Genomic DNA, 922,746 nt, shown 5'->3' with positions numbered 1-922,746 from the left:
CGACTGGGCGATCCACGCCAGCAGCGGCAGGCAGACAAAGCCAATCGCCAGCGACCCCGCCACAAAGCGGACATTCTTCAGCACCAGCTTATAGTCGCGCCCCAGCTCTTTGAGTGAGAGCTTCTCACCGATGCGGGTGGCGGTTTCGGGCATCGCGCGGTACAGACCGTAAAACGAGATCGCTGCCAGCGCCGCAAACAGCACGAACATCCCCTCCCAGGGCGCGACGTGGACCCAGGCGGCCCCCACCAGCGGGCCAAGCAGCGGCGCAATCAGCGCCACGTTAGCCATCAGGGCGGTGATTTTAATGCACACCGCCTCCTCAAAGGACTCCTGGATGGCGGCGTAACCCACCGCGCCGATAAAGCACAGACTGACCCCCTGTAAAAAACGCAGCACCATAAACTGCTCGATGGTTTGCGCCAGCAGGGTCGCCAGGCAGGTGACGATAAACCACACCACGCCGGTCAGCATCACCGGACGACGGCCAATACGATCCGACAGCGGCCCGAGCAGCCACTGTAAAAACATCCCCCCCGCCAGGTAGGCGGTCATGGAGGTGGGAACCCACTCGATCCCGGCGTTGTACTGTTCCACCACCGCCAGCATGCCGGGCTGGATCATATCGTTTCCGATATAGGTGGAGAATTCGTACAGCACCAGACACAGCGGGAACAGCAGCGCCTGACGCCCCAGGCGCGTGCGGGAAGAAGAACGGTTTAGCATGGAGTCTCAGTATCCGATAAAAAATCGCGCAGAGTGTAATGAAATGGCCGCACCAGAGATAGCAGATTCACGCCGCCTCACAGAAATAAGGCACAAATCGCTGTCGTTTAAGGTTTCCTTAAGTTGCCATCCGTATGCTTGGGCTTTTCCAGTCATTGACCTTAATTATGACACAAATCGTCTCCGCTTCAGAATTGTCTAAGTTAAAGACTTCTAAGACAAAAGCCCTTTACCGCTTACCGGTTCGTTTTTATGGTTACCAGCTGCTAGCGCTGCTGGTTCTGGCCGGGCTTTTGACCTGGCTGGCGCGGGATGAAACGCTCGACAGGCTGCTGACGGGTTACTGGTATGACGCGGCAGGTCAGCACTTTCCGCTGCAGCACAATGCGCTGCTGGATCTGCTCAACCATCGGCTGGCGAAATACCTGACCATTGCCGTGGCGGCGGTCACCCTCCTTTACGGCGCGTTCAGCCGCAACCCGCGATTAGTGACGGCGGCGCTGCTGATGGGGCTGGGCACGGCGGTGGTGGGCATCCTGAAGGCTATCAGCCATCACAGCTGTCCCTGGGATCTGGTGGAGTATGGCGGCAAAGCGCTGGCGTATCCCCTGTTTGACTCAGCTCCTCCCGGCAGTGGCCCTGGCCGCTGTTTCCCGGGGGGCCACTCCTCGAGCGGCTTTATGGTGACGGGGCTGTTCTTCGCCTTCTGGCGCGAGCGCCCACGCCTGGCCTGGGGAATGGTCATAGCCGGTGCCGTACTCGGGTTAGTGATGGGCTATGGCCAGGTGATGCGCGGGGCACATTTCTTCTCTCACAACCTGTGGGCAGGTTGGTGGGTGTGGTTTTCACAGGTGGTGGCCTGGGGCCTGATTTCCACCTGGTTTGCAAAAGAGTAACGAGGATATGTTAGAAAATCTGAACTACGGACTGTTTGAACTGATTAATGCCACACCTGCTTCACCGGAGTGGAGCATCAAACTGGCCATCTTTGTGGCGAAAGACCTGATCAGCATTGTACCGGCGCTGATTGCGATCCTCTGGCTGTGGGGGCCGCGCAAGCAGGTGGGCGCCCAGCGTCAGCTGGTGATTAAAATCGCCATGGCGCTGGTGATAAGCCTGGCGGCGTCGTGGCTGCTGGGTCATCTGTTCCCCCACGACCGCCCGTTTGTCGACCGTGTCGGCTATAACTTCCTGCACCACGCCGCGGATGACTCCTTCCCGAGCGATCACGGCACCGCTATTTTCACCTTTGCGCTGGCGTTCCTGCTCTGGCACCGGATCTGGTCAGGCATAGTGTTGATGATGGTGGCCTGCGCCATTGCCTGGTCCCGCGTCTATCTTGGCGTGCACTGGCCGATGGATATGCTGGGCGGGCTGATGGTCGGACTGCTGGGTTGTCTGAGCGCGCAGATCCTGTGGAATCTGTTCGGGCACGCCCTCTATCAACGCCTCTCGCAGCTTTACCGCTTCTGCTTTGCCCTGCCTATTCGCAAAGGCTGGATACGTGACTAATTTGGGTTTCACGAGGTAAACTTGAGCCCCCGGCGTAACGGGGGTTCATTTATCGCTCTGAGGACCTATGGAAACACGACGTGACGAACGGCTGGCTCAACTGATCAATGCGCTTAAGCGCAGCGATAAACTGCATCTGAAAGAGGCCGCGGCACTGCTGGGCGTCTCAGAGATGACCATTCGTCGCGACCTGAACAGTGAAAGCGGGCCCGTGGTGCTGCTCGGCGGCTACATTGTCCTTGAACCCCGCAGCGCCAGCCACTATCTGCTGAGTGACCAAAAAACTCGCCTGGTGGAAGAGAAGCGCAAAGCGGCGCGTCTGGCCGCCTCGCTGGTGCAACCCCATCAGACGCTGTTTTTTGACTGTGGCACCACCACGCCGTGGATCATCGAAGCCATCGATAACGACCTGCCGTTTACCGGGGTCTGTTACTCCCTGAATACCTTTCTCGCCCTGCAGGAAAAACCCGCGTGCCGGGTGATCCTCTGCGGCGGCGAGTTTCACGCCAGCAATGCCATCTTTAAGCCGCTCAATCTGCAGGATACCCTCAGCAATCTGTGCCCGGACATCGCCTTTTACTCCGCGGCGGGCGTGCATGTTCGCCAGGGGGCGACCTGCTTTAATCTGGATGAGCTGCCGGTAAAACAGTGGGCAATGAATATGGCGCAGTATCATGTGCTGGTGGTGGATCACAGCAAGATGGGTAAAGTACGCCCTGCGCGGATGGGGGAGCTGACGTGCTTCGACGCAATCGTCAGCGACTGCCGCCCGGATGAGGAACTGGTGACTTATGCTAAGGCGCAGCAGATCAAGCTGATGTACTGAGTGCGGTTTATTGCCCGGCGGCGCTACGCTGGCACGGGCCTGGGAAACCCCGTAGGCCGGGTAAGGCGAAGCCGCCACCCGGCGATGCACGGAAGCTTTACTTAAACCAGCCGCCAAACCAGTCGTGGAATTTCATCAGCACATAATCCCACATCCGACCGAAGAACCCGCCCTCTTCCACCGCTTCCATCACGATCAATGGACGCTGCTCGATGGATTTGCCGTTCAGCTGGAAGTCGATGGTGCCGACCACCTGGCCTTTTTTCAACGGTGCGGTGAGCTGCTTGTCGGTCAGGGTATAGCTGGCCTTCAGGTTTTTCAGCTGGCCGCGCGGAATGGTGACCGAGCCGCTTTCACCGGCGCCAAGATTGACCTCGCTCTTATCGCCAAACCAGACGCGCTGGCTGACAAAGGTGGCATCCGGCTTGATTGGGGTGACGGTTTCGAAGAAGCGGAAGCCCCAGGTGAGCAGTTTCTCTGACTCATTAAAGCGGATGCGGTCGGTTTTGGTGCCCAGCACCACCGAGATCAGACGCATATCGCCCTGGGTTGCCGAGGCCACCAGGTTGTAGCCGGCGCCGGCGGTGGTGCCGGTCTTCATCCCGTCCACGTTGACGTTGCTGCTCCACAGCAGACGGTTGCGGTTCGGCTGGCGGATCTTGTTGAAGGTAAACTCTTTCTCTTTATGGATCGCGTACTCTTCCGGCACATCATGAATCAGGGCTCTACCCAGCAGCGCCATATCGCGGGCGGTACTGAACTGGCCCGGCGCATCCAGGCCGTGAACGGTTTTAAAGGTGGTGTTGGTGAGGCCTAATTTCTGCGCATAACCATTCATCAAGCCAATGAAAGAGTCCTGACTACCCGCCACGTAATCGGCCAGCGCGATGCAGGCATCATTGCCCGACTGAATGATTACCCCTTTATTCAGATCGGAAACCGCCACCTGATCGCCCGGCTTGAGGAACATCACCGAGGAGCCGCGCAGCGCCGGGTTGCCGGTCGCCCAGGCGTCTTTGCCGATGGTGACCATGTCGTTGAGCTTGATCTTACCCGCTTTCAGCGCCTGCCCTACCACGTAGCTGGTCATGATTTTGGTCAGGCTGGCAGGGTCGAGTTTTTCATCTGCATTGCCTTCTGCCAGCACTTTGCCGCTGGCATAGTCCATCAATATCCAGGCACGGGCATCAACAGGCGGAGCCTCTGGCGCCGCCTGTTCCGCTGCGTACAGCGAAGGTGCAAAAAGGACCAGCAGCGCAGAACCTGCCACCAGACCGCGTAAAGAAAAAGTGTTTCGCATCATAATGCCACCCGAGTTTCCATTCCAAAAATCACGTCACATCGCCGTGCCGCAAGAAGCGATGAGTAATAACGTACTAAAGCCTTAAAAAAAACCAAAAGCTGGTAAAGTTTTTAAAGTTTATGCAATAACAACCCGATACGCTTTGACCACATCGATTTTTTTCGCATCTGTTGCGTATTGGTTAGGTTTATCTCACCATGTGAAGCCATCAACAGGGATCTCATCCAGATATCGGCTTTAATTATAAGGGGTTATTATGATTACTTTGTGGGGCAGGAACAATTCGACCAACGTGAAAAAGGTAATCTGGACGCTGGAAGAGCTGGATTTACCCTTTAAGCAGATCATGGCGGGACTGGAACACGGGGTAAATAAAGAGGCCGAGTATCTGGCGATGAACCCCAACGGTCTGGTGCCGCTGCTGCGCGATGATGAAACCGACCTCACGCTGTGGGAATCGAACGCCATTGTGCGCTATCTCGCGGCGCAGTACGGCCAGAACCGTCTGTGGATCGATGAGCCTGCGAAGCGTGCCGTCGGCGAAAAGTGGATGGACTGGGCCAATCAGACCCTCTCCCCTGCCCATCGGGTGATTTTGATGGGGCTGGTGAGAACGCCGGAAGCCGAGCGTAACTATGCGGCCATTGACGCCGCCAAAGCCACCTGCGAGTCGCTGTTTGTCATGATGGATGAGGCCCTGGCGACACAGCCGTGGTTCTCGGGCAACGACTTTGGCGTGGGTGATATCGCCGTCGCGCCTTTTGTCTGGAACCTGACCAACGTTGGCCTGGCGTGGGCGCCCCGTCCGCATCTGGAGCGCTGGCTGGCGAACCTGACCGAGCGCCCTGCCTACTGCAACGTGGTGATGATCCCGGTCACCTGATCTACTCTTTGGACGGGCTGACTTTTAACAGCTGCCCGTCTGTTTCATCGGTCAGCACGTATAAATAGCCATCCGGCCCGACCCGCACGTCGCGAACCCGCTGGTTACGGTCGCCGAGGATCCTTCCCTCCTCGGTGACGCTATTGCCGCTGACGTTGAGCACTATCACATCCTTGTCCTTCAGCGCGCCAATAAACAGCTTGTTCTTCCACTGGGGGAAAACGTCGCTGTTATAGAAAGCCATCCCGCTTAACGCCGGGGACTGTTTCCAGACGAACAGCGGCGGCTCGGTTCCCGCGGCGGTTTCCCCTTTTGCTTCGGGGATCGGCAATCCGCTGTAGTTGATGCCGTGGGTTGCCAGCGGCCAGCCGTAGTTTTTGCCTCTTTCCGGAATGTTGATTTCGTCCCCACCGCGCGGCCCGTGCTCATTGAGCCACAGGGTGTTGCTCCACGGGTTCATCGCCATTCCCTGCGGATTACGGATACCGTAAGACCAGATTTCCGGGCGCGCCTGTTTATTGTTCACAAAGGGGTTATCGTCCGGCACCGCGCCCTGATCGGTCAGGCGCACCACTTTGCCCTGTAACTTATCCAGATCCTGGGCGGTCGGGCGCTGGTTATTCTCACCTAACCCGATAAACAGATAGCCTTTGCCGTCGAACACCAGCCTGCCGCCAAAGTGATTGCCGGTTGAGAGTTTAGGCTGCTGGCGGAAGACCACCTTAAAGGCCTCCAGCCGGGTATTGTCGTCGCTCAGGCGGCCATACCCCACCGCCGTGCCCGCTTTCCCGTCGTCGCCCGCTTCGGCATAGCTCAGCCAGACCCGGCGGGAAGTCGCAAAGTCGGGTGCCAGCGCCACGTCGAGCAATCCACCCTGTCCGCTGTCCCAGACCTTCGGCACGCCAACAATGGGATCCGAGAGCCCTTTGCCCGCCTGCCAGCGCTTAAGCTGCCCGCCTTTCAGGGTGATCAGCATGCCCTGATCCTGCGGCAGAAACGCCAGGGCCCAGGGGTGATCGAGTTTATTTTGCAGCACTGCAACCTTCACTTCAGTGGGTGCAGCACAGAGTGAGGCGGAGATGAGTAACAATGGCAGGGAAATAAGCGAGGATCGACGCATTACGCACTCCTTTTCGACGTATGCCTTAAAGGTAGTCACTCAGCGCAGGGGCGTTGATACTTTTACAAAAGCTTAATCAGATGGGGGAGTTGCCTCCCCCGGGATCAGCTCTGAATCAGCGGTGCATGCGATTTCAGATACTGGATGCAGAGAGTGAGATCGTTCAGACAGTTTTCCAGCTTCTCTGCGTTGACGGCGATGAACGTCGGGCAATCGTGGTTGCCGGTCATCATACAGACGCCTGCGGTGGTGAGCGATCCGGCGGCGCGATAGAGCATTGCCTGCTCCTCGGCATTGCAATGCGCTCGCAGTTCCGGCGCTTTTTCACGCATGTAAGTACAAAGTTCAAAGAAGTTGTCACGCAGATGGTCGCTTTCGCTGACTGACATATACCCCTTCGCTTTCCTTAACTGCAGATAGGCCGCGAGATCAATTCGGACATTAATCATCTTGTTAAGAAGATCGCGTTTCAGTCTGTCAACGGACATGCTTTTTCCCCCCTTGTCAGCTTAATCACACCTTCAGATTATGTCTATTTTTTGTGCAATTTAATGCGTCAGGTCAATAATTAGCGACGCATTAACAAAATTTACAATGTTAAAACAGCGCCCGAAAAGCACAGCGAGAAGGCAGGCGTTCAGGCTGGGCATAAAATCATGCTTCTCCCTCACCGCGCGGATTGCGAAGCCTGCTATTTTTGAGAGGGTTAGGGCGTGGAGACAGAGGGCGTATGCCAGCGATGCCGGTGTCAGAAAAGATTATCTCGTTAAACCGGATCGACCTGAATCTGCTGACCATTTTTTGCCTGATTTACAGCGTCGGCAGTATCTCGAAAGTGGCCGATATGCTGGATATTTCCGCCTCAGCCGTCAGCCAGTCGCTGCGCAAACTGCGGGAACAGATGGGGGATAACCTGTTTGTCCGCAGCGGCAACACGCTGTTACCCACCGTGTATGCGGATGAACTGTACGACAACATCCTGCCGATCATCGATAAGCTCGCCACTCTGCTCCCCCTCTCTTCCCGCATCAAAAAGCGAAGACTCACCCTCTACACCGAGTCCTTTGTCTCGCCGTTAGTGGTGCCGGAACTGACGCAGAAGATTGTCGGGATGAACGCGGATGTCAGCCTGCTGCACCGCACCGCCGAGCTTAACGAAGCGAAGATTACCGAGCTGCTGAACATGCGCCAGGCGGATGTGGTGTTCTCCACCTTTTCTGTTGAGAGCAGTAATATTTCTTGCCAGAAGATGAGTGATATGACGCTGGTGTTGATTGCTGCAAAAGATAATCCTCTTTATGAGAATACGGTAACGGAGGAGATGTTCAGGGATGCCAATCTGGTGGGTTACAACACCAAAAACGAGAAGATTATTTATCATCGCAGCATCGTGGATAAAAAATTCCGCTCCAGCGAGCGCTGTCTGCTGACCACCTCTTTCGCCTCCATTTTACTGATTGTGTCTACCACCGACTGCCTGGGCATTATCCCGGAAAAAGTCTTTGCGACCTATTCCGGGATGTATCAGCTGAAAAAACTGGATACGCCATTTACGTTGCCACAATTCAGTATCTATTCGTCCTGCCGGAAAGAGACCAATAAAATGCTCTTTTCTCTGTTGGCCGATTTTTACGCCAGTAAACCGGCATGACGTCCGGGACGATCAGTATTTTTTCGCTTTGTGCTTACCGAACTCAACGTCATCGGCAATTTTCAGGTCAGTGACTAATCTGGACTGTGAAAGCCCGGTGGCAACAGATATGTGCGCCAGCTCGACGCCATAGATGTGAAGGGTTTTGGCCATTTCTAATTTGGATTGCAGATAGATATCTCTCATTACGTACCTCACTTTAGTTATCGACGAGGTGAAAGATAGGTTATCTGTTTAGCGTATCCAATAAGGGGCCCTTAAAGCCGGGATAAGTAATTCTAAATAGTGTAGATCCAGGCATCTTTTTTGGCTAACTCGCTAATTTTATTTGCTTTTAAAATCTTATCTGCCAGTGAATCACGTTAAACAAATCCTTGCCGAGCGTGTTGGCTGCTTGTTAAACGTGCTGGCCCTACCTTTACTCTTTGTATCGTGGATTTGATCCCCAACAATCAGAAGGAAGCGAAATCAGCCGAATACTGATCGATATAAATGAAATTTTATTCATTTTGACTAATAAAGGTGAAATATAGAGGCCAGGGATTATTGATAAAATCTAACGGTTGTTGAAAAGTTCGTTAAATATGGAAAATTAAATGAGGAAATATTTTATATCACCTGATTTTTAATGAGTTAATCATTGAAGTCTGATGTGCCGACCTTATCAAATAAAGTATGCTCAGTAGTATCCTGATACGCGGTAGCTACTGCCGCGCCAGCACCTGTCGTATAAAATTTCCCATTAGTTGCGTGTGCCGTCATTACATCGGATTGCTCTTTCATCACTTGATCCATCGTATCGTCGGTGTATGAATCGTTAGTCGAACTGTCATCCGCCTGGTGTTGTTTTGATACGACAGATTCAGCTGGTTCCGGAGAGTGTGACATATCCTCTGTAAACATGGGCCAAAAATACAAAACGGTCTTGTAAAGGACTGCTCCAGCCACGACGAACAAAACGACGAGTTCCATGTATTGCTCCACTTGGTGTGTTGATATAATTAATAATACACCATGAAAAAACGATGTTAAGGGGTAAAAGCATACCGATTTTTGCTGAGCCAGTATGCCAACTGCATCCCCATCTTTAAAACTCCCCTTCAGGTCTATTTTTACGTCAACGTCAGCGCGAAACTTTACGAATACGCAGACATCCGCCCCATTCCATGCCCTCAGAAAAAAGCCAGAAGAATTACGGTTCAGTACTTGATGAACATCACAATTACGCCTAAAAACTGGCATCCTTTAAAGCCAAAACCCTCCCATTTTTAGGAGGTTAGTAATGGCTGCACTGTGCAGTACTATTTATCTCCCATTTTGCCGTACAAATGGTTCTTTTCATTTAGTTGTCCATGCATACATATAAAGATCTCTAATGATTTTGCACCTCTAAAAATGATGGAATAGAAATGAATCGGTTAAGATTAACTCTTTTGTTATCTGCCTTTGCATCATCCGTTGCCTATGCGGAATGCTCAGGTGATTACTGGCACAGCACATGCAAATACGATAACGGCAACATAATAACTATTTCGAGAAACGGAGATATAACAGAACTCACAGGGCATAACATAAAAAGTGGGGCTCGATGGGAAGAACGTACAAGAATATGGGGAGACGATATCATTAGAAAAGGTACTGCTGCAAATGGTGCCCGGTGGCGTGAAACAAAACATAGTAAAGGTAATGGTCAGTATCAAGTTTCCGGTGTAGACGCGAGCGGCAACTCTTATAAGTACGATTGTACTGAAGCGGATTGCATTAACAGTTATTAATACTTAGTTCCCTAACAGTACTGAATACTAATCAACAAACCCCAAACGGTTCAGTACTGGTAGAGATGTTCGATTTGATTTCGTTTCTGATTCTTCTGTCCAACGGATAAACATCAGGATAGATAGCATCCGATCGGTAGGGTTGCTTTTAATGGACTGCTTATTATAAATCTTCTTATCCATCCCTGTGATAATTGTTAAATCTAACCCAATGATTGCAACAAATAGTTAAGCGCCTCATCCACGTAATCACGTGACAGGCGATCCAGGTTCCGGCAGTATAGGTTTGAGTCTGAAGAAATAGCCCCCGCTTTTAACAGCGTCGATAAAATCACCTACTTTACCCTTTCGGTTTTTTCCACGAAAAGCACTCAATCCTGGCTCAATGACTTCAACCACTTCCAGTTTATGTTCAGCAGCATATGCCCGTGCAGCCGCTACCAGCCTGGTTCGCGTCCTTCCCTTTTCCTGAAGGCCTGATGACCACCTGATATAGCTGTAGAGTTGAGGCATGATGTATACTCCGCGTTTTCCTGAGCAATGTATTGTATAAAATTATGGCAAAGATTGGATTTATATCATTGGGTTGTCCAAAAAACCTGGTGGATTCCGAACGCATCCTGACTGAACTTCGCACCGAAGGCTATGACGTCGTACCCAGCTACGACAATGCCGACATGGTGATCGTTAACACCTGCGGCTTTATCGATAGCGCCGTGCAGGAGTCTCTGGAAGCCATCGGTGAAGCACTCACTGAAAACGGCAAGGTGATTGTCACCGGTTGTCTGGGCGCCAAAGTCGATCAAATCCGCGAAGTTCACCCTAAGGTGCTGGAAATCACCGGTCCACACAGCTATGAGCAGGTGCTGGAACATGTGCATCACTATGTGCCAAAACCAAAGCATAATCCGTTCCTGAGCCTGGTGCCGGAACAGGGCGTGAAGCTGACTCCGCGTCACTATGCGTACTTAAAAATTTCCGAAGGCTGCAACCATCGCTGCACCTTCTGCATTATCCCGTCCATGCGTGGCGATCTGGTGAGTCGTCCGATTGGCGAAGTGCTCGCCGAAGCCAAACGTCTAGCCGATGCGGGCGTGAAAGAGCTGCTGGTGATCTCCCAGGACACCTCCGCTTACGGCGTGGACGTGAAACACCGCTCCGGCTTCCACAACGGCGAGCCGGTGAAAACCAGCATGGTTGGCCTGTGCGAACAGCTCGCTAAGCTGGGCATCTGGACGCGTCTGCATTACGTTTACCCGTACCCGCACGTGGACGACGTGATCCCGCTGATGGCGGAAGGCAAAATCCTGCCGTACCTGGACATCCCGCTGCAGCACGCCAGCCCGCGTATTCTGAAGCTGATGAAGCGTCCTGGCTCCGTTGACCGCCAGCTGGCGCGCATCAAGCAATGGCGTGAAATCTGCCCGGATCTGACCCTGCGTTCCACCTTTATCGTTGGCTTCCCGGGTGAAACCGAAGAAGACTTCCAGATGCTGCTCGACTTCCTGGTTGAAGCGCGTCTGGACCGTGTGGGCTGCTTCAAGTACAGCCCGGTTGAAGGCGCGACCGCCAACGAACTGGCGGATCAGGTGCCGGAAGAGGTGAAAGAGGAACGCTGGAACCGCTTTATGCAGCTGCAACAGCGGATCTCTGCTGAACGTCTGCAGGAGAAAGTGGGCCGCGAAATTCTGGTGATCGTTGACGAAGTGGACGAAGAAGGCGCGATTGGCCGCAGCATGGCCGATGCCCCGGAAATCGACGGCGCGGTCTACCTGAATGGCGAAACCAAGGTGAAACCGGGTGATATCGTGCGCGTGAAGGTTGAAAACGCCGACGAGTATGACCTGTGGGGTAGCCGGGTTTAATCGACTCTGTGCATAATGCCTGATGGCGCTGCGCTTATCAGGCCTGCGGAAATGGGGACTTTACGTCCCCTTTTTATTTCATTAGTACTCGAACTGCCGGTAATAACGGCGAATATCCAGACTGTGGCCGGTGTAGTGCTCGAAATGGGCAGCCAGACGGTCCACCAGCAAGGTTGAGATAACGCACGGCGCCAGCAGCCAGCGGAACTTATCATCAATCCCCACCAGCGCGTATTCACGCGGATCAAACACCACCAGGTTATCGGTAATTTTGGCCGCAAAACGCTCCACGCGATCGTCCAGCGCCCGGCATTTGCCCTCACCTTTCACCAGGAACAGCGGGACATCTTTCTCCAGCAGCTCCAGCGTGCCGTGGAAAAACTCCGCAGACGAGACCGACTTAGTGCGCTTCCACTGCATCTCCTCCAGAATACACATCGAGAAGAGATAGACTTCGCCCCACATCTCCGCGCCGCCAATCCACATCATATAGTCGGCATTATGATATTTTTTTGCGATCGCGTCGGCCTGCGGATCAAATTTTTTTTTGGCGTTCAGGAGATTCTCAGGTAACAGCTCCAGCTGGCTGGCAAAGCGATCATAGTTTTCAAATTCCCCGTTACCCTGTACCAGGCGGAAGAATACCCAGTACAGCAGCATGTACTCATATTCCACGCCGTTTTTGTGCCGCATCGGAATATGCCAGGTGGCGGCATTTGCCAGCGGGGAATCGCTGTTTTTGGTGATCGCCACCACGCGGATCCCTTGGGCCTTGCACCATTCGGCAATCGCCACCGACTCTTTGGTATCACCCGATTTCGAGAGGGTAATCACTACGGAATCTTTATTTAAGCGTTTATGTCCGGCATGAATTAATTCCGCCGCCTGCTCAAGGTAAACCGGCATTTCGGTTATTTCCCGGGCGAAGGCGTTCATCGCCATCATCGGCGCTAACGAGCCTCCTACCGAGGCGAAAAATAACGTGCTGAAGCCCTGCTGAATAATCTCGTCAGCCACCTGTTCCGCCTGTTTGCGCGCAGCAACAATCTCACGAGCACTGGTCAGGTACTCGTCATGATTAAAACCTAACATAGCCATTCTCCTTTAGATTTTACTTTTTAAAACCCGATCGAAGTCGTCGAAAATACGCACCGAGAGATCGATGCCTTTGGCGCAGGCGGTTCGCCAGGCCAGAATCTGGAAGGGGACAATCAGCAGTAGCGGCGAGAGCAGATGCGGCAGGCGGCAGTTCAGCGCCAGGGTATCCGGCCCCTCCTCGCCCGTCAGGGTGACCAGAAACGCCCGCTTTACCGCCGGGGCCATATAGTCCCGAAGCGCCCGCAGGCGCGGGTTTGGCGCGTCCTCAATAAAGAACATCACATGCTCAGCGTTGGCTTCCAGATAAGGGCCATGCATGTAGGCCTCCAGCTCAAAGCCGCCGGACGGCACCCGCACCGTTTCGGTAAACTTGGTCTCAAACTCTTTCGCCACCCCGGTCAGGGCCCCTTCACCGATGGCGATAAAGCGCGTCCCGGCCTGCAGTTCCTGAACGTGCCGCTCGAAAAAGGCCTCGGTGCGGGCGATAGTGTCGGGGATCGCTCCCGCCAGCTGGTGCAGTGCCGCCAGATAGTCGTCCGTTTCCCGCTCATCGATCTGCTGCTGCGCCCGGGCGATAGTCAGCGCGACCAGCAGCAGATTCAGTACCGTGGCGCTAAAGCCGCGGGTCACGAAGCCCACCTTCTCAATCCCGGTATGGATATCCAGCACATGGTCGCAGCGGCGGCCTATCGGGCTGTCCGGATCCGAGGTCAGGGCAAACACCGGCAGCCCGGCGGCCTGCACCTTCTCCATCGCCGCCAGCGTCGAGGCGCTTTTCCCGCTCTGGGAAACCACCAGCACCATGTCGGTGTGCGGGTCGATGGCTTCATAGTGGACAAAGTTGTACGGCTCTTTGATCTCGAGAAGCTGGCCAAAACGGTGTTCAAAGAAGTAGCGCGCGCACATCGCCGCATTCAGCGATGAACCGGTCGCCAGCACCAGCAGACGGCGCACCGGATGCTGGCGGGCAAAAGCCTCCACGGACGCCAGATGCTGCGGGTATGCGTTGAGGATCTCCGCCAGCGCCGCGGGCTGTTCTTCGATATAGGTCATCATTGTTGGTTGCATCGTCTTCTCCGCTTAAAACAGGCCAATCCACGAACCCAGAATCCCCACCAGCGCCATGCCCCCGATAATGGTGAGCGGTTTAACCTTGCGCCCCAGCAGCCAGTAGACAATCCCGAAGCTGATGAGCGGCAGCAGGCAGGGCATGATGTTGTTGATGATGTCCTGAACGCCGGTTTTCGCCTCCCCCGCGCCGAAGGAGATGGGGATGGTGATGTTGATCATCGAGGCGGCCATCGCCCCCACCACCATCAGCCCGATAATCGACGCCCCGTAGGTGAGGCTCTCCATCATCCCGCTCTTCTGGACCCGATGAAGCACCCCGGTGCCGAGCACGTAGCCCCAGCGGGTAAAGAGCCAGCGCACCAGAATGTGCGGCATGTTAAACACCAGCAGGAACAGGATTGGGCCCAGGATGTTGCCCTGCAGGGCGAGGCTGGTGCCGATACCGGTGGCAATCAGGCGCAGCGTTCCCCAGAAGAAGGAGTCTCCCAGCCCGGCCAGCGGCCCCATCAGGGATGCCTTGACGTTGTCGATCGCCGTGCCGTCCATCTCCTGCTGCTGGCTGTTCTTCTCCTCCATCGCGGTGGTGATGCCGAGCAGCAGGGTGACGATATGCGGCGTGGTGTTGAAGAACACCAGGTGGCGTTTTAACGCCGCGGCCAGCTCTGCCTTTTGCGGGTAGAGCTTTTTCAGTACCGGGATCAGGGCATACACGAACGCAAGGTTCATCTGCCGCTCATAGTTCCAGGAAAATTCCATCTGGAACGACCGCCAGAACACCCGGCGTAGATCGCGTGCGTTGATGGCATTCTCATCATGCACCTGAGGCAGGGTCTCTTCAGAAATCTTCATCGTCATCGTTGACTCCTTGATCGGTCGTTGGACGAGGGGCGTTACGTGCAGTCGTGTTGACCATCACCACCGCCACAATGGCACCGAGAATGGCGATACCGGTGACGGGTATTTTCAGGTACGCCATCAGGGCAAAGCCGAGGAAGAAAAAGGGCGCCACTTTTTTGTTGATCAGCAACCGGGCGAGCATCGCGAAGCCCAGCGCCGGAATGATCCCCGTCGCCACGCTGAGTCCGTGCTTAATAAACTCCGGGATGGCATCCAGTAAGGATTTCACCGCGCTGCTGCCGACCAGGAAGGAGATGGTCACCACCGCCGCCAGCATCAGCGACAGACCAAACCCGGCGATAAGGTGCATCCGCTCAATGCCGCGGGTATCCGCCTGGTCGGCATAGCCGTCGGCCTTCTGGCTGAGCATCGGGATAAACATGCCGAGATAGACGTTCTTCAGCACCAGGGTCAGGGTGGCAATCGGCAGGCCGAGCAGTAGCGCCGTTTCCGTTCCCGCCCCGGAGGTGATGGCAAACGCCACCCCCAGCACCCCGCCGGTGACCACATCTGGCGGAATAGACGCCCCCACTGAAAACGACCCGATAAACGCCAGCTCCAGCGTCGCCCCCATAATCACGCCCGTTTGCACATCGCCTAACACCAGCCCGGTTAATAATCCGGTGACAATCGGCCGGGAGAGCAGCGAGGTGCCCAGGGCATATTCCGACTGGGCGATAAACGCCACCAGCCCGAGTAAAAGTGCCTCTACCATAGTGAGTCCTCAGGAATTACAGCGATTCCGCTAATAACTGTTTGCGATCGTTAGGCACCTGGCGTATTTCGATCTCCACGCCGTTGCCGACCAGCTGAGTGAGTTTTTCTATTTCGTCCGGCAGCAAATTGATGGCCTTTGAAATATTCCGCGCCCCCTCCTTCGCTTTAACGCCGCCGAGATTGATGCTCTTAATTCCGTCTACCGCCGAGGCTAAACGCCAGGCATCCTCCACCGACTCCACCACGATAAACAGGTTGTATTTATCGGTGACGCCGCTTTTGATGGCTTCAATCGAGTCGTTGATATTTTTAATCACCAGCTTGACCGCAGGCGGCTTGGCCAGCTTGATGGTGGTTTTTCGCAGTTCATCGTTGGGCACGCTGTCGTTGGCAATTAAGATGCAATCCGCCCCGACATATTGCGTCCAGGAAAAAGCCACCTGGCCGTGTAATAAGCGGTGGTCAACACGCAGTAACGTAATCATTATTATTCCTCCTGTTCAGAAGTCTTTGTCCGCCTGTACCGCACTGGCAATGGTGTGGTTGCAATACTGAATACTTTCCCGGCAGCTTAATAACGCGTCATGGATTAATTTTTCGGTATCCTGTTCATCCGCGGAAATAAGCAGACCGATGACCAGCGGCAAATTAAGCCCGGCGATCAGATGAAAATTCGGCTGACGCAGATAGCGGATAAATTCGTTATTGACGCTGCCGGCAAAAATATCGGTGATCGCAATCACCTCATCCTGGGCGGGTAGCCCGGCGAGCAGCTCATCCACCTGCCCGGTGACGTCCTGGTGCTCGTCGACATAGGCGCAGAGGGTATAGATGTCCTGCTGCTTGCCGAGGATCAGCTCGACCGAGTCGAGTACCCCGCGGGCTAAGGTGCCGTGACTGGCAAATATGTAATGTCGTTTCATCCTGTCCTCGAATGCTCATTCCACTTACCAGACAGAGATTGCAACCCACGTGCCAGGAAAAAGTGGCGCGTGGGCGATGAGGAGAGAGGGGGAGATTAAAACTCTTGATCTGCCTGAATAAATTCCGTTTCGAGGGTCAGAATATTGTGGATGTAACAGAGCTCGACAACCGGGATTTTGACACTATAGCTGCTCTCAATGACACTAAAGGCCTGGCGCAGTAGCGCCAGCTCGCTTTCAGGACACTGTCGCCCGGCGTAGGTGGTGGGCGAGGCATTGCGGATCAGCCGTTCAATCAGACAGCTGATGTGGACATAGAGCGCCACCTTGCGTTCGTTCTGCACCTGACAGCCCGCCAGATGCTCATAGCGGAAGACAAACTGCTCCACCTGGTTGATCACTTTGGTGGTATCGAGAATGGTCACCGACTCAATCACCCGCCGCAGGGAGAAATTCTTCAGCAGCAGATTGTTGATCTCCGCCACCTGTTCCTCCGTGGCGATATCGCCAAAGATGCGCATCAGCGGCCGCGTCCCCTCCCCGGCAATCAGTGAATCCAGCGAGATCCAGGGCACATCCGGCACCTGCGGATCGAAAGTGCCGACAATCGCCAGCATGTCGTAGCGGTTAAAGGCCACCGCCCGCTCTTGCGCGTCGCTGAGCATCTCGTAGTCGCAGGCGATAATCTCAATCCCCAACGCCTCCGGGATGCTGGCCTTCAGCAGATGGCAGAGGTTGGCCGCCGCGCCGATCCCGGTGATGCAGGTGGTGAGAATAACCCGGGGTTTACTGGCCTGCGGCCAGAAGAGCTGGTGCTCCACCGGCAAATCGCTGCCGATCTCGCTGGCAATATCCTCGATGTGATGCCCCTGCAGGATACGCTCCCCGACGTACAGCGCCATGCTGGTAGACACATTGTTCACAATCGCCACCGGGGTAGAGACGCGGCGCTGGAAGTGGCTGTGGATGGCATTCAACGAACCCATATCCACCAGGATCATCAGCCCGGACGCCAGGGCGTTGCTTTCGATGTAGTGCATCACCTGCTGGGCAATCGCCTCCGGCGTGACGTCCAGCGGCATGTCGAAGGATTCAAACACCGTCTGTTTCAGCAGGCGGTTCGCCACGTTGGCAATGCTGCTGGCGGTGGCGTAGCCGTGGGCGAGGATCACCGCCCGCGTCACCTGGGTCTGGCTCACCGCCCCGGATTTATGCAGCCACAGCACCAGCAGCAGGGCGTCGATGCGCTGGGCCTCGATATCGAGCTTTTGCGTCAGGGCGGCGATCATCGCCTGGCAAAAGCGGTACAGCAGGGGGTACTTTTGTGCCAGAAAATCATCCAGCAGCCGGACCCGCTCCTGGCTCAGGGAAGAGAGTGCGCTTTGGGCGCGATGCACCAGATAGTGGCTCAGGGCGTAGATGCCATTGCCGTTAAACTGGACGTTGAACTGCTGCTCCAGCCGGTAAAACTCCTCCCGCACCTGCTGGGTGGTGAGCTGTAAGACCGGCGAGGCGGTGGTATCCCGGTGGTGAAACACCAGCCTGTCGAACAGGGTTTCGATCTCCTCCCCCATCCGCCGGTGGACCTCCTCCCAGCCCGAGCGGCCGCTGAGCACCTCTTCGTACAGGGCCAGCACCTGACACTGGGTATCGTGGATCATCCCCTGGGTGCGATCGTGGGCGCGGAGCAGCCAAAGGAGGTTGGTCTCCGGCTCGATGGTCAGCGGCTCTTCCGCCACGGGGGCGTCGCTCATCAGCGGGATCGCGGCCAGCACCTTCTCCGGCAGATCCTGGATGGTGACGCCAATCGCCGCCTGCCCCCGCTGTCTGGCCCAGGCGGCGGCGACCGCATACCTGACCACGTTTTTCAGCTCGCCGACGTTGCCGCGATAGAGCGCGTGATGCAGCACCTGGCGCAGACGCGGGGTCAGGTTCAGGCGCGCGTTCAGCTTTTGCGCCTCCCGCCAGAAGAACTGGAGGATCAGCGCCTCTTTCTCCTGACGGGAGCGCGCCTGCAGGTCGGGCAACGTGACCAGGATTGGAATGCGGCGCAGGAAGGTGGTTAAAAAGGTGCTGTGCAGCTCCTCGGTGGTGGCGAAGACCAGCCGCGTGGTGATGCGGCGCCCCTGGGCGGTCTCCCCCACCCGGTAGATCTCCTTCCGGTCGAGCCAGGTAAAGAGTTTCTCCTGGCCCTCGGCGTTCAGGCGATGCACCTCGTCGAGAAACAGAATGCCCCCGTCGGCGGCTTCGAATGCCCCCTGCTTATCGGTCTGCGCCCCGGTAAAGGCCCCTTTCACGTAGCCGAACAGGTTAGCCGCCAGCAGCTCCGGATTGCTGGCGTATTGGGCGCAGTTAAAGCTGACAAAGGGGGCATCGTCCGCCAGCAGCCCCTGGGAGATGGCGAAGGCGTGCATCAGGTTCGCCATATAGCTTTTGCCGGTGCCGCTGTCGCCGGTGATCAGCAGCGGCAGGCCGCCATCGGGATAGAAGAGCGCGGTTTTCAGCTGGGCAATGGCCTTTTTCAGGCTGCCGTCATGACCGATGAGAAGAGAAAAGTGATCCGGCGGTTCCTGACCGCTGTCGCCGTCGTTGAGCAGCTGGGCGATGCTGTCGTATTCATTCCCGGCCAGGCCGAAAAACTGCTGGCTGAAGGCTTTTTTGTGCAGGAAGTAGACCGGGCGGGTATTGATTTTGACCAGCTCTCCCTGGGCCACCAGCTGGTTCAGATAGTGGCTGGCGGTATTGCGCTTGAGGTCGAACCGCTCTGCGAGGTAGCGGGCGGTAAAGACCTCGCTCAGGTTTTCCGGGTCGAAAAAATCGGTCTGGTTGGCGAGAAAGGTCAGGATTTCGTTGCGCATGGTGTATCCCACGTCTGGCGTATCGTGGGGATATGATGCCCGTAAACCTGCGGGCGGAGGGAGCGCGACGGCGGGGAATGTGCGCTTTTGTGGGGGAGTGCACAGAATGCCTGAGGGGGAAACAGGCTGCACCGGGGCAACATTGCCGGGTGGCGGCTGCGCCTTACCCGGCCTACGAACTGAATGGAGAAGGGCCGACCGTGCAAATGACTAAATCGTAATCCGGTAGCGAACGTAATCATCCACCACTGCCAGCTGATCATACAGCGCCCGGGCCGGATTGCCTGTCCGGGTCACCCAGTAGACCTTCGACCACGCCTTTTGCCGTGCCTCGTCAATGATGGCTTCAATTAACGCCCTGCCCGCCCCCTTGCCGCGCGCCGCTTCATCGACAAACAGATCTTCCAGATAGCACAGCGGCCGGGTCACCCAGGTGCCTTCATGCAGCACGCAGATGGCAAAGCCCACCACACCCTGCTCGGTTTCTGCCAGCCGGCAGAACAGGCCGGAATCCGGGGATAACACCCGACGCCAGGTCACCAGGGTCACCGCCTCATCGAGATCAGTACCGAAAAAATGGAGATACCCCTTCCACAATCTTAACCATGCGTCGTAATCGTCCGCCTGCGCTTCACGCACTTCTACCATCGTTGTTACTCCTTGTTCTTACTCGCGCCCTCGGGAACCAGGCTACTTTTATAACTCATAACATCACCGGAGATAACAATGAAAGTCTTAATGGTTCTCACCTCTCACAGTGACCTGGGCAATACCGGTAAGAAAACGGGCTTCTGGCTGGAAGAGTTCGCCGCCCCGTATTACATCTTCAAAGATGCGGGAGCCGAAGTGGTGCTGGCCTCACCGGCGGGCGGTCAGCCGCCGCTGGATCCCAAAAGTGATTCACCCGATTTTCAGACCGAACTGACCCAGCGCTTCAAAGCCGATCCGGCGGCTCAACATGAACTCGCCAACACCCTGAAGCTCGACAGCGTGCGTCAGGAGGATTTCGACACCGTCTTCTACCCTGGCGGCCACGGCCCGCTGTGGGATCTGGCCGAATCCCGGACCTCCATCGCCCTGATTGAAGCCTTCAACCGCGCCGGTAAACCGACGGGCTTCGTCTGCCATGCCCCGGGCGTGCTGCGCCACGTGAAGGCCGCTTCTGGCGAACCGCTGGTCAAGGGCCGTCAGGTGACCGGCTTTACCAACGGCGAAGAGGCCGACGTCGAGCTGACCGATATCGTCCCGTTCCTGGTGGAAGATGAGCTAATCGCCCTGGGGGCTCATTACCAGAAAGGCCCGAACTGGGGATCTTATATTGTCGAAGACGGCACGCTTATCACCGGGCAGAACCCGGCCAGCTCCGAAGATGTCGCCAAAGCGTTAGTAAAAGCGCTGCGCTAACCCCTCCGCCCGGCCGCTGGTCGGGCAACCCCCTCCTGTGCTTATCGCATAGAGTGTTAAATGCAAAACGTTGCCGGGCTTTTAGGCTTTTGCGATTTACACCGGAGATGCTATGAACACCATTATTGACCTGTTTAACGACCATAAAAGCGAGCGCAGCTTTACCGATCACGCCATCGATGATGCCACGCTGGAACGCATTATCAGCACCGCGTACCGTGCCCCTACCTCCGTGCATTCTCAGCAGGTGTCGGTCATCGTCACCCGCGATGCCGAAAAGCGGGCCAGGATTTCGCAGATCGCAGGCGGCCAGCCGTGGATTGCCAAAGCCCCGGTGTTTATCACCTTTGTGCTGGATATGTACAAAACCGAGGTTGGCATGAAGCTGGCGGGCAAGGAGCAGGTAGCGCATCAGAGCATTGAGAGCCTGGTGGCCGGCGCGACCGACGTGGGGATCGCCCTGGGCTCAGTGATGGCGGCGGCCCGTTCCGAAGGGTTAGGGATCGTGCCGATTGGTGGGATCCGTCTGCGTCCACAGGAGCTGATTGAGCTGCTCGACCTGCCGGAACACACCTTCCCGGTGGCGGGCGTGGTGATTGGGCACGTCGATGTGCCTTCGCATCACAAACCGCGTCTGCCGCTGGACACCTTCCGCCACGACGAAGCCTACGTCACCCACGGGCTGGAAGCGAAAATCACCCGCTACAATCAGCAGATGACCGAACACTGGCAGGCTATTGATCGTAATGACGGCGATACCTGGAGTGAAAGCGTGAGCGGGTATTACCAGCACATTTACTTCCCGGACGTGCTCCCGGCTCTGATTAAACAGGGCTTTGGCGTCGATAAGTAACGTGGAAAATGCCCGGCGGCGCTGCGCTTGCACGGGCCTACGGGTGATGTGCGAGCTGCCGGCATTGCCCTGCGGCGCTGCGCTTGCACGGGCCTACGGGTGATGTGCCCTTTGTAGGCCGGGTAAGCGCAGTGCCACCCGGCAAAATGCCTGAATCAGGTCGGCATCGAGAAGGTGGTGACCTTATTGGTCTGCGGATCGATAGAGATAATGCAGATGGCGAAGTTGCCGCCAAAACGGTCTTTACGATCGGAAATGCGCAGGTTATAGGTCTCGGAGAAAGAGGTATAGCCCGAAGAGTTGGTCTCGTTCAGCTTGAAGCCAACAATCTCTTCAAAATAGTCGCGGGATTTACCCACGCTGGTCTTGCACTGTTCATTGGTAATGGTGCCGGACTGTTTTGCCGCCGCCGCAGTTTGCGTGCCGGTAGAAGATTTCGGCGTCAGGGCCGAATTGACCGCTTTCATCCCGTCACTCATGTTTTTCTGGAAATCGGCGCAAGAGGTAGACAGTAAAACCATGCCGCATAAAAGGAGCTTTTTCATTGTAATCCTTACAATATTTAACGTTATTCAACCATTAATCATTATAATTTTTACAAATAGTTAACTCCAGCAAACCTTTTATACGGCAATTTATAACCTACTGAATATCAAAGCATTTCACATTAACTTCTACCATTATTGGTAGATTATCCCTTAATTCTCGGATCCAGCGCGTCGCGCAGCCCATCTCCTAACAGATTAAACGCCAGCACGGTGAGGAAAATTGCCATGCTCGGGAACAGCGCCACGTGCGGAGCGATCACCATATCGGCTCGCGCCTCGTTGAGCATCGCTCCCCACTCCGGCGTTGGCGGCTGAGCGCCTAACCCTAAGAACGACAGACTGGCCGCCGAGATAATCGACACCCCGATACGCATGGTGAAATAGACCACGATCGAGGAGACGGTGCCCGGCAGAATATGGTTAAAGAGGATGGTGGTGTCGCTGGCGCCAATGCTGCGCGCCGACTCGATAAAGGTCTGCTGTTTCAGCACCAGGGTATTCCCACGCACCAGGCGGGCAAAGGCCGGTATCGAGAAGATCGCCACGGCGATAATGACGTTCGCCATGCCGTTGCCCATCACCGCCACCACCGCAATCGCCAGCAGAATACCGGGGAAGGCAAACAGCACGTCGCAGATGCGCATGATGACCCGGTCCCACCAGCCCTCGTAGTAACCCGCCAGCAGGCCCAGCACCGTGCCGATGGCCGCGCCAATCAGTACTGCAAAAACGCCCGCCGCGAGGGAGATCTGCGCCCCCATCAGCACCCGGCTGAAGATATCCCGCCCGAGGGAATCCACGCCGAACCAGTGCATCATCGACGGCCCCTCGTTCAGCCGGTCGTAATCGAAGTAGTTCTCCGCATCGAAGGGGACGATCCAGGGGGCCAGCACCGCCACCAGGATCAGCAGCAGGACAAACAGCCCGGCGGTCATCGCCACCGGCTGCTTACGAAAGCGCCGCCAGAATTCATGCCACGGGGTGCGGATCTGATCCGGTTTGAGTCCCGGCATTGCCTTTAACATGGCCTGCCGGCGCCAGTTTAACAGTCGCATCTTACTTATACCTGATAGCCGGATTAATGGCGGCATAGAGCACATCCACCACTAAGTTGATAAGAATAAACTCCAGCGAAAAGAGCAGCACTTCCGCCTGGATCACCGGGTAGTCTCGCATGTCGACGGAATCGACCAGCAGGCGCCCGAGTCCCGGCCAGTTGAAGACCTTCTCCACCACGATCGAGCCGCCAAGCAGGAAGCCGAACTGCAGCCCCATCATGGTCACCACCGGGATCATCGCATTGCGCAGGCCGTGCTTGAGGATCACCCACTTCTCGCTGACCCCCTTCGCCCGGGCGGTGCGCATATAGTCCTCGTTCAGCACGTCAACGAAAGAAGCGCGGGTAAAGCGCGCCATCACCGCCGCCACCGCCGCGCCCAGCGTCAGGGAAGGCAGGATGTAGTGTCGCCAGCTGTCCGCCCCCACGGTGGGCAGCCAGCCCAGCTCCACGGAGAAGACCTGCATCAGCAGCATTCCCAGCGCAAAGGCCGGGAAGGAGATCCCGGTCACCGCCAGTGCCATCCCCAGCCGGTCCGGCCAGCGGTTACGCCAGACGGCCGCCACGATCCCCGCCCCCAGACCAAACAGCACCGCCCAGGCCATGCTGGCGAGGGTCAGCCAGAAGGTGGGCATAAAGCGGCTGGCAATTTCCTCGGAAACAGGCCGACGGGAGACCATCGAGGTACCAAAATCCCCCTGCAGGACGTTGGTGATGTAGTGCCAGAACTGCCGGTAGAGCGGCTGATCCAGCCCCAGCTGCTTACGCACCAGCTCAATGACCGTGGCATCCGCTTCCGGGCCGGCAATCAGCCGCGCCGGATCCCCGGGCAGCATATGGACGAATAAAAAGACCAGCACCGCCACAATCAGCAGCGTCGGGATCAGCCCCAGCAGGCGTTTAATCACATAATTCAGCATGCACATTCCTCTCATCCCGCAGACGCGCGCCTGCGGGAATGAGTGCTCTATTTCAGATCCGCGTCGTCAAAGCTAAAGCCGGTATCCGGCATGATGTAAAACCCGGTCAGCGCCTTGTTGTGCGCCGAGACCAGCTTCTCAACCACCAGCGGCACCCATGGCGACTCCTTCCAGATAGTGTCCTGCGCATCCTTGTACAGTTTCGCTTTCTCTTCCGGTTGGGTGGTTTTCAGGGCATCGGTCAGATCTTTATCCACCTGCGGATTGCTGTAGAACGCGGTGTTGAACAGGGTTGGCGGCTGGTTATTAGAGGCAAACAGCGGCGACAGCGCCCAGTCGGCTTCGCCGGTGGAGGCCGACCAGCCGGTGTAGAACATCCTCACTCCGCTCTCTTTCTGCCCTTTACCTTCCACTTCGGCGGCACGCTGTCCGGCATCCATCGCCGTGACCTGCACCTTAATGCCTACCTGCGCCAGCTGCTGCTGGGTGAACTGCAACACCTTCTGGGCGGTGCTGTGATTGTGTGACGACCACAGGGTCGTGCTGAAGCCGTTCGGGAAGCCCGCCTCTTTCAGCAGCGCGCGCGCCTTCGTCGGATTGTATTCCCACGGATGATACTGCTGGGAGTAAGCAATGGATGGCGGCACCACGCCCGTGGCCGGGGTCGCGTAACCGGCAAAGGCCACTTTTACCAGCGCCTCACGGTTGATGGCGTAGTTAATCGCCTCGCGCACCTTCGGGTTATCGAACGGCTTTTGCGTGACGTTCATGCTGATGTAGCGCTGCATGATCGACGGGCTGGCCACCAGCTCCAGCTTGCTGTTTTTGCCGAGCAGCGCCGCCTGCTCGTAAGGGATCGGGAAGGCAAACTGCGCTTCGCCGGTCTGCAACATCGCCGCGCGGGTGTTGTTATCCACCACCGGACGCCAGGTAATGGTGTCCAGCTTCGGCAGCCCCTGCTGCCAGTAACCGGCGAACTTCTTCACCTTCACAAAGTCGGTCTGATTCCAGGTCACCAGCTCATACGGGCCGGTACCCACCGGATGGAAGCCGATCTCTTTCCCGTACTTTTTCAGCGCCTCCGGGGAGATCATCGCCGTGGCCGGGTGGGCCAGGATGTTAATAAAGGCCGAGAACGGCTCTTTCAGGGTGATTTTTACCGTGGTGGGATCGACCGCCTCGGTGCTGGCGATATTTTTATACAGGTTATAACGCTTGAGGCTGTTTTCCGGGTTGCTGGCGCGATCGAGGTTGACCTTCACCGCTTCCGCGTTGAAGTCGGTCCCGTCCTGGAACTTAACCCCGCTGCGCAGCTTAATGGTATAGACCAGCCCGTCGTCCGAAACTTTATAGCTCTCGGCCAGCACGTTTTTCAGCTGCATCTCTTTATCGAGACCAAACAGCCCCTGATAAAACGACTTCGCCACCGCCTGCGACAGGGTGTCGTTGGCGTCATACGGATCGAGGGTGGTGAAGTTGGAGGCCACCGCCACCACCACGTCTTTTGCTGCGAAAGCCGGCGTGGCCGCCAGGGCTGCCGTTACGCTCGCGGCTAACAGCCATTTGCGAGCAACAAATTTTGTCATTGTTGTGTTCTCCGGTTGTTCTGTGCTGTTGTTCGTTATAGATGCTTAAAGGCATTATCCTGACGCGGCGGGGCGACAAAATGGCCGGGGCCTACCTCCCGCAGCACCACGCGCTCGGTGGCTTCCCCACGCTTGCGAATGTTGCCCGGCAGCTCGTCCTGAAGCAGCACCCGCCGGGCCTGACGATGAGCCGGATCGGCCACCGGCACCGCCGCCATCAGCTTGCGGGTGTAAGGGTGCTGCGGATTTTCAAACACTGCCCGGCGCGGGCCAATCTCAACGATCTGTCCGAGATACATCACCGCCACCCGGTGGCTGATGCGCTCCACCACCGCCATATCGTGCGAAATAAACAGAAATGCAATGCCCATCTCCCGCTGCAAATCGAGCAGCAGATTGATGATCTGCGCCCGGATGGAGACATCCAGCGCCGAGACCGACTCGTCGGCAATCACCACCTTCGGATTCAGCGCCAGCGCGCGGGCAATGCAGATCCGCTGCCGCTGACCGCCGGAAAATTCATGGGGATAGCGCCAGGCGTGCTCCGGCTTGAGGCCCACGCGCTCCAGCAGCCACGCCACCCGCCGCTGGGCAGCGTCGCCCTCCAGCAGGTTATGTACCCGCAGCGGCTCCATAATCGAATAGCCCACCGTCTGGCGGGGATCGAGGGAGGCATAAGGGTCCTGAAAAATAAACTGAATATCCCGCCGCAGGGGTTGCAGCTTCCCGGCCGGCAGGGTGTCGATGCGCTCACCGTTAAAGGTGATGGTGCCCTCCTGGGCCTCCACCAGCCGCAGCAGCGCCCGGCCGGTGGTCGATTTGCCGCTGCCGGACTCGCCCACCAGCGACAGCGTTTCGCCGGGCCATAAATCAAAGCTGACGCTCTCTACCGCGTGCACTTCACGCTTAACGCGGTTTAGCAGGCCGCCGCGCAGCGGAAAACGGGTTACCAGATCGCGCACTTTTAAGATGGGCTCGCCGGGCACCACGGTATCCTGCTCGGTTTCGGCCTCCTGAAAACCTGGATGAGTCAGGGAGATCAGCGGAAAACGGCGCGGCAGGTCGCGGCCGTTCATTGCCCCCAGTCGCGGCACCGCAGCCAGCAGCGCCCGGGTATAAGGGTGCTCAGGGGCATGGAAAATCTGCTCCACCGGGCCGGTTTCAACCGCCTCGCCCTGGTACATCACCAGCACCCGGTCAGCGATATCCGCCACCACGCCCATATCGTGAGTGATAAAGATCACCCCCATCTCCATCTCCTCCTGCAGCACTTTAATCAGCTGCAGGATCTGCGCCTGGATGGTGACGTCCAGCGCGGTGGTCGGTTCATCGGCAATCAGCACCGCCGGACGGCAGGAGAGCGCCATGGCGATCATCACCCGCTGGCGCATCCCGCCGGAGAGCTGATGCGGATAGCGTCCCAGAATGGCGTCCGCCTCCGGGATCCGCACCTGCTCGAGCATGCGTTTAGCTTCGGCCAGCGCCTCTTCGCCGCTCAGCCCCTGGTGCAGACGGATCGACTCGGCGATCTGCTCTCCCACCGGGAAGACCGGGTTGAGGGAGGTCATCGGCTCCTGAAAAATCATGGCAATATCGGCGCCGCGCACGCTGCGCATCTGCGACGGATTGAGCCCGGTGAGATCGCTCACCTGGCCGTTGCGACGGCGCAGCAGCAGGCTGTCGCACGCTACCTGCCCGCCGGACTGTTCAATCAGGCGCATCAGCGACAGGGCGGTAACCGATTTACCGGAACCAGATTCCCCGACGATCGCCAGCGTTTCGCCACGTTTTAGCGAAAAAGAGAGGTTTTTTACCGCCGGGATCGTCTGGCGTTCGTCGGAAAAGGCGACGTTCAGGTTATGCACCGCCAGCACCTGCTGGCTGTCGAGTTCATCGCTGTGCGGCATCCCTTTCTCCCTTATTCACGGTAAATTCCGGTGCTCGGCGTGTCGCCGGCATAGCCCCAGGCGCGGTACATGCCTTCGCTGTTAAACGGTAATGCCACGTTGCCTTCGCGATCGACGGCAATCAGCCCGCCGCTGCCTTCCAGCGCCGGGAGTTTTTCCATCACCACCCGCTCGCAGGCTTCGGCCAGGCTTAAGCCGCCGTAGTCCATCAGCGCGGCGATGTCATACGCCGCGAGCGTGCGAATAAACACCTCGCCGGTGCCGGTACAGGAGACCGCCACGCTGGCGTTATTGGCATAGCAGCCCGCGCCGGGTAAGGGGCTGTCGCCCACCCGGCCGGGCAGTTTATTAGTCATCCCGCCGGTAGAAGTCGCGGCGGCCAGGTTACCGGCCTTATCCAGCGCCACCGCGCCGACGGTACCCGTTTTCGTGGATTCATCCAGCGGTGCGGAATGGTCGAGCCGGGTTTCACCCGCATCACGCGCCGCCAGCAGCTGTTGATAGCGTTCCGGGGTGGAGAAAATATCTGGCGAAACCGCCTCCATGCCGTGCGCGAAGGCAAATTTCTCGGCCCCCTCGCCCACCAGCAATACGTGCGGGCTCTGCTCCATCACCAGACGGGCAGCCAGCACCGGGTTGCGCAGATGGCTGACCCCGGCCACGGCACCCGCTTTCAGGGTGATGCCGTCCATCACGCAGGCGTCCAGCTCATGGGTTTCGTCACGGGTAAACACCGCGCCAATCCCGGCGTTAAACAGCGGGCACTCCTCCAGCAGGCGGACCGCTTCGGTGACCACATCCAGCGCACTTTCTCCCGCCTCCAGCATCCGCTGGCCGGTTTCGACTATCGATGAAAGCGCCTCAATGTAGCGCCTCTCCTGTTCCTGACTGAGCTGCGCGCGGGTGATCGCCCCTGCGCCGCCGTGGATCGCGATGACTGCATTCCTCATTTACTTCACCTTACCGGGCATATTTGCCGCTTTTTCTATAAATATCATTATCGTTGCCGGAACTTCAGATGATTTTTGAATATAGAAAGACCCAACTGTGATGTAAAGGCTAAGCCCATGGTGTCATACAGTTAAGGGCACTTTTCTGCCATAATGGCCGCCTTCGTTATTCTCTCGCTGGAGTGACCCATGGATTTTACCGCCGGACTGATGCCGCTTGAGACGGCACTCGCGCAGATGCTCGATCGACTTTCACCCCTGTCAGACCAGGAGACGCTGCCGCTGCTGCGCTGTTTTGGCCGCGTGACCGCCGCCGACATCGTTTCGCCCCTCAACGTACCGGGTTTTGATAACTCGGCGATGGACGGCTATGCCGTACGGCTGGCGGATCTGGCGGCGGGTGCCGCGCTGCCGGTGGCGGGCAAAGCCTTTGCCGGGCAGCCCTTCCAGGGCGAATGGCCTCAAGGCAGCTGTATCCGCATTATGACCGGTGCCCCGGTGCCAACGGGCTGCGACGCCGTGGTGATGCAGGAAGAGACCGAGCAGACCGACGACGGCGTGCGCTTTATCGCCAGCGTTAAGCCGGGTCAGAACATCCGTCGCAGCGGGGAAGACATTGCCCTGGGCGCAACCGTCTTCCCGGTGGGCACCCGGCTGACCGCGGCCGAACTGCCGGTGCTGGCCTCGCTGGGTATTGCCGAAATTGCCGTGGTGCGCAAGGTGCGGGTGGCGCTGTTCTCCACCGGCGACGAGCTTCAGCTCTCGGGTCAGCCGCTGACCGAGGGGCAGATCTACGACACCAACCGTCTGGCGGTGCACCTGATGCTGGAGCAGCTGGGCTGCGAGGTGATCAACCTTGGGATTATCCCGGACGATCCGGACAAGCTGCGCGAAGCCTTTATCGAAGCGGATCGCGTGGCCGACGTGGTGCTCAGCTCCGGCGGCGTGTCGGTGGGCGAAGCGGATTACACCAAAACCATTCTTGATGAGCTGGGCGAGATCGGCTTCTGGAAGCTGGCCATCAAGCCGGGCAAACCGTTCGCTTTCGGCAAGCTGCCGAATAGCTGGTTCTGCGGCCTGCCGGGGAACCCGGTCTCTGCGGCGCTGACGTTCTATCAGCTGGTGCAGCCGCTACTGGCGAAGCTCTCCGGCAACCTGGGGCACAGCCTGCCCGCCCGCCAGCGCGTGCGCGCCGCCACCCGCCTGAAAAAATCACCGGGTCGTCTCGACTTCCAGCGCGGCATTCTGGCGCGTAACGCCGACGGCGAGCTGGAGGTGAGCACCACCGGCCACCAGGGCTCGCATATTTTTAGCTCCTTCAGCCAGGGCAACTGCTTTATCGTGCTCGAGCGCGAGCGCGGCAACGTGGAAGCGGGTGAATGGGTTGAGGTTGAGCCGTTTAACGCGCTGTTTGGGGGCTAACCATGACGGTGGAACTGAGCGACCAGGAGATGCTGCGCTACAATCGCCAGATTGTGCTGCGCGGCTTTGATTTCGACGGGCAGGAAGCGTTGAAAGCGGCGAACGTGCTGGTGGTCGGCCTCGGCGGGCTGGGCTGCGCCGCGGCCCAGTATCTGGCCGCCGCCGGCGTGGGGCGCATGACGCTGCTCGATTTCGACACCGTGTCGCTCTCCAACCTGCAACGCCAGACCCTGCACAGCGATGCGACCCTCGGCGAGCCAAAAGTGGTGTCGGCCCATGCGTCGCTGACGCGCATCAACCCCAACGTACAGTTCACCCTGCTCAATGTCCTGCTGGATGACGCCTCGCTGTCGGCCCAGATTGCCCACCACGATCTGGTCCTCGACTGCACCGACAACGTCGCCATTCGCAATCAGCTCAATGCGGGCTGTTTTGCCCATAAGACACCGCTGGTCTCCGGTGCGGCGATCCGCATGGAGGGACAGGTGAGCGTCTTTACTTACGTGGAGGGCGAGCCCTGCTACCGCTGCCTGAGCCGCCTGTTTGGCGAAAACGCCCTGACCTGTGTGGAGGCCGGCGTGATGGCCCCGCTGGTGGGGGTGATCGGTTCGATGCAGGCGATGGAGGCGATAAAAGCGCTGACCCGTTACGGCACGCCCGCGGCGGGGAAAATCGTGATGTACGACGCGATGACCTGCCAGTTCCGCGAGATGAAGCTGATGCGTAATCCGGGGTGCGAGGTGTGCGGGGAGTGAAACCGTTGCCGGGCGGCGCTGCGCTTGCCCGGCCTACAAAAGCACGAACCGTAGGCCGGGTAAGGCGAAGCCGCCACCCGGCAATACCCTTAGATCGACGTCCGTCCAAAGGCGTTCTGCCAGTCCTGCTCGAACTTCGCAATGGCTGCATCCACCGCCGGAGAGGTAATCAGCTGCTGGGCCACATCCAGCGGCAGGGTAATAGATTCACAGCCTGCCAGCAGGCAATCCAGCGCCTGACGCGGGGTTTTAAAGCTTGCCGCCAGCACCTTTGACTGCGGCACGTGCAGGGTCAGCAGCTGTTGCAGCTCGGCCACCGTCTGGATCCCGTCCCCGCCCTGCGCATCCACGCGGTTCACGTACGGCGCGACATACTCCGCGCCCGCCAGCGCCGCCATCATCCCCTGCGCCGCGCTGTAGACCGCCGTCCCCAGGGTCGGCACCCCTTGCGCTTTCAGCATCTTGATCGCCGCCAGCCCTTCCGCCGTAACCGGCACTTTAACCACCAGATCGGCGACGATACCCCGCAGCTTCAGCGCGTCTTCCACCATTCCTTCTGCGGTAGTCGCCATCACCTGAGCAAACAGACGGCCCTGACCGCCCATCGCCTCCTGCAGTTGAGGCAGTAAAACCTCGAGCGGCGTTTTGCCTGCGGCCACAATGCTTGGGTTAGTGGTTACGCCGGCCAGCGGAAATACGCGAGCCAGTTTTTTAACAGCGATAACGTCGGATGTGTCGAGATACAGTTCCATGATCGGGTCCTCAAAAATGACTATGCCGTAACCCTACACGGCAAAACCTGCGCCGGAGTTGATTTGCGTCAAGATAACTTTCATTCGAAAGTAATTTAATCTTCATACGCAACAAGAGGCAACATTATGATCTTCAACATTCAGCGTTATTCGACACACGACGGCCCCGGTATTCGTACCGTGGTCTTTATGAAAGGCTGCTCGCTGGGCTGCCGCTGGTGTCAGAACCCGGAGAGCCGCGCGCGGTCGCGGGACCTGCTGTTCGATGCCCGCCTGTGCCTGGAGGGGTGCAACCTCTGCCAGCAGGTGGCGCCCGCGGTCATCGACCGGACGCTGAATGGCCTGGTGATCCACCGCGAGAAACTCGACGATACGCATCTGGATGCCCTCACCCACTGCTGTCCGACCCAGGCCCTCACCGTCTGCGGCGAAGAGCAGCAGGTGGAGGAGATCATGACCACCGTCCTGCGCGATAAGCCTTTCTACGATCGCAGCGGCGGCGGGATCACCCTCTCCGGCGGCGAGCCCTTTATGAACCCGGACCTGGCGCGCCAGCTGTTCCAGGCCAGCCATGAGCAGGGCATTCATACCGCGGTCGAAACCTGCCTGCATGTGCCCTGGCACTATATCGAACCGTCGTTACCCTGGATCGATCTGTTTCTCGCCGACCTGAAGCACGTCGACGGCGCGGTGTTTAAGCAGTGGACCGACGGTTCCGCCAGACGGGTGCTGGATAACCTCAAGCGCCTGGCCGCGGCCGGAAAACAGCTCACCATCCGCGTGCCGCTGATCCAGGGCTTTAACGCCGATGAGGCCTCCATTACCGCCATTACCAACTTTGCCGCCGACGAACTGAACGTCCACGACATCCATTTTCTGCCGTACCACACGCTGGGCATGAACAAATACACCCTGCTCGGCCAACCCTACTCTGCCCCAGATAAACCGCTCGATAACCCTGCTTTACTGGACTTTGCCCGGCAGTATGCCGCCCGGAAAGGGTTAACCGCGACCTTACGAGGATAATGTTATGACACAGCTGAATCTTTCTACCCTGAGCGATCGCATTAAGGCGCATAAAACTGCCCTGGTCCACATTGTTAAGCCCCCGGTCTGTACCGAGCGTGCGCAGCACTACACCGAAATGTACCAGCAGCATATGGATAAGCCGATCCCGGTACGTCGCGCGCTGGCGCTGGCGCACCACCTGGCGCAGCGCACCATCTGGATCAAACATGACGAGCTGATTATCGGCAACCAGGCAAGCGAAGTCCGCGCCGCGCCGATCTTCCCGGAATACACCGTCTCGTGGATTGAGAAAGAGATCGACGATCTCGCCGACCGCCCGGGCGCGGGCTTTGCGGTAAGCGAAGAGAACAAACGCGTCCTGCACGCGCTGTGCCCGTGGTGGCGCGGCCAGACGGTGCAGGATCGCTGCTACGGCATGTTCACCGATGAGCAGAAAGGCCTGCTGGAAACCGGCATTATCAAAGCCGAAGGCAACATGACCTCCGGCGATGCACACCTGGCGGTGAACTTCCCGCTGGTGCTGGAGAAAGGGCTCGACGGGATGCGTCATAAAGTGGACGAGCGCCGCTCCCGCATCAACCTCACCTGCCTGGAAGATCTGCACGGCGACCAGTTCCTGAAAGCGATTGATATCGTGCTGGAAGCGGTGAGCCTGCATATCGAACGCTTTGCCGATCTGGCCCGTGAGATGGCCGCCAGCGAAACCCGCGAAACCCGCCGGGACGAGCTGCTGGCGATGGCGGAGAACTGCGATGTGATCGCCCACGAACCGCCGAAAACCTTCTGGCAGGCGCTGCAGCTGTGCTACTTCATCCAGCTGATCCTGCAGATTGAATCCAACGGCCACTCGGTGTCGTTTGCCCGTATGGACCAGTATCTCTACCCCTACTACCGCCGCGACGTGGAGCTGAACCAGTCTCTGGATCGTGAGCACGCCATCGAGCTGCTGCACAGCTGCTGGCTGAAGCTGCTGGAAGTGAATAAGATCCGCTCCGGCTCGCACTCCAAAGCCTCAGCCGGGAGCCCGCTGTATCAGAACGTCACCATCGGCGGCCAGAAGCTGGTCAACGATGTGGCAATGGACGCGGTTAACCCGCTCTCTTATGCGATTCTGGAATCCTGCGGCCGTCTGCGCTCCACCCAGCCGAACCTGAGCGTGCGCTACCACGCGGGCATGAGCAACGACTTCCTCGACGCCTGCGTGCAGGTGATCCGCTGCGGCTTCGGGATGCCAGCCTTTAACAACGATGAAATCGTGATCCCCGAATTCATCAAGCTCGGCATCGAAAAAGCGGATGCTTACGACTACGCCGCCATCGGCTGTATCGAGACCGCCGTCGGCGGCAAATGGGGCTACCGCTGCACCGGGATGAGCTTTATCAACTTCGCCCGCGTAATGCTGGCGGCGATGGAAGGCGGCCGCGACGCCACCAGCGGCAAAGTGTTCCTGCCGCAGGTCAAAGCGCTCTCTGAAGGTAACTTTAACAACTTCGACGAAGTGATGGCCGCCTGGGACCGCCAGATTAAGTACTACACCCGTAAATCCATCGAGATTGAGTACGTGGTGGATACCATGCTGGAAGAGAACGTGCATGACATTCTCTGCTCGGCGCTGGTAGATGACTGCATTGAGCGCGCGAAGAGCATCAAGCAGGGCGGCGCGAAGTATGACTGGGTCTCTGGCCTGCAGGTGGGGATCGCCAACCTTGGCAACAGCCTGGCGGCGGTGAAGAAGCTGGTCTTCGACCAGGGAGCCATCGGTCAGCAGCAGCTGGCGGCGGCGCTGGCGGATGACTACGAGGGGCTGACCCACGAGCAGCTGCGCCAGCGTCTGATCAACGGCGCACCGAAGTACGGCAACGACGACGATAGCGTGGATCTGCTGCTGGCTCGCGCCTATCAGACCTACATCGAAGAGCTGAAGCAGTATCACAACCCGCGCTACGGCCGCGGCCCGATTGGCGGTAACTACTACGCCGGGACCTCGTCTATCTCCGCCAACGTCCCCTTTGGTGCAGCAACCATGGCGACCCCGGATGGACGTAAAGCGCATACCCCGCTGGCGGAAGGGGCAAGCCCGGCTTCCGGCACTGACCATCTGGGGCCGACCGCGGTAATTGGTTCTGTCGGGAAGCTGCCGACCGAAGCGATTCTGGGTGGCGTGCTGCTGAACCAGAAGCTCAACCCGGCGACGCTGGATAACGACAGCGACCGCCAGAAGCTGATGGTGCTGCTGCGCACCTTCTTCGAGGTGCACAAAGGCTGGCATATCCAGTACAACATCGTCTCCCGCGAAACGCTGCTGGAAGCGAAGAAACACCCGGACCAGTATCGGGATCTGGTGGTGCGCGTGGCGGGTTACTCGGCGTTCTTCACCGCCCTGTCACCGGATGCGCAGGACGATATTATCGCCCGTACTGAGCATACGCTGTAGCCTCGGCAATGTCCGGTGGCGCTACGCTTACCGGGCCTATAAGATCGTGCGGTCTTTCTCGCCGGGTGGCGGCTGCGCCTTACCCGGCCTACGGGAGCTAAAATGTAGGCCGGGTAAGCGTCAGCGCCACCCGGATTTTTACTTTCATTCGAAATTAAATTTGTGCTCCACGTCACCTTGTTATTAGAATGTTTCATAACGCAGTGACTCAGGAGCGCAATGTATGACCGTTAAAGTTATCGTCACCGACATGGACGGAACTTTTCTTGATGACGCCAAGCAGTACGATCGTGACCGCTTTCAGGCGCAGTTCCAGCAACTTCAGGCCCGGAATATTGAGTTCGTTGTCGCCAGCGGCAACCAGTATTACCAGCTCATCTCCTTCTTCCCGGAGCTGAAATCGCAGATCTCCTTCGTGGCAGAAAACGGCGCGCTGGTGTTCGATCACGGCGAGCAGATTTTCCACGGTGAGCTGACGAAGCACGAATCGCAGATCGTCATTGGCGAGCTGCTGAAAGATAAATCCCTGAACTTCGTCGCCTGCGGTCTGGAAAGCGCGTACGTCAGCGACCAGGCGCCCGAGGCGTTCGTTGACCTGATGTCAAAACACTATCACCGCTTACAGCGCGTCAGCGACTATCGCGAGATTGACGACGTGCTGTTTAAGTTCTCGCTGAACCTGCCCGACAGCGATATTCCGAACCTGATTGATGCCCTGCACGTCTCCCTCGACGGCATCATGAAGCCGGTGACCAGCGGGTTTGGTTTTGTCGATCTGATCATCCCCGGCCTGCATAAAGCCAACGGCCTCAGCCGTCTGCTCAAGCGCTGGCATATCTCCCCGCAGGAGTGCGTGGCGATTGGCGACAGCGGTAACGACGCCGAAATGCTGAAGTTTGCCCACTACTCCTTCGCCATGGGTAACGCCGGCGAAAGCATTAAAGCCATCACCCGCTATCAGGCCGACGACAACAACCACCAGGGCGCGCTGAACGTGATTCAGGCCGTCCTCGATAACACCCCGCCTTTCAGCCACTGATCGCCCCGCCGGAGCCTTCTCCGGCGAACCCCCTTCTTTTTTCTCAGCCTGTGCACTTCATCAAGTTATTTAACTTGCTTTAACTTATTTTTAACCTAAAGTATCACTTGTAATTACTTTTACTTTCGAATGAAAGATAGCGAGGCTGTTATGACCTTAACCTTTACCAGTGAAACGTTACCTTCAGACCACAAAGCGGCGATCCGCCAGATGAAACGCGAACTGCGGGCGCAGATCGGTGACGTGCAGGCGGTGTTCAATCGCCTGAGCGATAAGATTGCCAGCCGTGTGGCAGAAATTAATGCCCTGAAGAGCAAAGGCGATCCCGTCTGGCCGGTGATCCCCTTTGCCGACGTGCAGAGCGGTAACATCAGCCCGGAACAGCGCGAGGCAGTTAAGCGTCGCGGCTGTGCGGTGATCAAAGGTCATTTCCCGCGTGAGCAGGCGCTGGCCTGGGATAACGCGATGCTCGACTATCTGGATCTCAACCGTTTTGATGAGGTCTACAAAGGCCCGGGAGATAACTTCTTCGGCAGCCTGACCGCGTCGCGCCCGGAGATCTACCCGATCTACTGGTCACACGCGCAGATGGAAGCCCGCCAGAGCGAACGGATGGCGCAGGTGCAGTCGTTCCTGAACCGTTTATGGACCTTTGAGAGCAACGGCAAACAGTGGTTCAACCCGGACGTGAGCGTGATCTACCCGGACCGCATTCGCCGCCGTCCACCGGGAACCACCTCGAAAGGCCTCGGGGCGCACACCGACTCCGGCGCGCTGGAGCGCTGGCTGCTCCCGGCCTATCAGCAGGTCTTCGCCCGGGTATTCGATGGCAATATCGATCAATACGATCCCTGGAATGCCGCGCACCGTACCGAAGTGGAAGAGTACACCGTGGATAACACCACCAAGTGCTCGGTGTTCCGCACCTTCCAGGGCTGGACCGCGCTCTCCGACATGATCCCGGATCAGGGTCTGCTGCACGTGGTGCCGATCCCGGAAGCGATGGCCTATATCCTGCTGCGTCCGCTGCTGGATGATGTGCCGGAAGATGAACTCTGCGGCGTGGCGCCGGGTCGCGTGCTGCCGATCTCCGAGAAATGGCATCCGCTGTTGATTGAAGCCCTCACCAGCATTCCCGCGCTGGAAGCGGGTGATTCCGTGTGGTGGCACTGCGATGTGATCCACTCCGTGGCCCCCGTTGAGAACCAGCAGGGCTGGGGCAACGTGATGTACATTCCGGCGGCACCGATGTGCGAGAAAAACCTCGCCTACGCGAAGAAGGTGAAAGCGGCGCTGGAAACCGGGGCCTCTCCGGGCGATTTCCCGCGCGAGGATTATGAGTCTGACTGGCAGTCACGCTTCACGACGGATGATCTGAACATCCACGGCAAGCGCGCGCTGGGCATGGCTTAAGGATATCCTGACCAACTGATGCGCCGGGTGGCGGCTTCGCCTTACCCGGCCTACAAAACCCACCCCATATCGTAGGCCGGGCAAGCGCATGCGCCGCCCGGCGTGACAGACCGCAGATTCGTAGGCCCGGTAAGCGTAGCGCCACCGGGCTTTTTTTAGTTATCGATACCTTTACTGCGCAGGTAATCTTCGTAGTTACCGCTGAAGTCCACCACGCGCTCCGGCGTAATTTCAATTACGCGGGTCGCCAGGGAGCTTACAAATTCACGGTCGTGAGAGACGAAGATCAGGGTGCCCTGATACATCTCCAGCGCCATGTTCAGCGATTCGATCGATTCCATGTCCAGGTGGTTGGTCGGTTCGTCCATCACCAGGATGTTCGGTTTCTGCATCATCAGCTTGCCGAAGAGCATACGGCCTTTCTCACCACCGGAGAGCACCTTCGCCGGCTTTTTGATGTCGTCCTGGCTGAACAGCAGACGGCCGAGGAAGCTGCGCACCACCTGCTCGTCATCGCCTTCTGATTTCCACTGGCTCATCCAGTCGAAAACGGTCAGATCGTTGTCGAAATCTTCGGCGTGATCCTGCGCGTAATAACCAATCTGCGCGTTCTCGGACCATTTTACGGTGCCGTTATCCGGGGCCAGTTCACCTACCAGGGTCTTCAGCATGGTGGATTTACCCACGCCGTTGGCACCCAGAATGGCGATCTTCTCGCCCACTTCCAGCAGCAGGTTGAAGTTCTTAAACAGCGGACCGTTATCGAAACCTTTTGACAGCTCTTCGACGGCCAGGGCGTTACGGAACAGCTTCTTGTCCTGCTCGAAGCGGATGAACGGGTTCTGACGGCTGGAGGCTTTAACTTCATCCAGCTTGATTTTGTCGATCTGACGAGCACGCGAGGTGGCCTGACGCGATTTGGAGGCGTTGGCGCTGAAGCGGCTGACGAAGGATTGCAGATCCGCAATCTGCGCCTTTTTCTTGGCGTTGTCGGCCAGCAGACGCTCACGCGCCTGGGTCGCGGCGGTCATGTACTCGTCGTAGTTGCCTGCATAGACGCGCAGCTCGCCGTAGTCCAGATCCGCCATGTGGGTGCAGACCATGTTCAGGAAGTGACGGTCGTGCGAGATGATGATCATGGTGCTGTTACGCTCGTTCAGCGTCTGCTCCAGCCAGCGAATGGTGTCGATGTCCAGGTTGTTCGTCGGTTCGTCGAGCAGCAGGATATCCGGGTTAGAGAACAGCGCCTGAGCCAGCAGAACACGCAGCTTCCAGCCTGGCGCGACTTCGCTCATCAGACCGTAGTGCTGTTCAACCGGAATGCCCACGCCCAGCAGCAGCTCACCGGCACGGGACTCGGCAGAGTAGCCGTCCATTTCGCCGTACTGCACTTCGAGGTCGGCCACTTTATAGCCGTCTTCTTCGCTCATTTCGGCAAGGGCATAGATGCGGTCGCGCTCCTGCTTCACTTCCCACAGCTCACCGTGGCCCATGATCACCGTGTCAAGAACGGTGAACGCTTCAAAGGCGAACTGATCCTGACGCAGCTTACCGATGCGTTCGTTCGGATCGAGAGAAACGTTGCCCAGCGTCGGCTCTAAATCGCCGCCGAGGATCTTCATGAAGGTGGATTTTCCGCTACCGTTGGCACCAATCAGGCCGTAACGGTTGCCGCCGCCAAATTTGACGGAAATGTTTTCGAACAGCGGCTTACTGCCAAACTGCATAGTGACGTTGCTGGTAACTAACACGGGAGATTCCTGCGAGAAGTGTGATAAACCCGGCATTATGCCACAATTCCGAAATGAGATCCCGTGTAACAACATAACGCTAAACTTTAACGAAACGGAAAAAAGTGTGATTTAGTACACATCCGAATTCCATGCGGTCAGGAATGCACATATAATGCGCTCCCTAAACCGTTCAGACTTTTAAACAACCTGCCAAGTGGCACAGATACCTCGCACACCATGAATATGAAATTAACTTCGCTTTTTGCGGCGGCGTTTGCCGTAGTAGGGTTTTGCAAGACCGCTTCTGCTGTCACCTATCCACTGCCAACCGACGGTAGCCGTCTGGTGGGTCAGAACCAGGTTGTGACCATTGAAGAAGGCAACACCCAGCCGCTGGAATATTTCGCAGCAGAATATCAGCTCGGCCTCTCCAACATGATGGAAGCCAACCCGGGTGTTGACCCTTATCTGCCGAAAGGCGGTACCGTGCTGAACATTCCTCAGCAGCTGATCCTGCCGGACACCGTGCATGAAGGCATCGTGATCAACAGTGCCGAAATGCGTCTGTACTACTACCCGAAAGGCACCAACACGGTGATCGTGCTGCCAATCGGTATCGGCCAGCTGGGCAAAGATACCCCGATGAACTGGACCACCAAGGTTGAGCGTAAGAAAGCCGGCCCAACCTGGACCCCAACCGCGAAAATGCACGCCGAGTACATTGCCGCAGGCGAGCCGCTGCCAGCCGTTGTGCCTGCCGGCCCGGATAACCCGATGGGTCTGTACGCGCTGTATATCGGTCGTCTGTATGCGATCCACGGCACCAACGCCAACTTCGGTATCGGCCTGCGCGTGAGCCACGGCTGTGTGCGTCTGCGTAACGACGACATCAAGTTCCTGTTCGAGAACGTGCCGGTTGGCACCCGCGTACAGTTCATCAACGAGCCGGTAAAAGCGACCACCGAGCCGGATGGCAGCCGTTACCTCGAAGTGCATAACCCGCTGTCCACCAGCGAAGAGCAGATCGACAATAACGTCACCGTGCCGGTCACCCTGACCAGCAACGTGCAGGCTATCACCGGCCAGCAGGACGTGGATGCGACCATCGTTGAGCAAGCGATCAACAACCGTTCCGGTATGCCGGTTCGTCTGAACTGATTGCAGAATGCGAAATAAAAAAAGCGGGCCTGATGGCCCGCTTTTTTATTGGCTGTTACTGCTGTTGCGTGCGGCAATGCCCGGCGGCGCTACGCTTGCCGGGCCTACGGGCCGTTTGTAGGCCGGGTAAGGCGCAGCCGCCACCCGGCTTCTCAGTCGCCCTGCGCCAGCTGATTACGGCGATACTCCCCCTGCCGCTCCAGCATCCAGCCAGGATATTCACGTGGCAGCGCGCTCACCGCATCCAGCTGTTTCAGCTCGTCATCGCTGAGGTGAATCGCCGTCGCGGCGATATTGTCGTCCAGCTGATCCACCCGCTTCGCCCCCACAATCACGCTGCTGACCACCGGCTGATGGAGCAGCCAGGCGAGGGCAATCTGCGCGACCGAAACCCCTTTGCTGTCGGCAATGTTGCGCATCACGTCCACGCAGTCAAATGCCCGCGCTTTATCCACCGGCGGGAAGTCAAACTCCTGGCGGCGGCCACCGCCCTGCACCTGGCCGTCGCGGCCATATTTGCCGCTCAGCAGCCCGCCAGCCAGCGGGCTCCAGACCATTAACCCCACCTTCTCACTTTGCAACATCGGCACCAGCTCGCGTTCAAGATCGCGGCCCGCGATGGTGTAGTAAGCCTGCAGGGAGGCAAAACGGGCCAGCCCCAGCCGCTCGGAGATCCCCAGCGCTTTCACAATCTGCCAGGCCGCCCAGTTGGAAACGCCGATATAACGCACGTGGCCGTGCTGGACAAGGTTATCCAGGGCATAGAGCATCTCTTCGATGGGGGTGGCCGGGTCGAAACCGTGCAGCTGATAGAGATCGATGTGATCCAGCTGCATGCGTCGCAGGCTCTCCTTCACGCTGCTGATGATGTGATAGCGGGAACTGCCGCGGGAGTTGACCCCGGCGGTACCCGTCTCACCAAAGACTTTGGTCGCCACCACCACGTTTTCGCGCGGTATCTTCAGGTTCTTCAGCGCCTGGCCGGTGATTGCTTCCGAACGCCCTTCCGAATAGACGTTGGCGGTATCGATAAAATTGATCCCCGCGTCCAGCGCGCGCCCGATCAGCTGTTCGGCCTCCTGCTGCTGGAGTTGACCGATTTTGCCCCACATGCCGCCTTCGCCGCCGAAGGTCATGGTGCCGAGGCAGAGTTCAGAAACAAACAGGCCGGTATTACCCAGTTTTTGATATCGCATTTGACGCTCCTCGTGTGTTGAGTACCCGATAGTTATACCCGGCTCACGCCGATGGCGAATGTGCGGTTCCTGCCCGTTTCTTGCCCAATCCTCTGAACTTATCCGCGCGGGGCGTCGCCAAAGACGGCGTAGTCCGGCAGTTGCACCTGCTGATACGGCTCCCAGCCCCCGCCGAGAGCTTTATAGAGCGCCACCAGATCCAGCGCGCTCTGGACCCGGGCCTGATCCCGCTGCTGCTGCGCCTGAGCCAGCTGACGCTGGGCATCCAGCACGTCGATAAAGGTGGCGATCCCCTGACGATAGCTGCTGCTCGCCAGATCGAAGGCGTTTTGCAGCGCATCGATAGTTTTGCTTAATCCCGCCTCCCGCTTCTGGTCGGTGCGGTAGCTGACCAGCGCGTTTTCCACATCGCCCAGCGCGGTGAGCACCGTCTGACGATATTCCAGCACCGCGGCGCCCTGCTGCGCGCGGGCGACCTTCACGCTGGAGACCAGCCGGCCGCCCTGGAAGATGGGGATGGAAACCTGCGGCCCGACGCTGTAGAAGTGGCTGCTCCAGTCGGTGAGCCAGCTGGCTTCGCTGTTACGCAGGCCAAACTGGCCGCTGAGCGAGACGCTGGGGAACAGCTGCGCCACCGACACGCCGATCTGCGCCGTGGCCGCATGCAGGTTTGCCTCGGCTTCACGCACGTCCGGACGTCGCCGCGCCAGGGTGGAGGGAATACCGGTGGGGACGATTTCCGGCAGCGCGGGCAGCGGTTTGCTGGCCTGTAGCTCGCCGTCCAGCGCCCCCGGCGGTTTGCCCAGCAGGATCGCCAGGCCGTTCATCGCCTGCCGCGCCTGGGCTTCATACTGCGGAAGCTGCGCCTCGAGGTTGCCGAGCTGGGCGCGGGCATTCTCCACGTCCATCTGCGGCGACAGGCCGCCGCGCTGGCGGCTGTCGGTCAGCTCCAGGGTCTGCTGCGCGCTCTCGATTTGCGTGTTAAGGGTCGCGATGCTGCTCTGGGCCCCGCGCAGCTGGAGCCAGCCGCGGGCGACTTCGGCCTCCAGCGATACCAGGGCGTCGTTACGCTGCTCGATGGCCGCCTGCTGTTGGGCATCGGCGGCTTCCACCTGACGCCGTACCTTGCCCCACAGATCCAGCTCCCACTGGGCGTCGAAGCTGCCCTGATAGAGATTAATCGGCTGGGTCAGCGGTCCCAGCGCCCCGCGCAGTTCGGGGTCCACCTCATCCAGCTGGTCGTATACGCCGTGGGATTTCAGTTCTCCCTCCAGCCCCAGCTGCTGCCGGGTGGCCTGGAGGTTACCGTTCACCGCCGGGAAGAAGGCCCCGCCCGCCTGGTTGATCTGCTCCCGCGCCCCGGCGATGCGCAGCACGGTTTGCTGTAGCGACAGGTTGCCGGCAATGGCCCGTTCAATCAGGCTATCCAGCTGCGGATCGCCGAAGGTTTTCCACCAGCGCGGGTTGATGGCGGTGGACGCGGTTTGCGATTTCACGCCGCCGTCACCCGGATCGTTCCAGTGCGTCGGGGTTTGCGGCGCGGGCTGCTGGTAGTCCGGCCCCACGGCACAGCCTGCCAGCAACAGCATTAACATCAGGGGGCTTAAACGTCTGCAAATCATCAGTGTGCTCCTGCACTCCCCTCGCTCTTAACCGGCGAGAGCAACAAACAAAACGGAATCAGTAAGAGGGCCACCACGCTCAGAAGGGTGAAGACGTCGATGTAGGCCAGGAAGCGCGACTGTTCGATCATCACCTGGTACATGCGCCCGGTAGCGATACCGGCGGGGTCGCCCACCTGGGTGGTAAAGTTCTGCACCGCCTGCGCCATCTCGCGGATGGTGTGCTGGAACGGCTCGTCGAACGCCGAGGTATGCGTGGCCAGATGGGCGCTGTGGGCCTGCGAGCGCTCGGTAATGGCCGCCGTCGAGAGCGAAATGCCGATCGACCCCGCCACGTTGCGGAACATGGTAAAGAGCGCCGCGGCGTCGGCGTTCAGCCGCCGGGGAATCGAGATAAAGGCGATGGTGGTCAGGGGCACAAACAGGAACCCCAGCCCGATTGACTGGGCGCTGCGGAACAGCACCAGGGTCTCGAAGTCGATATCCGGCGTGAGCGTCCGCGACCAGAAGAACGATACCGCCAGGCAGGTAAAGCCGAAGGCGATGATCCAGCGCGTCTGCACAATCGGCATCAGCTTCAGCACCAGCGGGATAGTGAGGACTATAAGTATTGCCCCAGGCGACAACACCAGCCCGGACCAGGTGGCGGTATAGCCCAGATCCTGCTGCGCCAGCTGCGGGATCACCACCGAGCTGCCGTACAGGATCATTGCCATCCCGGCCATCAGCAGGCTGGAGACGGCAAAGTTTTTATCCTTCATGCAGTGCAGATCCACCACCGGCTTTTTGGCATACAGCAACCAGTAGATAGCACCGATAATGCCAACCAGCGTCAGCACCGCGAAGGTGCGGGTAAAGTTCGAGTTAAACCAGTCTTCGTCCTCGCCCCGGTCGAGCATCACCTGCAGGCAGCCCAGGCCCAGCGCGATCAGGCCGATGCCCGTCCAGTCGATAGGGATCTTCTCTTTCGATTTACTCTCCCAGGGCGGATCTTCCAGCAGCTGATAGATCGCCAGCACCGTCACGATGCCCACCGGGATGTTAATAAAGAACACCCAGCGCCAGGAGTAGTTATCGGTGATCCAGCCCCCCAGCGTCGGCCCCAGCACCGGGGCGACGATAATGGCGATGGACGACAGGCCGAAAGCCTTGCCGCGATCTTCCGGCTTAAAGTAGTCGAGCAGCACCGACTGCTGGGTGGGCTGTAACCCGCCGCCGAAGAAGCCCTGCATGATGCGAAACAGGATGATCTGCCACAGCTCGGTGGCGATGCCGCACAGGAAGGAGCAGACGGTGAACATCACAATGCAGATCAGGAAGAACTGCTTGCGGCCAAAGATCCGGCTCAGAAACGCCGAGATAGGCAGCACGATGCCGTTAGCCACCAGATAGCTGGTGAGCACCCAGGTGGATTCGTCGTAGCTGGCGGAGAGCGAGCCCGCCACGTGGGGCAGCGCCACGTTCACGATAGTGGTGTCGAGGATCTCCATAAACACCGCCAGGGTGACGACAATCGCCACCGCCCACGGGTTGCTGGCGGGCCGCCAGTTTTCGTGGCTGTGCTCACTCATTCTACGGTGACCTTAGGTTCAACCGAGAGGCCGAGCGGCAGCGGCTGGTTGGGATCCAGCCCTTTGTCGATAACGATTTTTACCGGCACGCGCTGGACGATCTTCACGAAGTTGCCGGTGGCGTTCTCCGACGGGAAGGCGGCGAAGCGCGAGCCGCTCCCCTGCTGGATAGAGTCGATATGCCCTTCCAGCTCCAGATCCGGCCAGGCGTCCACGCTCAGGGTCACCTTATTGCCGGGGCGCATTCGCTCCAGCTGCGACTCTTTAAAGTTGGCGACCACCCAGATATCGGTCGAGACCAGCGAGAAGAGCGCGGTGCCCGCCTGCACCAGGGTGCCGGTCTGGACGTTGCGTTTGGTGATGTAGCCATCAAAGGGGGCGCGGACCTGGGTATAAGAGAGGTTGAGCTCGGCGGTCTCCAGCTGGGCGCGGGCCTGCTCCACCTGACGCTCCCGGGCTTCGACGTTGGTCTCCTGCTGGCGAATTTGCAGCTGCACCTGCGAGGCCACCTCAAGCTGGGCTTTGGCGCTGGCAAGCTGGGCCTGGGCGCTGCGCAGCTGGGCGTTGGCCGCGTCGATGCTCTGTTGCGTGGTGGCGCGGGGATCGACCCCGCGCTGGCGGCGATATTCCGCTTGGGCATTGGCAAGATCCGCCTGAGCTTTGATCACCTGAGCGTTGGCTTCATCACGCTGGGCAGGATACTGCACCTTCGAGAGAGCCAGCTGCGCCTGGGCCTGATGAAGCTGGGCCTCGGCCAGGCCAAGCTGGGCTTTTGCCTGGTCGCGCTGGGCGCTGGTGTCCCGGGGATCGATAGTCACCAGCAGATCGCCCTTTTTCACCCGCTGGTTATCGCGCACCCGCAGCTCGGTGACATAGCCTGCGGTTTTCGGGGCGATGGTCACGGCGTCGCCTTCGGTGAAGGCGTCGTCGGTGGTCTCCTGGTTACGGGTCATAAACCACCAGACCAGCGCCACGATGACCATCACGATCACCACAATGCCGAGAATAATCAGCGGCTTTTTGCCGGGGCGTTTACGTTCAGTCTCTTTATTATCGGTGTTTTCTGAGGGTTGATTTTCTTCCGCCATAGAACAGCATCCATCCTGTTAGTGAACGGCATCACAATTTATGCCGCCCACTAAAGTTAGGACGTTGCTATACATTTGCCAGGAAAAACTGACAAATGTGGCACTATATGAGAAGGAATAATCCGAATCCGACGAGCCCGGCCCAGACCAGCATTGGCAAAGACCAGAGGTGGAAGCGCCACCAAATGCGACGATCGTTTGCCATACGCAGGGCGATCAGGTTTGCGAGGGATCCTGGCAGCAGGCCAAAGCCCCCCACGTTCACCGCCCATGCCAGCAGCGCCGTCGGCGGCACGTAGTTAAGCAGCAGGATGGTAGACGGCACGTTGCTGATAAACTGCGACAGCCCGATGGCCGTTAGCCAGAGGCCCGGCTGCGACAGATGGGTGACGTTTTGCAGCACGCCCTGTAAAGCCGGGACCTGAATCAGCAGATGCACGTCGATAAACATCGCCATAAAGACCAGCAGCAGCGTCCAGTCGACGCTTATCAGCACCCGGCGCGCCAGCAGCAGGAATCCTCCCGCCACCAGCAGCACGCCCCACAGCTCCTGCTTGAGATCGAGGGCTACCAGAAACACCAGATAGAGCGCCAGACAGCTCCACGCCAGCCGCGGTTTCGACTGGGTCGCCGCATTGCCGCTGTGGTAGCGCAGCGGCGTTGCCGGAAAGGCGAACCAGCACAGGGCCATCAGGGTTGTCACCATTACCAGCGCCAGGGGCGCCATCTGCCAGGTGAAAGCGGCAAACGACAGCCCGGAGCGCCCCCACAGCAGGATGTTTTGCGGGTTGCCAATCGGGGTCAGCAGCGATCCGGCGTTGACCGCCAGCGCCTCAAAGATGATCAGCCGGTTGACCGGGATTTCGCACAGCTTGCGCAGCGTGAGGGTGAGCGGCACCACGATAAAAAGCGCCACATCGTTGGTAAGAAAGGTCGAGAGCAGCGCGGCAGAGAAGACCATAAACAGCGTCAGCCGTCGCTCGGTGGCGAAACGGCGCACCATCTTGCGCCCCAGTACGTCAAAAAAACCGCTCTGCTCGACCCCTTTGGTCAGCATCATCAACCCGGCGAGGGTAATGATGGTGTGCCAGTCGATGGCGTCAGGCCAGCGCTCAGGTGCGAAGGGCACCAGGAAACTGAGCCCTGCCCCAACCACCAGTAACAGATGAAAGAAACGATCGCGGGCCAGCGCCCGCAGGCCTGGCAGGGTCATTCCGCGGAAGATCCATATTTAAGGGTAAAGGCCTGGAACTGCTGCAGCGTCTCTTCGCTGACGTGATGTTCCATGCCCTCGGCGTCGCGGCGGGCGATGTCGGGACTGACGCCCAGCACCAGCAGGAAGTTTTCGACAATCTGATGGCGCTCGCGACTCGCCTGCGCCAGCTTCTCCCCTTCCGGGGTAAGAAAGACCCCGCGCCAGGGGATCATTTCGATCAGACCCACTGTTGCCAGACGCTTGAGCATTTTTGCCACCGTCGGCTGCGACACGCCAAGGCGTGCGGCCATATCCACCTGACGGGCCTCCCCCACCTCACGGATCAGATCGGAGATCAGCTCGACATAATCATCGATCAGCTCGCGACGATGCGCTTCGCGAACCTGGCGAAAGCCTTCGACATGCTCTTCGACGTTGACCAGTTGCGTCATTTTTTTTGTTGTTGGTTTACCTGCACGGCGGTTCATTGTGCTTCCTCAAGCGGGGGACACATCAAGCGTATCAATAGATAAGCGGCCATTGTAAACCATCACTCTATAAGCACAAAAAATTAACGTTATAGCCGTAGCCATATAACATAGCCTGTGCTATATCTGTATGTAATGCAGTCACCCTTCACGGATCGAAGGGATCAACCCGCAGGAGGTTACGATGAACGAATTCAAGAGGTGTATACGCGTGTTCAGCCACTCTCCCTTTAAAGTACGCTTAATGCTGCTGAATATGATTTGCGACATCATTAACGGTAAGCCACAGCAGAACAAACCTTCCCACTAGGCGGCGTCGCGGTACGCCGCTTCATTTTTGTGTCATTTATCCCCTCTAAACTGTTCGTCTCCACGCTATGCCCGGACCTTTTTTGCGGAAATGTAATCCTCTTCGCAAAACACCCCCTTTATAACTGTTGACCTTAACGGCCACTGGCTCTATCTTCTTGCAGCCCTGCACTATTTGCGGCTCGCAGATGCGGACCTCCTCTCCCCTTCTACGCATTCTCAGGCAGGTTTAGACCCTTGGCGCCAGGGTGAGCACATGGCGTTTTCACGATAGTGACCTATGAATTTAACCCTGAAAGACACGCTCATTACCCGCAGCCGGGCCTTAAGCCCGTGGACCGGATTCTACTTTTTACAGTCGCTGCTGATTAATATCGCCCTCGGCTATTCATTCAGCATCCTCTATACCGTCGCTTTCACCTGTATCCTGCATCTGCTCTGGCTGAGCGCGCCGCGCCTGCAAAAAGGGCTGCTCGGCATCTGCTCGCTGGTAGCGGCGATGTATTTCCCCTTTGGCCAGGCCTACGGCGCGCCCAACTTTAATACTCTGCTGGCGATGCACTCCACCAACATGGAGGAGTCGACGGAGATCCTCACCATCTTCCCGTGGTACAGCTACGTCGTCGGCCTGTTTATCTTTGCCCTCGGCGTAATCGCCGTGCGCCGCAAGCCGCAGCCTAAAAAGGCGTGGGGCAAAATCGACAGCCTGTGTCTGGTCTTCAGCGTGGTGGCCTTTTTCGTCGCCCCGGTGCAAAACCTGGCCTGGGGCGGCGTCTTCAAGCTGAAAGATTCCGGCTATCCGGTGTTTCGCTTTGTCAAAGATGTGGTGGTGAACAACCAGGAAGTGGTTGAAGAGCAGGCCCGGATGGCCGAGCTGTCGCAGATGAAGGACACCTGGAACGTGCTGGCGGTGAAACCTAAGTATCACATCTATATGGTGGTGATTGGTGAAAGCGCCCGCCGCGACGCGCTGGGTGCCTTCGGTGGACACTGGAATAACACCCCGTTTGCCAGCAAAGTTAACGGCACCCTGTTTACCGACTACGTTGCCGCCAGCGGTTCAACGCAGAAGTCGCTCGGGCTGACGCTCAACCGGGTGGTGGACAACAAGCCGCAGTATCAGGATAACTTTGTGACCCTCGCCAACCGCGCGGGCTTCCAGAGCTGGTGGTTCTCGAACCAGGGGCAGATTGGTGAATACGATACCGCCATCGCCAGCATTGCTAAACGGGCTGACGAAGTGCAGTTCCTGAAAAGCGGTGATTTCGAGGCAGATAAAAACACCCGGGATGAGGCGTTACTCAAGATGACCGAACAAGTCTTCAGCAGCCATCGCACCCAGCCACAGCTCATCGTTCTGCACCTGATGGGCTCCCATCCGCAGGCCTGCGACCGCACCCAGGGGAAATATGCAGAGTTCGTGCAGTCGAAAGAGACCTCGTGCTACCTCTACACCATGACCCAGACCGATGACCTGCTCAGCAAGCTCTATGCCCAGCTGCAAAATACCGGTGAGAGCTTCTCAATGGTCTATTTCTCCGATCACGGACTGGCGTTTAAAGAGCGCGGCAAAGAGGTGCAGTACCTGGCACACGACGACAGCTTCCAGCAGAACTTCCAGGTGCCGTTTATGGTGCTGTCGAGCGATGACAAAGCGCATCGTATCGTCAAGGCGCGCCGTTCCGCGAATGATTTTTTAAGCTTCTTCTCGCAGTGGACGGGGATCGGCGCGAAAGAGATCGCCAGTAAGTACCGCTTCATGTCGAACGACAAAGCGCCGCCGGTGTATGTGACCAACTTTAAGCTACAGAAAGTGGATTACAACCATCTGGGGACGGACCTGTTTGAGACGAAAAGCCGGTAACGACCGCGCAGCCTGACCCTCTTATGAGGGGAAATGACAAAAACAAAAAACCCGCCGAAGCGGGTTTTTTTACTGGCTCACCGAAGTGATTAGAAACGGTAACCTACGCCTGCGATCCAGGTGCCAACGTCAACGTTACGGATGCGGCTCTGCTCATAGGAGAAGTCCAGCGCAACGTTTTCGATTGGGTTGAACTGCATACCTGCGCCATAGGAGAAGCCATAGTCGCTGTTGGTAGCAGAGCGGTTGAAGCCCTGGTTTTCAGTCTGCTGGAATTTACCGTAGCCAACACCCACTACACCGTAGATGCTTGCCCAGTCGTTCAGACGGAAAGCCGGGCCAGCAGTGATGCCGTAGTACTGAGCTTTGTTGTAAGCGCCGTCTTCGGAACGGTCTTTCTCAGTGTAGGTGAAGGAACCGATGGCACCCAGCGGGTTGTTGTCCTGCTCGTAGCGATATTTCAGGTTGAAACCGTTGGTTTTGTTCATCACGCCCTGCATATCGCTCTGAGCGTAACCGCCAGTCACGGTAGAGGTCGCTGCGACAGCGGAACCTGCGGAAACAGCCAGAACAGCTGCCAGTGCTGAAAGACATGCAATTTTTTTCATAACCACCTCAAATGTGCTTCAAGTAAATCCGTAAGTTTTAAATATATCAAAAAAACTTGTGAAACTCTTTGTGATTCGTGATGTCTAACGCGGCTTTTCATGTAACCAAACATTTCCACCCGCAGCTATCTTGTTCAAAAAACACCGAATTTATGTTTCACAAACCTGATTTTGCGCGTCAGTCACAATACATTCATCCAGACGATTCCTAATCTGTTACAGAAATCACCCGGCGCTATGAGGCTATTTTACGGATTTGCGGCGACTTTTTTTCAACAAAGTCTCAACCGTGCGGCGTTATTTCCTTTACACTCCCCCTCTTTACTTCCTTTGACAGAAATTGACAGGAGAAAGGATGCCTGGGTTGTCTCGCAGGGCGCCAGTCTGGTTGCCCGTAATTGTCATTCTCATTGCCATGCTCTCGATTCAGAGCGGCGCCTCGCTGGCAAAATCGCTCTTCCCGATCGTGGGCGCCCCTGGCGTGACGGCGCTGCGTATTGCGCTCGGTACCCTGATCCTGGTCGTGATCTTTAAACCCTGGCGGCTGCGTTTTAAGAAAGAGCAACGCTTGCCCCTGCTGTTTTACGGGCTGTCGCTGGGGGCGATGAACTATCTCTTCTACCTGTCGATTCAGACGGTGCCGCTGGGGATCGCCGTGGCGCTGGAGTTCACCGGCCCGCTGGCGGTAGCCCTGTTCTCCTCCCGTCGTCCGGTGGACTTTGTCTGGGTGGTGCTGGCGGTGCTGGGGCTGTGGTTTCTGCTGCCGCTGGGTCAGGACGTCTCGCACGTTGACCTGACCGGCGCGGCCCTGGCGCTGGGCGCGGGGGCCTGCTGGGCGGTCTACATTCTTACCGGGCAGCGTGCCGGGGAAGAGCACGGCCCGGCCACCGTGGCGCTGGGGTCGCTGATCGCCGCCATCGTCTTTGTACCGCTGGGAATGGCGCAGGCCACCGAGTCGATCTGGCAGTGGTCGATCCTGCCGGTGGGCCTGGCGGTGGCGGTGCTCTCAACCGCACTTCCCTACTCGCTGGAGATGATTGCCCTGACGCGTCTGCCGACGCGCATCTTCGGCACCCTGATGAGCATGGAGCCCGCCCTGGCGGCCATGTCCGGGATGGTGTTCCTGGGCGAATCTCTGACCTTTACCCAGACGCTGGCGCTCTGCTCGATCATTGCCGCGTCGATGGGGTCGACGCTCACCCTGCGCCGGGAGAGTAAAGTTGAAGAGGTGGATATCCGCTAACCGATATTATTTTGCCGGGGGATCGGTTTCCCGGCGAAATATTCCCATTCGCAATAACCGTCATTATTTTGAAATATCCCCTTCGCCTCACACCCGCCCGGTGAAAATAAGATAAATTTACCCTAAAATATAAATATCTTTTTATTATCAACTATTTAACTATCACAACCCGCCCCTCTCTATTAAACCAATAGGCAGGACCCAATCGCGCCTTCTATAGCCGGTGCTATACTTGATTTCGGAAATTACTTTGGACGCCAACATCAAGAGGAAATGAGATTATGCCTACCGCTAAACTGGTAAAAACGAAAGCACCTAATCTGCTCTATACCCGTAACGATGTCTCTGACAGCGATAAGAAAGCGACGATTGAGTTGCTGAATCGCCAGGTGATCCAGTTTATTGACCTGTCGCTGATTACCAAACAGGCCCACTGGAATATGCGCGGCGCTAACTTTATTGCTGTCCACGAGATGCTGGATGGCTTCCGTACCGCACTGACTACCCATCTGGATACCATGGCGGAACGTGCCGTGCAGCTGGGCGGCGTGGCGCTGGGCACTACCCAGGTCATCAACAGCAAAACGGCGCTGAAAAGCTACCCGCTGGACATCCACAGCGTGCAGGATCACCTGAAAGAGCTGGCGGATCGTTACGCTGTCGTGGCTAACGACGTACGTAAAGCGATTGGTGAAGCTAAAGACGAAGATACCGCTGACATTCTGACCGCGGCCTCCCGCGACCTGGATCAGTTCCTGTGGTTCATCGAGTCTAACATTGAGTAATCCATAGCATTTTGCTCTTACACCCTCGCCTCCGGCGGGGGTTTTGCACTTTTATAGTGCACACATTTCACCTTCCCCGCCGCAAACGTAAAGCATTTGTAATAATCACCTCACACAATCGTTAACGAAAGATTGTTTTCTCATCAATATTTGCGCTTAATAGCATAACCGTTAGTGATGGCGTAGTGCTGCACCAAAACAGTGCTTCGTTATGGTGCAATCCGCCGACATTGCTACACTTTTTGTGCAATGAAATGCGTGCTGGCCTTTTAAAAACAACCTGTTGCAAAGTTGGCACGATTTTTTCATAGAGCCGTTCGTTCTCGCAGGGGATCGCCCCGTGGATATAAAAGGAAATGCTATGAAGTCTGTATTAAAAGTTTCACTGGCTGCACTTACCCTGGCTTTTGCGGTTTCTTCTCAGGCTGCTGATAAAAAACTGATTGTCGCCACCGACACCGCCTTCGTACCGTTTGAATTTAAGCAGGGCGATCAGTACGTTGGTTTTGACGTGGATCTGTGGGCGGCCGTCGCGAAAGAACTGAAACTGGACTACACCCTGAAGCCAATGGACTTCAGCGGCATCGTTCCGGCACTGCAAACCAAAAACGTTGACCTGGCGCTGGCCGGTATCACCATCACTGACGCACGTAAAAAAGCTATCGACTTCTCTGACGGCTACTACAAAAGCGGCCTGCTGGTCATGGTGAAAGCGGACAACAACGACGTGAAAAGCGCGAAAGATCTCGACGGCAAAGTGGTCGCGGTGAAGAGCGGCACCGGTTCTGTTGATTACGCTAAAGCCAATATCAAAACCAAAGACCTGCGCCAGTTCCCGAACATCGATAACGCGTACATGGAGCTGGGCACCAACCGTGCTGACGCCGTGCTGCACGACACGCCAAATATCCTGTACTTCATCAAAACCGCAGGCAACGGCAAGTTCAAAGCGGTAGGTGAATCTCTGGAAGCGCAGGAATACGGTATCGCCTTCCCTAAAGGCAGCGACGAGCTGCGTACCAAGGTGAACGGCGCGCTGAAAACCCTGAAAGAGAACGGCACCTACAACGAAATTTATAAAAAATGGTTCGGTACTGAACCTAAATAAAACAGCCTGTTAAACAGGAACTGTACCGCCCGGTGGCGCTTGCGCTTACCGGGCCTACAATTTTAGTCATCCCCCTGGCTAATTTTTTGTTTTCACCACGGTATACAGGAATACATCATGCAGTTTGACTGGAGCGCCATCTGGCCTGCCATTCCTCTCTTGCTTGAAGGCGCCAAAATGACCCTGTGGATTTCGGTCCTCGGTCTGGTTGGCGGGTTGATTATCGGCCTCGTTGCCGGTTTTGCCCGCACCTACGGCGGCTGGATAGCCAACCACGTAGCACTGGTTTTCATCGAAGTGATCCGCGGCACGCCGATTGTGGTGCAGGTGATGTTTATCTACTTCGCCCTACCGATGGCCTTTACCGATCTGCGCATTGACCCGTTCAGCGCGGCGGTGGTCACCATCATGATCAACTCCGGTGCCTATATCGCTGAGATCACCCGCGGTGCGGTGCTGTCGATCCACAAAGGCTTTAGCGAGGCCGGTCTGGCGCTGGGTCTTTCCCGTCGCGAAACCATCCGCCACGTGATCCTCCCCCTGGCGCTGCGTCGTATGCTGCCACCGCTGGGCAACCAGTGGATCATAAGCATTAAAGATACCTCACTGTTCATTGTTATCGGCGTCGCTGAACTGACCCGTCAGGGCCAGGAGATCATTGCCGGTAACTTCCGCGCCCTGGAGATCTGGAGCGCCGTTGCAGTGGTCTATCTCATTATTACCCTGGCACTGAGCTTCGTGCTGCGTCGTCTTGAAAGAAGGATGAAAATCCTGTGATTGAATTTAAAAACGTTTCCAAGCACTTTGGTCAGACCCAGGTGCTGCACAATATCGATCTCCAGATCCAGACCGGCGAAGTGGTGGTGATTATCGGGCCGTCCGGCTCCGGTAAATCGACCCTGCTGCGCTGCATCAACAAGCTGGAAGAGATCACCAGCGGCGATCTGATTGTCGACGGCCTGAAGGTCAACGACCCGAAGGTGGACGAGCGTCTGATCCGCCAGGAAGCCGGAATGGTGTTCCAGCAGTTCTATCTGTTCCCGCACCTGACGGCGCTGGAGAACGTGATGTTCGGCCCGCTGCGCGTGCGCGGTGCCAACAAAGCGGCCGCCGAGCAGCTTGCAAAAGAGCTGCTGGCGAAAGTCGGACTGGCGGAGCGCGGGCATCACTATCCGTCCGAGCTCTCCGGTGGTCAGCAGCAGCGCGTGGCGATTGCCCGTGCGCTGGCGGTCAAACCGAAGATGATGCTGTTCGATGAGCCGACCTCGGCCCTCGACCCGGAACTGCGCCACGAAGTACTGAAGGTTATGCAGGATCTGGCGGAAGAAGGGATGACGATGGTGATCGTGACCCACGAAATCGGCTTTGCCGAGAAAGTGGCCTCGCGCCTGATCTTCATCGACAAAGGCCGTATTGCCGAAGATGGCAATCCGCAGGCGTTGATTGAGAACCCACCGAGCCAGCGTTTGCAGGATTTCCTCCAGCACGTTTCGTAATTTAACGCCGGGCGGCGCTGACGCTTGCCCGGCCTTCGATTCCTCCGGAATCTTCCCAAAAACCCCCCGCTTCCGTTCGCCTTCTATACTTATCACTTTGCACAATATTGTCACCGGAGGACGCCGTGCCCTGGATCCTGCTGCTCCTGATAAGCCTGTTTTGCCTGCCTGCACAGGCCGTCAGCCTGCCGGGCGTTCCTGCTGCCACCCCAGCTGAAGCGACCACTCCGGCCGCCGAGCCGGACGTTGAGCAGAAGAAGGCCGCCTATTCCGCGCTGGCGGATGTTCTGGAAAATGACGCCTCGCGCCAGGAGCTGATCTCCCAGCTGCGCAGCGTGGCCGCGACGCCTCCCCAGGAGCCGGTGCCCAAAATCACCCCGCCGGAGATCGCCGAAGAGAAGACCGTGCTGGAGAACGTGACCGACATCAGCCGCCATTACGGCGATGCGCTCTCCACCCGCTTCGCCCAGCTCTACCGCAACCTGATCGGCTCCCCGCATAAGCCCTTTAACCCGCAGACTTTCGTCGTTGCCGCGCGGCAGTTTCTGCTCCTCGCCGGGTTAGTTTTTGCCTTCTACTGGCTGGTGAGGCTCTGCGCCTGGCCGCTGTACCGCAAAATGGGCAGCTGGGGACGCAGAAAGAACCGGGAGACCAGCAGCTGGGTCCACCTGCCGCTGACCATCGCCAGCGCCTTTATAATCGACCTGCTGCTGCTGGCGCTGACCCTGTTTATCGGCCAGATCCTCAGCGAATATCTCAATACCGGCAATCCCACCATCGCCTTCCAGCAGACGCTATTCCTCAACGCCTTCGCGCTGATTGAGTTCTTCAAAGCGATCCTGCGTCTGATATTCTGCCCGCGGGTGCCCGACCTGCGCCCCTTTGCCATCAGCGATCGCGCCGCCCACTACTGGTCGCTCCGGCTGAGCATCCTGAGCGGGATGATCGGCTATGGCCTGCTGGTGGCGGTGCCCATTATCTCTAACCAGGTTAACGTGCAGATCGGCGCCCTGGCCAACGTGCTGATTATGCTCTGCATCACCGTCTGGGCGCTGTACCTGATTTTTCACAACAAACGCGCCATTACCGAGGGGCTGCTGCACCTGGCCGACCGCTCCCTCGCCTTTTTCAGCCTGTTTATTCGCGCCTTCGCCCTGGTGTGGCACTGGCTGGCGAGCGCCTATTTTATCGTGCTCTGCTTCTTCTCCCTGTTCGACCCGGGAAACAGCCTCAAATTTATGATGGGAGCGACCTTCCGCAGCCTGGCGATCGTCGGCATCGCCGCCTTTGTGTCGGGGCTGCTGTCGCGCTGGCTGGCTAAAACCATCACCCTGTCGCCGCACGTGCAGCGCAGCTATCCGGAGCTGCAAAAGCGGCTGAACGGCTGGATCTCCGTGTCGCTGAAGGTGGCACGGTTCCTGACGGTTTGTGTCGCCATTATGCTGCTGCTCAGCGCCTGGGGGCTGTTCGACTTCTGGAACTGGCTGCACAACGGTGCCGGTGAAAAGACGGTGGATATTCTGATCCGCATCGCGCTGATCCTCTTCTTCTCCGCCATTGGCTGGACGATTCTGGCGAGCCTGATTGAGAACCGGCTCTCCTCGGATATTCATGGCCGGCCGCTGCCCAGCGCCCGCGCCCGCACGCTGTTGACGCTGTTCCGCAACGCGCTGGCGGTGGTGATCAGCACCATTACCATCATGATTGTGCTGTCGGAAATTGGCGTGAATATCGCCCCGCTGCTGGCCGGTGCCGGGGCGTTGGGGCTGGCGATCTCCTTTGGTTCCCAGACGCTGGTGAAAGACATCATCACCGGCATCTTTATTCAGTTTGAAAACGGGATGAACACCGGGGATCTGGTGACCATCGGGCCGCTAACCGGCACGGTAGAGCGAATGTCGATTCGTTCGGTGGGGGTGCGGCAGGATACCGGGGCGTACCACATTATTCCCTGGTCATCGATCACCACCTTCGCCAACTTTGTCCGCGGCATCGGTTCGGTGGTGGCGAATTACGATGTGGACAGACATGAAGATGCCGAGAAAGCGAAGCAGGCGCTGAAAGCGGCGGTGGATGAACTGCTGGAGAGAGAGGATATTCGCGGCCTGATTATCGGCGAGCCGTCGTTTGCCGGGATTGTCGGGCTGACCAGCACCGCCTTTACGCTGCGCGTGTCGTTCACCACCCAGCCGCTGAAGCAGTGGACGGTGCGTTTCGCCCTCGACAGCATGGTGAAAAAACATTTCGATCTGGCAGAAGTGCGGATGCCGGTGCAGATGTATCAGCTGCTGCCGTCGCCGGGCCCGGCACCCTCTTCGCCTCAGGAGCCAACGCTGTAAAAAACCCGTTAGCGCTGGCGGCGTTTGTCGTTATCCATAAAGGTCCAGGCGATAAAGCGGCTCTGCTTTTGACCCTGGGCCATCTCTTTTTTCACCACCTTCACCGCGCCGACGTCCGTCAGGGCACGGTACAGCGGCGGCAGGTTTTCGCTGCGCGAGACCAGAGTAGTAAACCACTTCACCTGACGGGCAAACTGGGCGCTCTCGGCAATCATCTTCTTGATAAAGGCCACTTCGCCCCCTTCGCACCACAGCTCCTGCTGCTGGCCGCCAAAGTTCAGCGCGGCATCGGCCGCCTGGCCGAGGTTGCGGCGCTTACGCTCGCTGCCCGCCCGGGCTGATTCCGCCGAATCGTGGAACGGCGGGTTGCACAGAGTAGCATCGTACTGTTCGTTTTTATGGATCACCCCGGCAAAAATGGCGGAAGCCTCTTTCTGGCGGCGCAGACGAATGGCGCGGGCCATACCGGGGTTGCCGTTAATGATGGCGGTGGCGTTGGCAAACGCCTGCGGGTCCACTTCGCTGCCGGTGAAGCGCCAGCCATATTCATGCACGCCAATCAGGGGGTAGATCAGGTTGGAGCCGGTCCCGATATCCAGGATCGTCGCCTGGGCAGGTACCGTGCCGTTATTGCCTTCCGCCAGCAGATCGGCGAGATGGTGAATATAGTCGGCGCGCCCCGGCACCGGCGGACAGAGGTAGCCGTCAGGAATATCCCACTGTGCCACGCCGTAGAAATGAGCAAGCAGCGCCTTGTTCAGCGTCTTCACCGCCTGGGGATCGGCAAAGTTCACCGTCGGCTCGCCCGTCGGGGTTTCGGTGATAAATTCGCGCAGTGCCGGACAGCTCTCGCATAAGGCATTCATATCGTAACGGCTGCGGTGGCGGTTGCGTGGGTGCAACCCCGGCTTCTCGGGTGTCATGGCGTTCTCCTGTAAACAGCGGCGTAAGATACCCGTTGCGGGCGCAACGGTAAATATTTCTCTGCGCCGCAGAATAAAACACCAAAAATCAGCCACCTGTATGTCGCTGATTTGTCATGAAATTGTCAAAATATGTCGTTCAAAAAATAAGCAGATCATCATCAATTTTTTGCACTAAATCACACTCTGACCCGTTCTACACTTAGTGTGCACCACCCGTTGTCAATCAGAGGAAGTGATTATGAAAAAATACCTGGTAATGCTCGCTGCCGCTTCACTGGCAGGCGCGTCGTTTGCTGCATGGTCGATTGAATCACTCAGCAGCGGCGACACCAGTCAACTGAGGCCAGCCGGAACCGTGCAGGCTTCGGGCGCAAGAGACCTCGACGACCTGCAGGACAAACTGGCTGAAAAAGCGCGTGAAAAAGGTGCTAAAGGCTATGTTGTGAACTCTGCCAGCGGCGACAACAACATGTTTGGTACTGCCACCATCTACAAATAGTTCCCCGCTCTGCACTACACACTGCATCCTCTGGGGTGCAGTTCGTTTTTTATCCAAAATCCACTTTGTGAAGTTTTTTAGCAGGTAATGTAAATTTACGTATTTCATTTTGTTGGCGAGAGTGATAAAAAGTCACGCCAAATGATAATGTTTATCACAATTATTATCATTTGTAGGTTCATTACGGTTATTCACGTGGCACAGGAAAAGGCACAGACCTGCCTGACAACGTAATGGAAACTCGATTCTAAAAATTATAAGTCGCTAAACAATATGGATAAAAATCGCAACGTTCCGAACAGCTTCAGCTCGCTGACCTTTTTTGCGGGGCTGTGTATTGGCCTTTCCCCGGTAGCGGGTGCTATCGCGGCGGAGAATAACGATAAAAAGTCTGACGACACCCTGGTGGTAGAAGCGGCGCAACCTTCGCTTTATGCGCCGCAGAAGTCTGCCGACGCGAAGTTCAGCCGCCCGGTGGCAGATACCACCCGCACTATGACCGTTATTTCCGAACAGGTGCTGAAGGATCAGGGCACCACCAACCTGACCGACGCCCTGAAAAACGTCCCGGGTGTGGGAGCTTTCTTTGCCGGTGAAAACGGTAACTCCACTACCGGCGACGCGGTGTACATGCGCGGCGTGGACACCTCGAACAGCATTTACGTTGACGGGATCCGCGACATCAGCACCACTACGCGCGATACCTTTAACACCGAACAGGTCGAAGTGATTAAAGGGCCATCCGGCAGCGATTACGGCCGTAGCGCACCCAGCGGCTCCATCAATATGATCAGCAAACAGCCGCGTCTGGACTCGGGTATTGATGCCTCCGCCAGCATTGGCAGCGCGTACATGCGTCGCGGTACCCTCGATATTAACCAGGTGATGGGTGACACCTCGGCGTTTCGTCTGAACCTGATGGGTGAAAAAACCCACGACGAAGGACGCGATAACGTTAAGAACGAACGCTACGGCGTAGCCCCTTCCCTCGCCTTTGGTCTGGGAACGGAAAATCGTCTGTATCTGAACTACCTGCACGTGACTCAGCACAACACCCCGGACGGCGGCATCCCGACCATCGGGCTGCCGGGCTACTCTGCGCCATCGGCGGGCACTGCGGCGCTGAATCACTCCGGCAAAGTGGATACCAGCAACTTCTACGGCACCGATTCCGATTACGACGACTCCACCTCCGACACCGCCACGGTGCGCTTTGAGCACGACTTCAACGACAACACCACCGTGCGGAACACCACGCGCTGGTCGCGGGTGAAGCAGGATTATCTGATGACCGCCGTGATGGGTGGGGCCACCAACATCACCCAGCCCGATCGCAACAACGTGGACACCTGGACCTGGTCGCGTAACGCCAACACCAAAGATGTCAGCAACAAGATCCTGACCAACCAGACCAACCTGACGACCAAATTCTTTACCGGCAGCGTCGGCCACGATATCAGCACCGGGGTGGAGTTCACCCGCGAAACCCAGACCAACTATGGCGTGGATGCCATCACCCCGCCGCCGGTGAATATCTATCACCCGAACAGCAACGTCAGCCTGGGCGGTCTGAACAACAGCGGTGCCAACGCCAACGGTCGGACCGATACCTTCGGGATTTACGCCTTTGATACGCTCCAGGTCACCCGTGACTTCGAGCTGAACGGCGGAATTCGTCTCGATACGTATCACACCGAATATGACAGCGCCAGTATCTGCGGCGGCACGGGTCGCGGGGCGGTTGCCTGCCCGACCGGCACGCCTAAAGGCTCGCCGGTCACTACGGTGGATACCGCCACCTCCGGTAACCTGGTCAATTGGAAAGCCGGGGCGCTCTACCATCTGACCGAGCACGGCAATATTTACGTCAATTACGCTATTTCCCAGCAGCCGCCGGGCGGCAATAACTTTGCCCTGGCCCAGGGCGGCACCGGCAGCAGCGCCAACCGCACGGACTTTAAACCGCAGAAGGCCAAGACCAGCGAGCTGGGCACCAAGTGGGAAGTGCTGGATAAACGTCTCCTGCTCACCGCGGCCGTCTTCCGCACCGACATCGAAAACGAAGTCGAGCAGAACGATGACGGCACCTATTCGCAGTACGGTAAAAAACGTATCGAAGGCTATGAGCTGTCTGCCGCGGGCAACATCACTCCGGCCTGGCAGGTCATAGGCGGTTATACTCAGCAGCGCGCCAGCGTGCGCACCGGCAGTGACGTGGCGCAGGATGGCACCTCTTCCCTGCCGTATACTCCGGAACATGCCTTCACCCTGTGGAGCCAGTACCAGGCCACGGATGCGATCTCCGTGGGTGCCGGCGCGCGCTACATCGGCAGCATGCATCGTGGCTCTGACGGCGCGGTGGGTACCCCGTCCTTCACCGAAGGCTACTGGGTGGCCGATGCCAAACTGGGCTATCGCGTCAACCGCAACCTCGATATGCAGCTCAACGTCTACAACCTGTTTGATGAAGATTATGTCGCCTCCATCAACAAGAGTGGCTACCGCTACCATCCGGGCGAGCCGCGCACCTTTATGTTAACGGCGAACATGCACTTCTGATCCCGCGTGGGGCTTCGGCCCCACCTTTCGGAGAACCTTTTATGATGTATCACATTCCGGGCGTGCTGAACGCCGATGAGGTGGCGCAGTTCCGCGCTCAGCTGGACCAGGCCCCGTGGATCGACGGCCGTGCCACCGTGGGCAACCAGGGTGCGCAGGTCAAAAATAACCAGCAGGTCGACACGCAAAGTCCGCTGTACGCCACCCTGCAGGCGGCGGTGTTGCAGGCGGTGAATCAGCACGCGCTCTTTTTTGCCGCCGCCCTGCCGCGCCAGATCTCCAGCCCGCTGTTTAACCGCTATCAGCAGCAGGAAACTTACGGCTTTCACGTCGACGGCGCCGTGCGCAGTCACCCGCAAAGCGGCTGGATGCGGACCGATCTCTCGGCCACCCTCTTTTTAAGCGAGCCCGACAGCTACGAGGGTGGCGAGCTGGTGGTTAACGACACCTACGGCCAGCACAGCGTCAAGCTCCCGGCAGGGGATCTGGTCCTCTATCCCTCCAGCAGCCTGCACTGCGTGACCCCGGTGACCGCGGGCGTGCGGGTAGCCTCCTTTATGTGGATCCAGTCGATGATCCGCGACGATAAAAAGCGCGCCATGCTGTTCGAGCTGGACCGCAACATCCAGACTCTGCGCGGCCGCCATGGCGAAAGTGACGAAGTGCTCTCCCTGCTCAACCTCTACCATAACCTGCTGCGTGAATGGTCTGAAATCTAGCCCTTCGCCTTGATTGTGCGTTTTTTAGCCCCATAGTTACTGGTACAGCGCAATATCCTGTCAGGAGGGTTTATGGCTTCCGGTTGGGCGAATGATGACGCCGTTAATGAACAGATCAACAGTACCATTGAAGATGCGGTGGCGCGGGCGCGGGGCGAGCTCCCGCAGGGTGAGAGCCTGAAAACCTGCGAAGAGTGCGGGGAGCCCATCCCCGAAGCGCGGCGTAAAGCGGTGCCCGGCGTCCGGCTGTGCATCGCCTGCCAGCAGGAGAAAGATTCACATAATGCATCGCATGCAGGATATAATCGCAGAGGTTCGAAAGACAGCCAGTTACGATGACTGGCCTGGCGGCAGCAACGCCACGCAAGCGGTTTCTTTTTTGAGCACGATTTTTTGCGGTGCGTTTCGCAAAACGTGCCCTCACCCTTCCCTCTGTAAAGCGCAACGGCAAGAAAGATAAATTCATTCACTGAATTTATTAATATTCAATAACTTATTTGTCATTCAAATTTTTCGAATGATGCCGTCAATTCTCTTCGATTTTATCTCTCGTAAAAAAGCGTGATACTTATCACATCGACGGAACAACGTCCCCTTAACAGAATAACCTGCGGGATACTAACGATGAAAACCATTAAATACGCTGTTGCCGCTGTTGCCCTGACTACCCTCTCCTTCGGTGCTTTCGCTGCGGAATCTATCAGCGCCGCTCAGGCAAACAGCATGAACAAAATCGGTGTGGTGAGTGCTGAAGGCGCGACCACGCTGGACGGTCTGGAAGCTCGCCTGGCAGCGAAAGCTGAAGCGGCTGGCGCGACCGGTTACACCATTACCTCCGCCAACACCAACAACAAACTGAGCGGTACTGCGGTTATCTACAAATAACCTGTCCCTTATCTCTGCTCTGCTCGCCAGTTCGCTGGCGAGATGCTCCAACCCTCATTGACCCTGTTGTTATTTTTTTGGCCCGTCCATCGCTGGACGGGCCTTTTTTTATTTAAAAACTCTGGTTAACCCGCGCCAGCCCGGCGTCGACCGTCTCAACCTGTCCGGTCGCCAGCAGGCAGCAGGCCATCTGTAGCTTCAGAGCGTGCGGCACCGCTTCACGCCCGGCCAGGCAACTCTCTATCCAGCGGGCGGTCGTTTCAGGATCTTTGGCCTGCGGCAGGGAGACGTCGCTGTTCTCTTCTCCGCGCTCCAGCACCACCCGGGTTCCCGCCGTCGGGTCAATCAGGGTTTGCTGCGGGCAGCGCTGCGGGTTGGCATATACTTCCCCTTCGGTGCCGTGCATCAACAGTCCCCGACCGCCAATATCGGCAAAAAAGGTCGCCACGCGGGTGACGTACTCCGGGTGCGAGACGCTGGAGAGGCGCAGGGCGGCATCTTCCGCAAAGGGCGTCGCCAGCTTGGCGAGGGTATGGGCGCTGTTACGCACCCCCATGCGCCAGCGCATCGCCAGCTGTTTTTCCAGCGGCGGACACAGGGTGCTCACCGGAATATAGACCGGATGATGCCCCTCGAGCTTCGCCTGCGCCTGGCCGCCGTGACGTGTCGGCTCGATGCCCAGCAGGGTAAAAATGGTTTCCGTCAGCACGCGGGTGGGATCTTCACTTATCCCGTGTACCACTACCGGAAACCCCAGCTTGTTCAGCAGAATAGCCAGCAGCGGGGTCAGGTTAGCCTGCTTGCGCGCGCCGTTATAGCTCGGGATCACCACCGGCATCGGCTTCGCCACCGGCGGCGTCAGGCGCAGGGTTTGCGCCTGCATCGCTTCGTAGAAACCGCGCATTTCGGCTTCGCCTTCGCCCTTAATACGCAGGGCAATCAGAATGCCGCCCATCTCCAGATCCGGTACCTCGCCGTTCAGCATCGCGGTATAGAGCGCCCGGGCGGTCTCCTGATCCAGGTCGCGGGCGTGGTTTTTCCCCCGCCCGACCTCTTTGATAATTTTGCGATAATCCACGTTCTTTCTCCTTGTGACATCTTGTTAACACTATAGCGTTGATAAGGCGCCATCGGACAGACATTTCTCTTATCGCTGCCGGGCGGCAATAACACCATCCCCTTGTAATTTCAGTAAAAATAAAAATTCAACCGTTATCGGAATCACTATTGACCCGACCAATAGTTATCCGAAATTAATTAATTACGTAAATTATCTACCCGGTAAAAAGTTGCCCCACTTTTTACCGCAGTTCATCACAACGGATGTTATTACCCCCGGAAATTATTCAGGAATTATTATGCGTAAAATTGTCTCCGGCACCTTTATTGCCACTGCATTATGTTGTTCTGTCTCTGCCTGGGCTGCAAACAGCGGCGAGGGACAGATTAATTTCACTGGCGAAATCATCGACTCCGCCTGTCAGGTGGTAAATGGCGTCAGCAGCCCGCTGGATGTTTCCCTCGGCAAAGTCTCACAAACGGCCTTTACCGGTTCAGGCTCGACCACGTCAACCACCCGTTTTGATATCCAGCTGAAAGACTGCCCGGAAACCATCACCAGCGCGGCGATCACCTTTGGTGGCTCCGCTGACGGTACCAACGCCAACGTGCTGGCGGTAACGCCAGGCACCGGTGCCGCCACCGGCGTCGGTATCCAGCTGCTGGATAAGACAGAAAATCCACTGAGCCTGTACACCGCCTCCACCAGCTATACGCTTCAGTCCGGCACCACCACCAACGATCTGGTGTTTGGCGCACGCTATATCCAGACCGGCAGCACCATCACCGCCGGCCCGGCGAATGCGGTCTCCACCTTTACCGTCATGTACAACTAATCCTGCGCTGCCTGGCCCTCTGCGGTCAGGCACCGCCTGCTTTATCAGAGTCCCGCCATGCGTAAATCTGTTTTCATCGCCGCCCTGTTATTCATTACCACCGCCGCTCACGCCGGGGTGATTATCGAAGGGACCCGTCTAATCTATCAGGGAGATAAAAATGAAGCGTCGTTAGGGCTTTCCAACCCGGATAACCTCGACTATCTGGTGCAATCCTGGGTGGAGAGCGCCGATTCTGCGCGGAATAAAGCGCCGTTTCTTATCACCCCGCCGCTGTTTCGCCTCGATGGCAAACAGGACAACATCCTGCGCGTGGTGCGCACCGGGGGCACGTTGCCGACCGATCGCGAATCGCTCTACTGGCTGAATATCAAATCCATTCCGTCCACCTCCCGGGAAGAGAGCAGTAACACCCTGCAAATCGCCATTAAAACGCGAATCAAACTGATCTACCGCCCGAGCGGGATTAACGGCAAACCGGACGAGGTGGCGGATAAACTACGCTGGCATAAGCAGGGTAATAACCTGGTGGTGACCAACCCGACGCCCTTTTACATGAACTTCCAGACCATCACCGTCGGCGGTAAAAAAGCCGACAATGTGACCTGGGTGGCCCCCGACAGCGACGCGCACTTTGCCGTGCCGGGCGGCATCACCGGGAGCACGGTTTCCTGGAAAATCATCAACGACTACGGCGCGGTAAGCCACGCCTGGTCTGCGCCTTTGCACTAAGCCCGACGCCGCCATGCCCTGGGACTACTCCACCAAAGCCCCCCGTCGCCCCGGGCGCGCCCTGCTGATTGCGCTGGGCTGCGCGGTGCTGAGCGTGGGCGTGCAGCAGGTGCTGGCGGAGGATTATTTCAACCCGGCCCTGCTGGATATCGATACCCCTGGTCAGGGCAAAACCGACCTCTCAGTGTATGAGACGGGCCCCGGCATCGCGCCGGGGAGCTATCAGGTGGATGTCTACGTCAATAACAACAAAGTAGCCAACAGAAAGATCGCCTTTGGCCTGCAACAAGCGGCCAGCGGGCCGGCCACCCTGCAACCCTGCCTCTCGGTGGAGACCCTTAAGAGCCTGGGTATCCGGAGCGATAAATTCAGCGGCACGAAGAATGACGGCTGTGTCGATCTCTCTGGGTTACCTGCCGCCAGCGCCACCTTCCGCCCCGGCCAGCAGCAGCTGCTGCTGAGTATCCCTCAGGCGGCCATCACCCCGGTTCCCCACGGTTACGTGGCGCCGGAAGAGATGGACAACGGAATCAACTCCTTCCTGCTGAACTACAGCTACTCCGCCGGGGATAGCCGCAGCCGGGGTGAAGACAGCAGCCACCAGCGCAATGACTACCTGAACCTGCGTCCGGGGCTGAACCTCGGCGCCTGGCGGCTGCGCAACTACTCGACATGGAGCCAGACCCGGGACAATCGCACCACGCAGCGCGATTTTTCCTCCGTCTACAGCTATGCCCAGCGCAATATCCTGTCGCGGGGCAGCGTCGTCACCCTCGGACAAAGCGCCACCCCCTCGGACGTGTTTGACAGCCTGTCGTTCACCGGAGCGCAGATCGCCTCGGACGACGACATGCTGCCGGACAGCCTGAAAGGCTTCGCCCCGCGCATTCGCGGCGTGGCGCACAGCAATGCCCAAGTGGTGGTGCGCCAGAACGGCTACGTGATCTATCAGAACTACGTCGCACCCGGCGCGTTCGAGATTCACGATCTCTACCCCACCGGCGGCAGCGGCGATCTGAACGTCACCGTTAAAGAGACCGACGGTAGCGAGCAGCACTTCGTGGTGCCTTACGCCTCAGTGCCGGTTTTGCAGCGTGAAGGCCGGTTCAAATACAGCCTGACCGGCGGGCGCTACCGCAGCTATGACCACAGCGTGGAGCAGACGCCATTCCTGCAGGGGACCGGGATCTACGGTCTGCCGTACGATATCACCGCCTATGGCGGCCTCCAGACCAGCCAGTATTACGATGCCCTGGCGCTCGGCACCGGGAAAAATATCGGTGACTGGGGGGCGTTTTCGGTGGATATAACCGCGGCGAAATCGCAGATGCAGGGGCAAAAAACCTCCCGCGGCCGCGCCTGGCGGGTGCGCTACAGCAAAGATTTCGTCACCACCGGCACCCACTTTACGGTGGCCGGGTATCGCTACAACAGCGCCGGATTTGCCACCCTGGCAGACGTGTTCGACTCCCACACCGCCAACGACGACTGGACGCCAGCCGACAGGCGACGCGACCGCCAGGAGGTGACCCTCGATCAGTCCCTGGGCGGCTCTCTGGGGTCGATGACGTTAAGCCTGGTGAAAGAGAACTACTGGCACAGCGACCAGGGCATGACCTCGCTGAGCATTGGCTATAACGGCAGCTGGCACGGCATCAGTTACGGTATCAACTACGGCCTGAGCAAAAATACGCAGGATGAGGACGACGATGACCAGCGGGAGAACGAGCAGACCTTCGGCTTTAACCTCTCCGTCCCGCTGGATCGCTGGCTGAGCAATACCTGGGTCAATTACACCTTCAACAACAGCAAAGATGACACCAGCCAGAGCGTCGGCCTTAACGGCACCGCGCTGGCAGACAATAATCTCAGTTGGGGGGTGCAGCAGGGCCACAGCCACGCGTCCGGCTACAGCACCAGCCTGAACAGCGATTACAAAGCCACCTACGGCGAAATGACGGCGGGCTACTCCCGGGATAACCAGCAGCGCCAGCTCAACCTCGGCGTGCAGGGCAGCATGATTGTCCACGACCACGGCGTCACCCTCGGCCAGCCGATGGGAGATACCGTGGCGCTGGTGGAGGCGCCGGGGGCCAGCGGAACCGGGATCGACAACCAGACCGGGGTCAAAACCGACTATCGCGGCTATGCCATCGTGCCTTACGTCACGCCGTACCATCACAACACCGTGGCGCTGAATACCGAAAGCCTGCCCGCCGGGGCTGACGTCGGCCAGGCGGCCAAAGTCATCACCCCTACCCGGGGGGCGATTGTACGTACTCACTTTGATACCCGCGTCGGCAGCCGGGTGCTGCTGACTCTCACCCGGGGTGACGGTCGTCCGGTGCCCTTTGGCGCCACGGCGGCGCCGGCCCATGACAGCGGCGAATTTATCGTTGGCGATGGCGGCCAGGTCTACCTGACCGGGATGCATGCCCACGGCAATATCAACGTCAGCTGGGGCAAAGGTGCAGGCGCCCACTGCTCCGCCCACTATCAACTGCCGTCCCGATCCGCTGACCCGGTGATTAGCGTCACCGCGCAGTGCACCTGACAACGTCGAGGAAAAGATGAAACCCTTCCGTTACGGCTGTGTTCTGGCCCTGTTTGCCGCCCTGTTTCTGTTTATGCCCCAGGCATTCGCGGCCTGCTCCACTGCGGATCTGCCCTGGACCGCGACACCGGGGACGCTGACGGTGCCCGCCACGCTGAGCGTCGGCAGCGCCATCCCCGGCTCCGCGCAGTCGCACAGGGTAAAAGGCCGCTGTGATGCCGTCGACAACGGTAAGCCGATCACCGCCTGCCATCTGGGCCCAGGCGAGGAGATACCGGGGATGCCGGGCGTCTGGCGCAGCGGTATCGAAGGGATAGGTATTGAACTGCTGAACAGCGCCGGACAGCCGGTACGCGGCCGCGCCGCCCACTGTGACAGCAGAAGTACGCCGTTGGGGTACGTCAGCAGTGACGGCAGCTTCAACGTGACGCTGACGATGCAGCTAATCAAAACCGCAAGTACCACCGGAGAGCAGGCCTCAACGACGGTGCATAACGGCATCTGGTCGCTGGGCATCTACCCCGATCAAAAGCTGGGTCAGCTTAACGCCGTGCGCTACGGTGGCAATCTGGCGCTGAAGGCGACCACCTGCTCGGTGGATCCGAAAAGCCTGAACGTCTCTCTGGGGAATTTTGCCGTCAGCCAGTTTACCCATGTCGGCAGCACCAGCGACTGGAGAACCTTCAATCTGACCGCAACCTGCACCGACGCGGTGACGATGACCGCCCGTATCACCAGCCCGAACGGCGCCACCTCCATTAGCGACGGAAATGATGTACTGAATATTAACGCCGGCATCGACAGTGCCAGCGGCGTCGGCGTCAAAATGATGGTCGGCGGCGTTTTACTGCGCTACGACTACCCCATCCCCTTCGGGGACCAGACGGTGCCCAACCAGCCGTTCAACCTGCCCTTCCAGGTGCAGTACTACCAGACCGCCGAGGTCGTGACCGCCGGCAGAGCCAATACCCTTGCCACCATAGACATTGAATACCAGTGAGATCCCCGATGAAATACGTTGCCCTGCTACTGCTGCTGACCAGCGCGTCTGCCCCGACCACCGACGTGATCCTCAGCATCAAAGGCAATATTTACGACACCGCCTGCGAGGTGGACAGCGCCAGCCAGAACAAGGTGGTCGATCTCGGCCAGGCCGTTGCCAGTGATTTTAAATCGGTGGGGGACACCGGGGTGTGGAAGAACTTTGATATTACCCTCTCGCATTGCCCGCAAAACTTGACCCTGGCGACGATCAACCTGGAGGGGCAGCGCGACACCCTCCACCCGTTTAAGTTTGCCAACACCGGCACGGCCAGAGGGCTGGCGCTGGAGCTGGCAGACCGCACCGACGCGATCATTCTGGCGCCGGAAGCGCGCTTCAATGCGGTGGTCGACCCGCTCACCCACACCGCCGATTTCCCGATGGCGGCACGCTATTACGCCTCGCATACCCCGGTCAGCGCGGGCGAGTTTTCAAGCGTGGTGCAGTTTACCTTCACTTACCAGTAGGACCGCGCCTCTTGGCATGGATGCTTTTTTTACGCCCGGCGGCAAGTTTAGCCGGGCGTTTTTTTACTTCGGGCACCTCGGGCTGCTCGATAGGAAACACCGGCAGGGCATTCAGCAGACGCTTGCCGTAGTTTTTGGTCAGCAGGCGTTTATCGTAGATCACCACCTCACCCCAGCAGCTGTGGCTGCGGATCAGGCGCCCGACCTGCTGGATCAGGTTGAACGACGCCGCCGGCAGGCTCTGCACCTCAAACGGGAAGCGGTTGAGGCTTTTCAGCCACTCGCCCTCGGTCAGCACTACCGGGCTGTCGATGGGCGGGAAGGCAATCTTGTGGATGTGCACCTGGGTCAGGTAATCGCCCTTCAGATCCAGCCCCTCCGCGAACGACTGGAGCCCCACCAGCACGCTGCGCTCCCCGCTGTCTATCCGTTTACGGTGGAGTTCCACCAGCCGGTAGCGGGGCTGATCCCCCTGCACCAGCAGAAGCAGGCGCAGATCGGTGACGAAGGTTAAAAAGAGATTCATCGCCCGGGCGCTGGCGAACAGCACCAGCATGCCGGGGTATTTTTTGCTTTCCAGCTGTTCGCGGAAGTAGGCCGCCATCTCGGCAAGATGCTGCTCTTCGTTGTCGATCAGCGGCTCAAACTGCATGCGCGGGATCACCAGCTTGCCCTGCTCGCAGTGGTTGAACGGCGAATCGAGGGCCACAAAACGATCGCCCGCTTTCTCCTTCAGGCCGCTCATCTCCTGCAACCGCGAGAAGCTGTTCAACGAGCGCAGCGTGGCGGAGGTGACCACCACATGCGGGACGCTGCGCCAGAGCAGTTTTTCCAGCTGATCGCTGACGCGAATGCCCGCGCAGTGGAAGAAGAGATGCACCTGCCCCTCCCTGACTTCCCGCGTCGCCCACTTGGTGACCGGCGCGCCGGAGGCCTGGGCCATCGACGCCAGCCGCCACAGCTTGCTCTGCCCTTCGAACATGCCGAGCGCGCGGTTCATCTGCAACAGTACCCGGTGCACACGCACCACGTCATGGGTGCCGGTCTTTTCACTGAGATCGTTTAAAAACAGCTCCGCCAGCCCGCGCAGTTTTTCGATAAGCTGCGCCAGCTCGCGGCAAAGGGTCATGATCTCATCCGGCAGCTCGCCCATCTCAAAGCGGTGCTCCGCCTCCTGTCCGGGCGGGAGATAGAGATTGAGGATGTTATTCAGCGAGGCGATATGGGTGTAAATGGTTTCGCAGTGCTCGCTGAGGCGCTCCGGGACCGCCAGCGGCGGGATGGTTTTCGGGCGGAACTGATCCATGCAGGTGGCAACCAGCTTGCAGAAGAGATCCAGCTGCAGGCGGAACCAGGGGGCGGTGATCTCGGCGCTCATCTCCAGCGCATCGCGGGCAACGTCCGGCAGATGATGGCCTTCATCCAGCACCAGCAGCAGATGTTTCGGGTCCGGCAGTACCGCTTCGCTCTCCATGGCCGCCATCACCAGGGCGTGGTTGGCGACCACCACTTCGGCCTCCTGAATTTCACGGCGGGCGACAAAGAACGGGCATTCGCGGTAGTAGTGGCAGTTGCGGTTCAGGCAGCTTGCTTTATCGGTGCTGAGCCTGCGCCAGAGGTCGTCGCTGATGGCCTGATCGGTGTGATCGCGCAGGCCGTCCCACTTGTAGCCGTCGAGATCGGTCTTCAGCTTTGCGCACTGCTCCTGCTCGGCCTTGTTGTTAGGGGTCAGCTCGTCATCAAGAAACGCCAGCAGATCCTGCTGGGTCGGTTCGCTGCTGGCAAGGGCGGCCAGATTGCGCGGGCAAACGTAACGCCCGCGCCCGAAGGCGGCGGTAAAGCGCAGCTCGGGGATGATCTTGCGCAGCAGGGGCAGGTCTTTACTGTAGATCTGATCCTGCAGGGCTACGTTGGCGGTGCTCACCACCAGCGTCTTTTGTTCTTCCCGGGCGATAGCGATGCCGGGGATCAGGTAGGAGAGGGTTTTACCGACCCCTGTCGGGGCTTCAATTGCCAGATGTCGCCCCTCGTCACCGGCCAGCGTTTTTGCCACATCGGCAATCATCTGCCGTTGCGGTGCGCGGGGGATAAAGTCGGGGATCTGCTGTTGCAGCGCCTTATACCAGGCGGCAATTTGCGCTTTCAGCGCGGCGGTTAAAGCCATGATGGACCTGAAATACTGTATAAACAGCCACTATTGTGGCACTTTCTTAAGCGGGCCGCAAAAGAAAAGCCCGGCTTTACGACCGGGCTTCCAGATTACTGTGCGCTGGCAGGTTTGCGCGGACGGCGTCGGCGCTGGCCTTCCCCGGCCGGTTTCGCTTCACCATCGCGACGCGGTGGCTTGCTGGCCGCTTTCGGCGCGCCGCCTTCGCTACGGCGCGGCTGCTGCTGACCACGACCGCCGCCGCCCTGCCCGCGTCCACCGCCCTGACCGCGACCGCCACCCTGGCGACCGTTCTGGATCGGCTCAGCTTTGATCGACGGATCCACGTCATAACCCGCAAGGGCGATGCGCGGGATCTCTTTCTTCAGCAGGCGTTCGATATCGCGCAGCAGTTTAATTTCATCCACACAGACCAGCGACAGCGCTTCGCCGGTGGCCGCTGCACGACCGGTACGGCCGATACGGTGGACGTAATCTTCCGGGACGTTCGGCAGCTCGTAGTTGACCACGTGCGGCAGCTCTTCGATGTCCAGACCACGGGCGGCGATGTCGGTCGCCACCAGCACGCGGATATCGCCGGATTTAAAATCTGCCAGCGCGCGGGTACGTGCGCCCTGGCTCTTGTTGCCGTGGATAGCCGCGCTGCGGATCCCGTCTTTGTTCAGCTGTTCTGCCAGATGGTTTGCGCCGTGCTTGGTGCGGGTGAAGACCAGCACCTGCTGCCAGTTGCCTTCGCCAATCATCTGCGACAGCAGCTCGCGCTTGCGCTTTTTGTCCACCATGTGCACATGCTGGGTCACCTGCTCGGAGGCGGTATTGCGGCGCGCCACTTCCACTTCCAGCGGGTTGTGCAGCAGTTTTTCCGCCAGGCCTTTGATCTCGTCAGAGAAGGTAGCGGAGAAGAGCAGGTTCTGGCGGCGGGTCGGCAGTTTTGCCAGCACGCGGCGAATATCGTGAATGAAGCCCATGTCGAGCATGCGGTCGGCTTCGTCGAGCACCAGGATTTCCACGCTGTCGAGTTTGACGGCGTTCTGGTGTTCCAGATCGAGCAGGCGGCCCGGGGTCGCTACCAGCACGTCCACGCCGCTGCGCAGTTTCATCATCTGCGGGTTAATGCTGACCCCACCGAACACCACCAGCGAGCGGATGTTGAGATAGCGGCTGTACTCACGCACGTTCTCACCCACCTGGGCGGCGAGTTCACGGGTCGGGGTCAGGATCAGGGCGCGCACCGGGCGACGGCCCTTGGCGTGCGGCTCTTTCTGAATCAGGCGTTGCAGCAGCGGCAGGGTAAAGCCGGCGGTTTTACCGGTCCCGGTCTGGGCGCTGGCCATCAGGTCGCGGCCGGCCAGCACGGCAGGAATGGCCTGCTGCTGAATAGGGGTAGGTTCGCGGTAGCCCTGCTCTTCTACAGCACGCAGGATTTCCGGGTTCAGGCCAAGGGTATCAAAAGACATAACAACTCCGAACCGCCCCGACCATTTCAGGTGTAGTTTTCAGGGAGATAATGACAAATAGAAGGACAAAAACCACGGTGTCGCGAAGCAGCGGAGTGTAGCAGCTTTTGTGACGTGGCGCATAAAATATCCCGCAAACAGATGCATCCACGCTATTACGTAGGCCGGGCAGACGCAGTGCCGCCCGGCGCAACATTGAACAAGCGGACTGGACAAGCTCAAAAAACAGTCATAATCTTAATCAATCGATTGATTAAGATTATATGCCCTATGAATCCGATCCCGACCACCACTAAAGGCGAACAGGCCAAAAGCCAGCTGATTGCCGCCGCGCTGGCGCAGTTTGGCGAATACGGGCTGCATGCCACCACCCGCGATATCGCCGCCCAAGCGGGGCAGAACATCGCCGCCATTACCTACTATTTTGGCTCGAAAGAGGATCTCTACCTCGCCTGCGCCCAGTGGATCGCCGACTTCATCGGCACTCACTTTCGCCCGCACGTGGAGACGGCCACTGCCCTGCTGGACGAGCCCGCGCCGGATCGCGCCGCCATTCGCGAACTGATTTTAACCGCCTGCAACAATATGATTCAGCTGCTGACCCATGACGATACGCTAAACCTGAGTAAGTTTATCTCACGGGAGCAGCTCTCGCCTTCCGCCGCTTACCAGCTGGTGCACGATCAGGTTATCGCCCCGATGCACACCCATCTGACCCGGCTGGTGGCTGCCTATACCGGTCGCGACGCCAGCGACACGCAGACCATCCTGCATACCCATGCCCTGCTGGGCGAAGTGCTCGCCTTTCGCCTCGGGCGGGAAACCATTTTGTTACGCACCGGCTGGACCGAATTTGATGAGGATAAAGCCCTGCAGATAAGCCAGGTCATCACCTGTCATGTCGATTTGATCCTGCAGGGGTTAACGCAAAGGAGCCTGGAGTCATGAAAAAACCGGTTGTCATTATTGTGGCAGCGATCGTGGTGCTGGCCGCCGGGATCGGCGGCTGGCTGTGGTATCAGAGTCAGCAGGATAAAACGCTGACTCTCTACGGCAACGTCGATATCCGCACCGTCAACATGAGCTTTCGCGTCGGCGGACGGCTGGCGTCATTAACCGTGGACGAAGGGGATACCATCGCCGCCGGGCAGACGCTGGGCGAGCTGGACAAGGCCCCGTACCAGAATGCCCTGATGCAGGCCCAGGCGGGCGTCTCCGTGGCTCAGGCGCAATACGATTTGATGCAGGCGGGCTACCGTGACGAAGAGGTGGCCCAGGCCGCTGCCGCCGTCAAACAGGCCCAGGCCGCCTATGACTATGCGCAGAACTTTTATAACCGTCAGCAGGGGCTGTGGAAAAGCCGCACCGTGTCGGCTAACGATCTGGAGAACGCCCGCTCCTCGCGCGACCAGGCGCTGGCAACCCTGAAATCTTCCCAGGATAAGTTGCGCCAGTACCGCTCCGGCAACCGCGAGCAGGATATCGCCCAGGCCAAAGCCAGCCTCGAACAGGCCCAGGCCCAGCTGGCGCAGGCGCAGCTGGATCTGCACGACACCACTCTGGTGGCCCCGGCTAACGGCACGCTGCTGACCCGCGCCGTCGAGCCCGGCAGCATGCTGAACGCGGGCAGCACGGTGCTGACCCTCTCCCTGACCCGCCCGGTGTGGGTGCGGGCCTACGTCAATGAAGCCAGTCTCGGGGAGGCTAAACCGGGGCGCGAAGTGCTGCTCTATACCGACGGCCGCCCCGACAAGCCTTATCACGGGAAAATCGGCTTTGTCTCCCCTACCGCCGAATTCACGCCGAAAACCGTGGAAACCCCGGACCTGCGCACCGATTTGGTCTATCGCCTGCGCATTATCGTCAACGATGCCGACGATTCCCTTCGCCAGGGGATGCCGGTAACGGTCAGCTTCGATAATGGGCAAGCCCATGAGTGACGCGGTGATCCAGCTCACCGGGCTGGTTAAACGCTTTGCCGGGATGGAGAAGCCCGCCGTCGCGCCGCTCGACTGTACGCTGCAGAAAGGCTACGTCACCGGGCTGGTCGGCCCGGACGGCGCGGGCAAAACCACCCTGATGCGAATGCTGGCCGGGCTGCTGAAGCCCGACGAAGGGACAGCCAGCGTGCTGGGGCTGGATCCCATCCAGGACGATCGCGCCCTGCATGCGATGCTGGGCTACATGCCGCAGAAATTCGGCCTGTACGAGGATCTGACGGTGATGGAGAACCTGACCCTGTACGCCGATCTGCGCAGCGTCACCGGCGAGACGCGGCAGAAGACCTTTCAGCGCCTGCTCGACTTTACCGCGCTGGGTCCCTTCACCGACCGGCTGGCGGGCAAACTTTCCGGCGGCATGAAGCAGAAGCTGGGGCTCGCCTGCACCCTGGTAGGCGAACCGAAGGTGTTGCTGCTGGACGAGCCCGGCGTTGGGGTGGATCCCATCTCCCGCCGCGAGCTGTGGCAGATGGTGCATGAGCTGGCGGGCGACGGGATGTTGATCCTCTGGAGCACCTCGTACCTCGACGAAGCAGAGCAGTGCCGGGACGTGCTGCTGATGAACGAAGGGGAGCTGCTCTATCAGGGCGATCCGACTAAGCTGACCCAAAGCATGACCGGGCGCAGCCTGTTACTGCACTCGCCCCATGAGAACAACCGCCGCCTGCTGCAGCGGGTGCTGAAGCTGCCCCAGGTGAGCGACGGGATGATTCAGGGGAAATCGGTGCGGGTGATCCTCACAAAAGAGGCCAGCGCCGACGATCTGCGCCAGAGTGCGGATCTGCCGGATCTGCACATCGAGGAGACCGCCCCACGCTTTGAAGATGCCTTTATCGATCTGCTCGGCGGGGCAGGCACCGCGGAATCCCCGCTGGGGGCCATTCTGCATACCGTGGAAGGCACGCCGGGCGAAACGGTAATTGAAGCCAAATCCCTGACCAAAAAGTTCGGTGATTTTGCCGCGACGGATGACGTGAACTTTGCCGTGAAACGCGGGGAGATCTTTGGTCTGCTGGGTCCCAACGGCGCGGGCAAATCCACCACCTTCAAAATGATGTGCGGCCTGCTGGTGCCCACCGCCGGTAAGGCGCTGGTGTTGGATATGGATTTAAAAGTCAGCTCCGGCAAGGCGCGCCAGCACCTGGGCTACATGGCGCAAAAATTCTCCCTGTACGGCAACCTGACGGTGGAGCAGAACCTGCGCTTCTTCTCCGGGGTCTACGGCCTGCGCGGACGGGTGCAGAGTGAGAAGATCGCCCGCATGAGCGAGGCTTTTGGTTTAAGCAACATCGCCAGCCACGCCACTGACGATCTGCCGCTCGGATTTAAGCAGCGGCTGGCGCTGGCCTGCTCCCTGATGCATGAGCCGGACATTCTGTTCCTCGATGAACCGACCTCCGGCGTCGACCCCCTCACCCGCCGCGAGTTCTGGCTGCATATCAACAGCATGGTGGAGAAAGGGGTTACCGTGATGGTCACCACCCACTTTATGGACGAGGCGGAGTACTGCGACCGCATCGGGCTGGTGTACCGCGGCAAGCTGATCGCCCACGGCACGCCTGACGATCTCAAAGCTCAGGTGGCGGACGAGCAACAGCCCGACCCCACCATGGAGCAGGCCTTTATTTCGCTGATTAACGACTGGGATAAGGAGCATGGCCATGTCTGATACCGCCCTCTCCTGGCGTCGGGTGCGCGCCCTGTGCATCAAAGAGACGCGGCAGATTGTGCGCGACCCGAGCAGCTGGCTGATTGCGGTGGTGATCCCCCTGCTGCTTTTGTTTATCTTTGGCTACGGCATTAACCTGGACTCCAGCAAGCTGCGGGTCGGGATCCTGCTGGAGCAGCGCAGCGAAGAGGCGCTCGACTTCACCCACGCCATGACCGGCTCGCCCTATATCGACGCCACCATCAGCGATGACCGCCAGCAGCTGATCCAGATGATGCAGGCCGGGCGCATTCGCGGGCTGATCGTCATTCCGGTGGATTTCGCGGCCCGCATGGCGCGCCCGGGCGATACCGCCCCGATCCAGGTGATCACCGACGGCAGCGAGCCGAACACCGCCAACTTTGTGCAGGGCTACAGCGAAGGGATCTGGCAGCTGTGGCAGATGCAGCGGGCGGAAGACCGCGGTGAAACGTTCGAGCCGTTGATCGACGTCCAGACCCGGTACTGGTTTAACCCGGCGGCCATCAGCCAGCACTTTATTATCCCCGGCGCGGTGACCATTATCATGACGGTTATCGGCGCGATCCTCACCTCGCTGGTGATCGCCCGCGAGTGGGAGCGCGGCACCATGGAGGCGCTGCTCTCCACCGAAGTGACGCGCACGGAACTGCTGCTGTGCAAGCTGATCCCCTACTACTTCCTCGGGATGCTGGCGATGCTGCTGTGCATGCTGGTGTCAGTGTTTATTCTCGGCGTGCCCTATCGCGGCTCGCTGCTGGTGCTGTTCCTCATCACCAGCCTGTTTTTACTCAGCACCCTGGGGATGGGGCTGTTGATCTCCACCGTCACCCGCAACCAGTTTAACGCCGCCCAGGTAGCGCTGAATGCCGCCTTCCTGCCGTCGATTATGCTGTCCGGGTTTATTTTCCAGATCGACAGTATGCCGGCGGCGATCCGTGCGGCAACCTACATTATCCCGGCGCGCTATTTCGTCAGCACCCTGCAAAGCCTGTTCCTGGCGGGCAATATTCCGGTGGTGCTGATTGTGAATCTGCTGTTTTTGATTGCGTCGGCGGTGATGTTTATCGGGCTGACGTGGATGAAAACCAAACGGCGATTAGATTAGGTTTCGCCCGGTGGCGCTGCGCTTACCGGTCCTACGGGTCTCGTTGATTTTGTAGGTCGGGTAAGCGAAAGCGCCACCCGACAAGAGGACGACACTATGCTTTACCGTTTATGGACCTTGATCCGCAAAGAGCTGCAATCTCTGCTGCGCGAGCCGCAGACCCGGGCGATTTTGATTTTGCCGGTGCTGATCCAGGTGCTGCTGTTCCCTTGGGCGGCCACCCTGGAGGTGACCAACGCCACCATCGCCGTCTATAACGAAGATAACGGCAAACATTCGGTGGAGCTGACCCAGCGCTTTGCCCGCGCCAAAGCCTTTACCCACGTGCTGATCCTCAACAGCCCGCAGGAAATACAGCCGACCATCGACACGCAAAAGGCGCTCTTGCTGGTGCGCTTCCCGGCCGATTTTTCCCGCAACCTCGACACCCTGCAAACCGCGCCCATGCAGCTGATCCTTGACGGGCGTAACTCCAACAGCGCGCAGATTGCCGCCAACTACCTGCAGCAGGTGGTGAAGGAGTATCAGCAGGAGCTGATGGAGGGCAAACCGAAGCCGAACAACAGCGAGCTGGTGGTGCGCAACTGGTACAACCCGAACCTCGACTACAAATGGTTTGTGGTGCCGTCGCTTATCGCCATGATCACCACCATCGGGGTGATGATCGTGACGTCGCTGTCGGTGGCCCGCGAGCGCGAACAGGGCACGCTGGATCAGCTGCTGGTCTCTCCGCTGGCGACCTGGCAGATCTTCGTCGGCAAAGCGGTTCCGGCGCTGATTGTGGCCACTTTCCAGGCCAGCATCGTGCTGGCCATTGGCATCTGGGCCTATCACATCCCCTTCGCCGGTTCGCTTCTGCTGTTCTACTTTACGATGGTGATTTACGGGCTGTCGCTGGTGGGCTTTGGGCTGCTGATCTCGGCGCTCTGCTCGACTCAACAACAGGCGTTTATCGGGGTGTTTGTCTTTATGATGCCGGCGATTTTGCTCTCCGGCTATGTCTCGCCGGTGGAGAATATGCCGGTCTGGCTGCAGAACTTAACCTGGGTAAACCCGATCCGCCACTTCACCGATATTACCAAGCAGATCTATCTCAAGGATGCGAGTCTGGACATTGTGTGGGGAAGTTTGTGGCCGCTACTGGTGATAGCGGCCGTGACGGGGTCAGTAGCGTACGCGATGTTTAGACGCAATATCGCGTAGCTTTTTGTCTTTGGTTAACAGTGAAACCACCGCTGGCCCGGCCAGGATCGCCAGGCCGGCAACGGCCAGTAAAAAGTTGTTTTGCAGCACGCGTGACAACAGCCACAGCACAATCACTGCCGCACCGAAATACCAGGTGGTGGTGAGCTCTTCGAGCACATCCGCCACTTCGCGCCAGCGTTCTTCATGATGACGCTGTAAAAAGAGCATCAGCAGTACGGTTACGCCGTACAGCACACATAAACCTAAGCCGACGCGCACCAGGGTGCCGCTCATCCAGGCCATCACCAGTACGGCCACCACCAATAAATGCAACATAATCTGCCAGCAACTCAGGCCGGTCGCGACGCGTATGCGTTGTTGCCACTTCATGGCACTCTCCTGAAGGATTTTACTCTGCTTGTTCAGACTATCGCACTTTACGGAAAATTCCGTAACACAGCACCTTTTTGTGACGACGACTACACTTTATTTTCATCAGGATAGTGACGCGGGAAGGAGTGTATGACCCAACAAACCCGGCATTTTTCGCTTAAAGTCTTAACGATCAACATTCATAAAGGATTCGCGGCGTTTAACCGCCGTTTCATTCTGCCCGAACTGCGCGACGCCGTACGTACCGTCAGCGCGGATATCGTCTGTCTGCAGGAAGTGATGGGGGCCCATGAAGTGCATCCGCTGCACGTAGAGAACTGGCCCGACACCAGCCACTACGAATTTCTCGCGGACACCATGTGGAGTGATTACGCCTACGGGCGCAACGCCGTCTATCCCGAAGGGCATCACGGCAATGCGATCCTCTCCCGCTATCCCATCGAACACTATGAAAACCACGATGTCTCGGTTGGCGAGAGTGAAAAACGCGGACTACTCTACTGTCGGGTTGCCGTGCCGGAGCTGGCCATGCCGCTGCATGTGGCCTCGGTGCATCTGGGCCTGCGGGAAGCCCACCGCCAGGCGCAGCTGCAGATGATGGCCGACTGGGTCAACGCCCTGCCCGAGGGCGAGCCGGTCGTGGTGGCCGGGGACTTTAACGACTGGCGTCAGCGCGCCAGCCATCCGCTGAAAGCGGAGGCCGGGCTCGAAGAGGTGTTTACCCTCGCGCACGGCAGGCCTGCCCGCACCTTCCCGGTCAGGTTCCCGCTGCTGCGTCTCGATCGTATCTATGTCAAAAATGCCCATGCCAGCAGCCCTACCGCGCTGGCACTGAGTAACTGGCGTCACCTTTCCGACCATGCGCCGTTAAGTGCGGAGATTCATCTATGAAATGTTCATGGCAAAGCGGCAACCGGATTAAGCTGCTGGAAAATGGCGATCAATATTATCCGGCGGTATTTGCCGCCATCGATAAGGCCCAGAGTCGGGTGCTGCTTGAGACCTTCATCTGGTTTGATGACAGCGTAGGCCGCAAGCTGCATGCCGTTATCCTGCGCGCAGCCCAGCGCGGCGTGCATATCGAAGTGCTGCTGGACGGCTACGGATCCCCCGATCTCGATGACGACTTCGTCGGGGAACTCACCGCGGCAGGCGTGGTGTTCCGTTACTACGATCCACGCCCTCCTCTGTTCGGCATGCGTACCAACGTGTTCCGCCGCATGCACCGTAAAATTGTGGTGGTGGATGAGCAGGTGGCCTTCGTCGGCGGGATTAACTACTCCGCTGAACATATGTCGGACTACGGTCCGGAAGCCAAACAGGATTATGCCGTCCAGGTCGAAGGCCCGGTGGTGCAGGATATTTTGCAGTTTGTCGTGGAAAACCTGCCCGGCAAAGCCGCCGTGCGTCGCTGGTGGAAGCGGCGTCATCGCGCCGAAGAGAACAGGAAACCGGGCGAGGCCCAGGCACTGTTCGTCTGGCGCGATAACGAAGAGCACCGGGACGATATTGAGCGGCACTATCTCAAGATGCTCACCAACGCCCGGCGCGAAGTGATCATCGCCAACGCCTACTTCTTCCCCGGCTATCGCCTGCTGCACGCCATGCGTAACGCGGCGCGGCGCGGCGTGCGGGTGAAGCTGATTGTGCAGGGCGAGCCGGATATGCCGATCGTCACGGTGGGCGCGCGCCTGCTGTACAACTATCTGGTGAAAGGTGGGGTCGAGATTTACGAATACCGCCGCCGTCCGCTGCACGGCAAGGTGGCGCTGATGGACGATCACTGGGTGACCGTCGGCTCCAGCAACCTCGATCCCCTCAGCCTGTCGCTGAATCTGGAGGCCAACCTGATTATTCACGATCGTGAGTTTAACCAGACCCTGCGCGACAATCTCTCCGCCATCATCGCCGAGGATTGCGTACGGGTTGATGAGACGATGGTACCGAAACGCACCTGGTGGAATTTGGGCAAAAGCGTGGTGGTGTTCCACTTCCTGCGCCATTTCCCGGCGCTGGTGGGTTGGTTGCCGGCCCATACGCCCAAGCTGGCGCAGGTGCCGCCCCCGGTACAGCCCGAAATGGAGACCCAGGATCGGGTCGAGGCAGGTAACACGGGAGTGAAACCCTGATGAGCAAAAAACATTCGCGCTGGCGTCTGGCTAAAAAGATCCTCACCTGGGTATTTTTTATTGCCGTTGCGGTGCTGCTGGTAGTTTACGCGAAAAAAGTCGACTGGACTGAAGTCTGGAAGGTTATCCGCGACTACGACCGTGTGTCGCTCCTGAGCGCGATTGCGCTGGTGGTGCTGAGCTATCTGCTGTATGGCTGTTACGACCTGCTCGGGCGGGTTTACTGCGGGCATAAGCTGGCCAAACGTCAGGTTATGCTGGTGTCGTTTATCTGCTATGCCTTTAACCTGACCCTGAGCACCTGGGTCGGGGGTATCGGGATGCGCTACCGGCTTTACTCCCGCCTCGGGCTGCCCAGCAGCACCATTACCCGCATCTTCTCCCTGAGTATCACCACCAACTGGCTGGGCTATATCCTGTTGGGCGGGGTGATCTTTACCGCCGGGGTCGTTCAACTGCCCGACCACTGGTACATAGACCAGACGACGCTGCGCATTCTCGGCGTGGTATTGCTGCTGGTGATTGCCGTTTATCTGTGGGCCTGCGCGTTTGCGAAGCGGCGCCATGTGACGATCAAAAAGCAAAAGCTGGTGCTCCCCTCCTGGCGTTTTGCAATGGCGCAGATGGGTATTTCAGCCGGTAACTGGATGGCGATGGGGGCGATTATCTGGCTGCTGATGGGCGAAGATGTGAATTACTTCTTCGTGCTGGGAGTGTTGCTGGTGAGCAGCATCGCCGGGGTGATTGTCCATATTCCGGCCGGCATCGGCGTGCTGGAGGCGGTATTTATCGCCCTGCTGGCCGGGGAGCATGTCTCTCACGGCACCATCATTGCCGCCCTGCTGGCCTACCGCATGCTCTATTACTTCCTGCCGCTGGCACTGGCGACGGTCTGTTATCTGGTGCTGGAGAGCCGGGCGAAGAAACTGCGGGCTAAAAACGAGCAGCAGATGGCGAAGTAATGATGGGAAATGCCGGGTGGCGCTGCGCTTACCCGGCCTACGGGTTTTGTAGGCCCGTGCAAGCGCAGCGCCGCCGGGCAGATTTGTAGGCCCGGCAAGCATCGCGCTGCCGGGCATCACCCTTAACGGCGGTTGCCGAAGATGCGCAGCAGCATCAGGAACAGGTTGATGAAGTCCAGATAGAGGGTCAGCGCCCCGAGAATCGAGTATTTACGCAGGTTTGAACTGTCACGCACGTCAATCTGCTCTCCGATATTTTTCAGCTTCTGCGTGTCGTAGGCCGTCAGGCCGACAAACACAATCACCCCGATATAGGTCACCGCCCACATCAGCGCTTCGCTCTTCAGCCAGAAGTTCACCAGCGAGGCCAGCACGATACCAATCAGCGCCATAAACAGCATGTTGCCAAAGCCGCTCAGGTCGCGTTTGGTGGTGTAGCCGTAGAGGCTCATCGCGCCAAACATCCCGCCCGCCACCACGAAGGTGCTGGCAATGGAGGAGTAGGTATAGACGATGAAGATGCTGGAGAGCGTCAGGCCGGTAAGCGCCGAATAGAGCATGAACAGCGTGGTCGCCATCCCGGCACTGAGCTTATGCACCAGCCCGGAGAGGACAAACACCAGCGCCAGCTGGGCGATAATCAGACCAAAGAAGGTAATTTTGCTGGAGAAAACGAACATCATTACGGCAGGCGTGTTTGCTGAAAACCAGGCGACAAACGCGGTAAGCAGCAGTCCGCAGGTCATCCAGCCATAGACCTGCGCCATATAGGTTTGCAGGCCGCTGCGGGTCTGCACGATGGAATCGGAACGGGGAAATCTGTCCATAACGCACTCCTTTTTAAGTGGACACACTGTTATAGACTAACACATCCCGCCAATCCGGCTACCAGCGGCTGGCAGCATCCTTGTCGCTGTCCCGGGACTCTACCCAGCGATCCCCTTCCGGGGTGGTTTCACGCTTCCAGAACGGGGCGCGGGTTTTCAGATAATCCATAATAAACTCGCCTGCGGCAAAGGCGCTGCCGCGATGGGCGCTGGTGACGCCCACGAAGACGATCTCTTCCCCGGGCCACATCTCGCCGATGCGGTGGATCACCGTTACCCGGCCGAGCGGCCAGCGCTCGCGCGCCTGGTCGACGATCTCCGCCAGCGCCTTTTCGGTCATGCCCGGATAGTGCTCAAGGGTCAGGGCCTTCACGCTGTCGCCCAGATTATGGTTGCGCACTTTGCCTGTGAAGGTGACCACCGCCCCGTCTTCGTCGCGCTCCGCCAGCCAGCTGTACTCCGTGCCGACGTTGAAACGCGCCTGATCGACCACGATTTTGGTGTCAGTCATCTCAACCTCCGGTCACCGGTGGAAAGAAAGCCACCTCATCGCCCGGTTTGACCGGATGAGTGAACTCCACCAGCGTCTGGTTGACTGCCGCCAGCAGTTTGCCCGCGTCCAGCGCCAGCGCCCAACGATCGCTCTGCGCCGCCAGATGCGCCCGCAGCGCCTCCACGGTATCGAACTCACTCTCCAGCGTCAGGCTGTCGGTGTTCACCAGCTCGCGCACCTGCGCAAAAAACAGCACTTTAATCATTATCTTGTACCCTGAAATCACCTGATTTACCGCCGCTTTTCGCCAGCAGGCGAACCGGGCCGATGACCATATCTTTCTGCACCGCTTTGCACATGTCGTAGATAGTCAATGCCGCCACAGAGGCAGCGGTTAAGGCTTCCATCTCCACCCCGGTTTTCCCCGTCAGGCGGCACAGTGATTCGATGCGCACCCGGTTATGCTCAGGCTCGGCCCGCAGGTTAACCTCGACCTTGCTCAGCATCAGGGGATGGCACAGCGGGATAAGATCCCAGGTGCGTTTCGCCGCCTGGATCCCGGCGATCCGCGCCGTGGCGAAGACGTCCCCTTTGTGGTGGCTGCCGTCAACGATCATTGCCAGCGTCTCGGGAAGCATGGTGACGAACGCTTCCGCGCGGGCTTCACGCACGGTCTCGGCTTTGGCGGAGACATCCACCATATGCGCTTCGCCAGCGGCGTTAATGTGGGTCAGTTGCGACATAGCTTACTTCTTTAGATGAGGATGGAAATTACACGGACGCGTACGGGCATCCAGCTGCGGAGCAATGATGTTTTCCCATGCGGTACGGCAGGCTTTAGTGGAGCCCGGCATGGCAAAAATCACCGTATTGTTGGCGATCCCGGCCACGGCGCGCGACTGCAACGTGGAGGTGCCAATCTCTTCGAACGAGAGCATGCGGAACACTTCCCCGAAGCCTTCAATCTCGCGATCGAACAGCGGCAGCAGCGCCTCCGGGGCCTGGTCGCCCGCGGTAAAACCGGTGCCGCCGGTGATCAGCACTACCTGAACGTTGTCGCTGGCGACCCAGCGCGACACTTCCGCGCGAATGGCGTAGCGGTTCTCTTTGACGATGCTCTTGTCGACGATCTGATGCCCCGCCTCATGGGCCGCATCGCGCAGCCAGTGGCCGGAGGTATCATCCTCTTCGCCGCGGCGTTCGGAAACGGTAAGGATAGCAATACGCGTCGGGATAAATTCAGCGCTTACCTGACTCATCTTCTGGTTCCTTTTGCGATTACCCGCCTATGTAGGACAGGTTCTGGGTGATCCCGGTGTTGCCCTGATGCAGAAAGTGGGTCTGTTTTTTGTGCATCAGCGCCTCAGAAATGCGCGCTTCCAGCGCCTGCTGCTGGGCGTCATCGGCCAGCAAATCGCGCAGGTCGACGCCGCCGTCGCCAAACAGGCACAGGTGCAGTTTACCCACCGACGAGACGCGCAGGCGGTTGCAGCTGGCGCAGAAGTCTTTTTCATACGGCATGATAAGACCGATCTCCCCTTCGTAGTCGGGGTGACAAAAGACCTGTGCCGGGCCGTCGCTGCGCTGGCGAAGCTGATGGATCCAGCCGCGTCTAAGCAGTTCATCGCGCAGCACCATGCCGGAGATGTGATGGCGGGAGAACAGGTCGCTGCCCTCGCCGGTTTCCATCAGCTCGATAAAGCGCAGTTGAATGCGGCGGGGCTTGATCCACGCCAGGAAGGTATCCAGCTGATGATGGTTCACATCGCGCATCAGCACGGTGTTGACCTTCACCTTGTCGAAGCCGGCCGCAAAGGCTGCATCGATGCCCTCCATCACCTGGTGGAATTTATCCTGGCCGGTGATGGCGTGAAACTGGCGGGCATCCAGACTGTCGACGCTGACGTTGATGGCCGTGAGCCCCGCATCGCGCCAGTCGGCGACATCGCGCGCCAGGCGATAACCGTTAGTGGTGACCGCAATCTGGCGGATGACGTCGTTTTCACGTACTGCGGCAATGATGTCGGTGAAGTCACGGCGCAGCGAGGGTTCGCCGCCGGTAAGACGGACCTTTTCTGTTCCCATGGCGGCAAACGCGCGCGTCACGCGGCGGACTTCGTCCACGGAGAGAAAGCCGTTATTGGTGATACCGCCGGGTTTGTAGCCGTCCGGCAGGCAGTAGGTGCAACGGAAATTGCACACATCGGTAATCGACAAACGCAGGTAAAAAAACTTACGCGCGAATGCATCGGTAAGTTGTGAAGCCATGTACACCTTTCCTGATACGGGAGGCACAGTCATTTCTTTCTGTACCCTGGTGGCGAAACCGCCACGGCCAGAGCACCATATCTGTCGACACAGGCGCAAAGGCTAGAGTGTATGTTTTCGATTAAGAAAACGTGGTTATGCCGATAGTAGCGTGTTAAAAGCAGTTTCGCTATTATCGTCTTTCGCTATATAAAGTTGTATATATCGACATGTTCGTGCCATTTCGATTCAGAATACGTCATTATAAAATTATTGCATTGATATATGTCATTTTGCCCCGGGCGGGACATCGTCATTTAGGGGTAGTTGAGTTACTGTTAAGATGTTCGTCTTACTAAGGAATTTCTATGCGCAATCGCACTTTTGCGGATCTCGACCGCGTCGTCGCTCTCGGCGGAGGCCACGGACTGGGCCGGGTGATGTCCTCCTTGTCATCGCTCGGTTCACGGCTTACCGGGATCGTTACCACCACCGATAACGGCGGCTCAACCGGACGCATTCGTCGCGCCGAAGGGGGCATCGCCTGGGGTGATATGCGCAACTGTTTAAATCAACTTATCACCGAACCCAGCGTCGCTTCCGCGATGTTTGAGTATCGTTTTGGCGGTAATGGCGAACTTTCGGGGCATAACCTCGGAAATCTGATGTTAAAGGCGCTGGATCATCTCAGCGTGCGGCCTCTGGAGGCAATCAATTTAATCCGCAACCTGCTAAAAGTGGATGCGTTTTTGATTCCGATGTCCGAACTTCCGGTGGATTTGATGGCCATCGACAGTAACGACCATGAAGTGTATGGCGAAGTGAATATCGACCAGCTGGTTCTGCCGCCGAAAGAGCTGATGCTCTACCCCACGGTTCCGGCGACCCGTGAAGCAGTTGAGGCCATTGGTGAAGCAGATTTAATTTTGATCGGCCCGGGCAGTTTTTACACCAGCCTGATGCCGCTGCTGCTGAACAACGAGCTGGCCCAGGCGCTGCGCCGGACGCCTGCCCCCGTGGTTTACATCGGCAATCTGGGTCGCGAGCTCAGTCCTGCCGCCGCCGGGCTTTCGCTGCCCGCTAAGCTGGCCCTGATGGAGCAGTATGTCGGGAAAAAGATTATCGATGCGGTGGTGGTCGGGCCTTGTACTGATGTCTCAGGCATGGAAGGCCGGGTGGTAGTGCAGGAGCCACTTGAGGCGAGCGATATTAAGTACCGCCATGACCGGCATTTACTGCGCGTGGCGCTGGAGAAGGCGGTGCAGGCGCTGGGTTAAGACTGTGCGGCCTTTATCGCCCGGTGGCGCTGCGCTTACCGGGCCTACAAGTTTAAAGCCGTTCGTAGGCCCGGTAAGCGCAGCGCCACCGGGCACAAACTACGACGCGGCGATGAATAAATCCCGCAACTGATGTAGCTGGTCGCGGATCTGCGCGGCCTCTTCGAACTCCAGATTCTGCGCGTGCTGCATCATCTGCCCTTCCAGTTCGTGAATCTTCTGCTGCAGCGCTTTCGGCGTCAGGGCAACGGTATCGGCCTCCACCGGTGAGCGCGACTTGCCGCGGCCCTTCGCTTTGGTTTTGGCGATGTTCTGGCCGAGCGCCAGGATATCCACCACCTTCTTGTTCAGACCCTGCGGCGTAATGCCGTGCTCTTCGTTATAGCGCTGCTGCTTCTCGCGGCGGCGTTCGGTTTCGCCGATGGCTTTCGCCATTGACGGGGTGATCTTGTCGCCGTAAAGAATCGCTTTGCCGTTGACGTTTCGCGCCGCACGACCAATGGTCTGGATCAGCGAGCGCTCGGAGCGCAGGAAGCCCTCTTTATCGGCATCCAGAATCGCCACCAGCGACACTTCCGGCATATCCAGCCCTTCACGCAGCAGGTTGATCCCCACCAGCACGTCGAACTCGCCAAGGCGCAGGTCGCGGATGATCTCCATACGTTCCACGGTGTCGATATCCGAGTGCAGATAGCGCACCTTCTCGCCATGCTCCTCGAGGTATTCGGTCAGATCTTCCGCCATGCGTTTGGTCAGGGTGGTGACCAGCACGCGCTCGTTGATGGCCGCCCGGGCACGGATCTCCGACAGCAGATCGTCCACCTGGGTGCCAACCGGACGCACTTCGATAATCGGATCCAGCAGACCGGTCGGACGCACCACCTGATCCACCACTTCATCGCCCGATTTCTCCAGCTCGTAGTTGCCCGGCGTCGCGGAAACGTAGATGGTTTGCGGCGCCAGCGCCTCAAACTCTTCGAACTTCATCGGGCGGTTATCCAGCGCCGACGGCAGACGGAAGCCGTACTCCACCAGGGTCTCTTTACGCGCCCGGTCACCGCGGTACATGCCGCCAATCTGCGGAATGGTCACGTGGGATTCGTCCACCACCAGCAGGCCATCCGCCGGCAGGTAGTCAAACAGGGTCGGCGGCGCCTCGCCCGGCCCGCGGCCGGAGAGATAGCGCGAGTAGTTTTCAATACCGGAGCAGTAGCCCAGCTCGTTCATCATCTCGAGATCGAACTGGGTACGCTGGCTGATGCGCTGCTCTTCCAGCAGCTTGTTGTTGTCCAGCAGGGTCTTGCGGCGATCCGCCAGCTCTACCTTGATATCTTCCATCGCCTGCACGATGCGCTCGCGCGGGGTAACGTAGTGGGTTTTAGGGTAGACGGTGAAGCGCTGAATAATCGACTCCACGTGGCCGGTCAGCGGATCAAACAGGGACAGCCGCTCCACCTCTTCATCAAACAGCTCCACGCGCAGCGCGAAGTCGTCCGACTCCGCCGGGAAGATGTCGATGACCTCGCCGCGAACGCGGAAAGTGCCGCGCTGGAATGCCTGATCGTTGCGGGTATATTGCAGCTCCGCCAGGCGCCGCAAGATGGCGCGCTGATCGATAATCATCCCCTGGGTCAGGTGCAGCATCATCTTCAGGTAGAGATCGGGGTCGCCGAGGCCGTAAATGGCTGACACCGAGGCTACCACCACCACGTCGCGGCGCTCGAGCAGGGCCTTGGTGGCGGACAGACGCATCTGCTCGATATGCTCGTTCACCGAGGCATCCTTTTCAATAAAGGTGTCGGAGCTCGGGACGTAGGCTTCCGGCTGGTAGTAGTCGTAGTAGGAGACGAAGTACTCCACCGCGTTTTCGGGGAAGAACTCTTTCATCTCGCCGTACAGCTGCGCGGCCAGGGTTTTGTTAGGTGCCAGCACCATGGTGGGCCGCTGAAGATCGGCGATCACGTTGGCGACGGTAAAGGTTTTACCCGAACCGGTCACCCCCAGCAGCGTCTGGTGTGCAAGCCCATCCTCCAGCCCCTCTTTCAGACGGCGAATCGCTTCGGGCTGATCGCCAGAAGGACGGAAAGCGGAATTCAGTTTGAACGGTTTACTCATGAACGGCGACCTGATGATGATTAATACGGCAGGTGTGTAATTTTACTCCTCATGGCTATTTTTGCCAGTAAATTATACTGGATATAAACCCAGTAGCATCTGCGTGGTTTTGTGCCAGCAGCAGCGGGAATCAAGCAAAGCTGCGCAAAATTTCGGCTGTGACGGGATAAAATTCCATCAGGGGTCGGTTATCCCCAGAATTTTTTGTTTTTTAACATTTGTCAAGGCGAACCGCCGGACTTTAGCGCATCTGATTGACAGTTTGATGACAATGATTGCTTTTATTTAACGCCTTGATCTGCAATAAAGTTTTCAAAAAGACGCGTTTCGCAGCAATTCAGGCGCAGGCCGCGTATTCTCTCGCTTACCTTGTGTTTTCTAACTCTAATGCACATGGTTATCCACAGGAATAGTGGATAACTGTCTCCAGGCCATACGGAACGTGACTCGGCCCGTTCCCGGTTTTTCTCCCCAGCGCGACGGTAAAAAATTTTTATCACCCAATTATGGCGATCTTATGACAAAAATCAGCGAACGAACTGGTGAGGCATTGCTCACATTTTAACCAAAATAGTACCTGCACCAGGTGCATAAAACGGGGCACCGACGCAGTGCAGGTTCCTGTCATCGCAGCGCGCATTTTTGAACCTAATCCGAAAAAAGAAGGTTTAAGCGCCATTTTTTGGGCTGTGGCAAGAGTCTTGCAGAGCATCAGGTGTCACCGATGCCTGAAAAGGAGCAACAACATGTTAAGCCTGCGCGCCGTAAACCAGTATTACGGGGATCGCCACACCCTGTGGAACGTTGACCTCGATCTCCCTCCCGGCCTCTGCACCGGCGTCGTCGGGCTGCCCGGAATGGGGAAAACTACCCTCGTGAGCTGTATTGCCGGGCTGCTGCCCATCGCCAGCGGCACCATGGTCTGGCATGACGCCGGGCCAGAGACCCGACCAGGAGAGGGGATCAGCTTTGTGCCACAGGACCGGCGGATCTTTTCGCAACTGACGGTAGAGGAGAATCTGCATGTCGCGCGGATGGCGAAAGGCGTCGCGGGCGGATCGGTAAGCCGCGACGTTTTTGAGTTCTTTCCGGAGCTGTACCCGCTGCGCCAGCATCGGGCCTCGGGTCTTAATGACGACCAGCAGTACCAGCTGGCACTGGCGAACGCCCTGGTCACCCGCCCTCGCCTGCTGATCCTCGACGAGCCCAGCCGCGGCACCGGCCAGCTGTTTACCCTCAAGCTGGCGCAGCTGCTGCTCAGGTTCAACCGGGAGCTGGGATTATCGGTGCTGCTGGCCGAACAGCATCTTTCCCTGATCCGTCGGGTGGCGGATCGCTTTTGCCTGCTTTACCGGGGGCGAAACGTGGCTCAGGGTCGGGTCAGCGAGCTGGATGACCCGCTGATTGCCCACTGGATGGGGCCGACGGCGTCAGCGCAGTAAGAGACAGATACTGCCCGACTGCCGAGGTGTCAGCCGTATCGCCCAGCCACGGGATCTCGCCCAGCAGCGGAGCGGGCAGCACGCGCTGGAGCGTCGCCATGTATTCGGCATGGCGCTTGCCGGGGGGCACTACCCCGTTCGCTACCCAGCCTGCAAAATGCAGTCCCGCCTGCTGAATCGCCTGCGCGGTCAGCATCGCGTGGTTGATACAGCCCAGCTTCACCCCCACCACCAGGATCACCGGCAGGCGTTCGGCCATCACCCAGTCGGCGAAGGTCTGCTCCTGCGACAGCGGCGTGAACCAGCCGCCCGCCCCTTCCACCAGCACCCAGTCGGCACAGCTCTCCAGGGTGCGTAACCCGGCGGAGAGCGTGCTGAACAGGATCGGGCGCTGCTCGTCGGCGCTGATGATGTGCGGCGACGTCGGCTCCGCGAAGGTATAAGGGTTCACCGTCGGGTAGCTCAGCGTCACGCTGCTGTTATGCTGTAACGCCAGGGCATCGCTGTTGCGCAGCCCTTGTGCGGTCATCTCACTGCCCGAGGCCACCGGTTTGTATCCGGCAGTGTTGCGGCCCAGCGCCCGCGCCGCCTGCAACAGGGCGGTGCTGGCGACGGTTTTACCGACCTCGGTGTCGGTGCCGGTGACAAAATAACGTTCAGTCACGTTCGATAATTCCATGAAAAAGTTGATAAGAGAGCGGGAATTTCCCCGCCTGCTGCGGCCAGGCCTGCGCCAGCCGCTGCAGCTGGCCGCGCGTTAAAGGCCTGTCGGCCCGCCCGGCGTGCAGATGGGTGGCGCCGATCCCCTTCAGGGACTGCATGGCGCTAAGCGCATCGTCAAACAGCAGGGTGACGGTCTGGACCGCACAGCGGTACTGCCAGTCGGACAGGGCATCGTTCACCTGCTGTCCGGTCAGAAAACGGTTGGCGTGCGGCTGGGTATCCACCGCCTGCCAGGCCTGATTCAGCTCCGGCAGCGAGCCGTTGAGCAGCGTGGTGAAGGCCACCTTCCCTCCCGGCTGCGCCACGCGATATAGCTCTGCCAGCGCCTGCGGCAGGCTGGCGCACCACTGCACCGCCAGATGGCTCCAGACCAGGCTGAACTGCCCCTCCGCCAGCGGAATGGCTTCGATATCGGCCTGCAGATAGCAGTCGGCCGCCTGGTTGCGGCGCGCTTCCTCCAGCATCGGAGCACAGAGATCCATCGCCGTCACATGACTCCCGGCCTGGCGCCAGGCCAGGCTGTTGCTCCCCGGGCCGCAGCCGGCGTCCAGCACGCTGGCAAACCTGTTCTCTGCCAGCAAAGCCCGCAGCCCGTCGGCACTTTGCCGCTGGAGACCATCGTGGCGGGAATAACTCTGCGCCGCCCGACCAAAGGCGGCGGCAATCGCCTGTTTATTCACTTGCGACATGCAGCGCCTCCAGTAACGCGGTGATATCTTCCGGCTCATGCGCCGCCGTCAGGGTCAGGCGCAGACGCGCCGTGCCCGCCTGCACGGTGGGCGGACGAATGGCGGTCACCCAGATCCCCTGCTCTCTGAGGACCTGCGCCAGATGCAGGGCGCGCGCGTTTTCGCCGACGATCAGCGGCTGTATGGCGCTCTGCGAGGCGGTGATCGCCAGCGGCAAATCGCGCACGCCCGCGCGGAACTGGTCGATCAACGCAGCCAGCCGCTGCCGACGCGCGTCGCCCTCGTCGCTGCGAATCAGGTTAAAGGCCGCCAGCAGCGCCACCGCCTGGGCAGGCGGCATGCTGGTGCTGTAGATCAGATGGCGGGCGAACTGCAGCAGGTAGTCGGCGACGGATTCGCTGCACAGCACCGCCGCCCCGCTGATCCCGACGCCTTTGCCGAAGGTCACCACCAGCAGCTCGGGTTTTACCCGCAGGCTGGCAGCGCTTCCGCGCCCCTCTGGCCCGGTGACGCCAATACCGTGGGCATCGTCCACCAGCAGCCAGCTGCCCTGACGCTGGGCCGCCGCGTGGATGTCGCCCAGCGGGGCGCTGTCGCCGTCCATACTGAAGATCCCCTCGGTCACCACCAGCTGTTGCCCGGCGCAGGGTTTATCCAGCAGCGAATCCAGCTGGGCGACATCGTTGTGGGCGAAGCGCCTGAGCTGAGCCGGGCTGTGGCTGGCGGCTTCCAGCAGCGAGGCGTGGCTTAAGCGGTCGGCCACAATGCGATCCTCTTTGCCGGTCAGGGCGGCAATCAGCGCCTGATTAGCGGCAAAGCCGGAGATAAACAGCAGCGCCCGCGGGTAGCCGAGCCACCCGGCAAGATGCTCCTCCAGCGCCTGATGCGCGTGGGTGTAGCCGCTGACGTGGCCGGAGCCGCCGCTGCCCACGCCGTACTGCTCCGCGCCCTGTTGCCAGGCGCGGATGATGTCGGGGTGCTGACTCAGGCCGAGATAGTCATTGCCTGAGAAGTTGCAGTACCGCCGCTGCTCGCGGGTGAGAAAGCGCCCGGCGCCGTTCTCCACCGGGGTGCGCACGCGCAGGGCGTCGGCCGCCCGACGAGCGTCGAGGGCGGCATCGATGCGTTGTTGCCAGGTCATACCGTCGCCGCGTTGTAGAACTGGTCGGTATCGGCATTGAAAAGCTGCTGTTCGAGCTGGTGCTGCTGCTCGTTATCGCCGGTCAGCACCGCGGTCTGCTGCGGGTTGAGCCCCAGCTTGCGGAACAGCTGCACGTCCTTGTCCTCTTCCGGGTTCGGGGTGGTAAGCAGCTTGCAGCCGTAGAAGATGGAGTTAGCCCCGGCCATAAAGCACATCGCCTGAGTCTGCTCGTTCATCTGCTCGCGACCCGCCGAGAGGCGTACGTACGAGGTCGGCATCATCACCCGCGCCACCGCAATGGTGCGGATAAAGTCAAAGGCGTCGACGTCGTCGTTGTCGGCCAGCGGGGTGCCCTTCACCTTCACCAGCATGTTGATCGGCACGCTCTCCGGCGGGGTCGGCAGGTTTGCCAGCTGCAACAGCAGCCCGGCGCGATCGGTGACCGTTTCGCCTAAGCCGACAATCCCGCCCGAGCAGACCTTGATGCCCGCATCGCGCACTTTGTCGAGGGTGTCCAGACGCTCCTGATAGGTCCGGGTGGTGATGATGTTGCCGTAGAACTCCGGGGAGGTGTCGAGGTTGTGGTTGTAGTAATCCAGCCCCGCCGAGGCCAGACGCTGGGCCTGATGGTCATCCAGCGTGCCGAGGGTCATACAGGCTTCGAGGCCCATCGCCTTCACGCCCTGCACCATCTGCTCGAGATAAGGCATATCGCGCTCGTGCGGGTTTTTCCAGGCCGCGCCCATGCAGAAGCGGGTCGAGCCGGCGTTTTTCGCCTGACGCGCCGACTCCAGCACCTGCTCCACCTCCATCAGGCGTTCGGATTCGAGGCCGGTTTTGTAACGCGCGCTTTGCGGGCAGTATTTGCAGTCTTCCGGGCAGGCCCCGGTCTTGATCGACAGCAGGGTGCTGACCTGAACCTGCTGCGGATCGAAGTGCTGACGGTGAATTTGTTGCGCTTCAAACAGCAGTTCAAGCAGGGGTTTTTCAAATAATGCAGTGACTTGCGACAATGTCCAGCGAGCCTGGTGAGCCATGGGGCGTCTCCAAAGGGGTTTAGTTCAGGATGGGTTCGGGTTATGCTTGTAAACCTAAATGTTTTCAAAATGGTTTACAAGTCGATTATGACAACGGACGATCTCGCCTTCGATCGGCAACACATCTGGCATCCCTACACCTCCATGACCCAGCCCCTGCCGGTATATCCGGTGACGGAAGCGCACGGCTGCGAGCTGACCCTGGCCAGCGGCGAACAGCTGGTGGACGGCATGTCCTCCTGGTGGGCAGCCATTCATGGCTACAATCACCCGCGGCTTAACGCAGCGATGAAAGCCCAGATTGACCGCATGTCTCACGTGATGTTCGGCGGCATCACCCATCAACCGGCGGTGGATCTCTGCCGTCGGCTGGTGGCGATGACCCCCGAAGCGCTGGAGTGCGTCTTCCTGGCCGATTCCGGCTCGGTAGCGGTGGAGGTGGCGATGAAAATGGCGCTGCAGTACTGGCACGCGAAGGGCGAAAGCCGTCAGCGGTTTATCACCTTCCGCAACGGCTATCACGGCGACACTTTCGGCGCGATGTCGGTCTGCGATCCCGACAACTCGATGCACAGTCTGTGGAAGGGCTATCTGCCGGAAAACCTGTTTGCCCCGGCGCCGCAGAGCCGTTTCGACGGCGAGTGGGATGAAATGGATATGGTCGGCTTTGCCCGCCTGATGGCCGCCCATCGTCATGAGATTGCCGCCGTGATCCTCGAGCCCATCGTGCAGGGTGCGGGTGGAATGCGCATGTACCATCCCGAGTGGCTGAAGCGCATCCGCAGGATGTGTGACCGCGAAGGCATTCTGCTGATTGCCGATGAAATTGCCACCGGCTTCGGGCGCACCGGCAAGCTGTTTGCCTGCGAGCACGCGGGCATTACGCCGGACATTCTCTGCCTCGGCAAAGCCCTGACCGGGGGCACCATGACCCTCTCAGCCACCCTCACCACTCGCCAGGTGGCGGAGACCATCAGCAACGGCGAAGCAGGCTGCTTTATGCACGGCCCGACCTTTATGGGCAACCCGCTGGCCTGCGCGGTCGCCAGCGAGAGCCTGGCCCTGCTTGAGAGCGGTGAGTGGCAGATTCAGGTGCCCGCCATCGAAGCCCAGCTGAAGAATGAACTGGCAGCGGCGCGGGATTCAGCCTTTGTCGCCGACGTGCGGGTGCTGGGGGCGATCGGCGTCGTTGAAACCACCCATCCGGTGAACATGTCGGCGCTGCAACGCTTCTTTGTGGCGCGCGGCGTCTGGGTGCGGCCGTTCGGCAAACTGATCTATCTGATGCCGCCCTATGTGATAAGCCGCGACCAGCTCAGCAAGCTGACCCGTGCGGTGGTGGATGCCGTTCAGGAGCCTGCGCACTTTACGCTTTAGTTTATGCGTTACACTTCTGGCAGGGCTTTTTACGGAGGAACTGTATGAAACTTATCAGTCAGGATCTGCGCGACGGCGATAAACTCCCGCTGCGCCACGTATTTAACGGTATGGGATATGAGGGAGATAACATCTCTCCGCATCTGGCGTGGGACGAGGTGCCGTCGGGTACCAAAAGCTTTGTCGTGACCTGTTACGACCCGGACGCCCCAACCGGCTCCGGCTGGTGGCACTGGGTTGTCGCCAATATCCCCGCCGATACCCGCGTGCTGCCGCAGGGCTCCGGCTCTTCGCTGGTGGCGCTGCCGGAGGGTGCCGTGGAGACCCGCACCGATTTTGGCAAAGCGGGATACGGCGGCGCGGCCCCGCCAAAAGGCGAAACCCATCGTTATATCTTCACGGTACATGCGCTGAATGTGGAGAGAATCGAGGTCGATGAAGAGGCCAGCGGCGCAATGGTGGGCTTTAACGTCCATTTCCACACCCTGGGCAGCGCGTCGATTACGGCGATGTACAGTTAAATAAAAAACCGGCACATAGGCCGGTTTTTTGTAGGCCCGGTAAGCGCAGCGCCACCGGGCGTTTTTTTACAAGAACGCTGGCAGCAACCCGACCAGGCTCCTTTTGTTCAGCAACGCAATCGCCGCATCAATATCCGGGGCAAAGAAGCGGTCGTCATCATAGTGCGCTACCTGCTCCCGCAGGATATGCCGCGCCTGCTCCAGCTGCGGGCTCGAGGTCAGACCGTCGCGCAGATCGCAGCCCTGACAGGCCGCTAACCACTCTACCGCCAGCACGCCGCGGGTGTTGCCCGCCATCTCCCACAAGCGGCGGCCTGCCGCCGGGGCCATCGAGACATGATCTTCCTGATTAGCTGACGTCGGCAGACTGTCCACGCTGTGCGGGTGCGACAGGGCCTTGTTCTCGCTCGCCAGCGCGGCGGCGGTCACCTGGGCAATCATAAACCCGGAGTTAACCCCGCCGTTGCGCACCAGGAACGGTGGCAGCTGGGACATGTGTTTATCCATCATCAGCGCGATACGACGCTCCGACAGCGCGCCAATTTCGGCAATCGCCAGGGCCAGATTATCCGCCGCCATCGCCACCGGTTCGGCGTGGAAGTTACCCCCGGAGACCACTTCGTTTTCCGCGGCGAACACCAGCGGGTTATCGGAAACGGCATTGGATTCCACCAGCAGTACCTCCGCCACCTGACGCATCTGGGTAAGACAGGCCCCCATTACCTGCGGCTGACAGCGCAGGGAGTACGGGTCCTGCACCTTGTCGCAGTTGTGGTGCGACTCGGCAATGGCGCTGGTGTCGGTCAGGACGTGGCGGAACAGCGCCGCGGCGTCGATCTGCCCGCGCTGACCTCGTACCTCATGAATGCGGGCGTCAAACGGACGACGGGAGCCGAGCACCGCTTCGGTAGTCAGCGCCCCACAGACCACCGCCGAGGCAAACAGATCTTCGGCTTCAAACAGGCCGCGCAGGGCAAAGGCGGTGGAGGCCTGGGTGCCGTTCAGCAGCGCCAGCCCCTCTTTCGCCGCCAGCGTCACCGGGGCCAGACCCGCTTTTTGCAGAGCCGTGGCGGCCGGTAACCATTCGCCCCGGTAGCGGGCTTTGCCCTCACCCAGCAGGGTCAGGGACATGTGCGCCAGCGGGGCCAGATCGCCGGACGCGCCGACCGAACCTTTGGCCGGGATCCAGGGGTAAACTTCGGCATTGACCATGGCAATCAGCGCCTGAATGACGCTCAGGCGGATGCCGGAGAAACCGCGCGCCAGGCTGTTGATCTTCAGCACCATCATCAGACGCACAATGTCGTCATCCAGCGGCTCGCCGACGCCCGCCGCGTGGGAGAGCACCAGCGAACGTTGCAGGTTTTCTAGATCGTGAGTGGCGATGCGCGTCTGCGCCAGCAGGCCAAAACCGGTGTTGATCCCGTAGGCGGTGCGCCCTTCGGCGACAATCGCTTCCACGCAGGCGACGCTGTCGTTGATGGCCTTGTGGGCCGCGTCGTCGAGCGTTAGGTGCAGCGGCTGTTGCCAGACCTGGCGCAGCTGGGCCAGGGTCAGGGAACCGGGAGTCAGGGTTAAAGCGTTCATCAGTGCTTTCCTTGTTGAGCGGCGATCATAGGCAGGTTCAGGCCCTGCTCTTTCGCGCAATCAATGGCAATGTCATACCCGGCATCGGCATGGCGCATCACGCCAGTCGCCGGATCGTTGTGCAGTACGCGGGCAATACGGGCCGCGGCTTCATCGGTGCCGTCGCAGACGATGACCATTCCGGCATGCTGGGAGAAGCCCATCCCGACGCCGCCGCCGTGGTGCAGCGAGACCCAGGTCGCGCCGCTGGCGGTGTTGAGCAGCGCATTCAGCAGCGGCCAGTCGGAGACCGCGTCTGAGCCGTCCTGCATCGCTTCGGTTTCACGGTTCGGGCTGGCAACCGAGCCCGAATCAAGATGGTCACGACCAATAACGATTGGCGCTGAGACTTCACCGCTGCGGACCATTTCGTTAAAGGCCAGGCCCAGCTTCTGGCGCCACTCCAGGCCTACCCAGCAGATACGCGCCGGCAGTCCCTGGAAGTTAATGCGCTCGCGGGCCATGTCCAGCCAGTGATGCAGGTGCTCATCATCGGCGACAATCTCTTTCACTTTGGCGTCGGTTTTGTAGATATCTTCCGGGTCGCCGGAGAGCGCCACCCAGCGGAACGGGCCGATCCCGCGGCAGAACAACGGACGGATATAGGCAGGGACAAAGCCCGGGAAATCAAAGGCATTGGTAACGCCCATCTCTTTCGCCATCTGGCGGATATTATTGCCGTAATCGAAGGTCGGGACGCCCTGCTGGCTGAAGGCCAGCATCGCGTTGACGTGATCGGCCATCGAACGCTTCGCCGCCAGGACGGTGCCTTCCGGATCCTGCTGCGCTTTCTGCTGATACTCTTCCCAGCTCCAGCCTTTTGGCAGGTAGCCGTGCAGCGGATCGTGGGCGCTGGTCTGGTCGGTGACCAGGTCCGGACGCACGCCGCGCGCCACCAGCTCCGGCACGATATCGGCCGCGTTACCGCACAGGGCAATCGAGACCGCCTTGCCTTGCTGGGTGTATTTGTTAATGCGCGCCAGGGCATCGTCCAGCGAATCGGCCTGCTCATCGACGTAGCGGGTACGCAGACGGAAATCGATGCGGCTCTGCTGGCACTCAATGTTCAGGGAGCAGGCTCCCGCCAGCGTCGCCGCCAGCGGCTGTGCGCCGCCCATGCCGCCCAGGCCTGCGGTCAGTACCCAACGGCCTTTCAGGGAGCCGTTATAGTGCTGACGGCCCGCCTCGACAAAGGTTTCGTAGGTGCCCTGGACGATGCCCTGGCTCCCGATGTAGATCCAGCTGCCGGCGGTCATCTGGCCATACATCGCCAGCCCTTTCGCATCCAGCTCGTTAAAGTGTTCCCAGGTGGCCCAGTGCGGGACCAGGTTGGAGTTGGCGATCAGCACGCGCGGGGCGTTTTCGTGGGTTTTGAAGACGCCGACAGGTTTGCCGGACTGCACCAACAGGGTTTCGTCGTTTTCCAGTTCGGTGAGGGATTTGACAATGGCGTCATAGCACGCCCAGTTGCGCGCCGCACGGCCAATTCCGCCATACACCACCAGCTCGTGAGGGTTTTCCGCCACGTCGGGATCGAGGTTGTTCATTAACATGCGCAGCGGGGCTTCGGTGAGCCAGCTTTTGGCGTTAAGCGTGGTGCCACGTGGGGCGCGGATCTCTTGCTGGCGATACTTACCTGACGACATTGTGTGCTCCTCATTGGGGACAGAATATACACTAAGATATACTTGTATAGACAAGTGCACACAAGGCCGATTTTAACAATTAAGATACATTTTTGTTATATTGCGTCAGCAATCACGCTTTTGGCTTATGACATGAAATGGCCCTGCAGCCGATAGCGGTTGCCCGGGAACAGCAGTCTGGCGTGGGAAACAATGTGCGAGGCTGACCAGGTACGGCGGTGGATCAGCAGGCAGGGATCGTGCTCTTTAATACGCAGCAGCTCGCACTCCTGCGGCGTGGCGCGCACCGCCTCGACGATATGCTCCCCTTCCGTCAGCGGCGCGACCAGCGACAGATAAGCATGGGGGGTGGTGGCGGTGTAGTCCTGCTGCAGGTAATCCGGCACCAGCGCGGCATTGACGCTGCGATCCTCAATCTGCACCGGGATATCGTTTTCAAAGTGCAACATCAGGGAGTGGAAGATGCGCGTTCCCTCTTTGACGTTCAACGCAGCGGCCTGCGCAGCGCTGGCCTGCGTCTCCTCAAGGAATAGCACCTCACAACGGTGCTGATGGTTGCGGGAGGCGATCTCATCGGCAATGCTGCGAATTTCAAACAGCGCGGACTGCCCTTTTGGCTCGGCCACAAAGGTGCCGACCCCCTGCAGACGCACCAGCAGCCCCTCATCGGTCAGCTCCCGCAGCGCGCGGTTGATGGTCATCCGGCTAAAGCCGAACTGGGCCACCAGCTCTGCCTCGGACGGGATGCGATCGTGAGGACGCCAGACGCCGGTGGCGATCTGATGGCTGATCGCCTGTTTTACCTTTTCATAGAAAGGGGCTGGCGTATTGGCCTGCTGCTGCGGGGCGCGAGAGAACATAGCAATTCCTTAAGCCGTTATAAAAATCCGAGTATATCCACAGATTACGCCCACCAGTGAGCAATTTGCCAGGCAAGACGCGCGGCGAGCTTCGCCCCCTGGCCGTCGCGATCGAAGCCAGGGCTGAACTCCACCAGATCCGCCGCCTGCAGTTTGCCGCTGCGACAGATCCGCGCGATGACCGGAAGCAGATCCCGGGCCGGAACCCCCAGCGCGGCGGGTGCCGACACGGCGGGCATCTCCCCGGCGGGCATCACGTCGAGGTCAATAGTGAGGTAGACCCGATCCGCATTGTTGAGGACGGTGTCCAGCACCGGCAGCGCCTGCTGCTGGAAATCGAGATCTTCCACCAGAGTGACGTTAAGACGAGCCGCTTCATCCCACAGCGCCTGCGTATTGGCCGCCCGGCTGACCCCGAGGCAGGCGTAGTGAAACTCACGCTGCTGTTCCGCGCAGTAGAGCGCCAGCTGGCGGAACGGGGTTCCGGAGGTCGCCTGACTGGCGTGACGCAGATCGAGGTGCGCATCAAGGTTGATAATCACCACCCGCTCGCCGGGAAAGGCATCCAGCACGCCGCGGCCATGGGCCCAGGCGGTTTCATGCCCGCCGCCGAACACCAGGGTGCGCATGCCGGCCTGCTGGCAGGCGGTGACCGTCTCGCTCAGCGCCTGCTGGGCGGTCTCCAGCGCCTCCCCCTCGATGCGGATGTTGCCCATATCGGTCAGCCGCTGGTGGCCCTGATGGCTGGCCATATTTCCCAGCGCGCGGCGTAACACATCCGGGGCCTGGGCCGCACCGGTCCGGCCCTGATTGCGTCTGACCCCTTCGTCGCAGGCAAAGCCGATCAGGGCGATACCGCCCCCGGAGGGCGTTGGTGTGTCGCTACGTTGCACGGTCTGGAACAGGCGCAGCGCGTTGCTGGCCTCGCGGGTGTCGTCACGCCCCTGCCAGACGTCAGGTGAAACCGGCTGCCATACGCTCATTGTACTTTTCCTCTGAATACGCGCTGATAAAGCGGGTTACGACCCGGCTCATACACCATCTCCACCGGGCTTTTGGCATCCCAGATCGCCAGATCCGCGACAAACCCGGCCTTCAGCTGGCCGTGCGTTGCCCCGCGGCCCAGCGCCTGGGCGGCATGCCGGGTCACCCCTGCCCACGCCTCTTCCGGGGTTAAACCAAACTGCACGCAGGCCATATTCATCGCCAGATGCAGGCTGGCAAAGGGGCTGGTGCCGGGGTTGTAGTCGGTCGCGACGGCCATCGGCACCCCCTGCTGACGCAGCAGGTCAACCGGCGGGCGCTGGCGCTCCTGCAAAAAGTAGAACGCGCCGGGCAGCAGTACCGCCACGGTGCCGCTCTGCGCCATCGCGCTCACTCCGGCCTCATCAAGATACTCAATGTGATCGGCAGAGAGCCCGTGGTAACGGCTCACCAGCGCAGTGCCGCCGAGGTTAGAGAGCTGCTCGACGTGGCCTTTAATCGGGATCCCCCGGGCCTGTGCCGCCTGGAACACCCGCTCGCTCTGTTCCGGGGTGAAGCCAACGTTCTCGCAGAAGACATCCACGGCTTCGAAAAGGCCTTTCTCCCACAGCTGCGGGAGCGTGTGCTGACACACGTGGGCGATGTACGCATCCGGATCCTGACGATACTCCTTCGGCACGGCATGGGCAGCCAGCAGCGTCGGGCTGATCTCAATGGGATGGGTGTGCGCCAGACGCTGGGCCACGCGCAGCATCTTCTCTTCCGCCTCGTCGTTCAGGCCGTAGCCGGATTTGATTTCGATAGTGGTAACGCCTTCACGCATCAGCCGCTGTAAACGCTGCTGCGCCAGCTGCTCAAGCTGCTCAGGGGCGCTGTCCCGGGTCGCGCTCACCGTGGCATTAATTCCGCCGCCCTGGGCGCTGATGGTCTGATAGGAGACGCCGTTCAGCCGCTGCTCCCACTCGGCGGCGCGGTCGCCGCCAAACACCAGATGGGTGTGGCAGTCAATCAGGCCCGGCGTGACCAGCCGCCCCTGTAAATCGTGGGTGTTGGGCAGATCCTGCGGCAGGTCAGATTCCGGCACGATCGCCAGGATGGTCTCTCCACGCACAATTAAGGCCCGGTTCTCCAGCAAACCATAGGCTGTGCCGTAGCCAGGATCCATAGTCGCGAGGCGCAGGTTACGCCAGATAACGTCGTCGGGATGAAGTTGCAACATCGGGCTTCCGCTTGTCATGAGTTGTATAGACATTTATTTTCATTCCCATCGCCCTGTCAATCGCCTTTACCGAAATTGTTATTTATTTGTGACAACTTTCCCGCTAAGCGCGGGAATAAAAAGTAACTTTTTGCCTTTTAATCTTCCCGTTTCGCTCAACTTAGTATAAAAAAGCAGGCTATTTCGGTTATCCCCCTATTGATATGCTTAGCAGGAGCTTTCCCTTGAACATTTCCAGGATTTCTCGTCTGGCGCTGGCCCTCGCATTTGGCGTGACGTTGTCCGCGTGCAGCTCTACTCCGCCGGATCAACTGCCTTCAGAGCAGGTCGCACCAGGCACGGCTTTCCGCCCGATCCTTTCCACTGATGAAGCGAAAAACTTCCAGCAGGCTCGCTACTTCACGGCCATGGATCCAAACGCGGCGCCGTGGAGTCCTTACGCCATTCGTCTGCCTGCGCAGCCGAACTTTGTGGTTGGCCCGGCGGGAATCCAGGGCGTTACGCATACCACCATTCAGGCGGCGGTTGATGCAGCCATTGCTAAGCACAGCAGCTCCCGTCAGTACATTGCCATTTTACCAGGCGAGTACGAAGGCACCGTGTATGTGCCTGCCGCGCCGGGTAGCGTGACCCTGTACGGTACGGGTGAAAAACCGATTGATGTGAAAATTGGTCTGGCGATCGACTCGGAGATGGATACCGCGACCTGGCGTCGTCTGGTCAATCCGGGCGGTAAATACATGCCTGGCAAACCGGCCTGGTACATGTTTGACCGTTGCCAGAGCAAGCACAGTGCCACCGTCGGCGTGATGTGTTCCGCCGTCTTCTGGTCGCAGAACACCGGCCTGCAGCTGCAGAACCTGACGATTGAAAACAATCTCGGCGACAGCGTCGATGCCGGTAATCACCAGGCGGTTGCCCTGCGCAGCGATGGCGACCAGGTGCAGATCGACAAGGTAAATATTCTGGGTCGTCAGAATACCTTCTTCGTTACCAACAGCGGCGTTGATAACACCCTGAAGAACAACCGCATCACCCGTACGCTGGTCACTAACAGCTACATTGAAGGGGATGTGGATATTGTCTCTGGTCGCGGTGCCGTGGTGTTTGATAACACCGATTTCCGGGTGATGAATACCCGTACCCAGCAGGAAGGCTATGTCTTCGCCCCGGCCACCCTGTCGAACATGTTCTACGGCTTCCTGGCAGTGAACAGCCGCTTTACCGCGATGGGTGACGGTGTGGCACAGCTGGGCCGCTCGCTGGACGTCGATTCTGCCTCCAACGGCCAGGTGGTGATCCGCGACAGCGTGATCAACGAAGGCTTTAACATGGCAAAACCGTGGGGCAACGCGGCGATCTCTCAGCGTCCGTATGCGGGTAATACCGGTGCGGTGGATGAGAAAGGCAACGTGCAGCGTAACCTCAACGACGCTAACTTCAACCGCATGTGGGAATACAACAACCGCGGCGTGGGCAGCAAAGTGGTAGCGGAACCGAAGCAGTAATCTGATTAGCAAAAAGGGGGAGTAACTCCCCCTTAATGCTGCGGCTGGGCACGTCAGGCACCGGTCTTAAGATACGCATCCAGCAGTTGCAATACTGCAACCATGAGTTGCAGGAACAGAATTACCCATCCCATACTGCTCATACGCCACTCCTTTGGTCAGGAGCACTTCCACTGACTTACCTTTCCGCTGCCTGTCACCAGTGGGCGTTGGTGTTACCGATGTGCTCCACAGTTAAGGCACTGACGGCACCACCCGCCAGCCAGGACTTAAAAGAAACCTGATTTGCGGAACTGCTCACATCGAACCAACGGCAACATTGTAATCTCTGATAACTGTATATAAAAACAGTTTCAAACAGATTAAGAATTTATTCAGATAAAGAAAAATATTATTATTTTTCAGTATGATAATTATTAACTCAGCGGCTCATCCCATTCTTTTGCCGTGGGTTAATTTTACATAGTGCCAGGCCGGGATTACTATATTGAGGTTGGTGTTTCCGATGTGCTCACCCGGCTACCACCGGGCATAAAAAAACCTCGCATGTGCGAGGTTTTTTTATTTCGTCCGCCTTAGTGCGCGTTAACTACCACCCACATTGGCCCCTGGCCGACGGCGTAACGCCCCTTCTCTTCCAGCAGCCCCTGCTCGCCCTGAATCTCATACAGCGCGATATGGTGCGATTTTTGCCCCGCTGCAATCAGGAACTTACCGCTATGATCGACGTTAAAGCCGCGCGGCTGGGTCTCGGTCGGCTGGAAGCCTTCGATGGCCAGCACGCTGCCATCTTCAGAGATGCTGAAAATGGTGATCAGGCTTGACGTACGATCGCAGGTATAGAGGTGGCGTCCATCAGGGGTGATGTGGATATCCGCCCCCCAGCGCGTATCGGTGAAGTCCGCTGGCATCATGTCCAGGGTCTGCACGCACTCGATGTTGCCGTGCGGATCGCGCAGGGCCCAGACGTCCACCGAGCAGTTCAGCTCATTTACCACATAGGCGTACTGCTGGTTCGGATGGAAGGCCATATGACGCGGGCCTGCGCCTTCAACGGTGGTCACTTCTGCTGGCGTTTGCGCGGCCAGCTTGCCGTCGTCGCCCAGGGTAAACAGGCAGATACGATCCTGTTTCAGCGCCGGTACCCACAGGGTGCGGTTATCCGGGGAGATGTTGGCCGAGTGACAACCTTCCAGCCCTTCAACCACCTCAACGGTCTCCGTTGGAATGCCATCATCCAGGCGGGTGACGCTGACGCAACCGGCGTTGTAAGAGCCGCTAAAGATAAAGCGCCCCTGCAGATCGGTTGAGATATGGGTCGGGCTCCCCGGCAGCGCAGCTTCGGCCGTAAAGGTCAGCGCGCCATCTTCAGGAGAGATACGGTACGCCAGCACACGGAACTCCGGGCGCACGCCCACATACAGGAAACGTTTATCCGGGCTGATCGCCATCGGCTGAACCTGGCCGGGAACATCGACGACCTGAACCAGGGTGAGCGTACCTTCGGGATTCAGACGCCAGACATGGATCTGCTGGCTTTCAGGACTGGCGGTATAAACGGTTTGTTTCATGAATGCTCCTTTCCTCACTGCGCGTAAAAGTAATGTACCAGGATAGTCTTTTTTAACGGTGAATGCTGAATTTTAACCAGGAATTTTGCAGCCTTAGTCACGCGGTGTACCATCTGCTCATTCTGCCATTTCAACATTAACCCGGAATATCAAATGACCTCGCGTGTGATTGCACTGGATTTAGACGGTACGCTGTTAACCCCGCAAAAAACCCTGCTCCCCTCTTCCCTCGACGCCCTGAAGCGTGCCCAGGAGGCAGGATACCAGCTCCTCATCGTGACGGGTCGTCATCATGTTGCGATTCATCCTTTTTATCAGGCGCTGGCGTTAGATACACCTGCAATTTGCTGTAACGGAACCTATTTGTATGATTATCAAGCAAAAAAGGTTCTGCAGGCCGATCCGCTGCCGGTTACCCAGGCGCTGCAACTGATTGATCTGCTCGATGAGCATGCCATTCACGGCCTGATGTATGTCGACGACGCGATGCTTTACGAACGCCCGACCGGGCATGTGATCCGCACCAGCAACTGGGCGCTGTCGCTGCCGGAAGCGCAGCGTCCGGTGTTCACCCAGGTGCCGTCGCTGGCGCAGGCGGCCCGGGACGTTAACGCTATCTGGAAATTTGCTCTGACCGATGAAGATACCAGCAAGCTGAATGCCTTCGCTAAACACGTGGAGCAGACGTTGGGCCTGGAGTGCGAATGGTCCTGGCACGATCAGGTGGATATTGCCCGCAAAGGCAACAGCAAGGGCAAGCGCCTGGCGCAGTATGTGGAATCCATCGGCGGATCAATGAAGGACGTCATTGCCTTTGGCGATAACTACAATGACATCAGCATGCTGGAAGCGGCCGGGACCGGGGTGGCAATGGGTAATGCGGACGACGCCGTCAAAGCGCGCGCCAACATCGTAATTGGCGACAACACCACCGACAGCATCGCCCAATTTATCTATACCCATCTGGTGTGATCAGGTGGTGATCGACACGCTCTTGATCTGTGCGTAGAGCCAGAGGCCAGGCTTGATCCCCAGCTCATCCCTGGCCCAGGGGCTGATACGCGCCCACAGCGTGCGGCTACCAATTTCCAGCTGCACCTCAACCTGACCGTTATCGTCGTAACACTGGGCCACTTTGGCGCGCAAAATGTTACGAATGCTGCTCTGGAGCGGCGGCTGCAGCACCAGCGAGACGTCCGACGCCTGAATGCGAATGCGCAGATTGGTTTGCAGCGGTTTATCCAGCTTGTTGACCCAGACATGCTGATCGCCAATGGCCAGCGCGGTCATCGCGTAGTGCGGATGGTGCTCCAGCACGCTCACCTTCAGAATGCTGCTCTGCTGCTCCTGAGGCAACCACGGGTGCATCACGCTGCTGCCCCACACCTCTTCCAGATTGCCGAACGCCTTCACGCTGCCGTTTTCCAGGACCAGCACCTTATCGGCCAGATGCAGGATCTCGTCCAGCGAGTGGCTGACATAGAGCATCGGAATATTGATTTCACGCGCCAGGCGCTGCAGATAGGGCAGCAGCTCACGCTTGCGGGGGATATCCAGCGAGGCCAGCGGCTCGTCCAGCAGTAGCAACTCCGGGGCGGTGAGTAGCGCCCGGCCTATCGCCACGCGCTGCTTTTCCCCACCCGAGAGCGACGAAGGTAGCCGGTCAAGCAGGTGTTCAATGCCCAGCAGAGCCACCAGCTTATCGAACTGCCCGGCCATGCTTTTCGCCATGCCATAACGCAGATTGCCCAGCACCTTGTAGTGCGGAAACAGTCGCGCATCCTGGAAGACATAGCCAATCCGGCGCTTTTCCGGTGCCAGATAAATGCGTTTTTCTACGTCGTTCAACACCCGATCGTTGAGCACGATCCGCCCTGACTGGGGCCGGGTCAGGCCGCTTATGGCGTTGATCAGCGAGGTCTTCCCCGCGCCGGAAACGCCAAAAATGGCGGTAATTCCGCTGGCAGGCAGGGTTTCGTTGAGGGTGAGGCAGTGCTCGCCCAGGGTCTGGGTGAAATTGAGTTCCAGCATGGTCAGTTCCCCATCCGTTCACGGCTCAGACGGGCCAGCCATTCCGATACCAGCAGCGACACCATCGCCAGCACAATGGAGATAATACAAAGACGCGCGGCGGCCCCTTCGCCACCGGGGGTCTGGATAAGGGTATACATCGCCGACGGGATAGTGCGCGTTTCACCCGGGATATTGGAGACAAAGGTAATGGTCGCGCCAAACTCGCCCAGCGAGCGGGCAAAGGCCAGCACGGTGCCGACAATAATGCCCGGCAGCGTCAGGGGAAGCGTGATGGTCAGAAATACGCGCCAGCGTCCGGCACCCAGCGTGCGGGCCGCCTGTTCAAGCTTCATGTCGACCCCTTCCAGCGCCAGGCGGATCGCCCGCACCATCAGCGGGAACGACATCACCGCCGCTGCCAGCACCGCACCGCGCCAGCTGAAGGCAAAGCTGAGGCCAAACCACTCATACAGCCGCTCGCCGATAAACCCGCGTCGCCCCATGGCGATGAGGAGCAGGTAACCGACCACCACCGGCGGCAGCACCAGCGGCAAATGCAAAACACTGTCAAGGAGCGCTTTGCCGGGAAATTTACAGCGAACCAGTAGCCAGGCGAAGAAGATCCCAAAGGGCAAACTAAATGCAACCGCGAGGGAAGAGACTTTCAGGCTCAGCAGCACGGCCTGCCATTCGGGATCGGTCAATATCATTCGTGAGTCGTAAATCCGTAACGTTTAAAGATTGCCGATGCCTGCGGCCCCTTCAGATAATCGTAAAAGGCGCTGACGGTAGCGTTTTTATGTCCATCGACGATGGCAACAGGATATTCCACTTTCTTATGTGAGTCTTCCGGGAAGGTCCCCACCACTTTCACCCCTTTTCCGGCGACGGCATCAGAGCCGTAGACGATGCCCAACGGCGCTTCGTTGCGCTCCACCAGCGCCAGCGCGCCACGCACGTCTTCCGCCGGGGCCAGTTTCGGGGACAGCGTCTCCCAGGCCCCCAGTTTTTGCAGCGCCTCTTTGGCATAAATGCCCGCCGGAACGTGTTCCGGATCGCCCACCGCCAGACGCCCGTCTTTCAGCAGGCTGGTCCAGCGGGTCTCTTTGTTGATGGCGATCTCGCCCTGGGCACTCTCTTTCGGTGCCACCACCACCAGGCTATTGCCCAGCAGGGTTGCGCGGCTGGCGGTATCTATCGATTTTTTCTCGACCGCGTAATCCATCCACTTCTGATCGGCAGAGATGAACAGGTCCGCAGGCGCTCCCGCTTCGATCTGGCGCGCCAGCGTGGACGAAGACGCAAAGGACGACACCACCTCGACGTTTTTCTCTTTTTTATACTCCGCAGCGATATCCTGCATCGCGTTCGTCAGGGATGCTGCCGCGAAGACGGTAATTTTGCCCTCATCCGCCAGTGCATGTCCGGTCAGGGTGAGGGTCAGCGTTGCCCCTGCGAAAAGGCGTAACCATGTACGTGCCATCTTTAACTCCTGTGAGTGTCGTTATATAAAAATAAATATAACGATAACCCTAAGGTTTTCCCAGCGTTAAATCGTACCGATTAGTGAGTAAATGAAACTGATGCCGTAAGTAATATCGGCGCGGAAGGGGGAAACTTGAGAGCAAAACGCCCGGCGGAACCGGGCGTTTTTACAGGAAATTAATGCTGTTTTTTCGGCTGTTTTCTGTGGCCGATATTGGAAAAGATGTTGAACACCTCACCCAGGCCGTAGATGGCACCGAGAATGATAGCCATCACCACTGGCACCATGATCACGGCGAATACCAGACTTTTCAGCAACTCTAACATGGCTTTCTCCAGACAATGTGAATGCCTTATTCTAACCGGAAAAGCGAGAAATACATCCCCTTTTGTGCGGTACAGTTTGCGCATAAAACGAATTAGGTCACAATAACCCTTTTGCCAGGACATTGTTATGCAGGCCGAAATTCTCCTCACCCTCCGTCTTTCGCAAAAATTGTTTGCCGATCCCCGCCGCATCGCCCTGCTCAAACAGATTGCGCAAACCGGTTCCATCAGCCAGGGAGCCAGGAACGCCGGCATTAGCTATAAAAGCGCCTGGGATGCCATCAATGAGATGAACACCCTGAGCGAACAGACTCTGGTCGAACGCGCTACCGGCGGCAAAGGCGGCGGCGGTGCGATACTGACGCGCTACGGGCAGCGGCTGATCCAGCTCTATGACCTGCTGGGGCAGATCCAACAGAAAGCCTTCGATGTCTTAAGCGACGACGACGCCCTGCCGCTGGACAGCCTGCTTGGCGCTATCTCGCGTTTCTCCTTGCAGACCAGCGCCCGCAACCAGTGGTTTGGTACGGTCACTGCCCGCGATGACGATCGCGTCCAGCAGCAGGTGGATATTTTACTCGCCGACGGCACTACCCGCCTGAAAGTGGCCATTACCGCCCAGAGCGGCGAGCGGCTGGGGCTGGATGAGGGCAAAGAGGTGCTGGTGCTGCTGAAGGCCCCCTGGGTCAGCATCACACAGGACAGGGAAACGGCGAACCAGGCGGATAATCAATTGCAGGGGATCATTAACCATATCGATCGGGGCGATGAGCAGTGTGAAGTGCTGATGACCCTGCCCGACGGCCAGACGCTTTGCGCCACCGTGCCTGTGGCCCAGAGCCAGGGCTTAGAAGAAGGTACTGAGGTAACGGCATATTTTAATGCTGACCGGGTGATTATCGCCACGTTGTGCTAAGCGCATTGACATTCGCCCCGACACTGGGTATCCCTGATGCTTATTGCTGCATAAAATGGGATAAATCATGTCATCATTGCAAATTTCGCAAGGCACGTTTCGTCTTAGCGATACCCGTACGCTCACGCTCGCGGATTTTACGCTCAATGTTGGTGAAAGCTGGGCGTTCGTTGGCAGTAACGGCAGCGGCAAGTCTGCCCTCGCCCGGGCGCTGGCCGGGGAGCTGACGCTGCTGAAGGGCGAACGCCAGAGCACCTTTACGCGTCTGACCCGTCTCTCCTTTGAACAGCTGCAAAAACTGGTTAGTGACGAGTGGCAGCGCAACAACACCGATCTGCTCAGCCCCGGCGAAGAAGATACCGGCCGCACGGCATCTGAGATTATCCAGGACGAGATCAAAGACGATGCCCGCTGCCGCCAGCTCGCGGAACAGTTCGGCATCGCTCACCTGCTGGACCGACGCTTTAAATACCTCTCCACCGGCGAAACCCGCAAAACGCTGCTGTGCCAGGCCCTGATGGCCGCACCCGAACTGCTGATCCTTGATGAGCCTTTCGACGGCCTCGATGTGAAATCCCGCGGGCAGCTGGCGGATCTGCTGGCCTCTCTTAATCAGCAGGGTTACACCCTGGTGCTGGTCCTCAACCGTTTCGACGAGATCCCCGATTTTGTGAAGAACGCCGGGGTACTGGCCGACTGTACCCTGACGGCGGTGGGGGAAAAAGCGGCCCTGCTGAACCAGGCCCTGATTGCCCAGCTGGCGCACAGTGAAAAGCTGAACGGCGTCACCCTGCCCGAACCGGATGCCCCTTCGGCGCGCCATGCCCTGCCGCAGGATCAACCGCGGATTGTGCTCAACAACGGCGTGGTGTCGTATAACGATCGCCCGATCCTTGACCATCTGAGCTGGACGGTAAATCCCGGCGAGCACTGGCAGATTGTCGGCCCCAACGGCGCCGGTAAATCGACCCTGCTGAGCCTGATTACCGGCGATCAACCCCAGGGCTACAGCAACGATCTCACCCTCTTTGGCCGCCGTCGCGGCAGCGGCGAAACCATCTGGGATATCAAAAAGCATATCGGCTATGTCAGCAGCAGCCTGCACCTCGATTACCGCGTCAGCACCACGGTGCGCAATGTCATTCTGTCGGGGTATTTCGACTCTATCGGAATTTATCAGGCGGTTTCCGACAGGCAGCACAAGCTGGCGCAGCAGTGGCTGGATATCCTCGGGATGGATAACCGGGTCGCGGATGCGCCGTTCAGCAGCCTGTCGTGGGGCCAGCAGCGGCTGGCGCTGATCGTGCGCGCGCTGGTGAAGCACCCGACCCTGCTGATCCTCGACGAGCCCTTGCAGGGGCTGGATCCGCTTAACCGCCAGCTGATCCGCCGATTTGTGGATGTGCTGATTAGCGAAGGGGAAACGCAGCTGCTGTTTGTCTCTCACCATGCGGAAGATGCTCCCGCCTGTATCACCCACCGCCTGGAATTTGTCGCTGACGGCGACAGTTACCGCTACCGGACGGGCCCGGTCTGACATCCTGACGGGGGACGCCCCCCCGTTTTTTTCAGATAACCTGCAACATCCCATCCCGGGCACTTTGATTTACAATCCTTTTTTAGCCGGAAAGCGGTTGCGCTTCATCCAGTGTAAACGATTCCACTAATTTATCCCATGTCACACTTTCCTGCTCTCTGTTATGCTAGGATTATCTCATACCCTAAGCCTAATGGAGCGAAATATGCGAGTTCTGGTAACAGGTGGTAGCGGTTACATAGGAAGTCATACCTGTGTGCAACTGCTGCAAAATGGCCACGACGTCATCATCCTTGATAACCTGTGCAACAGTAAACGCAGCGTGCTGCCGGTCATGGAACGCCTGGCCGGTAAACAGCCTGCCTTTGTCGAAGGCGATATTCGTAACGAAGCGCTGATGACCGAGATCCTCCACGATCACGCCATTGAGGCAGTGATCCACTTTGCCGGGCTGAAAGCCGTGGGCGAGTCGGTGTCAAAACCGCTGGAGTATTACGATAACAACGTCAACGGTACGCTGCGTCTGATCTCCGCCATGCGCGCCGCGGGCGTGAAAAACTTCATCTTCAGCTCCTCTGCCACCGTCTATGGCGACCAGCCGCAAATCCCTTATGCCGAAAGCTTCCCGACCGGGACGCCGCAAAGCCCGTACGGCAAAAGCAAGCTGATGGTGGAACAGATCCTGACCGACCTGCAAAAAGCCCAGCCGGACTGGAGTATCGCCCTGCTGCGCTATTTCAACCCGGTGGGCGCGCATCCGTCAGGGGATATGGGCGAAGATCCGCAGGGTATCCCCAATAACCTGATGCCGTACATTGCCCAGGTGGCAGTAGGCCGTCGTGATTCGCTGGCGGTGTTCGGCAACGACTACCCGACCCCGGACGGCACCGGCGTTCGCGACTACATTCATGTGATGGATCTCGCCGACGGTCACGTGGCGGCTATGCAGCAGCTGGCCGATAAACCGGGCGTCCATATTTACAACCTCGGCGCAGGCGTCGGCAGCAGCGTGCTGGACGTGGTGAACGCCTTCAGCGCCGCCTGCGGCAAACCGGTGAGCTATCACTTTGCCCCACGTCGCGACGGCGATCTGCCCGCCTACTGGGCGGATGCCACCAAGGCCGAGAAAGAGCTTAACTGGCGTGTTTCGCGCACGCTCGATGAAATGGCACAGGATACCTGGCGCTGGCAGTCTCGCCACCCGCAGGGCTATCCGGACTAAGGATCTGTCATGACCCAATTTAACCCCGTCGATCACCCACATCGTCGTTTCAATCCGTTAACCGGGCAGTGGATCCTGGTGTCACCGCATCGCGCCAAGCGTCCCTGGCAGGGCGCACAGGAGACGCCAGCTAAACAGACGCTGCCTCAGCACGATCCGGACTGTTTCCTCTGTCCGGGGAATACCCGCGTGACCGGGGATATTAACCCCGACTATACAGGCACCTTCGTTTTCACTAACGACTTTGCCGCCCTGATGACCGATACGCCGGATGCGCCGCAGAGTGACGATCCGCTGCTGCGCTGCGAAAGCGCACGCGGCACCAGCCGGGTGATCTGCTTCTCGCCGGATCACAGCAAAACCCTGCCGGAACTGAGCGTTGAGGCCCTGACCGAGGTCGTGAAAACCTGGCAGGAACAGACCGCCGAACTGGGGCAGCGCTATCCCTGGGTGCAGGTCTTTGAGAACAAAGGCGCAGCCATGGGCTGCTCCAACCCCCATCCGCACGGCCAGGTGTGGGCCAACAGCTTTATGCCTAACGAAGTGGAGCGGGAAGATCGCCTGCAAAAGACCTATTTCGCTGAGCAGGAATCGCCGATGCTGTTGGACTATGTCCAGCGCGAACTGGCCGACGGTAGCCGCACCGTGGTGGAGACCGAGCATTGGTTAGCCGTGGTACCGTACTGGGCGGCATGGCCGTTCGAAACCCTGCTGCTGCCGAAAGCCCACGTTCTGCGGATCACCGATTTGAGCGAAGCCCAACGCAGCGATCTGGCGCTGGCGCTGAAAAAGCTGACCAGCCGTTATGACAACCTGTTCCAGTGCTCTTTCCCGTATTCCATGGGCTGGCACGGCGCGCCCTTTAATGGCGAAGAGAATCAACACTGGCAGTTGCACGCCCACTTTTATCCGCCGCTGCTGCGCTCCGCGACCGTACGTAAATTTATGGTCGGCTACGAGATGCTGGCGGAAACCCAGCGTGATCTGACGGCGGAACAGGCCGCAGAACGCCTGCGTGCAGTGAGTGATGTCCATTTTCGCGAATCCGGAGAATAACAATGAGCCTGAAAGATAAAACCCACGCCCTGTTTGCTGAAAAATTCGGCTACCCTGCCACTCACGCGATTCAGGCCCCAGGCCGCGTTAACCTGATCGGCGAGCATACCGACTACAACGACGGTTTCGTCCTGCCCTGCGCCATTGATTACCAAACGGTAATCAGCTGCGCGAAACGCGACGACCGCAAGGTGCGCGTGCTGGCGGCCGATTACGACAACCAGATCGACGAGTTCTCGCTGGATGCGCCTATTGTTGAGCACGACAGCCAGCAGTGGTCGAACTACGTTCGCGGCGTGGTAAAACACCTGCAGAAGCGCAACAAGAACTTTGGCGGTGCGGATCTGGTGATCAGCGGCAACGTACCTCAGGGCGCGGGCTTAAGCTCATCCGCCTCGCTGGAAGTGGCGGTCGGCACCGTGTTCCAGCAGCTCTATCATCTGCCGCTGGACGGCGCGCAGATCGCCCTTAACGGCCAGGAAGCAGAGAACCAGTTCGTCGGCTGCAACTGCGGCATTATGGATCAGCTGATCTCGGCGCTGGGCAAAAAAGGCCACGCGTTACTGATCGACTGCCGCTCGCTGGGCACCAAAGCGGTCAGCCTGCCGAAAGGCGCGGCGGTTGTTATCATCAACAGTAATTTCAAACGCACCCTGGTCGGCAGCGAGTACAATACCCGCCGCGAGCAGTGTGAAACCGGGGCGCGCTTCTTCCAGCAGTCTGCGCTGCGTGACGTCTCACTCGCTGAGTTCAATAAAGTGGCCCACGAGCTGGATCCGGTAGTCGCCAAACGCGTTCGTCACGTCCTGACCGAAAATGCCCGTACCGTGGAAGCGGCGGCAGCGCTGGAGAAAGGCGATCTGCGTCGGATGGGCGAGCTGATGGCTGAGTCGCATGCCTCCATGCGCGATGATTTCGAAATCACCGTACCGCAGATCGACACTCTGGTGGAGATTGTCAAAGCGGCGATTGGCGAGCAGGGCGGCGTGCGTATGACCGGGGGCGGTTTCGGTGGCTGCATCGTGGCGCTGGTGCCGGAGGCGTTAGTCCCGGTTGTTCAGCAAGCCGTTGAGCAGCAGTATGAAGCCAAAACCGGTATCAAAGAGACCTTCTATGTTTGCAACGCCTCACAAGGAGCTGGCCAGTGCTAAACGAAACACCTGTTCTCGCCCCTGACGGCCTGCCGTACCGCCTGATCACCCTGCGCAACAGCGCGGGGATGGTGGTGACGCTGATGGACTGGGGCGCCACGTTGCTTTCCGCCCGCGTCCCGATGCGTGACGGCAGCGTGCGCGAAACCCTGCTCGGCTGTGCCTCACCTGAGCAATACGTTGAACAAACCGCGTTCCTTGGCGCTTCGGTGGGCCGTTATGCCAACCGTATCGCCAAAAGCCGCTTTGAGCTGGATGGCGTGCGCTATGCGCTGCTGCCAAGCCAGGGCGAAAACCAGCTGCACGGCGGCCCGGACGGCTTCGACAAGCGTCGCTGGCGCATTATCAAGCAGAACGATGGCGAAGCGCTGCTGACCCTCCACTCCCCGGATGGCGATCAGGGCTACCCGGGTAACTGTGAGACGAGCGTCCATTATCGCTTAACGGATGATAACCGGATCGCCATTGAATACCGCGCCACGGTGGACAAGCCCTGCCCGGTCAACCTGACCAACCACGCTTACTTCAACCTCGACGGCGACTGCAGCGACGTGCGTAACCACAGGCTGCAACTGCTGGCCCAGCGCTATCTGCCGGTCGATGAAATGGGGATCCCGCAGGAAGGGTTAAAAGCCGTGGCGGGCACCAGCTTTGATTTCCGCACCACCAAAGCTATCGCCCAGGATTTCCTGGCGGATGACCATCAGCGCAAGGTGAAAGGTTACGATCATGCGTTCTTGCTCGATGCCCAGGGTGACCTGAGCCAACCTGCGGCGCACCTGTGGTCGGCCGATGAAAAGCTGCAGATGACGGTTTATACCACCGCCCCTGCCCTGCAATTCTATTCCGGTAACTTCCTCGACGGCACGCCGGCGCGGGAAGATGGTGAATATCGTGCCTGGCAAGGCCTGGCGCTGGAGAGCGAGTTTTTACCCGACAGCCCGAACCATGCGGAATGGCCGCAGCCCGACTGCATTCTGCGTCCGGGTGAAGAGTACATCAGCGTCACGGAATATCAGTTCATTACGCAATAAAAACCGGCCCTCCTGATGGAGGGCTTTTTTTTGCCCATCTTGCTGAAAATAGCGCCACTTACGGACAAAATCACAACCCCTCATTCACAAGCATCTTACACTGCGACACTATTTTCGCTATGGTTAGGGTTAAGCGTTGCCCGCGGCTCAGCCGCAGCAATATAATGAGAATTGTTATCATTCAAATAATGCTTGTTCTGGAGGAGTAAAATATGGCTGTAACTAAGCTGGTTCTGGTACGTCACGGCGAAAGCCAGTGGAACAACGAAAACCGTTTTACCGGTTGGTATGATGTTGACCTGTCCGAGAAAGGCGTTGGCGAAGCGAAAGCAGCGGGCAAACTGCTGAAAGACGAAGGCTTCAGCTTCGATTTTGCTTATACCTCCGTGCTGAAACGTGCCATCCACACCCTGTGGAACGTGCTGGACGAACTGGATCAGGCCTGGCTGCCGGTTGAGAAATCCTGGAAACTGAACGAGCGTCACTACGGTGCGCTGCAGGGTCTGAACAAAGCAGAAACCGCAGAAAAATACGGTGACGAGCAGGTTAAACAGTGGCGTCGCGGCTTCGCGGTAACCCCACCAGAGCTGACCAAAGATGACGAGCGCTACCCGGGTCACGACCCGCGTTACGCGAAACTGACCGATGCTGAGCTGCCACAGACTGAAAGCCTGGCGCTGACTATCGATCGCGTGGTGCCTTACTGGAACGAAACCATCCTGCCACGCCTGAAAAGCGGCGAGCGCGTGATCATCGCTGCTCACGGTAACTCCCTGCGTGCGCTGGTGAAATACCTGGACAACATGGGCGAAGACGAGATCCTCGAGCTGAACATCCCAACCGGCGTACCGCTGGTGTACGAGTTCGACGAAAACTTCAAACCAATCAAGCACTACTATCTGGGTAACGCTGACGAGATCGCGGCTAAAGCTGCGGCCGTTGCGAACCAGGGTAAAGCCAAGTAATAAAAAAGCCCGGTCGCGATGACCGGGCCTTAGATGCTGAATGCCGGATACTTATCCGGCATTTTTTTTAGCCGCGACGGGCTTTCACCGCGTTTGCCAGCTGACGCAGTACCGTTTCGGTATCGTCCCAGCCGATGCAGGCATCGGTAACACTCTTACCGTAAACCAGCGGCTCGCTACCTTCCAGATTCTGATTGCCTTCCACCAGGTGGCTTTCAATCATTACTCCGATAATGGCCTTTTCACCGCCCGCAATCTGCTGGCAGACATCGGTGCCGACGTCCATCTGCTTTTTGAACTGCTTGCTGGAGTTGGCATGGCTGAAGTCGATCATCACCTGTGCAGGCAGACCCGCTTTGTCCAGGCCCGCCTTCACTTCCGCGACGTGCGCCGCGCTGTAGTTAGGCTCTTTGCCGCCGCGCAGAATAATATGGCAGTCGCCGTTGCCGCTGGTGTTCACAATCGCAGAGTGACCCCATTTGGTCACGGAGAGGAAGCAGTGCGGCGCCCCGGCGGCGTTGATCGCGTCGATCGCCACTTTAATGGTGCCGTCGGTGCCGTTTTTAAAGCCCACCGGGCAGGAGAGCCCGGACGCAAGCTCGCGATGGACCTGAGACTCGGTGGTACGCGCGCCAATGGCGCCCCAGCTCATCAGGTCTGCCAGATATTGCGGGGTGATCATATCAAGGAACTCACCCGCCGCCGGCAGCCCGCTGTCGTTGATATCCAGCAGCAGCTTGCGGGCGATGCGCAGACCGTCGTTGATCTGGAAGCTGCCATCCATATGCGGATCGTTGATCAGTCCTTTCCAGCCCACGGTGGTACGCGGTTTTTCAAAGTAGACGCGCATGACGATTTCCAGCTCATCCTTCAGCGTCTCGCGCAGCGTCAGCAGGCGTGCTGCGTACTCTTTCGCCGCCGCAGGATCGTGAATGGAGCACGGGCCGATCACCACCAGCAGACGATCGTCATTACCTTTCAGGATCTTGTGGATCGCTTTACGGGCATGAGAAACGGTGTTGGCGGCATTTTCGGTGGCAGGAAATTTCTCAAGGAGTGCTACAGGGGGTAATAACTCATTGATCTCTTTAATACGTAAATCGTCATTCTGATAATTCATGTTCTTTCCAGCGTTGCCATATTTTTATAAACGAATGCAATCCCTTCAATCTATCTTGTCAGTCAGGAAGTGTAAACTGGCTTTTACACTTCGCACAGATAAATCCTGGAATTCGCTTAAAAAACCCCACAAAGTAGCGAAAAACGAGATACACCCTAAACTTTTTAACTGTATGCACTGCATTTATTACGTTTATCGCGATTCCATACTGACCTAAGTATGGATCATGGCATCTTTAACCACTGAGCAGTATATCGATTTCGCATATGCACTGTGGAAAGAAGTTATCCAGAACATAACGACCAGAACAGGAGCAGCATGATGAAAATGACTAAACTCGCAACCCTTTTCCTGACAGCTTCGCTCACGATGGCCAGCGGTGCAGCCCTGGCGGCTGACACTGGCTCAAGCAGCAACAACGGCCAGGCAAACGCCGCTGCGGATGCCGGAGCAGTAGCGCCTGATGCGCATCAGAATATTGCTCCAAATAATACCGGTAACAGCCAGATTAATACGGGTTCAGGCACAACTGGCACAACGGGTACTGGCACTGGCGGGACAATGCTAAACCCTGATGGCACTAACTCCACCAGCGGCACTGGCACGACTAACGGTACCGGCAACAGTTCGACTACCGGTGGCACCAACTCCGTCATGGGTAATGATGACCCAAGCAAGATGGACAGTAGCGGCATGACCAAGGACGACCAGCACAAGAACTCAATGTGTAAAGATGGCAAATGTCCGGATCAGTCCGGCAAAGTCGATACTGAAAGAACTCCGCAAGAACAAAAAACTGACGGCACTACCCAGTAATTAACGGTAATGCGGTTATGATGAAGGAGAGCTACGGCTCTCCTTTGTTTTTTGTGTAAGATGCTAAAAACGCTACACTTACAATAATAATGAACCGGGACATTATTCATGGCGCACGCCCACTCTCACGCCCCTTCTTCGCAGGATGAAAATGCTAAACGCTTGATGCTGGCGTTCGGCGTAACCGCTATTTTTATGATCATCGAGGTGGTCGGCGGTCTGGTTTCTGGCTCGCTGGCGCTGCTGGCCGATGCCGGGCATATGTTGACGGACGCCGCAGCTCTGCTGTTTGCGCTGTTGGCGGTAGTGTTCGCTCGCCGCCCGCCGAGCCATGGCCGCACTTTTGGCTGGCTGCGTCTTACCACCCTTGCCGCATTCGTCAACGCCATTGCGCTGGTGTTAATCACGATTTTAATTGTCTGGGAAGCCTTCCAGCGTTTCCGGCATCCTCAGCCTGTCGCTGGCGTCACCATGATGGTGGTGGCGGTTGCCGGGCTTATCGCCAATATACTGGCGTTCTGGATTTTGCATCGCGGCAGTGAAGAGAAAAACCTCAACGTGCGGGCAGCGGCGTTGCATGTGCTGGGGGATCTGCTGGGTTCGGTAGGGGCCATCGTCGCGGCGCTGGTGATCCTCTGGACGGGCTGGACGCCGATCGATCCGATACTGTCGATTTTAGTCTCGTGCCTGGTGTTACGCAGTGCCTGGCGGTTACTGCAAGAGAGCGTAAATGAGCTGCTGGAAGGGGCCCCGGCTTCGCTGGATATTCCGGCGCTGAAGCGCAACTTAACGCGATCCATTCCCGAAGTGCGCGATGTGCATCATGTTCACGTCTGGATGGTGGGTGAAAAGCCGCTGATGACGCTGCATGTTCAGGTCATTCCTCCTCACGATCACGATGCGTTGCTGGGGCGTATCCAGCATTTTCTGGAGCACCACTACGCCATTGCGCATAGCACCATCCAGATGGAGTACACCCCCTGTAACGGACCGGACTGCCATCTCAATGAGATCCAGTCCGACCACGCCCATCATCACCACCATTAACGTGCCAGCGCGTGGGAACCCCGTTCACGCGCGCTGTTAATCCACATCCTGCTGCCGTTCAGGGCAATAAAGGTGAGGATCATATACTCCAGCGACATGGCATAGACGCCCTGCAGGGCGAAGATCACCACGCTTATCACATTGATGATCACCCACAGCAGCCAGTTTTCGACATATTTGCGGGTCATCAGGATCATAGCGGCAATCGACAGGACCATCATGCACGAATCCCAGAACGGGAAGGCATCAGGCTGCAGCTCCGGCATGGTGACGTTCAGGCCCAGGCTGCTCATCGCCGACACCGCCACGCGGGTCAGGAAGGCGAACACCGGGTCGATATAGACTGTCATCAGGCCGATAGCCACCACGCAGGCGGCCAGCCAGCCGATGGCTTTCGGCAACGGCAGCCAGCGGATCTGCAGTTCCGCCTCCTGCTGGCTGTTCTGCCGCGACCAGGCATACCAGCCATAAATATTGGCTACGAAGAAGAACAGCTGCAACAGCAGGCTGGCATACAGCTGGATCTGGAAGAAGATAATGGCGAACAGCGTGACGTTCACCAGGCCAAACGCATAATTGACGATCTTCTCCAGGCTGGCGAGCCAGATACAGAGCAGACCTGCAATCGTCCCGACAGCTTCAATCCATGACAAGTCATAGCCGCCGGTGCCAATGGGTATATGTACCAGAATGTTTTGCGTGCTAAAAAAATCCATCTTTTTCCCTCAGCGTTACGTTACGTAGCTTAAGGACGTAGTGTAGCCGCAAAATCCAGCATCCGGTTAAGCGGAATTAACGCCCCTTCCCGCAGCGCCGCATCCACATGGATCTCATGCGCCGCCCCGCCCGACTCCAGCCCGTCTGCAATCGCCTTCAGTCCGTTCATTGCCATCCACGGACAGTGCGCGCAGCTGCGGCAGGTTGCCCCCTCGCCTGCGGTCGGCGCTTCCAGCAGCTCTTTCTCCGGCACCGCCTGCTGCATTTTGTAGAAGATGCCGCGATCGGTGGCGACGATAAGCTGGCGATGCGGCAGCGTTTTCGCGGCATTGATCAGCTGGCTGGTGGAACCGACGGCATCCGCCATGTTAACGATCGCCTGGGGTGACTCCGGGTGGACCAGCACAGCGCCTTCCGGATAGAGGCCTTTCATGCGCTCCAGCGCCTGGGTTTTAAACTCGTCATGAACGATACAGGCGCCCTGCCAGCACAGAATGTCTGCCCCGGTCTGTTTCTGGACGTAGTTACCCAGATGTTTGTCCGGCGCCCAGATAATTTTCTCGCCGAGACTGTCGAGATGCTCAATCAGTTCGACGGCGATGCTGGACGTTACCACCCAGTCGGCACGCGCTTTGACCGCGGCAGAGGTGTTGGCATAAACCACCACCGTTCTGTCAGGATGGGCATCGCAAAAAGCGGTGAATTCGTCGATCGGGCAGCCTAAATCCAGCGAGCACTCTGCATTGAGGGTCGGCATCAGGATGGTTTTTTCCGGGCTGAGGATTTTTGCCGTCTCGCCCATAAAACGCACCCCGGCCACCAGCAACGTTGAAGCGGGATGTTTTGCTCCGAAGCGCGCCATCTCCAGCGAGTCCGATATGCAGCCGCCGGTCTCTTCTGCCAGCTGCTGAATTTCCGGGTCAGTGTAGTAGTGCGCCACCATCACCGCATCGCGCTCTTTGAGCAAGCGCTTAATCTTTTCGCGGTAAAACTGCTTTTCGTCCACACTCAGCGGGACCGGCTTCGGCGGGAAGGGATAGATCGCGGCTTCAGGATCAAACATCACACTCATTTTGGCTTCTCGTTTTACTGGCTTAACAAGTTTGCCGTTATTTTTTGGTGGAAACCAAAGTAATGGCAATTGTGTTTTATATACTAAACAAGATAGCGAATTTGAGAGGGAAAGTCACACCAAAAGCGTGCGGGCAGCATTTGTCGGGTGGCGCTTCGCTTACCTGACCTACGTAAACCCTGGCATTTTTGATTCTGGAATAACAGATAGCAAAAAGGCGCCTTTAGGGCGCCTTTTTACATTGGTGGGTCGTGCAGGATGACTCGGCTTCGCCTCGCCCTACGGGCCGTTGCTGACGCAACGTTATCCTTCACGTTTAACATCTGAACACGATATTAAATTGGTGGGTCGTGCAGGATTCGAACCTGCGACCAATTGATTAAAAGTCAACTGCTCTACCAACTGAGCTAACGACCCCTTGCGGGATAATTTCTTATTCTATTCAGGCTGGTGGGTCGTGCAGGATTCGAACCTGCGACCAATTGATTAAAAGTCAACTGCTCTACCAACTGAGCTAACGACCCATTCGGGTGTCGCCTGAAATTTTTACTCGGTAACCAATATAAAATTGGTGGGTCGTGCAGGATTCGAACCTGCGACCAATTGATTAAAAGTCAACTGCTCTACCAACTGAGCTAACGACCCGAGTGGTGGGTGATGACGGGCTCGAACCGCCGACCCCCTCCGTGTAAAGGAGATGCTCTACCAACTGAGCTAATCACCCACTCTGTACTACCGGAACTGCTTTAGTGGTGGGTCGTGCAGGATTCGAACCTGCGACCAATTGATTAAAAGTCAACTGCTCTACCAACTGAGCTAACGACCCACTATTTTGGCTGCTTTTGGGCTGTTTGATATCCCTTGGCAACGGCGGCATATATTACTGATTTCAGAATTCTGCGCAACTAATATTTTGATGAATATCACTTAACTGCTTAGGAAGTATGCGGCAAGACCAGAAAAAACGCGATTTCTGGTCAACCGGCAATCATCCCATCGCAGCAAGACGTTTTTGCGCTTGTTTTGCACCTTCGGTGCCCGGGAACTTAGTGACCACCTGCTGGAAGACGGCCTTCGCTTTCGCGGTGTCGCCTTTGTCCTGCATGATCACCCCGACTTTGTACATCGCGTCTGGGGCTTTTGGTGATTTCGGGTAATTTTTTACCACGGAGGCAAAATAGAACGCCGCGTCGTCTTTTTTACCCTTGTTGTAATTCAGCTGTCCCAGCCAATAGTTCGCATTGGGCTGATAGGTTGAATCAGGGTATTTCTTCACGAAGTTCTGAAACGCCGCCATAGCTTCGTCCTGGCGCGAGTTATCCTGCACCAGGGCAATCGCCGCGTTGTAGTCAGTATTCGCGTCACCGCTCTGTACAGGCGCGCCTGTGGAGGCTGATGCATCAGCCTGAGGCGTTGCCGTCGCACCAGCTGCGCCACTTTGATCGCCTGCGGCTGGTTGCGCTGCTGCGCCGCCATTATTCAGGCTATCCATCTGCAGCAGGATCTGCTTCTGACGCTCCACAACCTGATTGAGCTGATACTGGCTTTCCTGGATCTGTCCGCGCAGTGAATCAATATCGGTTTGGTTGTCAGAGAGCTGCTGCTGAAGTTGGGTTAAAAGCTGGCTGTGAGCATTAGAAATACGCTCGAGTTGGGTGACCCGGTCTTCTACCGAGCCTGAGCCGACACTACTGATTGGTGCCTGAGCAAAAGCGGCCCAGGGGGCCGCTATACCAACCAGTAACGACAGACTCAACAGATGATGTCTGAAGTTACTGCTCATGCAATTCTCTTAGTAAACCAGTACGGCACGACGGTTTTTGGAGTAAGCCGCTTCGTCGTGACCCAGTACTGCAGGTTTTTCTTTACCGTAAGAAACGATGGAGATCTGGTCAGCAGAAACGCCTTTACCCTGCAGGTACATTTTAACGGCGTTAGCACGACGCTCACCCAGGGAGATGTTGTACTCAGGAGTACCACGTTCGTCCGCGTGACCTTCTACGGTGACTTTGTAAGACGGGTTGCTACGCAGGAAGTTAGCGTGCGCATCCAGCATCGCAGCGAAGTCAGAACGGATGTCGAACTTGTCCAGATCGAAGTAAACAATGTTGTTCTGCTGCAGCTGTTGCATCTGAAGACGCGCCTGCTCTTCAGAAGACATATTGCCGTTGCCGTTTGCGTCCATACCGGTGCCGGCACCCATCATGCCTTCGCCGCTCTGGTCGTTGCTGGCGTTCTTGTTAGAAGAACACGCTGCGATTGCCATAACAGGCAGAGCGATCATCAGCCCTTTCAGCACTTTGTTCAGTTGCATTTCTATGATTCCTTTATTATTCAATTAATTATTATTACAGGTACGGCGACCAGGCAGGTGATTTTACCTGTCCATCAGTTGCCGGAATACGCGCTTTGAAACGCCCATCGGTAGAAACCAGATTCAGCACGGATCCCATCCCCTGAGAAGAGCTGTAGATAACCATAGTGCCGTTAGGTGCCAGACTTGGCGTTTCATCCAGGAAAGTTGACGACAGAACTTGTACGCCACCCCCGCCCAGATCTTGTTTGGCAATGTGCTGCTGACCACCGGCCGAGCTAACCATTACCATAAACTTACCGTCAGCGCTCACGTCTGCGTCCTGGTTCTGTGAACCTTCCCAGGTGATACGCTGCGGTGCACCGCCGTTAACATTGACTTTATACACCTGTGGACGACCCGCCTGGTCAGAGGTAAAGGCCAGGTTCTGGCTGTCCGGGAACCAGGTTGGTTCGGTGTTGTTGCTACGACCGTCGGTGACCTGACGGATCTGGCCGGAGCCAATGTCCATCACGTACAGGTTCAGGCTACCGGTTTTAGAGAGAGCAAACGCCAGTTTAGAACCGTCCGGAGAGAATGCCGGTGCCCCGTTGTGACGTGGGAAAGAGGCAACCTGACGCACCGCGCCGTTAGACAGGGTCTGGATAACCAGCGCTGAGCGACCGCTTTCGAAGGTCACGTACGCCAGCTTAGAACCGTCCGGTGACCAGGCCGGTGACATCAGCGGCTGCGGTGAACGGTGAACGGTGAACTGGTTGTAACCGTCGTAGTCAGAGACACGCAGTTCATACGGGAACTGGCCTCCGTTGGTCTGCACGACATAAGCAATACGAGTGCGGAATGCGCCTTTGATGCTGGTCAGCTTCTCAAACACTTCATCACTCGCCGTGTGGCCTGCATAACGCAGCCACTGCTTGTTCACTTTATAGGTGTTCTGTGCCAGCACGGTACCCGGCGCGCCACCGGTGTCTACCAGCTGGTAAGCAACGGTATAACCGCCGTCCGGGTTAGGGGTAACCTGACCCACGACTACCGCATCAATACCCAGCGCGGACCATGCCGCCGGCTGCAGCTCAGCAGCAGTGCCTGGCTGCTGTGGCAGACGGGAACGGTCTAACGGGTTGAATTTACCGCTGTTGCGCAGGTCAGCGGCAACAATGCCGCCCACATCTTCCGGCGCAGCGCCTGGCCCCTTCCACTGGAATGGAACCACACCAATCGGACGTGCCGAGTCCACCCCCTGGGTGATCTCGATACGCACTTCTGCGTGCAGCACCGCTGCCCACAGCACTAAGAAACTCATTGCAACACGTAATGCCTGCTTCATCATATCTCCCATATCCGAGTAACCTTACCCGCGATAATTTAGCAGAATGTTAACAAACCCAAATAAACAAAACTACCAATCTACAGCCTCAAACTTAGACTGTTTTGCCAACTTTAGCGGGAAAATCGCTACAGTTTGAAGTCCAGTTTGGCATCTTTTACTTTTTCATAAACAGCCGTGCTAGGCGGTTTAGGAATTCTAGCCGTTTTCGCCGCCGTCAGAGCTGCCTGACATAATGCAGGATCGCCGCCCTCCTCCGTGACATCCAGCAGCAGACCGTCCGGCGCCAGCTTAATATGCAGCACACAGGACTTACCGGCATACAGGTCGGCACCGTATAAACGGCTCTGAATGGCATTACGAATTTGCGAAGCATACGCACTAATATCAGCGCCTGACGCGCCACCATTAGCACCACTTGTTCCGCTATCTTTTGCCGGTTGACCGTTACCTTTGGCCCCACCCGATTTCGGCGCATTCTTACCTGAGCTCAAATCGCCGAACAGGTCGTCAACGTCCGATGCGGCTGCTTTTTCCGCAGCGGCTTTTTTCGCTGCTGCGGCTTTCGCGGCGGCAGCTTTGTCAGCAGCAGCTTTATCGGCAGCAGCTTTCTTATCTGCAGCAGCTTTTTCGGCAGCGGCTTTTTTATCGGCTGCGGCTTTTTCTGCCGCAGCGGCTTTCTTCTCAGCAGCCGCTTTTTCTGCCGCAGCAGCTTTTTCCGCAGCGGCCTTTTCAGCGGCAGCGGCTTTCTTAGCAGCTTCGGCGGCCGCTTTCTTCTCGGCTTCCTGGGCTGCTTGTTTGGCAGCTTCAGCTTCCGCTTTTTTCTGGGCCTCGGCAGCGGCTTTCTTCGCGGCTTCAGCTTCTACTTTCTTCTTCGCATCCGCAGCCGCTTTGGCTGCTTCGGCTTCGGCCTGTTTTTGCGCATCGGCAGCGGCTTTTTTCGCGGCTAATGCAGCAGCATCCGCGGCTTGTTTTGCCGCCTCAGCAGCCTGTTTCGCCTGAGCATCGGCCTGCGCTTTGGCATCCGCTGCGGCTTTGGCTGCTGCCTCTTCCGCCTGCTTCTGTTTTTCCTGCGCTTGCTTCGCTGCGGCTTCAGCCTGTTTCTGCTGCTCCGCCTGCTCTTTCGCCGCTTCCTGCGCCTGCAAACGTTCTTTCTCAAGCTGCTTCAGACGTTCCTGCTCGGCGGCCTGCTTCTCACGCAGCTCTTCCGCCTGCTGTTGCGCCTGCTTTTCGCGTTGCTCTTCAGCACGTTTTGCACTCGCCTGCTGCTGTTGCTGACGATTATAGTTCTGTACTACCGCGCCGGGATCGACCATTACGGCATCGATGGATGAACCTCCCCCACCGCCGGCAGCGGTATCGAGATGCTCATCGAACGAACTCCAGATCAGTGCTGCAAAAAGAATGACATGCAGCACCGCCGAAATAATTATCGCCCGTTTAAGCTTATCGTTTTGTTCGGTTGCCTTTGACACTATGGGTTCCCAAAAACTCTGTTGTGTACGCAGATGATCAAATAGGCTGCGTCATCAAGCCGACTGACTTAACGCCCGCGCTATGCAACAGGTTCAGCGCCTTTATTATTTCATCGTAAGGCACGTCTTTCGCACCACCGATTAAGAAGACCGTTTTCGGATTTGACTGCAGACGTCGTTGCGCTTCGGCAATGACCTGCTCCGGCGGCAGCTGATCAAGACGATCTTTTTCAACCACCACGCTGTACTGCCCCACTCCGGATACCTCAATGATGACCGGTGGATCGTCATTGGTGCTTACAGCCTGAGATTCTGTCGCATCCGGCAGATCAACCTCCACGCTCTGGGTAATGATGGGTGCTGTGGCCATAAAGATCAGCAGCAGCACCAGCAGCACGTCCAGCAGCGGTACAATGTTGATTTCGGACTTCAGTTCGCGACGACCCCGTCCACGCTGTCTGGCCATGGTTTACCCCTTGTTGCTCTCGGTGCTGGTAAACGCCTGGCGGTGCAGAATCGCGGTGAACTCTTCCATAAAGTTGTCGTAGTTCAGTTCCAGTTTATTCACGCGCTGATTCAGGCGGTTATACGCCATAACCGCAGGAATAGCGGCGAACAGACCGATAGCGGTCGCGATCAGCGCTTCTGCGATACCTGGTGCAACCATCTGCAGCGTCGCCTGTTTTACCGCGCCAAGGGCGATAAAGGCGTGCATAATCCCCCAGACCGTACCAAACAGACCGATATACGGGCTGATGGAACCGACGGTGCCAAGGAATGGGATGTGCGTTTCCAGCGTTTCCAGTTCACGGTTCATCGAGATACGCATCGCACGGGATGCCCCTTCAACGACCGCTTCCGGCGCATGGTTGTTAGCGCGGTGTAAGCGAGCGAACTCTTTGAAGCCGCTATAGAAAATTTGCTCGGAGCCGGAGAGGTTTTCACGACGCCCCTGGCTTTCCTGATACAAACGGGAAAGTTCGATACCTGACCAGAACTTATCTTCAAACGCTTCCGCTTCGCGGCCTGCTGCATTGAGGATACGGGTTCTCTGGATGATGATGGCCCAGGATGCGATTGAAAAACCAATCAAAATCAACATGATAAGTTTAACCAGAAGGCTTGCCTTCAGGAACAAATCAAGGATATTCATGTCAGTCACTGCTTAAACTCCGCGACAATAGACTTAGGAAGCGCACGAGGCTTCATGATGAGTGGATCAACACAGACAATCAGGACTTCAGCTTCGTTCAGTACCTGGTTTTCTGCATTGACGATCCGCTGCGTGAAAACCAGTGAGGTTCCGCGCATTGATGTTATTTCTGTTTGGACTTCGAGCATATCGTCGAGTCTGGCAGGCGCAAAATACTCCAGCGTCATCTTGCGTACCACGAAGGCAACTCGCTCCGCCAGCAGGACCTGCTGGCTAAAGTGATGATGGCGCAGCATCTCAGTGCGTGCTCGTTCATAAAAGGCAACGTAGCTGGCGTGGTAAACCACACCACCGGCGTCAGTGTCCTCGTAGTAGACACGAACCGGCCATCGAAACAGCGTTGTATTCACTTTACATCCCGGTAATACAAAAAGAGTTAGAGCTTTTAAACTTCGCTACTATACGCGCGGGAATGGTGGTTTGGAATGGGGGAAAGTAAACGGAGAGTAAATATTTATGGGCCAGGGTAAGCCCATAATATTAACGGATAGTTCTTATTCAGTTGAAAAAGAAAATCAGGCCGACAAGAAGGACCACATCAGCGATCAGCGGGCAGAAGATGCCCTGCCAGTGTACGGCTTTCGGCCGAAAGCCGACGCCGTGGATCACCCCGGCGCACACCGCCCACATGATGAGAAAACCGTGCCAGATTTCAAGCTCGCTGGTCTTCGCCGCAAAGCGCGACGGGTCCCAGAAGATGCAACCTGCCAGCAGCAAGGCCATCACTAAGGAAAGCGCCCGGAGCGGGCGCTTGTCCATGATCCCGTAGAGATACGCGATCATCAGTGTTTTTCTTCACCGGCTTTGGACGCTTCAACGTGCTCAAGCGCCAGGGCGGTAATCACACCAAATGCACAGGCAAGAAGCGTTCCTAAAATCCATGCGAAATACCACATATTCAGCTCCTTCCTTAATACATAGAGTGAGTATTGCTTTCGATATGTTCTTTCGTGATACGACCGTACATTTTCCAGTAACACCAGGTGGTGTAAGCCAGAATGAGCGGTACGAACACGGCAGCCACAAACGTCATCAGGTTCAGGGTCATCTGACTGGAAGTGGCATCCCACATCGTCAGGCTAGCATTCATCATGGTGCTGGATGGCATCACGAATGGGAACATCGCGATACCGGCCGTCAGAATGATGCACGCCAGCGTCAGTGAAGAGAAGACGAATGCCCATGCGCCCTTTTCCATACGGGAAGTCAGCAGGGTCAGCAGCGGCAGCACCACGCCCAGGGCCGGGATAGCCCACAGAACCGGCGTATTATTGAAGTTCACCAGCCAGGCGCCTGCCTGACGGGCGACTTCTTTGGTCAGCGGGTTAGACGGCGCGGTATGGTTAATCGCGGACGTCACCACATAACCGTCGATACCGAACATCACCCACACGCCTGCCAGCGCGAAGCCGACCAGGGTCACCAGAGCCGCAATCTGCGAGACGGCGCGGGAACGCAGGTGCAGTTCACCCACGGTACGCATCTGCAGGTAAGTTGCACCCTGGGTGAGGATCATCGCCACGCTGACCACGCCCGCCAGCAGACCGAACGGGTTCAGCAGCTGGAAGAAGTTACCGGTGTAGTACAGGCGCATGTATTCATCGAGGTGGAACGGCACGCCCTGTAGCAGGTTGCCGAACGCCACGCCGATCACCAGCGGCGGCACGAAACTACCGATGAAGATGCCCCAGTCCCACATGTTGCGCCAGCGGGTGTCTTCAATCTTCGAGCGGTAGTCAAAACCGACCGGACGGAAGAACAACGATGCCAGCACCAGGATCATCGCCACATAGAAGCCGGAGAACGCAGCCGCGTAGACCATCGGCCAGGCAGCGAACAGCGCGCCGCCTGCGGTGATCAGCCACACCTGGTTACCGTCCCAGTGCGGGGCGATGGAGTTAATCATAATTCGACGCTCGGTATCATTACGACCGAGGAAGCGGGTGAGCATACCCACCCCCATGTCGAAACCGTCAGTGACCGCAAAACCAATCAGTAAGATCCCGACCAGCAGCCACCAGATAAAACGCAATACTTCATAATCGATCATTTGACGACTCCTGTCTTACCGTGCCGGCTGAGTAGTCACGGTGGACTGCTCGTAGTGGGACTGAGAAGCAACGGTTGACTGCTCATAGTGGTAGCGACCGGTTTTCAGGCTGCTTGGGCCAAGGCGCGCAAACTTGAACATCAGGAACAGTTCAGCCACCAGGAACAGGGTATACAGACCACAAATCAGCAGCATGGAGAAAATCAGATCCCCGGCGGTCAGGGATGAGTTCGCTACCGCGGTTGGCAGCACCTCACCGATAGCCCACGGCTGACGGCCGTACTCCGCAACAAACCAGCCGGATTCGATGGCGATCCATGGCAGTGGCATGCCGTACAGCGCAGAACGCAGCAGCCATTTACGCTGACCGATACGGTTACGAATCACCGACCAGAAGGAGGCAGCAATGATCAACAGCATGATGATGCCGCAGCCCACCATGATACGGAATGCGAAGTACAGCGGCGCAACGCGTGGAATCGAGTCTTTGGTCGCCATCTGAATCTGCTCTTCCGTCGCGTCAGAGACGTTCGGGGTATAGCGTTTCAGCAGCAGGCCGTAACCGAGGTCTTTCTTCACGTTGTTGAACTGATCGCGAACGGACTGATCGGTAGAGCCGGAACGCAGCTGCTCCAGCAGGGAGTAAGCTTTCATCCCGTTACGGATACGCTCTTCATGCTGCACCAGCAGATCTTTCAGGCCGATAACCGGCGTATCCACAGAGCGGGTGGCAATGATGCCCAGCGCGTAAGGGATCTGAATAGCAAAGTGGTTTTCCTGTGCATCCTGATCGGGAATACCAAACAGGGTGAAAGCTGCCGGAGCCGGTTGGGTTTCCCACTCTGCTTCGATCGCCGCCAGTTTGGTTTTCTGCACGTCGCCCATCTCGTAACCGGATTCATCACCCAGCACGATAACGGAGAGGATAGCCGCCATACCGAAGCTCGCCGCGATGGCGAAGGAGCGCTTGGCAAAAGCGAAGTCGCGACCACGCAGCATGTAGTAGGAGCTGATGCCCAGCACGAACATCGCGCCACAGACATAGCCGGAAGCCACGGTGTGAACAAATTTCACCTGGGCAACCGGGTTCAGCACCAGCTCGGAGAAGCTGACCATCTCCATACGCATGGTTTCGAAGTTGAAATCAGATGCGATAGGGTTCTGCATCCAGCCGTTGGCTACCAGGATCCACAGCGCGGACAGGTTAGAGCCTAACGCCACCAGCCAGGTGACCGCCATATGCTGGACTTTGCCCAGACGGTCCCAACCGAAGAAGAACAGACCTACAAAGGTGGATTCGAGGAAGAAGGCCATCAGACCTTCAATGGCCAGCGGCGCACCGAAGATATCCCCGACATAGTGGGAGTAGTAAGACCAGTTTGTCCCGAACTGGAACTCCATGGTCAGACCGGTGGCCACGCCCAGCGCAAAGTTGATACCAAACAACTTGCCCCAGAACTTGGTCATATCTTTATAAATCTGTTTGCCGGAAAGGACGTAGACCGTCTCCATAATGGCCAGCAGGAACGCCATACCGAGCGTTAGTGGCACAAACAGGAAGTGGTACATCGCAGTCAAGGCAAACTGTAAGCGCGACAGTTCGACTATATCTAACATCATGACTCCTTGCTCATCGCATGAAGACTCCGGGAGTGGATCCCGTTAGAAAAGATCCACACACATGCCCCAATACAAAAAATTATCCGAATCCTTTCTTCGTTACTTAATCTTCACAGGAGGAAAAAGCCATGATGAAAGGTTACAGATACGTTAATAAAAACCCGAAATTGATCCCGCAAATATATTACGCTGCAAAACCCTTACAATAAACAGGTTTTTATTGAAAGCGCTTTACGTTTTACGACAGCGATCAATATATAGCGACTTTACCACTTTTCGACCAGATTGATCGGGAGCAATTTAACGCTTTTTGACGCCCTTTTCCAGGTATTAAATATTGATATAAATCAATATTACGCAGACGTGTTAAGGGTGTTTCCATATGGTGAATTCAGTGAGCGCAATGTTAACGATATGTTTAAAGATGCTGGTAATAGTTATCAATGAAAGGAGGAAATATAAATAAAGGTGATTTAAATTAACGCGGCTACGGGTTCAAATTTTTATTGATGTCGAACTGTTAATGTTAGTCATTTCACAGTATTTTTTTATTGCGCTTATATCCGTGGTTTTTATTACAAATATTTTACTTTTAATAATCCATAAATTAACACTGCAATGTTAACGTTTTGTGTTTACCTGCCAAAAATAAGGATCTCATGCCGCCTGTTCGTTAATCTTTCAGCCGCCCTCCCCGCTTAAACCTCTTTAGCACCAGCCCGCAGCAAAAAAAAGGCCATCTTACGATGGCCAACCATGTCGAAACGGACATTTATTATGTCAAAGCTCCCCGCACGGGGAGCAGAGAGGATTTACTTAATGATGGACTTCAGCGCTTCACCGATGTCAGCCAGGCTGCGCACGGTTTTCACGCCTGCTGCTTCCAGCGCTGCGAATTTCTCGTCCGCAGTACCTTTGCCGCCCGCGATGATGGCGCCTGCGTGGCCCATACGCTTGCCTTTAGGCGCAGTCACGCCCGCGATGTAACCTACAACCGGCTTGGTGACGTGATCTTTGATATAAGCAGCCGCTTCTTCTTCCGCGCTGCCGCCGATTTCACCGATCATGACGATCGCTTCAGTCTGCGGGTCTTCCTGGAACAGCTTCAGGATGTCGATGAAGTTAGAGCCCGGGATTGGGTCGCCGCCGATGCCCACACAGGTGGACTGGCCGAAACCATAGTCGGTGGTCTGCTTAACCGCTTCATAGGTCAGGGTACCGGAACGGGAGACGATGCCCACTTTGCCCGGCTTGTGAATGTGGCCCGGCATGATGCCGATTTTACATTCGCCTGGGGTGATCACGCCCGGGCAGTTTGGCCCGATCATGCGCACGCCAGCTTCGTCCAGCTTCACTTTCACGGTCAGCATATCCAGCGTCGGGATACCTTCGGTGATGGTGATGATCAGTTTGATGCCTGCGTCGATCGCTTCCAGAATGGAGTCTTTGCAGAACGGGGCCGGAACGTAGATCACGGTGGCGGTCGCGCCAGTCGCTTCTACTGCTTCACGTACGGTGTTGAACACCGGCAGGCCCAGGTGGGTGGTGCCGCCTTTACCTGGCGTTACGCCGCCAACCATCTGCGTACCGTAGGCAATCGCCTGCTCAGAGTGGAATGAACCCTGGCTACCGGTGAAGCCCTGGCAGATGACTTTGGTATCTTTATTAATTAAAACGGACATTATTTCCCCTCCACTGCGGCAACTACCTGCTGAGCGGCATCCGTCAGACTTTTCGCTGCAATAATATTCAGGCCGCTGTCAGCCAGTTTTTTCGCGCCGAGTTCAGCGTTGTTCCCTTCCAGACGCACAACAACCGGGACGTTCACGCCCACTTCTTCTACCGCACCGATGATACCGTCAGCGATCAGGTCGCAACGTACGATGCCGCCGAAGATGTTCACCAGAACCGCTTTCACGTTGTCGTCAGAGAGGATGATTTTGAAGGCTTCAGTCACGCGCTCTTTGGTCGCGCCGCCGCCCACGTCGAGGAAGTTTGCCGGCTCGCCGCCGTGCAGCTTAACGATGTCCATGGTGCCCATTGCCAGGCCCGCACCGTTAACCATGCAGCCGATGTTGCCATCAAGTGCCACGTAGTTCAGTTCCCACTGTGCAGCCTGCGCTTCACGTGGATCTTCCTGAGACTGGTCACGCATTTCGCGCAGATCGGCCTGGCGGAACAGCGCGTTGCCGTCAGCGCCCAGTTTGCCGTCGAGGCAGATCAGGTCGCCCTGCTTAGTGATCACCAGCGGGTTGATTTCGATCAGCGCCAGATCGCGCTCCAGGAAGATATTTGCCAGGCCCATGAAGATCTTGGTGAATTGCTGCACCAGTTTACCTTCCAGACCCAGTTTGAATGCCAGCTCGCGGCCCTGGTAAGGCATTGGGCCTGCCAGCGGATCGATGGCTACTTTGTGGATCAGGTGCGGGGTCTCTTCCGCCACTTTTTCGATTTCCACGCCGCCTTCGGTAGAGGCCATAAACACCACGCGACGGGAGCTGCGGTCTACCACGGCGCCGAGGTACAGTTCTTTTGCAATGTCGGTCGCTGCTTCAACCAGAATCTGGTTAACCGGCTGGCCGCTCGCGTCTGTCTGATAGGTCACCAGACGTTTGCCCAGCCAGTGCTCAGCAAATGCGCGGATCTCTTCTTTACTGTTAACAACTTTCACACCGCCCGCTTTGCCGCGGCCGCCAGCGTGAACCTGACATTTCACTACCCAAGGACCGGCGCCGATTTTAGATGCGGCTTCTTCTGCTTCACGAGGGGTATTGCAGGCATAACCCACCGGAGCCGGCAAGCCATACCGGGCAAACAGCTGTTTTGCCTGATATTCATGTAAGTTCATGTGTTCTATCCATCCTTCAGGGTAATCGTTAGGTCATGCTTTTGTAGGCCCGGCAGGCAAAGCGCCGCCGGGCAGTACGGCTAAAAACTAAACGTCCAGCAGCAGACGGGTTGGATCTTCCAGCAGCTCTTTAATGGCGACCAGGAAGCCCACTGACTCGCGGCCGTCGATCAGGCGGTGATCGTAGGAGAGCGCCAGGTACATCATCGGCAGGATCTGGACTTTACCGTCAACCGCCATCGGACGATCTTTGATGGCGTGCATGCCCAGGATCGCACTCTGCGGTGGGTTGATGATCGGAGTAGACATCAGCGAGCCGAAAACGCCGCCGTTGGTAATGGTGAAGTTACCGCCGGTCAGATCGTCTACGGTCAGCTTGCCGTCACGGCCTTTCACTGCCAGTTCTTTGATGTTCTTTTCGATGTCAGCCATGCCCAGGGTGTCTACATCACGCAGAACCGGGGTCACCAGGCCGCGCGGGGTAGATACCGCCATGCTGACGTCGAAGTAGTTGTGATAAACCACATCATCGCCATCGATGGACGCGTTCACTTCCGGGTAGCGTTTCAGCGCTTCAACCACCGCCTTCACGTAGAAAGACATAAAGCCCAGACGGATACCGTGACGTTTTTCAAACGCATCACCGTACTGCTTACGCAGGTCCATGATTGGCTTCATGTTCACTTCGTTGAAGGTGGTCAGCATCGCGGTGGAGTTCTTCGCCTCCAGCAGACGTTCGGCCACGCGCTTACGCAGGCGGGTCATCGGCACGCGTTTTTCACTGCGAGCGCCCAGAGCAGGCTGTGCTGCTGGTGCAGCAGCCGGTGCTTTCGCTTCCGGTGCAGCTGGCGCTTTCGCCAGGTGTTTTTCCACATCTTCGCGGGTCAGACGACCGCCCACACCGGTGCCTTTAATGGCCGCCGCGTCGAGGTTGTGTTCAGCCAGCAGGCGACGGATCGCCGGGCTGAGCGCGTCGTTGCTTTGCTCTTCCAGAGAAGCCTGCTGGCGCTGGGCCGGCGTAGAGGCCTTCTCTTCAGATTTGGCGCTGGACTCTTTGCCCGCGCTGTTGCCTTCACGCAGGCGACCCAGGATCTGGCGAGAGGTCACGGTCGTGCCTTCATCTTCCAGGACTGCATCCAGAATGCCATCCGCCGATGCCGGTACTTCCAGTACCACTTTGTCAGTTTCGATTTCTACCAGCACTTCATCGCGCTTAACGCTATCGCCCGGTTTTTTGTGCCAGGTGGCGACGGTCGCATCTGCTACAGACTCAGGCAGGTCGGGAACAAGAATATCTACGCTACTCATTATGTATCCTTTAATTAATCGACGTTCAGCGCGTCATTGACCAGATCTTGTTGCTGCTTCTGGTGAACGGACATATACCCTACCGCCGGAGAGGCGGAGGCCGGGCGACCTGCGTAACGCAGGGCAGACCCAAATGGAATGACTTCACGGAAATGATGCTGGCTGCAGTACCATGCGCCCTGGTTGAGCGGCTCTTCCTGGCACCAGACAAAATCATGTACGTGAGCATATTGTTTCAGCACTTCCTGCATCGCCTGATGCGGGAATGGATAAAGCTGTTCGATACGCACGATGGCGACATCTTTCTGGTCGTTCTTACGGCGCTGTTCCAGCAGGTCGTAATAAACCTTACCAGAACACATCACCACGCGTTTCACCGCCTGTGGATCCAGCTCGTCAATCTCGCCAATCGCCGGCAGGAAGGTGCCGTTAGCCAGCTCATCCAGCGTGGAAACCGCCAGCGGGTGACGCAGCAGCGATTTCGGTGACATGACGACCAGCGGACGACGCATCCCGCGCAGCGCCTGACGACGCAGCATGTGGTAAACCTGTGCCGGGGTAGACGGAACACAAACCTGCATGTTCTGCTCGGCGCAGAGTTGCAGATAACGCTCCAGACGCGCGGAGGAGTGCTCCGGACCCTGCCCTTCATAGCCGTGCGGCAGCAGCATCACCAGGCCACACATACGGCCCCACTTCTGCTCGCCGGAAGAGATGAACTGGTCGATAACCACCTGCGCACCGTTGGCGAAGTCACCGAATTGCGCTTCCCAGATGGTCAGGGTGCGTGGTTCTGCAGTGGCGTAACCGTATTCGAATGCCAGGACCGCTTCTTCAGACAGCACGGAGTCCCAGACCTTGAACTGGCCCTGACCGTTATGCACATGCTGCAGCGGGGTGTAAGTTGAACCGTTGGTCTGGTTATGGATCACCGCATGGCGGTGGAAGAAGGTGCCACGGCCCGCATCTTCACCGGACAGACGAACCGGAATGCCTTCGTCAACCAGGGTCGCATAGGCCAGGTTTTCTGCGCCACCCCAGTCGAACAGCTTCTCGCCTGCCGCCATTGACTGACGGTCAGAATAGATTTTCTGCACGCGGGACTGCATCTCGATCGCTTCTGGCACGGTGCTGATGCGTTTCGCCAGCTCCTGCAGACGCTTCATCTCGACCTTGTTCGGGTAGCTCTCATCCCACTCGTGGTTGAGGTACGGCGACCAGGTGAAGGAGTGCATGTTCATTGGACGCAGCTCTTTCACCACGCACTCGCCGGCATCCAGCGCATCACGGTACAGATTAACCATCTCGGTGGCATCTTCCAGCGTGACCACTTTGTCCGCTTCCAGCTTGTCAGCATAGATTTTGCGCGGAGTCGGATGCTTTTTGATTTTCTGGTACATCAGCGGCTGGGTTGCACTTGGCTCATCCGCTTCGTTGTGACCGTGACGACGGTAGCAGAACAGGTCGATCAGCACGTCACGCTTGAAGGTATTACGGAAGTCAAGCGCCAGACGGGTGACGAATGCCACGGCTTCTGGATCATCAGCGTTCACGTGGAAAATTGGCGCCTGAACCATCTTACCAATGTCGGTACAGTATGGCGTAGAACGCGCATCCAGCGGGTTAGAGGTAGTGAAGCCCACCTGGTTGTTGATCACGATGCGAACGGTACCGCCCACTTCGTAACCCCGCGCTTTGGACATGTTCAGGGTTTCCTGAACCACGCCCTGACCGGTGATCGCCGCATCGCCGTGAATGGTGATTGGCAGCACTTTGTTGCTGCTCGGCTCATCGAGACGATCCAGACGCGCACGCACGGAACCGATAACCACCGGGCTCACGATTTCGAGGTGTGACGGGTTAAACGCCAGCGCCATGTGGACCAGGCCGCCGTTGGTTTCGATATCCGATGAGAAGCCCATGTGGTACTTCACGTCACCGGTACCGAGGTGTTCTTTATGTTTGCCCGCGAATTCGTCGAACAGATCCTGCGGCTTTTTACCCAGCACGTTGATCAGTACGTTCAGACGACCACGGTGCGCCATGCCCAGTACCACTTCGCGGGTACCGCTGTTGCCCGCATGGCGGATCAGCTCTTTCAGCATTGGCACCAGCGCATCGCCGCCTTCCAGCGAGAAGCGTTTTGCCCCCGGGAATTTGGCACCGAGGTAGCGCTCCAGCCCTTCTGCTGCGGTCAGCTCGCTCAGGAAGCGTTTTTTCTCGTCAGCATTGAAGGTGGATTTACCGGCAACCGATTCGATGCGCTGCTGGATCCAGCGTTTCTCTTCAGTTGAGGTGATATGCATATATTCCGCACCGATAGAGCCGCAGTAGGTCTGCTTCAGCGCAGTCAGCAGCTCGCCCAGCTTCATCGTGTCTTTGCCGATGGCGAAAGAACCCACGTTGAAGGTTTCCTGGAAATCAGCTTCGGTCAGATCGTGATAAGCCGGGTCGAGATCCGCCACGCGCTCCTGCTGCCACAGCCCCAGCGGATCCAGATTCGCATGCTGGTGGCCACGGAAACGGTAGGCGTTGATCAGCTGCAGGACTTTAACCTGTTTCGCATTGGTGTCAGGGTCGGAGATGGCGGAAGAGTAACGTGAGGCATCCTTCGCCAGACGACGGAAATAATCACGTGTTTTGGAATGAAATTGATCCGGTTTGACTCCTGTTCCAGGTAACTGCTGGAACATCGAACGCCAGTTAGCGTCCACTGAGTCAGGGTCGGTTAAGAAGTCTTCATAGAGCTGTTCAATCCAGCTTTGGTTTGCACCAGAGAGGAATGAAGAGTCCAGCCAGGCTTTCATTGCGCCGTTCTGCATCGTGATCCCTTAAGCATTTTTATGCTTACTTTCGCCGTAGAAACTACCACGCACACCACGTGTACGTGCCGGGGTTCACCTGCGAGCTCTTTTACTTTGGCCCGCGAAGGAACCTTTAGAAACTGTCTAAATAATCATCGTCGTTCCGGCTGCGACTGCGTTACGGCTTTCACTCATCCCAGTCACATAGTTCACTATGCTCCAGGGATTCGTTCAACCGCGCCTTGTCTCGCGCTGAACGTCTCGATTATTTACTTATCTGGCAGTTTTTAAAGGTTTCTGCAATTTTCCCGGTGGCGCCACGCTGACCGGGCCTACTGTGACGTAGGCCGGATAAGCGCAGCGCCATCCGGCGTTGTTACTTACGCACTGCGCTGCAACAACATCGACTTAATGTGGCCGATAGCGCGCGTCGGGTTCAGCCCCTTAGGACATACACTGACGCAGTTCATGATGCTGTGGCAGCGGAATACGCTGAAAGCATCACTCAGCCCTTCCAGGCGGTTGTCGGTTTCGGTATCGCGGCTGTCAATCAGGAAGCGGTACGCTGCCAGCAGGCCAGCCGGGCCGATAAACTTGTCCGGGTTCCACCAGAACGACGGGCAAGAGGTCGAACAACATGCACAGAGAATACACTCATACAGGCCATCGAGTTTTTCACGCTGCTCTGGCGACTGTAAATGCTCGCGAGCGGGTGGATTTTGCCCATTATTCAACAAGTAAGGCTTAATCTTCTCATATTGTGCATAGAATTGCCCCATGTCCACCACCAAATCGCGAACGACCGGCAAACCAGGCAGAGGACGGATCACAATTTTCTGCCCCGGACGGTTGAGCGCAGAGATCGGCGTGATACAGGCCAGACCGTTTTTGCCGTTCATGTTCAGGCCGTCGGAGCCACATACCCCTTCACGGCAGGAGCGACGGAATGACAGTGTCGGATCTTTTTCTTTCAGCTGCATTAAGGCATCAAGCAGCATCATGTCCCGGCCTTCTTCCGCTTCCAGGGTGTAATCCTGCATACGCGGAGCGTCATCAACATCCGGGTTATAACGATAAACTGAGAATTCGAGTTTCATTGTCCTGTCTCCGCATTAATAAGTACGAATCTTCGGCGGGAACGCCGGACGCAGTTTCGGTTCCATATTGACGCTACGACGTGTCATGGATTCCGACTCTGGCAGATACAGGGAATGGCACAGCCAGTTTTCGTCGTCACGATCCGGGAAGTCGAAGCGGCTATGCGCGCCACGGCTTTCGGTACGGAAGTTTGCAGAGACCGCGGTTGCGTAAGCGGTTTCCATCAGGTTATCCAGCTCCAGACACTCGACGCGCTGGGTGTTGAACTCGCTGGAAGTATCGTCCAGACGGGCATTTTTCAGGCGCTCGCGGATCGCTTTCAGCTGCTCAAGCCCTTTCGCCATCGCATCGCCTTCGCGGAAGACCGAGAAGTTGTGCTGCATGCACTCCTGCAGCGCTTTACGGATTTCCACCGGATCTTCGCCGTTGCGGTTACCGTTCCAGCGGTTGAGACGTTCCAGAGAGGCGTCAATATTGGCTTCGGTCGCATCACGCAGCGGCCCCTGCTCGGCAATGGACTCCTGCAGATGCAGACCCACCGCACGACCAAACACCACCAGGTCGAGCAGGGAGTTACCGCCCAGACGGTTGGCGCCGTGTACGGATACGCAGGCAATTTCGCCTACCGCGAACAGACCCGGGATCACCACGTCTTCGCCCTGCTCGTTCACGGTCAGCGCCTGGCCGGTCACTTTGGTCGGAATACCGCCCATCATGTAGTGGCAGGTTGGGATAACCGGGATTGGCTCTTTGACTGGATCGACGTGAGCAAAGGTACGGGACAGCTCAAGGATGCCCGGCAGGCGGGATTCCAGAACGTCTTTACCCAGATGGTCAAGCTTCAGCTTCGCGTGCGGGCCCCATGGACCATCGCAGCCACGACCTTCACGGATTTCGATCATGATGGAACGCGCCACCACGTCACGACCCGCCAGGTCTTTTGCATTCGGGGCATAACGCTCCATGAAGCGTTCGCCGTGTTTGTTCAGCAGATAGCCACCTTCACCACGGCAGCCTTCTGTCACCAGCACGCCCGCACCGGCGATACCGGTTGGGTGGAACTGCCACATCTCCATATCCTGCACCGGCACGCCAGCGCGGATCGCCATACCGACGCCGTCACCGGTGTTGATATGGGCGTTAGTGGTGGACTGGTAGATACGTCCTGCGCCGCCGGTCGCCAGCACGGTCGCGCGGGCTTTGAAGTAAACCACTTCACCGGTTTCGATGCACAGGGCGGTACAACCCACCACGGCGCCATCTTCGTTTTTCACCAGATCCAGCGCATACCACTCGGAGAAGATGGTGGTTTTGTTCTTGAGGTTCTGCTGATACAGGGTATGCAGCAGGGCGTGACCGGTACGGTCGGCCGCTGCCGCGGTACGTGCCGCCTGCTCGCCGCCAAAGTCTTTCGACTGGCCGCCAAACGGACGTTGATAGATGGTGCCGTTCTCCAGGCGGGAGAATGGCAGACCCATATGGTCCAGCTCCAGAATCGCTTCCGGGCCGGTTTTACACATATATTCAATGGCGTCCTGGTCACCGATGTAGTCGGAGCCTTTCACCGTGTCGTACATATGCCATTCCCAGTTATCATCATGGGTATTACCGAGCGCAACGGTGATGCCACCCTGCGCAGATACGGTATGGGAACGGGTCGGGAAGACTTTAGAGAGCAGCGCACAGCTCTGGCCGCTCTGGGAAATTTGCAGCGCCGCGCGCATACCTGCGCCACCGGCACCAATCACTACAGCATCAAATTCTCTGACTGGCAGTTTCATTACACACCCCACACCACAACGAATCCATAAATAACGTAAACCGCAAGAGCAACTACGATAGCCAGCTGCAGAACGAGACGAATCGCCACGGGTTTAACGTAATCGGTCAGTACCTGCCACATGCCAATCCACGCGTGGATCAGGATGGAGGCCAGCGCCAGCAGGGTGAAGACTTTGGTGAACGCCGAACCGAAGAAACCGGTCCAGATTTCCCACGTCAGGTCGCCGCTGGTGGCAAAGAAACCGATCATGTAGATGATGTAGAGGGTGAGAACGATAGCGGTAGCACGGACCAGAATGAAGTCATGTACGCCGTTGCGTCCCAATGCGGAGGCGTTGCTTACCATACGAGAACTCCTGCGAGAAGTGAAAGCACGACAGTGATGACAAATGAAATGTTAGCAGTACGTTTGCCGGCTTCGAAGGTCTCTTCCAGATAGCCGAAGTCCATCAGCATATGGCGGACACCGCCAACAACGTGATAGGCCAGCGCGGTCAGGATGCCCCACATGATAAATTTCACGAAGAAACCGTTCATGATGTCGGAGGCCTGCTGGAATCCTTCCGGAGAAGAGAGGCTGGTACCCAGTAACCATAACAGGATACCCACCGCGACAAACGTGATCACACCGGATACACGATGAAGGATGGACGCTATTGCCGTTACGGGGAATCGGATCGTTTTGAGATCCAGATTGACAGGTCTTTGTTTTTTCACATTTCTTATCATGAATAACGCCCACATGCTGTTCTTATAGTTTCCTTCCTCCGGACTGCGATGCGGGTCAGACAGCGTGCCTTTTATATAACTGTGCGTCATGCAAAACATTGCTTCCAGATGCTCAAATGACACGTTACAACGCTGGTTGGCTCGGGATTGCAGGGTTTTCCGGAGACCTGGCGGCAGTATAGGCCGTTCACAAAATCATTACAATTAACCTACATACAGTTTGTCTGGTTTTATGCGGAACAGTGATCAGGGTCACGATAACAACATCTTTTTAATTTTTAATCATCTGATTTGACAAATGTTAAACATTATTGTTACAAACATCACCAGAAAAGGCATATAATGCGCAAAAGTTATGAGGTCTCTCTTTCACCTGAGAATAAGTTATGTAACAGTGTGATGGTATTGACCGAAGTTATCAGGACAGTTATTAGTGGTATACAGGTTTGAATAATTCGGACTGCACAAACACTGATTTGCTGTTATTTCTCTGATTTCTCATTTGTTTACCTGCTAGCGCCATTGCTCTGTACCCTGGTTTCTCCTCGTGAGCTGAGCGGCGAGCCAAATAACAAACTGGTAACAATGATAAATCAGCTGAATGCAAATCCGGTTATGGGCAGTCTTAAGCAATAAGGCGCTAAGGAGACCGTAAATGGCTGATACTAAGGCAAAACTCACCCTGGGTGGTGACGATGCTATTGAACTGGATGTGCTAAAAGGCACGCTCGGTCAGGATGTTATTGATATCCGTACGTTGGGTTCAAAAGGTGTATTCACCTTCGACCCTGGTTTCACCTCCACCGCATCTTGCGAGTCCAAAATCACCTACATCGACGGTGACGAAGGCATCCTGCTGCACCGCGGTTTCCCCATCGATCAATTAGCCACTGAATCCAACTATCTGGAAGTGTGCTACATCCTGCTGAACGGCGAAAAGCCGACCCAGGAACAGTACGATGAGTTCAAAACCACCGTTACCCGCCACACCATGATTCATGAGCAGATCACCCGTCTGTTCCATGCGTTCCGTCGTGATTCGCATCCGATGGCGGTAATGTGTGGGATCACCGGTGCGCTGGCCGCGTTTTACCATGACTCCCTTGACGTGAATAACCAGCGTCATCGCGATATCGCCGCATTCCGTCTGCTGTCCAAAATGCCTACCATGGCCGCGATGTGTTACAAATACTCCATCGGACAGCCGTTTGTTTATCCACGCAACGACCTCTCCTACGCCGGTAACTTCCTGCGTATGATGTTCGCCACGCCGTGTGAAGAGTACGAAGTGAACCCGGTTCTGGAACGCGCGATGGATCGTATTCTGATCCTGCACGCTGACCACGAGCAGAACGCCTCCACCTCTACCGTGCGTACCGCAGGCTCCTCCGGTGCCAACCCGTTCGCCTGTATCGCAGCAGGTATTGCCTCCCTGTGGGGGCCGGCACACGGCGGCGCGAACGAAGCCGCACTGAAGATGCTGGAAGAGATCAGCTCCGTTGAGCACATTCCTGAATTCGTACGCCGTGCGAAAGACAAGAATGACTCCTTCCGTCTGATGGGCTTCGGTCACCGTGTTTACAAAAACTACGATCCGCGCGCAACCGTTATGCGTGAAACCTGCCATGAAGTACTGAAAGAGCTGGGCACCAAAGATGACCTGCTGCAGGTGGCGATGGAGCTGGAGCACATCGCGCTGAACGACCCGTACTTCATCGAGAAGAAGCTCTACCCGAACGTCGACTTCTACTCCGGTATCATCCTGAAAGCGATGGGCATTCCGTCTTCCATGTTTACCGTAATCTTCGCGATGGCGCGTACCGTGGGCTGGATTGCACACTGGAACGAAATGCACACCGAGGGAATGAAAATTGCGCGTCCACGTCAGCTGTATACCGGCTACGAGCAGCGTAACTTCGAAAGCGACATCACCACACGCTAAAAGAAACGCCCGGCGGCGCTACGCTTGCCGGGCCTACAAAAGCGACGTAGGCCGGGTAAGCGTTAGCGCCACCCGGCTTTTTTTATGTCTGACAATGTGGGCACCAGTAAAACGGTCGGGAAGAAAGCGAGGTCTTCTCAATCACCCCACCGCACCGCTCACACTTTTTCCCGGCCCGATGAAACACCTTAAACCGGAACAACGCCCCGTGATGCTTCTTGTCATTCACCACCCCACGGGTGTTGTACGACAGACGCGGGATAGCCAGCAGCGCATGCGCCAGCGCATCAAGCTGTTCTTCGGTTAGCTGGGACGCCTTGTGCTGTGGCGCCAGCCCCACCTGCCACAGAATTTCGACCCGCAGATAGTTGCCTAAACCGGCCAGAAACGACTGGTCCAGCAGCAGCCCTGAAAACTGGCGATTGCGGAATTTTGCTGACAGTAACCGCGCTTTCACATCTTCTGCCGTCAGGCGTAAATCCAGCACATCCGGTCCCACCCGTTGCAGGAAGGGATGGGTGGTGAGCTGCTCCGCCGTCAGCATCTCAATATCCGAGGCGCTGTAGAGCAAAATGGTTTTATCTGCGGTCTGTAATTTAACGCGCAGCACCCGCGTGGTCTGCGGCTCCTGACCGGTCTCGACCACCCGCCAGACGCCGTACAGCTGGTTATGGCTGTAGAGCGTTAGCTGGTTGGAGAAGTGCGTAAGCAGCGCTTTGCCGCGCGTCTCCAGATGGGTGACCTTCTCCCCGATAAGCCGGGACTCAAAGGATTTTAACTGAGGGAAAGCAAACCACACGTCGGTGAGCGGTTTGCCTTTTATCGCCGCCTCCAGGCTATCCGCCGCGCGGCGGATCTCCGGTCCTTCTGGCATTGTGACTCCTTATTTAGTGCGTGGCACCGCCAACCACTTTGATGTCGTGCTCCTGACGCAGCGCCACCGCAATGGCAATCTCGAGCCCTTTCTTGAGGGTGTGCGTGGCCATGCTCGGCGCGCCAGGATGAGCCGCCGCCTGCTCAGGCAGGTAAGGGATATGGATAAACCCGCCTTTCACCTCCGGTCGATCGGCCAGCTTGTGCAGCACGCCATACATCACGTGGTTACAGACGAATGTGCCAGCTGTCTGCGAAACCGAAGCAGGAATACCGGCTTCGCGCAGGGCCTCGACCATCGCTTTGATCGGCAGCGTGCTGAACCAGGCCGCCGGGCCGTCCGGCACAATAGCGACGTCCACCGGCTGTTGCCCGCGGTTATCCGGGATGCGGGCGTCATCGACGTTAATCGCTACCCGCTCAACGGTCACATCCACGCGGCCTCCGGCCTGCCCTATCGCCAGCACGACGGAGGGCTGAAGCGCGTCAATGGCCGCATTCAGCACCTCTAACGACTCGCCGAACACGCAGGGCAGCTGCCGCGCCACCACGCGGCAGTTGTCAATAATCATCCCATCAAGCTGCTTCACCACTTCCCAGGACGGGTTAAGGGTTTCGCCGCCAAAGGGCTCAAATCCCGTGATTAATACGGTTTGCATCATTTCTCCTTACAGGAACATCAGGAAGTAGAGCAGGAATACGTTGGCGATCAGCAGCAGCACCCCGGTTGGCACCTGCGCTTTGATGACCGCATTTTTATCGGGGAGCTCCAGCAGCGCGGCGGGCACGATGTTGAAGTTGGCCGCCATCGGCGTCATCAGGGTACCGCAGTAGCCGGAGAACATGCCAATCGCCGCCATTACCGCCGGGTTGCCGCCGTGTTGCAGCACCAGGATCGGAATGCCGATCCCCGCGGTGACAATCGGGAAGGCGGCAAAGGCGTTGCCCATCACCATGGTCAGTAGCGCCATGCCCACAGCATAGACCACCACCGCGATAAACCGGCTGTCGACCGCCAGATACGTCTGGGTGAGGAATGAGATCCCCTCCCCGACCCCGGCGGCAGTAAACAGCAGGCCAAGGGTGGCGAGGATCTGCGGCAGAATAAAGGCCCAGCCGATGGAATCGAGCAGACGGCGCGCCTCCTGCAGGGGCTGATGCACTTTTTCATGGGTCATTTTGATCGCCATCGCCAGGCCAATCAGCGAGCCGACCGTCATCGAGAACAGCGTTACCAGCGTCGCGTGGTTGCCCGGGCCGAACAGCGTCTCCTGCAGGCCCGGAATATGGTTAAACATCAGCACGCCCACTACCGTCACCACCGGAATGGCCAGCGCCGGTAAGAACAGGCGATTGCCCAGGCGCTTCGCGCTGGTCTCGCGCTCTTCGGTCGTGCGCTGGTGATAGCTGCCCAGCCGTACGCCGCCAAAACCGGCGATCAGCGCCAGCCCGACTACCGCTAAGCCTACCGCGATATGGACGGTGCGCTTGTCACCCACCAGCTCGTAGGTCCAGTTGCCCAGCAGGAATAAAAGGCCGTAAATGCCCCAGAACAGGCCGGTAGTGATGCGCCGCGGGTTGGCTTTATCGCGAAACGACATCAGCGCCACGATCAGCAGGATCAGGCCCGCCAGCCAGTAGAGATAACTTTGCTGGAAATTCATTTCATCTCTCCCTGCATTTTGGCCAGCTCACGCTCCAGATGCTTATCCAGGCGGTACAGGCGGGCAGAATGGATCGCAAAGGCGCAGAGCGCGGTTGGGATCCCCCACAGGGCAATATGCAGCGGTTCGGTCTGGATCCCGCCGGATTCAAGCATGAAGTTATGCATAAAGATGATGGCGCCAAAGGCGACAAAGATATCTTCGCCAAAGAACAGCCCGACGTTATCGGTGGCCGCCGACATCGCCCGCAGGCGATAGCGCACCGCCCCCGGCAGTTCGCCATATTTCTTCTCTGCCGCCCCTTCTGCCATCGGTGCCAGCAGCGGGCGCACCATCTGCGGATGACCGCCGAGGCTGGTCAGCCCCATTGCTGCCGAGGCCTCGCGGACAAACAGGTAGACGATCAGCAGACGACCGGCGGTGGCGCTGTGGATCTTCGCGATCCACGCCTGGGCCCGCTCTTTCAGGCCGTGGCGCTCCAGCAGGCCGATAACCGCCAGCGGGATCAGCAGGATAAAGGGCAGGTTGCGGGTATTCAGGAACCCTTCGCCCAGTTTTTCCAGAATGGTGGCGATCGGCATATGCGCCGCAATGCCGGTGACGATCCCGGCGGCAATGACCACCAGCACCGGGTTAAAGCGTAATAGAAACCCGACCACAATCACCGCGATACCGATGAGTGGCCAGAGGGATAGCGTCTCTGCCATGTTAATGTTCCTTTGGTTGTGTTGTGTTTACGGCCGTGCGTTACGCACTGATTTTTATATTATTTGCTTCAAATTCTGTCCGCAGTCGACGGGCAAAGGCCAGCGCGTGTTCTCCGTCACCGTGGATGCACACAGTCTGTGCGTGCACGGTTGCCCATTCACCGGTAATACTCTTCACCCGTCCGTGCTGGATCATCTCCAGCGTTTGCGCCAGGGACCGCTCTTCATCGGTGATCATGGCCCCGGCCTGGGTACGCGGCACCAGGCTGCCGTCAGCCTGATATCCCCGATCGGCAAAAACCTCTTCCCGGGTAATCAGGCCATGGCGGGTCCCCGCGCGGATCAGCTCGCTCCCCGCCAGCCCCACCAGGATCAAATCCGGGTCGATAGTAAAGATTGCCCGGGCAATGGCATCGGCGAGCTCGCGATCTTTTGCCGCCTGGTTATAGAGCATGCCGTGGGGCTTCACATGGCGCAGTTGCCCCCCTTCGGCGCGGACGATCGCCGCCAGGGCACCAATCTGGTACAGCATTTGCGCGTAGACCGTCTCCGGCGGCAGTGTCATGGCCGTACGGCCAAAATTTTCCCGGTCCGGGAAGCTGGGGTGCGCCCCAATGGCGACCCCATTTTTCAACGCCTCACGCACGCAGGCCAGCATGGTCTGGGCATCTCCGGCGTGAAAACCGCAGGCGATGTTGGCTGAGGATACCAGCTGCAACAGCGCGGCATCGCTGCCGCAGCCTTCGCCTAAATCTGCATTTAAATCAACCGCGATCATGCAACCTCCACGCCAGTTGTTCGATGTATTGCTTCTGGATGCGCCGCGCGTCGAGCGCTTCTTCCAGCGTACAGGGGACAAAGTGGATCGGCTGTCCGAGGGGGGCCTGTGCCAGGTGATACATGTCGGCCTCGATGATGCAGGCGATCCGCGGATAGCCCCCGGTGGTCTGGGCATCGTTCATCAGCACGATCGGCTGTCCGTTGTGCGGCACCTGGATTACGCCCGGCAGCAGACCATGCGACAGCATTTCACGCTCGGTAGTGCGCACCAGCTTCTGCCCCTGCAGGCGATAGCCCATGCGGTTACTTTGCGGGCTGAGCTGCCACGGCAGACGCCAGAGCGCATCCTGCGAGGCCTTATCAAACTCGTGATACTCCGGCCCCGGCAAGGCGCGCACGCGGTTATCCCACAGCAGCTGCTTAACGCCCTGCGCTTCAAGGAAATCGCGCCCGCCAGGCCGAACGGCCAGTCGATCGCCATCTTTCAGCAGCCGCCCTTCGTGGCCGCCGAGTCCCACCTTCAGGTCGGTACTAAGGGAGTTCATCACCGACGGCACGTCGATGCCGCCCGCAATCGCCAGATAGCTACGCATTCCGCGCCGGGGGCGATTAAGGGTGAGCTGTTGCCCGGCCTTCACTGGCAGACGCCAGCCGGTCCAGACCGCCGCGCCGTCGAGCCGGGCGTCACAGCCCGCCCCGGTCAGGGCAAACCAGCCGTCCTGTTCAAATTCGACGGTACACTGCCCAAGAGTGATCTCCAGCGCAGCATCGTCCGGATCGTTGCCCACCAGGATATTGCCAATCTGCAGGGCCGGTTTATCCAGCGCGCCACAGTAGCTGATCCCCGACTGGCGAAAACCGATACGCCCGCCGTCCTGCACCGAGGTGTAGAGCCCTGCGCGAACTATTTTTAGCATACCCCCTCCTTCTGCGGGATAAACCGCACGGTATCGCCCGGTCGCAGCAGCACCGGCTCGTCACGATGTGGATCGAACAGCGGCAACGGGGTGTGTCCGATCAGCTGCCAGCCGCCAGGGGTGGCTATCGGGTAAATGCCGGTTTGCGCCCCGCCAATCCCCACCGAGCCCGCCGGCACCTGCAGCCGGGGTTCATCCCGGCGCGGGGTCGCCAGCTGCTCGGGCAAGCCGCCCAGATAAGGAAAGCCCGGCTGAAAACCTAAGAACCAGACCACATAATCGATGGATGAGTGAAGCTCCACGACCTGTTTCTCGGTCAGCCCGGCGTGTCGGCCCACCTCGCCAAGATCGGGGCCCGCAGCGGTGCCATACACCACCGGGATTTCGATATAGCGGGACTCAGGCTCCAGCGCCTCGCTCTCTTCCCACCAGCGCTGCAGACGCTCAATCGCATCCAGCGCCAGCGAGTGGGGATTTCGCAATACCACGGTGATGTTATTCATCCCCGGAATGGCTTCCACCACCTCGGGGATTTCACCCAGTCGCTGGGTCAGGCGCCAGATCCGCTTTTGCGTCGCCAGGGTGACCGGCGGCTCGAGCTCCAGTACGACGGCGGTTTCGCCTAACAGATAACAACGTGCTCGCTGCACTTATACACCTCTCATCAGGCTGGATTAGGGATATCCACAAAGGTGACATCCAGGTCAGTGGTTTCCGTCAGCCATTCGCTGAGGGCGCGAATGCCGCCGCGTTCCGTGGCATGGTGTCCTGCTGCATAAAAATGCAGCCCCTGCTCCCGGGCAGAGTGAATGGTCTGCTCCGACACTTCGCCGGTAATAAAGGCATCGACGCCAAAACGCGCCGCGCTGTCGATAAAGCTCTGCCCGCCCCCGGTACACCAGGCAACGCGCTGTACCTGGTCCGGCCCGGTATCGCCGCTCCACAGCGGACGACGTCCCAGACGGGCTTCAATCCACGACGCCAGCTCCAGGCCCGGTACCGGCATGGAGAGCTCGCCCCAGGGCACCAGCGGCTCGATTTCACCCATGATGTTAATGCCGAGCAGCGCCGCCAGCTGGGCGTTGTTTCCCAGCTCCGGGTGGGCGTCCAGCGGCAGATGCCAGCCGTAGAGGTTGATGTCGTTTTCCAGCAGCGTTTTCAGACGATTGCGCTTCATGCCACGGATCACCGGGGATTCGCCTTTCCAGAAATAGCCATGGTGGACAATCACCGCATCGGCTTGCTGGCGTACCGCTTCGTCGATCAGCGCCTGGCTTGCGGTGACGCCGGTGACAATCTTCTGCACCTGCTCACGCCCTTCCACCTGCAGGCCATTCGGCGCATAGTCGCTGAAGCTGCTGCTGTTCAGTTTGTCGTTAATCAGTTTTTCCAGTTCACTGTTTTTCATTATTGCTCCCTTACGCTTTACGGGCGGCTTCATACGCTGCCAGCGTGGCTATGCGTGCCTGTTTATGGTCGACAACCGGGCGCGGATAATCGAGGACGATCCCCTGCTTATCCGCCCAGGTCCAGGGGTCATGGATGGCCTTGTCCGGCACGGTGGCCAGCTCCGGCAGCCAGCGGCGGATAAACACGCCGTCGTTATCAAACTTCTGCCCCTGGGTTGTCGGGTTAAAAATACGGAAATAGGGCGCGGCATCGGTTCCGGTTGACGCCGCCCACTGCCAGCCGCCGTTATTGGCGGCCAGGTCGCCATCGATAAGCTGAGAAATAAAGTAACGTTCCCCGGCTCGCCAGTCGATAAGCAGGTCTTTCACCAGAAAGCTGGCGGTGATCATCCGCAGGCGGTTGTGCATCCAGCCGGTTTCATTCAGCTGGCGCATGGCGGCATCGACGATCGGATAGCCGGTCTGCCCATATTGCCAGGCCTCTAGCTGGGCATCTTCAGAGTGCCACTTCACGTTATCAGTCCAACGGATGAATGGCCGATATTTACATAAATCAGGGTGATACGTCATCAGATGACGATAAAACTCTCGCCAGATCAGCTCGTTTAGCCATACTGCACCCGGACCGCCCTCCAGTGCCTGAGGTTGTTCCGCCAGCAATCGGTGCAGGCACTGACGGGGGGAAAGTACCCCCAGCGCCAGGCAGGCGGAGAGACGGCTGGTGCCTTCGATGGCCGGGAAATCACGCTGCGTTTCGTACTCTCCTGCCCCCTGCTGACAGAACGTCCGCAGCCGGGCAATCGCTTCTTTCTCGCTCGCCGGGAACAGGTCAGCATCGAACGCCTGCTGCGGGTAGTCGAAATCCAGTGCTACCGGATTGACCTTCTCCCCCTCACGCACGGCAGGCGCCGCCGCACAATCGGGTAGCCCCTCTTTCAGACGCCGCAGCCAGGCGTTTTTAAACGGCGTAAACACTTTGTACATCTCGTGATTGCCGGTCATGACGCTGCCGGGAGGCAGGATGACGCTGTCATCAAAGCCCTGACAGGTCACGTCCACCAGCGCGCGCTCCAGCTGACGATCGCGCTGCTGCTCGTTCAGTTCGTACTGGTAGTTATAAAAGAGTTGGGTGACGTCATGCTCGGCGCAGAGCTGCGCCACTTTCTCAGCCTGCGCCGCAAAATCAGCGACCTGAGCATACAGCAGCGGAATGCCTTTATCGGCCAGCTGCTGCTGCAAGCCATTAAGATGGGCGTGAAGAAACGCGGCCTGGCGCGGCGCCATGGCATGCTGGTGCCACTGTTGCGGCGTAGCGATGAAAAGCGCCAGCACGCGAGCATGTTTGTTGCGGCAGGCGGCAGCAAGCGCCAGGTTGTCGTGGATGCGCAGATCGGCGCGAAACCAGACCAGATGGGTGGCCATAACACTCCAGTATTATCGTCTGTAACATCTACAAGTCACCGAGGATACTTTGCTTTAACAAGTGTAGCCATACTGGAATAAAAAAGGCCGCCCTGATGGCGGCCTTAACGCTACTTGTCCTGCGCGAGCGCGGTAAGCACAACAAGCATGGTTGGCTCGTCACTTCTCACCACGAATACGCTGGCGACAATGAACGCGATACACAGATAACGTTTCATTATGCGGTCCCTGCAAACTCACCGCTCTACCGTTCACCACCGGTGATAATCCGGCAGACACAAGTTCTGGTAGTACTTGTTTTACGGTTGTGATGACGCCTTTCCCGGGACCGGTGCCCATGTGCGAGATGGCGGAAAGGGACGACACATCATAGTCAACATCCTGTGTCATCGGCAGACCGCAACTGGCCTTTCAGAATTCATTTAGACACTGCACATTTCGCCTGAAGGACGTTCAGGCTAAGATAGCTTTCTCTGGTAGTGCTTGTTTAACACCTCCCGACGGACCGCGAATCCCGAGGGATAAAAAAACCGCCACATTGCTGTGGCGGTTTTTTTATTGCTGCAGGTGCTGTGTGTAGTCTTTCTTAAAATTTAATAAAAATCACAAGTGGCTTTTTCAGCCTGATCCATCCACACCGGTTTATCGCTGATTTTAGCCCAGACGCGATGCAGATAGCTATAAAAACGAGCGCGTTCTTTCCAGAAAAGCATCACAGGTAACGCCAGAACACCCGCTATCACAGCGAAAGTGCGGCGAATAAAAACGATATGTGCCGGATACGCTTTGTAAAATTCCATCATTTTCTCCCCTTTCTCTGGCCGGAAACCCTCTCCGGAAAGTTAAAACTGGTTATCTGAGGAAAATAGTAACGCTTTGGCTGTAATTTTACTACTCATCCGACCACTTTTTTGCCCTTCTGAAGCGAACTTTACACTTCAAGCCGTAATTAAGTTACAGAAAAGTTAAATTTTTACTAACCATTAGTTAAATTAGGGTCTTAGCCCTCTTTATGTTTTTTTTACATCTCCCTCTCTGATTTTTGCGAAATCTTTGCGACCGAAATTTTACCCTTTGCACCATTACTAACGTCACCCGGAGGTGAATTGTGAGTGCAGGTGTAATTGCCGGCATCGTGCTGGTGTTCCTGTTACTGGGGTATTTGATTTATGCCCTGTTGAACGCGGAGGCATTCTGATGGCCGCACAAGGATTTCTGCTTATCGCCAGCTTTCTGCTGGTGCTGTTGGGGCTCGCCCGACCGCTGGGGATGTGGCTGGCGCGGATGATTAACGGCCTGCCGCTGCCCGGGGTGCAATCCCTTGACGCAGGACTACTGCGAATGCTCAGGATCGGCACCGCAGAAATGGGCTGGCGTCACTACCTGGGCGCGATCCTGCTGTTGAATGGGGTGGGTCTGGTCGCGCTGTTCGCCATGCTGATGCTGCAGGGTTATCTGCCGCTCAACCCGCAGCAGCTTCCGGGCCTCTCCTGGCATCTGGCGCTGAACACCGCCGTCAGCTTCGTCAGCAATACCAACTGGCAATCCTATGCCGGGGAGACCACCCTGAGCTATTTCAGCCAGATGGCGGGCCTGACGGTACAAAACTTCCTTTCGGCGGCCAGCGGCATCGCGGTCATCTTCGCCCTCACCCGCGCCTTTGCCCGCCAGAGTGTCAATACCCTGGGCAACGCCTGGGTCGATCTGACCCGCATCACCCTGTGGGTATTGCTGCCGCTGGCGCTGGTTATCGCGTTGCTGTTTATCCAGCAGGGCGTGTTGCAAAACCTGCTGCCCTATCAGCCATTCACCTCGCTGGAGGGGGCCAGACAGCTGCTGCCGATGGGACCGGTGGCCTCCCAGGAAGCGATCAAAATGCTCGGTACCAACGGGGGCGGCTTCTTTAATGCGAACTCTGCTCATCCGTTTGAGAACCCGACCGCGCTGACGAACACCGTGCAGATGCTGGCGATCTTCCTGATCCCCGCCGCATTGTGCTTTGCCTTTGGCGAGGCGGTCAGCGATCGCCGTCAGGGGCATGCGATCCTCTGGACCATGTCCATCATCTTTGCGATCTGCGCCGCGCTGGTAATGTGGGCGGAGTGGCAGGGCAACAGCCACTTCATGCTGCTGGGGGCGGACAGCAACAGCAATATGGAGGGCAAAGAGAGCCGCTTTGGCATTCTCGCCAGCAGCCTGTACGCCGTCGTCACCACCGCCGCCTCCTGCGGGGCGGTCAACGCCATGCACGACTCCTTTACCGCGCTGGGCGGGATGATCCCGCTGTGGCTGATGCAGATTGGTGAAGTGGTGTTTGGCGGGGTCGGTTCTGGCCTGTACGGCATGCTGCTGTTTGTGCTGCTGGCGGTGTTTATCGCCGGGCTGATGATTGGCCGTACCCCGGAATATCTGGGCAAGAAAATCGACGTGCGTGAGATGAAGCTGACCGCGCTGGCGATCCTCGTCACTCCGGCGCTGGTGCTGCTCGGTACCGCGCTGGCGCTGATGACCGACGCCGGGCGCAGCGGCATCTTCAACCCCGGGATCCACGGGTTTAGCGAGGTGCTGTACGCGGTTTCCTCGGCGGCCAACAACAACGGCAGCGCCTTTGCGGGCCTGAGCGCCAACTCGCCGTTCTGGAACTGCCTGCTGGCGTTCTGCATGTTAATCGGACGCTTTGGCGTGATTGTGCCGGTCATGGCCATCGCCGGATCGCTGGTGAGCAAGACCCGCCAGCCCGCTTCTGGCGGCACGCTACCCACCCACGGCGCGCTGTTCGTCGGCCTGCTGATCGGTACCGTCCTGCTGGTGGGCGCCCTCACCTTTATCCCCGCCCTCGCCTTAGGCCCGGTCGCGGAACATCTCTCTTTACGCTGATTTGCGGAGTATTGGTCATGAGTCGTAAGCAACTGGCCCTGCTCGAACCCTCTCTGGTTCGTCAGGCGCTGATGGATGCGGTAAAAAAAATTGACCCGCGCGTGCAGTGGCGCAATCCGGTAATGTTTATCGTCTGGCTGGGCAGCCTGCTGACTACCCTGCTGGCCCTTGCCATGGCGGGCGGATGGCTGGCAGGAAGCGCCACCTTTACCGCGGCGATCGGCCTGTGGCTGTGGTTCACCGTGCTGTTTGCCAACGTCGCCGAAGCGCTGGCGGAAGGACGCAGTAAAGCGCAGGCCAACAGCCTCAAAGGGGTGCAGAAAACGGCGTTCGCCCGCAAGCTGCGCGAAGCGAAATACGGTGCCGATACCGACAGGGTACCGGCGGACACGCTGCGCAAAGGCGACATCGTAGTGGTGGAAGCCGGGGACATTATTCCCTGCGATGGAGAGGTCATTGAAGGGGGAGCCTCGGTGGATGAGAGCGCCATCACCGGCGAATCTGCGCCGGTGATCCGCGAGTCCGGCGGCGATTTTGCCTCGGTCACCGGCGGGACGCGCATTCTCTCCGACTGGCTGGTGATCCAGTGCAGCGTCAACCCTGGCGAGACCTTCCTCGACCGGATGATCGCCATGGTGGAAGGTGCCCAGCGGCGCAAAACCCCGAACGAGATCGCCCTGACCATTCTGCTGGTGGCGCTGACCATCGTCTTCCTGCTGGCAACCGCCACCCTGTGGCCCTTCTCATCGTATGGCGGCACGGCGGTGAGCGTGACCGTGCTGGTCGCTCTGCTGGTCTGCCTGATCCCAACCACCATCGGCGGCCTGCTGTCGGCCATCGGCGTGGCGGGGATGAGCCGGATGCTGGCGGCCAACGTTATCGCCACCAGCGGCCGGGCAGTAGAGGCAGCGGGCGACGTCGACGTGCTGCTGCTGGATAAAACCGGCACCATCACCCTCGGCAACCGTCAGGCCTCCGGGTTCCTGCCCGCGCCCGGCGTGGACGAAAAAACGCTGGCCGACGCGGCCCAGCTGGCCTCGCTGGCGGATGAGACCCCGGAAGGCCGCAGCATCGTGATCCTCGCCAAGCAGCGCTTTAACCTGCGCCAGCGCGACGTGCAAAGCCTGCATGCCACCTTTGTGCCCTTTACGGCGCAGACGCGGATGAGCGGGATTAACATTCAGGACCGGCTTATCCGCAAAGGTTCGGTGGATGCCATTCGCCGTCACATTACCGCCAACAACGGCCACTTCCCGCCGCAGGTTGATACCTTGGTGGAGAACGTCGCCCGTCAGGGGGCCACCCCGCTGGTGGTGGCGGAAGGCGCTACCGTGCTGGGGGTGATCGCCCTGAAGGACATCGTTAAAGGCGGCATCAAGGAGCGTTTTGCCCAGCTGCGCAAAATGGGCATCAAAACGGTGATGATCACCGGGGATAACCGCCTGACCGCCGCAGCCATTGCAGCGGAAGCCGGCGTGGATGATTTCCTCTCCGAGGCGACGCCGGAGGCCAAACTGGCGCTGATCCGCCAGTATCAGGCCGAAGGACGGCTGGTGGCGATGACCGGGGACGGCACCAACGACGCTCCGGCCCTCGCTCAGGCGGATGTGGCGGTGGCGATGAACTCCGGCACCCAGGCGGCAAAAGAGGCGGGAAACATGGTCGACCTCGACTCCAACCCGACCAAGCTGATTGAGGTGGTGCATATCGGCAAACAGATGCTGATGACCCGGGGCTCGCTTACCACCTTCAGTATCGCCAACGACGTGGCGAAATATTTTGCCATTATTCCGGCGGCGTTTGCGGCGACTTATCCGCAGCTGAACGCCCTGAACGTAATGCACCTGCACTCCCCCGCTTCGGCCATCCTCAGTGCGGTGATCTTCAACGCGCTGATCATTGTCTTTCTGATCCCGCTGGCGCTGAAAGGGGTGAGCTACAAACCGCTCACCGCCGCCGCCATGCTGCGTCGCAATCTGTGGATCTACGGTCTGGGTGGGCTGGTGGTGCCCTTTATCGGCATTAAAGCCATCGATCTGGTACTCACCCTGTTCGGGCTGGTTTAAGAGGAAAATCAAATGGCTATGTTACGTCCCGCTATACTGTTGTTTATTCTGCTGGCTCTGATGACCGGCGGCGTTTATCCGCTGGTGACTACCGCGCTGGGCCAGTGGTGGTTTGCCGACCAGGCTAACGGATCGCTTATCCACCAGCAGGGGGAGATCCGCGGTTCACGTCTTATTGGACAAGACTTTACCGCAGCAGGTTACTTTCACGGCCGTCCTTCCGCCACGGCGGAAAGCCCGTATAATCCGCTGGCGTCGGGGGGCAGCAACCTGGCGGGCAGCAATCCTGAGCTGGATAACGTTGTTCGCGCCCGCGTGGCCGCATTACGCGTCGCCAACCCGAATGCCAGCCAGGCGGTGCCGGTTGAGCTGGTGACCGCTTCGGCCAGCGGGCTGGACTACAGCCTGACGCCGCAGGCCGTCGCCTGGCAGATCCCGCGCGTGGCGCAGGCGCGTCAGCTCACGCCCGCGCAGCTTAGCCAGCTGGTGGCGGAACATACGCAAAAACCGCTGTTCAGCGCGATGGGCGGCGCGGTGGTTAACATCGTTGAATTAAATCTGGCGCTGGACGCACTAAGGAAAAACTAAATGATCGACGAGCCTCAGCGCCCGGACCCGGACAAACTGCTGGAGCAGGCTGCCGCCCCCCATCGCGGCAAACTGAAAATCTTCTTCGGCGCCTGTGCGGGGGTCGGCAAGACTTTCGCCATGCTCAGTGAAGCGCAGCGTCTGCGCGCCCAGGGGCTCGATATTCTGATCGGCGTGGCGGAGACCCACGGTCGCCAGGAGACCGCCGCCCTGCTGGCCGGCCTGGCGACCCAGCCGCCCCGGCGCATTCATCATCGCGGGCGTCTGGTGACGGAGTTCGATCTCGATGCCGCCCTCGCCCGCCGTCCGGCGCTGATCCTGATGGACGAGCTGGCGCACAGCAACGCCTCAGGCTCACGCCACCCTAAACGCTGGCAGGACGTCGAAGAGCTGCTGGAGGCGGGCATCGATGTCTTTACCACCGTTAACGTGCAGCATCTGGAAAGTCTTAACGACGTGGTCAGCGGCGTCACCGGCATTCAGGTGCGGGAGACCGTCCCGGATCCGTTCTTCGACGCGGCAGACGAAGTGGTACTGGTGGATCTGCCCCCGGACGATCTGCGCCAGCGCCTGCATGAAGGCAAGGTTTACATTGCCGGACAGGCCGAGCGGGCAATCGAACACTTCTTCCGCAAAGGCAATTTGATCGCCCTGCGTGAGCTGGCCCTGCGCCGCACCGCCGATCGGGTGGACGATCAGATGCGGGCCTGGCGCGACCGGCAGGGCGAGGAGAAGGTGTGGCATACCCGCGACGCCATCCTGCTCTGCATCGGCCACGGCAGCGGCAACGAGAAGCTGGCGCGTACCGCCGCGCGGCTGGCAGCGAAGTTCGGCAGCGTCTGGCACGCCGTTTACGTCGAGACCCCGCAGCTGCACCGTCTGCCGGAGAACCAGCGCCGCGCCATTCTCAGCGCCCTGCGTCTGGCCCAGGAGCTGGGAGCCGAAACCGCCACCCTGGCCGAACAGGCGGAAGACAAAGCCATCCTGCGCTACGCCCGGGAGCATAATCTCGGCAAGATTGTCATCGGCAGACGTTCTCATCGCCGGTGGTTCAACCGGGACACCTTTGCCGACAGGCTGGCACAGCGTGCCCCCGATCTCGATCTGTTGATCGTCGCCCTGGATGACAAGCCCACGGCTCTGCCCGCCAGGGCGCCGGATAACCGGTCGTTCAGTGACAAATGGCGGATCCAGCTGCGCGGCTGCCTGGTGGCGGTGCTGCTCTGCGCCCTGATCACCTTTATTGCCAGTCAGTGGCTACCCGATTTTGATGCCGCCAACCTGGTGATGATCTACCTGCTTGGGGTGGTGATTGTGGCGCTGTTTTATGGCCGCTGGCCTTCGGTACTGGCGACGGTAATCAACGTGGTCAGCTTCGATCTCTTTTTCATCGCCCCGCGCGGCACCCTGGCGGTATCGGACGTACAGTACGTCCTCACCTTTGCGGTGATGCTGGCGGTGGGCTTGCTGATCGGCAACCTGACGGCGGGCGTGCGCTATCAGGCGCGGATCGCCCGCTATCGTGAGCAGCGCACCCGCCATCTGTATGAGATGTCGAAGGCGCTGGCGGTGGGCCGTACGCCACAGGATATCGCGCAGACCAGCCAGCAGTTCATCCACTCCACCTTTCACGCCCGCAGCCTGATCCTCCTTCCGGATCGGGAGGGCAAGCTCCGCCCGCTGACTCCGGCTTCGGGAATGACGCCCTGGGATGAAGCTATTGCCCGCTGGAGCTTTGACAAGGGCCAGCCCGCCGGGGCAGGCACCGATACCCTGCCCGGCGTGCCCTGGCTTATTCTGCCGCTGCAGAATCAGGGGGTGGCGATTGTCGAGCCGTCCAATCTGCGTCAGCTGATGATCCCCGAGCAGCAGCGCCTGCTGGAGACCTTTACTCTGCTGGTCGCCAGCGCCCTCGAGCGACTGGCGCTGACCGCCAGCGAAGAGCAGGCACGGTTAGCCAGCGAGCGGGAGAGCATTCGTAACTCGCTGCTGGCGGCCCTCTCCCACGATCTGCGCACGCCGCTGACGGTGCTGTTCGGCCAGTCGGAGATCCTGACCCTCGACCTGGCGGCAGAGGGTTCCCGCCACGCGCCACAGGCCAGCGAGATCCGCCAGCACGTGCTGAACACCACCAGGCTGGTGAATAATCTGCTGGATATGGCGCGGATCCAGTCCGGCGGCTTTAACCTGAAAAAAGAGTGGCTGACCCTGGAAGAGGTGATCGGTAGCGCCCTGAAAACGCTGGAGCCAGGGCTTGGTGGGCGGCATATCGCGCTCGATATGTCAGATCCGCTGGCGCTGATCCACGTGGATGGCCCACTGTTCGAGCGGGTGCTGATTAACCTGCTGGAGAACGCCGGCAAATACGCGGGGAGCAGAGCGCAAATTGGTATTGACGCCAGCATCACCCCCGACCAGCTCCAGCTGGAGGTGTGGGATACCGGCCCCGGCATTCCGGCGGGGCAGGAACAGGCTATCTTTGATAAGTTCGCCCGCGGTAACAAAGAGTCTGCCATTCCCGGCGTCGGGCTGGGGCTCGCCATCTGCCAGGCGATTGTTGAGGTGCACGGTGGCACCATCACCGCCCATAACCGTCCCGACGGGGGCGCCGGTTTTTGTGTTACACTGCCGCGCGATACGCCGCCCGAACTGAATGAATTCCCAGAGGATTTGTGATTAACGTTCTGATTGTTGAAGATGAACTCGCCATCAGCCGTTTTCTGCGCGTCGCGCTGGAAGGTGAAGGCCTGCGCGTACACGATGCCGGAACGCTACAGCGGGGCCTGATTGAAGCCGCGACCCGCAAGCCGGATCTGGTGATCCTCGATTTAGGTCTTCCGGACGGCGACGGCCTCGACTTTATCCGGGAAGTGCGCCAGTGGAGCCAGATGCCTATCATTGTGCTCTCGGCGCGTCTGGAGGAGACCGACAAAATTGCCGCGCTCGATGCCGGGGCCGACGACTATCTCAGCAAGCCGTTTGGCATTGGCGAACTGCAGGCGCGTCTGCGCGTTGCCCTGCGCCGCCACGCAACAAACTCCCCTGCCGACCCGGTGTATAGCTTCTCTGACATTCGCGTCGATCTGGCCTCGCGGCGCATTCAGCGGGGTGAGACGGAAATTCACCTGACCCCTATCGAGTTCCGCCTGCTGGCGGTCCTGCTCAACAATCACGGCAAGGTGCTCACCCAGCGCCAGCTGTTAAGCCAGGTCTGGGGACCGAATGCGGTGGAGCACAGTCACTACCTGCGGATTTATATGGGACACCTGCGGCAGAAGCTCGAGGCAGATCCCGCGCGCCCGCGCCACCTGTTAACCGAAACCGGGATTGGCTATCGGTTTATGCTTTAAGCACAAAAAAGCCCGGTGGCGCTAACGCTTACCGGGCCTACGAATACAACAAAACGGCAACCAGGTTGCCTTTTTGATGATTACGCGTTTTTCAGCACTTCACTCACAATCTCCACCGCTTCTTTCTCGATCAGCTGACGGTGTTCGTCGCCGAGGAAGCTTTCACAGTAGATTTTGTACGCATCTTCGGTGCCGGATGGACGCGCTGCGAACCAGCCGTTCTCGGTCATCACCTTCAGGCCGCCAATGGACGCACCGTTACCCGGTGCTGCCGTCAGACGGGCAGTGATCGGATCGCCCGCCAGGGTGCTGGCGCTGACCATCTCTGGCGACAGCTTAGACAGCGCCGCTTTCTGGGCAGAAGTGGCAGAAGCCTGCAGACGATTGTAGCTCGGGGCCCCGAAACGGGCTGCCAGCTCGTTGTAGTGCTCCTGCGGGTTCTTACCGGTGACGGCAGTGATTTCCGCCGCCAGCAGGCACATGATGATGCCGTCTTTGTCGGTTGACCACGGCGTACCGTTGAAGCGCAGGAAGGAAGCCCCCGCGCTCTCTTCGCCGCCAAAGCCAAAGCTGCCGTCGAACAGACCGTCAACAAACCACTTGAAGCCAACAGGCACTTCCACCAGCTTGCGGCCCAGGTCGTTAACCACGCGGTCGATCATGGCGGAGGAGACCAGGGTTTTACCCACCGCAACCTCTGCGCCCCACTGTGGACGGTGCTGGAACAGATAGTTGATCGCTACCGCCAGATAGTGGTTCGGGTTCATCAGGCCCGCCGGGGTGACGATGCCGTGACGGTCGTAATCCGGGTCGTTAGCGAAGGCGAGGTCAAACTTGTCGCGCAGCGCCAGCAGGCCGGCCATCGCACACTCGGAGGAGCAGTCCATACGGATCGCGCCGTCTTTATCGAGGTGCATAAAGCGGAAGGTCTGATCGACGTGATCGTTAACGATGGTCAGATCCAGCTTGTAGTGCTCGGCAATACGTTTCCAGTATTCGATACCAGAACCGCCGAGCGGGTCAACGCCCAGCTTCAGACCGGCTTTCTGGATCGCCGCCATATCGACGATATCCGCCAGCCCTTCAACGAACGGCTGCACCAGATCCTGCTCTTTCACGTGGCCGGAGGCCATCGCCTCGTCCAGGGAAATGCGCTTCACGCCATTCAGGCCGTCGGCCAGCAGGGCGTTGGCACGATCTTCCACCACTTTGGTGACGTTGGTGTCAGCCGGGCCGCCGTTCGGTGGGTTGTATTTGATGCCGCCATCTTCCGGCGGGTTGTGGGATGGCGTGATCACAATACCATCCGCCTGCGCGCCACCTTTCTGGTTATGCACCAGAATGGCGTTAGAGACCGCAGGGGTCGGCGTATAGCCGTTGTTTTCCTGAATCACGACGTCCACGCCGTTGGCCGCCAGCACTTCCAGTACGGAAATAAAGGCAGGCTCTGACAGGGCGTGGGTATCTTTACCGACGTAGCACGGACCGGTGATGCCATTTTTGGCGCGCTCTTCCGCGATGGCCTGAGCAATGGCCAGAATATGCGGCTCGTTAAAGCTGTGGCGTACCGCACTGCCGCGGTGCCCGGATGTACCAAACTTCACTGCGTGTTCTGCGTTACCCACTTCCGGCTTCAGCACATAGTACTGCGCGGTAAGCTGGGCGACGTTAATCAAATCGCTCTGTTGTGCAGGTTGACCCGCACGATTGTGATTTGCCATTGCCTGGTCCTTCTGATGCAAGGGTTAGATAGTGCCGCAAACCTTATCAGTCAATTCCGCCGGGAACTGCATGGATTGCATGATATGTTCGATCATGCTGCGCTTGCGTCCGGTATTGGTATTGGTGATCACCCAGTACGGTGTACCAGGCAGGTGCTTGGGCTTAGTTTGATTGCCATTCTGTAACAGCGTTTGCTCATCAGCCGCGAAATAGACGCGGGTGCGACCGTGAAGTGACTCAGTCGCGTCGGCAAACGCGTTGTTATCCAGTGAATAGAGTGTAGTCAGCACCAGCATAAAGCGGTTAACTGCTTTCTTCTGCTCAGCGTATTCGTCAGAAAGCAGCAATTCGCGCATCGCACGCACTTTGTCTTTTACCGGCGACAGCGGCTTTTCCTGCGCGACAGCAGCTGGCTGGCGCGTCTCTTTGATGGCCGGAGCGGCAGACTGCGAGGCGGCGGCAATTTTCAGCATGCGCCGTAAAATGTCGGACGCGCTCTCACCAATGTGCCGCGTCTGGCTGGCGATATACTGATAAAGCTCGTCATCAACTTCGATTGTTTTCATCTTAATCCAGTGCGATATCTTATCTGAATACAAGTCGTTGGGAGTATAAGGTCAAAACCCAACAGCGGATAGCGTCAAGCCAGAATGGCGGCAAAAGTCAGATTTAACTGTTTCCTTGCAGCCGGGCGGCAGAATGGTCAACATGATACCCTAACCTGACATACGTAAAAAAAGAACTTTGCCATGAAATTGAATACCCGAGCGCAATCTGCACAATCGCCGCACAATAATTCTCCCATCGTCCTGGTGCATGGCCTGTTTGGCAGCCTGGATAACCTTGGCGTGCTGGCACGGGATCTGGTGACCGACCACGCGCTGCTGCAGGTGGATATGCGCAACCACGGTCTGTCGCCGCGCTCGCCGCAGATGACCTACGCCGATATGGCTCAGGATCTGCTGGATACGCTGGATGAACACAAGATTGAAAAGGCGATCCTGATTGGTCACTCAATGGGCGGCAAAGCGGTGATGGCGCTGACGGCAATTGCGCCAGAGCGAATTGCCGGCCTGGTAGCGATCGACGTCGCGCCTGTGGATTATGACGTCCGTCGCCACGATGAGATCTTCGCCGCCATTAACGCCGTCACGGACGCCGGCGTCAGCACTCGCCAGCAGGCCGCGGCGCTGATGCGTGAACATCTGGATGAAGAAGGCGTGGTGCAGTTCCTGCTGAAATCCTTCGTTGACGGCGAGTGGCGCTTCAACGTGCCGGTACTGTGGGATCAGTATGACCAGATCGTCGGCTGGCAGGCGGTCCCGGCGTGGCCGCACTCTACCCTGTTCATCACTGGCGGCAATTCCCCGTATGTCACCGAAGCGTACCGCGATGCGCTGCTGGCGCAATTCCCTCAGGCCAAAGCGCATGTCATTGCCGGAGCCGGACACTGGGTTCATGCTGAAAAACCTGACGCGGTGCTGCGCGCTATCCGCCGTTACCTCGCTGACATCAATAATTGATTAAAAAGAGAGCGACTGGTCGCCGGCAGGCCTCCAGTCGTTGGCGTGCCGTTTTCGGTGATGTATGATGGCGCGCTTATCGCCCGGGCATTAGCAGGGTGTCTTGTTTCCCCCGAAGTCTCAGAATCATGGCCAAAGAACACACGGACCGCACGACAATAGATCTGTTCGCGAATGAGCGTCGCCCGGGACGACCGAAAACCAATCCGCTTTCGCGTGATGAACAGCTGCGCATTAATAAGCGCAATCAGCTTAAACGCGATAAAAGTCGTGGGCTTAAACGCGTCGAGCTGAAACTGAATGCTGAAGCCGTCGATGCGCTGAATGAGCTGGCGAATGCCCGGGAGATCAGCCGCAGTGAGCTTATCGAAGAGATGCTGATTTCGCAGCTCGATAAATGGCACGGCAAAGCGTAAGTCAGAAAACTCCCCTTCTTGTTGCTTTCATGTAGCACAGAGTGCAGTCCTGCGTGATAGCAGTTTCCGCAGGCTTCTCTGTTCTGCTATGATTGCCCTTATCCGTGGCTAAATTGCGCCACCATACCATTAAGTATCAAGAGGTTATTTTACTCATGGCAATCATCGGCATTTTTTTCGGCAGCGACACGGGTAACACCGAAAATATCGCAAAAAACATTCAAAAACAGTTAGGTAAAGACGTTGCCGATGTGCATGACATTGCGAAAAGCAGCAAAGAAGATATCGAAGGTTACGATATTCTGCTGCTGGGCATCCCGACCTGGTATTACGGTGAAGCGCAGTGTGACTGGGACGACTTCTTCCCGTCTCTGGAAGAGATCGACTTCAACGGCAAGCTGGTTGCCCTGTTCGGCTGCGGCGATCAGGAAGATTACGCAGAGTACTTCTGCGACGCCCTCGGCACCATTCGCGACATCATTGAGCCACGCGGCGCGGTGATTGTTGGTCACTGGCCAACCGCCGGTTACCACTTCGAAGCTTCTAAAGGTCTGGCCGACGACAACAACTTTGTCGGTCTCGCCATCGACGAAGATCGCCAGCCAGAACTGACCGCTGAACGCGTGGACAAATGGGTTAAACAGATCCGCGAAGAGCTGCACCTCGACGCCATCCTCAACGCCTGATGATGTCGCGGCGCAACGCTAAAGTTGCGCCGCATCGATAGGTAATTCCAATCAAAATAATTGCTACAAATTTTTAACTTTCGCTGCCATACCTGTACAATGATCCAGGAGTAAACGGGGAACCTTGTAACAACTTTGTTGGCGGTACCACGTTTTTATAAGCATACTTTACTTGAGACTTGCAGTTTTCATTACGTCATGGCAGTTCTATAATGAGACGCATTATCCCAGGTGCATTTTCTGTCACTTCTTCTTTAGAAGTGAATCGTTTAGCAACAGGACAGATTCCGCATGACTGACAACAACACCGCATTAAAGAAGGCCGGACTGAAAGTCACGCTTCCACGGTTAAAAATCCTGGAAGTACTTCAGGGTCCGGATAACCATCATGTCAGTGCGGAAGACTTATACAAGCGTCTGATCGACATGGGCGAAGAAATTGGTCTGGCTACCGTTTACCGTGTACTGAACCAGTTCGACGATGCAGGCATCGTTACGCGTCATAATTTCGAAGGCGGTAAATCCGTATTTGAACTGACGCAGCAGCACCACCACGATCACCTGATTTGCCTCGACTGCGGCAAAGTGATCGAATTCAGCGATGATTCCATCGAATTACGTCAGCGCGAAATTGCCGCACGTCATGGCATTCGTCTGACCAACCACAGTCTGTACCTGTATGGCCACTGTGCCGAAGGCGACTGCCGCGAAGATGACCACGCGCACGACGCGAAGTAATCTCTGCATAGACTCTGAGCCAACCTGACGGTTGGCTTTTTTTTGCCTGCCATCCTGTAAAAAAGCCCGGTGGCGCTGCGCTTACACGGGCCTACAAGGGTGAAATTACCCGTAGGCCCGGTAAGCATAGCGCCACCGGGCATGGCAAACAGCTGATTACTTCGCGTTATTACTGCGGATTTCCTGCCAGATTTTATCGCAGTTTTTGGTCACGTCCTGATTGTTACCCGTTTTACGCGCCTGGATACAGGCCTGATAATCCGCCACCCGGACGGTTTCCTGGGCCGCAAACTGTTCGTGCGCCTTCTCCTGGCGCAGCACGTCCAGCACGCTTTGACAGGCTTCGATCTTTTCTGGCGAACCTTCAGCGGTATTGATGCACGCGCTGTAGGCCTCTTTCAGACGGGTATCTTCTTTCTGGGTCTGTGGTTGTGCGCAGGCGGCCAGTCCTGATGCCAGCACCGCGACCAGTACGATTTTTTTCAGCATAGCGGTCTCCAGTCAGGCGGGGAGCGCCCCCGCCCGGATTGTCATCAGAAGATGGTGAACGGGGCGATAACCATGAACTTCACGTCACGCTCATCCTGGAAGATGTTGCCGTAGCCGCCGCCGTAGCTTGGGATATCGGAGTGGTTGTCATACTGCGTGAAGTGCAGTTTGAACATGGTCCCTTTTGCGCGCCCATCCTGCAGGGTGTAGATCGCATCCAGGCTGTAGGCAGATTCCTTGATCTTGTTGGAGGCGATATCTTCACGCTGACCGGCGCTGTTGATTAACCAGTCTGCCGGTTTCGCATCCCAGGCGTAGACATAAGACGCGCCGACGCTCCAGCCCGCCAGGTTCAAGTTACTCAGGTCATACATGGCCCCGAAGAAGACCGCCTTTTCGCCGTTGGCGTTAAAGTCGGAGCGGTTATCCCACCATACGTCCAGACGACCGTTGGATGACGCGTAGGTTGGGGTCATACGCTGCAGGAAGTAGCCCTGCTGGCCTTCAGCCTTGACGTAAGTTCCTTCCAGACGTAAATCGACCTGACCGACCTTGTAGCCCAACGTCAGCGCCTGCAGCCAGGCCGTACCGTCGTAGATATCGTTTACGGTGCCGCTGTCGGCTTTATCACGCGTGCCGTAGAACTGATAGGTAGTGGAGAGCGGGCCGCCCACGATATCAAGCTTGTAGCTGGCTTTGGCAAAGTACTGATCGATGAAGCCTTCAGCCTGGCCAAACGCGGCTTCCAGAATCAGGTTATTTTTGAAATCGTACTTCGCGCCGAAGGAGTGGAGATAGTCGACGCGGGTTTTTCTGTCATTCTGATAGAACTTGTCCATCTCGAGGTGCCACGGCGCTTTATACTCGTTGGTCCACATGTAAGAGAAACTCAACGCACCGCTATCGCCGTAGTCAAAGTTGGCTCCGGCTTCGGCACCCTGATAGGTACCCGGCATAAAGCTCCAGTGCGGCGCTAGCAGGGTTTGACCGGTTGGCTGGAGCCAGCCACCGCGTGCCCAGGCCGGGCCGTATTTGAATTTTGCTGCCGCTTTGTACAGGCTGATCCCGCTCTTATCACCGGACCAGTCCTCTTTATAGGCTTTATTGCTGGAGGAGAAGGCAATTTCGTTCGGGTGGCCGCTGTCGCCGTTTTCCGCCATTTCGATAGCAGTGAACGCAGCCAGATCAAGACCAAACATATCGGCGGCATAGCCGGACTGGAAATCAAGGTTGGCGTTCCAGGTGGAGTGAGCCAGGTTGGTTTTATATTTGTCTGCATCGACATCTTTGCGGTCACGTTCACGCTGCCAGTAATAGACACCGCCCGTGAGGGTTGAATCATCGATGAAACCTTCGGCCTGGGCTTTCGGAGAAACCATCCAGCCTGACATTGCTGTAACACCGACGATAGCCAGCGCAAGCGCACTACGTTTGCCACTAAACGTACGCATAATTAATCCTCTTTGACGTATTAAAAGCGCCTTAAACGGCGAAAAACAAAAAAGTAAAAAGTGGAGGCAACCGGAAATACCCGCTTACATCTCCTGTCCTTAGACTATTTTTCGCGACGCGAATTATCAATGCTTTTCAGCGATCAAAAGTCAGGATTATGACAAAGCGCACATATTTGGTTGCGGTTTGTAACAAAGCCAATGGGGAAGAATATTTATTTAAAATAATATTCAGAATGAGTGATTTATTTTTAATTAATAATAATTAAACAGCGCATCTGGTATCGATGATGGTTAATTTGCGAAAGGGAAGAGAAAGCAAACCGTTTTAAGAAACATAATTAATTCGCAACGCGAAGATTTAAAGGGTTAAGGGCATAATGGTCAGGCAAAAAAAACGCCGCATACGCGGCGTTTTTAAAAGGAGAAAGAGATTACTCGCCCGCTTTCGCCCAGGTATCACGCAGACCGACGGTACGGTTAAATACCAGTTTGTCGGCAGTAGCATAGCGGCTGTCGAGGCAGAAGTAGCCTTCGCGCTCGAACTGATACGCGTGACCAGCAACGGCAGCTTTCAGGGACGGCTCGGCAAAGCCCTGCTTGATCACCAGTGAATCCTGATTAATCACTTCCAGGAAGTCCTCTGCGGCACCCGGGTTTGGCACGCTGAACAGACGATCGTACAGGCGGATTTCAACCGGCAGCGCATGTGCCGCGCTCACCCAGTGAATAACGCCCTTCACCTTGCGACCGTCGGCCGGATCCTTGCTCAGGGTCTCAGCATCGTAGGTGCAGAAGATGGTGGTGATGTTGCCTTCGGCGTCTTTCTCGACACGCTCGGCTTTGATCACGTAGGCATTACGCAGGCGCACTTCTTTGCCCATCACCAGACGTTTGTACTGCTTGTTGGCTTCTTCACGGAAGTCAGCGCGATCGATCCAGATTTCGCCGCTGAACGGCACGTCACGGCTGCCCATCTCCGGTTTGCTCGGATGATTCGGCATGGTCACCAGCTCGCTTTCGCCCTGCGGGTAGTTTTCGATAACCAGTTTCACCGGATCGATAACCGCCATGGCGCGCGGGGCATTGTCATTCAGATCTTCACGGATACAGGATTCCAGTGACGCCATCTCAATGGTGTTGTCCTGCTTGGTCACGCCAATGCGTTTGCAGAACTCACGGATGGAGGCGGCGGTATAGCCACGACGACGCAGACCGGAAATGGTCGGCATACGCGGGTCATCCCAGCCTTCAACGTGCTTGTCGGTCACCAGCAGGTTCAGCTTACGCTTGGACATCACGGTGTATTCCAGATTCAGACGAGAGAACTCGTACTGACGCGGATGCACTGGAATAGAGATGTTATCCAGCACCCAGTCATACAGGCGACGGTTATCCTGGAACTCAAGGGTACAGAGCGAGTGGGTAATGCCTTCCAGCGCATCGCTGATGCAGTGAGTGAAGTCATACATAGGGTAGATGCACCACTTGCTGCCGGTCTGGTGGTGATCGGCAAACTTAATGCGGTACAGCACCGGGTCGCGCATCACGATAAACGGCGAGGCCATATCGATTTTGGCACGCAGACAGGCTTTACCCTCTTCGAAGCCACCGGCACGCATTTTTTCAAACAGCGCCAGGTTCTCTTCTGCGCTGCGATCGCGGTACGGGCTGTTTTTACCCGGCGCGGTCAACGACCCGCGGTATTCGCGGATTTCGTCAGCGGAAAGCTCGTCAACGTAGGCCAGGCCTTTGTTGATCAGCTCAACGGCATAAGCGTACAGCTGATCAAAATAGTCAGAGGAGTAGCAGATGTCGCCAGACCAGTTGAAGCCCAACCATTGCACGTCGTTCTTAATGGACTCTACGTATTCGATATCTTCTTTCACCGGGTTGGTGTCATCGAAACGCAGGTTGCATTGACCCTGGTAGTCCTGCGCGATGCCGAAGTTCAGGCAGATCGATTTCGCATGACCAATGTGCAGGTAGCCGTTCGGCTCCGGCGGGAAACGGGTGTGAACGGTAGTGTGCTTACCGGTGGCCAGATCTTCATCAATGATCTGACGGATAAAGTTGCTCGGGCGGGCTTCAGCCTCACTCATCGTGGATTCCTCAAAGCGTAAACGACGTATAACGGCATATGATCTTATAAGCCGGGCGTAGTGACAACCTTTAGTTACGCAAAAAAAGGTCTCTGAAGAGAATAATCGGGGCGATTGCTGCAAAAAAAAGCGGCGGGGATATCCCCGCCGCTCAGGCATTAACGCTGACTCAGGAGCACTTATTTGCCTTTAATTTCATACAGTGGTGTCTGACCGGCAACAACCTGACCCTGCGCCTTGACCACCAGGCCGCTGAAGTCGTCGATATTGCTGCAGACCACCGGGCTGATCATGGAGCGGGCATTGGCGTTCAGGTAGTCGAGATCCATTTCCAGAACCGGCTGACCGGCAACCACTTCTGCCCCCTCTTCAACCAGGCGTTTGAAGCCCTGGCCACCCAGCGCAACGGTATCGATACCCATATGGACAACGATCTCCGCGCCTTTCTCTGTTTCCAGGCAGAACGCGTGGTTGGTGTTAAAGATCTTGACGATAGTACCGGCTGCCGGAGAGACCACGGTTTTATCCGTTGGTTTCACCGCTACGCCATCGCCCACTGCTTTGCTGGCAAAGGCTTCATCAGGCACCTGCTCCAGAGCAATCACTTCCCCGGTCACTGGCGAAACCAGCGCAGCGATGGTGGTGGCATTGGCAACAGCCTGTGGCTTGACCGCAGCAGGCGCAGCGGCTGGCGCAGATGTCGCTTCAGCAGCGGCAACCGGACCGGTGGTTTTCATTGCGTTGGCGATTTTCTCGGCCACAAAGCCGACGATAATCTGAACGCTGGTTTTGTTCAGGCGGATCACGCCAGACGCACCCAGGCGTTTCGCCATTGCTTCGTTAACCAGAGAAGAGTCTTTCACGTTCAGACGCAGACGGGTGATGCAGGCATCAATACCGGTCAGGTTGTCTGAACCGCCGACTGCCGCGATGTACTGACGCGCCAGGCCGGAAACGTCTTCCGTCGCGGTGCCGCTCACGTTCACGTCCTGACCATCCGCTTCGCTACCGGCGACAGCCAGCTCGCGACCCGGAGTCATCAGGTTGAATTTGGTGATGGTGAAGCGGAATACCACGTAGTAGATCACGAAGAAGGCCAGACCCTGCAGGATCAGCATGTACCAGTGAACCGCCAGTGGGTTACGGGACGACAGTACCATATCCACCAGGCCCGCACTGAAGCCAAAGCCGGCAATCCACTGCATGCTTGCGGCGATGAACACGGAGATACCGGTCAGCACGGCGTGGATGACGTACAGTACCGGGGCAACGAACATGAAGGAGAATTCCAGCGGTTCGGTGATACCGGTGAAGAAGGCCGCGAATGCGCCCGCCATCATGATACCCAGCACTTTTGCTTTGTTCTCTGGACGCGCGCAGTGGTAGATAGCCAGCGCCGCACCCGGCAGACCGAACATCATAATCGGGAAGAAGCCCGCCTGATAACGACCGGTGATACCCACAACCGCTTTACCTGCTTCGATGGACTGTGCGCCGCCGAGGAAGTTAGGGATATCGTTAATGCCCGCAACGTCAAACCAGAACACGGAGTTCAGGGCGTGGTGCAGACCGACCGGGATCAGCAGACGGTTGAAGAACGCATACACGCCCGCACCGACGGAACCCAGCTTCTGGATGTGCTCACCGAAGTTCACCAGACCGTCGAAGATCACCGGCCAGATGTACATCAGGATGAAAGCGACAACAATCATCACAAAGGAGGTCAGAATCGGCACCAGACGACGACCGCTGAAGAAGGAGAGTGCTTTTGGCAACTCAACGCTACTGAAGCGGTTGTACAGTTCAGCGGAGATGATACCCACCAGGATACCCACGAACTGGTTGCTGATCTTACCGAAGGCTGCCGGAACCTGGTCCGCAGGGATCTTCTGGATCATGGAAACCGCAGCCGGGGAGCAGAGCGTGGTCAACACAAGGAAGCCCACGAAACCGGTCAGTGCCGCAGCACCGTCTTTATCTTTGGACATACCATAAGCCACACCAATGGCAAACAGTACGGACATGTTATCGATAATGGCAGAACCGGACTTAATGAAGAACGCCGCTAACGCGTTGTCCCCACCCCAACCCACAGGGTCAATCCAGTACCCGACACCCATCAGTATTGCTGCCGCTGGCAGCGTGGCGACCGGCACCATTAAGGCGCGGCCAACCTTTTGTAAGTAACCTAAAATGCTCAATTTGTTCCCCCTATGAGACCCCGTTAACGGTGTGTTCTCAGCTGTGTTTTTATTGTGTCACTAACTTGTAAATACAGTTGATGATTCACTGGCTGACTGAGTGTGTGGAAAATTAATTCGTATCGCAAATTAAACGCGTACTTTTTGTGAGTTTTGTCACCAAATATTGTTTATCACCCTCCCCTGCACTGGCAAACTGCCAAAACTTATTTTATGATACGAAAAATCAAGACGAATTGCCCCCTCTCGGTGTGAACCAGGTTAGTCTTAATCATACCCGGACAAGCAATCCGCCATCTTTTATGAAATCTTTAGAGGTGAATAATGAGACTGATCCCCCTGGCAACTGCAGAACAAGTCGGTAAATGGGCTGCCCGCCATATTGTAAACCGTATCAATGCGTTTAAACCGACTGCCGATCGTCCTTTTGTGCTCGGCCTGCCAACCGGTGGCACACCTCTTACTGCCTATAAAGCATTGGTTGAGATGCATAAAGCGGGCCAGGTAAGTTTCGAACATGTTGTCACTTTCAACATGGATGAGTACGTTGGCCTGCCAAAAGATCATCCGGAAAGCTACCATAGCTTCATGCACCGTAATTTCTTTGATCACATTGATATTCAGCCGGGAAATATTAACCTGCTGGATGGTAATGCGCCGGATATCGATGCTGAATGCCGTCATTATGAAGAAAAAATTCGCGCTTACGGCAAAATTCACCTGTTCATGGGTGGCGTGGGCAACGACGGTCATATCGCATTTAACGAACCGGCCTCGTCTCTGGCGTCCCGTACCCGTATCAAAACCCTGACCCATGACACCCGTGTGGCAAACTCGCGTTTCTTTGATGGCGACGTGAACCAGGTGCCAAAATACGCCCTGACCGTTGGTGTGGGTACCCTGCTGGACGCGGAAGAAGTGATGATTCTGGTGCTGGGCGGCGTGAAAGCGCAGGCGCTACAGGCGGCCGTTGAAGGCAACGTCAACCACATGTGGACCATCAGCTGCCTGCAGCTGCATCCGAAAGCGGTAGTGGTGTGCGATGAGCCGTCCACGATGGAACTGAAAGTGAAGACGTTGAAATATTTCAACGAATTAGAAGCAGAAAACATTAAAGGTCTGTAATGTAACGCCGCCTCTGTTTGCAGAGGCGGGATGCTATTTTTATACCGGGGGTCGTTATGTACGCTTTAACCCACGGTCGGATTTATACCGGCCATGAAATTCTGGATGACCATGCGATTGTGATCGCAAATGGCCTGATTGAACGTGTCTGCCCGCTGGCCGAACTGCCGACGGAAATAGAACAACGCTCGCTCAATGGGGCAATCCTCTCCCCCGGTTTTATCGACGTACAGCTTAACGGCTGTGGCGGCGTGCAGTTCAATGATACAGCGGATGCCGTCACGGTTGAGACGCTGGAGATTATGCAGCGCGCCAACGAAAGATCGGGCTGCACCAGCTATCTGCCAACGCTGATCACCACCAGCGACGATCTGATGAAACAGGGCATTCGCGTGATGCGTGAATACCTGGCGAAATACCCGCACCAGGCGCTGGGCCTGCACCTTGAAGGTCCGTGGCTGAATATCGTCAAGAAAGGCACCCATAACCCGAGCTTCGTGCGTAAACCTGACGGCGAGCTGGTCGATTTCCTCTGTGCCAACGCGGATGTGATCACCAAAGTGACCCTGGCGCCAGAAATGGTCGATCCAGAGGTCATCGGCAAGCTGGCGGGCGCAGGAATTGTGGTTTCAGCCGGGCACTCCAACGCCACGCTGAAAGAGGCCAAAGTTGGCTTCCGGGCCGGTATCACCTTTGCTACCCATCTTTATAACGCCATGCCGTACATCACCGGGCGTGAGCCGGGTCTGACCGGGGCGATCTTCGATGAGCCGGACGTCTATTGCGGCATCATTGCCGACGGGTTACACGTAGATTATGCCAACGTGCGTAACGCCAAACGCCTGAAAGGCGACAAGCTGTGTCTGGTCACAGATGCCACGGCACCGGCGGGGGCAAATATTGAACAGTTCATTTTTGCTGGTAAAACAATATACTACCGGAATGGACTGTGTGTGGATGAGAACGGAACCTTAAGCGGTTCGGCCCTGACCATGATCGAAGGCGTGCGCAATCTGGTGGAACATTGCAGCATTGCTCTGGATGAAGTGTTGCGTATGGCAACCCTCTACCCGGCACGTGCGATTGGCGTGGACAAGCAGCTGGGCAGTATTGCACCTGGCATGGTGGCTAACCTCACCGCATTCACACACGATTATAAAATCATCAAGACCATCGTTAATGGTAACGAGGTCGTCACAGAGTAAGTAAACGTATGACACCTGGCGGACAAGCTCAAATTGGTAACGTTGATCTGGTAAAGCAGCTGAACAGTGCGGCGGTATATCGACTGATTGACCAGCATGGACCCATCTCGCGGATCCAGATTGCAGAACAGAGCCAGCTTGCCCCCGCCAGCGTGACGAAAATTACCCGCCAGCTCATTGAGCGCGGGTTAATTAAAGAAGTGGATCAGCAGGCCTCCACCGGGGGCCGTCGCGCGATCTCCATTGTGACCGAAACCCGCCATTTTCACGCCATCGGCGTGCGCCTTGGACGTCATGATGCCACCCTGACGCTGTACGACCTGAGCAGCAAAGCGGTTGCAGAAGAGCACTACTCCCTGCCGGAACGCACGCAAGAGACCCTTGAGCACGCCCTGCTCAACGCCATCGAGCTGTTTATCGAGTCCTGCCAACGCAAAATCCGCGAGCTGATCGCCATTTCGGTGATCCTGCCCGGGCTTGTCGACCCCGAAAGCGGCGTGATCCGCTATATGCCGCATATTCAGGTTGAAAACTGGGGGCTGATCGACGCCCTGGAAAAACGCTTCGCCGTCACCTGCTTTGTGGGCCACGATATCCGTAGCCTGGCGCTGGCGGAGCACTACTTTGGTGCGAGCCAGGATTGTGAAGACTCTATTCTGGTGCGTGTTCACCGGGGGACGGGGGCCGGGATCATCTCCAACGGGCGCATTTTTATTGGCCGTAACGGTAACGTCGGCGAGATTGGCCACATTCAGGTTGATCCGCTGGGTGAGCGCTGCCACTGCGGCAACTTTGGCTGTCTGGAAACGGTGGCTGCCAACGCCGCCATTGAGCAGCGCGTGCGTCATCTGCTGGAGCAGGGTTACCAGAGCCGCATTACGCTGGACGACTGTAAAATCAACGCTATCTGCAAGGCCGCCAACAAGGGCGACGCCCTGGCCAGCGAAGTCATCGAACAGGTCGGCCGTCACCTTGGCAAAACTATTGCCATTGCCATCAACCTGTTTAACCCGCAAAAAGTGGTGATCGCGGGCGAAATTACCGAAGCCGAAAAAGTGCTGCTGCCCGCCATTGAGGGGTGCATCAATACCCAGGCGCTGAAGGCGTTTCGCCAGAATCTGCCCGTGGTCCGCTCCGCGCTGAATGACCGTTCAGCGATCGGCGCCTTTGCGCTGGTAAAACGCGCCATGCTTAACGGTATCCTGTTGCAGCGTTTGCTGGAAAGCTGACAGCGTTTTATAGTGACGCCTTCTTTTTTTGATGTCGGGAAGTCCATGACCATTAAGAATGTTATTTGTGATATCGACGGCGTGCTGATGCACGACAACGTTGCCGTGCCGGGCGCAGCAGAATTTCTTAACCGCATCATGGAAAAAGGCATGCCGCTGGTTCTGCTCACCAACTTCCCGTCGCAGACCGGACAGGATCTGGCGAACCGCTTCGCTACTGCCGGTGTCGACGTGCCCGACAGCGTGTTTTATACCTCGGCGATGGCCACCGCAGATTTTCTGAAGCGTCAGGAAGGTAAAAAAGCCTATGTAGTGGGCGAAGGCGCGCTGATCCATGAGCTATACAAAGCAGGCTTCACCATCACCGATGTGAATCCCGATTTCGTGATCGTCGGCGAGACACGCTCCTATAACTGGGAGATGATGCATAAGGCAGCCTTCTTCGTCGCCAACGGTGCCCGATTTATCGCCACCAACCCTGATACCCACGGCCGCGGCTTCTACCCGGCCTGTGGCGCGCTCTGTGCCGGTATTGAGAAGATCTCCGGCCGTACGCCCTTTTATGTCGGTAAGCCAAGCCCGTGGATCATTCGCGCGGCGCTCAACAAAATGCAGGCCCACTCGGAAGATACGGTGATTGTAGGTGACAACCTGCGCACCGATATTCTGGCCGGCTTCCAGGCCGGGCTGGAGACCATTCTGGTGCTGTCAGGGGTATCGACCCTCGATGATATTGATTCGATGCCGTTCCGGCCGAGCTGGATTTACCCCTCGGTCGCGGAAATCGACGTTCTGTAACCTGAAACCACGTCCCCGGACGTGGTTTTTTCATTTTGACGTAGTAAAAACAGAGTCACATCTAAACAAAACCGTCATTCATTGAATAATCTTCAATAAACCAGCTCAAGTCATACGCTTTTTTCAACATTCAGCAATGACCATTGCACTTTTTCTCCTTTACCCGGCAAAACGCTTGCCGCTCCTCCCCTTTTGCGGCATTTTCATAAGCAAGCAACATCACACTGCAACAGGGTTAATGGAGAAGGTTATGTGTTCAATTTTCGGCGTACTGGATATTAAAACTGACGCAGGCGAACTGCGTAAAAAAGCACTGGAATTGTCCCGTCTGATGCGCCATCGCGGCCCGGACTGGTCCGGTGTCTACGCCAGCGATAAAGCGATTCTGGCCCATGAACGTCTGTCGATTGTCGACGTTAACGCCGGTGCCCAGCCGCTCTATAACGAGAAAAAAACCCATGCCCTGGCGGTCAACGGTGAGATCTACAACCACCAGGCGCTGCGTGCGGAGTACGGCGATCGTTATGCCTTCCAGACCGGTTCTGACTGTGAAGTGATCCTCGCCCTGTATCAGGAGAAAGGCCCGGAGTTCCTCGATGAGCTGCAGGGGATGTTCGCCTTCGCCCTGTACGACAGCGAAAAAGATGCGTATCTGATTGGCCGCGACCACATCGGGATTATCCCGCTGTATATGGGCCACGACGAATTCGGCAACTTCTATGTGGCATCAGAGATGAAAGCCCTGGTGCCGGTGTGCCGCACCATTAAAGAGTTCCCGGCAGGGAGCTTCCTGTGGAGTAAAGATGGCGAGATCCGCTCTTACTATCAACGCGACTGGTTCGATTACGATGCCGTTAAAGACAACGTTACCGACAAAGTCGAGCTGACCCAGGCGCTGGAAGAGGCGGTAAAAAGCCACCTGATGTCAGACGTGCCTTATGGCGTGCTGCTCTCCGGCGGTCTGGACTCGTCCGTGATCTCGGCGATCACCAAAAAATACGCCGCCCGCCGCGTGGAGGATCAGGAGCGCTCCGAAGCCTGGTGGCCGCAGCTGCACTCCTTCGCCGTTGGTCTGGAAGGATCTCCGGATCTGAAAGCCGCACAGGAAGTGGCTAACCATCTCGGCACCGTCCACCATGAAATTCACTTTACGGTGCAGGAAGGGCTGGATGCGATCCGTGACGTTATCTATCACATTGAAACCTATGACGTGACCACCATCCGCGCCTCCACGCCGATGTACCTGATGTCGCGTAAAATCAAAGCCATGGGTATCAAAATGGTGCTGTCCGGCGAAGGGTCTGACGAAGTGTTCGGCGGTTACCTGTACTTCCATAAAGCGCCGAACGCTAAAGAGCTGCACGAAGAGACGGTACGTAAGCTGCAGGCGCTGCACATGTTTGACTGCGCCCGCGCCAACAAAGCGATGTCTGCCTGGGGTGTGGAAGCACGCGTGCCCTTCCTGGATAAGAAATTCCTCGACGTGGCCATGCGTATCAACCCGCAGGATAAGATGTGCGGCAACGGCAAAATGGAAAAACATATCCTGCGCGAATGTTTTGAATCTTACCTGCCGGCAAGCGTGGCCTGGCGTCAGAAAGAGCAGTTCTCTGACGGCGTAGGTTACAGCTGGATCGATACCCTGAAAGAGGTGGCCGCGAAGCAGATTTCCGATCAACAACTGGAAACCGCCAGCTTCCGCTTCCCGTACAACACGCCGGGTTCAAAAGAAGCCTATCTGTACCGTGAGATCTTCGAAGAGCTGTTCCCGCTGCCAAGCGCAGCAGAGTGTGTCCCGGGCGGCCCTTCCGTCGCCTGCTCCTCTGCGAAAGCCATTGAGTGGGATGAAGCCTTCAAAACCATGAACGATCCGTCAGGCCGTGCCGTAGGCGTGCACCAGTCTGCGTATAAATAAGCAATAAAATTTGCCATGAGGCCCTTCGGGGCCTCTTTTTTTGCCTCGCGTTTTGCTGGACAAAATCGATTAATAACCAATAATTGCCGAATATTCGGCCACGCTGTTCGCAACCTAACCAAACAGTCACATTCCAGACATTTTCGATGAAAAAGGTGTTGACGCTGCAAGGGTCTATACGCATAATGCGCCCCGCAACGCCGATAAGGTAACGCGAAAAAAAGATGGCTACGTAGCTCAGTTGGTTAGAGCACATCACTCATAATGATGGGGTCACAGGTTCGAATCCCGTCGTAGCCACCATCTTTTTTGCGGGAGTGGCGAAATTGGTAGACGCACCAGATTTAGGTTCTGGCGCCGCAAGGTGTGCGAGTTCAAGTCTCGCCTCCCGCACCATTCCCATAAAAGCGTTGCACGGATGGGGTATCGCCAAGCGGTAAGGCACCGGTTTTTGATACCGGCATTCCCTGGTTCGAATCCAGGTACCCCAGCCATATTTCTTCGATTTTGCGGTTCTCCGCGGTTATTGGGGTATCGCCAAGCGGTAAGGCACCGGTTTTTGATACCGGCATTCCCTGGTTCGAATCCAGGTACCCCAGCCATCGAAGAAAGCAGTACTGGCTACGTAGCTCAGTTGGTTAGAGCACATCACTCATAATGATGGGGTCACAGGTTCGAATCCCGTCGTAGCCACCATATTAGTGATTTATCGATTCTGTCGGTAAACTAAAAAAATTGTTGGGGTATCGCCAAGCGGTAAGGCTCTGGTTTCTGATACCAGCATTCCGAGGTTCGAATCCTCGTACCCCAGCCAATTTAAAAAGTCGTTAGATGTTTATTGTTTAACGCCATTGGGGTGTCGCCAAGCGGTAAGGCACTGGTTTCTGATACCAGCATTCCGGGGTTCGAATCCCTGCACCCCAGCCACACTAAAAAAGCTCGCTTCGGCGAGCTTTTTGCTTTTCTGCGTTTCTAAAAGTCATGCCGGGTGGCGGCTTCGCCTTACCCGGCCTACAAGAGTTTTAAAGCCCTAAGGCGTATTTCAGCGCCTGACGTTTCAGTCCGCCCGCGCGCTGCGCCGCCATCAACCCCACATTACGCAGGACGCGCAGCGGTCCCAGATCGTTGCTGAACCCGGCGTAAAACAGATCCATTCCGGACTGCATAATGAAGTTGTCCGCCATCCGTCGGGTCTGATACCGCTTAAGCACCTGATGGCTGGCCCAGGCTTCGCCGTGGTTGCGGGCATTGGTGAGTACATCTATCAGCGCGTCGACGTCACGATAGCCGAGGTTAACGCCCTGCCCCGCCAGCGGATGAATGGTGTGCGCAGCATCGCCGACCAGCGCCAGCCCTTCCTGCGCGTACTGCAGGGCGTGACGACGCGTCAGCGGGAAGGCCCCCGCGGCGACGGGCGTTACCTTACCCAGCCGTGCCGGGAAATGGTGAGCAATTTCGCGCTGCAACTGTTCCATCGACAGCCCCTGTAGCTGGCGAACACGTGCAGGGGTGTCGTACCACACCAGGGAGGCCCAGCGATCGAACAGCGGTAAAAAGGCGTGCGGACCGTTCGGGGTAAAGTGCTGCCAGGTGCTGTCGCCCGGCTCGTTCTCACAGGCGACGGTAATCAGCATGCAGGATTGTTGGTATTGCCAGGCGTGAATGCCGATCCCCGCCAGCTCCCGCACCCGGGAATTCGCCCCGTCGGCGCCCACCAGCAGTTTTACCGCCAGCTGCTCACCGCTATCCAGCTCAATCAGATGTTGATCGTTGTGGCGATGCAGATGCTTCACCGACGCGGGGACGCGCAGCGTGACCCTGGGATGCGTCTCCAGCGCCTGCCAGAGCGCCTGCTGCAGAACGGTATTTTCAACCATATACCCCAGCAGGGGGAGTTTGAGCTCCGCGGCGTCAAAAACCACATGGGCATTTTCCCACTCCCAGGTCTCCAGGCGGCGATACGGGTGCGCGCGCATCGCCAGGATCGCGTCCCACACGTCCAGCCCGCGAAGCAGATCGACCGACGCGGCGCTGATAGCGGAGATGCGAACATCAGGCTGCTGAGAAGCGTCAAAGGCAGGCGGCGGCGCCTGTTCGATAACCGTTACGTCGAAACCCTGTTGCGCCAGCCCCAGCGCCAGCGCCCCGCCGACCATACCGCCGCCGACAACGGCGATCCCGGTTTGTTGGATAGTCATGGTCATTTGTCCTTATTTGAGAATCCCTTAAGTTTACCGGATTTTTTCGCCCTGAGTCCGGGAACCTTCATACTGGTCACAACCGCACCAAAGCATTACAATACGCGCCCTGCAATCCTGAGCACGAGCAAGTCGATGACAAAAAAACTCCATATAAAAACCTGGGGCTGTCAGATGAACGAGTACGATTCATCAAAGATGGCCGATCTGCTGGATGCCACCCATGGGTATCAACTCACCGACGTGGCGGAAGAGGCAGACGTGTTGCTGCTGAACACCTGCTCGATCCGTGAGAAGGCGCAGGAGAAAGTCTTTCATCAGTTAGGTCGCTGGAAGCTGATCAAACAAAAAAGACCAGACGTGATCATCGGCGTCGGCGGCTGTGTCGCCTCGCAGGAAGGCAAGCTGATCCGCCAGCGCGCCCACTACGTCGATATTATTTTTGGCCCGCAGACCCTGCACCGTCTGCCGGAGATGATCAACTCCGTGCGCGGAACCGGCCAGCGCAAAGCGATCATCGACGTCAGCTTCCCGGAAATCGAAAAATTTGACCGTCTGCCGGAACCGCGCGCCGATGGCCCAACCGCCTTCGTCTCCATTATGGAAGGCTGCAACAAATACTGTACCTACTGCGTGGTGCCTTACACCCGCGGGGAGGAAGTCAGCCGCCCTTGCGACGACATTCTTTTTGAAATTGCTCAGCTCGCGGCGCAGGGCGTACGTGAAGTGAACCTGCTCGGCCAGAACGTGAACGCCTGGCGCGGCGAGAACTACGACGGCAGCACCGGCTCCTTTGCTGAACTGCTGCGTCTGGTGGCGGCCATTGACGGCATCGACCGCATTCGCTTCACCACCAGCCACCCGATTGAATTCACCGATGACATCATTGATGTCTACCGGGATACGCCGGAGCTGGTGAGCTTCCTGCACCTGCCGATCCAGTGTGGTTCTGACCGCGTGCTGAACCTGATGGGCCGCACCCACACCGCGCTGGAATATAAGGCGATTATCCGCAAGCTGCGTGAAGCGCGCCCGGACATTCAGATCAGCTCTGACTTTATCGTCGGCTTCCCGGGTGAAACGGACGAAGATTTTGAACGCACCATGAAGGTTATTGGTGATGTGAACTTCGACGTGAGCTACAGCTTCATCTTCTCGGCCCGTCCGGGTACGCCTGCTGCCGATATGGTGGACGATGTGCCGGATGAGGTGAAAAAGCAGCGTCTATATATTCTGCAGGATCGCATCAACCAGCAGGCTAACGCCTGGAGCCGTCGGATGCTTGGCACCGTGCAGCGCGTGCTGGTGGAAGGCACTTCACGTAAGAGCATCATGCAGCTCTCTGGCCGAACGGAGAACAACCGCGTGGTGAACTTCGAAGGTACGCCGGACCTGGTGGGCAAGTTCGTTGATATTGAAATTCTTGAGGTGTTGACCAACTCCCTGCGTGGAAAACTGGTGCGCACCGAAGATGAAATGGGCCTGCGCGTCGTCGAATCTCCGGAGTCGGTGATTGCCCGTACCCGTAAAGAAAGCGATCTGGGTGTCGGCGTATATCAGCCATAATCCCTCTGGCCTGTCATTTCTGGCAGGCCTTGTTTTCCCCTCTTCTCTCCCCCATATCCTTCGCAATGCTTGCGCCTTTATTCTGTGGCGTGAATACTTTCTTAAGACAGACCCACTGCCTTATGGCATCCAGGACATTAAGAGGAACGGTTTGAATATAGATACACGTGAAATTACCCTTGAGCCAGCAGACAACGCTCGCCTGCTGAGCCTGTGCGGGCCGTTTGATGACAACATCAAACAACTGGAGCGACGTCTGGGTATCGAGATTAATCGTCGCGATAACCAGTTCAAACTCACCGGACGCGCAATTTGCGTCAATGCCGCTGCGGATATCCTCCGCAGCCTGTACGTTGATACCGCCCCGATGCGCGGTGAAATTCAGGATATTGAGCCGGAACAGATTCATCTGGCGATCAAAGAAACGCGGGTGCTGGAGCAGAGCGCGGAGAGCGTGCCGGACTTCGGCAAAGCTATCCATATCCAGACCAAGCGTGGCGTCATTAAGCCGCGCACGCCAAACCAGGCGCAGTACATCGCCAATATTCTCGATCATGACATCACCTTTGGCGTCGGCCCGGCGGGTACCGGTAAAACCTACCTTGCGGTGGCGGCCGCCGTGGATGCCCTGGAGCGCCAGGAGATCCGCCGTATTCTGCTCACCCGTCCGGCCGTTGAAGCGGGCGAGAAGCTGGGCTTCCTGCCTGGCGATCTGAGCCAGAAGGTCGATCCTTACCTGCGCCCGCTGTACGATGCGCTGTTTGAGATGCTCGGCTTCGAGAAGGTCGAAAAACTGATTGAACGTAACGTCATCGAAGTGGCTCCGCTGGCCTATATGCGCGGTCGTACCCTGAACGATGCGTTCATCATTCTGGATGAGAGCCAGAACACCACCATCGAACAGATGAAGATGTTCCTGACCCGTATTGGTTTTAACTCCAAAGCGGTGATCACCGGGGATATCACCCAGGTCGACCTGCCGCGCAGCACCAAATCAGGTCTGCGTCACGCCATTGAAGTATTGTCCGAAGTGGACGAAATCAGCTTTAACTTCTTCCACAGCGAAGACGTGGTGCGCCACCCGGTGGTTGCCCGCATCGTCACGGCATATGAAGCGTGGGAAGCAGCAGATCAAAAACGTAAAGCAGAACAGGCAGCGGAACGCAAACGCGAAGCCCAGGAGCAAGAGCAGAAATGAGTCAGGTGATCCTCGATTTACAGCTGGCCTGTGAAGATAACGCCGGCCTGCCGGAAGAGAGCCAGTTCCAGGCGTGGCTGAATGCCGTCATCCCTCAGTTTCAGGAAGAGTCAGAAGTCACGATTCGCCTGGTGGATGAAGCAGAAAGTCATGACCTGAACCTGACCTATCGTGGGAAAGATAAGCCGACCAACGTGCTCTCTTTCCCGTTTGAAGCGCCGCCGGGCATCGAACTGCCGCTGCTGGGTGATTTGATCATCTGCCGGCAGGTGGTTGAGCAGGAAGCGAAAGAGCAGCAGAAACCGCTTGAGGCCCACTGGGCGCACATGGTGGTGCACGGAAGCCTGCATCTGCTGGGCTACGATCATATTGAAGATGATGAAGCTGAAGAGATGGAGTCCCTCGAGACAGAGATAATGCTTGCTCTGGGCTATGAGGATCCGTACATTGCCGAGAAAGAGTAGTCTGTTCGGCGCTTTTACGCCGGACTGACATAATGTGCCGTCGCGTCAGACCCAGGTCCGCGACGGCAGTTTTAAATCAACATGAGAACCCTTAACAAACGCCATGAGCGACGACAATTCACACAGTAGCGACACTCCAACCAGCAAAAAGGGATTTTTCTCCCTCCTCCTGAGCCAGCTGTTCCACGGTGAACCTAAAAACCGTGACGAACTTCTGGAGCTGATCCGTGACTCCGGGCAGAACGACCTTATCGACGAAGATACGCGCGAAATGCTCGAAGGGGTAATGGACATCGCAGACCAACGCGTTCGCGATATCATGATCCCCCGCTCGCAGATGATTACCCTGAAACGTAACCAGACCCTGGAAGAGTGCCTCGACGTCATCATCGAGTCTGCCCACTCGCGTTTCCCGGTCATCAGCGAAGACAAAGATCACATCGAAGGAATTCTGATGGCCAAAGATCTGCTGCCGTTTATGCGCAGCGAGTCAGAAGCCTTCAGCATGGAAAAAGTGTTACGTCCGGCGGTGGTTGTTCCGGAAAGCAAGCGGGTAGACCGCATGCTGAAAGAGTTTCGTTCTCAACGTTACCACATGGCGATTGTTATCGATGAATTTGGCGGCGTTTCGGGCCTGGTCACCATCGAAGATATTCTTGAACTGATCGTGGGTGAAATCGAAGACGAGTATGACGAAGAAGAGGATATCGACTTCCGTCAGCTGAGCCGCCACACCTGGACCGTGCGTGCGCTGGCGCCAATCGAAGACTTCAATGACACCTTTGGCACCCACTTCAGCGATGAAGAAGTGGATACCATCGGCGGGCTGGTGATGCAGGCCTTTGGGCATCTTCCGGCACGCGGTGAAACCGTGGAAATAGACGGTTACCAGTTCAAGGTCGCGATGGCCGACAGTCGACGTATTATTCAGGTTCATGTAAGAATGCCGGACGACGCTCCGCAACCCACACTGGATGATTGATTTAAATGGCATTTGCCCCACTGCTTGAACGCCAGCGCGTACGTCTGCTGCTGGCGCTGATCCTCGGAGCCAGCGGTACGCTGGCTTTTTCCCCTTATGACTTCTGGCCTGCGGCCCTCCTCTCCCTGATGGGACTTCAGGGGCTGACCCTGAACCGACGTCCTGTACAGGCGGCGGCGATTGGCTATTTCTGGGGACTGGGCCTGTTTGGCTCCGGTATTAACTGGGTTTACGTCAGTATCGCGCAATTTGGCGGCATGCCGGGACCGGTGAATATCTTCCTCGTGGTGCTGCTGGCGGCGTACCTCTCGCTCTATACCGGTCTGTTTGCCGGTATTCTGTCGCGCCTGTGGCCGAAAACCAGCTGGCTGCGGGTGGCGATTGCCGCCCCGGTAGTCTGGCAGTGCAGCGAATTCCTGCGCGGCTGGGTGCTGACCGGCTTCCCCTGGCTGCAGTTTGGCTACAGCCAGATCGACGGGCCGCTGAAAGGGCTGGCGCCGGTAATGGGCGTCGAGGCGATCAACTTCCTGCTGATGGTGGTGAGCGGCCTGCTGGTACTAGCGCTGGTACAGCGCAACTGGCGTCCGCTGGCGGCGGCGCTGATCCTCTTTGCCCTGCCTTTCCCACTGCGTTATATCCAGTGGTTTACCCTTGAGCCGGAACGCGCCACCCAGGTGTCGATGGTGCAGGGCAATATTCCCCAGTCGCTGAAATGGGATGAAGGTCAGCTGATCAACACCCTGAAAATTTATCTGGATGCCACCCAGAAAGAGATGGGTAAATCCCAGTTGATTATCTGGCCGGAGTCGGCGATCCCGGATCTGGAGATCAACCAGCAGCGTTTTCTCGCCATGATGGACGATCTGCTGCGCGCCCGTGACACCACCCTGATCACCGGTATTGTGGATGCGCGTCTGAACAAGCAAAACCGTTACGACACCTACAACACCATCATCACGCTAGGAAAAGACAACCCGTACAGCTACGAGTCGACCAACCGCTACAACAAAAATCACCTGGTCCCCTTTGGTGAGTTTGTGCCGCTGGAGTCGATTCTGCGTCCGCTGGCGCCGTTCTTCGATTTGCCGATGTCCTCGTTTAGCCGGGGCTCCTACGTTCAGCCTCAGCTGAGCGCCCACGGCTTCCTGCTGACCGCTGCCATTTGCTACGAGATCATCCTCGGTGAACAGGTGCGGGATAATTTCCGTCCCAATACCGACTATCTCCTGACCATCTCTAACGATGCCTGGTTCGGTAAGTCGATCGGCCCGTGGCAGCACTTCCAGATGGCGCGCATGCGTTCCCTGGAGCTGGCGCGTCCGCTGCTGCGCAGTACCAACAATGGCATTACGGCGGTGATTGGCCCGCAGGGTGAAATTCAGGCCATGCTGCCGCAGTTTACCCGCGACGTGCTGACTGCGAAGGTCACGCCAACGACCGGGCTGACGCCTTACGCTCGTACCGGCAACTGGCCGCTGTGGATCCTGACCGCGCTGTTCGGCTTTGGCGCCGTGCTGATGAGCCTTCGTCAGCGTCGTAAGTAACATTTCCCCTCTGTTGCCGGGTGGCGGCTTCGCCTTACCCGGCCTACGTTTGTAGGCCCGGCAAGCAAAGCGCCGCCGGGCAATTCCCCACTCTCCCCAACTCTGGCACGCCTATTGCTTTGTTTATTCACGCAAACGCGATTTGGCTTAACGTGCAACCCGGTCGCACCAGCATTGTTCACCGGTAGCACCGAAACGGTGCAACGGCAGATTTATGCCTCTGAATGGTGCGGCGCGCTTCGCAAAAATAAACAATAACGCAGCAAAATCTTTACATTAAGCCAAACTAAATGTTAACAAACACGTATAACACTGCACTCGTATCGCGCGAGTTATAACAACATCACACCGAATATCAATGCGCACCTGACGTTGATAAAAAAGGAGTTGGATATGCAATTACGTAAACTGGCCACAGCAATGCTGGTAATGGGATTGTCCGCGGGCGTCGTGCACGCCGAAGATGCTGCCCCGGCAGCGGGCGGTACGCTGGAAAAAATCGCCAAAAACGGCGTGATTGTGGTCGGCCATCGTGAATCCTCTGTTCCGTTCTCATACTACGACAACACGCAAAAAGTCGTGGGTTACTCTCAGGCTTACTCCAACGCGATCGTTGACGCGGTGAAGAAAAAGCTTAATAAACCGGACCTGGAAGTGAAGCTGATCCCAATCACTTCACAAAACCGTATCCCGCTGCTGCAAAACGGCACCTTCGATTTTGAGTGCGGCTCCACCACCAACAACCTTGAGCGTCAGAAACAGGCGGCCTTCTCCGATACCATCTTCGTGGTCGGTACCCGTCTGCTGACCAAAAAAGGCGGCGAGATTAAAGACTTCGCAGACCTGAAAGGCAAAGCGGTAGTCGTGACCTCCGGTACCACCTCTGAAGTGCTGCTGCACAAGCTGAACGAAGAGAAGAAAATGGACATGCGCATCATCAGCGCCAAAGACCACGGCGACTCTTTCCGTACCCTGGAAAGCGGCCGCGCCGTTGCGTTTATGATGGATGATGCCCTGCTGGCCGGTGAGCGTGCGAAAGCGAAGAAACCGGACAACTGGGAAATCGTCGGCACCGCGCAATCCAAAGAAGCCTATGGCTGCATGATGCGTAAAGACGACGCGGAATTTAAGAAACTGGTCGATGACACCATCGCTCAGGTTCAGACCTCCGGCGACGCGGAAAAATGGTTCGATAAGTGGTTCAAGAACCCAATCCCACCAAAAAATCTGAACATGAACTTTGAGCTGTCTGATGACATGAAGGCTCTGTTTAAAGAACCGAATGACAAAGCACTTAACTAATTAGAACCATTAAGGGGCGGGACCTCCTGCCCTCTCGATTGTCGGGAAGCGCGGACAGACTAAACGTTGAGTGGTCGTTCCCCACTCAGCGCGAACATTAAAGCTTCTCACCAATCTTCGAGGGTAGCGCTGCTACCCTTTTTTTTCTGGAGTTTATTATGTCAATCGACTGGAACTGGGGCATTTTCCTGCAGCAAGCCCCGTTCGGCAACACCACCTATCTTGGCTGGCTGTGGAGCGGTTTTCAGGTCACTGTCGCACTGTCGATCACCGCCTGGATCATCGCCTTCCTCGTCGGCTCGCTGTTCGGTATTTTACGTACCGTGCCTAACCGTTTTCTCTCCTCGCTGGGAACCTGCTACGTCGAACTGTTCCGTAACGTTCCGTTAATCGTGCAGTTCTTTACCTGGTATCTGGTTATCCCGGAACTGCTGCCGGAAGATATTGGCATGTGGTTCAAATCTGAACTGGATCCTAACGTTCAGTTCTTTGTCTCTTCCATGCTATGCCTGGGTCTGTTCACTGCCGCCCGCGTGTGCGAGCAGGTGCGCGCCGCGATCCAGTCCCTGCCCCGCGGACAGAAAAATGCTGCCCTGGCGATGGGTCTGACCTTACCCCAGGCCTACCGCTATGTGCTGCTGCCGAATGCCTATCGCGTGATTGTGCCGCCGATGACCTCGGAGATGATGAACCTGGTGAAAAACTCGGCCATCGCCTCCACCATCGGTCTGGTTGATATGGCCGCGCAGGCGGGCAAACTGCTGGATTACTCCGCCCACGCGTGGGAATCCTTCACCGCCATTACTCTGGCCTACGTGCTGATCAATGCAGTGATTATGCTGGTCATGAACCTGGTCGAACGTAAAGTTCGCCTGCCGGGCAATCTGGGGGGCAAATAATGTACGAGTTTGACTGGAGTTCCATTGTTCCTTCCCTGCCCTACCTGATTGATGGTCTGATCATCACCCTGAAGATCACCCTGACGGCGGTCATTATCGGGATAGTCTGGGGCACCCTGCTGGCGGTGATGCGCCTGTCGAGTTTTAAGCCTGTCGCCTGGTTTGCTACTGCCTACGTCAACGTGTTTCGCTCCATCCCGCTGGTAATGGTGCTGCTGTGGTTCTACCTGATCGTACCGGGCCTGCTGCAGGATGTGCTTGGTCTGTCGCCGAAGTCCGATATCCGCCTGATCTCGGCGATGGTGGCCTTCTCGATGTTTGAGGCGGCGTACTATTCAGAGATTATCCGCGCCGGGATCCAGAGTATCTCCCGCGGGCAGTCCAGCGCTGCACTGGCGTTAGGCATGACCCACTGGCAGTCGATGAAGCTTATCATTCTGCCGCAGGCGTTCCGCGCCATGGTTCCGCTGCTGCTGACCCAGGGTATCGTGCTGTTCCAGGATACCTCTCTGGTTTATGTGTTGAGCCTGGCAGACTTCTTCCGCACCGCCTCCACCATCGGCGAGCGCGATGGGACTCAGGTTGAGATGATCCTGTTCGCAGGTGCGGTCTATTTTGCAATTAGTTTAAGCGCGTCGCTGTTGGTCAGCTGGCTGAAGAAAAGGACAGTGTAATGATTTCCCTGAAAAATGTTTCTAAATGGTATGGGCACTTTCAGGTGCTGACCGACTGCTCTACGGAAGTGAAAAAAGGTGAGGTAGTGGTAGTTTGCGGGCCGTCCGGCTCGGGAAAATCCACGCTTATCAAAACCGTGAACGGCCTCGAGCCAGTGCAGCAGGGCGAGATTATCGTCAACGGCACCAAAGTAAATGACAAGAAAACCAACCTGGCGAAGCTGCGTTCTAACGTCGGGATGGTGTTCCAGCATTTCGAACTCTTTCCGCATCTGTCGATCATTGAGAACCTGACCCTGGCGCAGGTGAAGGTCCTCAAACGCGATAAGGCGGCCGCACGCGAGAAGGGGCTGAAACTGCTGGAGCGCGTGGGCCTCTCCGCCCATGCCGATAAATTCCCGGCGCAGCTCTCCGGTGGTCAGCAGCAGCGTGTGGCGATTGCCCGTGCGCTCTGTATGGACCCGGTGGCGATGCTTTTTGATGAGCCAACCTCCGCACTTGACCCGGAGATGATCAATGAAGTGCTGGATGTTATGGTTCAACTGGCGCAGGAAGGTATGACCATGATGGTGGTCACTCACGAAATGGGCTTTGCGCGTAAAGTCGCAAACCGCGTGATCTTTATGGATGAGGGTAAAATCGTGGAGGACTCTGCAAAAGAAGAGTTCTTTAATAACCCGCAATCCGAACGCGCCAAAGACTTCCTCGCCAAAATCCTGCATTAATCTCCCCGGTGCGCAATCGCTCAGATTGCGCACCTGTTCACGTTTTACACCCCTTCTTCTCGTCGATTAGCAATGACAGCGTTAACCTTGTCACACATATGCTGTGAACGGAGAACGCTATGGCACTACCGATTATTCTTGATTGCGACCCAGGTCATGATGACGCGATCGCACTCGTCCTGGCCCTTGCCTCACCCGAACTGGAACTCAGAGCGGTAACCTCTTCTGCCGGAAACCAGACCCCGGACAAAACCCTGCGCAACGTGCTGCGGATGCTGACCCTGCTGAAACGCAGCGATATTCCGGTGGCTGGCGGGGCAATTAAGCCCCTGATGCGCGACCTGATTATTGCCGATAACGTCCACGGGGAAAGCGGCCTTGACGGCCCCGCCCTGCCCGAGCCGGGCTTTGCCCCGCTGGATTGCACTGCCGTAGAGCTGATGGCAAAAGTACTGCGCGAAAGCCCCGAAGCGGTAACGCTGGTGGCTACCGGCCCACAAACTAACGTCGCCCTGCTGCTGAATAGCCACCCGGAGCTGCATGCTAAAATCGCCCGGATTGTGATCATGGGCGGTGCCATGGGGCTGGGTAACTGGACACCCGCGGCTGAATTCAACATCTTTGTCGATCCTGAAGCGGCTGAAATCGTCTTCCAGTCCGGCATTCCGGTGGTGATGGCCGGTCTGGACGTGACCCATCGGGCGCAAATTATGGCGGAAGATATCGAGCGTTTTCGGCGGATCGGCAACCCGGTGGCGGCCACCGTCGCGGAGCTGCTTGATTTCTTTATGGAGTACCACAAAACCGAGAAGTGGGGCTTCCAGGGCGCGCCGCTGCACGATCCCTGCACCATCGCCTGGCTGCTGAAACCAGCGATCTTCACCACGGTGGATCGCTGGGTCGGCATTGAGACGCAGGGAAAATATACCCAGGGAATGACGGTGGTCGATTATTATTTCCTGACCGGCAATACGCCGAATACGACGGTCATGACGGATATCGATCGTGAAGCCTTTGTTGATTTACTGGCTGAGCGATTGAAATTTTACAGCTAGCCCCCACGCCCCTGAATGCAGGGGCGTGTTCCAACTGAAGAAAAACGCATCGGTCAAAGTCAGATATCCACGAATTGAGATACAAATTCATCTTTAAATGAGAATATGAGCCTGGCTTAAGAAACTGCTTTTCGTTAACCTTTCACCCTATCCCCCCTGGTTCTTCTCCGTCAAGTTTGCCCGGGCTATTTACTTATTCTTAAGATAGTTTTTATTGTTCAAATTAACGCTGTCGCGTTAATGTGGCGGCGCTGCATCTGTTTACATTTTGAGAAGGATATTCATATGTTCAGAAGCAGAGATGATAACCTGCCCAATGAAACAAAATGGATATTGCTTCATGTCAATCAGTAACAGCGGCTTGATTGCCGGTTGTATTATTTTTATTACGCTTTGTCATAATGCTAATGCCAGCACGGCGTATCCTGTTAGCAACCAGGCTGAACAGGATCGGGCTCGTGAAGCCTCGCTTACTCCCCAGCAACAACAATATCAGCCCTCTCAGATTAATTCCGCAGAGGAGAAAATAATTTTTCCCGAAGAGAATAACTGTAAATTCATCAACGAAATTAACGTTGAGTCAGAGAATAATGAACTGACTCAGCGGCTGCTGAAAAAAATAATCTTTCAGGCGAAATCAAAATGTCTTGGGATTGAAGGGATCCGTTTACTGGCCCGCACGATGCAAAATGAATTAATTGCCAAAGGGTATATTACCTCGCTCATTGATGTTCCCTCTCAGTCCCTGGATAATGGCATATTACGGCTGACCCTGACCTATGGAAAAATTGGTCACATCGCCTATTCCGCCGATGAACCGGTGACAAGAACCACATTGTGGAATTCGCTGCCCTTTTCCCGCGACGATATTCTGCGCCTGCCCGACCTCGAACAGGGAATGGCAAACCTGCAACGTCTCCCGGGATCCTCTGCCCATATGCAACTGGTACCCGGGCAAAACTTCAGCGAAACAGACATCCGTCTGACCCGAAAAATGGGAAAGCCCTGGCAGGTTAGCGCATGGCTGAATGATGCGGGCAGCCGGTCCAGTGGGCGTTATCTGGGCGGCGGTGCGCTCTACCTGTATGACATGGCGTCGCTCAATGACATTCTGTACGTTGCGGGCGGCGGCGACGTTGAGTTCAACCAGCACAATGAAGGTAATAAAAATAGCAGTATTTATTACTCCATCCCCTTTGGCTACTGGAATCTGAGCCTGTACGCTGCGCAGAGCGAGTATCTTCAGCAGTTTCGGGGACGGTGGTCTACAACGGATTATGAGAGTAAAAATCGCTACTACAGCGCGACCGTGACGCGCCTGCTTTCACACACCCGCACGCAGAAAACCAGCCTCGATGCGAAAATTTTCAAAAATCGTTCACGTTACTATTTTGGCGGCAGCGAACTTCGCGTTATGCGCAAGCAAAACCCGGCCTGGGATGTCACGCTTCGCCACCAGCGCTACTTTGCCAATAAAGTCGTTGAGGCCTCGGTGGGCATGCAAAACAGATTGCCCTGGCTAAGCTCCTCAGCCACTCCAGAAGAAAAAGCGGGCTTGTATGATAAGCAAGCGCGTGTGCTGCATGCCGAACTCCAGGCTTATATGAAATTTGCGGCGACGGGTGATTCATTTACCTATGCTCCACAAATCAGTGCGCAGTTCAGTCCGGACCTGTTATCTACGGATAATAAAATGAATATTGGCAACCGCTGGACCATACGTGGCTTCGATGGCGAAAGGACATTGTCCGGTAACCAGGGCTGGTACTGGCGTAACGATTTCATCTGGGATATTCCGTCGACCAGTCAACAATTTTATACCGGTCTGGACATTGGCAGGCTGACGGGAAGTGAACAATATAATCAGGGAAAAGTATTATCGGGGGCCGTTGCAGGATTGCGTGGAGAAAAGTTCTCAACGCAATATGATATTTTTATCGGTACACCAGTAATAAAACCCGATGCGTTTCATTCGCAGGCATTCAATATGGGCTTTTCATTGCAGTGGAGGTATTAACACTAATCAAATCATTCAACTTCTTTCAATACCGTTACAGATTCGTATTATTTAAAGGACTAAATTAATGTTTAAATTCAAACTTTCTTATGTTGCATTTGCAACCGCGTTAACGTCTTCATTTGTCTATGCCGATCCCACGATTTATACCCACCAGACGGGTACGCAAATTATCGATATTGAGGCGCCAAACGCTGCCGGGGTATCGCATAATATGTATCGCGAATTTAATGTTGGCAGCAAGGGGATGATACTCAACAACAATGGCAGTAATTATACCCATAATACGTTGGGCAATATCGCTAAAAATAACAACCTGACCAACGGCAGTGCGTCAGTGATCTTAAATGAAGTCATCTCCAACAAATCCAGTTCATTGCAGGGCTTTATTGAAGTCGGTGGGCAAAAAGCCGATATGGTTATCGCTAACCCAAACGGTATCACCTGCTCAGGCTGCAGCTTCATCAACACCAACAAAGCCGTTCTGACGACCGGCAAAGTGAACTTTAGCGATACCGGCGCCATCAGCAGCTATGACGTGACTGGCGGCAACATTACCATCGGTAAGGATGGAATGGACGCGGCGAATAACTATGCGGTGATTCTGGCCGATGCCATCAATATCAACGGTACCATCACTGCCGCCAACGCCATTATTGGCGGGGGTAATTTTACTTTTGACAACAGCACAGGAAAACTGACCTCTCACCAAAAATCGGCCAGCCTGAAGCACCTTCTGATGCCGGAGTACAGCATCGATATCAGCATGCTGGGTGGAGTGAAAGCAAACAGCATCACCATGATCGGCAATAATCTGGGCTTTGGCGTACGCAATAAAGGAGCGATTATCGCCAATTCTACCCTCGCGATGAGCAGCAATGGCTCCCTGATTAACGAAGGCCAAATCGTTGGCAAAGGTTTCGTGACCCAGATGGTCTCCGCTGGGGAACTGAATAATTCAGGCACCATTACCACCAAAAACATCGCCATGCTCAATACCCTGAGCAATCTTGTTAACACTGGTGAGATCAGCAACACCGGGTCAATGGCCGTTTCTGCCTCCGGTAACATGGAAAATAAAGGAACAATCCATGCAGCCCAGTCCCTGGCAGTGAACACCGGCGGCAATCTGACTACCGCTTATGGCTCCTGGTTAGGTTCGGATAATCAGGCCTCGGTCAACGTACTTGGCAACGTCGACCACGGCGGTTCTCTGCGTGCGCAAAATACGTCCGTCAGTTTCGGCGGCGACACGCTTAAAGTCACCGGCGATATTTATGGTTACACCACAGCACAAGTTCAGGCGGCGAAAAATGGCAGTCTGACGTCAGGTGAAATTACTAACGCCGGTATCATCTCTGGTAACGATATCGCACTGGCCACCAACGGCAGCCTGATTACAGACTATGGAAGCATGCTGGAAGTGGGTAAGTCCTTAACCGCTCATAGCCACTGGCTGAGCAATGGTGGCAGCATTCGTGGAAATAGTGCCGACATGAACTTCGATAACTATGTCACCACCAATACCGGTAATATCATCGGCGGAACGTTGAATATTCTGACCCAGAAAGACCTGCTCAACACCGGGCTGCTTGAATCGAAGGGCGACCTGACCATCAACACGCAAAACCAGGGCAAGATTACTAACCAGGGCACCATGAAAGCGGCCCAGACGATGACGCTGGACGCGACGCAGGTAGTAAATGGAGGTTACAAATGTGGTTTCCTCAACTTAAAAACCTGTGGAGCTGGCAGCCTGTCCGCCAATAAGTTGGTTCTGAACTCTAAGCAGAAATACGCCAACAATATGGGCGGCTCACAGGCCTTTAAAGCGACTGAAATTAATACTAAATAGCGCGCAACAGAAACCGGCACAGCGCATTCACCGTGCCGGTTCAGATAACGCTGGCGGCAGTTACGCCAGCGTTATTTCAGGGCTCAAAGGGGCGACGCTGGAACTGATCGTGCCCGCACTTCGGGCAGGCCGGCAGGACATCCGGCGTATAGATCGCCAGATGAAAATGGCAATTCTCGCAAACCAGATTACCCAGCCCAACCACTTCTCCACTGTGATACACCCCATGATGATTGAGATCCTGGAATACCTCGCGCCACTCCAGCTGCGTTTTATCGGTGATATCCGCCAGCTCCTGCCACAGACTCTCCTTAATCACCCGCATAAAGACGCTGTCGGCGACCTCATCCTGACTCTCTTCGTAGCTGCGGGCGAACTCTTCCAGATCGCGGCGCACCGCCCGGGTCACCTCTTCCACTTCAGTACGTGTTAACTCACCCGTCTGCGTCACCCTCAGGCGCGCCTGCTCGACGAGCGCATCAATATCACGCTCACCATTACGCAGACGTTCGGTTAATGTGGCGACCAGTTCACGGTAAAATTGAGCAACCTTGTTCATCATTTGCCTCCTGGGTAAGTAACTCTCTCTAATGATAGACCTTATTTGCGCCCCGCTTTGTCAGGTCATCCACACTCTGCGTAAATTCCTGCAAGGCGCTTTTGAGGTAAAGGCTGTTTTGACGCGGGCGTTTGGGCTATGCTATGCGGATCTGAATTACCACATCCATTGGCTACGTTTGTAGCTGTATTGAACACAGGACCACTGGCTGCCATGCAAGAGCAATACCGCCCGGAAGAGATAGAATCGAAAGTCCAGCAACACTGGGACGAGAAGCGCACTTTTGAAGTCACCGAAGACGAGAGCAAAGAGAAGTATTACTGCCTGTCGATGCTTCCCTATCCTTCTGGCCGACTACACATGGGCCACGTGCGTAACTACACCATCGGTGATGTGATCGCCCGCTATCAGCGCATGCTGGGTAAAAACGTCCTGCAGCCGATCGGCTGGGATGCGTTCGGCCTGCCAGCTGAAGGCGCTGCGGTAAAAAACAACACCGCACCGGCGCCATGGACCTACGACAACATCGCCTACATGAAAAACCAGCTCAAGATGCTGGGCTTTGGCTATGACTGGAGCCGCGAGCTGGCGACCTGCACCCCGGAATACTACCGCTGGGAGCAGAAGTTCTTCACCGAACTGTACAAAAAAGGGCTGGTCTACAAGAAGACCTCCGCCGTTAACTGGTGCCCGAACGATCAGACCGTTCTCGCGAACGAACAGGTTATCGACGGCTGCTGCTGGCGCTGCGACACCAAGGTTGAGCGTAAAGAGATCCCGCAGTGGTTTATCAAAATCACCGCTTACGCTGACGAACTGCTGAGCGATCTGGATAATCTGGATCACTGGCCAGATACCGTGAAAACCATGCAGCGCAACTGGATCGGCCGTTCTGAAGGGGTGGAAATCACCTTCAACGTTGAGAACTACGATCAGAAACTGACCGTTTACACCACCCGCCCGGACACCTTTATGGGTGCGACCTATCTGGCCGTGGCCGCAGGTCACCCGCTGGCGCAGAAAGCGGCAGAGAACAATCCGGAACTGGCTGCCTTCATCGACGAATGCCGCAACACCAAAGTGGCCGAAGCCGATATGGCGACCATGGAGAAGAAAGGCGTTGCTACCGGTTTCTACGCCACGCACCCGCTGACCGGCGAAGCGATCCCGGTCTGGGCAGCCAACTTCGTACTGATGGAGTACGGTACGGGCGCGGTGATGGCCGTTCCGGGTCACGATCAGCGCGACTACGAATTTGCCACCAAATACAGCCTAGCGATCAAACCGGTTATCCTCGCGGCAGACGGCTCTGAGCCGGACCTGTCCGAACAGGCGCTGACCGAAAAAGGCACCCTGTTCAACTCTGGCGAATTCAGCGGCCTGAGCTTCGAAGAGGGCTTTAACGCTATTGCTGACAAACTGGCCGCACTGGGCGTTGGCGAGCGTAAAGTTAACTACCGTCTGCGCGACTGGGGGGTTTCCCGTCAGCGTTACTGGGGCGCGCCAATCCCGATGGTCACTCTGGAAGATGGCACCGTTCTGCCAACCCCGGAAGATCAGCTTCCGGTGATCCTGCCGGAAGACGTGGTTATGGACGGCATCACCAGCCCGATCAAAGCCGATCCTGAGTGGGCGAAGACCACCGTGAACGGCATGCCTGCGCTGCGTGAAACCGACACCTTCGACACCTTTATGGAGTCCTCCTGGTACTACGCGCGCTATACCTGTCCGCAGTATCAGGAAGGCATGCTGGATTCCGATGCAGCAAACTACTGGCTGCCGGTCGACATCTACATCGGCGGGATCGAACACGCCATCATGCACCTGCTCTACTTCCGCTTCTTCCACAAGCTGATGCGCGATGCGGGCCTGGTGAACTCTGACGAGCCAGCCAAACAGCTGCTGTGTCAGGGTATGGTGCTGGCGGATGCGTTCTACTACGTGGGCGTGAACGGCGAGCGTAACTGGGTTTCTCCGGTTGATGCCATCGTTGAGCGCGACGAGAAAGGCCGTATCGTTAAGGCGAAAGATGCCGCGGGTCACGAGCTGGTGTATACCGGCATGAGCAAAATGTCGAAGTCCAAAAACAACGGCATTGACCCGCAGGTGATGGTTGAGCGTTACGGTGCCGATACCGTGCGTCTGTTCATGATGTTTGCCTCCCCGGCAGACATGACTCTCGAGTGGCAGGAGTCCGGCGTTGAAGGCGCTAACCGCTTCCTGAAGCGTGTCTGGAAGCTGGTTTATGAGCACACTTCTCAGGGCGAAGCACCGGCACTGGATACCGCAGCACTGACTGAAGATCAGCAGGCGCTGCGCCGTGATGTGCATAAAACTATTGCTAAAGTGACCGATGATATTGGTCGCCGTCAGACCTTCAATACCGCAATTGCGGCTATTATGGAATTGATGAACAAGCTGGCGAAAGCCCCGCAGGAAGGCGAGCAGGATCGTGCCTTAATGCGTGAAGCGCTGCTGGCGGTTGTCCGTATGCTGAACCCGTTCACCCCTCACGCCAGCTTTACCCTGTGGCAGGAGCTGAACGGCGAAGGCGATATCGACAATGCACCGTGGCCGGTGGCGGATGAATCCGCAATGGTGGAAAACACCACCCTGGTCGTCGTTCAGGTCAACGGCAAAGTTCGCGGTAAAATCACTGTTCCGGTTGATGCAACCGAAGAGCAGGTCCGCGAGCGTGCTGGCCAGGAACATCTGGTGGCGAAGTATCTCGATGGCGTTACCGTACGTAAAGTGATCTACGTGCCCGGTAAACTGCTGAACCTGGTCGTTGGCTAAGCGCGGGAGGAAGCGTGCGACAACTGGCAACATTACTGTTATCGCTGGCGGTGTTGGTCACCGCCGGCTGTGGCTGGCACCTGCGCAATACCACACAGGTGCCGGAACAGATGAAAACGATGATTTTCGATTCGGGCGATCCAAATGGTCCGCTGAGCCGTGCCATTCGTAACCAGCTGCGTCTTAACGGCGTTGACCTGATCGAAAAAGGAACGCTGCGCCAGGATATACCGTCATTCCGCGTATTAAGCTCGACCCTGAGCCAGGATACCGCCTCCATCTTCCAGGATGGTCGTACTGCGGAATACCAGATGGTGATGGAAGTCCACGCCGCGGTTCTGATCCCGGGTAGCGATATTTACCCTATCAGCACCAAGGTCTACCGTTCGTTCTTCGATAACCCGCAGACTGCGCTGGCGAAAGATGCTGAGCAGAGCATTATCATTAACGAAATGTATGACAAGGCAGCGGAGCAGCTGATCCGTAAGCTGCCGAGCGTCCATACCGCAGAAAAAGAGAATGACCTTAAAGCTCAGCCTGGTGCTCAGCCAACGGCATCCTCACCTCGCGTCTCCACGACGCTGGGTCAGTAATGCTCAGGTTGTACCCTGAACAACTCCGCGCGCAGCTCAATGAAGGGCTGCGCGCGGCGTATCTGCTTCTCGGAAACGATCCGTTGCTGTTGCAGGAAAGCCAGGACGCCGTACGTCAGCTTGCGGCCACCCAGGGCTTTGACGAGCACCACAGTTTCACTCTGGATAACAGCACCGACTGGCAGGAGATTTTCTCCCTCTGCCAGGCAATGAGTCTGTTTGCCGCCCGGCAAACCCTGCTTATTCAGTTACCTGAAAACGGCCCCAATGCCGCTATCAACGAACAGCTAGCCACGCTGGTGAGCCTGCTGCACGGCGATCTTCTGTTGATTGTTCGCGGCAACAAGCTGACCAAAGCCCAGGAGAATGCCGCCTGGTTTACGGCGCTGGCAAACCATTCGGTGCTGGTGACCTGTCAGACCCCGGAACAAGCGCACCTGCCCAAATGGGTCGCGGCCCGGGCTAAACAGCGCAATCTGGAGCTGGATGATGCTGCCAACCAACTGCTCTGTTACTGCTACGAAGGTAATCTGCTGGCCCTTGCCCAGGCCCTTGAGCGTCTGTCTCTGCTCTGGCCGGATGGCAAACTGACCCTGCCGCGCGTCGAGCAGGCGGTTAACGACGCGGCCCACTTCACCCCTTTCCACTGGGTCGATGCCCTACTTTCTGCGAAGAGCAAGCGCGCCCTGCATATTCTGCAACAGCTGCGTCTTGAAGGCAGTGAGCCGGTGATCCTCCTGAGAACCCTGCAGCGTGAACTGCTGCTGCTGCTAACCCTGAAACGTCAGTCAGCGCATACTCCTCTGCGTGCGCTGTTTGATAAACACCGGGTCTGGCAGAACCGTCGCGGTATGACCACCGAGGCCCTGAATCGCCTGAGTCCGGAACAGCTGCGCCAGGCCGTTCAGCTGCTGACGCGTACCGAGCTGACCCTGAAGCAGGATTACGGTCAGTCGATCTGGTCAGAGCTGGAAAGTCTTTCGCTGTTGCTGTGCCACAAGGCGCTGGCCGATATTTTTATAGAGGGGTAAAAGATGCACTCTCTACAAGCCCTGTTTGGCGGCACCTTTGACCCGATCCACTACGGGCATCTAAAACCGGTCGAGATTCTGGCGAACCAGATTGGCCTGCAATGCGTCACAATTATGCCGAACAACGTGCCGCCGCACCGCCCGCAGCCCGAGGCCAGCCCTGCACAGCGTAAAGAGATGCTGGCATTGGCGATTGCCGATAAGCCGCTGTTTCGCCTTGATGAACGCGAGCTGCGCCGGGACACCCCGTCGTATACCGCCGAAACGCTGCAGGCGTGGCGCGCCGAACAGGGGCCGGAGACCCCCCTGGCATTTATCATCGGCCAGGACTCGCTGCTTAACTTCCCGGGCTGGTATCAATATCAGACGATCCTCGATAACAGCCATCTGATCGTCTTTCGTCGCCCGGGCTATTCCCTGACGATGAAAGAGGAGCAGCATCAGCAGTGGCTGGAGCAGCACCTGACGCACCAGGTTGAGGATCTGCATAGCTTGCCGGCCGGTAAAATTTACCTGGCGGAAACGCCGTGGTTTGATATTTCGGCCACGCTGATCCGCCAGCGTCTGCAGCAGGGGCTCCCCTGCGATGAGATGTTGCCGGCTGCGGTGCTGCGTTACATTCAACAGCAAGGTCTGTATCAGAAAAGCAGCAACTGACCGGGCGGCGGGAGAAAAAGCGCGCCATTCGCGCTCTCGCCATTGACACCCCCGTCCAGGCTGATATCCTCCGCTGCCAGACTTCCCGCCAGCACTGTTTTACAAAAACTGTTTTACAAAAATGGCGATGCAATCTCCGGCATAGGGTGGGATGATACCCGCCTTCGCAGGCCCGTCCGGTGACATTTGTCCCGACACTGCGGCCAGTTCAGGTATACTGTCTGGCTACGAATTTACAGTTATTCAATCTCACTCTCCCAGGGGGAAAACTTGCAGGGTAAAGCACTCCAGGATTTTGTTATCGACAAAATTGATGACCTGAAAGGTCAGGACATCATCGCCATCGACGTTCAGGGCAAATCAAGCATCACCGATTGCATGATTATCTGCACCGGTACCTCCACTCGCCACGTTGCGTCCATCGCTGACCATGTGGTTCAGGAATCCCGCGCTGCCGGTATGCTGCCGCTGGGCGTAGAAGGCGAAGCGACCGCTGACTGGGTCGTCGTTGACCTTGGCGATGTGATTGTCCACGTCATGCAGGAAGAGAGCCGTCGCCTGTATGAGCTGGAAAAACTCTGGGGTTAATGCGTGAAGCTGCAACTGGTAGCCGTCGGCACAAAAATGCCCGACTGGGTACAAACGGGGTTTACTGAATATCTGCGTCGTTTTCCGAAAGACATGCCGTTTGAGCTGGTGGAGATCCCCGCCGGTAAACGCGGCAAAAACGCAGATATCAAACGCATTCTCGATAAAGAGGGTGAACTGATGCTGGCTGCCGCAGGCAAAAACCGCATCGTCACGCTCGATATTCCGGGCAAGCCCTGGGATACACCGCAGCTGGCGCATGAACTGGAGCGCTGGAAGCAGGACGGTCGCGACGTCAGCCTGTTAATCGGCGGTCCGGAGGGGTTATCTCCCGCCTGCAAAGCGGCAGCAGAACAGAGTTGGTCTCTCTCCGCGCTGACGCTCCCCCACCCGCTGGTTCGGGTGTTGGTTGCTGAAAGTCTCTATCGCGCGTGGAGCATCACGACTAACCATCCTTATCACCGTGAGTAATGATGACGTCCTGGATAAATTAAGCAGCGGATGAAACTACAGAATTCTTTTCGCGACTATACGGCTGAGTCCGCGCTGTTTGTGCGCCGGGCGCTCGTCGCCTTTTTGGGGATTTTGCTGCTGACTGGCGTACTGATCGCCAACCTCTATAATCTGCAGATTGTCCGTTTTACCGATTACCAGACCCGCTCCAACGAAAACCGCATCAAACTCGTCCCCATCGCCCCAAGCCGCGGCATTATCTACGATCGCAACGGTACGCCACTGGCGCTGAACCGCACGATCTATCAGATCGAAATGATGCCGGAAAAGGTCGATAACGTGCAGGATACGCTCGAAGCGCTACGCAGCGTGGTCGATCTAAATGACGACGATATTGCCACCTTCAAAAAAGAGCGCTCCCGCTCGCATCGCTTTACGTCGATCCCGGTTAAAACCAACCTCACCGAAGTACAGGTGGCCCGTTTCGCCGTAAACCAGTACCGCTTTCCCGGTGTGGAAGTCAAAGGCTACAAGCGCCGCTTCTACCCGTACGGCTCTGCCCTGACGCACGTCATCGGCTACGTCTCAAAAATCAACGATAAAGACGTCGAAAGGCTGGACAAAGACGGCAAGCTCGCCAACTACGCGGCGACGCATGATATTGGCAAGCTGGGCATTGAGCGCTATTACGAAGATATACTCCACGGTCAGACCGGGTACGAAGAGGTTGAAGTTAACAACCGCGGCCGGGTTATCCGTCAGCTGAAAGAGGTGCCGCCGCAGGCCGGGCATGACATCTATCTGACCCTGGATCTCAAACTCCAGCAGTATGTTGAAACCCTGCTGGCAGGCAGCCGTGCGGCGGTGATTGTGACCGACCCACGCACCGGCAGCATTCTGGCGCTGGTCTCCACCCCGAGCTACGACCCGAACCTGTTCGTGGATGGCATCTCCAGTAAAGATTATTCGGGCCTGCTCAACGACCCCAACACGCCGCTGATCAACCGCGCAACCCAGGGCGTCTATCCGCCGGCATCGACGGTTAAGCCTTATGTGGCAGTCTCCGCGCTGAGCGCCGGGGTGATCACCCGCAATACCGGTCTCTTCGATCCGGGCTGGTGGCAGTTGCCTGGCTCTGAAAAACGCTACCGCGACTGGAAGAAGTGGGGACACGGCCATCTGAACGTCACTAAATCGCTGGAGGAGTCGGCGGATACCTTCTTCTACCAGGTCGCCTATGACATGGGTATCGACCGTCTGTCCGAGTGGATGGGCAAATTTGGTTATGGTCACTATACCGGTATCGACCTGTCAGAAGAGCGTTCCGGCAACATGCCCACCCGCGAATGGAAGCTGAAACGCTTTAAGAAGCCCTGGTACCAGGGTGACACCATTCCGGTGGGGATCGGACAAGGCTACTGGACCGCAACGCCGATTCAGATGAGCAAAGCGCTGATGATCCTTATCAACGATGGGGTGGTAAAAGTGCCGCACCTGCTGATGAGCACCGTCGAAGACGGCAAAAAAGTGCCGTGGTCGCAGCCGCACGAGCCGCCGGTGGGCGATATCCACTCCGGTTACTGGGAAATTGCCAAAGACGGGATGTACGGCGTGGCCAACCGCGCAAACGGTACGGCGCATAAGTACTTTGCTGGCGCACCCTATAAAATTGCGGCGAAATCCGGTACCGCGCAGGTCTTTGGCCTGAAAGCGAACGAAACCTATAACGCGCATAAAATTGCTGAACGTCTGCGTGACCATAAGCTGATGATTGCGTTTGCTCCATACGATAACCCGCAGGTCGCCGTGTCGATTATTCTGGAAAACGGCGGTGCAGGCCCGGCGGTCGGTACCATCATGCGCCAGATCCTTGACCACATCATGCTGGGTGATAACAACACTGACTTGCCGAGTGAAAGCCCGGCTGCCGCCGGCGCGGAGGACCAATAATCGTGACGGATAATCCGAATAAAAAATCGCTGTGGGACAAGATCCACATCGACCCGGCCATGCTGCTAATCCTGCTGGCGCTGCTGGTCTATAGTGCCCTGGTCATCTGGAGCGCCAGCGGCCAGGATCTCGGCATGACGGAACGCAAAATCGGCCAGATCACCATGGGTCTGGTGGTGATGGTAGTGATGGCGCAGATCCCTCCACGGGTCTACGAGGGCTGGGCGCCCTATCTCTATATTTTTTGTATCATTCTGCTGGTGGCGGTGGATGCGTTTGGCGCTATCTCAAAAGGCGCGCAGCGCTGGCTGGACCTCGGTATCGTGCGTTTTCAGCCCTCAGAGATTGCGAAAATCGCTGTTCCCCTGATGGTGGCTCGCTTCATAAACCGTGACGTTTGCCCACCATCGTTGAAAAACACCGCTATCGCGCTGGTGCTGATCTTCCTGCCTACGCTGCTTGTCGCCGCGCAGCCGGATCTCGGCACCTCAATTCTGATCGCCCTCTCCGGCCTGTTTGTTCTGTTCCTCTCCGGGCTGAGCTGGCGGCTTATCGGCATTGCGGTGGTACTGGTTGCCGCCTTTATCCCGATCCTGTGGTTCTTCCTGATGCACGATTATCAGCGCCAGCGCGTGATGATGTTGCTCGATCCGGAGAGCGACCCGCTCGGAGCAGGCTATCATATTATACAGTCGAAGATTGCGATCGGCTCTGGCGGCCTGCGCGGCAAGGGCTGGCTGCACGGCACCCAGTCGCAGCTTGAGTTTCTGCCCGAACGCCACACCGACTTTATCTTCGCGGTTCTGGCGGAAGAGTTAGGGCTGGTGGGGATATTGATCCTGCTTGCGCTGTACCTGCTGTTAATCATGCGCGGATTGTGGATAGCCGCCCGGGCGCAAACCACCTTTGGCCGGGTGATGGCCGGTGGCTTGATGTTGATTTTATTCGTTTATGTTTTCGTAAATATTGGTATGGTGAGCGGTATTCTGCCGGTGGTAGGCGTACCGCTTCCGCTGGTGAGTTACGGAGGCTCGGCCCTGATCGTTCTGATGGCCGGGTTCGGGATCGTGATGTCGATCCACACACACAGAAAAATGTTGTCAAAAAGCGTATAAGGGGCACGCAATGCGTAAGCAGTGGTCTGGGATCTGCATCGCAGTGAGTTTACTGGCAGCCTGTACAAGTGACGACGGTCAGCAGCAAGCTGCCGTCGCACCGGCGCAGCCGGCAGTATGTAATGGTCCGGTGGTTGAGATCAGCGGAGCCGATCCGCGTTTTGAACCGCTGAGCGCCACCGCTAATCAGGATTACGAACGCGACGGTAAAAGCTACAAAATCGTTCAGGATCTCTCCCGATTCAGTCAGGCAGGCCTGGCGGCTATTTATGATGCCGAACCGGGAAGCAACCTGACCGCCAGCGGCGAAGCGTTCGACCCGATGCAGCTCACCGCTGCGCACCCGACTCTGCCGATCCCGAGCTACGCGCGTATCACCAACCTGGCGAATGGCCGGATGATCGTGGTGCGTATCAACGATCGTGGCCCTTACGGCAACGATCGCGCGATCTCGCTGTCGCGCGCCGCGGCCGACCGCCTGAATACCTCCAATAACACCAAAGTGCGCATCGACCCGATTATTGTTGCTCAGGACGGTTCGCTCTCGGGTCCAGGTATGGCCTGTACCACCGTGGCAAAACAGACTTACGCCCTGCCCGCGCGTCCCGATCTGAGCAGCGGTATGGGTGGTGCATCGTCCGTTTCCGAACCTGCGCCGCAGGGTGACGTGCGTCCCATCAGTAACGACACGCTGAAAAGCGAAGACAGCATGGGCGCGCCGGTCAGCAGCAGCGGCTTCCTTGGCGCACCGACCACGCTCGCCTCTGGGGTGCTGGAAGGCAGCGAACCGCCTGCACCTCAGCCGGTTGTCACTGCGCCAGTGAACCAGACGGCGCCGGTCACAGCCCCTGTTTCGGCCCCAACTCAGGCACCGGTGACGGCGCCCGTTTCTGCACCAGCCCAGGCCGGCGGCTACGTCGTGCAGGTTGGCGCGGTCAGCGATCGGGCTCGTGCCCAGCAGTATCAGCAACGCCTCGGTCAACAGTTCGGCGTGCCGGGCCGCGTTGAGCAAAATGGCGCGGTATGGCGTATTCAGCTAGGTCCGTTTGCCAGCAAATCTGAAGCAGCAGCGCTGCAGCAGCGTCTGCAGAATGAGGCGCAGTTACAGTCGTTTATCGCCGTTGCGAAATGATTAATCAGCGGTATCCGAATTGTCAGTATTTGTCATGTTGATTCACACTCTCATGCTGAAAGTCGGATGCCTGCCTGTATAGCATTTGCTATAGTAAGGCACTTTTTTTAATTCCATCACGGATGTCGTTGTTCTGACCATGAAGACCACTTTCTCCGCTCGTTTTATGCAGCGCATGGCGCTCACTACGGCGCTTTGCGCAGCCACGCTCTCCGTGGCTCACGCCGATGACCTGAATATCAAGACCATGATCCCGGGCGTTCCGCAGATCGACGCGGAATCCTACATCCTGATCGACTACAACTCCGGCAAAGTATTGGCTGAACAGAACGCTGATGCACGACGCGACCCGGCCAGCCTGACCAAAATGATGACCAGCTACGTCATCGGTCAGGCCATGAAAGCAGGTAAATTCAAAGAAACCGACCTGGTGACCATCGGTAACGATGCATGGGCTACCGGCAACCCGGTGTTTAAGGGCTCCTCGTTGATGTTCCTGAAACCAGGCATGCAGGTTCCCGTATCCCAGCTGATCCGTGGTATTAACCTGCAGTCCGGTAACGACGCCTGCGTGGCGATGGCTGATTTTGCTGCGGGCAGCCAGGATGCCTTCGTCGGCCTGATGAACAGCTACGTTTCCGCGCTGGGCCTGAAAAACAGCCACTTCCAGACCGTTCACGGCCTGGATGCTGATGGTCAGTACAGCTCTGCACGCGATATGGCCCTGATTGGCCAGGCGCTGATCCGTGACGTGCCAAACGAATACACCATCTATAAAGAGAAAGAGTTTACCTTTAACGGTATTCGTCAGACCAACCGCAACGGCCTGCTGTGGGATAACAGCCTGAACGTTGACGGCATCAAAACGGGTCACACCGATAAAGCCGGTTACAACCTGGTAGCCTCTGCCACCGAAGGTCAGATGCGTCTGATCTCAGCGGTTATGGGCGGTCGTACCTTCAAAGGGCGTGAAACCGAGAGCAAGAAGCTGCTGACCTGGGGCTTCCGCTTCTTCGAAACTGTGAACCCACTGAAAGCGGGTAAAGAGTTCGCCTCTGAGCCGGTATGGTTTGGGGATAACGATCGCGCCTCCCTGGGTGTCGATAAAGATCTCTACCTGACTATCCCACGCGGCCGCATGAAAGATCTGAAGGCCAGCTATGTGCTGAACGCCAGCGAGCTGCACGCCCCGCTGCAGAAAAACCAGGTCGTGGGCACCATCAACTTCCAGCTTGATGGCAAAACTATCGATCAGCGCCCACTGGTGGTGCTGGATGAAATCCCGGAAGGCAATTTCTTCGGCAAAATCATTGATTACATTAAATTGATGTTCCATCACTGGTTTGGTTAAGAATTGAACACTTGAAAGTGTGATTTCCGTCCCCATATACTATGTAACCTGATAACTCCCACCCAACGTGGGAGTTATTCTTTTTTTGACGTACTGCCGGAGCTCACATGAAAACCAAACTTAACGAACTGCTTGAATTCCCTACTCCTTTTACTTACAAAGTAATGGGGCAGGCGTTGCCTGAGCTGGTTGATCAGGTGGTTGAAGTGGTACAGCGCCACGCGCCAGGCGACTACTCTCCGACGGTGAAACCAAGCAGCAAAGGCAACTACCACTCCGTGTCTATCACCATCACGGCGACGCATATTGAACAAGTCGAGACGCTGTACGAAGAGCTCGGTAATATCGATATCGTACGTATGGTGCTGTAACGCCTTTCGGTTACCCGCATGGCCGGGTAACCTGTTTCCCCTCTGTGATATACTCCCCGCTACAGTTTGTCCCTTTGTTCGGAGATATCGTTTTGTATCAGGATACTATTCTCGTCCGCCAGCTTGGGCTGCAGCCCTATGAACCTGTCTCCCAGGCTATGCATGAATTCACCGACACGCGCGACGAGAACACGCTGGATGAGATCTGGCTGGTAGAACATCCCCCGGTGTTTACCCAGGGCCAGGCCGGAAAAGCAGAGCATCTGCTGATGCCTGGCGATATCCCGGTGATCCAGAGCGATCGTGGCGGGCAAATCACCTACCACGGCCCGGGCCAACAGGTGATGTATGTCCTGCTCAACCTGAAGCGCAGGAAGCTCGGCGTACGCGAGCTGGTAACGCTGCTTGAACAGACGGTAGTCAATACGCTGGCCGAATTTGATATTGATGCGCACCCGCGCGCGGATGCGCCCGGCGTCTATGTTGGCGAAATGAAAATATGCTCTCTCGGTCTGCGTATTCGCAAAGGGTGCTCTTTTCACGGTCTTGCTTTAAATATCAATATGGATCTTTCGCCTTTCCAGCGCATCAATCCTTGTGGTTATGCCGGGATGGAAATGGCGCAAATGCGTCAGTGGGTAGAGAACATTACCCCGGAAATTGCACGCCCTCATTTGGTTAATGCTTTTTTAGCCCTGCTAAACAATCCACCCCATAAATATATTCCTGCTTAATTACTGCCTCCCGTTGGCTCATTATTTGATGGGCCATTCTTATTTGAAGGCTTTTACGCTTTACATCAATGCCTGGTTTCAATATTTTCAAAAAGACCGTAACGCGCCTGCGTATAAGCATTTATCTATTGTCTGCTCCGGCATGGCCAACCGACTGGCACGGATCACGCCTGCGCAAATATTAGACAACCCAATGATTTTACTTAAAAAGATTAACCCTCGAAAGCAGTTTATCCATAACAATAAGCACATTATTTAAATTCAACTATTATTTATATTGTGAATGAAAAGGGAGGAATAGCGTGGATAATAATAATTCTTCAGAAAAGCGCTTGAGTGAACCAGGCATTGAAGCAAAACCACAAATTTTTCGGACTTTACGCAATATTGATCTCAACTTATTGACGATTTTTGAGGCGGTGTATGTTCACAAAGGGATCGTTAATGCTGCGAAAATTCTTAATCTCACTCCCTCGGCAATAAGCCAGTCCATACAAAAATTACGGACAATTTTCCCGGACCCGTTATTCATTCGCAAAGGCCAGGGCGTGACGCCAACCGCCTACGCCACGCATCTGCACGAATACATCAGCCAGGGCCTGGAGTCGATTCTCGGGGCGCTGGATTTAACCGGCAGCTACGATAAGCAGCGCACTATCACTATTGGTACCACCCCGACCGTGGGCGCGCTGGTTCTGCCGCCGATCTACCAGGCCGTAAAGACGCATGCGCCACACCTGATGCTGCGTAATATTTCGGTCAATGACGCCGAGACGCAGCTGGGTCAGTTCCAGACCGACCTGATTGTCGACAGTAACGCCCTTAATGCCCGCGCCCTGAGCCACAACGTACTCTTCGCTGACAGGCTACTGTTGATCTGCCGTAAACACCATCCAGCCCTGAGCCAGGCCGCCACGGTTGAAAATCTGCAGCACTACGAGCAAACGTTGCTGATGCTGGAAGGACAAAACCTGAATGGCCTGCGGCAACGCATTAACGATATTTTCCCGGAAAAGCAGGTCAACTTCAGCAGTTACAATCTTTTTACGATTGCCGCCCTGATCGGCAGCAGCGATCTGATTGGTATCATCCCGGAGCGCCTGTTTAACCTGGTACGCCACTGCTGGCCGCTGGAGCAGATCCCCTTCGCCCCACTCAATGCAGAATGCGTTGAAATCTCGCTGTATTACAACAAGCTGAGCCTGCGTGACCCTGTGCTGGAAAACCTGATCAACGTTATCCGCCAGGCCTTCTGAAAAGGGGTTATCCCCTGCAAAGCCGTGCTGCCCCACACAAAAGGCACTAAACAACAACTATTTTACAATTTGGCGACCGGGCAGGCTGCTTTATCGTCCGTATCAATGATATACTGCCTGTCGTTCGTTCAAAAATAGTTGATAAATACAACATTCCCTTGAATTGAAACGCTTTCCTTCGATTTTCGCAACTGGAAGACGCACGCTATGAGTAAACCCATTGTGATGGAACGTGGTGTTAAATACCGCGATGCCGATAAAATGGCCCTAATCCCGGTTAAAAACGTGGCTACGGAGCGCGAAGCGCTGTTAAGAAAACCGGCCTGGATGAAGATCAAACTTCCGGCGGACTCTTCGCGTATTCAGGGAATCAAAGCAGCGATGCGCAAAAACGGCCTTCACTCCGTTTGTGAAGAGGCCTCCTGCCCGAACCTTGCTGAATGTTTTAACCACGGCACCGCGACCTTCATGATCCTCGGCGCGATTTGTACCCGCCGCTGCCCGTTCTGTGACGTTGCCCACGGTCGTCCTGTTACCCCTGACGCTAATGAGCCACAGAAACTGGCACAGACCATTGCTGACATGGCGCTGCGCTATGTGGTTATCACCTCCGTTGACCGCGACGATCTGCGCGACGGCGGTGCACAGCACTTTGCCGACTGTATCTCTGCCATTCGGGAAAAAAGCCCGTCCATTAAAATTGAGACGCTGGTTCCTGACTTCCGTGGCCGTATGGATCGTGCGCTGGATATCCTCAACGCTACCCCGCCGGACGTGTTTAACCACAACCTGGAAAACGTGCCGCGTCTCTATCGTCAGGTTCGTCCGGGTGCCGATTACAACTGGTCGCTGAAACTGCTGGAGCGTTTTAAAGAAGCGCATCCGGAGATCCCAACCAAATCCGGTCTGATGGTCGGTCTGGGTGAAACCAACGAAGAGATCGTTGAAGTGATGCGCGACCTGCGTCGCCACGGCGTCACCATGCTGACGCTGGGCCAGTATCTGCAGCCAAGCCGCCACCACCTGCCGGTCCAGCGCTACGTGAGCCCGGAAGAGTTTGATGAAATGAAAGCCGAAGCGATGGCGATGGGCTTCACCCATGCTGCCTGCGGTCCGTTCGTTCGTTCGTCCTACCATGCCGATATGCAGGCGAAAGGCGAAGAAGTGAAGTAAACCCCGTCACAAAAGTTTACAGTTCACCCATAAAAAAACCGGCCTGAGCCGGTTTTTTTCTATCGCAAGCCATGAGGCGTGGCCGTTACTCTTTGTGCGAGAGTTTCTCAGTGGCGATATCCGCATCGGCTTTCTTCGCCGTGGCGTCATCGTCGTTCATCGCCTTCTTAAAGCCTTTGATGGCAGCACCCAGGTCTCCGCCCAGCGTACGTAATTTCTTGGTACCAAACAGCAGGACAACCAGTGCGGCTACCACCAGCAGTTTGGTAATACTAATCTCACCCATAGATACCTTCTTGACGTAAACAGGCTGCGTTTCGCGCCTAAAAAACCCGACGTTATTAACGGTCATTTGACGCCCGCACACAATAGCAATCTGTAACAAGGTGAATCAAGCGTTGTTTAAAAAACGTCATAATAATTGCGGAGGCGCGAAGCGCCGGTTGCGCAGGACCGGCAGCTGCTGACGCGCCAGGGTAACGCGTTCCCGGCTAATCTCCGCTAACAGCAGCGCCGGCCCCTCAGCTGCAGCCGCAATGGTCACGCCCAGGGGATCGATAATGCGGCTCTGACCAATATTTTTGTTACCGCACTCCCCTGCTGCCACCACATAGCAGGTGGTGTCCAGCGCCCGGGCCGCCAGCAGCGTTGCCCAGTGGTGCTCCTTGAGCGGCCCTCTGACCCACGCCGCTGGCAGGACCAACACGTCCGCCCCCGCCAGCGCCAGGTTCAACGCCATCTCCGGGAAGCGCAAATCGTAGCAGGTCATCAACCCCAGACGAATCCCGTCGATTTCGATTAGCGGCGGCACACGCGTTCCCGCATCGACCAGCCGGGATTCCCGGATACTGAACGCATCGTAAAGATGCAGCTTGGCGTACTGCTCAACTATCCTGCCGTCACGCAGAGCGACGAGGGTGTTTATCGCCCTTCCTGCGGTTGACGGGACATGCACGGTCAGCACCGTGGTCATCTGGTTCCGGGCACTCTCTGCCATCAGCATCGTTAAAAAGCCGCCGTCCAGCGGCTGGGCCGACTTCACGGACAGGTCGGGATCGTTATCATCGCGGGCCAGTAGCGCTTCAGGCAGTACCAGCAGCGAAGCCCCCTGCGCTGCTGCCTGCGCCATCAGGGACACGCAGGTTTCGGCATTTTTTTGCCAGTTTGCCGTTACTGCAAATTGTCCAACCGCAACGTGCATATTTTCCCCTTACCTCAAACGGCGTTACACTCAGAGTCCTTACACATCAGATAGCAGGTATTGTTCGTGTTTCAACTTCTTTTAGCTGTTTTTATCGGTGGGGGCACAGGAAGCGTGGCGCGCTGGCTGTTGAGCATGCGGTTTAACCCTCTGCACCAGCAGATCCCGTTCGGCACCCTTACGGCCAATCTTCTCGGCGCTTTTATCATTGGGCTGGGTCTGGCGTGGTTCAACCGAATGACCCATATCGATCCTGTCTGGAAAGTCCTTATCACCACCGGCTTTTGCGGCGGGCTGACTACCTTTTCAACGTTCTCCGCAGAGGTGGTGTTTCTGTTGCAGGATGGACGTGCGGCCTGGGCGCTCCTGAACATTGCGGTCAATCTGCTGGGTTCGCTAATGATGACCGCGCTCGCATTTTGGTTAATTTCTGCGGTGAATGCTCACTAAAAGACGCGGGCCTTAATGTTGGCTTAATTTTTCTCAGGCAACCTGTCACCACATACACTGAGGGTGACGCAATGAAAGAGAAAATAACAAATGCGGGGATGTTCGTACTGAGCGTAGCGATTCTTGCCAGCTTTTTGAGACTGTACTTGTTCAGCTGAGCCAAAACGAAAAAAACCCGCTCAGGGAGCGGGTTTTGAAATTCTTGCTGGTCTCGTCTGAATTACAGAGCGATGACGTTAGCAGCAGAAGGGCCTTTGGCACCGTTAGTGATTTCAAACTCAACGCGCTGACCTTCAGCCAGGGTTTTGAAACCATTGCTCTGGATTGCAGAGAAGTGTACGAACACGTCTTTGCTGCCATCTTCCGGAGTAATGAAACCGAATCCTTTGGATTCATTAAACCACTTAACGTTACCTTTAATCTTAGACATCAAAATTACCTTTACATGAAAATTGGACACAAATGCTGTGTCGGGTATCAGTACAACAATTGTGAGCGGTTTTGTCCAGCGCCTTTTTGAAGAAAAGTGACAAAAGTCGCGTTAATTTTTGCCCCCCAATTTTTATCCTTTACGATTCAACAAGTGGCTATTAAATCACCGCTACGTAAAGTTTTTTCAGTTAAAACTGGAAGCGCATCCAGGCGAAGTAGACGTTGCCGTTGTTATAGGTGCCCGGGATATAGGTCATCTGGAAAGTGGCCGGGCCGTACCCTACCGAGGCCAGCGGCAAGACCAGCGGAACGGGGATGTAATTCCAGTTATCGCGCGCCGTGACGGCGGCGGTAAAGCCAAGGCCCAGATGGAAATTATCATCGGCCAGCGGTCGCCAGGTTTTCTCCCAGCCGTAGCCCGCAATAGGCTCCCATTTATTGTAAGAGTCTTTAAACGCCATCGCGTAAAGGCCATGCCAGTTGCCTTTTTCATCCCAGCGTGACTGACCAAAGCCCGCGCCCCACGGCCGCTCATTGTAGCGATCGGTCTTCTCCTTGTCGTACGCGAAGCGGGCATGCCAGGTAATCGCTGGCACGTAGAGATCGTAATGTTGAGGTTCTTCCCAGGTTTCAATCATATCGTTGTGGATAGTTTTGACCCAGGCTCTGAGAGGAGGAACGTCTTTAGCCATTGCCACAGTTGAAAAAGTCAACTGAGCAAAAATAAAAGAAGAAACAAGGAAAGACTTATTAACAACTGTCACGATCTTATTACCATTTTCATATTCGCTGCGTGTTCTCGCATAGAATAGTTGAATGGGATCCAGACGGCATTGGTCATTATCTTAATTGTTTACTTAATTTAATCAGAATACTCCCAGGAAAAAGAGAGCGCCTTAAAATAGTTAAGACGCCATTTAGAAAAATTAACGTTGATGCAATAACTTATACAGCGCAGGAATAATCAACATTGATAACAGCGGCGCGCTCACCATGCCGCCTATCATCGGCGCAGCAATGCGCTGCATCACCTCTGCCCCACTGCCTCCACCCCACATCACCGGCAGCAGACCGGCCATGATGGTAGCAACGGTCATCACCTTGGGGCGCACGCGCAAAACGGCGCCTTCGTGAATGGCCTGAATTAATAATGTATTTTCCTCATCATCATCGCGCGTCCGATATTTATTTAACGCCTGATTAAGATAGAGCACCATAATAACGCCAAACTCTGCCGACACGCCTGCCAGAGCAATAAAACCGACAGCGCCTGCCACCGACAGGTTATATTCCAGAAGCCATAATAACCAGACGCCACCGATAAGAGAAAAAGGTAATGTTCCCATGATGATAAGGACATCTGAAATACGCTTAAAGGTCAGCCAGAGCAGGATAAATATAATCCCCAGGGTGACCGGCAGCACTATTTTTAGCTTCGCGGTGGCCCGCTCGAGATATTCAAACTGCCCGGACCAGGCGAGCGAGACCCCTTGCGGCAATATAACCTCCTGGTTTACCCGCTGCTGCATCTCTTCCACTGCCGATTTAAGATCGCGCCCGCGCAGATCCACGTAGATCCAGTTCGAAAGTCGGGCATTTTCACTTTTCAGCATCGGTGGCCCCTCGGTTATCAGGATCTCCGCCAGGTCGCCCAGCGCAATCTGGTTGCCGTTGGCCGTCACCACCGGCAATGCCCGCAGCTTATCGACAGAATCCCGGCTGTCGCGGGGATAGCGCAGATTGATGGGATAACGTTCACGGCCAAGGATCACCTCACCCACCTTATCGCCCCCCACCAGCGTGGCGACCATACCCTGCAATTCCTCCACCGAGACGCCATAGCGCGCTGCCTTCTGGCGATCGATACGGATATCAACGTAACGCCCGCCCGCCAGCCGCTCCGCCAGCGCCGAGGTCACGCCCGGCACCTGCTTCACCACCTGCTCAATCTGCTGCGCAACACGTTCAATATCTGCAAGATTATTGCCGTTGACCTTGATCCCTACCGGGCTTTTGATCCCGGTCGCCAGCATGTCGAGCCGGTTGCGGATCGGCGGCACCCAGACGTTGGCAATGCCCGGCAGCTGAACGGTGCGATCCAGCTCTTCAACCAGCTTCTCCGGCGTCATGCCCGGTCGCCACTGGTCGCGCGGCTTAAAGTGAATGGTCGTCTCCAGCATGGTTAGCGGTGCCGGATCGGTTGCCGTCTCCCCCCGCCCGGCCTTGCCGAATACCGTCGCCACTTCCGGCACGCTTTTAATCAGCCGGTCCGTCTGTTGCAGCAGCCGGGCCGCTTCCCGGGCCGAGATCCCCGGCAGGGTTGATGGCATATACAGCAGATCACCCTCGTTGAGCGGCGGCATAAACTCGCTGCCCAGCCGGCTCAGCGGCCAGAGCGTGACCAGCAACAGGAGCACCGCCAGCGCCAGCGCCATCTTCGGAAAGCGCAGCACCCTGTCCAGCAGCGGCTCATACAGGCGGATCAACACCCGGTTGATAGGGTTTGCTTTCTCATCCGGGATGCGCCCGCGAATGAAATACCCCATCAGCACCGGCACCAGCGTGATCCCCAGCCCCGCCGCCACCGCCATCGCCCATGTCTTGGTGAACGCCAGCGGCGCGAACAGTCGCCCTTCCTGCGCCTCCAGCGAAAAGACCGGTATAAACGACAGGGTGATGATCAGCAGACTGCAAAACAGCGCCGGGCCCACGTCGATAGCCGCGCGCTCCGTCAGCCGCCAGTATTCGGCTGAGGTCGGCTCCTGACCCGGGTTGTCGTGACGCCACTGCTCCAGCACCTTGTGCATATTCTCGATCATCACAATTGCCGCATCGACCATCGCGCCAATGGCAATGGCGATCCCTCCGAGAGACATAATGTTGGCGTTGATCCCCTGATAGTGCATCACCACGAACGCGCCCAGAATGCCCAGCGGCAGCGAGACCACTGCCACCAGCGCCGAACGGAAATGGAACAGGAACAGGGCGCAGACCAGCACCACTACCACAAACTCTTCGAGCAGCTTGTGGGTGAGCGTTTCGACGGCGTCCTCAATGAGCGTCGAGCGATCGTAAACCGGGACGATCTCCACCCCTGCGGGCAGCGTTTTTTGCAGCTCAGCCAGCTTCGCTTTGACCGCATGCAGCGTCTCCAGCGCGTTCTGGCCGTAGCGCATCACCACCACGCCACCCGCCACTTCGCCTTCGCCATTCAGCTCGGCCACACCCCGGCGGATCTCGGGGCCATAGCCGACGCTCGCCACATCCCCCAGCAGAATAGGCACTCCGTCACGGGAGGCAATCACCACGTGGCGAAAATCCTCCAGGCTTTGCAGATAGCCGGTGGTGCGCACCATGTACTCCGCCTCGCCCTTCTCAAGCAGGGCTCCCCCGCTCTCTTTGTTGGCCGCCTGCAACGCCGTGACGATTTGCGCGTGGGTGATGTTCAGGGCCCGCATTTTTTCCGGATCGGCAATCACCTGATACTGACGCACCATGCCGCCGATGCTGGCCACCTCCGACACATTCACCACGCTTTTGAGCTCAAATTTCAGGGTCCAGTCCTGAATGGCACGCAGATCGGCTAGGCTGTGTTTGCCGCTGCGGTCGATCAGGGCATATTCGTAGATCCAGCCCACCCCGGTCGCATCCGGGCCCAGGGCGACGTTCCCCCCGGCCGGCAGCTGCGACTGGACCTGGCTTAAATACTCCAGCACCCGCGATCGCGCCCAATAGAGATCGGTTCCGTCCTCAAACAGCACGTAGACATACGCATCGCCAAACATCGAGAACCCGCGCACCGTTTTCGCGCCGGGTACGGAGAGCATCGAGGTCGTCAGGGGCCAGGTCACCTGATCTTCAATCACCTGCGGCGCTTTGCCCGGGAAACTGGCGCGGACAATCACCTGCACGTCCGACAGATCCGGCAGCGCATCCAGCGGCGCCCGCTGCACCGCCCAGATCCCCCACCCCGCCATGACCAGGGCCGCGAGGATCACCAGTAGCCGGTTACGCAGAGAGGCTTTAATTACCGCCGCAATCATTGCGTCACCTCCGGCAGCACGCTGCGCAGGCTGGCTTCGGAGTCGATCAGGAACTGTCCGGAGGTGACGACCTCGTCCCCCTCCTGCACGCCGGAGCGGATTTCGGTCCACCCCTGCGCGGTCAGCCCGGTCTCCACGTTCACCGGCTGAAAATAGCCGTTGCCGCTGGCAAGCAGCAGGCGTTTACTGTTCCCGGTATCGATAACCGCCTCTTCCGGCACGGCCAGCACCGGTTCCCCCGCCGCCGACTGCGCCCGGGAGACCGTCAGGAACATACCCGGCTTCAGCTGCTGCTGCGGATTGTCCACCAGTATTCGCGCCTTCAGGGTGCGGGTGGCGATATCCATCTGCGGCAGCAGCTCGCTGACCCGCCCGTGAAAACGCATCCCGGGGAAGCTCTCAGAGGTCGCCACCATCTCGCTGCCGACGCTCAGGGCCTGCGCCTGCGACTGAGGATAATCCACCACCAGCCAGACCGGATCGAGACGCGCCATTTCGAACAACGCGGTCATTGCCGCCACCTGCACGCCTTCGCGCACGTCCAGTTTTGCCACATAGCCGGCCTGCTGCGCCCTGAGGAGCAGCGAGGTCTGCGGTTTTCCGCTGCGCTCCAGAGCGCGGATCACCTCCTCGGGCATAAACTGCAGCTTCAGGCGCTCCCGGGCGGCAGCGCTTAACGCCGCATCGCCCAGCGCGCGCACAGCCAGATACTCCTGCTGCGCCTGCGTCCACTGGGGGATCCACAGCTGCGCCAGCGCCTCACCGGCTTTTACCTGCTGGAGCGGTGCCCGGACATACAGCTTCGTCACCACGCCTGCGGCAGGAGCAGAGAGCACCGTGACGCTGCGTTCATCAGCGGCGATGGTCGCAAAGGCGGAGAAGGGTTGGGCCAGCTGACGCCGCGCTACGCGAGCGGTCTTCATGCCCAGATTTTGCTGTTGGGCGGCGCTGATCCCCACGCCTGCTGGCGCATCTTCCTCATCGGCATAGCGCGGCACGAGATCCATATCCATAAACGGCGAACGCCCCGGCTTATCAAAACGCTGGCCCGGCACCATGGGATCGTACCAGTAGAGCACCTTGCGTTCGGCAGGCGCCGACGCTACCCCGTGTGAAGCGTGACGCTGCCCGGCGAAATAGCCGCCAGCAGCCAGCAGCAATGCCAAAGGCACGGCGACCCGGAATGTGATTTTCATTGTGCCAACTCCTGGGGGATTAACCATTGGATCGCAGCCCAGGTGCGCGCCATCTCGCGCTCGGCCTGATTGGCTGCCAGTTCGCTGTCCAGCACGCTGCGGCGTGCCTCGAGCAGGGCGGGCAGCGCTGACTGACCCGAACGATATTGCGCATTCAGCACCGCCAGGCGCTGATGCTGTAACGGCAGCACCTCTTCGCGCTGGCGCTGCCACAGCGTCTGCGCGGCCTGGTACTGGGCTACCAGCGACTGTACCTGGGCGATGTGCTCACGCTTTATCAGTGTCAGTTCATCCACCGCCTGCAGGGAGCGGGAGACCTCCGCGGCGTAGTCCTTGTCCTGGCGTCGCGACTGGAACAGGGGCAGATCGACCGTGAACATCACCCCGGCCATATCGTCATAGCCTTCGGCACGATGGGCGTAGAACACCTCGACATCCACATCCGGGATCGCCGCTACCGCCGACTGCGCCGAGCGGGCTTTGGCAGTCTCAGCCTCACGCTGTGCGGCCTCCACTTCCGGGTGATGGGCGATGGCCTCTTCGAGCTGGATAACGTCGGCAGGCAGACGCTGATAGCGCGGCAGCGGCCCCTGCACGTCCTCGACCTGCTGGCCGGTGAGCTGCAGCAACCGGCTTTGCGCCAGCCGAACGTCACGTCCTGCCAGGGTGGCTTTGTCGCGCATGGCGCTGAGGGTCATGCGCAGGGCCAGCACACTGTCGGGGCTGGCGCTCCCGGCCCCGACGCTGGCCTTCTGCACGTTCAGCTGCCGCGCCGTCTCATCGACCAGCCGATCTGCCATGTTCAGCCCCTGCTGCGCCAGGGCCAGCTCCAGCCAGGCCTGGGCGGTATCCCGCTGGAGGGCGGCGCGCACCGCGTCCGCTTTCGCCAGCACGCCCCGGGCCTGAGCCTGCAGGGTTTGCGCCTTGCGCGCCCGCTTTTCATGGCTGACGTAGCTCTGCATGATACCGACCCGCTGCATGGTCATCCCTTCCCGGGTGAAGCGGCGATCGTTGCTGCCCTGCACCGGCACGTTTTCAATGCCGAACTTCAGTTTCGGATCGGGTAGCTGGGTAGCGGAATCCGCCATCGCATCCAGCGCCCGGGCCTCATTACGGCTGGCGGACAGGGCCGCAGAGTAGCGTTGGGCTTCGGCCAGGGTTTGATCGAGCGTCCAGGGTGCGGCCTGCCCGGCCGCACTGATGAGCCCGAGCATCACCCCACCGAGCCAGGTGCTCAGTGTTGCTGTTTTCATGGGATCCTCGCTTAGCGCAGCGGCGTGAGCGAGATTATCTGAAAGCCGTCACCGGCCCGCACCAGCGTAAATGTCACCGGCTCGCCCGGTTTCACGGCGCTGAGGTCAACATCGGCTGAAAAGGCAAACGGCATGGTCATCGCGGGCCACTTCAGGGCCGGGATTGCGTCATGCTGGATAAGCAACGTCTTCGCGTCGATCGCCCGGACAACGCCCTGTCCCTGCCACTGCGGGGTCACTGGGGAGGGACTCTCCGTCGCCTGAACGGAAAATGAAGAAAGGGTAATGCACGCGCCAAGCAGCGCGGAAAAGAGTAAAGCACGCATGGTAAAGCTCCTGTTAAACGTAATTGAAACTAAATCAACGAATTAACAGGTCTGTTTATTCCCGGAACCGGCAAAAACGGATCGTTGCCGGCGGCCCCACGGCGGGCGGAGTGACGACGCGGGACGACGACGCCACAGCGACGCAGTCCGGTTCATTGAGGGTCACGGTCATGGCCGCAGGCAGCGCCACCAGCTGTGAATGCCCCGTGTCTTTTTGCACCTGCTCCGGCACGCAGTGCTTATCACACAGCCCCGACGGCGCAGGCGCGGCGTGATGCTGCGGCATCGCCATCATGTCCAGATGCTGAATAGAGGCCGTCTCGCCCTGCACATTGATGGTGCAGTCGTGTGAGGCCACCGCCACCTGACTCTGGATCAACAGCCAGCCGAAAGCGAACATCAGCATCAGCAGATGTTTTTTCAGATAGCGCAGTCGAAAGATCCAGCTGGCAGGCATAACAGCGTCTTGAGGTTGTAAAAAGAGACCTGAGTATACGCAGGGATATTGCTGAGATAAAAGCCGTTTTAAATTTATTTACTTTTTGTAAGGTTATTACAGTCCTGGACCCAGGACAGGACCAACACGCCCCCATTAGCGCTACAACAGCAGCTAAATCGGCCTGGATACCTCTTTAGTAGTCGTTTTATTGATTTTGGTCAGCGAGGCCGGTCCATTATTTCGGCACATTTTGTCACCTTAATTTCATTGCTAATTTCTCCTTTCGCTCTGGGGCGTCGGGAACTGAGGGATCCATGCTAACGTTTATCGAGCTCCTGATCGGGGTGGTTGTCATTGTCGGCGTCGCGCGCTACATCATCAAAGGCTACTCCGCCACCGGCGTGCTGTTTGTCGGCGGCCTTGTCCTGCTGATCGTCAGCGCCCTGATGGGCCATAAGGTGCTGCCGTCCAGCGCCACCAGTACCGGCTACACCGCAACCGACATCGTCGAATACATCAAAATCCTGCTGATGAGCCGCGGTGGCGATCTGGGGATGATGATCATGATGCTCTGTGGGTTTGCCGCCTACATGACCCACATCGGTGCCAACGATATGGTGGTCAAGCTGGCCTCGAAGCCGCTGAGCTATATCAACTCCCCTTACCTGCTGATGATCGCCGCCTATTTCGTCGCCTGTCTGATGTCGCTGGCCGTGTCGTCAGCAACGGGCCTGGGCGTGCTGCTGATGGCGACCCTGTTCCCGGTAATGGTCAACGTGGGGATCAGCCGCGGCGCGGCGGCGGCAATCTGTGCCTCCCCGGCAGCGATTATTCTCTCCCCAACCTCCGGTGACGTGGTGCTGGCCGCCAAAGCCGCCGAGATGCCGCTGATCGACTTCGCGTTTAAAACCACCCTGCCGATCTCCATTGCCGCCATCATCGGCATGGCGATTGCGCACTTCTTCTGGCAGCGCTACCTCGATAAAAAAGAGAACATCTCTCACGAAAGACTCGACGTCAGCGAAATCACCACCACGGCTCCGTCGTTCTACGCCATCCTGCCGTTTACGCCGATCGTCGGCGTGCTGATTTTCGACGGTAAATGGGGGCCGGAGCTGCATATCATCACCATTCTGGTGATCTGCATGCTGCTGGCGGCAGTACTGGAATTTGTGCGCGGCTTCAATACCCAGAAGGTGTTTAGCGGTCTGGAAGTGGCGTATCGCGGCATGGCGGATGCCTTCGCCGGCGTGGTGATGCTGCTGGTGGCGGCCGGGGTCTTTGCCCAGGGGCTGAGCACCATCGGCTTTATCCAGAGCCTGATCTCCATCGCCACGTCGTTCGGCTCGGCGAGCATTATCCTGATGATGGTGCTGGTGGTGCTGACCATGCTGGCGGCGATGACCACCGGTTCCGGCAACGCCCCCTTCTATGCCTTCGTGGAGATGATCCCGAAACTGGCGCACTCTTCCGGGATTAACCCGGCATACCTCACCATCCCGATGCTGCAGGCCTCCAACCTGGGCCGTACTATCTCCCCGGTCTCCGGCGTGGTAGTGGCCGTCGCCGGGATGGCGAAAATCTCGCCATTCGAAGTGGTAAAACGGACCTCTGTTCCGGTCCTCGTCGGGCTGGTCATTGTGATTATCGCCACGGAAGTGCTGGTGCCAGGCACCGCCGTCGGTTAATACCCCTCACAGCATAAAGCGCCTGCGGGCGCTTTTTGTGCTTTAATCATTCCCAGCAACGCCCTGCTTCCAACCACCAGGAATTGACATGTTCAGAAAGGATTTCGTTTTCGCTATCAGCGCAACCGCTGCAGTACTGTGCGCTCTTCCGGCGCGGGCAGCCCCGCTTCAGGCGACACAATACGCGGACTTTGATCGCTACGTGCTGGCGCTCTCATGGCAGTCCGGCTTTTGCCAGAGCCTGCATGACCGCAATCGCGCCGCGCCCGACGAGTGTCGCCTGCAAAAAGAGCGTGACGATAAAACAACGATCCTCACCGTTCATGGCCTGTGGCCGGGCCTACCTAAATCTATTGCCGCACGCGGGGTCGACGATCGCCGCTGGATGCGCTATGGCTGCGCCACTCGCCCGATCCCCAATATGCCGGAGGCTAAAGCTAGCCGTAAATGTGACGCCGCCGAAACCGGATTATCGCTGACGGGGGCCGCAAAGCTGAATGAGGTAATGCCTGGCGCAGGCGGTAACTCCTGTCTGGAGCGTTACGAATATGCCAAACACGGCGTCTGCTTCGGCTTCGATCCCGATGCGTATTTCGGCACCATGGTGCGCATGAATCAGGAAGTGAAGGCCAGCCCGCTTGGGCAGTTCCTGGCGGCAAACTACGGTAAAACCGTCACCCGCAGCGCCTTCGACGCCGCGGTCGCCAGAAGCTGGGGTCCGGAGACGGTCAAAGCCGTCAAGCTTAGCTGCAGCGGCAACCCGGCCTGGCTCACCGAAGTGCAGCTCACGCTTACCGCCGCCAGCATCAACGCTCCACTGACAACCCGCTCATTTATCGCCCAACCGCACCCGGGTAACTGCGGCAAACAGTTTGTAATCGACAAGATCGGCTACTGAGAGTGTCTCAGGCTTTTCGCGCATCCGGGCGTACCAGATCAAAACGCTGATCCTCACCGATGGCGAAGTACGCCGTCGGGCCACCCGCGCGCAGTACCGGCTGCGCTTTTGCCGTCTGATAGATGCCGTCATGCAGCAGGCTTTCATCAATGTGGATCCCGACCACCTCCCCCAGCACCAGCCAGGTGTCGATATCCGCACCGTTCGCCGCCGTCAGCTGGATGCACTGCGACAGGCGGCATTCAAAGTTGACCGGGCTTTGCGCGACGCGCGGTACCTTCACCACCCGACTTTCGGCTTTGGTGAGGCCGGCACGTAAAAACTCATCTTCGCCGTGCGGCAGGCTGGCGGAGGTTTCATTCATGGCGCTGGCCAGCTCGCGGGTGGTGAGATTCCAGACAAACTCCCCGGTCTCAACAATATTGCGCACGCTGTCTTTCCAGCCGGTGCTGGCGAAGCCGATAATCGGCGGATGGTAGTTAAAGCAGTTAAAGAAGCTGTACGGCGCCAGATTCGGGCGTCCTTCGGCATCGCAGGAGGCAATCCAGCCAATCGGGCGGGGTCCAATAATAGCGTTTAACGGGTCGTGCGGCAGGCCGTGTCCCTGGGAAGGTTGATAAAAGTACATAGTGCTCTCTGGGAAATTCGGGAATAAAGACCGGCAGGCACGGATTACGCTTCGCTCATCCCCCTGCCCCAAGGGGATCAGCGTAACGCAATCCGTAGAAAAGTAAGACTGAATTTAGTGCTACAGTCTTCGTTGTTCTGCTGTTATGGGTGTGTCACGCTACATAACCTGCGCCTTAGAAGGATAATCCAAATTGGCGAAGGATCACCTTTTTTGGCTAAATTTCATACTAACGACCCAGTTGACGCTTGCGGACTACATCCACACCATGAATGTGACAAGCATCACTTCAAACCGGGGCACAGACTCAGTATTATCAGACAGAGTTAAACCCTCGCTACCGGATGGCGAGGGTTTTCTTTTGGCATCTCTTCTGCGGTTGTCGCAGCATGAACGACATGGAGTAAATAATGTCCAGACCCACAATCATCATTAACGAACTCGATGCTGAGCGTATCGACCGCCTGCTGGAGCAACCGGCTTTTGCCTCGCTGCCCGTCGCCAGCGCTTTGAACGACGAACTGGATCGCGCGCAGATGTGCGCTCCGCAGGACATGCCCGCTGACGTGGTGACCATGAACAGTCAGGTGAAGTTTCGCGATCTGGCTACCGGGGAAGTCCGCACCCGCACGCTGGTCTATCCGGCGCAGATGACCGACAGCAGCACGCAGCTGTCGGTCCTGGCCCCGGTGGGCGCAGCACTCATCGGCCTGCGTACCGGCGATACCATCCACTGGGAACTGCCAGGCGGTACCGCCACGCATCTGGAGGTGCTGGAACTTATCTGGCAGCCTGAAGCCGCGGGCGAATACCTGCGCTGATCCCATCTGAACAAGCGTTAACCCGCTTTGCCCAGAGGATGCCAGGGCATCCTCTTTCCGCCCCTCGCTATCAGATAACGCCGCCCGGCATAGGGTTGACCAGCCCGGTAACCCGCTCTTTTGCCACTTCCGCACTTTGTGCCCCGGGCACCAGAATGATCTTCCGGCAATCTTCCTGACGTTTATCAAAGATCTCGTAGCCGCGGGCCGCCTCTTCAAACGGCATATAGTGAGTGACGATCTCTTCCGGCGTGATCAGTCCCTGCTCGATAAGCGGCAACAGTTCCCCCAGCCAGGCGTGAACGTTGGTCTGCCCCATTTTAAAGGTGAGCCCTTTGTCGAAAGCGTCGCCAAACAGGAAACCGTGAATAAAGCCGGCATAGACGCCCGGCACGCTGACGATCCCCCCGCGCCGTACCGCGGCGATACACTGCCGCAGCGCTTTACCGCTGCTGCCTTCAAGTTTGAGGTTGGTCAGCACGGTTTCAGTTGTGCTCCCTTTGGCCTCAAAGCCGACCGCATCAATGACCGCATCCACCCCGCGCTGGCCCCGGGTCTGCTCGATGATTTTTTCTGCGGCATCGTCGTCGCGGTCAAAGTTAATGGGGATCGCGCCGTAGCGATCCTGAGCAAAACGCAGCCGGTAGTCGTGATGATCGACAATAAAAATCTGCTCGGCGCCGAGGTAACGCGCGCAGGCGACGGTCAGGAGCCCCACCGGCCCGGCCCCGAACACCGCGACGCTGCTGCCCTGAGTAATCTGGGCATTTTTGGCGGCCTGCCAGGCGGTGGGCAGGATGTCCGAGAGGAACAGGGCCTTATCATCCGACAGCAGCGGCGGCACCTTAAAGGGTCCGACGTTGCCTTTTGGCACGCGAACGTATTCCGCCTGGCCGCCGGGTACACCGCCATAGAGATGGCTGTAGCCGAAGAGCGCCGCCGGAGGCGGGATCTGTTTTTTGTTCAGCGCTGCGCCCTGGCCGCTGTTGCTATTTTCACAGGCGGCGTACTGCTGCATACGGCAGAAAAAGCAATCGCCGCAGGCAATGACAAAGGGGATCACCACCCGATCGCCCTTGGTGAGATTTTTCACGTCTCGCCCGGTCTCCACCACTTCACCCATAAACTCATGACCGAAGATATCGCCATGTTCTACCTTAGGTATCTTCCCGTGGTAGAGATGCAAATCAGAACCGCAGATCGCGGTGGCGGTGATGCGCAGAATAATATCGTCAGCTTGCTCAATGGCCGGATCGGGTACCGTTTCAACCTTAACGTTATGTGGTCCGTGATACGTCAATGCTTTCATTCGACCTCCGGATTCAGAGAAAAAATGCGGGTTTACCTTAAAAGGGTAGCCATCAGCGGGGATATACCGGGAAATTGCACGGCTTTGGGATTAATCCTGGCATCAAAGCGGCACGGCAAAAGGCCAACAAGCGGGGCGATATTAAAAAGTGTCAGCGAGCTATCAGAATCTGATTATATTTTGTGTTTGAATGGATTAAGCGTAAATAAACAGGGAGAAACGGTTATGTACCAGACGATTATTATGCCGGTGGATGTTTTTGAGATGGAGTTGAGCGACAAGGCGATTCGCCACGCTGAATTCCTGGCGCAGCAGGATGGCATTATTCACTTACTGCACGTTTTACCAGGCTCGTCCACTTTTGGGCTGCATCGCTTCGCCGCCGATATGCGCCGCTTCGAGGAGCATATCGAACAGGAGGCGCACACCCGCCTGAAGACGATGGTCAGCCATTTCAGCATCGACCCGTCGCGGATCAGAACCCATGTCTGCTTTGGTAATGTGCGCGACGTGGTGAACGAGGTGGCCAGCGAGCTGAAAGCCGATATCGTGGTGATCGGGTCGCGCAACCCGTCGATCTCCACACATTTGCTGGGCTCGAACGCCTCCAGTGTGGTAGGCCACGCCAATATACCGGTGCTGGTGGTAAGGTAAAAAAAAGAGGCTACCGTCAGGTAGCCTCTTTACTTTGCAGGTGTAGTCTTACGTTCTTATGCTTTGGTACGAATCAGATGATCAAAGGCGCTCAGGGAGGCCTTCGCCCCTTCGCCGGTCGCGATGATGATCTGTTTGTACGGCACGGTGGTGCAGTCGCCCGCCGCAAATACGCCCTTCACGCTGGTTTCACATTTGGCGTCGATGATGATCTCGCCCATGCGGTTGCGCTCAATCGCGCCTTCCAGCCAGGTGGTGTTGGGCAGCAGACCAATCTGCACGAAGATCCCCGCCAGCGGCACGCTGTGCACATCCCCGCTCACGCGGTCGCGGTACTCAAGACCGGTCACTTTGTTGCCGTCGCCTTTCACTTCGGTCGTCTGCGCGTTCAGAATGATGTCGACGTTTTTCAGGCTGCGTACTTTATCCTGCAGAACCTGGTCGGCCTTCATTTCTGGTGCGAACTCCAGCAGCGTCACATGCTCAACGATACCGGCCAGATCGATTGCCGCTTCGACACCGGAGTTACCCCCGCCAATTACCGCTACGCGCTTGCCTTTAAACAGCGGGCCGTCGCAGTGCGGGCAGTAGGTCACCCCTTTGGTACGATACTGATCTTCGCCCGGCACGTTCATGTTGCGCCATTTGGCACCGGTAGCAATGATGATGCTGCGTGCTTTAAGCACCGCTCCAGACGCCGTTTCAATCTGATGGAAGCCGCCTTCCTGCGCCGCAGGCACCAGTTTGCTGGCGCTCTGGCTGTCGATCACATCCACTTCATAGTCGCTGACGTGCGCTTTCAGGGCGCCAGCCAGTTTCTGACCTTCGGTTTTCGGCACGGAGATATAGTTTTCGATATCCACGGTATCCAGCACCTGGCCGCCAAAACGTTCGCCCATCAAGCCGGTACGAATGCCTTTACGGGCAGAATAGACCGCAGCCGCCGCACCCGCCGGGCCGGAGCCGACAATCAGCACATCGTAGGCGTCGCGCTTGTTCAGCTCTTCCGCAGCACGTTTTTCAGCGCCGGTATCCACTTTGGCGACGATCTCTGTCAGCGTCATACGACCCTGACCAAACTCTTTCCCGTTCACAAACACCGCCGGAACGCCCATCACGTTGCGATCGGTGATTTCGTTCTGGAACACGCCGCCGTCAATGGCGGTGTGTTTGATGCGCGGGTTCAGCACCGCCATCAGGTTCAGGGCCTGGACCACATCCGGGCAGTTGTGGCACGAGAGCGAGTAGTAAGTTTCAAATTCAAAATCACCGTCGATATCGCGGATCTGTTCAAGCAGAGCCTGCGCCTCTTTAGACGGATGACCACCGGTCCACAGCAGCGCCAGCACCAGTGAGGTGAATTCGTGTCCCAGCGGGGAACCGGCAAAGCGCGGGCCCTGAGTGGAGCCTGGGTTAGCGATCAGGAAGGACGGCTTGCGCACCGGCAGGCTGTTGTCTTCCCTAAAGGTCACTTTCGCAGACAGTTCGGCAATTTCAGCCAGCAGTTCCTTGATTTCTGCCGATTTAGCGCTGTCGTCCAGCGTGGCAATCAGCTCAACAGGTTTGGTCAGTTTCTCAAGGTAGGCCTTGAGCTGGGTTTTCATGTTGGTGTCGAGCATTATTCATCTCCTGCTTAAAAAACATCATCATGCAAGCGGCCTTATCCGGGCTGCCTGAATGCAACTTGCATCATGGTGTTGGAATGAAATGGGCGCAGATGCGCCCATTGATTGCCGGGTGGCACTTCGTTTACCCGGCCTACGGTGTTGTAGGCCCGTGCAAGCGCAGCGCCGCCGGGCATTGTGGACTTAAATTTTACCAACCAGGTCCAGAGATGGAGCCAGAGTCGCGTCGCCTTCTTTCCATTTCGCCGGGCACACTTCGCCTGGGTGAGAAGCAACATACTGTGCCGCTTTGATTTTGCGCAGCAGGTCGGATGCGTCACGGCCAATACCTTCAGCGGTAACTTCGATGGCCTGGATGATGCCCTGCGGGTCAACGATAAAGGTGCCACGGTCGGCCAGACCTTCGTCTTCACGCATGTTTTCAAAGTTACGGGTCAGGGCGCCAGTCGGGTCACCGATCATCGCGTATTTGATTTTGGCGATGGTTTCAGAGCTGCTGTGCCACGCTTTGTGGGTGAAGTGGGTGTCGGTAGAGACAGAGTAAACGTCTACGCCCAGCTTCTGCAGTTCGTCGTAGTGATCTGCAACGTCACCCAGTTCGGTCGGGCAGACGAAAGTAAAGTCAGCCGGGTAGAAGAAGAACACGCTCCAGCGGCCTTCGGTATCTTTCTCGGTGATCTCTACGAAGTCGCCGTTTTTGAACGCCTGGTTTTTGAAAGGTTTGATTTTGGTGTTAATTAAAGACATCTGTACTTCCTCCGTGTTTTCGTTGAGAGCTAAGGTAACCAACTTTGCCCGAACGGGCTAATGCGTTTGCTTTATCAAATCAATCAGCAATACCTAACAACCCGGTTGGATGCTGCAAAGTAAAAAGGCCGCCTTGACGGCGGCCCTGATACCTGAGCTACCCGAGGGTAACATCAGTGCCAGCCGAAGCTGGCGATGTGTTGCGCTCTACATTACCTTTAGCAAGGTCGTAACAGCGAAGTGGATTACACCACCCACCCACAGAAAGGGCAATTGGCTGACAGGGTAAAAATACCTATGATTGCGATAGGTTTTACCGAACCCGTTCTTTGGTATTGATTTTTTAAGGATTAATCATGTTAAGACCCGCCCTGCTCCTCGCGTTATTCCCCTTCGTCGTCCATGCCGAAGAGTTACCGGCCCCGGTAAAAGCCGTTGAAAAACAAGGTATCACCATTATCAAATCCTTTGAGGCGCCCGGCGGCATGAAGGGCTGGCTGGGCAAGTATCAGGACATGGGGGTCACCATCTACCTGACGCCGGATGGCAAACATGCCATTTCCGGGTACATGTACGATGAGCAAGGCAAAAACCTGAGCGAGCAGGTGATCCAGCAAGAGCTGTACGCGCCTGCCGGACGGGAACTCTGGCAGCGTATGGAGAAGGCCCACTGGCTGCTTGAGGGGAACAAAGACGCCCCGCAGGTGATCTATGTTTTCGCCGATCCTTACTGCCCTTACTGCCTGCAATTCTGGCAGCAGGCGCGTCCGTGGGTCGAGTCAGGCAAGGTGCAGCTACGTACGTTGCTGGTAGGGGTTATCAAGCCTGAAAGCACCGGCGCCGCAGCGGCCATTCTCGCCGCAAAGGATCCGGCGAAAAGCTGGCATGACTACGAACAATCTGGCGGAAAAATGGCGCTTAAGGTGCCGCAGAACCCGTCGCCTGCCCTTATTAAGACGTTGAAAGATAATCAGGCGATCATGGACGATCTTGGCGCAGCGGCCACCCCCGCGCTGTATTACATGAATAACCAGAATGAATTACAGCAGGTTGTCGGATTACCGGATAAAGAACAACTTAATATGATGATGGGAACGCCGTAATACCTGAACGGCGGCGGAATAGCAATAATTCCGCCCGCCTTTTTAAGGACAAAATTATTTCAATAATTGCTGGGCTTTTATTTCATTAATCTACAGCCATGATATATTAAGTTGAAATTTAAAATCAGTTAAGTTATCCGATCAAATGGATGGTGAATGGCTAACTTACTTCTATAGTTATCCTGTATGTGATAACACTATTCAGACAGCTAATCAGGACGAATCATGGCTAATCTCTACGATCTGAAAAAATTTGACCTTAATCTGCTGGTGATTTTTGAGTGCATTTATCAGCATCTCAGTATCAGCAAGGCAGCGGAGACGCTCTTTATTACCCCTTCTGCGGTAAGCCAGTCTCTGCAACGACTGCGAAATCAGCTGAACGACCCGCTGTTTATCCGCTCCGGTAAAGGCATCTCCCCGACCACGGTAGGCGTCAATTTACATAAACATCTTGAACAGAACCTGAACCAGATCGAGCAGACGATTAACATCATGCACGGCTCGGCGCTGAAGAAGAACTTTGTTATCTACTGCCCGCAGGTTCTGACGCAAAACCGGATGATCGGCTCGATGAAGCTGTTGATGCGGGAGCATAACTATGAGGTCGAATTTCATGACATGCTGCTGTCTGTCGACTCGGCAGAAGATCTGTTAGCCTACCGTAAAGCCGATCTGGTCTTCTCATTCGCTTCCGTCTCCAACCGCTCTATTGTCTGCTCCCACTTTATCCATTTACCGATGGTGATTGTGTGCCGTGAAGCTCACCCTCGCATAGGCGACGCGGCAACGCTGGAAGAGTTGAGCAATGAAAAATATACTTTATTTATGAGCGAAGAGCCGGGCGTAAAAAGCTTTCAGGCACAGGCAGAAAGCGCTTTCCCGGAGAGGAAAATTGCCTTTCGCTGCGACTCATTTTTCTCGCTCATTACAATGATCAGCTCCTCTAATTTATTGGGCTTTGTTCCTGAAGCGGTATATGAAAAGTATCGTGATGCCTTTAAGTTGAAAAAAATTGATGCTCCCGTTACGTTACCCGCCGCGGATGTCTACATGATGTATAACCGCACTGCATTAACTAGCACAGTATTTTCGAATTTCATTGAGCAAATCAGCAATGAAGATTTTCAATATGACTAAGAAAACCCGACGGAGAAATATAATTATTTTTTAATATCCCCGTCAAATAAATACGCAGACGTTATTTAATAAATCTGCGTATTAAATTATGTCGGTTTCAACATATTTCGTTATAGTTTTTTCAGCCGTTCCGCCGCCGCCAGCAGCGTGGTTTCCTGTTTGGCAAAGCAGAGTCGAATAAGCTTGTGCGGGAACGCGTCGGCACAGAATACCGATAGCGGGATGGCCGCCACCCCCACCTCTTTGGTTAACCACTGGCAAAAACTGACGTCATCGAGATCGGAAATGGCGCTGTAGTCTGCCAGCAGGAAATAGGTCCCTTCGCAGGGTAAAATCTCCAGCCGGCTGGCGCTCAGGGCCTCGATAAACAGATCCCGGCGGGCGCGATAAAAGTCAGGCAGTTCACGGTAATGTTCCGGCTGATTGCGCAGCATATCGGCAATCGCCAGCTGGGCCGGGGTATTGACCGCAAAGGTGAGGAACTGATGCACCTTGCGCAGCTCGGCGCTGATGGCCGCAGGTGCCACGCAGTAGCCCACTTTCCAGCCGGTCATGTGGAAGGTTTTCCCGAACGAGGAGACGGCAATCGCCCGCTCGCGCAGCTGCGGATGGGCCAGCACGCTGGCATGCCCCGCCTCAGCAAAGCAGATGTGCTCGTACACCTCATCGCTCAGAACATAAATCTCACGTTCGGCAATGGCCTGCCAGAGCGCGGCGAAATCTGCCTGCTGCCATACCGTCGCCGACGGGTTATGCGGGGTATTCAAAATGACCAGCCGGGTTTTCTCGCTCAGCAATGCCGCAAAGGCCTGCCAATCCGGGCGGAAATGCGGCGGCTGGAGCGCCACGCGCTTGACTACGCCACCCGACAATTCAATTGCCGGGGCATAGCTGTCGTAGCTCGGATCAAAGCAGATCACCTCATCGCCGGTCCGTACCAGGGCGGTGATCGCCGCGTACAGCGCTTCGGTCGCCCCTGCGGTCACGGTGATCTCACTGTTTGCATCCGGTTGATAGCCATACAGTTCGGCGGTTTTATCGGCAATCGCCTCGCGCAGCGGCTGGGCCCCGGTCATAGGCGCGTACTGATTAGCGCCGTTCGCCACATGGTGAGCCAGCCGCTGTTGCAGATAGTCCGGACCATCGAAATCAGGGAAACCCTGCGACAGGTTAATCGCCTTGTGCTGCTGCGCCAGGGCACTCATCTGCGTAAAGATGGTGGTGCCGAGACCTGGAAGTTTACTCTCTGGAATCAATGGTTTATTGCTCATTTCGACGGGCCTGTATGTAATACATATGTTGCTGCCACTATAACACGATGTTAGTATTTGGCAATCAAGACGCTTAGACGTCTAAACCATAATGATATTCCTGCCGAAGAGGTAAGAAGGATGACAGACAACCTGCAACTCACATCCCTGGTCGAGGCCTGTCACTGGATCGGCGCGAAGGGCTGGGCCCCCGCCACCGGCGGCAACATGTCCGTGCGTCAGGACGCCAGCTGGTGCTGGCTCAGCGAATCCGGCAAAGACAAAGGCAGCCTGACCCCCGATGACTTCCTGCAGGTTGAGATTGCCACCAACCGCGCCCCCTCCGGGCGGAAACCTTCGGCGGAAACCGGCCTGCATACCCTGGTCTATCGCCTCTTCCCGGAGGCCAACGCGGTGCTGCATGTCCACACCGTCAACGCCACGGTGCTGTCGCGACTGGTCAAAGCGCCGGAGCTACATATCAGCGGCTTTGAGATGCAGAAATCCCTCAGCGGCCAGACCAGCCATCTTGATACCGTGCCGATCGCCGTGTTCGACAACGACCAGGACATCGACGCCCTGGCCTCCCGCATTGCCCATTACGCTCAGGAACGTCCGCTTAATTATGGTTTTCTTCTGCGCGGTCATGGCTTAACCTGCTGGGGACGCGACGTGGCAGAGGCCCGGCGTCACCTTGAAGGCCTCGAATTTTTGTTCGAGTGCGAGATGCGTTTACGACAACTGGAGAGAGTATGATTCGCGCGATTGTGACGGATATTGAAGGCACCACCAGCGATATTCGTTTTGTCCACAATGTCCTGTTCCCCTACGCGCGCGAGCGGCTGGCGGCCTTTGTCACCGCCCAGCAGTATGCTGAACCGGTCAACACCATTCTGGACAATCTGCGTGAAGAGATTGCCGAGCCGCAGGCCAGCACCCGCGACCTGATCGACACCCTGTTCGCCTTTATGGACGAAGACCGCAAATCGACAGCCCTGAAAGCGCTGCAGGGGATCATCTGGCAGGATGGCTACGTCAACGGCGACTTTACCGGTCATCTCTACCCTGACGTTCTCCCTTCGCTGGAAAAATGGAAGTCGCAGGGCATTGATTTGTATGTTTATTCATCTGGGTCCGTGGCAGCGCAAAAACTGTTATTTGGCTACAGCGACGAAGGTGATATTACTCATCTGTTCAGCGGCTATTTCGATACCCACATCGGCGCCAAGCGCGATGTGCAGTCGTATCAGACTATTGCGGCACAGATTAACCTTGCGCCCTCACAGATCCTGTTCCTGTCGGATATCCATCAGGAGCTGGACGCCGCGGAACAGGCAGGTTTTCGCACCCTGCAATTGATTCGCGGCGATGACGACGGCGCCAGCCATCATCATCAGGTGCACCAGTTCGACGACATTAATCCGGAGCAGATCCCTTCATGAGCGCATTGACCATTTTTTCAGATAAAGAAGCCCGCGAGCCGCAGTGGCACAGCACCGACCCTGAGGCGATCCAGCAGCAGCTGAATGCCCGTGGCGTCCGCTTTGAACGCTGGGAAGCCGACCGCGATTTAGGCCGCGATCCGACTGCTGACGCAGTGATTAATGCCTATCAGCACGCCATCGACAGGCTGGTAGCGGAAAAGGGCTACCAGAGCTGGGACGTGATTAGCCTGCGGGCGGACAACCCGCAAAAAGAGGCCCTGCGCGCGAAGTTTCTCAATGAACATACCCACGGTGAAGATGAAGTGCGTTTCTTTGTCGAAGGTGCCGGGCTGTTCTGCCTGCACATTGAAGACCAGGTGTATCAGGTGCTGTGCGAGAAAAACGATCTGATCTCGGTGCCCGCCGGCACGCCGCACTGGTTTGATATGGGTTCCGAGCCGAACTTTACCGCCATTCGCATTTTCGATAACCCGGAAGGCTGGGTGGCGCAGTTCACGGGCGATGCGATTGCGGATGCGTATCCACGATTGCCGTAGGCACCCTGCCCTGCCCGGCGGCGCTGCGCTTGCACGGGCCGACAAACCAGGTGTTGTAGGCCGGGTAAGGCGAAGCCGCCACCCGGCATTACTCAGACCGCACCGCTGCGAAAAATCCCTTCTTCCACATCTTCCGGCAGCACCACCCCGCTATCCAGCACCCAGCCGCTAATCAGCGACGCAGGCGTGACGTCGAACGCCGGGTTATAGACCCGCGCATCAAGCGGCGCCCACTGCACCGCGCCAAAGCTCCCTGCCACGCCGGTCACTTCCCGGGCATCGCGCTGCTCAATCGGGATAGCGTCACCGTTCGGGCACGCTGGATCGAGGGTGGTTTGCGGGGCCGCCACGTAAAACGGAATACCGTGGAATTTCGCCAGCACCGCCAGGGAATAGGTGCCGATTTTGTTCGCCACATCACCGTTGGCGGCAATCCTGTCTGCCCCGACCCACACCGCGTCCACCTGGCCTTTGGCCATCAGGCTGGCGGCCATCGAATCGGTAATAAGCCTGTACGGCACGCCCAGCTCACCCAGCTCCCAGGCGGTTAATCTGCCGCCCTGCAACAGCGGACGGGTTTCATCCACCCAGACGTTGCTGACGTTGCCCTGCTGATGCGCAAGAGCAATCACTCCCAACGCGGTGCCGACACCCGCCGTCGCCAGCCCGCCGGTATTGCAGTGGGTCAGCAGGCGGCTACCTGGCTTCACCAGCTGGCTTCCCGCCTGCGCGATAGCGTCGCAGAGCCGCTTGTCTTCGTCGATCAGACGCAGCGCCTCGGCCACCAGCGCCGGGACATAATCTTCCTGCCACAGCGCCTGCTTCATACGGTCGAGATTGTTCATCAGGTTTACCGCCGTCGGGCGCGAGGCCCGCAACGTTTCCAGCGCCGCCGCCAGCCGATCCCGGCTGTGGCCGTTTTCCGCCAGCAGCGCTAACAGCAGGCTGGCAGAGAGACCAATCAGCGGCGCCCCCCGCACGCGCAGGGCGTGAATATGCCCCACCAGCGCGTCAACCGTGGACGCATCCAGCCAGCGTTTCTCCTGCGGAAGCGCCTGTTGGTCGAGAATAAATAGCTGATTTTCCGTCACCCGCAGGCTGGTCGTCTGTAATCTCTGCATGTCGTTAATTCTCTGTTGCGTTGTTGTAGCACATTGTGTCAGGATAAAATTCAGATGTATAGACGTCTAAATGTCTTTATTACCGGAACAGATGAGGAACTGGCAATGTCGCAATACCGTACCTTTACCGCTCAGGACGCCGTGGCCTACGCCCAACAGTTTGGCGGCCTCGAAAACCCATCGTCACTGGTGGAGGCGCAGGAGGTGGGCGACGGCAACCTCAATCTGGTATTCAAAATTTTCGACAGCGAAGGCGTAAGCCGCATTATCGTTAAGCAGGCCCTGCCCTACGTGCGCTGCGTGGGAGAGTCCTGGCCGCTGACGCTGGATCGCGCCCGTCTCGAAGCGCAAACCCTGGTGGAGCACTATCAGCACAGCCCGCAGCACACGGTGAAAATTCACCACTTTGACCCGGCGCTTGCGGTGATGGTGATGGAAGATCTCTCCAGCCATAAGATCTGGCGCGGCGAGCTGATCAATAACGTTTATTATCCCCAGGCGGCACGCCAGCTGGGGGAATACCTGGCCCATACCCTGTTCCACACCAGCGATTTTTACCTCCATCCGCACGCCAAAAAGGCGCAGGTAGCGCAGTTCATCAACCCGGAGATGTGCGAGATCACCGAGGATCTGTTCTTCAACGACCCTTACCAGATCCACGAGCGCAATAACTACCCGGCGGCGCTGGAAAACGATGTCGCCGCTCTGCGCAATGACGATCAGCTGAAGATTGCCGTCGCCGCCCTCAAACACCGCTTCTTCTCCCAGGCCGAAGCGCTGCTGCACGGCGACATCCACAGCGGCTCAATTTTTGTCGCCGACGGCAGCCTGAAGGCGATTGACGCGGAGTTCGGTTATTTCGGCCCGATTGGGTTTGATATCGGCACGGCGATCGGCAACCTGCTGCTTAACTTCTGCGGCCTGCCGGGCCACCTCGGCATCCGCGATGCGGCGGCCGGTCGCGAGCAGCGCCTGATCGATATCCAGCAGCTGTGGACCACCTTCGCGGAACGTTTCCAGGCCCTGGCCGCGGAAAAATCCCGCGATGCGGCGCTCGTCGTGCCGGGCTATGCCAGCGCGTTTCTGAAGAAGGTCTGGCAGGACGCGATTGGCTTCTGCGGCACCGAACTGATCCGCCGCAGCGTGGGCCTGTCGCACGTGGCGGATATCGATACCATTCGCGATGAAGAGATGCGCCACGAATGCCTGCGCCACGCCATCACTCTCGGGAAGGCGTTGATCGTCATTGCCGACCGTATCGACAGCGTGGATGAGCTGGTGGCAAGGGTGCGTCAGTACAGTTAAGTTGCGTGCGACCTGTTTGCCGGGTGGCGGCTTCGCCTTACCCGGCCTACAAAACCGGTCCCCTCACCCCAGATACTCAATCACCGACAACCCGCCGTTATAATCCGTGCTGTAAATAATCCCCTGCGCATCCACAAACACATCGCAGGACTGGATCACCTGCGGGCGATTGGGCCGGGTATCCATCATCTTCTCCGGTGCGGCGGGCACCAGCGCGGCGGTCTCTACCGGGCGATACGGGTTCGAAATGTCGTACGCGCGCACCCCCGCATTCTGATACGTGGCAAAAATCAACGTTGAGCTGACAAAGCTGCCCGGGCGGTTTTCGTGCAGGTTGTGCGGCCCGAAGTGCGCCCCTTTCGCCACGTAATCCCGCTCCAGCGGCTGTGGGAAGGTGGCAATACTCACCGGGTTCGACGGCTCGCGAATATCAAACAGCCAGATCAGCTTCTCGCCGTCCTCCTGATTGTCGAGCACCGCTTCGTCCAGCACCACCAGCAGGTCCCGGTCCGGCAGCGGCAGCGCGGTGTGGGTGCCGCCGCCAAACGGCGGGCTCCAGTTGCGGTGGGCGATCAGTTTCGGCTGGCTGCGATCCTTTACATCCAGCAGGGTCAGGCCGCCGTCGCGCCAGCTACCGTAGGCGGTATCCCCATTGATAATCGCGTGATGCAGGGCATAGCGTTTGCCCTCCGGCCACTCGGGCGTTTCTCCTGCCGCCTGGTTCATCCCCGGCAGCCACCAGCGCCCGGCGACTTCCGGCTTGCGCGGATCCGCCAGATCGATGGTCAGGAAGATGTAATCGGTAAAGCCGTCGATCAGCGCCGAGACATAGGCCCAGCGGCCGCCCACGTACCAGATGCGGTGAATGCCGATACCACTCAGCGACAGGAAGCTGATTTCCCGCGGTTTATCCGGGGTGGAGATATCAAAGACGCGCAGCCCGGCGCTCCAGCCTCTGTCCTGCACGTCGCTGACCGTCTCCCCCACCTGACGGGTGTAGTAGACCTTTTCGTCAGCAAAGCGGACATCGGCAAACAGATCCCGGGCGTTGATCACCAGCAGCAGATCGTCGTGCGCCTGCAGGTGCACGTTCCAGGTGCCCGGCGGCGCAGGCACATAGCCCGCAGCCTTCGGGTTTTTCGGATCGCGCACGTCGACGATCGAGAAACCCTGGGACACCATATGGCCGATATAGGCAAAGCCGCGATGCACCATCAGCTGCACGCCGTCCGGGCGTCCGCCCTGGTCGCTGTGACCAATTAAGCGCATATTGCGGCTGTATTCGGGGGTGGGTAGTTGAGAAGTCATATCGAGCCTTTCGCCGGGTGGCGGCTGCGCCTTACCCGGCCTACAAAACCGTAGGCCCGGTAAGCGCAGCGCCACCGGGCATTATTTTGCCTTCGCTTCTAACGTCGCGAACCACGGGGCGATAAAGTCTTCGGTCTGGCCCCAGCCCGGGATGATTTTCCCTAATGATGCCACGTTCACCGCGCCCGGCTGGGCCGACAGCAGCGCCTGCGGAATAGCGGCCGCCTTAAAGTCATAGGTTGCAGGCGTTGCTTCACCGGCAATCTTGTTGGCAATGAGACGCACGTTGGTGGCGCCAATCAGCTTCGGATCCACCGCCACGCTCACCACCCACGGGCTGCCCGCTTCACGCATCAGCTGTAGATCCTGGTTGGAGATGTCGATGCTGTAGAGTTTGATCTCGGTGCGGCCGTTCTCTTTCAACGCTTTATAGGCGCCCTGGCTGAAGGCGTCCCAGGTGCCCCAGATAGCGTCGATCTTGCCTTTCGGGTATTTCGCCAGCACCGCGCCCACTTTGTTGGCAGTATCGCCCTGCACGTCTGAGGAGACCGCGCCGATGGACTCCAGCTCCTTGATGCCCGGGTTCTGCTTCAGCAGTTCCTGGTAGGCGGTCTGACGACGCTCCATCGGCGGGAAGCCGGCGACCCACAGCTTGATGATGTTGGCCTTACCGTTGAAATCTTTCACCAGCTGGCCAAACGAGAGGTTGGTCAGGGAGGCGTCATCCTGCTGGGTCACGGTTACGCCGGGGATCTCCCCGTTCACTGCGGTATCGAACACCGCCACCTTGATTCCGGCATCGACGGCTTTTTTCACCAGCGCGGTGGAGTACGGATCGCGTCCCTGGGAGAGGATAATGCCGTCATATTTCTGGGTGATCGCCTGGTTAACGAAGTCCTGGAATTTGGCGTCGTCGCCGTTGCTTAAAAAGGTGCTGACCTTAAAGCCGAGCTTTTTGCCTTCCTGAATCGCACCGGCCACAAACTGGGTAGTGTTGTCGTCCGAGCCGAGGTTGCGGATCACCGCGATGCGGATCTGCCCGTCATGGTTGGCAATGGCCGCCGGAACCGGCGCAGGCGTCGCCGCATAGCCCGGCAGGGAACTCAGTAATCCCAGGGTCAGCAAAGAGAGTGCAACTTTTTTCATTTTTTATCCCGTCGTGTTGTTAACGTTTTTGTACGTAGGTGATGGCCAGCGCAATCGCCAGCACCAGCCCTTTTATAATGTCCATTGCGTAATAGGGCACCGAGAGCATCACCAGCCCGTTGGAGAGCACCCCAAGGATCACCGCCCCCACCAGGGTGCCCAGCGCGTTCGGTTTGCCGGAGCCGGCGAGCGAGAAGCCGATCCACGCCGCCGCCACCGCATCCATCAGATAACCGCCGCCGGCATTCACCTGCGAGGAGCCAATGCGCGAGGCCAGCAGAATGCCGCCCAGCCCCGCCAGCAGTGAGGCAATCACGTAGGCCGCCACTTTATAGCGGGTGGTGCGAATGCCGGACAGGCGCGCCGCTTCCGGGTTGCCGCCAATGGCGTACATACGGCGACCGTGGGTGGTCAGGGATAGCCCCAGCTGCGCCAGCAGCGTCACCGCCAGCATAATGATGACGATGGTCGGCACCTGCCCCAGCGCGCCAAACGCCGCCGGGATGGTCCCTTCCGCCATGTCGCCGCTCGGCAGCACCATGTTTTCGGTGATCGACCCGCCGTAGCTGTAAGTCATCGCCACGCCCTGGATCACAAACAGGCTGGCGAGGGTGGCGAGCATGTCGGGAATACGCAGGATGACGATCAGGAAGGCGTTAAACAGCCCCACCAGGGTGCAGAGCGCCAGGGTGATCAGAATGGATTCGGTGGTGCCGAAGCCGTGCCAGACAAACAGCGAGATCACCAGGGCATTTGCCAGCGACGCGGTAGAGCCGACAGAGAGGTCAAACCCGCCAATGGTCAGCGAGATGGAGACGCCGATGGCAATCACCGTCACGATGGCGATAGAGCGCAGAATGTTGATGATGTTGTTGGGATCGAGGAAGTTCTCTGACGCCACGCCAAAAATGGCCACCAGCGCGACCACCGTCAGCAACATGCCCCACTTATAAAGAAAATCGAAAATTTGCTGACGGCCAGACGCCGCCGCAGTCACTGAAAGGGCCTTGCTCACGACGCCGTTCCTCCGGTTGAATAATAAAGTAATGTCTCTTCGCGGGCGGTTGCCCCCTCGAGCTCCGCCACGATGCGCCCGTCCCACAGCACGCAGATGCGGTCGCACAGGCCCACCAGCTCGGCAAATTCCCCCGAGGCATAAATCACCCCTTTGCCTTCCCGCGCCAGGCCGTCAATCAGCTGGAACAGATCGGTTTTGGCCTTCACGTCCACCCCTTTAGTGGGCTCGTCGAAGATCAGCACCTGGGCGTTGCCGCGCAGCCATTTGCCAATCGCCACCTTCTGCTGGTTACCACCCGACAGACGGCGCAGTACCTGCCCCGGCCCCCGGGTGCGCACGCCCACCCGGGCGATCACCTCTTCAGCCCAGCGCCACGCCTGGCGATGCCCGAACAGGCTCCAGCGCGAAAAGCTGTTATCCGCTGACACCGCCAGGTTCATGCTCACCGGCTCATCGATAAAGATGCCCTCTTTGCGCCGCTCTTCCGGCACCAGCGCCAGCCCACGCAGGACCGAATCCGCCGGGTCGCGCGGTTTCCAGGGCTTTTGGTTCAGTTCGCCTTTTGCCACCTGGCTTTTACTGGCGCCAAACAGCGCCTTGCAGAGTTCGGTTTTCCCGGCTCCCGCCAGCCCGGCGATGCCCAGAATTTCGCCCTTGCGCAGGTGCAGGGAGATATCCTTCAGCAGCCCTTCGTCATGCAATCCCTCCACACGCAGCAGGGTTTCGCCGCTGTGAGGAGGACGCGCAGGGGGGTAGATATCGCTCAGCTCGTGGCCGAGCATCTTCTCGACGATCGCTTCGCCGCTGAGGTCCGCCATCGGGCCGGACTCGATCAGCTTGCCGTCGCGCAGCACCGTTAAGGTGTCGCAGATCGCCTTCAGCTCGTGGATGCGGTGGGAGATAAACACCACCCCGATCCCCTGCTGCTGCAGGCGTCGTACCACGGCAAACAGCCGCTCGCTCTCGTGGGCGTCCAGCGGCGCGGTGGGTTCATCCAGAATTAAAAACCGGCAGTGATGAGAGAGCGCCCGCGCCAGCAGGATCTGCTGCTTTTCCGCCAGGGTGCAGCTGTCGATAGCGCGCCGCACGTCGAGGGAGACGTCCAGCTGCGCCAGCGCCTGCCGGGCCTGCTCGCGCAGTTTTCCCCAGTGGAAGCGGTGCCCCGGCTGCGCCAGATGATCGAGCATGATGTTTTCCGCAATGCTCAGGCCGGGGATCAGCGCTACGTCCACCTCCTGCTGCACCAGATGGATGCCCAGCCGTTTGGCATCCACCGGCTCGCGAATAGTGACAAGCTGGTGATTGATGCTGATTTCGCCTTCATAGCGCGCGTGCGTGCCGCACAGCACCGCCATCAGGGTCGATTTACCGGCGCCGTTCGCGCCCGTGAGCGCGTGTACCGATCCGCCCGTCAGTGTGAAATCGACGCGCGACAATGCCTGAAAGCCAGAAAAAGCCAGGCTGATGCCGCGCATCTCGAGGCGACTGGTTGACATTCGCTGCGATCCCTTATCATTAATCTTTTGATTTATGGAATTTTTCACAGCCGGGACTGGCTGGCAACGAAGGAAAAAGCATAAGATAAAGCAAAATAGTATTAGCCATCTGGATGTCTAGCCATAACATCGGGTTAGCGCTTCGTAAAAAGGACACCATCATGAGCAACACCGATATCCGCGTCGTTCCCGGCCCGGCCAACTACTACTCCCACCGCGGGGCCCTTGCCCGCCTGAACGCATTTTTCACCCCGGAGCAGCTCTCCCGGGCGGTATGGATCTACGGCGAACGCGCCCTTGCCGGTGCGCGCCCGTTCCTGCCCGAAAGTTTCAATACAAAGGGAGCCAAACATCTGCTGTTTAAAGGCCACTGCAGCGAGCACGATGTGAACCAGCTCGAGCAGGATGCTGGCGATAACCGCAGCGTGGTGATTGGCGTCGGCGGCGGCGCGCTGCTGGATACCGCCAAAGCGGTGGCCCGTCGTCTGGGCCTGCCGGTGGTTGCCATTCCAACCATCGCCGCCACCTGCGCCGCCTGGACTCCGCTGTCGGTGTGGTACAACGATGCCGGGCAGGCGCTGCACTTTGAGATCTTTGACGATGCCAACTATCTGGTGCTGGTCGAGCCGGAGATCGTGCTTAACGCCCCGGCGGAGTATCTGCTGGCGGGGATCGGCGATACCCTGGCAAAATGGTATGAAGCGGTGGTGCTGGCCCCGCAGCCCGAGCAGCTACCGCTGACGGTCAGGCTCGGGATCAACGGCGCGCTGGCGATCCGTGACGTGCTGCTGGAACACAGCGAGCAGGCGCTGGCCGACCAGACGCGCCGCGAGGTCACCCGTGAATTTCATGACGTGGTGGATGCCATTATCGCCGGCGGCGGCATGGTGGGCGGGCTGGGAGAACGCTACACCCGCGTGGCGGCGGCGCATGCGGTGCATAACGGCTTAACGGTGCTGCCGCAGACCGCGCAGTTCCTCCACGGCACCAAGGTGGCCTACGGCATTCTGGTGCAGAGCGCCCTGCTCGGCCAGGACGCGGTGCTGCGCGAGCTGATCGCGGCGTACCAGCGCTTTAACCTGCCCACCACCCTGCGCGAGCTGGAGGTGGATATCCACAACCGCGACGAGCTGGACAAGGTTATTGCCCATACCCTGCGCCCGGTGGAGTCGATCCATGCCCTGCCGATCGCCCTGACGCCAGCGATCCTGCGCGCCGCGTTTGAGAAAGTGGAAAACCTCAGCCGCCCGGCGGATTGACGCCGGACACACGCCTTCTATACATAAGGATGGTTCTCATCACTCTTGAGTTGAGGTCATCATGCAGATCGATTTAACAGGTAAGAAGGCGCTGGTTACCGGTGCCAGCCGGGGTTTGGGCCGTGCCATTGCGCTGTCGCTGGCCCGGGCGGGTGCCGATGTGGTTATCACCTATGAGAAATCCGCCGATAAGGCCCAGACCGTTGCCGATGAAATTACGGCCATGGGACGCCTCAGCGAGGCGGTTCAGGCCGACAGCGCCAGCGCCGAGGCCATTCAGAATGCCGTCACCCATGCGGCGCGCACCCTGGGCGGGCTCGATATTCTGGTCAATAACGCCGGGATTGCGCGCGGCGGTGAACTGGAGTCCATGACCCTGGCGGACATTGATGCCCTGATTAACGTCAATATTCGCGGGGTGGTGATCGCTATCCAGGCCGCGCTGGTGCATATGTCCGACGGCGGACGGATCATCAACATCGGCAGCTGTCTGGCCAACCGCGTCGCCCAGCCGGGTATCGCCGTCTATTCAATGACCAAATCGGCGCTCAACTCCCTGACCCGTGGGCTGGCACGTGACCTCGGGCCGCGCGGCATCACCGTCAATCTGGTCCACCCCGGTCCCACCAATAGCGATATGAATCCGGAGGATGGCGTGCAGGCCGCATCGCAGCGTCAGCTTATTGCCACCGGGCACTACGGCCAGCCGGAAGATATCGCCGCCGCGGTCACCTTCCTTGCCAGCCCTGCAGCCAGGCAGATCTCCGGCACCGGGCTGGATGTGGACGGTGGGCTGAACGCCTGACGCCCGCTCGCAGATCTTATGTACGCCTCTGCCGCCTGGCAGAGGCGTTTTCGACCCGCCTCGACAATCCGTTTTTTGCCGCTTTTTCCGCCCCGATCCCCGTCCTACAGTACCTCATAAGTAATTCGGAATTTATCTAATAGTCTTATTATTTCCTTATATTTCGTGTGGGCGTACAGTGGAGGTACGGATGAAGATTGTGTGGTCAAGAACCGCTAAACGCGATCTGGCAAAGATAGATAAGCGCTACCAGACGCGAATTGAAGAGAAAATGGCGGCAATCAATGACAGAAATGCGCCGCGTCCTGATATTAAAAAACTCGATATGGGTGAGGATTATTATCGCTTACGGACTGGAGATTACCGGGTGATCTTCATTTTCCAGGGAGAGTCGCGGGATGTTTGCTACATCGTGGCCGTCAAGCGAAGAACGTCCACCACTTATCTGCATGAGGAGAACACTCTCTATGGCTGTACAAATGATCAATGATGACGAAGGTAAGCCGCAATATGTCGTTATTCCTTACGATGAGTACTTCCGTATGCAACTGCAACTGGCGGAATATGATGATGAAAATGAAGAAGAATGGGAGAAAATCGATAGCGAAACCGACATCTATGATCATGTTGGTTTACCCGAAGATGTCTGCCGCATTATGACTTATGAACAGGTCAGCCTGCAGGCCGCCTGGCGCATCCTGCGCGGCTTATCGCAACAGGAGGTAGCCGACAAACTTGGCATCAGCCAGTCCGCCGTGTCACAGCTGGAAGCCGTCGACTCCCGCCCGCAAAAACGCACCCGTGAAAAACTGGCGGCCATTTACGGCTGCACGCAGGAGCAGATCAGCCTGTACCTGCCGAAAGAGGGTTAACAGCACTTCGCCCCGCCTTTGGCGCCGTAGCGGGCGTCCTGGCGATCGCGGAAGAATTCTTCGTAGGTCATCGGGGTCTGGTCAGGATGGTTGACGCGCATATGCTCAACGTAGTTGTCGTAGTCCGGCACGCCGATCATCATTTTTGCCGCCTGGCCTAAGTACTTACCTGCTTTAGATAGGGTGTCGAACATATCGCTCATCTCACTGGAAATGTAGGCCGGGTAAGCGCTAGCGCCACCCGGCATTGCCTTTAATGGGCACTTTTCGCCTGGGTCACAATCTCTTCATAGTTGGCAGGCATCGGCTGATACGGCGTCTCTTTCGCCGTTGGCTTGTCCTGTTTCAGGGCGGCCAGGGCGGTCTTCAGAGAATACAGCGCCAGCACCACAACCACCACCATAAAGAAGATGGTCAACCCGGCATCGAGACGGTTGTTAAACACCAGCTGTGACAGCTGCGACTCGGTGTACTGCGCAGGGATCTTACCGCTGTCGATCATCGCCTGGAACTTGTTGGCGATAGCGAGGAAGCCCACTTTCGCATCCGGGCTGAAGGCTTTCTGCCAGCCGGCGGTCAGGGTACAAATCAGCAACCACGCCGTTGGCACCAGGGCCACCCAGGCGTAACGCTGACGTTTCATCTTGAACAGCACCACCGCGCAGAGCATCAGCGCCATACCGGCCAGCATCTGGTTAGCGATACCGAACAGCGGCCACAGGGTGTTGATGCCCCCCAGCGGATCCACCACCCCCTGATGCAGGAAGTAACCCCACGCCAGCACGCACAGCGCTGTCGCCAGCAGGTTGGCCGGCAGCGACTCGGTGCGTTTCAGCCCCGGAGAAATCACCCCCAGCAGATCCTGCAGCATAAAGCGCGCCGCACGGGTTCCCGCATCCACCGCCGTCAGGATAAACAGGGCTTCAAACAGGATCGCAAAGTGATACCAGAACGATACATCCATCAGGCCGCCCAGCGCGCCGTGCAGAATGTAGGCCATCCCCACCGCCAGGGTCGGCGCACCGCCCGCACGGGAGATAATCGACTGCTCGCCCACTTCGTTGGCGATCTGGGTCAGGGTATCCGGGGTAATGGCAAAGCCCCAGCCGCTGACGACCTGGGCCGCAGAGGCCACCACGTCTGCCGTACCGGCCGGTGCCAGCACCGCAATCGGGCTGTTCATCGCGAAGTAAACGCCGGGATCGATAATACAGGCCGAAACCAGTGCCATGATGGCAACAAAGGACTCCATCAGCATGCCGCCGTAGCCGATAAAGCAGGCCTGATTTTCATTAGCCAGCATCTTCGGCGTGGTGCCGGAGGCGATCAGGGCATGGAAGCCAGAGACCGCGCCACAGGCGATGGTGATAAACAGGAACGGGAACATGTTGCCGGACCAGACCGGACCGGTGCCGTCGATAAACTTAGTTACCGCAGGCATGGTCAGGGTCGGGCGCATAATCAGAATGCCAATCGCCAGCCCGACGATGGTGCCGATTTTCAGGAAGGTGGAGAGGTAGTCGCGCGGGGCCAGCAGCAGCCACACCGGGAGTACCGCGGCCACAAAGCCATAGCCCACCAGCATCCAGGTCAGCTGCACGCCGGTATAGTCAAAGTACGGGGCCCAGGTTGGGCTCTCGGCCACCCAGCCGCCGGAGATAATGGCGAACACCAGGAAGAACAGGCCAATCACCGACACTTCACCAATGCGGCCCGGGCGCAGGTAGCGAATGTAGATCCCCATGAAGATCGCCAGCGGAATGGTAAAGGCCACGGTGTAAGTCCCCCACGGGCTGTGGGTCAGGGCTTTCACCACAATCATCGCCAGCACCGCAAGGATAATCACCATGATCATGAAACAGGCCACCAGGGCAATTACCCCGGCGGTAGGCCCCATCTCCTCTTTCACCAGCTCGCCGAGCGAGCGCCCGTCGCGGCGGGTGGAGACGAACAGCACCATAAAGTCCTGCACTGCCCCGGCCAGCACCACCCCGGCGAGGATCCAGATCATCCCCGGGAGATAGCCCATCTGCGCGGCCAGCACTGGCCCCACCAGCGGTCCGGCTCCGGCAATCGCCGCAAAGTGGTGGCCAAACAGCACCTTTTTGTCGGTCGGGACATAGTCCAGACCATCGTTATGCCGCACCGCCGGCGTCATGCGCGTCGGGTCGACAGAAAGCACGTTGCGGGCGATAAACTTACCGTAAAAACGATAGGCAATCAGATAGATACAGACCGCTGCGACCACAATCCACAGCGCATTGATCTGTTCACCGCGGTTGAGGGCGATATAGCCCAGCGCAAAGGCGCCCACCACGGAGAGCCCTGCCCAGATGAGGTATTTCCCTGAGTTGTTCATGATATGGTTTCCATCATCGCAGAAGAGAGATGTTACATTTTGTATCTATAACACTCGCTTAAGATTTAACAACTCAACTACACGTAAAAACAGACATCCAACCAGTCATTTACATAACATTGTTAAGCCGATCACTTTCACCCGCTTTCCGTGCCTTATCCAGTTCACAATTCAGGCAATTTTTCCCGTATCTGCGTTTACAGGATGATTTACATCAGTTTTTTTATGGGTTTTATCACCAGAATAGCCTTGCAGGACACTATTTTAACAAGGAAAAGGATATGAAAAGTTTACACCCTGAGGAGTATAAGGTGGGCCCCGGCGCGTATTTCGCACTGGCGTTTGCAGCAGTATTTTTCTCCGGCCTGTTAGGCGGTAAAGAGTGGTACGGCGTGTTTGATTTCACCACGCTTAACGGCGCGTTTGGCAAGGTGGTCAGTAAAGCGAGTCTTAACGAGGGCACCTTAACCACCGCCACCAGCGCCTTTCGCGGCACCGGTGGCAGCGGCGCGATGGATGGTTTTCTGTTTGCCCTCGGGCTGATCCCGGCGGTGATGTTTGCCCTCGGCATGATCAACGTGCTGGAGCATTACGGCGCCCTGCGTGCCGCGCGCAAGCTGCTAACCCCGCTACTGCGGCCGCTGCTGGGCATCCCGGGCACCACCGGCCTGGCGCTGATCGGCAGCCTGCAAAGCACCGATGTGGGCGCGTCCCTGACCCGCAACCTCGCCGACGAGGGGCAGATCAGCGAGAACGAAAAAGATGTCTTCGCCATGTTTCAGTTCTCGGCCGGGGCGATGATCACCAACTTCTTCTCCTCCGGCGCGATCCTCTTCACCCTGGTGGCTATCGACGGCACGGCGGCAGTGCCGACCTCCATCGGAGCCTGCATCGCGGTGATGTTCATCATGAAAATTGTCGGTGCCAATATGATGCGCCTGGTTGTCAGATTCCAGAATAAAGCCCCTGTCACCGCCCCGGCAAAAGGAGAAGCCTGATGAGCGCCCCGAACGCAAATCCTGTTATTACCGACGTCTTTGTCGAAGGCGCCCGCAAGGGCTGGGGCATTGCCACCAGCAGCACCCTACCAAACGTGGTGATGGCCTTTATCATCATCAAAGCGCTGGAGATAACCGGCGCGTTAAAAGGACTGGGAATGATATTCGCCCCGCTGATGGGGCTGTTTGGCCTGCCGGGAGAAGCCGCCGCGGTGCTGATCGGCGGCTGGATGTCGATGGGCGGCGGCATTGGTGTCGCCATCGGTCTGTTTGATAAAGGCATTCTCACCGGCGAGCACCTGGCGATCCTCGCTCCGGCCATCTACCTGATGGGCTCCCAGGTGCAGTACCTCGGGCGCATCCTCGGGGTGATTGGCACCCGTGCCACCCGTATTCCGCTGATGATCGCCATCTCGGTTATCAACGCCTTCTTAGCCATGCTGCTGATGCGCATTATTCTCTGAAAAAGGATCGCTGATGAATCTTGAACACTACATTGAAGAGCTGAAAACCCTGGTCAACGTCGACTGCGGAACCAAAACCCTCAACGGCGTGGCGACGGTGGCGGGCATTATGCAGCGCCTGTGGCAGGCCGAAGGCTGGCATACTGAGCAGGTCGATTTGGGCAGGCAGGTGGGCCCCGGCGTGTTTGTCACCAACAAACCGCAGGCGGAAAAATTTGACGTGCTGCTTGTCGGCCATCTCGACACGGTGTTTGCCCCGGGCACGGTGGCATCGCGTCCGCTGAGTCAGGATGATACCCGGCTTTACGGCCCAGGCGTCTCCGACATGAAGAGCGGCCTGCTCAATATCCTGTGGGCGATGCGCGAGCTTGATGATTCCGATAAACAGCGGCTGTCGATTGCCGTAGCGATGAACCCGGACGAGGAGACCGGCTCGGTGTACTCGCACGAATGGATCGGCGAGCTGGCAAAACGGTCCCGCTGCGTGCTGGTGTGCGAAGCCGCCCGCGCCGACGGGTCGCTGGTGAAAGCGCGTAAAGGGATGGCCGGCTATCAGCTGCACTTCAGCGGCGTGGCGGCCCATGCGGGTAACGACCCGGAGAAAGGCCGTTCGGCGATCGTGGCGCTGGCCCACAGCATTCTGGCGATTAACGGGCTGACCGACCTGACGCGCGGCACCACGCTGAACGTCGGGGTGATCCAGGGCGGCAGCGCGGGAAACGTGGTGGCCGACATCGCCGACGCCGAGCTGGACGTGCGCTTCTGGGAAAACGACGAATACGACCGGGTGCATCAGGCGCTGGAGGCATTATGTGCGAAAGGTTTTCTCGACGGGGTGACCACCACTCTCACCCGCATCAACCACAAACCGGCGATGACCACCAGCGATGAGACGCGTGCGTTGATGGCACGGGTTGAGCAAGCCGGACGCGAAGAGGAGATCGCCATTACCTGGCAGGCGGTCGGCGGCGGCAGCGATGCGAACCATACCGCGGCCTTGGGTATCCCGACCCTCGACGGTTTTGGCCCGATCGGCGCCGGTTTCCACAGCCCGGCGGAGTGGCTGGATAAGGCGTCGATTGAACCGCGGATCAGGTTGTTGAAGCGGGTGGTGTCGATGTTGTAACCATTGTGCAGTTGTGCGCCCGGTGGCGGCTTCGCCTTACCGGGCCTACAAAACCCACGTTTGCGGGTGGATACCCAGTTAAAGCAAAGGGATATAATTACAACTTTTTATATTCACGGTGGCTAAGTATTTTATTTTCATCAAAGGTCAGCACCAGCGTTACGGACTCATCATAAAACACAGGAACGACCACATACAGCGCGCGTCCTTTAACCTTCGAATGATATAACCACGTATTCTGATGGTTGTAATCCTGCGGAATATCGGGTCGCCCCAACAGCAGTAACACATCCTTTTTGGTTGTTTTACCCGTCACCAGCTTTTTATCCAGGTCGCTTTCCTGGAGTTTACTGACGGTTCCCTGTTGCGTACGATCGACATTCCTTATACAACCGCTGAGCATAGCCATATAAAATAAGCCCAACAAAATAAGCCCCGGTATTTTCACACCGAGACTATTTACTTGTGTAACCTTCATATTTTTCGACCTTTTCGTCCAGGTAGATTTGGTTTTCGCTGTCATATTTTAAATGGGTCGCATACAGCACGCAGTAACCACTCTTATCCGAAACTGAAAGGCGAAACTCATAGGTTTCACCTTTTTGCGGCACAAAGGTATAGCTCACAAAGTTACAGCCATAGAGGAACCTGAACCCCACCCGGGTCGGCGTTCCGGCATACACTTTCGCGTCGTAATAGGTTTCTTTATAGCGATCCGGGTCATTGCTGGCTTTCGGGAACCCCAGATCGTGGGTAGGCCGTAACACCACGACGCTGGTAAAATCAACCGCACCATCTTTTTTGCCGTGCTGACTGATCGTAAATCCAGGCGGGTTACCGATCATGCGAACATTTGCCGTGTTTTGCTCAGAATCCGGCGGCGGCGTATAAGGTACTTTACCCCAGTAGGTGGCGCATCCTGATAATAATAATGATGCAGCGAGCGCTCCCGTAATATATCGCATTTTTTCCATTGTCAGTTCCATTATATTCATCCCGCCGGGCAGCATAACGAAAAACCGTAACAGCGACCATCCTGCCGCAATTAAAAGGGGAGTTTTAAGAAAATAGTGATGCTAATTTCGTTAAGATTAAAATAAATGACGCAGGGCGAGAATAATCTCGCCCTGATATTAGCCCAACACCATGGTACTCAACCTACAGGTACAGCAGCGCCGCCCTTGCTCGTCATACACCACAATCTCCCAGCTCTGGCTAGTGCGCCCGAGGTGCAGCGGCTGACACACCCCACGCACCCTCCCCTGCGACACCGCACGATGATGAGTGGCATTGAGCTCCGTGCCTACCACGCTCTGTCCATCACGGGTCATCAGAAAACCGGCCATTGACCCCAGCGTCTCCGCCAGCGCCGCCGACGCGCCGCCGTGCAGCAGGCCAAACGGCTGATGGGTGCGGGCATCCACCGGCATCTCGGCTTCGAGGGTGTCATCACCGATCCGGGTATAGACGATCCCCAGATGCGCCACCATCGTGTTCAGGCTGGAGTCGTTCAGCACCTCCAGGGACAAATGTCGTTTCCAGATCATTCAGGCCCCCAGCGTCGAGCCGCCGTCCACCACGATATCCTGCAAGGTGATGTGGCTGGCGTGGTCAGAAGCGAGGAACAGCACGGTGCTGGCAATCTCTTCAGGACGGGCTATTTTACCCAGCGGAATGCCGAGCTTGAACTGCTCGCCAAAGCCGCGAATACGCTGCTGCTCGGCGTCATCGCTCACCCACAGGGTGCGCTGCATATCGGTATCGGTAGAGCCCGGCGACACCAGATTACAGCGCACGCCGCTGCCCGCCAGCTCGAGGCCGACGGTCAGGGCGAGGCTTTTCAGCGCCGCTTTCGAAGCACCGTAGGCGCTCATGCCGATGCGCGGGGTGTGCGCCGCGTCGGACGCCACGGTGACAATCGCCCCGCCCTGCTGACGACGGAACTGGCCCATCGTCTGCTGGAACAGGTTGAAGGCCCCGCCCACGTTGACCGCAAAGGTCTCCTGCCAGTGGTCCAGCGAGAGCTGATCGGTCGCCCCCATCCGCAGGATCCCGGCGGCATTGACCAGCACATCAAGACGATCGATCGTCGCCAGCAGACGCCCGCAAACCTCGTTCACCTGTACCGCGTCCGCCACGTTCAGCACTTCGGTGGCAAAGGGATAGCTCGCCTGCGGGAAGGCGACGTCAAAGCCAGTCACCTTTGCGCCCGCCTCAGCAAACGCCCGCGCGGTGGCGTAACCGATGCCTTTTCCGGCCCCGGTCACCCAGACGGTTTTTCCCGTGAAATCCAGCATTATTTCACCTCGCGGGAGAGCAGCGCCCACCAGGCATCCAGGGTCGGGTTTTTCGCCAGCATCACGAAGTCGATATCGCCATGCACTTTGCGCCAGCGCGCCGCCAGGGCCATCATCCGCACTGAATCCAGACCGTAGTCGATCAGGTTTTCGTCATCCATCGGCTCGTCGGACTCGTCCAGCAGCGGCAGGATCAGCTCCCGCAGCGCCGCTTTACTGGCCGGCAGCGACGGCAGCAGTTCGTCGGTCATCACCACGCGACCGGAACGACCGGCCACATACTTGAGCGACATCAGGTGCTCATCCCGGGTGAAGTCCGCCAGCGCATCGGCGACGAAGAACGGCTGGATGTCACGCATAAAGGCGTCGGTGGCGGTAGTCATGCAGCCGATATGGGCGTACACCCCGGTGATGATCAGCTGATCGCGGCCGCTCTCTTTGAGCATCTGCTCCAGCGGCGAGCGGTGAAACGCGCTGTAGCGCCACTTCACCAGCACGGTGTCGGCGTCATCCGGGGTCAGCTCCGCGACAATGCGCTGCTGCTCCGGGGAGCGGGTCAGGCCCGGTCCCCACATATCGTTCAGCAGGGCGCGATCTTCATCGCTCTGCTCTTTCGGCTGGGCGGTGTAATAGACCGGGATCCCCTGCTGTTTGCAGTAGTCGCGCAGGCGGGCAATGTTCGCCACTACCTGGGCCATCATCGGGCAGTTATCGCCCCAAAAGTTCAGGAAGTATTCCTGCATATCGTGGATCAGCAGCGCGGCGCGCGCGGGCTCCATCGTCCAGCTGACTTTGTTGGTCGGCAGATCTGCTGCCCCTGGCAGCGCGTAACCGGTTAATTTTGGAATTGCCATCTTCTGCTCCTCAGCCCTGCGCCCGTTCGGCCAGCCACAGGCGTAATTGTTTTTTATCGACTTTGCCTACCGGCGTCAGCGGCAGTGCCTCCAGGCACTCCACGCGATCCGGCAGTTTGAATTCTGCAACCCCCTGCTCGCGCAGGAAGCGGCGCACCTCGACCGCGCGCAGGGGCTTTTTCACCACCAGATACGCACAGCTCTTCTCGCCCAGCAGGCTGTCCTCCATGCTGACCAGCGCGGCGTGGATCACCGCCTCGTGGCGCAGGAGCAGGTTTTCCACCTCTTCGGCGGCGATCTTCTCCCCGCCGCGGTTGATCTGATCTTTTTCGCGACCCTGCACGGTGATATAGCCCTGCTCGTCAATGGCGATCAGATCCCCCGAGCAGTAAAAACCGTTCGCATCAAAGGCGCTGGCGTTGTGTTCCGGGCTCTTGTAGTAGCCGCGGAAGGTGTAAGGCCCGCGGGTCATCAGACGCCCCACCTCGCCGCGCGGCAGCGGATTGCCGTGCTCATCGGCCACCCACACTTCGTCATCCGGGCACATCGGGCGGCCCTGGGTATTCATGATGCGTTCCGGGGCATCATCCAGCGCGGTGTAGTTCACCAGCCCTTCGGCCATGCCGAACACCTGCTGGAGCTGGCAGCCCATCTCCGCCGGAATACGGGCAGCCAGGGTGGCGGAGAGTCGCGCTCCGCCCACCTGCAACAGCTGCAGCGAGGCCAGCTGGGCATTACCAACCCCTTCCGCGATAGCCTGTAGCCACAGGCTGACCGCTGGCGGCACCAGCGAGGTGACGGTGATCTGATGCTGTTCGATCAGTGGGAAGCAGAGCGTGGCGCTCGGATCGTTGGCAAGCACCACGCAGCCCCCGGCCATAAAGATCCCCAGCGTGCCCGGAGAGCTCATCGCAAAGTTGTGCGCCGCCGGGAGGGCGTTCAGGTAACGGGTTTGCGCGCTAATACCGCAGATCTCGTTGCTGCGACGAATGCTGTAGTAGTAGTCGTTGTGGGTGCGCGGGATCAGCTTCGGCGTGCCGGTACTGCCGCCGGAGAGCTGGAAGAACGCCACCTCATCGGCCGGGGTCGGGCTGGCGATAAAGTTCTCCGCCGGACGGGCAATGGCCGTCTCCAGCCCTTCGCCGCGCAGCAGCACCACGCGCACGGAGCGGTGCTGCTCCACAAAGGTGTTGAGGAAGTCGTCGCCGGCAAACAGCCCGTGGGCGCGGTCGGCAATCAGCAGCGCGGGCTCAATCTGGCTGGCGTAGGCGTTCAGCTCGCTGCGCTGATGGCTGAAGAGAGCATTGACCGGAGCCACGCCCACCTGCAACAGCGCGAAGAAGGTGATATAGAACTCGGCGACGTTCCCCAGTTGCACCAGAGCGGTTTCGCCCCGCTGGATCCCCTGCGCCTGCAGCGCGGCTGCGAGGTTATTGACGTACTGCTGGAACTGGCGATACGTAATGCGGCGTTCGCCGTCGATAATCGCCAGCGCATCGCTGTCGGCGTGGCGGGTCAGAATCTCTGTCAGAGGCAGATCCTGCCAGTAACCTTTTTCACGATAGCGGCTGGCGAATTCATCGGGCCAGCGGGTAAAGGGAAGGGTCATGATTAATCCTTAATGCAAACCAAAAACGTTCAGCATGGTGGTCAGTTTGACGCCGGTTTCGCGCCACTCGGCGACCGGTGAGGAGGCAGGCACAATCCCGGCACCGGCAAACAGGCGCACGCTGTTGGCGTGAAGTCGCGCGCAGCGGATGGTCACCACCCACTCGCCGTTGCCTTCGCTGTCGCACCAGCCGACGATGCCGCCGAACAGGTCGCGGTCGAACGGCTCCAGCTCGGCAATCAGTTCTTTCGCCGCCTGGTGCGGGAAGCCGCTCAGGGCCGGGGTCGGGTGCAGCAGGCACGCCAGGGTCAGGGCGTTCTCATCTTCACGCGCTTCGCCTTCCACCGGGGTGGCGAGGTGCCACAGGGTCGGGGTGGTCACCAGCTGCGGCGAGGCAGGCATGGTCAGCTGATGGCTGCGCGGGGTCAGGACCGCCTTCATCGCCTGGGTGACCAGCTCATGTTCGTGACGATCTTTTGCCGAGGCCAGCAGCTTGTTGCCCGCCTCGCGATCGAGCATGTCGTCCGGCTGACGACGGGCGGAGCCGGCCAGCGGCAGGGAGCTGAAATGGGCCCCCTCTTTACGCAGCAGCAGCTCCGGGCTGGCGCCGAGCAGTACCCCGCCATCTTCCAGCGGGACGTGGAAGTTAAAGCTGGCCGGGTTCTGGGCAATCAGTTTTTCCAGCAGCGCACCGCTGTCGAGGTGCTCTTCGGTTGCGATATCGATCAGGCGCGACAGCACCACCTTGTTGACGCGCGGAGTGGCGGTCAGGGCGGCGGCGCGGGCCACCATCTCTTCGAAGGCTAACTGCGCCGGGATCTCGGTGCGGGATTTGACCGTCAAGGGTGCGGTCCGGGCGGCATAGCGGGCAGACTGCTGGCGCGCCGGGCGGGCAAAAGGTTGCCACGCTTGCGGAATGAACAGCGACGACGGCTGGCGGGTATCAAAAGGGATCGCCCCAACCATCACCGGGTTAGCAATCCCGGCGGCTTTGGCATCGGCAAAGGCCTGGGCCAACTGCTGCTGAAACGCGCTGGCCGGATCGTCGCCGCCGACGGCTGGAGTGGAAAAACGGGCAAAGCAGCCAGACGTGGTAAAGCTGCGATAGGGCGACATAAAGAAGAAGCTGTCTTTGTGCAGCGTGGTCGCGGTGTGCTGAACGTCCTCAGCCAGTGACGTATCCATATCATCCTCCTGAAATGATAAAAGCAGTAAGAATTATTATCATTTATATTTTCGCTCGCTAACCTAATCCCAGAGCGCGATGGTGTCAACCGCCTACAGCGCAACTTGTGCGACTATCGCTTGCATCCCTGCGGCTCATTCATGAAAATGAGAAGCATTAACTTCAACGAAAACAGGATGCCCCTTAGTGAAACTGCCCGCTGTTTGTCGTAACACCCTGCTTTTAACCGGACTTTTAATTTCAGGATTAACCTCAGCGCTTGCCGCCGACTGGCCGCGTCAGGTCACTGACAGCCACGGAACCCACACGCTGGAAAGCAAACCGACGCGGATTGTCTCCACCAGCGTGACCCTCACCGGCTCCCTGCTGGCGATTGATGCCCCGGTAATTGCCAGCGGCGCCACCACGCCGAACAACCGGGTGGCGGACGATCAGGGCTTTTTGCGCCAGTGGGGCGAGGTGGCAAAACAGCGTAAGCTGGCGCGCCTGTATATCGGTGAGCCGAGCGCCGAAGCCGTTGCCGCCCAGATGCCGGATCTGATCCTGGTCAGCGCCACTGGCGGGGATTCTGCCGTGGCGCTGTACGATCAGCTGTCGGCCATCGCCCCGACGCTGGTGATTAACTACGACGACAAAAGCTGGCAGGCGCTGCTGACCCAACTGGGCACCATTACCGGACAGGAGAAGCAGGCCGCGGCGCGGATTGCGGAATTTGATACACAGCTCACCCGGGTCAAACAGCAGCTGAAGCAGCCGCCGCAGCCGGTGAACGCCATTGTCTATACCGCCGCCGCCCACAGCGCCAACCTGTGGACCGCCGAGTCGGCGCAGGGCAAGCTGCTGCAACAGCTGGGCTTCTCTCTTGCCACTCTGCCCGCCGGGCTGAACCCGTCGCAGAGCCAGGGCAAACGCCACGACATTGTGCAGTTAGGGGGAGAAAATCTGGCGACCGGGCTGAACGGCGAAGGGCTGTTCCTGTTTGCCGGGGATCAGAAGGACGTGGATGCGATCTACGCCAACCCGCTGCTGGCCCATCTCCCGGCGGTGCAAAACAAACGCGTCTGGGCGCTGGGCACCGAGACCTTCCGCCTGGATTATTTCAGTGCGATGCGGGTGCTGGAGCGTTTAGAGGGGTTGTTTAAGTAAGGGGCGGCCTTGTGCCCGGTGGCGCTGCGCTTACCGGGCCTACGGTTCGTGCGGTTGTGGGTGTTGTAGGCCGGGTAAGGCGTAGCCGCCACCCGGCACATTCCACCGCATTAAACCGGAGCAGGCTCCTGCCGGAACCGGCGCAACTCCGCTAACCCCACCAGCAGTATTGCCCCCACCATCGCCAGCATAAACCCGCTGCTGCTGGCCGACGCCACCGGGGTCATAATCACCCCCAGCCCGCCGAGAATGGCGGCGCCAATCGCATCGCCGGTCACGTTCTGCGCCGTCCACAGGCCGTTGATGCGCCCGAGCATCGCTTCCGGGGTCTGGGTCTGGATCAGGGTGTATTGCAGCAATGAGCTGACCGCGCTCAGCCAGCCGAACAGCGCCAGGCAGATCGCGCCCAGGGCCCAGAACGGCATCAGGCTGAAGAAACCAATCGCAATAAACGAGGCCAGGGTTGCCACCAGCATAATCAGCCCCGGACGGGCGCTCTGCGCAAGGTTGCCGCTGGTGAGCGCGCCAAAAGCCGCACCCAGCGGGATCGCCGCATACAGCAGGCCAATCTGCGACACGCTCATCTGCCACTCAATCGCCAGCGCCGGATAGAGCACCCGCACCGCGCTCGCCATCGTCAGCAGGCCACCCAGCAGGGCGATGCCGCCAATCAGCGGGTTGCTGAACAGAAAGCGGATCGCCGCCATCAGGGATTTCAGCGGATGCTCACGCGGCTGCGGCGGAGGTGGCAATAAAGGCAGGCGCAGCAGGGTTAAGGTGGTGATGAAGGTACCCGCCGCCGCCAGGCCGTAGTTCCAGGCGACGTTCCCGGTGCCGAGCAGCAGGCCGCCGACCATCGGCGAGATCACCGAGCCCAGACGCACGGTGAGCATAGTGATGGCGCCTGCCTGCATCAGGTTTTCGCGCCCTACCAGCGCCGGCGTTGCCGCCAGCAGCGCCGTTACCCCGAGGGAGGCAAAAAAGCCGTCCCACAGGCCCAGGGCATAGATGGCGATTAACGACGGCTCCGGCAGCATCGCGTTCAAACATAACCCGACAAAGCCCACCCCACAGGTGCCGCGCGCCAGCAAAATCAGCTTCTTACGCTCGTAGCGATCCGCCAGCACCCCGCCGACCATCAGACCGATAAACATCGCTCCACCGGTCAGGGTGACGGAGAGCCCCACCAGCCAGCTGGAGTGGGTCATTATCTGGATTTGGACCGGTACGGCCACGCCGAGCAGGCCAAGGGATAAAATGGAGATAAAACGGGCAATAAAAACAGCACGAAACGCCGGATGGGTCTTCAGCAGGCTCAGATTGAGCAGCCAGGATTGTCGGGTCATTACAAAGCCTTAATGGTTTCTTTTGTACCAATTCCATGGCCGCACATGCTAACATAGCTAAATAAGATAGATAACGATAATTACTATCATTATCAAATCATGGACGTTGCTATGTCGTACTCCTCTTCCGCGTCACGCGCCCTTGCCGTGCCCGGTTTACTGTTACTGCTCGCGTTTGCCGTCGCCCTCAGCCTGTCGGTGGGTGCGAAACCGCTGCCGTTTTCCGTGGTGGTCGATGCCCTCACCGCCACCTGTCAAAGCGCCGACTGCACCATCGTGCGGGATGCCCGACTTCCGCGCACCCTCGCCGGACTGCTGGCCGGTGCCGCTCTCGGTCTCGCCGGCGCGCTGATGCAAACCCTGACCCGCAATCCGCTGGCCGACCCGGGCATTCTCGGGGTTAACGCCGGGGCCAGCTTCGCCATCGTGCTGGGCGCGGCGCTGTTTGGCTTCTCCTCCCCCGGCGAACAGCTGGTGATGGCGCTGTGCGGGGCCTTTTCCGCCTCGCTGCTGGTGGCCTTTACCGGCAGCCAGGGCGGGGGCCAGCTTAGCCCGGTTCGCCTGACGCTTGCGGGCGTGGCGCTGGGGGCGGTCCTGGACGGTCTCTCCAACGGCATCGCCCTGCTCAACCCCGACGTCTACGACCAGCTGCGCTTCTGGCAGGCGGGCTCGCTGGATATCCGCACCCTGCAAACGTTACAGGTGGTGAGCGTGCCGGTGCTGATCGCCGCCGCCGTAGCGCTGTTGTTAAGCCGGGCGCTCAACAGCCTGAGCCTCGGCAGCGATACCGCCACCGCCCTCGGCAGCCGTGTGGCGCGCACCCAGTTTCTCGGATTACTGACCATTACCGTCCTGTGCGGCAGCGCCACGGCGGTGGTGGGCCCCATCGCCTTTATCGGCCTGATGATGCCGCACATGGCGCGCTGGCTGGTGGGAGCCGATCACCGCTGGTCCCTGCCGGTGACGCTGCTTGCCACCCCTGCCCTGCTGCTGTTTGCCGACATTATCGGGCGTCTGCTGGTGCCCGGCGAGCTGCGGGTGTCGGTGGTGAGCGCCTTTATCGGCGCGCCGGTGCTGATTTTCCTGGTGCGCCGCAAGCGCGGAGGTGGATTGTGATGGCCCCGTCCCGTCGTTTAGTTATCAGCTGCCTGATGCTGGTGCTGGTCAGCCTCGGCGTAGCCCTGTTTAGCCTGCGCAGCGGGGCGGTGACGCTCGATTTCGCTCAGGTCTTCAATGCCCTGACCGGCAGTGCGCCGCGTAATATCACCATGGTGGTCACCGAATGGCGTTTACCGCGGGTGATGATGGCCCTGCTGGTCGGCGCGGCCCTTGGGATCAGCGGCGCGATTTTCCAGTCGCTGATGCGCAACCCCCTCGGCAGTCCGGACGTGATGGGCTTTAACACCGGGGCATGGAGCGGCGTGCTGGTAGCGATGGTGCTGTTTGGTCAGCACCTGACGGCCATTACGCTGGCGGCAATGGCGGGCGGTATTCTCACCTCGCTGATCGTCTGGGCGCTGGCCTGGCGCGACGGCATTGAAACCTTCCGCCTGATCATCATTGGCATCGGCATGCGCGCCATGCTGATGGCCTTTAACACCTGGCTGCTATTGCAGGCGTCGCTGGAGACCTCGCTCTCTGCCGGGCTGTGGTTCGCCGGGTCGCTCAACGGCCTGACGTGGGCCAAAACCCTGCCCGCCGCCCCGCTGATCCTGCTGATGTTTGTCTGCGCATTACTGCTGGTAAAACGGATGCGTCTGCTGGAGATGGGTGACGACAGCGCCTGCGCGCTGGGCGTCAGCGTCGAGCGTTCGCGTCTGATGCTGATGCTGGTGGCGGTGGTGTTAACCGCCGCGGCCACCGCCATTGCCGGGCCGATCTCCTTTATTGCGCTGGTAGCACCGCATATTGCCCGCCGTCTGAGCGGTACCGCCCGCTGGGGGTTAACCCAGTCGGCGCTGTGCGGATCGCTGTTGCTGCTGGCGGCGGATCTCTGCGCCCAGCAGCTGTTTATGCCGTATCAACTTCCGGTGGGCGTAGTGACCGTCAGTCTTGGCGGTATCTACCTTATCGTCTTGCTTGTTCAGGAGTCCCGCAAGAAATGAGTGCCAATCTGACCCGCTTGCGCGGCGAAAATCTGACCCTCGGCTACGGCAAAAAAACCGTGGCTGAAAATTTACAGGTGGCGATCCCCGACGGCCACTTCACCGCCATTATCGGCCCTAACGGCTGCGGGAAATCAACCCTGCTGCGCACCCTCAGCCGCCTGATGACGCCGCTTCATGGCAACGTTTTCCTCGATGGCGAGCAGATTCAGCGCTTTGCCAGCAAAGAGGTGGCGCGCCGGGTCGGGCTGCTGGCGCAAAACGCCACTACGCCGGGGGATATCACGGTGCAGGAGCTGGTGGCGCGCGGGCGCTATCCTCACCAGCCGCTGTTTACCCGCTGGCGTAAAGAGGATGAACTGGCGGTCACCAAAGCGATGCAGGCCACCGGTATTACCGACCTGGCGGCGCAGAGCGTGGATACCCTCTCCGGCGGACAGCGTCAGCGGGCGTGGATTGCGATGGTGCTGGCCCAGGAGACATCGATCATGCTGCTGGATGAGCCGACCACCTGGCTGGATATCAGCCATCAGATCGACCTGCTGGAGCTGCTGAGCGACCTGAACCGCACCCAGGGCTTTACCCTTGCGGCGGTGCTGCATGACCTCAATCAGGCCTGCCGCTATGCTACCCATTTGATTGCCCTGCGCGAGGGGAAGATTGTGGCCGAGGGGGCGCCGAAGGAGATTGTCACCCCGGCGTTGATCGAGCGGATCTACGGGATGCGCTGCATGATTATTGACGATCCGGTGGCGGGCACGCCGCTGGTGGTGCCTTTAGGCCGACGTTAAATGCCGGGTGGCGGCTTCGCCTTACCCGGCCTACGAAACCCATTACGGCACGGACCCCAGGCCCGGCAAGCGCAGCGCCGCCGGGCGTTTTTACTCCCCCAGAATCCTCTTCAACACCGGTCCTATCGTCTCAAACGCCTGCGGGGAGATGATGTCCACGTGGGCACAGTCCTGGTGATAGATCTCCAGCTCCCCCACCCACGGTGCCCAGGCGGCGAGCGGGTCCATGGTTCGCGTGCGTTCAGCGACAAACAGCGTCGCTTTGCCGTCGAACTTCGCGCTGTGCGCCGTGGTCAACAGACGCACCGCATCGGCATAGTTGCCCTCGATGGCGCTAAACAGCTCTCCGGAGGCCTGCCCCTGCTGGGCGGCGAGGAACGCCTGACGCTCACGCTCGATCTCCGCTAAGACCTCCGGATCGAGGCCGTTAGCCTCTTTTTCACGCCAGTTTTGCGTCTCCGGCGGCCAGGTATCCAGCAGGCCAAGGAACGCAACGGCTTCCCCTTGCGCACGCAGGCGGGCGGCGATGCCCTGCGCCAGCGTGCCGCCGAGAGAGTAGCCGAACAGGTGATAAGGCCCGTGCGGCTGCTGGGCGCGCAGCGTCGCCAGGTGCTGGTCAATCACCTCGTCCAGGGTGGCGCAGTGCTGCATCGGTCCCGGTCGCGGCGACTGGATACCGGTAATCGACCAGCGCGGATTGAGATAGCGCGCCAGGACGCTGAACTGCCAGGCAAAACCGGAGGCCGGATGGAAGCAGAACAGCGTCGGGCCGTGGCTTTCGCGCAGGGGCAAAATCGTCTCGTAGCCCAGACGTCGGGCCTGCTCGTCGCTGATCTCGGATCCCAGCAGGGCGCTCAGCTTGCCCACCGTCGAGGCCACCATCACCTGGCCGGGGGTAACCTGGCGGGCAAAGTGGCGGCTCAGGCTGGCGGCAAGGCGCATCGCCAGCAGCGAGTGGCCGCCGAGGGCGAAGAAATCCGCCTCGATGTCGTTGATCTCGCAGCCCAGCAGGGCAGAAAACGCCGCGGCAATCGCCTGTTCGGCGTCGCTTTCCGGTGCGCGGCCCCGGGTCTTCATCGTCAGCTCCGGCAGCGGCAGCGCCTTGCGATCCAGCTTGCCGTTGGCGCTGAGGGGCAGCGCGCTGAGTTGCAGTAACACCACCGGCACCATATGCGGCGGCAGCTGGGTTTTCAGGGCAGTTAAAAGCGCGTCGCGATCCAGCGGCAGGCCGGATTCCGAGACCACATAGCCCACCAGCTGACGGGCATCGCCGCCGGTATCCGCCGCCTGGTTGATGACGCAGGCGTGGGTTACCGCCTGGGCCACGTCCGGCAGGGTCAGCATGGCCCGGTCGATTTCCCCCAGCTCAATGCGCTGACCGCGAATTTTCAGCTGATCGTCGCTGCGACCCAGATACTCCACCGCGCCATTATCCAGCCAGCGGGCCACGTCTCCGGTGCGGTACATGCGCTCGCCCGGCGCGTACGGGTCGGCGATAAAGCGGCTGGCGGTCAGATCCGGGCGGCCCAGGTAGCCCTGCGCCAGCTGGATCCCGGTAAGATAAAGATCGCCCGCCACGCCGAACGGCACCGGGCGCATCATCGCATCCAGAATGCGCAGGCCGGTATTCCACACCGGGAAGCCGATCGGCACGCTGTTGCCCTCTATTGCCGCCAGTTCCGGGCCAAAGGCCGGATACCAGCTGACGTCCACTGCCGCTTCGGTCGGGCCGTAGAGGTTATGCAGCGGCGCATGGGTGAGCTGCTCCCACTCCCGGCACAGCGCGGTCGGCAGGGCTTCGCCGCTGCAGAACACCTGCTTCAGGCTGGCGCAGCAGGCGGCGTTTTCCGGAGTCAGCGAGGCGACAAAGGCCGCCAGCATCGACGGCACAAAGTGGGTGGTGGTGACGCCGTACTTCGCGAAGAAGTCCTGCATCGCCAGCGGATCGCGGTGCGCCTCCGGCTCGGCCATCACCAGCTTCGCCCCGGCGATAAACGGCCACCAGAACTCCCACACCGAGACGTCAAAGCTGCACGGCGTTTTTTGCGCCACCACGTCGGCGGCGGTGAGCGGGTAGTGGTTTTGCATCCACAGCAGGCGGTTGACGATGGCGGTCTGGCCGACCATCACCCCTTTCGGCCGTCCTGTTGAGCCGGAGGTAAAGATGATATAGGCGGTCTGTTCCGGGGCACTGAGGTTGAGCGGTGCGCTGCTCTCCGCAGGCATTAGTGTGTTGTAACTAAAAAGAGCCGGATGGTTAAAGCGCGGGCGCTGGTCGTCGGTGGTGATTAACAGCGATGGCTTCGCGTCCTCGATCATCATCTGCAGACGATCGTCAGGATATCCGGTGTCCAGCGGCAGCCACGCGGCCCCCGCTTCGACGATGGCGTGCAGGGCCAGCGTCAGGAACACCGAACGCGGTAACGCCACCGCCACGCTGTCGCCGGGCTTCACGCCCCGGGCACGCAGCTGGTTCGCCAGGGCCACCACCTGCTCGCGCATCTGGCGGTAGGTCAGTTCGTGGTGCGCATCAGCCAGCGCCGGGGCGTCCGGGGTTTTCGCCGCCTGCTCCGCCACCAGCGTGCTCAGGGTGGTGAGCGGCAGAGGAACCGCTGTCTGGTTAATCTTTTCCAGCTGCTGATATTCGGCGTCAGAAACCGTTTCGGCCTCGCCGCAGCGCAGGTCGATATTGGCGGCAAACTGCGCCAGCAACCCATGCAGGCGATCGACGTGGCGCACAAGGGTGGCCTCATCGTAACGCTGCTTGTTGGCGAGGATCTCAATGCTCAGACCGCCCTGCTCGTCCGGGAACAGCGCCATCTCAAGGTCGTTGACAGGGCCGGTGGCGAGGGTATGCGTCACCGCCTGAACGCCATCGATATCCAGCTGGTAGTCGAAGACCTTGACGTTAAACACCGGGCCAAACAGCGCCTCGTCGCTGGCGGTGCGCCCGCTGTCGCGGACGATCTGCTCGGCGTCATACCGCTGATGGCGACGCATCTTTTTCATCTGCCCGGCCAGGCGCTGGGCCAGCTCCTGCAGCGTCTCCTGAGCGTTGATGTTCACCGCCAGCGGCAGCACGTTCAGCACCGGCCCGGTAGCGGTGAGCGCCGCGGAGCCCATCCGGCGCATAAAGATAAACCCGGCGGCATAGTTCATGCGTCCGGTCAGACGGGCGAGCCAGAGGGCCACCAGCGCCAGAGCGAGGTCGGTGCGCTGGATCTGGCTGGTACTGGCGAGCTGGCTGAAGGCGTAACGATCGGCGGTAAGCTTCAGGCGCAGAATGTCGGTGGTCGCGGCGCGACCCGGCAGCGGTGCGCTGGAGAGCGATACCGGCGGCGGGAGCTGCTTACGCTGCCCGGCCCAGAAAGCACCGTCGCGGACATACGCCTCGCTGTCGCGGTAGCGCTGATACTCCTCCACCACCTCGGCAAAGGGCGTAAACGGCGACGCCGGCGTGGCGTCGCCGTTAGACCAGGCGCGATAAATGGCGGCGATCTGACGGGTAATAGCGGGGAAGCTGAAACCATCCACCACTAAATGGTGATAGCGCTGATACCAGTACCAGCGGTTGTCCGCCACCTGAATCAGCAGGTGGAAAGCCAGCGGCTGGCCGCTGTCGACGCGCAGGTTCTGGTTAAGATCGGCGTGCATCTGCGCCTGCGCCGCGGCATGCGGATCGGCGTGAGCGCGAAGGTCAATAATCTGCGGCTCCGGCAGGGTAGCACTCTCGTCCACCCACTGCCCGATCTCGCCGTTGTCCTCGGTAAACCGCGTACGCAGGGTGTCGGCCTGCATCATGCCCGCCACCACCGCTTTCGCCAGCAGCGGCGCATCAACCGGGCCGATCAGCTCGACGTAATGGGCCACGCTCCAGGCGTTGGGCAGGTCGGAAAGCTGTTCCGCCATCCAGATCCCCGGCTGGGCGGCCACGAGAGGAAGTTGTGCGCTCATGGGGTCACCTGTGCAAAATGGGCCGGGATCAGGGTTTGCCACTGGGCTGCAAGCCACTGCTGACAGGCTTCCTGCGACTGCGGCTCGCACACCACGCGCCAGCCCTCAGGCAGGGCGCACTGCTGCGGCCACAGGCTGTACTGCTGTTGGGCGTTTTGCACAATGGCGAACAGGCCCTGCGGATCGTCGAAGGGGTTACTGAATTCCATACCAGACTCCATTATTAAATAAGCGGCTGCCAGAGAGTCATCAGCCCCTGCGTCAGCCCTCCCCGCCAGCAAAGTGCATCATGTCCGCCGTCCACCGGACGCCAGTAAACCTGCTGCTGTGTGTGCTGTAGCTCGGCGTACAGCGCCTGGCACGCGCGGTAGATCAGCGGTTCGCGTCGCCCCGCCTCAAGGACAATGCGCAGTCCCTGCGCCGACAGCTGTTGGTTTTTGAGTTGTTCGATAATCACGCCGTCCTGTTTGCCACCGCGATGGGGCCACCAGAAGGATCCCGACTGGCTGAGCACGCAGGCAAAACGCCCGGGCCAGTGCAGTCCGGCATAGAGCGCCGAGAGCCCGCCAAAGCTCTGTCCGGCGACCACCGTACGATCGGCCCGGTCGCTGAACGGGGCCAGCGCCTGCACCTGCGGGAGTAATTCCTCCTGCACCGCCAGCCAGAAGTCGGGGTTGCAGGGCAGCTCGTGGCTGCGATGGGCGGTATCGATAACGTCGATCAGCACATAAACGGCGGACGGCAGCTGGCCTGCGGCGGTGAGCGCAGAAAGCGCGGGCCAGATCGGCATACTTTCGGCCCAGAACTGGCCGTCGAGCAGCACCGCCAGCGGGCGCTCGTCAGAGGTATCCTCGCCGGTGGTAAAGATCCAGACCCGGCGGGTGTTGCCGAGCCTGGCGCTCTGCCATGAAATACACTGCGGGGGCATATAAGGGGTATCGAGCCGATCCCAGCCCGGCTGAACCGGTGCCTCGGGCATCTCCAGCGCCGAGACCGGATGACCGCGCCCGCCGCGCCAGTGCTGGCGGTTTAGCGGATCGGCAATAGCGCGCGGCAACAGCTTGCGCCAGCCTTCGCGCAGGGCCATGCGGTCCGGCGGATCGGTGGCAAACACCGCCTCGCTGAAGTCGTCCTCGTGAACAGAGGGGATAAAGCAGTAGCTACCCCGCCAGTTTGGGCTGAACTCGCCCTGCCACTGCCAGACGTCGGTGCCGGCAATGCGCTCCAGCGTCTGCGGATGGGCATTGTGGTGGTGATCGGTCACGCCGGTGATATAGAGCCATACCCGCTTCAGCGGCGAAGTCTGCTCTGTTCCGCCCGGATCGCGCCACCAGAAGGTCACCCGATAGTGATCCCCTTCCCGCACCCCTTCGGGCCCCTGTTTCGACTGCCACCAGGCGTCACTTCCCGTTTCCAGCGTCGTCACCGATATAACCCCATGACCTGTTCTGTTTTTTTGATAAAAGATAAACAATATCGATAATATTATTGATAACTATTTTCATTTGCAATAGCGTATGGGCGCGCTGTGGGAAGCGCGAACATTAAATAACCATGCCATGCGCTGCGTACTGACTCAGGACTGAGGGGTTTTCGCAGACTGCGGGCGATAGCCTCCCGCCGCCTCACCCATTCGGGACGGAGCCATGAGGCATGCGGCATCGAAAAGCAGGACATACAATGAATAACAAGCTTCACTCACTGGCCTTACTGGTCAATCTGGGGATTTACGGTGTGGCGCTGCCTGCGATGGCAGCCGATACCGCGGGCAACGAAGACACCATGGTGATCACCGCCGCCGAGCAGAACCTGCAGGCACCGGGCGTATCGACCATCACCGCCGATGAAATTCGTAAAAACCCGGCGGCACGCGATGTGTCAGAGATTATCCGCACCATGCCGGGCGTCAACCTCACCGGTAACTCCACCAGCGGCCAGCGCGGCAACAACCGCCAGATTGATATCCGCGGCATGGGCCCGGAAAACACCCTGATCCTGATTGACGGTAAGCCGGTGACCAGCCGTAACTCCATCCGTCTGGGCTGGCGCGGCGAGCGTGACACCCGCGGCGATACCGGCTGGGTGCCGCCAGAGATGATCGAGCGCATCGAAGTGATCCGTGGCCCCGCCGCTGCGCGTTACGGTAACGGCGCGGCGGGCGGCGTGGTGAACATCATCACCAAAAAGGTCAGCAACGAGTGGCATGGCTCCTGGAACACCTATCTGAATGCCCCTGAGCACGATGAAGAAGGCTCCACCAAACGCACCAACTTTAGCCTCAATGGCCCGCTGGGCGGGGATTTCAGCTTCCGCCTGTACGGCAACCTGGATAAAACCCAGGCCGATGCCTGGGACATCAACCAGGGCCATCAGTCTGAACGTACCGGCGCCTATGCCGATACGCTGCCTGCCGGCCGTGAAGGGGTCGAGAATAAAGACGTCAACGGCGTGCTGCGCTGGGACTTTGCCCCGATGCAGGCCCTGCAGTTCGAAGCGGGTTACAGCCGTCAGAATAACCTCTACGCGGGCGATACCCAGAACACCAACAACGATAACAGCAGCAACGGGCTGGTGAAGAAGAACTACGGCAAAGAGACCAACCGTCTCTATCGCCAGAATTTCGCGGTCACCTGGACCGGCGGCTGGGATAACGGCATCACCACTAACAACTGGGCGCAGTACGAACACACCCGCAACTCCCGTCTGGGGGAAGGGCTGGCGGGCGGCCTGGAAGGGCTGTTTAACAGCAACAAATTTACCGACACCGACCTGTCCGACGTGATGCTGCACAGCGAAATCAACCTGCCGATCGACTTTATCGTCAATCAGAACCTGACCCTGGGTACCGAGTGGGATCAGCAGCGGATGAAGGATATGTCCTCCAATGGTCAGGCCCTGCAGGGCGGTGCTGTTCCGGGAATGAGTGACAGCCGCAGCCCGTACTCCGATGCGGAGATCTTCTCTCTGTTCGCGGAGAACAACATGGAGCTGACCGACAGCACCATGCTGACCCCGGCGCTGCGCTTCGATCATCACTCTATCGTGGGCAACAACTGGAGCCCGTCGCTGAACCTGTCGCAAGGGCTGGGGGATGATTTTACCCTGAAGATGGGGATCGCCCGGGCCTATAAAGCCCCGAGCCTGTACCAGACCAACCCGAACTACCTGCTCTACAGCAAGGGCCAGGGTTGCTACGCGAGTGCAGACGGCGTCGGCTGCTATATGCTGGGTAACGAGGATCTGAAAGCCGAAACCAGCATCAACAAAGAGATTGGCCTGGAGTGGAAACGCGACGGCTGGCTGGCGGGCGTGACCTGGTTCCGTAACGACTACCGCGACAAGATTGAAGCGGGCTATGCCCCGGTGGGTCATACCTCTTCCGGTAAGGTGCAGACCGATATCTACCAGTGGGAAAACGTGCCGAAAGCCGTAGTGGAAGGGCTGGAGGGCACCCTGAACGTGCCGGTCAGCGACACCATCAACTGGACCAACAACATTACCTACATGCTGCAAAGCAAGAACAAGGAGACCGGCGATCGTCTGTCGATCATCCCGGAGTACACGCTGAACTCAACCCTGAGCTGGCAGGTACAGCAGGATGTCTCCCTGCAGTCGACCTTCACCTGGTACGGCAAGCAGCAGCCGAAGAAGTATAACTACAAAGGTCAGCCGGTGAGCGGTTCTGAGAAGGACGAAGTCAGCCCTTACAGCATCGTCGGCCTGAGCGCGACCTGGGACGTGACCAAATACGTCAGCCTGACCGGCGGCGTGGATAACGTCTTCGATAAACGCCAGTGGCGTGCAGGTAATGCCCAGACGACCGGGAATACCACCACCGGGGCCTATATGTATGGCGCAGGGGCGTATACCTATAACGAACCGGGCCGTACCTGGTATATGAGCGTGAATACGCAGTTCTGACAACAGCAAAAAGGCAACGTGAGTTGCCTTTTTCTTTATTCTCGCACCGTGCCGCGCCCGGCGGCGCTGCGCTTGCACGGGCCTACATACTCAACTCAACGGCACCAGGAACCGTCCGGGCGCGTGTGCTACCATAAGACCCCTTTTTGCGCGGCGAGAAGCATATGCAGACTACCTACTCCACGTTTCTTCTGGCCGGGCAAACCGTTCATTGTATTACCTTCGATCCTACGACTTTTACCGATGCCGATCTCCTGTGGCTCCCGCATCATCAGCTACTGTCCGAAGCCGGGCGCAAGCGCAAAGCCGATCACCTGGCCGGGCGCATCGCCGCCTTTCATGCCCTGAAGCGGCAGGCCATCCCCGGTATCGGCAGCAGCGGCGAACCGCTGTGGCCTGCGGGCGTGAGCGGCAGCATATCCCATAGCGGTACTCAGGCGGTTGCGATATGCCAGGAAAAGGGTGTTGTTGGTATCGATTGTGAAGCCATCATCAACGAACGTGAGGCCCGTGAAATCCAGGGCGGCGTAATCGATGCCCGGGAAGCACAACTCCTGGCCGGGAGCGGCCTTCCTTTCGATCTGGCCTTCACCCTCACCTTCAGCGCCAAAGAGAGCCTGTTCAAAGCCCTGTTTCCGCAGGTGCAGGCGTGGATGGGCTTCGACAGTGCGCGCGCCACGGCATTGACGGCCAACACCCTGACCTTATCCCTCTCCCGCCCTTTTCCGCCCTTTGCACAAAATCAGGCATTTACCCTGTACTGGAGCCAGATTAATACCCAGGTCATCACCCTAATCTGCGATGCATAACGGCTCAGGATCGTGATCCTTTTCTCCTTTTAAACAAATTAGCTGCCTAAACCGTAGACAGTTTTATCAGGCAGTCTTATCGTTACATTGAATAATAAATCATTATTGAATAAATATTCAATGTGGAGAAAAAGAATGAACACGACCTTTGTAAAATCCGCTTTACTGGCCTCAATGATCGCCGCTTCCGGCTCCCTGTTTGCCGCCGATAACGGACTCATTGCGATTATTACCCCCTCACACGACAACCCGTTCTTCAAGGCTGAAGCCGACGGCGCGGCGGCGAAAGCGAAAGAGCTGGGTTACACCACCCTTGTCGCCTCGCATGACGATGACGTGAACAAACAAAACCAGCTGATTGAGACCGCTATCGCCCGTAAAGCGAAAGCGATCATTCTGGATAACGCCGGGGCAGATGCCACCGTCGGTCCGCTGGAGAAGGCCAAAGCGGCAGGCGTACCTGCTTTCCTGATCGATCGTGAAATCAACAAAACCGGCGTGGCGGTGGCGCAGATTGTCTCGAACAACTATCAGGGGGCGCAGCTGGGTGCGGAGAAATTCGCCAAGCTGCTGGACGGCAAAGGCAAATACGTTGAGCTGCTGGGCCGTCCGTCGGACACCAACGCCCACGTGCGCTCCCAGGGCTACCACGACGTGCTGGATGACTATCCGGACATGAAGATGGTGGCGCAGCAGACCGCCAACTGGAGCCAGACCGAAGCCTTCACCCGTATGGAAGCCATCCTGCAAACCAACCCGGATATCGTCGGCGTGATCTCCGGAAACGACACCATGGCGCTGGGTGCCGAAGCGGCGCTGAAGGCCGCCGGGAAAAACAACGTGATTGTGGTCGGCTTTGACGGCAGCGACTACACCCGCGACTCGATCCTGAAGAAGGGCAATATCAAAGCTACCGTTCTTCAGCCGGGCTGGGAGCAGGCGCAGATGGCCGTTGAGCAGGCGGATTACTACCTGAAAAACGGCAAAGCGCAAAAAGACGAGAAACAGCTGATGGACTGCGTGCTGATCGATGAGTCCAACGCCAGCAAGCTGAATGTGTTCAACCTCAGCAAATAAGCGGAGGCAGTATGCGGTTAAAACAATGGGGCGCCGCGCTGACAGGCGCAGCCGCCCTGTTGCTGACGGCCTGCACCGTGGTGGATCTGGATGAGAACGGCAAGCCAATCATGCCTGCCGATCCCAACGCCAAAGCGAGCTTTGACAACCAGACCCCACAGCAGATCGCGCAACAAACCTGGCAGCCGCGGATCCTCGACGCCGCCAAAAATCATGCGCTGGACGCCAGCGCCCTCTCCACCCAGCTGAAAACGCCGTCTGACAAAGCGCAGAGCGTCTTCGTGCGCCTCAGCGGCAAAGTGGAGCGTGTGGAGGCCAGCAGCGCCAACGAGCAGAAACTGGTGATGACGGTGAACGGCCAGCCGCTTCAGATCCAGACCGGGCCGGTGATGCGCGGCAACGCCATCCGCGACGCGGCCGGCTTCCGCTTCGATGAATTTACCAATCAGGTGCAGTACGCCCAGCTCTCCCGGGCGTTAAACCGCGAGGCGGTGAAACATCTGCCAAAAGTCGATGACAGCTGGAGCGGCAAAAATGCCACCGTGATGTTCGCCACCACCCTGACGGGCGGCAAAGCGAATGAAGCGGCGGCGCTGGAACTGACACAGGAGGCGCCGTGATGAGCGATAACCCGGCAGAGGACATTATCCTCAGCACCCGCGGCATCTCGATGCTGTTTCCCGGCACCGTGGCGCTGGATAAGGTCGATTACCGCGTCTGGCGCGGCAAAGTGAACGTCATTATCGGCGAGAACGGCGCCGGAAAATCGACGCTGATGAAGATCCTTGCCGGGGTGCAACAGCCCAGCCTCGGCGAGATGTGGCTCAACGGCAAGCAGGTGGCGTTCACTAACACCCGGGATGCCGCTGCCCACGGGATCGGCATGGTGCACCAGGAGCTGAACCTGTTTGAAAACCTCAACGTGGCGGAGAACGTCTTTCTCGGTCGCGAGCTGCAAAAAGGGGTGACGCCGATTAACGAGGCGGAGCAGGAGTCCCGCACCGCGGCGCTGCTGAAACGCCTCGATCAGCCCATCTCCCCGCGGGAGCTGGTGGGCAACCTGAAGGTCGGGCAGCAGCAGCTGATCGAGATAGCCAAGGCGCTGGCCGAGGATGCCGACATCCTGATCCTCGACGAGCCCACCTCGGCGCTGAGTAAAACCGAGGTGGAGATCCTGTTTAGGGTGATCCGCGAGCTGACCCGCCAGGGCGTCACCATCATCTATATCTCCCACCGGCTGGAAGAGCTGATGGCGATAGGCGATGTGATCACCATTCTGCGCGACGGCAAATTCCAGGCCGAGGCGAAGGTGCAGGATATCGACGTGCCCTGGATCGTGCGCGAAATGCTCGGCAGCGATCCGGTAAGCAACTTCCTCGAGCCGGGCCGTACCTTCGGCGCGCCGGTGCTGGAGGCGGAACACATCACTTGCGTCAATGCCGCCGGAAATACGGTGGTCAACGACGTCAGCTTCCAGGTGAACGCCGGCGAGATCGTCGGCATCTACGGCCTGATGGGTGCCGGGCGTACCGAGCTGTTCGAGTGCATGCTCGGCACCGAGCGCAACTATCTGGGCAAACTGTGGCTCGACAGCAAACCGGTGCCGCAGCGGCTTACCACCGCCGAGCGCATCCGCATGGGGATGAGCCTGGTGCCGGAAGACCGCAAACGCACCGGGATCTTCCCCGGCTCGTCGGTGGCCAGCAACCTGACCATCGCCAGCCTGTGGCGCCGTCTGCAGCGCGGTTTCACCATCGCACAGAAAGCGGAGCAGGAGGTGGTGGCCAGCACCATCGGCAATCTGTCGATCAAGGTCTCCACCCCGGAAGTCGAGATCCAGGCGCTCAGCGGCGGCAATCAGCAGAAAGTGGTGATTGGCCGCTCGCTGCTGACCAACCCGAAGGTGCTGTTCCTTGATGAGCCGACGCGCGGCATAGATGTGGGTGCCAAAGCGGACGTGTTTCGCATGATGGTGCAGCTGTCGCAGCAGGGCATCGCGGTGGTGTTCTCCACCTCGGATTTGAAAGAGATTATGGCGGTATCGGACCGCATTCTGGTGATGTCCGGCGGCAAACTGACCGCCGATATTGTTCGCGATCGGGCCGACGAATCGGCGCTGGTCACCGCAAGTGCTCAGGGGTTCTAAGATGAAAACGACACAATCTGTCGCGCTGACGCCGCAAAAAGGGGCCGCGCCTTCCCGGGAAAAATTACTTCTGCTGCTGCTGAAGATGCGCACTTTCATTGCGCTGTTTCTGATTGTCGGCTTTTTCACAATGACCGTGCCAGGCTTTCTCTCTGCCGGAAGCCTGGTGATCATGATTAAGCATATCGCCATCAACGCGTTTCTGGCGCTGGGGATCACCTTCGTGATCATCACCGCCGGGATCGACCTGTCGATTGGCGCCACGCTGGGGCTGTGCGGGATGATCGCCGGGTGGATGATCACCAAAGGGATTGTGCTGCCGATGTTCGGCATCGCTATCTTCCCGAGCGTGTGGGTGATTGTGCCCATCGTGCTGCTGATTGGCGCACTTATCGGGGCGGTTAACGGCTGGATCATCACCCGCTATAACGTCGCGCCCTTTATCTGCACCCTTGGCACCATGTACGTGCTGCGCGGGGCGGCGATGCTCACCTCCGACGGCCAGACCTTCCCGGGCCTGTCAGGCAACCCGCAGCTGGGGAATACCGGCTTCGATGAGATTGGCGCCGGCACGCTGCTCGGCATCCCGTGGGCCATCTGGATGATGATCGTCCTGGCGCTGGCGATCGCCTACATTGCCCGCCGCCTGCCGTTTGGCCGCCACGTCTACGCCATCGGCGATAACGAACGCGCGGCAGAACTCTCCGGAGTGCGGGTCAAGCAGGTGAAAGTGCTGGTCTATACCCTGTCGGGGTTCTGCGCCGCCATCGCCGGGATTGTGGTCTCCGCGCAGCTGCTGGCGAGCCACCCGGCCAACGGCACCGCGTTTGAGATGAACGCCATCGCGGCGGTGGTACTGGGCGGCACCTCGCTGGCCGGTGGCCGCGGCACCATTCTCGGCACCCTGATTGGCGCCTTCGTCATCGGCTTCCTCGCCGACGGCCTGGTGATGATGGGGGTCAGCGAGTTCTGGCAGATGGTGATCAAAGGGATCGTGATTATCGTGGCGGTGATCATCGACCAGATGCAAAACCGGATGCAACAGAAAGCGGCGGTGGTGGCGCAAAAGGCGGTGATGGAAGGAAAGTAGCGCGGTTGTGCGGTCTTTGTGCCGGGTGGCGGCTTCGCCTTACCCGGCCTACAAGGTCAACGGCAGTTTTGTAGGCCCGTGCAAGCGAAGCGCCGCCGGGCAAAACTACGCTTTCAACAAACTCCGAGCCGTCGGGTAATCGGTGATCAACACGTCGATGTACTTCCCTTCCAGTGCCCCGCGAATGGCGTTGCGCTTTTCTTCCCCACCGGCCAGGGCAATCACCTGCGGACAGGCGCGGATCTGCGCCAGCTCCATGCCGATCACCGGATCTTCTTCCGGGCTCAGCACCGGCTCGCCTTTCGCATCGTAGTAGTGCAGGCAGATGTCCCCTACCGCCCCGCGCTCGGCCAGCAGTTTGAGCATATCTTCGTTGTAGTAGTTGCCGGAGTTTTTCAGCAGCTGCGACGGCTCCAGTTCGCCGATGCCGACAATCGCCACGTCCACTTCGGCGAATTTGCCCACCACCGCCGCCACGTCCGGGCTGCTCACCAGCCGGGCGCGCTCCTCCACCGAGTGCTCAATGCTCTGGGACGGCAACAGCCCTGCCGGGCAGCCGAGGTGCGCCGCCAGCTGCTGGGTGAGGATCGTCGCCTGCACGTTGCCGTTGGGGCCGACGCCGCCCAGCAGCTGGATCACCCCGGCGGCGCGGATATTCTGCGGGTGCATCTCATCCACCATGCAGCGGATGGTGCTGCTCCAGGAGGAGATCCCGACCAGGTCTTCCGGGCGCAGGCGGGTTTCAACATAGTGCGCCGCCGCGCTGCCGATGGCGTGCTTAATCTGGGCGCTGGACGGGTTCTCCCCCACGTCCACCACGATGGCCTGGCGGATGCCATACTGCTCTTCCAGCGCCTTTTCCAGCGAGACAAAAATGTTGGTCGGTTGCACCACGGTAATTTTGACCAGCCCCTCTTTCTGGCAGCGGGTCAGCGCTCGCGAGACAAAGGACTGCGAGAGATGCAGCAGCGAGGCAATCTCGGACTGCTTTTTATTCTCGCTGTAGTAAAGTGTGGCGATCTTGACCAGCAGTCGCTGTTCATCCTGCTTCGACATAACGTTCCCCTTAATCGACTGTCGTTATTTTTATTCATCCCTGAATATTTAACAAGCAAGCACCGTCGCGATCCGCCGGGCAAATGTGATCCTTTTCTCTTTTCTTCGAAATTTGCCTGCGCAAACCGTAGACAAACCCCGCTTATGGCGCTGCACTCCCTGCTAAGGGGCCGACTGGCGGCAAAAGGCAGCAATAACAAACGTCGGGTGTTTGTCGTGATCGGGGATGGTGAACTGACCGAGGGCAGTAACTGGGAAGCCGCACTCCATGCTACTTTTTCTGCTGGTTGTAACCCACTGGGCGGCTCCAGTCATCGTCATACTTGATATTCCCTTCGATATAAAACCACTCAATTCCTGAATAGGAAATTAAGATATTCTCCATCATTCCTGGCGTGCGAGAGCCCGGGATATAAGCATGAGAAGCATTAACTGACATGATCACAATGCTGGTAAGCGTAATTCTGTAAATCTCGTATTCAATGCCAGCCTCGTTGATGTCGTAATAGTGTATTACTGCCTTTTGCAGCCGCTTACTTTGGCAGACTGCAACCGCAAAATATGGCGAGGTTTTATCAATCTCTTTGTGCAGGGTAAAAGCGTTGTGTTCGCGCGAGCCCATAAGTTTACCCGTGTTGCGGCATGTGTTCTGGTACACACCGTAACTGCTGTTCATAATTTCAATTGCACCCTCACGGTCCAGCGCCATACAACTGCCTTTGATCAGCTGTCCATTTTCATCATAGAGATACATATAAGCTGGTAATGACATCGTTATTTCCCTTATTGATTACTTGAGACGTTCCAGTCATTGTCGATAAAGAACACGTAGCGATAATTTGAACCATTCAGCGTGTACGACACGCCATAGGTATAACCCGGCCTAAGCATCAGATTTAAACAGGAGTCTGGCCAGGAGAAAGAAACGTGCTCATTAGTGGCAAATTCTTTGTATTCTCCGCCCTGCATTGAAGAAATGTTATAGCGACTCAGGACGTCGGTTTTATCCACCGAAAAGCAAACATGCCCCTTATCAACGATGATTGAGCGCCAGGGGACTGCACGATCACCTTTACCACATCCGACAAGGGTTACAGATAACAGAATCAAGGATAAGTAGCGTTTCAATGCGGGAAACTCCCAAGCACTTTCTGATATCGAGCCATAAGTTTGAGGGTAGGCTCTGACGAGTCATAGTTTTTGAGGCGATACAGGTCGTTTCGATTTCCGAATCCATAGGTTTTGAGCAACCAGTAATCACTCACGATACATGCCTGATTTTCTATGCCGTAGTCCATCAAATTTGGTTTATTGAGCTCATAGTTGTAATCAACAGCCCATGAGAATGCGCCACGCGTTCTTACCATCATCCCGCGCTGGTGTTGCCAGACATGCATCATTTCATGCAGAAATATGTGCTGACCGCCTATGCGATCATTTTTGACGTGTGGCTGTGAAAAATCAGGCTCATACACCCCTTCCTGAAAATATATTTCGCCGTTTGGCGCCATGGCGACGTTGTTCGCCTGCATATTGAAAGGAAGGTAGCTGCTGCGGTGAATCCATACTTCGTTATAACGAATACTAAAAGCGTAGAGCGTGCGGGCCAGGTTAATTTCACCAAGGGTCAATAACCGCAGACCTCCGCGATTTATTCCATTCGACATTTAATCCCTCCAATAAGAAGGATTTATCATATCAACTGCGTAAAATTGTACAATTGTTTATGTGCTCAATAAAAATAGATAATACATTGATCTCGTTTATCATATTTCACATCGTTAAGCGCTAAACATAGCACCTATCTATTTTCGTTAGCATAGCTAATATTTAAACAATTCATATTGGTATTTAAACGGCCATTAATCCGGCATGACTGAGGTCAACATATTTTATTAGTCTGCCTTCGTAACCCTTTAAAATAAAAATTACTACAATTGCCTTAGGTCTTACTAAACCATTTTCTTTATAGCCTTTTACAGCCCTTATGTAGACCGGCGACCCTGCAACGATAAATGTGTCCTTCTGATTCTTCGCCATTAGTCCCCTATCGACGAGGATCATTCTGAAACAACTGGCGTAAAAACAGTATTACGCAGCGGTATGGCGCACCGCGATTGCGTTATTCCGCTCAGCCCGCCAGGGCAATCACCTGTGGGCAGGCGCGGATTTGCGCCAGCTCCATGCCGATGACCGGGTCTTCTTCCGGGCTCAGCACCTGCTTCGACATAACGTTCCCCTTAATCGACTGTCGTTATTTTTATTCATCCCTGAATATTTAACAAGCAAGCGCCGTCGCGATCCGCCGGGCAAATGTGATCCTTTTCGCTTTTCTTCGAAATTTGCCTGCGCAAACCGTAGACAAACCCCAGAGCAGGGCATATCTTACTATCATGAATAATAAATCAGCATTGAATATATATTCAAAGCGGTCATAAATCCCTGCTCTGACAGAGAGAACAGGGAAAAAACGTACCCGGCTGGAATAATTATTCACAACAGATTATAAATTCAGGAGGTATGTTATGAATCCGTTTTCGCTCTCCGTCGCGGAGCTCGAAACCCGGGCGCGTTCGATTCGTCGCCGGATCATCGTGCTGAATGCCGAAAGCCCGGCGGGCGGCCATACCGGCGCCGATCTTTCGCAGGTCGAACTGCTGACCGCCCTCTACTTTCGCATTCTGAACTGCTCCCCGCAGCTGAAGGACAGCGATGATCGCGATATCTATATCCAGTCAAAAGGCCATGCGGTGGGCGGGTATTACTGCGTGCTGGCCGAGGCGGGTTTTATCCCTGTCGAGTGGCTCTCCACCTATCAGCATGCCGACTCTCACCTGCCGGGCCACCCGGTGAAACACAAAACCCCTGGCATTGAGCTGAATACCGGCGCGCTGGGACATGGTCTGCCGGTAGCGGTGGGGATCGCCCTGGCCGCGAAACGCAACAACAGCAAGCGTCGGGTGTTTGTGGTAACCGGCGACGGTGAACTGGCGGAAGGCAGCAACTGGGAAGCCGCGCTGGTCGCCGCTCATTATCAGCTGGATAACCTTTTTATTATCAATGACAAAAACAACCTCCAGCTGGCGGGCTCTACCAAAGAGATCCTCAACACCGATCCGCTGGATGAGAAGTGGAGAGCCTTCGGCCTGGAAGTGACCGGCTGCAACGGCAATGACATGGCGGATGTGGTCGCCACGCTGGAAGGACTGAAGCCCAACGGCAAGCCGCATGTGGTGATTGCCCATACCACCAAGGGCGCGGGAATTTCATTTATTCAGGGACGGCCTGAATGGCACCACCGCGTGCCGAAAGGGGAAGAAGTTGAACTGGCGCTGGAGGAACTGAAAGATGAGTAATAGCGAACACCTTGCCACGGTGATGGTTAATGCCTTTATTGACGCCGTCGAACGCGGCGTGGACCTGGTGCCGGTGGTGGCAGACTCCACCTCCACGGCGAAAATCGCCCCCTTTATGCAGCGTTTCCCGGGCCGGCTGGTTAACGTCGGCATCGCCGAGCAGACGCTGGTGGGCGCCGCTGCCGGTCTGGCGATTGGCGGCAAGATCGCCGTCACCTGTAACGCCGCGCCCTTTTTGATTTCACGTGCCAACGAGCAGATCAAAGTCGACGTCTGCTACAACAACACTAACGTGAAGCTGTTCGGCCTGAACGCCGGCGCCAGCTACGGCCCGCTCGCCAGTACCCACCACAGCATCGACGATATCGCCATTATGCGCGGCTTCGGCAATATCGAAATTTACGCCCCGTCGAGCCCGAACGAGTGCCGCCAGATCATCGACTACGCCCTCGACCATGTGGGCCCGGTCTATATCCGTCTCGACGGCAAAAATCTGCCGGAACTGCACGATGAAAGCTACCGTTTTGCCCCGGGCAAGATTGACGTCCTGCGCACCGGCCACGACGTGGCGCTGGTGGCGATGGGATCGACGGTGCATGAAATAGTGGAAGCCGCCGCACAACTCGCGGAAGAAGGTGTTGACGTCACTGTTATCAGCGTTCCATCTATTCGTCCCTGTGATACCCAACAGCTGCTGGCGGCAATCGCCCCCTGCAAGGCGGTGGTGAGCGTCGAGGAGCATAACGTCAACGGCGGCGTCGGCAGCCTGGTGGCGGAAGTGCTGGCCGAGGCCGGATGCGCCGTGCCGCTGAAACGTCTGGGGATCCTGGATGGACAATACGCGATTGCCGCCGACAGAGCGTCAACGCGGGCACGTCATGAGATTGATGTCGCTGGGGTGGTGAAACACGCCCGGGAAATGCTGACGCGACAGATTTGCTGAAAATAACAACATCTTACTGGAGAGAGAAGCAATGTCCCGAATTCCTCAACAACTTACGATGGGCGTGATCATCGGCAACCGTGGGTTTTTCCCGAGCTATCTGGTGGCAGAAGCATGCGAGCAGGCGATCGCCCTGTTTGGCCGCCTGGGGATCAACACCGTGATGCTCGATCCGAGCCAGACCGAACTCGGCGGCGTCGAAACCCGTCAGGATGCCAAAGTGTGCGCCGAGCTGTTTCGCGCCCATCGCGATCGCATTCATGGCGTGGTGGTGCTGCTGCCGAACTTTGGCGATGAAAAAGCGGTGGCAGAAACCCTGCGTCTTTCTGGCCTGAACGTGCCGGTGCTGGTGCAGGCCGAGGAAGATAACCTCGATAAAATGGGGCTGGCGACCCGCCGCGACAGCTTCTGCGGCAAGATCTCCCTGTGCAACAACCTGCGTCAGTACGGCATTCCCTTTACCCTCACCTCCCAGCACGTCTGCGCCCTCACCGGCGAGGTGTTTGAACAGGATCTGAAGCGCTTCGAGCAGGTGTGCCGCGTGGTGAGCAGCATGCGGGGAGTGCGCGTGGGGGCTATTGGTGCCCGTCCGGCGGGCTTTAACACCGTGCGCTACAGCGAGAAATTGCTGGAAAGACTGGGCATTGCCGTGGAAACTCTCGATCTGTCCGAAGTCTTTACCCGCATTAAAACCCTGCGCGATGACGATATCCGCGTGGATGAAAAACGCCGGATTCTGATCGACAACGCCGACGCCAGCCGCATTCCGGCCGACAAGCTGGTGACTATGGCCAAGCTGTTTGTGGTGATCAGCGAGTGGGTGGTGGCCAACGACATCGACACCACCGCCATCCAGTGCTGGACCTCCCTGCAGGAGAACCTCGGCATTAACGTCTGCTCGATCATGAGCGTGATGTCCGGCCAGCTGATGCCTAGCGCCTGCGAGGTGGACGTGATGGGGGCCCTCTCCATGTATGCCCTGGCCAGCAGCAATATGAATCCGGCCTCCATTGCCGACTGGAACAACAACTTCGGCGACGATCGCGACAAATGTGTCCTGTTCCACTGCGGTAACTTCGCCGCCTCCAGCCTCGAATCCCCGCACATGGGCACCGCCGACATCATCGGTACCACGGTCGGGAAAGAGAACACCTGCGGCGCGGTCCACGGTCGTCTGAAAAGCGGCCCGCTGACCTACTTCCGCCTGAGCACCGACGATCTGACCGGAGAAATCAAAGCCTACGTGGGCCAGGGCCAGTCGGTGGACGATCCGCTGGATACGGTGGGCTGCCGGGCGGTGATCCAGGTCCCGCATCTGGAGAACCTGCTGAACTGGATCTGCCGCAACGGTTTTGAGCATCACGTGGCGATGAACCACTCCGCCAGCGCGGAGATCCTGCATGAAGCCTTCACCCGCTACCTCGGCGTTTCAACTTATCTCCATCGTTAAGGGCAGGAGGCCGCAATGTCGGTGAGCAAGGACATTATTATTGCCCTCGACGAGGGTACCACCAACGCCAAAGCGGTGGCGCTGGACGCAAGCGGTCATGTGGTAGCGAGCTTCTCCCGGGCGCTGGCGATCCAGACCCCGCACGAAGGCTGGGTGGAGCAGTCTGCTGAACTGCTGGTCGAGGCCTCCCTCGAGGTGGTGGCCCGGGCGATTGCCACCGTTGGGGCGGAGAGAGTTGCCGCGCTGGCGATTAGCAATCAGCGTGAAACCGTCGTGGGCTGGTATCGGGCAACCGGCAAGCCCATTGCTCCGGCGCTCAGCTGGCAGTGTTCCCGCACCGCGTCCTTTTGCCATCAGCTACGGGAAAATGGCTACGGGCCGCAGATCAAGGCGGCAACGGGCCTGCCCATCGCCCCGCTGTTCTCGGCCTCTAAAATGCGCTGGCTGCTGGATAATACCCCCGACGGCGCGCAGCGCGCCGCCCGGGGGGAGATCTGCCTCGGCACCGTTGACAGCTGGCTGCTGTGGCAGTTGACCCATGGCCTGTCGTTCAGCTGCGACCACGCCAACGCCGCCCGCACCCAGCTGATGAACCTGCATACCGCCGACTGGGATCCGCAGATGCTGGCGCTGTTTGGCATCCCGCGCGCGGCGCTACCGGATATCAAGCCCTCCAGCGGACTGTTTGGTTACACTTGCGGCTGTCCGTCGATCCCTGACGGACTGCCGGTGATGGCGATGATTGGCGACTCCCACGCTGCGCTCTTTGCCCATGGTCTGGGTGCCGAAGGCTGCGTGAAGGCGACCTACGGCACCGGTTCGTCGGTGATGGCACCGGTCTCCTCCGCCCGCTGCGACGTTAGCGCGCTGGCCACCACCGTGGCGTGGCATGATGGCGACACCCTGGTCTACGGCCTTGAGGGCAATATTCCGCACACCGGCGATGCGGTGGCATGGATGGCGGACAGCACCGGCTTAAGTGAGCTGTCGCAGGCGGAGCTGGCCCATGAGCTGAACACCCTGCCCCGCTCGGTGGACTCCACCCTCGGCGTCTATTTTGTTCCAGCGCTGACCGGTCTTGGCGCCCCCTGGTGGGATGAAAACGCACGCGGCATGATCCACGGCCTGAGCCGGGGCGTGAAGCGGGCGCACCTGATCCGCGCGGCCCTGGAATCGATCGCCTATCAGATTGCCGACGTCGTTGAGGCGATGCGGGTCCATCCGGGCTTTACCCTCAACGGATTGATGGTTGACGGCGGGCCGACGAAAAACGACTGGCTGATGCAGTATCAGGCGGACCTGCTCGGCTGTCCGGTGATGCGCAGCGACGTGCCGGAGCTCTCCGCGATGGGGGCCGCCCTGCTGGCCCGTAAGGCGCTGTTTAACCTGACCACCGCGCAGCTGCGCCAGTATCTGCCGGAACATGTCACTTTTACACCCGACATGGCGCGTCACGCCCGGTTGCAGAGCCGCTGGCAAGCCTGGCAGGAGACCGTTGAACGAGTAAGAACGTAAAAATGCCCCGTCCGGCTCATCACCAGACGGGGCAAAAAAACGGGTGCCTGTACCAAACCGACAACCGGATAAGCGGGGATTGCTCCCCGCATACCGCTACTTCTTCGTTTCGTAAGCGAGAACAGCTTTCACTTCCATATCGCGCTCCTTAAAGCTCACTTCGCATAGCTGCTCGTGAACCAGAAACGTGACGCCCAGCACCGTTAAACTCAGGACCAGGATCGCCGCAAAGGCGTACTTGTTAAGCATGTCATTGCCTCCTTGCTAAGAAGAGGCTACCATCCAAATTGTCTAGGTTTGGAGTGGTAGCCCCGGTTGATGGAAACATCTCCGGGGCTTTTGCTTTCTGACTCACCACACCTGCCTGAGCTCAGAAAGCATCAGGCACCCGCCGCAATATTACTCTCGTATCGCTGAAAAAAGCGCCATTAAACTGTGTATTTAACCAGTAAAATGACGTTTTCAGAATACGTTTAGGATGCCGCTACCATAAATAAAAATGCCCCGTCCGGCTCATCACCAGACGGGGCAAAAAAACGGGTGCCCGAACCAAACCGACAACCGGATAAGCGGGGATTGCTCCCCGCGTACCGCTACTTCTTCGTTTCGTAAGCGAGAACAGCTTTCACTTCCATATCGCGCTCCTTAAAGCTCACTTCGCATAACTGCTCGTGAACCAGAAACGTGACGCCCAGCACAGTTAAACCCAGTACCAGGATCGCCGCAAAGGCGTACTTGTTAAGCATGTCATTGCCTCCTTGCTAAGAAGAGGCTACCATCCAAATTGTTTGGGTTTGGAGTGGTAGCCCCGGTTGATGGAAACATCTCCGGGGCTTTTGCTTTCTGACCCACCACACCCGCCTGAGCTCAGAAAGCATCAGGCACCCGCCGCTATATTACTCCCGTATCGTCTAAAAAATCGCCTTTTAACTGTATATTTAACCAGTAAAATAACCTTTTCGGAATACGTTCAGATTGCCGGGAAATCAGGCGGTTTCCGGGCGCACATGAAACGTCTCAAGGCGTCTGATTTGCCGTCCCTCAGCATCAAAATTGTCCGCGGCCAGCCAGCCGCGAATGGCCGCGTCCCGCTCCGGCCATTCGCTGTCAATGATGGATAACATATCGCTGTCGCGGTTGCGGCCTTTACGTACCAGTTTCTGCCGCAGCCGCCCTTCCCAGACAAAGCCCAGCCGCTCGGCGGCCCGACGCGAAGCAATGTTCATCGAATCGCACTTCCACTCCAGTCGACGGTAGCCCCGTTCAAAGCCATACTTCAGCAGCAGCCAGACGGCTTCGGTGCCGAGCGGGCTGTTTTTCATTTTCCGCGACCATGTGACATGACCAATCTCCACCGAGCCCAGCTGCTGTTCAATCGCCATATAACAGACCAGCCCAACGGCGCGCTCGCTGCGGCGATCGATCACCGCAAAAGGCACCAGTCCCACATCCTGCACCTTGACCTGCAACCAGTCGACGGTAGCTTCTACGCTGGCAGGTTGATTGCTGGCAAGCCAGGTCCAGTCGCTGTCGTCGCCCAGCGCGTACGCCTCGAACAGATCCACCGCATGCTCTACCGCATCCAGCGGTTCAAGACGGCAAAAACGCCCTTCCAGTACCCCACGCTCCAACACGCTGGCCCCCTGCCAGCCGGGAACAGGATCGTTAACGGTCTGCCCCCAGATATTGATTTCCGGCACGCTCTCCCCCTTTTGTTTGTTAATAGATTGTTATTTCACAATACAGGATTGCCTGCATAACGGTACCGCTGGCCCCGCTAATAACTATAAATAATTCATTATGCGCTACGGGAATAAGCTAAGCAGAATTAAGACTTTCCTAATTTCTGTCCGCCCCCCTAACGTAACGGTCTATAAAACAATCAAAAACAAGACGTTCAGGGATCGTTATGACCAAAAAACTACTGCCGTTACTGGTGCTGGCTGCGCTGACAGCAACCGCCCATGCCGCTACGCCACCTGATACGCTGGTTGTCGCTCAGGGTCTGGATGACATTGTGAGCCTCGATCCGGCCGAAGCCAACGAGCTCTCCAGTATCCAGACCGTGCCCAGCCTGTATCAGCGCCTGGTGCAGCCTGACCGCGATAACCCGGAAAAAATCACCCCGATCCTGGCCGAAAGCTGGGAGGCGGATGCGGCAGCAAAAACCCTGACCATCAAGCTGAAGCCGGACGCGAAATTTGCCTCCGGCAACCCGCTGCGTGCGGAAGATGTCATCTTCTCGTATACCCGCGCCATCACCCTGAACAAGTCCCCGGCCTTTATTCTTAACGTGCTGGGCTGGGAGCCGGGCAACATCGCCAGCCAGCTGAAAAAGGTGGATGATCACACGCTGCAGCTGCACTGGACGGCAGACGTGAGTCCGGCCGTTGCGCTGAATATCCTCTCCACGCCGATTGCCTCCATCGTGGATGAAAAGCTGGTCACCGCCAATGTCAAAGGCGATGACTTTGGCAACGCCTGGCTGAAGATGCACTCTGCAGGCAGCGGCGCGTATAAAATGCGCGTCTACCAGCCGCATCAGGCCATCGTGCTGGAAGCCAACGCCAGCGCGCCGGGCGGCGCACCGAAGCTGAAAAATATTATTATCAAAAACGTGCCGGATCCGGCCTCCCGTCGCCTGCTGATCGAGCAGGGTGACGCCGATGTCGCCCGCGATCTCGGTGCTGACCAGGTGGGTGCCCTCACCGGCAAACCGGGCGTCACCGTGCTGAGCATCCCCTCTGCGGAGCAGAACTACCTGGTGTTTAACGCCGGCAACAGCGCCAACCCCCTGCTGAATAACCCGGCCTTCTGGGAAGCGTCACGCTGGCTGGTGGATTATGAAGGCATCACCAAAGATCTGCTGAAAGGCCAGTACTTTGTCCACCAGAGCTTCCTGCCGGTAGGCCTGCCAGGCGCTCTGGAGAATAACCCGTTCAAATTTGATCCGGCTAAAGCGAAAGAGATTCTGGCGAAAGCGGGTATCAAAGACGCGCACTTCACCCTCGATGTGGAGAACAAACCGCCGTTTATCACTATCGCCCAGTCGATGCAGGCGAGCTTTGCCCAGGGTGGCGTGAAGATCGAGCTCCTGCCAGCGGCCGGTAGCCAGGTGTATGCCCGCGTGCGGGCCAAACAGCACCAGGCCGCTATCCGTCTGTGGATCCCGGATTACTTCGACGCCCACTCCAACGCCAGCGCCTTCGCGTGGAATGACGGCAAATCCAGCACCGTGGCCGGGCTTAACGGCTGGCAGATCCCGGAACTCAACAAAGCCACGCTGGCGGCAGTGGCCGAGCCGGATCCGGCCAAACGCCTCGACCTGTATAAGCAGATGCAGGAGCAGCTGCAGCAGACCTCGCCGTACGTGTTTGTCGATCAGGGCAAAACCCAGATTGTGGTGCGTGATAACGTGAAGGGTTATCAGCAGGGGCTCAATGCGGATATGGTCTGGTACGATAAGGTCACGAAATAGCCCAGTATGTCGGCCACGTACATGCGCTCATCGCCCGGCGGCGCTGCGCTTGCACGGGCCTACAAAACCTCTCCACGCACGATGATATTTTGTAGGCCGGGTAAGGCGAAGCCGCCACCCGGCATGAAGAGATCTCCCATGCCACATCTTTCCACCCGCGTGCTCCAGGGCCTGCTGACCCTGTTCCTCACGCTGCTCGGGCTTTTGCTCGTGACCTTTGCGCTCTCTGCGCTCTCGCCGGTTGATCGCGTTTTGCAGATCGTCGGCGATCATGCCAGCCAGTCCACCTACGATCAGGTTCGCCACCAGCTCGGGCTGGATCGGCCGCTGCCGGTGCAGTTCTGGCACTATCTGGTTAATCTGGTGCAGGGCGACCTCGGCACCGCCAGTGCCACCGGGCAGCCGGTGCTGCAGGATCTGCTGCACGCCTTCCCGGCCACCCTGGAGCTGGCCACCCTGGCGCTGATCCTGGGTTCCCTGCTGGGGGTGATGGCCGGGGTGCTGTGCGCCCGTTATGTCGGTTCGCCGCTCGACTTGGTTATCCGCACCCTCACCCTGCTCGGCAACTCGGTGCCCATTTTCTGGCTCGGGCTGCTGATGCTGGCGCTGTTCTACGCGAAGCTGCAGTGGAGCGCCGGGCCCGGCAGGCTGGATGATATCTGGCAATATACCGTTGAGCCGCGCAGCGGATTTGCGCTGATCGACACCTGGCTTTCCGGCGACATGGCGGCCTTTAAAAACGCCGTCAGCCATCTGGTTTTGCCGGTGCTGCTGCTGGCCTACTATTCGCTGGCGAGCATCACCCGCCTGACGCGCTCCGCGTGCCTGAGCGAGATGAACAAAGAGTACATCCTGCTGGCACGAGCCAAAGGGGCGGGTGAGATGACCATTCTGCTGCGCCACGTGCTGCCCAATATTCGCAGCACCCTGCTCACCGTGATTGCGCTGGCCTACACCAGCATGCTGGAGGGCGCGGTGTTAACCGAGACCGTCTTCTCGTGGCCGGGAATTGGTCGCTACCTCACCACCGCCCTGTTCGCCGGGGATACCACCGCCATCATGGGCGGAACGCTGCTGATCGGCGTCTGTTTCGTGCTGATCAATAATCTGACCGACCTGCTGGTGCGGTTCACTGACCCAAGGGTGCGCTGATGCCGTTTTATCTGTTTTTACGACGTCTGCGCCGCTCGCCGGCGGCATTCTGCGGGCTGGTCATCATTACCCTGCTGCTGCTGGTGGCGCTGTTCGCCCCGTGGCTGGCCCCGGTCGATCCGAACTGGCAGGACGCCGCTGCACGACTGCAGGCCCCCAATGCCCAGCACTGGCTCGGCACCGACAGCTACGGCCGCGACCTGCTCTCACGCTTAATTTATGGCAGCCGTCCGGCGCTGGGACTGGTGGCGCTGGTCACCGTTATCACCCTGCCCGCCGGGCTGCTGGTAGGAATTTTATCCGGCTACTACGGCGGCTGGCTGGAACGGGTGTTAATGCGCTTTACCGACGTGGTGATGTCGATGCCGCGTCTGATCCTCGCCTTTGCCTTTGTCGCCATGCTCGGTCCAGGGCTGGTCAACGGCGCGCTGGCGCTGGCGTTAACCACCTGGCCGGCCTACGCCCGGCAGGCGCGCAGCGAGATCCAGCGTCTGCGCCACAGCGACTATCTGGCGGCGGCCGAAATGATGGGCATTCGCGGTTTTCGCCTGCTGCTGGGGCATCTTCTGCCGCTGTGTCTGCCCTCGGCCATCGTGCGTCTGGCGCTCGATCTGGCCGGGATTATCCTGGCGGCGGCCGGGCTGGGCTTCCTCGGCCTCGGCGCACGTCCCCCGATGGCGGAATGGGGGGCGATGATTGCCGACGGGATGCAGGTCATTTTCGATCAGTGGTGGATTGCCGCTATTCCGGGCGGAGCGATCCTGATTGCCAGCCTGGCCTTTAACCTGCTGGGCGACGGCCTGCGCGACGTGCTGGAGCCACAACATGACTGAACCCCGCATTATTGTCGATTCCCTGACGATTGATTATCCCGCCGCGCGGGTGGTTAACAACGTCAGCTTTACCCTGGGCAATGAGCGGCTGGCGCTGGTCGGGGAATCCGGCTCGGGCAAGTCGATGACCGCCCGGGCACTGATGGGGCTGGTGCGCAAGCCAGGCCGGGTCAGCGCACAGCGGCTCAATGTGCTGGGGCACGATCTCACTACCCTGTCGCCGCGCGGCTGGCGACAACTTCGCGGTAACGAGATTGCGATGGTGCTTCAGGATCCGCGCTACGCCCTCAACCCGGTGAAAAACGTGCTGGCGCAGCTGGATGAGGCCTTAACCCTGCACCAGAAACTGTCGCGACGGGAACGGCTGGAGCGCATCCGGGAGATGATCCACGCCGTGGGTCTGACCGACGCGGTGCTCAGCCGCTATCCGGGGGAACTCTCCGGCGGCATGGGCCAGCGGGTGATGATTGCCATTGCGCTGATCAACAACCCGCGGGTGCTGATTGCCGATGAACCCACCTCCGCGCTCGACGCCCGCCTGCGTAACCAGATCCTCGCGCTGCTGGTGGAGCAGTGCGCGCAACGCCAGATGGCGATGCTGCTGATTAGCCACGATTTGCCGCTGGTGGCGGAGCATTGCGATCGCGTGCTGGTGATGTATCAGGGCGAAAAGGTGGATGAGATGGCAGCGAGCCAGCTGCCTCAGGCCACCCATCCTTATACGCAAACGCTGTGGACCTGCCGCCCTGCTGCCAACACGTTCGGGCAGATGCTGCCGACGCTCGACCGCACTCAGCCCTGGAAGGAGGTGACTCATGGCACTCGTTAACGTAGAACAGCTACAGGTGACCTTCGGGGAGAAAACGGCGGTTTCTGCCGCCAGCTTTACGATTGAGCAAGGTGAAACCTTCAGCCTGATCGGTGAATCGGGCTGCGGGAAATCGACCATTCTGCGGGTGCTGGCCGGGCTACAGCGCCAGTGGCACGGCAATATTCAGGTGCTGGGGGACAAACTCCAGCCCGGGGTACGTTTTACCGGCTCGCTGCGCCGCAACGTACAGATGGTGTTTCAGGATCCCTGGGCTTCGCTGCACCCTAATCACACCATCTCGCGCACCCTGGCGGAGCCGTTACGGATCCACGGTGAAACGCAGATTGCGGAAAAGGTGGCGGAGGCGCTGCAGCAGGTGGGGCTGGCTGCCGATGCGGGCAAGCGCTATCCCCACCAGCTCTCCGGCGGGCAGCGTCAGCGTGTGGCAATTGCCCGGGCGCTGCTGTTACGCCCGCAGCTTCTGCTGCTGGATGAGCCTACCTCGGCGCTGGATATGTCGGTGCAGGCCGAAATTCTCAACCTGCTGAATCGCCTGAAACAGCAGCACGGGATGACCTACCTGCTGGTGAGCCATGATGCGGATGTGATTGCCCATATGTCGGATCGGGCGGCGTTTATGGCGGGAGGTGTGATCCAGCGTTTCTTTGACCGTGAGGCCTTAAAAGCAGGTGAACATCGGATGAACCAGGGGTAGTGCCCGGCGGCGCTGCGCTTGCACGAGCCTACAATTTCGGCCGGGTAAGGCGTAGCCGCCCCCCGGCAGTGCAGATTACACCAGGTTCTTAAGCTGTTTTACCGTAGCATCAATGTCGATTTCATCTTCGGAGAAAATGAACGTTTTGCCCTGGAAGGTGGTGATCGCCAGTTTTTTCAACGTGCGTATCTCGCCTGTTTTCGCGGCTGATTTTGGGGCGATATTTCCCATCAGGCTCTTCACCGACAGCACCTCTTTATCCAGTTTGGTGTCGGCAGACTCTTCTTCGCTGTACACCAGGTAAGACTTGATGGAGGTGATCTTATGACGCTCGCCATCAATGAAGATGTATTTGCTTTCCGGTATCACTTTAACCGCAAACGCTGACAACCCCTTGTTGTTGGTGGTGGGTTCAAACGTCACCGCGGCATCTTTCTTAATCAGATCAGGGTTGGCGACCTTAATCACATGAAAATAGCGGTTGTCGCCGTTTTCATCTTTGATAAATCCAAAACCCTTATCTTCAAACCAGGTTGTGATTGTTCCGTTCATCGCCATCGCCGTTACCGCCCAATTAATCGTTTATCAACTCAATTTTTGCCGCGCGCAGTGTAAAGCACAACGCCTGCGCAGACTACGTCTTTCACGCAGGAACTACTCATTGCCCCACTGATTGAGGAAATTGGCAATATCATCGATACGCTGCGCGTTGATACCCGCTTCCACCGCCATCTCGGTCTGCGCCTCTTCGCTGATCTCTTCGTTATTCATCAAGCGGGTGATCAGCAGCTGGAAATAGAGCGCCAGCGGATCGCGTTCGGCTTCGCTTACCGGGGTGGCGGCTTCCGTCGTGTACTCATCCACGATGTCATAATATTTAATCGGTACGTCGTTGCTCATAAGTGTTCCTCAGGATGTCAGATGCTGCCTGATAATAGCATTCTCCCGCGTTTTTTTCTGGCATCCCTGCCGGATAACCTTAGATCCAGACATCGTTTTCAGCGGTGCGCGCTCCGCCTTCGTGTCCGGTATTCAGGACGCCGCAAGGCTCGATCATCATCATTTTCACTGTCTCTTCCGCAGAGGTTTTATGCTCAACGCCTTTGGGAACCACGTACATCTCTCCCGGATGAATGAGGATATGCCCGTCGCGAAAATCGATCCGTAAAACGCCCTCGATAACAATAAAGGCTTCATCGGTCTCCGGGTGGGCGTGCCAGATAAAATCACCGGAAATTTTGACGATTTTAAACTGGTAATCATTCATCTGAGCGATGACTTTCGGCTGCCAGTGTTCCTCGAACAGAGCAAATTTATCTTCAAGATTAACAGGGCAATACATGGTGACTCTCCATCAGGGTTAGGAAGAGTCCAGGATAGGACAGAGGCGTGGCGACCGTCATGAACGATCGTGCAACTCAGGCGCGGTCGTTTTTGATAAATTTTTGCCAGCGTCCCGGTGAAATCCCCAGAGTTTTAATAAACTGGCGCGTCATATGGCTCTGATCGGCAAATCCTGCCTCGATGGCGGCCTCTGCCAGCGGCACGCCCGCCAGCATCAGATGACGGCAGTATTCAAGACGGCGCATCGTCACATAGCGATACGGGCTGGTGCCGTAAAGTGTGCGAAAATCCCGGCTCAGGCTCCAGCGATCCTTCCCACTCACGGCGGATAGCTCATCCAGGGTAATCGGCTTAGTAAACTCTGACTGGATATATTGGCGTGCTCGTTCTGCCGAAGGATAGTCATATACGCGTCTGCGAAAACGCTGCCCTCCTACGACAGCCAGAGTCCGGGCCATCAGGCGGTATCACCCGCTGCGTACCCTCTTCTTCACGCCGCGTACGGCCCAGCCCAGCAGAGGAAGATGTTCATAAATCATCTCTCCGGCATCGTAGTAATCGCGCTGGCGAACGATCATATCGTCCTCAATTTCCACGAATGAGCACCCCGGCAAAGAGAGCGTTTCACCTCCGGCCATCCGCGGATGTGACCAGTGCATGGTCCATGTCACGACAAAACGCCGGGCGTCATACAGAGGGGGATCGAGGGTGAAGCGGCATGAGTCGACGTTAGCCAGCAGGTGCATGAAATAGCGCTGGATCGAAAACAGTCCTTTGTGCTCGCCAAAAGGATCGAAAAGTATGGCGTTAGCATCATAGAGCGCGACAAGCGCCGAGGGGGGCTGGTTATCCAGATCGGCGTAGTAATCTACAAATCTGTCGATGACGGATGGCAGTGCGCTCATAAATCCTACCCTGTATTTGAACAACATCGTGGTTGCGGCATAGTTAAAACTTACACAACCAATGTATTTTGTCCAAGTTTAGGCTTTTCTATTTTTTAATGACAGCGCTCACCCGCTGCCAATGCCTTCACCTGCCCGGAGCGAGATCCCCCCGTTGTCTATACTCAACTCATCACAGACAACGGAGTGCGCTATGCCTTTACCCGACTTTCATTCCTCTGAACCCTATACCCTGGGCATCGAACTGGAGCTGCAGGTGGTTAACCCGCCGGGCTACGATCTTAGCCAGGACTCCTCCGCCCTGATCGACGCCGTGAAAAACGACATCAAAGCCGGAGAGGTGAAGCATGACATCACCGAAAGCATGCTCGAGATCGCCACCGGGGTATGCCACAACATCGACCAGGCGGCGGCGCAGTTCTCCGCCATGCAGCAGAGCATCCTGCGCGCCGCGGCGGAGCACCATATCCGGATCTGCGGCGGCGGCACGCATCCGTTTCAGAAATGGCAGCGTCAGGAGGTGTGCGAGGACGAGCGTTATAACGCCACGCTGGAGCGCTTTGGCTATCTGATTTTGCAGGCCACGGTATTCGGCCAGCACGTCCACGTGGGGTGTCGCACCGGCGATGACGCCATTTACCTGCTGCACGGCCTGTCGCGCTTCGTGCCGCACTTTATCGCCCTGGCGGCAACCTCGCCCTACATGCAGGGCACCGACACGAAGTTTGCTTCATCGCGCCTCAATATCTTCTCGGGGTTCCCGGATAACGGCCTGATGCCGTGGGTTAACAGCTGGCAGGAGTTCGAGGGTCTGTTTCGTCGCCTGAGCCACACCAGCATGATCGACAGCATCAAAGATTTGCACTGGGACATTCGCCCCAGCCCGCATTTTGGCACCGTGGAGGTGCGGGTGATGGATACGCCGCTCACCCTCGCCCATGCCATCAATATCGCCGGGCTGATTCAGGCCACCTCGCACTGGCTGCTGACCACGCGGCCTTATAAGCATCAGGAAGCGGATTTTCTGCTGTACCGCTTTAACCGTTTTCAGGCCTGTCGCTACGGGTTAGCGGGGATCCTGACGGACGTGCATACCGGAGAGCAGAAAACCATTGCTGAGGATCTCGCCTGGCTGCTGGAGCGCGTGGCGCCGTCTGCGGAGAAGCTGGGCGCGACGAGCGCGATTCAGGAGATTGGCCTGATGCTGAAGCAGGGCAAGAGCGAGGCGCAGCGCATGCGGGACTTTATCGCAGACGGTGGCTCGCTCATCTCCTTAGTGCAAAAACATGCCGAGCTGTGGGCGACTAATCCGTAAGCCGGTGCCCCCACTCGCGCAGGCGCTGGAACAGCACAAACAGCGCCGGGATAAAGACAATCCCCACCACGGTGGCCACCAGCATGCCGCTGAACACCGTGGTGCCGATGATGCGGCGGCTCTGGGCACCGGCTCCGGTCGCCAGCATCATCGGCAGGACCCCGATAATGAACGACACGGCGGTCATCATCACTGCCCGGAAGCGGCGGGACGCCCCCTCGCGGGCAGCATCGACAATTGCCACTCCCTCCATGCGCCGCGCGCGGGCAAACTCGACGATCAGGATGGCGTTCTTGGCGGCAAGGGCGATCAGCAGCACCAGCCCAATCTGCACGTAGACGTCGTTGGCGTACCCCGCTATCCACAGCCACACCAGCGCCCCGCCGAGGGCAAACAGCACCGAGAGCATCACGCTCGCCGGCAGCGTCCAGCTTTCGTACTGGGCGACGAGGAACAGCCACGCCATGACCACCGCCGCCAGCACAATCCAGATCGCCTGGTTGCCGGTCTGCTGCTCCTGATACGACATGCCGCTCCAGGCGTAGTCGTATCCGGTGGGCAGATTCTCTGCCAGAAGCTGCCCCATCACCGCCATCGCCGAACTGCTGCTCACCCCATCCGCTGCTGAGCCGCTCACCGACACCGACGGGAACTGGTTGTACTGCTGCACAAACGGCGCACCGACGGTCGGGGTGATGGTGACGAGATTGCTCAGGCGTATCCGCTCGCCGTTATTGCTGCGCACGAACAACTCGCTGATTTGCTCCGCGCGCTCGCGCCACTGCATCTCGTTTTGCATCACCACGTGGTAGACGCGATTGTTGACGCTGAAATCCCCGGCGCGGGTGCCGCCAAAGGCGGTTTGCAGGCTGCTGAAGATGCGCGACACCGGCACGTCGAGGCGTGCAGCCCGCTCGCGGTCAACGGTTAGGGTCAACTGGGGCACGTTGCTGCTCCAGGTGGTGAACACCCGGCTCAGCTGCGGGTGCTGGTTGGCTTTCGCCAGCACCTCCCGGGTGACGCGTTCCAGCTCCGCCGGGCTCTGCCCCGCCTGGGCCTGAATGCGCAGGTCGAAGCCGGAGGCGTTGCCCAGCCCCGGCAGCGTCGGGGGCGCGAAGGTCATGATGGTCGCTTCCGGCAGGGCCAGCAATTGGCGCTGCAATGTGCCCATCACCGCATCCAGCGGTGGCCGCTCGCTCCAGTCCTTCAGCATCACGGAGATAAAGCCGCCGTTGGAGGCGCTGGTGCCGTTGAGAATGTTGAACCCGGAGACCTGAATCACGTCCTCCACCGCCGGATTTTTGGCGATCAGCGCCCGCGCCGTCGCCATCACCGCTTCGGTCCGTTCCAGCGAGGCCGACTCCGGCAGCTGGACGCTGGCGAAGAAGTAGCCCTGATCTTCCTTGGGCAGGAAGCCTTTTGGCATCGACATAAAGCTGAACGCGACGACAGCCGCCGCGCCTGCGGTCGCCAGCAGCGCCAGCCACGGGCGCAGGTTTAAAACGTTCACGATGCGGGTGTAGAAACCGCGCGTGGCGTCCAGTCCGCGGTTGAAGGTGCGATAGACTGCCGCCGGGCGCGCAGGGCGCGGGCGCAGCAGCATCGCACAGAGCGCGGGCGTCAGGGTCAGCGCCACCAGGCTTGAGAGCGTCACTGCGGTGGAGAGCGTGACCGCAAACTGGCGATACAGCTCGCCGACAATTCCCGGCAGCAGCGCTACCGGCACAAACACCGCCAGCAGCACCAGGGTGGTGGCAATCACCGGCCCGGCAATCTGCCGCAGCGCCTGGGCGGTGGCCGCCGTGCGGCTCTGCCCTTCCGCCATCAGCGTTTCGACGCTCTCCACCACCACGATGGCGTCATCCACCACCATGGTCAGGGCCAGAATAATGGCGAACAGGCTGAGGGTGTTGGCGGAATAACCCAGCGTATAGAGCACCGCAAAGGTGCCCACCAGCGACACCGGAATGGCGAGCGCGACAATCAGCGTCGCGCGCCAGCTTTGCAGGAACAGGGAAACCACCACCACCACCGCCAGCAGGGTCAGCGCCAGCGAAACGCCAATCTCCTTGATGGTGGCCGCAACAAAGGAGGTAGTGTCGAATTTCACTTCGTACGTCAGATCGTCCGGGAAGCGTGCGGACAAACGTTCCAGCTCGGCGCGCACCCCGTCAGCCACGCGCAGGGCGTTGGCGGACGGCGTGGGGTAGATGCCGAGGTAGGCGGAGTCATGCCCGTTCAGCTGTGCGCCGGAGCTGTAGCTGCGGGAGCCGAGTTCAATGGTGGCGACATCCTTCAGGCGCACCAGCTGGCCCATCTCCCCCGCGCGGATAATGATCCCGGCGAAATCTTCAGCCTGATTTAAGCGCCCCAGCCCGTTAATGGTCAGGGTCTGCTGCTGGCCGTTAAACACCGGTGGCGTGCCGACCTGGCCTGCCGCCCCCTGCACGTTCTGCTCCCGCAGCGCCTGGGCCACGTCGTCGGTGGTGACGTTCAGGGCGTTCATGCGGTCCGGACGCAGCCAGATGCGCATGCTGTAGTCCCGCGCGCCAAACATCTGCACCTGCCCAACGCCCGGCAGGCGGGACAGCGCCTCACGCAGCTGGGTGCTGGCGTAGTTGCTGACGAACAGCGGCGTGTGGGTGTTGTTCGGTGAGTAAAGGCTTACCCCCATCATCAGGTTGGTGGCGCGCTTGCGCACCTGCACGCCGTTTTGCTGCGCCTCGGCGGGAAGCTGCGCCACGGCCTGCGCGACGCGGTTTTGCACGTCGATGGCGGCTAAATCGGGGTCCGTTCCTGCGGCAAAGGTGATGTTCAGGCTGTAGCTGCCTTCGTCCGAGCTGGTGGATTCCATATAGAGCATGTGGTCCACGCCGTTCAGCTGGGTCTCCAGCGGCGTGGCGATGGCTTCCGCCACGTCAGCCGCGCTGGCACCGGGCCATGACGCTGACACATTCACGACCGGGGGCGTGATCTGCGGATACTGCTCCACCGGAATCATCCTCAGCGCAATAGCCCCCAGCAGGGTGATGACCAGCGCGATCACCATTGCGAAGCGCGGGCGTTTGATGAAAAACGTCAGCATGGTGGCTCCTTAATTGAGTATCTGCACGGCAGCGCCTGGCTGCACGCGCTGCGCGCCGTCAGTAATCGCTCGCTCACCGGACGCGATGCCGGAGGCAATCTGAAACTGCTGGCCGATCTGCCCGGCAAGGGTCAGCGGGCGTTGTTCGGCTTTGCCGTCGGCGTTAACCACCCAGGCAAAGAAGCCGTCGCCGTTTTGCTGCACCGCCGCGGCGGGCAGGGTCAGCACCGGCTGAACGCTTGCCGGGCGCAGATACAGGTTTACGTTGCCGCCGGGCAATAGCTGATGGCGCGGGTTGGCGAACTCGGCGCGCAGCATCACGCTGGCGGTGCGCGGGTCGATGCGGTTATCCACAGACGTCAGTTCCCCGCTGATGCGCTGACCGTTGCTGTCTATCAGCACCTGCCAGGCCTGCTTCATGGCGCGAATGTCCGAATGCTGCCCGGCTTTAGTGGCGAAGGCTCCCTCCTCCAGCGCAAAGGCAATGCGGATCGGGTCGAGCTGCACCACCTCCACCAGCACGCCGCTGGCCGGGTTCACGAGGCTGCCCACGTGGAAGTTGCTGTGTCCCACGCGGCCATCAATGGGCGAGGTAATGCGGGTGTACGCCAGGGTGACGTTACGGGTTTCAAGTCGGGCTTTCGCCTGCTCAAGCGCGGCGCGGGCGACGTCGCGCTGCATGCGGGCGTTATCCACGTCGTGACGACTGATGGCGTTGTTACTGCCCAGGCTCTCAAAGCGGGAGAGCTGCTGCTGCGCCTGACGCAGGGTGGCTTCTGCGCTCCTGACTTCGGCCTGCGCCAGGCGCAGGGCGGCCCGCGGCTCGGCGTCGTCCAGCTCGAACAGCACGTCGCCCTTTTTCACGTACTGCCCGTCGCGGAAGTGCACCCGGGCGATCACGCCCTCCGTGCGGGCCCGCAGTTCAACGGTGTGTATGGCTTCGACGCGGCCCGGGATCTGGCGCTCGGCGGCGTGGGCGGTCTGCTCCACGGTGGCGACGCGCACGGGGATGGTGGCGGCAAAGGCGGTTTGCAGGGCGCAGGCGAGGAGTACGCACAGGAAGGTCAGTTTCATGGGGATTATCTCTGAATATGACCCTCTCCCCTGTAGGGAGAGGGTGAGGGGTAAGGTTTTAGGTTATGCAGCCTTACGGAACCTGCGGGTCAGGCGCTTCTCGATTTCGACGATGAAGAACATCACGCTCGCCATCCCCAGGGTGACGCCCCAGTAGCGCAGCGGCAGGGCTTCGGTGCCGAACAGCATCTGCATAAACGGCAGGTAGATAATCGCCAGCTGCAGCAGAAGCAGCACGCCCGTCACCAGCCAGATCCCTTTGTTTAACAGCAGGCCGCGGTTCAGGGAGAAGCCCCCGGTGTTGCGGCAGTTAATCATGTAGACCCACTGGGCACAGACCAGCATCTGCAGCAGCACGGTACGGATAAACTCGGCGCTGTGGCCGCGCGGGGCCAGCCAGGCTTCCAGCGCAAAGGCGGCGACGGCAATCAGGGTACCGACGAAGGCCACGCGCCAGACGGCGTAGGCATCCATCACGTGCTGCCCGGTCTGACGCGGTGGACGACGCATGATGTTGCGCTCGGCGGCTTCAAAGGCCAGTCCGAAAGAGAGCGTGGCGGAGGTCGCCATGTTCATCCACAGGATCAGCACCGGCGTCAGCGGAATGATGTTCCCCGCCAGCAGGGCAATCACAATCAGCAGCCCCTGCGCGAGGTTGGTCGGCATGATGAACAGAATGGTCTTCTTCAGGTTGTCGTAGACGCGACGGCCCTCTTTTACCGCACTGGCAATGGTGGCGAAGTTGTCGTCGGTCAGCACCATGTCGGCGGCTTCTTTGGTCACTTCGGTGCCCTTGATGCCCATGGCAATGCCCACGTCCGCCTGGCGCAGGGCCGGGGCGTCGTTCACGCCGTCGCCGGTCATGCCGACGATCTCGCCCTGCTCCTGCAAGGCCTTCACCAGACGCAGCTTATGCTCCGGGCTGGTACGGGCGAAGATGTCGTACTCCCCCGCCGCTTTTGCCAGCCCGGCATCATCCATATGCTCCAGCTGATAGCCGGTTACCGCCTGGGCGCTGTTGGCGATCCCCAGCATCTGCCCGATGCTCATCGCCGTCTGCGGGTGATCCCCGGTGATCATCTTCACGCGGATCCCCGCCTGCTGGCAGGCGTGAATGGCGTCGATCGCCTCCGGGCGCGGTGGATCCATCATCCCGGCGATGCCGAGGAAGATCAGGCCGTGGCTGAGGTCGTCGTGGGTCAGCTCCTGTTCACCGTTCGCCGGTTTGAACGCCGCGGCCACCATGCGCAGCCCCTGGCGGGCATAGCGCTCCATCTCGGTTTCCCAGTACGCGCGGTTAAAGGCTTCTGCGCCGTTACGGGTCTGCTGCTCTGCGCACAGGGCGAAAATGACGTCCGGCGCGCCGGTGATCAGGATCTGCTCCTCGCTGCCAATCTGGTAGTGGGTGCTCATGTACTTGTACTGCGAGTCGAACGGGATCTTGTTGAGCAGCGTGGTCATCACCGGCATGAGGTGGGCTTTCGCTGCCAGTACCTTCAGCGCGCCTTCGGTCGGCCCACCGGTAATGCTCCACAGGCCGCGCTCGTCCTGAATCATCTGGCTGTCGTTACACAGGTCAATGGTGCGCAGATACTGTTCCAGCACGGTGCCCGGCTGGATCTGTACCGGCTCGTCGCTGCCCTCAAGGCAGATATTGCCTTCCGGGGAATAGCTGTCACCCTCGACGCGGTAGCAGCTGTCAGCGGTGATGATCGCTTTGACGGTCATCTCGTTCATGGTCAGGGTGCCGGTTTTATCCGAGCAGACCACGGTCATCGCCCCTAACGTCTCTACGGTAGGCAGCTTGCGGATGATGGCCCGCTTACGCGCCATCGCCTGCACGCCCAGCGACAGGATAATCGAGATGATGGCTGGCAGACCTTCCGGCACCGCGGCCACCGCCAGGCTGATTAACGACAGCAGCAGTTCGCCGAGCGGCATATCACGCAGCAGCAGGCTGAAGACAAAGAGCGCGGCCATCATCGCCATAATCAGGCCGAAGATGGCTTTGCCGAGCTTGTCCATCTGCACCAGCAGCGGGGTGCGGTGTTTTTCAATTCCGGCCATCATCTGGTTGATGTGGCCCAGCTCGGTCTGCTGGCCAGTGGCAATCACCACACCCAGGCCGCCGCCCGCGCTGACGGTGGTGCCGGAAAACAGCAGATTGGTGCGGTCGCCCAGGGTTAATTCCCCGGTCAGAGGCAGAATATGTTTATCGACCACCGTAGATTCGCCGGTGAGGATCGCCTCTTCCACGCGTAAATTATGCGCCTCGATCACCCGCACATCTGCCGGAATACGATCTCCGGCGCGCAGGACAATAATATCCCCGGGAACTATTTCAGTTATCGGTATTATTTCATGGCCCCCTTCGCGAATAACGCGCGCATCGCTGGCAAGCATATTTCGGATACTGCTCAGGGATTTTTCGGCGTTACTCTCCTGAATATGACCAATTAAGGCATTAATCACCGCCACACCCAGAATCACCAGAGTATCGACCCAGTGGCCCATTATTGCGGTTAACACCGCGGCGGCCAGCAGGACGTAAATTAAGACGTCGTTAAAATGGGCCAGAAAACGCAGCCACGCCGGTCTGGCTTTTTTTTCCGGCAGGGCATTGGGCCCATGCTGATCCAGGCGCGCCTGGGCTTCTGCGCGGCTCAGGCCAGCCATAGTGCTGCGCTGCGCCGCGAGGGCCTGCTCGACGGTCTGCTGATAAGCCTGCGTCGGTGCGTGGTCCGCCGTGGACGGTGGCGTGTGAGAGTGATGTACTTTGGTCATATTTCAGCTCCTTTAGTTCGCAGTGAGCAAAAGCCTGAATTCCATTTCTGCTTTTATAAATCGTCAGGCGTTAATTTAATGGGTTGTCACGGCAATTAATTTAACGCACTATTATTTCTGTCGATGGCATTAAACAGAAAACGTTTCATTTCAATGCGGTGATTTTTACAAATTATTTCTAAACCTAAACTAAACGAGGGGTCAGCATGTTTGGAATTTATCGCGGGCGTCGCCTGGCGTTATATATTATCGCAGCCATTGTTATTGCGACGTTAATTGGATATAGCACTTATACCTTTGTAAAACTATTTTCCGGCGGGTGACAATAATTTACATTAACGCAGGTTAATTGAATTAGCGGGTATCTGGCAGGGGAATATCAGCAAATTAGCGGGCGATTATTTATCGCCCGCGAACCTGATAGATGATATTGCTTTACGAAGCCCTATCCGGGAGAATGTTATTTTTAACTGACGATTAACATAATCATGAGACACCCGTTAGAAACACTGTTAACGGCAGGCGGCATCTTGCTGATGGCCTTTCTCTCCGTTCTGCTGCTGCCTGCACCTTCGCTGGGGCTGGTGGTGGCACAGAAGCTGATGAGCACCTTCCATCTGATGGATCTCAACCAGCTTTACACCATTATCTTCTGCCTGTGGTTTTTACTGCTCGGCACCGTTGAGTTCTTTGTCCTACGCTTCATCTGGCGCCGCTGGTTTTCGCAGGCCGATTAATCTCAGCGATCCGCCGTATCTCCCCTGAATGCGTCCCGTTCAGGGAGAACGTCTCATCACGGGCATAATCATTCTATCAATAAATGATTTTTTATCATTTATAATCAATGGCATATAAGAAATAATCAAAATCCGATTTCCCCCGCCTGAGCACCGCAACAAAACCCGTTAATGCTAATCTTGTCCGCCCCTTTCACCACGTAACATTGCCGTTACGTAGAGTTAATATCAGCACAAGGATGTCATGATGCGACAAAAAGGACTGTCCCTATTTTTAATGTTATCCGCTGGCCTGCCGTGGGCCGGCGCGCAAGCGTCAATCATTAACTTATCCCCGGAAAGCTTTTCCGCAGCCTTATCTATGGGCATTCTCGCTGGCGAATCACACGAGCGGGTGTATAACGCCTCTACGGGCCATCAACAGAGCGAGCTGGACTGGAAATTAAAAAATTCGCCGGTGATTAAAGGAGAGCTCTCGTGGGACATTTTCCCGCGGCTCACGCTCACTGCCCGCGGCTGGACGACCCTTGCCTCCAGCGGATCGCATATGGATGATTACGACTGGATGGATCCCAACCAGGAGAGCCCGACAGACTGGTCAACCCATCCGGCAAGCCGCCTCAATCATGCCAACGAATTTGACCTGAGTGCCAAGGGCTGGTTGCTGAAGCAGGAAAATTACCGGCTTGGCGCAATGCTTGGCTATCAAAAAACCCGCTTTAGCTGGTCATCCCATGGCGGGACCTACAGTTACGGCAACGGCGAAATGACCGGCGAGTACCCGGATAACGATCGCGGTATCTCGTACAAACAGCGTTTTGGTGTCGCCTATGCTGGCCTTGTGGGAATGTATCGCTATGAGAATATTGAGATCAATGGTCAGGTCAGATATAGCCCGTGGGTACGCGCCAGAGATAATGACGAGCATTACGATCGCCAGTTCACCTACCGCGATGAAGCCAATAATGCCGATTATTATGCCGCAATGGTGGATGTGGGCTACTACGTGACGCCGAATGCCAAAGTGTTCGCGGAATTTAGCTGGACGCGCTATGACGAGGGAAAAGGCGGTACCGAAATCAGGGATAACCTGCTCGGGGGACCTTCCTTATATGTGCATGGCGATGCGGCGGGGATCGAAAACGAAAACTATGTTTTCGTCGTCGGCCTGCAGTATCGTTTCTAAAATAGTGGCCTTAAATATCCCCTCCCGCACGGGAGGGGAATGCGCATTAGTGCGCCCGGCTGTGGTTATCCTTGCGATACGCGCCAGGCGGCTGGTTGAAGGTACGGGTGAAGACGCGGGTAAAGGTCTGCTGGGAGTCAAAGCCGTAGCGCAGACAAATGTCGTAGACCTTTTCGTCTGACTCCAGCAGATCCCGCGCCGCCAGCCGCAGCTTACGTTCACGAATATAGCGCCCAAGGCTCTCGCCTTTATACTGCATAAACAGCCGCTGTAAGTGCCACTTGGAATAGCCCGCGTGACGGGCAATATCCTCGATCCGCAACGGCTGATGAAGGTTGTCGTCGATCCACTCGACAATGGTGTCGATAACCTGAGCGGAAATAGTCATGCTGCTCTCCCCCTCTGCTCTTCGATTTAACATTATTCCCACCACGCGCGAAATTGTTGCGTGGCATCATCCACTCTGACCGGCTCACCGAGCTCCGGCGTCAGCAGGCGATACGGCTTATCCTTGCTGGCCTGCGACAGCTTGATCAGCGGGTCGTTCCAGGTGTGTTTTGCCAGCACAAAGCGCCCGGAGTGGCCCGGCACCACCGCCCTGGCATTCAGATCCGCGGCGGCCTGCGCCGTCTCATTAGGCTGCATGTGGATGTACTTCCAGTCCTGGTCGTACTGCCCGTTCTCCATGATCGCCAGATCGACACTGCCAAACTGCTCCCCGATGGCGCTAAAGTGCGGGCCGTAACCGGAATCCCCGCTGTAGAACACCTTTTGCTGCGGGGTTACAAACATAAAGCTGCCCCACAGCGTCTGGTTGCGCTTCAGTCCCCGCCCGGAGAAATGCCGCGCCGGCAGAACGTGCACGGTCAGGTCATCGCTGATGCGCACCGACCGATCCCAGTCCCGCTCCTCAATGATTGACGGATCCATACCCCAGTAACGGAGATGCGAACCTACCCCGAGCGGCGTGACCACGCGCTTCACTTTCGGCATCAGCGCCTTGATGGTGGCGTAATCGAGATGATCGTAGTGATCGTGAGAAATAATCAGCAGATCGATGTCGGGCATCTCTTCGGCATGCCAGGGGTACTCTCCGGCAAAGGCTTTGTTGAGGAAGGAAAAGGGTGCAGCGTAACTGCTGAACACCGGATCGATCAGGATACGTTTGCCTGCCAGCTGCAGATACCACGAGGAGTGGCCGAGCCAGACCATGGTGTCCTGATTCAGGGGCAACTGCGCCAGATCGGTTTTAATCAGCGGCAGCGGCTGGGCCGGACGGGCATTCTCACGCTTCGTCACCAGAAAATCCCACCACGCCGCCAGCATGTTCTTGTTGCCGGTAAACCCCGGCGTGGGCAGGGTGTTATGGAACTGACCGTCGCGATACTGCGGCGAAGCGGCAAACTCACTCAGCTGCGCGCCCTGTGGCGGCTGGCCGAATCCGGCATTCAGTACAAACGGCAAACTCGCCGCTGATGCAATAATCATCACTACCACCAGGCTAATAATAAAACGCTTTTTCATATCCCGACCCGAATTCGCGCCCCATCCGATGGCCTGCGCGGGCAAAACTTGATTATGAGTGAGTAAGCACTCATTATAGAAGTGATGCGAAAGTCGTCAAGACGTTTTAAGATCTTTGACATTCCGCGTTGCAGCCCCGCAAAGGGCATGATTCAATCGGGGTTTTTGCACATAAACTGGAGGAAATGCAGTGGCTCGTCCGAAAAGTGAAGATAAAAAACTGGCGTTGCTGGACGCGGCAACCACCGCTTTTGCCCAGTCGGGCATTGCGGCTTCTACCGCGTTAATCGCCCGCAGCGCAGGGGTGGCTGAAGGCACCCTGTTTCGCTATTTCGCCACCAAAGACGATCTGCTCAACGCCCTCTACCTGCACCTGAAACAGGATCTGTGCCAGACCATGCTGGCGAATATGGATCGTGCCCTCACCCAGCCGAAAGAGCATACCCGCAATATCTGGAACAGCTACGTTGACTGGGGGATCCGCAACCCGGTGGCCCACGGCGCAATACGCCAGCTCGGGGTGAGCGAGAAGATTAACGCCGAAACTGAACAGGCGGTACACGAGATGTTCCCGGAACTGCATGAGCTGTGCCGTCGTCATATCCGCCCGGTATTTATGTCAGAGGAATTTCGACTGTTTGGCGATGCCCTGTTCTTGTCGCTGACGGAGACGACGATGTCCTTCGCCACCCGCGAACCGGCGCGCGCCGCCGAATTTAAGGCGCTGGGTTTTGAAGCCATGTGGCGAGCGCTAGCCGAAGAGGATATTCATGGACAGTAAAACGCTCGCCGCCTGCGCAAAGCAGGTGGCGCTGGAGTTGCCCTTTACCGAGCACTGCTGGCCCTTTGGCCCGGAATACGATGTGTTTAAAGTGGGCGGCAAAATTTTTATGCTGATGGGCGTGGCGCATGGACGCCAGCACGTCAGCCTGAAGTCAGATCCGCAAAAATCGCTGCTCAACCAGCAGATCTACCGGGGGATCGAGCCCGGCTACCATCTGAATAAAAAGCACTGGATTTCGATTTATGCAGCCGAAGATATCACCCCGGCGCTGCTAGCCGATCTGATCGATGATTCGTGGCATCTGGTGGTGGATAAACTGCCGAAAAAAGAGCAAAAACGTTTACGCCCCGGCGGTTAAGCGCTCTTAATGCCCTTATCTTTGTCCCCTTCCCCTTGTACCCTTTTCCCTTTCTCGCCCCGGTGGGCGATGTTAACCCAGGAGTAGTTATGGATATCATTTCCGTTGCCTTAAAACGTCACTCCACAAAGGCGTTTGATCCGAGCAAAAAACTGACTGCCGACCAGGCGGAACAGATTAAAACCCTGCTGCAGTACAGCCCGTCCAGCACCAACTCGCAGCCGTGGCACTTTATCGTTGCCAGCACCGAGGAAGGTAAAGCGCGGGTGGCGAAGTCCGCAGCCGGCGGCTTTGTCTTTAACGAACGCAAAATGCTGGATGCCTCGCACGTGGTGGTGTTCTGCGCCAAAACCGCGATGGACGATGCGTGGCTGACGCGCGTGGTGGATCAGGAGGAGGCCGACGGCCGTTTCAACACGCCAGAAGCGAAAGCCGCCAACCACAAAGGCCGCACCTTCTTCGCCGAGCTGCACCGTGTCGATCTGAAAGATGACGACCAGTGGATGGCGAAACAGGTTTACCTGAACGTCGGCAACTTCCTGCTGGGCGTGGGCGCGATGGGCCTGGATGCAGTGCCGATTGAAGGCTTCGACGCCGCAGTCCTCGACGAAGAGTTTGGTCTGAAAGAGAAAGGCTTCACCAGCCTGGTGGTGGTGCCGGTTGGGCATCACAGCGTGGAAGATTTCAACGCCACACTGCCAAAATCTCGCCTGCCGCTGAGCACCATTGTGACTGAGTGCTGATACAAACGGGCCGCGATTTGCGGCCCGTTACTTTTTACTGATAACCAGGCTGCGATGCGGATGCACGTCGCGATCGTTACGCCAGGCGAACGCTATCCAGCGCTCTTCCAGTTCAGCGTATGAATTAACTGGCGTTAAGTGCCACTCTTCACCAACCATGCCGTCCGCCACACCGATCTGATAATTCATGGTAAAGGCCCAGTCGATCATCCGCAGCCAGAAGCGCTGTCCGTCGCCGGTTTGCTCGCTGTCTGATACCACAATGTCGTATTCGCTTAGCACCCACTGAAAGAATAATTGGGGTAATCCGCTTATCACGCGTTGATGGACGGCGCGTGGCGTACGCCAGACCATCACTTGCGTAGCGGCACCGTGGGGAAAGGTAATTTCTTTATGAAATGCCAGCTTTACGGCATACGCCGTATAAGGCTTGCCGTCGTCGGTAGTGACGAGTCGGTATTCATCGCCATAACGCGATTTCAGGAGCAGGTACCCCACAGGAAGCAAAAAACCCGGCAGGTGAAACTCCACTGTGCCCCTTGCCAGAAACGCTTCGGTATGTTCGACGTTTCGGGAGATAAGGCCGAGTTTTTGGCTGAAATCTGCGGAATCAATCATCAGTGGCGACATGGCTGGTTTCTCATCGCGTAAGTTTAGCCCACTTCACTACTCAGCTAAATGACGTAGATTCAGCAGGTTGGTTTACATTAAACCTCACCTTACACGCTTTGACAGCCTTCAACAGAAAGGGCTCCGGATCCCGGAAGCCCTCTCGCAAAAGATCTACTTCGCCCCGCTCCCCGCGTGCCAGATCCGCTCCGCATAGCGCCCTATCACCGCCAGCGACGCCGCCAGGATCAGGAAGAACAGCACCTTGTTCATCCCGTCCCAGAAATATTCGAAATAGCGGGTATAGAGGTTGATCGCCAGAAACGTCAGGCCAAATCCGCGCAGCATGCCGTCGTCGGTTTTCAGGCTGATATAAATACAAATCCCGGCCGCCACCGCGAACAGCAGCGCCCACGGCAGCAGCGCCGCCCGGGCGGTGCCGTACCCGTTATCGATATCGTAATTGCCAAAAATCGACATAATCCACAGGGCAACAAACAGATAGGTCAGCCCCATCGCTTTACTGGTGGTGTACAGATGGCGTTTACGCAGCATCCCGCGCAGCCACCAGCACAGCGCCAGCAGCGCGCCGCCGAAGAAGATAAACCTGACCGGATAGCTCATCCCCAGCCAGTAGGCGCCCCAGCCGGACATGTAGCCGGTCTCCGCGCCAAACCAGTTGCCCAGCGAGAGCAAAAAGAACAGCCACACCAGCCCCGAACGCCCGAAGAAGCCCACCAGCCCGTAAACGGCGCAGCCGAGCAGGAACAGCGGCGCGATATGGCCGCTACCGGTATCCAGCCGTTCCCCCAGCTGCCAGAGCGCGATGGCGGTGAAGAACACCCCAAGGAACAGGATCGCTTCGGTGCTGTAGTGCCACTGGGTTTCCCGCCGCTGGCGGCTGAATCCCCACAGATAAAACAGCCCTGCCATCAGCGCAGGCAGCCCGATGCGGGCGATGGAGGAGAAGGCGAAGAACTCGATGATGCGCGCCATCAGCTCGCTGTCGGCAAACAGGCTACCGATGGCGATGATGACGCAGGCGATTGCCGTCCAGAAGGCGTAGCGGCTGAGGCGCTGCCAGTCCATGGCGACGCGTTTTAAGCTGGCAGCCAGACGCTGATGCTCGTCGGCGGTTAATGCCCCCTCCTGTTGCCATTCGTTGAGGGCGCGGCGCAGGAGGCGTTCCTGTTTGCGGGTGACGTTCATTGTGCCTGCTCCGCCAGCCACGTCAGCGCGCGCTCGCCCTCGTCATCCACCGGCAGATAGACCAGCAGGCGGGAGCCGTTGCGCGGGGCGGAGTACCAGTACATCTGCTGGAGATGAAAATCGCCGAGTTCGGGATGGGTAAACAGCTTGAGCTGGTTTTCCACGCCGCGCACGTCGTTACGCTGGTGCCACAGGGCTTCAAACTCCTCGGACACCGCAAAGAAGCGCGCCAGTTTGGCTTCCCACTGCGGATCGCCGCGGTGCTCCGCCATTGCAGCGCGGAAATAGGAGACGAAAATCGGCAGCACGTCGCCGCGCTTACCGAGGCGGGCGCGCCACGCCGGGTGGGTGAGGAACAGATAAATACAGTTGCGGTCTTCCGGCGGGATGTCATTGAAATCGACGCCCATCAGGTACCCAAAGCTGTCATTCCACGCCACGATATCGAAGTTCGGTTTCTGGATGCTGGCGGGTTTCGGCATCAGGGTGTCGAGAAGACGACGGGTGCCTTCGCTGATCCCCTCGCAGCAGACCGCCTGGGGCGCTTCGCCCGGTGGCAGACCTGCCAGCAGGAAGAGGTGGCGGGCTTCGGTCGGGGTGCACTGTAGCGCCTTCGCCACCGCCGCCATCACCGTGATTGAAGGGTTGACGTCCCTGCCCTGTTCCAGCCAGGTGTACCAGGTGACGCCCACGTCCGCCAGCAGGGCCACCTCTTCCCGGCGCAGGCCCGGGGTACGGCGTCGACCGCTGCGCGGTAAACCAAGGCGCTGCGGGTCGAGACTTTCGCGTCGGGCGCGTAAAAATGCGCCGAGCTGTTTACGGGTGTCATCCTGGAGTGAGGTGACGGGTTCAGACATTAGCGCCATATTGCCCCCTGCATGGTAGTGCCAGTACCAGTATAAGCAAGAACTGGTACCCGTTTATCAGATGGTTGATGCTACGACGCTACGCTGTTTGACGCAATGGAGTCACCATGAATACGTCAGTTGTTTCACCGGGTCGTGCAGGCCTGATATTGCTGTTAACCGGCCAGATGCTGCCGCTGATTGATACCTCAATCACCAACGTGGCGCTGGACGCCATCACCCACTCGCTGCACGCCACCGCCACCGGGCTGGAGCTGATTGTCGCCCTCTACGGCGTGGCCTTTGCCGTCTGCCTGGCCCTTGGCAGCAAGCTGGGAGACAACCTCGGCCGCCGTCGTCTGTTTATGTGGGGCGTGGCGAGTTTTGGCCTGGCCTCGCTGCTGTGCGGCATGGCGGGCAATATCGAGCAGCTGCTGGCGGCGCGCATCGTTCAGGGCGCAGGGGCGGCGATGATCGTGCCGCAAATTCTTGCCACTCTGCACGTCACACTGAAAGGCCCTGCCCATGCGAAAGCCATCAGCCTGTTTGGCGGCATCGGCGGGATTGCCTTTATCGTCGGGCAGATGGGCGGCGGCTGGCTGGTGTCGGCGGATATCGCCGGGCTGGGCTGGCGCAACGCTTTCTTTATCAACGTGCCGATCTGCCTGCTGGTGCTGGCCCTGAGCCGTCGCTACGTGCCGGAAACCCGCCGCGACACGCCGTCGCGTATCGACTGGACGGGCACCGCATTACTGGCGGCGATCCTCTGCTGCCTGCTGTTCCCGATGGCGCTGGGGCCGCAGTGGCACTGGTCCTGGCCGCTGAAGGCTATGCTTCTCGCCATTATCCCGCTGGCGTATTTAATGGCGCTGAATGCGCGTAAAAAAGAGCGCGATGGGGCTCATCCGCTGATCCCGCCGCGGCTTATGCGGCTCGGCAGCATCCGCTTTGGCGTGCTGATTGCGCTGCTCTTTTTCAGCGTCTGGTCCGGGTTTATGTTCTGCATGGCGCTGGCCATGCAGACCGGTCTGGGAATGGCGCCGTGGCAGTCCGGCAACAGCTTTATTGCCCTGGGCGTGACCTATTTTGTTTCGGCGTGGTTTGCCCCGCGCCTGATTGCTCGCTACAGCACCAGCACCATTTTGCTGACCGGGCTGGCAATCCAGATTACCGGCCTGCTGGCGCTGATTGTCACCTTCCGCATCTGGGGACTGTATAACACCGCCCTGACTCTCGCCCCGGCAACCGGGCTGGTGGGCTACGGCCAGGCGCTGATTGTGAACAGCTTCTACCGTATCGGGATGCGCGACATCCAGCCTGACGATGCCGGGGCGGCCAGCGCCATCCTCAGCACCCTGCAACAGGCGGCGCTCGGCCTCGGCCCGGCGATATTCGGCGCGATTTTGCTCCACGCTCTGCACACCCATCGCGGGGATTACGCAGAGGCGATTAACGTCTTCCTGGTGGTGGAAACCGTCATGATGATCGTGCTGGCGCTGGTCACGCTGCGGCTGCGCCATCGCCTGTGCCTGCCGGTGGTGAAGACCTGTCAGGCGGTAAAATAGGCCTGGCGAATTTGCATAATAGATCCTCAGCCGCCATTATGGCGGCTGCTTTAATACAGGAGACGTTATGCAGGAGTTCATTTCCCTGGTCGAAGAGACAGGCATTGAAATTAATCACACCACCTCCCTTGTGATCATCTTTGGCATTATTTTTCTTACTGCCCTGATTATTCATTTTATTCTGCACAAAGTGGTGCTGCGGGCGTTCGAGAAACGCGCCCGGGCCAGCAGCCATTTATGGCTGCAAATCATTACCCAGAATAAATTATTTCACCGTCTGGCCTTTACCCTGCAGGGGATCATCGTCAACGTTCAGGCGGTATTGTGGCTGCAAAAAGGCAGCGACGCGGCGGAAATACTCACCACCTGCGCGAAGCTGTGGGTGATGGTTTACGCCCTGCTGGCGTTCTTCTCGCTGCTGGACGTGATTTTCAATCTGTCGCAGAAAATGGCGACCGCCTCGCAGCTGCCGCTGAAGGGGATCTTCCAGGGCATCAAGCTGGTGAGCGCCATTCTGGTGGGGATCCTGATTATCTCCCTGCTGATCGGCCAGTCCCCCGCCATTCTGATCAGCGGTCTGGGCGCGATGGCCGCGGTGCTGATGCTGGTCTTTAAAGATCCCATTCTCGGGCTGGTGGCGGGCATTCAGCTCTCCGCCAACGATATGCTCAAGCTCGGCGACTGGCTGGAGATGCCGAAATACGGCGCCAACGGTACGGTGACGGATATCGGCCTGACCACCGTCAAGGTGCGCAATTTCGATAACACCATCACCACCATTCCGACCTGGGCGCTGGTCTCAGACGCCTTTATCAACTGGAGCGGCATGTCGGCCTCCGGCGGACGGCGGATTAAGCGCAGCCTGAATATTGATACCACCAGCATCCATTTTCTCGACCAGCAGGAGCAGCAGCAGCTGATTCAGGCGAAGCTGCTAAAGCCCTATATGGCGACACGCCACGAGGAGATTACGCTGTGGAATCAGGAGAATGGCGAAGGCGAGTCGGTGCTGAACCTGCGCAGGATGACCAATATTGGCACTTTCCGCGCTTACCTGAATGAATATCTGCGCAATCACCCGCGTATTCGCCAGGATATGACCTTAATGGTGCGGCAATTAGCGCCGGACGCCAACGGGCTGCCGATTGAAATATACGCCTTTACCAACACCGTGATCTGGGCGGAATATGAGGCGATTCAGGCCGATATTTTCGATCATATTTTCGCGGTGATTGATGAATTTGGCCTGCGCATACACCAGACGCCGACCGGGAACGATATTCGCTCCCTGGCCGGCGCGCTGGAAAAATAGCTCAGGTACTGGCGCGGGAAATAAAGCGCCAGTTCATCATCACCCGCTCGGTCGCGGCGTCGGGGTTGTCGATTCTGTTCAGCAGCAGATCGACCGCCTTGCGCCCGATATCCCGCGACGGCTGTTCAATGGTGGTCAGCGAGACCATCTCCGACAGCTCCGTGCCGTCGAAGCCCACCACGGCAATATCCTGCGGCACGCGCAGCCCTGCCTTTTCGATGGCACGTAACGCGCCCGCGGCCAGGGTATCGGAGACCGCAAACACCGCGTCCGGGCGCGGTTCTGCCGCCAGCAGTTTGGTCATTGCCGCCATTCCGGCTGCGGCGCTGAGATCGCTCGCATACTCAATGGCCTGATACGACAGATCGCGCAGATGCAGCACGCTCTTGTACCCGCGCTCGCGCAGGCGGGCATATTTGTAGCTCAGGTCGTGGTTGATCAAAGCGATGCGCTGACGTCCGCCGTCGGCCAGGCGACTGACCACATGCTGGGAGGCATCGACATCGTTAATCCCGACGCAGGAGACCGCCCCCGCATCGGCGTATTCGGCGCACTGCACCCAGGGGGCATCGCCAATTAGCGCCGCCAGCTCGGTAAGGCGGGTAAAGGCGTCCATGGTGATAATGCCGTCGACCATTTTGCCGGACAGCAGGCTCAGTCCCGAGCGAGAGCGTTCAATATCGGAACCGGAGTTACAGAGCAGAATACGGTAGCCATTTTTCTCAGCCTGCGCCTCAATGCCCTTCACCACCTCGGCGCAGAACGGGTTGGCAATATTGGAGACCATCACCAGGATCATATAGCTGCGCGAGGTGCGCAGCTGACGAGCCAGAAGATTGGGCTGGTAGTTAGCCTCTTTAATCGCCTGCAAGACGCGATCGCGGTTTTTGGCTTTGACGGTATCGCTGTTATTCAGCACGCGCGATACCGTCGCCACCGAGACGCCCGCCAGTTGGGCGATTTTCTGAATTGACATAGCGACGAGTGATCCTGCAGTTAGCGTTAGCAGCAGGCTACCATAAATGGGTTGCCCGGCGCACCGGGCAAGGTATTACTGCGCGACGCTGATCCAGCGCTGCTGCTGATGGCTTTTCACTATTGCATCAATGATATACATCACGTTTGCCCCGTCATGGAAGGTGGCAAACACGGGCTTATCCGGCATCCTGCCCGCCTGCACTGCACGATAAAACTGCGCCATCATGTTCTTAAAGGCGTCCGGCCAGCCTTCGATATGGCCGCCCGGGAAGTGGGCGCTGTCGGCCACGTCGCGGTTCATCAGGCCTGGATCGTCCGTCAGCGTCTGATTGGCCCGGGCGCGATGGCCCACCCACAGCTGCTGGGGCACTTCCTGATCCCAGGCCACGGAACCCTCGCTGCCGTTGACCTCGAGGCTGAGGCGGTTTTTCCGTCCTGCGCTCACCTGCGAGACGGTAAAGCTGCCTTTGCTGCCGTCGTCGAAGCGGAACAGTACCGAGCCGAAATCTTCAGTGTTGACGGGCTTGTCTTCATACACCGCATCGCCCGCCTGGCTGAAGGTCTGGTTCCCGACCACGTTGGCCTTGCGGGTCGGCCAGACGATCGACAGGTCGGCCATCACCTCGGTGATGCGCCGTCCGGTCAGAAACTGAATGGTATCGCACCAGTGGGAACCGATGTCCGCCACCGCGCGCGATGCCCCGCCGAGCGCCGCGTCGACCCGCCAGTTATAGTCGGTTTCCAGCAGCATCCAGTCCTGCAGATAGCTGCCGTGAGCGGCAAACAGCCGCCCGAGCGAGCCCGTCCCGACCATGCTCGCCGCCTGGCGCACCATCGCAAACTGGCGATAAACAAAGCTCACGCCGTGCACCACACCCGCCTGCTCCGCCAGGGCCACCAGTTCCCGCGCCTCGTCCGGGGTCATGCACAGCGGTTTTTCGGAGAAGACATGCTTTCCGGCCCGCAGGATCTGGCGGTTGATCTCCGCATGAAGATGGTTTGGCGTGCAGTTGTGCACCACGTGCAGATCCGGGTGCGCCAGCAGTTCGTCCACGCTGCCACAGGCATGGGGAATGTTCAGCGCCCGGGCCTTCTCTTGCGCCTGTTCCAGCGAGCCGTCGCACAGGGCGACGACCTGCACGAAGCCGAGACGGCGCAGGGCTTCGATGTGCGCCGGGCCGATAAAGCCGCTGCCGATAATGCCGACGTTAATCATGAAGTTCTCCTGCGGCGAAATCGTCAAACGCCCGATCGGAAACCGGAATAATGTGGCGGGAGATAAACTCGCGCCCTTCCCGCGCCCCGGTGTCACCGTCCTTCAGGCAACACTCCCACTCCAGCACCGCCCAGCCGTCGTAGTCGTACTGGGTCAGCTTGCTGAAAATGCCCTTAAAGTCGATCTGCCCGTCGCCCGGGGAGCGGAAGCGTCCGGCGCGGTTGATCCAGCTCTGATACCCGCCATAGACGCCGCTGCGCCCGTTCGGGCGGTACTCGGCATCCTTGACGTGAAACGCCTTAATGCGGGTGTGGTAGTGGTCGATAAAGGCCAGGTAATCCATCTGCTGCAACAGCAGGTGGCTGGGATCGTAAAGGATGTTGCAGCGCGGGTGGTTGTCCAGAAGCGCCAGAAAACGCTCGAAGGTCACCCCGTCGTGCAGATCCTCCCCGGGGTGGATCTCATAGCAGAGGTTCACCCCCTGCTCGTCAAAGACATCCAGTATCGGCCGCCAACGGCGGGCCAGCTCGCTGAACGCCTCCTGGAAACGCGCCTCGTTATGCGGCGGCCAGGGGTACATAAACGGCCAGGCCAGCGAGCCCGAGAAGGTGGCGTGGGCGGTTAACCCGAGCCGGGCCGAAGCCGCTGCCGCCTTTTTGACGATATCGGTGGCCCACGCCTGGCGGGCGGCGGCATTACCGCGCACCGCCTGTGGGGCGAAGTTATCAAACGCCTCGTCGTACACCGGGTTTACGGCGATCAGCTGCCCTTCCAGATGGGTGGAGAGTTCGCTGATGACCAGCCCGTGCTGCGCCAGTTTGCCGCTTATCTCATCGCAGTAGGTCTGGCTCTCTGCCGCCAGCTCTACGTCAAAAATCGCTTTATGGTTGCAGGGAATTTGCACCGCTTTATAGCCCTTTTCCGCTGCCCAGCCTGCCAGCCCGTCGAGGGTGTTAAACGGCGGTTGCCCGCCGATAAACTGCGACAGAAAAATTCCCGGGCCTTTAATCGTCCTCATACCACCTCCAGAAATTACGCCTTGTCATCTTCATATTTGAACGAGACAAGGAAAACGAGTGCAATCACAGCAGCAGCGACTGCCGGGATCCACCAGAATGTCACCCACGCCTCAGGCACGGGTTGCCCGGCTACCAGACGGTTGTACAGCGCGCCGGAAATTTGTGAGCCCAACAGCATGCCGATACCGTAAGTGAACATCACGATCATGCTCTGCGCCTGGCCTTTTACCTTTTCGCCCGCCACGCGGTCGGTGTAGATAAAGCCCACCACGAAGAAGAAGTCATAGCAGACGCCGTGCAACAGGATGCCGAGGTACAGCAGGAAGCGCCCCTCCTCGCTCACGCCCAGGGCAAACATCGCGTAACGGACGAACCACGCCAGCATGCCGATCAGCAGCATGTACTTCACGCCCAGACGGCGGAACAGCAGCGGGATCACCAGCATAAAGAAGATTTCGGACATCTGGCCGAAGGACATGGCGGTGCTGACATCCGCGATCCCGGCATCCGCCAGATAGGAGGCGGTGTAGGCGTAGTAGGTGCCCAGCGGGACGGAGATCAGCATCGCGCACAGGCAGAAGATAAAGAAGTGACGGGTTTTCAGCAGCGCAAAGGCGTCGGCGCAGAAGAGATCGCGCATCTTCACCGGCATCCCTTTGGCCGGAGCCGGCGTGTGCGGCAGGGTCAGGCTATAGATCGCCAGCAGGACGGAGCTGGCCGCCGCCACCTGGAAGATGGTGACGCTGGAGGCCACGCCGGTGACGCCGATAAAGATCCCGGCCACAATCCAGCCGATAGTGCCGAACACGCGCACCACCGGGAAGGTTTTATCGACGTTCGCCAGGCTGTGGAAGGCGATGTTGTTGGTCAGCGCCAGGGTCGGCATGTAGCAGAGCGTATAGCCAAACAGCAGGCCAATCAGCAGCGCACCATTTTCCGCAATTAACGCGCCAGGGACGAACCAGAGGATCGCCGCCCCGGCCAGGTGCATCACCGCCATCACCTTTTGCGAGGCGAAGAAGCGGTCCACCAGCATGCCGAGAACGAACGGCGACAAAATGGAGGCAATCGGCCCGGCGGAGAAGGCATCCCCGATCAGCAATGACATGTTGTGCTGAGTCATCACCAGACCGAGAGTCACCGACCAGCTACCCCAGATAAAGAATTGCAGGAACATCATCAGCGACAGGCGCGGCACCAGCATTCGGTGCTGCCCTATCACCTTTCCACTACTTTCAGTTGTTGACACCATGATCAGCCCCACCCTTAAAAAGTAATCGATTACAAATCGTATCAAATGAAAAGTAATCGATTACAAAATAAAGATCCCGTGGATCGATTAAGAAGTGGGAGGGGGGTCACGATAAAGGTGAGGATGGGTGCGGAGAGGTGCCGGGTGGCGCTGCGCTTACCTGGCCTACGGGTTTTGTAGGCCCGTGCAAGCGAAGCGCCGCCGGGCATTGCAGTTTTCCAGGCCCGGTGGCGTTGCGCTTACCGGGCGAAAGCCGCACTACTTCTTGCGGGAGAGTTTAAACGCCGCAAACAGGAACACAACCCACACCGGGAGCAGGATGGCCGAGGTGCGCATGCCGTCCATGGTGCACATCAGCACCAGGATCATCGCCAGGAAGGCGATACAGATGTAGTTACCCGCCGGATAAAGCAGCGCCTTGAACTGCGTCTCGCGCCCCTTGCGACGCATCGCCGCGCGGAACCGCAGGTGCGCCAGGCAGATCATGATCCAGTTCAGCAGCAGGGTCGCGACCACCAGCGCCATCAGCAGGCCAAAGGCTTCGTGCGGCAGCAGGTAGTTGACCAGCACCACCAGCGAGGTGATGGCCCCGGAGAGCAGCAGCGAATTGACCGGCACGCCGCGACGGCTGACGCGGGTTAAAAACTTCGGCGCGTTACCCTGCACGGAGAGGCCAAACAGCATCCGGCTGTTGGAGTAGACGCCGCTGTTATAAACCGACAGCGAGGCCACCAGAATCACAAAGTTCAGCGCCGAAGCCACCACGTTGCTGTTCAGATCGTGGAAAATCATCACAAACGGGCTGCTGTCGGATTTCACTTCCACCCACGGATAGAGGGCCAGCAACACCACCAGCGAACCAATATAGAACAGAAGAATACGGTACACCACCTGGTTGACCGCTTTCGGAATGCTTTTATGCGGATCCTGCGCTTCGGCGGCGGTAATGCCGATCAGCTCCAGCCCGCCAAAGGAGAACATGATCACCGCCAGCGACAGCACCAGCCCTTTCCAGCCGGTGGCGAGGAAGCCGCCGTGCTGCCAGAGGTTGTCGATGGTTGCCCGCTCGCCGCCGTGTCCGGAGAACAGCAGCCACAGGCCAAAGCCGATCATGCCGATGATCGCCAGCACCTTGATTAAGGCGAACCAGAACTCGGTTTCACCGTACAGGCGCACGTTCACCAGGTTCACGGCGTTAATGATGATGAAGAACACCGCTGCCCAGATCCAGGTTGGCACGCCCGGCAGCCAGTACTGCATGTAGATGCCCGCGGCGGTCAGCTCCGCCATGCCCACCAGCACGAACATTACCCAGTAGTTCCAGCCGGAGAGGAAGCCGGCAAAGGGGCCCCAGTATTTATAGGCAAAATGCGCGAAGGAGCCTGATACCGGCTCTTCCACCACCATCTCGCCAAGCTGGCGCATGATCAGAAAAGCGATAATACCCGCGATGGCATACCCCAGCAGCACGGCGGGACCGGCCATCTGAATCGCGGGACCGATGCCGAGGAACAGCCCGGTGCCGATAGCGCCACCGAGGGCGATAAGTTGAATATGTCGGTTCTGTAAACCACGATGCAGCGTCGGTGTCTGTTCCGACGAGGCTTCAGCAAGACCCTTGCCTGAAGCGGATGACGCGTTTTTCACGTCTTACCCCTGTCTCTTTTTATGGAAGGGGCACCTTTTAACACTTCAGGCAGACGGGAGCAAGTTAAACGCCGGGCAAGGGTTGCTGCCCGGCGGGAGCCGATCACGAGCCGATAATGCCGCCGTCCGCTTTGGTGATGACCACCGTCGAGGCGCGGGGACGCCCTTGCGGATTGTTGTCCGGCCAGTTAGAAACGGCGCGCGGGTTTGCCGGGTCGGTAATGTCATCCCCGCCCTCGCCCGGATGCTGAATATTAATAAACAGCGTGCGGTTGTCGGGAGTGAACGCAATGCCGGTGATTTCGCAGCCGCGCGGGCCCGTCAGGAAACGGCGATACTCGTTGGTGCCCGGAATGGTCGCCACCATCTGGTTATTGCCCATCCCCTCATAGGCTTTCTTGTTAATGGTGCTGGAGGAGACGTCGGTCTGGATCCAGAGCACGCCCTGATGGTCAAACGACAGGCCGTCCGGGCTGCCAAATTCGGCGCCCTTCATGCTGCCCTTCGCCTTTTCATCCGTAGTGTCCGTTCGCCCGGCCAGCACCAGGATGTCCCATTTGAAGCGTAATGCTGCAGGGTCCCCGCCCTCTTCGTGCCAGTGCATAATGTGGCCGAAAGCGTTATTGGCTCGCGGGTTGGCCGCATCCACCGGCGCTTTGCCTTCTTTGCCGCGATCGCTGTTATTGGTCAGCGTGCAGTAAACGCTACCGCTGCTGTGCGGATCGACCGCAATCCACTCCGGACGATCCATCTTAGTCGCCCCCACGGCGTCGGCCGCCAGACGGGTTTTAATCAGCAGATCGCCCTGGCTTTCAAACCCTTTACTCTTATCCAGGCCGTTCTGGCCGAAGACCAGCGGCAGCCACTCACCGGAGCCGTCGTCGTTGAATCTGGCGACGTAGAGCGTGCCGGTGGTCAGCAGCTGCATACTGGCTTCGCGATCCGCCGGATTGTATTGGTTGTCGGAAACAAATTTGTAGATGTACTCAAACTTCTGGTCGTCGCCCATATACGTGACCACTCGCTTATCAGCGGCCAGGGTGACGGCGGCGCCTTCATGCTTGAAGCGCCCCAGCGCGGTGTGCTTGCGCGGCGTGGAGTTCGGGTTGTACGGGTCGATCTCGACCACCCAGCCAAAGCGATTCGGCTCGTTAGGCGTTTTATCCACGTTGAACCTGTCGTCCACCTCGCTCCAGCGATAGGACTCATCGCTGTCGCTGATGCCGTAGCGCTTCTCCAGCGCGTTACGCTCGCCTTTCTTGACGAAAATATCCGACCAGTTCTCTTCGCAGGTGAGGTAGGTTCCCCAGGGGGTATAACCGTTGGCGCAGTTTTGCATGGTGCCGAGCACCTGCTCGCCCTGAGGATCGGCGGCAGTTTTCATTAACGTCTGCTGGCGCGCCGGGCCGGTGAGCTGCATCGGGGTGTTCACCGTGATGCGGCGGGCAAAACCGGAGGGGCGCACCACTTCCCAGTCGCTGCCACTCTTTTTCACTTCGATAACCGATACGCCCATGGCGTTCTGGCCTTTCCGCGCCTTATCCAGGCTCCAGCTGGCGGTGCCGTCGGTAAAGAGCATGCCGTTATCGATATATTCGTGGTTCATCGCCAGCAGGCCATGACTGGGGTTCTCTTCCCCCTGCGGCAGGCTAAACCACGCCATGCCGTCATGGTGCATGCCCGCCTGCGCCGCCTGCTCGTCTGTCGTGTTGCTGGCGTCAAATTTGAACTCTGGCATAGCGCCCTTGATCCCGGTGGCATCGCCCCAGCGGTAGAAAGGACGCGCGATGTAGCCCTCGGGCACCCTGACCGTATCCTCGGTCGAGACCGGAATGCTGGTAAAGCCGAGCGAGACCGCTTTGCTCAGGGCTGAAGGCTGTGAAACCGCAGCCAGGGCGTTTTCAGGCTTGAGTAAAAAAGGGAAAGAGGCGGCGGCACCGGCAACGGCGCCCATCTGCAAAAAGCGGCGGCGGGAGAGGAATATCTCCGCCACGCTGGAAAATACCGGGTTAGCGCTGGGATTGCTGACATCGTCACGATGTTCTTTTTTGAATACGGACTTAAGAGGTTTACCCACGATGGCTTCCTGTCTTTAGGCTAAGAAATGACAAAGTGGGAACACTATAAGAACAATTGATTACATTTTTATAACAGTAGAAAGGTAGGGCATCCTTGCCCTGATAACGAGGGTCGAACTCAGAACTCGTAGCCGACGGAGACCTTGAAGGTGCGCGGCTCACCCTGGAACAGGTAGGTGCCACCGTCGTCCACGCTTGACCAGTAGTTCTCGTCGGTGATGTTTTCAATCCCGGCGCGAACGGTCATCTGGTTCTGGTCGTTGTTGACCGCGAAGCGGTAACGCATGCCCAGATCCAGGGTGGTGTAGCTGTCCAGCTTTTTGCTGTTGGCCAGATCCGCATACTGCGAACCGGAGTGGTTCACGCGAGCGGTGGCGGTCAGGCCGTCGATGGGCTTGATGTCATACTCTGCGCCCAGCACGCCGTAGAATGATGGAACGCCAATGGCGTCGTTGCCCTGGTTAACACCGTTGTTGGTTTTGGTCAGCTCCGCCTGTAGCCAGGTGGCGCTGGCGTTCAGGCGCAGGCCCAGCACCGGCTCGCCAAAGACGTTCAGCTCAACGCCGCGGTTACGCTGCTCGGCATCCAGACCGTAGTATTTGGTCTGGCTGTCGAGAATGGCGGACGGCATTTTGATCTCAAACAGCGCCAGCGAGCCGCCAACGCGCCCGAAATCGGCCTTCACGCCCACTTCGTTCTGCTTAGAGTGGACGATACCGGTGCTCTGGCCGTAGTTGGAGGCGGTGTTGGGCGCGGTTTTACCCGGCTGGAGCGCCTCGGTGTGGTTGGCATACAGCGAGATCTCGTTCCACGGCTTGTAGACTACGCCGTAGGTCGGCATCCAGCGGTCGCCGTCGAAGCTGTCACCCGCGTTTTCGATCCCGGTCACTTTGTTATAGCCGCGGATCACCACTTTCTGATGACGGGCACCCACAGTGAACAGCAGTTTGTCATCCAGCACGCCAAGGGTGTCGCTCAGCAGCCAGCCCTGAGTGCGGGTGCGGCCGCTGGTCAGCGGATCGCTGTAGTTCCCGCCCACCCCGTTGGAGTTGGTGCTCGGCGGCGCATCCACGCCGGTGTTGTGGTAGATATTGGTGACCGGGTTATCCTTCGCCGCCGACATCTTCCACGCAATCTTCTCGTTTTTGGTCATCGCCGAGTAGCCGACGTTGACCTTGTGGGTCACAAAGCCGGTGGCGAAGTTACCGCGGATGCCCGCCATGCCGCTCACGCTGTCGCTGATGCGGTTAGTATCCAGGCGGGACGCGGTGGCTTTGCCGCTCTTGTCCACCAGCTTCGCGCCGCTGTAGAGCCCCTCTTCATGGGCGTGCTGGGCACCCAGACCGGTATACGCGGTCCAGCTGTCGGTGATGTCGTATTCGCTGCGCCACATACCGAATTCGTTCTCGATATTGCTGTAGGCCCATTTCTGCGAGTAGTTGCGATCGTTCTTCGGTGGCTCGGGCACGAAGTTCACGCCAGCCACGTTGACCCCGGTTTCCGAGCCGTGGAAGGTTTTCTTCTGATAGCCCATGTCTACGGAGCTGCGGAACTTATCCCCCGCATAGTCCAGGCCGGTGGAGAGCAGCGTGGTGCGACGGCGGTCGTTGGCGACCGGCGCTTCGCCTTCACGGTGCACTATGTTAACCCGGGCGCCAAACTGGTCGCTGTCGCCAAAGCGACGCCCGGCATCCAGGGTGGTGCCAATTTGCGAATCTGAGGTGTAATCGACGCCCACTTTCGCCTGCGGCGTGGCCCCCGCATGTTTCGGCTCAAGGTTGATCATCCCGCCGACGCCGGAGCTGGCCGCGCCGTTCATCAGGGAGTTGGCCCCTTTGAAGATCTCAATGCGATCCACCATCTGCGCGTCCACCACCTGACGCGGCAGCACGCCGGAGAGACCGCCAAAGGTCATGTCATCCCCGTCGAACTTCAGGCCGCGGATGCGGTAGCTCTCCGCGCTGTTGCCGTAGCCCTGCACGGACTGGACACCCGCATCGTTCGCCACCACGTCGCCAATGGTCCGCGCCTGCTGATCTTCCACCAGTTTGGAAGTGTAGCTGATGATGTTAAAGGGCACGTCCATCGCATTTTGCTGACCGAGCATCCCCATGCGTCCGCCGTTCGCCACCTGCCCGTCGAGGAAGGCCGGCACCAGCTGGTCGCCGCCGGGTTTAAAGTCGCTGGCAGCAGACTGCACCACGATGGTCTCTTCTTTTTTGCTCTCCGCCGCCACGGCGGAATGGGCGATCGCGCCAATGGCGAGGGCCAGCAGCGTCTTGTTCATTCTTCTGGTGTTATTCATGATTAACCCGTTCAAAATACGCGCAAAATGGCCCGTTGCCGGGCCTTAATTGTTATGAGAAAGATTATTTCAGGGCGATACGCACAACGCTGTCCGGCCCGTTGGTGGAGTGGTCTTTGTTAAAGGCCTGCTTCACGGTGACGTACAGCGTCTGGCCGTCCGCCGACAGCAGCAGGCTGTTCGGGTTCGGCGGCAGATCCCAGCTCTGCTTCACGGCATAAGTGGTGGCATCCAGGCTCAGCAGCTTGCCGCTTTCGCGCTGGGTGATGTACAGCTCGTTGCGCACCGGGTTAAATTTCACCGCCAGCGAGTCGCCCACGTCGAGCTGCTTAATGACTTCACCGGTATGGATATCCAGCACCAGGGTGGTTTTGGCTTTCGAGTTGTCGGTGACGAACAGGCGGCCCGTCGCTTTGTCTTCCGCCAGATTAAGCAGCAGCGCCGGTTTGTCGCCGAGCGGCTTCCAGCGTTTTTCGATACGGTTGTTCTTAGGATCCAGCACCAGGATCTCACCGCCGCCGTTTGCCACGTAAATGCGCTGGGTCAGTTCAGACCACATCAGGCCGGTGACCCACTGCCCTGCGTTTTTGATGGTTTTTTTCAGCTTCAGCGTTTTTGCATCCACCACCCAGATCACCGCCGGATCGGCCACGCCGCCGATGTACAGCACGTCGTTATGCAGTAACACCTGACGCGCGCCGTACGGGTAGCCCTCTTTGTTGCGCTCGGTAAACAGCAGGCGTTTTTTCACCTTGCCGTCAGCGGTGTCGATGGCGCTGATCCCGCCGTCCAGCGAGTTCGTGGCATAGAGGGTTTTACCATCCGGGGAGATGGCCAGAGCGAAGTTTTTCAGATCGGTATGGCTGCGGCCGAGGGTTTTCAGGGTAGTGGGATCGAGCTTATACACCACTCCGCCCTGCACATCCTTAAAGCCTTCGGAGCTGGCAACGTACAGCGCATCGCCTTTCGGGTTGAGGACCATTTCGTACAGGCCGTCAGCCAGATCGCGTTTTACGACGTTGGTTTGCGCGGGGGCGGCAGGTTTCGGGGCATCAGCAGCAGGCGCGGTTGTCGCAGTGTGCTGAGTAGCGCAGCCGCTGAGTGAGACAGCCACCAGCAGCGCCAGGGCGGACAATTTTTTGGTCATCAGGAACATCCTTTACCGTGCAAATCAAATTTGAGGAGGACGTCTGCGTCGCCTGGTGTTTGCGATTAGGATTATGGTTTCAGGCCGTCAGGCCAGTGCAGCGTCCCCCGATAACACTCAGTGTTCCGTGTGATATCTGCACTCACTGTTGATGCGGGAAAGTCCCTACGCGCCCGCAAACACTAAAGAGAATGAGAACTATACTCATTATCTTTATATGATCAAGTGTAAACAGGGGCAACAAAGTAAAAAAGGAAGTCTAAACACCTCTGATGGTGCGGGGTTATCCTTTCGTACAATACATCACTGGCGAATTACTGTAGGTAAAAAAATAGCTGTCAGCATTGGCGGGAAGAATATTCAATCTGATTCCCCGCTCCCGGTGCTGAAAGAAGTCCGGGACATAGGCGAGATAGTTTAAATGTTTCTTCGGCAGGACATTGGTTTCGTTAGAGACCAGAATTACCTCCCCCTCTTCACGCCAGTAGGTGAACCCCACCTTATTACTGATTGCCACTGGCGGTTTATTCTCTTCAATATACTCCCCGGTGGCGTCGTAACTCCCGACACCGTCATTAAACGAAAAATTCATTACCATATCGATAACCGCCCGCTGTTCGACAATAGTCGCATGGGTCTCACAGCTAAAATTATTACGCTGATAATGCAAATAACCGGCAACAAGCAGCGGGGAGATAGCCGCCAGAAAAATAATACACCAGCGCAACAGCTGCTTATTCATTGTCATAGTAGGGTTGCCTGTAAAAAATAGACTCACAGCGCGCCTCGCGATTTTCCGGCGCACGGTCGCAAATAATCACCGATATTCCCAACTGCGCGCGGTTCAGCGTCATATAGGCCACCTCTCCCTTTTTACAGGTCAGCGGAAAACGCTGAGACAGCGAGGCCCACATCCTCTGGCTTTTCTCTGTCTCATTCCACGAGGAATAGGCCTCACAGCCATCAATGGTGCCTATGGGGTGATAGCCGACAAATACCGGTTCAGCGGGTTTGAGTTCCGGATACAGTACACCGCAGGAGAGTAAAAAAAGCGCGCCTGCCAGCCAGTAACCCATAGCCGGTCGCCAGAAACGGCGGGAGCGTTGCGTCACAGGGGGCAGAATGTCGGGTTTGACGACTTCGGAGGATACCTCGGCTAAATCGGGGTTAGTTATGGTTTTATTCCGTTCGATAAACTCCGCCTGGGTACCGACCCGCAGCCGAGCGACGGATTTAAACCCGGCTTTCGGAACAGTGATAATGACGTTCTCTTCCAGCCCGGCCGATTTCAGCGCTTTTCTGATTGAGGCGATGGTCTGGTAAAGGGCGTTGGTGGTCACGACGGTGCCCTGTTTCTCCCACACGGCGGCAAATAAAGAACGCTGCGTCAGCACCTGCTCATTCTGCTCGAGGAGCTGAAGCAGGCACTCACTCACCGGCCCATGCAGAATGACTGCCCGCGCCGGGTAGTCAGTAAGCGAGCACAGGCGGCGGGCTTCCGGCTCAAACAGGACGGTTTCGTTAATCAGAAAAACAGGTTTCATTTCATGACCACAGGCTCATTGGCAAAGGATGGCGTTCATCAAATTTCTGATTCAGATTTTTTAAAATATTTATCAATTACCTGGTTGTCAAAAACCCGCCGGACGGCCACGTTAAGCGAGGCGATAGCGCACTTCTGATTCAGTATAAATCATATAACTTCACTCCTCTTTTTTCGTTGTTCGCCGCATTCTGAGAACACAGAAAAACGGTATGCGGATCGCCCTTAAACTATCAGTGAAAAATGCTAACGTGATGCCTAAATACACCATTTCATCTTGATGCGTCGCCTCATTATGCAAAATCAGGATAAAAGCGTAGAGACAGAAAATCAGGCAGCGTTTAATACCGAAAATCTGGTTTACAGCAACAAAAGGACTACACCCGAGGGTTTCTCAACCGCTTTGCTGTAGCGCACCGGGGTGTGTATTGGAAAGCATTCATAGCAGCCATATAATCCCCCACATAAACGGTGTGGATTTATGTTCGGCGTGCAGGTCGGGATCGGTATTTTATTTAATTATCCAGGTATGAAATAAATGGGCTATCGACTCTATGGATTTATGATCGGTGATGAGATTCACTTCGATATTTCAAATCGCAGGCTGTATCGGCTTACCGGTAGCCACACCGATAAAAGTATAGTATTTGCATCAATTTATTTTAATGAAACTATGCTCAGGCTTTTTCTCTATCTGCTGGAGCATGGCCGGCGCACCGCGATCAGTAAAGAAGAGCTGTTCGACAAAATTTGGGAGGAGAATAACCTGTGTCCTTCCACGCAGCGACTGTGGCAAGTTCTGAACAACCTGAATAAAAAGCTGGGTCTGCTGGGACTGCCCGCAGATTTTATCCGCAACATTAAGGGGCGTGGCTACATGATTAATTATCAGGATGTGATACCGGTATATTACAGGATGAGTGAACTCCCGCCTCAGCCTGATAATAAAAGGGAGAAACCAGATAGTCTGAGTGAGTGATGTCAACCCAGGCATTCGCCCTGAGCATTAACGCGAGGGGCTTTTTTTTTTACGTTTTGATGACCAACGCCAGGGAATTCACCTCCCGTTAATGATGGCAAAAATAGCATAAAAACACTTTTTATCGGCATGCACCGATAGTGGAAGATATATGAGCATAGTTAATCGCTTTCTAAATTTAAAAGTCAGCCGAAAATTATTTTTCGGCTTTGCAGTCGTCCTGCTGGTGACGCTGGCGATCCTGTCATCGGGCTTGTTGGGGCTTAACAATATCAAGGATAAAGTGGATAAAAACGGCTTAACCACGAACCTGTTCAATGCCTTGTCTGCCGTGCGTCTGGGTCGAACCAATTTCCAGTACACGCTCGATCAAACGTATCTGGATCAGGTAAATGCCGCCACCACGCGGATGCAGGACACTATTGCCCAGCTGGAGACCTATAGCTGGTCGCCGGAAGGCAAAACGGCCCTGGACAATACTACCGCAGCCGTGAACAGCTACATCATTACCCTGGTCCCCTTTACCAAAGCCCTGTCTGAAAAGAAACAGAGTGAACAAAAGGTCTCTTCGCAGGTGCTGTGCGACAACGCCGAAATCGTGTCCAGATTGAGCCGGGAGCCGTCTATGTCGCCTGAAACTGCGCTCCTGGCCGGGCAGGTGGCCTTTGCGAAGAGCGATATCGACTCGCAGATGACGCTGTATAAACAGCACCCGACCTCAGACATGGAGAAACAGATCCAGTCCCGGCTGGAGGTCGGCAAAACCGATGTCGGCCAGCTACTTCAGTTAATGCCTGAGACTCAAAAATCGCTGTTACAGGCAAGCCTTGAGAACATTCAGAACATCGGCCCTGAGCTGGAACATTACCGAGCCGTCTGGAATGAGCAGGCTACCCTGTCCGATACCTTAACCGGCAAAGCGGAGGTCCTGACGAAGGCCATCCAGACGCTGTTTGACATACAGCAGAAAAAAGTCGCGAATACCGTCGACGGCGTTGAGTACCAGATGGCGATCGTCGCTGCGATCGGTATCGTGCTGGCCGTGCTGCTGGCAATGGCGATCACCCGCTCCATTACACGTCCCCTCAGCGAGACCCTGCGCGTGGCCGAACAGATTGCCAAAGGCGATCTCACCGCGACCCTCAGCAGCAATCGCCGCGACGAGCCGGGTATGTTGATGAACGCCGTGGCTACCATGAATGAGAACCTGAAAAACATCATTCATGACGTGCGTAACGGTGTGGATAGCGTGGCGCGATCGGCCTCCGAAATTGCCGCCGGCAATATCGATCTGTCGTCGCGTACCGAGCAGCAGTCTGCCGCGGTGGTCGAAACGGCGGCCAGTATGGAACAGCTCACCTCCACCGTGGCGCTGAACGCTGAGAATGCCAACCATGCCCGCGCCCTCGCTCAGGAAGCCTCGGTGAATGCCACCGAAGGCAGCCAGATTTCGCAGAAAGTGATCGACACCATGAAGAACGTGCGTCAAAGCTCGCACCGTATTTCGGAGATCACCACCGTTATCAACAGCATCGCCTTCCAGACCAACATTCTGGCGCTGAACGCCGCGGTGGAAGCCGCCCGAGCAGGGGACCAGGGCAAAGGCTTTGCGGTCGTCGCCGCCGAGGTACGCACCCTGGCCCAGCGCAGCGCCCAGTCAGCGAAGGAGATTGAAAACCTGATCGGGGAATCGGTGGTGTATGTCGATAACGGCTTTAACCTGGTGGAGGGGGCCGGGGAAGCGATGTCCCGCATCGAAAGCTCTGTCGCCCAGGTTCGCGACATCATGAGTGAGATCGCCGCTGCGACCGATGAGCAAAGCCGCGGCATTGCGCAAATCGCGCAGGCGATGGCCGAGATGGACACCACCACCCAGCAGAACGCCGCCCTGGTGGAAGAGTCCTCTGCCGCTGCCAGTTCGCTGGAGGATCAGGCCGTCCAGCTGGAGAAAGTAGTGGCGATATTCAAAGTGTCGCAGTCACAGAGTGGCGTCGCCGCGCGGGCCGTCACGCCAGCCTCGGGCAAAAAAGCCCCGGCGCAACCCTCGGGCGACTGGGTGCAGTTCTGACGCCAGCCAGATGATATAGCCCCTGTCAGGCCACCGGTTTTCCGGGTGCCTGACCCAGGCCGCGGTGAAACTGACCATGATTAACATTCACAAACTGCGGGCCAGCCTGAATGCCAGGTTAGCCCGCTATTTTTCGGGGCAGTTTAGCGCCTCAGCCAGCGCGCTACGCACGGCGATAGCACACCGGCAGATTGTGCCCTTTTACCAGCCCTTTATGAACGCCCGCACCGGTCAAATTGCCGGGATCGAAGTGCTGGCCCGCTGGCGCCATCCGCTGTACGGGGCTGTGGCGCCCGATGCGTTTATTCCGCTGGCGGAAAAGCACGATCTGATCGTTCCCCTGACCCACCAGCTGATGCAGCAGGTGGTTGCCGATCTGCAGGATCAGATCCACCGCTTCCCGGTCGGGACCTATATCTGTATTAACATCAGCGCGCAAAACTGTCTCGATCCTGGTTTTGAATATGATACCCGCGACATGCTGAGTAAATTCAATGCCAATCAGAGCCACGTGGTGGTGGAGATCACCGAGCGGCATCCGCTGCATTTCACGCCGCAGCTGAGTAACTGGTTTGCCGCATTGCGCCAGGCCAATATTTCGCTGGCGCTGGATGACTTTGGCACCGGCTATTCAAATCTGTCCTATATCTCAGCCCTCAATCCTGAATTTATTAAGATTGATAAGCTGTTTGTCAGCCAAATTGGTGGGAATGGCGATACGCGGCTGGTAGACAGCGTGATCGACCTGGCGAAAAACATGCGCCTGAAGATCATTGCCGAAGGGGTGGAGACCAAAGCGCAGGCCGACTATTTACGCCGAAAACAGATCGATTTTTTACAGGGATACTATTTCTTCAAGCCGCTACCGGCCAGTGAGCTTATCCATCAGATCATTGCCCGCGATCGCGTGCTCGCCAGCTGACACTTTCAATACCGGCGTTGGGCTGTCCGACAGCGCCGCCATTCCCAGCGCCGATGATATCCCGCTCGCAATCGTCTCATCGGAAAAGGGCACGTCCCCATTCTCCTGATGAATAATGGCCTTACTCAACGCGGTTAAGACCGCGGGCGAGGCCACATCAAGCCGGGTAGTCGGTGAGACGCCAAGCGCCTGGCTGACGTTCTGGATATATGCGTTGGTATTGTTATTGTCCTGCGGCGGTGCCCAGCGGGAGATAATTTTACTGATGGTATCCAGCCCGCGCCGCTGGTAGGCGAGCAGATTTACGCCCAGCGCGCGGATGCCGTGTTCCGGGGAGGCAAAGGTGGCAAAACGCCCGTCGGTGCCATTCTGCCCCTGCCAGGTAAAGGCCCAGCTGGCTTCCAGATTGCCGGGGTTGTTATTACGGATCCCACGGATGCCTCCGACCGGCGACCACGCGGGCCCGGTGCGGCTGTTCCGGTACTGAGATAAGCGTTTCATCAGCGCAAGCTGATTTTCACTCCACCCCTGCAAGCTGGCGTATTGCCCCAGCTGCTCAAACGAGGCGGGCGTGGCGGCAATCGATACCTGGCGGCGGTCGGCGGGTTGCGCTGGGCGTGTCGCAGGCTGAGCGATGATCGGCTGCGAAGAATGCGTTAACTGCGAAAAGGAGGCGGGTACGCTGGTCTGCGTCATCCCGGCAGAGGGCGACTGTGCCGATAGCGTGGCCACTTGTTGCGGGCTGCTTATCTGCTGGTGTTCATAATAATGCGCAATACCGGACATCATTCCCTCTTAATACTTACCCGACCTCAGCGCGAGGCTGAAAGCACGCGTTCGCCGGTATTATACAGATGCGGGTCAGGTTGCCAGCATAATATTGAACAGCGTCACCTGGCGGGAGGTCAGTCGCGATAAGACACGGGATTCAAATAAGATCCTGTCGATGTTTGCCGCCCTGACGACCAGATCGTCAACATGCCTAAGCAGGCTGTCCAGGGCGCGGCGCACTGCCGTTCCCGGTTGCCAGACGTGCGCTGAGTGCAAGGGCGTTATCGAACTGAAGGATAAACAAAGGGGTATTTAATTCAGCTGCATACTTTTGCATAAAGTTCATTGAAGGCTTTCACCTGAGAACGATATTCATCGACCAAAAAACCATCACCCGTCGCGTAAGCTATCGGTCGTCGTGAATACTTGAAGCCCAGAACCAAATGATATGGTTCGGCAGCAATAAAACGCGCGCCTATTTTTCGTCCCAGTTGAGTCTGACCAGAAATGATGCCGCAAACAAATGGATGCCCTTCAGAATCATGCACAAACATTTCTGTGAAAGTGACTGGCTTGGTTGTATCTAAGTCGCTATCACAGAAACCAGTCATCATTTTTCTTGTTTGCTCATCCTTTGGATTTTTTGCGAGCTGCTCCCGGAGCATATCGCAACCATCAGGATTCCCTGCCCCGTGCTTAAAGAATTCAACAACTGCAGGTTTTACATCTTCAAAATTGTAGTGTTCCTGAGCATGAGTACATTGCGCAAAAATAAAGAGCACAAACAGCAGTAATTGCTTTGTTTTCATGGATATCCTTCCCCCGCTATTTCGGGGCTTTTGTTTACCTGACCACGTCACAAACGAAATCCACGTTATCGGCGGAACAAATAAACAGCGCTATGGTATGTATTCCTGATATATGCCGATCGCCAGACCGCATGAACAAGTTAAGCGTGTATTCAAATTGACTCGATTTTCGGGATTGATGTCCCAAATATGTCCCATGAGGAAAAAGTCGAAGCGGGAGGGATTAAGTAAGCGCTTGATTTGAAATGGTACGCCCTAAAGGATTCGAACCTTTGACCTACGGCTTAGAAGGCCGTTGCTCTATCCAACTGAGCTAAGGGCGCACGGAGAAGAATGTCTTCGCAGTGGTGAAGCGCGTGGAATTATACGGTCAATGACCGTTGAGTCAATGCATTTTAGTACAATCCTCTTGTAGTTCATATCGATGGCTGGCAACAGGCCCGCTTAACAGGAAAATCCGCAAAGTGTGACTGACAGCAGCGCGCGCTTCTGACAAAATATGCTCATCCCCCCTTTCACTCCTTACAGATGGAATCTTCTCTCTGATGGCAGCAAAGATTATTGACGGTAAAACGATTGCGCAGCAGGTGCGCTCTGAGGTTGCGGAAAAAGTGGCAGCACGTCGGGCCGCAGGAAAACGCGCTCCCGGGCTGGCTGTTGTGCTTGTCGGCAGTAACCCGGCTTCACAAATTTATGTCGGCAGCAAACGCAAAGCATGCGAAGAGGTGGGCTTTCTCTCTCGCTCTTACGATCTGCCGGAAACCACCTCCGAAGCAGAGCTGCTTGAGCTGATTGATACCCTGAACGCCGATAAAGAGATTGACGGCATCCTGGTCCAGCTGCCGCTGCCTGCGGGCATCGACAACGTAAAAGTGCTGGAACGTATCGCGCCAGACAAAGACGTGGACGGTTTCCATCCGTACAACGTCGGCCGTCTGTGCCAGCGTGCGCCGCGTCTGCGTCCGTGCACGCCGCGCGGCATCGTCACGCTGCTGGAGCGTTATAACATCGACACCTACGGCCTGAACGCCGTGGTGATTGGCGCGTCCAACATCGTTGGCCGCCCGATGAGCATGGAGCTGCTGCTGGCCGGCTGCACCACCACCGTCACCCACCGCTTTACCAAAAACCTGCGCCAGCACGTCGAAAATGCCGACCTGCTGATCGTGGCCGTGGGCAAGCCGGGCTTTATTCCGGGCGAGTGGATCAAGGAAGGCGCGATTGTGGTGGACGTGGGGATCAACCGTCTGGAGAGCGGCAAAGTGGTGGGCGATGTGGTTTACGAAGATGCCGCAGCGCGCGCCTCTTACATCACCCCGGTTCCGGGCGGCGTGGGTCCTATGACCGTCGCGACCCTGATTGAAAACACCCTGCAGGCATGCGTTGAGTATCACGACGTAGAGGAAGCGTAAGATGGCGACTTTTTCATTAGGTAAACACCCGCACGTTGAGCTGTGCGATCTGCTGAAGCTGGAAGGCTGGAGCGAGAGCGGCGCCCAGGCCAAGATCGTTATTGCTGACGGTCTGGTGAAGGTCGACGGCGTGGTGGAAACCCGCAAGCGCTGCAAGATTGTCGCGGGTCAGACCGTGAGTTTTGCAGGGCAGAGCGTGACCGTGACGGCCTGAGTCGTCTGATGCCCGGCGGCGCTTCGCTTGCCGGGCCTACGTACTGGCTCCGTTTGTAGGCCGGGTAAGGCGCAGCCGCCACCCGGCAATTCCCCTCAATATCCCCCCACATCTATCACGGTTAATTATCGATCAACTTCAAATAATCACTATTTCATCTGTTGAAAGGTGAAAATTAAGTTGCGCGATTTTCAGGCTTTCCTCACGATAAGTAGAACGTTCTACTAAAACGTTCTACTCACTATAACAGCGCTCACAGAGCGCACTCGGGGGAAATCAGCATGAGTCTGATATCAGGGTTTGTTAAATCGCTGTCGAAATTATCGATGATTGGTCGCGCCTTAATGCTGCCAATCTCACTGCTTCCCGCTGCGGGCCTGCTGTTGGCCTTCGGGGATAAGTTCCACCTGCCGCTGATGATGAACGCGGGCGGCGTCATTTTTGATAACCTGCCAATGCTTTTCGCCATCGGTTCGGCCGTCGGCCTGGCATCTGAATCCGGTATCGCGGCGCTGTCGGCGGCGGTGGCGGTATTTGTCACCAACATTACCATCGGCACCGTGCTCGGCATTACGCCGGAGATGGCCTCTCAGGGCGGGAAATACGCCATGGTGGTGGGCATCCCGACGCTGCAGATGGGCGTCTTTGGCGGGCTGCTGTGCGGTATTCTCGCCGCCTGGTGTTACAACCGCTTCCATACCATGCAGCTGCCGGAATTCCTCGGCTTCTTCTCCGGGAAGCGTTTTGTCGCCATTGCAACGGCGTTCCTGTCGTTCGTGATGGGCCTGCTGCTGCCCTATATCTGGCAACATATCCAGGCCGGCATCGATGCGCTGTCAGTGGTGGTCAACGGTGATAACCAGGCGGCATCGACCTTTATCTTTGGTCTGGTGGAACGTGCGCTGATCCCGCTGGGTCTGCACCACATCTGGTATCCGTCGTTCTGGTACTCGTTCGGGGATTACACCACCCAGGCGGGCCAGGTGATCCACGGCGACCAGACCATCTGGTTCAAAATGCTGGAAGAAGGCACCAAATCCTTCAGCAGCGACACCTACCAGAACGCCGGTAAGTTCATGCAGGGCGAGTTCCCGCTGATGCTGTTCGCGCTGCCTGCGGCCTGTCTGGCGATGTACCACGAAGCCCACACCAAAAACAAAAAGATCGCTGCCGGTATCCTGTTCTCTGCGGCACTGACCTGCTTCCTGACGGGGATCACCGAGCCGGTAGAGTTCACCTTTATCTTCGTGGCGCCGATCCTTTACGTCTTTAACGCCATCATGGCAGGCCTGGCGTACATGACCATGTACCTGATGCATGCGCATATCGCCAAGTCCTTCTCGGCGGGCTTTATCGACTACCTGTCGTTCGGGATCCTGCCGTCGTTTAACGGCTACCAGACCAACTTCCTCAACGCCATTATCATCGGTATCCCGATGGCGCTGATTTACTACTTCACCTTCCGCTTCGTGATCCGTCGCTTCGACGTGAAAACGCCGGGCCGCACCGAAGTGACGGCCAATGCGGATGATAAAACCGACACCGAAATCGCTACCGAAATCATCGGCCTGCTGGGCGGCGCGCAGAACATCGACTCCGTCGGCTCCTGCATCACCCGTCTGCGTCTGGAAGTGGCGAAGAGCGAGATGGTGGATAAAGATGGTCTGAACGGCCTCGGCGCACGCGGCGTGGTCTTCGTCGGTGACTCCGGCATTCAGGTTATCTTTGGCGCCCGGGCACAGTTTATCGCCCAGACGATGTCCACGATGATCGGTAAATAATAAGCTGCCTGACCGACACGTCTCCTGTACTCTTACGGGAGACGTTGTCTTATCAGGCATTTCAGGGAGAAGATGTGAAGAAGGTCAGCATCATTGATGTCGCCAGAGAGGCAGGGGTTTCGGTCTCCACCGTCTCGCTGGTCCTGCGTCAGAAAGGAAAGATCTCCGAGGCGACGATTGAAAAAGTCCACGCCGCCATCACCGCCCTGGGCTATGTGCATAACGTGGCCGCCGCCAACCTCCGCGCCAACACCTCCAATCTGATCGGGCTGATCCTGCGGGATTTCAGCGACAGCTTTTCCATCAAGGTGATGGCGAGCATCGTCCAGGAGCTGGAGAAGCAGGGCTTTATGGTGTTTCTCGGCCAACCGCTGAACGACGGCGAACACCTGGAGCGCTGCCTGCTCTCCTTTAAGCAGCAGGGCGTCGCCGGGGTGATCTATCTGGCATCAGACACTCGCCATGCCGCCCTTCCGGCGTTGATCCGCCAGTGCCCGCTGCCGCTGGTTGCGGTGTCGCAGTCGCTGCTGGATGAGACCTGCAATCTGGTGATGCGCGATAACCGCCAGGCGGCGCATCTGGCGACCCGCTATCTGATTGAGCGCGGCCATCGCAATATCGCCTATATCGGCGGCACGGAAGGGGATCGGATCCGCGAGCAGCGCCTGCTGGGTTTTCGCAGCGCGATGACGCAAAACGGACTGGTGTTCCGCGAGGAATCCGCTCCGGCCTGCCGCGACGATACCCAGGCGGCGAGTTTCGCCACCCGTCAGCTACTGGAGAAAAACAACACCATTACCGCCCTGCTCTGCCACTCCCCGGATGCGATGCTCGGTTCCATCTCCGGCATTCATCATGTGGGCCGCACGGTGGGCAAAGATGTGTTTCTGACCCAGCAGGTGGCGCTGGTGGGGTTTGAGGATATGCTGCACGTTAATCTCACCTCCCCGTCCTTTACCTATGTCTCTTCCGCCAGTGAAGAGACGGGCCGTCAGGCGGCGGGGCTGATGATCCGCAAGCTGAAAGAGCCTGAGCTGCAAACCCAGCGCATTACCCTGTCAGGGCAGCTGATCGCCCGGGAATCGGCGTAATTCAGATTTACGCCCGGCACGGAGTTCCGCCGTGCTCTGCTATATTTCCATGATTTGCCATGGATAATCGTTATGCCAACCATCATTACCCATGCCGCTGTGCCGATTTGCCTCGGCTTAGGGCTGGGCACCCGGGTTATTCCCCCTCGCCTGCTGTTCGCCGGGGTTGTCCTCGCCATGTTGCCGGATGCCGACGTGCTGTCGTTTAAGTTCGGCGTCGCCTACGGCAATATTTTTGGTCACCGCGGCTTTACCCACTCCCTGCTGTTCGCCTTTGTGGTGCCGTTACTTTGTGTGTTGATTGGACGACGATGGTTCAGGGCCGGGCTGGTGCGCTGCTGGCTGTTTTTAACGGTGTCGCTGCTGTCGCACAGCCTGCTGGATTCGGTGACGACGGGCGGGAAAGGGGTCGGCTGGCTGTGGCCGTGGTCGGATGAACGCTTCTTTGCGCCCTGGCAGGTGATCAAGGTCGCGCCCTTTGCGCTGTCGCGCTACATGACGCCCTACGGGCATCAGGTGATTCTTTCGGAACTGCTGTGGGTATGGCTGCCGGGGATGGTGCTGATGGGATTGTTGTGGTGGAAACGGCGGTAAAAGTAAAGCCGGGTGGCGCTGCGCTTACCCGGCCTACGTTCGTGCTTTGTAGGCCCGGCAAGCATCGCGCCACCCGGCGTAACGGACTTACTTACGGCGCCAGGTGGTGCCCTGCGGACCATCTTCCAGAATGATCCCCATCTCGGTGAGACGGTTACGCGCGGCATCGGCTGCGGCCCAGTCTTTCGCCTGACGGGCTTCCAGACGGGCTTTAATCAGCGCTTCAATCTCCGCTACTTCACCGTCATCCGCCTGCGCACCGCTCTGCAGGAAGACTTCCGGCTCCTGCTCCAGCAGACCCAGCACGCCCGCCAGCTTGCGCATATGGGAGGCCAGCGCGTTAGCGGCATGCGCATCTTCACCTTTCAGGCGGTTCACTTCACGAGCCATATCAAACAGCGCCGAGTAGGCTTCAGGGGTGTTGAAGTCGTCGTTCATTGCTTCGACAAAACGGGCTTCGAACGCCTCGCCACCGGCTGCTGCGACTGAGGTGTCGGTTCCGCGCAGCGCGGTGTACAGACGCTCCAGCGCAGAACGCGCCTGCTTGAGGTTCTCTTCGCTGTAGTTCAGCTGGCTGCGATAGTGGCCGGACATCAGGAAGTAGCGGATGGTTTCAGCATCGTAGTACTTCAGCACGTCGCGCACGGTGAAGAAGTTGCCCAGCGATTTGGACATCTTCTCGCGGTCAATCATCACCATCCCGGAGTGCATCCAGTAGTTCACGTACTCGCCATCATGAGCGCAGGTTGACTGGGCAATTTCGTTTTCATGGTGTGGGAACATCAGGTCTGAACCGCCGCCGTGAATATCGAAATGGTTACCCAGCTGTTTGCAGTTCATGGCCGAACATTCGATGTGCCAGCCCGGACGGCCTGCGCCCCACGGCGATGGCCAGCTCGGCTCACCCTCTTTGGACATTTTCCACAGCACGAAGTCCATCGGGTTGCGCTTCACGTCAACCACGTCAACGCGGGCACCGGCCTGGAGCTGATCCAGATCCTGACGGGAGAGCTGACCGTAATGCGGATCGGTCGGCACGTCGAACATCACGTCACCGTTGTCCGCCACGTAGGCGTGACCTTTGGCGATCAGCTGTTCGGTGATCTCAATGATCTCCGGGATATGGTGCGTCGCGCGCGGCTCCAGATCCGGGCGCAGGATATTCAGCGCATCAAAATCCTTGTGCATTTCGGCGATCATGCGATCGACTAAGGCGACGAAGTTTTCGCCGTTCTCGTTAGCACGCTTGATAATTTTGTCGTCGATATCGGTGATATTGCGTACATACTTAAGGTTGTACCCGAGGAAACGCAAATAGCGTGACACCACGTCAAAAGCGACAAAGGTACGGCCATGGCCGATATGACAGAGATCGTAAACGGTAATACCACACACGTACATGCCGACTTCCCCGGCATGAATAGGTTTGAATTCCTCTTTTTGGCGCGTCAGTGTGTTGAAGATTTTTAACATCGAAGATTCCATGTGAGACGTGTGTGGGTGAAAACGGCGTATTCTACACGCAAAATCATTTAAATGGATGAGGCGTGTACCTGTAATTCAAACCTGAAGCAGCACACAATGCAAGGTGATCGCGCCGTGAGGTTATGCTATAACAAGCGCTTATTGTGGCCCCCCGAGGGGTCGAAGCACCACTATAACGGAACAGGATGCAAAAATGGTTACTTTCCACACTAATCATGGCGATATCGTAATCAAGACCTTTGATGACAAAGCGCCTGAAACAGTTAAAAACTTCCTGGACTACTGCCGCGAAGGTTTCTACAACAACACCATTTTCCACCGTGTAATTAACGGCTTTATGATCCAGGGCGGCGGTTTTGAACCTGGTATGAACCAGAAAGAGACCAAAGCGGCGATCAAAAACGAAGCCAACAACGGTCTGAAAAACACCCGCGGTACGCTGGCAATGGCCCGTACTCAGGCGCCACACTCCGCCACCGCGCAGTTCTTCATCAACGTGGCTGACAACGACTTCCTGAACTTCTCCGGCGAAAGCCTGCAGGGTTGGGGCTACTGCGTGTTCGCAGAAGTGGTTGAAGGCATGGACGTGGTTGAGAAGATCAAAGGCGTTTCTACCGGCCGCAGCGGTATGCACCAGGACGTTCCAAAAGAAGACGTCGTGATCACAAGCGTGACCGTCAGCGAATAATTCGTGGCGACACTCTTTATTGCAGATCTGCATCTGCAAACAGAAGAACCGGCGATCACCGCCGGTTTTCTGCGTTTTTTACAGAGTGAAGCCCGGCACGCCGATGCGCTTTACATCCTGGGGGATCTGTTCGAAGCCTGGATTGGCGACGACGACCCCAACCCGCTTCACCGCGAGATAGCAGCCGCCATCAAAACCCTGGTGGATTCCGGCGTCCCCTGCTTCTTTATTCACGGTAACCGCGACTTTCTGCTCGGCAAGCGCTACGCCCGCGATTGCGGCATGACCCTGCTGGCGGAAGAGACCGTCCTTGACCTGTATGGCCGTAAAATTCTGATCATGCATGGCGATACGCTCTGCACCGACGATACCGGTTATCTGGCATTTCGCGCCAAAGTGCACACCCCCTGGATCCAGACCCTATTTCTCGCCCTGCCGCTGTTTATCCGCAGCCGCATTGCGGCGAAGATGCGCGCCGGCAGCAAAGCTGCCAACAGCAGTAAATCCCTGACCATCATGGATGTGAATCCGCAGGCCGTCGTCAGCGTAATGGAAAAACACCAGGTACAGTGGCTCATCCACGGCCATACCCATCGCCCTGCCGTCCATCACTCAGACGTCAACGGCAAGGCCGCTTATCGCGTGGTTCTCGGCGCATGGCACAGGGAAGGTTCGATGGTGAAGGTCACGCCAGAAGACGTTGAGCTGCTTCATTTCCCCTTTTAGTCCCTCTGCAAGCACTATTCCGAAAGTACCCTTTCAGCGTCAGAAGTTCTGTCTTTCCCTTTAGCCGCCAGGTTAATTTTCAGCAAAATTAACCTCAGGGAACGAACATGCAAAAATGGGATCAGCCTCTTATCTGGGGAATGGTTATCGCGGTAATCGCCCCGATTGTGGTCAGCTTTTTCGGTGTGGCGTTTATCTCCTTCGGCTCGCCCACTGTGTTGTGGTTCGCGGTTTTATTATGGCTACTCTATTTTTATGCGATATACCTTTTGTGTACGCGGCCACATGATGACCGCTTCGTGCAAACCTATATGTTGACCATAAGTATTTTCATGCTGCCCTGGGGCCTGGTGCTCGCTTTTACCTTTTTCGCCAGCGCGACCAAAGCCCATAATCAACGTATTTCATCAGATAGCAACGAGCCAAAAGAGCGCTAACTACGCGCACGCAACCGTTTTCCTTGCCTGTATATCGTGCTATTCTTTGTCACCTCAAAAGCCGAGAATAGCGCCTCACAGGAGTTTTTAGCCGCATGTCTTCCAGCAATAATCCGGCGCGTGTCGCCATCGTGATGGGGTCCAAAAGCGACTGGGCTACCATGCAGTTCGCCGCCGAAATCTTTGACATCCTGAATGTTCCTCACCACGTTGAAGTGGTCTCCGCACACCGCACCCCCGATAAACTGTTCAGCTTCGCCGAAGGCGCGGAAGAGAACGGCTATCAGGTGATTATTGCCGGTGCCGGCGGGGCCGCGCATCTGCCCGGCATGATTGCCGCCAAAACTCTGGTGCCGGTGCTCGGCGTCCCGGTACAAAGCGCTGCCCTGAGCGGCGTCGACAGCCTCTACTCCATCGTGCAAATGCCGCGCGGCATTCCGGTGGGAACGCTGGCGATTGGGAAAGCGGGTGCCGCTAATGCCGCCCTGCTGGCCGCACAGATCCTCGCAACTCACGATAAAGCACTGCATCAGCGCCTGGTCGCGTGGCGTACCGCCCAGACCGACGAGGTGCTGGAGAACCCGGACCCGCGAGGTGCGGCATGAAGCAGGTTTGCGTCCTCGGTAACGGTCAGTTAGGCCGCATGCTGCGTCAGGCCGGTGAACCGCTCGGGATCAGCGTCTGGCCGGTCGGGCTGGATGATGAACCCGAAGCCGTGCCCTTTCAGCAGAGCGTGATCACCGCAGAGATTGAGCGCTGGCCGGAAACTGCCCTGACCCGGGAGCTGGCTCGCCACAATGCGTTTGTAAACCGCGATGTGTTCCCCATTATTGCCGACCGTTTGACGCAAAAGCAGCTGTTCGACGATCTGCACCTCGCCACCGCGCCGTGGCAGCTGCTGACGGAAAAAGGCCAGTGGCCAGGCGTATTTGCCACCCTGGGCGAGCTGGCGATCGTCAAGCGCCGCGTTGGCGGCTATGACGGACGCGGCCAGTGGCGTCTGCGCGCCGGTGAAACCGACCAGCTGCCGGACGAGTGCTACGGCGAATGCATCGTTGAGCGGGGCATTAACTTCAGCGGCGAAGTATCGCTGGTGGGTGCCCGCGCCCACGACGGCAGTACCGTCTTTTATCCCCTGACCCACAACCTGCACCAGGACGGCATTCTGCGCACCAGCGTGGTCTTCCCGCAGGCCAATGCGGCCCAGCAGGCGCAGGCCGAAAGCATGCTCTCTGCCATCATGCAGGAGCTGGGCTATGTCGGCGTGATGGCGATGGAGTGCTTTGTCACGCCGGACGGCCTGCTGATCAACGAGCTGGCACCGCGCGTGCACAACAGCGGCCACTGGACGCAGAACGGCGCCTCCATCAGCCAGTTTGAACTGCACCTGCGCGCCATTTCCGGGTTGCCGCTGCCGCAGCCGGTAGTCAACAGCCCGTCGGTGATGATCAACCTGATCGGCACCGATCTGAACTACGACTGGCTGAAACTGCCGCTGGTGCATCTGCACTGGTATGACAAAGAGGTTCGTCCGGGGCGCAAGGTCGGCCACCTGAACCTGAATGACAGCGATATCCCCCGCCTGAGCGCCACGCTCGAAGCCATTGTGCCCCTGTTACCGCCGGAGTACGCCAGCGGCATCGCCTGGGCGCAGGCAACGCTGAGTTAAGTCCTACCGCCGGGGAGTTGACCTTCCCCTTCCCCGGCGTAAAATCCTGCCCATCGCTGTTTTGAGGGATCCTTATGAACGATGGGACGGACTACCGCGCCATACTTGCTGCCGACACGCCGATAATCGACGTGCGCGCGCCCGTGGAATTTGCCCAGGGCGCTATGCCTGCGGCGATCAATCTGCCGTTAATGAACGACGACGAACGCGCCGCCGTGGGCACCTGTTATAAACGCCAGGGGCCGGAGGCCGCGCTTGCGCTCGGCCATCGACTGGTGAGCGGCGAGACGCGCGACCAGCGCCTTGAGGCCTGGCGCACCACCTGCCTTGCGCAGCCCCAGGGTTATCTCTGCTGCGCCCGGGGCGGGCAGCGCTCGCATATCGTGCAGGCATGGCTGAAAGCGGCAGGCGTTGATTATCCGCTGATCCGCAGCGGTTATAAGGCGCTGCGTCAGGCGGCGATACAGGTCACCGTTGAGCAGGTGCAAAAACCGACCGTGCTGATTGGCGGCTGTACCGGCAGCGGCAAGACCCTGCTGGTAAAGGCCCGTCCGGACGGGATCGATCTTGAAGGGCTGGCGCACCATCGCGGTTCGTCGTTTGGCCGCACGCTAGCGCCGCAGCTTTCGCAGGCCAGCTTTGAAAACTATCTCGCGGTAGAGCTGCTGAAAAAAGACGCCGCGCGCTGGGTGCTGGAAGACGAAGGCCGGATGATTGGTTCTAACCACCTGCCGGAGTGTCTGCGCGATCGCATGGTGCAGTCACCAATTGCGGTAGTCGAGGATCCCTTTGAGGTTCGCCTGGAGCGTCTGCGGGAGGAGTATTTCGAGCAGATGTGGCAGGCTTTTCGCAGCGCGCGGGGCGAAGAGGCGGGCTGGCTGGAGTACGGCGAGTACCTGCACCACGGCCTGTTTGCCATCCGCCGTCGGCTGGGGTTACAGCGTTTTGCCGAATTTACCGCCCTGCTGGATAGTGCCCTGGATGAACAACAGCGCACCGGCAGCACCGAGGCGCATTTCGCCTGGCTTGTGCCGCTTCTGAATGACTATTACGACCCGATGTATCGCTATCAGCTTGAAAAGAAAGCGGAGAAGATTGTTTATCGCGGGACGTTTGAAGACGTTGCCGGGTGGCTGAATCGCTGAAAAAAGCCGGATGCGCTAACGCTTATCCGGCCTACATGTTTGGCGCGATTTTGTAGCCCCGGTAAGCGTAGCGCCACCGGGGGAACAAAGAATTTAGAAGTCGTAGCGCAGACGCACCAGGTTCATATCGCCCAGATCGTCGGTGCTTGAAGTGAACACGTGCTCGTAGTCAACACGGAAACCGTAATCCAGCTGGAAGCTGATACCCACGCCGTTATCGATGCGCTGGTAGTTACGGCCATTCATGGTTTCAATACGGTCCCCCATGAAGTAAGGCTGGATGGATTTCACCGCATACTGACCAATCGGGAATTTATAGCCCGCGAAGTACTCAATACCCCACGCGTCGCCCGCGAAGTAGTCGTTTACCGACACTTTTTTGCTGGTCATAAAGTTCTGATACCAGCCGCCGCCTGCGGAGAAGGTCCAGTTATCCGGGGTCCAGCTCAGCGCGGTACCGAGGATGTTCTGATCCCAGGACTTGCTGTCGCCGTTATCCGGGTTACGCATGTCGGCGCGGGTGTAGTTCCAGGCTGCACCCCAGGTCAGATCGGTGGTCAGACGATAATCCAGACCCAGTGAACCGCCGCCTTTACGCTTGTAACGCAGGCCGTTGCCCGGCAGATATTCGCTATCTTCGAACAGGTAAGAGGCATAGATGTCAGCATCGCCGAGGGTTTTCTTGTACTTCAGCATCTGGCGTGAACGGTAAGAACCGTCGTAGTCGCCGTTGATGCCGTTACCCGGTGCCTGACCGATCATATCGTAGTCCCAGATATCGGTTTTCGCGCCAACCACATCGTAATAAACGCTGTTCTGCTGACCGAAGGTCAGGGTGCCCCAGGTGTCGCTCTTCAGGCCGGTGTAGAGCATACGGCGGGAGGTGTCATGCGCGCCGTCGGCATGGTGATTGTCCCAGTCGAACTGGGCCGGAATGTTAACGCCCAGCTCGTAGTAGCTGATCCAGCTGATGTCATCAAACAGGTAGTAATCTGCTGCGAAACGGAAGCGGGTGCCGCCGTCAAAGCCGTTACGCTTGTAGCTGTTCTTGCCGTCGTCACCGGTCATGTTCTGGAACTGAGGACGAATACTGCCGCCAACGGTGAAATTCAGGCGGCTCAGCGGGTCACCCACCTGCGGATCCTGCTTCAGTACGGTGATTTCAGCCTGGGATGCAAAAGATGCCAATGCCACTGCTGCGCCGATCGCTACCGCCAGCGCTTTTTTAGTTATGGTCATTATTTTTCCTTAATAGACACACTGCCATTTATTTAGCAGGTGAATATTAACCAGGATTTATCCGGCTGTGTTGTCCGGTTTTTAATGATTTGTGCCACTAAAATTCAACGAGTTATCTTTTTATGCTACTTAGGCGTCACGCACCGGTATAAAAACCGGTGCGTGACGATTATGGCGGGGAATTAGCCGGAGAACTGCCGGAACAGGGCTTTGCCTTTCAATAAACGGGCCCCCAGCCAGCCGCCGCACAGAGAGAGCATCACCGCCCCGCAGAGCGGCAGGATCGCCCACAGCCGCCAGTCCGGCTCCCACGGGAAGTCGAACACGCGGGTTTGCAGTACCGCCAGCGCGGTTTCAGCGCCAATGGCCGCCACCAGGCCTGCCACCAGCCCCAGCAGGGCAAACTCGCTCCACAGTGTGGTACGCAGCAGCTTTTTACCCGCCCCCAGGGTGCGGTAGACCACCAGCTCCTGATGGCGCTGACGCATTCCGACCTGCACCTGGGCCAGCAGCAGCAGGATGCCGCAAATCGTTACCAGCACCACCATCACCTCCAGCGCCCGGCTTACCTGCTCCAGCACCTGCCCGACCTGTCTGAGGATCGCCCCAATATCCAGCAGGCTGATGGTGGGAAACTCGCGGTTAAGCTGGGTGAGCATGCCGTTGCCGTTCTCCCAGCGGAAGCTGGTCAGCCAGCTCTGGGGCTGTCCGTCCAGCGCCCCGGAAGGGAAGATAAAGAAGAAGTTCGGCCGCAGACTCTCCCAGTCGACTTTGCGCAGGCTGGTGACTTTAGCGCTAAAGTCCTGGGTATCGCCGGTAAAGGTCACCATATCGCCCAGCCCGACGTTGAGGCGTTTTGCCAGCCCCTCCTCCATCGACACTTCCCCCGCTTTTGGCGGCCAGCTGCCGGCAACGATCGGGTTATGATCCGGGCGCTTATCCTGCCAGGTCAGGTTCAGTTCGCGGTTGAGGGATTCATCCTTATGGCCCTCGGTGGACTGGCCGTTAATCTGGGTCAGGCGCGCCCGCACGATGGGGTAGTACGACTCGGGGATAATCTGATGCTCAGCCAGGAACGCCTTCAGCGGCGTGACCTGCTCCGGGGCGATATTGATCAGGAAATAGTTCGGGCTCTCCGGCGGGAGCTGCTGTTGCCAGCGATCCAGCAGGTCGCCGCGCAGCACCAGCAGCAATGCCAGCAGCATAAACGACAGCGAAAACGCCGACAGCTGGCTGAGGGTCGACCACGGCTGGCGCAGCAGGCGATTCACCGCCAGACGCACCGGCAGCGATTTCACCGTCAGCCCGCGCAGCACGCTGAGCAGCATCCAGCCCAGCACGCCGCAGAGCAGCGCCAGCACCACCGCCCCGGCCAGGACCGCCCACAGCAGCATGCTGCCGCCCATCAGCCAGGCGAGCAGTACTACCACCACCGCCACGATAACCGGCAGGTAAAATTTCAGCGGCCAGACGCTGGCCACCACGTCCCTGCGCAGGACGCGCAGTGGCTGGGTCGCCAGCAGCAGGCGGTACGGACGCAGCCCCACCAGCAGCGAGATGACGATCATCGCGCCAATCGCCCACAGCCACGGCCAGAGACTGGCTGGCGGCAGGGCGGCAGGCAGCACCGGCTTGAGCAGCACCATCAGCACTTTTTCAAACAGCAGCCCCATCGCCCCGCCGGTCATCGCGGAGAGCGCAAGCACCATCAGCCACTGGCCGACAATCAGCTTACGCAGCTGCGCTCTGCCCGCTCCCAGGGTTTTGAGGATCGCCACCAGGTCGTAGCGGCTTCGGCAGTAGTGACCCATCGCCACCGCCACTGCCGCCACCGCCAGCAACAGCGTCAGCAGCGCCGAGAGCAGCAGGAACTGCTGGGAACGCTCCAGCGACTTGCCGAGCGCCCCGTCTTCCTGCTCCATCCCGGACCAGCGGTGCTCCGGCTTCAGCTGCGGCAGGAGCCACTTCTCATAACTCGCTAATTGTGCGGGTGTACCGCCAAACTTAATGCGCCAGGTGACGCGGCTCCCGGGCTGTACCGCCCCGGTGTTGGCCACATCCGCGGTATTCATCAGCAGACGCGGCGCCATCTGGAACGGGTTAAACCCGGAGTCGGGCTCCTGAATCACTTCCCCGGCAATTTTAAGCCGGGCATCGCCAACGTCGATGCTGTCGCCGGTTTTTAAATTCAGGAGCGCCATCAGACGCGACGCCAGCAGCACCGTGCCCGGGGCCGGTTTCAGGCCCGGCGGGTTGGTTTGCAGTTCGCCGTACATCGGATAAATATCATCGACAGCCTTTACGCTCGCCAACTGCGGCGTATCGGCGGCAAAGGTCATGGTCTGGAAGCTCAGCTGCTCGCTAACCTTCAGCCCCTCTTTTCTCGCCTCCTCAAGCCACGCCTGCGGCACCTCGCGGGAGCTGCGCAGCGTCCGGTCGCCGGCCATAAACTCACGGCTTTGCTGGCTGAGCCCCTTTTCCATCCGATCGCTGACGCTGCCAAGCGCCAGCACACAGGCCACCGCCAGGCTTAACGCCAGCCAGACGATGAGCAGCGAGGGGGAACGCCATTCGCGCCAGAACCAGCGGGCAATCATGCTTCCTCCCTCAGTTCACCGTTCACCAGACGCAGGCGGCGGTCGCAGCGGGCCGCCAGCTGTGGGTCGTGGGTGACGAGGATCAACGTGGTGCCGTGCTCGCGGTTCAGGGAAAAGAGCAGATCGGCAATTTTGTCCCCGGTCTGGCGATCGAGGTTGCCGGTAGGTTCATCGGCAAAGAGCACGTCCGGGCGCCCGTTGAAGGCGCGGGCCAGCGCCACGCGCTGCTGCTCGCCGCCGGAGAGCTGCGCCGGAAGGTGATCGAGGCGTTTGCCCAGCCCAAGCTGCTCCAGCAGGGCTTTTGCGCTCTCGCGGCTGTGGGCGGTATTCTCGCCGCGCAGCAGCCCCGGCAGCTCGACGTTCTCCAGCGCATTGAGGGTCGGTATCAACATAAACGACTGGAAAACAAAGCCAATGTGCTTCGCCCGCAGAGCGGCGCGCGCCTCTTCATCGCGGCTGTGCAGCGGTTGCCCGACCAAATGGACCTCACCGCTGCTGCCGTCATCCAGACCGGCGAGGATCGCCAGCAACGTGGATTTTCCGGAGCCCGACTCCCCAATCAGGGCGATGCTCTGCCCGCGTTTGACAATGAGTTCAACTCCGGTAAGGATGGAAAGCTCGTGCTCACCCTGACCCACGGACTTCTTAAGATGATGAACTTCAACAATGTTTTCCGCTGGCATTTGCCCTTCCTGTTTCTGATTCTGATGACATTTCGTGCCGCGGCGGCGGACACGTTATTAATTCTGGGCGATAGCCTCAGCGCGGGCTACCGGATGGCAGCCAGTGCCGCCTGGCCTGCCCTGCTGAACGATAAATGGCAGACCAAAACGTCGGTGATCAATGGCAGCATCAGCGGCGATACCTCCCAGCAGGGGCTGTCGCGCCTCCCGGCCCTGCTGAAGCAGCATCAGCCGCGCTGGGTGCTGGTGGAGCTCGGCGGCAATGACGGTCTGCGCGGTTTCCAGCCCCAGCAGACGGAGCAGACCCTGCGCAAAATTTTGCAGGATATCCGCGCGGCCAATGCGCAGCCGCTGTTGATGCAAATTCGCCTGCCCGCCAACTACGGTCGTCGGTATAATGAAGCCTTCAGCGCGATATATCCGAAGCTTGCCAAAGAGTTCGATGTTCCGCTGCTGCCCTTTTTTATGGAAGAGGTCTACCTGAAGCCGCAGTGGATGCAGGATGACGGTATTCACCCCAACCGGGACGCACAGCCGTTTATTGCCGACTGGATGGCGACCCGGCTGGCTCCTTTAGTTAAACATGACTCGTAATTCAGCGGAGATCCTGACAGGTAAAGTTATGCAAAAATCGGTCTTAATAACAGGATGTTCCAGCGGAATTGGCCTTGAAAGCGCCCTTGAACTGAAGCGCCAGGGATTCTGGGTGCTGGCCGCCTGCCGCAAACCCGAAGACGTTGAACGGATGAACGGGATGGGTTTTACCGGTGTGCAGTTGGATTTGGATTGTGCCGACAGCATTGAGCGCGCCGCCGATGAGGTGATCGCGCTTACCAATAATCGTCTGTACGGGCTGTTTAACAACGCCGGTTTCGGCGTTTATGGCCCGCTGCAGACAGTCACCCGCGAAAAGCTTGAACAGCAATTTTCCGCCAACTTTTTTGGTGTCCATCAGCTCACCATGCGCCTGCTGCCCGCCATGCTGCCGCACGGCGAAGGGCGGATTGTGATGACCTCCTCGGTGATGGGGCTGATCTCCACGCCGGGCCGTGGGGCTTATGCCGCCAGCAAATACGCGCTGGAAGCCTGGTCGGATGCGCTGCGCATGGAGTTACGCCACAGCGGGATTAAGGTGAGCCTGATTGAGCCGGGCCCCATCCGCACCCGCTTTACCGACAACGTTAACCAGACCCAGGCCGACAAGCCGGTAGAAAATCCCGGTATTGCCGCGCGTTTTACGCTGGGACCGGAGGCGGTGGTCGCCAAAGTGCGCCATGCTTTTGAGAGCAAAAACCCGAAAATGCGTTATCCGGTCACGCTGGTGACCCATGCCGTTGGCCTGCTGAAGCGCCTGCTGCCTGGCCGGATGATGGACAAAATTTTACAGGGCTGAGTTGAAGCCACGCGCCACGCCCCCATGTAAATAAAAACTCATAACAGAGAATGCCGCATGTCCGTACAGAATATTGTCAACATTACCGAAGCAAACCTGCACCAGACCCTTGAACAGTCGATGACCAAACCGGTGCTGTTCTACTTTTGGTCTGAACGGAGTCAGCACTGTCTGGAGCTGACGCCGGTGCTCGAGAAGCTTGCGGCCCAGTACAACGGTCAGTTCATTCTGGCAAAACTGGACTGCGACGCCGAGCAGATGATCGCCTCGCAGTTTGGCCTGCGCGCCATCCCAACGGTTTATCTGTTCCAGAACGGTCAGCCGGTTGATGGCTTCCAGGGGCCGCAGCCGGAAGAGGCAGTCCGCGCCCTGCTGGATAAAGTGCTGCCGCGCGAAGAAGAGCTGAAAGCGCAGCAGGCGGCAGCACTGATGGCCGAAGGCAAACATGATGAAGCCCTGCCGCTGCTGAAAGAGGCCTGGCAGCTCTCCGGTCAGAACAGCGAAATTGGCTTATTGCTAGCCGAAACGCTGATTATCTTAAAACGTTCCGAAGATGCCGAAGTGGTGCTGAAAACCATCCCTCTGCAGGATCAAGATACCCGTTATCAGGGGCTGGTGGCGCAGATTGAACTGCTGAAGCAGGCCGCGGATACTCCGGAAATTCAGCAGCTACAGCAGCACGTCGCCGCCAACCCTGCCGATGCCGCACTGGCCAGCCAGCTGGCACTGCAGCTGCATCAGGTTGGTCGTAATGAAGAGGCGCTGGAACTGCTGTTCAGCCATCTGAAAACCGATCTGGCTGCCGCTGATGGTCAGGCGCGTAAAACGTTCCAGGAAATTCTGGCCGCGCTCGGGACAGGCGACTCCCTGGCCTCGGCCTATCGCCGTAAGCTTTACGCCCTGCTGTACTGATCCCCTGCCTGTGCCCGGTAATACTTCGCTTACCGGGCCTGCTCATCTGATTTAACCTCTCCGTATCATTTCCGCCTGATAGCTGACGACTAAATATTTTCAGTCTATGGACAGATTGACTGTTTTTATTACCTTATCAGTCGACCCTCACTTTAAAACCAATAAAGACTTAAATAAGTCTATATAAAGACTACTTACACGCACGCAAGAAAATAACAACATCTTAACGAATCAATAAAAAACCCGTCTGGCAACGGCCAAAAAGCGTTACCAAACGTAAATTTGATCACAATATTCTACCAAAAAGACTAATCACACACTTTAGGTAACATTTTTCTCTAAGCGAAGCATACCCTTCTTTCGTTTGAAATTAGACTAACTGCAGACAATAAAAATTGATCGTTAATTGACTTGCCAATAACTATTTAATGGTTAGAATCCAGAAAAAATGACCATTAAAAATGGCTTTAGTTATACACAAGACAACAAAAAGACAATAAAGACATCTGCAAATACTTCAGAGCCAGAGCCCTCATACTCTCTGCCACTCTGCAATTTACATTTTGATCAAACGATTGACCTCAGGATATGTAGAGATGAAAACCACGTTGAAACTGATCGCATCGGCAGTGTCGCTGTGCGTTACTGCCCCGGCTGCGTATGCGATAAGTTCGGATCAAGCAGCAGCGAACCTGAAAGGCGCGCTGGAATTTGACCACTTTGCACAAAAAAATTACGCCGCCGCGCTCAGGGCCGAACGCGTGACCAATGTCGATATGATGAATGTGATCCATCAGTACCAGGCGGGATCGCCTGAAGCCGCAGCTGCCGCCCGGACGCATCTTGATGCTTTAAATTTAATCAGCCAACGCCGCAATGAGGTTAAATTTGCTCAGACGCAGCTGCAGGCCGCACGCAACGCATTCAAAGATGGTTCGATTGCGCCGACAGCCATTCCTGTCGCGCCAATGCCACAACCCCTCAAAGCCCCACCGCTGCCGGTGCAGGCCGTCCCACCAAAGCCAGTGATATATAACGTTCCACAGCCGATCGTTGCGCCACCGAAGCTGGCCTATAACGTGCCGGTTAAACCGCAGACGCTGACGACCAACAACACTCCGCAGCCAATTGTGGCCCCGCCGACGCCAACCTATAACGTGCCGGTTAAACCGCAGACGCTGACAACCAACAGCACTACGCAGCCGATCGTGGCCCCGCCGACGCCAACCTATAACGTGCCGGTTAAACCGCAAACTCTGGCCAACAACGCCTCGCAGCCGATCGTGGCCCCGCCGACGCCGACCTATAATGTGCCGGTTAAACCGCAGACGCTGGCCAACAACACTCCGCAGCCAATCATTGCGCCGCCGACGCCGACCTACAACGTACCGGTTAAACCGCAGACGCTGACGACCCCCAGTACTCCGCAGCCGATCGTGGCCCCGCCGACGCCAACCTATAATGTGCCACCAAAACCGCAGACGCTGTTGACAACCAACGCCTCGCAGCCAATCGTGGCCCCGCCGACGCCAACCTACAACGTGCCGCCAAAACCGCAGACGCTGACCACCAGCACCGCGCAGCCAATCGTGGCCCCGCCGACGCCAACCTATAACGTGCCGCCAAAACCGCAGACGCTGACGACAAACAACACCCAACAGCCAATTGTGGCTCCGCCGACACCAACCTATAATGTGCCGGTTAAACCGCAGACGCTGTTGACCACCAACGCCTCGCAGCCAATCGTGGCCCCGCCGACGCCAACCTATAATGTGCCGGTTAAACCGCAGACGCTGACAACCAACAGCACTACGCAGCCGATCGTGGCCCCGCCGACGCCGATCTATAACGTGCCGGTGAAACCGCAGACGCTGACGACCACCAGCACTACACAGCCAATCGTGGCCCCGCCGACGCCGACCTATAATGTGCCGGTTAAACCGCAGACGCTGGCCAACAACACTCCGCAGCCAATCATTGCGCCGCCGACGCCGACCTACAACGTACCGGTTAAACCGCAGACGCTGACGACCCCCAGTACTCCGCAGCCGATCGTGGCCCCGCCGACGCCAACCTATAATGTGCCACCAAAACCGCAGACGCTGTTGACAACCAACGCCTCGCAGCCAATCGTGGCCCCGCCGACGCCAACCTACAACGTGCCGCCAAAACCGCAGACGCTGACCACCAGCACCGCGCAGCCAATCGTGGCCCCGCCGACGCCAACCTATAACGTGCCGCCAAAACCGCAGACGCTGACCACCAGCACCGCGCAGCCAATCGTGGCCCCGCCGACGCCAACCTATAACGTGCCGCCAAAACCGCAGACGCTGACGACAAACAACACCCAACAGCCAATTGTGGCTCCGCCGACACCAACCTATAATGTGCCGGTTAAACCGCAGACGCTGTTGACCACCAACGCCTCGCAGCCAATCGTTGCGCCGCCAACGCCGACCTACAACGTGCCGGTTAAACCGCAAACGCTGGCCAACAACACTCCGCAGCCGATCGTCGCGCCGCCTACGCCAACTACGCCACTAGCCCCGGCATATGAAATCAAAACCATTCAGCCTATCCTGAGCCTGCAGCCAGCGGCTGGCGATATTCCTTCACCTCAACCGCTGCCGACCACAACGGTGCAGGTCGTTAACCAGCAAACTATGCCAACCACGCTGGTTAAGGGGATGCCGGACAATACCGTCATCAACGCGCAAAAAGCAGATACCGGAAGTGTGACCCTGGTGGATAGTCAGACAACTCCACTGACCGTGACCAGCGCAGGTGCCGATGCCCAGCCGTCAGCACCTGCAAAGAAGACCGCCAGCACCAGTCAAACTGCGGACAACAGCTACACCGTCAGGATCGTTAGCGAGGTGAACAGCTACTATGTCGATCAAACTAACCGCAGCCAGATAGAGACTAACGATCAACGCATCGCGAGCAATAGCCAGCGTATCGAGACCAACGGCCAAAATATCGACAACAACAGCCAGCGCATCTCGGGCAACAGCCTGCGTATCGATAACAACAGCCAGCGTATCTCAGGTAACAGCCAGCGTATCGACAGCAACAGTCAACGCATCTCCCGCAACAGCCAGTCGATTGAGCGTAACGCGAAAGAGATTGATGACACCCGTGAAGATCTTAAACGGGGTCTGAATAACGCCGCGGCGATGTCCAGCCTGCATTATCACTCCGATAATTCATGGGCACTGTCGACGGGTACGGCGAATGGCGATGGTGCAGCCCTGGCTGCCGGTCTGCAGAAAAGCGTGACCCCGCATGTTGCCGTCAACATGCAGGCATCCAGCTCCTTCGATAATGGCTGGATGGCCGGAGCGGGCATCTCAGGCGATTTTTAATCCCCTCGCTCCGTTCTAAAATCCACTTCTGGCCGCCGTTATGGCGGCCTTTTTCATTTCAAAAACGGCTTCACTTAAGTCTTATTAATGTTTAATTCTGGCAAACAGATAACGAGACTTATCTCTGCGCATCGCAGTCTTTAAAATGTCCTCATTTTTTTACACTACCCCCATCAGGAGTAACCTTTATCTTCCATTTGTGATCGACACAAACATCCCGCATCTGTAGCTAATGGCCTCATCCTGCAAGAGATGATAAACTTTTTCGCGTTTGAAATGGCAGGCTAATAACTATAGGAAGTATGCGGCATGACACACATCTTTTATGAGTTCACCTCCCTGAAGCCCGGCGTTCCTGATGTAGAAACATTAATGCAAGTCATCAATTCCTCGGCAATCACCAGCTTTGTTATTGGCCCTGAAGTGGTTGATTTTGTAAAAAAAGCGTTGATCGTTAATACCACTATTGTCAGCTTTAAAAACTGCAAATTTGCCTTCGATAACGGTACGCACTTCATTGAATTCGATGGGAAAGGGAAATCGAAGCGTTACGATGAGGTTCCGGAGTGGTTTGTCTCCCCTGCTGACTTTTCCCGCACCCAGTGGCTCATTAACCATAAGCTGTCGGATGTGATGGCGACGACTTTTATCGACGTGCTGATGTCTTATCCGCTGAAAGAGCGTCGTGCCCACTGCAATTTGCTGTTCGGATTAGACTTGCATAAGACAGGGGTCGTGCCGTCCAGCACGCCTGCCGCAAGCAAGATCGGCAATAAAAATGGCAAAACCACCAAACCCAAAATCATCGAGCTGGGCTCGTTCGAGCTGTTCAGCCAGTTCTTTGCGCGTCTGAAAAGCGCCGTTGCGGAGGATCGGTTCCCCACCCTGCAGGTGCTGACCGGTATCGACAATCTGGCGAAGGCACCAAACAACCTTAAGCAGGGGATCCGCACCTGGTTTAAGGCCATCACCGGCGACCTGCCGCCTAACAATAAGCGCGTCGAAGCCGGGAATGCCGGGTTGTTCTGTGCCCCGGTACGCGAGCAGCTGCAGCAGATTGAAGCTATCGGTCTGGAAAAATATTATGCCGCGCTGTCACGCGCGATCAATGAAGCCGGCGAGCAGTATATCTCCGACTTCTCCTGGACCGGGCCCGACGCCTGACCACCTGCATTCTGATGTTTTTTTGTCCCGCCCCGCTATTTTTAGCGGGGCTTTTTTATGTCTGGATCCAGCCCGCACCACTGATTCGGCGCGAATTTGCGCCTGTTTATCGGTATACTTATGGGCAACAAACGAACAGTTGTTATCGCAACATGGAATACAAAACAGGAGGTTTTATATGTTCATCGTCATCCCTATTCTGATCTTCGTCGCGCTGGTCATTGTTGCCGCCGGGGTGAAAATCGTACCGCAGGGCTATCAGTGGACGGTTGAGCGTTTTGGCCGTTATACCAACACGCTGCAGCCGGGCTTAAGCCTGGTGGTGCCGTTCATGGACCGCATTGGTCGCAAGATCAATATGATGGAGCAGGTGCTCGATATCCCCTCTCAGGAGGTCATCTCCAGGGATAACGCCAACGTCACCATCGACGCGGTATGCTTTATTCAGGTGATCGACGCGCCGAAAGCGGCCTACGAGGTGAGTAACCTTGAGCTGGCGATCATTAATCTGACGATGACCAACATCCGTACCGTTCTGGGTTCCATGGAGCTGGACGAGATGCTCTCCCAGCGCGACAGCATCAACACCCGCCTGCTGCACATCGTTGATGAAGCCACTAACCCGTGGGGCATCAAAGTCACCCGTATTGAAATTCGCGACGTGCGTCCGCCCGCAGAATTGATCACCTCCATGAACGCCCAGATGAAGGCCGAACGAACCAAGCGCGCCTACATTCTGGAGGCCGAAGGGGTACGCCAGGCCGAGATCCTGAAGGCCGAAGGGGAAAAACAGTCGCAGATCCTCAAAGCCGAGGGCGAACGCCAGTCCGCATTTTTACAGGCTGAAGCCCGGGAGCGTTCGGCGGAAGCGGAAGCCCGCGCCACCCAGATGGTCTCGGAAGCGATCGCTGCCGGAGATATCCAGGCGATTAACTATTTCGTGGCGCAGAAATACACCGAAGCGCTGCAACAGATCGGCTCGGCGGACAACAGCAAGGTGGTGATGATGCCGTTGGATGCCAGCAGCCTGATGGGCGCGATCGGCGGCATCGCGGAACTGATCAAAAACAGCGGCAACGAGCGCAAATTATGATCGAGACGATCGCGGCACATCCGCATGTCTTCTGGCTGAGCCTTGGCGGCCTGCTGCTGGCGGCCGAAATGCTCGGCGGCAACGGCTATCTGCTGTGGAGCGGCGTGGCGGCGGTTATCACCGGGCTACTGGTCTGGCTGTTGCCCTTCGACTGGGCCTGGCAGGGGGCGCTGTTTGCGGTGCTGACCCTGACGGCCGCATGGCTGTGGTGGCGCTGGCTCTCAAGGCAGGTGCGCAGGCAAAAGCCCGCCGATGCCCGGCTCAACCAGCGCGGACAGCAGCTGGTGGGGATGCAGTTTACCCTTGATACCGCCCTGCTAAACGGGCGCGGTCATATGCGCGTCGGCGACAGCTCGTGGCCGGTCATTGCCGACGACGATTTAAGCGCCGGCACCAAAGTTGAGGTGGTGGCCGTCGAAGGGATCACCCTTCGCGTCCGGGCCCTTTCCCGATAACAACAGGATGAGCATGATGGTCAGGAAGACAACGCTGGCAATCAGCGTTAGCGCACTACTGGCGAGCGCCGCACCGGCATTCGCCTCCTTTGATATGGAAGACTGCAACTGGAGCGATGAGCACTGTCTGCTGAAAGGGGACCCGGTGCTGACGCCCGGCAACGACTCCCGCGACAACCTGCTGCGTCTGCTGAGCGAAGCCAAATCCTTCGCCCTGCCGGTCCAGTCGATGCCTGCGGATATCACCCGCTCCCGCGACTTCTACTTTGCTTACCACCCGGAGTGGGACGACATGGAGACGCCGCCCACCGCAGCGGCGGATAAACCGGCTGAAGAGAGCCTGCTCAACCAGCAGCTGGCCGCGTTGCAGCTTGAGCCCGTCGAAACCCATCAGGACGGCGAGCAGGAAAACCGCTTCGTCTCGAACAGTGCCGACAGCCTCAGCCAGTTTTTTGCCGCGCTGCTGGCGGACGACTCGCTGACGGCGGAACAGCGCCATGCTCTGGGTCAGGCGCGTCTGGGGTTATACGCCGGCGCAACCGATGAGCAGATCTCGTCTTCCCTGGCGGCCCTCCCGGCGGAGTCGCCTGCCCTGCCCTATAAAACCTATCTGACGGGAGCAGCCCGTTTTTATGCCGGGGATTACGACGGCGCGGATCGGGCGTTTACCCTGCTTGTCGACAGCGATCGTCCGTGGCTGGCAGAGACCGCTAACTATATGCTGATGCGCACGGCGCTGAACAAAAGCAGCCAGAACAGCACGGGAGAATACGGCGATTTTGATATCGATCGCATCGACCGCCCGGCCGCTGAACAGGCGCAGAAAGCCGCCCTGGCCTATCTCCAGCGCTGGCCGGAGGGCCATTATGCCGATTCGGCGCGCGGCATGCTGCGTCGCATCAACTGGTATCTGCAGGCGTGGCCGCAGCTGGCGGGGCTGTACGAGCAGCGCTTCCAGCAGGCTGAGAATGCTGAGGCGCTGCGCGGGCTGGTGACAGAATACGATAATGTCTACGGCATGCAGTTCTACGGTCGCGCCGTACGGGAGGCCTTCCCCGATGCGCCGCGGGTCAGCTATATCGAACTGCTGCGCGCCCTTCGCCTGAACAGCGACGAGAAACCGATCCTGACCCAGGAGGATCTCAACGGCAGCAAACCGGCGTTTGAACAGAGCGGCAAGCTGGCGCTGTGGCGCAATTTACAGCTGAACCTGTGGCAGGCGACGGATAACCACGCCGCCATTCTTCAGGCCGTTAAACCGGCTGAGAAACTCCCGGCGCACGATATTCTCGCCTTCAGCGAGCAGGTCCTGTACGGCGACGCGCTGATGGCGCAAAAGCAGTGGCCCGCGGCACGCGATTTCTGGCTGAAGCTGCTGAAACTCAGCCAGGATCCTGAACAGCAGCAGTACGTGCAGGCTAAACTGGCGGCGACCCTGGTCTTTAGTGGCAACACAGAGGCGATTTTTGCCGCGGATAGCGCCGTTACCAACCTGCGTTTTCGCTCCCGGGTGCTGAAAGCGGTGGCTTCGCCTGAGCGGTTACGCCAGCAGGCCAGCCAGGGGCCCAACAACGAAGAGCGCACCATTGCGCTGCATACCTTGCTGGTACGCGACTTAACGGAAAACCGCTTTAGCGACTGGTTAAGCGACAGAAAACTCATCAGCGCCATTACGCCACCCGTTGTGGGCAAGGCGTTTGACGACGTGAATCTCACCGCCTTCGACTGGAACGGTGATGCCGCCGAAGCCGGTTACGTCTGCCGTAGCCTGGATGACACCGTGCAGGTGCTCAGCCAGAACGCTAAAGATGCTCATGCTCTGAACTGTCTGGGCGAGTTCTTCCGCACCTCGAATACCCATGTTGATGTCTGGAAAGACAGCGCGGGCAACGACGTGCTGGAGACGGCTATTCACCGCAAAGAACCTTATGGGCAATTCAACAGACAGGCCTACTACCAGCAGGTCATCGCGTCGCCGAAGGCAGAGCATGAAGATAAGAGCTACGCGCTCTATCGGGCCATCATGTGTTACGCCCCGTCCGGCTATAACGAATGTGGCGGAGCAGACGTGGAAAAATCCCAGCGCAAAGGCTGGTTCTCGCAGTTAAAAACGCAGTATCCGGGCAGCCCGTGGGCGCAAAAACTCAAATACTACTGGTAGCCGCGCTGCTGGCCGGACAGGCGCAGGCGGATACCGTCACCGCCCGCGAGCACCCGGCCTTCTGGCTGTGGTCGGGCGTGAAGGCCAGCGAGGCGCTGAAAGAGGCGCAAACGGTCTATCTGCATCAGGGGGAAGTGCTGGCCCGGCCGAATGAGGTGGTGTTTCAGCGCCTCGGTCTGCCGGTCAGCCGCCTGACGTTTCCCTGCCTCTGGCTGACCGTGCGCTTCACCACTCTCGACGTGCCGCCGGCCATTGTGCCGAGAATTGTCCGCCTGATGCAGCGCTGGCAGGCCGCCGGAAATCAGGTGGTGGGTTTGCAGGTCGATTTTGATGCCGCCACCCACCAGCTGGCGGACTACGCACGCTTTTTACAGCAATTGCGTCAGCAGCTGCCCCCCGAATTTTCGCTGGGGGTGACCGGGCTGCTGGACTGGGCAAAAACCGGGGATGTCGCCACGCTGAACGCGCTGGCGGTGGATGAGCTGGTGATCCAGAGCTATCAGGGTCGCCATACGGTAGACAACTATCAGGCCTATCTGCCCGCCCTTACCCGGCTGCGCATTCCGTTCAAGCTCGGGCTGGTCCAGGGCGGCAAACGGGATGTTCTGGCCGAAGCGCAGCTCCAGCGCTCCCCCTGGTATCGCGGTACGGTAGTGTTTATGCTCAACCCGGCTCGCGGCTAGACCTTCGCCTTGCGATGGCAGCAGCCGGAGAGGTTATCGATGATCGGGCACTCGGCGCTCTCATCCCCCGGGCAGCTTTCGGCCAGCGCCAGCAGCTGGTCGCGCATCGCCTGCAACTCCAGGATATGGCGTTCAATTTCGGCCACCTTCTCCAGCGTCCGGCTTTTAACATCGGCGCTGTGTCGGGCGGGATCGTTAAACAGGTTCACCAGGTCGCCGCACTCATCCAGATTGAATCCCACCTGACGCGCCTGGCGCAGCAGCGTGAGTTCATCGAGGTGCTTTTGCGTGTAGCTCCGGTAGCCGTTCTCGCTGCGCAGCGGCGGCGTCACCAGCCCCTTCTCTTCATAAAAGCGGATCGCTTTGCTGGTTAACCCGGTTTTTTTGGCAACATCACTGATATTCACGTTTCCCCCTTGACCTTCCCCTTGATGGAAGGTTTAACCTTCATAACAGTTAGATGAAAGTGTCCCTCCGGTCAATATCTGGCTGGAGATTTATAAGGAGTATTCGTATGTCTCACACCATCGATCTGACACTGGACGGCCTCTCCTGCGGCCACTGTGTCAAACGCGTTAAAGAGAGTCTGGAGCAACGCCCTGACGTTGACACCGCAGAGGTCACCATCGACCACGCCGCCGTTACCGGCAGCGCCAGCGCCGATGCCCTGATCGACACCATCAAACAGGCCGGTTACGGTGCGGCGTTAAGCCACCCAAAGGCTGATCCGCTGACAGCGTCAACAACTCCGTCGGAAGCACTGACAGCGGCCCCCTCTGAGCTTCCGGCAGCTCACGACGGTGATGACAGCCAGCAGCTGTTGATCAACGGCATGAGCTGCGCCAGCTGCGTCACCCGGGTGCAGAACGCTTTGCAGGCCGTTCCGGGTGTGGCACAGGCACGGGTCAACCTGGCGGAACGCACTGCGCTGATCATGGGCAGTGCCTCCGCCGCTGATTTAGTGCAGGCCGTTGAAAAAGCGGGCTACGGTGCAGAGGCGATTGAAGATGACCTCAAACGCCGTGAACGCCAGCAGGAAACGGCCATTGCCACCATGAAACGTTTTCGCTGGCAAGCGATTGTCGCCCTGCTGGTGGGGATCCCGGTGATGGGCTGGGGGATGCTCGGTGACAATATGATGGTCACCGACGATAACCGCACGCTGTGGCTGGCGATTGGCGTTCTCACCCTCGGGGTGATGATCTTCGCCGGTGGCCATTTTTATACCAGCGCATGGAAAAGCCTGAAAAACCGCACCGCCACCATGGACACGCTGGTGGCGCTGGGCACCGGCGCGGCATGGCTCTACTCGATGAGCGTTAACGTCTGGCCGCAGTGGTTCCCGATGGAAGCACGCCACCTCTATTACGAAGCCAGCGCGATGATTATCGGCCTGATTAACCTCGGCCATATGCTGGAGGCGCGGGCCCGTCAGCGCTCTTCGAAAGCGCTGGAAAGATTGCTCGATTTAACCCCGCCGACCGCTCGGGTAGTGACGGAAAATGGCGAACAAAACGTGCCGCTGGCGGAAGTTCAGGCGGGGATGATCCTGCGTCTGACCACCGGGGATCGCGTCCCGGTGGACGGCGAAATCACTCAGGGCGAAGCCTGGTTTGACGAAGCGATGCTGACCGGTGAGCCGGTGCCGCAGCAGAAAAGCGACGGGGAGAGCGTCCACGCCGGTACGGTGGTGCAGGACGGCAGCGTGCTGTTCCGCGCCAGCGCCGTCGGCAGCCACACTACCCTGTCGCGCATCATCCGTATGGTGCGCCAGGCCCAGAGCAGCAAGCCGGAGATCGGCAAGCTGGCGGATAAAATTTCCGCCATCTTCGTGCCGGTCGTGGTCGGGATCGCTCTGTTCAGCGCCGCCATCTGGTACTTCTTTGGTCCCGCACCGCAGATTGTCTACACCCTGGTGATCGCCACCACGGTGCTGATCATCGCCTGTCCGTGCGCCCTGGGGCTGGCGACGCCGATGTCGATTATCTCCGGGGTTGGCCGTGCCGCAGAATCCGGCGTGCTGGTGCGCGACGCCGATGCCCTGCAGCGCGCCAGCACGCTGGACACGCTGGTGTTTGATAAAACCGGGACCCTCACCGAGGGCAAGCCGCAGGTCGTTGCCGTCGGGACCACGGGCGGGATCGGTGAAGCCGAGGCCCTGCGCCTGGCCGCCGCGCTCGAACAGGGCTCCAGTCATCCGCTGGCGCGGGCGATTCTGGAGAAAGCAGATTCTGTCCTGCCTCAGGTGAATAACTTCCGCACCCTGCGCGGGCTGGGAGTCAGCGGGGAGGTCGATGGCCATACGCTGCTGTTGGGCAACCAGGCCCTGCTGGCAGAAAATGGCATTGATACCGGGGCGCTGGATGCGCAGCTGCAGGCGCATGCCGCGCAGGGTGCGACCCCGGTGTTGCTGGCGGTGGATGGCCAGGCCGTGGCGCTGCTTGCCGTTCGCGATCCGCTGCGCGCTGACAGCGTGAGCGCGCTGCAACGCCTGCACCGCGCGGGCTATCGTCTGGTGATGCTTACCGGGGATAACGCCGTCACCGCCCAGGCTATCGCCCGCGAGGCCGGTATAGATGAGGTGATCGCCGGGGTGCTGCCGGATGGCAAAGCGGACGCGATTATCAAACTGCAGGGTCAGGGTCGCCGGGTGGCGATGGTTGGCGACGGCATTAACGACGCTCCGGCGCTGGCCCAGGCGGACGTTGGGATCGCCATGGGCGGCGGCAGCGATGTCGCCATCGAAACGGCGGCCATCACCCTGATGCGCCACAGCCTGATGGGCGTGGCCGACGCGCTCGCTATCTCGAAAGCCACCCTGCGCAACATGAAGCAGAACCTGCTGGGAGCCTTTGTCTATAACGCCTTCGGTATTCCGATCGCCGCCGGGATCCTCTGGCCGCTGACCGGTACGCTGCTCAACCCGGTGGTCGCGGGTGCCGCCATGGCCCTCTCCTCGATTACCGTGGTGAGCAATGCCAACCGCCTGCTACGCTTTAAACCTAAAGAGTAACGACGTGCATAAGACAAGGACGTCTTGCACCGCCCCTCCCCACGCGCTAGCATGAATTTTTACTTCCTGGAGCGCGTATGAGTCTGTTTCAACGTATAAAAGCATCTTTTCGCGCCCTGTTCCCTCGCCGCTATCGCTGGCCCGGCCTCGATATCTCCCTGCCCGGCGGACAGCATCTGCATCTGGTTGGCAGCATCCATATGGGCACCCGGGATATGTCTCCCCTGCCCGAGGGGCTGATCGCCAGGCTGCACAGCGCCGATGCGCTGGTCGTGGAAGCAGATATCTCCGGGGATGAGTCGCCCTTCTCAGGCCTGGCGATACCGCCTCCGCTGAATGAGCGTCTTAGCGCCACACAGCTGGTCGAGCTGGAGCGGCTTGCCGACGAGCTCGGGTTATCACTCTCCATGCTTGAGAGCCAGCCGCTATGGCAGATCGCGATGGTGTTGCAGGCCACCCAGGCACAGCGTCTGGGTCTGCGGGGCGATTACGGCATCGATTACCAGCTGTTGAATGCCGCGCGCGCGCGGCAACTGCCTATTATCGAGCTGGAAGGCGCTGCCAGCCAGATTGCCCTGCTGCGCCAGATGCCGAACGACGGGCAACTGCTGCTGGAAGATACTCTGACCCACTGGCATACCAACGCCCGTTTGTTACAGACCATGGTGAGCTGGTGGCTGGATTCGCCTCCTGTCGTCGACAGGCTGGCGCTGCCGGCGACCTTCAGCGAATCGCTGTATGACGTGCTGATGCACGAGCGTAATCAGGCGTGGTGCGAGAAGCTGCACGCGCTGCCTGCGGGACGGTATGTGGTGGCGGTGGGAGCATTACATTTGTACGGCGAGGGAAATTTGCCGTCGTTGCTGAAATAAAAAAGTGGCCAATATTTCTATTGGCCCGTCAAAGAGGAATTTCATCGTTGTTATTATGCCGGAGGAGACCCCCGGTTGAGCCGATTGTCGCTCAAAGTGACCATCACTGCCAACACTATATGCGCAAGATGGTGCTATTTTTTAGCCTCTTCTGAGGCGTATGCTTAGGGCGTTTATTGTCCGGGCTAAGAAGGATTGCTATGACTCCCGCCGTTAAATTACTCGAAAAAAACAAGATTACGTTCCGGATCCATACCTACGACCACGATCCGAGTGAAACCAATTTTGGCGATGAAGTGGTGCGTAAGCTGGGGCTGAATGCCGATCAGGTTTATAAAACGTTGCTGGTCGCGGTCAACGGCGATATGAAGCATCTCGCCGTGGCGGTGACGCCGGTTGCCGGGCAGCTGGATCTCAAGAAGGTGGCGAAGGCGCTGGGCGCTAAAAAAGTGGATATGGCCGACCCGATGGTGGCGCAACGCACGACGGGGTATCTGGTGGGCGGCATCAGCCCGCTGGGGCAGAAAAAGCGCCTGCCGACGCTGATAGATGCGCCTTCTCAGGCCTTTGAAACGATCTATATTTCGGGTGGCAAGCGCGGGCTGGATATTGAGCTGGCGGCCAGCGATCTGGCAAAAATGCTGGATGCGCAGTTTGCGGATATTGCGCGCCGGGAGTAAAAAATGCCGGGTGGCGGCTACGCCTTACCCGGCACAGCATACCGCTCCTCCGTTAATGTTTACGGAAAAAGTCGTTATACAACATGTACAGATGCGCTGCGCTCCAGGAGAAGTTGGGGGCGCCTTGCTGCGCGCCGGTCAGCGGATTGTAGTTTTCCTGGATCGGGCCGTCAGAGGTTAACCCCTTTGCGTGCTTAAAGAAGTTTTCAGCCAGCGTTTGTGCCTGTTCCCGGTAGCCATAGCGTTGCATCCCTTTCAGGCCAAACCAGAACTGGTCGACCCAGACCCGGCCGCGCCAGTAGATATCCGGGCCAAATGCCGGGTTGGTAAGCGCGGCCGTCCCGAGTGGCACATAAGTATTGAATTCTTTCGGATCCAGCATCACCTTCACCACGGCATCAGCATGTTCCTGCGTTGCCGCACCGTTAAACAGCGGCGACCAGCCTTCCGGGCCTTTGCCGCGCTCGACGATCGGTTTACCCGCACAGCCATTCTGAAGCGGTTTATCCTCGATGCGAATGTCATAGTAAAAACCGCTTTTCGCGTCGAACATGCAAGTATTGATGTAGGTCGCGAGCTTATCCGCCAGCTGGCGGTAGTGGCTGGCCTCCTGCTCTTTCCCCAGCAGGCTCGCCATCTGTGCCAGATAGTGATTGTCGCTGTACATATAGCTCGCCTGGTCGACGGACTCCTGCAGCAGCGAATAGCCCAATAGCCTGCCCTCTTTGTCGCGGTTTTCGGCAAACTTCACCGTCCAGTCGCTGCGTTTGCCGCCGTTTTCGACGTATTTATCCAGCTGGGATTGATCGATAAAACCGAAGACGGCGGCGTCATCACGTCCCGATTCCCACGAGGCTGCAACCTGCGCCGGGATCTCCAGACCGTCGTAATGGCCCTTGTCGACCACACGGGCATAGTTGTTCAGACCGGAAAGCGATTCCTCTTTATCGCCTTTTTTCACCGTGAAAAGCATCTCACCGCTGGCGGTATTATGGGCTTTATCACGCGTCGCGCCGTACTCCGGCACGCCGTTGCCGTTATGGTCGCGGTTGCGTAACCACCAGTCGTGGTAGGCCACCAGTTTAGGGTACATCTCTGCCAGCCAGGCCTTGTCCTGAGTGGTGTTGTACACCTCCATCACTGACCACGCGGCAAGGCTCGGTTTGGTATTGCGCTCGTTCCAGTTGCCGCCGTCCCCGCCGCGTTCCGGGCTCAGGTTCCAGGCGATGAGATCCGGCACAAAGCCGGCATCCTGCGGGCGGACCGGATCGTCGGGTTTGATTTGCCAGGAGAATACCGCGCGAATGTTCTCTTTGGCGATCTCCGGGTTGAAATGCGACATGGCAAAGGCCTGTTTCCAGGTATCCCACGGCCAGGTCTGGTTGCCGGAGAACCAACGTCCGGTGACGGATGGCGTCACCGTGTTATAACGCACCGCGCCGCCCGGTGAGCGCCAGTTGCCGTTCAGCGTTTCGATGGCTTTCACCGCCACGCGGGTTTGCTCTGGCGTCGCGTTTGGGTTGGTTAACCCTTTCTGCAAATAGCCTTCCCAACGCTGCTGCGAGGCCGTCATATAGGCGGCCGGGCGCGCCAGAATATCGCGGATCGGCATCTGCTCCCGCTTCACCTCATCCGCGTTGAGCAGATGGGAATAGGTGGTATACAGCGTGGTGCTGCCGGTAATGTGCGCCCGGCTGGTAAAGCGATGCCCGTCGACGGTGGTGTCGACGGGGATGGATTTATGCACCTGATATTCGGAACTGCCGGAGGTCAGCAGATCCCAGGTGGAACGCACTTTGCCAAAGGTCACTTTCAGGCCGTCACGGGTGGGGACCAGCCTGCGCTGGTAATCCGGATACACGCCGTCGATAGTTTTATCCGACAGCGGTTTGCCCTCTTTCGCCTCCAGCTTTTCCAGCAATTCGCCATCCCACACCAGGTCGAGCGGTGTCTTGCTGGTGATACGGGTTTCCAGCAGCGAGGTGCGCGCGGTGGCAAAGCGCAGCGTCATCGCGATCTGGACATCTTTGGCATTTAGCGTCTGCACCAGCGCGCCGGGAATACTGTAGGCCTCAAGGGTAAAATCCACTTTTTTGCCGTTCTGATACACACTCAGGCGATCGAAATTCGTCGCCATAAAGTTGATGTACTCTTCGGTGAGCAGCGCTACGCCGGGAAATCCTCCCTGGGTCTGCGGCCCGTTCGGCAGTAAGTGCCCATGCCAGGCGCCCAAATCGAAAAAGGGATTAAAACGCTGGTGGTCGTCATAGTCGAAATCGTGCATGTACGCCGGGGCACCGGTACGGTTGATGACGTTTTTAAAATCAGCTGTGCTGGCGGCGTGAGCCGAAAAACTGAGCGCCAGCGCGCAGGCCAGTGGTGTAAGGCTGAGTTTCATGGTGGAAGATCCTTTTACCAGTAGACGTATTGCATCAGGAAGATCCGATCGCTCGGGTCGCCGGAGGCATTTTTCATATAGAAGCGGCTGTCGGCAGCGGTAGCAAAACGCCCATCGCCGTACTCGTACCAGATACCGAACTGCATAAACGAGGTCGTTTCATCGGCGGCGTGGTCCGGGCGGTGCTTTGCATAGCTGTAAGCGGTGGAGAGATAGACGCCTTTTAACGCTTCAACCATGGCGCTAACCATATACCCGGTCTCTGTGCCGGAGACGTCCTTGCCGCTGGCGCGCCCGGTGTGATGCCAGGCGCGCGCCGCCAGATTGGGCGACAGAATGCCGGTTAAAAAGAGCTGACCGGTGCCATCCGTGACTTCAAGGCCGTTCATCCAGGTGACGTCTTTGACGATGTCATACTGGATATAGCCGTTGGCCATCGCCGGATAGGTATACTTATCGTCATAGCGATCGTATTTGCCAAAGTGCAGCCAGGCTTTGCTCTCGTCATGGTGCCCCGCAGGCGTGGCGGTGACGCTATAGCGCAGGTTCCCGGAGAGGTTCTGTACTTTCAGCGCATACATAATGTCGCGAGTGTTGGGGATCACATAGCCCAGATCGGGCGTGAAATCCCCCCACCACTGCAGGTCATCGAGGGAGGAGTCCTGACGCAGGCTGAGCATGATCTCAGTGCTGTTATCGGTTTTGTAGCCGCCGTAAAAGCGGTTAAGCCCTCCTTCGAATCCGCCCCAGCTGTGGTCGGGTACCCAGGCGTTTCCCTGATGGTCAGCCTGTACGGTCCAGCCTTCGCCATAAATCAGGCCGAACCAGTGCCCGTGCTTCATTTCCAGACCGCTCTCAATATAGGTCCCGTCACTGTATTTATGTTTATCCTGACCTTCTAAATCCATATATCCGCCAACCCCCAGTTCGCCATAAAAACGGAATGACGGAGAGGTGATTTCCGGGGTTCGGGTATCATCATGTTCAGCGGGTCGGGCGTCTTCTGCGGCAAATGCAGGGCAGCAGAAAGAGAGGGCAGCCAGTGTCCCAATTGTTTTCTTTTTAATTTTCATGCACTCATCCCAATGAGAAAATATTCACATCTTCAGTGTTAATGAATATTTGAGGCAGGTGACGCTTCTATTTGTTGTTGTTCTTTTGATAATCCCCTGACGTATTTGCTGTATTTCCACCAGGCAAAGCCGAGGAATAAAACAATGCCACCGACGTTATAGAAAATAATCGTCATAATATTGGCACCGGTAGGGAAAGTTGAAGCCACAAAGCCGATGGCAAAAATCACAATCAGCATCGACACCACCACAATACCCGTGGTGCGTGAGCCCATTTTGAAATCGCGCGGAAGATGATCGAGCTTGCGGCGCAGATTCAGGTAAGCCAGCATGATGAACAGCGGCGGCAGCATTGAGGCAGCGGCGGTCATGTTGATGACGGTGTTCATCAGCTCCTGCGCGGTATTCGATCCCATGGTTGGGATAATCATTAACGGAATGACGATCAAATACTGGATCCACGCCGCCCGCGCCGGCACACCGTTCTCGTTCAGCGCCACGGTTTTTGGCCCAAAAATGCCGCTCGGGATTTCAGAGAAGAAGATTTTGACCGGGGTGGCTGTCCACATCAGCAGGGAGCCGAACATCGCGGTAAAGGAGACCAGGCCGACAAAGCGGTTCATCAGCACTTCCGGCAGGCCAAACCACACCGCCAGACCGTGGAACACCTGCACCGAGCCGCCGGTAAACTTCAGCTCCTTACTGCTGATGAAGACGTTAATCAGCACCGAGGAGATGGAGTAGAGTACGCCGATGAAAATCCCCGCCAGAATGATCACCTTAACGAAGGATTTTGAGCCGCCCTTAACGTCGTTAACGTATACCGCAACGGACTCTGCGCCCCCCGCAGCCATGAATATCCAGGTGGTAATACCGAGGAAGGCCCAGTTGAAGTCAGGGATCATCGCGTCAACGGTAATCGGGTCGGCTGGCTGTACGCCGCCCATGAGCGCGGCACCTGCCAGCAGAATATAGGAGAGGGTCAACAACAGCATGAGCGTAGAGGTCACAGACGTGATCGGCCCCAGCATCTTCGCCCCGTTGGTAGACACCCAGGTCGAGAAGGCAAACAGCACCATGCTCAGTACCGTAGTGGCAAACGGCGTAAGAATGTACTCATATCCCAAAAAGGCGTAAGAGGCGTAGGCAATGACGCGCGGTAATAACGAGGTGAAGAAGAACAGGTTCACGAACCAGTAGGTGTAGGCAGTAATAAACGCCCAGCGCCCACCCAGCGAACTTTTCACCCAGGCGTAGACGCCTGCTTCGGAGTTTTTATTCAGGGAGACAAACTCCGCGATAATTAAGCAGAAAGGAATGAAGTAGAACAAGGTGGCTAAAAAGAACATCGGCGCGGAGGCAAGTCCCAGCTCGATATTGTTATTAATCACGTTGTTAAAACTGAATACGGCGGCAAAGGTCAGCGACAGCAGGCCGAATTTGCCGATGGTATTACGCTTAGTGGTTCCAGACATAATATTTCTCCGGGTACGAGGAGGAGAGCGGTGCTTCACTGGCACCGCTGGATTATTATTTGTTATGGAAATAACCGTCTTCGACGGTCACATAGAGGACGATTTTTTTTGCCGGCGTATCACTGATAAAGCGATACGCCTCATGATTCTCACAAATCACGACATGCCCCTCGCGCACCTGTTCGGTATGACCCACACCTTTCAGGTATTCGCGGTCGGTTTCATCGCGGTAGCACTCCACAAGCTGAAGGGCTTCTTTTGCGGCATACTCAATTTTTTGCACGCCCTGCAGGTAGTAATGCACCTCGAAATAGCGGCGGTGACCGACGAACAGCGCGTCGGTGCTGGCATCACGGGTCACGCGGTAGGCCAGCGAATCGCCAATCGAGTGGGCAACACCGGGCTGGATGTGGTCGATATTGTTGATGGCCTCTACGCAGCGCTGCCATTTACGGCCCGCACGGTAAAGCTGCTGGAACTGTTCCAGGCTATCCAGAACGATCATTTTTCTGCCTCGCTGTGTGAATTCATGGAGAAGAAACCGGTGCCGAACCGATGGCGCGCCAGCGTCTGCGCGGCGGTTTGTCCGCCTTCCAGCGGGAGCAGGGTGAAACCGTAGCGGAACGGTCTGAACCAGACGCGCCAGCTGTCCAGCACTTCGCTTCCCCAGGAATTGGAGCCTAAGCCCAGGACCTGATGGTCGAGATTGAGGGTGATGTCCTCGCACCGCCGCAGTTCGTTGCAGTGCTGTGCGGCGTGAAGGTTCTCAGCCGTGTAGTGCCAGGCGCTGAAGTGAATGGGTTGCTGAGGCACCACCAGCAGGCCGCTGCCGTGGCGGTTGGCAAGCGTTGCCCAGCGCACCTGCTGGCGGTTACCGTTGTTCTGCGGGAACGGGTAGTTTTCAAACATCTCATCCACCGTGGTATGCCACAGGTCTATGGTGCTGGCCTGCTGGCTGTCCGGGTAGTTCTCTCCTGGCCCGCGTCCGTAATAGCTCACCTGGTCAAATTCGCCGTTGATGCCGAGGGTAAAGCCGATGCACGGAATAATATGCGGGTAATCGCCGTAGCGTTCACCGCTCAGCTCCACGTTGATTTGCCCGTCGGCGGCAATGCGCCAGCGATAGGTGCAGCGCATACCAAAATCAAACACCGGCGGGGCAATCAGGCTGCGGGTCGTGATGATGACCGCATCGTCCTGATGCTCAACCTCGAAACCGCGCAGATGCTCCTGCATGATCTGCAGGTGGTTGGGTTGCCACAGTCCCTCATACTCCTGCTTGTGGTTATCAATCATCGGTTTGAAAAAGTTAATCTTCGGTTCGCGGGTGATGTTTTCCTCACCGTTAACCTGCCAGGAGCAGAGTTTTCCCGTCACTTTTGAGAAACTGGCGCGGAAGTTATGCCCGGTCACGCTGCAGCTCAGGCGATCCTCTTCCAGCAACAGCGGCGTCGCGTTGGCGTTAATAAACGGCGTGGCGTGAGCCGTACGCGCGTTTAACGGGAACTGATACACCGCGATCTCGTGCCCGGCTTCGCTGTAGCGCGTGCGGCTGTTTTTGCTGATGCGCACGGTCAGGAACGTTTCGCGTTCATCGGGTTCGGGCAGGTCCAGAGGCATGCTGCGCGCACTGTTGGGTGCGAGACCAGTGATATGAAGCGGCTGGCTGTAGAGTGTTTCACCTTCCGCACGCACCTCGACGAGAAGGGTGTAATCATCCAGGCTGGTAAACCAGAGGCGGTTTTCAACGTGCAGCTCGCCCTTCTGCCAGCGTAGTTTGACCGGGGCAATCACCTGTTTGTACTCGCGCAGCCCGGGTCCCGGGGTTTGATCCGAGTAGATCAGCCCGTCGAGGCAGAAGTTATAGTTATTCGGGTAATCACCAAAGTCGCCGCCGTAGGCGTAATACGTATTGCCGCTGGCATCCGTGGTCTGAATACCGTGGTCGCACCACTCCCAGACGTAGTGACCCTGAATACAGTCGTGGCGATCGAAGACGTTCTGATACTCGGTCAGGCCGCCAGGGCCGTTGCCCATCGCATGGGCGTATTCGCAGATGATGCGTGGCTTAGCGTGGGGATACTCACCGAACAGATTCATCAGCGGCACGCGGGTGTACATGGTAGAGATGATATCCACCACCTCGGCGTCGCGATCTTCTTCGTAGTGCAGCAGGCGCGTGTCATCCAGCGCCTTTGCCGCCCGGGCCATGGCGCGGATATTACAGCCGTAGCCGGACTCGTTGCCAAGCGACCAGATGATGATTGAAGGATGGTTTTTCTGGGCGTGGATATGTCGCTCGATGCGTTCAACGTAAACGGGCTCCCATACCGGATCGTCCGTGATGCGGCTCAGATCGCCGACGTTGGCAAAGCCGTGAGATTCCACATCCGTTTCCGCCATCACGAACAGGCCGTAGAGGTCGCACAGTTCATATAAGCGCGGATCGTTGGGGTAGTGGGCGGTGCGTACCGAGTTGATGTTGTGCTGCTTCATCAGGATCAGATCGCGCTCGACGCGATCCATCCCCACAGCGCGGCCCTTCTGATGATCGTTATCGTGACGGTTTACGCCGTGCAGCTTCAGGTAGCGGTTGTTGACGTAGAACAGACCGTCGCGCACCTTGATGTCCCGGAAACCGATGCGCTGCGGGATAACTTCCAGCGTCTGCCCGTCCGCGTCTTTTAACGTCATCACCAGATGGTAGAGATAGGGCGATTCGGCAGACCACTGCTGAGGCCGTTTGACCTCAATGCTGAAGGCGGTTTCCGCGCTGCGGGTCACGGTCAGGCTGTCGGTCGTGCCCTGGAGGAGCACCGCCTCGCCATCGTACAGCGCATACTCCAGCGACACGGCTGATGCGTGCGGGGCCAGGTTTTCCAGCTCCAGCTGACAGAAGAGGGTGGCGTCCTGATACGCCTCGTCGAAGGTGGTTTTGAGGGTGAAATCGCGCACGTGAGCGGGATTTTTTCCGACCAGATAAACATCGCGGAAAATGCCGGCCGTCCACCACATGTCCTGATCTTCAATGTAGGTGGAATCCGCCCACTGCATCACCCGCACGCACAGCAGGTTTTGTCCGCTGTGCACCGCATGGCTGATATCAAACTCGGCGGTCAGCCTGCTGCCCTTGCTAAAGCCAATGTACTGACCATTCACATAAACTTCGAAATAGGTTTCGACGCCGTCAAACTTGATGAGGGTCTGCTTATTTTGCCAGGTGTCGGCCAGGATGAAGTAGCGCTGATACGCCCCGGTGGGGTTGTCCGCAGGCACCCGGGGAACATCTACCGGGAAGGGGAAGCCTTCGTCGGTGTATTGCAGCTGGCCGTGGCCTTCCATCTGCCACATGGCCGGCACGGTAATATCGTCCCAGCCGGCCATATACTCAGAAGTGAAGCTTTCCGGTACATACAGCGGATGCGTGAAGAAACGAAAATTCCACTGGCCGCTGAGTGATAAAAAGTGGCTACTGGCTTCGCGGGCAAAGGTCCGAGCCTGCGCGACGGTGTCATATGAGAAGAAATACGCACGCGGCGGGAGCCGGTTCTCATGCGTGAGTTGAATATTTTCCCAGCGATTCATGCGATCTCCCTGTAGGGGTAAACATCATTGCTGGGGATTTTAGTAAAAATTTTACTAAATAAAATCAGTAAAGATGATTTGCTTTAACTCGATCACAAATAAAAAAAATGCCGGGCATGCCCGGCAGCGTGTTGAAAGTGGTGATTAGCGGGTAGTACCGCGCAGTTTGAGCACGCTCGGCACGAAGACCTGAAGCGGCAGTGCCCGCCCATCGCGGGATTTTTCCAGCAGCAGGTTAACCCCCTGGCTGCCCATCATTTCCGAGTGGATACGCACGGTAGAGAGTGGCGGGAAGGTGAAGCGGGCGGTCGGGATATCGTTCACGCTGATGAGTGAAATATCCTCGGGGATCGACAGCCCTTTTTCATGAATAGCGCGCAATACGCCGATGGCTATCGAATCAGAGGCGACAAACAGCGCGCCGGGCCAACTTGCCTGTGTCAGCATGGTTTTTGCCAGTTCATATCCGGATGAGCTGGAAAAACCGCCGCGCCAGATATCCTGCTCTGACACTACCCCTTTCAAACGGCCATACTCCACGAAAGCGGCTTCGCGGATATCGGCTTTGCCGGGCTCATCTTCTCCGCCGATAAAACCAATGCGCTTAACATTCTGATCAATAAAGAAATCAATAATCTGCTTGCTGATGCGCGAGAGGTCAATATCGACGGAATCGTACTGGCTGCCGGGCTCGTGAAAATCGATAAAGCAGACGTTGTCCGTTAAGGCCATCGCGGTACGGCGAATCGCTGAGGAGGGCTTGCCAACAATCAGTACGCCGGTGAGTTTTTTAATCTCAGGCAGGGTGGCATTGGCGTAACAGTTGCTCAGGTCGACGCCCAGCTTTTCACACTGCGTCTCAATGCCGTGGCGGATGGCAAGGTAGTAGGGATCGTTAATCTCCAGCTCTTGCTGATAGCTATAGAGTGCCAGGATGTGTTGCTGACCCATAGTGGCAGACTGCATTTTGCGGGACGTTGTGCTCTTATATTCCAGCTTTTCAGCAATCTCCAGAATGCGGTGTTTGGTCTCTTCTTTTACGTTCAACGTTGGGTCATCGTTTAAAACCCGGGATACCGTCGCCAGCGAGACGCCAGCCTCCGTCGCGATGTCTTTGAGCGTTGCCATGTTTATCCTTATTCCCCACGTAATAACCCATTGTAAAGGATGAGTCGGGACATGCATCAGTTTTTACTAAATATACTGCCCATTGCTTCCGGCAAATACCGTGCTAGTATTTAGTAAAACTTTACCAAGGAGAGAGAATGGATACGGTAGCTTACGATGACTTTGCAAAGCTGGAGATCCGTGTGGGAACGATCGTGGACGTTAAACGCCACGCTAACGCAGACAAACTCTATATTGCGCAGATTGATGTGGGCGGCAGGACGCTGCAAACCGTCACCAGCCTGGTGCCGTATTACCGGGAAGAGGCGTTGATGGGGAAAACGGTGGTGGTGCTGTGTAATCTGGCGAAAGCGAAGATGCGCGGCGAAACCTCTGAATGCATGTTGCTCTGCGCGGAAACCGATGATGCCAGCGAAAGCGTGTTATTAACGCCGGAGCGGGCGATGGCGGCGGGCGTACGTGTTGTATAAAAAGCCGCGTAAGGCGTAGCCGCTACCCGGCATTAATGGTGGTTACTCCCAGCTCACCTCACCTTTCGGTTCATACGCGTTCACATCCAGCGGAGAGTTCTGCTGGATGTACTGCTTCAGCACCTCGGCGTCGATGAAGCCGGTATTCACGTAGCCCGGTTTATCATCGATATGCGGATAGCCATCGCCACCGGTAGCGTTAAAGCTTAACGTCGCCATCCGGTAGGTTTTAGCCGGATCGACAGGTTCACCTTTGATCTTCAGGTCGTTGAGCGCCCCACCCTTCGCCACGAAACTCACATTGGCGAACTGTGGATAGGCGCCAGAGTCAGGCTTCATCTGCGCTACCGCGGTCAGATAGTCCGTCACCTCTTTGCCGCTCATATCGACATACACCAGCACGTTGCCGAACGGCTGTACCTTCAGCACATCTTTATAGGTGATATCACCGCCTTCGATGGAGTCGCGGATCCCGCCGCCGCTCATCACCGCAAAATCGGCATTGGTACGTGCCATCTGCGCCGCCAGCACCAGATGGCCCATGTTGGTCTGCACGAAGCGCACCTTGCTGCGATCGCCTTCCAGCCTGCCGGAGAGCGTGCCGATCTTCACATCCAGCTGGGCCTTGCCTTTATTCTGGAACGGCGACAGCAGGGAGAGCATCTGCGGGTTTTCCGCAATTTCCGGCGTATAGAGAATACGCTCGCTCTGGCCGTTATCGTAGGTCACCTTCTTCTTCAGGTTGACCGGGATCAGCTGGTAATGCACCAGCTTCATCTCGCCGTTGCGGAATTCGAAATCCGCGCGGCCTACGTATTTACCCCACTCATGGGCCTGCACAATCCAGATCCCGTTCTGCTTGTCCGGTGCGCACGGCGTGCCCGGCACGTAGTCCACCTGCTTTTTATTTTCCGAGGCCATACAGACCGGATCCTGAGAGTGGCCGCCCACAATCATCGCCAGCGAGCCCGCCGGCAGACTGCGCGCCATCTCGACATCGCCCGGGGCGTTCGAGCCGTGGTCGCCATTATCGTAATGACCCATATGGGTGGTGGCGATAATCACGTCCGGCTTTTCATTCTGCTGTAATTCCTGGATCACCAGCTTCGCTTCGTCGGCCGGTTTACGGAATTCGATATCGGTAAAATATTCCGGGTTGCCAATTTTCGCCGTGTCGTCGGTGGTCAGACCCACCACGGCAATTTTAATATCCTGGCGTTTGAAAATAGCCCAGGGCTTAAATAAACGCTCCCCGGTACTTTTCTGGTAAATATTGGCGGAGAGGAACGGGAATTTGGCCCACTTCTCCTGCTGGCGTAATACTTCAATAGGATTATCAAACTCGTGGTTACCCACGGCCATCGCATCGTAGCCAATCAAATTCATGCCGCGGAAATCAGGTTCCGCATCCTGTAGATCCGATTCTGGCACGCCGGTATTAATATCGCCGCCTGAGAGCAACAGTACGCTGCCGCCCTTCGCCGCCACCTCTTTGCGGATCCCGTCCACCAGCGTCTTCTGCGCCGAGAGGCCATACTCGCCGTATTCGCTGCGCCAGAAGTGGCCATGATGATCGTTGGTATGCAGGATGGTGATGTTATAGGTTTTATCCTGTTCCCAGGCCTGGGCTGGCAGGCTTAACAGACCGCACGCCGCGATGATTGCCAGCGCGACGCCTCGCTTCATTAACTTCATTTCTTCACTCCCTGATCCATAGACAAAGGCAAAAATTACAGCGAGTAAGCAGAATAGACAACTTTGTTTTCAGAATTGCGACTTTCCTCAAATGTCGGGGAAAGGTATGTTAGTCGGATAATAATTACATCCTGCATTTCCTATAACAATCGACGTGGTATTTATGGCAATCAGTGAATCTACTCCACCGGTGTCGGCTGCTAAGGCTCGCACCTCATTTGGTATTCTCGGCGCAATCAGTCTTTCGCATCTGCTTAACGATATGATCCAGTCGCTTATTCTGGCGATCTATCCGTTATTACAGTCGGAATTCTCTCTTACCTTCGTACAGATCGGCATGATCACCCTCACCTTCCAGCTGGCCTCGTCGCTGCTGCAACCGGTAGTGGGCTACTGGACGGATAAATATCCGATGCCGTGGTCGCTGCCAATTGGCATGTGCTTTACCCTGAGCGGCCTGATCCTGCTGGCGATGGCGGGCAGTTTCGAGGGCGTATTAGTGGCGGCTGCGCTGGTGGGAACCGGCTCGTCGGTCTTCCACCCCGAATCGTCCCGCGTGGCGCGTATGGCCTCTGGTGGCCGTCACGGGCTGGCGCAGTCGCTGTTCCAGGTGGGCGGTAACTTTGGCAGCTCCCTCGGCCCACTGCTGGCGGCGGTGATTATCGCCCCGTACGGTAAAGGCAACGTGGCCTGGTTTGTGCTCGCCGCGCTGCTGGCGATTGTGGTACTGGCGCAGATCAGCCGCTGGTATGCCGCCCAGCATCAGGTCAATAAGGGTAAACCAAAAGCGCCGGTGATAAATCCCCTGCCGCGTAACAAGGTCATTCTGGCCGTCAGCATCCTGCTGATGCTGATTTTCTCAAAATATTTCTATATGGCGAGCATCAGCAGCTATTACACCTTTTATCTGATGGAAAAATTCGGATTATCGGTACAAAATGCCCAGTTCCACCTCTTCGCCTTCCTGTTTGCGGTGGCCGCAGGGACGTTTATTGGCGGGCCATTAGGCGACAAAATTGGGCGTAAATATGTGATTTGGGGCTCTATCCTCGGCGTAGCGCCTTTCACCCTTATTTTGCCCTATGCAACCCTGTGGTGGACGGGTGTTTTAACCGTGATCATTGGTTTTATCCTCGCTTCGGCGTTTTCGGCCATTCTGGTCTATGCCCAGGAGCTGCTTCCAGGGCGTATCGGCATGGTTTCCGGGCTGTTTTTTGGATTTGCCTTTGGGATGGGCGGCCTTGGCGCAGCCGTGTTAGGGCTGATTGCGGACCATACCAGCATCTTTTTGGTCTACAAAATCTGTGCTTTCCTGCCTCTTCTGGGGATGTTGACCATATTCCTGCCTGATAACCGGCATAAAGCCTGATTTATCCGCGGTCAAACTCCAGGTTTGGCCGCAACCTCCCCTACTGCCATAAGCCTTTCTTAGCACAGCCTCTTAAAAATCGTCCTGTTCTGCTTCCGTTTAACCCTTATTGCTGTTTTACTCAAATTTCAATAATTATTCATAAACATAATCATTAAATTTGTCATAAACTATTACTCGGGTTTTTGGTTTTAAACCAAAAATGGATTAACTCAGCAACGAAAGGAGACGGAATGCATCACGCCACACCGCTTATCACCACCATTGTCGGTGGACTTGTACTCGCATTTATACTCGGCATGCTTGCCAACAAACTTCGCATTTCGCCTCTGGTGGGCTATTTATTAGCTGGCGTGTTAGCCGGTCCTTTTACCCCTGGTTTTGTTGCTGATACGAAACTTGCCCCGGAGCTGGCGGAGCTTGGCGTGATCCTGCTGATGTTCGGTGTGGGTTTGCATTTCTCCCTGAAGGATCTGATGGCGGTAAAGTCGATCGCCATTCCCGGCGCGATCGCCCAGATAGCCGTGGCGACGTTGTTGGGTATGGCGCTTTCAGCGATGCTGAGCTGGCCGCTGATGACCGGCATCGTGTTTGGTCTCTGTCTCTCCACCGCCAGTACCGTGGTGCTGCTGCGCGCGCTTGAAGAGAGACAGCTGATTGACAGCCAGCGAGGGCAGATCGCCATTGGCTGGCTGATTGTTGAAGATCTGGTGATGGTGTTAACTCTGGTGCTGCTGCCTGCGGTCGCCGGAATGCTCGAAAAAGATAACGTCGGCTTTGCCACCCTGGCGCTGGATATGAGTATCACCATCGGTAAAGTTGTGGCCTTTATCGCCATCATGATGCTGGTGGGCCGCCGCCTGGTGCCGTGGATCCTCTCCCGCAGCGCCGCCACCGGCTCGCGCGAGCTGTTTACCCTTGCGGTGCTGGCCCTGGCGCTGGGTATCGCCTTTGGCGCCGTTGAGCTGTTTGATGTCTCCTTCGCCCTCGGCGCGTTCTTTGCCGGAATGGTGCTGAACGAATCGGAGCTGAGCCACCGTGCCGCGCACGATACCCTGCCCCTGCGCGATGCCTTTGCGGTGCTGTTCTTCGTCTCCGTGGGAATGCTGTTCGATCCGCTGGTGCTGATTGACCAGCCGCTGGCGGTGCTTGGCACTCTGGCGATCATCATCTTTGGTAAGTCGGTTGCCGCCTTCTTCCTGGTGCGCCTGTTCGGCCACTCGCCGCGTACCGCCCTGACCATCGCCGCCAGCCTGGCGCAGATCGGCGAGTTTGCTTTTATCCTGGCCGGGTTAGGCATGGCGCTGGATCTGCTGCCGCAGGCTGGACAAAATCTGGTGCTGGCGGGGGCAATCCTCTCAATTATGCTCAACCCGGTGCTGTTCGCACTGCTGGAAAAATACCTCGAGAAGACCGAAACCCTCGAAGAGCAGACCCTGGAAGAGGCAACGGAAGAAGAGAAGCAGATCCCGGTGGATATCTGCAACCATGCCCTGCTGGTCGGCTTTGGCCGTGTCGGCAGCCTGCTGGGTGAGAAGCTGCTGGCCCAGGGTATTCCGCTGGTGGTGATTGAGACCTCCCGTACCCGCGTGGACGAGCTGCGCGAGCGCGGGATCCGTGCGGTGCTGGGCAATGCGGCGAACGAAGAGATCATGAACCTGGCGCATCTGGACTGCGCGCGCTGGCTGCTGCTGACTATCCCGAATGGTTATGAAGCCGGTGAGATTGTGGTTTCCGCCCGCGAAAAATATCCGCACCTGGAGATTATCGCCCGGGCGCATTACGACGACGAAGTGGAATACATCATGGAGCGTGGCGCCAATCAGGTGGTGATGGGCGAGCGTGAGATTGCCAATACCATGCTGTCCCTGCTGGAGAAACCGCCGGTTGAAGTGGCGGTAACGGGGTAAAAAAAAGCCTGCTGGCGCTTCGCTTAGCAGGCCTGATTGTCGCCCCGGCAGGCGCAACGCCGCCGGGGAATTGTGCTATCGATCCCAGTAAGACTCTTCCAGGCTATCTTCCCGCTCAGGCAGGCCGCGCGTTAAGCGCGGAGAGTGCTGGTTCAGCACCTGATAACTGACGCGGTTCGCGTACTTACATACCTGGGCCAGCGACGAGTAGGTCAGCCAGGAAAACTTGTGTTTACTGGAGTTCGGCACGTTGGTGCGGTGGAAGGCGTTCGCGGTGATATCGTGCAGCAGCGCCGCCAGCGCGCCGTCGCCTGCGCCGTTGGTGTTCATGATCTTCTCCGGCCCGCCCATGTACGGGGCGATGTGGGAGAAGATGCGCAGCGGGTTGACGCAGTCTTTGTGGCGCATGGCGCGGCTGAACTCAAACTGGTTGAACTCGGCAATCGCCCCTGGCAGCAGCGGGTGCTGGGTTTTGCGCTTCGCCTCTTCTTCGGTAAAGCCGGCCATATACAAGCCGACCGGCCCGGCGGTACAAAGCACCAGATCGACCCAGTCCAGCGCCTTGTCGGACGCCAGGAGCGGATCGCTCTCCCCGGTCAGGGCTTCGGCCTCTTCTTCATTCATCGCCAGAATCGAGACATGCTCTTTCAGGAACGCCTGCCACCACTCGGGGTTATCGGCGATAACGAATTTGGTGCCGAGGGTCAGGACCACCGGCACGTTGTATTTCTTCGCATACTCCACTGCCTTCATGGTCGCTTCCGGCATCGGCTCGCCCGGCTTGCAGCGCACCAGATAGGAGGTCAGCACCAGCGCCGACGCTCCGGCAATCACCTCTTCCGGGATGCTTTCTGCCCGCAGCTTGTTCATGTGTCCCGGGCTGATGGCGAAGGTCCGCTCGCCGGATTCACCGATCAGCGTAAAGCAGCGACCAATCGCCCCGTCCACGCCCTGGAGGTAGTTCAGATCGGTACGGCTGGAGGTATTGCAGAGATAGCGGTAGGCGTAACTGCCAATTTCGATGTTGCTGCACATCACGCCCAGCAGAACGGAGCGGTCATCGGCCAGCACGGAGTAGTTGTGCATGGTGTTGCCGATGGTGCCACCGGCAAACTGATGGGTGATCAGGTTGTCCCGCACCAGCTCCTGATACAGCGCTTCCGCCACATCGTCTTCGATAACCAGCGAGTGCCCGGCGCTCAGCCCGTAACGCGCGACAAACGCATCGTCCACTTTTGCTTCGATATCCACCAGCGTCTGATCGATACCCACCACCCAGGCGGCGTTGGTCTCATTTTCCGGCTGAATTTGCTGCAACAGCGGGTCGCGGGCGTTAACGGGAAAGTAGTGTTTGGATTTGCGTTTACCGGGAAATTTCATGTTCAGGGCTACGAGTGACGGATGGGCCGGAAATGGTAGCACAAACCCGGCCCGGAGTGCGATTAGCGGCTGTTGGTCACCAGGGAGACCATCATCTCGATGTGTTCAGGATCGTCGTTCAGCGCCGGGATGTACTCGTACTTTTCCCCGCCCGCTTCGAGGAAGAACTCCCGGTTTTGCACCGCGATCTCTTCCAGCGTCTCCAGACAGTCTGCCGCAAAGCCCGGCGACATCACCTGGATATGCTTCACGCCCTTCTCGCCCAGCATTTTGAGGGTTTCATCGGTATAGGGGGTCAGCCATGGCTCGCGGCCAAAGCGCGACTGGAAGGTCATCATCACCTTCTCTGGCGGCAGGCCGAGCGCGGAAACCAGCTCACGCGTGGTATCGCGACAGCGCTGGGGATAGTCATCCCCTTCATCGGCAAATCGCTGCGGAATACCGTGATAGGAGAGCAGGAGCAGATCCGGCTCGCCGTGTTTTGCAAAGGACGCGCGCGCGCTGCTGGCAAGGGCATTGATATACATGTCGTTATCCGCGTAGTCGCGAATAAAGGTCACCGAAGGAATGCGGCGACGGGTTGCCAGAATGCGCGCCAGCTCGTCCCAGACGGCGGCTACGGTGGAGCAGGAGTATTGCGGATAGAGCGCCAGCACCACGATATGGTCCACGCCCTGCGCCAGCAGTTCCGTAACGGCGCTTTCCAGCGACGGTTTACCGTAGCTCATCCCGAGCGCGACCGGCGTATCCGGCAGGCGGGCGGCGAGGGCTTTCTCCTGACGACGGCTGTAGACCATCAGCGGCGAACCCTCTTCCATCCAGACGGACTGATAGAGTTTTGCCACACGTGGCGAACGGATCGGCAGGATCACGCCGCGCAGCAAGGGCCACCACAGCAGGCGCGGGGTATCCACAACGCGCGTATCGCTCAGAAACTGGCGCAGATAACGGCTGACCGCTGCGGGGGTTGGGGCTTCGGGGGTACCTAAATTGGCAAGCAGGATGCCGGTTTTCGCCTGACTCATTCACGCCTCATAACCTTTTAACAGGCTGATAAGTGTATCTGAAAAGTGCGTAAACGGAACCAATTGCAGTAAGAGGTAAGATGAGAATTTTTCTCACCCGGGGACCCGGGTGAGAGAGGTGCGATTAGCCGAGGATCTTTTCCAGCTCTGCACGGACTTCTGCGACAGGCTTAGTGCCGTCGACTTTGGCGTATTTAGTGTTACCCGCCTGCGCTTCTTTAGAGTAGTAGCCGATCAGCGGCGCGGTCATCTGATGGTATTCCACCAGACGCTTACGCACGGTCTCTTCCTGATCGTCTTTGCGGGTGGTCAGCTCTTCGCCGGTCACGTCGTCTTTGCCTTCAACCTTAGGCGGGTTGAATTTGATGTGGTAAACGCGGCCGGAAGCGGCGTGTACGCGACGACCGATGATACGGTCAACGATCAGCTCGTCCGGTACGTCGAACTCCAGCACGTAGTCCACGTTGATGCCCGCTTCTTTCATGGCATCAGCCTGAGGAATGGTACGCGGGAAGCCGTCCAGCAGGAAACCGTTGCGGCAATCTTCCTGAGTAATGCGTTCTTTAACCAGAGCGATCACCAGCTCATCGGTTACCAGTTTGCCGGCGTCCATAATATCTTTCGCCTGTTTGCCCAGCTCGGAGCCAGATTTAACAGCGGCACGCAGCATGTCACCGGTAGAGATTTGCGGAATACCGTATTTCTCCATGATGAACTGAGCCTGAGTTCCTTTACCCGCGCCCGGAGCGCCAAGCAGAATAATACGCATTGCGAAAATCCCCTCAAAAGTTGGTTCAATTTTTCAAAAGCGCTAAACAATACCATCAGAACGGATGTGGCTCAAGGAAGGCGGGGAGGCTGAAACGGTTAATGAGGGGAATTTATTAGAGAGTACAGACTGATGGCCTGGCCCTCTCTCACGGAGAGAGAGCCAGGGTGAAGAGAGATCAGCTCAGCAGCAACGCATTCACGCGCTTGATGAACTGGTTTGGATCTTCCAGCGTACCGCGCTCGGCCAGCAGGGATTGATCCAGCAGGAGTTCAACCCACTCGGCAAAGCGCGTCTCGTCCTGAGTCTCGGCCGCACGTTTCACCAGGGCGTGATCCGGGTTCAGTTCAAAGATGTACTTCACTTCCGGTACGCTCTGGCCCGCAGCGGCGAACAGCTTCGCCATCTGGGTGCTCATTTCGTCGGCTTCGGTAGTAACGATGGCCGGGGTATCGGTCAGACGGTGGGTGAAACGCACCTCTTTCACGCGATCGCCCAGATGGGTCTTCACGCGCTCAACAAACGGCTCCAGCGCTTTTTCCGCCTCTTTGGCGGTTTCGTCCACTTCGTCCGCCAGCTTGTCGATGGACTCATCGGCTTTGGCAACGGACTGGAACGCTTTACCGCTGAACTCGGTCAGGTAGTTCATCATCCACTCATCGATGCGATCGGAAAGCAGCAGCACTTCGATGCCTTTCTTACGCAGCAGCTCCAGGTGCGGGCTGCTCTTCGCCGCGGCATAGCTGTCGGCGGTGATGTAGTAGATCTTCTCCTGCCCTTCTTTCATACGGGAGATGTACTCTTCCAGCGACACGGTCTGCTCGGAAGAGTCGGTGTGCGTGGAGGCAAAACGCAGCAGTTTGGCAATGGCTTCAACGTTGGAAGAATCTTCCGCCGGGCCCTCTTTCAGCACCAGGCCGAACTGTTTCCAGAAGGTCTGGTATTTTTCCGCGTCGTCTTTCGCCAGCTTGTCCAGCATCTGCAGGGCGCGTTTGCTCAGCGCGGTGCGCAGGTTGCGGGTGACGGTGCTGTCCTGCAGGATCTCACGGGAGACGTTCAGCGGCAGGTCGTTGGAGTCTATCAGGCCACGCACAAAGCGCAGGTAGTTCGGCATGAACTGCTCGGCTTCGTCCATGATGAATACGCGCTGCACGTACAGCTTCAGGCCGTGCTTGTGATCGCGGTTCCACATATCCCATGGCGCCTGCGCCGGGATATAGAGCAGGCTGGTGTACTCCTGCTTCCCTTCCACGCGGTTGTGGCTCCAGGTCAGCGGATCGGTAAAGTCGTGGGCGATGTGCTTGTAGAACTCGGTGTACTCTTCGTCTTTGATCTCAGACTTGTTGCGCGTCCACAGCGCCTGCGCCTTGTTAATCTTCTCCCAGGAAATAACGGTTTCGCCGTCCTGCTCTTCCTGTTTTTCGATCTCTACCGGCAGGGCGATATGGTCAGAGTATTTGCTGATGATAGAGCGCACGCGCCAGTCGTTGAGGAAGTCGTCTTCCCCTTCGCGCAGGTGCAGGGTGATCTCGGTCCCGCGATCGGCTTTGGTGATATCCGCCACGGTGTATTCGCCTTCGCCGTGGGATTCCCAGAACACGCCGCTTTCAGCGCTTTCGCCTGCCGCACGGGTGCGCACGGTGACTTTATCCGCCACGATGAACGCCGAGTAGAAGCCGACGCCGAACTGGCCGATCAGCTGGCTGTCTTTCGCCTGATCGGAACCCATCGACTGCAGGAAGGCTTTGGTGCCGGATTTGGCGATGGTGCCGAGGTGGTCAATGGCTTCATCGCGGGTCATGCCGATGCCGTTGTCCGCGATGGTCAGGGTGCGGTTCTCTTTATCAAACGAGACGCGCACGCGCAGTTCGCCGTCACCTTCATACAGCTCTGGCTTCGACAGCGCGCGGAAACGCAGCTTGTCTGCCGCATCAGAGGCGTTAGAGATAAGCTCGCGCAGGAAGATTTCTTTATTGGAATAAAGAGAATGGATCATCAGGTGCAGAAGTTGTTTTACCTCTGACTGGAAACCGCGGGTTTCTTGTCCTTTCATACTAAGTCGACCTCAACAATGCCATTTAATGGGGTTTAAAAGCGTTGAGGGAGAGATGGGGATAAGCGAGAAGGTTTTCAAGCGGAGGCCACAGGTGCAGCCTCCGTTTGGTCAGAAAATAATCTTGTGACGTCCGGCCAGAGAGTGTGACAGCGTGGTGCCGTCCACCATCTCCAGCTCGCCGCCCACCGGAACGCCATGCGCGATACGGCTGGCGTCGACGCCGGACTCGGCGCACAGCTCGGCGATGTAGTTGGCGGTCGCCTCCCCTTCCACCGTTGGGTTGGTGGCGAGGATTACCTCAGAAATCGTTTCCGATTTCAGACGCTGTTCTAAACGGTCCAGACCGATATCATCCGGCCCGATACCGTCCAGCGGCGACAGGTGGCCCATCAGCACAAAATAGCGGCCGGAAAACTGCCCGGTCTGTTCGATGGCGTAGATGTCCGCAGGACTCTCCACCACGCAGATCTGACCGTTTTCCTGACGGCGCGGATTGGCGCAGATGTTACACACCTCCTGCTCGGTAAAGGTGCGGCAGTCCGCACAGTGACCGATTTCTGACATGGCGCGGGTCAGGGCCTGCGCCAGACGCATGCCGCCGCTGCGATCGCGCTGCAGCAGGGTAAACGCCATGCGCTGCGCTGACTTAGGGCCTACGCCCGGCAGGCAGCGTAGCGCTTCCATTAACTGCGTGAGCAGCGGACTGGTTTGCATCAGAATGGCATCTTAAAGCCCGGTGGCAGCTGCATTCCGGAGGATACAGAAGCCATTTTCTCTTTCTGGGTTTCGTCGATACGGCGCGCAGCATCGTTGAATGCAGCGGCGACCAGATCTTCCAGCATATCTTTGTCGTCTTCGAGCAGGCTTGGGTCGATCTCCACGCGACGGCAGTTATGTGCGCCGTTGATGGTCACTTTGACCAGACCTGCGCCCGATTCGCCGGTGACTTCCATCTGCGCGATCTCTTCCTGCATCTTCTGCATTTTTTCCTGCATCTGCTGGGCCTGCTTCATCAGACCACCCAGACCGCCTTTACCACCAAACATAGGCTTCTCTCTTCTTTCACGTTAAAGATAACAACCGTAAGTCAGACTCACGATCAAATGGGTCGAATACTCTCTTCATCCAGTTCTGCATCAAAGTAACGCTGCAGGGTCTGAATGTTATTATCCGCGATAATCGACTCACGCGCCTGCGCGAGTTTCTCTTCATAAATGGCCTGGCGCCACTCCAGCGGCGTTCGCACCGCCGGATTATCATCTTCAATGATGGTCAATTCAACAGGCGCGCCCTGTAATGTGGAGAGTGCCTCAGTCAGCACCTGTTGCGCGCTCGCCGAGTTCAGGTGACGCTGGCCCGGCCGCAGATGCAGGCAGACCCGGTTGCCGTCCTGTTCACGCCAGGCGTTCAGGGCAATCTGCTCCACCAGCTTGGGCAGCTTCAGCTGACTGACCTCTGCCGCCCAGGCATCACGCTCAAGGGACTCCCCGGCCAGCTTGGCAGCCAGCTCCGGCGTCTTCTCATGCTCCAGCGCCTTTTTCAGCGCCTTCGGCGTGGCGACCTCCACCTTCACTTCTTCGACGACGGTGGTGGCTTTCCAGCGATAGGCCTCTTTCTTCGCCGGAGCCTGCGGCTCAGGCGTGGCCGAAGCAGAACGCGACTGTACGCGATCCGAGACCGAGGCCAGACGTTCAAGCGCGGCGTTATTTACCGGCCGCGCTCTTGCAGGCGCTGCCGGTTCACTCTTTTTTGGTTTGGTTGCTCCCTGCGCGCGTTGCAACTGACTGCGGGCGGCGAGCACCGAACTGGTGGCATCCGACAGCGGCGCATCGTGGCGCGGCGGTGGAGGCGCACTCTGCTGCGCGGGCACCTGCGGCGGCGTGAGCACTGCCGTTGGCGCGACTGGCGCAAACGACGGCTGCTGCACCTCGGGCTCCGGCAGCGGCATGCGCGGATGGAACGCCAGCGCGCGCAACAGGGTCATTTCAACCCCCATACGTCGGTCGGGGGCAAACGGCAACTCTTTGCGGCCAATTAACAGGGTTTGATAGTAGAGCTGCACGTCCGTTGGCGGAATGGTTCGCGCCAGTTCGCGCATCCGCTGTTCAATCGCGGCCATGTCCGGACCCAGCGCCGCCGGGGAGAGCTGCACCATCGCAATGCGGTGCAGCAGGCTGAGCATCTCAACCAGCAGGGCTTCCCACTCGATGCCGCGTGACGCCGAGGCGTTAATCAGCGCCATCACCCGCTCGCCGTTGGCCTCGACCACCGCCTCAATCAGCGACAGGGCCTGATCGTCGTCCAGGGTGCCGAGCATGGTGCTGACCGCAAGCGTGGTCAGCTGTCCGTCGCCGCTGGCAATCGCCTGATCGGTGAGGCTGAGGGCATCGCGCAGGCTGCCGTCGGCGGCACGCGCCAACAGCTGCAGGGCACGCGGTTCGTGCGTCACCTGCTCTTCATTCAAAATATGTTCGAGCTGATCGCGGATCTGCCCGACGTCCAGCGCCTTCAGATGGAACTGCAGGCAGCGGGATAAGATGGTCACCGGCAGTTTTTGCGGATCGGTGGTCGCCAGCAGGAATTTGACGTGTGCAGGCGGCTCTTCCAGCGTCTTCAGCAGGGCGTTAAAGCTATGGCGCGACAGCATGTGCACTTCATCGATCAGATAGACCTTGAAGCGGCCACGCGCCGGGGCGTACTGGACGTTATCCAGCAGATCGCGGGTATCTTCGACTTTGGTGCGCGAGGCGGCATCGATCTCAATCAGATCGACAAAGCGCCCCTGCTCGATTTCACGGCAGTTATCGCACACGCCGCACGGCGTGGCGGTGATCCCGCTTTCGCAGTTGAGGCCTTTCGCCAGCAAACGGGCGATAGAGGTTTTACCGACGCCACGGGTGCCGGAAAAAAGATAGGCGTGATGGATACGTCCTAGCGATAAGCCGTTCGCCAGGGCGGTCAGCACATGTTCCTGGCCGACAACGTCAGCAAAGGTTTGGGGTCGCCATTTACGGGCTAACACCTGATAACTCATGGGCAGGCTCTGCAACGCTGGAAGGTGGATATTCAGGGGGGTAATGCTAACACAACCTCACCCGTTGGGCGAGGTTGCGGGCGGGGGATTAATGTCCCGGGAAAGGCACGAGGCTGTAGCTGGTGATGCCCTGTTTATCCAGGCGCTGTTCGCCACCCAGATCGAACAGGTTGATGATGAAGGCCGCATCGGTCACTTCGCCACCCAGACGACGGATCAGCTTCACGGTCGCCTCAATGGTGCCGCCGGTTGCCAGCAGATCGTCAACCACCAGCACTTTGTCGCCAGGCTTGATCGCATCAATGTGGATCTCAAGCTGATCGGTGCCGTACTCCAGCTCGTAGCTCTCGGCGATGGTTTCACGCGGCAGTTTGCGCGGCTTACGCACCGGCACAAAACCAACGCCCATTGCCAGCGCTACCGGAGCGCCAAACAGGAAGCCGCGGGCTTCGGTGCCGACAACTTTGGTGATCCCGGCGTTTTTATAACGCTCGACCAGCAGTTCAATGCTGAGCGCGTACGCTTTCGGGTCTTCCAGCAAGCTGGTGACATCACGGAAAAGAATGCCAGGCTTCGGATAGTCCTGGATGCTTTTGATGCTGTTTTTAAGGTATTCAAGCTGCTGCGCAGTTGCGGTCATAAATGGATGCCTGATGAAAACGGTGTTACTCACGGAGCGGATAGAGTATTGGTCAAAGTAACAATTGTTTAACCTTTGACCAGGCGTGCCCGTGCTCGAAAACGGTCGAATTTACTGGCTGCGCACAAGAATTGCAACAGCCAGTCAGCGGATTATTGCTTTTGTTGCTTTTCATCAACTACGGGGATCCGCCACATGAAAATCAGCAGGCAAGAGAGGATCGCCAGCAGCAGGATCCGCACCCACATGATTTTTACCATCCATAATGAGAAGGCGAAGGTCACAAGGATCACCGCAATAGCCCGCGGCTTGGCCCCGGGCGGCATGGCACGGTACTGTTGCCAGTGGCGCAGATAGCCGCCAAACCATGAGCGGTACAGTAGCCAGTGGTGAAAACGCGGCGAGGAGCGGGCGAAGCACCAGGCCGCCAGCAATATAAAGGGCGTGGTCGGCAGAAGGGGTAAAACGACGCCCAGCGTGCCGAGCACTACCGCAAGCCAGCCAATGATGATTAAAATAGTACGCTGCATAATGCGAATCGTTATCAAACTGAACGGCTACTGTACCACTGGAGAGCGGATTGAAAACAGCCTTGCTTTTACAGACGCTGCAAAATCAGCTGACGGCCCTGCGAACCCAGGCCGCCCCTCTGATGCAGCACGCCACCATGAAGCCGCGTTTTGACCGGCAGCTGTTCCGCACCCGCAGCACCCTCATTAAAGATTATCTGGATGAAGCCCAGCACAATCTGGATGAGTTGGGTCACGCGGTGGAGAAAGCGCAAACGGAGCAGGTCAACTGGCTGGCTACCCATCTGGCGGAACAGATCGCCGCCCTGCACCGGGAGATCGCCGCCTGGCCTTTACGGGTCTGGGACAGCCCTTCTGCGGGAGCGACAAAATGGCAGCGCAAGCGCCTGGAGCATCAGGAGTTTGAGCGGCGGCTGTGTGAGATGAAGTCTGAACGCGAGACGCGGCTGAACCAGGCCGAAACGCTGGAAGAGCAGCAGATGCTGATGCGCGAAATTACCGCGCTGGAGGGGCGGCTGGAACGCTGTCGTAAGGCACTGGATGATATTGAGCGCGTGATTGCGCGTCTGACCCGTTAACAGGAGTAGTGTGTGTCACTGGAAAACGCCCCCGATGAAATAAAGCTGGCCGTGGATCTGATCATGTTGCTGGAGAATCATGCGATCCCGGCCGAGACGGTGCTGAAGGCGCTGGAGATTGTGAAGCGGGATTTTGAGGGGAAAATCCCCTCTCCCCTGCCCTCTCCCTGAAAAGGGAGAGGGCCAGATTAAGGGGTAATGTTACGCCGGCGTCGGGTCATCACCCTTCACTTCACGTTTCACTTCCGTATGTTCGTCACCCTTCTCGTTGCGCAGATGCACTTCAAGCTGGTTGAACGCGATGTTGATGTTATTTTCCCGGCACAGACGCTCGATGGTGCGGTTCAGTTCATCAACCGTGTAGCTGCGGTCACGCAGTTCACGTACGTACAGACGCAGTTCATGATCCAGCGTGCTCGGCCCGAAGGTGGTGAAGAACACGGCTGGCTCCGGATCGTGCATCACTTTCGGGTGGTCCATCGCCGCTTTCAGCAGCACTTTTTTCACCGCATCCAGATCGGAGCCGTAGGCTACGCCCAGACGGATCACCACGCGGGTGATGGTGTCGGAGAGCGACCAGTTGATCAACCGCTCGGTCACGAAGGCTTTATTCGGGATGATCACCTCTTTGCGATCGAAGTCGGTGATGGTGGTCGCACGGATACGGATCTTGCTGACGGTTCCCGAGAAGGTGCCGATAGTCACGGTATCGCCAATACGCACCGGACGTTCGAACAGGATAATCAGACCCGAAACGAAGTTACCGAAGATCTCCTGCAAACCGAACCCGAGACCGACCGACAGGGCCGCCGCCAGCCACTGCAGTTTATCCCACGAAACCCCGAGAGAACCGAAGACGGTCATCGCCCCGGCTACCAGAATCACATAGTTGAGGATGGTGGTGATGGCGTACGAGGCCCCCTGGCGCATATTCAGGCGCGAGAGCACCAGCACTTCCAGCAGGCCAGGCAGGTTGCGGATCAAGGCCCAGGCCACCATCGACGACACCAGCGCAAACAGCAGGCTGCCCATGGTGACGTTTTTCACCACCGCCGCACCCGCTTCGGTGCCGTTGTAGTGCCACAGGGTAATGCTGTCGAGATAGGCAAAGACGGTGATTAAATCAGACCAGATGGCCCAGAACATTACGCCGAACAGGGCGATCATCACCAGCATGGTGATACGCAGCGTCTGCTGGTTCACCTGCTCCAGAGCGATGGTCGGCTCCTCCTGCGGCTCAGCGCCTTCCGCCCCCTCTTTCACCATATTCTGCCGACGCGCCAGGGCGCGGCGATAGGCGATGCGACGAGCGGCAACGCTCAGCCCGCGCAGGACGGTCTGGTACAGCAGGTTCCAGAGGATCACCAGATAGACGGTTTCAATCCAGCGACCCGACAGACGCAGAGTGGTATAGAAATAGCCGGTGGCCGTCAGCACCATCAGCGCCAGCGGGATAATGGACAGCACGGTGACCGTCGCCAGGCGGATAGCGTGCGACTCTTTATCGCGCCAGCTGTCACGGCACATCGGCCACATCAGGACGCTGATCAGCAGCAGATTCAGCAGAATGACGAACTGACCCAGCACGTCGTCCATCAGATGCAGCGGGGAGAGTTCCGCCACCACCGACCAGAAGTGCAGCGGCAACAGCGCCAGGCTAATGCGCACAATCTGGCGTCGCCAGTGGCTGGTGAGCTGGGCAGGCATATTGAAGTGGCTTACCGCCACGCCGTCTTTCTCCAGCACTTTCCAGCACAGGCCAAACACCAGCCAGAACAGCGCCAGTTTTTTACTGAAGGCCCACAGCAGATCGCTGACGTTGAGCTGCATGGTGAGCAGGATCAGCCCCGCAGCCAGAATCAACAGGCAGACCGGCAGGGCGCGGATCAGATCGATTAGAATGGCTTTCGGCGTATGAAGCTGGCTGTCATTACGCAACTGCCCCACTTCATTCGCCAGCTTCGCCTGGTACTTTTTCAGCCAGCCGAGACGCCAGCGGATTAACCCGGCAATCAGCAACAGCGGCAGGCCCGCCAGGAAGGCAAAGGCCACCGCCGGACCGGCTTTTTCCCAGTTAACGGTAATTTTCATCCCTTTAATCTGGTCTTTCAGCATGCCCGGGAAGGATTTGATCCAGTCCCAGTCCATCGGCTTGTTGCTGTTTACCCAGAAGATCTGCTGGGTGAGGATCTCCTGCAGGCTTTTGGAGACGCTCACCAGCTGCTGCTGGTTGATCTGCAGGTTAATGGCCATCATCAGCTGATTGCCCAGCTGTTTATTCAGCTGGTCGAGCAGCTCGCGGCGCATATCCACGACCTGCAGCAGCGCATCGTGAACTTCACCATTCACCTCGCTGCTGTGCCCCTCTTCCACTTTCGCAACAAAGGCATCGCTCTGGAACAGGGCGTCGCGCTGCTGGTTGACCTCAAACTGTTCCAGGCGCAGATCCGCAATGCGGTTGGTCATGTCCTCCAGCTCATCGGCGGAAGGTAAGGTCTGCTGTTGCTGATAAAGGATACGCGACAGCAGCAGGCTGCCTTTCAGGACGGCAATCTGCTCTTTGATGTTGCGTTCAGACTGCAGGGCACGATCCAGCCAGTTTTTGACTTTGATGTTCTGCTGAACCAGCGAGTTGCCGTTTTCGGTGGCGGTAATCAAACGCTGGCTGAGCTGATGGTTCATATCCAGCTCCTGCTTCACCAGCGGATTTTCCTGGATACGCGCGGTTTCGTCCGGGTTAACGGCCTCCTGCGCGGTTTTCTCCGTCAGGGTCAGTCGCTTGCTGTTGACCGCCTCCTGCAACAGCTGCAGCTGATGCTCCAGACGGTTGATGTTGGCGGTGACATAGTCGCGCTGTTTTTGCAGGGTATCCTGCAGCACGGTGTTGCCTTCCAGACTCTTACGCTGCTGTTCAATCTGCGCATTCAGCAGCTGCTGCTGCGCCAGCAGCAACGTTTGCTGCGTGGGACGTAACGCCGCCTCACCCGCGGAAGTCCCGTTCAGACGATTGCGGATCTGCTGCAGCTGCTGAGACGCGGTGTACATCGCATTCTGCACGCGCTCCGGCTGAGTTTGCAGAGATACCAGCTGGCTATTGTAGGTGGCGAGATCGCTTTGCGCAGTTTGTAAATCGTCGAGCAGTTGCGCCACGCGCAGTTCCAGCTGACGCAGGGACAGGGTCGCCAGCGTTTTGCGGGTTTCCGCATCGTTATCGACATCGCCAAGCGCGTTGAGGCTCTCGGTCGCCTTGCGCATCGTTTCCGGTGCCTGAGCCACCTTCTGGCGTAACTGCGTGGTTTCGGCTTTGACCCGCTCGAGCTTGTCGACGGTCTCCAGGGTTTCCGTCAGATCCTGCTGGACCAGCTTGTCCTGCGGAGTGAGCTCTTTCTGTTTGCTCAGGGCATCAAGCTGGCTCTGGATATCTGCCCGCGTTGGCGTGTCGTTGCTATTATCGGCACGCGCCAACGCAGCCGGTGAAGTCATCAATGCGAAAAAGAAAACCAGAATAAATGCCAGGAGAGGATGCTGTTTGCGTGTGTAGTGCAACATAGTTATGTGTAATTCGTGTGATGAATGACGAAAAAAGACCGGCGTGAAGAATATCACGGCAATCGGGTGCAAAATAGCATCAACTGTCGGCTCCTGGACAATTCCTGGGAGTCAGGCCGGGAGCGACTCTGGCTGCGCGCGCAGCGTCGGGCAGAACTGGTACATCTCCAGCAGGATGGCCACGTAATCACGGGCTTCCCGTTGCAGATCAAAAGACTGGGGGGCAAAAAGCCAGTTTTCCATAATGCCGGAAATATAGCTGCGCATCAGGATAGCGGCGCGACGGGTCAGCAAATTAGCGGGCAACATTTTAGCTTTAATACAATGCATCAGGGTCTGTTCAATACGGTCGTAACTTTCCAGACATAAACTGCGCTGTGCCTGTTGCACAACGGCCATTTCCCCGACAAACTCGCATTTGTGGAAAATGATCTCCATCATCAGGCGGCGACGCTCTTCAATAACAGTCGCCTCAAGGATATAGACCAGAATCTCTCTTAAAACTGAGAGTGGATCGTCGGGGAATTTTGCCCGATACTCAGTCTCGAGATCTCCAATACTGGATTCTGAAAGCTCCCAAATTTCACCAAATAAATCTGACTTATTTTTGAAATGCCAGTAAATCGCTCCCCGGGTTACCCCAGCCGCCTGAGCAATATGTGCCAGCGAAGTGGAAGAGACCCCCTGTTGCGAAAACAAGCGCAAAGCAACATCAAGGATGTGCTGGCGTGTCGCAAGTGCTTGTTGTTTGGTTTTTCGTGCCATACCTTGGTGAATTTACAGGAGTCAGATTTACATACATTTATGAATGTATGTACCATAGCACGACGATAATATAAACGCAGCAATGGGTTTGTGGACGCGTGATCCATTGATCAATTTGAAATCGGAAACTCGAGGTTTACATATGAACAAAAACAGAGGGTTAACGCCTCTGGCGATCGTTCTGATGCTCTCAGGCAGCTTAGCGCTTACAGGATGTGACGAAAAACAGGCTCAACAAGGGGCTCAGCAGGTGCCAGAAGTTGGCGTCGTGACGCTCAAATCCGAACCTCTCCAGATAACAACAGAATTACCCGGCCGAACCAGCGCTTACCGCATTGCTGAAGTGCGTCCACAGGTGAGTGGCATCATCCTGAAACGTAATTTTACGGAAGGTGGTGATGTTAAAGCAGGTGATTCTCTGTATCAGATTGATCCCGCTACCTATCAGGCTAATTACGAAAGTGCAAAAGGCGATCTGGCTAAAGCCCAGGCTGCGGCAAAAATTGCCCAGCTGACCGTCAGCCGTTATCAGAAACTGTTGGGTACCCAGTACATCAGCCAACAGGAATACGATAGCGCCCAGGCCGATGCTCAACAGGCTAACGCCGCCGTTACCGCTGCGAAAGCCGCGGTAGAAACTGCACGCATAAACCTGGCCTATACCAAAGTGACCTCGCCTATCAGCGGTCGCATTGGTAAATCGTCAGTGACCGAAGGTGCCCTGGTGCAGAGCGGCCAGACCAACGCGCTGGCTACCGTGCAGCAGCTTGATCCGATCTATGTCGATGTTACCCAGTCGAGCAATGATTTCCTGCGTCTGAAACAGGAGCTGGAGAACGGCACCCTGAAGCAGGAAAATGGCAAAGCGAAAGTGGAACTGGTCACCAGCGACGGTATTAAGTTCCCACAGGCCGGCAGCCTCGAGTTCTCTGACGTGACGGTCGATCAGACCACCGGTTCTATCACCCTGCGTGCCATCTTCCCGAACCCGAACCATACGCTGTTACCGGGTATGTTCGTTCGTGCAAGCCTGGAAGAAGGGACTAACCCAACCGCACTGCTGGTTCCACAGCAGGGTGTGACCCGTACGCCGCGCGGCGATGCCAGTGCAATGGTTATTGGCGCTGAAGACAAAGTCGAAGTCCGTCAGATCACCGCCACCCAGGCGATTGGTGACAAATGGCTGGTCACTGACGGTCTGAAAGATGGCGATCGCGTCATCATTACCGGTTTACAAAAAGTTCGCCCGGGCGCCCAGGTTAAAGCGCAAGAGGTCAAGTCTGACAATCAACAACAAGCCTCCGCAGGCGGCCAGTCAGAACAACCTAAGTCTTAACTTAAACAGGAGCCGTTAAGACATGCCTAATTTCTTTATCGATCGCCCCATTTTTGCGTGGGTGATCGCCATAATCATCATGCTAGCCGGGGGACTTGCGATCCTGAAGCTGCCTGTCGCGCAATATCCAACCATTGCGCCGCCAGCAATTTCAATCGCCGCAACCTACCCTGGGGCTGATGCCAAAACGGTGCAGGACACCGTAACCCAGGTTATCGAACAGAACATGAACGGTATCGATAACCTGATGTACATGTCCTCCAACAGTGACTCCACCGGTACGGTGCAGATCACGCTGACCTTTGAGTCCGGTACAGATGCGGATATCGCTCAGGTTCAGGTGCAGAACAAACTGCAGCTGGCGATGCCGTTACTGCCGCAGGAAGTTCAACAGCAGGGCGTGAGCGTGGAGAAATCCTCCAGCAGCTTCCTGATGGTTGTCGGCGTTATCAACACCAACGGCACCATGACGCAGGAGGATATTTCCGACTACGTGGGCGCCAACATGAAGGATGCCATCAGCCGTACTTCAGGCGTGGGTGACGTGCAGCTCTTCGGTTCCCAGTACGCGATGCGTATCTGGATGGATCCGAACAAACTGAACAACTTCCAGCTGACGCCGGTAGACGTGATCACCGCCATCAAAGCGCAGAACGCCCAGGTTGCAGCCGGTCAGTTAGGCGGTACGCCGCCGGTTAAAGGCCAGCAGCTTAACGCCTCGATCATCGCGCAGACCCGTCTGACCTCAGCAGATGAGTTCAGTAAAATTCTGCTGAAAGTGAATCCGGACGGTTCACAGGTGCGCCTGCGCGACGTTGCGAAGGTGGAGCTGGGCGGTGAAAACTACGACGTTATCGCCAAATTTAACGGCCAGCCGGCTTCCGGTCTGGGGATTAAACTGGCGACCGGCGCTAATGCCCTGGATACAGCAACAGCGATCCGTGCCGAACTGAAGAAAATGGAACCTTTCTTCCCGTCAGGTCTGAAAATCGTTTACCCGTATGACACCACGCCGTTCGTTAAGATCTCGATTCACGAAGTAGTGAAAACGCTGGTCGAAGCGATCATCCTGGTATTCATCGTGATGTATCTGTTCCTGCAGAACTTCCGCGCGACGCTGATCCCTACCATTGCCGTTCCGGTCGTTCTGTTGGGTACCTTTGCGATTCTGTCGATCTTTGGCTATTCGATAAACACCCTGACGATGTTCGGGATGGTGCTGGCGATAGGCTTGCTGGTGGATGACGCCATCGTAGTAGTGGAAAACGTCGAGCGTGTGATGTCCGAAGAGGGGCTGCCGCCGAAGGAAGCCACCCGTAAGTCGATGGGTCAGATCCAGGGCGCACTGGTCGGTATCGCGATGGTGCTGTCCGCCGTATTTATCCCGATGGCCTTCTTCGGTGGCTCTACCGGTGCGATTTATCGTCAGTTCTCCATCACTATCGTCTCGGCAATGGCCCTGTCGGTACTGGTTGCGTTGATCCTGACCCCGGCACTGTGCGCCACCATGCTGAAACCGGTAGCCAAAGGCGATCACGGCGAAGGCAAAAAAGGCTTCTTCGGCTGGTTTAACCGCATGTTCGATAAGAGCACACATCACTACACCGACAGCGTGGGCAATATCCTGCGCAGCACCGGTCGTTATCTGCTGCTCTATATCATCATCGTGGTAGGTATGGCGTACCTGTTTGTTCGTCTGCCAAGCTCCTTCCTGCCGGACGAAGACCAGGGCGTATTCCTGACCATGGCCCAGCTGCCAGCAGGCGCATCCCAGGAACGTACCCAGAAAGTGCTGGATGAGGTGACGGATTATTACCTCACTAAAGAGAAAGCCAACGTTGAATCGGTGTTTGCGGTTAACGGCTTTGGTTTTGCGGGTCGTGGCCAGAACACCGGTATTGCCTTCGTTTCTCTGAAAGACTGGGCTGAGCGTCCGGGCGAAGAGAACAAGGTTGAAGCCATTACTGGCCGTGCGATGGGCACCTTCTCGCAGATTAAAGATGCGATGGTCTTTGCCTTTAACCTGCCAGCGATCGTCGAGCTGGGTACGGCAACCGGCTTTGACTTCCAGCTTATCGACCAGGGCGGTCTGGGCCATGAAAAACTGACTCAGGCGCGTAACCAGCTGTTTGGTGAGGTGGCAAAACATCCTGAGCTGCTGGTGGGCGTGCGTCCTAACGGCCTGGAAGATACGCCGCAGTTTAAAGTGGATATCGATCAGGAAAAAGCACAGGCGCTGGGCGTCTCTATCAGTGACATCAATACCACGCTGGGCGCAGCCTGGGGCGGTAGCTACGTCAACGACTTCATCGACCGCGGTCGCGTGAAGAAGGTGTACGTGATGTCTGAAGCGCAATACCGTATGTTGCCGAACGATATCAATAACTGGTACGTCCGCGGCAGTAACGGGCAGATGGTGCCATTCGCCGCCTTCTCCACCTCACGCTGGGAATATGGCTCACCGCGTCTGGAACGTTACAACGGTCTGCCATCGATGGAGATCCTCGGTCAGGCGGCACCGGGCAGAAGTACCGGTGAGGCCATGAACCTGATGGAAGAGCTGGCGGGCAAACTGCCAGCAGGCATCGGCTACGACTGGACGGGGATGTCCTATCAGGAACGTCTGTCCGGCAACCAGGCCCCTGCCCTGTATGCCATCTCCCTGATCGTGGTATTCCTGTGTCTGGCAGCGCTGTATGAGAGCTGGTCTATTCCGTTCTCCGTTATGCTGGTTGTACCGCTGGGGGTCATTGGCGCCCTGTTGGCAGCCACGTTCCGTGGCCTCGGTAATGACGTTTACTTCCAGGTGGGCCTGCTGACAACCATTGGCTTGTCGGCGAAGAACGCGATATTGATCGTGGAATTCGCCAAGGATCTGATGGATAAAGAGGGCAAAGGGCTGATTGAAGCGACGCTGGAGGCGGTCCGTATGCGTCTGCGTCCGATTCTGATGACCTCCCTGGCGTTTATCCTCGGGGTTATGCCTCTGGTAATCAGTTCGGGTGCAGGCTCCGGTTCGCAGAACGCCGTAGGTACTGGCGTAATGGGCGGGATGGTTACCGCAACCGTATTGGCTATCTTCTTCGTTCCGGTATTCTTTGTGGTAGTACGTCGCCGTTTCAGCCGTAAAAACGACGATATCGAACACAAACATTCGGTGTAAGAGACCAGCATCCTGCTGTTAACAGCTAAAAAGGCCGCTAATGCGGCCTTTTTTTTGGCAATTGAAAATCATAAAATAAGCTTATTGGCGGTTTATATATTTTATGTCACCTTTAAACGACTTATCATATTTAGCCCATTCTTCTTACACAAACTCTCAAATTGTTGCGCGGCTTCTTAGTTATTAAGAGTATTCCTGGTGTTTTTTTGTATATGATCGCGCCTGGTAGCGATTATAGAAACGGTAGAAAAATGTTGCCTGCTGATAAGAGCGCTCCGCCTCGGGATAAAACAATATATAACATAGTGCTCGGGAAACCCTTTAAGATGCTGCGTAATTGTAATTTTTCGTAATAGCGCGGTGAAATCCTATTCAGAGTAGATTATAGTTAAAGGCAAGAGGCATAACAGTAGTCGTTGACGTTAAGTCAGATGTACCCTTCCCGACAACGATGTTCGGTGAGTAAAAAATCACTCAAAAAGGGGATGCGCTATGGACGAATACTCGCCCAAAAGGCAAGATATTGCACAGTTGAAATTCCTTTGTGAATCCCTGTACCATGACTGCCTTTCCAATCTCGATGAAAGCAACCATGGCTGGGTCAATGACCCTACTTCTGCCATTAATTTGCAGCTAAACGAGTTGATTGAGCATATAGCAACCTTCGCCCTTAATTATAAAATTAAGTATAACGAAGATAATAAGTTGATTGAGCAAATTGACGAATACCTGGATGACACTTTTATGTTATTCAGCAGCTACGGCATTAACGCGCAGGATTTGCAGAAATGGCGTAAATCGGGCAATCGGCTTTTTCGTTGTTTTGTCAATGCAAGCAGGGCTAACCCGTTAGCTTCTCCGGTTAAAATTATTACAAACAATTAGGTGAAATTATGTCTGATAAACCATTAACCAAGACAGATTATTTGATGCGTTTGCGACGCTGTCAGTCAATTGACACCCTTGAACGTGTGATTGAGAAAAATAAATACGAGCTTTCTGATAATGAGTTAGCGGTATTCTATTCCGCAGCGGATCATCGCCTGGCTGAACTCACGATGAATAAGCTGTACGATAAAATTCCTACCGCCGTGTGGAAATTCGTACGCTGATTGGGTGACACACTTCAGAGGACATCACACCGCATTAGACGTTTAGACGCTGTTTTAGACCACCAGCATGCAGTTCCTCACCCGGATGGGCGACCGTTTTATCGCCCAGCGGAGACGCTGCGTCATACCGAAGAGATCCACCGCATTATCTGACCCGCCCTTTCCTGGCAACTGTTATGTTTTTTCTTAGCGTAACTGTTACTTTCCACAAACATTGTGGTCACTTAAAATACACGGATCCCCCGTTTTAAGTTGATTTGAGAAAGGGCAGAAGATGACCGAGATACAACGCCTGCTTACCGAGACCATTGATGACCTCAATGTACGCGAAAAGCGTGACAACAAACCGCGCTTTAGCATCAGCTTTATTCGCAAACATCCGGGCCTCTTTGTTGCCATGTATGCCGCCTGGCTGGCAACGCTGGTGGTGATGCTGCAGTCGGACACGCTGATCGGTTCCGTCTGGCTCCTGGTGGTATTATTCGTCGTCTTTAACGCCTTCTTCTTCTTCGACGTTAATCCGCGCTACCGCTATGAAGATATTGATGTGCTCGATTTTCGCGTCTGCTACAACGGTGAGTGGTACAACACGCGCTATGTGCCCAACCAGCTGATCGACAGCATCCTGCATTCACCTCAGGTTGAATCCCAGCAAAAAGAGAAACTGCAAAAAATGATCGCCACCAAAGGCGAACTCTCTTTCTACGACGTCTTTACCCTTGCCCGCGTGGCTGCCTGAAGTCCGCTCTGACCTGCCGCCGACAGCCTCGCTGTTAGCGGCAGGCTCCCTGTTCTGGCCTACCGTTTCTTCTTACGCCCCTGCACCGCCTTGAAGCGCGGATTGGATTTGCATATCACATACAGCCGCCCCTTACGTTTGACGATCTGACAATCCGCATGACGTTGTTTTGCGCTGCGCAATGAATTAAGAACCTGCATGTTTACCCCTTACAAATATGATTTGTTATAACATAACAATTAGCATATCCGAGTGGCGGTGGAAAAACAACTCAGGGCGGATAAGCGGCACGTAAACTCATCTAAAATAGTTCTACACTTCAGCATAGCTTTCCGTTTTAATGTCATCGACTTGTGCGCCCCACGCCCGGCGTTATAAAAAGGAAACAGGAGCATGACAACCCGACACCTGGTTAGTGTGGTGACCTGCGTACTGATTATTGCAGTGCTTGTTCCTGTCTGCCTGAGCGTCTGGCTGGCGCATCGTAATGCGGAAGATAAGTTTGTTGATGACCTGAACGATTACTCTGCCCGTGTCCAGATCCGTACCGACAGAGTGATTACCCAGGCCAAATCCGCTCTGAACGAAATGCAATCCTTCAAAGGCATTCCCTGTAGTCGCGAACATGCGCTGGTAATGCGCCGCGCCTCTTTCTCCTGGCGCTATATCCAGGAAGTGATCTACGTTGACGATCTCAAGCCACGCTGTTCCTCCCTGGAACAGGAGAGCCACGCCGCCCCCTTTCCGCCAGCATTACGCATCACCCCCGACGGCTATCGGGCCTGGGTTACCTCGCACAACGATCTGAATCTTAAACGTTATATGGCCGCCATTGGTACAGGCCACTATATCGTGATGATCGACCCCGCCTCGCTGATCGACGTGATCCCCTTTGGATCCTGGCCGATCGACGTTGCGCTGGTGGGTATCCGTCGAAATATTGTTTTCGCCAGCAGTAACAGCCTGGATATGCAGGTGTTCAATGAAATGCAGCGCAATGGCAGCTCGCACTTCCAACATAACGGCGCTATGTATGATGTGCATAATGTGCCCGACCTGGGGTTTGCCATCGTGGCGTGGGCTTCCCTGAAGCCGTTAAAAGAGAGCTGGCATCACCAGCTCTATTTCTGGCTGCCTTTTGGCGTGTTGATCAGTTTGTTGACGGCATGGTTTGTCTTGCGCGTGTTACGCCGCCTGCAATCTCCCCGGCATCGCCTGCAGGATGCTATCAATGCCCGGGAATTCCAGGTCCATTTTCAGCCAATTGTCGCGCTGAACAGTGGCAGACTGACCGGAGCGGAAGCGCTCGCCCGCTGGCCACAGCAGGACGGCAGCTATCTGTCTCCCGATATTTTCGTCTCTCTGGCGGAGCAGACGGGCCTGATAAATCAGTTAACCGCCCTGATCGTTGAAAAAGTGTTTGAGGAGATGGGCGAATGGCTACGCCAGCATCCGGACCAGCATATCTCGATTAACCTTGCCCCCACGGATTTGATCTCGGGTGCAGTGCCCCCGCTATTGAGCCGTCTTCTGAATCAATGGCAGCTTCCGCCGTCGCAGATTGCGCTGGAGCTTACCGAGCGGGGTTTTGCCGACCCCACCGTCAGTGCCCCCGCCATTGCCGGGTTCCGGCGCGCAGGACACTCTATCTATATTGACGATTTCGGCACCGGCTACTCAAGTCTCAGCTACCTGCAGGATCTGGACATCGATACCCTGAAAATTGATAAATCATTCGTCGACGCGCTGGAGTATAAAAACGTGACGCCGCATATCATTGAGATGGCCCGATCGCTCAATCTGGCGATGGTGGCGGAAGGGATTGAAACCGAAGGTCAGCTGACCTGGCTGCGCCGCCACGGTGTGCAGTACGGTCAGGGTTGGTTTTACAGTAAGGCGCTGCCAAAAGAGGCATTTATTCAGTGGGCTGAACAGAATCTCGACCCGGAATCACACGAATAACGCCCGGCGGGAAGTGCCGCCGGGCACCACGCCTATTCGTCCAGCAGCGGCGAGAAGCCGCCATAAATCATCCGTTTACCGTCAAACGGCATCGATTCGCCAAATTCTTTCATTCTGGGATCGTTCATCATCTTCTGATTCGCTTCGTCGCGAACCGCTTTTGAAGGATATTCGATCCAGCTGAAGACCACTTCTTCGTTCTCTTCCGCCTTCACTGCCAGGCGAAAGTCCGTTAATTTGCCGTCGGGTACATCATCTGCCCAACACTCTACGATGCGAAGCGCGCCAAACTCCTTAAACAGCGGCGCGGCTTTCGCTGCCATCTCGCGATAAGCCTCCTTATTATTCGCAGGAACGGCAACCACAAAACCATCGACATACTTCATCAGATAAACCTCCGAAGTGAATGTGCGGCCACATGGTGTGGCCGCATCAGCGATTAAGTTTAGTTCTGTTGCCAGCTAAAGGCGTAACGCACCTTTTTCCCCTGCAGGATAAACTCCGGCGACACGCTGGGGCTCCAGGAGTCATCGCCCCCGACGCCCATATGAAACGCATCCAGGTTCAGCCAGCAGCCGGGCTCTTCCCGTAACAGATGGTGATGGGTAGTCTCGCGCAGCTGCGTCTGGCTATAGCGACTCACCCCGAAGTGGAAGTTGCCATCGAGCTGATGCTGCCCCAGCTTCAGCTGGCGGGTATCGCAGCGCAGGCCGTTTTCGGTTGGGAAAATGTAAGGAGTATGCAACGCCGCCAGCGGCAGTTCCCAGCGTCCCTGGCGGGCGGCAAGCTTGCGATCCGGGTAGTTCTCACAGGGACCGAGCCCACTCCAGTTCACCGTTTGCGGTGCCTGCGCCAGCTGACAGGTCAGCCCGATACGCGCGGGCTCCGGCATATCGCTTGCCACCTGCACCTCAACATCGCCATGCAGCACGCCATGGTTATCGATGCGCCAGCATTTTCGGCTCAGGAACAGCACCTGGTTGTCGTACTCCCAGGCATGCAGGGTGGTGATGACCACTGCCTGCTCCAGCTGCTCGCCGTCGCACTGCAGCAGGCGTGGCGACAGGCTGTACATCCCGGCCGCCTTCCAGCGTTCCACCCAGGCATTCGGATCGATACGGGTCGCTTCGCTGACGCCGATATCGTTATCCAGCGGAGCGCGGGTAAAGTTGTCGGTCAGCGGCGCGAGCAGCGTCGCCTCCCCTTCGCGCCACCACTGGGTCAGGTCGCCGCTGGCGCGGTTAAACTGCCAGCGCTGCTGCTGATGGGTGACTACCAACGCATCATCTTCACGCGTGAGCTGAGGGGTTAACCCGGCAACTTTCGGCGGAGCAATGAGTAACGGGGCGGGAAGCGACCATTGATCCCAGGCGCAGAGATGATTTTCCGCAGACCACGGCGTGGCCGCGGGCTGGAATACCTCAACGTTCAGCCACAGTTCGCCCGGGGCCGCCGCCCACTGCGGCAGCGCGATCTCCAGCCGTTGTGTACTTTGCGCCGCGATATTGAGCACCACCACATCAGAAGCCAGCACCTCGCCATCACGCATCACCGACCAACGCAGCTGCTCGTTATCGGTCTGACGGAAGAGATAGTCACTGTGCACCTCTATCACCAGCGGCGAGTGGCTGATCAGGGTAAAAGTGAAAAACTGCTGCGCGCGCTGGGCCTCATACAGGGCCGGATGCGGCGTGCGGTCGGGGAAGACCAGCCCGTTCAGACAGAACTGTCGGTCGTTAGGTTTATCGCCAAAATCGCCGCCGTAGGCCCAGAAGGGGTTGCCCTGTTCGTCATGCTTCGTCAGGGCCTGGTCCACCCAGTCCCACACAAAACCGCCCTGCAGGCGAGGATGTTTGCGGAAAGCGTCCCAGTATTTAGCGAATCCGCCAAAGCTGTTGCCCATCGCGTGGGCATATTCGCAGAGGATCAGCGGACGTGTCTCATCCGGCATACCGATCCACTTTTTAAGTGACCATTTCGGTACCGCCGGGAAGGGCTGATCCTGATCGACGCGGGCATACATCGGACAGACGATATCGGTGGCAGCCGTATTGGCCCCGCCCCCCTCATACTGTACCGGACGGGTGGGATCGGTCGCCTTCACCCAGTGGTAAAGGGCATCATGACTGGCCCCGTGACCGGACTCATTACCCAGTGACCAGATAATGATCGACGGGTGATTGCGGTCGCGCTGCACCATACGGGTGACGCGCTCGCTCATGGCAGGCAGCCAACGGGGATCGTCAGCCAGACGGCTCATCGGTACCATGCCGTGGGTTTCGATGTTGGCCTCATCCACCACGTACAGCCCGTAGCGGTCGCACAGGCGATACCAGAGAGGGTGGTTAGGGTAGTGCGAGCAGCGGACGGCATTAAAGTTGTGCTGCTTCATCAGCTCAATGTCGCGGCGCATGGTGGCTTCATCCATCACCTGCCCGCGCTCAGGGTGATGTTCGTGACGGTTCACGCCCCGGATCAGCAGCGGCTTACCGTTAAGCTTCAACAGTCCGTTGCTAATTTCGACCCGGCGGAAACCGACGTCGCAGGCTTCAACGTCCAGCACCTGGCCCTGCCCGTCGCGCAGCACAAGGGTTAAGCGGTACAGGGCGGGGATCTCCGCGCTCCACAGCGCAGGTTGATCCACCTTCAGAGAGACATTCACCCTCTCCTGCCAGTGGCCACGCTCGTCGACAATGGCCGAGCCAGGCGTGCCGGTGGTGCTGGCGATACACTCCCCTGCCCGCCAAAGATTGACGCTGACCTCGCAGTCCTTGTAGTCGGCCCCACCGAGGGTCAGCGCCAGCTGCAATTGGGCGCGGTCGTAATCGGCGTTCAGCTCGGTCACGACATGGTAATCGGCAATGTGGGTGTCAGGTTTGTGCAGCAGGGTCACATCCCGGAAGATGCCGCTCATGCGCCACATGTCCTGATCTTCAAGGTAGCTGCCGTCGCACCAGCGAAGCACCATCACCGCCAGGCGGTTGCTGCCCACGCGCAGGAACGAGGAAACGTCAAACTCCGCAGGCAGACGGCTGTCCTGGGAATAGCCCACCCACTGCCCGTTGCACCACAGGTAAAACGCGGAATTAACGCCCTCAAACACCAGGCGCGTCTGCCCACTCTCCAGCCAGCTGGCATCCATGTCGAATGTGAGCGAGTAACAACCAGTCGGGTTCTCTGCCGGTACGAACGGTGGATTGACCGCGATGGGATAGGTGACGTTGGTGTAGATCGGAGTGTCAAAGCCCTGCATCTGCCAGTTGGAGGGAACAGGCATCACGACCGCATCAGCGCAATCTTCCTGCGTCCAGCTATCGGGAACCTGTTCCGGCGCGGCAAAGAAGCTGAACTGCCAGTCGCCGTTCAGCGAGCGGATGGAGGAGGAGTCGCCCTCCTCCCGCGCAGTCTGCTCGTCGCCCCAGCCGCTGAGGGGCACGTGGGCAGGGAGTCGATTCCATTGGGTGACGCCGGGGTTTTCCCAGTCACGACGGGCAAGCAGAGTGCTGAGAATCAGCGGAGCGGGATGGGACATAATTACCTCTTTGCGAAGCGCTCACAATTTTTATTACAATGCCCTGCCTGGAGGACAGGGTAAAGCAGGAGAGCGTCATGAAGCGATGGCGATCACAAAAGCGTTAACGGCGCGCCAGCTGTTCAGCCAGCAGGGCCAGGGATTTTAGCTGCTGAGCGAGATCTTCACTCCCCTGTGGGATCCCTTCCCGGGCGGTGGAGTGTCGTTCGACCAGGGTGACAGGGAGACGGGTTTGTGCGGGCTCCTGCCCGGCGTGACCCTGCTGCCCCAGCAGCCACTCCACGCTGCGCAGCCCTGCCTCGCGAAAGGCCTGGCGAACGGTGGTCAGTGGCGGGGTGAACCACGCGCTGTCGGTGGTATCGTCAAACCCTACCACCGAGAGCTGGCCCGGCACGGTAATGCCTTTTTCGGCGCAGGCACGCATCACGCCGAGCGCCATCTGATCGTTTGCCACCAGAATCGCCTGCGGGAGTGTGGCACCGGCCAACAGCTGATGGCCTTTCTCGTAACCCGAGGCAGCGCTCCAGTCGCCCTGGGCGATGGCGCAGGGCTCTACCCCAGCCGCCTCCAGAGTGGACAGCCAGCCCGCAAGACGGGCACGCGCCGAAACGGAACTTCGTGGCCCACCGAGCAGGGCGATCCGCTGATGGCCCAGCGCCAGCAGATGATGCGCGCCGAGCGTTGCGCCCTGTTCGGCATCAAACACCAGGCTGTGCACCCGGGCGGTGGGCGAGACATCAAGAAATAACACCGGTACCGGGGCGGCCTGCGCCTGCAAACTTTCTGCCAGCTCGTCCTCCAGCGGTACGTTGACCAGCAGACCCTCCACGCGCTGCGCCAGCAGCTCCTGCACTGCCGCAAGACACTGCTGCGGATTTTCGACCATGGAGATCAGCACGCTCGCCCCGCGCTCGCCTGCGCGGGTCTTGACCGCCGAGGCAATCTGCGAGGGGGCATGCAGGGCCAGGTCGGTGGTGATCAGCCCCAGGGTGCGGGTGCGCTTTCCCGCCAGCTGCTGAGCCCCGCGGTTGGGGACATAGTGCAATTCGGCCATCGCCTGGAGCACTTTTTCCCGGGTCCGGGCGGAGACATGCGCCGCATCATTAATGACCCGCGAGACGGTTTGATAGGAAACGCCCGCCAGGCGGGCAACATCGTAAAGGGTTATGGCTTTCATGCGCGTCGCGTTGCAATGACTGATGCGCGTATTCTGTCATAACCCATCGCGTAAAGCATGTGAGCGCTTCGCAAAATCAGACAACGCGCTCAGGCTGCGGAGCTAAGAGGCGCGGCTTCCGACGAAACCACGGCAGACAAATCTGGATCAGCGGGCCGATGCTTAAGGCATACAGCACGGTTCCCACACCAAAAGTGCCTCCCAGCACCCAGCCAAACAGCAGGACTGAAACCTCAATCGCCGTGCGCACGCTGCGTACCGACCAGCCGGTACGGGCGTTGATCCCGGTCATCAGGCCGTCGCGCGGCCCGGCGCCAAACCCGGCGCCAATGTACATGCCCGTCGCCAGCGCATTGACGATTACCGCGCTCACCAGTAACAGGCTGCGCGCCACCAGTGAGTCGATAGCCGGAATAAACGTCAGTGCGATGTCGGCCGCCAGGCCAATGGCAATCACGTTACTGATGGTGCCGAGACCCGGGCGCAGTCGCAGCGGGATCCACAGCAGCAGCACCAGCACGCCGGTCAGAATGATGACGGTGCCAATATCCATGGCCAGCAGTTTTGCCACCCCGAGGTGGAAGACATTCCAGGGATCGGCCCCCAGATCCGATCGTATAAACATCGCCGTTGACAGGCCATACAGGCTTAATCCGACGTAAAGCTGAAGTAATCGACGCAACATGATCTTTCTCCGGTTAGCGGTGCTTTCATCATTACCTGAAATGGCACTATGATTAATGTCCAGTTTTGAAAAAGTGGACTGCTTATGTCATCGCGTCGATTTGGAAGCCAGTCATTAGTTCGCCTGTTGGGCCACTGGCAGCAGGAGCCCTCCCGTACCCCGCTGTGGCGTCAGCTGGCCGATGCGTTACGCCTGCTGATCCTCGACGGCAGGCTGGCGCTGGATACGCGCCTGCCGGGCGAGCGCGAGCTGGCCTTAACCCTGGAGGTGAGCCGTACCACCGTCAGCAGCGCGCTTGCGCATCTGCGCGATGAAGGCTATCTCGAAAGTCGCCATGGCAGCGGATCCCGGGTGATCCTGCCCGACAGCCGCACGCCCCCGACCCGCGCCAATGCCAGCGCGGCGCTGGATCTCTCCACCGCTGCACTGGGCGCCGGACCGGAGATCCATCAGGCCTATACCCACGCCCTGACCGCTATTACGCAGCATCTGACGCAAACCGGCTACGACCAGCTGGGTTTGCTGGCGCTGCGCGAGGCCATTGCCGCGCGCTACAGGGCACGAGGACTGCCTACCCGGGCGGAAGAGGTGATGGTAGTTAACGGCGCGGTCAGCGGGCTGGCGCTGGTGCTGCGGATGTTCACCGGACCCGGCGACAGGGTGGTGGTGGATCACCCTACCTACCCGCTGGCTATCGCCGCCATTCAGGGCGCATCCTGCCGGCCAGTTGGTGTGTCGCTGCCGCAGACCAGCTGGGATATCGACGGCTTTGCCGCCACCCTCGCCCAGACCGCGCCTCGCCTGGCGTACCTGATGCCGGACTTTCACAATCCCACCGGCCGCTGCATGGACGCGGCCAGCCGTGAGGCCATTGCCGCCATTGCTGCCCGGGCCCGCACCACGCTGGTGGTGGATGAAACCATGGCCGATCTCTGGTTCGACGCTCCCCCACCGCCGCCGCTGGCGGCCTTCTGCCCGAACGGCAATGTCATTACGCTGGGCTCAGCGGGAAAAAGTTTCTGGGGAGGCCTGCGTCTGGGCTGGATTCGCGCCCCGGCGCGCACTATCGCAACCCTGGCGCAAACCCGCGATACCCTCGATCTCGGCTCTCCGCTGCTGGAGCAGCTGGCAACCCTGTGGTTGATTGAGAACGGCGACGCATTTTTACCGGCACGGCGTCAAATGCTGCGTGAACACCGCGATCGCTGTGCGACGTTACTGAGGGAACATTTTCCCCAGTGGCGTTTCCAGATCCCGGAAGGTGGGCTCTCCTACTGGGTGGAGCTGCCGGATATGTTAGCCACCCAACTGGCTACCCGCGCCGAAGCGGCAGGTATTCATCTGGGAACCGGTACGCGCTTCGGTCTTTCCGGGGCCTTTGATCGCTATCTGCGGATGCCCTTTTCGCTGGAGCCGGCGGAGCTGGAAAGCGCGCTGGTGCGGATCAAGCCGCTGTGGCTGGCGCTGAATGAAAGCGGACAAGAGTTAAAACGCCCCCTGGTATAATCGTCTGCCTGCAAAGGAGCGACTGTAACAGCGACATTTATTACCGGGAAGAAGTGAGCGGGCGCACAAATAACGGCGTAAAAACGACGATTTAAAAATGTCTGACTGTAATAGTTACAGTCAGACATTTTCAGCAGGAAAGAAGTCAGTGCTGAGCAGGAATAGGGAAACCTTTCAGGGAAATAACAAAACTATCGCCTTCTTTCTTTATTTTTGCGCCGGTATCACACCAGTCAGACGCAATTCGAAAGAACTCATCACTGCCAACATCCCAGCCCAGGCGGACATGTTTGACATAGCCAGAGCGCAGAAGCGTGCAGGCTTCCGAGTAGCTGCTGGCGGTGGATTGCTGATATTGTTTCATTTTTTCTTCTTCAGAATTTTTCTTAATGCTTTGATTTCTTTAGGAGTAAAAGGTGCTACGTTCTCTTCTTCCGTATGTTGATTGTCGATATCCTCTTCCGTTACTCCCGCCTCGTCTGCTACAGCAAAGGCCATTTGCAGCAGTTTCTCTGTGGTAACGCTGAGATTCTCATTGTTCACTTCTGCGTAATGACGAAGCTTCTCTTTCAGCGCTTCGTCGATTTTTACATTCAGCACGGCAGTGGTCATGGTGGCTACGTCCTTGACATCAATTTGTTAAATTAATACACGAAGTTATCATTATTATCCAGATATATATTGCCTGCTTATATATCATAAAAATGTCACACTTACCCTGCACAACATTTATGACAGAATAATGACAACCACATTTCAGTATGATGACAATTAACGAAATAAACAGGTCAGTTCAGAAATATATAATGTGCTTAGGGTTGCTATGGGTAAACGAAAAGAAGTTGGGCCTGTGGCATGAAAGTGCTGAATGATGGGAGAAGACGAAAAATTTTGCGGAAGGCAGAAATGGGTGGGGGCCCTGCCAGCTACATCCCGGCACACACGTCGTCTGCCCTGGCTGCTTCCTTCCGGACCTGACCTGGTGAACAGAGTAGCGTTGCGGGAGAACCAACAGAGCCCCCATTGAGAGCGTTGTTAACCAACGCGCTGGCGCATTATCACTGTACCAGATAGCAATTGCAAGTTAACGGCGTCCGGGTGATGGTTTATTGCGCAAAGCGTTTACAGAGTGCACGCTTTCTTCCTGTCTTGCCGGGTAATCTTTATTATGCTCTCAACACAGGAGCAAAAAATGGATGAGCACGACTCTTTTCCTCAGCGGGTCTGGCAGATAGTAGCCTCAATTCCCGAAGGTAGCGTCACCACCTATGGCGAAGTAGCACGCCTGGCAGGTTCTCCACGCGCTGCACGGCAGGTGGGCGGCGTACTTAAACGGCTACCGGAAGGCAGTACCCTGCCCTGGCATCGGGTGGTGAACCGCCACGGGGCGATCTCCTTAACCGGCCCTGATTTACAGCGTCAGCGTCAGGCCTTGCTCAGCGAAGGGGTACAGGTATCAGGTAGCGGTGAGATTGATTTGCAGCAATACCGCTGGCGGTATTAAACAGCCCCTCTCAGGCGAGAGGGGCTGGCGACATTAAAGCTGGGTAGGTGCCGGGGTGGCCGTAGACGGGCTCACCTGAGTTGGCGAAGTGGAAGGTACGGTCGTGGGCGCACCGCCGCCAGGCTGTAACGGCAACTCGGTCTGCTGTACCGGCACCAGCACCAGATCGGCTTTGGTCCCGCCCTGATTAATCACCGGTTTCACGATATCGGTCACCAGTACGACCTTATCGTTAATGGTGATCGCGGCACTCAGCAGAATACGCGCGTTAGGCTGCACGTCCGCCGGGTTAAACGGCAGTTCAAACTTGAACGGAGCCTGTTTACCTTCGGTACGGGTCGCCTGCTGCGCCAGTACTTTCGACGGTGAGTCTGCCAGAGAGGCATCAGACAGGGTGACGGTTAATACCGCATCCGGCGGCAAAGCCACTTTCTGACGGATCCAGATGGTCCCGGAAACATTTGGCTGCTGAATGGTCGGTTGAGCCGCCACGGCAGCAGTGTTTGGGTTTGGCGCTGGCGTCTGGATGTCTGCACTTTTATCTGCACAGGCAGAGAGAGCAACCGCTACCGCTAAACCACTTAACGCGTGCACGAGTTTCATTGAGTTCTCCTTATCATCAATGCACCAGCGGGATCGATACCGCCAGATGAGTGGTTAATACCAGGTTAACGAGAGTAAGTGTGGCACACATCAATTATTTATGCCTGGAATCTCCCTGTTATTCAGATTATTGCACCCATCGGACCACTTCCATTTCTGCGTTATACTCTGCCTATCTTTCGCCACGGCGTTTTAATTGAGGACGACTATGAGTCAGGCACTAGGCAATCTGCTGACATTATTAAACCTGGAAAAAATTGAAGAAGGACTCTTTCGGGGACAAAGCGAAGATCTGGGCTTGCGCCAGGTATTCGGCGGTCAGGTTGTGGGGCAAGCCCTCTACGCAGCTAAAGAGACAGTACCTGCGGAACGCTTTGTGCACTCCTTTCACAGCTACTTTTTGCGCCCTGGCGACAGCCAGAAACCAATCGTTTATGACGTAGAAGTCCTGCGTGACGGCAACAGCTTCAGCGCCCGCCGCGTGGCCGCGGTGCAGAACGGTAAGCCGATCTTCTATATGACGGCGTCGTTCCAGGCACCGGAGCCGGGCTATGAGCATCAGAAAACGATGCCCCCTGCCCCGGCACCGGACGAATTAAAGTCTGAAACGGATATTGCCCGCGCGCTGGCGCATCTGCTGCCCCCGCAGGTGAAAGAGAAGTTTCTCTGCGACAAACCGCTGGAGATCCGCCCGGTTGAGTTCCATAACCCGATGAAGGGCCATACCGCCGAGCCGGCGCGTCAGGTCTGGATCCGCGCCAACGGGACGGTGCCGGAAGATTTCCGCGTCCATCAGTATCTGCTGGGTTACGCGTCCGATTTCAACTTCCTGCCGGTCGCGCTGCAACCGCACGGCGTAGGTTTCCTTGAAAAAGGGATGCAGGTTGCCACTATCGACCACTCGATGTGGTTCCACCGTCCGTTCGATATGAACGACTGGCTGCTGTACAGCGTGGAGAGCACGTCGGCGTCGAGCGCCCGTGGGTTTGTTCGCGGTGAGTTCTATACGCAGGACGGCGTGCTGGTGGCTTCTACCGTGCAGGAAGGGGTGATGCGTAATCGAGGATGATGTGAAAAAGCCGGGCGGCGGCTTCGCCTTACCCGGCCTTCAAAAGCATAATCCGTAAGCCCGGTAAGCGTAGCGCCACCGGGCAATACCTCTCATCACGCGTTATACGCATTCTCGCCGTGGCTGTTGACGTCCAGACCTTCACGCTCCTGCTCTTCCGGCACGCGCAGACCCACCGTCATGTCCGCCAGTTTGTAGCCGATAAAGGCCACTACGCCCGACCAGACCACCGTGATGGCGATACTTTCCAGCTGAACCAGAACCTGATGTCCCATGGTCACGCCTTCTGCGTAGCCGACGCCGCCCAGTGAGGTAGAGGCGAAGAAACCGGTCATGATACAGCCGATGATGCCACACACGCCGTGCACGCCAAAGACATCACAAGGATCGTCCACACGCAGCACACGTTTCAGCGCAGTGACGCCCCACAGACCGGCCAGACCCGCGACGATACCGATGATCAGCGCACCGCCGACACCGACAAAACCACAGGCCGGGGTGATGCCAACCAGACCGGCAATGGCACCGGAACAGGCACCCAGCAGGGATGGTTTACCGCGTACCGCCCACTCGCCAAAGATCCACGAGAGGATAGCGCCCGCCGTGGCCACAACGGTGTTCACGAAGGCCAGCGCCGCAATTTCGTTGGCTGCACTGGCGGAACCGGCGTTAAAGCCAAACCAGCCGAAGTAAAGGATTGCGGTGCCGGTAAAGACCATCGGCAGGTTATGCGGTTTGAAGGCCTCTTTGCCAAAACCGACGCGTTTACCGATCAGGTATGCCCCCACCAGGCCCGCCACTGCGGCGTTGATGTGAACCACGGTACCGCCCGCAAAGTCCAGCGCGCCATGTGAGCCCAGCAGACCGCCGCCCCAGACCATATGCGCCACCGGCACATAGGAGAGCGTCAGCCATACCACGACGAAGATCAGCACCGCGGAGAAGCGAATACGTTCCGCCAGCGCCCCGACAATCAGCCCGACGGTGATACAGGCGAACGAGCCCTGGAACGCCACGTGGATGTACTGATAGAAGCTGCCCATCACCGCGGTCAGCTCGATATTTTTCAGCATCGCCCAGTTGAAGCTGCCGAAGAAGGCGTTACCTTCACCGAAGGCCAGCGAGTAGCCGTAAACCACCCACAGGACGCACACCAGGGCGAAGGTCACCGTCACCTGAGTGAGCATGGAGAGGACGTTTTTGCCGCGGATCAGGCCGCCGTAAAACAGCGCAATCCCCGGAATAGTCATAAACAGCACCAGCGCGGTGCAAATCATCATAAAGGCGTTATCGGCTTTGTCTGCCACCGCTGGTGCAGCCATTGCCAGCCCCGGCAGCAGTGCCAGAGACCCCAGACCTGCTTTGAATGTTGTTGTGTTCATTTTCTCGATCCCTATCACTGTGTGCCTGATTTTTTACAGTGCCGCTTCGTCGGCTTCGCCTGTACGAATGCGAATAACGCGTTGCAGCTCAGCAACGAAAATTTTGCCGTCGCCAATTTTGCCGGTGTAGGCTGCTTTGCTAATCACGTCGATAACGTCATCCAGCTGATCGTCGGCGATCGCCACGTCAATCTTCACTTTTGGCAGGAAGTTGACGCTATACTCGGCGCCACGGTACAGCTCCGCATGACCTTTCTGTCGCCCAAAGCCTTTCACCTCGGTGACGGTCAGTCCCTGAATACCCATTGAAGAGAGTGCTTCACGCACGTCTTCGAGCTTGAATGGTTTGATGACCACGGTAACCAGCTTCATATATCTCTCCAGTCAGAATTCGGTAATGGCTCGCGAACGGATTAGGTATTGCAAGTGGTGTGCCAGAATTGAAAAGAGAGGGGGGACGAGGCGTGGCGTAGAGAAGGCGAAAAAAAACGCACCATGACAGTGCATGATGCGTTTCATTTTTGCACCAACCGATTCAGCGGCTGGCAGGTTGCTTAATTTTAGTGCATCAGGCGCTGAGCGACTCTTCGCGCGTGCTGGCGGCCAGCTCTTCACCGGCCAGTTGCAGCTGATACATCTGCCAGTAACGCCCTTTCGCCTCAAGCAGTTGCTTATGGGTACCGCGCTCAACCGCCTGGCCGCGATGAAGCACCAGAATGGTATCCGCCTCAACAATGGTCGACAGGCGGTGGGCGATCACCACCAGCGTAGTGTGTTCACGTACCGCGGTCAGCGCCTGCTGGATCGCCTGCTCGGTGCCGGAGTCAATGCTGGCCGTGGCTTCATCGAGGATCAGCACCTGCGGCGTATCAATCAGCACCCGCGCCAGGGCCAGCAGCTGTTTTTGCCCCACGGAGAGGTTATTCCCCTGCTCGCCGAGGCGGGTGTGAATGCCGTCATGCAGGCCACGCGCCAGTTCTGCCAGCTGCACTTTCTCCAGCACGTCCCAAACCTGCTCCTCGTTAAACGGCCGCCCGAGCGTGACGTTGGCGAAGAAGGTATCGGCCAGCACCACCGGATCCTGCTGCACCATCGCCACTCCTTTACGCAGCGCGGCGTGGCTCAGGGTCGAGAGCGGACGCCCGTCGAGGCGAATTTCCCCTTCGGTGAGCGGGTAGTACCCCATCAGCAGGCTGGCGAGGGTACTTTTACCGCTGCCGGTATGGCCTACCAGCGCCACAAAGCTCCGGGAGGGGACCTTCAGATCGATATCCTGCAACACCAGCCGATCGTCGCGATAGGCGAAAGAGACCTTATCAAACTCAATGGTGCCGCTTTGCAGGTCGCGATTGTCATGACCGTAGGCCTGACGCGGACGATCCATCAGCTCAAAGACGCGCTCGCCGGCAACCACCGCCTGTTGCAGCATCGACTGCTGGGTGGTCAGCTCGATCAGCGGCTCGTTAAGACGGCCCAGATAGCTGATAAAGGCATAGAGCACGCCGACCTCAATGGTGCCGCCAGCGGCAAAACCAAACTGCATCAGCAGTCCGCACAGCACCAGTGCCGAGAACAGGCTGAGCAGCGGGCGCAGGAGAAAACCATCCAGCCGCAGGGTCTGCATGCGGGCCATATAGTGGGAGCGGCTGGCCTCGCCCATCCGCTCGCCAAAGCGCTCCTGCTGGCGGAACTGCTGGATAACGCTCATGCCGTTGATAACTTCGTTGAAGCCATCGTTGATATCCGCCAGATAAGCCCGCACGCGACGGACAATCGGCGTGCTGTAGCGCTGGTAGATAATCATCACAATCATCACCGCCGGGAAGATGGCCATCGCCACCAGCGCCATGCGCCACTCGAGGCTGAACATCGCCACCAGCATGGCGCCGACAAGGGCGGCGCTGCGCAGCACCGTGGCGACCACCGTGACATAGAGATCGCGGATCACTTCCGTATCGTTGGTGACGCGGGAGATGATCTGCCCGACGGGCTGGGTATCGAATTCGCTCAGCGGCTGACGCAGGGCGGCATCCATTACGTCGGTACGCAGTTGCTGTACCACCCCAACGGCGGCCTGGTTAAACAGCAGCGACTGGGCATAGTGCAATCCGGCCGCAAGCAGTTGCAAGCCAACATAGGCCACAGCCAGCCCGGTCACCAGGCCGAGCGGGAGATAGTTCTTTGCCACCATATTGTCGATGAAATAGCTGATCAGCAGCGGGCCGGTCACTTCGGCGATCGCCGCAATCCACAGCAACACCACCGCCAGCGAGAGGGGTTTGCGCCACGGCGAGCCATACGCCAGCAGGCGTTTAAGGGTCGGCCACAGCTGGGAAAAACTACGCATCGGCGGCCTCCTCGTTTATGTCCGGCACGTCATCCAGCGCCGCTTCCAGTTGTTGATAGCGATACATATCGCGATACCATCCCGGCTGGTCCGCCAGCTGTTCATGCTGCCCGCGCTGGGCAATATGCCCGTGCTGCATCACCAGAATCTCACTCGCCTCGGTCAGCGCCGACAGACGATGGGCGCTGATAATTACCGTACGCCCTTCCCCCCACTGGCGCAGGTTATGCAGGATCTGATGTTCGGTGCGGCCGTCGACGGCGGAAAGGGCATCGTCGAGGATCAGGATCTCGGCATTGAGCAGCAGCGCGCGGGCAATGGAGATACGCTGTTTCTGCCCGCCCGAGAGCATCACGCCGCGCTCGCCCACTTCGGTTTCATAGCCCTGGGGCAGGCGCAGAATATCCTCATGCACGCTGGCGAGACGGGCGACGTGCTCGATCGCTTCCCGGGTCGCCTGCGGGCAACCCAGCGCAATATTGTTGGCGACAGTGTCGGAGAAGAGGAACGGCGTCTGGCTCACTACCGCCAGCCGGCTGCGCCAGCTATCCAGCTGCAGCTGCGGCAGCGGGATGTCGTGGAAACGGATCTCGCCCTGGTCAATATCAAAGTGGCGCTGGATCAGCGACAGGATAGTGCTTTTTCCGGCGCCCGTTGGGCCACAGATGCCCAACATCTGTCCGGGTTGCAGCCTGAAGCTGACGTTTTCGAGCGTCGCCTGCTCCGTGTGCGGGTAGCTAAAGGCGCGGATAGCAACCTTCAGCTCGCCGCGTCCCTCCGGCACACGTTCGCTGCCATCGTTGACCACTGGCGCTTCGGCAAGCATAGCGCGGATCCGGCTGTAGGCCGCGCTGCCGCGCTCGACGATATTAAACATCCAGGCCAGGGCCAGCATCGGCCAGATCATCAGCCCCAGATACATGGCAAAGCTGGTCAGCTGGCCGAGGGTCAGCGAACCGTTAATCACCATCCAGCTGCCACCGCCAATCGCCAGCAGGTTGGCGGTGCCAATGGCGATATAGATCGTCGGATCAAAGCGGGCGTCGATGCGGGCGACGCGCAGGTTTTTAGCCCCGGTATCCGCGGCATCGGCGGCAAACAGCGCCGACTGGCGATCTTCCAGGCCGAAGGCTTTGATCATCCGGATGCTGGTCAGGCTCTCCTGGGTACGGTCGTTGAGCGAGGAGAAGGCCGCCTGCGCCAGCTTGAAGCGTTCATGCAGCTGGTCGCCGTAGCGTTTGATCGCCAGCGCCATAATGGGCATTGGCAACAGGGTCAGCAGCGTCAGCTGCCAGCTGATCTGCGTGGACATCACAATCAGCACTGCGCAGCCCATCACCAGCGAGTCCACCAGGGTCAGTACGCCCTCCCCGGCGGCAAAGACCACGCGGTCCACATCGTTAGTGGCGCGGGCGATCAGGTCCCCGGTGCGGTGGCGTAGATAAAATTCCGGATGCTGGCGGCTGAGCTGGCGGTAAAAATCCTCCCGCAGTTCCACCGCCAGCTGGTAGGAGGCCCCGAACAGCAGCACGCGCCAGACATAGCGCAGCAGATAGACCACCACCGCCGTCAGCACCAGGGTGCCGATCCACATCATCACCCGTGCGGTGGTGTAATGCTGTTCCGTTACGCCATCCACGACATAGCCCACCACTTTCGGCGGGATGAGCTGCAGAACGGCAATGATAATAAGCAGGGCCACTGCACCGAGATAGCGTTGCCACTCCCGGCGGAAGTACCAGCTTAACTGAGCAAATAATCGCACGCGGTCTTTTCCTGAGGATCGTATTCCGGCAGGGCCGGGAAGTTATTCAATGGGTAAGGCGGTGGTGTATTTTATCTGTTCCATCGCAAAGCTGGAGGTGACATTCGACAGACCTGGCACGCTGTTGACCAGCCGTTTATAGAAATCATCATAGCGTTTCATATCCGCCACCTGAACGCGCATCAGGTAGTCGTATTCGCCCGCCATCCGCCAGAAGCCCAGCACTTCCGGCATCTCCGATACTACGCTGACGAATCCGCAGTACCAGTCGCTGCTGTGGTGCTGCGTTTTTATCAGAACAAACGCGGTCAGTCCAAGCCCCAGTTTTTCAGGATTGAGCAGCGCCACGCGTCCCAGCAGGATGCCTTCGTCTTCGAGTCGCTTAAGGCGTTTCCAGCAGGGCGTGGTGGTCAGATTAACGGCATCCGCCAGCGCCTGCAAAGAGAGGGTGCAGTCGCTTTGAAGTAAGGACAGCAGCTTACGGTCAATTTTATCTAGCATATCCACCCTCCAGAGAAAATTTTTCTCCTTACATTCTATTTTAAAGGCCAGATAGCAACAATTTTTTCTGTGCTTTTCGCTATGCTGGGCACAAAATGACAAACGGATTATCGAGATGAATAGCGCCTGGGTTAAAAACGCCATCAGTGAAATTAACGCCGATTATCAGCGATCGGCGGACACACACCTCATTCGCCTGACCCTGCCGGGTTTTGCCGGTATTCAGCTCTATCTGAAAGACGAAAGCACCCACCCGACCGGCAGCCTGAAGCACCGTCTGGCACGCTCGTTGTTCATTTACGGGCTATGTAATGGATGGATCAAAGAAGACTCGACAATCATCGAATCCTCTTCGGGGTCCACTGCCGTCTCGGAAGCCTGGTTTGCCCGCCTGCTCGGCCTGCCGTTTATCGCCGTTATGCCTTCCTGTACGGCAAAACGCAAAATCGAACAGATCGAATTTTACGGCGGCCGCTGCCACTTTGTTGAAAGCGCCTGCGAAATTTATGCCGCCTCAGAGATGCTGGCCCGGGAGCTGAACGGTCACTATATGGATCAGTTTACTTATGCGGAGCGGGCAACGGACTGGCGCGGCAATAACAACATTGCCGACAGTATTTTCCGCCAGATGCAAAATGAGCCTCATCCGGTGCCGGCCCATATCGTGATGAGCGCCGGGACCGGCGGCACCTCGGCCACCATTGGCCGCTATATTCGTTGCCAGGGCTACGATACCCGCCTGATGGTGGTGGATCCGCAGAACTCGGTGTTTCTCGATTACTGGCAGCAGCGCGACCCTGCCCTGCGCAGCCCGGTGGGCAGCAAAATCGAAGGGATTGGCCGCCCGCGCGTCGAGCCGTCGTTTATCCCTGACGTAGTGGACGAGATGCTCCGCGTGCCGGATGCCGCCAGCGTCGCCACCGCCCACTGGCTGGAAACGCAGCTTGGCCGGAAGGTTGGGGCCTCTACCGGGACCAATATGTGGGGCGCGTTGCAGCTGGCCGCGCGGATGCGGGAGGCAGGACAAACCGGCTCCATCGTTACGCTGTTATGCGACAGCGGCGAGCGCTATCTGGATACCTACTACAACGCAGAGTGGGTGCAGACCAACATTGGCGACGTGACGCCGTGGCTGGCGGAGATTACCCGGCTGGTAAAATAAAAAAAGCCAGACTCTCGTCTGGCTTGCTGGAAGGGTCTCACTATTCGGGGGAATAAGGAAGATCAGGTGTATCCAGCCAATGGGTTAAGAAATGGGACACGGCCTCGTTGCGGCAGTGTCCGATAACCGGTAAATGCGAGAGCTCAGCGATCAGTTGTGGCATCGCATTGCCCATAATCAGGCCGCGGCCCACGCTGCCCAGCATCTCGCGATCGTTCATCGCATCGCCAAACGCCATACACTCCTGCAACGTTAAGCCAAGATGATCGCTCAGCACCGCCAGGGCAGAACCTTTGTTGCACCCGACCGGCAGCACTTCCAGACAATCGATCGCCGAGAAGGTGAGATGCGCGCGACTCCCCAACGCCTCGTTAAGCTGGATGCGCAGGCGGCACAGATCGTCGTGATCGCCACAAAAACAGATTTTGGTCACCGCATGGGCCGGAATACGGCGCAGATCGGTCAGCTGATACTGGAAGCCGCTGTAGACGTGCGCCTCCAGCAGTGCCGGGATTTCCTTTCCGGTCAGCCAGCCGGTGTCGTTAAACACATGAATGCTGGCCTGGGTATCCCAGGTGGTGTGCAGCACCTGCTCCGCCACATCCGGGGCGAGATCCTGACGATAGAGCACCTCCCCCTCCAGAGAGTGAATGCGCGTCCCGTTGCCGGTAATCAAAAAGGCATCAAGGCAGAGCGCGCCCATCAGGTGGCGCATCTCCAGCACATGTCGGCCCGTGGCAAAAGTGAGCGTAATGTCGCGCTCGTGCAGCCGCTTAAGCACGCTCAGCGTCTTGTCGCCTAAACGGTGGTCCGGCATTAACAAGGTGCCGTCCATATCAAATGCAGCCAGCCGCGCCATGGGAACTCCGAAAAATGTGAGGGGGTTAACTTGTGCATCAGTATTGCGTGATATATACGGAAGTAATACTGAATAGATAAAAATTATTGTTCCGGGTTTCCTATGCGCCAGCTCAATCGACTTAATCAGTACCAACGGCTGTGGCAACCCTCAGCCGGTTCGCCACAGCAGGTGAGCGTGGCTGAACTGGCCAGCCGCTGTTTTTGCAGTGAACGACACGTGCGTACGCTCTTGCGTCAGGCCCAGGAGGCGGGCTGGCTAAGCTGGCAGGCCCAGTCCGGGCGCGGTAAGCGCGGCGAGCTGCGCTTTCACGTCACGCCGGAATCATTGCGCAATACGATGATGGAACAGGCGCTGAAAAACGGCCAGCAGCACAATGCCCTGGAACTGGCCCAGCTGGCACCCCAGGCGCTGCGCGCCCTGCTGCATCCTTTTCTCGGTGGGCAGTGGGAGAACAACACCCCGACGTTACGCATTCCCTATTACCGGCCACTCGATCCGCTCTATCCGGGCTTTTTACCCGGACGTGCCGAGCAGCATCTGGTCGGGCAGATCTTTTCCGGCCTGACGCGGTTCAACGACACCAGCAGCGAGCCGGGGGGCGACCTGGCACATCACTGGGAGATCGCCGCTGATGGATTACGCTGGCACTTCTACATTCGCTCCACGCTGCACTGGCATAACGGTGACAAAGTCGAGGCGGCCCAGCTACAGAGCCAGCTGGCACGACTGCTCACCCTGCCCGCGCTGCGTAAACTGTTTAACAGCGTCAAACAGATTGAGGTGACCCACCCCCAGTGCCTGACCTTCGTGTTACATCAGCCGGATCACTGGCTGGCGCATCGCCTGGCAAGCTACTGTAGCCGTCTTGCCCACCCCGAACAGCCCCTGACGGGGAGCGGGCCGTTTCGGCTGGCGATCTTCGATGCGGATCTGGTCCGGCTGGAAAGCCACGAGCAATATCATCTGGGACATCCGCTGCTGAAAGCGATTGAATACTGGATCACTCCCCAGCTTTTTGCCCAGGATTTAGGCACCAGCTGCCGTCATCCAGTGCAGATCGCCATTGGCGAGCCGGAGGAGCTTGCCAGTCTGCGGCTGGTCAGTAACAGCATCAGCCTTGGTTTTTGCTTTCTCACGCTGAAGCAGAGCGACAGATTAAGCGAGGCGCAGGCCCGCAGGCTGATCGACATCATTCATCACACCTCGCTGCTGCATACGCTGCCGCTGGACGAGAATCTCATTACCCCAACCCAGGAGTTGCTGCCGGGCTGGTCAATCCCACAGTGGCCGCAGGCGAACACCACCGCTCTGCCGACGGCGCTCACCCTGATTTACCACCTGCCGGTGGAGTTACACACCATGGCGGAGCAGCTTAAACGCTATCTGGCCCATGAAGGCTGTCAGCTGACGGTGATTTTTCATGACGCGAAAACCTGGGATGGCTGCACTGCACTGCCGGATGCCGATATCATGATGGGCGACAGGTTGATTGGCGAGGCCCCGGAATATACCCTGGAGCAGTGGTTGCGCTGCGATACTCTCTGGCCGCACCTGCTCAGCGCCCCGCAGTTTGCGCATCTGATGGCAACCCTGGATGCGGTTCAGGTTCTGCCCGACGCCGCAGCGCGCCATCTGGCGTTGAAAGAGGTGTTCTCCCAATTGATGGAGCGTGCCGTCCTGACGCCGCTCTTTAACTATCAGTATCAAATCAGCGCCCCGCCGGGGGTAAACGGCATCCGCCTGAATCCGCGCGGCTGGTTTGATTTTACCGAGGCCTGGCTACCGGCCCCGAAAACGTGAAGAAGCTGGTCGCCGCCACGGGCAGACGTTACCATAGGTTTTTAACCGTCCAAGTTGGGAAGATTTATGAAACGTGCCGTTGTCGTGTTCAGTGGAGGTCAGGACTCCACGACCTGTCTGGTTCAGGCTCTGCAGCAATATGATGAAGTCCACTGTGTGACTTTTGACTATGGTCAGCGCCATAGCGAAGAAATTGAGGTCGCGCAGAAACTGGCGGTGAAACTCGGTGCACGGGCGCATAAGGTTCTGGATGTCACCCTGCTCAACGAACTGGCGGTGAGCAGCCTCACCCGCGACAGCATTCCGGTGCCGGATTACGAACCGGATGCCGAAGGGATCCCGAATACCTTCGTGCCGGGACGTAATATTCTCTTCCTGACCCTGACTGCCATCTACGCTTACCAGGTGAAAGCCGAGGCGATCATTACCGGCGTGTGCGAAACCGACTTTTCCGGTTACCCGGACTGCCGCGACGAGTTTGTGAAAGCCCTTAACCATGCCGTGAATCTGGGGATGGCCAAAGATATCCGCTTCGAAACGCCGCTGATGTGGCTCGATAAAGCCGAGACCTGGGCGCTGGCCGATTACTGGGGCAAGCTGGAGCTGATACGTAACGAAACGCTGACCTGCTACAACGGCATTCAGGGCGATGGCTGTGGCCAGTGCGCTGCCTGTAACCTGCGTGCCAACGGTCTGAACCACTATCTGGCCGATAAAGCCGGAGTGATGGCAGCCCTGAAAAAGAAAACCGGTCTTAACTGATCCGGGCCAGTCTGCCGGGGGAAGTCTCCGCTTCACCCGGCATCAGAAGCGGCGTTATTTGATTAACAGCTCCAGCTTCTCACGTAACTCTCCTTCCAGCGGCAGCGCTTTTTGCGTTTTTAGATCAATGCAAACAAAGGTAATTAACGCATCTGCCACCACCTGCCCTTCCGGCTCGAGAGTTACTACCTGACTCAACACTCCACTTTTACCGTTCAGCTGTTGTAGCTGGCTGGTGACGGTGAGGAGATCGCTGAGGACTGCGGGACGGCGATAGTTAATGTTAATGTTCGCCACCACAAAGGCGATACGCCGCTCGGTCATCCACTGAAAGCTGTCGCTGTTTTCCAGCCCTTCCCAGCGCGCCTCTTCGAGAAACTCAAGATAACGAGCGTTATTAACGTGTTGATAAACATCAAGGTGGTAGCCGCGTACTTTGATTTGGGTCTGCATAGCGCAATAGCCTTAAGAGTTGTTATTTATAAGATTCAGAGGTCATAACTGGTATGACCTCTTTATCCTGGCAAATTTTTGCCACTGTGCAAGTGATTACAGCGTCAAATACGCAAGGTTACGCTCCACCAGCGCTCCGCCCATGCCGGGCACCTGCTTGAGATCGTCGAGGGTTTTAAACGGGCCGTATTCTTCACGGTAGCTGACGATCGCCTGGGCTTTCTTCAGCCCCACGCCGTTCATCACCCGCGCCAGCGCCTCCGCCGAGGCAGAATTGATGCTGATCCGCCCCTTCTCCGCTTCCGCCGCTTTCGACTGCTGGGGTGATGTGGCGAGGGGTGGCGCATCAGACTTGCCTTGTGCGGCCTGCGTTTTGGCGGCTGGTGTCGCCGCCAGCGCGCAGTGGCTCATTCCTGCAGACGCAAGGGCAAGCGTAATAAAAAGGGCTTTGATTCCAGGTTTCATGCTGTTTTCTCCTTGTTTGTTGACAGCCCACTCACCATAAACGGGCCGCTTTTGCGGGACAAACAGCAGATTGCAGAAATGGAAAAGGCCGCGAAAGCGGCCTTTTAGTGTTGCAGTACGTTGCTCAAATTTGCGAGCAGCAACGTAATTACTGCTGGGTGATGATATCGCCCAGCTTGATTTTGGCTTCTTTACGCAGGTTGCTCATCAGTGCTTCGAAAGCAATTTGCGCGTTGTTCTGGGTGATACCCTGAACCATTGCTTTCTTCTGCGCTTCCGGCATGGTGCCCGCTTTCACTTCGTCCAGCGCCAGAACTACTACGTTGCCCTGCATATCGTTGGCGATACCGAAGCTTGGCTTGTCTTTTGCCGGCAGGCTCAGACCGAATGCCGCCTGGCTGATCGGATCCTGACCGGTACGGCTCAGCGTTTTGGCCTCGCCAAAGCTCAGGCCAGCCGCTTTCAGCGCCTCGTCACCTTTACCGGCTTTCAGCTCAGCCAGCAGCTTCTCAGCGTCCAGCTTCGCCTGTTGCACGGCTTTGTTATGCTTAACCAGCGCTGTAATCTGATCTTTCACTTCTTCCAGCGGCTTGATCGCTTCAGGCTTGTGCTCGCTCACGCGCAGCACAAAGGCGCGGTCGCCGTCGACGGTGATGATGTCAGAGTTGCTGCCCGGGGTGCCGTTTTCGCCTACCAGACCACCATTGAAGATGGCATCCGCAACCGGTTTGAAGTTCAGCTCTTCCGGCAGGTTGTCATGACCAAACCAACCGGTAGTCACCGCTTTTGCACCCGCAGCCTGCTCAGCGCCGACCAGCGACTCGTTGTCATTGCTGGCCGCGTCGCTCACTTTCTGCTGCAACGCATAGAAACCATCCAGCGCTTTCTCCTGCTTCACTTTCGCCGCGATATCATCGCGAACGTCAGCCAGCGGTTTGGTGGTCGCAGGGGTGATGTCATCCAGACGCACCACCAGGAAACCGACAGAGGATTTAATCACACCAGAAAGTTGACCTTTCTCTTTCAGGCCGGCATTTTTCAGCTCGTCCGGTGTGGTGCCCTCTTCCAGCCAGCCCATATCACCGCCGTTTTTGGCAGAGATGATGTCGGTAGATTTCTCTTTCGCGACCGTCGCGAAGTCGGTGCCTTTGTTCAGCTCGTCCAGTGCTTCTTTGGCCTCGGCTTCAGTTTTAGTCTGAATGATGCTGAAACGGTTACGCTGTGGCTGGGTAAACTGATCCTGATGCTGATCGTAGTAGGACTGGATCTCCGTATCGGTTGCGTTTTCCTGCATCGCAGCCGCATCCAGCTTGATGTAGCTCACGCGGAACTGCTCCGGGGAGGTAAAGTTGTTTTTGTTCTGCTCGTAGTAGCTTTTCACCTCTTCGTCGCTCGCCTGCTGTTTCGCAGCAAGGGCGTTAACGTCGAAAGTGGCTTCACGCACGATGCGCTGCTGAGAAACCAGCGTCGCCAGCTCATCCGCTTCGCCTTTGAGCATGAAATCCGTACCCACCACGGCGTTGATCAGCTGCTGAGTGGTCAACTGGTTACGCAGCGCCTGAGCGTATTGATCCGGCGTCATCCCCATCTGATTCACGATCGCGTTATAGCGGGTATTATCGAATTTGCCGTCATTCTGGAAAGCCGGGGTAGAGAAAATGGCTTTCTTGACCTGATCGTCGCTGATGCTCAGACCGATTTCACGAGCGTACTGATCCAGCAGCGCTTCGTCGATAAGACGGTTAAGCGTCTGCTGACGCAGGTTTTTCATGTACCCTTCATTCGCCGCCAGCTCAGAGAACTGATCGCCCAGCTGTTGCTGCATGCGGTTACGTTCACCGGCAAATGCATTCTCAAACTGCCCACGGCTGATTTCCTGGTCGTTCACTTTTGCGGCGTAGTTTGCACTACCGCCAATCAGGTATCCGCTCACGCCGGTCAAAATGAACGACACGATAATGATACCGAAAATAATCTTGAGCACGAGACTGTTAGCAGCCGTGCGTAAGCTGTCCATCATGGTGTAACCACACTCCGCTGTAGGTGACTGGTGACCTGACGCTGGCGGAAATCCTGACCGCAGCGCGTAAAGACGTATTGTGACAAGAAACCGGGGCGATTGTCAGCCCACAACTCGCATAAACTCACATAAATCAGGCCTGGACAAACAAAAAAGGCACATCAAATGATGCGCCCTTGTACTTTTCGACTTCCCTGACGTAAGAAAGCGATCAGTTTACTGCGTCTTTCAGCGCTTTGCCGGCGCGGAAGCCCGGAACTTTAGCAGCAGCGATGGTGATCTCTTTACCGGTCTGAGGGTTGCGGCCAGTACGGGCAGCACGCTCTTTAACAGCAAAAGTACCAAAACCTACCAGCGCCACGTCGTCCCCAGCCTGCAGAGATTCGGTAACAGAAGCAATCAAAGCATCTAACGCACGTCCAGCCGCAGCTTTGGAGATATCAGCACCCGCAGCAATTTTGTCAATCAGTTGAGATTTATTCACTCTTCTCTTCCTCTCTTTATAATTTATATCGCGCCTGAATCCTTCAAAACGCGACCGCGCAGCAGTTATATCAGGCCTGCCATGACCTTACAACACCCGTTGTTGATGGCTGGCCCAATCAGCAATCTAAATTAGCTATACAAAAAAAGGCTGGCAAGCCCGAAATCGCTCACCAGCCTTGTTTTTATTGACGCTCTTTGCGCGAGGTCACTATTTTGCGGTTACAACCTGCATTCCGTAAGGCTCGTTCTGCAGTGCAAGGGTCAGAACTTCCTCAATACGTTTCACCGGATGGATATCCAGATCGGCGATAACGTTATCCGGAATCTCTTCCAGATCGCGCTTGTTTTCATACGGGATCAGGACCGTTTTAATGCCGCCGCGGTGAGCTGCCAGCAGTTTTTCTTTCAAGCCGCCAATCGGCAGAACCTGGCCACGCAGGGTGATTTCGCCGGTCATCGCCACATCAGCACGCACCGGGTTGCCGGTCAGGCAGGACACCAGGGCGCTACACATTGCGATACCCGCGCTCGGGCCATCTTTCGGCGTTGCCCCTTCCGGCACGTGAACGTGAATGTCGCGTTTTTCGTAAAAGTCCGGATTAATACCCAGTTTTTCCGCACGTGCGCGCACCACGGTCAGCGCAGCCTGAATGGACTCCTGCATCACTTCACCCAGCGAGCCGGTGTAGGTCAGCTTACCTTTACCCGGCACACAGGCGGTTTCGATGGTCAGCAGATCGCCGCCCACTTCCGTCCACGCCAGACCGGTCACCTGACCGACGCGGTTTTCGCTGTCCGCACGGCCATAGTCGTAACGCTGGACACCCAGGTATTCGTGCAGGTTGTCGCCATTAATCACAATGTGCTTCAACGTCTTGTCGAGCAGCAGCTGTTTCACCGCCTTACGACACAGCTTGGAGATTTCACGCTCCAGGCTACGCACGCCCGCTTCACGGGTGTAGTAACGAATAATGCCGATAATCGCGCTGTCATCAACGGTCAATTCGCTCTCTTTCAGGGCGTTACGTTCAATTTGCTTCGACAGCAGGTGACGGCGGGCAATGTTCAGTTTTTCGTCTTCGGTGTAGCCAGAAAGACGGATCACCTCCATACGATCCAGCAGCGGGGCCGGGATATTCATGGAGTTGGAGGTCGCCACGAACATCACATCGCTCAGATCGTAGTCCACTTCCAGGTAGTGATCGCTGAACGCCACGTTCTGCTCAGGATCCAGCACTTCCAGCAGGGCTGAAGCCGGATCGCCACGCATATCGGAGGACATTTTGTCGATCTCATCCAGCAGGAACAGCGGGTTTTTAACCCCCACTTTTGCCATTTTCTGGATCAGTTTGCCCGGCATTGAACCGATATAGGTTCGACGGTGACCGCGGATTTCCGCTTCGTCACGCACGCCGCCCAGCGCCATACGGATGTACTTACGTCCGGTCGCTTTAGCAATGGACTGGCCCAGGGAGGTTTTACCCACCCCCGGCGGCCCCACCAGGCACAGAATTGGGCCCTTGAGCTTGTTAACACGGCTCTGAACCGCGAGATACTCAAGGATACGGTCTTTGACGCGCTCCAGACCGTAGTGGTCGGTATCCAGGATCTCCTGGGCCTGACGCAGGTCTTTTTTGACCTTGCTGCGGGCGTTCCATGGAACCTGAACCATCCACTCGATATAGCCGCGTACAACCGTCGCTTCCGCTGACATCGGAGACATCATTTTCAGCTTCTGCAGTTCTGCTTCGGCCTTCTCTTTTGCCTCTTTCGGCATTTTCGCCGCGTCGATCTTACGCTTCAGCGCTTCGTTTTCGTCCGGTGCGTCATCCATCTCACCGAGCTCTTTCTGAATGGCCTTCATCTGCTCGTTCAGATAGTACTCACGCTGAGATTTCTCCATCTGCTTTTTCACGCGGTTGCGAATGCGCTTCTCAACCTGCAGCAGATCGATTTCAGACTCCATCATCGCCATCAAATATTCCAGACGCTCGTTAACGTCGGACATCTCCAGCACGGACTGTTTGTCAGCCAGCTTCAGCGGCATGTGCGCTGCGATGGTATCAGCCAGACGTGCAGGATCGTCGATGCTGTTCAGCGACGTCAGCACTTCTGGTGGGATTTTTTTGTTCAGCTTGATATAGCCTTCAAACTGACTGATTGCGGTGCGAACCAGCACCTCCTGCTCACGCTCGTCAAGCTGAGGCGAGTCCAGGTATTCGGCTTTTGCTGCGAAGTGTTCGCCATCATCAGATAGCGTGGTAATACGCGCACGCTGCAGCCCCTCGACCAGCACCTTCACGGTGCCATCAGGCAGCTTCAGCATTTGTAAAATAGAGGCCACGGTCCCGACGGTGAAAAGATCGTTTACACCCGGCTCATCCGTTGATGCTTCTTTCTGCGCAACCAGCATGATTTTTTTATCATGATCCATGGCGGCTTCAAGGCAACGGATAGATTTTTCCCGCCCTACAAATAAGGGTATGACCATGTGCGGATAAACCACCACATCGCGCAACGGCAATACGGGGATTTCAATGCGTTCAGAACGCTCAGGATTCATAGAGCTCTCTCTTAGTTTAGTGTCCGCCAGGTAATCAGGTTGCAGGACTGTGCTTCATGCAACCATTAACATGTAATCCAGTATATGGGGATGATTCCCACACATTCAACGCCATGTTTACGGAAAAATAAAAGGGGGGATTAAATCCCCCCTTTTTGATTAACTGCTTGTATGACCTGGTGAATTATTCGCCAGAGGCCTGCTGAGCTTCCGGGGTACCGTAAATCAGCAGCGGCTTGCTTTGGCCGGCAATGACGGACTCGTCGATAACCACTTTTTCGACTTCTTCCATCGAAGGAAGATCGTACATGGTATCGAGCAGGGCAGCTTCAACGATTGAACGCAGACCACGTGCACCAGTTTTACGCGCCATTGCTTTTTTAGCAATCGCGTCCAGTGCTTCGTCGCGGAACTCCAGCTCAACGCCTTCCAGATTGAACAATGCCTGGTACTGCTTAGTCAGGGCATTTTTCGGCTCTTTCAGGATCTGAATCAGCGCGTCTTCACTCAGTTCTGTCAGGGTGGCGACAACCGGCAGACGACCGATGAACTCAGGGATCAGACCAAACTTGATCAGATCTTCTGGCTCAACCTGGGTCAGCAGTTCGCCCTCTTTCGCTTTTTCAGACTTCGCCTTCACCGTCGCGCCAAAGCCAATACCCGAGCCGGTTTCAACGCGGTTAGCAATGACTTTATCCAGACCAGCAAACGCACCGCCACAGATAAACAGGATCTTGGACGTATCAACCTGCAGGAACTCCTGCTGAGGATGCTTACGACCGCCCTGCGGTGGAACAGCGGCAACCGTCCCTTCGATCAGTTTCAGCAATGCCTGCTGTACGCCTTCACCGGACACGTCACGGGTGATGGACGGGTTATCGGATTTACGTGAGATTTTGTCGATCTCATCGATATACACGATACCGCGCTGGGCTTTCTGGACGTCGTAATCGCACTTCTGCAGCAGTTTCTGGATGATGTTTTCCACATCCTCACCCACATAACCGGCTTCGGTCAGGGTGGTGGCGTCCGCCATGGTAAACGGAACATCCAGCAGACGTGCCAGTGTTTCTGCCAGCAGGGTTTTGCCGGAACCGGTTGGGCCAATCAGCAAAATATTACTTTTGCCCAGCTCAACGCCGTTGCTGTTATCCCCGTTACGCAGACGTTTGTAGTGGTTGTACACCGCCACTGCCAGCACTTTCTTCGCCTGTTCCTGACCGATGACGTAGTCATCAAGGTGATGACGGATCTCATGCGGCGTCGGTAACGCGCTGCGCTCACGGTGTGGTGCGACTTCTTTAATCTCTTCGCGGATGATGTCGTTACATAAGTCGACACATTCGTCGCAGATATACACGGATGGCCCGGCAATCAGTTTGCGCACTTCATGCTGGCTTTTGCCGCAAAAAGAGCAGTACAACAGTTTGCCCGATCCATCTTTGCGTTTATCTGTCATGAGTCAAAACCTCTTTTTAAGTTCTTTGTGCCGCACATGACGACGCAAATGCCATTCTCAGACGCAGGCTGCTCGTAAGCCAGGTGCCGCCCTACCATAGTATAGCGGCACACCCGCGCCGTGGGCATCAATTACGGTGGGTCAAAATGGAGTCGACTAAGCCGTACTCTACTGCCTCTGGTGCGGACAGGAAGCGATCGCGCTCGGTATCACGCTCGATCTGCTCTAGTGATTGACCCGTATGGTGAGCCATAAGTTCATTCATGCGCCCTTTTACCTTCAGGATTTCACGGGCATGAATTTCAATATCTGTCGCCTGGCCCTGATACCCGCCCAGCGGCTGGTGAATCATTACGCGCGAGTTTGGCAGGCAGAAACGCTTGCCTTTCGCCCCTGCGGTCAGCAGGAATGCGCCCATCGATGCCGCCTGGCCCATACAAATGGTGCTCACATCAGGCTTGATGAACTGCATGGTATCGTAAATGGACATCCCGGCAGTGATCACGCCACCTGGGGAGTTGATGTACAGGTAAATGTCTTTTTCCGGGTTTTCCGCTTCCAGAAACAGCATCTGCGCTACGATCAGGTTCGCCATGTGGTCTTCCACCTGGCCGGTCATGAAAATAACGCGTTCTTTAAGCAGACGGGAGTAGATATCAAAAGAACGTTCACCTCGAGAGGTCTGTTCAATAACCATTGGCACCAGCGCCATATGGGGTGCAAAGTTATCTCGTTCGCCACTGTATGACATTTCCGTCTCCTGGATAAAAAATGAAAATACCTGCTGTACTGATTGTAACCTTGCGGACGGATTATCAGCCAGTCTCTTTAATACTGCTTCCCCACTAATGGGGGCGGCTCAGCCCTATTTCAAGCATAACAATCTTTTGTTTTAACGCTAACACTGAAAAGGCGTTTTATCACGCTTCAAGGCCTGGAACTGTGATAAAAAAAACCCGCCGCCGGGAGGCAACGGGTTTTTTGCTCAAACTTTAAACAAAGCAGGCAAAATTAAGCCTGTTGGTTCATCAGTTCGTTGAAAGAAGTGGCTTTTTCGGACACTTTCGCTTTGGCCAGAACGGCTTCAACAGCCTGCTCTTCCAGTGCGACGTTGCGCATGTTTTCCATCAGCTCTTTGTTGCTGCCGTAGAAAGCAACCACTTCTGATGGATCTTCATAGGCAGAAGCCATCTCTTCGATCAGGCCTTTAACACGCTCTTCGTCAGCTTTCAGCTCGTGGGTACGAATCACTTCACCCAGCAGCAGACCAACAACAACGCGGCGTTTAGCCTGCTCTTCGAACAGCTCACGAGGCAGTTCCAGAGCTTGTTTCTCGTTGCCACCGAAACGCTGTGCAGCCTGGCGACGCAGAACGTCGATTTCGCTGTCGATCAGTGCAGATGGGATCTCGATTTCGTTAGCTTTAACCAGACCTTCGATCGCCTGAGACTTAACGCGGTTACGCACGGCGCCTTTCAGCTCGCGTTCCATGTTTTTACGCACTTCAGCACGCAGGCCTTCAACAGAACCATCTTCAACGCCGAAACGCTTGATAAAATCTGCAGTCAGTTCTGGCAGTTCGCGGTCTTCAACTTTCTTCAGGGTAATCGCGAATTTCGCGGCTTTACCTTTCAGGTTTTCAGCGTGGTACTCTTCCGGGAAGGTCACGTCGATAGTGAACTCTTCGCCTGCGCTGTGGCCTTTGATACCGTCTTCAAAGCCTGGGATCATACGACCCTGACCCATCGCCAGTACGAAGTCAGACGCTTTGCCGCCTTCGAACTCTTCGCCGTCTACAGAGCCGGAGAAGTCGATGGTGACACGGTCTTCTGCATCCGCAGCGCCGTCTTTGTCTTTCCAGGTCGCCTGCTGCTTACGCAGGGTGTCCAGCATGCCGTCAACGTCGGCTTCAGTCACTTCAACGATTGGTTTTTCAACTTCGATCGCGTCCAGACCTTTCAGCTCAACTTCCGGGTAAACTTCGAACTCTACCGCGTAGGTGAAGTCTTCGCCCAGTTTGTATTCACCCGGAACATAGGTCGGGGAACCGGCTGGATTGATTTTTTCTTTGATGATCGCATCAACGAAGTTGCGGCTCATCAGGTCACCCAGCACGTCCTGGCGAACAGTAGCGCCATAACGCTGAGCAACGACATTCATCGGTACTTTGCCCTTGCGGAAGCCGTCAATACGGACTTTCTTTGCTACGTTGACCAGCTCGCTTTTTACAGCGTTTTCGATGCTGTCAGCAGCGATTGTAATCGTTACACGGCGGCCAAGGCCTTGAGTGGTTTCAACTGAAACTTGCATCTTGTTACCTCAAAAAAATCACAGTGCTCGGTCAACTCTGAATTTGCCTCGCAATACCGGGATGCTCTCTTAGCAGATTCACATTCCCTGTCGCCAGAATCATCCCGAAGACATTCATATTAAGACGCGGCATTATAGCGGCATCACTTTAGTGAGTCGAGAACGGTTGGCGCATGTTGCTGCGGCTTTTTTCACAATTTCAGGCTATTTTCGGCCTTAAAATCGCGCCACCGGCTCAAAACCCGGACAAAACAAAACGGCCCGCAGGCCGTTTTGACGTAATCTTTATGCAACATACTGGAAAAGCTCCCGCTGTTGCAAACAGGATTTGTTACGCGATCGTCCCTGCCCCCCGGCAGGGTGGCGACGCGAAAATCGTATCCTGTAAGCCCTTCCACTCTTTGATCGTATAAGTATGCAACGCCAGCGCATGGACTGTGGTCGAGAGCTCTTCCGTCAGGGTTCCGTAAATCATACGGTGACGATTAAGAAAACGCTCACCAGCGAAACGATCGCTGACCAGCACCACTTTAAAGTGGCTCTCAGAGCCTGCCGGTACGTTATGACGATAACTTTCGTCGACGACTTCAAGGAACACAGGTTCAAAGGCCGCCCTTAACTTATCTTCAATCTGTTCACGTATCATCATGAAATTACTCCTCCGACAACGCTGAGATGTCACCCATCCCTTTAAATATTAGCCGCTTTTACCGCTTGCATAACAAGAAGACAACAAAAATTTAGCTTTCATCTGATTTTCTCATTCAAGCGGATGAAGTCCTATAAGGGGGGAGTCGTTTTGTCGTCCGAATAACGGAAAAGCGTTTCAGTTGGTCAGTTTTCAGACAAGGCGATGAATTTACATGCGTTGACCACTTCCCCTTGCCGTTGGCGATGTTATGATGGCGGCAATTTTTTCTATATATGCTTACGATTCGTTGAGAGCCTGAACATGTTAAAAAAACTCTTTTTCCCTTTAGTCGCCCTGTTTATGCTGGCCGGCTGTGCAACCCCACCCACCACCATTGATGTTTCTCCGAAGATCTCTCTGCCGCAGCAGGATCCAAGCCTGATGGGCGTCACCGTGAGTATCAACGGTGCAGATCAGCGTAAAGACCAGGCGCTGGCGAAAGTCACCCGTGACAACCAGCTGGTGACCCTGACGGCCTCTCGCGATCTGCGTTTCCTGCTGCAGGAAGTGCTTGAGAAGCAAATGACCGCACGCGGCTATATGGTTGGTCCAAGCGGCGCGGTTGATCTGCAGATCATCGTCAACAACCTGTACGCTGACGTCTCTCAGGGCAACGTGCGCTATAACATCGCGACCAAAGCGGATATCGCCATCATCGCCACCGCGAAGAACGGCAACAAGATGAACAAGAACTACCGTGCAAGCTACTCTGTTGAAGGCGCCTTCCAGGCCACCAACACCAATATCGCTAATGCCGTAAACAGCGTGCTGACCGACACCATCGCCGATATGGCGCAGGACACCAGCATTCACGAATTCATCAAGCAGAACGCACGTTAATTCAGCCTGCTGACCCGACTTCCGGTCGGGTCAGTTAACCTGCCCATGTCCAGTCAATACCTACGTATTTTCCAGCAACCTAAATCAGCTATCCTGCTGATCCTTGGTTTCGCCTCCGGTTTACCCCTTGCACTGACATCGGGCACGTTACAGGCGTGGATGACCGTAGAAGATATCGATCTTAAAACTATCGGCTTCTTCTCGCTGGTCGGCCAGGCCTATGTCTTCAAGTTTTTATGGTCGCCGATGATGGACCGCTACACCCCGCCTTTCCTCGGCAGGCGTCGTGGGTGGTTGCTGATGACCCAGGCGATGCTGCTGCTGGCGATTGCCGCGATGGGCTTCCTCGAACCTGCCTCGCAGCTTCGCTGGATGGCCGCGCTGGCGGTGGTGATTGCCTTCTGCTCCGCGTCGCAGGATATCGTTTTTGATGCCTGGAAAACGGATGTGCTCTCGGCCGAAGAGCGTGGGGCCGGGGCCGCCATCAGCGTGCTGGGCTACCGTCTGGGTATGCTGGTCTCCGGTGGGCTGGCGCTATGGCTGGCAGACCGCTATCTCGGCTGGCAGGGCATGTACTGGCTGATGGCCACCCTGCTGATCCCGTGCATGATCGCGACCTTCCTGGCGCCGGAACCGAGCGATGTTATTCCCGTTCCCCGCTCACTTGAGCAGGCGGTTGCCGAACCGCTGCGCGACTTCTTTGGCCGCAACAATGCCTGGATCATTCTGCTGCTGATTGTGCTGTATAAACTCGGTGATGCGTTTGCCATGAGCCTGACAACCACCTTTCTGATCCGCGGCGTGGGCTTTGCTGCCGGTGAAGTGGGTGTGGTCAACAAGACGCTGGGATTAATCGCCACTATTATCGGCGCGCTGTATGGCGGAGTCCTGATGCAGCGTTTAAGCCTGTTCCGCGCGCTGCTGATCTTCGGCATCCTGCAGGGTGTGTCGAATGCCGGTTACTGGCTGCTCTCCATCACCGATAAGCATATGCTCAGCATGGCGGCGGCGGTATTCTTTGAAAACCTGTGCGGCGGGATGGGGACGGCTGCGTTTGTCGCCCTGCTGATGACCCTGTGCAACAAATCCTTCTCCGCTACCCAGTTCGCCCTGCTCTCTGCGCTCTCAGCCGTGGGGCGGGTTTACGTCGGCCCTATCGCGGGCTGGTTTGTGGAAGCGCACGGTTGGGCTGAGTTTTATCTCTTCTCCGTCTTTGCGGCCATTCCGGGACTGCTGTTGCTACTACTATGCCGCCGCTCGCTGGAATATACCCAGCAGACGGAACACTTTATGGTCAGGACGCGTTTCCCGTCAGCCTATCGCTTCGCGTTAAGAATATTGCTGGTGGGATGTCTGACGCTCGCACTGTGGCTCATCGTAACGATCGTCAATGCCACCACCACCCTCGTACTGCCGTTTAGCCTGCTCCTGCTGGACATCGGCGCGCTGCTTGCGCTGACCGGGATCCTTACGGGAGCACTCCTTGACTATCTGGCCATGCGTGAGAGCCAGAGGGTGTAAAACCGGCGCAAAATGTTATTTTCCGTTGTAATCACCCATGTAAATTATAACGGCAAATAAATTTGGTCATGGAAAAATAATATTTGTTGTTTCGTGCCTCTTAGAATTCCGGAAATTATTGGAGCATGTGATATAGGGTATTTTTCGTTAACCGATTCAGCAAACGAAACATTAATTTTACGTTTTTTATTTGTCTCTTTATTGATGATTATTTGTTAATGAATTGTTTGTTTTCAGCAATGGTTATACCAATTGCCCTTATTACCCTACCTACAGAGTCTATTTCGTTATAACGCCCGTCTGGCGGTGCTTGCGTCTGAAAAACGGTTATAATTTGCAACATCTGTGACTTCCCTGGCAGAACCTGGTAACACGTTCCTGACACAGGTCTAATGATGTTTACAGTAATGTAACGTTCCCGTAAAATGCCCCCACACTTTAAACGCCACCAGGTCCCCGTGGAATTGAGGTCGTTAAATGACACTTAGGAAATACAATAAAAGTTTGGGATGGTTGTCGTTATTTGCAGGCACTGTATTACTCAGTGGCTGTGATTCTGCGCTGCTAGACCCCAAAGGACAGATTGGACTGGAGCAACGTTCGCTCATTCTGACGGCTTTTGGCCTGATGATGATCGTCGTGATTCCCGCCATCTTGATGGCTGTTGGTTTCGCCTGGAAGTATCGTGCGAGCAACAAAGATGCGAAGTATAGCCCTAACTGGTCACACTCCAATAAAGTGGAAGCTGTGGTCTGGACGGTGCCGATTCTGATCATCCTGTTCCTTGCCGTACTGACATGGAAAACCACTCACGCGCTTGAACCTGCAAAACCGCTGGTTCACGATGAGAAACCGATTACGATCGAAGTCGTCTCCATGGACTGGAAATGGTTCTTCATCTACCCGGAACAGGGCATTGCTACCGTAAATGAAATCGCCTTCCCGGCGAACGTCCCGGTGCAGTTCAAAGTAACGTCTAACTCCGTGATGAACTCCTTCTTTATCCCGCGTCTGGGTAGCCAGATTTACGCGATGGCCGGTATGCAGACCAACCTGCACCTGATCGCGAATGAAGCAGGCACCTATGATGGTATCTCCGCCAGCTACAGTGGCCCGGGCTTCTCTGGTATGAAGTTCAAAGCCATTGCCACGCCTGACCGTGCCGCTTTCGACCAGTGGGTTGCTAAAGCGAAACAGTCTCCGAACACCATGTCTGACATGGCTACGTTCGAAAAAGTGGCAACACCTAGCGAATACAACAAGGTGGAGTACTTCTCTAACGTGAAACCGAATTTGTTCAAAGACGTTATTGGCAAATTTATGGACCACGGCAAGAGCATGGACGTGACCCAACCTGAAGGCGAGCATAGCAAGCACGAAGGGATGGAAGGCATGGACATGAGCCACGCGGAAACCTCTCACTAAGGGGCCGAGGAAGAAAATGTTCGGAAAATTGACACTGGATGCGGTGCCGTACCATGAACCAATTATCGTGGTTACGCTTGCTGCAATTATCATTGGTGGCGCAGCCTTAATTGGCCTGATCACTTACTTCGGTAAGTGGAGCTATCTGTGGAATGAGTGGCTGACTTCGGTCGACCACAAAAAACTCGGTATCATGTACTGCATCGTCGGTATCGTCATGTTAATTCGTGGCTTTGCCGATGCAATCATGATGCGTAGCCAGCAGGCGCTTGCCTCCGCTGGCGAAGCAGGCTTCCTGCCACCGCACCACTACGATCAGATCTTTACCGCGCACGGCGTGATTATGATCTTCTTCGTGGCGATGCCGCTGGTTATCGGTCTGATGAACGTGGTTGTGCCGCTGCAAATCGGCGCGCGCGACGTTGCGTTCCCGTTCCTGAACAACCTGAGCTTCTGGTTCACGGTTGTCGGTGTGATTCTGGTTAACCTGTCACTGGGTGTGGGCGAATTTGCTCAGACCGGCTGGCTGGCTTACCCGCCGCTTTCAGGAATTGAATACAGTCCTGGTGTAGGGGTTGATTACTGGATTTGGGCGCTGCAGCTCTCCGGTGTCGGTACGACCCTGACCGGTATTAACTTCTTCGTGACTATCCTGAAGATGCGTGCCCCAGGTATGACGATGTTCAAGATGCCAGTATTTACCTGGGCATCTCTGTGCGCCAACATCCTGATTATCGCCTCCTTCCCAATCCTGACTGTTACCGTCGCGCTGCTGACCCTGGATCGCTATCTGGGTACCCATTTCTTCACCAATGATATGGGCGGCAACATGATGATGTACATCAACCTGATTTGGGCATGGGGTCACCCTGAAGTGTACATCCTGGTTCTGCCGGTCTTCGGTGTGTTCTCCGAAATCGCAGCGACCTTCTCGCGTAAGCGTCTGTTTGGTTACACCTCGCTGGTGTGGGCAACCGTGTGTATTACCGTTCTGTCGTTCATCGTTTGGCTGCACCACTTCTTCACTATGGGTGCGGGCGCGAACGTAAACGCCTTCTTCGGTATTACCACCATGATTATCGCGATCCCAACCGGGGTTAAGATCTTCAACTGGCTGTTCACCATGTACCAGGGCCGTATCCAGTTCCACTCAGCAATGCTGTGGACTATCGGCTTCATCGTGACCTTCTCCGTAGGTGGGATGACCGGCGTACTGCTGGCTGTACCGGGTGCTGACTTCGTTCTGCACAACAGCCTGTTCCTGATTGCGCACTTCCACAACGTTATCATCGGCGGCGTCGTCTTCGGCTGCTTCGCTGGCGTAACCTACTGGTGGCCAAAAGCGTTCGGCTTCACGCTGAATGAAAAATGGGGTAAACGCGCGTTCTGGTTCTGGATCATCGGCTTCTTCGTCGCATTTATGCCGCTGTACGTGCTGGGCTTCATGGGTATGACCCGTCGTCTGAGCCAGCAGATCGATCCGCAGTTCCACCCAATGCTGGTTGTTGCAGCCGTGGGTGCAGCGCTGATTGCCTGTGGTATCGCGTCTCAGCTGTATATGTTCTACGTCTCTATTCGCGACCGTGAGCAGAACCGTGACCTGACCGGTGACCCATGGGGTGGCCGTACGCTGGAGTGGGCAACCTCTTCTCCACCGCCGTTCTATAACTTTGCCGTTGTGCCGCACATTCATGAGCGTGACGCATTCTGGGAAATGAAAGAAAAAGGCGAAGCGTACAAGCAGCCAGCGCATTACGAAGAGATCCACATGCCGAAAAACAGCGCAGCGGGCATGGTTATCGCCGCCTTCGCTACGGTATTTGGTTTCGCTATGATCTGGCACATCTGGTGGCTTGCGATCGTCGGCTTCGCTGGCATCGTGATCAGCTGGATTGTGAAGAGCTTTGATGAGGACGTGGACTACTACGTACCAGTCCGTGAAGTTGAAATCCTGGAAAAACAGCATTTCGACGAGATTGCTAAAGCGGGGCTGAAAAATGGCAACTGATACTTTAACCCACGCGACTGCCCATGCGCATGAACACGGGCACCATGATACAGGGCCGATGAAAGTCTTCGGCTTCTGGATCTACCTGATGAGCGACTGCATCCTGTTCTGCTGTCTGTTCGCGACCTATGCCGTTCTGGTGAACGGCACAGCGGGCGGCCCGACCGGTAAGGACATCTTCGAGCTGCCGTTCGTTCTGGTTGAAACCGCACTGCTGCTGTTCAGCTCCATCACCTACGGCATGGCCGCAATTGCCATGTATAAGAACAACAAGAGCCAGGTCGTCTCCTGGCTGGCGTTGACCTGGCTGTTTGGTGCTGGATTTATCGGGATGGAAATCTATGAGTTCCACCACCTGATCGTGGAAGGTTTCGGTCCGGACCGCAGTGGCTTCCTGTCAGCGTTCTTCGCGCTGGTAGGTACTCACGGTCTGCACGTAACCTCCGGCCTGATCTGGATGGCGGTACTGATGTTCCAGGTATCCCGTCGCGGCCTGACCAGCACTAACCGCACCCGTATTATGTGCCTGAGCCTGTTCTGGCACTTCCTGGATGTGGTTTGGATCTGTGTGTTCTCTGTAGTGTATCTGATGGGGGCGATGTAATGAGTCATTCAAACGATCATGGCGCTTCCCATGGCAGCGTAAAAACCTACATGACAGGTTTCATCCTGTCGATCATCCTGACGCTTATCCCGTTCTGGATGGTGATGAACGGTTCTGGTTCTAAAGCGGTCATTCTGGGCACGATTCTGGTGACTGCCGTCGTTCAGATCCTCGTGCATCTGGTTTGCTTCCTGCACATGAACACTAAGTCCGATGAAGGCTGGAACATGACGGCATTCATCTTTACCGTGATTATCATCGCAATCCTGGTAGTCGGCTCCATCTGGATTATGTGGAACCTTAACTACAACATGATGGTTCACTAAGAGCGGCGAGTATGTTTAAGCAATACCTGCAAGTCACAAAACCAGGCATCATCTTTGGCAACCTGATCTCCGTGATCGGAGGGTTCCTGCTGGCCTCTAAGGGCAGCATCGATTACACCCTCTTTATTAACACGCTGATTGGGGTGTCATTGGTTGTTGCGTCCGGTTGTGTATTTAACAACTACATCGACATGGATATCGACAGGAAGATGGAAAGGACGAAAAATCGGGTGCTGGTTAAAGGCCTGATGTCCCCTGCCGTCTCGCTGGTGTACGCCACCTTGCTGGGTATTGCTGGCTTTATGCTGCTGTGGTTCGGCGCCAACCCTCTGGCCTGTTGGCTGGGGGTGATGGGTTTCGTGGTGTATGTTGGCGTCTACAGCCTGTATATGAAACGTCACTCCGTCTACGGTACGCTGATTGGTTCGCTCTCCGGCGCTGCGCCGCCGGTGATTGGCTACTGCGCGGTCACCAACGAGTTCGACAGCGGTGCGGCTATCCTGCTGGCTATCTTTAGCCTGTGGCAGATGCCGCACTCCTATGCCATTGCGATTTTCCGCTTTAAGGATTATCAGGCAGCGAACATCCCGGTTCTGCCGGTGGTGAAAGGCATTTCCGTCGCCAAGAACCATATCACGCTCTACATCATTGCTTTTGCGGTTGCTACGCTGATGCTCTCTCTGGGCGGTTACGCTGGGTACAAATATCTGGTGGTTGCTGCGGCGGTGAGCGTCTGGTGGCTCGGCATGGCACTGCGAGGCTATAAAGTGGAAGACGACAAAGTCTGGGCACGCAAACTGTTTGTGTTCTCGATTGTCGCTATCACTTCCCTCTCGGTGATGATGTCCGTCGATTTTATGGTGCCCGATTCACAAAATCTGCTGACTTACGTCTGGTAAGATTCGGATAGATAAAAAGGGTGCTTCGGCACCCTTTTTTTATTCATAAAATCCATTAATAACGTATGTAATATTTGTTAAATAACAGGTTGTTTACCCCGCCCCTTCCCCGCACTACACTAATGCCTGCTTTTGAGTTGAGGTGGTAATGAACGATTATAAAATGACGCCAGGCGAGTTACGCGCCACCTGGGGTTTAGGGACTGTTTTCTCATTGCGTATGCTCGGCATGTTTATGGTCCTGCCCGTTCTGACCACTTATGGCATGGCATTACAGGGAGCAAGCGAGGCGTTAATTGGTCTTGCCATCGGTATTTACGGTCTGGCTCAGGCGGTCTTTCAGATCCCCTTTGGTTTGCTCTCCGATCGCGTTGGTCGTAAACCGCTTATCGTTGGCGGGCTGCTGGTATTTGTGCTTGGTAGTGTGATTGCCGCCCTCTCCCACTCCATTTGGGGCATCATTCTCGGACGTGCATTACAGGGTTCCGGCGCCATCGCCGCTGCGGTCATGGCGCTGCTTTCCGATCTGACCCGCGAACAGAATCGCACCAAAGCGATGGCCTTTATTGGCGTGAGCTTCGGCGTGACCTTTGCTATCGCGATGGTTCTCGGCCCGATCATTACCCATGCGCTGGGTCTAAACGCCCTGTTCTGGATGATCGCCGTGCTGGCGACCCTCGGTATCGCCCTGACAATCTGGGTTGTACCGGACAGTAAAAATCATGTGCTCAACCGCGAATCGGGGATGGTCAAAGGCTGCTTCAGCAAAGTGCTGGCGGAACCGCGTCTGCTGAAACTCAACTTCGGCATCATGTGTCTGCATATCCTGCTGATGTCTACCTTCGTCGCCCTCCCAGGCCAGCTGGCCGCAGCCGGTTTTCCGGCGGCTGAGCACTGGAAGATCTACCTGGTCACCATGCTCATCTCTTTTGTCTCCGTGGTGCCGTTTATTATTTATGCCGAAGTGAAGCGCCGGATGAAGCGCGTCTTCCTGGCGTGCGTCGCCCTGCTGTTGATTGCCGAAATTGTGCTCTGGGGCTCAGGCCCGCACTTCTGGGAACTGGTCGCGGGTGTGCAGCTGTTCTTCCTTGCCTTCAACCTGATGGAAGCTTTGCTGCCATCGCTAATCAGTAAAGAGTCCCCGGCAGGCTATAAAGGAACGGCGATGGGGATCTACTCCACCAGCCAGTTTATCGGCGTGGCGATCGGGGGATCTCTCGGAGGCTGGGTCGATGGCATGTTTGATTCACAAACCGTATTCCTGGCGGGTGCGCTGCTGGCAACGGTCTGGCTGCTGGTCGCCAGCACCATGAAAGAGCCGCGTTATGTCAGCAGCCTGCGGGTTGAAATTCCGCATGATGTCGAGGTGAGTGAGGCATTGAAACAGCGTCTTGAAGCTAAAGAGGGTGTCAGCGAGGTATTACTGGTGCCGGAAGAGCGCAGTCTGTATGTCAAAATCGACAGTAAAGTGACAAACCGGTTTGAAGTTGAGCAGGTGCTGAAAGCCTGAAAAAAAGCCCGGCATCGCCGGGCTTTTTCTTAATCGCGGAAGTTCTTGAACTGGAATGGCTGGCCGAGATCGCCGCCACGCACCAGCGCCATCACACCCTGCAGATCGTCACGAGATTTGCCAGTAACACGAATCTCTTCGCCCTGAATTTGCGCCTGCACCTTCAGCTTGCTGTCTTTGATGAGCTTAACGATTTTCTTCTGCATCGCGCTCTCAATGCCCTGCTTCAGTTTGGCTTCAACAAACCAGGTTTTGCCGCTGTGAACGAACGTTTCCGGCACATCGAGAGAGGTCCCTTCGATGCCGCGCTTCAACAGCTTGGCGCGCAGAATGTCCAGCAGCTGGGTGACCTGAAAATCGGACTCGCTCAGGATCTTAATGGTCTTATTTGCGTCGTTCAGCTCAAAACTGGCCTCAACGCCACGAAAATCGAAACGTGATTCAACTTCACGGCTGGCGTTGTCCACGCCGTTACGTACTTCCTGGATATCAACTTCGGAAACAATATCGAAAGATGGCATCTTTTCTTCTCCCTTCACTTTTGTTGCGTTGCATAATACCCGCTACGGGGCATAACTCAACAGAAGCTTAGTTGTCGACGCTATACTACATGTTGTAACACCTGGCGCAGTTGCAGGTGAGGAGGAACGATGAAAATTACCGTGCTCGGATGCGGGGCACTGGGACAACTTTGGCTCGCCGCACTTTGCAAACAGGGACACGAAGTCCAGGGCTGGATGCGCGTGCCACAGCCCTATTGCAGTGTAAACCTGATTGAAGAAGACGGGAGTATCTTTAACGAATCTCTTATCGCTAACGATCCTGATTTCCTGGCGCAAAGCGATCTGCTGCTGGTTACCCTGAAAGCCTGGCAGGTTTCGGATGCCGTGCGGGCGTTGGCGTCCACTCTTCCGCAAACGTCGCCTGTTATGTTGCTCCACAACGGGATGGGCACCATCGAAGAGCTCAAAAGCATTCACCAGCCGCTGCTGATGGCTATTACCACCCATGCAGCCCGCCGTGATGGCAACGTAATTGTTCATGTCGCCAGCGGGATGACCCACATCGGCCCGGCCAGAGCGCAGGAGGGGGACTACAGTTATCTGGCGGATCGCTTCCAGCAGGTGCTGCCGGATGTCGCCTGGCACGATAATATCCGCCCACAGATGTGGCGCAAGCTGGCGGTTAACTGCGTAATTAATCCGCTGACCGCCCTGCTGGATTGCCCAAACGGTGAGCTTAAAAACCATCCGCAGGCCATAGCAACGCTGTGTGCAGAGGTCGCGGCCGTCGTGGAGCGCGAGGGCATCCACACCTCGGTGGACGATATTCGCTATTACGTTGAAGAGGTCATTGAGAGTACCGCCCAGAACATCTCTTCGATGCTGCAGGATATCCGCGGGCTACGCCATACCGAAATTGATTACATTACCGGTTACCTGCTAAAACGCGCCCGCGCGCACGGTATCAGCGTGCCGGAGAATGTCCGACTGTATGAACAGGTTAAACGTAAGGAGAGTGAGTATGAGCGCGTCGGCACTGGTATGCCTCGCCCCTGGTAGCGAAGAGACCGAAGCGGTCACGACTATCGATCTGCTGGTTCGCGCCGGGATCAGCGTCACGACGGCGAGCGTCGCCAGCGATGGCAATCCGATCATCACCTGCTCGCGCGGGGTAAAAATTGTGGCCGATGCCCCGCTGGTGGAGGTCGCCGACGGTGATTACGACGTCATCGTCCTGCCGGGCGGCCTGAAGGGTGCGGAGTGCTTCCGCGACAGCCCGCTGCTGGTCGAGACGGTCAGGCAGTTCCACCATTCCGGGCGCATCGTCGCTGCCATCTGCGCCGTCGCGGCCACGGTACTGGTGCCGCACAACATCTTCCCGATTGGCAATATGACCGGTTTCCCGACGCTGAAGGATAAAATCCCCGAAGAGCAGTGGGTGGATAAGCGTATGGTCTGGGATCCGCGCGTCAACCTGCTAACCAGCCAGGGCCCGGGCACGTCGATTGATTTTGCGCTGAAGATTATCGAGTTGCTGGTCGGGCGTGCAAAAGCCTATGAAGTGGCCTCATCGCTGGTGATGGCGGCGGGGATTTATAACTATTACGAAGCGTAGGTATTGCCCGGCGGCGCTACGCTTGCCGGGCCTACAGAGATCGACCAGGCCGGGTAAAACGACGTCGCCACCCGGCACAACCACTACGGGCGATACACCTTCACATTGGTAAAGCCCTGCTCGCGCAGATAGAGCGCCTGAAGACGGCTCATCACCCCGCGCTCGCACCACAGCAGATAGGTTTTGCTCTTATCCAGATCGCCAAATTTGGTGCTCAGCTTGTAGAACGGCAGCGAGGCCACTTCCACACCTTCTGGCTCAAACGGCTTCGCGTCCTGTTCATCAACAGAACGGATATCAAGCAGCACGTCGTCAGGACCGAAACCGTTAACGGTTTCGACTTCCACCACCTCCTGCTCGGTCTGCTGGGCAATCTCGCGGATATCGATGTTATTGGCTTCAGCCACCACTTTCTCAAGAATGCTGAAATCGAAATTCTCTTCTTCCGCTTCGATCTTCGCCTTCACCGCCTTCACGGTTGGGCTTTTCGAAATCACGCCGCAGTATTCCGGCATGGTGCGGGCGAAGTCTTCGGTACCGATTTCACGCGCCAGATCGATGATGTGCTCTTTATCGTGAGAGATCAGCGGACGCAGGATCAGCGTATCTGACACGTTGTCGATAAGACGCAGGTTGGTCAGGGTCTGGCTGGAGACCTGGCCCAGCGCTTCGCCGGTAACCAACGCCTGCACGCCGTAACGCTCAGCCACTTTCGAGGCTGCACGCACCATCATACGCTTCAGCACGACGCCCATCTGACCGTCGTCCACTTTCTCAAGGATCTCGCCGACCACAGGCTCAAAGTTAATCGCCACAAAACGCACGCGGTGGGAGCTGCCAAAGCGGTTCCACAGATAGTGAGCCACCTGACGCACGCCAATTTCGTGCGCCGCGCCGCCGAGGTTAAAGAAGCAGTAGTGTACGCGGCAGCCGCGACGCATCAACATATAGCTGGAAACACCAGAGTCGAAACCGCCGGAGATCAGCGACAGCACATCTTCCTGCGTCCCAATCGGGAAGCCGCCGATACCTTCATAGCGGCCTTTCACCAGCAGCAGGCGGTCGTTTTCGATTTCCAGATTAACGGTCACTTCCGGGTTGGTCAGACGCACGCGCGCAGACTCAACGTGCTGATTCAGCCCGCCGCCCACGTAGCGTTCAACTTCAATGGAGCTAAACTCATGCTTGCCGCGACGCTTGGCGCGCACGCAGAAGGTTTTGCCTTCGATCAGATCGCGATACTGCGCCAGCGCTTTTTCGAAGATGTCGTGCAGGGAAGTGAAGGGAACATCCTCCACTTCCAGAATATGATGGATACCCGGAATCCGGGTTAAGGCATCACGAATGTCCAGGCGCTTGTTTTCATCTTTAGCGCGGACTTCAACGTGATCCCAGTGACGCACGACGGCCAGCGTCTCGTCGTAGTGCTTCAGAACGTTACGAATGTTCCCGGTTAAAATTTTAATAAAGCGCAAACGCACAGATTGGCTTTTGATGGTGATTTCCGGGAACAATTTAATGATAAACTTCATGGCGGCAATGTTTCTTTGGCAAGCGATAAGGCTTGTAATGGAAAAGTACAGCAGCCCACATTTCCAGGGCTGCATCCAGGCGCGGAAGTATACCACCATCGCGTGGCTCCTGTGCACATTGCGCGTTATTTGATAATTACCCTGAGTCCGATACCATATCAGGGATATAAAAACTGAGAGTCAGACATTCACTATGCCGAAGAAAAACGATGCACCCGCCAGTTTCGAAACTGCGCTGAGTGAACTGGAGCAAATCGTTACCCGTCTGGAAAGCGGCGACCTGCCGTTAGAAGAGGCGCTTAATGAATTCGAACGCGGCGTGCAGCTGGCGCGCCAGGGTCAGGTTAAGCTGCAGCAGGCGGAACAACGCGTGCAGATCCTGCTCTCCGATAGCGAAGATGCCGCCACGACCCCCTTCACACCGGATGCCGAGTAGATGGACTTTTCGAACCAGCTTCAGGCGTGCGTAGGGCGTGCTGACGACGCATTGCGCCGTTTTATCGCTCCGCAGCCTTTTCAGAACACTCCACTGGTTGAGGCCATGCATTATGGCGCACTGTTAGGCGGCAAACGCCTGCGTCCTTTTCTGGTGTATGCCACTGGCGGGATGTTCGGGATCAGCGCCGATACGCTGGATGCACCAGCGGCTGCGGTCGAGTGTATTCACGCCTACTCGCTGATCCACGACGATCTGCCGGCGATGGACGACGACGATCTGCGTCGCGGCCAGCCGACCTGCCACATTAAGTTTGGCGAAGCGAACGCCATTCTGGCAGGCGATGCCCTGCAAACCTTGGCATTCTCGATTCTGAGCGATGCCCCGATGGTGGAAGTGGCGGATCGCGATCGTCTGGCGATGGTTTCCGAGCTGGCGATGGCCAGCGGCGTGGCGGGCATGTGCGGCGGTCAGGCGCTGGATTTAGAGGCCGAAGGTCGTCAGGTTAATCTGGAACAGCTGGAGCGTATTCATCGCCACAAGACCGGGGCATTGATTCGCGCCGCCGTTCGTCTGGGCGCGCTGAGCGCGGGTGAGCAGGGTCGCAAAGCCCTGCCGGTTCTGGATCGCTACGCAGAAAGTATCGGTTTAGCCTTCCAGGTTCAGGATGACATTCTGGATGTCGTGGGCGATACTGCAACATTGGGTAAACGTCAGGGTGCCGATCAGCAGCTTGGCAAAAGTACCTATCCCGCCCTTCTGGGCCTTGAGCAAGCCCAACAAAAAGCCCGGGACCTGATTGCGGATGCCCGCCAGTCGCTTGAGCAACTGGCCGCGCAGTCACTGGACACTTCGGCACTGGAAGCGCTAGCGGACTATATAATCCAGCGTGATAAATAACGAAAACACCACGATGAGTCTCTGATGAGTTTTGATATTGCCAAATACCCGACACTGGCGTTGGTTGACTCCACCCAGGAGTTACGTCTGTTGCCGAAAGAGAGTCTGCCGAAGCTGTGCGACGAGCTGCGTCGCTATCTGCTCGACAGCGTAAGCCGCTCCAGCGGCCATTTCGCCTCCGGGCTTGGCACGGTGGAGCTCACCGTGGCGCTGCATTATGTCTATAACACGCCGTTCGATCAGCTGATCTGGGACGTGGGCCATCAGGCTTATCCGCACAAAATTCTCACCGGCCGTCGCGATAAAATTGGCACCATTCGCCAGAAAGGCGGCCTGCATCCTTTCCCATGGCGAGGCGAAAGCGAATACGACGTGCTAAGCGTCGGCCACTCCTCCACCTCCATTTCTGCCGGGATCGGGGTAGCCGTCGCGGCGGCCAAAGAGAACAAACAGCGCCGTACCGTCTGCGTCATTGGCGATGGGGCAATCACCGCCGGGATGGCCTTCGAGGCGATGAACCACGCGGGCGATATCAAACCAGACATGCTGGTGGTGCTCAATGACAACGAGATGTCGATTTCCGAAAACGTCGGGGCGCTGAACAACCACCTGGCGAATCTGCTCTCCGGCAAACTCTACTCCAGCCTGCGCGAAGGCGGCAAAAAAGTCTTCTCCGGCGTACCGCCAATTAAAGAGCTGCTGCGTCGTACCGAAGAGCACATCAAAGGCATGGTTGTTCCCGGCACGCTGTTTGAAGAGCTGGGCTTTAACTATATCGGTCCTGTGGACGGGCACGATGTGCTGGGGCTGGTCTCGACGTTAAAAAACATGCGTGACCTGAAAGGCCCGCAGTTCCTGCACATCATGACCAAAAAAGGCCGGGGCTACGAACCGGCGGAAAAAGATCCGATCACCTTCCACGCGGTACCTAAGTTCGACCCGACCAGCGGCTGCCTACCAAAAAGCAGCGGCGGGATGCCGAGCTATTCTAAAATCTTCGGCGACTGGCTGTGCGAAACCGCGGCTAAAGACAGCAAACTGATGGCCGTGACCCCGGCGATGCGCGAAGGCTCCGGTATGGTAGAGTTTTCCCGCAAATACCCGACGCAATATTTTGATGTCGCTATTGCCGAGCAACATGCGGTGACCTTTGCCGCAGGCCTGGCGATTGGCGGTTACAAGCCGGTCGTGGCAATCTACTCCACCTTCCTGCAGCGCGCCTACGACCAGGTGATCCACGATGTCGCCATTCAGAAACTGCCGGTCCTGTTCGCCATTGACCGGGCGGGTATTGTCGGCGCCGACGGCCAGACGCACCAGGGGGCGTTCGATCTCTCCTTCCTGCGCTGTATCCCGGATATGGTGGTGATGACCCCAAGTGACGAGAACGAATGCCGTCAGATGCTGTTCACCGGCTATCACTATCAGGATGGCCCTACCGCCGTGCGTTATCCGCGCGGTAACGCCGTGGGCGTGACCCTGGAGCCGCTGGCAAAACTGCCGATTGGTAAAGGCGTTGTCAAACGTCGCGGTGAGAAGCTGGCGATCCTGAATTTCGGTACGCTGATGCCGGAAGCGGCAAAAGTGGCAGAGTCCCTTAACGCGACGCTGGTGGATATGCGCTTTGTGAAGCCGCTCGATGAGGCGCTGATTCTGGAGATGGCGTCACGGCACGAGGCGCTGATCACGCTGGAAGAGAATGCCATTATGGGTGGCGCAGGCAGCGGTGTGAATGAAGTACTGATGGCGAAGCGTAAAGCCGTGCCGGTGCTGAACCTCGGCCTGCCGGATCACTTTATCCCGCAGGGTACGCAGGACGAAGCCCGCGCCGACATCGGCCTGGATGCTGCCGGTATCGAATCCCGTATTAACGCCTGGCTGGCATAATCCCTCCCCTTTCTGCTCCTGCTATGCTTAACGGTACGTTTTAAGTAATCAGCAGGAGTGGAACCATGCAATACAATACATTAGGAAAAACGGATCTTAAGGTTTCCCGTCTTTGCCTGGGCTGCATGACCTTTGGCGAACCGGACCGGGGTAAGCACGCCTGGACGCTGCCGGAAGAGAGCAGCCGTCCGATCATCAAACACGCCCTTGAGGGCGGCATTAACTTCTTTGATACCGCCAACAGCTACTCCGACGGCAGCAGCGAAGAGATCGTTGGCCGGGCGCTACGCGAATTCGCCCGCCGCGACGAGGTGGTGGTCGCCACCAAGGTGTATCATCAGGTGGGCGATCTGGCGGAAGGCCTCTCCCGGGCGCAGATCCTGCGCTCCATTGATGACAGCCTGCGACGCCTGAACATGGATCACGTCGATCTACTGCAGATCCACCGCTGGGATTACAACACCCCAATTGAAGAGACGCTGGAAGCGCTGAACGACGTCGTCAGAGCGGGCAAAGCGCGCTATATCGGCGCCTCCTCGATGCATGCCGCCCAGTTTGCCGAAGCGCTGGCGCTGCAGGAACAGCACGGCTGGGCGCCCTTTGTCACCATGCAGGATCACTACAACCTGATCTATCGCGAAGAAGAGCGCGAGATGTTGCCCCTGTGCTATCAGTACGGCGTGGCGGTGATCCCGTGGAGTCCGCTGGCGCGCGGGCGGTTAACCCGCCCGTGGGGAGAGACCACTGCCCGCTCGGTATCGGATGAGTTTGGCAAAACGCTGTATGACGAAACCGAAGCCAATAACGCGCAGATTGCCGAGCGTTTAACCGGGATTTCAGAGGAGCTTGGGGTAACGCGCGCTCAGGTGGCGCTGGCATGGGTGCTGAGCAAGCGGGGCGTTGCTGCACCGATTATCGGTGCGTCGCGCGAAGAGCAGCTGGACGAGTTGATCAACGCCGTGGATATCACCCTGACCCCGGAACAGATAGCCGAGCTGGAGACGCCGTACAAGCAGCATCCGGTGGTGGGATTTAAGTAATAAAAAAGCCGGGTGGCGGCTTCGCCTTACCCGGCCTACGGTGCGTGCATGGTTTTTTAGGCCGGGCAAGCGCAGCGCCCCCGGCATCACGCAAAGTGGTCGTAACCCTTCCAGTCGAGCGTCACCGGCGAACCGTTCTGCACGAACTGCATCCCTTCGCTTTCCGGCATAATCTGGCCGATACAGGTAAATCCGGCCCCAAGATTGGCTAAGGCCACATCCAGCGTGCCGCGGTTCAGCTCGGGAACGGTAAAGCACAGCTCATAGTCTTCACCGCCGGAGAGCGCCCAGCGCAGCGCCTGCTCGGGCTCCACGTGCCTGCGCATCGCGTCAGAGAGCGGGAACAGATCAAGGTCAATGCGCGCGCCCACGCCGCTGGCTTTCAGGATATGGCCGAAATCGGAGATCAGGCCATCCGAGAGGTCAATAGCCGAGCTGGCGCGATCGCGCAACGCCTGGCCGTGCAGTATCCGCGGCGTCGGGCGCAAATGGCGTTGCACAAAATAAGCCGCATCCCGGTCGTTATCGACCGCCAGGCGCTTCTGCAATATAGCCAGCCCTGCCGCGCTGTCACCCGGCGTACCGGTGACGTAAATCCAGTCGCCCGGTTTCGCGCCCGAGCGTTTCAGCGCCCGCCCCACCGGCACATAGCCGTGGATCGCCAGGGTCATCGACAGCGGTCCGGCGGTGGTATCGCCACCGATCAGCTGCATATCGTAATAGTTAAGCTGTTCAAACAGCGCGTCGCTAAAGGCCTCAAGCCAGCATTCATCGACCTTCGGCAGGGTCAGCGCCAGCGTTAACCACGCCGGATCGGCCCCCATCGCCGCCAGATCGCTCACGTTCACCGCCAGCGCTTTATACGCCAGATCGGCAGGATCGATATCCGGCAGGAAATGATGCCCCGACACTAAGGTGTCAGTGCTGATCGCCAGGGTCTGTTTTTCGGGGATATTGAGAAGTGCACAGTCGTCGCCGATGCCGGTTTCCACATCGAGACGCGAGCTTCTGACTCGGTCAAAATAACGGGCAATCAGGGAAAATTCGCCACATGCCATACGTTATGCCTCAGCAAAGAAAATAAAAAAACCGGAGCCCGCACCGCCCGAAGGCGATACGAAACTCCGGCTTGCGGATCACTTTTTACGGGGACGGATCGCAGGTGCAGCTTTATCCAGCACGCCATTCACAAATTTATGGCTGTCTTCAGCACCGAAGGTTTTCGCCAGTTCGATCGCTTCGTTGATGGCCACTTTGTAAGGCACATCATCACGCTTCGACAGCTCAAACAGTGCGATACGCAGCACAGCTTTTTCAACCTGGCCCAGCTCTTCGAGCAGACGGGACAGGTACGGCTTCATCAGACCGTCGAGATACGCGCTATTAGTCGCCACTCCCGACAGCAGTTCACGGAAGTACACGACGTCAACGTCTTTGACGTCTTGTTCCGCCAGGAACTGGTATTCAACATCAGCGATGTCGTTCTGGGACAACTGCCAGGAGTAAAGTGCCTGGACGGCACATTCACGGGCGCGGCGACGAGCAGCAGGTTTCACGGAATTCCCCTTACAAAAAAATCAGGCCTTGATGGCTTTCAATACATTGATCATTTCAAGCGCGGTCAGTGCAGCTTCTGCACCTTTGTTACCGGCTTTGGTGCCAGCGCGTTCGATGGCTTGTTCAATACTTTCAGTGGTGAGTACGCCGAAAGCGACAGGAATTTCTGCATCCTGTGCCACGTGCGCCAGACCGTTGCTTGCACCACCCGCAACATATTCAAAATGCGCGGTGCCGCCACGAATCACGGTACCCAGCGCGATAACCGCATCGTATTTGCCGGTTTTCGCCAGTGCGCCCGCTGCCAGAGGCAGTTCGTAAGCACCCGGAACCCAGACAACGGTAATGTTTTCGTCTTTCACCTGGCCGATACGTTTCAGGGCGTCAATCGCGCCATCCAGCAGGCTGTCGTTGATGAAGTTGTTGAAACGCGCAATGGTGATGGCGACGTGAGCGTCCGGGGTAGCAACGGCTGCTTCAATAATGTTCATACTCTTCCTTAACGGGTTCATTTGGTGGCCCCGCAGGGGGGCGGATTTTATCATAATATTTTGCGCACTGCTTCCCTATTTAGGCAAGCCTTACGCGGTGGTCAGGTGGAGACAGAGATCCGGTCCAACCGGGCGTATCTCGCTAAAGTTAAACGCGGGCGCATCCGCCAGTTTTTCCAGCCCTGGCAACACGCACAGGCCGCGTGCGTCGCTGCCTAACAGTTTAGGCGCCAGATAGACAATCAGCTCATCCACCAGCCCGGCCTGTAATAGAGCACCAGCCAGCGTTGGGCCGGCTTCAACCCAGATGCTGTTGATCTGATGCTGTTTACCCAGCAGCATCATCAGCACTACCAGATCCAGATGCCCATTGTGCTCCGGCACCAGAATGCTGCGCACGCCTTCCGGCCAGCTGCGCGCATCTTCCCGGGTGCGGGCAAACCAGGTCTCGCCCGGCTGCTGCACAATGCGGTGCTCAGGGGTGACCCGATTCTGCCGATCAACCACAATCCGCAGCGGCTGGCGTAAATTCTCCTGCGGGTAGAGCGCCTGGGTATCAGCGTTTAGCTCATCCCAGCGCACGGTCAGCGCAGGATCGTCGGCCAGCACGGTGGCATGACTGGTGAGGATAGCATGGCTTTGCGCGCGCAGACGTTGCACATCGCGCCTTGCCTGCGGGGAGGTGATCCACTGGCTTTCGCCGCTGGCCATCGCCGTGCGGCCATCCAGGGAGGCGCCCAGCTTCAGCTGGATATAGGGAAAACCGGTCCGCATCCGCTTGAGGAAACCTTTGTTCAAACGTTCGGCTTCACTCATCATCAGGCCGTGGCTGACCTCAATGCCCGCCTGCTGCAGGCGATAAAGACCGCGACCGGCGACCTGCGGATTAGGATCCTGCATCGCCGCAACAACCCGTGCAACGCCCGCCGCAATAAGGGCATCGCAGCACGGCGGCGTGCGTCCGTGATGGCTGCAGGGTTCCAGCGTGACGTAGGCGGTTGCGCCGCGCGCCTTCTCTCCGGCCATGCGCAGGGCATGGACTTCAGCATGCGGCTCACCGGCTCGATAGTGAAAACCTTCCCCGACGATCTCGCCATCCTTAACGATAACGCAGCCGACGTTCGGATTGGGATGGGTGGTAAACCGCCCGCGTTGCGCCAGCTTCAGCGCTCGCGCCATGTAAATCTCATCCTGCATGTGCTTAGTCCTGTAGACGGGCGATCTCTTCACCGAATTCTTTGATGTCTTCAAAACTGCGGTAAACAGAGGCAAAGCGGATATAGGCAACTTTATCGAGCTTTTTAAGCTGTTCCATCACCAGGTTGCCGATCATTTTGCTCGGCACCTCACGCTCGCCGGTGGCGCGCAGCTGGGTTTTGATGTGGTTAAGCGCCATTTCGACGTCATCTGCGCTGACTGGCCGTTTTTCCAGTGCTTTTAGCATCCCGCTGCGCAGCTTTTCTTCGTTGAAGGGTTCGCGAACGTCGTTACTTTTCACAACGCGGGGCATCACCAGCTCCGCCACCTCAAAGGTGGTGAAGCGTTCGTTACACACCAGGCACTGACGACGGCGGCGTACGGATGAGCCCTCTCCCACGAGACGGGAGTCGATTACTTTGGTATCCACGGCGAGACAGAATGGGCAATGCATACGGTGTCCTGGCTATCGGGTTGACTGAATTCCATTTTACCCCGAACTGGGCTGACAACAAAGAAGGAGCGTTTTTTGAGATAAAGGATCTATACGCCAGGGAGCTTCGTTGACTACCCTTAGCAGAATCCGTTATTTCAGGGAAATAATTGCCATGACAAGACGTTACCTACATGTTCTGCTGCTGGGCAGCCTTTTCAGCCTCAGCGCCTGCGCACAGCAAAGCGAAGTGCGCCAGATGAATCAGAGCATCAGTTCACTGAACACAACCATGAACAAGCTCAACCAGGAAACCGTCAAGATTACCCAGCAGAATGCGCTGAACGCCAAATCGACCAGCGGCGTCTATCTGCTGACGGGGTCGAATACCCCAGCCCGGCTGAACAGCCAGATTGGTACGCTGAAGATGTCGCTGGTGAACGTCGTGCCAAACGCCGACGGCACCCGGGCGACACTGCGCATCCAGGGCGAATCAAACGATCCGCTGCCGGCTTTCAGCGCCACCGTTGAGTGGGGCCAGATCCAGGGCACCACCGACAGTTTCCAGGAGATGAACGTCCAGACCCAGCTGATTAATGCCCCGGCCAGCGTTCTGGCCCCCAGCGATGTCGACATCCCGCTTCAGCTAAATGGCCTGACGCCCGATCGGCTCGGTTTTATCCGCATCCACGATATTCAGCCCGTCGCGCAATAATTCCTCAGCGGAACGTCTTTCACGTTCCGCCCCCCTCTTTGGTTACAAACATTGGCAACAGAAATGTTTGCTATTACAATCCGCTCCGTTAAAAATACGCAAACGTGAACGCAATCGATTACGTATGTGAGAGAACTGTGAAACAACACATATTTTTGTGAGCAAGGATTCCTATAATAGGCTCCCAGAAATACGAAATATTTAGAAACGCAATTCGCGCCTTTTTCACTCCCGTAAGGGATTTCAAATCAGTGGCATCATTATGAAAAAAACATTACTGGCAGCCGGTGCAGCGCTGGCACTTTCTTCAACTTTCGCTGTGCAGGCAGCAGAAAACGATAAACCAGAGTACGTTTCCGACTGGTGGCACCAGAGCGTTAACGTCGTCGGCAGCTACCATACCCGTTTCGGACCGCAGATCCGCAACGATACCTACCTGGAATACGAAGCGTTCGCTAAGAAAGACTGGTTTGATTTCTATGGTTACATGGATGCGCCGGTCTTCTTCGGTGGTAACACTGATGCGAAGGGTATCTGGAACCACGGTTCCCCACTGTTCATGGAGATCGAACCGCGCTTCTCCATCGACAAGCTGACCGGCACCAGCCTGGCGTTTGGTCCGTTCAAAGAGTGGTACGTCGCAAACAACTATATCTACGACATGGGCCGCAACAAGTCCGGTCGTCAGAGCACCTGGTACATGGGTCTGGGGACTGACATCGACACCGGTCTGCCGATGAGCCTGTCCATGAACGTGTATGCCAAATACCAGTGGCAGAACTACGGTGCCGCGAACGAAAACGAGTGGGATGGCTACCGTTTCAAAGTGAAATACTTTGTGCCAATCACCCAGCTGTGGGGCGGCAACCTGAGCTACATCGGCTTCACCAACTTTGACTGGGGTTCAGACCTGGGCAACGACGACTTCCGTGACCTGAACGGTAAGAAAGCGCGTACCAACGACTCCATCGCTTCCAGCCACATCCTGGCCCTGAACTACGATCACTGGCACTACTCTGTTGTTGCACGTTACTGGCACAACGGTGGTCAGTGGAACGACGATGCCAGCCTGAACTTCGGCGACGGCGACTTCAGCGTCCGTTCTACCGGCTGGGGTGGCTATCTGGTTGTGGGTTATAACTTCTAATCAGTGCCTGTATCGCCGGGTGGCGGCTACGCCTTACCCGGCCTACAAAACCTGTTGGACCCGTAGGCCGGGTAAGCGAAGCGCCACCCGGCCTCTTATTGCTTCACCTTCCTCAAAAAATCCGCCAGCGAACGATCCGCACTTTCGCTAAAGCGTCTGTCCGTCATCGTGATATTGAGACACCTGTCGAGCCGGAAACAGCGATAGTCATCGCGCCGTTCGCACCAGGCCGCCAACAGCCAGTGCTCGCCCCAGAAGAACAAACCCAGCGGCTGTACGTTGCGGGAGGACAGCTGCCCGCTCTCATCGCGATAGTGCAGCCCCAGCACCCGCTGAGCGGAGATCGCCTGATGGATCGCATCGAAACCGCTGCGGGAGTGGGGTTGCATCGCGATATCCGGGGCATAAATCCGGGTCTGCTCGGCCTTGCGGCGGCTCTCCTCCGGCAGGATCGCCAGTACCTTTTCCTGCGCAGACTCCAGCTCACGTGACAGCGACTCCCCGCCCCATGTTTTAAGCAGGCGGATCGCCACCATCAGCGCCTCGGATTCTTTATTGGTCAGCATCAGCGGCGGCAGGTCAAAGCCCGACATCAGCCGATAGCCGCTCCCCGCCTCCCCTTCCACCGGCACGCCAGAGAGGGACAGATCCCGGATATCGCGATAAACCGTACGTTCAGAAACGCCGAGCCTGTCCGCCAGATGCGCAGCCGTGGTCAGCCGCCTGCCACGCAGGATCTGCACAATCTGAAACAAACGGTCGGCGCGTCGGGTCATATTATCTTCAGCTCTCAGGCGGGTTGATGGAGGCCGACGCGATTGCCTTCGCTGTCGGTAAACAAAGCGATAGTGCCAATGCCGCGCGGTAGCTCCAGCGGCCCAAACACGCACTCACCGCCTGCCGTAACGATACGATCGAGCGTAGCTGCCAGATTGTCAGTATGGAGATAAATAATAGCGCCTTCATGAGACGGTACAATGCCGTCAAATTTTGCCAATGCACCGCCGGTGGCCGGATCCTCATGCGGGAAAACCGCAAGCTCGGCGCAATCCATTTTCTCGCGTCTCAGCGCCACCTGCAGCACTGGCTCGTAAAATTTGATGGCACGATCCATATCCGCGACCGGAATTTCAAACCAGTTAATCACACTTTTCATACATCCTCCTGCCTGTTGTTTGGGTTCAGAAGGAGTCTACGACAGGCCTCCTGACAGCATACTGTCAGGAGTGTTTGTCAGGAGCAGGCAAAAAAAATCCCGGCCATAAGACCGGGATTTCGCTGACAAATAAATGTCGTGTTACGGCAGAATGGACGGCTGATCCGCCCCTTCTTTTTCTACTTTCTGCTGAAGCAGGTGCTCGCGCTTCATGCCCAGCTTCAACGCCAGCGCGGACGCGACGTAGATGGACGAGGCCGTACCGATGGAGACACCGATCAGCATGGTCAACGAGAAGCCTTCCAGAATCGGGCCGCCGAAGAGATACAGCATCAGGATCACCATCAGGGTAGTCCCGGAGGTGATCAAGGTACGGTGCAGCGTCTGGGTCAACGACACGTTAAAGATTTCGTACGGCGTACCGCGACGGATCTTACGGAAGTTTTCACGGATACGGTCCGATACCACGATACTGTCGTTCAGCGAGTAACCGATAACCGACATCAACGAGGCCACGATGGTCAGGTCAATCTCGATATGGAACAGCGACAGAACGCCCATGGTGATCACCACGTCGTGCGCCAGAGCGATAACCACCCCGGCTGCCAGACGCCACTCGAAGCGGAAACCGACATACGCCAGGATACAGAGCAGCGCCACCAGCAGTGCCATCGCACCGGTCTGGGCCAGATCCGCACCCACGCTCGGGCCAACGAATTCAATACGTTTTACCGTCGCATTCTGGCTGGTCGTTTCGTTAATCACGGTCACAACCTTGCTGCCCAGCTCCTGGCTGCCGTTGGCATCTTTCACCGGCGGCATGCGCACCATGATGTCGCGGCTGCTGCCGAAGTTCTGCAGCAGCGGCTCTTCAAAGCCCGCCTTCTCAAGCGACTGACGCATCTGGTCCATATCGACCGGTTTTTCCAGGGTGATCTCAATGACCGTACCACCGGTAAAATCGAGACCCCAGTTGAAGCCCTTCACGCCGATGATGGCGATGGAGAGGATCAGCAGAAAACCTGATATGCCAAAGGCCCAGTAGTCCCAGCGCATAAAGTCCCAGACTTTACGGCCGTAGTTCAATTGTTCAACAGTATATTCCTGTGCCACAACGCACTCCTCAGATAGACAGCTTTTTAACGCGCTTGCCGCCGTACAGCAGGTTCACGATGGCACGGGTGCCGACGATAGCGGTAAACATTGACGTTGCCACACCAATACCGGTGGTAATAGCAAAGCCCTTGATCGCGCCGGTACCCACTGCATACAGGATAATAACCTTAATCAGTGTTGTTACGTTCGCATCAAAGATGGAGCTGAAAGCACCACGATAACCTTCGTCAATCGCCTGTTGGACAGAGCGACCGTTGCTCAGTTCTTCTTTGATACGTTCGTTGATCAGTACGTTGGCGTCGACCGCCACCGCAAGGGTCAGAACGATACCCGCAATGCCTGGCATGGTGAGCGTCGCCCCCGGCAGCAGGGACATAATGCCCACAATCAGCACCAGGTTAGCGATCAGCGCACTGGTCGCAATCAGGCCGAACTTCTTATAGAAGAAGATCATAAAGATGATGGAGATAATCAGACCCGCCAGGCAGGCTTCCAGACCCTGGGTGATGTTCTGCATACCCAGGGTTGGACCGATAGTACGCTCTTCCACAATCTGAATCGGCGCAATCAGCGCACCGGCACGCAGCAGCAGCGAGAGCTGACGCGCTTCGTTCGGGTTGTTGATACCGGTGATACGGAAGCTGTTACCCAGGCGAGACTGGATGTTGGCGATGTTAATCACCTCTTCCTCTTTCACCAGGATGGAGCGACCGTTAGCATCTTTTTTACCGCTGTCTTTGTACTCCACGAACAGGGTCGCCATCGGCTTACCGATGTTGTCCTTGGTGAAGTTAGACATAATGTTACCACCCGCGCTATCAAGCGAGATGTTAACCTGCGGCTGGTTGTATTCGTCCTGGCTGGAGGTCGAGTCGGTGATATGGTCACCGGTCAGGATCACCCGCTTGTACATGACAACCGGCTGGCCTTCACGGGTCTGTTTCACTTCAGAATCGCCCGGAACGCGGCCAGAGGTGACGGCGGACTGATCGACGCTGGTGTTCACCAGACGGAATTCGAGGGTCGCGGTCGCGCCCAGAATTTCTTTCGCACGCGCAGTATCCTGGATACCCGGCAGCTCAACCACGATACGGTCAGCACCCTGACGCTGTACCAGTGGTTCAGCAACGCCAAGCTGGTTTACACGGTTACGCAGGATGTTGATGTTCTGCTGAACCGCGTATTCACGCGCTTCTTTCAGGCGTTCATCGGTCATCACCGCACGCAGCTGGTTGCTGCCCTGAGAAGAGAGCACCAGGTCGCGATGACGCTGGGTCAGGTAATCCATCGCCTGATCGCGGGCGTTGCTGTCGCGGAACGCGATGCTCATCCCGTAATTATCTTCCTTACGCACGGTGGTGTAAGGGATGCCTTTGTCGCGCAGATCGCTACGCAGGCTGTCGATGTTTTGTTCCTGGAGTTTGCCGAGCGCGGTTTCCATATCCACTTCCATCAGGAAGTGCACGCCGCCACGCAGGTCGAGACCGAGTTTCATCGGCTCCGCGTTGATAGCAGCTAACCAACGCGGCGTTGCAGGAGCAAGGTTCAACGCCACGACATATTTATCACCCATCACGCCCATCAGCGCTTCACGAGCGCGGAGCTGCGTGTCGGTGGAGTCGAAGCGAGCAAGAATAGCGCCCTCTTCCAGTGCCACAGACTTAGCGGTAATTTTTTCTTCTTGTAAAGTTTTCTGGACCTGGATCAGCGTTTGCTCACTGGCGGCGACGCCGCGCGCGCCAGTGATTTGAACAGCCGGATCCTCACCATACAGGTTGGGAAGCGCATACAGCAGGCCGACGACAATGACGACGACCAGCATGACGTACTTCCACAAAGGATAACGGTTTAACACGGCAGTTCCCTTTGGGAAAAGTTAATTACAGCGCTTTCATGGTGCCTTTCGGCAGAACGGCAGCGACGAAGTCACGTTTAATCACTACTTCAGTAGTATCGTTCAGCGCGATAACGATGTAGCCGTTTTCTGCTACTTTGCTTACACGACCTACCAGACCACCGTTAGTCAGCACTTCATCGCCTTTCGCGATGGAGTCCATCAGCTTTTTGTGCTCTTTGGTGCGCTTCTGCTGTGGACGCAGGATCATGAAATAGAAGATCAGACCGAACACCACCAGCATCAGAATCAGAGACATCGGGCTGCCCTGCGCCGGTGCACCTGTTGCCGCTACCGCATCAGAAATAAAAAAGCTCATTAAAATTCCCTCATTAAATAAATTAATCAACGTTCAAAGGTGGAACATCCCGACCCTGTCGTTGGTAAAAATCGGTCACGAAGCTCTCTAATTTACCCTCTTCGATAGCCTTGCGTAAACCAGCCATTAAGCGCTGGTAATAGCGAAGGTTATGAATCGTGTTGAGACGCGCGCCCAGTATTTCATTACAACGATCAAGATGATGCAAATAGGCACGAGAATAATTGCGACAGGTATAGCAATCGCACTCGGCATCAAGCGTGCTGGTATCGCTTTTATGCTTCGCATTACGGATTTTTACCACGCCGTCGGTCACGAACAGGTGACCATTACGGGCGTTGCGGGTCGGCATAACGCAGTCGAACATATCAATGCCGCGACGCACGCCTTCAACCAGATCTTCTGGTTTGCCGACGCCCATCAGGTATCGAGGCTTATCTGTTGGAATTTGCGGGCAAACATGCTCCAGAATACGGTGCATATCTTCCTTCGGCTCACCCACAGCCAGACCGCCGACAGCGTAGCCATCAAAACCTATCTCTACCAGACCTTTAACAGAGATATCGCGTAAATCTTCGTAAACGCTTCCCTGAATAATGCCGAACAGCGCATTTTTGTTACCGAGGCCATCAAAGCGGTCGCGGCTGCGCTTCGCCCAACGCAGCGACATCTCCATCGAGCGTTTAGCGTAGTCCCAGTCTGCCGGGTATGGCGTACATTCGTCGAAGATCATTACGATATCGGAACCGAGATCGTATTGAATCTCCATCGATTTTTCCGGATCGAGGAAGATCGGGTCGCCGTTGATAGGGTTTCGGAAATGGACGCCTTTTTCGGTGATCTTACGGATGTCACCGAGGCTGAAGACCTGGAATCCGCCGGAGTCGGTCAGGATTGGGCCCTTCCACTGCATAAAGTCATGCAGATCGCCGTGCAGCTTCATCACTTCCTGGCCCGGGCGCAGCCACAGGTGGAAGGTGTTGCCGAGGATAATTTGCGCGCCTGTGGCTTCAACTTCTTCCGGCGTCATCCCTTTTACGGTGCCGTAGGTACCCACAGGCATGAAAGCAGGCGTTTCTACTACGCCGCGATCGAACACCAGACGGCCACGGCGAGCGCGACCATCGGTGGTATCAAGTTCAAATTTCATTTTTTCTCCAGCGTCAGAAAAACAGTCCGGCGCGTTAGACCAGTGCCGCGGCGTTATTCCCCGACACGTTCATTCAAAGCCTGCGGATTGTACGTGATAAACATCGCGTCACCGTAGCTAAAAAACCGATATTTTTGTTCTACCGCAGCCTTGTAGGCATTCATGGTGTTTTGATAACCAGCAAAAGCCGATACCAGCATGATCAAAGTCGACTCCGGCAGGTGGAAGTTGGTCACCAGCGCATCGATTACCTGATATTGATAACCCGGGTAGATGAAGATTTGTGTGTCGCCAAAGAAGGGTTCGATCAGATCGTTTTTGGCAGCCTGGGCAGCGCTTTCCAGCGAGCGAACCGAGGTAGTACCGACGGCAATGACGCGGTTACCGCGCGCTTTCGCCGCCATCACGGCATCCACAACCTCCTGCGGCACTTCGGCGTACTCGGAGTGCATGATGTGGTCTTCAATGCTGTCCACCCGCACCGGCTGGAAGGTGCCTGCACCCACATGCAGGGTCACAAACGCCATCTCAATGCCTTTTGCACGCAGCTTTTCCAGCAAAGGTTCATCAAAGTGCAGGCCCGCCGTCGGCGCAGCTACCGCGCCAGGCTTCTGGCTGTAGACGGTCTGATACAGTTCGCGGTCAGCCTCTTCATCCGGACGCTCAATGTACGGCGGCAGCGGCATGTGGCCGATAGTGTTCAGAATATCCAGCACCGTACGCTCGTCATTAAACTCAACTTCAAAGAGCGCGTCGTGGCGCGCCACCATGGTGGCGTTGATGCTCTCGTCATCGCCCAGCAGCAGCTCCGCGCCCGGCTTTGGTGCCTTGGAGGCGCGAATATGTGCCAGAATACGTTTATCATCGAGCATTCTTTCGACCAGCACTTCTATCTTGCCGCCGCTGGCTTTGCGGCCGAACAGACGGGCCGGGATCACCCGGGTGTTGTTGAACACCAGCAGGTCGCCTGGGTTGAGCTTGTCGAGCAAATCGGTGAAAGTACCGTGCGTCAGCGCACCCGTCGGCCCATCCAGCGACAATAAGCGGCAGCTACTGCGCTCAGGCATAGGATAGTGGGCAATCAGGGACTCGGGTAAATCAAAGGAGAAATCGGCGACGCGCATGGCATATACTCGTGACTTAAAAACAGGCGGCTTAGTCTAGTGCTCACACCTCTTTGCTGCAACAACTAGCCGACCCCGGATAACGAATCGCATGAATTTTCTCGCTCACCTGCACCTCGCCCATCTCGCTGACAGCTCTCTTTCCGGCAATTTGCTGGCCGATTTTGTGCGCGGCAATCCCGCCGAGGATTACCCAGCCGATGTCGTAGAGGGCATTTTTATGCATCGCCGGATCGACGTCATGACCGACAATCTGCCCGAAGTAAAAGAAGCGAAGGAGTGGTTCCGCCCGGAGACCCGCCGTGTCGCCCCCATTACGCTGGATGTGATGTGGGATCACTTCGTCTCCCGCCACTGGGAACAGCTCTCCCCGGAGATGCCCCTGCCGGCGTTTGTACGCTATGCCCACGCCCAGGTGGCAATCATTCTCCCGGACTCTCCCCCACGCTTTGTGAATCTGAATAATTACCTGTGGTCGGAGCGCTGGCTCGAGCGCTATAGCGAGATGGGCTTCATTCAGCGGGTGCTCAACGGGATGGCCAGCCGCCGCCCGCGTCTCGACGCCCTGCGCGACTCCTGGCAGGATCTGGATGCCCACTACGACGCGCTGGAGACCCGCTTCTGGCAGTTCTATCCGCGAATGATGGAGCAGGCGAAATCTAAGCAGCTTTAATACAACCGCGATTGATAGGTAAAAGCTGGATTAACGATTGTCAGCGCCTCTTTGTCTTTAGGGCGAACACTCTCTATACTGGCCCGCGTTGCGTTCCAAATAACCTTAGTATCTACAGGAGAATCATATGGTTCTGGTAACTCGTCCGGCCCCGGATTTTACAGCTGCAGCCGTTCTGGGCAACGGTGAAATCGTTGAGAACTTCAACTTCAAACAGCACACCAACGGTAAAGCCACCGTTCTGTTCTTCTGGCCAATGGACTTCACCTTCGTTTGCCCGTCTGAACTGATCGCGTTCGACAAGCGTTACGAAGAATTCCAGAAGCGTGGCGTGGAAGTGGTTGGCGTCTCCTTCGACTCTGAGTTTGTACACAACGCATGGCGTAACACCCCTGTCGACAACGGCGGCATCGGTCCAGTGAAATACGCGATGGTTGCGGACATCAAACGTGAAATCCAGCAGGCTTACGGTATCGAGCATCCGGACGCGGGCGTTGCCCTGCGCGGCTCCTTCCTGATCGACGCTAACGGTATCGTGCGTCACCAGGTCGTGAACGATCTGCCACTGGGTCGTAACATCGACGAAATGCTGCGTATGGTTGACGCGCTGCAGTTCCACGAAGAGCACGGCGAAGTGTGCCCGGCTCAGTGGGAAAAAGGTAAAGAAGGTATGGCCGCTTCTCCAGCAGGCGTTGCTAAATACCTGACCGAGAACGTATCCAGCCTGTAATCGGCACGGTTTACGAAAAAGGCCCGCAGATGCGGGCCTTTTTTATGGAGGCGGTTTAGGCGACCCCGTCTTTGTAGGCCGGGCAAACGCAGTGCCGCCCGGCAATGCAAAGGATTAATTGCCGAACCAGACGGTGGCAGAGATCGCTGGCAGAGAGAGGACGCCCTCCTGCGCCACCCCTTTCCCCTCTTTTAGCTGCCACTGTTTGACCTTCAGCAGCGGCGAATCGTCGATCACCACCTCACAGGCATCGCCCCGATTGATGGCCACCAGCACCCGCTGCTGGTTGTAGACGCGCATAAACACCACCACGTTGTCATGGGCGTAGACCACCTGGCAACCGCCGTAGCGCAGCGCCTGGCTCTGTTTACGCAGTTTAATCAGCCGCTGATAGAGCTTAAACAGTACCGGGTCCTGCTTTTCGGTCTCCCACGGGAAGGTCTTACGGCAGAACGGATCGTTATTGCCGTCCAGCCCCACCTCGTCCCCGTAATAAATACACGGCACGCCAGGCCAGGTAAACAGCCAGGTGACCGCCAGCGGCAGGCGCGCGACATCCTTGCCGAGCAGCGACTTAAAGCGGGCAGTGTCATGGCTGTCGAGCTGGTTAAACATGCGGAGCTGCTGCTGATGCGACAGGCTGGCGCGATAGTTATCCATCCATTTCATGCAGGTTTCAGCGTCGATGTGCTGCGGATCGTAGGAGATATCGGTATTGGCGAGGAAGCCCCACAGCGGGAAGGTGAAGCCGCGGTAGTTCATCGCCGAATCTTCCGCATCGGCCTGCAGCCACTGGCGGGCGTCACCAAAATGCTCGCCAAAGACGAAGGCATCGGGTCGGGCCTGCTTCGCGGAACGGGTGATCCCGGCCACGTGCTGCAGGTTATGGCGTGCCCCGCCCCCTTCTCCCAGCATGTGCACCACATCCAGCCGCCAGCCGTCCATATTCCACGGCGCTTTCAGCCAGTGGCGGACGATACTGTCCTCGCCGCCGTAGATCTCGTTTACCAGCGTCGGGGACTGGTAATCCAGCTTAGGTAAGCTGGCATAGCCCAGCCAGTCGAGGGCGCGGCCCTCGTCGTCAAAGCTGTACCAGTCCCGCTGGGACGAGTCCGGGTTATGGCAGGCGCCGCCGGTTCCGCGGTTATGGCGGTCGAACCAGGCGTGGGAATCGCCGCTGTGGTTAAACACGCCGTCCAGGATCAGGCGCATCCCTTCCCGGTGGGTATTTTCCCGCAGGCGTAACAGGGCCTCATCGCCGCCAAACTGCTCATCCACGTGACGGTAATCTTCGGTGTCGTACTTATGCACGCTGGGAGCGACAAACACCGGGTTGAGGTACAGCGCCGTAACGCCGAGTTTTTTCAGGTAGGGCAGCTTCTCGCTGATGCCGTCCAGATCGCCGCCGTAAAAGGTTGAGCCCCCCGCCTGGGCGGTGACCGGTTCATCCCATTCATGGAAGATGGTCTCGTGGCCGGCGGCATGGTGATAGTGCGTTTTGTCCCGCTCCGGATCGCGCTGCTGGCTGCGGGCGAAGCGGTCCGGGAAGATCTGATAAAAGACCTGTTCCACCACCCACTCTGGCCCGGCATCCGGGTAGTCGACGGCGAACTGCTCCAGCCGGGCGGGTGGAAAGCGGCTGAACCCCTGCGGGGTGAACCACAGCTGGCGGTTATGCCAGAGCATTTTAAAGCTGTAGCGGTGGCGCGGCTGCCCTTTGGTTGTGTCGATGGTCGCCCGCCAGGCGGTGACGCCGGGCTGCGGCTGGCTGCGCAGCTTGTGCATCGGCAGCGAGGTCTCTTCATTATCGAATTCAGCGCGCATTGTCACCCGCTCAGGCAGGTGCTCACCCGTCAGCCACAGCGTGATGACGAGTTTATCGTTGTTTTGCTTAACAAATGGGGCAACCGGCAGGTGCCATGCATTCAACATCTCTTATCCCCTTTCCCAGAAATGAGGTCACCTTGCCACAGGGTAGTTGATGTTCACTCCTCACGAAGAGGTTTATTGGGGGAGGAGGAAGGGGGAGGAGAAAAATGCCCGGCTTTTGCCGGGCATTCTGATTACTGCACTTCCGCTAACTGGCGCTCGCGGCGGCGTTTAAATACCCAGCCCACCAGCAGCAGGGCAATCCAAGCGAAGCCGACATACAGCGAGATGCGGGTTTCCGGGTGGTAACCAATCAGGCCGATAATAAAGACCAGGAAGATCAGACCGCCAACGGTACTTGCCACGCCGCCCGGCACTTTAAACTTCAGCGCTTTTACCTCTTCAGGCGACAGACGACGACGGAAGCCAATCTGCGACATCAGGATCATGATCCACACCCAGACGGTGGCGAAGGTCGCCAGGGAGGCAATCACCAGGAAGACGTTCTCCGGCATGATGTAGTTCAGATAGACCGACAGCAGCAGCGCAACGGTCATCACCAGCACCGTCACCCACGGCGTGCCGCGGCTGGAGGTTTTGGCGAAGGCCTTCGGCGCGCTGCCCTGCTCTGCCATGCCGTGCAGCATACGCCCCACGCCAAAGACATCGGCGTTAATGGCGGAGAGCGAGGCGGTCAGCACCACAAAGTTAAGGATGCTGGCGGCAAAGGTGATCCCCAGATGCTGGAAGGTGAGCACAAATGGGCTGCCGTTAGTACCAACCTGGTTCCACGGGTAGATGGACATGATCACGAACAGCGTCCCCACGTAGAAGACCAGAATACGCATCGGCACCGAGTTGATGGCGCGCGGAATAGACTTCTCTGGATCTTTCGCTTCACCGGCGGTAATGCCGATGATTTCGATCCCGCCGTAGGCAAACATCACCATCTGCAGCGACATCACCATGCCTATCCAGCCGTTACTGAAGAAGCCGCCGTTGCTCCACAGATTATGGATCCCGGTCGGTTGTCCGCCGTTGCCAATTCCCCAGATGATGATGCCAATACCGGCAGCAATCATGATGATGATGGTGGCGACTTTAAAGAAGGAGAACCAGAACTCCAGCTCGCCAAACACCTTCACGCTCATCAGGTTGATGGCGCAGATGATCAGCACCACGCTGAGTACCCAGACCCAGTGCGGCACGGTCGGGAACCAGACGCCCATATAGATGCCAAAGGCCGTCACGTCGGCGATGGCCACAATCAGGATTTCGAAGCAGTAGGTCCAGCCGGTGATATAGCCGGCGAGCGGGCCTAAGTTTTCCTGGGCATAGCGGGAGAAGGAGCTGGCCGACGGGTTATGAACGGACATCTCCCCCAGCGCACGCATGATGATGTAGGCGGCAACACCGCCGATAAGATAAGCCAGCAGAACGCTGGGACCGGCCATTTTGATGGCATCTGCCGAGCCATAAAAAAGACCGGTGCCGATTGCAGAACCCAGCGCCATAAAGCGGATGTGGCGGGCGCTCAATCCACGCTTGAGTTTGTTAGTGCTTTCCATTTGTTGTCATGCCATTCAGACTAAAAAAAACAAAAAACCACGGGGCATTACGCCCCGTGGTTTAACATTCAGCCGTTGATTAGTGCGCGTTCGATGTAACCTGACGCCCTGCAGCACGATCCCAGATAATAGCCAGTACCAGTGCAACAACGGTAGGCATCAGCCACGCCAGACCCTGTTCAGACAGCGGCAGACGCTGTGTCCAGGCGGGCAGCATGGCGCTGATTGCCGATGCCTTAATACCGTCAAGCATACCAAAAAGCAGACTGATAAACATGGCCGGAGCGATAATTCGTGTGGAATTATTCCACCAGCCGCGGGTGAAGCTCAACACCACCAGCACGATGCACGGCGGGTAGATGGTGGTCAGCACCGGAATAGAGACCTGAATAAGATGGCTCAGCCCCAGGTTCGACACCGCCATCGAGAAGCCGCCGAGGATAAACACCAGCGTACGGTAAGAGAGCGGAACGTACTGAGCAAAGAACTCCGCACAGGCACAGGTCAGGCCAACCGCCGTCACCAGACAGGCCAGGAAGATCAGGATAGCCAGCATCATGCTGCCCGCGCCGCCAAAGGTGTGCTGAACGTAGGCATGCAGAATAGCCGCACCGTTCGCACCCTGGTCAACCAGCACGCTGCTGTCGGAACCCAGACGGAACAGCGCCAGATAGAGCAGCGCCAGCCCAGCGCCCGCCATCAGGCCAGCCCAGACGGTGTAGCGGGTCAGCAGACGCGCTTCGGTCACGCCGCGGGAACGCGCAGCGTTAACGATCACGATACCGAATGCCATTGCACCCAGCGTATCCATGGTCAGGTAACCGTTCACGAAACCGTTAGAGAAAGCGGCGTTCTGATAGGCTTCGGTGGCGGAGCTCAGCGGGCCAGCAGGCCAGACAATCGCCGCTACAGCCAGCACCAGCAGGGCCAGAATCTTCATTGGGGCCAGGAAGTTGCCCACGGTATCCAGCAGCTTGCCAGGATAGAGCGACACCAGGATCACGATGGCGAAATAGACCAGGCTGTAGATAAACAGCGGCAGCGGGCCATCGCCGGTCAGCGGGGCAATTCCCACTTCGAAGGAGACGGTCGCGGTACGCGGGGTCGCAAACAGCGGACCGATCGCCAGGTAGCAGACCACGGCCAGCATCACCCCGGCGACTTTACCAATTGGCGCGCTGAGGCTGTCGACGCCGCCGCCTACTTTCGCCAGCGCCACGACGGTCAGTACCGGCAGGCCCACAGCGGTGATCAGAAAGCCGATCGCCGCGGTCCAGACGTGTTCACCCGCCTGCAGACCCACCATTGGTGGAAAGATGATGTTGCCCGCGCCAACGAACAGCGCAAATGTCATAAAGCCCAGTGCGATGATATCGCGCGATTTCAATTGATGGGTCATAAAACCTTACTGCCTGTGGATGTGGTGTTGAAAACGTTGAATTTTTCGCTATCCCATGCGGAACAAAACAGCGGAAAAAATGTGCAATTTCAGCGGGAAATGCTCCCCTGCTGCCGTGGTCAGGAATATTTTTTCGATTTACCACGCAAATACAGTCTGTCCGACAATATCAGGAGGGCAATTTAAACGCTTATAACGTTTAAAGGCAATATGGGATCGCAAAACCAGAACAATATGCCAGGTTGAAAGTAAGACCTGAAACATTACACCAATTATCAGAAAAACCCATGGCTAATCATGCGAACAAAAAAGCATCAGGCGTATAAAATTTACCCGCGCTTCGGTTGACTGCAAAGCAAACAGGCCAGCTTACGCTGGCCTGTGGCAATATCTGATTACAGGAGGGGCGTCAGGCGCTGTTACTGGCAATCAAACGTTCCGGGATCACGAAACTGAAACGCGTACTTTTGCCCGGCGTGCTGACGATATCGAGACGGCTGTCGTGGTGATTGATGGCGTGCTTCACGATAGCCAGCCCCAGTCCGCTGCCGCCCGTCTGGCGAGAACGGGCTTTATCCACCCGATAAAAACGCTCGGTAAGACGGGGAATGTGCTCCGGACCGATACCCGGGCCATTGTCTTCCACGCTGAACTCCGCCCCCGTGGGCGCATGCTGCCAGCGCACGGTAATGTGGGTGCCCGCCGGAGTGTGATTCACCGCGTTATAAACCAGGTTGGAGATGGCGCTGCGCAGCTCATCGGTACTGCCGCGCACTTTGAGGCTGTTATCCACCTCGAAGGTGAGCTGATGTTGCTGCTGGCTCAGGGTTTGCGCCTCGCGCTCTAACATCCGCAACATCATCGGCACGTCGATGGTTTCGTTGAGCGCCAGGGTTGGCGCAGCCTCAATACGGGAGAGAGTCAGCAGCTGCTTCACCAGCCCTTCCATGCGCTGCGTCTGCTCGCGCATGGTCTGGAGCGCTTTTTCCCGCGGCGCGCCCTCCAGGGTCTGCTCCTGCATCATCTCCAGATAGCCCTGCAACACCGTCAGCGGGGTGCGTAACTCATGGCTGACGTTGGCGAAGAAGTTGCGCCGCGCCCCTTCCAGCTGGTGCATTTGCGTCACATCGCGTGCCACCATCAGCCACTGTTTGTCGCTGTAGGGCATGACGCGGATCTCCAGATGGCGACCGTTGTTCAGCACCAGATTGTGCGGGCGGGTGAAATCGCGTTTCTTCAGATACTGCGCAAACTCGGGGTAGCGCAGCAGGTTGAGGATGTTCTGTCCATTATCGTCAGGCCAGCGCAGGCCCAGCAGCTGTTGCGCCAGTCCGTTACACCAGAACATCGCTCCCTCTTCGGTGGTGAGCACCACCGCATCCGGCAGAGATTCCGCACCGCTGCGAAAGCGTTTGATCAGGCTACCCAGCTCGCGTCGGCGTTTTTTATTACGCATCTGCATCTGGTGAAGACCATACAGAAGGGGTTCCCAGCTGCCGCTGCCCGGCGGTGGGGTCATACTTCTGTCAACCCACAGCCACCATGAGAGGCGGAGCAGATTCCAGAAGTGCCAGATCAGCAATCCCGTGACTGCTATCAGCAAAAACCAGGGTAAATAACCGAAAACGGCCCCGAGGATCAGGGCCGGGATACAGCAAAGGACCAGTTCAAAACAGAGCCTTTTCCATGACAGACGTTCCAGCACGCGTCACACTCCTGTCATTGTTCAGAAACGGGTTGAGAAACGATAACCCGTGCCGCGGACGGTCTGTACCATGCGATCGTGACCGCTGGTTTCCAGGGCCTTACGCAGACGACGAATATGCACATCCACCGTCCGGTCTTCAACATACACGTTAGTGCCCCAGACATTATTGAGCAACTGCTCGCGGCTGTAGACGCGTTCCGGGTGGGTCATGAAGAAGTGCAGCAGTTTGAATTCGGTCGGTCCCATATCGAGAGGGTTTTCACCGGTCATCACGCGGTGCGAAGTAGGATCCAGGCTCAGGCCCTGCATCTCAATCACCTCTTCCACCGCCATCGGTGAAATACGGCGCATCACCGCCTTGATACGCGCCACCAGCTCTTTCGGGGAGAAAGGCTTGGTGATGTAGTCATCCGCCCCGGTCTCCAGACCGCGAACGCGATCTTCCTCTTCGCCGCGGGCCGTCAACATCATCACCGGGATATCGCGGGTTAAGGCTTCACGTTTGATATGTTTGATGAATTGCAGACCAGAGCCGCCGGGCAACATCCAGTCGAGCAGGATCAGATCGGGCCAGGGTTCGTTGAGCTGATTCACCGCGCTGTCGTAATCTTCGGCTTCCACCGGTTGAAAGCCATTTTGTTCGAGCACGAAACAGACCATTTCACGAATGGGTGCTTCATCTTCTACGACCAGAATACGTCTCGCCATACTTAGCCCTGTCTTATTTAGGTTACATGTTTGTAATACGGCGTCATTATGCGTCAGATTTATGACAGATTTATGAAAAACCTGCCCACCAATAAAGGCAAGCCGTTGTTTTCTGGCCGCCCTGATTGTAGCGGTTATCTTCCTTCCCCTGAATGTTTATAATCCCGCTTACTTTTTTTTGCCACGGATCTGTTATGCGCATACTTCACACCTCGGACTGGCATCTGGGACAGAACTTTTACAGCAAAAGCCGCGCCGCCGAACATGAAGCGTTCCTCAACTGGCTGCTTGAGATGGCACAATCTCACCAGGTCGACGCCATTCTCGTGGCCGGGGACATCTTCGACACCGGATCGCCGCCGAGCTATGCGCGAGAGCTATATAACCGTTTCGTGGTCAACCTGCAGAAGACCGGCTGCCATCTGGTGATTGTGGCCGGCAATCATGATTCCGTGGCCACGCTGAATGAATCCCGTGAGATTCTGGCGTTTCTCAACACCACCGTGGTCGCCAGCGCCGGTCACGGACCGCAAATTCTGCGCAAACGCGACGGTACCCCCGGGGCGGTGCTCTGTCCGATCCCGTTCTTACGTCCTCGCGACGTGATGAAAAGCCAGGCGGGCCTCTCGGGGATGGAGAAACAGCAGCAGCTGTTAGCCGCCATCACCCACTATTATGCCGATCAGTATACCGCCGCCTGCCAGCTTCGCGGCGACAGCGTCCTGCCGATTATCGCCACCGGGCACCTCACCACCGTCGGCGCCAGTAAAAGTGACGCAGTACGTGACATCTATATCGGGACGCTGGATGCCTTCCCCGCCCAGCATTTCCCGGCGGCGGACTATATCGCGCTGGGCCACATCCACCGCGCCCAGAAGATTGGCGGCTGCGACCACATTCGCTACTGCGGATCCCCTATCCCCCTCAGCTTTGACGAAACCAGCAAAAGCAAATGCGTGCATCTGGTGAGTTTTGACCAGGGTAAGCTCAGCGCCGTTGAATCTCTGGAGGTGCCCATCACCCAACCGCTGGCAGTGCTGAAGGGCGATCTGGCGGCCATCGCCGCCCAGCTGGAGCAGTGGCGCGGCGTGGAGCAGACGCCCCCCGTCTGGCTGGATATCGAAATTGCCACCGAGGAGTACCTGCACGACATGCAGCGTAAGATTCAGCGCCTGACGGAAGATCTGCCGGTGGAGGTGCTGCTGGTGCGGCGCAGTCGCGAGCTGCGCGAGAAGCTCCTCGCCAACAGCCTGCGTGAAACCCTCAGTGAGCTGCGCGTGGAAGAGGTGTTCGAACGCCGCCTGGCGCAGGAGACCCTCGACGACGCCCAGAGAACCCGGTTAAACGAGCTGTTCAGCCATGCGCTGCACGCCCTGGATAACGAGGAGGATAACGCATGAAAATTCTCAGCCTGCGCCTGAAAAACCTCAACTCGCTCAAGGGCGAATGGAAAATCGATTTTACCGCCGAGCCCTTTCTCAGCAACGGCCTGTTTGCCATCACCGGCCCTACCGGTGCCGGGAAAACCACCCTGCTGGATGCCATCTGCCTCGCGCTCTACCACGAGACGCCGCGCCTCAACACCGTCTCGCAATCGCAGAACGATCTGATGACCCGCGACACCGCCGAGTGTCTGGCGGAGGTGGAGTTTGAGGTGAAAGGGGTGGCCTATCGCGCCTTCTGGAGTCAGAACCGGGCGCGCAATCAGCCGGACGGTAACCTCCAGGTGCCGCGCGTGGAGCTGGCCCAGTGCGAAGACGGCAAAATCCTCGCGGATAAAGTGAAAGATAAGCTGGAGCTTGTCGCCTCGCTGACCGGGTTGGACTATGACCGCTTTACCCGCTCGATGCTGCTCTCCCAGGGGCAATTTGCCGCTTTCCTCAACGCCAGGCCGAAAGAGCGCGCCGAGCTGCTGGAGGAGCTGACCGGCACCGAAATTTACGGCCAGATTTCGGCGATGGTGTTTGAAAAACACAAAGCGGCGCGCAGCGAGCTGGAGAGGCGTGAAGCCCAGGCCGCTGGCGTGATATTACTCAGCGATGAACAACAGCAGCAGCTCCAGCAAGGTTTGCAGGTACTCACTGACGAAGAACAACAGCTGCTGGCTCAACAGGAAGCGCAGCAGAAAGATTTTCACTGGCTGACCCGCCAAGATGAGCTGTTGCGCGAGCAGCAACGTTCGATGGCCGCCCGGCAGCAGGCGCAGCAGGCCCTGGCCGACGCTACCCCAGAGCTGGAAAAGCTGCATCTGGCCCAGCCCGCCGCCCTGCTGCGCCCGCAGTGGGAGCGGCAGCAGGAGCAGAGCATCCGCCTGGCGCAAACGGAACAGCAGATGCTGGATGTGAATACTCGCTTACAGTCCAGCGAGGCGCTGCGCGCGCGGATCCGCAACGGAGCGCTGCGCGCGCAGGAACAGCTGCAGACCGAGTTCACCACCCTGACGCAGTGGCTGGCCGACCACGACCGCTTGCGCCAGTGGGGTCAGGAGATGGCAGGCTGGCGTGCACACTTTACCCAGCTGAATCGCGATAAAACGCAGCTCGCGACGCTGACCCGGCGTATTGCGGAATTACGGCAGAAGCTGGCAGGTCTGCCGGAAAACAGGCTGACGCTCACGGCGGAACAAGTAACCGCCGAAATGGCACTGCAAAACCAGGCCCGCGCGGCGCGCCAGCGTCTGACCACCCTGCATGCCCGCTATCAGCCTCTGCAAAAGCGCCTCAGCCAGAATAACGAAAGCGTGCAAAAGGCGCAGGGCGAACTGGCAAAACTCAACGAAACGCTGACGCTGCGCCGCCAGCAGTACAAAGAGAAAAACCAGCACTATCTCGATCTGAAAGTCCTGTGCGAGCAGGAAGAGAAGATCAAGAAGCTGGAGAGCTATCGGGCCGAACTGGAATCCGGGAAACCCTGCCTGCTCTGTGGCTCCACCGAACATCCGGCGATCGCGCAGTACCAGGCCTTAGCGCTCACGGAAAACCAGCGCCGCCGGGACGCGATGGAAAAAGAGGTCGCAGCCCTCAAAGAGGAAGGCCTGCTGCTGCTGGGCCAGGTGAATGCCCTCACCACCCAGCTGCAGCGGGAAACAGACGAGGCGCAGACGCTGGCCCGGGACGCGGAGGCGCTCACCGAGGAGTGGCAGCAGGTTTGCGCTTCCCTGACGGTGACGTTGAATATTCAGGATGATATCGCCCCCTGGCTGAATCAGCAGGAGCAGTACGAGCAGCAGCTTTACCAGCTTAGCCAGCGCCTGACGCTGCAAAACCAGCTGAATGAAGAAGAGGCCCAGGAAGAAGGCTATCTCCAGCAGCTGGCCGCAGCCCGCACCGCGATGGAGAAATCCCTCCAGGAATTGTCGCTGGCGATGCCTGATGAGGGTGCGGAGCCGGTCTGGCTCGCTGAACGTGAGAAAGAGGCGCAGCACTGGCAGACGCAGCAGTCCCAGCACATCGCCCTGCGGGAACGCATGGCTGCCCTGACGCCGCTGCTGGAGACCCTTCCGGCGACGGAGTCCATTGAAGCAGAAAGCGTTATTCCGGAGAACTGGCGCGAAATTCATACCGAATGCGTCTCCCTGCACAGCCAGCTTGCCACCCTGCAACAGCAGTTCAGGCTGGAAAGCGAACGCCTGCAACACGCCCAGGAACAGTTTGCCGCCGCGCTGGCCGCCAGCGTCTTCAGCGATCGCGAGGCGTTTCTCGCGGCCCTGCTGGATGATGCGACCCTTCACCGTCTCGAGCAGCTGAAACAGACCCTGGAAAATCAGATCCAGCAGGCCACGGCGCTGCTTCAGCAGGCCGGCCAGCGCCTGAACGAACATCTGGAACATCGCCCGGACAACCTGACGACAGACGTGCAGCTTTTACAGGCGCAGCTACAGCAGCTCGCGCAGAAGCTGCGTGAAAACACCACCCGCCAGGGGGAGATCCGCCAGCAGCTCAAGCAGGACAGCGATAACCGCCTGCACCAGCAGGCGCTGATGCAGGAAATTGCGGCCGCAGCCCGGCTGGCGGATGACTGGGGTTATCTCAACGCGCTGATCGGTTCTAAAGAGGGGGATCGCTTCCGTAAGTTTGCCCAGGGCTTAACCCTCGACAACCTGGTGTGGCTCGCCAACCAGCAGCTGACCCGCCTGCATGGCCGCTACCTCCTGCAACGCAAGGCCAGCGACGCGCTGGAGCTGGAAGTGGTAGATACCTGGCAGGCGGATGCCGTGCGCGATACCCGCACCCTTTCCGGCGGCGAAAGTTTCCTCGTGAGTCTGGCGCTGGCGCTGGCGCTCTCCGACCTGGTGAGCCACAAAACGCAGATTGACTCGCTGTTCCTTGATGAGGGTTTCGGCACCCTGGACAGCGAAACGCTGGATACCGCTCTGGATGCCCTGGATGCGCTGAATGCCAGCGGCAAAACCATCGGCGTCATCAGCCACGTCGAGGCGATGAAAGAGCGCATTCCGGTACAGATCAAAGTGAAGAAAATTAACGGGCTGGGGTACAGCAAACTGGATAAAGAATTTGCCGTTTCGTAGGCCGGGCAAGCGCAGCGCCGCCCGGCATTCGCACGATCAGTGTGGCCATAACCAGGCGGCGCCGCGCACGCCGCTGGAGTCGCCGTGTACCGCTTTGCGGATCGGCGTTTCGCATTCGCCGCCAAACACCCACTGCTTCACCAGCTGCGGTACGGTGGTATAGAGGCGATCCACGTTGCTCATCCCGCCGCCCAGCACGATCACGTCCGGATCGAGAATATTCACTACGTGCGCCAGCGATTTAGCCAGCCGCATTTCGTAGCGGCTGAAGGCCAGCTCCGCAACGGCGTCCTGCTCTTCCACCAGACACATGATCTCATTGCCTTTCAGCGGATGTCCGCTCAGACGACGATAATCGGTGGCGAAACCGGTGCCGGAAATAAAGGTTTCGATACAGCCCTGTTTTCCGCAGTAGCACGGCACTTCGGCGCGGTACTTCAGCTCGTCCTCATCCATCCACGGCAGCGGGTTATGTCCCCACTCGCCTGCGGTGCCGTTGCCGCCGATATGGGCCCGGCCACCAAAGGCCACGCCTGCCCCACAGCCGGTGCCGATGATTACCGCGAATACCGTCTGCGCCCCCGCTGCCGCGCCGTCGATCGCCTCCGATACTGCCAGGCAGTTGGCGTCGTTCGCCAGCCGCACTTCCCGGTTCAGGCGCTGGCTTAAATCGCGGTCGAAGGGCTGGCCGTTAAGCCAGGTGGAGTTAGCATTTTTCACCACCCCGGTATAGGGCGAAATCGAACCTGGAATGCCCATGCCCACCGTGCCCGTCTGGCCGGTGGCCTTTTCGGCCTTCTCCACCAGGCTAGCAATGGTTTCAATGGTCTGCCGGTAATCATCGCGCGGGGTCGGCAGGCGATGGCGGAACAGCTGTTCCCCCTGCTCGCCCAGGGCAATGACTTCTGTTTTGGTGCCGCCGAGATCAATACCAATTCGCACAGGACGTTCCTCATTTTTTTGATTATCAACAGAGTAGAAGCCTGCTACCCGATTAGCAATGCAAGCGATGCGACAATTCGCTATCATGCCCGCTGAATTAAACGACAAGACCGTGGAAATTATCATGCTGTGGTTCAAAAATTTGATGGTTTACCGTCTCAGCCGCGACATCGAGCTGCGCGCCGACGAGATGGAAAAACAGTTAGACCTTTACGCATTTACCCCGTGTGGCAGCCAGGACATGGCGAAAACCGGATGGGTTCCGCCTATGGGATCACAGAGCGATGCGCTGACCCACACCACCAATGGTCAAATCATTATCTGCGCGCGTAAGGAAGAGAAGATCCTGCCGACGCCAGTAGTGAAACAGGCGCTGGAAGCCAAAATTTTCAAGCTGGAAGCCGAACAGGGCCGTAAGCTGAAAAAAACGGAAAAAGATTCGCTGAAAGATGAAGTTCTGCATTCGTTGCTGCCGCGTGCCTTTAGCCGCTTCAGCCAGACAATGATGTGGATCGACACGGTTAACGGCCTGATTATGGTCGACTGCGCCAGCGCCAAAAAAGCGGAAGATACGCTGGCATTGCTGCGTAAAAGCCTCGGTTCGCTGCCGGTGGTGCCGCTGACGATGGAAAACCCGATCGAGCTGACCCTCACCGAGTGGGTGCGGGCCAACAACGTCCCTCAGGGTTTCCAGCTGCTGGACGAAGCCGAGCTGAAAGCGATCCTTGAAGACGGCGGCGTGATCCGCGCCAAGAAGCAGGAGCTGGTCAGCGACGAGATCGCGGTGCATATCGAAGCCGGCAAGCTGGTGACCAAGCTGGCACTCGACTGGCAGCAGCGTATTCAGTTCATGATGTGTGACGATGGCTCCATCAAGCGCCTGAAGTTCTCTGATGAGCTGCGCGATCAGAACGACGATATCGACCGGGACGACTATGCCCAGCGTTTTGATGCTGATTTCATTCTGATGACGGGTGAACTGGCGGCGTTGATTCAGAGCGTGGTGGAAGGGCTAGGCGGCGAAGCACAGCGTTAATGCTTCATGCCAGGCTTTATGCCAGAAACAGGAGCCGGGTTAACCCGGCTCTTTTTTTACAGATAACGACACAGATAGGACGCAGGCTCAGCCACCTGCAGATGGAATTCACTGTGGCCTGGCACGTTGAAAACATCGCCCGGGTTATAGACCTTCCACTCGGTTTCCCCCGGCAATAACACTTTCAGTGAACCGCTGACCACGGTCATCTCTTCAGGCTGCGCGGTACCGAAGGCATACTCCCCTTCCGCCATCACGCCAACACTGGCACGGCCAGTAATGCTGCTGGTAAAACCAATGGACTTCACTTTACCGGAAAAGTATTCATTACTCTGAAGCATGGACTGGTCCTTATTGTCATTGGATGTGAATCCAATATAGGGGTGACGCTCCATGCCTGTCACGCAAAATCATCAGACCAGCAATTCCGAGGCCAGCCGGGCGACCAGCACGTTTGACAGCAGCACCGGCACATCCAGGTTTTTTTGCAGTAAATCGCGGTGACGTTGATGGAAACCGAGGCAATCGAGCATCAGCACGTCCGCGCCGCGCTCCAGCAGATCGCGCCCGGCGGCGATCAGTTTTGTTTCGCTGTCCCAGAATGGATTGGCCACGGCGAGCAGTGGGGTATTCACCAGCCCACGCCACTTATGCGACTGGTTTTCCAGCAGTTCGGGGATCGGCACGATCACCCCCACCTGATGGCTGTCGACAATCGATCCCACCAGCGGCGGGATGATCCGCATCGGCTCAAGCAGGATCGCATTACGGGCAACGAGACCGGTGACAGGCGCCGTGCTCATCAACAGGATCACCTCATAGTCCCGGTTATCGAGGACTTCAATCACGCTCTGCAGGGCGCGTTCGATCTTTGGCAGCGAAACGTTGCCCAGCTCGCCGTCGCTGAGCAGGGTTGGCAGCAGCGCCTCACCCGGTTCAGGGGCGTAGTCTTCCATGACCTCTTCCCTGCTCAGCGTACCGAGCAGACTGTGGTGCGTGATCTGTTGTTCAGAGATATGCTCCGTTAAGAGCGGGAGCACTTCGCTTACCGGGACTACCCCAATGGTGAGGATCGCCAACGTCGCTTTCATCATTCTCGCCTTTCTTTACTACCACCGACCGTGACACAGAGACAGGCTCGCTTCGCTGTACAGTGCGCTGTTCAGGAAAAAGTGCTGAAAAGCGTAGCAGCAGATTAACGTACCGGAATGTAAAGATCCGCGAGCCTGACAGGATGTGTCTGTAAAACCTGTACATTACCCTCCGTTTAAGGCTATCGCTTTTTAAATAGTGTGATTAGCGTTCGGTTTTTTCCGCTTTCAGATTTTGATCAGGCCTTATCCGGGTCTTCGTAACGCACTTTGGCATCCTGCGCTTCGAGCTCCGTTTCGTGCTCGCTGATCAGCGAATCGGGTTTTGGGTGGTCAGCACGCAGCTGATACCAGGTGACAGTCTGGCCCGTCGCGCCTTTTTCAACGGCAACGATACGGGCTTCACGCGGATAGGGAGGTCTGGTTGGCATAGTTCATCCTTTTTTTAATGGCTGAACTATCAGTATAGACATCAGTTAGCTGGCGCATGCCAGATGCAGTGCGGTTACGATATTTTGTACCACCTGGGCCGGTGGCAGCGAAGCATCGACGACGTGGTGAGCGGCTTCGCGATAGAGGGCGTCGCGCTCTGCCAGCACCGCACTCACCTCTTCGCTGATGGGCTTGCCGGTCAGGGTCGGGCGCTGGCCCTCTTCCGGGAAGGCTTCAAGGCGTTCGACCAGCACCGGCACCGGCGCGCTAAGGTAAATCACAGTACCCTTTTCGCGCATAAACTGACGGTTCCATGCCGACAGAATAATGCCGCCGCCGGTAGCAATAATGCCGGAACCCGCCGTCACCGCCTCGAGGGTTGCCGTCTCGCGGGCGCGGAAACTCTCCCACCCTTCCTGCTCAACGATCTCGGCAATGCTTTGACCGGCGTGGGTCTGCAACCAGTGATCGGTGTCGACAAATTCGCTCTGGCACAGACGAGCCAGTTCCAGACCAACGGTTGTTTTTCCACAGCCGCGGGGGCCAATTAAAAAAATAGGCTGGGTCATAACCAGGAGTTCCCTTTGAGGCCGCGCACATGCGGTAGGTAAAGTCGAAAAGCGTGCAATGATACCATTAAACTAGTACATAAGTTAATCGTAAAAATATTATTACACCAGATGTGGTATTAAAATGACATTCCAGTCAACCCCGGATATACAAAGGGGGATTCTGTAAAGAAATAATGGCACTGAATGGTGCGCTCACCTTACCTGAAGCCACCCGCCGTTGACAACCCCGGAACGGGGTAATCCTGGTCAAATCATATGTCATGGTGATGATTAACCCTGGCGGCGCTTCACTTCCAGCAGCCATTTATCGAGTTCGGCCGCAAACAGCTGCCTGTCGCGCGGGGATAAACTGTCCGGCCCGCCGGTCTGCACCCCGCTGGCACGCAGGGTATCCATAAAATCGCGCATCGTCAGCTTTTCGCGAATGGTGGCCGGGGAGTAACGTTCCCCGCGCGGGTTCAGCGCCGCCGCCCCTTTCTCCAGCACTTCTGCCGCCAGCGGGATATCGGCGGTGATCACCAGGTCGTCGGCGCTGCACAGACGCACGATTTCGTTATCGGCCACGTCAAAACCGGCCGGTACCCGCAGGGTGCGAATAAAGCGGGACGGCGGTACCCGCAGGTTCTGATTCGCCACCAGCGTCATCGGCATCTGGACGCGCTCGGCGGCACGAAACAGGATCTCTTTAATGACATTCGGACACGCATCGGCATCCACCCAAATCGCCATCTTCACTCTCCGGCATATAATGCTGCGTAATAAAACCTGATAGGCTAAAGTTCCACAATCATAACAAAGTTTAAGAGGGAGACGTGATGGAGAAGAAAATCGGTTTTATCGGCTGCGGTAATATGGGCAAAGCCATTCTCGGCGGTCTGATTGCCAGCGGTCAGGTCCTGCCTGGCCAGATTTGGGTCTATACCCCCTCGCCGGACAAAGTCGCCGCCCTGCACGACCAGTACGGGATCAACGCCGCGCAAAGCGCTCAGGAAGTGGCGCAGGTAGCCGATATCGTCTTCGGGGCAGTGAAGCCGAACATGATGGTGAAAGTCCTGAGCGATATCACCTCCAGCCTGAATAAAGAGACGCTGGTGGTTTCCATCGCCGCAGGCGTCACCCTCGATCAGCTGGCGCGCGCGCTGGGCCATGACCGTAAAATCGTTCGCGCCATGCCTAACACGCCGTCGCTGGTCAATGCTGGCATGACCTCCATCACCCCTAACGCGCTGGTGACCGCCGAAGAGGTGGCCGATGTGATCAACATTTTCCGCTGTTTCGGGGAAGCCGAGGTGATTGCCGAGGCGATGATCCACCCGGTGGTCGGGGTCAGCGGATCGGCGCCCGCCTACGTATTTATGTTTATCGAAGCGATGGCCGATGCGGCCGTTCTCGGCGGGATGCCGCGCGCGCAGGCCTATAAATTTGCCGCGCAGGCGGTGATGGGCTCAGCCAAAATGGTGCTCGAAACCGGTAAACATCCGGGCGAGCTGAAAGATATGGTCTGCTCCCCGGGCGGCACCACTATTGAAGCAGTGCGGGTGCTGGAGGAGCGCGGCTTCCGTGCCGCCGTCATTGAAGCCATGAATAAGTGCATGGAAAAATCAGAGCTGCTGAGTAAGTCCTGACCGACTGCCGGACGTCAGGCCGCCACTTCGGTGCGGTTACGTCCGGCATTTTTCGCTTTGTAGAGCGCGATATCCGCCGCTTTAAGCCACTCCTGATAATGCACCATCGACGTCGTGAGCGGCGCTACGCCGACGCTGATGGATATCTTTACCTGAGGCGATCCCGGCAGATGTAAATCTGCCAGCCGTTCGTGTACCCGCGACATTGCCGCAATGGCGCTTTCCGCCTGCGTGCCGCTCATGATCACCGCAAACTCATCACCGCCAAAGCGGCCAATCATATCGCTGGCGCGTAGCGTGAGCTGTAGCTGCCGGGTGACGGCGACAATCGCCTGATCGCCAACGTCGTGGCCCCAGGTATCGTTAATGCTCTTGAAGTGATCGATATCGATCAGCAGGAGCGTGGCGCTACGGTGGTATCGGCGGCAGTTTTCATATTCCGTGCGCAGCAAAACTTCCCAGTGGCGACGATTAAACACCCCCGTCATACCATCAAGAGTACTCATCAGCTCAAGCCGGCGCTTATGTTCCACCAGACGACTCGTCGTATGGAAACTCACCCAGGCAAACAGCATCGGGTAAAAGACGATCACCGGCAGCGCGAGCCAGAGTTCCAGCGGCGTGCTGACGTAGTCCGGCGTCACGCGCGTGAGCTGCAGGGAGACCAGCGCCGCCAGTGCGGTCATCATCACCCCGGGGCCGTACAGCCGGATCCCGCCCACGCCAATAAGGTTCATGCTTATCATCATGACCAGCGCCGCGCTTGGCATGGCATTAATTCCCATCACCCCAATCCAGACCCCGGCCACAATGGCGTCGACTTTGAGGTTAAACATCTCGCCGTTATAGGGATCGGTAGAACGCGCTGCTAATTGCCAGGCCAGATGGGGCCAGACAAACGCCCAGCCAACCAGCAGCAGCCACCAGACACCGTTGACCGGCTGCGCGACCAGCACGCTGGCAATCGGTAAGAAGAGAATGCCCAGCCCCACCGCTCGCGGCCAACGCAGCCGGCGAGCCAGTCGGATACCCGCACGGTGATACTCATCCGCTGAATGCGCCTGACTCATTCCTTCCCGTGCATAGACTTTGCTGTAAAAGTTTTCATCATTCATAATTTTTGGGAACACTCAAAAGCATTTTCCCAAATTATAGAAAGGCTTACTCAAGGCTAAGTATGATATTTCGGGTGAGCCACCGGGCTCGCTCACCCGTTTGAACTAGCCGTTTTTCTTCAGACAGGCACTCATAAACTTATTTCGATCGTCGCCTTTAAGGGATTGTTGGGTCGCCTGACTGTTGCATTCGCGCATCCTTTGTTGCTGCGGCGTCAGGCTTTTTTCGCCGGGTTTAGAGGAGGCGTTTTTCAGGCAGTCGCTCATATAGGTCTTACGGGAATCGCCCTTCAGCGCCTGGGCGGTGGCCTGTTGATTGCAGGTGGTCATACGTTGCTGCTGCGGGGTTTGCTGTTTATCCTGGGCCCCCACCGGGGTAAGAGAAAACAGACCAAAGAGCAGCGTAACCAGCAGTGTGATTTTCATAGCACTTTCCTTCTGTGGATGATCACAGTAAGTCTGGTTCGTGCTGCTGAAAAAACCACCCGTTAGGTGTTTTTTCGTGCCGGGCAGTGGAGTCGGTGACGCCATCTGGCTTGCCGGATTTTTTATCAGGCACATAGTGGATATATTGCCCTGTCAGGGGCAGGCTGGGTGATATCACCCTGAGCGGTACGATTATCCAGAACCCTGGTCGATGCCACAGTTTCAGCATAAATTGTGGGGGTAAATAACAGGGACAGTAATGCAATATAAAGTGCGCTCTGTTTCACTTATTTTTTCCATGTAGAAATACATAAAAAAATAAAACAGAGCGACTATAGGCAACCGATGTGACGGTTCTATGACATGAAATTACGTCAGATGACCGTTCAGTTGCGCGGGTGCCGTAACAGCTTTTTTACGTATTGCTGCAGCATTTCCCTGTCCTGCTCAGAGACCTGTGTGTCTGGTCGGGCCTCATCCAGCGCGCCTTCCACGCTATCAATCAGCGCCTGCTGCTCACTTTGCGCCATCTGTCGTAACAGCGCGGTTACCACAATTTCTAACGCTTCGACCTGGGCCACCAGCTCTTTTGACTCTTCTTCCTTTTGTGCAAGCTTCAGCAACAACTCAGCAATGAGATTTTTCACAGCGCTATTTCCTTATGAGATTTTTTCCGACGTTATCATTATGCCTGAGGCTTGCAAAGTAGTTAAAAGTACTATTTTTAGCCGGACAACACACTCCTGATAAATTAATCTGCCGGGCAGCCGGGAAAGAGGCACTTTAAATTAAATTAAAGCGTCGAGGCAGTGCAAAATAAAAGTAGAACCGCCATTTCAAATAAAAGATAATGACAGCCCTGCTTAAATATATTATACAGCAAGGCTACAACCGCTTATTCCCCCGAATGCTGGCTTCCTGCCGGCGTCGCCGCCGCATGGCCCATGCCAGCTGGATTATATTCAATAAGACCACCACCGCGGTGGCGGCAAAAACCCAGCGGAAACCGGCCATCGCCGAGACTGCCGCCCCCATCAGCGGACCGGCGACGTTCCCCAGATACATAAATGACTGGTTATAACCGAAGATCCGCCCGGTCACCCGATCGCTGGAGTATTTAATCAGCAGCGTCTGTACGGCAGGCAGCATGGCACCATCGGCAAAGCCCAGCAGGAAGCGCAGCACCCCAAGCTGGAAGGGGGTGGTGACAAAGGACATGGCAAAAAAGAGCACCACCGCCACGATAAGCGTCGCCATCAGAATGTGACCGGTGCCGATGCGATCCCCCAGCTTGCCCAGACGCGGGGCAGACATCAGCGCGGAGATGCCCGGCACGGCGGCAATCATTCCGCTGAGGAAGGCGATATTATTGCTGTCGGGCGCCATCGACTGAATAAACAGTGCGAGGATCGGCCCCACCGAACCGTTACAGAGCTGGATCACCATAGTGGTGATAAACAGGCTGATCATCAGCCATGGGTAGGGTAGCGAGGCAAACACCGCCTTACCGCTCAGCCGCTCCGCCTTGCTCGTCGTCGGGCGAGCCCCCTCTTTAATCAGAAACAACGTCACCAGAAAGCTGATCACCAGCAGGACCGCGGTGATGAGGAACACCGCGCGCAGCCCCACGTGGTCAGCCAGAAAGCCCCCCATCAGCGGGCCGCCGATCACGCCGCTGATCTGCGCCGTCGACAGGGTACTGATGGCCCAGCCGCTGCGCTCCCGGGGCACCTGTGAGGCCACCAGCGCCATGGCATTCGGGATATAGCCGGAGGTCAGCCCCATCAGCGCACGCAGCAGGAACAGCTGCCAGACGTTAGTGGCAAAAGCCTGGAGCAGGATCGCAATCGCCATTCCCAGCGAGGCGCGCAGCAGCATCAGCTTGCGCCCTTTGCGGTCGGCCAGGCTGCCCCACATTGGCGAGACAATGGCCGAGACCAGAAACGTGACGCTGAAAGTCAGGCCCGACCACATCGACAGCGCCTCGTGGGACGAGACGCCAAGCTGGGACACGTACAGCGGCAAAAAGGGTAAAATCTGGCTGATGGCAAGGCCGGTGAAAAAACAACCGAACCAGACCGAAATGAGGTTAACTTTCCACGATTCCATAGGCGGATACTGTCTTCGTTTTGCATGAATTCGCTATCAGATTACCAACTCAGGCTGCGCCGAAAGTTATCAGAGATGCGCCTGCCGCGACTTCGGTGTTTTATCTTCCCAGTCATCATATCTGTGAAACATGTCACATATTTTTGCCTTTTGTCTGGTGATTTATACTTTGCGGGCAGTAGCCAAAACCGCGCATACCCAGATGAAAATGGTTGGCGTGGGCGGCATTGTAATCCGGGCCGAGGGCATTGCCGAAGTAGCCGCAGCTGGCCCCCAGCAGCGCCCGCAGCCATGGCTGGGTGGTGGCGTTTTGCCAGCCGCGCAGGACCGAGATCCGCTGCCCGTTCTCCAGCGTAAAGCCGCTGATATCCAGCGCCTCGGCGCTGGCATGCTCGCTGCGCCGGGCATTCGGACGATGATAGATGTTCCGACAGGCAAAGCTTCCAAGATGGTCAATGCGCGACAGGCTGCTGCCCATCATGGTTTGGGTAAGGGGCCGGGCCTGCTGGTTGACGAACAGCGCCGAGCTGAGCGCCAGCGGGCAGCTGGCGAGAAAGCTGCTGCTGAGGCTGACGCTGCCAAAGCTACGCACGCGCACCACGTCGCTCAGCGGACACTCTCCCGTGCTGTCGGCCACCGTCTGGGTGCGGATCAGCTGGCGCGCATTGGCCTGCGCCAGCAGTATTTCACAATGCTCAGGGGACAGGCGCCTGAGCTTAAACTGGGTCAGGGTCCCGGGAGGATCGTCGAGAGATAGCGGGGCAAAGGGGTTGTAATACGACGGCAGCCAGCGGTAGCTTGCGATGGCCGCAGCAATGACAGCAAGACAGATAATCAGGCTTTTCCCTTTCACTCACCCTCCTGAAACAATGTGCCAAAACATTATGGCAGAAGGCGGCGAATTCCGCCGGGCATCGTGATAGGGTAAGCGTTTTGAGTCAGAGTGGATGAGCGAAGTGATGGCGAAGTTGCGGGTAGGTATTGTCTTTGGGGGAAAATCAGCCGAGCACGAAGTGTCGCTGCAATCGGCCAAAAATATCGTTAACGCGATTGATAAGAGCCGCTTTGAGGTCGTGCTGTTAGGCATTGATAAACAGGGTCAATGGCACATTAACGACGAGCAGGGCTATCTGCTCAACGCTGACGATCCGGCGCACATCGCGCTGAACCCGTCTGAGATTAGCGTTGCCACTGTGCCAGGCGTGATGCAGGGCCAGCTGATCAATGCCAGTACCGGGCAGACACTGTCACAGATCGACGTCATTTTCCCGATTGTCCACGGCACGCTGGGCGAAGACGGCTCCCTGCAGGGGATGTTGCGGATGGCTAACCTGCCGTTCGTCGGCTCCGACGTGCTCGGTTCCGCCGCCTGCATGGATAAGGACGTCACCAAGCGCCTGCTGCGCGATGCCGGGCTGAACGTGGCCCCCTTTGTCACCCTGACCCGCGCCAACCGCGACCAGCATACCTTTGCCGATCTCCGCGCCCGCTTTGGCCTGCCGCTGTTCGTCAAACCGGCGAACCAGGGCTCCTCCGTCGGCGTCAGCAAAGTGAACAGCGAAGCGCAGTTCAGCGACGCGGTGCGTCTGGCCTTTACCTTCGATCACAAAGTGGTGGTTGAACAGGGAATCAAAGGCCGTGAGATTGAGTGCGCGGTGCTGGGGAATGATTTCCCGCAGGCCAGCACCTGTGGTGAAGTGGTGCTGAACAGCGAGTTCTACTCTTACGACACCAAATACATCGACGACCAGGGCGCGCAGGTGGTGGTGCCCGCCGCGCTGGATCCAGAGGTGAACGACGCGATCCGCGCCATTGCCATCGAGGCGTATCAGGCGCTGGGCTGTCGCGGCATGGCGCGTGTCGATGTCTTCTTAACATCGGATAATCGCGTTGTGATCAATGAAATCAACACGCTGCCAGGCTTCACCAACATCAGCATGTACCCGAAACTGTGGCAGGCCAGCGGCCTCAGCTACCCGGATCTGATTACCCGCCTGATTGAACTGGCGCTGGAGCGACATGCCGCTGACAGCGCGCTACAGATTTCCGTTAACGGTTAATCCGCGTCGTTCGCCGTCGTCTCTTCCGGGCGACGGCGAATGATAAACCCTGCCAGCCAGAAACTGATAACCCAGGTCACCAGCCCTACCGCATAGGTTTGCCAGCCCTTCGCTTCGAAGCCCAGCAGCCCCACCACCCCGTTCAGAATAAAAATCAGCCCAATAGCAAAGGCGTAGAAGTGCCAGTCACGGCGGATTTTGGCAGGCAGTTTCATGGTCGCTCCAGAAGAAAAAATCTATCCTCGCACAGTTTTGTCGTCAGGTCTGCGGCGTATGCGGAAAATCTGAAATGAGAGTGAATTTCACTTAAGTAAAAAATCTGTGATGCGCGGCAAAAATCGCACATCCAGGAGAATTCTCCAGGCCAAATTACCATCATTCCGATATTGACATCCGCCATGAGCTGTCAAACTCAGCGTGTACAACAGGCATATAGCCAGGCAGAACATTCCGGAGGTAGTTATGGCAGACTTTACTATGTCGAAGCCGATTTTCAGCACCAGACAACCTAAGACCTCCACGGCAGGAAATATCGCATACGCTCTGTTTGTGTTGTTCTGCTTCTGGGCAGGCTCACAGCTGCTGAATATCCTTGTGCATGCTCCCGGCGTGTATGAGCACCTGATGCAGGTCGAAGACTCCGGTCGCCCGCGCGTGGAGATTGGGCTGGGCGTCGGGACCGTATTCGGGCTGATCCCGTTCCTTGTGGGGCTGGTAGTGTTGGGCGCCGTTGCCCTGATCGTGCGCTGGCGCCGCTACCGCTAATTCAGCGCCATACACTTCGCCCGGCGATCGTCAACGCGCTGGGCAAACCAGGCGGTAGTCAGATTGCGGGTGATTTTCGGGCTCTCAAGCTGGATCCCCGGTAATATCGCTTTCGGGAGTTTCTTTCCGCTCTTCTGCTCCGCCAGATTGTACACCTGCTGATAGAGTTCGGTTTTCTCAAATGCCAGGCTGTCGCCTTTCGCCAGCTGCTGGCGAATCTCACTGTCGCTCATATCCAGCTTGCTTTTAAGCTTACGCACCGCCAGTTCCGTCTTCCCTGCCTCGCTGCTGCCATAGACGATCAGATCTCCGTCCAGCGCCAGCTTCACCCCGCTGGCGCGGCTGACTGCACTCTGGAATGCCGCATTGCGGCTGGCGTACCAGCCGGCGTTGAAGTCAGCAAAGCGGTAGAGCGGCACATCGTAGCTGGCGGGATAGTTCAGCAGATGGTAGGTGCCAAACCACAGGCCGCCGCGCAGGGAAAAGACCTCCTGACGCACCGTATTCTCGATTTTCCACGGATAGCCGTCGGTATGCTTTTCCGCGAAGGCGATACTGACCTGCATTGGCCCACCGGTATGCACCGGGTTCAGGGAGCCAAACAGGGTCTGCCCCATCGGCACCGTACCGATCATATCGTCGAAGATGGCGCTCAGCTGTTTCTCGGTTTTCACCGTATCCAGCCGCTCGCTGTAGCTTTTCCCGTTCGGCGAGGTGATTTTCAGCGCCGTATGGACCAGGAACGCCGGGATGTGCAGCTTTTCTGCCCGGCGATCGATCTCTTTCCAGGCGATTTTGTTCAGCCCCGGCACCGCCGGATCGGACTGATACAGCGACTCCTGCTGCGCCACCGCCAACACCGAGCAGATATTCTCCTCGGTGGGGGCAATCTTCTGGCTCTCAAAGGTTTTTGCCAGCGCCGAGGCCCACTGGTCCCGGTCTTTCACCGTGGCGGGCATTTTTTGCCGCACGACGCTGGCCACATCGACGGGCTTTTCGCCCTTTTTCAGTGGCGCAGCTTCCCTCTCAGCACACCCGGCTAACACCAGGGCGGCAAGCAGCGAAAAGGGTAATGCACGCGGTACGATAAAAGACATAACGACTCCCTGTATTAGCTCAATGTATGGGTCACTTCCTGTAGATCCTGACCATCCAGCTCACGTTCAAAACTGCGTAAACGTTTATAGATGGACATCAGCTCCACCAGCGTGGTCCATGAGCTGATCAGATACTGGAACGACCCCCGTACCTGACCAAACACATTGGTGATTTGCGTCATAAGACCCAGGGTGATAGTACCGGCCACAATCGACGGGAACAGCAGGAACAAGCCGAAAACGTTATCCACCTGCAGATAAAGGATGCGGGCGATGTTGAAGTACATGTAGTGGAAATAGAGGCGGAAATAGTTGCGACGCACCGCGCCGAACAGTTCGCGCACCGTCGGCGGCGAGGCGCGGCTGGCGTCGTCTTCGCCATAGACCAGCTCTTTACGGTAGGCCGCTTCGACGCGCTGGTTTTTAAACTCCAGCCCCGGCAGTTTGATCCCCACCGCCGCCAGCAGACCCGTCCCCATCAGCGACCAGACAATCGCGGCGATCACCAGGCCGTACGGCAGATGGCCGACAATTGGCAGTTCCGGCACGTGGGCAGACAGCGTAACCAGCACCGGCAGGAAGGCGATCAGGGTCATGATGGCGTTGATAAAGCTGACCCCCATATCTTCAAGGGTGGATGCGAAGCGCATGGTATCTTCCTGCACACGCTGGGCGGCACCTTCGATATGGCGCAGCTGCTGCCAGTGGGCCATATAGTATTCGTTCATCGCGGTGCGCCAGCGGAACACGTAGTGGCTGACAAAGAAATTATTCATCACGCCAATAACAACGGCGATCAGCGCGATCCCGAGGAACACGCCGACTTCATGATAAAACTGGTTAATAGTGACTTTGTGCGGCGCGCTGAGCGCGGTCTGGATCAGATCGTAGAACGGCGCATACCAGGCGTTGACCGCTACCCCGACCTCCACCAGAAACCAGGTGACAAAGATAATCAGCGAGGTACCGAGAATCGACCAGTACTGCCAGCGGTGCGGCGAGTAGATAAACCAGAACAGGGCAAACGCCCCGATGCAGAAGGCGTAATAAGCATAAAAGAGCAGATAGCCCGGCGACCAGAAACGCGCCGCGCTGATTGGCACATCGCCTGTGGCACCGACCAGACGCGCAAAACCGTCAGCGCCACCGGCCTGCCAGAAAATGACAGCGATCAGGGCCCAAATAAAGGCCGAAAGGAAAAAGGGCCCCGGTTTGGGGAAAAACGACTTAAACATAACGCTTCCTTCTTGTAGTTATCGCTACTGCTGTGGACGACGGATTATCAGACCTGCCGGCCTGGTTTTAGTTCGCCGTCAACCGCCACCTGCACGGAAAAGTAAATGAGCTGACAGGTATCATAAGCGCAATGTCACAAAACATGAGATCGGTAATAACGAAATTGTTTGTATTTACCCATGGTTACGTTTTTCACGCTATCGTTATGCTGTTCAGGCCTTTGCAATACGCCGTTTAGTAGTATAAATACGCATACTTTTCTCATTCACTTCATGGATGCTTTCGTTGAAACGTAGTCTGTTACTCTCCGCCGCGCTGTATGCGGCCAGCCTCACCTGCGTGCAGGCTGCCCCTGCCCAGCCGATTGCCGATCCGGCCTTCGCTTCGGATGTGGTCGATCGCTATGCGAATCTTATTTTTTACGGCAGCGGCGCAACGGGGATGGCCCTGGTGGCGATTGACGGTAACCAGCGCGTATTCCGCAGCTTTGGCGAAACACGTCCGGGTAATAATGTTCACCCGCAGCTGGATTCGGTGGTACGCATTGCCTCCCTGACCAAACTGATGACCAGTGAGATGCTGGTGAAGCTGCTCGATCAGGGCGTGGTGAAGCTAAACGATCCGTTAAGCAAATACGCCCCGCCGGGGGCCCGGGTGCCGACATATCAGGGCGCGCCCATTACGCTCGTCAACCTTGCCACCCACACCAGCGCCCTGCCGCGCGAACAGCCCGGCGGTGCCGCCCATCGTCCGGTATTTGTCTGGCCGACTCGGGATCAACGCTGGAACTGGTTATCGACGGCGACCCTGAAATCATCACCGGGTTCGCAGGCCGCCTACTCAAACCTGGCCTTTGATCTGCTGGCCGATGCGCTGGGCAACGCGGCGGGCAAACCCTACGCTCAGCTGTTCGACGAGCAAATCGCCCGTCCGCTGGGAATGAAAGACACCACCTTTACCCCCTCCCCCGATCAGTGCAAGCGCCTGATGGTGGCGGAAAAAGGGGCCAGCCCGTGTAACAACACTCTGGCGGCAGTGGGCAGCGGCGGGGTTTACTCCACCCCGGGCGACATGATGCGCTGGATGCAGCAGTTCCTCTCCTCTGATTTCTACGCGCGCAGCAATCAGGCCGACAGAATGCAGACGCTGATCTATCAGCGCAGCCAGTTAACGCGAGTGATTGGCATGGATGTGCCAGGCCGCGCGGACGCGCTGGGCCTCGGCTGGGTCTATCTGGCGCCGAAAAACGGTCGTCCGGGCATTATCCAGAAAACCGGCGGTGGCGGCGGATTCATCACCTATATGGCGATGATCCCGCAGTCTAACGTTGGGGTATTTGTGGTGGTGACGCGCTCGCCGCTTACGCGTTTCGTCAATATGAGCGACGGCGTCAACCAGCTGGTGGTGGAGCTGAGCGAGAACAAGCCGCAGGCGATCACCGCTTCCCTGGACTAATATTCAGCGGGCAAACGGTTGACGCTAACCAGTTTGCCCCGCTCCATCGTGATGTAGTTCCCCTGCCGTAACGCCGCCAGCACCTCTGCCACCACCGAACGAGAAATACGCGTGCGGCGCTGAATGTAGCTCATCACCCCCACCCGCATACGTAACGCTTCATCCCACTGGGCCATATCCAGCAGCGTGGCGCGGATCTGGCTGTACGAGTTATTGCCCACCAGCTGCTTATCGCGGATCTCCATCACCCGGTGGTGCCAGGAGAGCCAGCAGAACGCATCAGACCATAAACCGGCCTGCTGGATCAGATGGCGGGCGCTGGCGGCGGGGAGATAGAACCCGGAACAGGGCGATTGTGATATCAGCAGGTACTCTGTGCTACAGCCCATCATGCCGGCGTTAATCCCGAAGATGTAGGGCGCGGCGACAATCTCGACCAGTAAATCATCCTGCTGGCGGTGAATGCTGAGCGATCCAGACTGCAGCACCACCGCGCAGTGATTTTCTTCGTTGCGCTCGCCAAACACCGGAAGCTGGGCAGACAGTTTGAACGGCGTGCTGTGCGCAGAGAGGCACTTTTCGAGCCGGGAGAATTCAGAAAGGGGTTTTGCATACCGGTTCATGCAGGTCTCGAGTCATCCTTAACTGACGCTAAAAAGCGGGGAGGCACGCCTCCCCGCATCAGGCGTGTTACCAGGTGTATTTCACACCGAGGTTGGCGCCCCAGTTTTGATCAACATCACCACCACCGAGGTAAGTGGCATCAGTGTAAGCACTGAAGTTTTTGGTGAAGCTAAACTGCGTACCCAGTCCCACACGCACCGCGGAACCTTTCACACCGTTATCGATGTTGTCGCCGTTAACTTTGGCATCTTCACCGGCATCGTCGTAGACGTACGCCAGTTTGAAGAACGGCGTCAGCGCCTGATCGTCGCCGTAACCGAAGGTGTAACCCGCGTCGAAACCGGCTTCATAACGCATGCTGTCGTAGGACTGGCTGCCCACGCGCAGATCGTTGCTCAGACGATAATCGTCGCCAGACTGGAACAGGCCGGAGATGGCGGCATACGGGGTGAGGTAACCGGCATCGTTCGGTTTCCAGTCGTAGCCCAGCTTCAGCCCGAAGCCCCAGGCGTCGGTGGTGGTGTTGCCATCGACGTACTCGCCATTGCTCATGTTGGCAGAGAGATCGTTATTGAAGCGCGAGTAGCTCAGGGAGCTGTCGATGAAGACATCGTTAGCAAAGCGCGCGGCGGAGTACAGCATCGCGGTCTGGCTGTCCTGATCCACCTGGCCGCTGCGATCGTTCATATCGGCTTTGGCAAAGCCCGCTGCCGCACCGAAGATCCAGTCGGCGTTGTTGCCATCAATATGGGTATCGAGGCCCACCATGATGCCGCTGACGTCCTGATCGTAGTGAATAGTGCCGTTATCGCCGTCGAAATTGCCGCCGAAGACGTTCACCCATGCGCCACCCTTGTCGGCCAGGCCGTGACGGCTGTTGGTCAGACGGTTAGCCAGGGCATCCTGTTGCAGATGCCAGATGTTGGTGTTGGCAGACGGAATGCTCAGCGCCATGTTGGCATAATCGGTCAGGCGCTCCTGATGCAGCACCACGGTGTCGCCCTGCTGCTGAGCCTGGTAAGTATAAGCCCCGAGATCCGCTTTGTTGGCCGCGGTGAAGCTGGCCTGCGTATCCGCATTGTTATCGTAAATGCGGACGATCTCTTTGTTTTTGTAGTCGGCAACGGAGCCGGCACCGGTCGCGTTATCCAGACGGACTTTATAGTTACCGGACACTTCACCGTTCACCGCCAGGTGACCATCCGAGTTGAGGGCGATTGTCCCGTAATCGTACTCTGCCTGGTGGATATCGTTGGTGACGTAGCGGGCGTTGTTCAGATCGGAATTGAACACGTAGTCGCGACTGGCAACGTTCAGCACGCCGCCGTCGGTCAGCACCAGTTTATGGGTGTCGACCTGGCCCAGACCCAGCGCCAGCTCTGCACGGTTATCCACGGTGATGGTGTTGGCATACAGCTCTGCCGTCTCCTGAGTCAGGGTGGCGAGACTTGAACTGTCTAGATACAGGCTGTCGGTTGCCACTTCACCGGAATCGCCGATGTTCATAGTCGACGCGTTGGTCAGGGTGATGCTGTCAGCCAGCAGGCCGGAGCTTTCGACATTGACCTGCGAACGGTTATTAACGGTCAGGGCATCAATGTTGGATTGCTTACGGGTATCCCATTCGGAACCGTTATCCAGGGTGACGTTGAACAGACCGCTCTGATAAACCTGATTGCCCACCAGATGACCGTTGCTGTTGAAGGTCGATTCAGGCCAGATGCTGTTTGCTGCCAGGGTACGCCAGTCGACGCTGCTGTAGCCCAGACCATACATCTGAGAAGGCCCGATCGCCTCGACGCTGGAGACGGCGGCACCGACCCACTTGCTGCCGTTGGTGAGGGTCAGATCCAGCTTGTCGGTACCGTCCCAGCCGTTGGTGGTCGGGTTATAAACGCCGTCAGCAGTGGTATCGGTAGCCGGATCGCCATTCGGATAGAAGTTGTTGTCGAAGGTGCTGGTGAACAGCACATCGCCGGTCAGGGTGGAGTGATCGAAGTTTGCCGTGGTGCGCATGGCGTTATCCGCGCGGCTGGCCGACACGATCAGCGCCGCATCGTCCGACGCCGTAGCGTTATTTTCGCCGTAATCGCTTGGTTTTGCCGACTGACCATAGAAGCCGCTGGTGCCCAGATCGCTATAAGCGCCAGAGGTCACAACGGAATCTTTCACCTGGAGGGTGTTGGTGAAGACGTGGCTGTTGTCTTCAATGCCGGTGTCAGCATCATACGGTGTGTTGTCCAGCTGGTGATAGCCCTGAGTCAGGGTGATACCGGCGATGCGGGAGTTGTTCTGGATAACGATGTCAGATTCCACGTCAAGGGTAATGGCGTTGCCCAGCGCGTGAGTATCCCAGTATTGAGTGGTGGTTGTAGAGCCGTTCACCACATCGTAAGCGTAATGCTCATAGGTGTCGTTGATGGTGGTATTGTCCACCGTCAGCGCAAAACGATCGTACTGCTGATGGGTAGTGCCGTCGGCATTCAGACCGCCCGCACATTCGGTGGTCATACACTCAGAGGTGATCATCCCGTTGATAGTGCTGTCAGAGATGTTCAGTGAATTTGCACGACCGCCCACGCCATCATCCAGGTAATACGTTGAGATAACGCCGTTTACGGTGGATTTGTTGATGACAGGATAGATATCGCTGTCGTGCGTTGCGCTGGAGTCATTCCAGTCGGAATATCCATTAAACCAGGCTGACGTCGCGGTATTATCATAACCAAAGGTGTTGTAAGTGCTACCAGAAATATCTTTTGCATTGGCCTGAGAAGCGATAGCCAGCGTGCAGGCTAATGCAAGTTGAGATACAACAAGTTTCTTTTTCCATGTTTGCATTGGGTCATCCCTCCTCAGGGACGTAAGCAAGTTTGTCCGTAAATACAGTGCAAATATATTGCGAGGAGAATTATGCAGCCTTAAAACAAAATGGTTCAATGAATCCGACAATTAAGTCCGAAAACAGACAGAATAATATAAATACTTTTTAAAATATAAAAAATATTAAAAATAACCATATATTTCAATGCATTATATTTATTCGAAAGGAAATTTATAAAAGGTGAAAGATCATTGTAAGTTATAAAATAAAAGCAAATGAGACATAAAATAAATACGTAACGCTGAGAACCGTAAAAAAGAATCTGGCCTGGTTAGGATATTACCTGGGCAGGATATATTTTTTGAACCAACTTTATCCTGCATAGAGAGAGCGTAAACTTATTTCGGGCGATAAATTGAAAAAGCAGGAAATAACGGCTGGCCATCCCGCCCCACATTCTGCGGGCTAAACGACAACTTTAGTAAAACAGCCGACGGCCATTTCGGGTACACTGTCCCTCTTTGATTCACACTCGTCAGGCATATCATGAACGATTTAATTGCTCGTCCCCGTCGTCTGCGCAAATCCCCGGCTCTGCGCGCGCTTTTTGAAGAGACAACACTGACCTTAAACGATCTGGTGTTGCCGATTTTTGTTGAAGAAGAGATTGATGACTACAAAGCCATCGAGGCCATGCCGGGCGTCATGCGTATTCCGGAGAAACACCTGGCACGCGAAATTGAGCGTATCGCCAACGCTGGCATCCGGTCGATCATGACCTTCGGCATCTCCCATCATACCGACGCTACCGGCAGCGATGCCTGGAAAGAGGACGGTCTGGTGGCGCGCATGTCGCGCATCGCTAAAGAGACGGTGCCAGAGATGATCGTCATGTCCGACACCTGCTTCTGCGAATACACCTCCCACGGCCACTGCGGCGTGCTGTGCGATCATGGCGTGGATAACGACGCGACCCTGCTCAACCTGGGCAAACAGGCCGTCGTGGCCGCCGCCGCAGGCGCTGACTTTATCGCCCCGTCTGCCGCTATGGACGGCCAGGTGCAGGCTATTCGCCAGGCGCTGGACGCCGCGGGCTTCACCGATACCGCGATCATGTCCTACTCCACCAAGTTCGCCTCCTCCTTCTACGGTCCGTTCCGTGAAGCGGCAGGCACCGCGCTGAAAGGCGATCGCAAAACCTACCAGATGAACCCGCTGAACCGCCGCGAAGCGATCCGCGAATCGCTGCTCGACGAAGCCCAGGGCGCCGACTGCCTGATGGTGAAACCGGCAGGTGCCTACCTCGACATCCTGCGCGATATCCGCGAACGCACCGATCTGCCGCTGGGCGCCTATCAGGTGAGCGGTGAGTACGCGATGATCAAATTCGCCGCGCAGGCGGGGGCGATCGATGAAGAGAAAGTGATCCTCGAAAGCCTGGGGGCGATCAAACGCGCGGGCGCGGATCTGATCTTCAGCTACTTCGCGCTGGATCTGGCCGAGAAGAAAATTCTGCGTTAATCGGCAGTGCCGGGCGGCGGCTTCGCCTTACCCGGCCTGTGACAAACCTTCACCACACTGCAATACAACCGACATCTGGCGCTTCTACTGTCTGAGCAGGACAGCAGGAGGTGCCACCATGTTTAGTCTCGACAGCGTTCTCGATGACCTTTGGCCGCAGGCGAGGCCTGCACCCTGGCAAAAAAGGCTGTTAAAGAAGTTATTCCACGAAGAGGAGTTCCGGCAGTTTGCCGCCGACCACCGCCACCTGAAAGGGCTGGATATGGTGGAACAGGTTCTGGACCATCTCGATATCCTCTGTACCCTTCCGGCTCACGACCTCGAACAAATCCCCGCTCACGGCCCGCTCATTGTTATGGCTAACCACCCTACCGGTACGCTGGATGGACTGGCGCTGCTGTATGCCGTCTCCCGGGTGCGCCGCGATGTCAAAGTTGTCACCAACCGCATGCTGACGCATCTGGAGCCGCTGAGTTCGCTGTTTATTCCGGTGGACAACATGGGCGGACGGACGGCGAAATCGTCATTCACCCTGATGGAGCAGCACCTGCAAAACGCCGGGGTGCTGATCTTCTTCCCGGCGGGGGAAGTCTCCCGCCCGACGCGAACCGGGATCCGCGATAAAAAGTGGCACCCCGGCTTTATCAAGCTGGCGGGAAAATTCCGCGCGCCGCTGCTGCCGGTGAGTATCCAGGCCCGCAACAGCCTGCTGTTCTATACCAGCACCCTGCTCTCCCCGAACCTGTCGATGCTGCTGCTGATGCAGCAGATGTTTCGCCGTCGCCACAGCCGCCTGCCGGTGAAAATCGGTCAGCAGATCGGCTGGAGCCACTGGTTCAGCCCCACGCTCTCCCCGCGGGAGATGGCCGAACGGTGCCGCCAGCACGTGCTGCGTCTCGGCAAAGGGCTACCGGGGGTGTTCAAAACCGAGTCCGCCATAGCCCGTGCGGAAGACCGGGCCACCCTGAAGCGCGAGCTGGCGCAGGCGGAGTGTCTGGGCACCACCGCCGATGGCAAAACCATTTACCTGTGGCAGCGCAACGGCCAGGAAGATGTCCCGATCCTGCGTGAGCTGGGGCGGCTTCGGGAGATCGCCTTTCGCGCGGTAGGAGAAGGCAGCGGCAAGCGCCGGGACACCGACAGCTACGACGATGACTATCTGCACCTGATTTTGTGGGATAACGAGGATCTGGAGATCGTCGGCGCATACCGTTTTATCCCGACGGCGATGCGGGAGCCGGAGGCGCTCTACAGCTACAGCCTGTTCCACTACGATGACAAAATGCAGGACATCCTCGAGCATGGGATTGAACTGGGGCGCAGCTTTATTCAGCCGCGCTACTGGGGACGGCGCGGGCTGGACTACCTGTGGTCCGGGATTGGCGCTTATCTGGCGCGCTATCCGCACTACCGCTACCTGTTCGGCCCGGTGTCGATCTCCGGTGGGTTACCGCCCGCGGCGCGGGATCTGCTGGTGGCCTTCTATCGGCTGTGGTTCCCGGCTAGCCATCCGCTGGCCGCCTCGCGACGCCCTTATCCCGCCTCGCTACCCGAGGTGCTGGCGCAGTTTAGCGGCGAGGATTACGTGGAGGATCTGACCCGGCTGAAATCATTGCTCGGCAATCTGGGATGCGGCATCCCGCCGCTGTACAAGCAGTACTCCGAGCTGTGCGAGCCCGGCGGCGTGCAGTTTATCGATTTTGGCAGCGATCCGGCGTTCAACAACTGCGTGGACGGACTGGTGCTGGTGGATCTCTGTTATCTGAAAGCCAACCGCTATCAGCGTTATATCGAAGCGCATCTGTAACGCCCGGTGGCGGCTACGCCTTACCGGGCCTACGGGAGCGGGTGTTGTAGGCCGGGTAAGGCCTAGCCGCCACCCGGCAATCAGCCCGCACGGAAGAAAGGTTTATCCCCCAATATCGTTGCCCGGTGCATAATCCGTCGCTGCGGCAGGTAATCGGCATTGGCGTAATGCTGTGTCACCCGGTTATCCCAGATCGCCAGATCGTTCTCCTGCCAGCGCCAGCGCACCTGGAACTCCGGCTTCGTGATATGGGCAAACAGGAACGTGAGCAGCGCCTCGCTCTCTTTCTCGCTCAGATCCACAATCCGCGTGGTGAAGCCCTCGTTGACGAACAGCGCCTGCTTGCCGCTGACCGGATGGGTACGCACTACCGGGTGCAGCAGCGGCGGGTGTTTGGCGACCGCCTCCTGCCAGCGCTGATGCTCCTCTTCCGTTTTACGGTACTTGTACTCCTGGAAGGATTTTTTGAAATCATGCTCCGCCCGCAGGCCGCTCAGCAGCTGGCGGAACGGCGCGGATAAGGCCTCAAAGGCCGCAATCCCGCTGGCCCACAGGGTATCTCCCCCGCTCTCCGGGAGCTGTTTGGCCGCGAGGATCGCCCCGGCAGGCGGGGTCTCAATAAAGGTGACATCGGTGTGCCAGTTGTCATTGTCCGGCGGGTTATCGTTGTGGGTATCCAGGACGATGATCTCCTCCACCCCTTCCGCGTGCGGATAGACCGGGTGAATATGCAGATCGCCAAAACGGAGCGCCAGGGCGCGCTGCTGCTGCGGAGCGATCGCCTGCTCGCGCAGGAACACCACCTGATGGCGCAGCACCGCGTGATAGAGCTGCTCAAACTGGTTATCGCTTAATGGCCGGGTCACATCCAGGCCGGAAATCTGCGCGCCAATGTACGGCCCCAGCGGGGTAATGGTCAGACGTTCACTCATTGTCTCTCTCCATGCCAGGGCGTCAGGCGGCGCTGTAACGCGCGCAGCCCCAGTTCTAATCCGAAGGCGATCACGGCGATCACCGCGATCCCTGCCAGTACCACGTCCGTCGCCAGGAACTCCCCCGCCGACTGGACCATAAAGCCTAACCCGCGCGTGGCGGCGATCAGTTCTGCTGCCACCAGCGTCGACCAGCCTACCCCGAGCCCGATACGCAACCCGGTCAGGATCTCCGGCAGCGCGCCGGGTAAAATCACAAACCACAGCACCTGCGCGCGGCTGGCACCCAGCGACTGCGCGGCGCGGATCCGCACCTGCTGGGCGCTTTTGACTCCCGCCACCGCCGACATCGCCACCGGGGCGAAAATCGCCAGGTAGATCAGCAGGATCTTCGAGGTCTCGCCGATGCCAAACCAGATCACCATCAGCGGCAGATACGCCAGCGGCGGCACCGGACGATAAAGCTCAATCAGCGGATCGAGGATCCCGCGCACCGTCGGGCTTAAGCCCATCGCAATACCCACCGGGATACCGAGGATCACCGCCGCCAGCAAGGCCACCAGAATGCGTCCCAGGCTGGCCGCCAGATGCTGCCACAGGGTGGCATCCATAAATCCTTGCGGACCGGCGATAGTGAACAGTTTCACCAGCACCTGGCCCGGCGGCGGCAGGAACAGCGGGCTGACCCACTGCTGCGCCGCCACGGCCCACCACACGGCCAGCAGCACCAGCAGGGTGCTGACGCTGAGCGTCAACTGGCGGGAGAAGGGCCAGTGCAGGGTCAGGCGTTTACGCGCCGTTTTGTCATTCACCACAATGCTCATGAGAAGGCCTCCCGCTGTTCAAACACGCGGCTCAGCACGTATTCGCGCTGGGCAATAAAATCGGGGTCGGACTTGATGCTGCGCACCGGCTCGCCTGCGACAAAGCGGTGGGCAAAGTTGAGCGGCAGGCGCTCCAGCACCCGGCCCGGCCCCGGCGACAGCAGCACCAGTTCGGTAGCCATAAACACCGCTTCTTCGATGTCATGGGTGATGAGCAGTACCTGCTTGCCGGTCTCATGCCACAGACGCAGCAGCAGGGTTTGCATCTGCTCGCGGGTAAAGGCATCCAGCGCCCCGAACGGCTCATCCAGCAGCAACAGCTGTGGATTGGCCGCCAGCGCCCGGGCGATGCCGACGCGCTGACGCTGGCCGCCGGAGAGCTGCCAGATATAGCGCTTCTCCGCCCCCTCCAGCCCCACTTTTTTCAGCATCTCCCGGGCGATGGTCAGTCGTTCTTCCCGCGAGGTGCCCGCCAGCTGCAGCCCAAAAGCGACGTTCTCCTGTACGTTACGCCACGGCAGCAGCCCTTCGTTCTGGAAGACCACGCCGCGCTCGGCGCCTGGACCCTCCACCTTTTTACCTGCCAGTTGGATGGTGCCGTGCTGCCAGGGTACAAACCCGGCGATCAGATTCAGCAGCGTGGTCTTCCCGCAGCCGGACGGGCCGAGCACCACCAGCAGCTCGCCGCTATCCAGCGTCAGGTTGATATCCTCCAGCGCAGGCTTGCCAGCGTAATCTGCGTGCAGATTTGTAATATTCAGCATACGGCCCCCTTACTTCACAAAGCGGTCGGTCACGTACTGGCTGTAGTCAGCCGCCACCGCGGGTACTTTGCCCTGCTCTTTCAGGAAGCCTGCGGTATCCACAATCGCTTTATTCACCGGTCCCGCCAGCTGCTGCAACTGCTGGGCAGGCGTCAGGTAGGTATTGCCCTTCACCAGTCCCGGCACGTCGGCTTCCGGCACGCCGCTCAGGCGGGCAAGTTTCTCGAGGTTGGCTGGCTGCTTCAGCCACTCATCCGGGTTGGCAATGTAGGGCTGCTGGGCGTCGATGGCGCTTTTCGCGAAGGCTTTCACGATCTCCGGGTGCTTCTCGGCAAAGTCTTTGCGCACCACCCAGACGTCGAGGGTTGGCGAGCCCCACTGGCCCACCTGGGCGGAGTCGGTCAGCACGCTGCCGTCTTTCTCCAGTTCGTTTACCGCAGGCGACCAGACATAGGCCCCGTCAATATCGCCCCGCTGCCAGGCGGCGATAATTGCCGGGGGTTGCAGGTTGATAATTTCCACCTGCCCCGGCTTGATGTTCCAGTGTTTCAGGGCCGCGAGCAGACTGTAGTGAGTGGTAGAGATAAACGGCACCGCGATGCGTTTGCCGATCAGATCTTCGGGCTTAGTGATGTTTTTCTTCACCACCAGCGCTTCGGAATTGCCGAGCTGCGAAGCCAGCAGGAAGACTTCGATCGGCACCTGCTGACTGGCGGCTACCGCCAGCGGGCTGGAGCCGAGGTTGCCAATCTGCACGTCGCCGGAGGCCAGCGCCCGCACGATGCTGGCGCCGCTGTCGAACTTGCGCCAGTCCACTTTGGCACCGCTCGCTTTCTCGAAGGTGTTATCCGCCTGCGCCACTTTTGCCGGCTCAGCGGAAGTTTGATACGCGATGGTGACGTCCACCGCCTGCGCCTGAACGGCCCACAGCGCCAGCGCGCCAAATAAGGTAAAACGCGATGAAATTGCCATAATGTCTGCTCCCCTGGTTGTTATGGAGGCAGTATTTCCGGCGGCGGAATTTTGATAAAGGAATTAAAAAGCATCGTTAATGCCGAATCGTTTTTAGAAAAAAAGCGGCAATAGATAGTGAATTTGTTGGGGATGGGGTATGCAGGCTTCAGTGGTGGTTCCGTTCACTTTACGTTCTGCATTTCTCTGTATGCCGCGTTACCCGTGAACGTGCCAGGGTGGCTCAATCGCCGCCACCCTGGCAACCCGGGCTACCGGCAAGAAAATCGCCGCGTTGCGGTGCCCTCAGCTTATTCCCTCCGGCTGTCGGGTCGGGCACCAGCCTGCATCCATGCAGGCTATGCCCTCTCGGCGCGTCCATGCGCCTCGCCCCGGCCTGCGGTAAACGCTTCGGCGATTTTCGGCCGGACATGGCCCGCTGTGGAAATATAAATAAATGCGGCCATCTTATCGCTTTAGCTTGTTCTTGATACCGGCCTTTTAAAAATTACCGCCATGAAGAACCCGATTAAGACGCAAGTTTCACAGCGGCTCCTTGGTCCGGCTGAAAATCGCTGAGGCGTTGACTGGAGGCAGGGTCGAGGCGCATGGATGCGCCGAGAGGGGGCGACCTACAGGGATGTAGGATCGCCCCCGACCCGACAGCCGTAAGTCATTAGCCGAAGGGACCGCGAAGCGGCGATTTTCCTGGCCGGGAGCCGGGGTGGTCAGGGGGGCGGCGGCGAGCCCCCCTGACACGTTCACGTGTTCTGGTGTTACAGAGAAGCACTCATCGCAAAGTGAACGGAACACACCACAAGTTCCAGCATATTCTCCCCCTTCTCCCTTCCTCCAAACCTTTATTGCAATTTTGTTACATCCGTTACATAACCGCAGGCACGAGATTGCCAGACCCGCATTGGCAGGCATCATAGGTGGATAATTCCGCAAAGGTATCTGAGATGATCAAAGTAGTGCTGGTGGACGATCACGTGGTGGTGCGTTCCGGGTTTGCCCAGCTGTTAAATCTGGAAGACGATCTGGTGGTCGAAGGCCAGTACAGCAGCGCCGCCGAGGCCTGGCCCGCCCTCACCCGCGATGCCATCGACGTGGCGGTGCTCGACGTCGCCATGCCCGATGAAAACGGCCTGAGCCTGCTCAAACGCCTGCGCCAGCAGCGACCGGGGTTTCGCGCGATAATCCTCAGCATCTACGATACGCCTGCCTTTGTGCAGAGCGCGCTGGACGCCGGGGCCAGCGGCTATCTCACCAAACGCTGCGGCCCGGAGGAGCTGGTGCAGGCCGTGCGTTCCGTCGGGATGGGCGGCCATTATCTCTGTGCCGATGCGGTTAAAGCCCTGCGTGGCGGCGAACCGGTGTCCCAGGCGCTGGCGGTGTTAACCCCGCGCGAGAAAGAGGTCTTCGAGCTGCTGGTTCAGGGGGAAAGCGTGAAGGAGATCGCCTTCAGGCTCGAGCTTAGCCATAAAACCGTCCACGTGCATCGCGCCAACGTGCTGGGCAAACTGCAGTGCAACAGCACCATCGAACTGGTGCATTTTGCCCTCGACCACCAGCTGCTGACCGGCCACTGATGCGGCGATCCCTGCGGCACATCATCCTCTCGCTGTTTATTATGCTGGCCTGGGGCACCGGCTGGCTGATGCTGTGGACGCTCAGTTTTTACCTCACCCGCAACGGGCAGCAGGCGGCGCTGTTTTTGCCCCAGGGCGTCTATCTGGCGCTGCTGATCGTGCTCTCGCGCCGCTTCTGGCCGGCGTTGATCCTCCCCCCGCTGGCCGCCATGCTCTGGCTGCACGGCGAACAGCTTTTGACCCATTACCTGATGCTGGTCGTGCCGCTGGTGGGCACCGTCTGTACGTGGCTGGCGCAACGCTACTGGCACCGCTTTCCTCTTTACTGGCAGCGCCTGTCGCTGCTGATCGCCGCGGTGACCCTCAACGCTCTGCTTCAGACCCTGATCCTGGCGCCGTTTCTCGACAGCCCGACCACCCTGCTGGCGCTGGCCTCCTTTACCGGCGGGGTGCTGCTGACCCCGTTCGTCTATCTGGTATTTGAGTTTTTACGCCAGCAGCACCGCTATCACCTGCTGGGGCTCGATACCAGTAACCCGCCCCTGCGCACCTCGCTGATCATCTGGTGCAGCCTGTTTTTTATCATCGGCATCGGCACCCAGATGGTGCTCTCCCCGGCCCTGGAGCGGCTGCTGCTGATCGTGGTGTTCCTGCCCAACGTGGTGATGGCGTGGAAGTTCGGCTGGCAGGGCGGCGTGCTCTCCGGGCTGCTGGGCAGCATGATGATCACTATCGCCCGTCAGGTCGGGGTGGGGTTCAGCGACCTGCTGGAGCTGGAGATCTTCCTCGCCACCCAGTCGCTGCTGGGGATTGGGCTGGGGATCGCCATCAGCCGCCAGCAGCATCTGGCGATGAACCTCGATCACTACCGCCGTCGGCTGGAGGCTGAACTTCAGGCCCGCCGCGCGCTGGCGGAAAAGCTGATCCACACCGAAGAAGATACCCGCAAGCACCTGGCCCGGGAGCTGCACGATGAAATCGGGCAGAACATCACCGCCATTCAGATCCAGTCCCAGCTGGTGAAGCGGGCGGGCGATACCCCGCAGGCGTTAGAAGCCGCCGGGCAGATCAACGAGCTGGCGCGGCGCATCCATCACTCCACCCGCCAGCTGCTGCGTCAGCTGCGCCCCCCGGTGCTGGATGAACTCTCCTTAAACGAGGCCCTGCACCACCTGGTGAACGAGTTCGCCTTTGCCGAGCGCGGGATCCAGTGCCGGTTTGATTACCGGCTCACCGCCCCGCCGCAGAGTGAAACCCTGATCTTTACTCTCTATCGCCTGCTGCAGGAGCTGCTGAATAACGTCAGCAAACACGCCAATGCCAGCGAGGTCAGCGTCCTGCTCTGCGAGCACGGTAGCCAGCTGCGCCTGGAGGTGCGTGATAACGGCAGCGGCATCAGCCCGCAGCAGATCCCCGGTTTTGGTATTCAGGGGATGCGCGAGCGCGTGCATGCCCTGGGCGGAGAGTTAACCCTCGAGTCGCAGGGCGGCACGCGCGTAATTGTTAACCTGCCCACAGTTTTGCAACAAACACACCGCTAACCAGGAAAAAGTCTTAGCCACGCCAGACTTTCTCTCATCCCTTTTTCGTCGCACTTTCATACAGTCATTGCAAACGGAGAACGCTATGCCCGCACTGTCAGCTGAACAGGTTACTCAACGCTATCGCCGGCTGCGCCCGCGACTGCTGATCTGCATGGTGATTGGCTACGCCGCGTTCTACCTGACGCGCAAAAGTCTTAACTACGTCCTGCCGGCATTGCAGATGGATCTGGGGCTGAGCAAAAGCGATATCGGCCTGATCGGGTCGCTCTTTTACCTCAGCTATGGCCTGTCGAAATTTGCCGCCGGACTGTGGCACGACAGTAAGGGCCAGCGGGCGTTTATGGGCATCGGCCTGATGGCGACCGGGGTGTTGAACGTGCTGTTCGCCTTCGGGGATTCTCTGCCCATGCTGCTGTTTATCTGGACGCTGAACGGCTTCTTTCAGGGATGGGGATGGCCGCCCTGCGCCAGATTGCTTACCCACTGGTATTCGCGCAACGAGCGCGGCTTCTGGTGGGGATGCTGGAACACCTCTATCAATATCGGCGGAGCCATTATTCCGCTGATCTGTGCCTTCGCCGCCCATCGTTGGGGCTGGCAGGCAGCGATGCTGACACCGGGGATCATCAGTATCGTGCTCGGCCTGTGGCTGACCACACAACTGCGGGGCACACCGCAGGAAGAGGGTCTCCCGACGGTCGGGGAGTGGCGCAACGATCCGCTGGAGCTGCGCCAGGAACAACAGAGCCCGCCGATGGGGCTGTGGCAGATGTTACGCACCACCATGCTGCAAAACCCGATGATCTGGCTGCTCGGGGCGTCCTATGTGCTGGTCTATCTGATCCGCATCGCCCTCAACGACTGGGGCAACATCTGGCTGGCGGAGAGCCACGGGGTCAACCTGCTGAGCGCCAACGCCACGGTGATGCTGTTTGAGGTCGGCGGCCTGCTCGGGGCGCTGTTTGCCGGATGGGGGTCGGATCTTCTGTTCAGCGGCCAGCGGGCGCCGATGATTTTGCTGTTTACGCTGGGGCTGATGGTATCGGTCGCCGCCCTGTGGCTGGCCCCGGTTCACCACTACGCCCTGCTGGCAATGTGCTTTTTTACGGTGGGATTTTTTGTCTTTGGTCCGCAGATGCTCATCGGCCTTGCCGCCGTGGAGTGCGGGCACAAGCAGGCGGCGGGCTCAATTACCGGTTTTCTCGGCGTGTTTGCCTATCTGGGGGCGGCGCTGGCCGGATGGCCGCTGTCACAGGTTATTGAACGCTACGGCTGGTCGGGGATGTTCAGTTTGCTCTCGATTGCCGCGGTGCTGATGGGTTTACTCCTGATGCCCCTGCTGATGGCGGGCATCACCGCTTCTCGCAGTCACATAACGTCATAACAAGGGCTGAATAATGAAAACAACGCTTCTCTCTACCCTCATTGCTTCCGGGATCGCGCTGGCTACCTTAACCGGTGCCGCACAGGCCAAAGGCCGTCTGGTGGTCTACTGCAGCGCCACCAACGAAATGTGTGAGGCCGAAACCAAGGCGTTTGGCGATAAGTACGACGTCAAAACCTCGTTTATCCGCAACGGCTCCGGCAGCACCCTGGCGAAGGTGGATGCCGAGAAGAAAAACCCGCAGGCCGACGTCTGGTACGGCGGCACCCTGGATCCGCAGTCCCAGGCCGGTGAGATGGGGCTGCTGCAGCCGTACAAATCCGCCAACCTCGAGCAGATCATGGAGAAATTCCGCGATCCGGCGAAGGTGAAAGGCAACCTCTCCTCGGCGGTCTACGTGGGTATTCTGGGCTTTGGCGTCAACACCCAGCGCCTGAAAGAGAAGAACCTGCCGGTACCGCAGTGCTGGAAAGATCTGACCAAACCTGAATATAAAGGCGAGATCCAGATTGCCGATCCGCAAAGCTCCGGCACCGCCTACACCGCGCTGGCGACCTTCGTCCAGCTGTGGGGGGAAGATCAGGCCTTCGACTACCTGAAGCAGCTCAACGGCAACGTCTCCCAGTACACCAAATCCGGTATTGCCCCGGCGCGTAACGCCGCGCGCGGTGAAACCGCCATCGGCATCGGCTTCCTGCACGATTATTCGCTGGAAAAAGAGCAAGGCGCCCCGCTGGAGCTGATCTCTCCGTGCGAAGGCACCGGGTATGAAATCGGCGGGGTCAGCATCCTGAAGGGCGCGCGTAACGAAGAGAACGCGAAGCTGTTCGTGGACTGGGTGCTGTCGAAAGAGGCCCAGGAGCTGGCGTGGAAGCAGGGCAAGTCCTATCAGATCCTGACCAACACCACCGCAGAGACCTCCCCGAACTCGCTCAAGCTGGATGACCTGAAGCTGATCAGCTACGACATGGACAAGTACGGCTCAACGGACGTGCGCAAAGCGCTGATCAACAAGTGGGTCAGCGACGTGAAGATGGGTAAATAAGCCCACTCCTGCGAACATTTGCCGGGTGGCGGCGTAAACGCCTTACCCGGCCTACAACACCGGAATACCTATGTCACAGACACTCGCTCTTCATCCCGTGAAAAAACGGGATGCGGTCTTCCTTTGGGTTTTCGTTGGCTGGCTGGCCTTTGTCCTGCTGCCAAGCTGGAGCCTGGATTATGGCCTGCTGGAATCCACAAGCGACGAGATCCTCGATGCCTACAGCTGGTCGCACTTCAATATCAGCTGGCTGTGGTATCTGCTCCCCACGCTGCTGTTGGTACGCCCGTTTAGCGAGGCGAAGCGCGAACAGCGCAGCCGCCACTACCTCGACGCCGGCTGGGCGCTGCTGTGTATGGCGTTTATCGTCATCAGCGCCACGATTGAAGGGCGTGGTTTAGGCTACGCCACCATCGTGCTGTTTGTGGCGCTGGGGGCGATCATGACCCTGGCCCTGACCCGCCTGGAGTGGCTGGGCGGCGACCGCTTTGTGATTGGCTCGCTGATCGCCATCGTCGCGCTGATCGGCATCTTTATCGTCTGGCCGAGCATCGCCATCTTTATTCCGATGTTCACCAACGACGCGGGCAAGTTCGCCCCGCTGGCGTTTATGAACGTGCTGTCGCAGTCGCACATCATTCAGGTGATCGTTAACTCGATCCTGCTCTCCATAGCGGTAGGGATCGGCTGCACCTTCTTCGGCCTGGTGCTGGCGATCTACACCACCCGCATCGCGAAGCGCAGCGCCATCATTGGCCGCATCTTCTCGATCCTGCCGATCGTCACTCCGCCGTTCGTGGTGGGTCTGGGCGTGACGCTGATGATGGGGCGCTCCGGCTACGTTACCGAGCTGATGGTCGACTGGTTTGGCCTGACCAACACCAACTGGCTGTACGGCTTTACCGGCATCTGGCTGGCGCAGGTGCTGGCCTTCACCCCGATGGCGTTTATGATCCTCGACGGGGCGATCAAGACCATTCATCCGTCGCTGGAAGAGGCATCATACACCCTGCGCGCCAGCCGCTGGCAGACCTTTAACGGCGTCTTTGTCCCGCTGCTGAAGCCGGCGCTGGCGAACGCCTTCCTGATCGTCATCGTGCAGTCGCTGGCCGACTTCAGTAACCCGCTGGTGCTCGGCGGTAACTTCGACGTGCTGGCGACGCAGATCTACTTCTACATCACCGGCTCGCAGCTCGATTACCAGGCCGCCAGCACCCTCGGGGCGTTCCTGCTGCTGTTCTCGCTGCTGGTGTTCTGCATCCAGTACATGTGGATCGGCAAACGCTCCTACGTGACCGTCTCCGGCAAGTCCTATCGTGGTGACGTCCAGCCGCTGCCGGTGACCCTGGTGTGGGGCGTCGTCGCCCTGCTGACGGTGTGGATCGCTTTTAACGCCCTGCTCTACGGCAGCATTTTCTACGGCAGCTTTACCGTCAACTGGGGGGTGGATTACACCCTGACGCTGGATAACTTTATCAAGCTGTTCGGCCAGGGGATGAGCGACGGGGCATGGCCTTCGCTGCTGGATACCCTGCTCTACGCCGGGATCGCCGCGCCGATCACCGCCGCCTTCGGGTTGCTGATCGCCTGGATCGTGGTGCGCCAGCAGTTTAAAGGCAAAAAGACCATCGAGTTCACCACCATGCTGTGCTTCGCCGTACCGGGTACCGTGGCGGGCGTCTCCTACATCCTCGCCTTTAACAGCGCCCCGGTGTACCTCACCGGCACCGCTGCCATCGTCATTATCTCAATGGTGATGCGTAACGTGCCGGTGGGCATTCGCGCCGGGATTGCGGGCTTAGGCCAGATCGACAAGTCGCTGGATGAGGCCTCGCTGAGCCTGCGTGCCGGGTCGCTGCGCACCATTACGCACATCCTGCTGCCGCTGCTGCGCCCGGCCATTCTGTCGGCGCTGATCTACAGCTTTGTGCGGGCCATTACCACCGTCAGCGCCATTGTGTTCCTCGTCACGCCGGATACCCGCGTGGCTACGGCCTACATTCTGAACCGCGTGGAAGACGGCGAATACGGCGTGGCGATTGCCTACGGCTCGATCCTGATTGTGGTCATGCTGGCGATCATTTTCCTCTTTGACTGGCTGATCGGTGAGGCACGTATCTCCCGCTCCAAAGCCAAAAACCAGGCGTAACACTATGACTCAGAAACATTTCGTTGAACTGCGTAACGTGACCAAGCGCTTTGGCGCGAATACGGTGATTGAAAACATCAACCTGGCGATCCCGCAGGGGCAGATGGTGACCCTGCTCGGCCCGTCGGGCTGCGGTAAAACCACGGTGCTGCGTCTGGTGGCCGGGCTGGAAAAGCCCACCAGCGGGCAGATCTTTATCGACGGCGAGGACGTGACCCACAGCTCCATTCAGCAGCGTGATATCTGCATGGTATTCCAGTCCTACGCCCTCTTCCCGCACATGTCGCTTGGCGAGAACGTCGGCTACGGCCTGAAGATGCTCGGCGTATCGCGCGCCGAGATCAAAACCCGCGTGAAAGAGGCGCTGGCGATGGTGGATCTGGAGGGTTTTGACGATCGCTATGTGGATCAGATCTCCGGCGGCCAGCAGCAACGCGTGGCCCTGGCCCGGGCGCTTATCCTCAAACCGAAAGTGCTGCTGTTTGATGAGCCGCTGAGTAACCTCGACGCTAACCTGCGCCGCAGCATGCGCGACAAGATCCGCGAGCTGCAAAAGCAGTTCAACATCACCTCGCTGTACGTGACCCACGATCAGAGCGAGGCCTTTGCGGTTTCGGATACCGTGCTGGTGATGAACAAGGGCAATATCATGCAGATTGGCTCCCCACAGGATCTCTATCGCCAGCCGGCGTCGCGCTTTATGGCGAGCTTTATGGGCGATGCCAACCTGTTCCCGGCCAGCTTCAGCCACGAGTCCGTGGCGATCCACGGCTACCGCCTGCCGCGCCCGCTGCACTTTGCCGCGCAAGGTACGGGCACCGTCGGCGTGCGCCCGGAGGCGATCACCCTGAGCCAGCACGGCGAAGAGAGCCAGCGCTGCGTGATCCGCCACGTCGCCTATATGGGGCCGCAGTACGAGGTGATTGTGGAGTGGCACGGGCAGGAGATTTTGTTGCAGGTCAACGCCACACGATTGCAGCCTGACGTCGGGGAGACGTATTACCTGGAGATCCACCCGTACGGGATGTTTGTGTTAGCAGAGGTGGCCTGATAGATGCCCGGCGGCGCTGCGCTTGCACGGGCCTACAAAACCCCAAAATGTAGGCCGGGTAAGGCGCAGCCGCCACCCGGCATAACCACCCCACCTTAATTTCTTGTTTTGCGAGGCCGCTTCCGGGAATGCCCCTTGTTGCAACAGGGATATCACAGTATCGTTTTCCCACGCCTGCAAAATCAGGCGTCGGGATTGACCTCCTGGACTTCATACTGGCGACATGTGTTTAATATGTCGTGCGTACGGTTACACCTCAATGGTGGGCCGGACGGGGGCATCGTAAGATGCGCCGGTTTCCAGTATGGCCGGTAAGGCTAACTCCGTTCGGCGCCACCACCCGCGAGATTAGCCTCTCCGGTGGTGGTTCAAACGTTCCCGCAGAAAAATTCGCCCTTTACGGACGACTTGCGGCCTGTCTGTCGCTGCTGCAACCCACGCTGCTCGAGCCGGTTCCGGAGGCGTTAAAAGAAAGCCTGACGGTAGACGATTTCCCGACCCGTCTTCCTCTGTTTGAGCCCGAAGCCGATCAACTGGGGCGCTATTGCCAGGTACTGACCCAGCAGCTGATCGGTGGCTCACTCACTCCGGACGCGGAAAGAGTCATCCAGGATCTGCTGGGAGAACTGGTCAGCTTCTACGCCGATACGCTTAAGATGCCGCGCTGGATCAGAACAGATGAAGGGGTGATTGAACTGCTGGCGTAAGCAGAGGTGCGGTGATTGATGCCCAGCGGCGCTGCGCTTGCCGGGCCTACGGTTCGAGCCTTTCGTAGGCCGGGTAAGGCGCAGCCGCCACCCGGCAAAAACTCAGCGCTGTGCGTTCAGCTCTGCAATATCCTTCGGCGTCGTGCGGCAGCACCCGCCGATCAGCTTCGCGCCTGCCGCTAACCACTGCGGCAGATACCCCGCCAGCGTTTCGCAGGCTTCGCCGTGGTGATGCCAGGTTTTGCTCACCGCATCGTAATGCTCGCCCGAGTTCGGGTAGACCACCAGCGGCAGCGCGGTCAGGCTCTGCAGATGTTGCAGCGCGGCAGTGGTGTTCGCCAGCGCGATACAGTTAATGCCCAGGGCAACAATCTGTGGATAGTTCGCCAGCACCGACACCACCTCGCGCAGCGGGGTGCCGTCGCTCAGGTGCTCGCTGTCGCGCAGGGTGAACGAGAACCACGCCCGGGCGCGCGGGTATGCCGTCAGCAGCTCCGCCAGCGCCTTCATCTCAGCAAACGACGGCAGGGTTTCGCAGGCCAGCAGGTCGGCTCCGGCATCCAGCAGCGCTTCCACCCGCGGGCGGTGAAACGCCTGAAACACTTCAGCACTACGCACGTAGTCGCCGCGGTATTCCGACCCGTCGGCCAGATAAGCCCCATAAGGCCCGACCGAGCCCGCGACCAGCAGCGCGCCGGCCTGCGGATTTTCTGCCAGATACGCCTCCCGCGCCTTGCGGGCCAGCTCGACGCTTTTACCGATCAGCACCCGGGACTGCGCCTCGTCCAGCCCGCGGGCGGCAAAGCCGTCCGGGGTGGCCTGATAGCTGGCGGTGATCGCCACCTGCGCTCCGGCGCGGAAGTAGTCGAGATGCACGTCGCGGATCAGCTCCGGGTTTTCCATTAACACTTTGGCCGACCACAGGCTGTCGGCCAGGTTACAGCCGCGCGCTTCCAGTTCCGTTGCCATCGCCCCGTCCAGCACCACAAACGGCTGGGTCTCAAGGAGGGCGGTAAGCGGATTATTCTGCGACATGTTCAGGCTCCTGGGATTTCAGATTCTGAGTAAGGTAGTACGCGCCATAGCACAGCGCCACAAACGGCAGCCCACAGTAAAGGGCAATGCGCTGGCTCGGGTCAAAGGCCAGACCGACGCAGGCCACCAGGCACAGAATAAAGCCCAGCACCGGCACCAGCGGATACCAGGGGGCGCGGTAGTGCAGAGCCTCCAGCGGCTGGCCCGATTGCAGATGACGGCGGCGGAAGACAAAGTGCGAGGCGCAGATGCTGATCCACACCGCCACCACCGCAAAGCCCGAGATGGCCGACAGGGCGACAAACACCGTGTCCGGGGCCACCACGCTGGAGAAGAGCGCCAGCACGCCGCCGAGCATCGACACCGACAGCGCCGTCAGCGGCACGCCGTTTTTGTTCACCCGGGCAAAGCAGCGCGGCAGGGTTTTCTCGTTCGACAGCGACCACAGCATGCGCCCGGAAGCATACAGCCCGGAGTTGGCCGCCGAGAGGATCGCCGTCAGGATCACGAAGTTAACGATATCCGCGGAATACGGAATGCCGACCTTCTCAAACACCAGCACGAACGGACTTTTTTCCACCCCGGCCTGCTGCATCGGGATCAGCGCCGCCAGCACGAAGACGGTGCCGATAAAGAAGATGATCAGACGGGCAATGGTGGTGCGGATGGCGACAGGGATCACCTTGTGCGGATTTTCGGTTTCACCCGCCGCAATGCCGATCAGCTCGGTGCCGGAGAAGGCAAAGTTAACCGCCACCATGGTCATCAGGATCGGCAGCCCGCCGTGCGGGAACCAGCCTTCAGCGGTGATGTTGCTCAGCCCCGGCGCGGGAGAACCATCCTGCATCGGGATAAAGCCAAAGATCGCCGCCCCGCCGAGGATAATAAAGGCGATGATGGTGATGACTTTCACCAGCGAGAACCAGAACTCGCCTTCAGCAAAGAAGCGGGTCGAGATAACGTTGAGGGAGAAAATGACCGCGCAGAAGACCACACACCAGACCCAGACCGGCACCTGCGGGAACCAGTACTGCATGCAGAATCCGGCGGCGGTAAAGCTCGATCCCAGCGCCACCGTCCAGGTGAGCCAGTAGAGCCACGCCACGGTGTAGCCGGTCGCAGGGCCGAGATAGCGCGCGGCATAGACGTGAAAGGCGCCGGTCTCCGGCATCGCCACGGAGAGTTCGCCGAGGCACTGCATCACCAGCCAGACCACCAGCGCGCCAATCAGATAAGCCAGCAGCGTCCCCGCCGCCCCGGTGGTGGAAATAATGTATCCCGTATTAAAAAACAGCCCGGTGCCAATCACGCCGCCGAGGGAGAGCATGATGAGATGGCGGGTCTTCATGGTGCGCTGTAGCTGCCCGTTTTGTTGTGTTTGCATATCACCTTCTATACGTATGGACATCTAAACATCCAAAGAAGGTGTTTTTATACCGCGATTGTTAACAAATTGCTAGCCATGCACCAGACGAAGACGCGCGCGGCGGGCGCTCAGCCGGGGCCGCACCGTGTAAATCACGTAAAGATAGGGTCGCCATGCCATAGGACACCTCCTGCAAGCCGGTACTTACAGCATGCACCGCGCCGGTCATCCCGTCGGTCAGGCGAAAGTGGTATCTGTTTTTTACACGCTAAACTGGCGGGCGTTGCGGCCTGTCGCCCGGCGGCGCTGCGCTTGCGCGGGCCTACTAATCCACGTAGGCCGGGTAAGGCGCAACCGCCACCCGGCGTCATATCGCAATATGTTAAATTACGCAAAACACTCTATAGTCGTAGTGTTTCATTAATAAAGGATGAGCTAATGCGATTTAACGGACTGACCAAAGGGTTTTTCATTCTCATACTCCTGCTTGTTACCTGGGCGTTTTTTGATGTCCTGTCGCCCTACTTCTCGGCGATCCTGTGGGCCGCGATCCTGGCAGTGATTTTCTACCCGGTTAAAAACACGCTGCGTATCCGGATGGGGGATCGCAACGGGCTGGCGTCGCTGCTGAGCGTGCTGCTTATCTGCCTGATCGTCTTTATCCCGTTGATGGTGATCTTTTCCTCCTTAGCCTTTGAACTCAATATCGTTTACACGCGCCTGCAGCAGAACGACACCCAGTTTTCCGGGGTGTTTGCGAGCCTGTTCTCTCACCTGCCCGGCTGGCTGCGCGCGCTGATGATCGAGCATGACCTGGATACCGCCTCGCAGATCCAGCAGAAGCTCTCTGACGCGGCATTAAGAGGCGGGCAATACCTCGCCGGAAGTGCGTTCCTGATCGGTAAAGGCACCTTTGGCTTCGCCATCAGCTTTGGTGTGATGGTCTATCTGCTGTTTTTCCTGCTGAAAGATGGCCCCTGGCTGGTGCGCCAGATCCTCGACAGCCTGCCGCTGTCGAATTTCGCCAAGCAGCATCTGTTCGCCAAATTCGCCGGGGTCGCCAGAGCGACGGTGAAGGGCACAGCCGTGGTAGCCATTGTCCAGGGGGTACTGGGCGGGCTCGCCTTCTGGTTCGTCGGTATTAACGGCAGCATCCTGTGGGGCGCGCTGATAGCGTTCCTGTCGCTGATCCCGGCGGTCGGCTCGGCCATCGTCTGGGTACCGGCGGCCATATTCCTCTTCGCCACCCATCAGCTGTGGCAGGGCCTGTTTATCGTCGGGTTCTTTGTGCTGGTGGTGGGCCTGGTGGATAACCTCCTGCGTCCGCTGCTGGTGGGGAAAGACACCAAAATGCCCGACTACCTCATCCTCATCACCACCCTCGGTGGGATGGAGATTTACGGTATCAACGGCTTTGTGATTGGTCCGCTCATCGCCGCGCTGTTTATCGCCTGCTGGAACCTGCTCTCGGGTCGCGATCATGCCGGTAATGCCGAAGAGATTGACGACGCGATTATCGAAGAAGGGAAAAATTCCCCTGATTTATGAAAAAGGAATAAGCCGTGCGTATCGCCACCATCACTAACTGGGCATACGGCGCCACGGTCTGCCTGACCCTCGCTTCCGGGGTGGCCATGTTGATGGCCTCCAGCGCCGAAAACGTTGAGCGGCAGGCCGTTGAACAGCGCTATATATTCGATCGGCTCACCGAAGAGGTGGAGACCGACGCCTGGGCGCTCTCTGACCTGGCGCGGCTGTACGTCATCAAACAGGATCCTGCGACGGCCGACGAGTACCGCCAGAAAGCGGCATCCATGGCCGGGATTGAGCATCGTCTGCAGAAGCTGAAAGACGTGGGCGCCAGTGAGGATGAGCTGGCGCTGCTGCATGAAGGTTTGCAGGTGGCCGATGCACTGCAGGATGAGCAGCAGAGCGCTATCGCCAGCGTGGGGCGCGGGGAGCAACCCCAAGCCATCGCGCTGATGTATGGCGAGCGTTATGAGAACGAGCTGGAGCAGGTACAGAATCAGCTCGACCATTTTCGTCAGATGCTGGACAGGCGTACCGACGCGGCGATTGACGATGCCACGGTAAAATCCCGCGGGCTGCGGACGCTCTCGGAGGTGATGGTCGGCCTGACCGCGCTGATGTTTTTGTTTGTGCTCGGTTTTATCCTTAAACGCCGGGTGCTGCGCCCGGTGGTACGCCTGAGCGATGTGGTCAACCGGCTGGCGTCGCAGGATTATGCGGTGGAAGCCCCGGACTACCGCCAGATCGATGAGATTGGCGATATGGCACAGGCGATCCGTATCTTTCGCGAAAACGGCCTTGTGCGACAGCGGCTGGAACAGGAGCGAGATGCCGACTGGGCGATCCGCGAGCTGCTGGCGCGCATGACCCAGCGCCTGCAGGGCTGCGAGTCCGTCGAAGATGTCCTGAACGTGGCGCGGCTGTTTGCGCCCGGCATTGCCCCGGGCATTCCCGGACGGCTCTGGCTTCTCGAACGGGATCCGTGGCAGATGCACTGCGCCGCCGAATGGCTCGACCCGCAGGGTGAGTCCGAACCCTTCCACCCGGACCAGTGCTGGGCGGTGCGCCGCGGACAGAGCCATCCTCCGGTGACCGGCGAGCCGGATATTACCTGCTATCACCTGCCCGACGCCTGCGCCAGTCATTCACTCTGCGTACCGCTGATTGCCCAGGGCGAGACCATCGGCCTGCTCTCGTTCCAGAACGTGACCCCGGCAATGGCTCCGTCCCGCGCCTATCTGGAGCTGATGGCTGAGGCCCTCGGCCTGGCGCTGGCCAACCAGCGCCTGCGCGATGCCCTGCTGGAGAAAGCGTTATTCGATCCGCTGACCAATCTGCGTAATCGTCATCATCTGGACGATGCCCTGCGCACCCAGATGAGCCAGGCGCAACATACCGGGCAGCCGGTAAGCTGTCTGATGATCGATATCGACCACTTCAAAGCCATTAACGACAAGTTTGGTCACGATGCCGGCGATCTGGTGATTAAAAGCGTGGCGACGGTGGTGCAGCGGGCGGTGAGCAACAAGGGGATGGCGTTTCGCTATGGCGGGGAGGAGTTTCTGGTCCTGCTTCCTGGGGCGGACGAGGCGGCGGCCTTTGCCTGCGCTTCCGAAATTCATACCAACGTGCATGGCCTGGCGCTGCGCTATGAGCTGGCGGAGATTGGCACGGTGGATGTGTCGATTGGTATCGCCAGCTATCCGCAGCACGCCCAGAGCGATGCCCTGCTGCGCGCCGCCGACGTGGCGCTGTACCGGGCGAAGGAGCTGGGGCGTTCAAGGATTGTCAGCTTCGGGGGGCTGGAGGCGGGATGATCGGTATGACGCGATTCCTCTCCCCGTAGAATCGCGTATCATTGCCCTCCCTGTTTTCGCTCATGCCCTTGCTGTCCTATGAATCTTAATTACCTCTGTTACTTTCTTCTGGCCCTCGCCGCTGCGGGCAGTGCATCGCTGCCACACCCCTTGCCAATTTGGTTTGTACTTGCCAGCGTGCTGACGTTCGTTATCTATGGCGCGGATAAAATGGCGGCCCGTAAGGCCTGGCGCCGGGTGCCTGAAGCCACGTTGCTGATATTTGGCGTGGTAGGTGGCTGGCCGGGGGCGATCATCGGCCAGCAGCTGTTTCGCCATAAAACCCAGAAACAGCCGTTTAAGACCCGGTTTATGCTCAGCGTGATACTTAACGTCGCGGTGCTGCTGGCAGCGTGGCGGTTCTGGCCTTAATTGACAGCCACTTGTGAAACATGGTTGTATAGTACAACTATATTTTACAGGTTAAGGTTAATGATGGCTGAATCATCGATTGTTGAAGACATCCGTATCTCGTCGCGCCTGATGGTGCGGGAACTCGGGTTTATGAACCAGACGCTGGCGGCAACGGTCTACTCCCCTTCTGTGGTGCATACCCTGCTGGAAATAGAGAGCCGGGGCTCAATGACGGCAGCCCAGATAGTGCAGGTTCTGGGGCTTGAGAAATCCAGCGTCAGCCGGATGCTCGCCAAACTGATTAAGGCCGGCGAGCTGGAAGAAACTCCCTCCACGGAAGATGCACGGTTCAAGCAGCTGAGCCTTAGCGCACAGGGCCGGGAAACCGTGCGGAAGATTAATGCCTACGGCAATGAACGCGTCATTTCAGCCCTGCAAAAAATGGACGCCAGCCAGCAGCGCGTCGTTTCCGAGGGTCTTGGCTTCTATGCCAGCGCCCTGAAAGCCTGCCGCGATGATGCCGACCTGAACACCAGGAGCGCCATCGAGATTGTCTCTGGCTATCACCCGGGCATGATTGGCCGCATAACGGAAATGCATGGCAGCTTTTATGCTCGCGAGCACAATTTCGGCAGTTTCTTTGAGAGTAAAGTCGCCGCGGGCCTGGCGGAATTTTCAGGTCGTCTGGATAAGCCATGCAATCAAATCTGGCTGGCAATGCTCAACGGGCGCATCGTCGGATCTGTCGCTATTGATGGCGAAGATCTGGGAAACAATGAGGCGCATCTGCGCTGGTTCATCCTTGACGATGGCTGTCGCGGCGGCGGCGTGGGCCGAAAGCTGATTGCCGAAGCGATGAAATTTTGCGATGAGAGGGCGTTTTCTGCGGTGCAGCTGTGGACCTTCAATAAGCTGGCGGCGGCACGGCGCTTGTATGAGTCATTCGGCTTTGAATTAGCGAAAGAGTGGCAAGGCGATCAGTGGGGTAGCTCTATTACCGAGCAGCAGTTTACGCGCAGATGAGTGAATGACGGCGGGAGGCATCCGCCGTCAGAACAGATCAATGCATAATAGCTTTGAAACGCTGTAACCTGAGCAACGTCATCAGCGATCGCTGATGGAACGGTTTTACCCCAGAGGTATGACAGGTGAACAGATAGCTATCCAGCGCATCCCGGGCGGCGACTTTCAGTTCTTTTACATCGCTCGCCATAAAACGGGCTTCACTTTTGGTATGCAGAAAGACACCACGAAACATATCAATCACGGGATCGTAGGTCACGTGAGCTTTGTGTCCGTCGATAAAAAGAGTATTTGAACGGCTCATCCTTGAGAATCATCCTAATCAACTTAATTGTTGTGGATATTACGCCTCAGAAATCAAATTAAAAAGCTGTTTTGAAGTTAAAAAAATTTTTGAAGGTGGCCGGCTATCTTTACGCATTGTCAGCGCATATGGCCATGCAGGCCAAAGGATGGACGATTATACCTGACGCACATCCGGTGCAAGATGCTGTTTGCGATACTGTAGGGGCGTCTGCCCGATCCGCTTCTTAAAGCAGGTAATAAAATAGGTCATCTCGGTGAACCCAACCTCTTCGGCGATCGCATTGATGCTCATTGACGACATGCGAAGCAAATCACAGCTTTTTTTGATACGGCGGGTGAGTAAGTATTCGTGGATGCTGCCGCCGGTTTGCTGACGGAAGATGCGTGATGTGTAACTGCGTGACAGGCCGATGGCGCTGGCAAGGTCATCCAGAGAAAACTTCTCCTGATAATGGTTCTCCACCCATTGCATGATCTGCGCCGCCACGGTGTGCTGCTGCGGCAGTGGTGCCTGCGGCTGTTCGGGAAGAAAGGCCATTATCTGCATCACCAGAAACGCTACCTCACTGGCCTGTGACTGGCTGCTGCTGTCGCGTTCGCAAAACCGATCGAGGATACAGGCCATCATCTCTGCGCGCTCGCTGAGATCGTACGCCTGCGCGGGAACATTGCTGGCCGCCAGGGCCGTAAATTGCGCCTGATGGCGAGGAAAATCCCGCAGCGCGGCAATCACCGAAGACTGCTCTATATGCATGGTCGTGCGGTAGTAGCGATTGCTTTCGCTGGCCTCAACATGCACCTTGTGCAGCCGGAAAGGGGGAAAGATAAACAGTCGCCCGGGCCGCGCGGTGTAATGGCGATTATCGACCACCACAATGCCATATCCTTCTGACACATACAGAAATTCAACACACTGGTGCCAGTGATAATACAGAGCGCTGGAGCCGCGCGGGCGGTAGAGGGCCATGGCGTCATCATTCAGCGCGATGCGCTCCATTAATTGTTGTTCGTGCATTTTCACCCAGCGCAACAGATTTAAGTTTTTATGCCATGATTTATAAAATATTGCTGTGAACGGGATTAAATCCAACATTATTTAAATAACGGATTATTTTTGTGAGGCTGCTCACTCGGAGAAATGACGAAGATCCACCAGGATTCGCTCATCGTGTGCCTGCCACACGCAATAAAATCTGTATGAGTAATCAGGAGAAATAATGATGGCTCTGTCCTCATCCGTTCGTACCGCACAAATTAAAATGAGTGGTTTTATTTTTCTCTATTTTTTTACCTGGTCCTCCAGCTTTGGTTTATATGCCTTATGGCTGAGCCAGAAAGTGGGATTAGACAGCATAACTATAGGCAGCGTATTTGCGATTAACGGTGCCTTTGCGGTGATCCTTAAACCGGTATATGGCTACATCATGGATAAAATAGGCATGAGCAAATGGTTGCTCTATTTTGTCTGCGCCATCTCGGCCCTGATGGCACCGTTTTTTGTGACGGTTTACCAGCCTCTGCTGTTAACCCACACCACAATCGGCATCGTGGTAGGCGCTTTCTGGCTGAGCCTTGGCTGGTATGCCGGCGTCGCGGCCGCGGAATCCTATGCCGATCGCTTTAGTCGTCTGTATGGCCTGGAGTTTGGCCGGATCCGTATGTGGGGCTCGCTGGGCTGGGCGCTGGCAGCATCGGTATCCGGCGTGCTGTTTAATATCACCCCGCTGGCTAACTTTCTTGTCAGCAGCGGTACCTCGGTCCTGATGCTGCTTGTGCTCATGAGCCTTAAAATAGGCGATGAGCAGCTGCGCAATAACAACGTGATTGCCGACAACCGCATCGTGTTTACCGATGTCATTGCCCTGCTGAAAAATCAGAAGTTCTGGATGTTCAGTCTGTACGTGGCCGGCGTGGCCTGGATGATGTTTGTCGCCGAACAGCAGTTCCCGCGCTATTTCGTCTCCTTTTTCGATACCAAACAGCAAGGCAATGCCTGGTACGGCTATCTGGGCACCCTGCAGGCAGGTATCGAATTTGTCATGATGATGTTTATCCCGGCGGTGGTGAATCATTTTGGTGCTAAAAAAGGGCTGTTGCTGTGCGGTCTGGTGGTGGGGATACGCCTCGTAGCCTCCGGCCTTACCTCGGATCCCCTGATGATCTCCATTATCAAGCCGCTGTATGGCGTGGAAATCGCCCTGCTGCTGATTTCAGTTTTCAAATACATTGCCGAGCATTTCCATAAGAAAGTCAATGCCACCATGTATCTGCTTGGTTATCAGGCCATGGTCTACGTGGGCTCGGTGGTGGTAGCGCCGCCTGCGGGCTATCTGTATGAGAAAATTGGCTTCGAGCAAACTTACCTGATGATGGGCGGCTGCGCCCTGCTGTTTACCCTTATCTCCGCCTTTACCCTCTCGCCGTGCAAGTCTGCACGCGGCCTGACCGACACCTTTTCCCCTGAACTGAAACCTTCTCCGGTGGAGCCGGTAAAACACTAATCTGAGGACAAACTATGACCCGTTCTGAAGTCACTGCAAAAGTTGTGACCGAGTCACTGCGCCCAATTGAACTGCATCAGGTTGATCGCCTGCTGCTGCGCCGCAAGGTGGATGATGCGATAGCGCGCATCACGCGCAGACTGGACAAAACGATCGTGACGATGGGGGATAAATTCCCCAATGAAGCCTGTGAAGGGGGAAAATGGACCCCTTCTGCCAATACCCAATGGACCACCAGCTTCTGGACCGGCCAGCTGTGGCTGGCCTGGGAGTTGACCGGCGAGGAGAAATACCGCCAGGCGGCGGAGCGCTATTTGCCCTCCTTTGCCGAACGACTTGAGCAGCGCATTGAAACGGCAACCCACGATCTGGGGTTTCTCTATTCGCTCTCCTGTGTTAACGCCTGGCGCTTAACGGGGAATGAGACGGCCCGTCAGACTGCCCTGCTGGCAGCGGACATTCTGATGGAGCGCTATCACCCGGTGGCTAAAATCATCCAGGCATGGGGCGATCTGAACGACCCGGCACAGCAGGGGCGGATGATCATCGACTGCAATATGAACCTGCCGCTTCTGTACTGGGCCAGCGAACAGACCGGCGATGCGCGTTATGCCGAGGCCGCGGCGGCACATGCCCGGCAGGCAGCAAAATACATCGTGCGCCCGGATGCCTCCACCTTCCACACCTTCTATATGGATGTAGTAACCGGTGAACCGCGTTCTGGTGATACGCATCAGGGATACAGCGATACCTCGTGCTGGTCCCGAGGCCAGGCATGGGCCATCTATGGCTTTATGCTCAGCTACCTCTACACGGGCGATAAGCAACTGGTCCCCCTCACCCGCAGCCTGGCGCACTATTTTATCAACCGCCTGCCGGAGGATGATGTCTGCCACTGGGATCTGGCGCTGCTGGGCACCGATGCGCCACGCGACAGCTCTGCGGCGGCCATCGCCGCCTGCGGTCTGCTTGAGCTGGTTAACGTCTTACCGGTGCTGGACGAACACCGGGCTCATTATGAAGAGATGGCGCTGCGGATTATTCAGTCGCTGACGGATAACTATCTGGCTGATGAAGAGGATCCGTGCGAGGGGCTGCTTAAGCATTCGGTTTACCACATGCCGGCGGGGATCGGCGTGGATGAGTGCTGTAGCTGGGGAGATTATTACTATCTTGAGCTATTGACTCGAGTGCGACAGGTTTGGGGGAGATACTGGTAACAACGCACCAGCCATGCGCCCTATAAACAATAGTCTGGCGCATGGCATTCACGATTTAAGAATAATCCCGCCCGCATCGCCGTCTATGCTTAACGTTTAAAAAACAGACGACACAGTCGCGCCCTCTTTCTTTTTATCCCCCTTTAAATACCGGAGGCCTGGCATGAGCAACCAAGGCGAATATCCTGAAGACGGACAGAAACACGATTTCAGCCTCTCTCGACGAGATCTGATCAAAGCAAGCGCCGCTGCGGCAGCGACCGCAGCGGTGTATCCTTGTGGTGCACTGGCCGAGGGCGAGCCCGCCGTCACGCCCCCGCCGGAGATCCTGCCCCTGACGCTGCGCGTGAACGGCAAAAGTCAGCAACTTGAGGTCGATACACGCACCACCCTGCTGGATGCGCTGCGTGAAAATTTGCAGCTTACCGGCACTAAAAAGGGCTGTGACCATGGGCAGTGCGGAGCCTGTACCGTCCTGGTGGATGGCCGCCGGATTAACGCCTGCCTGACGCTGGCGATCATGCATCAGGATGCAGAGATCACCACCATCGAAGGGCTGGGCACGTCTGACAATCTGCATCCCATGCAGGCGGCATTTATCAAACATGATGGTTTCCAGTGCGGGTACTGCACATCAGGGCAGATCTGCTCTTCTGTCGCGGTACTGAAAGAGATCGAGGCGGGTATTCCCAGCCACGTCACGCTCGATCTGGTCTCCCCTCCACAAATGAATGCGGATGAAATTCGCGAACGCATGAGCGGCAACATCTGTCGCTGCGGCGCGTACGCCAACATTCTGGACGCCATCGAAGACGCCGCGGGGGAGCTCAAATCATGAAGGCCTTTACATACGAGAAGGTAAAAACCCCGGCCGAGGCTGCCGCCAGCGCCCAGGCTAAAAGCGGCGCAAAATTTATCGCCGGGGGCACCAATCTGCTCGATCTGATGAAGCTGGAGATCGAAACCCCTACCCATCTGATCGACGTGAACGGGCTCGGTCTGGACCAGATTGTTGCCACCGACGAGGGCGGTCTGCGTATTGGCGCGCTGGTGCGAAACACCGATCTGGCCGCGGATGAACGCGTGCGCCGTGACTATGCCGTCCTTTCCCGGGCGCTGCTTGCAGGGGCCTCCGGCCAGCTGCGCAACCAGGCCACCACGGCAGGTAATCTCCTGCAACGTACGCGCTGCCCCTATTTTTACGACACCAACCAGCCCTGCAACAAACGCCTTCCCGGCAGCGGCTGCGCGGCGCTTGAGGGCTTTAGCCGCCAGCACGCGGTGGTGGGCGGCAGCGAAGCCTGCATTGCCACGCATCCGGGCGACATGCCTGTCGCAATGCGCCTGCTGGATGCGGTAGTGGAAACCATTTCCGCCGACGGCAAGGCGCGCAACATCCCGCTGGCCGACTTTTATCGCGCCCCCGGGAAAACGCCCCATATTGAAACCGTTCTGACGCCGGGAGAGCTGATCACCGCCGTCACCCTGCCGCCGCCCGTAGGCGGGCAGCACATCTACCGTAAAGTCCGCGATCGCGCCTCCTACGCCTTTGCGCTGGTTTCGGTCGCGGCGATTGTCCAGCCGGACGGCAGCGGACGCGTGGCGCTGGGCGGCGTGGCCCATAAACCCTGGCGGGTCGAGCACGCCGATGCGCAGCTCCCCCAGGGGGCACAGGCCGTCTATGACGCGCTGTTTGCCGACGCTCACCCGACGACTGAAAACGCGTTCAAATTAACCCTGGCGAAGCGAACGCTTGCCTCCGTGCTGACAGAAGCGAGGGCTGTGGTATGAAATTCGATAAACCAGCAGGTGAAAACCCGATCGATCAGCTGAAGGTGGTCGGCCAGCCCCGGGATCGTATTGACGGTTCATTAAAAACCACCGGCACGGCGCACTACGCCTACGAGTGGCATGATAAGGCGCCCAACGCGGCCTATGGCTATGTCGTCGGCTCCGCGATCGCCAAAGGCGAGATAACGACTATCGAAACCCAGGCTGCGAAAAACGCGCCAGGCGTGTTAACGGTAATCACCGCCAGTAACGCGGGCGAGCTCGGTAAAGGCGAGAGAAATGCAGCCACGCTGCTGGGGGGCCCGAAGATAGAGCACTACCATCAGGCCGTGGCGCTGGTGGTGGCAGAGACCTTTGAGCAGGCCCGGGCGGCGGCGTCGCTGGTGCAGGTGAGCTACCGGCGTGAAAAGGGATCTTACTCGCTGGCGGAGGAAAAACCCGCCGTCAAACAGCCTCCCGAGGATACGCCCGATAAAAACACCGGGGATTTTGACGCCGCTTTTTCCGCCGCCGCGGTGAAGCTGGATGCCACCTACACCACCCCCGATCAGAGCCATATGGCGATGGAGCCGCACGCCTCGATGGCCGCCTGGGAGGGCGATAAGGTGACCCTCTGGACCTCCAATCAGATGGTGGCCTGGTGCCGCACCGACCTGGCGGAGACCCTGAAGATCCCGCAGGAGAATGTGCGCGTTATCTCCCCCTATATCGGCGGCGGCTTTGGCGGCAAGCTGTTCCTGCGAAGCGATGCCCTGCTGGCCGCGCTGGCTGCCCGCGCCATCAAGCGCCCGGTTAAGGTGATGCTGTCGCGACCGACGATCCCCAATAACACCACCCACCGTCCGGCCACCATTCAACATATCCGTATCGGGACTGACAGCGCCGGGAAAATTACCGCCATCGCGCACGACAGCTGGTCCGGTAATCTTCCCGGCGGCACGCCGGAGACCGCGGTTCAGCAGACCGAGCTGCTCTACGCTGGCGCGAATCGCCATACCGGCCTGCGGCTGGCAAAGCTGGATCTGCCTGAAGGCAACGCCATGCGCGCGCCCGGCGAAGCGCCGGGTATGATGGCGCTGGAGATCGCCATCGACGAAATGGCGGAAAAAGCGGGCGTCGATCCGGTTGAATTCCGCATCCTCAATGACACTCAGGTCGATCCGGCCGATCCCAGCCGGCCTTTTTCACGTCGTCAGCTTATCGAGTGCCTGCGTACCGGTGCCGAGGAGTTCGGCTGGAAACAGCGCAACGCGACGCCCGGGCAGGTTCGCGACGGGCGCTGGCTGGTGGGCATCGGCATGGCGGCCGGTTTTCGTAATAACCTGTTAGATAAATCCGCCGCCCGGGTGCATCTGGACGCCGCCGGAAACCTGACGGTAGAAACCGACATGACCGATATCGGCACCGGGAGCTATACCATCATCGCCCAGACGGCGGCGGAGATGCTGGGCGTGCCGCTGGAAAAGGTGACGGTTCACCTCGGTGATTCCAGCTTCCCGGTCTCTGCCGGTTCCGGCGGCCAGTGGGGCGCGAACACCTCCACATCGGGGGTCTACGCCGCCTGCGTCAAGCTACGCGAAGCCATTGCCACAAAGCTGGGTTTCGATCCAGACCAGGCGCAGTTCAGCGATGGCAAGATAACGAGTGATACCCGCAGCGCGGACATTGCCGAGGCCGCCGCTAACGGCACACTGACCGCCGAAGACGGTATCGAATTCGGCGATCTCGATAAGCAGTATCAGCAGTCGACCTTTGCCGGACATTTCATCGAGGTGGGCGTGGACAGCGCCACCGGAGAGGTGCGGGTGCGTCGCATGCTCGCGGTGTGCGCGGCCGGACGCATCCTTAACCCGAAAACCGCCCGCAGCCAGGTGATAGGCGCGATGACCATGGGGCTGGGCGCGGCGCTGATGGAAGAGCTGGCGGTCGATACCCGCCTGGGCTATTTCGTCAACCACGACATGGCGGGGTATGAAGTCCCGGTCCATGCCGATGTTCCCGAGCAGAAGGTGATTTTCCTGGATGACACCGACCCTGTCTCCTCCCCGATGAAGGCCAAAGGTGTGGGCGAGCTGGGCCTGTGCGGCGTGGGCGCGGCCATTGCCAATGCGGTGTATAACGCGACGGGGGTGCGAGTCCGGGACTATCCCATCACCCTGGATAAGCTGATCGCCGACCTGCCGGATGCGGTTTAAGGAGGAACGATGCCCCAACTTTTTAATCTGGCGGACGATCTGCGCCGGACGCCGGAACGGGCGTTTCTGACTGACGACAGCCGGGAGATATTGCGCTTCGCGGTAGAGTCCCTGATGTCAGGTAAAGAGGCGGCGCTGGTGATGCTAACCGAGATACGCGGCGGCGCGGCGCGATCCCTGGGGGCGCAGATGGTGGTGCGCGAGGACGGCCAGTACTGTGGCTTTGTCTCCGGGGGATGCGTCGAAGCGGCGGCGGCCTTTGAGGCGCTGGAGGTCATCGCGACAGGAGAGGATCGCGAGGTGCGTTATGGTCAGGGCTCGCCGTATTTCGATATTGTCCTCCCCTGTGGGGGTGGGATCACGCTGTCCATTCATAAGCTGCGTTCCGCGCAGCCGCTGCTGGCGGTGCTGAACTGCCTCGAGCAGCGCCAGCCCGCCGGGTTGCGCTACAGCCCGCAGACCCGGACGCTCACCTGCCTGCCCGCGCCAACCCTCACCGGCTGGCATAACCAGAATATCGAAATTGGTTTCCACCCTTGCGTGCGGGTGCTGATCCACGGTGGGTCTATCGAAGCGCAGGCAACGGCGGAACTCGCGGCGACGGCAGGGTATGACATTTGTCACTTCGACCCCTGCTCCGGGAATCATGCTTCGCACATTGATGCCGACACGGCGGTGATCCTGCTGTGGCACGATCTTCACCGGGAGTTGCCCGTCCTGCAGGCCGCCCGCGACGCTAATCCGTTTTACATCGGCGCCCTGGGCAGCCAGCGAACCCACAGTCAGCGACGGCAAAAGCTCAGCGAGCTGGGCTGGCGGGAGGAAGAAATAGATCGCATCAAGGCCCCGATCGGCATCTTCCCGAAAGCCCGGGATGCACGCACTCTCGCCCTGTCCGTTCTGGCAGACGTGGCTGCTGCGCGCCTGCGTCAGGACGAAAATTAATGTCCTCGCCGGTTGTGATAATTCTCGCCGCCGGACGCGGCGAACGCTTTCTCGCCTCGGGGGGCAAAACCCATAAGCTGGAGGCGCTGCTGGGCGGGCAAACCGTGCTGGCGCACGTGATTCAGGCGGTGGAGGCTGCGGCACTTCCGTGGCATCTCGTGAGGCCCGAGGGCGGCACGCGGGGTATGGGCGAGTCGATTTCGCTTGGGGTCCAGGCTACTTCTGAGGCGTCGGGGTGGTTGATTCTGCCTGCGGACCTGCCGCTGATTCAGCCTGCCTCTTTGCTGAGGGTTGCTGAAGGGCTTAGGGAGAAAGGGGTTGTCGTGCCTTACTATCAGCAACAGGCCGGGCACCCGGTGGGGTTTCGGCGGGAATATGGCGAGGCTTTGCTGGAGTTGGCTGGGGATGTGGGGGCAAAAGAGATTGTGAGGGGCGCGCGACGGCGGGGGGATGTGGGGGATGTCTGGCTGCCTGATATTGGAATTACGTATGATATTGATACGCTCGCAGATTTGCAGACAGCGCAGGAAATAAGATACGTAATTTCCAGTGTTCCAGACTAAGACTGTTTTAATTACCCTTATCCAGGGTAATTAAATTCAATTCTTATCCCGCTGGGTTCGTAACACATCATATGCATTGACGGCCCCTCTCTGATAAAGGTTGGCTCAAATTCAATTTCAATCTGATTTGCCTTTAATACATCAAGAAGCTGGAACAGTTCCCCCTTATTTTCGACCCGTAAAGCTAAGTGATGGAGTCCAGTATTCGTTTTACGATCGAATTTAACGGGCTCATCGGTTTGTGTTTTCCAGAGCGTTATCGTCAGCGCATTATCCCTCACGAAGATGGCGGGATAATCTTCGCGTCGTTTCACTTCTTCCCAGCCCAATATTTTAGTAAAGAATTCAGCGCTTTCTTCAAGTTTAGATACCGCTAAGCCAATATGTTGCACACCATGCGTCACTGACATTATCTTGATCTCCTGCTCTAACCGGAATGAGCGTTAATTTGACTGGCGGACATGCCGGTCGAGAAAATTAAGCACGTCAGCACCAATCTCCTTAGCATGCGTTTCAAGCGCGAAATGGCCGGTGTCATAAAAGTGTATTTCAGCTTTTGGCAAATCACGTTTCCAGGCTTCTGCTCCCGCCGCCATGAAAAACGGATCGTTTTTTCCCCATACGGCTAATAACGGGGGCTGATACTGGCGAAAATAGTGCTGGAACAGCGGGTACATTTTCACGTTAGAGGCGTAATCCAGTAACAGGTCCAGCTGTATCTCCGCATTACCCGGCCGTAATACCTGCATCCCTTCAAGCGAATAGCCATCAGGTGAAACCAGACTCCGATCGTCAACGCCTTCCAGATACTGCCATTTGATTGAAGCCGGCGTCGGAAATTCGCTCAGCGCACTTCGGTTTTCAGCAGTGGGCTCACGCCAGTATTTCTGTATCGGCGCCCAGGCCTCTCCCAGCCCCTCTTCGTAGGCATTGCCATTCTGGGAAATAATGGCTGTCACGCGCTGTGGATGGGCTAACGCCAGTCGCCATCCGACAGGTGCACCGTAGTCGTGGACCATCAGAGCATAGCTATTGAGATTGAGCGCTTCGGCAAACTGACCAATGGTCTTAGCAAGCTGGTCAAAGGTATAAGCATATTCACCTTGCGCTGGCGCCTCGGTAAAACCAAAGGCCGGCAAATCTGGTGCGATTACATGATAACGATCGGCCAGCTGGGGAATAAGGTCACGGAACATAAATGATGAGCCTGCGAAGCCGTGAAGCATCAGCAATACAGGTGATGCCGGATCGCCAGCCTCACGGTAGAAAACGTTAACATCGCCTGACTGTTTATAGCGGTAATGGATCTGCATAGCTGGCGAGGCAGATGCGTTGTCTGTAATGGAAGTGGTCATGATAAATCCTTTGTAACCGTTAAAGTGATGATTTGAAGGTTACACGCAAATTTGGTAACCTGTCAAAATGATTTTATGAGTTACAGGTAAGTATGGAAATCAAGCAACCCTCTTCTCCGCCTCTCTTCCTGGCCGATAACCTCGCACTGGATTTTATTAACAGTGAATATGGGACAGGTGAGGAGCGGCATGATTGTTTTGAAGACAATCTCAGCGTTATCGACTGGCTGGAAACGGCAGGCCTTGTGCCGAAAGGCACTGAGGCACCCGATGACTTACTGTTTGAAGCCCGTCAGCTGCGCGATGCCGCCAGAGCAGTGGTCCACGCCGCGATGAAATCCGTTGCGGCTAACCTGACGGTGATTAACAAGGTGCTGCAGGCAGGACGTCCCGAGATCGCGCTGCAATGGGATGAAAATACACAGCGATACCGTGTTGATGTTTGTTCAAATGCGCTTAGCTCCGCAGGCCTGCTCTGGCCCATTGCTGATGCACTGGTGAAACTGGTCACTGACGACAAGTTTGAATACGTGAGGCAGTGTGAAGCCCATAACTGTATTTTGCTTTTCCATGATTTGAGCAAATCGCATCGCCGCCGCTGGTGCAGTATGGCGACGTGCGGTAATCGCATGAAAGTGGCGGCATACCGAAACAGAAAGGGTTCATAGCGATTCTGGTCGCCTGGTTTGCGCTAGTTGACGCGTTCAGGCTGACCGCACCCATCTCATTAACCCATCGGGTCAAAAAGAGTGTTGACGAACCCTTGACCGAGGAGAACGATCGTTCTACCATTAACCTATGAACAAAAACACGACTGACACACGAGAAAAAATTCTCGCGACCGCTGAACAACTGATTTACCAGAACGGTATTCATGCCACCGGTATGGATCTTCTTGTAAAAACTTCAGGTGTGGCCCGCAAAAGTATTTATCGCTATTTCGCCAACAAAGACGAAGTGGCGGCAGCCGCGCTGAACGCCCGGGATGTACGCTGGATGGAGTGGTTCAGGACTGAGTGCGACAAAGCGGATACGCCGCAGGAGCGCATCCTGAATATGTTCACCGTGCTCAAAGGATGGTTTGAGTCAGAGGGCTATCGCGGGTGCGCATTTATCAATACCGCGGGGGAAGTGGGTGACAGTGCCGATCCCGTTCGCCAGATTGCCAGGCTGCATAAACAAAAAATACTGGATTACGCCCTTGAACTTACCCGCCAGCTGAATATTGATCACTCCTCATCCCTGGCCAGGCAGCTGCTGTTATTGATTGAAGGTGCTATCACCATGTCACATGTTATGGGCGATTACAGCGCCGCGGATGATGCCAAAGATATTGCTCAGCTGTTACTAAAACAGGACTCATAAAAGAGGCCTGAATTCCAGGGATGCAATACTCATTGAAATATCCGGTTATACTGGAGGCTCTGGCATATATGTAATTCATTTCATTCCCGAGTGCCCTCGGGAATAGTATCACTTCACATCGACTATTTTATTATCGTTAATCCAAACGTAACGATTCTATCGCATTTCATTTTTCCGCCACCTTATACCCCGCCACCAATTACCACTACAAGTAACTGTTATTAAACAAAAATAAATAGACTTCAATAGCGGTATTTTGTTTTTTTAATCATTTTCAAAAATACTATCTTGACGAGGTAGAACGATCGTTCTACCATCAATTCATAGACAAGACGAACCCTCTGCAAATGAATGTCAGCGCTAATGGATAATGTAGAACCATCAGGGATACCAGGGGCGTTAAATAACAGGGGAGGATTTATGTCTAAGTCCCGAAAAGCAAGTCATACCGGTCTATCCAAATTTACAGGAGTCTTTACCATGTCTGATGCACAAATCCGTCCGCCCCTTCCGCCGTTTACGCTTGAATCAGCGATTGAAAAAGTAAGGCTTGCTGAAGATGGCTGGAACAGCCGCGACGCTGAAAAGGTCTCGCTGGCATATTCCCTGGATACCAAATGGCGTAACCGCGCAGAATTTGCCAATAATCGCGAGGAAGCCAAAGGATTCCTTGAGCGCAAATGGAAAAAGGAACTTGAGTACCGTCTTATTAAAGAATTGTGGGCCTTTGGCGGCAACCGCATTGCAGTCCGTTATGCCTACGAGTGGCGCGATGATTCAGGTAACTGGTTCCGTTCTTACGGCAACGAGAACTGGGAATTCGGCGAAGATGGTCTGATGCAACGTCGTTTCGCGTGTATTAATGATATGCCTATCAAGGAAAGCGAGCGCAAATACCACTGGCCGCTGGGACGTCGTCCGGACGATCATCCAGGGTTATCTGAGCTGGGACTGTAACGCCCCGCTTTATTCCGCAAAGCCCGGCTACTGTCCTGGTCGGGCGCTTGTCGACTTCAAATAATGCCCAGGGCTTATCAGATAGTAATAAGCCCGACGGTTCGCTCATGTAAAAAGCACACAAAATATTGGCATGTATTATTAATCAGGTGACACTATGAATATCAAATCCGCGTTATTGTCTGTCGCAATGGCTGCTGTTTCAGCCAACAGCTTTGCTGATACAGCAGGCCCAGAACGTCATGTTCAACAATTCCTGAATGCGCTAAACGGAAGCGGAGGGAAGCCCATTGAGCAATTGTCTACTGAGGCAGCACGTCAGGTGCTGATCGATGCGCAAAAAGGGGTAACGCTGCCTGCGGCCGACGTCAATGAAAAAACGATTGAGGTTAATGGGCAAAAAATAACACTGAATATTGTGAAGCCTCATAACGCGACGGGAACATTGCCGGTATTTATGTTCTTCCACGGCGGCGGCTGGGTCCTGGGCGATTTCCCGACACATGAGCGTCTGGTTCGCGATCTGGTAAATGCATCCGAAGCGGCGGCCGTTTTTGTCAACTACACACCCTCCCCGGAAGCGCATTTCCCTGTTGCAATTAATCAGGCTTATGCCGCAACCCGCTGGGTAGCCGAGAACGGTAGTGAAATTGGCGTTGATGGCAAACGCCTGGCGCTGGTAGGTAACAGCGTCGGCGGTAATATGGTAGCGGCCGTAGCGCTTCAGGCCAAACAACATAAAACGCCTGCAATTCGCTATGACGTCATGCTCTGGCCTGTAACTGACGCGAATTTTAATACCGATTCTTATAATCAGTATGAAAACGGCTATTTTCTGACGCGCAACATGATGAAGTGGTTCTGGGACGCCTACACCACCAATGAGAGCGACAGAAATAACATCCTTGCCTCTCCGCTGCGAGCAACAACAGAACAGTTGCAAGGGTTGCCACCCACGCTGATTCAGACTGCTGAACTTGATGTGCTGCGCGATGAAGGTGAGGCTTTTGGTCGCAAACTTGACGCCGCGGGTGTAGACGTGACGGTTACGCGTTACAACGGGTTAATCCATGATTATGGTCTGCTGAACGCGCTGAGCGACGTTCCTGCCGTACGGACTGCTATTGGTCAGGCGGGTTATCAGCTGAAAGAACATTTGAAATAATGACAAGGCGACCAGCGGGGCTTACCGGCTGGTCATTCTCTACAGGTTTCCCCCGTCTTCCTGTGCCGGTTGCCTGATTCGCTCATTGTCCTCTGAAACTCATGTTCATCTTTGTAGGCCGAACAGCATATGCCCCCGCATCTACCCCAGATGCATGTAAATTGCGGGCATATCAGTAGACGCTGGAATACGAGTAATAGATTCAGAGTAACAGGGATTTTGGGGAGCTTGAGTGGACGTTGAGAGATGCTTGAGTGGTGCGATAATAGGAATGAAATACAATCACTCAACATAATGATTTTTAATCATTTATTTAATTTTTAATTTTTAACATACCCCCAAATGTACCCCCACATTGATTTTCGCACCTACCAATTGTCTATAATTCAACCAATACAAAAAATTCTGTTAACCAAATCTATGGGGATACATCATGAGTAGACAACTTGAACCAACATCCTTAATAGACATGCTGTACATGACCAATGATTCTGGCTTCACCTCCAGGTACTTTTACAAGCAGATAAAAAAGGGTTATCTGCCCGGCCCCATCAAATTCGGTCGTAGTTCTCGCTGGTTGTTGAGCGATTACCTTCAATGGAAGAATTCGCACTTGCGCCTATTTTGAGCCTAGGGCCTCTGCCAACTGGCGTTTTAATTCCCGCATTCTGCCGGGCAGAGCTGGTGGCCGTCATGCTCGAGCTTAGAAATGGTCAGCAACTCTATTTGGCGTGGCGTCATGGTGTGTTCCTCAGGCTGGTGGTCACCCGCTGCTGCCAGCCAGAGTAACTCTCCTGCTCGCGCAATTCTCTATATAAGCAGAAAAGTACCGTTTTTCTTGGGATAACGGGATGACTTCAAAATAAACAAATATTATCAATTGCTTATGCGGTTAAGTTTATCCCAAGGTTATCCCAGTTATCCCAAAAAAAGCCAATTTATCCCAAGCTTTTTAGAGCGCCGCTCTCTTTTTTGATTATTAATTGAGCGGCACAGTACTAATCTGATGCTGTTATGGTGCTTTAGTGGTGGTGGTCGCCATTAACATCCCTCAATCCCAGTGATGTAAATATGCGAATATCTCACATTTCTGGTTAACGGCGTCACCACTGGTAAACGGACTGCCGCCCCCACCTTTAGAGCCATGATTTGCTGTTAACCTGCCTGTTAACCTCTTTTTTGTTAACCCGCGTTCTGGTGGCAACCTGCCTGGCAACCTCACGTTTGGCAACCAGCGTTCTGCCGGAAACCAGTATGGAAACCACTCCTGTGGAAACCTGGCGCTCTGGTTACCAGAAGTGGTTACTGGTGCTGGTTATCGACGCTGGTATCCGGTCTGCCAGTGCCATTCTGGTGGATACCAGTGTGGATACCCCGTTTTTGGATACCGGAACTGACCTTTGCACTACATCAACGTTAATTGCCGTCCAGCGCAATATTTAAGGGCCATTAGAGCGATCCCCCGGGCAAAAATGTAAAGGCGAATAAAGGTAATTGGGCCGCTGGCCGGTGACGATGCGGATTAATTCATAAAGGGTAGAATCCTGCCCTTTAAAAAAGACTTTTATCCTCTTTTGGCGTCGCCCTCTGTCAGCCAATACAATTGGCATGCAAATCATACAGGCATGCTTTTCGATGCTGAACATCCGCAGGGCAAATCATCAGTCGGTGCGGCTATATTCACAGCACGGCATTGGAAAAACTAGTAGACGCACGCTAAAGCAGCGCAGTAATAGATACTTTGGAAACATCACTTTTCGGGAGTTTGTCAAAGTAAATTCTTGTCTTTTGGTAGTGAATTTCCAGCACCCGACGCGACAGGCGATGCCAGAGAGCAAATGTATTAAAGTACCAGTCTGCCGTTCTGCACACTCAAAGTAAATCTTCTAACCACTCGGCTTCCCTTGCGGTCCTGGCAACAAAAACACCAATTATTGAATGATTAGGTAAATGTAGCCTGATCGTAGTTTTCATTGCTTTGTAATGGCTTCCGGCTGTCAAAACATCATCAAAGATAACGATGTTGTTCCTTATACCGATCGCAGCTGCATGGTTGAAGATATAATTCTGTGCTATTTGTTCGGGAGTCGGTCGGTTACCAGTAGAATGTGAGGCTGGCATTGAGGCTTTTTGAGTAATTAGCTCTCTAAAATCGAAGCCTGGTCTATTTTGCTGGCAGAGCTCTAATACATTAATCAGCCTACTGTCATAAAGGGGGTCTGCAGGGCACTTTGAAGGCGGAATGGGAACAAATGTCAAAACATCTGTATTGCTGATAGTAGTTATTAACTCAGCAGTGCGCTTGATCGCTGCTACTTTGTATTGATATTCAGCTCTCCCCCGCCTTTCAACGCCCTTTTTGAAGTTATGAATTAAATCATTTGTAGCGCTGAAACCATAGCCTTGACGTGCTGTGTACTCACCAAAAAAGTAGCAGCGGTCATCATCATCTAAATGATAGTGCTGACCGCGCGTAAGCTCATCAATAATCGTCAGACGCATGAAAGGTCCAGATTTTTACGGATATCATCATAATCCCTAACCCTGATAGCTCCCTGCGCTTCATACTTGGCAGGCCAAGAGATCGATGGGTTTTGGAAGCATGATTCCAAAATGAATAGCTTTCTGCCCTGCGCTAACGCAGCTCTTGCCTGTGTCAGAGTTCCGGAAGTATCTGAAGCTTCGACTATAATTGTTGCTTTTGTTAAAGCAGACATTGTTACATTGCGTTCAGGGAAGAAAATGCGGTTACTGCGATAATCCTGATCTAAATAGCGTTGGAATGGAACCTGACTGATGAGTAAGTAGTTATCTCTTATGGTCTTTTGCAAATCCATATTCTGCTTAGGGTAGTTATGCGACAACGGAGTGCCGATGACAGCAATTGTTTTCCCACCCATCTCAAGCGCGGTCTTATGGGCGCAAGTATCAACACCCTCAGCCAAACCTGACACGATCGTGAACCCATCATTAACCAAGCATCTTACCAATTTCCGCGTTCTTCGAGCCCCCTCCTCAGATACTTTGCGAGAACCAACTACCGCAACTGAAGGAGTATTTACTAGGTCCCACCAGCCTTGATAGTAAAGCACCTCAATGGGATGTCGGGCATCACGTAACTTTTCTGGGTACTCTCCCGCTCCATGCACACGCACGCCAAAATCCTCAACGTTGTATTTGTTGAGAATGCTTTTCAACTTCGACTTGAAGGTATCGATCGTGCTATCTGAAACTAATTCAGACGGCAAAACGCTGCCGTGAGCATGACGAAACTTATCCGCAATCGTTTTGAAAGTTGCGCCTTGTTCCGTCCACAAGGCCTCGTAAGCAGCCATCTCCCGGAAAGGAGACACAGCACGCTCAAATGAGTTGTGTGATGCGAAATCAAGTAGTGACATAGTTTTACTCTAATTACCCTTTAAAATCCGTAGTTGTAGAACCCCATCAAATAATGTTGCTTGACGTCTACAACAACCTACTACTGTTAATAATTGCATATAACTATGGATAATGCGCGTTGTAAAGTGCTGAGTCTCACCCTTTCGCGATAGCCACAAAGTTGTCCTGTCAAGATGGATGCAGGCTGCAAAAAGATAATAAATATCCGCTCCCCCTCTCGGTAAACAGCATCAACCTAATGGAATCGTCACGTTTGCTACTATCTGTCTATCGTAACCATTGTCAGGTTTTGACAGGTACCCAGCATGGACGGGTTGGGATTTTTCCACCTTTATCCGCATCGTAGGACACCTGCTGGCCTACCAGGTTGCTTCTTAGTAGGCATTTCTATGTCCTTCTAAAATAGAAATTCTCTTTATCGAATCCCTTCATATCGGTTAGCTAGTTGCTCAGCATTCCATACGCCGGGCCCGTTACCACCGCGGATTAATCTAAATGCCGGGCTATCTTCCAGAGGACATTATTGTCCTTTGGCAGATCTGTCGGTTCGCACTTAGAAGATGGCAAAACCTTGCGAACCTGAGTGCGAACCACCAGCAGCGAACCACTGAGTAAATGATATTTACCCTGTTCCGGCTGGTAGCGCAGCTGCGGTATACTGGACAAATACACTCACCGCGCGAGAGTCCGTACGTTCACTGGCACCCTTTTGGGTGCTTTTTTATGCCTGCTGTTTGGGACGTGTCTCGAGGTTAAGTTTTATCAACCCTTCATGGGGTAAGGTAGATTTGCGCAGTATGAGGGGGGTCAGGCGTGGATTCAGGCCACCAGCCCTTAACTGGCTTGCATTCGTAGGTGGGATCGTCGCGTGCGCGCGTACTGGTCTCGAAAGTCCGCGCAGCGCGGCTTGAAGCGCAGTTACCGCATCGTATTGCGCCCATTCGTGACCGGCATCCGTACATTGACGCCCCTCAAAATTATTGACGGCGTATGGTGTCGTTTCTCTTACAGGGCAGTGCTGGCGCAGCTTCCAACTGAATACGTCATTTGAATCCGTCAAATACAGTCCAGGTAATTTCGCTTTATCTGCCGCATCGTCAATAGTAGCTCCGTGATACTGGCTGACAGACCGCTAATCATTAAACCGCTCCCTGTCACCCTGGCCGGATCGTGTGAGGATATCTCTTGGATGGTTATGCCACGCCGAATTCCTGTTTCACCTGCGAAGCGATTTGCGTTGGGGAGTCAAAGCAGTTCAGGCCTGAACTATAAAGGCTTTAATCACAGGTGATTATGCCGCCATTGGACACATGCATCGCTAACTTAATATAACAACCATACCAGTTTTAACATGCATGTACCGCATGACTTGACTACATCACTGCCCAGAGCAATTCAGTCACCCTTAGGGCAATCTTAGGGTTGTCCTGAAGCTTACTGGCTTGAACGTGTACTGCTTCCGGCTTCATCTTGTCAGCTGCATACGCCGTCCGATAAGCCTTAGAAGCATTACCCGTTTCGATAGCCTCCGTTCCTCGGTTTTGCATAAATTTATCTGTTTCTTTAGCTGGAAATGATAAAAGTCATGCATCTACCGCTGAACTTAACAGGCTTTATTGATGTAAGGACTGAATATGACCGAAGTGATTAAACGTTCAAGCAAGAACGCCGGGGATGCTGGAGAATATTACATTGCTTACATGCTTTCTCGTTTAGGCATAAGCGCCGCTCTCACAACAAGTGGTTCAAGCGCTGTCGATATCATAGCTACTGCCAATGGCTCGAAAAGCATTAGCATCCAGGTTAAGAGCTCGTGGGCACGTAGTCAGCCCCGACAATGGATGGTGGGTAAACATATGCCCGCAGCTTCTCCCAACTTCTTTTTTGTCTTCTGCAATATGTCAGAAGACATTGATGATAAGAAAGCGCCGGAGGTGTTCGTAGTCCCCAGTGATGTCGTATATAAAACATCCACTTGGCATCACAGCGCCCCCCTGCTCAAAATAAGTAAAGCTAATGAGGAGCTGTATTTCGATCGCTGGGATTACATAACCGAGGCGTTAGAAGCGAAGCCATTACATACTTGCGCCTGAGATACTGCAAAAGCCATCACGATGGGTTACCCATAGTGATGGCAAAAAGTGCTATTGACGATTTCGTCAATATTTTCAAACGGTTAAATGTTGTGTATTACTTCTTTGACAGCTCAATTTCGAGCCCTTAGGAGGACTTATGACACCATCAGATATTCAATTAATTTCAGCGGCGGCCGGACTAATAGGATCCGCTTTATCAGCTTTATGTACCTATGGTTATGAACCTTTCCATACTGCTGAGTTCTGCACGGGCAGTGAGGATATTAAAGTACTAAAAAGGAATAAATTGAGAAAGTCGGGCCAAGCTCTCGGGCTTGGCTTAATTAGCTTAAGTTTCCTCATCCAGATAATTTCTGTTATTTGATTTTCATTTATGGCATGGATGCCATCGTTAAGCCCATCCGTTGAAGAGCATTGGCGGCTGTAAATCGCAATTACCGTCTCGACAGCTCGCGCGCAATCGCGTCCAACATCTGCGGCTTCGCATCCTTGATGCCTTTTTGCAGAAACTCTTTCTTTGCAGTGGAACGTTTGAACGTCTGCGGGATATTCGGATCCTGGACGTAAATAGCGTAGTTGGCTGAGTAACCGATTCTGCCGGTGATGCGGCTGCCGCTGGCTACGACCTCGCGAAACTGGGAATTTATCAGTGTACTGGTGTCAATCGGAGTATAGAGAGCCGCGACTATCGAACCTTCATGTAACGCCGCATGAATGGCGCGAACTGCCCGGCGACCAGCCACATCGTTTATCATCCGGTGGATGTTGCGCCTGACCTTATTCATTCCCCTGGCTTTAATACCCATTACTCACCTCTCATGTTGGTGGGTACGCAGTGAAAAAGGAGCTGTTTTGGTGCGTACCTATCTGCGTACTGCGCAATGTATTTTTTTAGGACAGGCATAGCTGGTCATATCGCTGTAGCCCGCAGTGGGTATGGCCTTTCAGGCGATACAGCCTCTTTATCCGTCCAGAACAGTCCAGAATTTGATGCGTCTTATAGCTCGTGCAAGGTGTGCGTACTTCATTGCGTACCAGCATCACCTCTGCGTTTCTTCTCCAGCCAGCGGCGATAGCCCTCTAACTGCCTCGCCTTTCCCTCAGGTGTCTTTGCGCCGGTACTTCTTCCACCATGCAATTTGCAGCGCCCAGAGGAGTAGAGAGCCGTAATTTTGCAGAGGGTGCCTTTTCTGGTTGTCGCTCCGCATGTCAGATCCCGGCAGGCGGCCGGAAATGGTATGCGTCCGTCCATATCTTCAGCCCATTCCCGGTATAGTTTCCGCTTCTCATCTTCAGACATAAAACCGCCTCTCGATGTCAACTTTTGTCACCCCCTCATGGGGTAGGCTGGTGGCGTGACCACCAGCTGCCGGATGCTCAATAAGTCATTACCGTACGAGAACGCACCTTATCCCTGGCCTCTCGGCGTGCGTCTTGCGGTGGTATTACCGGTGATACTATCGGAGATAGGTCCGCCGTTATTCATATCAGCGATGAACGCCTCGATAGTCAGGCCATTGCCATTCTGAGTGGCCTGAGCGTCGTAAATCTTCTGCCCGGAAGATGCGTCGTTGAAGACAACGCTAATATTAAAGCTACCGCCCTGCATATCTTTGTTGCTGATCACCTTCCCGTTATCTCCGGGGATCATGTACTGCTTACCAGTGCTGGCGCGGTAAATCTCAGGCATGCCGCCCTCGCCGACCCGATACATGTTATCAGCGGTAACCGGCCCGCCGTTCTTCCTGGCACCAGCGACCGCCAGCGTCTTCGACAGCCCTACGGTTGAAGCTATCCCGGCCATGGCTGGAACAGAGTTCGCGCCGAAGGAGGCAAGACTCGCAAGAGCCGCTGCCGGTGCCCAGGCCGAAGCGAGAATGGCTGCCTGTGACGTACCTGCCGCTGTTGCCGCCGCCCCCAGAGTCTGCCCGATGATGAAATTTTTCAGTGCCTCAACGCCCACCTGGACAAGCGAGTTAACAACGCTGTTGAGCATCGTATTTCCGAGAGATCGCATGGCATCCTGTGCGGACATCGTTCCAGTGAGCAATCCTGTGATGGCGTTAGAGGCGTTCCCGGCAAAGGCATCAACAGCGCTGGTCAGCATGTCATACCCAAGCCCCTGCTGGCTGAGAAGCTCCCACTGCGCCGCTGTCATCTGCTCATTGAACTGGTTTTCCTGCGCCGTTCTCAGCGCAAGGTACTGCTCATCCGTGGCGGTCTTGGCGGCAATAAACTGGTCATGAGTAAGCGTCCCCTGCAGGTAGCTCTGTTTCAGTATTGCCTGTTCCTGCTGCTGGTACTGCTGCATAAGCGCCAGCTTTTGTGCGTTCTGGTTCGCCAGTTGCTGAACGGGATCAATTTCCGCCCGGGCCTCAGCTACAGGGTTTGCGGTGGCCTCCTGTGCCCGGATCCTCGCTAAATTGGCCTGGTGCTGCTGCTCCAGTTGCTCGGACTGCTTATTGTAGGCTTCCTGGTCAATTATCTGACCATCCAGCTGACGCCTGAGCCGCTCGCTGGCGTCCGTATAGGATTTGTTTTCCTTTCGTACCGGGTCATTGCTGATCGCGTCGTTGAAGTCTTTCTGGCGCTGCTGGGCATCAAACAACGTGCCGGCCAGCTCGCTGACCTTCGCTTTTTGCGCATCGGTAGCTTTTGCTCCCAGCGCGGCCACCGCATTGTATTGCGCTGCCTCCCGGGTGTTTTCGTTATACCGCATCGTCAGAACGGCGATCTGCCTTTGCAGTGAGTCGATGGTGTCATCACCGCGGGCAAAAGCGTTTTTAGGCGCTTTATCCTGCTTTTTGCGGGCTTCGGCGATCTGCTGATCCAGCACGGCGGTTGCGTCTGCGAACTTCTTATCGTCAAGCAGGCCCTTGGCTTTGTACTGGCTCAGTTGCTCGCGTTGCTTTATGAGCTTATCGACGAGTGTTTGCCCGGACTGAATAATCGAATTAGCGTTGTTCTCGGCGGTTTTCTTTTCGAGGTTGGTGATGTAGGTGGGTTTTGAGCCATCTGTCGAACCTGATGAAACCTTCCCCATGTCCGTGTAAAGCTGTTTTGCCTGTTCAAGAGCAGCAATCTGCCCTTTGATGGCATCTATCTGTGATTTTGTGCCAGCAGCAGTATAAATTGACGCTTTGGAGACACTGTTATATGCCGCTTCGGTTACAGCTAATTTTTTATTTAGTGATTCAAGTTGAGCGTCTATAGAAGTAACGGCATCCGTATTACCCGTCGCCAAGGATATTGATAGCGCCGTCTGATCCAGAAGCTTTGCAAGGTAACGCGAGGCACCAATGGCATTATCAATTTTCGATATCGCCACACCAAACTGCGTTATCAGGGCATTGGTTGCCTGGGTAACGGTGCGAGGCATCGTTTCAAACTGCTGGTTAACCTCAGCAGACTGTTTCTCAATGGCCGCCAGAACTTCACCAATATCCAGCTTTCCGGCCAGCATCAACTGCCGCAACTGGTCGTATGGGACACCCATACCCGCAGCAATTTGCCGGGCCAGCTCGGGCATTTGTTCCAGCACCGAGTTGAATTCTTCTGCCTGTATCCTCCCGGCAGCAACGGACTGCATAAACTGCCGGAGGGCGTTTGCCATTTCCTGGCTGGATGATCCGCCGATCGTGCCAATCTTCTGCAGGGTCAGCACAAGGCGGTTAACATCGCTGTTAGTAGCCCCTACGGTTTTTAGAGTTGCCGTGAGCTGTTGCCAGAGGTTCACTGTATCGCCGAGGCTGGCACCGGAAACGGAGGCTATATTCACCAGCTGCTGGAAGTTCTTGGCCCCCACCTCAGCGCTGGATGACAGGCGCGTGACCCGGGCTTGGAGTAACGTAAACTCTTCGGATACCTGCTGGAGCTTCATCAGCGCCTGGATGGAAATGTATCCTTTAACTGCTACGGCGAGGCGCGAAAAACCTCCCCCCAATTGATTCAGGCTGCTGTCTAATTTATTAGCCGACTTCTCCGTTTTTTTAACGGAGTTTTCAATTATCTTTAAAGCCTCATCGGCTTCGCGCGCTCCTGACAGGAGCTTTCTCACATCAGCATCAATATCAACATAGTAACCGCCAATCTGCTCGCTCATAGCCACCTCAATGAATACTTTTATTTTTTGCGGCAATCTGTTTGCGCAGGGAAATCTCGGTCATTTTTCTTATCGCGCTGGTGCCATGGTCTGTAAGTTGATATTCAGGGCCATCAAGGGAAATTAAGTCAGCCAGCAACCAGTAAGCTTTCTTCTCATCAGTGCGGCCGGTTTCTTTCTGTGAGGACAACAGAGCATTCCCGTATAAGCCTGCTGAAAGAAGGCTTACCTCAATATTTCCACTAACACCGTCAACGGAGAACGCATTGCTGCCGGTCTCTCTGATCAGGTCGCGGACGTATGTTTCAGCGATCACATCTGCCAGTCTTTGAAGTTGTTCCATCACTCACCCCGCTTAACAGAATCGAGCCCTTTGGCGACCAGCGCGCGGGCAATGGCGTTGATGGTTGGGGCCAATCCGACAGGTGAGCTTTTGCGTTGTTCTTCCTGCATCTCGCGTATTTCCTGCATTTGCTGCCTGTCTAATGCCACGGTCATCTGTTCTCTGCTCATTGTGTTACCCCTGATGTTTATACAGTCATCTTTATTGTAATTTATGCAATACAAATGACAACTGTTGCATAAAATGAAATGAATAAGCAGAAAAAAACCCTGCAATGCAGGGTCTTATTTGATGTTATTTGCAGGGGTTAATCGTGGGGGAAGTGTTACTGTCTGTGGGTGTTCCATCAATGGTCTTACCTTCCACTGTATATTCCACCCCGGTGGAGAAAATCCCTTTCGATTTCATAGTTAAAGCAATCACAAAGGGAGAAAAACCTGAGTATGCCCCAAAACTATTTTTCGAATTGACCTCGCCACAGACCAACATTACTACCGACCCATCTTCTTTCTCACCAACCTTTTTCGTTAAAACATCTCTAAATTGAGTCGATGCAGGATCTTTCATGTCATGAGATATTTCAGTTTTAGCCAAATCAACCGCTTTCTCTTGAGAAGGTTTGCATGCTGTGATTAAGAGACACGAAAAAAACAAAACAACACCTTTATTCATCGTCCTAATTCCCTCTGAGTGCTTTATCTTAAATTTCTAATGCCAAAAAGACGCATGGTATTCATCCTACCATCAACGCAATACTTAGGGATTGAGTAAATGCACGCCCTGCACATTACGTTATTTTCTCAGTAGAGACCGACATTATGTCGGCTGGTCTCCGCGTTTACCCTTTAACCGGAACGCGCTTCCGTTGAGTTGCGCCAGCCCCATTCTGGTGTGTGTGGCACCAGCCGCGCGGCGCACCTCTCCGAAGCCTTCAGCACGCGCAGGAGGCAGCCTGGCGCTGTCGATACACCTCGCCCGGCGCAGGGCCACCCATTCCCGATCTTTCTCATCAGCGCACTGCTCCAGCACGACCAGCCAGCGGGAAGCGGCCCGGCGATACAGCCCCTTGCCGTCCAGCTCCTCAGCCAGCAAATCACTTACCCGTTGAATATCAGTCATTGTCTGTACTCCCTCCCACCAGGTTAAGCAGTATGCCATCCAGCTCGTCACGGCCATCATGGCGCTCACTCTGTAGCAGCCATTTCAGCACGTCCACGGCCTCGCGCTGGTGGCGTGGCCGGATGATCGACAGCTTGCCGTCAAGCCAATCCTCACGGTCGTAGACCTCCTGCCGGTGCTCCGCGCCGTACTGCCACCCCAGCTCTTTGCTGGCAGTGTGGCGCATCTCATAGAGCCAGTTCCAGTATTCGAACTCACGCACCACGTCAGAAAGGGTATGAGGGTCTGGCAGGACGTCGCAAAAGCCGTTATGTGCTGCCTTCCGGGCACTTTCGACCTCAAGATGACGATCGATGCCATAGGTAGCGCCTTCGGCTAACTCCTCTTCTGTCATGCCGAAGTCATCACCCACCAGCAGCGCTGACTGGTCAATCAGTAGTTCGGCTGCCACTGGCTCCATCGCAGCATCATAGCTGCCGTAATGCGCCCTAACCTGGCGGGCACTGGCGATGCCTTCCTTTGCCCGGCTTATGAAGTACTGAGGGTCATCCATAAACATCGTCCCAAACGCCACGTTGAGCCCATCCACTCCATTGAGTAGCAGCCACTCGCGGTAAAGCCTCTCGGCGTCCTTCGGGTCAATTGTCAGCTTACTGAGAGCTTCCTCAGCTGCGGCCAGGTGCGCCGGTTCGTTCAGCTTAATCACCTCCAGCACCCACAGGTAAGCGTCAGTTTGCTTATGCCCGGTCACCACTTTCTGTTGCGGCAATGGCTTCACCGTCGCCAGCTCTGTGCTGTGCTGCGGCTCAGGGATGGTAAACAACGCAGCGTGGGCCGGGTTATCATCAAACAGGCCGCTACGCTTACAGACAGCGCGTACCGTGGTGGTCTTTATACCCATCTCACCAGCAATGCGGCCATATCCAAGGCCCCGACGTTTAAGGCGGATGATCTCCGCTTTTTGTTCAGGCGTCAGGCGCATGGTCACCCCCTGCCGTGATCTTGCCGTTCATGGCAGAGAGGTTTTCTCTCGCCATCTGCTGCTGCTCCGGCGTCACCTCTCCGACCGGTTCCCCCGCGAGGTTATAACGCGCACCGCCTGCGATCAGTGCTTTCAGGTAGCCAATGCGCCGGGTGTACATGGCAATAGCGGCCCGCACCTTCCCGGCACCGGTCAGGCTCCGGGCATCCATATCGGCGGCGATTTGCTTATCAATCCCCACCGCCAGCGGACGCGGCGTCGTCAGGCTGAAGACTTCCGGCCAGTGAGTCACCAGCAGTTCCAGCTTTTTGCGGTTGTGCCTGCTCTGCTTTGTGCCTCCTGCTGCGCCTGCGGCCTTCTGCGGGGCTTTCGATGTTGTATTCGCCTCTTTGCCTGCCGCTGCGTTTGCGGTTGCTGTGGGGCGTTTCAGGCGCAATACGGGGCGTTTGTTTTCATTCATCATTCGGCTTCCTCAGAATGGCACCTGATCATCATATGGCGGGGTCTGGTCGTAGTCCTCATAGCCCTGCACGGGTGGTCGCTGCTCCTGCGCGCGGCGCAGCGCGTCGGTTGCCTGCCCCTGCTGACCTTTCTTCCCTCCCGGGCGTGCCGTTCTGGCGCTGATCACACTGTCGGCGATCACCTGATACCCGGTCTGCGTGCCGCCGTCGTTACCCGTCCACTGGTTCACCTGCATATTGCCCGCCACGCTCACCATGTCGCCCTTCTGGTGCTTCGCCAGCGCCTCGGCCTGTTTGCCGAAGGCGGTGACCGCCAGCCAGAAGGTGGCCTCTCCGTTCTCTGCTTTCTGACACGGCAGCGCCACCGCCATGCGAGTAAATGCCATCGGTTTATCGTTGCTGGTGGTGCGGCTCTGCACATCTGCCACCAGCCGCCCGTAAGCTGAAATCTGTGCTGTCATGGGTGAAATCCTCACACTATAGAGAAAAACTGGCTCGTATCAGGCTGATTTGCGGGATAACCTGGGATAACTTTGGTATAAACTTAAATACATTAACTTACTGTTATATAAGCAATCACTGTCTGTTTATCCCGTTATCCCACTTATCCCAGCCATTTACGCGCGTATACGAGATTTACTGCTGGCTGGATTAGTCCTCTTCCACATCCACCAGAACCACAAACCGCTGTTGCGTGCCGTTGATGCTGATGGTGCGGCTGTCAAGCCTCCCCTTCTCCTTACGAACCAGCATTCCGGCATCCTCAAGCGCCTCACCACCCAGTTTCTTCTGGATGCCACACAGGATCTCCGTCTCGAACACTGACGGGATGATGTGGTACTCCTTGCGCCCGTCCTCCCGGCGGCCGTCAACCAGATACCCGGCAAGGTTCAGGATGCGCTGGGCGTGGGTTTCATCCATGTTGCCGTTTACCTTGCTTGTGGCATAAGGCTGGAACCGTGAAAGGCCGTAGCGCTGAATGAAGTCGCGCGCCCGGGTCACCACCTGGTGCTTTTCACGGTTGCCCAGTCCGTAATTCTCCAGCCAGTCGTTAAAGCTCAGGCGAACAGCAGTACTACACTCGCTGGCGCTCCACCCTGTCAGTGGTGCTGAAAGCGCTGCCGCCGCATCCAGCAACGCAAAGCGTGTTGCCACGCGCTTAACCTGCGGTGAGGCTCCCTCCGGCAGGCTCTCCAGCCATTCAGATTCCCGGGTATTTACCATCTGGATGGCAGCCTCTTTGTCAGCGGCCAGCAGCGCGATCCACTCACGCCCCACCGCACCGCAGTAACGTGCCGCCTCCCGTTTAATTGCCCGGGAGTGCTGGTCACCGTCATCCATGCCGTTAAATTCCACGGTATCCACGAACGGCACACTGACCAGGCGCACCAGTTGCCCGGCCTTGGGGCTGATCCCGCTTTTCAGCATGAAGGTTTCAAAATCCTCCTCGCCGGTGCTGAGTGCCGCCACCGTCCAGCGCAGTACTGCACGGTTCCCGCCTTCCCGGGCTCCCTGAACCTTGCCGACGCCGTTAAAGAGCGTGTAGGCGCTGGTGGATACCTGTTTCGCGTCCCCGCCCTGGCCGATCTCGTCAATGGGCAGGAAGCCGTCATTGCGTGAGGCTGCTTCCACCGTCATCCCGTAGGCCGTAGTGAACCAGGAGAGTTTCAGCATGTCCGGTACACCGTAGATACTGGAAGCGGCTTCCACGGTCGTGGTTTTCCCGGCAGAAGACTGCGCGAACAGGTGGATACCGAAGCAGGATCCGCCCGCCAGCGAGTTAAGCGGGGCCGCAAACGCCACCAGCGCACCCAGCATCATTGACTGATTGCCCCGCATCAGCGCTGCCACGTTGTCACGCCACTGCTTAACGTTGCCGCGCACCACGTAGCCCGCCACCGCCGAGGTGCCGCCGCAGAACGCCACTGGCATATCCGGCGTGCCGACAATCTCCCCGTCTGGCATGACGTAAGCGCCGCAATGCCAGCCGGCGGTCTGGGTGATGGTCCATTGTGTTCGCTCACCCTTTCTCTGCAGGTGATCGCCCAGAATATCGAGCAGGGATTTGCGGGTGGTGATGTTTACCCCGCGCGAGCGCAGGCGCGCCCAACCGGCAGGCTGGCCCACTTCCCGGCGCGGTACCGCCTCAAACATCACGGCGGCGCTGCCCTCCGGTTTAAGCCGGATCACCAGGTAACTTTCACGCCCGTCCTGACCAATGCCGACGGTTTCCAGCTCGTCACACAGCCAGGTTTCTTTCTCGTCAATTTCGCCGGTGTCTTTGTTGGGTTTTGGTTCCACCCAGTAAAGGCCATTGTGACGGCATGCCACCCAGGGCTTATGTGCGATCTGTTTCTGGCTGGCGCTATCTTTCACGGTCACTTCAGGTAACACAGATACTTCTTCTCCCTGTGGTTGATACAGTGATTCAATGAACGCGGCACGTGTGTCGGAAATGCCGTCGCGCTGGCGTAGATCGTCCCAGTCGGCTTTGAAATCGCCTGCAGGCAGGGCCACCCATCCGGTAACGACCCGGGCGGCTTTCTCTGCGCTGATGCGCCCGGTGTTCACCTTCAGTTTGCCCCGGTCATCCGTCTCGCCCTCTGCATGCCAGTCGTTATCTGCCGCAATGATGATCTGCGCCTCCGGGTACCGGCTGCGCATCGCCAGCGCCACCGGCTTCAGGTTTCCGGCATTAATTGCGGCCACCGCCAGCACGTCCGGGCGGAGCTGGTGGGCAGTCAGGGCCGTCGCCAGCCCCTCGGCAATAATCACCGTCTGAGGCTCCGGCAGCGGAGTCTCTTCAGGCACGTTCACGGCATGCCACGCCCCGGTAATGGCAGATCCTGAAATAAGGCGCTTGCCGCCGTCAGGCGCGATGATTTGCACGGCAGTGGTGATACCGGCGCTGCTCGCCAGAGTTAGCATCAGGGAGCCATCCGGCAGAACGGGGAAAGTAAAGCCACCCAGACCGCGCGCAGTCAGATAAACAGGCTCTCCCGGCAGCGACTGGGCGATCAGTTTGTCCAGACTGGCAGCGAACCGCGCCGCCATGTCCCGACGCTCTGTAGCCTGCTGCTGCTCACGTTCGGCCCGGCGCTGCGCCAGCTGTGATACATCCTCTCCGGTTGATTTGTGCATGGCGCGTACATCCATCCCCAGCACATCCGCCACCAGCAGCGCGGCACGGGTCGTATCGCAGTTATTGACCTTCTTCACCAGCTCCAGCCCGTCACCGGCCCCGCACACGTTACAGAAGTGCGCTCCGCGTCCGTCGTCGTCAAACCGAAAGCGGTCATTACCACCGCATGCCGGGCATGGCACCTGTGCGCGCGGCGAGGCGGGAACGTCGATAGCCAGCAGGGAAAGCACGTCAGGCCAGCGACCGGCAGCGGCATCCGCTACCTGGCGGATCATGTCGATATTACGCATTACTCCTCCCGGCAACGGTCGCGCCCATATCCGCATTCATGCTTTGCCATATCTCAATACCGGCAGGCGTTAGACCGTCAGCATTTACGCAACGGCCCAGCAGCTCAATGCCAATGCCCTCCCATTGCCCGTGCGGGTACTGCTCTTTTAGGGCCTCCAGCGCGAAGCCGTCGATTAAGTCCCGGACACCTTTAACGCCACCGGCAATCTCAACGCGGATTGGCTGGCTGCCAGCGTCAATCATGAAATGGCCGCCGCTGGTGGTGGTAATATGCTGGTACAGTGCCGCCGCGTACTGGTTTGCCAGCGCATTCAGACGGAAATTTTTGGTGATCATGTCGCCTCCCTTAGTGCGCGATCGGCGCTGCTGGCATACCTTCGGTATTCAGCATTTCAATAAACCCGTCGTGAAGCATTGCCAGTCCTTCACGCCCCATCTGCGACAGGCGCAGGGCCCCACTACATGGATCCACCTCGGTCATGCCCTGATACATCTTCACAGCCAGCGGAAGGCCCGTTTCCACGCCATACTTTTCAATTGCCAGCGCCTCGATATGGCTTGCCAGTGAGAATCGTTCCGTCGCTGGATAGACGCTCAGGCCACCCTGTTCTCCGGCATAGATAACCGCCCGATCAGTTCCGCCGTCCTCGTTAGCCACCTCCACGGTGCCGTTTGCGCGCTGCTGCTCACAGATAAACAGGCAGGACACAATCCAGCGCCAGGTAAGCGCCATTTGTTCATCGGTGGGACTGAACCATCCGCGGGTTTCACCAAGCTGGATCTCCGCCGCCAGGCGCAGGCCGTCACCCAGCGAGGTATCAAAACGTCCGGTATCAAGCTGACGGATAGCGGTGGTATAGCCCACCAGCCGGTTATCAAGCCGGATTCCGTCCGGCGTTGACTCAATGCTGGTAAAGCCGGGATTGCCTGACTTTTCAGGAAATGACAGAACGTTGCTCATGCCTTGCCCTCCCGGTGTTCTCGCATCACGTAATCAGCTAACTGCTCCTCCGCCTCATCCATTGCCTCCGGGACGCCATGCAACAGCGTGAGAACGGAACCGATGAGACGAGGCAGATCGGGATGGGAGTCTTTGGTGGTAATTTCCAGCCACATGGATAAGACGGCCTGCGCCTGCTCTACCTGACAGGTGGCATCAATCAGTTGAAGCTTGCTCATGCCTCACCCTCCGCATCAATGCGTGTTACATCAACCAGGGTCAGAACTTTATCCAGCCAGCAATAAAGCTCCTGGCCCTTTTCTTTATCGAGAGAGGGGAGAAGTTCAGTCATGATGTAAACCAGCCCGGCACGGGTACGGGTCATGCGCTCAACGGTTCGACTTGCCTGCGTGGATGTGGCGGCGTAACCATGCAAACGGCCAAGCATGGTTTCGGCCGCTAAATCTGCCGGATGGCGATAAAGGATATCGATCTTCATGCTTCACCCTCCATAATCGCCAGTTCAGCTCGCGCTTTATTGACCAGACCTGAGCAGGCATCAATGGCGTCGGAAATATCGCAGGGCTCCATGCTTTCGGTTGCATGGCTGATGGCGATCAGAACAGCGGATGCCTGTTCAATGGATTGCATGACTGTCGCAATGCGGGATTTATGTGAAGGTTTAGGCATGGGCCACCCCCTGACGGATGCGACCTGCGAAGAAACAGACGTGATCACGCACCAGAGAACGACGAGCATCACGCTCAGTCGCAGCAGCAACATGGTGAAGAACAGGTTTGATTGTCGGACAATCGCGGCGAACAGCGGCGATAATCCAGATAAATTGCGGATTTTGGGTAGGGGTAGTAGCCAACATTTGGCAGCCTCCTTTGACTGGGCATAGAACCCATCACCGGAAACGCCAATTTCACTGGTGATGGACTGAACAGGGTTGGCGTAACCGGCGTCAAAGGTAACCGGCGCTTCCGAAGAAGCCCCCATCCAGCCCACCATAATTTTGTGAGCGGCACGGATTATACCCGTATCGCTGAAAAAAGGGTGTACTGAATTAACGACACAAAAAAAGACGCTCGGCGCGTCATGTGTCGCCTTTGACAATTCCGGGACGCCAATCCCGGTACCAGATTTTGCTGGTACGCTATAACCATAAACCTGGTTGGGGACGAACGGCAAGCCCTTTTTGTACATAGGGTGCAAAACTTGATTCACGTCATTAGTCATTTGCGGTGCCCTCTACTTCCGGCAGCTGCGGCTGGTGATCGCGCCAGAGCTGATCCTCTTCCCGGTTCAGGCTCTCTTTCTCCTTACGGCACGCCTGCAGGTCGTGGCCGCGCTTGCTGGCCTTTCGGGTGTACTGCGTTTTGCGGCGGGTGAAGTCGTTCAGGAACGCGAACGGCACACCATATGAGCCGGTTTTACGGATGGATGGGATGACCTGGCGGAATACCCAGTTACTGAACCGGTGGGCGAACGTGCCCGGAGTGGTGGCCTTGCGGCTGCGGGCGATCAGTTTGTAGAAACTGGACTCTGCAACCATGTTCCAACTGCGCGCACCACCACGTTTACCAGAATGACCCTCGGTTAAAGTTAGGGTCATTACTTCATCGCTATCCAGAGCGGACACCGCTTCGGTGGTATTACTGATTTCAAGCGCCCGGCATACATCGGAAGCAACAAACCACGGCTCACCTGCTACTTTCACGATCCGCACTTTTGCGCCTTCAAACCGGATAACGGAAATGTCAGCCGGGCTGGCCTGGTAAACTGGCTTATCGCACATGGGTAACCTCCTGAACCGGGCTGCCGCTCATCAGACTGGCAAATGCCTCCATGCGCTTAGCTACCTCTCTCACCGCATCTGTCGGGGTCATGCCATTGTTAATCGCTTCCTGAAATGCGGCCTGCTCAATCTTCTGCATAACGATCAGTACGCCCAGCTGCTGCTCATCGGCGCTGCCGCGCTCACCATCAGAAAGACCGGCCACGCGGTTTTCAGCACGAGCCAGATTGATGTAATGGTGACGCTGTGCGCCCAGCGCTTTCAGCCCGTCACGGCTTTCGTGATAACCCGGCAGATATTCACGACGTACCGGCCCGGCAGCGCGGCGACGTGCAAACGCTTTGGTGACATCCAGCTTGAACTGGTTAACACGCTCAGAATCACGCCCACGGATGATGCGCAGCAGATAGTCGAGCTGCGGCTCGTTCAACAGATAGCTAATCTCCGGACGTCCACGTTTGCGTCCGGATTTTCCCGATTTCAAATCGGGTAATTCTTTCAGTGACTGACGGGGCAATGCTCCCAGCTCGCGCAATCTGTCCTGGTGCGATTTAATCGTTGCGCTCAGGCTGTCATGCTGTATTCCGGCGCGCTCAGAAATGACGCGAGAATCAATACGGGGCTCCGCTTTATGGATAATCAAAATGTCGCTCTGGCTGGATTCAGGGTGAGCGAGGCCCTGACCGGTTAAGGTCATATTATTCAGTTTCATATTTCAGGCTCCGTTAGGCGGCGGTGGTGTCCGGGAACTGGTTAATAAGATGCTGCGCTTCGACGGCAGGGATAGAGGCTGCGCCGCGTTCTGCGCGCCAGCGGTTAATCAGGGTGACAATGCGTAATGCGGCATTGCGATCCGGCAGACGATAGCGGGTGAAGTGAGCCGAATAGCCATGACGCGATTGGTAACGCTCATTCTCTCCGGCAATATCAACGCCGTGCTGGTTGCGGAACTTTGACACATCGCTGTGCAGACAGGTGGTGTAAAACTTTGCGCCGGTGCCGATCTGGTCGAAGTCGTCTACTGAGCGGGCATTGGTGTCCAGGGCATTAACGCCACGTGGCTGTTTCAGCAAAAGAGTGGCAAACGCTTCGTTTTTGCTGACTGGCTTTATCTGGATGACTGGCGTAGTATCAGGGCTGTAACGTTCCTGCACTGCCGCCTTCTCCGGGCGGTTTTTTATTTGCATCAGGCCACCTCACCACGTGATTCAGCGATACGCTGATTGATCCACTCGTCAATTTCACTTTCGATAAAAGCGATAGAGCGAGAACCAATTTTAATGGCGGCGGGGAAACGTTGCTGGCTCATCAGGCGATACAACCACGCCTTACTGTAACCAGTGCGCTTTTGTACTTCAGCGAATCGAATTAATGACTGAGACATGTTTACCTCGTAACGTCTATTGCGGTTTACGAGATAAATGATGGCATGAAAAAATCTAAAAAAATCATACCCTCAGGCATGAGGGATAATTCTTGATCAAAAACCCTAAGGCCTTAGGGTACTCGGTGGATCTATTTGTAATCGTACCCTCAGGGTAAGCCAGGTGTTGCCCTGAGGGTACGGATAAAAATTTCATTTTCACCCTGAGGGTAAGCATCATGCTGCATAATCCCTGAGGGTGTTAATTGCTTAACGTTTAATTGGGCAAGCGACCATTTCGATTGCTTTGGCTTGGACATTCGAAAAGCCCTTATCCTCCAGGTCTTTCACAATCGCTGTTTGGTTGCCTCTTGTTTGCCTATCATTCTCAGGATCGTACTTTGCCCATTCTTGGTTCCGAATTTTAATCGCAAGGTATAGAGGGTCATCTTCCCGATACCTATTAATTAAAATAGGGCGTTCATTTTCGAGCTTTCTAACCTGCTTTTTAAGCGAGTCAATTTCCATTTTCAGGATCTCAACATCAGCTTCACTAAGTGGTTTTTGCTCAACACCATTCAGTGGTGTGGGCTTAACGTCCTCAAGAGGAGTTGAAAGGTCAATTCCAAGCTTATCCGCTAACTGCTTCAGCTCGGAGCGCCTAAAGCCATATGTATCAAATGCTGGTGCTGACCAATGGTCTTGCGCCGGCTGTCCCCATCCCGCCATAACATTAATCTCCAGATCTAGAATGGAATATCATCATCGAAGTCCATAGGAGGCTGAGGTGGTGGAGTCACCTCAGGCATATGACCTTCCTCATGAATAACCTTCAGAAGAGTTTCCAATTCTGAGTCTTGGTATCCACCATCGGTCCCTTCAATCGTGCTTGCAATGCCTTTCTTCACCCACTCAGGGAGATCTCTATTACTATTTTCAATGTATAAAAAACTTGCGATATCAGACTCACTGACATGTGGTTGCTGTAGTCTGATACGAGTAATCAATTCTCTTAAACTTATAAACTCATTTTCTCGTGCTTTAAGCACTTCAGCGATGTCTAGCATAACGCCACCTCACGCCCTCTGATTTTGGCGGCTATGTCAGCCCGCAGAGGTGTACGGGTTTTCGGGGATCAGCCTAGACATAGCCTTATTCTTTATACGCTTACAGAAGTCTACTCCGGTATACAGATACTGTCTATTCGTCCAGTTATGAGACCTTACCAAACGAGCCGTGAACCACATTCCCGCCCTGCTGCAAGCTATCCATATAGTCGGCATACCACTGGAGCATTTCGCGGCGGCCGTCCAAATACTGGGCGTGGTTGTACGTGCCGCGGATAGAGTTTTTATCGACGTGTGCCAGCTGCGTTTCAATCCACGCTGTGTTGTAGCCCTGTTCGTGGAGAATTGTGCTCATGGTGTGGCGGAATCCGTGGCCTGTTACTTTCCCGGCATATCCAATCCGCTTAAACACCTGGTTAATGCTGGCCTCACTCATAGTTTTCTGTGGATCGTTACGCCCTGGGAACATAAGAGGGTATCTACCAGTGATTTCACGAATACGCGCAATGATGGATAGGGCCTGCTGGGATAAAGGAACCATGTGTGGACGGCGCATCTTCATGCGTTCAGCAGGGATTTCCCATACTGCGACCTGCTCATCGATTTCTTGCCAAGATGCCCCGCGCAATTCGCCCGTTCTGAGGCCGGTAATAATGAGCAAGCGCGCAGCCAACACCACCAGCTCACTGCCTGAGTAGCGGGATAAAGACTCAAAAAATGCGGGAAGCTCTGGCGCATTCAGAAAAGGGTAGTGGTTGGATTCATGCCCCTGCATGGCACTGGTGAGATCTGGAGCGGGGTTATATTCAGCCCTGCCAGTAACGATGGCGTAACGAAAAACCTCGCCGCAACGCTGCCGCACTTTTTTGGCTTTCTCTGTAGCCCCTCTCCCCTCCATTCGACGAAGCACATTCAGCAGTTCAAGCGGCTTAATCTCCGCAATTGGCTTTTTGCCAATGTAGGGAAACACATCTTTTTTGAATGCTTCCATAATGTCGGAGGCATACCCGGGAGACCACTTCTTTAACTTACTCGAATGCCACTCCGTAGCAATGTCCAGAAATGTGTTGTTTACCTGAGCTTCGCGACTGGCCTTTTCTTCCCGTTTTGCTTTGTTAGGATCGATACCCCCAGCGATACCCCTTTTTGCCTCGTCACGTTTAGAACGCGCATCGGCTAGGGTAACGTCTGGATACACACCTAAAGCGAGCAGTTTCTCTTTTCCGTCCACCCGATACTTGAGTCTCCAGTATTTAGCACCATTGGGATTAACAAGAAGGTAAAGCCCACCCCCGTCAGCAAGTTTATAGGGCTTATCCTTGGGCTTGGCGGTATCGACCTGGCGGGCGTTGAGCTTCATCTGGGGGTATCTCCATAAGACCGAACAGCATATACCCCCTAATATACCCCCAATCACGTGTAGATTTTGGGATATGCCAGTAGACTTCAAAATACTAAAGAGGGCTGTATTGCTAGATTATACGGGGTTTTAATAGACTTGAGTAGACGTTAGGAGACGTTTGAATGGTGCCGATAATAGGAGTCGAACCTACGACCTTCGCATTACGAATTATAAGAACTGCTTTTTAACACAGTAACTTACCGCATCATCCCTGCGCTCACACGTCCCATGATGCCAAAAGATGTGAAGACACGACAAAGCCAGAAAAGCCATGAGTGTCCCACATTTGTCTCACACCACCCTGTCGTCTTCGATCGCACTGTTGATGAAGTACGTCACCCGCCCCATCACCTCAACCTCTTCCGCTGCAGATCCCTCTATCGCTTCACCATCATCACAAATCAACGCCCTGCCCATGACCCGGGCAAACTGAGTGCGGCCGCCGGACAAAATCAGCAGGACTTGATTCTGTACCAGCCTGGTAACCGGTTCGATAACGGCAAAGCCTGCCGACGTTTCCAGTATGCGGCTGTCCATGCCTATACCGCAGATGCGCTCAGGTGTTAACCGCTGCTCTACATAGTCGCCTGCCGGTGAAGGAAATCCCATCAGAGCACCCTCCCCATGTTGCGGAGCATCCAGAGGCGATTCTCACTGTCGTCCGGCGTCTTGTCGACGAAGCACTCCTGGTATCGCTCTATCCACTCGTTGGCATCGGCCCGGCTGAAATGCCAATGGACCTTTGCAAGTTCCCGGATAAAGTCTTCAGTACGCAAGCATCGGTAGCCCTTGGGGTTTAGCTGTACTGCGGCCACAAATGCGGCGTGAATGTCGTGACGGCGGGGCATGATCTGCACTCCTTTATACTGTTTTTATATACAGTAGTTTTAAAGGAGTTGCAGATCAAGCTCCATTGCCTGTTTCAAAAGCCATTAGTTTATTCGGCATACAACCTGTGAGATGGGAGTGCCTGTGGCCGCAGTAGTTACCTCAACCCTGAACGCCACCTGTGTCGCATCGAAAGAGTTTATGTAAGCCTGTGAGAACGACCCCGGCGCAGTAAAGCCACTGTGTCGTAGTGAAGACTGTATCTCTTCCACGGTTGGGGCTCTCCACAGAGTGTGTGGAATAGCTACAGTCTTTCCGCCAGTAGATGTCAGGTCAACTGCGCCCACACCGAAGAAACTATTTGTTTTTTTCGCCCCGGAGCCATCAAAACATGATAGTTTTAGCTCAGAAAGTGAGTTTTTACTAATTCCCGGGGGGGATGCAACGCCAGACATGAGCGCGTTTCCTGATCCCACGTCACCCTGAATACGGACGAAGCAGTTAAGGTTGGCTTTCTCATTGCGCCAGATGAGACTGACATTGTTCACCAGTATTTCAGCGTCGAGCCTGTCGGCCTTTGAGGTCGTCACCAGCACCGCTGAGACATTCCCACTCGCGTCTGTCGAGCCCACACCGACAGCCTTAATGTTTACCTTGATATCTGCGGAATCTGCAACAAACAAGTTGCCGCCATTGTCGCTCGCCTGACCAGCGGTTACTTGTAACCATACGCCGCCACCTGAATCAACCACGCCATCAGAGGAGGGGAGTGCAGATCCGCGACGTATGTGAACCTTGCCAAACACCATTTTATTTGAACGGTTCAGTACGAATGGTTTTATGACTCCACCCCAGTTACGGACATTAGCCTGAGCGTAAAGTGTGTTTATCCCACCAGATACGTTTACACCAATCTCAATATTACCCCAGCCACCGGCAGAAATGAGGGTATCAATGATGCATCGGTTGTTATCAGCCACATAAAGCAACTTGCCGAACAGTGCGCCGTTCAGGTTCATGTATTTGGCGCAAATAGATGTCTGTTCCGTGACGTACACCGAGTAAACAGGCTGACCAGGGAAGTGTCGTGACGTTTGTGGCGTTGTGCCGTTATTGCTTTTGTCGCCACATTCATTGGTAACGACAGAGCCGATTGGTATGTCGGATGGACCATCATAAATCCACGCCTCTTCAAAGGTATTCATAATCTCAAGTTCATCGATACAGCCAGGAATAGATGTCTTGTCGATTGTGTAGGTACCACCCTTTTGTTCCGTGCAATACGTCCACAATCCAACACCCGCCACGTTGCCAATCACGCAACGTTTTAGCTGAATCCTGCGACCATACATTTTCACGCCATAAGTAAGGGATGCAGTACTCTGGTTGGAAATATTTCCGTCGAAGATGAAACCATCAAACCCATAATCCTGCGTAAAATCTGGATCATCTGCGATTGAATAAGCGTCATTTGCCTTAAGGGTGTCAAACTTATAACTCTCAACCATGCCTGTGTTTGAGTTATCCGCCAGTTTAATGATCACAGTTCCGGGTGGGGTTTTACAAATAACGCCGCGACGCGGGACAATCGGCCCATTAATCAAGTAAACGCCTGGAGGAAAGTTAATAACCCCACCTCCGGCATTAAAGACATCAATAATTGCATTGTTAATTCCAGCTGTGTCGTTATGAACCCCATCGCCCACTACGTTTGCGAAATCTTTAATGCTGATAGTATCGCCATTTTTGGCGGCCTGAGTTCGTGGTACAGCATTAGTAAATGGAGCCTGAACGCCAATCAACTCCGAGCCAGTTGATTTTGCTAAATCAGCACGCAGCCTGTCAGGGTCATACTTAGCGACATCTTCAAAATAGAACTGCTGAGCGTTATAAGCGTCACGCACCTCCATGCTGTAATTCTGAACGGTGACAAATTTCTTAATCTGCCCATTCAGAACCGGGAAGCCGGCTGTATTAATAATAATTGGCTGGGGAACCGGAACTAACGACCCATCTTCATTTTCGACATAGACCTGAATCTGATTCGCCGGATTGGTCGGATCCGTATCAGGCTGGCCGATATAAATTTTCCCATTGGCATTGGCTTTGAATGAACGGGCCAGCGTAAAGAGTTGTGCTGGCATTCCAATAACCAGATTCGCGGTAATATCTGACATTTGCTGTGCTCCGGGCGCAAGTTATCCCCACAGGCGAGCTGCGGTGAAGTTTGATAACGTACCTAAACGGTACTATTGTGAGTTATTCGGTCGGTTTACGATGCCAGTCCATTAACTGGCGAGGCATCAATGATGTACAGCAAGTACGATGAGGCACAGTTTCACTTGAGACTTTCAAATGAGCTTCACGCGAAAATAAAGCAGCGTGCAAAAATGAATAATCGCTCAATCAATGCTGAGATTGTGGCGACGATGGAGGAGTCACTGTCCCGGCCATCACCAGTGGCTGGTTATCGGGATGAAGCAGAACGCGAGGCAGACTTGGCTTCGAAAGAGATCCAGAAAATGGTGTTCGATAAACTTGCCGATTTTTATCGCAAGAAGTAGGCGCAGGATATAAAAAAGCCCACCGGAGTGGGCTGCAATTTATTTCTTACAGGATACGAGCAGGTTTCGAGAAATGGTGCTGCTCATAAAAGCCTGATTTGGATCAGCAACAGCAACTAGTCCTTTATCACCGGCAGAGGTCAGTAGGTCATAGCCTTTAGCTCCGCACAGGTCTCCAGCCTTCGTCAGGCATGATCCCCACGTTCCGCCTAGGCCAGAGCAGTCGATTGTGTAGGCCTCTCGACCATCCGGCCCATATGTTTTAGACGAGGTTGCGCAGCCAGAAGCAATAAGAACAAGCAGAAGAACGCCGACTTTTTTAAACATAACCTTTCCATGCGTGATGTATTTTCAGCTAATTTAACATCGACTTTGCGAAATGTAATGTGTCGCCTCGCTTAATTAGATCCATTCATACGCTTGAGGTTTGCAGCATCAGATGTAAAGTATGCAAAAACACAGGAGGCGATTATGGATCTGGTTCTTTGGCTGATTTTCATTGTGCTAGCTTATATTGCTATCGCGCTGACAAAAGCCGTCCGGGCACTAAACAGCATCAAATCCACCAACGAAATTTCCATCAAATGCCTTGATGCTCACGAGCTTCTCATTAAAAAGTCCAACGAGGAGATTGAGCAGCAAGGAACCGCCATCGAGCAGATTAAAGACATGATGCTTGAAAGGCGCTGAGCATCAGCGTGACTGTTCATCCGGCGTACTTTGCAGCCAACTCAAAAGGCCAACCTTTGCGATCGCCTGCTTTTCTGCGGTCGTTAAGGTTTTAGCCCAGCGCTGATACTGCTGGCTTTTCGTTAAAGCCTTTTCAGCCGCTCTCCGTGCCGACAGCAGCCTTTCAGTATCTGCGGACGCCATTAAACGCGCTGCATTGCGGAACTGGCTGGATGCTATCAACTGATCTGCTGCCACCGTTCGTGCCGTTTTGGTTTTCGCCATTGAAGATGCGATAACTGACATAGCCCCAACTCCCGGCATACCGATTGGAGTGCTTATGCCTTCTGCCGCCGCTGCCTTCTTCCCAATATCGTAAATCTTCGAAACCATGCCGCCTTCCTTGTCGAACTGGTCAAGAAGCGACTGAATGCGGCCGGTGGAGATCTCGCTGGTCTTCGCTGTGCGGATGCCGTTGGCGACTGTATACAGATCGCGAAGGCGTTTCGTAGCGTCAGCCGGTAGATGCTTAGTGACAGCAGAAAGCGACCCATTACGCTGTGCGCCCGAGTACCAGTCCACGAAGCCAGGGATGTTCAGTTGCTGCTCTTTCCTTGAGCCCAGCGTGAAAGCGTCATTCAGTGCTGAGGCTACAACCTCCTGCCGCATATGTGTCGGCGTAGCATCGATCAGTTGATTGAACTGCGACACGTTACCTTTCCTGAGGTTCTGCATCGCCGGAGACAGGCGCGTTGAAAGCGTACCGCTCAGATCTTTCCCGAGAGCCGTCACCATGTGGTCTTCAAGCTGCTTACGCTGCGCCACAAGGCTTTTGGCTACATTCCACTTATCACCCATGCCATTGGCCGCAGCAACCGCCGCCTGGTCATCAGTGATAGCCGAGTAAAGCCGCTTCAACTCAGAACTGGTTTGATCTTTGAATGGTCCCTCACCTCTACTGAGCGCTGCGCCGATCTGCTTCCGGGTATTATCCAGCAGTGCAAATGTTGGCGGCGTCACTGTTTTGGTGCCATCAGGATTAACAACTGTCTTCCCTTGCATGCGACTTAGGACAGTACGTTCTGCTGGGGAGAGGTTCTCCAACCCACCGAGATCTTCCGCCTTACTCTTCAGGAGGTCGAGGGTGCTGTTGGCGGCCACCTGAGTTCTGGCCGGAATAGCTTTGCTGATGTCGCTATAGATAGCATCTGATTGCGATGTAAGAGCATCGATAGCCTTTGTCGACTCAGTTTTGAACCGGTCGGAAAGAGCTACCCTGTTTTGCTGGCCGCCGGCCATTTCGATCAGGTCGTCGGCTTTCTGAGCGAGTGAAGCGATCGCGGTGTGTTCTTTAGCCGCCAACTGGCTGGCGGGTACTGATTTAAGACCCTGCTCAATTGCCCGGTACGTCGGGTTATTGGAGAAGTGAGACGGGAGTAATTCGCTTTCCATCCCCAGGCGCTTGGCTGCATCAATGACGCTCTGATTAGGTCTCACCTCTTCAGCTGCGCGGTATACCTGCGGCGTCACAGAGGCAGCTTCCGGCGTCGCAGCACCAACTTGCACATTACGCTGCAGCACAGACCTGTCAGGTGATGCGGCAATAATGCGGGCGGTGTCGTCGATATTGCTTGGCTGGGCGCCTTGCGTCATGACATTGCGGAGGTTGCCTGCGGCCTCTTCAACACCACGGTTACCAAGCGCCCGAATACCAGCACCGATCCCTTTTGCCGCCAGGTTAACTGCGCCGCCCGCGGCGACACCAGTTCCAAGCTCACCGAGGAATTTAGATGCCGACCCATCTTCACCACTGTTGGCAGCCAGAGCGCCAGTCACGTTCTCTGCGGTGAGGCGAGCGGCGGTGTTAGCCACTCGGCCCGCTAACGATGGCGCGCTTGCGGCGATGCGCTCAGCCCCTACTGGAGTTAGGTATGGCAAAGCCTCAGCAAAGATCCGGCCCTCCTCAGTGTTTGGGGTGAGAGTTCCGCGGCTTAGCCCGAAGTCCTGTTCCAGACCTTGAGTAGTCACTCGTGGCGCTGGAGTGTAGGTGCCATCACCTAAGCCGAGTTTTTGTCCGGCCCATGCCCCGGAGCTGGTAATGGCATCAGCCAACTCTGCCGGAATATTCACAATATTTACGCCAGCCTGGAGAAGACCACGGCCAGTTTCCATTACAGCTTCGCCAATTTGCTGCCCTCTGGTTTGCGGCGCACGCTCTCCCCATGCTGCACTCTGTCCGCCAGGCTGCGGCTGATCGCGCCACATTTCAGATGGTTGCTGCTCTGCGGTGGCGACTGGATATGCTGCATAGAACTGTTGCCGCGCCTGCTCAGCCTGATCGCCCGCCTGCGGTGCCACAACCTCATTGAAATACTGCTCTTGCGCTGCGGCCTTCGCATCTGGTGCCAGAGACTGATATTGCTGAGACGCAACCACGTCTTTCCATGCCTTTGCCATTAATCACCCCATAGTGAAGAGTATCCGCCTGCCGCCTGTGCCGGTGCTGCCTGTTGCGGCTGTTGCGTTTGCTGAGCTTGTTGCGATTGCTGAGGCGCGGCAGGCTCCTGGTAATCAAATTGGCGCTTGACCGTTCCAAGCTTGCTTTCCAGTTGTGTGCGGATCTTGCCAATTGACGATCTGAACGCGTCCTCGCTCATCTTTGGGCTCAGCGCCCCGACAGCATCGGATAGTTTTTTACCCTCAGCGTCAGATAGCGCCCCCATCCCTTTCAGAGAGGCCACCATTGGAAGGAAGGTCTGAGCTTTGAAGGTATCGAGTCGCGCCTCGAAGTTTGCAGCATCGGTGCCTGGGACTGTGGGGAATGCTGAGTTAAATCCGACGGCTTTTTTCAGGCCTGGACTGTGTTCAATTTCACTTAGCGAGTCCAGAGCAGTAGAGAAAGTATCAACCGCGCCCTGAGCTGCGGCCTGCCGGTCCGCGCGCGCAGCATCGGCTTTACTACGCACATCCAGTTGCTTTTGCCTGAGCTCTTCCAGCTTAATCTGGTTAGTTTCTCTGGCGATCTGGCGGTCAAGAACCTTGTCCTGCACTTCGGCGCGCTGAATTTCACGGCTTAACGCAGCATTTTGTGCGCTGATATTCTGTCCGCGAATAGTGATGTCCTGCCCGCGGGCCTGCAGCGCCTCCCCGGCCCGGTTACTGCGTGCTGTTTCTTCAAGTTTCTGCTGGTTCTGGCGCTGACCTACGATTTTGTCCTGAGCGGCAAAGTACTGCTCAGGGCCAAGCGCAGCCATGCCAAGGTGATCAGCGAACTCACCGAATCCCTGAGGATTCTGCTGGTAGGTTTGCGCTACCTCTGCCGGGTCAAGGCCTACTCTCTGCAGATCAGAGGCATTGTTTTGCAACCAGGCCCCCATTGCTTCAGGTGATGCAGCAGCTAACCGAGCGCCAGCCGCCAGATTGCCGACGGTGTTGCGCTGATCTTCATCGACGAACTTCATGCCATTTCGTACTGCTTCAATCTGGTCTGGATACTGCGCGGCCAGATTGCGCATCGCAGTGCGATCACCTGATGCATATGCGGTACCATAGGCCCGCTGGAACTCTTTCTGACGCTCAGCCTGTTGAGCCTGCTTATACACCTGCAAGTTTCCAGCCAGCCCCTGAAGGCCTTGCAAGCCAATATTGTTGCGACCTGACCATGCATCCTCATTGTTCTGGCGGATGAACGATAGCGCAGCATTGGCATCACTGGCTTGAGGTGCATTTGTGTTATTGGTGCCAATGCCAGCAAGCAGCCCGCCGCCATTGATTGACTGATTCCAGGTAGCCATCGTGACCTCTTAAAAAAGTGAACCCAGCGCGCCAATACCGGCGCCGATTGCAGTACCCCAGCCAGGCATAATAGCTGTACCCAAGGCAGCACCAGAGGCGGCCCCGCCAAGTGCGGATTGCAATCCGGAAGGACGGTTAGCATTCGCAGCTGCCGCATTAGCCTGCTGCTGATAAAGCTGGCTGGCGTTATTGGCGTAGCTCTGCCCGGCGTTAGCCTGCCCGGTAAGCGCCCCCAAGCCTATATTCGCCAAGTTCTGATAGTTGTTCATCTGGCCTGATAGCCAGTTCTGCCCAAGCTGCGGGGCGATGGCCGCAAGCTGGTTTCCAGTAGCGGTAGAGCCAAGTCCGCCAGTCGCTTCCGCAGCATTAAGAGCCTGATAACGAGCCTGATCTGCCAGACCTTTGTATTGAGCTGAATTGTAATAATCATTGAGCGCTGAATTCTGACCTTGCAGCGTAGAGAGCCCCTGCAACTGCTGGACATATTGCTTAGCCAGTGGCGTGAACGGCGCAAGGTTCTGCATATTCGTCTGCCACATCTCGCGCTGCAGGTCGATTCCCTGCTGTGTTGCCTTAGCCTGGGCTTTGGCGCCTGCATCACTGCCGCCACCACCCTTGCAATAAACAGCCCGGTTGAGGTGCTTATTGGCAATTTGATGAATTAGCATTGGTTAGCTCCTCATATTTTGAGCGTGGTAACTGATAGAGAGTGACCCCGACCGGCTTGCCATTGCTGATATAGGCGTCATCGAGGTGCCCGACACGCGTTGCACCAAGCAGGCGGATGATTGCGCGTCCGTATTTCGTCGTGTCGGGAACCATCGTGATGCTGTTCAGGAAGGGGGAGTTTTCGAGAAGCCATTTGCAGAATAAGCGGTGACCGTTCAGCGCATACTCACCACGGAATCCGGGGTCATATACGGCGTGCGCCTCCACAACGCTGTGCCAGAAGTTTCGCACTTCGTGGACGCCAGCCAGCATGAGCCCTTCATAGATGCCGAGGTATACCGCATCAGGCTTGATGAGGTATGTGTCTCCGCTGTCTACGATATTGCCTGTGTTTGCCGGGTTGTTGAGGAATTCTGCAAGCTTCACCGGGTTATCGATGAGCTTGATATGCATTAGTTGATTAGTCCGTGGGTTCTCATGACCTGCTCTAGTGCCAGAAGGCGCTTGCGCGTCGCGATAAGTTCCGTGGCGATGGCCTGCACTTCAGCCTGTGAGTATGCTGCGCCGACAGTGAATGTGAGATCGGCATTGAACGCTGCGAGGTTTGGCGAGCCAGTTCCCGGCGTCCATCCTGTTTGACGTGGGCCAAGCACCTTAACGCCGTCGATGGAAAACGATGTCGCGACGCCCAGTGATGAAGCCAGTGACTGCGCGGTGGTGACTGTCTTTGAGACGTAATCGGCCTGAATGTCTTCGATATCCGATTCAGCCTGGGTAAGGCGTAGCCCCTGAGCGGATACGTCACTTTGCAGGCTACTGACATCGGTTTGCAGATCGGCAATGTCTCCCTGCGCCGCGATAAGCTCATTGGTGAGGAAGTCGATATCGCTTTCAGCTGCGGTCACCCGCCCATCCAGCGAGACGATGGCAGCCTCTGCTGATGTCAGACGCGTACCCAGACTCTGAATCTGCGCCTCAGCATCGCCCAGGCGGATCTCATGGTCGAGCAACTGCACATCCTGCGCATCGTTCCTCACCTGCGCGTCATAGGCACCGTCTCCGGCCTCGTTGGCCTTGTTGGCTACGCTGGTGAAGTCCAGAACCTGAGACAGGATGTATTGCTCATATGCAGGGGTGGAACCGCGTGGCAGTGATGAGGCTGTCAGTCCGATTGCCCGGACGATTACCGGCGTATTGAGTGCGTTGTTTGCCATTACTCAATCCTTACCTGGCATCCAGACAGCGTCACGGGTGACTTGGTGATGACGCGGATCTTGAAGGCGATGTTTTTACGCACCCGGCCAACTCTGCGCCACAACACGCGCTTGTCGTAAACGAATGGCGCGTTCTGCTCAATCATCTGCTCTCTGCCAAAGTTGATGCCGTCGGCGGTGGCAGAAAGAAACAGGCGATCTGCGTACTGCGCAACTCCGGTCGAGGATTCCAGTTCAAGGTCGAACAGTCTGGCCCCGTCCGCCTTTATCAGAGGGGTGAAGAGGAGGTGCTCCTGCTGGGCGCCATACTGACTCGATATGTCGAACTGCAGCGCACCCTTCACCGAAGCTGACTTGTCGCCGCAGGTAATGGAATTCCCCTCATACATGAAGTCGATAGCCCGATAGACATCATCACCAAGCCCGGTTTTCAGCACAGACCACTGCGGTCCGTTCTGACTGGCTGCCGCGTCGTATACCAGCACCTGCCCAGGCAGATGGATGAGCAGCAGCTCATGACCATCAAAGCGCAGCGTCTCCATGACGGCGGTGGCTAGCTCACTCGCTGAGTAATAACGGATTATCTTCTCGATACTGGCAGTGGCGATCGGAGTCGCCCGGCCTGAGTCGATGAGATATACCGACGGCGCACCAGATGCCGGGTTGCTTATGATGGCGTAGGCATCCATGTACGGCGTTTTGCAGTGCGTCCCGGCGATACCCTTTTGCACAGCGTAGGCGGAGTTCACGACGTACAGCGCCGCGCCCTGAGTAGTCGCACCGGTCAGGGTGAAATACTCGATGGTCGTCGCACCAAAGCACACGATGAAATCGCGCCATGTACCGATACCGATAATTCCGTCAGGCTGTGACTCAGCACGATACTCAGCTGCGTAACGGTCAGGATGGGATTCATCTTCGAGGTCTGAGATAAACCACGAGTCAGAGTTATCCTTCGCCCAGGCGTAGCGGCCACGCAATCGGGTAATGTCGCGCGCAGAACCGAGTTCGTACTGCGTGAATCCGCTGGACACCGGCCAGTTAGCAACCGTCTTTGTCGTGCCGTCGTAACGATACTCGACCACCTGCCCGCCGACGCAGACAGCCTGAGACGCTCGACCATGCGCCATCGTCACCCGGGAAGAGCCAGCGACATCACCCACTACTGAATCACCTTTGTAGAGCTTTCCGCCCATAACGCGATATACGGCGTTCTGAGAGGTGTTGTACTGCGCCCCACGAGATGCACCGGCAACATCAGATCGCTTTGCTATGCCAGGGAAGGAGCGCAAATATCCGCTACTGTTGAGCACCTCTTTGGGCGTCGCCAGCATATTCACCGGGAGATAGTCGATATAGTCGGCGTTACGGTAGTCTTTACCCGTTCCCTTCATCAGAGGAAGTTGCTGGATCGGCATCTTTTTGTTCTCCCGGGAAGAAATGCCATCCATTCAGAGTGGCGAAGCTGTTACCGCTGCCGATTGGCATCCGATTTGGATAAGGTGCTCGCTTGGCACGACTCAGCGCCGTGTTTTTTACAAGCAACTCTTTGCCGTTGCGGGCGGTGGTGATGACCTTGGCGGTTGCTTCCATGCCGTAATCTGGCGCGATGCGACAGGCGAGATTGTGAATTACCGCACTGACAGCACTGGAGCGCATGCCGTGGTCATCGCCTTCGGCTGGCGGGTTATCAGGATCGGTAAACTCATAGCCGGTGATGATGCCCTTCCCGTCCTGGTACCATTCGGCCATCATCGTTTCGAGGTCATCAACGCCGTCCTGCATTGACTGCGGTTCAACGTCGGTGAGCGTGGCATCCGAAGCAACGCCGATCTTACGAAGCGCTGCGCGTACAATGTCGCCTTTAGTCGCTATCAGCATCATCTTCCGCCTTAGGCTTCGGCCCCGGCTTTTTACGTGGTTTCACTTCTGGCTCTGGCTCTGGCTCTGGCTCTGGCTCTGGCTCTGGCTCTGCAAGAGAGTTCACCAGATCATCTGGGTGCGCAAACCAGCCAGCATCGAGATATTCCTGCAAATCTTCTTCCGGGATGATCTCGAAGTCGTAGCCCACGCCCTTCCACTTGCTCGTGTCGCCCTGGCGATACACCATCTGTGTCATGTTCTGCTCCAGAATGAACAAAGGGGCCGAAGCCCCTTGAAGGTTAGTGGTTACGCCTGATCAGCCAGGCCTACGCCGATTGACTCAGGACGCGTTGCGTTGACGCCGTACCAGACCGCGATACGGCATAGGCCAGACAGGGTGTTGATGTCGCCCTGCGTCGCGAAAATGCCATTCAGTCCCACCTCAGGGATGGAGAACGACTTGGTCTTCATGCCTGCGAACAGTTCGTGGTTAGCCGGGATTGGCTGACTAACGATACGGATCGCGTCATCCGCCCAGAACACGTTGGTACGTGCAGTGGTGGTGTTGAGCACGTTTACCGCCATGCTGTTTGCCAGTGAAGTATTCACGTTGGCATAAGCACGCTGTTCTGGTGACAGAGATGTGTCATCCAGAGCGATCGGCTTAGGCGTAATCTCAACATGAGTGCCATCAACAACACGAACGACAGAGAACGTCGCATCCTGAGCCAGCAGGTTTTTAGCCATCTGGCCGAGGAACTTAACGCCGGTAAAGCTGATTTTGTCGCCGCGCTTCAGGCCAGTAGTGGAAGAGAGAACCACATTAGCCAGGCGGTTATCAACGTTACGCTTGTTGCCATCCGCATCCAGATCCCACGCCACAGGCTTGAACTTCTGTGCACCGCTGACGGTCAGGCCGGTAGCGGTTGAAGCTGGGAGCACTGGAAGCTTAGGAGAGCGCAGAACGTCATCAAAACCAGCAACCTGACGCTGAATGGTGCCGTTTTTGTAGGAATCTTCAGGGATGCGACCAAACATATCGCGGTTAATCAGATCGTGACCGGCTGCCTTGTAGTCCTTCGGGTTGAAGAAGTAAGACAGGCCGGAATCACGGTTGAGCTCACGCGAGAACATGATTTCTTCTGCATCAGCCACGAAGTCCCAGCCGGAACCTGCAGCAGTGCCGATCGGGTCATCGCTGGTTACTACCAGAGAGCCCATTTCAGCAGCCAGGTTCGCAACCTTCACTTCACAGTTGCTTGCCAACTTCTTGGCTGCAGCGTTGATGCGGCGGCGATATGCTGTTTCGTCACGCAGATCGTCAGCACGCAGTTGGAAGAAGTCGTTATCCGGCTCACCCAGGCTTACCGGAACGTTTAGCTCCAGCAGGCCAGTTGATTTACCGGTTAAGTCCCAGCCTTCCTGAGTTGGGGATTCCTGCTCTACAGGCATCCAGATCGTGTTGCTGGAGCGCTGCATATCGCCAGCAGGAGGCGTGTATTTGCCCGCCTTCTGCGCCATTGGTGTCAGGCTGGTCATGGTTTCAATGATTTCATCCACCGCCAGCGTAACGATTTGACCTTCGTTCAATGCCATTATCGAATTCCTTTAAGTTTTGTCTTTAGCTTGCGATAGGTCTCTACATCACCCTTGCTTGATGCTGCATCCATGGCTTTGCGCATAGCCTCGACGTTAGCCGCCGAGACATCGCCAGTGAGGGATTGATCTGCAGGGGGAGCGGATGAGACCTGTTGCCCGCGAGGCTTGAGAGTTAAGCGTTCTGAGAGTCGAGTGAGCTCAATCAGCGCTGACTGCCCGTCCATAGCCAGTAACTGGCGGGCCTTTTCAGGGTTGGCACCCAGGTGATACATAAGCGCGGCAGATTTCTCAGGGAAGAGGCGCATGATGTCAGTCGCTACCGGTGCCGGAACGATCTGCATAAACGCATCTTCTTTGTCCTGGTAATCAGGAATATTGAGCTTCTCCGCCGCGTCATAGTGCTTACGGGCAGCCTCGACATATTGCGTTGATTGCTGGGTGAACTCCTGAACCTTGCGACCTTGCTCTGCTACTGCATTGCTTCGGGCGTCTAAAGATTTGTTATTCCACTCATCGTTTGCCTGCTGGAATGCAGCCGCCGCCATGACGGTGTCGCCGTTGTATTTGCTATACAGGGCGTCATCACCAAAGTAGTCAGTCACATTTGGCTTAGATGGGAGATCAGGAGCTACCCGTAAGTTCTCCGGCAACTCGCCGCGTTTCACAGCTTCTGCTTGCTGCTCAAGCTCACGTTGACGCTTTCGCTCCAGTCGCTTAGCTGCGAATCGTGCGTTAGTTTCCGGGTCTTGCTTTGGTTTTACCTCATCGTCTTTCAGGACGATCTCAAAGCCTTCTTCATGCCCTGCGTTGTCGTTGGCATTATCGACAACAGAGCCATCAGCAGATGCCGCTGCTTGATTGCCGGACGTGTTTAAGCCTTCAGTTTCCTGAATATTGATGGTGTCTTGCATGATTAACTCTCTCTTATTGAGGATTCTCGGCTACGCTGCCGGAAGGTGTGTTTTGTCTCTGCGATTGCAGGATGCTGGCGAGATCCATCCGCTGTTTATGCGTCTGGTCATCACCTTTGAGAAGTAACTCAGCATTGGCGCGGGCATCGTCGCTGCGCTGTTGCTGGAAGGTTGATACGGTTTTGAGGAACTCTCTAAACTCGGATTGTTTATTGAGGTCCATGTTGTTGAAGATCTCTGCGATTTTCGCAGCGTTAAGCTGGTTCTGCGCCTCTACCTTAGCTGCGTCGATTTGCAGTGACAGCGTCTGATTCTGAGCTTTAGCCAGTTCGGCCTGACCCTGCAGAAGAACGCCCTGAGCCTGAACCATTGCCGGGTCTTGCTGGCCTTGCTTCGCCATCTGAGCCTCAGCAAGCCATTGCTGCTCTTCAGGCGTTTCAGGTTTCTTCGCGCCCATCAGGATCAGCTGCTTGTTGGCATAGTCGCGCATCATCTCGACGCCCTTACCATCCAGAAGCGTGAAGTACTGCAGCAAGAGGAGCTGATATTCCGGCGTTCCCTGCGGTGTCTTGCCGAGTAACTCGAGAATCTCAGCGCGGTTCTGCTGCTTCATCGACTGGAAGGATGGACCAACGTCGGTGTAGCACTCATAGCGCCCCCTGATGTCATTCAGGACGGTTGTTTCGCCAGTTGCGAGGTCAACCACCTGCTCCATCAGCTGCACTTCCTTCTCGCTGCCATCTTCAAGAGTGATGGTTACGGTGCGGGGAATGTCGTAGATGTCATTGACGATCGACTGGTAAATCTCCCCGTCGCGGCGCATCGCTGTCGCAAGGTTGTCCTGGAATACGAACGTCTCCAGATCCGAACGCATGTTCAGCTGATTGACTGTCTCGAAGGCAACCTGACCACCGTTCACCGCCTCGGCATCCACCCCCAGAGTCGCTACCTCTTTCACTGCCGCGGTAGCAGCCTCAAGCATGTAGGCGTTGGCCTGGGGAACTTCCGGGTTCTCCATATAGGAGATGGCACCCAGCGGCAGGTCGTTACCGTTTTCATCGGTGCGGTTCTGCAGGTAGTACGGGTAATCATCGTTGCCGTCGTACATGTGCTCGTAGCCGGCGATCTGCTCAGGGTAATACGTTGGCTTTTTGCGCGGCGTACGGGCGACGATGTCAGCATTGAACGACATAATCATGTTGCGCAGGCGCTGGCCGTCTTTGGTGCCGCGGACGATACCCTCATACACCTCTTTGCTTTCGACAAAGCCCCACTCACCGAACACCGGTACGATCGGGATATGCTCGCCAGCAATAAGCTGCTTATCCTTAAGGATTTCGGTGCAGGTGATGATGGATTTATACACCCGGCAGCGCTCTACCTTACGCTCTGCAACTTTGACCATTCCGCGATCGGCAAGGTCATCGATAACGTCCTTGATATCGCGCTTATAGTAAGCCGACGGTGCGCCGGTCACCGGGTCCTGGTAGATGTAGACGGTCTCTTTCTTCCGCTCCACCTCGTAGAATTCAGCAACGTGAATGGTGTCCTGAGTCAACCATGGGAATACCCAGTCGTTCGGACTCTGGAATGATGGGATAACATCTTCATCAAGCCCATGTTCTTCTGCGAAGTTCTTCCAGCCATCACGGCTCATCGAGTGGATCAGTGTGCAGTGCCGGGCGTCCGACTTGTCCATCTGCTTGCTGTTGCTGTCCCACACCACACTGGAACATGAGGAGTGGATCGGCTCACGCAGCACAACCTGGTTGTTACTGGTCGGGCTCTGGTCTTCGTAGCGGGTAACACGTCGCCAGTGACCTACCCCGCATTCAATCTGTTCCCGGACAGCAATATTCACCGATATCTTCGATGCGTTATTCTGCATGTCGGTGCGATACATACCCATCAGCGTGTCGGCTGCGTCAGGGCTTGCGCCGTCTTTCGGTCGGTAAATAACATCAATCGGGTTCTGGCGCATCTCTGCGACCAACTTCCGCACTACCGGGCGCACCACGTCGAACTGGCCTCGATACTGCAGTGTAGTGTACTGATTAAGCCAGTCATCCCATTGGCTGATCCGACTGAAAAACAGGTCGTTTTTCGCCTCGGTTCTGGCTTCATCTCCGGCTGTCCAGTCTGCGTCGAACTTGCACAGAATGCTCTCCAGCCTGCTTTCGTTGTCAGCCATTATCGTCCTCTGGAAACTGGTCTAATCGGTGTGGGGATCTTTTTATCTTTCGGTTTCTTAATATCGCGCATCAATTTAGCGAAGCGGCGCATCATGTAGCCGTAACGTGTTGCAGAAAGGACGTCATCATTAAGCTTGACGATCTTCCCGTTCTCGTCGCGGTGATACAAGCGGAACTCTTCGAAGAATGGCTCACAGGTATTGAACACCTTGAAGCGGCCATCAAGCATCATGTCACGCAGCTCAGTTATCCCCGGCTCAACGGCGTTTCCGCCATCAGGCCATGTCGCATGTTCTGGCAGCATCATAAATCCGGCGTCAGCGTACTGGCATTTCAGCTGTTCGCCACCGCCCTTCTCATGCTGGTTGCCATCGTGGGGCCAGGCGGTGGGTATCTTCTGCGCCCAAGGCTTCACTGCCCCCCACGCCTGAACAGCCGTGTGCTCTTTCTTCTTCCACGCTCTTGCTAGGTATATGGTGTCTGCGTCTTTATCCCACCACAGCTGAATTTGTGCCTGAGGGTGATCCCAGCCAAAGTCCATTGCGTTGATGACGTAGAAATGTTCAGGGCATTCGAACGGCTGGCATTTGATGGTTTCTTCCGGGATCTGGAAGATGCGGCCACTACCCATTGTCGGGATGCCACGGGCGCGCGCTTCACGCTCATGCTCTGGATACGATGCGACAATCTGCTCTTTCTGTTCGTCGCTATAGTGGTCAGCGTCAAAGATTGTCATGGTAACAACCTTCTGCGCCTTGCTCGGGTTCTTCAGGAACTTGGTAACGACGTCTGACATACCCATCAGCGGGGTAAACGTCAGCATTGAGAACTGGCCGTATTTGTTGGTACGGGTCAGGCCCTCACCATAAATGCTGTATGGCGGCTCTTCATCGAACCAGACGCCGTGAATTGTGTCACCCTGCCAGCGCGCACGGCCCTGTGAGTACGGCTTGAAGTAGCAGATGGATATGCCATCTTCTACTCCGTCAGCGTTGTGGTGCTTTACCAACAGGTGATCGACAAGGTTCGGGAAGAATGGAGACTTCTTCCAACTGATGATGTCCTCTTTCGGGATTGAACCGTAGCCAGGCTCATCATTCTCTTCGATACGACCGCACAGGATGCGCTGTGTCGTCTTAGTTACGGTTTCGTTGGTCTCACCACCAACCCAGAACACGACGGGCTCATAGAAGCGTTTACCGCCCCACGGCTCGCCATATGCTCCATCAGTCGGATAACCTTTCGTGCCGGGATAGCGACCGGTGAGATGGAATGCCACTTCCGCGCCGCCAGTGTAGGACTTACCCAACTGGTTACCGGCCATGAAGCAACGCTCTGGGAATTCGGAGCCAGCATCAATAAACTCGCGCTGTTTTCCGTACGGCGTGAACTCATACAGCAGGTGCGTTTCCCGGTACCGCTCCTCTTCCTCAAGAAGCTCAAGCAATTCGATCTGCTCGTCTTCTGTCAGGTCATCAAGAATCGCTTCGGCTTCCACGGTTGAGTAACTCCTGAATGCGAGAGCGGCGCTTATCGCGATCTCCCTTATCAGGTGTCACGTCTTCAACTTGCGACTGCTCTTTGAGGCCCAGGTCACGGGCGATGATGTTGGCGTTCAGCAGGTCTGCAGCTGCGCCAGAGAATTTCTGGTCGTAGATGATCTCTTCTGCACGCGTAGTGACGTCAGAAAAGCCTTCCATAGCGCGGAAGGTTCCCCACGTTTGCCGGGTGATATCAAGGAAGATGCACAGGCCAGAAATCGTCATGGCTCGCATCTTTGGCATCGTTGCGTTGATGATTTCACCCTGGTAGGAAAACACCTTCCCTTCCCATAGCGGGTTGTCATCAGCCCACTGGAAGTATTCACAGCAGGCATCCCACAGCGCCTCAGGCGATTCGAATTTAGGGTTTCGCCCATGACTGCTGCGGGCCTCCCAGAATCGGTTGCCCTTTGGTGCTGCCATATCCATTCCCTCTTCAGTTATTATCAAGCGCCCCATCAGAGACGCTTTGTAATAACTACGCCAGTTCGCCGCCTGCTTTCAGTTTCGTAATGAGGCTGTTCACTTTGGTCACGACGGTATTCACTGCCGTTTGTGCGGTGGCAATGTCAGTTACCGTCTGCGCAGGGATAGCTGCTTCTGTTGCCTGCTGCAGCACGCCGCCGCGTTCAGTGGTGGTTGGTGTTTTGTTGCCAGCCATTGCCGTGGTCGCTGTAGTGCCGATAATCGGCGCGAACGTTGACGGCTTACCTGTGACTGAGCCCCAGGCGATCGGCGTGCTGGTTGCGGTGTACTTCGCTTCGAATGCCGTTTTGCTCATGTACAGCAATTCGCCGTACTGGCTTTGGAAGATGTACCCGCCAACCACCGGTTTGAACGTGGACATGAACAGCGCGGACAGGTATTGAGACTGGTACGGGCCATCAAACGTCGCTTCTGCAGATCCATCGACTGCCTGATTGAGCTTTTCGATAGACAGCGCCAGAACGTAGATTCCGTCAGTGTCGGAGTATGCAGGCCATTGTTGGTTGATCATTGCTTACCGCCTTCTGTTTGCTTATCCCACTCATCGCGGAATTTGGTTGGGCTATCGAAGCCCTGCGAGCCCGAACAAACTTTGATGATCATTGCTTAGCTCCTTCGATTAAGTCTGCTTTGAGTAGCTCCAGCGTACCGAGCGCCTCACATAAACTGATGTCGCCATCGTATTCATGGACGACCTCTTTCAGCCGGTCGAATAGCTCCTGGGTGATGGGGGATTTCTTCTCCTTCCCCAGATCAACGACGCTTGCCATGTCACTCTCCAGTCGAGAACAGGTCTAACGCTTCCTTCGCTTCACGGATCGCCTTATCAGTACGCGATACCGGGCTTACTTCTGCGCCAGCGAGGTGATACTGGTCTTTGAACAGTTCATAGTTCAGCTGATTGCCAGCAACGAAAGAGATAGCCTTCTCAGCTGCTGCGGTGTCGTTCTGAACCATGCGGAAGATTTCGAGGTTCATCTGCTGTAAGTCGGTGAGTGCGGTGATGGTGGTCATTGGTTTCCTCGTCATTATCCGTTGCAGGGGTTATTTTTGATTTATCCGCTCAGGGGGATATCCATTAGCAAGCGCCCGGGATAGGACGCTTTGGAATGGCTTACCCGATCAGCAGATCCGGCTGAGTTACCTGCATGATGTGCTCATGCTCAACGGCCAGAACGCGCTTCTCTTTCTTCCGCTCGTTCATCAGGCGGCTGCCGATCGTACCTTTCAGCTTTGAACGAGTTTCTTTAATGGCGTAGCGGTGCTGCATTTCTTCACCCATCGCCATGCGGCGACTTAATCGCTCAGCCATCCAGTTAAAAGCGGCGATGTATTGCTCTTTAATCGCGGTTGCCGCCTTCCCGGTGAAGCCCATCACAAGCATCATCCATCCGTCTTTCGTGATGTTGTACATCAGCCGCATCTCGCCTTTTTTATCGAGGTATTCAACGGGCTCAAAATTGAGCCGGTTAAATTCAGATGTGCAATCAGTCTCTAGCCGCTTGATAGTGCGCAGAACGTTCTTATGCGCCTTCCCGAAATAGCGGGCAATCTTCACGGATGTAGTGATGACCTTCCCGTTAGATGGCATAACCATTTCGCGGAAGTCGAAGGCCGGAATAACTGACGGATTATTCATAGCGTCTTTACCTTTTAGAAAGTGAGCCTGTCTCACAGAAAAGCCGCCCGAGAGAGGTCGCCACCTATAACGGCTGTTCTCAGGCTCGCTTACTGAAAGGCTCTCGTTGTGAAGTGCGCGTGAGATGCGCGGGCATAAAAAAGCCCGACCGAAGTCAGGCTCTGTTTGTTTATTGGGGTGACGAATTACTTCAGGCACTGCGTCCGGACATATTCCTGCAGGCCGGTCAGTTGCTTTGTGACTGTGGCGATCCCGTCTCTGAGACGCCAATAATTGAGTTCAGCATCTGCTGTAAGTCGAGGGCTTGAGCCATCAACCAGGCCGGAGGCTCCGGTGGTTTCGTCTTTGGAGCAGGTGGCGGCGATTTGCAGCCGACGCTTACCAGCGACAACATCAGCACGAAGCCTGCCATTTTCAGCTTGCGCATCAGCTAACTCCTTCGTGTATTTGGCATCGAGCGCAGCGACATCACGCTGACGGGTTTGCATGTCGGTGATGGTGGCGTTTGCCAGGATAAGTTGCTCAGTGGCTTTATCGCGCTCGCCTTTGTAGGAAATAGCGCTGTCACGGTAGTGATTAACCGCCCATGCCATCGATACCAGCAAGAGGATGACGATAGCGCAGATGATTGCAGTGAATCGGCTCATTTCTGGCCCCACTCACAGACTTCACGCTCAATCTCACGCCGGGTGATCAGCCCTTTCCACTGCCTGCCGCCGGCATACGTCCATCGCTGCAGCTCTTTACAGGCGCCGGGCACATCACCGGAGTTAAGTTTCTTCAGTAGCGTGGAGCTGGCAAACGCACCCGATCCGACGTTATAGGTGAAGGAGTAGAGTGCCGCCCGGGTAGCATCCGGGATGCGTACCTTAATCAGCGGGTCGATGGTCGTCGCCACCTTTTGCAGGTCTGATTGCAGCAGAGTGTCGCATTCCCGATCGGTGTAGCGGTGGCCGCGCCGGATGTCGCTTCCGGTGTGCCCATCACATACCGTCCATACGCCGACCACATCCTGATAGGCGTAATAGCGGCGACCTTCAAGGCCATCGGCATTTCCCAGCATGACAGCGGCGATCGCAATCGCTCCGGAGCCGGCCGTAATGGCACCAATGATTTTATTCCTGAACGTCGGGTTCATGATGTTCCCTGCTGTTTCGGTTGTACTCGCGGATCTTGAAGTAGAGGTTCGTCAGGTATGTCAGCAACCCGATGATAATACCGGCCAGCACACCGATAGCGTTCCACTGCTCCGGGCTGTAGGTATTGAGTAAGCCGTTGAGTATTCCCATGGCTGAGGCTCCATAGGCCGCGCCTGTGGTTAGTTTTTCCATGCGATACATGCTCTTCACCTCGCGTCTGTTAGCGGGGCTGTGTGTAGGGTGCGCCTCACCCACTGCGGTAAAGGGTAAGTTGTTGGCTGTATGGATGGGCGCAAATAGAAAACCCGGCGGTACACCGGGAAGATGGGAGCTACATTGAGCTTTCGCTCTTATGGTCCTGGGCAGGATATTTGGGCAATAAAAAAGCCACCGGCGTTAACCAGTGGCTTTGTGGAGTGCAGGGATACCGCAACTCTTTTGCGTGAGAACTTTGCAGACCTCTCAGCCTGCGATGGTTGGAGTCCCAGACGAACCGTCGAAGTGACCAACTTGGCGGGGTCGTTGGTGGCTGCCGCCTCAGTTTAACCACCAACCTGCTCTGTTCGCTTTTGCGTCCCGAGCGTAACACAATTCAAGCATTTTCTGCGCAAACTTGCAAACTAAATCTGCTGCTATTTGTGCCAAACGCATCACACATTGGAGCGTAAAGCATCGATTCGGCCAAACTTAGCCATACGTCGATGCGGCTTTCACACGTTCTCAGACACCATTCAGGGCGTTTCTCTGCCAACTCGCGGGCCATCTCTTTCTTACTTTTCCCACGACCCAGATAGCGGCTCTGGATGGCCTCGTGCAGGCCAGGGTAATCGATCAGCACAGCGCCGACCACACGGTCTATCTTCGCCGCCTCATCATCGGTGCAGAATGCCAGGTTAGACTTCTGCTTACCCTGCAAAATCTCAGCGAGATATGCCTCAAGCTCCTGCTTTGTGCAGCCATATTTCTGGAGATGCGCCAGCGCCTCCATTACTGCAGATCGGGTGATGGCGGTGTTTGCCAGGAGCTGGTTGAACATATTCCCGGAACGCCCGTATCGCTCCAGACCAGCCCAGCGCCCCCACATGCGGAGCTTGCCCTGTATCCATACGCTTTCCAGAGTGCGCAGCCGTGCCACTTCCCCTGCCTTGCCTAACTCAATCGGGTTGATCATGCTGCTTCTCCTAATGGCTGTTTGGTTTTGGTCTGGTTCTGGCTGTGCTTTGCTACTGGCGGCTGTTTGGCGCGCATGACGCTTTCGGCCTGGTATCGGGCTATCTGGTCGCGGGTCATGCTGCCTCCTGCTGTTTCAGTTCTTTGAGCTTTGCGCGGTACTCATCGCGAATACGGATGTAGTCGTCGCGTTTCCATTTCGGTAATTCGTGCGGCCCCATCAGGGCATCAAAGCGGGTCTGCCCGATTTTGGCGATCAGCGCCGGACGATAGGCGATCAGGTTTCCTGAAAGGTGGTTATTACAGGGGGCACACTGGCGATGGCAGTTGTCCTCGTTGAAGCGCAGCTCTGGATTAGCGCCGGTCGTGCGGAAGTGTCCGGCATGATATTGGCCGTCGTGGTGGCGGCCACAACTGATGCATGGCTGATGCCGATCCCGGTACCGGATAAATTCATTGAAGGCTTGCTGCGCCTGGTCGCGGAAGTAACTTAGCGGCTTAACCTCAAGGCGTTTTTTGGCCTGCCGATCCCGGCTTTCTTTCTCAGCCTGATGCTTCTCCCTGATGTGCTTCGCCTCAGCCTTAATCTTCTCCTTAGCTCGCAGCTCCAGCGCGTAGATAGCGCCGTGAGCCGGGCAGCACCAACGGATGTTGTCGTACGCCGGGTGGAACCATTCGCTACAGACCTTGCACTTGCGGCGGGCTGGCTTACGCATGACCTCTCCTTGCTGCCAGGCGCAGCCATTTCTGATCGACGAGACGGGCGGTGTAGCCCTTGAGGGTTGGGATTTCTGATGGCTTGAGTTCCGGCTTACGCTTGCGACGCGTCCGGACCCGGTAGATTTCGTTGGTGATGATGCGAGCAAGAGGGCTAGCCACGGGCACCTCCAAAGCGGGAAGCCCATTCCATAGCCAGGCGGGATTCATCGCCCCAGCGGACGTTTCGCTCAGCGCCAAAGGCATGAATCAGTTCGATGAGGTCGCGCATCTGGCCGACGGTCATCTTGCTGGTTGACTGGCCCAGCACCACGAAGCCATCACCTGCCAGGTTCGGCACGACTTCCTGCTTAACCAGCGCGGCGGTGAAGATGTGCTTCCAGGACTCAGAGGATAGCTTGCGGCCATGCCATTCAACCTGGCTGCTGACATCGCTCAAAATTGCCCAGAGCTTTGCGTTCTGGTCGATGGAGCGGGTCATCTCCTTTATCTCGATGACGACCGGGCGCTTCTCGTCGAGCTGCAGCTGGTTGATCGCGTTAATGGCGTTAGCGCGGATATTGGTGTTACGGAGGAGGAATTGCTGTTTCATACGCCACCTCCGAGAGGTAACGCAGAATGCAGAAAATCGCCAGTGCATTTCTGCATCGGTGACAGGTGAAAATGTTCAGATTGTGGTCGCATATAACGTCCCCATTATATGCGCAGGGGTACCGCCGGGCGTTCAACTCCGGCGGCACAGATATTATGGCTTATTGATAATGCGGAATCAAATCGACTTAGGTTGCTCTTTCAGCTTCCATTTAGTCACTTTTAGCTGAGGCTCGTCCTTCGCTTCAAATCCGTCTTTGGCGTCGTTATAGCCGCATTGGCAGCAGACATAATCACCACTCCATCCTCTGCGTGTTTTCTCTTTTGAAATACCGCCAGAACCGCATTTTGGACAACGCATATTCACCTCCTGAACTCCTTGGGAGATCCCATCATAACCATGTTTATCGCCTAAGGTGCGCCAGAGATGTAAAAGTTGTGTATAGCCTTACGACTGCTGCTGCGGTGCTGCTGTTAGCGTACATTCGCACTCAACCGTGCCGAGCATTTGCGGGCAGTGATAACTGCCTCGTCCTCCACATTTTGGGCATTTGGTAGACGTTTCCTCGTTTTCCCGAAAATGTTTGGTTGACGAATTTGAGATTTCCCGAAAATCCGGCGCTGCTGCCAGCATGGCCCTGTATGTTGGGTTGATAGCATCGTGCTCGTTCATAGCGGCCCAACCTGCCTTGTTCATTTCCTCTGTCGGCTCAACCGGCACAGCCACCCACCCATCGCGCAACGTGTAAGGCTGGCTTACAGGTTCGGCACCCTGAAGCATGGCGGCTCGGCAGGCTTCGTCAATGCGGCATTGAATGCGGGATAGCAACTGGATATCACCGCCCAAAAACTCATCGCGGCGATTCACATCGCACATAACCATCTTTGCCGTATCAAGTGCGATTGTGTCGAAATGCTGAGTTATGGCCACCGCTGGCTGCGGTAACTGCGGTGCTGCGTAGAGTGGTGTCACCTCACGCAATGGGTCAGCATAAGCATTGCTACTATCGAATCGAACGTCATTTTTTGCCCCGCCTCCTGACAGCAACCACGCCACCGGCTCTTGCTCCATGCTGGCGAGAAGCTGACGAGCCATAGCTTTTGTTAACTCCGGGTCATAAATATCATCGAGGCTAATAACTCGCTCTAAGCGTTCTTTGGTGAATTTGGTCATGGGTTAGTCCTCACCCTGGTCAAAAAGAATTCGTGAATAACCGGCGTCAGTTGAAACTTCCAGCCAGCCATCACACCGCTCACCTGTTCTGAGGCTTATAACTCGCGTGTGCTGGTATTGGGAGCCGCGAATATCATCAAGATCATCCTCAGAGAAGAACATTGGTTTGCCGCAGTGAGGGCAGTAGCATCCGTAATCGCCATCGGCACGACCAATGCGTGTTACTGTCAGGATTTCATTGTTAGCCATATCCCTACTCCCCCACCCGGGTGATGATGCCAGCGGCGCGGATGCATTCTTGTAAATATGTAATGTGGTTTAGCCAGTAACCACCGGCGTCATTCCATCCATTGCAATATTGCGTTGCGCTAGCACCTGGATTGCCTGAAAAATCATATGGTAAATATTGCGGTACCGGCCTTCCCCACGCGTCCAGTGAGTTAGGGATAAAAGCGCCTGCCGATGTATCAACGTGACATGAATTCGACTTGATTTTATCCAGAAGATTTTTGCATGAGCTTAACTCCTTCTCTGCGGATTCCAGCTCATCTTCGAGCCGACACACCTCTTGAGCCAGCCGACTTGTGTTGCGCTCAGCGTTATCTTTGTAGCTGCTGAACTCTCGCTCCACTTCGAAGCGTTTATCTCTGTGGATGCTTTCCAGCGATTTAGCCTGGTGTAAATCCTCTGCCTGGCGCTCAAGCTTGAAGCGCTGAAGCTCTACCAATTCCTGCGCGGATTCCAGCGCCTTCACCAGTTCGCCCACCGTTCCTGCTGCCTGCATCGCGTAATCGGTGATAGCCAACTCTTGCTCAATCTCTGTGCCGTTTTCACTCTCTGACACAATGGCGAAATAATCAGAGTCGATTTCGTTATTCGCTAAGTGGCGGAGCGTATCGGCAACAAGTTGACCATTTTCGATTAGCAGCGCCTGTTTGTTGATGTTGCTCATTGGGCTGCCTCCTGGCGAATTTTATGAGCGTGCTTGGTCGCATAATTTGCTGCATCATAATTACCGATTTCCGCCATCACGTCCGCGAAGTCTTCCAGCGAGATAGCCCGCACTTCAGCCAGGAAGGCGTCGGTGGCCGGGGTTGGTTCTTGCGGCGACACAGCAACGCGAATGGTTTCAAGTGCCGGGTCTGTTTCCACAGTCGGCACTTTGATATAGCCAAGCTGCACCGCATTCATGATGAACATACGTCGGTCATCACTCGTCGCTTTCAGCGCCGCATTCTCAGTAGCCAGCGCCGCGCACTTGGCTTCGAGTTCGGCGACATGGCAGCGGGCATCAATATCGTTGCTCTCAGCGGATTTGAGCCTTGACTCCAGACCTTCACGACCGGCCTGCCACCAGTGCCACCACCCATTTAGCGGCTGCATTAAACTCATGCTGTCGAAATCATGGTCGTAGCGATCCCCTTTGCGGGCCTGCTCAATGATTGATACCGGAAGGCTTAGCGCCTTACCTGCTTCGTATTCGAATTCTTCTCTGATGCTCATGCTGATGCTCTCCCGCCCCTGACAGAAGCCAGGCACTGATTGAATAGGTTGTTAAGAGGGTTGGCTGTGTCACGGTTGGGCTGCTTTGGAATCCGCTTCGGCGCGACTACTGGCCGGTCTTCCGGTCTCACAACGAAGTAGCGGTAGCGCTTCTCGAAGCCCTCACGACGCAAAGTTTTAACCCTGGTCAGCTCGGTTAATGCCGAAGCTATCGCCCCTTTCTTGATGGCTGTGTCGCGACGGATATCAGACATGTAGCAGCCGGGGTGTTTGGTTACGTATTGGATGATTTCAGCGTTATGACCGTTAGCTTTCATACGTCAGCCCCTCTGTGATGGCGTCCGGTTGATGGCTTGCTGGTTGAGATGCGGCGAACTTCGTCCTGATCGCATGGCATGAAGTGACCGTTCACGAATTTCTGGTAAACGGTGCCGAGGGTGCCGAAGCGGTTTTTGGTCACGATGACCTCGGCATATGGCGCTGCCGGGGAATGCTCGTCGTACACAGCCTCGCGGTAGAGCATGATGATACTGTCGGCGTCCTGCTCAATGCTGCCGGAGTCGCGCAGGTCGGCATTGGTCGGGCGCTTATTCGGGCGCTTCTCAACGTCACGTGACAACTGGCTCAGGGAGATGACCGGGCACTTTAAATCCTTCGCCATCGCTTTCAGGCTGCCAGAGATATGGGCGATCGCCAGGTCGTTACGGTCTGCTTTCGGTTTGGATATCAGGCCGAGGTAGTCAACCAGGATAAGCGACAGTGACGGGTGCTCCTGCTTGTGCCGCTCGGCAATGCTGCGGATCTCCTCAACAGTCAGTTTCGACGCATCGACCATCCAGACATCGAGGTCTTTCAGGTGGCAGATAGCGTTGAATACCCGCGCCCAACCTTCGTCACCCATGTTTGCTGGGTTACGCAGCACACTGACGGACATGTTTTCCCGCCCGGCAATGCTGCGCTCGGCGATCTGCAGGTTGCTCATCTCCATGCTGAAAATCAGCACACCGCGCAGACTTTCGGTGCCAGGCATAGGACGACTTGCCACCCCTTCCGCAATCTTCAGCGCCAGCTCAGTCTTACCCATGCCCGGGCGAGCCGCGATAATCACCAGGTCTTCCGCGTTCATCCCGCCAGTGATGGCGTCCAGCTCGTCGATCCCGGTTTTCAGGGTGTCGGACTCATCGCCGTTTTTAAGCCGGTTCTCCAGCGTGTCGGTGTAGTCGTCCAGCACATCACCGAGCCGTACCGGGGCAACCTCAGTTTTGGGCTTCCTGATGGCGCTCAGGCGGCGCATTAGCTCGTCCATTGCCGAGGCTGCGTTATCAAGCGTTCCGTTGCTTACGTCGCCGCGCAGCTCGTCGATTGCACTCAGGAACATGCGTCGCTGATGCTGATCGCTAAGCATCCCGGCGTATCCGCGCAGGTTGGCGGCACTGGGGCATGCCCGAGCGGTTTCCATGATGTCAGCGAAGTGCGCGTCACCGCACTCTTCGGCAACCATCAGGGCGTCAATCAGTTTGCGGTTCCTGGCCTGCTTGCGGATAACCTCAAAGGCTTTTCGGTAGACCGGGATAGTGAATGCATCCGCTTCCATCCGGGCGAGAACGTCACTTGCGGACGGGGTGAGTCCGCCGAGCAGCAGCCCGCCGATCACGCTTGCTTCGATATCCTGTCTCATGCCATCCCCCTGTCAGCGAATTTTGCTTCCCGAACACCGGTCAGCGTGTCGTCCCTCAGCAGAAAATCGAAGTCTGCTGTCCAGCCAGTGTTGTTATCACCGAAGTAAAACGGCTTTGCCTGATGGACGAACGCCCGGACGTATGCCCTGAACCCTTCGACGTTTGGCGTCTTGAGCTGTGGAATGATTTTCTTCAGACGACGCTTGCGCTTCTCGTTGACCGCAACCGCGTGTGGGAGCTTTTCGCCCACCTCGGTGTTGTAGGCTGCCAGGAAGGATTCGTAGTCGATGCTGACCTTGTTTCTGGGAGAAAGCTTTTCGCTTCCATCGTCGCCCCCGTCAGGGGGTAAGGGGGTATTTGTATTTATTGTCTTTTGGTTATTGTCTTTTGTGGTTAGCAACTTCTGCTTAGGTGGCTTAGCTGAACTTGCTAATCTTTTCTTAGCAACTTCCGCTAATGTTTTGCAGAATCCGTTATTTTTGGTTTTCCACTCAGAAATGTTGGTATTCATTCCAACTTTGCGACCTTCCTGAAGAAGGACCTTCTTCCTGATGAGACTGCTTTTGGCAGAGGAGCAATGGGTGTGATGCTTGCCTATCATCGCCTCAAGCTGCTCATTGCTGATCCAGTCCATTTTCTTGCTAAACCCGTATGTCTTACGCCAGACGGCCATTACGATGCACAGCTCAGTTTCCGGGAGACCTGAGCACATGGTGGCATCAAGTAGCTCATTAGCCAGGCGCAAGAAACCATCTTCAAGCTGCGCCACTTTCTGCTCCACGACCGCCGGCGGCGATCTGTAGTCTTCTAAACGCTTAACGACGCCCATGCTTCACCCCTGACTTAGCCATTGCGATGCGGATAACCCCAATCAGGCGCTCTGCGAATGCCTGGTTCTTGGACGCTGCGACTATAAGACCGTCTGGCGAATCTGGATGGCGTCGCTCCTCTTTTTCCTGGTACTTTCTGCGCTTAACCATTAAAATGACTCCTGTTGGATGTGTTGACGTAACACAGTGTTGGGAAGGCCTTTGAAGTTACCGCTTCAAGGGCTTTCGCTTTTTCTGGGCCTCTCATACAACCCCCATCATCATCTGCACCATCTCCATCAGCGGCCCGGTTAAGCCAGGGTCAACGCGGTACATCTCCACGATCGACTCGCTTAACTCTTTCAGCTTCTGGTGACGCGGTGCGTTCATGGCTATGGCAATCTTCGCCTCGCTGGTTTCCTTCTCCAGTCGTGCCAGGCGAGCCATCAGGCTGTCTTCCGGCATCAGCTTCTCGCGATACTCCAGCGGCAGAACGGCCATGATTGCCGGTGTCAGCTGGCGTACGTTCTCGCGGTACTGCTCTGAGTCGAAGCGATTGTCGAGGAAACGGAACAGCTTCTGGCGCTGACGGCTTAAATCAGCCGGGAAGGTGATATCCACCCCGCCCTGCTCCCGGTACTCATTGACGATCAGCATCGTCACTACATCCTGACCTTGTACTGCTGCCCATGAGCGGATTGCGTTGCGGATCGCGTCGTGGTTATCTTCCTGTTTTTGCTGAGCGCGATTTATCATCACGCCCGGAGAAAATCCGATACTCTGTTGATAAGTAAGTGATTGCATGTTCAGTCTCTTTAATTGAATTAGTTAGTGCGCATCGTTGGATGCGTTAATGTTTTTGCCATCCCGAAACAGGCTGGCGAGCACATTGTTAAAGAGCGGTGGTTCTTAACTTGCCTTCAGGATTTGAGCCAGGTCCGGTCGAATCTCTGTAGCTTTTACTTTGCCGTTAGTGGCGTTAACGATTTGCATGACATAGCGCGCGTCGATGCCACCACCATGCAACCAGCGCCACACGGTTGGTTGAGCGACACCGCAGAGGTCTGCCAGCTTCTTCTGGCTACCAGCGATGTTCACCGCTCGCTGAATAACTTTGTTCATCATATCCAATTCCTTTGAGTATTGGTCGAGATTGATAATAGCAATGCGTATTGATTTTATCAATAGCGAAACGTGTTTTGACCATCAATACGCAAGCGTATAAATTAAAAATCATGAAAAACGAAACTCTTGCAGAACGCCTGAATCAGGCAATGGAACTATCGGGGATGTCTCAGGGGGCGCTTGCTAAGGCGTCTGGCGTTGCTCAGCCAACGATCTGGAGACTGACCAGTGGCAATGCGCGTGGTTCAACAAAAATTGTCGAGATCGCTAATGCGCTTGGTGTTCGCACGGAGTGGCTTTCTACTGGACTAGGCCCAATGCGAAGCGACGGTCAACAACCATTGTCTATCGCGCCTACAAGTTCTCTTCCAGGCGTTTTCCGCGTCGATGTTCTCGACATGACTGTTAGTGCGGGGCCAGGCTCTTTCATGATTTCGGAATTTGTAGAAGTTCTGCACGCTATAGAGTTCACTACTGAGCACGCGCGCTCTCTTTTTGGGAATCGCACTCAGCATGACGTGAAGGTGATGACTGTAGACGGTGACAGCATGTGCCCGACCATTCAGTCTGGTGATCGGCTCTTCTTCGACGTTTCAGTGAGAAACTTCAAGGTTGACGGTGTGTATGCTTTTGTCTTCGGGCAGCACTTCCATGTTAAGCGCCTGCAAATGCAGGGTCTGCAGCTGGCTGTACTTTCCGATAACCCGGCGTACAAAGACTGGTATGTGACAGAAGAAAATCAAGATCAGCTGTACATCATGGGCAAGGCGCTGATCCACGAATCCATTGCTTACAACAAGCTTTAACGATCGGCAGCCCGGCAAGGTGTTTTGTTCGGCGCATAGTTGGTGAGTTGAGATTGAACTGCCATAAGCACTCACATGACAATAATATTCAGGATGATATCAATCAGTGGCTAAAAAAGGTGATTTTAAGCCTACCCAGAAAGAGGTTGATCAGGCCATTTCTCGCCCCAAACAGGTAACGTTCAACGGTGTTACTTGGAATGGAAGTGAGGGCCGAACCCCGATCTGGTTCAAATTAGATCTCAAAGCTTTTGATGAAAATGGCAACCCAATAACAGGCATAAGATTTATGCTGCATTGGCGCGCACCAATCGTTGAAGGTGTTGATATTGTGAAACTTTCGTTTGTCATGTTTTTTCACGATAAGCGAATTTATGCTCTCGATCCGTACCCGGCTGACAATAAACCTCACCGCAATCGATCTATCATTAATCATCCTGACTTTGTTGAGGTTGCTCGCGGCCCGCACTATCACATGTACTTCGAAGCGGCCGGAGAGGAGATAGCACTCAGACTAGATACCGACATCAGTCCGGATGACTTTTTGGGCTACTGGAATTATTTTTGCCTGGCGCTTAATATCACTTATGAAGGCCATCCGCCTTTACCAAATCAAGATAAATCAGGTCAGCTATCATGGGAAATGTAACGTGTTCAACTGTAATATCTAAGCTCGGGTTTGAATGTCACCCTATGAGCGACACGTTGCTGCGCGTTGTTAGCCCATTTACTTACTATGACGACAGCGAACAAATCAGCGTCTTTGTTCAAGAAATGAGTGGGCAGTACAGGATCACCGACTACTGCGACACGCTGATGAACATTGAGGCTCGAGGCATCCACCTGACAAAAAAGAAAATTGACTTGATAAGGTCATCTCTTGCATCGCAGGGGATCACTTTGAATGATGCTGGCGAAATATCCGCTTGGGCTGACGAGCTTTCCGTCGGGCAAGTTACAGCTAGCGTCATAAGAGGCGGGCTTCTGGCGTCAGCTCAAACCGCTGATTGGTATGCGGAAGTTAAAGATGATAAGTTTGAAAAATGCGTCATTAGCTATCTAAAATCCGTGGGTATTGGCACAAGGTTGGCTCTTAAAGAGAAGGTGCGGGGAATTAGCGGGCATAACATTACCGTCCCATTAACCTTAAGAAATGAGTCTCCACTTGTAGCACCAAAGCGAGGGTTTACAGTCAGCTTATCCAGCAGTAAAGGCTGGAATACCGCGCACTCCACCGTGGGTAAGATAGTCGACTTGAGCCAGGCAGTCCCAGCCATAAGCAACAGATTTGTAATTGTTGATAGTGATGGGTTAACGCCGGAGTTACAGCAGTTATCGTTGCTTTTCAATGACACGGCTTTAGTGCTTCCTTTCCACAGTAGAGACACCTGGATAGAATCACTCGTCGCCTAACAACCCGGCCACAGCGCCGGGTTTTTTATTGCCCACCCATAAAGCTATCCGCCATTCTGCCGATAACTATCCAGCCTGAAGCTGATAATAATAACTATCGCAACACTACCTGCCCGCCCGTGCGGGCTTTTTTATTGCCCCTTCCTCACCAACTCCGCCGCATCCCTGTTTGCCCCTTTCCCTATCACATTGCCGGTTTCATGACGGGTACGCTCCAGCCTCTCCACCAGGTTATCCCTGCTGATCGGGGTGCCGCTAATAATCAAATCCACCACCGCCAGCCCTAAGGCGTTGAGAATCAGGCCAGCATTATCTTCGTTGATGTTCATACGGCACCTCTTCTGATCTTTTTCTCAGCATAGCATGCACATTTTACAAAAATAAATTCATTTAGTTATCATGACTTTAATATTATTTGCTATTACTTAATATCAATACGTATTGCTATTAATAATACTCATAGCTATTATAAGTCCATCGAAACGAAACATCGATGCGGCACAGGAAGTTGAGCCGCGCCGGACAGGAAGTCTGGCTGCTTATTTAAAAACATGATTCCTCCCTGTTGCGGGGAGGCCGAAGAAAGTGCTTCGGGGTGTGGCTGGATGAGCCATACGAGATGCAAGCTAAACCACCTGAGTAGCGCTGTGAGTGCGCTTAGCCAAGACGGATGCAAGCAAGACTCGCCAAGCTGCTTTGAGCGCAGAAAAGCAGTAGCCCAGCACACCCCCAAGCACTTACTGAGGACACTGATATGAACTCAAGACAGCGTTACAAGGCTAAACGCGCAGCTGAGCACCGCGAGCGTAAAGAGTATTGCCAGAAGATAGAGCGTGCATTTTCACGCTTGTCAGAGGGTTGCAGTAATCGCGTACTACGGGCCACTTCGCTCGGCAGTCTGCGCGAATCAAACACAGGCGGTGCCAGCTGCCTGCCAGAGGTTGCTCTCTATGCAGCTGGTTATCGCAATTCCAAGCAAGTCACCGCTCGCTGAGGTGGCCCATGAAGAACAGCATCAAGTGCCCGGTATGCGGTCGTGACTTCGATCCACGCACACCGGTCTGCCACATCAGCAAGTATCACCAGTCAGCGAAGAACTGCGAGCTGGAGAAGATACGCGATGCCCGGCGCAAGCATTACGCACATAACGAATCGAGCGGGTCGAGTGGCCTGCGGTGAATAAACAAAGGGGTGGGGGTATGGAATTTAAGAAAGGTGACGTTGTGACATGGAAGAGTCAGGCAGCTGGCAGCTGGAAAACCAAGACGGGAACCGTAATCAGCGTTCTCTCAGCGAAAGGGAAGCCAGATCGCTATGTGGTTGAGGTGCCGCCTCCATCTGGCTCTAAGGCAAAACCAAAGAAATACTTCCCGCGTACATCAGCGCTTAAGAAAGTTGAACAGGACGCATAACGCGGCCTTTTAGCGGGTAACTACAGAGGGTAAGGGTATGGATGAGTATTTCGTTCATGGCGCGATTGAGCGCGATGGTGAAGTTGAGCGCGTGAGTGATGAAGAAGCGAAGTTCTGGACGGTTTACAAGCACATTGGCGAGCTGAGCTATGCAGTGTTCGACTGCTGCACAAGGCCTGATGCAGAGGCGGCGTCGAACCTCCTCAACAAGTTGAAAGCAGCATCTGAATAACCCGCTCCGGCGGGTTTTTTATTACCTCATACCCCAGCAACTTCACAGAGGTTGCTCAGTTATGAGACGGCGGCCATCCACCGCCAACGGAAATAAAACGCTATATGCGCAGGGTTTTTTAACGTTCAGCGGCGCGGCTTAAGCGCGGAGATGATTATGAGCAATCCAATTACTGTAGGTTTTTCAGGGCTGACTAAGCGTATTTTTGCGGGTCGGTCAAAGCCAAGCAAATTGGCGCCCGGAGTTCGTCAGTTCACTGGCGAGAAGTTTGATGTGACTGACGAGGCGCTCTTCGCAGTGGCCCACCTTCTCGCGGTTCGAGACGATGTTCTGGTGTTTCCGGCAGCTGATGGAAAAGAGATTCACCTCCGCGCCGACATCAAAGAAAAGCGGGAGGCCTCATGACCGTCACCCACAACGGCAAGCAGTACACCGCATCGAAGTTAAACGATAACGAGTGGCGCCTGAGTTCAGTCGATAAGCCGCGTGAATCCATAACCCTGAACCGTCAGCAGATGGCTTTTGCCGGGTTGCTTGAGCAGGTGGAGAAACAATCATGACCATCAATCATTACCTGTTACAGGTGGCCCAGGGTGAGCTGGCAATAGCTCAGGTTCTTGGCGACGGGAAGCTCTGGCAGCGAGCCATGGAAAAGATGCGCGTAGCTATGGGCATACCGAGATATAAGCGTGGAGGCTGCAATGGAATGGATTAAGTGCAGTGAAAGGATGCCTGAAGTGATGGTGACAGTAATCACGTCCAACGGCTTCGATATCGGGCAGGGTTGGTGGGATGGCGATGACTGGAAATCATTCGACTGCCACGATGTCGTGCCAGGTAAGGTAACGCACTGGATGCCCCTACCACCTCCGCCAACCGAGTAACCCCCACCCCATTTCACATCTGGCAGCCAATCGGTGCCGGGTGACGCACGAACAGAATTCAGGAGTAACCCATGGCCGCATATCGCGCATACGACCACATAGAGGATCGTCGCTGGGTCGAGCAGCAGTTAACCGACGAGAAAGAGAAGTGGATCGAAGACCGGGCGCAGGAAATCATCGACATGATGCCAAAAGAGCCGTCCGGACTCTTCCACTTCTCCGTGCCGATCGACTCCAGCCCATACGAGGGACTTCGCAGCGATAAAGCTGCCGAGGCATATAACGACTTCGTTTCGGCATTGGCCTACGCCCAGGCGGAGCATGACTGGGAGCACCGCACCGGCTGCCCATTCTGACAGGAATAAAACCATGAAAGCAGGTGTTTATCGCGGCATGTCCAACGCGGACTATCATGCCGACCCAGCTATTGGCTCAACATCGGTTAAGGCAGTCAGCGACAGCCCGGCCAATCTCTATTTCAACCCATTCAAGGGCAGCAAGTCTGCCCACCTCGGCAGCGCCATTCACGCAGCCCTGCTCGAACCTGAATTGTTCAGGAAAGACTACACGCTGATGGCTCATGTGACCTCAAGGGCGTCAAAGGAATACAAGTTGGAAGCGTCATGCACTAACCCGGAATACATACTGGTTGGCAGTGAAGTTGAAACCGTAACCCGGATGCTCGAATCGTCGCGGATGAATGACGACTTTATGGACTACATGGCGTCACCAGGAGCGTCTGAGATTTCGATGTTCGCCACCTGCCAAGAAACAGGCCTTGATCTGAAATGCCGCTTTGACCGGCTGGCAGACAATGCGCCATACCCGCTGGATGTTAAGAGCTGCCGCGACGCCACTGAGCGCGGATTCAGCAACGCATTCGGCCAGTATCGCTATCACATTCAGGCGGCCTTCTATCTCTACGTTCTCAAGCTGGCGACCGGCATCGAACGCAATCAGTTTGCATTCTTCGCCATCGAGAACACTGCCCCTTATCGCAACTGCATGTACTACATCGGCGAGGAGTCGTTAGAGCTCGGTCGCCAGCAGATGTTCTCCGCGCTATGGAAAATCAAAGAATGCATGGAGGATGAAACCATTAAATACGAGGGGATCGTCCTGCCATCCAACGAAATTAACGTGCCAGCCTATCTGCTGGATGAAAAATATTCAGATGAGGTGTTTTTATGATGGATGTCTCACAAACAATAATTCCAAAGTCAGATCAGCTTAATTTTGAGGATGTTCAGTCCAGAAGCATTACGGCTGTTGTTTTGGCTGTTCGCAGAGGTAATAACGAGCAGCCGGTACATATTCATTTGGAAGGATATGACGGCAAACCGTACAAGCCATCTAAAACAATGCGCAAGATTCTGGTTGAGGGATGGGGCTGTGACGGGCATTCATGGGTTGGTCGATCCCTGACTCTTTATGGCGACCCAAGCGTTAAGTTTGGCGGCGTTGCGGTTGGCGGAATCAAGATAAAGGCAATGAGCCACATTGACGCGGCATTTTCGTTAATGCTGGCCACTGCAAAAGGTCGGCGCTCAGAGTTCCACATAGAGAAGCTGGAAGTCCAAACAAAAGCAGCATCACAACAGCCAAAAATCACCGATCCGCAGGCAATTCTAACCTGGTTCAGTGACAACGCAATCAAGGCTGACCTTGCATCGCTCGAGGCGGCTTACAGCCGGGCGAAGGCGGCATTAGCAGCGCACCCTGAGCATGAGAAAAAGCTCAACGAGGTATACGGCATCCGCAAAAAGGAGCTTGAAGGGAATGTACAAGCGTAAGGACGTATACGAGCTGCGACCTAACCAAATGAGCCACGGAAGGCCATGGGATGTATCAGACATCGCATCTGTCAGGGAAATGGCCGGCTCCATCCATTCAAAGCATATCGCCAGAAAAATCAACCGCTCATACGAGTCACTCCGCCAAATGTGCAAGCGAGAAAGCATCAGCTTGCGGCTTGTCCGTGGCGATGCATGAGCTATGAGAGCGAATTTAACCGACCGTGACCGTGACTATATCGGTCGCTTCGGTCATGTGAGGAACGACTGATGAAACAGTGGTCACGAGAAGAATTGGCGCTCCTGTGGCGCTACAACAATAACCAGGTCGCACAGATGACCGGGCGCAGCATGGAGGAGGTGGGTGATCGCCGCCTGCAGGCCAATATCGAGCGCAACGGGTGGGATAAGCATGACCCAGAGGCGGTAACTAAGTGGGAGGCGGCATGACCGATTACACCGGAAGTAATACGCCAGCAGATCAGCGTGATTTATGGCGTACGCCACCGGCATTGTTCGCCGCGCTCGATGCTGAGTTCTGCTTTCAGTTGGACGCAGCAGCAGCTCCTCACAACACGCTGTGTCGCAAGTTCATCACAGTCGAGCAGAACACGCTGGAAACGCCATGGGCCGATTACCTCACCATTCCAGGATACGCGTGGTTGAATCCACCTTATAGCGACATCACGCCATTCGTGAAGAAAGCCGCAGCGGAGAGTAAGAACCAGATCGGCACCGTCATGCTGGTTCCGGCTGATACGTCCGTCGGGTGGTTCCGTGAGGCTGTCGAGACGGCCAGCGAGGTGCGATTCATAACTGCCGGGCGGCTGGCATTCATCAACCCGGTCACAGGCAAACCGGTCAGCGGTAACAGCAAAGGCTCCATCCTGATTATTTGGCGGCCCTATCCAAGAACTCATTGTGAGTTTACGACAGTGGAGCGCGATGTGCTGATGGAGTTTGGCACCAAGTTACTGGTTAAGCGGGAGGCTGCGTGAAGATTAAAACGGAAGAACTGCGAGGCGATTTATTGGATTTGGCTGTGGCTTTAGCTGTGGGTGAAATAAGGCCGAGGATTAATCTTGGCGGTGGGTGCGTAGTCTCAAATGGACATTCGCTACACAGATTTTATCCATCATCGGAATGGCAGCATGGAGGACCGTTGATTGAAGCTCATTCGCCAGTAATCACCATTTGCCAGGCAAAGATACGTACAGAAATATCAACCTTTGAGGATGACGTATCGAAAACTGGAATAGGTTATGGCCTTACCTATCTGGAATCATTCTGCCGGGCGCTGGTATCCCTGAAGCTTGGTGACGAAGTAAATATTCCCGACGAACTAACGGCCTGACTCTCATGACAGCACAAATCACCGGGTCGCTAATGCGGCCTTTTTTATTGCTGGCGTTTGCCGTCAGCCGCATCAATGACCAGTTCCGGGAGTGACCATGAAGAAATCAATGTTAGCAATAGCGGTATCCATGCTTGCTCTGTCGGCGCCAGTTAAGCCGTGGGGGCCCGCTGAAGTATCTCCTCAATTTTTTGCCAGCAATACTCATCCGACTGGCAGCAGGAAAACTGGAGTTGCATCAGCTCGTCGGGCAGCCAAGAAACGCAGGAGAGCACGCTAATGGCAGATTTTGCAGACGACGCATCAGCCGTCGAAGAGTTGCAGCGTAATGCTGCGTTGAGCGCTCACAGGATTAACCGTGATGCGGTATCGGCAACGCACTGTGCTGAGTGCGATGAAGCGATCAGTGATGCTCGCCGGAAAGCGTATCCGGGATGCACGATGTGCGTGGAATGCCAGGGTGAGATGGAGTTACGGAATAAGCAGAGGGGGATTCAGTGAAAAAGTTAATGACCAATCGCGAGCTGGTTGACGCCGCAATAGAACTGGCTGGGGAGTTTTACGCCATGCAGGGCTATTCGCATCGCGCTGGGTTCGAGTACTGGGAATCACCTCACCCACATGAGCGGCTGTGTTTTGAAATGGCTTGCCGGGCGTTTGAGATGATTCGCGGATCCGATGTAATGGATGCCGTGGCTGACCTGGAGGATGAAGAGTGATGGATTACAGCAAGATGAGTGACTTTGAGATTAACTGCGAAGTGTCAAAATTAACGAGAGACAATGCAAATAACCCTGATTCTGGTTATTTGGTCATCAATGACTACTGCAACAACCCGGCGGACGCATGGCCGATTATTCAAAACAATGGCATTTCACTCGTCAAGTATGAGCATGGCATGTGGCTTGCGTCCTCAGATGCGTACTGGGTTGACGGTGTTGAATGGCAGATTGACGGAGAAGCACATCCACACCCACTCCGAGCCGCAATGATTACCTTCCTCAAAATGCAGGGGTCATCCAATGTTCAGGATAATCCAGCCTAATACGTGGTATGCCGATTTGTTCGGCTCTCCATGCAAAATCCTCCGCGCCACTCATGAAGTCGTCCACTACACCCGGAAGGGTCGCCGCGGCATCGCCAGCATGATGCGCTTTCAAAACGAGTTCGAACCTCTGACCAAAGCAGAGGCCGCGCTTATCGAAGAAGAAATTGAAACAGCAGAACATATCAAACGGCTGCGCGCTATGCGTGCGGCATGAGGAGATATATGAGCACTATTCAGGATATTCGTAGTCAGCTGTCAACTCTGGTTACAGAGGCGCACAAGGTAGCGTGTTCCCTCGGCATTGGTGATGAGCGAACAGAGGCATTCGAGCTGTACGAAGCTCTTCGTCGACTTCAAAGGCAGGGTTCAGCAGGTGAAATGCTGTCAGCAACAAATCCCCTGCTGGCCTCGCCGTATTACGACGAAGACTGGGATGATGATGTCGACGAAGATTGACGCAACTGATAGCCGGTTCCATCGAGTCGGCTATTGGGTGCGAATGCACTGCCACGTTATCCCCCTTTCAGCCCTCCATTGCGAGGGCTTCTTTTTTCCTGGAGAAACCTATGACGCGTGAAGAGGCTATCAACAAATTAAAGATTCTGCAGAGCTTGGGTGATAAAGAAATCGCGCATTGCAACGCAGATGATGTGATATGCGACCTGCTTAAGGCGCTGGGATATGAAGATGTCGTAAAGGAATACGATGAAATCGACAAGTGGTATGCATAGGAGGTCGCGGTGGAGTCACTCAGCTTAACACTCAATCAGGCCTGCGCATTTCTACAGATATCCAGACCGACAGCTGCGAACTGGATCCGCACCGGCAGACTGCAGGCAACCCGCAAAGACCCATCTAAACCAAAATCCCCTTACCTCACAACCCGACAGGCCTGCATTGCGGCGCTCAAGTCACCGCTGCATACTGTCCAGGTGAGCGCGGGCGATGGCATACGAGAGGAATTAATATGTCACTCTTCCGCAGAGGTGAAACCTGGTACGCCAGCTTCACATTGCCGGACGGCAAAAGATTTAAGCAGTCTCTTGGGACAAAGGACAAAAGGCAGGCCACGGAACTCCATGACAAGTTAAAGGCCGAAGCCTGGCGGGTAAGCAAGCTGGGTGAAGTGCCTGACATGACATTTGAGGATGCTTGTGTCAGGTGGCTTGAGGAGAAGGCGCACAAGAAGTCGCTGGATGATGACAAGAGCCGGATCGGATTCTGGCTCCAGCATTTCGCCGGCATGCAGCTGAAGGACATCACTGAATCGCGGATCTATGCCGCCATACAGAAGATGATCAACCGGAGGCATGAGGAAAACTGGAAACTGATGAACGCGGCGCAGACGAAGAAAGGCAAGGAAACTCCTGACTACGTTCCGCGCCCGGCATCGGTGGCGACAAAGGCCACACACCTTTCATTTATCAAGGCGCTTCTTCGGGCAGCAGAACGTGAATGGAAGATGCTGGATAAGGCGCCGATCGTCAAGGTTCCCCAGCCGAAGAATAAACGCATCCGGTGGCTGGAGCCTCACGAGGCCAAAAGGCTGATTGATGAATGCCCGGAACCGTTGAAGTCTGTTGTCGAGTTTGCGCTGGCTACAGGACTTCGTCGGTCGAACATCATCAATCTGGAGTGGCAGCAGATTGACATGCAGCGCCGGGTGGCGTGGATACACCCGGAGCAGAGCAAATCGAATCAGGCCATTGGCGTGGCACTGAATGATACTGCATGTCGCGTGCTGAAAAGACAAATAGGAAGTCACCACAAATGGGTTTTCGTATATAAGGAGAGCTGCACTAAGCCGGACGGAACGAAAGCGCCAGCCGTGAGGAAGATGCGGTATGACGCCAACACCGCCTGGCGGGCAGCATTAAAGCGAGCAGGCATTGAGGATTTCAGATTTCACGATCTGAGACACACCTGGGCAAGCTGGTTAGTTCAGGCCGGAGTCCCGATATCTGTGCTGCAGGAAATGGGCGGGTGGGAGTCTATCGAAATGGTACGCCGATATGCACACCTGGCACCAAATCACCTGACCGAACATGCCAAACAAATCGACTCGATTTTTGGCGATTGCGTCCCAAATCTGTCCCACATGGAAAGCAAGGAGGGTACGAATAACACGTAACTAATTGAATTTTCTGGTGCCGATAATAGGAGTCGAACCTACGACCTTCGCATTACGAATGCGCTGCTCTACCAACTGAGCTATATCGGCTTTCAGGAGAGAGACTACGGTGTAAAAGGGTAAGAAAAAGCGCCCACCCCGTCAACCCCTCACCTTTTAGTCGTTGTTTTTTACACCAACACGCGCAAAAACCATACATAATAAAGGGATTACACCCCGTCTTTCGCTCTTCCATAACGCATACTCGTCACATTTTGCGGCAATTTGCTCGCGCCAGTTACGCCATCTCCCCTCTTCCTTCCAGGATCGGCTATCTTCAAATTTATCTTTTTGAAATCAAGCCCCGCCAGAACAGGTCGATATTAATTAGATCGGAACACAGAAATGCCTGAGAGAGTGGGTAAATAATGCATAAATTTTTTGTCACCGATGACATATCCGGCCCGGACCTCGAGCCGAAAAGGACAGCGACCTTAATCAAACGCGCCCTTGTGCTGATGTTTTCCCTGCTGTCAGTGCTGTTTATCATCGCCATCATCGCGCTGCTGACGATCGTGCGAAACATCAATCAGGACAGCGACAAGCACAGCGCCATGCTGCTGGAAAAGGCGATCCATAACCGGGTTGATACGCTCACCACCCATATCAAAGACTACGCCTGGTGGGGCGAAGCCTACCAGCATCTTCATCCGAGGGTGGATACCGACTGGGCCTATACCCGTCAGAACATGGGGGCCACGCTGTGGCGCGATTTTGAGTATGAAGGGCTGTTCGTGCTGGACGGTAACGGGCAGACCCGTTACAGCGTGGTTGACGGCAAGCTGGTGAAAGACTCTCTGCAATCCTGGCTAGGAGACGACCCCTTACCCGAGCTGATTCAGAAAATAAACAAGCCGGACGCTATCCCACTGTCCAGTACGGTGGTAATGAGGAACGGCCATCCGGCGCTGGTGGCCGCAGCGCGCATCACAACGGGTGACGACTCAAGTATCCAGGTTGCTCCCGGCCCGGCCTCGGTGCTGGTGTTTGTTGATGTGCTGGATGACCGTAAGCTCGTCGCGCTGGGGGAAGAGTACGGCATCGCCCAGACCCGCGTGCAGCACAAGGGTGCCCCGAAGCTGGCAGGGCGACGCGGGGTGGCAACGCTTCCCATTGATGGCCAGCAAATCACTTTTGAGTGGAAAAGCGAGAACCCGGGACGGGAGCTGCTGCTCTATATCCTGCCGCTGCTGGTCCTGCTGGCGCTCTTTACCGCGATCCCCGGCCTGATGCTGGGGCGCAACGCGCTGAAAAAGGCGCGGATGTATGATGAAAACACCTACCTGCTGGCGCAGAACCGTCTTGCACTTACCGCCAGCGAACGCCGTTTTCGTGACGTCGCCGAGGCCACCACGGACTGGATCTGGGAGACCGATCCAGAGCTGCGTTTTACCTGGCTTTCCGAGCGTTTTCCCGGCATTACCGGGCACAGCATATCGGCCTGGATCGGTCGCTCGCTCAGCGATTTTATGGCCGCAGACAATCAGTCGCTGGCGGAGTGGATCACCCAGCCAGGCCAGACGGGCCATCGCCGCCTGCTGCACTGCCGCTATCTCTCCGCGATGGGCCACCAGCGCTACTGCCATATTGCGATCAAACCGGTTATCACCCCGGAGGGAATCACCGGCTACCGCGGCACCGCCACGGATGTCACCCTGGAGGTCGAAGCCCAGGCCCGCGTGGAGTATCTCTCCCGTCATGACGAACTCACCGGGCTGCCCAACCGGGTGCGGATGCGCGAGTTTCTGGAGGGCAAGCTACAGGCGCAGCCCACCCAGGCGCATCCGCTGGCGATGCTCAGCCTCGATCTCGATAAGTTTAAGCCGGTCAACGATCTGTTCGGTCACGGCGCCGGGGATACCGTGCTGCATGAGGTCTCAGCCAGGCTCCGGCACTGTATCCGCGATTACGATCTGGTGGCGCGCCAGGGCGGCGACGAGTTTATTCTGGTGATCTCCGACATTCATGACCGGCGGTACATTGATACCCTGTGCGAACGCATTATTGCCGAACTGACGCGCCCCTTCCTGATCAACGGGAATGAGATCGTGATCGGGGCCAGCATCGGGATCGCCATGGCGCCGCATGATGCCGTCGATGCGGGCGAGCTCCTGCGTTTCTCGGACATCGCGCTGTACAAAGCCAAAAGCACCGGGCGCAACAGGTGGGTGTTCTATATGCCTGAAATGGCCGAGCAGATGGTACAGCGCCGGGAGATGGAAGAGAGCCTGCGCGACGGGATCAAAAAAGAGCAGTTCCGTCTGGTCTACCAGCCGCGCTACGGGCATGACTCGTCGCGGATCATCGCCGTGGAGGCGCTCATCCGCTGGGATCACCCCGAGCTTGGCCTGATCATGCCGGATCAGTTTATTTCGCTTGCCGAAGAGACCGGGCTGATTATTCCGCTCAGCGACTGGGTGCTGAAAACCGCCTGTCGGGACGCGCAGCAGACGCTGCACGGCCTCTCTGTCTCGGTGAATATCTCTGCCGTCGAGTTCCAGTCCTGGCAGGTGGTGGACCGCATCAGGGATGCGCTGCAGGCGTCGCAGTTAGATCCGGCCCGGCTGGAGATCGAAATTACCGAAAATGCCACCCTGTGGAACCCTGAAAACAGCCTCGAAATTATGCTGGCGCTGAAGAAACTGGGCGTGAAGCTGCTGATGGACGATTTCGGCACCGGCTACTCCTCCCTGAGCTATCTGCGCAATTTCCCGTTCGATGGCATCAAGCTGGATAAATCCTTTATCGACGGCATGCCGGAAAGCGACAGCGCCAATACCATCGTCGAGAATATTATCGGCCTGGGCAAAGCGTTCTCGCTGACTATTACGGCTGAAGGGGTGGAAACCGAAGGGCAGCTGCAGAAGCTGATGATGATGAAGTGCGATGAAACCCAGGGTTATTTAATCAGCAGGCCGCTCAGCCTGGCGGCATTGCAGGAACAAATCGCCGCCCTGGACTCGGCGGCGCAGGAACGGATAGAGCAGAATTCACAAGGATAGCGCGGGCAGCAGAGGCCGCCCGCGTAGGGGATTATGCCCGAATGGTATCGTCACCAAAGCCGACCCACTTGTAGGTGGTCAGCGCTTCCAGCCCCATCGGGCCGCGCGCGTGCAGCTTCTGGGTGCTGACCGCCACTTCTGCGCCGAGGCCAAACTGGCCGCCGTCGGTGAAGCGGGTGGAGGCGTTCACATACACAGCAGACGAATCCACTTCGTTCACAAAGCGGTTGGCGTTGCTCAGGGTGCGGGTAAGGATCGCGTCCGAGTGCTGGGTACCGTGGGCGCGGATATGGGCGATGGCGTCGTCCAGATCGGCAACCACTTTCACATTCAGATCCAGCGACAGGAACTCGTCGTCGTACTGTTCAGCTTTCACTTCCTCAACCTTCGCCGGGCCGTCTTTCAGCTGAGTCAGCGCATGGGTGTCGGCGTGCAGGGTAACGCCGCTTTGTGCCATCTGCTGGCTTAAGGCAGGCAGGAAGCGGTCAGCGATAGCCTGATGCACCAGCAGCGTCTCCACCGTGTTACAGGTACTCGGGCGCTGGGTTTTGGCGTTGACGATGATCTTCAGGGCCGGTTCGATTTCGGCAGTCTCATCGACAACGATATGGCATACGCCGATGCCGCCGGTGATCACCGGGATCGTCGACTGCTCGCGGCACAGCTTGTGCAGCGCTGCCCCGCCGCGCGGGATTAGCATGTCGATGTATTTGTCCATCCGCAGCATCTCGTTAACCAGCGCACGATCCGGGCTTTCAATTGCCTGTACCGCACCGGCGGGCAGGCCGCACTCTTCCAGCGCCTGCTGGATCACTTTCACCGTGGCGGCGTTGGTGCGCCAGGTCTCTTTCCCGCCGCGCAGGATCGCGGCGTTGCCGGTTTTCAGGCACAGGGAGGCGACATCAACGGTCACGTTCGGGCGCGCTTCGTAGATCACCCCGATTACGCCAAGCGGCACGCGGCGACGCTCGATGCGCAGGCCGCTGTCCAGCAGCCCGCCGTCAATCACCTGCCCGACCGGATCGGCCAGGCTGCACACCTGACGCACGTCGTCGGCAATGCTTTTCAGGCGCGCGGGGTTTAAGGCCAGGCGATCGAGCATGGCGTCGCTCAAACCGTTGCGGCGGGCTTCCAGCAGATCCTGCTCGTTGGCGAGCAAAATCTCGTGAGACTGGGCTTCCAGATACTCTGCGATTTTTTCCAGCACGCGGTTTTTCTCGCGGCTGGAAAGGAGCGCCAGTTTGTACGAGGCGGCTTTGGCAGCGGCGCCCATTTGTTCCAGCATGTCCTGCTCCTTAACGGATGATCATATCGTCGCGATGGACAGCAACCGGGCCATACTCATAGCCGAGAATGGCATCGATCTGCTGTGAATGGTGGCCTGCAATACGGCGCAGCGCGTCGCTGTTGTAGCAGCAGACGCCGTGGGCAATGTCGCGCCCTTCCAGATTACAGATACGGATCACTTCACCACGGGAGAAGTTGCCTGTCACGTTTTTAATTCCTTTTGGAAGCAATGAGCTGCCTCGTTCCAGAATCGCGGCGGTGGCCCCCTCATCAACGGTGATCTCTCCAGCAGGCGGTGCGCCGAAAATCCAGCGTTTGCGGTTCTCCAGCGGCGTGGCTTCGGCGTGGAAACGGGTTCCAACGGAAATGCCTTCCATCACATCGCCAATTACGCCCGGACGGCTGCCGGCGGCGATGATGGTGTCGATACCCGCCCGGCACGCCACGTCGGCGGCCTGCAGTTTGGTGCCCATGCCGCCAGTGCCGAGGCCCGACACGCTGTCGCCGGCAATGGCGCGCAGCGCATCGTCGATGCCTTTCACATCGGTGATCAGCTCAGCCTGCGGGTTGGTGCGCGGGTCAGCGGTGAACAGCCCCTGTTGATCGGTAAGCAGCAGCAGCTTATCTGCGCCCGCCAGGATCGCCGCCAGCGCCGAGAGGTTATCGTTGTCACCTACTTTGATTTCTGCGGTAGCGACCGCATCGTTTTCGTTAATGACCGGCACGATGTTGTTATCCAGCAGCGCGCGCAGGGTATCGCGGGCGTTCAGGAAACGCTCGCGGTCTTCCATATCGGCACGGGTCAGCAGCATCTGCCCGACGTGTATGCCATAGATAGAGAACAGCTGTTCCCAGAGCTGAATCAGGCGGCTCTGACCCACGGCCGCCAGCAGCTGCTTGGAGGCAATAGTGGCGGGGAGTTCGGGGTAACCCAGGTGCTCACGTCCGGCGGCAATCGCCCCGGAGGTCACAATCACAATACGGTGCCCTGCGGCATGCAGCTGTGCGCACTGGCGCACCAGTTCGACAATGTGGGCGCGATTAAGGCGGCGCGATCCGCCTGTTAACACACTGGTACCGAGTTTTACCACCAGCGTCTGGCTGTCACTCATGATTCTCTGCCGTTTAACAATAAGGGAAATGATATCAATCAGACTTTTTATCAGGACTGGGGCCCGTTGCCAACCGCCTTAACACACAGGCTACGACTTTGTTGCGCGGGATCAGGAAGCGTAGCGGCAAACTTTGACACTTTTATTACTGAAATAAAAAAATACCCTTTTTTAAACTTATTCTGGAATTGTCATAAAACGTTCATTTCAGAAAGTTAAAACCCTTCCTGTTTTTTCACGGAACAAAAGCATGAGCTTACTGTTCAGCGAATATTAGCGCGTTTATAAGAAACCAGGATTGAAAATGAAAAAGAGTACTCTGGCATTAGTGGTCATGGGCGTTGTAGCAACTTCATCTGTACAGGCAGCCGAAGTATTTAATAAAAACGGCAATAAACTGGACGTGTACGGTAAAGTGAAAGCCATGCATTATCTCAGCGATGATGATGCCAAAGATGGTGACCAGACTTATGTGCGTTTCGGCTTTAAAGGCGAAACTCAAATCAATGAACAGCTGACCGGCTATGGCCGTTGGGAAGCTGAATTCTCCGGCAATAAAACCGAAAGCGACTCTTCCCAGAAAACCCGTCTGGCCTTTGCCGGTATTAAGCTGAAGGACTTCGGTTCATTCGACTACGGTCGTAACCTCGGTGCCCTGTACGACGTTGAAGCCTGGACCGACATGTTCCCGGAATTCGGCGGTGACTCTTCCGCGCAGACCGACAACTTCATGACCAAACGCGCCAGCGGCCTGGCAACCTACCGTAATACCGACTTCTTCGGCGCCATCGACGGTCTGGACCTGACCCTGCAATATCAGGGTAAAAACGAAGGACGCGAAGCGAAGAAACAGAACGGTGACGGTTTCGGTACCGCTCTGACCTATGATTTCGGTGGGAGCGATTTCGCCATCAGCGGCGCTTACACCAACTCTGACCGCACCAATGCCCAGAACCTGCTGGCACGTGGCGAAGGTGAAAAAGCTGAAGCCTGGGGCACCGGTCTGAAATATGACGCAAACAACATTTACCTGGCGACCATGTATACCGAAACGCGTAATATGACGCCAATCTCCGGTGGCTTCGCCAATAAAGCACAGAACTTCGAAGCGGTTGCACAATATCAGTTTGATTTTGGTCTGCGCCCGTCCCTGGGTTATGTCCAGTCTAAAGGCAAGGATATTGAAGGCATCGGCGATGAAGATCTGGTGAAATATATTGACGTCGGCGCGACCTACTATTTCAACAAAAATATGTCCGCGTTTGTTGATTATAAAATCAACCAGATCGATGACGACAATAAACTGGGCGTGAGCAGCGATGATATCGTTGCCCTGGGCATGACCTACCAGTTCTGATTTAGCGAAATAAAAAACCCGGCGCTGTATGGCCGGGTTTTTTTATTGTCTGTTTTCGCGTCGGACGTTAAGCAGTCAGCTTCACCGGCTCGTTGGTGAAATCATCAGCAGGCTCGAGTTTCAGATCGAACGTCGCCAGCAGCGTGCGGGCTTTCTCGTGGAATTCACGCAGGGTATGCTCCAGGCGCTGAACCACTTCAGGATCTTTAATCGCCATCGCCTGCCAGTGGCCCTCTTTATTGAACAGGCCAAACTGGTAGTTATAGGTGAAGCGTGACGCTTCGGCTTCCATTTCCATCCACCATCCCCAGAATTCGCGCTTCTCCGGCGCTGGCTTTACGTTAACGCACACGGCCAGGCAGTCGAAAAAAAAGCGATTCTCTTCGCACTGCTCTTCGCGGATGTAGGGGCCAAGAGCCATAAACTTCTTGATCATTCTACTTTTCGGATGTCCACTCGGTAACGTCATTGCGATCTCCTTTTATGAAGCCACTGTTGTACCAAACCTTAAGAAATTAGCAATCTCTTAACACAATCTCTGATGGATCCAACGCGTAATCTGCTGCAATGCCTTGTCAAAATTCTGATACACCGGGGTGAATGGCACCTCCAGCAGCTTGCCATCAACAGATGACGAGGTGATTAAGCGGGACTCCTCTTCCGGGCTGAAGGGATCGTTTTTCCAGAAGCCAGAGAGCATCGGCGTCGGACACCGACGGCCCAACAATCCTTGGGTTTTCAGCGAGTAGCGATTAAGCTCCACGCGCAGCGCCTCGTCGGACGCATCATGCATGCCCAGGCTGCTGGCCAGCACGTCGAGGTACATTTCCGGCACGCTGCCCTGGCGCGCAGGCTCGCTTAACAGCGCATGCACCACCGGCCCGAGACAGGCCACCGCTTTCAGGCGTGAAGATTCCAGATAGGCCAGACGCACGGCGACGTTAGCGCCAAAGCGGAAGCCAAACGCCGCCACCCGGGTGTGATCCACCCACGGATTCTGTTCCAGCGCTTTCAGGGCGTGCTGGTGGAGCAGGCTGGAATCCTGGGTCAGCTTCCATTTGGACGAGAAGCCAATCGACGGCATGTCGAGGGTAAGCATCGCCAGCCCTTTCGGGGCTAAGTAACGCTCATACAGGCTGTAGTAATCAGTTTGCAGCGAGTCGAGGCCGCCGCACATCATCACCGTCGGGAAGGGGCCATCGCCCGCCGGCAGATGCAGGAAGCCGGTCACCGCCGGGCCGCCGGGAACAGTAAAGGTGAGTTCGCGCATCTGGCCCGGCAGATGCTGGGCTGCTTCCTGGTAGGCACGGTTTGCCAGGGCCTGCGCCTGTTCCGCCAGTTCGTCGCCTTTCAGGTGCGGGTAAGCCGCGATGCTGTAAAGGTTACAGGCATGCAGCCAGTGTTTGCCGCTCAACAGGGGATCGTCTTCCTGGCTCGCCTTTTGCTGCCAGATCATCGCCTGTTTTGCCCATTCGTAGATCCAGTTGCCGCCGCGATAGCCCACCACAGTGTCGTACAGATCCTCGTCGGTACGTTCCGCCTGGCTCATCACGATACGCGCCTGCACGTCCAGAATTTCACGGGGATCGATGCCGCGCCAGATCCACATCAGACGGTTAACCATGCGGTACCAGTGCGGGATGTTTTTGCCATCCAGCGCCGATTGCACTGACGGTTGTACGCCACTGTTAAAGCGACGAACCAGCGTCGAAGTTTCCGGATGTTTGAATTTGGGCTTGAAGAGAATTTCGCTGAGATTCGCCTGGGACATTGCGCGCTGCCTCTTAAGATACGTCAGAGGGCATCATTGTAACGCGACAAAGGCGAAAAAATAACGCCCGGCATCACCGGGCGTTAAAAATGTATGGATTAGCGGCCTGAAATAGGTGGGACGAATACTACGCCCATATCCCATGGCTGTTCGATCCAGGTATCCTGCGGGATATCAATCACATAATCGTCAACCAGCGGCTGACCAGCCGGCTTAGCGAAGATAGTCACGAAATGCGCTTTTGGATACATTTCACGGATGGCGACTGCCGTACCGCCGGTATCAACCAGATCGTCAATCACGATGAAGCCTTCACCATCGCCTTCGGCGCGTTTCAGCACTTTCAGCTCACGCTGGTTGTCGTGGTCGTAGCTGGAGATGCACACGGTATCGACATGGCGAATACCCAGCTCACGTGCCAGCAATGCCCCCGGTACCAGGCCACCGCGGCTAACCGCGATGATGCCTTTCCACTGTTCAGATGGCATCAGGCGCGCAGCCAGTTTACGTGCATGAATCTGCAACATGTCCCAGGTGACGATGTATTTTTCGCTCATGTGAATTGTCCCAGCCTGTTTATATACGGCTTAAAAAGTGTTCGAGGGGGAAAATGGTTGCGCGAGATTATAGAGATCTGAAGCACTAAAAACCAGTGCTAAGCGGTTCCGCCCGGAGTTTTTACTTGCTTACCCCTACCAGCCGCCAGAGAAAGTGGTATTCTCAAACCCACCTCGCAAGTCTGACTTGTGGTAACTCTAAACCTGCTAACCCCGTGACCTGCAACATTGTCTGCCGGCCATCGACAAGGAGACTTACTGTGTCTGAACTGTCTCAGTTATCGCCACAACCGCTGTGGGATATTTTTGCCAAAATCTGCTCCATTCCTCACCCGTCTTATCACGAAGAACAGCTTGCCGAACACATCATGGGCTGGGCGAAGGAAAAAGGGCTGCACGCCGAGCGCGACCAGGTTGGCAACATTCTGATCCGTAAACCTGCCACCGCCGGGATGGAAAACCGTAAACCGGTTGTGCTGCAGGCGCACCTGGACATGGTTCCACAGAAGAACAACGATACCGTTCACGACTTCACCAAAGATCCGATTCAGCCGTACATCGACGGCGAGTGGATCAAAGCCCGTGGCACCACGCTGGGTGCAGATAACGGCATCGGTATGGCCTCTGCGCTGGCGGTGCTGGCAGACGATCGCGTTGAGCATGGTCCGCTGGAAGTGCTGCTGACTATGACCGAAGAAGCCGGTATGGATGGCGCCTTTGGTCTGCAACCGAACTGGCTGCAGGCGGATATCCTGATCAATACCGATTCCGAAGAGGAAGGCGAAATCTATATGGGTTGCGCGGGCGGTATCGACTTTATCTCCACGCTGCCGCTGACCCGTGAAGCGATCCCGGCAGGCTTCCAGACCTTCAAGCTGACGCTGAAAGGGCTGAAAGGCGGCCACTCCGGCGGTGACATTCATTTAGGGTTAGGCAATGCCAACAAGCTGCTGGCCCGTTTCCTCGCCGGTCACGCTGCCGAGCTGGATCTGCGTCTGGTGGATTTCAACGGCGGTACGCTGCGTAACGCGATCCCGCGTGAAGCCTTCGCTACCGTGGCCGTTGCCGCAGACAAAGCCGATGCGCTGAAAAAGCTCTCCACCGTTTACCTGGATATCCTGAAAAACGAACTGGAAGCGAAAGAGAAGAACCTGACCGTGGTGCTGGAAGCGGTTACCACTGATAAAGCTGCGCTGACTGAACAGTCCCGCGACCGCTTTGTTCAGCTGCTGAATGCGACCCCGAACGGCGTGATCCGCAACTCAGACGTAGCGAAAGGCGTGGTGGAAACCTCCCTGAACGTCGGCGTGGTGACCATGGCTGACGACAGCGCAGAGATCATCTGCCTGATCCGCTCCCTGATCGACAGCGGTAAAGATTACGTGGTGAGCATGCTGGAATCTCTGGGCACCCTGTCTGGCGCGAAGACCGTTGCCAAGGGCAGCTATCCGGGCTGGCAGCCAGATGCGAGTTCACCGGTGATGGCGCTGGTGCGTGAAACCTATCAGCGTCTGTTCAACAGCACGCCGAACATTCAGGTGATCCACGCGGGTCTGGAGTGCGGTCTGTTCAAGAAACCGTACCCGGATATGGACATGGTTTCCATCGGGCCAACCATTACCGGTCCTCACTCTCCGGATGAGCAGGTGCATATCGAAAGCGTGGGCCATTACTGGACCCTGCTGACGGAACTGCTGAAAGCGATTCCGGCGAAGTAATCAGCCATGTTGCCCGGCGGCACTGCGTTTGCCGGGCCTACGGGTTACGCGCCGGTTGTAGGCCCGGTAAGCGTAAGCGCCACCGGGCAGTAGAGTGTAGGCCCGGTAAGCGTAAGCGCCACCGGGCTTTTTTACAGCCCCAACACCAGCTGCCGCTCCAGCTGCGGATCCAGCAGCGTGACGTGTAATCCCACCAGCCGTACCCCCCGCCCTGCCCGACGCTCTTCCCAGGCTTTCTTTGCTGTCGCAATCAAATCGTCTTTGTTCAGCCGCGGCCAGACGTGCTCCTGGGTGGTTTGCTGAAAGTCGTTGAACTTGAGTTTTACCCCCTGGCGGGCAATCAGCAGATCCGGTTTGACCTTAGCCAGCCGCCGCTCCAGCTCGGGATAAAGCTGCCCGACGATAATGGCTTCGCAGTCTGCCCAGTCATGGATATCCTCCGCCAGGGTACGTTCCACTCCCACCGATTTACGCAGCCGCTCGCTGTTAACGTTGCGCTCATCAATGCCCTGACTCCGCTCCCACAACACCCGGCCAAACTTACCAAAGCGCTTTAGCAGCATCCCCAGATCGCTGTTCTGTACATCCCCGCAGGTGCGCAGCCCCATGCTCTCCAGCTTTGCCGCAGAGACTTTCCCTACGCCGGGGATCTTACCCAGCGGCAGCGTTTTGATAAATGCCGGTACCTCATCAGGGGTGATCACATACTGGCCGTTGGGCTTATTGAGATCCGAGGCGATTTTGGCGAGAAATTTCACCGGCGCGACGCCCGCCGAGGCGGTGAGCTGCAGCTCATCGAAAATCGTCTGGCGGATCTCCTGGGCCATCAGCGTGGCGGAGCCGTGGCAGTGCAGGCTGTCGGTGACGTCCAGATAGGCTTCGTCCAGCGACAGAGGCTCAATCAGGGAGGTATAGCGGGAGAAGATTTCGCGAATATGGTGGGACGCTTCTTTATAGGCCTCGAAACGTCCGGGTAATAAGGTCAGGTGCGGGCAGAGTTTTAACGCCATCGCGGTCGGCATGGCGCTGCGCACGCCAAACTTGCGTGCCGGGTAGTTCGCGGTGCTGATCACCCCGCGTTGTACACGACTGCCGCCAATGGCAATGGGGATATCCCGCAGCGCCGGGTTGTCGCGCATCTCTACCGCAGCAAAAAAACAGTCCATATCAACATGGATTATCTTGCGCATCATCGTCACCACACCTGTAATTATGCACAGTATAACAAAGTGCAAAAAATGCGTCAGCAGATTTACCGTCTCATGGCTGTCATTAAAGCGTGGTACAAGAATAAGCCGCCAAACCATCACAATCCATTGAATTAAATGATTTAAAATGGAAAATTATTGATGAAAAAGATGATTATCGCCTCACTTCTGCTGTCGTCCTCCGCATGGGCTAGCCCACAAATGATTGCTCACCGCGGAGGAACCGCCGACGCGCCGGAGAATACCCTTCCGGCCATCAAGCTGGCGCTGGAAAACCGCGCTCAGGCAATCTGGGTCACCGTGCAGCTCAGCCGTGACGGCGTTCCCGTTCTGTATCGTCCCAGCGATCTCAGCGCGTTAACCGCGGCAAAGGGAAAAATCTCTCAGTACACCTAGGCCGAACTGGCGACATTTGATGCCGGTGCAAAATGGAAAGAAAAGGTCGCCGGAACTACAATTCCGACCCTGAAAGCGGTGCTGGAACGCTGGCCTGACGTTCAGTTCTATATCGATATTAAATCCCCCGACGCCGATCCGGCTGAGATGGGCAAACAGCTGCTTGGCGTGTTGAAAGAGACCAACAGCCTGACGCGTGTTCGCGTCTATTCAACGGAGGATCGCTATCTTGATGCCCTGCCTGCAGAGGTGCCGCGCTTTGTCACCCGGAGTGAAACGCGCACCCGGCTGGCGAATATCTCCCTGAACCACGTTTGCCTGCCGCCGGCAAAGAAAATGGATGCCTGGTGGTACGGGCTGGAGCTGAATCGCAAAGTGGAAGTGGTGGAGAAATTTACGCTGGGCGAGGGCATCTCCCCGGCGACCCTGACGTGGGATAAGGAGGCGATGGACTGCTTCCGCTCCCAGGGGAATGCCCATATGATCCTGCTTGGCGTTAACTCCGCGGAGGATTACCAGAAAGCACAAGATTTGGGGGCTGACGGCGTGATGGTGGATTCACCCACCCAGGCCAGAGCGTGGATGAAGTAAAAAACAGGCCGCTGCTGCGGCCTGTTTCGTTCAGAGGATCCTGTTTTGCTGGCGCTGTGCTTCGCGTTGCATGCGCTTTTTACGCGCGTCGCACGGCTCGGGGCAGTCGCAGACCTTCTCCATCCCCAGCGAGGAGATGCCGCCGCAGCTGCCCTGAATGCTTTTGCGCTTAATCAGCCAGCCGAGCGACATGCCAAATATCACCAGCACAAAGATCGCAAAGGTCAGCACAAAGGTCACCATCATCAACCTCCAAAATCATCCAGCATGATATTCTCATCTTCCACGCCGAGATCCTGCAGCATTTTGATGACGGCGGCGTTCATCATTGGCGGCCCGCACATGTAGAACTCGCAGTCTTCCGGCGCGGCGTGGTGTTTGAGATAGTTTTCATACAGCACGTTATGGATGAACCCGGTATAGCCGGTCCAGTTGTCTTCCGGCTGCGGATCGGAGAGCGCAATGTGGAAGCTGAAGTTCGGGTTGTCCCGCGCCAGCTGTTCAAACTCCTCCTGATAGAACATCTCCCGCAGTGAACGGGCGCCGTACCAGAAGCTGATCTTGCGTTTACTACCCAGACGCTTAAGCTGATCGAAAATGTGCGAACGCATCGGCGCCATCCCGGCTCCCCCACCGATAAAGACCATTTCGGCGTCGGTCTCTTTGGCAAAGAACTCACCAAACGGACCGGAGATCGTCACCTTATCACCCGTCTTCAGCGACCAGATATACGACGACATGATCCCCGGCGGTGCATCCGGTACGCCTGGCGGCGGCGTGGCGATACGCACGTTGAGCATGATGATGCCTTTCTCGTCCGGGTAGTTGGCCATAGAGTAGGCGCGCAGCGTTGGCTCTTTGACTTCAGAGACAAAGCGGAACAGGTTGAATTTGTCCCAGTCGCCGCGGTACTCCTCCGGCACGTCAAAGTCTTTGTAGGCGACAGTGTGCTCCGGGCATTCGATCTGAATGTAGCCGCCCGCGCGGAACGGCACATCTTCGCCATCGGGAACCCGCAGCTTCAGCTCTTTAATGAAGGTGGCTTTGTTATCGTTGGAGATAACTTCGCACTGCCACTTTTTCACGCCGAAGATCTCCTCCGGCAGCTCAATCTTCATGTTCTGACGCACCGCCACCTGGCAGGCCAGACGACAACCCTCTTTCGCCTCACGCTTGCTGATGTGCGACAGTTCGGTCGGCAGGATATCGCCCCCGCCCTCTTTGACCGTGACCCGGCATTGCCCGCACGAGCCACCGCCGCCGCAGGCAGAAGAGATAAAAATGCCATTGCCCGAGAGGGTGTTCAGCAGCTTGTCACCCGCAGGGGTACGGATCTGCTTATCCGCCTCGTCGTTAATCTCAATGATCACATCGCCGGAGTTCACCAGCTTTGAGCGCGCCACCAGGATCAGCCCCGAGAGCACCAGCACAATCAGCGTGAACATCACTACGCCAAGTATAATTTCCATACATTTAGCCCTTACAGCTGCACACCGGAGAAGGACATAAAGCCCAGCGCCATCAGACCGGTGGTGATAAAGGTGATCCCTAAGCCGCGCAACCCGGCCGGCACGTTGGCATACTTCATTTTTTCGCGCAGGCCCGCCATCGTCACGATAGCCAGCATCCAGCCAATACCGGAGCCGAAGCCGTACACTACCGACTCGCTAAAGTTGTAATCACGCTGGACCATGAACGACACGCCGCCGAAGATGGCGCAGTTGACGGCGATCAGCGGCAGGAAGATGCCCAGCGCCGTGTAGAGTGACGGGAAGTATTTATCGAGGATCATCTCGAGGATCTGCACCAGCGCCGCAATCACGCCGATAAAGGTGATGAAGTTGAGGAAACTCAGATCAACGCCGTCCACCAGCGCGCCGTCGCGCAGCACCAGGTTAAAGACCAGGTTGTTGATGGGCACCGACAGCCCCAGCACCACCGTAACGGCAACGCCCAGACCGAAGGCGGTCGACACCTTTTTGGAAACCGCAAGGAAGGTGCACATGCCGAGGAAAAACGCGAGCGCCATGTTTTCGACAAACACCGCCCGCACAAACAAACTCAGGTAATGAGCCATTGTCGGTTACTCCTTTTCCTGCTGCTCGGGGCGCCAGGTTCTCACCGCCCAGATCAGCAAACCGATAATGAAGAACGCGCTGGGGGCCAGCAGGAACAGGCCGTTCGGCAGATACCAGCCGCCGTTTTGCACGGTATCGAGCACGGTGATGCCAAACAGCTTGCCGCTGCCGATAAGCTCACGCAGAAAACCGACCGTCAACAGGATCACGCCGTAGCCGAGACCGTTGCCAATACCGTCCATAAAGCTCGCCAGCGGCGGCATCTTCATGGCATAGGCTTCTGCGCGCCCCATCACGATGCAGTTGGTGATGATCAGGCCGACAAACACCGACAGCTGTTTTGAGGTTTCGTAGGCAAAGGCCCGCAGCAGCTGATCCACCACGATCACCAGCGAGGCGATGATCGCCATCTGCACGATGATACGCACGCTGTTGGGGATGTGGTGGCGGATCATCGAGATGAACATGCTGGAAAACGCCGTCACCAGGGTTACGGCCAGAGTCATCACCACGGCGGTTTCCAGCTTGGTGGTGACCGCCAGCGCCGAACAGACGCCCAGTACCTGCAGGGTAATCGGGTTATTGGCGATGAGCGGCCCGATAAGAACCCGTTTAACTTCTTTCAGTTCGCCCGCATCAGCCATTGTTCAGCTCTCCTTCACGTACCTTTTTAAGAAAGGGTCCAAAACCCAGCTCACCCATCCAGAAATCAAAGCTGTGCTGAACGCCGTTTGAGGTCAGTGTGGCCCCGGAAAGGCCATCGACGGCGTACTCGTCACCCGGACGCGCGGCTCCTTTCATCACCTTCAGCGCCGGCTGGCCGTTATCGTCCAGCACTTTTTTGCCGACAAACTGCGCCCGCCAGGCCGGATTCTCTACTTCGCCACCCAGCCCCGGGGTTTCGCCCTGGTCGTAATAGGTGATGCCTTTGACCGTGCGGCCATCGGTGTTGAGGGCGACGAAGGCATACATCATCGACCACAATCCGTTGCCGTACACCGGCAGCACCAGCTCCTGGACGCGTTGTTGCTCATCGCGCACCAGGTAGATCTCTGCCGTATTGCTGCGGCGTTTAATGCCCGCCGGATCCTGGCTGGCTTCCAGTTCGGTGCTGCGCTGCGGATCTTTCAGCGCCTGCGCCTGGTTATAGCTCGACGGATCGCTCTCCAGCAGCTCGCCGGTATTGAGATCCACCAGACGCGGCGTAATACGTTCAGCGAAGATCTGCGCCACATCATCGGCGCTCATTTCGCCCTGCATCAGCCCCGCCACCGCCAGAATGTTACGCTGCTTGTCGAGGGCGCGTTGCTCCTGCTGGCGGGACTTAAGCCCTACCGCAGAGCCCGCCACCACGATGGAGCAGACCAGACACAGCACGATGACCACCATCAGCGTCTTGCCGATGCTGTCATTATTTTTCATCTCAGCCACGCGCCTTCCTCCGTTTGATGTTGGCACGCACCACCAGGTAATCGAACAGCGGCGCAAACAGGTTGGCGAACAGGATCGCCAGCATCATCCCTTCCGGGTAGGCCGGGTTCACGACGCGGATCAGCACGCACATCACGCCGATCAGCGCCCCGTACCACCATTTGCCTTTGTCGGTAAAGGAGGCCGACACCGGGTCGGTGGCCATAAACATCATGCCGAAGGCGAAACCGCCCAGCACCAGATGCCAGTACCACGGCATGGCAAACATCGGGTTGGTCGCTGAGCCGATCAGGTTAAACAGCGTGGCGGTGAGGATCATGCCGAGCATGACGCCAGCCACGATGCGCCAGGAGGCGACGCGGCCAAACAGAATGATGGCGCCGCCAATCAGGATCATCAGCGTGGAGACTTCACCAATCGAGCCCGGAATGGTGCCGATAAAGGCATCGAACCAGCTGACCGGCTGGCCGGTGGCGTTGTTGACCAGCGCCTCTCCGCCGTGAGCGGCCCACTGCGACAGCGGCGTCGCACCAGAGAAGCCGTCCGCCGCCGTCCAGACCAGATCGCCGGAGATTTGTGCCGGGTAGGCAAAGAACAGGAACGCACGTCCGGCGAGAGCCGGATTGAGGAAGTTGCGTCCGGTGCCGCCGAAGATCTCCTTCGCCATCACCACGCCAAAGCTGATGCCCATCGCCGCCTGCCACAGCGGCAACGTTGGTGGCACAATCAGGGCGAACAGAATGGAGGTGACAAAGAAGCCTTCGTTGATCTCGTGTTTGCGGATAATCGCGAACAGTACTTCCCAGAAACCGCCGACCAGAAATACCGTCATATAGATGGGCAGGAAGTAGACCGCCCCCAGGGTCATCATGCTGATCCACCCGGCATCAGGGGTAAAGCTGACGCCCAGCATCTGCGCCACCCGGTAGTGCCAGTCGCCCGCGATAATCTGCGGTAGCTGCTGGGCATCATAAAGATGCGTCAGCGCCGGGATGGTTTGCAGACCGACGTTGTACATGCCCCAGAACATCGCCGGGAACACCGCGAACCAGACCAGGATCATCATGCGCTTGAGGTCGATGGCGTCGCGTACGTGCGCGGCCCCTTTGGTGACCTGGCCTGGCGTATAGAGGAGCGTCGCGGTCGCTTCAAACAGCGGGTAGTACTTTTCCAGCTTGCCGCCGTGGGTAAAGTGCGGCTCCAGCTTTTCAATGAGATGTTTCAGGCCCATCAGTTATCCTTCCTGCTCAATGCGGGTTAACACCTCGCGCAATACGGGTCCGTATTCATATTTACCGGGGCAAACATAGGTGCACAGCGCCAGATCTTCTTCATCCAGCTCAAGGCAGCCCAGCGCCTGAGCGCCGTCGGTATCGCCCGCCAGCAGATCGCGCAGCAGCAGGGTCGGCAGGATGTCGAGCGGCATTACGCGCTCGTAGTTGCCGATGGGCACCATCGCCCGCTCGCCGCCGTTGGTATCGGTGGAGAAGTTAAACAGCTTGTTGCGCAGGAAGTGGCCCAGCGTGGTGCGGGTGACGGAGAACTTCTCTCTGCCGGGCATTACCCAGCCGAAGAGCTCTTTCTCACGCCCCTCCTTCACTACGCTTACCTGTAAATGAAAACGTCCGAGCCAGGCCTGCGCGCCTGTGGCATGCCTGCCGCTCAGCACAGAACCCGAAATGTGACGGTTTTCGCCATCCAGGGTTTCGTCCACCAGCAGGTCATTAATGTCTGCGCCCATGCAGGTGCGCACCAGACGCGGGTTACGCATCTGCGGCCCCCCGAGGGCAATAACCCGCTCGGTGCACAGCTCGCCGGTGGTGAACAATTTGCCGATGGCGATCGCGTCCTGGTAGTTCAGATGCCAGACCTGTTTGGTCAGGCTGACGGCCTCCAGGAAATGGATGTGCGTCCCTGGCAACCCAGCCGGATGCGGCCCGGCGAAGGCATTGAACGTCACTTTCCCCTGCGGGTGCCCGCCCAGCTTGCCGCCACCCGCCTGGCAGACATGCACTTTGCCCTCCGTCAGGCGCGTGAGGATCGTCAGCCCGGCATCAAATGCCTGACGCTGCGCCAGGATAATCGGCTGCGGGTCGGCGCTGAGCGGGTTGGTGTCCATGGCGGTGACGAAAATGGCGGCCGGCACGGTATCGGGCACCGGGGTTTTGCTGAAAGGACGGGTACGCAGCGCCGTCCACAGGCCAGATTCAAGCAGTTGCGCCTGCACAGCCTGGCGGGAGAGTGTGGGCAGATCGGCGATATCGTGGCGGGCAAACTCGCGCTGCCTATCGCCTTCCAGCCGGATCACCACCGATTGCAGTACCCGACGCTCGCCGCGATGGATAGCCACGATCGTCCCGCTGGCGGGTGCGGTAAACAGAACGCCGGGATTTTTTTTATCCTCGAATAGCGCCTGGCCCTTAATGACGCTGTCGCCTTCCTGCACCAGCATGGTGGGACGCATACCGACGTAGTCGTCCCCGAGGATCGCCACATGGCGGGGTGTCGCACAGGGCGAAATCTGCTGTACGGGGATGCCGGAAATCGGCAAATCAAGTCCTTTTCTTATTCTAATCATAGTGTTAGTTGATATCCATGAATAACCGTTCCGGCCAGGGAGCCGGACGAGTCAGAAGTCGTTGCACAGGATTAAGAAAGGTGGCGAGAGCTCGCCTGCGTGACCAGCAGGATCGCGGATGATCCTGAAAAAGCGTCCTTTCTTACCCTTCGGTCATAAGACGGGCGCAGTGTACCATTTTCACCGATCGGGCGGCAGCGATAACGCAGCGGCAGGTGCTAAAATGCGACCGATTACGCAAAGTTCTCAATGCCAGCGTGGCCAATCCAGGTTATAAGGGAAAACTATTTTGTAAACCGACGTGCGGATGCTTGCGAAAAAATGCAGTGGTGCTAATGTGAGCATCCCTGGTACAGATAAATCTGATTTCGGGTCTCTTTTGCCGTCCTGGCAAGTTGGTTATGTTTTATCAAGGAACATGTAGTATGCGTAAAATCGCATTGTTCATTGCGATGCTTCTTATTCCGTGCGTTTCGTTTGCCGGGCTGCTCAGCAGCAACAGCTCCACGACGCCAGTGAGCAAAGAATATAAGCAGCAGTTGATGGGCTCTCCGGTCTATATCCAGATCTTTAAGGAAGAGCGCACGTTAGACCTGTTCGTGAAGATGGGTGAGACGTATCAGCTGCTCGACAGCTATAAAATCTGTAACTACTCCGGTGGCCTCGGTCCGAAACAGCGTCAGGGCGACTTTAAAAGCCCGGAGGGGTTCTACAGCGTTCAGCGTAGCCAGTTAAAACCGGACAGCCGCTTCTATAAAGCGATCAACATCGGCTTCCCGAATGCCTATGACCGTGCGCATGGTTATGATGGTAAGTATCTGATGATCCACGGTGCCTGTGTTTCTGTAGGCTGCTATGCCATGACCGACAGCGGCATTGACGAGATCTTCCAGTTTGTGACCGGTGCGCTGGTGTTTGGCCAGTCTGCCGTGCAGGTAAGCATCTATCCGTTCCGCATGACCGACGCCAATATGCAGCGTCACAGAACGTCCTATTATGCGGATTTCTGGAAGCAGCTGAAACCGGGTTACGACTACTTCCAGCAGACGCGTAAGCCGCCGACCGTTTCGGTGGTGGATGGACGTTACGTGGTCAGCAAGCCGCTGAGCCACGAAGTTGTCCAGCCACAGCTGGCGTCAAACTACACGCTCCCCGAGACAAAATAAGATCCACTCGCCTGGCATAATCTTTTGCCAGGTTTCGTTGCCCGTCAGCGGCTGCGTCGCAATCACAGTGACCACATCGTTCGGTGTGGTCTCTGTCTGAAAGTCAATTTCCACATCCTGATCCAGAAGCTTTGCCACGCCAAACGGTGCCCGCCGGGTGATCCAGAACAGATTGGTAGAGCAGAACGCCATCACGTAGCGCCCGTCAGACAACAGCATGTTAAACACCCCCTTCTCACGTAACTCAGACGCCAGCGAGGCAATGTATTTAAACACCGCGGTCATATTGCTGGGGGTGCGTGGGTAGCGCTCGGTCAGCTTATGCAGCAGCCAGCAGAATGCCTTTTCACTGTCGGTTTCCCCCACCGGCCGGAAGTTGCCGGTCTCCAGCGACTTATAGCCGCTCAGCTGGCCGTTATGGGCGTAAGTCCAGTTGCGTCCCCACAGCTCGCGGGTAAACGGATGGGTATTTTCCAGCGCCACTTCACCACGGTTGGCCTGGCGAATATGGGCCACTACCGAGCAGGATTTAATCGGATAATCCTGCACCAGTCTGGCAATCGGGGAGTTGTAGCTGGGTTGTGGATCCTTGAACGTGCGACAGCCTTTCCCTTCATAGAAGGTGATACCCCAGCCGTCTTTATGCGGCCCGGTTCCTCCACCGCGCTGCACCAGCCCGGTGAAACTAAAGCAGATATCGGTCGGCACATTGGCGCTCATCCCGAGCAGTTCGCACATACATCACCTCCACAACAGCGGGGGGCGTTAACCCCCCAGCGAAGTCTTATTTAACCATCTCTTTTTCGATCAGCTGGATCAGGATATGAATGACTTTGATATGAATTTCCTGAATACGGTCAGCGTAACCGAAGTGAGGCACGCGAATTTCGATATCCGCCGTACCCGCCATTTTGCCGCCGTCTTTGCCGGTCAGGGTGATCACTTTCATCCCCTTCTCACGTGCCGCTTCAATCGCTTTGATCACGTTGCCGGAGTTGCCGGAGGTGGAAATCCCCAGCAGAACATCTCCTTCACGACCCACCGCTTCGACATAGCGGGAGAAGATGTGATCGTAACCGAAGTCATTACCCACGCAGGAGATGTGGCTGACGTCAGAGATAGCGATCGCCGGATAGCCCGGACGGTTTTCACGATAACGACCGGTTAGCTCTTCGGCAAAGTGCATGGCATCACAATGTGAACCGCCATTGCCGCAGGAGAGCACTTTACCGCCCTCTTTGAAGCTGTCGGCCAGCAGGACCGCCGCGCGCTGAATAGCGTGAATATTGGCTTCATCTTTCAGAAAGTTAGCCAGCGTTTCCGCCGCTTCGTTCAGTTCGTTACGAATAAGATCCTGGTACATGAGGATAATCCTTCAGTATTGATGAAATAACAGAGCAAGTTTACCGGATAGCGGTAAAAGCGAGAAGCTAAAGCCGCATGAATCGACGGGCGTTTTGCTTTTTTGTGCCGCGTAAAACATGAACAATGTGAACCAGGTTGTAATTATTTTGTGAATGCATTGCTAAAAGAAATAACATCCACTACAACCATATCATCACAAGTGGTCAGACCTCCTACAAGACAGGGAGCATTTCTTTATGATGATTTTAAGTATTCTCTTATCCGTTGTTCTGCTCGGGGTGTTGTTCTATCACCGGGTCAGCTTACTACTGAGCAGCTTTATCTTACTGGCCTGGACCGCGGCGCTTGGCGTCACCGGCATCTGGACCACCTGGGTGCTGGTCCCGCTGGCGATTATTCTGGTGCCATTCAACGTCCGCTCCATGCGTAAATCGCTGATTTCGGCTCCGGTATTCCGTGGCTTCCGTAAGGTCATGCCACCGATGTCGCGCACCGAAAAAGAGGCGATTGATGCCGGTACCACCTGGTGGGAAGGCGACCTGTTCCAGGGCAGACCAGACTGGAAAAAGCTGCATAACTATCCGCAGCCGCGTCTCACTGCGGAAGAGCAGGCGTTTATCGATGGTCCGGTGGAAGAAGCCTGCCGGATGGCGAATGATTTCCAGATCACCCATGAGATGGCCGATCTGCCCCCTGAACTGTGGGCATTTTTAAAAGAGCACCGCTTCTTCGCGATGATCATCAAGAAAGAGTACGGCGGCCTCGAGTTCTCTGCATATGCTCAGGCTCGCGTGCTGCAAAAACTGTCCGGTGTCTCCGGGATCCTGGCGATCACCGTCGGCGTGCCTAACTCCTTAGGCCCGGGTGAACTGCTGCAACATTACGGTACTGAAGAGCAAAAAGATCACTACCTGCCGCGTCTGGCACGCGGTCTGGAAATTCCGTGCTTCGCACTGACCAGCCCGGAAGCGGGTTCTGATGCGGGCGCCATTCCGGATACCGGCGTGGTCTGCATGGGCGAGTGGCAGGGTGAGCAGGTGCTGGGCATGCGCCTGACCTGGAACAAACGCTACATTACGCTGGCGCCAATCGCTACCGTACTGGGCCTGGCCTTTAAACTCTCCGATCCGAACAAGCTGTTAGGCGGTGAAGAAGATCTGGGTATTACCTGTGCGCTGATCCCTACCTCTACCCCAGGTGTTGAAATTGGTCGTCGTCACTTCCCGCTGAACGTACCGTTCCAGAATGGCCCGACCCGCGGTCAGGATATCTTCGTGCCGATTGACTACATCATCGGCGGCCCGAAAATGGCCGGTCAGGGCTGGCGTATGCTGGTGGAATGTCTGTCGGTGGGCCGCGGCATTACCCTGCCGTCGAACTCAACCGGTGGTCTGAAATCCGTGGCGATGGGGATTGGTGCTTACGCCCATATCCGCCGTCAGTTCAAAATCTCTATCGGCAAGATGGAAGGGATTGAAGAGCCGCTGGCGCGTATCGCAGGCAACGCCTACGTGATGGATGCGGCCGCTTCCTTAATTACCTACGGCATTATGCTGGGTGAAAAACCGGCCGTGCTCTCCGCCATCGTGAAGTACCACTGTACCCACCGCGCGCAGCAGTCAATCATCGACGCGATGGATATCGCCGGCGGGAAAGGCATTATGCTCGGCGAAGGCAACTTCCTGGCGCGCGGCTATCAGGGCGCACCTATTGCCATCACCGTGGAAGGGGCCAACATTCTGACCCGCAGCATGATGATCTTCGGTCAGGGCGCGATCCGCTGTCATCCATACGTACTGGAGGAGATGGCGGCCGCGCAGAACAACGACGTGGATGCCTTCGATAAGCTGCTGTTTAAACACATCGGGCACGTCGGCAGCAACAAAGTGCGCAGCTTCTGGCTGGGCCTGACCCGCGGGCTGACCAGCGCCACGCCAACCGGCGACGCGACCCGTCGTTACTACCAGCACCTGAACCGTCTGAGTGCTAACCTTGCGCTGCTCTCCGACGTGTCAATGGCGGTGCTGGGCGGCAGCCTGAAGCGCCGGGAACGTATCTCCGCGCGTCTGGGTGATGTGCTGAGCCAGATCTTCCTCGCCTCGGCGGTACTGAAACGCTACGACGATGAAGGCCGTCATGAAGCGGATCTGCCGCTGGTGCACTGGGGCGTGCAGGATGCGCTGTATCAGGCTGAACAGGCCATCGACGATCTGCTGGTGAACTTCCCGAACCGCTTTGTCGCAGGCGCCCTGCGCGTGGTCATCTTCCCGACCGGTCGTCACTATCTGGCGCCGTCCGATAAGCTGGATCATAAAGTGGCGAAGATCCTGCAGGTACCGAGTGCAACCCGCTCCCGTATCGGTCGCGGTCAGTATCTGGCCCCAACCGAGCATAACCCGGTCGGTCTGCTGGAAGAGGCGCTGCTGGATGTAATGGCGGCCGATCCGATTCATCAGAAGATCTGCAAACAGCTGGGCAAAAACCTGCCGTTCACCCGCCTGGATGAGCTGGCGAAACAGGCCCTGGCTGGCGGTATCATCGGCAAGGATGAAGCCGCTCTGCTGATCAAAGCCGAAGAGAGCCGTCTGCGCAGTATCAACGTCGATGATTTCGACCCGGAAGAGCTGGCGACGCAGCCGGTAAAGCTGACAGAGATCGTACGTAAACCTGAAGCCGCATAATCCGTTTCAGGGCTAAACAACCCCGCCTGGTGCGGGGTTTTTTATTGCCACCCGTTTCTCTGATTGTCGTGCTACAGTGTCAAAATATGGTTCTTCGAGGAGTCTTACTGTGCCTGGTTTGAAGATTACGCTTTTGCAACAACCGCTGGTGTGGATGGATGGCCCCGCCAACCTGCGCCATTTTGATCGTCAGCTTGAGGGGATCGCCGGGCGCGATATCATTATCCTGCCGGAAATGTTTACCACCGGGTTTGCCATGGAAGCGGCAAAGCAGTCCCTGCCGCAGGAGGATGTGGTCGCCTGGATGCAGGCCAGAGCCCAGCAAACCCAGGCGTTAATCGCCGGCAGCGCCGCGCTACAGACCGAACGCGGGCCGGTTAACCGTTTTCTGCTGGTTGAGCCCGAGGGCAAGGTGCATTTCTATGATAAGCGCCACCTGTTCCGCATGGCGGATGAGCATCAGCACTATGAAGCGGGTAACGAGCGGCTGGTGTTTGAGTGGCGCGGCTGGCGCATTCTGCCGTTAGTCTGTTACGACCTGCGCTTCCCGGTGTGGTCGCGTAACCGTAACGATTATGACCTGGCGCTGTATGTCGCTAACTGGCCTGCCCCACGCTCGCTCCACTGGCAGGCGCTGCTGACGGCACGGGCGATTGAGAACCAGGCCTATGTGGCAGGCTGCAACCGGGTCGGTACCGACGGCAATGGTCATCACTATCGTGGCGACAGCCGGGTGATTAACCCGCAGGGCGAAATCATCGCTACCGCAGAACCGCACCATGCGACGCGCATTGACGCCGAGCTGTCGCTGACGGCACTGAGAGAGTATCGGGAGAAGTTTCCTGCCTGGCAGGATGCGGATCCATTTAGCATTAACTAAACATCTGCCGGGCGGCAGCAGAGCTTGCCTGCCCGGACAAATCAGCAGCGCGACAAAATGAGAAAGGCCTGAATCATTGCTGATTCAGGCCTTCTGAATAGTGGCGGAACGGACGGGACTCGAACCCGCGACCCCCTGCGTGACAGGCAGGTATTCTAACCGACTGAACTACCGCTCCGCTGTGTTCCCTTGGGAACGAGGCAGATATTACGTTTTGCCTCCGATCCCGTCAATGCTTTTTCTCTGCTTTTGAATCGTTTGCTGCAAAAACGATCCAAACGGTCATTTTACCAGCATTTCCGCCGCATTTAACCGCGCCAGAGGCAGCTCCCGCCCTTCTTCTGCACCAGATCCAGGCGCGATTCATGTGCCAGTAACTCTTCATCGCTGGCGAGAATGACGCGCAACGCGCTGGACTGACGAATAACGCGCTGGATTTCGCTCTCCCCGGACTGCTGCTGCGAATCGTTATCGGCGTTGAAGGCCAGGGCTGTCTGGCCACCCGTCATGATCAGATAGACATCGGCCAGGATCTGGGCATCGAGCAACGCCCCGTGCAGCGTTCGTTTGCTGTTATCTATTTCATAGCGCGAGCACAACGCATCGAGGCTGTTACGCTTGCCGGGGAACATCCTCCTCGCCATCGCCAGACTGTCGGTGACTTTACAGAAGGTGTCGGTTTTCGGCAGGCCGCGGTTGAGCTTGCTGAATTCATAGTCCATAAAGCCAATATCAAACGAGGCGTTATGAATGACCAGCTCGCCGCCTTTGATGTAGTCGATGAATTCATCGGCGACGTCGGCAAAGGTGGGTTTATCCAGCAAGAATTCATCTGCGATACCGTGAACGCCAAAAGCTTCCGGGTCCACCAGCCGGTCTGGCTTCAGGTAGACGTGGAAGTTATTGCCGGTAAGACGGCGGTTGATCACCTCTACCGCACCGATCTCGATGATCTTGTGCCCTTCATAGTGAGCACCGATCTGGTTCATACCCGTGGTTTCGGTATCGAGGACGATGATCCTGTCGGCGTTATGTGTGTCTGCAATACTCATTCTGAAAACCTGCTCTGTTCAACGGCGACATTGTAAACAACCTGACCAGGCGTTCAAAGGCTAATTCGCACTGACTTGATTTTGCAGTGCTGACGGCAAACATTTATGTCAGACTTACCGTTTTGATTACAGGATGTCTGCCAGGATGCGTAAACAGGTAGAGATTTACACCGACGGATCGTGCCTCGGCAACCCGGGCCCGGGGGGCTACGGTGCGATTTTGCGTTATCGCGAACATGAAAAAACCTTTAATGAAGGCTATCGCCTCACCACCAACAACCGTATGGAGTTGATGGCCGCGATTGTGGCTCTCGAGGCGCTGAAAGAGCATTGCGATATTGTGCTGAGCACCGACAGCCAGTATGTGCGTCAGGGGATCACCCAGTGGATCCATAACTGGAAAAAACGGGGCTGGAAAACAGCAGATAAAAAACCGGTGAAGAATGTCGATCTCTGGCAGCGCCTGGATGCGGCGCTCAGCCAGCACAAAATCCAGTGGGAGTGGGTGAAAGGCCACGCCGGACATCCCGAAAACGAACGTTGCGACGAGCTGGCCCGTGCTGCCGCCATGAATCCGCAGCATGAAGACGTAGGGTATAAACCAGAAGCTTGATCAGGGCTTACGGTATTGTCGCGTGGCGCCGACGGCGGCACGCAAACGCGTTTTCGCCTTGCTTTGCTTCATGGGATTGAGCGTCAGGGGGATGGTTCGCTTGCGCGCCACAATCAGCTGCATACAGCCCAGCGCCGGGAAATGGGTAGTGAGCATCTTCCCGCCCTGCCGCGTCCAGGGTAAGACCTGAAAACCGCTATGGTGCATCACCTCAAAGTTGAGCAGCGATAGCCAGTCCAGCTGGCGCATCAGGGTGAACATCCGGCTGTTGTACGGCGGGGTACGGCGCAGCACCGGCACCAGCTTGCGTAAGCCCATCAGACTCATCGGGTTAAATCCGCTGATCACCAGCCAGCCATCGTCAATCAGCACCCGGTCTGCTTCGCGCAGTAACCGGTGCGGATCGTCGCACCAGGGCAGCGCATGCGCCAGCAGGCAGGCATCGACAGATTTTTCCGCAAACGGCAGATGCAGCGGATTGGCCTTCACCTGAACCGGCTCGCCCCCCAGCGAAACGTTGACCTGATGTGAAATCGCGCAGCTTTCAGAGTTGATTTCCGCGCTCAGATTGCCAATCTTAAGCAGGTGAAAACCATACATTTTCGCAAACCAGGGCTTAAGCTGCTGCTCAAGCGCTTCGCGATAGTATTCACCCCAGGGTAATTCCGCCCAATGTGCAGGTGCTGAGACAATCTGAGGTATCCTTGCCGGTTTCATCAAAACACCCGCCACGCTATGAGAGGTAATGTATGAATCTTATCAGTATTCCTGCTTTTCAGGACAATTACATCTGGGTTTTAACCGATGATGAGGGACGTTGCATTATTGTCGATCCTGGCGAGGCAGAGCCGGTGCTGAAGGCCATTGAGCAAAACCACTGGCAACCAGAAGCGATCCTGCTGACGCATCATCACCACGACCATGTGGGCGGCGTAGCGGCAATCTGTGCAAAATTTCCGCATCTTGTGGTCTATGGCCCCGCTGAGACACAAGATAGGGGAGCGACCCGCGTAGTCGAAGATGGAGAAAAGATCCTCATTCTTGCGTCGGAGTTTTCCGTAATTGCCACACCCGGTCACACTTTAGGACATATCTCGTTCTTCAGTTTTCCTTATCTTTTCTGTGGCGATACAATGTTCTCTGGCGGCTGCGGAAGGCTGTTCGAAGGCACGCCAGCCCAGATGTACCAGTCCTTCCAGAAAATTAACGCACTTCCCGAAGATACCCTCATTTGCTGCGCGCACGAATACACTTTAGCGAATATGAAGTTTGCAATGCACGTTCTGCCAGAGGATGTGGCGATTCAGGATTATTACCGCAAAGTGAATGAGTTACGAGCAAAAAACCAAAAAACACTCCCCGGAATTCTGAAAAATGAACGTAAAATTAATTTATTTCTCAGAACAGATGATATTGATTTAACTAACAAAATTAATGAAGAAACAAATATGCAACAACCAGAAGAGTTTTTCGCATGGTTAAGGGCGAAGAAAGATAACTTCTGATAATTGCGTGTTGCCTTTTCAAATATTCGTCGTTATCATCGCTCGTCTTTTAAGCAACTATTGACACACACATGAAGGCAAAAGCGATATTACTCGCCTCTGTCCTGCTTGTGGGTTGCCAGGCGTCTCAGAACACTGGCAACGTACAACAGCACGCACAGAGCCTTTCTGCAGCTGGTCAAGGGGAAGCAGGGAAGTTTACAAGTCAATCGCGATGGGCAGACGATGGGACGTCTTTCGCACAGGATCAAGACTTGTGGGTCTCTATTGGCGACGAGCTAAAGATGGGAATTCCGGAAAACAGCCGGATTCGCGAACAGAAACAGAAGTATTTAAGCAATAAGAGCTATCTCCACGATGTAACTTTACGGGCAGAGCCGTATATGTACTGGATAGCAGGGCAAGTTAAGAAACGCAACATGCCCATGGAACTGGTACTACTACCCATAGTGGAGAGCGCTTTTGACCCACATGCAACGTCTGGCGCCAAGGCCGCAGGCCTTTGGCAGATCATACCGAGCACAGGGCGAAATTATGGTTTAAAACAGACCCGCAACTACGATGCGCGTCGTGATGTGGTCGCTTCGACGACTGCAGCACTCGACATGATGCAACGTCTGAACAAGATGTTCGACGGTGACTGGCTGCTGACTGTCGCTGCGTATAACAGCGGTGAGGGTCGTGTACTGAAGGCAATGAAAGCGAATAAAGCACGGGGTAAACCTACCGACTTTTGGTCGCTTCCACTGCCACGGGAAACCAAATTATACGTACCAAAAATGCTGGCTTTGAGTGAAATATTCAAAAACAGCCAACAGTACGGCGTGAAGCTGCCAACCTCGGACGAGAGTCGTGCCCTGGCGAGAGTGCGTATCAACAACCCTGTTGAATTGCGACAGGTTGCAGATATGGCAGGTATCTCGGTCACCAAACTGAAAGCCTTCAACGCAGGTGTGAAGGGCTCCACGCTTGGTAACAGCGGGCCGAAGTACGTTCTGGTGCCGCAGAAACACGCTGAACAGTTACGGGTATCTTTGGCAGCGGGTGAAATTGCTGCGGTTCAGTCTACGCTGATCGCGGATAATTCACCGGTTAACAGCCGTAGCTATCAGGTACGTACAGGCGATACGCTTTCAGGTATTGCATCACGTCTTGGCGTGAGCACGAAAGATCTGCAGCAGTGGAACAAGCTGCGCGGCTCTACTCTGAAAGTGGGTCAGAACCTGACGATTGGTGCGGGTAACAGCGCGCAGCGTCTCGCCAATAACAGCGATAGCATTACCTATCGCGTGCAAAAAGGCGATTCGCTCTCGAGTATTGCTAAGCGTCACGGCGTGAACATCAAAGATGTGATGCGCTGGAACAGCGATACCGACAATCTGCAGCCTGGCGATCGGATAACGTTGTTTGTGAAAAACAACGCCACCCCGGATTCCTGATTTCAGAGACCAGATGTAAAAAAGGCACCGATTCCCCCGGTGCCTTTTTTGTTTTATCCCGCCTTCCGGGCTTCAGCGAAGAGCGTATCGCTGGTGAATGAGCCCTCTTCCTGCAGCTCAAAGTAGGCTTTCACCTCCGCGGAGGCACTCTGCTGATACAGCCTGATCGCCTGGCTTAACACCTCAGGCGTGCGCATACGGGCAATCCACGAAGAGAACTCCAGCGTCAGCCTGTCAGTCTGCAACGTGCGCGTAATCAGCCCGGCTTCCGTAAACATTGATAACCACTCGCCGCTGGAATAATTGCGCACATGCGAGGTATCACGCAGGGCTTCAACCGTCTGCAACCAGATATCCCGCACCGGATGGCCCGGCGACATAATATCCATGATGATCACCAGACCGCCCGGCTTCAGCACCCGTTTAACCTCGCGCAACGCCTGGCCAACATCGTGCCAGTGATGCGCCGAGTAGCGGCTGATGACGATATCAAAGGAGCTATCAGCAAAGGGTAATGATTCGGCATAGCCCTGGCGGGTGGCGATATTCCCCAGTCCCTTCTCACTGGCTGCCGCAGAGACCACCTCCAGCATCTGGCTGGATAAGTCGTAAGCCGTCACATGCGCAACCTGCTGTGCCGCCACAAAGCTGGCATGGCCCGCCCCGCAGCCTAAATCCAGCACGTTGGCATCGGGGAAGTCGGCCAGACGTTCAGCCAGACGCTGCAGATCGCGGCCGGATGCGTGAACCGCGCTGGTGAGATAGGCCTTCGCCTGGGAGCCAAACTGTTTTTCTACGTTGTCATGATGGGACTGTGTTGTCATTTTTTGCTGTCCTTCGGTTGATGAAAAATAAAGGGCAGCACCCGCGCAGGCCTGCCCCACGGCAGACCTGACACACCTCTATCGCTCAGGCTTGCCGGGACTGAATTCGACTAGTAGCGGATTGTGATCGGAGGCACGCGTCACCAGCACTGAGGCTTCGTGCACGTTCAGACCACGATAGAAGACAAAATCGAGGGGACGGCCAAACGCCTTGCGACGCTGGTCATCGGTAAAACGAACTTCGCGCAGCGACATCTCACGCGCAAAGCGATAAAGCGCATTCATCCGCGGGCGGCTCCAGGCATTGAAATCACCTGCCATGACGACCGGACCGCTGTGATGCGCGATCTGATCGCCGATGGGCAGTAACTGTTTGCTGTAGACGTCAACGCCGAGGCTGAAATTGACCGCATGAATATTCACCACCATCAGCAGACGGGTGTCCGGCAATGGGTAGACGGTGACCAGGGCAGATTTTGCCAGGCGCAGGAGCGGTTCACGTTCGCGCAGCGGGCAGCAATAAACAGGATGCGCGGCAGAGAGTGTCATTACTCCCGACGGATGCTGAGGGAGGACAAAGGCCGGAACCTGGTCAGCCGCGAGGTAGTTAGTGGTCGCAAACCTGACCAGCTCAGGGGTGGTTTGCGCCTCCTGCAACAGCACCAGGTGGGCATCCTTACCAAAATTCTGCAGAACGGATAACCATTCGGCGCGCTGCTGTTTGAAGATATTCCACACCAGCACCCGGATTTTTTCATCACTGCTTAAAGGTGCGCCGGCGGGCAACGCCTGGCCAATGCTCGCAAACGACCCCGGAGGTAAGATCCTCTCCGCGGGTTGTCCGGCAACATAACGCATGGCATAGGTATTTTTTCGCACGATGTGAAACGACCTCTATAGACAGAACCCGTCCAGAAACAGGAGCGGGTTCTAATGTTATAGGGTTTTCAGCTCACACTTTCAACGCAATTACCGAGAAACCGCTGTTTCGTTTTGTTAGCAAGTGCTTACACCAGGCTTATCCCAGCACCACACGAGCGGGCTTATCCAGGCGACCGCTGAGGCCAATCAACAGAAATGCCGCGAGAACGATAACCGCCCCAATCCACGGTGTTTGTGCCAGACCGAAGTGCTCTACAGTCTGTCCGCCAATAATAGACCCCAGCGCGATGCCCACGTTGAAAGCAGCAATATTCAACCCAGACGCCACATCCACGGCGTTCGGGGTATACAGCTCGGCTTTCTGTACCACGTAGACCTGCAGGCCCGGAACGTTACCGAAGGCGAAGATCCCCATCACCAGTACTGTCGCCAGCGCGGCATACTGCATCGAGGCGGTGAACTGGAAGATCAGCAGCAGAACAACCAGTGCGGCAAAGATAATTTTCAGTGCCGGAACGGCGCCGTGCTTATCGGCCAGCTTGCCGCCCCAAATGTTGCCGATCGCCACCGACACGCCATAGCCCAGCAGGATCCAGCTGACCGCACTCGGTGAGAACCCGGCCAGATCCTGCATCATTGGCGCGAGGAAGGTAAAGGCGGTAAACACGCCGCCATATCCCAGCGCGGTAATGGCATAGATCATCAGCAGACGGGGGTGGGTCAGCACCTTCAACTGATCGCGCAGCGTCGCTGCCGCACGCCCAGGAATGTTCGACGGGATCAGCACCAGACTACTGATCAAGGCGATCACCCCAAGCAGAGAGACCGCGAGGAAAGTTTCACGCCAGCCAAAATGCTGACCGATAAAGGTGCCCAGCGGGACCCCGGTAACCAGCGCCACGGTTAAACCACCGAACATGATGGCAATGGCTGAGGCGGCTTTCTCTTTTGGCACCAGACTTGTCGCGATGGTCGAGCCGATAGAGAAGAAGACCCCATGGGCAAGGCCGGTCAGTAGACGGGCAATCACCAGGGTTGTGTAATCAGGCGCCTGCCAGGCAAGAATATTGCCGGCGGTGAACAGCACCATCAACGCCATCAGCAGCTGTTTACGCGGCAGGCGGCCTGTAAGGGCTGTCAGCACAGGCGCGCCGATCGCCACGCCGAGGGCATAGATAGAGACCAGCAAACCTGCAGAAGGCAGGGAGATGGTAAGTTGGTCAGCAATCGTAGGAACCAGTCCTACAATTACAAACTCGGTTGTGCCGATTGCGAAGGCACTGATCGTCAGGGCAAGTAGCGCCAGAGGCATAAAAAACTCCGTCTCATCAGGATTAAGATGACACGAAGTATGCGCCAGTGTTTAAATAACAAAAATGCTCAAAGTATCAATATAATTTTGCGGATTAAGCAACAATGAAAGCAACCTCCGAGGAACTGGCGATCTTTGTCGCCGTCGTAGAGAGCGGCAGCTTTAGCCGCGCCGCCGAACAGCTGGGTCAGGCTAATTCTGCCGTCAGCCGTTCGGTCAAAAAGCTGGAGATGAAGCTGGGCGTGAGCCTGCTGAACCGGACTACCCGGCAGCTCAGCCTGACAGAAGAAGGCGAACGCTATTTCCGCCGCGTGCAGTCTATCCTGCAGGAGATGGCGGCGGCAGAAACAGAGATTATGGAGACGCGCAGCACCCCACGCGGCCTGCTGCGCATTGACGCCGCCACGCCCGTGGTTCTGCACTTCCTGATGCCTTTAATTAAACCTTTCCGCGAACGTTATCCGGAAATGACGTTGTCTCTGGTCTCGTCAGAAACCTTTATCAATCTGATTGAGCGCAAGGTGGATGTGGCGATCCGCGCCGGGACGCTGACCGATTCCAGCCTACGGGCACGCCCGTTGTTCACCAGCTATCGTAAAATCATTGCCTCTCCGGCCTATATTGCCCGTTTCGGCAAGCCTGAGACGATTGAGGAGCTAAAGCAGCATCTGTGCCTCGGCTTTACGGAGCCGGTAACCCTTAACAACTGGCCCCTCGCCTGCCACGATGGCCAGCTTCATGAAGTGGTCAGCGGTTTATCGTCCAACAGCGGCGAGACGCTCAAGCAGTTATGCCTTGAAGGGAACGGGATTGCTTGTCTTTCGGATTATATGATTGATAAAGAGATTGCGCGGGGGGAGTTAGTCGAGCTGATGGCCGATAAACGTCTGCCGGTAGAGATGCCCTTCAGTGCGGTCTACTACAGCGACAGAGCAGTGAGCACCCGAATACGGGCATTTATCGACTTTCTGAGCGAGCATGTAAAACAGCTCCCTAAGGAGCTGTAAGAGGGTTTCGTGAGGATACAGAGGGAGGGTTAAATCAATCCCACTTCGGCGCCAGGCCTTCCGGGCTCACCAGGCGATCGTTGCAATCCAGTGCGGCGATCGCTTTTTTATCGTCCTGATCCAGCGTCAGATCCTGGGCCCGCAGGTTGCTTGCCAGATTCTCGCGTTTGGTTGAAGAAGGGATCACCGCATAACCCTCCCCCATTGCCCACGCCAGGATAACCTGCGCAGCGGTGGCATTATGTTTGGCAGCAATGCGCAGAATGGTTTCGTCTTTCAGCGCTTTACCATAAGCCAGCGTCATATAAGAGGTGATATGGATGCCGTGCTGCTGCGCCCATTCCACTACCTGACGGTTCTGCAGATAAGGAGAAAGTTCGATCTGGTTGGTCGCGATATTTTCTGCGCCCACAGCCGAAATCGCCTTTTCCATCAACGGGATAGTGAAGTTAGAAATACCAATTTCGCGCGTCAGTCCCTGGGCTTTGGCTTCCAACAATGCCTGCATAAACTCTTCAACTGACACGGCATCGTTCGGTGATGGCCAGTGGATGAGGGTCAGATCGACATAATCGGTGTGCAGTTTTTTCAGGCTCTCTTTCAGGCTTGGGAGCAACTTCTCTTTGCTGAGATTTTCAATCCAGATCTTGGTGGTGAGAAAAAGTTCGTCGCGCGGTACGCCGCTCTCTTCGATAGCCTGGCCGACCGCAGCTTCGTTATCGTAGATCTGCGCGGTATCAACCGTGCGATAGCCGAGTTCAAGAGCAGTTTTAACGGATGCGATAACAACGTCGTCTTTCAGGCGGAAAGTGCCCAGACCAAATGCAGGGATAGTCATTGAATTCCTCTTTTCTTCATCATGTTTGTTAATAAAGAGGATTATCTCTGCCGGAGATGTGTGAAAAAAGAGTGTATTAAGCAGAGGATTTTTGCGTTTAAAGCAATAATCAGGCGACAGATAAGAAAAAAGCCCTGAGCGTTAGCTCAGGGCTTTCAATAGGTGGCGGAACGGACGGGACTCGAACCCGCGACCCCCTGCGTGACAGGCAGGTATTCTAACCGACTGAACTACCGCTCCACCGAATACTTCTGTAACCACCGGTTTAATGCCCCGGTTCACTACGTGATTTGATGCCTGGCAGTTCCCTACTCTCGCATGGGGAGACCCCACACTACCATCGGCGCTACGGCGTTTCACTTCTGAGTTCGGCATGGGGTCAGGTGGGACCACCGCGCTACAGCCGCCAGGCAAATTCTGTTGTCACCCCGCCCGCAGGCGCAGTGAATAATCTGTATCAGCTGAAAATCTCTCAAATCCGCCGAAACAGCTTCGGCGTTGTAAGGTTAAGCCTCACGGTTCATTAGTATCGGTTAGCTCAACGCATCGCTGCGCTTACACACCCGACCTATCAACGTCGTCGTCTTCAACGTTCCTTCAGGACTCTCAAGGAGTCAGGGAGAACTCATCTCGGGGCAAGTTTCGTGCTTAGATGCTTTCAGCACTTATCTCTTCCGCATTTAGCTACCGGGCAGTGCCATTGGCATGACAACCCGAACACCAGTGATGCGTCCACTCCGGTCCTCTCGTACTAGGAGCAGCCCCCCTCAATTCTCCAGCGCCCACGGCAGATAGGGACCGAACTGTCTCACGACGTTCTAAACCCAGCTCGCGTACCACTTTAAACGGCGAACAGCCGTACCCTTGGGACCTACTTCAGCCCCAGGATGTGATGAGCCGACATCGAGGTGCCAAACACCGCCGTCGATATGAACTCTTGGGCGGTATCAGCCTGTTATCCCCGGAGTACCTTTTATCCGTTGAGCGATGGCCCTTCCATACAGAACCACCGGATCACTATGACCTGCTTTCGCACCTGCTCGAGCCGTCACTCTCGCAGTCAAGCTAGCTTATGCCATTGCACTAACCTCCTGATGTCCGACCAGGATTAGCTAACCTTCGTGCTCCTCCGTTACTCTTTAGGAGGAGACCGCCCCAGTCAAACTACCCACCAGACACTGTCCGCAACCCGGGTAACGGGTCTACGTTAGAACACCAGCCATTAAAGGGTGGTATTTCAAGGATGGCTCCACGCAGACTGGCGTCCACGCTTCAAAGCCTCCCACCTATCCTACACATCAAGGACCAGTGTTCAGTGTCAAGCTATAGTAAAGGTTCACGGGGTCTTTCCGTCTTGCCGCGGGTACACTGCATCTTCACAGCGATTTCAATTTCACTGAGTCTCGGGTGGAGACAGCCTGGCCATCATTACGCCATTCGTGCAGGTCGGAACTTACCCGACAAGGAATTTCGCTACCTTAGGACCGTTATAGTTACGGCCGCCGTTTACCGGGGCTTCGATCAAGAGCTTCGCGTTGCCGCTAACCCCATCAATTAACCTTCCGGCACCGGGCAGGCGTCACACCGTATACGTCCACTTTCGTGTTTGCACAGTGCTGTGTTTTTAATAAACAGTTGCAGCCAGCTGGTATCTTCGACTGATTTCAGCTCCACCCGCAGGGGCTTCACCTACACATCAGCGTGCCTTCTCCCGAAGTTACGGCACCATTTTGCCTAGTTCCTTCACCCGAGTTCTCTCAAGCGCCTTGGTATTCTCTACCTGACCACCTGTGTCGGTTTGGGGTACGATTTGATGTTACCTGATGCTTAGAGGCTTTTCCTGGAAGCAGGGCATTTGTTGCTTCAGCACCGTAGTGCCTCGTCATCACACCTCAGCGTTAACAAGGTTCCGGATTTACCTGGAACCTCCGCCTACATGCTTAAACCGGGACAACCGTCGCCCGGCCAACATAGCCTTCTCCGTCCCCCCTTCGCAGTAACACCGAGTACAGGAATATTAACCTGTTTCCCATCGACTACGCCTTTCGGCCTCGCCTTAGGGGTCGACTCACCCTGCCCCGATTAACGTTGGACAGGAACCCTTGGTCTTCCGGCGAGCGGGTTTTTCACCCGCTTTATCGTTACTTATGTCAGCATTCGCACTTCTGATACCTCCAGCATGCCTCACAGCACACCTTCAACGGCTTACAGAACGCTCCCCTACCCAACAACACATAGTGTCGCTGCCGCAGCTTCGGTGCATGGTTTAGCCCCGTTACATCTTCCGCGCAGGCCGACTCGACCAGTGAGCTATTACGCTTTCTTTAAATGATGGCTGCTTCTAAGCCAACATCCTGGCTGTCTGTGCCTTCCCACATCGTTTCCCACTTAACCATGACTTTGGGACCTTAGCTGGCGGTCTGGGTTGTTTCCCTCTTCACGACGGACGTTAGCACCCGCCGTGTGTCTCCCGTGATAACATTCTCCGGTATTCGCAGTTTGCATCGGGTTGGTAAGCCGGGATGGCCCCCTAGCCGAAACAGTGCTCTACCCCCGGAGATGAATTCACGAGGCGCTACCTAAATAGCTTTCGGGGAGAACCAGCTATCTCCCGGTTTGATTGGCCTTTCACCCCCAGCCACAGGTCATCCGCTAATTTTTCAACATTAGTCGGTTCGGTCCTCCAGTTAGTGTTACCCAACCTTCAACCTGCCCATGGCTAGATCACCGGGTTTCGGGTCTATACCCTGCAACTTAACGCCCAGTTAAGACTCGGTTTCCCTTCGGCTCCCCTATACGGTTAACCTTGCTACAGAATATAAGTCGCTGACCCATTATACAAAAGGTACGCAGTCACACCACAAGGGTGCTCCCACTGCTTGTACGTACACGGTTTCAGGTTCTTTTTCACTCCCCTCGCCGGGGTTCTTTTCGCCTTTCCCTCACGGTACTGGTTCACTATCGGTCAGTCAGGAGTATTTAGCCTTGGAGGATGGTCCCCCCATATTCAGACAGGATACCACGTGTCCCGCCCTACTCTTCGAACTCACAGTGCATGTATTTTTGTGTACGGGAGTATCACCCTGTACCCTGCGACTTTCCAGACGCTTCCACTAATACATACGCTGATTCAGGTTCTGGGCTGCTCCCCGTTCGCTCGCCGCTACTGGGGGAATCTCGGTTGATTTCTTTTCCTCAGGGTACTTAGATGTTTCAGTTCCCCTGGTTCGCTTCGTTAAGCTATGTATTCACTTAACGATAGTGTGTCGAAACACACTGGGTTTCCCCATTCGGAAATCGTCGGTTATAACGGTTCATATCACCTTACCGACGCTTATCGCAGATTAGCACGTCCTTCATCGCCTCTGACTGCCTAGGCATCCACCGTGTACGCTTGGTCGCTTAACCTCACAACCCGAAGATGTTTCTTTCGATTCATCATCGACTTGCGAAAATTTGAGAGACTCTGACACACCGCTTATCTGCTCTTATTACGGAGAACAGACAGGGCGTGTCGTTTCAATTTTCAGCTTGATCCAGATTTTTAAAGAGCAAAACTTCGCAGCGCACCTTCTCAGGTACACTCTGAAGTTTTCTTGTTGTCGCAGTAAAGGATGGTGGAGCTATGCGGGATCGAACCGCAGACCTCCTGCGTGCAAGGCAGGCGCTCTCCCAGCTGAGCTATAACCCCATCGCAAAATGCTAATCTCTGTACCGCTAATTCTTTCTGAGACAAGGCGTGGAATAACGAAGCATACTTAAGTATGTGAGTTATTCTGCAACGCAGTATCAGGAAGAATTTGGTAGGCCTGAGTGGACTTGAACCACCGACCTCACCCTTATCAGGGGTGCGCTCTAACCACCTGAGCTACAAGCCTGCAGAGATTTTTACTGCTGTTTTTTCATCAGACAATCTGTGTGAGCACTGCAAAGGCAGGTTCTTTAAGGTAAGGAGGTGATCCAACCGCAGGTTCCCCTACGGTTACCTTGTTACGACTTCACCCCAGTCATGAATCACAAAGTGGTAAGCGCCCTCCCGAAGGTTAAGCTACCTACTTCTTTTGCAACCCACTCCCATGGTGTGACGGGCGGTGTGTACAAGGCCCGGGAACGTATTCACCGTAGCATTCTGATCTACGATTACTAGCGATTCCGACTTCATGGAGTCGAGTTGCAGACTCCAATCCGGACTACGACGCACTTTATGAGGTCCGCTTGCTCTCGCGAGGTCGCTTCTCTTTGTATGCGCCATTGTAGCACGTGTGTAGCCCTACTCGTAAGGGCCATGATGACTTGACGTCATCCCCACCTTCCTCCAGTTTATCACTGGCAGTCTCCTTTGAGTTCCCGGCCTAACCGCTGGCAACAAAGGATAAGGGTTGCGCTCGTTGCGGGACTTAACCCAACATTTCACAACACGAGCTGACGACAGCCATGCAGCACCTGTCTCAGAGTTCCCGAAGGCACCAAAGCATCTCTGCTAAGTTCTCTGGATGTCAAGAGTAGGTAAGGTTCTTCGCGTTGCATCGAATTAAACCACATGCTCCACCGCTTGTGCGGGCCCCCGTCAATTCATTTGAGTTTTAACCTTGCGGCCGTACTCCCCAGGCGGTCGACTTAACGCGTTAGCTCCGGAAGCCACTCCTCAAGGGAACAACCTCCAAGTCGACATCGTTTACGGCGTGGACTACCAGGGTATCTAATCCTGTTTGCTCCCCACGCTTTCGCACCTGAGCGTCAGTCTTTGTCCAGGGGGCCGCCTTCGCCACCGGTATTCCTCCAGATCTCTACGCATTTCACCGCTACACCTGGAATTCTACCCCCCTCTACAAGACTCTAGCCTGCCAGTTTCGAATGCAGTTCCCAGGTTGAGCCCGGGGATTTCACATCCGACTTGACAGACCGCCTGCGTGCGCTTTACGCCCAGTAATTCCGATTAACGCTTGCACCCTCCGTATTACCGCGGCTGCTGGCACGGAGTTAGCCGGTGCTTCTTCTGCGAGTAACGTCAATCACTGTGGTTATTAACCACAATGCCTTCCTCCTCGCTGAAAGTACTTTACAACCCGAAGGCCTTCTTCATACACGCGGCATGGCTGCATCAGGCTTGCGCCCATTGTGCAATATTCCCCACTGCTGCCTCCCGTAGGAGTCTGGACCGTGTCTCAGTTCCAGTGTGGCTGGTCATCCTCTCAGACCAGCTAGGGATCGTCGCCTAGGTGAGCCGTTACCCCACCTACTAGCTAATCCCATCTGGGCACATCTGATGGCAAGAGGCCCGAAGGTCCCCCTCTTTGGTCTTGCGACATTATGCGGTATTAGCTACCGTTTCCAGTAGTTATCCCCCTCCATCAGGCAGTTTCCCAGACATTACTCACCCGTCCGCCGCTCGTCACCCAGGGAGCAAGCTCCCCCGTGCTACCGCTCGACTTGCATGTGTTAGGCCTGCCGCCAGCGTTCAATCTGAGCCATGATCAAACTCTTCAATTTAAGTTTGATGCTCGTGAATTAAACTTCGTAATGAATTACGTATGTTCACTCAGAGACTTGGTATTCATTTATCGTCTTGCGACGTTAAGAATCCATGTCACTTTGAGTGCCCACACAGATTGTCTGATAAATTGTTAAAGAGCAGTGCAACGCGGCTTTCGCTCACCGTTGCGAGGTGGCGTATATTACGCTTTCCCCTTTCAGAGTCAAGCGTTTATTTTCGCTTTTCTCTTCAACCGACCCGGCTGTTTGTGTGAAGTGATTCACATCCGCCGTGTCGATGGAGGCGCATTATAGGGAGTTATCTGGCAGTGACAAGCGGAAAACGACAATTTTATTTCAACCGCTCACCTTTTCGCCAGAATGCCTATTTTTGCTGCTTTTTGATGGTTTCCGGCAGCGCAGCCAGGCTATTAATCACCCAATCCGCTGCATTTTCTGCTTCTGGGGTGACGGGTTTACCGGTACGCACCAGAATTTTATGTCCCACACCTGCCGCGGCAGCTGCCTGCATATCTTCAAGTTTGTCGCCCACCATATATGAAGCGCTCATATCTATATGAAGAAACTCTTGTGCCGAGATGAACATGCCCGGATGCGGTTTACGGCAATCACAGGTCTGACGATACTCTTCTACGGTTCCCTGCGGATGGTGAGGACAATAATAGATACCATCCAGGTCAACGCCACGATCGGCCAGCGACCAGTCCATCCATTCGGTTAATGTCTCAAACTGAGCTTCGGTGAATTTACCGCGCGCGATACCTGACTGGTTAGTCACCACCACCAGCGCAAAACCCATCTCTTTTAATTCACGCATGGCTTCTATTACGCCATCAATGAATTCGAATTCGTCTATCTCATGCACGTAGCCATGATCGACATTAATCGTGCCATCACGATCGAGAAAAATTGCGGGTACTGATTTTGCCACCGGTTTGCTCCTGAAAAGGGATGTCCGGCTAGTATCTCATGAATCACCGCGCAATAAAGTGCTCATCGCGCAGAGTTGGATTGATTTAGACGTCTGGATGCCTTAACATCCGTTTTGTTGACGGTCATCGCCCGTACAAGGCAGCAGAAAATGCCACGGCTAACTTACATACGATAAAAATAATCTAATGATTAAACTTTCGAATATCACCAAAGTGTTCCAGCAAGGGAACCGTACCATTCAGGCGTTGAACAACGTTAGCCTGCATGTTCCGGCTGGACAGATTTATGGCGTCATTGGCGCCTCAGGTGCAGGTAAAAGTACGCTCATCCGTTGCGTTAACTTGCTCGAGCGTCCGACCGAAGGTCAGGTTCAGGTTGATGGTCAGGAGCTGACGACCCTTTCCGAAGCGGATTTAACCAAAGCTCGCCGTCAGATTGGCATGATCTTCCAGCACTTCAACCTGCTCTCCTCGCGCACCGTATTTGGCAACGTCGCCCTGCCGCTGGAACTGGACAATACGCCTAAAGAAGAAATCAAACGTCGCGTCACCGAGCTGCTGGATCTGGTCGGCCTGAGCGATAAGCATGATATCTACCCTGCAAACTTATCCGGCGGACAAAAACAGCGTGTCGCCATTGCGCGAGCGCTGGCCAGCAACCCAAAAGTGTTGCTCTGTGACGAAGCCACCAGCGCCCTGGATCCTGCAACCACTCGCTCGATACTGGAACTGTTAAAAGACATCAATCGTCGCCTGGGACTGACCATCCTCCTTATTACGCACGAGATGGACGTGGTTAAACGCATCTGCGATTGCGTGGCGGTGATCAGCCAGGGTGAGCTAATTGAGCAAGACACCGTCAGCGAAGTGTTCTCCCATCCGAAAACCCCTCTGGCGCAGCAGTTTATTCAGGCCACCCTGCATCTGGACATTCCGGAAGACTATCTGGCACGTTTAAAAGCTCAGCCTGAAGCCAACAGCGTTCCGATGCTGCGAATGGAGTTTACGGGCAAGTCAGTGGATGCCCCGCTGCTGTCCGAAACCGCCCGTCGTTTCAACGTCAACAACAACATTATTAGTGCGCAGATGGATTACGCAGGTGGTGTTAAGTTCGGCATCATGTTGACCGAAATGCACGGCACGCAACAGGATACCCAGGCGGCTATCGCCTGGCTGCAAGAGCATCATGTAAAAGTAGAGGTACTGGGTTATGTCTGAGCCAATGATGTGGTTGCTGGCGCGCGGCGTATGGGAAACGCTGGCGATGACTTTCGTATCCGGCTTTTTCGGTTTTGTTATTGGTCTGCCGGTAGGCGTACTGCTGTATGTCACCCGCCCGGGTCAAATTATTGAGAACGCAAAGCTGTATCGCACGCTCTCTGCGCTGGTGAACATCTTCCGTTCGATTCCCTTCATTATTCTGCTGGTGTGGATGATTCCATTCACCCGCGTTATTGTGGGAACGTCCATCGGCCTGCAGGCGGCGATTGTTCCTCTTACCGTAGGGGCAGCGCCCTTTATTGCTCGTATGGTTGAGAACGCGCTACTGGAGATCCCGTCGGGTCTGATTGAAGCCTCACGCGCCATGGGTGCGACGCCAATGCAGATCGTACGTAAGATCTTGTTGCCAGAAGCCCTTCCGGGCCTGGTCAATGCGGCAACCATCACGCTGATCACCCTGGTGGGTTACTCTGCGATGGGCGGTGCTGTCGGTGCAGGCGGTTTGGGTCAGATCGGTTATCAGTACGGCTACATTGGCTACAATGCTACCGTCATGAATACCGTGCTGGTTCTGCTGGTTGTGCTGGTTTATCTCATTCAATTCTCTGGCGATCGCATCGTCCGGGCTGTTACGCACAAATAACGTTACACAACACAAACTCGACGAGTTAAGGATAAGAACATGGCGTTTAAATTGAAGACCTTTGCTGCGGTAGGCGCGCTGATCGGCTCTCTGGCACTGGTAGGCTGCGGCCAGGATGAAAAAGATCCAAACCACATCAAAGTGGGCGTTATCGTCGGTGCGGAACAGCAGGTTGCCGAGACGGCAGCCAAAGTGGCGAAAGAGAAGTATGGCCTCGACGTCGAGCTGGTGACCTTCAACGATTACGTTCTGCCGAACGAAGCGCTGAGCAAAGGCGATATCGATGCTAACGCCTTCCAGCACAAACCGTATCTGGATCAGCAGATCAAGGATCGCGGCTACAAGCTGGTTGCGGCAGGCAATACCTTCGTATACCCAATCGCGGGCTACTCTAAAAAGATCAAATCTTTAGAAGAGCTGCAGGACGGTTCTCAGGTTGCGGTACCGAACGACCCAACGAACCTTGGCCGTTCCCTGCTGCTGTTGCAGAAAGTGGGCCTGATTAAACTGAAAGACGGTGTAGGCCTGCTGCCAACCGTTCTGGACGTTACTGAGAACCCAAAAAACCTGAAAATTGTTGAGCTGGAAGCACCGCAGCTGCCGCGTTCTCTGGATGATGCGCAGATCGCTCTGGCGGTTATCAACACCACTTACGCCAGCCAGATCAACCTGACTCCGGCCAAAGACGGTATCTTCGTTGAAGACAAAGATTCCCCGTACGTTAACCTGATCGTGACCCGCGAAGACAACAAAGACGCGGAGAACGTGAAGAAATTCGTACAGGCTTACCAGTCTGACGAAGTTTACCAGGAAGCTAACAAAGTCTTTAACGGCGGAGCAGTTAAAGGCTGGTAATCTGACCTCTGTGTAATATCATTCATGACGGGCGTAAGCCCGTCTTGTCATTTATGCAGGCAACTGATTCAATATCTGACGATTTGATTATTCATAGAGGAAATATTATGCGTGCTTTACCGATCTGTCTTTTAGCACTGATGCTGAGCGGCTGTTCTATGCTAAGCAGATCTCCTGTTGAACCTGTTAAAAGCACAGCAACCCCGCCTAAAGTGGAGCCTGAAAAGCCAAAAGCGCCACGCCCTGCGCCAGTCAAAATCTATACCAGCGCTGAAGCCTTAGTGGGTAAACCGTTCCGCGATCTGGGTGAGGTCTCCGGCGAATCTTGCCAGGCCAGCAATCAGGACTCTCCTCCGAATATCCCGACTGCGCGTAAACGCATGCAGGTGAATGCCTCTAAAATGAAAGCCAATGCGGTTCTGCTGCACAGCTGTGAAGTGACCAGCGGCACGCCAGGCTGCTACCGCCAGGCCGTCTGCGTAGGTTCTGCCCTTAACGTCTCGGCAAAATGAGTGCATTCCAGTTCGAGCAGATAGGCGTTATCCGCTCTCCTTATAAAGAGAAGTTTGCCGTACCCCGCCAGCCAGGGCTGGTAAAAAGCGGTGGCGGTGAGCTTCACTTGATCGCTCCGTTTAATCAGGCAGATGCCGTGCGCGGACTGGAAGCCTTTAGCCACCTGTGGGTACTGTTTATCTTCCATCAGACCATGGCAGGCGGCTGGCGGCCGACCGTTCGCCCGCCTCGTCTCGGCGGTAATGCAAGAATGGGGGTATTTGCCACGCGCTCTACCTTCCGCCCGAATCCTGTCGGGATGTCGCTCGTCGAGCTGAAAGGCATTCGCTGTCAGAAAGATCAGGTGATCCTCGAGCTTGGCAGTCTGGATCTGGTCGACGGCACGCCGGTGGTGGACATCAAACCCTATCTGCCCTTTGCCGAAGCGGTGCCGGATGCACGCGCCAGCTATGCCCAGCAGGCCCCTATGGCGGGTATGCCCGTTTACTTTACCGATGAGTTGGCCCTCCGGTTAGTCCAGCTGGAAAAGCGCTACCCTCGCCTGCGGGATTTTATCGTCGAGGTGCTGGCCCAGGATCCCCGTCCGGCCTACCGAAAAGAGGAAGAAGCCGGGAAAACGTATGCCGTTCTGCTGCTGGATTTTAACGTTCGCTGGCGCGTCACGGCGGCGGGCTTTGAAGTGTTTGCCCTCGAGCCGCAGTAATTTTATTCTCTTCTCTTTTGGCATCATTGCCACACTGGTAAACTAAACCACTTTTTTTGTGTCAGGCTGCCGGTCAGCCTGTTCCAATCGTCGAAATGGAACCGTAACAACATGCGTACTAGCCAATATCTGCTCTCCACCCTGAAGGAGACACCTGCCGACGCCGAAGTTATCAGCCACCAGCTGATGCTGCGCGCCGGGATGATCCGCAAGCTGGCCTCCGGGTTGTATACCTGGTTGCCGACCGGCGTGCGCGTCCTGAAAAAAGTCGAAAATATCGTGCGTGAAGAGATGAATAACGCCGGTGCTATCGAGGTGTTAATGCCGGTAGTTCAGCCCTCTGAGCTGTGGCAGGAGAGTGGACGCTGGGAGCAGTATGGTCCGGAACTGCTACGTATTGCCGATCGTGGCGATCGTCCGTTTGTTCTGGGTCCAACGCATGAAGAAGTCATTACCGATCTGATCCGTAATGAGCTGAGCTCTTACAAGCAGCTGCCGCTGAACTTCTTCCAGATCCAGACCAAGTTCCGTGACGAAGTGCGCCCACGCTTTGGCGTCATGCGTTCCCGTGAATTCCTGATGAAAGATGCTTACTCTTTCCATACTTCTCAGGAGTCTCTGCAAGAGACCTATGACAAGATGTATGAAGCGTACAGCAAAATCTTTTCCCGCATGGGGCTGGATTTCCGTGCTGTTCAGGCTGATACCGGCTCCATCGGCGGTAGCGCATCTCACGAGTTCCAGGTACTGGCGCAGAGCGGTGAAGACGATGTGATCTTCTCTGACTCCTCTGATTACGCTGCTAACATTGAGTTTGCAGAAGCCCTGGCGCCTAAAACGCCGCGTGCTGCTGCAACTGAAGAGATGAAACTGGTTGATACACCAAACGCGAAAACTATCGCCGAACTGGTTGAGCAGTTCAATCTGCCAATCGAAAAAACGGTAAAAACCCTGCTGGTAAAATCTACCGAAGGCAGCGCATACCCGCTGGTTGCCCTGCTGGTGCGTGGCGATCACGAGCTGAACGAAGTGAAAGCAGAGAAGCTGCCGCAGGTTGCAAGCCCATTAACGTTCGCAACGGAAGCAGAAATCCGTGCCGTCGTGAATGCCGGTCCGGGTTCTCTGGGCCCGGTCAATATGCCAATCCCTGTTGTTGTTGACCGCACGGTCGCAGCGATGAGCGATTTCTCTGCCGGTGCTAACGTTGACGGTAAACACTTCTTTGGCATCAACTGGGATCGCGATGTGGCGACCCCTGAAGTGGCTGACATTCGTAACGTGGTCGCAGGCGATCCGAGCCCGGACGGCAAGGGCACCCTGATGATCAAACGGGGTATCGAAGTGGGTCACATCTTCCAGCTGGGTGATAAATACTCCCGCGCAATGAATGCTGCCGTTCAGGGCGAAGATGGTCGTAACCAGGTCCTGACCATGGGCTGCTACGGTATTGGGGTCACTCGTGTGGTTGCTGCTGCTATCGAGCAAAACTACGACGAACGCGGTATTGTCTGGCCGGACAACATTGCGCCGTTCCAGGTGGCGATCCTGCCAATGAACATGCACAAATCCTACCGCGTGCAGGAGCTGGCCGAGAAACTGTACAGCGAACTGCGTGCCCAGGGTATCGAAGTGCTGATGGACGATCGTAAAGAGCGTCCGGGCGTGATGTTTGCCGATATGGAACTGATCGGTATTCCTCATACCGTGGTCATTGGCGATCGTAACCTTGATAACGACGAGATCGAGTACAAGTATCGTCGTAACGGCGAGAAGCAGATGATTAAAACCGGTGACGTGCTTGATTACCTGGTGAAAGCCATCAAGGCATAAGCCACAAAAAACCCCGCTCCGGCGGGGTTTTTTATTTCAGCTATTTGCTGTCGCAATTCTTACCGGCTTCAAACCTGGCATCCCGGTCCGGCACCAGCGTTTTGACTCTCTCGCCGCTGTCCGGATTGGCTTCCAGCGTAAAATGCCCGTCGACCGTGAGCAGTACCGGTTTGGTATCACTCCCGCGCGCCGCCGCGTAATCCCGCTCCAGTTGGGCGTTATTCGCCACGCTCACCTTTTTGCCGGTGGCACAGTCGGTGAAGATCGCTGCATCAGCCATATAGAAATACATGCCGCGCATCGCCATTGGCGTCGCCGGCAGCGCGGCGGTTACCGGCGCCAGGGTGTAATTAAACTGTGATTCTATGGGATTGCCCTGCATGTCGAGCATCTCCAGCCCTTCGCCTTTGGCACGGAAATAGCGCTTTTCGCCCGCCGTATCCGTTAGCACCAGCTTATCGGCGGTGCGAGCCCAAGTGCCGTAGCTGGCAAAGGAGGAAGGTGCCTTCGCCCCCTGGTAGTGCTGGTTCATCACCCAGGAGCCATCTTTTTCCAGAAACAGCGAGGTTTCGATACCTTCGCAATCGGCACAGGGCAAGACGCCACGCCAGCTCTGCTGCATCGGTTTTAACGCCTCTGCCTGGGTCGGTTCCAGCGCCTGCATCTCTGCGCGGTTATGGCACCCCATCAGGACGAACAGCGTGCTTGCTGCCACCACTGAAAATATCGCTGTTTTCACTCTCTATTCCTTATCGTATTCCGACTGTCGCCCGTTAATCCTGAGGGCGTCGGACTTTGCCGCGCAGCGCTTTAACGGACGATTTCTGTGATTTCGAAGCCAGCCGGCGCTCTTTCGAGGCGCGGGTCGGACGGGTGGCCCGACGGCTTTTTTGTACTACGGTTAACTCCTGGATCAGCGCCACCAGCCGGGCCAGCGCCGCCTCCCGGTTCATCTCCTGACTGCGGTACTCCTGCGCCTTGATGATAATCACCCCTTCGCTGGTGATCAGATGATGGCTGGCGGCGAGCAGGCGTTCTTTATAGTACTCTGGCAGGCTGGATGCCCGAATGTCAAAGCGCAGATGAATGGCCGTTGAGGTTTTATTCACATGCTGGCCACCCGCGCCCTGTGCGCGGATCGCGGTGATCTCAACTTCATTATCAGGAAGGGTGACAGTTCGGGACAGGACAATCATGAGCGGGACTGCCAGGCTTCAGGATGAATTTCCAGATTATTCTCAGCATCCGATAACCAGATGGCGCCATCCTGGATCGTTGCCTGCAGGATCATGGTTCGTCCGGCAAATGCGCTCAGCGCAGCAAGCTGTTCATCATTCAGGTACCAGACGGACAGGTTATTGAATTGCGAGCACTTGTTCTTATTCTGCTGCCACCAAATCTCCGCGGCACGGCTGTTATAGGTAAAGAGCGCCACCTCCGCAGACTGGGTACAGGCTTTCTTAATGCGGCGCTCATCCGGCAGGCCAAGCTCAATCCACAGATCGATGCCCAGATGATCGTTGAGCAGCCAGGCTTCCGGCTCGTCTTCCGCGCTTAATCCGCGGGTAAACTGCAGCCGTTCGTTGGCATACTTAATCCATGCCAGCAGGCGCAACATCATGCGCTCCTGCGTTTCTGATGGATGACGCGCCAGCGTCAGGGTCGCATCCAGAAACTGATTGCGGTCTAAATCCGCCACATTGACCGCAGCTTTGTAAATTGTCGCTTTAAGCGCCATGAGAGAACTCCTTTCGAATCAGGTGCGCATTGTAGCGAAATCTCCGCCAAAAGGCTGTTACAGGCTCGCGAATGTCTGCGACATCAACCTGCTGATATTGCTTAAATGAGTATGGTATAGTCACCTTGCTAAACCGGGTTTATGCTCGTAGGCTTAATTGTATCTCACAGTAAAGTCAGTGCGCTGGCAGGAGGGGATGTGAATAATTATTGTGAGTTAATTCGCAAACGGTATGCGGAAATTGCCAGCGGCGATCTGGGGTACATCCCTGATGCGTTGGGCTGTGTATTGAAAGTTCTGAATGAAATGGCGTCGGATGACACGCTTTCAGAATCGGTCAGAGAAAAAGCAGCATATGCTGCTGCGAATTTACTGGTGAGCGATTATGTCAATGAATGAAACTTATCAACCCATCAATTGCGATGACTATGACAACCTCGAACTCGCCTGCCAGCATCATCTGGTCCTGACGCTGGCGTTAAAAGATGGCGAAGTCCTGAAGGCTAAAGCGAACGATCTGGTATCCCGTAAAAACGTGGAGTACCTGGTGGTCGAGGACGGCGGCGCAACGCGTGAACTCCGTCTCGATAAAATTGCCAGCTTCAGTCATCCCGAAATCGGCACCGTCGTGGTGAGCGAGTCCTGATCCTCTGTAACGGGCAGCCCGCTGTCCGTTACGCTTTCCACTCCAGCTGTACGCCCGTCTCCGCCGCCCCTTCCCGCGTCACAAACACGCCCGCAGCCGCTACCAGCGTTTCGCCGTAGAACAGCAGCGGAGTGGCATCCCGCCGCCAGGGGGCAACATTAAGTTCCTGCCAGATTTTTTTAATCTTACGTCCACCGTTTCGCCCGACGATGTGCAGCGTTCCGCTGGCGCGGAAGCGTACCGTCACCGGCTCGCCGGGCTGCGGCAGACGTAGATTACCGCCCGCCTTAATATGCAGAACACCCAGGCCTTCCGGCAGCTGTAGGGGTTGATCCAGAGAGGGCCAGTCGAAAACTCGATCGGCCAGCGGCGCGTGGCTTTTCACCCACCACAGCTGCCCCTTAAAGCGCCTGATCTCTCCCTCCCCGGAACGCAGTTGCGGTGCCGCATCTTCCCGGGCAAGCGCCACCTCCTCCCAGAGCCGGGTGAGCATGGCCCGCGACGGCATTAAGGCCCCCTGTGTCGCCAGCCATCTTCGCAGCAGCGCCGCCCGACGTACCGCGCTCATCGCCTCCAGCGGCGCGATAGCCAATGCCCCCTCGTCGGAAACCAGGGACGACAGCTCGTCAGCCAGCAGCTCATCAAGCAGCTGCTCCTGCTCCGCGCACAGCGTGGCGCTGCGCGCGGTGGCTTGCGCAAAATGCGGCCAGCGTTGTGCCAGCAGGGGAACTACGCGCAGGCGCAAAAAGTTGCGGTCATAGCTGTCGTCCTGGTTGCTTTCATCCTCTATCCAGCGAAGACCCCAACGCTGCGCCTCGCCAAGCAGCGATTCGCGCGTCTCGCCGAGCAAGGGACGAATCTGTTCGGTATCGGCAAAACGCGCCCGCGCGGGCATGGCCGACAGCCCTGCCGGGCCGCTGCCGCGCTTAAGCGCCAGCAGAAAGGTTTCACACTGATCGTCCAGGTGTTGCGCCGTGACCAGCGCTTCACCCGGCAGAAGCGCCTCGCGAAAGGCGGTATAACGCGCTTTACGCGCCTGCGCTTCCAGCCCCAGTCCCTCATCCGCCAGCGTCACCCGCACCACGACAAGCGGGATACCCCACGCGCGACAGAGGCTTTCGCAGTGCGCGACCCAGCTGTCTGCGTGCGGACTCAGGCCATGATGAATATGGATAGCGCGCAGTCCGAGACCGGGATCCTGTTCACGCCAGCGCATCAACTGATGCAGCAAAACCGTGGAATCCAGGCCACCGCTAAATCCCACCAGCAGACGGCGGTACGGGTGGAGGGCTTGCTGAAGATCGGCTGTGGTCATCGTCGTTATTTATGCAGGAGGATGCCCGGCACGTTACCGGGCAATTCTTATGGAGGCAAGTGTTACTGCTGGTACAGTTCCAGCGGCAGGCCATCAGGATCGTTGAAGAATGTGAAGCGTTTCCCGGTGAAAGGGTCGATACGAATGGCTTCACACTTTACGTCATGCGATTCGAGGTGCTGCACGGCCTGGTCAATATCATCCACGCTAAAGGCGAGGTGGCGTAAACCGCAGGCTTCCGGTTGGGACGGACGCGCCGGCGGGAAAGGGAATGAAAACAGCTCAATGACGTACTGGCCGTTCAGTGCCAGATCTCCCTTCCAGGAGTCGCGCTCTTCGCGGTAAAACTCACTCTGCAGGGTAAATCCCAGTGTATCGCAGTAAAACGCCTTACTGATAGCGTAGTCGGTGGCAATAATTGCAATATGGTGAACCTGCTTTAAGCCCAGCATAGTCTCTCCTTTTTAATGTGCCTGAACGTTATAACCGAACCCCCGTGCCGTGCAAGGGGTCACTGCGCTTTTAAGACCCGTACCCTGTAGATGCCGTTTTCATCCCGTTTGGCACCGTGGATGTCCGTTTCGAACCCGGGATAATGACGACCAATTGAGCAGAGCATGAGCAGGAAATCGAGCACCGCCCTGCTCTTCTCGGTGATCATCTCCCCTGGCATCAGCAGCGGCACCCCCGGCGGATAAGGCAGGATCATGTTGGCCGAGATCCGCCCGACCAGATCCTCCAGATCGACGGTTTCCACCTCCCCTTTCACCTGGCGCTGCCAGGCGTGATGCGGAGTAAGCTTCATTTCTGGCAGAACGTCAAAGGCCTGCAGCATCAGACGCGGCAGATCGTGCTGGCGGATCAGCTTATGGATCCCCTGGGCCAGATCCTGGATGCGCATGTTGCGGTAAAAGTCAGGATCCTCAGCGTAGAGATCCGGCAGCATGTTTTTGACCCGCAGATTCAGATCGTAGGCGCGCTTGAACTCCATCAGGCCGCGCAGCAATCCCATCGCCCGGGTTTTGTCGATACCTATACTGAAGAGAAACAGCAGGTTATACGGCCCGGTCTTTTCGACCACTACGCCGCGCTCATCAAGGAACTTCGCCACCAGCGCCGCCGGGATCCCCTCCTCGCTCATTACCCCCTGCTCGTCCATGCCCGGTGTGAGAATGGTGACTTTGACCGGATCGAGGAACATATGATCCGCATCGGCATCGCGGAAGCCATGCCAGCTCTCTCCTGGCGCCACCGGCCAGCATTCGGCTTCGTCGATATCGTCCGGCTGCCAGATATCGAAGAACCAGCTGTCGGCTTCGTCTTTAAGGCGCTGGACCTCTTTGCGAAAATGCAGAGCACGCTCAACGGAACGGTTGATCAGACGCTTGCCGGGATTGCCGCGCAGCATCGCCGCCGCGGTTTCAATCGAGGCTACCAGCGGATAACTCGGCGAGGTGGTGGTGTGCATCATAAAGGCTTCGTTGAAGGTATCTTCGTCGTATTCGCCTTTAATGTGAATCAGCGAGGCCTGGGAGAATGCTGCCAGCATTTTGTGCGTCGACTGGGTTTCGAAGAACACTTTTCCCGGCACCCGCTCGCCGCTCATCCCGCTTTTCCCGGCATAGATCGGGTGGAAGTTGGTATAGGGCACCCACGCAGAGTCAAAATGGATCGAAGGCACATCCAGGGTCTGTTTCACCCAGTTAGTATTGTACAGCAGACCGTCGTAGGTGGAGTTGGTGATCACCGCGTGCACCGGCCAGCTTGCCCCCGGCACGGTTGCCACTTTGTTCTCAATCGCCGCGTGGGTAAATTCCCGGCGCGGGATCCCGCCCAGAATGCCCAGCGCGTTACGGGTGGGCGACAGCCAGATCGGCACCACGTCGCTCATCATCAGCAGATGCGCCAGAGATTTGTGGCAGTTACGGTCAATCAGCAGAGTACTGCCGTCCGGCGCGGCGTACATGCCGACAATCTTGTTCGAGGTCGAGGTACCGTTGGTCACCATATAGCTCTGCTCGGCGCCAAAGGTGCGGGCGATGTACTCTTCGGCTTCAAGATGCGGGCCGGTATGATCCAGCAGAGAACCCAGCTCCGTCACCGAGATCGACACATCCGCCTTCAACGTATTCCCGCCAAAGAAATCATAGAACAGACAGCCCACCGGGCTTTTCTGGTACGCCGTACCCGCCATATGGCCCGGGGTGCAGAAGGTATATTTTCCCTCTTTCACATAGGTGAAGAGCGCCCGGGTAAACGGCGGGGTAATGGTATCGAGGTACTCACCGGTATATTGCTGAATGCGGGTGGCAATATCCTCAGCCACGCCCAGCGAATACTCAAAGAACCACAACGCCATCCGCAGATCGTGGGCGCTGACGTCCATCGTAGAGTGGGTGTTGATAAAGGCGTACAGCGGCAGGTATTCATTGAGTTGATTGATATCGCTGCACAGCTCGAGGTCGTATTCGTCCCAGTCGAAGATGACGCCGCAAATGCGCGGGTTGTGTTCGATGAACTTCAGTAGATCGGCGCTGTTCTGCGGCCAGATGAGTTGAAACCCGCGCGACCTTAACGCCTGCTCCAGCTCCTTGATGGGTTCGTCTTTATAAAAGACGCCGTGCGGCCCCATAATGGCAATGATGTTCACGGTTTACCTCCTTAAAAAACATTCACTAAGCATAGTTGAGGTAAACCGCAGGCATAAAAAAAGCCGCAACGATGTGCGGCTTTTCAGAGTATGGCCTGGCTTATGCGTAACCGTAGCTCATCAGACGCTGGTAACGACGGTTAAGCAGATCTTCTTTGCTCAGCACGTCGAGATCGGCGAGATCGGCCAGCAGCTGTGCCTTCAGAGAGGCCGCCATGACTTCCGGCTTACGGTGTGCGCCCCCCAGTGGTTCCGGGATAACGGTATCGATCAGCTTCAGCTCTTTCAGGCGTGGGGCGATAATGCCCATCGCTTCTGCAGCCAGCGGCGCTTTGTCAGCGCTTTTCCACAGAATGGAGGCGCAGCCTTCCGGGGAGATAACGGAATAGGTGCTGTATTGCAGCATATTCACTTTATCGCCCACGCCAATGGCCAGCGCACCACCGGAACCACCTTCACCGATAACGGTGCAGATAACCGGCACGCTCAGGCGTGACATTTCGCGCAGGTTGCGGGCAATCGCTTCAGACTGACCGCGCTCTTCTGCACCGACGCCCGGGTAAGCACCCGGAGTGTCGATAAAGGTGATGATCGGCATGTTGAAACGCTCGGCCATCTCCATCAGACGCAGGGCTTTACGGTAACCCTCCGGCGCTGGCATCCCGAAATTGCGGCGAATTTTTTCTTTGGTTTCGCGCCCTTTCTGGTGGCCAATAATCATCACCGGACGACCGTCGAGGCGTGCGATACCGCCAACGATAGCTTTATCGTCAGCATAGGCGCGATCGCCTGCCAGTTCGTCGAATTCATCGAACGCCAGGCGGACATAATCCAGGGTGTACGGACGCTGTGGATGGCGCGCCATCTGGGCAACCTGCCATGCGCCGAGATCGGCAAAGATTTTGCGCGTCAGTTCTACGCTCTTTTCACGCAGACGATGCACTTCTTCGTCGATGTTAATATCCAGTTTTTCATCCTGACGGCCAACGGCGGTCAGAGAATCGATTTTCGCTTCCAGCTCTGCAATCGGCTGTTCGAAATCAAGGAAATTCAGACTCATAGTATTCCTGTATTAGTCAAACTCCAGTTCCACCTGCTCCGAACCAATGAGGCCACGGAGATCGTTAAGTAAACGATCGCTCGGAGAGACACGCCACGACGCACCAAAGCGCAATCGTGCACGCGCATCCGCCCTCTGATAGTAGAGATGTACTGGAATGGTCCCCGAGCGGTGGGGTTCCAGAGACTGACGGAGTCGGTTTAAAAGCTGGTCATCAATTTGCCTGTCCGTCAGCGAGATAGCAAGCCCGCGAGCATATTTTTCCCGGGCTTCGTCAATGTCCATCACTTCGCGGGCGGTCATTTTAAGCCCCCCGCTGAAGTCATCAAAGCTGACCTGTCCGCTGACGATAAGTATGCGGTCTTTTTCCAGCAACTGCTGATATTTATCCAGTGCGTCGGTGAATAACATCACCTCCAGACGCCCGGAACGGTCATCCAGCGTACAGATGCCGATACGATTGCCGCGCTTGGTGACCATAACCCTCGCGGCAATGACGAGCCCCGCAGCCGTGGTAATCTTACCACGTTCTGTCGGATGCATGTCTTTAAGCCGGTAGCCTCCGACATAGCGCTCAATTTCTTTAAGATACTGGTTAATCGGATGCCCGGTCAGGTACAGGCCCAGCGTTTCACGCTCGCCGTCCAGCACCGTCTGTTCCGGCCACGGCTGACAGCTGGCATAGGATTGTTCGATCTGCTCCGGCTCTTCTGCCAGCACGCCGAACATATCCGCCTGACCAATGGCTTCGGCTTTCGAGTGCTGATCGGCAGCCTTCAGGGCGTCGGCCAGCGAGTTCATCAGCGCGGCGCGATGCGGCCCAAGGCGGTCAAACGCCCCGGACATGATCAGCTTTTCCAGCACCCGGCGGTTAAGCTTTTTGATATCGGTACGGGCGCACAGGTCGAACAGCTCGCGGAAGTAACCGCCCTGGTTACGGGCTTCGATGATCGCTTCGATCGGGCCTTCACCCACGCCTTTAATGGCGCCAATACCGTAAACAATCTCCCCGTCATCGTTAACGTGGAAATGATACTGGCCGGAGTTGATGTCCGGCGGCAGAATTTTCAGCCCCATGCGCCAGCACTCATCCACCAGACCCACCACCTTCTCGGTGTTGTCCATATCGGCGGTCATTACCGCGGCCATAAATTCTGCCGGGTAGTGTGCTTTCAGCCACAGCGTCTGATAGGAGACCAGCGCGTAAGCAGCGGAGTGCGACTTGTTAAATCCGTATCCGGCAAATTTCTCTACCAGATCGAAGATTTTCATCGCCAGTTCGCCATCAACGCCGTTTTTCTTTGCCCCTTCTTCGAAGGTGCCGCGCTGCTTGGCCATCTCTTCCGGCTTTTTCTTACCCATCGCACGACGCAGCATGTCCGCGCCGCCGAGGGTGTAGCCGGAGAGCACCTGGGCTATCTGCATAACCTGTTCCTGATACAGGATGATGCCGTAGGTGGGCTCCAGTACCGGTTTCAGGCTTTCGTGCTGCCACTGCACATCAGGATAAGAGAGCTCTTCGCGACCGTGCTTACGGTCGATAAAGTTATCCACCATCCCCGACTGCAACGGTCCCGGACGGAACAGTGCCACCAGAGCGATCATGTCCTCGAAGCAGTCAGGCTGCAGACGTTTGATCAGATCTTTCATGCCGCGGGATTCAAGCTGGAACACCGCCGTGGTTTCCGAACGCTGCAGCATGTCGAAGCTTTTCTTGTCATCCAGCGGGATCGCGGCGATATCAATCGGCTCCAGGCCCTGTTTGGCCCGGCGCGGGTTGATCATCTTCAACGCCCAGTCGATGATGGTGAGCGTACGCAAGCCGAGGAAGTCAAACTTCACCAGGCCGGCGTATTCCACGTCGTTCTTATCGAACTGGGTAACCGGGTGCGAGCCGGTTTCGTCGCAGTACAGCGGCGCAAAATCGGTAATTTTGGTCGGGGCAATAACCACCCCACCGGCGTGCTTACCGGCGTTACGGGTGACGCCTTCCAGCTTGCGCGCCATGTCGATCAGCGCTTTGACCTCTTCGTCGGCCTCGTAGATTTCCGGCAGCTGCGGTTCTGCTTCGAAGGCTTTCGCCAGGGTCATGCCCGGATCGGGCGGCACCAGCTTCGAGATGCGGTCGACAAAACCGTACGGATGGCCCAGCACGCGACCTACGTCGCGGATAACCGCTTTTGCCGCCATCGTACCGAAGGTAATAATCTGCGATACCGCATCGCGACCGTACATGTCCGCCACGTGCTCGATAACCTGGTCGCGTTTCTCCATGCAGAAGTCGACGTCGAAGTCGGGCATTGAGACACGTTCCGGGTTAAGAAAACGTTCGAACAGCAGGTCAAATTCCAGCGGATCGAGATCGGTAATTTTCAGCGCATAGGCCACCAGCGATCCCGCACCCGAACCACGACCTGGCCCAACCGGTACCCCGTTGTCCTTCGACCACTGGATAAACTCCATGACGATCAGGAAGTAGCCGGGGAACCCCATCTGGTTAATAACCTGGAGTTCAATATCCAGACGCTCGTCATATTCCGGGCGCTTCTCGGCGCGAACGGCCGGGTCCGGGAAGAGGAATTCCAGACGCTCTTCCAGACCCTCTTTCGATTTCAGGACCAGGAAGTCTTCGGTGGTCATGTCGCCGGTCGGGAACTGCGGCAGGAAATACTCGCCCAGGCGGACGGTGACGTTGCAGCGTTTGGCAATCTCTACGCTGTTTTCCAGCGCTTCCGGAATATCGGAAAACAGCTCGCACATCTCCTCTTCGCTGCGCATATACTGCTGCGGCGAATAGTTGCGCGGGCGTTTCGGATCGTCGAGGGTAAAGCCATCGTGGATAGCGACGCGAATTTCATGGGCATCAAAATCATCGGCGTTGATAAAGCGCACGTCGTTAGACGCCACAACCGGTAGCCCGTGCTCTTCTGCAAGGGCAACTGCGGCATGCAGATAGCTCTCTTCATCAGGACGGCCGGTACGGATCAGCTCCAGATAGAAGCGGTCCGGGAAGTATTCTTTATAAAAATCGACGCACTGTTCCACCAGCGCGCCATTGCCGCGCAGCAGGCATCGGCCAACGTCGCCCATGCGCCCGCCGGAGATCAGCAGCAGCCCCTCATTCAGTTCCGCCAGCCACGCGCGATCGATCCACGGCCCCTGCGGACCGTAGCCGCGCTGATAGGCCCGGGAGATCAGCAGCGTCAGGTTCTGATAGCCGGTGTTATTCATCGCGAGAACGGTAATCTGCGTCATCTCATCGGCGAGAAGCTCGCTCTGAACGTGAAAATCGGCACCAATCACCGGCTTCATACCGGCACCGTGCGCCGTTCCGTAGAACTTCACCAGACCGCACAGGTTGGTGAAGTCGGTGATCGCCAGCGCAGGCATGCCAAGGGCGGCCGCCTTTTTTACCAGCGGCCCGGTCTTTGCCAGCCCATCAATCATGGAATAGTCGCTGTGCACCCGCAGGTGTACGAAACGTGGTTCAGCCATTTTCAGATCCCGCGTTACTTATTGGCGTCTTGATTCAGGACATCAGTCCCAGTGCGCGTTTCACCGGTCCAAAACTGCGACGGTGGTGTTCAGTTGCGCCGTGTTCAGCCAGTCTTTCCAGGTGGAAAGCGGTAGGATACCCCTTATGCTGGGCAAAGCCATACTGGGGAAAAGTGATATCGAGCGCGGCCATTTCGGCATCGCGGGTGACCTTAGCAATGATCGAGGCGGCGCTGATTTCAGCCACCCGGCTGTCGCCTTTGACGACCGCCAGTGACGGCATGGGCAGTGCCGGACAACGGTTTCCGTCGATCAGCACATACTCTGGCACTACGTTCAGCCCCGCCACCGCACGCTGCATCGCCAGCATGGTGGCATGCAGGATGTTCAGCTCGTCTATCTCATGCGGCTCCGCCCGCCCCAGACTCCAGGCCAGCGCTTTCTCTTTAATTTCATCGTACAGCGCCAGGCGGCGCTTTTCGGATAATTTCTTCGAATCATTCAGACCGATAATAGGACGAGCAGGATCGAGGATCACCGCGGCAGTGACAACGGCACCCACCAGCGGACCACGCCCCACTTCATCCACACCCGCCACCAGATGGGTATGAGGGTAAATAAATTCCATCATTGTGCTAACTCCAGCACCGCGTCAGCCGCCTGCTCATCGGCATTACAGCGGATTTGCTGATGCAGTTCCCGGAAGGTATTGTGCATTTCATGGCTGGTTTTGCCGTCGGCCAGCAGCGGTAACAGCGCAGCGGCTAGCGCCTGCGGCTGGCACTCATCCTGCAGCAGCTCTTTCACCAGCTCGCGTCGGGCGAGCAGGTTTGGCAGGGAGACGTAATCGGTTTTCACCAGTCGTTTCGCCAGCCAGAAGGTGAACGGCTTCATGCGATAGCCAACCACCATCGGGCATTTCGCCAGCATGCACTCCAGCGCGGCGGTCCCCGACGCCAGCAGCGCGGCATCGCTGGCGACCATCGCTTCACGGCCTTTACCATCTAACAGATGGACATGCAGATCCGGAGCGACCTCCGCCTTAATACGTTCGAACTGCTCCCGGCGTTTGGCGTTTACCAGCGGCACGACCACTTCGAGGTCAGGGTAGGTCTGACGCAGGATCTGCGCCGTTTTCAGAAAGTCTGCGCTGAGCATTTCCACTTCTGCACCACGGCTCCCCGGCAGCAGGGCCAGGCAGTGAACGTGGTGGGGAATGCCGAGTACGTCGCGTGCCGCATTTTTATCGGGATCCAGCGGCATGGCATCGGCCATGGTGTGGCCGATAAAGCGGCACGGCACGTTGAATTTATCGTAAAACGCTTTTTCGAAAGGCAGGAAAGCCAGAACGAGATTCGTCGATCTGCCTATTTTGAAAACACGTTTCTGTCGCCACGCCCAGACGGACGGGCTGACGTAATGGATGGTTTTAATTCCCTGCTTTTTCAGATTACCTTCGAGGGTAATGTTGAAGTCAGGCGCATCAATGCCGACGAACACATCGGGCTTCAGTTCGGTAAAACGACGCGTCAGATCGGCGCGGATGTACAGCAAACGACGCAGGCGACCCAGCACCTCAACGATGCCCATCACCGCCAGCTCTTCCATCTCATACCAGGCTTCACACCCTTCAGCCTGCATCAATGGACCGGCAACGCCGACAAAGCGCGCGTTGGGAACGCGCGCTTTGAGCGCTCGAATAAGACCTGCACCAAGAATATCGCCGGAGGTTTCTCCGGCGACAAGGGCGATCGTCAGCGGGCGACTATCAACCATTAACGAATCAGACCGCGAGTTGAGCGTGCGAAGAATTCCACGAACGCGTTCACCTCAGGATGCTGTTTCGCCAGTTCAGCGATTTCCGGCTTCGCCTCTTCCAGCGTTTTACCGTTACGGTACAGCTGTTTGTAGGCGTTACGGATAGCCATAATCGCTTCACGGCTGAAGCCGCGGCGCTTAAGGCCCTCGATGTTGACGCCAAACGGCGTCGCATGGTTACCCTGCGCAATCACATACGGCGGGACGTCCTGCGCCACGCCGGAGCAGCCGCCAACCATCACGTGCGCACCAATGATGCAGAACTGATGGACCGCGGTCATGCCGCCAATGATGGCATGATCGTCTACTGATACGTGTCCCGCCAGCGTTGCGTTGTTGGCGAGAATACAGCGATTACCGACGGTGCAGTCATGCGCGATATGCGCGTTGACCATAAACAGGTTATCGCTGCCCACCTTCGTCAATCCACCGCCCTGTACTGTGCCACGATGAATGGTGACGCTTTCGCGAATGCGGTTACGATCGCCAACTTCGACACGGGTCGGTTCACCAGCATATTTCAGATCCTGGTTCGCTTCGCCGATGGTGGCGAACTGATAGATCTCGTTGTCGCGGCCAATGGTCGTATGACCATTCACAACGACGTGAGATTTCAGTACGGTACCCTCACCAATTACGACATGGGGTCCAACAATACAAAACGGGCCGATGTGGGCGTTAGCACCGATAACGGCACCCTCTTCCACAATGGCGGTTGGATGAATAAAGGCGGTTTTATCAATCACGTATCAGGCCTCCCGGCTACGCGCACACATCATGGTAGCTTCGCAAACAACCTTGCCGTCAACCAGAGCTACGCCTTTAAAGCGAGTCAGGCCACGACGCGTTTTTTCAAAAGTCACTTCCATGATCATCTGATCACCAGGCACAACCGGGCGCTTAAAGCGCGCTTCGTCGATACCTGCGAAGTAATACAGCTCACCCGGCTCCAGTTTACCGACGCTTTTAAACGCCAGAATACCAGTCGCCTGAGCCATCGCTTCCAGGATCAATACGCCCGGGAAGATAGGCTTCCCAGGGAAGTGCCCCTGGAAGAATGGCTCGTTTACAGAAACATTTTTCACTGCGCGCAGAAAACGACCTTCTTCAAAATCCAGCACACGGTCTACCAGTAAAAACGGGTAGCGGTGCGGCAGAAGTTCTAAAATCTCTTCAATATGCAGAGTATGAGTGTCAGTAGTCAAAATACTCTTCCTGTCAAAATATCTGAATGGCAATAATAACACGGCCTGCCGGTTTATAAGAAAGCCGACAGGCCGGGAAGTGTGCGTTAAACGGGTGAACGCTTAGTCTTGTTGATCGATTTTGCGCTCAATAGCCTTGAGGCGCTTGCTCATATCATCAATATTCATCACCAGGGCTGCAGTTTTACGCCACGCCTTGTTAGGCTGCAACGGTATGCCTGAGGAGTAGACGCCCGGTTCAGTGATAGGACGCATAACCATGCCCATCCCTGTGACCGTGACTTTATCGCATATTTCCATATGCCCGTTAATGACGCTGGCGCCGCCAATCATACAGTAACGGCCAATCTTCAGGCTGCCTGCCATAATAACGCCGCCGGCAACCGCAGTATTGTCGCCAATCACAACGTTATGTGCAATCTGGCACTGGTTATCGATGATAACACCATTACCGATAATCGTGTCATCAAGCGCACCACGGTCGATGGTCGTGCATGCGCCGATTTCGACGCGATCGCCGATGATCACCCGGCCCAGCTGCGGGATCTTCACCCAGTTACCACGATCGTTGGCATAACCGAAACCATCCGCGCCAATAACGGTGCTGGACTGGATCAGGCAATGTTCACCGATTTCGATCTCATGGTAAATGGAGACGTTGGCCCACAGGCGAGAGCCTGCACCAATTTTTGTTTTTTTACCCACGAAGCAACCGGCGCCAATCACCACGTTATCGCCCAGCACGACGTCTGATTCGATAACCGCATTGGCACCAATTGATACGTTGTTACCCAGCTGCGCCGTCGGATCAATCACCGCACTGGGTGCGATGTTCTGTGCCGGCTGCGGCGTGGTATCGAGAATTTGTGCCATACGGGCATACGTCAGGTAGGGGTTCTTTACTACCAGCGCTGCACCTGCGGCAAACGGCAAATCGTCCTGCGTCAGTACGACAGCAGACGCCTGGCAAAGCGCCAGATGTTCACGGTACTTTGGGCTTACCATGAAGGTGATAGTGCCTGCTTTAGCAGACTGCATGGACGCAACAGCGGTGATGACGATATCGCCATCACCGTGTAATTCTGCATCCAACTGCTGAGCTAAATCAGCGAGTCGAATTGAAGGCATTACTTATTTAACCTGTTTCAGGACATCAGCGGTGATGTCTTTAACATCGCTGCTGTTGAATGCAACAGCGTTGCCATCAACAACCAGGTCGATATTCTGATCGGCGGCAACAGCTTTCACAGCGGACTGGATACGGGTAACCAGCTTGCCACGTTCTTCGTTAGAACGACGTTGACGATCCTGTTCAAAAGCTTGCGCTTTCTGAGAGAAAGTCTGACGCTGAGCCATTACGTCTTTTTCCAGTTTGCTACGCTCGCTCGCTTTCATGGTAGAACCATCGCGCTGCAGACGCTGCATTTTGGATTGCAGATCCTTTTCCATACCCTGCAGTTCGCTTGCACGGCCTTTGAACTCGTTTTCCAGCGTGGCAGAAACACCTGTTTTCTGCGCAACCTGCTGGAACAAGTTACCCATATTGACGATTGCAATTTTGTCTGCTGCCTGAGCAGAAGTTGCCATCGCTAAACCGAGACCTGCAGCTAATAACCACTTTTTCACAATTAACTCCTTACCATCCCATTGGTACCCGAAGGTACCGTTCTTTGCGTGGCAAGGCGATCCTGCGATCGCCAGTTGTCAGCGCTACACTGCCAACGCATTCCTTTGCAACGGACAATTACCAGGTTTTACCAATGTTAAACTGGAACTGCTCCGCTTTGTCTCCCTCGTATTTCTTAAACGGCTGGGCGTAAGAGAAGACCAACGGCCCCAGCGGTGACATCCATTGTAGTGCGAGACCCGCAGACATACGAATATTGCTCGGATCGCTGTAGTCCGGAATACCTGCTAACCTGGTCTCACTGGTATTCTGCCAGTTAGTATCCCATACGGTACCCGCATCCAGGAAGAAGGAGGTACGTACGGAATTGGCATACTTATCGCTGATAAACGGCGTAGGGGTAATAAACTCCAGGCTGGCGACACCCATAGCGTTACCGCCTACCGCATCATCAGAGCTACAGACATTTTTATTGCCCGAGCCATCAGTGGCTGGTTTGTCGCAGTTATCATCGTCATTGCCACCGTAATATGCCGCTTTCGGACCAATGTTATTGGACTGGAAGCCACGTACGGTGCTCGAGCCGCCCGCGTAGAAGTTTTCATAGAACGGCAACTCTTTGCCACCTAAGCCGTCGCCGTAACCCCAGCGCGTACGACCCAGAACCACCCATTTATGGTCTTCGTCGATCGGGAAGTAGGACGCGGTGTCGAGGGTAACTTTGTAGAACTCATTATCAGAGCCCGGGACCGTAACTTTACCGTTCAGGTTGACGCGCGAACCTTCGGTCGGGAAGAAACCACGGTCGAGGCGGTTGTACGTCCAGCCATAGTTGAAGGTAAAGTCATCTGCGGCAAACCCGTTATCATCATTCGAGGTGCTGGCAGACTGTCCGATAGAGTCCAGATAACGCCACATTGCCACCTGCGGCTGCATGTTGGACAGGTCGTTATGCACATAACCTAAGCCGGCACGCAGGGTGTTGTATTCGTTAACTGGGAAGCCGAGCGTACCATCAACGCCGTAGCTTTTGTTGGTATACGAAGACAGGTCCGCATCATCCGCTTTAAAGTCGTTATAGAAAATACGACCGCCCAGACTTACACCATCAACGGTGAAGTAAGGGTTAGTAACGGAGAGCTCAGAGTAAGTCTGGTAGTCGTTCTTGGTACCGTTGATACCCACGGAATAGCCGGTACCTAACCAGTTATCCTGCTGTACGCCCACCTGGAAGCTGACGCCACTTTCGGTACCGTAACCGACACCAAAGTTAAAGCTACCGGTATTACGCTCTTTGACCTTGTAAACGACGTCTACCTGGTCCGGTTTACCCGGCACGCGCTGAGTGTCGGTATCGACGGTTTCGAAATAGCCCAGACGGTTCAGACGCTCTTTACCCTGATCGACCAGATCGCTACCCAGCCATGCCCCTTCCATCTGGCGCATTTCACGGCGCAGAACGGCATCCTTAGAGGTGTCGTTACCTTCAAAACGGATCTTACGCACGTAGAAACGATTACCCGCATCGACGTTAACGTGGAGCTTAACGGTTTTATCCGTATCGTTGATTTCAGGCTGAGTCTGTACGCGTGGGTAAGCGTAACCATAACGGCCGAGCAGCTTTTTAATGCCGTCTTCCATTTTGGTCACTTTCGAGCCGCTGTACAGTTCACCCGGCTGCAGTTTGGTCAGGCTTTCGATCTCGGCAGAGTGTCCTGCCAGGTTACCACTCACTTCCACACCAGAAAGCTTGTACTGATCGCCTTCGGTAATGTTAACGGTGATGTAGATACCTTTCTTGTCCGGCGTCAGGCTGACCTGAGTCGAATCGATGTTAAAGCGCGCATAGCCGCGATCCAGATAGTAGCTGCGCAGGGTTTCGAGATCGCCCGCCAGTTTCTGTTTCTGGTATTTACGGTCGCCCACCACGTTCCACCACGGCACTTCGTCACGCAGCTGGAAGGTAGAGATCAGCTCATCGGTGCTGAACGCATGGTTACCAACGATGTTGATCTGCTGGATTTTCGCAGAAACACCTTCCTGGAACACCAGCTTCAGATCGACGCGGTTACGTGGCAGCGGAGTAACAACCGCTTTGACGCTCGCGCTATATTTACCGACGCTGTAGTAGAAATCTTCCAGCCCTTTCTCAATATCAGAGAGGGTGGTGCGATCCAGAGATTCGCCGACACGCACGCCAGAGGCCTCAAGGTTTTGCTTGAGCATGTCGTCTTTCACCGACTTGTTGCCGGAGAAGGTGATGCTGGCAATCGTTGGACGCTCTTTTACCTGAACCAGCAGCGTGTCACCATCGCGCAGAACGCGAACGTCCTCGAAGTTGCCGGTGGCAAACAGAGCGCGGATGGTATTACTAATGTCTTCATCATTAACCGTGTCGCCTGGGCGCACTGGCATACTGAGGAGGGCCGCACCAACGGCGACACGCTGAAGGCCTTCGAAATGAATATCTTTCACTACGAACCCGTCAGCACCGTATACGGTCGCGCTGCTAAACAGCAGCGACGCTATGAGCAACTTTTTCATCGCCATCGTTATTATGCGTTCTTCCTAACACTCTCTTACAACCGAGAGAAATCATTGAAAAGTGCAAGCCCCATTAACAGCACCAGTAAAATCGAACCAATGCGATAACTAAAGTCTTGAACTCGCTCGGATACCGGCCCGCCTTTTAGCTTCTCGATCGCTAAAAACAGCAGATGCCCCCCATCTAAAACAGGCAGTGGGAACAGGTTGATTATCCCGAGGTTCACGCTAATGAGCGCAAGAAACATGAGATAGTAAATCACCCCGAACTCTGCTGACATCCCAGCCCCCTGAGCGATCGAAATCGGCCCACTGAGGTTGTTCAGTTTTACGTCACCGGTAATCAATTTCCCCAGCATTTGCACGGTCAGCTTCATCAGTTGCCATGTTTTATCCGTGGCTTCAAGAATGGCGCTGAACGGCCCATACTGGCGTATTGTCTTGTACTCATCGGGCAGCGGGATCACTTTCGGCACCACGCCTGCAAACCCTTCCGCCTTTCCACCGCCCGGTTTGGTATCCGGGATGAGCGTTAAGGAGAGTGGGCTCCCCTGCCTTTCTATCTCCAGCGCCAGCGGCGTACCTGGATTATCACGCACCAGAGTAACAAAGGTCATCCACTGCGTTAAAGGTTGACCATCGACTTTAACGATCCTGTCGCCTGCTTGCAAACCTGCTTTACGCGCTGCGGAATCGGACTGGACTTCTGCCAGCACCGGTTCAATCTGCGCGCCGCGTGGACGAATGCCTAACGCCGCAACGGGATCTTCTTTATCTGGCTCAAAGGTCCAGTTGCGTAAATTCAGGATTTTATCCTGACGCGTACTGGAACCGAAAGGTGATACGCTGACGGTAGTTTGCTCGTCGCCAATTTTGGCAACCAGCTGTAACCGCACGGCATCCCAATCAGGGGTTTCGATGCCATCAATCGCTTTAAGTTCCATGCCCGGATTAATTTGCGCGCTTGCCGCGATGGAGTTGGGTGTAATTTCACCAACAACCGGACGAACGCCAGGGACACCGATGATAAACACCAGCCAGTAAGCAAAAATGGCGAAGATGAAGTTTGCCACCGGACCGGCAGCAATGATTGCGGCGCGCTGGCCGACGGTTTTGTTGTTGAACGCGTAGTGGCGCACTTCAGGCGCCACTGGCTCCACGCGTTCATCCAACATTTTGACGTAGCCGCCGAGTGGGATAAGGGCAATAACAAATTCTGTGCCGTGGCGATCGTTTCGGCGCCAGAGCGCCTTACCAAAGCCAATTGAAAAGCGCTCTACCCGCACGCCACAGCGCCGAGCAACCCAGAAATGGCCAAATTCATGCACCGTGATAAGTACACCCAGTGCAACAATGAATGCCGCCAGATTCCAGAGAATGCTAAGCATAAAACCTTCCGTTAAATCGTCCCAAACACCAGCAAAAACAGGCAGGCAAACACGGGAACTGCCGCCGTCAGGCTGTCTATGCGATCCAGGATACCGCCGTGCCCTGGAATAAGATTGCCACTGTCTTTGATCCCTGCTTCACGCTTAAACATACTTTCGGTCAAATCACCCAGCACGGAAGCCAGCGCTGCGATGATAGAACAGACCAATAATGTTGCCGGTGCCACCTCAAGGTTGGCCCATACGCCATAACCCCAGGAGATAATCGCTGCTGTAAACAGACCACCGATAAAACCCTGCCACGTTTTCCCCGGAGAGACCTTCGGTGCCAGTTTATGTTTGCCAAACAGTTTACCAAACATATAGGCGCCAGAGTCAGCCCCCCAGACGAGAATCATGACGTAAAGGAGCCATAACGCCCCGCTGTAAGGGTTGTCGTCGTAGTGCCAGGTACGGAGGGCAAGCATTCCCCAGAAGAAAGGAACGATGGTGAACAGCCCAAAACAGAGACGCAGTATTTTCGAATTACGCCATAGCGATGCAGAGCCGGGATAGAAGAGCACCAGCAGCAGCGCTGCCAGCCACCATCCCAGCGAAAGCCAGAGCGAACCTGCGATTATCGGCTGATGAATATTGTGATGGTACTCCGGCAGCATAAAGAGCATCAGCGCCAGCACCAGGCCGCACAGCACCGCCAGCCATACCCGCTGAGAACGCGAGGTAAAGCCGCTAAGCTGCCCCCATTCCCACGCCGCCAGCATGCAAACGACCAGTGTGACAATAGCAAATCCCACCGGAGGCAGTAAAAACAGCGCCGCGATGACAACAGGTATTAAAACAAACGCGGAAATCAGGCGATACTTCAGCAAAAGCTACCCCCATCAGGCGTTGTCGCCACCAGGCTCGGTACCACCGAAACGACGCTCTCGATTAGCAAAGGCATGCAGCGCACCTTCAAAGTCTTGTTCATCAAAATCGGGCCAAAGAACATCTGTAAAGTAAAGTTCGGCGTAGGCAATTTGCCATAGCAAAAAGTTACTGATGCGATGTTCTCCCCCTGTCCTAATTACTAAATCCACGGGTGTCAGTTCACTCATGCAGATTTGCTGACTCAGCGCCTCTTCATCAATCTGGTCCGGCTGTAATAGCCCTTCCTGAACCTGTTCAGCCAAATGCCGTACACCCTGGACAATATCCCAACGTCCACCATAATTCGCCGCGATATTGAGCGTTAAGCCGGTATTTTGCCCGGTCAGCGCTTCCGCTTTACGAATGCGTTCCTGCAGACGTGAGTTAAAACGACTGGTATCCCCGATAATACGCAGGCGAACGTTGTGGCGGTGCAGGCTTTTTACTTCGCTGTCGAGCGCCCACACGAACAATTCCATCAACGCGCTAACTTCCTGCGCAGGTCGATTCCAGTTTTCACTGCTGAAAGCATAGAGCGTTAACGCGTCAATGCCGTTATTGGCGGCAAAAGAAACGGCGCGGCGAACAGATTTCGCCCCAGCTTTATGCCCAAAGGCTCGGATCTTCCCTTGTCTTTTCGCCCAGCGGCCATTGCCATCCATGATGATTGCGACATGACGACAGCCATGTGCTGGCAAGTTTTCGCTTATTGGTTGATTCGCAGACAACATAACGCGTTTTTGGTCCCTGAAAGGATTTAACGGTACTCAGGAATACTGAAGCCTTTACGTAAAAAAGCCGTGTCATACCACGGCTTACCTGACCACATAACGTCAACTACCCGCAATCAGGTGGCGCAGACTATATCACTGAAGCCCAACGCTAACAAATAGCATGACCACCCACGGCTGGATTATCACCAGCTTGCGAGGTGCGTCACCGCTTTTTGCGCCGTGAGCCTGGCTTTCGCATCGACGGTCAGCACATCATCCACACTTTGCGGCTCGCGCAAATCCATCGCCTCAAGAACAGACAGGTTCAGCGCAGCGATATCCGTAAAGCGGATCCGCTGTTCGAGGAAGGCGGCGACAGCAATTTCATTCGCCGCATTGAGGGCGGTTGTCGCCGCTTGTCCCTGCTCGAATGCCTCCATCGCCAGCTTCAGGCACGGATAGCGCTGATAATCTGGCGCACTGAACGTCAGCGCACTTAATTTGCAGAAGTCGAGCGGCTTAACGCCGGAGACCACGCGGTTTGGCCACGCCATCGTATGGGCGATAGGCGTACGCATATCGGGTTCGCCTAATTGCGCCATCACGCTGCCATCCCGATAACGGACCATGGAGTGGATCACCGACTGCGGGTGAATTAACACTTCCATCTGCGCTGCCGAGGCGTTAAACAACCAGCGGGCTTCAATGTATTCCAGACCTTTATTCATCATGGTGGCAGAATCCACGGAGATTTTACGCCCCATCGACCAGTTCGGATGACGACATGCCTGATCCGGGGTCATTGAGACCAGATCAGACAACGGCGTATCACGGAACGGGCCACCAGACCCGGTGAGCAAAATAGAAGAGACGCCATTCTGCTCCAGATCAGCGTACCCCAGGTTTTGCTGAAACGGTTGCGGTAAACTCTGAAAAATAGCGTTATGTTCGCTATCTACCGGCAAAAGTTGCGCGCCGCGCTGCTTTACCGCCTCCATAAACAGGCGTCCACAAGTCACCAGCGACTCTTTGTTGGCCAGCAACACCGTCTTCCCGGCATCGATCGCCGCCAGCGTTGGCAGCAGTCCTGCTGCGCCCACGATTGCCGCCATCACCTGGTCTACGTCATCCAGGGCGGCCATGTCGCAGGCAGCCCGTTGACCGCTTAATACCTCGGTCCGGCTGCCGTGCTCGGCCAGCAATGCTTTTACCTGGCGAGCACTCTCCTCGTCGTCCATAACCGCATAGCGTGGCGCAAACTCGAGACACTGCTCAACCATCCGCTGAACGTTTTTCCCGGCGACAAGCGCGGTCACGGTGTAGTGTTCAGGATTGTGGCGAACGACGTCGAGCGTGCTGCAACCGATGGAGCCGGTTGAGCCGAGGAGTGTTAATTGCTTCATGAATTATCCAGAAGTAGTGAAACCAGCAAAGCAAAACGCCGCCAGCAAAGCCCATCGGGCCTTCTGTACGGCGTTTTATCAGATTACGTCAGAAATCAGAACTGCATCAGTTCCGCTTCTTTTTCTGCCAGCGCCGCATCAAGTTTCTTGATTGCCGCATCGGTCAGTTTCTGCACGTCGTCCTGAGAACGGCGATCGTCATCTTCGCTGATCTCTTTGTCTTTCAGCAGCGCTTTCACTTTATCGTTCGCGTCACGGCGAACGTTACGCACGGCAACACGGCCCTGCTCTGCTTCACCACGTACCACTTTGATCAGATCTTTACGACGCTCTTCGGTCAGCGCAGGCAGTGGAACACGGATATCCGTGCCTGCGGAGCTTGGGTTCAGACCCAGATCGGATGCCATGATGGCTTTCTCAACGGCCGGGCCCATTGAACGATCGAAGACGTTAATTTTCAGCGTACGGGTATCTTCTACCGTCACCTGCGCCAGCTGACGCAGAGGGGTTGGCGTACCGTAGTATTCCACGACGATGCCATCCAGCAGGCTTGGAGAAGCACGGCCAGTACGAATTTTGCTGATTTGGGTTTTGAACGCTTCTACGCATTTGTCCATGCGTACTTCAGCATCTTTTCTGATGTCGTTAATCACGTTACGAATCCTTGGAAACTTGTCTCAGGCAGACTATCCACCAGCACATCGCTACAGGTGTGCTAAGTATAGTCGCGTTTAATTCATGACAACGCCAAAGGCGCGTCCAGGTAAGATATCACTACAAAGTAAAGCGGAATCTTACCTGTATTTATCGTCGACGGAAATTATTCCGTGATCAAAGTGCCTTCTTTTTCACCCATGACCACGCGACGCAGCGCGCCAGGCTTGTTCATGTTGAAGACACGGATCGGCAGTTTGTGGTCGCGAGCCAGCGTGAAGGCGGCAAGATCCATCACTTTCAGCTCTTTATCCAGCACTTCGCTGTAGGTCAGCTGATCGTACATGGTGGCAGCAGGATCTTTTGCCGGATCGGCAGTAAACACGCCATCTACTTTGGTCGCTTTCAGTACCACATCGGCTTCGATCTCAATACCACGCAGGCAGGCCGCGGAATCGGTGGTAAAGAACGGGTTACCCGTACCGGCGGAGAGGATCACCACGCGGTTGTTGCGCAGCAGGCTGATGGCTTCGGCCCAGCTGTAGTTATCGCACACGCCATTCAACGGAATAGCGGACATCAGGCGTGCATTCACATAGGCACGATGCAGTGCATCACGCATAGCCAGGCCATTCATGACCGTTGCCAGCATACCCATGTGGTCGCCCACCACGCGATTCATGCCTGCTTTTGCCAGACCCGCGCCACGGAAAAGGTTACCACCGCCAATGACTACGCCAACCTGGATGCCCAGTTCAACCAGTTCTTTGATTTCCTGCGCCATGCGGTCAAGGATGCTTGCGTCAATACCGAAGCCTTCCGACCCTTGCAGCGCTTCGCCACTCAGCTTAAGCAGAATGCGTTTGTAAACGGGTTTTGCATTGGTAGCCATATTTCTTTCCTGGGACTGTCAACGATTAAGATGGGGTTAATTCTGGCGACATGATATATCGCATCTCAACACAGACACTATAGGCGTCTGGCTGATTTACACATAACGTACACAAAAAGAAGCCGCCCTCAGGCGGCTTCTTTTCGCTGATTAAGACTGCTTGGACATTGCAGCAACTTCTGCTGCGAAGTCAGTCTCAACTTTCTCGATGCCTTCGCCCACTTCGAAGCGGATGAAGCCAGTTACGTCAGCGTTGTGCTCTTTCAGCAGCTGAGCAACAGTTTTGCTTGGATCCATAACGAAAGGCTGGCCAGTCAGAGAAACTTCGCCGGTGAATTTCTTCATGCGGCCTTCAACCATTTTCTCTGCGATTTCTTTTGGCTTGCCAGACTGCATGGCGATGTCCAGCTGAACCTGGTACTCTTTTTCTACAACTTCAGCAGACACGTCTTCTGGCTTAACGAATTCTGGCTTGCTTGCAGCGATGTGCATTGCCAGCTGTTTAACCAGCTCTTCGTCAGCGCCTTTAGCCGCAACCAGAACACCGATACGCGCGCCGTGCTGGTATGAACCCAGTACTTCGCCTTCCAGGGAAGAAACGCGACGGATGTTGATGTTCTCACCGATTTTAGCAACCAGGGCAACACGCTCTTCTTCGAACTGTGCTTTCAGAACTTCAACGTCGGTGATTTTGCCAGCAACAGCTGCGTCCAGAACTTTGTTAGCAAATGCCTGGAAACCGCCATCTTTAGCAACGAAGTCAGTCTGGCAGTTAACTTCCAGAATGATGCCGTAGGTGCCGTCGATCTTAGTGATGATCACGCCGTCAGCAGCAACGTTGCCTGCTTTCTTAGCTGCTTTGATCGCACCAGATTTACGCATGTTTTCGATTGCCAGCTCGATGTCGCCGTTCGCTTCAGTCAGCGCTTTTTTGCAATCCATCATGCCTGCGCCAGTACGCTCACGCAGCTCTTTTACCAGGGATGCGGTAATTTCAGCCATTCTTAAATCCTCGGGAGATGTGAACTGCCCGGCCAGAAGCCAAACAGTATAAATTGAAAAAAGGGGCCGATAATTGGCCCCTATTCATACACGGTACTAATAAGGGGTAGAACCTTATTATTCAGCTTCTACGAAGCTTTCTTCCGCCTGAGAAGCCAGATCCTGGGAACGGCCTTCACGAACGGTAGCAGCTACAGCGCTCAGGTACAGGCTAACAGCACGGATTGCATCGTCGTTACCCGGGATAACGAAGTCAACACCGTCCGGATCGGAGTTGGTATCAACGATTGCGAATACTGGGATACCCAGGTTGTTAGCTTCTTTGATTGCGATGTGCTCGTGGTCAGCATCGATAACGAACAGCGCGTCTGGCAGGCCGCCCATATCTTTGATACCGCCCAGGCTGTTTTCCAGCTTGTCCAGCTCACGAGTGCGCATCAGCGCTTCTTTTTTGGTCAGCTTTTCGAAAGTACCGTCCTGAGACTGGGTTTCCAGATCTTTCAGGCGCTTGATAGACTGACGAACGGTTTTCCAGTTAGTCAGCATACCGCCCAGCCAGCGATGGTTCACGAAGAACTGGTCGCAGCTGTTAGCAGCTTCTTTCACAGCTTCGCTTGCAGCGCGCTTAGTACCAACGAACAGAATCTTACCTTTACGGGAAGAGATCTTGTTCAGCTCAGCCAGGGCTTCGTTGAACATTGGTACAGTTTTCTCAAGGTTGATGATGTGAACTTTGTTACGTGCGCCGAAGATGAAAGGCTTCATTTTCGGGTTCCAGTAACGGGTCTGGTGACCGAAGTGAACACCAGCCTTGAGCATGTCGCGCATGGAAACAGTTGCCATGTTTTAAAACCTCTATTTAAAAGTTGGGGTTATGCCTCCACGTATCCCATATTACCGACCCCAAAGGGCACCCCGGAATATGTGCCGATACGTGTGTGTTGTTACACAAAGTGAGATTTGTCGCTCCCGTCCATCCTGTGTATCTGAAATGGATCGGAAGTCCGGCGCGCTTTATACCACAAAATGCTACCCGAAACCAACAATTGTTGGCGGTGTGTGCGGTGAAGGAATCTCAATTTGGCAGCATGTGCGCCAGACTGATACCATTGACAACACTTAGACTAGTATTGTCGAAAAAAACGACACTGATGGACAGATTACATGGCTATCTCTATTAAGACACCTGAAGAAATTGAAAAAATGCGCGTCGTCGGTCGTCTGGCCGCTGAAGTGCTGGAAATGATCGAGCCATTCGTCAAACCGGGCGTCAGCACCGGCGAGCTGGATCGCATCTGTAATGATTACATCGTGAACGAGCAGCAGGCAATCTCCGCTTGCCTTGGCTACCACGGCTTCCCGAAGTCAGTCTGCATCTCTATTAATGAAGTGGTCTGCCACGGTATCCCGGATGACGAAAAGCTGCTGAAAGATGGCGACATCGTTAACATCGACGTCACCGTCATTAAAGACGAGTACCACGGTGACACCTCTAAGATGTTCATCGTCGGCAAACCGACCATTCTGGGCGAGCGCCTGTGTAAAGTGACCCAGGAAAGCCTCTACCTGGCACTGAAGATGGTCAAGCCAGGCATTCGCCTGCGTACCCTCGGTGCGGCTATCCAGAAATTCGTTGAAGCAGAAGGTTTCTCCGTGGTGCGCGAATACTGCGGTCACGGTATTGGCCGCGTCTTCCATGAAGAGCCACAGGTTCTGCACTATGATGCAGACGACGGCGGCGTGGTGCTGCAGGCGGGCATGACCTTCACCATCGAGCCAATGGTCAACTCGGGCGACTACCGCATCCGTACCATGAAAGATGGCTGGACGGTGAAAACCAAAGACCGGAGCTTGTCTGCCCAGTATGAGCATACTATTGTGGTGACCGACAACGGCTGCGAAATTCTGACGTTACGCAAGGATGACACTATCCCGGCGATACTCTCGCAAGACGCATGATAAGAAGCCGGCAAATGCCGGCTTTTTTAATGGCTATCGTTTTTTCTTATGGGTGGCGCGCAATGAGTAACCTTTTACCCGAACAGTATGCCAATACGGCCCTCCCCACCCTGCCTGGCCAGCCGGATAACCCCGGCGTCTGGCCGACGGCCGAGCTGACCTGCGCCGGCATCAAAGCGCATATCGATACCTTCCAGCGCTGGCTGGGTGACACCTTTGACAGTGGGATCTCCGCTGAAGCGCTTATCGAAGCGCGCACGGAATTTATCGATCAGCTCCTGCAGCGCTTATGGATTGACTACGGTTTTGGTCAGCTGGGCGATGTGGCGCTGGTCGCCGTCGGCGGCTATGGCCGCGGCGAGCTGCATCCCCTTTCAGATATCGACCTGCTGATCCTGAGCCGGAAAAAGCTGCCTGACGAACAGGCGCAGAAGATCGGCGAGCTGCTGACCCTGCTGTGGGACGTTAAGCTTGAAATCGGCCACAGCGTGCGCACCCTGGAAGAGTGTCTTCTGGAGGGGTTATCCGATCTCACCGTCGCCACCAACCTGATTGAATCGCGCCTGCTGATTGGCGACGTGGCCCTGTTCCTTGAGCTGCAAAAGCACATCTTCAGCGACGGCTTCTGGCCCTCGGAGAAGTTCTTCGCCGCCAAGGTCGATGAGCAGCAGGTGCGCCACCAGCGCTACCACGGCACCAGCTATAACCTGGAGCCGGATATCAAAAGCAGCCCCGGCGGCCTGCGCGATATCCATACCCTGCAGTGGGTGGCCCGCCGCCATTTCGGCGCCACCTCGCTGGATGAGATGGTCGGTTTTGGTTTTCTCACCGAAGCCGAACGTACCGAGCTGAATGAGTGTCTGCATCTGCTGTGGCGCATCCGTTTTGCCCTGCATCTGGAAGTGACCCGCTACGATAACCGCCTGCTGTTTGACCGTCAGTTGAGCGTCGCCCAGCGCCTGCACTACAGCGGTGAGGGCAACGAACCGGTTGAGCAGATGATGAAGGACTTCTTCCGCGTCACCCGCCGCGTGGGGGAACTGAATCAGATGCTGTTGCAGCTGTTCGACGAGGCGATCCTGGCTCTCACCGCGGATGAAAAACCGCGCCCGATAGATGATGAATTCCAGCTGCGCGGCACCTTAATCGATCTGCGCGACGAGACGCTGTTTATCCGTAAGCCGGAAGCGATCCTGCGCATGTTCTACGCCATGGTGCGTAACAGCACCATCACCGGGATCTACTCCACTACCCTGCGCCACCTGCGCCACGCCCGCCGCCACCTGACTCAGCCTCTGTGCTACATCCCGGAAGCACGGTCGCTGTTCCTGAGCATGTTGCGCCACCCTGGCGCGGTAAGCCGCGGGCTGCTGCCGATGCACCGTCACAGCGTGCTCTGGGCCTATATGCCGCAGTGGTCGCATATCGTCGGCCAGATGCAGTTTGACCTGTTCCATGCCTATACCGTTGACGAACACACCATCCGCGTAATGCTGAAGCTGGAAAGTTTCGCCCAGGAGGAGGTGCGCAGCCGTCACCCGCTCTGCGTTGAACTCTGGCCGCGCCTGACCAACCCGGAGCTGATCCTGATTGCCGCCCTGTTCCATGATATCGCCAAAGGGCGCGGCGGCGACCACTCAATCCTCGGCGCGGAAGACGTGCTGAAATTTGCCGAGCTGCATGGGCTCAATTCGCGCGAAACGCAGCTGGTGGCCTGGCTGGTTCGCCATCACCTGCTGATGTCGGTCACCGCTCAGCGGCGCGATATTCAGGATCCCGAGGTCATCAAACAGTTTGCCGAAGAGGTGCAGACCGAGAATCGCCTGCGTTTCCTGGTCTGCCTGACGGTGGCGGACATCTGCGCCACCAACGAGACGCTGTGGAACAGCTGGAAGCAGAGCCTGCTGCGCGAACTTTACTTCGCCACCGAGAAGCAGCTGCGTCGCGGCATGCAGAGCACGCCGGACATGCGCGAACGCGTGCGTCATCACCAGATGCAGGCCCTGGCGCTGTTACGGATGGAGAATATAAATGAAGAGGCGCTGCATCTGATCTGGGCGCGCTGTCGCGCCAACTATTTTGTACGCCACAGCCCGAACCAGCTGGCCTGGCACGCCCGTCATCTGTTACAGCACGATCTGACCAAACCGCTGATCCTGCTCAGCCCGCAGGCAACCCGCGGGGGAACGGAGATCTTTATCTGGAGCCCCGATCGCGCTTACCTGTTTGCCGCGGTCTGCGCCGAACTCGACAGACGTAACCTCAGCGTACACGACGCGCAAATCTTCACTACCCGCGACGGCATGGCGATGGATACCTTTATCGTGCTGGAGCCGGACGGCAGTCCGCTGTCCGCGGATCGTCACGAGCCGATTCGCTACGGGCTGGAGCAGGCGATCACCCAGCACAGCTGGCAGCCACCGCAACCGCGTCGACAGCCGGCGAAACTGCGCCACTTTACCGTCGATACCGAGGTCAATTTCCTGCCGACGCATACCGACCGGAAATCCTTCCTCGAGCTGATCGCCCTTGACCAGCCAGGGCTGCTGGCCCGGGTCGGGCAGGTGTTTGCCGATCTGGGAATTTCGCTGCATGGGGCCAGAATTACAACCATTGGCGAGCGAGTAGAAGATTTATTTATAATCGCCACAGCCGACCGTCGTGGGCTTAATAATGCCCTGCAACAGGAAGTGCAACAACGGTTGACAGCAGCCCTCAATCCAAACGATAAAGGGTGATGTTTTTTTTTACCTGGAAAGAGTTGAACTATGCAGCAGTTACAGAACGTTATTGAGTCCGCTTTTGAGCGTCGCGCCGAAATTACTCCGGCAAATGTGGATACCGTGACCCGCGAGGCGGTCAATCAGGTGATTTCTCTGCTTGATTCCGGCGCGCTGCGTGTAGCCGAAAAGATCGACGGTCAGTGGGTCACTCACCAGTGGCTGAAGAAAGCGGTACTGCTCTCTTTCCGTATTAACGATAACCAGGTTATCGACGGTGCGGAAAGCCGCTACTTCGATAAAGTCCCGATGAAATTCGCTGATTACGACGAAGCGCGTTTCCAGAAAGAAGGTTTCCGCGTGGTACCACCGGCAGCCGTTCGTCAGGGCGCATTCATCGCCCGCAACACCGTGCTGATGCCGTCCTACGTGAACATCGGCGCTTACGTTGATGAAGGCACCATGGTGGATACCTGGGCAACCGTGGGTTCCTGTGCGCAGATCGGTAAAAACGTACACCTCTCCGGCGGCGTGGGTATTGGTGGTGTTCTGGAGCCGCTGCAGGCGAACCCGACCATTATCGAAGACAACTGCTTCATCGGCGCGCGCTCCGAAGTGGTTGAAGGCGTGATCGTGGAAGAAGGCTCCGTGATCTCCATGGGCGTTTATATCGGCCAGAGCACCCGTATTTACGATCGCGAAACCGGCGAAGTGCATTACGGTCGCGTACCGGCGGGTTCCGTAGTGGTATCCGGTAACCTGCCATCAAAAGATGGCAAATACAGCCTGTACTGTGCGGTGATTGTCAAAAAAGTCGATGCAAAAACCCGCGGCAAAGTTGGCATCAACGAACTGCTGCGTACCATCGATTAATCGGGTATAACAAAAAGCGGGGGCAACCCCGCTTTTTTTATATCTCAGGGTGGCGAAAATAGATTTTTTCGTGAATTATTCATGGGTTATGTTGAGATCAAGGGTACCGCTATGTACGATAATCTGAAAAGTCTGGGCATTACTAATCCTGATGAAATTGACCGTTACAGCCTCCGTCAGGAAGCCAACAACGATATCCTGAAAATCTATTTCCACAAGGATAAGGGCGAGTTCTTCGCCAAGAGCGTGAAGTTCAAGTACCCGCGCCAGCGTAAAACTGTCGTTGCCGATGGCATCGGTCAGGGTTACAAAGAGGTGCAGGAGATCAGCCCGAATCTGCGCTATGTGATTGATGAGCTGGATCAGATTTGCCAGCGCGATCGCACTGAAGTGGATCTGAAGCGGAAGATCCTGGATGACCTGCGTCATCTGGAAAGCGTCGTTGCCCACAAGATCACGGAAATCGAAGCGGATCTTGAGAAGTTGACCCGTAACAAGTAACCCGTCGCTGTGTGCCGGGTGGCGGCTTCGCCTTACCCGGCCTACATTCGTGGTTTTGTAGGCCCGGTAAGCGCAGCGCCACCGGGCGATTCACTCACCGCTGCTCATCCAGTTGCAACGCCACATACAGCAACAGCCGGTCGTCAAAATTCCCCAGATCCAACCCCGTTAGCTCCGAAATACGGTTCAGGCGGTACTCCAGCGTATTGCGGTGAATAAAAAGTGCCTTTGACGTGGCCAGCGGCTGCACGTTATGACGGAACCACGCCTGCAGCGTACGCCGCAGCAGGCCGTTGTTATCCATCGCTTTCAGACGTACCAGCGGACGGGCCAGTTCGTTGGCCTGCCAGCCGCCGCGCAGGCTGTCCAGCAGCACCGGCAGCATCAAATCCTGATAAAAATAGCTGCGGTTTTCCGGCATACGCTGCTTGCCGACCATCATTGTGGTACGGGCCGTACGCCAGGAGCGGGCAATGCTGCCCGGGCCGGTAAAGTAGTTGCCTAATGCCACCCGGAAACGCAGTTGTCCGTTCTCTTTCATCCGCGCAATCAGCTGTTCCACGCGCCGACGGTGATCTTCCGCATCCCAGCGACCAAACTGGTTTAACGCCGGTTTGAGTACCACCATCTCGGTCAGCGAGACGATCGCCACCAGGTTATTGCGCTCCGGCGTCGCCAGCGCGTTCTGCAGCTGCTGTAGCTCAACCATCGCGCTATCGACTCCCAGCTGACCGCTGTCGACCTCAATCACCGCCACCACGCGGGGCTGGTTGAGATCGATGCCCAGCCGCTGCGCCCACTCGGTCAGCGCCGGGGTATGCTCTTCCGCCTGGATCAGGTTCATGACCAGCTCTTCACGCAGGCGGCTGTCCTGCGCCAGAAGGTGCATCAGGCGGGATTGTTCCAGCATCATTTCTGCCGTCATACAGACCAGCTCACCGTATTTGCGCAAAGACTCCGGCTCACCGGTCAGACCGATCACCCCGACAATCTCACCTTCCAGACGCAGCGGCAGGTTGATCCCCTGGCGCACGCCATGCAGATGCCGCGCCACCGCGTCATCAATATCCACCACGCGCCCCTGAGAGAGCACCAGCAGCGCACCTTCGTGCAATTCCCCAATACGCTCGCGATCGCCACTGCCGATGATCCGGCCACGTGCGTCCATCACGTTGATATTGGTGTCGATGATGCGCATTGTTCGCGCCACGATATCCTGCGCCATTTTGGTATCAAGATGCCAGCCAGCCATGTCGCCCTCCTCTGAGCAGAGCTCAAGCATAAGGAAGATTAATCAGGGCCGCATTGTGCGAATGCACAAACTGTGAAGGAGAAGTATGGACTTGTGGAAAGGTTCACAGAAAGGAATGAAAAAGCCCCTGTTTCCAGACAGAAACAGGGGCAGAACAGATTACTGCATCAGCAGATAAAGAGAGGTATCGCCACGCTGGATATTCAACGCCAGCACCGAGGGTTTGCTGTCGAGAATTTTGCGCAGTTCAGCGATGTTCTTAACCGGCTGCTGGTTGGCGCCGATAATCACATCCCCTTTCTTCAGGCCAATACGGGCAGCCGGGCTGTTGGCTTTGACGTTATCCACAGATACGCCTTTATCCTGCCCTTTATTGCTCATATCCGCACCTTCGATACCGCTGAAGATAGTGCCGGCATCCACCTGGTTCTGGCTGCTCTGCTGCAGTTCCAGCTGCACGTTCACCGGTTTACCTTCACGCAGCAGACCCAGGCTCACTTTGCTGCCCACCGGCATAGAGCCGACTTCTGCACGCAGTGCCGCGAAGCTGCTCACCGGTTTGCCGTTCAGGGTAGTGATCACGTCCCCGGCCTTGATCCCCGCTTTCGCCGCGGAGGAGTTTGGCATCACCTGGCTGACAAAGGCGCCGCGCTGGGCATCAACCTTCATCGCTTTCGCCAGCTCGGAGTTCAGCTCGGTGCCGAGAATACCCAGCTCGCCGCGTTTCACCTGGCCAAACTCGACCATCTGTGCGGTCAGGTTTTTCACCATGTTGCTTGGGATCGCAAAGCCAATCCCGATGTTGCCGCCGTCCGGGGCGAGGATCGCGGTGTTAATCCCGATCAGCTCACCGTTCAGGTTGACCAGCGCGCCACCGGAGTTACCGCGGTTTATCGCCGCATCGGTCTGGATAAAGTTTTCATAGTTTTCCGCATTCAGGCCGCTACGACCGAGGGCAGAAACGATACCGGAGGTCACCGTCTCACCCAGACCAAACGGGTTACCGATTGCCACGGTGTAATCCCCGACGCGCAGGGCATCAGAGTCGGCCAGCTTAATTGCCGTCAGGTTTTTTGGATCCTGAATCTGTATCAGCGCGATATCAGAGCGCGGATCCTTCCCGACGATTTTGGCATCAAGCTTGCGCCCGTCGCTCAGCTGAACCTTGATGCTGCTGGCATTGTCCACCACGTGGTTGTTGGTGACCACATAGCCTTTGGCCGCATCAATGATCACACCGGAACCCAGCGCCATAAACTTCTGCTGCTGACCGCCGCCGTTGCCATCACCCGCCCCGCCCTGGCAGAACGGTGAGCTCTGGAACGGGGAACCTTCCTGGCAGAACGGCGAGTTATCACCGAAGAACTGCTGGAAGTTACGCGGCATGCGCGGCGTGTTGACGGTGGTGCTGCCTTCAACGTTGATACTCACTACCGACGGCATCACTTTTTCCAGCATCGGTGCCAGGCTTGGCATCTGTTGCGCAGTGGCTGCGGAAGAGACGGTCTCTGCTGCGCTGGCAGACAGAGGGGATAACGCTAAACCTAAACTCAGAGCCAGTGCACTCATTGCTAAAGTGGTTTTTTTCATGTTTCTTAATCTCGATTTACAGGTCACGCACAATTGCTGTGTATATCAGATTCGTTTCGACGCGCTTAGTTCCGGCATTAAGTTTCTGGAAAAAGTAAAAATTTATTGGCCGTCTTTACAAAACTCCGCCTTATTCCACCGCCATCAACTTGCGGTATTCATCCCAGGCATATAAGTCTGTCATTCCGCTGATATAGTCCTGAATCAGGCGACAGCGATAATAAAACTCCAGTACCGGCCAGTCTGGCTGCTGGCGGTTAAATTTACTGACCGACTCAACATAAGCCAGCCGATGGCGCGGCGAAAGTTTGTGAAATAGCCGGGATTCAATCGGAAAACGGCGGACCCGCTCTTTTTCTACCAGTTCGCTGAACTCCTCGGCGGATAATTGCAGCAGTGGACGGTAGATCTCCAGCAGGCCGGTTATCACCCGATAGCCCTGTAATTCCAGCTGTTCGACCTCCGGATGGCTGAACACATGCCGCATGGCGACATTTTTATAGAGTTCAAGCAGTTGGCTAAAGCTGCTGTCATCTTCCAGCAGCGCATGATTAAACTCGCCGTGGTAAATTTGTTCAATGTTGTCGATAAAGCGCTCAGCCGCGTAGGGCACCAGTTTATTTAATGTATTGACGCGTAAATACATAAAGAACTGATCTTCGGTGCTACGACTGAGGGAATTGGAGCGCGATTTCTCCCAGGCATTTTCGACAACCTGTGAGAACAAGGACCCTTTCTCGTGGTTACCCCAGGCATCATAAAGATGCTGATAAAGCCCCTCGACGCTGAATATTCTTTTTTCAACCGCATCTTCCAGATCGGCCACACAATAGGAAATATCGTCTGCCGCTTCCATAATCCAGGTCAATGGAAAACGGGCATACTGCGTGAGGGAAAGTTCCTGCCGGAGCCGCTCGATATACGCCTCTTCCGAGAAATAGTAGCCCGGTTTTTTCATTAAATAATTGTGCGTCGCGGGAGGTTCACCCTGCCACCAGGCGGGACGGGTATATTTCAGGATGCACCCTACCTGCGCCCAGGTAAGATTCATGCGCATCAGGGAGTGCACCAGACGGATGCCCTGCGCATTGCCTTCAAAATGACACAGATCCTGACGCACCTTGCGCCGCAGCCCGTTCAGGGTCTCTTCGCCATCACGCAGCCGCAGAGCCTGAACCACGCAGCGATCGTCGCTCAGCGGCTGGCTGGCGGCCTCGGAGGGGAACAGGCGCTGGCGGAACCAGTCGTTGATGGCCGCTTCGCCAAAATGACCAAAGGGGGGATTGCCGATGTCGTGCATCAGGCACGCCATCTCAACGATACTTTCGAACGGCCCGGTCAGCTCATCCAGCCCGTAGGTTTCCAGCAGGCGCTGCTCCTTGAGGCGGCTTAAGATCTCTTTGGCGATATAGCGCCCAACCTGCTGCACCTCCAGCGAATGGGTCAGGCGGGTGCGCACGGCGGCGTTGCGTTCGAGGGGAAAGACCTGCGTTTTTTGCTGCAGGCGGCGGATCGCCGGCGAGTTAACGATGCGTCCGCGGTCGCTTTCGAAAATCCGCAGGATCTCATGTTCGTTCTTGTTCCCCTGCGGAGAGCGGTACCGGCGATGCCAGTTAATTTTGGTGCGAAAATCGATTGGTGCCATATGCTCCCCCGCGTGAGAATGCGTTTCCCCTAAATCGCATGATAGACTATGCATCTTAACAAGGCACATCGCGAGTAAATCTATGAAAATCGGTATTATTGGAGCAATGGAAGAAGAAGTTACGCTGCTGCGTGACAAAATTGAGAACCGCCAGACCCTCTCTCTGGGTGGTTGCGAGATTTATACCGGCACGCTGAACGGTACAGAAGTTGCTCTGCTGAAATCCGGTATCGGTAAAGTCTCCGCCGCGCTGGGCGCTACCCTTCTGCTGGAGCGCTGCAAGCCAGACGTGATCGTTAACACCGGCTCTGCGGGCGGCCTGGCGCCAACCCTGAAAGTGGGCGATATCGTGGTTTCTGACGAAGCGCGCTATCACGACGCCGATGTGACCGCCTTCGGTTACGAGTACGGCCAGCTCCCGGGCTGCCCGGCCGGTTTTAAAGCCGACGAAAAACTGGTTGCCGTTGCAGAAAGCTGCATCGCGGAACTGAACCTCAACGCCGTGCGTGGCCTGATTGTCAGCGGCGATGCCTTTATCAATGGCTCCGTGAACCTGGCGAAAATCCGTCATAACTTCCCTCAGGCGATTGCCGTTGAGATGGAAGCAACCGCCATTGCCCACGTCTGCCATAACTTCAGCGTGCCCTTCGTGGTAGTTCGCGCCATCTCCGACGTCGCGGATCAGCAGTCTCACCTGAGCTTCGACGAGTTCCTCGTGGTCGCAGCCAAACAGTCCAGCCTGATGGTTGAGACCCTGGTGCAGAAACTGGCGCGTGGCTAAGCCGCTCCTCAGGGCGCTGCTGGCGCTGTTTCTGCTGACACCGGCGTGGCTTCTGGCCGCGCCGCGTGTTATCTCCCTCTCCCCAGCCAATACCGAGCTGGCCTTTGCCGCCGGGATCACCCCCGTCGGGGTCAGCAGCTTTTCCGACTATCCCCCTGAGGCGGCAAAGATTGAGCAGGTCGCTACCTGGCAAGGCATGAATGTCGAACGTATCGTCGCCCTGAAGCCCGATCTGGTGCTGGCCTGGCGCGGCGGTAATGCAGAACGTCAGGTGAACCAGCTGGCCTCGCTGGGGATAAAAGTGCAGTGGATCGATGCCACCAGCATTGAACAGGTCGCGCAGGCCCTTCGCGATCTCGCCCCCTGGAGCCCGACGCCAGACCAGGCCCGACAGGCCGCACAGCAGATGCTCAACGATTATGCAGCCTTAAAAGCCACCTACGCCACCCTGCCGAAAAAGCGGGTATTTATCCAGTTCGGCCAACAACCTCTGTTCACGACCAGCCAGGGGTCCCTGCAACATCAGGTCATTGAGCTCTGTGGCGGGGAAAACATTTTTGCCGCCAGCCGTGTTCCCTGGCCCCAGGTGAGCCGCGAGCAGGTTCTGGCGCGCCAGCCTCAGGCGATTGTGGTAGGCGGTTCGGCGGGCGATATTCCTAAAATAGAACAGTACTGGCAAAGCCAGCTAAAAATACCCGTGATTGCGCTGAACAGCGACTGGTTTGAGCGCGCAAGCCCGCGTATTATCCTCGCCGCAAAACAACTCTGCTCTGCGCTGTCGCAGAGCCACTCATTTTCCCGAGGATGATAATGCTCGTTTATTGGCTGGATATTCTTGGCACAGCCGTTTTTGCGATCTCCGGCGTTCTGCTGGCCGGTAAATTACGCATGGATCCGTTTGGCGTGCTGGTGTTAGGGGTGGTCACCGCCGTGGGCGGAGGGACGATCCGCGATATGGCGCTCGATCATGGCCCGGTATTCTGGGTCAAAGATCCTACCGATCTGGTGGTCGCTATGGTCACCTGTATGTTAACCATTATCCTCGTCCGTCAGCCGCGTCGCCTGCCGAAATGGCTACTGCCGGTGCTGGATGCGGTTGGCCTCGCGGTGTTTGTCGGTATTGGCGTCAACAAAGCCTTTATGGCCGGCACCGGCCCGATGGTGGCGATCTGTATGGGAGTGGTCACCGGCGTGGGCGGCGGGATTATTCGCGATATTCTGGCGCGCGAAGTGCCGATGATCCTGAGAACGGAAATCTACGCCACGGCCTGCATTCTGGGTGGGATCGTTCACGCTACGGCCTGGTACACCTTTCACGTTCCGCTGGAACAGGCGGCGATGCTGGGGATGGTAGTTACTCTGGGGATCCGCCTGGCGGCAATCCGCTGGCACCTGAAGCTGCCAACCTTTGCGCTGGATGAGAATGGAAGATAGCGAACAGGCCCGGTAAGCGAAGCGCTACCGGGCATTACAGTCAAATGCTGAACGACGATCCACACCCGCAGGTGCTGGTTGCGTTCGGGTTAGTCACCACAAAGCGGGAACCTTCCAGACCTTCGGTGTAGTCCACCGCGCCGCCCACCAGATACTGCAGGCTCATCGGGTCAACGACCAGCGCGACGCCCTGCTTCTCAATGGTCATGTCGCCGTCGTTAACCTGATCGTCAAAGGTGAAACCATACTGGAAGCCGCTACAGCCGCCGCCCGTAATGTAAACACGTAATTTCAGCGCCGGGTTGTCTTCATCGGCAATCAGGTCTTTTACTTTTTTGGCTGCTGCTTCGGTAAACTGCAACGGCAGCGCTACGTCATCACTCATCTTATGCTCCCATGAATACTGCTAGTGGGTAAAAATCACCCAATTCTTGTTGTCATTATCTAATACCCTGGTAATTCATTCAAGTATTCTGCTTCGCCAGGGTACGGGCAAGAATGGTGGAGTATAGCGGTTTTCCGCCGAGAAACTGGGCTAATAGTGTGGCCCCCAGGCAGGTAATGATCATTGGCAAAATGAGCTGGTAATTGTCGGTCATCTCCAGTACCAGCACGATGCCGGTCAGCGGCGCGCGCAGCGATGCCGCCAGCAGCGCCCCCATTCCGGCGATGGCAAAGGTGCCGGCCTCAAGATGATACGCCGGGAAACCTGCGGCAGCGGCCATGCCAAAGGCCGTACCCAGCAACGTGCCTAATGCCAGCATCGGGGCAAAAATGCCGCCAGGGGCGCCGGAAGAGAAGCAGAGTACGGTGGTGATGACCCGGGAGATAAACATAAACAGCAGCAGGCCGATGCTGAAATTACCCGCCGCCGCAATGGGGATCAGGCCAAAGCCACCGCCAGCCGCGTTGGGTTCGATAAAGCCCAGCACGCCGCACACGCCCCCGAGCAGGCCGCCCACTAGCACCCATTTGGTCGTATTGCCGCCGTGGATCCGCTGGAACATATCCTGAGCACGAATAATAAGGGCATTAAACAACGGGCCTACAATGCCAAAAACCATGCCAAGGATCAGATACAGCCACAGCGTATTGACCGGCGCGTTGGTCAATTTGCCCACCTCAATGACCGCCCCTTCGCCATTGAAAAGCCGAAAGACAATGCTCGACATAATTACGCCGGTAAAGACCGCTTTAATCGAGATCAGGTTATAGCGAAACTGAGCGCGCATCTCTTCGATGATAAACAGGATCCCCGCCAGCGGGGCATTAAACGCGGCGGAAAGCCCCGCGGCGGCACCGGTTGCCAGCAACGTATGGCGTGCTTCCGCGCTGCGCATTCTGAACAGGTCGCTGACCATACGGCCAATATTACCGCCCAGCTGTACGGTCGGCCCTTCCCGCCCGAGCACCATCCCTGCGCCAAGCGTCCCCATACCGCCGATAAACTTCACGGGGAGTACGCGCCACCAGCGGACCGGACGCAGCTCTTCGAGCGCCCCTTCTATCTCAGGGATCCCCGACCCGCCCGCTTCCGGAGCGAATCTACGCACCAGAAAATAACCGACCATCGCGAACAGGGCAGATAAACCAAAGGCCAGGATCCAGACCAGCCCTTCACGATCGGCATAACCCGCAACGGTGCCAATACGCCAGTTAAGCACGCCATTGACGGCCTTTTCGAATGCGACGCCTACCAGGCCCGCCAGGGTGCCGACAACGGCTGCGCCCAGCAAAATCGCCAGCGGTGTTTTATCGCGGTTGAGCAGCCGTCGGACGCTGATACGGTATCGCGCCCGCGCAAACTGTTGTTCTTCAAATGAGGGAGAATCTGCTTTCATTGCCTGTTATCTTTCGTCATACAAATAGCCGCAGGGATTTTACCAGAGACCGCCCAGCCGTCTCCTGAAAATTGCTTAACAATTGTTAATGCATTACCAGGGTAAAAATTTCATAACCTTCAACGAATCACTTAGAATAGTGGGCTTAATCATTTTATACGAGCCAGGAACGACGCCATGAGCAAGTCTGAAAACCTCTACAGTGCAGCCCGCGAGCTTATCCCTGGCGGTGTTAACTCCCCGGTCCGTGCCTTTACCGGCGTGGGCGGTACACCGCTGTTTATCGAACGTGCCGATGGCGCCTATCTGTACGATGTGGATGGCAAAGCCTATATCGATTATGTCGGCTCATGGGGCCCGATGGTGCTGGGCCACAACCACCCGGCGATCCGCAACGCGGTGATTGAAGCGGCGCAGCGCGGGTTAAGTTTCGGTGCACCGACCGAGATGGAAGTGAAAATGGCGGCGCTGGTGACCGAGCTGGTGCCGACCATGGATATGGTCCGCATGGTGAACTCCGGTACCGAAGCGACCATGAGCGCCATCCGTCTGGCTCGCGGTTTTACCGGCCGCGACAAAATCATCAAGTTCGAAGGCTGCTACCACGGTCACGCGGACTGCCTGCTGGTGAAAGCCGGTTCCGGCGCGCTAACTCTCGGCCAGCCGAACTCCCCGGGCGTGCCGGCAGACTTCGCGAAGCACACCCTGACCTGCACCTATAACGATCTCGATTCGGTGCGTGCGGCATTTGAACAATATCCGCAGGAGATCGCCTGCATCATCGTCGAACCGGTGGCAGGCAACATGAACTGCATTCCACCGCAGCCTGGCTTCCTGCAGGGGCTGCGTGCGCTGTGCGACGAGTTCGGCGCGCTGCTGATCATCGACGAAGTGATGACCGGTTTCCGCGTTGCCCTGGCGGGTGCGCAGGCGTATTACGACGTAGTGCCGGACCTGACCTGCCTGGGCAAAATCATCGGCGGCGGTATGCCGGTAGGCGCCTTTGGCGGCCGCAGAGAGGTGATGGACGCTCTGGCGCCAACCGGTCCGGTCTATCAGGCCGGTACGCTCTCCGGTAACCCGATTGCCATGGCGGCAGGTTTCGCCTGTCTGAACGAAGTGGCGCAGCCGGGTATCCATACCACCCTCACCGAGCGCACCACGCAGCTGGCAAACGGCCTGCTGGACGCGGCTGAAGACGCAGGTATTCCGCTGGTGGTAAACCACGTTGGCGGCATGTTTGGCATCTTCTTCACCGAAGCGAAAACCGTGACCCGCTATCAGGATGTGGTGAAGTGCGACGTTGAGCGCTTCAAGCGTTTCTTCCATCTGATGCTGGAGGAAGGTGTCTATCTTGCACCGTCAGCGTTTGAGGCAGGCTTTATGTCGGTCGCGCACAGCGAAGAGGATATCAATAACACCATAGACGCGGCGCGTCGGGTGTTTGCGAAGCTCTGAGTTGTGGGTTGCCGGGTGGCGGCTTCGCCTTACCCGGCAAACAAAAATCTTCGGACCGTAGGCCGGGTAAGCGTTAGCGCCACCCGGCATTTTTTTACCGGCTCTGTTTCCGCAGCAGATAGATAAAGTACGGCGCACCGATAAAGGTGGAAAGCAGCCCCGCCGGGATCTGATACGGGAACAGCACCATCCGGCCGCACCAGTCGGCGAACACCAGCAGGATCCCCCCCGTTAGCGCCGACATCACAATGTGCGGCATCGTCCGGCGGAACCCCATCATCCGCGCGATATGCGGTGCCATCAGCCCAATAAAGCTCAGCGGACCAATCGTCAGGGTGGCGGTGGCCGTCAGCGATGCCGCCAGCAGCAGCAGGCCGATGCGCGAGGCGCTCAGCGCCATTCCCACCGAACGGGCAGTATCGCCCCCCAGCGGCAGCACCGTCAGCCAGCGACGGCACAGCGGCACCAGCGCCAGCAGGACAATCATCGCCAGCCCGGTGCTCACCACCTGTTCGGTGGTGGCGTTATAGGTTGATCCGGCAATCCAGGTCAGGATCTGCGCCATACGCGGATCGCCGCTGGCCTGCAGCATCATCAGCAGCATGGTGAAGGCGGTGCTCAGCGCCATCCCCGCCAGCAACATCCGGTGCGGCGAGAAGCCACCTCGTCCGGCGGCAATCATAATGATCAGCAGCGTGACCGCCGCACCGATACTGCCTGCGGGCATCAGCCAGCCGAAGGCATTACCCGGCACGAAAAAGAGCATCAGCACCACGCCGAACGCCGCCCCGGAGCTGATCCCCAGCACTTCCGGGCTCGCCATCGGGTTGCCGGTCAGACGCTGGATAATGCACCCGGCGACCGCCAGCATCACCCCGGCAATCAGCGCGGCGAAAATACGCGGCGCGCGCCACGGCAGCAGCTCATCAAGCATCGCCCCGCTCGCCCAGTGCCAGCCCTCTGCATCCCGGCCAAACGCCAGCGCCGCAATCACCACCAGCAGCAGTACCGCGCCGCCCGCCAGGGCAAACCACAGCACGTGGTGACGCTCCGCCTGTACCTTATCTCCGGCGTTCATCGCCGGGGCACTCATGCTGCGCAGGCGCGGCAGCAGCCACAGCAGCAGCGGCGCACCGATCAGCGCGGTCACGGAACCGGTAGAGACTTCCATCCATACGCGCGTCAGCCAAAGGATCACCTGGTCAGAGAGCCAGAGGATCAGCGCACCAATCAGCGGGGCGAGGATCAGGCGGGAGAACAAGCGCCGCGCGCCGAGCATTTTTGCCAGCAGCGGTGCGAACAGGCCGATAAACCCGATGATGCCCACCGCATTTACCAGCAGGGCACTGATGACAATCGCCAGCGTCAGCGCCGCCAGACGGGCCAGCGACAGCGCCAGGCCGAGATTGCGCGCCACGCCATCGTCAAGCCCCATCAGGGTCAGCGGGCGCAGCAGCAGCAGGGTCAGCAATACGCCGCCGAGCAGCTGCGGCCACAGGCGCTGAACGATGCTCCAGTCGGTCTGCGTCAGCGTCCCGGTGCTCCAGAGGAACATGCTCTGCAGCTGGTCGTGATGGAAAATCACTAAAAGCTGGTTAACCGCCCCGCAGTAGAGGCTGACCACCAGGCCTGCCAGAATCAGCGTGACCGGCGAGAGGCGTTTACCCCAGGCCACGCCAAAGACAATCGCCCCCACCACGCAGGCGCCCACCAGCGCGGCAAACTGCGGTGCCAGTGCCCCCGGCAGCGCCCACAGGGTGATGATGGTCATCCCCAGCTGCGCCCCGGTTGCCACCCCCAGGGTGGTCGGTTCCGCCAGCGGGTTACGCAGCACCTGCTGGAAGAGCACACCCACCAGACCCAGCCCGGCACCCACCAGCAGCGAGATCGCCAGCCGCGGCAGCAGGCTGTAGTGGAACAGCATCTGTTGAATATTGTCGATATCCGGGGCGACCAGCGCGCTGCCCCACTGGCTGCGCGGCAGCGCAATGTTCAGGTTCCACCAGGTTAAGCCCAGCGCAACGATCAGCAGCAGTGCCATTAGCAGCGCCGGGAAAAAGGCTATCCGTGACCTCATGCCTGGCCTCCCAATGCGCTATCCAGCACGCGGGCAAAGTGCATGGCCGACAGGGTCGCGCCGTAGAACCACACCGCCGGGACGCGCTTAACGCGCTGCTGGCGGACAAAGGGCATCGCCTGCCACAGCGGCGTCGCCATCAAGGCCTGCATCTCGCGCTCGTTGCCGTGATCGAAGCACAGCACGTCCACATCGCGGAACATGGCCAGACGGTCGATACCGACGGCGGTGCTGCCCCAGAAGGTCATCTCCCCTTCCCAGGCGTTTTTAATCCCATAGCGATCCAGCACTTCCTGGAACAGGCAGTTATTGCCAAACACCAGCATATGGCGGGCATCGAGCAGGGTGACCATCAGCAGCGGGCGATCGCCGCGGCCGGCAAAACGGGGTTTGTAGCTGTCAATCACGCTGTCGAAATGATCGAGATGCTCGCGGGCCGCCGCTTCCATATTCAGCAGCTGCGCCATCTCGCTTAAGGATTTACGGGCGTTGGTCAGCGGTTTTTTGCCGTCGCTAAAGGCGAACCCGCGCCCCGGCGCAATCCGCGCTAGCTTCTCTTCCGACGGACCGTACCCGGCCGACCAGACCAGATAAGAAGGTTTCATCTGGGTGAGCAGTTCGAGGTTCGGCTCGGTACGCAGGCCAATGTCGATCACCGATTCCGGCAGGCGAGGCTCGTTTACCCACAGGGTGTAGTTAGGAATGTCGGCCACGCCGTAGGGGGTAACGCCGAGCGCCAGCAGCAGCTCGACCGGCAGCCACTCGAGGGCCACAATCCGATGGGGATCGACGGCGGCATGCGCCGTGCCCATTTTCCACAGCAGCGGCGAAAGGGCCATCGCCGTCAACAGTCGACGACGGCTAATGTGTGTTAACTCAGGCATCAATAGACAAAGCTCACCGGTGCCGCTCCGGCAGGATGCGGCAGAATACCCATTGGAATTCCGTAAATATGTTCCAGCGTTTCACTGCGCATCAGCTCGGCTGGCGTGCCCTGGGCGATCATCTCGCCACCGCGCAGCGCCACCAGATAGTCGCAGTAACGCGCCGCCATGTTGATATCATGCAGCACCGCAATCACCGTGAGGCCGCGCTGCTGGCTTAAGCGATGCACCAGCGCCAGCACGTCCACCTGATGGGCAATGTCCAGCGCCGAGGTCGGCTCATCCAGCAGTAAACAACGGCTGTCCTGCGCCACCAGCATGGCGATCCACGCCCGCTGGCGCTCGCCGCCGGACAGGCTATCCACCAGACGATGAGCCAGCGGCTTTAAACCCACCAGCGCAATCGCCTCTTCCACTTTCTCGCGATCGGCTACGCCGAAGCGGCCCAATGCACCATGCCAGGGATAACGGCCAATCGCCACCAGTTCGCGGACGGTCATGCCCTCCGCCTGCGGCAGCTGCTGCGGCAGATAGGCCACCTTGCGGGCAAAGGCTTTGCTGTTCCAGCTCTCCAGCGGCTGTCCGTCGAGCAGAATATCTCCCTCGGACGGCGACTGATGGCGGCCAAGCATTTTCAGTAAGGTGGATTTGCCGGAGCCGTTATGGCCGATCAGGCCTGTCACCTGGCCTGCGGGAAAGGTCAGCGAAAGCGGATGCAGCAGCGTGCGTCCGGGAACGCGAAAGGAGACGCCATCAAGCGCAAAAGTGGTATCGGATTGCGGGTTGTTTTCCTGCATGTTAGCCAACTTAAGTAAAGAAAAGGGCACGAAAATCGTGCCCAAGTTTAAAGGTTAGAAGCGGAAGGTCGCGGTCGCAACAACCTGGCGTTCTGCACCCCAGAAGCAGCCATAGGTGTTGAAGCAGCTGGCGACGTATTCACGATCCAGCAGGTTGTTCACGTGCAGCGCCACGTTCGAGCCCGCCATACCAACACGCGCCAGATCGTAACGGACCAGCGCATCCATGACCGCATAGCTGCCCACCTTGAAGGAGTTCGCCGGATCGCCATAGCTGGAGCTGGAGAAGCGACCGCCGGTACCCAGGGTCAGGCCGGAGAGTGCGCCATCATAGAAGGTGTAATCCCCCCACAGAGAGGCCATGTGCTCAGGCACCTGCGCTGGCGTGTTGCCTTTATAGCTGGTGTCGGTGGTGTATTCCACGTCGGTATAGGTATAAGAACCGACCACGTTGACGCTGGCAGACAGGGCTGCTTTGGCTTCGATTTCCACACCACGGGCGCGGATCTCGCCGCCTTCAACCGAGAAGAACGAGCCCGCAGGATCGGCCATCAGGTTGTTGGTTTTGGTCAGCTGATACAGCGCACCGGTCAGAACGATCGGACGATCGTTCGGCACATACTTCACGCCCACTTCGTACTGCTTGCCTTTCGACGGGGCAAACGGCTTGCCTTGTGCGTCGGACTGGGAAGACGGTTCAAAGGATTCGCTGTAGCTGAGGTAAGGGGTAATGCCGTTGTCGAACAGGTAGTTAACACCGCCACGCCAGGTGAACTGATTGTCATCACGCGACGCAGTGGTACCCGCAACACGGTTAATGGAGTCCTGTTCGGCCCAGTCGTAACGGCCGCCCAGGGTGACCAGCACTTTATCCCACTGCGCCTGATCCTGAACGTAGAGGCCAGTTTGCTTCTGCTTGTTCATCACCTGATACGGTTCTAACGCCCCAGGATGCGCACCGAAATCGAAATCGGTGTATACCGGGTTGTAGAGATCCAGCGGCGGGACGGAACCGTCATAGCCAAACCAGGAGTTGATGTCATTACGCATACGCATAAAGTCAACGCCGGTCAGCAGGGTATGGTCAACCTCACCGGTAGCGAATTTGCTCTGCAGCTGGGTATCCACGGTGAAGCTCTGCAGCTTCTCATCGTCAACGACATATCTACGTGCCAGGTAGTGGCCTTTGTCCGCAGGTGACAACGCATTACACAGGGCGTTGCCGCTGTTCGCCGCATCGGAGCAGACGCCGTAACCATATACGCTGTTCTGCGAGGTTTTGTTCTCGGCAAAACGCAGGTTCTGACGCACGGTGAAGGTGTCGTTAAACTCGTGATCGAAGCTATACCCGACCATTTTCTGGTTACGGGAATAGGTATTATTTTTCACCCCTTCGTTGAAGTCGGTCGACAGACGATCGCCGTTTGGCAGCGGATCAACCGTCCCCTCTTTTGGCAGCCAGCCGTAGTAACCGGTCTCCGGTTCGTTCTGGAAATAAGAGAGGAAAGTGAAGTTCGTTTTATCAGATGGACGCCATGAGAAGGACGGCGCAATGGTATAACGCTGCTCTTCCGCACGCTCCTGCTGGGCGTTGTTGGAACGCGCCAGGCCCGTCAGGCGATAAGAGTAGACGCCGTCATCATCCAGCGCATCGCTGAAGTCAAACCCGGTCTGGAACAGGCTGTCCGTTCCGACCTTGAACTGGATCTCTTTCAGCGGTTCTGTCAGCGGGCGTTTGCTGACCATGTTCAGCAGGCCACCCGGGCTGCTTTTTCCGTACAGAACGGAGATCGGCCCGCGCATCACTTCCGCGCGCTCGATCATATAAGGATCAATTACCGCGTCGTTATAGAAGTTGCCCTGCATCTTCATGCCGTCGAGGTAGTTGTTCTGGCTTTGGCCATCGGCAGCAAAACCACGAATAATCAGGTAGTCATAGGTGTTAGACGCACCGCGGGTACCCACTGCCACCCCTGGCGTGTAGCTCAGTGCTTCTTTGACCGAGCGTGGCTGGTGCAGCGCCATCTCTTCCGCGGTTACCACGGAAATCGACTGCGGTACCTTCTCAATGGAGGTATCGGTCTTGGTCCCGGTGGCGGACTGGCGTGCCGCGATAGTCGCTGCAGGACCCCAGGCGCTCTCCTGCGGAGCAGGCGCTGCGGTTACGGTGATGGTTTCTTCTTTTTTAGGGGTGTCAGCAGCCTGGGCATAAGCAGACATGCCGCTAACCGCTGTGGCTACAACGACCGCGATTTTACGCAGCGAAGATTGCATTGGCTGAGCAGTTTTTGAAAGCGCCATTGGTATGTCTCTTTGAAAGAGTGAATGATAACGTAAACGAGAATTATTATTATGACCGCAGCATATTATGCGAAACGCAGACGGCATAGCAAGTGATATGCGGCCCTACAGGAATTGAGGGTATAAGAATTAAACAACGGAAAATGCAGGGTTAATAAACGGAGGTTTTACTGTTGGAGGGATGTTTAATTGAGGTGAAAATCCCCCCTCCCGCAGGAGAGGGGATTTTGCTTAGTTACCGCCGAACATATCCTTGATCCAGCCCGCGACGCCGTCACTGTCCTTCTTCTCATTCTGCTGCTGCGGCTGTTGCTGCTGTTGCTGTTGCTGCGGCTGCTGCTGAGGAGAAGACTGCTCAAACGGGTTACCCGTCGGCTGCGGCGCTGGCGCCTGGCACAGGGAGTCCGGGTTGGTGGTCCAGACCGGAACGCTACGCATCCCGCCGCCACACACGAAGGTACCCGACTCATCCACGCCCATATCCACGATATCTTCCGGTGGCGTCAGGGTTAACGGAACCGGCGACTGGTTCGCCAGATAGCGCTGGTAAATCGACATCGCCCCGCTGGCGCCGTACAGTTTCGTTGGCTGGTTGTTGTCGCGGCCTACCCAGGTGATCACCACTTCACGTCCGTCGATGCCTGCAAACCAGGTATCGACGTTGTTGTTGGTGGTCCCGGTTTTACCCGCCAGATGCAGCCCCGGATACTTCGCGCCAAGCTGACGACCGGTTCCGCGCTGCACCACCTGCTGCATGGTCCACAGCGTCATGTAAGCTGCCTGCGCCGGAACGGCACGCTCCGCCTGCGGGAAGCTCTGGTACAGCGGGGTGCCATCTTCGGCAATCACCGAACGCAGCGCAGAGAGCGGCGCACGGTTACCGCCGCTGGCGATGGTCTGGAACGCCTGCGCCACTTCAATTGGCGTCAGGTTCAGGGCACCTAACAGCATGGCCGGCACCGGATGCAGCTGATCTTTCGGCACGCCCAGCTTCAGCCAGGTATCGGTGACCGCCGGCAGACCCAGCGCCATCCCGAGGTTGACCGTTGGCACGTTCATGGAACGCGTCAGGGCGTCCACCAGCATCACCTGGCCGCTGTACTGTTTGTCGTCGTTCTGCGGCGACCACACCTGGCCATTCGGCTGGCGCAGGGCAATCGGGGCATCGGCGATCCAGGTGTTCAGTCGATACTGGTTCGGCTGGCTCAGGGCGGTGAGATAGGTCGCCGGTTTTGCCAGAGAACCGATCGAACGGCGTGCCTGCATGGCGCGGTTATAGCCCGCAAACTGCGGCTCTGCCCCGCCGACCATCGCCCGTACTTCGCCGGTGGTACGATCGACCACCACCATCGCAGTTTCCAGATCGCTCAGCTTACGCTGCTTTTTCAGGGCCGGAATGCCTTCCACCGCCGCTTTCTCTGCGGCGTCCTGCGCCACGGAGTCAAAGGTGGTGAAGATCTTCACGCCAGAGAGATCTTTAACCTTGTCGCCCAGTTTGGTCTGCAACTCCTGACGCACCATCTGCATAAAGGCAGGCTGCGGGGAGATCACGCCGCCGCGCGGCTGCACGCCTAACGGACGCGCGCTGAGCATGTCGTACAGCTCCTGGTCGATCACCTGCTGCTGTTGCAGCAGACGCAGCACCAGATTACGACGCTCCAGGGCCAGTTTCGGGTTACGCCACGGGTTGTAGATCGACGCCCCTTTCACCATGCCCACCAGCAGCGCCTGCTGGTCGAGACTCAGCTCTTCCACCGGACGGCCAAAGTAGTAGAGACTCGCCAGCGGGAAGCCGCGGATTTCATTGTCGCCGCTCTGCCCGAGGTAGACCTCGTTCATATACAGCTCAAGAATGCGATCTTTGCTGTAGCGGGCGTCCATCAATACCGCCATGTACGCTTCGTTGGCCTTACGCCAGTAAGAGCGTTCGCTGGAGAGGAACAGGTTCTTCACCAGCTGCTGGGTCAGGGTACTTGCCCCCTGCACCGTCCGTCCGGCGGTCAGGTTCGCCAGCACCGCACGACCGATGGAGTACAGGCTGACGCCATCATGCTCGTAGAAGTGACGGTCTTCGGTCGCCAGCAGGGTATCCACCAGCAGATCCGGGAAGCCGTTACGCGCCACAAACAGACGCTGCTCGCCGTTTGGCGAGGAGAGCATGGTGATCAGGCGCGGATCGAGACGGAAGAAACCGAACTGGCGGTTGTTATCCATGTTCTCGATGGTGTCGATATGATCGCCGTCGAAGGTCAGACGCGCGCGCACCTGCCCCTCTTTGCTGTCCGGGAAGTCAAACGGACGGCGGATCATCTCGATGCTTTTCGCCTGCACCGTAAACTCGCCGGGACGCGTCATCTTCGTCACCTGGCGGTACTGGGTGGCCTCCAGCAGTTTGACCATCTCGTTCTTGCTGATGGTCATTTCCGGCTCGAGGTTGACCATCCGGCCATACACTGCCGCAGGCAGCTGCCAGACTTTTCCGTCGATACGGCTACGGATCTTCTGATCCAGATAGACGCCGTAGATCGCCAGTAAAACGACGAAAACAATAAACAGCTTCAGCAGCAGCCAGAACCAGCCGCGCTTGCCACGAGGTTTACCTTTTTTGCCTTTTCCTTTACGTGGCACGGACGCTTCATCCTCATACTCATTATCAACGTCGTCATACTCCTCATCTCTGAGGCGACGACGGCCTGCCTTTTCTTTCGCCGGACGTGTAGGCTTTCCTTTACGTCCAATTGGCTCGCGGTCATTCCCCGCCATGCTCTCTCTCCGCAACTATCAGGCGCAAGGGCCCGATTCTCAGTTCTTCCCCCTGATGGAGGAAGAAGAAATCTCTCAAAGTTACCCTCTCAGCGAGGGCTTTTGCCGGGTGGCGCTGCGCTTACCCGACCTACAACGGCTACGAATACTTCTTCGTGCGCCGGGTTGGCGCGGTATTCGCCGGATCGTCCGGCCAGACATGTTTGGGATAGCGCCCCTTCATCTCTTTCTGCACCTCGCGGTAGCTTCCGGCCCAGAAGGCACCCAGATCGCGGGTGATCTGCAGCGGACGCTGGGCCGGCGACAGCAGCTCCAGCACCAGCGGCACGCGGCCCTGGGCAATGGCAGGCGTGGTCGCCTCGCCAAACATCTCCTGCATCCGCACCGCCAGCGCCGGAGGATTATCCTCATGATAACGAATGGCTATCCGGCTGCCGGTGGGCACAGTGTAATGCCCCGGGAGCTCGGTATCCAGACGTTGGCGTAACGACCAGTCGGTTAAGTTCTGTAACGCCGCCTTAACATCCAGCGCCTTCAACGCGCGCAGGGAGTGTACGCCACTCATTTGCGGCAGTAACCAGTTTTCCAGATTTGCCAGCAGCGACGCTTCATCCACCGCCGGCCAGTCAAATTCCGGCAGCCATTGTGCTGCGCAGTGCAGGCGGATCCGGTACTGCTCCGCCTCAGGCGTCCAGTTCAGCACGCTGAGCCCTTTATCGCGAATGCCGTTGAGCATCGCCTGGTGCAACTCCTCTTCCGAGGGTTTCGCCAGCGGTTTGACGTTCACCGTCAGGCGACCAATCTGTGCCCGGCGAAAGGCCTTCAGCGTGCCCTGAGCATCATCCCATTCGACGGTGTCAGATTGTTCCACCAGGCCTGGGGCGGCGGCGATCAGGGCATCAATGTCCACGGCTAAGCCCAACAAAATGCGGGCATCCGGGGACTGGCTGCCCTGCAACAGCAGCGGCGCAATCAACCACTGGTGGCGGGTCATGGCATCGTCGCTCTGCAGCATCGCCCCCATACCGTTCGCCAGCTGATAGCGCCCGTCAAGCCCGCGGCGGCGGGCAATCCGATCGGGAAACGCCTTTGCCAGCAGCGCGGGTACGCGGTCGCTGTCCGGGGCTCCACCCCGGCTGTTGAGCCGCGAACTTAACTGTCGGGCGCGCTGTTGCCACTCCGGCTGATTGCGGGAGAAGGCCTGGGCCAGATCGCAGCTGCCGCCTCGCGGGGGCTGTTCAAGGATAGCCGCCAGTTTTGCCGCCGTCGCAATTTCGTCTTCGCCCATGGCGCTGGCCAGCATCGCCGCCAGCCGCGGATCGTTGCCGAGCTTCGCCATCTTCTGACCAAAGGCGGTGAGTTGTTCCCCCGCCAGCGCCCCAAGCTGAGTTAACAGACGGCGGGCCGCAGCAAGGTTAGTCGCAGGCGGCAGATCCAGCCAGTTCAGCTGGGCGGGATCCCGGCAGCCCCACTGCAGTAGCTCCATCAGCAGGCCGCTGAGATCGCTTTGCAAAATTTCCGGCGTGCCCTGCGCCGCCGCGCGCTCGGCCTGCTCAAAGGGCGTCAGGTGCAGGCAGATACCTGGCTCCAGACGGCCGGCTCGTCCGGCCCGCTGGGTCATCGAGGCCTGGCTGACCCGCTGGGTGAGCAGGCGGGTCAGGCCGGTGCGCGGATCGAAATTCGCCACCCGCTCCTGGGCCGAATCCACCACCAGCCGGATGCCTTCGATGGTCAGGCTGGTTTCGGCGATGTTGGTCGCCAGCACCACTTTGCGCTTCCCTGCCGGGGCGGGCAGGATCGCCTTACGCTGCTCGGTCAGCGACAGCGCGCCATACAATGGGCAGAGCACCACGTCGTCGGCCACGCGACGGGCCAGCTGCTCCTGCACGCGCTGGATCTCGATCACCCCCGGCAAAAACAGCAGCAGCGAGCCGGACTCCTGGCGTAGCAGTTCGGCGGTAGCGACCGCCACCGCTTCGTCGAAACGCTGCTGGGTGGAGAGCGACTGATAGCGCCGCTCAACCGGAAAGGTGCGACCCTCAGAGACGATCGCAGGGGCCTCCGGCAGCAGACGCTGGAGCCGGTCATTATCCAGGGTCGCGGACATGATCAGCAGCCTGAGATCCTCGCGCAGCCCCTGCTGGACATCCAGCAGCAGCGCCAGAGCCAGATCCGCCTGCAGGCTGCGCTCGTGAAACTCATCGAGGATCACCAGCCCCACGCCGGTCAGCTCGGGATCCTGCTGCAGCATCCGGGTGAGGATCCCCTCGGTGACCACCTCCAGTCGGGTATTCGCTCCCACGCAGGTTTCGGCGCGCATCCGGTAGCCGACCGTTTCTCCCGGCTTTTCCCCCAGCAGGTCCGCCAGCCGCTGCGCCACGTTGCGGGCAGCGATCCGCCGCGGTTCGAGCAGAATAATTTTGCCGTTAATCCCTCCCTGCGCCAGGATCTGCAGCGGTAGCCACGTCGATTTCCCGGCACCGGTAGGCGCAGTAAGCAGAACCTGGGGGGCGTGTTGTAACGCGAGGAGAAGTTCAGGAAGGACAGCGGCGACCGGCAACAGGGACACGAAAGGCTCCAGAGGGTTAACTTTAGACGGCGTACATTGTAGCATCGCCACAATTCATTACCGAGTACCCCGTATGTCTGAGTCGAAAAGGCTGTTTTTTGCCATTGAAATGCCTGCCCCGATCCAGCGCCAGATCGTGCGCTGGCGCGCCGACCATTTTGCCCCGGAAGCGGGCCGCCCGGTGGCCGGGGCCAACCTGCACCTGACGCTGGCGTTTTTAGGCGATGTCAGCGATGAGAAACGTCAGGCGCTGGCGGCGATGGCCGGACGCATCCGCCAGCCGGGGTTTACCCTGACGCTGGACGATGCCGGACAGTGGCTGCGCTCGCGGGTCGTCTGGCTCGGCACCCGCCAGCCGCCCCGGGGATTATTGCAGCTGGCTAACATGCTGCGGGCCCAGGCGGCGCGTAGCGGCTGTTACCAGAGCCCACAGCCGTTTCATCCGCATATCACCCTGCTGCGCGATGCCAGCCACGCGGTGGCCATTCCGCCGCCGGGTTTTCAGTGGGCGTTTCCGGTGAATGAATTTGTGCTTTACGAGAGCCGTTTTGCCGGCGGGCGCACGCGCTATACGCCGCTCCAGCGCTGGCGGCTTACCGAATAACAAGGAATCTGTATGCAGTTTATCCCTGCCCTGCAACCCGCCACGCTCGTGCAACGCTACAAGCGTTTTCTGGCCGACGTGGTAACGCCGGAGGGCGTTGCCCTGACCCTGCACTGCCCGAATACCGGGGCGATGACCGGCTGCGCCACGCCCGGCGATACGGTGTGGTACTCCACCTCCGAAAATACCAAACGTAAATACCCCTATACCTGGGAAATAACCCAGACTGCCGACGGAGAATATATTTGCGTTAATACGCTGCGGGCAAACCAGTTGGTCAAAGAGGCGATTAGTCTGGATTTAATTCCAGAACTGCGCGGCTACAACGCCTTAAAAAGTGAAGTGAAATATGGTGCGGAAAACAGCAGAATCGACTTTATGTTGCAGGCAGAGGATCGACCCGAGTGCTATATTGAAGTGAAATCAGTGACGTTAGCTGACAGGGATTACGGCTACTTTCCGGATGCGGTCACGCTGCGAGGGCAGAAGCATCTTCGGGAGTTGATAAGTGTGGCGGCGGCAGGCAAGCGCGCCGTGCTGTTATTTGCGGTATTGCACAGCGCAATTGGACGATTTTCACCCGCCCGCCATATTGACCCTAAGTACGCGCAACTGTTGAATGAGGCACAAAAGCAGGGGGTGGAGGTTTTGGCTTATAAAGCGGAACTTTCTGCCGATAATATGACTCTGAGATCCGCTCTTCCCGTCACGTTATAAAAGGGGTTGAGTGTTGTTTATTAAGTGTTCTGGTCGTGTGCGCAAATACGCTTTTCCTCACAGGCTTGTCAAGTGTTACGTTTAGATAATTGCCATACGGAAAAGCATCTGCTATTTATAGCGGCCTGATTTTTCCCCCAACACGGGGATCGATAGTGCGTGTTAAGGAGAAGCAACATGCAAGAAGGGCAAAACCGTAAAACATCGTCCCTGAGTATTCTCGCCATCGCTGGGGTGGAGCCGTATCAAGAGAAGCCGGGCGAAGAGTATATGAACGAAGCCCAGCTGTCGCACTTCAAGCGAATTCTTGAAGCATGGCGTAATCAACTCAGGGATGAAGTCGATCGCACCGTTACTCATATGCAGGACGAAGCTGCTAACTTCCCGGATCCGGTAGACCGTGCCGCCCAGGAAGAAGAGTTCAGCCTTGAACTGCGTAACCGTGACCGCGAACGCAAACTGATTAAGAAGATTGAGAAGACGCTGAAAAAAGTCGAAGACGAAGATTTCGGCTTCTGCGAATCCTGCGGTGTCGAAATCGGTATTCGTCGTCTGGAAGCCCGTCCAACAGCCGACCTGTGCATCGACTGCAAAACGCTGGCAGAAATCCGCGAAAAACAGATGGCCGGTTAATCCCGGTTCTGTCTTAACGCTATCACAGGCGGGAGTCTTCTCCCGCCTGATTACTTTCTGCGCTGTGTAATTATGCCTGTTGACTACATTGGGCGCTTCGCGCCATCCCCCTCTGGCGAACTGCATTTTGGCTCGCTCATTGCCGCCCTTGGCAGCTATCTGCAAGCCCGTGCCCGTCAGGGTATCTGGCGCGTGCGTATCGAAGATATTGACCCCCCGCGTGAAGTTCCCGGTGCAGCAGCGACCATTCTGCGTCAGCTGGAACATTACGGCCTGCACTGGGACGGCGAGGTGCTGTGGCAGTCCCAACGTCACGATGCCTATCGCGAACGTCTGGCCTGGCTCCACGCCCAGGGACTCTCTTACTACTGCACCTGCACCCGTGCGCGCATTCAGAGCGTCGGCGGGGTTTATGACGGCCATTGCCGCACGCTGCATCACGGCCCGGAAAACGCTGCGGTACGCGTGGTGCAACAGCATCCGGTCACCCGGTTTACCGATCGGTTGCAAGGCGAACTCCATGCCGATCCACGGCTGGCGGACGAGGATTTTATTATCCATCGCCGGGACGGGCTGTTTGCTTACAATCTGGCGGTCGTGGTGGACGATCATTTCCAGGGGGTAAACGAAATTGTCCGCGGGGCCGATCTGATCGAACCTACCGTGCGGCAGATTTCGCTCTACCAGCTGTTTGGCTGGCCGGTACCGGACTATATCCATTTGCCGCTGGTGGTGAATGAAAAAGGGATGAAACTCTCGAAACAGAATCATGCCCCGGCATTACCGACAGGCGATCCTCGCCCTGTTCTTATCAATGCTTTACAATTTCTAAACCAGGATGTAACACATGAGTGGCAGGATCTGCGAACCGAAGAATTACTGGAAAAAGCGGTGGCCCAGTGGTCGCTAAACCGCGTGCCGAAAATCCAGCATTCTCAAATGCGTCTCGCTGAGCTATGATTAGCCGCTATTTTTTGTCCTGAATTCTGAAACACACACTACCGAGGTGTATTATTTTTACCCGAGTCGCTAATTTTTGCCGTAAGGTGCTGAGCCGCGATGAGAGCATGGCGGATGACGTCATTGTTCAAAATACGATGTCGGTTATTCCGCGCGAGCAGCATGCTATTTCCCGCAAAGATATCAGTGAAAATGCCCTGAAGGTCCTTTATCGCCTGAATAAAGCCGGCTATGAGGCGTATCTCGTTGGTGGCGGGGTGCGTGACTTACTGTTGGGCAAAAAGCCAAAAGATTTTGACGTGACCACCAGCGCCACGCCTGAGCAGGTGCGTAAATTATTCCGCAACTGCCGCCTGGTCGGTCGTCGCTTCCGTCTCGCCCATGTCATGTTTGGGCCTGAGATCATCGAAGTGGCAACCTTCCGTGGTCATCACGAAGGCACGCCATCAGACCGTACGACCTCTCAACAGGGTCAGAACGGCATGCTGCTGCGTGACAACATCTTTGGCTCTATCGAAGAAGATGCCCAACGTCGCGATTTCACCATTAACAGCCTCTATTACAGCGTGGCTGACTTTACCGTCCGCGATTTCGTGGGTGGGGTACCGGACCTTAAAGCCGGTGTGATCCGCCTGATCGGCAACCCGGAAACGCGCTACCGTGAAGATCCGGTGCGTATGCTGCGCGCCGTGCGCTTTGCCGCCAAGCTGGATATGCAGATCAGTCCCGAGACCGCCGAGCCGATCCCGCGCCTGGCGACGCTGATCAACGATGTGCCGCCGGCGCGTCTGTTTGAAGAGGCGCTGAAGCTGCTGCAGGCCGGCCACGGTTTTGCTACCTATCAGCTGCTGCGTGAATACAGCCTGTTCCAGCCCCTGTTCCCGACCATCACGCGTAACTTCACCGAAAAAGGTGACAGCGCGATGGAACGCATCATCGATCAGGTGCTGAAGAATACCGATAACCGCATTCAGAACGATATGCGCGTTAACCCGGCGTTCCTGTTTGCCGCGATGTTCTGGTATCCGCTGCTGGAAACGGCGCAGAAGATTGCCCAGGAAAGCGGCCTTGCCTATTACGATGCCTTCGCCTTAGCCGCCAATGACGTGCTGGATGAAGCCTGCCGCTCGCTGGCGATCCCGAAACGCATTACCACGCTGGTGCGTGATATCTGGCAGCTTCAGCTGCGGATGTCCCGTCGTCAGGGTAAACGCGCCTGGAAGTTAATGGAGCATCCAAAATTCCGCGCGGCTTACGATCTGATGGCCCTGCGTGCCGAAGCGGAAAACAACCGCGAGCTGCAGCTTCTGGTGCAGTGGTGGGGTGAGTTCCAGGTTTCTGCACCGCCGGCGCAGAAAGACATGCTGGGCGATCTGGACGAAGAGCCGGCACCGCGTCGTCGTCACCGTCGTCCACGCAAGCGCGCCCCGCGTCGCGAAGGCGCGGCATGACGCTGGCGTATATCGCCATCGGCAGCAACCTGGCTTCTCCGCTGGAGCAGGTCAATGCTGCCGTCCAGGCGCTGGGCGACATCCCGCAGGCCCGCGTTGTCGCCCTCTCCTCGTTTTACCGCACGCCTCCGCTGGGCCCCCAGGATCAACCCGACTACCTGAATGCTGCTATCGCGCTCGACACGGCGCTCAACGCCGAGGCGCTGCTGGACAACACTCAGCGCATCGAGTTGCAGCAGGGTCGCGTGCGCAAAGAAGAGCGCTGGGGACCGCGCACCCTCGACCTGGACATCATGCTGTTTGGTGATGCGGTGATTAACACCGAGCGCCTGACGGTGCCGCATTACGACATGAAGCGCCGCGGCTTTATGCTCTGGCCGCTGTTCGAAATTGCCCCTGACCTGATCTTCCCCGATGGCAAAAGCCTGAGCGCCCTGCTGGCGCAGCTTAACGCCGAAAAACCTGCCCGCTGGTAACAGCAAAATTTTATTGATTAACCACAAAATATTTGTGGTTAATCGGTTGCCTAAAATCATTGTTCCCTCGAATGTTACTGTTAGAATGCGCAAAGATTCGCTTTGGGCTATCAGGAAACAGTATGAAACCAACCACCATCGCCACCTTGCAGAAATGCAAACAGGACAAGCAGCGCTTCGCCACTATTACGGCCTATGACTACAGCTTCGCCAAACTCTTTGCCGAAGAGGGTATTAACGTCATGCTGGTGGGCGACTCGTTAGGGATGACGGTCCAGGGACATGACTCCACTCTGCCGGTGACGGTAGAGGATATTGCTTACCACACCCGGGCGGTGCGGCGCGGCGCGCCTGCCTGCCTGCTGCTCGCCGATCTGCCGTTTATGGCTTACGCCACGCCGGAACAGGCGTTTGAGAATGCCGCCACGGTGATGCGGGCCGGGGCCAACATGGTCAAAGTGGAAGGCGGCGCCTGGCTGGTCGACACCGTACGCATGCTCACCGAGCGCGCGGTGCCGGTCTGCGGTCATCTGGGGTTAACCCCGCAGTCGGTCAATATCTTTGGCGGCTATAAGGTGCAGGGGCGCGGTGACGCCGCCCAGACGCTATTTGATGATGCGCGGGCTTTAGAAGCCGCGGGCGCGCAGCTGCTGGTGCTGGAGTGTGTGCCTGTCGCGCTGGCGAAACGTATCACCGAGGCCCTCTCCATTCCGGTGATCGGCATTGGGGCCGGTAACGTCACCGACGGCCAGATCCTGGTGATGCACGATGCGTTTGGGATCACCGGTGGGCATATCCCGAAATTTGCGAAGAATTTCCTTAGCGACGCAGGCGACATGCGCGGCGCGGTCAGGCAGTATATTGCCGACGTTGAATCGGGTGTTTACCCGGGTGAAGAACACAGTTTCCAGTAAGGAGTCTTGTTGTGCTAATCATTGAAACCCTGCCGCTGCTGCGCCAGCACATCCGCCGCTTGCGCCAGGAAGGTAAACGTATCGCGCTGGTGCCCACCATGGGCAACCTGCATGATGGCCATATGAAGCTGGTGGACGAAGCCAAAGCCCGCGCCGATGTGGTGGTGGTGAGTATTTTCGTTAACCCGATGCAGTTCGACCGTGCTGACGACCTGGCGCGCTACCCGCGTACGCTGCAGGAAGACTGCGAGAAGCTGAAAAAGCACCAGGTCGATTTCGTCTTCTCCCCTGCCCCGAATGATGTCTATCCGAAAGGCACGGAAGAGACGACCTTTGTCGACGTGCCGGGCATCTCCACCATGCTGGAAGGGGCCAGCCGTCCGGGTCATTTCCGCGGCGTCTCCACCATCGTCAGCAAGCTGTTTAACCTGGTGCAGCCGGATATCGCCTGCTTCGGTGAGAAAGACTTCCAGCAGCTGGCGCTGATCCGCAAAATGGTGGCCGACATGGGCTACGACATCGATATCGTTGGCGTGCCGATCGTGCGGGCCAAAGACGGCCTGGCGCTGAGCTCGCGCAACGGCTACCTCACCGCCGACCAGCGTAAAATCGCCCCGGGTCTGTATAAGGTGATGAGCACCATGGCGACCCAGCTGAAAAACAAAGAACTGAGCAGCGAAGAGATCGTGGCCCTGGCGGAACAGGCGTTGAACGATAAGGGATTGCGTGCTGACGATGTGCAGATCCGCGATGCCGACACCCTGCTGGCGCTCTCCGCTGACAGCAAGCGGGCAGTGATTCTGGTCGCCGCATGGCTCGGTCAGGCGCGACTTATCGATAACACAGTAGTTGAACTGGCTCAGTAAGTACTGAGCATATCCATGCTAACGGATTAGTTTTCTTCAGCCCCTTCTTCGGGAGGGTATACGACAAAGAGTTAAGGTAACGTCATGATTCGCAAAATGCTGCAAGGTAAGCTTCACCGTGTGAAGGTCACGCAGGCCGATCTGCATTATGAAGGCTCCTGCGCGATCGATCAGGATTTTCTCGACGCAGCGGGTATTCTGGAAAACGAAGCCATTGATATCTGGAACGTGAGTAACGGCAATCGTTTCTCAACCTATGCTATCGCGGCTGAACGCGGTTCTAAAATTATCTCCGTCAACGGTGCGGCAGCGCACTGTGCCAACGTGGGTGATATCGTCATCATCGCCAGCTTTGTCATGATGTCCGATGAAGAAGCGCGCCGCTGGCAGCCTAAAGTCGCCTACTTTGAAGGTGACAACGACATGAAACGTACCGCGAAGGCGATTCCGGTTCAGGTCGCCTGATGCTAACGCCCGGAATTGCCTGAACATCAGGCAATTCCACTTTTTTTCCCTCTTTTTTTACTCGCGTTATTCCTCTTTTCTCCCTCGCGGCTGCCTTACTATTTTCCCCATTCACACACCTCTCTTAATGCAATGCCGTTGATTACCGCCGGGAGCCCTCATGCCACTGTTTATTTCCCCGTTCAGCAAAAGCGTATGCGCCCTGACGTTAGCTATCGCCGCCTGCACCTCCTGGCAGGCCAGCGCGGATATTGTGATTTCCGGCACCCGGATTATTTACCCGCAGGCGGCGAAAGACGTCACCGTCAATCTGCAAAACCGGGGCGATAAGCCGCTGCTGGTGCAGTCCTGGCTTGATGATGGCCGCGATACGGTCGATCCCCAGCAAATTAAGTTGCCGTTTATTATTACCCCACCGGTCAGTCGCGTGGATCCACAGCAGGGGCAGGCCATCCGCATTACCTGGCTCGGCCAGACCATGCCAAAAGACCGGGAATCCCTGCTGTGGTTTAACGTTCTCGAAGTCCCGCCGAAAGCGAAAAATGACGGCGATCGGAGCCGCTTACAGCTGGCCTTCCGCACGCGCATCAAGCTCTTCTTCCGCCCCGACGGGCTGGCGGGCTCCCCTGCTGACGCCCTCAAGCAGCTGAGCTGGCAGATGAAGCGCGAAGCGAAGGGCTCGTATCTGGTCGCCAGCAATAACACGCCGTGGAATATCTCGCTGGCCAGCGCCAGCTTCGCCGCAGCAGGCAAAAACCTGGCGGTGGAGAGCCACTCCATCAAACCCTTCTCCCGCGAAGAGATGAAGATCGGCGGCGCGACGACGGCCACTTCCGGCACGGTGAAATGGGTGGCGATTAATGATTTCGGCGGCACGGAAGAACATCAGTCAGCCGTGAATTAATTCCTGCTTATCCGCACCTCAGGATACGGACATCCTTGATATGAACAGGCGTTTCTCCTTTATCTGCTTATCGATTTGTGCGGCGATCTCCGTCAGCGCGCAGGCCCGGGATGATGTCGAATTTAACGAGCAGTTTCTGTTTAATACCGGCAGCAAAATCGACGTAAGCCGCTATTCCCGGGGCAACCCGGTGATGCCCGGAGAGTATCGCACCGCAATCCGCGTCAACGGCGTGGCGAAAATGACCACCGCCGTGGTGTTTAACGATAACGGCACCCCGCAGGCCAGCCCCTGCCTGACCTTGCCGCTGCTGAAACAGCTGGATCTACAGACCGCGCAGCTGACAGACGATGGCAGGTGTGTGGATATGGCGAAAGCGTATCCCGGCTCCTCGGTGGCGTTCGATACGGCGACCCAGTCCCTTGATCTTACGATTGCGCAGGTCGACCTGGTCAGGCGCCCGCCGGGCTACGTTGACGCTTCGCGCTGGGATGCAGGTATTCCCGTCGGCCTGCTGGCATACGATCTCAACGCCTGGCACAGCCAGAATCCACAGTCAACGCAGGATACGGCCTACGCGGGGCTCCGCTACGGCTTTAACCTCGGCGCATGGCGGTTCCGTTCCCGCGGCAATGCCAACTGGGACAGGGAAACCGGCTCGCGCTATGCCCAGCAGGATATCTACCTGCAGCGGGATATCATCCCCCTGAAAGCCCAGATGCTGGTGGGGGACTCCTACACCCGGGGCGATGCTTTTGATTCCGTCTCCCTGCGAGGGGTGCGTCTCTACAACGATGACCGGATGCTGCCCAACGGCTTATCCAGCTATGCCCCGACGATCCGCGGCGTAGCCAACAGCAACGCCAAAGTCACGGTAACGCAAAGCGGGAATACCATCTACCAGACCACGGTACCGCCCGGTGCCTTCGAGATTAACGATCTCAACACCACCGGGTACGGTAACGATCTGAACGTCACCATCACCGAGGCGGACGGCAGCCAGCACGCCTTTTCGGTGCCCTATTCGTCGGTGGCGCAGATGTTGCGCCCGGGATTTGCCCGCTGGGATACCGGCGCAGGGCAGTTGAAAGACGATACCCTGCATGACAAGCCGCAGCTGGCCTATGGCGATATCTATTACGGGCTCAACAATACTTTCACCGATTACACCGGGGCGCAGTATCTGGATGTAGGCTTTTATGCCCTCCTCGCCGGGCTGGCAATGAATACCCGCATGGGGGCGTATGCTCTGGATATCACCCGGTCCCGGGCGCAGATCGCTGACCTGCCCGCCATGGAGGGGGAACGGTATCGTCTGTCGTATAACAAAACGGTAAGTGAAACCCAGACCTCCCTTAACCTCTCCGCCAGCCGGTATGCCAGTGAAAAATATCTGAGCCTGTACGATGCCGCCGAACTGCATGAACGAATGACCTATCGGGACGAGCGCGAAGACATCCACGCCCTGCAACGCATGAAGAACCAGCTCCAGGTCAACATTAACCAACCCCTGAAAACCCGGACCACCGATCTCGGTTCGCTGTACGTCAACGGCAGCTGGCAAAGCTACTGGAACGCCAGCGGCACGACCTCCAGCTATTCGATGGGCTACAGCAATACGTTTCGCTACGGCAGTTACACCGTTTCGCTGCAGCGCACCTATGACGACACCGGCAGGCAGGACGACAGCCTCTACCTGAGCGTCAGCCTGCCGTTTGATTCGCTGCCGGGTAGTCATCATCGCCCGGGGGGCTTTTCCAGCCTGAATATCGGGATGAATTCCGACTTCAAAGGCAGCAATGGTCTCAATATGACCGCCAACGGCAGCTCTGCTGACAACCGTCTGAGCTATAGCGTCACCACCACTGCTAACCAGAGCCCGGACAGCAACCTGAGCCAGATCAGTACCTACGGCAGCTACAACAGCGCCTGGGGCCCGCTTGGCATCTCCGCATCAACCAGCAGCGATCGCAGCCAGCAGTACTCCGCCACCTACAGCGGCGGCATGCTGCTCCACGCCGGGGGCCTGACCTTAACGCCGGGCAGCCCGGGAGAGGCCGACGCGCTGGCGCTGGTGAAAGCCAGTGGCGCGACGGGCGCGAGGTTGACCAACGGCAACGCTGAGATTGGAACGTCTGGCTATGCCGTGCTGCCGTATCTCTCGGCGTACAAAGAGAACCGCATCACTCTCGACACCAGCACGCTGACGGCTGACGTTGAAGTGAAAAACAACAGCACGGTGGCAATTCCGCGCAGCGGCGCCGTCGTGATGGTTGATTTTGCCACCAATCAGGGACGTTCGGCGGTGCTGGAGTTACAGCGTGATGACCAGGGGTTTATTCCCCTCGGGGCTGAGGTTTTTAATCAAAAAGGAGAAGAAATTGGCACAGTCGGACAGGCTGGCCAGGCCTATGTCAGAGGTATCGAAAAGAGTGGAACGCTGCGCGTGGTATGGGGCGCAGGCAAAGAAAGCACCTGTACCGTGCGTTATCGAATGGATTCTGGCGCTCAGAAGGTGGGACTGACCACGATTTTGAACAACCAGATATGTCACCTATAGATGGAACAAACATCATGACTATCTTTTTAAACAAACTCCCCCGGCAGGCGATGTGCTCTGCCGCCCTGCTCCTTATCTGCAGCAGCTACGCTCAGGCGGCGGATAACCTGGATGTCACTTTTAGCGCGAATATTCGCGAAACCACCTGCGATATCAAAATTGATGGCGGTACCGGAGATGGCACCAGCAATACCATCACGCTGGGTACCGACGGCAAAGCCCGGGTCGACGATATTGCCAACGGGGCGGTGAAATTTCCCTTCAGGCTGGTGATCACAGAATGCCCGTCCAGCCTGACCGCGCTGAAAACCGTGGTCAGCGGCACGGCGTCGGATGTCAAAACCGCGCTGGCCAACAGCGTTACGGTGCCTGAAGGCGGAGCGGGTAACGTTGCTCTCGCCATTTCCCGCGCCGACGCCCCTGAAGCGCCGTTTGAAATTAACGCTACCGATGACAGTAAACGCCTGGTCTGGACAAGCAGTGAAATCAACAGCAAGGAAGTTGACCTGCTGGCTACACTGATCGAAACCAAAACTGACGGCGCCATGACCGGACAGTTCTCGACGCTGGCGACCTTTAATTTTACCTATGAATAACCCTGCAGAGTAAGGAAACAAGGATGAAACACAACACTGCAATTCTCGCGTTGGCCCTCGCTGGTGGGTTATTTTCCGCGTTTTCCAACGCGGCCATCACCGGCACCAGCTCGCTGAGCGCCACCTTTGTCTCCACCGTTGTACCGGGAACCTGTACGGCAAACGTGACGGATGCCGCAGGTGCAGAGGCAACGGAGATTAAATTTAACGACGTATTTAAATCCGATCTGATTAACAAGAGCCGTACTGAAGCCTTCAACGTCGTTCTGAGCGAGTGTTCGGGAGTGCGTACCGCGCAGGTCACGGCGATGGCAGGTGCTGGCGGCGACTGCTCGACCTCCACCAGCGATAACTTTGGCGCAACCCATGCCACGGCATTTGAGCTCTGGAAGGGCGACGTGGATAACGGCATCCGTCTGAGCTGTAAAACCCGACAGTTACAAAAGGTGGTGATTGCCGACGGCGGCGCCAGTCTGGCGATGAACGCCCGTATCGTGATTGCCGATGACAAAACCATCGACGATGTGACGCCCGGCGATGCCTCATCGCTGATCACCTTCCTGGTGGAATACCAGTAAATTTATGCGCAGGGCAAATCTGCCCTGCGCCCTGCCGTAATAAAAAGAGAGATCGGTGTGAGAGCCTTGCTTATTTTACTCGCCGGGTTGTTCGTCCTGCTGTTGACCCGTCCGGCGCTGGCTGACATGAGTTGCTACATCAATGAAGACGCGGCGGGGGCTTACGCAGTGGGCAACTCACCGCTTATGGTGCTGGAGCCGGGCAGAGTCACTACACCAACCCGCCTGAACGCCACCTACACCTTTGTTATCCCTTTCAGGGGGGGTAATCCGCTGGGGTGTAAAACGCTTGAGCCCTGGGACAACGCGGTGCATTTCATTACCGACGCCGGCGCCAGCCTGGACACCCGCTACACCACGCCTGAAGGCTATGCCCTGATCAAGACGACCATTCCGGGGATCGATTTTACCCTTGAGCTGACCTGCTATACCGCCGACGGCTGTGGCAACAGCGGCGATCATCCCGACCTGTCGCTGTTTCTGAAAGGCGGCAACGGTTCGGAAGATGTTTTCCCCTCCATCAGCAGCGGGTACCCGTGGGAAAGCGCCGATGCCCAGTGGCGGCTGAAGATGACGATGTGGGTAACGCCTGATTTCCGGCCGCAAAAGGGCGTACCGAACGGATTTTCCCTGAACGGCACGCTGGCACGTTTTCAGATTGGGGGAACCACCCAGCCGGTCATCACCTTTGTGGCCTCATCCAGCACCCTGAATTTCACCGTTCCTGCCAGTAGTTGTGCATTAGGCGTGGCGCAGGGCAGCAACGTCAGCGATAACAACGTGGCACTCGGGGACTATTTTTTAAGCGACGTGAAGCAGGAGATGACGCGAGAAATCCCGTTCTCACTGACGCTCGAGAACTGCTATACCGCGAAGCTGTCGGTGAAGATGACTACCGCGTATCTCTCTGCCGACAATGAACTGCTGGGAAAAAGCAGCGGCAGCGCCAGCGGGATGGGGGTAAAGGTGACCAATACCGATAAAAACCTCAGCATGATGCCGGACGGTTCAAACAGCGCTGTCTACGATCGCAGCAATGACTGGTCAGCCCAGGAGAACCTCAACTTTTCGGCGCAGCTGAAAAAGGATGGTCAGACGCTCAAAGCGGGCGACTTTAACGCCGCCGCCACCTTTACACTCGATTATGAGTAGCCCTAACCCCGCGGCTGGTTGCTGATCAGCCGCGACATCCTCTCCAGCGAATCGGTGCGCAGGATATAGAGACGTTTTAACAGAAACGGATTATCCCCCGGCTTTACTTTGCCCTGCACCGTGGTCACTGCCAGGTGAAAACCGGCGTCGTTGGCCGCTTTTACTGCGATGTCGTTATAGCCGCCGAACGGATAAGAGAGATACAACACGTGCGGATTAAACTGCGCCAGCGCCCGGCGGGAGTGTTTAAAATCCATCAACACGTTGTGGTAGCTGCGGCTCAGCAGGATTGGATGGCGGTTGTTATCCACCCGATGCAGAAAATGGGTGTGCGACTGCACGTCAAAGACATCCTGGATCTCACGCAGCTCGGAAATGCTCATAAACTGCAGCGTCTTCGGATCCCATTTCAGCGGGTGGGCTTTGATCCGCGAGGAGATAATGAACGCCGTAGCGTGAAAACCGTACTGCTTCAGGATCGGCCAGGCGTAGCGGCTGACCGACTTCAGGCCGTCGTCAAAGGTGATGACCACCGCGCGCGCCGGCAGATTCATCTTGTTGCGTACATAGCCTTCCAGCTGGTACATCGTCAGCGTGGTATAACCCTGATCGCGTAGCCAGGCCATCTGGTTATTGAAGGCGCGCACGCTGGTGGTGGTGGAGGTATGGCGATAGCGGGTGTTCTCTTCGTCGCGCAGGATATGGTGATAGGTCAGCACCGGCAGGCCATTATCCTCCTGCGCGTCCAGGCTACTGACCCAGGCCAGGCGGTTGGCGATGCGGATCTGGTACCAGGTCTGATTAAGTCGATCCTTTAGCTTGCTGAGGATCGGGTAGCGCAGATTGTCTGTCAGGGTGCCGAACGGGGCGCTGCCGGCATTGGGGGCATTGTAGACCGGCGTATCCTTCCAGGTGATCAGGTTCTGGTTGCTGAGCGGCTTGTTCAGATCGCCGAGGCTGTCCTCCACGCGCTGCTTTCCCTGCACCTCGCCCAGATGCTCTTTGTCGATAAAGCCGGTGCCAAAGCCAAAGCGAAACTCATAGTAATCCGCCGCGGTGGGCACCACTGCAATAATCTGCCCGGCGCGCACGTTGCCGACGGTCACGACTTTGTTACCCATCTGCGCCCAGATGGCGGCATCTTCGGTGGTTTGCATATAGCGAGGCGGGAGCCCTTGCTGGCTGAGCAGACTGGCAGACACGCCGCCGGAGACCAGCAGCAGAAGCAGGAAAAAAATACGCGAGAGCATAGGGATTTATTCAGTACGAAAAACGGACGCCATTGTAACAAAAGCGCCAGCAATACCAATGCTTAATATTTCTCCGGGCTATGGAGCAGGACAAAGGGCGGGTTTTTCTGCTGCTGATGCCACAGGCTGCTGACCTGCGGCGCGCCACGGGCAACGATGGTGTCGCGAAAGCCGATGCTGTCGGTCATCTCCCGCAGAGGATACATCATCTCCAGCAATGGATAGCTGATGCCGGAGATCACCTCGCAGTTGTCGTGCTTGTGGCTAAGCAGTGCCGCCGCACGATAGGGCGCCGCGCTGGAGATGTCGGTCAGAAAGATTACCCCGTCTCCGCTGTCGACATGATGCTGGGCATCGCACAGCATGCGGCTGAGCATATTGACGCTTAATCCGCGCCAGAAATTAACCACCTGGCACTGCACCAGCGGCCCAAACCGGACGGCGAGCTTCTCCGCCATCTCCTGCGCATGTTCATCATGGCACGTGATCACCCAACCCAGCATCGTCACCTCTCCTCAGAAAGGGGTAGTCTAGCGGGGATAGGGGAATGAGGGGGTGATGGTGGTCAATAAACCGGCCCGGCAGCAGGACGCCGCCGGGCCTGAGGATCAGCTGCGCAGTCCGCGTCCGCGCTGGATGAGGTTCCAGCACAGCAGGTAGAAGGCAACGATGAAGATCACCAGCACGCCGACGGTGGTTGCCAGCGGCACGTCGGAAATGCCGAGGAAGCCAAAGCGGAAGCCGCTGATCATATAGACGATCGGGTTCAGGTGTGACAGCCCCTGCCAGAACGGCGGCAGCAGCGTCAGGGAGTAGAACACCCCGCCGAGGTAGGTCAGCGGCGTCAGAACGAAGGTCGGGATCAGGCTGATATCGTCAAAGGTTTTGGCGAATACCGCATTCAGCAGACCGGCCAGCGAGAACAGGACCGCCGTCAGCAGCAGCGTCAGGCCGACAAACAGCCAGGAGTGCACCTGGAACGGCACAAAGAACAGAGAAATGGCCGTTACCAGCACGCCGACGCACAGGCCGCGCGCCACGCCACCGCCGACGTAGCCGGCAATGATAACGTGGGTGGGCACCGGGGCCACCAGCAGCTCTTCAATGTTGCGCTGGAACTTGGCGCTGAAGAACGACGACGCCACGTTGGCATAGGCGTTGGTGATCACCGCCATCATAATCAGGCCAGGCACGATAAACTGCATATAGGTGAAGCCGTGCATCTCACCGATCCGCGAGCCAATCAGGTTGCCGAAGATAATAAAGTAGAGGGTCATGGTGATCACCGGCGGCACCAGGGTCTGGATCCAGATGCGCATGAAGCGGTTGATCTCTTTGGCCCAGATACTTTTCAGCGCCACCCAGTAAAGCTGCATCATGCGCGATCTCCTTGTTTCTCATGGACCAGGGAGACGAACAGCTCTTCCAGTCGGTTTGCTTTATTACGCATACTTAATACCTGAATCCCCTGCTGGCTCAGCTGGCTGAAGACGCTGTTGATCCCCTGCTCGCGCAGGACTTCCACTTCCAGCGTTGAGGTATCCACCAGACGGTACTGATAACCTTCCAGCTTCGGCAGCGCGCTTTTCGCCGCCAGATCGAGGATGAAGGTTTCGGATTTCAGCTTGGAGAGCAGGCTCTTCATCGAAGTGTTCTCCACCAGCTCGCCGTGCTGAATGATACCGATATTACGGCACAGCATCTCCGCCTCTTCCAGATAGTGAGTGGTCAGGATAATGGTGGTGCCTTTGTCGTTTAAATCCTTCAAAAAGCCCCACATCGAGCGGCGAAGTTCGATATCCACCCCGGCGGTCGGTTCATCCAGAATCAGCAGTTTTGGCTCGTGCATTAACGCCCGGGCAATCATCAGGCGACGCTTCATACCGCCTGACAACATCCGCGCACGTTCGTTGCGTTTTTCCCACAGATCGAGCTGCTTAAGATATTTTTCGCTGCGCTCAACCGCCTCTTTACGCTCCACGCCGTAGTAGCCCGCCTGGTTGACCACAATCTGCTGCACGGTCTCAAACGGGTTGAAGTTAAACTCCTGCGGCACCAGCCCCAGCTGGCGTTTGGCGTTCACCACGTCCTTTTCCAGGTCGTAGCCGAAGACTTTTACATGGCCGGAGGATTTATTCACCAGCGAGCTGATAATCCCGATGGTGGTGGACTTACCTGCCCCGTTGGGCCCCAGAAGCGCATAAAAATCACCGGCTTCGACTTTAAGATCTATGCCGCGCAGTGCCTGGACACCACCCGGATAGGTTTTTTTAAGCTGCTCGAGCTCCAGTGCAATGGTCATGAAATAGAGTTACCTATAGTGCTGACACGCGAAGTGTTGTTTTAAAAAAAATCGAGTTGCCCTATATTAGCGCAACGCATTAACCCGGTTACAGGCCGTTTATCTCCATGAATGACATAGATACACTCATCAGCAATAACGCACTATGGTCAAAGATGCTGCTGGAGGAAGATTCCGGATTTTTTGAGAAACTGTCTCAGGCGCAGAAACCACGCTTTCTCTGGATTGGATGCTCCGACAGCCGCGTTCCCGCTGAACGTCTGACTGGCCTCGAACCGGGCGAACTCTTTGTTCACCGTAACGTCGCGAACCTGGTGATCCACACCGACCTGAACTGCCTGTCCGTAGTGCAGTATGCGGTCGACGTGCTGGAAGTCGAACACATCATTATTTGCGGTCACTACGGCTGCGGCGGCGTTCAGGCGGCGGTCGAGAACACGGAACTGGGTCTGATCGACAACTGGCTGCTGCACATTCGTGATATCTGGTTCAAACATAGCTCACTGCTGGGGCAAATGCCGCAGGAGCGTCGCCTGGATACCCTCTGTGAACTGAACGTGATGGAGCAGGTGTACAACCTCGGTCACTCCACCATTATGCAGTCGGCCTGGAAACGCGGACAGAAAGTGACGATCCACGGCTGGGCGTATGGCATTCACGACGGCCTGCTGCGCGATCTGGAAGTGACCGCCACCAACCGGGAAACCCTGGAGCAGCGCTACCGTCGGGGCGTCTCAAACCTGACCCAGAAGCACGAAAATCACAAATAAGCCTGTAAAAAAGCCGGGTGGCGGCGTCGCCTTACCCGGCCTACAAAAGTGCGGTCCATAGGCCCGGTAAGCGTAGCGCCACCGGGCAATACCCACCTTACTTTACTCGTCCAGCAGCACCACTTTGCCGACATACGGCAGATGACGATAGCGCTGAGCATAGTCAATGCCGTAGCCCACCACGAATTCGTCCGGAATTGAGAAACCGACATACTCCACGGGAACCTGAACTTCACGGCGGGTCGGTTTGTCCAGCAGGGTACAGATCGCCAGCGATTTTGGTCCACGCAGGCTGAGAATTTCGCGCACCTTCGACAGGGTGTTACCGGAGTCGATGATGTCTTCAACAATCAGAACATCTTTGCCGCGAATGTCTTCATCCAGGTCTTTGAGAATTTTCACATCACGAGTGGTCGACATACCGCTGCCATAACTGGAGGCGGTCATAAAATCGACTTCATGGGAGACCTGCACTTCGCGGCAGAGATCGGCCATAAACATGAAGGAACCGCGTAACAGACCCACCAGCACCATCTCGCTGCCGCTGTCTTTATAGTGTTCGGTGATCTGACGACCGAGTTCGGCGATACGCGCTTTGATCTCCGCTTCCGGGATCATCACTTCAACAGTATGTTTCATTTTACTAACCGTATGTTTTTATAACGAATTTCTCAATGCCGATGGCTTCACGTCCGGCATCGCTACATAAGCCCTGAAGTATACCAGCAAATAGATCCTCCTGGCGCATCTGTTCATAAAAGCCAGATTTGTGATTCCGATCACACTTGTTAAGTCCTATACTTAATTGCTATCAAAAAATTAACAAACTTAAAGAGTACTTTTTATGGCGGAAACAAAAGTTCAACATTCACGGTTACTCGTGAAGCTAACAGCGCTGTTCGCAGCCCTGTGCGGGCTCTACCTGTTAATAGGTGGAGTCTGGCTGGTAGCCATTGGTGGTTCCTGGTACTACCCCATTGCTGGCGTAGTCATGTTAGGTGTCGCCCTGATGTTATGGCGCAGTAAACAATCAGCACTGTGGCTTTATGCCGCCTTACTGCTTGCCACGATGATCTGGGGCGTCTGGGAGGTCGGCTTTGACTTCTGGGCTCTGACCCCGCGCAGCGATATCCTGGTCTTCTTCGGTATCTGGCTGATCCTGCCCTTCGTCTGGCGTCGCCTGTTCGTACGCTCCGGCGGTGCCGTTACCGCGCTGGTCGTGGCGCTGCTGATCAGCGGCGGGATCCTGACCTGGGCTGGATTTAACGATCCGCAGGAGGTGAAAGGCACGCTGAATGCCGACGCCACCCCTGCCGCACCGATTTCCGAAGTGGCAGATGCCGACTGGCCTGCCTATGGTCGTAATCAGGAAGGCCAACGCTACTCCCCGCTGAAGCAGATCAATGCCGATAACGTGCATAAGCTGAAAGAGGCCTGGGTATTCCGTACCGGCGACCTGAAGCAACCCAACGATCCGGGCGAACTGACCAACGAAGTGACGCCGATTAAAGTGGGCAATATGCTTTACCTCTGTACCGCTCACCAGCGTCTGTTCGCGCTGGATGCCGCCACCGGTAAAGAGAAGTGGCACTTCGATCCGCAGCTGAAGACCAATAACTCGTTCCAGCACGTGACCTGCCGTGGTGTCTCTTACCACGAAGCACGCGCTGATAACGCCAGTCCGGAAGTGATCGCCGACTGTCCGCGCCGCATTATGCTGCCGGTCAACGACGGTCGTCTGTTTGCCATTAACGCCGAAACCGGCAAGCTGTGCGAAACCTTTGCCAACAAAGGCGTGCTGAATCTGCAGACCAACATGCCGGATCAGACTCCGGGTCTGTATGAGCCAACCTCGCCGCCAATCATCACTGACAGAACCATCGTGATTGCCGGTTCGGTAACGGATAACTTCTCCGTGCGCGAAACCTCCGGCGTTATCCGCGGTTTTGACGTCAACACCGGTAAACTGCTGTGGGCCTTTGATCCGGGTGCGAAAGATCCAAACGCCATCCCGTCGGATGAACACACCTTTACCTTCAACTCGCCGAACTCCTGGGCACCAGCGGCCTATGACGCGAAGCTGGACCTGGTCTACCTGCCGATGGGCGTGACCACACCGGATATCTGGGGTGGTAACCGTACGCCGGAACAGGAACGTTATGCCAGCTCTGTCCTGGCGCTGAACGCAACCACCGGTAAACTGGCGTGGAGCTATCAGACCGTTCATCACGATCTGTGGGATATGGATATGCCGTCCCAGCCGACGCTGGCGGACATCAACGTTAACGGCCAGACCGTACCGGTGATCTACGCCCCGGCGAAAACCGGCAATATCTTCGTGCTGGATCGTCGTAACGGCCAATTGGTCGTGCCGGCGCCGGAAAAACCGGTTCCGCAGGGCGCAGCGAAAGGCGACTACGTTACCAAAACCCAGCCGTTCTCGGATCTGAGCTTCCGTCCGAAGAAAGACCTCAGTGGGGCAGACATGTGGGGCGCCACGATGTTTGACCAGCTGGTGTGTCGCGTGATGTTCCACCAGATGCGCTATGAAGGCATCTTCACACCACCGTCCGAGCAGGGCACGCTGGTCTTCCCGGGTAACCTGGGGATGTTCGAATGGGGCGGTATCTCCGTGGATCCGAACCGTCAGGTGGCGATTGCCAACCCGATGGCGCTGCCGTTTGTCTCGAAGCTGATCCCACGCGGTCCGGGCAACCCAATGGAGCAGCCGAAAGACGCGCAGGGTACCGGTACCGAATCCGGTATTCAGCCGCAGTACGGCGTGCCGTACGGCGTGACGCTGAACCCGTTCCTCTCTCCGTTTGGCCTGCCGTGTAAACAGCCTGCCTGGGGTTATATCTCCGCGCTGGATCTGAAAACCAATCAGGTCGTATGGAAAAAACGTATTGGTACGCCACAGGACAGCATGCCGTTCCCGATGCCGATCCCGGTGCCGTTCAATATGGGTATGCCAATGCTGGGTGGCCCAATCTCCACCGCCGGTAACGTGCTGTTTATTGGTGCAACTGCCGATAACTACCTGCGCGCGTACAACATGAGCAACGGTGAGAAACTGTGGCAGGGTCGCCTGCCAGCCGGTGGACAAGCCACGCCAATGACCTATGAGGCCAATGGTAAGCAGTTTGTGGTGATCTCCGCAGGTGGTCACGGTTCATTTGGGACGAAGATGGGCGACTATATTGTTGCCTACGCGTTGCCTGACGAGAAGTAAAAGCAAAACGGCAACGAAAGTTGCCGTTTTTAGAACTGTAGGCCGGGTAAGGCGTAGCCGCCACCCGGCTTTTTTACACCGTAAATCCGAGCATCATCCCCGTATCTTCATGCTCTAACAGATGGCAGTGCGCCATATAGGCATACTCTTTCGGCGCGTCATGATCGAACTTCACTAATACCTCGCTCACCCCGCCCTCAACGCGCACCGTATCCTTCCAGCCCGCGCGATGCATCGCAGGCGCTTTACCGTTTTCCGTCAGGATGCGGAACTGGGTGCCGTGAATATGGAACGGATGCAGCATCATGTCCCCTTCCCCGGAGATCGTCCAACGCTCATACCGCCCTTTCGCGGCCGCGAACTGCGGCGTGTGCATATCGAAGGCTTTGCCGTTAATTCGGTTGCCGTTACGGAAGTCGAACCCATGCATGCTGTGATCCATCCCGCCCATGTTGCCATGATCCATCTGGCCGTGATCCATCCCCGCCATGGCCTGATGGCCGTACTTCTTCATTAAGGCCTGCATGCCCATCATGTCGAGCATCGGATCCATCGACAGCTGCAGTTTTCGCTCAGTCAGCCCCTCCAGCGACGGCAGAGCCGGCATGCTGGTCAACGTATCCGGCAACTCGCCGGAAGCCGTCACCAGCAGCGGCTGAATGCGCAGCACCGGCTGCGGCTTATCGAACGGCGCCACCGCCATTCCCATCTGGCTGACCGGCAGGGTCATCAGGTCAAACGCCTTACCGTCGCTGATATCCACCAGCACCTCAAAACGCTCGCCCATCAGCATCGGCAGCTCGGTCACTTTCACCGGCTCAGCCAGTAGCCCTCCGTCGCTGGCGACTACGTACAGCGGGCGTTTATCGCTGGCGGCAAAGTTAAGCGAGCGCGCATTACAGCCGTTGAGCAGGCGCAGGCGTAGCCAGCCTTTCGGGGCATTGTGCTGCGGGTAGATCGCGCCGTTGGTCAGCAGCGTATCGCCAAACCAGCCCACCGCGGCGCTCATCACATCCAGCTGATAGTCAATCTGCCCGTCAGCGGCAAACTTTTTGTCCTGGACGATCACCGGCACATCGTCGATGCCCCACTGCTTTGGCAGGCGCAGCAGGCGGCTTTCGTCATCCTCAATCAGCACCAGCCCGGCGAGCCCCATCGCCACCTGATGCCCGGTTTTTCCGTGCTGATGAGGATGGAACCAGCAGGTCGCCGCCCGCTGCTCCGGGGTAAAGGTCACCGTTCTCTGGCCGCCGGGTTTGATGATGCCGTGCGGGCCCCCGTCCACCTCGCCCGGCACTTCCAGACCATGCCAGTGGACGGTGGTCTCTTCATTAAGGGTGTTGTGAATATTAACGGTTAACGCTTTTCCCTTGCGTAGCTGAATGGCCGGGCCCAGCAGATTGCCGTTGTAGCCCCAGGTGGTGGCGTTGTGCGGTCCGAAGGTCGTTTTGCCCGCCTGCACCACCAGCTTCACCTGATTACGCGCATCGGGGGTGAGTAAATTGGGGATTGGCAGAACGGGATGCTCAGCGGCAAAAGCAGCTCGGCTCCACAGCGGTAACGCACTGGCGACACCCAGTGCGGCAGAATATTTTAAAAAATCACGGCGTTGCATGTTCATCTCCTTATTCGCAGCAGGCGATGCCATGAGCATAAACCCTCCCCTTGCCGGAAGGTCAAGAAAAGCGGAAATAATAAAGATCGTCGCACCGGCGGGAAGTGTGCTAACGTTGAATTTCCGTGACGTATTGGTAGAAGCAATGAAGACGTTTTTCCGAACAATCCTGTTCAGCACCCTGATGATAAGTTGCGCAAACAGCTATGCGCTGAGTGAAAATGAAGCCGAAGACATGGCGGATTTAACGGCGGTGTTTGTATTTCTGAAAAACGACTGTGGCTACCAGAATTTACCTAACGGTCAGATTCGTCGCGCGCTGGTCTTCTTTGCTCAGCAGAACCAGTGGGATCTGAGCAACTACGACAGTTTCGATATGAAAACCCTCGGTGAAGACAGCTACCGCGATCTCAGCGGCATCGGCATTCCCACGGCAAAAAAATGTAAAGCCCTGGCTCGCGACTCGCTGAGCCTGCTCGCCTACGTTAAGTAACTCCCCTCCCGATGCCCTTTTGCTGAATTGATGACCGTGCAACCACGGTCATTGTTAGCTATGATGTTTCGCCCGTTTTAACCGGGTGTTAACAAAGGAGGTATCATCCCATGGCCGAAAAGACATTGTGGCACGAAACGCTGCATGACCAGTTTGGACAGTACTTTGCCATTGATAACGTGCTCTATCATGAGAAAACCGATCATCAGGATCTGATCATTTTCGTAAACGCGGCCTTTGGCCGGGTGATGGCGCTCGATGGTGTGGTGCAAACCACCGAGCGTGATGAATTCATTTATCACGAGATGATGACCCATGTACCATTGCTGGCCCACGGCAATGCGAAACATGTGCTGATCATCGGCGGCGGCGACGGCGCTATGCTGCGTGAAGTGTCCCGCCACAAAACGATTGAAAGCATCACCATGGTAGAGATCGACGCCGGGGTGGTCTCCTTCTGCCGCCAGTATCTGCCCAATCACAATGCCGGAAGCTACGACGATCCGCGCTTCCAGTTGGTGATCGACGACGGCGTTAATTTTGTTAACCAGACGACGCAGACCTTCGATGTGATCATCTCCGACTGCACCGATCCGATTGGGCCGGGCGAGAGCCTGTTTACCTCTGCGTTCTATGAGAGCTGCAAACGCTGCCTGAACCCCGGCGGCGTCTTTGTCGCCCAGAACGGCGTCTGCTTCCTGCAGCAGGATGAGGCCCTCGACAGCCACCGTAAGCTGAGCCATTACTTTACCGACGTGAGCTTCTATCAGGCGGCGATCCCGACCTACTACGGCGGCGTGATGACCTTTGCCTGGGCGACGGATAATGAAGCCCTGCGTCATCTCTCTACCGGCATTATTCAGGCGCGCTTCCAGCACGCCAATCTGACCTGCCGTTATTACAACCCGGCCGTCCATACCGCAGCCTTTGCTTTGCCGCAATATTTGCAAGACGCTCTGAGGGGGTGAATGAATTGAAAAAGCTGAAACTGCATGGCTTTAACAACCTGACCAAAAGCCTGAGTTTTTGTATTTACGATATCTGCTATGTGAAAACGGCGGAAGAGCGCGATGGTTATATCGCCTATATCGATGAACTCTATAACGCCAACCGACTGACCGAGATCCTGTCAGAAACCTGCTCTATTATCGGCGCCAATATCCTGAACATCGCCCGTCAGGATTATGAGCCCCAGGGTGCCAGCGTCACTATTCTGGTCAGCGAAGAGCCGGTTGACCCCACGCTTATCGATAACACCGAGCACCCTGGCCCACTGCCGGAAGCGGTGGTGGCCCATCTCGATAAGAGCCATATCTGCGTGCACACTTACCCGGAGAGTCACCCGGAAGGTGGGCTATGTACTTTCCGTGCCGATATTGAAGTGTCGACCTGCGGTGTGATTTCGCCCCTCAACGCGCTGAATTACTTAATTCATCAACTTGAGTCCGACATCGTAACCATTGATTACCGCGTGCGCGGCTTTACCCGTGATATCAACGGCATGAAGCACTTTATCGATCATGAAATTAACTCGATTCAGAACTTCATGTCTGAGGATATGAAATCGCTGTATGACATGGTGGATGTGAACGTCTATCAGGAAAATATCTTCCATACCAAAATGCTGCTGAAGGAGTTCGACCTTAAGCACTATATGTTCCACACAAAGCCGGAAGATTTAAGCGAAGACGAGCGCAAGGTCATTACCGACCTGCTGTGGAAAGAGATGCGCGAAATTTACTACGGCCGCAACATTACGACCGTATAAGATGCGTCCGGAGCAGGGAGGCTCCGGATATTACTTCTGTTTCATGAAATCGCGGTAGGCCGCCACCACCTGAAGAAAGTCCTCCACGCCGCACAGCGACAGGCTCTCTTCATCGTAGTAGTTCATCCCCTCTTCCATCTCGTCACCGGAAAACTCCAGCTGGTTGGCGCGCACCATCACCTCTTCGCCATCCATCCACAGCGTGTATTCATGCCCGGTGCGTTGCCAGGATCGTTCACTGCCTTTAATCGCGCGCGCAGCCTGTTCCACTTCATCGAGCAGGCTCAGGTTCTCTTTCACTTCCTCATTGAACCAGTGACCGACCACCTCGTGGCCCATCGACATACGCACTTTCACCACCCCGGTGATATCACGCAGAAATTCGTAATCCATAGTATTTTCCTCTGCAAAGCCCTTGAAGTAATTATCGCAGCACAGGGGAAGAAAAAAAGCGGAACGCGTGGAAGGAATGAAAATAAAAAACCCACCGCGGTTGCGATGGGTCTTGTAGGCCCGGTAAGCGTAGCGCCACCGGGCATTCAGACGGGTGCGGTGATTATACTGCTGTCTGGAAGATCACCCCGTCAGCCTTCTCGGTGTATTGAGAGAGCTGATCGAAGTTCAGATAGCGATAGGTATCTACCGCAGTCTTATCAACCTGCGCCACAAAGGTCTGGTACTCTTCCGGCGTTGGCAGCTTGCCAATCAGCGCCGCAACTGCCGCCAGCTCCGCAGAGGCCAGGTAGACGTTTGCACCGGTACCTAAACGGTTCGGGAAGTTACGGGTTGAGGTGGAAACCACAGTCGCACCGTCAGCCACGCGCGCCTGGTTGCCCATACACAGGGAACAGCCAGGGATTTCGATACGCGCCCCGCTCTTACCGAACACGCTGTAGTAGCCCTCTTCGGTCAGCTGCGCCGCGTCCATACGGGTTGGCGGTGCCACCCACAGACGGGTCGGCAGCTGGCCTTTGTGGGTATCCAGCAGTTTACCGGCAGCACGGAAGTGACCGATGTTGGTCATACAGGAACCGATGAACACTTCGTCGATCTTGTCGCCCTGGACGTCAGAGAGCAGACGCGCGTCGTCTGGATCGTTCGGTGCACACAGGATTGGCTCTTTGATGTCGGCCAGATCGATGTCGATAACCGCCGCGTATTCTGCGTCAGCATCGGCTTCCAGCAGCTGTGGATCCGCCAGCCATTTTTCCATGCCCTGAATACGACGCTCCAGGGTACGACGGTCGCCGTAGCCTTCAGCGATCATCCACTTCAGCAGCACGATGTTGGAGGTCAGGTACTCTTCGATTGGCGCCTGGTTCAGCTTGATGGTACAGCCCGCAGCGGAACGCTCAGCGGAGGCATCGGTCAGCTCGAACGCCTGCTCAACTTTGAGATCCGGCAGACCTTCGATCTCGAGGATGCGGCCAGAGAAGATGTTTTTCTTACCTTTCTTCTCAACGGTCAGCAGGCCCTGTTTGATGGCGTACAGCGGGATCGCATGGACCAGGTCACGCAGGGTGATGCCCGGCTGCATTTTACCTTTGAAACGCACCAGAACGGATTCCGGCATGTCCAGCGGCATCACGCCGGTTGCAGCGGCAAAGGCCACCAGACCAGAGCCCGCCGGGAAGGAGATCCCAATCGGGAAACGGGTGTGGGAGTCACCACCGGTACCGACGGTATCCGGCAGCAGCATGCGGTTCAGCCAGGAGTGGATCACGCCGTCGCCCGGACGCAGAGAGACACCGCCGCGGTTCATAATGAAGTCCGGCAGCGTGTGGTGCGTGGTAACGTCAACCGGCTTCGGATAGGCCGCGGTGTGGCAGAAGGACTGCATCACCAGGTCAGAGGAGAAGCCCAGGCACGCCAGGTCTTTCAGTTCGTCACGGGTCATTGGACCGGTGGTGTCCTGAGAGCCCACGGAGGTCATCTTCGGCTCGCAGTAAGCACCCGGACGGATACCGGCTACGCCGCATGCGCGACCCACCATTTTTTGCGCCAGAGAGTAACCACGGTTGCTTTCCGCAACGTCTTTCGCCTGACGGAATACGTCGCTGTGCGGCAGACCCAGCGCTTCACGCGCCTTGGTGGTCAGGCCGCGACCGATGATCAGCGGGATACGGCCACCGGCACGCACTTCGTCGATCAGCACGTCGGTTTTCAGCTCAAAGCTTGCCAGCAGTTCGTTAGTTTCGTGGTTGCGCACTTCGCCTTTGAACGGGTACACGTCAATCACGTCGCCCATGTTCAGGTTATTCACGTCAACTTCGATTGGCAGTGCGCCAGCATCTTCCATGGTGTTGAAGAAGATAGGGGCAATTTTGCCGCCGAGGCACAGACCGCCGCCGCGCTTGTTCGGCACGTGAGGGATGTCATCGCCCATAAACCACAGCACGGAGTTGGTCGCGGATTTACGGGAAGAACCGGTACCGACGACGTCACCGACGTAGGCCAGCGGGAAACCTTTCTGCTGCAGCGCTTCGATCTGCTTGATCGGGCCTACGGCACCCGGCTGATCCGGCTCAATGCCTTCACGGGCGTTTTTCAGCATCGCCAGGGCGTGCAGTGGGATATCCGGGCGTGACCAGGCATCCGGCGCCGGAGAGAGGTCATCGGTGTTGGTTTCGCCGGTCACCTTGAAGACGGTGACGGTCATTTTTTCCGCCAGCGCAGGGCGGCTCAGGAACCATTCAGCGTCAGCCCAGGACTGCATGACCTGCTTCGCGTAGGTATTGCCCGCTTTCGCTTTCTCTTCGACGTCATAGAAGTTATCGAACATCAGCAGCGTATGGGACAGGGCTTTGGCGGCAATCGGCGCCAGCGTATCGCTGTCCAGCGCATCAATCAGCGGATGAATGTTATAACCACCCTGCATGGTGCCGAGCAGTTCAATCGCTTTTTCAGGGGTAACCAGTGGGGAGGTTGCGTCGCCTTTGGCAATCGCAGCAAGGAAACCGGCTTTGACGTAGGCGGCTTCATCGACGCCTGGCGGTACACGGTTGATCAACAGATCTAACAGGAATTCTTCTTCGCCTTGTGGCGGATTCTTCAGCAGCTCGACGAGCCCAGCCATCTGGGTAGCATCTAAGGGTTTCGGTACAATCCCCTCGGCGGCACGTTCTGCTACGTGCTTACGGTATTCTTCTAGCACGACGGTTCTCCTCGCTCTCATTGTCATATGCGGCCGGCGTTCTCTTCACGCTCCTGTGAGACAGCAGTTTGTAGGGTAAATGCCCGATACCGCGTCGGGCAGCATAGCAGGATTTTCACACAGTGTTAATCCGTTTACAAAAAAGCAACATTAAATTGTTTGCTGAATCGTTAAGCATGGTATAGCGGCGTGGCGGGAAGAATTTTCTCCGCAAAAAAGCAGCTTGCGAGTGTATTTTGAAACCCCAACGGATTCTGCGTCATCGGATATAATCTGTGTAATAAATGCTCACACTCTTTTCCCGTCCATGCGGAACGGTTCCCAGTTTAAGTCAAAAAAGTAATACCCGGGTGCCTATACTCGCGGCAACGTAACCGCCTCACGGCCTCGCTCTCGTCGGAGTCTTATTATGAAGTTGCCCCTTAAGCCACATCTGCTTGCTCTCCTGTGTAGCGCCGGGCTGTTAGCCGCCTCAGGCGTCGTCTACGTTAATAGCCGCGCACCGGATACCCTCACTCAGCCACCGCCACCCGTACAGCCCGCTCCGACAGCGCAAACCGCCCCGGCGGCTGTACCTCAGGTGCCGGTGGCCTACACCGCAGCGCAAATCGATCAGTGGGTTGCCCCGGTTGCCCTCTACCCGGACGCGCTGCTGTCGCAAGTGTTGATGGCCGCCACCTATCCGGCGAACGTGATCCAGGCGGCCCAGTGGTCGCGGGATAATCCCCGCATGCAGGGGGATGCGGCGGTGCAGGCCGTCGCGGGGCAGCCCTGGGATCCGAGCGTGAAATCGCTGGTCGCCTTCCCGCAGCTGATGTCGCTGATGGGGGAAAATCCGCCCTGGGTGCAGAATCTCGGCGACGCGTTTCTCGCCCAGCCGAAGGATGTGATGGACTCCGTTCAGCGCTTACGCCTGCTGGCGCAGCAGACCGGCGCGCTGCAGTCCACACCGCAGCAGACGGTGACGACGGTGGCGAAAACCGAACCACCAAAAGCCTCTGCTTCGACCTCAACCTCAACGTCGACATCATCCCCTGCCCCGACGGTCATCAAGATTGAATCCGCCGATCCGCAGGTAGTGTACGTCCCGACCTACAACCCCAGCACGGTTTACGGCACCTGGCCGAACACCAGCTACCCACCGGTCTATCTACCGCCGCCTCCGGGGGAGCAGTTCACCGACAGCCTGGTCAAAGGGCTGGGCTTCAGCCTCGGGGTCGCCACGACCTACGCCATCTTCAGCAATATCGACTGGGATGACGATGATGACTGGGATCACGACCATCATGGGGGCGATCACCACGGTGGCTATTCGCGTAATGGCGATAACAACATCAACATCAACGTGGATAACTTCAATAAAATCAGTGGCGAGCGACTGGATGCCAACCGCGGCTGGCAGCACAACCCGGCCTATCGCGGCGGCGTGCCCTACGCCACCAGCCAGCTGAATAACCGCTATCCGCAGAACAACACCGCCGTGCGCCGGACCGCCAATACCAGCGTCAGGGCCACAACGCCGCAAAGTACGGTTAATCGCGACGCCCAGCGCCAGGCGGCAATGACCCAGATGGAGCGTTTAACGGGCAAAAATCTGTCCCAGACGGCGCGTCCGGCCACCCGTGACGGGCAGCGTCAGGCGGCAAACCAGCAGCTGAATCAAATCTCCCGGCGCGATAACTACCGGGGATACGACAGCGATCGCCCGCATACCGCAAAACGGGAAAGCAATACCCAGCGTACGGCGGCACGTCAGGAGACCGCCCGCAAGACGCAGCCGCAACAGCGTAGCGAGCAGACACGGCAGCGGGCAACGCAGACGCACCAGCGGGCCAACGCCCTCAGCGGCAACGACAGCCGCTCGGCCAACTGGCAGGCGCAGCAGCAGCGTGGGATACAGAGCCGTCAGCAGTCGGCCCGCAATCTGGAACAGCGCAGCGGCGGCAGAGCCCAGATGTCTGAACGCCGGGGCGGCGGTGAACACCGTGAATTACGTCATCGTTAAGGGAGACGACAATGAAAAGTAAATTACTTAGCGCAATGATGCTGTTCATGGTATCAACCGGCGTCTTTGCCCAACAGCATTTCAGCACACCCGAACAGGCAACCGATGCGCTGGCGAAGGCGATTAACGAGCAGAACGACAAAGAGCTCGGCAACCTGCTCGGCGAGGACTGGCGCACCTTTTTACCGTCCGATGGCGTTGACCCGGAAGCGGTGGATCGCTTTAAGCGCGACTGGCAGGTGAACCATCACACGGTGATCGACGGCGACATGGCCTGGCTCACCGTGGGCGAGTACCACTGGCAGCTGCCAATCCCGGTGGTGAAACGCGCCGAGGGCTGGCAGTTCGATATGCAGGAAGCCAAAGAGGAGATCCTCAACCGCGAAGTGGGCCGCAACGAGCTGGCCGCCATCGAGGCGCTGCACGCTTACGTGGATGCGCAGGAGAGCTATTACGCCCTCACCACCCAGTATGCGCAGAAAATTGTCAGCAGCGAGGGTAAAAAAGACGGGCTCTACTGGCCGGTGAAACCCGGTGAAACGCCCAGCCCGCTCGGCCCGGCTTTCAGCCCGAAAGAGCCGGGTCAGGGGTATCACGGTTACCATTTCCGCATCCTGCCAGACAGCAAATCAGGCTTTGCGATGATCGCCTGGCCGGTGAGCTACGGCGAGACCGGAGTGATGAGCTTTATGATTAACGGCGACGATCGGGTGTGGCAGGCCAATCTCGGCGAGAAGTCAGCGGAGGAAGCGAAAGCGATGCCGACCTTTAACCCGGGCGATGGCTCGCAACTGGTGGCGCAGTAGGTTTTGCAGGATAAAAAAAAGCGGCTCGGGAGCCGCTTTTTTCATGCCGGAAGAAAATTACTTCTTCTTCGCTTTCGCGTTTGGCAGGTCGGTGATGCTGCCTTCGAACACTTCTGCCGCCAGGCCAACAGACTCGTGCAGAGTCGGGTGAGCGTGGATGGTCAGCGCGATGTCTTCAGCGTCACAGCCCATTTCGATCGCCAGACCGATCTCACCCAGCAGCTCGCCGCCGTTGGTGCCGACAATCGCACCACCGATCACACGGTGAGTCTCTTTGTCGAAGATCAGTTTGGTCATACCGTCTGCGCAGTCGGAAGCGATAGCACGGCCAGAAGCAGCCCACGGGAAGGTGGCGGTTTCGTAGCTGATGCCTTTCTCTTTCGCTTCTTTCTCGGTCAGACCCACCCAGGCAACTTCTGGCTCGGTGTAAGCGATAGATGGGATCACTTTCGGATCGAAGTAGTGCTTCATGCCGGCAATAACTTCTGCGGCAACGTGGCCTTCGTGAACACCTTTGTGCGCCAGCATTGGCTGACCGACGATATCGCCGATAGCAAAGATGTGCGGCACGTTGGTGCGCAGCTGCTTGTCAACGCGGATGAAGCCACGGTCGTCAACTTCCACGCCCGCTGCGCCTGCTTCCAGGTTTTTACCGTTCGGCACACGGCCGATAGCCACCAGCACGGCGTCGTAACGCTGTGGCTCGGATGGAGCTTTTTTGCCTTCCATGGAAACGTAAATACCGTCTTCTTTCGCTTCAACGGCAGTCACTTTGGTTTCCAGCATCAGGTTGAACTTCTTGCTGATGCGTTTGGTGAAGACTTTAACGATGTCTTTGTCAGCAGCCGGGATAACCTGGTCAAACATTTCAACCACGTCAATCTGTGAACCCAACGCATGGTATACGGTGCCCATTTCCAGACCGATGATACCGCCACCCATAACCAGCAGGCGTTCAGGAACGGTTTTCAGCTCCAGCGCATCGGTGGAGTCCCACACGCGTGGATCTTCATGTGGAATGAATGGCAGTTCGATCGGACGGGAGCCCGCCGCGATGATCGCGTTGTCGAAGTTGATCACGGTTTTGCCGTTTTCGCCTTCCACTTCCAGGGTGTTTGCCCCGGTAAATTTACCCAGACCGTTTACCACTTTCACTTTACGGCCTTTGGCCATACCGGCCAGACCGCCGGTCAGCTGAGTGATAACTTTCTCTTTCCAGGTACGAATCTTGTCGATATCGGTTTTCGGCTCGCCGAAGACGATACCGTGTTCAGCCAGCGCTTTGGCTTCTTCGATAACTTTGGCTACGTGCAGCAGCGCTTTAGAAGGGATACAGCCGACGTTCAGACAAACACCACCGAGGGTGTTGTAACGTTCTACGATGACGGTTTCCAGACCTAAATCCGCGGCACGGAATGCTGCGGAATAACCTGCCGGGCCTGCCCCAAGTACTACGACCTGAGTTTTGATTTCTGTGCTCATCATGACCTCTTAATTTATACCCGTCGTCCACCGGGTCGTTCTATCCGCTCGCATTTTACAAAATTGTTAACAATTTTGAAACAACAAACGGCTCACGAATTTTTGCTTTCGCCAATAAACTCACGAACTGCATGAGATTACCAGAAAAAAGCCGGCCGTCAGGCCGGCTCTTCGATTACATCACCAGGCGGCGAATGTCGCTCAGGGTGTTGTTGATGATGGTAATGAAGCGCGCACCATCAGCACCGTCGATCACGCGGTGGTCGAAGGAGAGAGAAATCGGCATCATCAGACGCGGCATAAACTCTTTACCATTCCACACCGGCTCCATCGCAGACTTGGAGACACCGAGGATCGCCACTTCCGGCGCGTTCACGATCGGCGCGAAGTGGGTGGTGCCCAGGCCGCCGATGCTGGAGATAGTGAAGCAGCCGCCCTGCATTTCGCCGGCAGTCAGCTTACCATCACGCGCTTTCTTGGAGATCACGGTCAGTTCACGGGACAGCTCAGTGATGCTCTTCTTATTCACGTCTTTGAAGACCGGAACAACCAGACCATTTGGCGTATCAACCGCAACACCGATGTTGATGTATTTCTTCAGCGTCAGCTTCTGGCCGTCTTCGGACAGGGAGCTGTTGAAGCGTGGCATCTGCTCAAGCGCCGCAGCAACAGCTTTCATGATGAAGACCACTGGGGTGAATTTCACGTCCAGTTTACGCTTCTCAGCTTCGGCGTTCTGCTGTTTACGGAACGCTTCCAGATCGGTGATATCAGTTTTATCGAAGTGAGTAACATGCGGGATCATCACCCAGTTACGGCTCAGGTTCGCACCAGAGATCTTCTGGATACGGCCCAGTTCCACTTCTTCGATTTCGCCGAACTTGCTGAAGTCCACTTTCGGCCATGGCAGCATGCCCGGGATACCGCCACCGGTGGCTGCAGCAGGTGCAGCTTCGGCGCGTTTCACCGCGTCTTTCACGTAAGCCTGAACGTCTTCGCGCAGGATACGGCCTTTACGGCCGGTGCCTTTCACTTTCGCCAGGTTTACACCAAATTCGCGCGCCAGGCGACGAATCAGCGGGGTGGCGTGAACGTAAGCGTCGTTTTCAGCGAACTCAGATTTGCCTTCCGCTTTCGCAGCTGGTGCCGCAGGTTTAGCAGCCTGAGCCGGTGCAGCAGCAGGTGCCGGAGCGGCAGCGGCAGCCGGAGCCGCAGCAGGCGCAGCGCCTTCCACTTCGAAGACCATAATCAGGGAGCCGGTAGACACTTTGTCGCCGGTGCTGATTTTGATCTCTTTAACGGTACCCGCGAACGGCGCAGGCACTTCCATAGAAGCTTTGTCGCCTTCAACGGTGATCAGTGACTGTTCAGCAGCAACTTTGTCGCCCACTTTCACCATCACTTCGGTCACTTCAACTTCGTCACCGCCGATGTCCGGTACGTTAACGTCTTTCGCACCGCCAGCCGCAGCTGGAGCAGCAGCCGGTGCCGGAGCAGCAGCCTGAGCCGGGGCAGCAGCAGGCGCTGCGCCTGCCACTTCGAAGACCATGATCAGGGAGCCGGTAGACACTTTGTCGCCGGTGTTGATCTTGATCTCTTTAACGGTACCCGCGAACGGCGCCGGGACTTCCATAGAGGCTTTGTCGCCTTCTACGGTGATCAGAGACTGCTCGGCCGCAACGGTATCGCCTACTTTCACCAGGATCTCAGTGACTTCAACTTCGTCACCGCCGATGTCAGGCACGTTGACTTCTTTCGCGCTCGCGGCAGCTGCTGGAGCAGCGGCGGCCGGAGCGGCTTCTTTCTTCTCTTCCTGCGCAGGTGCAGCTGCTGCTGCACCGTCGGCGGAATCGAAAATCATGATCAGTTTGCCAGTCTCGGTTTTATCGCCAACAGATACTTTGATCTCTTTAACGATGCCAGCCTGTGGAGACGGGACTTCCATAGAGGCTTTGTCGCCTTCTACGGTGATCAGCGACTGTTCAGCTTCAACTTTGTCGCCTACTTTGACCAGGATCTCGGTGATTTCAACTTCATCAGCCCCGATGTCCGGTACATTGATTTCGATAGCCATTATTCTTTTACCTCTTACGCCAGACGCGGGTTAACTTTTTCTGCATCGATGTTGAATTTGGTAATTGCATCCGCAACCACTTTCTTATCGATTTCGCCACGTTTAGCCAGTTCGCCCAGTGCTGCTACAACCACGTAAGAAGCATCAACTTCGAAGTGGTGACGCAGGTTTTCGCGGCTGTCTGAACGACCGAAGCCGTCAGTACCCAGAACGCGATAGTCATCAGCTGGTACGTAAGTACGAACCTGCTCAGCGAACAGTTTCATATAGTCAGTAGAAGCCACCGCTGGCGCGTCGTTCATCACCTGAGCGATGTACGGAACGCGTGGGGTTTCCATTGGGTGCAGCATGTTCCAGCGCTCACAATCCTGGCCATCACGTGCCAGTTCGGTGAAGGAGGTTACGCTGTAAACGTCAGAACCTACGCCGTAGTCGTTCGCCAGGATCTGTGCTGCTTCACGGACGTGACGCAGGATAGAGCCGGAGCCCAGCAGCTGAACTTTACCTTTGCTACCTGCAACGGTTTCGAGTTTGTAGATACCTTTACGGATACCTTCCTCGGCACCTGCTGGCATGGCCGGCATGTGGTAGTTTTCGTTCAGGGTGGTGATGTAGTAGTAAATGTTCTCTTGCGCTTCACCGTACATACGGGTCAGACCGTCATGCATGATGACTGCCACTTCGTACGCGTACGACGGGTCGTAAGAGATACAGTTAGGGATAGTCAGAGACTGAATGTGGCTGTGACCATCTTCGTGCTGCAGACCTTCACCGTTCAGGGTCGTACGACCGGAAGTACCACCCACCAGGAAGCCGCGAGCCTGTTGGTCGCCAGCCTGCCAGCACAGGTCACCGATACGCTGGAAACCGAACATGGAGTAGTAGATGTAGAACGGGATCATCGGCAGGTTGTTAGTGCTGTAAGAGGTCGCAGCAGCCAGCCAGGATGCGCCTGCACCCAGCTCGTTGATACCTTCCTGCAGGATCTGACCTTTCTCGTCTTCTTTGTAGTATGCAACCTGCTCGCGGTCCTGCGGGGTGTACTGCTGACCGTTCGGGCTGTAGATACCGATCTGACGGAACAGACCTTCCATACCGAAGGTACGCGCTTCGTCAGCAATGATTGGAACCAGACGATCTTTGATCGACTTGTTCTTCAGCATCACGTTCAGGGCACGAACGAAGGCGATAGTGGTGGAGATCTCTTTGTTCTGCTCTTCCAGCAGCTGAGAGAAGTCTTCCAGCGCTGGCAGTTCCAGTTTCTCAGTGAAGTTCACCTGACGGGACGGCAGGTAGCCGTTCAGTTTCTGACGCTGAGCGTGCAGATAGGTGTGCTCTTCAGAACCTTCAGGGAAGGTGATGTAAGAGAGGTTTTCAACCTGCTCGTCGGTTACTGGAACGTTGAAACGGTCGCGGATATAACGCACGCCGTCCATGTTCATTTTCTTAACCTGGTGCGCGATGTTTTTACCTTCGGCAGTGTCACCCATGCCATAACCTTTAACGGTATGAGCCAGGATTACAGTTGCTTTGCCTTTGGTTTCCTGCGCTTTTTTCAGTGCAGCGTAGACTTTCTTCGGATCGTGACCACCACGGTTCAGGGCCCAGATCTGATCGTCAGTCCAGTCTGCAACCAGCGCTGCGGTCTCAGGGTATTTACCGAAGAAGTGCTCACGTACGTAGGCACCGTCTTTGGATTTGAAGGTCTGGTAGTCGCCGTCAACGGTTTCCTGCATCAGCTGAAGCAGCTTACCGCTGGTGTCTTTACGCAGCAGCTCATCCCAACGACCGCCCCACATGACTTTAATCACGTTCCAGCCAGCACCTGCGAAGATGCCTTCCAGTTCGTTGATGATCTTGCCGTTACCGGTTACCGGACCATCCAGACGCTGCAGGTTACAGTTGATGATGAAGCACAGGTTGTCCAGCTTCTCACGGGTCGCGATGGTGATCGCACCTTTAGATTCTGGCTCATCCATTTCGCCGTCGCCCAGGAAGGCGTAAACGGTCTGCTGAGAGGTGTCTTTCAGACCACGGTGTTCCAGATATTTCAGGAATTTAGCCTGGTAGATCGCACCGATTGGACCCAGACCCATGGATACGGTCGGGAACTGCCAGAATTCTGGCATCAGTTTCGGGTGCGGATAAGAAGACAGGCCTTTACCGTGAACTTCCTGACGGAAGTTGTTCATCTGCTCTTCAGTCAGACGACCTTCCAGGAACGCACGTGCGTAGACGCCCGGAGAGATGTGGCCCTGGAAGTACACCAGGTCGCCGCCGTCTTTCTCGGTGCGCGCGCGGAAGAAGTGGTTGAAGCACACTTCATAAACGGTTGCAGAAGACTGGAAGGAAGCCATGTGGCCGCCCAGCTCCAGATCTTTTTTGGACGCGCGCAGAACGGTCATGATGGCGTTCCAGCGAATTGCAGAACGGATGCGGCGTTCCAGATCCAGATTGCCCGGGTATTCCGGTTCGTCTTCGACGGCAATCGTGTTTACGTAGTTATTAGCCCCTGCACCTGCAGCTACTTTCACGCCACCTTTGCGGGCTTCAGAAAGCATCTGTTCAATCAGATACTGAGCGCGCTCAACACCTTCTTCACGGATGACCGATTCGATCGCCTGTTGCCAGTCGCGAGTTTCGATCGGATCCACGTCATTTTGGAGACGTTCTGACATGGGGGTATTCCTTATCTATCTAATACGTTGATTTGTCTGGAACCTGTCCCATTGTATTCTTGGGCAAGAACACAATAAGACAGGTTCTGCGTTTAGTTGCCGCGCTCTAAAAAACTGGCGCTTAATCCTTTCGTTGCTGTATGCGGCGCAGTGAACGTTCTCTACGACTCTGTTCACGGCTGCGGTCCAGCAAGATTTCCTCAATGAAAGCCAGGTGACGGTGCGACGCTTCACGCGCCTGCTCCGGCTCCCCGGCCATTATCGCCTCGAATACACGAGTGCGATGGTTGCTGACCAGCGGGAGCATCTCCCGACGGGCATACAACAATTCAAAATTCTGACGAACATTCTGGGCAAGCATTGGCTCCATGCAGCGTAGCAGATGGAGGAGCACCACGTTGTGGGCTGCTTCAGTGACGGCAATTTGATACTGGACGACGGCGTCGGACTCGGCGTCGAGATCGCCGGACTGTTGGGCCCGTTCAATGGCCTGATGGAGTTCGCGAATGCGTTCACGATCTTCATCATTGCTGCGCAGCGCCGCGTAGTAAGCCGCGATGCCTTCCAGCGCGTGACGGGTCTCAAGCAGATCGAACTGGGATTCTGGGTGGTCGGAGAGCAGCTCCACTAACGGGTCGCTGAAACTCTGCCACAGGCTGTTTTGCACAAAGGTTCCGCCACCCTGGCGACGAAGCAGTAAGCCCTTGGCTTCGAGACGTTGGATCGCCTCACGCAGCGAGGGACGGGAAACGTCGAACTGTTTAGCCAGTTCGCGTTCAGGTGGCAGTTTTTCACCGGGGCGCAGGGTCCCCTCAAGGATCAAAAACTCCAGCTGCTGCTCAATCACATCGGATAATTTTGGTTGGCGAATTTTGCTGTAGGCCATATTCCCTGTCTTACGCCTTTTTGCCCGGAGTCAATTGGTCTTACCAATTTCATATTCGTATCGCTAAAGTAACAAAGTATTCACCTTCTGTCCATATTGGTTTTGACCGAAATCAGTAAACCCTGCTTATTTTAACAACCTTACAGAAATAACGTTTCAAAAATGTAACTCTGCACAAATGAATTGATTACTCCCAAAGAGGCAGTTTTAACTTTATCGAAACGGGGAAAAGTGCGATCTGAACCGATTTAGCGGAGCAAAAAGTGAAAAACTGCCCACTTATGGAGCATTTTTATTCTATAGGTTGATAAAGGGACTTAAACGGGACGATTTACAAATGCTTTCTTTTTATTCGAACTCGCTTTCTCCTCGCATAAAGCAGGTGCATTCGCCGTCGCTTAACACTATTCTTCCGAATACGGAAGACACATCCGGTTTTTTCAGCCAATTGAACCGTAAACTAATAAATACATGAAATGGAATTTCATAATTACACACGCCAGAGCGTGAACATAACAACCACACACGAGGTTTCATAATGGATGGTCAACAGCACGGCGATCAGCTGAAGCGCGGCCTTAAAAACCGCCATATTCAGCTTATTGCTCTCGGTGGCGCTATCGGTACCGGCCTGTTCCTGGGCAGCGCATCGGTTATTCAGTCTGCCGGTCCGGGAATTATTCTGGGTTACGCCATTGCCGGTTTTATCGCCTTTCTTATTATGCGTCAGCTGGGTGAAATGGTGGTCGAAGAGCCGGTAGCCGGTTCCTTCAGCCATTTTGCCTATAAATACTGGGGCAGCTTTGCCGGATTCGCGTCCGGCTGGAACTACTGGGTGCTGTATGTTCTGGTGGCGATGGCGGAACTGACCGCGGTCGGTAAATACGTCCAGTTCTGGTGGCCTGAGATCCCGACCTGGGTCTCCGCGGCGGTCTTCTTCGTGGTGATCAACGCCATTAACCTCACCAACGTGAAAGTGTTCGGTGAGATGGAGTTCTGGTTCGCCATTATTAAAGTTATCGCGGTTGTGGCGATGATCCTGTTTGGCGGCTGGCTGCTGTTCAGCGGCAACGGCGGTCCGCAGGCCAGCGTGAGCAACCTCTGGGATCAGGGCGGCTTCCTGCCGCACGGTATGACCGGTCTGGTCATGATGATGGCGATCATTATGTTCTCATTCGGTGGTCTGGAGCTGGTGGGTATCACCGCCGCTGAAGCAGACAACCCGGAGCAGAGCATCCCGAAAGCGACCAACCAAGTGATCTACCGTATCCTGATCTTCTATGTGGGCTCGCTGGCCGTGCTGCTTTCCCTGCTGCCGTGGACCCGCGTCACCGCTGACACCAGCCCGTTTGTCCTGATCTTCCACGAGCTGGGCGACACCTTCGTGGCTAACGCCCTGAACGTAGTGGTACTGACCGCGGCGCTGTCGGTCTATAACAGCTGCGTTTACTGCAACAGCCGTATGCTGTTCGGCCTGGCCCAGCAGGGCAACGCCCCGAAAGCGCTGCTCAATGTCGATAAGCGTGGCGTGCCGGTTAACACCATTATCGTGTCGGCGGTTGTGACAGCGCTGTGCGTGCTGATCAACTACCTGGCACCGGAATCGGCCTTCGGCCTGCTGATGGCGCTGGTGGTTTCCGCCCTGGTAATCAACTGGGCGATGATTAGCCTGGCACACATGAAATTCCGTCGTGCGAAGCAGCAGCAGGGCGTGAAAACGCGCTTCCCTGCCCTGCTCTACCCGCTGGGTAACTGGGTCTGTCTGCTCTTCATGGCGGCGGTGCTGATTATCATGCTGATGACCCCGGGCATGGCGATTTCGGTCTACCTGATCCCGGTCTGGATTATCATCCTCGGCGTCGGCTATATGTTTAAAGAGAAAAATGCCAAAGCCGTAAAAGCGCATTAATGTTCTACCCCTCTGCGTCCCGCCGGACGCAGAGGGTTGTTACCTTCCTCACACTTTCCCGTCTACAGCCATTTTATCCATATCACCGACGTTATACTGCAACGCATATTTTGCTTTGGCAGCGAATAATTCTCTCCATACCGTAACTCGGAGAATCGTCGATGGATAACAATAAACTGTCAGTAAAAGAAAAGATCGGCTATGGAATGGGGGATGCCGGATGCAATATCATCTTTGGCGCCATCATGTTGTTTGTGAACTATTTTTATACGGATATTTTCGGCCTGGCCCCGGCGCTGGTGGGCGTGCTGCTGCTCTCCGTACGCGTCATCGATGCCGTTACCGACCCGATTATGGGCGCCATTGCCGATCGTACCCGCAGTAAGTATGGGCGTTTTCGTCCATGGCTTTTATGGATCGCCTTCCCCTACGCGCTGTTCAGCATCCTGATGTTTACCACCCCGGACTGGACCTACAACAGCAAAGTTATCTATGCCTTTGTTACCTACTTCCTGCTCTCTCTGACCTATACGGCCATCAATATTCCTTACTGCTCGCTGGGCGGCGTGATCACCAACGATCCGAAAGAGCGCGTGGCCTGTCAGTCCTACCGCTTCGTGATGGTCGGTATCGCCACGCTGCTGCTGTCGCTGACGCTGCTGCCGATGGCCGACTGGTTCGGCGGCGAGGACAAAGCTAAAGGCTACCAGATGGCGATGACCGTGCTGGCGCTGATTGGCACCTGCATGTTCCTGTTCAGCTTTTCTACCGTGCGCGAGCGCGTGCGTCCGGCGGTGCAAACCAATGACGAACTGAAAAACGATCTGAAAGACGTGTGGAAGAACGACCAGTGGGTCCGCATTCTGCTGCTGACCCTGTGCAACGTCTGCCCGGGCTTTATCCGCATGGCGGCAACCATGTATTACGTCACCTGGGTCATGGGCCAGAGCACCCACTTCGCTACCCTGTTTATCAGCCTGGGCGTGGTGGGCATGATGCTCGGCAGCGTGCTGGCAAAAGTGCTGACCGACCGCTGGTGTAAGCTGAAGGTCTTCTTCTGGACCAACATCGCCCTGGCGATTTTCTCCTGCGCCTTCTACTTCTTCGACCCGCAAGCCACCGTGACCATTGTGGTGCTCTACTTCCTGCTGAACATCCTGCACCAGATCCCGTCTCCGCTGCACTGGTCGCTGATGGCCGACGTGGATGACTACGGCGAATGGAAAACCGGTAAACGCATCACCGGGATCAGCTTCTCCGGCAACATCTTCTTCCTCAAGCTGGGGCTGGCGATTGCCGGGGCGATGGTGGGCTTCCTGCTCTCCTGGTACGGTTACGACGCGGGTGCAAAAGCGCAAAGCGCGGACGCCATCAACGGCATCGTGCTGCTCTTTACCGTGATTCCTGGCGTCGGGTACCTCATTACCGCGGGCGTGGTTCGTCTGCTGAAGGTCGATCGCGAAACCATGAAGCAGATTCAGGAAGACCTGGAAAAACGCCGGAACAACTATCGCGAGCTGAACGATTTTCAGGAACTCAAAGCCGCTGAGACTAAATAAGGAAAGCCGAATGCAAACCTGGCCAAACCCGTTTATTGAACAACGTGCTGACCCGTACATTCTTCATCATGAAGGGCAATACTACTTTATTGCCTCGGTGCCGGAATACGACCGGCTGGCGATCCGTCGCGCCAACACGCTGGAAGGGTTACGCAGCGCCGATGAAGTGGTGGTCTGGCGCAAGCCGGCCACCGGCCCAATGAGTCAGCTGATCTGGGCCCCGGAACTGCACAGCATTGACGGCAAGTGGTACATCTATTTTGCCGCGACGCACACCCAGGCACTGGATAAGCTCGGGATGTTCCAGCACCGGATGTTCGCCCTGGAGTGTAGCGACAGCGACCCGCTCACCGGCACCTGGGTCGAGAAAGGGCAGATCGAAACCCCGTTCGATACCTTTGCGCTGGATGCGACCACCTTTGTTCATCAGGGGAAACGCTGGTACCTCTGGGCGCAAAAAGCCCCGGATATCACCGGTAACTCGAACCTGTACCTGTGCGAAATGGAGAATCCCTGGACGCTAAAAGGCAAGCCGGTAATGCTCAGTAAACCGGAGTATGACTGGGAGTGCCGTGGGTTTTGGGTCAACGAAGGCCCGGCGGTGCTGTTCCACGGCGAGCGGTTGTTTATCAGCTACTCCGCCAGCGCCACGGATGAAAACTACTGCATGGGGCTGCTGTGGATCGACCTCAATGCCGACCCGCAGAACCCGGAGAACTGGCATAAATCGCCGCAGCCGGTGTTCACCACCAGCTACGAAAATCGCCAGTACGGCCCGGGGCACAACAGCTTTACCCAAACACCGGACGGCGAAGACGTGCTGATTTACCATGCACGTAATTACACCGAAATCGAGGGCGACCCGCTCTACGATCCGAACCGCCACACCCGCCTGAAACTGATTCGCTGGAATGAAAACGGGATGCCTGAATTTGGCATTCCGTCAGCGGATACAGTGTAAGACCTGCGGCACGCTGGTTTAGATCAGCGTGCCGTAAATCGTCAGCAGCGCCACAATCACCACCACCACAAAAGAGGTTTTCTTGGCCATTGAAACGGCTGCTTTCGGCGTTTCGATCTTATCGGTATGCGGCTCACGCGCCAGGGAGAACTGCGCCAGACGCGTTAACACCAGATACTGCGAGGTATGGCGATCCCCCAGCGAGGCGAACCATGCCGGCAGGGCTTTCTCGCCATGTCCAATCAGGGCATAAACCACCCCGAACAGCCGCACCGGCAGCCAGTCCAGCACGTGCAGAATGGCGTCGATGCCGGACTGCAACCGCTCGTGCGGGGTCAGGTAGCGCGCCAGCCAGCTCTGCCAGGCGCGTAAAAACGCATAGCCCATCAGCAGAACCGGGCCCCACGCGCCGCCCACCACAAACCAGAACAGCGGTGCCAGATAGAAGCGGAAGTTAATCCACAGCAACGCGTTCTGCAGTTCGCGTAAAAATTCGCGTTCGTTGCACTCCGGCGGAACGCCGTGGATCAGGGTCAGCTCGCTGGCCATCGCCCCACGGGCATGGGCATCATTGTTAGTTGCTGCCTTCAGGTAGGCATGGTAGTGCAGACGCACCTTGCCGGCGCCAATGCAGAGGACGCCGAGCAGGATCCACACCACCAGCAGCGGCACATTAAAGAACAGGCCATACAGCGAACGCAGCAGCAGGAACACGACAAGCATCACCCCCGCCGTCATCAGCAGGGTGCGGATCATGGAAAAATGGCGGATGCGACGAAACAGCACTTCCATCCGGTGATCCAGATGCCAGTGCTCGCCCAGCTTGAACAAACGCTCAGCAATCATCACCAGCAGCATGGTAAATAACGTCATGTCATCTCCTTATCTGACAGGGCGGTAAGCAGTGTGTTGAATCTTTGCCAGTCAAATGCCGGGCCAGGATCGGTCTTGCGCTGCGGCGCAATATCGCTGTGCCCGGTCACGTTGTGGGCGATACCCGGGTAGAGGCTAATGAGGGTGCGCGTTACCGCGGCCAGCTGCTGATACTGCGCATCGGTGTAAGGCAGCGTATCCGTTCCTTCCAGCTCGATGCCGATAGAGAAGTCATTGCAGCGTTCACGCCCCTGATATTGGGACACGCCTGCATGCCAGGCTCGTTTATCGAAGGGAACATACTGGACGATTTCACCGTCACGGCGAATCAGACAATGGGCAGAAACGCGCAGGTGGGCGATCTCCGCAAAAAAGGGGTGAGCATCGGGATCGATTGTCCCGGTGAATAGCGCGTCAATCCACGGGCCGCCAAACTCGCCAGGCGGCAGGCTGATGTTATGCACCACCAGCAGCGACGGGATCTCATCCTCCGGACGGCAATCGTGGTGTGGCGAAGGAACACGCCGTGCATCTGCCAGCCAGCCATGTTCTGAGTGCATGCAGGATCTCCTTATATATGGTGCTGATTCCCGGTTCAGAGTAGCATGTTTCAATCTTATGATTCGTTACCAATTTGGAGTTTTAACATGCCGCCTCGCCGCTACAACCCCGACCACAGACGTAACGTACTGCTGGAACGTATTAATCTCGATATTCCGGTAAGCGTCGCCAATGCGCTGCGCGAAGATCTGGGTGGAGACGTTAATGCTGACAACGACATTACCGCCCAACTGCTGGCGGAAGATGCCCGTTCCCATGCGGTCGTGATCACCCGTGAGGACGGTGTTTTCTGTGGTAAACGTTGGGTGGAGGAAGTCTTTATTCAGTTGGCCGGTGACGGTGTGAAGGTGACGTGGCATGTCGAGGATGGCGACAGCATCAACGCTAATCAGCCGCTGTTTGAGCTTGAGGGCTCATCACGCGTCCTGCTGACCGGTGAACGCACCGCGCTGAACTTTGTTCAGACGCTCTCCGGCGTCGCCAGCGAAGCACGCCGCTATGTCGACCTGCTGGAAGGGACAAATACCCAGCTGCTGGATACGCGTAAAACGCTGCCGGGCCTGCGTACCGCCCTGAAATATGCCGTGCTGTGCGGCGGCGGTGCCAACCATCGTCTGGGGTTGTCCGATGCGTTTCTGATCAAAGAGAACCACATTATTGCCTCTGGCTCCGTACGCCAGGCCGTGGAAAAAGCCTTCTGGCTGCACCCGGATGTGCCGGTTGAAGTGGAAGTGGAGAACCTGCAGGAGCTGGACGATGCGCTGAAAGCCGGTGCCGACATCATCATGCTGGATAACTTCAAAACCGAAGAGATGCGTGAAGCGGTGAAACGCACCAACGGCCAGGCCCGTCTGGAGGTTTCCGGTAACGTGACGCACGAAACCTTACGCGAGTTTGCCGAAACCGGCGTCGATTTCATCTCCGTTGGCGCCCTGACCAAACACATTCGCGCCCTCGATCTGTCGATGCGCTTTCGCTAAGTGACAGAAAGCCTGGTCTGCACAGGCCGGGCAAGCCCGATTTACGACCCGCCCCGCAAACCTGCTGCATTGTTCTGTAACGCGCGCACATCCCGCTGAATCACGCTTCACGAATCAATTTTTACCCCTCGCCCCCGGTCTGACCCGCTGCCACAGTAGCCTGCGTCAACATAAGGAGCGACCCATGGAAAGACAAAAAGGATTTACCCTCATCGAATTAATGGTAGTTATCGGCATCGTGGCTATCCTCAGCGCGATTGGCATTCCGGCTTACCAGAACTACCTGAGAAAAGCTGCCCTCACCGATATGCTGCAAACCTTTATGCCCTACCGTACCGCAGTCGAACTCTGCGCCCTCGATCATGGCGGGACAGAGAGCTGCGATGCTGGCGTCAACGGTATTCCCTCCCCGGCGACCAGCCGCTATGTCTCCGGGATGAGCATCGCCAAAGGCGTCGTCACTCTGACCGGACAGGAGAGTCTCAACGGTCTCGATGTAGTGATGACCCCGCAGTGGGATAACGGCAACGGCATTACCGGCTGGAAACGTCTCTGCACCGTGGGCGAGGACAGCGCGCTGAAGCAGGCCTGCGAAGAGGTGTTCCGCTTTACGGCCGAACAGGAGAGCGAGCAATGAATGCCGATCGCTTAACGGCCCTCTGTCGGCGCCACAACGCCCTGCTGCTGACCTGCGCCCCGGACCGGATCAATATTGCAGTGGTCGACAACCCACCGCCCGAACTGCTGGAAGCGTTACGTTTCGCGACGCAGAAAAGAATCGATATCGAATGCTGGACCGCCGAGCGCATGGAAAAGCACCAGCAAACCAGCCAGGAGACGCATCTGCCCGTGGTCGCCACCTCGACGCGTTCCGCCATCGAAACACTCAACCACACCCTGACCCAGGCGCTGAGCCAGCGGGCGTCGGATATTCACATTGAGCCCGCCGAAGAGAGCTGGCAGATCCGGTTACGCATTGACGGCGTACTCTACCCGCAGCAACCGCTCCCGGCCGAACTGGGCACAACGCTTATCGCCAGGCTGAAAGTGCTGGGCAACCTGGATATCGCAGAGCGTCGCTTACCTCAGGACGGGCAATTCACGGTCGAGCTTTCGGGCTCCCCGGTCTCGTTTCGTATTGCCACGCTCCCGTGTCGCAGCGGCGAAAAGATCGTGCTGCGGCTTCTGCAACAGGAGCAACAGGCGCTACGGCTTGAGCAACTGGGGATGAGTGAAACCCAACAGCGGCTATTCGCCAGCGCGCTGCAAAAATCCCAGGGGCTGATCCTGGTGACCGGCCCCACCGGCAGCGGCAAAACCGTCACCCTCTACAGCGCATTGCAGTCCCGGAACACACCTAAGGTGAACATCTGCAGCGTTGAAGACCCGGTCGAAATTCCGCTGGACGGGCTGAATCAAACGCCCATCAATCCCCGGGCAGGGTTAACCTTCCAGAGCGTGCTGCGGGCGTTTTTGCGCCAGGATCCTGACATCATTATGGTGGGTGAAATACGCGATGGCGAAACGGCGGAGATCGCCATCAACGCCGCGCAGACAGGCCATCTGGTATTGTCAACGCTGCATACTAACTCCACCGCGGAGACGCTGGTGCGCCTGCAACAGATGGGCGTGGCGCGCTGGATGATCTCCTCGGCGCTGTCAATGGTGATCGCCCAGCGGCTGGTGCGCCGACTGTGCCCACACTGTCGTACAGAGATGCACCGGGATACACCATTACCCCAGGCGCTATGGCCTCGCCCTTTGCCGCACTGGCAGCCGGTGGGCTGCGACCGCTGCTATCACGGCTTTTATGGCCGGGTAGCAATCTTCGAGGTAATGGTGATCACTCGTGAACTGCGTACTGCCATCGCCAACGGAGCACCGGTCGAAGAGATCGAAAAGCTGGCCAGGCAGGCGGGCATGGTCACGCTGTTTGAGCATGGCTGTATGGCGGTAGAGCAAGGCCACACCACGCTCGGGGAACTGGTGCAGATGCTGGGCGAATCGGATGGCAGGTAATCAACTCTGGCGCTGGCGGGCACTCAGCCAGCAGGGGGAGCAACAGACAGGCGCGCTCTGGGCCCCCGACAAACAAACGGCGTGGAGCGTCCTGTTGGGTCGGGATCTTTTTCCTCTTGAGCTCAAACGAAGCCTGCAGCAAGCGCGCTGGCAGGCGCAACATCGCTACGAGGCGATCCACCAGCTGGCGACGTTGCTGCAGGCGGGCTTAACGCTCTCGGCAGGTCTGACGCTTCTGGCGCAGCAGCATCCTGCCCGACAGTGGCAGGCGCTGCTGCAAAGCGTAGCTGACGATCTTAGCGCCGGGTGCGCCTTTTCTGACGCCCTGAGAAAATGGCCGCATGTCTTCCCTCCCCTCTATATTTCGATGATGAAAACCGGAGAGCTGACCGGCAAGCTCGTTGAGTGTTGTCGTCAGCTGGCGCAACAGCAAAAAACGCAGCAACAGCTCAGCGCGAAGGTCAAAAAGGCGCTGCGCTATCCGCTGATTATTCTTGCCCTGGCCGTCGCCGTGGTGCTGGCGATGGTGACTATGGTGCTGCCGGAATTTGCCGCGATCTACAAAACCTTTAATACGCCCTTACCTGTTCTGACCCGGGCCGTGATGGCGCTGGCAACCACGCTTCAGGAGTGGGGGGCGGGGCTGATGCTAAGTCTGCTGACGGCGGCATCTGGACTGGTATTTGTTCGCCGTAACCGCCGATGGCAGCGCCTCATACAGCGTCTGCTGCTGAGCAGTCCGGTGATTGGCCCGCTGGTCCGTGGGCAAAAGCTCAGCCAGATTTTTACCGTTCTGTCACTCACACAGCAGGCAGGCATCACCTTTCTACAGGGGCTGGAAAGTACGGAGGAGACCCTAACGTGCCCCTTCTGGCAGGAGAAACTACAGACGATACGCCATCGCGTTATGCAGGGTGCGCCCATCTGGTCAGCCCTGAATGAAGCCGAGATATTTACACCGCTCTGTATTCAGCTCGTGCGTACCGGCGAATCGTCAGGGGCGCTGGATACTATGCTGAGTAATCTGGCACAGCATCATAATGAACAGACTTTTCAGCAGGCCGACAATCTGGCCTCGCTGCTGGAACCGCTGCTGTTAATTGTGACGGGGTTAATTATCGGCACGCTGGTGGTCGCGATGTACCTGCCGATCTTTCATCTGGGGGATGCGATGAGTGCGGGATAACGCTGGCGCGAAACGCGCCAGCGAGAGAGCATTACAGGCTGTTGAAAATGCGGTTTTCTTGTTCCTGTACGCGGATAAAGGTAGTGCGCTTGGTCAGCTCTTTCAGACGGGATGCGCCCACATAGGTGCATGCAGAGCGCAGGCCACCGAGAATGTCACGCGCGGTATTCTCAACCGGGCCGCGCAGTGGCAGCTTGACGGTTTTACCTTCTGCCGCACGATACTGAGCAACACCGCCTACGTGACGGTTCATCGCCGATTCAGAGCTCATGCCGTAGAAGAGCATGAATTTTTCACCGTTTTCATCAACAACGGTACCGCCGCTCTCTTCGTGACCCGCCAGCATCCCGCCAAGCATCACGAAGTCTGCGCCGCCACCGAAGGCTTTCGCCACGTCACCCGGCATGGTGCAACCGCCGTCGCTGATGATCTGGCCGCCCAGGCCATGGGCTGCATCAGCACACTCGATCACCGCAGAAAGCTGCGGATAGCCAACACCGGTTTTCACGCGGGTGGTGCAGACAGAACCCGGGCCGATACCCACTTTAACGATATCTGCCCCGGACAGGATCAGCTCTTCACACATTTCACCGGTAACCACGTTACCCGCAATAATGGTTTTGGTCGGCCAGGCCTGACGCGCTTTGCTGACGAACTGCACGAAATGCTCAGAGTAACCATTCGCGACATCAATGCAGATGAAGTTCAGGTTCGGGTTAGCGACCAGGATCTGTTTCGTTTTTTCGAAATCGGCGTCTGAGGTGCCGGTGGAAACCATCACGTGCTTGAGAATGGTTTCAGATACGGAGCCTGCAAACGCATTCCACTCTTCAACGCTGTAGTGCTTGTGCACGGCAGTCAGAATATCGAAGGAGGCCAGTGCTTTTGCCATCGCAAAAGTCCCAACCGTATCCATATTGGCGGCGATAACAGGTACGCCAGACCAGGTCTGACCGGAATGCTTAAAGGTGAATTCACGTTCAAGTTCAACGTCGGAGCGACTTTTCAGAGTAGAACGTTTAGGGCGGATAAGAACGTCTTTGAAACCTAACTTCAGATCTTCTTCGATACGCATTTGCGGATTCCTGGGGTACTGGGGTAAATGTCGAAAAACGAAACACACAACTCCAGTGACGCTATCATACGCACTAATACCTGTTGCGCAAGACTGCGAAAATCACTTTTTTTACGCTACAATCCTATAAATTTACCTGGTAAAAAGTCCGTAAGCAGCGCTTAACCTTTGCTGCCAAAAGATTAAATCTTAAGCAATTGATATCAATAATGAATATTTCCCAGGATTTTAATTAATGGGGTACATCGTTGCGTTAACAGGGGGTATTGGCAGTGGCAAGAGCACTGTGGCCGACGCCTTCTCTCGTCTGGGTGTCACGATTATTGATGCCGACATCATTGCTCGCCAGGTGGTAGAGCCCGGTACACCGGCATTATGTGCTATCGCAGAACATTTCGGCCACGACACCATCGCGCCTGACGGTACCCTTAACCGTCGGATGCTGCGCGAACGCATTTTCTCGCATCCTGAAGAAAAAGCCTGGCTTAACGCCCTCCTCCATCCGCTGATACAGCAGGAGACACAGAGGCAGATCTCTCAGGCAACCTCACCTTATGTTCTCTGGGTTGTACCGCTTCTGGTGGAAAACAAGCTCCATGAGAAAGCTGACCGGGTACTGGTGGTGGATGTCTCTCCGGCAACCCAAATTCAGCGCACCATCGCCCGCGATAACGTCGCGCGCGAACATGCCGAACAAATTCTTGCCGCGCAGGCCACGCGTGAAGCGCGCCTTGCCGTCGCGGATGATGTTATTGATAATAACGGCGCACCGGATGCCATTGCCTCCGATGTTGCTCGCCTGCATCAGCACTACCTGGCGCAGGCTGTTTTACAGGAAAAAGCATAATGCACACCCACGTTCTTTTTGAGCATCCGCTCAATGAAAAAATGCGTACCTGGCTGCGCATCGAGTTTTTAATCCAGCAGCTTTCAGGCCTCCTTCCGGTACACGACCACACCACGGCGCTGCATTTTTTCCGTAACGTAAGCGACCTGCTGGATGTGCTAGAGCGCGGCGAAGTCCGCACTGAATTACTGAAAGAGCTGGAGCGTCAACAGCGTAAATTGCAGGCCTGGGCCGAAGTCCCCGGTGTGGATAACAGCCGCATCGACAGCCTGCGCCAGCAGCTGAAACACCACAGCACGGTGTTGATGGCTGCGCCGCGTATCGGCCAGTTTCTGCGTGAAGATCGTCTGGTGGCGCTGGTTCGTCAGCGCCTGAGCATTCCTGGCGGCTGCTGCAGTTTCGATTTACCGACCTTACATATCTGGCTGCATATGCCGCAGGAGCAGCGTGATGTCCAGGTACAAAGCTGGCTCGGCAGCCTTGAGCCGCTGACGCAGGCGTTGTCGCTGATCCTTGATTTGATTCGCAACTCCGCACCGTTCCGCAAGCAAACCAGCCTGAACGGTTTTTATCAGGATAACGGCGAGGATGCAGACCTGCTGCGCCTGCAGCTGACCCTTGCCGATCAGCTTTATCCGCAAATTTCAGGTCACAAGAGCCGCTTTGCGATTCGTTTCATGCCGCTCGACAGTGAACATGGTCTGGTGCCGGAACGTCTCGACTTTGAGCTGGCGTGTTGTTAAGGAGTCATGATGTCTGATGTTACCACCGTGAACTGTCCCACCTGTGGGAAGCCCGTTATCTGGGGCGAGCAGAGTCCTTTCCGTCCTTTTTGCTGCAAACGTTGCCAGCTGATCGATCTCGGTGAATGGGCTGCGGAAGAGAAACGCATTCCGAGCGAAGGCGGTCTCTCTGACAGCGATGACTGGAGCGAAAGCCAGCAGTAACAATAACAGCCTGCTGGCGTTTCGCCGGGCAGGCTTACAGGTTGCCCACTAACCGGGCAATAACAGGCGCATTTGCCGGCGGGAACTTGTCGGCATCCTCTGCGCTCAGTGCAACCCAGTTTCCAGGCTGCCCCTCTTTACCCCACGGCTCGCCTTCCCAGCTTTCCACCAGCCAGAACCATAGCGTGATATGCCGATCGGGGAATGCATATTCCAGTTTATCGAACAGGGTCGCTCCCAGCGGGGTGATCCCCACCTCTTCCTGAAGTTCGCGGATCAGCGCCTGTTCCGGCGTTTCGCCAGACTCGATCTTTCCGCCAGGAAACTCCCACTTATTCGCCATGTGCGCATCGGCTGCACGTTGGGTAATAAAGATGTGGTTATCGGAATTGCGAATGATCCCGACAGCGATTTGCAGTGTTTTCATTGTCTTGATTCCATAAAAAAGGCGCAGATATCTGCGCCTTTTCAGTTGGTTTAATGCTTAGCTCAGACGGCCATGGCACTGTTTGTATTTTTTACCGGAACCACATGGGCACGGATCGTTACGACCAACCTTACGCTCACCGGCCTGTGCGGCGATCGCGGCCGCAGCGGCTTCTTCATCGTCCTGATGGCTAAGCTGCTGCATCTGGGCCAGACGTTCAGCCTCTTCGCGGCGCTGCTGTTCCATCTCTTCAACTTCTTCCGGCATACGCACCTGCACCTTGCTCAGGGTGCTGATCACTTCATATTTCAGCGATTCAAGCATTGAGGCAAACATGGCGAAGGATTCGCGCTTGTACTCCTGCTTCGGATCTTTTTGCGCATAGCCGCGCAGATGGATCCCCTGGCGCAGATAGTCCATCGCCGCCAGGTGCTCTTTCCACAGGGAGTCCAGCGTTTGCAGCATCACGCCTTTCTCGAAGTGACGCATCATCTCAGCGCCGACCACTTCTTCTTTACGCTGATAAACCTCAATGGCGGTCGCAAAAATACGCTCGCGAAGGGTCTCTTCATGCAGCTCCGGCTCTTTATCCAGCCACTCCTGGATAGGCAGATCCAGGTCAAAGTCGTTCTTCAGACGCGCCTGCAGGCCTTCGATATCCCACATTTCTTCCAGAGATTGCGGAGGAATGTGGCCATCGAGAGTCGCCTTAAAGACGTCTTCGCGGATGCTGTTGATGGTTTCGCTCACATCGCTTACATCCAGCAGTTCGTTACGCTGGGTGTAGATAGCGCGACGCTGATCGTTGGCCACGTCATCGTACTCAAGCAGCTGCTTACGAATATCGAAGTTACGGCTTTCCACCTTACGCTGGGCGTTAGCGATGGCTTTGGTCACCCATGGGTGCTCAATCGCTTCGCCCGGTTTCATGCCCAGTTTACGCATCATGCCTGACACACGGTCAGAGGCGAAAATACGCATCAGCGCATCTTCCATCGACAGGTAGAAGCGAGATGAACCGGCATCACCCTGACGACCCGCACGACCACGCAGCTGGTTGTCGATACGGCGGGACTCATGACGTTCAGTACCGATGATGTGCAGACCGCCCGCGGCCAGGACGGCATCGTGGCGAACCTGCCAGTCGGCTTTGATCTGTGCGATCTGTTCCGGGGTTGGGTCTTCCAGCGCGGCCACTTCTGCCTGCCAGCTACCGCCCAGCATAATATCGGTACCACGACCCGCCATGTTGGTGGCGATGGTCACGGCTGACGGGTAACCCGCCTGAGCAACGATATCCGCCTCTTTGGCGTGGAACTTGGCGTTCAGAACGTTGTGTTTGATACCGGCTTTGGTCAGCTCTTCGGACACCACTTCGGATTTTTCGATGGAGATAGTACCCACCAGAACTGGCTGGCCCGCGGCGGTACGATCGCGAATATCTTCGATGATGGCCTGAATTTTCTCCGCTTCGGTCATGTAGACCAGGTCCGGCATATCCTTACGAATCATCGGACGGTTGGTTGGAACCACTACGGTATCCAGCTTGTAGATAGAGCTGAATTCAAAGGCTTCAGTATCCGCCGTACCGGTCATCCCCGCCAGCTTCTCGTACAGACGGAAGTAGTTCTGGAAGGTAATGGAGGCCAGAGTCTGGTTCTCGTTCTGGATATCGACGTTCTCTTTGGCTTCAACCGCCTGATGCAGACCATCGGACCAGCGGCGACCCTGCATGGTACGGCCGGTGTGTTCGTCGACGATAATGACTTCGCCATCTTTGACGATGTAGTCCACGTCGCGGGTGAAGAGCACGTGTGCGCGCAGCGCTGCGGTCACGTGGTGCATCAGCATGATATTGCTCGGAGAGTAGAGCGACTCACCCTCTTCCATAATACCCTGGGCAACCAGCAGCTCTTCGATCTGAACCAGACCACGCTCGGTCAGGTTCACCTGACGGGCTTTCTCGTCCACGGAGAAGTGGCCTTCACCCTGGAAGGTGTCAGAGTCTTCTTTCTCCTGACGGATCAGGTGTGGAATGATTTTGTCGACTTTGCGATACATCTCGGAGCTGTCTTCAGCCGGGCCGGAGATGATCAGCGGGGTACGCGCTTCATCGATCAGAATGGAGTCAACCTCATCCACCAGCGCATAGTGCAGTTTACGCTGGACGCGCTCTTCCGGGCTGAATGCCATGTTATCGCGCAGGTAGTCAAAACCGTATTCGTTGTTAGTGCCATAAGTGATATCCGCGCCGTAGGCTTCGCGTTTCGCCGGAGCCGGCAGGCCTGACATGTTGATCCCGACGCTCATGCCGAGGAATTCGAACAGCGGGCGGTTGTTTTCGGCGTCACGCTGCGCCAGATAGTCGTTGACGGTCACGACGTGTACGCCTTTGCCGGACAGGGCGTTCAGGTAAGCCGGCAGGGTCGCGGTCAGGGTTTTACCTTCACCTGTACGCATCTCGGCGATGCAGCGGTCGTTCAGGACCATACCGCCCAGCAGCTGCACGTCGAAGTGACGCATGCCGAACACGCGCTTACTCGCTTCACGAACGACGGCAAAGGCTTCAGGGATCAGGCTTTCAACGGTTTCGCCTTTTTCGAGGCGGGCACGGAATTCGGCGGTTTTGCCTTTCAGCTCGTCATCAGAGAGCTTTTCCATCGCCGGCTCAAGGCCATTGATGACGCTGACAGCTTTGCGCATACGGCGCAGGGTACGATCGTTACGACTACCGAAAACTTTAGTTAGTAATTTGATTAACATAATAAATTCTCAAACGCCCCATCATGGGCAGTTAAATTAAGGTATTGAAAAGCGTTAATTTAGCTGAGGCGTTGAGGTCCGGCGCGGATGCCTTGTACCTGGCTAATCCAGGCCGACACGGAGAAAACGGATTGAGGATAGAATGAGGTAAGAGCAACCTGGCGAACAATGACCGGCGGCTCGCTCTGCTGGGTAAGCAGTGTATTGAGCGTATCCAGCAGCGCCAGATGGTGCGCCTGAACCGGCAGGGATTCTTCAACGGCAGGCAACGCCTGCGGCGCCATGGCGAAAGAGAGATGGCGAATAACGGTGCGGATAGCGTGCTGATGCCAGTAATCCACCGTGAAATTGGGTCGGCGGTTCGCTTCCAGCAGGGCGAGATTAGTGAAATTAACCCGCGTGGTCAGATCTTGTCGGGTGGTGGTGGTCTTCGCAGGATTCGCAGCTTCGGCGTTATTACAGAGCGCGGGCAGGCCAAGACTCGCCGCGACCATCCCCAGAAGGAGATGCGGCCAGAAGTAACGTCTGCCAAATTGTCGCCAGCGCGTCAGAATTCCGCTCAATTGCCCCACCACAAGTATGCAAGCCTTCTGGCTTACCCTAAGATTTTTTATTTTTCGCGCCCAGATATTACCACTAAAGCTACTTCACAGCAGCAGTAATGAGCCTCGGAGAAGGTTAAAAATGGTGATGAAATCAGCAAACGCGCCATTGACCAGGGCAATTCGGGAAGGATAAAAACAAAAACGACTGGTCTTGCTGGCCGGAGAGAGTGCCAGGTCAACCAGTCGAATTTAGATAACGGGATCTACCGTTACGCCAGAACCGTGCTCGGTGCTTTGAACGCCAGTGGCAGTTCAGCTTCGTCTTCGAAGGTCACATATTCCCAGGCTTCCTGTTTTGCCAGAACAGCCTGCAACAGTTTGTTGTTCAGAGCGTGACCGGATTTATACGCGGTAAACGCACCAATAATATTGTGACCACACATGAACAGGTCCCCAATCGCATCCAGCATTTTGTGACGAACGAATTCATCTTCAAAACGCAGGCCGTCTTCGTTCAGTACGCGATAATCGTCAACAACGATGGCACAATCGAAGCTGCCGCCCAGGCACAGGCCGCGGGACTGCAGATATTCGATATCACGCATGAAACCAAAAGTACGTGCACGACTGATCTGACGCATAAACGCATCAGCAGAGAAGTTCATCGCATAGCGCTGGGTGCTGGAATCAATCGCCGGATGGTTGAAGTCGATGGTGAAATCCAACGAAAAACCATTAAACGGCTTGAATTCAGCCCATTTGTCGCCATCCTGGACACGAACGGTCTCTTTGATACGCACAAATTTCTTCGCACTGTTCAGTTCTTCAATGCCGGCATCCAGCAACAGATAAACGAACGGTGCAGCGCTGCCATCCATAATCGGGATTTCTGGCGCATCGACTTCAACAACGATGTTGTCGATACCCAGACCCGCCAGGGCGGCATTCAGGTGCTCTACGGTAGAGATCCGCACGTCATGCTCGTTCACCAGGCAAGTACAGAGCATAGTATCACGCACAGATTTGGCATCAGCCGGGAAATCTACCGGTGGATTCAAGTCGGTGCGACGATAGATGACCCCGGTATTGGCCGGCGCAGGGCGCAACGTCAGTGTGACTTTCTTGCCGGTATGCAAACCGACACCTGTCGCCTGAACGATACGTTTTAATGTCCTTTGTTTGATCATCGTATAATCTCGCCAAGTTACTTATCCAACCGAGAGTGTATATCACTATCGGGCGGCCAGTTTAGCACAAAGAGCGTAAATTCCCTAATTCCAGCTAATTCTTAATCAGCTTGCTTACGCAGGAACGCAGGGATATCCAGATAATCCGGCTCTTTCTGGGTCTGTGTTGTGTTGTCATTAACCACTTTCGCGGCCGGTTTCTGCTCTTGCGTCAACGGTGCCATACCGTGCGGCTGGTAGCGATCCATCACCGGCTGCTGAGCAGGTTTGTTGGTCACCAGGGTGATCTCAGGACGTTTGTCCATGCCGATACCTGTAGCAACAACGGTTACGCGCAGTTCATCGTTCATTTCCGGATCAAGGGACGTACCGATTACCACGGTGGCATTGTCGGATGCGAACGCACGGATAGTGTTACCCACGGTTTCGAACTCATCCAGACGCAGGTCGAAGCCGGCGGTAATGTTGACCAGCACGCCGCGCGCGCCAGACAGATCGATATCTTCCAGCAGCGGAGAAGAGATCGCCATTTCAGCGGCTTCTTCTGCACGATCTTCACCTTTCGCTACGCCGGAGCCCATCATCGCGTAGCCCATTTCGGACATCACGGTGCGCACGTCAGCAAAGTCGACGTTCATCAGACCCGGACGGGTAATCAGCTCTGCGATACCCTGCACTGCGCCTTTCAGCACATCGTTTGCGGCGCCAAAAGCGTCCAGCAGAGAGATGCCACGGCCCAGCACTTTCAGCAGCTTGTCGTTCGGGATAGTGATCAGCGAGTCCACGTGTTTAGAGAGCTCGGTGATACCCTGCTCGGCAAACGCCATACGCTTTTTGCCTTCAAAGTTGAAAGGCTTAGTCACGACGGCAACCGTCAGGATACCTAAATCTTTAGCGACTTCAGCAACCACTGGCGCAGCACCGGTTCCGGTACCACCGCCCATGCCTGCGGCGATAAACACCATGTCTGCACCATCAAGCGCAGCACGCAGTGCTTCACGATCTTCTTCTGCAGCATTACGGCCGACTTCCGGGTTTGCCCCAGCGCCCAGCCCTTTGGTGATGCCGCCACCGATTTGGATCGTCTGGCCAACCGCCGTCTTACGCAGTGCCTGCGCATCGGTGTTCACCGCGAAGAACTCTACACCTTCGATGCGCTCGCGCACCATGTGCTCTACAGCATTACCGCCGCCGCCACCGACGCCGATGACTTTAATCACCGCGTCGTTGGTCAGTTCCATAGGTTCAAACATAGTTTCTCTCCGTTTTGTGCCTGTCGCCCGAAACCGTTAATTCTCGCCGGTCTCTTACTAAAATTAAAATTCTTTTCGCAGCCAGGTATTGATTCGCTTGAACCACGAACCTACCGACGCGCGTTTTTCTACTTCTGCTTCGCCACTGAGATGCGTTTCTTTCCCGTAATGAAGCAAGCCCACTGCCGTTGAGTAATACGGCTCCTGAGCATAATCCGTCAGACCGGTGATGTTCAGCGGTGCACCGATGCGCACCTGCGTATGGAACACGCGCTGAGCACAGGCCGCAAGACCTTCAATTTGCGCCGCGCCGCCGGTTAATACAATCCCCGCCGCAAGATGGTGTTTGACACCCTGCTGGCGAAGCTGTTCCTGTAACTGCAAAATCTCTTCGTTGACCAGGTTGAGCAGCTCGGTATAACGCGGCTCAATAACCTCAGCTAACGTCTGGCGCTGCAGGCTGCGCGGTGGACGTCCACCGACGCTTGGCACTTCAACGCTCTCATCTTTGCCCACAATGGAGCCCAGTGCACAACCGTGGCGCACTTTAATTGCCTCTGCATCGCTGGGAGGCGTGCCGAAGGCGTAGGCGATATCGCTGGTCACCACGTTCCCCGCATAAGGGATAACTTTGGTGTGGCGCAGCGCACCGCCGGTATAGACGGCCATGTCCATGGTACCACCACCGATATCCACCACACAGACGCCCAGTTCACGTTCGTCTTCGGTCAGCACAGAATAACTTGCCGCCAGACCGGCGAAAATCAGTTGGTCAACTTTAAGACCACAACGTTCCACAGCTTTGACAATGTTCTTCGCCATATCGTTGTGACATGTGATCAAGTGCACTTTTGCCTGCATACGTACGCCGGAAAGTCCTACCGGGTTTTTGATCCCTTCCTGGTAGTCGATCGCATACTCCTGCGGAATCACATGCAGTACACGATGCTCATCGCGAACGCGTACAGACTTCGCAGTATGCACGACGTTTTCGACGTCTTCCTGCGAGACTTCTTCTTCTGAGATCGGCACCATGCCAATCTCGTTCTGGCAGCTGATATGCTTGCCAGAGAGCGCCAGATACACGGAGGAAATCTGGCAATCTGCCATCAATTCGGCCTGATCGATGGCGCGCTGAACGCATTTCACCACCGATTCGAGGTCATTTACCCCACCTTTATCCATACCACGAGACGGGCAGCTGCCCACACCAATGATATTGACCATACCGTCGGGCAGAACTTCCCCTACTAAAGCGGCAACCTTCGCAGTGCCAATCTCCAGTCCTACAACCAGTTTTCTGTCCGTCGCCTTGATCATTGTTATTCTGCCTGTACCTGAGCCTGATTCTGTTGCTGATTAGGTTCCTCAACCGGCGCCGGGCTCCACCCGACCGATGCGCCTGAGTCATAGCGCAAATCAACGTAGCTAATCCTTTTGCCTTCAGCCTGCGCCTGTTGCTGCAGAACGGGATAAAGTTCTACAAAACGGGCCAGACGCTTCATCGTGTCACCCCGGCCAAGATTCAGCTTAATGTCGTTCGTCAGCGTCAACTGCCAGGAACGACGCGCCGTCATCGCGGCTTGTTTCAGGGTAAAACGATCTTTAGCCAGCACCTGCCCCATGTTACGGAAGCCTTCCAGCACTTCGTTTTCGCTGCCTTCCGGACCATACAACATGGGTAAATTTTGCTTGCTGACACGATCGGCCGGGACGCTGAAAGAAATACCATCTACGTCAACCATATGCTGATCATTCCAACGCGCAATGGGTACATATTCAACCAGATGAATCTTCAATTCATCCGGCCACTGCTTTCTGACGCTCGCCTGTTTAATCCATGGCAAACGCTCAATCTGGCTCTGGATAATATTCACATCCTGCGTCATGAAGGTGCCGGGCGAGCCTAATGCCAGAATCGACTGCCGGATATCATCATTACGCGTGTAGTGACGGTCACCCGTTACCACCAGTTTCGACAGAGGCAGACGTTGTGCATCTTCCATCCAGCCGAGCACCATCCAGCCGCTGACAAACACCGTACACAGCACGGCAAGCAGGAAGGTAATCCCTGCAAGACGCGTTCCATTACTCCGCCGTGAAGAGGAATACTCTTCTTCTTCGTCACGGTTTCGCGTGTTCAGCGCAGCCTGAGACATATCAGCCCGCCTGGTCCAGAATGCGAACCACTAACTGCGAGAAGCTCATCCCTGCCTGGCGCGCTGCCATCGGCACCAGGCTATGACTGGTCATACCCGGTGATGTATTGGCTTCCAGCAGATAAAACTGTCCATCGCTATCCTGCATCACGTCGATTCTTCCCCAGCCACGGCAGCCAAGTACTTGCCAGGCTTTAAGCACCAGAGCGTTTAAAATGGCCTCACGCTCCGCTTCCAGACCACTTGGGCAGAAATATTGCGTCTCATCAGAGAGATACTTCGCCTCATAATCATAGAAGGTTCCGGCTGGTTGGATACGAATTGACGGTAAAATTTCTTCACCAAGCATCGCAACGGTAAATTCCGGTCCGCTTAGCCATTTTTCAATCAGAACTTCTTCATCATGTTGAAATGCCAGCGCTAATGCAGATGATATATCGCCTGCTTCGTCAACTTTAGACATTCCTACGCTTGAGCCTTCGCGGCTCGGCTTAACGATTACCGGTAATCCCAGCGCAGCGATACGATCCGCGACGCTGGCGTCGAGACCCTGCTCAAATTCACAACGGGTCAGTGCCACCCACGGCGCAACCGGTAAACCAGCCCCTTGCCACAGCAGTTTGCTGCGCAGCTTATCCATGGAGATGGCCGAAGCCATTACGCCACTGCCGGTATAAGGCAGGCCGATGATGTCCAGCAAGCCCTGCAGCGTACCGTCTTCACCACCGCGACCGTGCAGCGCGATAAAGACTTTAGCAAAACCCATCTCTTTCAGGCGCGTCACGTCAGTCTCTTTCGGATCGACCTGGTGCGCATTAACGCCGCCTTCGCGAAGCCCTGCCAGTACCGCAGCACCGGAATTCAGAGAAACTTCGCGCTCAGCAGAGGTACCGCCAGACAGGACCGCAATCTTATCAGCCATGACGCTCTTCCTCCGAAATTTGCGGCGTAAGTTTGATTTCAGCCAGCGTACGGGCGATCTTGCCGATATTTCCGGCACCCTGCACCAGAATCAAATCATTGCCGGTCAACATCGGAGCAAGCATCGCTGCCGCCTGGGCATGATCGGAGACCAGAATCGGGTCGATCTTGCCGCGACCACGAATGGTGCGACACAAAGAACGACTGTCTGCCCCCGGAATCGCCGCTTCACCCGCCGAGTAAACATCCAACATCAGCAGGGCATCAACCTGTGACAGCACGTTAGCGAAATCGTCGTACAGGTCACGCGTACGGGTATAACGGTGTGGCTGGAACAGCATAACCAGATTTTTATCCGGCCAGCCCGCGCGCGCCGCTTTGATCGTTGCATCCACTTCGGTCGGGTGATGACCGTAGTCATCAACCAGCATCGCGGTCCCGCTTTTCCCGTTAACGTTTTCCAGCGGGAACTCGCCAAGAAAATCGAAACGACGACCGGTTCCCTGGAAGCTTTCCAGCGCCCGCAGAATGGCCTCGTCTTCAATACCCTCTTCTGTTGCTACCGCAACGGCGGCCGCGGCGTTCAGGGCGTTGTGACGGCCTGGCGCATTAAGCGTCACCTGCAGCAGCTCTTTGTCCTGACGCGCCAGGGTGAAATGCCCCTGCGCACCGATCTGTTTGTAATTTTCCACACGGACGTCGGCATCTTCGCTGAAACCGTAGGTGGTGATCTGACGACCGACACGCGGCAGCAGCTCGCGGATCACCGCATCGTCAACACACATCACCGCCCGTCCATAAAACGGCAGATTGTGGAGAAAGTTTATAAATGTTTGCTTTAAATTTTCGAAGTCGCCCTGGTAGGTATCCATATGGTCGGCTTCGATGTTGGTAACAATCGCCACCATCGGTTGCAGATGCAGGAAGGACGCGTCACTTTCATCTGCTTCGGCAATCAGATAACGGCTGTTGCCGAGGCGCGCGTGCACCCCTGCGGCTTTCACCAGGCCGCCGTTAACGAAGGTCGGATCGAGGCCCGCTTCGGCATAAATGCTGGAGACCATCGCCGTGGTGGTGGTTTTACCGTGAGTCCCGGCAATGGCGATGCCGTGACGAAAACGCATCAGCTCGGCCAGCATCTCCGCGCGGCGGATCACCGGGATACGCGCTTCGTGTGCGGCAACGATTTCCGGGTTGTCGGCAGAGATGGCGCTGGAGACCACGACCACGCTGGCATCAAGGACGTTTTCCGGGCGATGGTTAAAATAGATGGTCGCGCCAAGCGACGCCAACTGTTGCGTAACAGGGTTCGGCGCCAGATCGGAACCGCTGATCTGGTAGCCTTCATTCGCCAGCACTTCGGCAATACCGCCCATACCGGCGCCGCCGATGCCAACAAAGTGAATGTGCCGGACGCGACGCATCTCGGGCACGATTGAACGCAGTTTCGCCAGTTGTTGTGTATTCATTCTCTAAACGCCATCGACTACTTCAAAAAATTCGTGCAGCGCAACACGCGCTGCGAGGGTTAAACCTGGGCTGCCAGGCTCACTTCTTTCGCCACCCGTTCCGTTGCATCCGGGATCGCTGCGGCACGTGCGTGCTGCGCCATCTCCAGTAATGTCTCCCGGTTCCAGCCCGCCAGGGTGGTGGCGACCGCGTCTGCGGTAAACTGCGGCTGTTCAAAAATTTTCGCGGCGCCGGCTTTCTCAAGCGGTAACGCATTCCAGTACTGCTGACGATCTTTGTGCTGGAACGGCACAAACAGCGCCGGTAAGCCTGCGGCGGCAATTTCGCTCACCGTCAGCGCGCCGGAGCGGCAGACCACGACATCGGCCCAGGCATACGCCGCCGCCATGTCGTCGATAAATTCAGTGACTTTATGCTGCGGCTGGCCCGCGTCGGCATACGCCTGCTCCACCGTCTGCTGACCGCCCTTCCCGCTTTGATGCCAGATGGTCACCGCGTCGCCGAGCTTCGCCGCCACCTGCGGCAGCGTCTGGTTCAGAATGCGTGCCCCCTGAGAGCCACCCACTACCAGCACGCGCACCGGGCCTTCGCGCCCGATAAGGCGCTCCTGCGGCAACGGCAGCGCCAGCACATCTACACGCACCGGGTTACCCACCACATCTGCCTTCGGAAACGCGCCAGGGAAGGCCTGCATCACTTTACTGGCGATGCGGGAGAGCCACTTGTTGGTCAGACCCGCAATGCCGTTCTGCTCGTGCAGCACAACCGGGATACCCAGCGACCACGCCGCCAGCCCGCCAGGACCAGAGACATACCCCCCCATCCCCAGCACCACGTCCGGCTTAAAGCGCTTCATGATCGCCCGCGCCTGACGCCAAGCGTTAAAAATACGCACCGGCGCCAGCAGCAGGGCTTTAACACCCTTGCCGCGCAGGCCGGAGATATGGATAAAGTCGATCTCAATCCCGTGCTTCGGCACCAGATCGGCCTCCATGCGGTCTGCGGTTCCCAGCCAGCGTACCTGCCAGCCCTGATCCATTAAATGGTGCGCAACCGCCAGTCCCGGGAACACATGTCCACCGGTACCGCCCGCCATCACCATTAACCGCTTCGGTTGATTCATCGTGAACCTCGTGTAAACGCCTGGGCATTTTCCAGACGCGTTTCATAATCTATGCGCAGCAAGAACATAATGGCGGTCGACATGATCAGCAGACTCGAACCACCGTAACTGATTAACGGCAACGTCAGACCTTTGGTTGGCAGCATACCAGCTGCGGCACCGACGTTGACTAAAGCCTGAAAACTGAACCAGATACCGATTGAACAGGCTAAAAAACCCGAGAACCGGTGGTCGATAACCAGTGCTTTCCGGCCGATCGACATCGCACGGAAAGCGACGAAGAATACCATTAAAAGTGCCAATACCACACCGATATAACCCAGTTCTTCCCCGATGATGGAGAAGATGAAGTCGGTGTGCGCCTCGGGTAAATACTCCAGTTTTTGCACTGAGTTTCCCAGGCCCTGACCCCACACTTCACCGCGGCCAAATGCCATCAGTGACTGGGTCAGCTGATAGCCGCTGCCGAAGGGATCTTCCCAAGGGTTCCAGAAAGAGGTTACACGGCGGATACGGTACGGCTCGGCAAGGATCAGCAGCACCACTGCTGAAATCCCCATCCCGATGATGGCGATGAACTGCCAGAGTTTCGCCCCCGCCAGGAACAGCATCGCAAGGGTGGTGACGAACAGCACCACCACGGTACCGAGGTCAGGCTGGGCCAGCAGCAGAACCGCCAGCACCAGGATTACGCCCATCGGTTTTAAGAAGCCGCGCAGGTTGTTACGGACTTCATCCACCTTACGCACCAGATAGTTGGCGAGATAGCAGAACAGCGACAGCTTGGTGAATTCTGCAGGCTGAATACGCAGCGGACCAAAGGCAATCCAGCGCGATGCCCCGTTCACCGAGCTCCCGACCACCAGTACAATCAGCAGCATAGCGATCGAGGCGATCAGCATGGCGGTACTGTGCCGCTGCCAAAAGGCCATCGGCAGACGTAGCGTTACCATCGCCAGACAGAACGCCAGAATGATGTACAGCCCGTCACGCTTGGCAAACAGGAAGGGATCGTTAGCCAGACGCTGTCCGACAGGCATCGAGGCCGAGGTGACCATAATAAAGCCAATCGCCGCCAGCCCCAGCGTGAGCCAGAGCAGCATGCGGTCGTACATCACCAGGCTATCGGAATCTTTGTCCCGGGAGCCCATGACCCAGCCTTTTAACGCCGACGAGATCCACACCAGGATGCCAAATCCTGGCAGGCGCGGCATTCTCAGGCGAGGGAGAGAGAAGCGCATCAGCCTAACTCCTTCGCCAGGCGGGTGAAGAGATCGCCACGCTGCTCGAAATTCTTGAACTGATCGAGGCTGGCACAGGCCGGAGAAAGCAGCACCATGTCACCGGGCTTCACGCGCGGAGCAATCAGCCGCATCGCCTGCTCCATGGTGTCGGTTTGCTCAGCGATCTCCGGACGCAGCGCCGCCAGTTCGGCACCATCTCTGCCAAAGCAGTAAAGATGCACGTTATCACCGCTGAGATACTGTTTCAGCGAAGAGAAATCGGCAGATTTGCCGTCGCCGCCCAGCAGCAGATGCAGGGTACCGTCAACGTGCAGGCCATTCAGCGCCGCTTCGGTACTGCCGACGTTGGTGGCTTTTGAATCATTGATCCACCGTACGCCGTTATGCTCCAGCGCCAGCTGGAAACGATGCGCCAGGCCGCTGAAGGTGGTCAGGGCTTTCAGGCTGGTGGCTCGCGGCAGACCGGCGGCATCCGCCAGCGCCAGTGCGGCAAGCGCATTGGTGTAGTTATGCTGACCCGTCAGATGCATCTCTTTTACGTTCAGCACCTTCTCACCCTTCGCCCGCAGCCAGGTTTCGCCCTGCTGACGGTTCAGGTGATAGTCGCCCATGTTGATGCCAAAGCTCACGCAGCGCTCGTCCGCCCCGCGTACCGGCATGGTCAGCGCATCATCGGCATTCACCACGCAGACGCGGGCATTTTCATAGATACGCAGCTTGGCGGCACGGTACTGCTGCAGACCAAACGGATAGCGATCCATATGATCTTCGGTGACGTTGAGGATGGTTGCCGCCACCGCCTGCAGGCTTGAGGTGGTTTCCAGCTGAAAGCTGGAGAGCTCAAGGATATACAGCTCGCGGGCCGCATCGAGCAGCATCAATGCCGGCAGACCGATATTACCGCCTACGCCTGCATTAACCCCTGCCGCTTTCGCCATTTCACCGACCAGGCTGGTGACGGTACTTTTCCCGTTGGAACCAGTAATAGCAACGATCGGCGCCTGAGCCTCACGGCAGAACAGTTCGATATCGCCGACAATCTCGACGCCCGCGTCCGCCGCGGCGCTCAATGCCGGGTGGGCCAGGGCGATGCCAGGGCTGGCGACAATCAGATCGGCGGTATTGAGCCACTCTTCATTCAGACCACCAAGGTGGCGTTCGACCTGCTCCGGCAGTTTATCCAGACCAGGCGGAGAGACACGCGTATCCATCACCCGAGGCGTAACGCCCCGCGCGAGGAAAAAGTCCACGCAGGAGAGGCCGGTTAAGCCTAACCCGATGATAACGACTTTTTTACCCTGGTAATCTGCCATGATTAACGTACCTTCAGCGTTGCCAGGCCAATCAGCACCAGCATCAGCGAAATAATCCAGAAGCGCACGATAACGCGCGGTTCCGGCCAGCCTTTCAGTTCATAGTGGTGATGGATTGGCGCCATCCGGAAGATGCGCTGTCCGCGCAGCTTGAAGGAGCCTACCTGCAGGATCACCGACAGGGTTTCAACCACAAATACACCGCCCATGATCACCAGCAGGAACTCCTGACGCAGCAATACGGCAATAATGCCCAGCGCGCCGCCCAGTGCCAGTGAACCGACGTCGCCCATAAAGACCTGCGCCGGGTAAGTGTTAAACCACAGGAAGCCTAAGCCCGCGCCGACAATCGCCGTACAGACGATCACCAGCTCACCGGCGTGACGCAGGTACGGGATGTGCAGGTAGCTGGCGAAGTTCATGTTACCGGTCGCCCATGCCACCAGCGCAAAGCCGCCGGCAACAAAGACGGTTGGCATAATGGCCAGGCCGTCCAGGCCGTCGGTCAGATTCACCGCATTGCCGGTCCCGACAATCACGAAATAGGCCAGCAGGATGTAGAAGATGCCCAGTTGCGGCATCACATCTTTAAAGAACGGCACTACCAGCTCGGTCGCCGGGGTGTCTTTACCCACCAGATAGAGCGCAAACGCGACGCCCAGCGCAATCACCGACATCCAGAAATACTTCCAGCGGGCGATGAGCCCTTTAGTGTCTTTACGCACCACTTTGCGGTAGTCATCGACAAAACCGATGATGCCATAGCCCACCAGCACAACCAGTACGCACCAGACATACGGGTTTGACGGGTAAGCCCACAGCAGCACCGACACCACAATCGCGGTGAGGATCATAATGCCGCCCATGGTTGGCGTGCCGCGCTTACTGAAGTGTGATTCCGGACCGTCGTTACGCACAACCTGGCCGAAAGAGAGTTTTTGCAGACGGGCAATCATGCGCGGGCCCATCCACAAGGAGATGAACAACGCAGTCAGCAGGCTGACGATGGCGCGAAACGTCAAATAGGAAAAGACGTTAAAGCCGGAATAATATTTGACCAAATGCTCGGCCAGCCAAACTAACATGTCCCATTCTCCTGTAAAGCGTGCACAACCTCTTCCATGGCGGCACTGCGTGAACCTTTCACTAAAACTGTCACAATTTGTTGTTCTTCAACCAGGGCCTTAAGGCGGGCGATCAACGCCGCTTTATCGGCAAAATGCTCACCGACGCCGCTGGCCTGGCTGATATTTTTACTGAGATGACCGACGCTTAACACGCGATCGATACCGGAGGCTTTCGCCGCTTCACCCACCTGGAGATGACAGGCTTCGCTCTCATCGCCCAGTTCGGCCATATCGCCCACCACCATCACGCGATAACCCGGCATCTCTGACAGCACCTGTACCGCAGCGGTCATGGAGCCGACGTTAGCGTTATAGGAGTCATCCAACAGCAGTTTGTTTTCCGCCAGCGGGATCGGGAACAGGCGTCCGGGAACAGCCTTCAGGTTTGCCAGCCCGGTTTTGATCGCCGACAGTGGTGCGCCAACGGCCATCGCCAGCGCGGTGGCGGCCAGGGCATTGGCAATATTGTGACGACCCGGCAGCGGCAGCAGTACATCCACATCACCCGTTGGGGTCTGCAGCGTAAATTCGGTGCCGTGGGAGGTCACATGAACGTTGGTGGCGGTAAAGTCGCTATTGGCAGCATTTGGTGAGAAGCGCCAGGTTTTGCGATCCCCGATGACGCTTTTCCAGTTCAGCCAGTCGTTGTTGTCGGCATTCATGATAGCGATGCCGTTGACCGGCAGGCCGGTGTAGATCTCGCCCTTCGCTTTCGCCACACCTTCCAGCGAGCCAAAACCTTCGAGATGCGCCGCGGCAAGGTTATTCACCAGCGCCGCTTCCGGCTGCGTCAGGCTCACGGTCCAGGCGATTTCGCCCTGGTGATTAGCACCCAGTTCGATCACCGCATATTCATGCTCGCGATTCAGACGCAGGAGCGTCATCGGCACGCCGATATCGTTATTCAGATTGCCTGCGGTATAAAGCGTGTTGCCACATTGGCTGAGGATCGCAGCGGTCATCTCCTTAACGGAGGTTTTACCGGACGAGCCGGTCAGCGCCACAATGCGCGCCGGAACCTGCTGGCGAACCCATGCTGCCAGCTCACCAAAGGCCAGGCGGGTATCTTTTACCACCGCCTGCGGCAGGTCGATATCCAGTTTACGGCTCACCAGCAGCGCACCCGCGCCTGCTGCTTTCGCCTGCCCGGCAAAGTCGTGCGCATCGAAACGCTCACCCTTCAGCGCCACAAACAGGCAGCCGGGGGTGATTTTACGCGTGTCGGTGGTGACCGCATCGAAGGTCAGCTCGCCGCTGACGTCAGCGCCCAGGATAGTGGCCAGCTGGCTTAGCGTTACGCTAATCATGCCACCACTCCCAGCAGACGCGCCGCGGTCACACGGTCGGAGTAGTCCAGACGGTTGGTGCCGACGATCTGATAATCTTCATGGCCTTTACCGGCCAGCAGCACCACGTCGTTCTCACCGGCCTGCATAATGGCGTTGGTCACCGCTTCGGCGCGCCCCTCCACAACGCGGGCACGCCCGGCATCGAGCATCCCGGCCAGAATGTCGTTGATAATGGCGCGCGGCTCTTCGGTACGCGGGTTGTCATCTGTTACCACGGCGATATCGGCGAACTGCTCGGCAATGGCACCCATCAGCGGGCGTTTGCCTTTGTCGCGATCGCCGCCACAGCCAAAGACACACCACAGCTTACCGGCGCAGTGCAGGCGAGCCGCTTCCAGCGCTTTCTCCAGCGCATCCGGCGTGTGGGCGTAATCCACCACCACGGTAGGTTTGCCTGGGGCGGTGAACACTTCCATCCGTCCGCAAACCGGTTGCAGACGCGCGGAGGTGCTGAGCAGATCCGCCAGTGGATAACCCAGCGCCAGCAAGGTGGCGAGAGCCAGCAGCAGGTTGCTGACGTTGAACGCCCCCATCAGACGGCTTTCGATTTCGCCCTCACCCCAGCTCGATGCAAAACGGATAGTCGCACCGCTGTCGTGATAGATAACCTCGGTGGCTTTCAACCAGCGGCCGTGGCAGTTCGGATTGATATGGTCGGCCATGGAGACCGCTACGGCATCCGGCAGCTTAGCCAGCCAACGGCGGCCTACTTCGTCATCGGCATTAATGATCGCCTGACCGAAGTGGTGCGTGGCATACAGCTGCCATTTCGCCGCTTCGTAGTTGTCCATGTCGCCATGGTAGTCGAGATGGTCCCGGCTCAGGTTAGTGAACACGGAGGCGGCAAATTTCAGCGCCGCGACACGGTGCTGGACCAGCCCGTGAGAAGAGACTTCCATTGCCGCGAAGGTTGCGCCCTGCCCGGCCAGACCGGCCAGTACATGCTGCACGTCGACGGCGGAGCCGGTAGTGTTTTCCGTTGGGTTCACTTTGCCCAGCAGGCCGTTACCCACGGTGCCCATTACCGCGCTGGTTTCACCCAGCAGCTGCGCCCACTGCGCCATCAGCTGCGTGGTGGTGGTTTTACCGTTGGTGCCGGTTACGCCAACCAGGCGCAACTGGTCTGAAGGTTCGTTATAAAAACGCCCCGCCAGCGCGGAGAGACGTTCGGTTAACTGGCTGAGATAGATGACCGGCACGCCGTGCATTTCACGGATTTCACCATCCGCGGCTTCATCTTTTGCCTCAGCAATAATGGCAGCTACACCTTGCGCTATCGCCTGCGGGATATACCGACGCCCGTCCGCCTGATGACCTACTACTGCCACAAAAAGATCGCCCGAGGCAGCCACACGGCTGTCGAGTACCATCTCTCGCAGTACTCGCGCAGGTAAACCCGATACCCACGGAGCAAGAAGGTCGCGCAAATTACGATCTGCCACCTGTTCCCTCGCCTTGATTAATTACAAATTCACTTTTCTCGCCCGTTGTCAGCGCATCCGGCTCGATGTTCATGGTGCGCAATACGCCGCCCATGATGGCACCGAAGACCGGCGCGGAAACGGCGCCACCGTAGTATTTACCCGCCTGTGGATCGTTGATAACTACCACCAGCGCAAAACGCGGATTGCTCGCAGGCGCCACGCCTGCGGTGTAAGCAATGTATTTATTGATGTAGCGGCCATCTGGCCCGACTTTTTTCGCGGTACCGGTTTTAATCGCGATGCGATAGCCTTTGATCGCCGCCTTCACGCCGCCGCCGCCGGGCAGGGCCACGCTTTCCATCATGTGCACGACGGTGCGGACGATCGATTCCGGGAAGATACGCTCACCGGGCACCGGCGGATCGACTTTGGTGATCGACAGCGGGCGATAGACGCCATAGCTGCCAATCGTTGCATAGACACGCGCTAACTGTAACGGCGTTACCATTAGCCCGTAGCCGAAAGAGAAGGTGGCCCTCTCTATGTCAGACCACCGTTGTTTTTGAGGATATAAGCCACTGCGTTCTCCGACCAACCCCAAATTGGTCGCCTTTCCGAGTCCAAAACGTGAGTAAGTTTCTACCAACGCTGAGGACGGCATCGCTAACGCCAGCTTAGAAACGCCGACGTTACTCGACTTCTGTAGAACCCCGGTGAGGGTCAATTCGCTGTAACGCGCCACGTCTTTGATTTCGTGACCGTTGATTCGGTAAGGCACCGTGTTGAGCACGGTATTTTCATTGACGATGCCGCGCTGCAGGGCTGTCATCACCACCATCGGTTTAACCGTTGATCCCGGCTCGAAGACGTCGGTGATCGACCGGTTACGCATAGCGTCTTTGGCCGTTCCGGCAAAGTTATTCGGGTTATACGAAGGACTGCTGGCCATCGCCAGCACTTCACCGGTGCTGACGTCCACCAGTACCGCGCTGCCCGATTCCGCCTTGTTAAAGGCCACGGCGTTGTTCAGCTCACGATAGACCAGCGCCTGTAGACGCTCGTCAATGCTCAGCGCCAGGTTATGCGCCGCCTGGCTGTCGGTTGAAGAGATATCTTCAATGACGCGGCCATAACGGTCTTTACGCACCACACGCTCGCCCGGCTGGCCGGTCAGCCATTTATCGAAGCTCTTCTCAACGCCTTCAATGCCCTGGCTATCGACGTTGGTAAAGCCGATAAGGTGCGCGGTCACTTCCCCGGACGGGTAGTAGCGACGCGACTCTTCGCGCAGATGAATGCCGGGCAGCTTCAGCTTTTTGATGTAGTCGGCCATGTCAGGGTTAACCTGACGCGCCAGATAGATAAAGCGCCCTTTCGGGTTGGCATTGACGCGGGCTGCAAGCTGATCGAGAGGCATTTTCAGCGCGTCAGAGAGGGCTTTCCAGCGGTTGTCGAGGGAGATCCCGCCAGCGTCATGCAGCTCTTTAGGATCCGCCCAGATCGCTTTCACCGGCACGCTGACCGCCAGTGGGCGACCGGAACGGTCGGTGATCAGCCCACGCGAGGTCGAGACCTCCTGCACGCGCAGGGAACGCATGTCGCCCTGACGCACCAGCATATCGGGGGCAATGATTTGCAGCCACGCCACACGTCCCAGCAGGAAACCCAGCGCCAGTAAAATACAGCCGCAAAGCAACGCAAAACGCCAGCTGATAAAGCTGGCCTGTTCTTCCTGACGTTTTGGTTTTAGCGCCTTCGCCGCCGATTTCATGCGTCGCGTTTTCCCTTATTTTTGTACTACGATATTTTCCTGAGAAGGATCAACATGCTGCATCTGCAGCTTTTCCGTTGCGATCCGTTCAACCCGGCTATGATCGCCGAGCGCATTTTCTTCGAGGATCAAATTTCGCCACTCGATATCCAGCGCATCACGCTCCAGCACCAGCTGTTCGCGCTGCGCCGTTAACAAACGGGTATGGTGCGCGGTGGTCACAACGGTGACCGCCGACACGATAATGCAAATGAAGAGGCACAGTGGCAGCTTGCCGAAACGCAGCAGGTCGTCCCAGATGACGCCCGGCAAAGCATGACGCTCGGTGCTGCCTAACGTCTCTTTCACCTTGCTGAGGGTGTCTGCCACTCTGCCGATCATGCACTGGTCCTTTCTGCGATGCGCAGCACTGAACTACGGGCGCGCGGGTTCTCTTCCACTTCCGCTTCGCCCGGCATTAACTTACCTAAGGCGCGCAGCTGACGGCCGCCCAGTTTTTTGAGCTGTTCTTCCGTCATCGGTAGCCCCGCTGGCACCTGCGGACCGCGGCTTTGCTCGCGCATAAAGCGCTTCACAATGCGGTCTTCCAGCGAGTGGAAGCTGATCACCGACAAACGGCCACCCGGGGCCAACACGCCAAGCGAGCTTTTCAGCGCCTGCTCGATCTCGTCGAGCTCGCTGTTCACCCAGATACGAATTGCCTGGAAGGTGCGGGTCGCCGGGTGTTTGTACTTGTCCTTCACCGGCGTTGCCGCGGCGATCACTTCCGCCAGCTCTTTGGTGCGGGTCATGGGTTCGATGCGGTTACGCTCAACGATGGCGCGGGCAATACGTTTGCCAAAGCGCTCTTCTCCGAAGGTTTTGATTACCCAAGCGATATCCGCTTCTTCTGCCGTTTGCAGCCACTCGGCGGCGGACTGGCCGCGCGTCGGATCCATACGCATATCCAGCGGGCCATCGCGCATAAAGGAGAAGCCGCGTTCAGCATCGTCAAGCTGCGGTGAGGAGACGCCAAGATCGAGGAGGATCCCGTCAATCTTACCGGTTAAATCGCGCTCGCTGACGTATTCAGCCAGCGCGGAGAAAGGTCCATGTACGATGGAAAAGCGTGAGTCATCGATGGTTTTCGCCACGGCGATAGCCTGCGGATCGCGATCGATTGCCAGCAAACGGCCGTCCGCGCCCAGTTGGGAGAGGATCAAACGTGAGTGGCCACCCCGGCCAAAAGTGCCATCAATATAGATGCCATCAGGACGAATATTCAGGCCGTTGACGGCCTCATCCAGTAGCACCGTCGTATGTTTATAATTTTCCATCATATTTATAGAGACAAATCCTGCAATCGTTCCGACAATGTTGCGGAATCGGACTGCTCAGCGTCGATATCTTCCTTGACCCGTTGATACCAGGCCGTTTCATCCCACAGTTCAAACTTATTGAACTGTCCGACCAGCATCACTTCTTTTGTCAGACCGGCATGCTGCCGCAGCACGGGCGCAATCAATAAACGCCCCGCGCTGTCCATCTGACATTCACTGGCATGTCCCAATAACAGCCGCTGCACGCGGCGTTCCTGCGGGTTCATGCTCGACAGTCGAGACAGCTTTTGCTCAATGATTTCCCATTCAGGCAAGGGGTAAAGCAACAGGCAGGCGTGGTTGATGTCAATGGTGCAGACCATTTGACCAGAAGCGCTCTCGTTCAGCTGGTCGCGATATCGGGTTGGTACCGACAAACGCCCTTTGCTGTCGAGATTGACTAACGTCGCTCCACGGAACATGCCAGTCTCACCCCTCCTCACCACTTTAACCCACAAATTCCCACTTAAGGGAGTTTACGGAGCGATGGAAAAGCTTGTCAAGCCAGGACTTCCGCGACATCTGTCTAAATGTCACTGATTTACGAATGGAAGTTAACCCGACTATTAACTGCACAACTGGCGCGGCAAAATTAACGTGATGAATATTTGTGAGAAAAAACGCGAATATGCATACCCGTCTTAAAAACCACTCATATCATCGCAGGGAAATATAAAGTGTCAGTTTGCGACGCGGGCGGCATTTTAAGCCATATTGCGGGGGGATAACAGCGCCAGATTCACTGCGGGCGCGAACCCGCTGGCGGGCAGGGGTATGCTGACAAATCCTGAAGGAAAAATGGCTGATAATTCAGCACTGGCGATCGGTTATGTAACAAAATAATACAATTCCCTGCACTTATGATAATAAAATAAACATGAAACGAAGTTTTAAACAGTAAAGGGAATTAAAAAGCGTAGCAGGCAAAGATTTTAAAGGAATTATCTTAAAAAGACTGTGGGAATTAATACGTTGATTGCGGATAAAAAATTCAGGGCAGCTTCCGCTGCCCTGATGTCATTACGCGCGGCTTAAGATTCCGCGACGATAAAGATTACGACGGATGCGCGTGAGCCCCGGTTTCGGCTTACGCGGCTCATCGAGGCTCGCCAGCACAATTTCCAGCACCCGCTCGGCCACGTCGCGATGACGCTGCGCAACGGCCAGCACCGGGCACTGCAGGAAATCGAGCAGCTCATGATCGCCAAAAGTGGCAATCGCCAGATCGGACGGCAGCTTGCCTTCACGACGCAGCGTCACGTCCATGACCCCCTGCAACAGCGCAAACGAGGTGGTGAACAGGGCCTGCGGCATCGGATGCGTCTCCAGCCACTTTTCGAACAGTTGGGCCGAGGCTTCACGCTCATAGCTGTTGGCATAGAGGTAGTCGACTTCACGAGGATCGTCTTTCCAGGCAGTGCGGAACCCCTGCTCGCGCAGGAAACTCACGGAGAGTTCAGGCAGTGCCCCCAGGTAAAGGACGTTTTCTGCCGGGAATGTGCGCAGCTCTGCCGCCAGCATTTCAGCATCGTCCTGATCCGCACCCACCACGCTGGTGAAATGCTCTCGGTCTAACGCACGGTCGAGGGCGACAATCGGAAACGCATCATTGGCCCAACGCTGATAGAAAGGATGCTCAGGGGGTAACGAGGTAGAAACGATAATGGCATCAACCTGGCGTTGCAGCAGATGCTCAATGCAGCGCATCTCATTATCGGGCTGGTCTTCCGAACAGGCGATCAGCAGTTGATAGCCGCGCTGACGAGCCTGGCGCTCCAGGTAGTTTGCGATCCGGGTGTAGCTGGTGTTTTCCAGATCCGGGATCACCAGACCGATCGAACGGGTGCGCCCGGCACGTAAACCGGCCGCGACGGCGTTCGGATGGTAGTTATGTTCTCGAACCACTGCCATGACTTTCTCAACGGTTTTATCGCTGACACGATACTGCTTCGCTTTACCGTTAATCACATAGCTTGCCGTCGTTCGCGACACACCGGCTAGCCTGGCGATTTCATCCAGTTTCACAATTGCCCCTTAAAAAAAGAAAAGAGTCCATGACCTCGTCAGGGTTATGGCTAAATCTTGTAACATCTAAGCGCAGAATAGCCTGTCCGGCAACCGCTTTTGTCGGTACAGCGACATCGGCGCACAAAAAAAAGCCCGGTCATTCATACCGGGCAAGCTAGAGGCGAACCTTTTATGCTTAACGCATCACTTTGTCACCGCGGGAAAGTCCCACGACGCCTGAACGCGCCACTTCAACAATTTTGGCGACATCCCGCACCGAGGCGAGGAAGGCGTCCAGTTTATCACTGGTGCCGGCCAGCTGAACGGTATAGATAGAGGGAGTGACGTCAATGATCTGCCCGCGGAAAATGTCCGCATTGCGTTTCACCTCTTCCCGCCCGTAACCGGTGGCCTGAATTTTTACCAGCATGATCTCACGTTCAACGTAAGCCCCCTGCCCCAGCTCGCTGACGCGTAACACATCAACCAGTTTGTGCAGTTGCTTTTCGATCTGCTCCAGCACCTTTGCATCCCCAACCGTCTGGATGGTCATGCGGGAGAGTGTGGGATCGTCCGTCGGGGCGACCGTCAGGCTTTCGATGTTATAGCCACGCTGTGCGAAGAGCCCAATTACGCGCGACAGCGCGCCGGACTCGTTTTCCAGTAATACAGATAATATCCGGCGCATATCAGGTTCTCTCCGTTTTGCTTAACCACATTTCATCCATACCGCCGCCGCGAATATGCATCGGATAGACATGCTCGGTGCCATCAACCACGACATCGACAAACACCAGGCGGTTATTGTTGACGTGCTCAAGGGCTTCGCTGAGCTTCGCTTCCAGCTGTGCCGGATCGCTGATGCGCATGCCAATATGTCCGTAGGCTTCGGCCAGACGGACAAAATCAGGCAGTGACTTCATATACGATTGTGAATGGCGGCCGGAATAGATCATGTCCTGCCACTGCTTCACCATGCCCAGATAACCGTTATTCAGGTTGAGCACCAGCACCGGCAGGTCGTACTGCAGTGCGGTGGAGAGTTCCTGAATGTTCATCTGAATACTGCCATCGCCGGTCACGCAGACCACCGTTTCATTCGGTAACGCCAGCTTCACGCCAAGCGCGGCTGGCAGGCCAAAGCCCATGGTGCCGAGACCGCCGGAGTTGATCCAACGGCGTGGCTTATCAAACGGGTAGTAAAGGGCAGCAAACATCTGGTGCTGACCCACATCCGAGGTCACGTACGCCTCGCCTTTTGTCAGTCGCCAGATGGTTTCAATTACCGCCTGTGGCTTGATGCTCTCGCTTTGGGTGTCATATTTCAGACACTGACGCGCGCGCCACTGCTCAATCTGCAGCCACCAGTCGCGGATCTCATCGAGCGGCTGAACATTGCTCTCCAGCGCCAGTAGCTCCAGCATCTGTTCCAGGACCTGACGCGCGTCGCCAACAATAGGCACATCTGCCGGGACGGTTTTGGAAATCGAGGTCGGATCGATGTCAATGTGCAGCACCGTGGCATCAGGACAATACTTCGCCAGGTTGTTGGTTGTGCGATCGTCAAAGCGCACCCCTACGGCAAAAATGACGTCGGAATTGTGCATCGTCATATTGGCTTCGTAGGTGCCGTGCATGCCGAGCATGCCGAGCGCCTGACGGTGGGTGGCCGGAAAAGCCCCTAAGCCCATTAATGAAGAGGCCACCGGCAGATTCAGTTTTTCGATAAGCGCGCGCAGCTGCGTTTCACACTTCGCGTTCACCGCTCCGCCGCCGACATACACCACCGGTTTTTTAGCGGCGATCAGGGTTTGCAACGCGCGTTTGATCTGGCCCTTATGCCCCTGAGTGGTGGGGTTGTAAGAGCGCATGCTGACCGACTCCGGCCAGACGTAAGGCAGTTTGTTCGCCGGATTGAGAATATCTTTAGGCAGGTCAACCACCACCGGACCCGGACGCCCGCTCGCGGCCAGCCAGAAGGCTTTCTTCAATACGCCGGGGATATCCTCTGTCTGTTTGACCAGAAAACTGTGTTTCACCACCGGACGGGAGATGCCGACCATATCGCACTCCTGAAAGGCATCGTAGCCAATCAGCGACGTCGCCACCTGACCGGAAAGCACCACCATCGGAATGGAGTCCATGTACGCAGTGGCGATACCCGTAATGGCGTTGGTCGCGCCTGGGCCGGATGTCACCAGCACCACGCCCACCTCCCCTGTCGCGCGCGCCAGTCCGTCGGCCATATGTACGGCAGCTTGCTCATGACGCACCAGAACGTGATCGATACCGCCAACGGTATGTAGCGCATCGTAAATATCGAGGACCGCGCCCCCGGGGTAACCGAACACTTGCTTCACGCCCTGATCGATTAACGATCGGACGACCATTTCGGCGCCAGATAACATCTCCATGATTAGCCTCCAGGCTTATCGTTTCAGACGGACAGGAGAAATATGCACTGAGCCGTCTTTTTTGTCAGGGTCACCCCTGGCGTTTTTTTATTGTGCAGAGTGACAGTTACCATAACCGCTCGCCGGAAGGCAGGCAATTAGCAAACCTGCGCGGGCACATAAACGCGAAAGAAGAATTATGAGGTATTAATATTTGTTATGGATAAATCAACTACGATAACGAAGAGCCGTGAGCATTCATCATTTAAAAAGGGAAAGGTGCAGTAATTCATGCAATTTTACGGCCCGGAAGCGGCAGTGAAAAAAAACATCAACAGAATAAAATTTCAGTAATAAAAAGAAAGTCAGGATAAATAACAACAACCGTGCGATTTATCCTGAGGTTGATTAGCGGCGGCAGACACTCACCAGCAGCTCTTCCATCCACTGATGGCCTTTATCGCGCCCGGCAGCTTCGTGCCAGGAGAGATAGCACGTACGCGAGTTAAGATTCAAAGGTAACGGTAATATCCGTAGATTCAGCGGCTCGGAAAATTCTTCCACCAGCCAGCGCGGCGCGATAGCAACCAGCTGCGTTTGCGAAACGATATTTAATACGCTGACCATTGCCATCCCCTGATACGCTACGCAGGCCTGTTTATCCGGAGTGTCGTACCACGGTTGGCTAAAGGAAGCGTAGCGATCGAGGGCGACAACGGCATGCTGTTCGCGATAAATATCGCTCTCCAGCAGTGTGCCATGCAGGCGTGGGTGTGTTTTGCTGGTTACCAGCACCATTTCATCTTTGAATAACGGCACGCAGGAAAATTCCGGCCGGCGGAACTCTTCATAGCCAATGACAAACTCGGTTTCCTGATAACGCAGCTGATGTTCCGTATTCTGGTTAAGTGAAGACTTAAACACCAGGTGTATATTAGGTGCGACCTGTTCAACCTTATTATAAATAAGCGAGGTCAGGTAATTATCGAGAGGGCTGCAAACGCACAAATGGAAAATACGCTCGCTGCTGGAGGAATCAAACCCTGACCCCGGCAGTTCATTCTGCACGAGCTGCAAGGCCTGACGCACCGATGCAAACAGCTGAAATGCACGCGCCGTAGGCTGGATCCCGCGGCCATAGCGCACAAACAATTCATCGTTAAACATTACCTTGAGCCTGGCAACGGCATTACTGACGGCGGGCTGTGACATCCCCAGCGACTGGGCGGCGCGCGTGATATTTTGCTCCTGCATCACCGCATCAAATACCGTTAACAGATTCAGATCCACCGTACGGAGCTGTGGTTTTGCCCCATCGAATGCTGCCGGTTTTTCAATTTTTTCTTCAGACATATCCTGCTCCACTGTCACGCTAAACTCCCTTTACTCGTCAGCAACAATCATTTTTAAAAATATGATTTATCACGCATATAAAACAAGAAAAAGAGAAATGTTACAAATTAGGAATATATAAATACCCGTCAGCCGTGACAGGGGTACGGAATAAAATATAAAAACATGTTCAGATAAGGAAAAAGCATATCCACAAGCTAATAATTCGAATGAAACCATAAATCACACAAATAAACAACATGGTGTTTAGTTAAGGCTTATTTAAGTTTTAATGAAATATTAATAGCAACTTAATTTAAAACTTTAACACTTTATTATCACTAACATTACCTTCGCATACTTTATGCGCTTAGCATCAGGCTAAGATAATGAAAGTTAACGCATTCAAAAGGCCGCTCTATTGTTTCTAAAGTTTGAACAATTGCAATCAAGTATATTCAAATAATTCTGTCGATGTATTCAGCATCATCCTACAGACGAACAAAATTGTCAGAAAGGGAAAAACCAGCACAATAAGCTAATTTCGTGAATGGCGGTCGGAAGGGCAAATGACGGTTTTCACCTCACAGGGGTTGACATCAAACCCTGTATCCAGTACCACTAAAAGCATATCTTATTTATCTGGGGCATGATTCATGATTCGCAGCATTCGTTTCACCGGTCTACTACTACTAAACGCATCCACTGTGCGCGGTAGACTGGCGGGCGAAATTCAGCATTGAATCGTTCTCTGGTTAAGACAAAAAACCCGCGCCACTGCGCGGGTTTTTTTATGCTCGTAGCAAGGCGCCCAAATTCAGACAAGGACCTAACCCATGAGCCAGCAAGTCATTATTTTCGATACGACCTTACGTGATGGTGAACAGGCATTACAGGCAAGCCTGAGCGTGAAAGAGAAATTGCAGATTGCTCTGGCCCTTGAACGTATGGGCGTAGACGTAATGGAGGTAGGCTTCCCGGTCTCTTCTCCGGGTGATTTTGAATCCGTTCAGACCATTGCCCGTACCATCAAAAACAGCCGTGTATGCGCTCTGGCGCGCTGCGTCGAGAAAGACATTGATGTGGCGGCTGAGTCGCTGAAAGTGGCTGAAGCCTTCCGCATTCATACCTTTATTGCTACCTCGCCAATGCATATCGCCACCAAGCTGCGCAGTACGCTGGATGAGGTGATTGAGCGCTCCATCTATATGGTGAAACGCGCCCGTAACTATACCGACGACGTTGAGTTCTCCTGTGAAGACGCAGGCCGTACGCCGATTGAAGATTTGGCCCGCGTGGTTGAAGCGGCCATCCGTGCCGGCGCCACCACCATCAATATTCCTGACACCGTCGGCTACACCATGCCGTTCGAGTTCTCCAATATCATTTCCGGGCTGTATGAGCGCGTGCCGAACATTGATAAAGCGATTATCTCCGTTCACACCCATGACGATTTAGGCCTGGCGGTCGGTAACGCCATCGCGGCCGTCCATGCCGGCGCGCGTCAGGTTGAAGGCGCCATGAACGGTATCGGTGAGCGCGCAGGCAACTGTTCGCTGGAAGAAGTGATTATGGCGATCAAGGTACGCAAAGACATCATGAACGTGCAGACCCGCATTAATCACCACGAAATCTGGCGCACCAGCCAGACCGTCAGCCAGATCTGCAACATGCCGGTTCCTGCGAACAAAGCCATTGTCGGCACCGGCGCCTTCGCCCACTCCTCCGGTATCCACCAGGACGGCGTGCTGAAGAACCGCGAAAACTACGAGATCATGACCCCGGAATCCATCGGTCTGAACCAGGTGCAGTTGAACCTGACCTCCCGCTCTGGCCGTGCCGCGGTAAAACACCGCATGGAAGAGATGGGTTATAAAGAGACCGACTACAACATGGATCACCTCTACGACGCCTTCCTGAAGCTGGCCGATAAGAAAGGTCAGGTCTTCGATTACGATCTGGAAGCGCTGGCGTTTATCAACAAGCAGCAGGAAGAGCCAGAGCATTTCCGTCTGGACTACTTCAGCGTGCAGTCAGGTTCAAGCGATATCGCCACCGCCTCCGTCAAGCTGGCCTGTGGCGACGAGATCAAAGCCGAAGCCGCCAACGGCAACGGTCCGGTCGATGCTATCTACCAGGCGATTAACCGCGTTACCGAGTACGACGTTGAACTGGTGAAGTATGACCTGACGGCTAAGGGCCAGGGCAAAAACGCGCTGGGCCAGGTCGATATCGTGGTCAATTATAACGGCCGACGCTTCCACGGCGTGGGCCTGGCGACCGATATCGTCGAGTCCTCCGCCAAAGCGATGGTTCACGTGCTGAACAATATCTGGCGCGCCGCGGAAGTGGAAAAAGAGTTGCAACGCAAAGCTCAGAATAAAGAGAACAATAAGGAAACCGTGTAATGTCGAAGAATTACCATATTGCTGTGTTACCGGGCGACGGAATTGGCCCCGAAGTTATGGCACAGGCGCTGAAGGTTCTGGAAGCTATCCGCACCCGTTTTGCGATGAAGATTACCACCAGCCACTACGATGTTGGCGGTATCGCAATTGATAATCACGGCACGCCGTTGCCGCAGGCGACCGTGACCGGCTGTGAGAATGCCGACGCGGTGCTGTTTGGCTCCGTGGGTGGCCCGAAATGGGAACACCTGCCGCCGGCCGAACAGCCAGAGCGCGGCGCGCTGCTGCCGTTACGTAAACATTTCAAACTGTTCAGTAACCTGCGTCCGGCGAAGCTGTACCAGGGACTGGAAGAGTTCTGTCCGCTGCGCGCCGACATCGCGGCGAACGGTTTCGACATTCTGTGTGTCCGCGAGCTGACTGGCGGCATCTACTTTGGTCAGCCGAAAGGCCGCGAAGGCAGTGGTCAGCACGAAAAAGCCTTTGATACCGAGGTCTATCACCGTTTTGAGATCGAACGAATCGCCCGTATCGCGTTCGAATCTGCCCGCAAGCGCGGCCATAAAGTGACCTCGATCGATAAAGCGAACGTGCTGCAATCCTCGATCCTGTGGCGTGAAATCGCCAACGAAATCGCCCGGGAATACCCGGACGTGCAGCTGTCGCATATGTATATCGACAATGCCACCATGCAGCTGATTAAAGATCCGTCCCAGTTCGACGTGCTGCTGTGCTCCAACCTGTTCGGTGACATTCTCTCTGACGAGTGCGCGATGATCACCGGCTCGATGGGGATGTTGCCATCCGCCAGCCTGAATGAAGAAGGGTTTGGCCTGTACGAACCGGCAGGCGGTTCAGCACCGGATATCGCGGGCAAGAACATTGCTAACCCGATTGCGCAGATCCTGTCCCTCGCGCTGTTGCTGCGCTACAGCCTGGATGCCAACGACGCGGCGACGGCGATTGAAAACGCCATTAACCGTGCGCTGGAAGAAGGCATTCGCACCGGTGATTTGGCCCGTGGCGCTGCTGCTGTTACTACCGATGAAATGGGTGACATCATCGCCCGCTATGTTGCTGAAGGGGTGTAATCATGGCGAAGACGTTGTACGAAAAGTTGTTTGATGCGCACGTAGTCTTCGAAGCGCCAAACGAAACCCCACTGCTCTATATTGACCGTCATCTGGTGCACGAAGTGACCTCACCGCAGGCGTTTGACGGCCTGCGCGCGCACCATCGCCCGGTGCGTCAGCCAGGCAAAACCTTTGCGACGATGGACCATAACGTCTCGACGCAGACCAAAGACATCAACGCCTCCGGTGAGATGGCGCGCATTCAGATGCAGGAGCTGATTAAGAACTGCAACGAGTTTGGCGTTGAACTGTACGATCTGAACCACCCGTATCAGGGCATTGTCCACGTGATGGGCCCAGAACAGGGCATCACCCTGCCGGGGATGACCATCGTCTGCGGTGACTCCCACACCGCTACCCACGGTGCCTTTGGTGCACTGGCGTTCGGGATCGGCACCTCAGAAGTAGAACACGTGCTGGCGACGCAGACCCTGAAGCAGGGCCGCGCGAAGACCATGAAAATTGAAGTTACTGGCCAGGCCGCACCGGGCATCACCGCCAAAGACATCGTGCTGGCGATCATCGGTAAAACCGGCAGCGCCGGCGGCACCGGCCATGTGGTGGAGTTCTGCGGCAGCGCGATCCAGGCCCTGAGCATGGAAGGTCGTATGACCCTCTGCAACATGGCCATTGAGATGGGCGCAAAAGCCGGTCTGGTTGCCCCGGACGAGATCACCTTCGCGTATGTGAAGGATCGTCTGCATGCCCCCAAAGGCCAGCACTACGACGATGCGGTCGCTTACTGGAAAACCCTGAAAACGGACGAAGGCGCGCAGTTTGACACCGTGGTGACCCTGCAGGCCGAAGCCATCGCGCCGCAGGTGACCTGGGGGACTAACCCGGGCCAGGTGATCTCCGTTAACGACAGCATTCCTGACCCGGCCTCGTTCGCCGATCCGGTTGAGCGCGCCAGCGCAGAGAAAGCGCTGGCCTATATGGGCCTGAAACCGGGCGTGTCTTTGACCGACGTGGCGATTGATAAAGTGTTTATCGGCTCCTGCACCAACTCGCGTATCGAAGATTTGCGCGCGGCGGCAGAAGTGGCGAAAGGCCGTAAAGTGGCCCCGGGCGTGCAGGCGCTGGTGGTGCCAGGTTCCGGCCCGGTAAAAGCGCAGGCGGAGGCCGAAGGCCTGGATAAAATTTTCATTGAAGCGGGCTTTGAATGGCGTCTGCCAGGCTGCTCCATGTGTCTGGCCATGAATAACGATCGCCTGAATCCGGGCGAGCGTTGCGCCTCTACCAGCAACCGTAACTTTGAAGGTCGTCAGGGGCGCGGCGGGCGCACACACCTGGTCAGCCCGGCGATGGCCGCGGCAGCCGCAGTGACCGGCCATTTCGCCGATATTCGCAGCCTGAAATAAGGAGACCATCATGGCAGAGAAATTTACCCAACATACTGGCCTGGTGGTCCCTCTGGACGCGGCCAACGTCGATACCGACGCTATTATTCCGAAGCAGTTTTTACAGAAGGTCACCCGCACCGGTTTTGGCGCCCACTTGTTTAACGACTGGCGTTTTCTGGATGACAAAGGCGAAGTGCCGAATCCGGAGTTCGTGCTGAACTTCCCGGAATTCAAAGGTGCGTCGATCCTGCTGGCGCGGGAAAATTTCGGCTGCGGCTCATCCCGCGAGCATGCGCCCTGGGCCCTGACCGACTACGGTTTCAAAGTGGTGATTGCGCCGAGCTTTGCCGATATCTTCTATGGCAACAGTTTCAACAACCAGCTGCTGCCGGTGACCTTAAGCGATGAGCAGGTCGACGAGCTGTTTGCGCTGGTACAGAGCAACCCAGGGATTCGCTTTGTGGTGGATCTGGAAGCGCAGGAAGTGAAAGCCGGGGATAAAACCTATGGCTTTAACATCGATGCGTTCCGTCGCCACTGCATGATCAACGGTCTGGACAGCATCGGGCTGACGCTGCAGCACGAAGATGCCATTGCGGCCTACGAGAACAAGCAGCCGGCCTTTATGAGTTAAATTAATGGCCCGCGATGCGGGCCATTAAAAAGGTGCCTGAGCCAACCAACCACTCTGGAAAGGCGGGGAAACATCTCCCCGCCCTCGCCTTAACGTTTCACTTCGCAAGCTAACACTGCCGCCAGCTCTGTATGGTCCTGTCTGAATCGCAGCTCACACAGCGAGTCGCGAACCATCTAGGTGAAGATCAATAACGTCATACAGATCATCAACAAACCTAACAGCAGAGTACGTTTTGGCATTCCAGCCTCCTTATTGCTTTCCAGCGATGAAGAGGCTACCCTCATAGGGTCAAGTATGTTTGTTTGGGTAGCCTCACATCAATGTTAAGTTGAGTGGGGCTTTCTTCTGTCTACCCTTCCAGCAATGCTTCAGGCAAACAGCCTCAAGCACCCGCGTGAACTCTATGCGTTATCCGTCCTGCTGTCAGAATGGGCTCTCAATTCGTGAAGCCGCCTTCCAGAATTTCACTCTCTTTTACCCGCCAGGTCAGCACCAGCGCCACCAGCGAAATGGCCGCAATTACCCAGTAAACCACGTAATGACCATAGCTTTGCGCCACCGCGCCCTGAATAATCCCCGCCAGGATCACCCCGGTTGAAATGCTGTTGGTAAATAGGGTAGTGGCCGAACCTGCCCGCCCCGGCATCAGATCCTGGAACCAGAGCATGCCAATCCCGGCAACAATGCCGATAAAGACCGCGTTAAACAGCTGCAGGGCAAGTAACGCTTCGCGGCTGTGAAAGAGGATCAGCCCCAGATAAAACAGCACGCCCGCCGCCACCGCAATCACCATCATCCGCCGTTTACCGACGTGTTTGACGTAATAACCGGCGAGGATCATCGCCGGGATTTCCAGCCCAGCGGCGGTGCCCATTAAGATCCCGGCCAGCTTGTCCGGCAGGCCCAGATCGCTGCTGATCCACAGCGGCATATCGATGATGTACATGGTGTTGCAGGTCCACATCAGAGTGGAGGCGATAAACAGCCTGCGGACGTTCTTGTTCTTCCAGCCGCTGACCTGGGTCACCGGTATCGCACCTGCAGAGTCCACCCGGGAAACGGAGGGCAGCGCGAAGGCGATCAGCCCCAGGCTAATGGCAAAAATGGCCGCCGCAATGGAGAACATGGCGGTAAAGCCATAGTTGAGCGCCAGCATAAAGGCCAGCGGCGGGCCGATAACCCACGCCAGCGACAGCTGGGCACGCATCACCGAGCTGAACATCACGACTTCCCGCGCCGAGCTGTCGGCGTATTCCCGCGCGAGGGCAAACAGCTGCGGCATGGCGGTATTGGCAAGCGCTGCCAGCAGCACGCCGCAGGTGAGCAAGGTCAGATAGTGACGGTTAAAGGCAAACAGCAGCGCGTTGCCGATCGCCATCGCGCAGCAAAAGAGGATCAGCTTGCGGCGGTCGCCCTGGCTGTCCGATCGCTTCGCCAGCCACAGGCTGACCAGGATCCCGGCGACAGCATTGACGGTATAAAAAATCCCCACCCAGAAGGGTTGGGCCCCCACCTCACGGCTCAGGAACAGACTCAGGGTCGGGGCCTGCAGCGCACCGGCGACGCCCATCATAAAAGCCACCATTAAAAAGGCGGCATACACACCGTTGAGACGGCGTCCCATCGTCATTAACCAGAGCATTACCTGTTCCCTTTAGCGCAAGTGAAAACGAAAAAAGCCAGCAGATAATACCTGCTGGCGTGGTGATTCGCACCAATACTCAGTCACACATGATCGAAGCAATTCAGCGTTCCGAGGTCGACGTTGTCACCTCCCACTGCATCAGATCTTCCAGTATTTTCAGCCGCTGCTCTGCGCACCGGCGGGCCAGCCAGGACACTCCCTTTGTCGCTGAGAAGTACTGTTGGTAAAACTGATTTGTGGTAGACCTCTTCATATTCACCTCCTCGCTTCATCGAAGTGAATTATTGGCTTAATATAGGGATTAATAAATTGCTGATTTTTTGTCAGGAGTTCCCCTTTTATGCCCTCTGGTCGTCTGCAACAACAATTCATCCGCCTGTGGCAGTGCTGTGACGGCCAGACCCGGGACACCACGCTCAGCGAACTGGCCGAGCTGCTCAGCTGTTCGCGCCGCCATATGCGTACCTTGCTTAACACTATGCAGCAGCAGGGCTGGCTGAGCTGGGAAGCCGAAGCCGGCCGCGGCAAGCGTTCCCGCCTCACCTTTCTTTATACCGGTCTGGCGCTACAGCAGCAGCGGGCGGAAGATCTGCTTGAACAGGATCGCATCGAACAGCTGGTGCAGCTGGTGGGTGACAAGGCCGCGGTGCGCCAGATGCTGGTCTCCCACCTGGGCCGCAGCTTCCGCCAGGGCAGGCATATCCTGCGGGTGCTCTATTATCGTCCGATGAAAAACCTGTTGCCGGGCAGCGCATTACGGCGCTCCGAAACCCACATGGCACGGCAGATTTTTAGCGGACTGACGCGCATAAATGAGGAAAACGGGGAACTGGAAGCCGACATTGCCCACCACTGGCAGCAACTTTCCCCGTTGCACTGGCGTTTTTTCCTGCGGCCCGGCATCCACTTCCACCACGGACGCGAGCTGGAGATGGCCGACGTCATCGCCTCGCTGCAGCGCGCCCGCGAGCTGCCCCTCTATTCACATATCACCCGGATCCAGTCGCCCACCGCCTGGACCCTGGATATTCAGCTTTCGCAGCCCGACCGCTGGCTGCCGTGGCTGCTGGGATATGTCCCCTCGATGATCCTGCCGCGCGAATGGGAAACGATGAATAACTTTGCCAGCCTGCCGGTGGGCACAGGGCCTTACGCCGTCTCGCGCAACAACAATAACCAGCTCAAGATCCGCGCCTTCGATGACTACTTTGGCTACCGGGCGCTGATTGATGAGGTGAACGTCTGGGTCCTGCCGGATATCAACGAAGAGCTTAGCGTCGGCCTGACGCTGGAAGGGCCCACCGAGGGGGAAAAGGCGGTGGAGAGCCGGCTAGAAGAGGGCTGTTACTATCTGCTGTTCGACGCCCGCTCCCACCGCGGGGCTAGCGCCGAGGTGCGTCAGTGGGTAAGCCGGATCCTCTCTCCGGCGAACCTGATCTATCAGGCAGAGGAGGTCTATCAGTCCTACTGGTTCCCGGCGTATGGCCTGCTGCCGCGCTGGCACCACGCCCGCCCGGGACGCGGCGATAAACCGGCCGGACTGGAGAGCCTAACCCTGACCTTCTACCGCGAGCATATCGAACACCGGGTGATCGCCCGAATGATGAGCGAACTGCTGGCCGCCGAGCAGGTGACGCTCAACATTCGGGAGGTCAGCTACGAAGAGTGGTATCGTGGTGAGACGGTGAGCGACATCTGGCTCAACAGCGTCAATTTCACCCTGCCCCTCGACTTCTCGCTGTTTTCACATCTGTATGAAGTCCCGCTCCTGCAGCACTGCATTGGGCGCGACTGGCAGCAGGATGCCGCTGAGTGGCGTGCGGGCGAGATGAACCTTGCTGTCTGGTGCCAGCAGCTGTTGTCCCAGCAGGCGATTGTCCCGCTGATCCACCACTGGCTGATGATCCAGGGGCAGCGCAGCATGCGTGGTTTGCGCATGAACACCCTCGGCTGGTTTGACTTTAAATCCGCGTGGTTTGCGCCGCCGGAACCATAATACTTTCGTAATATTCACCAAATCATTACAATACCGCCGTTCTCAACGGGGTGCTGCGCGCAAGCGTGTGCTGAGAAAATACCCGTCGAACCTGATCCGGATAACGCCGGCGAAGGGATTTGAGGCTGTCGCTCAAAATCCTTTGCCACTCTCAAATACAGAGGTGCAAAGTGTTCAAAACTGTTCTTCCCCTGCTGGCGCTGATGGCGCTGCCTGCCGTTGCCAGCCCTGTCCTGACGGTCTACACCTATGACTCTTTCGCCGCCGACTGGGGCCCTGGCCCGGCGGTCAAAAAAGCCTTTGAAGCCGACTGTAACTGCGAGCTGAAATTCGTGGCGCTGGAGGATGGTGTCTCGCTGCTCAATCGCCTGCGTATGGAAGGTAAGAACAGCAAAGCCGACGTGGTGCTGGGTCTGGATAACAACCTGCTGGAAGCGGCAACGCAAACCGGGCTGTTCGCTAAAAGCGGCGTGGCGACCGATGCGGTTAATGTCCCTGGCGGCTGGAAGAATGACACCTTTGTGCCGTTCGATTACGGCTACTTCGCCTTCGTGTATGACAAAAACAAGCTGAAAAACCCGCCGAAGAGCCTGAAAGAGCTGGTTGAGAGCGATCAAAAGTGGCGCGTGATCTACGAAGATCCGCGCACCAGCACCCCGGGGCTGGGTCTGCTGCTGTGGATGCAAAAAGTGTACGGGGATAAAACCCCGGAAGCCTGGCAGAAGCTGGCCGCCAAAACCGTCACCGTCACCAAAGGCTGGAGCGAGGCTTACGGCCTGTTCCTGAAAGGGGAAAGCGACCTGGTGCTGAGCTACACCACCTCTCCGGCGTATCACATTATTTCGGAGAAAAAAGAGAACTACGCCGCGGCTGATTTTGCCGAAGGCCACTACCTGGAGGTCGAAGTCGCCGCCCGGACCTATGCCAGCAAACAGCCGGAACTGGCGGAGAAGTTCCTGAAATTTATGGTCTCGCCGTCGTTCCAGAATACGATCCCCACCGGCAACTGGATGTACCCGGTCACGAACGTGGCTTTACCGGCCGGTTTCGACGCTCTGGTGAAACCGCAAACCGCACTGGAATACTCCCCGCAGGAAGTAGCCGGGAAACGTGCCGCCTGGGTCAGTGAATGGCAACGCGCCGTCAGCCGCTGATCGCCGGCTGGTTACTCCCGGGGCTGATCGCCGCCATCTTAATGGTGGCCGTCGCCCTGGGGGCATTTCTGGCGCTGTGGTTTAACGCGCCAGCCACCGACGTTACGGCGTTGCTGCACGACAGCTATCTGTGGCACGTCATCCGCTTCTCGTTCTGGCAGGCGTTTCTTTCCGCCCTGCTCTCCGTCGTGCCCGCCATATTTCTTGCCCGCGCCCTCTACCGGCGTCGTTTCCCCGGACGGCAGGCGCTGCTGCGCCTGTGCGCCATGACCCTGATCCTGCCGGTGCTGGTGGCGATATTTGGCATCCTCAGCGTCTACGGACGTCAGGGCTGGCTTGCCGCGATCTGCCAGGCCCTCGGGCTGGAGTGGACCTTCTCGCCTTATGGCCTGCAGGGCATCCTGCTGGCGCACGTCTTTTTCAACATGCCGATGGCGACGCGGCTGCTGCTGCAGGCGCTGGAGAACATCCCCGGCGAGCAGCGCCAGCTTGCCGCCCAGCTCGGGATGCGCGGCTGGTCCTTTTTCCGCTTCGTTGAGTGGCCATGGCTGCGCCGCCAAATTCCGCCCGTCGCCGCGCTGATCTTTATCCTCTGCTTTGCCAGCTTCGCCACCGTGCTCTCGCTGGGCGGCGGGCCACAGGCCACCACCATTGAGCTCGCCATCTATCAGGCCCTGAGCTACGACTACGATCCGGGTCGCGCGGCGCTGCTGGCGATGGTGCAGATGTTCTGCTGCCTGGGGCTGGTGATGCTCAGCCAGCGGCTGGGTAAAGCCATCCCCGTGGGCAGCAGCCAGCTTGCCGGCTGGCGCGATCCGCTGGACAGCCTGCGCAGCCGCCTGACCGATGGCCTGCTCATCACCCTCGCCCTGCTGCTGTTGCTCCCGCCGCTGCTGGCGGTGGTGGTGGATGGCCTGAACCTTAACCTGCTGTCGGTGCTGCAACAGCCGGTGCTGTGGCAGGCGCTCGGCACCTCGCTACGCATTGCGCTGGGGGCGGGGCTTCTCTGCGTGCTGCTGACCATGATGCTGCTGTGGACCAGCCGCGAGCTGTATGCCCGGCAGGCAATGGTGGCCGGGCAGGCGCTGGATCTGAGCGGAATGTTGATCCTGGCGATGCCCGGCATCGTACTGGCGAGCGGGTTTTTCCTGCTGTTCAACAGCACTATCGGCCTGCCCGAGTCGGCCGATGGCATCGTCATCTTCACCAACGCCCTGATGGCTATTCCGTATGCGCTGAAAGTGCTGGAAAATCCGATGCGCGACCTCAGCGCCCGCTACACCCTGCTCTGCGATTCGCTTGGGATGCACGGCTGGCAACGGCTGAAGGTGGTGGAACTCCGCGCCCTGAAACGCCCCCTGGCGCAGGCGCTGGCCTTTGCCTGCGTGCTGTCGATCGGTGATTTCGGGGTGGTGGCGCTGTTTGGCAATGATGATTTCCGCACCCTGCCGTTCTGGTTGTATCAGCAGATTGGCTCGTATCGCAGCCAGGATGGCGCCGTTACGGCGCTGCTGCTGTTGCTGCTGTGCTTTGCGTTATTTACCGTTATCGAAAAAATCCCGGGGCGTGATGCTAACTCTCACTGATGTAACCTGGCTTTATCAGCACCTGCCGATGCGCTTCACGTTGTCCGTGCGCCAGGGCGAACTGATCGCCGTGCTCGGCCCCAGCGGCGCGGGGAAAAGTACGCTTCTCAATCTGGTAGCCGGTTTTCTGCAACCGGCTAACGGCCGCATCACCATTGAGGGCCAGGACCACACCCACACGCCGCCTGCCGCGCGCCCGGTGTCGATGCTGTTTCAGGAAAACAATCTCTTTACTCACCTGAGCGTGCGCCAGAATATCGGTCTCGGTATGCATCCGGGCCTCAGGCTGAACGCCGGGCAACAGCAGAAGCTGGGTGATATCGCAGCGCAAATGGGGATTGGCGATCTGCTGGACCGGCTGCCGGGCGAGCTCTCGGGCGGTCAGCGTCAGCGCGTCGCCCTCGCCCGCTGTCTGGTACGCGAGCAGCCGATCCTGCTGCTGGATGAGCCCTTTTCAGCGCTCGACCCGGCGTTACGTCAGGAGATGCTGCTACTGGTCAAAGAGGTGTGTGAACGCCAGAACCTGACGATGCTGATGGTGTCCCACAGCGTGGAAGATGCGGTTAAAATTGCCCCTCGATCGGTGGTGATTGCCGATGGCCGTATCGCCTGGGACGGCGATACGGAACAGCTGGTGAGCGGCAAGGCCAGCGCGTCGCGCCTGCTGGGGATCCACTGACAGCGGTCAGCGGCTGACGACCTTCAATAAGATCTCGCCGTAGACCGGCATCAGCGGGTGGCGGATCAGCGTCACCAGCGCCACCACAGCGATACCCAGGGTGACGGGTGCCAGCCAGAACAGGCGCCCGCGCGGCAGGTAATTGCTCAGACGATCCGCAGAGGCTTTTTTGCTGCGCCACAGCCGCCAGCAGAGCCATGCCGCCAGCCATAGCAGCAGCGCGGTCGCCAGCAGCAGCCACTTAAAGCCGCCGCTCTGAACCCCGGCAGGAATATCAATGGCCGCCCCGGCCAGAATGCCCGGCAGGAAGTAGATCGGCGGCCAGACCAGGCAGCCCAGCAGGTTCGGCACGATGAACTTGGTCACCGGCAGATCCAGCATCCCCGCCACCATCGGCACCAGCGGACGCGTCGGACCAACAAAGCGGCCTACCAGAATGGTAAACATGCTGTGCTGGTGCAGGGCATGCTCGGTTTTATCGAGCAGGGCTTTGTTCTTCTTCATGAACGACCAGCGGTGAAGCGGCTTTTTAAAGCGCCAGCCCAGCCAGAATGAGATCCAGTCCCCCAGCAGACACCCGACGATCCCCGCCAGCCACGCCTGCCAGAAGTTAACCTCGCCGCTGCCGATCAGGGCGCCGAGCCCGCTCATCATCACCGTGCCGGGTAAAATCAGTCCGACCAGCGCCAGGGATTCAAGAAAGGCCACTAACGCCACAGCGACAAGCGAGTAAGTAACGGACTGGGTAATGAAATGTTCCAGCAATGCCTGCATAACAGTTCCGGTCAGGTGACGAAGCAGGGATTCTGCGAAGAGAGGCCTGCTGCGTCAAGACAACAATTGTCTGAATAGTTTACCGGGTGTGAACGGCATTCAGCGAATATGTTTAGTTTTATTTACCTTCTATTCACAACCGGCGCGAAATTCGCTCGGGCTGGCGCCTGTGCATTTTTTGAAGACCCGGGAAAAATAGAGCTGATCCTCAAAGCCGACGTTGCGCCCGACGGTAGCAATAGGCATCCGGGTAGTACTGAGCAGCAGCTTGGCCTGACTGATGCGCTGATCCTCGCGCCAGCTCAGCACGCTTACCCCCAGCTGCTGGCGGAACAGGTGCGACAGACGCGACGGCGACAGGCAGACGTGCTGGGCAACGCTGGCAATATCAAACTGGCTGTCCGCCAGATGATCGCTGATGTACTGGCAGGCTTCGCGCACCCGGTGATCCAGCGGCGGGTTCAGGGATTCGTTGATCGCCTCCATCCGGCGCAGCAGGAGCTGCTCCAGCAGGTTGATTGCCAGCAGCTCGGCATAGCGCCCCCCGGCCTGCCCGGCCTCGATGATCTGGGCGAAGAGTTCACGAAACTGCGGCTGATGGACCTCATCCGGACGATAAAAGCCGGTATGGGCAAACATCGACGGCCAGGCCAGCCACTCGTGCCAGTAGGCACGGGGACGGAAGTAGACCCACTGGTGATACCACTCCCGGGCATCGGGATGGCGGCCATAGTGGTGAATTTCGCCCGGCGGAAAGAGCAGGATATCTCCCGGACGGCAGACGAAGGTCCGATCGCCATTCTTGATCACCCCCTCCCCGCGCACGGTCAGGTTGAGGATATAGCCCTTCATCCCCAGCGGTCGGTCAACGTAAAAGTCGAGATAGCCTTCGGCCTCAATGGGCGTCAGCCCCGCCACCAGATGCGCGTTAAATGAGTAGCCCGGCAGCAGGGGATCACTTTGCGTTTCAGCCATATTGTCTTTACTCCTGACGGTCCTGAAGGAAACCATTTGTCCATATCAACAAAAGCGGCATAAAAAGGGGCCAGCGAAAGAGCGAAAAGGTATCAGCCCGCTTTTAGGTCCGCCATCTAAACGCTTCCGTTGCGATTTAACCGTAACATCGAGCGGGTCGGCAGTAACAAAAGTGTCTATAACCACGGCAGAAATGTCCACATAGATTATTTGCACGGCGTCACACTTTCCCATGTCACAGCAAAATCATCCATAAGATTAGCGGATCCTGCCTGACGATTTTTCCCCTCACTCTCTAATGTTCATTCATATCTGTTTTTTGATGGAGCAACACCATGGCAATTGCGATTGGCCTCGATTTTGGCAGTGACTCAGTACGCGCCCTGGCAGTGGAGTGCACAACGGGTCAGGAGATAGCAACCAGCGTTGAGTGGTACCCGCGCTGGCAGGAGGGGCGCTTCTGCGATGCGCCGAACAATCAGTTCCGCCATCATCCTCGCGACTACATTGAGTCGATGGAAGCGGCGATCAAAACCGTGCTGGCTGAATTAAGCGAAGCGCAACGCAGCCAGATCGTCGGCATTGGCGTGGACAGTACCGGCTCCACCCCGGCCCCGATTGACGCCGACGGCCACGTGCTGGCGCTGCGCCCGGAGTTTGCCGATAACCCGAACGCCATGTTCGTGCTGTGGAAAGACCATACCGCGGTGGAAGAAGCCGAGGCCATCACCCGTTTGTGCCATCAGCCTGGCAAAAGCGACTACTCCCGCTACATCGGCGGCATTTACTCCAGCGAATGGTTCTGGGCGAAGATCCTGCACGTGACCCGCGAGGATCGGCGCGTTGCCGAGGCGGCGGTGTCATGGATTGAGCTGTGCGACTGGGTTCCGGCCCTGCTCTCCGGCACCACCCGCCCTCAGGATATCCGTCGCGGCCGCTGCAGCGCCGGGCACAAATCCCTCTGGCATGAAAGCTGGGGTGGCCTGCCGCCTGCCGCCTTCTTTGACGAACTCGACCCAATCATCAACCAGAACCTCAACTACCCGCTGTTTACCGACACCTGGACTGCCGATATCCCGGTGGGCACCCTGTGCGCCGAGTGGGCGGAACGCCTTGGCCTGCCGCAGCACGTCGCCATCTCCGGCGGCGCATTTGACTGCCATATGGGCGCGGTCGGTGCCGGTGCCCAGCCGAATACGCTGGTGAAAGTGATCGGCACCTCCACCTGCGACATTCTGACGGCGGATAAAGCCAGCGTCGGCGACCGCGCCGTGAAAGGCATCTGCGGCCAGGTGGACGGCAGCGTGGTGCCGGACTTTATCGGCCTCGAAGCGGGGCAGTCCGCCTTCGGGGATATCTACGCCTGGTTTGGCCGGGTGCTGGGCTGGCCGCTGGATCAGCTGGCGGTCGCACATCCGGAACTGAAAACCCAGATCGACGCCAGCAAGAAGCAGCTCCTGCCGCAGTTGACCGAGGCGTGGGCCAAAAATCCGTCCCTCGACCATCTCCCGGTGGTGCTCGACTGGTTTAACGGCCGCCGCACGCCGAATGCTAACCAGCGTCTTAAAGGGGTCATAACCGATCTGAATCTCGCCACTGACGCCCCGGCGCTGTTCGGCGGGCTGGTGGCCGCCACCGCCTTTGGCGCACGCGCCATTATGGAGTGCTTCACCGAGCAGGGGATCGCCGTTAATGAGGTGATGGCCCTGGGCGGTATCGCCCGTAAAAACCCGGTGATCATGCAGGCCTGCTGCGACGTGCTGAATCGGCCGCTGCAGATTGTCGCCTCCGATCAGTGCTGCGCCCTGGGCGCGGCGATCTTCGCCGCGGTCGCTGCGGGGGTACATGCCGATATCCCGACGGCGCAGCAGCATATGGCGAGCCAGGTGGAAAGCACCCTGCAGCCGCGCCCACAGCAGGCACAACGATTTGAACAGCTTTATCAGCGCTACCAGCAGTGGGCGAAGAGCGCTGAGCAGCACTATCTCCCTGTCGCCGCCCCGGTTAAGAGCATCCCGGAATCTACGGCAACCCTGACACATTAAGGACACGATAATGACGATTTTTAATAATTATGAAGTGTGGTTTGTGATTGGTAGTCAGCATCTTTACGGGCCGGAAGCCCTGCGCCAGGTGACTCAGCACGCAGAACATGTGGTCAACGCTCTGAATGCGGAAGCAAAACTGCCGTGCAAACTGGTATTGAAGCCGCTGGGCACCTCGCCGGACGAAATTACCCATATCTGCCGCGATGCCAACTATGACGACAAATGCGCCGGGCTGGTGGTGTGGCTGCACACCTTCTCCCCGGCCAAGATGTGGATCAACGGCCTCGCGATCCTCAACAAACCGCTGCTGCAGTTCCATACCCAGTTCAACGCGGCCCTGCCGTGGGACAGCATCGACATGGACTTTATGAACCTGAACCAGACCGCGCACGGCGGCCGCGAGTTCGGCTTCATCGGCGCGCGTATGCGCCAGCAGCACGCGGTGGTGACCGGCCACTGGCAGGATAAACAGGCCCACCAGCGTATTGGCTCGTGGATGCGCCAGGCGGTATCGAAGCAGGATACCCGTCAGCTGAAAGTGGTGCGCTTCGGCGACAACATGCGTGAAGTGGCGGTGACTGACGGCGACAAAGTGGCCGCGCAGATCAAATTTGGTTTCTCCGTCAATACCTGGGCGGTGGGCGACCTGGTGCAGGTCGTCAATGAGGTCAGCGACGGTGACGTCGGCGCGCTGGTCGATGAGTACGAAAGCAGCTACCGCCTGACCGCCGCGGCGCAAATCAACGGCGACAAACGCCAGAACGTGCTCGATGCGGCCCGTATTGAGCTGGGTATGAAGCGCTTCCTGGAACAGGGCGGCTTCCATGCCTTTACCACCACCTTTGAAGATCTTCACGGCCTCAAGCAGCTGCCGGGCCTGGCGGTACAACGTCTGATGCAGCAGGGCTACGGCTTTGCCGGCGAAGGCGACTGGAAAACTGCCGCTCTGCTACGCATCATGAAAGTGATGTCGACCGGTCTGCAGGGCGGCACCTCCTTTATGGAGGACTACACCTACCACTTCGAGAACGGCAACGATCTGGTGCTGGGCTCGCACATGCTGGAAGTCTGTCCGTCGATCGCAGTGGATGAAAAACCGATCCTTGACGTTCAGCACCTCGGCATCGGCGGCAAAGCCGATCCGGCGCGTCTGATCTTCAACACCCGCACCGGCCCGGCCATCAACGCCAGCCTAATCGATCTGGGGGATCGTTTCCGTCTGCTGGTTAACTGCGTTGACGCCGTGGAAACGCCACACTCGCTGCCAAAACTGCCGGTGGCTAACGCCCTGTGGAAAGCCCAGCCGGATCTGGCGACCGCGTCCGAAGCCTGGATCGTGGCGGGCGGTGCCCACCATACCGTCTTCAGCCATGCGCTGGATCTCAAAGACATGCGTCAGTTCGCGGAGCTGCACGACATCGAGCTGACCGTGATTGATAACGACACCCGTATGCCGGCGTTCAAAGACGCCCTGCGCTGGAACGAAGTCTATTACGGTTCAAAACGTTAACAGGGGAACCTTTGGCCTGCCGCAGGGCAGGCCTTTTTTCCTGGAGGATACATGCTGGAAGATCTTAAACGTCAGGTACTCGAAGCTAACCTGGCCCTGCCGGAACATAATCTCGTCACCCTGACCTGGGGCAACGTCAGCGCGGTCGACCGCGAAGCTGGCGTATTCGTCATTAAACCGTCCGGCGTCGACTACCGGGTGATGACCGCCGACGATATGGTAGTGGTCAGCATCGCCACCGGCGAAGTGGTGGAAGGAACGAAAAAGCCCTCCTCCGATACGCCGACCCACCGTCTGCTGTATCAGGCTTTCCCGTCGATTGGCGGCATCGTCCACACTCACTCCCGCCACGCGACCATCTGGGCGCAGGCCGGACAGCCAATCCCGGCGACCGGCACCACTCACGCTGACTATTTCTATGGCACCATCCCCTGCACCCGCAAGATGACCGATGCCGAGATCAACGGTGAGTACGAGTGGGAAACCGGTAACGTCATCGTCGAAACCTTTGAGAAACAGGGGATCGACGCGGCGCAGATGCCAGGGGTACTGGTTCACTCCCACGGCCCGTTCGCGTGGGGCAAAAACGCTGAAGATGCGGTACATAACGCCATTGTGCTGGAAGAGGTGGCCTATATGGGCATCTTCTGCCGCCAGCTGGCGCCACAGCTGCCGGATATGCAGCAGACCCTGCTGGACAAACATTATCTGCGCAAGCATGGTGCGAAGGCGTATTACGGGCAGTAAAAGCCGCCCGGTGGCCAGATAAGCGCAGCGCCATTCGGCAAAAGCACACTGTATAAAACCCCAGCAAAACACCCACAACCAGGCTATACTCACGCCTGGTTTTGTTTTATGAGACAACAGCGTGGCGCAGGCGCAAGAAGGCTTTTTACTGACCCGACACTGGCGGGATACCCCCCAGGGCACCGAAGTGGAGTTCTGGCTGGCGACCGACAAGGGCCCGCTGTACATCACCCTGCCGCCGCAGGAATCCGTGGCCTTTATTCCTGAGCCTGACGTCGAAAAAACCAAACAGCTTCTGCGCGGTGAGAACGGCTGGCGGCTGGCCCCCCTTGAACTGAAAGATTTCCAGCGTCGCCCGGTCTACGGCCTCTACTGCCGCGCCCATCGCCAGCTGATGCGCTATGAAAAACTGCTGCGCGAGGCGGGCGTGACGCTGTACGAAGCCGACGTTCGCCCTCCGGAACGCTTTCTGATGGAGCGCTTTATCACCGCCCCGGTCTGGGTGGACGGGACGCCCCGGGGCGATCGGCTGATCAATGCCCGCCTCAAACCCAACCCACACTATCGCCCGCCGCTGAAATGGGCGTCGGTGGATATTGAAACTACCCGCCACGGCGAGCTGTACTGCATCGGGATTGAAGGCTGCGGCCAGCGGGTGGTCTACATGCTCGGCCCGGCCAACGGCGATGCTTCCGGCCTCGATTTTGAGCTTATCTACGTGAACAACCGTCCGCAGCTGCTCGAGAAACTGAACGCCTGGTTTGCCCGGCACGACCCGGACGTCATTATCGGCTGGAACGTGGTGCAGTTCGACCTGCGGGTGCTGCAAAAGCACGCCGAACGCTACCGCATTCCGCTGTTGCTCGGGCGCGGTAACAGCGAGCTGGAGTGGCGCGAGCACGGTTTTAAAAACGGCGTCTTCTTTGCCCAGGCGAACGGGCGCCTGATTATCGACGGCATCGAAGCGTTAAAATCGGCCTTCTGGAGTTTTTCATCGTTTTCGCTGGAATCGGTGTCGCAGGAGTTGCTCGGTGAAGGCAAGTCCATCGACAACCCCTGGGACAGGATGGACGAAATTGACCGCCGGTTCGCCGAAGATAAACCGGCCCTGGCCACCTATAACCTGAAAGATTGCGAGCTGGTGACGCGCATTTTTCATAAAACCGACATCATGCCGTTCCTGCTGGAGCGCGCCACGGTTAACGGCCTCGCAGCCGACCGGCACGGCGGTTCCGTAGCGGCCTTCAGTCATCTCTATTTTCCGCGTATGCATCGGGCGGGCTATGTGGCCCCGAATCTCGGTGACGTGCCGCCCCGGGCCAGCCCCGGCGGCTATGTGATGGACTCCCGGCCCGGCCTGTACGACTCGGTACTGGTGCTGGATTATAAAAGCCTCTATCCGTCGATCATCCGCACCTTCCTTATCGATCCGGTCGGGCTGGTGGAAGGCCTGGCCCAGCCGGATGAACAGCACAGCACCGAAGGCTTCCTCGGGGCGCGTTTCTCACGGGAAAAACACTGCCTGCCGGAGATTGTCAGCCAGATCTGGCACGGGCGCGAAGACGCCAAACGTCACGGCAACAAACCTCTCTCTCAGGCACTGAAAATTATCATGAACGCCTTCTACGGCGTGCTCGGCACCAGCGCCTGCCGTTTCTTCGACCCGCGTCTGGCCTCGTCAATTACCATGCGGGGCCACGAAATCATGCGCCAGACCAAAGTGCTGATCGAATCTCAGGGCTATGACGTGATTTATGGCGATACTGACTCGACCTTCGTCTGGCTTAAGGGCGCCCGTAGCGAAGCGGAAGCGGCCGCTATCGGCCAGACACTGGTGACATACGTTAACGACTGGTGGCAGGCCCATCTGCAGCAGGCTGGCTTAACCAGCGCCCTGGAGCTGGAGTATGAGAACCACTTCTGCCGCTTCTTAATGCCCACTATCCGCGGCACCGACCAGGGCAGCAAAAAGCGCTACGCCGGGCTTATCCAGGAGGGGGACAAACAGCGGATGGTATTTAAAGGGCTGGAGACCGTGCGCACCGACTGGACCCCGCTGGCGCAGCACTTCCAGCAGGCGCTGTATCTGAAAATCTTCCGCCGCGAGCCCTATCAGGAGTTTGTGCGAGAGACCATTGCCAGCCTGATGGCGGGTGAACTGGATGACCAGCTGGTCTACCGCAAACGCCTGCGCCGCCCGCTGGCGGAGTATCAGCGCAACGTGCCGCCGCACGTTCGCGCCGCCCGGCTTGCCGATGAGGAGAACGTCCGTCTCGGGCGGGCACCGCAGTATCAGAATCGTGGCACCATCAGGTACGTCTGGACCACCAGCGGCCCGGAGCCGGTGGATTATCAGCGCTCTCCTCTTGACTATGAACACTACCTCAGCCGCCAGCTACAGCCCGTCGCGGACGGAATATTGCCCTTTATGGACGACGACTTTGCTACACTGATGACAGGTCAGTTGGGGCTATTTTGACAGGTGACGAAATCGCTGCCATCCAGTACCATAGCGCCCTTTCCATTCCCGGACCCATTATTCGATTACCGTCATTTCTGATCGGTGGTTGAACTATTGCCTGCAATTAAAGATTAGAGCCGAACAAATATGCCTTTTACACTTGGTCAACGCTGGATCAGCGACACAGAAAGCGAACTTGGATTAGGAACGGTAGTGGCGCTGGATGCGCGTATGGTCACTCTCCTCTTCCCCGCCACCGGTGAAAACCGTCTGTATGCTCGCAATGATTCCCCTGTTACCCGCGTGATGTTTAACCCGGGCGACACCGTTACCAGCCATGAAGGCTGGCAGCTGAAGATTGAAGACGTAAAAGAAGAGAATGGACTGCTCGCCTATATCGGTACTCGCCTCGATACCGATGAGACCGGTGTGATGCTGCGCGAAGTGCTGCTCGACAGCAAACTGGTGTTCAGTAAGCCGCAGGATCGCCTGTTCGCCGGTCAGATTGATCGTATGGATCGCTTCTCGCTGCGCTACCGCGCCCGTAAGTTCCAGAGCGAACAGTACCGCATGCCGTGGAGCGGCCTGCGCGGTCAGCGTACCAGCCTGATCCCCCACCAGTTAAATATTGCCCATGATGTTGGTCGCCGCCATGCGCCGCGTGTCCTGCTGGCCGATGAGGTCGGTTTAGGTAAAACCATCGAAGCAGGGATGATTTTGCATCAGCAACTGCTCTCCGGCGCGGCCGAGCGCGTGCTGATCGTGGTGCCGGAAACCCTGCAACACCAGTGGCTGGTGGAGATACTGCGTCGCTTCAACCTGCGCTTCTCCCTCTTTGACGATGAACGCTACGCCGAAGCCCAGCATGACGCCGATAACCCGTTTGAAACCGAACAGCTGGTGATTTGCTCCCTGGACTTTGTCCGCCGCAGCAAGCAGCGTCTCGAGCACCTGTGTGATGCCGAATGGGACATCATGGTGGTCGATGAAGCGCATCACCTGGTGTGGAGCCTCGATGCGCCAAGCCGTGAGTATATGGCGATTGAACAACTGGCCGAGCGCGTGCCGGGCGTGTTGCTGCTGACCGCAACGCCGGAACAGCTGGGTCTGGAGAGCCACTTTGCGCGTCTGCGCCTGCTGGATCCAAACCGCTTCCACGACTTTGAGCTGTTTGTCGAAGAGCAGAAAAATTACCGCCCGGTCGCGGATGCCGTAGCCCTGCTGCTGGCGGGCAAACATCTCTCCAATGAGGAGCTCAATACCCTGAGCGATCTGATTGGCGAACAGGATATCGAGCCGTTGCTGCAGGCCGCTAATAGCGATCGTGAAGGTGCCGATGCCGCGCGTCAGGAGCTGGTTTCCATGCTCATGGACCGCCACGGTACCAGTCGCGTCCTGTTCCGTAACACCCGTAACGGGGTGAAAGGCTTCCCGAAACGTGAACTGCACACTATCCGTCTGCCGCTGCCGACCCAATACCAGACCGCCATTAAGGTCTCCGGCATCATGGGTGCGCGTAAAACGGCGGAAGAACGTGCCCGGGATATGCTCTACCCGGAACAAATTTACCAGGAGTTTGAAGGCGACAGCGGCACCTGGTGGAACTTCGACCCGCGCGTTGAGTGGCTGATGGGCTACCTGACGGCCAACCGCTCGCAAAAGGTGCTGGTGATCTGCGCCAAAGCGACCACCGCCCTGCAGCTCGAACAGGTTCTGCGCGAGCGTGAAGGCATCCGCGCGGCGGTGTTCCACGAAGGCATGTCGATTATCGAACGCGACCGCGCGGCGGCGTGGTTCTCAGAAGAGGACAGCGGCGCACAGGTACTGCTGTGTTCCGAAATCGGCTCCGAAGGGCGTAACTTCCAGTTCGCCAGCCGTCTGGTGATGTTCGATCTGCCCTTCAACCCGGATCTGCTTGAGCAGCGTATCGGCCGTCTGGATCGTATTGGCCAGGCGTACGACATTCAGATCCACGTTCCGTATCTGGAAAAAACCGCCCAGTCCGTGCTGGTGCGCTGGTTCCATGAAGGGCTGGATGCGTTTGAACATACCTGCCCGACCGGTCGTACCATTTACGACAACGTACATAGCGAGCTGACAGGCTACCTGGCGACGCCGGAAAACACCGATGGCTTCGATGATTTGATCAAAACCTGTCGCGAACAGCACGAAGCGCTGAAAGCGCAGCTGGAGCAGGGCCGTGACCGTCTGCTGGAGATCCACTCCAACGGCGGCGAAAAGGCCCAGGCGCTGGCAGAGAGCATCGAAGAGCAGGATGACGATACCAGCCTGATCAGCTTCGCCATGAACCTGTTTGATATCGTCGGTATCAACCAGGACGATCGCGGCGAAAACATGATTGTGCTGACGCCGTCCGATCATATGCTGGTCCCGGACTTCCCGGGCCTGCCGGAAGATGGCTGCACCATCACCTTTGAGCGTGATGTGGCGCTGTCCCGTGAAGACGCGCAGTTCATCACCTGGGAGCACCCGCTGATCCGCAATGGTCTGGATCTAATCCTCTCCGGCGATACCGGCAGCAGCACCATTTCGCTGCTGAAGAACAAGGCGCTGCCGGTGGGTACACTGCTGCTGGAGCTCATCTACGTGGTTGAAGCCCAGGCACCGAAACAGCTGCAACTTAGCCGTTTCCTGCCTGCCACGCCGGTGCGTCTGCTGCTGGATAAAAACGGCACCAACCTGGCGGCGCAGGTGGAGTTTGAGAGCTTTAACCGTCAGCTGAGTGCGGTGAACCGCCACACCGGCAGCAAGCTGGTGAACGCGGTGCAGCAGGACGTGTATACCATTCTGCAGCAGGGTGAACCTCAAATTGAGAAAGCGGCGCGCGCACTGATTGACGCGGCGCGCAGCGAAGCGGATGAAAAACTGTCGGCAGAGCTGTCGCGTCTGGAAGCCCTGCGCGCGGTGAACCCGAACATTCGTGACGATGAACTGGCGGCGATTGAGAGCAATCGTCAGCAGGTGCTCGAAAGCCTGAATCAGGCGGGATGGCGTCTGGATGCGCTGCGTCTCATCGTCGTGACGCATCAGTAAGCGGAGCGCAACATGTTGATGGAACCCTACAATCCGCCGCAGGATCCGTGGCTGGTCATTCTATATCAGGATGAACATATCATGGTGGTCAACAAGCCGAGCGGCTTGTTGTCCGTGCCGGGCAGGCTGGATGAGCACAAAGACAGCGTGATGACGCGCGTTCAGCGCGATCATCCGCAGGCGGAGTCGGTTCATCGTCTGGACATGGCGACCAGCGGTGTGATTGTGGTCGCGCTGACCAAGGCGGCAGAGCGTGAACTGAAGCGTCAGTTTCGTGAGCGCGAGCCGAAAAAGCAGTACCTTGCGCGCGTCTGGGGACATCCACAACCGGCGGAAGGGCTGGTTGACCTGCCGCTGATCTGCGACTGGCCGAATCGCCCGATGCAGAAGGTCTGCTACGAGACCGGCAAAGCGGCGCAAACCGAGTATGAAGTGCTGGAATACGCGGCGGATAACAGCGCCCGCGTGCTGTTAAAACCGATTACCGGCCGCTCGCATCAGCTGCGTGTGCATATGCTGGCGTTGGGTCACCCGATTCTGGGTGACCGCTTTTACGCCACGCCAGAAGCCCGGGCCATGGCGCCGCGTCTGCAGCTGCATGCGGAGATGTTGACCATCACCCATCCGGAATATGGCACGCCGATGACCTTTAAGGCCCCGGCGGACTTTTGACCTGTTGCCCGGCGGCGCTTCGCTTGCCGGGCAATCCTCTTACTTGAAGCCCTTCTGCTCTTTAATGAGCTCGTAAGCTTTTTGAATTTCCTGCGCTTTTTGCTTCGCCATCTCCATCATCTCCGGTGGTAACCCTTTTGCCACCAGCTTATCCGGATGATGTTCGCTCATCAGTTTGCGATAGGCGCGCTTAATGGTCGTCGGCTCATCGGTCGGCTTCACGCCCAGCACGTTACAGGCATCTTCCAGGGTAGGGCCACGCTGCGCCTGCTGCCAGCCGCCACCGCCCGCCTGCTGTTGCTGATAGCCGTCGCCAAACTGCGCGCCGCCCTGCATCATGCGCAGAAACTGATCGAACTGGGTGCGGGAAATCCCCAGCTCTTCGGCAATCACGTACAGCACCGCACGCTCGTTCGGGTGGAGCGATCCATCGGCAAACGCCGCCTGAATCTGAATCTCCAGAAACATCCGAATTAAGTCGAATCGCCCGAAGCAGATGCTGCGGAACTGGCGCATTTTTTCGCGCAGAGGATAGTTATCCGCCTTGCCGATGCGAAATGCGTGTTGCGCCGCCGCACGGGAGTCGCCGTGCAGGTTCATACGATCCATAAACAGGCTGGCGATATGGATGTCGGCCTCGGTCACCCGCCCTTTCGATTTGGTCAGATGGCCCATCACCTCAAAGGTCGTGGCAAAAAAAAGTGCCTGACGTTCACGCTGGTTGGCAAACCAGGCCATCTTGCGACTTCGAGCTTTATCAAACATATGGCCGATAATCAGCCCCAGAACGATACCCCAGAAGCCCGCGCCCATCAGTAAAGCGAACGCCACGCCGATAATTTTTCCCCAATACTGCATATACTCCCCAAATGGTGATGTATTTGATCCCGCGAACGCCATCATTCCGGTGGCCTGGCCACGGTCAATTGAAGGACATCGCCTATAATTTGCATTATCATACTCGTCATTCAATAACGAGCCTATCACCACGGCTTGTTTACGGGCAGGATTAACGCTGGCACTGTGATGATGAGTAAGATAGTCTCTGACCGTTTGCCAGCGATAAGCCACTGATGACGGAACAATAAATAAAACGTATGAAAAAACGTATCCCCACCCTCCTGGCCACGATGATAGCTACTGCCCTGTACAGCCAACAGGGTATGGCAGCCGATCTCGCCTCGCAATGTCTGCTGGGTGTTCCCAGCTACGATCGCCCGCTGGTTCAGGGTGATACGAACACGCTACCGGTCACCATCACTGCTGACAATGCGAAAGGGAATTATCCTGACGACGCCGTATTTTCCGGCAATGTGGATATTAACCAGGGCAACAGCCGTTTGCTGGCTGATGAAGTGCAGTTGCACCAGAAACAGCCAGAAGGCGCGGCAGAACCGGTACGAACAGTGGATGCACTGGGTAATGTGCACTATGACGATAATCAGGTCATCCTGAAAGGTCCGAAAGCCTGGTCGAACCTGAACACTAAAGATACCAACGTCTGGGAAGGTGATTACCAGATGGTGGGCCGTCAGGGGCGCGGTAAAGCCGACCTGATGAAACAGCGCGGTGAAAACCGTTATACCATTCTGGAGAACGGGACTTTTACCTCCTGTCTGCCGGGATCTGATACCTGGAGCGTGGTCGGCAGCGAAGTGATCCACGACCGCGAAGAGCAGGTTGCGGAGATCTGGAACGCCCGCTTTAAGCTCGGCCCGGTGCCGGTCTTCTATAGCCCGTATTTGCAACTGCCCGTCGGTGATAAACGTCGTTCGGGCTTCCTGATCCCGAACGCTCAGTACAGTACCTCCAACTATTTCGAATTCTACCTGCCGTATTACTGGAACATCGCGCCCAATATGGACGCCACGATTACGCCGCACTATATCCATAAGCGCGGCAATATCATGTGGGAAAACGAGTTCCGTTATTTGACGCAAGCGGGCTCAGGCCTGATGGAGCTGGACTATCTGCCATCGGACAAAGTCTATGAAGACGAGCATCCCACCGAGGGCGATCGCCACCGCTGGTTGTACTACTGGCAACATGGCGGGGTGATGGATCAGGTCTGGCGTTTTAACGTTAACTACACCAAAGTCAGCGATCCGAACTATTTCAACGACTTCACGTCGAAATACGGCTCCAGCACCGACGGATACGCCACGCAGATCTTCAGCGCAGGCTATGCCGTGAAAAACTTTGACGCCACGGTGTCCACCCGCCAGTTCCAGGTCTTCAGCAGCCAGAACGCCAGCACCTATGGCGCGGAACCGCAGCTGGACGTCAACTGGTACCAGAATGATGTCGGTCCGTTTGATACCCGCGTTTACGGCCAGGCCGTGCATTTCGTGAATACCAACTCCGATATGCCTGAAGCTACCCGTATCCACCTTGAGCCGACGATCAACCTGCCGGTGTCGAACGACTGGGCCAGCCTGGATACTGAAGTCAAGCTGATGGCGACCCACTATCAGCAGGACAATCTGGAAACGTACAACACCAATAACGGCACCCATCTGGAAGAGTCCGTTAACCGTACGCTGCCGCAGTTTAAAATGGACGGCAAGCTGGTCTTAGAGCGCGACATGAACTGGAGTGAGGGTTACACCCAGACGCTGGAGCCGCGCGCGCAGTACCTGTATGTGCCGTATCGCGATCAGAGTAAAATCAATAACTACGACTCTTCACTGCTGCAATCAGATTACAGCGGTCTGTTCCGCGACCGTACCTATGGCGGCCTGGACCGTATTGCCTCGGCCAACCAGGTCACGACCGGCGTCACAACCCGCGTTTATGATGATGCTTCCGTTGAACGTTTTAATGCTTCTGTGGGTCAAATCTACTACTTCACAGAATCGCGTACTGGCGATGACAACATCAACTGGGAGAAAAGCAACAAAACGGGGTCCCTGGTCTGGGCTGGCGACACCTACTGGCGCATGACCGATCGCTGGGGTCTGCGTGGCGGTGTGCAGTACGATACGCGTCTGGATAACATTGCCACCAGCAGTGCCACCATTGAGTATCGCCGTGATGAAGACCGGCTGGTGCAGCTGAGTTACCGTTACGCCAGCCCGGAGTATATCCAGGCGACACTGCCTAACTTTGCTACGTCCGAACAGACCAAAGAGGGTATTTCGCAGGTGGGCGGTACAGCAAGCTGGCCGATCGCCGATCGCTGGTCGCTCGTCGGGGCGTACTACTTTGATACCAATCAGAGTAAGGCGGCCGATCAGATGCTGGGTCTGCAATACAGCTCCTGCTGTTACGCGATCCGTGTCGGTTACGAGCGCAAGCTGAATGGCTGGGATCCTGACAAAGGTCAGAGTGAATACGATAACGTCATCGGCTTTAACATCGAATTGCGTGGTCTGAGTTCCAACTACGGTCTGGGTACGCAGCAGATGCTGCGCTCACCGATTCTGCCGTACCGTAGTTCCTTGTGATGTAATTGATTTACAACGTAATCCGCATTGCGGTTAATTGATATGGAAAAAGTATGAAGAACTGGAAAACGCTGCTGCTCGGTATCGCTATGGTTGCGAATACCAGTTTCGCGGCCCCACAGGTTGTCGACAAAGTCGCTGCCGTTGTGAACAACGGTGTGGTACTTGAGAGCGACGTTGATGGTTTAATGCAGTCTGTGAAGCTCAACGCGGGTCAGGCAGGTCAGCAACTTCCGGATGATTCCACCCTGCGTCATCAGATCCTTGAACGTCTGATCATGGATCAGATCGTTCTGCAGATGGGTCAGAAGATGGGTGTGAAGATCTCTGATGAGCAGCTCGATCAGGCTATCGCTAACATTGCGAAGCAAAACAACATGTCAGCTGACCAGATGCGCAGCCGTCTGGCCTACGATGGCATCAGCTATTCGACCTACCGTAATCAGATCCGTAAAGAGATGCTGATTTCAGAAGTGCGTAACAACGAAGTGCGTCGTCGCGTAACTATCCTGCCACAGGAAGTGGACTCGCTGGCAAAACAGGTAGGCAATCAGAATGATGCCAGCACTGAACTGAACCTGAGCCACATCCTGATCCCACTTTCAGAAAACCCATCATCTGACCAGGTGGCTGAGGCGGAAAGCCAGGCGCGTTCTATCGTCGATCAGGCGCGTAACGGCGGCGATTTCGGTAAACTGGCTATTACCTATTCGGCTGACCAGCAGGCGCTGAAAGGTGGTCAGATGGGCTGGGGTCGTATTCAGGAGCTGCCTTCTATCTTCGCCCAGGCGCTGAGCACCGCGAAGAAAGGCGATATTGTGGGTCCAATCCGTTCCGGCGTTGGCTTCCATATTCTGAAAGTGAACGATCTGCGCGGCCAGAGCCAGAGCATTTCCGTCACCGAAGTGCATGCTCGCCATATTCTGCTGAAACCTTCCCCTCTGATGAATGACGATCAGGCGCGGGCGAAACTGCAGCAGATTGCCGCCGATATCCGCAGCGGTAAAACCTCCTTCGCCAACGCCGCGAAAGAGTTCTCTCAGGATCCTGGTTCAGCGAATCAGGGCGGCGATCTGGGCTGGGCGGCAGCGGATATTTACGATCCGGCCTTCCGCGATGCGCTGATGAAGATGAACAAAGGTCAGCTGAGCGAACCGGTTCACTCTACCTTCGGCTGGCACCTGATTGAGCTGCTGGACACCCGTAACGTAGATAAAACCGATGCGGCACAGAAAGACCGCGCATACCGCATGCTGTTCAACCGTAAGTTCTCGGAAGAAGCGGCAACCTGGATGCAGGAACAACGCGCCAGCGCTTACGTCAAAGTTCTGAGCAACTAATGAAACAACATCGTGTTGTCATCACTCCCGGCGAACCTGCCGGGATTGGTCCCGATCTGGTCGTCCAGCTTGCCCAGCGCAGCTGGCCTGTCGAGCTGGTGATCTGCGCCGACGCCAGCGTGCTTGAAGCGCGGGCGAAGCTGCTCAACCTGCCGCTCACGCTGCTGCCCTATCAGGCAGAAAATGCTCCCCTTCCCCAGCAAGCGGGCACCCTGACGCTGATGCCTGTTCCACTGCGCACGCCCGTCGTCCCCGGTCAACTGAGTACCGAAAATGGCCATTATGTAGTGGAAACCCTGGCGCGCGCCTGTGATGGCTGCCTGAGCGGAGAATTTGCAGCACTGATCACCGGGCCGGTGCATAAAGGGGCGATCAACGATGCCGGCGTGGCCTTTACCGGCCATACCGAGTTTTTTGAAGAGCGTTCCCACAGCGAAAAAGTAGTAATGATGCTGGCAACCGAGGAGCTGCGCGTTGCGCTGGCTACCACCCATCTGCCGATCAAAGCGGTTTCCGAGGCCATTACGCCGGATCTGCTGCGCGATGTGATTGCCATCCTGCACCATGACTTACGCACTAAATTCGGTATTGCCGATCCGCACGTGCTGGTGTGTGGCCTGAATCCGCACGCGGGCGAAGGCGGCCACATGGGAACGGAAGAGATCGACACCATCATTCCGGTGCTGGATGAGATGCGGGCCCAGGGGATGAATCTCAGCGGGCCGCTGCCTGCGGATACTCTCTTTCAACCAAAATATCTCGATCATGCAGATGCCGTGCTGGCGATGTACCACGATCAGGGCCTTCCCGTGCTAAAATACCAGGGATTTGGCCGCGGCGTGAACATCACCCTCGGTTTACCCTTTATTCGCACTTCTGTTGACCATGGTACTGCGCTTGATTTAGCGGGCCAGGGGAAAGCAGATGTCGGCAGTTTTATTACGGCGCTTAATCTCGCCATCAAAATGATTGTTAATACTCAATGAATACTCGCGTCCACCAGGGCCATTTAGCCCGTAAACGTTTCGGGCAAAACTTCCTCAACGATCAGTTCGTGATCGAAAGTATTGTTTCGGCTATCAATCCACAAAAAGGCCAGGCGATGGTTGAGATCGGGCCGGGTCTTGCCGCCCTGACCGAGCCGGTTGGCGAGCGTCTGGATGAACTGACCGTCATCGAACTGGACCGCGATCTGGCGGCACGTCTCCAGACGCATCCGTTCCTCGGGCCGAAACTGACGATTTATCAGCAGGATGCCATGACCATGAACTTCGGTGAACTTTCCGAGAAGCTTGGTCAACCGCTGCGCGTGTTCGGCAACCTGCCGTACAACATCTCCACCCCGCTGATGTTCCATCTGTTTAGCTATACTGATGCCATTGCTGACATGCACTTCATGTTGCAAAAAGAGGTCGTCAACCGACTGGTTGCAGGGCCAAACAGTAAAGCGTATGGTCGTTTAAGCGTGATGGCGCAATACTTCTGCAACGTGATCCCGGTTCTCGAAGTGCCGCCATCAGCCTTCACGCCGCCGCCAAAAGTGGATTCTGCGGTTGTACGTCTTGTGCCTCACAAAACGAAGCCGTACCCGGTTAAAGAACTGCGCGTGCTGAGCCGTATTACTACAGAAGCCTTTAACCAGCGCCGTAAAACGATTCGTAACAGCCTTGGCAACCTGTTTACTGTTGAAGTGTTAGCTCAGTTGGGTATCGACCCGGCAATGCGTGCGGAGAACATCTCGGTAGAACAGTACTGCAAGCTGGCTAATTACATCAGTGAAAATGCGCCGCCGAAGGAGAGCTAAGCCATGATTGATTCGCCCCGCGTATGTGTTCATGTACAAAGCATCTATATTGAGTCCCAGTCCACCCCGGATGAAGAGCGCTTTGTCTTTGCTTACACTGTAACCATTCGCAACCTGGGGCGGATGCCTGTGCAGCTCCTCGGGCGCTACTGGCTTATCACCAACGGCAACGGTCGTGAAATTGAAGTGCAGGGCGAAGGTGTAGTCGGTGAACAGCCGCACATTGATCCCGGCGAAGAGTATCAGTACACCAGCGGCGCGGTGATCGAAACGCCGCTGGGTACCATGCAGGGCCATTATGAAATGGTCGATGCCGACGGCAATGCATTCCGCATTGCCATTCCTGTTTTCCGTCTGGCTGTTCCAACACTCATTCACTAAACATGTCTACATATCTCATTGGCGATGTTCATGGTTGCTACGATGAACTGATCGCGTTGTTAAAGCAGGTGGATTTTACCCCGGGTACGGACACGCTGTGGCTTACCGGCGATCTCGTTGCGCGTGGCCCTGGCTCGCTGGAAGTGCTGCGTTATGTGAAGTCGCTGGGTGACAGCGTGCGGCTCGTCCTTGGCAATCACGATCTGCATCTGCTGGCGGTCTACGCCGGGATCAGCCGTAATAAACCGAAAGACAGGATCACCCCGCTGCTGGATGCGCCTGACGCCGATGAGCTCATTAACTGGTTGCGTCGCCAGCCGTTGCTGCAGGTCGATGAAGAGAAACAGCTGGTGATGGCGCATGCGGGGATTACGCCGCAGTGGGATCTGCAAACGGCAAAAGAGTGCGCACGTGACGTCGAAGCTGTACTCTCCAGCGACTCTTATCCCTTCTTCCTTGATGCTATGTATGGCGACATGCCCAACAACTGGAGCACGGAACTCAGCGGTGTGGCGCGCCTGCGTTTTATCTCCAACGCCTTCACCCGTATGCGCTATTGCTTCCCGAACGGTCAACTGGACATGTACTGCAAGGATGTGCCGGAAAACGCGCCGACCCCGCTTAAACCCTGGTTTGCGATCCCCGGACCGGTGACGGATCATTACAGCGTGATCTTTGGTCACTGGGCATCGCTGGAGGGCAAAGGCACGCCTGAGGGCATCTACGGCCTGGATACCGGCTGCTGTTGGGGTGGAGAACTTACCTGTCTGCGCTGGGAAGATAAAGCGTACTTTGTTCAGCCGTCGAACCGGCATCAGGATTTAGGCGAGAATGAAGCGGTAGCGTCGTAGAAGAGAGCTGCACCTCTCCCGTCGGGAAAGGTGCAGAAAACATTAGCGGCGTTCAAGGATCTCAAAGCAGTAGCTATGCGAATTTTGCGCATCCGCATCGTGGAATTCACTGAATACGGATTCCCACTCGTCAGGATCGTAGTCAGGGAAATGCGTATCACCTTCCACTTCAGCATCAATGTGTGTCAGATATAATTTCTGCGCTTTCGGCAGGAATTGCTCGTACACACGGCCTCCACCAATCACCATTATCTCTTCGGCATCGCCGCAGGCAGCAATGGCTTCGTCAATGGATTTTACCCACTCAACACGCTCATCCGTGCCGGGCTGGCTGCTTATTACGATGTTTTTACGGCCCGGCAATGGACGCCCGATTGACTCCCAGGTCAGGCGACCCATTACTACCGGCTTGTTCAACGTTGTACGTTTAAACCACGCGAGATCGGCAGGCAGATTCCACGGCATGGCGTTTTCCATACCAATCACGCGATCTACCGCAAGCGCCGCAATCAGACTGATCATTGATTATTTCCCGGATGCAAAAAATTGCCGCCACTATACGGAAAGCTTAATCTTTCGTCGACTGGCGGCAGAGTAAAGAACAGGAAATTTTTTATATTTGCTGGCAACCCCTCTTCACGCCAGCGGTTTACTCTCCGGCTCGTCTCCCGGATCGCCGGTATGCTTACCCTCTTCCGTTCCCTGCCAGCCGTGACGCTGGGTCAGCGAGAGATGATTACGATCTTCATTGATGATGTCCATCAGCATGGCGCTGGTGCGTTTAACCACCGCCGCGCGTGACGTGGCATCGTTCTCCGCCATTTCAGCCATCTCCTCGAGCATCTCAATATTAAAACGTCGGAACAGGTCTGCCCGCTCCCGGGCCTCATACGCCCCGAGTCCAAGGCTCTCAAGCGCCAGCCGGCCGGATTTCAGCGCCCCTTCAAAGGTTTCACGCTCTGGTGCATCGACACCTGTCTGACGCAGTTTGATGTAATGGTCGATATCGCGCGCGCGGGAGATGATTTTCAGATGCGGGAAATGGGTCTTCGCCAGTTCAACCAGCTGCAGGCTATTCTTCGGATCGTCTATCGCGTTGATCAACACTTCGGCCTTCTGCGCCCCGGCGGACTCCAGTAAATCCACGCGCGTGGCATCGCCGTAAAAGACCTTCATGTCAAACTTACGCAAGGTTTCAATATGGTCGGGATCGTGATCGAGGATGACCATCTTCACGCCACTGGAGAGCAACAAACGGCCAGTAATCTGACCGAAGCGACCAAACCCGGCAATGATCACCCGCGGCTGTTCTTCGTCTATTTCATCCGCCTCGCGCTCTTGTCCGCTGTCGGCCGCTTCCAGGCGGGTCAACACCACCAGCAGCAGCGGCGTCACCGCCATTGAGAGCGCTACCGCCAGCGTCAGCGCCTTAGCCCACTCCGGATCGAGCACGTTCGCCATGCTGGCCGCGCCAAACACCACAAACGCAAACTCACTCCCCTGCCCCAGCAGCACCGCAAACCAGCGGCGCTGTTTCCCGGGCACCTTCAGCGGACGGGCCACCAGCCAGAGCATCACCATCTTAATCACCAGGAAGCCCACCAGCAGAATGGCGATGCGCAGCGGATGGGTTACTAAGGTCCCGAAATCTACGGACATGCCGACGCCGATGAAAAACAGCCCCAGCAGTAGACCTTTGAAAGGCTCGATATCGCTTTCCAGCGCGTGGCGGTATTCCGAACTCGCCAGCAGGACGCCAGCCAGAAACGCGCCCATCGCCATGGAGAGCCCCGCCTCTTCCAGCATCAGGCCAAAGCCGAAGACCAGGAACAAGGCCACGGCGCTGAACACTTCCCGCAGGCCGGAACGGGCGACAAAGCGCAGCAGCGGTCGGCTAACGTATCGGCCAAGCAGGACCACCAGGGTCAGCGCCCCGGCGACCTTTAATGCCGAAAGCGCAAAGGCGCCGAGGGTGGTGGAGGCCCCGGACACGGCCAGCAGCGGGATCATCGCCACCAACGGAATGGCCGCGATATCCTGGAACAGCAGCACCGAAAAGGCGCTGCGTCCCATCTGGGAAATCGTCAGGTTACGCTCGTTCATGGCCTGCATAGCGATAGCCGTGGAGGAGAGAGCCAGGGTCATGCCGATCAGCTCCGCCACCTTCCAGTCCATGCCCAGCAGGATGCAAAATCCGCCCAGCAGCAGTCCACAGGCCAGCATCTGTAGTGCCCCGCCACCAAATACCGATGCGCGTAGCTTCCACAGACGACGCGGATCCAGCTCGAGGCCAATGACAAACAGCATCAGCACCACACCGATTTCGGCAAAGTGCAGGATCGACTCGGCGTCGGTAACCAGTCGGAATCCCCACGGTCCAATGACGCATCCGGCGATCAGATACCCCAGCACCGAACCCAGGCCGAGGCGAACCGCAACCGGTACAATCAGCGCCGCGGCGCCTAAATAGATCAGCGCCTGAATCAACGTATGGCTATCCATGGTGCGCCTCCTGCCAGTCGAGTAAACGTTGTTTATAGTGCCGGGCCTGTGCCTGCAGCGTTTCGTCGTCACAGACAAAAGTGCAATGCATGGCAAACGGCGGGAGCCAGTTCAGACCGCAATACAGAGCGGTCGCCTGCAGCGGTTGCGCCAGGACGTCAAAACCGGGGAAGGAGCCGATATCAAAATGGCTTTCGCCGCCACCGGTGGTCACGGCCCACAGCAGGCTTTTCCCTCTGAGGGCCTTGCCGTTATGGCCGTATGCCCAGCCGTGAGAGAACACTTTATCGATCCACAGCTTGAGTAGCGGCGGTGTGCTGTACCACTGCATCGGATGCTGCCAGACGATTAAATCGGCTCTGGCGATCGCCTCCTGTTCGGCAGCGATATCGATATTGAAATCGGGATAGAGCTGATAGAGAGAGCGGATCTCTACGCCCTCAAGCGTCCTTACCTGATCGAGCATTCGCTTATTCGCATGGGAGTGATGCGGATAGGGGTGGGCGTAAATAATAAGTATCATGATTAACCTGATTGCACTGCTTTCTTGTTGTGTCAGTCAGTGTAGACAGGAAAGCGAGGCGTTTGAAGGGCTCTGTGCCGGTGTTGGCGTTAACCGCAACGATTGGTAAATGCTTTTGCGGCAAAATATATTGTATTCACTAAATTCATAACAAGAAAATATGATTTTTAAAAACCAAATCAATCAATCGATAAAATACAAAAAACATCATGCTTAAACTGAATAAAACTTAAAATTTAAAATTAATCGACTCGTGAAAAAACATAAGAATCAAAATCTTAAACCTAATAGAATAAATATAATCTTAAAAGCCGGTCATTTACAAAAAATTACCCCCTCACTAAAATGCACATCCTTAAATCACAAAACGGATGTGAAAATGAAAAACAAAACGCCGCAATTAAACAGAACGACAAAATCACTCAAAGCGATTTTCCCAGCTTTGTCAGCGTTAATGGTATTTAACCCATTAATGGTATCTGCAGAAACAGCAATCATTGGTTCGACAGACAAAGTACTGAATTTCGAAGCAGATGATAAGTATATAATCATTGAAGGCGTAACTATTTCTCCTACCACTACAGGTCCCTCTGTCAATGTCTTTGGCGACGAAGTTGTCAGTATCGAAAACAGCGGGCAGATTACTGGCGAGGGCGATGGAATGTTTATCCAAACGGGTGGACAAAGAGTTACGCTCAATAACAATCAAGATGCGCTGATAAAATCCACCGCTGGCAATGGGATTGACATCGATAAAATGGGTGGGCAAATAAGCAACGCTGGCACAATTAGTGGTGCAGAAACTGGCATTAAGATTGGCAAAGATTCAGGAAGTATCACCTTTGAGAATACGAAAACAGGGATGATAGAAGGTAAAACGGCATTCTCAGCCGATAATACTGTCTTACTCGTTAATGATGGTCATATGACTGGCAGCGCCGATCATGGTGTCAAGCTCAGTAATATAGGCAACAGTAACATTGAGAATAGCGGAACAATCGAAGGGGTTAAAAATGGCCTCATCGTGTCCGATAATCACAGCATTCAGTTTATTAACTCTGGTCTGATAAAGGGTTCAGAAAGTGCAATCACCTTTGAAAGCAACCAGACCAACACGTTGACACTGAAAACCGGGTCAGTACTTGATGGCGATGTTATCTCAACCAATTCCAAAACAAACACTTTGACTTTAAGCGGTCAGGGTTCGGAAGACAGCAACTTCCGCGGTCTGAATGACGGTGACGGTTTCGCTTCGCTAACGATGAACGGTAAAGACTGGGCCCTGACCGGTAATGTCGATGTGATTGGCTCGGGCGATTCCATCAAGGTCAACAAGGGCAAACTGACTTTCGCTGGCGACGTAAAAAATGGCGCGGGAAATACGCTGGTTGCCAACAACACTACGCTGCAACTGGGCGACGGCGTTAATACTGGCTCTCTGACCGGTACCGTCACCAATAACGGCACTTTCATCTTTAACCAGGGGTCCGATTCCACCTTCACTTCGGACATGACCGGCAGCGGCAGCGTAGAAAAAGTGGATGCCAACCTGTTAACCCTGACAGGCAACAACAGCTACACCGGCAACACACTTCTGCGTAGCGGGACAACCCTGGTAGCCGAAGGCGCAACTCTGGGTGGCGATGGCAACACGGCTACCATCACCGTGCAGGATGGTGCAACCTTCGCCAGCGCAGGTACTGTAAACAACAACGTTGATATCCTCAGCGGCGGCGTGCTGGCGTCATGGAATGCCGTGCAGGGGAACAGCGCTTCCAGCTCTTCTACCCTCAACACTATTAACGGCAACGTCACCAACAGCGGCACGCTGCAGATCGCCGGGCTGAACGACAGCGTGGGCAATAGGTTTACCATCAACGGTGACTACACCGGCGTAAGCGGTAGCCTGATCGCCATGAACAGCGTGCTGGGCGATGACAACTCTGCTACCGACCATCTGACCATCACCGGCAACAGCGCGGGTGAATCTGGTATTCGCATCTCCAATATCGGCGGAGCGGGCGCGCAGACCGTCAACGGGATGCAGGTGGTGAGCGTAGGCGGTAACTCCGATGCCGCGTTTTCTCTCTCCAGACCGGTCGTGGTCGGCGCATGGGAATATAGCCTGAACCAGCACGCTGATGGCAACTGGTACCTGGAATCTTTAGATACTACGCCTGCGCCTACACCGGATCCAACGCCGGATCCAACACCAGACCCAACACCGGATCCAACGCCAGGCCCAACACCAGCTCCAACGCCTTCACCGGCACCGGCCAACCTCGCACCTGAAGTGGGCGCCTATTTAGGAAACTACCTCGCCGCCCAGGACATGTTCCTGCATAAACGCGACGATCGCGATCAGCTGACGCTGCGCAATGATGAGGATCTCAACACCTGGATGTACGTCAAAGGCCGCTATCATGAAAATGACGTGGCGGGTGGCAAAGTTAACTATGACACGACTCAGTACGTGATGCAGGTCGGCAGTGATTTCATCAGCAAGAAGATGGATACAGGGGTTCTGCATAGCGGGATGATGTTCGGTGCCGGCCAGGCTAAAACCGATTCCACCGCGCGCCATAACTCGCGCAGTGCACAAGGCAAAGTCGACGGTGTCAATGTCGGCTTTTATGCTACCTGGCAGGAAGATCAGCAGCTGCGTAAAGGCAGCTACATCGATAGCTGGGCCTCTTTCGGCTGGTATCACAACAAGCTGAGAAGCGATGGTCGCAGCAACGAGTCTTATAACAGCCACGGCTTTGCTGCCTCGCTGGAAGCGGGTCACGCCTGGATTGTTGACTCAGAGAGCGAAAGAACCTGGAAAATCGAACCGCAGATTCAGGCTGTCTATAGCTATCTTGATCAGGAAAATCACACGGACGCTGACGGGGTGCGTATTTCCACCCTCGATAATGACAGCATTCTGGGACGTGTGGGTGTAAAAACCAGCCACTTCAACCAGAAAGATGTGCAGGCGTGGCAGCCTTACGTGGCAGTTAACTGGCTGAAAGGTGCCGGGCAGAACGATATCGCCTTCAACGGCGAAGCGTTCAGCAACGATACCCCGGACGATCGCGGTCAGCTGGAGCTGGGCGTTACCGGCAAGCTGAACGAGACCACGCTGATCTCGTTGCGTGCCAGCGGCGAATGGGGCGAAAACAGCTATGACGCCTACGGCGGCCATATCCTGCTCAACCATCGTTGGTAATTGCTTTACTACGACAGGAAGTGCAGTGGCGCAGGCCACTGCACTTTTTTATCAGTTATCCAGCTCACCCATAGATTTAACCTGATCGCGGTTAATCTGCTCGGTTTGCCCGGTTTCCGCATTCTCATATGAGACCAGGCCGGTGTCATCATCTACCTGCGGCTTACCATCGGTGATAATGGTTTTACCGTCGGTAGTTTTCACCGCCTGATTAGATGAACACCCTGCCACGGTAAATAAAGTTGCAGCCGCAAAGACAGAAGCCATCAGTAGTTTGTTTTGCATCGTATTCTCCCTGTTGGTCGTCATTTTTATCATCAGGCTAAACTGTAGTGGAATACGCCATACTCAGGGATAAATGCAGAACACTCTTAAGGTTAGCTTTTCTGCGGGAAGCCATCTTTATAGATCACCGTCTGCACGACTTTGCCGCTCGCGTCATAGGTTTTTGCCTCGCCGTTCGCCACACTCTGTTTGAACGTAATGGTCGAGCGCAGCTTCCCTTCCTGGGTATAGCCCTGTGACAGCCCTTCCGCCTGACAGTTAACCAGCGGCGTATGACTTCTGAGAACGCCGTTCGGGTAATAGACGTCGATATAGTCGTTAAAGCAACGGTTCTTAACGACGGTCTCAAACTTCTTATTACCATTGTCATACTTCTCGACCAGCTTGCCCTCAGGCACGGTATCAGCCACCTTCACCACCGGCGTGGCTAACTTTTTCTGCGGCTCCAGATCGTCCTTTAAGCCTTTTGCATAGTCGGGGGTCATCCCCATTCCATCTATGGTGTTGGTCACCGACGAGGCAAAATCGGCGCAGCCGGCAAGCAGCACGACCAGAGGTATCAACGTAAGGGCCTGTTTCACAGTGAACTCCTTTTTTCAGGTTCACCGTAAAGTGCGATGTATGCGGCAGCAGCACAACCGCCAAAATTGGTCGGAAAGGGATAAAAAAACCCGCCGTAGCGGGTTTTAAGAATAATCTGAAGCGATTACTTCGCGATCTGCGCGTGCATCTCCTGCACCGAAATCACCTTCTCGGTGGCATCCGCGTTCAGCGCCATGGCTGTCGCGAAACCGCCGTTCAGGGTGGTGTCGTAGTGCACTTTATACTGCAGCGCGCTGCGGCGAATCAGCTTGGAATCTTCAATCGCCTGACGCCCTTCGGTGGTGTTGATGATGTAGGTGTATTCGCCATTCTTGATACGGTCCTGAATGTGCGGACGACCTTCATGCACCTTATTCACCAGACGCGGGTTGATACCGGCTTCACCCAGTACAATCGCAGTACCGTGGGTCGCATCCAGCTCAAAGCCCTGCTTCAGCAATTTCGCTGCCAGGTCCACTACGCGCTCTTTATCCCCTTCACGCACGGACAGCAGCGCACGACCCTGCTTTTTCATGGTGGAGTTACTGCCCAGCTGCGCTTTAGCGAACGCTTCTGCGAAGGTGCGGCCAACGCCCATCACTTCACCGGTAGAGCGCATTTCTGGCCCTAACAGCGGGTCAACGCCCGGGAATTTGTTGAACGGCAGTACCACCTCTTTCACCGAGTAGTACGGTGGGATGATCTCTTTGGTCACGCCCTGCTGAGCCAGGGTCTGACCCGCCATCACGCGCGCCGCCACTTTCGCCAGCGGAACACCGGTGGCTTTGGAGACGAACGGTACGGTACGCGCCGCACGCGGGTTGACTTCAATCAGGTACACTTCGTTGTCTTTCACCGCAAACTGCACGTTCATCAGACCGCGCACCTGCAACTCGAAGGCCAGTTTCTGTACCTGGTCGCGCATCACGTCCTGAATTTCTTTGCTCAGCGTATAGGCTGGCAGTGAACAGGCGGAGTCACCGGAGTGTACGCCTGCCTGCTCAATGTGCTCCATGATGCCGCCAATCAGCACCATTTCGCCGTCGCAGATGGCATCGACGTCCACTTCCACCGCATCATCCAGGAAGCGGTCCAGCAGCACTGGCGCATCGTTAGAGACGCTGACCGCAGTCTGGAAGTAACGGCGCAGGTCAGCCTCGTCGTAGACGATTTCCATCGCCCGGCCGCCCAGCACGTAGGATGGGCGCACTACCAGCGGGTAGGTGATCTCTTTTGCCTTCTCAACCGCCTGCTCAATTGCAGTCACGGTGGCGTTGGCTGGCTGTTTCAGCTTCAGACGGTCAACGGCATGCTGGAAACGCTCGCGGTCTTCAGCGCGGTCAATCGCATCCGGGCTGGTGCCGATTACCGGTACGCCTGCCGCTTCCAGGGCTCGCGCCAGCTTCAGCGGGGTCTGGCCGCCGTACTGCACGATAACGCCTTTTGGCTTCTCGATACGTACGATTTCCAGCACGTCTTCCAGGGTAACCGGCTCGAAGTAGAGGCGGTCGGAAGTGTCGTAGTCAGTAGACACAGTTTCCGGGTTACAGTTGACCATGATGGTCTCGTAACCGTCTTCGCGCAGCGCCAGCGAGGCGTGTACGCAGCAGTAGTCGAACTCAATGCCCTGGCCGATACGGTTTGGTCCGCCGCCCAGCACCATGATTTTGTCACGGTCAACGGACGGGTTCGCTTCGCACTCATCTTCATAAGTGGAGTACATGTACGCGGTGTCGGTGGCAAACTCTGCCGCACAGGTGTCCACGCGCTTGTAGACCGGGTGCAGGTTGTACTGGTCGCGCAGCTTACGGATTTCCGCTTCGCGCACGCCCGCCAGTTTTGCCAGACGCGCATCGGCAAAGCCTTTACGCTTAAGCATGCGCAGGAAGTCAGCGTCGAGGCCGTTGATACCCAGCTCCGCAACTTTCTCTTCCAGACGCACCAGCTCTTCAATCTGCACCAGGAACCAGCGGTCGATATTGGTCAGGTTGAATACACCATCGACGGAGAGACCGGCACGGAAGGCGTCGGCGATGTACCAGATACGCTCGGCACCGGCGTCTTTCAGCTCGCGACGGATTTTGGTCAGCGCTTCCGGATCGTCCAGACTCACTTTCGGGTCGAAACCAGTGGCGCCTACTTCCAGGCCACGCAGGGCTTTCTGCAGGGATTCCTGCTGGGTGCGGCCAATCGCCATCACTTCACCGACGGACTTCATCTGGGTGGTCAGACGGTCGTTCGCACCGGCAAATTTCTCGAAGTTGAAGCGAGGAATTTTGGTCACAACGTAGTCGATAGACGGCTCGAACGAGGCCGGCGTGCGGCCACCGGTGATGTCGTTCATCAGCTCGTCGAGGGTGTAACCCACTGCCAGTTTCGCCGCCACTTTAGCAATCGGGAAGCCGGTCGCTTTCGATGCCAGGGCGGAGGAGCGGGATACGCGCGGGTTCATCTCAATAACAATCAGACGACCGTTCTTCGGGTTAACCGAGAACTGGACGTTAGAGCCACCGGTTTCGACGCCAATCTCACGCAGCACCGCCATCGAGGCGTTACGCATGATTTGGTATTCTTTGTCGGTCAACGTCTGGGCTGGTGCCACGGTGATGGAGTCACCGGTGTGGATGCCCATGGCGTCGAAGTTTTCGATGGAGCAGACGATGATGCAGTTGTCGTTTTTATCACGCACCACTTCCATCTCGTACTCTTTCCAGCCGATCAGCGACTCATCAATCAGCAGCTCTTTGGTTGGGGAGAGGTCCAGACCGCGTTCGCAGATCTCTTCAAACTCTTCGCGGTTATAGGCGATACCGCCGCCGGTGCCGCCCATGGTGAAGGACGGACGGATGATGCACGGATAACCCACGTCAGCGGCAACCGCCAGCGCTTCTTCCATGTTATGGGCGATACCGGAGCGCGCGGTGTCGAGGCCGATTTTCTTCATCGCCACGTCGAAGCGACGGCGGTCTTCCGCTTTATCAATCGCGTCGGCGGTCGCGCCAATCATGGTCACGCCGAACTCGGCCAGCACGCCCTGACGCTCCAGCTCCAGCGCGCAGTTCAGCGCCGTCTGGCCGCCCATGGTCGGCAGTACCGCATCAGGACGCTCTTTTTCGATGATCTTACGTACCACTTCCCAGTTAATCGGCTCGATGTAGGTCGCATCGGCCATTTCCGGGTCGGTCATGATGGTTGCCGGGTTGGAGTTCACCAGGATAACGCGGTAACCCTCTTCGCGCAGGGCTTTACACGCCTGAGCGCCGGAGTAGTCGAACTCACAGGCCTGGCCGATAACAATCGGGCCAGCGCCAAGGATCAGGATGCTTTTTATGTCTGTACGTTTTGGCATGGTCTTCTCGGCTCCTGATTATTTAGCGGTCTTACGGTATTGCTCAATGAGTTCGATGAAGTGATCGAACAGCGGCGCGGCATCGTGCGGACCTGGGCTGGCTTCCGGGTGTCCCTGGAAACTGAACGCCGGTTTGTCGGTACGATGAATCCCCTGCAGGGTGCCGTCGAACAGCGACTTGTGCGTTACGCGCAGTGTTGCCGGCATGGAGGCTTCATCCACCGCAAAGCCGTGGTTCTGCGCGGTAATCATCACGGTGTTGTTATCAATATCTTTCACCGGGTGGTTACCACCGTGGTGACCGAACTTCATCTTCACGGTTTTGGCACCGCTCGCCAGCGCCAGCAGCTGATGGCCGAGGCAGATCCCGAAGACCGGAATATCGGTTTCAAGGAAGGTCTCAATCGCGTCGATTGCGTAGTCGCACGGTGCCGGGTCACCCGGGCCGTTGGAGAGGAAGATCCCGTCCGGGTTCATCTTCAGCACGTCGTCTGCCGGGGTTTTCGCCGGCACAACAGTCAGACGGCAGCCACGGTCCACCAGCATGCGCAGGATATTGCGCTTGGCACCGTAGTCATACGCCACCACGTGGAACGGCAGCTCGTCTTCTTTTTTCGCTTCCGGCAGCTCACCTGCCAGCGTCCAGCTACCCTGAGTCCAGCTGTAGGCCTCAGCGGTGGTCACTTCTTTCGCCAGATCCATGCCGTTCAGCCCCGGGAAGGCTTTGGCTTTTTCCTGCGCCAGAGCCGCGTCCAGGTTGTCGCCAGCGATGATGCAGCCGTTCTGGGCACCTTTTTCTCGCAGCAGACGCGTCAACTTACGGGTATCGATATCGGCAATTGCCACGATGTTATGGCGTTTCAGGTAGGAAGAGAGGTCTTCGGTATTGCGATAGTTGCTGGCAATCAGCGGCAGGTCGCGAATAATCAGACCTTGTGCATGTACCTGGGAGGACTCTTCATCAGCGGCGTTAGTGCCGACATTACCGATATGGGGATAAGTTAGAGTGACGATTTGGCGGGAATAGGAAGGATCAGTGAGGATTTCTTGATAACCGGTCATTGAAGTATTGAAAACGACTTCCCCAACCGCCGAACCTGTTGCCCCAATGGCCCGACCGATAAACTGGGTTCCGTCTTCCAGAACCAATAGCGCTGACTTAATCAAAACACCCTCCAGAGAATATTCACTCACTTTATTTGCATATTAATTCATAACCGTAGTACGAAGCAATGCAAATCTGCTGCCAGTGGATTTTCGGCAAACGGCGGCATTCTGGAGATTTGGCGGGGGAAAGTCAACTTAAAAAGTGGGTTTTGTTTGTCGTTTTTGCGGCACTGATGAGCATGAAGGTTGTTAACGGGCAAAAAGATCAACTAAATCACTTAAGAAAACGCTTGCGAGACAGGTTTAGTATAAAGAATTCATCCACAGCCTCAAAAAGTGGACCATTTGGTCAAAATTCACAATATCGAAACAAAAATAATTGAGATAAACCTGATTTATGACCCGCTACCATTAAAAAAAGAACGAAAAAGATAAAATTGAAGGGCAATAAAATATTGCCCTCTGCAATCAACTGTTTATGACTGCAATAACCACATCACGAAGGGTAATCATGATTATAAATTGTTAAGATTGAGCACATCTCGCATGTCAAAAAGACCATCTTTTTTGCCTTTCAACCAAATTGCAGAACGAACCGCCCCATTTGCAAAAGTCATACGGCTGGACGCTTTATGGGTGATTTCAACCCGCTCGCCGATATCGGCAAACATCGCGGTATGTTCGCCCACAATGTCACCCGCACGAACGGTAGCAAACCCAATAGTGCCTGGGACACGTTCTCCCGTATGACCTTCCCGGGTGTAGACTGCACACTCTTTCAAATCCTTATCCATCGCCTGAGCAATCGCCTCGCCCATGGCCAGCGCGGTGCCAGAAGGAGCATCGACTTTATAACGGTGATGCGCCTCAATGATTTCGATATCGGTGTAATCCCCCATCACCTTCGCCGCTTTCTCAAGCAGTTTGAGCATGACGTTCACGCCCACGCTGAAGTTCGCTGCAAAGACGATAGCAATCTCGTTGGCGGCATCCTGAATAGCCTGCTTGCCAGCATCATCGAAACCGGTGGTGCCAATAACCATTCCTTTGCCATGCTGACGGCAAAACGCCAGGTGAGTCAGCGTACCTTCAGGACGGGTGAAGTCGATGAAGACATCGAAGTCGTCTTTAACCGCCTCAAGGCTGCTTTGTACGGTGACGCCTGACTTACCTGCCCCCGCCAGTTCCCCGGCATCGGCACCCAGCAGCGATGAGCCTTCACGCTCCAGAGCCGCGCCAAGCGTGACGCCATCCATCTGCAATGTCGCCTGAATTAACTGACGGCCCATACGGCCACCCGCGCCAGCAATGGCGACGCGGACCTGTGCATCATGCATAGTTATTCTCTTACGTTAAAATGATGTAAACCGTTTTCAGATTAACCAGCCTCTGTCGATGCCGCTATCCGAAAACGCCAATAATTAGAATTTAATGATAAACAGCGGGAAGTATCAGTAAAAGACATGATTTCGCCGTACAAAGCGGCAAATAAAAAGCCAGCAACGGATGTGCTGGCTTGATTTGGTGGGTTATTCCACTTCCCGGGCGTCGATACGCAACTCTTTCGGCACTTCGAAGACGATATTCTCTTCACGGCCTGCCAGAGGAATAGCTTCCCCGCCGCCCAGCTCCTGCAAACGTGCAATGACGTTCTGTACCAGAATATCCGGAGCGGAGGCACCGGCTGTCACGCCGACGCACTGGGCCTCTTTCACCCAAGCTTCCTGAATATCGGTAGCATCGTCAATCAGGAACGCCGCTTTCCCCATCCGCTGCGCCAGTTCGGCCAGACGGTTGGAGTTCGAGGAGTTTTTCGAGCCGACGACCAGCACCACATCCGCCTGTTCCGCCAGGGCGCGTACGGCTTCCTGACGGTTAGTGGTGGCGTAGCAGATATCGTCTTTGCGCGGGCCGACAATTTTCGGGAAGCGCTTACGCAGCGCATCAATAACGTCAGAGGTGTCATCCACCGAGAGCGTGGTCTGGGTCATAAACGACAGCTTCGCTTCGTTTTTGACGTTCAGCGTCAGCACATCGTCCGGAGACTCCACCAGGTACATTCCCCCTTGCGGGTTGCTGTACTGGCCCATGGTGCCTTCCACTTCCGGGTGACCGGCATGACCAATCAGGATCGACTCTTCGCCGCGACGGCTTGCACGAGCGACTTCCATATGCACTTTGGTGACCAGCGGACAGGTGGCGTCAAAGACGGTCAGATCGCGATTTTTCGCTTCGTTACGCACCGCCTGGGAGACGCCATGTGCGGAGAAGATCAGGATCGCGCCATCCGGCACTTCGTCGATCTGCTCAATAAAGATCGCCCCGCGGGTACGCAGGCTATCCACCACGTAGCGGTTATGCACTACTTCGTGACGGACATAAATCGGCGCGCCATAAAGCTCCAGCGCGTTTTCAACAATGCTGATAGCGCGGTCTACTCCGGCACAGAAACCGCGCGGGTTAGCCAACAGGATCTGCATTCACATCCTCCAGTACCGGGTCAATTTCCAGCACTTCAACATCAAAATGGACGGTACGCCCGGCGAGCGGGTGGTTAAAATCGACGGTAATGGAATCGCCGTTGATTTCACGGATCACGCCAGGCATTTCGCTGCCATCCATAGCGGTAAAGAGCATAATCGCCCCGATTTCCGGTTCGCCCGCATCCATAAATTCACGACGCGAGAAGTACTGGATCAGGTCCGGGCTCGGTACGCCAAACGCGGCATCCGGCTCCAGAGAGAAGGTTTTCTTCTCCCCCTCTTTCAGTCCCAGCAGCTGTTGCTCGAGACCTTCAGACAGAGAGGTGTCGCCAAGACGGAACAGCGCCGGTTTGCCGTTATTGCGGGTGGACTCCGCAGTGGAGCCATCATCAAGTTTCAGCGTGAAATGAACCAGCATCGCGCTGTTGCTCTGTACGGATTTAGACATGCAAATTGCTCGCTTGTTTTGGGTCACCTGTTGCCCGGTGGCGCTGCGCTTACCGGGCCTACGGGAGGCCACAAATTCTGTAGGCCGGGTAAGCTCAGCGCCACCCGGCATTTACAATTACGCCTGCTCTTTCGCTGCGGGTTTTGGCAGGAAGCCTTCCAGCACAATCAGCGCCGCACCGATACAAATCGCCGTATCGGCAAGGTTGAAGGTGGCGAAGTGCCAGTTGCCGACATAGAAGTCGATCATATCGACCACAAAGCCGTGCCACAGACGGTCGAACAGGTTGCCCAGCGCGCCGCCAATGATCAGCGCGTAGGCGATGTTATTCAGCTTTTGCGTGGCTTTACCGCGGTACATCAGCACTGCCAGCACCACGCAGATACCAAGCGCGATACCCGCGAAGAACCAGCGCTGCCAGCCGCCGCTGTCAGCCAGGAAGCTAAACGCCGCGCCATAGTTGCGCGCATAGTGCAGATTAAGCGATGGGAACAGCGGAACCGTATCCCCCAGAGCAAAGTTCTGGAGGATCAGGTACTTGCTGCCCAGATCGATAATCAGCACGACCACTACCAGCCACAGCCAGCGCAGCCCTGTTGAAGAGAGTGATTTACTCATCAGGCAAACTTACGTTTTTCGCCATCACCGGCGACGTTGCTGACACAGCGTCCGCAGATCTCTGCGTGTTCCGCCACCTTGCCGACATCGGTAGTGTAATGCCAGCAGCGCGGGCATTTCTCACCATCGGCTTTCACCAGCGCCACTTTCAGCCCTTTGAGCAGTTCGCTCTGCTGGGCATCCGCGCTCGCGTCGGCATAATCCGCAACATTCGCCCCGGAGGTCAACAGGACAAATCGCAATTCATCGCCCAGTGCCGTCAGCTTCGCCGCCAGCTCAGGTTCAGCGTACAGGGTCACTGACGCTTCCAGAGAGCCGCCCACTTTCTTGTCGGCACGCGCCTGTTCGATCACCTTATTCACTTCGCCGCGCACTTTCAGCAGCTCGTCCCAGAAGCTGTCGTTCATGGCTTCGGTCTCTGCCAGGCCAAACAGCCCCTGGTACCACTCGCCGGTGAAGACATACTTCTCACGATCGCCAGGCAGGTAGCCCCAGATCTCATCCGCAGTGAAGGACATGATCGGCGCCATCCAGCGCACCAGCGCTTCCGCGATATGGAACAGTGCGGTCTGGCAGCTGCGACGCGCCACGCTGTCCGCTTTGGCGGTGTACTGACGGTCTTTGATGATGTCGAGGTAGAACGAGCCCATCTCGATGGAGCAGAAACGCATCAGGCGCTGCACCACTTCGTGGAAGTCGTAAGACTCATAGGCCTTCAGGATATCTTCCTGCGCCGCTTGTGCGCAGCCTACCGCCCAGCGATCCAGCACCACCATCTCTTCCGGTTTCACCATGTCTTTCGCCGGATCGAACCCGTTCAGGTTCGCCAGCAGGAAGCGCGCGGTGTTACGGATACGACGATAGCTGTCGGCAGCACGTTTCAGGATCTCGTCAGACACCGCCATTTCGCCGGTGTAATCGGTGGATGCCACCCACAGACGCAGAATGTCTGCGCCCAGTTTGTTCATCACATCCTGCGGAGAAACGGTGTTACCGATAGATTTGGACATCTTACGGCCCTGACCATCCACGGTGAAACCGTGAGTCAGTACCTGGCGGTAAGGTGCCTTGCCCTTCATGGCGGTGGAGATCATCAGGGATGACATGAACCAGCCGCGGTGTTGGTCAGAACCTTCCAGATACATGTCGGCGGCGTGGCCGGCAAACTCCGGACGCACGTCAACTACGGAGGCGTGGGTAGAGCCGGAGTCGAACCAGACGTCCAGGGTATCCGGCACTTTCTCGTAGTTGTCCGCGTCAGCGCTCAGGATGTCGCGGGAGTCGAGATCCCACCACGCCTGAATGCCGTCAACTTCGACGCGTTTCGCTACTTCTTCCATCAGTTCCAGCGTGTTCGGGTGCAGCTCCTGGGTCTCTTTATGCACGAACAGAGACATCGGCACGCCCCAGGTACGCTGACGGGAGATACACCAGTCAGGACGGTTGGCAACCATAGATTCGATACGCGCCTGGCCCCAGTCCGGGATCCACTGCACGCCTTTGATCTCAGAAAGCGACTGCGCGCGCAGGCCTTTCTGATCCATGCTGACAAACCACTGCGGGGTCGCACGGAAGATGATCGGTGACTTGTGACGCCAGCAGCACGGATAGCTGTGCTGCATTTTTTCAACGTGCAGCAGCGAGCCGTTGTCGCGCAGCATGTTGACGATGATGTCGTTGGCTTTAAAGACGTTGATGCCGTCCAGGGTCGGATACGTGCCTGGCAGGTAAGCGCCGTCCGGGCCAACCGGGTTAGCGATCTCCAGACCGTATTTCAGGCTGATATTGTAGTCGTCCGGGCCGTGGCCACCGGCGGTATGTACCGCACCGGTACCCGCTTCCAGGGTGACGTGATCGCCGAGAATTGCTGGCACATCGAAATCGAGGAACGGATGCTTAAAGCGCAAATGCTCCAGCTCGGCACCTTTAACGGTACCCAGAATGCTGTATTCGGTGATGTTCGCGCGTTTCAGCACGCTCTCAACCAGGTCTTTGGCCAGGATCAGCGCGCGGCCTTCAACCTGTACCAGCGCATAGTCGAACTCAGCAGAGAGGGAGATCGCGCGGTTAGCAGGCAGGGTCCACGGGGTGGTGGTCCAGATCACCAGCGAGATTGGGCCTTCTACGCCCGGCAGGCCAAATTTGCCCTGCAGCGCTTCCTGATCGACGCCTTCAAAGGCCACGTCGATGGACGGGGAGGTTTTGTCGTAATACTCGACTTCCGCCTCAGCCAGCGCAGAGCGGCAGTCCACGCACCAGTGCACCGGCTTGGCGCCTTTGTGCAGGTGGCCGTTGCCGATGATTTTGCCCAACGCACGGATGATATTGGCTTCGGTTTTGAAGTCCATGGTCAGGTAGGGGTGAGACCAGTCGCCCAGCACGCCAAGACGGATAAAGTCTTCACGCTGACCATCAACCTGGGTCGCGGCGTATTCGCGGCATTTCGCACGGAATTCAGCGGCGGTGAACTTCTCGCCCGGCTTACCGAACTCTTGCTCCACTTTCAGCTCGATCGGCAGACCGTGGCAGTCCCAGCCTGGAACGTAAGGCGAGTCAAAGCCCGTGAGGCCTTTGGACTTCACGATAATGTCTTTCAGAATCTTGTTTACAGAGTGACCAATATGAATGCTGCCATTCGCATAAGGAGGGCCATCATGCAGAATGAAGGTTTTTTTCCCTTTTTTGGCTGCACGGATGATGCCGTACAGGTCATCATCGGTCCAACGCGCCAGCATTCCCGGTTCACGCTTGGCGAGGTCGCCGCGCATCGGGAACCCTGTTTCCGGCAAATTCAGGGTTGATTTATAGTCACTCATCAGATTCTCGGTTCCGTATTTATATCTCAGGCATTAAGCCGGGTTTGATAGCCCAAAAATTTCGCGGGCTGTTAACTCATCTCTCGCGATTTGCGCTTTCAGCTCATCAAGCGAGGCGAATCGCTGCTCATTGCGTATTTTTTTACGCAGGATTACATCTATATGGCGACCGTAAAGGTCCATTACAACGTCCAGCAAATGCACTTCGAGCTGCTGGCGTACGCCAGCCACTGTTGGACGGGTACCAATATTGGCCACGCCGGGCAGAGGCTTATCGCCCAGCCCCGCCACTTCTACCGCAAAGACCCCTTTTACCGGGGAAACCTGACGGCGCAGCGGTAAGTTCGCCGTAGGGAAACCAATGGTGCGGCCCAGTTCATCGCCATGCACGACGCGCCCGGAAATTGAGAACGGGCGTCCGAGCAGCGTTGCGGCGGCATCCAGGTCGTCTTCCGCCAGCGCCTGGCGTACTGCCGTGCTGCTGATGCGTACGCCGCCTTCGCAAAAGGTCTGGGTGCTGGTGACGTCAAAGCCATACTCCAGGCCAGCCTTCTGTAATAGCAAGAAATCCCCCTGACGACCAGCGCCAAAGCGGAAATCATCTCCCACCGCCAGAAAGCGCACGCCGAGGCGATCGACCAACAGGTCGCTGACAAAATTTTGTGCCGTCAGCGCGGCGAAGCGCCGATCAAAACGCACGCACAGGACATAGTCCACGCCGCACTGCGCCAGGTAACGCAACTTTTCACGCAGGCGGGTCAAGCGCGCAGGCGCCTTCTCGCTGGCAAAAAGCTCCAGCGGCTGCGGCTCAAAAATCATGACTACTACCGGCAGACCTCGTGCCCGCCCCTCTTCACGTAACCCCTGCAACAGCACCTGATGTCCACGATGCACGCCGTCGAAATTACCAATAGTCAGCACACACCCATGCGGGGCCTGACTGAGATTATGTATGCCGCGTATCAGCTTCATGACTGGCTCAAAACAGTGAAAATCGCCAAAGTATACCTTGTACAGCGGTTAAGGTTAACCGGCGATTGTTCACGCAAAACAGAAAGCCGTAATGATTTCATCAGGGTTGCCTTTCATAGCGAAAAAATCTGTCCGCAGATGACGATTTTTATGTCGAAAAGCTGTATTCAGGAGAGACAAGCTGGTAGAATCCTGCGCCATCACTACGTAACGTAGCGTCGCTCATTAACGGCGCTTATTTGCACAAATCCATTGACAAAAGAAGGCAGAGAGGGCATATTCCTCGGCCTTTGAATTGTCCACATAGATCATATTTGGGAGTTGGACTTGGCTAATATCAAATCAGCTAAGAAACGTGCCGTTCAGTCTGAAAAGGCTCGTAAGCACAACGCAAGCCGTCGCTCTATGATGCGTACTTTCATCAAGAAAGTATACGCAGCAATCGAAGCTGGCGACAAAGCTGCAGCGCAGAACGCATTTAACGAAATGCAACCAATCGTGGATCGTCAGGCTGCTAAAGGTCTGATCCACAAAAACAAAGCAGCGCGTCATAAAGCAAACCTGACCGCGCAGATCAGCAAACTGGCTTAATCGCCACTTGTTGTTGCTTGTTTAAAGAACCCGCTTAACGCGGGTTTTTTTATGCCTTCAGATTGCCGGAGGCGTAAACAGCGCCGAGTAGTCACGGTTACAGATACGCTGCACCGCCGGATGCTGAATCATCCTTTCGGCAAATATCGCGTGATACTCCTCCATCACGTTATCCACCCTGCCAATCTCCGTAATCCTGATGTCCGAATAGAGATCCTGCGCGTAAAGCGTCGGGGCAACGAAGATCGCGTTATGCGCTTCGCCAAAGGCTTTCATCAGCGCGGCATCATCAAACTCCCCCAGAATTTCCACTTTCAGCCCCTGCGAGTTAAACCAGTTCAGCAGCTTGCGTCCGAGCATGGAGCGTCTGCCTGGCACCAGCAGTCGGCGCTCCTCCAGGCAGGCCGGGAAAGGTTTTTCCGGCGGCGGGTTAATACACCAGAAGCTGACGCCACACTCGCCGATTTTCACCGAGAACAGTCCTTCCTGCTGGGTGGAGTCGATCGGGCAGTCGGAGATAATCATGTCCAGCTTGTGCTGACTCAGCTGCTCCAGCAGCATCTCGTGGGTGGATTCAAAACAGCGCAGGTGGATCTGTTCATCCTCAACCACCGCCGCATCCAGCACGCCGCTGACCAGCCGTTTTGACAGCGCATCCGCGACACCGACGTCAAAGAGCAGGTTCGACTCTTTGCGATAGTTGACGATATCGAGCATCTCCTGGCTCAGGGTGAACATTTTGTCGGCGTAGCGAAACACCAGCTCGCCAAGTTCGCTGGGTTCGATCCCCCTCCCCTTGCGCTTGAATAACTTCCCCTGCAGACGCTCTTCCAGGGCTTTGATCTGCCCGGTAATCGTCTGCGGCGTCAGGTAGAGCGCCTCTGCAGCGCCGACAACCGAGCCCTCTTTATAGACATGCCAGAAGTAGTACAGATGGTTGTAGTTAAGATGAGACATACGATCCTCGCTCCCTGATAGTGTTAATGGGAGGGCGGCCTGTCCCTCCCAAAGTCCCGTTACGCCGGATGCACCTGCCCCGACAATTTCATTTTCAGTAAGGCATAGCCAATAAACGCCGCCAGCAGCGACCCGACCAGGATACCCAGTTTAGCCCAGACGATAAGCTCCGGGGCATGCGGGCCAAACGCCAGCGTCGAGATAAAGATCGACATCGTAAAGCCAATCCCGCAGAGCACGCCAACGGCCATGATCTGCCGCCAGGTAGTGCCATGTGGCAACGAGGCCAGCTTCAGTTTCAGCGCCAGCCAGCAGAAGAGGCTGATGCCCAGCGGCTTGCCGATAAACAGGCCGGCAATGATCCCCAACGGTAACATTGAGGTCAGCCCACCGAAGGTCACCCCTTCAAGGGAGACGCCCGCGTTAGCAAAGGCAAACAGCGGCAGGATCATAAAGGCCACCCACGGATGCAGGACATGCTCTAACTGCTTCGCCGGAGATTTGCCTCCCTGCGCCTTCAGCGGCACGAAGAAGCCAATAATCACTCCCGCCAGGGTGGCATGTACGCCCGATTTCAGCACTGCCGTCCACAGAACCACTCCCACCAGCACATAGATGCCAATCCTACGGACATTGAAGATATTTAGCAGCGCCAGCGCCGCAATGGCCGCCGCCGCAACGCCCAGCGACAACACCGACAGCTCGCTGGTGTAGAACAGGGCAATAATGATAATCGCGCCCAGGTCATCGATGATCGCCAGCGCCATCAGGAAGATTTTAAGCGCCATCGGCACGCGGTTGCCCAACAGGGCCAGAACGCCCAGCGCAAAGGCAATGTCCGTCGCGGCCGGGATCGCCCAGCCGTGGCGGGCAACCGGATCCTGATAGTTAAAGGCCAGGTAGATCAGCGCCGGTACGACCATCCCGCCGATAGCGGCAATCACCGGAAACGCAGCGCGCTGGCGGCTGGCCAGAGAGCCCTGTACCAGCTCACGCTTGACCTCCAGGCCTACCAGCAGGAAAAAGACCGCCATCAGCGCATCGTTGATCCACAGCAGCATGTTCTTGTTAATTTCCAGCACGCCGACGCGAAGTTCAACGGGAGTTTCCAGAAAAGCGTGATACAGGTCGCGGGTAGCGCCCAGGTTAGCCAGCAGCATTGCCAGCGCAGCGGCCAGAATAAGAATGATGCCACCGGAGGCCTCATTCTGGAAAAAACGGTGCAGAAGTTTCACTATTACTCTCTCTCTTTACGACAATCCCTCGATAAAACCATCATACTCGCGGCAATTAATCGGTAAAAGCAGGTTAATATTGAGTATGCACTCAGTTTTTTCGAGCTATCTTTTCAACCATAAAAAAGCCCGGAATCGCTTCCGGGCTTTGAGAATAACGTCAGCTCACCGATTAGCGAGTCAAATCGTCAAAGAATTTTTTCACGCCATCAAAGAAGCTTTTGGAGCGCGGGCTGTTGTTCTCACCCGTTGGGCCGCCGAAGCTCTCCTGCAACTCTCGCAACAGCTGCTTCTGTTTTTCATTCAGGCCAACCGGGGTTTCAACTACCACACGACACAGCAGGTCGCCCTGCGCGCCGCCACGCACCGATTTAACGCCTTTACCGCGCATGCGGAACAGCTTGCCGGTCTGGGTTTCCCCAGGCACTTTCAGGTTTACGCGACCGTCAAGGGTTGGCACTTCGATTTCACCGCCCATCGCCGCCATCGCAAAGTTGATCGGCACTTCGCAGTACAGGTTGTTGCCTTCACGTTCGAAAATCGCGTGCTGCTTCACCTGCACCTGAACGTACAGATCGCCTGCCGGTGCGCCATGTTCACCCGCTTCGCCTTCGCCAGACAGACGAATACGATCGCCAGTATCCACCCCTGCCGGAATTTTAACGGACAGGGTTTTCGTCTTCTCAACACGACCATGACCGTGGCACTTGTTGCACGGATCCTTGATCAGCGTACCGCGACCCTGACAGTGCGGACAGCTCTGCTGCACCGCAAAGAAGCCCTGACGCATCTGCACCTGGCCGGAACCGTGACAGGTAGGACAGGTCTGCGGCTTGGTACCCACTTTCGCGCCGCTGCCGTGGCAAATGTCGCACTCTTCGAGGGTTGGAATGCGGATCTCTTTCGTTACGCCGCGTACGGCCTCTTCCAGCGACAGCTCCATGTTGTAGCGCAGGTCTGCGCCACGGGCCGCACGCTGACGACCGCGGCCGCCGCCGAAGATGTCGCCAAAGACGTCACCAAAGATATCGCTGAAATCTGCGCCGCCGCCGCCAAATCCGCCGCCGCCGCCCATGCCGCCCTGTTCAAACGCAGCGTGGCCGTACTGATCGTAGGCCGCACGTTTCTGGGCATCGGTCAGGATTTCGTAGGCTTCTTTGATCTCTTTAAACTTGGCTTCGGCCTCTTTGTCACCCTGGTTGCGGTCCGGGTGAAATTTCATGGCCAGGCGCTTATACGCCTTTTTGATTTCACGCTCTTCCGCTGTTTTGGAAACGCCTAAAATCTCGTAATAGTCTTGCTTAGCCATCTTGTTTTATCTGCCCCTAACATGCGTGCACGGGCGGAGAGGAAACCTCTTCGCCCGTGCCAGTGTATTACCCGTTCAAAGGGCGATTATTTTTTGTCTTTCACTTCTTCAAACTCTGCGTCGACAACATCGTCATCTTTCGCGTTGTTTGCAGAAGCGTCAGCACCCGCGCCAGCCTGCTGCTGTGCGTGTTGCTGCTGCGCGATCTCCATCAGCTTCTCGGAAACCTGAGCCAGCGCCTGCATTTTCGCTTCGATATCGGCTTTGTCTTCGCCTTTCAGAGACGCTTCCAGCGCGCTCAGTGCAGACTCGATAGCGGTTTTGTCGTCAGCTGGCAGTTTGTCGCCGGCTTCTTCAACCTGCTTACGAGTGCTGTGCAGCAGATGGTCACCCTGGTTACGGGTCTGAACCAGCTCTTCGAACTTACGGTCAGACTCGGCGTTAGCTTCCGCTTCGCGAACCATTTTCTGGATCTCTTCTTCGTTCAGACCGGAAGAGGCCTTGATGGTGATCTTCTGCTCTTTACCGCTGTTTTTGTCCTTCGCGGAAACGTGCAGGATACCGTCAGCATCGATGTCGAAGGTGACTTCGATCTGTGGCATACCGCGCGGTGCCGGGCTGATACCATCGAGGTTAAACTGACCCAGATCTTTGTTATCTGCGGCACGTTTACGCTCACCCTGCAGCACATGGATGGTTACCGCAGACTGGTTGTCTTCAGCGGTAGAGAACACCTGGCTGTGCTTGGTAGGGATGGTGGTGTTTTTGGCGATCAGCGCCGTCATCACACCGCCCATGGTTTCGATACCCAGAGACAGCGGGGTAACGTCCAGCAGCAGTACGTCTTTAACTTCACCGGTCAGCACGCCACCCTGAACGGCAGCACCGATAGCAACGGCTTCGTCCGGGTTAACGTCTTTACGCGGCTCTTTACCAAAGAATTCAGCCACTTTCTTCTGAACCATTGGCATACGGGTTTGACCACCCACCAGGATAACGTCCTGGATTTCGGAGACGGACAGACCCGCATCCTGCAGAGCAACTTTCAGCGGCTCGATGGAACGGTTAACCAGGTCTTCAACCAGGCTTTCCAGTTTCGCGCGAGTCACTTTGATGTTCATGTGTTTTGGACCGGTGGCATCTGCAGTGATATACGGCAGGTTCACGTCGGTCTGCTGCGCAGAAGAGAGCTCGATCTTCGCTTTTTCTGCGGCTTCTTTCAGGCGCTGCATTGCCAGCGGGTCGTTACGCAGGTCAATGCCCTGATCTTTCTTAAATTCATCAACGAGGTAGTTGATCATACGGCTGTCAAAGTCTTCACCACCCAGGTGGGTATCACCGTTGGTCGCCAGAACTTCGAAGGTTTTTTCGCCGTCAACTTCATCGATTTCGATAATAGAGATATCGAAAGTACCGCCACCGAGGTCGTATACCGCGATAGTACGGTTGCCGACTTCTTTATCCAGACCGTAGGCCAGCGCCGCTGCGGTTGGTTCGTTGATGATACGTTTGACTTCCAGACCCGCGATACGGCCCGCGTCTTTGGTTGCCTGACGCTGAGCATCGTTGAAGTATGCAGGAACGGTGATAACCGCTTCAGTTACCGCTTCACCCAGGTAATCTTCAGCCGTTTTCTTCATTTTCTTCAGCACTTCAGCAGAGATCTGCGGCGGTGCCATTTTCTGACCTTTAACGTCAATCCATGCGTCGCCGTTCTCGGCGCCGATGATTTTGTACGGCATGATGGCTTCATCACGCTGCACTTCTTCGTCCTGGAAGCGACGGCCAATCAGGCGTTTGATCGCAAACAGGGTGTTTTGCGGGTTTGTCACTGCCTGACGTTTAGCCGGCTGACCAACCAGAGTTTCACCATCCTGGGTATAAGCAATGATAGAAGGCGTGGTGCGATCGCCCTCGGCGTTCTCCAGCACACGTGCAGTAGTGCCATCCATAATCGCTACACAAGAGTTGGTAGTACCCAGGTCGATACCAATAATTTTACCCATCTAAACGTCTCCACTAAAAATTCAGTCAACATGTGGTTGTGTACCTGTAATAAGGGCAGAAGGTGCTTTTTCAACTGCCCAGATTTGAATTTTTTCAGGTCCACACACTGCGGTTGACTACAAGATGGGGTCGCAACGGCATGCATCAAGGGGGAAGGATAAAAAAATTTTTAATTTCACCCTGATTAGATCATAGACGGCGTTGATGGCGCCCATTATGATGCCGCGCCCCGCCAGGGAGAATTGGCGTGGGATTCACTATTTCACCATATTAATGATGATTTTTTTGAGGACTTATGGGCAACACTAAGTTGGCTAATCCGGCTCCGCTGGGCCTGATGGGTTTCGGCATGACCACCATTCTGCTGAACCTGCACAATATCGGGATGTTCCCGATGGATGGCATTATCCTGGCGATGGGCATTTTTTACGGCGGTATCGCACAGATCTTCGCGGGCCTGCTGGAATATAAGAAAGGCAATACCTTCGGTTTAACCGCATTCACCTCTTACGGCTCTTTCTGGCTGACCCTGGTCGCCATTCTGCTGATGCCGAAAATGGGTCTGACCGAAGCGGCGAACCCACAGTTCCTGGGCGTCTATCTGGGCCTGTGGGGCGTGTTCACGCTGTTCATGTTCTTCGGCACCCTGGTAGGTAACCGTGCGCTGCAGTTCGTGTTCCTGAGCCTGACCGTGCTGTTCGCCCTGCTGTGTGTGGGCCACCTGGTGGATAACGGCGAAGCCATTATTCACGTGGCGGGCTGGATTGGCCTGGTCTGCGGCGCCAGCGCCATCTATCTGGCGATGGGTGAAGTACTGAACGAGCAGTTCGGTCGCACCATTCTGCCGATTGGTGAAAAACACTGATCCCCCTTCGTGCCCGCCCTGCGGGCACGACATCGCCCCCCTGTGAATGCCCCTTCGCGTTTAAACCCGGTCAATTTTCAGCCACAACAGAAACGATGATTAAACGGGATGGCAATAATCACCTTATTCAATTGATAAGCATTATCATTGCGATTAGTGTGACCCGGCACATCCCGGATAATGGATATCAGGCAGTACCCGACATGGAACGCAAGGGGATGAAACGATTCTGTTGTGTTGCATAAGGTTAACTGATGAATTCCAGCCTTGCCGCCAGCGATCACACTGGCGAATCCATTATTGCGTCACATTACCGTAAGGTTCTCATCCGGCGCTTTGCCCTGGCAGGGGTGCTGTTCTTCTTTATTATTTGCTCCCTGATCCTCGATTTCACGCTTGGTCCGTCAGGCATCTCCGTTTCCACTCTCTGGCATACCTTAATCAACGCCGCCGCGGCCGACGCCGGGACGCGGGTGATCGTCTGGGAGCTACGGCTGCCGTTCGCCCTGATGGCCGTCGCCGTCGGCATGGCGCTGGGGCTGGCCGGGGCCGAGATGCAGACCATCCTCAATAACCCGCTCGCCAGCCCGTTTACGCTTGGTGTCTCCTCTGCCGCCTCTTTTGGTGCCGCTCTGGCGATTGTGCTCGGTTTAGGCATTCCCGGCATTGCCGATAAGTGGTTCATTCCGGCGAATGCCTTTGTCTTCGCTCTGCTGGCCTGCTTTATTCTGGATGGCATCAGCCGCTGGACCCGCGTGGCGACCTCCGGCGTGGTGCTGTTTGGTATCGCCCTGGTCTTTACCTTTAACGCACTGATTTCCATCCTGCAGTTCGTTGCCAGCGAAGATACCCTGCAGGGGCTGGTCTTCTGGACGATGGGCAGCCTGGCGAGAGCCTCATGGGATAAGCTGGCGATCCTGGCCGTGGCGCTGCTGATTATCGTGCCGCTGTCGCTGAAGAACGCCTGGAAATTGACGGCGTTACGTCTGGGTGAAGATCGTGCCGTCAGCTTTGGTATCAACGTGAAAAAGCTACGCCTGTCGACGCTGTTACGCATCAGTATTATCTCGGCCCTGACGGTCGCCTTTGTCGGCCCGGTCGGCTTTATCGGCCTGGTGGCACCGCATATCGCCCGCATGATGTTTGGCGAGGATCACCGGTTTTATCTGCCCGGCAGCATGCTGATTGGCGCGCTGGTGCTCTCCCTGGCCTCGGTATTTTCCAAGAACATCGTTCCCGGCGTCATTATTCCCGTGGGTATCGTCACCTCGCTGGTGGGCGTGCCGTTCTTCCTCAGCATTATTATCCGTAACAGGGGGAACGTATGACCGAGGGCCTGCGCGTCCGCGATCTGCACACCGGCTATCGCAAGAAAAAGATCATCAGTGGGCTGAACACCCCATTGCTCCCTCGCGGGCAGATCACCGCCCTGCTGGGTCCGAACGGCTCGGGGAAATCCACCCTGCTGCGCGCTCTGGCTGACCTGAACCCCGCCCAGGGAGCGTTACAGCTCAACGGCGAAGATCTGATGACCTTGCCCGCGGCAAAACGCGCGCAGAAGGTAGTTTATCTGCCGCAATCATTGCCGCAGGGGGTACATCTGCATGCCCTGGAGTCGGTCATCGTCGCCCGCCGGGCCAGCGGCAGCCCTTCTGGTCGCAATGTCGAACAGGAAGCGTATTCCATTCTGGAAAAACTGGGCGTCGCCCATCTGGCGATGAGCTTTCTCGACCAACTCTCCGGCGGACAAAAACAGCTGATTGGCCTTGCCCAGTCCCTCATCCGCGAGCCGGATCTGCTGCTGCTGGATGAGCCCTTAAGCGCGCTCGACCTCAACTACCAGTTCCATGTGATGGATATCGTCGCCCGCGAAACGCGGCTGCGCAATATCGTCACCGTCGTGGTGATCCACGACATCAACATTGCCCTGCGCCATGCGAATTTTGCCCTGATGCTGAAAGGCGGCGAGCTGATTGCCAGCGGCCTGCCGGGTGAGGTTGTCACCCCCGCCAATCTGGCGACGGTATACGGCGTGGATGGCCGGGTTGAATACTGTTCCCGTGGGCTGCCGCATGTGGTGGTCGACGGGTTAACGCCATAAGAAGAAGACGGGGAAAACATGACGCTGAAAAAACTCATTGCCGCCGCAGGCGGCCTGGCACTGTTACTTTCACCTTTACTCGCCCAGGCACAGAGCTGGCCGGTGACGGTGAAGGATCTGGATAACCGCACGGTCACTGTTGAACACAAGCCGCAGCGCATCATTCTACAGGACGGACGCGACATCTTCGCTCTGGCCCTGCTGGAGCGTGATAACCCCTTCTCCAGAGTAGTAGCGTGGAACAACCTGCCGAAGAAGCAGGACACCGAAACCTGGAACGTCCTGAAGCGCAAATGGCCGGAAGCGGAGACGATCCTCGACATGAAGTTTTCCGACCAGGGAAATGTCGATCTCGAAACGGTAATCTCTCGCCAGCCCGATCTGATGATTGCCCAGCTTCGCGCTAAGCCGTCGCTGGTGCAGACCGGCGTGCTGGCACAGCTCGAGGCCCTGCATATTCCGGTGGTGTTTGTGGATTATGAACTGCACCCGGTAGAGAACACTCTGCCGAGTATTGCCCTGCTGGGTAAGGTGATGGGCCAAACCGACCGTGCGCAGGCCTATATCGATTTCTATCAGCAGCGTCTGGATAGGATCCACCAGCGTCTGGCAACGGCCAGCAAAAAACCGCTGGTCTTTATCGAGCCGATTGCCGGTGTGGGCGGGCTGGATAACGGCTGCTGCTTCACCCACGCGCGTAACGGCTGGGGCGGGCTGGTCGAAGCCGCAGGCGGGACCAACATCGGTTCGCAGCTGCTGCCGGGGGCAACCGGGAATATCGCGGTGGAAAAGATTATCTCCCTCAACCCGGATTACTACCTGATGACCGGCTCAAAACGTCCGGGCAAAGGCACGGCGATCATCCCGTTTGGCTATAACGTCCCTGCAAATGATGTCAGCGCAGCCTTTACTGCCCTGCTGACGCGTCAGGGCGTCGCCAGTATTCCGGCCGTCGCGCAAGGCCACACCGGGGCGCTCTATCACCACTTCTACAACAACCCGTACAACATCGTCGCCATCGAGACGCTGAGCAAAATCTTCTACCCGACGCTGTTTAAGGATGTGGATCCGCTGGCGGACTACCACGCCATTATCAAAAACTTTACCCACATTCCGGATGACAATATCGTCCTGAGCTTTACCCCGTCGCACTAACAAAAAGGCCGGGCACATTGCCCGGCCTTGTCTTTATCCGGCGAGGACCGGCGCTTCTACGGGTTTCTGGCGCAGCCAGATGCCTAACGCCAGCCCCATCAGCGAGAGCGCCAGCACGTACCAGGCGGGCGCCATAGGCGAGACGCCCATCAGCAGGGTAACCGCAATCGGCGTCAGCCCGCCGAAGATGGCGTAGGAGACGTTATACGAGAAGGAGATCCCGGTGAAGCGCACTTCCGGCGGGAAGGCGCGGACCATCACGTACGGCACGGCCCCCACCACGCCGACGCACAGCCCGACCATGCCGTACAGCAGGAACAGCTGCTCAGGATGGCTGCCCGCCAGGTGATAAAATGCCCAGCTCGCCCCGGCAAGAAGCAGGCTGCCGATGATAAAGGTCAGGCTGGAACCGATACGATCCACCGCCAGCCCGGCAATCAGGCAGCCGAAGCACAGCATAATGGTCGCGATGCTGTTGGCCTGCAGCGTTACCGCCGGGGCAAAGCCGTACTGTTTTTGCAGCCAGACCGGCGACATCAAAATCACCACCACGATGCCCGCCGACAGCAGCCAGGTGAGCAGCATCGACACCACCACCGCTTTTCTGTGCCTTACCACCACCGCTTTGACCGGCAGCTCCTGCGCCAGCGCCTTGCGCTGCTGCATTTCAAGGAAGACCGGCGTCTCCTGCAGCCAGCGGCGCAGATACATCGCCACCAGACCAAAGGCACCGCCCAGCAGGAATGGAATACGCCAGCCCCAGTCGTGCACCGCCTGTTGGGTCATGCTGGTGTTCACTAATGTCGCCACAACCGAGCCCAGCAGAATACCGACCGTCAGCCCTGCGGTCAGCGTGCCACAGGCAATGCCGATCCGCCGGGCCGGAACATGTTCCGCCACAAAGACCCAGGCGCCAGGTACTTCCCCGCCAATCGCCGCCCCCTGCAGGATCCGCATCAGCAGCAGCAATACCGGGGCAATAATTCCCATCGATGCATAGGTCGGCAGCAGGCCGATAGCCAGGGTCGGGACAGCCATCAGCAGGATGCTGAGGGTGAACATCTTTTTGCGTCCCACCAGATCGCCGAAGTGGGCCATCACGATGCCACCCAACGGGCGCGCCAGATACCCGGCGGCAAAAATGCCAAAGGTCTGTACCTGACGCAGCCATTCGGGAATATCTGCCGGGAAGAACAGCGCCCCGACGACAGCCGCGAAAAAGACGAAGATGATGAAGTCATAAAACTCCAGCGCGCCGCCGAGTGCGGCCAGCGTGAGAGTCTTATAATCCTGACGATTGAGAGGCCGGTTGTAATGTGACATAGCGAACCATTATGGGCTGAATTGTTGAGTTATATTTACAGCTATCGTAAAGAAAAAATTACTATACCGTAAATCAATTAGCCCGCTACTGCCGTTACAGCTTATGTCACATTATTGTTAATTTCAGGAGATTGTTTCACGTCTCGCGCTTTTCGGGCGAAAAGCTGCTACCACCTGCGGATCGGTTTCGACGTAAGGCCCCTCAAGAAGCTGTACACAATAAGGTACACTGGCGAAGATACCTGCGACCACCACCTTACCGTCGGCCTCTTTCACCCCTTCCAGCGTCTCTTTAATCGACTTTGGCTGGCCCGGTAAATTGAGGATCAGCGCCTGCTTGCGGATCACCCCCACCTGACGGGAGAGGATCGCCGTCGGCACAAAGTGCAGGCTGATCTGGCGCATCTGTTCGCCAAAGCCCGGCATTTCACGATCGGCGATGGCGAGAGTCGCATCCGGCGTCACGTCGCGACGTGCCGGACCGGTACCGCCGGTAGTCAGCACCAGGTGGCAGCTCATTTCATCAACCAGTTCACACAAGGTTTGCTCGATGATCGCCTGTTCATCGGGGATCAGGCGGGTTTGCACTTCAAAAGGGGTGGTCAGGGCAGAAGCCAGCCAGGCTTCCAGCGCGGGGATGCCTTTATCTTCATAGACACCGCTGGAGGCGCGATCTGAGACGGAAACTAAGCCAATGCGTAAGGTATTCATATCCATTCCATTCAAACAATACAGATTGAGGGAATGATACACGCAGCAGGAGGATTCAGACAGGGAACAAGAGAAGTAGCGTGACCGGAGGCCCGGTCACGCGGGAATGATTACAGCAGTTCGCCGATCATTTTTTCCAGTTTTTCCTGGTCGATAGCAAACTTACGGATACCGTCCGCCAGTTTGTCTACCGCCATTGGATCCTGGTTGTGCTGCCACAGGAATTCGGATTCAGTGATGCGCTCAGGACGGGCTTTCACTTCGCCGCTGAAGCTCAGCTTACGCTCGATCGCGCCTTCGCTTTCTGCCAGCTCTTTCAGCAGCGCAGGTGCGATGGTCAGGCGGTCACAGCCAGCCAGCTCCAGGATTTCGCCCACGTTACGGAAGCTTGCGCCCATCACCACGGTTTCATAGCCGTGCTGTTTGTAGTACTCGTAAATCTCGGTAACGGAAACCACGCCCGGATCTTCAGACGCCGCGTACTCTTTCTTGTCGGTATTGGATTTGTACCAGTCCAGAATACGGCCAACGAATGGAGAGATCAGGAACACGCCCGCTTCTGCACAGGCACGCGCCTGAGCGAAGGAGAACAGCAGGGTCAGGTTACAGTTGATGCCCTCTTTTTCCAGCTGTTCTGCAGCGCGGATGCCCTGCCAGGTGGAAGCCAGTTTGATCAGGATACGGTCGTTGCTGATGCCAGCATCGTTGTACAGCTTGATCAGGCGTTTGGCTTTGGCGATGGACGCTTCGGTGTCGTAGGACAGACGCGCATCCACTTCAGTCGAGATACGGCCCGGAACCAGCTTCAGAATTTCCAGACCAATGTTAACGGCCAGTTTGTCGGTAGCATCCACTACCTGCTGTGCACGATCGCTGCTCTGGCTTTTCGCCCAGGCAACGGCGTCGTCGATCAGTTTGCGGTATTCAGGGATCTGTGCAGCGTTAAGGATCAGAGAAGGGTTCGTTGTGGCATCCTGCGGCTGGTACAACTTCATTGCCGCGATATCTCCGGTGTCAGCGACAACAGTCGTGAACTGACGAAGGGAGGTTAATTTATCCGTCATGATAGTGTTTCTCTTTAACTTGCCCTGGATAATTCGCGTTACCAGCAGGATGCCAGAAACGGAAAAATGACAGGTTTACTTGTTAGGGGGATGTAACCGGTCTGCCCTGATGATAACACGACGGAAGGTCAGCGCAACCGCAGACAATGCGCTGAAGGATCCTGTGATAAACTTGGCAAAATTCCGCACTGCTAATTACCTGTTTACTCACTCATTAGTAGCGATTACCTATGCACTTTGGCATCAACAAGAGGGACGTTAATGCCTGATTATCTGTCGTTTATTAATGAAATCCTGTGGGGTTCGGTGATGATTTACCTGCTGTTTGCGGCAGGTATCTGGTTCACTTTTCGCTGCGGTTTTATTCAGTTTCGCTCTATTCCCCAGCTGCGCAATAATCTGAAAAACAGCCTGAGCCCCCAGCCGGGAGGTTTAACCTCGTTCCAGGCGCTCTGTACCAGCCTGGCGGCCCGGGTCGGCAGCGGTAACCTGGCCGGGGTCGCGCTGGCGATCTCGGCGGGCGGACCGGGGGCCATCTTCTGGATGTGGATGACCGCCATCATCGGCATGGCCACCTCCTTTGCCGAGTGTTCGCTGGCCCAGCTGTATAAGGAAGCGGATAAACAGGGGCAGTTTCGCGGCGGCCCGGCCTGGTATATGGCCCGCGGCCTCGGTATGCGCTGGATGGGCGTGCTGTTTTCTCTCTTTTTACTCGTCGCCTACGGTCTGATCTTTAATACCGTTCAGGCCCACTCCGTTGCCCACGCCCTGCGTTTCGCCTTCAACTGTCCGGAATTTATCACCGGCGGCGTGATGGCGCTGTTCACGCTGGTGGTGATCCTCACCGGCATCAAAGGCGTTGCCCGGCTGATGCAGTGGATGGCGCCGGTGATGGCGCTGCTGTGGGTGATCGCCAGCATGGTGGTCTGTGCCTGGCATGCCGACCAGCTACCGGCGGTCTTTACCCTGATCGTAAAAAGCGCCTTTGGCTGGCGTGAAGCCGCCGCAGGTGCGCTGGGCTATACCTTGAGCCAGGCCCTGACGGCCGGTTTTCAGCGCGGAATGTTTTCCAACGAAGCGGGCATGGGGTCAACCCCGAATGCCGCTGCTGCCGCAGCCTCCTGGCCCCCTCACCCGGCCTCCCAGGGGATCGTGCAGATGATTGGCGTCTTCGTTGATACCATCATCATCTGTACCGCCAGCGCGATGATCGTGCTGCTGGCAGGCCCGGTGGATCTCCCGGCCAATACCGCAGGCGTGCAGCTGATTCAACAGGCGCTGGTCAATCTCACCGGAAGCTGGGGTGCCGACTTCGTGGCCTTTATCATCCTTTTGTTCGCTTTCAGCTCCATCGTGGTGAACTACATCTATGCCGAAAACAACCTGATCTTTTTGCATCCCGATGCCCGGAAATCCCGCTGGCTGTTACGGGGTGGCGTAGTGCTGATGGTGCTGCTCGGCTCCTTGTTAAGCCTGCCAGTGGTCTGGCAGCTGGCGGATATCATTATGGCGCTGATGGCAATCACTAACCTGACGGCGATCCTGCTGCTCTCCCCGGTCATTACGCTGATTGCCCGGGATTACCTGCGCCAGCGGAAGCTGGGGGTCCAGCCTGTTTTTGATGTCTCGCGTTATCCCGAGATCGCTTCGCAACTGGCCCCTGGCGCCTGGGATGATTTGCCGCGTCAATAACAGCCATCGATCAATCGAGGCGGTTTTTTTGTTAAAATCGCACCAAATCTCCTGCAAGGACTGGATATGCTGATTCTGATTTCACCTGCTAAAACGCTCGACTACCAGAGCCCACTCGCCACCGAGCGTTATACCCAGCCTGAACTGCTGGATCACTCGCAACAGCTGATCCGCGAGGCGCGCAAGCTTTCAGCGCCGCAAATTGCAACCCTGATGAGCATCAGCGACAAGCTGGCGGATCTTAATGCCACCCGCTTCCACGACTGGCAGCCGGATTTCACGCCTTCGAACGCACGCCAGGCGATTCTGGCCTTCAAAGGCGACGTCTATACCGGCCTGCAGGCGGAAACCTTCAGCGAGGCTGACTTTGATTTTGCCCAACAGCATTTACGCATGCTCTCCGGCCTGTACGGTGTGCTGCGTCCGCTGGATTTGATGCAACCCTACCGTCTGGAGATGGGGATCCGTCTGGAGAACGCGAAAGGCAAAGATCTCTATCACTTCTGGGGCGAGACCATCACCGACAAGCTGAACGATGCATTGCAGGCGCAGGGCGACAATGTCCTGATCAACCTGGCGTCGGATGAGTACTACAAATCGGTGAAACCGAAAAAGCTGAACGCGGAGATCGTTAAGCCGGTGTTCCTCGATGAGAAGAACGGCAAGTTCAAAGTGATCAGCTTCTACGCCAAAAAAGCGCGCGGACTGATGAGCCGTTACATCATTGAAAATCGTCTGACGCAGCCAGAGCAGCTGAAGGCATTTAACAGCGAAGGCTATTTCTTTGACGAGGAAGCGTCAGGGAAAGGTGAGCTGGTGTTTAAGCGCCACGAGCAGTAATGCAAAACCCCGCCGGTTGGCGGGGTGAGTTTAATGATGTTTCCGGTCCGGCCCGGGACGATGGTCATCATGACGATCGTGATGGCGATTATCATGATGCTCGCCATGCGGACGCCAGCGGTTGTCGCGCCACTCGTAGTGAGACTTCCACCAGTCATTGTCACGCCAGCGGCCGCCATCCCAGTGATGGCCACGATTATCCCGATCGCCAATCTGCAGTTTAACCGCCGGTACCAGGGTGATCTCAGCGGCCTGAACCGCCATCGGAGCCACCAGCATCAGCGAAAGTGCGATAAGTGCAGGTTTCAGTTTAGACATAGGTTACTCCTTATTATTCTTGCCCGATGTGGGCCGATGTAAGGAGATTACGTGAGGGGCGGGGAGGATGTTATTCTCTGCAATCCTATTCTGTAAGTCACCGCATTTATTGGGAATTTCTGCTTTTTCCCTGCTAGTTTTCTCCTTAATTTCTCCATAAAAAAGCCGGGTGGCGATGGCGCGCACCCGGGCTGGATTTTTGCCGGGCGGCGGCTTCGCCTTACCCGACCTACAAATGCTTTGCGTAAGCCCGGTAAGCGTAGCGCCACCGGGCAAACAGGCTTACCCGCGGGTCATCATCAACTGACGCAGCGCGGCGAAATCGGCCGGCAGGTTGTGCGACAGCAGCGGCAGATCGGCACGCTCGGCCAGCTCTTTGGGCAGCGGCAGCGACTCACCGAGGATCTCGTCCACGCTCTCCTTAAACTTCGCCGGATGGGCGGTGCCGAGGAACAGGCCGTACTCGCCCGGGTTCAGCTGATCGCGCAGAGCGCGATACGCCACCGCCGCGTGCGGCTCGGAGGTGTAGCCCACCTGCTTCAGCTCACGCATGGTCTCTCTGGTGGTGTCGTCCGTTACCGCAGCATAGCCCAGCTCATTGAGACGCCAGATTTTACGGCGGAACAGCTCTTCCACGCGCGGCCAGTTGTTAGGCTGTGACACATCCATCGCATTGGACAGGGTGGCCTGCGTAGTGTTTGGCGTCCACTTGCCCTCTTTCAGGAAACGCGGCACCGTGTCATTGGCATTGGTGGCAGCGATAAAGCGTTTCACCGGCAGGCCCAGTGACTTCGCCAGCAGGCCGGCAGTCAGGTCGCCAAAGTTGCCGCTCGGCACCGAGATCACCAGCTGGTTACGTGCTTCCTGCGGCAGCTGGGCTACCGCTTCGAAGTAGTAGCAAATCTGCGCCAGCAGGCGGCTGATGTTGATGGAGTTGGCGGAGTTAAGACCCAGCGCCACCTTCAGCTCTTCGTCGTCGAAGGCCTGCTTAACCAGCGCCTGGCAGGCATCGAAGTCCCCGTCGATGGCGACGGTTTCAATGTTGCCGCCGAGGGTACAGAACAGTTTTTCCTGCAGCGGGCTGATTTTTCCCTGCGGATAGAGGATCACCACGCGCACGTTTTTCAGGCCGTAGAAGGCATGCGCAACTGCCGCACCGGTATCGCCGGAGGTCGCGGTCAGAATGGTAACCGGCTTATCGCCGCTGATATGGGTCAGCATCTGCGCCATAAAGCGCCCGCCAAAATCTTTAAACGCCAGCGTCGGGCCGTGGAACAGCTCCAGACAGCCGACGTCCGGCTCAACCTGGCTTACCGGTGCCGGGAAAGCAAAGGCCGCGCGGACGCGCTCCTCCAGCAGCTCCTGCGGGATTTCGTCCCCGATAAACGCGGAGAGAATTTTGGTGCTGCGGGTAACGAAATCCTGTTTCAGCATCTCGTCGATTTCGGTCAGACCAAACTCCGGCAGGTCGTGCGGGAAGAACAGTCCCTGGTTTTTGCCCAGACCTTGTGTGACGGCCTGTGCAAAGCTCACCTGCTCGTTATGATCTTTAAGATTGTAGAGTTTCATTGTTTATCCCAGTACTCGTGCGCCGGCCGTATCCAGACGGCAAATATGAACAAAGCCTTCCTGATTTTGCAGGTAATTTTTCCCCAGCCACTCCGCGACCCGCTGCGCCGTATCCGGTTTGTCGCACAGGGCAAACAGGGTCGGACCGGAACCGGAAATACCGCAGGCCAGGGCGCCGATATCCAGCGCCGCGCTACGCGCTTCGTTGAAGCCAGGCAGCAGTTTGGTGCGGTATGGCTCGGCAATAACATCTTTCATCAGTTTTGCCGCCAGTAGCGGCTGACGGGTATAGCAGGCATGAATAAAGCCAGCCAGATGACGACCGTGCGCAATACAGTCCTGACGGCGGTACTGCGCTGGCAGTATGGCGCGCGCTTCGGCGGTCGACACTTTAATGCCCGGGTAGGCAAGCACCCACAGCCACTCGTCAAAGCCTGGCACCTGTTGGCTGATGATGCCGTTCTCTTCGATCATCAGCTGCATGCCGCCCAGGAAACAGGGGGCGACGTTATCGTAATGAATGCTGCCGGAGATGCGCCCTTCCAGCTCGCCCATCAGGGCCAGCAGGCGGGTGTTATTCAGCGGCTTGCCGCAGTGCTCGTTCATCGCCACCAGCGCGGCCACCACCGAACAGGCACTCGAGCCCAGCCCGGAGCCAATCGGCATGCTTTTTTCCAGGGTCATGGCAACCGGCACGTTTTTACCGATCTCCTGACAAAAACGCTCCCAGCACTGATAAACGATATTCTCACGCGGATCGGACGGCAGCTTGCTGGCGAAACGCCCGACGTTGCTCAGACTGAAACTGTCTGCGGCCTCAACCGTGACAGTATCCCCCAGCGATGAACCATCCACCGGCGTCACCGCCGCGCCCAGCACATCAAACCCGACGCTCATATTGGCGCTGGAAGCCGGGGCATAAACTTTAACCATGTTAAACTCCTAACTTCCATGACAGGGTACGCAGCAGATCGGCAAACACGCCCGCCGCCGTCACATCGTTCCCTGCGCCATAGCCGCGAAGGACCAACGGCAGTGGCTGATAATAGTGGCTGTAAAACGCGAGGGCGTTTTCGCCATTTTTCACTTTGAACAGCGGATCGTTACCGTCTACCGCCGCCATCTTCACCCGACAGACGCCGTCTTCTTCGATGTTGCCAACATAGCGCAATACCTTCCCTTCATCACGGGCTTTTGCAACGCGGGCTGCGAAGGCGTCATCCAGCTGCGGCAGATTCGCCATAAAGGTCGCCACATCGCCGGAGTCGTCAAAGCTTTCTGGCAGAACCGGCTCGATCACGATATCCGACAGCTCCAGCTCACGTCCCGTTTCACGGGCGAGGATCAGCAGCTTACGCGCCACGTCGGTCCCGGAGAGGTCGTCACGCGGATCCGGCTCGGTGTAACCCAGCTCGCGCGCCACTTTGGTCGCTTCTGACAGGCTCATCCCTTCGTCCAGCTTGCCGAAGATAAAGGAGAGCGAGCCCGACAGGATGCCGGAAAAACGCTGCAGTTCATCACCGGCATTGAGCAGGTTTTGCAGGTTTTCGATAACCGGCAGCCCCGCGCCGACGTTGGTGTCATAGAGGAACTTACGGCGGGATCTCGCCGCCGCGTGACGCATCTGATGGTAGTAATCCATCGACGAGGTGTTGGCCTTTTTGTTCGGCGTGACCACATGGAAGCCTTCACGCAGGAAGTCGGCGTACTGATCGGCCACCGCCTGGTGCGAGGTACAGTCGACAATCACCGGGTTCAGCAGATGATACTCTTTCACCAGACGGATCAGGCGGCCCAGATTGAACGGCTCTTTCGCCTCCGCCAGCTCTGCCTGCCAGTTCTCGAGGTTCAGTCCGTGAACGTTGGTCAGCAGGGCTTTGGAGTTTGCAATGCCGCAGACGCGCAGATCGATATGCTTTTTCTTGAGCCACTCTTGCTGACGCTTGAGCTGCTCCAGTAACGCGCCGCCCACGCCACCGACGCCAATCAGGAACACTTCAATGACCTGATCGGTGTTGAACAGCATCTGATGAGTGACGCGTACGCCGGTGGTAGCATCGTCGTTATTCACCACCACGGAGATGGAGCGCTCTGAGGAGCCCTGGGCAATGCCGACAATATTAATGTTCGCCCGCGCTAGCGCCGCAAAGAATTTCGCCGAGATGCCGCGCAGAGTGCGCATGCCATCACCCACCACAGAGATGATCGCCAGATGCTCCTGGATGGCAATGGGCTCCAGCAACTCTTCTTTCAGCTCGAGGTAGAATTCCTCCTCCAGCGCCCGACGGGCACGCAGGCAGTCCACCTGCGGGACGCAGAAGCTGATGCTGTATTCGGAAGAAGACTGGGTGATCAGCACTACCGAGATGCCGTTGCGCGACATGGCGGCAAAGACGCGTGCCGCCATCCCCACCATACCTTTCATACCCGGCCCGGAGACGTTGAACATCGCCATGTTGTTGAGGTTGGAGATGCCTTTAACCGGCAGGCCGTCCTCGTCATTACTGGCACCAATCAGCGTGCCTGGCGCCTGCGGATTACCGGTGTTTTTTATCAGGCATGGGATCTGGAACTGGGCGATAGGGGCAATGGTGCGAGGATGAAGAACTTTGGCGCCGAAGTAGGAGAGCTCCATCGCCTCCTGATAAGACATCGACTTCAGCAGACGGGCATCCGGCACCTGGCGCGGGTCGCAGGTATACACGCCGTCGACGTCGGTCCAGATCTCGCAACAGTCGGCACGCAGACAGGCGGCCAACACGGCCGCAGAGTAGTCGGAGCCGTTACGGCCCAGCACCACCAGCTCCCCTTTTTCATTCCCGGCGGTGAAGCCCGCCATCAGGATCATATGGTCAGCAGGAATTTTGCCTGCCGCAATGCGACGGGTAGATTCGGCAATATCTACGGCGGATTCGAGGTAATGGCCAACAGCGAGCAGTTTTTCAACCGGATCGATCACCGTGACGTTATGGCCACGTGCTTCCAGCAGACCCGCCATGATGGCGATAGAGAGTTTTTCACCGCGGCAGATCAGCGCCGCGTTAATGCTGTCCGGGCACTGCCCCAACAGGCTGATACCATGCAGAACGTGTTTAATCTGGGCAAACTCTTGCTCAACAAAAGCTTTCAGCTGGGCATGCGGAAAGCCAGGTTGGGCATCCGCCAGGCCCTGCAGCAGGTTAGCAAAGATCTGCTCTGCGTCGCTGATGTTCACCAGTGCATCCTGACCCCCAATGGTCTTTTCAATCATCGCCACCAGGTGGTTGGTAATTTTAGCCGGGGCAGAGAGTACCGTCGCCACCTGCCCCTGCCTGGCATTGCTCTCCAGGATGTCGGCAACACGCAGAAATCGTTCTGCATTTGCCACTGATGTACCGCCGAACTTCAACACTCGCATGGTTGTTACCTCGTGATCTTTAGCCGAAAAAAAAGCCCGCACTGTTCAGGTGCGGGCTTTTTTCTTTCTTTCCTGTACGCGTCAGCCCGCACCGTTACCTGTGGTAATGATGATGGTTGTGGTAATGGTGGTGATGCTGATGCGTTTCATGGATGTTGTGTACTCTGTATTATTATCTGTCTGTGCTGTCTACCTCTATTGGTTAAAGCATACGTGCCGCTAAGTCAACGAATTTCTGATTTAAGCGCCTTTCCCGACCCTGTCACGTCTCGCTGTCTGAGATTTTATTTCTGCCCGGATCGGGCCGTATGCAACCCATAGTCTGGAATATTTAACCATAACTAAAAGATATGACGGACTTTTACTCTGCCAGCTTTTTTTCGATATCGTGCAGCAATCGGTGCAACATTGCCGTGTCTCGCTGAGCTAACAGGCCCAGCCGCTGCTGTAGCCACTCCACCATTTTTTGATCGTCAGCGACGTTCAGCGATGTCAGCAGACGATCGGTGCGCGCACGTAAAGCGGCAAGCTGGTTTTCATCTACGTCGGCCACCGGGGCAACCGGCATTTGCATCAGAGAGGCTAATTGATAGCAATACACCATCACCGCCTGACCTAAATTCAACGACGGGTAATCCGCCACCATCGGCACGCCGGTCAATACATCTGCCAGGGCGAGCTCGTCATTGGTCAGGCCGGAATCTTCGCGCCCGAAAACCAGCGCCATCTTCGGCATCCACTGGCTTTTCTCTGCCATCAGCGGCACCAGTTCAGCCGGCGTAGCATAGTAATGAAACTTCGAACGGCCGCGGGCAGTGGTGGCAACCGTAAAAGAAATGTCGTGCAGCGCGTCTGCGAGCGTTTCATAAGTCGTTAAATTATCGAGAATATCTCCCGAGCCGTGCGCAACACGCCGCGCCGCCGGATCGTTCTGGGCGTCACTGGCAACGATACGTAGATCGGTAAACCCCATGGTCTTCATGGCGCGCGCTGCGGCACCAATGTTTTCTGCTCTTGCGGGGGATACCAGTACGATTGACAAATGCATTTATGCTCTCTTTTTAAGCAGTTAGCCGACAAAAATGTGATGGACATCATCATATTACGCGGCACGAATTTACAAAATTGCAACACAAATCACCGAAATAGCGTTTCACTACAAATTAAAATTACTAAACTATTTCATCAGTGAACCTTACGCGATAATGTTACAGAATAGCACTTATCCTTATGTTTAATAATGATAATGCTTTCTTTTAGCGGGTGTTGACATTGGATTCGCCTTGTTTATTAATTAATGAACGCAACTGGTTGGTTTATTGAAAAAATGTGACAAAGGCTAGCAATCCGCTACGATGATTTCATCAAACTGTTAACGTGCTACAATTGAATTTGATATATGTCAACGAAGCGTAGTTTTATTGGGTGTCCGGTGCCTCTTAACCTGTTATGTTGCTGTTAAAATGGTTAGGATGACAGCCGTTTTTGACACTGTCGGGTCCAGAGGGAAAGTACCCACGACCAAGCTAATGATGTTGTTGACGTTGATGGAAAGTGCATCAAGAACGCAATTACGTACTTTAGTCACGTTACGCCGGTCATGTTAATTTGTGGCATGTATCAGGCAGGTCAGGGACTTTTGTACTTCCTGTTTCGATTTAGTTGGCAATTTAGGTAGCAAACATGCAGACCCCGCACATTCTTATCGTTGAAGACGAGTTGGTAACACGCAACACGTTAAAGAGCATTTTCGAAGCAGAAGGCTACGATGTCTTTGAAGCGACCGATGGCGCAGAGATGCATCAGATCCTTTCTGAAAATGATATCAACCTGGTCATCATGGACATTAACCTGCCGGGTAAAAACGGCCTTCTGCTGGCGCGCGAGCTGCGCGAGCAGGCGAACGTTGCGTTAATGTTCCTGACCGGCCGCGACAATGAAGTTGATAAAATTCTTGGCCTGGAAATCGGTGCGGATGACTATATCACCAAACCTTTTAACCCTCGCGAGTTAACCATTCGTGCACGCAATCTGCTGTCCCGCACCATGAACCTGGGCACGGTCAGCGAAGAGCGTCGTAGCGTAGACAGCTACAAATTCAACGGCTGGGAACTTGATATTAATAGCCGTTCGCTGGTGAGCCCTCAGGGCGACCAGTACAAACTGCCGCGCAGCGAATTCCGCGCCATGCTGCACTTCTGCGAAAATCCGGGCAAGATCCAGTCCCGTGCAGAACTGCTGAAAAAAATGACCGGCCGTGAGCTGAAGCCGCACGACCGCACCGTTGACGTTACCATCCGCCGTATTCGTAAACACTTCGAATCCACGCCGGATACCCCAGAAATCATCGCCACCATCCACGGTGAAGGCTATCGTTTCTGCGGCGACCTGCAGGAGTAATCCCGCAGATCGGCCATAAAAAAACGGCGCTTTCGCGCCGTTTTTTTATTTCCATAACCGCATCGCATCCTTATCCGGTTCGGCTGGTGGCTCCGGGCGCTTCGGCTGGGAAAGCGAGTACCAGTCAAAGTGACGGGTGAGATACATCACTGCGAACAACGCCAGTGCCAGAACGGCAGAACCCAGCAGCAGTGCGCTGTCTTCCGAACGCAGCAGGAACCACATCACCACGTCCAGCCCCAGCAGCGCCACCACAAACATGCTGCTGCGTCTCCAGCTTTTCAGCACCGCCTGCAGATAAACGCCGTTCATCACCGCTCCCACCAGGCTGGCAATAATCCAGGCGGGTGTAAAACCAACATGCTCTGACAGCGCCAGCAGCACCAGATAGAACAGCACCAGCGACAGACCGACCAGCAGATACTGCATCGGATGCAGGCGCAGCCCGGTTAAGGTTTCAAAGACAAAGAAAGCCATAAAGGTCAGGGCAATCAGCAGAATGGCGTACTTAATCGCGCGGTCCGTGAGCTGATACTGATCCGCGGGGGTGGCGACCGTCACGCTAAAGGCCGGGATAGTCTGCCATTCGGGCGTCTCCCTGTCGTTGAACCAGCCCGCCAGGTTGTTGGCAAACCAGCTGCTTTTCCAGTTCGCCAGGAAGCCCGAGTCGCTAATCTGGTGCTTAACCGGCAGGTAGTCACCCATAAAACCCGGATGCGGCCAGTTGCTGGTCAGGGTCAGTTCGCTGTTGCGCCCCACCGGAACCACTGCGAAACTGCCGGTGCCCGCCAGATTCAACGACATCTCCAGGGTGAAGGTTTTAAGCGCCAGCGCGTTGTCGGTCAGGGGCATATGGATGCCGGATAACGCCCCGTGCACACCTGAGCCGGGCTCAATGCTTAAGGTCTCACCGTTGATTTTTGACGCGCTCACCGCGCCAATTCCGCGCGCATCACCGACGCCAACCACGATAAAAGGCTGCCCCAGGGTCATGGTTTCACCCTTCAGCTGCGCCAGTTTATCGGTATTAAACTGGGCTTTGATCCTGAGATCGGTGTTCCAGATTTGCCCGTCATAGATGCCGATATTGCGCGTCTCAACGTGCTGATTACCTTCGACTAACAGCGACTCCGGCAGGATGAAGTGCATATAGCTTTTCTTATACTCAACTTTTTTCTCGTCCTCCAGCTTGTAGTAAATCTCCGTCACCGGAATGGCGATCAGCGGGCCAACCAGCTGCTGTGGGCCACTGGTGCTTTGACGCAGCGTGTTTTCGACCGCGTTGCGGTAGCTCTCGCGCTCCGAAATCAGATTACCCACCATAAACAGCGGGACGAGTAACAGCAGAATGCACCCCAACAGGGTGCTGACTTTCCAGAACAGGGGGGATTTCATAGTGGCTCTCCTTTGTGATGAAGAGAGCCTAACTGCGCTATGTGGGGCCAGTTTGAAGTTATGTGAAGGGACGGTGAAGTGTCAGCGTGGCCGTCACGCCGCCTTCGGGCCGGTTTTGCAAATCGATGCTGCCCTGATGCAGACGCGCTACCTCCTGCACAAAGGCCAGCCCGAGCCCGCTGCTTTTCAGCCCGTTCGAGCGCGGGAGCGAGTAGAAGCGTTCAAAAATCCGCGCCAGGGCGTAATCCGGGATCCCACCGCCGCTGTCGGTTACGGTGATGTTCACCTGTCTGTGGGCTTCCGTGGCCGCAAGCTGGATTGCTCCACCCGGCGGGGTGAAATCGATGGCGTTATCCAGCAAATTGCCCAGCGCCTGCTCAAGCAGCTCGGGATCGCCCGCCACGCGGCACGAAGTGCCCTGAAATGTCAGGGTGATGTTTTTCGCTGCCAGCGTTGCCGCGCGCGCATCGGCAAGCCGCGTAAAGAGTACATCAACGCTGACGCTCACCGGGACAATCTCTATCCGATTCTCAAGACGAGCCTGGGCGAGGAGCTTTTCCACCAGCGACTGCATGCGCGCATTTTGCACCAGGATATTGTCGATAAACCGCGCGGCCACCTGAGGCGGCGGCTGTTCGGCCAGAATTTCCGCCGCGCCGCGAATTGCGGCCAGCGGACTTTTCAGCTCGTGGGTAAGCGCATGAACATAGTGTTCAATGTAATTCTTCCCCTCTAGGCGAATACGCATATTCTCCAGCGCCTGTGCCAGCTTGCGGAGTTCGCTGCTGCCCGGATCGGGCAACGGCAGCGGGGTATCGCTGGTGACCGAGTCGGCATAGCGCGACAGGGTGTGAATCGAGCGGTTGATCCACCAGGCCACGGCCAGGCCAATCAGCAACGCAATGCCCAGCAGCGCCCCGCCGGCCCAGAGGATCCGCCGCTCGCTGCGCTTGATGACCGGCGCCATTGCGCTATTGGGCTTTCCGACCGACAGCACGCCGATGATCCTGCCCCGATCGACCACCGGCGCGGCAACGTACATCACCGTACTCTCGGGATCGTCCGGGTTGCCCGGGGTGCTGCGGGCGCCATATTCACCACGCAGGGTCAGCCAGACGTCGTTCCAGCGCGAGTAATCCTTCCCCACCGCAAGGCCAGCGGAATCAAACACCACCCGGCCCTGGGCATCGGTCATGTAGACATGATACTCGTTGCGCACTTTGTGAATGCCGCCGATGTTGGCGCGAAAGGGTCGCTGATGGAGCTGCGAAAAGGCCTGCGCCAGCCTGCCCTGCTGCGCATCACCCGAAAGCAGATCCTCCCGTCCGACTTCGGCCAGCAGCGTGGCGGTGTCGATCAGCGTCCCTTCCGTTGCCCTGCGCACGCCGGGCTTCACCTCCTGGACAAAGATCGACAGCACAAACCACGCGGCAATGGCCACAATCAGGAAGTACCCCAGCAACAGCCGCATGCCGATGCGCATTAATATAATCCCAGGCTGTAGCCCATGCCGCGGTGGGTGCTGATGGGAGAAAGCCGATCGTTCACCGCCCGCAGCTTGGCACGCAGGGTTTTAATATGGGTGTCGACGGTGCGATCGAAGCTGTCGCCCTCCTCCCCCCAGACTCTATCCATCAGCTGCTGCCGGGAATAGACGCGGCCTGGCGCATGCAGCAGCGTTTTGAGCAGCAGGAATTCGTAGCGCGTCAGCGGCAACGGCTCTCCGCACCAGCTGATGCGGGCGGCGGGCTCGTTCAGCTCAAACTGGCCGATACGGACGATCTCAGACGGCGCAGCGGATTTTTGCATCCGCCGTAAAATCGTTCGCACCCGGGCGCACACTTCCCGGGGCGAGAAGGGCTTGGCGACATAATCATCAGCCCCGATCTCCAGCCCGAGCAGCTTGTCCACCTCATCGCTGCGGGCCGTCAGGAACAGCACCGGCAGCGCGGGATGCTGCGCCAGCAGCTGGCGGCACAGCTCAAAGCCGCTGATGTCCGGCAGGCCGACATCAAGAATGGCGAGCGCCGGGATCTGCCGGCGCGCCTCCTCCAGCACGGGCAGGCCGCGTTCGAAGGCCTTCACTGCAAAGCCCTCCTGCTGAAGCATGTAGATCAGCGTTTCAGCGATACTGATTTCGTCTTCAACCAGCCAGACCACGGGTTGCTGCATGGGGTATTCCTGACTTAATGCCACGGCATAATCGGCACCGCGCTCAGCGCATTTTTTGGCGATCCCTCCACGACCTTATCCGAGTAGGCGAGATAGGCCAGCGCGTTACGCTTCGCATCATAGAAACGTACGACCTGCAGTTTTTTGAACACCAGTGAGGTGCGTTTCTGGAATACGACTTCGCCCTGCGACTTGCCGTTTTTGATCTTATCGCTCAGCTCAACCGGCCCCACCTGCTGACAGGAGATCGCCGCATCGGAAGTGTCTTCCGCCAGCCCCAGTCCGCCTTTGATACCGCCGGTTTTCGCCCGGCTGATATAGCAGGTCACGTTTTTCACATCGGGATCGTCAAAGGCTTCAACGACAATTTTATGGTCGGGCCCGAAAACCTTAAATACGGTATCAACGGAACCAATTTCTTCTGCCTGCGCGGCATGACCGGTTAATAACAGCAGCGTGGTGAGGATCAATGTCTTGTATTTCATATTGTTACCATATTTAAAAATTGCATTGAGTCATTATTCAACAATCATATGAAAAAAAGCAGCAAGATCACAGGATTAGAATATATCCTTCCGGAATTGAGGGCGAAACGCATTTAAGCGCAAAAAAAACACTGAATGCTAAAACATCAAAAAATGCTATTATCCGCTAACCTGTTAGCAGGGTATCTGCTGTATTAAGGATGAGGATAGTATATGGATCAGGCTGGAATTATTCGCGATCTTCTTACCTGGCTGGAAGGCCATCTGGACCAGCCTTTGTCACTCGATAATGTGGCGGCAAAAGCGGGATATTCTAAGTGGCATTTACAAAGAATGTTCAAGGATGTCACCGGTCACGCTATCGGCGCCTATATTCGCGCGCGTCGTCTTTCCAAATCCGCCGTGGCGCTTCGCCTGACTGCGCGTCCTATTCTGGACATCGCCTTACAGTATCGCTTTGATTCGCAGCAGACCTTTACCCGCGCGTTCAAAAAACAGTTCTCGTTGACCCCTGCGCTCTATCGCCGCTCGCCGGACTGGAGCTCGTTCGGTATGCGTCCGCCGCTGCGTCTGGGCGAGTTCGAAATGCCGAAGCACGAAATGGTCACCCTGCCGGAAACTCACCTGGTCGGCACGACCCAAAGTTACTCCTGCTCGCTGGAGCAGATCTCCGAATTTCGTCATCAGATGCGTGTCCAGTTCTGGCGTGATTTCCTCAGCCACGCCCCGGCCATTCCGCCATTGCTCTATGGCCTGAACGAGACGCGTCCAAGCCTTGAAAAAGATGACGAGCAGGAGGTCTTCTACACCACGGCGTTAACGCCTGAGATGGCCAACGGCTATATTCAGGGCTCGAAACCGGTGGTACTGGAAGGGGGTGAATACGTGATGTTCACCTATGAAGGGCTGGGAACCGGCGTGCAGGACTTTATCATGACGGTCTACGGTACCTGCATGCCGATGCTGAACCTGAATCGCAGAAAAGGTCAGGATATTGAGCGTTACTATCCGTCAACGGATGTTAAGCCGGATGAACGCCCAATCGATTTGCGCTGCGAATATCTGATCCCCGTTCGCCGTTAACGCTGCAGCTCATCTAACGCAGGGGCATCGAGATGCGAGATATCCCCTGCCATCTCTACAATCCAGCCTGACGCCAGCCATGGACTCTGCTGATAGTCGATGCGGGAAAGCGAGCAGTTACGCAGACGCAGGCGGCGCTCAGCCCATGCTGGCAGCCCGAGGATCGTACTGACCAGGCAACCTAACGCCATACCGTGACTGACCAGCAGCGGTCGACTGCCCTCGGGCAGCTCCAGACAGGCCGCCAGCGCCGCGTGCATACGCTCGCTCAGCTCCAGCATCGATTCACCTTCCGGTATGCGACCCTCTTCAGTGCCGTTAACCAGCGTGCGACGCCATGCCTCTTCCTCTTCGGTCAGGGTATCGATAAGGCGCTGTTCCAGGACCCCCATATCCAGCTCGCGCAGGCGAGCATCCACAGTGACATCGCAGCCGCAGGCCTGCGCGATAATCTCTGCTGTGCGTCGCGTACGACCTAAATCGCTGGCGATGATATGGGTGATGCCCAGTGTTCTGGCGCGTTCGCCAACCTGACGGGCCTGTTCCTCGCCCTTGGCAGTAAGTGGACTGTCTGACTGGCCTTGAATACGTCGCTCGGCGTTCCACTGCGTTTCACCGTGGCGAACAAGGTATACCTGTAACATGCTTTTTTTCCGTTATACTGCGATGATATTTTTAGAGTTAGGCTTAATTATGCACCAGGTTGTCTCTGCTACCACTAATCCTGCCAAAATTCAGGCAATTCTAAGGGCATTTGACGAGATCTTCGGCGAAGGTTCCTGCCATATTGCGTCCGTCAGCGTCGAGAGCGGCGTCCCGGAACAGCCATTCGGCAGCGAAGAAACACGCGCTGGCGCACGAAACCGCGTGGCGAATGCCAGAGCCGCCTGTCCCGAAGCGGACTTTTGGGTGGCGATTGAAGCGGGCATTGACGAAGGCGCAACCTTTAGCTGGGTGGTGATCGAGAGCCGGGATCGGCGCGGTGAAGCGCGCTCGGCCACTCTGCCGCTACCAGAGATCATTCTGGATAAAGTGCGCGAAGGTGAAGCGCTCGGCCCGGTGATGTCGCAGTACACGGGCATCGATGAGATTGGCCGTAAAGAGGGGGCGATTGGGGTCTTTACCGCCGGGGTGCTGACGCGCTCAAGCGTTTACCACCAGGCGGTGATTCTGGCGTTGAGCCCGTTTCATAATGCGATTTACCGTTAATTGCCGCAGCATTGCCGGATGGCGGCTTCGCCTTATCCGGCCTACGGTTTGCCCTCAAGCAATACCTGTTCGAGCCAGTGGCGCAGCTCAACCGGCGCCGATTTCAGGCTGTTCGATCCGCGTGTGATGGTTGCGATCCCTGCTCCCAGCTCGCTTTTCAGCTCACGCTGGCTCATCTCGCCGCGCAGCAACTCCTCGATGATCCGCACCCGCGTGCCCAGCGCCTCGCGCTCGTCGGGGGTGAGCATCAGCTGCAACAGCGGCAGATGCAGATCCTGTTCATAAGACTGGCGAAGCAGCTCCACAAAACGAAGCCACTCCTGATGACGTTGCTCGGCCATAGCCGATGAATAAGGGGAATGCTGGGTCATGTTATGCCGCCTGTTGTACTCTTAAACGAGTACAAGCATAACATAACCCACACCGATCAGTAACGTCGCTGCCACTCACTGTCGCTCATCAGGGCATCTTTCTGTCCCATGAAGTAGCGATAGTAAGCATCATACGCCAGCACGTTCTTCACATAGCCGCGGGTTTCCGAGAACGGAATGCTCTCGACAAAGGCCACCGCGTCGATGCGTCCGGCGCTGTTGCCAAGCCAGGTGCGCACCCGCCCCGGGCCAGCGTTATAAGCTGCTGACGCGAAGATGCGGTTATCACCGAACTGGTTGTAGACGCTCTGCAGATAGGTAGTGCCAATGTTGATGTTGGTCTCGGGATCCAGCAGCTGCGACGGACTGCTGTAGCCCGGCAGATTAAACTTCTTCACCGTATGGGCGGCGGTGGCAGGCATCACCTGCATCAGACCGCTGGCCCCCACCGGCGAGCGCACTTTCGGGTTCCAGGCGCTCTCCTGGCGGGCGATCGCCATCGCATAGCTCTGCGGAATGTCTTTCCCGCTGGTGTAACGATCGAAGAGATCTTTATAGGCCAGAGGGAAACGCTCTTCGAGATGATCCCACAGCTTGCCGGCGATCGTCGCCTGCACGCTCAGATCCCACCAGCGGTTATCGAAGGCATAGCGCGCCAGCTGGGCTTTCTCCTGTACGGTGCGGCTGGTAACCAGATTGGCCCATTCACTGCGGGCGGTGTTATCCAGATTCCAGTACATCAGCTCGCGCACCCGCGCCATTTCCGGCCCATTTACCAGCGCCGCGTTGACGCCGGCCGGCGCTTTATCAATCCTGAGGCTGTACTCTTCGCCAAGGCGCTGAGCCGCCGCCATCGGATAGAAACCACGCTGCTGCATCAGAGCATGCAGAATCGATTTCGCCTCGTCGTCGCGCCCCCGCTCCAGCAGGAGATCGGCCTGCCAGTAGCGCCATTCATCTTTCTCTTTAGCTTCCATTGGCAGACGCGCCAGCCAGGTGTTCAGGCCGCGGCGATCGCCGTTGCCCAGCGCCATACGCACCCGTCGCTCCACCAGCGAGGTGGACTGCGACCGCATAATCGCATCGTCGCGCCAGCGGGCCTGTTCATCAGTGACATCGCTGCCCATCAGTCGCCACGCCACGATATCGCGCAGCTCCTGGGTCTGATCTTCATTCAGCTGCTGGGCCTGGGCCAGGGTCGGGATCATCAGCCGGGCATTTTCCACGTCGTCCCGCGCCACGCTGGTAAAGGCCACCGCCGCCATCTGACGGGTAAAATCGGTAGCCCCGGTGTTGCGGGCAAAATCCATCACCGTCTTCGGATCGTTAGCCAGCTGGATTAAGGCGCTGGAAATAGTCTGATACTCCGGCGGCATCTGCCCGGCGAGGGTGGTCACCAGGCGGGTGTTGCCCGCTTTCATCGCCAGGCGGATCCGCTCGAGATACGCCAGCGGATCCTGTTTGCCGGACGCGCGCCAGGCGCCGAACAGCGAGTCACAGGCGTTGGGCTGGCTTTTCCCGGTCAGCCACAGCTCTTTGGCGCCGTTCCAGGCCTCTTCCTGCTGACCCGTCACCCACTTCGCATAGTAGTAGTTACACTGCGCTTCGGTGGTGCCCGGCTTCTCCGGGCTAAAGGCCAGCAGGCCACGCCAGTCTTCACGACGCGCCAGCTCGTTCACAAATCGCGACTGTAAGGTGCGGGCGGGCGGCAACGTCGGGTTGGCCTGAATAAAGTTTTTGACGGTGATCGTCGGCTGGTTCATCAGATCGTCGGTCAGCTGACGGTATTCCAGATACGGATACAGCGGATAGTCTTTCAACGTCGGCATCAGGGCCTGCACCGTCTCCATCTGTCGCTGATCCCACGCCTGTTTGATCTGTGCATAGCGGTTACGTTGTTCATCCAGTGAATCGGCTCGCGCCGCGCTGCTGATGGTCAGCACGCAGACGCTGGCAGCAAGCACTCGCCAGGCCACCTGTTTGGCTTTTACCACACGCTCGTCCTCTGTTAATCGTCATTAAATGCAGCATCGTGCCGCGCAAAAGCGTAATTAACTTATGCTAACCAGGCATCCTCTAATGCGCCACGTCATGGACACATTTTTACCTTTCTTGCGCGCTTTAACACTCCCGGCGTCGATGGCTGGGATTAGGCAGGGAAAAAGGCTACACTTCGCCACTATTCTCATCACGATAAAAGAGGCGAAGTCCAACGTGGCTCAATTCGTTTATACCATGCATCGTGTCGGCAAAGTGGTACCGCCGAAACGTCATATTCTCAAAAATATCTCGCTGAGCTTCTTCCCGGGCGCAAAAATCGGTGTTCTGGGTCTCAACGGTGCCGGTAAGTCCACCTTGCTGCGCATCATGGCGGGCATCGATACAGACATCGAAGGTGAAGCCCGTCCACAGCCAGGCCTCAAAATCGGTTACCTGCCGCAGGAACCGAAGCTGAATCCTGAGCACACCGTTCGCGAGTCCGTTGAAGAAGCCGTTGCCGAAGTGGTTAACGCGCTGAAAGGACTGGATGAAGTGTACGCGAAGTACGCCGAGCCGGATGCCGACTTCGATAAGCTCGCGGCCCAGCAGGGTAAATTTGAAGAGATCATCCAGGCACATGACGGCCACAACCTGAACGTGCAGCTGGAGCGCGCGGCCGATGCCCTGCGTCTGCCAGACTGGGATGCCAAAATTGAAAAACTGTCCGGTGGTGAACGCCGCCGCGTCGCGCTGTGCCGTCTGCTGCTGGAAAAGCCAGACATGCTGCTGCTCGACGAACCGACGAACCACCTGGATGCGGAATCCGTCGCCTGGCTGGAGCGCTTCCTGCACGACTTCGAAGGGACCGTTGTGGCGATCACCCACGACCGTTACTTCCTCGATAACGTCGCGGGCTGGATCCTGGAGCTGGACCGCGGAGAAGGTATTCCGTGGGAAGGTAACTACTCCTCCTGGCTGGAGCAGAAAGATCAGCGTCTGGCGCAGGAAGCTTCTCAGGAAGCGGCGCGTCGCAAGTCGATTGAGAAAGAGCTGGAGTGGGTTCGTCAGGGCGCGAAAGGCCGTCAGTCTAAGGGCAAGGCCCGTCTGGCACGCTTTGAAGAGCTGAACAACGCCGAATACCAGAAACGTAACGAAACCAACGAACTGTTCATTCCACCTGGAGCCCGTCTGGGTGACAAAGTGGTTGAAGTCAGCAACCTGCGTAAATCCTACGGCGATCGCGTGCTGATCGACGACCTGAGCTTCTCGGTACCGAAAGGCGCAATCGTGGGCATCATTGGCCCGAACGGCGCGGGTAAATCCACGCTGTTCCGCATGATGTCCGGTCAGGAAGCGCCTGACAGCGGCACCATCACTCTGGGTGAAACCGTGAAGCTGGCCTCCGTTGACCAGTTCCGTGACGCAATGGACAACAGCAAAACCGTATGGGAAGAAGTCTCCGGCGGGCAGGATATCATGCGTATCGGCAACACCGAGATGCCAAGCCGTGCCTACGTGGGCCGCTTCAACTTCAAAGGCGTTGATCAGGGTAAACGCGTGGGCGAGCTGTCCGGCGGTGAGCGTGGTCGTCTGCACCTGGCTAAGCTGCTGCAGGTTGGCGGTAACGTCCTGCTGCTCGATGAACCGACCAACGACCTGGACATCGAAACCCTGCGCGCGCTGGAAAACGCCATGCTGGAGTTCCCGGGCTGCGCGATGGTTATCTCGCACGACCGTTGGTTCCTCGACCGTATTGCGACCCACATTCTGGATTATCAGGATGAAGGTAAAGTGGAGTTCTTCGAAGGTAACTTCACCGAATACGAAGAGTACAAGAAACGCACTCTGGGCGCCGACGCGCTGGAGCCGAAGCGTATCAAGTACAAGCGTATCTCGAAATAAAAGCACTGATTGCCGGGTGGCAGCTTCGCCTTACCCGGCCTGGGAAACCGTAGGCCCGGCAAGCATAGCGCCGCCGGGCAATTAGCGGCAGAAGCGTTACCCCTTCTCCCCCATCATCTCTTTCACCAGCTCCACGCAGCGCAGGAAGCGGGCGTCATAATCTGCCTCTTCCACATGCACAAAGTCTATATTGTTCGCTTCCAGCATCTCCACCAGCATGGTCTGGAACTCTTTCCTGTCCACCGAGCTGCCCAGGCTGCGCATCCCATCTGCCACCCACGGCGTGTTGTTCTCCAGCAGGATCACCAGATCAAAGCGGTACTCGTCGATCAGCGCCTGCACAAAGGGGTGCTCGCGCCCTTCGTATTTTTTACAGAACGCCTGGGTAGTGACGAAGTCGGTATCGACAAACGCCACTTTATTGGCGTATTTCACCGCAAAATCAATGTACTGGGCGTGTCCGAGCGCAATTTTGTCGTAGTCGGAATACTGCAACGCCATCTCATCACCGCCGAGGTGCGAGAAGACATAGTCCCGGCCATACTCCCAGGCGCTGGTGGTGTTGAAGATGTTGGCCAGCTTGTTGACCAGCGTCGATTTGCCGCTGGACTCTCCGCCGAGGATCGCCACGGTACGCACGAAGAACGGCTTCACCTCTGTCGGGATATACTCCCAGTAGCGGAACGGGTTCTCTCGGATCTGTGCCCCGCTGATGTTCATAAAGGTGCGTTTAGGATCGATCAGCACCGTTTCTGTGCCCAGGTGCTGGGGATACTGCGAGGCATCAGACTCTTCAGAAGTGTAGATCCAGTTAGGCTGGATCCCTTTCTCTTCCATGAACGCTTTTATGCCGTTGCTCCACACGTCCCAGCCGTGGGGATAGGGTTCCATCCCCTCTTCGTTAAAAGCATGAATGCGGATGTTCTTCTGGTACTTAAAGGTCTGTAGCAGCCAGCGCAGGCGGTCAGAAACGGTAGGCTGCTGGGACATGGCGCTGGCTTCGAACAGCTCGCGGTCGCGCTTGTCATCGTAGCCCATGATGATATGCAGTTCGTCCACCTGGCTACAGGCGCGCTGGATCAGATAGACATGGCCGGTATGCAGCGGATAAAACTTGCCGAACACCACGCCGATGTTCTTCTGCATCCGCGGGAATTCGAGCCCCAGAAAGCGATGCAGCGCTTCCAGCTTCTGCGCGCTGGGGCTTTTGATTTTGGCATTCAGCAGCTGGCTTAAATAGCCCTTGGTCATACCGCTGGCTTCCGCCACCTGCTGCAAGGTGCAGCCCTTCTGGCGGATCGCGGTCTTGATATAGTCAAATGACGACATAAATTACGGTGCCTCCTGCAACAACGAATACGTAATTATAAGTCGTCAAAGACACTTAGCGCATCAGAGAGTTTTTTAACGGGGAAAACCGTCATCCCTTCCGGCAGCTTTTTCGGCACGTTAGCGGCGGGCACAATCGCCCGACGGAAGCCGTGTTTTGCCGCCTCGGAGATACGCTCCTGGCCGCTCGGCACCGGACGGATCTCCCCGGCCAGCCCGACTTCGCCAAAGACCACCAGATCCTGTGGTAACGGACGGTCGCGCAGGCTGGAGACCATCGCCAGCAGCAGCGCCAGGTCGGCACTGGTTTCAGTGACTTTTACCCCACCGACCACGTTCACAAACACGTCCTGATCCGCCATCTGCAGGCCGCCGTGGCGGTGCAGCACCGCCAGCAAAATCGCCAGACGGTTTTGTTCCAGGCCCACCGCCACGCGACGCGGGTTACCCATCATCGAATGATCGACCAGCGCCTGGATCTCCACCAGCAGCGGGCGCGTCCCTTCCCAGACCACCATCACCGAGCTGCCGGAGGTGACTTCATCGCCGCGGCTCAGGAAGATGGCCGACGGGTTGCTGACTTCACGCAGCCCCTGCTCGGTCATGGCAAACACGCCCAGCTCATTCACCGCGCCGAAGCGGTTTTTATGGCTGCGCAGGGTACGGAAACGGGTGTCGGCGTCGCCATCCAGCATCACGGAGCAGTCGATACAGTGCTCGAGCACTTTTGGACCGGCCAGGGCGCCATCTTTGGTGACGTGACCGACCATGATGATCGCCACCCCGCGGGTTTTGGCGAAGCGCGTCAGGTAGGCCGCGGTCTCACGCACCTGGGCGACGCTGCCCGGCGAGGACTGCACGTCGGCCATGTGCATCACCTGGATGGAGTCGATCACCATCAGCTTCGGCTGCTCTTCTTCGGCAATCATGCAGATCTGCTCGATGCTGGTTTCGGAGAGCATATTCAGGTCCTGGGTCGGCAGCGCCAGGCGGTGCGCGCGCATCGCCACCTGCTGCAGCGACTCTTCCCCGGTAACGTACAGGGTCTTCATCTGCGACGCGAGCTTGCACAGGGTTTGCAGCAGCAGGGTGGATTTCCCGGCCCCCGGACTGCCGCCAATCAGAATGGCGCTCCCCGGTACCACGCCGCCGCCCAGCACCCGGTCGAACTCCTTAAACCCGGTGGAGAAGCGCGGCAGGGCTTCAAGGCTGATATCGGAGAGCTTCTGCACTTTCGATACGCCCGCGTTGCCCGCATAACCGCTCAGACGCTCGTTACGGGCAACGGTGGGTGAAGCGGCAACTCCGCGCACTTCGGTGATGGTGTTCCAAGCATGACAGGCGCTGCACTGCCCCTGCCAGCGCGGATAATCCGCACCACATTCATTACAGACAAATGCGCGTTTTGGAGCTTTCGCCACGTTTTACCTCTTTATTTCTGATTCACGCTGCCGGAGAGAATGCAGAACACCCCCATCAGGTCAGCATGACGGATAATGACTTCCGTCTTTTCATTCACGGTCGGTTTGGCATGGTAAGCAATGCCAAGCCCGGCCACTTTGATCATCGGCAGATCGTTCGCGCCGTCGCCAATCGCCACGGTCTGGGCAACCGGGATATCATATTTTTCCGCCAGACGCGTCAGGGTGCTGGCCTTGAACTGAGCATCGACAATCTGGCCGATCACGTTCCCGGTCAGCTTCCCGTCCCTGATCTCCAGTTCGTTGGCGACCACGGCATCCAGACGCAGCTTGTCGCGCAGATACTCGGCAAAGAAGGTAAACCCGCCGGAGGCGATGGCCACTTTCCAGCCCAGGGTTTCCAGCTTCAGCACCAGCTGCACCAGACCGGGCATCAGGGGCAGCTTTTCGCGCACCTGCATAAGAATATTGGCGTCGGCATCTTTCAGAGTTGCGACGCGCTGTTTCAGGCTGGCGGTGAAGTCCAGCTCGCCGCGCATGGCGCGCTCGGTCACTTCGGCCACCATCTCGCCGGTACCGGCCAGTTTGGCGATCTCGTCGATGCACTCGATCTGAATGGCGGTGGAGTCCATGTCCATCACCAGCAGTCCCGGCGTTTTCAGATGCGGGATTTTACCGAGCGGGGCGACGTCCAGCCCGGCATCGTGCGCCAGACGGGTGGCGCGCTGGGTCAGGGAACCGGCCAGACGAATGACCTGATAATCTTCCACGCACCAGGCGGCGACGATCACCATCGCTGCCCCCAGCTTGCTCTGATACTGGGTTAACTGCTGTTTATCCAGGCCGCGTCCATACAGCAGCCAGCCGCTACGGCCCGCATGGTAATCCAGTGGCATTACCTCATCACCACTTAATGAGAGCGGCAATCCTGGCCATAAAGAGACATCGTTGGGCAGGTCGCACCAGGTAATGTTTGGCATTAAAGCTCCTGTAAAATCGTTCGCGCCGGGAATCATCCAGGGGGGGAAAATAACGCATGAGGCTACCTTGTAACCATCACTTCTGGCAACATTAACCCCGAAAATTTTCAGCAGGTGGAATATGGCTCGTGCAAAACTGAAATTCCGGCTTCATCGTGCCGTGATTGTCCTCTCCTGTCTGGCCCTGTTAGTGGCGCTGATGCAGGGCGCATCCTGGTTCAGCCAGAATCACCAACGCCAGCGTAACCCGCAGCTTGAAGAGCTGGCGCATACCCTGGCGCGCCAGGTGTCGCTCAACATCGCCCCGTTGATGCGTACCGAAACGCCGGATGAAAAGCGCATTGCGCAGGTGCTGCGGTTGCTGACCGACGAGAGCCGCATTCTCGATGCCAGCGTCTATGACAATGAAGGCGAGCTGATCGCCCGGGCAGGCGAGCATGTCGAGGTTCGCGACAGGCTGGCGCTGGACGGTAAAAAAGCCGGCGGCTACTTTAATCAGCAGCTGGTGGAGCCGATTCAGGGCAAAAACGGCCCGCTCGGCTACCTGCGTCTGACCCTCGACACCCATACCCTGGCCACCGAGGCAAAACAGGTGGATAACACCACCAACATCCTGCGCCTGATGCTGCTGCTGTCGCTGGCGATTGGCGTGGTGCTGACCCGCACGCTATTGCAGGGCAAACGCACCCGCTGGCAGCAGTCGCCGTTCCTGCTTACCGCCAGCAAGTCGGTGCCCGAAGAGGAAGAGAGCGACAAGAAGGAATAGTGTTAAAGTAGCCAGACGAATCAGAAAAGGAACTTTGCCATGACGACGTTACGCCTGCTTATCTCTGACTCTTACGATCCCTGGTTTAACCTTGCGGTGGAAGAGTGCATCTTTCGCCAGATGCCCGCCACGCAGCGGGTGCTGTTCCTGTGGCGCAACGCCGATACGGTGGTCATTGGCCGGGCGCAAAACCCGTGGAAAGAGTGCAACACGCGACGCATGGAAGAGGACAACGTGCGCCTGGCGCGTCGCAGCAGCGGCGGCGGCGCGGTGTTCCACGACCTCGGCAATACCTGCTTTACCTTTATGGCGGGGAAGCCGGAGTACGACAAAACCATCTCCACCAACATCGTGCTTAGCGCACTACAGGCGCTGGGGGCGACGGCGGAAGCGTCCGGGCGCAATGACCTGGTGGTGAAAACCCCAGAAGGTGACCGGAAGGTCTCCGGATCGGCCTATCGCGAAACCATGGACCGCGGTTTCCACCACGGCACCCTGCTGCTGAATGCCGATCTCAGCCGCCTGGCAAACTACCTCAATCCCGACCAGAAAAAGCTGCAGGCCAAAGGTATCACTTCCGTGCGCGGCCGGGTGGCGAATCTGGTGGATCTGCTGCCGGGCGTGACTCACGACCAGATCTGCGACGCGATCCGCGAGGCATTTTTCGCCCACTATGGCGAACGCGTGGAAGCGGAAGTGATCTCCCCGGACAAGACGCCGGATCTGCCAAACTTCGCTGAGACCTTTGCCCGCCAGAGCAGCTGGGAGTGGAACTTCGGCCAGGCCCCTGCCTTCTCGCACCTGCTGGATGAGCGTTTCACCTGGGGCGGCGTGGAGCTGCACTTCGACGTCGAGAAGGGTCACATCACCCGCACGCAGGTGTTTACCGACAGCCTGAACCCGGCCCCGTTAGAAGCCCTTGCGGCCCGTCTGCAGGGCTGTTTGTACCGGGCGGATATGCTGCAGCAGGCGTGCGATGCGTTGATCGGCGATTTCCCGGAGCAGGAGATGGAGTTGCGGGAGCTGTCGGCCTGGATTGCGCGGGCGGTGCGGTAATAAAAAAGCCCGCTGACGCGGGCCTGTAAACCGTAGGCCGGGTAAGGCGAAGCCGCCACCCGGCACAACAGCTCTTACTCTTTATCGCCCAGCAGAACGGATTCCAGCGCGATTTTGATCATGTCGTTGAAGGTGGTCTGACGCTCAGCGGCAGTGGTCTGCTCGTGAGTACGGATATGGTCAGACACGGTGCAGATGGTCAGGGCTTTCGCACCGAACTCAGCCGCCACACCGTAGATGCCTGCCGCTTCCATTTCCACGCCCAGGATGCCGTATTTCTCCATCACGTCGAACATCTCGCCGCCGTCCGGCGCGTAGAACAGGTCCGCAGAGAAGATGTTACCCACGCGTGCTTCAACGCCCAGCGCTTTGGCAGCGTCAACCGCGTCACGCACCATGCCGAAGTCTGCAATCGCCGCGAAGTCATGATCTTTGAAACGCATGCGGTTAACTTTGGAATCGGTGCAGGCACCCATGCCGATAACGATGTCACGCAGCTTAACGTCCATACGCACGGCGCCACAGGAGCCCACGCGGATGATTTTCTTCACGCCGAAATCGGTGATCAGCTCTTTGGTGTAGATGGAGCAGGATGGGATACCCATACCGTGGCCCATTACGGAGATTTTGCGGCCTTTGTAAGTCCCGGTGAAGCCCAGCATGCCGCGCACGTTGTTCACTTCACGCACGTCTTCGAGGAAGGTTTCTGCAATGTGCTTCGCGCGCAGCGGGTCGCCAGGCATCAATACGACGTCAGCGAAATCACCCATCTCTGCATTAATGTGAGGAGTTGCCATCTTCAGTTCCTTTTAATTTGAATTTTTTTGCCCGGTGGCGCTTCGCTTACCGGGCCTACGGTTTTGTAGGCCGGGTAAGGCGCAGCCGCCACCCGGCAATGACATCAGAACATGGCCTTGCCATATTCCATGTCGGACGTACCAAAGTATTTCGCGATGGTCTGGCCGATGTCCGCGAAGGTTTCACGGTGGCCCAGCGAGCCTGGTTTCACTTTCGGACCGTACACCAGCACCGGAATGTGCTCACGGGTGTGGTCGGTACCGGTCCAGGTCGGATCGCAGCCGTGGTCCGCGGTCAGGATCAGAATGTCATCTTCCCCTACCAGCTCCATCAGCTCCGGCAGACGGCGGTCGAACAGCTCCAGACCCGCAGCATAGCCTGCAACGTCGCGACGGTGGCCCCAGGAGGAGTCGAAGTCCACGAAGTTGGTGAAGACGATAGTCTTGTCGCCCGCTTCCTTCATCTCTTTCACGGTAGCGTCGAACAGCGCGTCCAGACCGGTGGCTTTCACTTTTTTGGTGATACCGCAGTTGGCGTAGATATCCGCGATTTTACCCACGGAAACCACCTGACCCTCTTTCTCATCAACCAGTTTCTGCAGCACGGTCGGTGCGGGTGGCTCAACGGCCAGGTCGTGACGGTTGCCGGTACGCTGGAAGTTACCCGCTTTGTCGCCCACAAACGGACGCGCGATGACGCGACCAATGTTGTAGCCGCCTTCGGTCAGCTCTTCACGGGCGATTTCGCACAGCTCGTACAGGCGATCCAGGCCAAAGGTCTCTTCGTGACAGGCAATCTGGAATACCGAGTCCGCCGAGGTGTAGAAGATCGGTTTGCCGGTCTTCATGTGCTCTTCGCCGAGCTGATCCAGGATCACGGTACCGGAAGAGTGGCAGTTGCCGAGGTAGCCTGGCAGGTTGCCACGCTCAACCAGCTTATCCAGCAGCTCCTGCGGGAAGCTGTTTTCGTGGTCAGAGAAATAGCCCCAGTCGAACAGAACCGGTACACCGGCGATTTCCCAGTGCCCTGACGGGGTGTCTTTCCCGGAAGAGAGCTCGTGCGCCCAGGCGTATGCGCCCACCACTTCCGCGTTGCCATCCATACCCGCGGCAACCTTGCCGGTGGAGCCTTCGTGGGCTTTCACCAGGCCCAGACGGGTCAGGTTTGGCAGGTTCAGCGGGCCCTGACGGCCGTTGTTCGCTTCGCCTTTTGCACAGGCTTCTGCGATGTGACCCATGGTGTCTGCACCCGTGTCACCAAAGCGATCTGCGTCTTCTGTAGCGCCGATGCCGAATGAGTCCAGCACCATAATAAATGCACGTTTCATATGTTCTCCGTACTCAGTGCTTCATAAAAAAGCGATCAGATCAGTATACCGCTATTCGGTAATGCGACGATAGACGGTCGGTGTGCTTTCTGGCGCTTTATCTGCCAGGGTGATGGCCGCTTTCACGGCTTTCGCCGCATCCTGCCAGCTGTTTTCATCTTTCGCGTGGATCACCGCCAGCGGACGTTGACCGTCAACGCTGTCGCCCAGACGGGCCATCTCGGTGAAGCCAACGCTGTAATCAATGGTGTCGGAGGCCTGACGACGACCGCCGCCCATCGAAACGACCGCCATACCCAGCGCGCGGGTGTCCATCGCCGAGACAAAGCCTTCGGTGTCCGCGTACACCGCTTTGCTGAGCATCGCGGTCGGCAGGTATTTGGCGTAGTTTTCCACGAAGTTGGTTGGGCCTTTCTGCGCGGCGACCATCCGGCCAAAGATATCGGCCGCTTTGCCGTTATCCAGCACCGCCTGCAGTTTGGCGCGGGCTTCGGCGTCATCTTTCGCCAGGTTGCCTGAGATCAGCATCTCGACGCACAGCGCCATGGTCACGTCGAACAGACGCGGGTTACGGTATTCGCCGGTCAGGAACTGCACCGCTTCGCGCACTTCGACGGCGTTACCGGCGCTGGAGGCCAGAACCTGGTTCATGTCGGTGAGCAGCGCGGTGGTGCGCACGCCTGCACCGTTGGAGACGCCAACGATCGCTTCGGCCAGTGCGGCAGAGAGTTCATAGGTCGGCATAAAGGCGCCGCTGCCCACTTTCACGTCCATTACCAGCGCATCAAGCCCTTCAGCCAGCTTCTTAGCGAGGATAGAGGCGGTGATCAGCGGGATGGAGTCGACGGTCGCGGTAATGTCACGCGTGGCGTAAAAACGCTTATCCGCCGGGGCGAGGGAGCTGGTCTGGCCGATAATTGCCACACCAACGTCCTTAATAATTTCGCGGAAGCGATTGTCATCCGTGAAGATATCGAAGCCCGGAATGGCTTCCAGTTTGTCGAGCGTGCCGCCGGTATGGCCAAGGCCGCGCCCGGAGATCATCGGAATATAGCCGCCGCAGGCAGCGACCATTGGCCCCAGCATCAGCGAGGTGACATCCCCCACGCCGCCGGTGGAGTGTTTATCCACGATTGGGCCATTGAGGTTAAGGCTCTTCCAGTCCAGAACGGTTCCTGAATCCCGCATCGCCATGGTCAGCGACACGCGCTCCGGCATCGCCATATCGTGGAAGAAGATGGTCATCGCCAGGGCCGCAATCTGCCCTTCAGAGATGGTATTGTCGCGAATGCCGTTGATAAAGAAACGGATCTCTTCGTCGCTTAAAGCATGACCATCACGTTTTTTACGAATAATTTCTTGTGCGAGAAACACGGTAACCTCCCGAAAGTAGGCCGGGTGGGCGTCGCGCCACCCGGCAATTCAAATCTTAGTAGCTGCTTGCGCTCTTACCGTCGCCGTGACCCAGCGCTTTCAGCAGGCTGGCCAGCAGGCTGGAGGCACCAAAGCGGTAGTGACGGGAGTCAGCCCAGTCGGCACCGAACAGCTCGTCGGCAATCGCCAGGAACTGCTGCGCATCTTCAGCGGTACGCACGCCGCCCGCCGGTTTGAAACCTACGGTTTTTTCCACGCCCATATCGCGGATCACTTCCATCATGATGCGTGCGCTTTCCGGGGTGGCGTTGACCGGCACTTTACCGGTAGAGGTTTTGATAAAATCAGCACCCGCTTTGATGGAGATTTCAGACGCTTTACGAATCAGCGCTTCTTCTTTCAGCTCGCCGGTTTCGATGATCACTTTCAGCAGCACGTTTGCCGCAGCGCAAGCCTCTTTACAGGCTTTCACCAGATCGAAGCCTACCTGCTCGTTACCCGCGATCAGCGCGCGGTACGGGAAGACCACGTCCACTTCGTCAGCACCGTAAGCGATAGCGGCGCGGGTCTCTGCCAGCGCGATCTCGATATCGTCGTTACCGTGCGGGAAGTTGGTGACGGTCGCGATGCGCACGTCCGGCGTCCCCTGCTCTTTCAGGGTTTTACGCGCGATCGGAATGAAGCGCGGATAGATACAGACAGCGGCGGTGTTACCCACTGCGGTTTTCGCCTGATGACACAGGGCGATCACTTTCTCGTTGGTGTCGTCGTCATTCAGGGTGGTCAGATCCATCAGTTTCAGGGCGCGCAGGCTGCTTGCGGTTAAATCGGTCATAACATTCTCCCGGCGTATAGCCGTAAAATTTTACCTTGCGGGTCTGTGAGTATTCTAACATCCACCCGCATTCTCACTTCGACATTCATCACAGTTAATGAAATATGCGTACAAATTTGCATAACCATAATGAGATCAACTTCAAATAATTTCGCTACAACTGCTGATTAAAGCGTCAGGTACACGCGCAGGATCAAAGGCGGCCGACGGGACTCTTTCTACAATCCTTCCCCATCACTGCAGAAGAATAAGGAAGCGACCATGTCCCCATCCAGCACCGATGCCCTGCAACAACGTTGCCAGAAAATTGTGACAAGCCCGGTGTTAAGCCCCGAACAAAAACGCCACTTTCTGGCGCTTGAGGCGGAAAACAACCTGCCTTATCCGACGCTTCCCCCTGAAGCGCGTCAGGCGCTGGAGGCGGGATTTATCTGCGATATGTTTGAGGGCCACGCGCCGTACAAGCCGCGCTATGTGTTACCCGACTATGCGCTGTTCCTGAAACAGGGCTCGGAGTGGCTGGAGCTGGAAGGGGCGCAGGATCTGGACGATGCCCTGTCGCTATTAACCATCCTCTACCACCATGTTCCGTCCGTGACCGGCATGCCGGTATTCCTCGGCCATCTCGATTCGCTGTTGCAGCCGTATGTTAGAATTCTAACACAAGAAGAAATCGATATTCGAATAAAACGTTTCTGGCGCTATCTCGACCGCACCTTGCCGGATGCCTTCGTGCATGCCAATATTGGCCCGACCGACGGCCCGGTGACGCGCGCCATTTTGCGCGCCGATGCAGAGCTTAAGCAGGTTTCCCCCAATCTGACCTTTATTTATGACCCGGCGATCACCCCGGACGATCTGCTGCTGGAGGTAGCCAGCAACATCTGCGAATGCAGCAAGCCCCATATCGCCAACGGGCCGATAAATGATAAAATTTTCACAAAAAATGGCTTTGGCGTGGTCAGCTGTTACAACGCCCTGCCGCGGGCGGGCGGAGGCAGCACTCTGGTGCGCCTCAACCTGAAAGCCATTGCCGAACAGAGCGATGCCCTGGAGGATTTCTTCACCCGCACGCTACCGCACTACTGCCAGCAGCAGATCGCCATCATCGATGCCCGCTGTGACGTCCTGTACCAACAATCCGGCTTCTTTGAGAATAGCTTCCTGGTTAAGGAAGGGTTGATCGATCCCGACCGTTTCGTGCCGATGTTTGGCATGTATGGCCTGGCCGAGGCGGTGAACGTGCTGTGCGAAAAAGCCGGGATGAAGGGGCGCTACGGCAAGGACGACCGGGCCAACGCGCTGGGGTACCGCATCAGCGAGCAGCTGGCGGCCTTTGTGGAAAATACCCCGGTAAGACATGGCTGGAAGCAGCGCGCCCTGCTGCATGCCCAGTCGGGGATCAGCTCTGACGTCGGCACCACGCCGGGGGCGCGCCTACCCTATGGCGAGGAGCCCGACCCCATCAGCCATCTGCTGGCGGTGGCGCCGCACCACAGGCACTATCACGCCGGGATCAGCGACATCCTGACCCTGGACGAAACCATCAAGCGCAATCCGCAGGCGGTGGTGGAGCTCTGCCTGGGCGCCTTCCGCGCCGGGATGCGCGAGTTCAGCGCCAATATCTCGGGTAACGATCTGGTGCGCGTCACTGGCTATATGGTGCGTCTCTCCGATCTGGAGAAATACCGCGCCGAAGGTTCACGCACCAACACCACCTGGCTGGGTGAAGAGGCCGCCCGCAACACCCGTATCCTGGAGCGCCAGCCGCGCGTGATAAACTATGAACAACAGATGCGCTTTAGTCAGTAAGGTTATCCCGTTCTCCTGCGTCGACGGGCCCGGCAGTCGCCTGGCCCTGTTTCTGCAGGGCTGTAACCTGCGCTGCAAAACCTGCCACAATCCGTGGACGATAGGACGATGCAACGACTGCGCCGCCTGCGTACCGCACTGCCCGCATGACGCACTGAACATTCAGGCCGGTCGGGTCTGGTGGGATGATGCGCATTGCCAGCAGTGCGACACCTGCCTGCAGATGTGCCCGCAGCAGGCGACGCCCATGGCGCTGCGTTTAAGCGTGGAGGAGGTGATGGAGCAGGTCCGCAAGGTGTCGCCCTTTATCTCCGGCATCACCGTCAGCGGCGGGGAAGCCACCACCCAGCTGCCGTTTCTGGTGGCGCTGTTTACTGCCCTGAAAGCCGATCCGCAGCTACAGCATTTGTCCTGTCTGGTAGACAGCAACGGCCTGTTAAGCGAAACCGGCTGGCAAAAACTGCTCCCGGTATTTGACGGGGCGATGCTGGATCTCAAGGCCTGGGACAATGAACATCACCGCTATCTGACCGGGCGCGACAACACCGTCATCAAGCACAGCATCCGCTGGCTGGCCGCCCACAACCGGCTTAGCGAGCTGCGTCTACTGGCGATCCCGGAGAACAGCGATTATCTGACGCACCGCCGGGAACTGGTCGCTTTTATCCGCCGGTTAGGGGACGTGCCCGTCCGGATCAACGCCTTTCATGCGCACGGCGTCTATGGCGAAGCCCGGCACTGGCGGAGCGCCACGGCAGAGGATGTCGAACCGCTGGCCGGGGTGCTGGAGCGGGAGCGGATCAGGGTGATCCGCCCGGCGCTCTACTTATAACGGCAGATCGAACAGCGTGCGGGTGTTGTTCAACAACGCCTCCGCGATCTCATCCGCGGGCTCGTCACGCAGTTCGCACAAGGTGGCAAACACCCGCGCCGCCTGCTCAGGGCGGTTAGGCTGGCCCTGAAAACCGTTGAGGGGCATGTCGGGGGCATCCGTTTCAAGCAGCAGGGCGGAAAGCGGTAATTGCGCCATCACATCCCGGGTTTTACTGGCCCGGGGATAGGTGATGGTGCCGCCAACGCCAATTTTATACCCCATCTCCACGAAGCGCTGCGCCTGCTGCAGGCTGCCGGCAAAGCCGTGTACCACCCCGGTGCGCGGCAGATCCTGGCGCTTAAGGTGCATCGCCAGTTTGTCATGGGTGCGTCGGGAATGGAGGATCACCGGCAGATCGTAGCGTTTCGCCAGCTTCAGCTGCGCGTCGAGGATCGCCTCCTGACGTTCGAAGTGGGGATCCTCCCGATAAAGATCGAGGCCGATCTCCCCCACCGCCACCAGCCTCTCCGGTCGCGCCGCCAGTATCGCTTCCAGCTGGTCAAGATGCTCGTCGCGATGAGATTCGATCACAATCGGATGCAGGCCCAGCGCCATATAGAGCGCAGGAAAGCGCGCACCGAGACGCAGAACGCGATCGATGCTCGCCACATCAATGGCCGGCACCACAATCGCCGTTATCCCCGCGTCGGCGGCACGCTGAATGCTGGCGGGTTCATCGTCGGTAAAAGGAGGAAAATCAAAGTGGCAATGGGTATCGATAAAGCGGTAAGTCACGCCAGATCCTCGTTATCAAACAGGGTGTCATTGGCCTCAGGCGCAATCACCAGCGGCGTAGTGACCACGTCGTTGGCCACGCTCGCCGGGGGAACCACCACCGGGGCGGGAGTGATGAGCTGCTGATGGCGGCGCAGCGGCGGGCGTTCGGCCAGCAGCTTGCCCACCGTGGCCAGGAAATAGCGCCCGCACAGGCGCCCGGTTTTGTAGTCGTCCCGCAGGGCGGGTATGCGGCTGCCCAGCGCCATGCTGTTGAGCGGGCGCGGGGGATAAATTTCAAAGATCCTGAGCTTGCCCGGCGGCTTCTCTATAAAGCGCTGGATAGTGTGGTAGCTGGCCTCATGGTGTGCAACCAGGTTCAGCATCGGTTGCAGGCTGCTGTCGCCCAGCCAGCGCTCCATCCGCTTAAACCACTGCGGCGTATAGTACATTTGGGATGGCACGGTGCGGATCACCACGATGGTCTGGGCCCCGCGTCGGGCCGCCTCCTGCACCGGGATCGCGTCGCTCACCCCGCCGTCCAGATAGGCGATGCCGTCCAGCGCCGCGCCGGTGCGGTAGAAACCGGGGATGGCGCTGGAGGCGCGAAGGATGTCCAGCCAGTTCTCTTTTTGTGGGGAGAAATAGCTGGCCGAATAATCGTCGCCGCGACAGGCGCACATCCAGAGAGCTTTTCCGGTATCGAACAGGCGCGAGGCGGTGTCCATCGCCAGCGGCATTTGACTGGCGGTAGCATCCAGCAGCCAGTCGAGATCGATAAGATTCCCGCCGCGCACAAAGCGCAGCGGATCGAAGAAATCGCGGGAAGTGGTGTAGCGCATGATCACTTTGCGGGCGTAACCCGGCTGATTGCAGACGTAGGCCGAGAGATTCTGCGCCCCGGCGGAGGTGCCGAAATAGAGGTCGAATGGATTAAACTGCGCGCGCATAAATTCGTCCAGCACGCCAGCCGTGAAGATCCCTCGCTGTCCGCCGCCCTCACACACCAGGGCAATCTGGCCTGGTCGAAAAGGTTTAAGCGCCAGCGGCGCAATGTTGCCGAGCGTTACCGGAATTCGCTGCCCCACCTCTGCTTTCCTGTTTTTTTATTTGTTCTGTCCCTACACAGTAGCGTACACCCGGTGTTTTACTCAAATCGGATGCGGGCAAACGTCAGCCATAAAAAAAGGCTCATGCTGTGCATGAGCCTTTTTCGTCAACGTACCCATAACCTGAGCTATGGACGACGGCGTCCGGTGAACAGGCTAACCAGGAACAGGATAATACCGACGACGAAGACAATTTTCGCCGCGCCCGCCGCTGTACCTGCCAGACCACCAAAACCCAGAGCGGCGGCAATTAACGCGATAACCAGAAAAATAATGCCCCAACGAAACATAAGACTCTCCTTAACCATAGTTAATGTCGACCGCATGGTGAGCGCTCAGGTTGCTCACGGCGATATCTAAGGTGTAATTCTTATCTCGCCTTCTGGCCTCAGCCAGAAGGACGATTGTCGTGTTTTATTTAACTTTCAGATCGTTTTTAACGCTTTTCACGCCATCAATGGCTTTTGCGATGCTCTCGGCACGGTCACTTTGTGCCTTGGAATCCACCGTACCGCTCAGCTGAACCACACCGTCGGTGGTTTCAACCTTCACTTTACGTGATGGCACGATGTCATCAGCTAACAGTTTAGCTTTGATTTCGCTGGTGGTTGCAGTATCGCCGGCATAGCCTTTGGCGGACTGCTCTTTGCCGTCACGCACGTGCAGTTTGTCGCTGACGGAGGTCACACCCTCTACCTTTTTCGCCACGGCAACGGCTTTTTCAGCCTGCGCCTGGCTTTCGACAAAGCCACTCAGCGTGACCACGTTTTTCTCGGTTTCTACGGAAATATCGGTGCTCTTGATATCATCAGCGTCTACCAGTGCAGCTTTTACTTTTGCTGTGATAGAGCTGTCGTCCATGAAGTTACCGACTTTATTCATAGAGTTATCGATTTTTTCCCCTGCGGTGTTCGCTGCGGATTGCGCTTTATCCGTGGTCGTGGTTTCCGCCATTGCAGAACCGCATACCAGAGCGCTACCCATCATCACCGCCAGCAGAGTTTTCGAAATCGTCAGTTTTTTAGTATTCATCGATGTATTCCTGTGGTTTGCTCCGAATTCGAGCGTCAAACATCACGTGTAAGTAGTCTTTCATACTACCAATCAACACTCGGGCGAGATGAGAACCTTATCAACACGCATTGAGTGGAGCTTTCATCTGCGCCCGGTGTTAAACACTGAGTTAAATATAGATCACTCTCGGCGCGCTGCTTTCAGAATTGGCTAAAAAATGACCAACAAGTAACAAAAGATGATGAATTAAGAACATTCCGCAAGGGATTAAAAAGGCAGGGATTTAAGCAGAGCACGGCGGCTGCCGTGCTCTGAGAAGGGATTAGTGCTCGCGGGTTTTACGGAACTGAACGTCCGGGTAACGATCGTGTGCCAGGTTCAGGTTAACCATGGTTGGGGCGATATAGGTGAGGTTATCACCGCCATCCAGCGCCAGCTGGATCTCGTTCTTGCGCTTAAATTCTTCGAATTTCTTCACGTCAGAACACTCAACCCAGCGCGCCGTCGCCACGTTGACCGATTCGTAAATCGCTTCAACGTTGTATTCGCTCTTAAGGCGGGCTACGACCACGTCGAACTGCAGCACCCCAACGGCGCCGACAATCAGATCGTTATTGGAAATTGGACGGAACACCTGCACCGCACCCTCTTCCGACAGCTGAACCAGCCCTTTCAGCAGCTGTTTCTGCTTCAGCGGATCCCGCAGACGGATACGACGGAACAGTTCCGGCGCGAAGTTCGGAATACCGGTGAACTTCATCATCTCGCCCTGGGTGAAGGTGTCACCAATCTGGATGGTACCGTGGTTATGCAGACCAATGATGTCGCCCGGGTACGCCTCTTCTACGTGAGAACGGTCGCCGGCCATAAAGGTCAGCGCATCGGAGATCACCACGTCTTTACCGGTACGCACCTGGCGCAGCTTCATGCCCTTTTCGTACTTACCGGACACCACGCGCATAAAGGCCACGCGGTCACGGTGTTTCGGGTCCATGTTGGCCTGGATCTTAAACACGAAGCCGGTGAACTTCTCTTCGCTGGCGACCACTTCACGGGTGTCGGTGTTACGCGGCATCGGCTGCGGCGCCCACTCCACCAGACCGTCCAGCATATGGTCGACGCCGAAGTTACCCAGCGCGGTACCGAAGAAGACCGGGGTGATTTCACCCGCGAGGAACAGATCCTGGTCAAACTCGTGAGATGCGCCTTTTACCAGCTCCAGCTCGTCACGCAGCTGCTCTGCCAGCTCATCGCCGACCGCCGCGTTCAGCTCCGGGTTATCCAGCCCTTTAACGACGCGTACTTCCTGGATGGTGTGACCTTTACCGGTCTGATACAGGTAGGTTTCGTCTTTATAGAGGTGGTAGACGCCTTTAAACAGCTTGCCGCAGCCGATTGGCCAGGTGATCGGGGCACAGGCGATCTTCAGCTCGCGCTCCACTTCGTCCATCACCTCCATCGGATCGCGGATGTCGCGGTCGAGTTTGTTCATAAAGGTGAGGATCGGCGTATCGCGCAGACGGGTCACTTCCATCAGCTTGCGGGTACGATCTTCAACGCCTTTTGCGGCATCGATAACCATCAGACAGCAGTCCACCGCCGTCAGGGTACGGTAGGTATCTTCGGAGAAGTCTTCGTGCCCCGGGGTATCGAGCAGGTTCACCAGGCAGTCGTGATACGGGAACTGCATCACGGAGGTGGTGATCGAGATACCACGCTGCTTTTCCATCTCCATCCAGTCAGATTTTGCATGCTGGCTGGAGCCACGGCCTTTTACCGTACCGGCGGTCTGGATCGCCTGTCCGAACAGCAGCACCTTTTCGGTGATGGTGGTTTTACCGGCATCCGGGTGAGAGATAATGGCAAAAGTACGGCGCTTCGCCACCTCTTGCAGATAAGGAGACAACGTCATAATAGAATCTTCTATAAAAAGCGCGGCAGCAGGCCACGCATCATGAATACGAAAATGCGGCTATTTTACCCATCAATGGGGGGCAGGCAATCAATGTTTACACAGGAGTTGCTCCAGTTCGCTCAGGGAGGCCACGGTCCAGGTCGGTTTGATTCCCTCCGGCAGGGGGCGGTTGTGCGCATTCAGCCAGCAGGTAGACAGCCCGGCATTCATCCCGCCAAGGATATCGGACTCTGCCGTATCGCCCACCATCAGGACTTTTGATCGGTCAGGATTGCCCGCCTGGGCCAGCGCATAATCAAAGATTTTCGCTGCCGGTTTGGCCACGCCAACCTGTTCGGAGATCACTAATAAATCAAAATAGTCACGAAAACCGGTGCGTTCCAGGCGGATCTGCTGCAGCGCGGTAAAGCCGTTGGTGATGATCCCGAGCTTCGCCTTTCCTTTAAGGGAGGCAAGCAGCGACGCGGCGCCAGGCAGCGGGGCGCAGATTTCTGCCATCGCGTTAAGGAAGGCATGGTTCAAATCGCCAGGCGGAACGTTCAGGCGCTCGGACCAGCCCTGAAAACGTTGATGCTGTAGCTGTAACGCGGTGATCGCCCCGTTCTGGTAATCCACCCACAGCGGTTTGTTCACCATCTGGTAATCCTGGAAATCTTCAGCGGTAAAGGTCACGCTGTAGTCGAGAAACATCCGCTGTAAGCCGCCAAACGCATCGAAGGTAAACAGCGTTTCGTCAGCATCAAAGAAAATCCAGTCCCAGTTCATCGTTACAACCTTTTCAGTTATCCAAGCGGCAGAGCCATGATGATGGCGTCTTCACGTCCTTCTGCGGTGGGGTAATAGTTACGGCGGATCGTCGCCTCATTGAAGCCCAGGCTTTCATAGAGTGCGATGGCGGCGGCGTTCGAGGCCCGTACTTCCAGCCACAGCGTGAAAACGTCTCGTGCTTCCAGCTCGCGAATTAAATGTTCCAGCAGCTCTCTGCCCAGCCCACGGCGCTGAAAGGCAGGATCCACGGCGATGTTAAACAGCGTCGCCTCATCCAGAACGACCTGCGTAATGGCGAAAGCCGCCAGGGTATTATCGACATCCAGCCGATAGTTGAGGTAGCGCTCGCCCTGGTTGCTGGCAAACGTTTTTTCACTCCACGGAAAGGCGTGGGCGCGTTTTTCGATGTCAAAAGCCTGCGCTAAATCAGTCGTCGTGAGGGAAGAAATTGTGTTCATGTTCGCAGATTTGTTGCCACAGCGCGCGACGTGCCGCCGGGTTAGCGTTAAGTTCGTCCAGTACCGGGGTGGCCAGGTTGCCGCCCTCCAGCGTTATCTCTTCCATCACGCCCAGCTGCCAGCTGTTACAGCGCCCTTCGGGCGGCAGCATGGCTACGCGCTCGGGCGTCAGCTGCAGCACCTGATCGGCACTCAGCTTAAGTGCGCGCAGCACGTCGGCAATCAGCGGCTCGCTCAGCGCGGGCAGGCTCTGCGCCACCATCACCAGACGAACGTGCGCCGGAAGCGAGATGGCGATTTCGCCCTGCAAGGCCGCCGGGCGGCGCAACGCCCACTGGGTGATGCCCAGTTGCTGTAATTGCCTGTCTCGTCGGGATGCCATTGCGAAAACTCCTGTCTGTCAGGCGCGCAAATATAGCAAATGTGTCGAATCTGCGCCATCTACCTACTATAATCCCCGCCTGAGTTTATTGAGGAACAATTCATGTCTGCATTTACCCCGGCAAGTGAAGTCTTGCTGCGTCACAGTGATGATTTCGAACAAAGCCGTATTCTGTTTGCCGGAGATATGCAGGATGACCTGCCTGCCCGTTTCGAGTGCGCCGAAAGCCGCGCGCACACCCAGCAGTATCACCACTGGCAGGTGCTGAGCCGCCAGATGGGCGAGCGCGTCCGTTATAGCCTGGTAGCGGAACAGAGCGACGTGGCGGACTGCGATACGCTGATCTACTACTGGCCGAAGAACAAGCCTGAAGCCCAGTTCCAGCTGATGAACCTGCTCTCCCTGCTGCCGGTGGGCTGCGACATCTTCGTAATCGGTGAAAACCGCAGCGGCGTGCGCAGCGCCGAGCAGATGCTGGCGGAGTACGCCACGCTGAACAAAGTCGACAGCGCCCGTCGCTGTGGCCTGTACCATGGCCGGCTGGACAAAAAACCGACCTTCGACGCGGAAAAATACTGGGGCGAGTACCAGCTGGATGGCCTGACCATCAAAACGCTGCCGGGCGTCTTCAGCCGTGACGGTCTGGACGTCGGCAGCCAGCTGCTGCTTTCCACCTTCACGCCGCATACCAAAGGTAAAGTGCTGGATGTCGGCTGTGGCGCGGGCGTGCTCTCGGCCGTACTCGCCAGCCACTCACCGAAAGTGCGTTTAACCCTCACCGATGTCGGCGCGTCCGCCATTGAAGCCAGCCGCGCGACGCTTGCCGCAAACGGCATTGAAGGCGAAGTATTTGCCTCCAACGTGCTCTCCGACGTGACCGGCCGTTTCGATATGATCATCTCCAACCCGCCGTTCCATGACGGGATGGAAACCAGCCTCGAAGCGGCACAAACGCTGATCCGCACCGCAGTGCGCCATCTGAACAGCGGCGGCGAGCTGCGTATCGTGGCGAACGCCTTCCTGCCGTATCCGAAAGTGCTGGATGAAGTCTTCGGCTTCCACGAAGTGCTGGCCCAGACCGGCCGCTTTAAGATCTACCGCGCGATCATGACCCGTCAGGCGAAGAAATAACGTCTCCCTCCGGCCTGATCTGCCCGATCAGGCCATTTTTGCAACAAAAAAAACATCCAGCACAATTATCAGTTGACGAACAGCTGAAAACATCTAGAATGCGCCTCCGTGGTTGCGATACTTTTTTGTATCGTTGGTATGCGAAGGTGGCGGAATTGGTAGACGCGCTAGCTTCAGGTGTTAGTGTCCTTTGGATGTGGGGGTTCGAGTCCCCCCCCTCGCACCAACAACCATGATTGATATTGCTCGCACTGGGCGAAGGTGGCGGAATTGGTAGACGCGCTAGCTTCAGGTGTTAGTGTCCTTAGGATGTGGGGGTTCGAGTCCCCCCCCTCGCACCAACGAGGCGATATCAACAAAATAAGATGACTGTGCGAAGGTGGCGGAATTGGTAGACGCGCTAGCTTCAGGTGTTAGTGTCCTTAGGATGTGGGGGTTCGAGTCCCCCCCCTCGCACCAATTATCTTATCTCTCCTGACGTTCTCTCTTGTTATCCCTTCAGTTCAGATTCATCGCCAGAACCCACATTCCCGCAATAAGCGCTACACATGATGGCAGCAGCACAAAGTGCCGCAGTTGTTTATGCCAGATCATGGCGGATGACATCAGCAATCCCGACACGATAATCAGTTTCCAGACCGCCAGCGACAGATCGGTAAAGGCCAGCCCGGCAATCATCGCCCCCGGCAGTATCACTCCCCATCCACTCCCTAACGCTCTGCTCAACATGATCCATCTCTCACTTCGATAATGATAACCAATATCATATGATATAATTTCTCATTTGTCAGTGCGGGACGTAATTGTGTAAAAAATCTTGCGCACGGTTTTATCTATAGTTAGGATTGGCAATCATTATCATTTAGATTTTTATCCAGCCCAATTATGGCCATACGCTCTGCACACGTCATTGAGAATGTTATCTGGCAAACCCGCCTTCCGACCGGGCCTTCAGGGCTTGCGGATGCGGTGCGTGACGCCATTGCCGAGACGCGTGCGCATATGCTGGATGTCATCAAGCTGGATGAGCCCCCTCCGCATCACGCCCTGACGCTGGCGCAGTGGCAACGCCCTGCTGAACTGCAGTCGTTGCTGGCGACTTACTCCGATCATATCTACCGCAATCAACCGACGCTGGCGCGCGAGAATAAGCCGCTGCTGTCGCTGTGGGCGCAATGGTATATCGGGCTGATGGTGCCGCCGATGATGCTGGCCCTGCTTACCCAGGATGTGGCGCTGGATCTCTCCCCTGAACATTTCCACGTTGAGTTTCACGAAACCGGGCGCGCCGCCTGCTTCTGGATCGACGTCCAGGAAGACAGCCACACAACCTCGCTTTCTGCGCAGCAAAGAATAGAAGTGCTGATTACCCGGGCACTGATCCCGGTGGTTGAGGCGCTGGAAGAGACGGGTGAGATCAACGGCAAACTTATCTGGAGCAATACCGGGTATTTAATTCACTGGTATCTGAACGAAATGAAAACCCTGCTGGGTGATGAGAAGGTCGACGCGCTGCGCCAGGCCATTTTCTTCGCTCGTCAGCTGTCGGATGGACGTGATAACCCGCTTTACCGCACTGTGGTTCCGCGCGACGGGCTGCTGGTGCGCCGCACATGCTGTCAGCGCTATCGCCTGCCGGATGTTCAGCAATGCGGCGACTGCACGCTTAAATAGTTCCGTGCGGGCTTGAGGGCACACACTAAAACGGCAACCTGGGTTGCCGTTTCGCTTTTATTACGCCACCTGCTGACTTTCCTCTTCGGCACGCTGGGCCTCTTCAGCCTCCTGCGCCAGCAGCTGCTTCTCGTACACTTTAAAGAACGGGTAGTAGATGATGGCGGAGACCAGGGCTAACAGTACCACCAGTACCGCCGCGCGGAAATCCCAGCCCAACGCCCATGCCGCACCCACCGGTGCAGGCGCCGTCCACGGCACCACGGAGATCACGCGGCCAATCAGATCCAGCTTCATCGCGGCCCACGCCAGCACCGCATTCACCATCGGAGCCAGCAGGAACGGAATGAAGAACACCGGATTCATCACGATCGGCGTACCAAAAATCACCGGCTCGTTAATGTTGAAAATACTCGGCACCACGCTCAGACGGCCAATCGAACGCAGGTGCGCCGAGCGGCTGCGCAGGTAGCAGAACACCAGCCCCATTGTTGCTCCGGAGCCGCCAATCACAATGAAGAAGGTCCAGAACGCCTCCATAAAGATGTGCGGCAGCGGCGCGCTCTGCGCCAGCGCGGTCTGGTTCATCCCGAGGTTAGTCAGCCAGAACATCTGCAGCATCCCGGAGACAATCGCCGCCCCGTGAATGCCTGCAAACCACAGCAGATGACCAATCAGCACCGCCAGCAGGATCGCCGGCAGGGAGTCCGCTGCGGAGACCAGCGGCTTAAAGATGGCCATAATCGCCTGCGGGATCAGCATGCCAAACTCAGACTGGATAAAGAGGCTTAGCGGATAAAGGGTTAACACCACTACCAGCACCGGAATCAGCAGATCGAAGGAGTTTTTGATCATCGGCGGCACCTGATCGGGCAGGCGGATACCGATATTGTGCGCCTTCAGAAAACGCATCATCTCCACACAGTAGATCGCCACCAGAATGGCGGTGAAGATCCCCGTCCCACCGAGGCTGTCTACCGGCAATGCACCTTTGGTTTTTGGCGCAGCAATCAGCAGGAAGGCCATCAGCGACAGCATGGCGCACATGAAGGGATCGAGCTGGTGCGACTTAACGTAGTGTTTGCCGAGGTTGTAGGCGATAGCAGCACATATATAGAGTGACATCACCCCCATCGTCATATCGAAGGGGGTCAGGATCTGGCCTTCAAACTGTTTCGCCATATCCAGCCAGGCGCGGGCAAAGCCCCAGGTGGTGTCCGGTGAAAATGGCGGGTAGGCAAAAACTAATAAGAACGAGCCGACGATCATAAACGGCATGGCGGAGATAAAACCGTCGCGGATCGCCATCACGTGACGCTGGGAAGAGATGCGTCCGGCAATGGGGCTGACATAGTTTTCAACAAAGCGGAATATCAGGTTAAACGCAGCATGGTTGGCAGACATAACGGCTCTCCTGTCAGACGATCGTTTCGGGCGCGATTACGCCGCACGGTGTTCCATATACCACTTTCACCACCTTGCTGGTTCGTATACCAGCGGTACTGCTCAAACGGATAGGTTTCATAATCGACTCTTATTATTGGATACAGGGGAAATGACGTAATCAGTATTAATCTCTGCTTCACGGTCTGCAACCGGTTACTGTAACCGGTTTCCGTGAATGTGAAGAGGATCCAGAAATCGCTGATGTTGGAGTTTTGTTACTTAGGGAATATTTACAGAGCATAATTTCTTATGACAGATTACGCAGAGTATTTTTCTGGAGGAAACAATGAGTTTGCAGTCTGTGCGCCAGTTTTTTGCTGACCATGCCCCTGACGTTGAAGTCATCGAGCTGGGTCAAAGTACCGCTACCGTTGCGCTGGCTGCCGAGGCGCATAATGTCGCGCCGGGTCAGATAGCGAAAACGCTGTCGCTGAAAATTAAAGATGAGGTGATTCTGGTTGTTGCCAAAGGTGACGCGCGCCTGGATAACAAAAAGCTGAAGCAGACGTTTGGGGCGAAAGCCCGCATGCTGAGCAGCGATGAAGTGGTGACGATTACCGGACATCCCGTTGGCGGCGTATGCCCTTTCGGGCTGGAAAATCCGCTGGCGATCTACTGCGATGTTTCGCTCAGGGAGTATGCCGAAGTCCTGCCCGCCGCAGGTGCCATTCACAGCGCGGTGCGCATCTCCCCACAGAGAATGGCCGAGCTCACTAAAGCAACCTGGGTGGACGTCTGTCAGTAAAATCCGAGCCAGATCCAGGTCTGGCGCGGGCGGGAGATCCTGGATCAGGACTGAAGTGCAGAGAGGAAGCGTGGTGTCCGGTGATCCGGTACCGGGAAATGCGTCAGAATATCGGCCGCATCCAGTAACCCCACGTCGGAGTGCACGCCAAGTTTCATCATGGCATTAAATTTATGCGCACGAATAGTTTTGATGTTGCGTTCCAGTCGGGTGGCAATTTCCTGGATGGAAAAGCCACACGACATAAATTGCAAAATGGCGCGTTCGGTCGGGCTTAATAACCGTCCGCGATGAATGTTCCAGTGATTGCTTATGCTGTCATTCACCCGTCGGGTCTCATTCAACAATTTACCCAGCTGCTCCTGTAGAGCGGCCAGCGGATCGGATTTGAGAACGATTCCGTGCAGACGTGAAGGGGAAAGCTGATTCATCAGGCTCGCTTCTCGCGCGTCTGAGGCCAGTACAATTCGCTGAATCATACCGTGGGTGGCAGCCACTTCCTTGAGACACACCAGACAGTTGCGCCGCTCTTCTCGCTCATCAGAGAGTGAATAAATCAGCGATGAATACGGGACAAAATTAAGTGTGGACTGAAAACTGGCGATGTTACTAAACAGATGTATTTCGTAGCCATTAAGTGATGGGTTGGCAAAAAGATGCTTCAACCCCATAGCACTCATCATGCACTTTTCGACGATAGCGATATGTCTTTTTGTAGCGCTCTTTTCCATTCGTCTTGCTCTCCATAGGCTGAGAATAAACTCAGCTCTTTCATTCCCTTGGTGCTATTAATCCACGCATACATTTCGGCATTACTGGTTAAGGAGAGTCGTCTCATCGCGCTATTTTTTTGCGCACTCACTGTTTTATTACTTTTTTTCAGTAATGCAGCGATCTGATTAATCCCCCATCCTTTGCCAAGCAGGCGCAGTACTTTTCGTTCCGAAAAGGTCAACATGACATCATCCTGATTGTCATTAAACTCTTCCGGCTCGGGTTTTAATAATGTCTGGCTAATACGCTCCGCGTGCTCGCTCCCGGATCGAATGGCTTTCACTAAACTTTCAATGGGCTCTATATCGGAAAGTAAGGAACTTTCCGGGCGCATTAAGAGTTCGACGGCGAGGGGATAAATGGCGCGCGGAACCAGATAAATCCAGTGAATATCCCGATACTGGTTCTGTAATGTGTAATATTGATCGCAGTGGCTACGCGGATTACGCTGGTCGCCTGAGATATCCACGATGACCACGATGGCGCGGCGTAACTGAAGAAGCGTCAGCTCTTCCTGAGACCGGCAAAATGCGCGCTCATAATCCGGAAAATAGCGTGACATAATGCTGCCGAGACCGGTTTGCATTATGGGTGATTTACTGATTATTATTAGGCTCTTACAACTTATTGACGGCATTTTCGCTCCGAATCCATTCATACGGCCATTCCACGTCATTCATCCAATTGAAATACCTGTTTGTTTAACAGGGCGACGTAAAAATGTAATGTTTTCCTTTTTCATTAACTGAGCGAAATGAGAGTGCGATAAGAACCAGCATCACAAATTTATACACCGCCAAAAACGGCATTAATATTGCAAAATTAGCATTAAATGTTAACCCCTACCCCGTGATATTTTCAAAAACAGCAAATTAGATATTCTAAATATAAAATAAATAAATATATTAATATAAAAAGCATAGAGATTAATAATTATTGAGGCTGTTTTTCACTAATACAGCGAGCACGAATCTGCTTAAACCTTGATCTGACCCAGAGCAAGCGACACCGGGTTGTGTGCTAAAAGTAGACATCAGGATCATCCAATCGTCACTCTCTCCTCAGGGCAACAGATGCAGGCAGATCAATCATCACAACGCGCCGCCACGCGACTGTGTATTCAGTGCGGCCTTTTTTTATTGCAGCACGGCGCAGAAAGCGCCCTGGTCGAGGAGCTCTCCACCCGTCTGGGGCTGGCGCTGGGCATGGACAGCGTGGAGAGTTCAATCTCATCCAATGCCATCGTGCTGACCACCATTAAAGCGGGCCAGTGTCTGACCTCAACGCGCAAAAACCACGATCGCGGGATCAACATGCACGTGGTGACCGAAGTGCAGCACATCGTCATTATGGCGGAACATAAGCTGCTGGATGCGCAGGGGATCGAAAAACGCTTCAGCCAAATCAAGCCGCTACGCTATCCGCGCTGGCTGGTCGTGCTGATGGTCGGTCTCTCCTGCGCCTGCTTCTGCAAACTCAATAATGGCGGCTGGGACGGCGCCTTTATTACCTTTATCGCCAGCTTCCTCGCCATGTATGTACGCCAGCTACTGACGCACCGGCATTTGCACCCGCAAATTAATTTCTGCATTACCGCCTTTGTCGCGACAACGGTTTCCGGTTTGTTGCTGCGGATACCCGCCTTCACCAGCACGCCGACCATCGCCATGGCCGCCAGCGTGCTGCTGCTGGTGCCGGGATTTCCGCTGATTAATGCCGTGGCCGATATGTTTAAAGGGCACATCAATACTGGCCTGGCGCGCTGGGCGATTGCCAGTTTACTGACGCTCGCCACCTGTATCGGGGTGGTGATGGCCATGACCTTATGGGGGCTCCGCGGATGGGCGTGATCGATTTTCTGTGGGCGCTGGCCCAGGACATGATGCTGTCGGCCATCCCGGCAGTGGGGTTTGCCATGGTGTTTAACGTCCCCCGCCGCGCGCTGCCGTGGTGTGCACTGTTGGGGGCGATAGGGCATGGCTCGCGCATGGCGATGATGACCGCCGGGCTGAATATCGAATGGTCGACCTTTATGGCCTCAATGCTGGTCGGCAGCATCGGGATCCAGTGGTCGCGCTGGTATCTGGCCCACCCCAAGGTCTTTACCGTCGCCGCGGTCATTCCGATGTTTCCGGGCATTTCGGCCTATACCGCGATGATTTCGGCGGTAAAAATCAGCCATTTTGGCTACAGCGAAGCGCAGATGATCATGCTGTTAACCAACTTCCTGAAAGCCTCGTCGATTGTCGGCGCGCTCTCCATCGGGCTGTCGATCCCCGGGCTCTGGCTCTACCGCAAGCGCCCCCGGGTCTGAGAGTTGTGTTATCCCGCTGGCATGGCGATAATCCTCTGTCCTCATGTGGCTAAGTAAGGAACGGATGTGTCTACCCCTGACAGCGAACACGCAGAAAACAGCGACGGATCCCGCCTGAAAGATAAAATTTTTCTCAGCGCCCTCTCGCTGTTTGCCGAGTACGGACTGAACGGCGCGCGCATGGAGCAGATTGCCGAGAAGGCAGGCACCACCAAACGCATGGTGGTGTATCACTTTAAAACCAAAGAAAACCTCTATTTGCTGGTGCTGGAGTATGTTTACACCCAGATCCGCGCCAGTGAAAAGCAGCTCAGTCTGGATGCGCTGCCGCCGGTTGAAGCCCTGGTACATCTGGTCGAAACCACCTTTGATTATCATGCTGACCACCCGGACTACATCCGTATTATCTGCATGGAGAACATGCAGCGCGGGCGGTTTATGCAGCAGTCGGCGCTACTGCGCCAGGTGAATCGCAGCGCGCTGGATCTGCTGGAAACGATCCTTGAGCGTGGCAAAGCGAAGCAGCTGTTTAACCAGACGGTGAACGCCCGCGATTTGCACCGCCTGATCAGCAGCTTCAGCTTTCACTATGTGGCCAACAGCTACACCTTCACCCTGCTGTTTGAGGACGGGGCCGATGAGCTGGCCCAGCGTCAGCACTACCGAAAGATGGCGGTTCAGGTTGCCTTGCGTTATACCTGTCCATAGCTTGCACACAACCCTGAAATAAGGAACCTGCCATGTCTTTAGATAAAGTTGTCTATACCGCCAAAGCCAAAGCCACCGGGGGCCGTGATGGCCGCGCGACATCGTCCGATGGCGTTCTGGATGTCAAACTGGGTGTCCCCAAAGAGATGGGCGGCGCGGGCGGTGAAGTGACCAACCCGGAACAGCTCTTTGCCGCAGGCTATTCAGCCTGTTTCCTCGGCGCGATGAAATTTGTGGCTAACCGCGACAAAATCACCCTGCCGCAGGATGCCTTTATCGAAGGGGAGGTGGGGATCGGTCCGCTGCCAACCGGGTTTGGTATTGAAGCGAAACTGAATATCCACCTGCCGGGGATGGACGCCGCCGAGGCGAAAAAGCTGGTCGATGCGGCGCATATTGTCTGCCCGTACTCCAACGCCACCCGCAACAATATTGATGTGACGCTGAACATTATCTCCTGATTTTTCAGGGGGGCAGAGAGCGGGTGTCAGACCCCTGCCTGCCCCCTCCTCTCTGTGCTACCATAAGCCCATATCACGTCCGCAGTAATCCAGTAGAGAAGTATTATGTCCTCCAGAATCCTGACCACCAGCGTCACTGGCATTGATGCCTTTATGCACGATCCCCGCGGCGTGCTGGCCAATGCTGAAGGCGGTACTGTCGCCGTTTTTGCCGATAACACACCGGCTTTTTATGCGATCACGCCCCAGCGTCTGGCCCAGCTGCTGGAGCTGGAAGCGCGCCTGTCGCGCCCGACCAGCGATGTCACTCTGGATACGCAATTCTTCGACGAACCCACCAGCGCGCCGGTTGCGGTGCCGATGGGCAAATTCGCCATGTATAACGGCTGGCAGCCCGACCCCGATTTTCAACGCCAGGCGGCGCTGTGGGGCATTGCCCTCACCCAGCCTGTTGCCCCGGAAGAGCTGGCCGCCTTCACCGCTTACTGGCAGGCGGAAGGGAAGGTCTTCCATCATATCCAGTGGCAGCAAAAGCTTGCGCGTAGCGTGCAGATCAACCGGGCCAGTAGCGGCGGGCCACAAAAACGCGATATTAACGCCATTTCCGAACCGGATAATCAGATCCCACCGGGATTCAGAGGGTGATATGAAAAACGTCGGTGATTTAATGAAACGGCTGCAAAAAATGATGCCAGCCAATATCAAACCCACTTTTACGACGGGCGAAGAGTTACTGGCTTGGCAAAAGGAGCAGGGAAAACTACGTTCTGAAGCGTTGACCCGTGAAAACCGCGCCATGAAAATGCAGCGCACCTTTAACCGATCCGGCATCCGTCCCCTGCATCAGAACTGCTCGTTTGATAACTACAGGGTTGAGAACGAAGGGCAAATGACAGCCCTGCAGAAAGCCCGCCAGTATGTGGAGGCATTTGACGAAAGCATCGCCAGTTTCATCTTCTCAGGCAAACCTGGAACTGGTAAAAACCATCTTGCCGCCGCCATCTGCAACGAGCTGCTGCTGCGTGGTAAATCGGTACTTATCATTACCGTGGCGGATATTATGTCCGCCATGAAAGATACTTTCGCCAACCGTGACACCAGCGAAGAACAGCTGCTTAACGATCTGAGTAACGTTGACCTGTTGGTCATTGATGAAATTGGTGTCCAGACGGAATCGCGCTACGAGAAGGTGATTATTAACCAGATCGTCGATCGTCGCTCCTCCTCCAAACGCCCGACCGGCATGCTGACTAACCATAAAATGGACGAGATGACCCGTCTCCTGGGCGAACGCGTCATGGATCGAATGCGTCTCGGCAACAGCTTATGGGTAAACTTTAACTGGGAAAGCTACCGCGACCGCGTTACCGGTAAAGAGTATTAGGATATTTTCCCGGGAAGTCGGGTGCCGCGGGGGTTTATACTGCCAGCCATTCCGCCCCGGCGGGCCATCGACAGAGTAGCCTTTATGAAAACACATTTTCTTCTCAGCGCAGCCTTAAGCGCCCTGCTGGTCACCGGCGCGGCACAGGCGGCCTCCTCCTGGCAGGATACGCTCAACAGCGCCGCCAGCCAGCTTAGCGCGGGCAACAACAGCACCAGTACCACCACATCCCAGAACGGCGGCCTCTCCCTCTCCTCGCTGACCGGACTGCTCAACAGCGGCACCGAGTCGCTCAGCGCCAGCAACATGAATAACGCGGCCGGGATCCTTGAATACTGCGCCAAAGAGAAGCTGGCCTCGATGACCGATGCCACCAATATTAAAAATCAGGTATTAGGGAAACTGGGGCTGGAAACCCCGCAAGAGCAGCAGCAGGACACCAACTATCTGGAAGGGATCCAGGGTCTGCTGAATGCGAATAACGGCGAGCAGCTTAATCTGGAAACCATCGGCAACACGCCGCTGGCGAAAAAGGTCAAAGCCCAGGCCTGTGATTTTGTCCTGAAACAGGGACTCAGCTTTATCTCCTGATCCCCCTGCGCCGCGACGAGAGTCGCGGCCTTTATACCTTCTGCATAAAGCGACGCCCGTCAAACATTGCGTTTTCTAAACCAAATCCTAACAACAGCACAATTCCGTGACACTACAATTGCAGCTAAATGGCATCGCCATTACATTGTATAACCCAAAAATTATACAGTTAGTCCGCTAACCAGCGACTGCCCTTATTGAGGATAAGTTGTTGTCAGAGTTTATTTCTGTTGCCCTGTTTATCGCCTCGGTGGTGATTTATTCCCGCAAGGCGGGCCGTAATACCTGGTGGTTTGCCGTCACCCTTCTGGTGCTGGGGCTTTTTGTCGTTTTAAACATTACTCTCTACGCCAGCGACTATTTTACCGGGGATGGTATTAACGATGCCGTCCTCTATACCCTGACCAACAGTCTGACCGGCGCTGGGGTTAGTAAGTACATACTTCCGGGTGTTGGCGTGGTGGTTGCGCTGGTGGGCGTGTTTGCCCTGCTGGGCTGGATCCTGCGCCGCCGCCGTCATCATCCGCATCACCTCGGCTACAGCCTGCTGGCGCTGGTGCTGGCGCTCGCCTCGGTGGATGCCAGCCCGGCGTTCCATCAGATCACCGAGCTGGTGAAATCGCAGTCGCGCGACGGCGATCCCGACTTTGCGGCGTATTACAAAGAGCCGGGCAAAACGATCCCCAACCCGAAACTCAACCTCGTCTATATCTATGGCGAAAGTCTTGAGCGCACCTATTTCGATAATAATGCCTTCCCGGACCTCGCCCCGGAACTGGGTGCCATTAAGAACGAAGGGATCGATTTCAGCCACACCGCACAGCTACCGGGCACCGATTACACCATCGCCGGGATGGTCGCGTCTCAGTGCGGCATCCCGCTGTTCGCGCCCTTTGAAGGCAACGCCTCGGCCTCGGTCTCCAGCTTCTTCCCGAAGAATATCTGCCTTGGCGATATCCTGAAAAATTCCGGATACGAGAACTATTTCATGCAGGGTGCCAACCTGCGCTTCGCCGGGAAAGACGTCTTCCTGCAGTCCCACGGCTTTGACCACCTGTACGGCGCAGAGGAGTTAAAAACCACCGTCGCGGACCCGGCATACCGCAACGACTGGGGCTTCTACGACGACACGGTGCTGGATGAAACCTGGAAAAAATTCGAGGAGCTGTCGCAGTCCGGCAAACGCTTCTCGCTGTTTGCCCTGACGGTAGATACCCACCACCCGGATGGCTTTATCTCCCGCACCTGCCAGCGCAAGAGCTACGCGATTGACGGTAAACCGAATCAGTCGTTCAGCGCGGTGGGCTGTAGCCAGGAGCATATCGCGGCGCTGATCGAAAAAATCAAAGCCTCGCCGTACTTTAAAAATACGGTCATTGTGGTCTCTTCCGATCATCTGGCGATGAAGAACACCGCCTGGGATGCGCTCAACAAGCAGGATCGCAGCAACCTGTTCTTTATCCTGCGTGGCGACAAACCTCAGCAGGAGGTCATGGCCGTTAAGCGCAACACTATGGATAACGGCGCAACGGTGCTGGATATTCTCGGCGGGGATAACTTTATCGGCCTCGGCCGCAGCAGCCTCTCCGGGCAGTCGCTGTCAGAGGTATTCCTCAACATGAAGGACAAAATGCTGGCGTGGAAACCGGACGTTATCCGCCTGTGGAATTTCCCGAGAGAGCTGAAAGATTTCACCATCGACAGTCAGAAAAGCATGATGGCGTTCTCAGGGAGCCACTTCCGTCTGCCGCTGTTGCTGCGCGTCTCCGATAAGCGCGTTGAACCGCTGCCGGAAAGCGAATACTCCGCCCCGCTGCGCTATCAGCTGGCCGACTTCGCCCCGCGGGATAACTTCGTCTGGGTCGATCGCTGCTACAAGATGGGTCAACTGTGGTCGCCGCCGCTGGCACTCTCCACCGACTGGTGTGTTTCTCAGGGCCAGCTGGGTGGCGAGCAAACCGTGCAGCGTGTCGATAAAGCGCATTGGAAGGGCAAAACGGCCTTTAAAGATACCGTCATCAATACTGACCGGTATCAGCATAACGTTGATACGCTGAGAGTGTCCGATAACGATATTCGCTACAAAGCTGATAGCTTCATCTTTAACGTCGCCGGTGCGCCGGAAGAGGTGAAGCAGTTCAGCGGCATTTCCCGCCCGGAATCCTGGGGACGCTGGTCTAACGCCCAGCTGGGGAATGAGGTGAAAATCGAATACAACCAGCCGCTGCCGACGAAATTCGACCTGGTGATCACCGCCAAAGCCTGGGGGCCAAACGCCAATAAACCTATTCCGGTGCGGATAGGCGATAAAGAGCAAACCCTGACCCTCGGTAATGACGTCACCACTACCACGCTGCATTTCGACAACCCGTCGCGCAGCAATACGCTGGTGATTGTGCCTCCGGCACCGGAGTCCACCAACGAGGGAAATATCCTGGGTCACTCTCCGCGCCAGCTGGGGATCGGCATGGTGGAGATCAAAGTGGTGAACGCCGAAGGGTAACGAGCATTGCCCGGCGGCGCTGCGCTTGCGCGGGCCTACGGTCTTGTAGGCCGGGTAAGGCGAAGCCGCCACCCGGCAACTAAACGCGCCCTGCCTGAACAGGGCGCTTTTTTACATCAGAAGGTTTCCCAGTTATCACCGCTGTCGGAAACGGCCGCTTTACGCGTCGTTAACGGCGTTGCGACGGTTTTTACCGCCGCGTGCGCGCGGGCTTTCTGCTGCTCCTGCTGAATACGGAACACCGCGACCGCCTGAGTCAGGCGGCTCGCCTGCTCTTCCAGTGCCGCCGCCGCTGCCGCAGATTCCTGCACCAGCGAGGCGTTCTGCTGCGTCACACGATCCATCTCGGCGACCGCCAGACCCACCTGGTCGATACCGCGGCTCTGCTCGTCAGAAGCAGAGGCGATTTCGCCCATGATGTCGGTCACGCGGGTCACCGCGCTGACGATCTCGCCCATGGTTTCACCGGCGCTCTCAACCAGGGTAGAACCCAGCTCAACGCGACCCACGGAGTCTTCAATCAGACTCTTGATCTCGCGGGCTGCCTGGGCGCTGCGCTGCGCCAGGTTACGCACTTCACCGGCCACCACCGCAAAACCACGACCCTGCTCACCGGCACGCGCCGCTTCAACCGCAGCGTTCAGCGCCAGGATGTTGGTCTGGAAAGCAATACCGTCGATCACGCTGATGATGTCGGCAATCTTCTGCGAACTGCCGGCGATGTCACGCATGGTCTGCACCACGTTATCCACCACTTTACCGCCTTTCTGCGCGGTTTCGGACGCGCTCAGCGCCAGATGGCTTGCCTGACGGGCGTTCTCGGCGTTCTGCTTCACGGTAGCGGTCAGCTCTTCCATGCTGGCAGCGGTCTCTTCCAGGGAAGCGGCCTGCTGCTCAGTACGGGAGGAGAGATCGTTGTTGCCCATGGAGATTTCGCTCGCACCGCTGTAAATGGCATTGGCGCCATTACGCACGTCGCCCACGGTACGCATCAGTTCAGCCTGCATATGACGCAGCGTATCGGCCAGCTGCCCCATCTCGTTAGAGCCTTCCACCTCGATGCGCTTCACCAGGTCGCCGCTGGCGATATGGCGAATGCTGTCGGTCAGGCGGTTCAGCGGCACGATCAGGGCGTGACGGATGCCACCCCAGACGGCAACGATCACCACCAGCACCAGGATCAGCACGCTGAGCAGGATCCAGATGGCCTGGCTGTAGGAGCTGTTGCTGTCATCGACGGCAGTCTGGTACAGATGGTCGTTCTGCTGCAGATAGTTAACGTACTGCTTCTCAAAACCGTCCTGGTAGCTCTGGGTCGGCTGATCGAAGAACTCGTTAATCTTGCCTGCGCCCAGGAGCTGGATCAGCTCGGCCAGCGCACCGTGATAGATGTCGTAGTTACGTTTGATTTCCAGCGCGGCGCCTTCGCTCTGACGCGGGTCACGCGGCAGGGCTTCGTATTCCGCCCAGCTTTTTTCCGCCTGCTTCAGGGAAGCAGAAGCAATCTGCATCAGATCGTTTACGGTCGCACCGCTACCGATGTTGTTCTGATCCATCATGTAGCGGATACCCGCGCGGTTCAGGGTGTTACGGGTTTGCAGCAACGCGACCCAGCTGCTGTTAAGCGTGGATTGTTGCTGACGAATGGTTTGCAGGACGGTGAAGTTTTCTTTGTCATGCTTTAAGGCATTAAAGAAAAGACCACCGGATGTGAGTTGTAAAAGGCCAAAAATAACCAAAACCAGCAATAAGCTGGTAACAATCTTGATACGATTTAACATGATTTCTCATTCCACCAGACAGGTACAGAATTTTCGGCCTGGGAAGCGAAAACTTTACGGAAATCGTGCTGATGAGTGAACGGCCCTACTCATCTTCCTGTCTGGCATTATGCCGATCGCCCAGTGCAATAAACTCCCGCAGCAGCGCGGTCAGCTGTTGCATCTTCTCTGGCGAATATTGCGCCTCGAGTTGCCGGTAAACCTCTTCCACCTGCGCCTGCGCGGTTTCATACAGCTTCTGCCCGGTCTGCGTCAGGGAGACGTACAGCTTGCGCTGGTCGTTGAGCGGCTTTAAGCGCAGCACCAGCCCGTCGCGCTCCATGCGCGTGAGGATGCCGGTCAGGCTCGGACGCAGAATGCAGGTGCGAAAAGCCAGATCGTGAAAATCCATCGACGGGTGTTCCGCCAGCACGCGTACGATCCGCCACTGCTGCTCCGTCAGGTTGTGCTGCTTGATAATCGGGCGAAAAAAGGTCATCGCGGTTTCCCGCGCCTGGAGTAGTGCGATAGTTAACGAATCGTGCATGGCGCTCCCACCTCAACATCATTAATAACGAAACAATCAATACCTCACGCGGCTTTCCGGCACCCGCGGCGCGGACGAAAAGTCTAACAGATATCACATAAAAATATTATTCCACTGATTTATAACAGAAAATTAAAACACATGTAAATTTATTGTTATTGATATCACAAATTATTTACTTCTGTTTGCCAAATGCACAGCAAGGGGCTAAAACCTAATCATTAACATATTAATGAACTCAAAACCCGCTAACCGGGCCAGAGGAGAAAGGAATGAAAGGTACTGTTTTCGCGGTGGCACTCAATCACCGCAGCCAGCTCGACGCCTGGCGCGACGCATTTAACCAGCCCCCTTACAACACGCCGCCGAAAACCGCCGTCTGGTTTATCAAACCGCGCAATACCCTGATCCGCTCCGGCGATGCCATCCCGCATCCCGAAGGCGAACAGGTGCTGAGCGGCGCGACGGTGGCGCTGATTGTCGGCAAGACCGCGAGCAAAATCAGCCCGGAAGAGGCCGCCGACTACATTGCGGGGTACGCGCTGGCGAACGAGGTAAGCCTGCCGGAGGAGAGCTTCTACCGCCCGGCGATCAAAGCCAAATGCCGGGACGGGTTCTGCCCCGTGGGTGAAAGCGCGTCGATTAATAACGTCGATAACCTGACGCTCGTCACCGAGATCAACGGCCGGGAAGTGGATCGCTGGAGCACTGCCGATCTGCAGCGCAACGCCGCCACCCTGTTGAGCGAGCTGAGCGCCTTCGCCACCCTCAATCCGGGCGACGCCATTCTGCTGGGCACCCCGCAGTCCCGCGTGGCCCTGCACCCGGGCGACCGCGTGCGCGTGCTGGCTGAAGGGCTGCCGACGCTGGAAAACAGCGTGGTCAACGCCCGCGAGCTGGCAAAAGAACGCACCTTCGCCTGGCCGCTCTCCACCAGCGGCACGCTGTTTGCCCTGGGGCTGAACTACGCCGATCACGCCAGCGAGCTGGACTTTAAACCGCCCACCGAGCCGCTGGTATTTATCAAAGCGCCGAACACCTTTAACGAGCACAACCAGACTTCCGTGCGCCCGGACAACGTCGAGTACATGCACTATGAAGCCGAGCTGGTGGTGGTGATCGGCAAAACCGCGCGTAACGTCACCGAAGCCGACGCCATGGAGTACGTGGCGGGGTACACGGTCTGCAACGACTACGCGATCCGCGATTACCTGGAAAACTACTACCGTCCGAACCTGCGGGTGAAAAGCCGCGACGGCCTGACGCCCATCGGCCCGCAGATCGTCGATAAATCGGCGATTGCCGATCCGCACAACCTTACCCTGCGCACCTGGATCAACGGCGAGCTGCGCCAGCAGGGCAGCACCGCCGATCTGATCTTCAGCATCCCGTTCCTGATCGCGTATTTGAGTGAGTTTATGACCCTGCAGCCGGGCGACATGATCGCTACCGGCACGCCAAAAGGGCTGGCCGACGTGCGCCCGGGCGATGAAGTGGTAGTGGAAGTGGAAGGCGTTGGCCGTCTGGTCAACCGGATTGTCAGCGAGGAGGCAAAGTAATGAAAAAGATAAACCACTGGATCAACGGCAAAAACGTGGCGGGTAGCGAGACTTTCCACACCACCAACCCGGCTACCGGCGAGGTGCTGGCAGAGGTGGCTTCGGGGGGTGAAGCCGAGATTAACCAGGCGGTAGAGGCGGCGAAAGCGGCGTTCCCGAAGTGGGCCAACCTGCCGATGAAGGAGCGCGCGCGCCTGATGCGCCGTCTGGGCGACCTGATCGACCAGAACGTGCCCGAGATCGCCGCCATGGAAACCGCCGACACCGGCCTGCCGATCCACCAGACCAAAAACGTGCTCATTCCGCGCGCCTCGCACAACTTCGAGTTCTTCGCCGAGGTGTGCCAGCAGATGAACGGCAAAACCTACCCGGTCGACGACAAGATGCTCAACTACACCCTGGTGCAGCCGGTGGGCGTCTGCGCGCTGGTGTCGCCGTGGAACGTGCCGTTTATGACCGCCACCTGGAAGGTCGCGCCCTGCCTGGCACTCGGAAACACCGCGGTGCTGAAGATGTCTGAACTCTCTCCGCTGACCGCCGACCGTCTGGGCGAGCTGGCGCTGGAGGCGGGCATTCCGGCGGGCGTGCTCAACGTGGTGCAGGGCTACGGTGCGACGGCAGGCGACGCGCTGGTGCGCCATCACGACGTGCGCGCCGTCTCCTTCACCGGCGGCACCGCCACCGGGCGCAACATCATGAAAAATGCCGGGCTGAAGAAATACTCCATGGAGCTGGGCGGCAAATCCCCGGTGCTGATTTTTGAAGATGCCGACATCGAGCGCGCGCTGGACGCCGCCCTGTTCACCATCTTCTCGATCAATGGCGAACGCTGCACCGCCGGCTCGCGCATTTTCATCCAGCAGAGCATCTACCCGGAATTCGTCAAACGCTTTGCCGAGCGCGCCAACCGCCTGCGCGTAGGCGACCCGACCGATCCGAACACCCAGATTGGCGCACTCATTAGCCAGCAGCACTGGGAGAAGGTCTCCGGCTACATCCGCCTCGGCATTGAAGAGGGTGCCACCCTGCTGGCGGGCGGCCCGGACAAACCGGCGGATCTGCCTGCGCACCTGAAGGGCGGCAACTTCCTGCGTCCGACCGTGCTGGCGGATGTCGACAACCGCATGCGCGTGGCCCAGGAGGAGATCTTCGGCCCGGTGGCCTGCCTGCTGCCATTTAAAGATGAAGCCGAAGGGCTGCGGCTGGCGAACGACGTGGAGTACGGCCTGGCCTCATACATATGGACCCAGGACGTCAGCAAGGTGCTGCGCCTGGCCCGCAACATCGAAGCGGGCATGGTGTTTGTGAACACCCAGAACGTGCGCGATCTGCGCCAGCCGTTTGGCGGCGTGAAGGCCTCCGGCACCGGACGTGAAGGCGGGGAATACAGCTTTGAGGTGTTCGCGGAGATGAAAAACGTCTGTATCTCCATGGGCGATCATCCGATCCCAAAATGGGGGGTATGAGATGGGCAAGTTAGCGTTGGCCGCAAAAATTACTCACGTGCCGTCGATGTATCTCTCTGAGATACCCGGTAAAAACTTTGGCTGCCGTCAGGGGGCCATCGACGGACATAAAGAGATCAGCAGACGCTGCCGCGAGCTGGGGGTCGATACCATCATCGTCTTCGACACCCACTGGCTGGTAAACAGTGCCTACCACATCAACTGTGCGGACCATTTTAAAGGCATCTACACCAGCAACGAGCTGCCGCACTTTATCCGCGACATGACCTACGACTACGACGGCAACCCCGAGCTGGGCCAGCTGATCGCCGACGAAGCGGTAGCGATGGGCGTGCGCGCCAAAGCGCACAACATCCCGAGCCTGAAGCTGGAGTACGGCACCCTTGTGCCGATGCGCTACATGAATGCGGATAAGCACTTCAAAGTGGTCTCCATCTCGGCGTTCTGCACCGTGCATGACTTTGCCGACAGCCGCAGGCTGGGCGAGGCCATCGTCAGCGCGATTGAAAAATATGACGGCACCGTGGCGGTGCTGGCCAGCGGCTCGCTGTCGCACCGCTTTATCGACGACCAGCGCGCAGAGGAAGGGATGAACAGCTACACCCGCGAGTTCGATCGCCAGATGGACGAGCGGGTGGTGAAGCTGTGGCGCGAAGGCCAGTTCAGGGAGTTTTGCAGCATGCTGCCGGAGTATGCCGACTACTGCTACGGCGAAGGCAATATGCACGACACGGTGATGCTGCTCGGCATGCTCGGCTGGGACAACTACGACGGTAAGGTGGAGTTTCTCACCGAGCTGTTCCCCAGCTCCGGCACCGGCCAGGTTAACGCCGTCTTCCCTCTGCCCGCTTAAGGACGCCCCATGCCGCACTTTATTGTCGAATGTACCGAGAACATCCGTGAGCAGGCTGACCTGCCGGGCCTGTTTGCCCGCGTCAACGAGGCGCTGGCAGCCACCGGGATCTTCCCCCTCGGTGGGATCCGCAGCCGCGCGCACTGGGTGGACACCTGGCAGATGGCCGACGGCAAACAGGATTACGCCTTTGTGCACATGACGCTGAAGATTGGCGCGGGCCGTAGCCTGGAGAGCCGTCAGCAGGTGGGTGAGATGCTGTTCGCGCTGATTAAAGACCATTTCGCCGGGCTGATGGACGCCCGTTACCTAGCGCTGTCGTTTGAAATCGAAGAGCTGCACCCGACGCTGAACTTCAAACAGAACAATGTGCACGCCTTATTTAAGTAGCGCGCCCTCACGCCCGGTGGCGCTTCGCTTACCGGGCCTACAACGTCAACGACCCCGAACCGTAGGCCGGGTAAGCGAAGCGCCACCCGGCACAGCAGCACCGAACCGCAGGCCGGGTAAGCGAAGCGCCACCCGGCACAGCAGCACCGAACCGTAGGCCGGGTAAGCGCAGCGCCACCCGGCAACAGCAGCACCGAACCGTAGGCCGGGTAAGCCCAGCGCCACCCGGCAATGCCACAGGAAACCGCCATGCTCGATAAACAGATCCATACCCTGATTGCCCATCGCCTGCATCAGGCGGAACAGACCCGGGAGCAGATCCGCGCGATCTCGCTGGATTACCCGGCGATCACTATTGAAGACGCCTACGCCGTGCAGCGCGAATGGGTGAGCCTGAAAATCGCCGAAGGCCGCACCCTGAAGGGCCACAAGATCGGCCTGACTTCAAAAGCGATGCAGGCCAGCTCGCAGATCAGCGAGCCGGACTACGGCGCCCTGCTCGACGACATGTTTTTCCACGACGGCAGCGATATCCCCACCGACCGCTTTATCGTACCGCGCATCGAAGTGGAGCTGGCCTTCGTGCTGGCGAAACCGCTGCGCGGCCCGAACTGCACGATGTTCGACGTCTATAACGCCACGGATTACGTCATCCCGGCGCTGGAGCTGATCGACGCCCGCTGCCACAACATCGATCCTGAAACCCAGCGCCCGCGCAAAGTGTTCGACACCATCTCCGACAACGCCGCCAACGCCGGGGTGATCCTCGGTGGCCGCCCGATCCGCCCGGACGAGCTGGATCTGCGCTGGATCTCCGCCCTGCTCTACCGCAACGGGGTGATCGAAGAGACCGGCGTCGCCGCGGGGGTACTCAACCACCCGGCCAACGGCGTGGCCTGGCTGGCGAACAAGCTGGCGCCGTATGACGTGCAGCTGGAGCCGGGACAGATCATCCTCGGCGGCTCCTTCACCCGCCCGGTCACCGCCAGCAAGGGCGACACCTTCCATGTCGATTACGGCAACATGGGCTCCATCAGTTGCCGCTTTGTATAAGGAAAGAGCATGAATAACGCCTTTAAAGACGCCCTGAAAGCCGGAACACCGCAAATCGGCTTATGGCTGGGGCTGACCAGCAGCTACAGCGCCGAGCTGCTGGCCGGAGCAGGCTTCGACTGGCTGCTGATCGACGGCGAGCACGCCCCCAACAACGTGCAAACCGTCCTGACCCAGTTGCAGGCCGTGGCCCCCTACCCCAGCCAGCCGGTGGTGCGCCCGTCGTGGAACGATCCGGTGCAGATCAAACAGCTGCTGGACGTGGGCGCGCAAACCCTGCTGGTGCCGATGGTACAGAATGCCGACGAAGCGCGTCTGGCGGTGCGCTCGACACGTTATCCACCTGCGGGCATTCGCGGCGTCGGCAGCGCGCTGGCGCGAGCGTCACGCTGGAACCGCATTCCCGATTACCTGCATCAGGCCAATGAGGCCATGTGCGTGCTGGTGCAAATCGAAACCCGCGAGGCGCTGAAGAACCTGCCGCAAATCCTGGACGTGGACGGGGTGGACGGCGTCTTTATCGGCCCGGCGGATCTCAGCGCCGACATGGGCTTTGCCGGTAACCCCCAGCACCCGGAGGTGCAGGCCGCCATTGAGCAGGCGATCGCGCAGATCCGTGCCGCGGGTAAAGCCCCCGGCATCCTGATGGCGAACGAACAGCTGGCCCGTCGCTACCTCGAACTCGGGGCGCTGTTTGTTGCCGTCGGCGTGGATACCACCCTGCTCGCCCGCGGCGCCGAGGCGCTGGCGGCACGCTTTATCGATAAACCGGTTACGTCAGTTAATAACAATAAATCCGTCTACTAAACGTAAGATCTGGAGCGCACCATGACGACCCCTACCCTGCAAGATAATAAAGCCGTTGAACATCGCGTCATTAATAAGCTGTTCCGTCGTTTGATCGTGTTTCTCTTTATTCTGTTCGTCTTCTCGTTCCTCGATCGCATCAACATCGGCTTTGCCGGGCTGACGATGGGGAAAGATCTGGGCCTGACTTCAACTATGTTTGGCCTGGCCGCCACGCTGTTTTACGTCACCTATGTATTGTGCGGGATCCCCAGCAACATCATGCTGGCGAAGATCGGCGCGCGCCGCTGGATCGCCGGGATCATGGTGGTGTGGGGCATCGCCTCGACCTGCACCATGTTCGCCACCAGCCCGCAGACGCTCTACGTTCTGCGTATGCTGGTGGGCATTGCCGAAGCCGGCTTCCTGCCGGGGATCCTGGTCTATCTGACCTGGTGGTTCCCCGCCTATCATCGCGCCCGCGCCAACGCGCTGTTTATGATCGCCATGCCGGTGACCATGATGCTCGGCTCGATCCTCTCGGGCTATATTCTGGCGCTGGACGGGCTGTGGAACCTGAAGGGCTGGCAGTGGTTGTTCCTGCTGGAGGGGCTGCCGTCGGTGGTGCTCGGCGTGGTAACCTGGTTCTTCCTGAACGACACGCCGGATCAAGCCACCTGGCTGGACGACGAAGAGAAACAGACCCTGAAAACGATGATCGCCCGCGAGCAGGAGAACGCCGTGGCGCATGCCGCTACGCCGCGTTCGACGCTACGTGAAGTGCTGACTCCGGCGGTGCTGCTCTACACTCTGGCCTATTTCTGTCTGACCAACACCCTGAGCGCCATCAACATCTGGACGCCGCAGATCCTGCAGAGCTTTAACACCGGCAGCAGCAATATCGTGATTGGCCTGCTGGCGGCGATCCCGCAGTTTTGTACCATCCTTGGCATGCTGTGGTGGAGCCGCCGCTCGGACAGGCTGAAAGAGCGAAAAAAGCACACCATCCTGCCGTATCTGTTTGCCGCGGCGGGATGGCTGCTGGCGTCGGCGACCGATCACAGCCTGATCCAGCTGCTTGGCATCATCATGGCCTCAACCGGGTCGTTTACCGCCATGGCGATCTTCTGGACTACCCCGGATCAGGTTATTAGCCTCCAGTCCCGGGCGGTGGCGCTGGCGGTGATCAACGCCATCGGCAACGTTGGTTCCGCCGTCAGCCCGCTGCTGATCGGCATTCTGCGTGATGCCACCGGCAGCTTCAGCTCCGGGCTGTGGTTCGTGGCCGGGCTGCTGGTGGTGGGAGCGCTGGTACTGACGCGGATCCCGATGACCCGCCAGGAGAGCCGTGAAAGCGCGCCGGGGATGGCGGCGCAGAAGATCCATTAAGGAGCGATTATGTGCCAGAGCCCGATTGCCAATATCGACATCAGCAAAGAGTACGACGAGAGTCTGGGAACGGACGATGTGCATTATCAGTCCTTTGGCCGTATGGCGGCCTTTTTTGGCCGCGACATGCAGGCCCATCGCCACGACCGCTATTTTCAGATGCACTTTCTTGATACCGGGCAGATCGAGCTCCAGCTGGACGATCACCGCCACTCGGTGCAGGCCCCGCTGTTTGTCCTGACGCCGCCCTCGGTGCCGCATGCGTTTTTTACCGAATCGGACAGCGACGGCCACGTGCTGACGGTGCACGAGGATCTGATCTGGCCGCTGCTTGAGGTGCTCTATCCCGGCACCCGGGAGACCTTCGGGCTGCCGGGGATCTGCCTGTCGCTCGCCGATAAACCCGACGAGCTGGCGGCGCTCTCTCATTACTGGCGGCTGATTGAACGGGAGTCCACCGCCCAGCTTGCCGGGCGGGAACATACTCTGGCGCTGCTGGCGCAGGCGGTATTTACCCTACTGCTGCGCAACGCCCCTCTGGACGATCACGCCGCCAACGGCATGCGCGGCGAGCTGAAACTGTTCCAGCGTTTCAACCAGATGGTTGACGGTCACTACCACCAGCACTGGACGGTGCCGGATTTTGCCCGCGAACTGCACCTCACCGAGTCGCGGCTGACCGACATCTGTCGCCGCTTCGCCAATAGGCCACCAAAACGCCTCATCTTCGACCGCCAGCTGCGCGAGGCCAGGCGGCTATTGCTCTTCTCCGACAACACGGTCAGCGAAATTGCCTGGCAGCTGGGGTTTAAAGACCCGGCCTATTTTGCCCGGTTCTTTAACCGGCTGGTGGGATGCTCGCCGAGTATGTATCGGGCGCAGAAAGTGCCGGTGTCGTGACGGCGCACGCTTCCCCCGGTGGCGCTGCGCTTACCGGGGCTACGGATCGTAAGCCGGGTAAGCGTTAGCGCCACCCGGCAACCAGAGCGCACAGGATCAATGCACGGTCAGGTACGGCTCCTTCACAAATTCCGCCAACAGATACACCACGTCATGCAGCAACCCTTTTAAGGATTTTGCCACCGGTGGCGGCAGCGTATTGCTCAACAATGCCTGGGTAAGCGCCTGGGCATACTCCACCAGCGTGGCGGTCTCCTGCCAGCAATCGGGAATGCACGAGGTTACGCTTTCACCCGCGATCAGCTGCTCAATGAGATGCGGCGGCAAATCCTCATCACAAAGATGGCGAAACTGGTTTAACGCCTGCAATAAACGCCCGCACAGGGCATGGCTTGCTTCATCGTCGTGAGTGTCGATGAGGACGCAAACAAATGCGGCGCACGCGTCCGCGACGTCGAAGAGATCTGCCGAAGCCGGGAGGGGTTGGGTAATGATTTGGTGGAGAACGTCTTCTTCAAAGTGGGAGTAAGACGGGGTTGGGATAGTAGCCATAAGGCACTCCTTACATTATGAATGGAAGTTACCTCGTGTTTTCAGGTTCTCACGCCCGGCTGCGGTTATCGCCGCAACACAGGCACCTTACGACTCAACGAAGATAAAAAAAAGTCAAAACCTTGTGTTTCATCAGGTTACTTTGAACTTTGCGAGCATGCTTCCAGAAGCAGGCGGCTACAGAACGGAGGCCGGGTAAGGCGAAGCCGCCACCCGGCAAAACCCACCCCGATCACAATTCTCACCTCCGCCTGAAAAGTACCCGTCGTTGACCCATTCGTCCCTTCACGTCCCGCCTCTCTCACGCTTCAATTAAACAACAAAAACAACACATAAATTTAACATTTAATATCCGATAAATACTGAAGAGGTCGCCATGAAACCTGAAGATTTCCGCGCTAGCACTACCCGCCCGTTAACCGGCGAAGAGTACCTGAAAAGCCTGCAGGATGGCCGGGAGATCTACATCTACGGCGAACGCGTAAAAGATGTGACCACCCATCCGGCGTTTCGCAATGCGGCAGCCTCGGTCGCGCAACTGTACGATGCGCTACACAAACCCGACATGCAGGACACGCTGTGCTGGAACACCGATACCGGCAGCGGCGGTTACACCCATAAGTTCTTCCGCGTCGCGAAAAGTGCCAACGACCTGCGTCAGCAGCGCGATGCCATCGCCGAGTGGTCACGCCTGAGCTACGGCTGGATGGGACGCACCCCGGACTACAAAGCGGCCTTTGGCTGTGCGCTGGGCGCTAACCCGGCCTTTTATGGTCAGTTCGAGCAGAACGCCCGCAACTGGTATACCCGCATTCAGGAAACCGGCCTGTACTTTAACCACGCTATCGTCAACCCGCCGATCGATCGCCACAAGCCGGCCGACGAAGTGAAAGATGTCTATATCAAACTGGAAAAAGAGACCGACGCCGGGATCATCGTCAGCGGCGCGAAAGTGGTCGCTACCAACTCGGCGCTGACCCACTACAACATGATTGGCTTTGGCTCGGCGCAGGTGATGGGCGACAACCCGGACTTCGCCCTGATGTTTGTCGCCCCGATGGATGCCGAAGGCGTGAAGCTGATCTCCCGCGCCTCCTACGAGCTGGTGGCCGGCGCGACCGGCTCCCCTTACGACTACCCGCTCACCAGCCGCTTCGACGAGAACGATGCGATCCTGGTGATGGATAACGTGCTGATCCCGTGGGAGAACGTGCTGATCTACCGCGATTTCGACCGCTGCCGCCGCTGGACCATGGAGGGCGGCTTCGCGCGAATGTACCCTCTCCAGGCCTGCGTACGTCTGGCGGTGAAGCTCGACTTCATCACCGCCCTGCTGAAAAAATCGCTGGAGTGCACCGGTACGGCCGAGTTCCGCGGCGTACAGGCCGATCTGGGTGAAGTGGTGGCCTGGCGCAATATGTTCTGGGCGCTGAGCGACTCCATGTGCTCGGAAGCGACCCCGTGGGTGAACGGCGCGTACCTGCCGGATCACGCGGCGCTGCAAACCTACCGCGTCATGGCGCCGATGGCCTATGCGAAGATCAAAAATATCATCGAGCGCAACGTCACCAGCGGCCTGATCTACCTGCCGTCCAGCGCCCGGGATCTCAACAACCCGCAGATCGATAAATACCTGGCGAAATACGTGCGCGGCTCCAACGGCATGGACCACGTGGAGCGCATCAAGATCCTGAAACTGATGTGGGATGCCATCGGCAGCGAGTTCGGCGGCCGCCACGAGCTGTATGAGATCAACTACTCCGGCAGCCAGGACGAAATCCGCCTGCAGTGTCTGCGCCAGGCGCAGACCTCCGGCAACATGGACAAGATGATGGCGATGGTCGACCGCTGCCTGTCTGAGTACGACCAGAACGGCTGGACGGTTCCACACCTGCACAACAACACCGATATCAACCTGCTCGACAAGCTGCTGAAATAACGCAGCGGGAGGTCAATATGCAACATGATGAACAACGCCTGCGTTTTCGCGACGCGATGGCCAGCCTCTCTGCGGCGGTCAATGTGATTACCACCGATGGCGACGCCGGACGCTGCGGCATCACCGCCACCGCGGTCTGCTCGGTGACGGATACCCCGCCGTCGGTGATGGTGTGCCTGAATGCTAACAGCGCCATGAACCCGGTATTTCAGGGCAACGGCAAGCTGTGTATTAATGTGCTCAACCACGAGCAGGAGATAATGGCGCGTCATTTTGCCGGGATGACCGGTATGGCAATGGAGGAGCGGTTTACGCTCTCCTGCTGGCACAAAGGCCAGCTGGCCCAGCCGGTATTAAAAGAGGCGCTGGCCAGCCTGGAAGGTGAGATAACCCAGGTGCAGACCATCGGCACCCATCTGGTTTACCTGGTGGCGATCAAAAATATCATCCTGAGCCAGGAGGGACACGGCCTGATTTACTTTAAGCGCAGATTTCATCCGGTGTTAATTGAACAAGAAATAACCGTTTAATACCCCTTCGCCAGCCGAATTTCGGCTGGCGCTTATTTGTTTTCCACTCTCTTAAATTGAAACAATCACTATCAGAAACTAATGTCCAATATACGCTTTTGCCACCCCCACCAGAGTTAATAGTCTTTCGGACTTTTCCCCTTTTTCAGAGCTGATTTCTGAAATTTGAAATGACACAATCTGCAAATTTATGTAATCTTCGCCACACAAAAACACTTTCATGAATAATAAAAAACGATTTAGTTGTTTACTGAATAGTTTTTTTATGGCAGCACCCTAAAGCAAATTGAACACTTTCTAACCGGAATCGTCATTTTCCGTGCGGTAGCCTACCTTTTTTTTGCCCTTTATTGCTTCACTTCCTCAGCTATGCGCCTCTGCTCCCTGGCCTTCGGGTCAACTTTTTGGGCAATATAAACAGTCGGGTACCTACGAATTTTTATATTTACACGCCAGGTTCCGAATACATGGAAAATATTTACAAATGAAGAACGCAACTCGCCTTCTGGTGATTTCGCTCGCCCTCATCCTGAGTGGCTGTGCATATTCCCCGAAGCAGGTTGAAGCCTCAAGACCGCTTGTAAATCAAGCCGCTTCGACCGATCTCCACGCTATGGCAGCTAACCTGCAACAACCTCTGAACACCCTGCCGCAGGGCGCTACTCTTAGCGCCAATGGCACCACCTTTACTCTGGGTCAGCGCTATGTCTCTGCCCTGGGGCTGGAATGCATTGAACTGCTGCGTAACCGTAATTACAACCAGTCGCAGCGCGGCGTGACCTGCAAGAACGGTGATACCTGGTATCTGATACCGCAACTGGAACAGGCATCTGCCAGCAACTTGCTTGCCGTTCAATAATTTTGAAGAGAAATGTTGTGAAGATAACGAAATTTCGGCAATTGAGTGCCATTCTGCTGCTGGCCTGCGCCTCTTGCGCTGCCATTGCCGCCCCTTCTAAGGAAGATGCTCAGGCCTTTGGAATGAACACCCCGGCAGATACCGGCGACGGCCGACTGCAACTCGGCGGTGACCAGGCGATGAGCGGTCAGGCGAACACCTCCTCTACCACCGGGACTTTTACGCAGCAAAACCGCCAGGGCATGTTACTGCCGGGCGAGTCCGACGTGCGTAAATTACTCCCGCAGTCCGAGTCCGGTCTGCCCCCTCCTTATGGTGCCAACCTGTTTGCCGGTGGCTATGAAACCGAGCGCAGTGACGGTCTGACTGATAATTACCTGATCGCTCCCGGCGATAAGCTGAATATCTGGATCTGGGGCGCAGTCAATTTCTCCAACGTCGTCACCGTTGATAATCAGGGTAATATTTTCATCCCTGATGTCGGGCCGATTAATGTAAAAAACGTAGCGGCAAGTAAAGTCAATAACTTAGTCACCAGCCACATCAGTGAAGTATTTACCAATAACGTTAATGTTTACGTAAATTTACTTACAGCAACGCCGGTCAGCGTATTTGTGACCGGCCCGGTGATCCGTCCGGGGCAATATGCCGGCCAGTCTTCCGACAGCGTGCTCTATTTCCTGAAACGCGCAGGCGGTATCGACTCCGATCGCGGCAGCTACCGTCATATTAAGGTGTTGCGTCAGAACCGGGTCATTCAACAGATCGACCTGTACGAGTTTATGCAGCAGGGCAAAATGCCGAAGCTGGCGCTGAAGGATCAGGACGTGATCCTGGTTGAACCGCAGGGGCCGATGATCAACGTGGCCGGTAAAGTGCGTAACCCGTTCCGCTTCGAGTTAAAGAACAGCAGCGCGCTGGGCTCCGAGCTTATCGATTACGCCCTGCCGCTCGCGAAGGTGAGCCACGTGGGCGTAATTGGCGATCGCGCCAGCGGCCCGTTCTCGGTCTATATGCCGTATAAAGATTTTGACCGCATTCAGCTGAGCGACGGCGACAAAGTGCTGTTCAACGACGATATGCATGCCCAGGTTTACGACGTGCAGGTGATGGGCAGCTACCGTGGACCATCTTACTTCACCGTGCGTAAAGAGACCCGACTGCACGATCTGCTGAACCATATTCCGATTGACCCGAACATGGCAGATTACGGCTCGATCTACATCATGCGTAAGAGCGTGGCCGCGCGGCAGAAAGAGATGCTGGAAGACTCCTTGAACCGCCTGGAGCGCAGCGTGTTTACCGCGCCAGCAAATTCCGACGGAGAAGCTTCCATTCGTACTAAAGAAGCCGAGCTGGTGATGCGCTTCGTGGAAAAAGCCCGCAAGATCCAGCCGCTGGGGAAAGTGGTGGTGTCGGATAAGGGCGTGATTGCCAACATCCTGCTGGAACAGGGCGACCAGATTGTGATCCCGAACAAGACCGACCTGATTCAGGTGGGTGGCGAAGTGATGATGCCGCAGGCGGTGGTCTACAACAAAAGCGCCACTCTGGAAGACTATGTGGCCTGGGCGGGCGGCTTTACCGACCGTGCGAACGACCAGCGTATTGCCGTGGTACATGCCAACGGGCTGATGGAGTTTAAAGACGGCGGTGATGTGATGGCAGGCGATCAGATTCTGGTCATGCCGAAAGTGGACAGCAAAATGATGCAGTCCATCAAAGATATTACCCAGGTCATCTATCAGGTTGCCGTGGCGGCCAACGTGGTCCTGAATTAACCCTTAAAGCGGGCTCGCCTCATCGCGGGCCCGTTCTGTTATATCGGCCTTCTCATGCTTAAACCTGTTCTCAATCAAACGCCCCGCAGCTCGTTCCAGGTGCTGCGTGATGTAACGTTTGGCCTGCTTATACGTGAACTGAAAACACGATTCGGGAGTTACCGACTGGGGTATGCCTGGGCGCTGTTGGATCCGCTGTTGATGATTGGTCTGTTTAGTGCGATTTTCGGGATGCGCGGGCACAGTGGTTTTGGTGGCGCGCCTGCACCACTCTTTATTACTGCGGGCTATCTGCCGTTTATCTTTTTTAAGAATGTGGTAAGCAAGCTGCAATCGGCAGTTGATGCTAATAATGGGTTATTTTGCTATAGGCAGGTCACCCCCTTTTCTACTTTTATCGCCAGATTTATCCTCGAAACCATTGTAGGCATGATAGTCGGCGGCCTTCTGATTTTGGGATTATTGTGGTTTGGGTTTGATGCCGTACCTAATGACCCGCTACAAGTCATTCTTATGTATATGCTGTTGATGGTTTTTTCGTTCTCATTGGGCATCGTTTTTTGCATTACGGGTAACCTAATTAATGAGGCCGAAAAATTCCTCGGCTTGTTAATGATGCCGTTGATGTTTATCTCATGCGTTATGTACCCCCTCGCGAGCATACCGGCACAATATCAACATTGGTTTTTATGGAACCCACTGGTGCATGCCCTTGAGTTGATACGATCTGGCTGGATCGCCGGCTACACGAGCCCGAATGCCAGTTGGACTTATCTGTCTGGATTGACACTGATACTGCTGACGTTTGCCATGAGTTGTTATCGCCTGAGCCATCGTCGACTGATTGCCAGCTAGGAGAGACAGCATGATTGTTTTGGATAACGTCTCAAAGTATTACCCCACCAAGTTTGGCCGCAACTATGTTTTGCGTGATGTGAGCATTACACTCCCACGCGATCGCAATATCGGCATTTTGGGTGTCAACGGCGCAGGTAAATCCACTCTATTACGCCTTCTCGGAGGGATGGATATGCCCAACAAAGGCAAGGTTATCCGCCATTGCCGCGTCTCCTGGCCCCTTGCCTTGAATGGAGGTTTCCAAGGAAGCATGACCGGACGAGAAAACACCCGCTTTGTTTGCCGTATTCATGGAGTAAGGGATACGCAAGCTATTGAGGAGTGGGTAAAAGAGTTTTCTGAAATCGGTCAGCATTTCGAGCTCCCAATAAAAGGTTACTCCAGCGGGATGAGATCAAAGTTTTCTTTTGCTGTGAGCATGGCCTTTGATTTTGAAATCTACCTGACCGATGAAATCATGTCGGTTGGGGATGCACGTTTTAAACAGAAATGCATTGATACTTTTAATCGTAAACGTGAAACCGCAAGCTTAATTATGGTATCACACGATATGAAGAATTTACGCCAACAATGCGATATGGGTATTTTGCTGCGAAACAGCTCCTTGGAAATATTCGATAAAATCGATGATGCCATCCGCATTTATCAGAATTTATAATCAACCGATAAAATCATGACACATCTAATCCGCACCAAGAAAGCATCAGGTATGATGCGCAAATTGCATAAATTAAAAAACAATCCAAAAAATTTCATTATTGATTCCAGTGGTTATCGTCTTGCAAAAAAATCCTGGAAACAAAGTCTTAAACTTGGAAGTTTCATGTGGGTGCTTGCCTGTTTTATTATTGCTGTACTCTATTTTGGAGTAATCGCTTCTGATCGTTATGTAAGCCGGGCACAGATAGTCATCAAACAGGCAGACCAAATTAAAATGTTGCCCGACACTCTGTCAATGCTGGGTCTAGGCGGTAGCAATCATGAGGACGTTCTTCTAATCCAAGACTATCTCAATTCTCCAGATCTAATAGCAAAACTGGATAAAGAGTTTGGTTTGAAAGCCCATTATCAGAGCCGTAAAGTAGATTATTTTTCCCGTTTGTCGGAGAACGTTAGCCAAGAAGAATTCATCAAATATTATCGAGACCATCTTACCTTACGCCTTGATGAATTCTCTGGCGTATTGACAATAGAATTACAGGCATTTAATCCTGCGTATGGTCAACATGTTGTTAGCCTAATGCTGAAGGAGTCAGAAAGCTTTATCAATAAACTCGGACATCAGGTGGCATTAGAACAGCTGGCCTTTGTCGAAAAAGAAGTCGATCGTGCCTATCAACGTGTTCAGGATGAAAAAGCAAAGGTTATTGATTTTCAAAACAAAAATAATCTGATCAGTCCGGAATTAACCAGTACGGCCCGGTTAGGTGTGGTCAGCCAAATTGAAGGAGAATTGGCGAGCCAGCAAGCTCAGCTAAAACAGCTGCAGAGTTATATGAAGGACACAGCCCCAGCTGTTATTTCGGTTAAGGCCAAAGCGGAAGCTCTTACTGAGCAACTAGCACAAGAAAAAGCCAGGCTGACTGGCACAAATCAAAATGCTATGAATGAAGTTACGGCTCGATATATGGATGTTCAAACTCAAGCTACCCTAGCTGTGGATCTTTATAAAAGCGGACTGATCAGCCTGGAACAAGCCCGAGTTGAGGCATACCGAAAACTTAAACATTTATTAGTTGTGAGTCAGCCAACGCTTGCAGAGGATGCCGAATATCCACGCCGACTTTATAACTTGGCGACTATCGGGGTACTGTTGTGCCTGATCTATGGATTGGTAGTAATGATCCTTGCCACCTTACGTGAACATCAAGACTGATAATAAATTACTATTTCAATACTATAAAGACATTTAAATTAACTGAATGAGAGCAGTTAACATTATGAAAAACCAACAAACAATGGATGTTCGCAGTTTTTATGATGAAATTCCTTTTGACGGTAATATTATTGAAAGCATTCAACAGACATTTAAACAGCAGGGTGATACTTTGCTGAGTTTATCTGCAGAATTTAACCAAACACAATATAAATTAGCCCTTTCCTTAATGATTCAATGTAAGGGACATATTATCGTTTGTGGTATGGGTAAATCGGGTCATGTTGGACGTAAGATGTCTGCGACACTAGCTTCGACAGGCACTCCGAGTTTTTTTGTTCATCCAGCGGAAGCATTTCATGGTGATCTGGGAATGATCACACGCGATGATGTTATAATTTTGATATCAAATAGTGGCGAAACAGATGAAATATTAAAATTAATCCCCTCGCTTAAAAATTTTAATAATCCTATTATTGCTATTACCGGCGGGATGTATTCAACATTAGCAAAAAATGCGGATGCGATTTTGGAAATCAGAATGCATTGTGAATCTTGTCCTAACAATCTTGCTCCAACAACATCCACGACATTAACTATGGCGATCGGTGATGCATTAGCATCGGCTTTGATGTATAAGCGTCACTTTATGCCTAACGATTTTGCCAGATTTCATCCTGGGGGCAGTTTGGGTCGTCGTCTGCTTACCCGTTTAAAAGATGTAATGAGTGAAAGATTAACCAAAGTGCACCCTACAACTACACTCAAAGAAGTGATTGTTGCGATGACGCAAGGCCAACACGGCATCGCTTTAGTTGTGCAAGATAATTCTTTAGAAGGAGTAATAACCGATGGCGATTTACGCCGTGCTATGTCAAGAACTGATTTTAATTTGAATACGTGCAAAGCCATTGACATTATGACTAAAAATCCGATTATGGCTTCTCAGTACTCTATGCTTAGTGATGCCGAAGAATTAATGAGAAACCATCAAATTAAGCAACTTTTGGTAATCGATGACAACAATATAGCTGTAGGATTGGTTGATTTTTATAGTTGATAGTGGCTCTATACAACATTCTTTCTGAAGATTCACTTACATAAAATTGAGCTACAAAAAAGTTATTAATATTACAAAGAAATATAAAGTTAATTATTTTCCCTCCGTTAAAAAAGAAATAAAACCCTTCATTAAAACAGGTCAGGTAAAGTAATGGATATGCTATTTCTTAAAGATAAAAGTATTGAGTTAGAAGACATAAAAAACATATCCGGCGATGGCTGGCTAGAAGAAAATTGCGTGATAGAGGGTATAATCAAAGGGCGTTTTCATATCGGTGCTTATTCTATTATTGTTAGCAACTCAATATGCTTAAACGCTTTCATAGGTAGGTTCTCTACCATTGAAGAAGGCGTGCATATCGGATATCCTAATCGAAAACCGGGTAATTTATCCACCCATGCCTTTTCACATGATATAAACATATCTGCTGCAGATATGTACTACGAAAATATAAAAAGCAGATATTATTACGAACAAGATAAATACACATTTATTGGTAGTGATGTTTTCATCGGTAGAAACTCCACAATATCTGAAGGTTGTAAAATTGGTGATGGCGCAATTATTCAGCCTAATTCTTTTGTAAATAAAGATATACCTCCTTATGCAATTGCTTCAGGCTCACCAGCAAAGGTAACCGGCTTTAGATTTCCTGAGTTCATTATTAATAAACTAGTTAATAATAAGTGGTGGATGAAAGACATTTCTTCTCTTAAGAGTCATGAGCTGATTAATTTAAATGATTATGTTGATAATTACCCTCTAATAGAAAAGCTTTTATGTACAGAACTCCCATTATTAAAGCGAGAGAAAATACATATAAACACCTATAGAAATACTATTTCTTTAAACACGTCTAAAAAACTTATAGTTGGTCCATCTCATATTTCATTATGGTTTTCGAAATATAACAATGGACTGGTATCTATTCCTGCGAACAGCCATCTTATACCCATACCAGCTATGTCATTATTCAGCGACCAACTTATTAATTTAATCGAATGGTGGAAAGAATGGTTTGATGATGTAATTTTGTTTGTACCTGATTTCCGAATCGGCAACGTTGCAGTAGATCGAAACGCAAAAGATGGGAGATTTATTAGACCAGATATACTTAATGATAGCACCTCTGAAAAATGTTACAAACTAGGCTTAAAAGCATTAGATAAACTGTCAATTGAAGGGAAAGTAAAGTTCTGGTTTTGGTGTTTATATGGGCGGGAATGTTTAAACAAAGAAAAAGGACAATATTTTGATGAAAAAGGAAAATACAGCCATCCTATATGGAATTATAATGATATAAAAAAAAGATATCATATGAATACAATTGACATTAGTGTTTATTTTAAAGAAATTAAAGAATGGATAATTGACAACGGGATTCATCCATCAAACCAGTGTTATGAAAAATTCACTTCCATTTTTGGGGATATAAAGTAATATTTATCATATATATCTTTTGAATAACATAAGTTATATGAATGCATATTATTTTAACTCGCCCTAACTTTCATTATATCAATTACTATACGTATTTTTTATCATGCGCACTTTCGATGATCTATTGTAAAATTTAACGGAAGCAAATTTATAGGTAATTACGAAAGTTAGTTTATCCCTCTCGCAACCTAGCGAATCAAACAAATTTTCTTAATTTTCATCTAATTACAACCTAATACCAGCAAACTCTGCTTTAGAACATCCTATAAATGCTTTGTAATAAAAGCAATATAATCAATTTATTTGAGGTTATTATGTTTTATAAAACAAACAAACCGGATCAGTTAGTAAAAATCAGTAAGACTGTCTAATAATCACCATAAAAATTGGTTGGAATGACTTTATTTTAATACTTAAAACTTAAATTTTTTAAAAGGAAAGAATTAATGAGTACCATTGACACACTTGAAAATAGCATTGATATTACACCCGTCGCCAGCAACATTCAGACCATCACTAATAATATCAAAAAAATAATCGTCACCAGCGATATATTAAAAATCGATGACAGAAATAATGACAAACATATTAATCCACAAAGAATAAATGCTGAATGGATGAAAAACTTGGTCGCGAATATCATTGGTAAAACATTATCAATTGATGAAAAAGCTGTAATTTATGAGCATGGTGATATTGGCGGTTATGACAGTATAAGATGGAAGGTATACTCATCTTGTGGACTGCCATTAGAAAGTCAAAGTTGGGCTGCTATATATGAAGGCAACGAGTTTTTTGATGAGCTTGAACCCATACTTTATGAATCTTATAAAGACTCCTTAGTTATTTGCTTTGAAGCATCGCCTTTAATGTTAAAGGTTTTTAACAAAAATAATATCCCGTACATTGACTTTTCAATCCATCCGGTTAGATTTCTTCCTGATTATATGTTTGGTATTAGAACGAATGTAGAAGAGTGGAGGAAAAAAATTAGTGCTGTAAAAATCGCAGAAGATGTTTTTTATGATTTTGCTCGTGTGTCTCGCGCAAGAACCACCAGAATAATGCGTGGTACATTACCAATTGAAGATAGTGCCTTGTTCATGGGGCAAATTGAAATAGATTCATCTCTTATTTGCAATGGTACTATTGCAACTGAAGAAACAGTCGAAAACGCACTTATTGAATTAAGCAGTATCTATCCTAAAGTATATTATAAACGTCATCCGCATTCTAAAAGTGAAGATGCATTGAAGAAAATTGTTTCTAAAATAAAAAATTGTGAATGGATAGATGTAAACGTATATGATGCATTTGGCTGTGGAAGATTTGATTTGGTTGCAAGTTTATCCTCAGGAAGTGTAACAGAAGCAAAATATTTTGATATTAAAACAAAATGGATTTTACCTAAGCAAAACTATTTCTGCTTGAACAGTCAAGAAAAGAGCAATATTTATTATCCTATTTATCAAGATGCAATGAAAAGAGAGTTTTGGGATTATGTTTTAGGCTCAGAAATCATCCCGACATTTATTCCAACAATTCCAAATGCATTCGATGGCGCGATGAAATTTAACCTAAATATGAAATGGGGCCGCTAATCATGGATATAGTTTACTATGATGTGACAAGGTTATTGGCACGGCACTCTGCGCCCACCCCTACAGGAATAGACAGAGTTGATATCAGATATGCATATCATTACATAAATAAAAATTTTGACAAAAAATTCATTTATCAGAAGGATGCAACATTTTATTGCCTTCCATCTAAAACAGCCAAGCTATTAATTGAGCTTCTATATGGTAAATGGATTACAAATCATATTGAATCGGAATGCGATAAGAAACTATCTGCTATCTATAAAAGCACAATAGGTAATAAAAACGACAATATTAACAAACCCACATTTTTCCGAACATTAACATCTAAGTTTACCCCAGGTCAGTTTAAGGCTGTGGACGGCAGTCTCATGGATATACTTTCTTGTAATAGGGATAAAGATGGGTATTATGTTAATACTTCACATCATGGTGTAGGACATGCAGACGCATATTATGTATTTAAAACACTTGGAAAATTGAAAATAATATTTTATTTACATGACATTATTCCTATTGATTTTCCTGAGTATGTTCGTATTGGTGATGATAAAAATCACACGACAAGAGTTGCAGCAATGGCTAACTTTAGTGACGCCATTCTTGTAAATTCAAATTATACTAAAGAGCGTTTTATTAGTTTTTGCCAACAAAACTCATTACGGGTACCACCTATACATATAGCCTACATAGGAGTAGAAGACTCTTTTATCAAATTGTTGAATCAAACTCATCAGAAAAAAGAATGTAGTTTAAAAGAAGGGATTTCAATATCCCAAGACTATTTTGTCACAGTTTCTACTATTGAACCAAGAAAAAATCATTTAATGTTACTCCAAATATGGAGAAGCATGGTTGAAAATGGCATAGAAGATATACCTAAGCTAATAATATTGGGGAAAAGAGGTTGGAACGTAGACGGTGTGGTCGACTTTCTTGAGAGAAGCCCTTCGATACAGCCATATATTATTGAATTATCTGGAGTTTCAGACAAACAGCTAGTTGATATTTTGAAAGGAGCTAAAGCAATGCTGTTCCCTTCTTTCGTCGAAGGCTGGGGAATGCCTCTCGTTGAAGCTCTAGCTCTAGGGTTACCTGTTGTTTGTTCTGATATACCTGCTTTTCACGAAAGTGGACAAATGCTAGCTTCATATATTAACCCTATAGATGCAGTTAAATGGCAAAATGAGATACTGGAAATTAATAATAATGATGAATATAGGGACCAATTAAAAGAATTAATTAACGATTTTTCACTTCCGGACTGGGAGACAAGTTTTTTAGAAGTTGATAGATTCTTAGCCTCCGTTGAAGCTAGTAGATCCTATCACAATCCTGTGAATAAAAAGGATCTTGCCAGCACTTTTAAAATAGCGCATAAAACCAATAAACAATTACACGATAATTATGTTGAACAGCATAAAGAAACTCGTTTTAGAAGAAAAGTGCAAAAATTCAAAAAAGACCCTCAAAAATTTTTCTTAGATTCTAAATTTTGGTTATTTCAACATATCGGCAAAAAATTAGAAAGATACTAATTTATGATTACTCCAGTTATTATGGCCGGTGGCAATGGTAGCCGCTTATGGCCTTTATCACGCGAATTATATCCCAAACAATTTTTAAAATTGCAAAGCGATATGACAATGCTGCAAAGTACAATTACGCGCTTGGCAGGGTTACAATGTACAAATCCTCAAGTGATTTGCAATGAAGAGCATCGTTTCATTGTTGCCGAACAACTACGTCAAATGGGAATGCTGGCTCATAACATTATTTTAGAACCAGTCGGACGAAACACAGCTCCTGCAATTGCTTTATCAGCACTTACGGCTGTAGCAAACGGTCAGGACCCTTTGCTACTGGTATTGGCTGCAGATCATGTTATAAAAGATGAAAACGCTTTTAGGCATGCCATCGAAGCCGCTATGCCATTTGCCGATAATGGACAATTAGTGACTTTTGGTATAGTAGCAACATCTCCTGAAACTGGTTATGGCTATATAAAGCGCGGTCAAAAATATGAATTTGTTTCTCATTCTGTAGATTCAGGACAACGAGAAAGCATAAGTCCTGCATTTGCCGTTGAGAAATTTGTTGAAAAACCAGATATCGATACTGCACGCTATTATATCGAAAATGGCGATTACTACTGGAATAGCGGTATGTTCCTTTTCCGCGCTAGTCGTTACCTTCAAGAATTGAAACTTCATCGACCGGATATCCTTACAGCTTGCCAGCAGGCCATCGGTAATCTTGATCCAGACATGGATTTTATTCGCGTCGACAAAATGTCATTTATGGCATGCCCAGATGATTCCATAGACTATGCGGTAATGGAAAAAACCTCAGATGCCGTTGTGGTGCCTCTGGATGCTGGATGGTGTGATGTTGGTTCATGGTCCTCTCTCTGGGAAATCTCTGAGAAGGATGAATACGGAAATGTGCAACGTGGCGATGTGGTAAATCATGATAGCCGCAATAATTACGTGTTTGCTGAAAGTGGCCTTGTGACTACTGTAGGAATTGAGAATATTGTCGTAGTGCAAACTAAAGATGCTGTGCTGGTTGCCGCTAAAGATAAGGTTCAGGAAGTAAAGCATATTGTTAATTATTTAAAGAAAACTGAACGTACTGAGTATCGTACACATCGTGAGGTATATCGTCCTTGGGGGAAATACGATTCCGTTGATATTGGTCATAGATATCAAGTTAAGCGCATCACCGTTCAACCTGGAGAGAAATTGTCTCTTCAAATGCATCACCACAGAGCTGAACATTGGATTGTAGTGGCTGGAACAGCTAAAGTTACTTACGGTGATAATATACAGCTAGTAGGTGAGAATCAATCAATCTATATACCTGTCGGCACAATTCATGCATTAGAAAACCCTGGAAAAATCCCAATGGAAATCATAGAGATTCAAACGGGCGCTTATTTAGGTGAAGACGACATTATACGTTTAGAAGATCGTTACGGTCGAGTATAAATTCATTAAATATATGTCACAAACCAATTAATTATTAGCGAATGTAATTTTACACCAATATTAATATTTGTGCCAAACTATCCACACTTAATTGAATTATATAGTATGTCTAATAAACTTAACTGCTTTAAAGCTTACGATATTCGTGGCCGCCTTGGGGAAGAGCTGAATCAAGATATTGCCTATAGAATTGGTCGAGCTTACGGTGAATTTTTAAAACCCAAGACTGTTGTTGTAGGCGGAGATGTCCGCCTGACCAGCGAAGACTTAAAACTTGCTGTTGCTTGCGGTCTACAGGATGCTGGTGTTGATGTACTTGATATTGGTTTAGCTGGCACAGAGGAAATTTATTTTTCCACATTTTATCTACAGCTAGATGGTGGTATTGAAGTAACTGCCAGCCATAATCCTATGGATTATAATGGAATGAAGCTTGTACGCGAGGGCGCTAAGCCCATCAGTGGTGATACAGGGCTTCGTGAAATTCAACGTCTGGCTGAAAATAATCATTTCGCAACGGTCGATGAAGCACAACGCGGAAGCTACAAGCGAATTTCGATTGTTGATGACTATGTTAAACATTTGATGAGCTATATCACCCCTGTTAACTTTAAACCTCTGAAATTGGTTGTTAACAGTGGTAATGGTGCCGCTGGGCATATTATTGATGCGATTGAAAAGCAATTTACTAAGCTTTCTATTCCAATCGAACTTATCAAAATACACCATGAAGAAGATGGGAATTTCCCTAATGGAATACCTAACCCACTGTTACCTGAATGCCGTCAGGATACTTCAGATGCGGTAAGGCTCCATAAGGCTGATATGGGAATCGCATTTGACGGCGATTTTGATCGGTGTTTTCTCTTTGATGCAAAGGGCAACTTCATCGAGGGCTACTACATTGTAGGCTTATTAGCAGAGGCATTTCTGCAAAAGCAACCTGGAGCACGAATTATCCACGATCCACGCTTATGCTGGAACACTCAGGATGTAGTCGACGCAGCAGGCGGTGAGCCAGTCATGTCAAAGACAGGGCATGCCTTTATTAAAGAACGTATGCGTAAAGAGGATGCAATTTATGGAGGTGAGATGAGTGCTCATCATTATTTCCGAGACTTCGCTTATTGTGATAGCGGCATGATTCCTTGGCTATTAGTTGCAGAACTTCTTTGCATTAAAAAGCAAACGTTAGAGCAATTGGTGAGCGATCGTATAGCTGCCTATCCTGCATCAGGAGAAATCAATCTTAAACTGGAAAAGCCGATGGTAGCTATTAATAGAGTACGGGAAATCTATGGTTCCGATGCACTATTGGTAGACGAAACTGACGGGATTAGCCTAGAGTTCTCCAATTGGCGTTTCAATTTACGCTCTTCCAACACTGAGCCTGTTGTACGTCTGAACGTTGAATCGCGCTCAGATATTATGTTAATGAAGCAAAAAACAGATGAAATACTTCATATATTGAAATCTAAATAGATATTTTATCTGAATAAGTTATTAAGAGTTAATAGTAAGTAAAACAGCTAAAATTTTATTGGAAATTTTTACAAAGCAAGCAACATCGGAGCTAAAATGTTTCTTATAGCAGGCCCTTGCGTCATTGAATCCGAACAACTCGTCATGGATGTTGCCGGACGTATAAAAGAAATCACCGATAAACTGGGTATGGAATACATTTTCAAATCCAGTTTTGACAAAGCTAACCGCAGTTCTACCGACAGTTTCCGCGGCCCCGGTATGGAACGCGGTCTGCAAATCCTGCAAAAAGTGAAAGAGACCTACGGCTTACGCGTACTGACCGATGTACATGAAGATACTCCGGTAGAAGAAGTTGCCTCCGTAGTTGATGTTCTGCAAACACCTGCCTTCCTGGTTCGTCAGACCAACTTCATTCAGCGTGTCGCGCGTTGTGGCAAGCCAGTGAACATCAAGAAAGGTCAATTCCAGGCACCATGGGATATGGAGCAGGTGGTTAAGAAATGTCATGAAGTTGGCAACCAGGATATCTGGCTGTGCGACCGTGGCACCTCCTTTGGTTATAACACTCTGATCTCCGATATGCGCGGTCTGCCAGTTATGCGCCGCACCGGTTGTAAAGTCGTCTTCGATGCAACCCACTCGGTACAGCAGCCAGGCGGCCAGGGTGCCACCAGCGGCGGTCAACGTGAGTTTGTACCAGTTCTGGCGCGTGCAGCCATCGCAGTAGGTGTTGATGGTCTCTTTATGGAAACCCATCCAGATCCAGAAAAAGCGCTGAGTGATGGTCCTAACATGCTGCCTCTTTCTGTTATGGAAGAGATGCTGACTGTATTAGCAGAGCTCGATCAGGTCACTCGTTCTCATCGTTTTCTGGAAGATACCCTGATTTAAGTACTTGCGTACTGCTCTCAAACACCGGGGCATGTCACTGTATATGCTCTGGTTTTCGCACGTCCTGACAATAATTCTGTGGATTTTTTATGTCTTACAAAATCGTAATTCCAGCTCGATATGGTTCCAGTCGTTTACCTGGCAAGCCCCTGGCCCTGATAGGTAAACATCCTATGATATGGCACGTCTGGCAACGCGCACTGGAAACGGGTATTCCGGCCAACGATATCTGGATTGCGACCGATGACCAACGAATCTATGGAGTCGCTAAGGAATTTGGTGCCAACGTAGTAATGACCGACCTTAATCATAGTTGCGGGACCGACCGGCTTGCCGAGGTCGCAACATTGCAGGGATGGGCTGATACTGAAATCGTGGTCAACGTACAGGGCGATGAACCTCTCCTTCCTGCACACCTTATCCAACTTGCTGCTGATACCCTGGCGGCCGATCGGGAAAGTGGCATTGCTACTCTGGCTTGCCCTATTGTGGATTTCGAACAAGTCATGGCTCCTCAGTGCGTGAAGGTCGTAACGAATGCCGCTGGTCAGGCGCTCTATTTCTCTCGCGCACCTATCCCATGGGATCGTGATCAATTTGCACAATTACAATCAACAGGTGCAGACATAGCCCTGACTAACGCAACATCGCACTGGCTCCGCCATATTGGTTTGTACGCTTATAAAGTCAGCACCCTGAAATCGCTCAGCCATCTTCCTGTCTCTCCTTTAGAGCAACTGGAGTCGTTAGAGCAATTGCGTGCGCTCTGGCATGGCATCAAGATTGCCCTTGCCCGTGTAGAGCAAGCGCCTCCTCACGGTGTTGATACCCCTGAAGATCTGGCACGTATCCAACGTCATTTCGAAGCTGAGATTGCAACGGCATAATGACGATTTGGGTCAGCAGCAAAGGGGTATATTCCCGCCGTCAACAGCTTGCACCTCTGCTTGGGCAGAATGTTGAGCGTTATTCATCGCCATCGTACGTAATGGCTGGAGATCTTTTTGCTGGCTGGGGCCAAAAAGCCAATACCCGCCAAATAAAACAGAAAGCCCAGGACCTCGGCCTGCCGTACTGGCAGCTGGAAGATGGCTTTATCGGTTATATTGGCCACCCCGCCAGAGGCGGCAAGGCCGTCTCCCTGATCGCCGATCCTGTGGGCATTTACTACGACGCTCGCCAGCCCAGCCGCCTTGAGCAGCTGATCGCCACCCCGTGCGATACCGCGCTGCTGGCGCGGGCTGAAGCGCTGACCAGCGAATTGCTGCGTCTTGGCATCACCAAGTACAATTGCTATGCCGCGGGCAGCGCTCTACCCGATGCGCTGGCCGCCCGCCTGCACAGCGACGCCCGTCCTAAGGTGCTGCTGATCGACCAGGTGGCGGGGGATCTCTCCATTCCCGGCGCGCTCGCCAGCGAGGCAGATTTTGTTGAAATGGTTGCCGCTGCGCGGCGTAACCACCCCGGCGCCCGCCTGCTGCTGCGTACCCATCCGGATACCCGGCTGGGCAAGAAGCGCGGCGTGCTGGCGCAGATGCAGCTGGATGACGTGGAAAGGGTCATCGATCACTGCCATCCCCATGCCCTGCTGAATGAGGTGGAAGCGGTCTATACCGTCTCCTCGCAGATGGGGTTTGAAGCCCTGCTGCTGGGCAAAGCGGTCTGGTGCTTCGGCATGCCGTTTTACGCCGGCTGGGGATTGACCCATGACAGCAAATCCTGCCCGCGTCGCCAGGCGCAGGTCAGCCTGCCGCAGCTGGTGGCAGCGGCGCTGATCCTCTATCCCCGCTATCTGGATCCGGTGCTGGGCCAGCGCTGCGAAGTGGAGCAGGTGCTTGAGGTCATTGCGGATCAGCTGAATCCGGCCCCTCGCTATCGCCGTCTGTATATGGTGGGCTTCTCGCTGTGGAAACGCGCCTTTATGCGCGCCTTCTGTCAGCCGCTGGCTGAGGAGCTGCGCTTTGTGCGCACCCCGCCCAAACGGCTGGCCGCTGACGAGCAGGTGCTGGTGTGGGGCAGTCGTTATCCCGAACTGGCAAACGCAATTCGGGTGGAGGATGGTTTTATCCGCTCCCGGGGACTGGGCTCGAACCTGTGCCGCCCTTCCTCGCTCTCCATCGACCCGGTGGGGATCTACTTCGACAGCCGCCGTCCGAGCGGGCTGGAGCAGTTGCTCAACCAGCAGCAGCTCAGCGAACAGGCGCTGGGACGCGGCGCCGCACTGGTGGATCTGCTCCGCCAGCATGGGGTCAGCAAGTATAACGTCGGCACCGTGCAGCCATTCACGCCGCCTGCCGACGGGCGAACGCTGGTGCTGGTGGTGGGCCAGGTCGATGGCGATGCCTCAATCCTCACCGGCAGTCCGGTCATTCGCAGCAATGAACAGCTGCTGTGGGCCGTGCGTGCCGCCCGGCCAGAAGCGCATATCCTGTTTAAACCGCATCCGGACGTGGTGGCGGGAAACCGGGCCGGTGCCATCTCGGCCGAATGCCTGGCACGCTGCGTTGACAGCCAGGTGCTGGATCTCGGCCTCACCAGTCTCTATCCCCATGTGGATGAGCTGCATACCATGACCTCCCTCAGCGGGTTCGAAGCGCTGGTGCAGGGAGTGAAGGTCACCACATGGGGCCAGCCGTTTTACAGCGGCTGGGGGCTGACCGAAGATATCCATCCGGCGGAGCGCCGTCAGCGCACCCTGCCCCTGGCGGCACTGGTTTACCTGACGCTGGTCGCCTATCCGCGCTATATCGACTGGCAGAGCGGCCTGTGGATGAGCCCGGAACAACTGATCCGCCAGCTGGCAGCGCAGGGAAACTCCTCATCGCAGAAGGCCAGCCGCTGGCAACGCTGGCAGATCAAGCTGAGCTATCTGGCACAAACATTTCGTTAGCACACTATTTATCCCGATTTATTAAAGAAAAACGGTCATCAAGCCGTTAACTCACCTGTCTCATCAACGGAACCGATCTGGGAAAAAAAATGGAAGAGCAAGCTATCCGCCATCTGCTGAATGGCCGCCGATATCTTTTATTACAAGGACCGATGGGCCCCTGCTTTTCACGTCTGGCAAGCTGGTTGCAGAGCAGCAAGCGTGAAGTGAAGCAGGTCTGCTTTAATGCCGGGGACTCATGGTATGCCGCGAAAGAGACCGCGCTGCACTACACCGGCTCAGTAAAAAATTTTGCCTTCTGGCTGCGCGAGTTACATAAAACCTACCCCTTCGACACCATCGTCTGTTTTGGTGACTGTCGCCCGATGCATATCGAAGCGAAGAAGTGGGCGCGCAGCAAATCCATCGATTTTCTGGCGTTTGAAGAGGGCTATTTCCGTCCCTTCTACATCACCCTGGAAAAAGGGGGCGTGAATGCCTTCTCCTCGATGCCCATTGATGCGAAGTATTATCGCGAGCAGCCGCTGCCGGAGCTGAAAACCCCAACGCCGTGGAAACCGAGTTCCTTTAACCGTGCCGCCCATGCCATGCTCTACTATGCGGCGGGCTGGTTTGGCCGCCATCGCTACCGGGGCTACCGCCACCACAAGTCGTTCTCCCCGTGGTATGAGATGCGCTGCTGGTTCCGCGCCGGTCGCCGTAAGCTGTGGTATCGCTGGCAGCAGCGCCACATGCTGAGCCATATCACTGAAAAGCTGGATAACCAGTACTACCTGGCAATTTTGCAGGTCTACAACGACAGCCAGATTATTCATCACAGCCCGTATAAAGACGTGCGTGACTATATCGAAACCGTGATCCGCTCCTTTGCCCGCCATGCGTCGAAAGAGCGCTATCTGGTGTTCAAGCATCACCCGATGGATCGTGGTCACCGTTTTTACGGCATCCTGATTAACAAGCTGACCGAAAAGTATGACGTCAGCGGCCGGGTGCTCTATGTCCACGATCTCTCCCTGCCCGCCCTGCTGACCCACACCCGGGGCGTCATCACCGTGAACAGCACCGCCGGCCTGTCGGCGCTGATCCATAACAAGCCGCTCAAGGTGATGGGCAAAGCGCTGTACGACATCGAAGGGTTAACCTGGCAGGGGCCGCTGAACCAGTTCTGGCAGGCGGATTTTGCTCCCGATGCAAAACTGTTCCAGCGTTTTCGTACCCACCTGCTCTATCAAACGCAGATCAACGCCGTCTTTTACGGCAAGTCCGACTGGCTGAACATCCCGACAGAAATTCCCCTGACGACACCGCTTGCCGATTCCGAACTCGAACGCTAATTCATCTCCACGCCGGGGAAATTGCCCCGGCGGATCCGATCTGTACCGCGCTTTTATCCCGCCGCTGTAAAAATTCCTAATGTTTATCCCAATTCTGGCCGTTATAACCTAAGACAAATTTTTATGCCGAATTCTGTACTGACATATTTTGTCAGCCGCACCGGCATAATGTTCACAGCAATGGCTTAAATAACGGGAAAGCATATATGACAATTCCGACCAGGAGTCGCTCGGCTGAAAGGTTGGTTGATATTCTGCTGGAGCTCCATTTACACGGCGTGGTTAACCGCCAGGCATTGATGCATAAATTTAATATCACTGAGCGCACGGTTTATCGCGATCTGAATGCCCTTTCGCCCATAGTGGAGCACACCGGAGACGGGCAGTACCGGCTTATTCATGCTCTTCAGGTGCCTGACGCACCCGGCGCGATGCACCGTCTGTTACCGACCCTGGAAAAAGCCATTAAGCACCGGCAAGTTTGCCAGATCCTGTATAAAGATAAATCGCGACTGATTAAACCCTATAAACTAATTAACAAAAATAACCTCTGTTATTTACAAGCCACTGATAATAACAAACTGAAATCATTTAGCCTGAGCCTGATCCAGTGGCTGGATATTCGCAGCGAAAACTTTATTCCGGATAATGAGATCCTCGAATTAGTTGAAACCAGCCTTGAGCCTTGGGTCAGCGAAGAGACTTTCGAGGTGGATATATTTATTCCTGCGAGCATGGCGCACTATTTTAAGCGTCGCGATCTGCTGCCCGGTCAGGAGACGTTGAGCGACGGACAGCAGGGGATCACCCTGCGCTGCCAGGCCGCACATGAGAACCAGATCCTGCCGCTGCTCTTCTACTGGCTGCCCAACATTCAGGTGCTGGAACCGGCCTGGCTTAAGCAGAAGTTTGTCGCCATCCTGGAAAGCTATCTGGCAACGGAGCTAACCGAAGTAGAGTGATCCTCCTCACACAATTTTCCCCACTGACGGCGAGCCTGAACCACTCGCCCTCCCTGTAGACCGCTCATCCCGCCATACAACCACTCACCGATTTACCCTCCTTTACGCGCGTAAGGCTCTGGCAAGATCGCCTCAGCATTACTCAATATCTCTCACAGCGAACCCTGACCCTTTTTTCATCTAAAAAACCAGGTTTTATTATGGACATTAAAAAACTACTTAAGCACGTTCCCTGGCTGCTGCTCGGGATCCTCGGTGCCTGTTGCCTTGCCGTCGTCGCCCTGCGCCGCGGGGAGCACATCAGCGCCCTGTGGATCGTCGTGGCCTCGGTATCGGTCTATCTGGTGGCGTACCGCTACTACAGTCTCTATATCGCGCAGAAGGTCATGAAGCTCGACCCGACGCGTGCCACCCCGGCGGTCATCAACAATGACGGCCTGAACTACGTGCCAACCAACCGCTACGTGCTGTTTGGTCACCACTTTGCCGCCATCGCTGGCGCGGGCCCGCTGGTCGGCCCGGTGCTGGCCGCACAGATGGGCTACCTGCCGGGTACCCTGTGGCTGCTGGCGGGCGTGGTGCTGGCGGGGGCGGTGCAGGACTTTATGGTGCTGTTTATCTCTTCCCGCCGTAACGGCGCGTCTCTGGGTGAGATGATCAAAGAAGAGATGGGCCGCGTGCCGGGGACCATCGCCCTGTTTGGCTGCTTCCTGATTATGATCATCATCCTGGCGGTGCTGGCCCTGATCGTG

866 protein-coding genes, 21 tRNA genes, 3 rRNA genes, 1 other RNA gene, 10 pseudogenes, 2 riboswitches and 2 other annotated features (2 of these 905 cut by a window edge) are annotated in these 922,746 nt (G+C 56.6%); of the genes and pseudogenes, 407 read left to right on the top strand and 494 right to left on the bottom strand.

Going from position 1 to position 922,746, the window contains the following annotated elements; genetic code table 11:
* Positions 1–726 carry the 5' portion of an MFS transporter gene (locus tag GNG27_RS07530; RefSeq protein WP_142488832.1) on the bottom strand. The gene continues 510 nt to the left of window position 1, outside the view, so 726 of the gene's 1,236 nt are visible here — the first part of the coding sequence; it begins with the start codon at positions 724–726; its stop codon lies beyond the left edge, outside the window.
* A gap of 167 nt (positions 727–893) precedes the next feature.
* Here GNG27_RS07530 and GNG27_RS07525 point away from each other — a divergent pair, with 167 nt between their 5' ends.
* The 3 genes from GNG27_RS07525 (at position 894) to deoR (ending at position 3,064) form a co-directional block, all read left to right on the top strand.
* The gene (locus GNG27_RS07525) at positions 894–1,622 is read left to right on the top strand and encodes a phosphatase PAP2 family protein (RefSeq protein ID WP_156263287.1); all 729 of its coding nucleotides are present in this window, start codon (positions 894–896) and stop codon (positions 1,620–1,622) included.
* Positions 1,623–1,629: 7 nt separating this feature from the next.
* The gene (gene ybjG / locus GNG27_RS07520) at positions 1,630–2,238 is read left to right on the top strand and encodes an undecaprenyl-diphosphate phosphatase (protein ID WP_156263286.1); all 609 of its coding nucleotides are present in this window, start codon (positions 1,630–1,632) and stop codon (positions 2,236–2,238) included.
* Positions 2,239–2,305: 67 nt separating this feature from the next.
* Complete coding sequence (gene deoR / locus GNG27_RS07515) at positions 2,306–3,064, top strand: DNA-binding transcriptional repressor DeoR (protein ID WP_156263285.1); 759 nt, start codon at positions 2,306–2,308, stop codon at positions 3,062–3,064.
* A 97-nt stretch (positions 3,065–3,161) separates the two neighbouring features.
* Here the strand turns inward: deoR and dacC are convergent, their stop codons facing one another.
* The gene (dacC, locus tag GNG27_RS07510; protein ID WP_142488828.1) at positions 3,162–4,367 is read right to left on the bottom strand and encodes a serine-type D-Ala-D-Ala carboxypeptidase; all 1,206 of its coding nucleotides are present in this window, start codon (positions 4,365–4,367) and stop codon (positions 3,162–3,164) included.
* Positions 4,368–4,623: 256 nt separating this feature from the next.
* Between dacC and GNG27_RS07505 the strand changes: the two genes are divergently transcribed.
* On the top strand, positions 4,624–5,250 hold the full coding sequence (locus GNG27_RS07505) for a glutathione S-transferase family protein (RefSeq protein ID WP_156263284.1): 627 nt from the start codon (positions 4,624–4,626) through the stop codon (positions 5,248–5,250).
* Between the two features lies 1 nt (position 5,251).
* Here the strand turns inward: GNG27_RS07505 and GNG27_RS07500 are convergent, their stop codons facing one another.
* The gene (locus GNG27_RS07500; protein ID WP_156263283.1) at positions 5,252–6,370 is read right to left on the bottom strand and encodes a PQQ-dependent sugar dehydrogenase; all 1,119 of its coding nucleotides are present in this window, start codon (positions 6,368–6,370) and stop codon (positions 5,252–5,254) included.
* A gap of 104 nt (positions 6,371–6,474) precedes the next feature.
* Positions 6,475–6,858 (bottom strand): biofilm formation regulator BssR, encoded by a 384-nt coding sequence (gene bssR / locus GNG27_RS07495; protein ID WP_156263282.1) that lies wholly within the window; start codon positions 6,856–6,858, stop codon positions 6,475–6,477.
* A gap of 242 nt (positions 6,859–7,100) precedes the next feature.
* Here bssR and GNG27_RS07490 point away from each other — a divergent pair, with 242 nt between their 5' ends.
* Positions 7,101–8,021: a LysR family transcriptional regulator gene (locus GNG27_RS07490; RefSeq protein ID WP_156263281.1), complete on the top strand. Its 921-nt coding sequence runs from the start codon at positions 7,101–7,103 to the stop codon at positions 8,019–8,021.
* Positions 8,022–8,033: 12 nt separating this feature from the next.
* Here GNG27_RS07490 and GNG27_RS07485 read toward each other — a convergent pair whose 3' ends face one another.
* Entirely contained in the window at positions 8,034–8,207 is a 174-nt protein-coding gene (locus GNG27_RS07485; protein ID WP_142488823.1) for a glycine cleavage system protein T, read from the bottom strand.
* 447 nt (positions 8,208–8,654) lie between these two features.
* Positions 8,655–8,993, bottom strand: coding sequence for a hypothetical protein (locus tag GNG27_RS07480; protein WP_156263280.1), 339 nt, complete (start codon positions 8,991–8,993; stop codon positions 8,655–8,657).
* Positions 8,994–9,430: 437 nt separating this feature from the next.
* Here GNG27_RS07480 and GNG27_RS07475 point away from each other — a divergent pair, with 437 nt between their 5' ends.
* The gene (locus GNG27_RS07475; protein ID WP_156263279.1) at positions 9,431–9,796 is read left to right on the top strand and encodes a hypothetical protein; all 366 of its coding nucleotides are present in this window, start codon (positions 9,431–9,433) and stop codon (positions 9,794–9,796) included.
* Between the two features lie 249 nt (positions 9,797–10,045).
* Here GNG27_RS07475 and GNG27_RS07470 read toward each other — a convergent pair whose 3' ends face one another.
* On the bottom strand, positions 10,046–10,309 hold the full coding sequence (locus GNG27_RS07470) for a hypothetical protein (protein ID WP_156263278.1): 264 nt from the start codon (positions 10,307–10,309) through the stop codon (positions 10,046–10,048).
* 44 nt (positions 10,310–10,353) lie between these two features.
* Here GNG27_RS07470 and rimO point away from each other — a divergent pair, with 44 nt between their 5' ends.
* On the top strand, positions 10,354–11,661 hold the full coding sequence (rimO, locus tag GNG27_RS07465) for a 30S ribosomal protein S12 methylthiotransferase RimO (RefSeq protein WP_370462887.1): 1,308 nt from the start codon (positions 10,354–10,356) through the stop codon (positions 11,659–11,661).
* 81 nt (positions 11,662–11,742) lie between these two features.
* On the opposite strand, the gene GNG27_RS07460 is transcribed toward rimO, so the two are convergent.
* From GNG27_RS07460 to GNG27_RS07425, 8 genes are all read right to left on the bottom strand, one after another.
* Positions 11,743–12,753, bottom strand: coding sequence for an SIS domain-containing protein (locus tag GNG27_RS07460; protein WP_156263276.1), 1,011 nt, complete (start codon positions 12,751–12,753; stop codon positions 11,743–11,745).
* Positions 12,754–12,765: 12 nt separating this feature from the next.
* The gene (locus tag GNG27_RS07455; protein ID WP_156263275.1) at positions 12,766–13,827 is read right to left on the bottom strand and encodes an SIS domain-containing protein; all 1,062 of its coding nucleotides are present in this window, start codon (positions 13,825–13,827) and stop codon (positions 12,766–12,768) included.
* 12 nt (positions 13,828–13,839) lie between these two features.
* The gene (locus tag GNG27_RS07450; RefSeq protein ID WP_156263274.1) at positions 13,840–14,685 is read right to left on the bottom strand and encodes a PTS system mannose/fructose/sorbose family transporter subunit IID; all 846 of its coding nucleotides are present in this window, start codon (positions 14,683–14,685) and stop codon (positions 13,840–13,842) included.
* On the bottom strand, positions 14,666–15,442 hold the full coding sequence (locus GNG27_RS07445) for a PTS mannose/fructose/sorbose/N-acetylgalactosamine transporter subunit IIC (protein WP_156263273.1): 777 nt from the start codon (positions 15,440–15,442) through the stop codon (positions 14,666–14,668). Before GNG27_RS07445 ends, GNG27_RS07450 begins: the two co-directional genes overlap by 20 nt.
* 16 nt (positions 15,443–15,458) lie before the next feature.
* Positions 15,459–15,929, bottom strand: a complete 471-nt coding sequence (locus GNG27_RS07440; protein WP_142488816.1) for a PTS sugar transporter subunit IIB — start codon at positions 15,927–15,929, stop codon at positions 15,459–15,461.
* Positions 15,930–15,944: 15 nt separating this feature from the next.
* Positions 15,945–16,367, bottom strand: a complete 423-nt coding sequence (locus GNG27_RS07435) for a PTS sugar transporter subunit IIA (RefSeq protein ID WP_156263272.1) — start codon at positions 16,365–16,367, stop codon at positions 15,945–15,947.
* Between the two features lie 95 nt (positions 16,368–16,462).
* Entirely contained in the window at positions 16,463–19,225 is a 2,763-nt protein-coding gene (locus GNG27_RS07430; protein WP_156263271.1) for a sigma 54-interacting transcriptional regulator, read from the bottom strand.
* Between the two features lie 210 nt (positions 19,226–19,435).
* Positions 19,436–19,873, bottom strand: a complete 438-nt coding sequence (locus tag GNG27_RS07425; protein WP_156263270.1) for a GNAT family N-acetyltransferase — start codon at positions 19,871–19,873, stop codon at positions 19,436–19,438.
* Between the two features lie 78 nt (positions 19,874–19,951).
* Here GNG27_RS07425 and GNG27_RS07420 point away from each other — a divergent pair, with 78 nt between their 5' ends.
* Both GNG27_RS07420 and GNG27_RS07415 read left to right on the top strand, forming a co-directional pair.
* A complete protein-coding gene (locus GNG27_RS07420; protein WP_156263269.1) occupies positions 19,952–20,629 on the top strand; it encodes a type 1 glutamine amidotransferase domain-containing protein in 678 nt (225 codons plus the stop codon).
* A 112-nt stretch (positions 20,630–20,741) separates the two neighbouring features.
* A complete protein-coding gene (locus GNG27_RS07415; protein WP_156263268.1) occupies positions 20,742–21,482 on the top strand; it encodes a nitroreductase family protein in 741 nt (246 codons plus the stop codon).
* Positions 21,483–21,637: 155 nt separating this feature from the next.
* On the opposite strand, the gene GNG27_RS07410 is transcribed toward GNG27_RS07415, so the two are convergent.
* From GNG27_RS07410 to iaaA, 6 genes are all read right to left on the bottom strand, one after another.
* Entirely contained in the window at positions 21,638–22,027 is a 390-nt protein-coding gene (locus tag GNG27_RS07410; RefSeq protein ID WP_156263267.1) for a hypothetical protein, read from the bottom strand.
* A gap of 146 nt (positions 22,028–22,173) precedes the next feature.
* Positions 22,174–23,085: a glutathione ABC transporter permease GsiD gene (gene gsiD, locus GNG27_RS07405; RefSeq protein WP_156263266.1), complete on the bottom strand. Its 912-nt coding sequence runs from the start codon at positions 23,083–23,085 to the stop codon at positions 22,174–22,176.
* A gap of 1 nt (position 23,086) precedes the next feature.
* Positions 23,087–24,007 carry a glutathione ABC transporter permease GsiC gene (gene gsiC / locus GNG27_RS07400; RefSeq protein ID WP_142488809.1) on the bottom strand — a complete coding sequence of 307 codons (921 nt, stop codon included), beginning with the start codon at positions 24,005–24,007 and terminating at the stop codon, positions 23,087–23,089.
* Between the two features lie 47 nt (positions 24,008–24,054).
* Positions 24,055–25,593: a glutathione ABC transporter substrate-binding protein GsiB gene (gene gsiB / locus GNG27_RS07395; protein ID WP_142488808.1), complete on the bottom strand. Its 1,539-nt coding sequence runs from the start codon at positions 25,591–25,593 to the stop codon at positions 24,055–24,057.
* A 35-nt stretch (positions 25,594–25,628) separates the two neighbouring features.
* Positions 25,629–27,500 (bottom strand): glutathione ABC transporter ATP-binding protein GsiA, encoded by a 1,872-nt coding sequence (gene gsiA / locus GNG27_RS07390; protein ID WP_156263265.1) that lies wholly within the window; start codon positions 27,498–27,500, stop codon positions 25,629–25,631.
* Between the two features lie 11 nt (positions 27,501–27,511).
* Positions 27,512–28,450: a beta-aspartyl-peptidase gene (gene iaaA / locus GNG27_RS07385; protein ID WP_156263264.1), complete on the bottom strand. Its 939-nt coding sequence runs from the start codon at positions 28,448–28,450 to the stop codon at positions 27,512–27,514.
* Positions 28,451–28,639: 189 nt separating this feature from the next.
* Between iaaA and moeA the strand changes: the two genes are divergently transcribed.
* Together moeA and moeB are read left to right on the top strand one after the other, a co-directional pair.
* Positions 28,640–29,872: a molybdopterin molybdotransferase MoeA gene (moeA, locus tag GNG27_RS07380; RefSeq protein WP_156263263.1), complete on the top strand. Its 1,233-nt coding sequence runs from the start codon at positions 28,640–28,642 to the stop codon at positions 29,870–29,872.
* A 2-nt stretch (positions 29,873–29,874) separates the two neighbouring features.
* On the top strand, positions 29,875–30,627 hold the full coding sequence (gene moeB, locus GNG27_RS07375; RefSeq protein ID WP_156263262.1) for a molybdopterin-synthase adenylyltransferase MoeB: 753 nt from the start codon (positions 29,875–29,877) through the stop codon (positions 30,625–30,627).
* Positions 30,628–30,716: 89 nt separating this feature from the next.
* On the opposite strand, the gene fsa is transcribed toward moeB, so the two are convergent.
* Positions 30,717–31,379 (bottom strand): fructose-6-phosphate aldolase, encoded by a 663-nt coding sequence (fsa, locus tag GNG27_RS07370; RefSeq protein WP_156263261.1) that lies wholly within the window; start codon positions 31,377–31,379, stop codon positions 30,717–30,719.
* A gap of 126 nt (positions 31,380–31,505) precedes the next feature.
* Between fsa and GNG27_RS07365 the strand changes: the two genes are divergently transcribed.
* The 4 genes from GNG27_RS07365 (at position 31,506) to GNG27_RS07350 (ending at position 37,294) form a co-directional block, all read left to right on the top strand.
* Positions 31,506–32,405, top strand: a complete 900-nt coding sequence (locus tag GNG27_RS07365; RefSeq protein ID WP_142488802.1) for a glycyl-radical enzyme activating protein — start codon at positions 31,506–31,508, stop codon at positions 32,403–32,405.
* Between the two features lie 4 nt (positions 32,406–32,409).
* Positions 32,410–34,842, top strand: coding sequence for a formate C-acetyltransferase/glycerol dehydratase family glycyl radical enzyme (locus tag GNG27_RS07360; protein ID WP_142488801.1), 2,433 nt, complete (start codon positions 32,410–32,412; stop codon positions 34,840–34,842).
* Positions 34,843–35,065: 223 nt separating this feature from the next.
* Positions 35,066–35,881 carry a Cof-type HAD-IIB family hydrolase gene (locus tag GNG27_RS07355; RefSeq protein WP_156263260.1) on the top strand — a complete coding sequence of 272 codons (816 nt, stop codon included), beginning with the start codon at positions 35,066–35,068 and terminating at the stop codon, positions 35,879–35,881.
* Between the two features lie 150 nt (positions 35,882–36,031).
* Positions 36,032–37,294, top strand: coding sequence for a DUF1479 domain-containing protein (locus GNG27_RS07350; protein WP_156263259.1), 1,263 nt, complete (start codon positions 36,032–36,034; stop codon positions 37,292–37,294).
* A 155-nt stretch (positions 37,295–37,449) separates the two neighbouring features.
* Here the strand turns inward: GNG27_RS07350 and GNG27_RS07345 are convergent, their stop codons facing one another.
* Positions 37,450–39,045 carry an ABC-F family ATPase gene (locus GNG27_RS07345; RefSeq protein ID WP_142488798.1) on the bottom strand — a complete coding sequence of 532 codons (1,596 nt, stop codon included), beginning with the start codon at positions 39,043–39,045 and terminating at the stop codon, positions 37,450–37,452.
* A 219-nt stretch (positions 39,046–39,264) separates the two neighbouring features.
* Between GNG27_RS07345 and ldtB the strand changes: the two genes are divergently transcribed.
* Positions 39,265–40,185 (top strand): L,D-transpeptidase, encoded by a 921-nt coding sequence (gene ldtB, locus GNG27_RS07340; RefSeq protein ID WP_142488797.1) that lies wholly within the window; start codon positions 39,265–39,267, stop codon positions 40,183–40,185.
* Positions 40,186–40,337: 152 nt separating this feature from the next.
* Here ldtB and GNG27_RS07335 read toward each other — a convergent pair whose 3' ends face one another.
* The 6 genes from GNG27_RS07335 to mntR all read right to left on the bottom strand — a co-directional run bounded on the left by GNG27_RS07335 (position 40,338) and on the right by mntR (position 47,345).
* Entirely contained in the window at positions 40,338–41,381 is a 1,044-nt protein-coding gene (locus GNG27_RS07335; protein WP_156263258.1) for an aldo/keto reductase, read from the bottom strand.
* 98 nt (positions 41,382–41,479) lie between these two features.
* Positions 41,480–43,003, bottom strand: a complete 1,524-nt coding sequence (locus GNG27_RS07330) for an efflux transporter outer membrane subunit (RefSeq protein WP_156263257.1) — start codon at positions 43,001–43,003, stop codon at positions 41,480–41,482.
* Positions 43,003–44,574 carry a DHA2 family efflux MFS transporter permease subunit gene (locus GNG27_RS07325; protein WP_156263256.1) on the bottom strand — a complete coding sequence of 524 codons (1,572 nt, stop codon included), beginning with the start codon at positions 44,572–44,574 and terminating at the stop codon, positions 43,003–43,005. Before GNG27_RS07325 ends, GNG27_RS07330 begins: the two co-directional genes overlap by 1 nt.
* The gene (locus tag GNG27_RS07320) at positions 44,571–45,662 is read right to left on the bottom strand and encodes an HlyD family secretion protein (protein WP_142488793.1); all 1,092 of its coding nucleotides are present in this window, start codon (positions 45,660–45,662) and stop codon (positions 44,571–44,573) included. Before GNG27_RS07320 ends, GNG27_RS07325 begins: the two co-directional genes overlap by 4 nt.
* 103 nt (positions 45,663–45,765) lie before the next feature.
* Complete coding sequence (locus tag GNG27_RS07315) at positions 45,766–46,875, bottom strand: anion transporter (RefSeq protein WP_142488792.1); 1,110 nt, start codon at positions 46,873–46,875, stop codon at positions 45,766–45,768.
* Positions 46,872–47,345 (bottom strand): manganese-binding transcriptional regulator MntR, encoded by a 474-nt coding sequence (gene mntR, locus GNG27_RS07310; RefSeq protein WP_156263255.1) that lies wholly within the window; start codon positions 47,343–47,345, stop codon positions 46,872–46,874. The genes GNG27_RS07315 and mntR overlap by 4 nt, the downstream gene beginning before the upstream one ends.
* Positions 47,346–47,529: 184 nt before the next feature.
* On the opposite strand from mntR, the gene mntS reads away from it, so the two are divergent.
* Positions 47,530–47,655 carry a manganase accumulation protein MntS gene (gene mntS, locus GNG27_RS07305; RefSeq protein ID WP_032617180.1) on the top strand — a complete coding sequence of 42 codons (126 nt, stop codon included), beginning with the start codon at positions 47,530–47,532 and terminating at the stop codon, positions 47,653–47,655.
* Positions 47,656–47,934: 279 nt separating this feature from the next.
* On the top strand, positions 47,935–49,518 hold the full coding sequence (locus GNG27_RS07300) for a phosphoethanolamine transferase (protein ID WP_142488791.1): 1,584 nt from the start codon (positions 47,935–47,937) through the stop codon (positions 49,516–49,518).
* A gap of 89 nt (positions 49,519–49,607) precedes the next feature.
* Here GNG27_RS07300 and ompX read toward each other — a convergent pair whose 3' ends face one another.
* On the bottom strand, positions 49,608–50,126 hold the full coding sequence (gene ompX / locus GNG27_RS07295; RefSeq protein ID WP_142488790.1) for an outer membrane protein OmpX: 519 nt from the start codon (positions 50,124–50,126) through the stop codon (positions 49,608–49,610).
* Positions 50,127–50,481: 355 nt separating this feature from the next.
* Here ompX and rhtA point away from each other — a divergent pair, with 355 nt between their 5' ends.
* From rhtA to ybiO, 6 genes are all read left to right on the top strand, one after another.
* Positions 50,482–51,369, top strand: coding sequence for a threonine/homoserine exporter RhtA (gene rhtA / locus GNG27_RS07290; protein ID WP_142488789.1), 888 nt, complete (start codon positions 50,482–50,484; stop codon positions 51,367–51,369).
* A gap of 281 nt (positions 51,370–51,650) precedes the next feature.
* Positions 51,651–52,154: a DNA starvation/stationary phase protection protein Dps gene (dps, locus tag GNG27_RS07285; RefSeq protein ID WP_142488788.1), complete on the top strand. Its 504-nt coding sequence runs from the start codon at positions 51,651–51,653 to the stop codon at positions 52,152–52,154.
* 361 nt (positions 52,155–52,515) lie between these two features.
* Positions 52,516–53,262, top strand: a complete 747-nt coding sequence (gene glnH / locus GNG27_RS07280) for a glutamine ABC transporter substrate-binding protein GlnH (RefSeq protein WP_142488786.1) — start codon at positions 52,516–52,518, stop codon at positions 53,260–53,262.
* A gap of 117 nt (positions 53,263–53,379) precedes the next feature.
* Positions 53,380–54,039, top strand: coding sequence for a glutamine ABC transporter permease GlnP (gene glnP / locus GNG27_RS07275; protein ID WP_039029408.1), 660 nt, complete (start codon positions 53,380–53,382; stop codon positions 54,037–54,039).
* Entirely contained in the window at positions 54,036–54,758 is a 723-nt protein-coding gene (gene glnQ, locus GNG27_RS07270) for a glutamine ABC transporter ATP-binding protein GlnQ (protein WP_142488785.1), read from the top strand. Before glnP ends, glnQ begins: the two co-directional genes overlap by 4 nt.
* Positions 54,759–54,883: 125 nt before the next feature.
* Complete coding sequence (gene ybiO, locus GNG27_RS07265; RefSeq protein ID WP_142488784.1) at positions 54,884–57,097, top strand: mechanosensitive channel protein; 2,214 nt, start codon at positions 54,884–54,886, stop codon at positions 57,095–57,097.
* Between the two features lie 8 nt (positions 57,098–57,105).
* Here the strand turns inward: ybiO and rlmF are convergent, their stop codons facing one another.
* Positions 57,106–58,020: a 23S rRNA (adenine(1618)-N(6))-methyltransferase RlmF gene (gene rlmF / locus GNG27_RS07260; protein WP_197090567.1), complete on the bottom strand. Its 915-nt coding sequence runs from the start codon at positions 58,018–58,020 to the stop codon at positions 57,106–57,108.
* A gap of 241 nt (positions 58,021–58,261) precedes the next feature.
* On the opposite strand from rlmF, the gene mcbA reads away from it, so the two are divergent.
* The 5 genes from mcbA to ybiJ all read left to right on the top strand — a co-directional run bounded on the left by mcbA (position 58,262) and on the right by ybiJ (position 62,685).
* Positions 58,262–58,522 carry a DUF1471 family periplasmic protein McbA gene (gene mcbA / locus GNG27_RS07255; RefSeq protein ID WP_142488782.1) on the top strand — a complete coding sequence of 87 codons (261 nt, stop codon included), beginning with the start codon at positions 58,262–58,264 and terminating at the stop codon, positions 58,520–58,522.
* A gap of 273 nt (positions 58,523–58,795) precedes the next feature.
* Complete coding sequence (locus GNG27_RS07250) at positions 58,796–61,081, top strand: catecholate siderophore receptor Fiu (protein WP_156263254.1); 2,286 nt, start codon at positions 58,796–58,798, stop codon at positions 61,079–61,081.
* Between the two features lie 41 nt (positions 61,082–61,122).
* Positions 61,123–61,800 (top strand): PKHD-type hydroxylase YbiX, encoded by a 678-nt coding sequence (gene ybiX / locus GNG27_RS07245; protein WP_142488780.1) that lies wholly within the window; start codon positions 61,123–61,125, stop codon positions 61,798–61,800.
* Positions 61,801–61,872: 72 nt separating this feature from the next.
* Positions 61,873–62,139 (top strand): DksA/TraR family C4-type zinc finger protein, encoded by a 267-nt coding sequence (locus GNG27_RS07240; protein ID WP_156263253.1) that lies wholly within the window; start codon positions 61,873–61,875, stop codon positions 62,137–62,139.
* Positions 62,140–62,424: 285 nt separating this feature from the next.
* Entirely contained in the window at positions 62,425–62,685 is a 261-nt protein-coding gene (gene ybiJ / locus GNG27_RS07235) for a DUF1471 family protein YbiJ (protein WP_142488779.1), read from the top strand.
* Positions 62,686–62,797: 112 nt separating this feature from the next.
* On the opposite strand, the gene ybiB is transcribed toward ybiJ, so the two are convergent.
* Positions 62,798–63,763 (bottom strand): DNA-binding protein YbiB, encoded by a 966-nt coding sequence (ybiB, locus tag GNG27_RS07230; protein WP_142488778.1) that lies wholly within the window; start codon positions 63,761–63,763, stop codon positions 62,798–62,800.
* Between the two features lie 280 nt (positions 63,764–64,043).
* Between ybiB and GNG27_RS07225 the strand changes: the two genes are divergently transcribed.
* Genes GNG27_RS07225 through GNG27_RS07205 form a run of 5 tightly spaced genes read left to right on the top strand, consistent with a single transcriptional unit; the run spans position 64,044 to position 69,375 of the window.
* A complete protein-coding gene (locus tag GNG27_RS07225) occupies positions 64,044–64,580 on the top strand; it encodes a fimbrial protein (protein ID WP_142488777.1) in 537 nt (178 codons plus the stop codon).
* A 57-nt stretch (positions 64,581–64,637) separates the two neighbouring features.
* On the top strand, positions 64,638–65,312 hold the full coding sequence (locus GNG27_RS07220; protein ID WP_156263252.1) for a molecular chaperone: 675 nt from the start codon (positions 64,638–64,640) through the stop codon (positions 65,310–65,312).
* A gap of 13 nt (positions 65,313–65,325) precedes the next feature.
* Positions 65,326–67,866 (top strand): fimbria/pilus outer membrane usher protein, encoded by a 2,541-nt coding sequence (locus GNG27_RS07215; RefSeq protein ID WP_156263251.1) that lies wholly within the window; start codon positions 65,326–65,328, stop codon positions 67,864–67,866.
* Positions 67,867–67,882: 16 nt separating this feature from the next.
* Positions 67,883–68,866 (top strand): fimbrial protein, encoded by a 984-nt coding sequence (locus GNG27_RS07210; protein ID WP_156263250.1) that lies wholly within the window; start codon positions 67,883–67,885, stop codon positions 68,864–68,866.
* 8 nt (positions 68,867–68,874) lie between these two features.
* Positions 68,875–69,375, top strand: a complete 501-nt coding sequence (locus GNG27_RS07205) for a fimbrial protein (RefSeq protein WP_156263249.1) — start codon at positions 68,875–68,877, stop codon at positions 69,373–69,375.
* Here the strand turns inward: GNG27_RS07205 and dinG are convergent.
* Together dinG and rhlE are read right to left on the bottom strand one after the other, a co-directional pair.
* Complete coding sequence (dinG, locus tag GNG27_RS07200; RefSeq protein ID WP_142488772.1) at positions 69,362–71,539, bottom strand: ATP-dependent DNA helicase DinG; 2,178 nt, start codon at positions 71,537–71,539, stop codon at positions 69,362–69,364. The two genes, GNG27_RS07205 and dinG, sit on opposite strands and share 14 nt — an antisense overlap.
* 95 nt (positions 71,540–71,634) lie before the next feature.
* Entirely contained in the window at positions 71,635–72,999 is a 1,365-nt protein-coding gene (rhlE, locus tag GNG27_RS07195; protein ID WP_142488771.1) for an ATP-dependent RNA helicase RhlE, read from the bottom strand.
* Positions 73,000–73,269: 270 nt separating this feature from the next.
* Here rhlE and cecR point away from each other — a divergent pair, with 270 nt between their 5' ends.
* The 5 genes from cecR (at position 73,270) to GNG27_RS07170 (ending at position 78,997) form a co-directional block, all read left to right on the top strand.
* On the top strand, positions 73,270–73,947 hold the full coding sequence (gene cecR, locus GNG27_RS07190; protein WP_156263248.1) for a transcriptional regulator CecR: 678 nt from the start codon (positions 73,270–73,272) through the stop codon (positions 73,945–73,947).
* Complete coding sequence (gene hlyD, locus GNG27_RS07185) at positions 73,944–74,939, top strand: secretion protein HlyD (protein WP_156263247.1); 996 nt, start codon at positions 73,944–73,946, stop codon at positions 74,937–74,939. Before cecR ends, hlyD begins: the two co-directional genes overlap by 4 nt.
* Entirely contained in the window at positions 74,932–76,668 is a 1,737-nt protein-coding gene (locus GNG27_RS07180) for an ATP-binding cassette domain-containing protein (protein ID WP_142488768.1), read from the top strand. Before hlyD ends, GNG27_RS07180 begins: the two co-directional genes overlap by 8 nt.
* The gene (locus GNG27_RS07175) at positions 76,661–77,794 is read left to right on the top strand and encodes an ABC transporter permease (RefSeq protein ID WP_142488767.1); all 1,134 of its coding nucleotides are present in this window, start codon (positions 76,661–76,663) and stop codon (positions 77,792–77,794) included. Before GNG27_RS07180 ends, GNG27_RS07175 begins: the two co-directional genes overlap by 8 nt.
* Before the next feature lie 96 nt (positions 77,795–77,890).
* Positions 77,891–78,997 carry an ABC transporter permease gene (locus tag GNG27_RS07170; RefSeq protein ID WP_142488766.1) on the top strand — a complete coding sequence of 369 codons (1,107 nt, stop codon included), beginning with the start codon at positions 77,891–77,893 and terminating at the stop codon, positions 78,995–78,997.
* Here the strand turns inward: GNG27_RS07170 and GNG27_RS07165 are convergent.
* Complete coding sequence (locus GNG27_RS07165) at positions 78,959–79,369, bottom strand: YbhQ family protein (protein WP_156263246.1); 411 nt, start codon at positions 79,367–79,369, stop codon at positions 78,959–78,961. The two genes, GNG27_RS07170 and GNG27_RS07165, sit on opposite strands and share 39 nt — an antisense overlap.
* 132 nt (positions 79,370–79,501) lie before the next feature.
* On the opposite strand from GNG27_RS07165, the gene GNG27_RS07160 reads away from it, so the two are divergent.
* From GNG27_RS07160 to GNG27_RS07150, 3 genes are read left to right on the top strand one after another with little or no spacing between them, the layout of a single operon-like run.
* The gene (locus GNG27_RS07160; protein ID WP_142488764.1) at positions 79,502–80,263 is read left to right on the top strand and encodes an endonuclease/exonuclease/phosphatase family protein; all 762 of its coding nucleotides are present in this window, start codon (positions 79,502–79,504) and stop codon (positions 80,261–80,263) included.
* Entirely contained in the window at positions 80,260–81,501 is a 1,242-nt protein-coding gene (gene clsB, locus GNG27_RS07155; protein WP_142488763.1) for a cardiolipin synthase ClsB, read from the top strand. Before GNG27_RS07160 ends, clsB begins: the two co-directional genes overlap by 4 nt.
* Positions 81,501–82,463, top strand: coding sequence for a YbhN family protein (locus tag GNG27_RS07150; RefSeq protein ID WP_142488762.1), 963 nt, complete (start codon positions 81,501–81,503; stop codon positions 82,461–82,463). The genes clsB and GNG27_RS07150 overlap by 1 nt, the downstream gene beginning before the upstream one ends.
* Positions 82,464–82,585: 122 nt before the next feature.
* On the opposite strand, the gene GNG27_RS07145 is transcribed toward GNG27_RS07150, so the two are convergent.
* The 6 genes from GNG27_RS07145 to moaA form a co-directional block, all read right to left on the bottom strand.
* Entirely contained in the window at positions 82,586–83,290 is a 705-nt protein-coding gene (locus tag GNG27_RS07145) for a Bax inhibitor-1/YccA family protein (RefSeq protein ID WP_156263245.1), read from the bottom strand.
* A 58-nt stretch (positions 83,291–83,348) separates the two neighbouring features.
* The gene (moaE, locus tag GNG27_RS07140) at positions 83,349–83,801 is read right to left on the bottom strand and encodes a molybdopterin synthase catalytic subunit MoaE (protein ID WP_156263244.1); all 453 of its coding nucleotides are present in this window, start codon (positions 83,799–83,801) and stop codon (positions 83,349–83,351) included.
* A 1-nt stretch (position 83,802) separates the two neighbouring features.
* On the bottom strand, positions 83,803–84,048 hold the full coding sequence (gene moaD, locus GNG27_RS07135; RefSeq protein ID WP_142488756.1) for a molybdopterin synthase sulfur carrier subunit: 246 nt from the start codon (positions 84,046–84,048) through the stop codon (positions 83,803–83,805).
* On the bottom strand, positions 84,041–84,526 hold the full coding sequence (gene moaC, locus GNG27_RS07130; RefSeq protein WP_142488755.1) for a cyclic pyranopterin monophosphate synthase MoaC: 486 nt from the start codon (positions 84,524–84,526) through the stop codon (positions 84,041–84,043). The genes moaD and moaC overlap by 8 nt, the downstream gene beginning before the upstream one ends.
* A 3-nt stretch (positions 84,527–84,529) precedes the next feature.
* Positions 84,530–85,042, bottom strand: coding sequence for a molybdenum cofactor biosynthesis protein B (moaB, locus tag GNG27_RS07125; RefSeq protein ID WP_156263243.1), 513 nt, complete (start codon positions 85,040–85,042; stop codon positions 84,530–84,532).
* Between the two features lie 19 nt (positions 85,043–85,061).
* Positions 85,062–86,051 carry a GTP 3',8-cyclase MoaA gene (gene moaA, locus GNG27_RS07120; RefSeq protein ID WP_156263242.1) on the bottom strand — a complete coding sequence of 330 codons (990 nt, stop codon included), beginning with the start codon at positions 86,049–86,051 and terminating at the stop codon, positions 85,062–85,064.
* Positions 86,039–86,173: riboswitch (molybdenum cofactor riboswitch) on the bottom strand. It overlaps the preceding gene by 13 nt.
* Before the next feature lie 225 nt (positions 86,174–86,398).
* Between moaA and yvcK the strand changes: the two genes are divergently transcribed.
* Positions 86,399–87,307: a uridine diphosphate-N-acetylglucosamine-binding protein YvcK gene (yvcK, locus tag GNG27_RS07115; RefSeq protein WP_142488752.1), complete on the top strand. Its 909-nt coding sequence runs from the start codon at positions 86,399–86,401 to the stop codon at positions 87,305–87,307.
* Positions 87,308–87,406: 99 nt separating this feature from the next.
* On the opposite strand, the gene uvrB is transcribed toward yvcK, so the two are convergent.
* On the bottom strand, positions 87,407–89,422 hold the full coding sequence (gene uvrB / locus GNG27_RS07110) for an excinuclease ABC subunit UvrB (protein WP_142488751.1): 2,016 nt from the start codon (positions 89,420–89,422) through the stop codon (positions 87,407–87,409).
* Between the two features lie 746 nt (positions 89,423–90,168).
* On the opposite strand from uvrB, the gene GNG27_RS07105 reads away from it, so the two are divergent.
* Positions 90,169–90,864: an ABC transporter ATP-binding protein gene (locus tag GNG27_RS07105; protein WP_142488750.1), complete on the top strand. Its 696-nt coding sequence runs from the start codon at positions 90,169–90,171 to the stop codon at positions 90,862–90,864.
* Here GNG27_RS07105 and bioD read toward each other — a convergent pair.
* The 4 genes from bioD to bioB are packed head-to-tail and all read right to left on the bottom strand — an operon-like array spanning position 90,803 to position 94,454.
* Positions 90,803–91,528, bottom strand: coding sequence for a dethiobiotin synthase (gene bioD / locus GNG27_RS07100; protein WP_197090566.1), 726 nt, complete (start codon positions 91,526–91,528; stop codon positions 90,803–90,805). The two genes, GNG27_RS07105 and bioD, sit on opposite strands and share 62 nt — an antisense overlap.
* The gene (gene bioC, locus GNG27_RS07095) at positions 91,521–92,276 is read right to left on the bottom strand and encodes a malonyl-ACP O-methyltransferase BioC (protein ID WP_156263240.1); all 756 of its coding nucleotides are present in this window, start codon (positions 92,274–92,276) and stop codon (positions 91,521–91,523) included. Before bioC ends, bioD begins: the two co-directional genes overlap by 8 nt.
* Positions 92,260–93,417, bottom strand: coding sequence for an 8-amino-7-oxononanoate synthase (gene bioF, locus GNG27_RS07090; RefSeq protein ID WP_156263239.1), 1,158 nt, complete (start codon positions 93,415–93,417; stop codon positions 92,260–92,262). The genes bioC and bioF overlap by 17 nt, the downstream gene beginning before the upstream one ends.
* Positions 93,414–94,454 (bottom strand): biotin synthase BioB, encoded by a 1,041-nt coding sequence (gene bioB, locus GNG27_RS07085; RefSeq protein WP_142488746.1) that lies wholly within the window; start codon positions 94,452–94,454, stop codon positions 93,414–93,416. Before bioB ends, bioF begins: the two co-directional genes overlap by 4 nt.
* Positions 94,455–94,523: 69 nt before the next feature.
* On the opposite strand from bioB, the gene bioA reads away from it, so the two are divergent.
* Both bioA and GNG27_RS07075 read left to right on the top strand, forming a co-directional pair.
* The gene (gene bioA, locus GNG27_RS07080) at positions 94,524–95,831 is read left to right on the top strand and encodes an adenosylmethionine--8-amino-7-oxononanoate transaminase (RefSeq protein ID WP_156265082.1); all 1,308 of its coding nucleotides are present in this window, start codon (positions 94,524–94,526) and stop codon (positions 95,829–95,831) included.
* A 44-nt stretch (positions 95,832–95,875) separates the two neighbouring features.
* Entirely contained in the window at positions 95,876–96,352 is a 477-nt protein-coding gene (locus GNG27_RS07075; RefSeq protein WP_156263238.1) for a kinase inhibitor, read from the top strand.
* A 66-nt stretch (positions 96,353–96,418) separates the two neighbouring features.
* On the opposite strand, the gene hutH is transcribed toward GNG27_RS07075, so the two are convergent.
* The 5 genes from hutH to hutI all read right to left on the bottom strand — a co-directional run bounded on the left by hutH (position 96,419) and on the right by hutI (position 102,687).
* A complete protein-coding gene (gene hutH, locus GNG27_RS07070; protein WP_142488744.1) occupies positions 96,419–97,939 on the bottom strand; it encodes a histidine ammonia-lyase in 1,521 nt (506 codons plus the stop codon).
* Positions 97,939–99,624, bottom strand: coding sequence for a urocanate hydratase (gene hutU, locus GNG27_RS07065; RefSeq protein ID WP_156263237.1), 1,686 nt, complete (start codon positions 99,622–99,624; stop codon positions 97,939–97,941). Before hutU ends, hutH begins: the two co-directional genes overlap by 1 nt.
* Positions 99,625–99,749: 125 nt before the next feature.
* Positions 99,750–100,484 (bottom strand): histidine utilization repressor, encoded by a 735-nt coding sequence (locus tag GNG27_RS07060; RefSeq protein WP_142488742.1) that lies wholly within the window; start codon positions 100,482–100,484, stop codon positions 99,750–99,752.
* 44 nt (positions 100,485–100,528) lie between these two features.
* The gene (gene hutG / locus GNG27_RS07055; RefSeq protein ID WP_156263236.1) at positions 100,529–101,467 is read right to left on the bottom strand and encodes a formimidoylglutamase; all 939 of its coding nucleotides are present in this window, start codon (positions 101,465–101,467) and stop codon (positions 100,529–100,531) included.
* On the bottom strand, positions 101,464–102,687 hold the full coding sequence (hutI, locus tag GNG27_RS07050) for an imidazolonepropionase (RefSeq protein ID WP_156263235.1): 1,224 nt from the start codon (positions 102,685–102,687) through the stop codon (positions 101,464–101,466). Before hutI ends, hutG begins: the two co-directional genes overlap by 4 nt.
* A 224-nt stretch (positions 102,688–102,911) precedes the next feature.
* On the opposite strand from hutI, the gene GNG27_RS07045 reads away from it, so the two are divergent.
* Entirely contained in the window at positions 102,912–104,195 is a 1,284-nt protein-coding gene (locus GNG27_RS07045; RefSeq protein WP_156263234.1) for a putative acyl-CoA thioester hydrolase, read from the top strand.
* 53 nt (positions 104,196–104,248) lie between these two features.
* On the opposite strand, the gene tisB is transcribed toward GNG27_RS07045, so the two are convergent.
* Together tisB and pgl are read right to left on the bottom strand one after the other, a co-directional pair.
* Entirely contained in the window at positions 104,249–104,338 is a 90-nt protein-coding gene (gene tisB, locus GNG27_RS07040; protein WP_142488739.1) for a type I toxin-antitoxin system toxin TisB, read from the bottom strand.
* Positions 104,339–104,770: 432 nt separating this feature from the next.
* The gene (pgl, locus tag GNG27_RS07035) at positions 104,771–105,766 is read right to left on the bottom strand and encodes a 6-phosphogluconolactonase (RefSeq protein ID WP_142488738.1); all 996 of its coding nucleotides are present in this window, start codon (positions 105,764–105,766) and stop codon (positions 104,771–104,773) included.
* A 153-nt stretch (positions 105,767–105,919) separates the two neighbouring features.
* On the opposite strand from pgl, the gene GNG27_RS07030 reads away from it, so the two are divergent.
* Positions 105,920–106,738 (top strand): pyridoxal phosphatase, encoded by an 819-nt coding sequence (locus tag GNG27_RS07030; RefSeq protein ID WP_156263233.1) that lies wholly within the window; start codon positions 105,920–105,922, stop codon positions 106,736–106,738.
* Here the strand turns inward: GNG27_RS07030 and modC are convergent, their stop codons facing one another.
* The 4 genes from modC to GNG27_RS07010 all read right to left on the bottom strand — a co-directional run bounded on the left by modC (position 106,739) and on the right by GNG27_RS07010 (position 109,591).
* Complete coding sequence (gene modC / locus GNG27_RS07025) at positions 106,739–107,797, bottom strand: molybdenum ABC transporter ATP-binding protein ModC (RefSeq protein ID WP_156263232.1); 1,059 nt, start codon at positions 107,795–107,797, stop codon at positions 106,739–106,741.
* A 2-nt stretch (positions 107,798–107,799) separates the two neighbouring features.
* A complete protein-coding gene (modB, locus tag GNG27_RS07020; RefSeq protein ID WP_142488735.1) occupies positions 107,800–108,489 on the bottom strand; it encodes a molybdate ABC transporter permease subunit in 690 nt (229 codons plus the stop codon).
* Positions 108,486–109,262, bottom strand: coding sequence for a molybdate ABC transporter substrate-binding protein (gene modA, locus GNG27_RS07015; protein WP_156263231.1), 777 nt, complete (start codon positions 109,260–109,262; stop codon positions 108,486–108,488). The genes modB and modA overlap by 4 nt, the downstream gene beginning before the upstream one ends.
* Before the next feature lie 179 nt (positions 109,263–109,441).
* Positions 109,442–109,591 carry an AcrZ family multidrug efflux pump-associated protein gene (locus tag GNG27_RS07010; protein WP_039029358.1) on the bottom strand — a complete coding sequence of 50 codons (150 nt, stop codon included), beginning with the start codon at positions 109,589–109,591 and terminating at the stop codon, positions 109,442–109,444.
* A 127-nt stretch (positions 109,592–109,718) separates the two neighbouring features.
* On the opposite strand from GNG27_RS07010, the gene modE reads away from it, so the two are divergent.
* The 7 genes from modE to gpmA all read left to right on the top strand — a co-directional run bounded on the left by modE (position 109,719) and on the right by gpmA (position 117,472).
* On the top strand, positions 109,719–110,507 hold the full coding sequence (gene modE, locus GNG27_RS07005) for a molybdenum-dependent transcriptional regulator (protein WP_156263230.1): 789 nt from the start codon (positions 109,719–109,721) through the stop codon (positions 110,505–110,507).
* 67 nt (positions 110,508–110,574) lie between these two features.
* Positions 110,575–112,044, top strand: coding sequence for a molybdate ABC transporter ATP-binding protein ModF (gene modF, locus GNG27_RS07000; protein WP_156263229.1), 1,470 nt, complete (start codon positions 110,575–110,577; stop codon positions 112,042–112,044).
* Between the two features lie 205 nt (positions 112,045–112,249).
* Positions 112,250–113,266 (top strand): UDP-glucose 4-epimerase GalE, encoded by a 1,017-nt coding sequence (gene galE / locus GNG27_RS06995; RefSeq protein WP_142488731.1) that lies wholly within the window; start codon positions 112,250–112,252, stop codon positions 113,264–113,266.
* Positions 113,267–113,275: 9 nt separating this feature from the next.
* A complete protein-coding gene (gene galT / locus GNG27_RS06990; protein WP_142488730.1) occupies positions 113,276–114,322 on the top strand; it encodes a galactose-1-phosphate uridylyltransferase in 1,047 nt (348 codons plus the stop codon).
* A 2-nt stretch (positions 114,323–114,324) separates the two neighbouring features.
* Positions 114,325–115,473 carry a galactokinase gene (galK, locus tag GNG27_RS06985; RefSeq protein WP_142488729.1) on the top strand — a complete coding sequence of 383 codons (1,149 nt, stop codon included), beginning with the start codon at positions 114,325–114,327 and terminating at the stop codon, positions 115,471–115,473.
* The gene (gene galM / locus GNG27_RS06980; RefSeq protein WP_156263228.1) at positions 115,467–116,507 is read left to right on the top strand and encodes a galactose-1-epimerase; all 1,041 of its coding nucleotides are present in this window, start codon (positions 115,467–115,469) and stop codon (positions 116,505–116,507) included. Before galK ends, galM begins: the two co-directional genes overlap by 7 nt.
* A gap of 212 nt (positions 116,508–116,719) precedes the next feature.
* A complete protein-coding gene (gene gpmA / locus GNG27_RS06975) occupies positions 116,720–117,472 on the top strand; it encodes a 2,3-diphosphoglycerate-dependent phosphoglycerate mutase (protein ID WP_032617105.1) in 753 nt (250 codons plus the stop codon).
* 67 nt (positions 117,473–117,539) lie between these two features.
* On the opposite strand, the gene aroG is transcribed toward gpmA, so the two are convergent.
* Complete coding sequence (gene aroG, locus GNG27_RS06970; RefSeq protein WP_142488727.1) at positions 117,540–118,592, bottom strand: 3-deoxy-7-phosphoheptulonate synthase AroG; 1,053 nt, start codon at positions 118,590–118,592, stop codon at positions 117,540–117,542.
* Between the two features lie 321 nt (positions 118,593–118,913).
* Between aroG and GNG27_RS06965 the strand changes: the two genes are divergently transcribed.
* Together GNG27_RS06965 and zitB are read left to right on the top strand one after the other, a co-directional pair.
* Positions 118,914–119,408: a protein YbgS gene (locus GNG27_RS06965; RefSeq protein WP_142490076.1), complete on the top strand. Its 495-nt coding sequence runs from the start codon at positions 118,914–118,916 to the stop codon at positions 119,406–119,408.
* Between the two features lie 108 nt (positions 119,409–119,516).
* Complete coding sequence (gene zitB / locus GNG27_RS06960; protein ID WP_142488726.1) at positions 119,517–120,455, top strand: CDF family zinc transporter ZitB; 939 nt, start codon at positions 119,517–119,519, stop codon at positions 120,453–120,455.
* Here zitB and pnuC read toward each other — a convergent pair.
* From pnuC to sdhC, 26 genes are all read right to left on the bottom strand, one after another.
* Entirely contained in the window at positions 120,452–121,171 is a 720-nt protein-coding gene (gene pnuC, locus GNG27_RS06955; protein ID WP_156263227.1) for a nicotinamide riboside transporter PnuC, read from the bottom strand. The two genes, zitB and pnuC, sit on opposite strands and share 4 nt — an antisense overlap.
* A gap of 29 nt (positions 121,172–121,200) precedes the next feature.
* Positions 121,201–122,244: a quinolinate synthase NadA gene (gene nadA / locus GNG27_RS06950; protein ID WP_156263226.1), complete on the bottom strand. Its 1,044-nt coding sequence runs from the start codon at positions 122,242–122,244 to the stop codon at positions 121,201–121,203.
* 341 nt (positions 122,245–122,585) lie between these two features.
* Positions 122,586–122,661: transfer RNA gene (locus GNG27_RS06945), tRNA-Lys, on the bottom strand.
* 31 nt (positions 122,662–122,692) lie between these two features.
* Positions 122,693–122,768 (bottom strand) — tRNA-Lys (locus GNG27_RS06940).
* A 45-nt stretch (positions 122,769–122,813) separates the two neighbouring features.
* A tRNA-Lys gene (locus GNG27_RS06935) sits at positions 122,814–122,889 on the bottom strand.
* Positions 122,890–122,892: 3 nt separating this feature from the next.
* Positions 122,893–122,968, bottom strand: a tRNA-Val gene (locus GNG27_RS06930).
* A 26-nt stretch (positions 122,969–122,994) separates the two neighbouring features.
* Positions 122,995–123,070, bottom strand: a tRNA-Lys gene (locus GNG27_RS06925).
* A gap of 162 nt (positions 123,071–123,232) precedes the next feature.
* Positions 123,233–124,027: a cell division protein CpoB gene (gene cpoB, locus GNG27_RS06920; protein WP_156263225.1), complete on the bottom strand. Its 795-nt coding sequence runs from the start codon at positions 124,025–124,027 to the stop codon at positions 123,233–123,235.
* A gap of 9 nt (positions 124,028–124,036) precedes the next feature.
* Complete coding sequence (gene pal / locus GNG27_RS06915; protein WP_032617096.1) at positions 124,037–124,558, bottom strand: peptidoglycan-associated lipoprotein Pal; 522 nt, start codon at positions 124,556–124,558, stop codon at positions 124,037–124,039.
* 34 nt (positions 124,559–124,592) lie between these two features.
* A complete protein-coding gene (gene tolB / locus GNG27_RS06910; RefSeq protein ID WP_106992811.1) occupies positions 124,593–125,885 on the bottom strand; it encodes a Tol-Pal system beta propeller repeat protein TolB in 1,293 nt (430 codons plus the stop codon).
* A 128-nt stretch (positions 125,886–126,013) separates the two neighbouring features.
* Positions 126,014–127,360: a cell envelope integrity protein TolA gene (gene tolA, locus GNG27_RS06905; RefSeq protein ID WP_156263224.1), complete on the bottom strand. Its 1,347-nt coding sequence runs from the start codon at positions 127,358–127,360 to the stop codon at positions 126,014–126,016.
* Between the two features lie 37 nt (positions 127,361–127,397).
* Positions 127,398–127,826 (bottom strand): colicin uptake protein TolR, encoded by a 429-nt coding sequence (gene tolR / locus GNG27_RS06900; RefSeq protein ID WP_032617094.1) that lies wholly within the window; start codon positions 127,824–127,826, stop codon positions 127,398–127,400.
* Positions 127,827–127,829: 3 nt separating this feature from the next.
* The gene (gene tolQ, locus GNG27_RS06895) at positions 127,830–128,522 is read right to left on the bottom strand and encodes a Tol-Pal system protein TolQ (protein ID WP_072036639.1); all 693 of its coding nucleotides are present in this window, start codon (positions 128,520–128,522) and stop codon (positions 127,830–127,832) included.
* Complete coding sequence (ybgC, locus tag GNG27_RS06890) at positions 128,519–128,923, bottom strand: tol-pal system-associated acyl-CoA thioesterase (protein WP_006819080.1); 405 nt, start codon at positions 128,921–128,923, stop codon at positions 128,519–128,521. The genes tolQ and ybgC overlap by 4 nt, the downstream gene beginning before the upstream one ends.
* A gap of 148 nt (positions 128,924–129,071) precedes the next feature.
* Positions 129,072–129,356, bottom strand: coding sequence for a cyd operon protein YbgE (gene ybgE / locus GNG27_RS06885; RefSeq protein ID WP_142488721.1), 285 nt, complete (start codon positions 129,354–129,356; stop codon positions 129,072–129,074).
* Positions 129,356–129,469, bottom strand: coding sequence for a cytochrome bd-I oxidase subunit CydX (gene cydX / locus GNG27_RS06880; RefSeq protein WP_006177208.1), 114 nt, complete (start codon positions 129,467–129,469; stop codon positions 129,356–129,358). The genes ybgE and cydX overlap by 1 nt, the downstream gene beginning before the upstream one ends.
* 14 nt (positions 129,470–129,483) lie before the next feature.
* Positions 129,484–130,623, bottom strand: coding sequence for a cytochrome d ubiquinol oxidase subunit II (cydB, locus tag GNG27_RS06875; protein WP_142488720.1), 1,140 nt, complete (start codon positions 130,621–130,623; stop codon positions 129,484–129,486).
* A gap of 15 nt (positions 130,624–130,638) precedes the next feature.
* A complete protein-coding gene (cydA, locus tag GNG27_RS06870; RefSeq protein WP_142488719.1) occupies positions 130,639–132,240 on the bottom strand; it encodes a cytochrome ubiquinol oxidase subunit I in 1,602 nt (533 codons plus the stop codon).
* A gap of 815 nt (positions 132,241–133,055) precedes the next feature.
* The gene (gene sucD, locus GNG27_RS06865; RefSeq protein ID WP_032617085.1) at positions 133,056–133,925 is read right to left on the bottom strand and encodes a succinate--CoA ligase subunit alpha; all 870 of its coding nucleotides are present in this window, start codon (positions 133,923–133,925) and stop codon (positions 133,056–133,058) included.
* Positions 133,925–135,091, bottom strand: coding sequence for an ADP-forming succinate--CoA ligase subunit beta (sucC, locus tag GNG27_RS06860; protein ID WP_142488718.1), 1,167 nt, complete (start codon positions 135,089–135,091; stop codon positions 133,925–133,927). Before sucC ends, sucD begins: the two co-directional genes overlap by 1 nt.
* An 87-nt stretch (positions 135,092–135,178) precedes the next feature.
* On the bottom strand, positions 135,179–136,399 hold the full coding sequence (odhB, locus tag GNG27_RS06855) for a 2-oxoglutarate dehydrogenase complex dihydrolipoyllysine-residue succinyltransferase (RefSeq protein WP_156263223.1): 1,221 nt from the start codon (positions 136,397–136,399) through the stop codon (positions 135,179–135,181).
* A gap of 14 nt (positions 136,400–136,413) precedes the next feature.
* Complete coding sequence (gene sucA / locus GNG27_RS06850) at positions 136,414–139,221, bottom strand: 2-oxoglutarate dehydrogenase E1 component (RefSeq protein WP_142488716.1); 2,808 nt, start codon at positions 139,219–139,221, stop codon at positions 136,414–136,416.
* Between the two features lie 362 nt (positions 139,222–139,583).
* Positions 139,584–140,300, bottom strand: a complete 717-nt coding sequence (gene sdhB, locus GNG27_RS06845) for a succinate dehydrogenase iron-sulfur subunit SdhB (protein WP_103178719.1) — start codon at positions 140,298–140,300, stop codon at positions 139,584–139,586.
* Positions 140,301–140,315: 15 nt separating this feature from the next.
* Complete coding sequence (gene sdhA / locus GNG27_RS06840; RefSeq protein WP_142488715.1) at positions 140,316–142,082, bottom strand: succinate dehydrogenase flavoprotein subunit; 1,767 nt, start codon at positions 142,080–142,082, stop codon at positions 140,316–140,318.
* A complete protein-coding gene (gene sdhD / locus GNG27_RS06835) occupies positions 142,082–142,429 on the bottom strand; it encodes a succinate dehydrogenase membrane anchor subunit (protein ID WP_142488714.1) in 348 nt (115 codons plus the stop codon). The genes sdhA and sdhD overlap by 1 nt, the downstream gene beginning before the upstream one ends.
* Complete coding sequence (gene sdhC, locus GNG27_RS06830) at positions 142,423–142,827, bottom strand: succinate dehydrogenase cytochrome b556 subunit (RefSeq protein WP_185902418.1); 405 nt, start codon at positions 142,825–142,827, stop codon at positions 142,423–142,425. Before sdhC ends, sdhD begins: the two co-directional genes overlap by 7 nt.
* Positions 142,828–143,467: 640 nt before the next feature.
* On the opposite strand from sdhC, the gene GNG27_RS06825 reads away from it, so the two are divergent.
* Entirely contained in the window at positions 143,468–144,754 is a 1,287-nt protein-coding gene (locus GNG27_RS06825) for a citrate synthase (RefSeq protein ID WP_142488713.1), read from the top strand.
* Between the two features lie 82 nt (positions 144,755–144,836).
* On the opposite strand, the gene nei is transcribed toward GNG27_RS06825, so the two are convergent.
* From nei to GNG27_RS06775, 10 genes are all read right to left on the bottom strand, one after another.
* Entirely contained in the window at positions 144,837–145,628 is a 792-nt protein-coding gene (gene nei, locus GNG27_RS06820) for an endonuclease VIII (protein ID WP_156263222.1), read from the bottom strand.
* A 13-nt stretch (positions 145,629–145,641) separates the two neighbouring features.
* The gene (gene pcp / locus GNG27_RS06815; protein ID WP_142488711.1) at positions 145,642–146,286 is read right to left on the bottom strand and encodes a pyroglutamyl-peptidase I; all 645 of its coding nucleotides are present in this window, start codon (positions 146,284–146,286) and stop codon (positions 145,642–145,644) included.
* 9 nt (positions 146,287–146,295) lie between these two features.
* On the bottom strand, positions 146,296–147,291 hold the full coding sequence (locus GNG27_RS06810; RefSeq protein WP_156263221.1) for a DUF979 domain-containing protein: 996 nt from the start codon (positions 147,289–147,291) through the stop codon (positions 146,296–146,298).
* The gene (locus GNG27_RS06805; RefSeq protein ID WP_156263220.1) at positions 147,288–147,998 is read right to left on the bottom strand and encodes a DUF969 domain-containing protein; all 711 of its coding nucleotides are present in this window, start codon (positions 147,996–147,998) and stop codon (positions 147,288–147,290) included. The genes GNG27_RS06810 and GNG27_RS06805 overlap by 4 nt, the downstream gene beginning before the upstream one ends.
* A gap of 40 nt (positions 147,999–148,038) precedes the next feature.
* Positions 148,039–148,773, bottom strand: coding sequence for a 5-oxoprolinase subunit PxpA (gene pxpA, locus GNG27_RS06800; protein WP_156265080.1), 735 nt, complete (start codon positions 148,771–148,773; stop codon positions 148,039–148,041).
* Positions 148,763–149,695 carry a 5-oxoprolinase subunit PxpC gene (pxpC, locus tag GNG27_RS06795; protein ID WP_142488708.1) on the bottom strand — a complete coding sequence of 311 codons (933 nt, stop codon included), beginning with the start codon at positions 149,693–149,695 and terminating at the stop codon, positions 148,763–148,765. The genes pxpA and pxpC overlap by 11 nt, the downstream gene beginning before the upstream one ends.
* Positions 149,689–150,345 carry a 5-oxoprolinase subunit PxpB gene (gene pxpB, locus GNG27_RS06790; RefSeq protein WP_156263219.1) on the bottom strand — a complete coding sequence of 219 codons (657 nt, stop codon included), beginning with the start codon at positions 150,343–150,345 and terminating at the stop codon, positions 149,689–149,691. The genes pxpC and pxpB overlap by 7 nt, the downstream gene beginning before the upstream one ends.
* A 14-nt stretch (positions 150,346–150,359) precedes the next feature.
* Positions 150,360–151,103: a type 2 GTP cyclohydrolase I gene (locus GNG27_RS06785; protein WP_142488706.1), complete on the bottom strand. Its 744-nt coding sequence runs from the start codon at positions 151,101–151,103 to the stop codon at positions 150,360–150,362.
* Between the two features lie 10 nt (positions 151,104–151,113).
* Positions 151,114–152,526 carry a deoxyribodipyrimidine photo-lyase gene (gene phrB, locus GNG27_RS06780; protein WP_156263218.1) on the bottom strand — a complete coding sequence of 471 codons (1,413 nt, stop codon included), beginning with the start codon at positions 152,524–152,526 and terminating at the stop codon, positions 151,114–151,116.
* A 593-nt stretch (positions 152,527–153,119) separates the two neighbouring features.
* Positions 153,120–153,326: a YbfA family protein gene (locus GNG27_RS06775; protein WP_156265078.1), complete on the bottom strand. Its 207-nt coding sequence runs from the start codon at positions 153,324–153,326 to the stop codon at positions 153,120–153,122.
* Positions 153,327–153,634: 308 nt separating this feature from the next.
* Between GNG27_RS06775 and kdpF the strand changes: the two genes are divergently transcribed.
* From kdpF to kdpE, 6 genes are read left to right on the top strand one after another with little or no spacing between them, the layout of a single operon-like run.
* On the top strand, positions 153,635–153,724 hold the full coding sequence (kdpF, locus tag GNG27_RS06770; RefSeq protein ID WP_071886481.1) for a K(+)-transporting ATPase subunit F: 90 nt from the start codon (positions 153,635–153,637) through the stop codon (positions 153,722–153,724).
* The gene (gene kdpA / locus GNG27_RS06765; RefSeq protein ID WP_156263217.1) at positions 153,724–155,403 is read left to right on the top strand and encodes a potassium-transporting ATPase subunit KdpA; all 1,680 of its coding nucleotides are present in this window, start codon (positions 153,724–153,726) and stop codon (positions 155,401–155,403) included. Before kdpF ends, kdpA begins: the two co-directional genes overlap by 1 nt.
* Positions 155,404–155,420: 17 nt before the next feature.
* Positions 155,421–157,469, top strand: a complete 2,049-nt coding sequence (gene kdpB / locus GNG27_RS06760; protein WP_156263216.1) for a potassium-transporting ATPase subunit KdpB — start codon at positions 155,421–155,423, stop codon at positions 157,467–157,469.
* 12 nt (positions 157,470–157,481) lie between these two features.
* Positions 157,482–158,057 carry a potassium-transporting ATPase subunit KdpC gene (gene kdpC, locus GNG27_RS06755; protein WP_156263215.1) on the top strand — a complete coding sequence of 192 codons (576 nt, stop codon included), beginning with the start codon at positions 157,482–157,484 and terminating at the stop codon, positions 158,055–158,057.
* Positions 158,058–160,733, top strand: a complete 2,676-nt coding sequence (gene kdpD, locus GNG27_RS06750; RefSeq protein WP_156263214.1) for a two-component system sensor histidine kinase KdpD — start codon at positions 158,058–158,060, stop codon at positions 160,731–160,733.
* Positions 160,730–161,407, top strand: a complete 678-nt coding sequence (gene kdpE, locus GNG27_RS06745) for a two-component system response regulator KdpE (protein ID WP_156263213.1) — start codon at positions 160,730–160,732, stop codon at positions 161,405–161,407. Before kdpD ends, kdpE begins: the two co-directional genes overlap by 4 nt.
* Positions 161,408–161,487: 80 nt before the next feature.
* Here kdpE and pgm read toward each other — a convergent pair whose 3' ends face one another.
* Positions 161,488–163,128, bottom strand: coding sequence for a phosphoglucomutase (alpha-D-glucose-1,6-bisphosphate-dependent) (gene pgm / locus GNG27_RS06740; protein WP_106992357.1), 1,641 nt, complete (start codon positions 163,126–163,128; stop codon positions 161,488–161,490).
* Between the two features lie 24 nt (positions 163,129–163,152).
* Entirely contained in the window at positions 163,153–163,695 is a 543-nt protein-coding gene (gene seqA / locus GNG27_RS06735) for a replication initiation negative regulator SeqA (protein WP_142488699.1), read from the bottom strand.
* A 183-nt stretch (positions 163,696–163,878) separates the two neighbouring features.
* Between seqA and ybfF the strand changes: the two genes are divergently transcribed.
* The 4 genes from ybfF to fur all read left to right on the top strand — a co-directional run bounded on the left by ybfF (position 163,879) and on the right by fur (position 166,492).
* Entirely contained in the window at positions 163,879–164,652 is a 774-nt protein-coding gene (gene ybfF, locus GNG27_RS06730; protein ID WP_156263212.1) for an esterase, read from the top strand.
* 128 nt (positions 164,653–164,780) lie between these two features.
* Positions 164,781–165,068 (top strand): LexA regulated protein, encoded by a 288-nt coding sequence (ybfE, locus tag GNG27_RS06725; protein ID WP_142488697.1) that lies wholly within the window; start codon positions 164,781–164,783, stop codon positions 165,066–165,068.
* Positions 165,069–165,223: 155 nt separating this feature from the next.
* Entirely contained in the window at positions 165,224–165,754 is a 531-nt protein-coding gene (gene fldA, locus GNG27_RS06720; RefSeq protein WP_032617056.1) for a flavodoxin FldA, read from the top strand.
* 291 nt (positions 165,755–166,045) lie between these two features.
* The gene (gene fur, locus GNG27_RS06710; RefSeq protein WP_142488696.1) at positions 166,046–166,492 is read left to right on the top strand and encodes a ferric iron uptake transcriptional regulator; all 447 of its coding nucleotides are present in this window, start codon (positions 166,046–166,048) and stop codon (positions 166,490–166,492) included.
* 156 nt (positions 166,493–166,648) lie between these two features.
* On the opposite strand, the gene chiQ is transcribed toward fur, so the two are convergent.
* The 4 genes from chiQ to nagE form a co-directional block, all read right to left on the bottom strand.
* Complete coding sequence (gene chiQ, locus GNG27_RS06705) at positions 166,649–166,981, bottom strand: ChiQ/YbfN family lipoprotein (protein WP_185902341.1); 333 nt, start codon at positions 166,979–166,981, stop codon at positions 166,649–166,651.
* 44 nt (positions 166,982–167,025) lie between these two features.
* Entirely contained in the window at positions 167,026–168,432 is a 1,407-nt protein-coding gene (gene chiP / locus GNG27_RS06700; RefSeq protein ID WP_156263211.1) for a chitoporin, read from the bottom strand.
* Between the two features lie 434 nt (positions 168,433–168,866).
* Positions 168,867–170,534, bottom strand: coding sequence for a glutamine--tRNA ligase (gene glnS, locus GNG27_RS06695; protein WP_156263210.1), 1,668 nt, complete (start codon positions 170,532–170,534; stop codon positions 168,867–168,869).
* A 179-nt stretch (positions 170,535–170,713) separates the two neighbouring features.
* A complete protein-coding gene (nagE, locus tag GNG27_RS06690) occupies positions 170,714–172,735 on the bottom strand; it encodes an N-acetylglucosamine-specific PTS transporter subunit IIBC (protein ID WP_156263209.1) in 2,022 nt (673 codons plus the stop codon).
* 324 nt (positions 172,736–173,059) lie between these two features.
* Between nagE and nagB the strand changes: the two genes are divergently transcribed.
* From nagB to GNG27_RS06630, 12 genes are all read left to right on the top strand, one after another.
* Positions 173,060–173,860: a glucosamine-6-phosphate deaminase gene (nagB, locus tag GNG27_RS06685; RefSeq protein WP_142488692.1), complete on the top strand. Its 801-nt coding sequence runs from the start codon at positions 173,060–173,062 to the stop codon at positions 173,858–173,860.
* Positions 173,861–173,916: 56 nt separating this feature from the next.
* Positions 173,917–175,065 carry an N-acetylglucosamine-6-phosphate deacetylase gene (gene nagA, locus GNG27_RS06680; RefSeq protein WP_156263208.1) on the top strand — a complete coding sequence of 383 codons (1,149 nt, stop codon included), beginning with the start codon at positions 173,917–173,919 and terminating at the stop codon, positions 175,063–175,065.
* Between the two features lie 8 nt (positions 175,066–175,073).
* Positions 175,074–176,294 carry an N-acetylglucosamine repressor gene (locus GNG27_RS06675; protein WP_142488690.1) on the top strand — a complete coding sequence of 407 codons (1,221 nt, stop codon included), beginning with the start codon at positions 175,074–175,076 and terminating at the stop codon, positions 176,292–176,294.
* 45 nt (positions 176,295–176,339) lie between these two features.
* Positions 176,340–177,092 (top strand): ribonucleotide monophosphatase NagD, encoded by a 753-nt coding sequence (nagD, locus tag GNG27_RS06670; RefSeq protein WP_142488689.1) that lies wholly within the window; start codon positions 176,340–176,342, stop codon positions 177,090–177,092.
* Between the two features lie 250 nt (positions 177,093–177,342).
* A complete protein-coding gene (gene asnB / locus GNG27_RS06665; RefSeq protein WP_032617046.1) occupies positions 177,343–179,007 on the top strand; it encodes an asparagine synthase B in 1,665 nt (554 codons plus the stop codon).
* Positions 179,008–179,233: 226 nt separating this feature from the next.
* A tRNA-Met gene (locus GNG27_RS06660) sits at positions 179,234–179,310 on the top strand.
* 8 nt (positions 179,311–179,318) lie between these two features.
* Positions 179,319–179,403 (top strand) — tRNA-Leu (locus GNG27_RS06655).
* A 23-nt stretch (positions 179,404–179,426) separates the two neighbouring features.
* Positions 179,427–179,501: transfer RNA gene (locus GNG27_RS06650), tRNA-Gln, on the top strand.
* A gap of 33 nt (positions 179,502–179,534) precedes the next feature.
* A tRNA-Gln gene (locus tag GNG27_RS06645) sits at positions 179,535–179,609 on the top strand.
* A 17-nt stretch (positions 179,610–179,626) separates the two neighbouring features.
* Positions 179,627–179,703: transfer RNA gene (locus tag GNG27_RS06640), tRNA-Met, on the top strand.
* 43 nt (positions 179,704–179,746) lie between these two features.
* Positions 179,747–179,821 (top strand) — tRNA-Gln (locus GNG27_RS06635).
* Positions 179,822–179,859: 38 nt separating this feature from the next.
* A tRNA-Gln gene (locus GNG27_RS06630) sits at positions 179,860–179,934 on the top strand.
* A 95-nt stretch (positions 179,935–180,029) separates the two neighbouring features.
* Here GNG27_RS06630 and ubiF read toward each other — a convergent pair.
* Entirely contained in the window at positions 180,030–181,205 is a 1,176-nt protein-coding gene (gene ubiF, locus GNG27_RS06625) for a 3-demethoxyubiquinol 3-hydroxylase (RefSeq protein ID WP_156263207.1), read from the bottom strand.
* A 135-nt stretch (positions 181,206–181,340) separates the two neighbouring features.
* On the opposite strand from ubiF, the gene miaB reads away from it, so the two are divergent.
* From miaB to GNG27_RS06565, 12 genes are all read left to right on the top strand, one after another.
* Positions 181,341–182,771 carry a tRNA (N6-isopentenyl adenosine(37)-C2)-methylthiotransferase MiaB gene (miaB, locus tag GNG27_RS06620; RefSeq protein ID WP_156263206.1) on the top strand — a complete coding sequence of 477 codons (1,431 nt, stop codon included), beginning with the start codon at positions 181,341–181,343 and terminating at the stop codon, positions 182,769–182,771.
* A 151-nt stretch (positions 182,772–182,922) separates the two neighbouring features.
* Positions 182,923–183,969, top strand: a complete 1,047-nt coding sequence (locus tag GNG27_RS06615) for a PhoH family protein (protein WP_142488685.1) — start codon at positions 182,923–182,925, stop codon at positions 183,967–183,969.
* On the top strand, positions 183,966–184,433 hold the full coding sequence (ybeY, locus tag GNG27_RS06610) for an rRNA maturation RNase YbeY (protein WP_142488684.1): 468 nt from the start codon (positions 183,966–183,968) through the stop codon (positions 184,431–184,433). Before GNG27_RS06615 ends, ybeY begins: the two co-directional genes overlap by 4 nt.
* 103 nt (positions 184,434–184,536) lie before the next feature.
* Positions 184,537–185,415, top strand: coding sequence for a CNNM family magnesium/cobalt transport protein CorC (corC, locus tag GNG27_RS06605; RefSeq protein ID WP_142488683.1), 879 nt, complete (start codon positions 184,537–184,539; stop codon positions 185,413–185,415).
* 5 nt (positions 185,416–185,420) lie between these two features.
* Positions 185,421–186,959, top strand: a complete 1,539-nt coding sequence (gene lnt / locus GNG27_RS06600) for an apolipoprotein N-acyltransferase (RefSeq protein ID WP_142488682.1) — start codon at positions 185,421–185,423, stop codon at positions 186,957–186,959.
* A gap of 393 nt (positions 186,960–187,352) precedes the next feature.
* On the top strand, positions 187,353–188,261 hold the full coding sequence (locus GNG27_RS06595; RefSeq protein WP_185902340.1) for an amino acid ABC transporter substrate-binding protein: 909 nt from the start codon (positions 187,353–187,355) through the stop codon (positions 188,259–188,261).
* A 158-nt stretch (positions 188,262–188,419) separates the two neighbouring features.
* Positions 188,420–189,160: a glutamate/aspartate ABC transporter permease GltJ gene (gene gltJ, locus GNG27_RS06590; RefSeq protein ID WP_142488680.1), complete on the top strand. Its 741-nt coding sequence runs from the start codon at positions 188,420–188,422 to the stop codon at positions 189,158–189,160.
* Positions 189,160–189,834, top strand: coding sequence for a glutamate/aspartate ABC transporter permease GltK (gene gltK, locus GNG27_RS06585; protein ID WP_142488679.1), 675 nt, complete (start codon positions 189,160–189,162; stop codon positions 189,832–189,834). The genes gltJ and gltK overlap by 1 nt, the downstream gene beginning before the upstream one ends.
* Entirely contained in the window at positions 189,834–190,559 is a 726-nt protein-coding gene (locus GNG27_RS06580; protein WP_103823591.1) for an amino acid ABC transporter ATP-binding protein, read from the top strand. The genes gltK and GNG27_RS06580 overlap by 1 nt, the downstream gene beginning before the upstream one ends.
* A gap of 119 nt (positions 190,560–190,678) precedes the next feature.
* Positions 190,679–191,614 (top strand): pyrimidine-specific ribonucleoside hydrolase RihA, encoded by a 936-nt coding sequence (gene rihA, locus GNG27_RS06575; protein WP_156263205.1) that lies wholly within the window; start codon positions 190,679–190,681, stop codon positions 191,612–191,614.
* Between the two features lie 340 nt (positions 191,615–191,954).
* A complete protein-coding gene (locus tag GNG27_RS06570; RefSeq protein ID WP_156263204.1) occupies positions 191,955–193,631 on the top strand; it encodes a ShlB/FhaC/HecB family hemolysin secretion/activation protein in 1,677 nt (558 codons plus the stop codon).
* A 67-nt stretch (positions 193,632–193,698) separates the two neighbouring features.
* Positions 193,699–195,486 carry a filamentous hemagglutinin N-terminal domain-containing protein gene (locus tag GNG27_RS06565; protein WP_156263203.1) on the top strand — a complete coding sequence of 596 codons (1,788 nt, stop codon included), beginning with the start codon at positions 193,699–193,701 and terminating at the stop codon, positions 195,484–195,486.
* Positions 195,487–195,562: 76 nt separating this feature from the next.
* On the opposite strand, the gene GNG27_RS06560 is transcribed toward GNG27_RS06565, so the two are convergent.
* A complete protein-coding gene (locus GNG27_RS06560; protein WP_142488675.1) occupies positions 195,563–196,045 on the bottom strand; it encodes a zinc ribbon-containing protein in 483 nt (160 codons plus the stop codon).
* Positions 196,046–196,258: 213 nt separating this feature from the next.
* Between GNG27_RS06560 and leuS the strand changes: the two genes are divergently transcribed.
* The 14 genes from leuS (at position 196,259) to lipA (ending at position 211,245) form a co-directional block, all read left to right on the top strand.
* Positions 196,259–198,841: a leucine--tRNA ligase gene (gene leuS, locus GNG27_RS06555; protein ID WP_156263202.1), complete on the top strand. Its 2,583-nt coding sequence runs from the start codon at positions 196,259–196,261 to the stop codon at positions 198,839–198,841.
* 14 nt (positions 198,842–198,855) lie between these two features.
* Entirely contained in the window at positions 198,856–199,434 is a 579-nt protein-coding gene (lptE, locus tag GNG27_RS06550) for an LPS assembly lipoprotein LptE (protein WP_156263201.1), read from the top strand.
* Positions 199,434–200,465 carry a DNA polymerase III subunit delta gene (holA, locus tag GNG27_RS06545; protein WP_156263200.1) on the top strand — a complete coding sequence of 344 codons (1,032 nt, stop codon included), beginning with the start codon at positions 199,434–199,436 and terminating at the stop codon, positions 200,463–200,465. Before lptE ends, holA begins: the two co-directional genes overlap by 1 nt.
* 3 nt (positions 200,466–200,468) lie before the next feature.
* A complete protein-coding gene (gene nadD, locus GNG27_RS06540) occupies positions 200,469–201,122 on the top strand; it encodes a nicotinate-nucleotide adenylyltransferase (RefSeq protein WP_156263199.1) in 654 nt (217 codons plus the stop codon).
* 270 nt (positions 201,123–201,392) lie between these two features.
* Positions 201,393–201,710 carry a ribosome silencing factor gene (rsfS, locus tag GNG27_RS06535; protein WP_032617029.1) on the top strand — a complete coding sequence of 106 codons (318 nt, stop codon included), beginning with the start codon at positions 201,393–201,395 and terminating at the stop codon, positions 201,708–201,710.
* Between the two features lie 3 nt (positions 201,711–201,713).
* Positions 201,714–202,181, top strand: a complete 468-nt coding sequence (gene rlmH / locus GNG27_RS06530; RefSeq protein ID WP_003858701.1) for a 23S rRNA (pseudouridine(1915)-N(3))-methyltransferase RlmH — start codon at positions 201,714–201,716, stop codon at positions 202,179–202,181.
* A 30-nt stretch (positions 202,182–202,211) separates the two neighbouring features.
* Positions 202,212–204,113, top strand: a complete 1,902-nt coding sequence (gene mrdA / locus GNG27_RS06525; RefSeq protein ID WP_156263198.1) for a peptidoglycan DD-transpeptidase MrdA — start codon at positions 202,212–202,214, stop codon at positions 204,111–204,113.
* 2 nt (positions 204,114–204,115) lie between these two features.
* A complete protein-coding gene (mrdB, locus tag GNG27_RS06520; protein WP_032617027.1) occupies positions 204,116–205,228 on the top strand; it encodes a peptidoglycan glycosyltransferase MrdB in 1,113 nt (370 codons plus the stop codon).
* Positions 205,229–205,238: 10 nt separating this feature from the next.
* Positions 205,239–206,360: an endolytic peptidoglycan transglycosylase RlpA gene (rlpA, locus tag GNG27_RS06515; RefSeq protein ID WP_156263197.1), complete on the top strand. Its 1,122-nt coding sequence runs from the start codon at positions 205,239–205,241 to the stop codon at positions 206,358–206,360.
* Between the two features lie 139 nt (positions 206,361–206,499).
* Positions 206,500–207,711: a D-alanyl-D-alanine carboxypeptidase DacA gene (gene dacA / locus GNG27_RS06510; protein WP_142488668.1), complete on the top strand. Its 1,212-nt coding sequence runs from the start codon at positions 206,500–206,502 to the stop codon at positions 207,709–207,711.
* A gap of 107 nt (positions 207,712–207,818) precedes the next feature.
* Positions 207,819–208,082 carry a DUF493 family protein YbeD gene (ybeD, locus tag GNG27_RS06505; protein WP_003022706.1) on the top strand — a complete coding sequence of 88 codons (264 nt, stop codon included), beginning with the start codon at positions 207,819–207,821 and terminating at the stop codon, positions 208,080–208,082.
* Positions 208,083–208,174: 92 nt separating this feature from the next.
* Positions 208,175–208,816 carry a lipoyl(octanoyl) transferase LipB gene (gene lipB / locus GNG27_RS06500; protein WP_156263196.1) on the top strand — a complete coding sequence of 214 codons (642 nt, stop codon included), beginning with the start codon at positions 208,175–208,177 and terminating at the stop codon, positions 208,814–208,816.
* Between the two features lie 302 nt (positions 208,817–209,118).
* Positions 209,119–210,072, top strand: a complete 954-nt coding sequence (locus GNG27_RS06495) for a YbeF family transcriptional regulator (RefSeq protein WP_156263195.1) — start codon at positions 209,119–209,121, stop codon at positions 210,070–210,072.
* 207 nt (positions 210,073–210,279) lie between these two features.
* On the top strand, positions 210,280–211,245 hold the full coding sequence (gene lipA, locus GNG27_RS06490; RefSeq protein ID WP_156263194.1) for a lipoyl synthase: 966 nt from the start codon (positions 210,280–210,282) through the stop codon (positions 211,243–211,245).
* An 85-nt stretch (positions 211,246–211,330) separates the two neighbouring features.
* Here the strand turns inward: lipA and tatE are convergent, their stop codons facing one another.
* Both tatE and GNG27_RS06480 read right to left on the bottom strand, forming a co-directional pair.
* Positions 211,331–211,531, bottom strand: a complete 201-nt coding sequence (gene tatE / locus GNG27_RS06485) for a twin-arginine translocase subunit TatE (protein WP_142488664.1) — start codon at positions 211,529–211,531, stop codon at positions 211,331–211,333.
* Between the two features lie 126 nt (positions 211,532–211,657).
* Positions 211,658–212,446, bottom strand: a complete 789-nt coding sequence (locus GNG27_RS06480) for a deaminated glutathione amidase (protein WP_142488663.1) — start codon at positions 212,444–212,446, stop codon at positions 211,658–211,660.
* 66 nt (positions 212,447–212,512) lie between these two features.
* On the opposite strand from GNG27_RS06480, the gene crcB reads away from it, so the two are divergent.
* A complete protein-coding gene (gene crcB, locus GNG27_RS06475; RefSeq protein WP_039031372.1) occupies positions 212,513–212,896 on the top strand; it encodes a fluoride efflux transporter CrcB in 384 nt (127 codons plus the stop codon).
* Positions 212,897–213,116: 220 nt separating this feature from the next.
* Here crcB and cspE read toward each other — a convergent pair whose 3' ends face one another.
* The 7 genes from cspE to GNG27_RS06440 form a co-directional block, all read right to left on the bottom strand.
* The gene (cspE, locus tag GNG27_RS06470) at positions 213,117–213,326 is read right to left on the bottom strand and encodes a transcription antiterminator/RNA stability regulator CspE (protein WP_002439184.1); all 210 of its coding nucleotides are present in this window, start codon (positions 213,324–213,326) and stop codon (positions 213,117–213,119) included.
* Positions 213,327–213,516: 190 nt separating this feature from the next.
* Positions 213,517–214,092 carry a lipid IV(A) palmitoyltransferase PagP gene (gene pagP / locus GNG27_RS06465; RefSeq protein ID WP_156263193.1) on the bottom strand — a complete coding sequence of 192 codons (576 nt, stop codon included), beginning with the start codon at positions 214,090–214,092 and terminating at the stop codon, positions 213,517–213,519.
* A 162-nt stretch (positions 214,093–214,254) separates the two neighbouring features.
* Positions 214,255–217,371 (bottom strand): efflux RND transporter permease subunit, encoded by a 3,117-nt coding sequence (locus GNG27_RS06460; protein ID WP_156263192.1) that lies wholly within the window; start codon positions 217,369–217,371, stop codon positions 214,255–214,257.
* Complete coding sequence (locus tag GNG27_RS06455; protein WP_156263191.1) at positions 217,368–218,567, bottom strand: efflux RND transporter periplasmic adaptor subunit; 1,200 nt, start codon at positions 218,565–218,567, stop codon at positions 217,368–217,370. The genes GNG27_RS06460 and GNG27_RS06455 overlap by 4 nt, the downstream gene beginning before the upstream one ends.
* The gene (locus tag GNG27_RS06450; RefSeq protein ID WP_156263190.1) at positions 218,564–219,820 is read right to left on the bottom strand and encodes a TolC family protein; all 1,257 of its coding nucleotides are present in this window, start codon (positions 219,818–219,820) and stop codon (positions 218,564–218,566) included. Before GNG27_RS06450 ends, GNG27_RS06455 begins: the two co-directional genes overlap by 4 nt.
* 11 nt (positions 219,821–219,831) lie before the next feature.
* Entirely contained in the window at positions 219,832–220,146 is a 315-nt protein-coding gene (locus GNG27_RS06445; RefSeq protein WP_156263189.1) for a copper-binding protein, read from the bottom strand.
* A 55-nt stretch (positions 220,147–220,201) separates the two neighbouring features.
* Positions 220,202–220,603, bottom strand: coding sequence for a hypothetical protein (locus GNG27_RS06440; protein WP_142488657.1), 402 nt, complete (start codon positions 220,601–220,603; stop codon positions 220,202–220,204).
* Between the two features lie 296 nt (positions 220,604–220,899).
* Here GNG27_RS06440 and dcuC point away from each other — a divergent pair, with 296 nt between their 5' ends.
* A complete protein-coding gene (dcuC, locus tag GNG27_RS06435; protein WP_142488656.1) occupies positions 220,900–222,273 on the top strand; it encodes an anaerobic C4-dicarboxylate transporter DcuC in 1,374 nt (457 codons plus the stop codon).
* Between the two features lie 88 nt (positions 222,274–222,361).
* Positions 222,362–223,171, top strand: coding sequence for a ribonuclease I (rna, locus tag GNG27_RS06430; RefSeq protein ID WP_156263188.1), 810 nt, complete (start codon positions 222,362–222,364; stop codon positions 223,169–223,171).
* Between the two features lie 7 nt (positions 223,172–223,178).
* Here the strand turns inward: rna and GNG27_RS06425 are convergent, their stop codons facing one another.
* Entirely contained in the window at positions 223,179–223,799 is a 621-nt protein-coding gene (locus GNG27_RS06425) for a flavin reductase family protein (RefSeq protein ID WP_156263187.1), read from the bottom strand.
* Positions 223,800–224,209: 410 nt separating this feature from the next.
* Between GNG27_RS06425 and rnk the strand changes: the two genes are divergently transcribed.
* A complete protein-coding gene (gene rnk / locus GNG27_RS06420; protein WP_142488653.1) occupies positions 224,210–224,620 on the top strand; it encodes a nucleoside diphosphate kinase regulator in 411 nt (136 codons plus the stop codon).
* Between the two features lie 70 nt (positions 224,621–224,690).
* Here rnk and GNG27_RS06415 read toward each other — a convergent pair whose 3' ends face one another.
* Complete coding sequence (locus tag GNG27_RS06415; RefSeq protein WP_156263186.1) at positions 224,691–225,929, bottom strand: zinc-dependent alcohol dehydrogenase; 1,239 nt, start codon at positions 225,927–225,929, stop codon at positions 224,691–224,693.
* Positions 225,930–226,154: 225 nt separating this feature from the next.
* Here GNG27_RS06415 and uspG point away from each other — a divergent pair, with 225 nt between their 5' ends.
* Positions 226,155–226,583 carry a universal stress protein UspG gene (gene uspG / locus GNG27_RS06410; RefSeq protein ID WP_142488651.1) on the top strand — a complete coding sequence of 143 codons (429 nt, stop codon included), beginning with the start codon at positions 226,155–226,157 and terminating at the stop codon, positions 226,581–226,583.
* 56 nt (positions 226,584–226,639) lie between these two features.
* Here the strand turns inward: uspG and ahpF are convergent, their stop codons facing one another.
* Together ahpF and ahpC are read right to left on the bottom strand one after the other, a co-directional pair.
* Positions 226,640–228,202, bottom strand: a complete 1,563-nt coding sequence (gene ahpF / locus GNG27_RS06405) for an alkyl hydroperoxide reductase subunit F (protein WP_156263185.1) — start codon at positions 228,200–228,202, stop codon at positions 226,640–226,642.
* Positions 228,203–228,391: 189 nt separating this feature from the next.
* A complete protein-coding gene (gene ahpC / locus GNG27_RS06400; RefSeq protein WP_106992308.1) occupies positions 228,392–228,955 on the bottom strand; it encodes an alkyl hydroperoxide reductase subunit C in 564 nt (187 codons plus the stop codon).
* A 356-nt stretch (positions 228,956–229,311) separates the two neighbouring features.
* On the opposite strand from ahpC, the gene dsbG reads away from it, so the two are divergent.
* Together dsbG and GNG27_RS06390 are read left to right on the top strand one after the other, a co-directional pair.
* Complete coding sequence (dsbG, locus tag GNG27_RS06395) at positions 229,312–230,058, top strand: thiol:disulfide interchange protein DsbG (RefSeq protein ID WP_156263184.1); 747 nt, start codon at positions 229,312–229,314, stop codon at positions 230,056–230,058.
* 225 nt (positions 230,059–230,283) lie between these two features.
* Positions 230,284–231,198, top strand: coding sequence for a LysR substrate-binding domain-containing protein (locus tag GNG27_RS06390; RefSeq protein ID WP_142488648.1), 915 nt, complete (start codon positions 230,284–230,286; stop codon positions 231,196–231,198).
* A 110-nt stretch (positions 231,199–231,308) separates the two neighbouring features.
* Here GNG27_RS06390 and GNG27_RS06385 read toward each other — a convergent pair whose 3' ends face one another.
* A complete protein-coding gene (locus tag GNG27_RS06385) occupies positions 231,309–232,469 on the bottom strand; it encodes a pyridoxal phosphate-dependent aminotransferase (RefSeq protein ID WP_156263183.1) in 1,161 nt (386 codons plus the stop codon).
* A gap of 120 nt (positions 232,470–232,589) precedes the next feature.
* Here GNG27_RS06385 and GNG27_RS06380 point away from each other — a divergent pair, with 120 nt between their 5' ends.
* The 3 genes from GNG27_RS06380 to GNG27_RS06370 are packed head-to-tail and all read left to right on the top strand — an operon-like array spanning position 232,590 to position 234,429.
* Positions 232,590–233,204, top strand: coding sequence for a methylthioribulose 1-phosphate dehydratase (locus tag GNG27_RS06380; RefSeq protein ID WP_142488645.1), 615 nt, complete (start codon positions 232,590–232,592; stop codon positions 233,202–233,204).
* On the top strand, positions 233,201–233,890 hold the full coding sequence (gene mtnC / locus GNG27_RS06375) for an acireductone synthase (RefSeq protein WP_142488643.1): 690 nt from the start codon (positions 233,201–233,203) through the stop codon (positions 233,888–233,890). Before GNG27_RS06380 ends, mtnC begins: the two co-directional genes overlap by 4 nt.
* A complete protein-coding gene (locus tag GNG27_RS06370; protein WP_156263182.1) occupies positions 233,887–234,429 on the top strand; it encodes an acireductone dioxygenase in 543 nt (180 codons plus the stop codon). Before mtnC ends, GNG27_RS06370 begins: the two co-directional genes overlap by 4 nt.
* 92 nt (positions 234,430–234,521) lie before the next feature.
* Here GNG27_RS06370 and mtnA read toward each other — a convergent pair whose 3' ends face one another.
* The gene (mtnA, locus tag GNG27_RS06365; RefSeq protein ID WP_156263181.1) at positions 234,522–235,550 is read right to left on the bottom strand and encodes an S-methyl-5-thioribose-1-phosphate isomerase; all 1,029 of its coding nucleotides are present in this window, start codon (positions 235,548–235,550) and stop codon (positions 234,522–234,524) included.
* 105 nt (positions 235,551–235,655) lie between these two features.
* Here mtnA and mtnK point away from each other — a divergent pair, with 105 nt between their 5' ends.
* Positions 235,656–236,855 carry an S-methyl-5-thioribose kinase gene (mtnK, locus tag GNG27_RS06360; RefSeq protein ID WP_156263180.1) on the top strand — a complete coding sequence of 400 codons (1,200 nt, stop codon included), beginning with the start codon at positions 235,656–235,658 and terminating at the stop codon, positions 236,853–236,855.
* Positions 236,856–236,918: 63 nt separating this feature from the next.
* On the opposite strand, the gene GNG27_RS06355 is transcribed toward mtnK, so the two are convergent.
* The 4 genes from GNG27_RS06355 to GNG27_RS06340 all read right to left on the bottom strand — a co-directional run bounded on the left by GNG27_RS06355 (position 236,919) and on the right by GNG27_RS06340 (position 241,823).
* Positions 236,919–238,163, bottom strand: a complete 1,245-nt coding sequence (locus GNG27_RS06355) for an LVIVD repeat-containing protein (RefSeq protein ID WP_156263179.1) — start codon at positions 238,161–238,163, stop codon at positions 236,919–236,921.
* 81 nt (positions 238,164–238,244) lie between these two features.
* Positions 238,245–239,309, bottom strand: coding sequence for a sugar ABC transporter substrate-binding protein (locus tag GNG27_RS06350; protein WP_156263178.1), 1,065 nt, complete (start codon positions 239,307–239,309; stop codon positions 238,245–238,247).
* Positions 239,310–239,328: 19 nt separating this feature from the next.
* On the bottom strand, positions 239,329–240,324 hold the full coding sequence (locus GNG27_RS06345; RefSeq protein WP_032616998.1) for an ABC transporter permease: 996 nt from the start codon (positions 240,322–240,324) through the stop codon (positions 239,329–239,331).
* Positions 240,321–241,823 carry a sugar ABC transporter ATP-binding protein gene (locus tag GNG27_RS06340; RefSeq protein WP_156263177.1) on the bottom strand — a complete coding sequence of 501 codons (1,503 nt, stop codon included), beginning with the start codon at positions 241,821–241,823 and terminating at the stop codon, positions 240,321–240,323. The genes GNG27_RS06345 and GNG27_RS06340 overlap by 4 nt, the downstream gene beginning before the upstream one ends.
* A gap of 161 nt (positions 241,824–241,984) precedes the next feature.
* Between GNG27_RS06340 and GNG27_RS06335 the strand changes: the two genes are divergently transcribed.
* The 4 genes from GNG27_RS06335 to GNG27_RS06320 all read left to right on the top strand — a co-directional run bounded on the left by GNG27_RS06335 (position 241,985) and on the right by GNG27_RS06320 (position 244,759).
* Entirely contained in the window at positions 241,985–243,082 is a 1,098-nt protein-coding gene (locus GNG27_RS06335) for an oxidoreductase (protein ID WP_156263176.1), read from the top strand.
* Between the two features lie 61 nt (positions 243,083–243,143).
* On the top strand, positions 243,144–243,887 hold the full coding sequence (locus GNG27_RS06330; protein ID WP_156263175.1) for an SDR family NAD(P)-dependent oxidoreductase: 744 nt from the start codon (positions 243,144–243,146) through the stop codon (positions 243,885–243,887).
* Between the two features lie 190 nt (positions 243,888–244,077).
* A complete protein-coding gene (locus GNG27_RS06325; RefSeq protein ID WP_142488624.1) occupies positions 244,078–244,377 on the top strand; it encodes a type II toxin-antitoxin system RelE/ParE family toxin in 300 nt (99 codons plus the stop codon).
* Positions 244,355–244,759, top strand: coding sequence for a helix-turn-helix domain-containing protein (locus GNG27_RS06320; RefSeq protein WP_142488622.1), 405 nt, complete (start codon positions 244,355–244,357; stop codon positions 244,757–244,759). Before GNG27_RS06325 ends, GNG27_RS06320 begins: the two co-directional genes overlap by 23 nt.
* Here GNG27_RS06320 and GNG27_RS06315 read toward each other — a convergent pair.
* Together GNG27_RS06315 and cstA are read right to left on the bottom strand one after the other, a co-directional pair.
* Positions 244,756–244,953 (bottom strand): YbdD/YjiX family protein, encoded by a 198-nt coding sequence (locus tag GNG27_RS06315; RefSeq protein ID WP_142488620.1) that lies wholly within the window; start codon positions 244,951–244,953, stop codon positions 244,756–244,758. The genes GNG27_RS06320 and GNG27_RS06315 overlap by 4 nt on opposite strands.
* 59 nt (positions 244,954–245,012) lie before the next feature.
* The gene (cstA, locus tag GNG27_RS06310) at positions 245,013–247,118 is read right to left on the bottom strand and encodes a pyruvate/proton symporter CstA (protein WP_156263174.1); all 2,106 of its coding nucleotides are present in this window, start codon (positions 247,116–247,118) and stop codon (positions 245,013–245,015) included.
* Between the two features lie 281 nt (positions 247,119–247,399).
* On the opposite strand from cstA, the gene GNG27_RS06305 reads away from it, so the two are divergent.
* The 3 genes from GNG27_RS06305 to GNG27_RS06295 are packed head-to-tail and all read left to right on the top strand — an operon-like array spanning position 247,400 to position 249,706.
* Positions 247,400–248,116 carry a nucleoside recognition domain-containing protein gene (locus tag GNG27_RS06305; RefSeq protein ID WP_142488616.1) on the top strand — a complete coding sequence of 239 codons (717 nt, stop codon included), beginning with the start codon at positions 247,400–247,402 and terminating at the stop codon, positions 248,114–248,116.
* Complete coding sequence (locus GNG27_RS06300) at positions 248,116–248,580, top strand: YjiG family protein (RefSeq protein WP_142488614.1); 465 nt, start codon at positions 248,116–248,118, stop codon at positions 248,578–248,580. The genes GNG27_RS06305 and GNG27_RS06300 overlap by 1 nt, the downstream gene beginning before the upstream one ends.
* Before the next feature lie 13 nt (positions 248,581–248,593).
* Entirely contained in the window at positions 248,594–249,706 is a 1,113-nt protein-coding gene (locus tag GNG27_RS06295) for a M20 family metallopeptidase (protein WP_156263173.1), read from the top strand.
* Between the two features lie 97 nt (positions 249,707–249,803).
* Here the strand turns inward: GNG27_RS06295 and bamE are convergent, their stop codons facing one another.
* The 7 genes from bamE to entC form a co-directional block, all read right to left on the bottom strand.
* Positions 249,804–250,184: an outer membrane protein assembly factor BamE gene (bamE, locus tag GNG27_RS06290; protein WP_231600432.1), complete on the bottom strand. Its 381-nt coding sequence runs from the start codon at positions 250,182–250,184 to the stop codon at positions 249,804–249,806.
* Positions 250,162–250,692, bottom strand: coding sequence for a hypothetical protein (locus GNG27_RS06285; protein WP_231312897.1), 531 nt, complete (start codon positions 250,690–250,692; stop codon positions 250,162–250,164). The genes bamE and GNG27_RS06285 overlap by 23 nt, the downstream gene beginning before the upstream one ends.
* Before the next feature lie 147 nt (positions 250,693–250,839).
* Positions 250,840–251,253, bottom strand: coding sequence for a proofreading thioesterase EntH (entH, locus tag GNG27_RS06280; RefSeq protein WP_156263172.1), 414 nt, complete (start codon positions 251,251–251,253; stop codon positions 250,840–250,842).
* The gene (gene entA / locus GNG27_RS06275; protein ID WP_156265074.1) at positions 251,254–252,000 is read right to left on the bottom strand and encodes a 2,3-dihydro-2,3-dihydroxybenzoate dehydrogenase EntA; all 747 of its coding nucleotides are present in this window, start codon (positions 251,998–252,000) and stop codon (positions 251,254–251,256) included. It lies immediately after the preceding gene.
* Between the two features lie 2 nt (positions 252,001–252,002).
* Positions 252,003–252,857, bottom strand: coding sequence for an isochorismatase (locus GNG27_RS06270; RefSeq protein WP_142488609.1), 855 nt, complete (start codon positions 252,855–252,857; stop codon positions 252,003–252,005).
* 10 nt (positions 252,858–252,867) lie between these two features.
* Positions 252,868–254,466, bottom strand: coding sequence for a (2,3-dihydroxybenzoyl)adenylate synthase EntE (entE, locus tag GNG27_RS06265; protein WP_156263171.1), 1,599 nt, complete (start codon positions 254,464–254,466; stop codon positions 252,868–252,870).
* A gap of 9 nt (positions 254,467–254,475) precedes the next feature.
* Complete coding sequence (entC, locus tag GNG27_RS06260) at positions 254,476–255,651, bottom strand: isochorismate synthase EntC (protein ID WP_156263170.1); 1,176 nt, start codon at positions 255,649–255,651, stop codon at positions 254,476–254,478.
* A gap of 187 nt (positions 255,652–255,838) precedes the next feature.
* Here entC and fepB point away from each other — a divergent pair, with 187 nt between their 5' ends.
* On the top strand, positions 255,839–256,798 hold the full coding sequence (fepB, locus tag GNG27_RS06255; protein WP_156263169.1) for a Fe2+-enterobactin ABC transporter substrate-binding protein: 960 nt from the start codon (positions 255,839–255,841) through the stop codon (positions 256,796–256,798).
* A 110-nt stretch (positions 256,799–256,908) separates the two neighbouring features.
* On the opposite strand, the gene entS is transcribed toward fepB, so the two are convergent.
* Positions 256,909–258,144, bottom strand: coding sequence for an enterobactin transporter EntS (entS, locus tag GNG27_RS06250; protein WP_142488601.1), 1,236 nt, complete (start codon positions 258,142–258,144; stop codon positions 256,909–256,911).
* A 111-nt stretch (positions 258,145–258,255) separates the two neighbouring features.
* Here entS and fepD point away from each other — a divergent pair, with 111 nt between their 5' ends.
* The 3 genes from fepD to fepC are packed head-to-tail and all read left to right on the top strand — an operon-like array spanning position 258,256 to position 261,040.
* Complete coding sequence (fepD, locus tag GNG27_RS06245) at positions 258,256–259,260, top strand: Fe(3+)-siderophore ABC transporter permease (protein WP_156263168.1); 1,005 nt, start codon at positions 258,256–258,258, stop codon at positions 259,258–259,260.
* Positions 259,260–260,249, top strand: a complete 990-nt coding sequence (gene fepG, locus GNG27_RS06240; protein WP_142488597.1) for an iron-enterobactin ABC transporter permease — start codon at positions 259,260–259,262, stop codon at positions 260,247–260,249. Before fepD ends, fepG begins: the two co-directional genes overlap by 1 nt.
* Positions 260,246–261,040: an iron-enterobactin ABC transporter ATP-binding protein gene (gene fepC, locus GNG27_RS06235; RefSeq protein WP_156263167.1), complete on the top strand. Its 795-nt coding sequence runs from the start codon at positions 260,246–260,248 to the stop codon at positions 261,038–261,040. The genes fepG and fepC overlap by 4 nt, the downstream gene beginning before the upstream one ends.
* Positions 261,041–261,130: 90 nt before the next feature.
* Here fepC and entF read toward each other — a convergent pair whose 3' ends face one another.
* From entF to fes, 3 genes are read right to left on the bottom strand one after another with little or no spacing between them, the layout of a single operon-like run.
* Positions 261,131–264,994, bottom strand: a complete 3,864-nt coding sequence (gene entF, locus GNG27_RS06230; RefSeq protein ID WP_156263166.1) for an enterobactin non-ribosomal peptide synthetase EntF — start codon at positions 264,992–264,994, stop codon at positions 261,131–261,133.
* On the bottom strand, positions 264,991–265,203 hold the full coding sequence (locus GNG27_RS06225; RefSeq protein ID WP_142488588.1) for an MbtH family NRPS accessory protein: 213 nt from the start codon (positions 265,201–265,203) through the stop codon (positions 264,991–264,993). The genes entF and GNG27_RS06225 overlap by 4 nt, the downstream gene beginning before the upstream one ends.
* A 14-nt stretch (positions 265,204–265,217) precedes the next feature.
* A complete protein-coding gene (gene fes / locus GNG27_RS06220; protein ID WP_156263165.1) occupies positions 265,218–266,420 on the bottom strand; it encodes an enterochelin esterase in 1,203 nt (400 codons plus the stop codon).
* Positions 266,421–266,674: 254 nt separating this feature from the next.
* Between fes and GNG27_RS06215 the strand changes: the two genes are divergently transcribed.
* The 6 genes from GNG27_RS06215 to GNG27_RS06190 all read left to right on the top strand — a co-directional run bounded on the left by GNG27_RS06215 (position 266,675) and on the right by GNG27_RS06190 (position 274,037).
* Entirely contained in the window at positions 266,675–268,915 is a 2,241-nt protein-coding gene (locus tag GNG27_RS06215; RefSeq protein WP_142488585.1) for a TonB-dependent siderophore receptor, read from the top strand.
* A 164-nt stretch (positions 268,916–269,079) separates the two neighbouring features.
* A complete protein-coding gene (entD, locus tag GNG27_RS06210; RefSeq protein WP_156263164.1) occupies positions 269,080–269,724 on the top strand; it encodes an enterobactin synthase subunit EntD in 645 nt (214 codons plus the stop codon).
* A gap of 135 nt (positions 269,725–269,859) precedes the next feature.
* Positions 269,860–270,801 carry a D-ribose ABC transporter substrate-binding protein gene (locus GNG27_RS06205; protein ID WP_142488581.1) on the top strand — a complete coding sequence of 314 codons (942 nt, stop codon included), beginning with the start codon at positions 269,860–269,862 and terminating at the stop codon, positions 270,799–270,801.
* Between the two features lie 11 nt (positions 270,802–270,812).
* Entirely contained in the window at positions 270,813–271,421 is a 609-nt protein-coding gene (locus GNG27_RS06200) for a DUF2291 family protein (RefSeq protein WP_142488579.1), read from the top strand.
* A complete protein-coding gene (locus GNG27_RS06195) occupies positions 271,421–272,947 on the top strand; it encodes a sugar ABC transporter ATP-binding protein (protein ID WP_185902339.1) in 1,527 nt (508 codons plus the stop codon). The genes GNG27_RS06200 and GNG27_RS06195 overlap by 1 nt, the downstream gene beginning before the upstream one ends.
* Position 272,948: 1 nt before the next feature.
* Positions 272,949–274,037 (top strand): ABC transporter permease, encoded by a 1,089-nt coding sequence (locus GNG27_RS06190; RefSeq protein ID WP_142488577.1) that lies wholly within the window; start codon positions 272,949–272,951, stop codon positions 274,035–274,037.
* Positions 274,038–274,142: 105 nt separating this feature from the next.
* Here GNG27_RS06190 and GNG27_RS06185 read toward each other — a convergent pair whose 3' ends face one another.
* Positions 274,143–275,093 carry a sugar-binding transcriptional regulator gene (locus tag GNG27_RS06185; protein ID WP_156263163.1) on the bottom strand — a complete coding sequence of 317 codons (951 nt, stop codon included), beginning with the start codon at positions 275,091–275,093 and terminating at the stop codon, positions 274,143–274,145.
* Positions 275,094–275,267: 174 nt separating this feature from the next.
* Here GNG27_RS06185 and GNG27_RS06180 point away from each other — a divergent pair.
* Positions 275,268–275,366: pseudogene (locus GNG27_RS06180) on the top strand (transketolase); the annotation flags it as partial.
* Here the strand turns inward: GNG27_RS06180 and GNG27_RS06175 are convergent.
* The 4 genes from GNG27_RS06175 to GNG27_RS06160 all read right to left on the bottom strand — a co-directional run bounded on the left by GNG27_RS06175 (position 275,365) and on the right by GNG27_RS06160 (position 277,133).
* A complete protein-coding gene (locus GNG27_RS06175; protein ID WP_156263162.1) occupies positions 275,365–275,865 on the bottom strand; it encodes a type VI secretion system tube protein Hcp in 501 nt (166 codons plus the stop codon). The pseudogene GNG27_RS06180 and the gene GNG27_RS06175 overlap by 2 nt on opposite strands.
* An 11-nt stretch (positions 275,866–275,876) precedes the next feature.
* Entirely contained in the window at positions 275,877–276,221 is a 345-nt protein-coding gene (locus GNG27_RS06170; protein ID WP_156263161.1) for a putative T6SS immunity periplasmic lipoprotein, read from the bottom strand.
* The gene (locus GNG27_RS06165; protein WP_156263160.1) at positions 276,218–276,760 is read right to left on the bottom strand and encodes a type IV secretion protein Rhs; all 543 of its coding nucleotides are present in this window, start codon (positions 276,758–276,760) and stop codon (positions 276,218–276,220) included. Before GNG27_RS06165 ends, GNG27_RS06170 begins: the two co-directional genes overlap by 4 nt.
* Positions 276,761–276,944: 184 nt before the next feature.
* Positions 276,945–277,133 (bottom strand): hypothetical protein, encoded by a 189-nt coding sequence (locus GNG27_RS06160; protein ID WP_142488567.1) that lies wholly within the window; start codon positions 277,131–277,133, stop codon positions 276,945–276,947.
* 485 nt (positions 277,134–277,618) lie between these two features.
* Here GNG27_RS06160 and GNG27_RS06155 point away from each other — a divergent pair, with 485 nt between their 5' ends.
* The 4 genes from GNG27_RS06155 to GNG27_RS06140 are packed head-to-tail and all read left to right on the top strand — an operon-like array spanning position 277,619 to position 282,357.
* A complete protein-coding gene (locus GNG27_RS06155; protein ID WP_156263159.1) occupies positions 277,619–278,449 on the top strand; it encodes a transketolase in 831 nt (276 codons plus the stop codon).
* Positions 278,442–279,392: a transketolase family protein gene (locus GNG27_RS06150; protein WP_156263158.1), complete on the top strand. Its 951-nt coding sequence runs from the start codon at positions 278,442–278,444 to the stop codon at positions 279,390–279,392. Before GNG27_RS06155 ends, GNG27_RS06150 begins: the two co-directional genes overlap by 8 nt.
* Before the next feature lie 31 nt (positions 279,393–279,423).
* The gene (locus GNG27_RS06145) at positions 279,424–280,842 is read left to right on the top strand and encodes an L-fucose/L-arabinose isomerase family protein (RefSeq protein WP_156263157.1); all 1,419 of its coding nucleotides are present in this window, start codon (positions 279,424–279,426) and stop codon (positions 280,840–280,842) included.
* 15 nt (positions 280,843–280,857) lie between these two features.
* Positions 280,858–282,357, top strand: a complete 1,500-nt coding sequence (locus GNG27_RS06140) for an FGGY family carbohydrate kinase (protein ID WP_156263156.1) — start codon at positions 280,858–280,860, stop codon at positions 282,355–282,357.
* Positions 282,358–282,453: 96 nt separating this feature from the next.
* On the opposite strand, the gene GNG27_RS06135 is transcribed toward GNG27_RS06140, so the two are convergent.
* The 3 genes from GNG27_RS06135 to GNG27_RS06125 form a co-directional block, all read right to left on the bottom strand.
* Positions 282,454–282,606: a Hok/Gef family protein gene (locus GNG27_RS06135; protein WP_142488559.1), complete on the bottom strand. Its 153-nt coding sequence runs from the start codon at positions 282,604–282,606 to the stop codon at positions 282,454–282,456.
* Between the two features lie 344 nt (positions 282,607–282,950).
* Positions 282,951–283,103, bottom strand: coding sequence for a Hok/Gef family protein (locus tag GNG27_RS06130; protein WP_106992266.1), 153 nt, complete (start codon positions 283,101–283,103; stop codon positions 282,951–282,953).
* Positions 283,104–283,343: 240 nt separating this feature from the next.
* Complete coding sequence (locus GNG27_RS06125; RefSeq protein ID WP_156263155.1) at positions 283,344–284,057, bottom strand: GNAT family N-acetyltransferase; 714 nt, start codon at positions 284,055–284,057, stop codon at positions 283,344–283,346.
* A 209-nt stretch (positions 284,058–284,266) separates the two neighbouring features.
* Here GNG27_RS06125 and GNG27_RS06120 point away from each other — a divergent pair, with 209 nt between their 5' ends.
* The 5 genes from GNG27_RS06120 (at position 284,267) to GNG27_RS06100 (ending at position 289,346) form a co-directional block, all read left to right on the top strand.
* Positions 284,267–285,835 carry an ABC transporter substrate-binding protein gene (locus tag GNG27_RS06120; protein ID WP_156263154.1) on the top strand — a complete coding sequence of 523 codons (1,569 nt, stop codon included), beginning with the start codon at positions 284,267–284,269 and terminating at the stop codon, positions 285,833–285,835.
* Positions 285,836–285,973: 138 nt separating this feature from the next.
* The gene (locus GNG27_RS06115) at positions 285,974–286,987 is read left to right on the top strand and encodes an ABC transporter permease (protein ID WP_142488551.1); all 1,014 of its coding nucleotides are present in this window, start codon (positions 285,974–285,976) and stop codon (positions 286,985–286,987) included.
* Complete coding sequence (locus GNG27_RS06110; protein ID WP_142488549.1) at positions 286,987–287,820, top strand: ABC transporter permease; 834 nt, start codon at positions 286,987–286,989, stop codon at positions 287,818–287,820. Before GNG27_RS06115 ends, GNG27_RS06110 begins: the two co-directional genes overlap by 1 nt.
* Positions 287,813–288,649 carry an ABC transporter ATP-binding protein gene (locus GNG27_RS06105; RefSeq protein WP_156263153.1) on the top strand — a complete coding sequence of 279 codons (837 nt, stop codon included), beginning with the start codon at positions 287,813–287,815 and terminating at the stop codon, positions 288,647–288,649. Before GNG27_RS06110 ends, GNG27_RS06105 begins: the two co-directional genes overlap by 8 nt.
* Complete coding sequence (locus GNG27_RS06100; protein WP_156263152.1) at positions 288,636–289,346, top strand: ABC transporter ATP-binding protein; 711 nt, start codon at positions 288,636–288,638, stop codon at positions 289,344–289,346. The genes GNG27_RS06105 and GNG27_RS06100 overlap by 14 nt, the downstream gene beginning before the upstream one ends.
* 75 nt (positions 289,347–289,421) lie before the next feature.
* Here the strand turns inward: GNG27_RS06100 and GNG27_RS06095 are convergent, their stop codons facing one another.
* The 5 genes and pseudogenes from GNG27_RS06095 to GNG27_RS06075 form a co-directional block, all read right to left on the bottom strand.
* Positions 289,422–289,904, bottom strand: a complete 483-nt coding sequence (locus GNG27_RS06095; RefSeq protein ID WP_156263151.1) for a cold-shock protein — start codon at positions 289,902–289,904, stop codon at positions 289,422–289,424.
* A 96-nt stretch (positions 289,905–290,000) separates the two neighbouring features.
* Positions 290,001–290,246, bottom strand: a complete 246-nt coding sequence (locus tag GNG27_RS06090; protein WP_142488543.1) for a YmjA family protein — start codon at positions 290,244–290,246, stop codon at positions 290,001–290,003.
* A 79-nt stretch (positions 290,247–290,325) separates the two neighbouring features.
* Positions 290,326–290,688 (bottom strand): cupin domain-containing protein, encoded by a 363-nt coding sequence (locus GNG27_RS06085; RefSeq protein ID WP_156263150.1) that lies wholly within the window; start codon positions 290,686–290,688, stop codon positions 290,326–290,328.
* Between the two features lie 76 nt (positions 290,689–290,764).
* Positions 290,765–291,148, bottom strand: a pseudogene (locus tag GNG27_RS06080) (helix-turn-helix domain-containing protein); the annotation flags it as partial.
* 9 nt (positions 291,149–291,157) lie between these two features.
* Positions 291,158–291,595, bottom strand: coding sequence for a nuclear transport factor 2 family protein (locus GNG27_RS06075; protein WP_156263148.1), 438 nt, complete (start codon positions 291,593–291,595; stop codon positions 291,158–291,160).
* A gap of 193 nt (positions 291,596–291,788) precedes the next feature.
* On the opposite strand from GNG27_RS06075, the gene GNG27_RS06070 reads away from it, so the two are divergent.
* Positions 291,789–292,910 (top strand): YbdK family carboxylate-amine ligase, encoded by a 1,122-nt coding sequence (locus GNG27_RS06070; protein WP_142488541.1) that lies wholly within the window; start codon positions 291,789–291,791, stop codon positions 292,908–292,910.
* Here GNG27_RS06070 and GNG27_RS06065 read toward each other — a convergent pair.
* From GNG27_RS06065 to GNG27_RS06055, 3 genes are all read right to left on the bottom strand, one after another.
* Entirely contained in the window at positions 292,900–295,995 is a 3,096-nt protein-coding gene (locus GNG27_RS06065) for an efflux RND transporter permease subunit (RefSeq protein ID WP_156263147.1), read from the bottom strand. The two genes, GNG27_RS06070 and GNG27_RS06065, sit on opposite strands and share 11 nt — an antisense overlap.
* A gap of 9 nt (positions 295,996–296,004) precedes the next feature.
* Positions 296,005–297,069 (bottom strand): efflux RND transporter periplasmic adaptor subunit, encoded by a 1,065-nt coding sequence (locus GNG27_RS06060; RefSeq protein ID WP_156263146.1) that lies wholly within the window; start codon positions 297,067–297,069, stop codon positions 296,005–296,007.
* A gap of 63 nt (positions 297,070–297,132) precedes the next feature.
* Complete coding sequence (locus tag GNG27_RS06055; RefSeq protein WP_156263145.1) at positions 297,133–299,853, bottom strand: cation-transporting P-type ATPase; 2,721 nt, start codon at positions 299,851–299,853, stop codon at positions 297,133–297,135.
* Between the two features lie 488 nt (positions 299,854–300,341).
* On the opposite strand from GNG27_RS06055, the gene GNG27_RS06050 reads away from it, so the two are divergent.
* Positions 300,342–300,590, top strand: a complete 249-nt coding sequence (locus GNG27_RS06050; RefSeq protein WP_142488536.1) for a DUF1158 domain-containing protein — start codon at positions 300,342–300,344, stop codon at positions 300,588–300,590.
* A gap of 244 nt (positions 300,591–300,834) precedes the next feature.
* A complete protein-coding gene (locus GNG27_RS06045; RefSeq protein WP_370462886.1) occupies positions 300,835–301,776 on the top strand; it encodes an omptin family outer membrane protease in 942 nt (313 codons plus the stop codon).
* Between the two features lie 46 nt (positions 301,777–301,822).
* Here GNG27_RS06045 and GNG27_RS06040 read toward each other — a convergent pair whose 3' ends face one another.
* Positions 301,823–302,164, bottom strand: a complete 342-nt coding sequence (locus tag GNG27_RS06040; RefSeq protein WP_106992253.1) for a RamA family antibiotic efflux transcriptional regulator — start codon at positions 302,162–302,164, stop codon at positions 301,823–301,825.
* A gap of 32 nt (positions 302,165–302,196) precedes the next feature.
* Entirely contained in the window at positions 302,197–303,300 is a 1,104-nt protein-coding gene (locus GNG27_RS06035; RefSeq protein WP_156263144.1) for an MBL fold metallo-hydrolase, read from the bottom strand.
* Positions 303,301–303,490: 190 nt separating this feature from the next.
* Between GNG27_RS06035 and GNG27_RS06030 the strand changes: the two genes are divergently transcribed.
* The 3 genes from GNG27_RS06030 (at position 303,491) to nfsB (ending at position 305,185) form a co-directional block, all read left to right on the top strand.
* Positions 303,491–304,081: a TetR/AcrR family transcriptional regulator gene (locus tag GNG27_RS06030; RefSeq protein WP_156263143.1), complete on the top strand. Its 591-nt coding sequence runs from the start codon at positions 303,491–303,493 to the stop codon at positions 304,079–304,081.
* Positions 304,071–304,442, top strand: coding sequence for an MmcQ/YjbR family DNA-binding protein (locus GNG27_RS06025; protein ID WP_142488532.1), 372 nt, complete (start codon positions 304,071–304,073; stop codon positions 304,440–304,442). The genes GNG27_RS06030 and GNG27_RS06025 overlap by 11 nt, the downstream gene beginning before the upstream one ends.
* Before the next feature lie 89 nt (positions 304,443–304,531).
* Entirely contained in the window at positions 304,532–305,185 is a 654-nt protein-coding gene (gene nfsB, locus GNG27_RS06020; RefSeq protein WP_156263142.1) for an oxygen-insensitive NAD(P)H nitroreductase, read from the top strand.
* A 27-nt stretch (positions 305,186–305,212) separates the two neighbouring features.
* Here nfsB and GNG27_RS06015 read toward each other — a convergent pair whose 3' ends face one another.
* The 3 genes from GNG27_RS06015 to GNG27_RS06005 all read right to left on the bottom strand — a co-directional run bounded on the left by GNG27_RS06015 (position 305,213) and on the right by GNG27_RS06005 (position 307,869).
* On the bottom strand, positions 305,213–305,815 hold the full coding sequence (locus GNG27_RS06015) for a hypothetical protein (protein WP_156263141.1): 603 nt from the start codon (positions 305,813–305,815) through the stop codon (positions 305,213–305,215).
* 153 nt (positions 305,816–305,968) lie between these two features.
* A complete protein-coding gene (locus GNG27_RS06010) occupies positions 305,969–307,003 on the bottom strand; it encodes a DUF2157 domain-containing protein (protein ID WP_156263140.1) in 1,035 nt (344 codons plus the stop codon).
* Positions 307,000–307,869 carry a helix-turn-helix transcriptional regulator gene (locus tag GNG27_RS06005; RefSeq protein WP_156263139.1) on the bottom strand — a complete coding sequence of 290 codons (870 nt, stop codon included), beginning with the start codon at positions 307,867–307,869 and terminating at the stop codon, positions 307,000–307,002. Before GNG27_RS06005 ends, GNG27_RS06010 begins: the two co-directional genes overlap by 4 nt.
* Positions 307,870–307,976: 107 nt before the next feature.
* Between GNG27_RS06005 and GNG27_RS06000 the strand changes: the two genes are divergently transcribed.
* On the top strand, positions 307,977–309,413 hold the full coding sequence (locus tag GNG27_RS06000; RefSeq protein WP_156263138.1) for an MFS transporter: 1,437 nt from the start codon (positions 307,977–307,979) through the stop codon (positions 309,411–309,413).
* 67 nt (positions 309,414–309,480) lie between these two features.
* Positions 309,481–310,725 carry a mechanosensitive ion channel family protein gene (locus GNG27_RS05995; RefSeq protein WP_156263137.1) on the top strand — a complete coding sequence of 415 codons (1,245 nt, stop codon included), beginning with the start codon at positions 309,481–309,483 and terminating at the stop codon, positions 310,723–310,725.
* A 1-nt stretch (position 310,726) separates the two neighbouring features.
* On the opposite strand, the gene GNG27_RS05990 is transcribed toward GNG27_RS05995, so the two are convergent.
* The 10 genes from GNG27_RS05990 to GNG27_RS05945 all read right to left on the bottom strand — a co-directional run bounded on the left by GNG27_RS05990 (position 310,727) and on the right by GNG27_RS05945 (position 323,911).
* Complete coding sequence (locus GNG27_RS05990; protein WP_142488524.1) at positions 310,727–311,701, bottom strand: LacI family DNA-binding transcriptional regulator; 975 nt, start codon at positions 311,699–311,701, stop codon at positions 310,727–310,729.
* Between the two features lie 75 nt (positions 311,702–311,776).
* Entirely contained in the window at positions 311,777–312,919 is a 1,143-nt protein-coding gene (locus tag GNG27_RS05985) for a Gfo/Idh/MocA family protein (RefSeq protein ID WP_156263136.1), read from the bottom strand.
* Complete coding sequence (locus GNG27_RS05980) at positions 312,912–313,937, bottom strand: sugar phosphate isomerase/epimerase (protein ID WP_156263135.1); 1,026 nt, start codon at positions 313,935–313,937, stop codon at positions 312,912–312,914. Before GNG27_RS05980 ends, GNG27_RS05985 begins: the two co-directional genes overlap by 8 nt.
* Before the next feature lie 14 nt (positions 313,938–313,951).
* On the bottom strand, positions 313,952–315,190 hold the full coding sequence (locus GNG27_RS05975) for an MFS transporter (protein WP_156263134.1): 1,239 nt from the start codon (positions 315,188–315,190) through the stop codon (positions 313,952–313,954).
* Between the two features lie 258 nt (positions 315,191–315,448).
* The gene (pheP, locus tag GNG27_RS05970) at positions 315,449–316,837 is read right to left on the bottom strand and encodes a phenylalanine transporter (protein WP_156263133.1); all 1,389 of its coding nucleotides are present in this window, start codon (positions 316,835–316,837) and stop codon (positions 315,449–315,451) included.
* Between the two features lie 103 nt (positions 316,838–316,940).
* Complete coding sequence (locus tag GNG27_RS05965) at positions 316,941–318,914, bottom strand: PhoX family phosphatase (RefSeq protein ID WP_142488519.1); 1,974 nt, start codon at positions 318,912–318,914, stop codon at positions 316,941–316,943.
* 119 nt (positions 318,915–319,033) lie between these two features.
* A complete protein-coding gene (locus tag GNG27_RS05960; RefSeq protein WP_156263132.1) occupies positions 319,034–321,220 on the bottom strand; it encodes a TonB-dependent siderophore receptor in 2,187 nt (728 codons plus the stop codon).
* Positions 321,221–321,284: 64 nt separating this feature from the next.
* Entirely contained in the window at positions 321,285–322,367 is a 1,083-nt protein-coding gene (locus GNG27_RS05955) for a YncE family protein (protein WP_156263131.1), read from the bottom strand.
* A 283-nt stretch (positions 322,368–322,650) separates the two neighbouring features.
* A complete protein-coding gene (locus GNG27_RS05950) occupies positions 322,651–323,115 on the bottom strand; it encodes a hypothetical protein (RefSeq protein ID WP_156263130.1) in 465 nt (154 codons plus the stop codon).
* Positions 323,102–323,911: a winged helix-turn-helix domain-containing protein gene (locus GNG27_RS05945; RefSeq protein WP_156263129.1), complete on the bottom strand. Its 810-nt coding sequence runs from the start codon at positions 323,909–323,911 to the stop codon at positions 323,102–323,104. The genes GNG27_RS05950 and GNG27_RS05945 overlap by 14 nt, the downstream gene beginning before the upstream one ends.
* A gap of 537 nt (positions 323,912–324,448) precedes the next feature.
* Between GNG27_RS05945 and GNG27_RS05940 the strand changes: the two genes are divergently transcribed.
* The 3 genes from GNG27_RS05940 to GNG27_RS05930 all read left to right on the top strand — a co-directional run bounded on the left by GNG27_RS05940 (position 324,449) and on the right by GNG27_RS05930 (position 327,879).
* Positions 324,449–324,889, top strand: coding sequence for a winged helix-turn-helix domain-containing protein (locus GNG27_RS05940; protein ID WP_142488514.1), 441 nt, complete (start codon positions 324,449–324,451; stop codon positions 324,887–324,889).
* Between the two features lie 151 nt (positions 324,890–325,040).
* Complete coding sequence (locus GNG27_RS05935) at positions 325,041–326,957, top strand: methyl-accepting chemotaxis protein (RefSeq protein ID WP_156263128.1); 1,917 nt, start codon at positions 325,041–325,043, stop codon at positions 326,955–326,957.
* A 76-nt stretch (positions 326,958–327,033) separates the two neighbouring features.
* Positions 327,034–327,879, top strand: a complete 846-nt coding sequence (locus tag GNG27_RS05930) for an EAL domain-containing protein (protein WP_156263127.1) — start codon at positions 327,034–327,036, stop codon at positions 327,877–327,879.
* On the opposite strand, the gene GNG27_RS05925 is transcribed toward GNG27_RS05930, so the two are convergent.
* From GNG27_RS05925 to GNG27_RS05910, 4 genes are all read right to left on the bottom strand, one after another.
* Positions 327,820–328,665, bottom strand: a complete 846-nt coding sequence (locus GNG27_RS05925) for a hypothetical protein (RefSeq protein ID WP_156263126.1) — start codon at positions 328,663–328,665, stop codon at positions 327,820–327,822. The two genes, GNG27_RS05930 and GNG27_RS05925, sit on opposite strands and share 60 nt — an antisense overlap.
* A gap of 75 nt (positions 328,666–328,740) precedes the next feature.
* On the bottom strand, positions 328,741–328,890 hold the full coding sequence (locus GNG27_RS05920) for a hypothetical protein (protein WP_156263125.1): 150 nt from the start codon (positions 328,888–328,890) through the stop codon (positions 328,741–328,743).
* A gap of 77 nt (positions 328,891–328,967) precedes the next feature.
* Positions 328,968–329,459 (bottom strand): hypothetical protein, encoded by a 492-nt coding sequence (locus GNG27_RS05915; RefSeq protein WP_156263124.1) that lies wholly within the window; start codon positions 329,457–329,459, stop codon positions 328,968–328,970.
* A gap of 246 nt (positions 329,460–329,705) precedes the next feature.
* Positions 329,706–329,782 (bottom strand) — tRNA-Arg (locus GNG27_RS05910).
* Positions 329,783–330,004: 222 nt separating this feature from the next.
* Here GNG27_RS05910 and folD point away from each other — a divergent pair.
* From folD to GNG27_RS05885, 5 genes are all read left to right on the top strand, one after another.
* Positions 330,005–330,871, top strand: a complete 867-nt coding sequence (folD, locus tag GNG27_RS05905; protein WP_142488509.1) for a bifunctional methylenetetrahydrofolate dehydrogenase/methenyltetrahydrofolate cyclohydrolase FolD — start codon at positions 330,005–330,007, stop codon at positions 330,869–330,871.
* A 1-nt stretch (position 330,872) separates the two neighbouring features.
* The gene (gene ybcJ / locus GNG27_RS05900; RefSeq protein ID WP_156263123.1) at positions 330,873–331,085 is read left to right on the top strand and encodes a ribosome-associated protein YbcJ; all 213 of its coding nucleotides are present in this window, start codon (positions 330,873–330,875) and stop codon (positions 331,083–331,085) included.
* 281 nt (positions 331,086–331,366) lie between these two features.
* On the top strand, positions 331,367–332,866 hold the full coding sequence (locus GNG27_RS05895; protein WP_142488507.1) for a PTS transporter subunit EIIC: 1,500 nt from the start codon (positions 331,367–331,369) through the stop codon (positions 332,864–332,866).
* Positions 332,867–332,940: 74 nt separating this feature from the next.
* Positions 332,941–333,957, top strand: a complete 1,017-nt coding sequence (gene malI, locus GNG27_RS05890) for a Mal regulon transcriptional regulator MalI (RefSeq protein ID WP_142488506.1) — start codon at positions 332,941–332,943, stop codon at positions 333,955–333,957.
* A 72-nt stretch (positions 333,958–334,029) separates the two neighbouring features.
* A complete protein-coding gene (locus GNG27_RS05885) occupies positions 334,030–334,551 on the top strand; it encodes a metal-dependent hydrolase (RefSeq protein ID WP_156263122.1) in 522 nt (173 codons plus the stop codon).
* Positions 334,552–334,638: 87 nt separating this feature from the next.
* Here the strand turns inward: GNG27_RS05885 and cysS are convergent, their stop codons facing one another.
* Positions 334,639–336,024 (bottom strand): cysteine--tRNA ligase, encoded by a 1,386-nt coding sequence (gene cysS / locus GNG27_RS05880; protein WP_106992225.1) that lies wholly within the window; start codon positions 336,022–336,024, stop codon positions 334,639–334,641.
* Between the two features lie 205 nt (positions 336,025–336,229).
* Here cysS and ppiB point away from each other — a divergent pair, with 205 nt between their 5' ends.
* The 6 genes from ppiB (at position 336,230) to mnmH (ending at position 340,701) form a co-directional block, all read left to right on the top strand.
* The gene (gene ppiB / locus GNG27_RS05875) at positions 336,230–336,724 is read left to right on the top strand and encodes a peptidylprolyl isomerase B (protein WP_106992224.1); all 495 of its coding nucleotides are present in this window, start codon (positions 336,230–336,232) and stop codon (positions 336,722–336,724) included.
* A gap of 3 nt (positions 336,725–336,727) precedes the next feature.
* On the top strand, positions 336,728–337,450 hold the full coding sequence (lpxH, locus tag GNG27_RS05870; RefSeq protein ID WP_156263121.1) for a UDP-2,3-diacylglucosamine diphosphatase: 723 nt from the start codon (positions 336,728–336,730) through the stop codon (positions 337,448–337,450).
* 107 nt (positions 337,451–337,557) lie between these two features.
* The gene (locus GNG27_RS05865) at positions 337,558–337,887 is read left to right on the top strand and encodes a hypothetical protein (protein ID WP_156263120.1); all 330 of its coding nucleotides are present in this window, start codon (positions 337,558–337,560) and stop codon (positions 337,885–337,887) included.
* A 95-nt stretch (positions 337,888–337,982) separates the two neighbouring features.
* Positions 337,983–338,492: a 5-(carboxyamino)imidazole ribonucleotide mutase gene (purE, locus tag GNG27_RS05860; protein WP_142488502.1), complete on the top strand. Its 510-nt coding sequence runs from the start codon at positions 337,983–337,985 to the stop codon at positions 338,490–338,492.
* The gene (gene purK / locus GNG27_RS05855; protein ID WP_156263119.1) at positions 338,489–339,556 is read left to right on the top strand and encodes a 5-(carboxyamino)imidazole ribonucleotide synthase; all 1,068 of its coding nucleotides are present in this window, start codon (positions 338,489–338,491) and stop codon (positions 339,554–339,556) included. Before purE ends, purK begins: the two co-directional genes overlap by 4 nt.
* A gap of 74 nt (positions 339,557–339,630) precedes the next feature.
* Positions 339,631–340,701, top strand: coding sequence for a tRNA 2-selenouridine(34) synthase MnmH (mnmH, locus tag GNG27_RS05850; RefSeq protein ID WP_156263118.1), 1,071 nt, complete (start codon positions 339,631–339,633; stop codon positions 340,699–340,701).
* A 93-nt stretch (positions 340,702–340,794) separates the two neighbouring features.
* Here the strand turns inward: mnmH and GNG27_RS05845 are convergent, their stop codons facing one another.
* From GNG27_RS05845 to ybbA, 3 genes are all read right to left on the bottom strand, one after another.
* On the bottom strand, positions 340,795–341,940 hold the full coding sequence (locus GNG27_RS05845) for a porin (RefSeq protein ID WP_156263117.1): 1,146 nt from the start codon (positions 341,938–341,940) through the stop codon (positions 340,795–340,797).
* A 182-nt stretch (positions 341,941–342,122) separates the two neighbouring features.
* The gene (gene ybbP, locus GNG27_RS05840) at positions 342,123–344,537 is read right to left on the bottom strand and encodes a putative ABC transporter permease subunit YbbP (RefSeq protein ID WP_156263116.1); all 2,415 of its coding nucleotides are present in this window, start codon (positions 344,535–344,537) and stop codon (positions 342,123–342,125) included.
* Complete coding sequence (gene ybbA / locus GNG27_RS05835; protein WP_142488497.1) at positions 344,534–345,220, bottom strand: putative ABC transporter ATP-binding protein YbbA; 687 nt, start codon at positions 345,218–345,220, stop codon at positions 344,534–344,536. The genes ybbP and ybbA overlap by 4 nt, the downstream gene beginning before the upstream one ends.
* Between ybbA and tesA the strand changes: the two genes are divergently transcribed.
* From tesA to GNG27_RS05790, 9 genes are all read left to right on the top strand, one after another.
* The gene (gene tesA, locus GNG27_RS05830) at positions 345,188–345,814 is read left to right on the top strand and encodes a multifunctional acyl-CoA thioesterase I/protease I/lysophospholipase L1 (RefSeq protein ID WP_185902338.1); all 627 of its coding nucleotides are present in this window, start codon (positions 345,188–345,190) and stop codon (positions 345,812–345,814) included. The genes ybbA and tesA overlap by 33 nt on opposite strands.
* Positions 345,804–346,613, top strand: a complete 810-nt coding sequence (locus tag GNG27_RS05825; RefSeq protein WP_142488496.1) for an SDR family oxidoreductase — start codon at positions 345,804–345,806, stop codon at positions 346,611–346,613. Before tesA ends, GNG27_RS05825 begins: the two co-directional genes overlap by 11 nt.
* A 57-nt stretch (positions 346,614–346,670) precedes the next feature.
* A complete protein-coding gene (locus tag GNG27_RS05820) occupies positions 346,671–347,525 on the top strand; it encodes a co-chaperone YbbN (RefSeq protein ID WP_142488495.1) in 855 nt (284 codons plus the stop codon).
* A gap of 596 nt (positions 347,526–348,121) precedes the next feature.
* On the top strand, positions 348,122–350,890 hold the full coding sequence (locus tag GNG27_RS05815; protein ID WP_156263115.1) for a hypothetical protein: 2,769 nt from the start codon (positions 348,122–348,124) through the stop codon (positions 350,888–350,890).
* 309 nt (positions 350,891–351,199) lie between these two features.
* The gene (locus tag GNG27_RS05810; RefSeq protein ID WP_142488493.1) at positions 351,200–352,054 is read left to right on the top strand and encodes a hypothetical protein; all 855 of its coding nucleotides are present in this window, start codon (positions 351,200–351,202) and stop codon (positions 352,052–352,054) included.
* 178 nt (positions 352,055–352,232) lie between these two features.
* Complete coding sequence (locus GNG27_RS05805; RefSeq protein WP_142488492.1) at positions 352,233–353,147, top strand: SPFH domain-containing protein; 915 nt, start codon at positions 352,233–352,235, stop codon at positions 353,145–353,147.
* Complete coding sequence (locus tag GNG27_RS05800; protein ID WP_142488491.1) at positions 353,144–353,602, top strand: NfeD family protein; 459 nt, start codon at positions 353,144–353,146, stop codon at positions 353,600–353,602. Before GNG27_RS05805 ends, GNG27_RS05800 begins: the two co-directional genes overlap by 4 nt.
* Before the next feature lie 16 nt (positions 353,603–353,618).
* A complete protein-coding gene (locus tag GNG27_RS05795; RefSeq protein WP_156265070.1) occupies positions 353,619–355,763 on the top strand; it encodes a hypothetical protein in 2,145 nt (714 codons plus the stop codon).
* Positions 355,733–356,446, top strand: coding sequence for a DUF3142 domain-containing protein (locus GNG27_RS05790; RefSeq protein WP_156263114.1), 714 nt, complete (start codon positions 355,733–355,735; stop codon positions 356,444–356,446). Before GNG27_RS05795 ends, GNG27_RS05790 begins: the two co-directional genes overlap by 31 nt.
* On the opposite strand, the gene cueR is transcribed toward GNG27_RS05790, so the two are convergent.
* Positions 356,443–356,853: a Cu(I)-responsive transcriptional regulator gene (cueR, locus tag GNG27_RS05785; RefSeq protein ID WP_142488489.1), complete on the bottom strand. Its 411-nt coding sequence runs from the start codon at positions 356,851–356,853 to the stop codon at positions 356,443–356,445. The genes GNG27_RS05790 and cueR overlap by 4 nt on opposite strands.
* Before the next feature lie 107 nt (positions 356,854–356,960).
* Between cueR and copA the strand changes: the two genes are divergently transcribed.
* From copA to ybaK, 3 genes are all read left to right on the top strand, one after another.
* Entirely contained in the window at positions 356,961–359,459 is a 2,499-nt protein-coding gene (copA, locus tag GNG27_RS05780; RefSeq protein ID WP_156263113.1) for a copper-exporting P-type ATPase CopA, read from the top strand.
* Between the two features lie 77 nt (positions 359,460–359,536).
* Positions 359,537–360,331 carry a TraB/GumN family protein gene (locus tag GNG27_RS05775; protein ID WP_156263112.1) on the top strand — a complete coding sequence of 265 codons (795 nt, stop codon included), beginning with the start codon at positions 359,537–359,539 and terminating at the stop codon, positions 360,329–360,331.
* 200 nt (positions 360,332–360,531) lie between these two features.
* Positions 360,532–361,011, top strand: coding sequence for a Cys-tRNA(Pro)/Cys-tRNA(Cys) deacylase YbaK (gene ybaK / locus GNG27_RS05770; RefSeq protein ID WP_032616885.1), 480 nt, complete (start codon positions 360,532–360,534; stop codon positions 361,009–361,011).
* Positions 361,012–361,063: 52 nt separating this feature from the next.
* Here the strand turns inward: ybaK and ygjK are convergent, their stop codons facing one another.
* From ygjK to ebgR, 6 genes are all read right to left on the bottom strand, one after another.
* Complete coding sequence (gene ygjK, locus GNG27_RS05765; protein ID WP_156263111.1) at positions 361,064–363,409, bottom strand: alpha-glucosidase; 2,346 nt, start codon at positions 363,407–363,409, stop codon at positions 361,064–361,066.
* A 14-nt stretch (positions 363,410–363,423) separates the two neighbouring features.
* Positions 363,424–364,482, bottom strand: a complete 1,059-nt coding sequence (gene ygjJ, locus GNG27_RS05760; RefSeq protein ID WP_142488485.1) for a protein YgjJ — start codon at positions 364,480–364,482, stop codon at positions 363,424–363,426.
* 38 nt (positions 364,483–364,520) lie between these two features.
* Positions 364,521–365,957, bottom strand: coding sequence for an amino acid permease (locus GNG27_RS05755; protein ID WP_156263110.1), 1,437 nt, complete (start codon positions 365,955–365,957; stop codon positions 364,521–364,523).
* A gap of 55 nt (positions 365,958–366,012) precedes the next feature.
* A complete protein-coding gene (locus GNG27_RS05750; protein WP_156263109.1) occupies positions 366,013–366,462 on the bottom strand; it encodes a beta-galactosidase subunit beta in 450 nt (149 codons plus the stop codon).
* A complete protein-coding gene (ebgA, locus tag GNG27_RS05745; RefSeq protein WP_156263108.1) occupies positions 366,459–369,542 on the bottom strand; it encodes a beta-galactosidase subunit alpha in 3,084 nt (1,027 codons plus the stop codon). Before ebgA ends, GNG27_RS05750 begins: the two co-directional genes overlap by 4 nt.
* A 144-nt stretch (positions 369,543–369,686) precedes the next feature.
* Positions 369,687–370,670: a transcriptional regulator EbgR gene (ebgR, locus tag GNG27_RS05740; protein ID WP_142488481.1), complete on the bottom strand. Its 984-nt coding sequence runs from the start codon at positions 370,668–370,670 to the stop codon at positions 369,687–369,689.
* 137 nt (positions 370,671–370,807) lie between these two features.
* Here ebgR and GNG27_RS05735 point away from each other — a divergent pair, with 137 nt between their 5' ends.
* Positions 370,808–371,140 carry a tRNA-binding protein gene (locus GNG27_RS05735; RefSeq protein ID WP_142488480.1) on the top strand — a complete coding sequence of 111 codons (333 nt, stop codon included), beginning with the start codon at positions 370,808–370,810 and terminating at the stop codon, positions 371,138–371,140.
* 42 nt (positions 371,141–371,182) lie between these two features.
* On the opposite strand, the gene ushA is transcribed toward GNG27_RS05735, so the two are convergent.
* Positions 371,183–372,835 carry a bifunctional UDP-sugar hydrolase/5'-nucleotidase UshA gene (ushA, locus tag GNG27_RS05730; protein ID WP_156263107.1) on the bottom strand — a complete coding sequence of 551 codons (1,653 nt, stop codon included), beginning with the start codon at positions 372,833–372,835 and terminating at the stop codon, positions 371,183–371,185.
* 163 nt (positions 372,836–372,998) lie between these two features.
* On the opposite strand from ushA, the gene GNG27_RS05725 reads away from it, so the two are divergent.
* Together GNG27_RS05725 and ybaL are read left to right on the top strand one after the other, a co-directional pair.
* A complete protein-coding gene (locus tag GNG27_RS05725) occupies positions 372,999–374,204 on the top strand; it encodes an MFS transporter (protein WP_156263106.1) in 1,206 nt (401 codons plus the stop codon).
* A 233-nt stretch (positions 374,205–374,437) separates the two neighbouring features.
* A complete protein-coding gene (gene ybaL / locus GNG27_RS05720; RefSeq protein ID WP_156263105.1) occupies positions 374,438–376,114 on the top strand; it encodes a YbaL family putative K(+) efflux transporter in 1,677 nt (558 codons plus the stop codon).
* A 75-nt stretch (positions 376,115–376,189) separates the two neighbouring features.
* Here ybaL and GNG27_RS05715 read toward each other — a convergent pair whose 3' ends face one another.
* The 9 genes from GNG27_RS05715 to GNG27_RS05675 all read right to left on the bottom strand — a co-directional run bounded on the left by GNG27_RS05715 (position 376,190) and on the right by GNG27_RS05675 (position 385,548).
* Positions 376,190–377,494 carry an inosine/guanosine kinase gene (locus tag GNG27_RS05715; RefSeq protein WP_156265068.1) on the bottom strand — a complete coding sequence of 435 codons (1,305 nt, stop codon included), beginning with the start codon at positions 377,492–377,494 and terminating at the stop codon, positions 376,190–376,192.
* 62 nt (positions 377,495–377,556) lie between these two features.
* Positions 377,557–378,519, bottom strand: a complete 963-nt coding sequence (hemH, locus tag GNG27_RS05710; RefSeq protein WP_142488475.1) for a ferrochelatase — start codon at positions 378,517–378,519, stop codon at positions 377,557–377,559.
* A 124-nt stretch (positions 378,520–378,643) separates the two neighbouring features.
* Entirely contained in the window at positions 378,644–379,288 is a 645-nt protein-coding gene (adk, locus tag GNG27_RS05705; protein ID WP_106992193.1) for an adenylate kinase, read from the bottom strand.
* Between the two features lie 178 nt (positions 379,289–379,466).
* Positions 379,467–381,341, bottom strand: a complete 1,875-nt coding sequence (htpG, locus tag GNG27_RS05700; RefSeq protein ID WP_142488474.1) for a molecular chaperone HtpG — start codon at positions 381,339–381,341, stop codon at positions 379,467–379,469.
* 111 nt (positions 381,342–381,452) lie between these two features.
* The gene (gene recR, locus GNG27_RS05695; RefSeq protein ID WP_142488473.1) at positions 381,453–382,058 is read right to left on the bottom strand and encodes a recombination mediator RecR; all 606 of its coding nucleotides are present in this window, start codon (positions 382,056–382,058) and stop codon (positions 381,453–381,455) included.
* Positions 382,058–382,390: a YbaB/EbfC family nucleoid-associated protein gene (locus GNG27_RS05690; protein WP_032616874.1), complete on the bottom strand. Its 333-nt coding sequence runs from the start codon at positions 382,388–382,390 to the stop codon at positions 382,058–382,060. The genes recR and GNG27_RS05690 overlap by 1 nt, the downstream gene beginning before the upstream one ends.
* Positions 382,391–382,443: 53 nt before the next feature.
* The gene (gene dnaX, locus GNG27_RS05685) at positions 382,444–384,378 is read right to left on the bottom strand and encodes a DNA polymerase III subunit gamma/tau (RefSeq protein WP_142488472.1); all 1,935 of its coding nucleotides are present in this window, start codon (positions 384,376–384,378) and stop codon (positions 382,444–382,446) included.
* Positions 383,050–383,114, bottom strand: a sequence feature (DnaX frameshifting element). (Overlaps the previous gene by 65 nt.)
* Positions 384,379–384,466: 88 nt before the next feature.
* Positions 384,467–385,018, bottom strand: a complete 552-nt coding sequence (gene apt / locus GNG27_RS05680; RefSeq protein WP_142488471.1) for an adenine phosphoribosyltransferase — start codon at positions 385,016–385,018, stop codon at positions 384,467–384,469.
* Positions 385,019–385,170: 152 nt separating this feature from the next.
* Positions 385,171–385,548 carry a DUF454 family protein gene (locus GNG27_RS05675; protein ID WP_142488470.1) on the bottom strand — a complete coding sequence of 126 codons (378 nt, stop codon included), beginning with the start codon at positions 385,546–385,548 and terminating at the stop codon, positions 385,171–385,173.
* 50 nt (positions 385,549–385,598) lie between these two features.
* Between GNG27_RS05675 and priC the strand changes: the two genes are divergently transcribed.
* Positions 385,599–386,126 (top strand): primosomal replication protein N'', encoded by a 528-nt coding sequence (gene priC / locus GNG27_RS05670; protein ID WP_156263104.1) that lies wholly within the window; start codon positions 385,599–385,601, stop codon positions 386,124–386,126.
* Between the two features lie 12 nt (positions 386,127–386,138).
* Entirely contained in the window at positions 386,139–386,297 is a 159-nt protein-coding gene (gene rsmS / locus GNG27_RS05665) for a pleiotropic regulatory protein RsmS (RefSeq protein WP_142488468.1), read from the top strand.
* Between the two features lie 30 nt (positions 386,298–386,327).
* Here the strand turns inward: rsmS and mscK are convergent, their stop codons facing one another.
* A complete protein-coding gene (gene mscK, locus GNG27_RS05660) occupies positions 386,328–389,675 on the bottom strand; it encodes a mechanosensitive channel MscK (RefSeq protein WP_156263103.1) in 3,348 nt (1,115 codons plus the stop codon).
* Positions 389,676–389,786: 111 nt separating this feature from the next.
* Positions 389,787–390,440 (bottom strand): multidrug efflux transporter transcriptional repressor AcrR, encoded by a 654-nt coding sequence (gene acrR, locus GNG27_RS05655; RefSeq protein ID WP_142488466.1) that lies wholly within the window; start codon positions 390,438–390,440, stop codon positions 389,787–389,789.
* A 142-nt stretch (positions 390,441–390,582) separates the two neighbouring features.
* On the opposite strand from acrR, the gene acrA reads away from it, so the two are divergent.
* The 5 genes from acrA to GNG27_RS05630 all read left to right on the top strand — a co-directional run bounded on the left by acrA (position 390,583) and on the right by GNG27_RS05630 (position 396,790).
* Positions 390,583–391,776: a multidrug efflux RND transporter periplasmic adaptor subunit AcrA gene (gene acrA / locus GNG27_RS05650; RefSeq protein ID WP_142488465.1), complete on the top strand. Its 1,194-nt coding sequence runs from the start codon at positions 390,583–390,585 to the stop codon at positions 391,774–391,776.
* A 22-nt stretch (positions 391,777–391,798) separates the two neighbouring features.
* Positions 391,799–394,939, top strand: coding sequence for a multidrug efflux RND transporter permease subunit AcrB (acrB, locus tag GNG27_RS05645; protein ID WP_142488464.1), 3,141 nt, complete (start codon positions 391,799–391,801; stop codon positions 394,937–394,939).
* 492 nt (positions 394,940–395,431) lie between these two features.
* Complete coding sequence (gene tomB / locus GNG27_RS05640; protein WP_142488463.1) at positions 395,432–395,824, top strand: Hha toxicity modulator TomB; 393 nt, start codon at positions 395,432–395,434, stop codon at positions 395,822–395,824.
* A gap of 8 nt (positions 395,825–395,832) precedes the next feature.
* The gene (locus tag GNG27_RS05635) at positions 395,833–396,051 is read left to right on the top strand and encodes an HHA domain-containing protein (protein WP_032616864.1); all 219 of its coding nucleotides are present in this window, start codon (positions 395,833–395,835) and stop codon (positions 396,049–396,051) included.
* Positions 396,052–396,325: 274 nt separating this feature from the next.
* Positions 396,326–396,790: a YlaC family protein gene (locus GNG27_RS05630; RefSeq protein WP_142488462.1), complete on the top strand. Its 465-nt coding sequence runs from the start codon at positions 396,326–396,328 to the stop codon at positions 396,788–396,790.
* A gap of 59 nt (positions 396,791–396,849) precedes the next feature.
* On the opposite strand, the gene ykgO is transcribed toward GNG27_RS05630, so the two are convergent.
* On the bottom strand, positions 396,850–396,990 hold the full coding sequence (gene ykgO, locus GNG27_RS05625) for a type B 50S ribosomal protein L36 (protein ID WP_142488461.1): 141 nt from the start codon (positions 396,988–396,990) through the stop codon (positions 396,850–396,852).
* 193 nt (positions 396,991–397,183) lie between these two features.
* Here ykgO and GNG27_RS05620 point away from each other — a divergent pair, with 193 nt between their 5' ends.
* Positions 397,184–398,752 carry an EAL domain-containing protein gene (locus tag GNG27_RS05620; RefSeq protein ID WP_156263102.1) on the top strand — a complete coding sequence of 523 codons (1,569 nt, stop codon included), beginning with the start codon at positions 397,184–397,186 and terminating at the stop codon, positions 398,750–398,752.
* A gap of 32 nt (positions 398,753–398,784) precedes the next feature.
* Here GNG27_RS05620 and GNG27_RS05615 read toward each other — a convergent pair whose 3' ends face one another.
* From GNG27_RS05615 to GNG27_RS05600, 4 genes are all read right to left on the bottom strand, one after another.
* Positions 398,785–399,138, bottom strand: coding sequence for a DUF1428 domain-containing protein (locus tag GNG27_RS05615; RefSeq protein WP_142488459.1), 354 nt, complete (start codon positions 399,136–399,138; stop codon positions 398,785–398,787).
* Positions 399,139–399,197: 59 nt separating this feature from the next.
* Complete coding sequence (locus GNG27_RS05610) at positions 399,198–402,284, bottom strand: beta-galactosidase (protein ID WP_156263101.1); 3,087 nt, start codon at positions 402,282–402,284, stop codon at positions 399,198–399,200.
* A 103-nt stretch (positions 402,285–402,387) separates the two neighbouring features.
* The gene (locus GNG27_RS05605; RefSeq protein WP_142488457.1) at positions 402,388–403,461 is read right to left on the bottom strand and encodes a LacI family DNA-binding transcriptional regulator; all 1,074 of its coding nucleotides are present in this window, start codon (positions 403,459–403,461) and stop codon (positions 402,388–402,390) included.
* 76 nt (positions 403,462–403,537) lie between these two features.
* Positions 403,538–404,146 (bottom strand): YitT family protein, encoded by a 609-nt coding sequence (locus GNG27_RS05600; RefSeq protein ID WP_156263100.1) that lies wholly within the window; start codon positions 404,144–404,146, stop codon positions 403,538–403,540.
* Between the two features lie 84 nt (positions 404,147–404,230).
* On the opposite strand from GNG27_RS05600, the gene GNG27_RS05595 reads away from it, so the two are divergent.
* Complete coding sequence (locus tag GNG27_RS05595; protein ID WP_156263099.1) at positions 404,231–405,652, top strand: PLP-dependent aminotransferase family protein; 1,422 nt, start codon at positions 404,231–404,233, stop codon at positions 405,650–405,652.
* Positions 405,653–405,797: 145 nt separating this feature from the next.
* Here GNG27_RS05595 and GNG27_RS05590 read toward each other — a convergent pair whose 3' ends face one another.
* From GNG27_RS05590 to ffs, 3 genes are all read right to left on the bottom strand, one after another.
* Entirely contained in the window at positions 405,798–406,016 is a 219-nt protein-coding gene (locus GNG27_RS05590; protein WP_142488454.1) for a hypothetical protein, read from the bottom strand.
* Positions 406,013–406,264 (bottom strand): hypothetical protein, encoded by a 252-nt coding sequence (locus tag GNG27_RS05585; protein ID WP_142488453.1) that lies wholly within the window; start codon positions 406,262–406,264, stop codon positions 406,013–406,015. Before GNG27_RS05585 ends, GNG27_RS05590 begins: the two co-directional genes overlap by 4 nt.
* A 305-nt stretch (positions 406,265–406,569) precedes the next feature.
* Positions 406,570–406,666, bottom strand: an RNA gene (gene ffs, locus GNG27_RS05580) — signal recognition particle sRNA small type.
* A gap of 166 nt (positions 406,667–406,832) precedes the next feature.
* On the opposite strand from ffs, the pseudogene GNG27_RS05575 reads away from it, so the two are divergent.
* A pseudogene (locus GNG27_RS05575) lies at positions 406,833–407,156 on the top strand (MGMT family protein); the annotation flags it as partial.
* A gap of 33 nt (positions 407,157–407,189) precedes the next feature.
* On the opposite strand, the gene GNG27_RS05570 reads toward GNG27_RS05575, so the two are convergent.
* Entirely contained in the window at positions 407,190–407,759 is a 570-nt protein-coding gene (locus GNG27_RS05570; protein ID WP_156263098.1) for a YbaY family lipoprotein, read from the bottom strand.
* 208 nt (positions 407,760–407,967) lie between these two features.
* On the opposite strand from GNG27_RS05570, the gene tesB reads away from it, so the two are divergent.
* Positions 407,968–408,828 carry an acyl-CoA thioesterase II gene (gene tesB / locus GNG27_RS05565; protein WP_106992157.1) on the top strand — a complete coding sequence of 287 codons (861 nt, stop codon included), beginning with the start codon at positions 407,968–407,970 and terminating at the stop codon, positions 408,826–408,828.
* 95 nt (positions 408,829–408,923) lie between these two features.
* Here tesB and amtB read toward each other — a convergent pair whose 3' ends face one another.
* The 5 genes from amtB to GNG27_RS05540 form a co-directional block, all read right to left on the bottom strand.
* Positions 408,924–410,210, bottom strand: coding sequence for an ammonium transporter AmtB (gene amtB / locus GNG27_RS05560; RefSeq protein WP_142488450.1), 1,287 nt, complete (start codon positions 410,208–410,210; stop codon positions 408,924–408,926).
* 33 nt (positions 410,211–410,243) lie between these two features.
* The gene (glnK, locus tag GNG27_RS05555; protein WP_142488449.1) at positions 410,244–410,582 is read right to left on the bottom strand and encodes a P-II family nitrogen regulator; all 339 of its coding nucleotides are present in this window, start codon (positions 410,580–410,582) and stop codon (positions 410,244–410,246) included.
* 196 nt (positions 410,583–410,778) lie between these two features.
* The gene (locus GNG27_RS05550) at positions 410,779–412,557 is read right to left on the bottom strand and encodes a SmdB family multidrug efflux ABC transporter permease/ATP-binding protein (RefSeq protein ID WP_142488448.1); all 1,779 of its coding nucleotides are present in this window, start codon (positions 412,555–412,557) and stop codon (positions 410,779–410,781) included.
* Positions 412,550–414,322, bottom strand: a complete 1,773-nt coding sequence (locus tag GNG27_RS05545; RefSeq protein ID WP_156263097.1) for a SmdA family multidrug ABC transporter permease/ATP-binding protein — start codon at positions 414,320–414,322, stop codon at positions 412,550–412,552. The genes GNG27_RS05550 and GNG27_RS05545 overlap by 8 nt, the downstream gene beginning before the upstream one ends.
* A gap of 42 nt (positions 414,323–414,364) precedes the next feature.
* Positions 414,365–414,823, bottom strand: coding sequence for an Lrp/AsnC family transcriptional regulator (locus tag GNG27_RS05540; protein ID WP_197090565.1), 459 nt, complete (start codon positions 414,821–414,823; stop codon positions 414,365–414,367).
* 115 nt (positions 414,824–414,938) lie between these two features.
* Here GNG27_RS05540 and GNG27_RS05535 point away from each other — a divergent pair, with 115 nt between their 5' ends.
* Entirely contained in the window at positions 414,939–415,985 is a 1,047-nt protein-coding gene (locus tag GNG27_RS05535; RefSeq protein WP_156263095.1) for a PLP-dependent cysteine synthase family protein, read from the top strand.
* A gap of 40 nt (positions 415,986–416,025) precedes the next feature.
* Here the strand turns inward: GNG27_RS05535 and cof are convergent, their stop codons facing one another.
* A complete protein-coding gene (cof, locus tag GNG27_RS05530; protein WP_142488444.1) occupies positions 416,026–416,844 on the bottom strand; it encodes an HMP-PP phosphatase in 819 nt (272 codons plus the stop codon).
* A gap of 102 nt (positions 416,845–416,946) precedes the next feature.
* On the opposite strand from cof, the gene GNG27_RS05525 reads away from it, so the two are divergent.
* Complete coding sequence (locus GNG27_RS05525) at positions 416,947–418,647, top strand: SgrR family transcriptional regulator (RefSeq protein ID WP_156263094.1); 1,701 nt, start codon at positions 416,947–416,949, stop codon at positions 418,645–418,647.
* Positions 418,648–418,713: 66 nt separating this feature from the next.
* The gene (queC, locus tag GNG27_RS05520; protein WP_142488442.1) at positions 418,714–419,409 is read left to right on the top strand and encodes a 7-cyano-7-deazaguanine synthase QueC; all 696 of its coding nucleotides are present in this window, start codon (positions 418,714–418,716) and stop codon (positions 419,407–419,409) included.
* A 54-nt stretch (positions 419,410–419,463) separates the two neighbouring features.
* Here the strand turns inward: queC and GNG27_RS05515 are convergent, their stop codons facing one another.
* The 9 genes from GNG27_RS05515 to bolA all read right to left on the bottom strand — a co-directional run bounded on the left by GNG27_RS05515 (position 419,464) and on the right by bolA (position 429,814).
* Positions 419,464–419,862, bottom strand: coding sequence for a YbgC/FadM family acyl-CoA thioesterase (locus GNG27_RS05515; RefSeq protein ID WP_156263093.1), 399 nt, complete (start codon positions 419,860–419,862; stop codon positions 419,464–419,466).
* A gap of 96 nt (positions 419,863–419,958) precedes the next feature.
* Positions 419,959–420,327, bottom strand: a complete 369-nt coding sequence (locus tag GNG27_RS05510) for a helix-hairpin-helix domain-containing protein (protein ID WP_142488440.1) — start codon at positions 420,325–420,327, stop codon at positions 419,959–419,961.
* Positions 420,328–420,475: 148 nt separating this feature from the next.
* A complete protein-coding gene (gene ppiD / locus GNG27_RS05505; protein ID WP_156263092.1) occupies positions 420,476–422,347 on the bottom strand; it encodes a peptidylprolyl isomerase in 1,872 nt (623 codons plus the stop codon).
* Positions 422,348–422,558: 211 nt separating this feature from the next.
* Positions 422,559–422,831: a nucleoid-associated protein HU-beta gene (gene hupB / locus GNG27_RS05500; RefSeq protein WP_002444653.1), complete on the bottom strand. Its 273-nt coding sequence runs from the start codon at positions 422,829–422,831 to the stop codon at positions 422,559–422,561.
* A 210-nt stretch (positions 422,832–423,041) separates the two neighbouring features.
* A complete protein-coding gene (gene lon / locus GNG27_RS05495; RefSeq protein ID WP_142488438.1) occupies positions 423,042–425,396 on the bottom strand; it encodes an endopeptidase La in 2,355 nt (784 codons plus the stop codon).
* A 184-nt stretch (positions 425,397–425,580) separates the two neighbouring features.
* Complete coding sequence (gene clpX, locus GNG27_RS05490) at positions 425,581–426,855, bottom strand: ATP-dependent protease ATP-binding subunit ClpX (protein WP_032616836.1); 1,275 nt, start codon at positions 426,853–426,855, stop codon at positions 425,581–425,583.
* A 127-nt stretch (positions 426,856–426,982) separates the two neighbouring features.
* Complete coding sequence (gene clpP / locus GNG27_RS05485) at positions 426,983–427,606, bottom strand: ATP-dependent Clp endopeptidase proteolytic subunit ClpP (RefSeq protein WP_032616835.1); 624 nt, start codon at positions 427,604–427,606, stop codon at positions 426,983–426,985.
* Between the two features lie 260 nt (positions 427,607–427,866).
* Positions 427,867–429,165, bottom strand: coding sequence for a trigger factor (gene tig / locus GNG27_RS05480; RefSeq protein WP_156263091.1), 1,299 nt, complete (start codon positions 429,163–429,165; stop codon positions 427,867–427,869).
* A gap of 331 nt (positions 429,166–429,496) precedes the next feature.
* Positions 429,497–429,814, bottom strand: coding sequence for a transcriptional regulator BolA (bolA, locus tag GNG27_RS05475; RefSeq protein WP_039032378.1), 318 nt, complete (start codon positions 429,812–429,814; stop codon positions 429,497–429,499).
* Positions 429,815–430,117: 303 nt separating this feature from the next.
* Between bolA and GNG27_RS05470 the strand changes: the two genes are divergently transcribed.
* From GNG27_RS05470 to GNG27_RS05435, 8 genes are all read left to right on the top strand, one after another.
* Positions 430,118–430,696: a lipoprotein gene (locus GNG27_RS05470; RefSeq protein ID WP_142488435.1), complete on the top strand. Its 579-nt coding sequence runs from the start codon at positions 430,118–430,120 to the stop codon at positions 430,694–430,696.
* A 45-nt stretch (positions 430,697–430,741) separates the two neighbouring features.
* The gene (ampG, locus tag GNG27_RS05465) at positions 430,742–432,217 is read left to right on the top strand and encodes a muropeptide MFS transporter AmpG (RefSeq protein WP_156263090.1); all 1,476 of its coding nucleotides are present in this window, start codon (positions 430,742–430,744) and stop codon (positions 432,215–432,217) included.
* 477 nt (positions 432,218–432,694) lie between these two features.
* Entirely contained in the window at positions 432,695–433,642 is a 948-nt protein-coding gene (cyoA, locus tag GNG27_RS05460) for a cytochrome o ubiquinol oxidase subunit II (RefSeq protein ID WP_142488433.1), read from the top strand.
* A 16-nt stretch (positions 433,643–433,658) separates the two neighbouring features.
* Complete coding sequence (gene cyoB, locus GNG27_RS05455) at positions 433,659–435,650, top strand: cytochrome o ubiquinol oxidase subunit I (protein WP_142488432.1); 1,992 nt, start codon at positions 433,659–433,661, stop codon at positions 435,648–435,650.
* The gene (locus GNG27_RS05450; RefSeq protein ID WP_142488431.1) at positions 435,640–436,254 is read left to right on the top strand and encodes a cytochrome o ubiquinol oxidase subunit III; all 615 of its coding nucleotides are present in this window, start codon (positions 435,640–435,642) and stop codon (positions 436,252–436,254) included. The genes cyoB and GNG27_RS05450 overlap by 11 nt, the downstream gene beginning before the upstream one ends.
* On the top strand, positions 436,254–436,580 hold the full coding sequence (locus GNG27_RS05445; RefSeq protein WP_142488430.1) for a cytochrome o ubiquinol oxidase subunit IV: 327 nt from the start codon (positions 436,254–436,256) through the stop codon (positions 436,578–436,580). The genes GNG27_RS05450 and GNG27_RS05445 overlap by 1 nt, the downstream gene beginning before the upstream one ends.
* 11 nt (positions 436,581–436,591) lie before the next feature.
* A complete protein-coding gene (cyoE, locus tag GNG27_RS05440; protein WP_142488429.1) occupies positions 436,592–437,479 on the top strand; it encodes a heme o synthase in 888 nt (295 codons plus the stop codon).
* A gap of 148 nt (positions 437,480–437,627) precedes the next feature.
* Positions 437,628–438,989, top strand: coding sequence for an MFS transporter (locus GNG27_RS05435; RefSeq protein WP_156263089.1), 1,362 nt, complete (start codon positions 437,628–437,630; stop codon positions 438,987–438,989).
* A gap of 29 nt (positions 438,990–439,018) precedes the next feature.
* Here the strand turns inward: GNG27_RS05435 and GNG27_RS05430 are convergent, their stop codons facing one another.
* A complete protein-coding gene (locus GNG27_RS05430) occupies positions 439,019–439,510 on the bottom strand; it encodes a YajQ family cyclic di-GMP-binding protein (RefSeq protein ID WP_106992136.1) in 492 nt (163 codons plus the stop codon).
* Positions 439,511–439,639: 129 nt separating this feature from the next.
* On the opposite strand from GNG27_RS05430, the gene panE reads away from it, so the two are divergent.
* Entirely contained in the window at positions 439,640–440,551 is a 912-nt protein-coding gene (panE, locus tag GNG27_RS05425; RefSeq protein WP_156263088.1) for a 2-dehydropantoate 2-reductase, read from the top strand.
* Positions 440,514–441,107, top strand: coding sequence for a protein deglycase YajL (yajL, locus tag GNG27_RS05420; RefSeq protein ID WP_156263087.1), 594 nt, complete (start codon positions 440,514–440,516; stop codon positions 441,105–441,107). The genes panE and yajL overlap by 38 nt, the downstream gene beginning before the upstream one ends.
* An 83-nt stretch (positions 441,108–441,190) precedes the next feature.
* Here the strand turns inward: yajL and thiI are convergent, their stop codons facing one another.
* Complete coding sequence (gene thiI / locus GNG27_RS05415) at positions 441,191–442,639, bottom strand: tRNA uracil 4-sulfurtransferase ThiI (RefSeq protein ID WP_142488425.1); 1,449 nt, start codon at positions 442,637–442,639, stop codon at positions 441,191–441,193.
* A gap of 193 nt (positions 442,640–442,832) precedes the next feature.
* On the opposite strand from thiI, the gene xseB reads away from it, so the two are divergent.
* The 4 genes from xseB to GNG27_RS05395 all read left to right on the top strand — a co-directional run bounded on the left by xseB (position 442,833) and on the right by GNG27_RS05395 (position 446,902).
* A complete protein-coding gene (xseB, locus tag GNG27_RS05410) occupies positions 442,833–443,075 on the top strand; it encodes an exodeoxyribonuclease VII small subunit (RefSeq protein ID WP_156263086.1) in 243 nt (80 codons plus the stop codon).
* Positions 443,076–443,975, top strand: coding sequence for a (2E,6E)-farnesyl diphosphate synthase (gene ispA, locus GNG27_RS05405; RefSeq protein ID WP_142488423.1), 900 nt, complete (start codon positions 443,076–443,078; stop codon positions 443,973–443,975). It begins immediately after the preceding gene.
* A 24-nt stretch (positions 443,976–443,999) separates the two neighbouring features.
* Positions 444,000–445,862 (top strand): 1-deoxy-D-xylulose-5-phosphate synthase, encoded by a 1,863-nt coding sequence (gene dxs / locus GNG27_RS05400; protein ID WP_156263085.1) that lies wholly within the window; start codon positions 444,000–444,002, stop codon positions 445,860–445,862.
* 65 nt (positions 445,863–445,927) lie between these two features.
* Positions 445,928–446,902: an aldo/keto reductase gene (locus GNG27_RS05395; RefSeq protein WP_156263084.1), complete on the top strand. Its 975-nt coding sequence runs from the start codon at positions 445,928–445,930 to the stop codon at positions 446,900–446,902.
* Positions 446,903–446,988: 86 nt separating this feature from the next.
* Here GNG27_RS05395 and thiL read toward each other — a convergent pair whose 3' ends face one another.
* From thiL to nrdR, 5 genes are all read right to left on the bottom strand, one after another.
* Positions 446,989–447,960 (bottom strand): thiamine-phosphate kinase, encoded by a 972-nt coding sequence (thiL, locus tag GNG27_RS05390; protein WP_156263083.1) that lies wholly within the window; start codon positions 447,958–447,960, stop codon positions 446,989–446,991.
* A 78-nt stretch (positions 447,961–448,038) separates the two neighbouring features.
* Positions 448,039–448,458 carry a transcription antitermination factor NusB gene (gene nusB / locus GNG27_RS05385; RefSeq protein ID WP_032616814.1) on the bottom strand — a complete coding sequence of 140 codons (420 nt, stop codon included), beginning with the start codon at positions 448,456–448,458 and terminating at the stop codon, positions 448,039–448,041.
* Positions 448,459–448,479: 21 nt separating this feature from the next.
* On the bottom strand, positions 448,480–448,950 hold the full coding sequence (ribE, locus tag GNG27_RS05380) for a 6,7-dimethyl-8-ribityllumazine synthase (protein ID WP_156263082.1): 471 nt from the start codon (positions 448,948–448,950) through the stop codon (positions 448,480–448,482).
* Positions 448,951–449,040: 90 nt separating this feature from the next.
* Positions 449,041–450,147 (bottom strand): bifunctional diaminohydroxyphosphoribosylaminopyrimidine deaminase/5-amino-6-(5-phosphoribosylamino)uracil reductase RibD, encoded by a 1,107-nt coding sequence (ribD, locus tag GNG27_RS05375; RefSeq protein ID WP_156263081.1) that lies wholly within the window; start codon positions 450,145–450,147, stop codon positions 449,041–449,043.
* 4 nt (positions 450,148–450,151) lie between these two features.
* Positions 450,152–450,601, bottom strand: coding sequence for a transcriptional regulator NrdR (nrdR, locus tag GNG27_RS05370; RefSeq protein ID WP_032616812.1), 450 nt, complete (start codon positions 450,599–450,601; stop codon positions 450,152–450,154).
* Positions 450,602–450,755: 154 nt separating this feature from the next.
* Between nrdR and GNG27_RS05365 the strand changes: the two genes are divergently transcribed.
* Positions 450,756–451,295, top strand: a complete 540-nt coding sequence (locus GNG27_RS05365; RefSeq protein WP_156263080.1) for a DUF3251 domain-containing protein — start codon at positions 450,756–450,758, stop codon at positions 451,293–451,295.
* A 262-nt stretch (positions 451,296–451,557) separates the two neighbouring features.
* Entirely contained in the window at positions 451,558–452,442 is an 885-nt protein-coding gene (locus GNG27_RS05360) for a nucleoside-specific channel-forming protein Tsx (RefSeq protein WP_106992126.1), read from the top strand.
* A 95-nt stretch (positions 452,443–452,537) separates the two neighbouring features.
* Here GNG27_RS05360 and GNG27_RS05355 read toward each other — a convergent pair whose 3' ends face one another.
* From GNG27_RS05355 to queA, 7 genes are all read right to left on the bottom strand, one after another.
* The gene (locus GNG27_RS05355; RefSeq protein ID WP_156263079.1) at positions 452,538–453,218 is read right to left on the bottom strand and encodes a YafY family protein; all 681 of its coding nucleotides are present in this window, start codon (positions 453,216–453,218) and stop codon (positions 452,538–452,540) included.
* A 14-nt stretch (positions 453,219–453,232) separates the two neighbouring features.
* Positions 453,233–453,598 carry a VOC family protein gene (locus GNG27_RS05350; RefSeq protein ID WP_156263078.1) on the bottom strand — a complete coding sequence of 122 codons (366 nt, stop codon included), beginning with the start codon at positions 453,596–453,598 and terminating at the stop codon, positions 453,233–453,235.
* A gap of 141 nt (positions 453,599–453,739) precedes the next feature.
* Positions 453,740–454,711, bottom strand: a complete 972-nt coding sequence (gene secF, locus GNG27_RS05345) for a protein translocase subunit SecF (protein WP_142488414.1) — start codon at positions 454,709–454,711, stop codon at positions 453,740–453,742.
* Between the two features lie 10 nt (positions 454,712–454,721).
* The gene (secD, locus tag GNG27_RS05340; RefSeq protein ID WP_142488413.1) at positions 454,722–456,569 is read right to left on the bottom strand and encodes a protein translocase subunit SecD; all 1,848 of its coding nucleotides are present in this window, start codon (positions 456,567–456,569) and stop codon (positions 454,722–454,724) included.
* 25 nt (positions 456,570–456,594) lie between these two features.
* Positions 456,595–456,927: a preprotein translocase subunit YajC gene (gene yajC / locus GNG27_RS05335; RefSeq protein ID WP_142488412.1), complete on the bottom strand. Its 333-nt coding sequence runs from the start codon at positions 456,925–456,927 to the stop codon at positions 456,595–456,597.
* A gap of 22 nt (positions 456,928–456,949) precedes the next feature.
* On the bottom strand, positions 456,950–458,077 hold the full coding sequence (tgt, locus tag GNG27_RS05330) for a tRNA guanosine(34) transglycosylase Tgt (protein WP_106992120.1): 1,128 nt from the start codon (positions 458,075–458,077) through the stop codon (positions 456,950–456,952).
* A gap of 53 nt (positions 458,078–458,130) precedes the next feature.
* Entirely contained in the window at positions 458,131–459,201 is a 1,071-nt protein-coding gene (gene queA, locus GNG27_RS05325; RefSeq protein WP_156263077.1) for a tRNA preQ1(34) S-adenosylmethionine ribosyltransferase-isomerase QueA, read from the bottom strand.
* A 91-nt stretch (positions 459,202–459,292) separates the two neighbouring features.
* Here queA and acpH point away from each other — a divergent pair, with 91 nt between their 5' ends.
* Together acpH and GNG27_RS05315 are read left to right on the top strand one after the other, a co-directional pair.
* Positions 459,293–459,874: an ACP phosphodiesterase gene (gene acpH, locus GNG27_RS05320; RefSeq protein ID WP_156263076.1), complete on the top strand. Its 582-nt coding sequence runs from the start codon at positions 459,293–459,295 to the stop codon at positions 459,872–459,874.
* A gap of 127 nt (positions 459,875–460,001) precedes the next feature.
* Positions 460,002–460,604, top strand: coding sequence for a peroxiredoxin C (locus GNG27_RS05315; RefSeq protein ID WP_142488409.1), 603 nt, complete (start codon positions 460,002–460,004; stop codon positions 460,602–460,604).
* A gap of 114 nt (positions 460,605–460,718) precedes the next feature.
* Here the strand turns inward: GNG27_RS05315 and malZ are convergent, their stop codons facing one another.
* From malZ to phoB, 5 genes are all read right to left on the bottom strand, one after another.
* Positions 460,719–462,536 (bottom strand): maltodextrin glucosidase, encoded by a 1,818-nt coding sequence (gene malZ / locus GNG27_RS05310; protein WP_142488408.1) that lies wholly within the window; start codon positions 462,534–462,536, stop codon positions 460,719–460,721.
* A gap of 131 nt (positions 462,537–462,667) precedes the next feature.
* The gene (gene proY / locus GNG27_RS05305; RefSeq protein ID WP_156263075.1) at positions 462,668–464,041 is read right to left on the bottom strand and encodes a proline-specific permease ProY; all 1,374 of its coding nucleotides are present in this window, start codon (positions 464,039–464,041) and stop codon (positions 462,668–462,670) included.
* A gap of 79 nt (positions 464,042–464,120) precedes the next feature.
* Complete coding sequence (brnQ, locus tag GNG27_RS05300; protein WP_142488406.1) at positions 464,121–465,440, bottom strand: branched-chain amino acid transporter carrier protein BrnQ; 1,320 nt, start codon at positions 465,438–465,440, stop codon at positions 464,121–464,123.
* A gap of 409 nt (positions 465,441–465,849) precedes the next feature.
* On the bottom strand, positions 465,850–467,145 hold the full coding sequence (gene phoR / locus GNG27_RS05295) for a phosphate regulon sensor histidine kinase PhoR (protein WP_156263074.1): 1,296 nt from the start codon (positions 467,143–467,145) through the stop codon (positions 465,850–465,852).
* Between the two features lie 21 nt (positions 467,146–467,166).
* Positions 467,167–467,856, bottom strand: a complete 690-nt coding sequence (phoB, locus tag GNG27_RS05290) for a phosphate response regulator transcription factor PhoB (RefSeq protein WP_032616792.1) — start codon at positions 467,854–467,856, stop codon at positions 467,167–467,169.
* Positions 467,857–468,050: 194 nt separating this feature from the next.
* Between phoB and sbcD the strand changes: the two genes are divergently transcribed.
* Both sbcD and sbcC read left to right on the top strand, forming a co-directional pair.
* Positions 468,051–469,256 (top strand): exonuclease subunit SbcD, encoded by a 1,206-nt coding sequence (gene sbcD, locus GNG27_RS05285; protein WP_156263073.1) that lies wholly within the window; start codon positions 468,051–468,053, stop codon positions 469,254–469,256.
* Positions 469,253–472,384: an exonuclease subunit SbcC gene (gene sbcC / locus GNG27_RS05280; RefSeq protein ID WP_156263072.1), complete on the top strand. Its 3,132-nt coding sequence runs from the start codon at positions 469,253–469,255 to the stop codon at positions 472,382–472,384. Before sbcD ends, sbcC begins: the two co-directional genes overlap by 4 nt.
* Positions 472,385–472,420: 36 nt before the next feature.
* Here sbcC and mak read toward each other — a convergent pair whose 3' ends face one another.
* Complete coding sequence (gene mak, locus GNG27_RS05275) at positions 472,421–473,326, bottom strand: fructokinase (protein WP_197090564.1); 906 nt, start codon at positions 473,324–473,326, stop codon at positions 472,421–472,423.
* A 124-nt stretch (positions 473,327–473,450) separates the two neighbouring features.
* Between mak and rdgC the strand changes: the two genes are divergently transcribed.
* A complete protein-coding gene (gene rdgC / locus GNG27_RS05270; protein ID WP_156263070.1) occupies positions 473,451–474,362 on the top strand; it encodes a recombination-associated protein RdgC in 912 nt (303 codons plus the stop codon).
* A gap of 56 nt (positions 474,363–474,418) precedes the next feature.
* Here rdgC and ppnP read toward each other — a convergent pair whose 3' ends face one another.
* From ppnP to GNG27_RS05245, 5 genes are all read right to left on the bottom strand, one after another.
* Positions 474,419–474,703 (bottom strand): pyrimidine/purine nucleoside phosphorylase, encoded by a 285-nt coding sequence (gene ppnP, locus GNG27_RS05265; RefSeq protein ID WP_106992107.1) that lies wholly within the window; start codon positions 474,701–474,703, stop codon positions 474,419–474,421.
* A gap of 72 nt (positions 474,704–474,775) precedes the next feature.
* Positions 474,776–475,453, bottom strand: a complete 678-nt coding sequence (locus tag GNG27_RS05260; RefSeq protein ID WP_156263069.1) for an AroM family protein — start codon at positions 475,451–475,453, stop codon at positions 474,776–474,778.
* Between the two features lie 239 nt (positions 475,454–475,692).
* Positions 475,693–475,884, bottom strand: coding sequence for a protein YaiA (yaiA, locus tag GNG27_RS05255; RefSeq protein WP_142488398.1), 192 nt, complete (start codon positions 475,882–475,884; stop codon positions 475,693–475,695).
* Between the two features lie 45 nt (positions 475,885–475,929).
* Positions 475,930–476,454 (bottom strand): shikimate kinase AroL, encoded by a 525-nt coding sequence (aroL, locus tag GNG27_RS05250; protein ID WP_156263068.1) that lies wholly within the window; start codon positions 476,452–476,454, stop codon positions 475,930–475,932.
* 273 nt (positions 476,455–476,727) lie between these two features.
* The gene (locus GNG27_RS05245) at positions 476,728–477,186 is read right to left on the bottom strand and encodes a YaiI/YqxD family protein (protein ID WP_156263067.1); all 459 of its coding nucleotides are present in this window, start codon (positions 477,184–477,186) and stop codon (positions 476,728–476,730) included.
* A gap of 86 nt (positions 477,187–477,272) precedes the next feature.
* Here GNG27_RS05245 and proC point away from each other — a divergent pair, with 86 nt between their 5' ends.
* A complete protein-coding gene (gene proC / locus GNG27_RS05240) occupies positions 477,273–478,082 on the top strand; it encodes a pyrroline-5-carboxylate reductase (RefSeq protein WP_142488395.1) in 810 nt (269 codons plus the stop codon).
* Positions 478,083–478,096: 14 nt separating this feature from the next.
* Here proC and adrA read toward each other — a convergent pair whose 3' ends face one another.
* The 6 genes and pseudogenes from adrA to GNG27_RS05215 all read right to left on the bottom strand — a co-directional run bounded on the left by adrA (position 478,097) and on the right by GNG27_RS05215 (position 482,585).
* Positions 478,097–479,212, bottom strand: coding sequence for a diguanylate cyclase AdrA (adrA, locus tag GNG27_RS05235; RefSeq protein WP_156263066.1), 1,116 nt, complete (start codon positions 479,210–479,212; stop codon positions 478,097–478,099).
* Positions 479,213–479,302: 90 nt separating this feature from the next.
* A complete protein-coding gene (gene psiF, locus GNG27_RS05230) occupies positions 479,303–479,623 on the bottom strand; it encodes a phosphate starvation-inducible protein PsiF (protein WP_142488393.1) in 321 nt (106 codons plus the stop codon).
* 82 nt (positions 479,624–479,705) lie between these two features.
* Positions 479,706–479,910, bottom strand: a pseudogene (locus GNG27_RS23625) (hypothetical protein); the annotation flags it as partial.
* A gap of 99 nt (positions 479,911–480,009) precedes the next feature.
* Positions 480,010–480,270, bottom strand: coding sequence for an anti-adapter protein IraP (iraP, locus tag GNG27_RS05225; RefSeq protein WP_156263065.1), 261 nt, complete (start codon positions 480,268–480,270; stop codon positions 480,010–480,012).
* 238 nt (positions 480,271–480,508) lie between these two features.
* Positions 480,509–481,732, bottom strand: coding sequence for a multidrug efflux MFS transporter (locus tag GNG27_RS05220; RefSeq protein ID WP_156263064.1), 1,224 nt, complete (start codon positions 481,730–481,732; stop codon positions 480,509–480,511).
* Positions 481,733–481,865: 133 nt separating this feature from the next.
* The gene (locus GNG27_RS05215; protein ID WP_156263063.1) at positions 481,866–482,585 is read right to left on the bottom strand and encodes an extensin family protein; all 720 of its coding nucleotides are present in this window, start codon (positions 482,583–482,585) and stop codon (positions 481,866–481,868) included.
* A 106-nt stretch (positions 482,586–482,691) separates the two neighbouring features.
* Here GNG27_RS05215 and ddlA point away from each other — a divergent pair, with 106 nt between their 5' ends.
* The gene (gene ddlA, locus GNG27_RS05210) at positions 482,692–483,792 is read left to right on the top strand and encodes a D-alanine--D-alanine ligase (protein ID WP_156263062.1); all 1,101 of its coding nucleotides are present in this window, start codon (positions 482,692–482,694) and stop codon (positions 483,790–483,792) included.
* Here ddlA and GNG27_RS05205 read toward each other — a convergent pair.
* On the bottom strand, positions 483,789–484,007 hold the full coding sequence (locus GNG27_RS05205) for a DUF2754 domain-containing protein (protein ID WP_142488388.1): 219 nt from the start codon (positions 484,005–484,007) through the stop codon (positions 483,789–483,791). The genes ddlA and GNG27_RS05205 overlap by 4 nt on opposite strands.
* A gap of 247 nt (positions 484,008–484,254) precedes the next feature.
* Here GNG27_RS05205 and GNG27_RS05200 point away from each other — a divergent pair, with 247 nt between their 5' ends.
* The gene (locus GNG27_RS05200; RefSeq protein WP_156263061.1) at positions 484,255–484,557 is read left to right on the top strand and encodes a DUF2755 family protein; all 303 of its coding nucleotides are present in this window, start codon (positions 484,255–484,257) and stop codon (positions 484,555–484,557) included.
* Here GNG27_RS05200 and GNG27_RS05195 read toward each other — a convergent pair.
* Complete coding sequence (locus tag GNG27_RS05195; RefSeq protein WP_156263060.1) at positions 484,554–485,654, bottom strand: DUF1615 domain-containing protein; 1,101 nt, start codon at positions 485,652–485,654, stop codon at positions 484,554–484,556. The two genes, GNG27_RS05200 and GNG27_RS05195, sit on opposite strands and share 4 nt — an antisense overlap.
* A 14-nt stretch (positions 485,655–485,668) precedes the next feature.
* Positions 485,669–486,889 carry a peptide antibiotic transporter SbmA gene (gene sbmA, locus GNG27_RS05190; protein ID WP_142488386.1) on the bottom strand — a complete coding sequence of 407 codons (1,221 nt, stop codon included), beginning with the start codon at positions 486,887–486,889 and terminating at the stop codon, positions 485,669–485,671.
* Positions 486,890–487,175: 286 nt separating this feature from the next.
* Between sbmA and ampH the strand changes: the two genes are divergently transcribed.
* Entirely contained in the window at positions 487,176–488,345 is a 1,170-nt protein-coding gene (gene ampH / locus GNG27_RS05185) for a D-alanyl-D-alanine-carboxypeptidase/endopeptidase AmpH (RefSeq protein ID WP_156263059.1), read from the top strand.
* Here ampH and GNG27_RS05180 read toward each other — a convergent pair.
* Together GNG27_RS05180 and GNG27_RS05175 are read right to left on the bottom strand one after the other, a co-directional pair.
* Complete coding sequence (locus GNG27_RS05180) at positions 488,342–488,968, bottom strand: helix-turn-helix domain-containing protein (RefSeq protein WP_142488384.1); 627 nt, start codon at positions 488,966–488,968, stop codon at positions 488,342–488,344. The genes ampH and GNG27_RS05180 overlap by 4 nt on opposite strands.
* A gap of 67 nt (positions 488,969–489,035) precedes the next feature.
* On the bottom strand, positions 489,036–491,810 hold the full coding sequence (locus GNG27_RS05175) for an autotransporter outer membrane beta-barrel domain-containing protein (RefSeq protein ID WP_156263058.1): 2,775 nt from the start codon (positions 491,808–491,810) through the stop codon (positions 489,036–489,038).
* 529 nt (positions 491,811–492,339) lie between these two features.
* On the opposite strand from GNG27_RS05175, the gene hemB reads away from it, so the two are divergent.
* Together hemB and GNG27_RS05165 are read left to right on the top strand one after the other, a co-directional pair.
* A complete protein-coding gene (gene hemB / locus GNG27_RS05170; RefSeq protein ID WP_106992090.1) occupies positions 492,340–493,314 on the top strand; it encodes a porphobilinogen synthase in 975 nt (324 codons plus the stop codon).
* 118 nt (positions 493,315–493,432) lie between these two features.
* Positions 493,433–495,121, top strand: coding sequence for a lysophospholipid acyltransferase family protein (locus GNG27_RS05165; protein ID WP_156263057.1), 1,689 nt, complete (start codon positions 493,433–493,435; stop codon positions 495,119–495,121).
* An 80-nt stretch (positions 495,122–495,201) separates the two neighbouring features.
* On the opposite strand, the gene tauD is transcribed toward GNG27_RS05165, so the two are convergent.
* Genes tauD through tauA form a run of 4 tightly spaced genes read right to left on the bottom strand, consistent with a single transcriptional unit; the run spans position 495,202 to position 498,613 of the window.
* Positions 495,202–496,053 (bottom strand): taurine dioxygenase, encoded by an 852-nt coding sequence (gene tauD / locus GNG27_RS05160; protein WP_156263056.1) that lies wholly within the window; start codon positions 496,051–496,053, stop codon positions 495,202–495,204.
* The gene (gene tauC / locus GNG27_RS05155; protein WP_142488380.1) at positions 496,050–496,877 is read right to left on the bottom strand and encodes a taurine ABC transporter permease TauC; all 828 of its coding nucleotides are present in this window, start codon (positions 496,875–496,877) and stop codon (positions 496,050–496,052) included. Before tauC ends, tauD begins: the two co-directional genes overlap by 4 nt.
* Complete coding sequence (tauB, locus tag GNG27_RS05150; protein WP_142488379.1) at positions 496,874–497,641, bottom strand: taurine ABC transporter ATP-binding subunit; 768 nt, start codon at positions 497,639–497,641, stop codon at positions 496,874–496,876. The genes tauC and tauB overlap by 4 nt, the downstream gene beginning before the upstream one ends.
* Before the next feature lie 9 nt (positions 497,642–497,650).
* Positions 497,651–498,613, bottom strand: a complete 963-nt coding sequence (gene tauA, locus GNG27_RS05145; RefSeq protein WP_142488378.1) for a taurine ABC transporter substrate-binding protein — start codon at positions 498,611–498,613, stop codon at positions 497,651–497,653.
* A gap of 941 nt (positions 498,614–499,554) precedes the next feature.
* Here tauA and GNG27_RS05140 point away from each other — a divergent pair.
* From GNG27_RS05140 to GNG27_RS05110, 7 genes are all read left to right on the top strand, one after another.
* The gene (locus GNG27_RS05140) at positions 499,555–500,184 is read left to right on the top strand and encodes a response regulator transcription factor (protein ID WP_156263055.1); all 630 of its coding nucleotides are present in this window, start codon (positions 499,555–499,557) and stop codon (positions 500,182–500,184) included.
* Positions 500,184–501,725 (top strand): MASE1 domain-containing protein, encoded by a 1,542-nt coding sequence (locus GNG27_RS05135; RefSeq protein ID WP_156263054.1) that lies wholly within the window; start codon positions 500,184–500,186, stop codon positions 501,723–501,725. The genes GNG27_RS05140 and GNG27_RS05135 overlap by 1 nt, the downstream gene beginning before the upstream one ends.
* Positions 501,726–501,810: 85 nt before the next feature.
* Complete coding sequence (uhpC, locus tag GNG27_RS05130; RefSeq protein ID WP_142488375.1) at positions 501,811–503,112, top strand: MFS transporter family glucose-6-phosphate receptor UhpC; 1,302 nt, start codon at positions 501,811–501,813, stop codon at positions 503,110–503,112.
* Between the two features lie 13 nt (positions 503,113–503,125).
* The gene (locus tag GNG27_RS05125) at positions 503,126–504,157 is read left to right on the top strand and encodes an ABC transporter substrate-binding protein (RefSeq protein ID WP_106992080.1); all 1,032 of its coding nucleotides are present in this window, start codon (positions 503,126–503,128) and stop codon (positions 504,155–504,157) included.
* Between the two features lie 70 nt (positions 504,158–504,227).
* The gene (locus GNG27_RS05120; RefSeq protein WP_142488374.1) at positions 504,228–506,306 is read left to right on the top strand and encodes an iron ABC transporter permease; all 2,079 of its coding nucleotides are present in this window, start codon (positions 504,228–504,230) and stop codon (positions 506,304–506,306) included.
* Positions 506,307–506,310: 4 nt separating this feature from the next.
* Positions 506,311–507,357, top strand: coding sequence for a ferric ABC transporter ATP-binding protein (gene fbpC, locus GNG27_RS05115; RefSeq protein WP_156263053.1), 1,047 nt, complete (start codon positions 506,311–506,313; stop codon positions 507,355–507,357).
* A gap of 287 nt (positions 507,358–507,644) precedes the next feature.
* A complete protein-coding gene (locus GNG27_RS05110; protein ID WP_156263052.1) occupies positions 507,645–508,064 on the top strand; it encodes a hypothetical protein in 420 nt (139 codons plus the stop codon).
* Between the two features lie 102 nt (positions 508,065–508,166).
* On the opposite strand, the gene mmuM is transcribed toward GNG27_RS05110, so the two are convergent.
* Both mmuM and mmuP read right to left on the bottom strand, forming a co-directional pair.
* Complete coding sequence (gene mmuM, locus GNG27_RS05105; protein WP_156263051.1) at positions 508,167–509,099, bottom strand: homocysteine S-methyltransferase; 933 nt, start codon at positions 509,097–509,099, stop codon at positions 508,167–508,169.
* Complete coding sequence (gene mmuP / locus GNG27_RS05100; RefSeq protein WP_156263050.1) at positions 509,086–510,483, bottom strand: S-methylmethionine permease; 1,398 nt, start codon at positions 510,481–510,483, stop codon at positions 509,086–509,088. The genes mmuM and mmuP overlap by 14 nt, the downstream gene beginning before the upstream one ends.
* A 420-nt stretch (positions 510,484–510,903) precedes the next feature.
* Here mmuP and GNG27_RS05095 point away from each other — a divergent pair, with 420 nt between their 5' ends.
* The 4 genes from GNG27_RS05095 (at position 510,904) to GNG27_RS05080 (ending at position 515,228) form a co-directional block, all read left to right on the top strand.
* A complete protein-coding gene (locus tag GNG27_RS05095) occupies positions 510,904–512,013 on the top strand; it encodes an AI-2E family transporter (RefSeq protein WP_156263049.1) in 1,110 nt (369 codons plus the stop codon).
* A 14-nt stretch (positions 512,014–512,027) separates the two neighbouring features.
* Complete coding sequence (locus tag GNG27_RS05090; RefSeq protein ID WP_142488366.1) at positions 512,028–513,812, top strand: diguanylate cyclase; 1,785 nt, start codon at positions 512,028–512,030, stop codon at positions 513,810–513,812.
* Between the two features lie 78 nt (positions 513,813–513,890).
* Positions 513,891–514,223 (top strand): DUF1294 domain-containing protein, encoded by a 333-nt coding sequence (locus GNG27_RS05085; RefSeq protein WP_156263048.1) that lies wholly within the window; start codon positions 513,891–513,893, stop codon positions 514,221–514,223.
* Positions 514,224–514,283: 60 nt separating this feature from the next.
* Complete coding sequence (locus GNG27_RS05080) at positions 514,284–515,228, top strand: bifunctional helix-turn-helix transcriptional regulator/GNAT family N-acetyltransferase (protein WP_197090563.1); 945 nt, start codon at positions 514,284–514,286, stop codon at positions 515,226–515,228.
* 37 nt (positions 515,229–515,265) lie between these two features.
* Here GNG27_RS05080 and GNG27_RS05075 read toward each other — a convergent pair whose 3' ends face one another.
* A complete protein-coding gene (locus tag GNG27_RS05075; RefSeq protein WP_156263047.1) occupies positions 515,266–515,532 on the bottom strand; it encodes a type II toxin-antitoxin system HicB family antitoxin in 267 nt (88 codons plus the stop codon).
* A gap of 156 nt (positions 515,533–515,688) precedes the next feature.
* Positions 515,689–516,549: an AraC family transcriptional regulator gene (locus tag GNG27_RS05070; RefSeq protein ID WP_156263046.1), complete on the bottom strand. Its 861-nt coding sequence runs from the start codon at positions 516,547–516,549 to the stop codon at positions 515,689–515,691.
* Between the two features lie 205 nt (positions 516,550–516,754).
* Between GNG27_RS05070 and GNG27_RS05065 the strand changes: the two genes are divergently transcribed.
* The 7 genes from GNG27_RS05065 to GNG27_RS05035 all read left to right on the top strand — a co-directional run bounded on the left by GNG27_RS05065 (position 516,755) and on the right by GNG27_RS05035 (position 524,749).
* On the top strand, positions 516,755–518,035 hold the full coding sequence (locus tag GNG27_RS05065; protein ID WP_156265064.1) for an oligosaccharide MFS transporter: 1,281 nt from the start codon (positions 516,755–516,757) through the stop codon (positions 518,033–518,035).
* Positions 518,036–518,049: 14 nt separating this feature from the next.
* Entirely contained in the window at positions 518,050–519,255 is a 1,206-nt protein-coding gene (locus GNG27_RS05060; protein ID WP_156263045.1) for a glycoside hydrolase family 88 protein, read from the top strand.
* 163 nt (positions 519,256–519,418) lie between these two features.
* Complete coding sequence (gene paoA, locus GNG27_RS05055) at positions 519,419–520,093, top strand: aldehyde dehydrogenase iron-sulfur subunit PaoA (RefSeq protein WP_156263044.1); 675 nt, start codon at positions 519,419–519,421, stop codon at positions 520,091–520,093.
* Positions 520,090–521,046 (top strand): xanthine dehydrogenase family protein subunit M, encoded by a 957-nt coding sequence (locus tag GNG27_RS05050; RefSeq protein WP_156263043.1) that lies wholly within the window; start codon positions 520,090–520,092, stop codon positions 521,044–521,046. Before paoA ends, GNG27_RS05050 begins: the two co-directional genes overlap by 4 nt.
* The gene (gene paoC / locus GNG27_RS05045; protein WP_156263042.1) at positions 521,043–523,241 is read left to right on the top strand and encodes an aldehyde oxidoreductase molybdenum-binding subunit PaoC; all 2,199 of its coding nucleotides are present in this window, start codon (positions 521,043–521,045) and stop codon (positions 523,239–523,241) included. The genes GNG27_RS05050 and paoC overlap by 4 nt, the downstream gene beginning before the upstream one ends.
* Positions 523,242–523,250: 9 nt before the next feature.
* The gene (locus tag GNG27_RS05040; RefSeq protein ID WP_156263041.1) at positions 523,251–524,186 is read left to right on the top strand and encodes an XdhC family protein; all 936 of its coding nucleotides are present in this window, start codon (positions 523,251–523,253) and stop codon (positions 524,184–524,186) included.
* Entirely contained in the window at positions 524,186–524,749 is a 564-nt protein-coding gene (locus GNG27_RS05035; protein WP_156263040.1) for an NTP transferase domain-containing protein, read from the top strand. The genes GNG27_RS05040 and GNG27_RS05035 overlap by 1 nt, the downstream gene beginning before the upstream one ends.
* Before the next feature lie 17 nt (positions 524,750–524,766).
* Here the strand turns inward: GNG27_RS05035 and GNG27_RS05030 are convergent, their stop codons facing one another.
* The gene (locus tag GNG27_RS05030) at positions 524,767–525,159 is read right to left on the bottom strand and encodes a VOC family protein (protein WP_156263039.1); all 393 of its coding nucleotides are present in this window, start codon (positions 525,157–525,159) and stop codon (positions 524,767–524,769) included.
* 33 nt (positions 525,160–525,192) lie between these two features.
* Positions 525,193–526,104, bottom strand: coding sequence for an alpha/beta fold hydrolase (locus GNG27_RS05025; protein WP_156263038.1), 912 nt, complete (start codon positions 526,102–526,104; stop codon positions 525,193–525,195).
* Between the two features lie 92 nt (positions 526,105–526,196).
* Here GNG27_RS05025 and GNG27_RS05020 point away from each other — a divergent pair, with 92 nt between their 5' ends.
* The 5 genes from GNG27_RS05020 to GNG27_RS05000 all read left to right on the top strand — a co-directional run bounded on the left by GNG27_RS05020 (position 526,197) and on the right by GNG27_RS05000 (position 531,034).
* On the top strand, positions 526,197–526,772 hold the full coding sequence (locus GNG27_RS05020; protein ID WP_156263037.1) for an ABATE domain-containing protein: 576 nt from the start codon (positions 526,197–526,199) through the stop codon (positions 526,770–526,772).
* Positions 526,773–526,902: 130 nt separating this feature from the next.
* Complete coding sequence (locus tag GNG27_RS05015) at positions 526,903–527,469, top strand: TetR/AcrR family transcriptional regulator (RefSeq protein WP_156263036.1); 567 nt, start codon at positions 526,903–526,905, stop codon at positions 527,467–527,469.
* A gap of 480 nt (positions 527,470–527,949) precedes the next feature.
* A complete protein-coding gene (locus tag GNG27_RS05010; protein ID WP_106992061.1) occupies positions 527,950–528,426 on the top strand; it encodes a DUF1348 family protein in 477 nt (158 codons plus the stop codon).
* Positions 528,427–528,616: 190 nt separating this feature from the next.
* Positions 528,617–529,591 carry an alpha/beta hydrolase gene (locus tag GNG27_RS05005; RefSeq protein WP_370462893.1) on the top strand — a complete coding sequence of 325 codons (975 nt, stop codon included), beginning with the start codon at positions 528,617–528,619 and terminating at the stop codon, positions 529,589–529,591.
* A 1,254-nt stretch (positions 529,592–530,845) separates the two neighbouring features.
* Entirely contained in the window at positions 530,846–531,034 is a 189-nt protein-coding gene (locus GNG27_RS05000) for a hypothetical protein (RefSeq protein ID WP_156263034.1), read from the top strand.
* Positions 531,035–531,463: 429 nt separating this feature from the next.
* On the opposite strand, the gene GNG27_RS23620 is transcribed toward GNG27_RS05000, so the two are convergent.
* Positions 531,464–532,093 (bottom strand): hypothetical protein, encoded by a 630-nt coding sequence (locus tag GNG27_RS23620; protein ID WP_156263033.1) that lies wholly within the window; start codon positions 532,091–532,093, stop codon positions 531,464–531,466.
* Positions 532,084–532,989 carry a DNA-processing protein DprA gene (locus GNG27_RS04990; RefSeq protein WP_156263032.1) on the bottom strand — a complete coding sequence of 302 codons (906 nt, stop codon included), beginning with the start codon at positions 532,987–532,989 and terminating at the stop codon, positions 532,084–532,086. The genes GNG27_RS23620 and GNG27_RS04990 overlap by 10 nt, the downstream gene beginning before the upstream one ends.
* A 1,635-nt stretch (positions 532,990–534,624) precedes the next feature.
* Here GNG27_RS04990 and GNG27_RS04985 point away from each other — a divergent pair.
* A complete protein-coding gene (locus GNG27_RS04985) occupies positions 534,625–535,083 on the top strand; it encodes a hypothetical protein (protein ID WP_156263031.1) in 459 nt (152 codons plus the stop codon).
* Between the two features lie 437 nt (positions 535,084–535,520).
* Here the strand turns inward: GNG27_RS04985 and GNG27_RS04980 are convergent, their stop codons facing one another.
* From GNG27_RS04980 to GNG27_RS04855, 27 genes and pseudogenes are all read right to left on the bottom strand, one after another.
* Positions 535,521–535,892 (bottom strand): hypothetical protein, encoded by a 372-nt coding sequence (locus tag GNG27_RS04980; protein ID WP_156263030.1) that lies wholly within the window; start codon positions 535,890–535,892, stop codon positions 535,521–535,523.
* Positions 535,893–536,110: 218 nt separating this feature from the next.
* Positions 536,111–536,338: an HGGxSTG domain-containing protein gene (locus GNG27_RS23825; RefSeq protein ID WP_304599206.1), complete on the bottom strand. Its 228-nt coding sequence runs from the start codon at positions 536,336–536,338 to the stop codon at positions 536,111–536,113.
* 156 nt (positions 536,339–536,494) lie between these two features.
* The gene (locus GNG27_RS04975) at positions 536,495–539,188 is read right to left on the bottom strand and encodes a tape measure protein (RefSeq protein ID WP_156263029.1); all 2,694 of its coding nucleotides are present in this window, start codon (positions 539,186–539,188) and stop codon (positions 536,495–536,497) included.
* A 7-nt stretch (positions 539,189–539,195) separates the two neighbouring features.
* Entirely contained in the window at positions 539,196–539,531 is a 336-nt protein-coding gene (locus GNG27_RS04970) for a hypothetical protein (protein ID WP_156263028.1), read from the bottom strand.
* The gene (locus tag GNG27_RS23450; protein WP_197090562.1) at positions 539,531–539,701 is read right to left on the bottom strand and encodes a hypothetical protein; all 171 of its coding nucleotides are present in this window, start codon (positions 539,699–539,701) and stop codon (positions 539,531–539,533) included. Before GNG27_RS23450 ends, GNG27_RS04970 begins: the two co-directional genes overlap by 1 nt.
* 124 nt (positions 539,702–539,825) lie before the next feature.
* A complete protein-coding gene (locus tag GNG27_RS04965) occupies positions 539,826–540,203 on the bottom strand; it encodes a hypothetical protein (RefSeq protein ID WP_156263027.1) in 378 nt (125 codons plus the stop codon).
* 144 nt (positions 540,204–540,347) lie between these two features.
* Entirely contained in the window at positions 540,348–540,650 is a 303-nt protein-coding gene (locus GNG27_RS04960) for a PerC family transcriptional regulator (RefSeq protein ID WP_156263026.1), read from the bottom strand.
* Positions 540,643–541,632 carry a helix-turn-helix domain-containing protein gene (locus tag GNG27_RS04955; protein ID WP_156263025.1) on the bottom strand — a complete coding sequence of 330 codons (990 nt, stop codon included), beginning with the start codon at positions 541,630–541,632 and terminating at the stop codon, positions 540,643–540,645. The genes GNG27_RS04960 and GNG27_RS04955 overlap by 8 nt, the downstream gene beginning before the upstream one ends.
* Entirely contained in the window at positions 541,616–542,095 is a 480-nt protein-coding gene (locus tag GNG27_RS04950; RefSeq protein WP_156263024.1) for a ProQ/FINO family protein, read from the bottom strand. The genes GNG27_RS04955 and GNG27_RS04950 overlap by 17 nt, the downstream gene beginning before the upstream one ends.
* Positions 542,096–542,104: 9 nt before the next feature.
* Positions 542,105–542,554: a single-stranded DNA-binding protein gene (locus GNG27_RS04945; protein WP_156263023.1), complete on the bottom strand. Its 450-nt coding sequence runs from the start codon at positions 542,552–542,554 to the stop codon at positions 542,105–542,107.
* Positions 542,555–542,744: 190 nt separating this feature from the next.
* On the bottom strand, positions 542,745–545,525 hold the full coding sequence (locus GNG27_RS04940) for a DUF927 domain-containing protein (protein ID WP_197090561.1): 2,781 nt from the start codon (positions 545,523–545,525) through the stop codon (positions 542,745–542,747).
* Entirely contained in the window at positions 545,518–545,862 is a 345-nt protein-coding gene (locus GNG27_RS04935) for a hypothetical protein (RefSeq protein WP_156263021.1), read from the bottom strand. The genes GNG27_RS04940 and GNG27_RS04935 overlap by 8 nt, the downstream gene beginning before the upstream one ends.
* A 10-nt stretch (positions 545,863–545,872) precedes the next feature.
* Positions 545,873–546,487: a hypothetical protein gene (locus tag GNG27_RS04930; protein WP_231600430.1), complete on the bottom strand. Its 615-nt coding sequence runs from the start codon at positions 546,485–546,487 to the stop codon at positions 545,873–545,875.
* The gene (locus GNG27_RS04925; protein WP_156263020.1) at positions 546,484–546,705 is read right to left on the bottom strand and encodes a hypothetical protein; all 222 of its coding nucleotides are present in this window, start codon (positions 546,703–546,705) and stop codon (positions 546,484–546,486) included. The genes GNG27_RS04930 and GNG27_RS04925 overlap by 4 nt, the downstream gene beginning before the upstream one ends.
* Entirely contained in the window at positions 546,702–546,965 is a 264-nt protein-coding gene (locus tag GNG27_RS04920) for a nicotinic acetylcholine receptor subunit beta (protein ID WP_156263019.1), read from the bottom strand. The genes GNG27_RS04925 and GNG27_RS04920 overlap by 4 nt, the downstream gene beginning before the upstream one ends.
* Positions 546,966–547,148: 183 nt before the next feature.
* A complete protein-coding gene (locus GNG27_RS04910; protein WP_156265058.1) occupies positions 547,149–547,343 on the bottom strand; it encodes a host cell division inhibitor Icd-like protein in 195 nt (64 codons plus the stop codon).
* 35 nt (positions 547,344–547,378) lie between these two features.
* Positions 547,379–547,675: pseudogene (locus tag GNG27_RS04905) on the bottom strand (ash family protein); the annotation flags it as partial.
* Between the two features lie 25 nt (positions 547,676–547,700).
* On the bottom strand, positions 547,701–548,267 hold the full coding sequence (locus tag GNG27_RS04900; RefSeq protein WP_156263018.1) for a BRO family protein: 567 nt from the start codon (positions 548,265–548,267) through the stop codon (positions 547,701–547,703).
* Entirely contained in the window at positions 548,257–548,979 is a 723-nt protein-coding gene (locus GNG27_RS04895) for a Rha family transcriptional regulator (RefSeq protein WP_156263017.1), read from the bottom strand. Before GNG27_RS04895 ends, GNG27_RS04900 begins: the two co-directional genes overlap by 11 nt.
* 13 nt (positions 548,980–548,992) lie before the next feature.
* Positions 548,993–549,454, bottom strand: a complete 462-nt coding sequence (locus GNG27_RS04890; RefSeq protein ID WP_156263016.1) for a hypothetical protein — start codon at positions 549,452–549,454, stop codon at positions 548,993–548,995.
* Entirely contained in the window at positions 549,454–549,651 is a 198-nt protein-coding gene (locus GNG27_RS04885; RefSeq protein ID WP_071681646.1) for an AlpA family transcriptional regulator, read from the bottom strand. The genes GNG27_RS04890 and GNG27_RS04885 overlap by 1 nt, the downstream gene beginning before the upstream one ends.
* Before the next feature lie 249 nt (positions 549,652–549,900).
* On the bottom strand, positions 549,901–550,359 hold the full coding sequence (locus tag GNG27_RS04880; protein WP_156263015.1) for a hypothetical protein: 459 nt from the start codon (positions 550,357–550,359) through the stop codon (positions 549,901–549,903).
* Positions 550,360–550,376: 17 nt separating this feature from the next.
* The gene (locus tag GNG27_RS04875; RefSeq protein WP_156263014.1) at positions 550,377–550,697 is read right to left on the bottom strand and encodes a hypothetical protein; all 321 of its coding nucleotides are present in this window, start codon (positions 550,695–550,697) and stop codon (positions 550,377–550,379) included.
* A 145-nt stretch (positions 550,698–550,842) separates the two neighbouring features.
* Complete coding sequence (locus GNG27_RS04870; RefSeq protein ID WP_156263013.1) at positions 550,843–552,057, bottom strand: integrase arm-type DNA-binding domain-containing protein; 1,215 nt, start codon at positions 552,055–552,057, stop codon at positions 550,843–550,845.
* A 333-nt stretch (positions 552,058–552,390) separates the two neighbouring features.
* Entirely contained in the window at positions 552,391–552,708 is a 318-nt protein-coding gene (locus GNG27_RS04865; protein WP_156263012.1) for a hypothetical protein, read from the bottom strand.
* A complete protein-coding gene (locus GNG27_RS04860; protein ID WP_156263011.1) occupies positions 552,708–552,947 on the bottom strand; it encodes a hypothetical protein in 240 nt (79 codons plus the stop codon). The genes GNG27_RS04865 and GNG27_RS04860 overlap by 1 nt, the downstream gene beginning before the upstream one ends.
* 84 nt (positions 552,948–553,031) lie before the next feature.
* Complete coding sequence (locus GNG27_RS04855; protein WP_156263010.1) at positions 553,032–555,104, bottom strand: phage tailspike protein; 2,073 nt, start codon at positions 555,102–555,104, stop codon at positions 553,032–553,034.
* Between the two features lie 132 nt (positions 555,105–555,236).
* On the opposite strand from GNG27_RS04855, the gene GNG27_RS04850 reads away from it, so the two are divergent.
* A complete protein-coding gene (locus GNG27_RS04850) occupies positions 555,237–555,491 on the top strand; it encodes an Arc family DNA-binding protein (RefSeq protein ID WP_156265056.1) in 255 nt (84 codons plus the stop codon).
* 39 nt (positions 555,492–555,530) lie between these two features.
* Here the strand turns inward: GNG27_RS04850 and GNG27_RS04845 are convergent, their stop codons facing one another.
* Positions 555,531–555,818, bottom strand: coding sequence for a hypothetical protein (locus GNG27_RS04845; RefSeq protein ID WP_156263009.1), 288 nt, complete (start codon positions 555,816–555,818; stop codon positions 555,531–555,533).
* Positions 555,819–555,962: 144 nt separating this feature from the next.
* Here GNG27_RS04845 and GNG27_RS04840 point away from each other — a divergent pair, with 144 nt between their 5' ends.
* Complete coding sequence (locus GNG27_RS04840) at positions 555,963–556,181, top strand: hypothetical protein (protein ID WP_156263008.1); 219 nt, start codon at positions 555,963–555,965, stop codon at positions 556,179–556,181.
* Between the two features lie 1,682 nt (positions 556,182–557,863).
* Here the strand turns inward: GNG27_RS04840 and GNG27_RS04835 are convergent.
* From GNG27_RS04835 to GNG27_RS04670, 35 genes and pseudogenes are all read right to left on the bottom strand, one after another.
* Positions 557,864–558,617 (bottom strand): annotated as a pseudogene (locus tag GNG27_RS04835) (lytic transglycosylase domain-containing protein); the annotation flags it as partial.
* Positions 558,617–559,954, bottom strand: coding sequence for a phage DNA ejection protein (locus GNG27_RS04830; RefSeq protein ID WP_156263007.1), 1,338 nt, complete (start codon positions 559,952–559,954; stop codon positions 558,617–558,619). The pseudogene GNG27_RS04835 and the gene GNG27_RS04830, both read right to left, overlap by 1 nt.
* Before the next feature lie 9 nt (positions 559,955–559,963).
* Positions 559,964–560,623, bottom strand: coding sequence for a DNA transfer protein (locus GNG27_RS04825; RefSeq protein WP_156263006.1), 660 nt, complete (start codon positions 560,621–560,623; stop codon positions 559,964–559,966).
* Positions 560,598–561,077: a DUF2824 family protein gene (locus tag GNG27_RS04820; RefSeq protein WP_156263005.1), complete on the bottom strand. Its 480-nt coding sequence runs from the start codon at positions 561,075–561,077 to the stop codon at positions 560,598–560,600. Before GNG27_RS04820 ends, GNG27_RS04825 begins: the two co-directional genes overlap by 26 nt.
* Complete coding sequence (locus GNG27_RS04815; protein WP_156263004.1) at positions 561,077–561,838, bottom strand: hypothetical protein; 762 nt, start codon at positions 561,836–561,838, stop codon at positions 561,077–561,079. Before GNG27_RS04815 ends, GNG27_RS04820 begins: the two co-directional genes overlap by 1 nt.
* Positions 561,838–563,256, bottom strand: a complete 1,419-nt coding sequence (locus GNG27_RS04810) for a packaged DNA stabilization protein (RefSeq protein ID WP_156263003.1) — start codon at positions 563,254–563,256, stop codon at positions 561,838–561,840. Before GNG27_RS04810 ends, GNG27_RS04815 begins: the two co-directional genes overlap by 1 nt.
* Positions 563,216–563,719, bottom strand: coding sequence for a packaged DNA stabilization gp4 family protein (locus tag GNG27_RS04805; protein WP_156265054.1), 504 nt, complete (start codon positions 563,717–563,719; stop codon positions 563,216–563,218). Before GNG27_RS04805 ends, GNG27_RS04810 begins: the two co-directional genes overlap by 41 nt.
* Positions 563,703–563,957 (bottom strand): hypothetical protein, encoded by a 255-nt coding sequence (locus GNG27_RS04800; RefSeq protein ID WP_156263002.1) that lies wholly within the window; start codon positions 563,955–563,957, stop codon positions 563,703–563,705. Before GNG27_RS04800 ends, GNG27_RS04805 begins: the two co-directional genes overlap by 17 nt.
* Before the next feature lie 50 nt (positions 563,958–564,007).
* A complete protein-coding gene (locus GNG27_RS04795) occupies positions 564,008–565,297 on the bottom strand; it encodes a P22 phage major capsid protein family protein (RefSeq protein ID WP_156263001.1) in 1,290 nt (429 codons plus the stop codon).
* Positions 565,297–566,211, bottom strand: coding sequence for a scaffolding protein (locus tag GNG27_RS04790; protein ID WP_156263000.1), 915 nt, complete (start codon positions 566,209–566,211; stop codon positions 565,297–565,299). Before GNG27_RS04790 ends, GNG27_RS04795 begins: the two co-directional genes overlap by 1 nt.
* Before the next feature lie 13 nt (positions 566,212–566,224).
* The gene (locus GNG27_RS04785) at positions 566,225–568,402 is read right to left on the bottom strand and encodes a portal protein (protein WP_156262999.1); all 2,178 of its coding nucleotides are present in this window, start codon (positions 568,400–568,402) and stop codon (positions 566,225–566,227) included.
* Positions 568,402–569,901 carry a terminase large subunit domain-containing protein gene (locus tag GNG27_RS04780; RefSeq protein WP_156262998.1) on the bottom strand — a complete coding sequence of 500 codons (1,500 nt, stop codon included), beginning with the start codon at positions 569,899–569,901 and terminating at the stop codon, positions 568,402–568,404. Before GNG27_RS04780 ends, GNG27_RS04785 begins: the two co-directional genes overlap by 1 nt.
* The gene (locus GNG27_RS04775) at positions 569,879–570,367 is read right to left on the bottom strand and encodes a DNA-packaging protein (RefSeq protein WP_156262997.1); all 489 of its coding nucleotides are present in this window, start codon (positions 570,365–570,367) and stop codon (positions 569,879–569,881) included. The genes GNG27_RS04780 and GNG27_RS04775 overlap by 23 nt, the downstream gene beginning before the upstream one ends.
* Before the next feature lie 55 nt (positions 570,368–570,422).
* The gene (locus tag GNG27_RS04770; RefSeq protein ID WP_156262996.1) at positions 570,423–570,941 is read right to left on the bottom strand and encodes a hypothetical protein; all 519 of its coding nucleotides are present in this window, start codon (positions 570,939–570,941) and stop codon (positions 570,423–570,425) included.
* A gap of 88 nt (positions 570,942–571,029) precedes the next feature.
* Positions 571,030–571,200 (bottom strand): hypothetical protein, encoded by a 171-nt coding sequence (locus GNG27_RS23445; RefSeq protein ID WP_197090560.1) that lies wholly within the window; start codon positions 571,198–571,200, stop codon positions 571,030–571,032.
* A gap of 1 nt (position 571,201) precedes the next feature.
* Complete coding sequence (locus tag GNG27_RS04765; RefSeq protein ID WP_370462885.1) at positions 571,202–571,459, bottom strand: DUF2560 family protein; 258 nt, start codon at positions 571,457–571,459, stop codon at positions 571,202–571,204.
* Between the two features lie 85 nt (positions 571,460–571,544).
* Positions 571,545–572,069 (bottom strand): Rha family transcriptional regulator, encoded by a 525-nt coding sequence (locus tag GNG27_RS04760; RefSeq protein WP_139564917.1) that lies wholly within the window; start codon positions 572,067–572,069, stop codon positions 571,545–571,547.
* 185 nt (positions 572,070–572,254) lie between these two features.
* Positions 572,255–572,716 (bottom strand): lysis protein, encoded by a 462-nt coding sequence (locus GNG27_RS04755; protein ID WP_156262995.1) that lies wholly within the window; start codon positions 572,714–572,716, stop codon positions 572,255–572,257.
* Positions 572,713–573,207 (bottom strand): lysozyme, encoded by a 495-nt coding sequence (locus GNG27_RS04750; protein ID WP_156262994.1) that lies wholly within the window; start codon positions 573,205–573,207, stop codon positions 572,713–572,715. Before GNG27_RS04750 ends, GNG27_RS04755 begins: the two co-directional genes overlap by 4 nt.
* Positions 573,185–573,409, bottom strand: coding sequence for a class II holin family protein (locus GNG27_RS04745; RefSeq protein ID WP_039031998.1), 225 nt, complete (start codon positions 573,407–573,409; stop codon positions 573,185–573,187). Before GNG27_RS04745 ends, GNG27_RS04750 begins: the two co-directional genes overlap by 23 nt.
* A gap of 391 nt (positions 573,410–573,800) precedes the next feature.
* Complete coding sequence (locus GNG27_RS04740) at positions 573,801–574,379, bottom strand: DUF1133 family protein (RefSeq protein ID WP_156262993.1); 579 nt, start codon at positions 574,377–574,379, stop codon at positions 573,801–573,803.
* Positions 574,376–574,498 (bottom strand): hypothetical protein, encoded by a 123-nt coding sequence (locus tag GNG27_RS04735; protein ID WP_156262992.1) that lies wholly within the window; start codon positions 574,496–574,498, stop codon positions 574,376–574,378. The genes GNG27_RS04740 and GNG27_RS04735 overlap by 4 nt, the downstream gene beginning before the upstream one ends.
* Positions 574,495–575,094 (bottom strand): recombination protein NinG, encoded by a 600-nt coding sequence (locus GNG27_RS04730; protein ID WP_156262991.1) that lies wholly within the window; start codon positions 575,092–575,094, stop codon positions 574,495–574,497. The genes GNG27_RS04735 and GNG27_RS04730 overlap by 4 nt, the downstream gene beginning before the upstream one ends.
* Entirely contained in the window at positions 575,087–575,257 is a 171-nt protein-coding gene (locus tag GNG27_RS04725) for a NinE family protein (RefSeq protein WP_156262990.1), read from the bottom strand. The genes GNG27_RS04730 and GNG27_RS04725 overlap by 8 nt, the downstream gene beginning before the upstream one ends.
* Positions 575,250–575,687, bottom strand: coding sequence for a recombination protein NinB (locus GNG27_RS04720; protein ID WP_156262989.1), 438 nt, complete (start codon positions 575,685–575,687; stop codon positions 575,250–575,252). Before GNG27_RS04720 ends, GNG27_RS04725 begins: the two co-directional genes overlap by 8 nt.
* A gap of 177 nt (positions 575,688–575,864) precedes the next feature.
* Positions 575,865–576,047, bottom strand: a complete 183-nt coding sequence (locus tag GNG27_RS04715; RefSeq protein ID WP_156262988.1) for an Eag protein — start codon at positions 576,045–576,047, stop codon at positions 575,865–575,867.
* A gap of 87 nt (positions 576,048–576,134) precedes the next feature.
* Positions 576,135–576,860 carry a hypothetical protein gene (locus GNG27_RS04710; RefSeq protein ID WP_156262987.1) on the bottom strand — a complete coding sequence of 242 codons (726 nt, stop codon included), beginning with the start codon at positions 576,858–576,860 and terminating at the stop codon, positions 576,135–576,137.
* 3 nt (positions 576,861–576,863) lie between these two features.
* Positions 576,864–577,109: a hypothetical protein gene (locus GNG27_RS04705; RefSeq protein ID WP_156262986.1), complete on the bottom strand. Its 246-nt coding sequence runs from the start codon at positions 577,107–577,109 to the stop codon at positions 576,864–576,866.
* Between the two features lie 480 nt (positions 577,110–577,589).
* Positions 577,590–577,788 (bottom strand): annotated as a pseudogene (locus GNG27_RS23860) (ead/Ea22-like family protein); the annotation flags it as partial.
* Between the two features lie 20 nt (positions 577,789–577,808).
* Positions 577,809–578,363 carry a hypothetical protein gene (locus GNG27_RS23610; protein WP_231600428.1) on the bottom strand — a complete coding sequence of 185 codons (555 nt, stop codon included), beginning with the start codon at positions 578,361–578,363 and terminating at the stop codon, positions 577,809–577,811.
* Positions 578,360–578,680 carry a hypothetical protein gene (locus GNG27_RS04690; protein ID WP_156262985.1) on the bottom strand — a complete coding sequence of 107 codons (321 nt, stop codon included), beginning with the start codon at positions 578,678–578,680 and terminating at the stop codon, positions 578,360–578,362. The genes GNG27_RS23610 and GNG27_RS04690 overlap by 4 nt, the downstream gene beginning before the upstream one ends.
* On the bottom strand, positions 578,677–580,041 hold the full coding sequence (locus GNG27_RS04685; protein ID WP_156262984.1) for a replicative DNA helicase: 1,365 nt from the start codon (positions 580,039–580,041) through the stop codon (positions 578,677–578,679). Before GNG27_RS04685 ends, GNG27_RS04690 begins: the two co-directional genes overlap by 4 nt.
* Positions 580,038–580,871: a replication protein gene (locus tag GNG27_RS04680; protein ID WP_156262983.1), complete on the bottom strand. Its 834-nt coding sequence runs from the start codon at positions 580,869–580,871 to the stop codon at positions 580,038–580,040. The genes GNG27_RS04685 and GNG27_RS04680 overlap by 4 nt, the downstream gene beginning before the upstream one ends.
* Before the next feature lie 244 nt (positions 580,872–581,115).
* Entirely contained in the window at positions 581,116–581,655 is a 540-nt protein-coding gene (locus GNG27_RS04675; protein ID WP_156262982.1) for a toxin YdaT domain-containing protein, read from the bottom strand.
* 105 nt (positions 581,656–581,760) lie between these two features.
* Entirely contained in the window at positions 581,761–581,976 is a 216-nt protein-coding gene (locus GNG27_RS04670) for a helix-turn-helix domain-containing protein (protein WP_156262981.1), read from the bottom strand.
* A 110-nt stretch (positions 581,977–582,086) separates the two neighbouring features.
* Here GNG27_RS04670 and GNG27_RS04665 point away from each other — a divergent pair, with 110 nt between their 5' ends.
* The 3 genes from GNG27_RS04665 to GNG27_RS04655 all read left to right on the top strand — a co-directional run bounded on the left by GNG27_RS04665 (position 582,087) and on the right by GNG27_RS04655 (position 584,195).
* Positions 582,087–582,782: a helix-turn-helix transcriptional regulator gene (locus GNG27_RS04665; RefSeq protein ID WP_156265048.1), complete on the top strand. Its 696-nt coding sequence runs from the start codon at positions 582,087–582,089 to the stop codon at positions 582,780–582,782.
* 106 nt (positions 582,783–582,888) lie between these two features.
* On the top strand, positions 582,889–583,431 hold the full coding sequence (locus tag GNG27_RS04660; RefSeq protein ID WP_136779982.1) for a hypothetical protein: 543 nt from the start codon (positions 582,889–582,891) through the stop codon (positions 583,429–583,431).
* Positions 583,432–583,475: 44 nt separating this feature from the next.
* On the top strand, positions 583,476–584,195 hold the full coding sequence (locus tag GNG27_RS04655; RefSeq protein WP_231600427.1) for a DUF1828 domain-containing protein: 720 nt from the start codon (positions 583,476–583,478) through the stop codon (positions 584,193–584,195).
* Between the two features lie 131 nt (positions 584,196–584,326).
* Here GNG27_RS04655 and GNG27_RS04650 read toward each other — a convergent pair whose 3' ends face one another.
* A complete protein-coding gene (locus GNG27_RS04650; protein ID WP_156262979.1) occupies positions 584,327–584,524 on the bottom strand; it encodes a hypothetical protein in 198 nt (65 codons plus the stop codon).
* Between the two features lie 870 nt (positions 584,525–585,394).
* Here GNG27_RS04650 and GNG27_RS04645 point away from each other — a divergent pair.
* The 20 genes from GNG27_RS04645 to GNG27_RS04555 all read left to right on the top strand — a co-directional run bounded on the left by GNG27_RS04645 (position 585,395) and on the right by GNG27_RS04555 (position 593,049).
* Positions 585,395–585,607: a hypothetical protein gene (locus tag GNG27_RS04645; protein ID WP_156262978.1), complete on the top strand. Its 213-nt coding sequence runs from the start codon at positions 585,395–585,397 to the stop codon at positions 585,605–585,607.
* A gap of 37 nt (positions 585,608–585,644) precedes the next feature.
* The gene (locus GNG27_RS04640; RefSeq protein WP_156262977.1) at positions 585,645–585,839 is read left to right on the top strand and encodes a hypothetical protein; all 195 of its coding nucleotides are present in this window, start codon (positions 585,645–585,647) and stop codon (positions 585,837–585,839) included.
* A gap of 156 nt (positions 585,840–585,995) precedes the next feature.
* Positions 585,996–586,244 (top strand): hypothetical protein, encoded by a 249-nt coding sequence (locus tag GNG27_RS04635; protein ID WP_156262976.1) that lies wholly within the window; start codon positions 585,996–585,998, stop codon positions 586,242–586,244.
* Complete coding sequence (locus GNG27_RS23440; RefSeq protein WP_197090559.1) at positions 586,241–586,399, top strand: hypothetical protein; 159 nt, start codon at positions 586,241–586,243, stop codon at positions 586,397–586,399. The genes GNG27_RS04635 and GNG27_RS23440 overlap by 4 nt, the downstream gene beginning before the upstream one ends.
* The gene (locus GNG27_RS04630; RefSeq protein ID WP_114387872.1) at positions 586,396–586,554 is read left to right on the top strand and encodes a host cell division inhibitory peptide Kil; all 159 of its coding nucleotides are present in this window, start codon (positions 586,396–586,398) and stop codon (positions 586,552–586,554) included. The genes GNG27_RS23440 and GNG27_RS04630 overlap by 4 nt, the downstream gene beginning before the upstream one ends.
* Positions 586,541–586,723, top strand: a complete 183-nt coding sequence (locus GNG27_RS23855) for a DUF551 domain-containing protein (protein ID WP_156262975.1) — start codon at positions 586,541–586,543, stop codon at positions 586,721–586,723. Before GNG27_RS04630 ends, GNG27_RS23855 begins: the two co-directional genes overlap by 14 nt.
* A gap of 71 nt (positions 586,724–586,794) precedes the next feature.
* The gene (gene gamL, locus GNG27_RS04620) at positions 586,795–587,079 is read left to right on the top strand and encodes a host nuclease inhibitor GamL (RefSeq protein WP_156262974.1); all 285 of its coding nucleotides are present in this window, start codon (positions 586,795–586,797) and stop codon (positions 587,077–587,079) included.
* A gap of 13 nt (positions 587,080–587,092) precedes the next feature.
* A complete protein-coding gene (locus tag GNG27_RS04615) occupies positions 587,093–587,914 on the top strand; it encodes a PD-(D/E)XK nuclease-like domain-containing protein (RefSeq protein ID WP_156262973.1) in 822 nt (273 codons plus the stop codon).
* Positions 587,911–588,516 (top strand): hypothetical protein, encoded by a 606-nt coding sequence (locus GNG27_RS04610; RefSeq protein ID WP_231600426.1) that lies wholly within the window; start codon positions 587,911–587,913, stop codon positions 588,514–588,516. Before GNG27_RS04615 ends, GNG27_RS04610 begins: the two co-directional genes overlap by 4 nt.
* Before the next feature lie 270 nt (positions 588,517–588,786).
* A complete protein-coding gene (locus tag GNG27_RS04605; protein ID WP_156262972.1) occupies positions 588,787–588,966 on the top strand; it encodes a hypothetical protein in 180 nt (59 codons plus the stop codon).
* Positions 588,963–589,514 carry a phage N-6-adenine-methyltransferase gene (locus GNG27_RS04600; protein ID WP_156262971.1) on the top strand — a complete coding sequence of 184 codons (552 nt, stop codon included), beginning with the start codon at positions 588,963–588,965 and terminating at the stop codon, positions 589,512–589,514. The genes GNG27_RS04605 and GNG27_RS04600 overlap by 4 nt, the downstream gene beginning before the upstream one ends.
* The gene (locus tag GNG27_RS04595) at positions 589,511–589,870 is read left to right on the top strand and encodes a DUF2591 family protein (protein WP_156262970.1); all 360 of its coding nucleotides are present in this window, start codon (positions 589,511–589,513) and stop codon (positions 589,868–589,870) included. The genes GNG27_RS04600 and GNG27_RS04595 overlap by 4 nt, the downstream gene beginning before the upstream one ends.
* 279 nt (positions 589,871–590,149) lie before the next feature.
* Positions 590,150–590,371 carry a TraR/DksA family transcriptional regulator gene (locus GNG27_RS04590; RefSeq protein ID WP_156262969.1) on the top strand — a complete coding sequence of 74 codons (222 nt, stop codon included), beginning with the start codon at positions 590,150–590,152 and terminating at the stop codon, positions 590,369–590,371.
* Positions 590,372–590,379: 8 nt separating this feature from the next.
* Positions 590,380–590,589, top strand: a complete 210-nt coding sequence (locus tag GNG27_RS04585) for a hypothetical protein (RefSeq protein ID WP_156265044.1) — start codon at positions 590,380–590,382, stop codon at positions 590,587–590,589.
* The gene (locus GNG27_RS04580) at positions 590,589–590,915 is read left to right on the top strand and encodes a phage protein NinX family protein (protein ID WP_156262968.1); all 327 of its coding nucleotides are present in this window, start codon (positions 590,589–590,591) and stop codon (positions 590,913–590,915) included. Before GNG27_RS04585 ends, GNG27_RS04580 begins: the two co-directional genes overlap by 1 nt.
* Entirely contained in the window at positions 590,893–591,132 is a 240-nt protein-coding gene (locus tag GNG27_RS04575) for a DUF4222 domain-containing protein (RefSeq protein WP_156262967.1), read from the top strand. The genes GNG27_RS04580 and GNG27_RS04575 overlap by 23 nt, the downstream gene beginning before the upstream one ends.
* An 8-nt stretch (positions 591,133–591,140) precedes the next feature.
* Positions 591,141–591,374: a hypothetical protein gene (locus GNG27_RS04570; protein WP_231600425.1), complete on the top strand. Its 234-nt coding sequence runs from the start codon at positions 591,141–591,143 to the stop codon at positions 591,372–591,374.
* Positions 591,375–591,484: 110 nt separating this feature from the next.
* Positions 591,485–591,649, top strand: a complete 165-nt coding sequence (locus tag GNG27_RS04565) for a hypothetical protein (RefSeq protein WP_156238534.1) — start codon at positions 591,485–591,487, stop codon at positions 591,647–591,649.
* Between the two features lie 9 nt (positions 591,650–591,658).
* The gene (locus tag GNG27_RS04560) at positions 591,659–592,009 is read left to right on the top strand and encodes a helix-turn-helix domain-containing protein (protein WP_231600424.1); all 351 of its coding nucleotides are present in this window, start codon (positions 591,659–591,661) and stop codon (positions 592,007–592,009) included.
* Entirely contained in the window at positions 591,931–593,049 is a 1,119-nt protein-coding gene (locus GNG27_RS04555; RefSeq protein ID WP_231600451.1) for a site-specific integrase, read from the top strand. Before GNG27_RS04560 ends, GNG27_RS04555 begins: the two co-directional genes overlap by 79 nt.
* Positions 593,050–593,063: 14 nt before the next feature.
* Here GNG27_RS04555 and GNG27_RS04550 read toward each other — a convergent pair.
* Positions 593,064–593,139, bottom strand: a tRNA-Thr gene (locus tag GNG27_RS04550).
* A 317-nt stretch (positions 593,140–593,456) separates the two neighbouring features.
* On the opposite strand from GNG27_RS04550, the gene GNG27_RS04545 reads away from it, so the two are divergent.
* The gene (locus GNG27_RS04545; RefSeq protein WP_304599204.1) at positions 593,457–596,090 is read left to right on the top strand and encodes an EAL domain-containing protein; all 2,634 of its coding nucleotides are present in this window, start codon (positions 593,457–593,459) and stop codon (positions 596,088–596,090) included.
* Positions 596,091–596,121: 31 nt separating this feature from the next.
* Here GNG27_RS04545 and proA read toward each other — a convergent pair whose 3' ends face one another.
* On the bottom strand, positions 596,122–597,375 hold the full coding sequence (proA, locus tag GNG27_RS04540) for a glutamate-5-semialdehyde dehydrogenase (protein WP_156262964.1): 1,254 nt from the start codon (positions 597,373–597,375) through the stop codon (positions 596,122–596,124).
* A 10-nt stretch (positions 597,376–597,385) separates the two neighbouring features.
* Complete coding sequence (proB, locus tag GNG27_RS04535; protein ID WP_156262963.1) at positions 597,386–598,489, bottom strand: glutamate 5-kinase; 1,104 nt, start codon at positions 598,487–598,489, stop codon at positions 597,386–597,388.
* A 304-nt stretch (positions 598,490–598,793) separates the two neighbouring features.
* Here proB and phoE point away from each other — a divergent pair, with 304 nt between their 5' ends.
* Entirely contained in the window at positions 598,794–599,846 is a 1,053-nt protein-coding gene (gene phoE, locus GNG27_RS04530) for a phosphoporin PhoE (protein WP_156262962.1), read from the top strand.
* A gap of 67 nt (positions 599,847–599,913) precedes the next feature.
* Here phoE and crl read toward each other — a convergent pair whose 3' ends face one another.
* The 3 genes from crl to gpt form a co-directional block, all read right to left on the bottom strand.
* Positions 599,914–600,315, bottom strand: a complete 402-nt coding sequence (crl, locus tag GNG27_RS04525) for a sigma factor-binding protein Crl (RefSeq protein ID WP_142488341.1) — start codon at positions 600,313–600,315, stop codon at positions 599,914–599,916.
* A gap of 57 nt (positions 600,316–600,372) precedes the next feature.
* Positions 600,373–601,617 carry an esterase FrsA gene (frsA, locus tag GNG27_RS04520; RefSeq protein WP_142488340.1) on the bottom strand — a complete coding sequence of 415 codons (1,245 nt, stop codon included), beginning with the start codon at positions 601,615–601,617 and terminating at the stop codon, positions 600,373–600,375.
* 98 nt (positions 601,618–601,715) lie between these two features.
* Positions 601,716–602,174 carry a xanthine phosphoribosyltransferase gene (gpt, locus tag GNG27_RS04515; RefSeq protein WP_106995995.1) on the bottom strand — a complete coding sequence of 153 codons (459 nt, stop codon included), beginning with the start codon at positions 602,172–602,174 and terminating at the stop codon, positions 601,716–601,718.
* A 260-nt stretch (positions 602,175–602,434) separates the two neighbouring features.
* On the opposite strand from gpt, the gene pepD reads away from it, so the two are divergent.
* Complete coding sequence (gene pepD / locus GNG27_RS04510; RefSeq protein ID WP_142488339.1) at positions 602,435–603,892, top strand: cytosol nonspecific dipeptidase; 1,458 nt, start codon at positions 602,435–602,437, stop codon at positions 603,890–603,892.
* Between the two features lie 131 nt (positions 603,893–604,023).
* Here pepD and dinB read toward each other — a convergent pair whose 3' ends face one another.
* Positions 604,024–605,082 carry a DNA polymerase IV gene (gene dinB / locus GNG27_RS04505; RefSeq protein WP_156265039.1) on the bottom strand — a complete coding sequence of 353 codons (1,059 nt, stop codon included), beginning with the start codon at positions 605,080–605,082 and terminating at the stop codon, positions 604,024–604,026.
* A 159-nt stretch (positions 605,083–605,241) separates the two neighbouring features.
* On the opposite strand from dinB, the pseudogene GNG27_RS04500 reads away from it, so the two are divergent.
* A pseudogene (locus GNG27_RS04500) lies at positions 605,242–606,087 on the top strand (glycerophosphodiester phosphodiesterase family protein).
* A 30-nt stretch (positions 606,088–606,117) separates the two neighbouring features.
* Here GNG27_RS04500 and nqrM read toward each other — a convergent pair.
* From nqrM to GNG27_RS04465, 7 genes are read right to left on the bottom strand one after another with little or no spacing between them, the layout of a single operon-like run.
* Positions 606,118–606,333: a (Na+)-NQR maturation NqrM gene (nqrM, locus tag GNG27_RS04495; protein ID WP_185902334.1), complete on the bottom strand. Its 216-nt coding sequence runs from the start codon at positions 606,331–606,333 to the stop codon at positions 606,118–606,120.
* Positions 606,333–607,556, bottom strand: coding sequence for an NADH:ubiquinone reductase (Na(+)-transporting) subunit F (gene nqrF, locus GNG27_RS04490; RefSeq protein ID WP_156262961.1), 1,224 nt, complete (start codon positions 607,554–607,556; stop codon positions 606,333–606,335). Before nqrF ends, nqrM begins: the two co-directional genes overlap by 1 nt.
* Before the next feature lie 11 nt (positions 607,557–607,567).
* Positions 607,568–608,164: an NADH:ubiquinone reductase (Na(+)-transporting) subunit E gene (gene nqrE, locus GNG27_RS04485; protein ID WP_142488335.1), complete on the bottom strand. Its 597-nt coding sequence runs from the start codon at positions 608,162–608,164 to the stop codon at positions 607,568–607,570.
* A 6-nt stretch (positions 608,165–608,170) separates the two neighbouring features.
* Positions 608,171–608,809: an NADH:ubiquinone reductase (Na(+)-transporting) subunit D gene (locus GNG27_RS04480; protein WP_032616678.1), complete on the bottom strand. Its 639-nt coding sequence runs from the start codon at positions 608,807–608,809 to the stop codon at positions 608,171–608,173.
* Entirely contained in the window at positions 608,802–609,596 is a 795-nt protein-coding gene (locus GNG27_RS04475; protein WP_156262960.1) for a Na(+)-translocating NADH-quinone reductase subunit C, read from the bottom strand. The genes GNG27_RS04480 and GNG27_RS04475 overlap by 8 nt, the downstream gene beginning before the upstream one ends.
* Positions 609,589–610,827 (bottom strand): NADH:ubiquinone reductase (Na(+)-transporting) subunit B, encoded by a 1,239-nt coding sequence (locus tag GNG27_RS04470; protein WP_142488333.1) that lies wholly within the window; start codon positions 610,825–610,827, stop codon positions 609,589–609,591. The genes GNG27_RS04475 and GNG27_RS04470 overlap by 8 nt, the downstream gene beginning before the upstream one ends.
* 3 nt (positions 610,828–610,830) lie before the next feature.
* Positions 610,831–612,174, bottom strand: a complete 1,344-nt coding sequence (locus tag GNG27_RS04465; protein ID WP_156262959.1) for a Na(+)-translocating NADH-quinone reductase subunit A — start codon at positions 612,172–612,174, stop codon at positions 610,831–610,833.
* A 425-nt stretch (positions 612,175–612,599) separates the two neighbouring features.
* On the opposite strand from GNG27_RS04465, the gene dpaA reads away from it, so the two are divergent.
* On the top strand, positions 612,600–613,340 hold the full coding sequence (gene dpaA, locus GNG27_RS04460) for a peptidoglycan meso-diaminopimelic acid protein amidase (protein ID WP_142488331.1): 741 nt from the start codon (positions 612,600–612,602) through the stop codon (positions 613,338–613,340).
* On the opposite strand, the gene GNG27_RS04455 is transcribed toward dpaA, so the two are convergent.
* Both GNG27_RS04455 and lpcA read right to left on the bottom strand, forming a co-directional pair.
* The gene (locus GNG27_RS04455; protein ID WP_142488330.1) at positions 613,311–614,078 is read right to left on the bottom strand and encodes a class II glutamine amidotransferase; all 768 of its coding nucleotides are present in this window, start codon (positions 614,076–614,078) and stop codon (positions 613,311–613,313) included. The genes dpaA and GNG27_RS04455 overlap by 30 nt on opposite strands.
* Before the next feature lie 46 nt (positions 614,079–614,124).
* Positions 614,125–614,703, bottom strand: a complete 579-nt coding sequence (gene lpcA / locus GNG27_RS04450) for a D-sedoheptulose 7-phosphate isomerase (RefSeq protein ID WP_059308682.1) — start codon at positions 614,701–614,703, stop codon at positions 614,125–614,127.
* A 238-nt stretch (positions 614,704–614,941) separates the two neighbouring features.
* Between lpcA and fadE the strand changes: the two genes are divergently transcribed.
* Positions 614,942–617,386, top strand: coding sequence for an acyl-CoA dehydrogenase FadE (gene fadE, locus GNG27_RS04445; RefSeq protein WP_142488329.1), 2,445 nt, complete (start codon positions 614,942–614,944; stop codon positions 617,384–617,386).
* Between the two features lie 109 nt (positions 617,387–617,495).
* Positions 617,496–618,266, top strand: coding sequence for an amidohydrolase (locus GNG27_RS04440; RefSeq protein ID WP_142488328.1), 771 nt, complete (start codon positions 617,496–617,498; stop codon positions 618,264–618,266).
* A 101-nt stretch (positions 618,267–618,367) separates the two neighbouring features.
* On the opposite strand, the gene GNG27_RS04435 is transcribed toward GNG27_RS04440, so the two are convergent.
* Together GNG27_RS04435 and dnaQ are read right to left on the bottom strand one after the other, a co-directional pair.
* Positions 618,368–618,444: transfer RNA gene (locus GNG27_RS04435), tRNA-Asp, on the bottom strand.
* A 130-nt stretch (positions 618,445–618,574) separates the two neighbouring features.
* The gene (dnaQ, locus tag GNG27_RS04430; RefSeq protein WP_156262958.1) at positions 618,575–619,318 is read right to left on the bottom strand and encodes a DNA polymerase III subunit epsilon; all 744 of its coding nucleotides are present in this window, start codon (positions 619,316–619,318) and stop codon (positions 618,575–618,577) included.
* Between the two features lie 145 nt (positions 619,319–619,463).
* Here dnaQ and rnhA point away from each other — a divergent pair, with 145 nt between their 5' ends.
* Positions 619,464–619,931 carry a ribonuclease HI gene (gene rnhA / locus GNG27_RS04425; RefSeq protein ID WP_103793497.1) on the top strand — a complete coding sequence of 156 codons (468 nt, stop codon included), beginning with the start codon at positions 619,464–619,466 and terminating at the stop codon, positions 619,929–619,931.
* Here rnhA and GNG27_RS04420 read toward each other — a convergent pair whose 3' ends face one another.
* Complete coding sequence (locus GNG27_RS04420; protein WP_142488326.1) at positions 619,932–620,648, bottom strand: class I SAM-dependent methyltransferase; 717 nt, start codon at positions 620,646–620,648, stop codon at positions 619,932–619,934. It abuts the gene before it with no gap.
* Between the two features lie 32 nt (positions 620,649–620,680).
* Here GNG27_RS04420 and gloB point away from each other — a divergent pair, with 32 nt between their 5' ends.
* Entirely contained in the window at positions 620,681–621,436 is a 756-nt protein-coding gene (gene gloB, locus GNG27_RS04415) for a hydroxyacylglutathione hydrolase (protein ID WP_156262957.1), read from the top strand.
* A 71-nt stretch (positions 621,437–621,507) separates the two neighbouring features.
* Complete coding sequence (gene mltD, locus GNG27_RS04410; protein WP_142488324.1) at positions 621,508–622,875, top strand: murein transglycosylase D; 1,368 nt, start codon at positions 621,508–621,510, stop codon at positions 622,873–622,875.
* A gap of 53 nt (positions 622,876–622,928) precedes the next feature.
* On the opposite strand, the gene GNG27_RS04405 is transcribed toward mltD, so the two are convergent.
* The 3 genes from GNG27_RS04405 to GNG27_RS04395 all read right to left on the bottom strand — a co-directional run bounded on the left by GNG27_RS04405 (position 622,929) and on the right by GNG27_RS04395 (position 625,893).
* A complete protein-coding gene (locus GNG27_RS04405) occupies positions 622,929–623,699 on the bottom strand; it encodes a class I SAM-dependent methyltransferase (RefSeq protein WP_156262956.1) in 771 nt (256 codons plus the stop codon).
* 78 nt (positions 623,700–623,777) lie between these two features.
* A complete protein-coding gene (locus GNG27_RS04400) occupies positions 623,778–624,578 on the bottom strand; it encodes an endonuclease/exonuclease/phosphatase family protein (protein ID WP_032616661.1) in 801 nt (266 codons plus the stop codon).
* Positions 624,579–624,717: 139 nt separating this feature from the next.
* On the bottom strand, positions 624,718–625,893 hold the full coding sequence (locus GNG27_RS04395; RefSeq protein WP_142488322.1) for an MFS transporter: 1,176 nt from the start codon (positions 625,891–625,893) through the stop codon (positions 624,718–624,720).
* Positions 625,894–625,997: 104 nt separating this feature from the next.
* Here GNG27_RS04395 and yafC point away from each other — a divergent pair, with 104 nt between their 5' ends.
* A complete protein-coding gene (gene yafC, locus GNG27_RS04390; RefSeq protein ID WP_156262955.1) occupies positions 625,998–626,900 on the top strand; it encodes a DNA-binding transcriptional regulator YafC in 903 nt (300 codons plus the stop codon).
* A 34-nt stretch (positions 626,901–626,934) separates the two neighbouring features.
* Here the strand turns inward: yafC and dkgB are convergent, their stop codons facing one another.
* The 8 genes from dkgB to gmhB all read right to left on the bottom strand — a co-directional run bounded on the left by dkgB (position 626,935) and on the right by gmhB (position 634,162).
* Complete coding sequence (gene dkgB, locus GNG27_RS04385; protein WP_156262954.1) at positions 626,935–627,738, bottom strand: 2,5-didehydrogluconate reductase DkgB; 804 nt, start codon at positions 627,736–627,738, stop codon at positions 626,935–626,937.
* Positions 627,739–627,901: 163 nt separating this feature from the next.
* Positions 627,902–627,978: transfer RNA gene (locus GNG27_RS04380), tRNA-Asp, on the bottom strand.
* 55 nt (positions 627,979–628,033) lie between these two features.
* A 5S ribosomal RNA gene (rrf, locus tag GNG27_RS04375) occupies positions 628,034–628,149 on the bottom strand.
* A 91-nt stretch (positions 628,150–628,240) separates the two neighbouring features.
* Positions 628,241–631,146, bottom strand: a 23S ribosomal RNA gene (locus GNG27_RS04370).
* A 207-nt stretch (positions 631,147–631,353) separates the two neighbouring features.
* A tRNA-Ala gene (locus GNG27_RS04365) sits at positions 631,354–631,429 on the bottom strand.
* A gap of 110 nt (positions 631,430–631,539) precedes the next feature.
* Positions 631,540–631,616, bottom strand: a tRNA-Ile gene (locus GNG27_RS04360).
* A 70-nt stretch (positions 631,617–631,686) separates the two neighbouring features.
* A 16S ribosomal RNA gene (locus GNG27_RS04355) occupies positions 631,687–633,228 on the bottom strand.
* Together the 16S, 23S and 5S rRNA genes with 3 tRNA genes alongside form the textbook arrangement of a ribosomal RNA operon.
* Before the next feature lie 367 nt (positions 633,229–633,595).
* Entirely contained in the window at positions 633,596–634,162 is a 567-nt protein-coding gene (gene gmhB, locus GNG27_RS04350; RefSeq protein WP_142488319.1) for a D-glycero-beta-D-manno-heptose 1,7-bisphosphate 7-phosphatase, read from the bottom strand.
* A 187-nt stretch (positions 634,163–634,349) separates the two neighbouring features.
* Between gmhB and metN the strand changes: the two genes are divergently transcribed.
* The 6 genes from metN to proS all read left to right on the top strand — a co-directional run bounded on the left by metN (position 634,350) and on the right by proS (position 639,928).
* The gene (metN, locus tag GNG27_RS04345; RefSeq protein ID WP_142488318.1) at positions 634,350–635,381 is read left to right on the top strand and encodes a methionine ABC transporter ATP-binding protein MetN; all 1,032 of its coding nucleotides are present in this window, start codon (positions 634,350–634,352) and stop codon (positions 635,379–635,381) included.
* Positions 635,374–636,027, top strand: coding sequence for a methionine ABC transporter permease MetI (locus GNG27_RS04340; protein WP_142488317.1), 654 nt, complete (start codon positions 635,374–635,376; stop codon positions 636,025–636,027). Before metN ends, GNG27_RS04340 begins: the two co-directional genes overlap by 8 nt.
* A gap of 39 nt (positions 636,028–636,066) precedes the next feature.
* Positions 636,067–636,882: a methionine ABC transporter substrate-binding lipoprotein MetQ gene (gene metQ, locus GNG27_RS04335; RefSeq protein ID WP_142488316.1), complete on the top strand. Its 816-nt coding sequence runs from the start codon at positions 636,067–636,069 to the stop codon at positions 636,880–636,882.
* A gap of 107 nt (positions 636,883–636,989) precedes the next feature.
* On the top strand, positions 636,990–637,394 hold the full coding sequence (rcsF, locus tag GNG27_RS04330; RefSeq protein ID WP_142488315.1) for an Rcs stress response system protein RcsF: 405 nt from the start codon (positions 636,990–636,992) through the stop codon (positions 637,392–637,394).
* The gene (tsaA, locus tag GNG27_RS04325; RefSeq protein ID WP_156262953.1) at positions 637,391–638,098 is read left to right on the top strand and encodes a tRNA (N6-threonylcarbamoyladenosine(37)-N6)-methyltransferase TrmO; all 708 of its coding nucleotides are present in this window, start codon (positions 637,391–637,393) and stop codon (positions 638,096–638,098) included. The genes rcsF and tsaA overlap by 4 nt, the downstream gene beginning before the upstream one ends.
* A 111-nt stretch (positions 638,099–638,209) precedes the next feature.
* Complete coding sequence (proS, locus tag GNG27_RS04320; protein WP_142488313.1) at positions 638,210–639,928, top strand: proline--tRNA ligase; 1,719 nt, start codon at positions 638,210–638,212, stop codon at positions 639,926–639,928.
* A 40-nt stretch (positions 639,929–639,968) separates the two neighbouring features.
* On the opposite strand, the gene nlpE is transcribed toward proS, so the two are convergent.
* From nlpE to GNG27_RS04305, 3 genes are read right to left on the bottom strand one after another with little or no spacing between them, the layout of a single operon-like run.
* A complete protein-coding gene (gene nlpE / locus GNG27_RS04315) occupies positions 639,969–640,667 on the bottom strand; it encodes an envelope stress response activation lipoprotein NlpE (RefSeq protein WP_142488312.1) in 699 nt (232 codons plus the stop codon).
* A 34-nt stretch (positions 640,668–640,701) separates the two neighbouring features.
* Positions 640,702–641,124 carry an alternative ribosome rescue aminoacyl-tRNA hydrolase ArfB gene (gene arfB, locus GNG27_RS04310; RefSeq protein ID WP_106994315.1) on the bottom strand — a complete coding sequence of 141 codons (423 nt, stop codon included), beginning with the start codon at positions 641,122–641,124 and terminating at the stop codon, positions 640,702–640,704.
* Positions 641,121–641,666, bottom strand: coding sequence for a YaeQ family protein (locus tag GNG27_RS04305; RefSeq protein WP_142488311.1), 546 nt, complete (start codon positions 641,664–641,666; stop codon positions 641,121–641,123). The genes arfB and GNG27_RS04305 overlap by 4 nt, the downstream gene beginning before the upstream one ends.
* Positions 641,667–641,864: 198 nt before the next feature.
* Between GNG27_RS04305 and GNG27_RS04300 the strand changes: the two genes are divergently transcribed.
* Both GNG27_RS04300 and rof read left to right on the top strand, forming a co-directional pair.
* Complete coding sequence (locus tag GNG27_RS04300) at positions 641,865–642,065, top strand: YaeP family protein (protein WP_142488310.1); 201 nt, start codon at positions 641,865–641,867, stop codon at positions 642,063–642,065.
* The gene (rof, locus tag GNG27_RS04295; RefSeq protein WP_059308693.1) at positions 642,052–642,312 is read left to right on the top strand and encodes a Rho-binding antiterminator; all 261 of its coding nucleotides are present in this window, start codon (positions 642,052–642,054) and stop codon (positions 642,310–642,312) included. The genes GNG27_RS04300 and rof overlap by 14 nt, the downstream gene beginning before the upstream one ends.
* A 28-nt stretch (positions 642,313–642,340) precedes the next feature.
* On the opposite strand, the gene tilS is transcribed toward rof, so the two are convergent.
* The 20 genes from tilS to rpsB form a co-directional block, all read right to left on the bottom strand.
* Positions 642,341–643,627 (bottom strand): tRNA lysidine(34) synthetase TilS, encoded by a 1,287-nt coding sequence (tilS, locus tag GNG27_RS04290; RefSeq protein ID WP_156262952.1) that lies wholly within the window; start codon positions 643,625–643,627, stop codon positions 642,341–642,343.
* A 62-nt stretch (positions 643,628–643,689) separates the two neighbouring features.
* Positions 643,690–644,079, bottom strand: a complete 390-nt coding sequence (locus GNG27_RS04285) for a VOC family protein (protein WP_156262951.1) — start codon at positions 644,077–644,079, stop codon at positions 643,690–643,692.
* Positions 644,080–644,138: 59 nt separating this feature from the next.
* The gene (locus tag GNG27_RS04280; RefSeq protein ID WP_156262950.1) at positions 644,139–646,277 is read right to left on the bottom strand and encodes a lysine decarboxylase LdcC; all 2,139 of its coding nucleotides are present in this window, start codon (positions 646,275–646,277) and stop codon (positions 644,139–644,141) included.
* Positions 646,278–646,377: 100 nt separating this feature from the next.
* On the bottom strand, positions 646,378–647,337 hold the full coding sequence (gene accA, locus GNG27_RS04275; RefSeq protein WP_106994311.1) for an acetyl-CoA carboxylase carboxyl transferase subunit alpha: 960 nt from the start codon (positions 647,335–647,337) through the stop codon (positions 646,378–646,380).
* A 12-nt stretch (positions 647,338–647,349) separates the two neighbouring features.
* Positions 647,350–650,832: a DNA polymerase III subunit alpha gene (gene dnaE / locus GNG27_RS04270; protein WP_156262949.1), complete on the bottom strand. Its 3,483-nt coding sequence runs from the start codon at positions 650,830–650,832 to the stop codon at positions 647,350–647,352.
* A gap of 34 nt (positions 650,833–650,866) precedes the next feature.
* A complete protein-coding gene (gene rnhB / locus GNG27_RS04265; RefSeq protein WP_156262948.1) occupies positions 650,867–651,463 on the bottom strand; it encodes a ribonuclease HII in 597 nt (198 codons plus the stop codon).
* On the bottom strand, positions 651,460–652,608 hold the full coding sequence (lpxB, locus tag GNG27_RS04260; protein ID WP_156262947.1) for a lipid-A-disaccharide synthase: 1,149 nt from the start codon (positions 652,606–652,608) through the stop codon (positions 651,460–651,462). The genes rnhB and lpxB overlap by 4 nt, the downstream gene beginning before the upstream one ends.
* A complete protein-coding gene (gene lpxA, locus GNG27_RS04255) occupies positions 652,608–653,396 on the bottom strand; it encodes an acyl-ACP--UDP-N-acetylglucosamine O-acyltransferase (protein WP_142488303.1) in 789 nt (262 codons plus the stop codon). The genes lpxB and lpxA overlap by 1 nt, the downstream gene beginning before the upstream one ends.
* Before the next feature lie 3 nt (positions 653,397–653,399).
* Positions 653,400–653,855, bottom strand: a complete 456-nt coding sequence (gene fabZ / locus GNG27_RS04250; protein WP_007373234.1) for a 3-hydroxyacyl-ACP dehydratase FabZ — start codon at positions 653,853–653,855, stop codon at positions 653,400–653,402.
* Between the two features lie 102 nt (positions 653,856–653,957).
* Positions 653,958–654,983, bottom strand: coding sequence for a UDP-3-O-(3-hydroxymyristoyl)glucosamine N-acyltransferase (lpxD, locus tag GNG27_RS04245; RefSeq protein WP_156262946.1), 1,026 nt, complete (start codon positions 654,981–654,983; stop codon positions 653,958–653,960).
* Between the two features lie 3 nt (positions 654,984–654,986).
* Complete coding sequence (skp, locus tag GNG27_RS04240) at positions 654,987–655,481, bottom strand: molecular chaperone Skp (RefSeq protein ID WP_032616621.1); 495 nt, start codon at positions 655,479–655,481, stop codon at positions 654,987–654,989.
* 118 nt (positions 655,482–655,599) lie between these two features.
* Complete coding sequence (gene bamA / locus GNG27_RS04235) at positions 655,600–658,032, bottom strand: outer membrane protein assembly factor BamA (RefSeq protein ID WP_156262945.1); 2,433 nt, start codon at positions 658,030–658,032, stop codon at positions 655,600–655,602.
* Between the two features lie 29 nt (positions 658,033–658,061).
* Entirely contained in the window at positions 658,062–659,414 is a 1,353-nt protein-coding gene (gene rseP / locus GNG27_RS04230) for a sigma E protease regulator RseP (protein WP_156262944.1), read from the bottom strand.
* An 11-nt stretch (positions 659,415–659,425) separates the two neighbouring features.
* Positions 659,426–660,283: a phosphatidate cytidylyltransferase gene (cdsA, locus tag GNG27_RS04225; RefSeq protein WP_156262943.1), complete on the bottom strand. Its 858-nt coding sequence runs from the start codon at positions 660,281–660,283 to the stop codon at positions 659,426–659,428.
* A gap of 12 nt (positions 660,284–660,295) precedes the next feature.
* Entirely contained in the window at positions 660,296–661,054 is a 759-nt protein-coding gene (gene ispU, locus GNG27_RS04220; RefSeq protein ID WP_142488298.1) for a (2E,6E)-farnesyl-diphosphate-specific ditrans,polycis-undecaprenyl-diphosphate synthase, read from the bottom strand.
* Between the two features lie 185 nt (positions 661,055–661,239).
* Positions 661,240–662,439 carry a 1-deoxy-D-xylulose-5-phosphate reductoisomerase gene (gene ispC / locus GNG27_RS04215; RefSeq protein ID WP_142488297.1) on the bottom strand — a complete coding sequence of 400 codons (1,200 nt, stop codon included), beginning with the start codon at positions 662,437–662,439 and terminating at the stop codon, positions 661,240–661,242.
* Between the two features lie 95 nt (positions 662,440–662,534).
* The gene (gene frr, locus GNG27_RS04210) at positions 662,535–663,092 is read right to left on the bottom strand and encodes a ribosome recycling factor (RefSeq protein ID WP_032616614.1); all 558 of its coding nucleotides are present in this window, start codon (positions 663,090–663,092) and stop codon (positions 662,535–662,537) included.
* A gap of 167 nt (positions 663,093–663,259) precedes the next feature.
* Positions 663,260–663,985: a UMP kinase gene (gene pyrH, locus GNG27_RS04205; RefSeq protein WP_032616613.1), complete on the bottom strand. Its 726-nt coding sequence runs from the start codon at positions 663,983–663,985 to the stop codon at positions 663,260–663,262.
* Between the two features lie 150 nt (positions 663,986–664,135).
* Complete coding sequence (gene tsf / locus GNG27_RS04200) at positions 664,136–664,987, bottom strand: translation elongation factor Ts (protein ID WP_142488296.1); 852 nt, start codon at positions 664,985–664,987, stop codon at positions 664,136–664,138.
* A 117-nt stretch (positions 664,988–665,104) separates the two neighbouring features.
* Complete coding sequence (gene rpsB / locus GNG27_RS04195) at positions 665,105–665,830, bottom strand: 30S ribosomal protein S2 (protein WP_032616611.1); 726 nt, start codon at positions 665,828–665,830, stop codon at positions 665,105–665,107.
* A 321-nt stretch (positions 665,831–666,151) separates the two neighbouring features.
* On the opposite strand from rpsB, the gene map reads away from it, so the two are divergent.
* The 4 genes from map (at position 666,152) to GNG27_RS04175 (ending at position 671,040) form a co-directional block, all read left to right on the top strand.
* Complete coding sequence (gene map / locus GNG27_RS04190) at positions 666,152–666,946, top strand: type I methionyl aminopeptidase (protein ID WP_156262942.1); 795 nt, start codon at positions 666,152–666,154, stop codon at positions 666,944–666,946.
* 62 nt (positions 666,947–667,008) lie between these two features.
* Positions 667,009–669,684 carry a bifunctional uridylyltransferase/uridylyl-removing protein GlnD gene (gene glnD, locus GNG27_RS04185; protein ID WP_142488294.1) on the top strand — a complete coding sequence of 892 codons (2,676 nt, stop codon included), beginning with the start codon at positions 667,009–667,011 and terminating at the stop codon, positions 669,682–669,684.
* 30 nt (positions 669,685–669,714) lie between these two features.
* Positions 669,715–670,539, top strand: a complete 825-nt coding sequence (dapD, locus tag GNG27_RS04180; protein WP_008501915.1) for a 2,3,4,5-tetrahydropyridine-2,6-dicarboxylate N-succinyltransferase — start codon at positions 669,715–669,717, stop codon at positions 670,537–670,539.
* A gap of 111 nt (positions 670,540–670,650) precedes the next feature.
* The gene (locus GNG27_RS04175; protein WP_032616607.1) at positions 670,651–671,040 is read left to right on the top strand and encodes a DUF3461 family protein; all 390 of its coding nucleotides are present in this window, start codon (positions 670,651–670,653) and stop codon (positions 671,038–671,040) included.
* A gap of 94 nt (positions 671,041–671,134) precedes the next feature.
* On the opposite strand, the gene cdaR is transcribed toward GNG27_RS04175, so the two are convergent.
* From cdaR to dgt, 3 genes are all read right to left on the bottom strand, one after another.
* A complete protein-coding gene (gene cdaR, locus GNG27_RS04170) occupies positions 671,135–672,292 on the bottom strand; it encodes a DNA-binding transcriptional regulator CdaR (RefSeq protein ID WP_039030313.1) in 1,158 nt (385 codons plus the stop codon).
* Between the two features lie 159 nt (positions 672,293–672,451).
* Complete coding sequence (gene degP / locus GNG27_RS04165) at positions 672,452–673,882, bottom strand: serine endoprotease DegP (protein WP_142488293.1); 1,431 nt, start codon at positions 673,880–673,882, stop codon at positions 672,452–672,454.
* 130 nt (positions 673,883–674,012) lie between these two features.
* The gene (gene dgt, locus GNG27_RS04160) at positions 674,013–675,527 is read right to left on the bottom strand and encodes a dGTPase (protein ID WP_156262941.1); all 1,515 of its coding nucleotides are present in this window, start codon (positions 675,525–675,527) and stop codon (positions 674,013–674,015) included.
* 82 nt (positions 675,528–675,609) lie between these two features.
* Here dgt and mtnN point away from each other — a divergent pair, with 82 nt between their 5' ends.
* From mtnN to GNG27_RS04145, 3 genes are read left to right on the top strand one after another with little or no spacing between them, the layout of a single operon-like run.
* Positions 675,610–676,308, top strand: coding sequence for a 5'-methylthioadenosine/S-adenosylhomocysteine nucleosidase (mtnN, locus tag GNG27_RS04155; RefSeq protein WP_156262940.1), 699 nt, complete (start codon positions 675,610–675,612; stop codon positions 676,306–676,308).
* Positions 676,301–677,116 carry a vitamin B12 ABC transporter substrate-binding protein BtuF gene (btuF, locus tag GNG27_RS04150; RefSeq protein ID WP_142488290.1) on the top strand — a complete coding sequence of 272 codons (816 nt, stop codon included), beginning with the start codon at positions 676,301–676,303 and terminating at the stop codon, positions 677,114–677,116. The genes mtnN and btuF overlap by 8 nt, the downstream gene beginning before the upstream one ends.
* A gap of 2 nt (positions 677,117–677,118) precedes the next feature.
* Complete coding sequence (locus tag GNG27_RS04145) at positions 677,119–677,742, top strand: TRIC cation channel family protein (protein WP_142488289.1); 624 nt, start codon at positions 677,119–677,121, stop codon at positions 677,740–677,742.
* A 40-nt stretch (positions 677,743–677,782) separates the two neighbouring features.
* Here GNG27_RS04145 and erpA read toward each other — a convergent pair whose 3' ends face one another.
* Complete coding sequence (gene erpA, locus GNG27_RS04140) at positions 677,783–678,127, bottom strand: iron-sulfur cluster insertion protein ErpA (protein ID WP_142488288.1); 345 nt, start codon at positions 678,125–678,127, stop codon at positions 677,783–677,785.
* Between the two features lie 79 nt (positions 678,128–678,206).
* Positions 678,207–679,583, bottom strand: a complete 1,377-nt coding sequence (gene clcA, locus GNG27_RS04135) for a H(+)/Cl(-) exchange transporter ClcA (protein ID WP_156262939.1) — start codon at positions 679,581–679,583, stop codon at positions 678,207–678,209.
* Between the two features lie 177 nt (positions 679,584–679,760).
* On the opposite strand from clcA, the gene hemL reads away from it, so the two are divergent.
* Positions 679,761–681,041, top strand: a complete 1,281-nt coding sequence (gene hemL / locus GNG27_RS04130) for a glutamate-1-semialdehyde 2,1-aminomutase (protein WP_142488286.1) — start codon at positions 679,761–679,763, stop codon at positions 681,039–681,041.
* Positions 681,042–681,135: 94 nt separating this feature from the next.
* Here the strand turns inward: hemL and fhuB are convergent, their stop codons facing one another.
* The 6 genes from fhuB to hrpB all read right to left on the bottom strand — a co-directional run bounded on the left by fhuB (position 681,136) and on the right by hrpB (position 692,432).
* On the bottom strand, positions 681,136–683,118 hold the full coding sequence (fhuB, locus tag GNG27_RS04125; protein ID WP_156262938.1) for a Fe(3+)-hydroxamate ABC transporter permease FhuB: 1,983 nt from the start codon (positions 683,116–683,118) through the stop codon (positions 681,136–681,138).
* Complete coding sequence (fhuD, locus tag GNG27_RS04120) at positions 683,115–684,002, bottom strand: Fe(3+)-hydroxamate ABC transporter substrate-binding protein FhuD (RefSeq protein WP_156262937.1); 888 nt, start codon at positions 684,000–684,002, stop codon at positions 683,115–683,117. Before fhuD ends, fhuB begins: the two co-directional genes overlap by 4 nt.
* The gene (gene fhuC / locus GNG27_RS04115; RefSeq protein ID WP_142488283.1) at positions 684,002–684,799 is read right to left on the bottom strand and encodes a Fe3+-hydroxamate ABC transporter ATP-binding protein FhuC; all 798 of its coding nucleotides are present in this window, start codon (positions 684,797–684,799) and stop codon (positions 684,002–684,004) included. Before fhuC ends, fhuD begins: the two co-directional genes overlap by 1 nt.
* 54 nt (positions 684,800–684,853) lie before the next feature.
* Positions 684,854–687,100 (bottom strand): ferrichrome porin FhuA, encoded by a 2,247-nt coding sequence (fhuA, locus tag GNG27_RS04110; RefSeq protein WP_156262936.1) that lies wholly within the window; start codon positions 687,098–687,100, stop codon positions 684,854–684,856.
* A gap of 231 nt (positions 687,101–687,331) precedes the next feature.
* Positions 687,332–689,863 carry a bifunctional glycosyl transferase/transpeptidase gene (gene mrcB / locus GNG27_RS04105; protein WP_156262935.1) on the bottom strand — a complete coding sequence of 844 codons (2,532 nt, stop codon included), beginning with the start codon at positions 689,861–689,863 and terminating at the stop codon, positions 687,332–687,334.
* A 139-nt stretch (positions 689,864–690,002) separates the two neighbouring features.
* The gene (gene hrpB / locus GNG27_RS04100) at positions 690,003–692,432 is read right to left on the bottom strand and encodes an ATP-dependent helicase HrpB (RefSeq protein WP_156262934.1); all 2,430 of its coding nucleotides are present in this window, start codon (positions 692,430–692,432) and stop codon (positions 690,003–690,005) included.
* Positions 692,433–692,505: 73 nt separating this feature from the next.
* Between hrpB and thpR the strand changes: the two genes are divergently transcribed.
* The 14 genes from thpR to GNG27_RS04030 all read left to right on the top strand — a co-directional run bounded on the left by thpR (position 692,506) and on the right by GNG27_RS04030 (position 705,308).
* Positions 692,506–693,036 carry an RNA 2',3'-cyclic phosphodiesterase gene (gene thpR, locus GNG27_RS04095; RefSeq protein WP_156262933.1) on the top strand — a complete coding sequence of 177 codons (531 nt, stop codon included), beginning with the start codon at positions 692,506–692,508 and terminating at the stop codon, positions 693,034–693,036.
* 12 nt (positions 693,037–693,048) lie between these two features.
* On the top strand, positions 693,049–693,753 hold the full coding sequence (gene sfsA, locus GNG27_RS04090; RefSeq protein WP_156262932.1) for a DNA/RNA nuclease SfsA: 705 nt from the start codon (positions 693,049–693,051) through the stop codon (positions 693,751–693,753).
* A gap of 177 nt (positions 693,754–693,930) precedes the next feature.
* Positions 693,931–694,386: an RNA polymerase-binding protein DksA gene (gene dksA / locus GNG27_RS04085; RefSeq protein ID WP_012016093.1), complete on the top strand. Its 456-nt coding sequence runs from the start codon at positions 693,931–693,933 to the stop codon at positions 694,384–694,386.
* Between the two features lie 69 nt (positions 694,387–694,455).
* Entirely contained in the window at positions 694,456–695,346 is an 891-nt protein-coding gene (gene gluQRS / locus GNG27_RS04080; protein ID WP_370462892.1) for a tRNA glutamyl-Q(34) synthetase GluQRS, read from the top strand.
* A 53-nt stretch (positions 695,347–695,399) separates the two neighbouring features.
* Positions 695,400–696,797, top strand: a complete 1,398-nt coding sequence (gene pcnB / locus GNG27_RS04075) for a polynucleotide adenylyltransferase PcnB (protein WP_221888537.1) — start codon at positions 695,400–695,402, stop codon at positions 696,795–696,797.
* Positions 696,794–697,273 carry a 2-amino-4-hydroxy-6-hydroxymethyldihydropteridine diphosphokinase gene (gene folK, locus GNG27_RS04070; protein WP_142488275.1) on the top strand — a complete coding sequence of 160 codons (480 nt, stop codon included), beginning with the start codon at positions 696,794–696,796 and terminating at the stop codon, positions 697,271–697,273. Before pcnB ends, folK begins: the two co-directional genes overlap by 4 nt.
* A 122-nt stretch (positions 697,274–697,395) precedes the next feature.
* Positions 697,396–698,187: a 3-methyl-2-oxobutanoate hydroxymethyltransferase gene (panB, locus tag GNG27_RS04065; RefSeq protein WP_142488274.1), complete on the top strand. Its 792-nt coding sequence runs from the start codon at positions 697,396–697,398 to the stop codon at positions 698,185–698,187.
* Between the two features lie 11 nt (positions 698,188–698,198).
* Positions 698,199–699,053 (top strand): pantoate--beta-alanine ligase, encoded by an 855-nt coding sequence (gene panC / locus GNG27_RS04060; RefSeq protein ID WP_156262930.1) that lies wholly within the window; start codon positions 698,199–698,201, stop codon positions 699,051–699,053.
* An 84-nt stretch (positions 699,054–699,137) separates the two neighbouring features.
* Positions 699,138–699,518, top strand: a complete 381-nt coding sequence (gene panD / locus GNG27_RS04055) for an aspartate 1-decarboxylase (protein WP_032616579.1) — start codon at positions 699,138–699,140, stop codon at positions 699,516–699,518.
* Between the two features lie 160 nt (positions 699,519–699,678).
* On the top strand, positions 699,679–700,422 hold the full coding sequence (locus tag GNG27_RS04050) for a fimbrial chaperone (protein ID WP_231600423.1): 744 nt from the start codon (positions 699,679–699,681) through the stop codon (positions 700,420–700,422).
* Between the two features lie 40 nt (positions 700,423–700,462).
* Entirely contained in the window at positions 700,463–702,982 is a 2,520-nt protein-coding gene (locus GNG27_RS04045) for an outer membrane usher protein (protein WP_156262929.1), read from the top strand.
* Between the two features lie 14 nt (positions 702,983–702,996).
* The gene (locus tag GNG27_RS04040; protein ID WP_231600422.1) at positions 702,997–703,578 is read left to right on the top strand and encodes a fimbrial protein; all 582 of its coding nucleotides are present in this window, start codon (positions 702,997–702,999) and stop codon (positions 703,576–703,578) included.
* Positions 703,579–703,601: 23 nt separating this feature from the next.
* Positions 703,602–704,156 (top strand): fimbrial protein, encoded by a 555-nt coding sequence (locus GNG27_RS04035; RefSeq protein ID WP_156262928.1) that lies wholly within the window; start codon positions 703,602–703,604, stop codon positions 704,154–704,156.
* Positions 704,157–704,213: 57 nt separating this feature from the next.
* On the top strand, positions 704,214–705,308 hold the full coding sequence (locus GNG27_RS04030) for a fimbrial protein (RefSeq protein ID WP_156262927.1): 1,095 nt from the start codon (positions 704,214–704,216) through the stop codon (positions 705,306–705,308).
* 2 nt (positions 705,309–705,310) lie between these two features.
* Here the strand turns inward: GNG27_RS04030 and GNG27_RS04025 are convergent, their stop codons facing one another.
* The 4 genes from GNG27_RS04025 to GNG27_RS04010 form a co-directional block, all read right to left on the bottom strand.
* Positions 705,311–706,558: a polysaccharide deacetylase family protein gene (locus GNG27_RS04025; protein ID WP_197090558.1), complete on the bottom strand. Its 1,248-nt coding sequence runs from the start codon at positions 706,556–706,558 to the stop codon at positions 705,311–705,313.
* A gap of 62 nt (positions 706,559–706,620) precedes the next feature.
* Positions 706,621–707,061, bottom strand: a complete 441-nt coding sequence (locus GNG27_RS04020) for a PTS sugar transporter subunit IIA (RefSeq protein ID WP_142488268.1) — start codon at positions 707,059–707,061, stop codon at positions 706,621–706,623.
* 105 nt (positions 707,062–707,166) lie between these two features.
* Complete coding sequence (locus GNG27_RS04015; RefSeq protein WP_032616576.1) at positions 707,167–707,937, bottom strand: ABC transporter permease; 771 nt, start codon at positions 707,935–707,937, stop codon at positions 707,167–707,169.
* Positions 707,934–708,860: an ABC transporter ATP-binding protein gene (locus GNG27_RS04010; protein WP_106994272.1), complete on the bottom strand. Its 927-nt coding sequence runs from the start codon at positions 708,858–708,860 to the stop codon at positions 707,934–707,936. Before GNG27_RS04010 ends, GNG27_RS04015 begins: the two co-directional genes overlap by 4 nt.
* Before the next feature lie 107 nt (positions 708,861–708,967).
* Here GNG27_RS04010 and can point away from each other — a divergent pair, with 107 nt between their 5' ends.
* Positions 708,968–709,630, top strand: a complete 663-nt coding sequence (can, locus tag GNG27_RS04005) for a carbonate dehydratase (RefSeq protein WP_142488267.1) — start codon at positions 708,968–708,970, stop codon at positions 709,628–709,630.
* A 102-nt stretch (positions 709,631–709,732) separates the two neighbouring features.
* Here the strand turns inward: can and hpt are convergent, their stop codons facing one another.
* Entirely contained in the window at positions 709,733–710,269 is a 537-nt protein-coding gene (hpt, locus tag GNG27_RS04000) for a hypoxanthine phosphoribosyltransferase (protein WP_142488266.1), read from the bottom strand.
* A 205-nt stretch (positions 710,270–710,474) separates the two neighbouring features.
* Between hpt and GNG27_RS03995 the strand changes: the two genes are divergently transcribed.
* The gene (locus tag GNG27_RS03995) at positions 710,475–712,862 is read left to right on the top strand and encodes a glucose/quinate/shikimate family membrane-bound PQQ-dependent dehydrogenase (protein WP_156262925.1); all 2,388 of its coding nucleotides are present in this window, start codon (positions 710,475–710,477) and stop codon (positions 712,860–712,862) included.
* A gap of 73 nt (positions 712,863–712,935) precedes the next feature.
* Here the strand turns inward: GNG27_RS03995 and cueO are convergent, their stop codons facing one another.
* A complete protein-coding gene (gene cueO, locus GNG27_RS03990; protein WP_142488264.1) occupies positions 712,936–714,477 on the bottom strand; it encodes a multicopper oxidase CueO in 1,542 nt (513 codons plus the stop codon).
* A gap of 145 nt (positions 714,478–714,622) precedes the next feature.
* Between cueO and GNG27_RS03985 the strand changes: the two genes are divergently transcribed.
* The 3 genes from GNG27_RS03985 to speD all read left to right on the top strand — a co-directional run bounded on the left by GNG27_RS03985 (position 714,623) and on the right by speD (position 716,738).
* On the top strand, positions 714,623–714,970 hold the full coding sequence (locus GNG27_RS03985) for a YacC family pilotin-like protein (RefSeq protein ID WP_103178301.1): 348 nt from the start codon (positions 714,623–714,625) through the stop codon (positions 714,968–714,970).
* A gap of 110 nt (positions 714,971–715,080) precedes the next feature.
* Positions 715,081–715,938, top strand: a complete 858-nt coding sequence (gene speE, locus GNG27_RS03980) for a polyamine aminopropyltransferase (RefSeq protein ID WP_156262924.1) — start codon at positions 715,081–715,083, stop codon at positions 715,936–715,938.
* A 5-nt stretch (positions 715,939–715,943) separates the two neighbouring features.
* Positions 715,944–716,738, top strand: coding sequence for an adenosylmethionine decarboxylase (gene speD / locus GNG27_RS03975; RefSeq protein WP_142488262.1), 795 nt, complete (start codon positions 715,944–715,946; stop codon positions 716,736–716,738).
* A gap of 30 nt (positions 716,739–716,768) precedes the next feature.
* Here speD and yacL read toward each other — a convergent pair whose 3' ends face one another.
* The gene (gene yacL / locus GNG27_RS03970; RefSeq protein WP_142488261.1) at positions 716,769–717,131 is read right to left on the bottom strand and encodes a protein YacL; all 363 of its coding nucleotides are present in this window, start codon (positions 717,129–717,131) and stop codon (positions 716,769–716,771) included.
* Between the two features lie 163 nt (positions 717,132–717,294).
* A complete protein-coding gene (gene acnB / locus GNG27_RS03965) occupies positions 717,295–719,892 on the bottom strand; it encodes a bifunctional aconitate hydratase 2/2-methylisocitrate dehydratase (RefSeq protein WP_142488260.1) in 2,598 nt (865 codons plus the stop codon).
* A gap of 409 nt (positions 719,893–720,301) precedes the next feature.
* Between acnB and GNG27_RS03960 the strand changes: the two genes are divergently transcribed.
* Positions 720,302–721,897, top strand: coding sequence for a DUF3300 domain-containing protein (locus GNG27_RS03960; RefSeq protein ID WP_156262923.1), 1,596 nt, complete (start codon positions 720,302–720,304; stop codon positions 721,895–721,897).
* Between the two features lie 11 nt (positions 721,898–721,908).
* Positions 721,909–722,703 (top strand): DUF2950 family protein, encoded by a 795-nt coding sequence (locus tag GNG27_RS03955; protein WP_156262922.1) that lies wholly within the window; start codon positions 721,909–721,911, stop codon positions 722,701–722,703.
* 57 nt (positions 722,704–722,760) lie between these two features.
* On the opposite strand, the gene lpdA is transcribed toward GNG27_RS03955, so the two are convergent.
* From lpdA to pdhR, 4 genes are all read right to left on the bottom strand, one after another.
* Positions 722,761–724,185, bottom strand: a complete 1,425-nt coding sequence (gene lpdA, locus GNG27_RS03950; RefSeq protein WP_156262921.1) for a dihydrolipoyl dehydrogenase — start codon at positions 724,183–724,185, stop codon at positions 722,761–722,763.
* A 175-nt stretch (positions 724,186–724,360) separates the two neighbouring features.
* Positions 724,361–726,259 carry a pyruvate dehydrogenase complex dihydrolipoyllysine-residue acetyltransferase gene (gene aceF / locus GNG27_RS03945; protein WP_156262920.1) on the bottom strand — a complete coding sequence of 633 codons (1,899 nt, stop codon included), beginning with the start codon at positions 726,257–726,259 and terminating at the stop codon, positions 724,361–724,363.
* Between the two features lie 14 nt (positions 726,260–726,273).
* The gene (gene aceE / locus GNG27_RS03940; protein ID WP_142488255.1) at positions 726,274–728,937 is read right to left on the bottom strand and encodes a pyruvate dehydrogenase (acetyl-transferring), homodimeric type; all 2,664 of its coding nucleotides are present in this window, start codon (positions 728,935–728,937) and stop codon (positions 726,274–726,276) included.
* 121 nt (positions 728,938–729,058) lie between these two features.
* Positions 729,059–729,823: a pyruvate dehydrogenase complex transcriptional repressor PdhR gene (pdhR, locus tag GNG27_RS03935; RefSeq protein ID WP_103947083.1), complete on the bottom strand. Its 765-nt coding sequence runs from the start codon at positions 729,821–729,823 to the stop codon at positions 729,059–729,061.
* 538 nt (positions 729,824–730,361) lie between these two features.
* Between pdhR and aroP the strand changes: the two genes are divergently transcribed.
* The 3 genes from aroP to GNG27_RS03920 all read left to right on the top strand — a co-directional run bounded on the left by aroP (position 730,362) and on the right by GNG27_RS03920 (position 734,252).
* Positions 730,362–731,732, top strand: a complete 1,371-nt coding sequence (aroP, locus tag GNG27_RS03930; RefSeq protein ID WP_142488254.1) for an aromatic amino acid transporter AroP — start codon at positions 730,362–730,364, stop codon at positions 731,730–731,732.
* 161 nt (positions 731,733–731,893) lie between these two features.
* On the top strand, positions 731,894–733,291 hold the full coding sequence (locus GNG27_RS03925; protein WP_142488253.1) for a glycoside-pentoside-hexuronide (GPH):cation symporter: 1,398 nt from the start codon (positions 731,894–731,896) through the stop codon (positions 733,289–733,291).
* A 10-nt stretch (positions 733,292–733,301) separates the two neighbouring features.
* Positions 733,302–734,252, top strand: a complete 951-nt coding sequence (locus tag GNG27_RS03920) for a family 43 glycosylhydrolase (protein WP_156262919.1) — start codon at positions 733,302–733,304, stop codon at positions 734,250–734,252.
* Between the two features lie 18 nt (positions 734,253–734,270).
* Here the strand turns inward: GNG27_RS03920 and ampE are convergent, their stop codons facing one another.
* Together ampE and ampD are read right to left on the bottom strand one after the other, a co-directional pair.
* On the bottom strand, positions 734,271–735,125 hold the full coding sequence (ampE, locus tag GNG27_RS03915) for a beta-lactamase regulator AmpE (protein WP_142488251.1): 855 nt from the start codon (positions 735,123–735,125) through the stop codon (positions 734,271–734,273).
* Entirely contained in the window at positions 735,122–735,685 is a 564-nt protein-coding gene (ampD, locus tag GNG27_RS03910; protein ID WP_142488250.1) for a 1,6-anhydro-N-acetylmuramyl-L-alanine amidase AmpD, read from the bottom strand. Before ampD ends, ampE begins: the two co-directional genes overlap by 4 nt.
* 87 nt (positions 735,686–735,772) lie before the next feature.
* Between ampD and nadC the strand changes: the two genes are divergently transcribed.
* The 4 genes from nadC (at position 735,773) to hofC (ending at position 739,871) form a co-directional block, all read left to right on the top strand.
* The gene (nadC, locus tag GNG27_RS03905) at positions 735,773–736,666 is read left to right on the top strand and encodes a carboxylating nicotinate-nucleotide diphosphorylase (protein ID WP_142488249.1); all 894 of its coding nucleotides are present in this window, start codon (positions 735,773–735,775) and stop codon (positions 736,664–736,666) included.
* 184 nt (positions 736,667–736,850) lie between these two features.
* The gene (ppdD, locus tag GNG27_RS03900; RefSeq protein WP_142488248.1) at positions 736,851–737,303 is read left to right on the top strand and encodes a prepilin peptidase-dependent pilin; all 453 of its coding nucleotides are present in this window, start codon (positions 736,851–736,853) and stop codon (positions 737,301–737,303) included.
* The gene (gene gspE, locus GNG27_RS03895) at positions 737,300–738,685 is read left to right on the top strand and encodes a type II secretion system protein GspE (protein WP_156262918.1); all 1,386 of its coding nucleotides are present in this window, start codon (positions 737,300–737,302) and stop codon (positions 738,683–738,685) included. Before ppdD ends, gspE begins: the two co-directional genes overlap by 4 nt.
* Positions 738,675–739,871: a protein transport protein HofC gene (hofC, locus tag GNG27_RS03890; protein ID WP_156262917.1), complete on the top strand. Its 1,197-nt coding sequence runs from the start codon at positions 738,675–738,677 to the stop codon at positions 739,869–739,871. The genes gspE and hofC overlap by 11 nt, the downstream gene beginning before the upstream one ends.
* A gap of 31 nt (positions 739,872–739,902) precedes the next feature.
* Here hofC and GNG27_RS03885 read toward each other — a convergent pair whose 3' ends face one another.
* The gene (locus tag GNG27_RS03885) at positions 739,903–740,946 is read right to left on the bottom strand and encodes a GMP reductase (RefSeq protein ID WP_142488245.1); all 1,044 of its coding nucleotides are present in this window, start codon (positions 740,944–740,946) and stop codon (positions 739,903–739,905) included.
* 235 nt (positions 740,947–741,181) lie between these two features.
* Between GNG27_RS03885 and coaE the strand changes: the two genes are divergently transcribed.
* The 3 genes from coaE to yacG are packed head-to-tail and all read left to right on the top strand — an operon-like array spanning position 741,182 to position 742,740.
* Positions 741,182–741,793, top strand: coding sequence for a dephospho-CoA kinase (coaE, locus tag GNG27_RS03880; RefSeq protein ID WP_142488244.1), 612 nt, complete (start codon positions 741,182–741,184; stop codon positions 741,791–741,793).
* Positions 741,793–742,536, top strand: a complete 744-nt coding sequence (zapD, locus tag GNG27_RS03875; RefSeq protein WP_156262916.1) for a cell division protein ZapD — start codon at positions 741,793–741,795, stop codon at positions 742,534–742,536. Before coaE ends, zapD begins: the two co-directional genes overlap by 1 nt.
* A gap of 9 nt (positions 742,537–742,545) precedes the next feature.
* Complete coding sequence (gene yacG, locus GNG27_RS03870; protein ID WP_142488242.1) at positions 742,546–742,740, top strand: DNA gyrase inhibitor YacG; 195 nt, start codon at positions 742,546–742,548, stop codon at positions 742,738–742,740.
* A gap of 34 nt (positions 742,741–742,774) precedes the next feature.
* Here the strand turns inward: yacG and mutT are convergent, their stop codons facing one another.
* The 23 genes from mutT to leuO form a co-directional block, all read right to left on the bottom strand.
* Positions 742,775–743,167 carry an 8-oxo-dGTP diphosphatase MutT gene (mutT, locus tag GNG27_RS03865; RefSeq protein WP_156262915.1) on the bottom strand — a complete coding sequence of 131 codons (393 nt, stop codon included), beginning with the start codon at positions 743,165–743,167 and terminating at the stop codon, positions 742,775–742,777.
* A 57-nt stretch (positions 743,168–743,224) separates the two neighbouring features.
* Positions 743,225–745,930: a preprotein translocase subunit SecA gene (gene secA, locus GNG27_RS03860; RefSeq protein ID WP_142488240.1), complete on the bottom strand. Its 2,706-nt coding sequence runs from the start codon at positions 745,928–745,930 to the stop codon at positions 743,225–743,227.
* A 59-nt stretch (positions 745,931–745,989) separates the two neighbouring features.
* Complete coding sequence (gene secM / locus GNG27_RS03855; RefSeq protein WP_156262914.1) at positions 745,990–746,493, bottom strand: secA translation cis-regulator SecM; 504 nt, start codon at positions 746,491–746,493, stop codon at positions 745,990–745,992.
* Positions 746,494–746,744: 251 nt separating this feature from the next.
* A complete protein-coding gene (gene lpxC / locus GNG27_RS03850) occupies positions 746,745–747,662 on the bottom strand; it encodes a UDP-3-O-acyl-N-acetylglucosamine deacetylase (RefSeq protein ID WP_142488238.1) in 918 nt (305 codons plus the stop codon).
* 101 nt (positions 747,663–747,763) lie between these two features.
* Positions 747,764–748,915 carry a cell division protein FtsZ gene (gene ftsZ / locus GNG27_RS03845; protein WP_142488237.1) on the bottom strand — a complete coding sequence of 384 codons (1,152 nt, stop codon included), beginning with the start codon at positions 748,913–748,915 and terminating at the stop codon, positions 747,764–747,766.
* Positions 748,916–748,978: 63 nt separating this feature from the next.
* Positions 748,979–750,235 carry a cell division protein FtsA gene (gene ftsA / locus GNG27_RS03840; protein WP_032616543.1) on the bottom strand — a complete coding sequence of 419 codons (1,257 nt, stop codon included), beginning with the start codon at positions 750,233–750,235 and terminating at the stop codon, positions 748,979–748,981.
* A gap of 2 nt (positions 750,236–750,237) precedes the next feature.
* Entirely contained in the window at positions 750,238–751,074 is an 837-nt protein-coding gene (gene ftsQ, locus GNG27_RS03835) for a cell division protein FtsQ (RefSeq protein WP_142488236.1), read from the bottom strand.
* 1 nt (position 751,075) lies between these two features.
* A complete protein-coding gene (locus GNG27_RS03830; protein ID WP_156262913.1) occupies positions 751,076–751,996 on the bottom strand; it encodes a D-alanine--D-alanine ligase in 921 nt (306 codons plus the stop codon).
* The gene (gene murC / locus GNG27_RS03825) at positions 751,989–753,464 is read right to left on the bottom strand and encodes a UDP-N-acetylmuramate--L-alanine ligase (RefSeq protein WP_156262912.1); all 1,476 of its coding nucleotides are present in this window, start codon (positions 753,462–753,464) and stop codon (positions 751,989–751,991) included. Before murC ends, GNG27_RS03830 begins: the two co-directional genes overlap by 8 nt.
* A gap of 59 nt (positions 753,465–753,523) precedes the next feature.
* Positions 753,524–754,588, bottom strand: coding sequence for an undecaprenyldiphospho-muramoylpentapeptide beta-N-acetylglucosaminyltransferase (gene murG, locus GNG27_RS03820; RefSeq protein WP_156262911.1), 1,065 nt, complete (start codon positions 754,586–754,588; stop codon positions 753,524–753,526).
* Positions 754,585–755,829 (bottom strand): cell division protein FtsW, encoded by a 1,245-nt coding sequence (gene ftsW / locus GNG27_RS03815; protein ID WP_142488232.1) that lies wholly within the window; start codon positions 755,827–755,829, stop codon positions 754,585–754,587. The genes murG and ftsW overlap by 4 nt, the downstream gene beginning before the upstream one ends.
* The gene (gene murD, locus GNG27_RS03810; RefSeq protein ID WP_142488231.1) at positions 755,829–757,145 is read right to left on the bottom strand and encodes a UDP-N-acetylmuramoyl-L-alanine--D-glutamate ligase; all 1,317 of its coding nucleotides are present in this window, start codon (positions 757,143–757,145) and stop codon (positions 755,829–755,831) included. Before murD ends, ftsW begins: the two co-directional genes overlap by 1 nt.
* Positions 757,146–757,147: 2 nt before the next feature.
* Positions 757,148–758,230: a phospho-N-acetylmuramoyl-pentapeptide-transferase gene (mraY, locus tag GNG27_RS03805; protein WP_142488230.1), complete on the bottom strand. Its 1,083-nt coding sequence runs from the start codon at positions 758,228–758,230 to the stop codon at positions 757,148–757,150.
* The gene (murF, locus tag GNG27_RS03800) at positions 758,224–759,579 is read right to left on the bottom strand and encodes a UDP-N-acetylmuramoyl-tripeptide--D-alanyl-D-alanine ligase (protein ID WP_156262910.1); all 1,356 of its coding nucleotides are present in this window, start codon (positions 759,577–759,579) and stop codon (positions 758,224–758,226) included. The genes mraY and murF overlap by 7 nt, the downstream gene beginning before the upstream one ends.
* Entirely contained in the window at positions 759,576–761,063 is a 1,488-nt protein-coding gene (gene murE, locus GNG27_RS03795) for a UDP-N-acetylmuramoyl-L-alanyl-D-glutamate--2,6-diaminopimelate ligase (RefSeq protein ID WP_156262909.1), read from the bottom strand. The genes murF and murE overlap by 4 nt, the downstream gene beginning before the upstream one ends.
* On the bottom strand, positions 761,050–762,816 hold the full coding sequence (locus tag GNG27_RS03790; protein WP_032616530.1) for a peptidoglycan glycosyltransferase FtsI: 1,767 nt from the start codon (positions 762,814–762,816) through the stop codon (positions 761,050–761,052). Before GNG27_RS03790 ends, murE begins: the two co-directional genes overlap by 14 nt.
* A gap of 15 nt (positions 762,817–762,831) precedes the next feature.
* Positions 762,832–763,197, bottom strand: coding sequence for a cell division protein FtsL (gene ftsL, locus GNG27_RS03785; RefSeq protein WP_142488227.1), 366 nt, complete (start codon positions 763,195–763,197; stop codon positions 762,832–762,834).
* The gene (rsmH, locus tag GNG27_RS03780) at positions 763,194–764,135 is read right to left on the bottom strand and encodes a 16S rRNA (cytosine(1402)-N(4))-methyltransferase RsmH (protein ID WP_142488226.1); all 942 of its coding nucleotides are present in this window, start codon (positions 764,133–764,135) and stop codon (positions 763,194–763,196) included. Before rsmH ends, ftsL begins: the two co-directional genes overlap by 4 nt.
* A 2-nt stretch (positions 764,136–764,137) precedes the next feature.
* Positions 764,138–764,596 carry a division/cell wall cluster transcriptional repressor MraZ gene (gene mraZ, locus GNG27_RS03775; protein ID WP_103178262.1) on the bottom strand — a complete coding sequence of 153 codons (459 nt, stop codon included), beginning with the start codon at positions 764,594–764,596 and terminating at the stop codon, positions 764,138–764,140.
* 598 nt (positions 764,597–765,194) lie between these two features.
* Positions 765,195–766,199, bottom strand: a complete 1,005-nt coding sequence (gene cra / locus GNG27_RS03770) for a catabolite repressor/activator (protein ID WP_142488225.1) — start codon at positions 766,197–766,199, stop codon at positions 765,195–765,197.
* Between the two features lie 178 nt (positions 766,200–766,377).
* Entirely contained in the window at positions 766,378–766,869 is a 492-nt protein-coding gene (ilvN, locus tag GNG27_RS03765; protein WP_032616525.1) for an acetolactate synthase small subunit, read from the bottom strand.
* A 1-nt stretch (position 766,870) separates the two neighbouring features.
* Positions 766,871–768,595, bottom strand: coding sequence for an acetolactate synthase 3 large subunit (ilvI, locus tag GNG27_RS03760; protein ID WP_142488224.1), 1,725 nt, complete (start codon positions 768,593–768,595; stop codon positions 766,871–766,873).
* Between the two features lie 387 nt (positions 768,596–768,982).
* Positions 768,983–769,927, bottom strand: coding sequence for a transcriptional regulator LeuO (gene leuO, locus GNG27_RS03755; protein ID WP_156262908.1), 945 nt, complete (start codon positions 769,925–769,927; stop codon positions 768,983–768,985).
* A gap of 635 nt (positions 769,928–770,562) precedes the next feature.
* Here leuO and leuL point away from each other — a divergent pair.
* The 5 genes from leuL (at position 770,563) to leuD (ending at position 775,424) form a co-directional block, all read left to right on the top strand.
* Positions 770,563–770,649: a leu operon leader peptide gene (leuL, locus tag GNG27_RS23850; protein ID WP_142490058.1), complete on the top strand. Its 87-nt coding sequence runs from the start codon at positions 770,563–770,565 to the stop codon at positions 770,647–770,649.
* A 93-nt stretch (positions 770,650–770,742) separates the two neighbouring features.
* Positions 770,743–772,314, top strand: a complete 1,572-nt coding sequence (gene leuA, locus GNG27_RS03745; protein ID WP_142488222.1) for a 2-isopropylmalate synthase — start codon at positions 770,743–770,745, stop codon at positions 772,312–772,314.
* The gene (leuB, locus tag GNG27_RS03740) at positions 772,314–773,405 is read left to right on the top strand and encodes a 3-isopropylmalate dehydrogenase (protein ID WP_142488221.1); all 1,092 of its coding nucleotides are present in this window, start codon (positions 772,314–772,316) and stop codon (positions 773,403–773,405) included. The genes leuA and leuB overlap by 1 nt, the downstream gene beginning before the upstream one ends.
* Positions 773,406–773,407: 2 nt before the next feature.
* Entirely contained in the window at positions 773,408–774,808 is a 1,401-nt protein-coding gene (gene leuC / locus GNG27_RS03735; RefSeq protein ID WP_156262907.1) for a 3-isopropylmalate dehydratase large subunit, read from the top strand.
* A gap of 10 nt (positions 774,809–774,818) precedes the next feature.
* Entirely contained in the window at positions 774,819–775,424 is a 606-nt protein-coding gene (leuD, locus tag GNG27_RS03730; protein WP_156262906.1) for a 3-isopropylmalate dehydratase small subunit, read from the top strand.
* Positions 775,425–775,513: 89 nt separating this feature from the next.
* On the opposite strand, the pseudogene GNG27_RS03725 reads toward leuD, so the two are convergent.
* The 3 genes and pseudogenes from GNG27_RS03725 to sgrT all read right to left on the bottom strand — a co-directional run bounded on the left by GNG27_RS03725 (position 775,514) and on the right by sgrT (position 777,325).
* A pseudogene (locus GNG27_RS03725) lies at positions 775,514–775,666 on the bottom strand (Hok/Gef family protein).
* A 197-nt stretch (positions 775,667–775,863) separates the two neighbouring features.
* The gene (locus GNG27_RS03720; RefSeq protein ID WP_156262905.1) at positions 775,864–777,069 is read right to left on the bottom strand and encodes a sugar efflux transporter; all 1,206 of its coding nucleotides are present in this window, start codon (positions 777,067–777,069) and stop codon (positions 775,864–775,866) included.
* 103 nt (positions 777,070–777,172) lie between these two features.
* Positions 777,173–777,325 carry a glucose uptake inhibitor SgrT gene (gene sgrT, locus GNG27_RS03715; RefSeq protein ID WP_156262904.1) on the bottom strand — a complete coding sequence of 51 codons (153 nt, stop codon included), beginning with the start codon at positions 777,323–777,325 and terminating at the stop codon, positions 777,173–777,175.
* An 87-nt stretch (positions 777,326–777,412) separates the two neighbouring features.
* On the opposite strand from sgrT, the gene sgrR reads away from it, so the two are divergent.
* The 4 genes from sgrR (at position 777,413) to thiQ (ending at position 782,487) form a co-directional block, all read left to right on the top strand.
* A complete protein-coding gene (gene sgrR / locus GNG27_RS03710; RefSeq protein WP_156262903.1) occupies positions 777,413–779,068 on the top strand; it encodes an HTH-type transcriptional regulator SgrR in 1,656 nt (551 codons plus the stop codon).
* Positions 779,069–779,104: 36 nt separating this feature from the next.
* Positions 779,105–779,204, top strand: a riboswitch (TPP riboswitch).
* A 34-nt stretch (positions 779,205–779,238) separates the two neighbouring features.
* Positions 779,239–780,222, top strand: coding sequence for a thiamine ABC transporter substrate binding subunit (thiB, locus tag GNG27_RS03705; RefSeq protein WP_156262902.1), 984 nt, complete (start codon positions 779,239–779,241; stop codon positions 780,220–780,222).
* Positions 780,198–781,808: a thiamine/thiamine pyrophosphate ABC transporter permease ThiP gene (gene thiP / locus GNG27_RS03700; protein ID WP_156262901.1), complete on the top strand. Its 1,611-nt coding sequence runs from the start codon at positions 780,198–780,200 to the stop codon at positions 781,806–781,808. Before thiB ends, thiP begins: the two co-directional genes overlap by 25 nt.
* Positions 781,792–782,487 carry a thiamine ABC transporter ATP-binding protein ThiQ gene (gene thiQ, locus GNG27_RS03695; RefSeq protein ID WP_156262900.1) on the top strand — a complete coding sequence of 232 codons (696 nt, stop codon included), beginning with the start codon at positions 781,792–781,794 and terminating at the stop codon, positions 782,485–782,487. Before thiP ends, thiQ begins: the two co-directional genes overlap by 17 nt.
* 6 nt (positions 782,488–782,493) lie before the next feature.
* Here the strand turns inward: thiQ and GNG27_RS03690 are convergent, their stop codons facing one another.
* Both GNG27_RS03690 and araC read right to left on the bottom strand, forming a co-directional pair.
* Complete coding sequence (locus GNG27_RS03690) at positions 782,494–783,261, bottom strand: DedA family protein (RefSeq protein WP_156262899.1); 768 nt, start codon at positions 783,259–783,261, stop codon at positions 782,494–782,496.
* 129 nt (positions 783,262–783,390) lie between these two features.
* Complete coding sequence (araC, locus tag GNG27_RS03685) at positions 783,391–784,236, bottom strand: arabinose operon transcriptional regulator AraC (RefSeq protein ID WP_142488210.1); 846 nt, start codon at positions 784,234–784,236, stop codon at positions 783,391–783,393.
* 335 nt (positions 784,237–784,571) lie between these two features.
* On the opposite strand from araC, the gene araB reads away from it, so the two are divergent.
* The 6 genes from araB (at position 784,572) to rluA (ending at position 794,728) form a co-directional block, all read left to right on the top strand.
* Positions 784,572–786,281: a ribulokinase gene (gene araB, locus GNG27_RS03680; RefSeq protein WP_156262898.1), complete on the top strand. Its 1,710-nt coding sequence runs from the start codon at positions 784,572–784,574 to the stop codon at positions 786,279–786,281.
* Positions 786,282–786,291: 10 nt separating this feature from the next.
* Entirely contained in the window at positions 786,292–787,794 is a 1,503-nt protein-coding gene (gene araA, locus GNG27_RS03675) for an L-arabinose isomerase (protein WP_156262897.1), read from the top strand.
* 51 nt (positions 787,795–787,845) lie between these two features.
* The gene (gene araD / locus GNG27_RS03670; RefSeq protein ID WP_142488207.1) at positions 787,846–788,541 is read left to right on the top strand and encodes an L-ribulose-5-phosphate 4-epimerase; all 696 of its coding nucleotides are present in this window, start codon (positions 787,846–787,848) and stop codon (positions 788,539–788,541) included.
* 121 nt (positions 788,542–788,662) lie between these two features.
* Positions 788,663–791,020 (top strand): DNA polymerase II, encoded by a 2,358-nt coding sequence (gene polB, locus GNG27_RS03665; protein WP_156262896.1) that lies wholly within the window; start codon positions 788,663–788,665, stop codon positions 791,018–791,020.
* Positions 791,021–791,149: 129 nt separating this feature from the next.
* Positions 791,150–794,056, top strand: a complete 2,907-nt coding sequence (rapA, locus tag GNG27_RS03660) for an RNA polymerase-associated protein RapA (RefSeq protein WP_156262895.1) — start codon at positions 791,150–791,152, stop codon at positions 794,054–794,056.
* 12 nt (positions 794,057–794,068) lie between these two features.
* The gene (gene rluA / locus GNG27_RS03655) at positions 794,069–794,728 is read left to right on the top strand and encodes a bifunctional tRNA pseudouridine(32) synthase/23S rRNA pseudouridine(746) synthase RluA (RefSeq protein WP_142488204.1); all 660 of its coding nucleotides are present in this window, start codon (positions 794,069–794,071) and stop codon (positions 794,726–794,728) included.
* A 39-nt stretch (positions 794,729–794,767) separates the two neighbouring features.
* Here the strand turns inward: rluA and djlA are convergent, their stop codons facing one another.
* The gene (djlA, locus tag GNG27_RS03650) at positions 794,768–795,586 is read right to left on the bottom strand and encodes a co-chaperone DjlA (protein ID WP_032616478.1); all 819 of its coding nucleotides are present in this window, start codon (positions 795,584–795,586) and stop codon (positions 794,768–794,770) included.
* 239 nt (positions 795,587–795,825) lie between these two features.
* On the opposite strand from djlA, the gene lptD reads away from it, so the two are divergent.
* Genes lptD through apaH form a run of 6 tightly spaced genes read left to right on the top strand, consistent with a single transcriptional unit; the run spans position 795,826 to position 802,550 of the window.
* On the top strand, positions 795,826–798,174 hold the full coding sequence (lptD, locus tag GNG27_RS03645) for an LPS assembly protein LptD (RefSeq protein WP_156262894.1): 2,349 nt from the start codon (positions 795,826–795,828) through the stop codon (positions 798,172–798,174).
* A gap of 53 nt (positions 798,175–798,227) precedes the next feature.
* The gene (gene surA / locus GNG27_RS03640) at positions 798,228–799,514 is read left to right on the top strand and encodes a peptidylprolyl isomerase SurA (RefSeq protein WP_156262893.1); all 1,287 of its coding nucleotides are present in this window, start codon (positions 798,228–798,230) and stop codon (positions 799,512–799,514) included.
* Positions 799,514–800,500 carry a 4-hydroxythreonine-4-phosphate dehydrogenase PdxA gene (gene pdxA, locus GNG27_RS03635; RefSeq protein ID WP_156262892.1) on the top strand — a complete coding sequence of 329 codons (987 nt, stop codon included), beginning with the start codon at positions 799,514–799,516 and terminating at the stop codon, positions 800,498–800,500. The genes surA and pdxA overlap by 1 nt, the downstream gene beginning before the upstream one ends.
* Positions 800,497–801,318 (top strand): 16S rRNA (adenine(1518)-N(6)/adenine(1519)-N(6))-dimethyltransferase RsmA, encoded by an 822-nt coding sequence (gene rsmA / locus GNG27_RS03630; protein ID WP_142488199.1) that lies wholly within the window; start codon positions 800,497–800,499, stop codon positions 801,316–801,318. The genes pdxA and rsmA overlap by 4 nt, the downstream gene beginning before the upstream one ends.
* Before the next feature lie 3 nt (positions 801,319–801,321).
* Positions 801,322–801,699, top strand: a complete 378-nt coding sequence (gene apaG, locus GNG27_RS03625; RefSeq protein WP_142488198.1) for a Co2+/Mg2+ efflux protein ApaG — start codon at positions 801,322–801,324, stop codon at positions 801,697–801,699.
* Between the two features lie 2 nt (positions 801,700–801,701).
* Entirely contained in the window at positions 801,702–802,550 is an 849-nt protein-coding gene (gene apaH / locus GNG27_RS03620; RefSeq protein ID WP_142488197.1) for a bis(5'-nucleosyl)-tetraphosphatase (symmetrical) ApaH, read from the top strand.
* A gap of 42 nt (positions 802,551–802,592) precedes the next feature.
* On the opposite strand, the gene folA is transcribed toward apaH, so the two are convergent.
* The 3 genes from folA to kefF all read right to left on the bottom strand — a co-directional run bounded on the left by folA (position 802,593) and on the right by kefF (position 805,575).
* Positions 802,593–803,072 carry a type 3 dihydrofolate reductase gene (gene folA, locus GNG27_RS03615; protein WP_039030411.1) on the bottom strand — a complete coding sequence of 160 codons (480 nt, stop codon included), beginning with the start codon at positions 803,070–803,072 and terminating at the stop codon, positions 802,593–802,595.
* Positions 803,073–803,186: 114 nt separating this feature from the next.
* Positions 803,187–805,052 (bottom strand): glutathione-regulated potassium-efflux system protein KefC, encoded by a 1,866-nt coding sequence (gene kefC, locus GNG27_RS03610; protein ID WP_156262891.1) that lies wholly within the window; start codon positions 805,050–805,052, stop codon positions 803,187–803,189.
* Positions 805,045–805,575 carry a glutathione-regulated potassium-efflux system oxidoreductase KefF gene (gene kefF / locus GNG27_RS03605; RefSeq protein WP_142488195.1) on the bottom strand — a complete coding sequence of 177 codons (531 nt, stop codon included), beginning with the start codon at positions 805,573–805,575 and terminating at the stop codon, positions 805,045–805,047. The genes kefC and kefF overlap by 8 nt, the downstream gene beginning before the upstream one ends.
* A gap of 379 nt (positions 805,576–805,954) precedes the next feature.
* On the opposite strand from kefF, the gene GNG27_RS03600 reads away from it, so the two are divergent.
* Positions 805,955–808,786 (top strand): autotransporter outer membrane beta-barrel domain-containing protein, encoded by a 2,832-nt coding sequence (locus GNG27_RS03600; RefSeq protein ID WP_156262890.1) that lies wholly within the window; start codon positions 805,955–805,957, stop codon positions 808,784–808,786.
* 51 nt (positions 808,787–808,837) lie between these two features.
* Here the strand turns inward: GNG27_RS03600 and GNG27_RS03595 are convergent, their stop codons facing one another.
* The 11 genes and pseudogenes from GNG27_RS03595 to GNG27_RS23605 form a co-directional block, all read right to left on the bottom strand.
* A complete protein-coding gene (locus GNG27_RS03595; protein ID WP_142488194.1) occupies positions 808,838–809,071 on the bottom strand; it encodes a YgdI/YgdR family lipoprotein in 234 nt (77 codons plus the stop codon).
* Positions 809,072–809,163: 92 nt separating this feature from the next.
* Positions 809,164–809,652: a toxin-antitoxin system YwqK family antitoxin gene (locus tag GNG27_RS03590; protein WP_156262889.1), complete on the bottom strand. Its 489-nt coding sequence runs from the start codon at positions 809,650–809,652 to the stop codon at positions 809,164–809,166.
* Between the two features lie 125 nt (positions 809,653–809,777).
* Entirely contained in the window at positions 809,778–813,002 is a 3,225-nt protein-coding gene (gene carB / locus GNG27_RS03585; RefSeq protein ID WP_142488192.1) for a carbamoyl-phosphate synthase large subunit, read from the bottom strand.
* Between the two features lie 18 nt (positions 813,003–813,020).
* Complete coding sequence (carA, locus tag GNG27_RS03580) at positions 813,021–814,169, bottom strand: glutamine-hydrolyzing carbamoyl-phosphate synthase small subunit (protein WP_156262888.1); 1,149 nt, start codon at positions 814,167–814,169, stop codon at positions 813,021–813,023.
* A gap of 455 nt (positions 814,170–814,624) precedes the next feature.
* Complete coding sequence (gene dapB, locus GNG27_RS03575; RefSeq protein WP_156262887.1) at positions 814,625–815,446, bottom strand: 4-hydroxy-tetrahydrodipicolinate reductase; 822 nt, start codon at positions 815,444–815,446, stop codon at positions 814,625–814,627.
* 192 nt (positions 815,447–815,638) lie between these two features.
* Positions 815,639–816,589, bottom strand: a complete 951-nt coding sequence (ispH, locus tag GNG27_RS03570) for a 4-hydroxy-3-methylbut-2-enyl diphosphate reductase (protein WP_142488189.1) — start codon at positions 816,587–816,589, stop codon at positions 815,639–815,641.
* Entirely contained in the window at positions 816,570–817,040 is a 471-nt protein-coding gene (fkpB, locus tag GNG27_RS03565) for an FKBP-type peptidyl-prolyl cis-trans isomerase (protein WP_142488188.1), read from the bottom strand. Before fkpB ends, ispH begins: the two co-directional genes overlap by 20 nt.
* A 117-nt stretch (positions 817,041–817,157) precedes the next feature.
* Positions 817,158–817,658, bottom strand: a complete 501-nt coding sequence (gene lspA, locus GNG27_RS03560; protein ID WP_039030431.1) for a signal peptidase II — start codon at positions 817,656–817,658, stop codon at positions 817,158–817,160.
* Entirely contained in the window at positions 817,658–820,474 is a 2,817-nt protein-coding gene (ileS, locus tag GNG27_RS03555) for an isoleucine--tRNA ligase (RefSeq protein WP_156262886.1), read from the bottom strand. The genes lspA and ileS overlap by 1 nt, the downstream gene beginning before the upstream one ends.
* Positions 820,475–820,507: 33 nt before the next feature.
* Positions 820,508–821,446 carry a bifunctional riboflavin kinase/FAD synthetase gene (gene ribF / locus GNG27_RS03550; protein WP_156262885.1) on the bottom strand — a complete coding sequence of 313 codons (939 nt, stop codon included), beginning with the start codon at positions 821,444–821,446 and terminating at the stop codon, positions 820,508–820,510.
* A 7-nt stretch (positions 821,447–821,453) separates the two neighbouring features.
* Positions 821,454–821,672, bottom strand: a pseudogene (locus GNG27_RS23605) (DUF2575 domain-containing protein).
* 101 nt (positions 821,673–821,773) lie between these two features.
* On the opposite strand from GNG27_RS23605, the gene rpsT reads away from it, so the two are divergent.
* A complete protein-coding gene (gene rpsT / locus GNG27_RS03535) occupies positions 821,774–822,037 on the top strand; it encodes a 30S ribosomal protein S20 (protein WP_012015991.1) in 264 nt (87 codons plus the stop codon).
* Between the two features lie 57 nt (positions 822,038–822,094).
* On the opposite strand, the gene nhaR is transcribed toward rpsT, so the two are convergent.
* From nhaR to dnaK, 4 genes are all read right to left on the bottom strand, one after another.
* Positions 822,095–822,994, bottom strand: coding sequence for a transcriptional activator NhaR (nhaR, locus tag GNG27_RS03530; RefSeq protein ID WP_142488185.1), 900 nt, complete (start codon positions 822,992–822,994; stop codon positions 822,095–822,097).
* Positions 822,995–823,053: 59 nt separating this feature from the next.
* Positions 823,054–824,229, bottom strand: coding sequence for a Na+/H+ antiporter NhaA (gene nhaA, locus GNG27_RS03525; protein WP_142488184.1), 1,176 nt, complete (start codon positions 824,227–824,229; stop codon positions 823,054–823,056).
* Positions 824,230–824,401: 172 nt separating this feature from the next.
* Positions 824,402–825,538, bottom strand: a complete 1,137-nt coding sequence (gene dnaJ / locus GNG27_RS03520) for a molecular chaperone DnaJ (RefSeq protein WP_142488183.1) — start codon at positions 825,536–825,538, stop codon at positions 824,402–824,404.
* Positions 825,539–825,624: 86 nt separating this feature from the next.
* The gene (gene dnaK / locus GNG27_RS03515) at positions 825,625–827,544 is read right to left on the bottom strand and encodes a molecular chaperone DnaK (protein ID WP_142488182.1); all 1,920 of its coding nucleotides are present in this window, start codon (positions 827,542–827,544) and stop codon (positions 825,625–825,627) included.
* A 296-nt stretch (positions 827,545–827,840) separates the two neighbouring features.
* Here dnaK and satP point away from each other — a divergent pair, with 296 nt between their 5' ends.
* The 4 genes from satP (at position 827,841) to GNG27_RS03495 (ending at position 831,666) form a co-directional block, all read left to right on the top strand.
* On the top strand, positions 827,841–828,410 hold the full coding sequence (gene satP, locus GNG27_RS03510; protein WP_156262884.1) for an acetate uptake transporter: 570 nt from the start codon (positions 827,841–827,843) through the stop codon (positions 828,408–828,410).
* Between the two features lie 254 nt (positions 828,411–828,664).
* The gene (locus tag GNG27_RS03505; RefSeq protein WP_142488180.1) at positions 828,665–829,738 is read left to right on the top strand and encodes an iron ABC transporter permease; all 1,074 of its coding nucleotides are present in this window, start codon (positions 828,665–828,667) and stop codon (positions 829,736–829,738) included.
* Positions 829,735–830,511 carry an ABC transporter ATP-binding protein gene (locus GNG27_RS03500; protein WP_142488179.1) on the top strand — a complete coding sequence of 259 codons (777 nt, stop codon included), beginning with the start codon at positions 829,735–829,737 and terminating at the stop codon, positions 830,509–830,511. Before GNG27_RS03505 ends, GNG27_RS03500 begins: the two co-directional genes overlap by 4 nt.
* A gap of 18 nt (positions 830,512–830,529) precedes the next feature.
* The gene (locus GNG27_RS03495) at positions 830,530–831,666 is read left to right on the top strand and encodes an ABC transporter substrate-binding protein (RefSeq protein WP_156262883.1); all 1,137 of its coding nucleotides are present in this window, start codon (positions 830,530–830,532) and stop codon (positions 831,664–831,666) included.
* A gap of 33 nt (positions 831,667–831,699) precedes the next feature.
* Here the strand turns inward: GNG27_RS03495 and GNG27_RS03490 are convergent, their stop codons facing one another.
* The 3 genes from GNG27_RS03490 to tal form a co-directional block, all read right to left on the bottom strand.
* On the bottom strand, positions 831,700–832,989 hold the full coding sequence (locus GNG27_RS03490; protein ID WP_156262882.1) for an MFS transporter: 1,290 nt from the start codon (positions 832,987–832,989) through the stop codon (positions 831,700–831,702).
* A 123-nt stretch (positions 832,990–833,112) separates the two neighbouring features.
* Entirely contained in the window at positions 833,113–833,700 is a 588-nt protein-coding gene (gene mog, locus GNG27_RS03485; protein ID WP_077227125.1) for a molybdopterin adenylyltransferase, read from the bottom strand.
* Positions 833,701–833,810: 110 nt separating this feature from the next.
* Positions 833,811–834,764: a transaldolase gene (gene tal / locus GNG27_RS03480; RefSeq protein WP_142488176.1), complete on the bottom strand. Its 954-nt coding sequence runs from the start codon at positions 834,762–834,764 to the stop codon at positions 833,811–833,813.
* Positions 834,765–835,025: 261 nt separating this feature from the next.
* On the opposite strand from tal, the gene GNG27_RS03475 reads away from it, so the two are divergent.
* Complete coding sequence (locus tag GNG27_RS03475) at positions 835,026–836,456, top strand: sodium:alanine symporter family protein (protein WP_156262881.1); 1,431 nt, start codon at positions 835,026–835,028, stop codon at positions 836,454–836,456.
* Between the two features lie 66 nt (positions 836,457–836,522).
* Complete coding sequence (gene yaaA / locus GNG27_RS03470; RefSeq protein ID WP_156262880.1) at positions 836,523–837,296, top strand: peroxide stress protein YaaA; 774 nt, start codon at positions 836,523–836,525, stop codon at positions 837,294–837,296.
* A gap of 30 nt (positions 837,297–837,326) precedes the next feature.
* On the opposite strand, the gene GNG27_RS03465 is transcribed toward yaaA, so the two are convergent.
* The 7 genes from GNG27_RS03465 to yjjY form a co-directional block, all read right to left on the bottom strand.
* Entirely contained in the window at positions 837,327–837,614 is a 288-nt protein-coding gene (locus tag GNG27_RS03465) for a DUF2502 domain-containing protein (protein ID WP_142488173.1), read from the bottom strand.
* Positions 837,615–837,896: 282 nt separating this feature from the next.
* A complete protein-coding gene (gene thrC, locus GNG27_RS03460) occupies positions 837,897–839,183 on the bottom strand; it encodes a threonine synthase (protein WP_156262879.1) in 1,287 nt (428 codons plus the stop codon).
* A 3-nt stretch (positions 839,184–839,186) separates the two neighbouring features.
* On the bottom strand, positions 839,187–840,116 hold the full coding sequence (gene thrB / locus GNG27_RS03455; RefSeq protein ID WP_142488171.1) for a homoserine kinase: 930 nt from the start codon (positions 840,114–840,116) through the stop codon (positions 839,187–839,189).
* A gap of 1 nt (position 840,117) precedes the next feature.
* Positions 840,118–842,580 (bottom strand): bifunctional aspartate kinase/homoserine dehydrogenase I, encoded by a 2,463-nt coding sequence (thrA, locus tag GNG27_RS03450; protein WP_156262878.1) that lies wholly within the window; start codon positions 842,578–842,580, stop codon positions 840,118–840,120.
* A 25-nt stretch (positions 842,581–842,605) separates the two neighbouring features.
* Positions 842,606–842,723 (bottom strand) — a sequence feature (Thr leader region).
* Entirely contained in the window at positions 842,662–842,730 is a 69-nt protein-coding gene (gene thrL / locus GNG27_RS03445; RefSeq protein ID WP_103181027.1) for a thr operon leader peptide, read from the bottom strand. (Overlaps the previous feature by 62 nt.)
* A gap of 211 nt (positions 842,731–842,941) precedes the next feature.
* Positions 842,942–843,628 carry a tRNA/rRNA methyltransferase gene (locus tag GNG27_RS03440; RefSeq protein WP_156262877.1) on the bottom strand — a complete coding sequence of 229 codons (687 nt, stop codon included), beginning with the start codon at positions 843,626–843,628 and terminating at the stop codon, positions 842,942–842,944.
* Between the two features lie 399 nt (positions 843,629–844,027).
* On the bottom strand, positions 844,028–844,168 hold the full coding sequence (gene yjjY, locus GNG27_RS03435; RefSeq protein WP_001541509.1) for a protein YjjY: 141 nt from the start codon (positions 844,166–844,168) through the stop codon (positions 844,028–844,030).
* A gap of 95 nt (positions 844,169–844,263) precedes the next feature.
* On the opposite strand from yjjY, the gene arcA reads away from it, so the two are divergent.
* The gene (gene arcA / locus GNG27_RS03430) at positions 844,264–844,980 is read left to right on the top strand and encodes a two-component system response regulator ArcA (protein WP_032616427.1); all 717 of its coding nucleotides are present in this window, start codon (positions 844,264–844,266) and stop codon (positions 844,978–844,980) included.
* A 45-nt stretch (positions 844,981–845,025) separates the two neighbouring features.
* Here arcA and creD read toward each other — a convergent pair whose 3' ends face one another.
* From creD to creA, 4 genes are read right to left on the bottom strand one after another with little or no spacing between them, the layout of a single operon-like run.
* Entirely contained in the window at positions 845,026–846,375 is a 1,350-nt protein-coding gene (gene creD, locus GNG27_RS03425) for a cell envelope integrity protein CreD (RefSeq protein WP_156262876.1), read from the bottom strand.
* A 58-nt stretch (positions 846,376–846,433) separates the two neighbouring features.
* Positions 846,434–847,858: a two-component system sensor histidine kinase CreC gene (creC, locus tag GNG27_RS03420; RefSeq protein WP_156262875.1), complete on the bottom strand. Its 1,425-nt coding sequence runs from the start codon at positions 847,856–847,858 to the stop codon at positions 846,434–846,436.
* Positions 847,858–848,547 (bottom strand): two-component system response regulator CreB, encoded by a 690-nt coding sequence (creB, locus tag GNG27_RS03415; RefSeq protein WP_156262874.1) that lies wholly within the window; start codon positions 848,545–848,547, stop codon positions 847,858–847,860. Before creB ends, creC begins: the two co-directional genes overlap by 1 nt.
* Positions 848,548–848,561: 14 nt before the next feature.
* Entirely contained in the window at positions 848,562–849,032 is a 471-nt protein-coding gene (gene creA / locus GNG27_RS03410; protein ID WP_142488165.1) for a protein CreA, read from the bottom strand.
* A 213-nt stretch (positions 849,033–849,245) separates the two neighbouring features.
* Between creA and robA the strand changes: the two genes are divergently transcribed.
* Entirely contained in the window at positions 849,246–850,115 is an 870-nt protein-coding gene (gene robA, locus GNG27_RS03405) for an MDR efflux pump AcrAB transcriptional activator RobA (protein WP_142488164.1), read from the top strand.
* Here robA and gpmB read toward each other — a convergent pair.
* Positions 850,112–850,759: a 2,3-diphosphoglycerate-dependent phosphoglycerate mutase GpmB gene (gene gpmB / locus GNG27_RS03400; protein ID WP_142488163.1), complete on the bottom strand. Its 648-nt coding sequence runs from the start codon at positions 850,757–850,759 to the stop codon at positions 850,112–850,114. The two genes, robA and gpmB, sit on opposite strands and share 4 nt — an antisense overlap.
* A 49-nt stretch (positions 850,760–850,808) precedes the next feature.
* Between gpmB and yjjX the strand changes: the two genes are divergently transcribed.
* The gene (gene yjjX, locus GNG27_RS03395; protein WP_142488162.1) at positions 850,809–851,324 is read left to right on the top strand and encodes an inosine/xanthosine triphosphatase; all 516 of its coding nucleotides are present in this window, start codon (positions 850,809–850,811) and stop codon (positions 851,322–851,324) included.
* 41 nt (positions 851,325–851,365) lie between these two features.
* Here yjjX and trpR read toward each other — a convergent pair whose 3' ends face one another.
* Positions 851,366–851,695, bottom strand: coding sequence for a trp operon repressor (trpR, locus tag GNG27_RS03390; protein ID WP_142488161.1), 330 nt, complete (start codon positions 851,693–851,695; stop codon positions 851,366–851,368).
* Positions 851,696–851,751: 56 nt separating this feature from the next.
* A complete protein-coding gene (sltY, locus tag GNG27_RS03385) occupies positions 851,752–853,689 on the bottom strand; it encodes a murein transglycosylase (RefSeq protein ID WP_156262873.1) in 1,938 nt (645 codons plus the stop codon).
* 220 nt (positions 853,690–853,909) lie between these two features.
* Between sltY and ettA the strand changes: the two genes are divergently transcribed.
* Positions 853,910–855,577: an energy-dependent translational throttle protein EttA gene (gene ettA / locus GNG27_RS03380; protein ID WP_106994160.1), complete on the top strand. Its 1,668-nt coding sequence runs from the start codon at positions 853,910–853,912 to the stop codon at positions 855,575–855,577.
* A gap of 96 nt (positions 855,578–855,673) precedes the next feature.
* On the opposite strand, the gene nadR is transcribed toward ettA, so the two are convergent.
* The 3 genes from nadR to serB are packed head-to-tail and all read right to left on the bottom strand — an operon-like array spanning position 855,674 to position 859,307.
* Positions 855,674–856,906 carry a multifunctional transcriptional regulator/nicotinamide-nucleotide adenylyltransferase/ribosylnicotinamide kinase NadR gene (gene nadR, locus GNG27_RS03375; RefSeq protein ID WP_142488159.1) on the bottom strand — a complete coding sequence of 411 codons (1,233 nt, stop codon included), beginning with the start codon at positions 856,904–856,906 and terminating at the stop codon, positions 855,674–855,676.
* A gap of 35 nt (positions 856,907–856,941) precedes the next feature.
* Positions 856,942–858,327 carry a DNA repair protein RadA gene (gene radA / locus GNG27_RS03370; RefSeq protein ID WP_106994158.1) on the bottom strand — a complete coding sequence of 462 codons (1,386 nt, stop codon included), beginning with the start codon at positions 858,325–858,327 and terminating at the stop codon, positions 856,942–856,944.
* 11 nt (positions 858,328–858,338) lie between these two features.
* Entirely contained in the window at positions 858,339–859,307 is a 969-nt protein-coding gene (serB, locus tag GNG27_RS03365) for a phosphoserine phosphatase (protein WP_142488158.1), read from the bottom strand.
* Positions 859,308–859,428: 121 nt separating this feature from the next.
* Here serB and GNG27_RS03360 point away from each other — a divergent pair, with 121 nt between their 5' ends.
* Positions 859,429–860,073 carry a YtjB family periplasmic protein gene (locus GNG27_RS03360; protein WP_142488157.1) on the top strand — a complete coding sequence of 215 codons (645 nt, stop codon included), beginning with the start codon at positions 859,429–859,431 and terminating at the stop codon, positions 860,071–860,073.
* A gap of 39 nt (positions 860,074–860,112) precedes the next feature.
* Positions 860,113–861,129: a lipoate--protein ligase LplA gene (lplA, locus tag GNG27_RS03355; RefSeq protein ID WP_142488156.1), complete on the top strand. Its 1,017-nt coding sequence runs from the start codon at positions 860,113–860,115 to the stop codon at positions 861,127–861,129.
* A 74-nt stretch (positions 861,130–861,203) separates the two neighbouring features.
* Here the strand turns inward: lplA and deoD are convergent, their stop codons facing one another.
* The 4 genes from deoD to deoC all read right to left on the bottom strand — a co-directional run bounded on the left by deoD (position 861,204) and on the right by deoC (position 865,463).
* Positions 861,204–861,926 (bottom strand): purine-nucleoside phosphorylase, encoded by a 723-nt coding sequence (deoD, locus tag GNG27_RS03350; protein ID WP_010427122.1) that lies wholly within the window; start codon positions 861,924–861,926, stop codon positions 861,204–861,206.
* A 104-nt stretch (positions 861,927–862,030) separates the two neighbouring features.
* Positions 862,031–863,254 (bottom strand): phosphopentomutase, encoded by a 1,224-nt coding sequence (deoB, locus tag GNG27_RS03345; RefSeq protein WP_142488155.1) that lies wholly within the window; start codon positions 863,252–863,254, stop codon positions 862,031–862,033.
* A 51-nt stretch (positions 863,255–863,305) separates the two neighbouring features.
* Complete coding sequence (gene deoA, locus GNG27_RS03340) at positions 863,306–864,628, bottom strand: thymidine phosphorylase (protein WP_156262872.1); 1,323 nt, start codon at positions 864,626–864,628, stop codon at positions 863,306–863,308.
* 55 nt (positions 864,629–864,683) lie between these two features.
* Positions 864,684–865,463: a deoxyribose-phosphate aldolase gene (gene deoC / locus GNG27_RS03335; RefSeq protein WP_197090557.1), complete on the bottom strand. Its 780-nt coding sequence runs from the start codon at positions 865,461–865,463 to the stop codon at positions 864,684–864,686.
* Between the two features lie 261 nt (positions 865,464–865,724).
* On the opposite strand from deoC, the gene GNG27_RS03330 reads away from it, so the two are divergent.
* Both GNG27_RS03330 and GNG27_RS03325 read left to right on the top strand, forming a co-directional pair.
* Positions 865,725–867,275, top strand: a complete 1,551-nt coding sequence (locus GNG27_RS03330; RefSeq protein ID WP_156262871.1) for a YjjI family glycine radical enzyme — start codon at positions 865,725–865,727, stop codon at positions 867,273–867,275.
* Positions 867,247–868,107: a YjjW family glycine radical enzyme activase gene (locus GNG27_RS03325; RefSeq protein ID WP_156262870.1), complete on the top strand. Its 861-nt coding sequence runs from the start codon at positions 867,247–867,249 to the stop codon at positions 868,105–868,107. Before GNG27_RS03330 ends, GNG27_RS03325 begins: the two co-directional genes overlap by 29 nt.
* Here GNG27_RS03325 and GNG27_RS03320 read toward each other — a convergent pair.
* From GNG27_RS03320 to GNG27_RS03285, 8 genes are all read right to left on the bottom strand, one after another.
* Positions 868,102–868,884, bottom strand: a complete 783-nt coding sequence (locus GNG27_RS03320) for a metal-dependent hydrolase (protein WP_156262869.1) — start codon at positions 868,882–868,884, stop codon at positions 868,102–868,104. The genes GNG27_RS03325 and GNG27_RS03320 overlap by 6 nt on opposite strands.
* A complete protein-coding gene (locus tag GNG27_RS03315) occupies positions 868,881–869,951 on the bottom strand; it encodes a patatin family protein (RefSeq protein WP_142488149.1) in 1,071 nt (356 codons plus the stop codon). The genes GNG27_RS03320 and GNG27_RS03315 overlap by 4 nt, the downstream gene beginning before the upstream one ends.
* 149 nt (positions 869,952–870,100) lie before the next feature.
* Positions 870,101–870,262, bottom strand: a complete 162-nt coding sequence (locus GNG27_RS03310; protein WP_002887716.1) for a DUF1328 domain-containing protein — start codon at positions 870,260–870,262, stop codon at positions 870,101–870,103.
* 124 nt (positions 870,263–870,386) lie between these two features.
* The gene (osmY, locus tag GNG27_RS03305; RefSeq protein WP_142488148.1) at positions 870,387–871,004 is read right to left on the bottom strand and encodes a molecular chaperone OsmY; all 618 of its coding nucleotides are present in this window, start codon (positions 871,002–871,004) and stop codon (positions 870,387–870,389) included.
* Positions 871,005–871,308: 304 nt separating this feature from the next.
* Positions 871,309–872,898: a peptide chain release factor 3 gene (gene prfC, locus GNG27_RS03300; protein ID WP_142488147.1), complete on the bottom strand. Its 1,590-nt coding sequence runs from the start codon at positions 872,896–872,898 to the stop codon at positions 871,309–871,311.
* A gap of 90 nt (positions 872,899–872,988) precedes the next feature.
* On the bottom strand, positions 872,989–873,666 hold the full coding sequence (yjjG, locus tag GNG27_RS03295) for a pyrimidine 5'-nucleotidase (protein ID WP_156262868.1): 678 nt from the start codon (positions 873,664–873,666) through the stop codon (positions 872,989–872,991).
* Between the two features lie 17 nt (positions 873,667–873,683).
* Positions 873,684–874,127, bottom strand: coding sequence for a ribosomal protein S18-alanine N-acetyltransferase (rimI, locus tag GNG27_RS03290; protein ID WP_156262867.1), 444 nt, complete (start codon positions 874,125–874,127; stop codon positions 873,684–873,686).
* Complete coding sequence (locus tag GNG27_RS03285) at positions 874,096–874,509, bottom strand: DNA polymerase III subunit psi (protein ID WP_142488144.1); 414 nt, start codon at positions 874,507–874,509, stop codon at positions 874,096–874,098. The genes rimI and GNG27_RS03285 overlap by 32 nt, the downstream gene beginning before the upstream one ends.
* A gap of 102 nt (positions 874,510–874,611) precedes the next feature.
* Between GNG27_RS03285 and rsmC the strand changes: the two genes are divergently transcribed.
* The 4 genes from rsmC (at position 874,612) to GNG27_RS03265 (ending at position 876,099) form a co-directional block, all read left to right on the top strand.
* Complete coding sequence (gene rsmC, locus GNG27_RS03280; protein ID WP_142488143.1) at positions 874,612–875,640, top strand: 16S rRNA (guanine(1207)-N(2))-methyltransferase RsmC; 1,029 nt, start codon at positions 874,612–874,614, stop codon at positions 875,638–875,640.
* A 140-nt stretch (positions 875,641–875,780) separates the two neighbouring features.
* A tRNA-Leu gene (locus GNG27_RS03275) sits at positions 875,781–875,866 on the top strand.
* 29 nt (positions 875,867–875,895) lie between these two features.
* Positions 875,896–875,981, top strand: a tRNA-Leu gene (locus GNG27_RS03270).
* A gap of 32 nt (positions 875,982–876,013) precedes the next feature.
* Positions 876,014–876,099 (top strand) — tRNA-Leu (locus tag GNG27_RS03265).
* Positions 876,100–876,138: 39 nt separating this feature from the next.
* Here GNG27_RS03265 and GNG27_RS03260 read toward each other — a convergent pair.
* Positions 876,139–876,369: a DUF1435 domain-containing protein gene (locus GNG27_RS03260; protein ID WP_156262866.1), complete on the bottom strand. Its 231-nt coding sequence runs from the start codon at positions 876,367–876,369 to the stop codon at positions 876,139–876,141.
* A 156-nt stretch (positions 876,370–876,525) separates the two neighbouring features.
* On the opposite strand from GNG27_RS03260, the gene fhuF reads away from it, so the two are divergent.
* On the top strand, positions 876,526–877,314 hold the full coding sequence (gene fhuF, locus GNG27_RS03255; RefSeq protein WP_142488141.1) for a siderophore-iron reductase FhuF: 789 nt from the start codon (positions 876,526–876,528) through the stop codon (positions 877,312–877,314).
* Between the two features lie 60 nt (positions 877,315–877,374).
* On the opposite strand, the gene GNG27_RS03250 is transcribed toward fhuF, so the two are convergent.
* Positions 877,375–878,718, bottom strand: coding sequence for a PTS sugar transporter subunit IIC (locus GNG27_RS03250; RefSeq protein ID WP_142488140.1), 1,344 nt, complete (start codon positions 878,716–878,718; stop codon positions 877,375–877,377).
* A 328-nt stretch (positions 878,719–879,046) separates the two neighbouring features.
* Between GNG27_RS03250 and GNG27_RS03245 the strand changes: the two genes are divergently transcribed.
* Positions 879,047–879,505: a YbaK/EbsC family protein gene (locus GNG27_RS03245; protein ID WP_142488139.1), complete on the top strand. Its 459-nt coding sequence runs from the start codon at positions 879,047–879,049 to the stop codon at positions 879,503–879,505.
* Positions 879,506–879,549: 44 nt separating this feature from the next.
* Here the strand turns inward: GNG27_RS03245 and bglJ are convergent, their stop codons facing one another.
* A complete protein-coding gene (gene bglJ / locus GNG27_RS03240; protein ID WP_142490054.1) occupies positions 879,550–880,185 on the bottom strand; it encodes a DNA-binding transcriptional activator BglJ in 636 nt (211 codons plus the stop codon).
* Positions 880,185–880,916 (bottom strand): response regulator transcription factor, encoded by a 732-nt coding sequence (locus tag GNG27_RS03235; protein WP_156265031.1) that lies wholly within the window; start codon positions 880,914–880,916, stop codon positions 880,185–880,187. Before GNG27_RS03235 ends, bglJ begins: the two co-directional genes overlap by 1 nt.
* A gap of 436 nt (positions 880,917–881,352) precedes the next feature.
* On the opposite strand from GNG27_RS03235, the gene GNG27_RS03230 reads away from it, so the two are divergent.
* The 8 genes from GNG27_RS03230 to opgB all read left to right on the top strand — a co-directional run bounded on the left by GNG27_RS03230 (position 881,353) and on the right by opgB (position 888,240).
* Positions 881,353–882,129, top strand: coding sequence for a threonine/serine exporter ThrE family protein (locus GNG27_RS03230; RefSeq protein ID WP_142488138.1), 777 nt, complete (start codon positions 881,353–881,355; stop codon positions 882,127–882,129).
* Positions 882,120–882,593, top strand: coding sequence for a threonine/serine exporter (locus tag GNG27_RS03225; RefSeq protein ID WP_156262865.1), 474 nt, complete (start codon positions 882,120–882,122; stop codon positions 882,591–882,593). Before GNG27_RS03230 ends, GNG27_RS03225 begins: the two co-directional genes overlap by 10 nt.
* 66 nt (positions 882,594–882,659) lie before the next feature.
* Entirely contained in the window at positions 882,660–883,301 is a 642-nt protein-coding gene (locus GNG27_RS03220) for a TetR family transcriptional regulator (protein WP_142488136.1), read from the top strand.
* A gap of 32 nt (positions 883,302–883,333) precedes the next feature.
* Entirely contained in the window at positions 883,334–883,762 is a 429-nt protein-coding gene (locus GNG27_RS03215) for an organic hydroperoxide resistance protein (protein ID WP_142488135.1), read from the top strand.
* Between the two features lie 105 nt (positions 883,763–883,867).
* Positions 883,868–884,407, top strand: coding sequence for a primosomal protein DnaT (gene dnaT, locus GNG27_RS03210; RefSeq protein WP_156262864.1), 540 nt, complete (start codon positions 883,868–883,870; stop codon positions 884,405–884,407).
* A 1-nt stretch (position 884,408) separates the two neighbouring features.
* A complete protein-coding gene (gene dnaC, locus GNG27_RS03205; protein WP_156262863.1) occupies positions 884,409–885,146 on the top strand; it encodes a DNA replication protein DnaC in 738 nt (245 codons plus the stop codon).
* Positions 885,147–885,230: 84 nt separating this feature from the next.
* Positions 885,231–885,737, top strand: a complete 507-nt coding sequence (locus tag GNG27_RS03200) for a DUF2501 domain-containing protein (protein ID WP_156262862.1) — start codon at positions 885,231–885,233, stop codon at positions 885,735–885,737.
* A gap of 211 nt (positions 885,738–885,948) precedes the next feature.
* Positions 885,949–888,240: a phosphatidylglycerol--membrane-oligosaccharide glycerophosphotransferase gene (gene opgB / locus GNG27_RS03195; RefSeq protein WP_156262861.1), complete on the top strand. Its 2,292-nt coding sequence runs from the start codon at positions 885,949–885,951 to the stop codon at positions 888,238–888,240.
* A gap of 116 nt (positions 888,241–888,356) precedes the next feature.
* Here opgB and tsr read toward each other — a convergent pair whose 3' ends face one another.
* Both tsr and hpaR read right to left on the bottom strand, forming a co-directional pair.
* Complete coding sequence (tsr, locus tag GNG27_RS03190; protein ID WP_142488131.1) at positions 888,357–890,021, bottom strand: methyl-accepting chemotaxis protein; 1,665 nt, start codon at positions 890,019–890,021, stop codon at positions 888,357–888,359.
* 85 nt (positions 890,022–890,106) lie between these two features.
* A complete protein-coding gene (hpaR, locus tag GNG27_RS03185; RefSeq protein ID WP_142488130.1) occupies positions 890,107–890,547 on the bottom strand; it encodes a homoprotocatechuate degradation operon regulator HpaR in 441 nt (146 codons plus the stop codon).
* A gap of 272 nt (positions 890,548–890,819) precedes the next feature.
* Here hpaR and hpaG point away from each other — a divergent pair, with 272 nt between their 5' ends.
* From hpaG to GNG27_RS03165, 4 genes are read left to right on the top strand one after another with little or no spacing between them, the layout of a single operon-like run.
* Positions 890,820–892,106, top strand: a complete 1,287-nt coding sequence (gene hpaG / locus GNG27_RS03180) for a 4-hydroxyphenylacetate degradation bifunctional isomerase/decarboxylase (protein WP_156262860.1) — start codon at positions 890,820–890,822, stop codon at positions 892,104–892,106.
* Positions 892,106–893,572, top strand: coding sequence for a 5-carboxymethyl-2-hydroxymuconate semialdehyde dehydrogenase (hpaE, locus tag GNG27_RS03175; RefSeq protein WP_156262859.1), 1,467 nt, complete (start codon positions 892,106–892,108; stop codon positions 893,570–893,572). Before hpaG ends, hpaE begins: the two co-directional genes overlap by 1 nt.
* Position 893,573: 1 nt before the next feature.
* Positions 893,574–894,425 (top strand): 3,4-dihydroxyphenylacetate 2,3-dioxygenase, encoded by an 852-nt coding sequence (gene hpaD, locus GNG27_RS03170; RefSeq protein ID WP_142488127.1) that lies wholly within the window; start codon positions 893,574–893,576, stop codon positions 894,423–894,425.
* A 9-nt stretch (positions 894,426–894,434) separates the two neighbouring features.
* A complete protein-coding gene (locus tag GNG27_RS03165; RefSeq protein WP_156262858.1) occupies positions 894,435–894,815 on the top strand; it encodes a 5-carboxymethyl-2-hydroxymuconate Delta-isomerase in 381 nt (126 codons plus the stop codon).
* A 45-nt stretch (positions 894,816–894,860) separates the two neighbouring features.
* Here the strand turns inward: GNG27_RS03165 and GNG27_RS03160 are convergent, their stop codons facing one another.
* Positions 894,861–895,100, bottom strand: coding sequence for a hypothetical protein (locus GNG27_RS03160; protein WP_156262857.1), 240 nt, complete (start codon positions 895,098–895,100; stop codon positions 894,861–894,863).
* Here GNG27_RS03160 and hpaH point away from each other — a divergent pair.
* From hpaH to hpaA, 4 genes are read left to right on the top strand one after another with little or no spacing between them, the layout of a single operon-like run.
* Positions 895,065–895,868: a 2-oxo-hept-4-ene-1,7-dioate hydratase gene (gene hpaH / locus GNG27_RS03155; RefSeq protein WP_156262856.1), complete on the top strand. Its 804-nt coding sequence runs from the start codon at positions 895,065–895,067 to the stop codon at positions 895,866–895,868. The two genes, GNG27_RS03160 and hpaH, sit on opposite strands and share 36 nt — an antisense overlap.
* Positions 895,869–895,877: 9 nt before the next feature.
* A complete protein-coding gene (gene hpaI / locus GNG27_RS03150; RefSeq protein WP_142488124.1) occupies positions 895,878–896,675 on the top strand; it encodes a 4-hydroxy-2-oxoheptanedioate aldolase in 798 nt (265 codons plus the stop codon).
* A gap of 21 nt (positions 896,676–896,696) precedes the next feature.
* Positions 896,697–898,043 (top strand): 4-hydroxyphenylacetate permease, encoded by a 1,347-nt coding sequence (hpaX, locus tag GNG27_RS03145; protein ID WP_142488123.1) that lies wholly within the window; start codon positions 896,697–896,699, stop codon positions 898,041–898,043.
* A gap of 9 nt (positions 898,044–898,052) precedes the next feature.
* Complete coding sequence (hpaA, locus tag GNG27_RS03140; protein ID WP_156262855.1) at positions 898,053–898,943, top strand: 4-hydroxyphenylacetate catabolism regulatory protein HpaA; 891 nt, start codon at positions 898,053–898,055, stop codon at positions 898,941–898,943.
* Positions 898,944–899,039: 96 nt separating this feature from the next.
* On the opposite strand, the gene GNG27_RS03135 is transcribed toward hpaA, so the two are convergent.
* A complete protein-coding gene (locus GNG27_RS03135) occupies positions 899,040–899,495 on the bottom strand; it encodes a hypothetical protein (RefSeq protein WP_156262854.1) in 456 nt (151 codons plus the stop codon).
* Positions 899,496–899,871: 376 nt separating this feature from the next.
* Between GNG27_RS03135 and hpaB the strand changes: the two genes are divergently transcribed.
* From hpaB to GNG27_RS03040, 19 genes are all read left to right on the top strand, one after another.
* Entirely contained in the window at positions 899,872–901,434 is a 1,563-nt protein-coding gene (hpaB, locus tag GNG27_RS03130; RefSeq protein WP_142488119.1) for a 4-hydroxyphenylacetate 3-monooxygenase, oxygenase component, read from the top strand.
* 17 nt (positions 901,435–901,451) lie between these two features.
* The gene (locus GNG27_RS03125) at positions 901,452–901,964 is read left to right on the top strand and encodes a 4-hydroxyphenylacetate 3-monooxygenase reductase subunit (protein ID WP_156262853.1); all 513 of its coding nucleotides are present in this window, start codon (positions 901,452–901,454) and stop codon (positions 901,962–901,964) included.
* 484 nt (positions 901,965–902,448) lie between these two features.
* The gene (locus GNG27_RS03120; RefSeq protein ID WP_032174571.1) at positions 902,449–902,823 is read left to right on the top strand and encodes a hypothetical protein; all 375 of its coding nucleotides are present in this window, start codon (positions 902,449–902,451) and stop codon (positions 902,821–902,823) included.
* 17 nt (positions 902,824–902,840) lie between these two features.
* The gene (locus tag GNG27_RS03115) at positions 902,841–904,604 is read left to right on the top strand and encodes a polysaccharide biosynthesis/export family protein (RefSeq protein ID WP_103798363.1); all 1,764 of its coding nucleotides are present in this window, start codon (positions 902,841–902,843) and stop codon (positions 904,602–904,604) included.
* Between the two features lie 54 nt (positions 904,605–904,658).
* Positions 904,659–905,459: an ABC transporter permease gene (locus tag GNG27_RS03110; protein WP_156262852.1), complete on the top strand. Its 801-nt coding sequence runs from the start codon at positions 904,659–904,661 to the stop codon at positions 905,457–905,459.
* Positions 905,460–905,469: 10 nt separating this feature from the next.
* A complete protein-coding gene (locus GNG27_RS03105; RefSeq protein ID WP_156262851.1) occupies positions 905,470–906,120 on the top strand; it encodes an ABC transporter ATP-binding protein in 651 nt (216 codons plus the stop codon).
* Between the two features lie 15 nt (positions 906,121–906,135).
* Positions 906,136–907,338: a sugar transporter gene (locus GNG27_RS03100; RefSeq protein WP_156262850.1), complete on the top strand. Its 1,203-nt coding sequence runs from the start codon at positions 906,136–906,138 to the stop codon at positions 907,336–907,338.
* A 64-nt stretch (positions 907,339–907,402) separates the two neighbouring features.
* Positions 907,403–908,398, top strand: a complete 996-nt coding sequence (locus tag GNG27_RS03095) for an SIS domain-containing protein (protein ID WP_156262849.1) — start codon at positions 907,403–907,405, stop codon at positions 908,396–908,398.
* Between the two features lie 153 nt (positions 908,399–908,551).
* The gene (locus tag GNG27_RS03090; RefSeq protein ID WP_156262848.1) at positions 908,552–909,841 is read left to right on the top strand and encodes a DapH/DapD/GlmU-related protein; all 1,290 of its coding nucleotides are present in this window, start codon (positions 908,552–908,554) and stop codon (positions 909,839–909,841) included.
* A gap of 446 nt (positions 909,842–910,287) precedes the next feature.
* Positions 910,288–911,442, top strand: a complete 1,155-nt coding sequence (locus GNG27_RS03085; RefSeq protein WP_156262847.1) for a hypothetical protein — start codon at positions 910,288–910,290, stop codon at positions 911,440–911,442.
* A 2-nt stretch (positions 911,443–911,444) separates the two neighbouring features.
* Positions 911,445–912,980: a glycosyltransferase family 1 protein gene (locus GNG27_RS03080; protein ID WP_197090556.1), complete on the top strand. Its 1,536-nt coding sequence runs from the start codon at positions 911,445–911,447 to the stop codon at positions 912,978–912,980.
* Between the two features lie 3 nt (positions 912,981–912,983).
* Positions 912,984–914,432, top strand: a complete 1,449-nt coding sequence (locus GNG27_RS03075; protein ID WP_197090555.1) for a mannose-1-phosphate guanylyltransferase/mannose-6-phosphate isomerase — start codon at positions 912,984–912,986, stop codon at positions 914,430–914,432.
* Between the two features lie 105 nt (positions 914,433–914,537).
* On the top strand, positions 914,538–915,914 hold the full coding sequence (gene cpsG, locus GNG27_RS03070) for a phosphomannomutase CpsG (RefSeq protein WP_156262845.1): 1,377 nt from the start codon (positions 914,538–914,540) through the stop codon (positions 915,912–915,914).
* 96 nt (positions 915,915–916,010) lie between these two features.
* Positions 916,011–916,808 (top strand): 3-deoxy-8-phosphooctulonate synthase, encoded by a 798-nt coding sequence (kdsA, locus tag GNG27_RS03065; RefSeq protein ID WP_156262844.1) that lies wholly within the window; start codon positions 916,011–916,013, stop codon positions 916,806–916,808.
* A gap of 89 nt (positions 916,809–916,897) precedes the next feature.
* Entirely contained in the window at positions 916,898–917,695 is a 798-nt protein-coding gene (kdsB, locus tag GNG27_RS03060) for a 3-deoxy-manno-octulosonate cytidylyltransferase (RefSeq protein ID WP_156262843.1), read from the top strand.
* A 101-nt stretch (positions 917,696–917,796) separates the two neighbouring features.
* The gene (locus GNG27_RS03055; RefSeq protein WP_231600421.1) at positions 917,797–919,698 is read left to right on the top strand and encodes a capsular polysaccharide biosynthesis protein; all 1,902 of its coding nucleotides are present in this window, start codon (positions 917,797–917,799) and stop codon (positions 919,696–919,698) included.
* Positions 919,699–919,787: 89 nt separating this feature from the next.
* A complete protein-coding gene (locus GNG27_RS03050; RefSeq protein ID WP_113412065.1) occupies positions 919,788–921,032 on the top strand; it encodes a capsule biosynthesis protein in 1,245 nt (414 codons plus the stop codon).
* A 206-nt stretch (positions 921,033–921,238) separates the two neighbouring features.
* Positions 921,239–921,994, top strand: a complete 756-nt coding sequence (locus tag GNG27_RS03045) for a YafY family protein (RefSeq protein WP_156262841.1) — start codon at positions 921,239–921,241, stop codon at positions 921,992–921,994.
* A 200-nt stretch (positions 921,995–922,194) separates the two neighbouring features.
* Positions 922,195–922,746: the 5' end (the start) of a carbon starvation CstA family protein gene (locus tag GNG27_RS03040; RefSeq protein WP_142488104.1), read on the top strand. The gene runs 1,599 nt beyond the window's last position; 552 of the gene's 2,151 nt are visible here — the first part of the coding sequence; its start codon is at positions 922,195–922,197; its stop codon lies beyond the right edge, outside the window.

The sequence above is a fragment of the Leclercia sp. 119287 genome (genome assembly GCF_009734485.1).
GTDB lineage: Bacteria > Pseudomonadota > Gammaproteobacteria > Enterobacterales > Enterobacteriaceae > Enterobacter > Enterobacter adecarboxylatus_C.
This window is presented reverse-complemented; position numbering and strand designations above follow the sequence as displayed.

Coding starts and splice junctions, on each gene's coding strand:
- GNG27_RS06090 (WP_142488543.1), bottom strand. CDS start 290,246: ATGAGCAACGACGTACCGATTAAATATTATGACATCGTGGATGAGTAC.
- GNG27_RS06055 (WP_156263145.1), bottom strand. CDS start 299,853: ATGACCAAAGTACATCACTCTCACACGCCACCGTCCACGGCGGACCAC.
- GNG27_RS05195 (WP_156263060.1), bottom strand. CDS start 485,654: ATGTCTTTTATCGTACCGCGTGCATTACCCTTTTCGCTGCTTGCCGCC.
- acrR (WP_142488466.1), bottom strand. CDS start 390,440: ATGGCACGAAAAACCAAACAACAAGCACTTGCGACACGCCAGCACATC.
- entE (WP_156263171.1), bottom strand. CDS start 254,466: ATGACCCTTCCCTTTACCCGCTGGCCCGATGAATTCGCCAGCCGCTAT.
- deoR (WP_156263285.1), top strand. CDS start 2,306: ATGGAAACACGACGTGACGAACGGCTGGCTCAACTGATCAATGCGCTT.
- GNG27_RS03200 (WP_156262862.1), top strand. CDS start 885,231: ATGAAAACACATTTTCTTCTCAGCGCAGCCTTAAGCGCCCTGCTGGTC.
- GNG27_RS07105 (WP_142488750.1), top strand. CDS start 90,169: ATGTTAAGCCTGCGCGCCGTAAACCAGTATTACGGGGATCGCCACACC.
- gloB (WP_156262957.1), top strand. CDS start 620,681: ATGAATCTTATCAGTATTCCTGCTTTTCAGGACAATTACATCTGGGTT.
- GNG27_RS05510 (WP_142488440.1), bottom strand. CDS start 420,327: ATGAAACCTGGAATCAAAGCCCTTTTTATTACGCTTGCCCTTGCGTCT.
- GNG27_RS04810 (WP_156263003.1), bottom strand. CDS start 563,256: ATGCCGATCCAGCAACTTCCTCTGATGAAGGGAACGGGTAAAGACTAC.
- GNG27_RS04665 (WP_156265048.1), top strand. CDS start 582,087: ATGAAAAACGAAACTCTTGCAGAACGCCTGAATCAGGCAATGGAACTA.
- GNG27_RS06805 (WP_156263220.1), bottom strand. CDS start 147,998: ATGGCAGAGACGCTATCCCTCTGGCCACTCATCGGTATCGCGGTGATT.
- GNG27_RS06270 (WP_142488609.1), bottom strand. CDS start 252,857: ATGGCAATTCCAAAATTAACCGGTTACGCGCTGCCAGGGGCAGCAGAT.
- fkpB (WP_142488188.1), bottom strand. CDS start 817,040: ATGTCTAAATCCGTACAGAGCAACAGCGCGATGCTGGTTCATTTCACG.
- cueO (WP_142488264.1), bottom strand. CDS start 714,477: ATGCAACGCCGTGATTTTTTAAAATATTCTGCCGCACTGGGTGTCGCC.
- nadC (WP_142488249.1), top strand. CDS start 735,773: ATGCCGCCTCGCCGCTACAACCCCGACCACAGACGTAACGTACTGCTG.
- fhuC (WP_142488283.1), bottom strand. CDS start 684,799: ATGCAGGAAAACAACCCGCAATCCGATACCACTTTTGCGCTTGATGGC.
- GNG27_RS05955 (WP_156263131.1), bottom strand. CDS start 322,367: ATGACCAAAAAATTGTCCGCCCTGGCGCTGCTGGTGGCTGTCTCACTC.
- fepC (WP_156263167.1), top strand. CDS start 260,246: ATGAGTGCCAATCTGACCCGCTTGCGCGGCGAAAATCTGACCCTCGGC.
- GNG27_RS05715 (WP_156265068.1), bottom strand. CDS start 377,494: ATGAAATTTCCCGGTAAACGCAAATCCAAACACTACTTTCCCGTTAAC.
- GNG27_RS06480 (WP_142488663.1), bottom strand. CDS start 212,446: ATGCACGTTGCGGTTGGACAATTTGCAGTAACGGCAAACTGGCAAAAA.
- GNG27_RS06295 (WP_156263173.1), top strand. CDS start 248,594: ATGAATCTTGAACACTACATTGAAGAGCTGAAAACCCTGGTCAACGTC.
- dnaQ (WP_156262958.1), bottom strand. CDS start 619,318: ATGAGTATTGCAGACACACATAACGCCGACAGGATCATCGTCCTCGAT.
- GNG27_RS05960 (WP_156263132.1), bottom strand. CDS start 321,220: ATGAATAACACCAGAAGAATGAACAAGACGCTGCTGGCCCTCGCCATT.
- tsaA (WP_156262953.1), top strand. CDS start 637,391: ATGAGTGCATTCCAGTTCGAGCAGATAGGCGTTATCCGCTCTCCTTAT.
- GNG27_RS07010 (WP_039029358.1), bottom strand. CDS start 109,591: ATGTTAGAGTTGCTGAAAAGTCTGGTATTCGCCGTGATCATGGTGCCA.
- hutG (WP_156263236.1), bottom strand. CDS start 101,467: ATGAGCGTATGGCAGCCGGTTTCACCTGACGTCTGGCAGGGGCGTGAC.
- GNG27_RS07220 (WP_156263252.1), top strand. CDS start 64,638: ATGCGTAAATCTGTTTTCATCGCCGCCCTGTTATTCATTACCACCGCC.
- nei (WP_156263222.1), bottom strand. CDS start 145,628: ATGCCAGAAGGACCGGAGATCCGCCGCGCGGCGGATAGCCTGGAGGCG.
- hemL (WP_142488286.1), top strand. CDS start 679,761: ATGAGCAAGTCTGAAAACCTCTACAGTGCAGCCCGCGAGCTTATCCCT.
- GNG27_RS06300 (WP_142488614.1), top strand. CDS start 248,116: ATGAGCGCCCCGAACGCAAATCCTGTTATTACCGACGTCTTTGTCGAA.
- GNG27_RS05035 (WP_156263040.1), top strand. CDS start 524,186: ATGTCCTCGCCGGTTGTGATAATTCTCGCCGCCGGACGCGGCGAACGC.
- lpcA (WP_059308682.1), bottom strand. CDS start 614,703: ATGTACCAGGATCTTATTCGTAACGAACTGAACGAAGCGGCGGAAACG.
- GNG27_RS23445 (WP_197090560.1), bottom strand. CDS start 571,200: ATGGCAAGCGTCGTTGATCTGGGGAAGGAGAAGAAATCCCCCATCACC.
- GNG27_RS04900 (WP_156263018.1), bottom strand. CDS start 548,267: ATGTGCGATAAGCCAGTTTACCAGGCCAGCCCGGCTGACATTTCCGTT.
- nagD (WP_142488689.1), top strand. CDS start 176,340: ATGACCATTAAGAATGTTATTTGTGATATCGACGGCGTGCTGATGCAC.
- GNG27_RS07505 (WP_156263284.1), top strand. CDS start 4,624: ATGATTACTTTGTGGGGCAGGAACAATTCGACCAACGTGAAAAAGGTA.
- GNG27_RS03490 (WP_156262882.1), bottom strand. CDS start 832,989: ATGTCACATTACAACCGGCCTCTCAATCGTCAGGATTATAAGACTCTC.
- pxpC (WP_142488708.1), bottom strand. CDS start 149,695: ATGCTAAAAATAGTTCGCGCAGGGCTCTACACCTCGGTGCAGGACGGC.
- hpaH (WP_156262856.1), top strand. CDS start 895,065: ATGCTCGATAAACAGATCCATACCCTGATTGCCCATCGCCTGCATCAG.
- GNG27_RS05515 (WP_156263093.1), bottom strand. CDS start 419,862: ATGCAGACCCAAATCAAAGTACGCGGCTACCACCTTGATGTTTATCAA.
- lpxC (WP_142488238.1), bottom strand. CDS start 747,662: ATGATCAAACAAAGGACATTAAAACGTATCGTTCAGGCGACAGGTGTC.
- GNG27_RS06825 (WP_142488713.1), top strand. CDS start 143,468: ATGGCTGATACTAAGGCAAAACTCACCCTGGGTGGTGACGATGCTATT.
- cydA (WP_142488719.1), bottom strand. CDS start 132,240: ATGTTAGATATAGTCGAACTGTCGCGCTTACAGTTTGCCTTGACTGCG.
- bioC (WP_156263240.1), bottom strand. CDS start 92,276: ATGTCGCAAGTGAATAAACAGGCGATTGCCGCCGCCTTTGGTCGGGCG.
- tesA (WP_185902338.1), top strand. CDS start 345,188: ATGATGAACTTCAACAATGTTTTCCGCTGGCATTTGCCCTTCCTGTTT.
- GNG27_RS05990 (WP_142488524.1), bottom strand. CDS start 311,701: ATGTCAATTCAGAAAATCGCCCAACTGGCGGGCGTCTCGGTGGCGACG.
- GNG27_RS03100 (WP_156262850.1), top strand. CDS start 906,136: ATGACACATCTAATCCGCACCAAGAAAGCATCAGGTATGATGCGCAAA.
- GNG27_RS04980 (WP_156263030.1), bottom strand. CDS start 535,892: ATGGGTATTAAAGCCAGGGGAATGAATAAGGTCAGGCGCAACATCCAC.
- degP (WP_142488293.1), bottom strand. CDS start 673,882: ATGAAAAAAACCACTTTAGCAATGAGTGCACTGGCTCTGAGTTTAGGT.
- GNG27_RS23620 (WP_156263033.1), bottom strand. CDS start 532,093: ATGCGTCTGACGATTATTGATGAGCTTACGCGCGGTCAGCACTATCAT.
- GNG27_RS06355 (WP_156263179.1), bottom strand. CDS start 238,163: ATGACTTCTCAACTACCCACCCCCGAATACAGCCGCAATATGCGCTTA.
- GNG27_RS06135 (WP_142488559.1), bottom strand. CDS start 282,606: ATGCTTAACAAGTACGCCTTTGCGGCGATCCTGGTCCTGAGTTTAACG.
- GNG27_RS04015 (WP_032616576.1), bottom strand. CDS start 707,937: ATGATGCAGCTTTACTGGGTGGCGCTGAAAAGTATCTGGGCCAAAGAG.
- sbcC (WP_156263072.1), top strand. CDS start 469,253: ATGAAAATTCTCAGCCTGCGCCTGAAAAACCTCAACTCGCTCAAGGGC.
- folK (WP_142488275.1), top strand. CDS start 696,794: ATGACGCTGGCGTATATCGCCATCGGCAGCAACCTGGCTTCTCCGCTG.
- GNG27_RS04850 (WP_156265056.1), top strand. CDS start 555,237: ATGTACAGCAAGTACGATGAGGCACAGTTTCACTTGAGACTTTCAAAT.
- GNG27_RS04755 (WP_156262995.1), bottom strand. CDS start 572,716: ATGAGCCGATTCACTGCAATCATCTGCGCTATCGTCATCCTCTTGCTG.
- GNG27_RS06225 (WP_142488588.1), bottom strand. CDS start 265,203: ATGGAATTCAGTAACCCCTTCGACGATCCGCAGGGCCTGTTCGCCATT.
- mmuP (WP_156263050.1), bottom strand. CDS start 510,483: ATGCAAACACAACAAAACGGGCAGCTACAGCGCACCATGAAGACCCGC.
- nqrF (WP_156262961.1), bottom strand. CDS start 607,556: ATGGAAATTATACTTGGCGTAGTGATGTTCACGCTGATTGTGCTGGTG.
- dsbG (WP_156263184.1), top strand. CDS start 229,312: ATGTTAAGACCCGCCCTGCTCCTCGCGTTATTCCCCTTCGTCGTCCAT.
- GNG27_RS06340 (WP_156263177.1), bottom strand. CDS start 241,823: ATGTCAACCAGTCGCCTCGAGATGCGCGGCATCAGCCTGGCTTTTTCT.
- purK (WP_156263119.1), top strand. CDS start 338,489: ATGAAGCAGGTTTGCGTCCTCGGTAACGGTCAGTTAGGCCGCATGCTG.
- GNG27_RS04580 (WP_156262968.1), top strand. CDS start 590,589: ATGGATTACAGCAAGATGAGTGACTTTGAGATTAACTGCGAAGTGTCA.
- bioA (WP_156265082.1), top strand. CDS start 94,524: ATGGTTTACAAGTCGATTATGACAACGGACGATCTCGCCTTCGATCGG.
- GNG27_RS06205 (WP_142488581.1), top strand. CDS start 269,860: ATGAACACGACCTTTGTAAAATCCGCTTTACTGGCCTCAATGATCGCC.
- GNG27_RS06460 (WP_156263192.1), bottom strand. CDS start 217,371: ATGATTGCGGCGGTAATTAAAGCCTCTCTGCGTAACCGGCTACTGGTG.
- arfB (WP_106994315.1), bottom strand. CDS start 641,124: ATGATTGTCCTGTCCCGAACTGTCACCCTTCCTGATAATGAAGTTGAG.
- GNG27_RS06075 (WP_156263148.1), bottom strand. CDS start 291,595: ATGAGCGCACTGCCATCCGTCATCGACAGATTTGTAGATTACTACGCC.
- entS (WP_142488601.1), bottom strand. CDS start 258,144: ATGACCCGACAATCCTGGCTGCTCAATCTGAGCCTGCTGAAGACCCAT.
- sdhB (WP_103178719.1), bottom strand. CDS start 140,300: ATGAAACTCGAATTCTCAGTTTATCGTTATAACCCGGATGTTGATGAC.
- apt (WP_142488471.1), bottom strand. CDS start 385,018: ATGACCGCAACTGCGCAGCAGCTTGAATACCTTAAAAACAGCATCAAA.
- rhtA (WP_142488789.1), top strand. CDS start 50,482: ATGCCTGGGTTGTCTCGCAGGGCGCCAGTCTGGTTGCCCGTAATTGTC.
- GNG27_RS05805 (WP_142488492.1), top strand. CDS start 352,233: ATGTTCATCGTCATCCCTATTCTGATCTTCGTCGCGCTGGTCATTGTT.
- GNG27_RS03310 (WP_002887716.1), bottom strand. CDS start 870,262: ATGTTTCGTTGGGGCATTATTTTTCTGGTTATCGCGTTAATTGCCGCC.
- pal (WP_032617096.1), bottom strand. CDS start 124,558: ATGCAACTGAACAAAGTGCTGAAAGGGCTGATGATCGCTCTGCCTGTT.
- ampE (WP_142488251.1), bottom strand. CDS start 735,125: ATGACGTTATTTACCATGCTGCTGGTGATGATTGCTGAGCGTTTGTTC.
- GNG27_RS06045 (WP_370462886.1), top strand. CDS start 300,835: ATGATGCGACAAAAAGGACTGTCCCTATTTTTAATGTTATCCGCTGGC.
- proB (WP_156262963.1), bottom strand. CDS start 598,489: ATGAGTGACAGCCAGACGCTGGTGGTAAAACTCGGTACCAGTGTGTTA.
- folA (WP_039030411.1), bottom strand. CDS start 803,072: ATGATCAGTCTGATTGCGGCGCTTGCGGTAGATCGCGTGATTGGTATG.
- leuL (WP_142490058.1), top strand. CDS start 770,563: ATGATTCGCAGCATTCGTTTCACCGGTCTACTACTACTAAACGCATCC.
- adk (WP_106992193.1), bottom strand. CDS start 379,288: ATGCGTATTATTCTGCTTGGCGCTCCGGGCGCGGGTAAAGGAACTCAG.
- GNG27_RS04895 (WP_156263017.1), bottom strand. CDS start 548,979: ATGAAACTGAATAATATGACCTTAACCGGTCAGGGCCTCGCTCACCCT.
- GNG27_RS03440 (WP_156262877.1), bottom strand. CDS start 843,628: ATGCATTTGTCAATCGTACTGGTATCCCCCGCAAGAGCAGAAAACATT.
- GNG27_RS07425 (WP_156263270.1), bottom strand. CDS start 19,873: ATGGTAGAAGTGCGTGAAGCGCAGGCGGACGATTACGACGCATGGTTA.
- ppiB (WP_106992224.1), top strand. CDS start 336,230: ATGGTTACTTTCCACACTAATCATGGCGATATCGTAATCAAGACCTTT.
- secA (WP_142488240.1), bottom strand. CDS start 745,930: ATGTTAATCAAATTACTAACTAAAGTTTTCGGTAGTCGTAACGATCGT.
- GNG27_RS05865 (WP_156263120.1), top strand. CDS start 337,558: ATGCAAAAATGGGATCAGCCTCTTATCTGGGGAATGGTTATCGCGGTA.
- GNG27_RS05200 (WP_156263061.1), top strand. CDS start 484,255: ATGGCAGACTTTACTATGTCGAAGCCGATTTTCAGCACCAGACAACCT.
- ftsZ (WP_142488237.1), bottom strand. CDS start 748,915: ATGTTTGAACCTATGGAACTGACCAACGACGCGGTGATTAAAGTCATC.
- mraZ (WP_103178262.1), bottom strand. CDS start 764,596: ATGTTCCGTGGAGCGACGTTAGTCAATCTCGACAGCAAAGGGCGTTTG.
- tauD (WP_156263056.1), bottom strand. CDS start 496,053: ATGAGTGAACGTCTGACCATTACCCCGCTGGGGCCGTACATTGGCGCG.
- GNG27_RS06165 (WP_156263160.1), bottom strand. CDS start 276,760: ATGTCGAATGGAATAAATCGCGGAGGTCTGCGGTTATTGACCCTTGGT.
- hlyD (WP_156263247.1), top strand. CDS start 73,944: ATGAAAAAACCGGTTGTCATTATTGTGGCAGCGATCGTGGTGCTGGCC.
- GNG27_RS06190 (WP_142488577.1), top strand. CDS start 272,949: ATGAAAACGACACAATCTGTCGCGCTGACGCCGCAAAAAGGGGCCGCG.
- gspE (WP_156262918.1), top strand. CDS start 737,300: ATGAATGCCGATCGCTTAACGGCCCTCTGTCGGCGCCACAACGCCCTG.
- dksA (WP_012016093.1), top strand. CDS start 693,931: ATGCAAGAAGGGCAAAACCGTAAAACATCGTCCCTGAGTATTCTCGCC.
- GNG27_RS05570 (WP_156263098.1), bottom strand. CDS start 407,759: ATGAAACTCGTGCACGCGTTAAGTGGTTTAGCGGTAGCGGTTGCTCTC.
- ybaL (WP_156263105.1), top strand. CDS start 374,438: ATGCATCACGCCACACCGCTTATCACCACCATTGTCGGTGGACTTGTA.
- zapD (WP_156262916.1), top strand. CDS start 741,793: ATGCACACCCACGTTCTTTTTGAGCATCCGCTCAATGAAAAAATGCGT.
- satP (WP_156262884.1), top strand. CDS start 827,841: ATGGGCAACACTAAGTTGGCTAATCCGGCTCCGCTGGGCCTGATGGGT.
- GNG27_RS04775 (WP_156262997.1), bottom strand. CDS start 570,367: ATGGCAGCACCAAAGGGCAACCGATTCTGGGAGGCCCGCAGCAGTCAT.
- GNG27_RS06175 (WP_156263162.1), bottom strand. CDS start 275,865: ATGTCATTACCAGCTTATATGTATCTCTATGATGAAAATGGACAGCTG.
- lpxD (WP_156262946.1), bottom strand. CDS start 654,983: ATGCCTTCAATTCGACTCGCTGATTTAGCTCAGCAGTTGGATGCAGAA.
- GNG27_RS04765 (WP_370462885.1), bottom strand. CDS start 571,459: ATGACGAGGAAACCAATGACCACCATCACCGCACTCACCGACTTACAG.
- GNG27_RS05600 (WP_156263100.1), bottom strand. CDS start 404,146: ATGTTGCGTCGATTACTTCAGCTTTACGTCGGATTAAGCCTGTATGGC.
- dinG (WP_142488772.1), bottom strand. CDS start 71,539: ATGGCTTTAACCGCCGCGCTGAAAGCGCAAATTGCCGCCTGGTATAAG.
- GNG27_RS04585 (WP_156265044.1), top strand. CDS start 590,380: ATGACCAATCGCGAGCTGGTTGACGCCGCAATAGAACTGGCTGGGGAG.
- GNG27_RS06785 (WP_142488706.1), bottom strand. CDS start 151,103: ATGAAAAACAGTGAACTGGAAAAACTGATTAACGACAAACTGAACAGC.
- GNG27_RS06025 (WP_142488532.1), top strand. CDS start 304,071: ATGGACAGTAAAACGCTCGCCGCCTGCGCAAAGCAGGTGGCGCTGGAG.
- mtnN (WP_156262940.1), top strand. CDS start 675,610: ATGAAAATCGGTATTATTGGAGCAATGGAAGAAGAAGTTACGCTGCTG.
- creB (WP_156262874.1), bottom strand. CDS start 848,547: ATGCAGCAACCCGTGGTCTGGCTGGTTGAAGACGAAATCAGTATCGCT.
- fhuA (WP_156262936.1), bottom strand. CDS start 687,100: ATGGCGCTTTCAAAAACTGCTCAGCCAATGCAATCTTCGCTGCGTAAA.
- bolA (WP_039032378.1), bottom strand. CDS start 429,814: ATGATGATACGTGAACAGATTGAAGATAAGTTAAGGGCGGCCTTTGAA.
- GNG27_RS04670 (WP_156262981.1), bottom strand. CDS start 581,976: ATGATGAACAAAGTTATTCAGCGAGCGGTGAACATCGCTGGTAGCCAG.
- GNG27_RS05690 (WP_032616874.1), bottom strand. CDS start 382,390: ATGTTTGGTGGTAAAGGCGGTCTGGGTGGTCTGATGAAGCAGGCCCAG.
- GNG27_RS05010 (WP_106992061.1), top strand. CDS start 527,950: ATGTCTGATGCACAAATCCGTCCGCCCCTTCCGCCGTTTACGCTTGAA.
- gpmB (WP_142488163.1), bottom strand. CDS start 850,759: ATGTTACAGGTATACCTTGTTCGCCACGGTGAAACGCAGTGGAACGCC.
- djlA (WP_032616478.1), bottom strand. CDS start 795,586: ATGCAGTATTGGGGAAAAATTATCGGCGTGGCGTTCGCTTTACTGATG.
- GNG27_RS05925 (WP_156263126.1), bottom strand. CDS start 328,665: ATGTCCGGTATTGCGCATTATTATGAACACCAGCAGATAAGCAGCCCG.
- clpP (WP_032616835.1), bottom strand. CDS start 427,606: ATGTCATACAGTGGCGAACGAGATAACTTTGCACCCCATATGGCGCTG.
- GNG27_RS03080 (WP_197090556.1), top strand. CDS start 911,445: ATGGATATAGTTTACTATGATGTGACAAGGTTATTGGCACGGCACTCT.
- GNG27_RS03285 (WP_142488144.1), bottom strand. CDS start 874,509: ATGGCATCCCGACGAGACAGGCAATTACAGCAACTGGGCATCACCCAG.
- GNG27_RS04970 (WP_156263028.1), bottom strand. CDS start 539,531: ATGGAACAACTTCAAAGACTGGCAGATGTGATCGCTGAAACATACGTC.
- yacL (WP_142488261.1), bottom strand. CDS start 717,131: ATGGATTACGAATTTCTGCGTGATATCACCGGGGTGGTGAAAGTGCGT.
- hutH (WP_142488744.1), bottom strand. CDS start 97,939: ATGAACGCTTTAACCCTGACTCCCGGTTCCCTGACCCTGGCCCAGCTG.
- GNG27_RS03720 (WP_156262905.1), bottom strand. CDS start 777,069: ATGCTCTGGTTAATGACGATGGGACGCCGTCTCAACGGTGTGTATGCC.
- rapA (WP_156262895.1), top strand. CDS start 791,150: ATGCCTTTTACACTTGGTCAACGCTGGATCAGCGACACAGAAAGCGAA.
- fsa (WP_156263261.1), bottom strand. CDS start 31,379: ATGGAACTGTATCTCGACACATCCGACGTTATCGCTGTTAAAAAACTG.
- GNG27_RS04930 (WP_231600430.1), bottom strand. CDS start 546,487: ATGAGCAACGTTCTGTCATTTCCTGAAAAGTCAGGCAATCCCGGCTTT.
- GNG27_RS05980 (WP_156263135.1), bottom strand. CDS start 313,937: ATGAGGACGATTAAAGGCCCGGGAATTTTTCTGTCGCAGTTTATCGGC.
- GNG27_RS05675 (WP_142488470.1), bottom strand. CDS start 385,548: ATGCAGCGTACTATTTTAATCATCATTGGCTGGCTTGCGGTAGTGCTC.
- sucC (WP_142488718.1), bottom strand. CDS start 135,091: ATGAACTTACATGAATATCAGGCAAAACAGCTGTTTGCCCGGTATGGC.
- GNG27_RS05205 (WP_142488388.1), bottom strand. CDS start 484,007: ATGAAACTGCCTGCCAAAATCCGCCGTGACTGGCACTTCTACGCCTTT.
- GNG27_RS04655 (WP_231600427.1), top strand. CDS start 583,476: ATGAGCGACACGTTGCTGCGCGTTGTTAGCCCATTTACTTACTATGAC.
- hpaR (WP_142488130.1), bottom strand. CDS start 890,547: ATGCACGATTCGTTAACTATCGCACTACTCCAGGCGCGGGAAACCGCG.
- GNG27_RS05135 (WP_156263054.1), top strand. CDS start 500,184: ATGCGGCGATCCCTGCGGCACATCATCCTCTCGCTGTTTATTATGCTG.
- glnS (WP_156263210.1), bottom strand. CDS start 170,534: ATGAGTGAGGCTGAAGCCCGCCCGAGCAACTTTATCCGTCAGATCATT.
- mtnK (WP_156263180.1), top strand. CDS start 235,656: ATGTCGCAATACCGTACCTTTACCGCTCAGGACGCCGTGGCCTACGCC.
- GNG27_RS05630 (WP_142488462.1), top strand. CDS start 396,326: ATGACCGAGATACAACGCCTGCTTACCGAGACCATTGATGACCTCAAT.
- ygjK (WP_156263111.1), bottom strand. CDS start 363,409: ATGAAACTCAGCCTTACACCACTGGCCTGCGCGCTGGCGCTCAGTTTT.
- GNG27_RS06675 (WP_142488690.1), top strand. CDS start 175,074: ATGACACCTGGCGGACAAGCTCAAATTGGTAACGTTGATCTGGTAAAG.
- bioF (WP_156263239.1), bottom strand. CDS start 93,417: ATGACCTGGCAACAACGCATCGATGCCGCCCTCGACGCTCGTCGGGCG.
- rseP (WP_156262944.1), bottom strand. CDS start 659,414: ATGCTTAGCATTCTCTGGAATCTGGCGGCATTCATTGTTGCACTGGGT.
- glnD (WP_142488294.1), top strand. CDS start 667,009: ATGAGTAACCTTTTACCCGAACAGTATGCCAATACGGCCCTCCCCACC.
- GNG27_RS03495 (WP_156262883.1), top strand. CDS start 830,530: ATGACGCTGAAAAAACTCATTGCCGCCGCAGGCGGCCTGGCACTGTTA.
- GNG27_RS03215 (WP_142488135.1), top strand. CDS start 883,334: ATGTCTTTAGATAAAGTTGTCTATACCGCCAAAGCCAAAGCCACCGGG.
- sgrT (WP_156262904.1), bottom strand. CDS start 777,325: ATGAAGAGGTCTACCACAAATCAGTTTTACCAACAGTACTTCTCAGCG.
- panD (WP_032616579.1), top strand. CDS start 699,138: ATGATTCGCAAAATGCTGCAAGGTAAGCTTCACCGTGTGAAGGTCACG.
- GNG27_RS05450 (WP_142488431.1), top strand. CDS start 435,640: ATGGCAACTGATACTTTAACCCACGCGACTGCCCATGCGCATGAACAC.
- GNG27_RS05315 (WP_142488409.1), top strand. CDS start 460,002: ATGGTTCTGGTAACTCGTCCGGCCCCGGATTTTACAGCTGCAGCCGTT.
- leuD (WP_156262906.1), top strand. CDS start 774,819: ATGGCAGAGAAATTTACCCAACATACTGGCCTGGTGGTCCCTCTGGAC.
- ftsQ (WP_142488236.1), bottom strand. CDS start 751,074: ATGTCTCAGGCTGCGCTGAACACGCGAAACCGTGACGAAGAAGAAGAG.
- mtnA (WP_156263181.1), bottom strand. CDS start 235,550: ATGCAGAGATTACAGACGACCAGCCTGCGGGTGACGGAAAATCAGCTA.
- gpt (WP_106995995.1), bottom strand. CDS start 602,174: ATGAGCGAAAAATACATCGTCACCTGGGACATGTTGCAGATTCATGCA.
- GNG27_RS04575 (WP_156262967.1), top strand. CDS start 590,893: ATGTTCAGGATAATCCAGCCTAATACGTGGTATGCCGATTTGTTCGGC.
- sfsA (WP_156262932.1), top strand. CDS start 693,049: ATGCAGTTTATCCCTGCCCTGCAACCCGCCACGCTCGTGCAACGCTAC.
- hpaG (WP_156262860.1), top strand. CDS start 890,820: ATGAAAGGTACTGTTTTCGCGGTGGCACTCAATCACCGCAGCCAGCTC.
- mnmH (WP_156263118.1), top strand. CDS start 339,631: ATGAACGATGGGACGGACTACCGCGCCATACTTGCTGCCGACACGCCG.
- psiF (WP_142488393.1), bottom strand. CDS start 479,623: ATGAAAATCACACTGCTGGTTACGCTGCTCTTTGGTCTGTTTTCTCTT.
- GNG27_RS04340 (WP_142488317.1), top strand. CDS start 635,374: ATGTCTGAGCCAATGATGTGGTTGCTGGCGCGCGGCGTATGGGAAACG.
- acrB (WP_142488464.1), top strand. CDS start 391,799: ATGCCTAATTTCTTTATCGATCGCCCCATTTTTGCGTGGGTGATCGCC.
- GNG27_RS05125 (WP_106992080.1), top strand. CDS start 503,126: ATGAAAACAACGCTTCTCTCTACCCTCATTGCTTCCGGGATCGCGCTG.
- GNG27_RS07360 (WP_142488801.1), top strand. CDS start 32,410: ATGACACAGCTGAATCTTTCTACCCTGAGCGATCGCATTAAGGCGCAT.
- GNG27_RS07325 (WP_156263256.1), bottom strand. CDS start 44,574: ATGAGTGAGCACAGCCACGAAAACTGGCGGCCCGCCAGCAACCCGTGG.
- GNG27_RS04920 (WP_156263019.1), bottom strand. CDS start 546,965: ATGAAGATCGATATCCTTTATCGCCATCCGGCAGATTTAGCGGCCGAA.
- GNG27_RS04745 (WP_039031998.1), bottom strand. CDS start 573,409: ATGTATCGCATGGAAAAACTAACCACAGGCGCGGCCTATGGAGCCTCA.
- odhB (WP_156263223.1), bottom strand. CDS start 136,399: ATGAGTAGCGTAGATATTCTTGTTCCCGACCTGCCTGAGTCTGTAGCA.
- deoB (WP_142488155.1), bottom strand. CDS start 863,254: ATGAAACGTGCATTTATTATGGTGCTGGACTCATTCGGCATCGGCGCT.
- creC (WP_156262875.1), bottom strand. CDS start 847,858: ATGCGCATCGGCATGCGGCTGTTGCTGGGGTACTTCCTGATTGTGGCC.
- GNG27_RS06035 (WP_156263144.1), bottom strand. CDS start 303,300: ATGAAAAAGCGTTTTATTATTAGCCTGGTGGTAGTGATGATTATTGCA.
- yajC (WP_142488412.1), bottom strand. CDS start 456,927: ATGAGCTTTTTTATTTCTGATGCGGTAGCGGCAACAGGTGCACCGGCG.
- GNG27_RS05120 (WP_142488374.1), top strand. CDS start 504,228: ATGTCACAGACACTCGCTCTTCATCCCGTGAAAAAACGGGATGCGGTC.
- GNG27_RS06200 (WP_142488579.1), top strand. CDS start 270,813: ATGCGGTTAAAACAATGGGGCGCCGCGCTGACAGGCGCAGCCGCCCTG.
- ygjJ (WP_142488485.1), bottom strand. CDS start 364,482: ATGAAAATTAAAAAGAAAACAATTGGGACACTGGCTGCCCTCTCTTTC.
- hpaB (WP_142488119.1), top strand. CDS start 899,872: ATGAAACCTGAAGATTTCCGCGCTAGCACTACCCGCCCGTTAACCGGC.
- GNG27_RS04175 (WP_032616607.1), top strand. CDS start 670,651: ATGTACGATAATCTGAAAAGTCTGGGCATTACTAATCCTGATGAAATT.
- GNG27_RS05975 (WP_156263134.1), bottom strand. CDS start 315,190: ATGGTGTCAACAACTGAAAGTAGTGGAAAGGTGATAGGGCAGCACCGA.
- ldtB (WP_142488797.1), top strand. CDS start 39,265: ATGAATATGAAATTAACTTCGCTTTTTGCGGCGGCGTTTGCCGTAGTA.
- GNG27_RS05110 (WP_156263052.1), top strand. CDS start 507,645: ATGCGCCGGTTTCCAGTATGGCCGGTAAGGCTAACTCCGTTCGGCGCC.
- nagA (WP_156263208.1), top strand. CDS start 173,917: ATGTACGCTTTAACCCACGGTCGGATTTATACCGGCCATGAAATTCTG.
- uvrB (WP_142488751.1), bottom strand. CDS start 89,422: ATGAGTAAACCGTTCAAACTGAATTCCGCTTTCCGTCCTTCTGGCGAT.
- kdsB (WP_156262843.1), top strand. CDS start 916,898: ATGTCTTACAAAATCGTAATTCCAGCTCGATATGGTTCCAGTCGTTTA.
- GNG27_RS03120 (WP_032174571.1), top strand. CDS start 902,449: ATGAAGAACGCAACTCGCCTTCTGGTGATTTCGCTCGCCCTCATCCTG.
- GNG27_RS07415 (WP_156263268.1), top strand. CDS start 20,742: ATGAACACCATTATTGACCTGTTTAACGACCATAAAAGCGAGCGCAGC.
- GNG27_RS07225 (WP_142488777.1), top strand. CDS start 64,044: ATGCGTAAAATTGTCTCCGGCACCTTTATTGCCACTGCATTATGTTGT.
- gltK (WP_142488679.1), top strand. CDS start 189,160: ATGTACGAGTTTGACTGGAGTTCCATTGTTCCTTCCCTGCCCTACCTG.
- rof (WP_059308693.1), top strand. CDS start 642,052: ATGTCAATGAATGAAACTTATCAACCCATCAATTGCGATGACTATGAC.
- entH (WP_156263172.1), bottom strand. CDS start 251,253: ATGATCTGGAAACGACATTTGTCCCTGGAGGTGCTGAACGACTCCAGC.
- sbcD (WP_156263073.1), top strand. CDS start 468,051: ATGCGCATACTTCACACCTCGGACTGGCATCTGGGACAGAACTTTTAC.
- GNG27_RS05180 (WP_142488384.1), bottom strand. CDS start 488,968: ATGAACCGGTATGCAAAACCCCTTTCTGAATTCTCCCGGCTCGAAAAG.
- GNG27_RS04805 (WP_156265054.1), bottom strand. CDS start 563,719: ATGCTGATAGCGACTAAAGGCGACATTGTACGCGCAGCGCTTCGTAAG.
- leuB (WP_142488221.1), top strand. CDS start 772,314: ATGTCGAAGAATTACCATATTGCTGTGTTACCGGGCGACGGAATTGGC.
- leuO (WP_156262908.1), bottom strand. CDS start 769,927: ATGTCTGAAGAAAAAATTGAAAAACCGGCAGCATTCGATGGGGCAAAA.
- mcbA (WP_142488782.1), top strand. CDS start 58,262: ATGAAAAAATACCTGGTAATGCTCGCTGCCGCTTCACTGGCAGGCGCG.
- ompX (WP_142488790.1), bottom strand. CDS start 50,126: ATGAAAAAAATTGCATGTCTTTCAGCACTGGCAGCTGTTCTGGCTGTT.
- fldA (WP_032617056.1), top strand. CDS start 165,224: ATGGCAATCATCGGCATTTTTTTCGGCAGCGACACGGGTAACACCGAA.
- creD (WP_156262876.1), bottom strand. CDS start 846,375: ATGAAATCCCCCCTGTTCTGGAAAGTCAGCACCCTGTTGGGGTGCATT.
- clcA (WP_156262939.1), bottom strand. CDS start 679,583: ATGAAAGCAGATTCTCCCTCATTTGAAGAACAACAGTTTGCGCGGGCG.
- GNG27_RS06595 (WP_185902340.1), top strand. CDS start 187,353: ATGCAATTACGTAAACTGGCCACAGCAATGCTGGTAATGGGATTGTCC.
- kdpA (WP_156263217.1), top strand. CDS start 153,724: ATGGCCGCACAAGGATTTCTGCTTATCGCCAGCTTTCTGCTGGTGCTG.
- moaA (WP_156263242.1), bottom strand. CDS start 86,051: ATGGCTTCACAACTTACCGATGCATTCGCGCGTAAGTTTTTTTACCTG.
- GNG27_RS05985 (WP_156263136.1), bottom strand. CDS start 312,919: ATGATTAACGTCGGCATTATCGGCAGCGGCTTTATCGGCCCGGCGCAC.
- rnhB (WP_156262948.1), bottom strand. CDS start 651,463: ATGATGGAATTTATTTACCCTCATACCCATCTGGTGGCGGGTGTGGAT.
- dnaX (WP_142488472.1), bottom strand. CDS start 384,378: ATGAGTTATCAGGTGTTAGCCCGTAAATGGCGACCCCAAACCTTTGCT.
- GNG27_RS05795 (WP_156265070.1), top strand. CDS start 353,619: ATGGTCAGGAAGACAACGCTGGCAATCAGCGTTAGCGCACTACTGGCG.
- GNG27_RS06095 (WP_156263151.1), bottom strand. CDS start 289,904: ATGGCGATGAACGGAACAATCACAACCTGGTTTGAAGATAAGGGTTTT.
- GNG27_RS07160 (WP_142488764.1), top strand. CDS start 79,502: ATGACCCAACAAACCCGGCATTTTTCGCTTAAAGTCTTAACGATCAAC.
- GNG27_RS03595 (WP_142488194.1), bottom strand. CDS start 809,071: ATGCAAAACAAACTACTGATGGCTTCTGTCTTTGCGGCTGCAACTTTA.
- rsmC (WP_142488143.1), top strand. CDS start 874,612: ATGTCTGCATTTACCCCGGCAAGTGAAGTCTTGCTGCGTCACAGTGAT.
- arcA (WP_032616427.1), top strand. CDS start 844,264: ATGCAGACCCCGCACATTCTTATCGTTGAAGACGAGTTGGTAACACGC.
- kdsA (WP_156262844.1), top strand. CDS start 916,011: ATGTTTCTTATAGCAGGCCCTTGCGTCATTGAATCCGAACAACTCGTC.
- GNG27_RS07460 (WP_156263276.1), bottom strand. CDS start 12,753: ATGTTAGGTTTTAATCATGACGAGTACCTGACCAGTGCTCGTGAGATT.
- clsB (WP_142488763.1), top strand. CDS start 80,260: ATGAAATGTTCATGGCAAAGCGGCAACCGGATTAAGCTGCTGGAAAAT.
- yjjG (WP_156262868.1), bottom strand. CDS start 873,666: ATGAACTGGGACTGGATTTTCTTTGATGCTGACGAAACGCTGTTTACC.
- GNG27_RS04675 (WP_156262982.1), bottom strand. CDS start 581,655: ATGCAATCACTTACTTATCAACAGAGTATCGGATTTTCTCCGGGCGTG.
- GNG27_RS05945 (WP_156263129.1), bottom strand. CDS start 323,911: ATGAAACCTGTTTTTCTGATTAACGAAACCGTCCTGTTTGAGCCGGAA.
- GNG27_RS04935 (WP_156263021.1), bottom strand. CDS start 545,862: ATGATCACCAAAAATTTCCGTCTGAATGCGCTGGCAAACCAGTACGCG.
- GNG27_RS05060 (WP_156263045.1), top strand. CDS start 518,050: ATGACCCGTTCTGAAGTCACTGCAAAAGTTGTGACCGAGTCACTGCGC.
- galK (WP_142488729.1), top strand. CDS start 114,325: ATGAGCCTGAAAGATAAAACCCACGCCCTGTTTGCTGAAAAATTCGGC.
- phoB (WP_032616792.1), bottom strand. CDS start 467,856: ATGGCGAGACGTATTCTGGTCGTAGAAGATGAAGCACCCATTCGTGAA.
- mog (WP_077227125.1), bottom strand. CDS start 833,700: ATGAATACCTTACGCATTGGCTTAGTTTCCGTCTCAGATCGCGCCTCC.
- GNG27_RS05015 (WP_156263036.1), top strand. CDS start 526,903: ATGAACAAAAACACGACTGACACACGAGAAAAAATTCTCGCGACCGCT.
- GNG27_RS04945 (WP_156263023.1), bottom strand. CDS start 542,554: ATGACAGCACAGATTTCAGCTTACGGGCGGCTGGTGGCAGATGTGCAG.
- GNG27_RS05470 (WP_142488435.1), top strand. CDS start 430,118: ATGTTAAAAAAACTCTTTTTCCCTTTAGTCGCCCTGTTTATGCTGGCC.
- GNG27_RS06120 (WP_156263154.1), top strand. CDS start 284,267: ATGACCAAAAAACTACTGCCGTTACTGGTGCTGGCTGCGCTGACAGCA.
- mmuM (WP_156263051.1), bottom strand. CDS start 509,099: ATGTCGCAGAATAATCCGCTTACCGCCCTCCTTGAGACCCAGCCGTTT.
- proY (WP_156263075.1), bottom strand. CDS start 464,041: ATGGAAAGCACTAACAAACTCAAGCGTGGATTGAGCGCCCGCCACATC.
- dinB (WP_156265039.1), bottom strand. CDS start 605,082: ATGCGCAAGATAATCCATGTTGATATGGACTGTTTTTTTGCTGCGGTA.
- thiQ (WP_156262900.1), top strand. CDS start 781,792: ATGCTAACTCTCACTGATGTAACCTGGCTTTATCAGCACCTGCCGATG.
- cdaR (WP_039030313.1), bottom strand. CDS start 672,292: ATGGCTGGCTGGCATCTTGATACCAAAATGGCGCAGGATATCGTGGCG.
- GNG27_RS07525 (WP_156263287.1), top strand. CDS start 894: ATGACACAAATCGTCTCCGCTTCAGAATTGTCTAAGTTAAAGACTTCT.
- GNG27_RS06450 (WP_156263190.1), bottom strand. CDS start 219,820: ATGAAAACAGCAACACTGAGCACCTGGCTCGGTGGGGTGATGCTCGGG.
- GNG27_RS23610 (WP_231600428.1), bottom strand. CDS start 578,363: ATGAGCATCAGAGAAGAATTCGAATACGAAGCAGGTAAGGCGCTAAGC.
- galT (WP_142488730.1), top strand. CDS start 113,276: ATGACCCAATTTAACCCCGTCGATCACCCACATCGTCGTTTCAATCCG.
- GNG27_RS23450 (WP_197090562.1), bottom strand. CDS start 539,701: ATGAGCAGAGAACAGATGACCGTGGCATTAGACAGGCAGCAAATGCAG.
- GNG27_RS06385 (WP_156263183.1), bottom strand. CDS start 232,469: ATGAGCAATAAACCATTGATTCCAGAGAGTAAACTTCCAGGTCTCGGC.
- kdpD (WP_156263214.1), top strand. CDS start 158,058: ATGATCGACGAGCCTCAGCGCCCGGACCCGGACAAACTGCTGGAGCAG.
- GNG27_RS05895 (WP_142488507.1), top strand. CDS start 331,367: ATGAGTCTGATATCAGGGTTTGTTAAATCGCTGTCGAAATTATCGATG.
- modC (WP_156263232.1), bottom strand. CDS start 107,797: ATGCTGGAACTCAATTTCACCCAGACCCTGGGCGAGCACTGCCTCACC.
- lpxB (WP_156262947.1), bottom strand. CDS start 652,608: ATGGTTGATAGTCGCCCGCTGACGATCGCCCTTGTCGCCGGAGAAACC.
- GNG27_RS05245 (WP_156263067.1), bottom strand. CDS start 477,186: ATGGCGATTTGGGTGGATGCCGATGCGTGTCCGAATGTCATTAAAGAG.
- folD (WP_142488509.1), top strand. CDS start 330,005: ATGGCAGCAAAGATTATTGACGGTAAAACGATTGCGCAGCAGGTGCGC.
- GNG27_RS05175 (WP_156263058.1), bottom strand. CDS start 491,810: ATGCAAACATGGAAAAAGAAACTTGTTGTATCTCAACTTGCATTAGCC.
- GNG27_RS04860 (WP_156263011.1), bottom strand. CDS start 552,947: ATGCCCCGCCGTCACGACATTCACGCCGCATTTGTGGCCGCAGTACAG.
- GNG27_RS04045 (WP_156262929.1), top strand. CDS start 700,463: ATGAACAGGCGTTTCTCCTTTATCTGCTTATCGATTTGTGCGGCGATC.
- entD (WP_156263164.1), top strand. CDS start 269,080: ATGCAGACTACCTACTCCACGTTTCTTCTGGCCGGGCAAACCGTTCAT.
- leuS (WP_156263202.1), top strand. CDS start 196,259: ATGCAAGAGCAATACCGCCCGGAAGAGATAGAATCGAAAGTCCAGCAA.
- thrA (WP_156262878.1), bottom strand. CDS start 842,580: ATGCGAGTGTTGAAGTTCGGCGGTACATCAGTGGCAAATGCAGAACGA.
- GNG27_RS07175 (WP_142488767.1), top strand. CDS start 76,661: ATGTCTGATACCGCCCTCTCCTGGCGTCGGGTGCGCGCCCTGTGCATC.
- mntR (WP_156263255.1), bottom strand. CDS start 47,345: ATGAACCGCCGTGCAGGTAAACCAACAACAAAAAAAATGACGCAACTG.
- GNG27_RS03790 (WP_032616530.1), bottom strand. CDS start 762,816: ATGAAATCGGCGGCGAAGGCGCTAAAACCAAAACGTCAGGAAGAACAG.
- GNG27_RS04950 (WP_156263024.1), bottom strand. CDS start 542,095: ATGATGAATGAAAACAAACGCCCCGTATTGCGCCTGAAACGCCCCACA.
- frsA (WP_142488340.1), bottom strand. CDS start 601,617: ATGTCCCAGGCGAATCTCAGCGAAATTCTCTTCAAGCCCAAATTCAAA.
- ahpC (WP_106992308.1), bottom strand. CDS start 228,955: ATGTCTTTAATTAACACCAAAATCAAACCTTTCAAAAACCAGGCGTTC.
- GNG27_RS04715 (WP_156262988.1), bottom strand. CDS start 576,047: ATGCGTTGTCCAAAATGCGGTTCTGGCGGTATTTCAAAAGAGAAAACA.
- GNG27_RS04010 (WP_106994272.1), bottom strand. CDS start 708,860: ATGACCATTGCACTGGAGCTCGAGCAGCTTAAAAAAACCTATCCGGGT.
- GNG27_RS06285 (WP_231312897.1), bottom strand. CDS start 250,692: ATGGAACTGACAATGGAAAAAATGCGATATATTACGGGAGCGCTCGCT.
- tauC (WP_142488380.1), bottom strand. CDS start 496,877: ATGAGCATTGTGGTGAATGACAAAACGGCGCGTAAACGCCTGACCCTG.
- GNG27_RS03500 (WP_142488179.1), top strand. CDS start 829,735: ATGACCGAGGGCCTGCGCGTCCGCGATCTGCACACCGGCTATCGCAAG.
- mtnC (WP_142488643.1), top strand. CDS start 233,201: ATGATTCGCGCGATTGTGACGGATATTGAAGGCACCACCAGCGATATT.
- lptD (WP_156262894.1), top strand. CDS start 795,826: ATGAAAAAACGTATCCCCACCCTCCTGGCCACGATGATAGCTACTGCC.
- tomB (WP_142488463.1), top strand. CDS start 395,432: ATGGACGAATACTCGCCCAAAAGGCAAGATATTGCACAGTTGAAATTC.
- GNG27_RS05845 (WP_156263117.1), bottom strand. CDS start 341,940: ATGACCATAACTAAAAAAGCGCTGGCGGTAGCGATCGGCGCAGCAGTG.
- aroG (WP_142488727.1), bottom strand. CDS start 118,592: ATGAATTATCAGAATGACGATTTACGTATTAAAGAGATCAATGAGTTA.
- moaC (WP_142488755.1), bottom strand. CDS start 84,526: ATGTCGCAACTGACCCACATTAACGCCGCTGGCGAAGCGCATATGGTG.
- GNG27_RS05065 (WP_156265064.1), top strand. CDS start 516,755: ATGGCTCTGTCCTCATCCGTTCGTACCGCACAAATTAAAATGAGTGGT.
- GNG27_RS06330 (WP_156263175.1), top strand. CDS start 243,144: ATGCAGATCGATTTAACAGGTAAGAAGGCGCTGGTTACCGGTGCCAGC.
- GNG27_RS03995 (WP_156262925.1), top strand. CDS start 710,475: ATGGCGGAAACAAAAGTTCAACATTCACGGTTACTCGTGAAGCTAACA.
- dcuC (WP_142488656.1), top strand. CDS start 220,900: ATGCTAACGTTTATCGAGCTCCTGATCGGGGTGGTTGTCATTGTCGGC.
- GNG27_RS04455 (WP_142488330.1), bottom strand. CDS start 614,078: ATGTGCGAACTGCTCGGGATGAGCGCCAATGTGCCGACCGATATCTGC.
- GNG27_RS06570 (WP_156263204.1), top strand. CDS start 191,955: ATGTCAATCAGTAACAGCGGCTTGATTGCCGGTTGTATTATTTTTATT.
- gsiC (WP_142488809.1), bottom strand. CDS start 24,007: ATGCTGAATTATGTGATTAAACGCCTGCTGGGGCTGATCCCGACGCTG.
- moeA (WP_156263263.1), top strand. CDS start 28,640: ATGGATTTTACCGCCGGACTGATGCCGCTTGAGACGGCACTCGCGCAG.
- yvcK (WP_142488752.1), top strand. CDS start 86,399: ATGCGCAATCGCACTTTTGCGGATCTCGACCGCGTCGTCGCTCTCGGC.
- araC (WP_142488210.1), bottom strand. CDS start 784,236: ATGGCTGAAACGCAAAGTGATCCCCTGCTGCCGGGCTACTCATTTAAC.
- modF (WP_156263229.1), top strand. CDS start 110,575: ATGTCATCATTGCAAATTTCGCAAGGCACGTTTCGTCTTAGCGATACC.
- GNG27_RS06115 (WP_142488551.1), top strand. CDS start 285,974: ATGCCACATCTTTCCACCCGCGTGCTCCAGGGCCTGCTGACCCTGTTC.
- GNG27_RS04040 (WP_231600422.1), top strand. CDS start 702,997: ATGACTATCTTTTTAAACAAACTCCCCCGGCAGGCGATGTGCTCTGCC.
- murD (WP_142488231.1), bottom strand. CDS start 757,145: ATGGCAGATTACCAGGGTAAAAAAGTCGTTATCATCGGGTTAGGCTTA.
- GNG27_RS05605 (WP_142488457.1), bottom strand. CDS start 403,461: ATGAAAGCCATAACCCTTTACGATGTTGCCCGCCTGGCGGGCGTTTCC.
- ykgO (WP_142488461.1), bottom strand. CDS start 396,990: ATGCAGGTTCTTAATTCATTGCGCAGCGCAAAACAACGTCATGCGGAT.
- GNG27_RS06965 (WP_142490076.1), top strand. CDS start 118,914: ATGAAAATGACTAAACTCGCAACCCTTTTCCTGACAGCTTCGCTCACG.
- GNG27_RS04645 (WP_156262978.1), top strand. CDS start 585,395: ATGGAATTTAAGAAAGGTGACGTTGTGACATGGAAGAGTCAGGCAGCT.
- phoE (WP_156262962.1), top strand. CDS start 598,794: ATGAAAAAGAGTACTCTGGCATTAGTGGTCATGGGCGTTGTAGCAACT.
- yjjX (WP_142488162.1), top strand. CDS start 850,809: ATGCACCAGGTTGTCTCTGCTACCACTAATCCTGCCAAAATTCAGGCA.
- nadR (WP_142488159.1), bottom strand. CDS start 856,906: ATGTCGTCATTTGACTATATCAAGACCGCGATCCGCCAGAAGGGCTGC.
- GNG27_RS03085 (WP_156262847.1), top strand. CDS start 910,288: ATGAGTACCATTGACACACTTGAAAATAGCATTGATATTACACCCGTC.
- GNG27_RS05085 (WP_156263048.1), top strand. CDS start 513,891: ATGAATCTTAATTACCTCTGTTACTTTCTTCTGGCCCTCGCCGCTGCG.
- GNG27_RS06085 (WP_156263150.1), bottom strand. CDS start 290,688: ATGTATTGCCCTGTTAATCTTGAAGATAAATTTGCTCTGTTCGAGGAA.
- nqrE (WP_142488335.1), bottom strand. CDS start 608,164: ATGGCTCATTACCTGAGTTTGTTTGTGCGGGCGGTGTTTGTCGAAAAC.
- GNG27_RS04910 (WP_156265058.1), bottom strand. CDS start 547,343: ATGTTGGCTACTACCCCTACCCAAAATCCGCAATTTATCTGGATTATC.
- GNG27_RS06050 (WP_142488536.1), top strand. CDS start 300,342: ATGAGACACCCGTTAGAAACACTGTTAACGGCAGGCGGCATCTTGCTG.
- GNG27_RS04570 (WP_231600425.1), top strand. CDS start 591,141: ATGAGCACTATTCAGGATATTCGTAGTCAGCTGTCAACTCTGGTTACA.
- GNG27_RS06065 (WP_156263147.1), bottom strand. CDS start 295,995: ATGCTGACGTTTTTCATCAAACGCCCGCGCTTCGCAATGGTGATCGCG.
- GNG27_RS07210 (WP_156263250.1), top strand. CDS start 67,883: ATGAAACCCTTCCGTTACGGCTGTGTTCTGGCCCTGTTTGCCGCCCTG.
- GNG27_RS06000 (WP_156263138.1), top strand. CDS start 307,977: ATGAATACGTCAGTTGTTTCACCGGGTCGTGCAGGCCTGATATTGCTG.
- entC (WP_156263170.1), bottom strand. CDS start 255,651: ATGGATACGTCACTGGCTGAGGACGTTCAGCACACCGCGACCACGCTG.
- kefF (WP_142488195.1), bottom strand. CDS start 805,575: ATGATACTTATTATTTACGCCCACCCCTATCCGCATCACTCCCATGCG.
- murF (WP_156262910.1), bottom strand. CDS start 759,579: ATGATTAGCGTAACGCTAAGCCAGCTGGCCACTATCCTGGGCGCTGAC.
- pgl (WP_142488738.1), bottom strand. CDS start 105,766: ATGAAACAAACCGTTTATACCGCCAGTCCTGAAAGCCAGCAGATCCAT.
- ampG (WP_156263090.1), top strand. CDS start 430,742: ATGTCCAGTCAATACCTACGTATTTTCCAGCAACCTAAATCAGCTATC.
- hpaX (WP_142488123.1), top strand. CDS start 896,697: ATGACGACCCCTACCCTGCAAGATAATAAAGCCGTTGAACATCGCGTC.
- pcp (WP_142488711.1), bottom strand. CDS start 146,286: ATGCAAACCGTATTAATCACGGGATTTGAGCCCTTTGGCGGCGAAACC.
- GNG27_RS03925 (WP_142488253.1), top strand. CDS start 731,894: ATGGATAACAATAAACTGTCAGTAAAAGAAAAGATCGGCTATGGAATG.
- gsiD (WP_156263266.1), bottom strand. CDS start 23,085: ATGCGACTGTTAAACTGGCGCCGGCAGGCCATGTTAAAGGCAATGCCG.
- GNG27_RS04685 (WP_156262984.1), bottom strand. CDS start 580,041: ATGAGACAGGATATCGAAGCAAGCGTGATCGGCGGGCTGCTGCTCGGC.
- tatE (WP_142488664.1), bottom strand. CDS start 211,531: ATGGGTGAGATTAGTATTACCAAACTGCTGGTGGTAGCCGCACTGGTT.
- GNG27_RS04960 (WP_156263026.1), bottom strand. CDS start 540,650: ATGACTGATATTCAACGGGTAAGTGATTTGCTGGCTGAGGAGCTGGAC.
- GNG27_RS04465 (WP_156262959.1), bottom strand. CDS start 612,174: ATGATTAGAATAAGAAAAGGACTTGATTTGCCGATTTCCGGCATCCCC.
- proA (WP_156262964.1), bottom strand. CDS start 597,375: ATGCTGGAACAAATGGGCGCCGCTGCCAAAGCCGCCTCGTACAAACTG.
- GNG27_RS06350 (WP_156263178.1), bottom strand. CDS start 239,309: ATGAAAAAAGTTGCACTCTCTTTGCTGACCCTGGGATTACTGAGTTCC.
- GNG27_RS04650 (WP_156262979.1), bottom strand. CDS start 584,524: ATGAACATCAACGAAGATAATGCTGGCCTGATTCTCAACGCCTTAGGG.
- ebgR (WP_142488481.1), bottom strand. CDS start 370,670: ATGGCAACGCTCAAAGACATCGCGACGGAGGCTGGCGTCTCGCTGGCG.
- tisB (WP_142488739.1), bottom strand. CDS start 104,338: ATGAGCAGTATGGGATGGGTAATTCTGTTCCTGCAACTCATGGTTGCA.
- gamL (WP_156262974.1), top strand. CDS start 586,795: ATGGCCGCATATCGCGCATACGACCACATAGAGGATCGTCGCTGGGTC.
- GNG27_RS03225 (WP_156262865.1), top strand. CDS start 882,120: ATGGGCGTGATCGATTTTCTGTGGGCGCTGGCCCAGGACATGATGCTG.
- kdpB (WP_156263216.1), top strand. CDS start 155,421: ATGAGTCGTAAGCAACTGGCCCTGCTCGAACCCTCTCTGGTTCGTCAG.
- GNG27_RS04760 (WP_139564917.1), bottom strand. CDS start 572,069: ATGAATAATCCGTCAGTTATTCCGGCCTTCGACTTCCGCGAAATGGTT.
- GNG27_RS03105 (WP_156262851.1), top strand. CDS start 905,470: ATGATTGTTTTGGATAACGTCTCAAAGTATTACCCCACCAAGTTTGGC.
- GNG27_RS07355 (WP_156263260.1), top strand. CDS start 35,066: ATGACCGTTAAAGTTATCGTCACCGACATGGACGGAACTTTTCTTGAT.
- GNG27_RS04640 (WP_156262977.1), top strand. CDS start 585,645: ATGGATGAGTATTTCGTTCATGGCGCGATTGAGCGCGATGGTGAAGTT.
- GNG27_RS07410 (WP_156263267.1), bottom strand. CDS start 22,027: ATGAAAAAGCTCCTTTTATGCGGCATGGTTTTACTGTCTACCTCTTGC.
- hpaD (WP_142488127.1), top strand. CDS start 893,574: ATGGGCAAGTTAGCGTTGGCCGCAAAAATTACTCACGTGCCGTCGATG.
- nqrM (WP_185902334.1), bottom strand. CDS start 606,333: ATGATGGTGACCTTTGTGCTGACCTTTGCGATCTTTGTGCTGGTGATA.
- GNG27_RS06315 (WP_142488620.1), bottom strand. CDS start 244,953: ATGTTCGACACCCTATCTAAAGCAGGTAAGTACTTAGGCCAGGCGGCA.
- GNG27_RS06425 (WP_156263187.1), bottom strand. CDS start 223,799: ATGTACTTTTATCAACCTTCCCAGGGACACGGCCTGCCGCACGACCCG.
- nhaR (WP_142488185.1), bottom strand. CDS start 822,994: ATGTCTCATCTTAACTACAACCATCTGTACTACTTCTGGCATGTCTAT.
- speE (WP_156262924.1), top strand. CDS start 715,081: ATGGCCGAAAAGACATTGTGGCACGAAACGCTGCATGACCAGTTTGGA.
- GNG27_RS05810 (WP_142488493.1), top strand. CDS start 351,200: ATGACACACATCTTTTATGAGTTCACCTCCCTGAAGCCCGGCGTTCCT.
- GNG27_RS03830 (WP_156262913.1), bottom strand. CDS start 751,996: ATGGCTGATAAGATTGCGGTCCTGTCTGGCGGTACCTCTGCTGAGCGC.
- pdhR (WP_103947083.1), bottom strand. CDS start 729,823: ATGGCCTACAGCAAAATTCGCCAACCAAAATTATCCGATGTGATTGAG.
- GNG27_RS07420 (WP_156263269.1), top strand. CDS start 19,952: ATGAAAGTCTTAATGGTTCTCACCTCTCACAGTGACCTGGGCAATACC.
- uspG (WP_142488651.1), top strand. CDS start 226,155: ATGTACCAGACGATTATTATGCCGGTGGATGTTTTTGAGATGGAGTTG.
- GNG27_RS07170 (WP_142488766.1), top strand. CDS start 77,891: ATGCTTTACCGTTTATGGACCTTGATCCGCAAAGAGCTGCAATCTCTG.
- accA (WP_106994311.1), bottom strand. CDS start 647,337: ATGAGTCTGAATTTCCTTGATTTCGAACAGCCGATTGCAGAGCTGGAA.
- fepD (WP_156263168.1), top strand. CDS start 258,256: ATGTCGTACTCCTCTTCCGCGTCACGCGCCCTTGCCGTGCCCGGTTTA.
- ftsW (WP_142488232.1), bottom strand. CDS start 755,829: ATGCGCTTCTCTCTCCCTCGCCTGAGAATGCCGCGCCTGCCAGGATTT.
- GNG27_RS03330 (WP_156262871.1), top strand. CDS start 865,725: ATGTCCCCATCCAGCACCGATGCCCTGCAACAACGTTGCCAGAAAATT.
- GNG27_RS07030 (WP_156263233.1), top strand. CDS start 105,920: ATGACCTCGCGTGTGATTGCACTGGATTTAGACGGTACGCTGTTAACC.
- glnP (WP_039029408.1), top strand. CDS start 53,380: ATGCAGTTTGACTGGAGCGCCATCTGGCCTGCCATTCCTCTCTTGCTT.
- rsmH (WP_142488226.1), bottom strand. CDS start 764,135: ATGATGGAAAATTATAAACATACGACGGTGCTACTGGATGAGGCCGTC.
- GNG27_RS05595 (WP_156263099.1), top strand. CDS start 404,231: ATGTCATCGCGTCGATTTGGAAGCCAGTCATTAGTTCGCCTGTTGGGC.
- ybiX (WP_142488780.1), top strand. CDS start 61,123: ATGATGTATCACATTCCGGGCGTGCTGAACGCCGATGAGGTGGCGCAG.
- lspA (WP_039030431.1), bottom strand. CDS start 817,658: ATGAGTAAATCACTCTCTTCAACAGGGCTGCGCTGGCTGTGGCTGGTA.
- bssR (WP_156263282.1), bottom strand. CDS start 6,858: ATGTCCGTTGACAGACTGAAACGCGATCTTCTTAACAAGATGATTAAT.
- GNG27_RS03045 (WP_156262841.1), top strand. CDS start 921,239: ATGACAATTCCGACCAGGAGTCGCTCGGCTGAAAGGTTGGTTGATATT.
- GNG27_RS04975 (WP_156263029.1), bottom strand. CDS start 539,188: ATGAGCGAGCAGATTGGCGGTTACTATGTTGATATTGATGCTGATGTG.
- GNG27_RS06040 (WP_106992253.1), bottom strand. CDS start 302,164: ATGACTATTTCCGCTCAGGTTATCGACACCATTGTCGAGTGGATCGAC.
- GNG27_RS04840 (WP_156263008.1), top strand. CDS start 555,963: ATGGATCTGGTTCTTTGGCTGATTTTCATTGTGCTAGCTTATATTGCT.
- ybfF (WP_156263212.1), top strand. CDS start 163,879: ATGAAATTGAATACCCGAGCGCAATCTGCACAATCGCCGCACAATAAT.
- araB (WP_156262898.1), top strand. CDS start 784,572: ATGGCAATTGCGATTGGCCTCGATTTTGGCAGTGACTCAGTACGCGCC.
- GNG27_RS07250 (WP_156263254.1), top strand. CDS start 58,796: ATGGATAAAAATCGCAACGTTCCGAACAGCTTCAGCTCGCTGACCTTT.
- ileS (WP_156262886.1), bottom strand. CDS start 820,474: ATGAGTGACTATAAATCAACCCTGAATTTGCCGGAAACAGGGTTCCCG.
- aroP (WP_142488254.1), top strand. CDS start 730,362: ATGGATGGTCAACAGCACGGCGATCAGCTGAAGCGCGGCCTTAAAAAC.
- GNG27_RS05005 (WP_370462893.1), top strand. CDS start 528,617: ATGGCTGCTGTTTCAGCCAACAGCTTTGCTGATACAGCAGGCCCAGAA.
- GNG27_RS05615 (WP_142488459.1), bottom strand. CDS start 399,138: ATGAAGTATGTCGATGGTTTTGTGGTTGCCGTTCCTGCGAATAATAAG.
- galE (WP_142488731.1), top strand. CDS start 112,250: ATGCGAGTTCTGGTAACAGGTGGTAGCGGTTACATAGGAAGTCATACC.
- GNG27_RS05755 (WP_156263110.1), bottom strand. CDS start 365,957: ATGTCTGGAACCACTAAGCGTAATACCATCGGCAAATTCGGCCTGCTG.
- chiQ (WP_185902341.1), bottom strand. CDS start 166,981: ATGCTGAAAAAAATCGTACTGGTCGCGGTGCTGGCATCAGGACTGGCC.
- leuA (WP_142488222.1), top strand. CDS start 770,743: ATGAGCCAGCAAGTCATTATTTTCGATACGACCTTACGTGATGGTGAA.
- GNG27_RS06415 (WP_156263186.1), bottom strand. CDS start 225,929: ATGAAAGCATTGACGTATCACGGACCACATAACGTTAAGGTTGAAACG.
- robA (WP_142488164.1), top strand. CDS start 849,246: ATGGATCAGGCTGGAATTATTCGCGATCTTCTTACCTGGCTGGAAGGC.
- fadE (WP_142488329.1), top strand. CDS start 614,942: ATGATGATTTTAAGTATTCTCTTATCCGTTGTTCTGCTCGGGGTGTTG.
- GNG27_RS04730 (WP_156262991.1), bottom strand. CDS start 575,094: ATGCGTAAGCCAGCCCGCCGCAAGTGCAAGGTCTGTAGCGAATGGTTC.
- GNG27_RS04820 (WP_156263005.1), bottom strand. CDS start 561,077: ATGCATATCAAGCTCATCGATAACCCGGTGAAGCTTGCAGAATTCCTC.
- dnaE (WP_156262949.1), bottom strand. CDS start 650,832: ATGGCTGAACCACGTTTCGTACACCTGCGGGTGCACAGCGACTATTCC.
- GNG27_RS05030 (WP_156263039.1), bottom strand. CDS start 525,159: ATGTCAGTGACGCATGGTGTGCAACATATTGGCTTAGCGGTATCTAAA.
- GNG27_RS03505 (WP_142488180.1), top strand. CDS start 828,665: ATGAATTCCAGCCTTGCCGCCAGCGATCACACTGGCGAATCCATTATT.
- GNG27_RS03955 (WP_156262922.1), top strand. CDS start 721,909: ATGAAAAGTAAATTACTTAGCGCAATGATGCTGTTCATGGTATCAACC.
- GNG27_RS07240 (WP_156263253.1), top strand. CDS start 61,873: ATGGCTTCCGGTTGGGCGAATGATGACGCCGTTAATGAACAGATCAAC.
- GNG27_RS05050 (WP_156263043.1), top strand. CDS start 520,090: ATGAAGGCCTTTACATACGAGAAGGTAAAAACCCCGGCCGAGGCTGCC.
- cyoB (WP_142488432.1), top strand. CDS start 433,659: ATGTTCGGAAAATTGACACTGGATGCGGTGCCGTACCATGAACCAATT.
- GNG27_RS05000 (WP_156263034.1), top strand. CDS start 530,846: ATGGAAACCACTCCTGTGGAAACCTGGCGCTCTGGTTACCAGAAGTGG.
- GNG27_RS03920 (WP_156262919.1), top strand. CDS start 733,302: ATGCAAACCTGGCCAAACCCGTTTATTGAACAACGTGCTGACCCGTAC.
- GNG27_RS04890 (WP_156263016.1), bottom strand. CDS start 549,454: ATGCAAATAAAAAACCGCCCGGAGAAGGCGGCAGTGCAGGAACGTTAC.
- GNG27_RS03690 (WP_156262899.1), bottom strand. CDS start 783,261: ATGCAGGCATTGCTGGAACATTTCATTACCCAGTCCGTTACTTACTCG.
- pnuC (WP_156263227.1), bottom strand. CDS start 121,171: ATGGATTTTTTTAGCACGCAAAACATTCTGGTACATATACCCATTGGC.
- GNG27_RS05585 (WP_142488453.1), bottom strand. CDS start 406,264: ATGACCACTGCCGTGCTGAATGTAAAAATCGACGAAGCGCTGAAAGAG.
- paoC (WP_156263042.1), top strand. CDS start 521,043: ATGAAATTCGATAAACCAGCAGGTGAAAACCCGATCGATCAGCTGAAG.
- GNG27_RS06015 (WP_156263141.1), bottom strand. CDS start 305,815: ATGTCGCCACTGATGATTGATTCCGCAGATTTCAGCCAAAAACTCGGC.
- GNG27_RS05445 (WP_142488430.1), top strand. CDS start 436,254: ATGAGTCATTCAAACGATCATGGCGCTTCCCATGGCAGCGTAAAAACC.
- GNG27_RS04600 (WP_156262971.1), top strand. CDS start 588,963: ATGACCGATTACACCGGAAGTAATACGCCAGCAGATCAGCGTGATTTA.
- GNG27_RS03135 (WP_156262854.1), bottom strand. CDS start 899,495: ATGGCTACTATCCCAACCCCGTCTTACTCCCACTTTGAAGAAGACGTT.
- mrcB (WP_156262935.1), bottom strand. CDS start 689,863: ATGGCGGGGAATGACCGCGAGCCAATTGGACGTAAAGGAAAGCCTACA.
- dnaK (WP_142488182.1), bottom strand. CDS start 827,544: ATGGGTAAAATTATTGGTATCGACCTGGGTACTACCAACTCTTGTGTA.
- ftsL (WP_142488227.1), bottom strand. CDS start 763,197: ATGATCGGCAGAGTGGCAGACACCCTCAGCAAGGTGAAAGAGACGTTA.
- osmY (WP_142488148.1), bottom strand. CDS start 871,004: ATGAATACTAAAAAACTGACGATTTCGAAAACTCTGCTGGCGGTGATG.
- GNG27_RS05635 (WP_032616864.1), top strand. CDS start 395,833: ATGTCTGATAAACCATTAACCAAGACAGATTATTTGATGCGTTTGCGA.
- rnhA (WP_103793497.1), top strand. CDS start 619,464: ATGCGTAAACAGGTAGAGATTTACACCGACGGATCGTGCCTCGGCAAC.
- tig (WP_156263091.1), bottom strand. CDS start 429,165: ATGCAAGTTTCAGTTGAAACCACTCAAGGCCTTGGCCGCCGTGTAACG.
- GNG27_RS03960 (WP_156262923.1), top strand. CDS start 720,302: ATGAAGTTGCCCCTTAAGCCACATCTGCTTGCTCTCCTGTGTAGCGCC.
- tesB (WP_106992157.1), top strand. CDS start 407,968: ATGAGTCAGGCACTAGGCAATCTGCTGACATTATTAAACCTGGAAAAA.
- GNG27_RS07445 (WP_156263273.1), bottom strand. CDS start 15,442: ATGGTAGAGGCACTTTTACTCGGGCTGGTGGCGTTTATCGCCCAGTCG.
- mntS (WP_032617180.1), top strand. CDS start 47,530: ATGAACGAATTCAAGAGGTGTATACGCGTGTTCAGCCACTCTCCCTTT.
- lplA (WP_142488156.1), top strand. CDS start 860,113: ATGACGACGTTACGCCTGCTTATCTCTGACTCTTACGATCCCTGGTTT.
- GNG27_RS05950 (WP_156263130.1), bottom strand. CDS start 323,115: ATGACAATGAATAAGCAGCTGTTGCGCTGGTGTATTATTTTTCTGGCG.
- yafC (WP_156262955.1), top strand. CDS start 625,998: ATGAAAGCAACCTCCGAGGAACTGGCGATCTTTGTCGCCGTCGTAGAG.
- hemH (WP_142488475.1), bottom strand. CDS start 378,519: ATGAGTCAGGCGAAAACCGGCATCCTGCTTGCCAATTTAGGTACCCCC.
- GNG27_RS07335 (WP_156263258.1), bottom strand. CDS start 41,381: ATGCGATATCAAAAACTGGGTAATACCGGCCTGTTTGTTTCTGAACTC.
- GNG27_RS04690 (WP_156262985.1), bottom strand. CDS start 578,680: ATGAAAGCTAACGGTCATAACGCTGAAATCATCCAATACGTAACCAAA.
- tolB (WP_106992811.1), bottom strand. CDS start 125,885: ATGAAGCAGGCATTACGTGTTGCAATGAGTTTCTTAGTGCTGTGGGCA.
- gsiB (WP_142488808.1), bottom strand. CDS start 25,593: ATGACAAAATTTGTTGCTCGCAAATGGCTGTTAGCCGCGAGCGTAACG.
- GNG27_RS05220 (WP_156263064.1), bottom strand. CDS start 481,732: ATGGAATCGTGGAAAGTTAACCTCATTTCGGTCTGGTTCGGTTGTTTT.
- fbpC (WP_156263053.1), top strand. CDS start 506,311: ATGACTCAGAAACATTTCGTTGAACTGCGTAACGTGACCAAGCGCTTT.
- GNG27_RS03055 (WP_231600421.1), top strand. CDS start 917,797: ATGGCTGGAGATCTTTTTGCTGGCTGGGGCCAAAAAGCCAATACCCGC.
- tsr (WP_142488131.1), bottom strand. CDS start 890,021: ATGTTAAATCGTATCAAGATTGTTACCAGCTTATTGCTGGTTTTGGTT.
- GNG27_RS04285 (WP_156262951.1), bottom strand. CDS start 644,079: ATGCTGGGCTTAAAGCAGGTTCACCATATTGCAATTATTGCCACCGAC.
- GNG27_RS05610 (WP_156263101.1), bottom strand. CDS start 402,284: ATGTCCCATCCCGCTCCGCTGATTCTCAGCACTCTGCTTGCCCGTCGT.
- yaaA (WP_156262880.1), top strand. CDS start 836,523: ATGCTGATTCTGATTTCACCTGCTAAAACGCTCGACTACCAGAGCCCA.
- GNG27_RS03465 (WP_142488173.1), bottom strand. CDS start 837,614: ATGTCTAAACTGAAACCTGCACTTATCGCACTTTCGCTGATGCTGGTG.
- rihA (WP_156263205.1), top strand. CDS start 190,679: ATGGCACTACCGATTATTCTTGATTGCGACCCAGGTCATGATGACGCG.
- GNG27_RS06215 (WP_142488585.1), top strand. CDS start 266,675: ATGAATAACAAGCTTCACTCACTGGCCTTACTGGTCAATCTGGGGATT.
- ybbA (WP_142488497.1), bottom strand. CDS start 345,220: ATGCCAGCGGAAAACATTGTTGAAGTTCATCATCTTAAGAAGTCCGTG.
- ispA (WP_142488423.1), top strand. CDS start 443,076: ATGGACTTTTCGAACCAGCTTCAGGCGTGCGTAGGGCGTGCTGACGAC.
- erpA (WP_142488288.1), bottom strand. CDS start 678,127: ATGAGTGATGACGTAGCGCTGCCGTTGCAGTTTACCGAAGCAGCAGCC.
- GNG27_RS04830 (WP_156263007.1), bottom strand. CDS start 559,954: ATGGCTACCTGGAATCAGTCAATCAATGGCGGCGGGCTGCTTGCTGGC.
- GNG27_RS06110 (WP_142488549.1), top strand. CDS start 286,987: ATGCCGTTTTATCTGTTTTTACGACGTCTGCGCCGCTCGCCGGCGGCA.
- dnaJ (WP_142488183.1), bottom strand. CDS start 825,538: ATGGCTAAGCAAGACTATTACGAGATTTTAGGCGTTTCCAAAACAGCG.
- GNG27_RS04735 (WP_156262992.1), bottom strand. CDS start 574,498: ATGACCCGCGACCAGATAGCCCGATACCAGGCCGAAAGCGTCATGCGC.
- GNG27_RS05535 (WP_156263095.1), top strand. CDS start 414,939: ATGAATAGCGCCTGGGTTAAAAACGCCATCAGTGAAATTAACGCCGAT.
- GNG27_RS07430 (WP_156263271.1), bottom strand. CDS start 19,225: ATGCGCAACGAAATCCTGACCTTTCTCGCCAACCAGACCGATTTTTTC.
- kefC (WP_156262891.1), bottom strand. CDS start 805,052: ATGGATAGCCATACGTTGATTCAGGCGCTGATCTATTTAGGCGCCGCG.
- GNG27_RS06380 (WP_142488645.1), top strand. CDS start 232,590: ATGACAGACAACCTGCAACTCACATCCCTGGTCGAGGCCTGTCACTGG.
- GNG27_RS04680 (WP_156262983.1), bottom strand. CDS start 580,871: ATGGGCGTCGTTAAGCGTTTAGAAGACTACAGATCGCCGCCGGCGGTC.
- GNG27_RS03475 (WP_156262881.1), top strand. CDS start 835,026: ATGCCTGATTATCTGTCGTTTATTAATGAAATCCTGTGGGGTTCGGTG.
- aroL (WP_156263068.1), bottom strand. CDS start 476,454: ATGACCCAGCCTATTTTTTTAATTGGCCCCCGCGGCTGTGGAAAAACA.
- rna (WP_156263188.1), top strand. CDS start 222,362: ATGTTCAGAAAGGATTTCGTTTTCGCTATCAGCGCAACCGCTGCAGTA.
- GNG27_RS03075 (WP_197090555.1), top strand. CDS start 912,984: ATGATTACTCCAGTTATTATGGCCGGTGGCAATGGTAGCCGCTTATGG.
- ispU (WP_142488298.1), bottom strand. CDS start 661,054: ATGTTGTCTGCGAATCAACCAATAAGCGAAAACTTGCCAGCACATGGC.
- ybbP (WP_156263116.1), bottom strand. CDS start 344,537: ATGATTGCCCGCTGGTTCTGGCGCGAATGGCGTTCCCCCTCGCTGCTC.
- GNG27_RS05140 (WP_156263055.1), top strand. CDS start 499,555: ATGATCAAAGTAGTGCTGGTGGACGATCACGTGGTGGTGCGTTCCGGG.
- GNG27_RS05350 (WP_156263078.1), bottom strand. CDS start 453,598: ATGAAAAGTGTGATTAACTGGTTTGAAATTCCGGTCGCGGATATGGAT.
- mutT (WP_156262915.1), bottom strand. CDS start 743,167: ATGAAAACACTGCAAATCGCTGTCGGGATCATTCGCAATTCCGATAAC.
- tgt (WP_106992120.1), bottom strand. CDS start 458,077: ATGAAATTTGAACTTGATACCACCGATGGTCGCGCTCGCCGTGGCCGT.
- ybaK (WP_032616885.1), top strand. CDS start 360,532: ATGACTCCCGCCGTTAAATTACTCGAAAAAAACAAGATTACGTTCCGG.
- seqA (WP_142488699.1), bottom strand. CDS start 163,695: ATGAAAACAATCGAAGTTGATGACGAGCTTTATCAGTATATCGCCAGC.
- GNG27_RS04035 (WP_156262928.1), top strand. CDS start 703,602: ATGAAACACAACACTGCAATTCTCGCGTTGGCCCTCGCTGGTGGGTTA.
- GNG27_RS04145 (WP_142488289.1), top strand. CDS start 677,119: ATGCTCGTTTATTGGCTGGATATTCTTGGCACAGCCGTTTTTGCGATC.
- thpR (WP_156262933.1), top strand. CDS start 692,506: ATGTCTGAGTCGAAAAGGCTGTTTTTTGCCATTGAAATGCCTGCCCCG.
- tilS (WP_156262952.1), bottom strand. CDS start 643,627: ATGACCACAGCCGATCTTCAGCAAGCCCTCCACCCGTACCGCCGTCTG.
- GNG27_RS03235 (WP_156265031.1), bottom strand. CDS start 880,916: ATGCCGTCAATAAGTTGTAAGAGCCTAATAATAATCAGTAAATCACCC.
- GNG27_RS06775 (WP_156265078.1), bottom strand. CDS start 153,326: ATGGAATTTTACAAAGCGTATCCGGCACATATCGTTTTTATTCGCCGC.
- dnaC (WP_156262863.1), top strand. CDS start 884,409: ATGAAAAACGTCGGTGATTTAATGAAACGGCTGCAAAAAATGATGCCA.
- GNG27_RS06580 (WP_103823591.1), top strand. CDS start 189,834: ATGATTTCCCTGAAAAATGTTTCTAAATGGTATGGGCACTTTCAGGTG.
- aceE (WP_142488255.1), bottom strand. CDS start 728,937: ATGTCAGAACGTCTCCAAAATGACGTGGATCCGATCGAAACTCGCGAC.
- dxs (WP_156263085.1), top strand. CDS start 444,000: ATGAGTTTTGATATTGCCAAATACCCGACACTGGCGTTGGTTGACTCC.
- amtB (WP_142488450.1), bottom strand. CDS start 410,210: ATGAACACAACAACATTCAAAGCAGGTCTGGGGTCTCTGGCACTGCTG.
- moaB (WP_156263243.1), bottom strand. CDS start 85,042: ATGAGTCAGGTAAGCGCTGAATTTATCCCGACGCGTATTGCTATCCTT.
- lnt (WP_142488682.1), top strand. CDS start 185,421: ATGGCATTTGCCCCACTGCTTGAACGCCAGCGCGTACGTCTGCTGCTG.
- mrdA (WP_156263198.1), top strand. CDS start 202,212: ATGAAACTACAGAATTCTTTTCGCGACTATACGGCTGAGTCCGCGCTG.
- GNG27_RS05525 (WP_156263094.1), top strand. CDS start 416,947: ATGCGCCAGCTCAATCGACTTAATCAGTACCAACGGCTGTGGCAACCC.
- bamA (WP_156262945.1), bottom strand. CDS start 658,032: ATGGCGATGAAAAAGTTGCTCATAGCGTCGCTGCTGTTTAGCAGCGCG.
- GNG27_RS04710 (WP_156262987.1), bottom strand. CDS start 576,860: ATGACCAAATTCACCAAAGAACGCTTAGAGCGAGTTATTAGCCTCGAT.
- GNG27_RS04885 (WP_071681646.1), bottom strand. CDS start 549,651: ATGTCTCAGTCATTAATTCGATTCGCTGAAGTACAAAAGCGCACTGGT.
- GNG27_RS04790 (WP_156263000.1), bottom strand. CDS start 566,211: ATGCAAGACACCATCAATATTCAGGAAACTGAAGGCTTAAACACGTCC.
- chiP (WP_156263211.1), bottom strand. CDS start 168,432: ATGCGTACGTTTAGTGGCAAACGTAGTGCGCTTGCGCTGGCTATCGTC.
- tolR (WP_032617094.1), bottom strand. CDS start 127,826: ATGGCCAGACAGCGTGGACGGGGTCGTCGCGAACTGAAGTCCGAAATC.
- sucA (WP_142488716.1), bottom strand. CDS start 139,221: ATGCAGAACGGCGCAATGAAAGCCTGGCTGGACTCTTCATTCCTCTCT.
- GNG27_RS03250 (WP_142488140.1), bottom strand. CDS start 878,718: ATGTCTGCCAACCATGCTGCGTTTAACCTGATATTCCGCTTTGTTGAA.
- GNG27_RS07320 (WP_142488793.1), bottom strand. CDS start 45,662: ATGGCGGAAGAAAATCAACCCTCAGAAAACACCGATAATAAAGAGACT.
- GNG27_RS06010 (WP_156263140.1), bottom strand. CDS start 307,003: ATGAACGTCACCCGCAAACAGGAACGCCTCCTGCGCCGCGCCCTCAAC.
- ispH (WP_142488189.1), bottom strand. CDS start 816,589: ATGCAGATCCTGTTGGCTAACCCGCGCGGTTTCTGTGCCGGAGTAGAC.
- GNG27_RS06005 (WP_156263139.1), bottom strand. CDS start 307,869: ATGGCGCTAATGTCTGAACCCGTCACCTCACTCCAGGATGACACCCGT.
- uhpC (WP_142488375.1), top strand. CDS start 501,811: ATGCCCGCACTGTCAGCTGAACAGGTTACTCAACGCTATCGCCGGCTG.
- GNG27_RS04925 (WP_156263020.1), bottom strand. CDS start 546,705: ATGAGCAAGCTTCAACTGATTGATGCCACCTGTCAGGTAGAGCAGGCG.
- apaG (WP_142488198.1), top strand. CDS start 801,322: ATGATTGATTCGCCCCGCGTATGTGTTCATGTACAAAGCATCTATATT.
- dacA (WP_142488668.1), top strand. CDS start 206,500: ATGAAGACCACTTTCTCCGCTCGTTTTATGCAGCGCATGGCGCTCACT.
- sdhD (WP_142488714.1), bottom strand. CDS start 142,429: ATGGTAAGCAACGCCTCCGCATTGGGACGCAACGGCGTACATGACTTC.
- hofC (WP_156262917.1), top strand. CDS start 738,675: ATGGCAGGTAATCAACTCTGGCGCTGGCGGGCACTCAGCCAGCAGGGG.
- cydB (WP_142488720.1), bottom strand. CDS start 130,623: ATGATCGATTATGAAGTATTGCGTTTTATCTGGTGGCTGCTGGTCGGG.
- ddlA (WP_156263062.1), top strand. CDS start 482,692: ATGGCGAAGTTGCGGGTAGGTATTGTCTTTGGGGGAAAATCAGCCGAG.
- lipA (WP_156263194.1), top strand. CDS start 210,280: ATGAGTAAACCCATTGTGATGGAACGTGGTGTTAAATACCGCGATGCC.
- GNG27_RS06440 (WP_142488657.1), bottom strand. CDS start 220,603: ATGCCTGCCAGCTGGATCTTTCGACTGCGCTATCTGAAAAAACATCTG.
- dpaA (WP_142488331.1), top strand. CDS start 612,600: ATGCGTAAAATCGCATTGTTCATTGCGATGCTTCTTATTCCGTGCGTT.
- asnB (WP_032617046.1), top strand. CDS start 177,343: ATGTGTTCAATTTTCGGCGTACTGGATATTAAAACTGACGCAGGCGAA.
- GNG27_RS04965 (WP_156263027.1), bottom strand. CDS start 540,203: ATGAATAAAGGTGTTGTTTTGTTTTTTTCGTGTCTCTTAATCACAGCA.
- ebgA (WP_156263108.1), bottom strand. CDS start 369,542: ATGAATCGCTGGGAAAATATTCAACTCACGCATGAGAACCGGCTCCCG.
- GNG27_RS06810 (WP_156263221.1), bottom strand. CDS start 147,291: ATGAATTTCCAGCAAAGTTATCTCTACTGGCTGGCGGGCCTGATCCTG.
- ribF (WP_156262885.1), bottom strand. CDS start 821,446: ATGAAGCTGATACGCGGCATACATAATCTCAGTCAGGCCCCGCATGGG.
- GNG27_RS05590 (WP_142488454.1), bottom strand. CDS start 406,016: ATGAAACAATATCAGCAATCCACCGCCAGCAGCTACTCGGAAGCCTGC.
- xseB (WP_156263086.1), top strand. CDS start 442,833: ATGCCGAAGAAAAACGATGCACCCGCCAGTTTCGAAACTGCGCTGAGT.
- zitB (WP_142488726.1), top strand. CDS start 119,517: ATGGCGCACGCCCACTCTCACGCCCCTTCTTCGCAGGATGAAAATGCT.
- GNG27_RS06325 (WP_142488624.1), top strand. CDS start 244,078: ATGAAGATTGTGTGGTCAAGAACCGCTAAACGCGATCTGGCAAAGATA.
- tauB (WP_142488379.1), bottom strand. CDS start 497,641: ATGCTGAATATTACAAATCTGCACGCAGATTACGCTGGCAAGCCTGCG.
- glnH (WP_142488786.1), top strand. CDS start 52,516: ATGAAGTCTGTATTAAAAGTTTCACTGGCTGCACTTACCCTGGCTTTT.
- gpmA (WP_032617105.1), top strand. CDS start 116,720: ATGGCTGTAACTAAGCTGGTTCTGGTACGTCACGGCGAAAGCCAGTGG.
- paoA (WP_156263044.1), top strand. CDS start 519,419: ATGAGCAACCAAGGCGAATATCCTGAAGACGGACAGAAACACGATTTC.
- rsmA (WP_142488199.1), top strand. CDS start 800,497: ATGAATACTCGCGTCCACCAGGGCCATTTAGCCCGTAAACGTTTCGGG.
- GNG27_RS04740 (WP_156262993.1), bottom strand. CDS start 574,379: ATGATCAACCCGATTGAGTTAGGCAAGGCAGGGGAAGTGGCACGGCTG.
- ppiD (WP_156263092.1), bottom strand. CDS start 422,347: ATGATGGACAGCTTACGCACGGCTGCTAACAGTCTCGTGCTCAAGATT.
- corC (WP_142488683.1), top strand. CDS start 184,537: ATGAGCGACGACAATTCACACAGTAGCGACACTCCAACCAGCAAAAAG.
- leuC (WP_156262907.1), top strand. CDS start 773,408: ATGGCGAAGACGTTGTACGAAAAGTTGTTTGATGCGCACGTAGTCTTC.
- dapD (WP_008501915.1), top strand. CDS start 669,715: ATGCAGCAGTTACAGAACGTTATTGAGTCCGCTTTTGAGCGTCGCGCC.
- GNG27_RS04050 (WP_231600423.1), top strand. CDS start 699,679: ATGCCACTGTTTATTTCCCCGTTCAGCAAAAGCGTATGCGCCCTGACG.
- GNG27_RS03360 (WP_142488157.1), top strand. CDS start 859,429: ATGGCTCGTGCAAAACTGAAATTCCGGCTTCATCGTGCCGTGATTGTC.
- GNG27_RS04610 (WP_231600426.1), top strand. CDS start 587,911: ATGATGGATGTCTCACAAACAATAATTCCAAAGTCAGATCAGCTTAAT.
- ybjG (WP_156263286.1), top strand. CDS start 1,630: ATGTTAGAAAATCTGAACTACGGACTGTTTGAACTGATTAATGCCACA.
- pgm (WP_106992357.1), bottom strand. CDS start 163,128: ATGGCAAATCACAATCGTGCGGGTCAACCTGCACAACAGAGCGATTTG.
- sgrR (WP_156262903.1), top strand. CDS start 777,413: ATGCCCTCTGGTCGTCTGCAACAACAATTCATCCGCCTGTGGCAGTGC.
- araD (WP_142488207.1), top strand. CDS start 787,846: ATGCTGGAAGATCTTAAACGTCAGGTACTCGAAGCTAACCTGGCCCTG.
- GNG27_RS07330 (WP_156263257.1), bottom strand. CDS start 43,003: ATGATTTGCAGACGTTTAAGCCCCCTGATGTTAATGCTGTTGCTGGCA.
- GNG27_RS03245 (WP_142488139.1), top strand. CDS start 879,047: ATGAGTTTGCAGTCTGTGCGCCAGTTTTTTGCTGACCATGCCCCTGAC.
- modA (WP_156263231.1), bottom strand. CDS start 109,262: ATGGCACGTACATGGTTACGCCTTTTCGCAGGGGCAACGCTGACCCTC.
- fhuD (WP_156262937.1), bottom strand. CDS start 684,002: ATGCCTGAGTTAACACACATTAGCCGTCGTCGACTGTTGACGGCGATG.
- glnK (WP_142488449.1), bottom strand. CDS start 410,582: ATGAAGCTGGTTACCGTGGTCATCAAACCATTCAAGCTCGAAGACGTG.
- GNG27_RS03885 (WP_142488245.1), bottom strand. CDS start 740,946: ATGCGTATCGAAGAAGATCTGAAGTTAGGTTTCAAAGACGTTCTTATC.
- hutU (WP_156263237.1), bottom strand. CDS start 99,624: ATGTCGTCAGGTAAGTATCGCCAGCAAGAGATCCGCGCCCCACGTGGC.
- GNG27_RS04590 (WP_156262969.1), top strand. CDS start 590,150: ATGGCAGATTTTGCAGACGACGCATCAGCCGTCGAAGAGTTGCAGCGT.
- dnaT (WP_156262864.1), top strand. CDS start 883,868: ATGTCCTCCAGAATCCTGACCACCAGCGTCACTGGCATTGATGCCTTT.
- GNG27_RS07145 (WP_156263245.1), bottom strand. CDS start 83,290: ATGGACAGATTTCCCCGTTCCGATTCCATCGTGCAGACCCGCAGCGGC.
- queA (WP_156263077.1), bottom strand. CDS start 459,201: ATGCGCGTCGCCGATTTCTCCTTTGATTTACCCGAGTCCCTGATTGCC.
- mraY (WP_142488230.1), bottom strand. CDS start 758,230: ATGTTAGTTTGGCTGGCCGAGCATTTGGTCAAATATTATTCCGGCTTT.
- GNG27_RS04985 (WP_156263031.1), top strand. CDS start 534,625: ATGACCGAAGTGATTAAACGTTCAAGCAAGAACGCCGGGGATGCTGGA.
- nadD (WP_156263199.1), top strand. CDS start 200,469: ATGCACTCTCTACAAGCCCTGTTTGGCGGCACCTTTGACCCGATCCAC.
- GNG27_RS03095 (WP_156262849.1), top strand. CDS start 907,403: ATGAAAAACCAACAAACAATGGATGTTCGCAGTTTTTATGATGAAATT.
- brnQ (WP_142488406.1), bottom strand. CDS start 465,440: ATGACCCATCAATTGAAATCGCGCGATATCATCGCACTGGGCTTTATG.
- metQ (WP_142488316.1), top strand. CDS start 636,067: ATGGCGTTTAAATTGAAGACCTTTGCTGCGGTAGGCGCGCTGATCGGC.
- rpsB (WP_032616611.1), bottom strand. CDS start 665,830: ATGGCAACTGTTTCCATGCGCGACATGCTCAAGGCTGGTGTTCACTTC.
- deoD (WP_010427122.1), bottom strand. CDS start 861,926: ATGGCAACTCCTCACATTAATGCAGAGATGGGTGATTTCGCTGACGTC.
- GNG27_RS04305 (WP_142488311.1), bottom strand. CDS start 641,666: ATGGCGCTTAAAGCGACAATTTACAAAGCTGCGGTCAATGTGGCGGAT.
- ampD (WP_142488250.1), bottom strand. CDS start 735,685: ATGCACTCAGAACATGGCTGGCTGGCAGATGCACGGCGTGTTCCTTCG.
- GNG27_RS05260 (WP_156263069.1), bottom strand. CDS start 475,453: ATGAAAGCGACGTTGGCGATCCTCACCATTGGGGTAGTCCCGGTAAGC.
- ybcJ (WP_156263123.1), top strand. CDS start 330,873: ATGGCGACTTTTTCATTAGGTAAACACCCGCACGTTGAGCTGTGCGAT.
- GNG27_RS04815 (WP_156263004.1), bottom strand. CDS start 561,838: ATGGCAAACAACGCACTCAATACGCCGGTAATCGTCCGGGCAATCGGA.
- hpt (WP_142488266.1), bottom strand. CDS start 710,269: ATGAAACATACTGTTGAAGTGATGATCCCGGAAGCGGAGATCAAAGCG.
- serB (WP_142488158.1), bottom strand. CDS start 859,307: ATGCCAAACATTACCTGGTGCGACCTGCCCAACGATGTCTCTTTATGG.
- GNG27_RS05620 (WP_156263102.1), top strand. CDS start 397,184: ATGACAACCCGACACCTGGTTAGTGTGGTGACCTGCGTACTGATTATT.
- GNG27_RS03090 (WP_156262848.1), top strand. CDS start 908,552: ATGGATATGCTATTTCTTAAAGATAAAAGTATTGAGTTAGAAGACATA.
- bamE (WP_231600432.1), bottom strand. CDS start 250,184: ATGAAGGTTACACAAGTAAATAGTCTCGGTGTGAAAATACCGGGGCTT.
- GNG27_RS05075 (WP_156263047.1), bottom strand. CDS start 515,532: ATGAGCCGTTCAAATACTCTTTTTATCGACGGACACAAAGCTCACGTG.
- ybiJ (WP_142488779.1), top strand. CDS start 62,425: ATGAAAACCATTAAATACGCTGTTGCCGCTGTTGCCCTGACTACCCTC.
- yaiA (WP_142488398.1), bottom strand. CDS start 475,884: ATGCCAACCAGACCTCCCTATCCGCGTGAAGCCCGTATCGTTGCCGTT.
- GNG27_RS03050 (WP_113412065.1), top strand. CDS start 919,788: ATGGAAGAGCAAGCTATCCGCCATCTGCTGAATGGCCGCCGATATCTT.
- panE (WP_156263088.1), top strand. CDS start 439,640: ATGAAAATTACCGTGCTCGGATGCGGGGCACTGGGACAACTTTGGCTC.
- can (WP_142488267.1), top strand. CDS start 708,968: ATGAATGACATAGATACACTCATCAGCAATAACGCACTATGGTCAAAG.
- ahpF (WP_156263185.1), bottom strand. CDS start 228,202: ATGCTCGACACCAACATGAAAACCCAGCTCAAGGCCTACCTTGAGAAA.
- GNG27_RS03230 (WP_142488138.1), top strand. CDS start 881,353: ATGCAGGCAGATCAATCATCACAACGCGCCGCCACGCGACTGTGTATT.
- GNG27_RS07350 (WP_156263259.1), top strand. CDS start 36,032: ATGACCTTAACCTTTACCAGTGAAACGTTACCTTCAGACCACAAAGCG.
- GNG27_RS04800 (WP_156263002.1), bottom strand. CDS start 563,957: ATGACACAGATGGTGTATCGCCAGGGCGACACGAGCAAGTGGAAGGGC.
- bglJ (WP_142490054.1), bottom strand. CDS start 880,185: ATGAGTGCTATGGGGTTGAAGCATCTTTTTGCCAACCCATCACTTAAT.
- GNG27_RS04750 (WP_156262994.1), bottom strand. CDS start 573,207: ATGAACCCGACGTTCAGGAATAAAATCATTGGTGCCATTACGGCCGGC.
- lon (WP_142488438.1), bottom strand. CDS start 425,396: ATGAATCCTGAGCGTTCTGAACGCATTGAAATCCCCGTATTGCCGTTG.
- hpaI (WP_142488124.1), top strand. CDS start 895,878: ATGAATAACGCCTTTAAAGACGCCCTGAAAGCCGGAACACCGCAAATC.
- ushA (WP_156263107.1), bottom strand. CDS start 372,835: ATGAAGTTAATGAAGCGAGGCGTCGCGCTGGCAATCATCGCGGCGTGC.
- GNG27_RS06105 (WP_156263153.1), top strand. CDS start 287,813: ATGACTGAACCCCGCATTATTGTCGATTCCCTGACGATTGATTATCCC.
- lpdA (WP_156262921.1), bottom strand. CDS start 724,185: ATGAGCACAGAAATCAAAACTCAGGTCGTAGTACTTGGGGCAGGCCCG.
- pyrH (WP_032616613.1), bottom strand. CDS start 663,985: ATGGCTACCAATGCAAAACCCGTTTACAAACGCATTCTGCTTAAGCTG.
- cpsG (WP_156262845.1), top strand. CDS start 914,538: ATGTCTAATAAACTTAACTGCTTTAAAGCTTACGATATTCGTGGCCGC.
- murG (WP_156262911.1), bottom strand. CDS start 754,588: ATGAATCAACCGAAGCGGTTAATGGTGATGGCGGGCGGTACCGGTGGA.
- rdgC (WP_156263070.1), top strand. CDS start 473,451: ATGCTGTGGTTCAAAAATTTGATGGTTTACCGTCTCAGCCGCGACATC.
- aceF (WP_156262920.1), bottom strand. CDS start 726,259: ATGGCTATCGAAATCAATGTACCGGACATCGGGGCTGATGAAGTTGAA.
- GNG27_RS04785 (WP_156262999.1), bottom strand. CDS start 568,402: ATGGCTGACAACGAAAGCAGGCTGGAGAGCATTCTGTGCAAGTTCGAC.
- nrdR (WP_032616812.1), bottom strand. CDS start 450,601: ATGCATTGCCCATTCTGTCTCGCCGTGGATACCAAAGTAATCGACTCC.
- fepG (WP_142488597.1), top strand. CDS start 259,260: ATGGCCCCGTCCCGTCGTTTAGTTATCAGCTGCCTGATGCTGGTGCTG.
- cecR (WP_156263248.1), top strand. CDS start 73,270: ATGAATCCGATCCCGACCACCACTAAAGGCGAACAGGCCAAAAGCCAG.
- GNG27_RS06150 (WP_156263158.1), top strand. CDS start 278,442: ATGAGTAATAGCGAACACCTTGCCACGGTGATGGTTAATGCCTTTATT.
- bioB (WP_142488746.1), bottom strand. CDS start 94,454: ATGGCTCACCAGGCTCGCTGGACATTGTCGCAAGTCACTGCATTATTT.
- GNG27_RS05395 (WP_156263084.1), top strand. CDS start 445,928: ATGCAATACAATACATTAGGAAAAACGGATCTTAAGGTTTCCCGTCTT.
- GNG27_RS05800 (WP_142488491.1), top strand. CDS start 353,144: ATGATCGAGACGATCGCGGCACATCCGCATGTCTTCTGGCTGAGCCTT.
- GNG27_RS06565 (WP_156263203.1), top strand. CDS start 193,699: ATGTTTAAATTCAAACTTTCTTATGTTGCATTTGCAACCGCGTTAACG.
- rlpA (WP_156263197.1), top strand. CDS start 205,239: ATGCGTAAGCAGTGGTCTGGGATCTGCATCGCAGTGAGTTTACTGGCA.
- GNG27_RS07470 (WP_156263278.1), bottom strand. CDS start 10,309: ATGCCTCAACTCTACAGCTATATCAGGTGGTCATCAGGCCTTCAGGAA.
- GNG27_RS04855 (WP_156263010.1), bottom strand. CDS start 555,104: ATGTCAGATATTACCGCGAATCTGGTTATTGGAATGCCAGCACAACTC.
- GNG27_RS04395 (WP_142488322.1), bottom strand. CDS start 625,893: ATGCCTCTGGCGCTACTTGCCCTGACGATCAGTGCCTTCGCAATCGGC.
- GNG27_RS04470 (WP_142488333.1), bottom strand. CDS start 610,827: ATGGGCCTGAAACATCTCATTGAAAAGCTGGAGCCGCACTTTACCCAC.
- ribE (WP_156263082.1), bottom strand. CDS start 448,950: ATGAACATTATTGAAGCAGCCGTTGCTACCCCGGACGCTCACGTCGCC.
- GNG27_RS06305 (WP_142488616.1), top strand. CDS start 247,400: ATGAAAAGTTTACACCCTGAGGAGTATAAGGTGGGCCCCGGCGCGTAT.
- malZ (WP_142488408.1), bottom strand. CDS start 462,536: ATGTTGAATGCATGGCACCTGCCGGTTGCCCCATTTGTTAAGCAAAAC.
- nagB (WP_142488692.1), top strand. CDS start 173,060: ATGAGACTGATCCCCCTGGCAACTGCAGAACAAGTCGGTAAATGGGCT.
- murC (WP_156262912.1), bottom strand. CDS start 753,464: ATGAATACACAACAACTGGCGAAACTGCGTTCAATCGTGCCCGAGATG.
- hemB (WP_106992090.1), top strand. CDS start 492,340: ATGAACGATTTAATTGCTCGTCCCCGTCGTCTGCGCAAATCCCCGGCT.
- GNG27_RS05360 (WP_106992126.1), top strand. CDS start 451,558: ATGAAAAAAACATTACTGGCAGCCGGTGCAGCGCTGGCACTTTCTTCA.
- GNG27_RS04955 (WP_156263025.1), bottom strand. CDS start 541,632: ATGCGCCTGACGCCTGAACAAAAAGCGGAGATCATCCGCCTTAAACGT.
- GNG27_RS03260 (WP_156262866.1), bottom strand. CDS start 876,369: ATGTTGAGCAGAGCGTTAGGGAGTGGATGGGGAGTGATACTGCCGGGG.
- mscK (WP_156263103.1), bottom strand. CDS start 389,675: ATGTTGCACTACACACGCAAACAGCATCCTCTCCTGGCATTTATTCTG.
- yajL (WP_156263087.1), top strand. CDS start 440,514: ATGAGCGCGTCGGCACTGGTATGCCTCGCCCCTGGTAGCGAAGAGACC.
- GNG27_RS04705 (WP_156262986.1), bottom strand. CDS start 577,109: ATGGCTAACAATGAAATCCTGACAGTAACACGCATTGGTCGTGCCGAT.
- deoC (WP_197090557.1), bottom strand. CDS start 865,463: ATGACCGATTTAACCGCAAGCAGCCTGCGCGCCCTGAAACTGATGGAT.
- ilvN (WP_032616525.1), bottom strand. CDS start 766,869: ATGCGCCGGATATTATCTGTATTACTGGAAAACGAGTCCGGCGCGCTG.
- prfC (WP_142488147.1), bottom strand. CDS start 872,898: ATGACGTTGTCTCCTTATCTGCAAGAGGTGGCGAAGCGCCGTACTTTT.
- GNG27_RS03125 (WP_156262853.1), top strand. CDS start 901,452: ATGCAACATGATGAACAACGCCTGCGTTTTCGCGACGCGATGGCCAGC.
- phrB (WP_156263218.1), bottom strand. CDS start 152,526: ATGGCCACCCATCTGGTCTGGTTTCGCGCCGATCTGCGCATCCACGAC.
- cpoB (WP_156263225.1), bottom strand. CDS start 124,027: ATGAGCAGTAACTTCAGACATCATCTGTTGAGTCTGTCGTTACTGGTT.
- recR (WP_142488473.1), bottom strand. CDS start 382,058: ATGCAAACCAGTCCGCTGCTCACGCAGTTAATGGAAGCGCTACGCTGC.
- thiL (WP_156263083.1), bottom strand. CDS start 447,960: ATGGCATGTGGCGAATTTTCCCTGATTGCCCGTTATTTTGACCGAGTC.
- cydX (WP_006177208.1), bottom strand. CDS start 129,469: ATGTGGTATTTCGCATGGATTTTAGGAACGCTTCTTGCCTGTGCATTT.
- sucD (WP_032617085.1), bottom strand. CDS start 133,925: ATGTCCGTTTTAATTAATAAAGATACCAAAGTCATCTGCCAGGGCTTC.
- GNG27_RS06100 (WP_156263152.1), top strand. CDS start 288,636: ATGGCACTCGTTAACGTAGAACAGCTACAGGTGACCTTCGGGGAGAAA.
- modB (WP_142488735.1), bottom strand. CDS start 108,489: ATGATATTGACCGATCCCGAATGGCAGGCCGTGCTGCTGAGCCTGAAA.
- GNG27_RS04605 (WP_156262972.1), top strand. CDS start 588,787: ATGAAACAGTGGTCACGAGAAGAATTGGCGCTCCTGTGGCGCTACAAC.
- thiI (WP_142488425.1), bottom strand. CDS start 442,639: ATGAAGTTTATCATTAAATTGTTCCCGGAAATCACCATCAAAAGCCAA.
- proS (WP_142488313.1), top strand. CDS start 638,210: ATGCGTACTAGCCAATATCTGCTCTCCACCCTGAAGGAGACACCTGCC.
- GNG27_RS03165 (WP_156262858.1), top strand. CDS start 894,435: ATGCCGCACTTTATTGTCGAATGTACCGAGAACATCCGTGAGCAGGCT.
- GNG27_RS06335 (WP_156263176.1), top strand. CDS start 241,985: ATGAGCAACACCGATATCCGCGTCGTTCCCGGCCCGGCCAACTACTAC.
- GNG27_RS05550 (WP_142488448.1), bottom strand. CDS start 412,557: ATGCGTAGTTTTTCCCAGCTGTGGCCGACCCTTAAACGCCTGCTGGCG.
- GNG27_RS05775 (WP_156263112.1), top strand. CDS start 359,537: ATGAGTCTGTTTCAACGTATAAAAGCATCTTTTCGCGCCCTGTTCCCT.
- GNG27_RS05355 (WP_156263079.1), bottom strand. CDS start 453,218: ATGACCCGACGCGCCGACCGTTTGTTTCAGATTGTGCAGATCCTGCGT.
- GNG27_RS05070 (WP_156263046.1), bottom strand. CDS start 516,549: ATGCACGAACAACAATTAATGGAGCGCATCGCGCTGAATGATGACGCC.
- panB (WP_142488274.1), top strand. CDS start 697,396: ATGAAACCAACCACCATCGCCACCTTGCAGAAATGCAAACAGGACAAG.
- ubiF (WP_156263207.1), bottom strand. CDS start 181,205: ATGACTATCCAACAAACCGGGATCGCCGTTGTCGGCGGCGGTATGGTC.
- ybeD (WP_003022706.1), top strand. CDS start 207,819: ATGAAAACCAAACTTAACGAACTGCTTGAATTCCCTACTCCTTTTACT.
- hpaE (WP_156262859.1), top strand. CDS start 892,106: ATGAAAAAGATAAACCACTGGATCAACGGCAAAAACGTGGCGGGTAGC.
- GNG27_RS03160 (WP_156262857.1), bottom strand. CDS start 895,100: ATGGGCAATCAGGGTATGGATCTGTTTATCGAGCATGGCGGTTTCCTG.
- ribD (WP_156263081.1), bottom strand. CDS start 450,147: ATGCAGGATGAGATTTACATGGCGCGAGCGCTGAAGCTGGCGCAACGC.
- tauA (WP_142488378.1), bottom strand. CDS start 498,613: ATGGCAATTTCATCGCGTTTTACCTTATTTGGCGCGCTGGCGCTGTGG.
- GNG27_RS07075 (WP_156263238.1), top strand. CDS start 95,876: ATGAAACTTATCAGTCAGGATCTGCGCGACGGCGATAAACTCCCGCTG.
- surA (WP_156262893.1), top strand. CDS start 798,228: ATGAAGAACTGGAAAACGCTGCTGCTCGGTATCGCTATGGTTGCGAAT.
- GNG27_RS23855 (WP_156262975.1), top strand. CDS start 586,541: ATGGAATGGATTAAGTGCAGTGAAAGGATGCCTGAAGTGATGGTGACA.
- GNG27_RS06455 (WP_156263191.1), bottom strand. CDS start 218,567: ATGAAAATCACATTCCGGGTCGCCGTGCCTTTGGCATTGCTGCTGGCT.
- pdxA (WP_156262892.1), top strand. CDS start 799,514: ATGAAACAACATCGTGTTGTCATCACTCCCGGCGAACCTGCCGGGATT.
- GNG27_RS05930 (WP_156263127.1), top strand. CDS start 327,034: ATGATTAACATTCACAAACTGCGGGCCAGCCTGAATGCCAGGTTAGCC.
- queC (WP_142488442.1), top strand. CDS start 418,714: ATGAAACGTGCCGTTGTCGTGTTCAGTGGAGGTCAGGACTCCACGACC.
- tsf (WP_142488296.1), bottom strand. CDS start 664,987: ATGGCTGAAATTACCGCATCCCTGGTAAAAGAGCTGCGTGAGCGTACT.
- GNG27_RS03110 (WP_156262852.1), top strand. CDS start 904,659: ATGCTTAAACCTGTTCTCAATCAAACGCCCCGCAGCTCGTTCCAGGTG.
- sbmA (WP_142488386.1), bottom strand. CDS start 486,889: ATGTTTAAGTCGTTTTTCCCCAAACCGGGGCCCTTTTTCCTTTCGGCC.
- trpR (WP_142488161.1), bottom strand. CDS start 851,695: ATGACCCAGCATTCCCCTTATTCATCGGCTATGGCCGAGCAACGTCAT.
- acrA (WP_142488465.1), top strand. CDS start 390,583: ATGAACAAAAACAGAGGGTTAACGCCTCTGGCGATCGTTCTGATGCTC.
- GNG27_RS05995 (WP_156263137.1), top strand. CDS start 309,481: ATGCAGGAGTTCATTTCCCTGGTCGAAGAGACAGGCATTGAAATTAAT.
- purE (WP_142488502.1), top strand. CDS start 337,983: ATGTCTTCCAGCAATAATCCGGCGCGTGTCGCCATCGTGATGGGGTCC.
- GNG27_RS04545 (WP_304599204.1), top strand. CDS start 593,457: ATGCATAAATTTTTTGTCACCGATGACATATCCGGCCCGGACCTCGAG.
- GNG27_RS04875 (WP_156263014.1), bottom strand. CDS start 550,697: ATGCTAGACATCGCTGAAGTGCTTAAAGCACGAGAAAATGAGTTTATA.
- mltD (WP_142488324.1), top strand. CDS start 621,508: ATGAAGGCAAAAGCGATATTACTCGCCTCTGTCCTGCTTGTGGGTTGC.
- GNG27_RS07450 (WP_156263274.1), bottom strand. CDS start 14,685: ATGACGATGAAGATTTCTGAAGAGACCCTGCCTCAGGTGCATGATGAG.
- ftsA (WP_032616543.1), bottom strand. CDS start 750,235: ATGATCAAGGCGACGGACAGAAAACTGGTTGTAGGACTGGAGATTGGC.
- GNG27_RS04025 (WP_197090558.1), bottom strand. CDS start 706,558: ATGCTCTCGCGTATTTTTTTCCTGCTTCTGCTGCTGGTCTCCGGCGGC.
- GNG27_RS07300 (WP_142488791.1), top strand. CDS start 47,935: ATGAATTTAACCCTGAAAGACACGCTCATTACCCGCAGCCGGGCCTTA.
- ybgE (WP_142488721.1), bottom strand. CDS start 129,356: ATGATCGCGTATCTCTACGGGATCATGGACAAGCGCCCGCTCCGGGCG.
- sdhA (WP_142488715.1), bottom strand. CDS start 142,082: ATGAAACTGCCAGTCAGAGAATTTGATGCTGTAGTGATTGGTGCCGGT.
- GNG27_RS07180 (WP_142488768.1), top strand. CDS start 74,932: ATGAGTGACGCGGTGATCCAGCTCACCGGGCTGGTTAAACGCTTTGCC.
- hpaA (WP_156262855.1), top strand. CDS start 898,053: ATGTGCCAGAGCCCGATTGCCAATATCGACATCAGCAAAGAGTACGAC.
- ispC (WP_142488297.1), bottom strand. CDS start 662,439: ATGAAGCAATTAACACTCCTCGGCTCAACCGGCTCCATCGGTTGCAGC.
- cspE (WP_002439184.1), bottom strand. CDS start 213,326: ATGTCTAAGATTAAAGGTAACGTTAAGTGGTTTAATGAATCCAAAGGA.
- GNG27_RS04630 (WP_114387872.1), top strand. CDS start 586,396: ATGACCATCAATCATTACCTGTTACAGGTGGCCCAGGGTGAGCTGGCA.
- GNG27_RS04615 (WP_156262973.1), top strand. CDS start 587,093: ATGAAAGCAGGTGTTTATCGCGGCATGTCCAACGCGGACTATCATGCC.
- apaH (WP_142488197.1), top strand. CDS start 801,702: ATGTCTACATATCTCATTGGCGATGTTCATGGTTGCTACGATGAACTG.
- cstA (WP_156263174.1), bottom strand. CDS start 247,118: ATGAACAACTCAGGGAAATACCTCATCTGGGCAGGGCTCTCCGTGGTG.
- GNG27_RS07455 (WP_156263275.1), bottom strand. CDS start 13,827: ATGCAACCAACAATGATGACCTATATCGAAGAACAGCCCGCGGCGCTG.
- cysS (WP_106992225.1), bottom strand. CDS start 336,024: ATGTTAAAAATCTTCAACACACTGACGCGCCAAAAAGAGGAATTCAAA.
- GNG27_RS04870 (WP_156263013.1), bottom strand. CDS start 552,057: ATGAAGCTCAACGCCCGCCAGGTCGATACCGCCAAGCCCAAGGATAAG.
- fhuB (WP_156262938.1), bottom strand. CDS start 683,118: ATGAGGTCACGGATAGCCTTTTTCCCGGCGCTGCTAATGGCACTGCTG.
- GNG27_RS05940 (WP_142488514.1), top strand. CDS start 324,449: ATGGGCTATCGACTCTATGGATTTATGATCGGTGATGAGATTCACTTC.
- htpG (WP_142488474.1), bottom strand. CDS start 381,341: ATGAAAGGACAAGAAACCCGCGGTTTCCAGTCAGAGGTAAAACAACTT.
- thiP (WP_156262901.1), top strand. CDS start 780,198: ATGGCAACGCGCCGTCAGCCGCTGATCGCCGGCTGGTTACTCCCGGGG.
- GNG27_RS06320 (WP_142488622.1), top strand. CDS start 244,355: ATGGCTGTACAAATGATCAATGATGACGAAGGTAAGCCGCAATATGTC.
- GNG27_RS06195 (WP_185902339.1), top strand. CDS start 271,421: ATGAGCGATAACCCGGCAGAGGACATTATCCTCAGCACCCGCGGCATC.
- GNG27_RS04880 (WP_156263015.1), bottom strand. CDS start 550,359: ATGGCGGGATGGGGACAGCCGGCGCAAGACCATTGGTCAGCACCAGCA.
- GNG27_RS07480 (WP_156263280.1), bottom strand. CDS start 8,993: ATGGAACTCGTCGTTTTGTTCGTCGTGGCTGGAGCAGTCCTTTACAAG.
- acpH (WP_156263076.1), top strand. CDS start 459,293: ATGAATTTTCTCGCTCACCTGCACCTCGCCCATCTCGCTGACAGCTCT.
- GNG27_RS04635 (WP_156262976.1), top strand. CDS start 585,996: ATGAGCAATCCAATTACTGTAGGTTTTTCAGGGCTGACTAAGCGTATT.
- gsiA (WP_156263265.1), bottom strand. CDS start 27,500: ATGCCGCACAGCGATGAACTCGACAGCCAGCAGGTGCTGGCGGTGCAT.
- fhuF (WP_142488141.1), top strand. CDS start 876,526: ATGGCCATACGCTCTGCACACGTCATTGAGAATGTTATCTGGCAAACC.
- GNG27_RS05430 (WP_106992136.1), bottom strand. CDS start 439,510: ATGCCATCTTTCGATATTGTTTCCGAAGTTGATATCCAGGAAGTACGT.
- GNG27_RS04020 (WP_142488268.1), bottom strand. CDS start 707,061: ATGCTGGGTTGGGTGATCACGTGCCATGATGAACATGCGCAGGAGATG.
- GNG27_RS05020 (WP_156263037.1), top strand. CDS start 526,197: ATGGAAATCAAGCAACCCTCTTCTCCGCCTCTCTTCCTGGCCGATAAC.
- GNG27_RS04420 (WP_142488326.1), bottom strand. CDS start 620,648: ATGAAACCGGCAAGGATACCTCAGATTGTCTCAGCACCTGCACATTGG.
- GNG27_RS05725 (WP_156263106.1), top strand. CDS start 372,999: ATGGCAATCAGTGAATCTACTCCACCGGTGTCGGCTGCTAAGGCTCGC.
- moaE (WP_156263244.1), bottom strand. CDS start 83,801: ATGACTGACACCAAAATCGTGGTCGATCAGGCGCGTTTCAACGTCGGC.
- ilvI (WP_142488224.1), bottom strand. CDS start 768,595: ATGGAGATGTTATCTGGCGCCGAAATGGTCGTCCGATCGTTAATCGAT.
- map (WP_156262942.1), top strand. CDS start 666,152: ATGGCTATCTCTATTAAGACACCTGAAGAAATTGAAAAAATGCGCGTC.
- GNG27_RS23825 (WP_304599206.1), bottom strand. CDS start 536,338: ATGGACGGACGCATACCATTTCCGGCCGCCTGCCGGGATCTGACATGC.
- holA (WP_156263200.1), top strand. CDS start 199,434: ATGCTCAGGTTGTACCCTGAACAACTCCGCGCGCAGCTCAATGAAGGG.
- dps (WP_142488788.1), top strand. CDS start 51,651: ATGCCTACCGCTAAACTGGTAAAAACGAAAGCACCTAATCTGCTCTAT.
- GNG27_RS06060 (WP_156263146.1), bottom strand. CDS start 297,069: ATGAAACTGACCTTCCTGTGCGTACTCCTCGCCTGCGCCCTGCAAACC.
- GNG27_RS07215 (WP_156263251.1), top strand. CDS start 65,326: ATGCCCTGGGACTACTCCACCAAAGCCCCCCGTCGCCCCGGGCGCGCC.
- cof (WP_142488444.1), bottom strand. CDS start 416,844: ATGGCGCGGCTGGCTGCATTTGATATGGACGGCACCTTGTTAATGCCG.
- moaD (WP_142488756.1), bottom strand. CDS start 84,048: ATGATTAAAGTGCTGTTTTTTGCGCAGGTGCGCGAGCTGGTGAACACC.
- GNG27_RS03985 (WP_103178301.1), top strand. CDS start 714,623: ATGAAGACGTTTTTCCGAACAATCCTGTTCAGCACCCTGATGATAAGT.
- GNG27_RS05815 (WP_156263115.1), top strand. CDS start 348,122: ATGAAAACCACGTTGAAACTGATCGCATCGGCAGTGTCGCTGTGCGTT.
- proC (WP_142488395.1), top strand. CDS start 477,273: ATGGAGAAGAAAATCGGTTTTATCGGCTGCGGTAATATGGGCAAAGCC.
- GNG27_RS05365 (WP_156263080.1), top strand. CDS start 450,756: ATGACAAGACGTTACCTACATGTTCTGCTGCTGGGCAGCCTTTTCAGC.
- thrB (WP_142488171.1), bottom strand. CDS start 840,116: ATGGTTAAAGTTTATGCCCCGGCTTCCAGCGCCAATATGAGCGTCGGG.
- GNG27_RS05040 (WP_156263041.1), top strand. CDS start 523,251: ATGCCCCAACTTTTTAATCTGGCGGACGATCTGCGCCGGACGCCGGAA.
- fur (WP_142488696.1), top strand. CDS start 166,046: ATGACTGACAACAACACCGCATTAAAGAAGGCCGGACTGAAAGTCACG.
- GNG27_RS07315 (WP_142488792.1), bottom strand. CDS start 46,875: ATGACCCTGCCAGGCCTGCGGGCGCTGGCCCGCGATCGTTTCTTTCAT.
- GNG27_RS06370 (WP_156263182.1), top strand. CDS start 233,887: ATGAGCGCATTGACCATTTTTTCAGATAAAGAAGCCCGCGAGCCGCAG.
- creA (WP_142488165.1), bottom strand. CDS start 849,032: ATGAAATACAAGACATTGATCCTCACCACGCTGCTGTTATTAACCGGT.
- GNG27_RS05095 (WP_156263049.1), top strand. CDS start 510,904: ATGCGATTTAACGGACTGACCAAAGGGTTTTTCATTCTCATACTCCTG.
- hutI (WP_156263235.1), bottom strand. CDS start 102,687: ATGTTGCAACTTCATCCCGACGACGTTATCTGGCGTAACCTGCGCCTC.
- rcsF (WP_142488315.1), top strand. CDS start 636,990: ATGCGTGCTTTACCGATCTGTCTTTTAGCACTGATGCTGAGCGGCTGT.
- iaaA (WP_156263264.1), bottom strand. CDS start 28,450: ATGAGGAATGCAGTCATCGCGATCCACGGCGGCGCAGGGGCGATCACC.
- GNG27_RS05915 (WP_156263124.1), bottom strand. CDS start 329,459: ATGAAAACAAAGCAATTACTGCTGTTTGTGCTCTTTATTTTTGCGCAA.
- GNG27_RS05435 (WP_156263089.1), top strand. CDS start 437,628: ATGAACGATTATAAAATGACGCCAGGCGAGTTACGCGCCACCTGGGGT.
- coaE (WP_142488244.1), top strand. CDS start 741,182: ATGGGGTACATCGTTGCGTTAACAGGGGGTATTGGCAGTGGCAAGAGC.
- GNG27_RS04480 (WP_032616678.1), bottom strand. CDS start 608,809: ATGGCTGATGCGGGCGAACTGAAAGAAGTTAAACGGGTTCTTATCGGG.
- GNG27_RS06070 (WP_142488541.1), top strand. CDS start 291,789: ATGCCTTTACCCGACTTTCATTCCTCTGAACCCTATACCCTGGGCATC.
- kdpC (WP_156263215.1), top strand. CDS start 157,482: ATGGCTATGTTACGTCCCGCTATACTGTTGTTTATTCTGCTGGCTCTG.
- GNG27_RS07150 (WP_142488762.1), top strand. CDS start 81,501: ATGAGCAAAAAACATTCGCGCTGGCGTCTGGCTAAAAAGATCCTCACC.
- GNG27_RS07060 (WP_142488742.1), bottom strand. CDS start 100,484: ATGTTCTCTCGCGCCCCGCAGCAGCAGGCCAATACGCCAGCCCCTTTC.
- ybeY (WP_142488684.1), top strand. CDS start 183,966: ATGAGTCAGGTGATCCTCGATTTACAGCTGGCCTGTGAAGATAACGCC.
- ybfE (WP_142488697.1), top strand. CDS start 164,781: ATGGCCAAAGAACACACGGACCGCACGACAATAGATCTGTTCGCGAAT.
- GNG27_RS05025 (WP_156263038.1), bottom strand. CDS start 526,104: ATGACCACTTCCATTACAGACAACGCATCTGCCTCGCCAGCTATGCAG.
- GNG27_RS07205 (WP_156263249.1), top strand. CDS start 68,875: ATGAAATACGTTGCCCTGCTACTGCTGCTGACCAGCGCGTCTGCCCCG.
- carB (WP_142488192.1), bottom strand. CDS start 813,002: ATGCCAAAACGTACAGACATAAAAAGCATCCTGATCCTTGGCGCTGGC.
- metN (WP_142488318.1), top strand. CDS start 634,350: ATGATTAAACTTTCGAATATCACCAAAGTGTTCCAGCAAGGGAACCGT.
- GNG27_RS06160 (WP_142488567.1), bottom strand. CDS start 277,133: ATGGCGAAGAATCAGAAGGACACATTTATCGTTGCAGGGTCGCCGGTC.
- GNG27_RS05885 (WP_156263122.1), top strand. CDS start 334,030: ATGCCAACCATCATTACCCATGCCGCTGTGCCGATTTGCCTCGGCTTA.
- GNG27_RS05935 (WP_156263128.1), top strand. CDS start 325,041: ATGAGCATAGTTAATCGCTTTCTAAATTTAAAAGTCAGCCGAAAATTA.
- GNG27_RS05825 (WP_142488496.1), top strand. CDS start 345,804: ATGACTCGTAATTCAGCGGAGATCCTGACAGGTAAAGTTATGCAAAAA.
- rnk (WP_142488653.1), top strand. CDS start 224,210: ATGTCCAGACCCACAATCATCATTAACGAACTCGATGCTGAGCGTATC.
- GNG27_RS07500 (WP_156263283.1), bottom strand. CDS start 6,370: ATGCGTCGATCCTCGCTTATTTCCCTGCCATTGTTACTCATCTCCGCC.
- GNG27_RS07490 (WP_156263281.1), top strand. CDS start 7,101: ATGCCAGCGATGCCGGTGTCAGAAAAGATTATCTCGTTAAACCGGATC.
- GNG27_RS04565 (WP_156238534.1), top strand. CDS start 591,485: ATGACGCGTGAAGAGGCTATCAACAAATTAAAGATTCTGCAGAGCTTG.
- nfsB (WP_156263142.1), top strand. CDS start 304,532: ATGGATATCATTTCCGTTGCCTTAAAACGTCACTCCACAAAGGCGTTT.
- entF (WP_156263166.1), bottom strand. CDS start 264,994: ATGAGCGCACAACTTCCTCTCGTGGCCGCCCAGCCGGGGATCTGGATG.
- dkgB (WP_156262954.1), bottom strand. CDS start 627,738: ATGACTATCCCTGCATTTGGTCTGGGCACTTTCCGCCTGAAAGACGAC.
- modE (WP_156263230.1), top strand. CDS start 109,719: ATGCAGGCCGAAATTCTCCTCACCCTCCGTCTTTCGCAAAAATTGTTT.
- rimI (WP_156262867.1), bottom strand. CDS start 874,127: ATGAACACAATTTCTTCCCTCACGACGACTGATTTAGCGCAGGCTTTT.
- dapB (WP_156262887.1), bottom strand. CDS start 815,446: ATGCATGATGCACAGGTCCGCGTCGCCATTGCTGGCGCGGGTGGCCGT.
- cyoE (WP_142488429.1), top strand. CDS start 436,592: ATGTTTAAGCAATACCTGCAAGTCACAAAACCAGGCATCATCTTTGGC.
- GNG27_RS07435 (WP_156263272.1), bottom strand. CDS start 16,367: ATGAAACGACATTACATATTTGCCAGTCACGGCACCTTAGCCCGCGGG.
- GNG27_RS05080 (WP_197090563.1), top strand. CDS start 514,284: ATGATGGCTGAATCATCGATTGTTGAAGACATCCGTATCTCGTCGCGC.
- clpX (WP_032616836.1), bottom strand. CDS start 426,855: ATGACAGATAAACGCAAAGATGGATCGGGCAAACTGTTGTACTGCTCT.
- GNG27_RS06130 (WP_106992266.1), bottom strand. CDS start 283,103: ATGCTTAACAAGTACGCCTTTGCGGCGATCCTGGTACTGGGTTTAACT.
- GNG27_RS07485 (WP_142488823.1), bottom strand. CDS start 8,207: ATGAGAGATATCTATCTGCAATCCAAATTAGAAATGGCCAAAACCCTT.
- GNG27_RS06560 (WP_142488675.1), bottom strand. CDS start 196,045: ATGAACAAGGTTGCTCAATTTTACCGTGAACTGGTCGCCACATTAACC.
- ppnP (WP_106992107.1), bottom strand. CDS start 474,703: ATGCTTCAGAGTAATGAATACTTTTCCGGTAAAGTGAAGTCCATTGGT.
- GNG27_RS04845 (WP_156263009.1), bottom strand. CDS start 555,818: ATGTTTAAAAAAGTCGGCGTTCTTCTGCTTGTTCTTATTGCTTCTGGC.
- GNG27_RS04795 (WP_156263001.1), bottom strand. CDS start 565,297: ATGGCATTGAACGAAGGTCAAATCGTTACGCTGGCGGTGGATGAAATC.
- GNG27_RS05735 (WP_142488480.1), top strand. CDS start 370,808: ATGGATACGGTAGCTTACGATGACTTTGCAAAGCTGGAGATCCGTGTG.
- sdhC (WP_185902418.1), bottom strand. CDS start 142,827: ATGTGGGCGTTATTCATGATAAGAAATGTGAAAAAACAAAGACCTGTC.
- GNG27_RS05750 (WP_156263109.1), bottom strand. CDS start 366,462: ATGATCGTTCTGGATAGCCTGGAACAGTTCCAGCAGCTTTACCGTGCG.
- thrC (WP_156262879.1), bottom strand. CDS start 839,183: ATGAAACTCTACAATCTTAAAGATCATAACGAGCAGGTGAGCTTTGCA.
- GNG27_RS04770 (WP_156262996.1), bottom strand. CDS start 570,941: ATGATCAACCAACAATGGCCTGCATACTCCGACACTGACGGAATCTAC.
- rlmF (WP_197090567.1), bottom strand. CDS start 58,020: ATGACACCCGAGAAGCCGGGGTTGCACCCACGCAACCGCCACCGCAGC.
- gltJ (WP_142488680.1), top strand. CDS start 188,420: ATGTCAATCGACTGGAACTGGGGCATTTTCCTGCAGCAAGCCCCGTTC.
- yacG (WP_142488242.1), top strand. CDS start 742,546: ATGTCTGATGTTACCACCGTGAACTGTCCCACCTGTGGGAAGCCCGTT.
- GNG27_RS07440 (WP_142488816.1), bottom strand. CDS start 15,929: ATGATTACGTTACTGCGTGTTGACCACCGCTTATTACACGGCCAGGTG.
- moeB (WP_156263262.1), top strand. CDS start 29,875: ATGACGGTGGAACTGAGCGACCAGGAGATGCTGCGCTACAATCGCCAG.
- rluA (WP_142488204.1), top strand. CDS start 794,069: ATGTTGATGGAACCCTACAATCCGCCGCAGGATCCGTGGCTGGTCATT.
- GNG27_RS06145 (WP_156263157.1), top strand. CDS start 279,424: ATGTCCCGAATTCCTCAACAACTTACGATGGGCGTGATCATCGGCAAC.
- GNG27_RS03600 (WP_156262890.1), top strand. CDS start 805,955: ATGAAAAACAAAACGCCGCAATTAAACAGAACGACAAAATCACTCAAA.
- cyoA (WP_142488433.1), top strand. CDS start 432,695: ATGACACTTAGGAAATACAATAAAAGTTTGGGATGGTTGTCGTTATTT.
- GNG27_RS04940 (WP_197090561.1), bottom strand. CDS start 545,525: ATGCGTAATATCGACATGATCCGCCAGGTAGCGGATGCCGCTGCCGGT.
- GNG27_RS04865 (WP_156263012.1), bottom strand. CDS start 552,708: ATGGGATTTCCTTCACCGGCAGGCGACTATGTAGAGCAGCGGTTAACA.
- GNG27_RS23440 (WP_197090559.1), top strand. CDS start 586,241: ATGACCGTCACCCACAACGGCAAGCAGTACACCGCATCGAAGTTAAAC.
- GNG27_RS06185 (WP_156263163.1), bottom strand. CDS start 275,093: ATGTCGAAGCAGGATGAACAGCGACTGCTGGTCAAGATCGCCACACTT.
- GNG27_RS03325 (WP_156262870.1), top strand. CDS start 867,247: ATGAACAACAGATGCGCTTTAGTCAGTAAGGTTATCCCGTTCTCCTGC.
- GNG27_RS04990 (WP_156263032.1), bottom strand. CDS start 532,989: ATGTCACTACTTGATTTCGCATCACACAACTCATTTGAGCGTGCTGTG.
- rhlE (WP_142488771.1), bottom strand. CDS start 72,999: ATGTCTTTTGATACCCTTGGCCTGAACCCGGAAATCCTGCGTGCTGTA.
- GNG27_RS07475 (WP_156263279.1), top strand. CDS start 9,431: ATGAATCGGTTAAGATTAACTCTTTTGTTATCTGCCTTTGCATCATCC.
- GNG27_RS04405 (WP_156262956.1), bottom strand. CDS start 623,699: ATGACAACACAGTCCCATCATGACAACGTAGAAAAACAGTTTGGCTCC.
- nadA (WP_156263226.1), bottom strand. CDS start 122,244: ATGAGTGTGATGTTTGATCCTGAAGCCGCGATCTATCCCTTCCCGCCG.
- copA (WP_156263113.1), top strand. CDS start 356,961: ATGTCTCACACCATCGATCTGACACTGGACGGCCTCTCCTGCGGCCAC.
- GNG27_RS04825 (WP_156263006.1), bottom strand. CDS start 560,623: ATGCTAATTCATCAAATTGCCAATAAGCACCTCAACCGGGCTGTTTAT.
- miaB (WP_156263206.1), top strand. CDS start 181,341: ATGACAAAAAAACTCCATATAAAAACCTGGGGCTGTCAGATGAACGAG.
- crl (WP_142488341.1), bottom strand. CDS start 600,315: ATGACGTTACCGAGTGGACATCCGAAAAGTAGAATGATCAAGAAGTTT.
- tal (WP_142488176.1), bottom strand. CDS start 834,764: ATGACGGATAAATTAACCTCCCTTCGTCAGTTCACGACTGTTGTCGCT.
- GNG27_RS06140 (WP_156263156.1), top strand. CDS start 280,858: ATGTCGGTGAGCAAGGACATTATTATTGCCCTCGACGAGGGTACCACC.
- GNG27_RS06390 (WP_142488648.1), top strand. CDS start 230,284: ATGGCTAATCTCTACGATCTGAAAAAATTTGACCTTAATCTGCTGGTG.
- GNG27_RS07365 (WP_142488802.1), top strand. CDS start 31,506: ATGATCTTCAACATTCAGCGTTATTCGACACACGACGGCCCCGGTATT.
- GNG27_RS04720 (WP_156262989.1), bottom strand. CDS start 575,687: ATGAAACAGCAATTCCTCCTCCGTAACACCAATATCCGCGCTAACGCC.
- GNG27_RS07165 (WP_156263246.1), bottom strand. CDS start 79,369: ATGAAGTGGCAACAACGCATACGCGTCGCGACCGGCCTGAGTTGCTGG.
- GNG27_RS05820 (WP_142488495.1), top strand. CDS start 346,671: ATGTCCGTACAGAATATTGTCAACATTACCGAAGCAAACCTGCACCAG.
- dacC (WP_142488828.1), bottom strand. CDS start 4,367: ATGATGCGAAACACTTTTTCTTTACGCGGTCTGGTGGCAGGTTCTGCG.
- GNG27_RS06155 (WP_156263159.1), top strand. CDS start 277,619: ATGAATCCGTTTTCGCTCTCCGTCGCGGAGCTCGAAACCCGGGCGCGT.
- GNG27_RS06445 (WP_156263189.1), bottom strand. CDS start 220,146: ATGCGTGCTTTACTCTTTTCCGCGCTGCTTGGCGCGTGCATTACCCTT.
- ppdD (WP_142488248.1), top strand. CDS start 736,851: ATGGAAAGACAAAAAGGATTTACCCTCATCGAATTAATGGTAGTTATC.
- GNG27_RS05540 (WP_197090565.1), bottom strand. CDS start 414,823: ATGCTAGATAAAATTGACCGTAAGCTGCTGTCCTTACTTCAAAGCGAC.
- araA (WP_156262897.1), top strand. CDS start 786,292: ATGACGATTTTTAATAATTATGAAGTGTGGTTTGTGATTGGTAGTCAG.
- rimO (WP_370462887.1), top strand. CDS start 10,354: ATGGCAAAGATTGGATTTATATCATTGGGTTGTCCAAAAAACCTGGTG.
- GNG27_RS05165 (WP_156263057.1), top strand. CDS start 493,433: ATGTTTAGTCTCGACAGCGTTCTCGATGACCTTTGGCCGCAGGCGAGG.
- dgt (WP_156262941.1), bottom strand. CDS start 675,527: ATGGCACCAATCGATTTTCGCACCAAAATTAACTGGCATCGCCGGTAC.